Raw genomic sequence first — 753,365 nt, forward strand, 5'->3', positions numbered from 1 at the left:
CCGGCTATGCCAACGCCGAGGCTGACAGGCTGGTCGAGCAGGCCAACGCCGAGACCGACCCGGCCAAGCGCGCCGAGATGCTGAAGAAGGTCGAAGCCATGCTGATCGACGACGCCGCCTACGTGCCGCTGCACTGGGAAGATCTGGCCTACGGCGCCAAGAAGAACGCCGACATCAAGCCGGTGGTCAACGTAATGAACTTCCCTTACCTGGGTGACCTGGTGGTCGGCAAGTAAGCGCAAGTCGCAAGGAAGGACGGGGCGGGGTGGTCAGCCGGCCACCCCGCCTGCTAACAGAAGCCTGTGCCATGACACAGGCCACGTAGAAGGACAAGCATGTTTACATTCCTGCTGAAACGGTTCTATCAGGCCGTGATAGTGATGTTCGTCATCAGCCTGGTCGCCTTCTCCATCCAGGACAATCTGGGGGATCCGCTGCGCGAGCTGGTGGGACAATCCGTCTCCGAAGCCCAGCGCCACGAATTGCGCGAGAAGATGGGCCTCAACGATCCTTTCCTCGTCAAATACAGCCGCTTCTTGAAGAACGCGGTACACGGGGATCTGGGCACTTCCTACTTCTTCAAGCGACCCGCTCTCGAGGTTATCCTCGACAAGCTGGTGGCTACTCTTGAGCTGGTGTTTGGCGCTGCGCTGATCATCGTGGTGGTCTCCATTCCGCTTGGGGTCTACTCGGCGATCCGCCCGCACAGCATACCGACCAAGATCATCATGGCGGGGAGCAGTATCGGCATCTCGATCCCGGTGTTCCTGACCGCCATCATGCTGATGTACCTCTTCTCCATCCAGCTGGGCTGGCTGCCGGCCTATGGCCGCGGCGAGACCTACAACCTGCTGGGCTGGGAGTCGGGCTTCTTCACCTGGGACGGCATCAAGCATTTGATCCTGCCCTGCGTGTCGCTCTCCTCCATCATGCTGCCGCTGTTCATCCGGCTGGTGCGCTCCGAGATGCTGGAGCAGCTCTCCTCCGAGTACGTCAAGTTTGCCCGCGCCAAGGGACTGGACAACAACAAGGTCTATTACCAGCACGCCCTGAAGAACACCATGCTGCCGGTTATCACCGTCGGTGGTGTGCAGATCGGTACCATGGTGGCTTACACCATACTGACCGAGAGCGTGTTCCAGTGGCCGGGGACCGGCTTTTTGTTCCTCGAGGCGATCCACCGGGTCGATACGCCCCTCATCACCGCCTACGTCATCTTCGTCGGGCTCATTTTCGTGGTGACCAATACCCTGGTCGACCTGCTCTACGGGTTGATCAACCCGACCGTCAACTTGACCGCCAAGGGGTAAGCACATGAGCAATGCAGTAACTGCAAGCCCAAGCCGTTGGGCCCGATTCAAAAATTCCGACATCGTCTACTACTTCCTGCGGGACAAGGTAGCCATGTTCAGCTTTGCGGTGTTCGTGGTGTTCGTGCTGGCCGCCATGCTGGCGCCCTGGCTCGCCCCGTACAACGTCTATGACCAGACCAGCTTCGATCTGATGGATGCCGAACTGCCACCCTCCTGGCTGGCAGGGGGCGAAGAGCGTTTCTGGCTCGGTACCGACAACCAGGGGCGCGATATCTGGAGCACCATCCTCTATGGCGCCCGCATCTCGCTCACCATAGGTCTGTTCGCGGTGGGGCTGCAGCTGGTGCTCGGCATCGTCATCGGCCTGCTGGCCGGCTACTTCGGTGGCCGCATCGACAGCCTGCTGATGCGCTTTGCCGACGTGCAGCTGTCGTTCTCCACCATGATGGTGGCGATCATCATCTCCGCCATCTTCCAGGCGACGTTTGGTTCCGAGTTCTACTCGAAGTTCGCCATCCTGATGCTGGTGGTGATCATCGGTATCGCCGAGTGGCCGCAGTACGCCCGAACCGTGCGTGCCTCTGTGCTGGCGGAGAAGAAGAAGGAGTATGTGGAAGCGGCCAAGGTGATGGGCTTTCGCGCCCCGCGCATCATGTTCCGCCACATTCTGCCCAACTGCCTGTCGCCGATCCTGGTCATCTCCACGGTGCAGGTGGCCAACGCCATCATGAGCGAGGCGGCGCTCTCCTTCCTGGGGTTGGGGATGCCGGTTGATCAGCCGTCGCTGGGCTCGCTCATCAGCGTGGGCTTCAACTACATCTTCTCCGGCTCCTGGTGGATCACCGCCTTCCCGGGCATCTGCCTGGTGGTGCTGGTGCTTGTCATCAACCTGTTGGGTGACTGGCTGCGGGATGTGTTCAATCCCAAGCTCTACAAGGGCTGATGGTCACAGATACAAAAACGAGACAGACAAACAAAAAGGGCGCCATAACGGCGCCCTTTTGCTGTGTGCTGAGGGGTCAAGCATGCAGCCACTGCTCGATGCTGCGCTGGATGCCGGCGCCATCGAGCCCCAGCAGTGCGTAGATCTCCTCCTGGGTACCCTGCTCGACGAAGCGATCCGGCAGGCCGAGGTTGAGCACCGGCTTGCATTGTTTGCTGCGCATCAGCAGCTCGTTCACCGCGGAGCCGGCGCCGCCCATGATGGCGTTGTCCTCGAGGGTGACGAACTGATCGTGAGTCGCGGCCAGGGAGAGCACCAGCGCCTCGTCCATCGGTTTGACGAAACGCATGTCCACCAGGGTGGCATCGAGCGCCTCGGCAGCCGCTTTGGCCTGTTGCAGCAGGGTGCCAAACGCCAGGATGGCGGTGCCCTTGCCCTGACGCACAATCCGCCCCTTGCCGAGCGCCAGCGCCTGCATCTCGCTCTCCACCTGGACGCCGGTGCCGCTGCCGCGGGGGTAGCGTACCGCCGCCGGCCCGTTGCACTGGTAGCCGGTGTAGAGCATCTGACGGCATTCGTTCTCGTCGGACGGGGTCATGATCACCATGTTGGGCACGGTGCGCAGGAAGCTGATGTCGAATGCCCCCTGATGAGTCGGGCCGTCGGCCCCCACCAGACCGGCCCGGTCGATGGCGAACAGCACCGGCAGCTCTTGCAGTGCCACGTCGTGGATCAGCTGGTCGTAGGCGCGCTGCAGGAAGCTCGAATAGATGGCGACCACCGGCTTCTGGTCGGCGATGGCGAGACCGGCGGCGAAGGTGACCGCGTGCTGCTCGGCGATGGCCACGTCGAAGTAGCGATCCGGATACTGCTGGCTGAACTTCACCAGGCCGGAGCCTTCGCGCATGGCCGGGGTGATGCCGACCAGCCGCTCATCCTTGGCCGCCATGTCGCACAGCCACTGGCCGAAGATGGCGGAGAAGCTTGGCTTGCCGCCGCTCGACTTGGGCAGGGTGCACTCGTCAGGATTGAACTTGGGCACGCCGTGATAACCGATGGGATCCTTCTCGGCGGGCTCGTAGCCCTTGCCCTTCTTGGTCTTGACGTGCAGCAGCTGCGGCCCCTTGAGATTGCGCATGTTGCGCAGGGTCTCGACCAGGGCGTTGATGTCGTGGCCGTCGATGGGGCCTATGTAGTTGAAGCCGAACTCCTCGAACAGGGTGCCTGGCACCACCATTCCCTTGAGGTGCTCCTCTGCCCGCTTGGCCAGCTCCTTGACCGGCGGCAGACCGGCCAGCACCTTCTTGCCACCCTCGCGGATGGTGGTGTAAAGCTTGCCGGACATGATGCGGGCCAGGTGGTTGTTCAGTGCCCCGACATTTTCGGAGATGGACATCTCGTTGTCGTTGAGCACCACCAGCATGTCCTTGTGGACATCGCCGGCGTGATTGAGTGCCTCGAACGCCATGCCGGCGGTGATGGCGCCGTCACCTATCACCGCCACCACTTTGCGGCCAAGCCCTTCGCTCTCGGCCGCCACGGCCATGCCGAGTGCCGCCCCGATGGAGGTGCTGGAGTGACCGACCGAGAGCACGTCATACTCGCTCTCGCCGCGCCAGGGGAAGGGGTGCAGACCGTCTTTCTGGCGGATGCTCTGCATCCGATCGCGCCGACCGGTCAGGATCTTGTGGGGATAAGCCTGGTGGCCCACGTCCCACACCAGTCGATCGAACGGGGTGTTGTAGACGTAGTGCAACGCCACCGTCAGTTCGACGGTGCCGAGCCCGGAGGCAAGATGACCACTGGAGCGACTCACCGAACGCAGCAGATATTCACGCAGTTCGTTGCACAGCACAGGCAGTCGCTCGAAGGGCAGGGATCGCAACTCGACCGGCGTATCCGCGAGGGCCAGGTTGGGGAAATTGCTTATATCAACGCTCATATTGTTACTGTTATCCAGCGTTTAGTGGGTTCGCTCGATGATGTAATCGGCAAACGCTTCCAGAATGTCGGTATTGTAGGGCAAAGATTGCAAGGCTGTTAAGGCTTTACCATGCAGTTCGCGAGCCAGCTCACGGGCATTGTCGAGCCCCAGCAGCGCCGGATAGGTACTCTTTTCCAGCGCCAGATCGGAACCCTGTCGCTTGCCGAGGGTGGCGGTGTCACCCGTGATGTCGAGGATGTCATCCTGCACCTGGAAGGCGAGACCGATGGCGGCGGCATAGCTTTGCAGCGCGCTCAGGGTGGTTTCATCCACGTCGGCCTTGCACAGGGCGCCGAGCGCCACGGCGCACTCGATGAGGGCTCCGGTCTTGTGGCGGTGTACCTGCTCCAGCTCGGCCAGGGTGATCTGACGCCCCTCCGCCTGCAGGTCCAGCGCCTGGCCACCGCACATGCCGAGATAGCCGGAGGCGCGGGCCAGCCGGCTCAGCATTCGCACCCGGTTGCCCAGCAGCGAATCCGGCATCGGGTGATCAGCCAGAATGGAGAAGGCCAGGGTCTGCAGGGCGTCACCGGCCAAAATGGCGGTGCCTTCATCAAACGCCTTGTGCACCGTTGGCTGACCGCGACGCAGATCGTCGTCATCCATGGCGGGCAGATCGTCGTGCAGCAGGGAGTAGGCGTGGATGCACTCCACCGCGGCAGCGGGGCCGTCCAGCAGCTCGCGCTTTACGCCCAGCATCTCGCCGACGGCGTAGACCAGAAAGGGGCGCACCCGTTTGCCGCCCAGCAGCAGGCCATAGCGCATGGCATCGCGCAGGCGGGGGGCCATGGGTGGCAAGGATTCAAGTTGTGCAGAGAGACAGTCGTCAATACGTTGCCGGTGCAGGCGGGAAAAATCGTCCAGCGTCACTCACTCCTCTCCTTGCTCTGGCTGGAAGGGAACTGCCTGCTCGCTGCCATCGGCCTGAGTCAGCAGGATCTGGATCTTCTGCTCGGCCTGCTCCAGCTTCTGCTGGCCGGCACGTACCAGGTGAATGCCCTGTTCGAACTGCTTGAGGGCCTCTTCCAGCGGCAGGGAGCCCTGTTCCAGTTGATGAACTATGGTTTCCAGCTCTTCCAGAGTGGCATCAAAACTCAGGCGGTCGATTTTTTTACTGGCCATGTCCATCCTCGGGGATTGAAAAAAACGGCTTATCTTAACATCGACGGCGGGCAGGGGGGAGGCAGAAAAATGCCATCGGCTTAAACTCTCGGAAAAGTGGCCGATAATAAGCCATCTTCCAAAGGGGAAAATGGTAGCGGCCCTTGCCGCTGGTGAGCCAATAGCAGAAAATTCAACAAACTACAGATACAACAAATTTCAGCTGACAGGAGTAGGGATGTGGATCTAGGTAGTCTGATTGGCATAGTGCTGGGATTTGGGGTGGTCATCTATGGCATGCTGCTGGGTGGCCCTGTGGGGATGTACATTGACGTTCCTTCAATCTGCATCACGGTGTTAGGCTCCATCTTTATCGCCATGATGAAGTTCAACATCGGCCAGTTCCTGATGGCGTTCAAGGTGGCCGGCAAGGCATTCATGTACAAGGGAGACAAGCTCGACGATCTGATCGTCAAGGCGGTCGAGCTGGCCGATGCGGCCCGCAAGGGCGGTTTTCTGGCGCTGGAAGCGGCCGAGGTGCCCAACCCCTTCATGAAAAAGGGCATCGACATGCTGGTGGACGGTCACGATGCCGACGTCATCCGTGCCGTGATGGAAAAAGACATAGAGCTCACCGCCGAGCGCCATGTCATCGCCATCAAGGTGTTTCGCTCGCTGGGGGATCTGGGGCCGGCCATGGGGATGATCGGTACCCTGGTCGGGCTGGTGGCCATGCTGGCCAACATGAGCGATCCCAAATCCATCGGCCCGGCCATGGCGGTAGCCTTGCTCACCACTCTGTACGGCGCTATCGAGGCTAACATGCTTGCCATCCCGATTGCCGACAAGCTGGAGCTGCGCAGCGGTGAGGAGAAGCTGAGTCGCTGCCTGGTGCTGGACGCCATCATGGGTATTCAAGATGGCCAGAACCCGCGGGTGATCCAGTCCATGTTGCAGAACTACCTCAACCAGTCGAAACGCAACAATGGCGATGAATAGGGGGCTGTATGTCTGATTGCAAATGTCCGCCCCCCGGGCTGCCCGGTTACATGGGCACTTTCGCCGATCTGATGTCGCTCTTGATGTGCTTCTTCGTGCTGCTGCTCTCGTTTGCCGAGATGGATGTGCAGAAGTTCAAGCAGATTGCCGGCTCCATGGAGAAGGCGTTCGGGGTGCAGAACATTCTCGAGGTGAAGGACATCCCCAAGGGAACCTCCGTCATTGCCCAGGAGTTCAGACCGGGTCGCCCGGAACCAACGCCCATCGATACCATCATGCAGCAGACCATCGACATGACCCAGACCGAGCTGGAGTTCCAGCCCGGTGATGCCGACAAGGCTGGTGGTCATGACAAGAGCGAAGACAAGCTGGTGGGGGGCGACACCCAGCAGGAGGCGCAGAAACAGCAGCAGGAGCAGTCCAATGCGCTGGCCAAGGCGCTGGCGGATCAGATGAAGGCGCAGATCCAGGATGGGGCGATCGAGATTGAGGCGCTGGGCCAGCAGATCATCATCCGGATCCGCGAGAAAGCCGCCTTCCCGGCGGGCTCCGCCTTCCTGCAGCCCCAGTTCTGGCCTGTGGTGCGCAAAGTTGCCGCCTTGCTCAAGGATGTACCGGGCGAGATCACCATCTCCGGTCATACCGACAACGTGGCCACTGAGGATGAGCTGTTCCAGTCCAACTGGGAACTCTCCTCCCAGCGGGCGGTGGCGGTGGCTCATCAGATGATCAAGGTGCCCGGTTTTGATGGCAGCCGGCTGGTGGTGCAGGGCATGGCGGATACTCAGCCGCTGGTGCCCAACACGACACCGGAGAACCGGCGCATGAACCGACGGGTGGAGATCTCCATCATGCAGGGCAAACCGACGGTATCTGCGCCGATCAGCGCCCAGGAGCAGAAATAGTCACAGACAATTGTGATGCCAAAGCGCGATCTGCCTCGCAGGGACCGACATGGATTTTGTGCCGGCTTCATATTAAGATGCCTCATCCGAACCGACAGCTGCGGCTCTCTCTGATAGCCGCAGCTTCTCTTTTCAAGCAACCCAGGTTTCGACTATGAATCATACTCCGATGACTGTTCGCGGCGCTGAAAAGCTGCGTGAAGAGCTCGAATATCTCAAGACCGAGCTTCGTCCGCAGATTATCGAAGCGATTGCAGATGCCCGTGAACATGGTGATCTGAAAGAAAACGCCGAATATCATGCTGCCCGCGAGCAGCAAGGCTTCTGTGAAGGCCGTATCCAGGAAATTGAGAGCAAGCTCTCCAACGCTCAGGTGATCGACGTCACCAAGATGACCAACAATGGTCGCATCATCTTCGGGGCGACCGTGACGCTGCTCAAGAGCGAGACGGAAGAAGAGGTGGTCTACCGCATCGTGGGTGACGACGAGGCGGACATCAAGCAGAACATGATCTCCGTGAATTCGCCCATTGCCCGCGCCCTGATCGGCAAGGAAGTGGACGATGTCGCCATCGTCAAGACGCCGTCCGGCGACGTGGAGTACGAGATCCTGGAAGTCGCCTACCTCTGAGGTAGCGACCAGCCAGCAACAGGGGAGCCCGGCTCCCCTGTTTGTATTCAGCGGGGCTGATAAGCCTGGGTGAAGGCGTCCTGATGGCGCTGAAACATCCATCCGCGCAGTTGTTCAAGATCCTCTCTGGCCATCTGGAAGTGCAGTGCCCAGCCCTGTATGCCGTTGCGACGGTGGATCCGCCTGACCGGCTCTGCGCTGAGGGGCAGAGGAGGGAGACCTTCGATCAGCAGGGTGCCTGCCAGCGTGGTATCCATGGCCAGCTCGGCCGGCAAGCCTTCCACCACCAGCCCGTCCAGCGACAGGCTGTGCACCAGGTAGTCCTCTTCTCCCATCTGGAAGCGGGCCTGTTCATCCAGCCGCCAGGTGCGCGGATGGGGGTAACCCAGCTCCTTGATGACGGGGGCTGCGATGCGTGGTTCGACGAAGCCGTCATCGCCCTGAGTGAAACGCAGCGGGAAGCGGAGCTGGTGTCCGGCGAAGCGGGCTTCCAGCACCAGCTGGTCGGCGCGTTGCAACAGGCCAAGCAGGGGAGTGGCGAGATAACCGCTCAGGGGGTGTCCGGCGGCCGTCTCCTGATCGTTTCCCAAGTCCCGTAGCATGGCCAGTTCATCTTCGGTGAGAATCTGATGGTGATCCATAGCGGGTTTCCACGAGTATTCATCGCAGGTTAAGGGCCTGGCGACTACTTTGGCAAGCGACTTGGGAAGAGAGAAAATGAGAGGAAAGAGCGATGCTCTTTCCTGTTACTTGCGGGGCAGTTGGATTTTCGGCTCGTTGGCCTGACGGTAGATGGTCAGCACGTGGCCGATGCTCTGTACTTTCACCGCGCCGGTTTCACGGACGATGGCATCCATAACCAGCTGTTTCATCTCACGATCTTCAGACGAAACCTTAACCTTGATCAGCTCGTGGTGGTTGAGCGCCAGATCGACCTCGGCCAGCACACCTTCGGTCAGACCGTGTTGTCCCAGCAGGACGACCGGCTTCAGACTGTGGGCAAGGCCCTTGAGGTACTGTTTCTGTTTATTGTTGAGAATCATGGCAATTTCTTCATAAGTCAGGGTTGAAAGGGGCGTATTCTACCCCCACTTAGCCCTTAATACTAATAACCCTTGTGGTTTTTTAAAGTCGACAATCATGACCCAGAAAAAACATTCCCCCAGTTCAACCCGCTGGTTAAAAGAGCATTTTGACGATCAATACGTCAAGAAAGCCCAGAAGTTGGGGCTGCGTTCCCGTGCCGTGTTCAAGATCGACGAAATCCAGGGCAAGGACAAACTGCTCAAGCCCGGCATGACGGTGGTGGACCTGGGGGCGGCCCCCGGTGGATGGTCCCAGTTTGCCATCGATCAGGTCGGTGACAAGGGCCGGGTGATCGCCTGCGATATTCTGCCGATGGATTCCATCGCCGGTGTCGATTTCCTGCAGGGAGACTTTCGGGAGGAAACTGTACTGGGAGCTCTGCTTGAGCGGGTCGGTCCGGACAAGGTTGACGTTGTCATGTCCGACATGGCACCCAACATGAGCGGCACCCAGCAGGTGGATCAGGCCCGTTCCATGTATCTGGTCGAACTGGCGCTGGACATGTGCAATCAGGTCCTGCGTTCCAACGGCAGTTTCGTGGTCAAGGTATTCCAGGGGGAGGGGTTTGACATCTATCTCAATGAAATCCGTAAGCTTTTCTCTGCTGTCAAGATTCGTAAACCAGACTCGTCTCGTGCCCGTTCACGAGAAGTCTACATTGTGGCTACCGGTTTTAAACTGTAGTACCCTAACCTTCATCGTTAACTGTCAGTCTGCGAGGTTACTGATTTGAGTGACATGGCGAAAAACCTAATCCTGTGGCTGGTCATCGCCGTCGTGTTGATGTCGGTGTTCAATAGCTTCAGCCCCAGCGATACCACCAGTCGCCAGCTGGACTATTCCAGCTTCGTTAAAGAAGTGACCCAAGAGCAGATCCGTGAAGTACGGATGGATGGTAAGGTCATTAATGGCGTCAAGCGCACCGGTGAACGCTTCACCACCATCATTCCGGCGCCGGATCCCCAGCTGCTCAACGACATGCTCAATCACAATGTCAAAGTGATGGGCGAGAAGCCGGAAGAGCCGTCTCTGATCACCTCCATCTTTATCTCCTGGTTCCCGATGCTGTTGCTGATCGGTGTCTGGGTCTTCTTCATGCGTCAGATGCAGGGCGGCGGTGGCAAAGGTGCCATGTCGTTTGGCAAGAGCAAGGCTCGCCTGATGAGTGAGGATCAGATCAAGACCACTTTCGCTGACGTAGCCGGTTGCGATGAGGCCAAGGAAGAGGTCAAGGAGCTGGTCGACTATCTGCGCGACCCGAGTAAATTCCAGAAACTGGGCGGCAAGATCCCGACCGGCGTACTGCTGGTAGGTCCTCCCGGTACCGGTAAGACCCTGCTGGCCAAGGCCATTGCGGGTGAGGCCAAGGTGCCTTTCTTCACCATTTCGGGTTCCGATTTCGTCGAGATGTTCGTGGGTGTGGGTGCTTCCCGGGTACGCGACATGTTCGAGCAGGCCAAGAAATCCTCCCCCTGCATCATCTTCATCGATGAGATTGACGCCGTCGGTCGCCAGCGTGGCGCCGGTCTGGGCGGTGGTCACGATGAACGCGAGCAGACTTTGAACCAGATGCTGGTCGAGATGGACGGCTTTGAGGGCAATGAAGGCATCATCGTCATCGCCGCTACCAACCGTCCTGACGTATTGGATCCTGCCTTGCTGCGTCCGGGCCGTTTCGACCGTCAGGTCGTGGTCGGTCTGCCGGATGTGCGTGGCCGCGAGCAGATCCTCAAGGTGCATATGCGCAAGGTGCCGTTGGCGGATGACGTCAACCCGGCGCTGATTGCCCGCGGTACTCCTGGTTTCTCCGGTGCCGATCTGGCCAACCTGGTCAACGAAGCCGCTCTGTTCTCCGCACGTGAAAGCCGCCGCGTGGTGTCCATGGCCGAGTTCGAGAAGGCGAAGGACAAGATCATGATGGGCGCAGAACGTCGCTCCATGGTGATGAAAGAGTCCGAGAAGGAGATGACTGCTTATCATGAAGCGGGTCACGCCATCATTGGTCGTGTGGTACCGGATCATGACCCTGTCTACAAGGTCTCCATCATTCCGCGCGGCCGTGCGCTGGGTGTGACCATGTACCTGCCGGAACAGGATCGCTGGAGCCACTCCAAGCAACATCTGGAGTCCATGATCTCCAGCCTGTACGGTGGCCGTCTGGCGGAAGAGCTGATCTACGGTGCCGAGAAGGTATCGACCGGTGCATCCAATGACATCGAGCGTGCCACCGACATCGCCCGCAAGATGGTGACCCAGTGGGGCATGTCCGAACGTCTCGGCCCCATGCTCTACGCGGAAGAAGATGGCGAGGTGTTCCTCGGCCGCAGCATGGCCAAGGCCAAGCACATGTCCGATGACACTGCCCGCATTATCGATGCCGAGGTCAAGCAGGTGATCGACCGCAACTACGACCGTGCCAAGCAGATCCTGCTGGATAACATGGACGTGCTGCACAGCATGAAAGATGCGCTGATGAAGTACGAAACCATCGATGCCAAGCAGATCGATGATCTGATGGCTCGTCGCGAAGTGCGTGCTCCCAGCAACTGGCATGACGAGCACGGCGATACCCCGCAGGGTGGTGCGACTGTGGCACCCGAGTCCAAGCCGACCGTGACCGAGGCGGAACAGGTTGCCGATGTCGATATCGACAAGGCCAACGACCTGCCTGCCAAATAAGTCGTGATGATACAAACCCCGGGCTGGCCCCGGGGTTTTTCTTTATGTCCATGGAAGTGAAGATGCAGCTAATCAGCAAGGGGCTCAGCCTCTCCCTCGAACGTCCCCACGTCATGGGGATCCTCAACGTGACGCCGGACTCCTTCTCCGACGGCGGCCATTTCAACCAGCTGGAGCGTGCGATGACCCATGCGCGCCAGATGGTGGCGGAAGGGGCAACCCTCATCGACATCGGTGGCGAGTCGACCCGTCCCGGCGCGCCCGACGTGAGCGAGCAGGAAGAGCTGGACAGGATCCTTCCCGTGGTGGAGCACATGGTGCGTGAGCTCGACGTGATGATCTCCCTCGACACATCCAAGGCGGCGGTCATGCGGGAGGGCTGCGCGGCGGGGGCCCATCTTATCAACGATGTACGAGCCCTGCTCGAACCTGGGGCACTGGCTGCGGCCGCCGCTGCCGACGTCCCCGTGTGTTTGATGCACATGCAGGGGCAACCGAGAACCATGCAGGCCGAGCCCCATTACGATGATCTGTTGGGGGAGGTGAGAGCCTTCTTTGACGAGCGGATCGCCGCCTGCTTGACGGCCGGCATCGCTCGTGAACAGCTGCTGCTGGACCCTGGCTACGGTTTTGGCAAGACCCTTGCGCACAACTATCAGCTGCTGGCACAGCAGGAGTCATTGCTCGATTACCAGCTTCCGCTCTTGGTCGGGATGTCGCGAAAGTCTATGATAGGCAACCTGCTCGGTCGCCCGGTTGATGAACGGCTGGCCGGCAGCCTGGCCTGTGCCCTTATCGGGATGCAGCGTGGTGCCCGGATCATCCGGGTGCACGACGTGCGAGCGACCATGGATGCTCTGCGCACCGGCTGGATGGTCATGACGGGACAAGATTTCATATCCAAATAAAAAAACGAGAACAGACAATGGCAAGAAAGTATTTTGGCACCGACGGTGTACGCGGCAAGGTGGGTGAATACCCGATCACTCCGGATTTCGTAATGAAACTGGGCTGGGCCGCGGGCAAGGTGCTCTCCAAGAAGGGTACCCGCAAGGTGCTGATCGGCAAGGATACCCGCATTTCTGGCTACATGCTGGAGTCGGCGCTGGAAGCGGGTCTTTCCGCCGCCGGTCTCAAGGCCATCCTGATGGGCCCCATGCCCACCCCGGCCGTTGCCTACCTGACCCGCACCTTCCGTGCCGAGGCAGGCATCGTCATCAGTGCTTCCCATAACCCCTATTACGACAACGGCATCAAGTTTTTCTCCGCCGATGGCACCAAGCTGCCTGACGAGGTCGAGCTGGCCATCGAAGCCGAGCTGGATCACGAACTGAAGTGCGTGGAGTCCGCCGAGCTTGGCAAGGCGCTGCGTATCGACGATGCCGCCGGTCGTTACATCGAATTCTGCAAGAGCACCTTCCCCTCCAATCTGAGTCTGGAAGGGCTGAAAATGGTGGTGGATTGCGGCCATGGTGCCACCTATCACATCGCGCCTTCCGTTTTCCGCGAGCTGGGAGCCGAGGTGATCGCCATCGGCTGCAGCCCGGATGGTCTCAACATCAATGACGGCGTCGGCTCGACCGCCCCGGAGGCACTGGCCGCCAAGGTGCTGGAGTGCAAGGCTGATCTCGGTGTCGCCTTCGACGGCGATGGCGATCGCTTGGTGATGGTGGATCACACCGGCTACATCATCGACGGTGACGAGATCCTCTACATCATCGCCCGCGATGCCCTGCGTAACGGTCGCCTCAAGGGCGGTGTTGTCGGCACCCTGATGGCCAACATGGGGCTGGAGCTGGCATTGCAGACCCTGGGCATTCCGTTCGCCCGCGCCAAGGTGGGTGACCGCTATGTGCTGGAGATGATGAACGAGAAGGGCTGGCGCATCGGTGGCGAGAACTCCGGTCACATCATCTGCCTGGATCAGACCACCACCGGGGATGGCATCGTCGCCGCCCTGCAGGTGCTGACCGCCATCTGTACCGCGGAGATGCCGCTGGCCAAGCTGCGCTCCGGCATGAACAAGTTCCCGCAGGTGCTGGTCAACGTGCGCTTTGCCGAAGGCAAGGATCCGCTGGCGGCTGACGCCGTACAGCAGGAAGTGGCCAGGGTGGAACAGGAGCTGGCCGGTCGTGGCCGTGTGCTGCTGCGCAAGTCCGGCACTGAACCCCTGATCCGCGTGATGGTGGAGGGGGAGCACGAGCAACAGGTGCGCGATATGGCACAACGCATTGCACAACAGGTTGAATCGGCGTTTTAATGAACAAATGGGGCGGCTTTTTAGCCGCCCTGGTTGTATCTTGTTCAAACGATTCAAAAATTTAAAAATAGCGCTTGTCAGCTGACAATCCTCTGGATATTATCAGCCCCGCTTTCGCAAGGGAGTTGCCGATGGGACATCGCAAGCCGTTTGTAGCAGCCAACTGGAAGTTACACGGTAGTAGGTCGCAGTTAGAGCAGTTTGCCGGTCAATGCCTGAAAGGCATTGGTGAGCAGGTAGACGTGGTCTTGTGTCCATCCCATGTGCATCTCGACTTCACGGCCGCTCTGCTCGGGGAGCAGAGGGCGATGAAGTTGGGGGCTCAGAATGTGAGTCAGCACAGACAGGGCGCTTACACGGGTGAAGTCTCGTGTCAGATGCTGGTCGAGGCAGGGTGTCGATACGTATTGGTAGGGCACTCCGAGCGCAGGCGTCTCTTTGGTGAGACCAGTTTTATCGTCGCAGAGAAGTTTGCGGCGGCCAGGTCGGCAGGGCTTGTTCCAATCCTCTGTTTGGGCGAGTCGGGTGCGGCAAGGCAGGCGAGAAGAACCTTCGAGGTGATTGCCGAAGAGCTGGATATCGTCATAGAGAAAAATGGCGCGATGGCTTTCGATAATGCTATCATCGCCTACGAGCCGATTTGGGCTGTAGGTACAGGTAAATGCGCCACACCCGAGCAGGCACAAGAGGTTCATTCCTTTATACGTGGTCGCTTGGCGGAGGATACTCCGGTCATAGGTGAGAAAGTCAGAATCATCTATGGTGGGAGCGTGACACCGGCCAATGCGAGAGAGTTGTTTGCCCAGCCCGACGTTGACGGCGGCCTGATTGGTGGAGCAAGTCTCGATGACCAGACGTTTTTGGGAATTGTTGAAGCGGCAAAGGGTGCAAGTTAAATGTACGAGATTCTTTTGGTCGTTTATCTGCTGGTATCACTGGCTCTGATTGGTCTGGTGATGATTCAGCAAGGTAAAGGGGCTGACATGGGCGCCTCCTTCGGCGCAGGGGCATCGAATACCGTATTCGGCTCCGGTGGTTCAGGCAGTTTCCTGACCCGCACAACAGCGATTTTGGCTACTCTGTTCTTTTTGATTAGCCTGGTGCTTGGCTCTATGTCCAGCAACAAGGTCAAACAGGGTAGTGAATGGGAAAATCTGCAACAGACCCAACAGGTTGAGCAGAGCAAAGCGCCAGTAAAGAAAGACACTGACGTTCCCGAGTAAGAGTTTTGCCGTGGTGGTGGAATTGGTAGACACGCTATCTTGAGGGGGTAGTGCTCTAGGGTGTGCGGGTTCGAGTCCCGCCCACGGCACCAATTAAGCAGTAAGCCTGGGTGACCAGGTGTGTTATAGCCAGTCAGTCTTGTGTGATGAGAGTGAAGTGGCTATAATCTCGCACGATTTCGGACGCGGGGTGGAGCAGCATGGTAGCTCGTCGGGCTCATAACCCGAAGGTCGTCGGTTCAAATCCGGCCCCCGCAACCAAATTTCACGCATTTCCTACGCTCAGGAAGGCGGTCGCTGCGAGGCGACAATCAGGGTAAAGCGCCAAGCCCCGATTTGACATCGGGGCTTTTTGTTATGTGCAATTTACTCTGAATCTATTTCTATCTGGGCTTTATGCCCTTTTTTTGTTTTTCGGAGGGTGACTTTGGCTACGTTGGAACAACGTTTGACCGATCTGCTCGAGGCTCCTGTCGTTGCCTTGGGTTTTGAACTGTGGGGTATCGAGTTTATCCGTGCGGGTAAACACTCCACCTTGCGCGTCTACATCGACGGCGAGCATGGCGTGAGCGTCGAGAACTGTGCAGAAGTCAGCCATCAGGTTGGCGCCATCATGGACGTCGAGGATCCCATCACCGAGGAGTATTACCTCGAGGTGTCCTCCCCGGGTCTGGATCGCCCCCTGTTCAAGGTTGCCCAGTTCGAAAAATACGTTGGCCAAGAGGCGGCGGTTTCGCTTCGGATGGCAACAAACAACCGCCGCAAGTTCAAAGGCGTAATCAAAGCCGTGCAGGGCGACATGATCACTCTGACGGTAGATGGTAAGGACGAAGTGTTGGCTTTCACCAATATCCAAAAAGCGAACATAGTGCCGAACTTTGGTTAACGAGGCTATCGGATATGAATAAAGAGATTTTGCTGGTCGTTGACGCAGTGTCCAACGAGAAGGCGGTTCCCCGCGAGAAGATTTTCCAGGCTCTGGAAACCGCACTGGCGACGGCGACCAAGAAAAAATATGAAGGCGAGATCGAAGTTCGGGTAGAGATCGATCGCAAGACCGGCGACTACGACACCTATCGCCGCTGGGTCGTCATCGCGGATCAGGCCGCCATGGAGAACCCCTACGCCGAGATCACCCTGGAAGCGGCGCAGATCGAGCAGCCGGACATCCAGATCGGTGAATATGTTGAAGATCAGATCGACTCCGTCACCTTCGACCGCATCACCACCCAGACCGCCAAGCAGGTCATCGTGCAGAAAGTGCGCGAAGCCGAGCGTTCACAAGTCGTTGACCAGTTCAAGGACAAAGAAGGCACCATCATCAGTGGCGTGGTCAAGAAGAGCAACCGCGACAACGTGATCCTGGATCTGGGCAGCAACGCCGAGGCCGTGATCTTCCGTGACGACATGCTGCCGCGCGAGACCTTCCGTCCGGGCGACCGCATCCGTGGTCTGCTTTACGCTGTGCGTCCGGAAGCCCGTGGTTCCCAGCTGTTCGTCAGCCGCTCCAGCCCGGACTTCCTGAAAGAGCTGTTCCGCATCGAAGTGCCGGAAATCGGCGAAGAGATGATCGAAATCATGGGCGCCGCCCGTGATCCGGGTTCCCGCGCCAAGATCGCGGTGAAGACCAACGATCGCCGCATCGACCCGATCGGTGCCTGTATCGGCATGCGCGGTGCCCGCGTTCAGGCGGTCTCCGCCGAGCTGAGCGGCGAGCGCGCCGACATCGTGCTGTACGATGACAACCCGGCCCAGTACGTGATCAACGCCATGGCGCCGGCCGATGTGGCCTCCATCATCGTCGATGAAGACAACCACACCATGGACATCGCCGTGGAAGCCGCCAACCTGGCTCAGGCCATCGGCCGCAACGGTCAGAACGTGCGTCTGGCCTCCCAGCTGACCGGTTGGGAACTGAACGTGATGACCGTTGAGGACATGCGTGCCAAGCACCAGGCCGAAAACGACCGCATCATGAACCTGTTCACCAGCACTCTCGACATCGATGACGATTTCGCCGGCCTGCTGATGGAAGAGGGCTTCTCCACCCTGGAAGAGATCGCCTTCGTACCGGTCAACGAGCTGCTGGCCATCGACGGTCTGGATGAAGACATGGTCGAAGAGCTTCGCAAGCGTGCCAAAGACGCCCTGACCACCAAGGCGCTGGCCAAAGAAGAATCCTTTGAAGGTGTTGAACCTTCCGAAGAACTGCTCAATCTGAACGGCCTCGGTCGTGAAATGGCGTACGCCCTGGCCGCTCGCGGCATCGGTACCCTGGAAGATTTGGCAGAGCAAGGCATCGATGACCTTGCTGATATCGAAGGGCTGACCGCCGAGAAGGCCGGTGAGCTGATTATGGCTGCTCGCAATATCTGTTGGTTCGGAGAAGAGCAGTCTAGTTAAGATCAAACGGAGGAAAATGAATGGCAGAAGTATCAGTCAAACAACTTGCCACTGACATCGACACACCGGTTGATCGTCTTCTCCAGCAGTTTGTCGATGCCGGTATCAGCAAGAGCAAGGCCGACGACATGGTCAGCGAGTCTGAGAAACAGACTCTGCTGACTCACCTGAAGAAACAGCATGGAGGTGACGAGGTCGCCGCACCTGCCCGCATGACCTTGCAACGCAAGACCAAGAGCACCATCAGTGTTCAGGGGACTGGCGGCAAGAACAAGGAAGTGCAGGTAGAAGTGCGCAAGTCTCGCACCTATGTAAGACGCTCGGCGCTGGAAGATGAACAGCGTCAGGCGGAAGCCGAGGAAAAAGCGCGTTTGGAAGCAGAAGAAAAAGCTCGTCGCGAAGCCGAAGAGAAGGCTCGTCTCGATGCTGAAGAGAAGGCTCGCCGTGAGGCTGAGCAGGCTCGTCGTGAAGCTGAGGAAAAGGCGCGGATCGAGGCACAACAAAAGGCTCGACAGGCTCAACAGCCCGCCAAAGCAGCCAGTAGCACAGCTCAGCAAGAGGCAGAAAAGATGGCCAAGCGCGAAGCAGAAGAACTGAAGCGCCAACAGGAACAAACAGCTTTGCAAAAGGCTGAAGAACTCGCCGCCAAGAAAGCCGAAGAGGCTCGCGTCATGGCGGAACAGAACGCAGCCCGCTGGGCTGAAGAAGAAGCCGCTCGCGCCAAAGAGAGCAGCGATTACCATGTGACCACCTCCAAGCACGCCCAGGCTGCTGAAGACGAGCTGGATCGCAAGGAAGAGACCAGCCGCCGTACCGCTGCTGCTGCCAAGGGGCCGAAGAAGGCCGGTCGCCGCGACGACGATCGCAACGACCGCAACTCCCGTGACCCGCGCGCTCGCAAGGGCAAGCGTGGCAAGGTGGCTACCCCGAACGCGATGAAGCACGGCTTCAACAAGCCGGCTGCCGCCGTCAACCGTGACGTCATCATCGGCGAGACCATCACTGTGGCAGAGCTCGCCAACAAGATGGCCGTCAAGGGTGTTGAAGTCATCAAGGTGATGATGAAGATGGGTGCCATGGCTACCATCAACCAGGTGATCGACCAGGAGACCGCTCAGCTGGTCGCCGAGGAGATGGGTCACAAGGTGGTGCTGCGTCGTGAGAACGAGCTGGAAGAGGCGGTGCTGTCCGATCGTGACGAGACCTCCGAAGCCAAGCCGCGCGCGCCGGTCGTGACCATCATGGGTCACGTTGACCACGGCAAGACCTCGCTGCTGGACTACATCCGTAAAGCTAAGGTGGCTGCCGGTGAAGCCGGTGGTATTACCCAGCACATCGGTGCGTACCACGTACAGACCGACAGCGGCATGATCACCTTCCTGGATACCCCGGGTCACGCGGCGTTTACCTCCATGCGTGCTCGTGGTGCCAAGGCAACCGACATCGTGGTGCTGGTCGTTGCAGCAGACGACGGCGTGATGCCGCAGACCATCGAAGCCATCCAGCACGCCAAGGCTGCCGGTGTGCCGCTGGTTGTTGCGGTCAACAAGATCGACAAGCCGGAAGCGGATCCGGATCGCGTCAAGACCGAGCTGGCCCGCTACAACGTCATGTCCGAAGACTGGGGTGGTGACTGCCAGTTCGTGCATGTCTCCGCCAAGTCTGGCGAAGGCATCGACGACCTGCTGGAAGCCATTCTGATCCAGGCTGAAGTCCTGGAGCTGAAAGCCGTGGTTGACGGCATGGCCAATGGCGTCGTGATCGAGTCCTTCCTCGACAAGGGCCGTGGTCCGGTTGCCACCGTGCTGGTACAGGAAGGCACCCTGCGTCAGGGCGACATCGTACTGTGCGGTCTCGAATACGGCCGTGTCCGTGCAATGCGTGACGAACTGGGTCGCGAGATCAAGGAAGCGGGTCCGTCCCTGCCGGTGGAAATCCTCGGCCTGTCCGGCGTTCCCTCTGCCGGTGACGAAGCCACCGTCGTGCGTGACGAGAAGAAGGCCCGTGAAGTGGCACTCTATCGTCAGGGCAAGTTCCGCGAAGTCAAGCTGGCTCGCCAGCAGAAGGCCAAGCTGGAGAACATGTTCGCCAACATGACCGAAGGCGAAGTGTCCGAAGTGAACGTGGTGATCAAGGCCGACGTACAGGGTTCCGTGGAAGCGATCTGCGATGCGCTGGTCAAGCTCTCCACCGACGAAGTGAAGGTGAAGATCGTTGGTTCCGGCGTGGGTGGTATCACCGAGACCGACGCCACTCTGGCGGCCGCGTCCAGCGCCATCCTGGTGGGCTTCAACGTCCGTGCCGATGCCTCTGCTCGCAAGGTCATCGATGCCGAGAGCCTGGATCTGCGTTACTACTCCGTCATCTATGACCTGATCGACGAAGTGAAGCAGGCCATGAGCGGCATGCTGGCCCCCGAGTACCGTCAGGAAATCATCGGTCTGGCCGAAGTGCGCAGCGTCTTCAAGTCACCGAAGTTCGGCGCCGTTGCCGGCTGTATGGTTACCGAAGGTGTGGTCAAGCGTTCCAACCGCATTCGCGTTCTGCGTGACAACGTGGTTATCTATGAAGGCGAGCTGGAATCCCTGCGTCGCTTCAAGGATGACGTCAACGAAGTCAAGAACGGCTACGAGTGTGGTATCGCGGTCAAGAACTACAACGACGTACGCGAAGGCGACCAGATCGAAGTTTACGAGACCGTTGAAATCCAACGGACTCTGTAAGCCAAGAGTCAGATTAAATAGGGGGCCGCGGCCCCCTTTTATCGCAGGATAGAATATGGCCAGAGAATTTAGCCGGACCCGTCGGGTCGGACAGCAGATCCAGCGCGAAATCGCGCTCATTCTGCAGCGCGAGGTAAAAGACCCGCGCATCGGCATGGTGACCGTTTCCGATGTGGAAGTGTCCCGTGACCTCAATTACGCCAAGGTGTATGTCACCTTCTTGCAGCTGGAGAATGATGCCGAGCGCATCAAGGAAGGGCTCAAGGCGCTGACCGAAGCCGCCGGCTACATCCGCAGCCTGCTGGGCAGCGCCATGCGCCTGCGCGTGGTGCCCGAGTTGCGCTTCTTCTATGATCAGACCCTGGTTGAGGGGATGCGCCTCTCCAACCTGGTGACCAACACCATCCGCGAAGACAAGCGTCGCATGGCCGAATCCGGTCGTGAAGAAGACGAAGCCGCGCCGGATGACACTACTGAGGATAAAGCCTGAGATGTCTCGTAGACGTCGTTTCAAGGGCCGTGACGTACACGGTATCCTGCTGCTGGACAAGCCGACCGGCCTGACCTCCAACGATGTGTTGCAGAAGGTCAAACGGATTTACAACGCCGCCAAGGCAGGTCATACCGGTGCTCTGGACCCGCTGGCAACCGGCATGCTACCGATCTGCCTCGGCGAGGCCACCAAGTTCTCCCAGTATCTGCTGGAGGCGGACAAGCGCTATGAGGTGACCGCCAAGCTGGGCGAGCGCACCAACACCAGCGACTCCGATGGCGAGGTGGTCTCCACCCGTCCGGTGAACGTGGCCGTGGGTACCCTGATCGAGGCGCTGGACCAGTTCCGCGGCCCCATCATGCAGGTGCCGTCCATGTATTCGGCCCTCAAGCACAACGGCCGTCCGCTCTACGAATATGCCCGTGAAGGCATCGAGATCGAGCGTGAAGCCCGTCCCATCACCGTCTTCGAGCTCAAACTGCTGAGCTTTGAAGGGGATGAGGTGCGACTTGAAGTGCACTGCAGCAAGGGTACCTACATTCGCTCCCTGGTGGACGATCTGGGGGAAGTGCTGGGCTGTGGCGCCCACGTCACCCAGCTGCGCCGCACCCAGGTAGCCAGCTACCCCTATGAGCGGATGCTGACCCTGGAGCAGCTCGAGTGCATCTTCGAGCAGGCCAAGGCCGAGAGCATTCCGCCGCGCGAGCAGCTGGATCCCCTGCTGCTGCCGATGGATACCGCGGTGGCTTCCCTGCCCGAGGTGAACATGCTGGCTGCCGTGGCCGCCTATGTGAACCAGGGCCAGGCCGTGCAGGTGGCAGGTAGCCCGCAGAGCGGCCAGGTCCGCATGACGGTCGGCTCGGAGCGCGAATTCATCGGGGTTGGCGAGATCGACGACGAGGGACGCGTCGCGCCCAAGCGTCTGGTGCGCTACCACGACGAGGAGTGATCCTCCGGCGGTATCAGGTTGCTTGCCCGTTGCGCGTCTTTATCGTTGCGAAAAGGGGCGGGGACGATTATGATACCGCCCTCATTTCACGGCTGAATTAGAGATTGGCTGTGAACCTTTAAACACTCTACTGGAGTATTACCATGTCTCTAAATGCTGAGATCAAAGCTCAAATCGTTGCTGACAACGCTCGTTGCGCCAACGACACTGGCTCCCCCGAAGTGCAAGTTGCCCTGCTGACTGCCCAGATCAACCATCTGCAAGGTCACTTCAAGGAGCACTCCAAGGATCACCACGGTCGTCGCGGTCTGCTGCGCATGGTTTCCCAGCGTCGTAAGCTGCTGGACTACCTGAAGCGTAAAGACGTTCAGCGTTACGCTGCTCTGATCGCCAAGCTGGGTCTGCGTCGTTAATCGACCATCAGATTTCGCGAAAAAGGGGAACCTCCGGGTTCCCCTTTTTTATTGCACGTCAGGCTGTTGCCGCCCTCACAGAATTTGTGTCACTGCTTACCTTTTGCATCGAATCAAGTATACTTGCACGCGAATTTAAAGCGCCAAATTGTAAAAAGGAAATTCACGTGAATCCTATTGTAAAGTCATTCCAGTACGGTCAACACACCGTCACTCTGGAAACCGGTGTGATGGCCCGTCAAGCCACTGCGGCCGTCATGGTCAGCATGGACGATACCTGCGTATTTGTGACCGTCGTTGGCAAGAAAGAGGCCGATCACGGCCGTGATTTCTTCCCGCTGACCGTCAACTACCAGGAGCGTACCTATGCTGCTGGTCGTATCCCGGGTGGTTTCTTCCGTCGTGAAGGTCGCCCGAGCGAAGGCGAGACCCTGATCTCCCGTCTGATCGACCGTCCTATTCGTCCGCTGTTCCCGGAAGGCTTCCTCAATGAGGTTCAGGTGGTTGCCACCGTCATGTCCGTGAACCCGGCCGTCTCTCCCGACATCGTTGCCATGATCGGTGCCTCCGCGGCGCTGGCCATCTCCGGCATCCCGTTCGGCGGCCCGATCGGTGCAGCCCGCGTGGGTTACATGAACGGTCAGTACGTGCTCAACCCGACCACTACCGAACTGCCCCAGAGCGATCTGGATCTGGTGGTTGCCGGTACCGCCAACGCGGTGCTGATGGTGGAATCCGAAGCGGCCATCCTCTCCGAAGAGGTGATGCTGGGCGCCGTGGTCTTTGGTCACGAGCAGATGCAGGCCGTCATCAACGCCATCAACGAATTCGCTGCCGACGTCGGCACCAAGCCGTGGAACTGGACTGCGCCTGCCGTCAACGAAGCGCTGAAAGCCAAGGTTGCCGAGCTGGCGACTGCCGAGCTGGGTGAAGCCTACCGCATCACCGAGAAGGCCGTGCGTTACGAAACCATCGGTGCCATCAAGGCTCGCGTGGTTGAACAAGTCATCGCTTCCGGCGTGGAAGAAGATGCCAAGAAGATCGGCGAAGAGTTCCACAGCCTGGAAAGCCGCATCGTCCGTGGTCGCGTCGTTCGTGGCGAGCCGCGTATCGATGGTCGCGATCCTGAGATGATCCGCGCCCTGTCCGTCGCCACCGGCGTACTGCCGCGTGCCCACGGCTCCGCCCTGTTCACCCGCGGTGAAACCCAGGCCATGGTCGTTGCAACCCTGGGTACCGAGCGTGACGCCCAGAACATCGACGAGCTGACCGGCAACCGCGCCGATCGCTTCATGCTGCACTACAACTTCCCGCCATACTGCGTCGGTGAGACCGGCATGATGGGCAGCCCGAAGCGCCGCGAAATCGGTCACGGTCGTCTGGCCAAGCGCGGCGTTGCCGCCGTGATGCCGAGCGCCGACGAGTTCCCGTACGTGGTGCGCGTTGTGTCTGAAATCACCGAATCCAACGGCTCCTCCTCCATGGCCTCCGTCTGTGGTTCCTCCCTGGCGCTGATGGACGCCGGTGTGCCGATCAAGGCCTCCGTCGCCGGTATCGCCATGGGCCTGGTGAAGGAAGAAGAAGGTTTCGTCGTGCTGTCCGACATCCTGGGTGACGAAGATCACCTGGGCGACATGGACTTCAAGGTTGCCGGTACCACCGAAGGTGTGACCGCCCTGCAGATGGACATCAAGATCGAAGGCATCACCAAAGAGATCATGGAGATTGCACTGAAGCAAGCTCGTGGTGCTCGCCTGCACATCCTGAAAGTGATGGACGAAGCCATCCAGGCGCCGCGTGCCGAGATCTCCGATTTCGCCCCGCGCATCCACACCATCAAGATCAACCCGGAGAAGATCAAGGACGTCATCGGCAAGGGTGGTTCCGTGATCCGCGCCCTGACCGAAGAGACCGGCACCAACATCGAGCTGGATGATGACGGTACCGTCCGCATCGCCGCCGTTGACGGTGACGCCGCCAAGGAAGCGATCCGCCGCATCGAGGCCATCACCGCCGAGATCGAAGTGAACCGCATCTACGAAGGCAAGGTCGTCCGTCTGGCCGACTTCGGCGCCTTCGTCAACATCCTGCCGGGCAAAGACGGTCTGGTACACATCTCCCAGATCACCGATGCACGCGTGCAGAACGTGGCCGACTACCTGAAGATCGGTGACGTGGTGAAGGTGAAGGTACTGGAAGTGGACCGTCAGGGCCGCGTACGTCTCTCCATCAAGGAAGCGAACGCCCCGACCGAAGCTGCCGCCGCTCCGGCTGCCGTTGCCGTTGAAGAGCCGGCTGCCGAATAAGTCGCCGAGCCGTGAAAAAGCCGACCTCAGGGTCGGCTTTTTTTATATTTGTGGCCTGATGTTGTCTCTCTTGAGGCCCCTTGTTATAACGAAAGGCTTCTCGCGCGACGGGCAACAAGGAGCAGTGTGATGTCGTGGGCCCTCCTCAGGCAGTTTCCTCCCCTGGTCTGGACCGTGATCCTGGGCACTTTCATGGTGCGCACCAGCTATTACATGGTCTGGCCGTTTCTCTCCATCTTGCTCTATCGGGAGTATGGTCTCTCGGCGACCGCCATCGGCGCCATGCTGGGGGCGACCGCCGCCATCTCCACTCTGGTCAGCTTCTATGGTGGCTGGCTCTCCGACAAGCTGGGGCGGCGCAACATCCTGCTGGCGGGCTGCCTGGTCTCCGTGCTCTGCTATGGTCTGCTCGGCTTTTCCCACTCTGTGTTCTGGCTCGGACTCGGGGTGCTCGGCAGCGGCCTCTCCTCCGGTCTCATCGATGCGCCCGGCAAGGCGTTGATGGCCGACAGCCTGGCTTCGGCCAAGGCCCGCGAGCTGGCGCTGCACCTGCGTTACTTTCTGCTCAACCTGGGGGCGGCCCTCGGCCCCTTGCTGGGGGTGACCCTGGGCATCAATGCCCAGCAGCAGACCTTCCTGCTGCTCAGCGGCAGCTATCTGCTGCTGGGGGCTGCCTTCCTCTGGGGATTTGCGCAAGGGAGGGTTGCGGCGACCCGTGGCAACGAGCTGGGCTTGCGGGTGGCCATCAAGGTGCTGTGGCGGGATCGGGGCTTCTTGCTGCTGGTGCTGGCCAACCTGCTGATGAACCTGGTCTATTCCCAGTTCCACTCACCGCTGGTGCAGTACCTGACCCGGGCCGGGACCCCGGAGGTGGCGAGCCTCATCGCCATCCTGGTAGCCACCAATGCCCTGACCGTGGTGCTGCTGCAGTTTCCCCTGCTGCATCTGCTGGCCCGCTGGCCGGGCAAGGTGCGCCTGCAGGTCGGCATTACCCTGTTTCTGGGGGCTCAGGTGCTGTTTGCGCTGGGGGATCCGCAACAGTGGTCGCACTGGATCGGTGCCGTGCTGATGTTGAGCGTGGGGGAGACCATACTGTTCCCGCTGCTCAACGTGCTGATCGATCAGATGTCGCCCCCGCATCTGAAGGGGAGCTACTTCGGGGCCGGCGCGCTGGCCGGGCTGGGTGGCGCCATCGGCGCCATGCTGGGAGGCTGGATCCTTGCCCAGTGGAACGGGCAGCTGCTCTATGCGTTGATGGCGCTGCTCTGCCTGCTGACCTTCCTGCTCTATGAGTGGGGCGCCCGCATTCCGCGCCCCGAGCTGGCCCGGGCCAACCCGGGTCAGTGAGTACCTTTCTGGGCGACCTGTTTCATCGCCTTCTTGGCGGCATACATGCGCTCGTCCGCCAGCCGGATCAGGCTGTTGCCCTCGTCGAACTGCACCGGCCCGGTCTGCACCAGCCCTATGCTGAGGGTCACGTCACCGGTCCGTTCGGCCAGTGTCTTGTTGAGACGGGGCAGGAAGACGTCCCTGGCCTGATCCTCATTGCAGTTGGGCAGGATCAGGCAGAATTCATCCCCGCCGTAGCGGAAGCAGCTATCTTCCACCCGTGACACCTGGCGAATGCAGTCGCCGACGATGCGCAGGATCTCGTCCCCGCGCTGATGGCCCTGGGTGTCGTTGATCTGCTTGAAGTCATTGATGTCGAGGTAGGCGATGACCACAGGCTCGGAGCGACGCTGGCAGGTGCGCAGGGTGCGGGTGAGGTTCTCCTGCAGATGGCGCACGCTGAGCAGGCCGGTGAGGGCATCGGTCCGGCTCATCTCCTCCAGCTGCTGGGTGCGTTCGCGTACCTTCTCCTCCAGCGCCTTGGCGTAAAGCTCGGATTTCTCCTTGGAGGATTCGATCTCCGACACCAGGCTGCGGATATAGGTCTCAAACACCAGGGTGATGTCGAACAGGAACAGCTTGTCGAGGGCGGTGAGCATGGTGACCCGCTCCTGCTCGCTGGGGATCTGGGTGAAGATATCCTCGATGAGCAGCCCTTTCAGGGTGTTGATGGCGGCCAAGTAGAGCTTGGGTTCCACCCCAATCCGCTTGTGCACCAGCCCGATCCGCAGCCGGTTGTTGACGTACTCCAGGTCATACAGGCCGCTGAACAGGTCGAGAATGTAGCGGCGCTGGGCCGCCCGCAGCCGGGTCAGGGTGTCGGCGTCGCCGATCAGCAGGGCAATCTCGGTGATCCCGGTCTGCAGGGTGTAGAACTTGTCGACCAGGGCGTCGATGTGGGGCTCGATCTTGGGACGATAGCTGGCGAGCAGGAGGAAATCCTGCTCGTCCAGCAGCAGCAGCTCCTTGCGATGGGCGATTTCGAACTCTGTGATCCGCATCTGCTCCAGCAGCGTCTGTTCGGTTGGGTTCATGACAGTTTCCCGAGCAAAAATGAAGGCGCACACATTGTTATGTAATTGACAGTGTAGACATTAACAGCCGGGAGCAGGTTTTCAAATGGCGCAGTGTTGTGACAGATCAACTCTGCGCCCATTTTTGCCTTGTGCTAGAAGGTGAGCACCTTGTGGGCGGCCAGAGTCCACTGGGCCAGCAGCGGCAGGGTGCCGATCTCGATCCCCTCGATCAGCGGCAGTGCCGTGATGCCGCGGGCATCGGTACAAGTCTTGCAAAGGCGGATGCTGACCCTCTGGGCCAGCAGGATCTCCAGCATCTGGCGCAGGTTGTAGCCCTCGGCCGGGGCCTGGCCCGCCAGGGCGGCGCTGACCGCATCGGACATCAGAAACAGTTTCAGGCTGGTACCGCCCTGTTCGCCCAGGGCGATGGCCAGGCGCAGGGCATTGAACAGGGATTCGCTGCCATAGGGGGCGCCGTTGGCGATGATGACAATCTCTTGATTCATAACAGACTCCTCATGAAAGTCGCCATTGTAGACCCAGCAGCCCACCATTGGCGTGACGTCGCACAAACTCTGTCGTAGCGGTTTGCCTGCGCCTTGACCCGGCCGGCCGAGTACGGTCTGATAGGCGGCCATCAAACATGACAGGGGAACGAGGTCGTTATGTGGAAGGTTATCGGAATGAGCATGCTGCTGTTGGCCGGTCAGGCCTATGGCAGTGAGGCCGTCGGTTGCAAGGCGCGCCAGCAGGCCGTCAAGGAGCAGCTGGCCATTGCCAAGGCGCACGACAACGGGGACCAGGTGGCCGGGCTGGAGCGGGCCCTGCGCAATATCGAGACCCACTGCACCGATGCGGGCCTGTTCAAGGAGCAGCAGCAGCGGGTGGCCGAGCTCAAGGAGCAGGTCAACGAGCGGTTAGTCGAGCTGCAGAACGCCCGGGTGACGGGCAAGCCCGACAAGATCGCCAAGAAGCAGGCCAAGCTGGAAGAGGCCCAGACCAAATTGCTGGCCGCCCAGCGCGAGCTGGACGCACTCAGCAAGCTGATCAAATCCTGATTTGTCGATAAAAAGAAGCCGGCGCAGCCCGGCTTCTTTTTTTATCTCGTCTCTTCCGCCAGGGTGCTTCAGCTGCCGCGCCGGCCCACCATGTCGGCCGGCACCACCCAGGCATCGAACTGCTGCGCCGTCAGGTGACCGGAGGCGATGGCCGCCTCCCGCAGGCTGAGCCCCTCATGGTGGGCCCGCTTGGCGATCTCTGCCGCCTTGTCATAGCCGATATGAGGGTTGAGCGCCGTTACCAGCATCAGGGAGCGGGCCAGCAACTCGTCGATGCGGGGCTGGTTCGGGCTGATGCCGACCGCGCAGTGGTCGTGGAAGCTCTGCATGCCGTCCGCCAGCAGCCGCACGCTCTGCAGAAAGTTGTGGGCGATCATCGGCCGGAACACGTTGAGCTCGAAGTTGCCGCTGGCGCCGCCGATGTTGATGGCGACGTCGTTGCCCATCACCTGGGCGCACAGCATGGTGAGCGCCTCGCACTGGGTCGGGTTGACTTTGCCGGGCATGATGGAGGAGCCGGGCTCGTTCTCCGGGATGAGCAGCTCGCCGAGCCCGCTGCGGGGGCCGCTCGCCAGCCAGCGCACGTCGTTGGTGATCTTCATGAGGGAGGCGGCCAGCGTCTTGAGGGCGCCGTGGCCATGCACCAGGGCGTCGCTGGCGGCCAGCGCCTCGAACTTGTTGGGGGCGCTCACCAGCGGCAGGCCGGTCTGCTCGGCCAGGGTGGCGGCCACCGCCTCGGCAAAGCCGGGCGGGGTGTTGAGGCCGGTGCCGACGGCGGTACCCCCCAGCGCCAGCTCGCATAGATGAGGCAGGGCGGCCCTGATATGGCGCTCCCCCTGCTCGAGCTGGGCCACCCAGCCGGAGAACTCCTGCCCCAGGGTGAGCGGGGTGGCATCCTGCAGATGGGTGCGGCCTATCTTGACGATGTCGTCGAAGGCAGCCGCCTTGCTGGCCAGGGTGGCGCTCAGGGTGGCCAGGGCGGGCAGCAGTTGCCGGGTGAGGGTGGTGACGGCGGCCAGGTTCATGGCGCTCGGGAAGACGTCGTTGCTGGACTGGCTCTTGTTCACCTCGTCGTTGGGGTGCACCAGCCGCCCCTCGCCGCGGGGGCCGCCGAGCAGCTCGCTGGCCCGGTTGGCCAGCACCTCGTTGAGGTTCATGTTGGTCTGGGTGCCGGAGCCGGTCTGCCATACCCGCAGCGGGAACTCCTCATCATGCTGGCCGCACAGGATCTCGTCGGCGGCGCTCATGATGGCCTGCGCCGTGCGGGCGGGCAGCAGCCCCTTGGCGTGGTTGACCCTGGCACAGGCTGACTTGATGCGAGCCAGGGCGTGGATCAGCGCCATCGGCTGGCGCTCGCCGGAGATATCGAAGTGCTGCAGGGAGCGCTGGGTCTGGGCTCCCCACAGCCGGTCGGCCGGTACGGCTATCTCGCCGAAGCTGTCGTGTTCACTCCTGCTCTTCATCTCGTTCTCCCTTCATTGCGAAAAAGGGGCGACATCCTGCGCCCCTGTCGAATTATCCGCCGGTCAGTGCCATTCAGCCGCGGGGGCGAAACGGCGTCAGCTCGGCCAGCGGCGCCACCGTGCTGAACTCCTGGGTGGTCTCGGCGTGCTTGAAGATCTTGAAGCCTTCGCCGCGGGCGCTCCAGTACTCGATCTGCTCACCACTTACCTGCAGCAGGCTCGCCTCGCGCAGGGCCACCACGTGCTCGCTCGGGTTGATGGCGCAGAACTCGGCCAGGCGCTCGTCGCGGGTCTCCCCCATGTGGCCGCTGATGCTGGCGTCCAAGTAGTGGGGGTTGATCTGCAGCGGGAACAGCCCCAGCGCCGGCAGCACGGCGGCGCTGCAGACCGGCATGTCATTGGTGGTGCGAATGCTTGGGGTCGCCACGTTGCAACCGGCGCTCCAGCCCACATAGGGCACGCCTCGCTCGCGCACGGCGCGCTGGATGGGCACCACCAGGCCGTTTTCGTGCAGCAACTGGTTGAGGCGCCAGGTGTTGCCGCCGCTGATGAAGATGGCCTCCGCCTGCTGGATGGCGTCCACCGGATCGTCGAACTGATGGATGCTGATGGCCTCCACTCCCAGGCTCTCGCTGAGCTCCAGGGCTCGGGCATCCCAGTCGCTGCGGATCACCGCGTAGGGGATGAGCAGGATGCGCTTGACCTGTTTACGGGCGAGCAGGGTCTGCACCCGATCCCGGGCCCAACCGAGCAGGCCCGGGCATTCGGTGGCTTTGCCGTTGCTGAGAAGAAGCAGTTCCATGAAGCGTGTCCTCGATAAGTGAAAGCGCGAAGAGGTCACCGGCCCCGGCCGGCTGACGGAAGCCCCCATTCTAGCCCGATCCGGCGTCGGGTTCTGTGATCGACTCGCCATGTACCCTGATGAGACCGATTTTTAACCAAAGAGAGGCCAGGCACTGCTGGGCCTGCGACAGGCGTCATGGTGCCGAACGGGTGGGTGCCGGGGACGATGAGGTGGCAGATCAGAGGAGATCCAGGGGTCAGGGGCCTCTTTGAATTTCGTCGGCGGCCACAAAAGCACAAGGGGGCCCGCAGGCCCCCTTGGTCTGCCTGGCACGATCAGTCGAGCTTGAAGTCGACCCACACCAGGCGGTGATCCGAGCTGACTCCCTTGGCGATGCCGAGCTTGGCGTCATACACCAGGTGGTAGCCCGGCTCGAAGCTGGCCGGCCAGAACACGCCGGAGGCGACCGCATTCAGGTTGGCGGAGGGCAGCACGTGGTCGAGTTGCAGGCCGCTGCTGCTGGTGATGCGCTCCGGGGTGGGACGGTTGTTGTTGCGCTTGCACTGATCCGGCTGGCTGGCGAGGCACTCGGGGCCGCCCTGGCTGACCGGGATCAGGGCGCCGTTGGTGACGGCCTGATTGACCAGCACATGGTTGTGCAGATCCTGAATGGCGGTGAGGTCGCCATCGCCAATCTGGGGATCGGCGTTGAGATCGCCGGCGATGACGAACTTGGCGCCCGCGGGCAGGCCACCGGCCTTGCCGGCGTCATCCACCATGTAGCTGGCGGTCTCCACGTAGTCCTGCCAGAAGGCGACTTCGGCCCGGTTGTGCTTGACGTTGTGGCGCGCCGCGTTGCCGAAGATGGGCGGGGTCGGGTGGGAGATGAGGAAGTGGATCACCTCCTCCTTGTTGCCGCGCTTGATGCGCACCGGCACGTCGGCGTGGTTCTTGGACGAGAGCGGGAAGGCCTGCCAGGCGGCGTCGTCATACCAGGCATCGCCGCACTGGCGGCCGGCCGGGATCGGCGCCTTGGCATTGTTGCAGTCGTCGATGACGGGGTTCGTTTCGCCCGGCATATCCTTCCACTTGAATTTCTGGAAGGTGCGGATCTGTTTGGTATCGATGGGGTACTGGGACATCACGGCGAAGGCGTACTGGCCGTGGTAGTTGCCAAAGCCCCAGGCGTCGTCCGGCCCGTTGTTGACCTTGCCGTCCAGGTTGAGGTCATGGCCGCTCATCAGGCCGGTGTTGGTGGCGAAGTTCTGCAGCACCGGGTAGCTGATGGCCTTCACCTCGTCGTGCTGGGCGTGGGCCAGGTAGTTGTCGTTGAAGGCTTTGAGGTCCTTGGTGTCGCTGCCCTTGCCGTCATTGTCGAATTCGTTGAGCAGGAAGACGTCGGGTCGGGTGCGCTGGATGATTTCGGCGATGTTGCGGATCTGCTGCACGTCGAGGGCCTTGGTCTTCTCGGCGCCGCTCAAGGTGCCGTCGGCGAGGCGGGCCAGCAGGGCGTCCTGCTCGGTGCGGCTCAGAGCCAGTTCACCGGCGAGCATGCCGGCGGCGGTGCGATCGAAGGAGAGGTTGAAAGTAGCGAAGCGAACCATGGGCGTCGGGGTCTCGGAGTCATTCTGGCTGTTACAGCCTGCCATCAATCCGAGGGAAATGGCAGCCGCGAGCAGGGACTTGCTGATATTTTTCATTGTAATATTCCGTAGCATCAATAAGTTATACCTTGCTCATGGGGAGCGAAGGAGGGCCCATTATAGGGATCCCGGCAGGCAGCCGGGCTCTGAATGGGCCAAAGTGTGAGACCATTCACAGAGCAAAACGGGGAGGCGAGATGAGTCGGCGACAAACGGCCCTGGTGGTCGAGGGGGGCGCCATGCGCGGCATTTTTGCCGCCGGGGTGCTGGATGCGTTTCTGGCCAAGGGGCGCACGGCGTTTGATCACTGCATCGGGGTATCGGCCGGGGCGGTCAATCTGGCGGCCTTTCTGGCCGGCCAGCAGGGGCGCAACCACAACGTCATCACCGACTACTCCTGCCGTCCCGAGTTCATCAACCTGGCCAAGTTCGTGCGCGGCGGTCACTGGCTCGATCTCGACTGGCTGTGGGCGATCACCATTCGCGAGTGCCGGCTCGATCTGGCGCGCTTTGCCGCCAACCCGGTGCCGCTGACGGTGGTGACCACCCGGGTCACGGACGGTCAGGCCGCCTACCTCAGGGCCAATGCCGCCGAGCTGGAGCAGCAGATCAAGGCCTCCTGCTCGGTACCGCTGGTCTACCGGGACTTCGTGCGCATCGACGGGGAGGCTATGACGGACGGCGGGGTGGCCGACTCCATTCCGGTGCGCCACGCCTATGAGCAGGGGGCGCGCGACATCACAGTGGTGCTCTCCCGGCCGCTGGGCTATCGCAAGCGGGCGCCGCGCCTGCCTGCCCTGCATCGCTACCTGCTGCGCGAGACGCCGGCGCTGGCTCGCGCCAGCCTGTCGCGCCATCAAAGCTACAACGATGCCATCGACTTCATCCGCCAGCCGCCGGCCGATTGCCGCATCCGGGTCATAGTACCGCCGGCACACTTTCGGGTCGGCCGCATGACCACCGACCGGGCGAGGCTGGAGCAGGGTTACCGGATGGGCTGGCAGGCAGCCCTCGACTATCTGGCGGCGGAGCCGGTGCCGGCCTGAGGAGATTCGGTCGACCATAGGCAGCGTCGCTGGGACGAGATGCAAAGCACCGGGGCAACCCGGTTTTTTTGTGTCTGCGCCATCCCGGAACCCGGCCATGGCGCATCGGCTTATTATGTGAATAAATAATTGTTTGCGATATTTTCGGCGAAGTGGTCACTATTATTCCGTTGAGCCGCTATCACTATTAAGCTCTGCTAAATAATGGCTGAGTCAACTTGTGACCAAATAAAATAATGGCTAGGGAACTTTTTGGAAAAAGGGTTTTTTGTAACCGCTTTAATATTCATTATTTTGTTTTTATTCATATAGATAAATGTGAATTGCTTATGCGGTAAAGATTATTAGCGCAGGGTTGAAGCTGTTTACATCAATGGCGAATTGATAGCCTGACTTTATCTCGGCTACTGTCCCCTCTCGATTCGTTTGGGTAGCAAACGGATACACAAATAATAACAACAGAGACTGGACGCATTGATAAAGAGTCATCTTTATTGATTTTAATCCTGCCAAAGGAGCCGGAATAATGAGTGGTTTATCTTCCCATCAAATTGCCCAGAATATATTTGCCGAGCTGTTGCCCTATCGCCGCCGCTTCCCCGATCCCATCCTGGATCGGCAGCAGGAGGAGGCAGAGGTGGCCGCCATCCAGATCCCCCGTCTGCAAGACTTCATCGAGCGGGGCGAGACCATCCTCTGCGTGTTGCCCGCCTTTCCCACCAAGTCGCCCAATCCTAACAAGGTGCTGGGCTCTCTGCCGGACATGGCGGAGCGGCTCTCCCTCAGTTTTCTCAACCACCTCTGCCAGCGCATCCAGCTGCACTATGCGCCCGGCATGCGGATCCTCATCTGCTCGGATGGCCACGTGTTCGGTGACCTCATCCGGGTGCCCGATCCGGCCATCGATGCCTATCAGGCCCATATCGAGCAGCTGATCCTGGAGCTGGGGGCGACCCATCTCGGGGTCTTCCACCTGGGCATGGTGGCGGGTATGGCCGAGTTTTGCGCCAGCCGCGACTTCGACACCCTGCGCGAACAGCTGGTGGAGCGCTACGCCGAGCCGCTGGAACTGATTGCGCAGGAGGTGAGAAGCACCGAGGAGGGCATTCGCCTCTATCGCGCCATGACCCGCTTCCTCTATGAAGACAGCCAGCTGCCGGACACCCCGCTCTCCAACACGGCGCTGCAGCGGGATGCCAAAGGGCGCACCCATGCGGTGATCCAGCGCAGCCGCGCCTGGGGCAACCTGCTGGCGGAGCGCTTCCCCGAGGCGATCCGTCTCTCCATCCACCCCCAGGCGAGCCACAGCCTGAAGATGGGCATCCACATGCTGCCGACCCGGGATGACTGGCTCACCCCCTGGCACGGGGTGGCGGCCAACCTGGATGGCCAGTTCGTGCTGATGAAGCGGCGTGACGTACTGGCGATGGAGCATGAGCTGGTCCACATCCACGGCCGTCCGAGCCACTACCTGATCAACGGCAAGCAGGCCGCCGCCTGAGGAGTTTCCCATGACTGCATCCATCGTTACCCTCGGCGGCGAGCGCTGCCGCATTCTGCCGCAGGCCCCGTTCGGCCTGCTGATTGAGCCGACCCGCAACGGCCAGCCGGTGCAGAGCCTGGCTATCGAGGCGCTGCGCGAGCTGGCCCGCCGCCACGGCGTGCTGATCCTGCGCGGGTTCGAGTCGGGCTTCACCGATCCCGAGCGGCTGACCCGCTACGGCGAGGAGTGGGGCGAGATCATGATGTGGCCCTTCGGCGCCGTGCTGGACGTGAAGGAGCACGAGAACGCCACCGACCACATCTTCGACTCCAGCTATGTGCCGCTGCACTGGGACGGCATGTACAAGCCGACCCTGCCCGAGTTCCAGTTGTTTCACTGCGTGCACGCCCCGGCGGCGGACGAAGGGGGGCGCACCACCTTCATCAATACCCGCCAGCTGCTCACCGAGCTCGATGGCGAGCGGCTGGCCCGCTGGGAGCGGGTGCACATCACCTATCGCATCAAGCAGGTGGTGCACTACGGCGGCCAGGTGCGCTCGCCGCTGCTGGTGCCCCACCCGGTGAGCGGCGAGACGGTGCTGCGCTACAACGAGCCGCCGCGCGAGGGAGTGCGTTTTCTCAACCAGCATGCCCTCGACATCGAGGGGGTGGCGCCGGCCGAGCAGGCCGCCTTCCTGCAGGATCTGCACGAGCGGCTCTATGACCCGCGCTATTTCTATGCCCACCAGTGGCAGGGGGGGGACGTGGTGATCGCCGACAACCTCGGCCTGCTGCACGGCCGCGAGGGGTTCACCGCCCGCTCCGCGCGCCACATCCAGCGGGTCCACATCCAGGCCAGCCCGGTCTGCCTCAACCCGGCGCTGGCGCCGCAAGGGGCGGCGTGATGGCGACCCTGTTGCTGGCGGCCACCGCCACCCCGGGCCACGTCAATCCCATGCTGGCGGCGGCCCGTCTGCTGGTGGCGCAGGGGCATAGAGTGCTGATGCTGTGCGGCGCCCTGTTCGAGCAGCGCATCCGCGCAACCGGTGCCGAGTTCGTGCCCTTCGCCCCCGAGGTGGACTTTGACTACCGGGTGCTGGAGCGGCATTTTCCCGAGCGGGCCAGCCTGAGCGGCACCGCCCAGATGGCGCTGGCACTCAAACGCTTCTTCGCCGCCCCCATGGCGCAGCACGACAGTCAGCTGCGGGCGCTGATCGCGGCGGAGAGGGTGGATCTGCTGCTGGTGGAGAACGGCTTCTACGGCGCGCTGCCCTTGTTGCAGCAGCCCCATGGCCGGCCGGTGCCGATCCTGATGCTGGGGGTGAACCCTGTCTCTTTCTCGAGTCCGGACGCCATCTTCTACGGCCCGCGCATTCCCCCCGAGCTGCGCCGCTCCCTTGGCGAGCTGCCCTGGCTCGATGAGCCGACCCGGCAACTGCAAAGGGAGGTGCAACAGCGCTTTGATGCCGCCCTGGCCGAGGCGGGGGCGCCGCCGTTGACGGCCCCCTTCACCGACGTGATGGTGACGGCGCCCGATGCCTTCTTGCAGCTCTCCTGCGCCGGCTTTGAATACGAGCGGCCGGAGCTCGAGGGGGTGATCCGTTATGTCGGTCCGCTGCTGCCACCCCGGCTTGAGCTGACGCCGCCGCCCTGGTGGGAGAGGCTCGATGAGCGGCCGCTGGTCATCGTCAGCCAGGGCACCCTGGCCAACGTGGATCTGGGGCAGTTGCTGCTGCCGGCCATGCAGGGGCTGGCCGACGACGAGCTGCAACTGCTGCTGACCACTGGCGGTCGGGATCCGGCGCTGCTGGGCGATGCCATCCCGGCCAATGCCATTGTCACCGACCACGTACCGTTCGAGCTGGCGCTGCCCCGCGCCGCCGTGCTGGTGACCAACGGCGGCTACGGCTCGGTGCAGTCCGCGCTGGCCCACGGGGTGCCGCTGGTGGTGGCGGGCACCGGAGAGGACAAGGCGGAGGTGGCGACCCGGGTGGCCTGGAGCGGTGCCGGCATCAATCTGCACAGCAACGAGCCGACGGCGGCCATGGTGGCCACGGCGGTACGCAAGGTGGTGCGTGAGCCGCGCTACCGCGCCCGGGCGCGGCTGCTGGCCGAAGAGATGGCGGCGCTCGATGGCCGCGCCGCCATCGCCGCGAGCGTGGCGGATCTGCTCGGCGGACGACCTTGATACCGTGATGAAGGGGAGGCCAGACGGCCTCCCTTTTTGTTCAGCTTCTGCTCAGTTTGGTGCTGCTAGCGTGGCCATCATGACAGCAGGCTGTGCCAGTGGCGCCGGATGCGCTTTTTCATGCAAAAAAGAGCGTTTTCGACGTTGAAATTTTGGCCGACTCAGGAAAGAATGCGCGCTCGGTAATCGACCGCGGACGCCAGCTTCGGGCCCCGGCGCAACCGAGGATGACACGGCCTTCGGCCAACTTGGTACAGGAAACCACACAGGAATTTTATGAATCCCCTTCGCATTGCCGCTTCGGCTCTTTTATGTACGCTGGCACTGGCCGGCCAGCAGGCTGCCGCCGTTGAATACCAGCTGCCCGCCGCCAACAGCCGCCTGATCGGCGAGAACCAGGAATACGTGGTGCCCGCGGACAACCGTCCGCTGGAGCAGATTGCCTCCGACTTCCAGCTGGGTCTGACCAACATCATGGAAGCCAACCCGGGCGTCGACCCCTACCTGCCCAAGGCTGGCAGCAAGCTGATCATTCCTCATCAGCTGATCCTGCCCAACGCTCCCCGCGAAGGGATCGTCATCAACGTGGCCGAGATGCGTCTCTACTACTACCCGAAAGGCAAGAACGTGGTACAGGTGTTGCCCATCGGCATCGGCCAGCTAGGGGTCAACACCCCGGAGAACTGGATCACCAAGGTTGAGCGCAAGCGTGCCAACCCGACCTGGACCCCGACCGAGAACATCCGTCGCCGCTATGCCGCTCAGGGCAAGACCCTGCCTGCGGTCTGGCCGGCCGGCCCGGACAACCCCATGGGTCTGCACGCGCTCTACATCGGCAACCTGTACGCCATCCACGGCACCAACGCCACCTTCGGCATCGGCCTGCGGGTGAGCAGTGGTTGTGTGCGCCTGCGTGCCGACGACATCAAGTACCTGTTCGACCACGTGCCGGTCGGCACCCGCGTCCAGTTCGTCAACCAGCCGGTCAAGACCACGGTCGAGCCGGATGGCAGCCGCTACATGGAAGTGCACGAGCCGCTGTCGCGCACCGAGGAGGAGTTCAACTCCACCGCCTCCGTGCCGCTGCCCATGACCCCGGCCACCACCCGTTTCATCGCCCACGCGGAGAGCGACTCCAACGTGGTCAAACAGGTGCTGGAACAGCGTACCGGCATGCCGACCCGTCTCAACCCGCAGGTCTGATGACCCGGGAGACTGGCTCATGCACAACGGCGACCATCAGGTCGCCGTTGTTGTTTCTGGGAGCCGCCGCCGTCAGCCGGCCGGCGGGGCATAGAGGGCCAGCCAGTTGCCCTCGGTATCTTCGATGATGACCCGGGAGCCATGGCCGCTGCCGATGCTGTGCAGGGGCTCGAGCACTCGTCCGCCGATGCTGGGCACCAGCTGCTCGGCCTCCTGCAGGCGATCGCCCAGGGCGAGGTAGATGAGGGGGCCCGAGTGCCCCGGCTGGTGGTACTTGTCCATGGGACCGAGACAGGCCGCCGCGTTGTTGCCGTCGTGGCGCAGCATGGCGAAGCGGATCTCCTCCTGTATCGGCGTGACCGGCACGTCGAGCAGGGCCGAGTAGAAGGCCATGGCGCGATCCAGATCCCGTGTCGGAATGTCGGCCCAGACCAGGGTATTGTCCATCTTGGTGATCTCCTGCATGTGCCGGCCGATGCGACCGGCGGCTCTGTTCCTTGCTGACGGCCTCTCGCGGCAGGTCGTAGACAGCTTCTTAGAGGTTAGGAGCGGCCCATCAGGGGCGCCAGAGCTAAAAAAGCGGCGCCATCAGGCGCCGCTTTTGGGTGAGGAACTGGAGGTTTTTTCCCTCGATATACAGTTAGTTGCCGGCGATGCTTAGCCCGCCGAAACGGATTAGCGGCGCGTAGAAGCTCTTGTCATCGTCGTGGTGCAGCAGGTTGCCGACCGCTTCCAGCTCACTCAGCAGGCGGTAGAAGTTGCCCGCCACCGTGATGCCGCGTACCGGTGCCACCCGCACGCCGTCCCGGCACAGGAAGCCGGAGGCGCCGAACGAGAAGTCGCCGCTCACCGCATCGGCGCCCGAGTGCAGGCCGTCCAGCTTGACCAGCTCCAGATACTCGCCGGCTTGCGCCTCGGCCTCGCTGTGGGGGCCGAGCCCGAACACCAGGTGGCGCGGGCTGACATCCAGCGCACTGCGGGCACTGCGGGCCGCCGAGCCGTTGCTGGCCACACCGAAGTGGCGGGCGGTGGCGCTGTTGTGTAGCAGGGTCTTGAGCTCCCCTTCGCCGATCAGCAGCAGATCCCGGGTGGGGGCACCCTCGCCATCGAAGGCCTTGATGTGCATGCCACCCGGCATATAGACCCGGCTCTCCAGGGTGAGCCAGCGGGAAGCCACGCTTTGGCCCAGCTTGCCCCGCCAGGGGTTGATCCCCTGCTGGGCCCACTTGCCCGACAGCGCTGCCTGAAAGCAGCCGAACAGGCTGGCCAGGGCATTGGTGTCGAAGATGGCGCTGTAGTGACCGCTCGGCACCGCATCTCCCGCCAGCAGGCCGTCGGCCACGGCGTGGATCTGCTGGATGAGGGTCTGGCTGTCCAGCGCATCGAAGCGGCGCTCATACTGCCCCTGGGAGAACATGGACTGACGGCCGTCGCGCTCGATGAGGGCGGAGCTGTAGCAGCCGACGCTGAACGCCTGGTGTTGGCAGAGGCTGCCCTGGCTGTTGGCGAGCCACAGCCGGCCCTCCCCCTCGAAGAAGCTGTTGTAGGGGGCGCCGGTCACGTCCGGCAGCGCCAGCATCTCCGACTCGAGGCGCAGTGCCAGGGCAATCTTCTCCTCCACGGGAGTGGTGTCGGGCTGATTGATCTCGGCGCAGTCGGTGGTGAGCCGGCTCTGCTGCACGGCGATGGTCTGATCCGGGTCCACCTTGGCGAAGCGGCTGGCATCCAGCGCATCCTGCACCATGGCGGCCAGCGCAGACTCGTCGAGAGACTCCGAATAGGCGATGCCGACCCGACCCTCTTTTATCAGCCGAATGCCGATCTGCTGGCTGCTGGTGACCTTGTATTCGCTGAGTTCACCCTTGTCGGCCTTGAGAGAGAAGGCCTTGTCCTGGTTGGCGATGACGTCCGCCTCGGCACCCAGATCGGCGACCTGGTCCAGCAGACGGGTGAGCAGTTGGTTCATGTCGAGCTGGCTCATCAGGCGTTCCCTCCGACCAGGATGTTGTCGACCTTGAGCGGCGGCTGGCCGACCGAGGCGGGAATGGATCCGGAGACCGAGCCGCACATGCCGGCGGAGAGGGCCAGATCGCGCCCCACCATGGAGATCTCCTTGAGCACCTGCGGGCCTGTGCCGATCAGGGTGGCCGACTTGAGCGGCCGGGTGATCTTGCCGTGTTCGATGAGGTAGGCCTCCTGCACGTTGAAGTTGAACTCGCCGGTGCCGGGTTGCACCGAGCCGCCCCCCATCCGCTTGGCATAGATGCCGTGCTCCACCGTCGCCAGCATGTCGTCCAGGCTGTGATTGCCCGGCTCTATGTAGGTGTTGCGCATGCGCGAGGCCGGCGCGAACTTGTAGGATTCGCGGCGGCCGGAGCCGGTACGGGCGTAGCCGGTGCGAAGGGCCCCCATTCGGTCCACCAGGAAGCCGGTGAGCACGCCATCCTTGATGAGCTGGGTGTGCTGGGTCGCCATTCCCTCGTCATCGACGTTGATGGAGCCCCAGGCGTTGCCCTGCAAGCCTTCGTCCACTGCGCTGACCGCCGGATTGGCGATGAGCTGGCCCATCTTGTCGTGGAACACGGACGCCTTCTTGGCCACCGAGGTGGTCTCCAGCAGGTGGCCGCACGCCTCGTGGAAGATGACGCCGCCAAAGCCGCTCTCCATGATGACCGGCAGCTTGCCGCTCGGGCAGGGAGCCGCCCCCAGCTTCACCAGCGCCTGGCGGGTGGCGGTGAGGGCCAGCTCGCGGGGATCGATACTGGCGGCGTGCTCCCAGCCCATCATGGCACCGGGGGCTTCGTAACCGACGCTCTGTTCGCTGCCAAGGGCGGCGATGGTCTGGGCCATGATGCGGTTGTAGTGGCGGCGATCGCTCACCTGCACCCCTTCGCTGTTGAAGATCTCTACCTCCTGCTCCCAGCCCAGCACGTTGCCGGCAAACTGGCTCACCTTGTCGCTCTCGGCGCGGGCCGCGGCATCCATGGCGTGCAGGTAGGCGATCTTCTGCTCCAGCAGCTTGTCGGCCGACAGGGGCAGGGCGATCGGGTTGCGATCGTTCAGGCGGGTGAAATCGAAGGCGGTGGCGGTGACCACGGGGTCACGCCTGTCCTTGGCCGCCAGCAGGGTGACGATGCGCAAGAGTTCGTTGCGATCGGCCAGGTTGGTGTAGCCGTAGAGCACCTTGTGGCCGTAGCACAGGCGCACGCCGATGCCGAAATCGAGGCCACCGCTGATATTTTCTATCTGGCTTGAGAGCAGGCTGAGCTGGCTGCGGCGCTTGCGCTCCACAAACAGCTCGGCGAAGTCGGCACCCAGCGCCAGCGCGTGATCGAGCACGTCGCGGGCGATGGCGGGGGCCAACAGGGAGAATGGGGTCATAGAATGTCCTTTTCTGGTCTGTCCGTTTGCTTCCGACACCCGGCTGTGATTGTTATGGGGTGTCGCTTCCATTGTTGCAGACCAGCATAAAAAAGTCGCTATAGCGTCATGCGATGATACCGATTGAGAAAATCGGTGCGATTTATGCGCCCGGTGGTCCGAAACCTGGGGCGGCAGGCGGGGAAGCGTCGCAGCTGACGTCTGTTCAAGGGGCCTGTCACAAGGTCTTTTTCGACATGCCGTGCGGGAAGCGGGCGATGGCAGGGGGCCATCGCCACTGCAGTCAGAAAACCCGGCGTCACAGCAGTTCGTGGATCTCGCTCAAAATCTGGTCGACCCACTGTTCGATGCGCGATTCGGTCTGGTCGTACTGATTGGCGTCGTCGAGGGCCAGGCCAACGAAGTGACGACCATCGTCGATGAGCGCCTTGGAGGCGTCGAACTCGTACCCCTCGTTGGGCCAGTAGCCCACCAGCTTGACCCCCTTGGGCACCAGCTGGTCATGGAGCATGCCGAGAGCATCCTGGAACCATTCGCCATAGCCCAGCTGATCGCCGAGACCAAACAGGGCGATGATGCGCCCCTCCAGATGCAGGTCGGCAATGTCTTCCCAGCGGGATTCCCAGTCCTCCTGCAGCTCGCCGAAGTCCCAGGTGGAGATGCCCAGGATCAGGATGTCGTACTCCTGCATGCGGATGAGGGGCACGTCCTTGATGTTGTGGAGATCGACCAGCTCCGGGCCAATGAGGGTGCGGATCTTCTCGGCGGCCATCTCGGTGTAGCAGGTGGTAGAGCCGTAAAACAAACCTATCTTCATCGCTCTTCTCTTGATCGCAGTAGGCAAGGGGCGTGACCGGCACAGCGGTGCCCGGGGGGAGGGCGCCAGTCTAGCAGATTGCCCGGCGCGCTTCACTTCTTGCCGGGCCATGGACAAGCCTGCCTTGCGGGCCGGGTGGGTCGACACGTTACAATGGGGGCCTGTTTCCCTGAGCGCGGCGTACCATGAGCAAAGCTGAATCCCATCCCCTGATCGAGCCGTTTCTCGACGCCCTCTGGCTCGAACGGGGGCTGTCCGACAACACGGTCAGCTCCTATCGCACCGATCTGGAAAAATTCTCCCTCTGGCTCGATGAGCAGGGGGGCTCCCTGCTGCTGGCGGGGCTGGACGACATCCAGCACTACCTCGCCTGGCGGGTGGACCAGCAGTTCGCGGCCAGCAGCACGGCCCGTTTCCTGTCGGCCCTGCGCCGTTTCTACCAGTATCTCAACCGCGAGAAGCTGCGCAGCGACGATCCCACCGTGCTGCTGGAGGGGCCCAAACTGCCCAAGAAGCTGCCATCGGATCTCAGCGAAGCCGAGGTGGAGGCGCTGCTGCAAGCGCCGCTGGTGGACGACCCGCTGGAGCTGCGCGACAAGGCGATGCTCGAGCTGCTCTACGCCACCGGACTGCGGGTCTCCGAGCTGGTGGGACTCACCGCCGAGCATGTCAGCCTGCGCCAGGGGCTGGTGCGTGTGGTGGGCAAGGGCAACAAGGAGCGGCTGGTTCCCATGGGGGAGGAGGCGGTGCACTGGCTGGAGCGCTATTACCGTGAGGGGCGAGGCCTGCTGCTGGGGGGCACCAGCTCGGACGTGGTCTTTCCTTCCAAGCGGGCCCAGATGATGACCCGCCAGACCTTCTGGCACCGCATCAAGCTCTATGCCCTGCGGGCCGGCATCAGCGGTGAGCTATCTCCCCACACCCTGCGCCACGCCTTCGCCACCCACCTGCTCAACCACGGCGCCGACCTGCGGGTGGTGCAGATGCTGCTGGGCCACGCGGATCTCTCCACCACCCAGATCTACACCCACGTGGCCAACGAGCGGCTCAAGGCGCTGCACGGCCAGCACCACCCGCGCGCCTAGGCTAGACAGAGGCGATCTTTCCCCTCCTGCTTGGCGCGATAGAGGGCGGCATCCGCCCGGGCCAGCACCTCGGCGGGCGGGGCATCCAGCGCCTCGGCCAGCCCGCCGCTGAAGGTGACGGTCAAGCCCGGTTCGCGCCAGTTCTGCGTGGTCATGGCGCGGCGCCACTGATCCATCTGCTGCTGTGCCTCCTTAAGCCGCCCCTGCTCGAAGATGGCGACCAGCTCCTCGCCGCCAAAGCGGCAGAGGGTGGCCTTGCCCTCCAGCAACTGGCTGCCCAGGGAGGCGGTGCGTCTGAGCACGCTGTCGCCGGCGGGGTGGCCATGGCGGTCGTTGATCAGCTTGAAGTTGTCGATGTCGATGATGGCCAGCACATAGGGGGTATGTTGCTGGTGCAGCTCGCTCAGCAGGGTGTCCATGTAGCGGCGGTTGTAGAGCCCGGTCAGGGCATCGCGCTGGGCCTTCTCGCTCTCCGCCTGCATCTGGTCCGAAATCAGGGTGATCTCGTCCTCCAGCTCCTCGATGCCCGGAATGCGGGGGATGATGAGGGGCTGTCCCGGCGGGGTGACCCGCAGCTGGCGCACCACCTGCACCAGCATGCCGATGGTGTTCTCCAGCCGCTGATGGAAGATGACGGCCACCAGGATGAACATGACCAGCGACAGCAACAGCCCCATCATCATGTTGGGCAGCAGCTCCCTGATGACGAAGGAGTTGCTGAAGGGGTAGATGATGATGACCTGCCAGCCGGGGTTGTTGGCCAGGGTGTAGTAGGCGATGAGTTCGTCATCCTGGCTCTGGATCGCGCCATTTTTCCCCTGGAGCCGGGATAACCAGGGCTCGTCGAGCGGGGTGGCGTTCAGCAGCGGGTTGCTGTGTGCCACGATGCGCTGATACCTGCGATCGTAGAGCTGGTAAGTCATCTGCTTGCCGCCCTGCAGCATGCGCCCGATCCGGTCCGAGACTCGCGACAGCTCGACGTCCAGACCAATCACGGCCACTATCTTGCCGCTGTGGTTCAAGACCGCCCGCGACAGGGTCGCCACCGGAATGTGCTGGACGGTGTCGAGATAGGGGGCACTCCAGATATTGATCCCCGGCGTATGGATGGCCTCCAGATACCATGCCTGTTTGGCCATTGCCTGGGGGGAAGGGGGGAGCTGATGGTTGAAGTTGACCAGGGTATTGTCCCGCTGCACATAGTAGAGCCCCTTCAGCAGGCTGCCCGAGCGGCTGAGCTGCTGCCACACCGAGTAGTGCCGCGCCCGCATTTCCGGCGGGAGCACGCCGTCATGGTTGGCGAGATCCACCGCCAGAATATTGAGTTGCTCTTCGACCGAGCTCAGCGCGTTGTCCCATTGCTGGGCCGTACTGCTGCTGAAAAATTCCATGCGCTCGCGTACTACGTTCTGTTGTTTGATGAAAAACAGATAGAGGTTGCTGGCTGTCATCAATAGCAGGGGCAGGGAGAGCAACAGCAAATAGCGCAGAATGAAACCATGTTTCGCTCTGGTCTTCACTGTCGGGGATGTCATGGCGATGATTCCTGTAGGTTTACATTCATTCAAGCATGATGTGCGTGGGATGGGGGCGGATGCAGATCAAGGTCTGGGTGATGCCAAGTGTAAAGTGTTCCGTTGCTGATGTAGCTAAAAAACCGCCCGAAGGCGGTTTTTTTCCAGTACACGACAGGAGCTGGCGCTTATTTTCCCTGTTGGGATTTGAGCAGATCGCGGATCTCGGTCAGCAGCTCCTGATCCTTGGTGGGGCCGGCCGGTGCCGCGGCTTCCTCTTCCTGCTTCTTCTTCAGGGTGTTGATGGCCTTGAGCCCCATGAAGATGGCGAAGGAGATGATCAGGAAGTCGATGATGGTCTGGATGAACTTGCCGTAGGCGATGACCACGGCCGGCGCACTGCCCTCGGCGGCCTTCAGGGTCACGGCGAGGTCGCTGAAGTCCACGCCCCCCAGGATCAGGCCGATGGGCGGCATGATCACATCACCGACGAAGGAGGAGACGATATTGCCGAAGGCGGCCCCGATGATGATACCGACCGCCATGTCGATGACGTTGCCTCTGGATGCAAAGGCCTTGAACTCTTGAATCAGACTCATTTTCCCCTCCAAAAATGGGCTAGCAGCGGCCTGGGCCGCCCTGGTGTTTGAATAATAAAGCATCAGGAAAACAGAGGATGACCGTCGTGTTTCCTGTCGTCCCGGTTAGCTTGCTGGGGCTTTGCCCGATTGGCAACCTGTCAGATCGGGATTTTTTTGCGACCCTTCTATTAACCAATCAGTAATTAAGCAGTTGAGGCGAGCATATTTGCTGAGTAACCTTGTGAGTCCATTCGTTCATGCCAAGTGAGTAAAAAAGTGCACTATTTACTGCTGGGAATGATGCTGCTGGGCTCTTTTGCCGTCAGCGCGGGGATGGATCCCCAACTGTTGAAACAGACCATAGAGCGGCGGCTCGGGGTGCAGGTCTACCTGGTGGACGAGACCCCGGTCTCCGGCCTCTATCTGCTGGGCACCGCGCAGGGGCCCCTCTATACCGATGCCAGGGGCGACCATGTGCTGCTGGGCACCATGCTGGATCTGGCCCACGACATGAAGAACCTCACCATGCTGGGCCAGCGTCAACAGCGGCAGCTGGCCCTGGCCCAGATCGGCGAGCGGCGGATGCAGCTCAAGGCCGTGCCCGAGCGCCACCGCCTCACCCTGTTTACCGATCTCGCCTGCCGCGGCTGTCGCGCCACCCTGGATGAGCTGTCCGCCTTGCAGGCGAGGGGGGTGAGCGTGCAGCTGCTGCCGGTGCTTGGCCACTTTGCCGATCTGGCCGAGGCGCAGGCGCGCTGGTGTGATCCCGGGCTGCTGCGCGAACTCGACCTCAGTGATCGTTTGCCTGAGAGCGGCTGTAATGAGATCCTTGCCCATCATATCGGCCTGAGCCAGTGGCTCGGGATCAAGGCACTGCCGAGCTGGGTCCTGCCAAATGGCGACCTGCTGCGCGGTTATCAGAGCCCTGAACAACTGCTCAAGATACTGGATCACATCGATGCCCCTGCTAATCCGTCGTCGTCCGCGCGTGGATGATTCCCATCTGCCCGCCACCCTTCATCCCTTGCTGCGGCAAATCTTCGCCAGTCGTGGGGTCGAAGACCCTGCCCTGCTGGAGCGCAGCGCCAATCAGCTGCTGCCACCCCAGCGCCTGTTCGGCATGGCGCAGGCAGTGCCCCTGCTGGCCGAGGCGCTGACGGCGCAAAAGCGCATTCTCATCGTCGGTGACTTCGATTGTGACGGCGCCACCAGCTCGGCCCTGTGCGTGCTGGCCCTGCGCGCCATGGGGGGTCGCCACATCGATTTTCTGGTGCCCAACCGCTTCGAGTTCGGGTATGGCCTCACCCCCGAGATCGTCGAGCTGGCGGTGGCCCGCGGCGCCGAATTCCTCATCACGGTGGACAACGGCATCTCCAGCATCGCCGGGGTGGCGGCAGCCAAGGCGGCCGGCATGCAGGTACTGGTTACCGATCACCATTTGCCGGGCCAGGAGCTGCCTGATGCCGACGCGATAGTGAACCCCAACCAGCATGGCTGCGATTTTCCCTCCAAGTCTCTGGCCGGGGTCGGGGTCGCCTTCTATCTGATGGCGGCGCTCAACACCCATCTGCGCCAGAGTGGCTGGTATGAGCGCCAGGGGCTGCGCGCCCCCAACGTGGCGGATTACCTGGATCTGGTAGCCCTTGGCACGGTGGCCGACGTGGTGGCGCTCGATGGCAACAACCGCATCCTGGTCCATCAGGGCCTGCAGCGGATCCGGGCCGGCCGCTGCCGCCCCGGCATCCAGGCGCTGGTGGACGTGTCGGGCCGCGATGGTCGTCGCCTGTGCGCCGCCGATCTCGGCTTTGCGCTGGGGCCGCGCCTCAACGCGGTGGGCCGACTCGACGACATGTCGCTCGGGGTCGCCTGTCTGCTGAGCGAGGAAATCAACCTGGCGCGCCAGCTCGCCTCCGAAATGGACAGCCTCAACCAGGAGCGCAAGGAGATCGAGCAGGGGATGCAGCAGGAGGCGCTGGCCACCCTGGAGCAGATCCGGTTTCGTGATGGCGAAGTACCCTCCGGCATCGTGCTGCACCGGGACGAATGGCATCAGGGAGTGGTGGGGTTGGTGGCCTCCAAGGTGAAGGAGAAGTACTACCGCCCGGTCATCGCGTTTGCCGAGAGCAGCGAGACCGAGCTCAAGGGCTCCGGGCGCTCCATCCCCGGGGTGCACCTGCGCGATGCGTTGGAACTGCTCGACACCCGTCACCCCGGCTTGATGGGCAAGTTTGGCGGCCACGCCATGGCGGCGGGGCTGACCCTGCCCAAGGCCAATATCGAGGCCTTCGGGCGCGCCTTCGAGGCGGTCATCGGCGAGCTGGTGACCCCTGAGCTCTTGACCGGGGTGCTGCTCACCGACGGCGAACTGCTGCCGGACGAGCTCACCCTCGAGCTGGCGGAGCTGATCCGCGCCTCTGGCCCTTGGGGTCAGGCCTTCCCCGAGCCGCTGTTCGATGGCGAATTCGTGCTGGTGCAGCAGCGGCTGGTGGGGGAGAAGCACCTCAAGATGATGCTGACCACGGATTCCGGCCATGCGGTGGATGCCATCGCCTTCGGGGTCGACTTGCAGCGCTGGCCCGATGCCTCGGTCAAACGGGTGCGGCTGGTCTACCGGCTCGACGTCAACGAGTGGCGCGGCAACCGCAGCGTGCAGCTGCTGGTGGAGCATCTGGAAGCCGCCGGCCTCTGATCCGTGAGTCTCTCTTGCTGCCGATGACGGCCACCTCAGGGTGGCCGTTTTTTTATGGTATGAACCCGGATTTTGCCGTTGACCCGTCTATTGCTTCACAGTTTAAGCTTCCCTTCATCGGGTCACGGACCCCACTGCGAGTCGCTGTCATGAAAATATCCGAACTGGCCAGGCGCTGCGGCCTGGCCCGCTCCACCCTGCTCTATTACGAGAAGCTGGGGGTGATTGCGGGAACGAGGGCCGCCAACGGCTATCGCCACTACGACGATGAAGATCTGCAGCGGCTGCGGATGGTGCAGGCCCTGCAGGCCGGCGGGCTCAGCCTCAAGCAGTGCCTCGCCTGTCTGGCGGGCGAGCTTGATCAGACAACGCTGGCAGCCCGGGTCAGGGAGCTGGATGAAGAGCTGGCGCGGATGCAACGCGCCAGGGATCTGCTGGCGGATCTCGCCGGTTTGCGTGCGCACTCCGGCGACGAGTTCAAGGCCTGGCAGCGGCAACTGCAGCATCAAGCCCCGCAGGCCTACTTTGCCTGGGTGATGAAGCAGGGATTCAGTGAAAAAGAGCGTTATCACCTGCAGTGGCTGAGCAAAGACATGAATGAACACGAGCGCTATATCCGCGATTTCAAGCTGCTGCTGGACGACATGAGCTATTGGGGGCCGGGCGATAGCCTCTTCACCCAGCAGCAGTTTGCCGCGCTGCCCATGGCGCCTCGCCGGATCCTCGACATGGGCTGCGGGCGGGGCGCCGCAACAATGGCGCTGGCACAGGTGACGGACGCCGCCATCGTGGCCATTGATCTGGACGAGGAGGCGCTGGCCGCCGTGGTCAGATCGGCCAGCGCGGCTGGCTTTGAGCAGGTCACCACCCTGTGCGCCAACATGGCGGCGCTGCCGGTGGATCTGGCCCCCGCCGACCTTATCTGGGCCGAAGGGAGCGCCTACACCATAGGGGTGGCCAATGCGCTCAAAGCCTGGCGGGCGCACCTTGCCGGCCCTGATGCCTGCATCGTGCTGAGCGATCTGGTGTGGCTGACGGACACGCCGCCAGAGGAGGCGCTGGCGTTCTGGCAACGGGATTATCCCGCCATGCAGACCCTGGTTGGCCTGCTCAAGGCGGTGCAGGAGGCGGGGTATCGCTGCCTGTGGCACACCGAGTTGCCGCAAAGGGCCTGGCACAACTATCTGGATCCCATCGAGCGCAATCTGGCGCGCCATCGCGCCGAGCTGGGGGATAGCCCAGCCTGGCAGGATCTGAGCCGGGAAGTGGCCATCCACCGCCAATACCTGGGCTGCTACGGCTATGTGATCTGCTGCCTGCAGGCAGTCTGATCAGAACATTCATTGAAAGAGAGCAAACGGAGAAACCCTTATGAACATCCTCATTCGACCCGAAACGGGCGCCGATCACGACGCCATTGAAGCGGTGACCGTGGCCGCATTCCTGAAGGCCCCCCATACCGATCACAACGAGCAGCTGATCGTGCGCGCATTGCGCCAGGCCGGGGCACTCAGTCTGTCGCTGGTGGCGGAGCAGGAGGGGCGAGTGGTCGGCCACCTCTGCTTCTCGCCGGTGACCATCAGCGATGGCAGCCCGCACTGGTATGGCCTTGGCCCCATTTCCGTCTCCCCCGAGCTGCACGGCAAGGGACTGGGTTCACGGCTGATGGAGGCAGGTCTGGCCGAGCTCAAGGGGATGGGGGCGGCCGGCTGCGTGGTGCTGGGGGATCCCGGCTTCTACGGTCGTTTCGGCTTCGTGTCCGAGCCGGGGTTGACGCTGCCCGGCGTGCCGGCCGAGTACTTCATGGCCCGCTCGTTCGGCGCTGCCATGCCCAGTGGTGAAGTGCGCTACCATCAGGCCTTTGAGCAGGGGTGAGTCCTCACCATGAGAGCAGGCGTCATGGCGCTTGCTCTCATGGTGGTTTTTAATTGCTGGATTTTTTGATAATCAGGGTTTTTAGCATCGATTAAAGCTGATTTACCATATGGTAAATTCAATAAATCTAGGAATTGTGATAAATTCGCCCCTCTTGTTCCTCTTTGTTTGAACCGGATGCATCCCTTGCTGCCCCCTGGCCGACTGTCGACCTGGTCGATGGCCCTCGCCATCGCCTGCCTTCTCTGGCTTGCCGCCTCTGCCGCGGCAGGGGTCGTTGCAACCCCGGGGCCGGCAACGGGAGGGCAGGAGGGCTCGATGCAGCTGCACGAGCCGGCCCAGCGGGGGCTGCTCGACAGTGCCAGCCTGCCGCCAGCCTCCCAGTGGCGCCTCGGCTTCGAGCAGGGGCGGCGACTGGAAGGGGCCGCTCATGCCGAGCTCTACCAGATGCTGCTGGCCTGGTTCCAGCACGAGATCCTCGGCCTGCTCTGTGGCCTGCTGTTCTTCCTGCCCCTCATCTACCTCAGGCAGTTGGCCGACCACTTCGGCTATCTGCATCGGCGGCTGCGATGCTGCCACCATCTGCAATTTCGGTTCTGCCACAGCGACTAGAGGCCGGCTGCACGCCACGCGCCCGTTCGATCCGATCCTGATCCCTGCCACAGAGTACTGCCTGTGGGCCAGGCTCCGATCCGGCGCCTCTTGCACCGCCTTCGTGCCCGCTTGCGCGCAGGGAGGCGGCTCCCGTTCGTACCCGTTGTGAGCCGACCCGATGGACTATTACGTAAACCTCTTCATTCAATCGATCTTTGTCGAAAACCTGGCGCTGGCCTTCTTCCTTGGCATGTGCACCTTCCTGGCCGTTTCCAAGAACATCAACACCGCCTTCGGCCTTGGCCTGACGGTGCTGGTGGTCATGGTGATCGCCATTCCTCTCAACAACCTGATCTACTGCCATATCCTGCGCCCGGAGAGCACCTTTCTCGGCGAGTTTGATCTGAGCTTTCTCGATTTCATCGTCTACATCGGGGTGCTGGCGGCGCTGGTGCAGGTGATGGAGATGGTGCTGGACAAGCACTTTCCGGCGCTGCATCACGCGCTCGGCATCTATCTGCCGCTGCTGACGGTGCACTGTGCCATCTTCGGCGGGGTGATGTTCATGGCGCAGCGGGACTACGACTTCATCGAATCCGTGGTGTATGGAGCGGGCTCAGGCCTGGGCTGGCTGCTGGCCATCGTCGCCATCGCCGGCCTGCGCCAGAAGATGAAGTATGCGGATGTGCCTGAGGGGTTGAGGGGGATTGGCATCACCTTCATCGTGGCCGGGCTGATGTCGCTCGGCTTCATGTCCTTCTCCGGCATGTCGTTCTAGCCGGGTCGAAAACAACAACGGCCACCCTGGTGGCCGTTGTTGTCTGCCTCAACCCTCCGCCAGCATGGCGAGCAGCCGGTCACGCACCAGCGGCAGGGTCAGAAAGCCGTCCCGGTCGAGGAAGTGGCCACCATGTTCCAGGCTGTAGAGCGGCGCAGCCAGCCGCTCGCTAAGGTGCTGGCTGTAGGGATAGGGCACGATGGCATCATTCCGGGAGGCGACCACCACCCGGCGGGGGGCCAGCGCCATGATGCGGGCCGGGTCATAGTCCGGGGTCATGAAGGGATCCAGCTCCGGCAGGGTGTGCAGCGGCTGATCGAAACCGGAGACCAGCAGGATCCCCCCCACCTGGCTGCCGGCGGGCAGCCGGTCGAGCTGGCGCAGTATGGTGATGCAGCCGAGGCTGTGACCGAGCAGGAAGGTGCGTTCGTCGTGATCCCGCACCAGGCTGTCCATGGCCGCGTCCCAGGCGGCGGGCTTTGGGTGGTGGGGGTCAGGCATGGCCAGCACCTCGACCCGGACATCCCGGGCCTCGAGTTCGGCCTTGAGCCAGGGAAACCAGTGAGCGTCGGGGGAGGCGGTATAACCGTGCACGATGAAGAGGCGGGTTTGAGACATGGCATATCCTGGGCGGTTGACGATAACGGCGCCACATCATAACAGCGACCAAGGCCCCTCGACATGCCCGTTTCGGGGGCGCCAACCAGCAGGATGTGCTTTGCGATTTGCATAAAAAAGAGCGCCATAAGGCGCTCTTTTGCTGTCGGTGGGCAGAGGCTTATTTGACCTCTTCCCCCTTGGCTTGCAGATCCGCGTGGTAGGAGGATCGCACGAAGGGGCCGCAGGCGGCGTGGCTGAAGCCGAGCTCCATGGCCACATCTTTGAGCTCATCGAACTCTGCGGGCGGCACGTAGCGCTTCACCGGCAGGTGGTGGCGGCTCGGCTGCAGGTACTGACCCAGGGTCAGCATGTTGACGCCGTGCTCGCGCAGGTCCTTGAGCACCTGGACTATCTCTTCATTGGTTTCGCCCAGCCCCATCATGACGCCGGATTTGGTCGGCACATGGGGGTGCATCTCCTTGATGCGGCGCAGCAGCTCCAGCGACCACTTGTAGTCGGCACCCGGGCGGGCGACCCGGTACATGCGCGGGGCGGTTTCCAGGTTGTGGTTGAAGACGTCAGGCGGGGTCTCGCGGAACACCTCGAGGGCCTGCTCCATCCGGCCGCGGAAGTCCGGGGTCAGGATCTCGATGCGGGTCTGCGGGCTGTGCTCGCGGATCTGCTTGATGCAGTCGGCGAAGTGCTGGGCACCGCCGTCGCGCAGGTCGTCGCGGTCCACCGAGGTGATCACCACGTATTTCAGCCCCATCTCCTTGATGGTCAGTGCCAGCTTCTTCGGCTCTTCCGGGTCGAGTGCCAGCGGGCGGCCGTGGGCCACGTCGCAGAAGGGGCAACGACGGGTGCAGATGGCGCCCATGATCATGAAGGTGGCGGTGCCGTGGTTGAAGCACTCCGCCAGGTTGGGGCAGGAGGCTTCCTCACACACCGAGTGCAGCTTGTTCTTGCGCAGGGTGCTCTTGATGTGCTCGATCTTCTGGCTCGACGGTGGCAGCTTGATCCGCATCCAGTCAGGCTTGCGCAGCACTTCCTCGTTGGGATCCGGCATGAATTTCACCGGGATCAGGGCCATCTTGTCGCCATCGCGCAGCTTGACGCCCGGCTCCATACGAACGGGTTTGCTCATGATTCACTCTCGGTGTTTGTTATTGTTTGATAACCAATCAGGCGGGCCAGTTCGGCCACCAGGATGGATTGCGCCTCGGCCACGCTCTGCGGGCCGCCCAGGGCGCTGGTCTGGGTCATGGCCATGCCCGCATAGCCGCACGGGTTGATGCGCAGGAAGGGGGTCATGTCCATGTTGATGTTGAGGGCCAGCCCGTGGAACGAGCACCCCTTGCGAATGCGCAGGCCAAGGGAGGCCAGTTTGGCCTCCATGCCGAGCTCGTTTTTCACGTAGACCCCGGGGGCATCGGCCTTGGCATAGGCGCTGATGTCGCTGTTGGCCAGGGTATTGATGATGGCGGTCTCCAGGCAGGTCACCAGCTCGCGTACAGTCAGCTTGCTGCGGCGCACGTCCACCAGCACGTAGAGCACCAGCTGGCCCGGGCCGTGATAGGTCACCTGGCCGCCGCGATCGCTCTGCACCACCGGGATGTCGCCGGGGGCGAGCAGGTGTTCGGCCTTGCCGGCCTGCCCCTGGGTGTAGACGGGGTCATGCTCCACCACCCAGAACTCGTCCGGGGTGTCGGGGGTGCGACTGTCGGTGAAGGCCTTCATGGCATCCCATACCGGCTGGTAGGGACGACGGCCCAGCTGTCTCACCAGCAGCTGGCTGGTGGACTGTGATGACTCGGCGGGAGTTTGGGGTGACATCTTTCCTCACTGACAGGCGCTTGGGTCGGCCGGCACGGCGCTGGTCGCCGGCGGCAAATAATCAGTCGCCCCGGTGGCGGGGCGAAAGAGGCGACTTACAGGACGTAGCGAACCAGTTCTATGTTGCCGAGGGCGGTATACATGGCTTCGATATGTTCCTTGCTCTGGGCAGTCACAGTGACCCGGACCGAGTGATAGTTGCCCTTGGAGCTGGGCTGGACGGTCGGGCTGTAGGTGCCGGGGGCGTGCTGCTGCAGCACTTCCACCACCATGTCCGGCAGGGCCGGGTCGGCAACGCCGAGCACCTTGAACGGGAACTTGCAGGGGAACTCCAGCAGTTCATCAAACTTGGTATTCATTTACTCACCTTTTGCGGTCGTCGCGAGACGACTTTCTTGCTTGTGGCTAATGGCCGTTGGCCCCTCGGGGCCGCCATGCCCCCGTCTGAGCGGGGCACTGCTCAAGTGTATATGGGCATTGCCCGGGCCGGGATCAAGGCCGGACCGGCAGACAAGGGATGGAGGTGCTGCTTTTTACCACAAATCGTCAGTCGGCGGAACCTGCAGTTTACAGGGTTATTGACTGGCCCGACCCCAAAAAGACAGCAGCGGCGCCTGTTGGCGCCGCTGTTTGGTCGGGATCCTGCGTGCGGATTACTTGAACCAGCTGGAAACCAGCATCACCAGGTAGTCCCACAGACGGCTCATCAGGCCACCCTCTTGCACCTCTTCCAGGGCGACCAGCGGTACCTGCTTGATCTCCTTGTCCCCTTGCTTGAGGAACACGGTACCGACCCGCTGACCCTTGGCCAGCGGTGCCTTCAGCTCGCTTTCGAGCTGGAAGTCTGCCTTGAGGTTGTTGCCCTGGCCACGGGTGACCAGCACGGAGACGTCCTTGTCGACGCCCAGTTTCACTTCCGGCTTGTCGCCCATCCAGATCTTCTGGGTCACCAGCTCGGTGCCCGCCTTGTACGGGGTCAGGCTCTGGAAGAAGCGGAAACCATAGGTGAGCAGCTTCTTGCTCTCGGCGGCGCGGGAGGCTTCGCTGCTGGCGCCCAGTACCACGGCGATCAGGCGCATGCCTTCGTTGTTGGTGGCGGAGGAGACCAGGTTGTAGCCGACCTGGCTGACGTGGCCGGTCTTGATGCCGTCAACCTGCAGGGACTGGTCCCACAGCAGGCGGTTGCGGTTGTGCTGGGTGATGCCGTTGAACACGAAGGATTTCTGGGCGTAGATCTTGTACTCCTCCGGCAGGTCGCGGATCAGGGCCTGTCCCAGGCGCGCCATGTCGTGAGCGGTACTGTAGTGACCTTCGGCATCCAGACCGTGCGGGTTCATGAAGTGGCTGTCGTTCATGCCGAGCTTGGCGGCCCAGCTGTTCATCAGGCTGGCGAAGGAGTCGGTGCTGCCCGCCAGGAATTCGGCCATGGCGACGCAGGCGTCGTTGCCGGACTGGATGATGATGCCCTTGTTCAGGTCATCGACGGAGACCTGTTTGCCCACCTCGATGAACATCTTGGAGGAGTCGGAGTAGTTCTTGGACCAGGCGTTCTGGCTGATGGTCACCATGTCGGTGCGCTTGATGTTCCCCTTCAGCAGCTCCTGGCCGATGATGTAGGAGGTCATCATCTTGGTCAGACTGGCGGGCGGCAGACGCTCTTCGGCGTTCTGCTCGGCCAGTACCTGACCGGAGTAGTAGTCGATCAGGATGTGGGCCTTGGCGGAGATCTCCGGCGCGGCCGGAACCACCACGGGGTTGGCGTTCGGCGTCGGGGTCGGTACAGGCGTGTTGGCCTGGGCGGTGGCGCTTATCAGGGAGGCCAGAATAACTGAACGGGCAAATTTGGACATCTTGAAATTCCTGGTGCCTGGTTGGGGTAACCCAAGTTAAAAATGCGGGCTTCACTATACCAGAAGCGACCGTCGGTCAAAGCCCGACGTGCCATCTGGTCTGGTTTTTTCTCCGTCCGTTGCCGCCATCACGCCGGGAAACGACGTGATGGCGGGCCACAGAGGGCGGTTCGGTCAGCTTGAGCCTGAGACGCTCAGGGGACGATGAAGGCTTGCTCCAGCCCCCCCTGGCGCACTTTCTCCAGGGTGGCGGCCTGCTGGTCGGCAGGCACGGGGCCGATCAGCACCCGGAAGATGGCACCATGGGCGTCCACCCGATAGGGCAGGCCGTGACGCTGGGTCATCACCTTGCCCATCGCCTCCGCCCGTGCCTGCGAGCCGCTGGCCAGCACCTGGATCATCTTGCCCTCGCCGCTGCTGGCGGGCGCCGCCGTCTTGGCCGCTGCCGGTTTGGCGGGTTTGGTGACCGGCGCCTTGACGGGGGCCGGCTCTTCTGCCGTCGGCGTGGCCATGGCCAGCTCGGTGGGCTGGTCGACGAAGCCGTCCTGAGCGACGGGGGCCGGGGTGGTCGGCGTCATCTCGATGGGCTTCATGGGGGCCATGAGTACCATCTGATCCGGGGTGTCGTTGATGAGCTCGAGCCGCACCCGCGCCTCGCCCCCTTCCACCATCCCCAGCTGCGTGGCGGCGGCATGGGAGAGGTCGATCAGCCGATCGCTGCCGAAGGGGCCGCGATCGTTGACCCGTACTATGGTCTCCTGCCCGTTGTCCAGGTTGGTGACCCGCACATAGCTTGGCAGCGGCAGGTTGCGGTGGGCGGCGCTGAACAGCTTGCTGTCCTGCACGTCGCCGTTGGCGGTCTTCTGGCCGTCCAGATCCTGGGAGAGCCAGCTGGCGGTCCCCTCTTCGCTGTAGTGCTTGATGTCGCGCCACACCTCGTTCTTCTGCTTGCCAATCCAGTAGTCACGGTTGCCGCTGGCGCTCAGGGGCTCGGGGCGCGGGATGGCACCGGTGGCCAGCGGGATCTCGATGACCTGGGGTTTTTCCGGCTGGACCGGTTCGGGAGGCGGAGGAAGCTGCTCCGGCTGGCTGCTACAGGCGGCCAGCAACAAGGTCAGGCTGAGCGGGAGAAGTTTGTGGCTGTAATGCATACGCGTCCTGGATTGCTTGACTGAGTTGATGCACCGCCATCGCATAGAGCGGGCTGCGGTTATAGCGGGTGATCACGTAAAAATTGTGGCGCGCGACCCAGTATTCCGGTCCATCGGCCTGTTCCAATGCCAGCAGTTTCACCGGCGTGTCGGGTGCCAGCGGGGTGGCGAGTTCAATGCCCGCGGCGGCCAGCTCGGCCCAGGTCTGGGTCAGCTCGGGGGCAGGCCCCAGCAGGGTACCCACTGGCGCCAGTCCGATCAAGGCGGGTTCGACCGCCGACTCCCCCCAGCGCCACTGATGCTCGGCAAAATAGTTGGCCACGCTGCCGATGGCATCCACCGGGTTGGCGAACAGGTCGCGCTTGCCGTCGCCGTCGAAGTCGACCGCATAGTGGCGATAGCTGGAGGGCATGAACTGACCCATCCCCATGGCGCCGGCATAGGAGCCCTTCAGGCGTGTGAGCGGCCACTTCTCTTCCCGGGCAAGCAGTACCAGCTGGGCAAACTCCTTGGCGAAGAAGTCGGCCCGCTCGGGGTAGTGGAAGCCCAGGGTGTAGAGGCTGTCGAGCACCGGATGGCGGCCCATCTGGCGGCCGTAGAAGGTCTCGATGCCGATGATGGCGACGATGAGGGAGGCCGGCACCTGATAGGTCTGCTCGGCCCGCGCCAGGGTGGTGGCGTGGCGTTGCCAGAAGCCGACCCCGTCCCGGATCCGCTCCGGGGTGATGAACAACGGCCGGTAGCGATGCCAGGGTTTGGCCTCCCAGGGGCGGCTGATGGTGTCGAGTACCTCCTGGCGCAGGCTGGCCTGGGCGGTGGCGGCCTGCAACTCGGCCAGCGGCACCTGCTGCTGCTCGGCGAGCCGGGCGAGCCCGGGGGGCTCGACGGCCGCCGTTGCGTTCAGGGCAACGAGCGAGAGCAACACACCAGCCAGTCGCATCAGGCCAGCAACCTTCTATGGGTCTGGATGGACATCAGGATGCCGAAGCCGGCCATCAGGGTCACCATGGAGGTGCCGCCGTAGCTCACCAGCGGCAGGGGCACGCCGACCACGGGCAGGATGCCGCTCACCATCCCCATGTTGACGAACACGTAGACGAAGAAGGTCAGCGTCAGGGCACCGCCCAGCAGGCGTTCGAAGCTGTTCTGGGCCTGCATGGAGATAAACAGGCAGCGGCTGATGATGTAGAGGTAGATCACCAGCAGGAGGGCGACTCCCACCAGGCCGAACTCCTCGCTGAACACCGCGAAGATAAAGTCGGTATGCCGCTCGGGTAAAAATTCCAGCTGGGACTGGGTGCCCTGCAGCCAGCCCTTGCCGAACACGCCGCCGGAGCCGATGGCGATCTTGGACTGGATGATGTGGTAGCCGCGACCGAGCGGATCCTTCTCAGGGTCCAGCAGCATCAGCACCCGCTGGCGCTGGTAGTCGTGCATCAGGAAGAACCAGAGCACCGGCATGAAGGCGCAGATGAGCAGCACCGCGAGGCCGATGAGCCACCAGCTGATCCCCGCCAGGAAAATGACGAAGAAGCCGGAGGCGGCTACCAGGATGGAGGTGCCAAGGTCAGGCTGGGCCGCGATCAGCAGGGTGGGCAGCAGCACCATGATGAGGCTCAGCACCAGGTGGCTGAACTTGGGCGGCAGCGAGTGGCGGCTGAGCCAGGCGGCCACCATGATGGGCATGGAGAGTTTCATCACCTCGGAGGGCTGGAACTTCATGAAGCCGAGGTCCAGCCAGCGCTGGGCCCCCTTGCCGATGTGGCCGAACACGTCCACCGCGATGAGCAGCAGCACCACCACCGCAAACAGGGGCACCGACCAGCGGGCATAGAGAGAAGGTGGCAGCTGGGCCATGCCGATCATCAGGGCGAACGCCAGTCCGCCGCGCACCAGCTGGCGCACGATGGAGTCGACGTCCTGACCGGAGGCGGAGTAGAGCACCACCATGGAGAGGGACATCAGGGTCAGCAGGCCGAGCAGCAGCGGCAAGTCGATGTGCAGCTTGTACCAGATGCTCTGCTGGCGAGCGGAGTTACTCATGAGAGGCAACCTCTTCGGATTGGGGCTTCTTGGCCGGTGCCGGCGGCAGCTGGGGCTCCGGCGGCAGCAGATAGGCATCCAGCATGTTGCGGGCGACGGGCGCCGCCATGGCGCTGCCGCCCCCGGCGTTCTCCAGCACCAGGGCGACCACCGCCTTGGGTGCTTCGAACGGGGCAAACGAGACGAACAGGGCGTTGTCGCGATGCTCCACCTTGGTGGTGGCCGCGTTGTAGACCTGGTTCTCCTTGAGGCCCACCACCTGGGCGGTACCGGACTTGCCTGCCGCCTTGTAGGGGGTGTTGGCAAAGGCGCGCCGACCTGTCCCTTCGTGGCCGTTGATGACCCGCCACATGCCGTCCTTGGCCACCTGCCAGTAGCTGTCGCTCTTGGTCTGGATGGCCATGTTCGGGTTGATGGGGGCGTTGACCACGCCATCGATGGAGGCGGTGCTCTTGAGCAGGTGCGGCGTCACGTCGTGGCCGTTCTGGGTCAGGATGCTGATGGCCTTGGCCAGCTGGATCGGGGTGGCGCTCCAGTAGCCCTGGCCGATGCCGATGGAGATGGTGTCACCCTGATACCAGGGCTGGCGCCAGCGTGCCATCTTCCAGTCGCGGGACGGCATGACCCCCTTGGTCTCTTCGTAGATGTCGACACCGCTGTATTGACCGAAGCCGAACCTGGTCATGTAGCTGTTGATCTTGTCGATGCCGACCCGGTAGGCGAGATCGTAGAAGTAGGTATCCGCCGACACCTCGATGGCGCGATAGACGTCGAGCCAGCCGTGGCCCCAGCGGCGCCAGTCGCGAAACTTCTTGGTGGTGCCCGGGATGGAGAAGCTGGGGCCGCCGAAGTAGCGGTAGTTGGGGGTGATGGCCCCCTCGTTGAGCCCCATCACCGCCATCATGGGCTTGACGGTGGAGGCGGGGGCGTAGATGCCCTGGGTGGTACGGTTCACCAGCGGCCGGGCCGGATCGTTGAGCAGCGCCGAGTAGTTGGCGCTGGAGATGCCGGTCACGAACAGGTTGGGGTCATAGCTCGGGCTCGACTCCATGGCCAGGAGGGCGCCGGTATTGGGATCCATCATCACGATGGCGCCGCGGCGGCCGGCCAGCAGCTGCTGGGCCTTGAGCTGCAGGCGGATGTCGATGTTGAGGTAGATGTCCTTGCCGGGCTCGGGCGGCTGGAATTTCAGGGTGCGCACCACCCGGCCGCGGTTGTTCACCTCGACCTCCTGGTAGCCTGCCACGCCGTGCAGCTGATCCTCGTAGTACTTCTCCACCCCCTGCTTGCCGATATCCTTGGTGGCGGCATAGTTGGCGAGCTTGTCCTCCTTGTCGAGGCGCTCCACGTCGCGGGTGTTGATCTTGGCCACGTAACCCAGCGCATGGGTCAGGGTGTCGCCAAACGGGTAGTAGCGCTTGAGGTAGGCCTCGATGCTGGCACCCGGGTAGTTGTGCTGGTTGACCGAGAAGAGAGCGACCTGATACTCGGTCAGCTTCTCGTACAGGGCGACCGGCTTGAAGCGGCGCTGGCGTTTCACCTCGGCCAGGAACTTCTCCTTGGTCCCCTCCGGCAGCTTCAGCAGGGCGATCAGCTCGTCGGCGGTCTTCTCCAGATCCTTGGTCTCTTCCGGCACGATCTCGAGGCTGTAGACAGGGCGGTTCTCCGCCAGCAGCACGCCGTTGGTGTCATAGATGAGGCCGCGCGGCGGCGCCACCGGCACGACGCGGATGCGGTTGTCGTTGGAACGGGTCTGGTAGGTGTCGTAAGACTCCACTTGCAGGTAGTAGAGATTGCCCAGCAGCACCAGCATCAGCACTATCATGCCAACGTAGGCGACCAGGGTTCGTCGGAAGAAGAGGCGACCCTCGGCGCTGTGGTCGCGCATTTCGATGCGAGTCTTCAGCATGCCGCTACCTTATGACTGTCGAGCAGGTGAGAAACGGGGTGCAGATGTGCATGCTCACGCTCTGTGATTCGGGTTTGAGAGGGGAATGCTTGGATAGTGCATGGCTCACTCTCTGTGATACGGGTATGTGAGGGTGATGCTGGAATAGCGCATGGTTCACTCTCTGTGATACGGATGATTGGTTGTGATGCTCCAGGCGCGATAGAGGCTCTCGGCCACCAGCACCCGCACCAGCGGATGGGGCAGGGTCAGCGGCGACAGCGACCAGCTCTGCTCGGCGGCAGCCTTGCACTCGGGGGAGAGCCCTTCCGGGCCACCCACCAGCAGGGCCACGTCGCGGCCATCGAGCTTCCAGGCTTCCAGTTGCACGGCCAGCTGCTCGGTAGTCCAGGGTTTGCCGGGGATGTCCAGGGTCACGATGCGCGAGCGGCCGGCGGCAGCCAGCATGGCTTCCCCCTCTTTTTGCAGAATGCGGGGAATGTCGGCATTTTTACCACGTTTTCCGGCGCCGATCTCGACAAGTTCGAATGGCATGTCTTTGGGGAAACGGCGGCGATACTCTTCGAAGCCATGCTCTACCCAGGCGGGCATCTTGGTGCCCACCGCAATCAACTGGATTTTCATCGGTCGTTACACTTGTGCTCGTTTATTGCGCATTCACCTGAGCGGTGTTGCTCCAGAGTTTTTCCAGCTGATAGAAATCGCGATGCTCATCCTGCATCACGTGGACGATGACGGAGCCCAGATCCACCAGCACCCACTCGCCGGTGAGCTGGCCTTCCACGCTCAGCAGATCGAGCCCGGCATGGCGAGCTTCGCTGGCCAGATGGTGGGCGATGGCGCTGACGTGACGGCTGGAGTTGCCGGAGCAGATGATCATGGTGTCGGTGATGCTGGATTTGCCGCGCACATCGAGGGTGATGATGTCGCGGCCTTTCATGTCATCGATCTTGTCGACGATAAAGGCATGCAGTTCTTGGCCTTGCAATGAGTCTCTCCTGTATTCCGGCGCGCTTTCACGGCGTGAGGGCGGCGGATTATATCATGGTCACTCCCGTTTCCCAGTCCGGTGAAGGGGAGTGGAACAGGGGCCGTGCCCGCTCGGAAAACGGCCCCCTGTTGATCACTATAGTGCGCGATCCGCGTCGGACAACCACCCCGGCAAACCGGGTTCAGGCCGGTCGATAGAGCCCTTGCTGGCGGATGTACTCCGCCACCGATGGCGGCAGCAGATAGCGGGGATCCGCCCCCGCCGCCAAGCGCTCTCTGAGCCGGGTGGCCGACAGCTCGACGGGCAGGTTGTCCGCCAGCCAGATGCGGCCGTGGCGCCGCCGGTGCAGCTCCGCCACTTCGCGGGTCTGGTGGCGGGCCAGCAGCGCGACCACGTCGGCCGGGTAATCCGGCTGCCAGCCGGGACGGGTGCTCACCACCAGGTGGGCGTAATCGAGCAGCTCCTGCCAGCGGTGCCAGCTCGGCAGGCTCAGCAGGGAGTCCATCCCCATCAGAAAGCAGAGCGGGGTGTCCGGCAGCTCGCCCCTCAGCTCGATGAGGGTGTCGATGGTCCAGGAGGGGGTATCGCGCTTGAGCTCCCGCTCATCCACCACGAAGCCCGGGTTTTCCGCCGCCGCCAGGGCAACCATGGCCAGACGCTGCTCGCTCGAGCAGAAGGGGCTGGCGCGGTGGGGCGGGATATGGTTCGGCAACAGGCGCACTTCGGCCAGACCAATAGCGTCGCGGGCCTCGATGGCCGGGCGCAGATGGCCGATGTGGATGGGATCGAACGTCCCCCCCAGAATGCCGATGGGCGGCTGCAGCATGGGTTCCCCTCCGGTGATGGGCGGGATGTCGACGGGCTGGCTCATGCATCAGATCCCGCCAGCGGCAAGGGGGTGCCATCGCGAAAACCGAGGGCGATGGTCTGCAGCATCAGCCAGGCCTGCTCGGTATCGAAGCGACGCTGGGCGTCGTCGAGGCGGGCCATCAGCTGCCACAACTGCTGCAGCTTGGCGAAGGGGAGCCGGGTCAGCGCCTGCTGAATAAGCTGCTGGCGGCTCTGCCAGATGCGCAGGCGGCTGAAATGCTCCACCAGGGGCTGACCGGCGCGGGCCGCCAGCGCCAGCTCGGTGAGCTGCTCCAGCTCGCGGCACAGGGTCCAGGCCAGCATGCCGGGCTCTGTGCCTTCGGCGCGCAGGGCCAGCAGGATGCGCTGGGCCCGGTTCACCTTCCCTTCCAGCAGGGTGTCGATGAGCTGGAACGGGGTGAAGTGGGCGTGGCGGATGATGGTCTCCTGCAGATAGGCGACGTTGATGGGCTGGGGCGGCGAGAGCAGGGTCAGCTTCTCTATCTCCTGGCTGGCGGCCAGCAGGTTGCCCTCGTAGGAGTGGCACATGAAGTTGACCGCATCCGGCAGCGCCTTGAGGCCGAAGCGCTGGAAGCGGGCGCTCATCCAGCGCGGAAAGAAGCGGGGCTCGGGGTGGTTGACCGGCACATAGGTGCCGCTCTGGCTCAGCTTGTCGAACCAGGCTGCCTTCATCTGGGTCTGGTTGAGACGATTGCCGCTCAGTACCAGCAGCAGGTCGGGGTGCAGCTGCTTGCCGATCTCGCTGATGCGGGCGGCCAACTCCTTGTCGACCTTGGCCGGCAGCTCCAGCTCGATGATCTGGCGGGCCGAGAAGAGGCTCATGGCCTGGCAGGCATCGTAGACCTGATTCCAGTCCAGCCCCTGTTCCACCACGAAGCTGTGGCGCTCATCGAAGCCCTGTTTGCGCGCCACCTGGCGCACGGCATCGATGGCTTCCAGCTTGAGCAAGGGCTCGTCCCCAAAAATGAGATAGCAGGGCTTGAGCCCTGCCTTGAGATGATCCGCAAACTGCTCGGGATAGACTCTCATCAACACACTCTCATCAGGATGGGCGCATCAGAATTTGACCTGACTGAGCTGGCGGATCACCAGGTTGGCGGCCTGCTCCTGCATCTCCTTGCCGAGCTGCTCCTGCTCGCGGGAGGAGGCGAGCGCCGCGTCCGGCTTGTTCAGGAAGCTGCGGTTGAAGGCGATGGGGAAGACCTGGGTCGGTTTGCCCGGCATGGAGACGGTGAACTGGGTGTTGTAGCCCAGCACGTACTCACGGGCCTGGCCGATGGAGTCGACGGAGGCGACCTGACTGGTGCTGCCGACGCCGGACAGGGTCAGCACCGGAATGCCCTCCTTGTCGGCGAGTTCGACGCCAGCGGCTTTGAGGCGGGTGGTGACCAGCCGGTAGAAGTCGCTCTTGTTGTCACCGACCACCTTCATGGTCATCAACTCGGGCGGGATGGCGGTGCCGCGCATCTGGAAGCCGCAGGCCTGCAGCAGCAGACCGGTCAGCAGGATGGCCATCCAGCGGGTGAGGGTGGTGCCCATAGAAAATCCTCTTTGCATGAAGTGAAGAGCGGCGGGCGCAGGGCCCGCCGTTATCATCCGTTTGCTGTGACCGCTTGGCAACCGCTCCGTTGGCGACGCAGTTGCGTCGACCCGAACCGGTACCCGGTTGCCAGTAAGCGATATGGTATCAGTTGGCTACGATGTTGAGCAGCTTGCCCGGCACGTAGATCACCTTGCGTACGGTCAGGCCGTCGGTGAACTTCTGTACCGAGGCATCGGCCATGGCCAGCTTCTCGACGTCGGCCTGGCTGATCTCGGCCGGCACGGTCAACTTGCCGCGCATCTTGCCGTTGATCTGCACCACCACCAGCTTCTCGGTCTCGACCATGGCGGCCTCGTCGGCCACCGGCCAGGCCGCGTGATCGATGTCGTCGCCCTTGCCCAGCATCTTCCACAGCTCGAAGCCGATGTGCGGGGTGATGGGGTAGAGCATGACCACCACAGCTTCCAGCGCTTCCTGCATCAGGGCGCGATCCTGAGCGTCGCTGCCCAGCTTGGCCAGGTTGTTCATCAGCTCCATGATGGCGGCGATGGCGGTGTTGAAGGTCTGACGGCGACCCACGTCGTCGCTCACCTTGGCGATGGTCTTGTGCAGCTCGCGGCGCACGGCTTTCTGGTCGCTGGTGAGGGCGGCCAGATCCAGCGCGGCAACGGCGCCACCGGAGACGTGCTCGAAGGTGATGCGCCACAGGCGGCGCAGGAAGCGCTGGGCACCTTCTACACCGGAGTCGGACCACTCCAGGGTCATCTCGGCCGGGGAAGCGAACATCATGAACAGACGCACGGTATCGGCGCCGTAACGCTCCACCATCAGCTGCGGGTCGATGCCGTTGTTCTTGGACTTGGACATCTTGGTCATGCCGGAGTGCATCACTTCACGGCCTTCGAGGTCGACCGCCTTGGTGATGCGACCCTTGTCGTCGCGCTCAACCTTGACGTCGAGCGGACTGACCCAGACATTGCCGCCCTTCTCGTCCTTGTAGTAGAAGGCGTCAGCCAGCACCATACCCTGGCAGAGCAGGCGCTTGAACGGCTCGTCGCTGTTCACCAGGCCCGCATCACGCAGCAGCTTGTGGAAGAAGCGGGCGTAGAGCAGGTGCATACAGGCGTGCTCGATGCCACCGATGTACTGGTCCACCGGCAGCCAGTGGTTGGCAGCAGCCGGATCCAGCATGCCCTTGTCGTAGTCCGGGGAGCAGTAGCGGGCGTAGTACCAGGAGGACTCCATAAAGGTGTCAAAAGTGTCAGTTTCCCGGAACGCTTCCTGGCCGTTGTAGGTGGTCTTGGCCCACTCGGCATCGGCCTTGATCGGGCTCTGGATGCCATCCATCACCACGTCTTCCGGCAGCAGCACCGGCAGCTGATCTTCCGGGGTCGGCACCACTGTGCCGTCAGCCAGGGTCAGCATGGGGATGGGGGCGCCCCAGTAGCGCTGACGGGAGACACCCCAGTCGCGCAGACGGTAGTTGACGGTGCGCTTGCCGTGGCCGAGGGCTTCCAGCTTGTTGGCGATGGCATCGAAAGCGCCCTGGAAGTCGAGGCCGTCGAACTCGCCGGAGTTGAACAGCACACCCTTCTCGGCGTAGGCGGCTTCGATCACGTTCGGCGCTTCACCGTCGGCCTGCTTGATGACCGGCTTGATCTCGAGGCCGTACTTGGTGGCGAATTCGTGGTCGCGCAGGTCGTGACCCGGTACTGCCATCACGGCGCCGGTGCCGTAGTTCATCAGCACGAAGTTGGCGACCCAGACCGGCACCTTGCGGCCATCCAGCGGGTGAATGGCGTAGAGGCCGGTGGCCATGCCCTTCTTCTCCATGGTGGCGAGCTCGGCTTCGGCCACCTTGGTGTTCTTGCACTCTTCGATAAAGGCGGCAAGCTCCGGATTGCTTTCGGCAGCCTGCAGCGCCAGTGGGTGGCCGGCGGCGATGCCGACATAGGTCACGCCCATGAAGGTGTCCGGACGGGTGGTGTAGACCTCGAGATGCTCAGTTTGACCCTCGATGGCGAAGCTGATGTTGACCCCTTCGGAGCGGCCAATCCAGTTGCGCTGCATGGTCTTGACCATCTCAGGCCAGCCTTCCAGGTTGTCGATGTCGTTGAGCAGCTCTTCGGCGTAGTCGGTGATCTTGATGAACCACTGGGGGATCTCTTTCTGCTCCACCGGGGTGTCACAGCGCCAGCAGCAGTTGTCGACAACCTGCTCGTTGGCCAGCACCGTCATGTCGTTCGGGCACCAGTTGACGGAGGAGGTCTTCTTGTAGACCAGACCCTTCTCGTAGAGCTTGGTGAAGAACCACTGCTCCCAGCGGTAGTAGTCCGGCTTGCAGGTGGCCAGCTCGCGATCCCAGTCATAACCCAGACCCAGCATCTTCAGCTGGTTCTTCATGTATTCGATGTTTTCGTAGGTCCAGGGGGCCGGCGCAGTGTTGTTCTTGATGGCGGCGTTTTCCGCCGGCAGGCCGAAGGCGTCCCAACCGATGGGTTGCAGCACGTTCTTGCCATTGAGGCGTTGATAACGGGAGATCACATCACCTATGGTGTAGTTGCGAACGTGCCCCATGTGTAGACGACCAGACGGATAGGGGAACATGGAGAGGCAGTAGAACTTTTCCTTGTCTACTTTCTCCACCGCCTTGAAGGTTTTCTTGGCATCCCAGTGCTTTTGCACTGCTGGTTCTATGGATTGGGGAACGTATTGCTCTTGCATTGGTGACATCCGGATCTGTGAAATGGATAGATAAATCAGCTGGGAAATCGCAATAGAATACCCATATCCTGCGGCGGCAACAACCGCCAGCGTCCCTCGGGCCTTAAGCCGGGCTCGATCAGGGTTCAGTAGAGGAGTAACGGCCATGGACAAACGTCAAAAAGGGTACGAAGCCTTCATTGCCGAACTGCAGAAGCAGTGGCAAGAGACAGAACAGTTCCAGGGGGAGCGCCTCAACCGGATGATCGCCAAGGTACAGGCCTATCTGGAGGCGGCCGGGGATCTGACCCAGGACGAGCTGGCGCTGATCGCCGAGTATGTGAAGCGGGATCTGGGCAACTATGACGAGGGGCGCAAGGATGAGCAGGTGGAGGAGTCCGCCTTCATGCTGGCGCTCAAGGACACCGCCTGGTCCTGGCTGGCGGACGTGACCGACCGCACCCAGGTGGAGTGGCAGGAGCTGGCGGACGAGCTGGAGCACAAGGGGGTCTACCGCGCCGGTGACTGGGTGGGGCTCGGGGTCTTGGTGTGCGATCACTGCGAGTGGCGCCATACCGTGCTGCACCCCGAGCAGCTAGGCTCCTGTCCCGAGTGCGGGGCCGATGAGTATCACCGTGAGCCGCTCTCGCCCTGAGAACCTGTCCACACTCTTACTGCGAGGCCGTGATCAAGGCTCATGTGCTGCTCGGACTCACGTATATCTATACGCTCCGGTTCCTGCGCGGATCTTCACCTTGCTGACGACCTCTCGTTGCAGAGCCTGAACAGGTTCTGAGCGGGTATCAGACTGAACAGAAGAGAGGCGCCCCTGGGCGCCTCTCTTGTTTATCTGCCTTGTGTTGCCTCAGCCCTTGCGCGCCCAGGGGTGGGCGCGGGGACGCAGCCACAGGGCCAGTGCCAGCAGGGCGGCGGCCAGACCGTACATGGGCCAGCTGCCAAAGCGCAGATAGGGAGTCACGCCGTGGGCGGGACGCACCTCGGTGCGCAGCACGCCAGCCTCGAACTGCGGGATCTGGGCGATGATGCTGCCGTCGATCTCGGTGACTATGGTGATGCCGGTGTTGGTGTCGCGCAGCAGCGGGCGGGCCAGCTCGAGGGCGCGCATGCGGGCGATCTCCATGTGCTGCCAGGGACCGATGCTGGTGCCGAACCAGGCGTCGTTGGAGACGGTCAGCAGGAAGTCGGTATCCGGCTGCACGTTGCGGCGCACCTCATCCGGGAAGATGATCTCGTAGCAGATGGCGGCGGCAAACTTGAGCCCCTTGGCGATCAGGTTCGGTTGCACCTCGTCCCCGCGACTGAAGGAGGACATGGGCAGGTTGAAGAAGGGAGCGATGGGGCGCAGCAGATCTTCAAACGGCACGAACTCGCCGATGGGCAGCAGGTGATATTTGTAGTAGCGGTTCTTGTGCTGGTAGTAGTAGGACTCCTTGCCCTCCGCATCCTGCACTCCCATGCCGAGCACGGTATTGAAGAAGCGCTGCTGCTCGAGATCGTAATGGATGATCCCCGCCAGCAGGCCGGTATCGTTCACCTTCATCGCCTTGTCCAGGCTCTCCAGGTAGTTGCCCATCTCCTTCTCGATGGCCGGGATGGCGGATTCCGGCCAGACGATGATGTCGGCATCCTGGTTCTCGCGGCTGAGATCCTGATACTTGCGCACCGTCGGCACCAGGGCCTCCGGATCCCACTTGAGGGACTGCTCGATATTGCCCTGCACCAGCGCCACCTTGACCGGTTCACCTCGGGTCACCCAGTTGAGCTGCATCAGCCCCTGGGCGGCGCCCACCAGAGCCACCGGCACCAGCAACCAGGCCGGCTTGCGGCTCTGCCAGAGCAGCCAGAGGGCGGAGGCGGTCAGCAACAGCGCGAGGGTGATGCCCTGCACGCCGAGGATGGGGGCAAAGCCCTTGAGGGGCCCGTCGATCTGGCTGTAGCCGAACCAGAGCCAGGGGAAGCCGGTCATCACCCAGCCACGCAGCCAGTCGGCCATCAGCCAGAGCGCCGGGAAGGCGAGCAGCCAGCGGCTCCAGTGACGTTCGCGGAAGAAACGGGCAAACAGCCAGCAGGCCAGGGTCGGATAGAGCGCCAGATAGGCCGACAGCCCGGCCAGCAGCACGAAGGCGACCGGCAGGGCGATGCCGCCGAACATGGTCATGCTGACGTGGATCCACCACAGCCCCGGCAAAAACAGCCCCATGGCGTAGCCAAAGCCGCGCCAGGCAGCCTGCTTGGGGGTGGCCTTGTCCAGCAGGGCATAGAGGCCGAGCAGGGACGGGATCACCAGCGGCCAGTAGTTGAAGGGGGAGAAGGCCAGCACGGCGATGGCGCCAGAGGCCATGGCAAACAGGCTGGTCAGAAGTTTCGATTTTGCGGGCTGTAATTTCACGGGCGATGAGGCTCGGATTGGACTGCTATGGGTTGAATGGCCGGTATCTTAACCCGTAAAGGCGGTCAACGGCGAGCCTCCCGGCCGACGGCCCGAAGCGAGGGGATAAAAGGGTGATGACGGGCCCGGTAGCCGGTGGGAAACAGGGGTTGTATGTGGTCAAACGAACAGCGCCCCGACGGGCGGGGCGCTGTTGACTCGAACCAGGGCTTATTGGGCCTCGGACTGGGCCGCGACATGATTGTCGGGGATCTTCACCTGCAGCTGCTGCAGACGACGCTTGTCGGCATGCATCACCTTGAACAGGTAGCCGTCCAGCTCGATCTCCTCGCCCTTCTTGGGAAGGTGGCTGAAGGCGTGCATCACCAGACCGCCGACGGTATCCACCTCTTCATCGCTGAACTGGGTGCCAAAGAAGTCGTTGAAATCCTCGATCTCGGTGAGGGCGCTCACCGAGAAGACCCGTTTGCTGATGCGGCGGATCTCGTCCGGCTCGTCTTCGATGTCGTCGAATTCGTCGTCGATCTCGCCGACGATGAGCTCAAGGATGTCCTCGATGGTCACCAGACCTGAGACGCCGCCGAACTCGTCCACCACGATGGCCATGTGGTAGCGTTCTTCGCGAAACTCCTTGAGCAGCCGGTCGACCCGCTTGCTCTCGGGCACGATCACCGTGGGGCGCAGGATATTCTCCAGTTGCAGCGGCTCGCTGGCGTGGTGGCCGCCGAACCCGAACGGCAGCAGATCCTTGGCGAGCAAGATGCCCTCCACGTGATCCTTGTCCTCGTTGATCACCGGGAAGCGGGAGTGGCCCGACTCGATGATCACCGGCAGGATCTCGTCCACCGGCTGGGACTTCTCGATGGTCACCATCTGGGAGCGGGGGATCATGATGTCGCGCACGCGCAGCTCGGCAATTTCGAGCACCCCCTCGATCATGTCCTTGGTGTCCTGATCGATGAGATCGCGCTCTTCGGCGTCGGCTATCACTTCCACCAAATCGTTGCGGTCTTTTGGCTCGCCCTGGAAGAGTTGGCTGAGTTTGTCGAGCCAGGTTTTCTTCGGCGAGCCGGTACTAGGGTGATCGTCGGTCATTTTCTCTCTTGGTTACTCGTATGAACACACTTGAAATCGTTGTGGCTATATGAGGATGGCCATCGGCTGTTTCAAGGCGATGACCATCCCGCGGTTTACTCTTCGTCGTTCAGATAAGGATCGGCGAAACCGAGCTCCTGCATGATGTCGCGCTCGAGCGCTTCCATCTCTTCGGCCTCGTCATCCTCGATATGGTCATAACCTAGCAGATGGAGACTGCCGTGCACAACCATATGGGCCCAGTGGGCCATCAGCGGCTTGCCCTGCTCAATGGCTTCGCGCTCCACCACCTGGCGGCAGATCACCAGATCGCCCAGCAGCAGCAGTTCCAGACCGGGCGGTGCCTCGAACGGGAAGGAGAGCACGTTGGTGGGCTTGTCCTTGCCGCGATAGGTGAGGTTGAGCTCGTTGCTCTCCGCCTCGTCGACGATGCGCACCGTCACTTCGGCCTCCTGCTGGAAGCCGAGAATGGTGCCGTCGAGCCAGCCCTGCAGCTGGGCCTCGCTCGGCAGGCCGTCGGTGCTGGCACTGGCCAGTTGCAGATCCAGGGTCACGCTCATTGGGCACTCTCTTTACTGGTGTGGGTGGCGATTTTGTCGGCCGCCTGTTTGGCATCGAACGCCTCGTAGGCCTGCACGATGCGGGCCACCACAGGGTGGCGCACCACGTCGGCGGACTGGAAGAAGTTGAACGACAGGCCGTCGACATTCTGCAGCACTTCCAGCGCGTGGCGCAGGCCCGACTTCTGGTTGCGGGGCAGGTCTATCTGGGTGATGTCACCGGTGACCACCGCCTTGGAGTTGAAGCCGATGCGGGTCAGGAACATCTTCATCTGCTCGGTGGTGGTGTTCTGGGCCTCGTCCAGGATGATGAAGGCGTCGTTGAGGGTGCGGCCGCGCATGTAGGCGAGCGGCGCCACTTCGATGATGTTGCGCTCCATCAGCTTCTCCACCCGCTCAAAGCCCAGCATCTCGAACAGGGCGTCGTAGAGCGGGCGCAGGTAAGGGTCCACCTTCTGGGAGAGATCGCCGGGCAGGAAGCCGAGCTTCTCGCCCGCTTCCACCGCCGGCCGGGTCAGCAGGATGCGACGGATCTCCTGGCGCTCCAGCGCATCCACCGCCGCCGCCACCGCCAGATAGGTCTTGCCTGTTCCTGCAGGGCCTATGCCGAAGCAGATGTCGTGGCGCACGATATTGGCGATGTACTGGGCCTGGTTGGGGCTGCGCGGCTTGATGAGGCCACGCTTGGTCTTGACCGTCACCTCCTTGCCGTAGGGGATGCTCGGCGCCGGCTCGTCATCCTGCTCCAGCACCCGCGACTCCAAAATGGCCAGATGGACCATGTCGGGGGTGATGTCGGTCACCTTGCCGCCCTTGAGCGGCTGGGTTTCCACATAGAGATGCTTGATGATGACGGCGGCCGCGTCCACCTGGGCTTGCTTGCCCAGCAGCTGGAAGTGGTTGTCGCGGTAGCTGATCTCGACGCCGAGGCGGCGCTCCAGCTGTTTGATGTTGTCATCGAACGGGCCGCACAGACTGGCGAGACGCTGGTTGTCGGCGGGTTCCAGATGCAGATTCAGGGTCGAGAGGTGTCGGCTCAAAGTGTCCTCGTCTTGACGCGACCCCATCCGGCCGGGGCCGGATGGGGTGAACAGATTAGTGGGGAGTGAAGGCGGCCACGCCCAGCTGGTCCGGTACGTTGTCCGGGCGGCGGGCCAGGATTTCGCTCGGGGCGGTGGCGATGCGCAGGTTCATCTCGTTCTCGCCGCGCAGGAATTTGCCGCGCAGGGAGTTGGGGCGCACCTCGGTGATCTCCACGTCGGCAAAGCCGCCGATCAGGGTGTGCGGGCCTTCGAAGTTGACCACCCGGTTGTTCTCGGTGCGGCCGCACAGCTGCATGGGGTCGAGCTTGGAGGGCCCTTCCACCAGGATGCGCTGGGTGGAGCCCAGCATGGCGCGACCAATCTGCATCGCCTGGTTGTTGATGACGTGCTGCAGGCGGCTCAGGCGGGCTTTCTTCACCTCCATGTCGACATCATCGGGCAGGTCGGCGGCCGGGGTACCGGGGCGCGGGCTGTAGATGAAGCTGAAGCTCATGTCGAAGTTGATATCCTCGATGAGTTTCATGGTGGCCTCGAAATCCTCGTCCGTCTCGTTCGGGAAGCCGACGATGAAGTCGGAACTGATGGTGATGTCGGGACGGGCGGCGCGCAGGCGGCGGATCTTGGACTTGTACTCCAGCACGGTGTGCGGGCGTTTCATCATGGTCAGGATGCGGTCGGAGCCACTCTGCACCGGCAGGTGCAGGAAGCTGACCACTTCCGGGGTGTCCTTGTAGACCTCGATGATGTCGTCGGTGAACTCGATGGGGTGGCTGGTGGTGTAGCGAATGCGGTCGATGCCGTCGATGGCGGCCACCAGTCGCAGCAGCTCGGCGAAGGTGCAGATGCCGCCGTCGAAGGTCGGGCCCCGGTAGGCGTTGACGTTCTGGCCGAGCAGGTTCACTTCGCGCACGCCCTGCTGGGCGAGCTGGGCAATTTCATAGAGCACGTCGTCGAGCGGACGGCTCACCTCCTCGCCGCGGGTGTAGGGCACCACGCAGAAGGAGCAGTATTTGGAGCAGCCTTCCATGATGGAGACGAAGGCGGTCGCCCCTTCGGCGCGCGGCTCGGGCAGGCTGTCGAACTTCTCGATTTCGGGAAAGGCGACGTCCACCTGGGCGCCACGTCCCTCCTGTACCTGCTTGATCATGGTGGGCAGGCGATGCAGGGTCTGCGGACCGAACACTATGTCCACATAGGGGGCGCGGGTGCGAATGTTGTCCCCCTCCTGGGAGGCGACACAGCCGCCCACGCCGATCACCAGACCGGGCTTGTTCGCTTTCAGTTTTTTCCAGCGTCCCAGCTGGTGGAACACCTTCTCCTGCGCCTTTTCGCGGATGGAGCAGGTGTTGAGCAGCAAGACGTCTGCCTCTTCAGGCTCTTCGGTCAGCGTGTAGCCATTGCTGGCATCCAACAGGTCGGCCATCTTGGACGAGTCGTACTCGTTCATCTGGCAGCCCCAGGTTTTAATGTGAAGTTTCTTGCTCATTGCTTCTCTTGACTTGTTTTGAATGCGGCATGGTCAAAGGACCGGGCATTTTACTCCGCAATCCGGAGACTGCCTAGCAAATATCCAGCCCGCCATGGCCGGAACGCAGCCGTAGCCGCCCCGAGAGTCATCGGCTTTCTCCTTGATTTGGCGCACTAATTCTCCACGGCCTTCACTGTTTCTCGGCGCCCCTTGCGTTATCATGTGACCATTCGGTCCGGCTGCGCTCTCCCCTTGCCCGGGCCCACCCCTTGCAGGAATCAAGTTATGGAACAGTGTGATATCGCCATCGTCGGGGCCGGCATGGTCGGCGCCGCCACCGCCTGTCTGCTGGCGGCGCAGGGCCTCTCCATCCGGGTCATCGAGACCCGGTTGCCGGAGCAGTACGCCCCCGAGCAGCCGCTGGATCTGCGGGTCTCCGCCATCAGTCAGGCTTCGGTGGCGCTGCTGGAGCAGGCCGGTGCCTGGCAACACCTGCAACAGATGCGGCTGTGCCCCTATCGCCGGTTGGAGACCTGGGAGCTGGATGGCTTCGCCACCCACTTCAACGCCGCCGACCTCGGCCTGCCCCAGCTCGGCTACATTATCGAGAACCGGCTGGTGCAGCTGGCGCTGCTCAGACGCATGGAAGATTTCCCCAACATCCAGACCCATACCCCGGCGGCGGTGACCAGCCTGCGCCAGGGCGCGGACGAGGCGGTGCTGACCCTGGATGATGGCAGCGAGCTGGCCGCCCGCTGGGTGCTGGCCTGCGATGGCGCCGAATCCCGCACCCGCCAGCTGGCCGGCATCGGGGTGTCGCGTTTTGAATACCGCCAGCACTGCATGCTGATCAACATCGACACCGACTTCGAGCAGGAAGACATCACCTGGCAACAGTTCACCCCGAGCGGCCCGCGCGCCTTCCTGCCGCTGCCGGGCCGGCACGGTTCCCTGGTCTGGTATGACAGTCCGGCCCGTATCCGGGCGCTGGCGGCCATGAGCAACGAGGGGCTGGCCGTCGAGGTGCGCCGCCACTTCCCGGCTCGCCTCGGTGGTTTTTCCGTGACCGGCAAGGGGAGTTTCCCGCTGGTGCGCCGTCACGCCAACGACTACCACGCCGGCCGGGTGGTGCTGCTGGGCGATGCCGCCCACACCATCAACCCGCTGGCGGGGCAGGGGGTCAACCTCGGCTTCAAGGATGTGGCCTGCTGGGCGGATCTGTTGCACAGTGCCGGTACCGAGTGGCACAAGCCCGAGCTGGCGATCCGCTATGAACGGCGGCGCCGCCCGGACAACCTGCTGATGCAGTCGGGGATGGATCTCTTCTACGGCGTCTTCAGCAACGAGATAGGCCCGCTCAAGCTGGCCCGCAACCTGGCCCTCAATCTGGCGGACAAGGCGGGCCCGCTCAAGGAGATGGCGCTACGCTATGCGCTGGGGCTGGTTTAAGGCGCGTGGCGCCATCATGAGGGAGGAGAGCCCATGAACAAGGCATTGCTGGTGATCGATTTCATCAACGACATCGCCCACCCGGACGGGCGCATTGCCGCCTCGGCGGCCCATGTGCTGGAGCAGGACGCCATCGCGCACGCCAACCAGGCGCTGGCCCATGCCCGCGCCCACGGCTGGCTGGTGGTGCAGATCAAGGTGGGCTTTGACCCGCACTATCTGCTGCAGCCCAAGGGCTCCCCCATGTTTGGCCGGGCCCACCAGTTCGGGGCGCTGTCGCTGGCCGACCCCGGCACCGACTTTCACCCTGATCTGGACGTGCAACCCGGCGATCTGGTGCTGACCAAGCACAGGGTCAGCCCCTTCTACGGCACGGCGCTGGAGCCGGCGCTACGGGCCAATCGCATCGAGCACCTCTATTTGTGCGGGGTGAGCACTGGCTGGGCCATTCAGGCGGCGGCGCGGGAGGGTCACGATCGGGATTACGCCATCACCATCCTGGAAGATGCCTGCGCGGCGGCGGATGCCAACGAGCACCACGCCTCGCTGCGTCTGCTCGGCCGCATCGCCGAGATCATCAAGGTGGCCCAGCTGGCCTGATCCCGGCGGCAGGCGGAGCTTGCTCACTGTTTTGACATTTTGTCTGCGGCCCCCTGTCGGGCCGCAGCCATTTTGGGCAACATGAAGCGAGCATCGATGGCCACAAGGATGGGGACATGCGTGATCAGGGACGGATCGTGCGCTGGAACGAGGCGCGCGGCTTTGGTTTTATCGCGCCCGAGCAGGGCGAGGGTGCCCCGAAAGGGGCCGAACTGTTCGTGCACATCTCGGCACTGAGGTGCGACGGCCTGCCGCCCATGGCGGGGGAGCGGGTCTCCTACCTGGTGGGGGCCGGCCAGGATGGCAAGCCCAGGGCCGAGCAGGTGTTTTTCCCCGAGCGTCCCCTGTCGCTGGCAGACGGCAATGAGAGTCGACCCACGCTGGCGGGTCGCCGCATGTCGGAGGGCAATCGCATCCCGGCGGGCCGCGGGCCTACCCCGCAGCACACACGTCCTCGCCCCGCCAACCGGCGCCGCAGCCACTGGCGCGGCAAGCTCATCCCGCTGCTGGTGCTGGTCGGGATCTTCTCCCTCTACTCCCGCTTCTCGGCCGAGTCGGTCTCACCTACCGCCACTTCCTCGTTCAGCCAGGCAGAGGTCGACCCCTCGGACCACCCGCAGCAGGCCGCCACCTTCGTCCGCCAGTGCGACGGTCGGCAGTACTGCTCCCAGATGACCTCCTGCGAGGAGGCGACCTGGTTTTTGCAAAACTGCCCCAATACCAGGATGGACGGCGAGGGCGACGGCATCCCCTGCGAGCGGCAGTGGTGTGGCCACTAGCGGGCTCGGGAGCCGACTCAAGTCGTTGATCATCTATCATTATCTTGCTGGTCGGGTCATGGCAGGTGTGGCCCCGGTCATTGGCAACACGCGGACGGGCCGGGATGGCTCCGGTTGCCGCGGCCATGCCGGGGACGTCGTTTTTGGGTGAGGAGTGCGGTCATGGCGGACTATTTTCAGGGCTCACTGTTTCACTTCTCCGATCGGGCGCAATACCTGGCCGCGCTGCTCAATTCGCTGGAGGAGCAGATCTCGGTGATCGACCGGGACGGCGTCATCCACTACACCAACCTCGCCTGGAATCGCTTTGCCGAGCAGAATGGCATGCCGGCAAGCTATGACTGGCTGGGGGTCAACTACTTGCGGGTGTGCGACAACTCGGTGGAGCCGCTGGCCCTGATGGCGGCGGAGGGGATCCGGCGGGTGCTGCGCCATGAACAGCAGCACTTTCATCTGGAGTACCCCTGTCACAGCCCGGACACCCAGCGCTGGTTCATGATGCGGGTCTCCGCCATCCCGGGTATCGAGGTCGAGTTCTACACCATCAGCCACATCAACGTCACGGAGCGCAAGCTGCAGGAGCTGGACATGGCCTACCTCTCCCTGCACGACCCGCTGACCGGGCTGGCCAACCGGCGACTGTTCAACAGCTTTTTGCACAACGAGTGGCGGCGCAGCATGCGCGAACAGACCCCGCTCTCCTTCATCATGCTGGATCTGGACAACTTCAAGCTGTGCAACGACCACTTCGGCCATCAGGTGGGGGATGACTTCTTGCAGCAGGTGGGTCGGCTGCTGAGCACCTTTTGCCAGCGAGCCACCGATCTGCCGAGCCGTTTCGGCGGCGACGAGTTTGCCCTGATCCTCGGCAACACCGGGGCAGAGGCCGCCGCCCGCATGGGGGAGGCCATTCGTCTCGGCATCGGCGAGCTGCTGATCCAGGGGGCGGACACCCTTAGGCTCAGCGCCAGCGTCGGCATCGCCACCCTGCTGCCGCAGCAGGCCCGCGTCTCGGAGGAGGAGCTGCTGAGCGCCGCCGACATGGCGCTCTATCTGGCCAAGCAGGGGGGCAAGAATCGTTGCCACAACGTCAGCTGCAGTGCCCTGCCATCCCCCTGATATCCCTCGTTTTATCCTGCCTGCGACCCTGCTCTCTATGAACGATTCTGCTTGCTGTTAACGCTGTGGCCCGGCCGGCTGCGGCTCGGGATGGGCGTCGACGACCAGTTGCAAGAAACGATCGCGGATCGGGTCGGCAAAGTCAGGGTTCCACACCAGGCTTATCTCCCACTCGGAGCAGGGGCCGGAGAGGGGATAGAGGGTGACGTCCCGGCCCGCGATGAAGCTGACGCTGCGCGGCAGGATGGCGTTGCCGATGCCGGCGGCCACCAGCGCCACCAGGGTCTGGATATCTTCTGCCTCCTGCACCATGCCGGTCAGCCGGTTGGCGCCGAGGAAGCTGGCGATCTGCTGGCTGAGGCCGGGGCAGCGGTGTCCCACCATCTGCAGCAATGGCTGGCTGGCCAAGGCTTGCTCGATGTCGAAGGCGGCCGGATCCGGCTGCGTCATCTGGGTCGGCACCGCCAGCACCAGCCGGTCGGTCAGCAACCTGTGCTCCCTAAGCTGCGGGGCCTGGGGCCGGCGCATGAAGCCGAGCTGCAGCTGGCCCGACAGCAGCCGCTCCTGCTGGATGGCGGAGGTCATGTCCTGCAGGTGCACCATCACATCGGGGGCCTGCTGTTTGAAGCGGGCCACCAGCGCCGGCGCCAGCGCAAAGCTCGACAGTCCGAAACCAATCTTGAGTCGTCCGGCAATGCCGCTGGCCAGCGCCAGGGCGTGGCGCTCAAAGCCCTTGCCATGCTCGACCAGCGCCCTGGCCTGGGTGAGCAGCTGGGTGCCGATGGCGGTCAGCTCGGCGCCGTGGCGCCCCCGGTTGAACAGGGTGCTGCCGAGGGTCTGTTCCAGCCCCTGGATCTGCTTGGTGAGCGCCGGCTGGGTGATGAACAGGCGGTTGGCGGCCTCCCGGTAGTTGGCGGTCTCCGCCAGGGTCACGAAGGCCTGCAGCTGTCTCAAATCGAATTTCATTCTGTTTGGTTATCGAAAGTGGCCATTTTGTGATTATAAATTATCTAACTGCCTTGTTCTAATAGACCTGAAGCGGGCCCTGTCGGCCCCGTCAGCTTGCTAACAAGGAGTCATTCATGCCTGCCGAACGCTATCTGTTTTTGATCAAGGGAGATCTGGTGCTGGCCCAGCCGCTGGCTGCACCGGAGACGGGGGAGCTGCTGACCAGCCTGTTGCAGCAGGGCTTTGCGGTGGGTCCGCTGCAAGTCTGGGCGAGCAATGCCGAGCAGGCGCTGGCCTGTTATGAGCAGGCAGCCCAGCGGCGGGCCTTCGGCGATATTCTGGCCGGGGCCGAACCCGCCGTGGCCGGAGCCGTTTCATGAGCATACTCACGCTGCGGGCCCGCGCCCTGCTGCTGGACATGGATGGCACCCTGGTGCACTCCACCGGCGAGGTGGAGACGGTGTGGCGGCTCTGGTGTCGCCGCCACCGGCTGGATCCCGAGCCCGTGCTGGCCATGTGCCACGGGGTGCGCTCGCGGGAGGTGATCCGCACCCTGGCTCCGCAGCTCGACCTGGCGCAGGAGGTGGCCCTGCTCGATGATCTCGAGATCCATCACACCGGCCAGGCCGAGGCCCTCGCCGGCGCCCGGACCCTGCTGGCAAGTCTGCCCGTCGAGCGCTGGGCGCTGGTGACCTCCGCCAGTCAGCGGGTGGCCAGGCATAGGCTGCGCAGCGCCGGTCTGCCGCTGCCCGCCCTGCTGGTGGGGGCCGAGGATGTGGAGTACGGCAAGCCGGATCCCGACCCCTATCTGCTGGCGGCCGAGCGTCTGGGGCTGGCTGCCGCCGATTGCCTGGTGTTTGAAGATGCGCCCGCCGGCATCAGCAGCGCCCTGCGGGCGGGTTGCCGGGTGGTACAGGTGGGGGGCAGGCAGCGGCTCAGTCCTGGTATCAGCGCCCTGATCCAGGACTGGCGCCAGGTGAGTGTGGTGGTGGAGGCTGAGGGTCTGCAGCTGACGCTGCTCACCTGACAACAAAAAGCCCCCGCGAGCGGGGGCCTGAGTGGCGATGTGACTATTACTTGAACACGCGAAAACGCACGGCGTCGTCCATGAAGGTCTTGTCACCGGCCGGTTGCTGGATGCTGCCAAAGGGCATCTGGGCGCGCAGCAGCCAGCTGGCGGGCAGGTTCCACTCCTTGCGCACCGCCTCGTCGATGAGCGGGTTGTAGTGCTGCAGGGAGGCGCCGATCTTCTCCTGGGCCAGAGTGGTCCAGACCGCAAACTGGGCGATGCCGGTAGCATGTTCCGACCAGATGGGGAAGTTGTCGGCGTAGAGGGCGAATTTTTGCTGCAGATCCTTGATGACGTCGGTGTCTTCGAAAAACAGCACTGTGCCGACACCTGCGCGGAAGCTGCCATTCACCTTGGCTTCGCTCTGGGCGTAGGCTTCCGGCGGCACTATCTTCTTCAGCTCTGCCTTGACGATATCCCACAGCTTGTGATGCTGGGCACCAAACAGGATGACGGCGCGGGAGCTCTGGGAGTTGAACGAGGAGGGACTGTGCTTGATGGCGTCCTGGATGAGGGCGGTCAGCTGCTCCGGCGTATGGGAAACCTGGTCACCCAGGGCATAGATGGTACGACGTACTTTGATCTGTTCGATAAACGGACTGCTCATAACATCTCCTTTGTTTGACGGGGAATCGTCTTCGGTGATCCTTGGCAAGGCCATCCGGCTCCGATTGCTCGAGTTGTAGACTATAACACCCTCTTGCGGGTTAGCCGTCAACGCACAGTGGTCACTGTTTTTACTTTTTGTTGATATACATATCTACCGTATGGATGAGCAGTATCACGTTTATGTGTTTTTTGTCAGTTAGCCGAAATCCGGCTGATATCAATCAATGAATAATTCCGTTTGAGCACCATAAAATTCTCGCATTCCAGTTTTTGTTGCGGAGTGTTGATGATCCAGTGGTTGGTTAGTCGGCGTTATTATCTGTTGACCTCGTTTACCCTCTTGTTGGGGGCCCTGATGCTGGTGGTCACCCTTATCCTGGCGATGGCCAGCTATCTGCGCAGCATCGACAAGACGGTGACCGGTTACGGTCACATGCTCTCCTCCCTCGAAGCGGCCCTGATCCACGAGCTGGTGCTGGCCAACCAGCGTCAGATCGCCGTGCTGGAGGCGTCGCTGGACAAGGCCGCCATCGCCCGCGGCGAGCCGGCCGACAACCCGCTCTGGGCCATTGCCCACCAGATCAAGCGCGACAGCCACTACATCTACTTCTATCACCCGCAGACGGATCGCCTCAGCAGCTACCCTGCCTGGCAGCAGCCGGTCGAGTATCGTGCCGTCAGCCGGCCCTGGTATCGGGCATTGTCGATGCCGGGGGCGGATCTCGTCTGGCTCGGCCCCTATCCGGCGTTCGACACCCAAAAGCCGATCCTGACCCTCATCAAGCGGGTAAAGGGGCTGGATGATCAACTGCTCGGCCTGCTGATGGTCGACATGTCCTTCAACACCATCGAACAGGCGTTGCAGCGGGCCATGGGCAGCAACCGGGCGGCCATCTACATCAGTGCGCGGGAGGACGGAAAGCTGGTGGTGGGCAGCAACATGGGGCTCTATCAGCCGTCAGCGGCCGAGCCGGGCGGTGCGGACAACGGGCTGGCGGTGATCTGGCACGGCAGCCACCTGCGCCGCGAGCTGGAGGATATCGACTGGGATCTCAACATCTATCTGCCGCCAAGGCTGTTTCATGACGACCTTGAAGAAGCCCTGCTGATGGTGGCGCTGCCGCTGCTCCTGCTGTTTGCCATCTGGTTTTGCAGCATCAACTTTCTGGTGCGGGTGTTCAATCAGGAGCAGGCGCTGGTGGCGGGCTCGCTGACCGGCATAGTGCGGGATCCGACCCAGGCCAAGAGACCCGGCCGGCTGAAGACCTGGTTCGTACACGACAGCCTCAGCGAGATAGATCAGGTGTGGGCGAGTTTTCTGCAGGGGCAGGATGCGCTGCTGCACGATCCCCTCACCGGCATCATGAACCGGCGGGCCTTCACCCAGCGTCGCGCCGAGCTGGAAGAGCGCGCGACACCCCACTGGCTGCTGCTGTTCGACGTGGATCACTTCAAGCGCATCAACGACAGCTGGGGGCATGCGGTGGGGGATGGCGTGCTCTGCCGGGTGGCCGAACTGCTGGTGACCGAGCTTGGCAGCGGCGGCGTCTTCCGGGTCGGGGGGGACGAATTTGCTGCCCTGCTGCCCTGGCCGCGCGGCGAGCTGGAGGCGGGGCTGACCCGGTTGCTGACCAGGGTGCGCAACCAGCGCTGGCGCGAGTTTCACGAGGCGGTGACCCTGAGTGTGGGCGGCGCCCACTGCCCGGAGGACGGGGCCTTGCTGTTCGAGCGGGCCGACGAGTGCCTCTACCGGAGCAAACGGCTGGGGCGCGACGGCTGGTCGCTGACGCAGTGGCCCCGGCCGGACGGAGATGCTGACAGATCCTGTCATATCGATCATGGGTGAGCGGGAGCGCCCTGCCCGGGGGGCCGGGTGACGTCCCCGCTGCTATTTCACAGCATCTGTTTTTTAGTAAGCAAATTCAAAAGGTTAATGACGATCTGTTCAACGCGGCAGGTCGTGCCTGGCCGGGTGTCGCTCTGCTGCGACAGTGGCGCCCTTTGCCGGGAATCGTATAGTTCGGGGAAATTAATCAGGTTTGACAGGAGTACCCCATGGAGATGAACAAGCACGGCATGCGCGCCCTGGCCCTGTTGGGCTCACTGCTGCTGGCCAGCGGTGCGGCGCAGGCGTCGGAGACCCTCAACACCATCCTGGGCGGCGGTGCGGGCGGCGTGGCCGGCACCATGATCGGCAAGGAGCTGGGCGGTGACACCGGCGCCCTGGTGGGGGCGGCACTGGGCGGAGCGGCCGGTGGCGCGGCCACGGCCAACAAGGGCAACAAGAATGAAGCGGCGCTGGGCGGGGCCGTCGGGGCGCTGGGCGGGGCCGCCATCGGCAAGAGCGTGGGCGGCAGCACGGGTCAACTGATCGGGGCCGGCGTCGGCGGGGCCAGCGGCTCTGCCATCGGGGCCAAGACCGGGGATGGCCACAAGAGCAACGATCGCTACTACGACGATGACCACAGGCACTACAAGAAACACAAGAAGCACAAGAAACACAGATGGCACGACGATGATTGATCGCAGCCAGCATTGAGAGAGGGGCCGACGGGCCCCTCTCTCGTTTTGGTCACCAGAGGGTTCACACCAGCCGGTGCTGGCGGCGCCCCTCGGCGAAGGCGTTGATGTTGTCGATCAGCTGATCGGCGAGGCGCTGCATCGACTCCTCGCTGGCCCAGGCCACGTGAGGGGTGAGGATGAAGTGGGGGTACTGCAGCGCCTTCATCAAGGGGTGGTCGGGGGGCGGCGGCTCGACGCTCGCCACGTCGAAACCGGCGCCGCCGAGGCGACCGTTGGCCAGCGCTAGCAGCAGGGCCTCCTCATCCACCAGACCGCCGCGGCCGACGTTGATCAGCAGGGCACCCGGCTTCATCAGCCCCAGCTCCCGCTCGCCGATGAGGTTGCGGGTATAGGGGGTGAGCGGGCAGTGCAGGCTGATGACGTCGGCGCTTTGCAGCAGCTCGTCCAGCGGCAGTCGATCCTCGTCGTGGCTGGCGCCGACCTGGCTCTGGGCGTAACGCACCTCCATGCCGATCCCCCTGGCCCGCTCGCCGAGGGCCTGGCCGAGGGTACCCTTGCCGATGATGCCGAGCCGCTTGCCGTGCAGATCCGTGATGTGGTGATCGAAGAAGCAGAACTGGCCGCTCTGCTGCCAGCGCCCCTCCAGCAGCGACTGGCGCCAGCAGAAGAGGTTGCGCGCCAGGGCCAGCATCAGCGCCATGGCGTGCTCCGGTACCGAGGGGCCCGAGTAGTTGCGGATGTTGCATACCCCGACGTTGGCGGCGCGGCACGCCTCCAGATCCACGTTGTCGCTGCCGGTGGCCGCCAGCGCGATGAGTCTGAGCTCCGGCAGCTGGGCCAGCTCGGCTGCGCCGATGCGCACCTTGTTGATGATGGCGATGCTGGCGTCTTTGAGCCGCGCCACTACCTGTTCGGGGGCCGTGCTCGGGTAGCTCTGCCAGTGATGGGGAAAGTCGGGGTGGCGCAGGGTGATGCCGGTATCCAGGGTATCGCTGTCGAGAAACACAATTTGCTGCATGAAGCCTCCTGCCGTTGAGGCGTCCATGATGCCAAACATCGGCGGCCGAGGGCCAGTTTGCTGCACCTCAAGGCCTTGGCAATCGCGCCGGATGTGAGACAGGCGGCATTTTTGGCGTCAGAGCCAGCCGAGGTGGGTGAGCCAGCCCTGGATCCGGGTTGGCGTTTCATCCAGCTCCAGCAGGGCGTAGGGGCGGTAGTTGAGCTTGTGGCTGCGGCGGCTCTCGCTTCTGCGCGCCTCGGCGGCCAGCAGCGGCCAGCGTCCGCCATCCTCCTGATAGAGGTCGAGGGTCGGCATGGTGGCCTGGGCGATCTCCTTGGCGAAGATCTGGTTGCTCTGCTGGTCGGGGAAGAAGCCGTCGAGCAGCACCAGCGCATCGGGGGCGGGCAGCTGTTCGCTGGCGATGAGGTTGGTGGCCCAGGCGGCGCCTGTGCCCTGTGCCAGTATCAGCTTGAAGCCCCCCTCCTGCAGCTTGGCGTCTCCCAGCTTGCTGATGCGGGTGGCAAACTGCTTGCGAAAGTCGTCGATGGCCTGCTGTTTCTTCTCGGCGGCGGGGTCAAATTCGGTTTGCTGCGGTGAGGGGAGCAGCAGCAGGGTGTCGAAGCCGAGCCGGCCGAGGGCCCGGGTCAGCTGCCACAGCTGGCCGCTGCGCTGCCAGTCGGGCAAGAGGATGGCGAGCCCCACGTAGCTGTCGCTGTCGTGCTTGGCAAACAGCACCGTCTGCTTGTCGATCTGGGTGCTGTTGGGCAGCCCCTGCCAGTCGCTGTTCTGCCAGTAGTCGAGCGGCGTGAGCGGTGTGCCCTCGCTGGCCTGCAAGGGGTTGCCTGCCAGCAGGGTCAGTAACAGCAGTGATAAGAACAGTCTGGCCATAGTGCGCTCCCCCGGTTATTCGGGTTAGCGGCACCAGGCCGGATTTCTGAAGGGGAAGTGGCAGCGCTAGCGTGACGGCCGCTTGAGGCTTGCCAGCCCGGCCAGCTGCCGGTCGTGCAGGGGGGAGAGCAGCAGCAGGGCGCTGACGGCGCCAATCAGGGCGAAGAACATGTCGGACTGGGTATCCCAGGGATCGCCCTGGGTGCCGAGAAACTCATCCGCCCCCTGACCGAGCGCAAGGGCCGCCCCCCACTCGATGAACTCGTAGGTGGCGCTGATGGCGAGCACCACGCAGACCACCAGAAACGCCAGCATGCGTCGGCCCTGCACATAATCTCCGCGCAGCAGGACCTCCCGGCCCACCAGGGCGGGCACGAAGCCCTGGAAGAAGTGGCCAATCTTGTCATAGGGGTTGCGACCGAGCTCAAGCCACTGCTGCAGTTCGAACCCGAGCGGGACACGGGCGTAGGTATAGGCGCCACCCAGCATCAGCACCATGGCGTGCAGGGTGATGCACAGATAGAGCAGGCTGGTGAGCGGAAAAGAGCGGTGCGTCAGGACAAGCAGCGGCATGGCGATGAGCACGGGCGCGACCTCCATCAGCCAGGTCGCCCTGTCATAGGGTTGCCAGCCGGAGAGGAGCAGCAGTAGCAGGGTCAACAGCAACAACAGCGCTTTGTGCAGGGATGTCATGGGGCGCTCCGAGGGATGGCAAAAGCCAGCATGTCCCATTTAGCCATGTTTGCGCCGCGAATACAGCCAGGGGGCCTATGCGCCCATAAAAAAAGCGAGCCGACGGCTCGCTTTTTTACCACTGATCCAAGGGGTCAACTTAGTTGACGCGACGCTTGAACTCACCGGTGCGGGTATCGATTTCGATCTTGTCACCGATCTCTACGAAGGCGGCAACGGCCAGCTCGTAGGTGGTGCCCTTCAGACGGGCAGGCTTGGTCACTTTACCGGAGGTGTCGCCACGGGCAGCCGGCTCGGTGTACTCAACTTCGCGCACGATGGTGGTCGGCAGCTCTACGGAGATGGCTTTCTCGTTGTAGAAAGTCACTTCACACAGATCTTCCATGCCGTCTACCAGGTAGTTCAGCGCGTCACCCAGGTTGTCTTTCTCGACGTCGTACTGGTTGTATTCGGTATCCATGAATACGTACAGCGGGTCGGAGTAGTAGGAGTAGGTGCACTCTTTACGTTCCAGCTGAACAACGTCCAGCTTGTCGTCGGCCTTGAAGACGGTCTCGGTGGCGCTGCCGTTCAGCAGGCCTTTCAGCTTCATTTTGACCACGGCGGAGTTACGGCCGGATTTGTTGAATTCAGCCTTCTGGACCACCATCGGCTCGGTGCCGATCATGACTACGTTACCAGCGCGGATTTCCTGTGCGGTTTTCATGTAAAAAATTCCTGTTCGTGAAACGGACGGATAAAAACTGCCAGATTATATACGGCTTTCTAAAAATTTCACCAACCTCGTGACGAGATCCCCGTCCTGGAGCAGCTTATGTGACCAGTGTCGCCCATGTTGCTGCCATATCGCGGCGTGACCCGGCCATTGGGCCCACCATTCGCGGGTATTTTCCCCCTGATTGAGGGCATGGCTGAAACCGCGCAGCCACTGGCCGGTGGCGGCGGGCAGCTCTGCCAGATAGTGGTCGAGAAAGCCGTCCAGTTTGACCATGTGCGCCTGCTCTTCCTGCGGGTAGATATGCCAGAGGAAGGGGCGGGCAGCCCACTGGGCCCGCACGAAGGAGTCTTCGCCGCGCACCAGGTTGAGATCGCAGCTCCATAGCAGCCGATCGTAACCGGCCTGATCGGTCATCGGCAGCAGCTTGATGGCGATGTTGCCCGAGCGCAGCAGCTCCCCCGCCCGGGCCGTGGGGACGGCATCTGCCAGCCCGGCGCCGGTGAGCACGTCGTTGAGGGAGCGCCCGAGCGGCAGCAGCAGGGTGACGGGGATGGCGCTCTGGCACCAGCTCTCGACCAGGCTGGTCAGGGCGGCGCTCTCGTAGGTAAAGAGGCTGACCCGCAGCTCGAGCTCCTGTTTGGGGGGCAGGCCCAGGCTCGCCCAGTAGGCGTTTAGTCCCGCTTCATCCTGTTGCCAGCGCTCGCGCTCGGCGATGAGACCGCGCTCGCACAAGAGGCCGCCGGTTCTGGCGGTGAAGCCCGGGAAGAAGAAGTATTTGTTGAGACTCAGGCTGCCGAGACTCTGGCTCTCGAGACGCTGGGGTGAGGCGAGGCCATGGCAATCCTCGACCCAGCTCTCGGCCGAGAGGTATTCGAGGTTGAGCCAGCAGGGGGGGCTTGGCTGGCTCGCCATCTGCGCGACGAAGGGGGCGGGCAGTTCACAGGCGAACGCCTCGATCACCACCCGGGCCGGGATGGTGTCCGCCGGCAGGGTCTCGTGCCAGTGCTGGATATGGATGCCGTCGACCCACTGGCTCTCCTGCGCCGGGTCGAGCCCAGGGCAGATGCGGGCGAAGCTCGCCAGATCGTCCACCCAGAGCCGCACCTGAACCTCACTCTCCTGCGCCGGGAGCGCTCCTTCCTGTTTCAACTGGCGGGCCAGCCGCCAGGTGACACCGATGTCACCGAAGTTGTCCACTACGCAGCAGAAGATGTCCCAGTCAAACGGGGGAAGCGGGCTTGTCATGTCGCGGGGTTCCAGATGCAAAAAACCGGTGCGCAGGGTAGCACACCGGTTGGCTGGCTTCTAACCGTCAGCGCATGACGGTGGCTGCGGCGAGTTACTCCTTGCCGTAGACATTGTTCTCTTGCTCGCGCACCCGGATAAAGGTGGTGCGCTTGGTGAGTTCTTTCAGCTGGCTGGCACCCACATAAGTGCAGGTGGAGCGCACCCCGCCCAGGATGTCGCGCACCGTGTTCTCCACCGGGCCGCGGTAGGGCAGCAGCACCGTCTTGCCCTCGGAGGCGCGGTACTCGGCGACGCCGCCGGCGTGCTTGTCCATGGCGCTCGATGAGCTCATGCCGTAGAACTTCATGAAGGGTTCACCATCCACGTCGACGATTTCGCCGCCGCACTCCTCGTGGGCCGCCAGCATGCCGCCCAGCATCACGAAGTCGGCACCGCCGCCAAACGCCTTCGCCACATCCCCGGGGCAGGTGCAGCCGCCGTCACCGACGATCTGGCCGCCCAGACCGTGGGCCGCATCGGCACACTCGATGATGGCGGAGAGCTGCGGGTAGCCGACGCCGGTCTTGACCCGGGTGGTGCAGACCGAGCCCGGGCCTATGCCCACCTTGACGATGTCGGCGCCGGAGAGGATCAGCTCCTCCACCATCTCGCCGGTCACCACGTTGCCCGCCAAGATGACGTGGTTGGGGCAGGCGTCACGGATCTTGCGCACGAATTCGACGAAGTGCTGGGAGTAGCCGTTGGCCACGTCGACGCAGATGAAGCGCAGCGCCTCGGACATGGCCAGGATCTGGCGGGTCTTGTTGAAGTCATCCTCGGAGGTGCCGGTAGAGACCATCACATGGCCCAGCAGCGCCGGGTCGGTTTCGCTGACGAAGGTTTGCCACTGCGCAAGGCTGTAGTGCTTGTGTACTGCGGTCATCATCTCGAAGCCGGCCAGGGTACGCGCCATGGCGAAGCTGCCGACGGTATCCATGTTGGCGGCGATGACGGGCACGCCCTGCCATTGGGTCTGGGTGTGCTTGAAGGTGAACTGGCGGGTCAGGCTGACTTGGGAACGGCTCTTGAGAGTAGAGCGCTTGGGGCGGAACAGGACATCCTTGAAACCGAGCTTCAAGTCTTCTTCGATACGCATTACGAATTCCTTATTGAGCCTTGTTTGATAGGTCACTTTGCAGTGGCAACTTTTCGGCAGGCACAAAAAAACCGGTGGTTTTCAGGGCCTCCGGTTTACAACAGTGTAGGCAAAAATCCCTCCGGAACAAGACTGATAATTCGCGAAGCCTTGTGGTAGCCTTTGGCGTCACAACCTGAGCACAGCCTCGGGTTTCATCCAACGCCAATCTTGCCTCCCTCCTTGCCTGCCAGGTCAGCTTCTGATGACTCTGTTCTGCTCCGTCACCGCAGGCTGCTGACGCACCGCATCCGGCCACTCGTTACTCGCTGGTCTGCCGTGCTTTTCAGCGGTTGACAGCGGCGCCTTCCATCCCCACTCTGGGCGGCTCGGGCCTGTGTCGGCCCCGTCCTGACAAGGAGTAGACATGATCCGATTGCGAATGATACCGCTGCTGCTGGCCGGGTTCGCCCTGCCGGCCCTCGCCGCGCCGGCGCCCGCCATCTATGGCTGGATTGAGAAGGGGCTCATCATGCCGAGCGGGGTGGCGGTGAAGATGAAGCTGGATACCGGGGCGCTCACCTCCTCGCTCGATGCGCGGGATCTGCGCCACTTCAAGCGTGACGGCAAGCCCTGGGTGCGCTTTACCCTGCAGGTGACCGATGCCAATACCGATCGGCAGGTGAGCCAGACCCTGGAGCGGCCGGTGGAGCACATGGTGACGGTACGTGGTGCCGGCGGCATGGAGCAGCGCCCCACGGTCACCATGTCCATCTGTCTGGGCGACAAGGTCTATGAGGAGTGGTTCACCCTGCGGGATCGCAGCAAGATGATCTATCCGGTGCTGCTGGGACGCCGCCTGCTGGCGGATCTCGGCGCAGTGGATTCGAGCCGCACTTTCACGGTACAGCCGAGCTGCCGCTGAGGCGAATAGCAGCATGAGAAACGGGGGCCAGGCCCCCGTTTCTCATTGCGCTGGTTGGGTCTGGCGGGCAGGGGCGGGCAGCAGCACGCTGACTTCCAGCCCCCCTTGCGGCCGGTTGTGGATGTCGAGATCGGCGCCGTGCAGCTGGGCGATGCGCGAGACGATGGCCATGCCGAGGCCGACCCCGTCCCCCTGCTGGGGATTGACCCGAAAGAAACGCTCGCACAGGCGCGACAGGGCGGCGGTGGGGATGCCGGGGCCGTTGTCGCGAATGTCGACTCTGACCCTGTGCCCCTCCTGGCACGCCTCGACCACGATCTCGCCCTGGGCCTGGGTGTAGCGCAGAGCGTTGTCGATGAGGTTGCTGAACATCAGCTCCAGCAGGGTGGCCTGCCCCATCACCGTCAGCTGCTCGGTGCCTTCCAGAGACAATTGCTGATCCTTTTTCAGGGCGATGGGGGCCAGGGTGGCCAGGGTGCCCTGCAGCAGCTGGTTCAGGTTGAGTTCGCTCAGCTCCAGCCCCTGCTGGTTGTCGATGCGGGCCTGGGTCAGCAGCTGGCGCAGCAGCCGATCGCTGCGATCGAGCGCCAGCAGCATCTTCTGCAGGGAGTGCTGACGGCTCTCGGCATCCTCGGCGGCCAGCGCGTTCTCGCTGTGGATGCGCAGCACCGCCAGCGGGGTGCGCAGCTCATGGGCCGCCTCGTTGGTGAACTGCTTCTCCCGCTCTATGGTGTCGGCAAGGGCGTGCATCAGCCGGTTGATCTCGTTGGTGAGCGGGGTCAGCTCCTGGGCCCGGATCTTCAGGTTGAGCGGGCTCAGGTTGGCCGGGTGGCGCTCACCGATGGCCTGGGCCAGCTGGCGCAGCGGCGCCAGTCCGCGCGAGATGAGCCACCACAACAGGCCGAGCAGGAAGGGCAGGGTGATGAGCAGCGGCAGCATGGTTAGGGTGGCCATCTTGCTGGCCAGCTCGCTGCGCTCGTCGTCCCGCTCCGCCACGATGAGCCAGGTCTGCGCATCCTGGTTGTAGAGGGTGAAGGTGCGCCACTCGTGGTTGTCCTTGGTGACGCTGTTGAAGCCGGGGGCCAGGGTGCCGAGGGGCTGGCTGGGGGCGCTGGGGGAGCGCAGCAGTATGCCGCCCTGCTCGCTCAGCAGTTGGAAGTAGAGGTTGCGTTCGAACTCGTGGCCGAAGGGGGTGAGCTCTCTGTCTTCCCCCCGCAGGTTGAAGCTCTTGTCTTTCTGCCACGGCTCCGGGTTGCTCTGCTCCCACTCCTGATAGATGGTGCCGTTGGCGGGCAGCTCGCCGTTTTGTTCCAGATAGCGGCCGAGCAGCTGATTGGTGATGCGGGCCGACTGGGCGAGCCTTGCATCGAACAGCTCCTCCATTTCGTGGCTCGCTTCCAGATAGCCGATGAGGGCGCTGACGGCCAGGCTGGCGCTGACCAGCGCTAGGATGCCGGAGAGCAGAAAGCGGCGGATGGAACGGGGACGCGTCATGCCCGGCCGTCCCGGCGCTGGGCCTGCTCAAGCTGGGGAATGATGTAGCCGACCCCGCGGATATTGCGGATGAGGTCGCTGTAGAACTTCTTGCGCAGATGGTGAATGTGCACCTCCACCGCGTTGCTCTCGGCCCCCTCGTCCCAGCCGTAGAGGCTCTGCTGCAGCTGATCCTTGCTCAGCACCCGCCCGCTCTGGGTGATGAGCTCCTGCAGCAGCTTGTATTCGTGGGGGGTGAGCTTGACCGGCTCGCCCCGATAGGTGACCTGCTGGGATTCGGGATAGAGCTGCAGCTCGCCGTATTCGAGCACCGCCTGGGCCTGGCCCTTGCTGCGGCGCACCAGGGCGCGCAGGCGGGCGTTGAGCTCCTGCAGGGCGAACGGCTTGACCATGTAGTCGTCGGAGCCCGCATCCAGCCCCAGCACCCGGTCGTCCAGGGCGTCGCGGGCGGTGAGGATCAGCACCGGCAGCGTCTGGCCTTCCCGGCGCAGCTTGCGCAGCAGGCTGATGCCGTCGATGTCCGGCAGGTTGAGATCCAGAATGAGGGCGGCAAACTCCTCGCTCTTGAGCACCGACAGGGCGGGCAGTCCCTGTTGCAGCCAGTCCACCGTGTAGCCGCTGCTGCGCAGGGCATCCACCATGCCGTCGCCCAGCATCACATCATCTTCCACCAACAGGATCCGCATTGTTATTCCCCTCAAAAGACGCTGCCCACCAGTATGCAAGCTGGTGGGCAGAGTTTAAATAGCCCGCTGATCCCGAACGGATTTACAGCTTGTCGAGGCGGTCGCGGATCTCGATGCGTCGACCCTGATCCGCCAGCTCGCGACCCGGCCGGGGCGGGGCGCTCAGCGCCTTCTCCAGATAGCTCTTGGCCTCGGCCTTGCGGCCCTGATCCAGCAGGAAGTCGCCGTAGAAGAAGTTGGGATCGATGCCGGTCGGGTTGATGGCCAGCGCCTGCTTGAGCAGCTGCTCGGCCTTCTCGTCATCGCCAAAGCCCACCGGCCAGCCCGGCACCTGGTAGTAAAGCGAGCCCAGGCTGGTGTAGGCGGAGCCGTCCAGTGCTTTGGGGTCCTGCCTGAGGGCGATCTCCAGCTTGGCCTTGGCCTCCTTGACCAGACCGAGCGCCCCCAGCCCGCCCTTGGCGCCGGCCCAGGTGCTCTTGACGATGGCCGACCAGATCAGCAGATCGGTGCGAAAGGCCTCCTTGGCGCTGGCATGATCAGCCTCGCTGCTCAGCTGTTCGAGGCAGCTCTCCTTGGCCTTGCCGGTCTGTTGATACTGACAGACCGCCCACTGCTGCTGGATGACGGGCAGGGCGTCGGCGGCCTGGGCCATCCCCGAGCCCAGCATGAGCAGCAGGAGGGCGCCGTGGGTGAAACGGGGGCGGAAAGTGGCGTGCTTCATCTTAACGTTCCTTCTCTGTCATGACGGAGGTGGCGTGCCCCGACGTGCCGGCAGCGGGTGCCGGGTGGCGGGCATAGCGCTCTATGATGGGTTTTTGCCTGGCCAGCGCCCGGTCGACCAGGCCGGGCAGCAGGCCGTTGAGCCGCACGAACAGCTTCTCCGGCCAGCCGAGCCAGCTGCGGCGGGTTTCGTTGCACAGGGCGATGACGGCCTTCTCGGCCACGTCCTGCGGGCTGTCGGTGTGGGTGCCGAGCTCGGCATTCATCTCGTAGGCCGCCTCCGAGTTGAGGCGGGTACGGGTGGCGCGGGGGGCAAAGTGCAGCACCTGGATGCCGGTTCCCTCCAGCTCGCGGCCGAGCGCCTCGCTAAAGCCGCGCAGGGCGAACTTGCTGGCGCAATAGACGCTGTAGCCGGCATAGCCGATGGCGCCGAAGCTGGAGCCGATGTTCATGATCACCGCCGGCTTGCGCAGGCGGGGCAGCAGCATGCGGGTGAGCTGGATCGGCGCCTCGACGTTGAGCAGCAGCTGGCGCTCGACCTGCTCGCTGCTCTGATCCTCCAGCCAGGCAAACTGGTTGCAGCCGGCGTTGTTGATCAGCACGTCCAGCCCCTCGTCCAGCGCCGGGTGCTGCAGCAGTCTGGCCCGCTCCTGGGGCGAGCCCAGATCGGCGATCACCGTCTGGTGGCGCTCCGGGTGCGGCAGCTCCTTGCACAGCCGCTCCAGTGCACCGGCCCTGCGTCCGTGCAGCAACAGGTGCGCTCCCTGGGCCGCCAGCTCCTGGGCCAGCGCCTCGCCGATCCCGCCGCTGGCGCCCGTGAGCAGCACGAGTTTTCCTTCAAGCTTCATGATGTCTGGTTTTCCGTCAGTTGATAGAGCATGTCGGCGTAGAGGCGGTAGACCACCCTGGCCGAGTGAATGATGGCCGCCTGATCGGCCGGGCTCTCCACCCGGTTCATCAGGGATTCGAAAAACTTGAGGTGATCCTGATCCAGTGCGCCGTGGGAGCTGAGATAGCTCATGGCCTGAGGCGGCAGACCGAGGCCCGCCTTGAGCTGGTCGGCCACGGTCAGGGCGATGGCGACGCTGGTCCCCTCCAGTACCTGCACCATGCCGAAGAAGCCCATGGGGTTGCCGCGCTGCACCTGGTCATAGAGAAAGGCCACCATCAGCTCGATGGGCAGCTCGGGCTGGCCGTGGCGCACTGCCTCGGCATCGCCGCCACAGGCGCGGATGTCGCTCAGGATCCACTCCTGATGGCCGTACTCCTCGTCGATGTACTCCTTGATGGCACCGCGCACCCACTCATACTCCTGGCCCAGCTTGCCGCCGGTGGCCATCAAGAGCGGCACAGTGTGGCGCACGTGATAGAAGGCCTGGGAGAGGAAGCGCAGGTAGGTGTCGCGGGAGATCTCCCCCTTGCGGCACGCCTCTATGATGGGGGCGTTGAACAGATACTCGCGCTCACTGGCAGTGGCTTGTTGCAGAGTCTGATAGAAGCTCATGAGGTCTCTCCTGTAAGGCATTGGCTGATCTGCCGGGAAAAGTGGTGATAAATCTGTTCGCGACGGGGGCGGCCGTTGGCGGTGAGCAGTTCCGGATGTTGATCCAGCGCCACCGGCAGCCAGTGATGGATGCGGGCATAGTCGGGCAGGCGATGATTGAGCTGCTCGATCTGCTGGGCCAGCAGGGCGTCGGTGCCGGGCTGCGGCTGGATCAGGGCGACGTTGGCCGGCTGACCGTCGCCGAAGATCACGATGCGGGCGATGGCCGGGCAGAGCTGGGCTTCCGCCTCGACCCATTCGGGGGAGAAGTTGCGACCGAAGGCGGTGATCTGGACGTTCTTCTTGCGCCCGGTGATGTGCAGGTAACCCTCGGCATCCAGGTGGCCCAGATCGCCGGTGGCGACCAGTGCTGGTACCGCTTCATCGCTGCCCAGATAGCCGAGCATGGCGGCTCCCTCCACCAGGATCTCGCCGTCGGCGGCGATCGATACCCGGCAGTGGGGCAGTGGCTGGCCGACGCTGCCCAGGCTGTGGCCGTCGGGGCCGTTGAGCGCCACGACGGAGCCACACTCCGACAGCCCGTACCCCTCGTAGACCGGCAGCCCCAGCTTGCGGGCCCGGCTGATGAGCTCGGGCGAGACCTTGCCGCCACCCACCGCGACGAAGCGCAGGGCGGCCAGCTGTTCGGCCAGCGCCGGGTTGGCGCTGCACAGGGCTAGCAGCAGGCGCAGCAGCTCGGGCACCAGCACCAGACTGTGGGTGGGCCAGCGCAGCAGGGCCTGGGCCAGGGTGGCCGGGTCCAGCTTGCTGGAGCCGGCAAAGCCGAGTTCTGCCAGCGAAGGAATGCGGCTGCAGGCACCGGTGAGCAGTGGCACGTAGAGACCGGTGAGGTTTTCCAGCAGGGTGGTGAGCGGCAACAGGGTCAGGTGCTTCTCGACCTTGGCCGGGGCGACCCGTTCGGCCAGCGAGCTGCAGACCGCCATCATCTGGGCCAGCGACAGGCAGACCCCCTTGGGCTGGCCTGTGGTGCCGGAGGTATAGGTGATCTTGGCGGTGCCGGCCGGAAGGGGGGGCAGCCGAGCAGGAGTACGGCGCCACAGCGGCAGCTCGCCGACCGCGAGCGTCAGCGGTTCGCTGGCCTGCCAACCGGGATGGTGGGGGCCGATCAGAGCGTCGGCGCCGCTGCTCTCCAGCAGCCACTCCTGCTGCTCCAGGCTGAAGAAGTGGGGGATCGGGATCACCACGATACCGGCCATGGCGCAGGCGAGATCGATGAGCGCCCAGGGCAGGCCGTTGTCCAGTTGCAGCGCCAATCGGCTGATCCCGGCCATCTGCAGGCGGTCGGCCAGCGGCGGCAACTGCTGCCACAGCGCCTCGTAACTGAGGCTGTGCTGGCTGCTGGCAAGAGCCGGGCTGTGGGGCGTCTGGCGGGCGAAGTAGGCGATTTGGTCAAACAGCATCATAAGGCGCTCCGGTGCGGGCAGTTGAACAGGGAGGGCATGGGGGCCAGCAGGGAGAGCAGCAGGCTGCCCCGGGCCAGCGCCTGCCGTCCGAGGCCGAGATCGCCGACCATCACCTTGGGCTGGCAGTGGTAATAGGCGCCCCAGGCGCTGGCGTCGTCACCCACCTTGTCGGCCTGGGCGGGGGCCAGCTCCACTGGGGTGAGGTGAAGGCGGTGGAAGCTGTTGCGCAGCTTGGCGGTGCCGGTGAACACAACATAATCGAGGTCGTTGTCGCACAGCAGACGGCAGAGCGCCGCAAACATCAGGCGGGCGTTGCCGGGCTCGCTGCAGGCGAGGTTGCCCACCTCGACGATGCGATCCCGCCGGGCGGGGGCGCCGAGCCGGGTTTCGATGGCGGCCTCGATGGGCTGATCCAGATACTGTTCCAGATAGAGGCGATCGCTGCCGGCCAGCTTGAGACCACAGGCGCCGACCAGCAGGCCGTCGGCCCGGTAGAGGCCGAGCAGGCAGGGCAGAAAATGGGGAATGCGGGCGTTGAACTCCTGGCTGTAGGCCGCCTGGATGTACCCCTGCAGTGCCATGACCTGTTGCGGGGTATCGGCCAGCGCCAGCCGATAGGGGGCTTGAATGTCTGTGGTCATGGATGGCTCCTTCTTGTCGATTGTCATCAGACTAAAGGGGCAAACTTAAGAAACCCTTAAGAGGTAAAAAATCTGTTTCACACAGAGGCAACTGATTGAAAAGAGAGGTAAAGCTGTGACCCGATTGCGGGGCGGCCGGACAAAAACCTTGTCAGCCGCCAGACAGGCAGGCAAGCTGCGGCCACGTTTGACCGCCCCGCTTTCGAGAGGAGATGCCATGACCCCCTTATCCTGCCCGCTCTGCTGCGCCGCCGATGCCTATGAGCTGCCGGTGGCCGGCAAGCTCTACCATCGTTGCCGGGCCTGCGAGCTGGTCTGGCTGGATGTGGCCGAGCACCTGGATCCCGAGCGCGAGAAGGCGGTCTATGATGGCCACGACAACCAGGTGGATGACCCCCGCTATCGCGCCTTTTTGCTGCGTGCCTTCGGCGAGGTGCAGCGCCGCTTGCCCCCGCCGGCTAGCGGCCTCGATTTTGGCTGCGGCCCGGGCCCGGCGCTCATCGCCATGGGGCGGGAGGCGGGCTACCAGATGGCGGGCTACGACAAGTTCTATGCCGATGAGCCCGAATTGCTGACGCGGCAGTATGACTTCATCACCAGCACCGAGGTGATCGAGCACATCGCCGAGCCGCGCACCGTGCTGGAGACGCTGTGGGGCTGCCTCAAGCCCGGCGGCCTGCTGGTGCTGCAGACCCAGCGGGTGCTGGGGGACGAGCGCTTTCGGCAGTGGCGCTATCGCCACGATCCGACCCACATCGTCTTCTTTGCCGAGGCCTCTTTTCGCGCCCTGGCGACCCGCTGGCAGGCACAGGTCGAGTTTCCTCACGCGGATGTGGCGGTCATCACCAAACCCTGAGCCGGGCGTTTTCATTTGGCCATGAGTTGGGCATGCTGGTGGCCCGATACCCAGGAACGGATGCCCCTATTTCCATGTCGATCCCCCACCTCTCATTGCAAGACGCCCGTCATCTGCAACTGGCGGCCCAAGGGCTGCTGACGCCGCGCCGCGGCAAGGCGAAACCGGCCGATCTGCTGGCCACCATCCGCCGCATGGCGCTGCTGCAGATAGACACCATCTCGGTGGTGGCCCGCAGCCCCTATCTGGTGCTGTTCAGCCGGCTGGGGCAGTACGATCCACGCTGGCTGGAGCAACTGCTGGCCGATGGCGATCTATTCGAATACTGGGCCCACGAGGCCTGCTTCGTGCCGCGGGAGGATTACCGCCTGCTGCGCCACCGCATGCTGGATCCCGCTGCCATGGGCTGGAAGTTTTCGGCCAACTGGCTCGCCACCCATCAGCAGGAGATTGGCGAGATCATCGAGCGCATTCGCCAGCATGGCCCGGTGCGGGCGGCCGATTTTGAACGCAAGGGGGGCAAGGGCAACGGCTGGTGGGACTGGAAGCCGGAGAAGCGCCATCTGGAGGTGCTGTTCACCGCAGGTCAGCTGATGGTGCGCGAGCGGCGCAACTTCCAGCGGGTTTACGATCTGGCCGAGCGGGTGATGCCAGAGTGGCGCGACGAGCGGGATCTGCCGAGCCCGGAACAGGCGCAAAGGGACATGGTGCGAGCCAGTTGCCGGGCGCTGGGGCTGGTCAAGACCGGCTGGGTGGCCGACTACTATCGGCTGCGGCGCGGCAAATACGATGCCCTGCTCCATCAACTGGCGGACGAAGGGGAGCTGCTGCCGGTGCGGGTGGAGGGGTGGCAGCACGGCGCCTTCGTGCACGCCTCGCTGGCGGACGAGCTGGCCCGGGCTCAGGCTGGCACCCTCAAGGCCAGCCACACCACGGCGCTGTCACCGTTTGATCCGCTGGTCTGGGATCGCAAGCGGGCCAGCGAACTGTTCCAGTTCGACTATCGCATCGAGTGCTACACCCCGGCCCCCAAGCGCCAGTACGGCTACTTCGTGCTGCCGCTGCTGCATCGCGGCAAGCTGGTGGGCAGGATGGACGCCAAGGCCCATCGCCAGCAGGGGATCTTCGAGATAAAGAGCCTCTATCTGGAGGCGGGGGTCAGGGTGACCCGAACCCTGGCGCAGGATCTGGCCAAGGCGCTGCAGCGGCTGGCCGACTGGCACCAGACCCCGACCTTGCGCTACGGCGCCATCCCTGCGCCCCTACTGGCCCTGTGGCAGGAGGGGGCACTATAACGGGGAGTGTCACACCCGTCTGCACTAAGCTGCAAGGGAGGCGAAGGAGGGAGACGATGACGCGAGCCATGTTGTTGCTGCTGGGATGGGGCTTGACCGGGCTGGTGGAGGCGGCCCAGCCCGAGGTGCAGATCTGCCTGGGGGAGGGCAACGAGTGGGCCCCCTTCACCTACTGGGAGCGCAAGGATGGCGTGCCCGATACCGGCCGTCTCACCGGTTCGGCCACAACCCAGGTGCTCGAGGCCCTGCAGCGGCTCGGCTTGTCCTACAAGATCCGCTATCTGCCCTGGGCGCGGGTGCAGCAGGAGCTGGCCGACTATCGCCAGAACCGCTTGTGCGAGCTGACCTGGGATGCCAGCTACAAACCGGAGCGGGCTGAATATGCCTTCTACAGCGTGCCGCTCTACTACACCCACCTCGGATTTTTCTACCTCAAGCGGCGCTTCCCCGAGGCGCCCGATCTGCAGACGGTCAATCGCTCCCGGGTGTGCGGGGTGCTCGGCTACAACTATGCCCCCTACGGGCTGGCGCAGGAGCCGCGCCGGCTCAAGCAGTTGCAGCAGGCGCTGGACATGCTGGGGCGCGATCGCTGCGACTTTTTGCCCAGCGAGATTGAACCCCTGATGAGCGGTATCGGCCTTGGCATCTACCAGAGCGAGAGCGGGTTGCTCCACCTCGCCCTGCCCAGCCGCAAGGGCTTCTATCTGCTGGTGAGCAAGGGCTCGCCGCGCTCCTATGAGCTGGTGACCCGCCTCAACCAGTTGCTGATCGAGTTTCAGGACAGCGGTTACAGCGACGAGGTGATGCGCCGTTTTTTGCCGCCGATAGAGTGATGACCATAAAAAACCGGGCCTGATGCCCGGTTTTTTATGGCTGTGATGACGCTGACTGGGGCGGCAACTTATCAGCAGGTTTCGCGTTCTGATGTCATCTCGCCCTTTGCCGTGACGCAGCCTCTTGGCCGAGGGGGCTTTACCCTCGCACCAGGCCGGGCAGGACCAGAGCAACGGCGGCGGCGATGCGCGCACGGATATCGCTGCCTGGCGCCAGCAAGCCGAGCGCCATCTGGCGCAGCGGCTCCGCCATGGTCATCGCCAGCAGCAGATCGCTGGTCTGGGCTGAATCAAGCTCGCGCAGCCAGCCCAGTTGCTGCTGGCGCTGCAACCACGCCGCCAGCGTCGCCCTGCCGCGGGTTATCCCGTTCTCCTGATAGGCCGCCAGCAGGGCATCGCGCCCCGTGAACTCATGCTGTAGCAGCCGGAACATGCCCACCGCCTGAGCACTCAGCACCTGATCTGCAATCGCCTGCAAGCCCTGCTCCAGCATCTCCCCCAGGGCGCCTGGGTGAGTGGCATCCTGCTCGAATGCGGGTTGAAAGGCATCGGTCCAGCTGCGCACCGCCTGCGCCACCAGTTCGTCGCGGTTGGCGGCAAAGCGGTAGAGGGTCTTCTTGGCGACCCCCGCCTGTTTGGCCACCGCATCCACGGTCGTGGCGCCGTATCCTCCCTTGAGCAGCAAGGTTAGCGTTGCCTCGGCGAGGGCGCCACGCAGATCCGCTTCCGGGGTGACCGGACGGCCTCGTGAGCGTGTCTCTTCATCGGTTTGCTGCGACATGATGGGCTCCTGGAAAGCATTGACAGACTCAGCATACAGGCATAGCGTAATTTAGGAAACGATTTTCGTTTCCTAAATTATCGGAGTCTCATCATGAATACTTCCGCCTTGCTTGCCCCCTGGGGCGTCAATGACATCAATGAGTTGCTAAGGCCGCAGCCGCTGCGCCTGGAAATGGGCCTGACCCGCAGCACCGAGGGCCTGCTGACGGTCGCCATCCGCACCGATCTGCACGGCTGCAAGGGGCGCATGCTGGATTGGTGGTTCACCTTCTTCGAGACGACCCAGCACATCCGGTGGTGGCACCCCCACGACCACGTCGAGCACCGGGGCTGGGATCATCACTGGAAGAGAGGTGAGCGTTATGTGGGAGCCAGCATAGAGGCGGTGGAGTGGCTTGCCGAGCTGCCGCCGGTGGCGGCTCGCCTCAAGTTCCACGGCGCCGAAGAGGTGTTCGCCCCGCAGCTGCTGCAGGGGGCGCGGGAGACACAGGCTCTCTCTGCCGCCATCTGTGCCCGTATCGGCTTTGGCGATGAGGTAGTGCTGGATGAGAACGGGGCGCCGCTGGATGGCGAGATGTTGCACCTGGCGCGCGATACCCCATACGGCTGTGTGCTGCGCAGCCGCTTCCTGCTGGGCAAGGCCTGCACCAATCCGCTTGACGAGGTGCCGGACGAGATAGGCTTCAATCTGATGCGCCACTGCTACAGCGAATTCAGCTATCTGGCGCAGTTTCTGCCGTCGCTCTACTACGCGGAAAACGGCCGTGAGCCGGCACCGCGGCTCTGGTGAAGGGATGTTGAAAGCTGTCTCATCAAACAGCTGGCCTGCTATCGGGCGGAGATGAGCAGCAGAGATGAACATAAAAAACCGGGCACTTGGCCCGGTTTGTCATGCAGTCTGGATGTGCTTACTGGAACACCAGCACCATCAGCAGACCCAGGGTGATGGCGGACACCAGGAAGGCGAAGCCATAGAACACATAGTGGTGCAGCTTGGTGGTGTGGATCCCCAAGTCATGCAGGCCGTGGTAGATGCGGTGCATGCCGTGCCAGATGGGCAGGGCGATGATGGCCAGCAGGATGCAGGCACCCCACCAGGAGCTGGCGAATTCCAGCACGCGCTCGTAGCTCATGGTCTCCACGTCCATGATGCCCATGGGCACCAGCAGACCTGTGATGAGGACAATGACCGGCAGCAGCATGGCAACGACCATGCCGCCGGCACCAAACAGACCCCAATATATAGGCTCGTCAGAACGTCTCATATTTTTTCCTCAAATCATGATTGAGTGATCGTGGCCAACGTTTCTGAATGAGAGCCCGGTACTAAACAGACACCAATAACCAGGCTCGTCAGAACGTCTCATTGTTTTCTCCTCAGGCCACGATGATCAGGACAAGCAGGGATACCACCGCCAGCGCCACATACTGGGCGATGACGATCGGCTTCTCCGGCACCAGGTCTTCGCCACGGAAGATGCGCATGGCTTTCGGCGCCAGGGCGAACCAGGTCTTGGCGTGGAACAGGCAGGCTGCCAGGGCGATGACATGGAACAGGATGGCGATCGGGCTCTGCAGGGATTCCAGCCAGCCGTTGAACGCCTCCTGACCCTGTACCAGCCGCAGCAGACCCCACATCAGCACGACGGCGTAGATGGAGACGAAGATGCTGGTGCCTTCGCGGATCATGTAACCGGTGTAGAAGGCATTCTTCAGCCACCAGTCTTTCTTCATTTCGCGGACGTAAGGCTTACGTTTGCTATTGGTGTTGTTCATGGTCTCATTCCTGCTCTCAATCTGGCTTGAACATGGCGATCATGTAGTCCTTGGCGCTCTCGACCTTGCCAAGCTGGATGGCCGCCGCCGGATCCACGCCTTTCGGGCACACTTCGGAGCAGTAACCCACGAAGGTGCAACCCCAGACGCCCTCGTCCTGGCTGATGATCTTCATCCGCTCTTTGGACGCGCTGTCGCGGTTGTCGGCGTTGTAGCGGTAGGCCAGTGCCAGGGCCGCCGGACCGGTGAACTTCTTGTTGATGCCATACTGCGGGCAAGCCGCGTAGCACAGACCGCAGTTGATGCACATGGAGAACTGGTGATACTTCGCCATGTCAGCCGGGGTCTGGGTGTACTCGCCATCGCACAGGTTGCGCGGCTCAGACGGGATGATGTAGGGCTTGATGCTCTCCAGCTTCTCGATGAAGTCGGACATGTCGACTACCAGATCGCGCTCGATCGGGAAGTTGTTGAGCGGCTCGATAGTCATCTTGCCCGGCAGGTAGTCCCGCAGGAAGGTCTTGCAACCGAGTTTCGGAATGCCGTTGACCATCATGCCGCAGGAGCCGCAGATTGCCATCCGGCAGGACCAGCGGAAGCTTAAGGTAGAGTCCAGATGATCCTTGATGTATTGCAGCGCATCCAGCAGGGACATCTCTTTGAGGTAGGGCACCTGGAAGGTCTGCATCCAGGGCTCGTTATCCTGCTCGGGACGGTAGCGCAGGATTTCAATTTCGATCATCTCAGCCATTCTTCTTAGCCTCGTCTTGTTTCTCACCCTCGGAACCGTACACGCGTTTGGCCGGTTGGGATTTAGTGATCTTCACATCGGAATAGTCGATGGTCGGGGCCCCTTCGCCGTTGTAGAAGGAGAGAGTGTGCTTGAGGAAGTTGACGTCATCGCGCTCCTCGTAACCGTCCAGACGCTGGTGGGAACCGCGGGACTCTTTCCGGTTGATGGCGGAGTGCGCCATGGCTTCGGCCACGTCCAGCATGTAGCCCAGTTCGATGGCGTACAGCAGATCGGTGTTGAAGACGGAGGACTTGTCGTTGATCTTGATCTTCTTGTAACGGGCTTTCAGCTCGTTGATCTTGTCGATGGTGCCCTGCATCAGCTCTTCGGTACGGTAGATACCGACCCCGGCTTCCATGGACATGCCCAGTTCGTTGCGGATATCCGCCGGGTTTTCGGTGCCGTCGATGTCGAGCAGGGAGAGGTGTTGCTTGATCAGCGCCTCGGCCTTGGCGGCCAGCGCCTGGGTGTTGCCATGAGACTGGGTCTTGGCAAATTCACCGGCGTGCTCACCGGCCACCTTGCCGAACACCACGATCTCGGACAGGGAGTTGGAACCCAGACGGTTGGCGCCGTGCAGACCGACGGAGGCACACTCGCCCAGGGCATAGAGGCCCGGCAGACGGGTGGCGCATGCGCCGTTGGTCTCGATGCCGCCCATGGTGTAGTGGGCAGTCGGACGTACCGGGATCGGCTCCTTGACCGGATCCACACCCACGTAGGCCTTGGCCAGTTCGCAGATGAAGGGCAGACGCTCTTTCAGGTACTTCTCGCCAAGGTGGCGCAGGTCGAGGTGAACCACGTCGCCCATCGGGCCCTGGATCACGCGGCCTTTCTGTTGCTCCTGCCAGAAGGCCTGGGAGAGGCGGTCACGGGGACCCAGCTCCATGTGCTTGTTCTTCGGCTGGCCGACCGGGGTTTCCGGGCCCAAGCCGTAGTCTTGCAGGTAGCGGTAGCCATCCTTGTTGAGCAGGATGCCACCCTCACCACGACAACCTTCGGTCATCAGGATGCCGGTGCCCGGCAGACCGGTCGGGTGATACTGGACGAATTCCATGTCGCGCAGCGGTACGCCGTGGCGGTAGGCCAGCGCCATGCCGTCACCGGTGACGATGCCGCCGTTGGTGTTGTAGCGATAGACACGGCCGGCGCCACCGGTGGCCAGAATGACGGATTTGGCCTGGATGAAGCGGGTGATGCCGTTCTGGATGTCAAAGGTCAGTACGCCCTGGACGCGACCATCTTCCACGATGAGATCCATGCAGAAGTGCTCGTCGAAGCGCTTGATGCTCGGGTACTTGATGGAGGTCTGGAACAGGGTGTGCAGAATGTGGAAACCGGATTTGTCTGCCGCGAACCAGGTGCGGGGGATCTTCATCCCGCCGAAACGGCGCACGTTGGCCTTGCCGTCCGGCTTGCGACTCCAGGGGCAACCCCAGTGCTCCAGCTGGATCATCTCGTTGGTGGCATTGTTGACGAAGTAGTCGACCACGTCCTGCTCACACAACCAGTCGCCACCGGAGACGGTGTCGTTGAAGTGGTTTTCGAGGGAGTCATCATCACGGACGACACCGGCGGCGCCGCCCTCTGCGGCCACCGTGTGGCTGCGCATCGGGTAGACCTTGGAGATCAGGGAGATCTCCAGCTCCGGGTGAGCTTCCGCTATGGCGATTGCGGCACGCAGGCCACCACCACCAGCACCGATGATGGCGACATCGGTCTTGATAATATCCACATCTGCCTCCTTAGGGATAGATTTGCTGGGCACGATTTTGCTCTATGAAAAAAATTCAGGCTTGATGCAAGTCAAACTGGTCTGTTTTAGTGCTTGGCAATGGTGATCTTTATCAAAATCACCCCATTCCTTGGATGAAAACGCCGTAATTATCGCCATCCTGCAGTTATCGGTATCAGCCGCTGTCATTACTATGGTTATTTTAAGCTCAGGATTATACGTAGTTTTCTTTCAAAAAAATGAGAAACACCTCTCTTTTTAGGTATTACCCCCAAAGTTTTTAAGTTTTTTATCAAAAATATTTAATAAGAATTATTCACGGATAGAAGAATGTGGTGGTTGAGTTCAAAAAACTAATCCGAAGATCGTGGTGAGTCAGCTGTTGCAGGATCGAGGGCTGACCGGTGTCGTGCAGGAGAGTCGGTAATCCCTGCGGGTTGATGTGGTAATAACTATTGAAACCAAAGCATTTTTTCATAAAAAAAGGGGCCTGCATGGCCCCTTTTGTCGATCTGCATCAGATGCGGAACATGCCGACCTGATTGCTCAGTTCACCTGAAATATTTTTAAGTTGTTCAGAGAGATGGCGTGAGCTGTCGGCATCGACCGCCAGCTCGTCCGAGACGTCCTTGACCGCCTGGATGTTGCGGCTTACCTCGTCGGTAACGGCCCGCTGCTCCTCGGCGGCGCTGGAGATCTGGGTCGCCATGTCGGAGATCTGGTTGATGGAGGCGGTGATCTGCTCCAGTGCCTGAGTGGCATCGTTGGCATCTTCCACGCTGTTCTGGGCCAGCAGCTGGCCTTCGTGCATGGTGCTGACGGCGCCCTGGGTGTTGCGCTGCAGGGTCTCGATCATGTTGCGGATCTCGACGGTGGAGCTGTGGGTGCGCTGTGACAGCACCCGCACCTCGTCGGCCACCACCGCGAAGCCGCGACCCTGCTCGCCGGCACGGGCTGCCTCGATGGCGGCGTTCAGAGCCAGCAGGTTGGTCTGCTCGGCGATGCCCTGAATGGTGGAGAGGATGGTATTGATCTCCTGAGCGTTCTTTTCCAGTTCCTGAATGATGCCGGAAGCCTGTTTGACCTGGGTGGCGAGATCCGTGATGGAGCGCTGGTTGCGGGCGATCACCTGCTTGCCGTGCTCACAGCTGCTGGAGGAGCTGCGGGCCGCATCGGCGGTCTGCTCGGCGTTGCTGGCCACTTCCACCGCGGTGGCGGACATCTCGTGCACCGCAGTCGCGATCTGGGAGATCTCGTTTTGCTGGCGGGCCAGACCCTGGCTCGATTTCTCCGCCATGTTGTGGGACGACTTGGCCTGCTGGTTCAGTTGCCCGGAGGAGTTGGAGATGTCCTGCACCATCACGTGGATGCGGTCGATGAAGGTGTTGACGTGTTTGGCGACTATGCCCACTTCGTCTTCCCGCTCGATCTTGACGCGGCGGGTCAGATCGCCGTTGCCGCGGGAGAGATCGGCAATCGCCTCGCCCAGGGTCTTCAGCGGTGCCAGGGAGCCGCTGATGGCGACGTAGGAGAAACCGGCCACAATGAGGATGGTCAGCAGACCTTGCAGCAGGGCGGAGGTGACCATGCGCGAGACTGACTGGTAGGCGACCGCTTCGTCCACCACGATACCGAAATACCAGTTGGTGTTCGGGATCTCGGTCAGGTCGAATACGCTGGGTTTGCCGCTGATTTCCATCTCGGAGATGGTGTTGTCATGGGCCAGTTCGTTGACCTTGGCGGCGGTCAGATCGGGGGAGAGGGCAGTGGCCGGCTTGAGCGCCAGCTCCTTGTCCGGGTGGGCGATGATGGTGCCATTACCGTCAACCAGGATGGCGTAGGTGCCTTCCGAATTGAGGGCCAGCACATCGCGTACCAGGGCATCGATGGAGACGTCACCGGCGATGACCCCCTGGGTGTTGCCCCGGGTGAAGGGCTCGGCGATGGTGATGATCAGCTGACCCGTGGTGATATCGGCATAAGGCGAGGTGATGGCCAGCTTGCCGGCTGCCATGGCGTCCTTGTACCAGGGACGTTGACGGGGGTCATAGCCGGCCGGCAGGTCGGTCGGCTTGCTCTGAATCATCTTGCCATCCTTGGTGCCCACGTAGACCAGGTCGAAGTTGCCTGCGTTCATGGTCTGGGCCAGATGGCTGATGGGTTCGTCTTCCTTGGCGAATGCCTCCTTGGTGGCGGTGACCATGCCGATGCGGGCATCCAGCCAGCGGGAGATGCCTTTGACATTCGAGACCGAGCTGTCGTCGATGAAGCTCCAGATCAGACGCCGGGTCTCGCTTTTCAGTTGACTTGTGTTGTACCAGACCTGCAGGCCTGTGATGACCAGGATAATGACCCCGATGGCGAGGACAAGCTTGTTCTTGATGGATAAGTTCATGTTTACATCCTTGTGAGCTTCAGTCTGCGATGTGTGGTTTTATTGTTATGGGCCAACACTGTATCGGCCAAAGTCGAACTTTTTGTATCCCGGTGCGCCATTAAATTTATAGCTTAAATCAGCGGTTATCGATCACCCCCGACACAATGAGTCCAATTTGGCGGATGGCAGAAAGCGATCCGGCCGGTTGGTGAAGATGCCGTCGACGCCGATGGTAGCCAGCATAGCCTGATCGGCAGGATCATCGACCGTATAGACCAGTACCCTGAGCCCGCGATCGTGGGCATCCTGTACCAGCTGTTGATCGACAAAATCCACGTCGCAGTTGAGTGACCAGGCCCCCAGCTCGGCCGCAAAGGCCGCCTGGGTGAGGGGAATGGTGGAGGTGAGCGCCCCCAGCCGGATCTCGGGGCGCAGGGCGGCGAAGCGGGCAAGCTCGGGATGGTGGAAGGAAGAGACGACCCACTGGGCGGTCGTGAAGCCAAGCTCGGCCTCGGCACGCCGGGTCAGTCGGGCTACCTCGTCGGCTGTTTGTGCTCCTTTTAACTCGATATGCAGCTCGGCCTGGCCGGCGATGGCCTCCATCACCTGCCACAGGGTCGGGATCCCCTCTCCCTCGCCGGCATTCAGGCTTTCCAGATAGGTGCGTGACTGGGCTATCAGCACGCCGCGGCCGTCGGTGCAGCGCTCCAGTCTTCGGTCATGGAAGACCCACAGCTCGCCGTCGGCCTGCTGCACGTCGATCTCGATGGCTCCAGCCCCCAGCGTCAGCGCCAGCCTGATGGCCTTGAGGGTGTTCTCCGGTGCCAGTCCGCTGGCGCCGCGATGGGCGATGATCTGCATGTTGTGCTCCTGTGAGGGCGACTCAGGCCCGGCTCAGACGAATGTCGATCTGCTGGTGCGGCAGCCCCAGCCCCTGTTGCTGCAGTTTCTCCAGTACCAGCGAGTGGACCTCGTGGGTGATGGGCATGCGGTGATCCATGCTGTTGACGTAGAGCCGGATCTCGTAGATCAGGGCCGAGTCGGTGAATTCGATCAGGAACACCTCGGGGGAGGGGGTCTCCAGCACCAGGGTGGAGGCCTTGATCGACTCTTCCAGAATGGTCTGTATCTTTCTCGGCTCCTGGGTCAGGCCGATGCGGATGCGCAGCCGTACCCGGGTGATGGCGTCGGACAGGGACCAGTTGATGAACTGCTCGGTGATGAAGGCCTTGTTGGGGACGATGATCTCCTTCCTGTCCCAATCCACTATGGTGGTGGCGCGGGTCTTGATCTTGGTGACGGTGCCGGTCAGCTCGCGGATGGTGACTGTGTCGCCGAGCCGGATCGGTTTCTCGAACAGTATGATGAGGCCGGAGACGAAGTTGGCGAAGATCTCCTGCAGCCCGAAACCCAGGCCCAGGGAGAGGGCCGCCACCATCCACTGCGCCTTGGACCAGTCGATGCCGAGGATGGAGAAGCCGGTCAGCGCCCCCACCACCAGCACTATGTACTTGGTCACTGTGGTGATGGCGAAGCCGGTGCCGGGGGAAAGGCTCAGGTGCTGGAGCAGGGTCAGCTCCATCAGACCCGGCAGGTTGCGGGCGGTGACCACGGTCAGGATGAAGGTGAAGGCCGTCAGCATCAGATCCTGCAATGTGATGGCGACGACCTGCTCGATGCCGCCGATCTTGCTGCTCACCTGCCACACCTCGATGCTGCGCAGGAAGCTGAACGCCGAGTTGAGTTCGGACCACTGCACCACCACCAGCATGGTGAAGCCCAGCATCAGCAGGGTGCGCACCAGCCCGAGGGACTGGGCACTGATGGTGTCCAGATCCAGTTCGGTGTCCTCTACCACATCCGGGATCTCGGAGCTGAGCTCGTCGTGTCCCTCTTCCCGGCCGCGCTGGGCCAGGATCTCGGCGCGCTTGCTCTTGGCTCGCTCGAAGGCGAGGCGGCGGCGCTGGATCAGCATCCAGCGGTGGGCCAGATAGTAGACGAGCAGGCAGCCCAGCCCCATCAGCAGGCTCAGCTCCAGCTGGCGCAGCAGGATGCGGGAGGTATAGAAGTAGCCAAGCAGAGAGCCGATCACCGCCAGCAGCGGCGCCAGCATCAGGCTGTTCCAGATGAAGTGGTGCAGCAGGTGCGGCTTGCTCATGTCGGCCTGGCCCCAGGTGAGCGGCAGCCGCTCCCGGTTGAGGCGGGCGAAGAACAGCAGCAGCCAGAGGGCGCCGACGATGAAGGCCAGCCGGCCGAGGGAGTCGTAGAAGGCGTGCTCCTGATAGCTGTTGGCCATGCCCTGTACGAAGAAACTCGGGATGATCACCAGCAAGAGGGTGCGAAACTGGCTCCACACCTTCTGCACCCGCTCCTTCTGCCAACGAAAATGGAGGATCAGGATCCCCTTCTCCAGCGTCAGGTGACGCGCCATCAAGAGCGCCAGCAGCAGGAACCAGATCTCGCCGAGGCCGCGGGCCACCGCCACCGCGAACGGGTATTGCCAGGCGCCGTCGAGCAGGCCGCGCACCATCAGCACCATGGCGGGTAGCGGCAGGGAGGCCAGCAGGGAGCGCATCAGCAGCCGGCTGGTGAGGCTGAACTTGTCCTGGGTCACCTTGCCGATGCGGGGCGCTATGTACTGGCTGTAGTGGGTCAGGTGGCGAGCCAGCTTGAACCAGCACCAGGCCAGCACCAGGATGCCGATGCCGGCGAAGGTGAGGGTGATGGGATTGTTCTCGGCGATGGCCTGGGGCAGTTGCAGCCAGTTGACCGGGTTGAGGGCGAGACCGAGGGCGGCCGGTACCCCGAGCAGCACGGCCGGGGTGAGCGGGCGCACGTCCGGCATCCAGAACAGGTGGCTGGCGCTGAGCTCGCGGATCTCGTCGATCTTGCTGTTCTGGCGGCTGTAGAGCAGCTTGAGCCGGGTCTGCTCCTGAATGAGGCTGTCGGCGGCGTCGTTGAGTCGGGTCAGCAGCTGCCGTCTGGCCTTGAGCAGGTTGTCGAGTACCGCCAGCTGGGCGCGATCCAGGGTGATGCCGTCGGTGGCCAGCAGCTGATCGCGCAGCTGGCGCGGATCCTTGAGGGCATCCTGCTCGGTCTCGTACTGGTATTTGGCCATGCGGGCGTTGACGATGGCCGACTCCAGCTTGTCGAGGGGGAAGTAGGCGGGCAGATCCGAGAGCTTGCTGCGCAGGTTCTCGCCGTAGGCGTTGCTGATCTGCAGCCACTCCAGTTGCTCGCGCACCGAGTTGACCAGGTCGTTCAGGGTCGAGAGGTTCGTGTCGATCACCCGCTGCTCGTCCTGCACCCGCTCAATCTGATCTTCGAGCGCGCCGAGCTGGATGGAGAGCGCCTGGTTCTGCTGTTGCTGCTCCAGCAGCAGCGGCATGTCGGAGGTGAGCTGCTTGCGCAGCCGCTCGCTCTCCGCCAGTGCCTGTTCTGTCTTGTCGCGGCGCAGCTGGTTCTGCTGGTTGAGCAGGCTGGTCTGCCACTCGTCCTCGTCGGTGATGGCGAGGTTGAGCTCCTGCAACCTGAGCTTGCCCAGATCGTTGCGCTGCTGGGCGGAGAGCTGTTCCAGCTCCAGCATCTGGATCCGGTCGGAGAGGCTCTGCTCCTTGAGGCGGGTCACCAGCTGCTGGGCATCCTGCTGGCGGTCAGACTCGCTGCTGAAGCTGAGCCGATCGAGCAGGGCACGGGTCTGCTGCAACTGCTTGCGCAGCTCGTCGACCCGCAGGTGATACTCCTGGCCTGTGCTCTCAAGCTGGTTGAGGCTGTCCATCACCCCCTGGCGCTCCTTGCGCAGGTTGAGCTGGCGGTTGCTGCTCAGGCCGATGGCCTGGCGCAGCGCCTCCTCCTTCAGGGAAGAGAGGGCAGGACGAGGCTGGGGCTGGTAGTTGTGCAGGCTCTCCTTGAGGCGGGCCGACTCCTTGGGATAGTCGATGAGCACCTGCTGATAGGCCTTGCCCTGCTCGCGGTAGCGCTGGGCTTCCCGGGCAAATTGCAGCGCCTGCTGGTAGCTCTCCCGCAGCTTCTGGTTCTCCGGGGTGTCCGTCTTGGGCACGCTCTGCAGCAGTTCTTCCACCTGGGTGATGGCGTCATCGGCCTGGGCAAGGGGAGAAAGAAGAGTAAGGCAGAGCAGCAGGGAGAGCAGGCGTTGCAACATGGCGCACGTTTCCGTTCAGGTGGAGTCGCCCTAGCCTAAAGCAGGGGCCTGGGCGGGTAAAGTTTTCCATATTAATGATTTGTAACATAAATAACGGGCGATCCCGGCCCGCTTTGGCTATCATTCCGGCCGTTTTCCCCTCCATTGAGCATCCTATGTCCGCAGTCGATCTGGGCACGGCCCCCCTTTCCCGCCTGTTCTGGCGCTACGTCACTCCGACCGTGGCCGCCATGCTGGTCACCGGCATCTATGTCACCATAGACGGCATCTTCGTCGGCCATATTCTGGGCCAGGACGGCCTGGCCGGCATGATGCTGGCCTACCCCATCTGCGCCGTGCTCTATGCGGTGGGGGCGCTGATCGGCATGGGCTCCTCGGCGCTCGCCTCGTTTTATCTGGGCAAGGGGGAGCAGGCCAGGGCCCGTCACATCGTCGGCAACGCGCTGGTGATGGTGCTCATCGCTTCGGCGCTGCTCGCCTTCATCGGCATCCACTATGGCGACGAGATGCTGGTGTGGATGGGGGCGGAGGGGGCCATCTTCGACGCAGGATACGCCTATCTGCAGTGGTATTCCTGGCTCGGGGTGTTCGCGGTGCTCTCCATGGCCTTTACCGCCCTGCTGCGCAACGACGGGCGACCCGGCCTCACCACTTGGATCCTGGTGGGGGGCGGCGTGCTCAACGTGCTGCTCGACTACCTGCTGATGGCGGTGATCCCCTGGGGGCTGGCGGGGGCCGCCATCGCCACCATGCTCTCCCAGGCAGTGACCGGGGGGCTGTGCCTGTGGCACTTCTTCACCCCGCGCAGCCAGCTGCGCATTCGCTGGGATACCCTGCGGCCCGACTGGCGGCTGATGGGAGAGACATTGCGACTCGGGGTGTCGAGCTTTCTGATGTACCTCTACCTGTCGGTGGTGCTGGCGCTGCACAACAAGGCGCTGCTCTCGGTCGGCACCTCGTTGCACGTGGCCGCCTACGGGGTCATCAGCTATAGCGAGGCCTTCTTCTATCTCATCTTCGAGGGGATCGCCATGGGCATCCAGCCCATCGCCAGCTTCAACGCCGGGGCGGGCAACTGGGCACGGGTGCTGCGGGTGCGCAACCTGGCGCTCGGGGTGACGCTGCTGGTGGCCCTGTGCGGCATGTTGCCGCTCTATCTCTGGCCGGAGGGGGTGGTCTACCTGTTCGCCGGTGACAACGCGGCCCTGTTGCCGGTGGCCAGCCTGGGCATCTGGCTCTACTTCTGGGGCTTGCCGATGGAGGGCCTGCTGCTGGTGGGGGCCACCTACTTCCAGGCCATCAACCGGGCCCGTATCGCCTCCCTGCTTACCGGCGGCAAGCTGGTGCTGATCGGCGGCTTTCTGTGGGGCTTCTCTTCCCTGTGGGGGGTATCCGGCGTCTGGTTGGCGCTGCCCACCTGCAGCACCCTGCTGGTACTGGTGATGTGGCGAGCCATGGGCAAGGAGGCACGCCAGCACAGCGCTGCCTGACAGGTGGTCATTCGGCCATCAAAAAGGCAGCCTAGGCTGCCTTTTTCGTTTTGAACGCCCCTGCCTGCGCGCGACAGGTCTCCGGCCTCAGGGCTTGAAGGCGCCGATGAAGATGGCGGGATCGACGCGAGCGTCGTTGAGACTGACGTTCCAGTGCATGTGGGGACCGGTGGCGCGGCCGGTGGCGCCGACCCGGCCGACGATGCCGCCGCGGGGCAGGCTTTGGCCCAGCTTCACGTCGACCTTCGACATGTGGCAGAACATGCTGATGAGCCCCTGGCCGTGGTCGACGAACACCGTGTTGCCGTTGAAGAAGTAGTTGCCAATCAGGATTACCTTGCCAGCGGCTGGTGCCTTGATGGGGGTGCCGGCACCGACCGCGAAGTCGAGGCCGGAGTGGGGGTTGCGCTCCTCGCCGTTGAAGAAGCGGCGCAGCCCGAACGGGCTGGAGAGCGGCCCCTTCACCGGTTTGTCGAACAGCAGGTTGCTTGGCTGGGCCGGGCTGAAGGTCTGGTAGGCGCGGGTCTGCTCCGCCAGCTCGCGGTTGATGCGGGCCATGTCTTCGGCCAGCGGATTGACCTGACGGCCGTTCTTGAGCTTGATCTGCTGCTCGCGGTAGTGCTTGCTGCCGACCGTGAAGCCGAGGGTGCGGCCATCGCTCACCTGCAGCTGGTGGGGGCCGGGCTGGCTCTTGAGAGGGATGCCGACGATGGCAATCCAGCGCTTGCCCTCTTCACGCACCACCAGTACCGGCTTGTCCTGATAGCGGGCGGTCGGGGCCTGCGCCTCGCTGCCAAGGGGCACCACGGCGACACCGCCCGGCACCGGGTGATTGAGCAGGCGGCTGATGAAGCCCTCGGCGAGGGCGGACTGGCTGGCCAGCAGCAACAATAGACAACAAACGACTCTCATGATGATTCCAGGCTGGGTTGACTAAGACGAAACGGTAACGAAATCAGGAGGCTGGCTGGAAGCGCTGGTAGATGGCCTCCATCTGGACCGAGACCTCCTGGCGCACCAGATCCAGTTCCAGCATGTCTTGCAGCACCTTGAGCTGATCCGGGCTCAGGAAGCCGCGGCTGCTCTCCAGTACCCGCTGGGTATAGGCGCGCTGGTTCTCCAGATAGGTGCCGGCATCGCCGCTCTCCTGTTGGGCCAGCTGCTGGTTCGCCTCGCTCAACAGGCGCGTCAGAGATTGGCGCTGGGCCGGTGCCAGCAGCTCGCCGCGCTCCGCCAGGCGGCCCTGGATCTCCAGCAGGCGGTTGGTGTCGCCCGAGTAGATCTCTTGCTCGAGCCGGGTGCGGGTATCCTCCCCCAGCAGGTTGCTGAGGTTGCTCCAGATGCGCTGGCTCTCCTGCTCGTAGGCATCGGGATGATCGAAACCAAGGCGATAGAGCTCGCGCAGCTGCTCCTGCACCTGGCCGCGCACGTCCTCCACGATGTCGAGCCGATCGAAGACGGTGGTGAGCTGGCTGCCCTGCTCGGCGTCATAGAGCCGTTCGATCAGCACGGACCCTTCGCTCGACTGGCTCCACTGGCTGATGGCTGCTTCCAGCTCGGGGTTGGGGGGGAGCGCCTCCTGGGCGGGCGCAGGCTCGCTCTGGGGGCCCTTGCCGGGCAGCTTGGCCAGCAGGTTCTGCCCCGGGTTCTGGCTGCTGCTCTGGGAAGCTGACGCGTCGCACTGGGCTGCGCGGGCGGTGCCGGCTGCGTCGGACTCCGGCTGGGCGGCGGTGTGGTCGGCTTGCCACTGCCAGAGGTTGAGCAACAGGGAGGCCAGCAGCAGCGGCGCCAGGTGAGATGTACGCATTTTGGATTCTCTTGAATAAGTGAACGCCCCTTGCAGAGGGGTCTCTTATGATAACCGTAACGTCTGATACAAGCAGCCATGACGTGCACCTGCGGTGTCGATGGCGGCCCGCCATTGAGTCGGGGGCCCCATGGCTCTAGAATCGGCAACCAGCCGTTTTCATCCGAGGAACTGTTATGAATGGATTGTCCCCCCTGCGCACAGCACCCGCCCGTCACCCCATAGGGCGTGGCTGGGTCTGGGTGCGGTCCGGCTTCGATATCTTCAACAAGGGGATGGGGGCCAGCGTCGGCATGGTTCTCGTCTGGTTTGCGGTCGGTCTGCTGCTGGAGCGCCTGCCGGCGGGCAGCCTCATCTCCCAGCTGCTCTATATGGTTTGGGGCGCCGGCTGGGTGGCGGTGGCCCACCACGGTTATGAAGGCAACCCGCTGCGCTTCGCCGACTTCTTCTCCGGCTTTCGGCACAAGCTGACGCCGCTGATGCTGGGGGGGCTGCTGGTGCTGGCCCTGTTCAGCCTGATCGGTCTCATCTGCCTGGGGCTGCTCTCCATGTGGGGGCTTACCTCCCTGCTGACCCAGGATCCCGAGTCCCTGGTGGTCACGGCGGCCCAGGCCCAGGGGCTGCTGCTCTGCCTGCTGCTGGGGCTGGCGCTGCTGATCCCGGTGCTGATGGCCATCACCTTCGCCCCCGCGCTCATCTATTTCCACGACGTGGGGATCCTGCAGGCGGCCAAGCTCAGCTTCAAAGGCTGCCTGACCAACATGTGGCCCTTTCTCTGGTGGGGCATAGTCGCCGCCATCCTGATGCTGTTTGGTGCGGCGCTGATGCTGGTGGGGCTGCTGGTGGTGATCCCGGCCCTCAACTACTCCATCTATGTGGCATATCGGGAGATCTTCCTGGATGTGGCGCAGGAGACGCCGGCCGATGCCCCGCTGAGCGGTTTCGAAGCCTGAATGCGGCCAGCGAGTCTGGCATATTGAACGAAAGGGGCCTGCTGGCCCCTTTTTCATGCTGGTTTAATCGCGCCACATGGGGTCGGCGGCCATGCGTTCCACCATAAAATCGAGGAAGCTGCGCAACAGCGGTGACATCTGTTTGCGGGTGCCATAGACGGCGTAGACGCCGAGTCGCTTGGGCTGCCACTGCTCCAGCAGCGGCACCAGAGTGCCGGTCTCGAGATGGGGCTGGGCGGAATAGCGGGGCTGCAGGCTGATGCCGGCACCTTCCAGGGTCGCCTCCAGCAACAGGTTGGAGATGTTGGCGCTGAGGTTGCCGCTGACCGGCACGGATTCGGGCCCGTCCGGCCCCTGAAATTCCCACAGACTCTTGCCGAAATAGGTGTAGGTGAGGCAGTTGTGCAGGGCGAGCTCCTGCACCTTGTGCGGTGTCGGGTGCCTGGCCAGATAGGCCGGGCTGGCACAAACCACGGAGTGGCAGGTGCCGAGCCGGCGGGCCACCAGGTTGGGATCGAGATCATTGGTGATGCGGATGGCGAGATCGATCCGCTCCTCCACCAGGTTGACGGTCCGGTCCAGCAGCAGGATATCGATGGCGGTGCCCGCATAGCGCGCCAGGTAGTCGTTGGCGGCCCCCACCAGCAGGGCTTCCGAGAGCGAATAGCTGCTGGTGATGCGCAGCTGCCCCTTGGGCGCCTCGTCGCCGCGCACGGCGATCTGCTCCATCTCTTCCCCCAGCGCCAGCATGGCCCGGGCCCGGTTCAACGCCTCTTCTCCCGGGCCGGTCAGACTGAGCCGGCGGGTGGTGCGGTGCAGCAGCCGCGCCCCCATCCACTGCTCCAGCTCCGCCAGATAGCGGGTCACCATGGCGCGCGACATCTCCAGTTTCTCCCCGGCGCCGCTCAGGCTGCCCTGTTCGACTACGCTGACAAAGACCCGCAATGCGGTCAGTCGATCCATGTTCAGGCTCTCTATATGCTCGATTAATGCAACAGTGATGCGCTCATTATGCTGTATTTGTACCGAAAGTGATCCAATAAACTGTGTCCATCTGATGAACCCCTGATGACTTGATGAGGAATACCCGATGAACAATACCCTGATCCGCAATCTGACCCTGGCTACCACCCTGCTGAGCGGTGCCGCCATGGCCGCCCCGCTGACCGTAACTGTCTACAACCCTGGCGAGAAGGCCATCTTCCCGGTCTCCTCTTCCTTGGTGGCTGGTGACAAGGAGGCGATCCTGATCGATGCCCAGTTCGACGTGCAAAACGGTCAGGCGCTGGTCGACATGATCAAGAAGAGCGGCAAGAAACTGACCACCGTCTATATCAGTGCCGGTGACCCCGACTTCTACTTCGGTCTGGAACCTGTCATGGCCGCGTTCCCCGACGTCAAGGTGCTGGCCGACCAGCATGTGGTTGACCACATCAACCAGACCAAGGACGCCAAGCTGAGCTACTGGAGCCCCATTCTGGGCAAGGGTGCACCCAAGAGCCTGACCGTGCCGCAAGTGATGACGGCCAGCCACCTGACCCTGGATGGCGAGCAGATCGAGATCAAGGAGATGAACACTCCGAATGCCTACCTGTGGGCACCGTCCATCAAGACTGCCTTTGGTGGTGTGCCGGTCTACAGCGGCGTACATGTGTGGATGGCGGACAGTCAGACCAAGGTCGCTCGCAGCAACTGGGTCAAGGCGCTGAACAATCTGCTGGCGCTGAAGCCTGAGCGCGTGGTGCCGGGTCACTTCCTGGGGACTGCGCCCAAGGGTACCGAAGCCGTGACCTTCACCCGTGACTACGTAGAGCGCTTTGAGCAGGAGCTGGCCAAGGCCAAGAACTCCGGGCAGCTGATTGAAGCGTTGAAGAAGGCTTACCCGTCCCTGCCGGTCGACGATGGTCTGGCCATCGGTGCCAAGGTCAATACCGGCGAGATGAAGTGGTAACCCCCTGACGCCTACTTCCCTGTGTTTTTTTACCGGGCCTTAGGGCCCGGTTTTTTATCCAGAATTGAAGCGAGAATGATGATGAACGAAGTGCAAACAACCCTCCATTATGTCTATGACCCCCTCTGTGGCTGGTGCTATGGCGCCGCCCCGCTGCTGAAAGCCGCGGCCGATGTCGCGGGCTTGCAGATCGAACTGCATGCCGGCGGCCTCTGGCTGGGTGGTCGCCGCCAGGCCATGGGTCAGGCGCTGCGCGACTATGTGCGCCCCCATGACGAGCGGATCCAGGCGCTGACCGGTCAGCCTTTCGGCGAGCGCTATTTCAACGAGCTGCTGCTGCGAGATGGCCTGCTGCTGGACTCGGAGCAGCCTATCCGCGCAATTCTGGCGGTGACATCCCTGGGGGGCAATGGGTTGGTGATGCTGCACCGCATCCAGCAATCCCACTATCGCGATGGCATCTGGATCGGTTCTCTCGAGCATCTGACCAGCCTGGCGGCGGAGCAGGGCATTGCGCAGGAGGCCTTCGTGCAGGCTTATCAGGCGGTTGAGCTGGCAAGCCATCTGGCGGACAGCCAGGTCTGGATGCGTCGCCTCGGCGGGCAGGGTTACCCGACTCTGGGGCTGGTGCAGGGGGACAAGGTAACGCCCTTGTCAGCGTCCTCTTTCCTGGGCGAGCCCCAGGCATTTGCCCGCCATATCCAGCAGCTGATGGGGCGCTGAGGGGGGAATTGGTATCCTGCCGAAGATAATCTTGGCCGGATGAGTCCTGAGTGGATTTTCCTGCCTGGGTGGCCCTCATGCTATCCCCGGGCAGGGCGATATATTCAGCCGCGGATAGTATGAAAATCATCCGCTTGCAATCATCGCGCTATGCTCTATGGGGATAGCCCGGACGTTCGATGTCAGGGGCTTGCGTCTAGCCGCCAAGGATACCAATCATGTTCAAAAATATGTCTATAGGTCAGAAGTTGAGCGCCGGTTTTGCGGTATTGGCATTATTGGTGCTGGTCATCGCCGGATTTGGGATCTCCAGGCTCTCCTACCTGAATGCGAACACTCAGCTTATTGTCAATAACCTGGTGCCTTCCATTCGCTATGCCAGCCAAATGCACGTTGCGCTGCTGGATGCGCGTCGAGCCGAACTGGCCATGGTCATTGCGTTGACCAACAATGACCAGGCGGATATCGCCAAACGGAACGACAGTTTCTCGGATGCCAAGGCTCGCTTTCTAAAAGCGTTGTCGGATTATGGCCGTTTGGCTTTCAACGACGCAGAAGAAGAGCAGACCTATCGTGCCTTGCAACCAGCAGGAGAGGCCTACTTCAGCGCCCATGATCAGCTGTATCAAGCGGTCATGAACAACGAAGGCGCCAAGATTGGCGAGTATCGGGATGGCATTACCCGCACTACGTTGGACCAGACCACTCAGCTCACAATGACGTTGCGCGAGATTAACGACCGCATTGGTAGTGCCATGCATACCAGCAGTGAGCAATCATATGAGTCAGCCAAACTGCTCAGCATAGCGATCGGACTCGTGACGCTGCTTTTCGTGGTGTTGGTGGCTTGGTATCTGACTCAGCAGATCAAGCGCCCGGTCAACGCGTTGCTGGAGGTGGTTGGTAAAGTGTCGGGAGGTGATCTGGCGACCCATCTTGACACCAGCCAGTTCAACAATGACGAACTGGGTCAACTGGCCAAGGGCTTTGGCGAGATGCAGAAAAACTTGCGCAATCTGGTCAGTGAAGTCTCCGGCTCCGTGGTGCAACTGAGCTCTGCGGCCGAAGAGATCAGCGCGGTGGCCCGTCAGTCCGCCAACAACATGAACAGCCAGCAGCACGAGCTGAACCAGCTGGCCACCGCCATGAACGAGATGCAGGCGACGGTGCAGGAGGTGTCCCGCAACACCAGCGATGCCGCCAGTGCCGCCAGCGCTGCCAGCAGCACCGCCGAGCTGGGGGCCCGCACCGTCAATGACTCCATCAAGCGCATTGAGCAGGTGGCCGGTGCCATCGAGAGCACCGCCGTGGTAATTCATCAGTTAGGTGATGACAGCCGCAACATCGGCATGGTGCTGGAGGTCATTCGCGGGATCGCCGAGCAGACCAACCTGCTGGCACTGAACGCCGCCATCGAGGCGGCCCGGGCCGGGGAACAGGGGCGCGGTTTTGCGGTGGTGGCCGATGAGGTGCGCACCCTGGCGAAACGGACCCAGGACTCCACCTCCCAGATCAACACCATCATTGCCGAGCTGCAGCAGCGGGCCGAGCAGGCCGGCACCACCATGCAGCAAAGTCAGGACATGATGAACTCCACCGTCAGTACGGCGCGTGAGGCGGGGGCGTCCATCTCCGAGATCAGCGGCTCGGTGGAGAGCATCTCCCACATGAACATCCAGATTGCGACCGCCACCGAAGAGCAGGGGGCGGTGAGTGAAGAGCTCAACCGCAACGTGGTCAATATCAGCCATGCCTCGGAAGAGGTGGCGGCCGGGGCAACCCAGATGGCGCAGGCCTGCAACGACCTGAACCATCTGGCCACCCAGCTGCAGGAGCTGGTACGCCGCTTCCGGGTGTGATGAGGCTATGCTGACCCGACGGGCCCGGATCCAGGATCCGGGCCCGTTTTATTTATCCCCTGTGCATGGTCTGTCCAATCTCACCATCCCTTGTCCCTCCCGCCGTTCTTGGGCATGCTAATGGCCCCATTGGTTGGCAGGATTCTGGATGTATGAACCTTCGCGATCTCGAGTATTTGGTGGCGCTGGAAGAGGAGAAGCACTTTCGCAAGGCGGCGGAGCGCTGTTTCGTCAGTCAGCCGACCCTGAGCGGCCAGCTGCGCAAGCTGGAGGATGAGCTGGGGGTGATCCTGATCGAGCGCACCTCCCGCAAGGTGTTGTTCACCCCGGCTGGCGATGCCATGGCGCAGCAGGCTCGCAAGGTGCTCAAAGAGGTGCGCGAACTCAAGAGCATAGGCCAGCACTTTGCCGAACCCATGTCCGGCGAGATCCACATCGGCTTCATTCCCACCGTCGGCCCCTATCTGTTGCCCCACATAATCCAGGATCTGCGCGAACATTTTCCCAAGCTGGAGTTCTACCTCTATGAAGAGCAGACCCAGGTGCTGCTCAAACGGCTGGAAGAGGGGGAGCTGGACTGCCTGATCCTGGCCGAACTGGAGGGGATGGAAGGGTTTGGCTCCATCCCTCTCTATCAGGAGCCCATGTGGCTGGCGGTGCCCCAGCAGCATCCGGAGGCCAGGGCCAAGGCGGTGCCGCTCAGCAATCTCAAGGGCAAGAAGCTGCTGATGCTGGCCGATGGCCATTGTCTGCGGGATCAGGCGATGGGCTTCTGTTTTGCCGCCGGCATCGGCGAGGATCAGCGTTTCAAGGGCACCAGCCTGGAGACGCTGCGCAACATGGTGGCGGCCGGCAGCGGCATGACGCTGGTACCCAGGCTCGCTGTGCCAGCCAATACCGAGGAGGGGGGCGTGAGCTACCGGCCGGTGATCGATCCGGTGCCAGGGCGTACCATAGCGCTGCTCTATCGCCACTACTCGGTGCGCCGGCCCTGCTTCAACGAGCTGGCCGCCCGCATCTCGAGCCTGATGAAAAGCCTGCTCGGCTGACGACAACGCATTCGTGTTCACCAAAAGAAAACCGGCGCCTTGGCGCCGGTTTTTGTCTGCTGCGGTTGCTTAGAAGATATCGTCGGTGGAGACGGGGCCGTCAGTGTCCGAGCCATCGCCGCCATAGACCTGATTGCCATCCGAGCTCTGGGTGGCGAAGCGGGTCGGTTCGGTGCCTTCCTTGAAGAACTCGTCCGTGCTGCTGCCATCGGTGCGGTTGGTCAGCAGGCCGGTTTCACGGTCGATGCGCACCGTGATGATCCCTTCCGGCACCGGCATCTTGCGCTCGGGGATCTGCTTGAGCGCCGTCTTCATGAAGTCGATCCAGATGGGCTGTGCGGCGCCGCCGCCAAACTCGGCCCGGCCCAGGCCACGCTGGTGGTTGTCAAAACCGATCCAGGAGGTGGCGACCAGGTTCGGGGTATAGCCGGAGAACCAGGCATCGCGCGACTCGTTGGTGGTCCCGGTCTTGCCCGATATATCGTGGCGCTTGAGATCGCGAGCCGCCCGCCAGCCGGTGCCGCGCCAGCCATTGCCGCCCCAGATGGCGGTGGTCAGGGTATCGGTGACCAGGAAGGCACTCTGGGCACTGATGGTCTGCGGCGCCATATTGTTGGGCACGACGGGATCGATGGGGCACTGGGCTTTCCAGTCGGGGGCCGTATTGGCATAGGCATCCGCGCTGTCCAGACCGGCAGCGGCCAGTACGCCGCAATCGCGGCAGGCGGCGGCCGGGTTGGCCTGATAGAGAGGCGCGCCGAAGCTGTCGGTCACCTCGGTAATGAAGTAGGGGGTGACCTGGAAGCCGCCGTTGGCCAGCACCGAATAGCCGCGCACCACTTCCAGCGGGGTGAACTCGGCCGCGCCCAGCGCCAGCGATTCGTTGGGCGAGATGGTGTCGCGGACAAAGCCGAAGCGGGTCAGACCGTCGATATAGGTATCCAGCCCGATGGCGCGCATCAGCCGGACCGACATCACGTTCTTCGACTTGGCAAGACCAAGGCGCAGCGGTGTGGGGCCGTCATAGATAGCCGGGGAGTTCTTGGGCTGCCACATGGGGCCCTTGGAGGGATCCCACTGGTTGATCGGCGCATCGTTGATGAGCGAGGCCAGGGTATAGCCCTGCTCCAGCGCGGTGGCATAGAGGAAAGGTTTGATGTTGGAGCCTATCTGGCGACGTGCCTGATCGACCCGGTTGAACTTGGACAACTCGAAGCTGAAACCGCCGACCAGCGCCTCGATGGCGCCATCCTGCGGATTCATGGCCACCAGGGCGGCGTTGACCTCGGGGATCTGGGAGAGCAGCAGCTCTTCACCCTTCTCCCGTACCCAGATCTGGGCGCCGACCTTGAGTACGTCCCGTGCCGATTTCGGGGCAAAACTCTGACGATCGTCGGTGATGAAAGAACGAGCCCACTTGATGCCGTTCCAGCCAAGCTCGGCCTGTTTGCCGTTTTTCAGCACTATGGTCGCGCTCTTGTCACCCAGCTTGGTGACCACGGCGGCCATCAGCGGCTGATAGGTCGGCTGCTTGGCCAGATGGGCCATGATCTTGTCGTAATCCCAGTCGGCCTCGCCGCTCTTCCACAGCTGGGCGGTCACCCCCTTGTAGCCATGGCGGGTGTCATAGTCGAACACGCCGTCGAGCAGAGCCTGACGGGCTGCCCGCTGACGCTTGGCGGTGACCGTGGTGTAGACGTGCAGGCCCATGGTGTAGGCATCTTCCCCAAACTGCTCCACCATCTTCTGGCGAACCATTTCGCCGAGATAGGGGGCGTTGAGGGTGGTCTCGGCACCGTGATAACGGGCCTTGATCGGCATCTTGGAGGCTTCGTCATACTGGGCCTGGGTGATCTTGCCTGTCTCCAGCATGCGACCCAGCACCACGTTGCGACGGGCGAAGGCCCGCTCCGGCGAACGGATCGGGTTCAGCATGGAGGGGGCCTTGGGCAGACCGGCAATGATGGCGATCTCGTCCAGAGTGAGCTCTTTCACCTCTTTGCCAAAATAGACCTGGGCGGCGGCGCCGACCCCGAAGGCCCGATAGCCGAGCGGTATCTTGTTGAGGTAGAGCTGCAGTATCTCGTCCTTGGAGAGGTTCTGCTCGATGCGCCAGGCGAGGAACACCTCCTTGATCTTGCGCACCAGGGTCTTCTCGTTGCTCAGGAAAAAGTTGCGGGCAACCTGCTGGGTGATGGTACTGGCGCCCTGGCGTGCCTGGCCGGAAACTGCCCAGACGGTGGCAGCCCGCAGAATGCCGATGGGGTCGATGCCGGGGTGCTCGTAGAAGCGGGCATCTTCGGTAGCGAGCACCGCATCGATCATGGACTGGGGAATTTCATCCAGATGCAGGGGGATGCGACGAATTTCGCCAAATTGGGAGATCAATTCCCCATCCCGACTGTACACCTTCATCGGGGTGGCCAGCTTGACGTCGCGCAGTGCGGTCACATCCGGCAACTGGGGCTTGATGTAGAAGTAGATACCGATGAGGCTGGCAACACCCAGCACAGCACCCAGCATCATGACAATAAACAGGCGTACGAGCCATTTCAGCATGGAAGAACTACCAATCGTCTTAAAATTAGCCAACGGGCGCAGAGTATAGCCCTTTTGCCTTCGTGAATTCGAGGTTTTCCTGACGATGGTCCGGCTCCTCGAGAAGAGGCGGGAGGTTAGCACTCTGCGACTCAATAACCAAGGGGAGGAGGGCGCGGCTCGGAAAGCGAGTTGCATCACTTTTCGGCATAAACTTTATGACATTGATAGATAGAGCATTTAGGATGAGTTAAGCCATCATCTTCTGATTAGCTGTCCTACAATCAATCCTAAAACCCATATAACGCATGGATGTGTATATGTTTGGGCTATTCAACAAGGGTTCTCTGCTTCCACTGGCAGGCATTGATTTTGGAAGTCAGACCATCAAGGCCGTGACCATCACCGGCCGTCCCGGCAAGCTGCACCTCGAATCCGTGGCGGAGGTTGCCACCCCCAAAGGCACCCTGGTCGATTATCAGCTGCAGGATATCGAGCGGGTCGGCCAGTCTCTCAAGGGCCTCAAGCGCCTCATCTCGGGCAGCAGCCAGTATGTGGCTACTGCCGTTACCGGTTCCAACGTGATCACCAAGGTCATTCAGGTGGATGCCAGCCTGAGTGAAAGCGAGCTGGAAAATCAGGTCCAGCTTGAGGCTGAACAACTCATTCCTTTCCCCCTCGATGAAGTGAGCCTGGATTTCGAGATCCTGGGCAAGGTCGCCGATCAGGAGCGCCAGGAGGTGCTGCTGAGCGCGGCCCGCACCGAGAGCGTGAATGGTCGGGTCACCGCGCTGGCGGAAGCCGACATGACCACCAAGGTGGTGGATGTCGGGGCACACGCCTTGGGGCGGGCGGTACTCGCCTGTCTGCCTGAGCTGCAGGAGTGGGACAAACCGGTCGGTGTCATCGACATCGGCGCCAGCGCCATGACATTTGCCGCGCTGGTGAAGGGGGAGGTGATCTACTCCCGCTTGCAGAACTTCGGTGGCGACCAATACAGCCAGGCACTGGCCTCTTTCTACAGCCTCTCTCTGGATGATGCCGAGCAGGCCAAGCTGCAGGGCAAGTTGCCGATCGATCACGAGCTGGATGTGTTGCTGCCCCACATGAATGCGTTGCTGCAGCAGGTGCGGCGCAACGTCCAGCTGTTTTGCAGCTCTTCCGGCCACCGGGAGCTTTCCAAACTGGTGTTGAGCGGAGGGGGCAGCCTGCTGCCCGGGTTGGCGGCTCAGATTGGCAACGAGCTCAGCTGCGAGGTGTTGCATCCCGATCCCTTTACCCTGTTCGGCAAACCCAAGGGAGAGGTCGCTGCCCATGGTGCCAAGTACATGACGGCGCTGGGTCTGGCATTGAGGAGCTTCACGCCATGTCAAATATAAACCTCTTGCCCTGGCGCGAGGCCAGGGCCCAGCGGCAGAAGAAGCAATTCGGGGTCATGCTAGGCATCTTCATGGCCATCACGGCTTCACTTGGCTTTGCCGCCGACTGGCTGGTGGAGCAGCAGATAGGCCATCAGCAGCAACGCAACCAGCGTTTGCTGCAGGAGATGACCATCCTCGATGCCCAGCTTGGCGAGATCCGCCTGCTCAAGGAGCGGCGCAAGGAGTTGATCGATCGCATGCAATTGATCGAACACCTGCAGATGCGTCGCAATCTGCCGGTTCGCCTGTTCAACCAGCTGCCTTCGTTGGTACCCAATGGGGTGTATCTCAACACGTTGGCTCTGCAGGACAACCGGATCGACGTGAACGGCAAGACCGAAGCCTATGGCAGGGTGGCCAGCATGATGCGTCGCATCGATGGTTCCGGCTGGCTGGGGCAGTCGCAGATCAGCACCATCTTTGCGGCTGACGTGGCACCAGTTTCGCTCAGCCAGTTTTCCATGATGTTCCAGGTCGCCGTGGCGGCTGGAGCCAGCCTCGACATGGCTAAGGGGCAGAAATGAACCTGCAACAGCTCAACGAACTGGATTTCAACAACATCGCCAGCTGGCCCAAACTGGCCAAGGGGATCTTCATCCTGTTCTTCTGTGCCCTGCTTGGGGGCGCCATCTATTACTACGTGATTGCCAAGTCGCTGACTCTGTTGACCCAGGAAACCGACAAGGAGGCAGAGCTCAAGTCACAGTTTGAGAGCAAGGCGATGCTGGCCGCCAATCTCGGTGCCTACAAGGCGCAGATGGTGCAGCTTGAACAACTGGTCGATACCCAGCTAAAACAGCTGCCCAATACCCATGAAGTGGCCGGGCTGCTGGATGACATCAGCTTCATCGCCACCGACAATGGCCTCAAGTTGAATCGCATCAACTGGGAGCCGGAGATCAAGCACGAGTTTTCCACCGAGCTGCCCATGCGAATAGAAGTGGTGGGTACCTATCATGAGATCGGCAAGTTCACGGCTGACATGGCGGCCTTGCCAAGGATCGTCATTCTGGAGTCGTTCACGCTGGGTCAGGGCAAGGAGCAGGATGACATGATCGCCATGTCGATGCTGGCCAAGACCTATAAATACAACGGCAAGACGGTGGAGCAGAAAAAATGAGGATACTCTGCGTTTTGTTGCCGGCATTGTTGCTGACGGCCTGCGGCGGTCAGGATGACATGGATAATTACGTGGCCGAGGTGAAGGCCAGAAAGCCGGTTCCCATTGAACCTCTTCCCGAAATAAAGCCCTTCTCTCCCATGGCTTATCATCTCAGTGACCAGCGCAGTCCCTTCATCGCTCCCCAGCCCGAGGCCAGCAGTGCCAAGACGGATGCCAAGGTGAAACCGGATTGCGCCCAGATTGTCGCCAACAGAGAGAAAGAGGTGCTGGAGAACTATTCACTGGCCAGCCTGAGCATGCAGGGTTCCCTTGGCAAGCAGGGGCAGCTCTGGGCCCTGATCAGAACGCCGGATGGTCAGTCCATCCGAGTGGGCCTCAACCAGCATATGGGGCTGGATCAGGGGCGGGTGATCAGGATCACTGACACTTATGTGGATTTGATTGAGACTATACCGGACGGCAAGGGATGCTGGGTGACTCGAGAAACCCAGCTGGGCATGGCCAATCTTGAAGCAAAACGATAATCAGGGATGAACTGCGATGAGAACAACAATAGGTAAGGCAACCAGAGTGGCCCTGCTGTTTTGCGTCGGTGCATGGGGCCAGGCCTGGGCGGTGGCCACCCTGCAGGAGGTCAAAGTCAATCCGCTGATGGCCGATCAACTGCTGCTGGAGCTGAGTTTCAGTGAACCGGTCAGCGGGTTTACCGATCGGCTATCCTATGAACCCAACCAGTTGCTGCTGCATGTGCCGGGGGCGGTGGGGGCACTCAACGTGAATCCCCTGCCCATCAAGCAGCAGGGGGTGGATAACATCAAGGTAGAGGGCAAGGGGGCGGGTCTCGATATCAAGATTGCGCTCGAACAACTGACTCCCTATCAGGTGCACCAGCAGGGCAACAAGCTGTTGGTTGCGTTGGGGGACAAGGCGGCCATGCCGCTGCCAACCACGACCTCTTCCTCCGGGATGGTGGCTCCCCAGCCGAATTCGTCCGCCCTTATCAATACCCCGCCGGCAACCTCGTCGGCATTAATCAACAGCCAGCAGCTTGCCCGCCAGAGTGCCCCGGTGGCGGCGCCGGTTGCCAGCAAACCTGTGTTGCCAACCCCGCAAACTTCGGCCAGTGGCGCTTACTTCAACTCCGTCAAAGGCGTGGATTTTCGACGTGGCAAGGACGGACAGGGGGAATTTCTGGTGACGCTGGATAACAGCTCTGCCGCCGTGGACGTCAGCAGCCGCGGTCAGACTGTGCTGGCCAAGTTTCACGGCACCCGGGTTCCGGACGACCTGCTCAATCTGATCAATGTGCAGGATTTTGCCACCCCTGTTTCTCAGGTTGAGGTGTTTCGCCAGGGCAATGACACCCTGTTCGAGCTGTCGGTCAATGGCCAGTTTGATTATCGCTACGACCAGGCAGACAAGATGTTCATCGTCGAGGTGAAAAAGCGCACCGCAGCGAGTGCCGGCAAGCAGTATCAGGGCAAACCCATCTCTCTCAATTTCCAGGATATTCCGGTCAGAACCGTGTTGCAGCTCATCGCGGATTTCAACAATCTCAACCTGGTGACCACGGACTCGGTGTCGGGCAACATCACCCTGCGGCTGGATGGGGTGCCCTGGGAGCAGGCCCTCGACATCATCTTGAAGGTGCGTGGACTCGACAAGCGGCTCGACAACAACATTCTGCTGGTTGCACCGGCAGAAGAGATTGCCGCCCGCGAGAAACAGCAGCTGGAGAGTCGCAATCAGGTCGCCGATCTGGCTCCGCTCTACACCGAATACCTGCAGATAAACTATGCCAAGGCATCCGAGGTGGCGGCGCTGCTTTCGTCTGAAAGCACCAAGCTGCTCTCTGCCAAGGGGGCGGTGAGCGTGGATGAGCGGACCAACGTGCTGGTAGTCAAGGACACCGCCGACGTCATCAGCAACATCAAGCGCATGCTGGATATTCTGGATATCCCGGTCAAGCAGGTGGTGATCGAAGCGCGCATGGTGACCATAGACGACGGCTTCGACGAGGCACTCGGGGTACGCTGGGGGGTGACCAAGAACGATGGTCACGGCAACAGTACCTCGGGCTCCATCGAGGGCAATGATGGTTCCGGCAACAACAACGGTGGCTCGACCATTACCCGTCCCGGGGTGGACGATCGGTTGAACGTCAATCTGCCGGTGACCAACGCCGCCGGTACCCTGGCCTTCCAGGTGGCGCGGCTGGCGAACGGCACCTTGTTGGATCTCGAGTTGTCGGCACTGGAGAAGGAGAGCAAGGCCGAGATCATTGCCAGCCCCCGGGTGACTACCGCTAACCAGAAGCCGGCGCTGATCGAACAAGGGACCGAGATACCCTATGTGGAGTCCTCCTCCAGCGGGGCTACCTCGGTCACCTTCAAGAAGGCAGTGCTGAGTCTCAAAGTGACGCCGCAGATCACTCCCGACAACAGGGTGATCCTGGATCTGACCGTGACCCAGGACACCAAGGGTGAAACCGTACCTACCGGTACCGGCGATGCCGTCTCCATCAATGCCCAGTCGATCACCACCCAGGTGCTGGTCAACAATGGCGAGACGCTGGTGCTGGGCGGTATCTATCAGCAGACTATTACCAACGATGTGACCAAGGTCCCCCTGCTGGGTGATATCCCGGGTCTGGGGGTACTGTTTCGCAAGACGACCAGCGCGAACAAAAAGCGGGAGCTGCTGATTTTCGTGACACCGAAGATAGTCACCGAGACTTTCTGAAGACTTTACATGTGAAGGTAAAACACATATAACCTTACGCCCCAATGAGGCTGGGGCGTAAGGGCTGCGGTTGCCAGTCCTGATTTCTATTGAGATAATCCCCCTCCTGATCCATCGCAAGATAAGGTTCATAGGTACCCCGATCGAGAGTTTGTCGGGGTCGTACAGTTTGTAATTACTAACGAAAAGACATGGCTGAGAAACGCAATATTTTCCTGATAGGTCCCATGGGTGCGGGCAAGAGCACCATAGGTAGACATCTGGCAGAACAACTGCATATGGAGTTTTTCGACTCAGATCATGAGATTGAGCGCCGCAGTGGTGCCGATATCGGCTGGGTGTTCGATGTTGAAGGCGAAGAGGGTTTCCGGATCCGCGAAGAGAAGGTCATTGGTGACCTTTCCGAACAGCAGGGTATCGTGCTGGCAACGGGTGGCGGTGCCATCAAGAGCCGTGAAACACGCAACAAACTCTCTGCTCGCGGCATCGTGGTGTACCTCGAGACCACCATTGAGAAGCAGCTGGCCCGGACGCAACGTGACAAACGTCGCCCGCTGCTGCAAACCGAAGAGCCGCCGCGCGAAGTACTCGAGCGTCTGGCGCAAGAGCGCAACGCCCTGTACGAAGAAGTGGCTGACTTTGTCATCCAGACTGATGACCAGAGCGCAAAAGTTGTTGCCAATCAAATCGTCAAGTTGATCGGCATGTAATCAAGAGGACGTCCATGGAAAGGTTGAAGGTCGAACTGGGTGAACGCAGCTATCCCATCGAGATAGCGGCAGGTCTGTTGCAGCATGCAGAGGTGCTGACGCAAACCATCAAGGGCAAGCGGGTCATGATAGTGACCAACATCGTTGTCGCCCCCTTGTATCTTGAGCGCATTACCCAGCTGCTGTCCGGTTATCAGGTTGAACACCTGATCCTGCCGGATGGCGAGGCCTACAAGAACCTGGCAACCTTCGAGCGGATCATGTCCGCTCTGCTGGAAACCAACCATGGCCGTGATACCACTCTGATCGCCCTGGGGGGCGGTGTGATAGGCGACGTGGTCGGCTTTGCTGCGGCAAGCTACCAGCGTGGCATTCCTTTCATTCAAGTGCCTACCACACTGCTCTCCCAGGTTGACTCCTCCGTCGGCGGCAAGACCGCCGTCAACCATCCTCTCGGCAAGAACATGATCGGGGCCTTCTATCAGCCCAGACACGTGGTCATCGACACCGAGTGCCTTCAGACCCTGCCTGCCCGTGAATTCGCCGCCGGCATGGCCGAGGTGATCAAGTACGGCATCATCTGGGATGTCGAATTCTTCTGCTGGCTCGAAGCCAACATGTTCCGTCTGCAGGCGCAGGAGCCGGCCGCGCTGGCCTATGCCATCCGTCGCTGCTGCGAAATCAAGGCCGATGTGGTCGGTCAGGACGAAACCGAGCATGGCGTGCGTGCCCTGCTCAACCTGGGTCATACCTTCGGCCATGCCATCGAAGCCGAAAAGGGCTACGGCAACTGGCTGCACGGCGAGGCCGTGGCGGCGGGCACCATGCTGGCTGCCTGGACCGCACAGGCCCGTGGCGATGTGACCGAGCAGGACGTAGCCCGTATCCGGGCACTGCTGCTGGCGGCCAATCTGCCGGTACAGGCACCGCCCGAGATGGATTTTGCCGCCTTCATTCGCCACATGCGTCGCGACAAGAAGGTGCTGGAAGGCAAACTGCGTCTGGTGCTGCCGGTTGGCATCGGTCATGCCCAGGTAGTGGCCGATGTCTCCGATGCTGAACTGCTGGCGGTGATCGAGTCTGGTCGTGACAAATAAACTGCTGAAGCTTCCTTCCCAGCGGCAGCTGGTTGACCGGCTGCTGCATCTGATTGAATTCAATCATCCTTTCATTTTTCTTTCCGGCAAACCCGGCAGTGGTCGCGGCACCTTGTGTCAGGCCATGCTCGATAGCCTGCCTGAAAAAGTCCGCGTCGCCAGCCTGATCGGCAGTCCGGCCATGAAGATGGTGGACGTGCGCCAGTTGTTGCTGCCCCAGGTGGTGGCCCGCCCGCTGTTCAATCCACAGGATGCGCTGGCAGACAGCTTCTTTCGCATGCTGGAGGGCAAACCGGCCACCCTGCTGCTGCTGATCGAACGGGCAGACGAGCTGCCGGCCGAACTGGTTGGCGAGCTGTGGAGTCTGTGCCGCCACAACGACACCCTGGCTGTGCCCCATCAGCTGGCGATCATGGTGTCCGGCAGTGACGGCTGGTGTCGCACCCAGAAGGCGTTGCTCAAAGGGCGTGCCATGCCGGCACTGGAGCTGGAAGTCGCGCCGCTGAGCGCCCCCGAACAACGCATCTTCTTGTATGAGAAGGCCAAAGAGCTCAAGATCCCGACAGCCCTCTTGCCCAAGCCGAAAGTGGAAGAGATCCTGAAAGTGGCGAATGGACATCCGTCCACCATCATGCAGTTACTGGAGGATATCATGACCGACAGAAGGCCCAAGAAACGTCAGGCCGAGTTGCCCGTCAAGAAGATTGCGACCCTGCTGGCACTGGTTGCCGGCGGCCTGTTGGCCCTGAGTTATCTGCTGCCGGCCCTGTTCAGCAGTGACGACAAAGGGGCCGTGTCTGAACCCGCCCAGAGCACGGCGCTGCCGATCCCCGTGTCGGGTGGCGATCCGCTCACCGTCGGCGGCAGCAACAGTAGCCAGAACGGCAATCAGAGTGTGAACAATGATGGTGCCGCCACCAATCAGGGTGGTGTGGTTCGTGACTGGCAGCCCGATGCCAAGGCCTTGCCCAAGGCGGTGGAGAGCGACACGGTTACCACCGAATCGACCAACTACGAGGGGCGCCGGGTGGTGATCTCCGACGAGGTGGTCGAGAAGCTGATGAAGCAGCCCAACGTCAGCGGGGCCCTGCCCACGGCGGTGGTGGATGAGCTGACCGGTGCCGATTCCCGGGCGGCAGCCACCCAGGATGCGCCAGCCAAGCAGGCGGCCATACCCAATGCCACCGCCCAGGCTGCCCAGCCAGTAACAGCCGCCAAGGCTCAGTCAGCGCAGGCTACCAGCAAGCCGGTGGTCAAACCGGCTGCCGCCGAGCCGCTGGCGACTCCTGCACCCAAGGTGGCGCTGACTCCCGCCGCCACTCTGAACAAGAAGCCGCGCAGCCACTACAGCATCCAGCTGATGGGGGCGAGCAACACCAAGGCGGTCGACAAGTTCGTGGCCGAGAATGGCCTTGCCGGCAAGATCTGGGTCTATCAGACCCAGTTCCGCGGCAGTCCCTGGTACGTGGTGCTGCAGGGGGACTACGCCAGCAGCAACCAGGCCAAGGCCGCCATTCGCAAGCTGTCGCCCGCCTTGCTGAAGGGTCAACCCTGGCCCAAGTCGTTTGCGCAGGTACAAAAAGAGTTGAAGCAATAGCCATTTTGGCCGGGAAGGGGGTAGAATCGTCCCCCTTTTTTGGTCAATGCCTTCTTAACACCGGATTTCCATGAAAAAAACACGCGCTTTTTTAAAATGGGCCGGGGGAAAATACTCCCTGGTTGAAGAGATTGCCGAGCGTTTGCCGGCCGGGCGTGTGTTGCTGGAGCCCTTCGTCGGGGCCGGGTCCGTGTTTCTCAACACCGACTACGACGCCTATGTGCTCAACGACATCAATCCGGATCTGATCGGGCTTTACAACCACCTCAAGCAGACGCCGGACAGCTTCATCGCCGAGGCGCGCAAGCTGTTCGTGGCCGAGCACAACCACAAGGCGGCCTACTACCGGCTGCGAACCCAGTTCAATCAGGCCGATACCAGTTTCGAGCGTGCTCTGTTGTTCCTGTTTCTGAACCGGCACGGTTTCAACGGCCTGTGCCGTTACAACAAGAAAGGGGGCTTCAACGTCCCGTTCGGTTCCTACAAGAAACCCTATTTCCCGGAAAAAGAGCTGTGGGCCTTCGCCGAGAAGGCGCAGAAGGCGACCTTCATCTGTGAAAGTTATGCCGACGCCATCCAGCGCGCCGAAGAGGATTGGGTCATCTATTGCGATCCGCCCTATGCGCCGCTCTCCACCACCGCAAGCTTCACCACCTATTCGGCCGGCGGCTTTACCCTGGACGATCAGGCCGTGCTGGCCAGGCTGGCCCGCCACACCGCGGCCCGCAAAGGGGTGCCTGTTCTCATCAGCAACCACGACATCGAGCTGACCCGCGAACTCTATCGCGGCGCCCGTCTCGACGAGATCCTGGTCAAGCGCACCATCAGCCGCAACGGTGGCACCCGCAACAAGGTAGCCGAGTTGCTGGCGCTCTATCCGCCCGGCATCGAGCCGGAGCAGGGCTACTACCCGAGCGACGCTGAACTGGCGCCACTCGGCTGAGACAGACGGCACCTTGGGTGCCGTTTTTTATCTCTCCCGCGGGTGATGATGGCATTCGCTTTTTCTATACCGTGTGCGGGTCGTTTTCGGCATCCATTTGTGGTGATGATGGTGTCCGCTTTTTCCATACCCTGTGCGGGTCGCTTTCGGTGCTCGTTTGCGGTGATGATGGCGTCCGCTTTTTCCATACCGCGTGCGGGTCGTTTTCGGCGCTCGTTTGCGGTGATGATGGTGTCCGCTTTTTCCGTACCGTGAGCGGGTCGTTTTCGGCGTCCGTTTGCGGTGATGATGGCATTCGCTTTTCCATACCGTGTGCGGGTCGTTTTCGGCGCTCGTTTGCGGTGATGATGGTGTCCGCTTTTTCCATACCGTGTGCGGGTCGTTTTCGGCGCTCGCTTGCAGTGATGATGACGTTCGCTTTTTCCATACTCTGTGCGGGTCGTTTTCGGCGCTCGTTTGCGGTAAAATTGCGCCGCTTTTTCTGCCACGCTGCCAATGGATGACGCTGATGAAAGACTTTCTGATTGCCCCCTCGATCCTCTCCGCCGACTTTGCCCGTCTGGGGGACGATGTCGCCAAGGTGCTGGCCGCCGGTGCCGACGTGGTCCATTTCGACGTGATGGACAACCATTATGTGCCCAACCTGACCATAGGCCCCATGGTCTGTCAGGCCCTGCGTGACTACGGCATCGAGGCGCCCATCGACGTGCACCTGATGGTCAAGCCGGTGGATCGCATCATTCCCGATTTTGCCAAGGCCGGTGCCTCCCTCATCACCTTCCACCCGGAAGCGTCCGACCACGTCGACCGCTCCCTGGGCCTCATCAAGGAGCAGGGCTGCCAGGCCGGTCTGGTGCTGAACCCGGCCACCCCGCTCACCTGCCTGGAATACGTGATGGACAAGCTGGACGTGATCCTGCTGATGTCGGTCAACCCGGGCTTCGGTGGCCAGAGCTTCATTCCTGGCACCCTCGACAAGCTGCGCCAGGTGCGCCGCCTGATCGACGAGAGCGGCCGTGACATCCGTCTCGAGATCGACGGCGGGGTCAAGGTGGAGAACATCCGTGAAATTGCCCAGGCTGGCGCCGACATGTTCGTGGCCGGGTCTGCCATCTTCAGCCGCCCGGACTACAAGGCGGTGATCGACGAGATGCGGGCGGAGCTCTCTCATGTCAAACGCTGAACGTGATTTTGACCTGGTGCTGTTCGATCTGGACGGCACCCTGATCGACAGCGCCCCGCAACTGGCGCTGGCGGTCAACCGTACGCTGACCGAGCTCGGGCTGGCCGAGGCCGACGAGGCCGTGGTGCGGACCTGGGTCGGCAACGGTGCCGACAAGCTGATCCAGCGGGCGCTGGACTATCGCGCGGCGCCCGAGCTGTTTGCCAGCGCCCGTCCGCTGTTTGACCGTCACTATCAGGCCTGCCTGCTGGAAGGGCTGGCCATGTATGACGGGGTTGAGCAGAGCCTGCGCCGCCTGCAGGCGCTGGGCTACCGGCAGGGGATCGTGACCAACAAACCGAGCCACTTCGTGCAGCCGATCCTCGATGCCCTCGGCATCGCCGATTGCTTCGCGCTCTGGCTGGGGGGCAACTGCGTGCCGGTCAAGAAACCGAGCCCGGAACCGCTGCTGCTGGCCTGTCACGAGCTGGGCGTCAGCCCGTCGCGCACCCTGATGGTGGGCGACTCCGAAAATGACGTGCTGGCCGCCCAGGCCGCCGGCATGAAGGTGGTGGGGCTGACCTACGGCTACAACTACGGTCGTCCCATCGCAGATTCCCGCCCGGACTGGGTATGCGAACAGTTTGCCCAGCTCGACGCGCTGCTGGCCGAATAAGCTGGCCAGGCAGGCCGAATAACAAGGATCAACACTCTGATGACTAAACCTATCGTATTGAGCGGGGCCCAACCGTCGGGCCAGCTGACCATCGGCAACTACATGGGGGCCCTGCGTCAGTGGGTCAACATGCAGGATGACTTCGACTGCCTCTACTGCATCGTCGATCTGCACGCCATCACCACCCGCCAGGATCCGGCCGCCCTGCGCAAGGCCTGCCTGGACGCCGCCGCCCTCTATCTGGCGGTGGGCATCGATCCGGCCAAGAGCACCGTCTTCATCCAGTCCCACGTGCCGCAGCACGCGGAGCTCGGCTGGATCCTGAACTGCTACACCCAGATGGGCGAGCTGTCGCGCATGACCCAGTTCAAGGACAAGTCCGCCCGTTTCGAGAACAACGTCAACGTCGGCCTGTTCGGTTATCCGGTGCTGATGGCGGCCGACATTCTGCTCTATCAGGCCAATCAGGTGCCGGTGGGCAACGACCAGAAGCAGCACCTGGAGCTGACCCGCGACATCTGCACCCGCTTCAACAACCTCTACGGCGAGGTGTTCACCCTGCCGGAGCCCTTCATCCCGACCGAAGGCGCCCGGGTGATGAGCCTGCAGGATCCGACCAAGAAGATGTCCAAGTCGGACGACAACGAGGCCAACTTCATCGGCCTGCTGGAAGATCCCAAGCAGATCGTCAAGAAGATCAAGCGCGCGGTGACCGACTCCGACGAGCCGGCGGTGGTGCGTTTCGATCCGGAGAACAAGCCGGGGGTCTCCAACCTGCTGACCCTGATGTCCGGGGTGACAGGTCGCTCCATCCCCGAGCTGGAACAGCATTTCGAAGGCAAGATGTACGGTCACCTCAAGACCGAAACCGCCGAGGCCGTGGTTGCCTTGCTGGAGCCGATCCAGGCGCGCTTCCACGAGCTGCGTCAGGATGAGGCTCATCTGCAGGCCATTTTGGCGGCAGGTGCACAAAAGGCGCGGGAAAGGGCTGAAAAAACCCTGGCCAGCGTATATGATGTAGTCGGCTTCGTTCCTCGAGCCTGACATACTGGGAAGGTGTAGTAGAAGAGAGCTGGGTATTTGCCTGGCTTTCTTTGTTTTACCCGACCTGCTATTCGTTGTTTTCATCTTCCAATTTCAAACGCGGGCGTCTGCCCCAAGAGTTAGCATGTCTGTCGAATCAAATACCACGATTGAAGAGTTGGGTGACAAGGGTCACTGGCTGCGCAAGTTCCGCAAGGCCAAGAACCTGCATACCCTGCAACTGATGGTCTCCAACGCCATCGACAAGCACCACAAAATCCCCGCCATCGCCGCCGCCATCTACCTGGCCGAGTGCCAGCGCGAGCGCGAGATGGAGCAGGGCCGCTATCTGGATCGTTAATTCTCTGCCCTGGTTGACCCATGCTGTTGTTGATCGATAACTACGACTCCTTTACCTGGAATCTGGTGCAATATTTTGGCGCCCTGGGACAGGAGGTGGTGGTGAAGCGCAATGACGAGCTGACGCTGGACGCCATCGCCCGGCTCTCTCCCCGTTATCTGGTGATCTCTCCCGGCCCCTGCACGCCAAACGAGGCGGGCATCTCTCTGGCGGCCATCTCCCGTTTTGCCGGCCAGCTTCCCATCCTCGGCGTCTGTCTCGGCCACCAGTCCCTGGCGCAAGCCTTTGGCGCCCAGGTGGTGCGTGCCCGTCAGGTGATGCACGGCAAGACCTCGCTCATTCGCCATCGGGGGGAGGGAGTCTTCAAGGGGCTCAACGACCCGTTGCGGGTAACTCGTTACCATTCGCTCATCGTGGAGCGCGACACCCTGCCCGATTGTCTCGAGATCACCGCCTGGAGCGAACATGCCGACGGCAGCCCGGACGAGATCATGGGCCTGCGCCATAAGCAGTTGAATATAGAGGGGGTTCAGTTCCATCCGGAGAGCATTTTGAGCGAACAGGGCCATCAATTGCTGGCCAATTTTCTGGCAAATTCCTGACAAGTCGTGATCGGCCTCTCAAAATCGTGATGAGGCCAAAAATATTTTCCCTGACACTTTATTCACCTGCCTCCCTGTCCAAATTATCTCTTGCCAACACCCCCTGAGCCGTTATGCAATGCGGTTGCCTAAAATCTCACGGGCAATCGAACATTGTTCCCTGTAACGCGCTTTGTTGCAGACTTTTAGCTTTTTTTCTGTGACAATGCCGATGTGTTTACATGGATTTAACTTTTGGGCGGTGGATTATTCTGTCGCCAGATCGAAGGAGAGCAATATGTCAGAGTTGTTGGCAGTGACACGTGAAGTGTTTGATGAAGTGATGGTTCCCAACTATGCGCCCGCCAAGATCATCCCGGTGCGTGGTGAAGGGTCACGTGTCTGGGATCAGGAAGGCCGTGAGTATGTGGACTTCGCCGGCGGGATCGCCGTCAATGGCCTGGGCCATTGCCATCCCAAGCTGGTAGAGGCCCTGAAAACCCAGGGCGAGAAGCTGTGGCACCTCTCCAACGTGATGACCAACGAGCCGGCTCTGCGCCTGGCCAAGAAGCTGGTCGCCGCTACCTTCGCCGACAAGGTCTATTTCTGCAACTCCGGTGCCGAAGCCAACGAAGCCGCTCTCAAGCTGGCCCGTCGCTACGCCATCGAGAAGTTCGGCGCCCACAAGACCCAGATCATCGCCTTCCATCAGGGTTTCCACGGTCGTACCTTCTTTACCGTCAGCGTCGGCGGTCAGGCGGCCTACTCCGATGGTTTCGGTCCCAAGCCCGCTGACATCACCCACGTGGCTTACAACGATCTGGCCGCACTGGCCGAGGTCATCTCCGACAATACCTGCGCCGTGGTGATGGAGCCGCTGCAGGGCGAGGGTGGCATCATTCGTCCCACCGACGAGTTTGCCAAAGGGGTGCGCGAGCTGTGCGACAAACACAACGCCCTGCTGATCTATGACGAAGTGCAATCTGGCGTCGGCCGTACCGGCGATCTGTTTGCCTACATGGGTCTGGGTGTCACGCCGGACATCCTCACCAGCGCCAAGGCGCTGGGCGGCGGCTTCCCCATCGGCGCCATGCTGACCACCACCGAGATCGCCTCCCACCTGAAAGTGGGTACTCACGGCTCTACCTACGGCGGCAACCCGCTGGCCTGTGCGGTGGCCGAGGCGGTGATCGACGTGATCAACACCCCGGAAGTGCTGAGCGGCATCAAGCAGCGCGAGCAGCTGTTCCGCGAAGGGCTGGAAGCCATCAACGCCAAGTACCACTGCTTCAGCGAAGTGCGTGGCAAGGGGCTGCTGCTGGGCGCCGTGCTGAACGATGACTACAAGGGACGTTCCCGCGACTTCCTGCTGGCCTCCATCGATCAGGGCCTGATGGCGCTGGTTGCCGGCACCAACGTGGTGCGCTTCGCGCCGTCCCTGGTTATTCCGGAAGCGGACATCAAGGAAGGGCTGGCCCGGTTCGAGAAAGCGGTTGCCCAGGTGGTTAACGCCTGATCCAAATTGAGGTGGGGAACCCGCCCGGCAGGAGCCGGGCCCCCACCTGTCGTCAATGAAAGGGAGTTGTCATTTATGTTGGTTATCCGTCCCATCGAGCAAAAAGATTTTGCCGGTCTCAAGACCTGTGCCATCGAATCCGGCACCGGCATGACCTCGTTGCCCGTCAACGATGAACTGCTGCAGCGCAAGATAGACGCCTCCACCCAGACCTTCTCGGACAAGCCTGCGGGCAAGGGTGACTGCCTCTATTTCTTCGTCGCCGAGGATCTGGAGACCGGCGAAATGGTCGGTACCTGCGCCATCGATGCGGCCGTGGGCCTGTCCCAGCCGTTCTACAACTATCACATCGGCAAGGTGGTGCACTCTTCCCCCAAGCTCGGCATCTACAACGTGGTGGAGACGCTCACCCTCTCCAACGACTACACCGGCAATTCCGAGCTCTGCACCCTGTTTCTGCGCGAATGCGCCCGCGAGGGGCTCAACGGCCGTCTGCTCTCCAAGCACCGCTTTCTGTTCATGGCCGAACACCCCGAGCTGTTTGACGAAACCGTCTTCGCCGAGATGCGCGGCGTCTCCGATGGCGATGGTCACAGCCCCTTCTACGAGTGGCTGCAAAAGCATTTCTTCTCGATGGATTTTCCCACCGTCGACTATCTCACCGGCATTGGCAAGAAGCGCTTCATCGCCGAGCTGATGCCCAAGTACCCCATCTACGTCAATCTGCTGAGCAACGAGGCGCGCGCCGTCATCGGTCAGACCCACGAGAAGACCCGCCCGGCCATCAAGATGCTGCAGGACGAAGGGTTCGTGAATCGCGGCTATGTCGACATCTTCGATGCCGGCCCCACCGTCGAGTGCGACGTGAAGAACATTCGCAGCGTGCGCCGCAGCCAGAAGCTGCGGGTACTGGTGGGCGAGCCCATCGGCGGCAAGACCCACCTGATCTGCAACACCCGCTACGAGCACTACCGCGCCTGCTACGGCAACATCCGGGTCGATCTGGACAAGCACGAGGCCATCATTCCGCCCAAGATGGCGGCGGCGCTCAAGGTGCAGGATGGCGACATGGTGCGCGCCGTCGATCTCGACTGATCCGGCTGGCGACGAAACCGAATATGAAACAGGCAGCCTCGGCTGCCTGCATACCACAGGGAGTGATTGGATGACTCATTTAGTGCAGTTTATCGACGGTCAGTGGCTGGCCGGTGAAGGCAAGCAGTTCGAATCAAAGGATCCGGCCAAGAATCAGGTGATCTGGCAAGGGGAGGCCGCCAGCGCCGCCCAGGTGGATGCCGCCGTCAAGGCCGCCCGCCAAGCCTTCTATCATTGGTCCGATCTGGCCCTCGACGATCGTCTGGCCATCGTGCGCCGCTACGCCGACCTGCTTGGCGAGCACAAGGAGGCGCTGGCGCTGACCATCGCCCGCGAGACCGGCAAGCCGCTGTGGGAGACTCGCACCGAGGTCGCCGCCATGCAGGGCAAGATTGCCATCTCCATCCGCGCCCATGACGAGCGAACCGGCACGGTGGAGAACCCCATGCCGGGCGCCAGGGCGTTCGTGCGTCACAAACCCCACGGCGTTGTCGCCGTGTTCGGCCCCTACAACTTCCCGGGCCACCTGCCCAACGGCCACATCGTGCCGGCGCTGATCGCCGGCAATACCGTGGTGTTCAAACCCTCCGAGCTGACCCCCATGGTCGCCGAGGCCATGGTCAAGGTGTGGCAGGAGGCGGGACTGCCCAAGGGCGTGCTCAATCTGGTGCAGGGCGAGGTGGACACCGGCAAGGCGCTGGCCGGCAACCCGGATATCGACGGCCTCTTCTTCACCGGTTCGTCCCGCACCGGCCACTTCCTGCACCAGCAGTTTGCCGGCCAGCCGGGCAAGATCCTGGCCCTGGAGATGGGTGGCAACAACCCGCTGATCGTGAAAGAGGTGAGCGACATCGATGGCGCCGTCCATGCCATCGTGCAGTCCGCCTTCATCACCTCGGGCCAGCGCTGCACCTGCTCGCGCCGCCTGTTTGTCGAGCGCGGTGCGCGGGGCGATGCTCTGGTCAAGCGCCTGGTGGAGGTGGTCGGCCAGATCAAGGTCGGCCTCTATGACGCCGCCGAGCAGCCGTTCATGGGCGCCATGATCAGTGAGAAGGCAGCGCTCGGCATGGTCGAGGCGCAAGCCAACCTGCAGCGCCTCGGTGGCGAGAGCCTGCTCACTCTCAAGCACCTGGAAGCGGGCACCGGCTTCGTCTCCCCGGGCATCATAGACGTGACTGCGGTCAGCGCGTTGCCGGATGAAGAGTACTTCGGCCCGCTGCTGCAGCTCATTCGCTACGACGACTTCGATGCCGCCATCGAGAAGGCGAACGCCACCAGCTTCGGCCTCTCGGCCGGCCTGCTCGGCGACAGCGAGGCGGACTGGAACCACTTCTTCAAGCGCATTCGTGCCGGCATAGTCAACTGGAACAAGCCCATCACCGGCGCCTCCAGTGCCGCCCCGTTCGGCGGCATCGGCGCCTCCGGCAACCACAGGGCGAGCGCCTACTACGCCGCCGACTACTGTGCGTATCCGGTCGCATCCGTCGAAGACAGCAAGGCGAGCATGCCGGATCAGCTGTCTCCCGGCCTGAGCTTCTGACAACAACGAAAAGGGGGCACCTCAGGGTGCCCCTGTCTGTACCCGCAATCAAAGGAAAGAGAGATGCAAAAGGATATCGACACCCTGTTCAGTCATCTGTGGGACAACTACATCAAGGTGACCCCGAGTGCCCACAAGGTGCACACCCTGCTGGGGGGCGGTGAACCCATCGTCAACGATCACGTGGCGTTTCGTACCTACAACCTGCCCAAGCTGGGGCTGGAGAAGCTGGCAGCCCACTTCCTGGCGCTCGGCTACGAGCAGAAGGGCGAGTACGTGTTCAAGGCCAAGAAGCTCTACGCCAAGCACTTCGAGCACAAGGATCCGGACGCTCCCAAGGTGTTCATCAGCGAGCTGAAGGTTGAGGAGCTCTCCGAAGGCGCTCAGGCCATCATCCACAAGCTGGTGGATCAGGTGCCCGATCATCTGACCGATACCGCCGCCTTCCTCTATGCCGGTGCCCCCTGGCAGGTCTCCTATGCCGACTACCAGACTCTGCTGGCCGAAAGCGAGTATGCGGCCTGGATGGCAGCCTGGGGTTATCGCGCCAACCACTTCACCGTCAACATCAACCGCCTGCGGGATTTCGACACCATAGAGCAGGTGAACGCTGCTCTGAAGGCGGCCGGCTTCGTGCTCAACAGCGTGGGCGGCGAGGTGAAAGGGGACCCGCAGGTGATGCTGGAGCAATCCTCCACCATGGCCGACAAGGCGGACGTGGCCTTCAGCGACGGTGTACGCACCATCCCGAGCTGCTTCTACGAATTCGCCCTGCGCTACCCACAGGCCGACGGCGTGCTCTACCCGGGCTTCGTCGAGGCGTCGGCCGACAAGATCTTCGAATCCACCAACGCCATGTAATGGCCGCCATGAAAACAACGCCCCGCCTGGGGCGTTTTTATTTTGGGTTAAATACGGTCAAATTATTGCTGTGGTGTAGTGCCCTGTCGGGCTAAGCGCTTGCCCAAAGGAATGAATAGAGTCATTTTATATGCATCATTGAAAAATGATAATCCATTAAACAGATGATGATAAAACTAAATGCTGAACTGTGTCTGTAGCCTATGACTGATTTTTAACTGAGGGTATTTTATGAGATTTTTAATCATCCCCTTTGTGGGGGCAGGACAAATCAAGTTTGGTATGACTCCTGAACAAGTGAGATTATTATTAGGGGAAGTATTTGATTCTTTTAAAAGAACGGAGGAGTCTGTGTTCCCATGTGATTACTTTGAGAATTTAGGAGTGTTTGCATATTACAATTCCTCTGGAGTTTTGGAGGCGCTAGAGTTTACTGAACCAGCGGTTCCAGAGTTCGAAAAAAAGGACTTGCTAAAAATTTATTTCAAGGATTTGATAAAGTTACTTTCAGATAAAGACAAAGATCTAGAAGTAGAGTCTGACTCACTAACATCCCATGTGTTGGGTATTGGCGCATACGCTCCTGATGCGGATGACAACACATCATTACCTGCTGAAAGTATTATTGTCTTTGAAAATGGCTATTATGATTGATTAGGATTTGTTGAACTTTCAATAACCATATTTTTTAATCCCTACGGTTATTAAAATGAGTGTGAAAGTTGGCTAGACTGTAACCAGTATGCTGCTGTTGCAGGGTTTTATGTAGGAAATAGATAAAGAGTAGTTGGAGGGATGTCGTATTAATAACCATTAGTGGTATGCTTGCCCATTTCTCTAAAATATATCAAACAACGTTTCCCCCATTGGCCAAAATAGGAGCTAATTACTTGATAAATAATGACAAGTACTTTATCGATGAGGTTGAAAATGGAATGGGACGTTGCCTTGTGTTGACAGCTCCTTGGTCGGATAGTTTTACATCAATAATCGATAAAGAAAATATTTCAGTACTCCGTTTAAGTCAATCCGCTGGCTGGAGTGGAAATGACATTTCATTTATTAGTGATTTGACGTGTCTCTCTGGTGTTGAAATTTATTCTTGGGGGGTTAAGGATATCACTCCTTTAGAGTCTATCAGTAATCTTGAATATTTGGGATTGCAATGTGATTTTACGAAGGCCCCTGACTTTTCCATGCTAAAGAAATTAAAAGTATTTAAGGCGCTGTGGAGGCCTAAAGCGAAGACGATTTTCTCTTGTGATGAATTGAATCTGCTAAATATTGTTAATTATCCGTCAGAAGACTTGGCAGAACTTAATAGAATGTCTTTATTAAGATGCCTACAACTAACCTCCAAAAAAATCAGAACATTGTCAGGAATAGAAGAACTTAGTTCATTATCTACTCTGGATTTGGTCGATTGCCCCAGGTTAGAAGATATTTCTGGCATAGATAAGTGTCAGCATATAGAGATTGTAGAAATTGAAAACTGTAAAAGAGTTTATGATATAGCCATGCTGAGTGGGCTAAAAAACCTCAAAGTGGTTGTATTGACTGACTGTGGGACAGTTAAATCTTTGAGGCCACTCGCACACAGTCAATCATTGGAGAGTCTCATCTTTATAGGGGACACAACCATTGAAGATGGAGATCTGGCTTCCTTGTTGGATATTCCAACGCTAAAGGAAATGCGGTTTGCTAATAAACGTCACTACACCCATACCCGAGAACAGGTGATGGAAATGTTATCTTGAGTTATCAATCATGAAGGGCATTTTTCGTATTTTTCTTGAAGATATCCGACAAACCGGCAGAAAAGTTATGTATGTCAAGATTGCTCACAATCTTATCTTGCCGATTATCTGCTGAGCATGTTTCCAGCACTTGACCTGGTATCAGAGATCTTGTCAATGGCATTGTTCAGGAAAATAAGAATAACCGTGATGATGCCAGGCGCTTTCGTATCAGCTTGCTAGGGGTGGTTACTAGTGTTGCAGCCAAGGAAGAGAAACCAGCTGAGTTGAAAAGAAGCGCACTGAGATGCGATTATGAGTACTTAAAATCAGTTTCTCTATCTGATTCAGGATAGGGTCACCAATAATAAGCGGTCAGTGACTTAATGAAAATAGTGTGTACAGGTCTAGGTATCATCCGCATCACATGGCCTTGAGAACATCCAGCTAATGGTTCGAGATATAGAATCGCCTCCTTTGCGGAGGCGTTTTCATTGGTGACCGCGAGGGTTGTGTGGCCTAGCGCTGGTAGAGCTCCCCCTCCAGCACCAGTACCGTCTCCATTCCGGCGGCGCGGCCCGCCTGCAGGCCGATCTGGGTGTCTTCGAACACCAGGCAGTTGGCGGGGTTGGCCCCCAGCTGCTCGGCCACTTGCAGGAAGGTGTCGGGGTGGGGCTTGTGGTTGACCACGTCGTCGGCGCTCACCACCACCTGGATATAGGCATCGAGCCCGGTGCTTTTGAGGATCGACTCCGCCTGATTGCGCGGCGAGCCCGTGCCGATACCCATGGGGACCTTGCCGTGGCAGCGCCTGACCAGCTCCCACATGGTAGGAAAGACGCTCACTTGCTGGATATGCTCCATGTAGAGGGCCACCTTGCGGTGGGTGAAGGCCTCCACGTCTATGCTCAGGCCGTGCTGTTCGGCCAGGATGGCGACGATCTTGCGGGTGGGAATGCCGCCGTACTCGTTGAGCTGGGCGCGATCGAAGGGCAGGCCGAACTCGGCGCTGGTGGCTTCCCAGGCATCCAGGTGGCGCGGCATGGAGTCCACCAGGGTGCCATCCATATCGAAAATAAGGGCGTCGTACTGCTCAAACCGGAACTGCTCGGACATGGGGCTGCTTCCTCTCGGGGTAAAAGGGCAGCCTACCAGAGCGGGGGGCACATTGCCGCGACCGGGGTCATGCTTGCCGGCACGGGCGCCCGGTTTTGGTCATCCGCCAGTGATGTATGAGACAATAACAAGTTCTGCGCCGCAGACGCTGGAGCAACAAAGGAGCGAGCCCGTCTTATGTCCCCCAAAACCATCTTCTCGAGCGTGGCCCTGGTGATCGCGCTGGGTTCACTGGAAAAGAGCATAGTCACCACCCCGCTGCCCATCATAGGGGCCGAGCTCAATGCCGGCGCCGCCCTCACCTGGGTGGTCACCGCCTACCTGCTGGCGGCCACCGCCGCCCTGCCCATCTACGGCAAACTGAGCGACATGTTCGGTCGTGTGCGCATGCTCAACATCGGTATAGGCCTGTTTCTGGCCGGCTCGGTGGCCTGCGGCCTGGCCCAGGATCTGCCGACCCTGCTGGCCGCCCGGGTGCTGCAGGGGCTGGGAGGCGGCGGCCTGATCGCGCTCGCCTTCACCGTCATCGCCGACAGCATACCGCCGCGGGAGGTGGGCAAGTATCAGGGCTACATCTCGGCGGTCTACGCGGTTTCCAGCATTGCCGGCCCCTTGCTCGGCGGTTATTTTACCGAGCAGCTCAGCTGGCGCTGGATCTTCTGGATCAACCTGCCACTCGGGGCCATCGCCCTCTGGCTGGTGAACCGCAACCTGGGCCACCTCAATGTGCGTCGTCACAGCCGCTTCGACTGGAAGGGGGCGGCGCTGCTCATCACTGTCACCACTCTCACCCTGTTGCTGCTCTCGCCGGAGGCGGCGCTGCCCGCCATCTGGCTCGCGGCCGCGCTGGTGGTGGCCCTGCTGTTGCTGGTGCTGATCGAGCGGCGGGCCCATGACCCCATCCTGCCGGCCCACCTGGCGCGTCAGCCCGGTTATCTGGTGAGCGTGCTGCTGGCGCTGGCCTCGCAACTGCTGATGTTCGCCGTGCTGGTCTACCTGCCGCTGCAGATGCAGTGGCAGAAGGGGATGAGCGCCAGCGACAGCGGCGAGATCATGGTGATCTTCATGGTCTGCATCACGGCGGGGGCCTTCGTCGGCGGCAAGCTGATCGGCCACACCGGCTACTACAAGCGTTTCGTGGTGGTGGGGTTCGCCCTGGCGGCGCTGGCCCTGTGGCAGATCCACTTCGACGTCTGGATCAGGCTGGGACTGGCGTTTGCCGGCATCGGCCTTGGCCTGGTGCTGCCCGCGCTCTCGGTGGTGGTGCAAAACGCCCTGCCGCGGGAAGATCGCGGCATCGGCATGTCGCTGTTCAACTTCGGCCGCGAGCTGGGGGGCGCGGTCGGGGTGGCCATCTGCGCTGTGCTGTTCCACTCCGCCCTGCCAGCGGGCAGCAGCCACAACCTGGCCAGCCTGAGCCCGGTCGAGCTGGCGCCCGGCTTCAGCGCCACCTATATCGGCATGGCGCTGATCGCCAGTGCCGCCCTGCTGGTCACCCTGCTGGCGTTGAAGCGCCACGAGCTGGCCGACATGCCTGCCTGATGGCTGCCAGCCGGTAAAAAGAGGGCTCCCCGTGGGGAGCCCTCTTTATTGGTGGCAACTTGAGCGCTTACTCCTGCGCCGGCGCCTCTTTGCCGGCCAGCTGGCTCAGCCAGGCGAAGCGGCGGTGGGCATCCTCCTGCGCCTCCTCATAGAGCCGGCTGGCCACCTCCGGCAGCTGACGAGTGAGGCGCTCGAAGCGGGGCTCCTGCTGCAAGGTGTCGGCCAGCGACGCGCTGGGGGCGCGGGAGTCGAGCGCCAGCGGCGCCTTGCCCTCTTCCTTGCGGCGCGGATCGTAGCGATAGAGCGGCCAGAAGCCGGTGGCGGTCAGCTGCTTCATCTGCTCGTGGCTCTGGGCCAGATCGTAGCCGTGCTCCTCGCAGGGGCTGTAGGCGATGATGAGCGACGGACCTGGGTAGGCCTCCGCCTCCTGGATCGCCTTCACCGTCTGGTTCATCTGGGCGCCGAGGGAGATCTGCGCCACGTAGACGTGACCGTACATCATCACGTTGGCACCGAGATCCTTGCGCCCCTTGCGCTTGCCCTGCTCGCCAAACTTGGTGATGGCGCCGAGCGGGGTGGCCTTGGACTGCTGGCCGCCGGTGTTGGAGTAGCACTGGGTGTCGAGCACCAGTACGTTGATGTTCTCCCCCAGGCTCAGCACGTGATCCAGCCCGCCGTAGCCGATGTCGTAGGCCCAGCCGTCCCCGCCGATGAGCCAGACCGATTTCTCCACCAGGTAGTCCGCATCGCGGGCCAGCTCCCGGGCCGCGGCGTCGGTGCGCCCCTCCAGCAGTGCGCGCAGCTGCGCGATATGGGCCCGCTGCTCGGCGACCGGCAGGCTGGCGTCCTGCAGCCCCTGTTGCAGTTCGGCCGGGACGGCGTCCCCCAGGCTCGCCAACAGGCGGCGCACCCGCTCGCGATGCTGATCCACGGTGAGCCGAAAGCCCAAGCCAAATTCGGCGTTGTCTTCGAACAGGGAGTTGGCCCAGGCCGGCCCGCGCCCGTCCGCATTGGTGGTATAGGGAGTGCTGGGCAGGTTGCCGCCATAAATCGACGAGCAGCCGGTGGCGTTGGCGATGAGCAACCTGTCCCCGTAGAGCTGGGTCAGCAGCTTGATATAGGGGGTCTCGCCGCAGCCGGAACAGGCGCCCGAGTATTCAAACAGCGGCGAGATGAGCTGGGAGGTGCGGATGTCGATGCGCTCCAGCTGCTCGGCGCTGCGCTCGGGCAAGTCCAGGAAGAAGTCGTAGTTGGCCTTCTGGGCCTCGAGGTGATCCAGCCGCGATTCCATGTTGATCGCCTTGCGGCTCGGCTCGGCACGATCCTTGGCCGGGCACACCTCGACGCAGAGGTTGCAGCCGGTGCAATCCTCCGGCGCCACCTGCAGCACGTACTGTTGACCGCGCATGTCGCGGGCCTTCACATCCAATGCATCCAGGGTGGCGGGGGCATCGGCCATGGCCGCCTTGTCAACCACCTTGGCGCGGATGGCCGAGTGGGGGCAGGCCGCCACGCAGTAGTTGCACTGGGTGCAGAGGTCTGCCTGCCAGATGGGCACCTCCTTGGCGATGTTGCGCTTCTCCCAGCGGGTGGTGCCCACCGGCCAGGTGCCGTCTGGCGGGAAGGCGGAGACCGGCAGGCTGTCGCCAAGCCCCGCCAGCATGGCGGCGGTGACGGTCTGCACGAAGTCAGGCGCCTTGGGGGAGACCACTGGCGGGCGGGGCCGACTGCCGGCCTCCATCTCGCCGAGGGGCACCTGAGTCAGCGCCTCACAGGTGGCGGCGAGGGCCTGCCAGTTGCGCTCGACCAGCGCCTGCCCCTTGCTGCCGTAGCTGTTGGCGATGGCCTGTTTTAGCAGCCGGATGGCCTCATCCAGTGGCAGGATGGCGGTGAGCTGGAAGAAGGCCATCTGCATGACGGTGTTGATGCGCTGGCCGAGTTGGCAGTCGCGGGCAATCTTGGCGGCGTTGATGGTGTAGAGACGGGCCCCCTTCTCGCGCAGGGCATGTTGCACCTCGAGGGGGAGGCGGCCCCAGAGCTCGGCCGCACCATAGGGGCTGTTGAGCAGGAAGATGCCCCCCGTCTTGAGCCGCTCCGCCATCTGGTAAAGGTCGATGAACTGCCACTGGTGGCAGCCGACGAAGTCTGCCTCCTCCACCAGGTAGGCCGACTGCAACGGCCGCGTTCCCACCCGCAGGTGGGAGACGGTGAGGCCACCCGCCTTCTTGGAGTCGTAGACGAAGTAGCCCTGGGGGTAGAGCTCGGTGTGGTTGCCGAGGATCTTGATACTGTTCTTGGCCGCCGACACGGTACCGTCGCTGCCAAGGCCGTAGAACAGCGCCTCCAGCTTGAGGTGGCTGGCCGGGGGCACTGAGGTCGGCAGCGGCAGGGAGAGGCCGGTGATGTCGTCAAAGATGCCGACGGTAAAGCGCGGGCGTGGGTTAGCCAGCGCCAGCTCGTCAAACACCGCCTGCACGCAGGCCGGGCCGAACTCCTTGGAAGAGAGGCCATAGCGTCCGCCGATGACCCGCGGCAGGCTGGCCCGCGCACCCCGGCTGACCGCCTCGGCCAGTGCCGCCATCACGTCCAGATAGAGTGGCTCGGCCTGGGCGCCCGGCTCCTTGGTGCGATCCAGCACCGCTATCTTGCTGGCGCTCGCGGGAATGACCGCCAGCAGGTGCGCGGCCGAGAAGGGGCGGTAGAGGCGCACCTTCACCAGCCCCACCCTCTCCCCTTGGGCCAGCAGATGTTCGATCACCTCCTCGCAGGTACCGATGGCGGACCCCATCAGCACCAGCACCCGCTCGGCCTCTGGGTGACCCAGGTATTCGAACGGCCGGTAGTGACGGCCGGTCTGCGCGCCGAAGGCGTCCATCGCCTCGCTCACGTGGCGATAGCCCTCGTCATACCAGGGGTTGCTCGCCTCCCGACACTGGAAGTAGGTGTCCGGGTTGGCGGCGGTGCCGCGAATGACCGGCTTGTCGGGGGTCAGCGCCCGCTCCCGATGGGCCCGGATCGCCTCGGCGGGCAGCAGGGCGCGCAGGGTGTCGTCAGCCAGCGGCACTATCTTGGCTATCTCGTGGGAGGTGCGAAAACCGTCGAAGAAGTGGATGAAAGGGAGCCGGCTGTTGAGGCTGGCTATTTGGGAGATGAGGGCGAAGTCCTGGGCTTCTTGCACATTGCTGGCACAGAGCAGGGCGCAGCCGGTCTGGCGCACCGCCATCACGTCCGAGTGGTCACCGAAGATCGACAAGGCGTGGGTCGCCACGGTGCGCGCCGCCACGTGCAGCACGAAGGGAATGAGCTGGCCCGCCAGCTTGTAGAGGTTGGGGATCATCAGCAGCAGCCCCTGGGACGAGGTGAACGAGGTCGCCAGTGCTCCGGTCTGCAGGGCACCGTGGACGGTGGCGATGGCGCCCCCCTCCGACTGCATCTCCACCACCCGTGGCACATCCCCCCACAGGTTGGCACTGCCCTGGCTTGCCCAGGCCGACGACTGCTCGGCCATGGCGGAGCTGGGGGTGATGGGATAGATGGCGATCACTTCGCTGGTGCGATAAACCACGGAGGCAACGGCGCTGTTGGCGTCCGTCGTTAGCATGTCGTGTTTCATTCTCAAACCTTGGTTGCACAGTCGGCGTGGGTACGCAAACGACAAAAGAGACCGGGCCTTGCCCCGGGGGAGCGAAAGCGTGCTGTGCCCTTCCTTGTGGCAATCTGTGTCACTGACCTGTGACGGTGAATTCGCTGATCCTGCGCTGGGGTGAATCAATGTTGCGGCAAGAAAAATATGTGATGGAACACTAATATGAGTAATGTCTCGCCGTTGTGATTGTCAATATTCAAATTTATCCGCTCGATGAATTAAGGCTTCATATTTATTAAGCAAGAGTCGGCATTGCCAAAATAAATATCTGATGAATCAGACCATCCTGTTTATGGGGTAATAGATGCCAATGCGTCCCTGCACTGGCATGCAATAATAGTCATCAGAAGGTCATCATTCTCTTGTCATTAAAATTTATCGGACCAGCCCAGCTGCTGAAAAATCTGCTTTGATTTTCCCCCTTTCAAATATTCGGCGAAACGTACCGCATCCTGGCTCGGATTCTTGTTAAGGACGATGTTCACATCCCGATATACCACCAGCTGTTCTTCAATCGCCACCACGTCGCCCACGTCCGGGTTGCTCCTGGCCCAGTCAATCCAGGTTATCCAGGCATCGACACGGGGATCTTCCTGGAACGCCTTGCGGGCGCTGCCGCTGTTGGGGGTGTATTGCACTATGTTGTTTCGAAAATCGGCGACCAGCTTGATGTCACCGGTGCGACCTATCATGTCTTCCCACACCCCGGTTCCCGAGGTGTTGCTGACCCCGGCACCCTCCGGCACGACTATGCCGATACCCGGTTTGGTCAGATCGGCCAGCCCCTTGATATTCTTGGGGTTGCCCTTCTTGACCAGAATGATGGCCGGGCGCAGGTAGAGCGGGGTAATCTTGTTGATGTCGAACTGCTGCTGATGGTCGGTGGCGATCGCCAGGGCCGATTGCTCGGAGGCGCCGAACAGCATGTCGGCGTTTTTGCTGGCATCGTCATTCCAGGTCGCCTGCGGCCCGAAATGGACGTTCACCTTGATCCCCGTCTCCGCTTCAAAGGCGCTGCCCACCTTGATCAAGGCGGTGTGCGGCCCGCCGGGGCCATATAAGTTGACGTCCGCCAATGTGGCATAACTGGTCAGCATGGTTACCAATGCGGAAGCCGTCATAAATATATGCTTTTTCATTATCTACACTCCTTTTGGACTGATGGTTCAAGCGAAAAGGACCGGTCGTTTATCGAATTTATTTCAACGAAATATGAACGGTGAAATATTTCATGGTCAGGCATCAATACTATTTAAAGCGGCACAAGCCATGATTTGACATCTCTTCTTTCTTATATTCTGACGCCCACCATACCGGCAATGATGGCCAGCGCGAGGGCTGCCGAGCCGGCCAGTCCGGTGTACCACAGCAGCCTGATGCGGCTCGTTGCCACGCCGTGGGCCGCGAGCACCACCCGCAACCCGGCCAGCAGATGCGCCAGTACGAAGAAGACGCCGAGGGTGTAGTGGGGCACCAGGCGAATATTCCAGGGATCCATCAGCAGGCCCGCCTCGCCACCGGTGGCAAAACTCCAGTCGGTCGGTATGCCGAGGAAGCTGCGGGCATAGATGAACACCGAGTTCATGTGCCCTAGCACGAACACCGACAGATAGACGCCAGAGGCGATCTGGAAGGTGGTCAGCCAGTTATGTCGGGTACTGCTCCAGCGCCAGGCAAGGTAGAGACCTGAGCCGACCTGGAAGAGAAACGCCGCCACCAGCAGGGGTTCGACAACGCCGGCCCGGTAGACGGTGCGACCCGCCTCCATGACCCGGGCATGAAGCTCGGGGCCGACCAGCCCGGTCAGATGATTGGCCAGATGAAAGATCACATAACAACAGAGCACCAGCGCGCTGATGCCATGGGCGACGCGCCAGCGTCCCAGTCCGCTCACGGGACGGGCCTGCACTGCCTCTGTCTGGTGTGACTCCCACCCCAGCAGCATGGCGCCAACCCAGAACAGAGACCACACCAGCACATCGGGCAGCGGGCTGCCGACCAGCGTTTGCACCACTCCGAGCAGGACATAGAGGCTGGGGGCCGCCACGCTCAGGTAAGCCAGTCGACGCATGCCTGTGGCGATGCCGGGCCGATTGGCGACGATCAGCCCCGCCAGGGGAACGGCCAAGGCCAGCAGCAGCGAGAGCAGGGCGCCGAGCAGACTGGCTGCGCCGTTCTGGTCGATCCATTTGTTGAAGATCACTAACAGAAACGGATAGCCGAGCGCGGCCAGCGGGGGGAGCAGACAGAGTGAGTGAGGGCGCTGCACCATGATGTGCTCGCGGCTCTCGTCCGCGATCCTGGAAGGTAGGGACATACTGATATTCCTGCTTGATAGGGCGGAAAACCACCTTGATTCGGGTCTATTCAGATAACCGCGGCGCGATATCCTGCGCGGGGCAACCCGTCATGCCGCCATGAGCGAGCGGCCGCAGTGACCGAGAGTCGGCTCCCAGCAATCGGGGCCGGAGAGAGGTGGGCCAATCTATTCCAGGGAATATCTCAGCAAGGAGGTCAGGTAATGCATATGTTTTATTTCCCCTTTAACTGAGTGCCAGGTTGATAATGTGAGGATAAAAAAAGCGGCCAAGGGGTAACAGGGACAAGAATGGTCATATGGAGTAGTCCATACAGATAACAGGGAGTAATGAGATCTCTTTTGACTCCCTTTTATTGATTGCCGACAACCGGCAGGCTGGCAGAGATAATTCGGCCATAGCGTGATATAAAGACGGGCGGGAGGCGATGGATTTTAATCTTGACGTATTGAGCAGGCTTGTATAAAAAATACGCCAACTGATAGCGCTATACCAAGGAGAGTGTGTCGTGTTCGAGTTCACTGTTAATAAGGCGGCGCTGCTGTCTCTTTCACTTTTATTTACCTCCTCGGCCATGACCATGGAAATATCTGCAGATAAAACCAGAACGGTTCAGGAATTTACCGGCAATGTCATGTTGAAGGTAAATGATAATGAGTCTGTGACTGTCTCTGCCGATTCGGTCAGAAAAAGCCAGGATGGCATGGAATATTCTGGCAAGGTCACCTTGTCTGCCGAAAAATTCAATGCCGAAGCTGATGAAATAAAGTCGGTGACAGATGGCCACGGTACGACCACCTTTACCACTGACAAGCTGACGCTGATCAGCAAATAGCGGTCAGCCAATGCACTCCCGTGATGGCGCCATATACCATGTTTTCATGGTACAGGGTGTTATCAGCCAATCAATATTGTCATGCTGCTCTTCTATCGTGATGCCAACAGGAGTGGATAATGGATAAGCAACGGAAGTGATAGAATACAGAGCCATATTTCATGGACCCTTCTCATGGACATTCAGGATCTGAACCTCAGCCGGGAGCAGGCAACCCCACTCTATCTGCAGATATACCAGCGCTATTGCCATGCCATCGCGAGCGGAGCCTTGAACGCTGGCGACCGTGTACCCTCGGTGCGCAGCCTGGCAAGCGAACTCAACCTTGCGCGCGGCACGGTTGAAATGGCCTATCAGATGCTGATCGGTGAAGGGTATCTGATATCCCGCGGTGCCGCGGGCACTGTGGTTGCCGCCGGGCTGAACAGGCTCGTCGAGGCGCCACCCTCTCCCCGACCCGCCGCCGCACCTGCGCCGGTTCAGGGGATCCCTCACAGCGAAATCCTGCCGTTCCAGCTGGGTGTGCCCGCGCTGGATCTGTTCCCGCGCAAGAGCTGGGCCCGGCTTGCCACCCGGCATCTGCGCAATATGGAGATGGTGACGCCGGATCCGGCCGGGCACCCGGCCCTGCGCCGCGCCATCGCCACCTATCTGGGCATTTCGCGGGGGATCCGCTGCAGCCACGAACAGGTATTCATCACGGTTGGTTATCGGGGGGCGCTGGATCTGGTGTGCCGCGCCCTGCTGCGAGCGGGAGATCTGGGCTGGTTTGAAGAGCCAGGCTATTTTCATGCGCGCCAGTTTTTGCAGCAGGCGGGCCTGCGGTTGCACCCGGTGCCCGTCGACATGCACGGCATGGATGTCAGCCAGGGTGAGCAAACCGCCGACGAGGCCCGGTTTGCGGTGGTCACCCCCACTCACCAGAGCCCGATGGGGGTGGCCCTCAGCTTGCCGCGTCGACTGGCGCTGCTGGAGTGGGCGGAGCGGCGCAACGCCTGGATCATCGAAGATGACTATGACAGCGAGTTTCGCTACCACGGCCGGCCCTTGCCACCCCTCAAGAGCCTGGATCATCAGGGGCGCGTGCTCTACACGGGGACCTTCAGCAAGGTGCTCTACCCCGGCCTTAGGCTGGCCTATCTGGTGGTGCCCGAGGCGCAGGTCGCCCGTTTTCGCGAGCTGGTGGCGCAGTTGCCCGGCGCGGGTAATCCGGTGCTGCAGGCCACCCTGGCAGACTTCATGGATCAGGGGCATTTTACCCGCCACCTGAGCAAGATGCGCAGAGTCTATGCCGAGCGGCATGGCTATCTGGTCGATGCCTTGGCAGCCCGCCTGGGCGACCGGTTGCGGGTACAGCCACAGGCTGGCGGGATCCAGCTATTGGCGCAGGTTGCCGGGGGCGTGACGGATCAGCAGCTGGTCGAGGTTGCCCAAGCCAATGGGCTGGCGTTGCATGCCCTGAGTAGCTGGTACATGAACCCGGCGCAGCAAAGGGGGGTGATGATGGGGTTTGCCAACTTTGCCAGCGCAGAGCAGGCCGATCGGGCCGTGCTGCAGCTGTTGTCCCTGTGGCCGGCAGAGTGAGCGCCATCCTTGGGTGATGCACATCCCTCGGCTTGTGAAGAGGCTGGTTACCAGGCGTCGTCTGCCACATGGCAGAGGTCATGAAGAGGGCTCCCGCGGGAGCCCTCTTGTCATTGTGCCTGTTGTACTCGGCCCGGCAGCCGCACCGGGCGCAGGGCGAGGATGGCTCCGCCAAACAGCAGCAGGGCCAGCAGGGCCATGGCCATGGGGCCGGCGCTGTAGGCAAAGCCGGCGACGGCGGACCAGAGCGCTACCCCGAGGTGCATCAGGGTCATGGCCAGCGACATCAACATGCCGCGCTGGGCCGGGGCGAGCTGGGCGATGTAACCCTGCAACGCCGGTGAGCCGATGCCGCCGGCCAGCGCCCACAGGCCCAGCGGCAGGGCGAGGCTGGCCAGGCTGCCGGCCGGATAGAGGTAGAAGAAGGCGCTGACCAGGGCGCACACCACCAGGGCGCCGCGCATCAGGGGGCGGCCGCTCTCCACATAGCCGGCCAGGCGCGGCATCAGCACGTTGCCGACCACGCTGATCACGCCAAGGGCGCCGTAGAGCAGCCCCACCGACCAGACGGGCAGCCCCTGACTGTCGTGCAGGTGCTGGCCGACCAGGTTGAACAGGCCGATGCCGCCCCCCAGTCCCAACCCCATGGCGAGCAGGGCGCCGAGTGCCCCCGGAATGGCCAGTACCGAGCCCTGCGGCGCGGGGGGCGTGTCGCTCGCATGAACCTGCGGCGTGCGCGCCGTGAGCCAGGCCAAGGCGCCAGCCACGGCCCAGGCGCAGAGGCCGAGCACGATGAAGGGGGTGCGCCAGCTGCTGAGCTGGGCCAGCAGGGCGCCCACCGCCGGGCTCGAGATCATGCCGAGGGTGAGCCCCGACTGCACCCAGGCGATGCGCTTCATGGCATCGGCCGGCGCGCCGTCCGCCGCCATGGCGAAGGCGATGGGGAGCATGCCGGCGCTGGCCAGCCCGGTGATCACCCGGGTCACCAGTCCAACCTCGAAGCTCGCCACCAGGCCGGTAGCCACCGAGGCGGCGCCAAACAGCAGGGAGGCCGGCAGCATCATCCGCAGCCGACCGTGGCGATCCGACAGGCCGCCGAGCAGGGGGGCGATGAGGGCCAGCGCCACGCTGTAGGCGGTGATGAACAGGGTCACCCGTTCCGGGGGGACGCCCAGCTCGGCGCCGATGGGGGCGAGCAGGGGGCCCAGCATCAGCTCATCTGCCCCGACCAGAAACGCAATCAAAAACAGCAGTACTTTCAATAACATAATTTTTATTCCTTAAGCTTGGGTCGACACGGCGGCGAACTGCTGGATGTCCACCACCCGATCCGGCCAGTCGGCCACAAAGGCCGGCTCGTGGCAGACGGCGAGCACGCTGCCCGGGTAGTCGCACAGGGCCTGGCGCAGGGCGGCCTTGGTGCCGGCATCCAGGTGGGTGGTCGGCTCATCCAATATCAGCAGATGAGTGGGCTGCAGCGCCAGTCGGCACAGCTTGACCCGGGTCTGCTCACCGCCGCTCAGGGCACTGATGGGCTGGATGGCCAGCTTGCCGCCGATGCCAAGGCGTGCCAGTTGCTGGCGGGCACCCTTGTCATCCAGCCCGTGGGCGGCGGCCTTGACCAGAGCCAGCGGGGTGGCCGCGGGATCGGGCCAGTGCAGCGCCTGCTCGAAGTAACCCGACTTGAGGCCGGGGGCCAGGGCCAGTTCACCGGCGAGCGGGGCGAGGCGACCGGTCAGGGTGTTGAGCAGGGTCGACTTGCCGATGCCGTTGAAGCCGGCGATCACCACCTTCTCGCCGCGGCGCAGCTGCAGGCTGAGCGGCGCCAGCAGGGGCTGGTGGTAGCCGATCTCCAGCTCGCTTGCGGCCAGTAGTTGCGGGTGGCCCCCCTGGGCGGCACGAAAGCTGAGGGTGACCGGTTTGGCCTGCTCGGGGGCGGCCAGGCGCTCGATGCGCGCCAACTGCTTCTTGCGGCCGTTGGCGATGCTGGCGTTGACCCCGGCCCCGTTCTTGGCGATGAACTGCTCGAGTCTGTCGACCTGCCGCTGCTGGGCCTGGTATTGACGGGCGTGCAGCGCCTCGGCGGCGCCCTTCTGGGCCAGCGCCTGGTCGAGGTTGCCGCGATAGGTGTGGATCTGCTGGCGGTCGATGTCGGCGATGGCGGTGGCGATGCGGTTGACGAAGGCGCGGTCGTGGGAGACCACCAGGAAGGCGCCGGGGAAGCGCTCCAGGTAGCCCGCCAGCCAGTCGACGTGGGCCGTGTCCAGGTAGTTGGTCGGCTCGTCGAGCAGCAGCACCTCGGGCGTGCGCAGCAGCAGGCCGGCCAGCATCACCTTGTGGCGCTGGCCGCCGCTTAAATTGGCGATCCGCGTCTGCATGCCGAGCTGGGTCAGGCCGAGGCCGGCCGCCACCTCGTCGATACGCGGATCTAACTGGTAAAAGCCCTGACTCTCCAGGTGCGCCTGCAGATCGGCCGCCCGGGCCAGCTGCCGCGGCCCCAGTTCGGGGTCGGCGTAGAGGGCCAGCATCTCGGCTTCCGCCTCATAGAGGTCGGCGAACACCGACTGCAGGTAGCCCCGCAGGGTGAGGTGGCCATCCCGCGCGGCGTGCTGGTCGAGATAGCCCGCCTTGATGCCGGGCTGCCAGAGGATGTCGCCGCCGTCTGGCAGGCGCTCCCCCTGGATCAGCTGGAGCAGGGTGCTCTTGCCGGCGCCGTTGTGGCCGGTGAGGCAGACATGCTCGCCGGCGTGGAGACGAAAGCTCGCCTGCTGGTACAGGGTCTTGTCGCCGATGTGATAGGTCAGGTTGTGGATAGTGAGCACACTCATGGTTGTAACATCCATAAAAAAACGGGAGGCAGGTACGCGACGTACCGGCCCCCCGTCTCAGCAAGGTGAAACGCTGCCAAATGGCAGAGACAAAAAGGCCGGCGATGAAGCATCTCGCCGGCCTGTGTCTCCTGTTTTCATCAGATACGGGACAGCCTCCCAAAGAGAGGGCATTCGCGCAGCTGATGAAGATTCAGTCGATGGGCTCCGGGCAACACTTCATCGTGTTAGTGCACGGAGCACAGCCTCCTGACCGAGCATTTGAACAGGATGTACAACATTGAAAAGCGGTCCTACAAAAATTCTGGTCGCAAAATACCCAGAATTTGCCGGTGAGTCAAATCTGCGACCCTGGCACTACTCGTGGTGCAGGGTGATGCAGTCCAGCCCGCCGCTGCCGCGCAGCAGGGCCTCCGCCTGGTTCAAGCCATCCCGTCGGTTGCTGGCAGCCTGCCCCACGAAATAGGGGGTGAGCCCGGCCACCTCGCGCTGCAGCCAGGCGGCGAACGCCTGATTGAGGGGGACTATGCTGGCGGCATTGGTGATGTAGAAGGGCTGCTGGCGGGTACCCATGATGCCGTTCATCCAGTTCACCGGCCGTTTGCCCACGCTGAAGGCGCCTGGGGTGGCGATGGGGGTCAGGCCGGCATCGCGCAGTTGCTGATGGATGAGGGCATGGATCTTGTGCCAGCGCTCGCCCTGCTGGCGCAGGTCGGTCACGCTCTTGGCCAGTTCCTGCCGCTCGCTGTCGCTCAGGGTGGCATCGCTGGCCAGCACCTGCTCGATCAGTGCCGCGCTGGCGGCGTGATCGTTGAAGAGGATGCGGCCATTGGCCAGCGGGCGCATGGCCATGTCGAGGTGGAAACCGGGCTGGGCCAGGATCACCAGATCCCGCTCGGCCACCTTGAGCTCCTGCACCATCAGGCGCTGGCTGATGGCCATCATGGCGAGGAAGCGGCGGGTCTGGTGCGCTTGCTCGGCCTCTGTCAGCCCAGTTCGCTGATAGCCGCCGGCCTGCAACATGCGGCCAAGCCGGGTCAGGGTGGCGGCATCGGCCGTCAGCGTCTGCAGCGCATCGGATATCTGCTCATCGCCGAAGTCGGCGTGCAGCCCGGCGGTTACCACCAGCCCTGCGTACTCCCGTTTGAGCTGGGCCAGCAGGTCGAAGGAGGCCGGCAGCGGTTGGCCGTGGATGGCTCGATAGCGCTCGGCGATGCGCTCCCCCTGTTGCGTGCTCAGAAACATGCGCTGCTCCGCCGCCTGGCGGGTCACCCAGTTCACCTCGGACTGAGCCAGCTCGGCCTTGGCGCGCGCGGTTTTGGCAAAGGCGTGGCGCTGCGGCTCATCGAGCCCCTGTGGTAGCAGGTTGGCCGCCTCCAGTAGGATGAGGTCCACCTCGGTGTCATGGCCCTTCTGGAAGGTATGGGGGCTGCCCAGCCACTCCTCTTCGCCGAGTTGCAGCCGAAACTCGCCGTCGCGATCCATCTTCTGCTGGCGGGTGGCGATACGCTCGCTATCCAGCCGGCTGTGGTGCAGGGTGGTTTGCAGCAGGGCGTCTCGACCGATCAGGGCATAGGGGGTACCGTCTGGGCGCTGGCCGGTCAGCATGTTGCCGCCATCGATGATGGAGAAGGTGGGGATGAGCTCGCGTCCCTGCGCCTCGGCGAAGCTGTTGGCCTGGGAGAGCATGTAATCATCCAGCCCCTGGGAATCCTGGCTGCCGAGGCTGTGGTGCCCCTCCTGCTCGGCCTCCGGGCTCTGCTCGGTGAGGGCGGTGACGAAGGCGTGGTAGCGCCCCTTGTTGGCCAGCGGTGCCTGGGGACGGAAGACGAGGGCGCCATCGCGCGACAGCCACATGTTGTCCTCGGTCCAGGCGTACATGTCAGCGTGGGTGCTGACCGAAAACCCCTGCTCCCTGCCGATCTGCTCCAGCTCCGCCACCAGTTCCGGTTCGGTCTGGAGGGGCAGGTGAATCTGGTGGATCCGATTGCCCAGATCGTCCTGGGCCAGCTGGAAGCTCCGAGTGAGGGCGGGGGAGTGCTGGCCGTCGGTGAGGGTGGGGTCATCCGGGAAGATCAGAGGGGCCGCCATGGCCGAGTGGAACCAGAAGAGGGTGGAAAGGGCGAGTGCCACGCCGGTTTTGCGCATGATGATTTCCTGTTGTTATGGCGGGCTGGTACCCGCAAGCCTGAACGTCGGCGTGCGGCGCCGTGCCGCACGCTTCGGATGGAAACCATAAGGAGCCGGCGAAGAACCACAAGGGCACAAATCTGAATTGACTTTTAACCCTGACTAAACAGCGTTTAATATCGCAGCTTGATGATAAAAACGACGTTTTTGATGGCAGTTATTGCCAATAAAAACAGGGTGTTGAACTATTTCAATTGTCGATAGCAAGCGGTGGTTGGATATTGCCTGGTAAGGCGGTGCGGGCCTGAAAATGCGAAGTTTTTAAGTGAGTAAATCACCGGGGCGTATCGACTGCCGAGGGGAGGGGGATCATCAGGGGGCAGGGGCCTCCCCTCGTGGCGGAGGCTGGCGCTGCCCGTTACTCCCTTGCTGGCAGCAGCCAGGCCGCCGCCTGATAGGGGGCAAAGGTGGCGGTGGGCTGCCCCGGGTAGTTGCTTATCAGCAGGGGGGCACCTGCCTCCACCTGGTCAAAGTGCGGCATGACCAGGGGGTGGTCAGTGAGATTGGCGAGCAGCAGCAGGGTGTGCCGCCCTACGCTCGCCGGACCCTGCCAGCAGCGGCGATAGCCGATGCGCTCCGGGTCATCCCCATCCAGCAGCTCGAAGTCGCCGTGGCGAATGACGGGGTGGGCCTTGCGCAGGGCGATGAGCTGGCGATAGCAGTGAAACGGCGAATCGGGGCGAGCCAGCTGCTCGGCGGCGTTGATCTCGAGGTGATTGGTGTTGAGGGCAATCCAAGGCGTGGCGGTGCTGAAACCGGCTTGGTGGCCGGCATCCCACTGCATTGGGGTGCGGGCGTTGTCGCGGCCGATGGCATCGAGGCGGCGGGCGAGCTCGGCAGGGTCCAGCCCCGCCTGGCTGGCGCGGTAGTTGATCGCCTCCAGGTCGCGCAGCTCGTCCGGCTGCCAGTGACGGTTGGTCATGGCGAGCTCCTCCCCCTGATAGATGAAGGGTGTGCCCTGCATCAGGTGCAGCACCATGGCCCACAGTTTGGCGCTGGTTTCCCGCCACTTCGGGCTGTCGTCACCAAAGCGGGAGACGGCGCGGGGCAGGTCGTGGTTGCCGAGAAACAGGCTGTTCCAGCCCCGCCCGTGCAGCCCCTGCTGGTGGCGGGTCATGGCCCGCTTGAAGGCGAGGGGATCGAAGCGGGAGGTCCACTTGTCCTGCCCCAGCCCCAGGTGCTCGAAGTTGAACACCATGCTGAACTCGCTGCCATCGGGGTTCGAATAGTTCTGCATATGAGCGAGGTCGGCCCCCCAGGTCTCCCCCACCGTGATGATCCCCTGGCCGCCGAAGCTCTCGGCATTGAGCTCGCGAATATAGTCGTGCAGTCGGGGGCCGTTGCTCATGGCGAGGGGCGACCAGCTCTTGCTTACCATGTCGATCACATCGAAGCGAAACCCCTTTATTCCCTTGTCCAGCCAGAAGTGGATCACTGCGGCCATTTCGACCCGCACCGCGGGGTTGTCCCAGTCCAGATCGGCCTGACTCGCGTCGAAGTTGTGCAGGTAGTAGCGATCAAGCGCCGGCACGTACTGCCAGCCGCTGCCACCAAAAATCGAGGTAACCGGGTGGGCGTCGACGAAGGCCTGATCGCGAAACACGTAATAGCCCTGATAGCGGGGATCCCCCGCCAGCGCCTGCACAAACCACGCGTGTTCGGTGGCGGTGTGGTTGGCGACGATATCCATCATGATGCCGATACCGTGCGCGGCCGCCTCGGCGATCAGCTGCTCCATCTCGGCCAGGGTGCCGAAGGCGGGGTCGATGGCGCGGTAATCCGCCACGTCGTAGCCGTTGTCCCGCTTGGGAGAGCTATAGAGGGGGGTGAGCCACAGCATATCGACCCCCAGGGTGGCCAGATAACCGAGCCGCTGACGGATGCCGTTGATGTCGCCCATGCCGTCGCCGTCGCTGTCCTGAAAGCTCATGGGGTAGATCTGGTAGATGACGCAACTATCGAGATCGATGTCGGGTGTGTGGAGAGGTCGCGGGTTCATCAGCCGGGCCGGTTGGGGGAAGCGATGGTTTATCTTACGCAGATGAGCGGGAAGTCAACAGGGCAGGGAAAACCTTGAAAAGGGTTCCATAGTTGGCTGATTGCCAAAAGTGAGGGGAGGGTCACAACTGGGCCATCCCGAGCCACGGAGGTGGTCGGGATGGCACGGCACCCAGCGGGGATGCCGGGCAAGGAAAGCAGGCTATTGGGGCGCCTTGACCTGTTCGCTGCGCTGTTCCTGCTGGCGCTCTGCCTTGTCTTGCTGGCGTTCCGCTTGGGCTTCCAGCTCCTTGCCGAGGAAGTAGTTCAGGAAGGTGCGGATCACCGCGATGATGGCGAGACGAATGAGCTCCTCCTTGCTCGGCGCCACCGTGGTGGCCAGGATGTCGGCGGCGAGCTGGAACTCCAGCGCCAGAATGAGCCAGCTGCCGAAACAGAGCCGGATATGGGGAAAGCCGGGCTCGTGATCCCGCACCCGCGCCGCCAGCCAGAGGGTCTTGCCCAGCCCTATCACCACGCAGGCGATGGAGATGATCTCCAGCAGCAGCTGGAACAGCTCGACCCCGTGCATCATGCCCTCTCGCAGGCTCGCTATCTCAAACACTCGGATCACCTCCCTGATTCAAAAGAGGACACTATTAACACATCGCTCGGCAAAGGCCAAATCCGGCTCAGGCAAGCAGTTTGAATTCAATGACATAGAGCGGCGGCAGGGTGGGGTAGATGTCACGGATCACCTGTTTGAGCTCGGGCAGGGTCATGTTCTCCTGGCGGGCGTGCTCGTCGTTCAGTTCATCGAAGGCGACTGCCTTGACCGAGAGCACCTCTATGGTGCCAAAGGGCTGGTGCTCCGGGTTGGTGAGCAGGGCCAGACATTGGCCGGGTTGCCAGTTGGCCTCGCTCTCGTCGCGGATGGTGATGGTCTTGCGGCCGGCCTGGATGTCGGCGACGAAGCGGCTGAAGAAGGTGAACTCGGGGTAGTTTGAGACGGACATGTTTGAAACAGGCATGGGGACTCCGATGGTAAAGGAAGGTCAAAGTTCGAGATAGGCGCGCAGCCTGGCCAAATCGGCGATGACGGGGCCGTCGGGACCATCGGCGACGATGCCCTGTTCGATCAGCTCCTTGAGGGCGCGTCGATAGACCCGCTCGGTGGTGCCGAAGCGCGCCGCCTCGTGGGCCCGCTTGCGCGAACCCAGCATGGGGGTGCGCTGGCGCTCGCGCCACAGCTCGAAGGCGATGTTGTAGGCGATGGGGTGCAGCAGCCGGCTGGTGGTGATGTCCAGGGTGTCCAGATAGTCGCTGGCGAGCGCCGCGGCGAAGAAGAGGGTCAGCTCGGGCTCGGCCAGCAGCCGCTTGGCCAGCTTGTCGGCGCAGATGACGGCAGCGTCCAGCTCGGTCTCGGCCACCACGCTCCACTGCACCGGGGTGGCGCTGAAAAACTCCATCTCGCCGAAGATCTGCTGGTGGCACTCGATCTCGCCGAGTTGAAACAGCCGCCCCGAGTGCACCGCACTGTTGAGGGAAATCCGCCCCTGCGCCACCAGATAGAGGTGCTCACACTGCTCTCCTTGGCGCATGATGGGCTCGCCCGGCAGGTAGCGGCGAGAATAGAGGGTGCAGGCCGTCAGCGCCGCGGCAAAGCGCGGTTCGAGTGCGGCAAGCTCGGCGTGAAAGCGACCGAGGGGGTAGGGTTGTTGCTGCATGGGGAAGGCCCGGCTAGACGAGGGTCATGAGGCTAGCAAGAGCGCAGGCTGGATGCCAGCGCTGGTGCCCCCGAATGTGCCGGGCTTAACGTTTTGCCGGGGCCGGTTACTGCCCCGGCAGACCCGCTCTATTGGGTCAGGGCGTGGAGCGCGGCGGCGATGGCCAGCCGCTCGCCGGTCATCATGGCGGCTTCGCTGGCCGCGTAGTCGCTCACCCCCTCCTGCACATCCTGCTCGAAGGCCACCACGTTGCAGAGCACGGCGGCCACCCGCACCTTGCGCAGGCGCCCGACGGCGAGCAGGGAGGCGGTCTCCATGTCTGCCCCGAGCACACCGCGGGCGTGCCAGTAGCGACACACTTCCTGCTCGTCATCCCGGTAGAAGCTGTCGTGGGAGCGCACCAGACCGTGCCAGTGGGGATGCTCACTGGCGCCGAGATGAGCGAGCAGGGCGGCCTGCAGGCGGATGTCGGCGCAGGCGGGATACTCGGGCGGCAGATAGGCCAGCGAGGCGCCTTCGCTGCGCACCGCCCCCTCCACAACAATAAGATCCCCCAGCGCGATCTCATGCTGCAGGGCGCCGGCGGAGCCGACCCGGATGAGGGCGCGGGCACCCGCCTGCACCAGCTCCTCCAGCGCGATGACGGCGGAGGCGCCGCCGATACCGGTGCTGCACACCGTAATGGGCAGCCCCTGGTAGCGGCCGTTGATCAGGCGAAATTCCCGGTGCTGGCCCAGCACGTCACACTCATCGAGCTGGCTGGCGATGCGGTCGACCCGGGCCGGGTCGCCGCACAGCACCACCCGCTCGGCGATCTGGTCCGGGCGGCATTGCAGATGGGGTAGCAGGCTCATGCGATCACTTCCTGTTGCGGACGTTTGGCGCTGACCATCCACAGGCGAGTGCCGTTGGCGGCGATAAACAGCAGGATCAGGTACTCAAGGGACATGGCATAGACCCCCTGGGCGGCATAGACGCCGATGCTGATGATGTTGATGACCACCCAGAGGATCCAGTTCTCCACGTACTTGCGGGTCATCAGGATCTGGGCCACCACGGAGAGCACCGTCATGCTGGCATCCCAGAAGGGGAAGGCATCGGGGGAGGGCTCGGGCGTGGCGAGGTTGGCGCCAAACAGGTTGAGCAGGGCGACCGAGGTGCGTGCCAGGGCGGCGAAGACCGGGTCGATATAGAGGGTCAGCAGGGCGATGGCCAGCACGCTCACGGCGGCGGTGGCGACGAGCTTGGACTTGCTGAGCCAGCGGATCTGCAGGGTATCCCCCTGGGCATTGGCCGGGCGGGTCCAGGCGTACCAGCCATAGAGGTTGGCGCAGAAGAAGAACAGCTGCAGCAGCAACAAGCCGTAGAGCTGGATCTGGAAGAAGATGATGGCGAACAGGCTGACGTTGATGAGCCCGAACAGGTAGTTGATGGTCTTCTCCTGGCTGGCGCACCAGATGCAGGCCAGCCCGAACAGGGTGCCGATGGCTTCGATCCACGACATGGCGTAGCCGCCACCCAGCGGTATGGTCACCAGGGTGTGATTGATGCTGAACCACTCGAATATGCTCATTTTCATTTCCTTGGAAAATAGGGGGGCATGAACCGGGCCTATTCTAGGGGCGGCGTGGGGGTCTTTGCAGGACTTTTGTCCGTGCAGGGCCGAGCCACCTCAAAGAATGGACAAACCGCAAGCAACTTTAGGCCCCCGATGACACCCTGATATGCGATGATGCCCTGCCCTTTATTGACATGTCACAAAATGGGGATGAGTGGGCTGTGGTTTGATGGAATCCCCCCGCTGCGGTCGGGGTGGTGTTGAACGAAAGGAGCGAGCGTGAATTCCGAGTTGGTCTGGGTCCTCTGCATGCTGGTGGGCGCCATTTATCTGTTTGTGAGCAACAGGGTCCGCATGGACGTGGTTGCCTTGCTGATCATCATACTGTTCGTGCTGAGCGGCACCCTGACCCTGCCACAGGCGCTGGCGGGGTTCAGCGATCCCAACGTCATCCTGATTGCCGCCCTGTTCGTGGTGGGGGAGGGGCTGGTGCGCACCGGCATCGCCTATCAGGTGGGGGACGCGTTGGTGAAGGTGGCCGGCAGCAGCGAGACCCGATTGCTGGTGCTGCTGATGGTGGCGGTCGCCCTGCTGGGGGCCGTGATGAGCAGCACAGGGGTGGTGGCCATCTTCATCCCTGTGGTGCTGAGCGTGGCGAACCGGATGGGGATCCCGGCCGGCCGGCTGATGATGCCGCTCGGCTTTGCCGGCCTCATCAGCGGCATGATGACCCTGGTGGCGACGCCGCCCAACATGGTGGTCAACAGCGAGCTGATGCGCCACGACATCCACGGCTTCGGCTTCTTCGGCTTCACCCCCATGGGGGTCATCATCCTGGGGATGGGGATCCTCTACATGCTGCTGATGCGCACCTCTCTGGTACGTAGCGAGGAGGAGGGCAAGCACAAGCAGAGCGGGCGCAGTACCATGCGCGATCTCATTCGCGACTATCGGCTGGCCGGGCGGGCGCGCCGGTTGGCGTTGCGGCCCGACTCTCCCCTGATCGGCCAGACCTTGGACGAGCTGCAACTGAGGGCCCGCTACGGGGCCAACGTCATCGGGGTGGAGCGCTGGCGCAAGTTCCGGCGGGTGATGGTGACCGTCTCCGGCGTCACCGAGTTCCAGGCCAAGGATGTGCTGCTCATCGACATGTCCGACCCCGATGCGGACGTGCGGGAGTTCTGCAGCGAGGCGCGGCTCGAACCCATGATCCTGCGCGGGGAGTATTTTTCCGATCAGGCGCGGGAGGTGGGCATGGCGGAGGTGTCGCTCATCCCCGAATCCCGTCTGCTCGGCAAGAGCATCCGCGAGGTGGCGTTTCGCTCCCACTACGGCCTCAACGTGGTGGGGATCCGCCGCGCCGGCGAGGCGCTTGGCGGCAAGCTGGTGGACGAGGCGCTGCAGATGGGGGATACCCTGCTGGTGGTGGGCAACTGGAGCCTGATCCGCCTGCTGCAGACCCACAGCCGCGACTTCCTCTTGCTGGGGCTGCCCGCCGAAGTGGACGAGATGGCGCCGGCCCGCAGTCAGGCCATTCACGCCCTGATCGCGCTCGGGGTCATGATAGTGCTGATGGTGACCGATCCCGTGCCCAACGTGATAGCGGCGCTGATCGCCTGCCTGCTGATGGGCAAGTTTCGCTGCATCGACATGGAGAGCGCCTACAAGTCCATCCACTGGCCGACCCTGATCCTCATCGTCGGCATGCTGCCCTTCGCGCTCGCGCTGCAAAAGACCGGCGGGGTGGATCTCATCGTCGGCGTACTGATCTCGGCGGTGGGGGAAATGGGGCCGCGGGTGATGCTGGCCAGTCTGTTCGCCCTGTGCGCCGTCATCGGGCTGTTCATCTCCAACACCGCGACGGCGGTACTGATGGCCCCGATCGCGCTCGGCACGGCCCAACAGATGGGGGTCTCGCCCTATCCGTTTGCCATGACCATCGCCATCGCCGCCTCGGCGGCCTTCATGACGCCGGTCTCCTCGCCGGTCAACACCCTGGTGCTGGGCCCAGGCAACTACAAGTTCGTGGACTTCGTGCGCATCGGCGTGCCCTTTACGGCGCTGGTGATGGTGGTGAGCGTCATCGCCATCCCCTGGTTCTTCCCGTTCTGACGACGCACATGACATGGCGGCCTGCGGGCCGCCTTTTTATTGCCCGCAGTAATCTGACATGAAAAGGACGGCATAAAACGGGAGCGGGGCATGAGCGTCGTCGCAGAGGAGAGCACAAGGCCCAGCCGCTGATACATGGGAGGGGTTGTAGAGGTGCAATGGCATGGAGAGGGGAAGAGAAAAGTGGCAAACGCCGGATACAAAAAAACCAGCCTGAGCTGGTCTGTTTGGTACTGCTTTCGATGGTGCGGAAGGAGAGACTCGAACTCTCACGCCTAGGGCGCCAGAACCTAAATCTGGTGCGTCTACCAATTTCGCCACTTCCGCAAGAGTAATGGTGGCTATGACGGGATTCGAACCTGTGACCCCCGCATTATGAGTGCGATGCTCTAACCAACTGAGCTACATAGCCGTCTTGTGCACGACTTTCGTCGAATACAAGTAAAAATGGCTGGGGTACTAGGATTCGAACCTAGGGATGGCGAGATCAAAACCCGCTGCCTTACCGCTTGGCGATACCCCAACAGTGTTCTTTGCAATCAGATGATTGAAGGAACGTTTTTCAAAATGGTGGCTATGACGGGATTCGAACCTGTGACCCCCGCATTATGAGTGCGATGCTCTAACCAACTGAGCTACATAGCCGTTTGTTGTCAACCACTGGGTGGAAGAGAACAGAATGATGGCTGGGGTACTAGGATTCGAACCTAGGGATGGCGAGATCAAAACCCGCTGCCTTACCGCTTGGCGATACCCCAACAGCAATGTCTGACAGAGAATATCAAACATCTTTTTAAGAATGGCTGGGGTACTAGGATTCGAACCTAGGGATGGCGAGATCAAAACCCGCTGCCTTACCGCTTGGCGATACCCCAACAGCAATGTCTGACAGAGTCTATCAAACATCTTTTAACAATGGCCGGGATACCAGGATTTGAACCTGGAGACATTGACGAGTTCAACACTCATCACTGCTTCCCTTGACCTGTCACCGACACCTTAATGCCGACAACTGAAATAATGGCTGGGGTACTAGGATTCGAACCTAGGGATGGCGAGATCAAAACCCGCTGCCTTACCGCTTGGCGATACCCCAACTAGAGATGGTGGCTATGACGGGATTCGAACCTGTGACCCCCGCATTATGAGTGCGATGCTCTAACCAACTGAGCTACATAGCCAACCTTGCTTCCAGTGCCTCGTTGTCTCGTCACTGTGCGGGCCGAATTATGCGTATCTGGCTCTGGGGCGTCAACCCTTTTTTTGTTTGAAAAAACGAATTTGAGTGCGTTTGGCGAGTTATTGGTCGCTGTCGCGCAAAAGCCCAACAATCTGGTTTTTTTTACGACATATCCAGCAGATAGGGACTTGGGCCAGATAAAAAAGAGGCCAGCAAATGCTGGCCTCTCATGGGATTAGACGTTGAACAGGAAGTTCATGATATCGCCATCCTTGACGATGTAATCCTTCCCTTCGGCGCGCATCTTGCCCGCTTCCTTGGCGCCTTGCTCACCCTTGTAGGCGATAAAGTCTTCGAAGGCGATGGTTTGGGCACGAATAAAGCCTTTTTCGAAGTCGGTGTGGATCTTGCCCGCGGCCTGCGGGGCGGTGGCGCCCACCGGAATGGTCCAGGCACGCACTTCCTTCACACCGGCGGTGAAGTAGGTCTGCAGCTTGAGCAGCTCGTAACCGGAACGGATCACCCGGTTCAGGCCCGGCTCTTCGATGCCGAGATCCGCCATGAACTCGGCGCGATCTTCGTCATCCAGCTCGGCGATGTCCGCTTCGATGGCGCAGCAGACCACCACCACGACGGCATTCTCGGCGGCGGCGATTTCACGCACCTGATCCAGGTAGGGGTTGTTCTCGAAGCCATCTTCCGCCACGTTGGCGATGTACATGGTGGGCTTGAGGGTCAGGAAGTTCAGGTGGCTGACGGCGGCCAGCTCGTCCTTGTCCAGCTTCATGCCGCGGATCATCTGGCCGTCTTCCAGTGCCACCTTGATCTTCTCCAGCACTTCCACTTCCAGCTTGGCATCCTTGTCACCGCCCTTGGCGCGCTTGGACTGGCGGTTGATGGCGCGCTCGCAGGCATCCAGATCGGAGAGGGCCAGCTCGGTGTTGATCACCTCGATGTCGTCAGCCGGGGAGACCTTGCCCGCCACGTGAACGATGTTCTCGTCCTCGAAGCAGCGCACCACGTGACCGATGGCCTCGGTTTCACGGATGTTGGCCAGGAACTGGTTGCCCAGGCCCTCGCCCTTGGAGGCACCGGCCACCAGGCCGGCGATGTCCACGAATTCCATGGTGGTCGGCACAACGCGCTGCGGATTGATGATGGCCGCCAGCTGGTCGAGGCGGGGATCCGGCATCGGTACCACGCCGGTGTTCGGCTCGATGGTGCAGAACGGGAAGTTGGCGGCTTCGATGCCGGCCTTGGTCAGCGCGTTGAACAGGGTGGATTTGCCTACATTGGGCAGGCCCACGATACCGCATTTAAAACCCATGGATTGTTACCTTACGTGATGGATGCTGTGTGAGGGCCGCAGAACCTGTCCATGCTCTTGCTGCGAGGCTGTGATCAAGGCTCATGTGCTGCTCGCTTATGTGAAACCAAGAGCGCTCACGTATGACTATACGCTCCGGTTCCTGCGCTGCGCTTCACCTTGCTGACGACCTCTCGTCACAGTGCGTGGACAGGTTCTTGGGCGACCCCGTCATATTGTTCGAGCCTGACGCGTGTCAGGCATCTCTATTCAGACTTTCTCGGCCTTGAAGCTGTGCAGCCGGTTCATGGCCTTGGTCATGTCCTGCTTGAACAGAATGTCGGTGGCGCGCAGGGATTCGTCCAGCGCGGCGTCGATCAGGTTCTGCTCGCTGCTGGGCGCCTTGGTCAGCACGAAACCAGCGACCAGCTCCTTGGCGCCCGGGTGACCTATCCCCAGCCGCAGCCGGAAGAAATTGTTGTTGTTGCCCATCTTGGCAATGATGTCCTTGAGGCCGTTATGGCCGCCGTGCCCACCGCCCTGCTTGAATTTGGCGATGCCGGGGGGCAGGTCCAGCTCATCGTGGGCCACCAGCATGGCTTCCGGCTCGATCTGGTAGAAGCGGGCCAGCGCAGCCACCGCCTTGCCGGAGAGGTTCATGTAGGTGTTCGGGATGAGCAGGCGCACATCCTGGCCATCTACCTGGATGCGGGCGGTGTGGCCGAAGAACTTGGGCTCTTCGCGCAGGCTGACATTGTGCCAGCGTGCCAGTTGCTCCACATACCAGGCGCCCGCATTGTGGCGAGTCTTGGCATATTCCGGGCCGGGATTGCCCAGCCCCACGATCAGTTTGATTTGGCTTGTCACGCTTGATTTCTTCACTCGCTGCTTGCAATGGGCCGACTGCCCAGGGCAATGGGACGCAATATTCTAGCCGCCGACTGGCGATCACTCAACCAAAGCTCGGCCAGTGCCGGGGAAAAGCGGGGAACCGGTGGCCAACGTCAGCAAAACGGGCCCCAGTGCGGGGCCCGTTTTGTGGCTTGCCGGCGGGGGACAGGTTATTGCGTGGCACGCACCAGGGTGACCGTCTCTTCGTCCAGGGCGGTCAGGGTGGGGCGCGCATCGCGCACGTAGGCAACGAAGGAGGCTGCGTCGGTGCCGCAATCCACGCCGCTCGCCTTGCAGTCAAGCTGATGGCCGGTGGCATAGCGGGCGCTCAGCTGATCGCCGCGCTGCTCCACCCGCTCGACCGGGAAGCCGGTCAGCTTGCCATCCTGCCAGGCAAGATCCAGCCGCTCGGCTTGCTGCGCCTGGGCGCGGGCCAGCGCCTGCCAGCCATCGTTGCCGTTGGCGCTGTAGGCGTTCATCACCACCCGATAGCGCTGGCTGTCCACCAGATCCTGCCACTGGCCGTCGGCGTTCTGCCACTGCAACTGGGTCAGGGCGCCGCCCTTGCCCGGGGTGGTCTCGGTGAAGGTGTAGCGCAGGTGGCCGCCGTAGGGGAACTTGCCGGCGTGGGCGCTGGCGGGCAGGGTGGCGGTGATGGTCTCGGTCAAGAGGGCGTGCACGTCGGCGCCGCTCAGGGTCAGCACCGAGAGCTGGTTCTTGAACGGCAGCAGGGTGAGCGCGGCATCCCCTTCGCGCAGCTCGCCGGCCGGCAGATCGGCGCGCACGCCGCCCACTGCCAGCAGGGCGAAGTGGACCGGACCGCCGGTCAGCGCCTGCACCGCCGGGGTATTGGCCCAGTAGTACTGCCCTTCGGCCACCAGGGGGGCGACGTCGGAGCCGTGGCTGTCGCTGCCATTGTCGCCGGGTCGGCGGGCATTTTGCAGGGCGGCCGGGATGGTGGCGATGACGGGGCCGAAGGCTTGCTCCAGAGCGGGCTTGTAGTGGCTGTCGATGATGCCGCGCAGGCGCGGGTCTTCATCCACGGTTACCAGGTTGGGCTGAGCGTCGATGAACTTGCCGGCCTGCTTGCTGCGGGTCTCATCCAGTGCCTGCTTGCGGGCGGGGTCGGCGAAGAAGTCGCGGCTGGCCAGCAGCTGGTTCTGACCCTGACAAGAGATGACCCGGCCCTGGGCGTCGAAACTGACCTGGGCCAGCCCGATGGCCTGGGCATAGGAGCCGGCCTGTACTACGCAGGTCATGCCGACCCCGTCCGGGTTGGTGACCAGCTGGGCGTACTCGCCTGTGTTGCCCCAGCCGATGTTGCGAAAATCGCCGAGCAGGCTGTGGGAGTGGCCGCCAACGATGGCGTCGATGCCGTTCACCTTGGCCGCCAGCGCCAGATCCCGCTGGTTGCCGATGTGGGTGAGCGCCACTATGTGGTCGATGCCGTGCTGGCGCAGCAGATCCACCGTGGCCTGGGCCGAGGTGACTTCATTGCCGAACCGCAGCTTGCCGACGTTGGGGGAGATGTTGGCCATGTCTTCCAGCACCAGCCCCATCACGGCGACCAGTTGCTTGCCCTGGGGCAGGTTGTTGATGTCGGTGACCGGGCTCTTCTGGTTGCCGTCGAAGGCGTAGATGGCAAACGGCTTGAGGTTGGCGGCGTGGCGCAGATCCGGGTCGTCGCGGGTATCCAGGTTGGCGGCCAGTACCGGGAAGTTGACCCCCTTGATGAAGCGGGCCAGCTTCTGGTTGTCGAGATCGAATTCGTGGTTGCCCAGCGCCATGGCGTCGAGGCCGAACTGGCTCAGCAGCTCGGCGTTGGCCATCCCCTCGTTGAGCTTGAAGTAGCCGCTGCCCTGCCAGGCATCGCCGCCGTGCAGCAGCAGGAGCGGCTGGTTCTTGGCCAGCGCGTCGGCCTGGAAGGATTTCGCCATGGTGAGCAGGCGCGGATAGCCGCCGAAGCGGGTGTAGAGGGTGTCGGTTTCCCCCTGCTTGCCAAAGAGAGGCCCCTTCAGCTCGGCGTTGACCGGGTCAAACTGGGAGTGGGTGTCGTTCATATGAGCCAGGGTCAGCACGAAAGGCTGGTTTTCATTGTTGGGCTGACAGGCGAACAGGAAGCTGCAGAAGGCGAGGAGCAGCAGCGGGCGCAAGCGATTCATGGAACAATCCTTAACCTGCGACGGGGCAGGGCAATACCGGGTGTAACTGGGACTAGAAAGACAAAAACCGCCAGCTGGCGGTTTTTGTCACAACAGGGTCTATCAATGCTCAAACATGGCAGAGATGGACTCTTCGTTGCTGATGCGGCGAATGGCTTCGGCCAGCACGGAAGAGAGCGTCAGCTGCTTGACCTTGTCGACCGCCTTCATCTCCGCGGTGAGCGGGATGGAGTCGGTGATGATCAGTTCGTCGATCACGGAGTTCTTGATGTTCTCCACGGCGGAACCGGAGAAGACCGGGTGAGTGGCGTAGGCGAATACACGCTTGGCGCCGCGCTCTTTCAGGGCTTCTGCGGCTTTGCACAGGGTGCCGCCGGTGTCGATCATGTCGTCGACGATGATGCAGTCGCGGCCGGCCACGTCACCGATCAGGTGCATGACCTGGGAGACGTTCGGGCGGGGACGACGCTTGTCGATGATGGCGATGTCGGTATCGTCCAGCAGCTTGGCGATGGCACGGGCACGTACCACGCCGCCGATGTCCGGCGACACGACCACGGGGGATTCGAGGTTCTTGGACTTCATGTCTTCCAGCAGCACCGGGCTGCCGAACACGTTGTCGACCGGGACGTCGAAGAAGCCCTGGATTTGCTCGGCGTGCAGGTCAACGGTCAGCACGCGATCCACACCGACGCTGGAGAGGAAGTCGGCGACGACCTTGGCGGTGATGGGAACACGGGCGGAGCGGACGCGGCGGTCCTGACGGGCATAGCCAAAGTAGGGAATTACGGCAGTGATACGGCCAGCTGAAGCACGACGCAGAGCATCCACCATCACGATCAATTCCATCAAATTGTCGTTGGTCGGGGCACAGGTGGATTGAATGATGAAGATATCGCCACCACGTACATTCTCGTTGATCTGTACGCTGATCTCGCCGTCGCTAAAGCGACCTACGGCAGCATTGCCGAGTTTGATAAACAGGCGATCTGCGATCTTCTGGGCTAGTTCCGGCGTTGCGTTACCAGCAAACAGCTTCATGTCAGGCACGGTTTGAAACCTCGGGGTTGCATCCAGTATGTGGGGAGTCTGATTAGACCCTTATCGTTTGGGGGCAAACGATTTATCAAGTTGACGGGTCAGACCACTATAGGCTGCTTTCAGGTCAGGTGCCCACGTTACATGCGGCAAGCCGGTTGAGCATCGTGCTGGTCGACGCCCCGTCATCCATGATGACCAGTGACCTTCCTGATGACGACAGGGTTACGATGGGTGCTGCAACCGGCGAGGGGGAGTGTGCACTCCCGGCAAGACTGCTGCGGCAGGTGAATCGATATACCCTGTTCGATGTTCAGGAGATGGCTGGGGTACTAGGATTCGAACCTAGGAATGGCGAGATCAAAACCCGCTGCCTTACCGCTTGGCGATACCCCAATCACTGACTTGTTGCAATGTAGCGAAGAGTGGTGATATGTTCTCGCCCTTGGCGACAAACCCATCCCATCCTCTCGGCACTTTTGCCAACACTTCCCGAGCAGCCACTTCGTCTTCAAACTGAGCAAAGACGCAGGCTCCTGTGCCCGTCATTCTTGACGGCGCGTATTCTAGCAACCAGCCGAGCGCATTGGCAACCTCGGGGTGGCGCTTTTTCACCAGCAATTCGCAATCGTTTTTCCACTCCCCTTCCAGCAGATTGTGCAATGCCATTTTCGGGGTATCTCTGGGCAGGTCCGGATCCTGGAACACGGCGGCGGTCGCCACATGGCAATCGGGCTTGAGCACCAGATACCAGGCGCTCGGCAACTCGACCGGCTGCAGCCGCTCACCGACCCCCTCGGCAAAGGCGGCCTTGCCGCGCACGAACACCGGCACGTCGGCGCCCAGCTGCACGCCGAGCTCGGCCAGCTCGTCTTCGCTCAGGCCGGCTTGCCAGAGGTGGTTGAGGGCCACTAGCGTGGTGGCGGCGTCCGATGAACCACCGCCGATGCCGCCGCCCATGGGCAGCACCTTCTCCAGTCTGATATGGGCCCCCTGCGGGCTCGGCAGCCTGGCCTGCAGCAGACGGGCGGCGCGGATGATCAGGTTCTGTTCATCGGGTACGCCGGGAATGGCGGGGCTCAGGGTGAGCAAGTCGGTATCGGTGAGCGGCTCGAACTCGAGCCAGTCGCCGTGGTTGAGGAAGATGAACAGGGTCTGCAGCTCGTGGTAGCCGTCCGGGCGACGGCCGTTGACGTGCAAAAAGAGATTCAGTTTGGCCGGAGCCGGCCAGCGCATGGCGCTCATGGGGGAGTCCTTGTCGATGGCCGCCATCAGCGGGTGATGGTCCACTGGTTGATCTGCAGCTTGAGGCGGCTGCCCTGGCCGGTCATGGTGAGCAGGTGCGGCAGGCGATAGCCGTCCTGATCCCGGTAGTCGCCATAGACGATCTGCCACTGACCGTCTCGCACACTGGCCAGACTGCGGTCGGGGTTGAGCTCGAACTCGGCCTCGCCCGGCAAGCCCTTGATCCACGCCGGCAGCCCGGCCACCGGAATGTTCCAGCCGGTGAGCTGATAGACGAGCGCCTCGGCATCCTGGCTCTGATGGGGGTTGCCCTCGTTGTCGATCAGGGTGATCTCGCCCTTGCTGCGGGAGAGCTCCAGGATGTGGGTGCCGATCAGGCTGGTGAGGTTGAGGCGATAGTCGTCGCCATCCTGCTGCCAGTTGACCCGGGCGCTGCCCTTCTGCTGGGCTGTGATGATGGCCATCTTGCCAGACAGCTGCCAATGGGTCAGTTGCTCGAGCCGGGTACGCTCCTGCTGCCAGTTGACCTGATCGCGCTGGGGTTGGGTGGTGGCACAACCGGCCAGCAACAGCAGGCAGCCAAGGGTGAAAAGACGCAACAACAAGGTCATGCTCCGGAAAAGGTGATTTGGCACAGTATACGGGGGGGTCGTATTGCTTTTAAAGACTTACCCTTTCTCGTACAATTGGCAGCCTTTACTCCCTGCGCACAGATACGATCCACGCCCACTCATGAGTTTGCTTGCCCTCGGAATCAACCACAACACCGCCAGTGTCGCCTTGCGGGAGCGGGTCGCCTTCGGCCCGGACTGCATCGATCGCGCCTTGCGTGAGCTGGTCGCCCAACCCGGTGTAAGCGAGGCGGTGATCGTCTCGACCTGCAACCGCACCGAGCTTTACTGCAGTCTGGAGCAGGGGCAGGGCGAGCAGGTGTTGCAGTGGCTGCAGCGGTTTCACGACCTGGATGCGGCCGAGGTGGTCTCCGCCATCTATCGGCATCAGGACGAGGAGGCGGTCCGCCATTTGATGCGGGTGGCCTGCGGGCTCGACTCCCTGGTGCTGGGAGAGCCGCAGATCCTGGGGCAGATCAAGCAATCCTACGCCCATGCCCAGCAATCCGAGGCGGTGAAGGGGGCGCTGGAGCGTTTGTTCCAGAAATCCTTCTCGGTGGCCAAGCGGGTGCGCACCGATACCGAGATCGGCACCAGCGCCGTGTCGGTGGCCTTTGCCGCGGTGAGCCTGGGACGGCGGATCTTCTCCGATCTCTCCCAGACCAAGGTGTTGCTGGTCGGTGCCGGCGAGACCATCGAACTGGTGGCCCGCCACCTGCGCGAACAGAACGTCACCCAGATGATGGTGGCCAACCGCACCCTGCAGCGGGCCCAGCTGCTGGCCGAGGAGTTCGGCGCCCAGGTGATGACGCTCGAAGAGATCCCGGACTACCTGCACGAGGCGGACATCGTCATCAGCTCCACCGCGAGCCCCCTGCCCATCATCGGCAAGGGCATGGTGGAGCGGGCGCTCAAGGCTCGCCGCTTCAGGCCCATGTTCCTGGTGGACATCGCCGTGCCCCGCGACATCGAGGCGGAGGTGGACGAGCTCTCGGACGCCTATCTCTACACGGTGGACGACCTGCAGGGCATCATCGAGCAGAACCTCGAGACCCGCAAACGGGCCGCCGCCGAGGCGGAGCTCATCGTGCAGGAAGAGCGCGATGACTTCATGGGCTGGTATCGCAGCCTCCACTCGGTGGATCTCATCCGCGATTACCGCCACCAGTCCCAACAGGTGGCCGATGAAGAGCTGCAGCGCGCCCTGCTGGCCCTGCAGCAGGGCGAGCCTGCCGAGCAGGCGCTCAAGGCGCTGGCCCACCGCCTCACCAACAAGTTGATCCACGCACCGACCCAGGCCCTGCGCCAGGCCGCCGCCCAGGGGGATCACCACCAGCTGGCCCAGTTGCGCCAGGTGCTGGGGTTGTCACAAGAGTCATAGTTTGGGGGCGATCACCCGGTCGTCCCGTCCTCCATCGAGAACACAAGATTTATGAACCCGTCACTGATCAGAAAGCTGGAAGGCCTCATCGAGCGCCACGAAGAAGTACAGGCCATGCTCGGCGAGCCGGACGTGGCCGCGGATCAGGATCGCTACCGCGCCCTGACCCGGGAATATGCCCAGCTGGAAGATATCGTTCACGCTTTCCAGCAATTCCGCCAGGCTGAAGAGAACCTGGAGGCCACCCGCCAGATGCTGGAAGAGGAGGATGCCGACCTGCGCGAGATGGCGCAGGAGGAGCTGCCGCTGGCCAAGGCGACCTTCGAGGAGCAGGAGCAGGCGCTGCAGGTGATGCTGCTGCCGCGCGACCCCAAGGATGACAACAACTGCTACCTGGAGATCCGCGCCGGCGCCGGTGGTGACGAGGCGGCGATCTTTGCGGGCGATCTGTTCCGCATGTATTCGCGCTATGCCGAACGCCAGGGCTGGCGGGTCTCCATCGTCAGCTGCAACGACGGCGAGCACGGCGGCTACAAGGAGGTGATCGCCAAGGTAGAGGGCGAGCACGTCTACGGCCGCCTCAAGTTTGAATCCGGTGGTCACCGGGTGCAGCGGGTGCCGGAAACCGAATCCCAGGGCCGGGTCCACACCTCCGCCTGTACCGTCGCCGTGCTGCCGGAAGTGCCGGAAGCCGAGCAGATCGAGATCAACCCCTCTGATCTGAAGATCGACACCTTCCGCGCTTCCGGGGCCGGTGGTCAGCACGTCAACAAGACCGACTCCGCCATCCGCATCACCCACCTGCCCACCGGCCTGGTGGTGGAGTGCCAGGACGAGCGCTCCCAGCACAAGAACCGCGCCAAGGCGATGTCGGTACTCTCCGCCCGTCTGCAGGCGGCCGAGGATGAGCGCCACCGCGCCGCCGAGCAGAGCACCCGTCGCAACCTGGTGGGGTCGGGGGATCGCTCCGAGCGTATCCGCACCTACAACTACCCGCAGGGGCGCCTCTCCGAGCACCGCATCAACCTCACCCTCTATCGCCTCGGCGAGATCATGGAAGGGGACCTGGACTGCGTCATCAGCCCGATGATCCAGGAGTACCAGGCCGACCAGCTCGCCTCCCTGGCCGAGAGCAACTGATGCAGATCCAGCAGGCTCGCGCCCACATCATGGCGACCCTGGCAGGGGGGGAGTCCCCCCGCGCGGATGCGGATGCGCTGCTCTGCCATCTGCTGGACTGCCGGCGCAGCTACCTGATGACCTGGCCGGAGCGCGAGCTCGATGCCGCCCAGCAGGCGACCCTGCAGGGCTGGCTGGCGCGTCGTCTCAATGGCGAACCCATCGCCCACCTGATTGGCGAGCGGGAGTTCTGGTCGCTGCCGCTGAAGGTGAGTCCCGCCACCCTGATCCCGCGCCCCGACACCGAGGTGCTGGTCGAGCAGGCGCTGGCGCGGCTGCCTGCAGGCCCCTGCGCCCTGCTGGATCTGGGTACCGGCACCGGCGCCATTGCACTGGCGCTCAAGTCGGAGCGACCGGATGCCGATGTATGGGCGGTGGACAGGATGCCGGCAGCGGCAGCCCTGGCTCGTGCCAACAGCGCCGCGCTGGGTCTGCCCATCGAGGTGCGCGACGGCAGCTGGTTTGAGCCGCTGGTCGCGCCCTCGTCAAGCCAGGCGCCGCGCTTTGCGATGATCGTCTCCAACCCGCCCTACATCGACGGGGCGGATCCGCACCTCGACGAGGGGGATGTGCGCTTCGAGCCCCGCTCCGCCCTGGTGGCGGACGAGCAGGGGCTGGCGGATATCCGCCTCATCGTGACCGGGGCGCCGGCTCATCTGTTGCCGGGCGGCTGGCTGTTGCTGGAGCATGGCTGGCAGCAGGGGGAGGCGGTGCGTCAACTCCTGCTGCAACAGGGCTACGTGCAGGTGGAAACCGTGCGCGATTACGGCGATAACGAGCGGGTGACCCTGGGGCGGCTGGCTCAGTGATGATGACGGGCGGGCCTGGCCTGCCTCTGTTCAAGGACACGTTATGTATTTTGCTATCAAACATCTGCACCTGCTGCTGATTGGCCTGGCCGTGCTGATGTTCATGTTGCGCTTCTATTGGCTGCAGACCAGCTCGAGCCGCGCCGCCAGCGCCCGTACCCTTCGGTTGAGCGGCTGGCTCAACGGCCTGGTGGTGCTCTCCGGCGTGCTGCTGTGCATGGTGCTGGATCTCAATCCGCTCAACAACGCCACCCCCTGGCTCAGCGAGAAGCTGACCGCCATCCTGGTGGTGGCTTTTCTGGCCATGATGGCACTGCGCCTGGCCCGCAGTAACGGCATCCGCTGGTTTGCGTTTCTGGGAGCTCTCGGCTGGCTCTTCTTCATCGCCAAGCTGGCCGTCTACAAGCAGGCCAGCCTGTTCGGTTAAGGATGATGATGACGATGATACGCGTAGACGAATGGACCGATTTCGAAGCCCATGACATCGCCGAGCTGGCGCTGTCGGTGAGCGACGAGATCCATGGCATCAGCGGCCGCGGGACGGCGGAGCTGGCCCGCCTCGACGCCTGGCTGGACGAGGCCATCGAGGAGGGGGATTGCGACCAGGTGCGCCGTCAGCTGCTGCAGGGCTTCTACCAGACCTTAGGGTTTCACGGCGACTGGCAGGACTACTTCTCGGTGGCCAACTGCGATCTGGCCCAGGTCCTGGTCCGCAAGCAGGGCATCCCGGTCAGCCTTGGCATCCTCATCATCCAGCTGGGGCGCAAGCTCGGGCTGGACGTGGAGGGGATCTGCTTCCCCGGCCACTTCCTGGTGAGCTTCGCCGGCAGCGAGGGAGAGGTCTATGTGGACCCCTTCACCGGCGACGAGCTGAGCCTGCACCACATCGAGCTGCTGCTGCGCGGGGCCCTCGGCAACCTGGCCACCCTCAGCTCGGATCACCTGCAGCCTGCCGGCCAGTGGGAGATCATCGAGCGGCTGCTCAACGTGAGCAAGGGCGCCCTGCTGCGGGAGGACCGGATGACAGAGGCGCTGCGCTGCAGCGAACTGTTGCTGCGGATGAAGCCCGGCGACCCGTTGGAGACCCGGGATCGCGGCTTCATCTACGAGCAGCTCGACTGCCCGCGCTTTGCCGCCGACGATTTTGAATACTTTATTGAACAGTGCCCGGACGATCCGGTGGCCGACGTGCTGAAAGCCCAGCTGGCCGCCCTGGATCTGAGCCCCAAGCCCCTCCACTGAGGGGCGGGCAACGGCCCCGCTGCATGGCGAGGCCCTGGCCGAATGAAGAGTCCCATGCCGTTGCATGCAAGGCCTGGGAGATGCAACCGACGAGTATCGAGGCCATGCTGCTTTGGGCAGCGCGGCCGGATGTGGATTCAAGCCCTGCAAGCCCTTTTACCTAAGGAAGCCTGAGATGGAACAGAAGAATATCAAGGTCAATGGCATCGACGTCGCCAACGACAAACCGTTCGTGTTGTTCGGTGGCATGAACGTGCTGGAATCGCGCGACATGGCGATGGCCGTGTGCGAGAAGTACGTGGAAGTGACCTCCAAGCTGGGTATCCCGTTCGTGTTCAAGGCGAGCTGGGACAAGGCCAACCGCTCCTCCATCCACTCCTACCGCGGTCCGGGTCTGGAAGAGGGGATGAAGATCTTCCAGGAGCTGAAAGCGACCTTCGGCATGCCGGTCATCTCCGATCTGCACGAGCCCCATCAGGCCAAGCCGGTGGCCGAGGTGGTCGACGTCATCCAGCTGCCCGCCTTCCTGGCGCGCCAGACCGACCTGGTGGAGGCCATGGCCCGCACCGGCAACGTCATCAACATCAAGAAGCCGCAGTTCCTCAGCCCAAGCCAGATGAAGAACATCACCGACAAGTTCGAGGAGTGCGGCAACGATCGCCTGATCCTGTGCGAGCGCGGCGTCAACTTCGGTTATGACAACCTGGTGGTGGACATGCTGGGGCTGGGGGTGATGAAGAAGAGCACCGGCGGCTACCCGGTCATCTTCGACGTGACCCACTCCCTGCAGTGCCGCGATCCCATGGGCGCCGCCTCCGGCGGTCGTCGCGAGCAGGTGGCCGAGCTGGCCCGTGCCGGCATGGCGGTCGGTCTGGCCGGTCTGTTCATCGAATCCCACCCGGACCCCAAGGTGGCCCGTTGCGACGGCCCGAGCGCGTTGCCGCTGGAGAAGCTGGAAGGCTTCCTCAAGCAGATGAAGGCCATCGACGATCTGGTCAAGGGCTTCGAGCCGCTCGATACTTCCATCTGAACCTGGCCCACGCTGGCCCCATAAAAATGCCCCGCACTGCGGGGCATTTTTGTTTTCGCGCTGTTTTTATTTCCTGGGCCAGCATAAATCAATCGCGGAATAAATACATCCGGGTTGCCATGGTGTTAATGTTGTTAAATCTGTTGTGTGATTGATGTCTATTAATTGCTTCTTTCAACATGTGAAAGTAGCCCCTGTTGTGATGAGGGAACGGCACGAACCGGGCGAGATAATTCATATTTCGTCACGGCTTGCTGCATGCGTATTTCTGCCATGACACATCTCATTAAACTGACAGGACGTTAAGAATGCAGAAAAAAATAGTCAGCAGCCTGTATTTTCAGGTGTTGTTAGCGATCACCCTCGGAGTCATCCTGGGGCATATATATCCCGACCTCGGAGCGGACATGAAACCGCTTGGGGATGGTTTCGTCAAATTAATCAAAATGATCATCGCCCCGGTTATATTCTGCACCGTGGTGACCGGCATTGCCGGCATGGAGAGCATGAAAGCGGTGGGTAAAACCGGCGCCATCGCGCTGCTCTATTTTGAAGTGGTCAGCACCATCGCCCTCATCATCGGGCTGTGCGTGGTCAACCTGCTGCAACCGGGGGCGGGCATGAACGTCGACCCCGCCACGCTGGACGCCAGCGCCATCTCTGCCTACGCCGAACAGGCCAAGGCACAGGGCATCATCCCCTTCCTGCTGGACGTGATCCCGGGCAGCGTGATCGGTGCCTTCGCCAGCGGCAACATTCTGCAGGTGCTGTTATTTGCGGTGCTGTTCGGCTTCTCTCTGCACCATATCGGCGAGAAGGGAAAGGTGATATTCAATGTCATCGACAGCTTCTCCCAGGTTATTTTCGGGATCATCAACATGATCATGCGGCTGGCGCCGGTGGGGGCATTTGGTGCCATGGCATTTACCATCGGTAAATATGGTATCGGCTCGCTGGTTCAGCTCGGACAATTAATCGCCTGCTTCTACATGACCTGCCTGCTGTTTATTTTCCTGGTGCTGGGAAGTATTGCCAGAGCGAATGGTTTCAGCATCCTGCGTTTTATTTCCTATATTCGGGAAGAGCTGCTGATCGTGCTTGGTACATCCTCTTCTGAATCTGTATTGCCGCGCATGCTGGTCAAGATGGAGGCGCTCGGCTGCAAGAAGTCGGTGGTCGGGTTGGTGATCCCGACCGGTTATTCCTTCAACCTGGACGGTACCTCCATCTATCTGACCATGGCGGCCATCTTCATCGCCCAGGCCACCAATACCCCGCTCGATCTGTTCCAGCAGATCACCCTGCTGGTGGTGCTGCTCATCTCCTCGAAGGGGGCGGCCGGGGTGACCGGCAGCGGCTTCATCGTGCTGGCGGCCACCATCTCGGCGGTGGGCCACTTGCCGCTGGCCGGGCTGGCGTTGATCCTCGGCATCGATCGCTTCATGTCGGAGGCCCGCGCCCTGACCAACCTCATCGGCAACGGGGTGGCAACCCTGGTGGTGGCCCGTTACTGCGATCAGCTCGACGAGCAACAGATGCACGAGGCGCTGAGCAACCCGCCGCAAGCCGTCAAGGTGGATCAGCATTGAACCACCTATACCTGCGCCGTGCGCTGCCAGCCTGTCGAGCACGGGCAGCCAACGGGGGTGGGTGAATTCAAGCCATAAAAAAACGGCCCGTTTGGGCCGTTTTTCATGATACCGGTTGGTGCAGAGCGACTTACAGGCTCTGGGTGAAGGTGCGGGTCACCACGTCACGCTGCTGTTCCGGGGTCAGTGCGTTGAAGCGCACGGCGTAACCGGAGACACGGATGGTCAGCTGCGGGTACTTTTCCGGGTTGGCGATGGCGTCTTCCAGGGTCTCGCGACGCAGGACGTTGACGTTCAGGTGCTGGCCACCTTCGACAGCCGGCTCGGCTTGTACCGGCAGTTCACGGTATTCGAACTGGCCCAGGTCGGAGAGGCTGACTTCCTGATCGGCGGCAAAGGCATCGCCCTTGGCGCAGATGCAGCGAGCCTGTTGCTTCTCTTCGTCCAGCAGCCAGAACGAGTTCAGCAGAGCGGCGTTGGCAGACTGGGTGATTTGGATGCCCTTGATCATGGTATGACTCCTCATAGGAAAGCGGATTCAACTGTAAGGACATTACCCTGATGTATTTAAACCACCGGGATGATTTAAAGGGCCCTTGCCTTACACCTTTACTTTGTTGGGTCATATATACCACGATGGTAATATTACGAAAATTGATCTAAATCAAAAAATATGCGATCTGCGTGGATGTGAAGGGATTAAATTATTGAGATTAATCAAAAATAGGTCATTTTTCTGATTATGGAAGATATCCAAATTATGCATCTTTCATTAATTAAATCTAGTAATTTAACTACATCTTTTCATGTTCCAGCCCGCTCGAAGCTGGATTCGCCATACAGTAGGTGAAGGGGATAAGCCAATGATGGGGATATGCCAAAAAGGTGAAGGAGAGGCTTAACCAAGGCAAGAGAGGGCGATAGGGGTCGACAGGCGAGCGGGAGAGTGGCCCTGCCATCGCCAGACGAGGCCATGGGGAGTCGCGTGGGAGTTCAGTGCCGACCTCTTGCTCACCCGAAGATGGCCAGCGGCGACCGAAAGGTGAGCGCGGTGGCCACGGCTTGGCCGGGAGAAGGAATCCGCAGGGGCATCCTGGTTGCGTCTTGGGGGCTGGCCCCCTATCCTGAGCCCCTTGCTGCATTAATGGGGGCAGGGGGCGCGTGCTGGCCGATTGGCCTGCGTAAAAGCAAGGTGACCCCGGGCCTGCCGTATTCATCGAGGATGGTGGCGTGCTGCGCTGTGCCCATGTGGGTGGACAGGGCGCAGGCCATCCATCCAGCCCTGTATATCGAGGAGAGAGGCGCATCGGCCTGCACGCACGAGCGGCCGGGTCGAAATAAGCGCCTCCCCCGACAGATTCAATGAGGAGATTGGGGTGCTGACCTGGACTGATGTGATTGGCTCCGAGAAGGAGCAGGACTATTTCAAGGCAACCCTGGCGACCGTCAGGAGCGAGCGGGAGGCGGGCAAGGTGATCTACCCGCCGGCCACCGACGTGTTCAACGCCTTCAAGCTGACCGAGCTGGATCAGGTCAAGGTGGTGATCCTGGGTCAGGATCCCTATCACGGTCCGAACCAGGCCCATGGCCTCTGCTTCTCCGTCCTGCCCGGCGTGCGTACGCCTCCCTCGCTGGTGAACATCTACAAGGAGATGCAGCGGGATCTGCCGGGTTTTGTCACACCCAATCACGGTTTTCTGGAGTCCTGGGCCACCCAGGGGGTATTGCTGCTCAATACGGTGCTGACGGTGCAGGCGGGCCAGGCTCACTCCCATGCCCATCTGGGCTGGGAAACCTTCACCGACCGTGTCATCGAGCAGATCAACGCCAGCTGTCAGGGGGTGGTCTTCCTGCTGTGGGGCGCCCACGCCCAGAAGAAGGGACGTTTCATCGACCGGAGCCGCCACCACGTGCTGAGTGCCCCCCATCCCAGCCCGCTCTCGGCCCATCGCGGCTTCATCGGCTGCGGCCATTTCTCCGAGACCAACCGCTTGCTGAGCCAGCAGGGGATGAGCCCCATCAACTGGCACTCGGTCTGCGAATAACGCGGGGCAGCATGCGCCACTGGCCGTTTTGTCTGCAGCTGACTTGATTGAGTGCAAAGTTGGCGCGATAAATGGCCGTATACTCGGATCAGAATCGTCTCATTTCAGCGCAAGGAGTGCCCATGTTAGCGAGTCTGCACAAGGATCATCTCAACATCGCCCGGTTGCTGGGTCTGCTCAAGCAGAAGCTGGCCGCCATTCGCAGCGAAGAAAGGGTCAGCTATTTCCTGATCCGCGACGTGGTGGATTACCTGCGGGAGGTATCGGACAAGTATCACCATCCGAAGGAAGACATCATCTATGACTACTACCTCAAGTACCGGGTAGTGGAAGGGGATGTGGCCAACCGGCTGCAACTGGAGCATGCCAAGCTGGTGGAGGCCGGTGCCGAGCTCAGGGAGATGGTGGAGATGATCCTGATGGATGCGGTCATTCCGCTCGATCAGTTCACCGCCAAGCTGGAGCAGTTCGTGGCGCTGCAGGAGGCGCACATGAACTACGAAGAGGGGGTCATCTTCCCCCATCTGCGCGACTCGCTGACCGAGGATGACTGGCGTCACCTCGAGCAGGTCTGGCAGAACCGCGCCATCGGGGATCCCCTGTTCGGGCCCGAGATCAGCCAGCACTTTCAGGATCTGGCCAGACGCCTGTCGCTGCCGATCTCTTCCTGAGGGTCGACACTCCCTTGAAAAACAAGGCCCCGGTTAACCGGGGCCTTGTTTTTACAACTCGATCTCGTCTGAGAGACCTTCGTAGGCGATGTCGATGGATTGCAGCTCCTTCTGCAGGCGATGCTTGTCTTTCAACGCCTCTATCTCACGCCATTTACGTTTCTTTCCCGTTGTCCCGCGGCTACGTGAACCGAGCTCAACTACATCTTCATAATCGAAGTTGAACATTTCCATGGCTCCCTCCTTGGTTATTCTCGTTTTCACCATCCGTATAACATACCGGCATTGAAAATAAAACGTTTTCGTGACGAACCCATGACAGCGGATCCTGCGCCCATAAAAAAACCGGGTGCCCTTGCGGGAACCCGGTTTTTGTCGGCAGATGGCGCAGCGATCAGAGGCGGCTGGCCAGCATGGTTTCCAGCTTGCCCTGGTCGATGGCAAACATGCGGATGCCTTCGCCCAGTTTCTCGTGAGCCATGGCGTCCTGGTTCAGTTCCCAGCGGAATTCGGCCTCGGTCATCGGGGTCGGTTTGGCCTTGCGCTCGCCGGTGTAGTCCAGTTTGCGTACCACGGCACCTTCCGCCTTGCTCAGCTCTTCCAGCAGGGCCGGGCCAATGGTCAGACGGTCGCAGCCGGCCAGTTCCAGGATCTCGCCGGTGTTGCGGAAGCTGGCACCCATAACCACGGTCGGGTAGTCGTGCTGCTTGTAGTAGTTGTAGATGGAGGTGACGGAGACCACGCCCGGATCTTCGCTGGCGGTGTAGTCACGGCCGTTCTTGGCCTTGTACCAGTCGAGGATGCGGCCCACGAACGGGGAGATCAGGAAGGCGCCGGCTTCGGCACAGGCACGAGCCTGGGCGAAGGAGAACAGCAGGGTCAGGTTGCACTGGATACCCTCTTTCTCCAGTACCTCGGCGGCACGGATCCCCTCCCAGGTGGAGGCCAGCTTGATCAGGATGCGATCGTTGCTGATGCCGGCGTCGTTGTAGAGACGGATCAGTTTGCGGGCCTTGGCGATGCTGGCCTCGGTGTCGAAGGAGAGACGGGCGTCTACTTCGGTGGAGATGCGGCCCGGGACGATCTTCAGCACTTCCAGACCGATGTTGACCGCCAACTTGTCGCCCGCGTCGATGATTTGCTGTGCCTTGTCCTGGCTCTGGGCCTTGGCCCAGGTGACGGCGTCTTCGATCAGCGGAGCGTACTCGGGGATCTCGGATGCCTTCAACACCAGAGAGGGGTTGGTGGTGGCATCGATGGGCTGGTAGCGCTTGATGGCTTCGATATCGCCGGTGTCGGCGACAACTGTGGTCAGGGCTTTCAGCTGGGTTAATTTATCGGCCATGGCAAATATCATCTCTTTATGAGGGCGCTCTCTCTTGGTGAGGACGCAGGCTCGGGGGTGGCGGGCGTGAGACGACAGTTCTGAAATAAAATTACAAAATCCCGGCGACTCAGGCTCAGAAAAGCGCGATGGGCAGGCCCCATCGTGATTGCCTGCCTAATTAATACGGATGTGGCGCATCCTGCAATAGGGGGGGCTGTATGCTTATCAGCCACTCCCTGGCGCAGGCGGGAAGGAGTGGATAAAAGTGTTTGATAAAAAACGACTTTTATCTGTTTTTTTGTCGCTGAAATTATCCTTCGTCAAAAACAACTTTTTTGGTTGATTATCTGTTTTGTGCCCTCGATCACATAAATTGTGTGGTCAGCCACTTGAAATTTTATTACGTGTAAAACGTTTGGCGAAACCGGGCCGTTTTGGCATCCCCGACGGGTAAACGCTTGCGTAATGGTTTGCCTCCTTTTTCCCGCTTCTACCTCTATGTAGATAATTGCCAAAAGGTTTTCTTATGGGTCTAATTTGTTGGCCGATTGATTGGATTCTCAGTTTTGTTGAAATTTTGCGAGTTAAATGAAGCTTTATTGCGCTAAAACGCTCGTTTTTTGTTTCCGTAGTGATCCCGATCACTATTCTGAACTCCTTCGCTATGCTAGATTCCGCCCCTTTAGTGAACCGCAAATTCAGAAATCGACAGCAAGGGGTCAGCGCAGACTGACCATGGATGTGATAACAACGAGAGAAATATGGACACCTTGATCGCAATGATTAACGACCTGATGTGGGGAGCCGTGCTCATCTACCTGCTCATCGGCGTCGGCATCTTCTTTACCTTCCGTCTGGGTTTTATCCAGGTCCGCCACTTCGGCCACATGTTTTCCGTTTTGCGCAACAGCCGCAAATCAGACAAGGCCGGTATCTCCTCCTTCCAGGCCCTCTGTACCAGCCTTGCCGCCCGCGTCGGCACCGGCAACCTGGCCGGTGTGGCGGTGGCCATCTATCTGGGTGGCCCGGGCGCCATCTTCTGGATGTGGCTGATCGCCTTCATCGGCATGGCGACCGCCTTCGTCGAAAGCACCCTGGCCCAGCTCTACAAGGTCAAGGATGAGGATGGCAACTACCGTGGCGGCCCAGCCTACTACATGGAGAAGGGACTCGGCATGCGCTGGATGGGGGTGCTGTTCTCGCTCTGCCTGATCCTGGCGTTCGGTCTGGTGTTCAACGCGGTGCAAGCCAACTCCATCAGCCTGGCGATGAACGTGGCCTTCGGCATCCCCGACTGGGTCAGTGGTCTGGCACTGGTGGTGCTCTCCGGCCTCATCATCTTCGGCGGCATCCGCGGCATCGCGCGCTTCGCCGAGCTGGTGGTGCCCTTCATGGCACTGGCCTACATCCTGATGGCACTGTTCGTGGTGCTGGTCAACATTCACGAGTTGCCGGGCGTGTTCAGCCTCATCATCAAGTCCGCTCTCGGTCTTGAGCAGGCAGGCTCGGGTGCGCTGGGTTACGCTATCTCCCAGGCGATGATCAACGGCATCAAGCGCGGCCTCTTCTCCAACGAAGCGGGCATGGGCTCCGCCCCCAACGCCGCCGCAACTGCGACCCCCTATCCGCCGCACCCGGCCTCCCAGGGCTATGTGCAGATGCTGGGGGTGTTCCTCGACACCATCGTCATCTGTACCTGTACTGCCGCCATCATCCTGATGTCCGGCCAGTTTGAGCCTGGCTCAGGCATCACAGGTGTTGAGCTGACCCAGCGGGCGCTCTCTTCCCAGATCGGTGGCGGTGGCAACATCTTCATCGCGGCGGCCATCTTCTTCTTCGCCTTCACCTCCATCGTGGCGAACTACTCCTACGCCGAGACCAACCTGGTGTTCCTTGAGCACAACCACAAGGGCGGCCTGATGCTGTTCCGCCTGTTCGTGCTGGGTATGGTGATGTTCGGCTCGGTGGGCGAGCTGCCGACCGTGTGGGCCATGGCGGATGTCTCCATGGGACTGATGGCCATCGTCAACCTGGTGGCCATCCTGCTGCTCTCCGGGGTAGCCATCAAGCTGGCCAAGGATTACAACGACCAGCTCAAGCTGGGCAAGCTGCCCACCTTCGACGCCAACAAGTACCCCGAGATCCGCAGCCAGCTGGAAGAGGGGATCTGGGACAATCCGGCGCAAAACAGCAAGCAGGCATAAGCCTCGCAGTCGCCGTTGTCTGATAACAAGGGGAGCCATGGGCTCCCCTTTTGTTTGGGCGCCGTTTCATCGCAGTCAGCTGTGGGCATCCCAGCGCCGGCAGATTTGGTGCAGCCGGCGCCGCAACTGGTGCAGGGTGCGTTGGCGCTGCGTGGGAGACAGCGGGGCATAACGCCAGCGCCGGTAGAGCCAGGCCCCCTGTCGCAGCGGCCGCGCCAGCAAGGGGCTGAGATCGGCGAGGCGCTCGCACCAGCTGGCCAGGCTCTCCCCCGCCTGCGGTTGCCAGCCGTGGCGGGCGGCGCGCCGGCGCAGGGGCTGCCATAGCCGCAGTCTCGCCGGGGTCGGGCCACGCCAGAGCAGCAGCCCGCCCACCAGAGTCGCCACCCCCGACAGGGCGGTCAGAATAAGCCAGTGGGTATGGCCTGAGAGCGCCGGCCAGCGTTGTCCCAGCTGTTGCCACAGGCTGGCCGCATCATAGTTGAGTACCCAGCGGGTCCATTGATAATCGAGGTTGGCCCCCCACCAGCGCAGCTGGTTGAGCAGGGCCCAGTTGCGATAGCGCTGCAAAGAGAGCGGGTCAGCGGCGGCGAACTCGCCAGCCAGGGCCGCCGGCACGCCCCCCTCGATGCGCTGGGGCGCCACCGCGGCGGTGGGATCGAGCTGCTGCCAACGGTTCTGCTCATCCAGATACTCCACCCAGGCGTGGGCATCGAACTGGTGTACCTCCAGATAGTTGCCCCTCGGATTCCACTCGCCGCCAAGGTAGCCGGTCACCAGCCGGGCGGGGATGCCGGCCGCCCGCAGCACGAAGGCGGTGGCCATGGCGTAGTGACCGCAAAAACCGCGCCGGCTCTCGAACAGAAAATCATCCACCCCGTCCTGTCCCAGCCGTGGCGGCTGCAGGGTGTAGTAGAAGTTGCCTTGGCGAAACTCGCCCAGCAGGGCGGCGGCGAGCGCCTCCGGCGTCGGATGGCGGGCCTTGAGTTGCAGGGCGTGGGCCCGTGCCTTGGGGTTGCCGGTGGCGGGCAACTGCAGGTTGAGCTGGCGGACCGCCTGGCTGGCGGGCAGCGCCGTGGCGGCCGTGCTGACCCGGTAGCTGACGCGGCCATCCCCCCTATCCTGGCGATAGAGGGTGGCGAGGGGGCTCAAGGTGACCGGGCCGCTCAACACCTCGGGGTTGGCCAGGGCCAGGGTCCAGCGGTGGCGCTGGGGCTCGGCGATCACTTGATAGCCGCCGGCAGGCAGCGGCGTAGCAGGGTTGGCCGCCGGCTGCGTCTGCACGGATTGGGACTGTTGCCAGCGGCGCACCTCATCGCTTAACAACCAGCGGCGGCCATCGAACAGCTCCTGGCGCATCAGCGGGAAGTAGCGCTCCTGCGGCAGGGGGGGCGCTGAGGCGAAGCTGATGCGAAAAGCCAGCTCGGAGGAGTTGACCAGCTCGCTGATGTCGCCGGGGGCCACCTCCTCCGAGAGGCCGGAGAGGGCGCGGTTGCTGCTTGGCATCTGCCAGAGCGGCGGTAGCCTTGGCAGCAGCAGGAACAGGGTGAGCAGCAGGGGCGCGGCCAGCAGCAGGGTGACGCCGGCGCGCAGCCACAGCCGTCGGCCGAGAGGCTGCACCGCCGCCAGCAGGGTGGTGACTGCCAACCAGAGCGCCCCCGCCATCGCCAGGGCCCAGCCCATGCTTTGCCGTTGCACCAGCGCCAGCGCGACCAGAAAGAAGGCGAGCAGCAGCACCTGCTCCACATCCCGCTCCCGCCGTACCTCGATGAGCTTGAGGCCGTAACCGAGCCAGAGCAGGTTGATGAGGGCCGGCAGGGTGCCGAGCTGGCGCCACTGCCAGCCCAGCAGCGCCACGCCCAGTATGGCCAGCAGTGCCAGCACGGCGGCGGGCGGCGGGCGCCAGCCCCGCCACAGCATCATGGCCCGCACGCCCAGGGCAAGCAGCGAGACGGCCATCACCCAGAGCTGCAGCTGGGGCCAAAGGGCCGGGATCAGCAGCAACTGCAGTAGGGCGAGCAGCGGCAGCAGGCTCCGGTTATCGAGCAGCATCGAGGTCTGTCTCCGGCATCGGCTCCCGGGCGTCGAAGCGGGCCAGTGCCAGTTGGCAGCGCTGCAAAAAGGCGGGGCCGCTGTCCGGCCCGAGCGTTCGGCCCGCCAGGGTCAGGCTGAAGGGAATGCCCCGTTTGGCATAGTCGCCACACCACCAGGCGAGCACCGCCAGCCTCGCTTCGAGATCCTGGCCGCCAACCCGGGAGAGGGAGAGGTGGGTATCATCCTGTCCCGGCTCGCAGAACTGCTTCACCAGCAGGCCGCGCCCCTGGGCGAGCTGTTTCCAGGCGACCCGGCTGAGCGGCTCCCCGCTCTGGTGGGCCCGCAGCATGTCGAAATCTCCCATCGAGGCCGGGGTGGGTTGTCCCCGGTTGCCCGCCGCGTCGGTCGCGGCCTCCCCGCGCAATGGGCCGTACGCCGGGGCCGGGGCGAGCCAGCCCTCCAGTTGCAAATCCAGCAGCGACCAGCAGCGAAACAGGCCGAGGGGGTAGTGGCTCTCCACCCGCAGCCTCTCCAGCGGCAGGCGCCCGCGCCGGGTACCCAGCACCGGCAGGAGCAGGGGGTGGGGCACCGCATCCACCTGCGCCAACCAGAGCCGCCCTTCATTGAGGGAAAACTGCAGTGCCTGCAGCGGCCGTTCGCTGCGCACCGTGATGCGTATGGGCAAGGGGCTGCCCACCTCTCCCAGCACGGCAGGCCCCCCCAGCAGGGCCAGCCCCAGCAGGTTGCGGTGGGTGAGCCACATGGTGACCATGAACAGGCTGCCGAGGCCGTAGGCCAGCAGCAATACCAGGTTGTTCTGGTAGTTGGTGCCGAGCAGATAGATGGCCAGCATCACCAGCAGATAGCAGAGGCCGAGCCGGGTAGGCAGAATGAACAGGCAGCGCCCCTGCAGGGTGAGCTGGCGCGCCGGCGGGATGCGCCTGGCCAGCCAGCCTTGCTGCCACCTGGCTCTGCGCTGGCGCCAGTTCATCAGGGGCGATCCGGATCGACCCGGGCCAGCAGGCGCTGGCTGAGCGGGCAGGCTTCACCGCGCTGCACCCCGAAGCTGCCCCTGAGCCTGTGCTCGGCCACGTAGGGGAAGACCGCCTGCACATCCTCCACGCTGACGAAGCGGCGGCCCGCCACCAGCGCCCAGGCCCGGCTCACCGCCAGCAGGGTCTGGGCGGCGCGGGGCGAGAGCGGCTGCGGCAGCTCGGCGTCGAAGCGGCTCTGCTGCACCAGTGCCAGCAGGTAGTCGAGGGTGGCATCGGCGAGGTGGATCTGCGCCGCCTCGGCCTGCAGGGCGGCAAGATCTGCGGCATCGAGCTGGCGTTCGAGGGGGGCGCTCTGGCTGGCCCCACGCAGCAGCCGCCGCTCCGCCTCCGGGGTCGGAAAGCCCAGAGAGAGGCGCACCGCGAAGCGATCGAGCTGGGATTCCGGCAAGGGGTAGGTGCCCGATTGATCCGCCGGGTTCTGGGTAGCGATGACGAAGAAGGGGGAGGGGAGCGGGTGGCTCTGCCCCTCGATGCTCACCTTGCCCTCGGCCATGGCCTCCAGCAGGGCGCTCTGCACCTTGGGGCTGGCGCGGTTGATCTCGTCCGCCAGCAACACCTGGGCAAAGACGGGGCCGGGATGAAAGCGAAACTGCTGCTGCTGGGGGTCAAAGATCTGCAGCCCCAGCAGGTCGGCCGGCAGCAGGTCGGCGGTGAACTGCACCCGCCGGCAGTCGAGCCCCAGCACCTGCGCCAGGGCGTGGGCCAGGGTGGTCTTGCCCATGCCGGGCAGATCCTCGATCAGCAGGTGGCCGCGGGCCAGCAGGGTCACCAGGGCAATCTTGAGCTGCAGCGGCTTGCCCAGGATCACCTGCTCCAGCGCCGTCAGCAGCCGGGTTATCTGTGGTTGTGTCTGCACGGGTGCCTCCCCTCGGTGTCGTTGCCCCTACAGCTTATACGCCAGCGGCATGACAAGGGGGACAAGTCATGGATAACTCATTGAATCTGGATGGTTTGGTTGGCAACTTCACATCGGCTTCACAGAACCTCATATTCCACACATGATTCGAAGATATGCTCTCACCACTGCTAGTTATTGAGTCAGCAAACCTACATATAGATTTAGGAGAGGGTTCTATGAAACAACGAAAAACCATCCTGTGGGGGGCCGTGGCCACTCTGATGTGGACCGGTCTGGCCCATGCCGAAGCCATTTCACCGGCCGAGCCCCTGCGCTCCGTGGTAGATGCCAGCATCCAACCGTTGCTCAAAGAGCAACGGATCCCGGGCATGGCGGTGGCAGTGCTCAAGGATGGCAAGGCTCACTACTTCAACTACGGGGTTGCCGAGCTGGCGACGGGGAAGAAGGTCAGCGAGCAGACCCTGTTCGAGGTCGGTTCGGTCAGCAAACCTCTGACCGCAACCCTGGGGGCCTACGCCGTGATCAAGGGGGCGATGAAACTCGATGACAAGGCAAGCCGGCACGCCCCCTGGCTCAAGGACTCCGCCTTTGATGGCATCACCATGGCCGAGCTTGCCACTTACAGTGCCGGGGGCCTGCCGCTGCAATTCCCCGACGAGGTGGAGTCGCTCGAGCAGATGCAGGCTTACTATCGCCAATGGACGCCGGCCTATCAGCCGGGCAGCCATCGTCAGTACTCCAACCCCAGTATCGGCCTGTTCGGCTATCTGGCGGCGAGCAGTCTGCAGCAGCCGTTTGCCCAGTTGATGGAGCAGACCCTGCTGCCCGGACTGGGGATGCATCACTCCTATATCAATGTGCCGAAGCAGGCGATGGCGAACTACGCCTATGGTTATTCGAAAGAGGACAAGCCCATCAGGGTCAATCCCGGCATGCTGGCCGATGAGGCCTACGGCATCAAGACCAGCTCGGCGGATCTGCTCGCCTTCGTGAAGGCTAACGTCAACGGGGTGGATGACAAGGGGTTGCAGCAGGCCATCGCCTTGACCCACCAGGGGCACTACTCGGTAGGCGGGATGACCCAGGGGCTGGGCTGGGAGAGCTACCCCTATCCAGTCAGTGAGCAGACGCTGCAGGTTGGGAACTCCCGCGAGGTGAGTTTCAAGGGCAATCCTGTCAAAGGATTCAAGGCGCCGGTTACATTTGGTGAGGCGCGGCTCTACAACAAGACCGGCTCGACCAGCGGCTTTGGTGCCTATGTGGCCTTCGTGCCGGCCAAGGGGGTGGGCATCGTCATGCTGGCCAACCGCAGTTATCCCATCCAGGAGAGGGTAAAGGCGGCCCACGCCATCCTGAGCAAGCTGGCTCCCTGAGTCGGCACTGGCCGCGGGTCACGGCGCCATTTGCCGCGACCCACCTGTTCTGAAAAAACGCCGGGCTTTGCCCGGCGTTGTCATCTGGTCTGGGAGCAGCAGCAAAACAAAGACCCGTTTGAGATTAACAAAACTAATCCTGCCATATTGGAAAACTTCACTGATAGTGTAGTTACAAGTGTGATCTACGGCTTATTTGCTTCAAATATAGTTAATTATCATAAATAGTGATGATTGCTCGATGTTTTAACGTTATGCGGTGAATGCCGGGCCATCTTGACTGGAAGCGAGTCGCGGCAGGAGAGGAAGGCCCGTTCGATCCCCCATTTTTGGTTGCCCGCCGATATTCGGTCTGCCGCCAGCAAGGGGTCGATGACCCGAGCAGGGAGGTTCATGGCATGGCGAAAACCATCGCCCCCTCAACATCACCCCATCCGGGCCAGCCGGCCTGTTCCCCCTTTCGTCTGCATCGCGGCAGCAAGCTTGCGACCCCTGGCCAACCCGGCTGCGGGGCCGCTCACATGAATAAGAAAATACATACAGACAGGTAGGTTAGCATGCGTCCATCCACCCCGACCGGGTTGTTGCAACAACCCAAACCCTTTTTCATGATCTTCTTCGTCGAGCTCTGGGAGCGTTTCGGCTATTACGGCGTACAGGGCCTGCTGGCGGTGTTCTTCGTCCAGCAGTTGGGCTTTTCCCAGGAGCAGTCCTTCATCACCTTCGGTGCCTTCTCGGCGCTGGTGTACGGCCTCATCTCGGTGGGCGGTTACGTGGGTGACCATATTCTGGGGACCAAGCGCACCATGGTGCTGGGGGCCATTGTACTGGTCATCGGCTACTTCATGACCGGCATGTCCATCTACAACCCCGACCTCATCTTCTATGCACTGGGCACCATCGCCGTCGGCAACTGCCTGTTCAAGGCCAACCCCGCCAGCCTGCTCGCCAAGTGCTACGAGCCCGGTGATCCCCGACTGGATGGCGCCTTCACCCTGTTCTACATGTCGATCAACGTCGGCTCGCTCATCTCCCTGTCGCTGGCTCCCGTGGTGGCCGATCACTACGGCTACACAGTGACCTACAACCTGTGCGGGGTCGGCCTGGTGATCGCCCTGCTCACCTTCTTCGCCTGCCGCCGCATGGTCAAGGGGATAGGCTCGGCCCCCGACCACCTGCCGCTCGACTACGGCAAGCTGCTGCTGGTGCTGCTGGGCTCGGTCGCTCTGGTCTTCTTCTGCGCCTGGCTGATGCACCACGTGGTGATCGCCAACATGGTGCTGATGACGGTGACCCTGGCCGTGGTGGTCTTCTTCTTTCGCGAGGCGTTCAAGCTCGACAGCGTCGGGCGCAACAAGATGTACGTGGCCTTCGTGCTGATGCTGGAGGCGGTGGTGTTCTACGTGCTCTATGCCCAGATGCCGACCTCGCTCAACTTCTTTGCCATCAACAACATGCACCATGAAATGCTGGGGGTGACCGTCAACCCGGTCAGCTTCCAGGCGCTCAACCCCTTCTGGGTGGTGTTGGGCAGCCCGGTGCTGGCGATGATCTATACACGGCTGGGCAGCCAGGGGCGGGATCTCACCATGCCGCTCAAGTTCACCCTGGGCATGCTGTTCTGCTCCCTCGGTTTTCTCACCGCGGCGGCGTCCGGCATCTGGTTTGCCGATGCGCAGGGGCTCACCTCACCCTGGTTCATGGTGCTCATCTATCTGTTCCAGAGTCTGGGGGAGCTGATGATCAGCGCCCTGGGGCTGGCCATGGTGGCGGCGCTGGTGCCGCAGCGGCTGATGGGCTTCATCCTTGGTATGTGGTTCCTGACCCAGGCGATGGCCTCCCTGCTCGGGGGCTATGTGGCGACCTTTACCGCGGTGCCGCAAGGGGTGACGGATCCGCTGCAGACCCTGCCCATCTACACGGACGTGTTTGGCAAGATTGGTCTGGTGACCCTGCTGGTGGCGGGGGTGATGGGGCTGATGGTGCCCTGGCTCAACCGCATGATGCAGGCCGGTGAGCGCCATGGCGAGGAGGAGGAACTGTCGCAGGCCAAGGCCTGAGAGGGGCAGAAGGGGTGAGGCGCACGAGCGCCTCACCCCGGCAGATCAGTCGTATTGCTCTTCCATCCAGGCTTCCAGGATGAGCTGGGCGGAGACGCCATCCACGCTCCCCTTCTCCAGCGCCCTATAGCCACCCTGTTCGAACAGGCGGGCGCGGGCATCGGTAGTGGTGAGCCGCTCGTCCTTGAACTCCACCTGCTTGCCGAAGCGGCCGTGCAGGCGGTTGCCGAACTTGCGGGCGCGCACCGTGATCTCCTGCTCGGTGCCGTCCATGTTGAGCGGCAGACCCACCACCAGCAGGTCCGGTTGCCACTCCTTGAGCAGCTTGTCTATTTCGTCCCAGTTGGGGATGCCGTCGTTGGCCTTGAGGGCGCGCAGCGGGCGGGCCGTGCCGGTGAGCTCCTGACCGATGGCGACCCCTATGCTCTTGGTGCCGTAGTCAAAGCCCATGATACTGCGTGATGACATTGGGTAATTTCCTCAGAATGCGTCGCAAATTGCACAGCAGATTGCATCAGCCGTGGCCGATGTCGCTGGACAGGTGAACGGGATTGACCCCGATGCTGGCGGCGGCGCGTTGCCAGCGCTGGTGGATGGGGGTCTTGAACACCAGATCCGGATTGGGGGGGATCACCAGCCAGGCGCCGTCCACCAGCTCCTGTTCCAGTTGCCCCGCGCTCCAGCCGGCGTAACCGAGCGCCACCAGCCAGTGCGCCGGTGCCTCCTCGGTACCCAGGGTCTCCAGTATGTCCTTGGAGGTGGTGACCATCAGCTCGTCCCCCACCTGCAGGGTGGAGTTGAAACCGGGGCGGAAGCTGTGCAGCACGAAGCCGCGATCGGCGTGAACCGGCCCCCCCTGCAGCACCGGCTGCTTGAGTTCCGGGTTGGCGGGCGGTGCCAGCTTGAGCTGATCCAGCATGGTCTCCAGCGACATGTCCACCGGAATATTGACCACCAGCCCCATAGCGCCCTCTTCGTTGTGCTCGCACAGATAGACCAGCGAGCGCTCGAAATAGGGGTCGGTGAGGCTCGGCATGGCGAGCAGGAAGTGATTTTGCAGTGTTTGCATATGGGCCAAATATTGCAAAGGTATTTGCAGTCAATTATGGCAGCTCGCTTCGTCTGGCAAAACCGCTTTTTGGGCGGCCGGCTCAGACCAGTCAATCTGTTTCAGTGGAGAGAAAGCCATGGAAGGTATTTCAATCAGGCAGAAGTTGATCCTGGGCTGTGTGGTTCCCCTGCTGGCGCTGTTGCTGCTGGTCATAGGAGCAACCCAGGCGATGTCCCGGCTGATGACCGGCATCAACGCCATGTATCAGGGGGAGGTGGTCCAGCTCAAGGAGCTCAAGCAGATCGCCGATCTCTATGCGGTCAAGGTGATCGATGCCGCCAACAAGGCCAACGTCGGGGGCTTCGAACCGGCCCGCTCCAAGGCCGATATGAGCGCCGCCCAGCAGGAGATCGCCACCATCTGGCGCCAGTATCGCAGCCACGACATGAGTGACGAGGAGCGCAGGCGGGCGGACAAGGTGGAGGCGCTGTTTGCCGCCGCCAACCGGGAGATAGAAAAGGTGATGGGGCTGCTGGAGGGCTCGCCGGGCGCACACAACGCGGCGCTTGCCGCCGCCATCATGCCGCTCTATCAGGTGATCGACCCGGTCAGCGATGCGGTGAGCGATCAGGTGGCGTTCCAGCTAAAAGAGGCGGAAGAGAACGTGGCCGAGCTCAACCAGCTCAGGCAGCAGCTGACCCAGCTGTTTGTCGCGCTGTTTGTGGTGGTGGGGGGCTGTGTGCTGTTTATCGGGGTTTGGGCCGGGCGCAGCGTCAGCCAGCCGCTGGCGGCCATGGGGCAGATCCTGCGCGGCATGCAGACGGATCTCGACTTGAGCCGGCTGGCTCCCGTGCTGCGCAAGGATGAGATGGGCAGTCTGGCGCACTCCCTCAACGAGGTGATCCGCCATTTCCGTGGCCTCATCGCCCAGATCAACGAGACTGCCGAGCAGCTTGCCAGGGCCTCGGCCCAGCTGGCCCATATCGGGGTCGAGAGCCGCCAGCGGTTTGCCCAGCAGCAGGCGGAGACGGATCAGACCGCGACCGCCATGAACCAGATGAGCAGCACGGTAGCCGAGGTGGCCAACAGCTCCAACCAGGCGGCCGATGCGGCCCGTCATGCCGACGACAGCGCACGGCACGGCCACCAGATCGTGGAGGATGCCATTGCGCGCATGTCACACCTCTCCTCCCAGATCCAGAACACGGCGGCCATGATCACCCAGCTGGCAGATGACAGCCGGGACATCGGCAGCGTGATGGACGCCATTCGCGGTATCGCCGAGCAGACCAACCTGCTGGCCCTCAACGCCGCCATCGAGGCGGCGCGGGCAGGGGATCAGGGGCGCGGCTTTGCGGTGGTGGCCGACGAGGTGCGCACCCTGGCCCAGCGTACCCAGCGCTCCACCGAAGAGATCGGCAAGACCATCGTCAAGTTGCAGCAGGGGGCCAATCAGGCGGCCAGCAGCATGGAGCAGGGGCTGGAGCAGGTGGAAGAGTCCAACCGTACCGTGCTGGCCTGTGGTCAGGCGCTCGGCGAGATAGTCAGCTCGGTCAACGTGATCAACGAGATGAATACCCAGATTGCCACGGCGGCGGAGGAGCAGAGCAAGGTGGCCGAGGAGATCACCCGCAACGTGGTCAACATCGCCCATATCGCGACCGAATCGACCGGGGCGGCCACCCAGCTCAACCAGAACTGTCACGAGCTGGAGCAGTTGTCGGGGGATCTCAAGGAGAAGGTGGGGCAATTCCGCTGCTGAGGGGACTGACGCTGGATAGATGGATTGATAGATGGATAGAAAAGAGGCGGCCCAGGGGCCGCCTCTTTTGTTTATAGTCTGTCGTCACTGCTGGGCTGGGACGGCTTAAGCCTTGGCCAGCCGGCGCTCGATGGCATCCATCAACATGCCGGTGATGTGCACGTCGAAGGCCGCTTCAATCTCGCGGATGCAGGTGGGGCTGGTGACGTTAATCTCGGTCAGCCGATCGCCGATGATGTCGAGGCCGACGAAGATGAGCCCCTTCTCTTTCAACGTCGGGCCCACCGCGCGGGCGATGGCCCAGTCCGCCTCGCTCAGGGGACGCGCCTCGCCACGGCCGCCGGCCGCCAGGTTGCCACGGGTTTCCCCTTGGGCCGGGATGCGGGCCAGGCAGTAAGGTACCGGCTCACCGTCCACCACCAGCACCCGCTTGTCGCCATCCTTGATGGCGGGCAGATAGGTCTGCGCCATGCAGTATTGGCTGCCGTGAGCGGTGAGGGTCTCGATGATGACGCCGACGTTGGCGTCATCCTCCTTCATGCGGAAGATGGAGGCGCCGCCCATGCCGTCCAGCGGCTTGAGGATCACGTCCTTGTGCTGGGCGTGGAAGGCGCGCAGCTTGTCGGCGCGGCGGGTCACCAGCGTGGTCGGGGTGTGTTCGGCAAACCAGGCGGTGTAGAGCTTCTCGTTGGCGTCGCGCAGGCTCTGGGGCTTGTTGACGATGAGGCAGCCCTCATCCTCGGCCCGCTCCAGCATGTAGGTGGCGTAGATAAATTCGGTGTCGAAGGGGGGATCCTTGCGCATCAGGATCACGTCCAGGCTGGAGAGCGGCTGATCCACCACCTCGCCGAGGCTATACCAGTCGGCATAGTCATATTTGACGGTGAGCGGACGCATGGTGCCGAAGGCGCGACCGGCCTCCATGTAGAGATCCTTCATCTCCAGATAGAAGAGCTCGTAGCCGCGCTTTTGCGCCTCTTCGAGCATGGCGAAGCTGGAGTCCTTCTTGATGTTGATGGCCGAGATGGGGTCCATCACGATGCCGAGTTTAATGGTCATCCGCTGTTCCTTCTGTAGAGGAGCCCGCCTTGGCAGGCTCCGGGAGTTAGGCCAGATCGCCGAAGCGGCACTGCAGCGCAGTAATCGCGGTGAGGGCTGCGGTTTCGGTGCGCAGCACCCGCGGCCCCAGCAGCATCTCTTTGAAATCTTCCTGCACGGTACGGGCGATCTCGTCGCTCGACAAGCCCCCTTCCGGGCCGATCAGCAGCCGCACGCCGTGCTCAGGGATTGGCAGGGTGTTGATGCTGTACGGGGCGCGCGGGTGCAGGTTGAGCTTGAGCTCCTGGGTCTCTTCCGCCAGCCAGGCGTCCAGCTCCATCGGCATGCGCACCTCGGGCACGGTATTGCGGCCACACTGCTCGCAGGCGCTGATCACCACCTTCTGCCACTGTTCGCGTTTTTTCTCCAGCCGATCGGCCGGCAGCTTGACGCCGCAGCGCTCGGAGAAGAGCGGGGTGATGCAGGTGACGCCGAGCTCCACCGATTTCTGGATGGTGAAGTCCATCTTGTCGCCGCGACTGATCACCTGACCCAGGTGGATGGCCAGCGGTGACTCTACCGAGCGCTGCTCGCAGCTGTCGATGGTCACCTCCACCGACTTCTTGCCCACATTGGCGATGGTGGCGGGGTACTGGTTGCCGTCGCCGTTGAACAGCTCGAGCTGCTGACCCGGCTGCATGCGCAGTACCCGGCCGATGTGGTTGGCGCCGTCTTCCGACAGGGCGAGGGTCTGGCCCACCTGCAGGGCGGCCGGTTCATAGATACGTGGAATGCGCATGGCTCAGTGTCAGTCTCTGGTTCAAGAAGAGGGGGTTTAAATCCCTGTGTCCATAGATGGGGTTATTGGCACTGCTTTTCAATAAAGGGGTTGGTATTGCCCTGCAGCTTGCCGATGCGGCGGTTGCGCTCGCACTCCCAGCCGTCGGCCGGGTACTGCCTGTCCCAGGCTTCGAACAGTTTACGCTGTTGCGCCGCCAGACGCAGCCCATACTGCTGGCTCATGTAGAGGTAGGCACGGGCGATCTGGCCGCGTACCGGCCCCTTGGGCGGCTGCACTTGGCGATTTTTGAAGTCCACCAGCATCTGGCACTGACCGTACTGATCCGGGGTGCCGTTCCAGTCGGAGAAGCGGAAGTTGGCCCGATCGCCGTTCACCTCGCCAACGGCGGGGAAGAGGTTGTGCATATCCCCCTCCATCTGGTTGAACTCGTCGCTCTTGCCGCAGTTCTTGCGGCCCCCCTGCTGCCAACACTTGAGCTGGTGGCCGAACTCCCAGGCCGGCACCACGTGTTCCCACTCGATGCGGGCGGCACGCTTGGGCTGCTTGCGCGGCTCATAGCCGCAGCTGGCCAGATCCGGGCTCATTTTCTTGCCCTGATAGTCGATGTTGCAGCCGCAGTAGATGGTGGTGACAGCGGGCTGGCTCTGGTAGAGCTTGACCAGATCCTGCTTGGCTTCGCGAAAGGTCTGGGCATGCAGGGGCGCGCTGAGCAGCGGCAAACCGGCCAGCAGGGCCAGGGCGAGGGAAGAGATGAGACGCATGGGATTCCTTGCAAACGGGATGATTGACGAACGATGGCGGGCACCCTACCACAAGGGCGCGACACCGGCTGGCTTACTGCGAGGTTACGAGCTGTTCCAGCGGCTGCCGACAGCGACGGCAGTGGTAGCGGGCCTCGCCGCGTACCACCTTGTTGTGGCGGCGCACCGACAGCTGATGCTGCTGGCAGAGGCAGCGATAGGGGATGGTTGGCTGCGCCAGTACCGCCAGATCGAAGCTGTGGGTGGTTCTGGGCTCAAGGCCGAACAGCTCCCGCATCACCGATTGCCACTGGCGGCCGTGGGGCAGCACCCGCGATTTGCCGCGCCCTTCGCCCCACAGGGCATAAACCAGCAGGTGGGCCACCTCGTGGGGCACCACTTCGGCCAGAAACGCCTGCTGGTTGGCCTGATAGAGGGCCGGGTTGAAGCGCAGCTCCCAGGTCTGCAGCCGCGCCGAACCCGCCGCCCGACCGCGCATGTTGCAGTGCACCTGCGGGCGGGGAAAGGGGCGGCCAAGGCGTGCTTCGGCCTGCACAAAACAGGCGTCGACGCGGGTGAGCAGCTGCTCGTGCAGGGCGGGATCGAGGCGGGTAGTTGTGACGGACATCGGGTTCTCGGCAAATGGCGGACAAGCAAAAGGGGAGCCAGGCTCCCCTTTATACCACAAGCGTGAGGCTTACAGACCGGCGGCGGAACGCAGCAGTTCGGCCTTGTCGGTCTGCTCCCACGGGAACTCGTTGCGACCGAAGTGACCGTAGGCGGCAGTGGCCTGGTAGATCGGACGCTTGAGATCCAGCATCTGGATCAGGCCGTACGGACGCAGTTCGAAGTGCTCGCGCACCAGCTTGACCAGCAGATCTTCGGCTACCTTGGCAGTGCCGAAGGTTTCGACGCTGATGGAGGTCGGCTCGGCCACGCCGATGGCGTAGGAGACCTGCACTTCGCAGCGATCGGCCAGACCGGCGGCGACGATGTTCTTGGCCACGTAGCGGGCGGCGTAGGCAGCGGAGCGGTCAACCTTGGACGGATCCTTGCCGGAGAAGGCGCCACCACCGTGACGGGCCATGCCGCCGTAGGTGTCGACGATGATCTTGCGACCGGTCAGACCGCAGTCACCCATGGGGCCGCCGATAACGAAACGGCCGGTCGGGTTGATGAAGTATTTGGTGTCCTTGTTGATCCACTCGGCCGGCAGCACCGGCTTGATGATCTCTTCGCGCACCGCTTCAACCAGGTCTTTGTGGCTGATGGATTCGGCGTGCTGGGTAGAGAGCACCACGGCATCCACACCGATGATCTTGCCGGCGTCGTCGTAGGCAAAGGTCAGCTGGCTCTTGGCATCCGGACGCAGCCACGGCAGGGTGCCGTTCTTGCGCACTTCGGCCTGACGCTTCACCAGCAGGTGAGAGTAGGTGATGGGGGCCGGCATCAGTACGTCGGTTTCGTTGGTGGCGTAGCCGAACATCAGGCCCTGGTCGCCCGCGCCCTGCTCCAGCGGATCGCTGCGGTCAACGCCCTGGTTGATGTCCGGGGACTGCTTGCCGATGGCGTTCAGCACGGCGCAGGAGTCGGCATCGAAGCCCATGTCGGAGTGGGTGTAGCCGATGTCGCGCACGGTGTCGCGCACGATCTGCTCGATGTCTACCCAGGCGGTGGTGGTTACTTCACCGGCTACCATGACCATGCCGGTCTTGACCAGGGTCTCGCAGGCGACGCGCGCCTTGGTGTCTTGCTTGAGGATGGCGTCCAGGACCGCATCGGAGATCTGATCCGCAATCTTGTCGGGATGGCCTTCGGAGACCGACTCGGAAGTAAACAGCTTTGCCATGATGGGATTCTCAGCTTGTCTGGGGTTATCGCCGCAGCAATAACCGGGTGATGATAGGATGATTGTAGAGGTATCTACATCTGGACGTCCATTTTAGTTAGCGACCCCCTCGATTGCCAGCACTATTTTGGTTTTGCCGCCCCCTGGCCGAACAAGATCCGTTCTTCACCCCATTTGGGGTAGATAGTGGTCATGACTCAATCGTTTGCCCCGTCAAGAAAAGCGATTGAGCTCCCAAAGCGGCTTTATTCGCCCAGATAATATTTGCACGCCGCGCCCCCTGCTGGGACAATGACGCGCCTTAATCTTGGCCATCAAATGAAGCAATCGCAGGAGATACAGATGCCTTCTCGTAAAGAGCTTGCCAATGCCATTCGCGCATTGAGTATGGATGCCGTTCAAAAAGCCAACTCCGGTCACCCGGGCGCCCCCATGGGAATGGCGGATATCGCCGAAGTATTGTGGCGCAGCCACCTGAAACATAACCCGAACAACCCCAAGTGGGCCGACCGCGACCGTTTCATCCTCTCCAACGGCCACGGCTCCATGCTGCTGTACTCCCTGCTGCACCTCTCCGGTTATGACCTCTCCATCGACGATCTGAAAAACTTCCGCCAGCTGCACTCTCGCACCCCGGGTCACCCGGAGTACGGTTATGCGCCGGGCGTCGAGACCACCACTGGTCCGCTGGGTCAGGGCATCACCAACGCCGTGGGCATGGCGATCGCCGAGAAGGCCATGGCCGAGCAGTTCAACCAGCCGGGTCACGACATCGTTGACCACTATACCTACGCCTTCATGGGCGACGGCTGCCTGATGGAAGGTATCTCCCACGAGGCTTGCTCCCTGGCCGGTACCCTGCAACTGGGCAAGCTGATCGCGTTCTGGGATGACAACGGCATCTCCATCGACGGTCACGTGGAAGGCTGGTTCACCGACGACACAGTCAAGCGCTTCGAAGCCTACGGCTGGCACGTCATCCCGGCCGTTGACGGTCACAGCCCGGAAGCGATCAACGCTGCCATCGAAGCCGCCAAGGCAGAGACCGGCAAGCCGACCCTGATCTGCTGCCGCACCATCATCGGTTACGGTTCCCCGAACAAGTCCGGTTCTCACGACTGCCACGGCTCACCGCTGGGCAACGACGAGATCGCCGCCGCTCGTGCCTTCCTGAAGTGGGACCACGCACCGTTCGTTATCCCGGCCGACATCGCTGCCGAGTGGAACGGTCAGGAGAAGGGCGCCAAGCTGGAATCCGACTGGGCTGCCAAGTTCGCCGCCTATGAAGCCGCTCACCCGGCACTGGCTGCCGAGTTCAAGCGCCGTACCGCTGGCGAGCTGCCGGCCAACTGGGCCGCTGAATCCGCCAAGATCATCGAAACCCTGCAAGCCAACCCGGCCAAGATCGCCACCCGTAAAGCCTCCCAGAACTCGCTGGAAGCCTTCGGCAAGTTGCTGCCGGAGTTCATGGGCGGTTCTGCCGACCTGGCGCCGTCCAACCTGACCATGTGGTCCGGTTCCAAGTCCCTGACCAACGACGATGCCTCCGGCAACTACATCCACTACGGTGTCCGCGAGTTCGGCATGTCCGCCATCATGAACGGTATCGCCCTGCACGGTGGTTTCATCCCCTACGGCGCCACCTTCCTGATGTTCATGGAGTACGCCCGCAACGCCCTGCGCATGGCCGCCCTGATGAAGCAGCGCGCCATCTTCGTTTACACCCACGACTCCATCGGTCTGGGTGAAGATGGCCCGACTCACCAGCCGGTCGAGCAGATCGCCTCCCTGCGTCTGACTCCGAACATGAGCACCTGGCGCCCGTGTGACCAGGTTGAATCTGCCATCGCCTGGAAACACGCCATCGAGCGTACCGACGGCCCGACCTCTCTGATCTTCTCTCGTCAGAACCTGGCCCAGATGGACCGCACCGCCCAGCAGCTGGCCGATACAGCCAAGGGTGGCTACGTGCTGAAGGATTGCGCCGGTACGCCGGAGCTGATCCTGATCGCCACCGGTTCCGAAGTGGAACTGGCCGTTGCCGCCTATGAGCAGCTGACTGCCAAGGGCCGTGCCGTGCGCGTGGTCTCTCTGCCGTCTACCGACGTATTTGACGCTCAATCCGCCGAGTACAAGGAGTCCGTGCTGCCGTCCTCCGTCACCAAGCGTGTGGCCATCGAAGCCGGCATCGCCGACTACTGGTACAAGTACGTGGGCTTTGGCGGCAAGATCATCGGCATGCGCTCCTTCGGTGAGTCCGCGCCGGCCGAGCTGCTGTTCAAGGAATTCGGCTTTACCGTGGAAAACGTGGTTGCGACCGCTGAGTCCCTGTAACAGCTCCTGTAATTCCTGAACGTTGGGCCGCGCAGGCCAGCTGGAAAATAAAACGCCCTCCATCGCAAGATGGGGGGCGTTTTTTATTGGCGAATTTGGCATGGCGAGCGTGAGTCTGTCGATGTGAAGATTGGCCGGATCGACTACTTGATCCATCTCGCTTTTTCTTTGCAAGTTACTTCCAAAAATAGCGCCATACGATACCATTCCTGCCGACCATCTCCGTCATCATCAGCTCTCCATGGATATTCGGCCGTTTTCATTCAGCCAACGTGACGTAAGCTATGTGTCGCTGCCTGGTGATGGCATCAAGCGGCAAGCTTTCCGGGGTCTGGTCAATTCTGTATGTGCCGTTGTTAATTATAAAAATGTCATGTGACGTATATCTGAAATGGAGTTTTCCCATGTCTTGTTCCATTGTCATCAATCAGTCAGCAAAAAAGCTACAAGTCAATAAAGATAGTTATGATCTCGGTAAAATATCGAACGTACAGGTTCGGGTCCTTTCCTGGAAAGACAAAATACTCAATATGATTATGTTGGGGGCCATCGCTTCCAGTCTACTGTTCATATTTGTGCCAACGGATGCACAAGGTCAGGCTATTACATGGATTCTTCCTGCCATTGCATTTCTGATTGGTGCATGTCTGGCACTGGTGATTAGCACCAAGTATGAGTTCAGGTTGGAGTTCAGACATTCTGATGAGGTCGGAGTGCAGTGGTTCACAGCGGCCAAGAGCAGGGCAGAGAGCGATTTTAAATTGTTCAAGCAGTGGGAAGCTGAATTGAAACGCCATATTTGATAGCGTGTTATTGGCCCACAGGTTCGATTAGCGTAGCGTCATCGGACGTTCGCGCATCTGTGTCGATGCCATAAAAAGAATATTCCCTCGTGTTACCAAAAAAGAGACCGGCATATAGCCGGTCTCTTTTTATTTCAACAAACCTTACGCCTGCGGCGGGGTGCTTTCCGCGTTGGACATCACAGCATCAATCTGCACCAGGGCGCCGGCGGGCAGCTCGCTCACGCCAATCACGGTGCGGGCGGGCAGATAGGCCGGGAAGTATTTGGTGTAGATGGCATCCACCTCCGCCAGATCCGCGATGTTCTTCAGCTGGATATTGACCTTGACGATATCGTCCATCACGTGGCCGATGCTCTCGACGATGGTCTTGATATGGCCGAGGCACTGGGCGGTCTGCTCCTTGACACAACCGGTCAGGATCTTGCCGGTGGCCAGATCGAGCGGCAGCTGCCCGGCGATATGGTTGTAGTGAGAGAAGGCGACGGTCTGGGTGTGCAGGGGGCTGCGCGGTGCCTTGTCGGTATTGCGGGCGCGGATCACCAGATTATGTCTGTCTTCCACCAGCTGCGGCGGGGTGCCGTCACCGTGGGAGATGACCGCATCCATCTGCACCCGGGCGCCGAACGGCAGGGCGGCGGCCACGATCACGCTGCGGGCCGGCAGGTAGGCGACGGCACGGGCAATGGCGGAGTCCGGGAAGAAGGTGGTGTAGACCTCGTTGACGGCGTCCAGATCGGCCAGATCAGTCAGATAGACGGTGACCTTGACGATATCGTCAAACGGCACATCGATGCTCTCCAGCACGTGCTTGATGTTGCGCAGGCACTGCTCCGCCTGCTGCTGGATACCGCCGGCGACCAGCTGGCCCGACGCGGCATCGACCGGCAGCTGGGCACCGATATTGTTGTAGTGGGAGAAGGCGACGGTGTGGGTCGAGAGCGGATCCTGCGGTGCCTTGTCGCTGTTGCGGGAGAGCTTCAGCAGCGGGCAGGGAGCCTGCGGGAAGGTGCCTTCGCCGTTGGAGATGAGCGCGTCCATCTGCACGGCGGCGCCGAGCGGCAGACCGGCCACCGCCAGCACTGTGCGGGTCGGCAGCAGGTGGGGGAAGAACTCGCCATAGACGGCGTTGACCGCGTCGAGATCGGCAATCTCTTTGAGAAACACCGTGATTTTGACCACGTCATCCATCACATGATCGATGCTCTCGACGATGGCCTTGATATTGGTGAGGCACTGTCTGGCCTGCGCCTTGATATCCCCTGCGATCAGCGCGCCCGTTTTCGGGTCGACCGGCAGCTGGGCGGAGATATTGTTGTAGTGGGAGAAGGCCACACTTTGGGTGCTGGGGCTCAGATCCTGCGGTGCATTGGCGGTATTTCTGGCTGACTTGATGATGGTACCACTCATGGCGATACTCCTTTTTCAATCATTATTGGTGTAGGTACGGGTCACCCTCCCTCATCTTCTGATGGCCGCCTCGGCTCGCCAGCGAGCGGGCTCTCCTCTTTATTTCGGCAATAGCCGGCCATTCCCGCCAAATAATGACGGGTGGCAAACATCGCCTCGCATATTGAGTCAAGGTCGCCTGTGCAGGCGATCGGATAACAGAGGTATGGATTGGGTTGGTTATCTCAGACGAGAGGATTCTATGAAGGGTATTCAGGGGATGCAAACCGGGATCGCATTTCTATGAGGTGGCTCAACGCTCTGAAATATAGCCAGAATGGCATTCAATGCACGATAAATGACGGGATAAATGGCTTCATATAGTGCGTTATGGTGGTGAAGGCCGAATGGCGCGGCTTCCCGCCATCATGCTCAGCGATCGGCCTTGTGAATAAAGCGTTAATGATTGGCACTATTTCGCTGTTAATGCAAAAAACTATGCATGGCTATGCATTTCATTGCGTTGAAAGGGGCTGTTATATGCATGAAAAATATGCTAGCCGGGGGCGGTTATTGTGCCCATTCGTCGGTCACTGACATATCATTCAGCGATCTTGCATGGTTGTCTGCTTATTTTCAGGCAAAGCTTGCCGCGGGCAGCCGTTATTTTACAGATGCAGGCTGCCGTTATTTTCCAGATGGCACCCGTTAGGTTTATGCAATGAAATTGCAGCGTGGGACAAGCGCCATCAGGGGCAAATATCAGGACGGATGTTCCAGCCCAGCCGATATCGGGCGAAGGGTGCAACAGGGGGGGCCGGCTGGTTCAGCGGGTGTGAACCTTGTGCCTGGAGCCCGGACAAGATCGCGCTGCCGCTTTGCCCTGTTCTGGCGGCAAAACCCGGTATCGCCTCATGGTCGGCGCGACTGGATCTGGTGTTTGAGAGGTCGGCCGCCTGGGTTGCAGGTGCCTTGTTCAGGCGGCGCCTTGGACCAGGTATGGCTCAGGTGGGATAGAGGGCACCCAGTATCGTGGGGCGGTTGGCACCGGCGTATGGGAGGGCAGGTTGCCCTCCTTGTTCAGGCGGCGCCTTGGGCTAGTCCTGGCTCAGGCGGGGTAGAGGGCACCCAGCACGGCGGGGCGGCTGGCGCCGGTGACGGCGGGCAGGTTGCCGGGTTGGCGGTGGATAAAGCGCTGCGCCAACCAGGCAAACGCCGCGCCTTCCATCCAGTCGGGGGCGATCCCCAGCTCGGCCGTGTTGGCGATGCGCCAGCCGGGCAGCAGGCTGGCCAGCTCCGCCAGCAGCGGGGCGTTATGGGCGCCGCCGCCGCAGACATAGAGCTCGGACCTGCTCTGTGCATCAGCCAGTACGGGCAGCTGGCGGGCGATGCTGTGGCAGGTGAGCGCCTGCAGGGTGCGCTGCACATCCGCCGGGGCATGGGCGCGGCCGGCCAGCTCGCCATCGAGCCAATCGAGGGTAAACATCTCCCGCCCGGTGCTCTTGGGGTGGGGGGCGGCGAAGTAGGGGTGGGCCAGCAGCTGCTCCAGCAGCTCGGGGATAAGCTGGCCGCTGGCCGCCCACTGGCCGCCGGCATCGTAACCGGCCCCCTTGGGGTGATGGCGGCGATACCAGCCGTCGAGCAGGGTGTTGGCCGGGCCGGTATCAAAGCCATAGACGCCATCGGCCTGGCCCGGCAGCACCGAAATATTGGCAATGCCGCCGAGGTTGAGCACCACCCGCAGGGCGCCGGGGCGGGCAAAGAAGGCCTGATGGAAGGCGGGCACCAGCGGCGCCCCCTGGCCGCCGAGGGCCATGTCCATGGTGCGAAAGTCGGCCACCACATCGATGCCGGTCAGCGCCGCCAGCAGGGCCGCGTTGCCGATCTGCAGGGTAAAGCCGAGTTGGGGGCGGTGGCGGATGGTCTGGCCGTGGCTGCCGAGGGCGCGAATATCTTTGGGAGTCAGCCCTGCCTTGGCCAGCAGGGCGTGGGTGGCGGCGGCAAACTCGCGGGCGACCAGGTTGTCGGCCACCCCCATGCGATCGATCTCGTTGTCGCCTGGGGTGCAGAGGGCGTGCAGCTCGTGGGCGGTGGGCCAGGGGTGGCTGAGAGCCGCCTCGACCCGCAGTTCATCCCTCTCGATCTGCACCAGCACGGCGTCGATACCATCCATGCTGGTGCCGGACATCAAGCCTATATAGCGTTCAGTCATCAGGCTTCCTTACTTGCAGGTCGGGAAAAAGTACGTGAGAGAGGGAGCGGCATCAATCCGGTATTGCACTCGCTCATGACTGCTCCTTGTGGCTCTCTGGCATGGTGGCTCAGTTGCCGCCGTTGGCCCGCTTGTTCTGGGCCAGCTGCAGTTCGGGGCTATCCAGCTTGGCCAACTGGGGCATGGCCTGTGCCTTGAAGCTGGCCAGCGCCCGCCCGCTGAGAGACTCCGCCTGCGGCAGGTTGAGGGTGCGCGGGTTCTTGTGCACGCCGCCCACCACAAATTCATAGTGCAGGTGCGGCCCGGTGACCCGGCCGGTGCCGCCGAGCAGGCCGATGGTCTGGCCCTGCTTCACCCGCTGCCCCTTGTTGACGGTGCGCTTGGAGAGGTGCAGGTACTTGGTCACGTAGTTGCCGGCGTGCTTGATGAAGACGTAGTTGCCGTTGAACTGGTTGTAGCCGGCGGCCACCACGCTGCCGCCACCGGCCGCCATGATGGGGGTGCCCACCGGCGCCACGTAGTCGATGCCGTTGTGGGGGCGTACCTTGCCGGTGACAGGGTGCAGGCGGCGCGGGTTGAAGTTGGAGCTGATGTATTTGAAGTTGACCGGCGCGCGCAGGAAGCTCTTGCGCATCGCCTTGCCATCCGGGGTGTAGTAGTTGCCATCCTCGTTCAGCACGGCGCGATACACGGCACCCTGGTTGACGAACTCGGCGGCCAGGATGTCGCCGGAAGCAACCCGTTCGTCATCCTGGAATTTCTCCTCGTAAACCACCCGGAAGCTGTCGCCCGGTTGCAGGTCCTGGGCGAAGTCGATGTCCCAGCCGAAGATGGCGGCGAGATCCATGATCTGATCCTCGGTCATGCCGGCGTCGACGGCGGCGCCCCAGAAGCTGGAGCGGATCTCCCCCTTGGCCACCTGTTCGCGGGTGTCGAGCTCGAGCTTGACCGCCCGGGCGACAAACCCTTCATCCTTGCGGATCACCTTGAGCGCCTGCTCCAGGCTGTGGGGATAGTAGAGGCTGTGCAGCTCGCCACCCTTGGTGAGCTTGAAGGTGAGCTCCTGGCCTGGCTTGAGCAGGCGCAGGGTGTCGGTGCCGTTCAGCTGATCGATGAGGTGCAGATCCGTGGTGCTGAGGCCCAGGCGCTGGAAGATGACCCCCATGTTGTCGCCGCTGCGCACCTTCACCTGCTTGGTGATGTAGCTCGGCTTGGGTGGGGCGACGGGCTTGGCTTCGGCCAGCAGCGCCTCCTCGTCGACCTGCTGCTCGATGGCCAGCTCGTTGCCGTTGTCATCGACCCGGGTAGCGACCGCCTGTTCGCTGGGCCAGGCCGCCAGCATCATCACCATGATGCTCAGGATCAGCACCATCTTGCGGTGCCAGTGGGGGAGAGAGTTGAAGGCGTGCCAAATGACCATGAGAAGCAGACGAAGTTGAGCCGGGAAGAATGTCGGAGTTTACCGCCTTTCCAATTGGCCCGCCATTCCAGTAATATGTCTGGCCCTGTGGAATCGTGATTGGAGAGTCAAAAAATGTCCCAGCTCGAGGTGGCGCTAGCCGAGATCAAGCGCGGAGCGGAAGAAATTCTGGTGGAAGAAGAACTGGTCGCCAAGTTGAAGGAAGGGCGCCCGCTGCGCATCAAGTTGGGGATGGACCCGACGGCTCCCGACATTCACCTGGGTCATACCGTGATCCTCAACAAGCTGAAGACCTTCCAGGATCTGGGCCATGAAGTGATCCTGCTGATCGGTGACTTCACCGCCATGGTGGGTGACCCCTCCGGCAAGAACGCCACCCGTCCGCCGCTCTCCGAAGAGGCCATCAAGCACAACGCCCTCACCTATGCCGAGCAGGCGTTCAAGATCCTCGACCCGGCCAAGACCCGCATCGAGTACAACTCCAGCTGGCTGAGCGAGCTGGGCGCGACCGGCATGATCAAGCTGGCGGCCAAGCAGACCGTGGCCCGCATGATGGAGCGCGACGACTTCAAGAAGCGCTACAGCAACGGCCAGTCCATCGCCATTCACGAATTCCTCTATCCGCTGCTGCAAGGCTATGACTCGGTCGCGCTGAAGGCGGACGTCGAGCTCGGCGGTACCGATCAGAAGTTCAACCTGCTGATGGGCCGCGAGCTGCAAAAAGATGCCGGCATGGCGACCCAGTGCGTGCTGATGATGCCGCTCTTGGTGGGCCTGGATGGCGTCAAGAAGATGTCCAAGTCCGCTGCCAACTACATCGGCGTACACGACGCCCCGGGCGAGATGTTCGGCAAGATCATGTCCATCACCGACGATCTGATGTGGAACTACTACGAGCTGCTCTCCTTCCGTCCGCTGGCTGAAATCGAAGAGTTCAAGGCGGGCATCGCCGCCGGCACCCTCAACCCGCGTGACGTGAAGATCTGGCTGGCCAAGGAGATCATTGCCCGTTATCACGACGAAGCGGCGGCCGAAGCGGCCCACGAAGACTTCACCCAGCGCTTCTCCAAGAACGCCATTCCGGACGAGATGCCGGAAGTCGAGCTGGCACTGGAAGGCGAAGGGCTGGCCATTGCCAACCTGCTCAAAGACGCCGATCTGGTGGCCACCACCTCCGAAGCGTTGCGGATGATCAAGCAGGGCGCGGTCAAGGTGGACGGCGAGAAGCTGGACGATGGCAAGGCTCTCATCGGTGCCGGCACCGCCGTCTACCAGGTCGGCAAGCGCAAGTTTGCCCGGGTGACCGTCAAGTAAGTCGCCAGCCCCTGGCGCTGCCATAAGAAAGGCCTCCCTTGCGGAGGCCTTTTTGTTGGCTTATGCCTGCTCAGAGGGATCAGCCCTCTGTTTTCAGGAAGTTGCGATAGAGCATGTAGAGGTGGGCCGAGCTCCAGCTGAAGTTGCTGGCCCCCTGCATGGCGCCGGTCTCCGGGTTGTAGTTCTCGCGGATGGGGCCGCTGCCCGCCAGCCCCTCGGCGTTGGCAAACAGCTTGTTGACGAGCTGTTGGGCATCGCTGCGATAGCCGTAGTTCTCCAGCCCCTTCACCCCGAAGTAGAACTGATCCAGCCAGACCCGGCCGCGCCAGTAGATGTCGGGGTCGTAGGCAGGGTTGGTCAGCGCCGCTGTGCCGAGCGGCACCTTGGTGTTGAACTCCTGGGCATTGAGCATCACCTCGCGCACCCGCGCCGCCTTCTCTTGGTCCGCCACCTCGGCCCAGAGCGGGCTCCACCCTTCCGGGCCACGGCCGCGGGCGGTCAACAGCTTGCCGACGCAGCCGTTGGCGTCGGGCAGATCCCCCTGGGCTATCTGGCGGTCGTAATAGAAGCCGGAGGCCTCATCGAACAGGCAGCTGTTGATGTAGCCCGCCAGCTGGGTCGCTCCTTCGCGGTAGCGGCTCGCCTGGTCCGGCTTGCCGAGCAGCTCGGCCATGTCCGCCAGGATGCGCTTCTCCTTGGCGAGGAAGGCGTTGAGTTCCACCGACTCCTGATCGATGGAGAAGCCGATGAGTTCGCCGTCATCTTGGTGGTTTTCGAAGAAGAAGACGTTCCAGTCCTGACGCGCACGGGCCAGGTCGCCGCCATAGGTTTTGTCGGCGTAACGCTGCAACTGATCCTGCTCGATAAAGCCGAAGCGGGCAGCGTTGTCCATGCCGGACTCCCATCCGGCGCCGTGCTGGGCACCGATATCCATGTCGGCGTAGCCACCGACACTCAATACCTGCTGGTAGAGCGCCATGCCGGCGCAGCCATACCAGCCATCCCCCTCGTTGGTACAGCTCGACAGATCCAGACCGGCCGGCACCCCTGCCGGGTACTGCACCTTGAAGGTGATGTTGCCGAACTCGTCGTTGTGCTCGACGTGGCGGGTGGCGCCATATTCGATGATGCCGTTGCGGTTGTTGTCCCGCGCCCGATACCACCAGTCGTGATAGGCCTGGATCTTCGGATACATCTCGGCGATGAAGGCTTTGTCCTGGGTGGCGCTGTAGATCTCCCAGATGGCCCAGGCGGAGAGGGGCGGCTTGGTGTCGCGCTCGTTCCAGTTGCCGCCGTCGCCACCGCGATCGGCGAGCTTGTTGTAGAAGACGGCGTCGATCACCATGCCGGCATCCTGCGGCCGGACCGGGTCATCGGCCTGGATCTGGTAGTCATACATGGCGCGCACGTTGTTCTTGGCTACTTCCGGGTTGAAATGGGCCATGGCGTAGGCGTGCTTCCAGCTGTCCCAGGCCCAAACCCCGTCGAACCAGCGGGCGGTGTTGGAGGGGGTCACCCCGTCGTGCAGGATGGCGCCGGCTGGGGAACGCCAGTTGCCGTTGAGGGTCTCCATCGCCTTGACCGCGATGCGTCGCTCCGATTCCGGGATCCCCTGATTGGAGAGGCCGCGCGCCAGGTAATCCTCCCAGCGGCGGATGGAGTCATCGAAATGGCTGGCGGGGTCGGCCAGCAGCGCTTGGCGGCTCTGCTCGAAGCGACTCGCCTCATCGCTGGAGTGCACATAGCTCTGCAGGGTGTAGATGTCCTGCTGGCCCTTGGCGGCCAGGGTGAGGCTGGCCTCGCTCACGTAGCCGAGCCCCTGCTCGTCGAGGGTGGTGCGGCTCGGCAGGGTGCGATCGATGCGGTAGCTGGCGCTGCCGCTTTGCATGATGTTCCAGGTGCTGCGCAGTTTGCCGAACTGGAATGCCACGCCGCGCTCGGTCTGGCTGATGGTGCGGGTCCAGGCGGGGTACTGCTCGGCGACCGTCTTGTTGGCATCCCACTGGTTGAGCAGCTCCCCCTGCCAGTTGAGCTTGAGGGTGAGCGGGGCGTCAGTGTGGTTGATGAGGCGGGTACGAACCAGCGCTGTGCGGGCATCGCCGTAGCGCAGCTCCAGCTCCAGGGTGAAGGGTTCGAATTCGAAGCGCTGCACCAGCGCCCCCGGGATGGCGTACAGCGCCTGCTTGCTGGCGCTGGTGAGCGGGAAGGCGCGGCCGCTCTCGTCGCTCAGGGTCAGCTTGTCCAATTCGCTTGCGAAGAACAGGCTGTACTCCTCGGCGATGACCATGGGGCCGGTAAAGCCACCCCATTCGCTGTCGCTGGCGGGCAGCAGGAAGCCGTGCCAGGCACCGAGATCGAGCAGCGGGTTGTATTTGAGGTTGGAGTAGCTGTCAAAGTCACGGAACTGGCGCGGGGTGCCGCTGCGGTCGATCACGTTCTGATACTGGTTCGCCAAGGTGGCGCTGGGGGCGGCCGGGCTGCTGGAGTCATTGCCGTTGCAGGCAGTGAGGCCGAACAGGGCGATGCTCAGGGTGACGGATAGTAAACTTTTACGAAACATCTCTCGCTCCAATGGCAGTTTTTGTAGGTTAAGGAAGGTGTTTTTTAGTGATTGTTTTAGTGAAACCGTTTGCGAGAGCCATTATAGGGCGATTTTGAGGGGATTATTGGCGCTGTGTCACAGTGCCGGAGGGGCAGGTGTGAGCCGGATCACCCGGTTACACGAGGTTACATAGCTTGATATTTTAGTAACCATTTACTTGTCTGGCGGCAGCCAGCGAGAGGGAGGAGGGGCAGGTGCGCAGGTATTGATAGGGGGTCAGGCCGAACTCCTGCTTGAAGCGGGCGGCAAAGCGGCTGGGGGAGTCGTAGCCACAGGAGAGGGCCGTCTCCAGCGGGGTGATCCCCTGCTGTAGCAGGGTGAGGGCGTGGCTCATGCGCACCTGGGTCAGCAGCTGGCGAAAGCTGCGCCCCTCGGCGGCCAGCTTGCGCGCCATGGAGGCGCGGCTCATGGCGAAGTGCGGTGCCACTCCCTCCAGGGTGTGGTCGGCGCCCGGCTCCACCCCGAGGTAGCGCGCCAGCCGCTCGCCGAGGGTCATGGTGTGGGCAGGAAACAGCAGGTCGAGCCCGCCGGCGGCCTGCAGCTCGGCATAGAAGCCCTGCAGCAGCTGGGCCTGGGTGGCCTCATTGAGCCGCCGATCCGCCATGGAGCAGACCAGCTCGAAACAGAAAGCCAGCGCCGGGCTGACCGCCAGGCGCGGCTCCCTGAGCGGGCCGGCTTGGGCGGCGCCGAGCCATTCGATGGGTGGCGGGGTCAGCAGGGTCAGCGCGCGGGAGCGAAACTTGCCCTGCTCCGGCTGGTTGACGAAGGTGAGCTGGTTACCGGCCGGGATCAGCAGCCAGCTCGCCTGGTCGAACGCCAGGCGCTTCTCCTGCCACCACAACTGCTTGTGACCCTGCTCCACCCAGATGATGGTGGGGGCGTAGATGAGCACCCGGTGCAGCGGCTGCTGGCGGATCCCGAGATAGTGGTGCAGTTGCAGCAGCGGCGTGCTCATCCGGCGGACTCCTAGGGGGTGACGAAGGTGGCGGTCAGGGTGGCCTTGCCAAGGGCCATGCTGTTGAGCATGTAGCCTACCATGGCGGGCGGGGTGTCTGCCTTCACCTCCAGGGGCTGGGGCAGGGCCCAGGCGGTGAACTGGTAGCGGTGCATGCCGTGGCCGGCGGGCGGGCAGGGGCCGCCGTAACCCTGGCTGCCGAAGTCTGTTTTCAGCTCCAGCCCCTGCTTGAGCTTGCCGGAGGCATTGCTCGGCAGCTCGTTCTGACTGGCCGGCAGGTTCACCACCAGCCAGTGCCACCAGCCGCTGCCGGTGGGGGCGTCCGGGTCATAGGCAGTGATGGCGACGCTCTTGGTGCCGGCGGGCAGGTCTTGCCAGCTCAGCTGGGGCGAGCGGTTGTCGCCGCTGCAGCCAAAGCCGTTGAAGCTGAAGGCCTTGTCCATCAGCTGGCCTTCGTGGATGTCGCTGCTCTTCAGGGTCATGGCACTGGCGGGCAGGGCCGCCACGCACAGCAGGGAGAGCAGGGTGGTTCGCTTGGCAATCTTCATGGTGAGGCTCCTCGGTGGATGATGGGATCAGTCTAGCGAAGAGGGGGAGAAGGTGAGTGACTCAACCGCTCAAAGTGGCCTGCTTGCTGCCATGATATGAGTCGTTGTGTTGATTGCTGGTGAGGGCTGAGAAAGCGCGGTGGCGTGCCCGGGCATAAAAAAACCGGCATCCTGGATGCCGGTTTTTTACTGTGCTGACAGCTGATCGCGCGACTTAGCGCAGGATCATCTCGTCACGGCCCGGGCCGACGGAAACCATCGGCACCGGTACGCCCAGCAGCTCTTCGATGCGCAGTACGTACTGCTGAGCCGCTTTGGGCAGCTCGGCGAAGGTACGGCAGCCGGTGATGTCTTCGCTCCAGCTTTCCATCACTTCGTAAACCGGCTTCAGACCGGCAGTTTGCGGCCAGATCGGGTTCTCGGTGTGGGCACCTTCGTAGGCGACGCAGATCTTCAGATCTGGCAGGCCGGTCAGGCAGTCCAGCTTGGTCAGCGCCACTTCGTTGGCAGCCTGCAGCTCGACACCGTTCTTGGTGGCGACGGCGTCGAAGTAGCCGACGTCACGGGGACGACCGGTGGTGGCGCCGAATTCGTTGGCGATCTTGCGGAACTCGTCCTGGTTCTCCATGGCGGTCAGCAGGGTGCCGGTACCGACGGAGGTGCTGAACGCCTTGGCGACGGCGATGACGCGCTCGGGACGCAGACCCGGCAGGCCGCCACCGATGCCGGCATAGGCGCCGGAAACGTGGGAGGAGGTCACCCAGGGGTATTCGCCGTAGATCAGGTCACGGCCGGCGCCCAGCTGGGCTTCGAACAGCAGGGTCTTGCCTTCGGCTTGCAGTGCTTTGAGCGGCATGCTGACGTTGCAGACGGAGTCGATCCAGGGTGCGGACACTTCCAGCAGCCAGTCGGCCATCTCCTGGGCGGTCTGGTTGAATTCGAAGGTCGGGTAGAGCGCTTTGAGCTGCGGCAGTTTCCAGTCGAGGAAGAATTGAATGCGCTCGACCAGTACTTCCGGCTGCTTCAGCCAGCCCACCAGGATCGCTTTCTTCATGACGCGATCGCCGTAGGCGGGGGCGATGCCCTGACGGGTGGAACCGTAGGCGCCGTCGCCCAGGCGCTGCTCTTCTAGGGTATCTTCCATGGCGTGCAGCGGCAGGCAGAGGGTGGCGCGATCAGAGATGGCCAGCTTGGGAGTGACGCCGGAGGCTTTCACTTCGTCCAGCTCGACGGTCAGTTTCTCGGGGCTGATCACCATGCCCGGGCCCAGCACGACCAGGCAATCCGGGTTGAACACACCGCTCGGAACCTGGTGCAGCTTGAAGGTGCCAAGGTCGTTGACGACGGTATGGCCGGCGTTGTTGCCGCCCTGGAAGCGAATGCTGGCGCCGGCTTGGCCTGCCAGATAATCCACGATGCGGCCTTTGCCTTCATCACCCCAGTTGGCACCTACGACTACGATAGACGACATGACTCTTTCTCCTAAGACGTTAGGCGATCATCCTAGGAGGCCGGGGCGGATTAGAAAAATTAATTATCTTTATAATTCCGATAAGAGAGTCATATAATTGCGGCGAATTTATCGGCAAACTGCCCCCTTGCCGCGCCGCCTCGCCGTTGTCGAGCAGGGTGGCCGCTGCCGGGCGGCACAAGAGGATCCCCATGCTGGATATTCACTGGCTGCACACCTTCGTCACCCTGGCCCGGCTGCAGCACTTCGGCCAGACCGCCACCGAACTGCACATGACCCAGCCCAATGTGAGCCTGCACCTCAAGAATCTGGAGCAGGCCACCCGGGTCAAACTCATCGAGCGCAGCCCGTTTCGGCTGACCCAGGCCGGCGAGCGGCTGCTGCAAAGCGCCGAGCGCGCCATCGCCGAGCTGCAGCTCTGCCAGTCCGATCTCAACGCCCTCAACCAGCTGAGTCAGGGGACGTTGGCCATCGCCGCCAGCGACATCATCTCGCGCCTGCTGCTCATTCAGCCCTTTCAGCGCTTCAAGCAGGAGTTCCCCGGCATCGACCTCACCCTGTTCAATACCACTTCGGATCAGGCGGCTGAGCTGGTCAAGGCGGGCAAGGCGGATCTGGGTTTCGTGATGGCGCAAAAGCGCAGCGAGCCGCTGTTCTACACCGAGTTGCAACAGGTGACCTGGTGCGCGCTGGGCCACGGCCTCGCCCGCTGGCAGGCGCGGGCGAAGGCGGGGGAGAGCGATCCCCTCGACGAGCCTACCCTGATCCTGCTGGGGCACGACACCCGTACCCGGGCGCTCATAGACCCCTCCCTGCCGCTGCTTGGTCTGCCCAGCTGCCGCATCATGGAAGTGGGCAGCGTGGACGCCCAGCTCGATTGGGCCGAGGCGGGCTTCGGGGTGGCCATAGTGCCGGACTTCTCCATTCACCCGCGGCTCAAGCTGACCGCCCCGGTGACCCGGCTCACCGATTTCCCCGGCACCAGCTTAGGGTATGTGGTGCGCCAGAACCAGGTGCTGTCGCGCGCCATCAAGCAACTGCTGCACTGGGTGGAGCAGGAGATCCAGCGCCCGGCACCGTTGCCGGACACTGGGGCTTGAGCCCACCCAATATCGAAATAAAAAGAGGCCACCCTTGGGTGGCCTCTGTCGTTGTGGCTGTTTGGCGCTCTTACTGGACAGGCGTGCCCTCTGCGGCCGGTGCCGGTGCTGTCGATGCCGGTTCGGCGGGGGCCGGCGAGGCGGGTTGTGCCCCGCTCACCACGGCAGAGGGGCTTGGCGCGGCCGTGCCCGTCAGCGTGCCGCCCTGCTCCACGGCGGCCCCTTCGAGCACGCTACTCGCGCCCGGCTCGGTGGTTGTGGCTGCCGAGGGGGTCGGCAGCAGGGCGCCAGGGGTCTGCCCGGATGAAGTGGCGGGCGTGCCTTCCGGAGAGGGGGCGCCCGTCGCGCCGGCAGCTTGCTTCGCGTCCTCACCGGCGGGGCGTGCCATCTCGGTGGACTGCGCCGCTGAGGTTGCCAAAGCCTCCGAGGTGGCCGGAGCCGGGCTCAGGCTCTCGGGCAGCAGGGTGGGCGGGGCATCCGTCATGCCGTCGTGGCGCGGCACTTCCGCCTCACCCAGCATCCCCTCCAGGGTGAGGGCGGTGAGGGCCGGATGGAGGCGGGTGAACTGCTTGAGCCGGCCGCTCAGCACGTCGCGCACGGTGCGCACCTCGCTATCCGGCAGGCTGGCCAGCGCCACCAGCTCGGCGGTGACGGCGAAGGTGTTGATCCCGCTGGTCTGACCCGGATAGAGGTTGGCGCCGATGCGGCCGCGCTGATAGTAAGGGTGCTGCTTGAGCAGCCTGTCTATCTGTTCCCCCTCGATGGGGATGAGGCGCGCCTTGCAGCGGCCGGTGAGATCGCCGATGGCCTGATTGGGGTGGCCCGCCACCACGAAGGCGGCGTCCAGGGTACCGTCACAGAGCCCCTCCAGCCGGTTGTTGGCCGCGGCGGGGATGAGGGGGGCAAAGCTCTTGGCCTGCCAGCCCATGGCGTCGAGCAGCGCCTGGCTGGTGACCCGTTCCCCGGAACCCGGGTTGCCGAGATCGACCCGCTTGCCTTCGATGTCGGCCAGGGTGTTGATGTTGCTGGTGGCGCTGGCAAGCAGGGTCAGCGACTCCTGATGGAGGCGGTAGAGGCTGCGCAGCTGATCGGCGGGGGGCTGGCCCTGAAAGGGGCCCGTGCCGTGAGCGGCGTGATGCAGCACGTCCGACTGCACCAGCGCCAGCTGGATGTTGCCCTGCGCCAGCGCCTTCAGGTTGGCGAGGGAACCCGAGGTACTTTGCACCGAGCAGTGCAGGCCGTGGCTGCCGCTCTCTTCATTGAGCAGCCGGCAGATGGCGCCGCCGGTCGGGTAGTAGACGCCGTTCAGCGGCCCCGTGCCGATGGTGAGATAGGTGGCGGCCTGCAGGGGCAGGGCCAGGGTCGCTGCCAGCCAGGGCAGGGCTCGGCGCAGCCGGATGGGCAGAAGATGCAAGACGCGTTGGAACATAGTGAACCGGATCATTGGCTGATAAAAAGGATGGGTCAGCCCCATCCCGGTTGGCATCGGGCCGTTGCCCGCAAGAGGGCGGCCGGTGCCGTGTTGGGTGGCCCCTGGCGCCCCGGGATGGCCGGGGTGGGGCGTCGCCAAAATATACCCTATTGCGTGCGGATTCGGATCGGGTCGGACAGATTATATTGCGGGGTCGGCCGGCGCCGCCCCGCAGGGGCTCAGCGGCGAGCCAGGATGGCCTTCTCCATGCGGGCCAATGCCTCGACGAGGCGGGCCCGGGTGCAGCCGAAGTTGAGCCGCACGAACTGGCCGTCGCCAAACTGGGCACCCGGGGAGAGCCCCACCCCGGCCTGCTCGAAGAAGGCGATGGGATCGTCCAGCCCCAACGCGCTCACGTCGATCCAGGCGAGGTAGGTGGCCTGATGGCGCGCCAGCTTGATGCCGGGCCAGCGGGCGACCGCCTGCTCGATCAGCGCCAGGTTGGCGGCCAGGTAGTCGAGCTGCTCGCTGAGCCACTGTTCGCCCCCTTCATAGGCCGCCTCGGCGGCCACGAAGCCCAGCAGGTTGACGTCGGCACTGATGCCGCGCATCGCCTGCTGCAGCTTGAGGCGCAGACGGGCATTGGGCACCACCGCGAAGGCGCAGCAGAGCCCGGCGATGTTGAAGGTCTTGCTCGGGGCCATCATCACCGCCGAACGCTCGGCCGCCGCCGGGCTGATGGCGCCGTAGGGGATGTGACGGGCGTCCTTGTCCAGCAGCAGGTCGCAGTGAATTTCATCGGAGCAGATCACCAGGTTGTGGCGCTCGGCGATGGCGTCGATGGCCAGCAGCTCCTCGCGGGTGAAGACGGTGCCGCCCGGGTTTTGCGGGTTGCACAGCAGCAGCAGATCCGCCGCCGGCGCCTGGCGTTCCAGCTCCTCGATATCCAGCACCCAGCGGCCGGCCTCTTCCACCATGGGCACGGTGAGCAGCGGCCGGTCGTTGAAGCCCGGCGCCTGCAGGAAGGGGTAGTAGACCGGCTTGGGGGTGATGATGCCACGCCCGTGCTGGCTCCAGGCCTTGCAGGCCAGGTTAAGACCGGGCACCACGCCGGGCAGAAAGACGAGCCACTCGGGCTGGATGGTCCAGCCATAGCGGCTGGCCAGCCGCGTGATGATGAGTTCGATTAGCCGGGGAGAGGGGCGCGAGTAGCCGAAGATGCCGTGGGCGACCCGCGCAGTGAGGGCCTCGACGACGGCAGGGGGGGAGACGAAGTCGGTGTCGGCGACCCACATGGGCAGCACGTCCTGTCCCTTGTACTTGTCCCATTTCAGGCTCATGGTGCCGCTGCGATCTATTTCCCGGTCAAAATCAAACATGTGAAATCCTTATGCTGGCCAGTGGGCTTTCACTGTACGGGGTCGGCGACGGGGTCGCAAGCCTTGAGGTGGCTCTTGATAATGACATAAAATAAGCGGCGCCATTTCATGCACTTGCCGAATTTTGGCCAGTTTTCTTCCCTCCAATCAGTGGTAATTCTATGCGCTTGTTGACTGCTGCCCGCAACAGGACGGATCCCGTCTCTCTCTCTTTTCTGGCCGTGACCTTCATGACCGGGGTGGCGGTGGCGCTGCAGGTGCCCACCCTGAGCCTGTTCCTGGCCGAGGAGGTGCAGGTGCGCCCCTTCCTGGTGGGGCTCTTCTATACCGTCAACGCGGTGATCGGCATCCTTATCAGCCAGTGGCTCGGCCACCGCTCCGACAACAAGGGGGATCGCAAGCGGCTGATCCTGCGCTGCTGCTTCGCCGGCGTGGTGCTCTCCCTGCTGTTTGCCTGGAACCGGCAATACTGGCTGCTGGTGAGTCTGGGGGTGCTGCTGGCGAGCCTGGCCGCTACCGCCAGCCCCCAGCTGTTCGCGCTGGCGCGTGAATACGCCGACAGCCGCAACAAGCGGGCCGACATGTTCAGCTCGGTGCTGCGGGCCCAGTTCTCGCTGGCCTGGGTGATAGGGCCCCCCATCGCCTTCGCGCTGGCCATCGGCTACGGCTTCGAGGTGATGTACCTCGCCTCCGCACTGGCCTATCTGCTCTGCGCCTTCGTGGTGTGGCGCTGGCTGCCCTCGCTGCCGCTGCCGGTGATGGACAGCGAGGTGGAACGGGTCAGCAGCTGGCGGGATCCGTCGGTGCGGGCGCTCTTTATCGCCTCCACCCTGATGTGGACCTGCAACAGCATGTACCTCATCAACATGCCGCTCTACATCACTCGCGAGCTGGGGCTGGAGGAGAAGCTGGCCGGGGTACTGATGGGCACGGCGGCGGCTCTCGAGATCCCCTTCATGCTGCTGGCGGGCCACTACACCCAGCGTTTTGGCAAGCGCCCCATGATGCTGCTGGCGGTGCTGGCCGGGGTGGGTTTCTACGTGGGGCTGGTGACCCTGTCGAGCCAGCATGCCCTCATTGCGCTGCAACTGCTCAACGCCATCTTCATCGGCATCGTCGCCGGCATCGGCATGTCCTACTTCCAGGATCTGATGCCGGGTCGCGCCGGGGTGGCGACCACCCTGTTCGCCAACAGCATCCGCACCGGCTCCATCATGGCGGGGGCGATAGCGGGGACTGTGGCGGAGATCTGGAGCTTTCACGGGGTCTTCATGGTGGCCATGGGACTGGCGCTGTTGGCACTGGCCGCCTGCTGGCGGGTGCCAAACGTCTGAAGCCAAAGGGGTGGGTCTGCCCCGCCTCACTGCCTGATGGCGGCGGGGGTACGGGCTAGCGGTCGCTGTCGTCCTGATATTCGTTGCGCAGGCAGCGCAGCAGCAGCTCGGTGGCCGGGCCCAGGGCATCGGCCGACGGGGTCAGCAGATAGGTATAGAGGTGGCGCTCGTTGCCACCTGCCAGATCCAGCGCCACCAGCTCGCCGCTCGCCAGCTCCTCCTGCACCAGGTGGCGGGGCAGCCAGGCGTAGCCGAGGCCGAGTTTGAGCATGGCGATCACCTCGTGATAGTGGGTCGCCTTCCAGCCGGTGTCGTCCGCATCGTTCCAGTCCACCGAGCGGTGAATGGGAGGATGTAGGCTGATCTGGTTGTGGCCGGCCAGCGCCTCGGCAGCGATGGCGCCGCCCTGGGTGGCGAGCGGGTGATCGGCCGCGCAGAGCGGCAGCAGACACACCTCGTCCAGCGGCAGACCGGTGCGATCATGAGGCAGGTGTTCGGAGAGCATCAGATCCCCCACCTGCAGGGCGTTGAAGTGGCAGTGGATGCGCTCGTGCAGATTGACCCGGCAGCCCCGGCTGCGGGGGTAGAAGTGGGCCAGCGCCCGATAGAGCCGCTCGCGCGGCTGCATCACCGACACATAGAGGTTGATCTGCGGCTCCCACTGCCGCTCCAGGTTGTTGGCCAGGTTCTCCAGCTCTTCCACCTGCTGGCTGAGCTGACGGGCCCGCTTGAGGAAGATCTCCCCCGCCGGCGTCAGCACCGCTTTGCGCCCTCTCACCTCCAGCAGGGCCACCCCCAGACTCTGCTGCAGCTTGGCTACCGCATGATTGAGGGAGGACTGGCTCTTGTTCAGCGCCTCGGCGGCCTGGGCGTAGCCGCCACAATCCACCACGGCCTGAAAGATCCGCCATTGCTCAAACGTGCTCTTGGGACGAAACATATCTCAACCTGATAAGGGACTGGATGGAACGGGCCTTGCCATATTCGCAACAGGGTGCCGACGGCACCCTATTGAATTTAACCCCATGCCGCGCAGGGTTGGGGTTATTTTGTTGATTTATTTGGGCTGGGCCACAAAGGTCTGGCCGGTTTTGCCCTTGCTGTCCACTCCCATCAGATAGAGATAGAGCGGCATCAGGTCGGCCGGGGTCTTGAGGGTCTGCGGATCTTCGGCCGGGAAGGCACTGGCCCGCATCTTGGTGCGGGTGCCGCCCGGGTTGAGGGTGTTGACCCGCACCGCGGTGTTCTCCAGTTCGTCCGCCAGCACTTCCATCATGCCTTCGATGGCGAACTTGGAGATGGCATAGGAGCCCCAGTAGGCGCGGCCCTTGCGGCCCACGCTGGAGGAGGTGTAGACGATGGAGGCATCGCCGTGCTCCTTGGCGGTCTGGCGAATGAGCGGCAGCAGCGCCTGGGTCAGCAGGAATTCGGATTTGACGTTGACCTGCATCACCTCGTCCCACTCCTGCTCCTGGATGTGTTCGAACGGTGACAGGGTGCCGAGCAAGCCGGCGTTGAACAGCACGCCGTCGAGGCGGCCGAACTGCTGGGCGAAGGTCTCGGCCATGCCGCGATAGTGGGCGGCGGTCGCCCCCTTCAGATCCACCGGCACGATGGCGGGCAGCGGGTGGCCGGCCGCCTCGATCTGGTCGTAGACCGCCTCCAGCTTGGCGCTGGTGCGCCCGAGCAGGATCACGGTGGCGCCGTGGGCCGCATAGGTGAGCGCCGCTTCGCGGCCGATGCCGTCACCGGCACCCGTGACCAGAATGACCTTGTCCTTGAGCAGATCCTGGGGGGCCTGATAATCGAACATGACAACTCCTGTTAACAATTCGTGGCTGATGCGCCCGGCAATAGAGGGGCAAGTGTACTGATCCCGCACGGCGTTTGACCAGTATGAGATGGCAAAAATGTGAATAAATCAGAGGGGTTGTGATTGTCGATTGGCATTTCTGACGGGTTGACGCAGAGTTTTTGCGCGCACCGGGCAAACTCCCTAGAATGTGAAAAAATCGTCCCCCCGGGGGCACACCAGTGGAGCATCAAGTGGCATTTTTGACCGAATACGGCCTGTTCCTGGCCAAGACCATTACCCTACTGCTCGCCATCGGCGCCGTCATCCTGATGGTGGTAAGCAGCCGTCAGCCCAAATCCCGCAAGGGGGAGCTGGTGGTGACCGATCTCTCCAGCGAGCTGGAGCAAGGGCGTCACCAGTTGCAGGCTGCATTGGCCGGCAAGGCGGAGCGCAAGCAGCTGGAGAAGGCGCGCAAGGCCGAGCACAAGGCGCGAGCCAAGAGCGAAGATGCCCGCAGCCGGCTGTTCGTCATCGATTTTCACGGCAGCATGGATGCCAGGGAGGTGGCCTCCCTGCGCGAAGAGGTGAGCGCCGTGATAGGGGTGGCCCAGCCGGGGGACGAAGTGCTGCTGCGGCTCGAATCCGGCGGCGGCGTGGTGCACGGCTACGGTCTGGCGGCCTCCCAGCTGCAGCGGCTGCGGGATCGTGACATCAAGCTGACCGTGGCCATCGACAAGGTGGCGGCAAGCGGTGGCTACATGATGGCCTGCGTGGCGGATCAGATCCTGGCGGCGCCGTTCGCCATCGTCGGCTCCATCGGGGTGATCGCCCAGTTGCCGAACTTCAACAAGCTGCTGAAAAAGCACGACATCGAGTTCGAGATGCACACCGCCGGCCAGTACAAGCGCACCATCACCATGTTCGGCGAGAACGACGACCTAGGGCGCGAGAAGTTTCGCGAGGAGCTGGGCGCCATCCACGAGCGCTTCAAGGCATTCGTGGCCGAGCACAGACCCAACCTCGACATCGACAAGGTCACCACAGGCGAGCACTGGCTGGCGAGTCAGGCCAAGCAGCTCGGGCTGGTGGACAGCCTCTGCACCAGCGATGACTATCTGCTGGCCCAAGCCAGCCAGCACAAGGTGGTCGGCATTCGCTACAGCAAGCCCAAGAGCCTGACCCAGAAGCTCGGCCAGCAGGCGGCCGTGGCGCTGGAGTCGGGTCTTGGTCGGCTGTGGCAGCAGGGGCCCTGGCGCTGAGGCGCAGTTCAAGGACGGAAAAAAGAGAGCCGGGCACTTGCCCGGCTCTCTTTTTTATAGGGTTGGAGCGCCTTAGCGCTGGAACGGGTAGACGGAACCCAGTTTCAGGATCTGGGTCAGCTCGTCCAGCGCGGTGCGGGACTCCATGACCAGCGCCGGATCGCGCAGGTCGTCCAGCGCCAGGCTGTCGCGGTAGTGTTTCTCCACCCAGGCGTCCAGGCGGGCAAACTGGCCGTCGTTGATGAGGCAGGCCGGGTTGACCGCGGCGAGTTCGGTGTCGTTCATGGCGACCCGCAGTCGCAGACAGGCGGGGCCGCCACCGTTTCTCATGCTCTGCTTCACGTCCATGTAATGGACGTCCTTGATGGGGGTGCCCAGGGTTACCAGCTTGGCCAGATAGGCTGACACCGCCGGGTTGTCGCGGCACTCGGTAGGGGCGATGATCGCCATCTCGCCGGAGGGCAGGGTCAGGATCTGGGTGTTGAACAGATAGGACTTCACCGCATCCTGCACCGACACCTCGGCAGTGGGCACCTCGATGAAGTGCAGCTCGCCGTCACCGAACTTGGTGCGCACCTCGGCCAGCGCCGAGGCGGTGTTGAGGAACGCCTGCTGGTGGAAGAACAGCACGTTCTGGTTGCCCACCGCGATCACATCGTTGTGGAAGACACCCTGATCGATCACGTCCGGGTTCTGCTGGATGAAGACCGCACTCTCGTCCCCCAGGCCGTGCAGGCGGGCGATGGCCTGGCTTGCTTCCAGGGTCTGGCGGGCCGGGTAGCGTTTGGGGGCGGGCTGGGAGACGTCGAAGGCGCTGCGGCCATAGACGAACAGCTCGACCCCGGACTCGCCATAGGCGCGGCACAGCCGGGTGTGGTTGGCGGCCCCCTCGTCACCGAAGTGGTCGTTCTCCGGCAGGTGCTGATGGTGATAGAAGTGGCGGTCGTTGTTGAACACGGCGCGCAGGATGCGGCCGGTCACCTCGGGCTCGAGGGAGCGGTGAAACTTGTTGGTCAGGTTGGCGGGGGTGAAGTGGATGCGGCCATCCTGGGTATCGGCACTGGGGGAGACGGTGGCGGCGTTGGCGGTCCACATGCTGGAGGCCGAGTAGCAGGCGGCCAGTACGGCGGGCGCCTGTTTGGCAGCCAGGGCCAAGACGCTTGCATCGTTGCCGGTGAAGCCGAGGCGACGCAGAGTGGCGAGATCCGGTCGTTCCTGCGGGGCCAGTACCCCCTGCACCATGCCGAGGTCGGTCAAGGCCTTCATCTTGCGCAGACCCTGCTTGGCGGCCTCCTTCGGATTGGACGCTTCCTTGGCATTGTTCTGGGAGGCGACGTTGCCATAGGACAAGCCGGCATAGTTGTGGGTCGGGCCGACTAGGCCGTCGAAGTTGACCTCGAAGTGCTTCATTGAGTACATCCTTTCGATTTTTATATGGGTAGCGGTTCCTTCCGCGCACAATGCTGCGGGATGCAGCCATTATAAGGAGATTTTGTCTTTTGTAACAAGCTGATAACGAAACTGGTTTGTTATGTTACAAGAGCGGTTGGTTATGTCGTTTCCAATATAAAAAGAGGGTGGATATAGCATAAAAATAAAAAAGCGGTTGCTTCCCGCGGCTCGGCTTCGCATTAATAAATAAAGAAGCAAGGTGGTTCGGGCTGCTGGGCAAATTTGCTCACAAGATTGCTTTTTCCCGTCAAATCTCTTATACAGCCCCACAAAACCGCACACCAACCCCGTCGGGTGCAATGAGGATAATAGTTACAGCATGGGCAAATCACTGGTCATAGTGGAGTCTCCGGCCAAGGCCAAGACCATCAACAAATATTTGGGCAAGGACTACGTGGTGAAATCCAGCGTTGGTCACGTGCGCGATCTGCCGACCAGCGGCAGCGCCAGCAACGAGCCCAAAAAACCTGTCATTCGCGGCATCAAGCTGAGCGAATCAGAAAAGGCTGCCAAGGAGCGCAATGCCCTGTTCTCACGGATGGGGATCAATCCGACCGCAGGCTGGCAGGCCAACTACCAGATTTTGCCCGGCAAGGAAAAAGTGGTCAGCGAGTTGCAGAGTCTGGCCGAGAAGGCCGACACCATCTATCTCGCAACCGACTTGGATAGAGAGGGGGAAGCGATCGCTTGGCACCTGCGCGAGATCATCGGCGGCGACGACAGCCGCTACAAGCGCGTGGTGTTCAACGAGATCACCAAGACCGCCATCCAGGAGGCGTTCGCCCAGCCGTCCGAGCTGAACATTCACCGCGTCAATGCCCAGCAGGCCCGTCGTTTCCTCGACCGGGTGGTGGGTTACATGGTCTCCCCGCTGCTCTGGAAGAAGCTGGCCCGCGGCCTCTCCGCCGGCCGGGTACAGTCCGTCGCGGTGCGCCTCATCGTCGACAAAGAGCGCGAAATCAAGGCGTTCGTACCGGTGGAGTTCTGGGATCTCAACGCCGACCTGCTGACCGGTGATAACGCCGATCTGCGGATGGAAGTGGTCAGTCGCAACGGTGCCGACTTCAAGCCGGTGACCCAGGCCGAGACCTTCGCCGCCGTGGCCGCCCTGGAAGGGGTTGACTACAAGGTGGTGAACCGGGAAGACAAGCCGACCGGTTCCAAACCGTCCGCTCCCTTCATCACCTCCACCCTGCAGCAGGCGGCCTCCACCCGGCTGAGCTTCGGGGTCAAGAAGACCATGATGATGGCCCAGCGCCTCTATGAAGCGGGTTACATCACCTATATGCGTACCGACTCCACCAACCTCAGCAAAGAGGCGGTCGAGGCGGTGCGGGAATACATCGGCGAGCAGTATGGCGCGGCCTATCTGCCGGCCGAACCGAACCTGTACGGTGCCAAGGCCAATGCCCAGGAGGCCCACGAGGCGATCCGCCCCTCCAGCGTGCTGGTGACGGCCGAGATGCTGGAAGGGATGGAGCCGGACGCCATGAGGCTCTATGACCTCATCTGGCGTCAGTTTGTCGCCTGCCAGATGACCCCGGCCCAGTACGACTCCTCCACCCTGACCGTCAAGGCGGGTGAGTTCGAGCTCAAGGCGCGTGGCCGCACCCTGCGCTTCGCCGGTTGGACCAAGGCGCTGCCGCCCATGGGCCGCAAGGGTGAAGACAGCCAGCTGCCGGCGGTGACAGTCGGTGAGGTGCTGAAATTGGTCAAGCTGGATCCGCGTCAGCACTTCACCAAGCCGCCCGCACGCTTCACCGAAGCGGCGCTGGTACGCGAGCTGGAAAAACGCGGCATTGGCCGTCCGTCCACCTACGCCTCCATCATCTCCACCATCGTCGACCGTGGTTATGTGCGGGTCGAGAGCCGCCGTTTCTTCGCCGAGAAGATGGGCGAGATCGTCACCGACCGGCTGGTGGAAAACTTCGTCGAGCTGATGAACTACGAGTTCACCGCCAAGATGGAAGACAAGCTCGATGGCATCGCCGAGGGGAGCCTGGAGTGGAAGAAGGTGCTGGACGCCTTCTACGCCGAGTTCACCCAGGAGCTGGAAAAAGCGGATCTACCGGTGGAAGAGGGGGGCATGCGTGCCAACCAGATGGTGCTGACCGACATCGACTGCCCGGATTGCGGCCGCAAGATGGGCATTCGCACCGCCACCACCGGGGTCTTCCTCGGCTGCTCCGGTTACGCCTTGCCACCCAAAGAGCGCTGCAAGAAGACCATCAACCTGGTCTCCGCCGACGAGTTCGTCTCCGCCACCGACGGTGACGAGGCCGAGACCGAGGCGCTGCGCGCCAAGCACCGCTGCGGCGTGTGCGGCACCGCGATGGATGCTTACATCATCGATGACAGCCGCAAGCTGCACGTCTGCGGCCGCAACCCGGATTGCGACGGCTACGAAATTGAAAAAGGCCAGTTCAAGCTCAAGGGCTACGAAGGGCCGAGCATCGAGTGTGACCGCTGTGGATCCGAGATGCAGCTCAAGAACGGCCGCTTCGGCAAGTACATGGGTTGCACCAACGACACCTGCAAGAACACCCGCAAGATCCTGAAAAACGGTGATATCGCGCCGCCGAAGGAAGACCCGGTGCCGCTGCCGGAGCTGAAATGCACCCAGTCCGACGCCCACTTCGTGCTGCGCGACGGGGCCGCCGGTCTGTTCCTGGCTGCCAGCAACTTCCCGAAATCCCGCGAGACTCGTGCGCCGCTGGTGGAAGAGCTCAAGCGCTTCAAGGAGCGCCTGTCGCCCAAGCACCAGTACCTGGCCGATGCCCCGGCGTCAGATCCTGACGGTAACGCCTCCATCGTGCGCTTCAGTCGCAAGACCAAGGAGCAGTACGTGATGACCGAGGTCAACGGCAAGGCGACCGGCTGGACGGCGCACTACGACAACGGCAAGTGGCAGGAGAGCCTGGCCAAGTCGAAGAAGGCGTGATTGCGCGCAGTTCACACTCTGATGAAAGAGGCCCCTTGCTGGGGCCTTTTTGTTTTCGGATGGCGGTATACTGAAACCGCTGCAAGGATGGCAGCGCTGGACACGGAGGTTGTGATGGAGATTAACGAGATCCGGCCGGGAATGACCTGTCTGACCCGGGAAGGAACCGCCTATGTGCTGGAAGTGGACAAGCAGAGTCTGCTGGTGCTGCTGCAGCGGGAGTACGAAACCATCCCGGTGCAGGTGCGCAGCGACGAGATCCTGGCCCCCATCACTCGGTGAGGCGGGCCGCCATCGTCAGAAGGGCAGGAGAAACAGCAGCTCGGCGAGGTCGGGCTGCCACTGCCACTCCTTCATCCTGACCCGCCCGCCAATCACGGGCACCCCCTCCTCCTGCAGCAATCCCGCCTGTCTGTCAAAGCCTGCCGACCCCTTGGGCAGCGATATGGTGCCCGCCGCGCCCAGCACCCTGTGCCATGGCAGTACCTTGTCGGTCTCCCTCAGCACCTTGCCCACCAGCCTGGCCCGGCCTGGCAGTCCCGCCAGATCCGCCACCTGGCCATAGCTCACCACGCGACCGGCCGGGATCAGGGCCAGGATCGCCTCGATGCGGGCAACCTTGTTCAGCGGGGTGGGGGTCGATTCCGTTCTCATGAAGTTGACTCGTCAAAAACAACAGAAGCGCCATTGTGGCGCTTCTGTCGGGTGACTGGCAAATGTGTCAGCCGAAGGTCTGGCTGAGCCCCTTGAGCTGCCTGGCCCGCTCCAGCAGCTCCTGACTGGAGTCGTCGACCTCCTGCATCTTCTGGCTGTTGGCATGGGAGTACTCGGAGATCTGGTGGATGCTGCGGCTGATATCCTCCACCACCGTCTGCTGCTGCTCGGCGGCGGCGGCGATCTGGGTGGAGAACTCGGTCACCAGCTCGATCTCCTGCAGCACGGTATGCAGGCTGCTGGAGCCCTGACGGGTCATCTCGGCGCACTCGCGGGTCTGCTGCAGGTTCTCCTGCATCATCCCCTTCCAGCGGCCCAGGGTGTGCTGGATCTGCTGGATGCTGCCCTGGATCTGCTCGGTCGCCTTGTGGGTGCGGGTCGACAGGGTACGCACCTCGTCCGCCACCACCGCAAAACCGCGTCCCTGTTCGCCAGCCCGGGCCGCCTCGATGGCGGCGTTCAGCGCCAGCAGGTTGGTCTGGTCGGCGATGCCCTGGATCTCTCCCATCACGCTGCCGATCCGCTCCGACTCGCTGGCGAGCTCCACCGCCGAGTTGAAGGCCAGCTCCGCCTGTCTGGCGAGCTGCTCGATGCGCTGCTCGGTCTGGGCCAGCTGCTTGTCCGTGTGCTGGCAGCGGCTGCGTGCCTCGCTCACCTGACCGTTGGAGTCCTGGATGTTGCGGGCAATCTCGTGGGCCGTGCTGGCCATCTGGGTCATGGCGGCGGCCATCTGCTGGGTCTGGGCATCCTGTTCGTTGATATCGAGGCAGGCCTGATGGGAGGCCTGCTTCAGGTTGCTGGCCAGGGCCTGCAGCGGGTTGGTCGCATCGTTGACCCGGCCTAGCACGGTGCGGATGCGGGCCTGCAGCATCTTGATGTGAAAATCGGCGATGGCGCCGGGGCCGTCACCTGAGTAGACCAGCCGGGTCAGGCTGTCATATTCGCGGCCCAGCTGCTGCAGATAGAGTGGCAGGGCGAAGAGCTCGCGCCAGTAGGCACCGCCGATGAGCAGCAGGGGCAGCAGCATCAGCAGGGCTGTCGTCGGACCCTGGCTGCTGGCGGCCCAGCCCACCAGGCCGAGCAGCAGCAGGGCGATGGCCGGTGCGCGCACCCTGGCAAGGGCGGGGAGGCGGCTGCCGGTACCACGCTCGGCCTTGAGCAGGGCCTGGTAGGCCTGGCCGGCGATGTGCTTGAGCTGGGGATCCGGCTTGCAGCGCACCGACTGGTAGCCGCTGATCCGGTTGCCCTCGTAGATGGGGGTCACATAGGCGTCGACCCAGTAGTAGCGGCCATCCTTGCAGCGGTTCTTCACCATGCCACGCCAGGGCTTGCCCTCCTTGAGGCGGGCCCAGAGATCGGCGAAGGCCGCCTTGGGCATGTCTGGGTGGCGCACCAGGTTGTGGTTGTGGCCGACCAGCTCGTCGACCGAGTAGCCGGCGATGCGGCAGAAGGCGGGGTTGGCGTAGGTGATCACCCCGCGCAGATCCGTGGTGGAGACCAGTTGTTCGTCGGCAGGAAACTCCACTTCGCTGTCCAGGGTATGGACGTCTCTGCGGGCCATAGGAATACGCTCCGATGTTCTTGTTGATAACTTTGTCGTTGTTATTGTGGCAGATCTGGAGATGGCCGCAGGCTCGCGCCAGCAGGCGGCAGACCGGCTTCATAGGGGGCTGAATTTTGCCAACAATGGCGGATGAATGGTAGGGGTAAGTTGATGTTTTGTTGGTTAATCGTAAAAAAAAGGCGGCCATCAGGCCGCCAAGGAAAAAAGATAACACTACCTCTGCGGTACCCGGTAACGCACCTGGAGCTGGTCGAGGATCTGCAGCTGGCCCGGCAGACGGGCGGCGAAGTGCTCCCACCCCTTGCGGGCGGGGGCGCTCCAGGCCACCTCGGCGGTCGCCAGCATGCGCGGGAACAACATATAGTCGAGACGATCGCGAGAGGTGATCAGTTCCGACCATAAGGGGCTCAGCACCCCCAGGATGTTATCGTTGGCATGGAAATCGGCTGGGGCCGGGTCGCACGCGTAGACCTGCGCCAGATTGAGGGTGCCCGCCCAGTAGAGGCCGGGTTCCTGGATGTCCTGACTCCAGGCAAGGTCCAGATAGAGGTGCTGGGCCGGCGCCATCACCACCGGATAACCCGCAGCGGCCGCGTCGAGCCCGGCCTGGAAGCTGGTCCAGGCGAAGATGGTGGCGTCCCGGCTCACCTTGTCGCCGTGCAAAATCTCCTCCCAGCCCAGCATCCGCTTGCCCTTGCCGGCCAGGTAGTGCTGGCAGTGGCGCAGAAGGTGGCCCTGCAGCTCGCGGCAATCCTGATAGCCCTGCTGCTTCATCAGTTGCTGGCAGGCGGGGCTGTCGGTCCAGACCCCGCTGGGCACCTCGTCCCCCCCCATGTGCACCAGCGGCCCCGGGAACAGCTCGCACACCTCGTCCATCACGGCTTCCAGGAAGCGATAGGTGCCGGGCAGCGCCGGGTTGAGCACGTTGTCGTCAAAATATTGCACCGACAGGTAGCGGGAGCGGTCGGCCTCCTCCACCAGCAGTTCGGGCAGCGCCTTGATGGCGGCGTGGCAGTGACCGGGGATGTCAATTTCCGGAATGATGGTGATGCCAAGCCCGGCGCCGTAGGCCACCAGCTCGCGCACCTCGCTCTGGGTGTAGTAGCCGCCATAGGGCTCGGGGCCGCCGCTCAGCTGGGGCCCGACGGCCAGGCCGTGGCCGCGCCAGGCGGCCAGTTCGGTCAGCTGGGGGAAGGCCTTGATCTCGAGCCGCCACCCCTCGTCATCGGTCAGGTGCCAGTGGAAGCGATTGAACTTGTAGAGGCTCATCAGCTTGAGCAGGCGCTTGAGGGTGGCGAGGGAGTGAAAGTGGCGGGCACAGTCGAGAAATATGCCGCGAAAGCCGAAGCGCGGCGCGTCGCTGAGCTCGATGCAGGGCAGGCTCTCGCCGTGCTGCAGATACCACTGGGCCAGGCTGACGAGGCCATGGCGCCAACCTGCCTCGCCGCCGGCGGCAATCACTATCTCCTCCGGGGTGATGGTGAGCCGGTAGGCCTCCTGGCCCAGACCGCTTTCAACCAGCCGGATCTCGGCGTCGTGATCCTGCGCCAGCGCGAGCCCGGTCAGCTCGTTGAAGTGGGCCAGCAGCGGGCCGAGCAGGGGGCTCGGGCCGCTGACGTGGGCGCGCTCCGCCAGCCGGAAGTTGCCCTCCAGCAGCAACAAGCGATCCGGCTGGGGCACTATGCCGGCGAGGGGCTCCACCTCGGGCAGATCCGGCGCCGCAGTGGCGGATTGCACCAGACCCAGCTCTTCGCCGGTCAGCACCACCGGCATCAGCTGGGGGCCGCTGCTGGCCCGGGGAAGGCTCAGGAAGAAGCCGCGCGGCATGTCGGAGAGGCGCTTGATGGGGGTGCTGCGACAGCAGAAGCGCAGCTCGCTGGTTCCTGCTTGCGGGATCAAGACCTTGTAGCTGCCGCTCTGGCGCTCCAGCTCCCCTCCCTCGACCGAGCTGGGGTCGATGTGACGGGCCAGGCAGAAGTGGAGCTTCCAGGGGGCATCTGGCAGCTGGCTCAGGCTGAAACGAAACCAGACGTCGTCACCATCGCGTCGGTCGACCTGGGTGTGAATCAGGGGTGCGGACATGAAAACTCCTTCGGTTGCACGAGCAAGGGGCCGGCCGCCCTGGTGAAGGCGGCTGGCGATGGTTGAGGGGAGGGCGTGCCGGTGCTGGCCTGGTTCGCCCGGTTCAGGAGTGCAGGCATGGCAGCGCCTCCGTCTTGGCAAACAAGATGGCCCCCTCCAGTGCGTCGGCAGCGGGGCTGACCAGCGGCAGGTGCGCCAGACGGGGGGCGAGGCGCATGCCGATGCCGCCGAGCAGGGCAATCCGGTCGGCGCCCAGCTGGCGCATCCCCTCCAGCAGGATGGCCAGCTGCTGGCAGGTCTCCTCCAGCAGCTGGCAGGCGAGCTCGTCGCCGTCGCTGGCGGCATCGAATACCCAGGGGGCGAAGCGGCCGTAGTCGGCGGGGATGGCGCGGGCGGCCCAGCGTACCACCTCGGCCTGATCCCGTTTGAAGTGATCGAGCAAGCGGATGGCGAGCGTGCTGGGGGGCAGGATGCCGTCGTGGCAGAGCAGGGATTGCTGGATGGCGCGCAGCCCCAGCCAGGCGCCACTGCCCAGATCCGAGATGGGAAAGCCGCGGCCGGAGCAGGTGTACAGCTGGCCGTGGCGATAGATGAGCCCGGCCGAGCCGGTGCCGGCGATGAGGATGGCCCCCTCTTCGCCGCCAAAGGCGCCCAGGCAGGCCCCGAAGGCGTCGGAGGTGAGCCGCACGCTCGCAAAGGGGAAGGGCATGGTCAACATGGCGTGATAGCAGTCGGCCAGCTCGGCGGAGGCGAGCGCCAGCCCGACCCCCATCCGTTGCTGGGCATCCTCAGCCAGCTCGGCCTCGATACGGGCCTGCTCGATGGCGGCCAGCACGTTGCTGTGGGCGAGTGCGATGCCGAGCTCCAGATTGGAGCCGGCGGCGCGCCCCTCGCCGAGCAGCTTGCCGGCCCGATCCCGAATGCGGGCACGGGTGTGGGTGCCGCCACCATCCACCCCGACCCAGTACTCAATCATGACGGCCTCCCTGGTCATTTGGAGCACTCAGGGCATTTTGCCAGCTGATGGCCGGGGCAAACCAGGCGGAATGTATGGAGGATCCACGGCTCTCCCCACTACCAATGATGTTCGAGTCTCTTTCAATCATGGGAGCCTCCGAGGGCGCTCTGCCAGCTGATGGCCAGGGCAAACCAGGCGGCGTGCGGGATCCACTGCTCCCCCCAGCGCCAGTTCTGATCCAGTCGATCCTTGTAAGCCTCGGGGATAAAGGCCACCTCGTTTTCGTCATCAAACCCTGAGGTGATGCCGTTGCAGATCCCCCCCAGCGCATTGGGATAACCGGCGGTGTAGGCGGGGTTGTTGCTGCCATGGCCCGCCAGCATGCAGGCGTTGAAGGGGTTTTTCCCCAGGATCCAGTCGAGCTGGTGCTGGCCGAAGGTGCGCAGCAAGCGGCTCTGGTGCGGCAACTGGGCGGCGGCGGCAAACGCCATGGCGGCCAGCGAGGCGAGGCGAGCGTTCTCCCCCTGCCACCAGTAACCCGACTCGTTGTGGTGGGGCATAAAGAAGCTGACGCGGGGGGCTTCGCCAACCCCTTTCACATACTGGCGGGCGAGGGCAAACGGGTTGCCGGGGCGGGCACAGAGCGCCAGCTCGGCGGCCAGCGCCTGCTCGATCACCCGCTGCACCGCGCTCTTGCGCTCCCAGTCCGGCTCGATCCCCACGTATTCCAGCAGGGCCAGCACCGGCAGGCCCGCCTCGGCGGCGTGGTAGTAGGGGCGCGCGCCATCCTCGTTGGCGGCCCAATAGTGGCCGAGCTCAGGGTGAGGGCGCTGGCGGGCGCAGAGCTTGTCGGCCCGCTCTCTGGCCTCTGCCAGCCACTCTGGGCCCAGGGTGCGGGTCAGCTCCACCGCCGCCAGCAGGGCGCAGTAGTCGTCGATGATGTTTTCGACCCCGTCATCCAGATAGGCAAGGTTGTGCTCGCGCAGGTGCAGGTAGCCGCGTCTGGCCGCTTCGGCGTAGCGGCTGGCATCGAAGTCGCCGCTGACGCTCTCGCGGGCGGCGCGGGCGAGCGCGGCGATGGCCATGCCGCCCCCTTGACGGAAACCCGCCTGCCAGTTGGCGGACTTGAGCCCCTGCTGGGTGGCGTAGGCGCACAGCTCGCGCTGCTCGGGATCCTTGCTCCACTTGTCGAACAGGGTCATGTAGAAGAAGCCCGACTCATCCTGCATCCGGCAGAGAAAATCGGCGCCGTGCAGCGCCTCGTCGTTGAGCCGCTTGCAGAGGTTGACCCCGTCGATGTCGCGGCGCGGGGCCAAGAGCTCGCGGCATTTGAGCAGGGCCCAGACCACCATGGGGGTCTGCTGGGGGTTGAGGTAGTTGGCGTAGGAGAGGTGGCTCAGGTATTTGCTCATGTCGCCGCTGGCATCGAACCAGCCGCCGTGCACGTCCCGGCGCAGGTCGGTGCCAAACAGACGAGCGCTGCGGTCGGCCCGATCGAAGGCGCCGCTGGCACGCTGTCCCTTGAAGTAGTGGATGACGTCGGAGAGGCAGCAGCTGGCCAGCAGATCGGGGCCGATGGCAAAGCGGGTAGAGCGGACAATGCCTTGGGCGGTGATCGCCTCCAGCCGATAGTGGCCTGGCTCTTGGAATGCCGAGAAGTCGGCGCGCCAGTAAGCACGGCCCTGCCAGCCGGGGACGCTGCCGGTCGCTTGCAGCGGAGTTTCAAACAGGATCTGGCCATCACCCTGGCGTTGCAGCCTGACATAGCCGCCGAGATCATGGGCGGGGGTGGCTTGTAGCAGGGCGATCTTCTCCCCGTCGCACGGGTAACCCACCTGATTGATCAAGAGTTCCATCGAGGTATTACTCCTGTGGTTCACCGACAGGCGGTGAGGCACATCACGGGGCCATGGCCGCCCCGTATCGAGGCATGGCCGGACACTGCTGTCCGGCCGGTTCAAGGCTCACCCTCACTCGTAGAGGTAGCAGCGCACAAAGTGGTTGTCGGCAAGCTTGCTGACGGGGGGCAGGGTCTCCTTGCAGCGCGGCATCGCCTGATTGCAGCGCCCGGCGAAGGGGCAACCGCAGGATTCCGGCGTCCAGAGCGGGATCTCCCCCTTGCGGCCCCCCTCCAGCTCGGCGTGGATGCTCTTCTCGGGGTCGGGCACCGCCGAGATGAGCAGCTGGGTGTAAGGGTGCTGGGGGTGGTGCAGGATCTCGTCCACCTCGCCCCACTCCACCATGTGCCCGACGTACATTACCGCCAGATCCTCGGCCACGTAGCGGGCGGTGGCGATGTCGTGGGTGATGTAGAGCATGGAGACGCCGAGTTCGTCCTTCATCTGCTCCATCAGGTTGAGGATGCCGATGCGAATGGAGACGTCGAGCATGGAGGTGGGCTCGTCCGCCAGCACCACTTCCGCCTCCACCGCCAGGTTGCGGGCGATGTTGACCCGCTGGCGCTGGCCGCCGGAGAGCTGGTGCGGGTACTTGGCCGCAGTCGCCTTGGCAGGGGTGAGCCCCACCTTCTCCAGCAGGCCATAGACCATGTCGGGCAGATCTTTCTTGTCGATCACCTTGCTGTGCAGCAGCAGGGGGCGGGCGATGTGGTGGTAGATGGTGTGGGTCGGGTTCAGCGAACCGAACGGATCTTGCCACACCATCTGTACGCTCTGACGGTAGTCGAGCAGGGCGGTGCCCTTGTTGAACTCCTCCAGATCGCGGCCGCGATAGAGGATGCGGCCGCCGGAGAGCTTGTACATCTTGGCGATGATCTTGGCGATGGTGCTCTTGCCGGAGCCGGACTCTCCCACCACCGCCAGGGCGCGGCCCCGGTGCAGGTTGAAGGTGATGTCCGAGAGGGCTCGCATCTTGCCGCTCTTGATGGCGTTGGAGTTGACGGGGAAGTCCTTGTAGAGGTGCTGGACTTCGATGATGGGGGCGTCGGTTTTGGCGATTTGCATGACAGACATCCTTAACAGCCAGCGGCCTTGTCCAGATAGATCAGGGGATCTTGTTGCTCATCCTGCGCCTCATAGAGGTGACAGGCGGTTTGTTGGCCGGGGCGGATCTCGGCGAGCTTGGTGTATTGCTGACGGCAGCGCTCATGCACCCTGGCGCAGCGTGCCTGAAAGCGGCAGCCCACCGGCACCTCCAGCAGGTTGAGCGGGGTGCCCGGGATCCCCTCCAGCACCTTCTTGGGCCCGTGCAAGGGCGGGAAGGAGTTGCCGAGCCCCCTGGTATAGGGGTGCAGCGGCGCGGTCAGGATCGCCTTGGCCGGCGCCACCTCCACCAGTTCACCGGCGTACATGATGCCGATGCGATCGCAGAACTCGACCATCAGCGAGAGGTCGTGGGTGATGAAGAGGATGGAGAAGTTGAACTTCTCTTTGAGCGCATAGACCTTCTGCAGGATCTCCCGCTGCACCACCACGTCGAGCGCCGTGGTCGGCTCGTCCATGATCAGCAGCTCGGGGTTGAGCGCCATGGCGATGGCGATCACCAGCCGCTGGCGCATGCCGCCGGAGAACTGGTGCGGGTAGTCCTTGAGCCGGCTCGGGTGGATGTCGACGATGGCGAGCAGCTCCTGGGCGCGCTTGATCGCCTCATAGCGGGTGAGCCCCGGGTTGTGGGCCAGCAGCACGTCGCAGAACTGCTCCTCCATGCGCAGCACCGGGTTGAGCGCGTTCATGGCGGACTGGAACACCACCGACACCTGCTGCCAGCGGTAGCTGCGCAGCCGCTCATCGCCGTAGTGGAGGATGTTCTCCCCCTTGAACAGGATCTCGCCGCCGCTGATGTAGGCGGGCGGCTTGTGCAGCCGCGCCACCGAGAAGGCGACGGTGGACTTGCCGCAGCCCGACTCGCCGGCCAGGCCAAACACTTCACCGGGGGCGATGTCGAAGCTGACCGAGTTGACGGCGCGCACGTCGCCGTTCTCGGTGATGTAGTCGACGCAGAGGTTGCGTACCGACAGCAGGGGTTGTTGCGATCTCATGCTGTCTTCTCCTGTACGGCCGGTACCGGCGTGGTGACGGGGGCGGCGAGTTTCTTCCAGCGATTGAGCCCCTTGTGGGAGCGCAGCTGCGGGTTGGCGATTTCGTCGATGGCAAAGTTGAGCAGGGCCAGACCGGCACCGAGCGTTGCGATGGCGAAGCAGGGGGCCAGGATCTCCCACCAGGCGCCGACCAGGATGGCGCTCGAGGTCTGGGCGTTGTAGAGCATGATGCCCCAGCTCACGACTGTGGGGTCGCCAAGGCCCAGGAACTCCAGGGTCGCCTCGGTGACGATGGCGTAGATGATGGAGCCGATGAAGCTCACCCCGATGATGGAGATGAGGTTCGGCAATATCTCCACCAGGATGATGCGCCAGGCCGGCTCCCCCAGCACCTCGGCGGCGATGACGAACTCTTTCTCGCGCAGGGCCAGGGTCTGGGCGCGGATGACCCGCGCGCCATAGGCCCAGGAGGTAAAGCCTATGATGAGGGCGATCACCGCCGGTGACGCCTCCCCGATGAAGCTGGCCAGCACCAGCAATAGAGGGAGGTTGGGGATCACCAGCACCACGTTCATCAGGAAGGTGAGGCACTCGTCCACCAGGCCGCCGAAGTAGCCGGCGGTGATGCCGATGGCGACGGCGAGGGCGCACACCAGCAGGCCCGCGCTGAAGCCCACCATCAGGGAGATGCGGGCGCCGTTGGTGAACTGGGCCCAGATGTCGTGGCCCATGCGGGTGGTGCCCATCACGAACTCGGTGCTGGGGGGCTGGTGGGGGCGGGCCACCCGCTTGGTCGGTTCGTTGCCGGCCAGAATGGGGGCGAACAGGGCCATCAGCACGAAGCTGACCACGATGAAGAGGCCGCAGGCGGCCTTCTTGTTGCCCAGCAGGATTTTCAGAATAGTCGGCATGCGCATCTTATTTGCCTCCGGTACGCAGACGGGGATCCAGGAAGACGTAGAGCACGTCGGCCAGGAAGTTGAAGCTGAGCATGGTGATGGTCATGATGAGCAGCTGCCCCTGAATGAGCGGGTAGTCGCGGGCCAGAATGCCCTGATAGAGGGTCAGGCCCAGGCCGGGATAGTTGAAGATCACCTCGGTGATGAGGGATCCGCCGATGACGAAACCGAGCGCCATGGAGAGGGCGGTGACGCTCGGCAGGATGGCGTTGCGGGCGCCGTAGTTGAAGATCACCCGGTTGCTGGAGAGCCCCTTGGCCTTGGCCATGGTGATGTAGTCCTCGCCCAGCAGGTTGATCATGTTGTTGCGCATGGTGATGAGAAAGCCCCCCACCTGCACCATGGCCAGGGTGCCCACCGGCATGATGGCGTGGGTCAGGATGCTCTTGATGTGCTCCCAGCCCCAGTCGGGGGTGATCTCCGGGCTGTAGGCGTAGCCGATGGGCAGCCACTCCAGGCTCACCCCGAACAGGAAGAGCGCCAGCAGCGAGATGACCACAGGTGGAATGGCCTGCATCACCAGGGTGAGCGGGGAGAGGATGCTGTCGAGGCGACCGCCCCGGTGCCAGGCGGCGAAGATGCCGACGATGGAACCGATGGAGAAGCTCAGAATGGTGGAGGTGCCCACCAGAAACAGGGTCCAGCCGATGGCGCGGCCGAGTACGTCGGCGACCGGTTGGGGGTAGTAGCGCACCGAGGTGCCGAGATCCCAGGTGAAGACGCTCTTCACATAGGTGAGAAACTGGGTGCCGATGGGGCCGTCCACGAAACCGAAGGTGGCCTTGAGGGCCTCCAGCGCGGCGGGTTCCATCATGGCGCCGGCCCGGGCAAACATGACGGAGACGGGGTCCCCCGGCATGGCTCTGGGCAGCAGGAAGTTGATGGTGGCGGCCACCAGAAAGGCGACCAGATAGAAGGAAAAGCGTCTCAGTATGAATCCCATGATGATACCTTTTACTGCTGGTCCGCCCCGCGCCGGGCATAGTTACCCCAACCCCGGCAGAGCCGGGAGATAAGGGGAATGGGCGGGGAAGAGGGCCCCCCGCAGGGGGCCGGGATTGATTAGCTGTTCGGCTTGAGTGACAACACGTGCAGCAGACGCTCCGGGGTGTCCGGGTGAACCTGCGGCTTGGCGACCGGGTTGTCGGCACTGAACCAGCCGTGGAAACGCTTGGTGCTGTATTCGTACCAGGTCGGGTTGTTGAATACCGGGATGATGGTCTGGTTGGCACCGACCCTGTCCTGGATCTCGAACATGATCTCCTTCTGCTTGGCGGCATCGGCGGTCTGGGTAAAGTCGTCGATCAGCTTGTCGAGCGCCGGATCCTTGTAGCGGGGCGCCGCGAAGCGGTTGCCGCGCTCACCCATGTTGCGGGAGTGGAAGGCGGTCTCGAAGTACTTGTGCGGGTTGGCACCGGCAAAGTAACCCTGCAGGGCGACGTCGAAGTCACCGGTGATCAGGTTTTCGGTCCAGACGGTGGCTTCCGGGGTGGCGGTCTTGGCGTTCAGGCCCAGTGCCTGCAGCCCTTCCACGCCGATCTGGGCGGTGTTGACCCAGTCGGTCCAGCCATTCGGTACCAGCACCTTGAACTCGATCTTCTGGCAGGTGGGGGTGTCGAGGAACTTGTCGCCGTCACAATCCTTGTAGCCGGCCTGTTTCAGCAGGGCCTTGGCGCCTTCCAGATCGAACTTGTTGTACTTGCCGTACTTCTTGTCCACTTCCGGGTTGTTCCAGGAGTCGAACGCCTTGCCGAGCCCTGACGGGTACTCGTTGACGGTCGGGTAACCGTAGCCCGCGATGTCCACCATGGACTGGCGGTCCATGGCCATGGAGAAGGCGCGGCGGAAGTTGACGTCGTTGAAGGCTTCGTGGTTGCCCGGTTTCTTGGCCTGGAAGTTGACGTTGAACGCCACCGTGCCGGAGGCCGGGAACCAGTACTTGTTGTTCTTCGGATCGTTGCCGACGTAGAGACGCTCGATGTCCGGCACGAAGGAGCCGAACCAGTCCACGTCACCTTTCATCACCGCGGCCAATACCTGGTCGTTGGTGGCCATCTGCGGCATGCGCAGGCAGTCGATGGAGAGGTTGGCGTTGTCCCAGTAGTGCGGGTTGCGGCACTGGGTGTAGAGCTGGGCGGAGAAGTTGTCCACTTCGGTGAAGGGACCGGTGCCGACCGGCTTGTCGTTGGTGAAGGCGACCGGGTCTTTCACCGATTTCCACTGATGCTCCGGCACGATGGGCACCAGCACCAGGTCGTTCACCACGTTGGTGTTGACGTCGGTCAGGTCGAACTTGATCTTGTTGGGAGCCAGCTTCTCGACGCTCTTGATCTGGGTCCAGATTGAGCGCTCGTCCAGCGCCTTGTTGGCCTTGACCAGGTTGAAGGAGAAGAGGACGTCATCGGCGGTAAAGGGCTGACCATCCGACCACTTCACCCCGTCACGCAGATCGAAGGTGACGGACTTGAGGTCCTTGCTGAACTCGAAGTGGGTGGCCAGACGATAGACGGGCTTGCCGCCCTGCATATCGTTGAAGATCACCAGAGGTTCATAGATGAAGTGACGGGTGGTGTGCAGCAGGCCCGCCTGCAGGAAGGGGTTGAAGTTCTTGACCCACGCGGTTTCCTGTTGTGCGACCAGGGTCAGCACCGTCTTGTTGTCCGCCGCCATGGCGTTGCCGGCTGCGCCGGCAAGCATCATGGTGCCCAGCATTACAGCAGTAGAGATTTTGGATACTTTGGCAAGCATATTATTTCCTTTCTTATTTATATTCCTTGTTTGGATTTGAGCACCGACTTCGCATGCTGGGGAGGTCGGCCCTCAATGTTGGTCAGGTTTTTCACCCTTGTAGTTGTGTCATCCAACGTCCCTAGCAAAGCAGAGTTAACAGGAAAACAACAACTGTTCAGATCGTCGATATCGTAAAAATCGGCGCTATCACGTCAATTTCGTCAAAATGGCTTTTAACTCGATTTAAATCATGAGGTTATGTTAATTGCTCTGACGTAATAAGTCCCCGTCAATCTGCCTCTCATGACAATTGTGTGAATTGGATCGGCTCTCGTTTTGACGTGGTGAACGGGCTTAATTTTGCACAAAAAAAAACCGCCCCGCCAAGTGTGAGCCAGGGCTCAGATTGGAGATGGGGGCGGGGAGGGGATGCGCTAGCTCTTGCGGGTGGCGAGCTGGCGCAGGGTCTGGGCGCTGTGGTGCAACTGCTGGCGCTGGGCCTCGTTGAGCGGGCCGTGGCTGAGCACGTATTCGGCGGTGGCGACCACCGTCTTCCAGCGCGGCGCCTTGGGCAGGGTGTCCAGGCTCAGGTACTTGTCGAGGGTGCGGGTCTGCGGGCTGGAGCGGTCCATGTAGACCCGCCACAGCTTGCTTTTCTCGGCCAGCACTATCTTGCCCTTGCCGGTGCTCTGCTGCCAGGCATCCAGGGTCAGCCGCATGGTGTCCACCAGGGCGCGGCGCAATGGCTCGTCATCCTGCTGGCGGATGAGGTCGTCGGCGAGCGAGCGGAACTCCCCGCCCAGCCGGCTCAGCTCGCCCAGCAGCTGACCATCCTCGATGATGGCCTGGCGTGACAGGCTCTTGAGGGCATTCTCCAGCGCCATCACCCGGTTTTCGTCGGGCCGCGACTCTGTGCTGAGGGCCAGCGCGTAGGCGGCCTGCCCCCCCAGACTGATGGGCAGGGCGCGGGCGTTGAGCTCGTCCCTCTGACCCGCCACCAGAAACGCCAGCGACTGTTCCTGGCCGGCCTGCAGCCCGGGCCACTGGCTGGCCAGCGGGCTGGCCAGCCAGTCGTCCAGCGGCTGCCCCTCCATGGCCTCCGGCTCCTGGCCCAGCAGGCGAGCCAGCACCCGCGAGGCGAACAGCACCGTGCCCTGACCATCGATGAACACCATGGGATCGGCCCCCTCGCCGAGCAGGGCCAGCAGCCGCTGCTGATCCTGATGCAGCTGCTCCTGCAGTACCAGCCGGTGCTCTATCTCCTGTTTGAGCAGGCGGTTCTCCACCAGAGAGGCGCGCCCGGCGCTCGCCTCCAGCAGGGCCCTGACCCGGGCGAACAGCTCCTCCTTGCAGAAGGGTTTCACCAGATAGTCGTTGGCGCCGGCGTTGAAACCCTCCTCGATATCCTTGGGCTGGTTGAGGGCGGTGAGCAGCAGCACCGGCAGCTTCTCCTTGGGATGCTGCTCCCGCAGCCGGCGGCAGACGTCGAAGCCGGAGAGGGTCGGCATCATGACGTCCAGCAGTATGAGGTCGACCGGCTCCTGGGCCAGCTTGGCCAGCGCGTCGTGGCCGTCGCTGCTGGGCAGGATGCGATAACCGCAGGGCTGCAGCAGGTGGCGCAGTATGTGCAAATTGATGGGCTCGTCGTCCACCACCAGGATGAGGGGCGCATCCTCGGGCGGTGGGGGGAGGTCATCGCTCTCCCACTCCGGCAGGGCGAGCGGCTGCTGGCGCACCAGCTGATGCTCTATCTGGCGGCTGTCTAGGGTCAGACTGCCGGCCTTGCCGCTGGCGAGCGGCAGGGTGAAGGCGAAGGTGGAGCCGACGCTCGGCTCGCTCTCCACGAACAGCTCGCCCCCCATCAGGTGCACCAGCTGGCGGGTGATGGAGAGGCCGAGGCCGGCCCCCTGCTTGCTCACCTCCGGGCTCATTTGAACCAGCGGCTCGAAGATGTGCTCCAGGTGATCCCTGGCGATGCCGATGCCGGTGTCGGTCACCCGGATGTGCAGGAAGTTGCCCTCCACCAGGGCGCTTAGCACCACCTTGCCCTGTGGCGTGTACTTGATGGCGTTGCCCACCAGGTTGTAGAGCACCTGTTCGAGCCGCTGCTCGTCCGCCAGCACAGGCGGCAGCTCGGCCGGGGTTTTGTCCACCAGGGTGAGGGGTTTGGCCTGCACCAGGTGCTGGCAGAGATCCAGCACCAGCCGGATGACCCCCTTGGAGGAGACCGGCTGGGGGTGGATCTCCAGCTGGCCGTAGCGCATCTGGTGGTAGTCCAGCAGATCGTCCACCAGCCGCGCCAGGCCGTCGGCACTCTTGATGATGAGCCCCAGCTGTTTCTGCTGCCCTTCGGTCAGATCCTGCTGGCTGGCGAGCATGGACTCGGCCATCCCCTTGATGCCGTGAATGGGGGTGCGCAGCTCGTGGGAGGTGTTGGCCAGCAGTTCATCCTTGAGCTTGTCCGCCTGCTGCAGGCTGAGGTTCTGCTTGTGGGTCAGCTTGACCTGCTGCTGCAGCTCCTGGGTCTGGCGCTCGATGAGCTCGATCTTGTCCTTCACCGAGCGCTGCATGTGGCGAAACGCCTGGGCGAGCCGGTCGATGTCGTCATCGGTGCGGGCGATGGCGATGGGGTGATCCAGGGCGCCGTCGGCCACCTGCTCGGCGGCGGCGGTGAGAGAGCGCAGCGGCGCCGTGATGGAGTGGGAGAGCCAGCGGGAGAAGAGGATCAGCAGCAGCAATGAGCCGGCCCCCAGCAGGATCACCAGGGTCTCCAGCTGGCGGATGGGGCGATAGGCCTCGCTGGTGGAGATCTCGGCAATGAAGGCCCACTCGGTGTCGAACACCTTCACCTGGGTGTAGGCGGCCAGCACCTCGTCCTCGTGGTAGGAGCGAAACAGCCCGACCCCCTGCTCGCCGGAGAGCGCCTTGACCACCAGCGGGGTCTGCAGCGGCCGGAAGTTGGGGCTGAAGCTGTTCTCCACGCTGAACTCGGGCGCCAGCCAGGCGTTGGCGCGCATCCGTTTGTCCGGGCCGATGAGGATGGTCTCGCCGGTCGCACCAAGCCCCTCCCGCTCCGCCATGATCTGGTTGAGCTTGTCCGGCAGCAGCTCGAAGATCACCACGCCGCGCACATAGTCGTACTGCATCACGGGGGCGGCCATGTAGGCGACCACCTGGCCGGTCAGCTCGTTGCGGCCAAAATCGGTGAACTCGAAGATCTGCTGCGGCTTCTGGCCGCCGTCGAGGCGCCGCTTGATCTTGGCGAAGGTCTGGCCCAGGCCACTCGATTGGTAGGGACCGGAGAGCAGGTTGGTGGCGAAGTTGGCGCGCTTGGTGACCGAATAGACCACGTCGCCGTTGAGGTCGATCAGGAAGATGTCGCTGTAGTTGGACTTGCGCACCATGTCGGCGTAGCCGCGGTGAAAGCGCTGATGCACCCGGCCATACATCTCGTCCGCCAGGATCAGGGCACTGATGGAGGGTTCGATGTCGGGGGTGTTGTCAGGCTTTTGCAACTGATCCCAGGAGCCCGGTACATAGCGGGCCTGGGCGCGGGCGCGGGCCTCCTGCGGCGTGGTGCCGAGTTTCTCGAAGGCGCCGGTGAAGCCGTAGAAGCGACCGATACTGTTGCCGGCAAAATCCTGCTGGGAAAAGTTGATGATCTGCTGTTTGAGGTTGCCGAAGTAATCTTCCAGCTGGCTCTTCTTGATGTTGCGAACGGAAACCAGATGGTTGGAGGTCTGGGTGGTGAGATCCTTGCCGTGGCTATAGAGGAAAAACAGGGTGACAACCAGGAAGGGCACCATGGCCAGCATAAAAAATGCCAGCATCAGCTGCGGCCTGAGTCCACGAGGCTTGAAGATCCATTTCATCGGGAGATTTTCAATTGAGAATCCGGTTACTAACCGCCGCAAGTCTCTGATTAAAGGCTAATCATTTCAATGACTTTATCTTGAATTCGCCTGCTGGGTCACAGCCTGGCGCGTTTTTTTTGGGCAAGCCGTCTAAACCCTGAGCAAACAGCACGAGAAAGGGCTGAAAGTGAGAAAAAAGGGTTGTGCCTCTGCTCGGGGTACGTATAATGCGCCTCGTTGTCAGGCAACTGGCACGCAAGCAGTAATGCGGGAATAGCTCAGTTGGTAGAGCACGACCTTGCCAAGGTCGGGGTCGCGAGTTCGAGTCTCGTTTCCCGCTCCAATTTTCCATGGCACCAATCATGGATATCACTTTCAAGGCAATGCCTTGTCAGCATGGCGCGTTAGCAAAGCGGTTATGCAGCGGATTGCAAATCCGTTTAGTCCGGTTCGACTCCGGAACGTGCCTCCATCTTCTCCCTGTCTGAATTTCCCGATATCGACCGTTTCGTGCGGCGCTTTGTCGTATCAGTATCCCTGCTGCAGCAACAGCTGTTCGCAACCCTGCTGTTGCCACTCCCGCTCCAGATAGCGGTTTACCTGTGTCAGGTCCTGTCCCCGGTACTGAAACTGCACTTCGGCCGAGTGTTCGGTCACATCCATCATCTTCTGTTTCAACTGACCGCACTGCCACAGGCTGACGGTGGGGGCCCCCTTGTAGGCCAGGGTGATGCTGTCGTCCCGGTTGAGCTGCCAGTCCTGCCATTCTGACCAGATCAGCAGGCCCAGGATCCCTATGATCGCCATTTCTGCGGGTTTCATCGCCTTGACTCCATGTTGACTACCAACTCATTAAATCTGGTCAAACACGGCCGCTTTGCCAGCTTTTGTTGCCTGTAAGTTAATGGATGTAACCCAATTTCACTTTGTGGCTTTTAAGGGCGTTTTTTGCGAAAAAATGGGATTCCTGGTGTAGTAATCCTACAAATTGTGGAGTAATCTTTGCTCAGTGGTCTTACCAGTGAGGAGTGCTATCATGTTTCATCCCTATTCCCTTACTCAGATAATTCTTCGTCGCCTCTATGTGCTGCTGGTGGGTATGCTGGCCTTCCCCGTGATGCTGTTTCGCAGCGACCGGGCCCGTTTCTACAGCTATCTGCACCGGATCTGGAGCAAAACCAGCACCAAACCGGTATGGCTCAAGATGAGCGAGCGCGGCGAGCGGATCTTCTACTGAGGTCCCGGCTTGATGACAAAAGAGACAGCTTCGGCTGTCTCTTTTGCATTTATGGCTCCTGGCCGCGCAAATTGCATTCAACAGGGAGAAATGAGTCCTGTATGGCGCCCTTTGCGCCAGGTTTTGTCCTGCATGATGAGGGCGGGTGGCGCCGCGGTACAATCCGGCCCGCGGGATCCCGGGTAGAGTGGCGACTCATTGAACCGAGGAGCTTTTTATATGTCCGATATTTTCAAGGCCGCCTTCATCTTCGTTGCACCGGGGGCGGATCCCGCCCGCCACGCCAGCTGGGTCAAGACGGAGAAAGTTCATGTGAAGACGATCGCCGTGCCCGACTATCAGGGAGGCCGTGAACTGCTCGACGAGCTATATCGGGAGGGGATCAGGGCGGTGGAGCTGTGTGCCGGGTTCGGTCACCTGGGGGTCGCCGCCATGGTGGAGGCGGCCGCGGGTCGCATGGAGATAGGCGTGGTGCGCTTCGATCGCCATCCCTGTCTCGACCATGTCAGCGGTGATACCCTCTTCCTGTCCGCCTCTGAATCGAACCAGTGAGCAACATCGCCTCCCATCATGATGCAGTGCCGTAAATTTCAGCCCGCTTCCGATCTGGCGCCCTGGCTGGCGCAAGGTTGGGAGTGGCGCCTTGGCCACCCCCAGCCAATGCCTGAGATCTTCCCCGGCACCGGGGCCGAGATCCTGTTCAATCTGGGGGCTCCCCTTACCATCACGATCCTCTCGTCAGCAGACGCGCCCCGCAGCGTCACCGTGGCCACGGGGGTGGTCGTATTGCTCTGCCCGCGCCATGCTCGCCTGCGCTTTGCCGCCCATGGCCAGATTCATCTGCTGGGGCTGCGGCTGCGCTCTTCGGCCTGTTTCGATCTGTTTGGCGTGCCGCTCGAGCAGTTGAGCGATCGGGTGCTGCCCCTCGATGAGCTGGGGATTGTCTGCCCCGACCCGCAGTGGTTGATGCAGGAGGGGGCAGGGGCGCTGGGCGCCTGGTTGCGCCGGCAGGTAGCGAGTCGTCCGCCGCGGGATCTTGCGCTGGTACGAGCGATAGAGCGGCTCTATTACGGCACACCGGCAATCGAGTTGCAGCAGCAACTGGGGATGAGCACACGCACCTTCCAGCGGCGATTGCGCAGCCATCTCGGGGTAGATGCCCGCTATTTTCTGCGTACCGCCCGCTTTCAAAGGGCGCTGCGCCAGCTGCTGTCGGGTGCCCCGTCGCTCGATGCCCTGCTGGAACAGGGCTATTGCGATCAGCCCCATTTCATCAAGAGCTGTCACTTCTTTACCGGGCGCTCGCCCGGGCAACTGCTCACCCCTGAGCACCGGCGCCTCAACCACTACAGCCCGCAGATAAACCGGCCGGCCGGATCGCTCTGACGACCCAGCCCGCTCGGCGCTTTCCATTCATATTGCCTTGCGATCAGCTCGTCTCTCGCCGCCGCGCGCTGGTGAAAATGTGCCGGCAGACCCGCGTCGGGATGGTCGGGGAGGCGAACCTGTGCTCCTCTTCATCGTCATGCCATCGTCTCTGTCGCCGTCTTGATGTCAATGCCCAGGGGCCGAATACATCCTGAAAACTCCTTTTAAAACAGCATTCTACTAATTGTGTTTTTTGTAGATGTGCCGATTTTGCATTTTTTTTGAAATCATTTGGTCGCAGCGCCGGTTCTATGGAAGGCATCCGGTCGCGAATGATCGGGCACACCACACACAATCAGAAGGAACAGAGAATGAACGTTAAAAAGAGCACTGCCATCGCCTCCGCCATGACCGGTCTGCTGGCCCTCGGCGCCCAGTTCATTGCCGCCCCGGCCATGGCTGCCGACGAGAAGGAGAAGTGCTACGGCGTGGTGAAGGCGAGCAAGAACGACTGTGCGACCAAGACCAACTCCTGCGCCGGCACCGCCAAGATGGATGCCCAGGGCGACGCCTTCGTGGTGGTGCCCAAGGGGCTGTGCGAGAAGCTGGCCGGTGGTTCGCTGCAACCCAAGTAAGGCTGGGTGCCACGGTGTTGTGCACCGTGGCCCTCTTTTGATGGCCAACCGCGAGTCTTTGCGATGAACCCCTTGATTGGTATTGGATTGCGAACCCCCCATTACGACGAGATGCTGCGTACCCTGCCGGCCGTCGGCTGGCTGGAGGTGCACAGCGAGAATTACTTCGAACGGCACAGCCGGGGTTTTCAGGTATTGAGCGAGCTGGCCCGGCACTATCCGGTCAGCCTGCACGGGGTCGGCATGTCCCTGGGGTCGGCCGATGGACTCGACCTTGTTCACCTTGCCAGCCTCTCGGCTCTGGCCGGCGCCATCAAGCCGGTGCGCATCTCGGAGCACCTCAGCTGGGGCAGCATCGGGGGGCGTCACTTCAACGATCTGCTGCCGGTGCCCTATACCCGGGAGGCCCTGCTCACCATGAGCGACAAGATCATGCAGGTGCAGGATGCACTCGGTTGCCGGCTGCTGATCGAGAACCCCTCTTCTTACCTGCAACTGGCGGGAGAGATGCCGGAGTGGGAGTTTCTGGCCGAGCTGCAACGGCGCAGCGAGTGCGGCATCCTGCTCGATCTCAACAACCTCTACGTCAGTGCCTTCAACCACGGCTTTGCGTGCCGTGACTATCTGGCTGCCATCGACATCGCCACCGTGGGTGAAATCCACCTGGCCGGTTTTACTGACAAGTCCCTGCCGCAGGGGCACCTCTATATCGATACCCACAGCGCGCCGGTGAGCGAGCCGGTCTGGGCCCTCTATGCCGAGATCTGCCGCCAGCGTGCCATCCCCACCCTGATCGAGTGGGATCTCGAGATACCGCCGCTCCCCGTGCTGTTGGCGGAGGCCGAGCGTGCGAGCTCCCTGCTGGATGCCGCCATGGCTGCCCATCCTGCGTCGGAGGCCACCCATGTCTGAGCTGGCCCACCGGCAGCAGCAGTTTGCCGAGGGGTTGCTTGGCCAGAGCGAGGCCATTCTGCCCCACGTCCACTCTCGCCTCTTCCCGGCCGATGCCGTGCTGCAGGTTTATCGCAACCACTTCATCCTGAGCCTTGGCGAGGTGCTGGCAGGCAGCTACCCGGCGGTCAAGGCCATGGTGGGGGAGGCGTTTTTCGACGCCGCGGCGCGCGGCTTCGTGCTGGCGGAGCCCCTCTGCGAAGGGTGCGTGATGCACTACGGCGCCGGTTTTGGCGACTGGCTTGCAGGGCTGCCCACCACCGCCGAACTGCCCTGGCTGGGGGAGCTTGCCCGTTTCGAGTGGGCACTGGAGCGCACCAGTCTGCTGGCCCCCGAGGCACGCCACTGGCCGGCCGAGCGGGTGGCGGCCCTGCCGCCAGCGGCCTGGCAGACGCTGGTGCTGATCCCGGCCTGTGATCTGCTTCTGTTCGACAGCCTTCGCCCGGTGGAGGCCCTCTGGCAGATGGCTCTGCACCAGGGGGAGGCGGTGCACGATCTGGCGGCCCCTGCCTGGCTTGCCCTCAAGAAGCAGCCCGATTGCCGGGTATTGCCGCTGCGCCTGAGCGAGGGGGAGTGGCGCCTGCTGGATGGCTGCCGCCAGGGCATCGCCCTGTCGACCCTGCTGGCGCAAGATCCGCAGGCTGCAGAGTCTCTGACCCGCCTCGTCACCCTGGGCCTGCTGGTCGATGTGACCTCAACGCTGGAGTAAATTCGATGACAAACCACAAGTTCCCCCTGATGCAGCAACGGGGGCCGGCCGCCCCCTGGTGGCTGAGCGGCGCCCTGTTGCTGCTGGCCAGATGCTGGGTGGCGGCGGTCTTCTTGCGCTCCGGCTGGCTCAAGCTGAGCGCCTGGGACAGCACCCTCTACCTGTTCGAGTTCGAGTATCGGGTGCCCCTGCTGCCCTGGCAGTGGGCAGCCTGGCTGGGGACGGCCACCGAGTTGCTGCTGCCGGTGCTGCTGCTGCTTGGGCTCTTCACCCGGCCGGTCGCCGCCCTGTTGTTTGCCTTCAACATCATGGCGGTGCTCTCCTATCCCGCCCTCTGGGCCGGCGGCTTTTACGATCACCAGTTGTGGGGCTGGATGTTGCTGACCCTGGTGGTGTGGGGGGCGGGACCGCTGGCCCTGGATCAGTGGCGCCTTGTCAGACGGGCATGAAGCCGCCACACTGGTACTCTCATCAGGCACCCTGCGGGGTGCCTGCTCATTTCATCACAAGGAGAAGAGGCGATGATCATCCGGCAGGCAACGCAGGCAGACATTCCCGCGCTGGTGACCCTGCGCATGGCGCTGTTTTGCGAGGTGGGGGAGCTGAGCGAGCCGTTGGCCGATCTGCCGCTGTGGCAGGCCACCACCGCCTATTTCAGCACGGCGCAGGCCGAGGAGAGTGCCCGCTCCTGGGTGGCGGAGCTGGATGGCGAGGTGGTGGCGAGCGCAACCCTGGCGCTCTTCGTGCGCCCGCCCTATCCCGGCAATCTAACGGGGAGGGAGGGCTATCTGCTCAACATGTATACCCTGCCTGCCCATCGCCGGCAGGGACTGGCCGGTGCCCTGCTGGACCAGATGGCGGACTATGCGAGGGAGCAGCAGCTGGGCCGGGTCTGGCTCCATGCCAGCGAAGAGGGGCGGCCCCTCTACGAGCGGATGGGGTTTGTGAGCAACCCCGCCTATCTGGAGTGGCAACCCGGGTGATCCCGCCTGCCGCCCTGCCCGTATCACGCCTGCCAACGGGAGACGGGCGCTGCGAACCTCTCCCTGGCTGTGGCAAAATCTCGGCCAAATTCTGATCGAGTCACCATGCTCAACTATGATCAGCCTCAACAGGCTCGTGCCGGTTCACCTTGACGCCGAGTCTTGTGCCCGTTCCCACCTTGTCAGGTCATTACAGAGGTATGACACCCATGTTCAACAACAAGCTGAAGGCGCAACTGCAGGCCTGCCAGGCACAGCTCGCCGAATCACAGGGCTTCGTGGAGGCGGTCAAGGCCGGGATCGCGACCATCATCTTCACCCCGGATGGCGAGATCCTGGAGGCCAATCAGCCATTTTTGAGCCTGATGGGTTACAGCGCCATGGAGCTGCAGGGTCAGCACCACCGGATGTTTTGCAGCCAGGAGCTGGCCCGCTCCGCCGAGTACCAGCAGTTCTGGGCCCAGCTCAAACAGGGCAGGGTCAAGTCCGGCATCTTCTCGCGCCGCAACAAGCGGGGCGAGGTGGTCTGGCTGGAGGCCAGCTACTTCCCGGTAAAGTCGCAGGGCAGGGTGACCCAGGTGATCAAGATCGCCAGCGATGTCACCGCCGAGCATCAGCAGCTGCTTAACCAGGAGGCGGTCTCCAAGGCGCTCGAACGGTCGCTTGCGATGATCGAGTTCACCCCGAGCGGCGACATCCTCTCGGCCAACGCCAACTTCCTGAGTTGCGTCGGCTACACCCTGAACGAGCTCAAGGGGCGCAATCACCGCATCCTGTGTGATGACGCCTTCTATGAGGAGAACCCCCGCTTCTGGGAAGAGCTGGCTCAGGGACAATTCAAGTCCGGGCTCTTCCTGCGGCGCAACAGCCATGGCGAGGCGATCTGGCTGGAGGCCACCTACAACCCCATTCGCGACGAGAGCGGCAAGGTGAGCCGGGTCATCAAGTTTGCCAGCGACATTACTGATCGTGTCACCAAGAGCCACGCGGTGCGCGATGCCACCCAGGTGGCTCACGCCACGGCGCAGGAGACCCTGCGCTGTGCCGAACAGGGGGCAGAGTTGCTGCGCTCTGTGGTGGAGACCTCGTCGCTCATCAGCGAGCAGGTGGACAAGACCATCCTGCTCATCAACCAGCTCAACGAGCAGTCCAGAAGCATAGAGGCCATCGTCTCCACCATCAGCAGCATCGCCGATCAAACCAATCTGCTGGCCCTCAATGCGGCCATCGAGGCGGCCCGCGCCGGCGATCAGGGGCGTGGTTTCGCGGTGGTGGCCGACGAGGTGCGCCAGCTGGCGGCTCGCACGTCGCTCTCCACCGACGAGATAGCCAAGGTGGTGCAGAAGAACCGCGAGCTGACTGCCAGGGTGACCGACGACATGGCCAGGGTGGCCGGCAGCGCCGAGCTCGGCAAGCAGCAGATCGACAAGGTCAACGAGGTGATGGTGGAGATTCGGCAGGAGGCCAACAACGTCTCGGCAACCGTCTCCAGCCTCTCCATCTAGTCTGCTGGCGGCCCTCTCTTCATGCGGGCCGCCTTGACCACTATTTCAACGACCTGCACGCAATATGAGCAGTCGAAATCTCAATCTGAACCCCTGCTGTATCGCTCCCTGCTTGTGAATTGCCCGTCGGCGGCGGCCTGTTTAGGCTTGCCGCCTCATTATTTCTGGAGCAGATAAAGACGATGGCAACGAGAAGAGAGGGCAGGGCGCTGGCGCTGCTGGCAGGTGTGGTGGCAAGCGTGGGACTGAGCGGCTGCATGGGGCAGATGGGGCTCTCCTCCATGGTGACCAAGGGCAACCTCAGCGTGGTGGACAACCGTTACGGCCGGGCCGGGGTCTTCATCCTGCTCTCGCCGGTCTACGGTCTGGCGGCCACCGCGGATCTCTTCGTGTTCAACACCATCGAATTCTGGTCGGGCAAGAACCCCATCACCGGCAAGTCGCCGGCGCTGGTGGATCAGAAGCTCGACGCCCTGATCAAGGTCAACCAGCACCTGGATCCCTCCCTCAACAAGGTGCCGCTGGCCCTGCTGCCACAAGGGGTACGCGAGGTGGAGGTAAGCTACCCGGACGAGCGCACCGCCCAGATGGAGGTGCACTACCTGGACGGGCGCAGCAGCCTGATGCGCGGCGAGAAGCGCGGCGAGCTGCTGGACATCTACTTCGACGGCCGGCTGGTGTCGACCCTGACGCCGGCCCAGCTGGAGGAGAAAGCACGGACCGGTAGCGCCGAGGTATAAATTCATCTGAATCCAGATCTATTCCTCTCTGGATAAGGTATACCTAGTCAGCAGGCAAAATCGCCAAGATGACCAGGGATACAGGCTATGACGGTGAATGGATTGCGGTTGGCAGAGTTGATTGGTTCCCTCAGTCATGCGCTCGACATGACTGAGGGTCAACCAAGAGGGCACTGTATTCGCTGTTGCTGGATAGGTTCCCGTCTGGCCGAACGGTTGGCGCTGGATGCTCGACAGCGTCATGACCTCTATTACATGCTGCTGCTTAAGGATCTGGGGTGCAGCAGCAATGCGGCCCGTATCTGCGAACTCTATCTCACCGACGATCTTCACTTCAAACGCGACTTCAAGCTGGTGGATGGCTCTCTCTCCGAGGTGGTGAACTTCGTGCTGGGCCACACCGGCCTGCAGGCGGATCTGCTTGGGCGTTTTCGCAGCCTGTTTCACATCTTTCGCAACGGCGATCAGATAGCCAACGAGCTGATCCAGACCCGTTGCCATCGGGGGGCAGACATCGCTCGTCAACTGCGTTTCAGTGAAGAGGTCGCCGCCGGCATCCTCTCTCTGGATGAGCACTGGAACGGCAAAGGTCGGCCGTTGCAACTGGCCGGTGACGCGATTCCACTCTTCTCTCGCATAGCGCTGCTCTGCCAGGTGGTGGATGTGTTTCACGCTACTGCTGGCCCGGATGCAGCCCTCAAAGAGCTGCGCGAGCGCAGCGGCAGCTGGTTTGATCCTCAATTGGTTAGCGAATTTGAAGCCTTGGCGGATGGTGACTTCTGGCAAGGACTGGCGGATCCCAGGTTGGCTGAGTGGGTGTTCGTTCACCCGGCCGGGCAGGGGGAAGTCGCTCTGGATGAAGACTATCTGGACGAGATCGCGGCGGCGTTCGGCCAGGTGGTGGACTCCAAAAGTCCCTACACCGCCGGTCATAGCGGCCGAGTGGCACTCTATACCGACATTCTTGCCACTCAGATGGGGTTGTCCGAGCAGCGACGACGCTGGCTCAAGCGCGGCGCTCTGCTCCATGACGTGGGCAAGCTGGGGGTGAGCAATGCCATTCTCGACAAACCGGGCAAACTTGATGCGCAGGAGTGGGCCGCCGTGCAGATGCACGCCGCCTATACCGAGGAGATCCTGAGTCGCATAAGTGCGTTTGAGGAGCTGGCGCAAGTGGCAGGTGCCCACCATGAGCGCCTCGATGGCAAGGGTTACCCTAAAGGATTGAAAGGGGACGAGATAGCCTTGGAAACCCGCATCATCACCACGGCCGACATTTTTGATGCCATCACTGCCAAACGGCCCTATCGTGGAGCCATACCGGTGCCCCAGGCGCTGGAGATGATGGCCGAGAATCTGGGGACGGCCATTGATCCGGATTGCTTTGCCGCTCTGCAGGCAGGGATCCAGGATTTTTCCCTCTACCTCCCGCTCGAGCAACCGCTGGCAAACGCCAGTTAATATTGGCGCCATATCGGGCTTCAGTCATTTGTCATTGGCCTGAGACGACAACTCCCCGCTTTGCGGGGCGTTTTGCTATGGGCGACTCTGGCTGCGGGGCGGGTGCATCACCAGGCCCAGCAGCCGGCGCAGGTGGGTGAGCTGTTCGGTGAGCTGCAGGTTGAGCCACAGATAGCCGCTGATGGCTGCCTCGCCGCCGGCGTCGATCCGCACCCTGCCGGCCGCCTCCTGCAAGCGAGCAATGGCCAGCTCCGAGCCTTGCAGCTCGCCGCTTTTGAGCATCAGCGCCAGCTCGCTCATCAGCGCCTCGGTCGCCTGCTGGCAGGCGCGCAGTTCCGGGGTGCTCTGCATCAGGAAGTGGCTCTGGCGATCGCGCCAGTAGGTGTTGGCCAGCATCTCCAGGGTGCAGAGGGTGTTGCGCATGGTGGTCTGGATCGCTTCGAACAGGGCGCTGCCAAGACGGGTCTCCTTGACCGCCGGGGTCAGCAGGGGGCGCAGGCTCACCATCTTGGAGAGCAATCTGGCGTGGCTGTGGGCGAGCCGCGGTCGCTCCAGCACGTTGGGGGAGAGGTGGGTGTGATAGAGCCGCTGGGCCTGCTGCAGGGTATCGTGCATCTGCAGCCGCCAGTGGCTGTAGGCGCGCTGGGGATAGATGCTGCAAAACAGCAGCGCCAGCAATGAGCCCAGGATCACGTCGGCACTGCGCCACAGGGCGGTCTCGATATCGCCGGGCATGGCCCCCATGGTGACGCCGAGGGTGATGCCGATGAGCAGCCCCACGTAGGGGCGCTTGCCGAGCGCCAGATAACCGCACAGGAACATGATGCAACCGCACCACAGCAACATCAGCGGCAGGGAGTAGAGCTCGAGATAGAGCGCCACCACCCCGCAGCTGGCGCCGAAGATGGTGCCGACCACCCGCTGCAGGGCGCGCGACAGCACATTGCCCCAGAACGAGATGGGGCCCATCACCACCACCAGGGTGATGAGGGGCCAGGTGCTTTCCGGCAGTTTCAGCTCGCGGGTCAGCAGAAAGGTGAGCATGAAGGCGAGCGCGATGCGCAGGCCGTGGACGATGCGGTAGTGACCGTAGATCAGCAGATCGAGTCGGGAGAGGGGGGCATTCAGGCGCAAGGGACAAGCCTCGGATTCATGGGGGCAGCCACCCCGCCACGCCCGGCGGGGTGGAGACCGGTATCAGGCCACTCGTCCCTGGAGTGGGTGGATCCAGACCCGCTCGCCGACCGCGATGGCCGGCTGGGCGGGGACGATTTCAATCAGGCAGTTGGCATCGCTCATGGAGCTGAGGATGCCGGAGCCCTGTGGCCCTGTGGTGCGCACCCGCAGCACGCCGCTGGCGTCCTGATGGAAGATGCCGCGCAGGAACTCGGTGCGTCCCGGTCGGCTCTTCATCTGCTGCTCGGCCAGCGCCGAGAGGCGCAGCGGCTGCCACACCCGGCCTTGCAGGCGGGCGATGGCGGGCTCGACGAATTGCAGGAAGCAGATCATGGCGGCCACCGGGTTGCCGGGCAGGCCGAAGAAGGGGGTCTGCCCCAGCTTGCCGAAGGCGAGCGGGCGACCCGGCCGCATCTGGATGCGCCAGAAGGCGATCTGGCCAAGCTCGGCCAGCACCTGCTTGATGAAGTCGGCATTGCCCACCGACACCCCGCCCGAGCTCAGCACCAGGTCGGCCGCGGCCTGTGCCAGCTGCTGGCGCAGGATGGCGGGATCATCGGGGATGATGCCAAGGTCCATCACCTCGCAGCCGGCCCCGGCGATGAGCGCCATCAGGGTGAAGCGGTTGCTGTCGAAGATGTGGCCGGGGGCGAGCGTCTCGCCCGGTGCCTGCACCTCGTCGCCGGTGCTGAACAGCGCCACCTTGAGCGGCGCGCGTACCGTCAGGGTTGCCTGCCCCAGAGAAGCTGCCAGCCCGAGCTGAGGGGCGCCGAGGCGGGTGCCGGCCGCGATGGCGACCGCCCCCAGCGCCAGATCTTCCCCGGCCTGACGCACGTTCTGCCCCGCCTTGATGGGGGCGCTGACGCTGACCCATTCACCGTCAAGCCGGGTCTCTTCGCGCATCACCACGGTGTCGACGCCGGGGGGCAGCGGGGCGCCGGTCATGATCTGCACCGCCTGTCCGGCCAGTACCGGCTCGCTGCGCGGCTGGCCCGCCAGCACTTCCCCCACCAGTTGCCAGCGGCCGGCGGCGAGATCGTCGCTGCGCAGGCCAATGCCGTCCATCGCCGAGTTGGCGTGGGGCGGCACATTGATGGGGCTGACGAGATCCCCCGCCAGCACGGCGCCGTGACAGCGGGCGAGCGGCAGGTCACGGCAGGCGGTGGCTGGGGTGAGGGCATCGAGAATGGCGTTGCGGGCAGCCTCGACCGACAGAAAGCCGTTGCCAGCCTCCTGCTCCCGCGTCTGACTCTCCTTGAGCCAGCTACAGACGAAGTCGGCGATGGCCTCCAGATCATTGATGTCGAGCCGGGGCAGGGCGGTCTGTTGAGGCTGGTCGCTGGCCACGGCGATGATGTCGCGATCATTCGGGAACAGCAGCGGCTTGCCGATGGCGGCGCGGTGCAGCTCGATTTTCGGGAAGTGCTCATGCTTGAACCCTTCCACCAGCAGCAGGTCGAGGCTGCGCTGATCGAAGCTGGCCAGCAGCTCGCGAAAATCGGCCTCACCCAGATCGGTTTCAACGATGCGGGCGTGACGGCGGCGGGAGGCCACCATCATCTGGCTGGCGCCGGCCTGGCGCAGGCGGTGGCTGTCTTTGCCCGGCTGGTCGATGTCAAAGTCGTGGTGGGCGTGCTTGAGTACCCCGAGGCGCAGACCGCGGCTCACCAGCAGGGGGATGAGCTGCTCGAGCAGGGTGGTCTTGCCGGTGCCGCTCCAGGCGGCAAAGCCGAGCAGGGGCAGGGTGGGGGCCGGGGTCATGAGGTGGCTCCTTGTCCGGTCGCGGCGTCTGGCAGGCGCGCCTCGTAGGCGGCCAGCTCGTCCGGGCTGTTGAGATTGATGAAGGCATCCGGTTGGTCGGCAAAGCTCACCACCGCCATATTGTGGCGGGCAAACCAGATATCGATTTTGCGCTCACCCTCGGCCAGCGCGGCGCAGAGGGAGGGGAGCAGGGACTTGTGCAGCAGGGCCACCACGGGTTGCAGCCAGTCGCCGTCATGGGCCACCACCAGCTCGGTCTGCGGGGTGAGGGCGGCGCGAAAGCGCGCCATCAGATCGCGGGGCAGGGCGGGGCCATCGCAGGGCACGAACAGCACCCAGTCGTGGCGGGCGGCACCAAGGCCGGCCTGCATGCCCGCCAGCGGGCCGAGATAGTCGGGGTTGTCGTCGCCGATGACCGGGGCCAGTGCCTGGTAGCGGGCCTGGCTGCGGTTGGCGTTGATCAGGATCTCGTCCACCTGGGGCCTCAGTCGGTCAAGCACGTGGTCGATGAGCGGGCGGCCCGCCAACTCGACCCAGCCCTTGTCGGCGCCCCCCATGCGGGTAGCGCGGCCGCCAGCCAGCACCACGGCGGAGACGGGAAAGCGGTCAGTACGAGGTTCGCTGTGTGAGGTCATGTCGCTCGATGATTTTCAAAGGAGTGGGTTCGTGCAGCCGGCCCCGGGCGAGGGTCCATTGCCGCTCGCACAGATCGGTCAGATCGTTGCTCTGGTGGCTGATGATGACCAGGCCGCTGCCCTGTTCCCGCAGATCTTGCGCCATGGCGGCCATCAGGGCAACCGAATGTGCATCAAGATTGGCGGTGGGCTCGTCCATCAGCAAAAAGGCGGGCTGCAGTGCCCAGGCGCGGGCCATGGCCAGCCGCTGACGCTCGCCGCCAGACAAAATGCTGATGTGCTCCCGTGCCAGGCTCTCCAGTTCGACCCGGCGCAGCGCCTCGAACACCCGCACCTCGTCGGCGGCGCGATGGCCGAGGGCCCAGGCCACGTTGTCGTGCACGCTGCGATCAAACAGGTAGGGGGTCTGGTGCAGGTAGGTGACCCGGCCCGGCCCCGGATCGCGCTTGAGCCACTGGCCAAGCTTGCCGCGCCAGCCAGAGGGGAGGTTGGTGTGGCCCCGGGTCGGGGTGAGCAGGCCGGCCAGGATCTTGAGCAAGGTGGTCTTGCCCACCCCGTTCGCACCGCGCAGCCAGATGGCGTCGCCGGCCGCGATGGAGAGCTGCTCAATCTGGAACAGGTCGCGCTCGCCAAAACGCATCATCAGCTGGTGGGCGGTCAGGGCCATGGCGTACTCCGGTGGATGGACGGTGGGTGCATGGTCGGTTCTTCACACAACCGTGACCGCGACAGCGGTGGGGTCAGCAGCATTTGGTTATGGATAATCGTGCGCTGCGCCATGGTCAGTTCTTCAGATAGCTGTGACCACGGCACGCGGTCAGCAACAGGTTGAGCAGCAGGGCCAGGGCCAGCAGCACGATGCCGAGCGCCACCCCCTGGGTGAAGGCCCCTTTCTGGGTCTCCAGCGCGATGGCGGTGGGGATGTTGCGGGTGAAGTGCAAAATGTTGCCCCCCACCATCATGGAGCAGCCCACCTCGGTGACGATGCGGCTGAAGGCACCGATCACCGCCGCCAGCAGGCCGAAGCGGCACTCGCGCATCAGCCCGAGCAGCGCCCTGGGCCAGGAGAGCCCCAGGGTGCGGGCGGTCTCCCAGGCGCGCCGATCGCTCTGCACGAACGCCGCGTGGGCCATGGTGGCGATCACCGGAAAGGCAATCAGCATCTGCCCCACCACCATGGCCTGCTGGGTGAACAGCATCTTCCAGTCGCCGAAGGGGCCGGCCCGCGACAGCAGCATGTAGAGCAAGAGGCCAATCACCACGGTCGGCACCGACTGCAGGGTATTGATGCAGGAGAGCCAGAGCCAGCGCGCCGGAATAGGCAGATAGGCCAGCGCGAAGCCGAGCAGCAGGGCCGGCAGCAGCACCAGCCCGAGCGCGAGGCCCGATACCGAGAAGGAGACCCCCACCACCTGCCACAGCTCGGCGTCGCCACTGAACAGCAGCGAAAGGGCCGCCAGTGTGGTCTCGATCAGGGTCGGCACCGGGCGCCTCCGTCACTCAAGGTGGCGAGGGGCATCTCGAGCAGTCTCGGCCTTGGCATCACTGCGGCTTGGCGTCGGCCACGAACAGCGGCTGGCCGGCCACCTTGAAGTCACCGATAAGCTGCTGACCGTGTTTGGAGACCAGCCAGTTCTTCAGGGTGCGCGCCCCTTCGGTGTTGAGATCCGGGTAGCGCTTGGGGTTGACCAGGATCACCTGGTAGGGGTTGAACAACCGCTTGTCCCCCTCCAGCAGCACGGCGAGATCCAGCTTGTTCTGGTAGGCGAGCCAGGTGCCGCGGTCGGTCAGGGTGTAGGCTCCCAGCTCCGAGGCCATGGTCAGGGTCGGCCCCATGCCCTGGCCGATGGACTTGTAGCCGGCGAACTCGGGTTTGACGTCGGCCGCCTGCCACAGGGTCTTCTCCTTGATGTGGGTGCCGGACTCGTCCCCGCGGGAGATGAAGGTCTGCCCCTTGTCCTTGATGGCCTCCAGCGCCTTGGCGGCGTCGTGCAGCTTGCCAAGACCCGCCGGGTCTTTCGCCGGGCCGACGATGACGAAGTCGTTGTACATCAGGTGCTCCGGCTCGATGCCAAAGCCCGCCTCGACGAATGCCTTCTCGGCAGAAGGGGCGTGGGTCATCACCAGATCCGCGTCGCCGTTCTCGCCCATTTTCAGGCTCTGGCCGGTACCGGCCGCCATCACCTGCACCGGGTAGCCGGTCTCCTTGGTGAACTGGGGCAGCAGCCAGCCCAGCAGGCCGGACTGTTCGGTACTGGTGGTGGTGGCGAGGCGGATGGGGGCCCTGGTCTCGGCATGGCTGGCAGCGCTCCAGAGCGGCAGGCTCAGCAGCAGGGCGGAGGAGAGGGCAAGGGCGAGGCGTTTGCGCACTGTGGCTGTGATCATGATGTCAGGGTACCCGGTGATGGAGAGAGGGCAGGACTAAGCAAGCAGGGTGCCAAGCTGACCGCATGCCCTGTTCGGCCCGGTTTTTAATGTGAAAACAGTCGGTTAAGCACCCTAATTGCGTGATGGCACCGTCGCTTTTAATAAACGGAGTTGGCACTTGGGGTCGGTTAGCGACAAAATGTCCCACAGTTTATAAGGTCGGTGGGACAATCCCGGAACCTTGTCGAATCTGAGGTACTTTTTTCATGACTGCACCCGCCAGCCGCTGGTCCGCCCTCTCCTTGCTCATCGTCGACGACGAACCCGGCATGCGCAGCTTCCTCGCCAAGGCGCTGGCCCGCCGCTTCGCCCAGATAGAGACGGCCGCCAGCGTGGAGGAGGCCGAAGCCCTGCGCTGCCGCCTGCATTTCGATCTCATCATTGCCGACATCCGCCTGCCGGGGCGCTCCGGCATCGAGTGGCACGAGGCCATCGACCCCGCCACCCGGCGCAGCGACATCATCTTCATGACAGGTTTTGGCGACATGGAGACCGCCCTCAAGGCGCTGCGGCTCGGTGCCAGCGACTTCATTCTCAAACCCTTCAACCTGGATCAGATGGTGCAGGCGGTGGACCGGGTCATCGAGCGCCGCCAGATGGAGCGGGAAAACCTGCTGCTGCGCCGGGAGGTGAGCAAGCTGTTCCCGCCCACCCTGATCGGCGACAGCGCCAGGACCCGCGAGCTCAAGACGCTGATCGCCCGGGTCGCCCCCTCCAACGCCGCCGTGCTGGTGGAGGGGGAGTCCGGCACCGGCAAGGAGCTGGTGGCCCGCGCCCTGCACCAGCTCTCCGGCCGGATGGGGGCTTTCGTGCCGCTCAACTGCGCCTCCATCGCCCCCGAGCTGCTTGAAAGCGAGCTGTTCGGCCACGTGCAGGGGGCCTTTACCGGTGCCCGCAAGGGGCGCGACGGCCTGTTCCGGGTCGCCCACCAGGGCACCCTCTTTCTGGACGAGATCGGCGAGATGCCGCTCGCCATGCAGGCCTCCCTGCTGCGGGCGCTGGAGCAGAAAGCCATCCGCCCGGTGGGGGCCGAGCGGGAGCTTTCGGTGGATGTGCGCATCGTGGCCGCCACCAACCGCAATCTGAAAACAGAGGTTGAGGCGGGCCGGTTTCGCGAAGACCTCTTCTATCGCCTCAACGTGGTGGCGCTGCCGGTGGCTCCTCTGCGCGAGCGGATCGACGACATCCCCGCCCTGGTGCACCACTTCACCCGCCAGCTCACCGCCGAGATGGGCATGGGCGCCCTGCACTGGACCCACGAGGACGTGGTGGCCATGCAGGCCTACCCCTGGCCCGGCAACGTGCGCGAGCTGCGCAACCTCATCGAGCGCTGCCTGCTGCTGGGCAAGCCGCCCGCCGAATACTGGCAGAGCGCCAAGCCGGCCGAGTCGGCGCGGGGGGAGGAGGGCTATCCGCTGGAGTGGGCGCTGGCCGAGGTGGAGAAGGCCCACATTCTGCAGGTGGTGGCGAGCTTTGACGGCAACAAGTCGGCCGCCTCCCGGGTACTCGGGGTGGCGCGCAAGACCCTGGAGCGCAAGTTCAAGGAGTGGGCCATCGAATGAGCCGGCTCACCCCTTGCCGCCGGAGTGAGCCGTGAGGCTGGCGCAGCTCCCGGGGCTGCTCAGAACCAAGGTGCGCTGGCGCCTGCTGCTGCTCACCTCGGTGCCCATCATGCTGACCCTGGCCGGCATGATAGGGCTCACCCTCTACTGGACCCTCACCTACAGTTGGCAGAACCTGCTCACCACGGTGCGCAGCGACCTTGGCGTCGCCCACCACGCGGTGAGCGTGCAGCAGCAGCGTCAGGCCGAGCACCTCGAGCACCTGCGCGATGCCTGGGACTTCCAGCTGCAACTGCGCGAATCCCCCGCCCGCTTGCGCCAGTGGGTGATGCCGCTGGCCGCCAACTACGGTCTCGACTTTTTGCGCCTGCGCAGCGGCAGCGAGCTGGATCAGCTGCCAGAGCAGGATCGCGCGGCCCTCGCCGCCGGGCGCAGCGTCAGCCACTTCGTGGTCTGGTCGCGGGAGCAACTGCTGGCCCTCTCGCCGGCGCTGGCCAGCCGCGCCGTGCTGGACAAAGAGCTGGAGCCGGGCGCTGGGCAGGAGACCCGCGGTCTGATCAGCCTATCCCTGACCCCGGTGATGGGGCGGGACGGCAGCCTCTGGGGCGTGCTGGAGGGGGGCGAGCTTATCAACGGCAGCACCCGGCTGGTGGACGAGCTCAAGGGCCAGGTGTTCGCCAAGAACACCCTGCCGGCCGGCAGCATCGGCAGCGTCACCCTGTTTCTCGGCGATCTGCGGGTGAGCACCAACGTGCCCGCCAGCAGCAGCCAGCAGCTGGGACGGGCGGTGGGCACCCGGGCCTCGGCGCCGGTGCGCGAACAAGTGCTGGGCCGCGGCGAGCCCTGGATTGACCGCGCCTTCGTACACGACGCCTGGTATGTGTCGGGTTACGAGCCGCTCTTGGGCGCCAATGGCGAGCGCATCGGCATGCTCTACGTCGGCTTTCTCGAGTGGCCCATCGTTCGCACCTACCTCACCAATCTGCTGGAGCTGGGCTCCGGCGTGGTGCTGCTGTTGCTGCTCTCGGGCCTGCTGGTCTATCGCGGCGCGCGGGACTTGTTCACCCCCATCGAGCGGATGCACAAGGTGGTGCGCCAGGTGCAGGCAGGTCGGCCGGCCCGCATCGGCGAGCTCTACCTCGACCCCGATCACGAGCTGGCCCAGCTCGGCCGTCAGTTCGATGCCATGCTGGATCGCCAGGCGGCGCACCGCCAGCAGCTGGCCCGCAGCGCCGACGAGCTGGAGCAGAAGGTAGCCGAGCGCACCCAGAGCCTCGAGCAGAAGACCGCCGAGCTCGAGCACCACATCCACATGCTGACCCAGGCCCGCCAGCAGCTGCTCATCAGCGAGAAGCTGGCGGCCCTCGGCGAGCTCTGCGCCGGGGTGGCCCACGAGATCAACAACCCGCTGGCGGTGATCCTCGGCAACGTGGAGCTGATGAAGCTGGAGCTGGGGGAGGCGGCCGCGCCGGTGAGCGAAGAGCTGGCACTGGTGCTGGCCCAGATCGAGCGCATTCGCGCCATCACCCGCAGCCTGCTGCAATATTCCCGTCCCGGCGACTACGAGACGGCGCCGGTATGGCAGCACCTCACCCCTATCATAGAGGAGAGCCTGACTCTGGTGCGCTCCGCCCTGCGCCAGCAACAGGTGAACCTGGTGGCCGATCTTAAGGCCCTGCAGCCCATCGAGGCGGATCGCCAGCAGCTGCTGCAGGTGCTGATCAACCTCTTGGTCAACGCCAGCCATGCGTTGGGGGAGCAGGGGGAGATCCGGGTCGAGAGCCGCGACTGGCTGGATGACGCCGGGGCCCTGCAGGGGGCCGAGGTGCGGGTCATCGACAACGGCAGCGGCATCGAGGCGGCCATCATCGACAAGATCTTCGACCCCTTCTTCACCACCCGCGCCACCGGCACCGGGCTGGGGCTGGCTCTGAGTCACCGCATCATCAGCCGCTGGGGCGGGGAGCTGTTGGTAGATTCCACCCCGGGGCAGGGCAGCTGCTTTACCATCCGATTGCGCAGCCACGCCCGGCTGGCCAGCGGTGGCGAGCCAGCCCAGCTTGAAGGGTGGCGCATCGCCCTTAATGCCGAGGGGCGTGAGGCCGGTGGCGACCACCCGTCTTGACCACGCCAGCCACAAAAAAGCCCGCCGAACTTGAAGGCCGCGCATTGTCCTCAAGGGGGGAGGGATGTGACTGTCGCAATTGAGAGTGAGGCACAAAAAAGCCCGCCAATAAGTGGCGGGCTTTTTTACGGGCGAGTGAGGGGATACTTACTGCGGACTCCACACCAGCTTGCCGCTCTGGGTCAGGTCATAGCCGCCGAGGCGGGCCGCCAGCTCGCGCCCCTCGGGGGATTGCAGCCAGCCGATCAGCTGCTGCAGCAGGGTGCGAAAGAAGACCCCCTGCGGCATCACCAGATCGAAGCACTCCTGGGAGAGCGGCATAAAGTCGAGGCCGAACTCGGTGGCGGTGCTCTGGGCGCCGGGCCCGACATCGGCATCGCCGCGGCTGATGGCGGCGGCCAGCTCCCGCTCGCTGTTGACCTCGAGGGTGCGCTCCAGCCGGGTCAGCGACTCCCCCTGGGTTTGCAGCCACTCCTGCAGGGCGCGCTGGCTGCCGGCCCCCTCCTGGCGCATGGCCCAGCGCCAGTCGAGCGCCTCTTTCGCCTCTTTGGGTTGCAGCCCCTGGCGCAGCACCAGCCCCTGTACCCGGCGAAATCCATGTACGATCACCCATTGTCGGTGGCCCTGATACTGCTGCACCAGCGCCGGGTGGCGCAGGTGGGCCTCTTCGGCCTGGCCCCAGTGGATGGCGCACAGATCCACGTGGCCGCGCGCCAGCATCGCCAGCCCCTGCCTTGTGCCGCACGGGGTGTAACCCACCAGCGCCTGAGTGCCGAGCTGCTGGGCTAGCCGGCTGCTGGCGTAGTGCAACAGCACATCGTCCGAGCCCGCCAGCAGTAGGCGGTCGTTCATCACCCCCTCGTGGCAGCTGCCGAGCAGCCAGCGATCGAGCAGAGAGCGCGGAAACAACCACTTGCCGGTCGCCTTGGTGGCGGGGATGCGCGCCTCGTTGGCGAGCTGGTAGACCTTCTTCTCGTTGAGATCGAGGTATTCCGCCACCTGCTTCACATTCATAAACTCGTTCATGGCTTGCGTTTGACCCTCTGGCTGGTCTGATCGAGATACAGGGCGATCTGCTGGGTACTCATCAACTCGTTCATGGTTTAATCCCGCATCCCGCGACCGGCCGAACTGGGTGCCAGCACCGGCGGCTTCTCGTCCAGCACGATATGGTCGTGGCCGCTGAATACCTCGAAATGGCGCCCCTTGGCGCGGGCAATCATGGTGATGCCGAGCTGGCGGGCCAGATCCAGCCCCATCTGGGTGACGCCGGAGCGCGACAGCAGCACCGGAATGCCCATCTGCGCCACCTTGATCACCATCTCCGAGGTGAGCCGCCCTGTGGTGTAGAAGATCTTGTCGTGGCCGCTCTCGCCACTCATCCAGAGCTCGCCCGCCAGGGTATCCACCGCATTGTGGCGCCCCACATCCTCGACAAAGGAGAGGATTTCGTTGCCGCGACAGATGGCGCAGCCATGCACGGCTCCCGCCATCTTGTAGGTTTCGTTATGGGCCGACAGCGCCTTGAGCAGGGCATAGAGGGTGCTCTGTTTAAGCTCGGGCGCCGCCAAGACCACCCCTTCGAGCTTCTTCATCACGCTGCCATACATGGTGCCCTGACCGCAGCCGGAGGTGACCGTCTTCTTCTCCAGGGATTTGTCGAGATCGTCGGCCTGCTGGCTGCTCACCACGGCGGCGGCCTCGCTCTCCCAGTCGACGATCACCGACTCGATGGCCGAAATATCCTCGATAAAGCCCTGATTTTTAAGGTAACCCAGCACCAGCGCCTCGGGGCGGGCACCCAGCGTCATCAGGGTTACGATCTCCTTCCAGTTGAGGTAGACCGTCAGTGGCCGCTCACAGGCGATTTGGCGGGTTTGCAACGTGCCCTGCTCATCCATCACCTCGACGGCCATGGTGAGCTGGGCTGCGGCATTGCTTTTGATAAAGGTCGGTGTCATGGGCCCCTCGCGACCGGTTGCCGGGATCTAAGGGGAGGGATACAGCAAGTTTTGTTCCAGACTATCTTCGCGAAAATCGCAATGAAAGAAATGTGTTAATCAGGAAGTTGTTCTGAACTATAGAGAGTTGTAAAAGGACTAAATATTCAGTAGTAATACATGACTGAAGTGATGCACCATTGGGCATCTGGATAGATGCTTTAAATCTAATTTTGTTTCAAGCTGAATGATTGAAAATAGTTTTCCTTAGAGAATTATATGATAGAGAAAAATAAGCATATTAATGATTTTCTTAAATATTACTTTAATCTTGAGCAGTCTCCCGAGTATGCCATTCTTATCGATGGAGAGTGGGGCGCTGGTAAAAGTTGGTTTATTCAGAAGGCGCTGAATGATTTAAAGGGAAGCTCAGGTAAGTATCTATATGTAAGTCTGTATGGAATGAGCAACTTTTCTGAAATAGAAGACGCATTTTTTGAGCAAATGCATCCGGTGTTATCTTCAAGGGGAATGAAGATAACAGCAAAAATATTGAAAAGTACGCTTAAAGCCACAATAAAGCTGGATTTAGATGGTAATGGTGACAAAGAAACTGCCACTAATCTTTCATTAGACAGTCTAGGTTTGCCAAGCTACTTAAAAAACACTAGCGGATATATATTGGTTTTTGATGACATTGAAAGGTGTTCTATAAATATTGGAGACCTTCTTGGGTATATCAATCAATTTATTGAGCATCATGGTTACAAGGTTGTTTTAATAGCGAATGAAAGCGAGATAAAAAGTGGCGGAGATGATGATAAACATTATTTAAGAACAAAAGAAAAGCTTATAGGTAGAACTTTCAAAATTGAGCCAGATATTGATCTGGCATTAGATGCTTTTATCGATGCGACACCTGAATCATTGAAATCATTCTATCAATATTGTCGTAGTGAAATTGTTAATATTTATCATGATTCCGGATGTAAAAACTTAAGGAATTTGAAGCAAGCTCTTTGGGACTTCTCTCGTATATATAACGTACTACCTGACTCTTCATTTGATAAAGTGGCCATGAAAGTCGAGTTGCTTAAAATTTTCCTATGCTTTTCATTTGAAAGTCGAAGCGCTAAATATGAAATAAGTCAGTTGACGAAAATTCAAGAGAGTATTTTCGATGACATCATTAATGAAGACAAATCACTATACTCAATATTGTCTTCAAAGTATAAAACTATAGATTTTAGTGACCTTATTATGGAGGGCTTTATTTGGAGTGATTTTTTTGAAAAAGGAATGGTAGAGCAAGATGTATTGAAAAAATCAATAGAAGAAAATAAATTTTACAAAATTATAGTAATGGAGGACTGGCGGAAATTATGGCATTTTCTTAATTTGACTGATGTTGAGTTTGAGGATCTTAGACAAACAGTATTGGATAACTTGGATAGTAAAAAATATGAAAATTATCTTATTGTTAAACATCTCGCGGGTATATACATTTATTTGTCTAGTATAAATCTTGTCAATAGAAGTAAGGGGGATTTATTAACTTACTTTAAGGCGTATGTAGACTATTTATTTCAGTCAAATCTTTTGCCTTATGAGCTTAAAGATAGAAGTTATTATGATCATGATACTGGTTGGGATGGCCTAGCTTATGTGGGGAGTAATGTTGATGAATTTAGACAGTTTGATCAGTATTTAGGAGAGAAAATTCAAGAGTCTAAAAATCGTAATCTTACTAATGTGGCAAATGAATTGCTAACTTTAATTAGTGATAATGTAGAGTTGTTCAAATTAAGGCTAATACTTAGTAATAATAGTGAAAACATGTATTATAAAATACCTGTCTTACAGTTTATTGAGCCTAGAGAGTTTGTTGATAGAGTTTTATCCTTGACAGGGAATAATATAAGGCACATTAAGCATATGTTTGATGAGCGCTATTCCTTTCTCGATTTTCATCGAGAGTTGATGTCAGAGTTAGATTGGTTAAAACAGGTTTTCTTTCTGTTTAATAAGAAAAGAGAAGGGCTTTCCGGAAAACTTAGTGGTTATAAAATTAGTGTTTTAGTTGAGGAGTCACTTGCTCAAGCAATTAACAATCTTGAAAAATAGTCGTATTTAGAATTATCCCAAACTGTAAGTTATGGTGTTGCCAAATGTAGCTTGTTGATTCGCCTTGGCCCCACTCTTGCTATGTCTTAGCCCATTGATGGCCGTGGCCGCCATAAATCTCCTGCTCTGATCTGCCTCGAACTGGGTGGTTCACGGGGGAGGGCGGCCCGGCAGAGACCTTCTGATGGGAGCCGTGACAGTGCAAGAGACAACCAAACCCCTCTCCCCGCAGCGCTGGCTGCAACTGGAGTTAAAGGCCATCGACAGCCAGGTTGGCCGCTGGCAGAGCCGCCGTTTCGAGATAGCGGCGCTCCATCCCGCCGAGCCCGAGGCTGCAGGTGCCTTGCCCCTTACCCTGTTTCGCGATGAGCGGGGGGATTATCGCTTCAATCTGAGCTCCGGCTCGCCCCGCCTTTTTGTTACCGGAAGTGTCACCGGAAGCCGCGTGGACAGTGGCTTTGTGGCCGATGGCCTCACCCTGAGTCAGACCGTGGCCGCCGCCTATATGGATGGCGAGCGGCAGGTGCTCTCCTGTCCGCTGCCCGAGGCGCTGCAAGCCTGGGTGGAGGCCTTTATCGGCCGTCACGGCGAGCTGCTGGAGGCCCGTCGCAAGGGCAAGAAGGGCAAGGGGCGGGCGCAGGATCAGCTGGGGGTCGATAGCCAGGATCAAGCCAGCTGCGGTGCCGTCAAGGCCACCGGCCCCGATGGCCGTGAGCATGGTCGCCACAGCGGAAACAGCGCCCATGAGTGAGTTCCTCAAGCGCTGGTCGTCTCGCAAGAGCGAGGCGCGCAAGCATCAGCCATTGCAGCCGAGGGAAGAGGCCACCCCCGAGGTGCTTGCGACCCCCATCGAAGGCAGTGGTGAAGGTGACATGCCAGATACTGCGCTGGATAGCCCCGTAGTCAGCACTGACAAGGGGAGTGATATTCCGCTCCCCATCGAAGGGGACAAGCCGCGCGGATCAGAACCCCAAATGGCCTCCTCAGAGAAGCCAGCGCTCCCTGACAAGGAGGCGCTGCGGGCCATGTTTCGCAGCCACAAGCCGGATGGGCTCGACGACTACACCCAGGATTTCAGCCAGCCCGAATTGCTGCCCGCAGCCCTGAGCGCCGGGCTGCGCAACTGGCTGGTGGAGCAGGCGACGGCGCCGGATGACGAAGCGCCTCACTCAACCGCTGCCGCACCCGAACCGGCGATTGTGGCCGCCACGGCCATAACCAGCGAGCCGCAAGGGTTGGCTGATAACCATTCTCAAACCCACACCGACGATCGGGACATTTTGGTTGACCGCGATGGACAAAATGTCCCAACCAAGGGTGGGGAGATGGAGCATTTGGGATCCTGACTCCCTGCCAGTCACTTTTTTCCTGGGGGAGTTGGCTCGGCTCTTGCTCTCCCAGCTGACCAACAAGCACGCCATCCCACGAGGTGGCGCGCACAGGAGTGCATGTGAGCATCGAACAACCCATAACAACATCCGTCGCAACTCTGACCGCCGATGGCGTGGCCGCGCGCAACGAACGTGCCCGCGCCCATGCCCTGCAGCACACGGTCAAGACCGACAACCTGATCCCGGCCACTGTCTCTTACCAGAGTCAGGGGCGCCTGCTGCTGGTCGGCCCGGAAGATCGGATTCGCCGCGCCGCCAGCCTGCTGCCCGCCGGAGTGAAGCCCACCCTGCTGGTGAGCGAAGCGGTCCACGATGCCGAGGCGGCCGATCTCGAAACCATTTTTGATGCCACCGCATCCCTCGCGGCCCTGACCCTGCGCGAGCCGAGCCTGACAGGGTATCTCGGCCAGTTCCAGCTCACCGGCCTCAATGGGCAGGGGGAGCGTATTTCTCTGGCTGCGCTCTGCTTTCCACAACCTGCGACGGTGGGTAGCGAACCGCGCTTCGATCTGGTGGCCGATCTGGGCCGCGCCCCGCTCTTTGCGCTGGAGCGCCCGCCGGTCGGTTATCTGCATCTCTTTGATGACCAAGGGCTGGCCGAACGGCTTGCCGAGCTTTGTGCGCTGACCGGTATCTTCGACAAGCCGCGCTATTTTCGCCTAGACCCCGAGGCCTGCGCCTTTACCGCCCGCGGCGTGCCCGGTTGCAGCCGCTGCCTCGATGTCTGCCCGACAGATGCGCTCAAGCCCGTCAATGGCCGCATCCAGATCGATCCCCATCTCTGTCAGGGCTTTGGCAGCTGCGCCTCGGCCTGTCCGACCGGGGCGATTGCCTATCACCAGCCCGATGCCAATACCAGCGGCGACTACCTCTTTCGCCTGCTCAAGCACTACCGGGAGGCGGGGGGCGACGCGCCGCAACTGCTGATCTCAGGTGAGAACGATCGCGAATGGGTGGAAACGGAACTCACCCGCTTGCCCGCCAACTGGCTGCCGATCTGGGTGGAGGAGAGCGCCAGTTTAGGCATCGAGAGCTGGTTCGCCGCCCTCGCCTATGGCGCCAGCGCGGTGCGCATTGCACTGGGCGACGACGTCCCCGCCAGCGTCCGGGCATTGGTTGAGCGGGAGCTGGCGAGCGCTGCCGTACTCTTGGCGGGCGCCGGCCTCACAGCAGACCGCATCGCCCTGTTTAACCCGGATGCCGAACAAGATAAGCCGATCTCCGGCGAGCCAGCCGCAGCCCTGCTGGACAAACCGCTCAAAGGAGACAAACGGGAGAACCTGTTTGCCGCCTTCGATGCCCTCTGGCAGGCCAACGAGGGGCGCCGCGAGCCGCTGGTTGTGCCACACGGCGCCCCTTACGGCAGCGTTGAATTGAAAGAAGCTGACTGCACCCTCTGCATGGGCTGCGTGGCGGTCTGCCCGAGCCGCGCCTTGCATGCGGTGGGGCACACGCCGGGTCTCAACTTTATCGAGCAGGATTGCATCCAGTGCTGCATGTGCGAAAAGGCGTGCCCCGAGCAGGCCATCGTACTGGTGCCCCGTCTGCAACCGGTGCCCGAGGCACGCCGCGCCGTGCAGAGCCTCAAAGCCGAAGAGGCGGCCTGCTGCATTCGCTGCGGCAAGCCGTTCGCGCCCGCCTCGATGATCCGCCGCATCCAGCAAAAACTGGCCGGTCACTCCCACTTCCAGAACGAGGCCGCCCAGCGGTTGCTGATGTGCGAGGACTGTCGGGTCAAGGATGTGTTTGCGGCGCTGGCGGCGGATCCCGTCTCCCAGCTCAAGGTGTGAGGGGCCAGTGATGAGTGAACAACATAACGAAAAGGCTGGCGAACTGACCATGACCGAACTGGAACAGAGCAGCGCCGATCTCTACGCCCTGCTGGCGAGTCTCTGGCGCGCCGCCCCCCGTGGTGAACAGCTCGCCTGGCTGCAAGGGTTGCAGGCCATGCCAGGCCCCTTTGCCAGAGGGCTGGGGCTGGTGCAACTGGCGGCCAGCAGCCACCACGAGCACGAGCTTGCCGAGGAGTATCAGGATCTCTTTATCGGGCTGGGGCGCGGGGAGATCGTGCCGTTTGCCTCCTGGTATCTCACCGGCTCCCTGATGGAGCTGCCGCTGGCAGTGCTGCGCGCCGATCTGCAGTCCCTCGGCTTCGAGCGCCAGAGCGGGGTGTGCGAGCCGGAAGATCACCTGGCCGCCCTCTGTGAGGTGATGGCGGTACTGATTGCTGAGCAGCATCCGGATCGCAACCGCTTTTATGAGCGCCACCTTGCCCCCTGGGTACTCGCCTGTTGCCGCGATCAGCAACAGGCGAAAGGGGGCAGCTTCTACCGGGCGGTCGGGGCCCTTGCCGAAGACTTTTTCAAACTGGAACAGGAACTGCGCCTGCCCTTTGGCAGCCCGGTGGTGACGCTGGCATGACGCTGCGCCGCCCACTCATAGCAAAACCGGCTCACCGCAGCCGACCATAACAACAGAGGTCACAGAAAGATGAGCGATGAACAGCTGAAAGACCCGTCCCGCCGCAATCTGATCAAGGGGGTGGGGGTGGTTGCCACCATAGGCGTGCTGGCCGGTGCCACCGGCCGGGTGGTGGGCAAGGAGGTGCTGACCCACGACACCGAGCCTGACAAGGGCTATCGGGAGACCCCCCATGTTCACGACTTTTATCGCACCCTGCGCGGCACCGACTGAGCCGGCTCAGTGAAGGAGAACTCATGAAACTGACGAAACGTGCCGAGCAGCCCCAGGCGGGCGAGCAGGGCCACTTGCAGAGTAATGCAAACGCTCGCGGTCAGGGGCTGACCCGTCGCGCCTTTATGGTCAATTCCGGTCTGGTGGCCGGTGGCGCCGTGGCAGCCGGCTGGCTGGCGCCGGTCATGATGCAGCGGGCCGAGGCCAAGACCGTGGCGGCCGGGGTGCCGGTCGAGGTGAAGCGCACCATCTGCTCCCACTGCTCGGTGGGTTGCGGCGTCTATGCCGAGGTGCAAAACGGCGTCTGGACCGGTCAGGAGCCGGCTTTCGATCATCCCTTCAACTTGGGCGGTCACTGCGCCAAGGGGGCGGCCCTGCGCGAGCACGGCCACGGCGAGCGTCGCCTCAAGTACCCGATGAAGCTGGTGGGCGGCAAGTGGCAGCGCATCAGCTGGGATCAGGCCATCGAAGAGGTGGGCAACGAAGTGCTGCGCCTGCGCAAGGAGTCTGGCCCCGACAGCGTCTACTGGCTCGGCTCGGCCAAGCACTCCAACGAGCAGGCCTACCTGTTTCGCAAGATGGCGTCCCTGTGGGGCACCAACAACGTGGATCATCAGGCGCGGATCTGCCACTCCACCACGGTCGCTGGCGTCGCCAACACCTGGGGCTACGGCGCCATGACCAACAGCCTGAACGACATGCACAACAGCAAGTCGATCATGTTTATCGGCTCCAACCCGGCGGAGGCCCACCCGGTCGCCATGCAGCACATCCTGCTGGCGAAAGAGCGCAACGGCTGCAAGATCCTGGTGGTCGACCCGCGTCGCACCCGTACCGCCGCCAAGGCGGACATGTACCTCTCCCTGCGCCCGGGCACCGACGTCGCCTTTATCTGGGGCATGCTCTGGCACATCTTCAAGAACGGCTGGGAAGACAAGGAGTTCATCCGCACCCGCGTCTTTGGCATGGACGAGGTGCAAAAAGAGGTGGCGCGCTGGACTCCGGCCGAAGTGGAGCGGGTGACCGGCCTCAATGAAAAAGAGGTCTATGGCGCCGCCAAGCTGCTTTCCGACAATCGCCCCGGCTGCGTGGTCTGGTGCATGGGGGGGACCCAGCACACCACCGGCAACAACAACACCCGCGCTTACTGCATCCTCGAACTGGCTCTGGGCAACGTGGGCAAGAGCGGGGCGGGCACCAACATCTTCCGTGGTCACGACAATGTGCAGGGTGCCACCGACTTTGGCGTCACCTCAGACTCTCTGCCCGGTTACTACGGGCTGGAAGAGGGCTCCTGGAAGCACTGGGCCCGGGTGTGGGATGTGGATTACGAGTGGATCAAGGCCCGTTTTGACAACAAGGCCTACAACGGCAAGCTGCCGATGAACAACAACGGCATTCCGGTCTCCCGCTGGGTGGATGGTGTGCTGGAGAACGCCGATCTCATCGAGCAGGGTGCCAATATCCGCGCCATGTTCTACTGGGGCCATGCGGTCAACTCCCAGACCCGCGGCCCGGAGATGAAGAAGGCGATGCAAAAGCTCGACATGATGGTGATTGTCGACCCGTACCCCACCGTCGCCGCCGTCATGAACGATCGTACCGACGGCGTCTACCTGCTGCCGGCTACCACCCAGTTCGAGACCTATGGCTCCGTCACCGCCACCAACCGCTCCATGCAGTGGCGCGACAAGGTGGTCGAGCCGCTGTTCGAATCCAAGGTCGACCACGAGATCATGTATCTCTTGAGCAAAAAGCTCGGCTTTGCCGATGAGCTGTTCAAGCACATCAAGGTGGAGAACAACGAGCCACTGCTGGAAGACATCACCCGCGAGTACAACCGCGGCATGTGGAGCGTGGGCTACACCGGCCAGAGCCCGGAGCGGCTCAAGGCGCACCAGCAGAACTGGCACACCTTCCACAAGACCAACCTCAAGGCCGAAGGGGGGCCGGTCAGCGGCGAAGTGTACGGTCTGCCCTGGCCCTGCTGGGGCACCCCTGAGATGAAGCACCCCGGCAGCCATATCCTCTACGACACCAGCATTCCGGTCTCGCAAGGGGGCGGCGGTTTCCGTGCCCGTTTCGGCATCGAGTATCAGGGCGTCTCCTTGCTCGCCGAAGACTCCTGGCCGAAGGGGAGCGAGGTGGAGGACGGCTATCCCGAGATCACCGCCGACCTGCTGAAACAGCTTGGCTGGTGGGATGAGCTGACCGAGGCCGAGAAGAAAGAAGCCGAGGGGCGCAACTGGAAGACCGACCTCTCCGGCGGCATCCAGCGGGTGGCCATCAAGCACGGCTTCGTACCCTACGGCAACGCCAAGGCGCGCTGCGTGGTGTGGACCTTCCCGGATCAGGTGCCCAAGCACCGCGAGCCGCTCTACACCCCGCGCCGGGATCTGTTGGCCGACTACGCCACCTGGCCGGACGCCAAGAGCCTGTGGCGCCTGCCGACCCAGTACGCCTCGGTGCAGGAGAAGGACGTCAGCAAGGAGTTCCCGATCATCCTCACCTCCGGCCGTCTGGTGGAGTACGAGGGGGGCGGCGACGAGACCCGTTCCAACCCCTGGCTGGCCGAGCTGCAGCAGGAGATGTTCGTCGAGATGAACCCGGCGGATGCCAACGACGTCGGCGTGCGCGACGGTCAGGATGTGTGGGTCGAGGGGCCGGAAGGGGGCAGAGTGAAAGTGAAGGCGCTGGTGACCCCGCGGGTCAAACCTGGGCTCGCCTTTATGCCGTTCCACTTCGGTGGCCACTTCGAGGGCCAGGATCTGCGCGCCAAATATCCGGAAGGGTCAGACCCCTATGTGCTGGGCGAATCGGTCAACATAGTCACCACCTATGGCTATGACCCGGTTACCCAGATGCAGGAGACCAAGGTCACCCTGTGCCGTTTTCGCCAAGTAGGAGCCTGATCTCATGGCCAGAATGAAATTCATGTGTGACACCAAGCGCTGCATCGAGTGCAACGGCTGTGTGACGGCGTGCAAGAACGAGAACGACGATGCCCTGGAGTGGGGCATCCAGCGCCGCCGGGTGGTGACCCTCAACGACGGCCTGCCGGGTGAGACCTCCATCTCGGTCGCCTGCATGCACTGCACCGACGCCCCCTGCATGGCGGTCTGCCCGGCCGACTGCTTCTATCACACCGACGACGGCATCGTGCTGCACAACAAGGATCTCTGCATCGGTTGCGGCTACTGCCTGTTCGCTTGTCCGTTCGGGGCGCCCCAGTTCCCGAAGACCGCCGCCTTTGGCGATCGGGGCAAGATGGACAAGTGCACCTTCTGCGCCGGTGGCCCGGAAGAGGATCACAGCGAGGCGGAGCGCCAGAAGTACGGAGCCAACCGCATCGCCGAGGGCAAGCTGCCCATGTGTGCCGAGCTCTGCTCCACCAAGGCGCTGCTGGCGGGGGATGCGCAGGTCATCTCCGACATCTTCCGCGAGCGGGTCGCCTATCGCGGCGCCAAGGAAGCGGGCTGGGGCAGCGGTGAAGAGCTGTTTTACGACGCCAGCAAGGCGGGCAAGGGAGGGGCGGCATGAAAACCTGGCTAATGGCCCTGTTTGCCGCTCTGCTGCTGGTGAGTACCGCCAGCTTCGCCGACGCCGAGAAAGAGGCGGTCGGTTTTGCCGGCGCCGACTACTGGCGGGCGGTGAAGGACGGGCAGGAGGGGGTGACCACCTCCCGCTCGCCGGAGCACGGGGTGCTCATCTCGGTGCCGGGCCAGCTCTGGTTCGAGGTGAAGACCAAGTGGGTGTCGCCGCTCGGTGCCATCGCCATTTTCGGGTCGCTCGCCATGTGCGGCCTGATGTACTGGGCGGTGGGGCCGACCAAGCTCTCCAAACCGCGCACCGGGCGCAAGCTCAAGCGCTGGAGCCGGCTGGATCGGGCGCTGCACTGGACCACGGCGGGCATGTTCCTGACCCTGTCCGGGTCTGGGCTGGCCATCATCTATGGCAAGCACTTCATCAAGCCGGTGGTGAGCATCGGGGTGTGGGAGAACTGGATCTGGTTCGCCAAGGTGTTCCACAACTACGTGGGGCCGCTCTTCTTCCTCTGCCTGCTCGGGGTACTCATCAAGTGGTTTCGCCACAACATCGTCAACATGGTGGACGTGCGCTGGTTCATGAAGGCGGGCGGCATGCTGGGGCCCCACAAGGGGAGTCACCCCTCGGCGGGCTTCTCCAACGGTGGCGAGAAGGCGATCTTCTGGCTGCTGATCTGGTTTGGCGGCATCGTGGTGGCGACCGGGCTGTTTCTGGACTTCCCCATCTTCGGCCAGCTGCGCCGCCAGATGGAGTGGGCCAGCTTCATCCATATCGTAGGCGCCTTGATCCTCATCTGCGGCTTCATCTTCCATATCTACATGGGCCTGTTCCAGCTGGAAGGGGCGCTGGAGGGGATGGTGACCGGCGAGGTGGACGAGACCTGGGCCAGGGAACACCACGACCTCTGGTATGAAGAGGTGAAGCACCAGCTCGACGAGCCCAAGGCGGACAAGTCAGGCTGAGGCTGACCATAACATCAGGATGAAAGAGAAGGGGCGCTGCGGCGCCCCTTTGTTGTGCGCGCAACTTAACCGATATGAATGGTCTGAATGAGGCCGAAGCCCGTCCTGCCACGGTTTTTGGCAGCAGGGTATGCCCAAGCTCACAAAATGAAACGACCAAACGTCATATGATTGATTTCATTATGAGTCTTGCTCTCCTGCCGAACGGCAATTTCACGTAAATCAAAGAGAATGACTATGGCTACCGGACAATATCTGCTGTGGAAAGATGCACAGGGACAAGATTTTCGCCCCGTTGCACTGACTGGCACCGATCTGCTCAACGATCGCAACCTCAACAAGGGTACCGCCTTCACCGAACAGGAGCGCGCCGACTTCGAGCTCGACGGCCTGTTGCCTCCCCAGGTTCAAACGTTTGAAGCCCAGCTGGAGCGGGTTTACCAAGGCTTTTTGAGCGCCTGCAGTGACATCGAGAAGTACCAGAATCTGCGGGCCCTGCAGGATCGCAACGAGACTCTGTTCTACGCCCTGCTAGCGCGCCACGTGGAGGAGATGACCCCCTACATCTATACCCCGACCGTGGGCAAGGCGTGCCAGGAGTTCAGCCACCGCTTCCAGAAGCCGCGCGGCCTCTACATCACCCCGAAGAACGTCGAGGACATGGGCTCCCTGGCCCGTCATCTCGATGCCAAGTCGGTGCGCATCATAGTCGTGACCGACAGCCAGGGGATCCTGGGGATCGGTGACCAAGGGGTGGGCGGCATGGGCATCCCCATCGGCAAGCTCTCCCTCTATACCCTGGGTGCCGGCATCCATCCCGCCTGCTGCCTGCCCATCGCGCTGGACGTGGGCACCGACAACCAGGCGCTGCTGGATGACCCCATGTATCTGGGTCAGCCCCACAAGCGCATTCGTGGCAAGGAGTACGACGACTTCATCGACAAGTTCGTGGCCGGGGTCAAGCGCCACTTCCCCAATGCGGTGCTGCAGTGGGAGGACTTCAGCAAGTCCAACGCCTTCAACAACCTCTCCCGTTATCAGCAGTCCCTGCCGTCGTTCAACGACGACATTCAGGGGACCGGGGCCGTGGTGCTGGCGGGCATCATAGGGGCGGTCAAGGTCAAGGGCGAGACCCTGGGCCAGCAGAACTACCTGGTCTATGGCGCCGGTGCCGGCGGGGTCGGGGTGGCGGATCAGATCTGTGCGGGCATGATCCGCGAAGGGCTGGACCCCCAGGCGGCCCGCGATCGCATCTACATCCTGGATACCCAGGGGCTGGTGTGCGACAACCGTGAGGGGCTGGACGAATACAAGCGCCGCTACGCCAAGCCGGGCCTGTTGCTGTCGGGCTGGGACACCGAAGTGCCCGGCAAGGCCAACCTGACCGACGTGCTGCGCCACGTGCCCATCACGGTACTGCTGGGCACCAGCGGTGCCGGTGGCGCCTTCAAGGAGCAGCATATCCAGCTGATGCTCAACCACTGTGCGCGTCCCATGGTGTTCCCGCTCTCCAACCCGACCGCCAACTGCGAGGCACTGCCGGAGGACATCTATCGCTGGAGCCAGGGCAAGGCCATCGTCGCCACCGGCAGCCCGTTCAAGGATGTGCACTACGAGGGGCAGGAGTTCCGGGTCGGCCAGGGCAACAACGTCTTCATCTTCCCGGGGGTGGGCCTGGCAGCCATCGTCAGCCAGATCCGCGAGATCACGCCGGACATCTTCACCACCGCGGCCTTTGCGCTGGCGGAGTGCGTGAGCGAGGTGGACCTGGCGAAGGGGGCCGTCTATCCGCGCATTCGCGAGCTGCGCAGCATCTCGGTGCACGTAGCGACGGCGGTGCTCAAGGACATAGTGCGGCGGGATCCTTCCCACCCGCTGATCGGTCAGGATCTGCAGCAGCACATTCTCAACCACATGTGGGAGCCGGTCTATCTGCCCTACCGCCGGGTATGACGGACGCAAGCTTGCACTTGCAATAGTTGCAATAGAAGAGGGGTGGCCATGGCCACCCCTCTTGTTTTGTCACCTTGAGCGGTCAGCTATCTTGTCAGCCGCGCAGCGGCAGCCAGTGCCCCGCCTTGCTGCGGCAGGCGGTGTCCTGCCACTGCTGGCTGGCCTGGCCTATATAGAGCTGCTCGCGATAGTCGCGGCACCAGAGGCCGTTGGGATGGCGAAAGGTGCGCAGCGGCGTGACGCTGCCCGAGTGGCGGCTGGCGGGGTTGAACCAGGTGAGGCTCTGACCCTTGGGACGGGTTTGCAGCGCCTCGGCCAGCGCCTGGTTGGCGAGCGTCACGTCCTGCTTGTCCATCTGGCGGTAGAGCGGGGCGGCTGGTTGGCTGGCACAGGCGGACAGCCAAAGCGCCAGGCAGATCAACAGATAACGGCTCATGGTTGCTCCTTGCTGTTGAACCCTTGCTGGATCAGGGCCTGCTCCTGTGCATCGGTCAGGGTCTGGCCGCGATCGTCGACCGTGCCATCCCCCCGCAGCTTGTTGCCGTCAGCATCGACGGCATCCATGCCGTTGTCATCGACCGTGCCGTCGCCCCGGATCTCGTTGCCGTTGGCATCGACGGCATCCATGCCGTTGTCGTCGACCGTGCCGTCACCTCGGATCTCGTTGCCGTTGGCATCGACGGCATCCACTCCGTTGTCATCGAGGCCATTGCCCAGGCCTCGTCCACCACCGTGACGATCGCCGCCGGCGTGGCGCTCCCCGCCGCCATGCTGTTCGCCACCGGCATGGCGATCCCCTCCGGCATGTTGCTCGCCGCCGGCGTGCTCCCCACCGCCGTTGTCGTCACTGCCATGGCTGCCACCATCGCTGTCACTGCCGCCGCCACTGTTGCTGCCGCCGTCGCTGTCACTGCCGCCACCACCACCACTACTACTGCTTCCACCACTGCTTCCACCACCACCACTGCTACCACCACCGCTGCCACTATTGCCGTCGCCATCCTTGTTGTGAACGATCAGCCCATTGGCGATATAGCTGTGGCTGCCATCCAGGATCAGGTTGAACAGTGCCGTGGTGGGCGGGGCATCAATCCAGCAGAGGGACTCCACCAGCAGCAGGGCGGGCTGCGGAGCCTGCGCCAGGTTGCCTGCGCTGCCGTGCTCCGACCATCCCAGCAGGTGCATGCCGGTAAAGAGCGGCAGCACGGCGAGAGTCGGGTTTTCGGTGCGGGTCATGGCCGGTGCGATGGCCGCCCAGCCGCGGGTGGTCAGGAAGGGGTGCTCGGCGGTGAAGAAGGGAGCCAGCCGGTTGAGCCCGTAGAGCCGGCGCGCTCCCAGCAGCACCCGCTCGACCGCGAGGATGAGGTTGCTGCAGCCATATTGATCCCGCACCCGTTCACCGGCCTGCAGGGTCTCGATGGGACGTTCCTCTCCGTCGGCCATCAGGATGCGGGTGCCGGTCACGAAACAGGACTTGGCATAGGCCTGATTCACCTGCCACTGATGGTGGCTGAAGTCATAGCTCAGCGGGGTGGCAAACAGGGCCAGGGCGATGGCCGAACCCACCAGCAGTCGGCGCTGGCTGGGCTTGAAAGCGGGCAGTGACATGGGGGACTCCTTGTCCGGCTGGGTTCACGTCATCAAGTATAGGGCGGGCTGATGGAGGGGCAGGGGAGCCATTGACAAACAAAACAGCTTGGAAAAACGATTGGCGTCGGCCATAAAAGTGCGTAAAATCGCTTCCTCGATGCTTGTAGCAACGAATCCCGCCTAAAAAGCCAGTTTCATGCCCTCCCCAAGCAGTAAGAGGCAACAAATGACGCCGAATGGCTCATCCAATGCCTTGAAAAAGTCTTGTGATAACTGAAAAGTGTCAAATATCCCTGTCAGTTATCAAAAAATTAAGGACATCCATGTTTTCCTTAGTCAAGCAAAGCGTCGCCGGGCTGCAAATCCTGTTTGTCGCCTTCGGTGCCATGGTGCTGGTGCCCCTGCTCACCGGACTGAACCCCTCCATGGCCCTGCTTGGCGCCGGTGTAGGCACCCTGCTGTTCCAGCTCTGCACCCGCCGCCAGGTCCCGATCTTCCTCGGTTCCAGCTTTGCCTTCATCGCCCCCATCATTTACGCCACCCAGACCTGGGGCCTGCCCTCCACCATGTTCGGTCTGTTTGCCGCCGGTTTCATGTACTTCATCCTGGCCGCGCTCATTCGCGCCCGCGGCATGGGCTTTGTGCACAAGCTGCTGCCGCCTGTGGTGATCGGCCCGGTGATCATGGTGATCGGCCTGTCGGTGGCTCAGGTGGCCTGCAACATGGCCATGGGCCGTGCCGGCGGTGAGCAGGTGATGCCTGCCTCGACGGCGCTGACCCTGGCCGGCATCTCGCTGGCGGTCACCCTGATTGCGGCGGTGTTCTGCAAGGGCTGGATCAAGCTCATCCCCATCCTGTGTGGCGTGATTGCGGGCTATGTCTCTGCCGTGCTGATGGGTCAGGTGAGCTTCGACGGCATGGTCAACGCCCCCTGGCTGGCGCTGCCCCACTTCGTGACCCCGGAGATCAACTGGGCTGCGGCACTGTTCATGCTGCCGGTAGCCATCGCCCCCTGTATCGAACACATTGGTGGCGTGCTGGCCATCGGTGGCGTGACCGGCAAGGATTACACCAAGAACCCGGGTCTGCACCGTACCCTGGCCGGTGACGGCATCGGTGTCTGCTTCGCCGGCTTCATCGGTGGCCCTCCCGTCACCACCTATGCCGAAGTGACCGGTGCCGTGATGATCACCCGCAACTTCAACCCGGTCACCATGACCTGGGCCGCGGTGTTCGCCATCATTCTGGCCTTCTTCGGCAAGTTCAACGCCCTGCTCACCTCCATCCCGATGCCGGTGATGGGCGGCATCATGTTGCTGCTGTTCGGATCCATCGCCGCCATCGGTCTCAAGACCCTGGTGGAGTCCAAGGTGGATCTGGGGCTGTCGCGCAACATCGCCATCGTGGCGGTGACCCTGACCGTGGGTGTCGGCGCGCTGGAGATGAAGATCGGTGACTTCGCCCTGGCGGGCGTGGGTCTGGCCTCGGTGGCCGCCATCCTGCTCAACCTCATCCTGCCCCAGCACTCCGAAGAGGGTGCCATGGAGAGCGCCAAGGATTGAGTCAACGGACGGCGTATCCCTGTCTTGCAGAGGCCACCTCAGGGTGGCCTCTCTCTTTTCCGCCATCTGACGCATCGCTGGGCCGGCGGAGGCGTTAATACGTATAAAGTCAATAGCTTGCTCGCCGGCAGGCGTTGTCGTCCGAGAGTATCCGCCAGCCTCAAGATGGGGGTTGAATGAAGCCTGTCTGGCCAGGGCACCATTTGACGGATCCCTGTTCCTGACCTTTGCTAAAGGTCAGGTTTGACACTGTGCTGTGCGGATCAGTATGAAAAAAAGAGGCGTTTACGCCCCCCATCATGGGATGCATCTTCCTCTCTTCTTATGATGCTGTTCTGGCCGTCACACCCTGCGAAACCACCCCATCTGCTTGCCGCCGACATGACGAAGGCGCGGCAAACCGTGCAAGCCGGCACGATCCGGTAAGGGTCAAAAGGGTCCGTTCATCGACCGGTGCGGACATTGAGGGACGAGCTGTGAGCAAAGTGAGGTTGCAATGAAATATCAACTGTTGTGGAAAAGCGCCCTGTTCTCGGCCTCTTCGGTGCTGGCGCTGGGAGCCGTACAGGCGGCACCCTTGAACGTGATGACCGAGGATTATCCGCCGTTCAACATGCAGGGGGAGGGTGGCAAGATAGTCGGCCTCTCCACGGAGGTGGTGGAGGAGCTGTTCAAGCGGGCCGGGGTCGAATACAAGCTGAGCATGATGCCCTGGAAGCGTGCCTACGAAGATACCCTCAGCACGCCCAATACCGCCCTGTACTCCACCACGCGCACGCCGGAGCGGGAAACCCTCTTCAAGTGGGTCGGGCCGCTGGTCAACAACAACTGGGTTTTCTTTGCCAATCCATCTTCCACCATCACGGTCAACTCCTTGGAAGATGCGAAGCAGTATTCGGTTGGGGGCTACAACGGTGATGCCGCTGCCGAATATCTCAAGGCGCAAGGGTTTGGCAAGCTGCAACTGGCGGCCAACGATACCGCCAACGTGAAGAAACTGGAGGCTGGTCGCATCGATCTCTGGGCGACCGGGGAGTACCTGGCCCCCTATCTGGCCGCCCAGGAGAAGACGTCCAGTCCCAAGCCGGTGTTTGTGTTCAAGGAAACCCAGATGAGCCTGGCTTTCAACAAGGAAGCCCCGGATGAGCTCATCAACAAGCTCAACGAGATCCTGGCCGCCATGAAGGCGGATGGCACCATCGACAAGATCAATGCCAAGTACCATTAAGTTGTAACAAGACGTCGTTGCCGATATCGGGAGGGAACCATGGGTTGGAATAGTCTGACGTTCAGGATTGCCGTGCTGACCTCCCTGTCGGTGAGTCTGCTGCTGGTGTTGTTTGGTGGGTATAACTACAACGCCGCCAGGGAGGAGAGCTACCGCAGACAGGCCGAGATGGTCGAGCAGGCCATCAGCCGGTTGCAGCTCTCCTTGCCTGGTCCGCTGTGGAATTACGAATCGGCTTTTGTCGAGGCATCCCTCAAATCCGAGCTGGCCACGGATGCGCTTAGCAGCCTGCTGGTGGTCAACAAGGACAAGCTGGTTGCGGGGTTTGTCCGTGATGATGCCGGTGAAATTCAGGTGGTGGCAAAGCTGCCTGCCGATCTGGGCAGCCATGCCAGCCATGAGCTGGTCTACGACGACAACGGCCAGCTCAAGACGGTGGCCAATCTGCTGGTGGTCAGCAGTGATCGGGCCATTTTGATCCAGTTGCGCCATCTGCTCATCACCACCGTCTGGCAGATAGTGGTGCTGGACGTCGGCATCATCCTGTTGCTGATGGTCTTGATCCATCGCAATGTGCTGCGCCCCTTGCGGCAGATGAACTCCGCAGTCTTCGATCTGGCCCAGGGAGATGGGGATCTGACCCAGCGCCTCAAGATCCGCCGGCATGACGAGATGGGGGCGCTGGCTGGCAACATCAATCAATTCATTGCCAAGCTGCAGGGGACGGTGTCGGAGATAAACACCCTGTCGGCAGGCGTCTTGCAGACGGCGGAGCTGTGCGATTCGCTGGCGACCGATACCCGGCACGGCAGCGCTGAACAGCAGTCAGAGCTGGATCAGGTCGCGACCGCCATCACCCAGATGAGCCATGCGGTACAGGAAGTGGCGGGCAATGCGGTCAAGACATCCGGTGCGACCGATGAAGCCAGCCTCTATGTGGAGCAGGGTTACAAGCTGGCCGGCCAGGCCAATGAAGCCATTCATCAGCTGGTCGGCGAGGTGGAGCGTGTCGCCAACCTGATCCGCTCCTTGTCGAGCGAGAGCAGCAGCATCGGCAACATCATCGAAGTGATCAACGGCATTGCCGAACAGACCAACCTGCTGGCTCTCAATGCTGCCATAGAGGCGGCAAGAGCCGGGGATCAGGGGCGCGGATTTGCCGTGGTGGCCGATGAGGTAAGAACGCTGTCTGGCCGTACACGCCAGTCGACCGAGGAGATCAGTGCCAGTATCGCGCGCCTGCAGCAGGCGACCCACAATCTGGTTTCTGGTATGCAGCAAAGTCAGGACAAGGCCTCTCAGGCGGGGGCGCAAGCCGCCGACGTGCAGCTTTCGGTTGAGAAGATAAAGACCCAGGTAGGCCTTATCCGTGAAATGAACATGTATATCGCCCAGGCCTCGGAAGAGCAGCACTCGGTGGCGGAAGAGGTCAGCAACAGTGTAAATCGCATCGCCGGGCTCAACAACGACAGTGCGGCGCGGGTGGGGCAGGTAGCCGATGCCAGCAGTGATTTGCGCCAGCTGTCGGCTCAGTTGGACAGCCTGCTCAAACAGTTCAGGGTGTGATCGCCGGGCGTCAGCGAGCTGGCCGTCCAGGCAGAGGAGTGGATGATGGGAATAACCAGGATGCTTGTCCTGTTTTGGGCTCTGTGGGCAGGAGGATTGCAGGCCGGGTCCGTCAGGTATCAGGTCGAAGGGAGGACGTTCGAAGGTTATCATCTGGCGGGGGCCAGTCAGCAGTCAACCCTGGTGCTGCTGGTCCATGACTGGGATGGGTTGACCGGGTATGAAATGAAGCGTGCCGACATGCTGGCGGCCTTGGGTTACCGGGTGTTTGCCGCCGATCTGTTCGGCGTTGGCGTGAGACCCACTGCGGTGGAGGATAAAAAGCGGCTGACAGGGGCGCTATACCAGGACAGGGCGAGCATGCGGGCCCTGCTCGTCGGGGCGCTGGCCGAGGCCACGAGGTTGGGAGGCAAACCGGAAAAGGTCGTGGCGCTCGGTTACTGTTTCGGAGGTGCCGCCGTGCTGGAGCTGGCCCGTAGCGGGGCGGAGCTGCACGGTACAGTGAGCGTGCATGGCGGGCTGGAGACGCCGCCAGGTCAGAACTACCAACAGGTCAGGGGACGTGTGCTGATACAGCATGGCAGTGCTGACGAGGCGGTCAGCCTGGGGCAGTTTGCCGCCTTGATCGGCGAGCTGGAGAGGGCCGGCATCAGCCATGAAGCGACCAGTTACAGTGGCGCCCCTCACGCATTCAGTGTGTTTGGATCAGACAGGTACCACGCCGAAGCCGATGCCCTTGCCTGGCAACGCCTGGTCGGTTTTCTGGCAGAGATCTCCGCAAAGTAACCCTGTGCGCTGGTTTGCAAGCCATGGCATTGCCATGGCTTTTTGCTGTCTGTTGATCATGGCTGATGGCGTGCCAGTACGATCACCCACATGGCCCCGTCCCCCACGTGATAGCGTGCCAGCAGGGTCAGGGTGCCGCTGACTGGGTCGATGCGATGCACCGCCAGCTGGTGGGAAGCCTGCCCGGCCGCCAGCAGCCAGTGGCCGCTCTGGTCGATGGCAAAACCGCGGGGCATGGTCTCGGTCGGGAAGTGGCCGACTACGCCGAGCTCGCCATCCGGCGCGATGGCGAACTGGGTCAGCAGGCTGCTGGCCCGCTCGCTGCTGTAGAGAAAACGCCCGTCGGGTGTCACGTGCAGATCCGCCCCCCAGCGCTCCCCCTGATAACCGGCTGGCAGCATGGAGAGGCTCTGACAGAGCCGGATCCCGCCATCGGCGGTGGGTCGGTAGCGGTTGATGGTGCAGTCGAGCTCGTTGAGGCAATAGAGGTCGCCATTGCTCGGGTGCAGCGTCAGATGGCGCGGCCCGGCGCCGCTGGCGGTCACCAGATCCCCCAGCGGATGGGGGCGCAGCCTCCCCTCCTTGCAGAGCAGAAAGCGGCGGATGCAATCCTCCTTGAGGCAGGCGACCAGCACCTCCTGCTCGCCCTGTTTATTTGCACGCAGCAGGGTGACCGAATGGGCGGCCTGCAAGCCGTCGAGCTGCTGGTGGGGGGGCTCTGCCCGGCCGTCGGCGTCGATGGCGGAGAGGGTAACCTGATTGAAGGCATAGGAGGCCGCCAGCAGGAAGCGGCCGTCGGCCGAGATGGCGGTGTGGGAGGCGCTGCCCGCCAGCGGTGCCGCTCCCTGCGTTTCCAGCCGGCCATCGGCCTCGATGCGATAGCTTATCAGGGCGAAATCGGGGCGCACGGCGGCATGGAGCCAGCGCCCGTTCGGGCTGATCACCAGCGGTTGGACCTGGCCCGGGGTGTCGACCACCTGCAATGGCGTGAGCTCCCCAGTAGCGGCCAGGGCAAACACGTGGATCTGCTGGCTGGCGGGGCTCGCCACATAAACGACCTGCTGCATCTGTTTCTCACTCCTTGTCATGGGCAACCGCAGGCCATCTTATCCCCTTTCGCGCCCGGCTGGGCCTACTCTTTTGCCCGGCCCGGGCAGACCACCTGGCGGGCCTTGAGGTGGTAGAGCTCCACCTGCGGGTGGCTGAAAAAGCCCACTTCCCACGGGTTCTTCTGCACGAAGGCGGCGCGGATAGGTTCGAACAGCGGGTGATCCTGCGGGATCTGGTAAGCATCGGCGGCGATGATGGTGTAGTTCCACTCGATGGCGCGGGTGTAGGTGAACACCGCCCGCGAGTCGATGGCGAAGTGGCAGCGGCCGTCCCGCTTGAGCAACTGCGACTTGAAGGTCTCGGGGAAGGTGATGAAGAAGATGTCGTCCTCATCGGAGGAGAGAAACGCCAGCACAGTGGTGTGGGGCTGGGACTGGGCCCGGGTCACCAGCACTCCGATCTTGTTCTCAACCTCACGCAAGTCAGGCACCGGCAGGCCGGTGAGCGGGGTGACGGGCAGCTCGCGAGCGGGGCGTTCATCGGCCGGATGTTGATAGCCCGGCTGGGCGAAGCCGTAGACCACACGGTTGCCGTACCAGAGCTCGAACTGCAGCGGGGTGACCTGCACCCTGTCCGGAGCGGTGCGGGCGATCACCCCTTTGTAGGAGACGCGATAGACGCTCAAGGAGGCGTCGTACTCGTCGACCCCGGTGCGGTTGTCCAGATGCAGGGTGATCTTCTCCCCCACCGCCAGCTGGTGTCCCTTGGGGAAGGTCAGCAGCAGCTCGTTGTCTGGCTGGATCTCGACCCCGCAGATGTAGACGCCGGTCTCCTTGCTGGCGGGGTCGACATAGGTGGCGGCCACCCCGAGCAGGGGAGAGCCGAGAAAAGAGAGCAGAGAGGGTTGGGAACTCATGGCGCACCTTGGCAAATGTGGGGGATCGGCTCCTCAGTGTATCGCGGCCGACCGGGATTGGCAGGCCCCTCATCCGGGGAGGCAAGCGTTTCAGGCTAGCGACAAACTGTGCCCCATTCTGGCCGGCCCGTCACAAAACCAGCGCAAGCGGTGGGCCACCGACACAAAAAAGGCCCCTTGCGGGGCCTTCGAATGAGATGAGGAGCTGCCTTAACCGGGCTGGGGGCCCGGCAGGGCGGGAGGTTGGGTGGAGTCGGACTCCACCTTCTGCTCTTCATCCTTCATGTTCTTGATGTAGACATCCATCTGGTTGAACGCGATCTCGATGCCGTTTTCGCGGAACAGCTGGTCTATCTTGCGGTTCAGCTCGTCCACCGCCGGGTTGCGATCGCCGAGCTCGCTCACGAAGAAGCGCAATTCGTGATCCAGGGTGCTGGCACCGAAGGTGAGGAAGTAGACGATGGGCGCCGGATCCTTGAGTACGCGGCTGTTCTCGTCCGCCGCCTGCTTGAGCAGGGTGCGGGTCAGCTCCAGATCCGAACCGTAGGCCACGCCCACCCGCACGATGACCCGGGTGACCGTATCGCTCAACGACCAGTTGATGAGCCGCTCGGTCATCAGCTGCTGGTTGGGGATGATCACCTCCTTGCGGTCGAAGTCGGTCAGGGTGGTGGCGCGAATGCGGATCCGCGAGACGGTGCCGGAGAAGGAGCCGATGGTGACGGTGTCACCGATCCGCACCGGACGCTCGAACAGTATGATGATGCCGGAGACGAAGTTGGAGAGGATCTCCTTCATGCCAAAACCGATACCGACCGACAGACCACCGGCGACCCACTGCAGCTTGTCCCACTGTACCCCCATCATGGAGAGGGCGGTCAGTGAGCCGACCCCGATCAGCACGTAGTTGAGCATGGTGGTGATGGCGTAGGCCGTGCCCTGGGCCAGGTTCAGCTTGGAGAGCACCAGCACTTCCAGCAGACCCGGCAGGTTGCGGGCCAGCGACCAGGCGCCGCCCAGCAGCAGGAAGCCTATCAGCACGTCGCTCAGGCTGATCGGGAACATCACGGCATTGGCCCCTGTCCCTTCAGTGCGGTGCCACAGCACCATGCTGTCGAGGTAGGAGAAGACCGCCACCAGATCGGACCAGAGCCAGTAGAAGGCGACGCCGAAGATCAGCAGCAACACGGTGCGGGTCAGACGCAGCGACTGCTGGCTGACATCCTCCAGATCCATGGGTTGCTCTTCGATGGTGTCTCCCCCTTCCGCATCCTCCTGGGCCTTGTGTTCGCGTTTGGCCACCGCACGGCGATAGGCCAGGCGACGGGCCGCGAGCTCAAGGCCGCGCAGGGCGGTACGGTAGACCAGGCTCCAGAGGATGAGCAGGTAGAAGGACTCGATCAGCCGGCCGGTCAGCTTGAGGGCGGTGTAGTAGTAGCCCAGTCCCACCAGCACGATCAGCGCCACCGGTGCCAGCGCCAGGGCGATGGCGGTGATGGACTGCTGCATGCTCGCCTCGCCCTTGATGCGGGCGCGGGAGATGGGGAATACCAGGTAGGCGGCCAGCCCCAGCAGGGCCAGGGTCAGCGCCTGACCCACCACGTCGTTGCCAAGGGAGGAGGGTTCCACCACCGCCTTGGTCGACAGCATGATGAGCGGCAGCAAGGGCACCCAGAGGTAGCGCATGCTGGTGCGCTTGGCCTGCAGATCGGCTTTCGGAATGCGGAAGTGGCTCTCGGCGATGCCGCCTGGGCGCATCACCGCCAGATAGACGCTGAACACCAGATAACCGAGCGCCAGGTTGAGGGTGATCTGGAAAATCAGCTTGGAACTGAGCAGACCGCAGTCAGTCAGCAGCAGGCCGGCAGCCAGGATGAACAGGCTGCCCGGCAGGCGTTGCAGCACGGTATAGCAGAGGGCTGCCGGGGTGTGCCACTGGCTGTCCTGGCGAAAGCGCCCCAGATCCTTGGTGATCTTCTTCTGCCGCTCGATCAGCGTCGGACGCTTCCAGAGCAGCAGGCCACCTATCAGCAGCAGCGGCAGGGCGAGCAGGGTGATGGGCAGCAAGGTTTCACCCCAGCCGCTCCAGTCCGGTTTCAGCACCCAGTCGGAGGCCTGCTTGTAGGCCTGGGCCGGCCAGCTGATGAACCACTTGCCGTCGATGGGCTTGTTGCTGCTCACCCAGAAGATGTGCTGCTGCAGGGTGAACTCGATGGAGGAGTAGATCCGCGCCAGCTGCTGCTGGGTCAGCTGCAGGCTGATGGCGTTGGTCAGCTGGGCATCCAGCTGGCGGTTGAGCTGGTCGAGCAGGCTGATGCGGGTGTCGAGCAGCTTGGAGAGGCTGGCTCTGTCCTCCTCGCTCACCGGCTCGCTGCTATTGGCGATCAGGTTGTCCAGATACTGGGTCTTCTGGAACAGCTGGTCACGCTGCTGGCTCAGTTCGAACTGGGCCAGGTGCAGGTCGGCGATCTGCTCCTCCAGGTTCTTCACCAAGGTGGAGGGGGAGGACTCCAGCTGCTGGTAGAGCTGATAGAGGATGCGCGACAGCAGCAGGTTGCCCTTGAGCATCTGCACCTGTTCGTTGAGGTTGCGTTCGGTCTGAGTGCCGCGCTCCAGCCAGCTCTTGGCCTGCAGGTTCTTCTGCACCAGCGAGTTGAGGCTGGCGGTGGCGCTGACCAGCTGCTGGCTGAGCTGGTGGTTGAGCTCCTGCTCCTTTTGCACCAGCGGGCTGTCGGCGGCGGCCACCAGCTCACCGGTCTGTTCGGCGGTCTTCTCGGTGTCGCCCAGGCGCTTGGCACTGCTCTGCTCCTGCAGCAGTTGCAGCTTCTGCTCTTCGCTCGCGAGGCGAGCGGTCTGGTAGTCGCGCTGTTTGACCGCCAGATCCTGCATGCTGGTGCGGTTGTCCAGCTCCTTCTGCAGGTTGGCCAGCTGCAGATCCAGCAGGGCCAGCTCGGCATTGAGCTTCATCTTCTCGGCGCTGCTCACCCCGTCACCGGCGTTGAGGCGGGTACGGATCTCCTGGCTGCGCTGATAGGCGCGGCTCATGCTGGCCTGGGCCCGCTCCGGCAGGGTCTGCAGGTTGGTGAGCTGACTGCCGATGGTGCCGAGGGCCTCCTGGGCATCCTGCATGTTGGCCATGACGTCGGGCTGGCGACTCTCCAGCTCGCTCAGGCTCATGCTGGCGTATTCGCTCTTGATCTGCTCGGCGCTCTTGCCCTGGGTCAGGGCATCCAGTCTGGCGCTGATGTCGCGCAGCTCGGCCGGCAGGGAGCGGACCCGCTCGTTCTGGCTCCTTGCCTTGCTCTTCTCTTTCTCGATGCTGTCGAGCAGGGAGAGGGTGTCGGTCAGGAATTTCTGGTCGGCCTGCTGGCTGACGGTGAGGGTGTCCGACTTGCCGAGGGCGTCGAGTGCCCGTTGTACGCTGGTACGTTGGGGCACGTCCTGCGCCATGGCTTGCGGGGCGCAGAGGCTGACGAGTAAGCAGAGCAGCGGCAACAGGGTGGCCGAGGCTCTTTTGAACGGTATTGAGAGCATAAAACTTCCGGGTTATTACGCGATATTCGGGAGATGTCCCACTTGGATTAAATCCGCGTGGATTCTAACACCGGGCAGAAAGGGGCAGCAGGGGGGCGAGATAAAAAAAACGGCGCCCGCGGGCGCCGTTTTCAGCTTGTTCAGTTCCGATTAAAGAACGTGAACAGAAGCGGTGTTGGTGGTGCCGCTCGGTACCAGAGCACCGGAGACCATGACAACCACGTCACCCTTCAGACCCATGCCGCTGGCCAGGGCCGCTTCTTTACCGATGCGATAGAAATCGTCGGTGGAGGCGATGCTGTCAACCACGTGAGCAACCACACCCTTGGTCAGCACCAGCTGGGCAGCGGTCTTCTTGTTGGTGGTGATGGCCAGGATCCAGGCTTTCGGGAAGTACTTGCGGATGGCCTTGGCAGACTTGCCGCCTTCGGTGGCAACCACGATCAGCGGGGCGTCCAGCTTCTCGGAGGTCTCTACCGCGCCTTTGCAGACCGCTTCGGTGATGCGCAGCTTGTTGCTGTCGTTGGCAGCAGACAGGTTGGACGGCATCACGGCATCGGTACGCTCGCAGATGGTGGCCATGATGGTCACGGCTTCCAGCGGGTATTTGCCCTTGGCGGACTCACCGGACAGCATCACTGCGTCGGTACCGTCCAGGATGGCGTTGGCCACGTCGCCGGCTTCGGCGCGGGTCGGACGCGGGTTCTTGATCATGGAGTCCAGCATCTGGGTGGCGGTGATGACCACTTTGCGGGCTTTGTTGCACTTCTCGATGATCATCTTCTGGGCGAAGATAACTTCTTCAACCGGGATTTCGACACCCATGTCGCCACGAGCAACCATGATGCCGTCAGAGACAGCCAGGATCTCGTCGAAGTTGTCCAGGCCTTCCTGGTTTTCGATCTTGGAGATGATCTGGATGTTCTCGCCACCGTGGGCTTTCAGGTGCTCACGGATTTCCAGCACGTCTTCTTTCTTGCGAATGAAGGAGGCGGCAACGAAATCAACGCCCTGCTCGCAACCGAAGATCAGGTCGCGCTTGTCTTTCTCGGCCAGGGCCGGCAGCTTGATGGAGACGCCCGGCAGATTGATGCCTTTGTTCTCGCCCAGATCGCCGTTGTTCAGTACTTTACAGACAACTTCGCGCTCGGTGATTTCGATGACGTCCAGACCGATCAGGCCATCGTCAACCAGGATGCGGTTGCCGACGCGCAGGTCGTTGGCGAAACCGGCATAGGTCACGGCGACCTTGTCTTTGTTGCCAACCACGGTCTGGTCGGTGGTGAAGGTGAAGGTCTGGCCAGCGACCAGGGCCACGTCGTTGCCGCCTTCCAGCTTGATGGTACGGATTTCCGGACCCTTGGTGTCCAGCAGGATGGCTGCGTGCTTGCCGGTTTCGGCCATGACAGCGCGCAGGTTGTTGATGCGACCACCGTGCTCGGCGTAGTCGCCGTGGGAGAAGTTCAGGCGCATGACGTTCATGCCGGCGTCCAGCATCTTGGCCAGCATTTCTTTGGATTCGGTCTTGGGACCGATGGTGCAGACGATTTTGGTCTTTTTCATGTCAGTCTTCATGGTTAAGGAGTTTCCGCCGTGCAATATACACCAGTTTTTGGATACTTTTTATGATCCAGAAACAACGTTTTGACCAGATAACGTTTTCTTTTCAGGGATAACGTTTTCCTCCCGGCTACTTTTTAGGGCATAAATTAACTGGTCAGCGCAGATTTGGCATAAATGTCGCCATATGTATCTCGGCGCCGGCCCGCCTCGTCAAATGTTGTAAAATGACGATCCCGTCCCTTCATCAAACCGTCATCGGTCCCCGACAAGAATAGACACTCTGCTGCCACCGGAGTGCTGCAAGATGGCCCCTTATCTGTTGCTGTTGTCCGTTGCCCTGCTGGGCGTGCAGGCGCTGCCCTCCAGCTGCTGGCCAGCCGATCCCGCTCCCCGCGATGGCACGCTGCGTGCGTTCGAGCGCCTTGAAAGGCTGCATGCGCAGGCCGCCACGGCCCGCGCGCAGCCAGGCTTGCCGCGCACCAATCCCCCGCTTGCCAAGGCATATCGACAGCCCTGAGCGGCAGGTTTGAAAAGAAGAGAGGGAGGCCAGGCCTCCCTCTTGTGTTGGGTGCTTCATTACTCCTTGGCGGCTCAGTTTATCTTGCCCATCTCGATGGCGAAGCTGGTGGCCAGCTGGGCAAACTTGAGGGCGTGGGCAGCCGAGGGATCCGAGTTTTGCAAGGTGTCCCGGGCGGTGTGGATGTTGGGGTTGTAGTCGTTGAAGCGCGACTCGAACGGCATGGCGGCCGGGTAGCCCTGATTGTGCCAGGAGGCGTGATCCGAGCAGCCGTAACCGCAGCTGTCATAGCCGTAGCGGATCTGGGGCAGATAGGCGTCGAGCAGCTGGGCCAGATAGCCGGTCAGCCCCTGGTCGGTGTAGTCGGTCATGAAGACGATGTCTTCCGCCGAGCCCTGGTAGTTGGTCATGTCCAGCTGCAGCGCCGCCAGCACCTTGGTATTGGCCGCCTTGTAGCGGGTGGCGATGTCCTTGGAGCCGCGCAGCCCCACCTCTTCCGCCGCATAGCCGATGAACTGCAGGGTGCGCTCCGGCTGGCGGCCCTGCTCTGCGATGACCCGCAGCACCTCGGTCAGGGTGGCGATGCCGGAGGCATCGTCGTCGGCGCCGGGGGCCAGGGTGCGGCTGTTGGGGGCGGAGCCCGCGGTGGAGTCGAGATGACCGCCGAGCACCACCACTTCGTCCGGGTAGCGGCTGCCCTTGAGGGTCAGCACCACGGACTGCTGCGGATAGCCGCTGTGCTTGACCCGGCTGACGCTGGCCCAGGGCAGGGTCGCGCTCAGGGTCTGCCACTGACCGGCCACCCAGTCAGCCGACTGCACCCCCGTGGTGGTGGTGTAGTAGCGGTTGCGCCAGCTGGCGAGCTGGCTGATGGTGCCGACTATGTTGCCCTGATCCAGATAGGGCAGCAGCCGGTTGACGCTGGCTCCCTGGGTCAACGGCGGGGCGCTGAACAGGTTCTGGCTGATGGGCTGGGCCATGCTCTGCAGGGCGTCGGCCAGGGTGCTGTGCACCACGTAGCCGCCGCAGCGCTGGTGCCCTTCGTGCATCAGGTGGGAGAGGGTGCCAAGCTCGCTCGCCTCGACCTGGGCCAGCTGGATGGGGGCGCCGCTGGCGCTGAACAGGGGGGCCAGCTTGGCTTTTACCTGCTTGAGTTCGACGCCGCTGTCGGCACCGACCGTGATCCAGACGGGCTCGGCGGCCTGTACGGCGAGGGGCAGCAGGGGGAGCAAGAGGGCAGTCAACAAGGGTTTCATGGCGGATCCTTCCAGATTGGTTGCGGCACATGTGCCAAATGGGTGTCATAAGACGACTGGCCCAGTCTAGCCAAGGAGGCAGACCTGCGAATTTGCCCACCTGGCGCGGCGCTCCCCCAATCCGGTGGGGGTCGCTGCAGGATCTGCTGTCTACTGCGGGCCGGCGAGGGTGGCTGGCGGAGCTTTGTGCTGGCGAGGGGGCGGTGAGCAGGGTGCTCGCGGCAGCAGCGGCGCTCGGCCCTGACCTGGGGGGCTGACAAAGGGAGTCAAACTGTGCCGTATCGCTGCTCGCCGCCGGTGGCGCAAGCCGTGGCCGGGTGCATCGGCGTCAGTGACGGGCATGACGGCAGCCATCAAAAAGAGGGGCAGTGCCCCTCTTCTGCATCTAAACGTGGGTTTAGGCGGTGGCCTGGGCCAGCATGCCGAGGGCTATCTCCCGCTCCCCCATGATCACCTTGTCTGCCCCCTGCCTGGTGAGGAAGCTCACCTCGTCGTCGCTGTGGGCACGGGCGATCACCCGGATGGTCGGGTTGATGAGCCTGGCCTGGGCGATGGCCTCGCCGGCTTCGAAGCTGTTGGGGATGGCCACCAGCAGCCAGCTGGCGTCGGCGATGGCGGCGCGGCACAGCACCTCGTCATCGGCCACGTTGCCGTTGACGTGGGGAATGTCGGCCTGGCGCAGGCTCTCCAGCCGGTGCGGATCCTGCTCGATCACCACCAGCTCGCGCCCGGCCTGCTGCAGGCCGTTCACCAGCAGACGGCCGACCCGGCCATAGCCCGCCAGTATGGTGTGGCCTTTCATCTCCACCGGCGGGCATGTGCACTCGGCCAGCACCTGGGTGTTGTCGGCGTCCGGCTGTTTCTCCAGATAGCGCTCGACGGCGTTGAACACCAGCGGGTTGAGCATGATGGAGAGGCTGGCACCCACCAGGATCAGGTCACGGGCTCCTTCCGGCACCAGTTTCAGCACTATGGCCAGCCCGATGAGGATGAAGGAGAACTCGCCGATCTGGGCCAGACTGGCGGAGATGGTGAGGGCGGTACGCTTGCTGTAGCGAAACAGCCGCACGATGGCGTAGGCCGCCGCCGACTTGCCGAACATGATGATGAACAGGGTGGCCAGCACCGCCAGCGGCTCGGTCAGCAGCACCGCCGGGTTGAACAGCATGCCCACCGAGACGAAGAACAGCACGGCGAAGGCGTCTTGCAGCGGCAGGGTGTTGTTGGCGGCGCGGTGGCTCAGCTCGGAGCGGTTCATGACGATGCCGGTGAAGAAGGCGCCAAGGGCGAAGGAGACGCCGAACAGCTTGACCGCGCCGAAGGCGATGCCAAGGGAGCAGGTCAGTACCGCCAGGGTGAACAGCTCGCGCGAGCCGGTGCTGGCGGTGTGGGTCAGCAGCCAGGGGATGAAGCGGCTGCCCACTACCATCATCAGCGCCACGAACAGGCTCACCTTGCCGAGGGTCCAGCCCAGATCCAGCGCTATGCTCTGCCAGCTCATGGCCTGCTCGCCGAACCGGATGTCGGCGATGATGGGCAGCATCACCAGCGCCAGCACCATCACCAGATCCTCGACGATGAGCCAGCCGATGGCGATGCGCCCCTGCAGGGTCTCCAGATTCTGGCGGCTCTCCAGCGCCCGCAGCAGCACCACGGTACTGGCGGTGGAGAGAGCGAGGCCGAACATCAGGCCGGCGATCGGATCCCACCCCAGCAGCGAGGCGAGCCCCATGCCGAGCAGGGTGGCGACCGCGATCTGGGCGATGGCGCCTGGGATGGCGATCCGCTTTACCGACATCAGATCGCGAAAGGAGAAGTGAAGCCCCACCCCGAACATCAGCAGGATCACCCCCAGCTCTGCCAGCTCGGGCACCAGCTTCATGTCGGCCACGTACCCCGGGGTGAAGGGGCCCGAGATGACGCCGGCCGCCAGATAGCCCACCATGGGGGAGATCTTGAGGCGCTGGGCCAGCATGCCGAGGATGTAGGCCAGCACGAAGCCGCCGACCAGGGTGGTAATCAGGGGAAGGGAGTGGTCCATGTCGTCACCTCGCTAATGGCAGTCAGGGGGCTACCAGATCACCGCGCGGGTGAAGAGGGCAGCTGTCAATGAGCAGGGGGCGAAAGAGACAGATGCTGGTCCCGTGCACGGGGCGTGTCTGAGGGACAACAGTTGCCGTTTCTGTTGAAAAATAATACGTTTTTGGCGTAAAGGCAATCTTTATCCACATTTAAAGGGATTTTTGAGATTAAAAGTGGATAAGTGTTACTTTTAAGGTGAGGTGCTCTATTTTTATTGACCTGGCTTGGCAGCATTAATCAATCGGTGATGATTTTTGTGGCCAGGGCGAGCACAGCCTGATCTCACAAAAAAAGCGACCAACCGGCCGCTTCGTTGCATTGAGGGTTGGGGGCAGACCCCTGGGTTCACTGACCCTTGGCGATCCCCTCCCGGCGCGGATCGGCGGCGCCAAGCCAGCCGCCGGCGTTGCGCTGCACCCCCTGCAGGCCCGAGGTTTGCTCGCTCAGCACCACCTCGTGCCCCTTCGCCTTGAGTGCCTCGACCACGGCGGCCGGGGTGCGGCCCGCCTCCAGCTCGGTGGGGCCGTTGCGACTGCCGAAGTTGGGCAGATTGATCGCTTGTTGCAGGTTGAGCCCCCAATCCTGGGTGCCCAACAGCGTTTTGCCCACGTAGTTGATGATGGCGGAGCCCCCCGGTGATCCCAGGCTCATCTCCAGCTCGCCGCTGCTCTTGTCAAACACCAGCAGGGGGGACATGGAGGAGCGCGGTCGCTTGCCCGGCTCCACCCGGTTGGCCACTGGCAGCCCGGCGGCATCCAGCGAGGTGAAAGAGAAGTCGGTGAGCTGGTTGTTGAGCAGGTAGCCGTTGACCATCAGCCGCGAGCCGAAGCCGTCTTCGATGGAGCTGGTCATGGAGACCGCCATCCCCGCCTTGTCGACGATGGAGATGTGGCTGGTGGAGGGGAGCTCAGGGGTCGCATCCTGGCCGCGAGCCGGCGCCAGCGGCGGGGTGCCCGCCTTGGCCAGCCCCATGGAGCGCTCGCCGATCAGGGCGCCGCGCCGGGCCAGATAGTGCTTGTCGAGCAGGCCGCTGATGGGGACCGCCACATAGTCGCTGTCCGCCACGTACTGGTTGCGGTCGGCAAAGGCGAGCCGCGCCGCCTCGCTGTAGAGGTGGATCGCCTCGGCGGAGGCGGCCGGCTGGCCCTGCTCCCCTGGCACCGGCTTGAGGGCCGCCATGTCGCGACTCTCCAGCATGCCGAAGATCTGGCCAAGGGCGATGGTGCCGGACGAGGGGGACGGGAAGCCGCACACCCGGCTCTGGCGATAGTCAAAGCAGAGGCCGTCGCGCAGCTTGGCGCGGTAGCTGGCCAGATCGACCGCGCTCAGCACCCCGGGGTTGGTCGGGTGAGCGTGCACCTTGGCCACCATGGCCTCGGCCAGCGGGCCGCGATAGAAGGCGTCCGGCCCCTGACTTGCCAGGGTGAGCAGCACCTTGGCCAGGGCCGGGTTGGTCAGCCGGCTGCCCGCCGCTCTGGGGCTGCCGTCGGCCTGATAGAAGTAGGCCCGTGCGTCCGGGTCTTTTGCAAGATAGGGATCCTTGGTCAGCAGCGCGGCCAGCCGCGGGCTTATCACGAATCCCTGCTCCGCGAGGGTGATGGCGGGCTCGAACAAGCTGGCCCAGGGCAGCTTGCCGTAACGCTGGTGGGCCAGCGCCAGTGCCCGCACCGTGCCGGGGGCGCCCACCGAGCGCCCGCCCACCACGCCGTCGTAGAAGGCCATCGGCTTGCCATCCTTCATGAATAGCTGATCGGTGGCGGCGGTGGGGGCCGTCTCGCGACCATCCACGGCGGCTACCTGTTTGCCGTCCCACACCAGCATGAGGGAGCCACCGCCGATGCCGGAGGATTGCGGCTCCACCAGGGTCAGCACCAGCTGCACCGCGATGGCGGCATCCACCGCACTGCCGCCGGCCTGGATCATCTGGTAGCCCGCCTCCACCGCCAGCGGGTTGGCGGCAGCCACCATGAAGTCGTGACCCTGCCAGCCCTGCTTCTCTTGCCAGCCGCTGGCGGCCTCCGGCGCGATCAGGGTGTGGGCGGGGGGCGTTTGCGGGCTCTGCTGAGCGGCGCAGCCGGCCAGCAGAGCGAGGGCGATGGCCAGCCCCAGCGGTTTGCGCAACATGACACTCTCCTTGTCTGTTTTATGAGCATGAAGGGCGACTATGTCACGATTGGCGCTAATGACTCAAGTTGTCGAATCAGATCAACAAGTTACTCATCTATCAACAAGTCGTACCGGCGCCCGCCCATAAAAAAACCGCCCGGAGGCGGTTTTTTGCAATCAGGCTGAGCCATTTCGCTTAGATGGACTGCTCTTCACCGCCCAGGGCGGCGAACAGGGCCGGGATGAACTGGGCCAGCTCGGCGGTGACCAGGGCGAAGTCGGCATCCAGACGGGCGGCCGGATCTTCGCTGGTGACGTCGTCGTTCTGCTCGCGCAGCTCTTCGCTGAATTTCAGGCGCTTGATGGAGAGGTCATCCCCTAGCACGAAGCTCAGGGTCTCGCCCCAGTTGAGGGCCAGTTTGGTCACCAGCTTGTCGTTGGCCAGGTGGTTCTTGATCTCGTCGCTCATCAGATCCTGCTGCTTGCAGCGGATGATGCCACCGTGCTCCATGGCGCTGCGCAGCTCGGCCTCGTCCTCCAGGGTGAAGGAGGCGGGCAGGTTGCCCTCGTTCAGCCACTCGGTCATGGTGATCTCGGGCGGGTTCTTGAGGGCCACCGGCACCACCGGCAGGGTGCCGATGGACTTGCGCAGCAGAGCCAGCAGATCGTCCGCCTTCTTGGCGGAGCCCGCGTCGACCACCATCAGGTTGTCGGCCGGGTTGATCCAGGCGAAGGTCTGGCTGGTGCGGCTGAAGGCGCGCGGCAGCAGGGTGTGCATGATCTCTTCCTTGAGCGCTTCCTTCTCTTTCTTCTTGAGGGCGCGGCCCTGTTCGAACTCGATCGCCTCTACCTTCTCCGCCAGCATCTCCTTGACCACGGTGCCGGGCAGCATCTTCTCTTCCTTGCGAGCGCACAGCAGGATGTGGCCGGCGGCGGAGTGGGTCAGGGTGGAGCCGAATTTGCCAAGGGGCTTGACCCACCCGAACCGGGAGATGTCCTGGCTGCCGCACGGGGTGAAGGCACAGGCTTCCAGCTGGGTTTCCAGCTGCTCGACGGTCAGCTCGAAGGGGCGGGTAAAGCGATAAATCTGCAGGTTTTTAAACCACATGGCGTCCTCGGTCTCATAGATTGTCCGGCGGGCATTGTACTAGAGAGGCGCTTTGTGATCAGCCAATCATTCTTGCTAAATAAAGGGCGATCGACTTCACAGGGAGTCATATCCGTCCCCAAAGCCGTCATCAAACTCCCCTAGACTGCGGATGTTAAGGTTGTTAACAAGGATACCAATATGCTGAGGGCGAGTCGGTCCGACGACATGGACGAGATCGTCGAGATCTGGTTGCTGGCCTCCCTGCAGGCCCATGATTTTGTCGATGCCTCCTGCTGGTGGCAGGCGCAGGAAGATCTGCGCACCCGCTATCTCGAGCGCGCCCGCATCTGGGTGTTCGAGGAGCGCGGCGAGCTGCTCGGCTTCATGGCGCTGGTGGATGACTACCTGGCCGCCCTCTTTGTGCGCCCCGACCGTCAGGGGCGGGGGGTGGGTCATGCCCTGCTGCAGGAGGCCAAGTCCAAGGGGGCCAGGCTGCATGCCCGGGTCTTCGTGGAAAACGATCAGGCGGTGCGTTTCTATCGTCGCCACGGTTTCGTGATCGAGGGGGAGCTGGCCGACCCGCTCACCGGTCATCCCCAGTACCAGATGTGCTGCGAGCCCGCCTGAATCTGACGCCAGCACCCGGTCCGGCTTGAAAAAAGGGAGGCATATCCTCATCTTGTCTGCATCGGGTGCTGCTGGCACCACCTCCATACGAGCCGTTTTTTCATGAAGATCCTGCATACCGCCGACTGGCACCTTGGCCATCAACTCCATGGCCATGATCGCCATTTTGAACACGATGCCTTTCTCGACTGGCTGGCCGACACCATCAAGAGCCGTGACATCGACGCCCTGCTGGTGGCGGGCGATCTGTTCGACACCGCCAATCCCCCCGCCAGCGCCTGGCAGCAGCTCTACCGTTTTCTGGCCAGGCTGCGCGCCGAGCACCCGGCACTGGAGATGGTGCTCATCGGCGGCAACCACGACTCCCCCTCCAAGCTGGATGCTCCCCACGAGCTGCTGCGCGCTTTCGACCTGCATCTGGTGGGCAGCATCAGCCGGGACGACGAGGGGCGCCTCGAGACCGAGCGCCTGCTGGTGCCGCTGCGAGGCAAAAACGGCGAGGTGGCCGCCTGGTGTGCCGCCGTGCCGTTTCTGCGCAGCAGCGATCTGCGCCCGGACGGGCTCAGGGAGGGGCAGGACAGACTGATCGAAGGGGTGCGCCAGGTCTATGAAGCGGTGCTGAGCGAGGGGCGGGCGCGCTGCAATCCGGATCAGGCCCTCATTGCCATGGGGCACGCCTATCTGGCGGCGGGCCAGCTCTCCGAGCTCTCCGAGCGGCGGGTGCTCGGCGGCAACCAGCACGCCTTGCCTGCCGAGCTGTTTGCCGCCGCCGATTACACGGCGCTGGGCCACCTGCACCTGGCTCAGAGCCCGGCCGAGGGGGTGCACTACAGCGGCTCGCCGCTGCCGCTCTCGCTGGCCGAGTCGAACTACAACCATCAGGTGCTGGAGGTGACATTTGAGGGGGGCAAGCTGGCCAGTCTTGAGCGGATCCCGGTGCCCCGCGCGGTGGAGATGATCCGGCTGCCCCAGAGCGGCCTCGACGAGGCGCTCCAGGCCATCGAGGCGCTGGCGCTGCCCGCTTGCCCGCAGCAGGCACAACCCTTCCTCGAGGTGCGGCTGCTGCTGCCCAAACCCGAGGCCCGCATCCGCGAGCGCGTGCTGGCCGCCATCGGCGACAAGCCGGTGCGCCTGGCCCGCATCACGACCAGCTATCAGGGCTCGGGCCAGGGGCTGGCGGACGGAGCCGGCCAGCGCCGGCTCGATGAGATCTCCCCCACAGAGGTGTTCCGCCTCTGCTATCAGCGTCAGTTTGACGGAGAGCCGGAGGCCGAGCTGGTGGCGTCGTTTGAAGAGATCCTGGAGCAGGTGAAGGAGGCCAATGCATGAAAATCTTGTCGCTGTCAGGGGAGAATCTGGCCAGCCTGACCGGCCCCTTTACCATCGATTTTGCCGGTGGCGCCTTGGGGGCCGCCGGCCTGTTTACCATCACCGGCAATACCCGGGCTGATGGGGGCAAGAGCACCCGCGATATCGGGTCGGTATGGATGGAGGCGTGTGGCGTATGAAGATCCTCTCTTTGAGTGGTGAGAACCTCGCCAGCCTGACCGGTCAATTCACCATCGATTTTGCCGGTGGCGCTTTGGGGGCCGCCGGCCTGTTTGCCATCACCGGCAATACTGGCGCCGGCAAGAGCACTCTGCTCGATGCCATCTGCCTGGCGCTCTACGACGAGATGCCGCGCTTTATCGCCAATCGCAAGAACGTGGCCGAAGTGGGTCGCATGGATGACGAGGAGAAGCTCAAGGCCAACGACGTGCGCGGCATCCTCAGCCGTGGCCACGCCAGCGGCTTTGCCGAGGTGCAGTTTCGCGGCTGCGACGGCCGTGTCTGGCTGGCCCGCTGGGCGGTGCGCCGGGCTCGCAACCGCGCCGAGGGGCGCTTTCAGGCTCAGGAGCGCAGCCTGACCGACGTGGCATCGGGCCAGGTGTTCAGTGGCAGCAAGCGGGAGCTGCAGGATCGCATCGACGAGCTGGTGGGGCTCTCCTGGGAGCAGTTTCGCCGCGCCGTCATCCTGCCGCAGGGGGAGTTTGCCGCCTTCCTCAAATCGAGCGCCGACGAGCGTTCGGCCCTGCTGGAACGGATGACCGGCACCGAGCTCTACTCCGCCATTTCGATCCAGACCCATGAACGGGCGCGGGAGGAGCAGCAGCAACTGGCCGCCATCCGCCAGCGGCTCGGCGACGTGGCGCTGATGGACGAGGCGACTCGCGAGCAGTGGGTAAGCCAGCAGGTCAGCCTCGCCACCAGCCTCAAACACGAGCAACAACAACAGCAACTGATGCAGGACTTGCGCGATCTCAACGGCCGCATCGCCGCCCAGTTGCAGGCTTGTCAGGAGGGGGAGGCGGCCTTGGTCGCAGCGGAGGCCGCCCACGGTGCGGCCGCCCCCGAGCGCGAGGAGTTTGCCCGCGCCGAGCAGGCCCAGGTGGCCCGCGCCGATCACGACGAGCTGGCTCGCCTTACCCTGGAGGTGCAGCAGCAGGAGAAACTGCTGGCCGAGCTTGGCCCCGAACTTGGCAAGCTGGAAGAGCAGACCCAGCAGAGCGCCCTCACCGAGCAGCAGCTGCTGGCGGAGAAGATCGCCGCCGAGCGCGAGTGGGGCGCCCTGCAGCCCGAGCTCAAGCGGGCGCAGGAGCTCGATACCCGCATTCGGGAAAAGCAGCAGCAACTGCAGAAGATCCAGCAGGAGGGAACGCAGGAGCGGGAGGTGCAGCTCACCCTGGAGCAAGGCTGGCACCAGCAGCGCCAGCAGGTGGAGCAGCTCAAGGCCCAGCACCAGCAGTGGGGCGCCTGGCTTGAAGAGCACAAGGAGCTGGCGCCGGTGGCCCGCCAATGGCAGCCCCTGCTCACCGCCATGCAGGATTGGGCCGAAGATGCCGGCAGGCTGCAGCAACTGCTCACCTTGCGCGAGCACAAGCTGCGCGCTCTCAGGCAGTTGCAGCACCAGCTGGAGCAGGGGCAGCAGGAGCGCGACTACTGGCAGCGCGAGCAGGAGCGGCTGCAGCAGCAACAGCACGAGCTGCAGGAGCAGCAGTGGGAGAGCCGCCTCGCCAAGGCGCAGGAGCAGTGGCAGCAGCAGACCGAACAGCTGGGCCAGCTGCGCCAGCTGCTGGAGCTGGCCGACTATGGCCGCAATCACGGCGAGCAGCATGGTCGCCTGCAGCAGGAGATAGCCCAGCTGGAGCAGGCGCTCGGCAAGCTGGCCATCCTCGGCGACGAGCTGGCGCCGGCCCGTGAGCGGCTCGCCTTGCAACGGGACGAGGCACGCCACGCGCTGGAGCAGTCCCGCGCCATCGCCAGTTTCGAGCAGCATCGCCACATCCTGCGCGACGGTGAACCTTGCCCGCTGTGCGGTGCCGAGGAGCATCCCTATCACCAGAGCCAGCCGCAGGTGGCGGGCATTTTGGGCCAGCTGGCGGAGCGCGCCCGCAGCCTGGAGCTCGAGTGGGAGCGGCTCAATCACCAATACATTCAGTGCGAGAGCGAACGCCAGGAGCTGGCCCGTCAGCTGGCGGTGCGCCAGCAACATCTGCCTGAGCTGGAGACCCGTGCCGAGCAGCTGACCTTGCGTTGGCAACAGCTCGGGGGCGATACCCTGCTCGGCCATCCGCTGCCGCTAGGTCAGAGCCCAATAGAGTGGAACGAATTGATGAGTACCCTGCTGGGCCGTGGCCAGAGCCTGGAGCAGGGGCTGGCCCGTAGCCAGCAGCAACTGCGTGAGGCCCAGCAGGGGCAGCAGCAGTTGCAGGCCGTGCGCCAGCAGTTGAGCCAGCTGGCCAGCCAGCACCAGCAGTTCGAGCAGCAGTGGCAGGAGGCCGACCGCCAGCGCATCGCCCTGGAGGGGGAGGTGAAGGCCATGGGCGAGCAGGAGACGACCCTGCGCCAGCGCCTCGAGCAGGGGGGCAGCCGGCTCGACGAGCAGATGGGGGGCCAGCCCTGGCGCCAGTGGCTCGGCAGCCAGCAGTGGCACGAGTGGCAGCGGGCCTGCGAGGCCTGGCTGCATGGCCAGAGCGAGTGGGAGCGGCTGGCCGGCGAGATTGCCAGCCTCACCCCGGCCCTGAGCGCCCAGGAGGCGCGCCTGCAGACCCAGCGCGAGCTGCTGCACAAGCTCGAGCGCGACTACAAGGAGCATGAACAGCAGCGGCAGGGGCTGGTCACCAGCCGCGCCACCTGTCTGGGGGGCGAGGAGATTGCCCAGGTCGAGCATCGCTGGCAGCAGCGGCTGCAGCAACTGGCCAGCGAGTTGGAGATGATGCAGGGGGCGGCCCGCGCCCTGCGCGAGCGCCAGACCGAGCTCAAGACCCGTCTCAGCCATCTGGAGCAGGAGAAGCAGGTGAGCAGCCGGCGCCGACGGGAGGTGCTGGGGCGCTGGGCTGCTCACGCCAGCAGCCTCGGCATCGCCGAATATGACCTGCGCCGCCTGCTGGCCATGAGCCCGGATGAGCTCAAGGCGCGGCGCGCTGCCCTGCAGGCGCTGGAGGATGCCCGCGCCGAGGCGCGTACCCGCTTGACCGAGCGGCAGCGGGCGCTGGCGCTGGAGGAGAGCAAGCGGGATCGTTACCGCGAGCATCACCCCGAGCTGGCTGCGTTGGCGCCAGAGGAGCTCGACAGCCGACTGACGGTGCTGGAGGTGCACTGCCGCGCCCTCGACGAGCAGCTGTTCCAGTGCAAGAGCACGCTGGCCCAGGCCGAGGCGGCTGCCCTCAAGGCAGGCACCCTGCAGGAGGAGCTGGCCGCCCAGCAGGCGGTGGCGGATCACTGGCAGCGACTCTCCGATCTTATCGGTTCGGCCAGCGGCGCCAAGCTGCGTACCTTCGCCCAGAGCCTCACCCTGGAGCGGTTGCTGCTGGAGGCCAACGCCCAGCTTGCCGAGCTCTCCCCCCGCTATCGGCTGGAGCGGGTGCCCGGCACCGATCTGGCACTGCAGGTGGTGGATCTCGACATGGGGGACGAGGTGCGCTCGGTGGACTCCCTCTCCGGCGGCGAGAGCTTCCTGGTATCGCTGGCGCTGGCGCTGGCCCTCTCCAGCCTGTCGTCGCGCCAGACCCAGGTCGAATCGCTCTTTATCGACGAGGGCTTCGGCACGCTCGATCCCGACAGTCTGGATCTGGCGCTCTCAAGCCTGGACTCCCTGCAGGCGGCCGGCCGCCAGATCGGGGTCATCTCCCACGTGCAGACCCTGGTGGAGCGGATCGGTGTGCAGGTGAGGGTGGAGGCCCTCGGCGGCGGCGAAAGCCGGGTGGTGCTGCCTGGATGACAGCGCGTTATCCATGACCATTCATGAACAAGAAGGCCCCTGTCAAAGGGGCCTTCTTGTTGGTGTGCAACCCGTCTCGCTGGCTATTTGCGCTCGGGCAGCATATTGGTCAGGGTGTTGTCCTTGAGTACGTGGTGGTGGTAGATGGATGCCGCCGCATGCAGGGCAATCAGGGCATAGCCAATGTTGGCCAGCGTCTCGTGCAGCTCCTTGATGGTGCCCTTCAGGCCGTCGTTGGGGGCGATGAGGGCGGGAAGTTCAAGGCCGAAGAAGGGGATGGGCTTGCCGCCCGCGCTCAGCAGCAGCCAGCCCAGCAGCGGGGTGAGGATCAGGAAGCCATAGAGCGCCAGGTGGGCGAGTTTGGCCAGCTTGAGCATCAGGGGGGAGAGCTCGGGCACGATGCGCGGTGAGGGGCTGCTCGCACGCACCAGCAGACGCACCACCACCAGCGCCAGGATCAGCAGGCCCACCATGAAGTGAAACTCCTTCATCAGGTCGCGGCCGGCCGACCCTTTGGGGAAGATGTCCCTGAACTCCATCAGCGCATAGACGGCGATCATCAGCAGCAGGGTCAACCAGTGCAGCCCTATGCTCAGGCTGCCATAACGTTGTTCGGTATTTTTCAACATGTTCGTATCCTTTTCGGAGCTTGCATTGCATCACGGGTGGTCTCATCGGGTGGGCGTCCTGCCTCCGGGCCACTTTTTCCATGTTACTGCGAAGATGTGTCAAAACCTTGATCTCTGTGTGTTTTTAACATGTTATTTGTAACAGGCTGGCAGCGCGCCGATCGAAGAACTGGTTTCGCTCATCAAGGAGAGGCTGCCAGGGGGGCGAACGGCTGATGCAAAGCCGCAGAGCAGGGTGTGTTGCGGCCGGGAACCGGGCACCCAGCCCAGTTCAATGAGGGCTTTACCCCTCTTCTCCCCTCATTTACCTTTAATAAAATCCTCAACAGGTGAAGGGAATTACCTTGACCATCACAGATCCCGTGATCCTGACCGAGCTGCAGCAGATCCTGTTTCGCTCCTTCGACGTGATCCCGTTTCCGATCCTGATCTCGGAATCGGCCTGCAGCGAGACGCTGGACAGCATCCCCACCCGGCTGTCGGAGATCCCCGCCCGCCATCACAGGTTCCTGAACCGGGCTTTCGTGACGCAACTGGGTTACGACCTGACGGATCTGCCTGACATGGCCAGCTGGTTTGCCACCGTCTATCGCGACGAGGAGAGCCGGGCACTGGCCATCTCGCGCTGGAACCAGGCGGTGATGAGCAGCCTGGCAAGCGGGGCTGCGGTGGCCGAGATGAATGCCCTGCTTTACTGCAAGAACGGCCAGCAGCGCTGGTTTACCATCACGGCCCAGTTGAAAGCCGATGCCATGCCGGGCTGGCACATAGTAACCTTGCGCGACATTCACGATCTGCACTGCATGATAGAGGAGGTGAGCCGGATCTCCTGCACCGATCCACTGACCGAGCTTGGCAACCGGCGGGCTGCAGGCCAGCAACTACAGGCGCTCTGGCTGCAGGGAGAACCCTTCTCGGTGATTCTGGGCGACATCGATCACTTCAAGCAGATCAATGATCGCTACGGGCATCCCGCCGGGGATGCGGCGCTGTGCGAGGTGGCCCGCATCATGACCGGTCAGCTGAGAGCCGGGGAGCACCTGGCCCGCTGGGGCGGGGAGGAGTTTTTGCTGATCCTGCCCGGGGTGGATGCGGAGTTGGTAGTCGAGCGGGCCGAGCAGTTGCGTCGGCAGTTTGTCGGCCATGTGGTCGCGTGGGAGGGGCAGAGCTTCTCCCTGACGATGAGCCTGGGCTGTGCCACCCGAAGCGAGGGCCAGAGCAGCGACAGCCTGCTGCAGGTGGCTGACAAGGCGCTCTATCAGGCCAAGAGCAACGGGCGCAACCAGGTGGTCTTCGGCAAGGAATAGCCGGAAGGCGCCCATAAAAAAACCGAAGCCTGGGCTTCGGTTTTTTGTTGCAGCGATGGGCGTTCGGCCCATGCAGCCTTATTTCTTGATGCGGATCACCGGGGTCTCGCCCACGGTCACGGCACCCGTCATCTTCACCAGCTCTTTGATCTCGTCCATGTTGGAGATGACCACCGGAGTCAGGGTAGATTTGGCTTTGGCTTCCAGAACGGCCAGATCGAACTCGATGATGGTGTCACCGCGCTTGACCTGTTGACCTTCCTGAGCGATGCGCTTGAAGCCTTCGCCTTTCAGCTCAACGGTGTCGATACCGAAGTGAACGAACAGCTCGATACCAGAGTCGGATTCCAGCGAGAACGCGTGGTTGGTCTCGAAGATCTTGCCGATGGTGCCGTCGCACGGCGCAACCATCTTGTTGCCGGCCGGCTTGATGGCGATGCCGTCACCGACGATCTTCTCGGCGAAGACCACGTCGGGCACATCTTCGATCGGTACGATTTCGCCTGACAGCGGGGCAAAAATTTCGATGCCGCCGGTATCAGAGCTGTCATCGGAAACCAGTTTTTTCAGTTTATCAAACAGACCCATAGTAAAAGCTCCTAGAGATGATTGTCGCTGTTTGCAGCCGATCTTAGCAGACTGCCTTCTGCTTAATAAAGTTATCTACACAGGCTTCGATTTCGGCGGCGGTGGCAAAGCTCAGCGCTTGATCAGCCATGGCCTTCACATCTTCGAAGTTGGTGTTGCGGATAAGCTTCTTGATACGCGGTACAGAGATGGCGCTCATGGAGAACTCATCCAGACCCATACCCAGCAGCAGCAGGGTGGCACGCTCGTCACCAGCCAGCTCACCACACATACCGGTCCACTTGCCTTCGGCGTGGGATGCATCGATAACCATCTTGATCAGGGTCAGGACGGAGGGTGACAGCGGGTTGTACATGGCGGAAATCATCTCGTTACCACGGTCGACGGCCAGGGTGTACTGGGTCAAATCGTTGGTACCGATACTGAAGAAATCCACTTCCTTGGCCAGATGATGAGCCATCACGGCAGCAGCCGGGGTCTCGATCATGATACCCACTTCGATGGATTCATCAAAGGCTTTGCCTTCGGCACGCAGTTCGGCTTTCAGCGTCTCTACGGTGGCCTTCAGGCTGCGGAACTCTTCGACGGAGATGATCATCGGGAACATGATGCGCAGTTTGCCGAAGGCAGACGCACGCAGGATGGCCCGCAGCTGAGCGTGCATGATGTCGGCGCGATCGAAGAAGATCCGCACGGCACGCCAGCCCAGGAAGGGGTTCATCTCTTTCGGGAAATTCATGTAGGGCAGTTCTTTGTCGCCGCCGATGTCCATGGTGCGCACGATGATCGGCTGATCCGGCATCGCTTCGGCCACTTCTTTGTAGGCTTTGAACTGCTCGTCTTCGGTCGGCAGCGCGTCACGGTCCATGAACAGGAACTCGGTACGGTACAGACCCACGCCTTCGGCGCCGTTGCGAATGGCACCCTCGGTATCCTTGACGGTACCTATGTTGGCGCACACTTCGACCTGATGGCCATCCAGGGTGATGGCGGGCAGATCTTTCAGCTTGGCCAGCTCGTCTTTCTCGGCCTGGAACTGGGCCTGGATCTCTTTGAACTTGGCCAGCTGTTCGGCACTCGGGTTGAGGACGATCTGGTTGTTGATCGCGTCCAGCACCAGCACGTCACCATTCTTGACGCGCTCGGTGATGTCGTTGGTGCCCACGATGGCCGGCAGCTCCAGGGAGCGGGCCATGATGGAGGTGTGGGAAGTACGGCCACCGATGTCGGTGACGAAACCCAGCACGTATTTCAGGTTGATCTGAGCGGTTTCGGACGGGGTCAGGTCTTTGGCGACCAGGATCACCTCTTCGTCGATGGTGCTCAGGTTGACAACGGCGATGCCCAGTACGTTCTTGACCAGACGGGTACCGATGTCACGGAAGTCGGTGGCGCGCTCGCGCAGATAGGGGTCATCCAGCTCGGCCATCATCTTCGCGTACTGCTCGATGACCTCGTAGATGGCCTTGTCAGCGGTGGCCTTGTTGTCTTTGATGAAGGATCTGATATCCCCTTCCAGCTCTTCATCTTCGAGCAGCATGATGTGGCCTTCGAAGATGGCCTCTTTTTCTTCACCGAAGGTGCGACCGGCCATCTCTTTGATGGCTTCCAGCTGTGCGGCTGACTTGGTGCGGGCTTCGAGGAAGCGGTTGATTTCGGCATCAATCTGTTCGGCAGCGATTTTGCCCTGATTGATAACGATTTCATCTTCTTTCAGAAGAAGCGCCTTGCCGAATGCGATACCGGGGGACGCAAGAATGCCAGATATCATAATCCTTCCTATTAAAACGACTGTGGGGGAGGAATAAAGCTGGATTACTCCAGCTCGTCCATCAGGGCAACCAGCTTCTCAACGGCTTTCTGAGCGTCCGGGCCGTCGGCCTGGATGGTCACGTTGGTGCCTTTGGTCAGGCCCAGGGTCTGCAGCTTGAACAGGCTCTTGGCGCTGGCGGATTTGCCACCGGAGACCACAGTGATCTCGCTTTGGAATTCTTTGGCTTCTTTCACGAACTGAGCTGCCGGACGGGTGTGCAGGCCGTTTTCAGCAGTAATAACAACAGACTTCTCGTACATGGTTTCACCCCATATTATTGATATTTTTTGGTGTGAGGGATGCTTTTGACGCTTCCTTCTCGCACCGTGTCAGTATGGATATGTTGTAAAGTAACGAAATCAGACCTGCAATGGTTTAATCCAGGTCAATTTTCTGTGCAGTATTCGGTGTCTGCCTCAACTCTTTTCCGTTATCGCGCTACAAGCCGCGTCAATGCTGGCCTGAAATTATTTTATAACGAAAAATAACACTTTGTTACTTTGTGATACCTAGTCGGCAAACACCTCGTGACGCGGCACAGGATATGAGATTTATCACAGAATGTCTGCTTTTTTCGTCACTGGTTTGCTTGTTATTTTACCCCGAAAAATAAGGGGTCGACTGGCGCTGCCAAGTGCTCAGTCTAGCCCATAAAGAAACGGCGCTCCTGGGAGCGCCGTTGTTTTGAAATAATCCGATCACTTATTGCTGCAGCTCTTGTTCGCTGAACACCCCGGCAAACAGGGCGCTGGAGAGGTAACGCTCGGCAGCGCTCGGCAGGATGACGACGATGGTCTTGCCTTCAAACTCCGGCAACTCGGCGAGGCGAGCTGCGGCCACCACGGCGGCACCTGAGCTGATGCCCGCCAGAATGCCTTCCTCTTCCATCAGGCGGCGAGCCATCTCGATTGCGTCATCGCTGCTTACCTGCTCGACGCGGTCCAGCAGGGTGAGGTCCAGGTTGCCCGGGATGAAGCCGGCACCAATACCCTGGATCTTGTGGGGACCCGGTTTGATTTCAAGGCCGGCCAGACGCTGGCTGATCACCGGCGATTCGCTCGGTTCGACGGCAACGGAGACCACCGCCTTGCCCTTGGTCTGTTTCAGGTAGCGGGAGACACCGGTAATGGTGCCGCCGGTACCGACGCCGGCCACGAACACATCCACGTCACCATCGGTGGCATCCCAGATCTCGGGACCAGTGGTCTTCTCGTGGATTTCCGGGTTGGCCGGGTTTTCAAACTGTTGCAGCAGCACGTATTTGCCGGGCTCGGACTCGAGGATCTCGTTGGCCTTGGCAATGGCGCCCTTCATGCCGAGCGGCCCTTCGGTCAGCACCAGGTTGGCACCTAGCGCCTTGAGCAGTTTGCGGCGCTCCAGGCTCATGGTGGCCGGCATGGTCAATGTGATGGGATAGCCACGGGCGGCGGCCACGAAGGCCAGAGCAATACCCGTGTTGCCGCTGGTGGGTTCGATGATCTCCTTGCCCTTGGTCAGAACGCCGCGCTTCTCGGCATCCCAGATCAGGTTGGCGCCGATACGGCACTTGACGCTGAAGCTCGGGTTTCGGCTCTCAATCTTGGCCAGCACGCGGCCCTTGGTAACACGGTTGAGACGAACCAGAGGGGTGTGACCTATGGTCTGGCTGTTGTCCTCAAAAATTTTGCTCATGGTGCTATCCCTGTTTGTTACGGCGATGAAACAAGATTACCCTGTGGTTTCTGAATGAGAAGTGACGATTTGTTATAACAATATGTTATTACAAGATATAGAGCTTATTCTTTCTTATTGAGACCTCCCTCGCGAAAAGGTCTCTCGTCGTCAAAGGAATAGACGCTATGGGATTTGCAGGAAGCGATCGCTATCTCGCCTCAGAGGCGCTCAAGATGGCGGTCAATGCCGCCATCTTGCTGGAGAAGCCGCTGCTCATCAAGGGTGAACCCGGCACGGGCAAGACCGAGCTGGCAGAGGCCGTGGCCAGCCATCTGGGCACCGAACTTATCGCCTGGCACATCAAATCCACCACCAAGGCCCAGCAGGGGCTCTATGAGTACGATGCGGTGGCCAGGCTGCGGGACTCCCAGCTCGGCGACCCCAGGGTGGGGGAGATAGGCCACTACATCCGCCGTGGCAAGCTGTGGCAGGCCTTCACTGCCGACCAGCGCCCGGTGCTGCTTATCGATGAAATCGACAAGGCGGATATCGAGTTTCCCAACGATCTGCTGCAGGAGCTGGATCGGATGGAGTTCGACGTCTACGAGACCGGCGAGCGCATCAAGGCCCGCCAGCGCCCTGTGGTCATCATCACCTCCAACAATGAAAAAGAGCTGCCGGATGCCTTCCTGCGCCGCTGTTTCTTTCACTACATCCGCTTCCCCGACAAGGTCGAGATGCAGGCCATCGTCAAACTTCACTACCCCGACCTCAAGGAGAGCCTGCTTGGCGAGGCGATGGATCTCTTCTTCGAGCTGCGGGAAGTAGAGGGACTGCGCAAGAAGCCCTCCACCTCGGAGCTGTTGGACTGGATCCGGCTGCTGTTGGCTGACGACATCGCCCCCGAGGCGATGCGCGCCCGCGAGCCCGGCAAGCTGGTGCCCGCCCTCTACGGCGCCTTGCTCAAGACCGAGCAGGACTTGCATCTCTTTGAGAAGCTCGCTTTTCTGGCCAGACGCGGCAGCTGACTCATGCTCATCGACTTTTTTACCCATCTGCGCCGCCACAAGCTCCCCTGCAGTTTGCCTGAACTGCTGGACTTGCACGGGGCGCTGGCAGCCCGGCTGGCCAGCCTCGACATGGACGAGTTCTACCAGCTCTCCCGCTGCCTGCTGGTAAAAGACGAGGCTCATTACGATCGCTTCGATCGCGCCTTCGCCGAGTATTACGAAGGGTTGGCCGCCATCCCCCTGCTGCCGGAGAGCCTGCCCGATGAGTGGCTGCGTAAGGAGTTCGAACGGCTGCTGAGCGCCGAGGAGAAGGCGTTGCTCCAATCCCTTGGCGGGCTGGATCAGCTGCTGGCGACCCTCAACCAGCGCTTGCGCGAGCAGAAGGAGCGTCACGCCGGCGGCAACAAGTGGGTCGGCACCGGTGGCAGCAGCCCGTTCGGCCACGGCGGTTTTCACCCGGAAGGAGTGCGCATGGGGGGAGAGGGTCAGCATGGCAAGGCGATCAAGGTGTGGGAGGCGCGCCATTATCGCAACTTCAGCGACGACTCGCCGCTGGGGCAACGGGCCATCCAGCTGGCGCTGCGCAAACTCAGGCGCTGGGTGCGCCAGGGCAGCCCGGACGAGCTGGATCTCGATGACACCATCCGGAGCACGGCCAGGCAGGGCTGGCTCGATGTGAAGCTCAGACCCGAGCGCCACAACGGGGTCAAGCTGCTGGTCTTCTTCGACGTGGGAGGCTCCATGGATGCCCACGTGGCCGAGGTGCAGCGGCTCTTTTCTGCTCTGCGCCACGAGTTCAAGCACCTGGAGTACTTCTATTTTCACAACTGTCTCTACGACTTCGTCTGGCGAGACAACGCCCGCAGGCACGAGGAGCGCTTCGACACCCTGCGCCTGCTGCGCACCTACGGCAGCGACTACAAGGTGATCCTGGTGGGGGATGCCACCATGGGCCCCTACGAGATCACCTGGCCTGGCGGCAGCGTCGAATATTGGAACGAGGAGGCCGGTCAGGTGTGGCTGGCCCGCTTGCAGCAGCATTTTCCCAAGCTGGTGTGGATCAATCCCACCCCGCGGCGGGAGTGGCTCTGGCACCCCTCCATCAAGTTGATGAACGAATTGATCGGCGGGCGCATGCACCCGCTGACTCTGGCGGGTCTGGCTGCGGCCATCGACCAGCTGTGACCCTCTCTACCCGAACAGACCAACAAGCCGGGAGTGAACCCGGCGAGGAGCAAAGATGACCTCTATCGTGATCAGTGGCTCAGGCCTCTATACCCCTCCCTTTGCCGTCAGCAACGAAGCGCTGGTGGCCGCCTTCAACCAGTACGTGGATCTCTACAACGAGGAGAACGCTTCCGCCATCGACGCCGGCCAGCTGCCCGCCAAACAGCATTCGAGCAGCGAATTCATCGAGAAGGCCTCCGGCATCAAGAGCCGTTATCTGGTGAGCAAGGAGGGGGTGCTGGATCCCGACATCATGCAGCCGCTGCTGCCCGAGCGACCCGATGACAAGCCCTCCATCATGGTGGAGATGGCGGTGGCCGCCGCTGAGCAGGCGCTGATTGCCGCCGGTCGCGAGCCGGGGGAAATAGATCTGGTGATAGTGGCTGCCTCCAACATGCCGCGCCCCTATCCGGCGCTCTCCATCGAGCTGCAGCACTATCTGGGGGCGAGCGGCATGGCTTTTGACATGAACGTGGCCTGCTCCTCCGCCACCTTCGGCATCAAGACGGCGGCGGACATGCTGGCGGCCGGCACTGCCAGACTCGCGCTGGTGGTCAATCCGGAGATCTGCTCTGGGCACCTCAATTTTCGCGATCGGGACAGCCACTTCATCTTCGGTGACGCCTGTACCGCCGTGCTGCTGGAGCGGGAGGCCGATTGTCAGGTGGCCAACCCCTGGCAACTGGTGGCCAGCAAGCTGATGACCCAGTACTCCAACAACATCCGCAACAACTTCGGTTTCCTGAACCGGCTCAGCCCGCGCACCCGCTACGGTGACGACAAGCTGTTCCGCCAGCAGGGGCGCAAGGTGTTCAAGGAGGTGCTGCCGCTGGTGTGCGACCAGATCGCCGGCCAGCTCGATGAGCAGGGCTGGGCGGCGGATTCCCTGAACCGGCTCTGGCTCCACCAGGCCAATCTGACCATGAACCAGTTCATCGCCCGCAAGCTGCTCGGCCACGATGCCAGCCAGCAGGAGGCGCCGGTGATCCTCGACAGCTACGGCAACACCAGCTCGGCGGGTTCCATTATCGCGTTCCATCTGTACAATCGCGACCTTCCCGCGGGGGCCCGCGGCGTGCTCTGCTCGTTTGGCGCCGGCTATTCGATCGGGAGCCTGTTGTTGCGGCGCCTGTGAGGGGCGGGGTCATCTCCCCGCCGTCATGACGATAAGGTTTGGGTGGAATCATGCAGAGGATCACGGGGCGCTGCGCCCTTCACTACGGGGTGACACTGTCACTGTTTTGTCTTTACGGGCTGCAGGTCTGCCCATTCCTGGAGAGCCTGACGCTGCCCCAGCTGCTGGGGCCCGCGCTGGTGACCTTTGGCATCATGTTTGTCCTGCGCGATCAGCTGCTGCGCAAGGTGACGCTGTCCGGTCAGGGGCTGGGAGGCTTCGGGCTGGAGGTGGGCTTCTACCTGCTGGGGGCCTTGCTGCTCTCTGGCTACAACGGTATCCGGTATGATTTTCCGCTGGAGAGCCACCTCAAGATCCTGCTGGGGATGAGCACCCTGGGCTTCCTGGTGGCGGCGGATCTGTCGCTGCAGCGGGACTGGCAGCGGGCCAAGCTGCGGGAACATCAGGCCTGTCTGGTGCTGAACCAGCCGCTGGCCATGCCGGTTTCCCGCAAGTTCTCCCTGTTCGCCTTCACCACCCTGACCCTGCTTGGCGCTGTGTTCTTCCTGCTGTTCAACAAGGATCTGGAGTGGCTGGTCACGGTGGACAAGAGCCTGCCGCGGCTCGATGCCCAGCACTACATCTTGCTGGAGATCGCCTTCGTGATGGTGGTGACCTTCGGTTATCTCTGGCTCATCATTCGCGGCTATGGTCGCAACCTGACTCTCTCCCTGATGCATCAGACTCGCGCCATGGCCCAGGTGCAGTGCGGCGATCTGGAGGCGCGGGTGCCGGTGATCCGTGACGATGAGTTCGGCCTGATTGCCGCCGGCACCAACCAGATGATCGGCGAGCTGAAGGCGCGCCAGGACGAGCTCAACCTGACCCGGGACGTGGCCATCCTGGGGCTCGCCTCGCTGGCGGAGACCCGCGACAACGAGACCGGCGCCCACATCATCCGCACCCAGTTCTACGTCAAGGTGCTGGCGGAGCAGTTGAGCCGCAGCGACTGGGAGCGCTATCCGCTGGACGATGCCACCATCGATCTGCTGTTCAAGTCGGCGCCGCTGCACGACGTGGGCAAGGTGGGCATTCCCGATGCCATCTTGCTCAAGCCGGGCAAGCTGACGGACGAGGAGTTCGCCATCATGAAGCGCCACCCCCAGATTGGCGCCGATGCGCTGGCGAGCGCCGAAGCCCAGCTCGGCTCCAACTCCTTCCTGCGGCTGGCGCGGGAGATCTCCCTCACTCACCACGAGAAGTGGGATGGCAGTGGCTATCCGGCCGGGCTGGCGGGGGAAGCGATCCCCTTGTCGGGGCGGCTGATGGCGCTGGCGGATGTCTACGACGCCCTCATCTCAAAACGGGTCTACAAGCCCGCCTTCAGCCATGAGCAGGCCAGAACCATCATAGTGGAGGGGCGTGGCCGCCATTTCGATCCGGCCATCGTCGACGCCTTCCTCGCCTGCGAGGAGGAATTTCGCCAGATTGCCCTCAGGCACAAGGATCACGACTGACAAAAAACCACCCGCATGGGTGGTTTTTTTTATGGCTGGCTCACTGGGCCGGCTCGATGGCGAGCACCAGGCAACTGGGCTCGCTGATGCGAAAGCGCACGTTGCAGTCAAACAGCCTGACGCCGTACTCCTTGTCATCCGGCTTGCCCTTTTTGTAGGCAGGGCGGGGATCCTGGGCCAGCACCTCGCTCACCAGCAGGCGCAGCTCTGGATGGGCCTTGAGCCAGGGTTGCAGCTGCTGCTCCGCCTCGGGGCTGAAACTCACCGCCAGCGGCGGGGTGGGGGCATCGGGGGCGAAACCGCCGCGGGCATCCGGCAGGCTGTCGGCATAGGGAACATAGGGCTTGATGTCGACGATGGGGGTGCCATCGAGCAGGTCCACCGCCCCCAGCTCCAGCCACAGCTTGCCGCGCTCACGGCCGACCCCGTGCAGTTCGACCACCGAGAGGCCGAGCGGGTTGGGACGAAAGGTGGAGCGGGTGGCAAACACCCCGACCCGCTCGTTGCCGCCGAGGCGCGGCGGGCGCACCGTCGGGTGCCAGCCCTGCGCCATGGTCTGGTGAAACACGAAGCTGAGCCAGAGGTGGGAGAACTGCTCGATGCCGCGCAGCACGTCCGGCTGATCGTAGGGGGGCAGCAGCTCGAGGCGGGCGCGGGCCGATTTGACCAGACCGGGCTGGCGCGGGATGGCGAACTTCTCCTTGTAGGGAGAGCGGATGATACCCAGGGTGTCGATTTCGAACTTCATGGCGGATCCTGACTGAAAACCCCGGCAATGTAGCACAGCAGCCCTTAAAACGCAGGCTTGCCCGCCAGCCGGTGGCTCTCCGTTTGCCGTGATCTTGCTCCCATCCCGGCCGCCCGAAGGCTGTATCGCGCCGCCAACTTGCGTAGGGTGAGCGCAGGAAGAGTGAAAGGTCCGTCCGCTGGCAGGGCGGGCCGGCACAACCGGCGTGGCCATCGAGGATGGGCCGCGCCGCACAGGAGAGACAGGGATGAAACTGCTGATCATCGGCGGCACCGGATTTCTGGGTCGCCATCTCGCCTCACTGGCGCTGGACTGGGGCCACGAGGTGACCTTGTTCAATCGTGGCCGGCGCCAGCATCCGGACTGGCGCGAGCTCACCCAGCTGCAGGGGGACAGGGATCAGGACCTGACCCCGCTGCATCATCATCAGGATGGCTGGGATCTGGCCATCGATACCTGCTGCTATCGTCCCGAACAGGCGGCGAGCCTCTCAGCCGCCCTGCTCGGGCGCTGCGAGCGGCTGATCTTCATCTCCACCATCAGTGTGTATCGCGACTTCGCCCAACCCGGGCAGGACGAGTCGGCGCCGCTGCACGAGATTGCCGAGGGGGAGCTGCCGGAAGATTATGGCCCCCTCAAGGTGCTGTGCGAGGCGACCTATCGTGCCCGCTGGGGCGAGCGGCTCTGCATCTTGCGCCCGGGCGTCTTGTGCGGCCCCCATGATCCCACCGGTCGGCTGGCCTGGTGGATCACGCGGGTGCAGCGAGGCGGCCTCTGGCTGCTGCCGGGGCAGGGGGAAGATCGGCTGCAATATCTGGATGTGCGCGACTGCGCCGAGTTTGTGCTGCGGGCCGCCGAGCAGCAATTGAGCGGCATCTTCAACCTGGTCAAGCCGGGCATCGCGCTGAGCGACTGGGTGGATCGCCTGGCCGCCAGGCTGGCCCCCGCCACTGCGATCCTGCCCGAGTGGGCGCCCTGGCCCGCGCTGCTGGCCGCCGGGGTGGAGCCCTGGCAGAGCTACCCGACCCTGTTGCCCAATGCACAGCCCGAGTATGCCGGCTATGGCCTCATCAGCGCCGAGGCGGCCATCGTGCAGGGCCTCAACTTTCGGCCGCTGGAGGAGACGGTGGCGGATGTGGCCGAGTGGCTGGCCGGCGCGCCGGACGCCGTGGTGGCCGCCGGCATCACCGCCGAGCAGGAGACGCGGCTGCGTCAGCTGGTCCGCTAGAAGCCGGCAAGTGCGGCAGCAAAGCAAAAGGGCATCGCAAGATGCCCTTTTCTGTCTGGCGTGAGCGGCGTTACTCGGCGCGCATGGCGGCGCCGGCGGCGGTCAGTTGCTCGCGCAAGATGGCGCGATGACAGCGGGACTCCTGCTCGCAGTAGCAGCCCACCGACAGGTTGGTGGTGTGGGAGAGGGCGGCCAGCAGCGCCAGATCGTGCCTGGCGGCGGGAGTGGCCAGCTCGGCCTTGTACTGTTTGCAGAAGGCGCTCCACTGGGCGGGCGTCTCGGCAGCCTGGCCCAGCTTCATGGTGTCGTTGCTGGGGGCGAGATTGGGGAACCAGACATCGTACCAATCCTGGCTGGCAAACTCGGTTTTGGGCACGCCGCGGGGCGGGCGGCGCACTGTGCCGATCCGCAGTCCCTCGTCGGGCAGGCGGGGTGTGCCGAGGCGAACGATGGCCAGTGCCATGCAGGCTCCTTGCAGTTGACGCTTATTTCTCGGTGGCGACTTTCAGCGCCTGACCGTAGCAGATCACCTGTTTCAGGCAACCCGGGGTGTCGCTGAATTCGGCGCACTTGTCGAAGGTGACGCCGTTGCCGCCCATGTCGGCCACGCGGCGGCGGGCCAGGGTACGGGCCTCACCGGCGTTGGGGATCGGCTGCTTGGCATCGCTCTGGCAGGACTCTCCTTCGACGGTGCCGAGGTAGAGGTAGTTGAGATCGGCCAGCTGGCCCTGTTCATAGATCTGAACGCTGCCCGGCTTGAAGTACTCGTCGAAGTTCTCTTTGTCCAGATTGCTGTTGAAGGCAAAGTCGGCGCAGCCGGAGGCAATCAGGGGCATCATCAGGATCAGGCGTTTCATCGTCTCGTATCTTGTGTCGGTGATGAGGACAGTAGCAAGGCGCAGGTGCTCCATGTCGGCATCTTGTGGAATAGCGAAGGGGCCATTATAGGGGCCAGTCGACGGTGGCGACCAGCCCCATTTTTAGCCGTATGGACGGGGTGTGACCAGGAGCCGGCTGTGTGTTGCCTGTGCAGCTTCACGCTGCCGGCAGAGATGACAGGCCTGCTGTCACGAGAGAGGGGCGCACCGGGCGCCCCTCTCTCGTTGCTGATCAGGTCGGCGTCAGCCGCTGATGCAGGCTGCGGTAGTAGTCGTCCGCCAGCAGCGCCTGATGGGGGGCGCAGAGGCGGATCTGCCCCTCTTCCATCAGGGCGATCCGGTCCATCTGCTCCAGCCCCAGCAAACGGTGGGAGATGAGCAGCAGGGTGCGATCTGCCCCCAGCTTGAACAGCAGATCCATGATCTCCCGCTCGGTCTGGCTGTCGAGCCCTTCGGTCGGCTCATCCAGCAGCCAGAGCGGCGCGTCGTGCAGCAGGGCGCGGGCGATGCCGATGCGGCGGCGTTCGCCACCGGAGAGCGGCCGGCCGCCATCCCCCAGCCAGGCATCGAGCCCGCTGTCGCTGTGGCCGTTGTCATCTTCCAGCAGGTTGGCGAGGCCGACCTGGGTCAGCACCTGCACCAGCTGCTCGTCACTGGCATGGGGGGCGGCCAGCTTGAGGTTGCCGCGCAGGGTATCGGCAAACAGGTGCACCCGCTGGCTCACCACCGAGAGAGAGGCGCGCAGCGCCCCTTCGCTGTAGTCGGTGAGCGGCTTGCCATCGAGCAGGATCTTGCCGGCCTGCGGGTGCCATTCGCGTGTCAGCAGTCCCATTAGAGTGGACTTGCCACAGCCGGTCTGGCCCAGCAGCGCCAGCTTTTCGCCGGCCTGCAGCTGCAGGGTGCAGCCGCGCAGCACCGGCTGCGGGTTGCCTGGGTAGCTGAAATAGAGGTCGTTTATCTGCAGCGCCCCCTGTTGCGCGTGGCGCTCTTCGTGGCCCCAATCGGGGGCCTTGGCCTCTTGCAGGATCTCGTTGAGGCGGCGGGCCGAGGTGAGGCTGGTGGAGAGGTGCTGGAAGGCACCGGCCAGCGGCATCAGCGCCTCGAAGCTGGCCAGGGTGGCGAATACCATCAGCGCCGTGATGGGATCCGGCGCAGCGCCCGCTACCCCGTGGCCGGCCAGCCACAGCATCAGGGTCAGGGTCCAGCCGCTCAGCAGTTGCACCGAGCCGTTGGCCAGCCCGCTCACCCGGGCCATGCGGGCCTGGGCCTGGATCAGCGCCTGCTCGGCCTGCTGCAGCTCTTCGCGCGCCCGGGGGGCGGCGGCAAACATCTGCAGCTCGGCCTGGCCGTCCAGATAGTCCACCAGACGGGTACGCAGGCGCGATTTTTCCGCTATCAGCGCCTGTCCGGGCTTGCGACCGAGGAAATAGAACACCAGCGGCAGGGCAATCATGCCAAACAGCAGGATGGCGCCCAGGGTGAGGGCCAGCTCACTGTCAAAGAAGGAGAGAAAGAGCACCAGACCGGCGGTGCTGAGCAGGGCCGCACCGATGGGGGTGACCAGCCGCAGGTAGACGTGGTCCATGGCGTCGATGTCGGCCACCAGCCGGTTGAGCAGGTCTGCCTGGCGAAAGCCTGCCAGGGCGCCGGTGGAGAGCGGCGAGAGCTTTTGCCAGAACCAGACCCGCAGCCGGGTCAGTACCCGGAAGGTGGCGTCGTGGCTCACCACTCGCTCACCCCAGCGGCCGGCGGTGCGGATGATGGAGAAGAAGCGCACCCCGCCGGCCGGCGTCATGTAGTTGAAGTGATCGCGGGTGGCCGCCGTCAGCCCCGCCACGGCGGCGGCGGAGAGAAACCAGCCGGAGAGCGACAGCAGTCCCATCCCGGCCGCCAGGGTGACCAGTGCCAGCAGCAGACCGATGGAGAGGCTGAGCCAGTGCTGGCGATAGAGGCGCAGAAACGGCAAGAGATCAGTCATCGAGAGAACCCTCGTTACGTTGGGAGAGCAGGAGGGCAAACGGCCCCTGCGCGGTGCTGAGTTGCTGGAAGTTGCCTTGCTCCACCAGCTTGCCACGCTCCAGCACCAGGATCTGGTCCATCTTGGTGAGCTGATCGAGGCGGTGGGTGATCATCAGCAGGGTCTGGTTGGCGATGACCTGCTCCAGCGTGGCCATGATGGCTCGCTCGGAGTGGCGATCCAGGCTGGCGGTCGGCTCGTCCAGCACCATCAGCTGGGTGGACTTGAGCAGGGTACGAGCCAGGGCGAGGCGCTGGGCCTGGCCGACCGAGAGGCCGCCGGCCTGATCCCCCACCGCATAGTCGAGCCCCTTCTCCATGGCGAACTCCCATGCCTGGGCCCGTTTCAGGGCCTCTTCCAGTTCGCCGTCACTGGCGGCGGGCTTGGCCAGCAGCAGGTTGTCGCGCAGCGAGGCGTGGAACAGCTGCGGGTTCTGGGAGAGCCAGCCCAGCTGCCTGCGCCACTGGCTCATGTCGAGGCTGGCCAGCTCCTGGCCGTTGACCTTGAGCTCGCCGCGATAGGGGGCAAAGCCGAGCAGGGCGTTGACCAGCGAGCTCTTGCCGGCGCCGCTGATGCCGATGAGGGCGGTGCGCGAGCCGGACGCCAGGGTGAAGTCGATGGGGCCGACCAGCACCTTGCCCTCGGCGCTCAGCACCTCCAGGGCGCGGGCTTCCACCCTGATGGGGGAGTCGGCATGGAACTGCGCATTGCCTGAGGCGGGTTCACTCACCTCGGCCTCGAGGAACTCCAGCAGCTGTTCGGCGGCGCCGATGGCCTGCGCCTTGGCGTGGTAGTGGGCGCCGAGCTCGCGCAGCGGGGCGTAGAACTCGGGAGCGAGAAACAGCACGAACAGGCCGGTAAAGAGGGTAACTTTGGTGCCATAGTGGCCGAAGTTCAGGTGATCGATATAGGAGAAACCGAAGTAGACGGCCACCAGCGCCACCGAGAGGGCAGCGAAGAACTCCAGTACGGCGGTGCTGAGGAAGGCAAGGCGCAGCACCTCCATGGTGCGTTCGCGAAAATCTTCCGAGGCATCGCGAATGGCATCCCCTTCCGCCTGGGTGCGCATGAAGAGCTGCAGGGTGCGCAGCCCCTTGAGGCGATCGAGGAAGTGGCCGGAGAGACGGGCCAGCGCCTGGAAGTTGCGGCGGTTGGCATCGGCGGCGCCGACCCCCACCAGGATCATGAAGAGGGGAATGAGGGGCGCCGTGCCCAGCAGAATGAGGCCGGCGGCCCAGTTGACCGGGAATACGGCCACCAGGATCACCACCGGAATGAACACGGCAATCGCCATTTGCGGCAGGTAGCGGGAGAAGAAATCCTGCATGTTTTCAATCTGTTCCAGCAGCAGACTGGCCCAGCTACCGGCCGGTCGACGCTGGATGTAGGCCGGTCCCAACCGGCCGAGGCGGGTGAGCACCAGCTCGCGGATGGCCTGGCGCACCGCGCTGCCTGCCTTGAAGCTGGCCACCTCACGGCCATAGGCCAGCACCGCCTTGCCGAGGGTGACCAGCAGCAGGGTAATGAAGAGGGGAATGGATCCCGCCGGGGTGGCGTCTTCGATGATGAAGCCGTGCAGCAGGGTGGCCAGCAGCCAGGCCTGCGCCACCATCAGGATGCCCTGCCCCAGGCCAAAACCGATGGAGAGGCCGATCCAGCGCCGGCCGTGGCTTGATTGATTGCGCAACCAGCCATAGAGTCGTTTTTGCGTTTTTTTATCCATTACCACCATCCTCGCGTCGAGTGGCGCAAGACTATCCTCGCCCCCCAGGCTTGGCAACCTTGTAAATTCCGGCCGGTGAAAACGATTGATGGAAAAAGCGGCTTGCTGCTCATTAGTTGGTCGAACAGATTGATTTATGGTAAAAAACCGTATCGGGGTGATTGCGCTCGGCGGCAAAATGCATATAGTAGAGGCCCTGACGCGGGTGTAGTTCAATGGTAGAACGGTAGCTTCCCAAGCTGCATACGTGGGTTCGATTCCCATCACCCGCTCCAAATTCCTGATAATGGCCAAGGCTGTTGTCACCTCAGCCGAAACGGCTGTCTGTCGTGGGGTTTCCCCATCACACCAAGCAAGTTTTGATGCCAGGCGGGCATCGTATAATGGCTATTACCTCAGCCTTCCAAGCTGATGATGCGGGTTCGATTCCCGCTGCCCGCTCCAGCCTTGATGCAAAAAGCCCACTCCTGCGAGTGGGCTTTTTGTTATCCGTTTCTGGGCGGGGCTCACTATCTGACCGGCACTCCTGAAATAAGCAGCAATGAAAAAGGCGCCATCGGCGCCTTTTCAACTCGGGAGGGAGGATTACTCCTGCTCCAGCTCGCCGCAGAAGCGATAGCCTTCGCCGTGGATGGTGGCGATGATCTCGGGGGTGTCGTTGACGCTCTCGAAGTGCTTGCGGATGCGGCGGATGGTGACATCCACGGTACGGTCGTGGGGCTTGAGCTCACGGCCGGTCATCTTCTTGAGCAGCTCGGCACGGGTCTGGATCTGGCCCGGGTTTTCGCAGAAGTGCAGCATGGCGCGGAACTCGGAGCGCGGCAGCTTGAACATGTCGCCAGCCGGGCTGACCAGGGCGCGGCTGTTGATGTCCAGTGCCCAGCCGTTGAACAGGTAACGCTCCACCAGTTTCTTCTCTTCGCCACCGGCGGCCACGTTCATGGTGCGGCTCAGCAGGTTGCGGGCACGGATGGTCAGCTCGCGGGGGTTGAACGGCTTGGTGATGTAATCGTCGGCGCCGATTTCCAGACCCAGGATCTTGTCCACTTCGTTGTCGCGACCGGTCAGGAACATCAGAGCGATGTTGTCGTCCTCACGCAGCTCACGAGCCAGCAGCAGGCCATTCTTGCCCGGCAGGTTGATGTCCATGATCACCAGGTTGATGGTGTGGGCAGTCAGGGCCTGATGCATCTCGTCGCCATTGTTGGCTTCGAGCACGATATAGCCCTCTGCCTCGAAGATGCTTTTCAGGGTATTGCGAGTGACCAGTTCGTCTTCGACGATCAGAATGTGTGGTGTTTGCATGAGTATTCCCAGATTCTTATCAGTTAATTATCTAAATTTTAACACTCTTTGGCGTTACCCGACCGGTCCTGAAAATTAATTACGTCATCCTGGGTATGAATATCAGGTCGGATTATCGCGAATTTGGCATCAGCGTTGGCAAACATCCCTGTGCCACACATAGGCTCTCAATAAGTCTGATCGAGAGAAGCCTGGAAAGGTAGTCCATTACAAAAGTGGCTGCATTTTATCAGTTAACAGGCGCATAACAACACTCTTTGCCGTCAGATAGCAACTTTTTAACTCTGGTTTGATATAGGTCAAACCCTGAGTTCACAGCATGATACTTGGGGTTGCCCCCATTTTCGCCCCTATAAAATGTAATGGAATGTAACATGTGGTTGACATGAATTTGTGGGAAAACTACAGAAAAATCTGCTTTATTGCACCCTTTTCGGCGCCGAAATGGCCTGCTTACGCCATAGTGACGGCCTGGAATCCGGCCAGTCACCAGCTGGGAATGCGTCGCAATACCCGCCGTCAGCGGGCCTTGCGGCGAGCCATTGCAGCCATGCCTGGCTGGCAGGTGATGGGACCTTGCCGGGGCAGTTCGCTGGATGAAAGCTGGCAGGAGTCGTCGCTGCTGCTGGCCTGCCCGCGCAGCGAGGCCATCCGGCTGGCAGCCCGTTTTGGTCAGAATGCCATCTATTGGGTGGAACAGGGGGAGCTCTGGCTGCTGCCGGTGTTGCTGGCGGGGGAGCCACACCATCTGGGCAGAATTGAATCCCACTGGATTGTCAGGGGCTCTGCTTGATGAAAGAATGAGCGAATTCATGTCCATGGAAGGAGACTTATGATGCTGGATCTACTGCCCGATCTCTGCGACGAGTACGGCGATGCTCTGCAGGTGGCGGAGCCGCTGTTTCAAAATTTCGGTGGCAAGGCGCTGTTTCACGGCCAGGCGGTCACTCTCTCCTGTTACGAGGACAACAGCCTGGTGCGGGAGCTGGTCAACCGACCCGGGCAGGGGCGGGTGATGGTGATCGATGGCGGCGGCTCCCTGCGCCGCGCTCTGCTCGGCGATCAGCTGGCGATCAAGGCGGCGGAGCAGGGCTGGGAAGGCATCGTGATCTACGGCGCCGTGCGCGACGTGGGCACGCTGGCGACATTGGCGCTGGGGGTCAAGGCATTGGCGCCCTGCCCGGTCAAGACCGAGAAGCGGGGGCTGGGTGAGCTGGATGCGGTGGTGTCGTTTGCCGGGGTGACCATACATCCGGGTGACTACGTCTACGCCGATCTCAACGGCGTGCTGGTGAGCGCCACCCGGCTTATCTGATCTCGCTAGAAGTTGAAGCCGACCCCGACGCTGAGGGATTGTTCGGTGCGAAAGGCGCTGACGCCGTAGTTGGCGGTGATGGCCAGTTGCGGGGTCAACAGCAGGCTGGTGTTGAGCTCCAGCAGGGTGCTGGGCTTGTTCACCTCCAGCTGTTTGAGCTGGCTGCCGATGTTGAGCATGGGGGAGAGCTGGTAGCGCACCCCCGAGCTCAGGTTGTAACCGGATTGCTCGCTGCTGGGGCCGATGGCCGGGCCCGCTTCCATGTAGAGGCTGACGCCATCGTGCAGCGGATATTGATAGCCGGTATTGATGAGCCAGAGATCGAAACTGTCGTTGTGATGAGTCTGACTGCCGAGCAGCACGCCTGAGTAGCTTTTGACGTAGAGCTGGCTGTCGGTGTCGTTCTTGAGGAAATCCCAGTCGGCGGCCTGGGCGGTGAGGCTGAGGCATGAGACGAGTGCGATGACGGATGATTTGACCATTCTTTTCCCCTCCCTGGGTCCGGAACAGGAATACAAGCATGGCACATGCCAGCTGTTAGTAAAGGGAACCCCGATCACAATAAAACAGTTTTGATTTGCTCTGGTCTCATGATACACAGGCCCCCATCATCCTGTTTCTTCCCCTATTTCGCTGATATCGAGAGGTGAATCCATGAACAAGAAACTGACTCTGCTGGCCGCGCTGGCCCTGGGGGGCTGCGCCATGGCCACTGGTTCCAAACTGACGCAACTGCAAGCCTCCACCTGGCAACTGCAAGGGGCGAGCGGCGACACCTTTACCCTGCAAGTGGCCGGTGACAAGGTGGCGGGCAAAGGCGGCTGCAACCGCTATTTCGGCAGCATCACCCAGCAGGGTGACGGCGTGCTGGCGCTGGGCCCCATGGGATCGACCCGCATGATGTGCATGGGCGAGCTGGCCGGCAAGGAGATGCTCTACCTGCAGACGCTGGAGAAAGTGGCGAGCTTCCAGATCAGCGGCCAGCAGCTGGTGTTGAGCGACGCCAACAAGGCGGCACTGCTCACCTTCGATGCCATGCCTGTCGCCAAGTAACTGACGTTTTTGTCAGAGGCTGTCGTAGCGCACGCAGCCGGATGCAGAAAGGGACGCCACGGCGTCCCTTTTGCTATTTGCACTCCCTTTTGCAACGGGCGCGGATCGATTAGCCGCCGCGCTGGAACTTGAAACGCTTCTTGCGCCGGTAGGGATAGACATCCTCGAACACCCCCTCCTTGATGTTGCTCTGCAGCATCTTCCAGTAGTTGGCGTCGAACATCTCTTTGTGCAGCGCCAGCATGATCTCGCGCACCTGCGGCTTTTGCAGCAGGAAGGTGGCGAACTCTTCGGGGAAGATGTCGTTGGGGGCGACCGAATACCAGGGCTCGGCGCTCCACTCGTCCTCGGGGTAGCGCGGTGGCGGGATCTGGCGGAAGTTGCACTCCGTCATGTAGCAGATCTCGTCATAGTCGTAGAACACTACCCGGCCGTGGCGGGTGACCCCGAAGTTCTTGAACAGCATGTCCCCCGGGAAGATATTGGCCGCCGCCAGCTGCTTGATGGCGTTGCCGTACTCCTCCAGCGCGAGCCGGGTCTGCTGCTCGTCCGCCTTGTCCAGATAGAGGTTGAGCGGGATCATCTTGCGCTCTGTGTAGAGGTGCTTGATCACCAGCTTGTCGGCGGTGATGGTGAGCGCCGAGGGGGCCACCGCCTTGAGTTCGGCCAGCAGCTCCGGCGAGATGCGATCGAGGGGAAACTCGAAGTTGGTGAACTCCTGGGTATCGGCCATGCGGCCCACCCGGTCGTGCTGCTTTACCAACCGGTACTTCGCCTTCACCTGCTCGTGGCTCACGTCCTTGGGGGGGGTGAACTCATCTTTTATCACCTTGAACACCACGTCGTAGGAGGGGAGGGTGAACACGCTCATCACCATTCCCTTGATGCCCGGCGCGATGACGAACTGCTCGCGACTCTGGGCCAGATGGTGCTGATAGTGGCGATAGAGCTCGGTCTTGCCGTGCTTCTGGCAGCCGATGGCGTTGTAGATCTCGTAGTCCGGCTTGTGGGGCATGATCTGGCGCAAGAAGGCGACGAACAGTGCCGGCACCGGGGCATAGACCATGAAATAGGCGCGGGCGAAGCCAAACACGATGGAGGCGAGATCCGGCTCGAAGATGACGGTATCCACATAGATGCTCTGGCCGGTGCTGAGCAGGGGCAGGATGAAGGGAAAGACCTGCTCCCTTGCCCGGATCAGCCCCACCAGATAGGCCCCCTTGTTGCGGTAGAAGACCTCTCTCAATAGTTCGATGGCGAAAGGCTCATCGTGCAGAATATGCGGGCCGTTCTCGGCAAGATGACGATGGATATCGACAATATCCCGCTGTTTGTCCTCATAGGGCAGGGTGAAGCTGTAATCCCCGAGCAGCTGGCTCAGAGTCTGCGGCAGGTGGGCGAGATCGGTGCGATAGATGCGCAGCAATGCGCTCAGATCGGGCTTGTCACCGCGGCTGACGAAGGGGTGGATGTAGAGGTTCTCGTCGCGGATGTTGCGATGGCGAAAGATGCGGCGGTAGACGGAGTTGAAGAAGGATTCCGCCACCTCGAAGTTCTCGCACTTGGGCAGCAGGTCGCTGAAGGCCCCCTTGACCCGCTTGAGCAGCTCCTGGGTGGCGTGGTGTTCTCCCATCATCTGGCGGATGGAGCCGGCCGTCGCCCCCACGTGGTGGTCATAGAGGCGGATGCGCTCGCGCCCCGCCAGCTGCACCCCCAGCCAGTCGCTGTTTTCAAAACGGCTCTTGCTGCCCTGGGTGATTTCGAGAAACCGGCTGTAAAACGACTCGAAGCGTTGCAGAATCGTCTCGGCGACGGCCTGTTCCAATGGCTGCTGCATCTCTCTCTTCCTTGTGATCTGTCGGGCCGATGGCGCCTGGGATTGGCTGCAATTTGTCCACATTCCTGGCCACTATGGCAACATTCAAACGTCTGTTCAAGTGGCAATTTTCGGGTGAAAACGGTAGATTGCGCCCCTGTTTTGCCGACGTTCCGCTGTGGTTTGCACGTTCGGCCCTGCCCAGGAGAAGACCCGATGAAACTCTATTTTGTGCTGGTGGCCCCCGCCCGCCCTGCCAACGTGGGCGCCGCCGCCCGCGCCATGAAAACCATGGGCTTTGATGCCATGCGACTGGTGGCCAGCCGGGTGCACGAAGAGGAGGAGGCGAGCTGGGTGGCCCACGGTGCGCAGGAGATCCTGGCCCAGGCCGAGGCGTTCGACACCTTGGAGGAGGCGCTGGCCGACATGGATCTGGTGGTGGCCACCACTGCCCGCCAGCGCGGCCGTTACCAGCACTACCTCACTCCGGCCGAGATCCGTGACCAGATCAAGGCCAAGCCTTCCTTGGACAAGGTCGCCATCGTGTTTGGCTGCGAGGAGTCGGGCCTCTCCAACGAGCAGCTGGCCCAGGTCGACCTCATCAGCTATCTGCCGCTCAAGGTGAGCTACCCGTCCCTGAACCTGGGCCAGGCGATCATGTTGTACGCCTACGAGCTGAGCCAGTTGCTTGATGAGCCCGAGGCGCTAGCAGAAAATATTGATAACGCCGGACAGGTTCGGGTGCTGAAAAGCAAAACAGCAGAAATTCTCGGTGAACTCGGAGTTTCACAGGATGAAAAACTGCATCAGTGGGTGATGGACCGAGTGCCCATGCTGCCGCAGCGGGATTTGAACATGCTCCATCTGCTCTGCAAAGACCTTGCCCGCAAACTTGGCAAAGAGGTTTAGGTTGACAGCCCGGCGCCCGGCGCGGTATTGCTAAAAGCCAGCTTCGTTCAAGAGTGTTCGTCATGCAGTTATTCACCAGCGTCATCACCACCACCATTATTACCGGTACCACCACAGGTGGCACTGGGGCCGGTTGATGCGCTGACGAACAAGCACAGAAATCAGAAAAAGGCCCGTACCCACCCAGTACGGGCCTTTTTTGTTGGGTTGTTTTTAGACAGTTTTCAGACCGATTAGCGGATCAATTTGCAGGGAATACAGGGAGATAGCGATGAGAGTGTTGAAGTTTGGCGGGTCGTCACTGGCCGATGCAGAGCGTTTTTTACGGGTCGCCGATATCGCGGTGAATACCCACGGCCAATCCCAGGTTGCCCTGGTGCTGTCGGCACCGGCCAAGGTGACCAACCACCTGGTGGCCCTGGTGGAGCAGACCAGCCGCGGCATGGATGCCAGCAGCACCCTGTTTGAGATCAACGGCATCTTCTCCCGCCTGCTGGCCGGCTTGAAGGCAGCCTATCCGGCGCTGGATGACAAGGCGCTGCAGGCCCGTCTCACCAGCGAACTGGATCAGGTGGAGCGGCTGATGCAGGGGATCCGCCTGCTGGGGCTCTGCCCGGACAACGTGCAGGCTCGCATCCTGAGCCGGGGCGAGAACCTCTCCATCGCCTTCATGCACGAACTGCTTCGGGTGCGCGGCCTCGAGCTGGACGTCATTGTGCCAGAAGAGCTGCTGGTGACCGACGGCGGCTACCTCGAAGCTCACGTCGACATCGAAGCCTCCCGCCTGCGCTTCGCCGCCAAGGGCCTGCGCTCCGACTGTCTCTACCTGATGCCGGGCTTCACCGGTGGCAGCGACAAGGGCGAAACCGTGCTGCTGGGCCGTAACGGCTCCGACTACTCCGCCGCCGTCCTGGCCGCCTGTGTCGATGCGGAGTGCTGCGAGATCTGGACCGACGTCGAGGGCTGCTACAACTGCGACCCGCGCCTGGTGCCGGACGCCTATCTGCTGAAAACCCTCTCCTACAAGGAGGCGATGGAGCTCTCCTACTTCGGTGCCAAGGTACTGCACCCGAAAACCATCGCGCCGGTGGCCCAGTTCCACATTCCCTGCCTCATCAAGAACAGCTTCAACCCGCAGGGGCCGGGCACCCTCATCGGCGTCGAGCAGGGGGATGACGACCTGAAAGTGAAGGCCATCTCGGATCTCTCCGGTATGTGCATGTTCAACGTATCCGGCCCCGGCATGAAGGGCATGGTGGGCATGGCTGGCCGCATCTTCTCCGCCGTCTCCCGCGCCGGGGTCAGCATCGTCCTCATCACCCAGTCATCCTCCGAGTACAGCGTCAGCTTCTGTATCCACAGCTACGACTGCGACAAGACCCGCAAGGTGCTGGAGCGCGAGTTCGAGCTGGAATTCAAGAATCAGCTGCTGGATCCGCTCGAGATCATGCAGGATCTCGCCATCATCTCCCTCATCGGTGACGGCATGCGCACCTCAAAGGGGATGGCGGCCCGCTTCTTCACCTCGCTGGCTCAGGCCTCCATCAACATCGTCGCCATTGCCCAGGGCTCGAGCGAGCGTTCCATCTCGGCGGTGGTGCGGGATCGCAAGGTGGCCGAAGCCATCAAGGCCTGCCACCAGAACTTCTTCGGCAGCCAGCAGTTCATCGACTTGTTCGTGGTCGGCGTCGGCGGTGTCGGCGCGGCCCTGGTGGATCAGATTGCCCGCCAGCAGCCGGTATTGGCCGAGCAGGGCACTGGCCTTCGGGTAGTGGGCATCGCCAACAGCCGCCAGATGGCGGTCAACAAGGATGGCCTGAACCTCGCCAACTGGCGCGAACAGCTGGTGGAGGCCCGCGACAGCTTCAGCCTGGAAGCGGTGAAGAAGCTGGTGGAAGAGAGTCACCTCATCAACCCGGTGATCGTCGATTGCACCTCCAGCGAGGCCATCGCCGTCCAGTACGCCGACTTCCTCGCCGCCGGTTTCCACGTGGTGACCCCGAACAAGAAGGCCAATACCGGGTCGCTCGATTACTACAAGGCGCTGCGCCGCACCGCTCGTCAGACCCGTCGCAAGTTCCTGTACGAGACCAACGTGGGCGCCGGTCTGCCGGTCATCGAGAACCTGCAGAACCTGATCAAGGCCGGCGACAAGCTGCGCGCCTTCGACGGTGTGCTCTCCGGTTCGCTCTCTTTTATCTTCGGCAAGCTGGACGAGGGGATGGCCTTTTCCGACGCCACCAAGATTGCCCGTGGCAACGGCTTTACCGAGCCGGATCCGCGCGACGATCTCAACGGCATGGACGTGGCCCGCAAGCTGCTCATTCTGGCTCGCGAGGCCGGCATGGCGCTGGAGCTGTCCGATGTCGAGGTAGAGCAGGCGCTGCCGCCAGGCTTCGACGTCAGCGGCGACGTGGAAGCCTTCATGGCTCGCCTGCCGGAGGCTGACGGCTGGTTCCGCGACCAGTTCGCGGCCGCGCAAGCTCAGGGCAAGGTGCTGCGCTACGTGGGTTCCATCGAGGGGGGCAAGTGCAAGGTCGCCATCAAGGCGGTCGGTGCCGACGAGCCGCTGTTTAAAGTGAAAGATGGGGAGAACGCGCTCGCCTTTTTCTCTACCTACTACCAGCCGATCCCGCTGGTGCTGCGCGGCTATGGCGCCGGTACCGAAGTGACCGCTGCGGGCGTCTTTGCCGACGTGCTGCGCACCCAGAACTGGAAGCAGGAGTTGTAAGCATGAGTTCAGACATGTACCAGAGCAGCAGCGTGGTGGCCTATGCCCCCGCCTCCAGCGCCAACCTGAGCGTGGGATTCGATGTATTGGGGGCGGCGCTCGCCCCCGTGGATGGATCTCTGCTCGGGGATCGCGTCCAGGTCAAGGCAGCCGATGTGCCGTTTGCTCTCTCCTCCGTGGGCCGTTACGCCCACAAGTTGCCGGCTGACCCGAAAAAGAACATCCTCCATGACTGCTGGCTCGCCTATGGCGAGGCGCTGGAGAAGCGGGGCCTTGGTCTCAAGCCGCTCGAGATGGTGCTGGAGAAGAACCTGCCGGTGGGCTCGGGTCTGGGTTCCAGCGCCTGCAGCGTGGTGGCGGCACTCGAAGGGCTGAACGCTTTTCACGGCGCGCCCCTCAATGAACATGACCTGCTGCTGCTGATGGGGGAGATGGAAGGCAAGATCTCCGGCTCCGTCCACTATGACAACGTCGCCCCCTGCTATCTGGGCGGCATGCAGCTGGTGCTGGAAGAGCACGGCGTCATCAGCCAGGGCATTCCGGTGTTTGAGCAGTGGTATTGGGTGGTCTGCTACCCGGGCACAGTCGTCTCCACCGCTGCCGCCCGCGCCATTCTGCCGGCCCAGTATCGCCGCCAGGATTGCCTCACCTATGGCCGCCGGCTGGCCGCCTTCGTGCACGCCAGCTACACCGGGCAGGAGGGGCTGGCGGCGAGTGTACTCAAAGACGTGATTGCCGAGCCCTACCGTGCGGCGCTCATTGAAGGCTTTGCCGAGGTGCGGGCCCAGGCCGCCCAGAACGGGGCGCTGGCCACCGGCATCTCGGGCTCCGGCCCCAGCGTGTTCGTGGTGATGAAGGATCTGGCCCAGGCCGAGCGGATGAAAGATTGGATGGATGCACATTTCGTGCAGAACGAAGATGGATTTGCCCGGGTTTGCAAACTCGACATGGCCGGGGCACGGGTAACAGGAAGCGAGCTATGAATCTTTACAATATCAAGGACAAGAGTGAACAGGTGAGCTTCGCCCAGGCGGTGCGTCAGGGTCTGGGCCGCGAGCAGGGTCTGTTCTTCCCCGAGCAGCTTGAGCCGCTGGCCGATGTGGATGCCCTGCTGGATCTGCCGCTGGTGGAGCGCTCCGCCCACATTCTCAGTCACCTGCTGGGGGACGAAGTGCCCGCGCCTCAGGTGCACGAGCTGGTCAAGGCCGCCTTCACCTTCCCGGCACCGCTGGTCAAATTGAAAGACGGCACCTATGCCCTCGAACTGTTCCACGGCCCGACCCTGGCGTTCAAGGACTTCGGCGGCCGCTTTATGGCCCAGTGCCTTGCGGCGTTTAGAACCAACGACAAGATCACCATCTTGACCGCCACCTCCGGCGACACCGGCGCCGCCGTGGCCCACGCCTTCTACGGGCTGGAGGGGATCGAGGTGGTGATCCTCTACCCGAAGGGCAAGATAAGCCCGCTGCAGGAGGCGCTGTTCTGCACCTTGGGGGGCAACATCCGCACCATCGCCATCGACGGCGACTTCGATGCCTGCCAGGCGCTGGTGAAGCAGTCCTTCGATGACGAAGAGCTGAAAAAGGCGATCGGCCTGAACTCCGCCAACTCCATCAATATCAGCCGCTTGCTGGCCCAGGTTTGCTACTACTTCGAGGCGGTGGCCCAGCTGCCGAAAGCCCAACGCGCCAAGGCGGTCATCAGCGTGCCGTCCGGCAACTTTGGCAACCTCACCGCAGGCTTAATCGCCAAGGCGCTGGGGCTGCCGGTGAAGCGCTTTATCGCCGCCACCAACGCCAACGATACCGTGCCGCGCTACCTGAAAACCGGTCAGTGGGATCCGCACCAGACGGTCGCTACCTTGTCGAACGCCATGGATGTGAGCCGCCCCAACAACTGGCCGCGAGTAGAAGAGCTGTGCCGTCGCAAAGGCTGGGCGCTGGAGACCCTGGGGTCAGGCATGCGTGACGATGCCCAGACCCGTGATGCGCTCAAACGCCTGCACCAGCTGGATTACCTGTGCGAGCCCCACGGCGCCATTGCCTGGGATCTGCTGGGCGAACAGCTGGCCGAGGACGAAGTGGGGGTGTTCCTCTGCACCGCTCATCCGGCCAAGTTCAAGGAGTCGGTGGACGAGATCCTGGGGCTGGACGTGCCGCTGCCGGGGCCGCTCGCCAAGCACGCCGTGCTGCCGCTCTTGTCCCACAATCTGCCGGCGGAGTTTGCCCCGCTAAGGGCCTTCCTGCTCGGTTAAGTTGATTGCCAATCCCCCGAGCTCGGGGGATTTTTCTATCCGTTGCTTTCTATTCATGACAGGGCGAGCAAGCCGCCCCATAAGGAGTGAAGATGAGTCAGCATCCCCTTCGAACTCTCATCGAGACCTGCGACGCCGCCATCTCCCGGCGCGATTTCGACTCCCTGATGGTCTTCTACGCCGAGGACGCCGCCCTGGTGGTCAAGCCCGACATGGTGGTGCGCGGCATTCCCGCTATCCGCGGCGCCTTTACTGCCATCTCGGATTACTTTCAGGGGCAGCTCAAGGTGGAGCAGGGCGCCATGGAGGTGATCGAGGGGGCCGACAATGCGCTGGTGATCATGGAGACCCGGCTCAATTACCCCGATGGTCAGGGGAGCCTGACTGAGGAAACCCGCCGCGCCACCTATGTGTTTCGCAAAGAAGCCGATGGGCAGTGGCGCTGCACCATAGACAACTCCTATGGCACTGCGTTGCTGGCCGCGGCGGACCCCGCGCCTTCTGTCTGAACGCTCCCAGGGGCTATCCCAGAGTGGGGGCTGCTACAAGCCCCCGAATGGCAGGCAATCAACAAGCTGCTGATATAGAAACAGTTGTTAGAGGTTGCTGTGGTGCGGCGCCGGTTTGTTGTAGGTTTTCTCCGCCATAGTGGCGGCGCGCAGAAGAATAAAAATCGTGGGAAAAAGCCGCCGATGGGGAGTCCCTTGACCAGTCGTTCGGTGGCTGTTAATCAGGGTGCTGCATGAAGCCATCATGGACGAACAAGGCCGGGACCCTGCTCAGGGTTGGTGGCCGATGGCCGGATAATAACGGATCAGGGAGCAAACCATCATGTGGCCGTACCGAAGAGTCGTAACGCAATCTCTTAAAACCCCTCTGGTGATCGCCAGGGTGCTGGTTTATATCGCACTGTTAATCTTGTTGCCGCTGCCCTTGAGCATCTTCTCGGATTCTCTGGTCGGTGGCGCAATTGTTGTTCCTTACGCCGTCTCTATGCTGCCTGTCAGTATCGGGCTGATCATCATCTCCGGCTTTATGGCCATCCTGATCGCCAGGGTGGAGGCGCTCAAGAACCGCTGATAGCGAGCGCCGGCGCAGATAGTGACTCGCCAAACAGGATAAACAGGAAATAAAAATCCCCCAAGCGCGGGGGATTTTTATTGCTTCGATAGCGTGCTGCTTAATTGGCTTTACCAATCACTTGAGGGCTTGCTTCGCAGAAGTCGTAATCGTCGCAGTACTGCACCTGATAGACATACTCCTTGCCCGGGATCAGAGGATTCTGGTCGCCATTGATGTCGATATAGCGGTCGTCGTTGATGCCGAGTTTGGCCAGTTCGACAAACTTCTGATCTTGCGGCTTGTCGAGTTTCTCGGCGCGGGAGATGCGGGTGTATTTATGCTGACGGGTCGTGATGGCGCTGTTGTCGGCATTGTTCCAGGCGAGCTGGACTTCGCTGACCAGATCATTGCTGGCCTTGATCCCGGCAGGCTGGTTGAATCTTGGGTACTGCACCTTGATGGTGGAGCTGGCGATGCGCAGTCTAAGGCTGGTCAATGAGTCGAAGGAGGCAATATTGCTGCCGCACAGCGAGAGATATTTCGGCATCGCCTTGTCATATTTCGGCTGATCCTGTCCGTCGTAGAAATGCATCGAGAGCTGGGTATCGCCGCTGGAGTAAGAGGTCGCCCGTTCGATGTTCTTGCGCTGGGACAACATGAAGTTGTCGGGTGATCTGCCGGCCCCGACGGAGAGGGTCATAAAGGTATAAGAGTCGCTGGTGGAGGGCTGATAGAGATTATTGGTGCCCCGCAGGAAGTAGCTGCGATATTTCGGGTCGGAATACATGTAGGAGTAGAGATCCATGGTACCGGCAGAGGCACCTCCCTCCGCATTGACGCCGGTGTCATTGAAGTTGTGTCCGAACAGCAGGGTCGCGCCTTGCGGGGTATTGAGGCGATACATCTGGCAGCCATCGATGATCCGCTGGTATTCCAGTGTGGCGAAGTGGTGGGCAATGGTCTGTTCGGCCATGGCAGGTGCAGCCAGCATGGTCAGAGCGGCGAAGAAAGCGCGTTTCATATTGTCGAGTCCCGAATAAAAAAGAGCGCACAGTCTAGATCAAGTCAGTCATCAATTGTGCTCCATATGGGTATTGAATTGCCTCTCTTGACTGGTTTTCATACGAGGCTTTTTGTGGGTGAAAATTCAGCGGCATAGCTGCGTGAACCCGGTCATGGCGGTTGACCTGCCCGCACTCGCCGGGTTAGCCTCTTGGCTCTTCTGATATATGAGTACTTCCTCCGATGCGCATTTAACCTGTCCGCACCCCGCTTTTGATTCCTCTCCCGCCAGGGAGAGCGGGTGCGTCTTACCGTGACAGGTTGATGCTGATTCCTTGTTTGTTTTCCCACTTGTGGACACGTGTCCCTGTCATTTGGCTTGGCTCTTGGCCTGCGGCTCTCGCATTGGCCCACAGGAGTTCAGATGACCCATATCGCATGTCATATCAACGCCTTGCAGCTGCCCTTCGGCGCCTGCACTGCGCCCCTTACCTTCACTTTGCCCGCTGCGGGCTGCACCCTGATCGGCCGCAACGGCATCGGAAAGAGCCTGCTGCTCGAACTGCTGGCGGGTCAGCGCCGCGTGGCTTCTGGCAAGATTGAGTGGCTGACCCCCATCAGCTGGTTGTCCCAGTTTGCGCCCGCGCAGGCTCATGACGCAGCCAGCGTGGCCGACCTTATTGGCTGGGGCGAGCCGCTGCGGGCTTTAGAGCGCATCGAGCAGGGGAGCTGCGCCCTGGACGATTTCGAGCGGCTGGCTGATCGCTGGAACCTGCGCAGCGATCTTGCCGATCTGCTGGCAGAGGCGGGCCTCAGACTCGATGCCCATGCCCCGGTCAGCACCCTGAGCGGCGGCCAGCTCACCCGCTTGCGCCTGCTGGCGCTGTTTGCGAGATCTGCTCACTTTCTGCTACTCGATGAGCCGGACAACCACCTGGATGCCAGCGGCATCGCGTGGCTGAGCCAGCGATTGGCCAGCCACAGTGGTGGCTATCTGCTGGTAAGTCACGACCGGCGCCTGCTCAATCAAGGGAGCCAGATACTGGAGCTGAGCGAGCAGGGGCTGCAGAGTGCCAGCCTCTCGTTTGAGGCATTTTTGGCGCAGCAGGCCGAGCTGCAGGCTGCCCGCAGCGCCCGGCTGGTGCAGGCGGAGCGCTGTGAAAAGGCGGCTGCGCGCAGCGTGCAAAAGGTGCGAGAACAGGCGGCCAGACGAGCCAGTCAGGGGCGGCGCGAGCGTGGCTCCCAGGCCAAGATCCTGCTCGATTTCAAAGCGGAGCAGGCGGGTAAATCCCTTGGCAAGGTGCTGGAACGCCACCAGCGGGGCCACAGTGCCCAGGTGGAGGCTCGCGCCCAGGCGGCAGCCGCGCTGGCGGCGGTGCAGCCGCTTGTCATGCAGTGGCCGGCAGAGCACGATCGCAAGGGGGCGGCCCAGCCGCTGGCGATCACGGCGGCGCGCCACAGGCGCTGGCATGGTCAGCAGGTAAGCCTGGTGCTGCAGCGGGGGGAGCGCTGTCTGCTGGCCGGTCGCAACGGCAGCGGCAAATCGAGCCTGCTGCAGATGCTGCGCGGTGAATTGGCGCCCGACGACGGCAGCTTTCGCATCAATGGCCGGCTGGCTTGTCTCGATCAGGGGCTGAGCCTGATTGCGCGAGACCTCAGCCCGCTGGCCAACCTGCTGGCGGTTGCACCGACTCTTTCCGAGAGCGAGGCGAGAACCCGGCTGGCGGGGATACAATTGCGCGGCGATCGCGCCCTGCAACCCAGCAACGGCCTGAGCGGCGGCGAGCGGCTAAAACTGGGCCTCTTGATGGTGCTGGCGCAACTGCCCGACCTGTTGCTGCTGGACGAGCCGGACAACCATCTGGATCACCCCTCGCGCCAGCTGCTTATTCAGGTGCTGGCCGACTATCCGGGCACCCTGCTGCTGGTCTCCCACGATCCCGCCTTTGTAGCCAGGGTAGGGGTTGAAAGGGAGTATTGGTTGAGAGTAGAGGTTGATAATTAAGAGAAAAACAGGCGAGGGGAAATAAAAAAGATGGTGCATTTTAGCACCATCCTTTTTTAGTCTATGAGGGTAAAATATTAAAGATAATCTACTTTTATTTTACTGCAACATTTGGCCTAGATATTTCGTGTAGCTTCTGTATCCATCTTTCTCTTGATTTATCAGGGAATGAATTTATATCTGCACTAATTATTTTTATTGCTTTGTCTACATGTCCATCAAGTGCTAGTGTATACGCTTTATATTTATTTAATGTGCGAGACGATACATTGTTTTTACCTAACCTTTCTAGTTCTGAAACTGCAATGTTCATCTCTTCTATATTATTGCACATTAGCCCTATATCGCACCAAGTTAAAAGTGGATAGTGACTCTTTGGAAATTTTATCTTGCAAGTCTTTATTAATTTTAATGCATCAGAGAACTTGCTTTCAATCTTTGCCAGAAATAGAGATTGACTAATTATACCCATCTCTCGCGCTTGTTCTGAATCAATTTCTGAGAATTCACCAATCAGTTTTGAAAGGGTTTCTTTCTTGCTATGGGCATGCTTTGAATATATTAGGCAGTTGAAGTATGCTTGGATGTGAAATTGATTAGAAATGTTATCTTGATAATTTCTTTCCGCAAGCATAAGTGCGTCATCATATTCTTCCAAATAGAGGTAAACTTGTACCAACTCTCTTTTTGCCCTAGCGCCTACATACGGTGCATCCTGTATTTTCAAAAGAACTCGTAGTGCATCACTATATTTCCCTACTCTTCTGTAATAGAACCCTAAGAGAAAATCATGCTCATCACCATGTATCTCTTGAACTTCTGAGAGCATTTTCTTATCTTTACTTCTTGCTAGTGCAAGACATAAGTAATATCTAATGTCTTGTACTATCTCTGGTAGCATGAAATCTTTTTTCTGAAGGGCGGTATATGCAAGCTTTATCACTTGAGCCATGTCGCCATGATTGTGGTAAATATCCTTCATGCATTTCAAATAGTGGGATGGAATTATGTATTTTGTGTCTATCTTACCTCCTGACTTCAATATTTCCTTTATGGCATAAGTATATTTTGTTGAGTCAAGATGTAATAGGTCATCTTCATTAACAATTCTCTCTACATAAGATGCTATTGCATTGGCATATTCATCTCTTATGTGTAATCTATTCCTTACCATGTAAGTTCTAATAAGGTCATTCATCTTTATTATTTCATTGTCTAGCCCCATGAACTCAATTATATTTCTCGCGCTAAAGTCATCGATCAGATCATTAAATTTTCTAATATCTACGACTTGAGATAAGAATGATGTTGATATCATGTCGAACTGTGCAATTAGTCTTATTAAATCAAGAGCCTCAGCATTGTCATGATATTCTTTCAATATTAATGATGCTTTCTCTCTGGTGTAGTCATTAATAAGATAAAGTTTGTCGTCAAACTTATATCGTGATGTTTCAGATATTATTCTGTGTGCGTACCTTACATGTTCTGGTATACCAGAGACTAAGCTTAGGACAGCTAGTATTTTATCATGTGATAAAGAATCACCTGTCGTTTCTAATAGCTGAACAAATAACCACTGTCGCTCATCTTCGCTAAGTTCATACAGGTCAATAAAATGAATTAGATCGTTTCTTGGTCTGTTCCTTGGGTGGACGGCATATAATGAGGCGATAAAGAAAGTAGTGTTTAAACTTTCCAGTTTAGATAGAATTAGTTGAAACCATGAGCTGACTTCTCTTTTATAATTTACCAAACAACCTTCATCGACAATCCATATACGTTCGCGAGCATCAGAAGCTGATTTTACAATGTCACATACAAGGTTGATTTTTGATTCAATATCCTTGATGGAAAGTGAATGAATTTGGTCTTCAAGGTCTATGAAGCCAAGTTCATTTAATTTTATAATAAAGTCTTCAATAGAATCATCTCTATTGAGAGTTATAGATGGTGGTCGATGAGGAGAGTTAATAATTTTAGTTTTAAGCGATGCTTTATGGAGAAAGCTTCTTCGGCCGACCCCATTTATACCAGAACAAAAAATCGCAATAGGTTTTATGCGCTTGAAATCAAAAATCCTTTTTTCGAAATCATTGATTTCTTCGTTTCTACCTACATATATATCGTGTAGGGCTTTAATTTTAGGGTATCTATTCCATATTAGATCATTGATTTTATTGGTTACTCTTCTAGCAATTATCTTACTACTTCCAACATATTGTAAGTTATAGCTTTCACTCATCCATTTCGGAATTCTTGGGTCATCGTAAGTGATGTTTTTATCTATTATTATTGGGAGGATTTTATTGATGATTCCTATTTGCTCTAACTGTGATGCCTCTGTTATTTCTTTTCTAACCCATTTTGAATTTAGTGAGTTATCAGATATTAATAACAGGAAAATATCTGATTCATTTAGGCCGCTTATTATTTCGTCAAGGTTTTTTTCTCCCTCTTCAAAAGAGAATTCATCATAAATTACATTGTCTTTTCCAAGCCAATTTACGATTGGCCTGACATGTGATTCTTTATCTATACTTGAGTGAGATATAAATACGCGCATAAAAAACCTTATTTGATATAACTATTTCGCTGATTTTTTTTGTGAAAATATTGATGATAACTGCCACCAACAATAGTTACACACTAAGTGTTTACAATTTCATGGCTATGAAAATTTAATAATTGCTAAGAACAGTAAATCTACGCTACCGCCCGTGGATTACAGCTTCCAATATGCTCCATTAACCAGCAAGGGCAGCAGCCCATCGCAGCAATAGGCACCGGATGGCTATGTTAAGCCAATCGAATCTGGTCTCACCAGTCAAAAATTGACGTAACTATCAGGAATATCTGCGTTTTATGCGCCAGCTCAAAAAATGGCAGATACAGATAGAGGGATTCCTATGGCCCTTGATTTGATTGGGGTCGGCGAGCATCGCGGGGCCGATGGGGTTGGCTTGCTGTTGAGACTGAGCTGGCCGGGGAGAATCTCGCTTAGCCAATCGGCGCTATAGTGCGGCTATGGTGCCCTGTGCCCTGTGCCCTGTGCTCCGTGGCCCTGGCTGGCGAGGCGGGGGATCTGCGGTAACAATCAGCTGTTGCAATAACCGCTATTTGCAAACCATCACCATGCAAACAGGTCACCATGCCAACACATCACAATAAGGAACGTCATATGAAGCGTATTGCCATCCTGTTCGGCCTGCTCTGCGGCAGCGTGCTGCTGGCCAATCCGGTCTTTGCCAACGACGCAGCCCAGTTGCAGTGCGAGGCGCAGGCCGCGGCCAAAAAACTGGCGGGCGCCGCCAAGACCAGCTTTGTCGGCAAGTGCGTGAAAGATGCCGCCGGCGCCGCAACTGGCGAGTGCGAGAAGGCGGCGGCCGACAAGAAGCTGGCCGGCGCGGCCAAGAACAGCTTTATCCAGAAGTGCGTGAAGACGGGCGCGGCGATGGATCCGGCGGCCAAGTGCGAGAAGGCGGCGGCCGACAAGAAGCTGGCGGGCGCGGCCAAGAACAGCTTTGTCCAGAAGTGCGTGAAGGATAGCGCCGCCAAGTAAGGGGTTTTCTTGTCCGGTGTGTTTGCGGGGGGCCTGATGGCCCCCCGCGCTATTTTGGGGCGCAGGGGTTATCGCTGAACGGGTGACGCAAGGACAGGGTAGGGCAGGGCTGGGTTGTGCGGGGGCAGCTGAGCGGCGGTAAAGGGGGGTAAGCGGGGGCAGCCTCGGAGAAGTTGCCGGAACTGGGATCTCGATCGGGGCAACAGGACTTTTGTCCTGCAAGGGGCGAGGGGGCGGGGGCTAGGATGCCCTCATCCACACGAGTCAAACTGGAGCACAACAACAATGACCGCTCATATCAATGCCAACCCTGGCGATTTCGCCGAGACCGTCATCATGCCGGGGGACCCGCTGCGGGCCCGCTATATCGCCGAGACCTTTCTGACCGATGCGCGCGAGGTGACCAATGTGCGCAACATGCTGGGCTACACCGGTTATTACAACGGCCAGCGTATCTCGGTGATGGGCCACGGCATGGGGATCCCCTCCATGGTGCTGTACGCCCACGAGCTGGTGAACGACTTCGGGGTCAAGCGGATCATCCGTATCGGCAGTCTGGGGGCGACCCAGCGCCATGTGCAGATGCGTGACGTCATTCTGGCGCAGGCGGCGGGCACCGACTCCCCGACCAACGCCAAGCGCAGCGCCGGCTACCAGATGGCCACCTCGGCCGATTTCGCCCTGCTGCACAAGGCGTTTACCAAGGCGCAGGAGAAGGCCATTCCGGTCAAGGTGGGCAATATCTTCACCGGCGACCTCTATTACGATCCGGACGAAAACCTGATTCCGGCACTGGAGAAGTTCGGCGTGCTCGGCATCGACATGGAGGTGGCCGGTCTCTACGGGCTGGCCCATCAGCAGGGGATCGAGGCGCTCGCCATCCTGACCGTCTCCGACCACTGCCTGACCGGTGAAGAGACCACTGCCGAAGAGCGGCAGCTCTCCTTCAACCAGATGATCGAGCTGGCGCTGCACACCGCGCTGTAAGCGCCGCAGCCCGCCCAACCCTGCACGCACCCTTACCCTATGAGAGATCCAATATGAACAATAAGCTCTCCCTCACTGCCATCAGCTTCCTGGCCAACTTCGTGATGGCCGGTTTTGCGACCCAGTTCGGCATGCTGATCGACCCCATCGCCGCCAAGTTCGGCGCCGACGTCAATCAGGTGGCCTCCATCTTCTCCCTGCTCAACGGCGGGGCGCTGGCGGGCACCATTGCCGCCTTCTTCCTCATCGAGAAGGTGGGCCTCAAGCGGATGACGCTGCTCTGCTACGGCCTGATCGCGCTGGCGGCGGCCTCGCTCCATCTGACCGGCTCGCTCTATGTGGTGATGGCGGCCATGACGGTGATTGGCCTGTGTGGCGGGGTGGGGCTCTGCATTGCAGGGACCCTGGTGGTGAGCGTATGGCAGGCGCGGATGCAGAGCACCATGCTGGTGGTGCAGGATGCCACCTTCAACGTGGCCGGGGTGGTCTTCCCGCTTATCACTACCTACACCCTGACTCACGCCATGGCGTGGAGCTGGAGCTATCTGGCGGTGGGGGTGGTGGCGCTGGCGACCATGCTGGTGGCAGTGCTGACCAACTTCCGTAGCTGCGAGGCGGGCGGCGAGAGCGCCGGTAACGAGCACTCGGAGTGGAACCTCGGCATCATCAGCGGCGGGCTGGGGCTTTTTCTCGGCATGCTGGCGCTCTACACCTTCCTCACCTGGGCGCCCATGTTCGTGAAGAACAAGTTCGGCATCCCCTTCGAGGAGGCGGGCAATATCATCACTCAGTACTGGACGGCGGCCCTGCTCGGCGCGCTGGTGTCGACCGCCATCGTGACCCGCGTTGCGATCCGCACCTTCCTGCTGGTGATCATCACCCTGGCGATGGGGATGACGGCGCTTATCGTCACCACCGACAACTTGAGCCAGCTGCCTTATCTCACCTATGGTTACGGCTTTGTCTGCGCCGCGCTCTACAACGCCTTTATCGCCTACGGGGTGTCGTTTGTGCGGCAGGCATCGAGCAAGAACGTCTCCTATATCCTCATCAGCGGCAGTGCGGGGGCCATGTTCAGCCCGGCCATCAGCGCCCTGTTCGAGCAGGTGATCGGCCTGCAGGCGGTGATGTACGCCATCCCGCTTATCTATGGCGTGATCCTCGCCATGCTGGTGGCGTCGCTGCGCATGGCCCGGCCGCAGCCCTGTCTCGCCTGAGCGGGGGCGTAAACAGCAAGAGGGGCGGTATAAACCGCCCCTTTTTTTGTTGCTGTTCCGCTTGTTGCTGTTCAGGCGGCAACTGATGCCCGCGACTTATGGCTGTTCCAGAAAGGCCTTGAGCCCCGCCAGATCACGGATCTGCAGCCCCTCCTCACCGCGCTCCACCAATCCTTTATCCATCAGCTCTTTCACCGCCCGTCGGTAGACCCGGTCCGTGGTGCCGAAGCGTTCCGCCTCCTGATACCCCTTGCGAAAGCCGCTCACCGGGTTGTGGTGGCAGTGGCTGTGGTAGAGGTCGAGGGCGATGTTGTAGCTGATGGGGTAGAGCATGCGGCAGGTGAAGATATCCACCGTGTCCTGATAGTCGATGGCAATGGCGGTGGCAAAGAAGAGCGCCACCTTTGGGTGGGCGACCAGCGCCTGTTCCAGCTGCTCGCCGTCGATGCGGGCCACTTCCAGCGGCTCCTCGGCGATGATGTCGAGCTGGCAGCGGTAGCCGGTGAAGAACTCCATCTCGCCAAAGAGCTGGTGGTCGCACTCCAGGGTGCCGAGCTGAAAGCGGCGGCCATTCATGGCGGTGTGGCCCATGGCGATGCGGCCGCTCTTGACCAGCACCAGATCCCGCAGCGGTTCGCCCTGGTGCATCAGGGGCTCCCCCTCTGGGATGAGACGCCGCTCCGTGATGCAGGAGCTGACCACCTGTTCGATGAGATCGTGGCCGGCTTGCCAGTGGGGCTGAAAGCGTCCCTTGAGAAGGGGTTTGAGTTGCATGATGTGCGCGCCTGCTGAAAACAAACGGCTATTACACACCCTGCCGCTGGCAGACTCCAGTCTAGAGAGGCCGCGGGTCGGCACAGGCATGCGAAGGTGTGACGGGGATCGGGCTGGCAGGCCAGAATGGACGGGGCGCAGAACCCTGCCAACTGGCCCGGATCATCAGAGTTGGGGCTGAGCGCTGGCGCCGCTCTGCTCTAGGCTGGCGAGGGCCGTGCGCAGCCGGGCCAGGCCGATGGGTTTGTAGAGGCAGTCGTCCATGCCGGCGGCCAGGCAGAGTTCCCGCTCGCGCGCTGTGGCGTGGGCGGTAAAGCCCCAGATAGGCTGGGTGTGGCCGCGGGCGCGCAGACGGCGGGTCAGCTCGAAGCCATCCATCAGCGGCATCTGGCAGTCGGTGATGACGAGGTCGAAGGGCTGGCTCTGGCTGGCCTGCAGCGCCTCGGCGCCGTTGCCGCGCACGCACACCTCGTGGCCCAGGTGCTTGAGCTGCTGGCGCAGCAGCACCTGGTTGGCGTGGTTGTCGTCCACCACCAGCACCCGCAGCGGGGTTGGCGCGAACGGCCAGGGGGAGGGCACAAGCAGTGGCACGGCCGGCGGCGACGCGGCGTCGAGGGGCTCGAGGGGGGCGGCCAGCGGGGTGAGCGGCAGCCGGATCCTGAGCTCGGTGCCGCTGCCAAGCTCGCTGCTGACCGCTATCTTGCCCCCCATCAGCTGGCACAGCATGCGGGCGATATTGAGGCCAAGGCCGGTGCCGGCGAACTGGTAGGGGTCGTGGGCGCGGTAGAAGGGGCTGAACAGCCCGGGCAGCTTGTCGGGGGCTATGCCCACCCCGCTGTCGCGGATGATGAGGTGCAGCAGCGGCTGCTCCGTGCTCCCCGTGAGGCTGGCCTGCAGGCTCACCTCCCCCCGCTCGGTGAACTTGATGGCGTTGCCGAGCAGGTTGAAGACGATCTGGCGCAGGCGCAGCGGGTCGATGAGCACCCGCGGCAGGGGGGGCAGCTCGACCCGGTAGCCAAGCCCCTTTTGCTGGGCCATCCCCTTGCAGGCGCGGGCCACCGAGTGGAGCAGGGGCGCCAGCTCGCACGGCTCGGGGGCGAGGGTCAGCTGGCCCGCTTCGATGCTGGAGATGTCCAGCACGTCGCCGATGAGATCGAGCAGGCCGTTGGCGGATTCGGAGGCGATGCGCAGCTGCTCGCCGGTGTGGCGGGCGAGGGCGGGATCCTGGCTCGCCAGCTCCAGCATGCCGAGAATGGCGTTCATGGGGGTGCGGATCTCGTGGCTCATGGTGGCCAGAAAGTCGCTCTTGGCCCGGCTGGCGCGGTCGGCCTGCTCCTTGGCGCGGCGCAGCGCCTCCTCCATGGTCTTGCGCTCGGTGATGTCGATCCAGCCGTTGATCACCCCGCTGATGGCGCCGCGGTAGTCAAAGTAGGGCACCATCCAGTGGTAGACGAACTGGCGCGGACCGCGCTGGCTGAAGATGCGATCCGACAGTATGGGGCTGCCGCTTCGCAGCACCTGCTGAAAATCCTGCTCCAGGGCGGCGATGGCCTCGGCGCCGAGCAGCCCCTTGAGCCCCTCGGCAAACGAGGTACCGAGTACCCGCTCGATGGGGGCGTTGAGGGTGGCCAGGTACTTGCTGTTGCAGAGGATCACCTTGCCTCCCTTGTCGCGCACCACTATGGGGTGGGGCAGGCTCTCGCCGAGCGCCTCGATGAAGCGCACGTGCTCCTCCAGCTGGCGGCGGGAGGCCTGCTCCGAGCGTGCCAGCCGGTTGAGCATGCGATTGCGGTAAAACAGCAGCAGGGCGACGGCGCACAGCCCCGCCAGCAACAAGTAGAAGTAGGGGGCGTTGCGCTCCATGAAGGTGGGAGCCGGCAGTTTGCGGTTGCGCCACTGGTAACTCATCATCGCCAGCTCGTTGGGAGCGATGGAGAGGATGGTCTTGTCGATGATGTCCATCAGCATCCGGTTGGTGGAGAGGCCTGCAAAGCCCATCCGGATGGGCTGGTCGTCGGCGGGGCCGGCGATGCGGATCTGCTGAAGCCGCCCCCCCTCCACCGCATGCTGGGCAAAATAGAGCGGCACGATGGCGGCATCGAGGCGCCCCTCGTTGACCGCCTCCATCGCCTCGTCGGCGCTCTCCAGAAAGCTCACCTGGCTGTCGCCAAGTCCTCTGGCGATGGGGTTGTAGATGGTGCTGCCCACCCGCTTGCCGGCGAGCTGTGCCAGATCGCCGCTTAAGGAATCCCCCTTGCGGGCCACCAGCACATAGATGTCGTCGGTGGCGTAGGGCAGGGAGGGGCGCAGCCGGTAGCCCTCGGCCACCGGGCGGGAGATGGCGCCGATGAGATCCAGCTCCCCCCTGAGCAGGGCCTCCTTGCGGGCCTGCTCCGAGCCGTAACTGACGAACTCGAAGCGCAGGCCGGAGCGCTTGCTGATCTTCTCCAGCATCTCCACCGACATGCCGGTGAGCTGGTTGTCGTAGTCGCGCACCCCGTAGGGGTAGAGGTCGTCCATCAGCCACACCTTCACCGGGCCGGCGCTGGCGAGCCAGGCGCGCTCCTCGCGGCTGTAGAGATCGCTGGGGCGCTCGATGATGTCGCGGATGGGGCCGTTCCACTGGTTGAAGATGAGGCTGCGGGTGACGTCGCTCACCCCCTCCAGGGTCTGGTCGAGCAGGGCCAGCAAGCCGGGATGAGCGGCCGACACTGCGAAGCGAAAGCCGTCCGCCGCGATGGCGGGCTGCGCCTGGCCGCGCTGGCGGATCTTGTCGAAGCGCTCGCTGTTGAGGTAGTGCAGGGAGTGGGGGTCGCTTAGCAGCAGCGGCTCGTGGCCGAAGAAGACCGCATCGAAGGCCGCCACGTTGGAGGGGTAGTTGACCAGCACCAGATCCGGGTAGTAGCGCTTGAAGGCGGCCTCGTTCACGTAGCCTCGCACGGTGGCGACCCGCTGGCCCGGCAGCAGCAGCGGCCCCTGTTCGGCGGCGAGGGCCGAGAAGACGGGGGCACTGCTGAAATAGCGCCGGCTGAGGGCGATGCCCGCCTGTTCGGCCGCGCCGAGGTTGAGGTTGCCGAGGTTGACGAGGTCGAGATCCCCGGCCCGCAGCGCCGCCAGCGCGCTGCGCGTATCGTTGAATGCCCGCAGTTTCACCGGTTTTTGCAGCGCCCTGGCCAGGATGTCGAGGTAGTCGGCGGCGATCCCCTCGAAGTGATCATCGGGCCCGATCATGGCAAACGGGCGATAGTCGTGGCGCAGCACGCCGACCCGCAGCGCCGTCATTTCGGCGAGCCAGGGCTGGTCAGCCGTGCTGGCGGGCGCCGGGGGGCTTTGCAGGTAGGGGCGACTGTGCAGGGTGAGCGCCTGGGCGCAGAGGGGCAGCAGCAGGCAGAGCAGCAGCAGGGGTCGGATCAGGTTCATTGCCAGATTGTGCCCCTCCCGCCGGTTGGATGGTGATCGAAAGCGGCGATTCTACCTAAGAGCGGCGCACAATGAACCTTTAATCAGCAGTTTGTCAGTGCAAACGGCAAGGCCGTTGGCGGGGCGGGACTCGCCAGCGGCCTGCTCTTACTCCTGATTTGGACTGGGGCAGGCACGGCAGAGGAGTCACACCCCCTCGCCATCGGCGGCGACTCTGGCCCGTCCTGCCTCTTTGGCCCGGTAGAGCTGGCGGTCGGCCGCCTCCAGCAGCTGTTGCGGCGTGCCGGTCTGGCTGGGGATGGTACAGACCACGCCAAGGGAGATGGTCACCACCCTTGCCACTTCTGAGGCGAGGTGCTCGATGGCCAGCTCGCGCACGGCGCTGCACATGCTGTCGGCGAGATGGACGGCGCTGGCCAGGGGGGTGTTGGGCAGCACGCAGGCAAACTCCTCGCCGCCGTAGCGGGCCACCAGATCGTGCGGCCTGCCCAGCCGCTCGGCCAGCACGGCGGCGATGGCCTGCAGGCAGTGATCGCCGGCCTGATGGCCATAGCGGTCGTTGTAGCGCTTGAAGTAATCGACATCGAGCATGATGAGGGAGAGGGGGGTGTTGTCCCGGCAACCCTGGCGCCACTGCCGCATCAGCTCATCATCGAACTGGCGCCGGTTCGGTATGCCGGTGAGGCCGTCGAGCATGGCCAGGTTGCGCAGCAAGTCCCCCTGCAGCTTGAGGGTGATGTGGGCCTTTACCCTGGCCCTGACGATGTTGGGACTGATGGGCTTGCTGATGAAATCCACCGCGCCGAGGGACAGGCCGTACTCTTCGTCCGTCTCCTCCTGCTGGGCCGTGACGAAGATGACGGGAATGTCCCGGGTGTCGGGATCCGCCTTGAGTTGCTGACAGACCTCGTGGCCGCTCATGCCATCCATGATGACGTCCAGCAAGACAAGGTCTGGCAGCAGGCTGCGGCAGAGGGCAAGTGCCTGCTCCCCGCTGGTGGCCATGAAGATCTCGCACTCTTCGCGAAAGAGCTGGTGCAGCAGCCTGATGTTGATCGCCTGATCATCGACGATCAGCAGTTTGGGGCGACGGTTGGTGGGCAGGTTCCAGGGGACCATCTTGGGCTCCATCATTGGTTGTCGCATAGGGCGTGTCCCAGCTTGAGGGCGGCGCCGAACTCCAGGTTGTCGATCAGGCCGGCAAACTGGCGAAAGGCGGTGTGCAACTGTGGCGGTGTCTTGGGTGCCAGGGCCTCGGTCAGCTCGACCGCCGCCAGATTGCCATCTTCCAGCAGCGCCAGGATGCGCTGCATGGCCTCCCGCCATTCGGCGAGGGACAAGGCATCATCGGCCGGCTGCGTGGTGGTGTCGGGGGGCGGGGCGAAAGCTTTTTCGAGGCTCTCAAGGCTGAGCCGCACCGTCTCCTCCAACAGCTGCTGCCAGCCGGCGTCAGCCAGCAGCGCAACAGCCTGCTGCTGGTCGGCGTGGAGCAGGGCCTGCTCCTGCGCCTTGGCCAGGGTGGCCAGTCGGCAGGCCCCCATGGTGCTGGCGCTGCCCTTGATGGCGTGCAATATGCGACAGGCCTCCGTGACCTGGCCAGCGGCGATGGCCTGGTGCAAGGCTTCCAGCTGTTCTGCCATGTCGGGGCCGAACAGGCTCAGGATCCGTTGCAGCAGTTCGATATCGTTGTCAAAACGCTGGCGTATGACGGATTCCGCCTCCAGCAGGGCTTCGCTGGCTGCGGGGGATGGGGGCTGGGCAAGGGCTGGCTGGCCAGCCTTGCCAAGCTGGGCCAGCAGGGTGGAGACCAGCTGTTCGAGGGCAATGGGCTTGCCCACATGCTCATTCATGCCAGCAGCCAGGCAGAGCTGGCGATCCGCTTCCGAGGCATTGGCGGTCATGGCGATGATGGGCAGGTTGGCAAACTGCGGGTGGGCCCGGATCTGGCGGGTGGCCTCCAGCCCGTCAATATCCGGCATCTGCATGTCGATCAGCACCGCATCAAACGAGGGGGCTTGCTGCAATACCATGGCCACCCCGTCCCGCCCGCATTCGGCCAGCAGCACCCTGGCCCCTTCGCAGCTCAGCAACTCGCAGGCGACCTGGCGGTTGAGCAGATTGTCCTCCACCACCAGCAGGGTGAGGCCACTCAGGCGGCGGGTGTGCTGGGCAGGGAGAGCGGGCGCGACGTCCTGGCCATGGAGGGCCTGATAGATGGCCTCTGCCAACTGCTTGGGAGTCACGGGTTTGGTCAGCAGGCTGACGAAGGGGGTGGCGCCCGACTGGTGCGACTCGGTGAACACCTCGTGGCCGTAGGCGGTGACCATGATGACTCTGGGGGCTGGGTCTTGCCCGGCCTGTTGCCGGATCTGGGCGGCGGCGTTCAGGCCATCCATGCCCGGCATGCTCCAGTCCATCAGCACTATGTCGAAGGGACGGCCCAGAGCACGGGCCTCGCCGACCCGGCGGACGGCCTCGGCCCCCGAGTGGACCAGCTCGGCCTGCCAGCCGAGCTGCAGCAGGGTGCGTTGCAGCAGCTCTGCCGCCAGCTCGCTGTCGTCGACCACCAGAATGTAGGGGGGCGGTGCCAGATCCGGGCAGGCCTCCTTGAGAGACTGGGGGGCGGCTTGTGCCAGGGTGATGTCGAACCAGAAGCGGCTGCCACGGCCAGGTTCACTCTCGACCCGCAGCTCTGCCCCCATCAGCTTGAGCAGGCGTTTGCAGATCACCAGCCCCAGCCCGGAGCCGCCGAAGCGACGGGTGGTGGAGGCCTCGGCCTGGGTGAAGCTCTCGAAGATGCGCTCCAGCTGGTGGGCGCTGATGCCGATGCCGCTGTCGGTGACGGCCACGCGGATGGTGACCGTCTGCTCATGGCGGGCCAGCAGCACCATGGTGATCACCACCTGGCCCTTGATGGTGAACTTGAGGGCATTGCCCGCCAGGTTGGTGAGCACCTGCTGCAGGCGCATGCTGTCACCGATCAGGAGATTGGGCAGGTGGGGGTCGATATCGAACATGACCTCGATCTCTTTCTGGCGCTGGTTGCCGTCCAGTACGATGGCCAGGTCCCGCATCAGCAGCTCGATGTCGAAGGGGTGCAGATCGAGCTGCAGCTTGCTGGCCTCGATCTTCGAGTAGTCGAGAATGTCGTTGAGCAAGCCCAGCAGGGAGTTGGCCGCCGAGTGCGCCTTGACCACATAGTCGAGCTGGCGGGCGGTGAGCTCGGTGTACTGGATCAGCTGCAACATGCCGAGCACGGCGTTGAGGGGGGTGCGGATCTCGTGGCTCATGTTGGCGAGGAAGGAGGACTTGGTCTGGCTGGCGGCATCTGCCTGCTCCTTGGCATAGAGCAGGCGGGACTCCAGCTCGGTCTGGGCTGTGATGTCACGGTTGAAGCCGATGACGCGCAGCGCCTGACCGCTGCTGTCCCGCTCCACTTTGGCCCCGGCCTGGATCACCCGGTGATCGCCGTTGTCCTGCATCACCCGAAAGACGGGGTCGTAGATGCCGGTGCCGGCCACGGCGCGGTTCAGGCTGGCGGTGGTGGCCGCCAGATCGTCCGGGTGCACCCGGTTTGCCCAGTGCTGGTAGTTGAGCCCCTCGTCCCTGAGCGTCAGCGGCAGATCGTAGAGCTCGAACATGCGGTTGTTCCAGCTCAGGGCGTTGCTGCCGAGCTCCCATGACCAGATCCCCAGCTCGGCCACGTCGGCCGCCATCTGCAGCTGATCGCGGGTCGACAGGATCTCGTTGCGCTGGGCCAGTTGCTGGGTCATGTCGGTCATGATGCAGACGAACATGCTGGAGCCCGCCGCCTGCATCCGGCCGATCGACATCTGCAGCGGGAACTCGCTGCCATCGCGCCGCCGTCCGATAAACTCCCTCTCCATCAGGGCGGCCAGCTGGCTGTCGCTGAGGGCACCGAGGGGGGCCTCACCCAGCGCGTGCCCATCGCTGCTTTGCAACAGGGTCTGCACCTGTCGGCCCTGGATCTCGCCGGCCTGATAGTCAAAGGCGGTCTGACCGGCCGGGTTGAGGGAGTGAATGCGGCCGTCAGGATCCATGGTCATGATGGGGTTGACGGCGGTGTCCAGGATGGCGCGGGTGATCTCGAGACTCTCGGCCAGCTTCTTCTCGGCCGCCTTGCTGTCGGTGATGTCCAGGCCGATGCCAAGGTAGCCCCGGCTGATCCCCTGTTCATCACGGATGGCGGTGATCACCAGGGTGACGGGGAAGCGGCTGCCATCCTTGCGTACATAGGTCCACTCCCGGCTCTCCGCCCCTTCCCGTTCCGGCTTGTAGACGAACACCTGGAAACCGCTGATCTGCTCGCCGTACTGGGCGCTGAGCTCGACACTGCGGGCCTGCATCTCGTCGCGGGTGTGGAAGATACCGGGGGTCTCCTTGCCGACCACGTCGGCGGCGCTGTATCCCAGCAACTGCTCGGCCCCCTCGTTGAACAGGGTGATGGTGCCCTCCAGATCGGCCGCTATGATGGAGATCGCCGAGGCGGAGCGCAGGACGTTGCTCAATAACACGTTGATCTTGCTCAGCTCAGCCGTGCGCTCTGCCACCTGATGTTCCAGATTGGCGTTGAGCTCCAGGATCTTGGCCTCTGCCTGTTTCTGGGCCGTGATGTCCCGGATGGTCTCTGAGGTGCCGACCAGCTTGCCCCTATGGTCATAGATGGGAGCGATGGAGATGGAGAGATCCAGCAGATGGCCGTCCCTGTGCCGACGCCGGGCGGAGAAGCTCGGGATCCGGACGCCCTGCCTGAGGTCGGCGAGCCGCGCTTTCTCGCTGGCGCTGTCGTGATCCGTCTGAAACAGCGCGCTGTCGGTACGGGTCAGCGCCTCGCCGGCCGGGTAACCGAACAGATCTTCGGCCCCCTTGTTCCAGCTTACGATGACGCCGTTCAGGGTCTTGGCGATGATGCCGTCACTGGCACCGGCCACGATGGCGGCCAGCCTGGCCTGTTCCTCAATGAGTTGTAGACGTTGCTGTTGCCCCTGAGCCCGCATGCGCGCGAGCAGGGTGAGCAGCAAAGTGAAGAGGCCGCCGGTGAACAACACCACATAGGGGGAGGTCTGGTTGAGCTGCGCCACGAACAGGGGGTGGGCGTCGAGCCTGATCTGCCAGCGGCGGCCATGAATTTCCCGCTCGGCGGCTCTGGACATGGAGATGTGGTGCGGATTGCGCGACTCGTGGTCGATGGCACTGGTATAGAAGGGCTGGATATGCCGGGGGTCGGTCACATCGATCAGTCTGATGTGAAAGGCCGGGCTCTCCAGATGCAGGGCGTCCAGCAACTCTTCCATCAGCAAGGGGGTATAGCTCCAGCCAAACCCGGCGGCCTCTCGCTCCTCGGGGGTGGCAGGGGTGGTCACGGTGCGGTAGATAGGCATCAGCATCAGAAAGGATTGCCTTGGCTTGCCCGTGGCCTGTACCAGGGTGATGGGGGGCGTCAGCCGTACCTCGCCGCTGCGGATTGCGGCGAGGGCGGCCTCACGGCGCGAGGGCTCCGAGGCGATGTCCAGCCCGATGGCAGCCTTGTTGCGTGATAGCGGCTCGATAAACTGGATGATGAAATGTTCACCCCGATAGGGCGAGAGCAGCTGAAGGGTGAAACCTGGCCGCCCATCACGTCGGGCGCGCTGGATGAAGTCGTCGAGCTCGGCATCCTTCACTCGCCTGATGAAACCAAAACCCCGGGCACCGGGGAATTCACTGTCCACATCCCTGGTCAGGCTGTAACGAACGAAGTCCTCGTTGTCGAAGGCATGTTCGCCGGCGGTCAGGATGGCGCCACGTACCCCTCTGAGACCGTACTGATACAGATCGAGTCGCGCCTTGACGGTATCTGCGACGTGCTCCGTGGCCGCCGTGATGCTGGCTTGCACCTGCTTGTCATTGCTGTAATGGAGGAGGAGGGTGCCGAGCAGGGAGAGCAGCAGGCCGATGAGCAATACCAGGCCTGCACTGCGGTTCAACCCTAAAAAGGGGTGGTGATTGCGCAAGCTGAAGCCTCCTTGCCTCGCTGATGACGTAGAACACACCCGATGTGACGATTCTGCCGTTTTGGCCAGAGTAGCGTTAATGCATTGAAAGTAAACCCAGATATCCCGCATTCAAAACGCAGAGCGCGAAGGGGGCGCTCTGCGTCGATCCCAAGTGGTATCAAATGAGTTGCAACATAACTTAGCATTAATCGCAGGCGTTTGTATCCGATTCTCCTGCTCGTCACCTTGGCCTGAATGGCCGCCGCGTCTATGCAAAGCGGTAGGAGCCCATGTAGAGGCTGCCGCCATCCCAGCTGTCGTGCAGCTTGACGGGCTTGTCCTGGCCGGCGGCGCCAAGCGCCACGAACAGCGGGCGCAGGTGATCGTCGTGGGGATGGGATTCCACCGCCCCCGGCGCGCGGGCGCGGTAATCTTCCAGCGCCGCTCTGTCGCCCTCAGCCATGGTCAGCTCCAGCCAGTCGACGAAACTGCGGGCCCAGCCCGGCACCGGCGAGTTTTCCGGCCCCAGTGCCCGCAGGTTGTGGGTGATGGCGCCGGAGGCCAGGATGCCGATCCCCTGGGCACGCAGCTGCTGCAGCGCCTCCCCCAGCTGCCACAGCTGGCGCGGGGTGAAGCTGGCCGGGATGGAGAGCTGCACCAGCGGGACGCTGCTGGCGGGATCCATCAGCGAGAGCGGCGACCAGACCCCGTGATCCAGCTCGCGGCGCACCGGATCGGCGGGCAGGCCCGCTAGCAGCAGCTGATCGCTCACCGCCTCCTGCAACCAGAGCGGGCTGCTGGCCGGCCAGCGGATGTGGTAGAGCGGCTCGGGGAAACCGTAGAAGTCGTACATCAAGGCCGGATTGGGCTCGACGTTGATCTGCAGCTCGCTGCGGGTAAACCAGTGGGCCGAGATGACCACCAGCCCCTTGAGATCGCCAAGGCGCAGATTTTTGAGGAAGTGGGTCGCCGGCTGGTCGCGCAGAACCAGATCCGGGGCGCCATGGGAGATGAACCAGACGGGGGCGATAGACATGACAGACTCCATATGCGTTGTACCGGTGCCAGGGCACCGAAAACGGTGGGCCAGGGCGACATGCCGCTGACGATATGGTCATTATCTGCCCCGAGATGTGAGTTAACAATCCAGCTCAATGAATAAGCACTATTCACTATTGGTTGATAGTGTTGGGTGGGAAGGAGGGGGGATCACCAATAACAAGGCCGGCGCAGTGGCCGGCCCTGGGGGAGCAGACAGGCGACAGGCCTGCCCTCAACAATTTACTGAATACCCAGCAACTCCACATCGAAGATCAACACGGGCGCTGGGTGGGGTCTGGCCGGCTACTGAATACCGAGCAGCTCCACGTCGAAGATCAATACAGATCCCGGCGGGATCTTGCCGGCGGCGCGATCGCCGTAGGCGAGGTTGGCGGGGATGTAGAAGCGGGTCTTCTCCCCTTCCACCATCAGCTGTACCCCTTCGGTCCAGCCCTTGATCACCTGGTTGAGGCCGAACTCGATGGGCTCGCCGCGGGCGACCGAGCTGTCGAAGACGGTGCCGTCCAGCAGCTTGCCCTCGTAGTGCACCTTCACCTTGCTGGTGGCGGTGGGATGAACGGTGCCGCTGCCCGGGGTCAGCACTTCGTACTGCAGGCCGGAGGCGGTGGTGGTCACCAGGGGTTTTTCCTTGTTGGCGGCGAGGAACTCGGCCCCCTTGCGCACATTCTCTTCCGCCAGCTTCCTGTTGTTGCTGCTCGAGTAGAAGTAGTAGGCGACGCCGGCAACCAGCAGCGCGATCAAAACGAGTTTCATCGGGTATCCCTATGTCGTGAAATGCCGGGAGGGCAGTGAGTGCGGCATCTTATCCCAGCCGGGGCGTCAGGGCGAGCCGGGGCGGGGCAGGATGTGACCGTACGGGCAAATGAGCAGGGGGAGGCGACTGGCGCCTCCCCCTCGTCGTCAGGGCGGTCGTTACTTGGCGGCCACCATCATCAGGGCGGGCAGGGCGAAGAAGAGGCCCGCCACGTAGCCAAGTGCCAGCAGCTTGTTCTCGCTGCCGACCCGGGCCAGCCCCTCGGCCGCCTTGACCGGCAGCTCGCGCAGGAAGGGCACCCCGTAGATGAGCACCACGGCGAACAGGTTGAACAGCACGTGCACCAAGGCGATGGTCAGCGCCAGCTTGGCCCCGGCACCGCTGATGGCAGTGGCGGCCAGCAGGGCGGTGATGGTGGTGCCGATATTGGCGCCCAGGGTGAAGGGATAGAGCTGACGGGTGCTGAACACGCCGCCGCCGGCCAGCGGGATCATCAGGCTGGTGGTGGTGGAAGAGGACTGCACCATCACGGTAACCAGGGTGCCGGAGGCGATGCCGGTCAGCGGGCCGCGGCCCAGCGCCTTGTGCAGCACCTCTTTGGCACGGCCGACCAGCACTCGTTGCAGCACCTTGCCGAGCCAGGTGACGCAGCCGAGGATCAGCAGGATGCCGATGACGATGGTGGCGATGGCCGGCCCTTTGCCCGGCAGGAAGGCGACCAGGTCATCGATGAAGTTGAGGGCCGGAGAGATGAGGGGCTTCATGAAATCCATCCCCTTCATCGACATGTCGGCGGAGCCTACCAGCAGGGTGGCCAGCGCCTCGGCACTCTTTTGCAGCAGACCGAACATCAGCTCCAGCGGCAGGAAGATGAACACCGCCAGCAGATTGAAGAAGTCATGTACGGTGGCGGCGGCAAAGGCGCGGCGAAACTCGCCCCGATCCCGGATATGGCCGAGGGAGACGATGGTGTTGGTGATGGTGGTGCCGAGGTTGGCGCCCATCACCATGGGGATGGCCATGCCGATGGGCAGGCCGCCAGCCACCAGGCCAACGATCACCGAGGTGACCGTGCTGGAGGATTGCACCAGGGCGGTGGCCAGGATGCCGAGCAGCAGGGCGACGAAGGGGTTGTTGGCGAAGGCGAAGATCTGGGCCGCGCCCTCGGCGCCGCCGGAGAAGCCCTTGAAGCCGTGGGAGACGGCGCCGACGGCAACCAGGATCAGGTAGATCAGGGTGATCACAGCGAGCCAGTTGAACAGTGGGCCAGTACGACGGGTCTGCTGTTGTGCAAAAGATGGGGTGCTGTGCATGAAGCCTCTTGGGACAGTCTGCTTGAAAATGGACGGGCGCATTACAGCAGGGCTCCATGACAGAAATATGACAAAGTGACACTTTTGTGATGATTTGATGACATGGCCGGATGGGGGAGATGGGACAGAAGGTGTCGGATTGGGCCGGGATCTCGCCCCGTTTGGCTGCGAATGTGTCTGGCGGCTTGCAGCCGGGGGACAGGGCGTTATGCTGCGGCCTTCCTTATCTCAACCAGCGTGGTGTTGTTATGCGTGCATGGGTGTTGTGTCTGTCCCTGGGTCTGCTGTCTGTCGGTGCCCAGGCGAGCGTGTTGAAAGCCGAGTGCAACCTCGACAAGGCAATGAAGAACGAGGCGCTCAATGCGACCCTGGGGGTCAAGGGGCGCTGTGATACCGACAAGCTGGTGCGCCAGCAGAAAGAGAAGGCCGGGGCCGAGGTGAAGAAGCACACCACGGATGTGCTGGAGCAGAAGAGCGCCGGCCTCAAGGAGGGCAAGAGCCAGCTGCAGGGGACCCAGCAGAAGGTCGATCAGGCCGGCCAGCAGCTCAAGCAGACCCAGCAGGATGTGAAGGCGGTGGCCAAGGATCCGCTCAAGGCGGCCGCCACTGCGGTGATCAACCAGGGTTGAGCCCGGCCGCCGCGAGGGCGGTGATCAGATGAGGTGCACGAAGAAGGGGAGCCATGGCTCCCCTTCTGCTTGGTTGGCGCTGGCCGCTTACTGCGAGTCGGCCGCCTCTTCGTACTGACGGAAGGGGATGCGGAACACCGCGAGGCGCAGGAACAGGTAGGTGACGCCGAGGCCGGCCCAGATCAGGCCCAGCTCCAGCGAGCTCTGCTCCAGGTTGATCCAGAGCGCGCCTATGGTGGCGGCACCCAGCAGCGGCAGCAGCAGGAACAGCAGGTGCTCCTTGAGGCTCTTGTTGCGCTTCTCGCGCACCCAGAACTGACCGATGACCGACAGGTTGACGAAGGTGAAGGCCACCAGGGCACCGAAGTTCACCAGCGCCAGCGCCATGTCCAGATCGAACGACACCGCGGAGAGGGCCAGGGCACCCACCATCAGCACGTTGATGGCCGGGGTGCGGTATTTCGGGTGGATGTAGCCGAATACCCGCTCCGGGATCATCCGATCGCGCCCCATCACGTAGAGGATGCGCGACACGCCTGCGTGGGCGGCCATGCCGGAGGCCAGCACGGCTACTGTGGTGCACACCAGCACCACGCTCTGGAACAGGGTGCCGCCGACGTAGAGGGCGATCTCCGGCAGCACGGCGTCCGGCTCCTTGAAGCGGGCCAGATCCGGGAAGTAGAGCTGCAGGAAGTAGGAGACGGTGACGAAGATGATGCCGCCGATGAGCGCGGTCAGCACGATGGCGCGCGGGATCACCTTGCCGGCATTCGGGGTCTCTTCGGAGAGCGAGCTCAAGCCGTCGAAGCCCAGGAACGAGAAGCAGAGGATGGTGGCGCCGGTAAACAGCGGCACCATGCCGGCCGACTCGAAGTGGAACGGACGGCTGCTCAGCAGGGTCGCAGCCCCTTCACCCTGATAGATGCCCCAGCCCATCAGACCGAGGAAGACGGTGATGATGGCCAGCTGGATGAAGACGATGACGCCGTTGAAGTTGGCCACCAGGTTGATGCCGCGCAGGTTGAGGAAGGTCATCACGGTCACCAGACCGAAGATGAAGATCCAGGGCTCGACGCCGGGGAACATGGCGGTCAGGTAGATCTTGGCCAGCAGGATGTTGATCATCGGCATGAACATGTAGTCGAGCAGGGAGGACCAGCCGACCATGAAGCCGATGTAGGGGTTGAACACCTTCTGGGCGTAGGTATAGGCAGAGCCCGCGGAGGGGAACTTGCGCACCAGGTGGCCGTAGCTGATGGCGGTCAGCAGAATGCCGCCGAGCGCCAGCAGATAGGCGGTGGCGACGCGGCCTTCGGTAATGTCACCGACGATGGCGAAGGTATCGAATACCGCCATGGGTGTGAGGTAAGCCAGACCCATCACCACTACCTGGAAGAGGGTGAGCGTCTTGAGCAGCTTGGCACCGGCCATCACGCTTTCTCCTCTGTGATCGCCAGGGCGGCGAAGGGGGACGGGATCAGGGACGCAGCGCGTCGCTGGACACAGGGGGCGCCGGTCTGTGGCACAGACAAGTGGCGCACGCCGGCGGGGACCGGCAGGAAAGCAATGAAATGCCCCATGTATTTCCTCACAACGTCGGGAGATTGCCTGGCAATCTCGGTATCAATTCCGGTACAAAGTCCGGCCTCTTGGTGAATGTGGTTTACCCCTTAAAAACGAAGAACCGATGTTGCAAAAAACATCGGCTCTCAGGGGCGGCGTATTGTGCCCTCAGGGGGGGGAGGACACAAGCAAAAATGCCCCCGTCAGGGGATTTTGTTGACCTGGGTCAGGTCGGGGTTGAGCCCCTGGCTGGCAGCCTGTGCTGACAGGGGTGCGAGCGGAGCCGCTCTGGCGCGAAGGGCACTGTCACGGCGGGTGAACAGGGGTAAAAAAACGCCCGCGAAAGGCGGGCGCAGTAGTCATGAAAAGGGGGCTCAGGAGGCGTCGGTTTCGGGCCGGCGCAGCTGGACCCGGAACACCGTCAGGCGCAGCAGCAGATAGAGGGCGCCGAGGGCGGCCCAGATCAGCCCAAGCTCGAAGGAGGCCGGCTCCAGGTTGAGCCAGAGCACGCCGATGCAGGCGGCGCCACACAGGGGCAGCAGCAGGAAGATCAGGTGATCCCGCAGCGTCTTGTTGTGACCGAGCTTGACGTAGAAGTGGGCAATCACCGCCAGATTGACGAAGGTGAAGGCCACCAGGGCGCCGAAGTTGATCAGTGCCAGCGCCATCTCCAGATCGAACGACACCGCCGAGAGAGCCAGGATCCCCACCAGCAGCACGTTCAGCGCCGGGGTCTGCCAGGTCGGGTGGATATAGGCGAAGAAGCGGCTCGGCAGGGCGCGATCCCGTCCCATCACGTAGAGCAGGCGCGACACGCCGGCGTGGGAGGCGAGCCCCGAGGCCAGCACCGCCACCGTGGTGCAGACCAGCACCACCGCCTGGAACAGCTTGCCGCCCACATAGAGGGCGATCTCCGGCAGTACCGCATCCGGCTGCTGGAAGCGGGAGATGTCCGGGAAGAACAGCTGCAGGAAGTAGGAGACGGAGATGAACAGCACGCCGCCGATCAGCGCCGTCAGCACGATGGCGCGGGGGATCACCCGATCCGCGTTCGGCGTCTCTTCCGACAGGGTGGTGATGGCGTCAAAGCCGAGGAACGACAGACAGAGGATGGAGGCGCCGGTGAGCAGGGGAGCCACCGCCATCTGATCGGAGAAGAAGGGACGGCTGCTCGCCACCGTGCCGAGCCCCTCGCCATGGTAGACACCCCAGGCGATGAGGCCGATGAAGACGGCGATGATGCTGAACTGCATGATGACGATCAGGCTGTTGAAGTTGGCTACCAGCTTGATGCCGCGCAGGTTCAGGAAGGTCATGACGGCGGCCAGCCCTAGGATGTAGGTCCAGGGTTCCACGCTCGGGAACAGGGCCTCCATGTAGATCTTGGCCAGCAGCATGTTGATCATCGGCATGAACATGTAGTCGAGCAGGGAGACCCAGCCCACCATGAAGCCCACGTAAGGGTGGAACACCTTCTGGGCATAGGTGTAGGCGGAGCCTGCCGAGGGAAACTTGCGTACCAGGTGGCCGTAACTCATGGCGGTGAACAGCATGCCGATGAGGGCGAACAGGTAGGCGGTCGGCACATGGCCTTCGGTGATTTCGGTGACGATGCCGAAGGTGTCGAACACCGCCATGGGGGTCAGGTAGGCCAGACCCATGATGACGACGTGCCACAGCTTCAGGCTTTTTTTCAGGCCGACGGGTTGGGCATTCATTGTGCTTTCCCCTCAATCCGGGCCGAAGGGATCAGGCTGACGGCATCAACCTGGGCATAGGGGGCGCCAGCAAGGCGGCGCAGACCGGCGCGGGCCGGCAGGAAAGCAGTGAAATACCCCATGGTGTTCCTCACTAGAGAAGCGGGTGTCGTGAGATGGCAACCCATCTCGCTATCTTTTCCGGTCGGTTCCGGCCTCGTTGTGGATTTGTTTGCCGCAAAAAAAGAACCTGACTCAGCAAGTGGTCGGTCCTTTTACGCGGCGGCGCATTGTGCATTCGTGTTGCCCCCTTGACAAGCATATCAAGGGGGCAAAAACGCATTTTTTTGCACTAATGGGCGAATGCTCTGTTTCAGATCAGGCGTGAGCCGCCTGCAGGGCCTGTTCAAGCAGGGTCAGCCCCTCCTCGATGATGGCCGGCGAGGCCGTCAGCGGCGCCAGGAAGCGGATGACGTTGGCGCGCACGCCGCAGGCCAGCAGCACCAGCCCGCGCTTGCCCGCCTCGGCCACCAGTCGCTTGGTGAGGTCGGCATCCGGCTGGTTTGCATCGCGCTGCTTGACCAGTTCCATGGCCACCATGGCGCCGGGGCCACGGATGTCGCCGATGCAGTCAAAACGCTCGGCCAGCTGCTGCAGGCGCGCCTTGATCTGTTCGCCCTGGGCCTGGGCCTGCTGGTTGAGACGCTCCTCTTCGATCACCTCCAGCACCGCCAGGGCGGCGGCGCAGGCGATGGGGGAGCCGGCGTAGGTGCCACCCAGACCACCCGGCTTGGCGGCGTTCATCACCTCCGCCTTGCCCACCACGGCGGAGAGCGGGAAGCCGCCGGCCAGGCTCTTGGCGAGCGTCATGATGTCCGGCTCGATGCCGCTGTATTCGGTGGCGAAGGTCTTGCCGGTGCGACAGAAACCGCTCTGGATCTCGTCGCAGATGAGCAGAATGCCGTGCTGGTTGCACAGCTGGCGCAGGCGCTGCATGAAGCTGGCGGAGGCGGGGTAGAAGCCCCCTTCACCCTGCACCGGCTCGATGATGATGGCGGCCACCCGGGTCGGTTCGATATCCGAGCTGAAGCAGAGATCCAGCGCAGCCAGCGCATCGGCCTCGCTCACTCCCAGATAGTCGCTCGGGAAGGGCAGGTGATAGACCTCCCCCGGGAAGGGGCCGAAGCCGGTCTTGTAGGGCACCACCTTGCCGGTGAGCGCCATTCCCATCATGGTGCGACCGTGAAAGCCCCCCTTGAAGGCGATGGTGCCGCTGCGGCCGGTGTGGGCGCGGGCGATCTTGATGGCGTTCTCCACCGCCTCGGCACCGGTGGAGAGAAACAGGGTGCGTTTCGGGGTGGGGCCGGGCACCAGGGCATTCAACTTCTCCGCCAGCTCGATATAGCCGGGGTAGGGGGTGACCTGGAAGCAGGTGTGGCTGAACTTATCCAGCTGCGCGCGCACCGCAGCCACCACTTTCGGGTGGTTGTGGCCGGTGTTGAGCACGGCGATGCCGGAGGCAAAATCGATGTAGCGGTTGCCCTCCACATCCCACAGCTCGGCGTTTTGCGCCCGCTCGATAAACACCGGCAGCAGGGTGCCGACGCCGTTGACCACGGCGGCTTCGCGGCGCGCTTGCCACGCCTTGTTTGATGCTGACTGACTCATCTTTCCTCCCTGAGGGGCCGGGGGCCCCTGTCTCAATGTGGCGAGGCCCCTTGGGTGCACTCACTTCGTCCTTGTTAAGCGATATGGCTGCACCGGCGGGGGGCGGGCCCCTGTTGCAGGCCCGGCCGCCGGCGCAAGATGTGGCTGCCTAGCGGATGCCGCCGAAGCAGAGGTATTTGGTCTCGAGGTACTCCTCCAGCCCCTCGGCCGCCCCTTCACGACCCAGGCCCGACTCCTTGATGCCGCCAAAGGGGGCCAATTCGGTCGAGATGATCCCCTCGTTGATGCCGACCATGCCGTATTCGAGCTGCTCGGCCACCCGCCAGACACGGGCGATGTCGCGGCCGTAGAAGTAGGCAGCCAGACCATAGGGGGTGTCGTTGGCCAGGGCGATGGCCTCGGCTTCGGTCTCGAAGCGCACCAGCGGGGCGACCGGGCCGAAGATCTCCTCCTGCAGGATGGGGTTGGTTTTATCCACCTTGCCCAGAATGGTGGGCTGGTAGAAGAGCGGGCCGGCGGGGTGGGCTTCGCCCCCCAGCAGCAGCTCGGCGCCGGCGGCGGTGGCCTGTTTGACCAGCTCGGCCACCTTGCTGGCGGCGGCCGGGTTGATGAGCGGGCCTATCTGGGTGCCTTCGCTCATGCCGTCGCCCACCTTGAAGGCCTTGACCGCGGCGGTGAGCTTCTCGGCGAAGGCGTCGTAGATGCCGGCTTGCACCAGGATACGGTTGGCGCAGACACAGGTCTGGCCGGCGTTGCGGTATTTGGAGGCGAGCGCCCCGGCGATGGCGGCGTCGAGGTCGGCGTCGTCAAACACGATGAAGGGGGCGTTGCCGCCGAGCTCCAGCGACAGCTTCTTCATGGTGTCGGCGCATTGGCGCATCAACAGCTTGCCGATGCGGGTGGAGCCGGTGAAGGAGAGCTTGCGCACCGTCTTGTTGTTGCACAGCTCGTTGCCCACCGCCGCAGCCTGATGGCTGGTGACGATGTTGATGACCCCGGCTGGGATCCCTGCCTGCTCCGCCAGTGCCGCCAGCGCCAGGGCGCAGAGCGGGGTCTCGGCGGCCGGCTTGATGACGATGGTGCAACCGGCGGCCAGCGCCGGGCCCGCCTTGCGGGTGATCATGGCGATGGGGAAGTTCCAGGGGGTGATGGCGGCGACTACCCCCACCGGCTGCTTGATGGTGGCCAGCCGGCGGTCGCTGGAGAAGCCCGGAATGGTGCGGCCATAGGCGCGTTTGCCCTCTTCCGCGAACCACTGGATGAAGCTGGCACCGTAGGCCACTTCCCCCTTGGCCTCGGCCAGCGGCTTGCCCTGCTCGCAGGTCATGATGCGGGCCAGCTCCTCCTGGTTGGCCATGATGAGCTCGAACCAGGCGTAGAGCCGGTTGCTGCGCTCCTTGGCGGTGAGCGCGGCCCAGCCCGGCTGGGCCGCGTGGGCGGCGGCGATGGCGCGGCGGGTGTCGCCCTCGTCCATGTCGGGTACCTGGGTGATGACCTGGCCGGTGGCCGGGTTGTGCACCTCGAACCGGTGTCCGCCGCCGGCTTCGCACCAGCGACCATCTATATAGGCAAGGGATTTGATCAGGGAGAGTGCGGGTTGTGATGCTGACATAGATAGCAAGCCTCGATTGTGGGTCAGGGGGCCGGCTCATCCTGTGCCGCCACCGTATAGAATAATAAGCACAGGAAGACCATAAATTGAGCTGAAATGTTTTTCAAGTGTTAAATATATTTGAGTAAACTGTGTCTCGCGTGCTAGAAATGGAGCTGTTGGAGCGATTTTACCGGTTTCTGTGGTGCAGGGTGTGCAAAATAATGAACGGAGTGCACTGTGCAGGATAACAAACAGGTCGGTCGGATTGACTCGCTATTTTAACCGGGGCCGCCAATGGCTCCTACCAGGCACACAGGGAGGTGGCCGAATGCAGCAACCACAGGGCGAGACGCGCTGGCAGTCCATGACCGACAACCCGCTGGCGCAGAGTACCCAGGCGCAGAGCATGGGGGAGCGGTTGGCCGCCACTCGCCGCCGGCTGGGGCTCTCCCAGCGGCGGGTAGCCGAGCTGAGCGGGCTGACCCATGGCGCCATCTGCATGATAGAGCAGGACAAGGTGAGCCCGTCGGTGGCCTCTTTGCAAAAGCTGCTCAGCGTCTACGAGTTGCCGCTGTCGCGCTTCTTCGCCGAAGAGGAGGTGGCGAGCACGCCGAGCGTGGTGATCAGGGCCGAACAGCTGATCGAGCTGGGCAGCCAGGGGGTCTCCATGAAGCTGGTGCACAACGGCAACAACCGCCGCCAGCTCGGCTTCATGCTGGAGACCTACGCCCCCGGCACCGACACCGGTGGCCAGGTCACCCATCTGGGGGAGGAGGTGGGTACTGTGCTGGAGGGGTCGGTGATCCTGACGGTGGCGGGCCAGACCTATCAGCTCAGTGCCGGGGACAGCTACGTGATCGACACGGGCGAGCCCCACAGTTTCAGCAATCCGTCGGGGCAGGTGTGCCGTATCGTCAGTGCCCACACCCCGGCCAACTTCTAGTGTCGAGACATCGTCTCGTTTGGGAAAAGAACTTGTAAGGAAACAGGGATCATGACCGAACATGTAAACAGTTACTACGCAGCCAGTGCCAACCAACACGCGCCCTATCCGACGCTGACCGAACAGCTGGAGTGCGACGTCTGCGTCATCGGGGCGGGTTATACCGGCCTCTCCAGCGCGCTGCATCTGGTGGAAAAGGGCTATTCGGTGGTGGTACTGGAGGCGGCCCGGGTGGGTTTTGGCGCCAGCGGGCGCAACGGCGGCCAGATCGTCAACTCCTACAGCCGCGACATCGACACCATAGAAGCGAATTGCCCGCCCGAACAGGCCAGGCTGCTCGGTTCCATGCTGTTTGAGGGGGGCCAGATCATCCGCGAGCGGATCAAGCGTTACAACATCCAGTGTGATCTGCAGGAGGGCGGGGTGTTCGCCGCCGAGACCGAGAAGCAGCTGCACGAGCTCAAGGCGCAGAAAGCGCGCTGGGAGAAGTGGGGCAACGACAAGCTGGAGCTGCTCGATGCCGACGGTGTGCGCGAAGTGGTAGCGAGCGATCGCTACGTCGGCGCCCTGCTCGACAAGAGCGGCGGCCACATCCACCCCCTCAACCTGGCGCTGGGGGAGGCGGAGGCCATCCGCTTGCAGGGGGGCAAGATCTTCGAACAGTCCGCCGTCACCAGCCTCACCCCGGGTCAGCCTGCCCTGGTCAAGACCGCCAAAGGGGCGGTGAAGGCGCGCTACGTGGTGGTGGCCGGCAACGCCTATCTCGGCAACCTGGTGCCCGAGCTCGCCGGCAAGAGCATGCCCTGCGGCACCCAGGTGATCGCCACCGAGGTGCTGGGAGAGGAGCGGGCCCGCTCGCTGTTGCCGCAAAACTACTGCCTGGAAGATTGCAACTACCTGCTCGACTACTACCGCACCTCCGGCGATCACCGGCTGATCTATGGCGGTGGCGTGGTCTATGGGGCGCGGGATCCGGCAGACATCGAGCGGCTGATCATCCCCAAGATGCTCAAGACCTTCCCCCAGCTGGCGGACGTCAAGGTGGAGTACACCTGGACCGGCAACTTCCTGCTCACCCTGTCGCGCCTGCCGCAGTTTGGCCGCATCGGTCACAACATCTATTACATGCAGGGCTACAGCGGCCATGGCGTCACCTGTACCCATCTGGCGGGCAAGCTGCTCTCCGAGGTGTTGAGCGGTCAGGCGGAGCGCTTCGATGCGTTCGCCAAGCTGCCGCACTACCCCTTCCCGGGTGGCCGCCTGTTCCGGATCCCCTTCACCGCCGCCGGCGCCGCCTGGTACACCCTGCGCGATCGGCTGGGGGTATGAGTCGGCCCGTGCCGGGCTTACTATCAAGGAAAAAGAAACACCGCCAGCTGGCGGTGTTTTGCTTTCTATGGGCGCTTATTGGGCCAGGGATTTCAACTGCTGCTTGTCCGGCGGGTTGTTCCAGTCGATGGGGCCATGGGTGAAGCGGTATTGCAGGCGGGGCAGGCTGGTCTCCAGCCACTCATCCCGAAAATAGGCGTAGCCCTGATCCCAGTCCGGGTCGTTGGCCCAGCCGGTCTGCAGGAAGTAGAGTCGGGTGCCCTGACCTTCCGGCACGAAGCGCAGGCAGACCTGGGTCTTCTGTTGGCGGATATGGGGCAGGGAGGGGGGAAAATTCCAGCTGAAACTGAGCAGGTCGTGGGGCATGACGGCCATCACCCGGCAACCTTCGCTGCCACGCTCGCCCAGCGGGGCATCGGGTCTGAAATAGATTTCGAAGGGACCATTCGGTTCCGGCACCATCAGGCATTCCGGCGCCAGAAAACTGCGCAGGCCGCTTTCGGTTGTCCAGGCACGCCAGACGTCGTCGATATGGGCCGGAACAAAGATATTGCCTTCTATCTGCTTGTTATCCATAAATCAGCGAGCCTCAAAACATCCATACACGGGACTCAGGCAGTATAGTCCCATGGCTCATGAAATGGACAGAGGTGTGTCACACCCCTGCCATTGCGGCGGCGTTATTCTGTGCCGGCGATTTGACAGGGCCCCCGTGTTCCATGGAGAGTGGGGTGGTACTCATATGACAGGGACAGTTTGATGATCAGAGCCATGCGAGAGACGGATATTCCCCAGTTGGCGCAGCTGTTTTTGAAAGGACGGCGTCAGACCTTTCACTGGGTCGATCCCGCCCAGTTTCGGCTGGAAGACTTTGACGAGCAGACCCGGGGCGAGCAGATCTGGGTGGCCGAGCAGGGGGGGACACCCTGCGGCTTCATCTCCATCTGGGGCGATGAGAGCTTCGTGCACCACCTCTATGTCTCGGCCGACTGGCATGGCCAGGGCATGGGACGGGCTCTGCTGCAGCACGGGCTGGCCCCCTTCAACAAGCCAGCATCCCTCAAGGTGGCCACCAACAACACGGCGGCGCTGGCGTTTTATCACCGGTTGGGTTGGCAGAATACGGCGGAAACCGGCCACTGCGAGATCACCGGCCCCTGGCGGCGACTGATCCTGGAATAAGCAGGTTTGCCTTGCCCAGTTTGCCAATCCACACAGGAGAGGTTGCCGGCAGCCATCGCCGGCAATATATAGTGTCAATTGTCTACCTAGAGTCTCGAGTGAGTGGCGGAAAAATTAACAGCCGTGGCTAATTGTAAAAATAGCTGGCATCACCTGCCGAAAAATATGACAAGCTGTGCCGGATCTATTTGCCATGCGTTACATGGGGGAATTGTATGGTAAACCATCTTGCAGGCGGGCCAATGAGTAATGGCTGAATAAAGTAGCCGCTATATTCAGCCAGAACTTTTTTGTTAAGAAAGTGACAGCACTTATAAAAACATTATGTTGTTCTCAAACTGCCGTGCTATTCTCAAGCTGTGTTATCCCTGTGACAAACAAAAATAATTCTGTGAGGAAGTAATGAACGAGTTTCTGAAAGTTCTGCTGAACATTCGCAGCCTGCGTGCGGCCATCCGTGAATTGCCGTTTGAACAGCTGCAAGAAGCAAAAGAGAAGTTCGATCTGGTATATAACGAGCGCGCCGATTCTGTTGAACAGGAGCGTGCCGAGCAGGAAGAGCGTCAGCGCAAGCTGAACGAGTTCACCGAAATGCTGCAGCAGGCTGGTATCGATCCCCGTGAACTGCTGAACAGCGCTGTCGCCCCGGCTGCCGCTGCTGGCGCGACCAAGAGCAAGCGTGCTCCGCGTCCTGCCAAGTACAAGTACCAGGAAGATGGCCAGGAGAAGACCTGGACCGGTCAGGGCCGTATGCCCAAGGCCATTGCCGAGCAAGTTGCGCTGGGCAAGGATCTGAATGATTTCCTGATCTGATCCCTAAGGGTCGATCATGAATGATGCCGCCCATGAGGCGGCATTATTATTTGTGCTCATTGAAAGCCGCCCCTGTCAATTCCCCATGCTGTTTTATCCGACTGGTTTTTGTCGCATGATGTCACCCCCATTTGTTGCCGCCTGATTGAACGATTAATTTCCAGTTGGCTGGTTTTTTCATCACCGACATCGTTTTTATGGTGTGACTGGCTGCCTTCTTCCCCTCCTGTTGCTGGACTCATATAGCCCGTCAAGTATTAGGTCGGCCATTCCAGGGCGATACCATCGGCATTAAGAGATCACCTGTTTCTGGCGCCTTGCCTCCTCCCTTTGGTTGTTGTTCATGGCATTAATCGGTCTGCTCACTGTCTGCGACCTGGTTGGACGAACCACAGCGTATTACCCCGGTTGTTTTATTGCGGCAGGCGCCGGATACCTGCGCACTTTTTATGGGAAAGAGATGCCCTGGGCATTTAATCGGTGGTATGGCGGGGAGATTGGAAAAGGAAAGTGGGGAAATAATAAGGCTCCCGTTACGGGAGCCTTATTCACCCTATGGATTCAACTTGCCAGCTGGGCTGGCCAGCGAACAGGGTCCGGCCGGGGCTGTCCCGGATATTGGCGGCGCCGCTCGACGGCATCCGCCAGCATGGCGAGCAGGGTCTGGGTATCGTCCCAGCAGAGGCAGGCATCGGTGACCGACTGGCCGTAGACCAGTTCGCTCAGAGGGGCCGATTTCTGGCTGCCGCCCTGCAGAAAACTCTCGACCATGACGGCGGCGATGGCGTCGCTGCCTTCTGCCAGCTGGCGGCAGAGCTCCCCCGCCACCCGGATCTGGTTCTTGTGCAGCTTCTGGCTGTTGCCATGGCTGCAATCCACCATCAGTCGGGGGGAGAGCCCCTGCCGTGCCAGCCGCTCGGCCGCCTCTTCCACGTCGCTCTGGTGGTAATTGGGGCGGGTGCCGCCGCGCAAAATGATGTGGCCGGCCGGGTTGCCTTCACTCTTAATCACTACCATGCCGCCCTGGCTGCCGGGGGCGGTAAACAGATGGGAGGCTTCGCTGGCCTGAATGGCATCGATGGCCACCCGGATGTTGCCGTCCGTCCCGTTCTTGAAGCCGACGGGGCAGGGCAGGGCCGAGGCCAGCTGCCGGTGAACTTGCGACTCGGTGGTGCGGGCACCGATCGCCCCCCAGCTGATGAGATCGGCCAGGTAGAGGAAGCTGGTGGTATCGAGAAACTCGGTGGCGGTGGCCAGCCCCAGCTGGTTGATGTCGAGCAGCAGCTGGCGCGCGAGCCGCATGCCGTGGTTGATGTCGTTGCTGCCATCCAGATGGGGATCGAACACCAGCCCCTTCCAGCCCACCGTGGTGCGGGGCTTCTCGAAATAGGTGCGCATCACTATCTGCAGCCGATCCTGATAGGCGTGGGCCAGCGAGGCCAGCCGTCTGGCATAGTCGAGGGCGGCGAGGGGATCGTGGATGGAGCAGGGGCCAATCACCACCAGCAGGCGATCGTCCTCTCCAGCCAGGATCCGGCGAGCCTGCTGGCGGTGCTGGTCGATCCGGGTCGCCAGCTCGGCGGGACAGGGATGAAGTGCCAACAGGTCGGCAGGAGTGGGGAGTGCCTCCACCGCGAAGGCGCGCATTACCGAGTTTAAAACTGCCATCTGGATTACCTTGCTGTGCATAGGAGTGAGTGACGTGCACTCCACACCGGAACCCGGACGGGAGCTGCAATGGGGCGTCATCACCTGTTATTGTTGAGAGTGATTATCATTATCTTGTTGTCGGCCGCAAATGCAAGCACAACCGAGTGGCACACCAGAATGGGGGGAGAGCGCCGGCGGGCAAGGCCGCTCCAATGGCAATCAAGCCCATGACCGGCAGGCCATGGGCTTGATATTTCAGGACAAAATCAGCTGGTTTAGCTGTCCATCACGTCGTGACGGGCATGGTGATAGGCCTCTTCATCCTTGCCGTGGCGCCAGTAGGGCACGGCGTAGACCCGAGTGCGATCCACCTCGAGCGTGCGCCGTACGTGACGGCGCATGGGGACCACCAAGCCCTCTTCCCCGCCAAACCAGAAGTAGCTCTGTTGCTCCTCCAGCGGCAGGGCGGTGAAGTACTCCACCAGCGGCGCCGTCTGCTCGGGGGGGCCGACAAACCAGCGCAGGCTTACCCCGGCGGGCAGCGACAGATCCTGCACATCTTCCTGATAGGGCACCAGCAGGGCGATGTGGCCGCGGGCATCGGCAGGCATCACCTCAATCATGGCGCTGATGGCGGGCAGGGCGGTGAGATCCCCCACCATGTAGTAATAACTGGCCGGTTGCAGCATGGGATCCGGGCCACCCGGGCCCGAGATGGCCAGCAGGTCGCCCGGCTTGGCCTGGCTGGCGAAACGGCTGGCGGGGCCGCCATCATCGTGCAGGGCGAAGTCGATATCCAGCTCCAGCGCCTCGCGGCGAAACGCGCGAATGGTGAAGGTGCGCATGATGGGACGCTGGCTCGGGTCTTCCCAGCGCGGCCCCTGCGGGGTGGGGGTGGGCAGCACGGCATGGGCCTGGCCCGGCTGGGGCAGCATGATCTTGATATGGGCACCGCCACAGGTGAAGGGGTAGTCAGCGAGCTCCGGGCTGGTCAGGCAGATCCGGCGCAGGTGCGGGCTCACATCCTGAATGTGCTTGACCGTGAGCAGGCGGGGGCGGTTGACCGGGGCGGACTGGGACATGGGCATACTCCTGACTGATAATGGCGCCCATTCTTTATTAAATGAAAATTATTATCAATTGATTTGTGTGACAGAGTCAGAGAGGGAAAAGCGAAGGGAAGTTCAGTGGCGTGCAGAAAAATAGCCCCCCCTCGCCATGGGGCGAGGGGGGGGGCTGGCTCAGGGGCGATCGCTGCCCCCCAGCGCCTTGTAGATCTTCGCCATGGTGTTGAGCTGCTCCTTCTGCTGGCCGAGCAGGGCGAGCTCGGCGTCCCACAGCCGGTTCTGTTCATCCAGCCAGGGTTGTACCCCGGTGGCGCCGGCCTGGTAGCGGGCTCTCGCCAGCCGCTCCGCCTCTTTGGCAAAGTCCAGCTGCTCGGCCAGGTAGCTCAGGCGTTGCTCGCCGTGGTGGCGGGCGGTCAAACCATCCTCCACCTCCACCAGCGCGCCGTAGAGCTGCTTGCGAAACTCCGCTTCGGCTATCTGGTAATCGAGCTTGGCGCCGGCGATGGCGAGCCGGGTCTTGTTGTACTCGAGGAAGGGCAGCGCCAACGTGGCGCCCAGGGTGCCCACCGGGTTTTGCAGCACCTGGGTCAGGGTATCCGAGCTACTACTAGCGCCGCCGGTCAGCTTCAATGTGGGGTAGAGACCGGTGCGGATCTCGTCCCCCTTCGCCAGGGTCTTGCGCAGGCGCAGCTCGGCGGCGCGCACGTCGGGGCGCCGCGCCAGCACATCGGCCGGAATGCCGACCGCCAGGGTGGGGATGGCGGCCGTCGGCAGCGCCTTGGGCTCGAATGCCAGCGGACCGTTGCTGCGACCGAGCAACAGGCGCAGGGCGTTGCGGGCCTGCACCTGCTGCATCAAGAGCGAGCTGAGCTCCGCCTGCTTGCCGGCCTTCTGCTGGCTGGCCTGCACCAGATCGAGCCGGGTCACGGCGCCGGCCCGGTACTTGGCCTGGGTCAGCTGCTCGGCGCGCTCATAGTTGGCGAGCTGCTGCTGGCCCAGGGAAATGGCCGAGCCGAGGTAGGCCAGCTGCCAATATTGCTCGAGCGCCTTGCCGATCAGCATCAGGCGGGTGGCGGCCAGATCCTGGGCGGACGCCTCGGCCTCCCAGCTCGCCTGATCCCGCACCGAGGCCAGCCTGCCCCACAGATCCACCTCGTAGCCGAGGGTCAGGGAGGGGCCCATGCTGCCTTCACTCTTGCCGCTCTTCAGATTCTTGGTGCCATTGCCGCCGAGGCTGGCATCGACCGAGGGGGTCAGGTTGGTGTCGGCCAGATCGGCACTGAGCAGAGCGCTGCGCAGGCGCAGGCCGGCGACCTGCATGTCCGGGTTGGCAGCCAGCACGGCCTCGATCAGCCGATTGAGCTCGGGATCGTGGAAGCCTTGCCACCAGGGGCCGGCCAGCTGGCGGGTGAGACCGTCCTCCGGCTGCTGCCAATGGTCGGCCAATGCCAGCTCCTGCCGCTGATAGCTGCTCTGCTGGCTGCAGGCGCCGAGGCCGAGCGCCAGGGTGAGGCAGAGCCCCAGTTTGGATAAGTGGTACATCGTCATTCCCTCGCCAGCGCCTCGACCGGGTCGAGCCGGGCGGCATTGCGGGCGGGCAGATAGCCAAACAGGATCCCGATGAGCGAGGAACAGCCAAACGCCATCAGGATGGAAAAGAGCGAGAAGTGCATCTGGATGCTCTCCACGAACAGGGAGAAGAGCAGGCCGATGAAGAGGGAGACGCCGACCCCGAGCATGCCCCCCAGCAGGCTCACCATCACCGCTTCGATCAGAAACTGCTGCAGTATGTCCGACTGGCGGGCACCGACCGCGATGCGGATGCCGATCTCGCGGGTGCGCTCCACCACCGACACCAGCATGATGTTCATCACCCCGACGCCGCCGACGATGAGGGAGATCACCGCGATGGCGGAGACCAGCAGGGTCATGGTGGCGGTGGTTTTCTCCACCGACTTGATGATGCTGTCGCTGCTGAAGGTGAAGAAGTCCTTCACCCCGTGGCGCTGGGTCAGCAGCTCGATGGCGGCCTGTTCGGCCAGCGCCGGTTGCACCCCGTCCTTGACCCGGATGGTGAGCTGGCTGAAGTGGTTCTGGGAGATGAGGCGGCTCATCACGGCGCTGTAGGGCAGCCAGACGTTCACCGACTGGCCGCTGCGACCAAACCCGGTCTCCTCTTCCACCACGCCGACGATGCGCACCGGCAGGGTGCCGACCAGCACCACCTGGCCGACGGGATCCTGCTTGCCGAGCAGGCTCTCTATGGTCTTGCCGTCCACTACCGCCACCGCGGTCCGGTTCTGGATGTCGCGCTCGTCAAACAGCCGGCCGTTGGTGAGCTTCATCCCCTTGACCCGGAAGAAGTCGCTGCCGACCCCGACTATGCTGCCGCTGTTGGTCTTGTTGCGATAGCGCAGCTGGCCGGAGGCGGCGATCTGGGGGCTGGCCCCTTCCAGGTAGGGTTGGCCGAGCAGGGCGTCGAGATCCCGCTTGTTGAGGGTCTGGATGCTGGCGGCCTTCTCGTCCCCCCAATCCTTGCCGGGGAAGATGTCGATGGTATTGGTGCCCATGGCATTGATCTGGTCGATCACCTTGGCACGGGCCCCCTGGCCGAGCGCCACCACGCTCACCACGGCGGCGATGCCGATGATGATGCCGAGCATGGTGAGGAAGGTGCGCATGCGGTGGGCCAGCATGGCGTGCAGCGCCATGCGTGCCGCTTCCCGGTAGCGATCCCAGTCGTGCCCTGCCCCTTCCTTGCCGGCAGGGGCGGCGGTCGGGGTCACGGGGGCGGCGGCCGGTTTGCGGCCGCTGTCTTCCTGTACCCGGCCATCCTTGAGAGTGATGATCCGGTCGGCGTGGCTGGCCACTTCCATGTCGTGGGTCACCAGGATGATGGTGTGGCCCTGGGCGTGCAGCTCCCTGAGGATGGCCATCACCTCCTTGCCGCTCTGGCTGTCGAGGGCCCCGGTGGGTTCGTCCGCCAGGATCACCTCGCCACCGTTGGCCAGCGCCCGGGCGATACTGACCCGCTGCTGCTGGCCGCCGGAGAGCTGGCTCGGGGTGTGATGGCTGCGCTCGCTGAGCCCCAGCCGCGCCAGCAGTGCCTGGGAGCGGGCCTGGCGCTCGGCCCGTGGCGTGCCGGCGTAGACGGCCGGGATCTCCACGTTGGCGGCGGCATTGAGGTGCGGCAAGAGGTGGTAGCGCTGAAAGATGAAGCCGAAGTGGTGACAGCGCAGTCTGGCGAGGGAGAGGGCGTCCAGGGTGGCGGTGTCCTGGCCGCGGAACAGGTACTGGCCGCTGCTCGGCCGATCGAGGCAGCCGAGCAGGTTCATCAGGGTCGACTTGCCGGAGCCGGAGGCGCCGACGATGGCGATCATCTCTCCCGCCTCGATGGCGAGATCGAGGGGATGGAGCACGGTCACTTCCTGCTCTCCACTCTGGTAGCGCCGCTCGATCCCCTTGAGCTGGATCAGAGGCTCGCTCACAGCATGATCTCCACGTCATTGCCACTGACCGGCGAACCCTGGTTCAGGGTGACCTTCTCCTGTTCGCTCAGGCCGCTGACCACCTCCACCTTGATGTCATCCTTCATGCCGGTCTTGATGCGGCGAGTCTCCTTCTGGTCATCCTCCTTGAGCAGGGTGACCTCGTACTCGTTCTCCCCGAGCTTCTTGCCAAGGGCGGTCTGCGGAATGGTCAGCACCTGCTTGCGCTCGCCGAGCACTATGGTGACCTGGGTGGTCATGGCGACCCGCAGGGTGTGATCCGGGTTGGGCACGTCGAACAGGGCGTAGTAGTAGACGGCGGCGTTGTTGGTGGCCGTGGTGCTGGTGGCCTGCTCGTTGATGTTGGTGGGGGCCAGTTCGACGGTGCGCAGGGTGCCGTGGTAGCGGGTGTCCGGATCCCCCATCAGGGTGAAGTAGACCGGCATGCCGGCCTTGACCCGGGTGACGTCCGCTTCGGAGATCTGCGCCTTGACCGTCATGGTCTCCAGGTTGGCGAGCTTGAGCAGGGTCGGCACCGTCTGGCTGGCGGCCAGGGTCTGCCCCTGGCGGGTCACTATGCTGACGACGGTGCCATCCATGGGCGCCTGAATGCGGTTGTAGCCGAGCTCCGTCTTGGCTCGCTCCACCTTGATCTGGGCATTGTCGACTTCAGCCAATGCCCCCTGCAGCTCGGCTCTGGTCACGGCCAGCTGGGCTTCGGCGCTCTCCAGATCGGCGCGCGAGCTCGCCTCCTGCCTGAACATCTGCTGCTGGCGACGCCAGCTCAGCTCGTTCTGCTTGAGCTGGGCCTGCTTGATCTTGAGCTGGGCGCGGCGGCTGGCGAGATCCGCCTCGGCGGTCTTGAGGTTGTTCTGGGCGATCAGCGGATCGATCTCGGCCAGCAGGTCTCCCTGCTTGACCTTCTGACCTGCCTCTACCGCCAGATAGGTGACCTGGCCCGAGACCTGGGCACCGACGTCTACCTGCTCGATGGCCTGCAACACACCGCTGGCCAGTACGGTCTGCTCCACGTCCTGGCGGGTCACCTCGGCGGTCAGTACCGGCTCGGGAGCCTTGCTCGGCCAGGCCAGCCAGCCGATGGCGAGCACGGGCACGAGGGCGAGCAGGGCAATTTTTCTCTGCTTGGGAGTGATGTTCATTTTTCACCTGAAAGAAGCGAACGAAGGCGTGCAAGGGCAACATCCTGCAGCAAACGAGGCTCAAAAAACAGTGATGAATATGTAAGAAAACATGTAGATAGTCTTGTCACTAGCGTGCCTTAGTTGGGCTTCCTGGCGAGCAGACGGGGCGGGGGGGCAGCGGGCGAAAAAGCCCGCTGCGGGAGGTCATTCGGGCACCCGGCCTGAGTCGGCGGGGGCCGGTCGTCAGCTGACGGCCTTGAGTTGTTCGGCGTAGGGCTCGTGGCAGATCTGGATGTCGAGCGGCAGCTTGTAGATAAGCAGGCGGGCCAGGGATCCCTCCATCCAGTGGTGGCGGCTGCCGACCAGCAGCAGATCCATCGGGTGAGTGGCCAGCCAGCGTTTCAGGTCGGGCACCACGTCATCGACCACCAGGCACTGGTAATCCACCGGGTGTTGCAGGGTGGTGATGAGCTCGCTGATGATGGCCTTGGCGTCCAGCGTACCCTGGGCGCTGCGCTCCTCTTCCGACAGCGACAGGCTGTTGCGGCGCATCTTGCTGCTGTGGGTCAGGTGCAGCAGGGTGAGCTCGCCCCCCATTCCTTGTGCCAATTGACTCGCTTTGGCCAGCGTCTCCTGCTCGTAATCTTTGCCTTCCAGCAACAGCACGATATTGGTTGAGGTCATAAGCAATTCTCCCTTGGCATGGTGCGGGCCACCAGGGACAAACGGCCTGTCCCAGATCACTGTGTACCCGCTATGTGTCGCATAGCACGAACCTGTCTCTGTGGCTGTCGGTGTCAGCGGGTGTCGCTGATGCAGCGCCAGGGCATGCTCGTTTACATCATCATAACAGACTGAGTTGAATGGAAAATGAAGGAAAACCTGGGCTGGACGGGCAAATGACGTGCGAGCCGTCAAAAGTGCGAGCAAAGCCGGGATTGGCCCCTCTCTGGAGCCATGCCGGAGGGTGTTGGTTGGCAGACGGCAAGATAACAAGAGAGTGGGTGGGACGGGTGAGCAGAACGGCGAGTCCGGCGTGAAGCGGGACTCGCCGGGTCAGCGTCAGAGTGGCTTGCCTGCCAGATAGCTCGTCAGCCAAGGCAGCCCCTCTTTCTTGCGACTGACGGCGCCGATCAGCTGGATGGGGTGGGCGGGCAGGATGCCGTTGCTGGCGAAATGGAGCTGGCTGCCCCCCTGAGCCAGGTCGGTCAGCATCAGGACATAGGCATCCAGCCCATCCTCTGCCAGCCGCAGCTGCATGGCTTGTTCCAGTTCCGCCTGCCGGCTGTGCAGTTGACCCGGATCCATCACGCAGATCTGGCTGACATAGAGCTGGTAGCCGGCTATCTGGTAGGCCTTCTCGTCGGCGGTGAGCAGCTCGGCCATGGGGGCGTCACCAAGCTGGGTGCGGCGCTCCAGCAGGGTCTGTGCAAAGGGCTCCAGCGCCAGATCCGCCAGCGGCAGCAGGGCATGGACGGCGGCGCGATCGCGCGCCGTGGTGGTGGGCGAGGTGAGGCTGAAGGTATCGCTGATGATGGCCCCCAGCAGCAGGCGAGCCTGGGCGCGGGAGAGGGTATGGTAACCCATCAGCTCCAGCAGCACGGTGGCGCTGCAACCCACGGCCCGGATCCAGGCATCGAGCGGCCCACGGGTAATGAGAGTACCGATGCGGTGGTGGTCGATGAGGCCCTGCACGTCGGCCTCTGCCAGTCCATCCGGCCCCTGCTCCAGCTCGCTGAAATCCACCAGGAACACCTCTTTGTTGGCCACGCTGCCCTGCAGCAGGGGCGGGGCGGCGACGCCGGCGGTGTCCAGAATGAAGCGGGTTTCGGCGATGGGTTCGCCAAGGGCATAGGCCTGGGCAGGGCGGCCCTGGCGATTGAGCCAGTCGGCAGCCACCAGGGCGGTACAGATGCTGTCGCTATCGGGATTCTTGTGACCAAACACGTGGAGCATGGTGCCATTCCTGCGGTTGATGACGTACCTGAGGCAAGATCAGGTATGCGGGGCAAACGGGAAAACAGGGGCTTGCCCTGCTCTGGATTCACTCTATGCGCCGCCCCCGCTCATGGCAACCGGCGCAGGCCGCCCTGCGGCGGGCGAGATCCTGTTGTAAAAGGGGCGCTCACTCCTGCTGCTGAATCGCCTTGGGGCTGGGTAGGGAGGCAGACCCGGGCAGCAGATTAGGGCAGGGAGGCAAACTCGGACAGGGAGACAAGCGGAAGGAGATAGCTGTGTGGCAAGCGCCGGGGGATCGCCCATGGCCGCAAGGTTCACGCTGCAAGAGGTGGATAGGGGGATGGGCAAGCAAGGAGATTAGGCCGCGTCTCGGTATGAGCGAGAGGCTATGAGGCTTCGATCCGGCCAGGCAGGCCGTGACCATTCAAACCGCCAGAAAGTGATCTCTCGGGGGGTGAGCTCTCCAGAATGCGGCAACGGCGGCATGGTGATGATGCACCCGCCGCGGCGCAGCAAACCGCCGTCACCAGCAGGCGGGGTTACGCGGGGAACCTGATCCTCAACGTGGGCCCCGCGTGCAGATGGCTGACCTTTGCCTCAGCAGGCCAGCAGTTCGCGAGCGTTGGCCAGGGTGTTGTCGGTGATCTGATCGCCCCCCAGCAGACGGGCCAGCTCGTTGAGACGGGCACTTTGATCCAGCGCCTGCATCTGGGTTTCGGTGGTCTTGCCGTCGGTGTGCTTGCTCACCACCATGTGCTGGTGCCCCTTGCCTGCGACCTGGGGCAGGTGGGTGACCACCATCACCTGGGTCGATTCCCCCAGCTGGCGCAGCAGGCGCCCTACCACGGCCGCTGTCGGGCCGCTGATCCCCACGTCCACTTCATCGAAGATGAGGGTCGGCGTCGAGATCTTGCGGGCGCTGATCACCACGATGGCGAGGCTGATACGCGACAGTTCGCCGCCGGAGGCCACCTTGCCGAGCGGCTGGATGGGCTGGCCCGGGTTGGTGGTGACCATGAACTCCACCCGGTCGATGCCGAGCGGTGACAGGCTGCTCTGGGCATCGGGGCGCACCTCAATGGCGAAGCGGCCGTCCGGCATCGCCAGCTCGTGCATGCTGGCACTCACCTTGGCGCCGAGCTCTTCGGCATAGCGTTGGCGGCTCTGGCTCAGGGCCTCGGCGGCCTGCACGAAGGCCTGGCGGGCCTCGGCCAGCTCGTCTTCCATCCCCTCCAGCCGTTCCTCGTCGGAGTTGAGGCGCGCCAGATCGGCGGCCAGCTCCTGATGGTGCAGGGCCAGCTCGGCCGGTTTGACGTGGTGCTTGCGGGCCAGGTTGATGGCCTTGGAGAGGCGGCTCTCCAGCTCGTTGAAGCGCTCTGGATCCAGCTCCAGCCGATCCAGGTAGCTGCGCAGCTCGCTGTGGCTCTCCTGCACCCCGATGAGGGCCTCGTTGAGCATGCCGAGCACGTCGCCCAGCCGGCTGTCCATGGCGACCAGCCCCTCGGCCCGATCGACGACGGTCTGCAGCAGACCGGCGATGGTGGTCTCCTCGTTGTCATAGAGCAGATCCAGACAGGCGCCGCACTCCTGCATCAGCTCGGTGCCGTTGGCCAGGCGCTGATGCTCCTCTTCAATCTCTTCAAACTCCCCCGGTTGCAGGGCAAATTCATCCAGCTCCTGCACCTGGTATTCGATGAGCTGGCGGCGGGCCTCCCGCTGCTGCTGCTCGGCCTTGAGCCGGTTGAGCTCGTTCTGCAGCTGGCGCCACTGCTGGTATTGGCGGCGCACCTCATCGAGCAGCAGATGGTGGCCGGCGTAGCCATCGAGCAGGGCGAGCTGGTAATCGGGTTTGAGCAGCATCTGGTGGGCATGCTGGCCATGGACGTTGACCAGCAGCTGGCCCAGGTTCTTGAGCTGGGTGAGGGGCACGGGCACGCCGTTGATGTAGCTGCGTGAGCGCCCCTCGGCGGAGATGACCCGCCGCACTATGCATTCCCCTTCGTTTTCCAGCTCGTTGGTGGCCAGCCAGGCGCGAGCGGCCGGGTTGCCGTCCAGCAGGAAGCGGGCGCTGACCTCGCTCTTGTCACTGTCCGGTCGCACCATGCCCGCTTCGGCACGCTCCCCCAGGCACAGGCCCAGGGCATCGATGGCGATGGATTTGCCCGCCCCGGTCTCACCCGTGATGCAGGTCATGCCCGGTTGCAGATCGAGTTCGAGAAACTTGACGATGGCGAAGTTGTTGACGGTCAGCTGGGTCAGCATGGTCTCATCCTGTATGGGCCAACATTACTGTGTATGCATCCAGTATATACTGGTTTTCCATACAGTAAAGATGTCGCCGCGGGACGGAATGCAAAACGGCCCGCGCCAGGGACCGTTTTGTGAGGGAGATGGAGTGCAGGGCTGGGGATCAGAACAGCTTGCTGCCCCAGCCGAGCTTGTTGCGCAGCACGTGGAAGTAGCTGTAATCCAGCGGATGGACCAGATGCAGCTTGTGGCTGCTCTTCTTGATGAGGATCTCGTCCCCCGGGTGGACCGCCAGGGTCACCTGACCGTCGCAGCTCACTTGCATGGCGTCGTCCTGATTGTCCGGTGAGACCAGCAGCCGCACCTCGCTGTCGGCGTCCAGCACGATGGGGCGGCTGCTCAGGGTGTGCGGGAACATGGGCACCAGCGTGATGGCGTTGAGCTTGGGGGTGAGGATGGCGCCGCCCGCCGACAGGGAGTAGGCGGTGGAGCCGGTGGGGGTGGCCACTATGATGCCGTCCGAGCGCTGGCTGTACATGAAGCTGCCGTCGATGTAGACCTCGAACTCGATCATGTGGGCAATCTTGCCCGGGTGCAGCACCGCCTCGTTGACCGCCAGGTTGTTGGACTTGCGCTCGCCGTGGCGATAGACCGCCGCCTCCAGCAGGAAGCGGTGCTCGCTCTTGTAGTGGCCGCACAGCACCTGCTCCAGCGGCAGCAGGTAATCCTGCGGCGAGAGATCGGTGAGAAAGCCGAGGTTGCCCCGGTTTACCCCGATCACCGCCACGTCGAAGCGCGACAGTACCCGCGCGGCCCCCAGCATGTTGCCGTCACCACCGACCACGATGGCGAGATCCGCCTGCTGGCCCAGTTGCACCAGATCCATCACGTTCTCGTCCATGATGCCGAGGGCGTGGGCCACCCGGCTCTCTACCAGCACCCGAAAACCGCGGGTGGTCAGGTATTGATGCAGGCCGGTCAGGGTCTGGTTGGCCCCTTCGTGGTGGGGCTTGCCAATCAGGGCGATGGTTTTGAACGGAGAATCCATGGTCTGTCGGGTCTGGGATGAGTATTGGGGGGAGTATACCGCGCTTTGGGGGGGATTTGTCTGCTGCCGGCGTGTCCGCTTGCGCCATGGGGCGGGAAAACACCGTAAATTGCCTGTCGCGTCACCTCCTTGGCGATAATGGCGCCCTTTTCCCCTTGAAAGCCGGGGATCCATCCCCATAATAGCGCCAACATAGTCGGCCCGTTGCCGTCCGGTCGCGCAACCGGAGAGCGGGCCCTCATAAGTAACCCGCAATTGGAGATGTCATGAACCACGAAGAACAAAAGGTTGAAGCGATGGAGCAAGTGGAAGCCCAGCCAGTCGAGCCGACCGATGTAGACAGTGAAGTGACAGCCGAGCAGGCCCGCATTGCCGAGCTGGAGGCGCAGCTGGAAGCTGCCCAGCAAGCCTCTGCCGAAGAGCGCGAGCGCGCCATTCGTGCCGTCGCAGAGATGGAGAACCTGCGTCGTCGCGCGGCGCAGGACGTGGAGAAGGCGCACAAGTTCGCGCTGGAGAAGTTCGCCGCCGAGCTCTTGCCGGTGCTGGACAACATGGAACGCGCCATCGAGCTGGCCGACAAGGAAAACGACGCCCTCAAGCCGATGATCGAAGGGGTCGAGCTGACCCTGAAATCCATGCAGAGCGGCGTGGCCAAGTTCGGCCTGGCGGCGCTGGATCCGACCAACCAGCCGTTTGACCCCAACGCCCATCAGGCGATGAGCATGGTGCCGAGTGCCGACGTGGCGCCGAACACCGTCATCGCCGTGATGCAGAAAGGCTACGAGCTGAACGGTCGCGTGATCCGTCCGGCCATGGTCATGGTATCCAAGGCCGTCGACTGAGTCGGTGCTTGATGCCCAGGCCCGCCGCTTGGCGGGCTTTTTGTTGTGTATCCCTGCGGTGCGTCATGGCCCGGCCATGACAAAAGGTGGGGTTTTTGCAGGGCGGGGCTTGAAGTGGCCACTTGCGACCCCATATAGGATGCAAGGCCACGGCGGCACAAAAAATTTGATGCCGGGAGCTTGAAAGCCAGATTGGCAGGCCCCACCTAGCCGTTAACGCATTAAGGCGAGCCCCTCGCCAGTTTATTCAAAGTATTTGGAGATTCGTCAAATGGGTAAAATCATCGGTATTGACCTGGGTACTACCAACTCCTGCGTCGCTATTCTGGATGGCGACCATGCTCGCGTGATCGAGAACGCGGAAGGCGACCGTACTACTCCGTCCATCATTGCCTATGCCGATGACGGCGAAATCCTGGTTGGTCAGCCGGCCAAGCGTCAGGCCATCACCAACCCGAAGAACACGCTGTTCGCCATCAAGCGTCTGATCGGCCGTCGTTTCGAAGATGACGAAGTACAACGTGACCTGAAAATCATGCCGTACGCCATCGCCAAGGCCGACAACGGTGACGCCTGGGTCGAGGTGAAAGGCAAGAAAATGGCACCGCCGCAGATCTCTGCCGAAGTGCTGAAAAAGATGAAGAAGACCGCTGAAGACTACCTGGGCGAGCCGGTCACCGAAGCGGTCATCACTGTACCGGCCTACTTCAACGACGCCCAGCGTCAGGCCACCAAGGATGCCGGTCGCATCGCCGGTCTGGATGTAAAACGCATCATCAACGAACCGACTGCCGCGGCTTTCGCCTACGGCGTCAACAAGGTCAAGGGCGAGCGCAAGGTTGCCGTGTATGACTTAGGGGGCGGTACCTTCGACATCTCCATCATCGAGATCGACGAAGTGGAAGGCGAGACCACCTTCGAAGTACTGGCAACCAACGGTAACACCCACTTGGGTGGTGAAGACTTTGACAACCGCGTCATCAACTACCTGGTTGACGAGTTCAAGCGCGAGCAGGGCATCGACCTGCGCAACGACCAGCTGGCCCTGCAGCGTCTGAAAGATGCCGCCGAGAAGGCCAAGATCGAGCTCTCTTCTGCCCAGCAGACCGACGTCAACCTGCCGTACATCACTGCCGATGCCACCGGTCCGAAGCACATGAACATCAAGGTAACCCGCGCCAAGCTGGAATCCCTGGTGGAAGACATGGTGAAGGACTCTCTGGAGCCGGTTCGTGTCGCCCTGAAAGACTCCGGTCTGGCGGTTGGCGAGATCGACGACGTGATTCTGGTTGGTGGTCAGACCCGTATGCCACTGGTTCAGAAGACAGTTGCCGAGTTCTTCGGCAAAGAGCCGCGCAAAGACGTCAACCCGGACGAAGCCGTGGCCATGGGTGCTGCCATCCAGGGTGCCGTGCTGTCCGGTGACAAGACCGACGTTCTGCTGCTGGACGTGACCCCGCTCTCTCTGGGTATCGAAACCATGGGCAGCGTGATGACTGCGCTGATCGAGAAGAACACCACCATTCCGACCAAGAAGTCCCAGGTGTTCTCCACTGCCGAAGACAACCAGTCTGCCGTGACCATTCACGTGCTGCAGGGTGAGCGCAAGCGCGCCAGCGACAACAAGTCTCTGGGCCAGTTCAACCTGGAAGGCATCCGTCCGGCACCGCGTGGTCTGCCGCAGATCGAAGTGACCTTCGACATCGACGCCAACGGCATCCTGCACGTCTCCGCCAAAGACAAGGAGACCAACAAGGAGCAGAAGATCACCATCCAGGCCTCCTCTGGTCTGTCTGATGACGAGATCGAGCGCATGGTACGTGAAGCCGAAGCCAACGCGGCCGAGGACAAGAAGTTTGAAGAGCTGGTGCAGGCCCGCAACCAGGCTGATGGTCTGGTCCACTCCGTGCGCAAGCAGGTTACCGAAGCCGGTGAAGCCCTGCCTGCCGACGACAAGACCAAGGTCGAAGCTGCACTGAGCGAGCTGGAAACCGCCATCAAGGGCGACGACAAGGCCGTTATCGAGGCCAAGCAGCAGGCACTGCTGGAAGCGTCCCAAAAGCTGATGGAGATTGCCCAGCAGCAGGCTCAGGCGCAAGGCGCCGCCGGTGCTGACGCCGGTCAGTCCTCCTCTTCCGCCAAGGCTGACGACGACGTGGTCGATGCCGAGTTTGAAGAAGTGAAAGACGACAAGAAATAAGCCCGACCCAGATGGGCGAAGTCCGCTTCGCCCATCGGCTCAGAATCTGTTCACGGTCTGTCACGAGAGGCCGTCAGCAAGGTAAAGCGCAGCGCAGGAACCGGAGTGTATGTGAATACATGAGGATTCCGAGCAGCACATGAGCCTTGATCACGGCTTCGTAGTAAGAGTGTGAGCAGATTCGTCAATGAATTTACGGGCGTTGGGTGACCAACGCCCGTCTGCGTAACTGCTGATATAGCAACAGGATAAGTATGTCGAAGCGCGATTTCTACGAAGTGCTGGGGGTATCGAAAGATGCCGACGAGCGCGAGATCAAGAAGGCGTACAAGCGTCTGGCCATGAAGTATCACCCTGACCGCAATCAGGGGGATGCCGGTGCCGAAGAGAAGTTCAAAGAGGTCAAGGAAGCTTACGAGATCCTGACCGATGCCAACCTGCGTGCCCGCTATGACCAGTACGGCCACGCCGGCGTGGATCAGAGCCAGGGTGGCGGTGGCCACGGTGGCTTCGGCGGTGGCGCCGATTTCGGCGACATCTTCGGCGACGTGTTTGGCGATATTTTCGGTGGCAGCCGTGGTGGCGGCCGTCGCGGCCCGGCTCGTGGCTCCGACCTGCGCTACACCATGGAGCTGACCCTGGAAGAGGCGGTACGCGGGGTCTCCAAGGAGATCAAGGTACCGACCCTGGTCCACTGTGAAGTGTGCAACGGCTCGGGAGCCCACACCGGCAGCTCGGCCCAGACCTGCCCGACCTGCCACGGCTCCGGCCAGGTGCAGATGCGTCAGGGCTTCTTCGCGGTGCAGCAACCCTGTCCGCACTGTCACGGCCGCGGCAAGATCATCAAGGATCCGTGCCGCAAGTGCCACGGCGAAGGTCGCTACCAGAAGACTAAAACCCTGTCGGTCAAGATCCCGGCTGGCGTCGACACCGGCGATCGCATCCGCCTCTCCGGCGAAGGGGAAGCGGGGGAGGCCGGCGCACCGGCGGGCGATCTGTACGTACAGGTGCACGTCAAGGAGCACGAGATCTTCGTGCGTGACGGCAACAACCTCTACTGCGAAGTGCCCATCAGCTTTACCGCGGCAGCCCTCGGCGGCGAGATCGAAGTACCGACCCTGGATGGCCGGGTCAAGCTCAAGGTCACCCCTGAGACCCAGACCGGCAAGATGTTCCGCATGCGGGGCAAGGGCGTGAAGTCCGTGCGCTCCGGCCAGGTGGGGGATCTGATGTGCAAGGTGGTGGTGGAGACCCCGGTCAAGCTGACCGAGCAGCAAAAAGAGCTGCTGCGCCAGCTGGACGAATCCTTCAGCGGCGCAGCCGCCAAGACCCACAAGCCGAAATCGGAAGGCTTCTTCGAAGGGGTGAAACGCTTCTTCGACGATCTGACCAGCTGATGTTCGCGACCCTGATATCAAGAGCCGGCCCTGTGCCGGCTCTTTTTTTGCCCCAGCTTTAGCAAGATCCCCGCTTATTGAGTGGATCCCGATGAGGGATCTTCCTCACAACTTCCGCCAATTCCTGCTGTACGAATGTTATCCCGCTCACACTTGAGCTGAAACGGTTTAGCTTGTGTATTGAGTTAGCTAAATTGGTTTAGCTATGCTCTCGTCGTCGATAACAACAGGCCCGACCGGGCGACAGATGACAGGTGAGGACGATGACGATGTGCAAGCACAAGTTGGCGCTGGCGGTAGCGCTGGGATTGGGGATGAGCAGCCCGCTGTGGGCGGCGGATGGCGGTATCGAGGCCCGTCTGGCGGCGCTGGAGGCGCGGGTGCAGGCGGCCGAGGCGCGCGCCACCGCCGCCGAAGCGCGGGCCGATGAGGCCCAGAGCAAGGCAAACGAAGCCCGCGAGACGGCCGTGGTGGCCAAGGCCCAGAGCGAGAAGGTGGACAAGCAGACCGCCGGGGCCCAGGGTTTCGAGTTCCACGGCTATGCCCGCTCGGGCCTGCTGGTCAACGGCAATGGCAACGGCGGTCGCGGCGGCCCCTACATCACCCCGGCCGGCTCGGTGGGTGGCGCCGTGGGTCGCCTTGGCAACGAGGATGACACCTACATGGAGGCCAACCTGCTGAAGACCCAGACCTTCGCCGATGGCAGCTGGGCCCGCTACAAGTTGATGCTGGCGGACGGGGTGGAGACCAGCAACGACTGGACCGCTAGCGATTCCAGTCTCAACACCCGCCAGGTGTTTGCCGAGATAGGCGATCTGGCGAGTTTCGACGGTCCCTTCAAGCATGCTGTGTTGTGGGCGGGCAAGCGCTTTGACCGGGACAACTTCGACATCCACTGGCTCGACTCGGACGTGGTGTTCCTGGCCGGCACTGGCGGCGGCGTCTACGACGTGCAGCTGGCCGACAGCTGGAAGGCGAACTTCTCCCTCTACGGGCGCGACTACGGCGACATCAGTGCGAGCGGTCTCTCCGACATCGAGAGCTACATCCTCACCATGAACAACCGGGTCGGCAACTGGCAGTGGATGGTGAACGGCCTCTCCGCCAAGGACAACGAGGCGCGCATCAACGACGGCGGCGCCGGCAGCGAAGCGGCGAACAAGGGGGCGCATACCCTGCTGGCCTACCACGCCGACAGCTTCTTTGGCATCAACCCCGGCTTCTCCAAGGCGGCCGTGCTGTATGGCCACGGCCTGGGTGCCGAACTCAAGGGGCTGGGTTCCGACAGCGAGCTGCTGGCGGACGCCGATGCGGTGCGGGTCGCCGTGTTTGGCGCCACGGATCTCAGTTCGCGCTGGCGTATCGCCCCGGCCCTGCTGGCCGAGCAGAGCAAGGATCGTTACGTGAAGGGGGACGAGTACCGCTGGGCCACCCTCAACACCCGGTTTGCCCAGGTGCTGAGCCAGAACGTCGAGCTGGTCTACGAGGCCACCTGGCAGTACATGGATCTCGATCCCAAGGGCTACAAGGGGCGTCAGGCGGTGAGCGGCGACTTCACCAAGCTCACCTTCGCCCCCACCTTCAAGGCGCAGACCGCCGGCTTCTTCGAGCGGCCCGAGTTGCGGGTATTCGCCACCTGGATGGACTGGTCCTCCGAGCTCGACAACTACGCCAGCACCGACGCCATGGGCCAGAGCAACTTCACCGCCGGCGGCGAGTGGAACTTCGGCGTGCAGATGGAAACCTGGTTCTAGTTCGTTATCCCGATCACAAAAATGGCAGCCGGCGTCGGGATCTGTTGGTTGGCTAAAACGGTTTAGCTGATAATGCCAGCCAACAAAACAGAGTCCGGGTTTGACAGTCGATCCGATGCAGCAGTGGAGTAGCAAGGTGACGAATCGTGTGTGGGTAATGGGGGATGCGGTGGTGGACTTGATCCCGGAAGGGGAGCAGCACTACCTCAGGTGTCCGGGCGGCGCGCCGGCCAACGTGGCGGTCGGGGTGGCCCGGCTTGGCGGTGAGTCGGCCTTTATCGGCCGGGTCGGCGCCGATCCCTTCGGCCGCTTCATGGCCGATACCCTGGCCAGCGAAGGAGTCGACATCCGTCACTTGATCCAGGATCCGGCCCATAGTACCAGCACGGTGCTGGTGGAGCTCGATGAGGCAGGGGAGCGCAGCTTTACCTTTATGGTGAGGCCCAGCGCGGATCAGTTCCTGACCCCCGCCGATCTGCCGCTCTTCCAGGCCGGGCAGTGGCTGCTGACCTGCTCCATCGCGCTCGCCAACGAGCCGGTACGCAGCAGCTGCCTGCAAGCCATGGCGACCATCAAGGCGGCAGGGGGGCGGGTCTGCTTCGACCCCAATCTGAGGCCCGAGGTGTGGGGCAACCCCGCCGAGATGCTGCCCGTGGTGCGCGAGGCCATTGCGCAGGCGGACGTGGTCAAGCTCTCGCTGGAGGAGCTGCAACTGCTAAGCGGTCTGGACGATCTGGCGGCGGGGCTCGCCACCATTTCAGGCCCGGCCCTGGTGCTGGTGACCCGGGGGGCGGCCGGCGTGGTGGCTCGCCTCGGCGGCGAGCTGCTGGAGTGGGTGGGGCCCAAAGTGACTCCCATCGACACCACGGGGGCGGGGGACGCCTTCGTTGCCGGTCTGCTGGCGGCCTTGGCCGAACGGATCTCGCTGCCCGCTCTGGATGAGTTGCCTGCCATCCTGGCCCGGGCCCACGGCTGCGGGGCGCTGGCCACCACCGCCAAGGGGGCGATGACGGCACTGCCGAGTCGCATCGAACTGGATGCCTTTTTGCGATCGGGTGCAAGCGGTTGTTGATCCGCGGCTAGAACCCCGGGTCAACAGACCCTACTCTCATGTGACAAGGGCCTGCCGATGGCGGGCCATAAGAGGAAGAATATGAATATCAGTGCGATAGCCAAGGATCTGGTGCCCCTGCTCGGGGGCAAGGAGAACATCGTCAGCGCTGCCCACTGCGCCACCCGGCTGCGGCTGGTGCTGGCGGACGACAGCAAGGTGAACAAGGCCGCCATCGACAAGCTGGAGGGGGTCAAGGGATGCTTCAGCAACGCCGGCCAGATCCAGGTGATCTTCGGCACCGGCCTGGTCAACAAGGTCCATGCGGAGTTCGTGGCCCTGACCGGGACCGGTACCGCCAGCAAGGCGGAGCTGACCGACATGGCGGCGGCCAAGCTCAACGTGGCCCAGCGCCTGGCGCGGACCCTCTCCAACATCTTCGTGCCCATCATTCCGGCCATCGTCGCCTCCGGCCTGCTGATGGGGCTGCTCGGCATGGTGCGCACCTATGGCTGGGTCAACGCCGACAGCGCGCTCTTCATCATGCTGGACATGTTCAGCTCGGCGGCCTTCGTCATCCTGCCGATCCTCATCGGGTTCACCGCGGCGCGGGAGTTTGGCGGCAATCCGTACCTCGGGGCGACCCTCGGCGGCATCCTCACCCACCCGGCCCTGACCAACGCCTGGGGGGTGGCCGGTGGCTTCAAGACCATGGACTTCTTCGGGCTGGACGTGGCCATGATCGGCTATCAGGGCACCGTCTTCCCGGTGCTCTTGGCGGTCTGGTTCATGTCCCACCTGGAGAAACAGCTGAGAAGGCGCGTCCCTGACGCCCTGGATCTCATCCTCACGCCGTTCCTGACCATCATCATCACCGGCTTCGTGGCGCTGCTCTTTATCGGCCCGGCAGGTCGGGTATTGGGGGATGGCATCTCGTTCGGCTTGAGCGCCCTCTATGAGCAGGCGGGCTGGCTGGCGGGTCTGGTGTTTGGCGGCACCTATTCGCTGATCGTCATCACCGGCATCCACCACAGCTTCCACGCCATCGAGGCGGGCCTGCTGGCCAACCCGGCCATCGGCGTCAACTTCCTGCTGCCCATCTGGGCCATGGCCAACGTGGCCCAGGGCGGTGCCTGTCTCGCGGTCTACTTCAAGACCCGGGACGTGAAGATCAAGGCCATCACGGTGCCGGCGGCTATGTCCTGCCTGCTCGGCATCACGGAGGCGGCCATCTTCGGGGTCAACCTGCGCTACATCAAACCCTTCCTGGCCGGTCTGTTCGGCGGGGCCTGCGGCGGCGCCTACGTGGTGGCGGCCAAGGTGGGCATGACGGCGGTGGGCCTGACCGGCATCCCGGGCATGGCCATTGTCCAGCCCATGAGCCTCATCCACTACGTCATCGGCCTGGTGATCGCCTTTGGCGCCGCCTTCGCCGCCTCCTACCTGCTCAAGTACAAGGTGGAGTGATGAAGGAAAGCCATCTCCTCAAACAGGTTGTCCGGTCCCTGCTGGCCGGCCAGCTCAAGGCAGCGGCCGATCCCCATCGGCCCCGCTGGCACCTGGCAGCCCCGGTGGGGCTGCTCAACGACCCCAACGGCTTTATCGAGCACGGCGGGCGTTATCACCTCTTCTACCAGTGGAACCCGCTGGGTTGCGCACACGCCAACAAGGGCTGGGGTCACGTTACCTCCACCGATCTGCTGCACTGGCAGCACGAGCTGCCGGCCCTGCTGCCCATCGAGCCCTACGAGCAGAGCGGCTGCTACTCAGGCTCGGCGGTGAGCGACGAGCAGGGGCGCCTGACTCTCATCTACACCGGCAACGTCAAGTACCCGGACGGTAGCCGCACCGCCTACCAGTGCCTGGCGCGGGCCGACGGTATAGGCGGCTTCGAGAAGCTGGGGCCGGTGCTGGACCTGCCCGCAGGCTACAGCGGCCACGTGCGCGACCCCAAGGTGTGGCACGATGGCCGGCAGTGGCTGATGGTGCTGGGGGCCCGCACCCTGGATGACAAGGGGGAAGTGCTGCTCTATCGCGGCGACGCGCTGGATGGTTGGACGCTGGTCGGCCCCATTGCCGGCAGCGGGCGCGGGGGCCTCGGCGAGTTCGGCTATATGTGGGAGTGCCCGGATCTGTTTGCACTTGGTGAGCGCCATGTACTGATCAGCTGCCCTCAGGGCATAGCGCCTCGGGGGGAGGATTATCGCAACCTCTACCAGTGTGGCTGGCTGGCGGGCGACTTCGATGGCACGCACTTCGAGCACGGTGCCTTCCACGAGCTGGACCGAGGCTTCGAGTTTTACGCGCCCCAGACCACCCAGGACAGCCAGGGGCGCCGCCTGCTGTTTGCCTGGCTGGGGCTGCCGGAGGAGAATGAGATGAGCCAGCCGACCCTCGAGCATGGCTGGATCCACCAGATGAGCTGCCCGCGGGAGCTGTTCTGGCAAGGCGACTGGCTCTGCCAGCGGCCGGTGGCGGAGATTTCAGCCCTTAAGGGAGAGCAAACCCGCTTCGAGGGAGCGCCGGACGAGCTGCCTGCCCTGGCCATCGACTCGGCCTGGCTGGACCTGGCCTTGAGCGGGGAGGGGCGCCTCGGGTTCGGCGCCGTGGCTGAGCTGGTGTGGCAGCCGGGGCGTCTTGTCCTGCGCCGGCAGAACTGGCAGAGCGGGGAGTGGGAGGAGCGATCCTGCCCCTGGCTGGGCGGCAAGATCACCGTCTTGTGCGATCGCTCCAGCCTGGAGTGTTTCGTGGATGGCGGTCGCCAGACCCTGTCTACCCGCTACTTCCCCGGTGAAAACCCAATACTTTCCGCACGTTGTGACGGTAACGACAGCAAAATTTGCCTCGATCACTGGCCGCTGGCGGCCTGCCTTGTACAATAGCCCGGTGTCAGTTTGCCGGGAGGTCAGGTGGAGAAGAAGAAACGGATCACGATTGCCCAGATAGCCACGCTCGCGGGGGTCTCCAAGGCCACCGCCAGCCTGGTGCTCAACGGCAAGAGTGCGGAGTACCGCATCGCCGACGACACTCGCAAGCGGATCCAGGCGGTGGCGGACGAGTGCCACTACCAGCCGAGCATCCATGCCCGCTCCCTGCGGGCGGTGCGCAGTTACACCTGGGGACTGGTGATCCCCGACCTCACCAACTTCGGTTTCGCCAGCATCGCCCGCGCCCTCGAGGCCCACTGCCGGGAGGCGGGGATCCAGCTGCTCATCGCCTGCTCCGAGGATGACCCCACCCTGGAGCAACGGGTGGTGGACAACCTCATCAGCCGCCAGGTGGACGGCCTCATCGTCGCCTCCAGCGGCCACAGCGACGACATCTATGCCCGCATCCACGATCGTCTGCCGGTGGTGCAGCTCGACCGTCACATCGGCGAGTCGCGCCTGCCCATGGTGATCTCGGATGCCTGCAAGGCCACCGCCGAGCTGGTGCAGGACATGGCGACCGGCTGCGGGGAGGAGATCTACTACTTCGGCGGCCTGCTGGATCTCTCCCCCAGCCGCCACCGGCTGGCGGGTTACGAGCTGGGGTTGCACCGCGCCGGGCTGGAGGCCACATCAGACCGGGTCCGTCACCGCGACTACCAGCCAAGCTCGGGCTATCAGCTGATGGCCGAGCTGGTGGACGAGCTCGGCGCGCCACCCAAGGGGCTCTTTACCGCCTCCTTCACCCTGCTCGAAGGGGTGCTGCGCTACCTCAACGAGGCGGGGCTGATGGAGACTGGGATGCGCCTGTGCACCTTCGATGACCACGACCTGCTCGACTGCATCCCCATGCGCATCGATTCCGTGGCGCAGGATTGCCCGGCCCTGGCTCGCGCCGCCTTCGAGCTGATGCAACAGCTGATTGCGGGCAATCCCCCCATCCAGACCGCCCAGGTCATCCCCCCCAGGGTGCGCTGGCGCAGCCGCCGCTAACCCGGAAAGATGAAAAAGCCCCGCCAGTGCGGGGCTTTTTGCTGTGGGGCGAGGGCTCGCCTCAATCCGTGGTACTGGCGCGCCAGAACACCTGCTTGATGTGAGGGTGGATGCCGAGTTTCACCATCAGGGCGTCGAGCTCGTCGCCATCGATGGAGGTGGCCAGCAGCACCGCCGAGATCTCCAGATCCCGCTCGCCGAAGGGCTCGATGTCGAGCTCGCTCAGCGGGTAGTTGGCCTGCTCCAGCATCTCTTCCAGCCAGTGCAGCACCTCCTTCTGGTATTCGCGCTGGGTGAGGGCCGTGACGCGGTAGGTCACCTCGGTGTCTGTGTTGTCCACCGGGCGGCGGTTGATCTGGTTCACCAGCGGGCGCAGCAGGGTGTTGGCGGCCAGCACGAACAGGGCGCCGAGGATCGCCTCCATGGCCAGCCCGGCCCCGCTGGCGGCGCCCACCGCCGCCACCCCCCACAGGGTGGCGGCGGTGTTGATGCCGCGGATGTTGCCGGATTCGCGCATGATGACGCCGGCGCCGAGAAAACCGATGCCGGAGACGATGTAGGCCACCACGTGCACCACCCCGTAGGTGCCGCCGTGCAGGTCATAGATGCGTTGGGCCAGGTTGACGAACAGGGCCGCGCCCACCGCTACCAGTACATTGGTGCGCAGGCCCGCGGTACGCTGGCGGTACTGACGCTCCAGCCCCACCAGACTGCCGAGCACGAAGGCGAGCAGCAGGCTGGCCAGGGTGTCGAGCAGGGAAATCATGTCCAATTGTTGCCACATTCTCATGGCGTACTCCTTCTGTTGCAGATGGCCTTCCTGAAGGCGGGCGAGGGTTCCCTTGCCTGATCCCCGTGCGTGAAGGCCATCACCTCATCGAAAAAACGCACGGAAAGCCCGGCCCGGCCATGCAGGATGGCGGGCTGGGCTGCGAAACGGATTGAAAGGGACCAGCATGGCTGGCCCCGGTTATGGCTTGCTCAATTGAGCGCCGGTTCGGGGTCGCGGCGCGGATGCAGCTCCCAGCGAACCGGGTGATGTACCCCCACCTGGTGCACGAACTGCACCAAGTAGCGCCGCTGGGGCGGGGTGCAGTGCAGATTGAGCACCAGCTCCCGCCCGCCGCTGCGACCGGGTCGCAGGGACTGCAAGGGGTGCAGGCCCGCCGGTTGCAGGGTGTGGTTCACCAGATCCAGCACCTGCTCCATGTCGGCCCGATCCTCGCAACGGATCTGCAGCCGGTAGTGGTGCTGGCGCTCCTTGCCACGCAGCCAGAGCGGCAACATGCCGCGACCCAGTCTGCTCAGCAGGGGGTGAGTCCGGTTGGTTACGGACAGGGTTGAAATAAAACGCATAGCAGCCTCCTTGTGGGAAGCAGAAACTATGCAGGCATGGCGGCCATGGCTTTTGGCCAATGGTCACCAGACGTCAAGTGTAAAAAGAGAAGAGGGGAGTGGATTTCCGCTTCTCGCAGGGCTGCGAGCATGCGGCAGAGGATGACCTGCGGCTAGCTCGCGACCCGGGGACCGACGACGAGGGTCGGTCTACAACTGTCACTTGATGAGTTGCCCACTGATGGTCTCCGCTGTTGATGGACGGCCTGATGGTACTCATCCAGAGCGGTGGGGTAAAGCCTCATCGCCCATTTAGCAACATTTAGATACAAGTTCGTCAATAGTCGGGGCCGGCTGGCTACCTCTGTGGCCATTAAGAGGGCGGCGAGATGCCCCGCCCCCTCATCCCGCCCCAGATGGCAGGTTTTTCTCTACCTTGGCGCGCCGCTATTTCAGCCCCAGCCGTTTGAGGATCATTGCGGCCGGGCAGAAGCCGGTGAAGGCGCTCTGGATCAGGTTGACCCCGACAAAGACGCTCAGCCAGACAAAGCCCGGGTGCACCCAAGCGGTGAGCAGCAGCGACAGCAACAACATGCAGCCCGCGACCACTCTTACTCCGTTTTCTACTGTCATGACCTTCTCCTTAGTTAATTTAGATATTGCTAATTTAGTGTCGCTTTATACAATAGAACCAAATATCAGTAATTGCTAATTTACTCCCATGAGCCAATTCGACGAGATGAACAGACACGCGACGGCCGCCGCCTCCCTGCTCAAGGCGCTGGCTCATCCCGAGCGGTTGCTGGTGCTCTGTCAGCTGGTGGAGGGGGAGAAGGGAGTCGGGGAGCTGCTGGCCCGCAGCCAGCTCGGCCAGTCGGCCTTCTCCCAGCAACTGTCGGTATTGAAGCGCCAGGGGCTTGTCCGCTCGCGCAAGGTCTCCCAGCAGATCTACTACTCGCTGGTGAGCGAGGCGGCCGCCGATGTGCTGGCGGCGCTGCAAACCCATTTTTGTCACTCAGAAAATAAGGAATCTTGATGATGGAAAGCCAATGGCTGCTCTCCCTGGGGGGCGGCATGCTGGTGGGGCTCGCGGCCCTGATCCTGATGCTGTGCAACGGCCGGGTGGCCGGGATCAGCGGCATTCTGGCCGGTGCGCTGCAACACAGGGCGCCGTGGCGACTGCTCTTCCTGCTGGGGTTGGGAGCGGGAGCCTGGTTGGCACTGACGCTGGGTTGGGCCAGCATGCCTGCATTCACCGCGCTGCCCGCCTGGCCGCTGGTGCTGCTGGCCGGTCTGCTGGTGGGCATCGGCACGCGTTTTGGCAATGGCTGTACCAGCGGCCACGGCATCTGTGGCATGGGGCGGCTCTCCGTGCGCTCCATAGTGGCGACCCTCACCTTCATGGCAACCGGTGTGCTGACCGTGTTTCTGACTCATCATCTCTTCTAGGAGGCTATTGCGATGACCTTGTTGACAAGTCTGCTCGCCGGTTTGCTGTTTGGTCTGGGTCTGGCCATCTCAGGCATGATAGACCCCGCCCGGGTCACCGGTTTTCTCGATCTGGCCGGCGCCTGGGATCCCAGCCTGGGGTTCGTGATGGGGGGCGCCCTGCTGGTCTTCATGCCGGGTTATTTCTTGCTGGTGAAGCCGCGGCGCCTGAGCCTGCTGGGAGAGCCCATGGCTGTGGTGCCAGCCCCCAAGCTGGATCGCCGCCTCATCGGGGGATCTGCCCTGTTCGGCATAGGTTGGGGATTGGTCGGTATCTGCCCGGGGCCTGCCTTGAGTCTCATTTCCAGCGGCCAGCCCATGATATTGTTGTTCGTAGCCGCCATGGTGGCCGGGATCTTGCTGGTTGATCGGGTCCTGGTGAAGGTGCGGGAGAAGCGCTGCCACGCCCGCTCCGCCTGAATGGATTGCCCCGCTGCCGGGGAAGGAGGACTATCATGGAACCGATCCGCTTGCCGGGGGCCATTCTGCTGGCCGTGACATCTGCGCTTGTCTCTCCCATGACGCTGTCGACGGCATGGTCTGCCGAGACGAATGGCGAGGCGGCCCTGATTCTGGCTCCCCGTCAGGTGACTGACTGGCTCACCCTGGATGGCACCGTCAGTGCCATCCATCAGGGGACGGTGGCGGCCCAGACTGGCGGTCGGGTCTCCCGCATGCTGGTGGATGTGAACGATGAGGTGGTGGCCGGGCAACCCCTGCTGGAGATCAGCGGCAAGGAGCAGTTTGCCGCCGTGACCGGCGCCGAGGCGCGACTGGCCCGGGCTCAGGCCCAGCAGGTGGAAGCCGAGCGCCAGCTCGCCCGCTTCCAGGCGCTGATAGCCAAGGGGGTGATCACCCGCGCCCAGCTCGACAGCGCCCTGGCGAGCGACAGATCTGCCCGCGCCGAGGTGAACGCCGCCGAGGCCGCCCTCACCCAGGCTCGGGAGGCCTACGGCTATACCCGCATCCTCGCCCCCTACGCCGGGGTGGTCACCAAGCGGCTGGTGGAGCTGGGGGAGACGGTGGCCCCCGGCACCCCGCTGCTCTCGGGCTTCTCCCTCGATGCCCTGCGGGTAGAGGTGGAGCTGCCCCAGTCCGCGCTGGCCCTCGCCGGCCAGCCGTCGGATGCGCAGGTGTTGCTGCCGGATGGCAAGGCCGTTACCCCCCTCAAACTGACCCGCTTCAACTATGCCGACAGCCAGAGCCACGCCTTTCGGTTGCGCCTCGATCTGCCGCCGAGCACAGCGGGGGTACTGCCCGGTATGTGGCTCAAGGTGCAGCTCAAACAGGGCGAGCGTCAGCTGCTGCAGGTGCCGGAGCAGGCCCTGCTCAGGCAGGGTGAGTTCAGCGGTCTCTACCTGAAGGAGGGGGATAGCTGGGTGCTGACGCCGGTGCGGGTCGGCCATTGCCAGGCAGGGCAGTGCGAGCTCCTGGCGGGCGTCCAGAGCGGTGATCGGGTGGCTCCGGATGGCTGGGCGCGCCAGCAGGCGGTGGCCCATGAGTAACGACGCTCACGACAGCAAGAACAAACTGGGGCCAGCCGGCCGGTTGGCGGCCCTGTTTCAGGGCTCGGCCATCACCCCGCTGCTGGCGCTGGTGGGGCTCTTGCTCGGCCTCTTTGCGGTGCTGGTGACCCCCAAGGAGGAGGAGCCGCAGATCGATGTCACCTTCGCCGACGTCTATATCCCCTTTCCGGGGGCCAGCCCCGCCGAGGTCGAATCCCTCGTCACCACTCCCGCCGAACAGGTTATTTCCCAGATCAAGGGGATAGACACCCTCTACTCCTTCTCTCGCCCGGACGGCGCCCTGCTGGTGGTGGTGTTCAAGGTGGGGGTGAGCCGCGAGCAGGCCATCGTCGATCTCAACAACCAGCTCGACTCGAACCGGGACTGGCTGCCCCAGGGGCTTGGCGTCGGCCAGCCGCTGGTCAAACCCAGGGGGATCGACGATGTGCCCATCGTCAGCCTGACGCTCTGGAGCAAGCAGCTGGGGGCCGCCGAGCTGACCCGGGTCGCCCACGAGCTGGAGACCGAGCTCAAGCGCCTGCCCGGTACCCGCGATATCTACAGCCTGGGCAGCCAGCGCGCCGTGCTGCGGGTGATGCCGGATCCGGCGGCCCTCAGCGCCCATGGCATCAGCTGGGGCGAGCTGAACCAACGTCTCGCCGTCGCCAATCAGGTGGGCAGCGAGCAGGCCGTGGTGCAGGACAATCGGGAGATCAAGGTGCAGGTGGGGCAGTTCCTGCAAAGCGAGCAGGAGGCCCGCGAGCTGGTGGTGGGGCTGCAGGGCGGCAAGCCGGTCTACCTCGGCGAGGTGGCCCAGGTGTCCCTTGGGGAGGAGACCCCGGTGCAGCGCAGCTGGATGGGGCAGGGGGAGCAGAGCCATCCGGCGGTGACCCTGGCCATCGGCAAACAGCCCGGGCAGAACGCGGTAGAGGTGGCCAAGCGGGTGGAAGCCCGGGTCGAGAGCCTCAAGAATCGGCTCATCCCGGCCGGGGTCGAGGTGACGGTGACCCGGGACTATGGCGTCACCGCCGAGACCAAATCCAACACCCTCATCGGCAAGCTCATCTTCGCCACCACGGCGGTGGTGCTGCTGGTGCTGGTGAGCATGGGGTGGCGCGAGGCGCTGGTGGTGGGCATCGCCATCGTCATCACCCTGGCACTGACCCTCTTTGCCAGCTGGGCGTGGGGCTTTACCCTCAACCGGGTGTCGCTGTTTGCCCTTATCTTCTCCATCGGCATCCTGGTGGATGACGCCATCGTGGTGGTGGAGAACATCCACCGCCATCGCGGCCTGGGCAAGGGATCCCTCAGGGACCTTATTCCGGGCGCGGTGGACGAGGTAGGGGGGCCGACCATTCTCGCCACCCTGACCGTGATCGCGGCCCTGCTGCCGATGGCCTTTGTCAGCGGCCTGATGGGCCCCTACATGAGCCCCATTCCCATCAATGCCAGCATGGGGATGCTTATTTCCCTGCTGGTGGCCTTTATCTTCTCCCCCTGGCTGGCCAATCACCTGCTCAAGAGCGAGGGACATGCAGCCCATGGCGAGGCCAGGGCCGGCCTCTTTCACCGGCTGATGACCCCCTTCATGATGGGGGACGGCGCCAGGAGCGCGAGACGCAAGCTCTGGCTGGTCATCCTGCTGCTGGTGGCGGGCGCCGCCGCCATGCCCATGGTGCAGTGGGTGGTGCTCAAGATGCTCCCCTTCGACAACAAGTCGGAATTCCAGCTGGTGCTCGACATGCCGGAGGGGGCGACCCTGGAGCAGACCGAGCGCACCCTGCTGGCGCTGGGGCGAGAGCTTGCCAGGGTGCCCGAGGTGAAGGATTACCAGATCTACGCCGGCAGCGCCGCCCCCATCAACTTCAACGGGTTGGTGCGCCACTACTTCATCCGCAGCGGCGCCAACGTGGGGGATATCCAGGTCAATCTGCTGAACAAGCATGAACGGGATCGCAGCAGCCACCAGATTGCCCAGTCGGTGCGGGCGCCGCTGCAGGCCATCGCATCCGCAGCTGGCGGCAACCTCAAAGTGGTGGAGGTGCCCCCCGGCCCGCCGGTCTGGTCACCCATCGTCGCCGAGGTGTATGGCCCCACTCCGGATCAGCGTGAGGCGGCGGCCCGCGCCGTAGAGGCCCGCTTCGTGGCGACGGCGGATCTGGTGGATGTGGATATCTATCTGACCGACCCCCAGCCCAAGTGGCGGCTGGTGGTGGATCGCAGCAAGGCGGCTCGTTTCGGGGTTGATCTCGGCGATCTGGTGGCCACCCTCAACGGCGGCGTCGGCTATCAGGATGCCAGCTGGCTGCATGGTCAGGGCGCCAAGTACCCGGTACCGATCCGTGTCGAGCTCGCCCCCGGCGACAAGCGGGATCTGGCCGGCATCCTGGCGCTCAAGGTGCGCAGCCAGAGCGGCCAGCTCATCCGGGTATCCGAGCTGGTGAGCCGCCGTGACGAGGTTGCGCCCAGCTATATCATGCACAAGAACATGCGGCCCATGGTGATGGTGGTGGCCGACATGGGGGGCCATGCCGACAGCCCGCTCTACGGCATGTTTGCCGCCGGAGCCGACATCTCGCTGCCCCAGTATTACGTGCAGCAGCCGGATAAATTGGGGGAGGTGGCGCTGTTGTGGGACGGGGAGTGGAAGATCACTTACGAGACCTTCCGCGACATGGGCATTGCCTACGGAGTGGGGATGATCCTCATCTACCTGCTGGTGGTGGCCCAGTTCCGCTCCTATCTGGTGCCGCTCATCATCATGGCGCCCATCCCGCTCACCCTGATCGGGGTGATGCCGGGCCACGCCCTGCTGGGGGCCCAGTTTACCGCCACCTCGATGATTGGCATGATAGCGCTGGCCGGGATCATAGTGCGCAACAGCATACTGCTGGTGGATTTCATCGAGCAGCAGCGCAGCGCCGGCGTGGCGTTCGAGCAGGCGGTGATCGGCGCCGCTCAGGTGCGGGCCAAGCCCATCCTGCTGACGGCGCTGGCGGCCATGATCGGTGCCCTGTTCATCCTCGATGACCCCATCTTCAACGGCCTGGCCATCAGCCTCATCTTCGGCATTCTGGTCTCCACCTTGCTCACCCTGGTGGTGATCCCGCTGCTCTACTACAGCCTGATGTCGCGCCGGGCGGAGGGGGGCGCGGCAGATGTGCCAGGCGCACAATGACAGAAGGGCCACCCGGGTGGCCCTTCTCGTTTCACACGTTCAGGGAGGAGATATGCCGGCTGGCGGGGCTCAGCGCCCCTTCATCAGCGGGAAGTAGCGCCGGTCGGCCTGGCTCATATGGCCGACCACCAGCTCCTGAATGATGAAGTTGAGCAACTCGTCGTTGCCAAGGGTACCCGCCCTGGCGGCGGTCATCAGCTGGTCAGCCTTTTGCAGCAGCAGCTGGTGGTCTTGCTGGTGGCTGGTGAACTCGGGGTAACCCAGCTCGGCCAGCACCTGCTCTTCGAAGGTGAAGTGGTGGCGTGCCACGTCGAACAGATTCTCCATGCACTCCAGGAACAGGGCGGGGTGCTCCTGGTGATCCTTCATGTGCTCCAGCAGCCGGTTGGTCAGCACGAACAGCTGGCGATGCTCGGCATCGATGCGCGGGTGGCCGCACTCGTGGCTGCTCTGCCACACCAGCGAGCCCTGTTCCGGATCCAGTCCGGCGGTATAGAGGCAGACCCGGCCGCGCCCTCGTCCCTTGGCCTGATACATGGCCTGATCGGCGTGGTGCATCAGGGTCTTGGGGTCGGTGCCGTGCTCCGGGTAGAGGGCCACCCCTATGCTGCTGGAGATGCGCAGCTCCTGCTCCTCGTCGATGCGAAACGGGTGGCGCAGGCGCTGGTGCAGGTGATCGGCCACCGTCAGCGCCTCGTCACCGGTATCGGGCAGCAGGATCACGAACTCGTCCCCACCCAAGCGGGCCACCAGATCCCGCTCCCGCACGCAGTGGCGCATCCGCTCGGCCACCATGTTGAGCAGCACGTCACCTGTCTCGTGGCCGAAGGTGTCGTTGATCGGCTTGAAGTGGTCGAGATCGATGAACAGCAGGGCGAGCTGGGCCACCTTGCCCTCCATGACCTCCTTCAGCCGTTGCTGCAGCAGGCGGCGGTTGGGCAGGTTGGTGAGCGGGTCGTAGAAGGCGAGCCGGCGCATCATCTCCTCCCTGGCGGCCCGCTCGGTGATGTCGCGGGTGACCCCCAGGATCGCATCGGGCTGGCCCTGCTCGTTGCCGTGGAGGGTGGTGATGGTCTCGGTGGCCACCAGATGTCCCTCCTTGTGACGCAGCTGGGTACGAATGACGCAGCGGGTCTGCTCGTGATCGCCGCGTTGCCAGGCGGCGAGGGAGCCGCTCAGCTCGGCGCGCAGCTGCTTTCTGGATGTCTCCGGAATAAGCTGCCTGAGGGGGAGGGTGAGCACATCGGTGGGGTCGTAACCGCTGAGCGGCTGGATGGCGGGGCTGACATAGCGAAAGCGCAGGGTGGTGGTGTCCATGGTCCAGATGACGTCGGCACTGTTCTCCGCCACGAAGCGGTAGTGCTGCTCGCTCTGGGCCAGCTCGCGGGTCAGTCGCTGTCGGCCGCGCGCCTCCTGGCGCAGGCGCAGATAGAGGTAGCAGAAGATGCCGAGCAGGGTCAGCAGGGAGAGGGTGATCAGCATGGCCACCGCCACGCTCTTGTCGAGCAGCTGGCGCTGCTGGCGGATCCGCTCCCTATCCGGGTTGTAGAGGAAGTGCTCCAGATCGGGCAGGGCCGACAGCAGGCCGGCCTCGAGGTAGTTCCTGGCGATCTGCTGCCAGCGCTCCGGCTGCATGTAGCCGGGCTCGACCAGATCGGGCTGCATCAGCTCCCGGGTGGTGTCGGCCTCGAACTGCAGCAGATCACGGCCGGCGCCGCTCGGGTACTTGGTCACGATCCAGTCGATCATCTCGGCCGGGTTGTCCATGGCGTAGCGCCACCCCTTGAGGGTCGCCTGCTGGAAGGCATAGACCCGCTCCGGCCGGCTGTTCAGCTCGCGCTCCGAGGTGAACAGGTTGTCACCATAGAAGTCGAAGTCGATGCTGCGGGGGGAGAACACCCTGTAGGGGATGCCCATCTTGGTTAGGTAGAAGGGCTCCGTCGTGCTGTAGGCGCTGATGGCATCCGTCTTGCCCGCCAGCAATGCCTTCAAGCCCTGCCGGTAGGGCTGCTTTATCCAGCTCTCCGGTGGCGTGTGGCGGTTGAGGTAGATCTGCAGCTCCTGGGAGCCGGGCTCCAGCATCAGCCGCTTGCCCGCCAGATCCGCCGGCTGGCGAATGTCGGGTCGCTCCAGGGTGAGCAGCACCAGTGGCGAGTGCTGCAACATGGAGGCCAGCACCACGATGGGCTGGCCGCTGGCGCGGGCCAGCAGCAGATCGCTGCCGCTGATCCCGAACTGGGCATTGCCCGACATCACCTCGTTGACCACATCGGTGCCGGTCATGGCGGGTCGCAGCGTGACATCCAGACCGGCGGCTCGATAGAAACCCTTGGCCTGGGCCGCGTAATAGCCGGCAAACTGGAACTGGTGTTGCCAGGGCAACTGCACTGTCACCTTGTCAATCACCGCCTTCGACGGCGGTGAAAAAAAGGCGCAAAACATCGCCGAGCCAAGCATTGGCAGGTACCAGAGCAGGCGATGAAGGGAGGAATTTACGACGCTCATACTCATTCCTCTCGGGAGACGATGGTCCGTCCTAGAGTCAAACAATTCCTTGTTGCCCGCAAGGGGGCGAAAGGGCGCTATAACAGGGGATGCGTAACAGAAAAAATGATTTCTGTGTCATTCATCACATTTGGCCTTCCTGCTCGTTATTTTTGGCAATTAAGCGAAGAATTACGGAGCCATATGACCTATAAAAATGGTCGCATTTTAGTCGTATTTGATTGTCGATTACCTCAATAAGCGCGAGTGTTTGGGCTCTTTTTAGCGCAATGCGTCAGTCTGTGTCGCCGTATCACGGGATACTTTCAACTTGCTGTCGAAATGTGTCGAAACTGCGATTATTGCGTTATGAGTCAATTATTGGCGGGAGGGGGAAGCGGATCCTTGCTGCCCGGGTGGTATGATAGCGGTTCTCCCATCCCGATGAGGCCTTCTCATGTCCCGATTGCGTCTGTTGTTGTCCGACTCCCACGATCCTTTGTTCAATCTGGCGGTGGAAGAGTGCATTTTTCGCCAGATGGACCCGCACCAGCGGGTGCTGTTTCTGTGGCGCAACGCCAATACCGTGGTAATGTAATGCATATCAAACACGCCATTGGTGATTGTCATGGCCTACATAAAAACACACATATATACCCGTATATCAAAGACTTCCCAGCAAGAGGGCTGCGGGCTAGATGAGCAGTTAGCCCGCATTGAGGCATACATTCAGGACAAGCCCCAGCAATTCCAAGGTGAACCCCAGTATTGGCAAGACATAGGTCTATCAGCCTTCAAGAACAAGAACATTGTTGATGGGCAACTTGGGGAATTCATCAAACTAGTGGTCGAGGGAAAGATAGGTAAGGGTCATGCTATTGTGATCTATTCACTGGATCGCCTTTCTCGTCGTTCTGGTTGGGATGATTCATCGATTCAAAAGATAGTGAATGCAGGTGTAGACATTCATGATGTCTCCGCAAATATTGTTTTGAGAAGTGATGATTCCTTCAGTCAAATTCTAATGCTACTGATTGTCTCTCGGGGTAACAACGAATCACAGATCAAGTCTGAACGTTCAACAGCAGGATGGGCGGCGAGACTTCGAGATACATTAGAGAATGGGAAAGTCTTTACTAAGAAACTTCCATTTTGGCTTAGTGCAGATAAAAACAGTAACTATGTAGTTATTCCTGATCAAGTTGAGATAATCAACAATATCTTTAAAGAATACACCAACGGCCTAAGTTGTCCCATGATTGCAAGAAAGCTCAATGAGGAAGGTGTAAAGACTTCTACAGGTTCTTTATGGCGATCAACAACTATCTCAAAACTAATAAAAGATGAACGGCTAATGGGTAGCTTTAGAAGGGCAGCCGATAAATCACTAATACCGAATGTGTTTCCTGTTGTTGTTGATGAAGAACTTTTTACAATAGCCAATAGAATAATACAGGCGAATGCAGCAGGTATTAAGGGAAGACCAAGAGAGAACAACAAAACCAGAGAGATTAACAATATCATTACTGGATTTGTACGTTGTGGTAAGTGTAACTCAAAGGTAACAACCTCAAAGAATTCAAGAGGAGTAAGGTATGTTGTGTGCCTTAATCGTCGTAATCATGAAGTTTGCGGACAGAAAAGTATTAGGTTGTCAGAGCTAGAAAGGGTTGTTACTGCCTACGCCAAGCAACTTGATATGAGTAAGATATTCTCATATGAAGAAGTAGATACTTCCCTTGAGACCAAATTACAAAGTGAATTGCAAGGTTTAGAGGTAGATGAAAAGAACTGCATTGCAAAGATTGAGCAACGCAAAAAGGAAAAAAAAACTTACTTGGCACTGGCTGATGCCCTAACAGACATTCAAGATCGGATTGAAGAGGTACGAAAGGAACTGCAAGAGGTTAGTGTAAATGAACCCCTTGTGGCGATAGAGAACTATAACATTAATGACTTACTAGACCCAACCAAGAAAGAACTAAGAATGAGTTTGAGAAAATACTTAGTTCAGGTATTGGATAAGGTTATATTCAGAAGTATTGATGATAACATTCTAATCGAAGTTGTTTATAACAAGGATGTGTTTAGGCATGTCTTGATCACTGACTCTAAAGTTAGCACTGTATTGCATGAGATAAGCATAGTAAAAGAAGATGGATTGATTAAGTACAGTACTAAGGGCTTCTCAATCATTGAAGATGAAGAGGCAGGAACTTGTACTTTCAAGGGGCTTGATTCTGTGAGTGTTGAGGATTATTTCTTACTTGCAACCTATATGGATGGGGTAGAGGGGAAACGATGGATTATCGATTGCATGAATGATCCATTGAATGTTGAAGCAGTACTAGAAAACTAAAAAGTGGAGAGTATAGGGAAGGAATATCAAATCGGGATGCCAGAAAGACAAAGTAATGGTGTCTATCTGATTGGTGATGTCATGTGGTACAGTGTTTGGTCATTTAAGAAAGAGCACGGGATCATACCAAACAACAACGATGCAAATCTTTTGGATGCAATTAGCATATCAAGGATTTTCAATGATGATCACATAACAGTCATTCCCAAGATAGGGGAATATAGAACTGTCAGAGGTTTCAGGGCAAAGGACTTGAAAGAGTTTTACAAGATACAAGGATAGTTTAAATGCAGAAGATTCATGATGGAGCCTACGCTTCTGATTCGGGATTGTGGTTAACGGTTCAAGCATTCTTATCCATTTATGGAAATGATATTAGCTATGAAGCCACAGAAGAAGAAATAGAGGAGCGTTTTCCATTTGTTGTTATGGATGGAGTTAAGCACTTTCAGGAAGGGGCTTTAATCATGTCGTTTGATGTTGATGAATCTCTGATGGGTTCTTACTACTAAAATAAAAAGGCACCATCAGGTGCCTTTGTTTTATGCATATTCTCTAATGTTAGTAAGACGCACTAGACTGATGCTCAGTTCATTCAAAATCAGGTTCAACTTAACTAACTGTCCATCGGTTTTATTTTGTGATAAGGAGGGAATAAGAGTTATTTTGTCAAGAAATAAAGACAGGGAAGCGAGTTACCAAAGAATCAAACTGGCGTGTGTATCAGAGCAGCAATGCAGAGGTTCAGGGATGGCCTACAGGCGATTGTGAATGCGTGGTGTTGTGGTTATGTGGGACGAAGTACGAGCTTGGATACCGTGAGATAGAGAACCTTGTTCAGTCCCACGGATTACGGGATCCGAAGTGCCTCAATCAGATGATGGGATCAGCCAGGATAGGGAGGTGCCCCAGCTCGTTCAGGCTGCTATGATGGCAGCATTTGGGACTGGAGAGATTAGATTATGCTTCCATCATCAGCAATTGTAATTGGCTCATATGTTTTAGAATTTTTAGATGCAGCTTATGATCCATGGTTCTTTCTACAAGAAGAATGGGATCGGCGAGTTTACTATGAAGAAACTATAGGTAGTGATTCTAGAGATTTCATTGGTTATGAGTCTACTGCAAAAAAAATTCGTCATCGTCTCTTTTTGGCTGGCTATGATGATAAGTCTCTTGAACATGATTTCAACAATACAAAAAAAATATGGATTGATGATATCGAAGAGCAACTCGCATACTACCATCAAAAGAGTGTATCACCGTTTGCTAGAGGTAAATATCTTCGTAACCTTGTTGATGATATAAAACGCTCTCTAGAAGTTATTCGTGCAGCAAGTTTAGATGATTACAAAAAGGTTTTCTATTTCATATTCTTGAGAGATAGTGAGAAGAAAGATATTGTTACGCGGGATGTAAACTTAGAACTATATGAGATAATAAAAGATGGGATCCAAAGTTTAGTATCAGAACAAAATGCAGGGTATGCAAATTATGATTTCCCTTGCATGAGGAAAGAATCTATAGCACTTCTGTTATTAGACATATGCAATGAAGATGATAAATGCATTCTGGACTTGACTGCTTTGGTTAGAGACGGGTGGGTAGATGATTCATATATAGTATCATCATCATTAAACTCTAAGTTCTATGATAACTTTATAGTTACGCTCTGTAAATTAGGACTTCTAAATGAAGAGAGGGAAAATCAAATACTTCAACGTATGATTTACTCAAACGTGATCACAGCAATGGAATCATACTTGTCTGATACAATAAAACGCACAGTTCTAAGTAGAAAAGCGATTAAGATTAGGTTCATTGAAAAACATAAGGCATTTTCAGAAAAAATAAAGATAAATGAGATATTTGAGTACATAGATAAGATTGATAAAATAATTTCTGATGAAATTGAGAAGATTTCATTCCATAATGTTGTGACAGTAAAAAACCTATATATAGATGTTCTCGACTGTGATTTTAATCATATAGATGTTTCACGCTTGATTGATTATGTCTCAATTCGTCATGACATTGTTCATCGAAACGGAATGAAAACCAATGGTGATATTATTTATCTTTCACAAGATGATGTAACAGTAATGATGGATTTTGTTCAATTATTTATAGATGGTATAGAAACCAAAATGGCCAGTAGTCGTATTGACAGTAAGCTGGACTGAATAAAATGCCATATCAGTACTGATGTTGTATCTTCCGATGGAATAACATCAGTACTATAGTAAAATTCATTGAAAGTAAGTGATAGTGAGGTGTGCAAGCGATTTATATAATTCAAGCAATTAACGTATAGACTTCCATTAGTAAATGTAGAATGTAATGAATAGTATTTTTTAATGTTTATGAAATTTCCACAAAAATGACGTAAGCTGGTATCCTTTTAGGTTCATGTCTCGTTGACGGAGCTAGGTAGTTATCAGTGATTTTATGTTCCCATCTTTTCTTTAATCTAGCACCTGAAGAAAAAAGAACTTCTTTCTCATTAACAGAGTCTTCTATTTCTGGATAAACAAAAACGGGTGTGCTAGATTCAACAACCATTAGAACAAATAGATCTATTCTACCCGCATCAAAAGCTTTATTATTATGCTCTGCATTCCTCAAAGCGACTTGTGGGCAAAATGACGTTGATAATGGTCTTTGAGTTATGATTGATTCTCTATTTTTGTCCCATATACCACCATGGTAAAGATATTGGTGTTTTGATAGGCACATATTAATGTCTAATATTGCCCCGTGTAAATCCAAAAAGCTTACACTATTTGGTGCTAACTTATATTTAATGAATATCTCAGGGATTTCTTTAGGCATGAGAGATAGCATTGTTTGGAAGTTTCTATCATTATCTAGTGATTCTTCTATATGGTTTCCTAAACAATTATCTGCACCAACTTTACACATGTGCATGGCAGCGGTGTATGGGTTTGATAAAGTAAAAACCAATTCTTTACGTTCATTATCTATATAATTTCCTGCTGGAAAGTTGCGAGACATCATCTCTTGGAGTGTTAATCTAACATATCTGTATTTTTTATATGTTCTATGGAAAACATTAACAAGTGGTAGGTTCAAAGTTCGTCCTTGAAAATAAATGCAATACATTTAACATCATTATGTTATCACTCTAAAAATGGTCCGTAAATAAAAAATTGTGAGTAAGCAACTAGTATTGGGGGCACCCCATGTAACACGTAATCAGGACATGGCCCTTTTGTCAGGGAGGTTTTATCAAGTGGGGAGACAGTTTTTCAACCACTTTAGGAATACCGCCTAGTACTATAGTGTCTCTACATCGTATTAGGTACGATATTTAGCTACAAATTTCTAGTTAGTGATTTGACTTCTCAATAATTTATAATGAGATCTCGGGAGGAGGTAGAATTACAGGGTTGCAGATGAAAATATGGATGAGCCTAGCTAGGTTCTTTTTTAAAGAACAGTACCCTTTTGGATCATCCGATGTATGAGTTACTTCCGTGATGCCTTCCTAAGATGCATCACTACACGGGATCTAGGGCCTCCGATTGGCCTGATCGCCCATTCGTCGTGTTCAGTAGCACTGACAATATCAAGGGCAAGAATTATCCTGCTTTCTTGTTTGGATTCATTGGATTCATTGGATTCATTGGATTTACATTTGTTTGAAAAAGCCACACTTATTTAAGTAATGAAAATGAAAAGGCCGTCACTGCTTGCAGTAGGCTCTTTTCCCCATGTAGTCACGAGTCCACGAGTGACTGCTGGTGTACATATGTATAAGTAGGTATCTGTAGCATTTCTGTATTAAAAAATGTACTGCTATAGAAAGTCGGCAGTAGTCAAGCGAACTCGCTGCACTCGTTACTCATGACTACATGAGAAGAACTCCTTACCGCAAGCGGTAGCGGCGTTCTTCATCGCCTTTTGATTGATCAGAACTCAAAAGGTGGGAATAATTCCCTATAATATATAAGGTATTAAATCCCACTCTTTCCTCGTATCCACTACGCAGCCTTCCTCAGTCCGGCTGTAGACTGGTGCTTCTCGTATCTCTCCATGAAGATCTCCCGTTCCCAGTCAGAACAGCTAGCATTGGCCCTCTTGAACATCCACTCCCTGAACTCCTCCAAACCTGGGTTCTTTTGGAGCTTCCTTCTACAGCGTTCAGAAGCGGCGGAATCCAGCTTGAACTGCTTAACAGGTGCACCGACAGGTTTCTTGATGGGATTATCTGACGGGAGTTGTAGGTCAATGTGCTTGATGCTTGTCCCCAGAGCTTCTGCTTGCTCGCGGTCGAGAACATAGACGCGTTGGATTTGGGTTGAACTGTAATCCCTACTACACCCCCTCAGTACGAATTGGTGCATAGCCTCGTGTTCCCTAGAGCTAATGAACTCGCCATAGATAATGCCGAATAAATGTTCAATGTGTGCAGCCTCGCTGGGGCTTGGTTTGAGCGTGGCTAACCAAACACAAGTCTCGTACGCCCTAAAATCGTTCAAGCCACGGGCTTCTACACTGATTTTGTGTCCTGGCAGCTCATATGCCTCCCCGCGAGCGTTCTTACGTTTGTCGTCAGAGTTGTTGTGGGTGTAGTAGTAATCAGTACCTAAATTAGTGCGTAAGTAGTCATAAATTTTGGTTAAGCACTCATTGCTATCATTCTTCCAGGTCGTTGATGCTCGTGTGTGCTCCAGAAAGTAGAAGATTTCTAGGCGATCATCCAAAGGGACAGTTCTTTCTTGTACATAGGGTAGTGTGATTTGTCTGAATAAGTGCTTGTGTGCCTTGTAGATCATGGAGTTAGTGAAGTTCGCTCCAATGAAGGTCATATCTAGGTCAGCATCTATGTACTTCTGCAAATCTCGCCAAGCAGTGATGTTCAATTGGGACTTTGAACTGTCATAAAACCAGCTCGAATCCATGAAGAACTGGTCATTATCCTGAATAATGTCGAGAGTTTTTCCCACTGTAGTGGTTATATCGCCCGAAAAATCACGCTTTGTTCCTATGCAGTACTGCTCGCTGGATTGTCCCTTTTTCGCTTTCTTACTGGTGGTCATGTCATAGGGGGCCAGCTTCAACAACTCATCTTGGACTAGTCGCTTTGCTGCTGGTGTGGCGTCGTTGAGAGTTATATGAGAACTGAAAGTTACAACGTCATCCAGATAGATTTTGAATTTTTTCAGTAGCTTAGGATCTAGTTTAAAGAAGATTTTATCACTAATTATCAGTGCTTTGTGGCTGATCTGGGGGGCTCGTAGGTAGTCCAGAACTGCTTGTAGAATGTCATGGCAGTAGTTCTGCGAGTCCTTATCGCTGACTAAGGTGTGGGCTCCATCGATCTTTGACGCCACATACTCTTGCATCTTGTTAGTGCCGAAAACGAGAATGAAAAATTGATCGGGTTTTGAGCTGTTCACTTCTTGAATCAAGGCGGTAGTTTTACCAGCCCCACACCCATAAGTGCCGAATTTGAACTTATGAAGGTGTGGGAACAGTAGATTGAAATTCATTAGAATGGGGTGTTTTATTGTTTTTATTTTCATGAGATACCTTTTTATACATCCCAGTAAATCATTGTTTACTGGTGATTTTTCACTCATGCATATGCATACAGAGAAACTGTAGGGCCGGAGGCTCTAGGGTTTGATATGGCGTAGCATGGGTGTCCGTAATTTGTAACACAGGGAGGGGGGAAGATTTCAAAAATCGCAGACAGTCGCGTCGCTGCGATGGTCTTGATAGAAGGAAGACAAGGGCTGTGCGGGGTAGGGGATAGGATGCTTTCCCTCTGAGCTCTTCTTGTTGTCTTGACCTAGGCTGACTGGCCTTCACTCCTCAAAAGTATCAGACTCCAGCCCCACGGCTGTTGAATTGAAAAGTCCAAGGAATCTCATACTTAGAACAGAAATCAGCCTGTTTTTATCTGCACTGGTTAAAAATCATCTGAGCCACTGGAATAATATTTGATGTGGCAAAACTGGAAAATGTCAAGATATATTTTATCTTTTTGTGATTACCCACGAGCCTCAGATGTGAATTAGTAAGATGGCTCAGTGGTTCGCGGGTAAGGTGAATCGGCCGGGGGAAAGCAGTCTTGAAACTCAGTATATATGCCAGCCATTTTACCGGCCTCTGCTGGTACGCCAGCCAGGATCAAAAGCAGATTACCTGCAATCCCCAGCAGCCCATTCGAGTGTCGGATTTGCATCAGAACCAGCTCAGGCGGGAAGCCTCTGCCATGACGATTCACTGCATGGATGCCACCGTGCACAAAAGAGCTCAGAGGCCGCCACGAGTAATGTTTGAACTCCTTGAGATGAGCCACTGGTGCATGTGGTGCCTTCTCTTCGATTGCTTCTAGCATTTGGCTGAGCATCGGAATTTTGTTGGCTTGCTTAGCAGTATCCTGCGTGAGCTCAGCGAGCATCAATTCAGCTTGGCTGTCTGTTGCAACATAAAGCACCCAAAGAGAACGAACCAGCGACTCATACTGCACGCGAAGTAGAGCTGCGGCTGATGTATGTAGGCCTGCTGCCACTAGATACTTCAAGCTTTGAGCATGTTCAAAGCTAAGGCTAGCAAGTGCCCTAGCAGCCTGTAGACGACTGGAATCATTTACCAGCGGTAACGAGAAGAAGTCAGCTAGTCGCTCCTCCAATACCGCAGAACGTGCAAGCAACTGATTAAAAAGCATATGGGCCTACCTAAAACAGTTTTTAACAGGACATTTACAAATTTAAGGCTATCCCAACTCTCAACAGCAGAAAAGCGTTTCGTGATAACCCATCAAACTCAACCATTCTAAGTAAACGGCAATTACTGATTTGATAGAGTGTGATCCCGGTTGAAAAAGACACTAGAGGAAAATCTCTTTTGAGTACTCCCTAGTGATACCGATCTGCCGAGTCTCGTTTAGTATCATTTAGATATTGAAACAATCTATATGATACTGTATCGTTATCGTAACTTAAATGATACTTGATGGCAGAGTGGGGGTGAGTAGATGATTTTTGGATATGCGAGAGTCTCGACAAAAGATCAGAGCCTTGAACGTCAGTTAGCTGTACTGGAACCTGTCTGCGACAAGATCATTTCAGAAAAAGAATCAGGGAAGACCACCAGCGAAAGGCCGGAGCTGTTGAACCTGCTTTCTCACCTCCGCGAGGGGGATACCCTTGTAGCCCACTCCATTGATCGTCTTGCACGTAATACCCGTGACTTACTCGAAATGATTGATGCTCTTGTTGAGCGGGGCATAGTCGTTCGCTTCTTGGCCAACGGGATGAGCTTTGACAACTCTCCGCAAAGTCGTCTGATCCTGACCATGATGGGGGCTGTTGCGGAGTTCGAGCGAGGCATGATTGCGTCAAGGCGTAATGAAGGCATAGCGATTGCTAAAGAGGCTGGTCGGTACAAGGGCAAGCAGAAGAACAAGGAACTACACAGTAAGATCACTGAAATGCTCTTGGCTGGAAAGAATACGCCGGATGAGATTGCGAAGCTGTGCGATTGTGGCAGGGCGACAGTGTTTCGTGTCAAAAAGGAAATGATGAGTACAGAACAGGTATAGATTATCTAGAAGGAAGAAGAAGGATTAGATCCTTCTTCTTATTGGATGCTTTCCTATGCTTTAAAGACCATTTTCTTTATATAATTGCTCTAGATCTAAAGTTATGTTTTTCTTATTCAATTCCCTTTCTATGCATTTCCAGCGATTACGTGTAGCAACCTTAAGATCGGCAAAGGTTTTATCTGCCTCAGTGTTACTCATGTCACTTAGACTAGACTTTAACTCAAAATCAAGATCGTCATATCTTTGATGTTCAGAACTACATTTTCCTGTGATTGCATCATTTATGTACTTCCTATCCTTGTAAGGATCGTATGTTCTATATGTTGCCAGGGCTGTTGTGCTGAAAAATAGTAAAAGCATTAATGTTACTTTCATCGGTATCCCCTTGCTATTGAATCAGAATATTAATTATTTCACCAGTATCAGCATTGAACGTGCAAGAATATATAACGTTCTTATATGCACCGAAAGCATTTTGAGCCTTAGCTTTATTCCCATAGAGGGTTACTAACTTATTTTCTTTATCATACCAGTCGTATGAAGAAAATTTCTGTTCAAGTACACCATCCGTCCATTCAAATTGGTATTTAGCTGACTTTTCGACAGCATTCGAGCAGGAATAATTGCCCCCCTTACCATATTTTGTTGCATAGCAGTATGCATCCTCAAGACAATTGGCTTTATCTTCCTTTTCTTTTTTCGCTAACAAGGCCTCTTCAGCAGCTTTGTCTGCTTCTCTCTTTTCTTCATTCGCCCTGTCTTTTTCTCTTTTCTCTACTAAATATGTTGAGTATTCACTTTTATCAAAAATTTTCTTCCTCTTGGCATCTGAAAACTCTGCTTCAGATAGAAATCCCAATTCTTTACCTTGCATTGCACTTGCTGAAGATCCCAGTGTATTCGAGATACTTACCAAAAGAATTAATAAACAAGGTACAGTATAATTGTTTACGTATTTGTATTTTGAAGGTGGTAACAGTCTATTCCTAATTCGCTCTATGGAAAGTAGTGCCCAGGACAAAGCTAACAAAGCGACTAATGTCATAAATGTGGCAGATATAATAGTAAGCGTGCTTGACCAGAAACCCATTCCGGGCTCATATATTTCTTTATAAGTACCTAGCCCAAAGATTAGAGTTATTAATCCCCATAGGCTATATACTAACGCTTGCATTCTTTTTTTCATGATATCTGTAGTTCCATTACGGTTAAAAAATTAAATGGGATTCATTCGTTACCAATGCTCGATGGTACATATCTTTCCGGCCAAATGGTATGGGTAGCAACGCCTATATAGTCAGCAATGATCTGCTCACCTTTAGGCCAGTGCCGTTCAAGTGCGTTATAGAGAGTTCTCTCATGTAATCCGTTATCTCTTGAAAGCTGTGCTAGTGTTCCTCCCTTCTTCTTAATCGCTGCCAGTATGTCTGCTCTGTGCCAGTTCTTTGTACTGGCACTCCGCTCCTTTTTCTGCGATTCTTCAGGATTATGAATACTCATAATGATCACTCGTTACTTACATTAAGTATATGCTTGATCATTATATGGAACATGTCAAACCATAATAAGGATCTCCTGTTCCTTTTGTTGTGGTGATAGGTGACGCTATGACTGAGAAGAAAGAGAGCGTTTTGCAGTTCAGCGAGAGGCTAAAATCCATCGTTCCGGCAGGCTCAGGCCGAGACTTCGCTAAGAGGGCTGGGATTGGCTACAGCACTGTCCATAACTACTTGCAGGGCGTTTCTAGTCCTACTCTAGAGAACCTTGTGCTGCTCGCTAAGGCTGGGAATGTCTCGGTGGAATGGCTGGCAACTGGTGAAGAATTTAGAGGGGCTGCTCTAGCTGTTGCTCAGGAAGCAGAAAATGGCAGAGTGCTAAATATTCCTTTTGTTGATAAAGAAAAATTCCTTTATTTGGATTCTGAAGCATTCCCGGCTCTCCAGGAGAAAGCTAGTCGTCTTGCTGCTCTGCAAGTGGATAGTGATGTGATGGAGCCTACGTTTGGCGTGGGAAGTGTTCTAGTCATAGATCAGGGCCAGAAAGAGCTCAGGGATAGCAAAGTAGTTGTTTTGCGTAAGGCTGGGAACTACTTATACAAGAGAGTGCAGATAGTTTCTGAAGGGTATAGCTTGACCAGTGATAATAAGAGATACAACGAAATAGTTGTTACTGATGAGTCTCTATGTAGTTTCGACGTTGTGGGGATTGGAGTGCTGGTGCTTAATCCATTTGACTAAGTGATTGAAGTCATGGCATTGTTGAATTGGGAAGGGATAACACAACCTCCCAATGAAGTTCAGAAAGCCCCCTTAGTTGGGGGCTTTTTCATGATGGTAAGCAATCACCTTAATTTTAATTGTACTTGCAACATAACTTTCTGACCATCATAAAGTGAGAGGTCGCTAGCTTGTAATGGTGATGCTAATGGCAATTCAATTTTAAAATCATTATTAGCCACAACAACAGGTTTCTTGTCCTTATCTAGTTCAAAAACCTTCAAGTTGTATGTACTTGGCTCCGACTCTATGACTTGGTAGCCATTTATTACTCCCTTGTTTTTTATCCAAGTAATACCATTCCCATCTGTGAATGGCTCATCATCATATACGGGAATATCAACGGAAAATATGAATATTAGAGCTACGCCGAGAACACATAAAAAAGCAAATGTGTGATATAGTTTCTTAAATATGGTTAGTAATGTACTCATTCTGACACCTCTAAGATATCATTCTTAAAATCGTAGTCCAAATCGGTATGTTGGAGCTGGAACTGCTCTGCGTACAATGTCGGTACAACAACCGGCGGACGCCAATAGGTATCAAGTCCTAGATGCTCTGCAAGGTCAATCACAAAAGTCATGCAATTGTGATCTAATAGGTCATATGCTTTCTTATTAGGGCTATGATTTTCACGTCGCTTCTGGTTAATCCAATCAATCGCCTTCTCATAGAAGTAGCCCCGCATTACTACTCCAGCGATGTTGCCTGACTGACCATGGTCCTTTGAGATCTCATTCAGTATCGATTTGAAACTACTCTCAGTTATCATCCCACTGTCGAGCGAAACAGGTTTTTTCATCCCTCCTCGTACAATGCCGGGCTTCACGGCCTTAGGGTCTGCATAACGCCCATATTCATAGTACCGCGTCTGTCCTGTTGTGCCATTTACAAGTAGAACCCCTGCATGCCCAAGATAATAGATCCCAAAATCTCCACGAACAGCGATGCGATATGATGTAAAAATCAAAGGGATCAGAAAATCTCTATCAGTATCCAGGCGAATATCGGTGATAAAAAGATTTTCAAGTGGTGTAGTTAGTACGTTGTTCATCATTTCCCCTTTACGAGCCAACTTTTGCTGCTGCCTTCTACAGTGATCTTTTGAGGCTTCTGTGACTTGGCAAGACCAGTAGCTACCCCATCAGGCCCAGTCATGGCACGATGTGTTTTTCCTGCATCGTCGGTGTAGGTGAACTTGAAATTTGAGAGAGGATCACCAGTAGAGCCAAGTAGGCGAACACTGGTATCAAACCACGGAATGACTCTGGGGATGAAGCTTGATTGCCCTGCTGGGGCTTGATCCCCGACAATCACTGTCCCTGAACCGATAATCACACCGCCACAATCCACGGCACCACCAGTGATAGCCAGAGGCTTGCCATTCACGAGCACAGTAGAAGAGCCAGAGGCGATTGTGCGTGGATGTGGCGGGTTGTTTGGCTTGTCATGAGGGGCGAGTGGATCGCCTACACGGGCAGCGGGGATGCCATCAATGAACACATCAGGTGAGCCAGCTGTAATGGCCGTGGGATGGAACCCGTCATGGTCTGTGCCAATGTCTCCTACTTTCGCGGCATTCTTACTCAAACCCTTCTCCTTGTTATCAATGACAAAACCGACAAAGAGGAGATTTTATCATTAATGTACCAATCGAGACCATAAAGACGTTTTCTCAGAGCGACATCGCATGTCGGCTCAAGAGTTTTTGAGGATGATAATAAGTCTCTTTTTGCTTAAAAAATAATCCTGATGATACATCAATCGTTTTCCTTGAACGTCTCAATCGGATCAGGTATCTTTTTGCTGTCTGTATATACAGCACTACATATAGTATCAAAGTTAACAATCAAGCACAGGATATGGTAATGGCTATGAACAAAAAAACCACCTCTGATAAGGTCGCAACACTCGCCTCACAAGTGCTTAATGATGCTTCCTCCTCTGTAACTGCACGTTCTCTTGCAGCCTCTGCACTGTCTCAAACTAAAGCCGGAAAGCAAACAGGTGCAGAAATGGAGTCTTTTGCGTCGATGGTGCTGCAAAGCAGTAAGTACAGTGCGGATACAAAGACTCTGGCAGCTAGCATCTTGGCTCAGGCCAACAAAGAACGATAACTATTTGCCTCATGGTTGATGAGGCATTTTATAGAAGGATGCTATCGGTGTGGTTCAAAAAACAAGAAGAAAAGGTTGATGATACAAAGGTTGATGATTCCCAAAAGCTCATTATCTCCGGTATGTGGGATACCCTAAAGAGGTATGATGCTTATATTGTGACAGTAAACTTCAAGTGTGGCTTACTGACCACATTTAATGCAGCTATCGCGTTTAGCATCTTATCGAAATTTGATTCAATCGTTAAAACTCTACCTGAATATAAATCTTTGATGGCTTTAATATGTGTCATTTCACTATTGCTATGTATTACAAGCTTATTTTATGTTTTCAATACTATATGGCCAAATCTATCAAGTGGTAGTACCTCCGGTGCAAGAGAGCCATCAGTAATTTTCTTTGCCTCCGTTAATAAAAATTTTAATGCTGATTCCTATTCTAAAAAAATGCAAGAAATATCATACAAGGATTATGCTCGAGATCTTTCGATACAGGTTCATGAAATGGCTGTAATAACAAACCTTAAAATGATTTCAATCGAAAGGGCAGGGAAATTCTCAAAGTATAACCTTCTTCCTATAACCCTTATTATGATAGGCTGGATTGCCAATGTCTCGGAGGTAATATGTCTAGTTCAATAAAAGATATATATAGTGATTATTACAATAAAAGCAGGCGGTTTGTAGCAAGCAATCGCATGGGCGATTCTGCACACGCTATTGGTGAATCCTTTTCAATGGAGGCTCGTGATGATGGTTTATACAAGTCGGTTGCAGGCGTTGAGAAGCGTGACGTATCTGTTGAAAATGATTTTGATATACAGAGAAAACTGAGGCGAGGGTTTGGCAAGAAAGGTGTTAATACAAATAAAATTGGAGGCCATCCAGATTTTGATACTCTTGCCTCTACAGGGGATACCCAAAGGGGCTATGTCACAACCCTTTTTATTGATATCAAAAACTCTACAAAACTTGGTGTGATTTATGAGCCTGAAATGGTTTTCTCTATAAAAAATGGGATTATAAAATGTGCCATAGAGACCATATTGGCATTTGATGGACATGTTCATCGAATTATGGGTGATGCAGTTTTGGCATTCTTTCGGTCAGGAGAAAGACCTGAGAACTCTGCAATCAACGCTATTAATTGTGCTGTTTGTCTTGTTAAGTTTATCGAAGATGTTGTGTCCCCAGGGCTAAAACAACAGGATATTGATCCCGTTGGTATTCGCATCGGCATTGATTATGGTGATGATGACAGTGTTTTATGGGGAATGTACGGATATCATGGTGCATCAGAGGTAACAGCAACATCATTCCATGTAGATGTTGCGGCAAAATTACAGCAAGCAGCATCAAAAAACAAAATAATGATAGGTGATAGTTTAAAGAGGTTGATAGATATTCCATCTCATTATCTTAACGTGAGAAGTGATAGTGACCGTTACGTAAAACCTAATTATAGTGACGAGAGTGGAAAGCAAATTTGTTATAAGCAATTTGAACTTAAAAACGAAGATTACTTTAAGCTGTTACCACTGGATAATAGTAGTGGTTTGAATATGATTCCATATCTCGATAATGATTTTTATGTAGAAATGTCTATAACTGACAGTAAAGGTAGCCCTTCTCAAGAGAAATATTATCCATGTGGTTCATTTGTTTCTAAAAAAAGGTATGTTAAGTTTAAAGTATCTTTTACGGATGCCAATTTCGCTAACTATAAAGTCAGGTATAGAGTAGAAAATAATGGTTTGGATGCTCGTTTAGCCGAGCCGAAGAATAATGGTAATCATGAAACATTTGTCGATGCTGTACATCAAGGGGCTGGTTCATATTTAGCCATTCAAATTGAACCTACCGCTTATCTTGGATTACACTATATGTACATTTCTGTATATAAAAATGACTCTTTGTATATGAAAGAAAAAAAGATCGGGGTTTATGTTGCCTAAAGTTGATTGGTCTCCTATGAATGGAATTACTCGTTACTGGATTTCTTTAGAAGTTGTAAGTAACTGAATATGGCCGTGCTTGTCCCTTTCTGGTATCCTCATCTGACAGTTTTCAAGCTGTGGTGAGGATACCAGTGAGTATAGATCAGGGTGCCATTGACAGAATGAAATTCACATTAGAATGAGAGGAAGATTAGTCTTGCCGGATCATTATGAATATGTAACAAAATAAGATCTGTATTTAATCGAATAGTTTAAGGCAAGGGTAATATCATTGATATCCAGAAAAACAGCAAATAGAATGGTTTTTAATACACTTGTGAAAGCAAGTAACTAAATGATATAGATAGTAAAGTCCAAGGCCTACGTTAATATTATCACCATAATTTTATGTGGATATGATTTCATATCAATCGACTGCTTCGTGTTGAGAATTTTTTGTTTGAAACATGTGTCATCACCGTGGTGATCGGCCGGGCCCAGAACCCGTGGAAGGAGTGCAATACCCGCCGCATGGAAGAGGACGGGGTGACCCTGGCTCGCCGCAGCAGCGGTGGTGGCGCCGTGTTTCACGATCTTGGCAACAGCTGCTTCACCTTCATGGCGGGCAAGCCGGAGTATGACAAGAGTATTTCTACCGCCATCGTGCTGGACGCGCTCAAGCGGCTCGGGGTCGAGGCTTTCGCCTCCGGTCGCAACGATCTGCTGGTGGCGACCCCGGACGGGGAGCGCAAGGTGTCGGGCTCGGCCTATCGTGAGACCCATGATCGCGGCTTTCACCACGGCACCCTGCTGCTGGACGCAGACCTCGGCCGGCTCGCCCACTACCTCAATCCCGACCCCAAGAAGCTGGCGGCCAAGGGGATCAGCTCGGTGCGCAGCCGGGTGGCCAACCTCGGCGAGCTGCTGCCGGGCATCGAGCATCAAGGGGTGAGCGAGGCGCTGCAGGAGGCCTTCTTCAGCCACTACGGCGAGCGGGTACAGCCCGAGCACATCTCCCCCGAGCGGCTGCCAGACTTGCCTGGCTTTGCCGAGACCTTCGCCCGCCAGCGCAGCTGGGAGTGGAACTTCGGCCACGCCCCGGCGTTTACCCATCTGCTGGACGAGCGTTTCGGCTGGGGCGGGGTGGAGCTGCACTTCGATGTGGAGAAGGGGGTGATAGGGAGGGCGCAGATCTTCAGCGACAGCCTGGAGCCGGTGCCGCTGGATGCGCTGGCCGCGCGCTTGCCCGGGGTGGCTTATCAGGTGGAGGCCATCGACGAGTTGTTGCGCCAATGGCGCGGCGAGTTCCCGGCCCTGCAGAGCGAGCTGGAGGCATTCTCGAGCTGGTTGCTGGCATCGCTGCGCTGACGCTTTTCTCGCCACTGGGGCGGGTGGATCACAAAATCAAAAGAGGCGCCCGAAAGGCGCCTTTTTGCCAACCGTTGTCCGCCCTCATGCATGACAAAAAGTAGGGGAGGCCATTAGTTATTGTCGCTGTTTCAAACGGCGACCCAGGGGTATAAGGGCTGCACATTTGCTGTACTAATGGTATAAAAATGAGTGACTTGGTCTATTTGAAAGATGAAGGCGTCAACGCCATCCACCCCGAATTCAAACGTCGTTTTGCCACAGTCAAAGCCAACTTTTTCTCGCGCAACCCCGATCTCTGGCCGGTCTTTCGTGAACCCGGCTTCGCCACCCTCAACGAGTTTCGCGCCCGCGGCCTGGCCCCGTCGGCGCGGCTGAACGCCTGGCCCGATGGTCGCGCCCGTCTCGCCGACTTGTGCGAGACCATGACGGTGCCGCAAGCAATGCGCACGCCGGGCGAGCCCATGGCGGAGCTGCTGTTTGCCGGCGCCCTCTCCAAAGACTGGGAGAACCCCTCCAGCGTCGAGAACGTGGTCACCATGTCGGCAGATCCCGCCATCTACGGTGCCCAGATGGGGATCCTCGCCAACCCCAACCTGGTCTACTCCGAGTATGCCGGGGTGGCCGAGGAGCTGGAGAAGAAGGTGGTGCGCCAGGTTGCGCTGCTGGCGGGTTACGATCCGGCCCGCGCCACCGGCATCTTCACCCAGGGGGGAACCTTCTGTAACCTCTATGGCTACCTGCTCGGCATTCGCAAGAGCCTGCCCGAGGCCAAGCACAAGGGGCTCGGCCACTATCAGGACTACCGCATCATCAACTCCCAGGGCGGCCACTACTCCAACATCACCAACCTCTCCCTGCTCGGAGTGGACATCGAGAACAAGACCATCCGCATCCAGGTGGGCGAGAACAACGACATCGATCTCGACCATCTGGAGCGCACCCTGACCGCCTGCTTTGCCTTGAAACACGTGGTGCCCACCATCATGCTCACCATGGGCACCACCGACACCTTCGGGGTGGATCAGGTGAAACCCGTGGTCGAGCTGCGGGATCGCCTCTGCGAGCGCTTCGAGGTGGCGGTCAAGCCCCACATCCATGTGGACGCCGCCATCGGCTGGTCGATGATCTTCTTCCTGGATTACGACTTTGCTGCCAACCCGCTGGCCATCAACGCCGCGACTCTGGCGGGCATAGAGCGCAACGTGAGCCGCTTCGCCGAGCTCAGATATGCCGACTCCTTTACCGTCGACTTCCAGAAGTGGGGCTATGTGCCCTACACCTCCAGCCTGGTGATGATCAAGGAGCAGGACGACCTCAAGGCGATGGAGAACGACCCGGAGAACTTCTCCTACTTCGAGCGGGACATCCAGGGTCAGACCCACCTGCAGTCCACCATCGAGTGTTCCCGCGGGGCGAGCGGCCTGTTCGGCGCCTATGCAGCCCTCAACTACCTGGGGGTCGAGGGGTATCGCACCGTGCTGGCCCACTGCCTGCAAAATGCCAACTATTTCCGCTTCCGGTTAAGCCAGCTTGGCAACGTCAAGCTGGTGGCCCAGGAGAACCAGGGGCCGAGCGTGGGCTTCAAGATCTACAACCCCGAGTGGGTAAGCGATCCGGAGGCCGAGTTCGCCTTCGAGCTGGCGCGCAGCACGGACCCCGCCTACAAGGCGCGCCTGCAGCGCAACACCGACTATCACCGCAGCCTCTTTACCGGGCGTGGCAAGGTGGGGCTCTACACCAACTGGGTTGAGGCCATCGCCCACTCCGACTACGATGCCCGTGGCAAGTACTCCTATATCGCCGGGGAGAAGGCGGTCTTCATGAACCCGGCCTGCGGCCGCGAGCAGATCGACGCCTTTATCGCACATATTCGCGGCTGAGAACGGCGTTTCCATATAACAAATGGGCAGGAATAACCTGCCCATTTTTATTGAGCCGTCATTTCAACAATCTGCCTGGGAAATTGGAACCGGGATGGTTATCAATAAGACCGACAATCATATCGGAGGCCATGAATATATGACGACAGCATGCAGGTGCAAGGTGCGCCGGCATGTTTCGTTCAGGCTATATTTCCAGCCTCGGTATCAGGGGTTGGGTACAGTGCTGGCACAGTCATATTGCTCGCCTTTTAATCCCATGACGTCACAGGTGACGGTCAATACGTCGTTGGGTCTTGCCCAGGCAGGGTCCCAACCACCCATGGGTTCATCATGGCGTTTGTCTTTATAAAGATCCCACATGATCATGCCGGAGGGGGCATATTTGGCGGTGCGCTTGGCAATGTCATCGAGCAGTTTTTTGCTCAGTACCAAATTGCCGGTGGCCGGCCTGCCGACTTCGAAGCCGACCGTGATGGGGGGAGCAATCAGCAACTTCTGCGGTTGAATGGATGCGGTCGCATAATTGGGGGCCCCTTTTATCAGAGCATGCCCTGGTCGCAGGGTATCGCCGGATTTCAACCAGCTGAAGAAGGAGCCGTAATAATAATCGACCTGCCCCGCCAGATCGCAGGGAATATTGGTATCCCCGCCGCAGTCCGTTTCGCTCAGGTCATAGGACATGATGCCTATGGTGCTGAGCCGGTCTATTTTATCCGGATATTGCAGGGCCGTGTTGTAAATGAGGCCATACAGGTTGCCGCCCCACCAGGCACCGCCATAGGTGTGGCTGGTCTGGGCATTGCTGCCCCAGTTGGCCGACATATTGGGGAGCCCGCCGGTGGCCGGCGCCGCCGTACTGAGCGCAAGCCCGGGATCGATGGCATCGATGGCGCTGTAGAGAGAGCCCAGTATGGCTGCAAACTTGTCGACCGTGTCCGGCATGATCCTGGGATAGGGCTGCTGCGCGGGATCGAGTTGCATGTCGTTGTTATAGACCTGCGGCCCCTTGCCCTGACTCATCAGCTCGGCGGTGTCGAGGTACTCCAGATTGTTGGCCGGGAGCTGCACCGAATCCGGCGTCAGGCGCCAGCTGTAGGCGTTGAGGTCCGCGTGCCAGAACTCTTCGTAGTCTAGATCGATACCCGCCACACCGAGATCGCTGGCCAGCTGAACCACGTTTCGATAGGCCTGATCCGCGGCCTGGCCGGAGATGGGATTGTCGAAGCGGTTGCCGGGGCCAGGGTTGGGGAAGGAGTCATATTTTTCCCCGGCCGGGCCACAGGCATCCACCTTGCCCGCGGTGACATCGTAGTATTCCGGGATACAGCTGAAGTTCCAACCCCCGACGGCAATATAGGTCTCCACCCCGTGCAGCTTGAAGGTGTTGATGATCTCCTTAAGCTGGGAGAAATCGGCAGTGGATTTATTGTCTCTTGGTTTTTTATTGACGGTGGCCGTGTCGCAGACATAGCCGAATAACCCGGTGCAGGCGAGATCGTTTTGCGTGTAATTGATCAGGCTGGGCTGGACGAACGACAGCACCAGTTTATTGAAGTTGCTCTTTTGGCTGGCGACCTGCTGACTCAAGGCTTCCAGATTATCCAGCGAGGCATAATAGGCGGGAGTATTAGCCGGGGCATCCGCTCCACTCAAATAGTAAGCGGCGATTTCCGGGGATTGTGCCATCGCATGGCCGGCAGCCAGTGCCGTGAATATACCGAACAGAGCATGCTTTTTCATATAATATCCTTAGTTATCTCTACAAGAGCGCAGTAGAGCCGAAAGCAATATCCTTGCTCTCATACAGGGTTATATTGGATGGAGTTGTTGGCTGTTTGGTTATTGTCTTGGTGCGACTCCTGTCATCAATGGGAGTCTCGATAGTAAGGGGATAAGTTTGTTTTTTGCTGAATGCCAACTGAACGGTTGTTAATGTTTTGTTATTTCTGTCTTGGTCAATATGAGGCTGTTGTTTTAAATGCGAGGCATAGCAAGCAGGATGATATTCAAAATATCGTGTTCCCCTTATGTCGAATTATATTCAGGATGTTTGAGGGGAATCGGCTGAAGTGGGGCGGCAGCCACGCTCACGAAAAGGGATGGGGGAGGAGAGCCCCCCATCCATGTTGATCCCGGCCCCGTTACTGCTTCTGAAGAGCCGTCACCGTCAGCTTGCCAGCCGGGCTTTCGGCGTGGAAGCGCACCACATCCCCCACCTGCAGATCCTTGAGCAGGGCCGGGTCGGCCACCTGGAACACCATGGTCATGGGGGGCATCTTGAGGTTCGCGATGGCCTCGTGCTTGATGCCCACCTTGCCATTTGCCACGTCGATGCGGCTGATGACCCCCTTGGTCATCACCCTCTCCTGCATCCCCTCCATCTGCTGCATGTCACCCATCTGGCTCATGTCGTGCCCTTGATGGTTCATCATCTCCTCGGCCTGCAGGCCGGTGTGGGTGGCGAGGCCCAGCAGCAGGGTCAGTGTCAGCGTCTTGTAGTTCATGATGGTTTCCTTGTTTGTGTTGTCCGGTTGATCAGGGCGCAGCGGGCGTATCCGTCTGCGCAGTCGTGTGGTCGAGGGTTTTCAGGGTGCGGCTGCGCCAGAGGTAATAGGCGGCGGGCAGCACCAGCAGGGTCAGCACTAGGGCGGTCACCATGCCGCCTATCATGGGGGCGGCGATGCGCTGCATCACCTCTGAGCCGGTGCCCTGGCTCCACATGATGGGCAGAAGGCCGGCGATGATGGTGACCACCGTCATCATCTTGGGGCGCAGGCGCAGGGCGGCGCCGTGGACCACCGCCCGGTGCAGACCGGCCTGGTCCGGTTTGCCGCTGGCCACCAGATCGTCCCAGGCGTGGTTGAGGTAGACCAGCATCAGCACCCCGGTCTCCACCGCCACCCCGGCCAGGGCGATAAAGCCCACCCCCACCGCCACCGAGAGGTTGAAGTCGAGCAGCCAGAGGGTCCAGATCCCGCCCACGACCGCCAGCGGCAGGGTGGTGAGGATGAGCAGCACCTCCTGGAAGCGGCGAAACGCCAGATAGAGCAGCAGCACGATAATGGCGACGGTGAGCGGCACCACGTAAGTGAGGCGTTCCATGGCCCGCTCCATGTATTCGTACTGACCTGACCAGCTGAGGGCGTAGCCCGGTGGCAGCACCAGCTGCTTGCTAACCTCGGCCTTGGCCTCCTTCACGAATGAGCCGATGTCGCGGCCACGGATATCCACGTAGACCCAGCCGTTGAGGCGAGCGTTTTCACTGCGCAGCATGGGTGCCTCGTCGCTGATGTAGACCCGGGCCACGTCCGCCAGGGCGATCCGCTCCCCCTTGGGGGTGACCAGGGGCAGCAATTCGAGGCTGGCTACCGAATCGCGATAGCTCTGGGGATAGCGCAGGTTGATGGGGTAGCGTTCGCGCCCCTCAATGGTCTGCCCCACCTCCATGCCACCCACCGCGGTGGCGAGCACCGCCTGTACGTCGGCGATATTGAGGCCGTAGCGGGCCGCTTTCAGCCGGTCGATGTCCACCTTCACATAGCGGCCACCGGCCACCCGCTCGGCGTAGACGGAAGAGGCCCCCTTCACCTTGCCAACGATCTGCTCCAGCTGCTGGCCGATCTGCTGGACCACTTTGAGGTCCGGGCCGGCAATCTTGATCCCCACCGGGGTCTTGATGCCGGTGGCCAGCATGTCGATGCGGGTCTTGATGGGGGGCACCCAGGCGTTGGTGAGGCCGGGGAAGCGGATGAGGGAGTCGAGCTCTTCTTTCAGCTTCTCCGGGGTCATGCCGGGGCGCCACTGATCCCGGGGCTTGAGCTGGATGCTGGTCTCCATCATCACCAGATCCGCCGGGTCGGTGGCCGAGTCGGCGCGTCCCGCCTTGCCGAACACGTTCTGCACCTCGGGCACGGTGCGGATGAGCTTGTCGGTCTGCTGTAAAATCTCCCGCGCCTTGCCCACCGAGATATTGGCCGCGGTGGTGGGCATGTACATGATGTCCCCCTCATCGAGCGGCGGTATGAACTCGGAGCCCAGGTGCTGGAGCGGCCAAAAGCCTGCGATCGTGACCACTGCGGCGGCGGCGAGGGTGGTCTTGGGGCGAGCCAGCACGGCGTTGAGCAACGGGATATAGGCCTGGCTCAGGCCACGGTTGAGGGGGTTGGCCTGCTCGGGCAGTACCTTGCCGCGGATGAAATAGCCCATGATGACCGGCACCAGCGTGATGGCGAGCACGGCGGCGGCGGCCATGGCGTAGGTCTTGGTGAAGGCCAGCGGGTGGAACATGCGCCCCTCTTGCGCCTCCAGCGCAAACACCGGCAAGAAGCTCATGGTGATGATGAGCAGGGAGAAGAAGATCGCCGGCCCGACCTCGATGCTCGCCTCCGTGATGATGCGCCAGCGGTTCTTGTCGGTGAGCTCCTCCCGCTCCATGTGCTTGTGGACGTTCTCTATCATCACGATGGCGCCGTCCACCATGGCGCCGATGGCGATGGCGATCCCCCCCAGCGACATGATGTTGGCGTTGATCCCCTGCAGGTGCATCACGATAAAGGCGGTCAGAATGGCGATAGGGAGGGTGATGACTACCACCAGGGACGAGCGCAGGTGGAACAGGAAGGCGAGACAGACCAGCACCACCACGGCGAACTCCTCCACCAGCTTGCCGGAGAGGTTGTCGATGGCGCGCTGGATAAGATCGGAGCGATCGTAGACGGTGACGATCTCCACCCCCTCCGGCAGGCTGGATTTGAGCTCGGCCAGCCGTGCCTTGACCCCGTCTATGGTGTGCTGGGCATTCTCGCCGTAACGCATGACGATGATGCCGCCCACCACTTCCCCTTCGCCGTTGAGCTCGGCGATGCCGCGCCGCATCTGGGGGCCGGTGACTACGTCCGCCACGTCACCCAGCAGCAGCGGGGCGCCGCGTACATTGGTGCCGAGCGGAATCTGTTTTAAGTCCTCCACGCTCTTCAAATAGCCATTCGAGCGCACCATGTACTCCGCCTCCGCCATCTCGATGACGGAGGCGCCGGTCTCCTGGTTGCCCTGCTTGATGGCGGTCTCGATGAGGGAGAGCGGGATGCCGTAGGCGCGCAGCTTGTCCGGATCGACCCGCACCTGGTACTGGCGCACCATGCCGCCCACGGTGGCGACTTCGGAGACGCCGTTCACCGTCTGCAGCTCGTATTTCAGGAACCAGTTCTGCAGCGACGTGAGCTCGCTGAGATCGTGCTTGCCGGTTTTGTCCACCAGGGCGTACTGGTAGACCCAGCCCACCCCGGTGGCGTCCGGCCCGAGCTGGGGCTGGGCCCCGGCAGGCAGATTGGGGGCAACCTGACTCAGGTACTCCAGCACCCGGGCACGGGCCCAGTAGAGATCCGTGCTGTCGTCAAACAGTACATAGACGAAGGAGTCGCCGAAGAAGGAGTAGCCGCGCACCGTGGTGGCGCCCGGCACTGCCAGCATGGCGGTGGTGAGCGGGTAGGTCACCTGATCCTCCACCACCTGGGGTGCCTGGCCCGGGTAGGAGGTCTTGATGATCACCTGTACGTCGGAGAGATCCGGCAGGGCGTCCACCGGGGTCTGCTTGACCGACCAGAGCCCCCAGGCGGTGAGCATGACAGTCAGCAGCAACACCAGAAAGCGGTTGCCGACGGACCAGCGAATGATGGCAGGGATCATGATTTATCTCCCATCTGGTGCTGGCTGTGATCCATGCCTTCCATGCCTGGCATCTCGCCCTTGGCCTCTTTCATCGGCTCGTCTGCTGCCGGCTTGTCTTCCACATGGATCTGGATGATGCGGTACTCGTCCCCCTCCTGCTCCACCTGCAGATGCAGGGTCTGATCCGGCTTCAGCTGGCTGATGTCCACGCCGTCGGCCACGGTGAAGTCCATCTCCATGGCGGGCCACTGCCACTCGGGGATGGGTTGGTGAGAGATGCCGAGGGTACGCCCGGCGAGATCGATGTTCTGCACCTGGCCCTGGGTCCATACCTGCATGGGACGCACCGCCGTCATGCGCTGGAAGTCCGAATTGATGGCCGACTCGGAGTCGAGCAGGAACTGGGCCGAGCTGACGATGCTGTCACCGGCTTCGACCCCCTCGTCGATGGCGACCTTGTCACCAAACTGGGGGCCCAGGGTGACGGCCACCGACTTGAAGTTGCCATCCCCCAGCGCCAGCACCAGCCTGTCCTGGCTGCCGGTGCGGATCACCGCTTCGCTCGGCACCACCAGACGGGGCTCCCCTTTGCCGGTACCGATACTCACCTTGGCGAACATGTTGGGTTTCAGGAACTCGTCCGGGTTGTCGAAACGCAGGCGGACCCGCAGGGTGCGGGTGCTGGCATCGAGCGTCGGGTAGAGGTAATCCACCCGACCCTGCCAGCGGCGGCCAGGGGCATAGTCCAGGGTCATGGTGACCGGATCGCCGACCCTGATCTGGGCGGCCTGGCGCTCGAACACCTCGGCGCTCACCCACACCTGCTTGAGGGTACTGATGTTGAAGAGGGGGGCGGCGGGCTCCACATACTGGCCTTCACGCACCTTGAGCTCTGACACATAGCCGCTGCTCGGGGCATAGATGCGCACCGTCTCCTGCACCTTGCGGGTGCGCTTGAGGGCCGCAATCTGATCCGCCGGTACCTGCAGGGACTTGAGCTTGCCCTCGGCGGCGCGCAGCAGCAGGGGATTGGTGGTGTTGAGGGCCAGCAGGTACTCGTGCTGGGCGTTCACCAGGTCCGGGGCGTAGAGATCGTAGATGAAGCTGCCCCTGGCCACCTGCTGCCCCTCGTTCTTGATGGCGAGGTTGCGGATCCAGCCCGCCATCCGGGAGTTGATGGCTTCGAGGCGCTCCTCGTCATAACCCACATAGCCGACCGTCTCGATCTGCTGGTGGACGGGCAGTTTTTCCACCTTGGCCAGCCGTACCCCCAGGTTCTGCTGGATCTCGGGGCTGATGGTGACGGTGCCGGGGGAGCCGCCCTGCTTCTCTTCGTAGACGGGGATGAAGTCCATCCCCATGTTGTCCTTGGCGGGGGCATCGCGCTTGTCGCGGGGATCCATGGGGTTGACCCAGTAGAGCGGTGTCTTCTCCTTGGCGGTGGCGCCATCGTCCGTCTGTTTGGCGGCCCAGTAGCCGCCACCGGCGCCGAGGGCGAGCAGCAGGGTGGATAGCAACAGGGTCCGGCTCATCGCGCACCTCCTGTCCGGGACGGGTGGGGCAGGTCGGCGCAGTGGGCAAGAGGCGCGGGGCGGCCGTGTTCGGCCACGAGGCCGGGGATCGGGGCAAATGACATGATACTTCTTCTCTTCTGTCAGAGCGCCGGAGGGGTGTGCAGGCAAGGCATCACCAGAGTCCGGGCGGCAAACTGGGCGCGGCTGAATGGTCAGCGTGCGCACGGCTCCCTGTGCGTGTGCCGAATCGGCCAGGGCACAGGGTCAGGCAAGGCGGCCGAAAACGGACAAGTCGAGGCTTGTCGCGGTCGCGGGAGAAGAGCGTTCTAGTGGCGCAGCACCGACAGCATCAGGTGTCGGCGCGGCCAGGAGGGAGGGTGGGTACCGCGGGATCGCAGGAAGGGATCCCGCAGCCAGTTGTCCAGCACGCTGCCAGCCGTCCCGAGGGGCAGCAGCAACAACGGCAGGGCGAGCAGGGTCAGCAGGGCGGCCAGCAGCGGCAAGCCCGGGCTGCTGCTCGAGGTGAGTCCGCCGTGCATCTGGCACTCCTGGCTGGCGGCATCTGGTGCCCCGGCATCCTGGGATGCCCCGTGGCAGGAGAGTCCCTGCATGGCGCTGCTGCTCATGGCCTGATTCTCTTGCGCCATGGCGGCGTTGAGGGCATCCATCCCGTGCCAGCCGATGCAGAGGGTGAGATTGCAGATGAGCATCAGCCCCAGCAGCAGCCGGGCAATGCGTTCTGTGGGCAATCTCGATGAGAGCATGGGGAAAATCCTGACAATGACTGGGGACACTGTAAACCTTGCCTTGAGGAGAAGGTCAATGGCTCCGGCCGTGTCAGAGAGGGGCCTGATGAATCGTTAAGCGTCACTTAACGATGGCGTATAGCCAACCCTAATGAAGCCGGCTTCTTCTCTCGTTAGGATGCGTACCAGTCAGAAGTTGCCAGGGCATCAAACCGGGGGTTTGAGCCGTCTCTCTGGCGAGTCTCCATCCAGTTCATTGTTCGGGAGTAACGATATGCAGCAACGACGGCTGGTGCTGATGCTTGCAGCCTTGCTGAGTCCCTCTGCCATGGCCGGCGGCCTTGCCTTGTATGAAACCAGCGCGGCCAACAGTGCCCTGGCCAACGCAGGGGCGGCCGCCCGCGCCCAGGGGGCGGAGACCATCGCCAGCAATCCGGCCGGCATGACCAGGCTGGCAGGCACCCAGTTGCAGGTCAATGGCGGCGCTGTATACGGCGACCTCGAGCTGGATCTGGAGCAGGAGGGCAACAACGGCGGCAATGCCCTGCAGAGCGCCCCGCTCGGCAGCCTCTATCTGACCCACGCCATCGATGAGCAGTGGGTCGCCGGCCTCGGGCTCTTCGGCAGTCACGGGCTGGGGATCGATTATGGCGAGGGGTGGCAGGGGCGTGGCTATGTGCAGTCTGCCAAGCTGACCGGGATCGCCTTTGCTCCCAGCCTGGCGTATCGCGTCGATGACCACTGGTCGGTGGGGGCCAGCCTGATCGCCATGCATGGGGCGCTGGAGGCCTCACTGGACATGACGCCGAACGGTTCAACCAGTCAGGCATTTTCCGACAGCGACTGGGCATATGGCGCCTCCTTCGGGGGGCTCTACGAGCTGGATCAGGACTCCCGCATCGGGTTGAGCTACGTCTCCGAATTGAAGTGGGAGCTGGACGATCAGCCGTTGAGCCGACTGAATGGAGCCGGGCTGGGGGTGGAGATGATGATCCCGCAGACCCTGACCCTGAGTGGCTATCACCAGCTCAACCCGCAATGGGCCCTGCTGGCCAGTGCCAACTGGCAGCAGTGGTCCCGCTTTGGCGAGGTGGATCTCGCGTCGGGACAGCAGAGCCGAACCCTTGATATGCAGTACCAGGACACCTGGCACCTGAGCCTGGGCACCCAGTTTGATGTGACGCCGGCCCTGCGCCTGAGCAGCGGCATCGGCTATGACAGCAGCGCCGTGGACGACGTGCACCGCACTGTTACCCTCCCGCTGGGCGAGAGCTGGCGCTGGGGTCTGGGGGCCAGCTATCAGCTGACACCAGCCACCAGGCTGGAAGCCAGCTATACCCTGGCCTGGCTGGGCGACATGGCGGTGGATCAACAGGGGGTAGGTCGCCCCCAGCTGTCAGGTACCTACCACAACAGCTACCTGAACTTCTTGAGCATAGGGGTGCAGCACCAGTTCTGAGGCCTGACTAGTCGCGTTGGGAGGTAGCCGGCTGTGTGTTCTCTTGCCGGCGAACGGGGACGATAAAAAAAGCCCCTCCATGAAGGAGGGGCCGGGTGAGCGTGACTTGAGTGGTCAGGCCCGTTTTTCCGAGCGCCGCATGATGAGGCGGAAGAAGAGCGGGATGAAGAAGATGGCGATGAAGGTCGCCGCCAGCATGCCGCCGATGACCGGCCAGCCGAGGGCGTGGCGGCTCGCCGCACCGGCGCCGCTGGAGGTGACCAGGGGCACACAGCCGAGGATAAACGCCAGCGAGGTCATCACGATGGGGCGAAAACGCAGGCGCGCCGCCTCCAGGGCCGACTCGATGAGGGTCATCCCTTCTTCATGCTTCATCACCGCGAACTCCACGATCAGGATGGCGTTCTTGGCCGCCAGCCCCACCAGCGTCACCAGACCTATCTGGAAGTAGACGTTGTTGGTGAGCCCCACGGCCCAGGTGGCGAGCAGGGCGCCGAACAGGGCGAACGGCACGGCGGTGATCACCGCAAACGGCAGGCTCCAGCGCTCATACTGGGCGGCCAGGATGAGGAAGATCATCACGATGCCGAAACCAAACGCCGTGGCGGCGCTGCCGGCAGCCGCTTTCTCCTGGTAGGCGGCACCTGTCCACTCCAGCTTGGCGTCGTTGCCAAGGGTCTGGGCGGCGATCTCCTCCAGGGCGGCAATGGCCTGACCCGAGCTCACCCCAGGCGCCGGCTGGGCCATGATCTTGGCGGCCGGGAAGATGTTGAAACGCTCCACCAGTTCGGGGCCGGTGGCGTCGCGCACCGTCACCAGGCTGGTGAGGGGGATCATCTCGCCGCTGTTGGAGCGGACATAGACGTTGCGGATGTCATCCTTCTTGGCACGGTAATCCGCCTCGGACTGCAACTGGACCCGGTAGGTACGACCGAACTGGTTGAAGTCGTTGACGTAGACCTGGCCGAAGGTGGCCTGCATGGTGTCGAACACGGCGTTGATGGGCAGCCCCAGCGCCTTGGCCTTCTCGCGGTCGAGATCCAGGTAGACCTGGGGCACGTTGGCGCGGAAGGTGGTGCTCACGCTGGCGAACTCTGGGCGCTGCTTGGCGGCATCGATCAGGCGTTGCACTTCGCCCGCGAAGGCGTGCACGTCGCCGGTGCCGCGGTTCTGCAGATAGCCTTCGAGGCCGCCGGTGGTGGACATGCCCTGGATGGGAGGCGGGTTGAAGGTGGCGGTGAAGCCATCGGCCAGCCCCATCAGGCTCATCCCCTGGAAGGTCTTGGCCAGGGAGAAGGAGTCCTGACCCTCACCCTGACGCTCTTTCCAGTCTTTCAGGGTGATGAAGGTGAGGCCTCGGTTGCTGATGATGGAGCCGGACAGGATGTCAAAGCCCGAGAAGGTGACCACGTCCTTCACGCTGGGGTTGGCCATGGCCATTTTGTCAAAATCATTGGCAACCGCCTGGGTACGGGTCAGGGCGGCGGCATCGGGCAGCATAACCGAGCCGATGAGATAACCCTGATCCTCGTCCGGCACCAGGGCGCCCGGCACCTTGTGGAACAGCACATAGCTGCTGGCGAGGATGATGGCGATGATGCCAAAGGCCACGCCGACCCGGCGGTTGAGGAAGGCCACCCCGCGCACATAGCGGCGGGTCAGCTGATCAAAGGCATTGTTGAACCAGACGAAGAAGCGGGCCGGCTGGTGGTGGCCTTCTTTCAACAGGATGGCGCACAGGGCCGGCGACAGGGTGAGCGCTACCAGGCCGGAGATGGCCACCGACACGGCGATGGTGATGGCGAACTGCTTGTACATCACCCCGGTCATGCCGCCCATGAAGGCGACCGGCAGGAACACGGCGCAGAGCACCAGCACGATGGCGACCACGGGGCCGGAGACCTCCTGCATGGCTAGGATGGCGGCCTCCTTGGCGGAGCACTTCTTCTCGCTCATGATCCGCTCGACGTTCTCCAGCACCACGATGGCGTCATCCACCACGATACCGATGGCGAGCACCATGCCGAACAGGGTCAACAGGTTGATGGAGAAGCCCAGCATCAGCATGCCGGCGAAGGTACCGATGAGTGACACCGGCACCGCGATACAGGGGATCAGGGTGGCGCGGAAGTTCTGCAGGAACAGATAGACCACCACGAACACCAGCACGATCGCCTCGAGCAGGGTCTTGACCACCTCCTCGATGGAGATCTTCACGAACTCTGTGGTGTCGTAGGGGATCTGGTACTCCACGTCCTGCGGGAAACGGCCCTGCAGGCGATCCATGGTCTCGCGCACCTGATCGGCCACCGCCACCGCGTTGGCACCCGGTTGCAGGTAGGTGGCGATGCCGATGGCCGGCTTGCCGTTGGCGCGGGCCAGCACGTCGTAGTCCTTGCCGCCGAGCTCGACCCTGGCCACGTCTTTGACGCGGATCTTGGAGCCGTCCGGCATGGCGCGGATGATGATGTTCTGGAACTCCTTCACGTCATCGAGGCGCCCCTTGGTCTGCACCGTGTAGGTGAAGTCGGTGGGGGTGCTGGTGGGTTGGGAGCCGATCTTGCCCGCCGCGAACTGGGTGTTCTGCTCGCGGATGGCTCCGATCACGTCGCTCGGGGTGAGCTGCAGCTGGGCCAGCCGGTCCGGGCGCAGCCAGATCCGCATGGCGTAGTCGGTACCGCCGAACAGGGAGGTGTCCCCCACGCCGGGAATACGCTTGAGCTCGTCGATGATGTTGAGCAGGGCGTAGTTCGACAGATAGGTGGTATCAAACGAGCCGCTGGGGGATTGCAGGGTGATCACCTGCAGGATGGAAGTGGACTTCTTGCGCACCGTCACCCCCTGCTTCTTCACCTCTTCCGGCAGCTGGGCCATGGCGGCCGAGACCCGGTTGTTGACGTCGATGGTCGCCTGATCGGGATCGACCCCGATGTCGAAGTAGACGTTGAGGTTCATCTGGCCGTTGGAGGCGGAGCCCGATTGCATGTAGATCATGTTCTCGACCCCGTTGACCTGCTGTTCAATGGGGGCGGCCACGGTCTGGGAGATCACCTCCGGGGTGGCACCCGGGTAGAAGGCGGTCACCGAGACCACGGCGGGGGTGATCTGGGGATACTGCTCCACCGGGAGCGCGCGCATTGCCGCCATCCCGCCCAGCACTATGATGATCGAAATCACGCTGGCGAAGATGGGACGTTCGATAAAGAACTTGGAAAACATGGGGGCTCCTTATTTGCCAGCGGCACCCTGGGTGATCTTGGCGTTGATCGCCTTCATCTCCTCGGCGGAAACCGGTTTGACCACGGCGCCGGGACGAGCCTTCATCAGCCCTTCGACGATGTAGCGATCGCCGGCCTGCAGGCCTTTGTCGATCAATACGCCGCTGTCGACCACCGACCCCAGCTTGACCGGACGGGGCACCACCTTGTTGTCGGCATCCACCACCATCACCATGCGGTCGGCCTGGGACTGGACGATGGCGCGGGGCGGCACCACGATGGCGTTCTTGCGGGTGCCTAGATCGATGGTCATGCGCACGAACTGGCCGGGCAGCAGAACCCCGTTCTTGTTGTCGAAGATGGCGCGGGCGCGAATGGTGCCGGTGGCCGGGTCGACCCGGCTGTCGGAGAAGTTGAGCTTGCCCGCCTGGGGATAGACGGAGCCGTCCGCCAGCCGGATGTGGGTACGCCAGTTGGTGGCGTCCTTGGCTTCAATCAACCCTTGCTTCACCGCATTATCGAAGTTGAGGCGATCCTGCTCCGAGTAGGAGAAGTTGACGTAGAGCGGGTCGAACTGGGTGATGGTGGTGAGCAGGCCGTTCTCGCCGCTGGTGGAGATGAGGCTCCCCTCGGACTGGGAGCTCTTGCTCGCCATGCCGTTGATGGGGGCGGTGACCTGGGTGTAGCTGAGGTTGAGCTCGGCCTCTTTCACCTTGGCCTGGGCGGCCTGGTGGCTGGCGACGGCGGCTTCGTAGTTGGCGATGGTGTCGTCATAGTCCTTGCGGCTCACCACCTGACGCTTGAACAGCGGGATGATGCGATCGCGGTCGGCGCGAGCCTTGTTGAGGCGCGCCTGCTCCTGGGCCAGGGTGCCCTTGGCCTGCTCCAGCGCCACCTTGTAGGGCTCGGGGTCGATCAGGAACAGTGCCTGACCGGCAGTGACCGGCTGTCCTTCGATGTAGGTGCGTTTGAGCAGGATGCCGCTCACCCGGGAGCGCACGTCAATTTCGCGAAAGCCGGCGGTCTCGCCCACCATCTCGGTGGTCAGCGGCACGTCGGTCAGTTTGACCTCGGCCACCACCACGGGCACCGCTGGCAGTGCCTGGGCACTGGCGGCGGGTTCATCACCACAGGCGGTCAGTGCGCTGGCCAGTGCCAGGGCGATACAGCCGCGCTTGAACATCTCTTCCCTGACGGATTGCACCTTCATCATCACACTCCTGTGGGATGGTGCACGATTGCCGCGCCCACCCTTTCTCTTCATGAACATGGTTAACTGCATGGTTACAAATTTAACTTATTGGATTACTGACAGTTTTTTAATGATAAAGCACGAATATTGAACCCAAGCTGCTCGGCAGTGAAAGTTGTTTGCATCTGGCGGCATGGGGGCGAGGGGCCAGCGACAATCTGTGTCAGCCCGCAGGCCTCTTTCGGCGTGGTGTTGCCCGGATGCGAGGGCTCAGGGAGAAATTATAAGAAGGAAAAAACGGGGGAAGTGGGGGCTTGGTCACAGAGGGGGCGTCAAATGCCCCCTCAGTTGTCATTGTCAGGCGAAGCAAGCCCAGATGGGGGCGTGGTCGGAGGGCTTCTCGATGCCGCGCAGCTCGTAGTCGATGCCGGTCTCGGTCACCTTGTCCTTGAGGGAGTCGGAGGCCATGATGAGGTCGATGCGCAGGCCGCGGTTCTCGTCAAAGCCCTTGGAGCGGTAGTCGAACCAGGAGAAGCGCTCGCACTCGGTGGGGTTGGCGGCGCGGAAGGTGTCGGTCAGGCCGAACCCTTTCAGACGCTCCATCCACTCGCGCTCAATGGGCAGGAAGGAGCACTTGCCGTCCCGCAGCCAGCGCTTGCGGTTCGCCTCGCCGATGCCGATGTCGAGATCGGTGGGGGAGATATTCATATCCCCGATCAGCACCAGTTGATCGCCCGGGGTGTGATTGGTCTCGAGGTAGTGCTGCAGATCCTCGTAGAACTTCTGCTTGGCCGGGAACTTGGTCTCGTGATCCTGGCTCTCCCCCTGCGGGAAGTAGCCGTTCATCACCTTGATGAGGGAGCCGTCTTCGCGCTCGAAGGTGGCCATGATCATGCGGCGCTGGGCCTCTTCATCGTCGGTGGGGAAGCCTTTCTCCACCTTGACCGGCTTCTGTTTGCTCATGATGGCGACCCCGTAGTGGGCCTTCTGGCCGTGGAACTCGACGTGATAGCCCATGGCCTCCACGTCGGCCAGCGGGAAGGCCTCGTCGTGTACCTTGATCTCCTGCAGGCCGATCACATCCGGCTGATGCTTGTCGATGATGGCTTGCAGTTGGTGCAGACGGGCGCGCAGGCCATTGATATTGAAAGAGATGATCTTCATGTCCGGGATGCTCATGTCATTTTTATAAGTGGCTATTGGACTAGGAATCGGCGGTGGATGCAAGTGAAGGCGAGCTGCCACCTCTGGGGTGGCACGCCCGTTGCGCCTGGGCTCAACGGGTCATCTTTTTGACAAACACCACCACAAACAGCGCCAGGGTAAAGCTGCCGGTGAAGGCCTCGAAGGCGGCGAAGATCCGCGACAGCCCCACCGGGGTGAAGTCCCCGTACCCTAGCGTGGTGAAGGTCACCACGCTGTAGTAGAGGCACTCCAGCAGGAAGATGGCGTTCTGCTCGAAAGGGGCGCCGGGTCGATAGACGAGGTGGTTGCCGTTGAAGCTCAGGCCAAAGAAGAAGTAGAAGAGGCTGCAGATGAAGATGAGCAGCAGGGAGAAGAGCACCACCCGCATGGGGGCCTCGCCGTAGCCGCAGAAGAGATCGACTATCCAGGAGGTGAAGCGGCGACCGGACCAGAATGGCAGCTGCAGCCGGCGCATGGTGAGCTCCTGCTGAATGTAGCGGCCGGACATGGTGAAGATGCCCTGGGCCTCCGAGGCCTTGCGCAGATCCCGGTAGGTCTCCTCGGCCTCCTTGAACCAGATCCGGGCCTGCACCGGGTCCCGCTCGCGGCGCCCCTTTCTGTCCTGCATCAGCCGTTTGCCGGTATCCAGGTTGTCGAGGCGGGTGTTGTGCCAGCGGATGCCGAGCAGGTTGACGTCGTCGAGGGTGGCGCAGTGCAGGTTGGCATCGCTCAGATCGGCCTTCATCAGGCTGCCCCCCTTCATGCGCAGGCCGTAGAGGTGAGCCCCCTGCAGATTGGCCCGGTAGAGGTTGCACTGCTCCAGCAGAAAGCCGTGCGGCGAGCCCTTCTTCACCAGATTGAGGCCGGCCAGGTTGGCGCGGGCCAGTTGCAGGCCGTGGCACAGGCCGCCCTGGTGGACGTAGTGCTCCAGCTCGCGAGCGGTGTGGGGATCCTGATGCTGGCCATGGGGATCGTGCCAGCGGCACAGATCATGCTCCCCCGCCTCTTCGCTGCAGTGGCGGCCATCCGCCACCAGATATCGACACATGGCCATCGCCCGTCTCCTCCCCTTGCCGAGTCAGTATCAGCATAGGCGAGCGGCCGGCGAGCGGGGTCAGCTGAGCTGGGTAAACTCCTGACGCAGCTTGCGAAAACGGTCCTGCTGGGCCGGGTTGAGGGGGATGCCGTCCAGCACCTCCAGGGTCTCCTTGCACTCGGCGCCAAACTCCGGGCTCTTGCGATTCTTCTGCATCAGCTGCAGCAGCACCTGGATCTTGTTGAGGGCGGCACCGGTATTGGCCGGCGCCCGGCGCAGCGCCTCGCGAAAGTGGCCGAGCGCCTGTTCCAGCTCGCCACTCTGATAGGCCTTGATGCCCAGCTCGTTGAGCTGCTGGTAGCGCTGGCGGCGTTCCAGCACCGTCTTGTCGTCGCGGGTGGCCTGGATGCAGGTGGTGAGCAGTCGATCCTCGTCTTCGGCCAGCAGCGCCTGCAGACTCTCGGCATATTCGAACTCGCCGAGCTGATAGAGGGCGAGTATGGTCTCGCCCAGCAGGCTGGGGGGCATGGTGGCCGGTTGATCGAGCCAGTTCTGGTTGGCGCGGTAGAGCATCTTCTTGCCCTTGAGCAGCTCCCCCAGGGCGATCTGTACCCGGGCCTGGCAGATCTGCTCGAACACCGGGTAGTTGAACTCCGCCATCATCAACGAATCGCGAATGCGCGACAGGGCCGAGTTGACCTGCTTTTGCAGGTTGGCGATGTGGTAGATGTCGTTGCTGTTGAGGGCGTAGAGGGTCAGCGCCTGGATATAGGCCCCCAGATAGTGGGGGGTGCGGTGGATCGAGTTGCGCGACAGGTCGATGAGGGAGAGCAGCACGTCCTTGGCCTGGGCGTAGTCGTGGCGCAGCAGACACACCTCCGCCAGCCGGCGGGAGAGCTGTACCGACTGGGGCGAGATGTCCACCGCCCGCTTGAGCTCCTGCTGGGCCTGCTCGTCATTGCCGAGCGCCAGCAGGGATTCCGCCAGCCAGAGGTGGGCCTCCACCATCAGCGGGGTGTTTTTGAGGGTCGCCTGCAGGTGGCTCACCGCCTCCTCGTGCAGACCCAGGGTGTGGCACGCCTTGCCGAGGGTGAGCCGGGCCCAGCTGTTCTCCTGGCCAGCCAGCAGCTGGCGCATCAGGCTGCGGGCCTCCTTGGCCTGGCCCAGCTTGAGCTGGGTATCGGCCTGCAGACAGCGGCAGAAGTTGGCAAAGCGTGGCACCGCATCGGCCCGCTCGGCGCAGGCGGCTAGCAGGGTGGTCAGGTTCTCCTCGGCGAGGGCGCTGAACACGCTCTCCAGCGCCTGACGGCGGGCGAGGGCACGTTTGAGGCGAAACGAGAACTGCTCCTGGGAGAAGGGCTTCATCAGGTATTCGTCGGGCTCGGCCTCCAGCGCGCTCAGCACCATGGCGCGGGAGCTGTCGCCGCTCACCATGATCACCACGCTCTGGGGCGGGATGAGCTTCTGATCCCGCAGGCTCTCCAGCAGTTGGCGACCGTTCTCGCCAACCCCCAGCTCGTAATCGATGAGGTAGATGTCGAAGGACTCTTTCTGGCAGCGCCGTCTGGCCTCTTCGGCCGAGTTGACATAGGTGATGCGACTGATGCCGATGTTGATCAACATCGCCTTCATCATCACCTGAAAGGAGCGCTGTTCGTTGACCAGCAGGATGCGCTTCGGTTTGGGTGGGGCTTTTTTCTCTGGCTCGGATTCCGGTGTCTGCATCTGTCTGGTCAGGGCGCTACGGGCGGATAACAGAAGTGTGCCACCAAAGCGCGCAGACAGGCAATTGAACATCCATGCCGCCGCCGTTTTTCCTCTGGCAAGGGGGCGCCGGGCCTGAAAAAAATCGCCGCAGCCCTTGATCCCGGTCAAACGGGCGCTGGATTGCACTGGCGGCGCCCACACCGGTTTTTAGACTGAAAAGAGGCGGGCCGCGGGCCTGCCTTCGACCATCCAGTGACCACAAGGAGGAATCAAATGAGTTTGCTACCAGGCCGTACCAGTCTGTTTGATGACCTGTTTCACGACATGGCCTCCGGTTTCTACATCCGGCCCCTGCACGGGGATCCGCTGCCGAGCCAGATCAAGCTGGACCTCAAGGAGAGCGACGGCGGCTATCTGCTGCAGGCGGAGCTGCCTGGGGTGGCGAAGGAGGACATCCACGTGGATGTGCACGGCAAGCTGGTGACCCTGAAGGCGGAGATCCGCCAGCACGACAGCCAGAGCCAGGATGAGCGCACCCTGCGCAGCGAGCGCTATTTCGGCAGCGTATCGCGCACCGTCGAACTGCCGGTGGAGGTGACGCCGGAGCAGGTGGTCGCCCGCTTCGACAACGGCATCCTCACCCTGCAACTGCCCAAGCAGGCGGTGACCCCGGCGCCCCACCGCATCCCCATCGAGTAGCGCCGGCTTGCACACCACGAGGCCCCGCAGTGCGGGGCCTCGCTCTTTTATGGCGGTTGGGGAGCAGGCTGGGGAGAGGGCAGGGATAGCTGGCGGCGACCCCGGCTCGTTCCTGATCACAAGGCCGCCCCCGCTCGGCTCCGGCACAGCCCCTCCGGGTGGATTTTTTCAGAAGGGGATTGTGCAAGTGGGGTTCTTTTGATACCACTGAATGCTTTCCCCTGCGGATCAGCCACCATTGCGCGACAAGGAGTTCCCATGCGCCTGCCCCCCTTTCCTCCGCTGGTCTGGATCGTGATCCTGGGCACCTTCATGGTGCGCACCAGTTTCTTCATGGTCTGGCCCTTTCTCTCGATCCTGCTCTACCGGGAGTATGCTCTCTCGGCGTCCGGCATCGGGATGCTGCTGGGCGGCGCGGCCGTGCTCTCCTGCCTCATCGGCTTCTACGTTGGCTGGCTCTCCGACCGGCTCGGCCGGCGCACCATACTGCTGCTCGGCTGCGCCCTGTCGTGCGGTGCCTACCTGTTGCTCGGATTCGGCCACTCCCTCTGGCTCATCACCCTCGGGGTGTTTGGGTCGGGGCTCTCCTACGCCTTTATCGATACCCCGGGCAAGGCGCTGATGGGGGATCTGCTGCCCGAGAAGGCGTTGCGGGAGCTGGCTCTGCACCTGCGCTACTTCCTGCTCAACGTGGGGGCGGGGGTGGGGCCCCTCATCGGCGTCATGGTGGGGCTGGGTGCGCGCCAGGAGACCTTCGTGGTGACGGCCGCCAGCTATGGTCTGCTCGGCATCGCCTTCCTGCTCGGCTTTCGCCGCGACTGCACCGGTCGGCCGGATGCCGGTCTCACCCTGGGGGCCATGCTCAGGGTGGTGGGGCGGGATCGCGCCTTCATGCTGTTCATCCTCGCCAACCTGCTGATGAATCTGGTCTACGCCCAGGTGGAGTCGCCGCTGATCCAGTACCTGACCCGTGCCGGCGCCCCCGAGGTGGAGACTCTGGTGGCCCTGCTGGTGGCCACCAATGCGCTCACCATCATCACCCTGCAGTTTCCGCTGCTGCACCTGACCCGGCGCTGGCGGGTGAGCCTGCGGCTGCAGTTCTCCATCCTGCTGATGGCATCGGCCCAGGTGATGTTCGCCCTGTCGAGCCCGGCCCTGCTGTGGCCCTGGTTGGTGGCGATGTTCTTGCTGAGCGTGGGGGAGGCGGTGCTGTTTCCGCTCTTCAACGTGCTGATCGACCAGATGGCGCCGGACCACCTCAAGGGGAGCTACTTTGGCGCCAGCGCCCTGGCCGGGCTCGGTTGGGCGTTCTCGCCTATGGTGGGAGGCTGGTTCTTGCAAGTGTGGGGTGGCCCGGCCCTGTTCGCCGTGATGACCGCGATCTGCATGCTGGTGTTTGCCCTCTACGGGATGGGTCGCCGGGAGGCGCGTCCGTCGGCCTCGCCTGCCGGTTGCGAGGATTAACACGCAAGTGCGTTGACGGCGCTCACTGGTTTGCTGTCGCCGAGGGGATGCGCCAATGCCTCACTGCATTCCCATCGAATCACGCCGGCTTGAAAGCAACGAGGCCCCGCACTGCGGGGCCTCGTTGTTATGATTGCTGGGTCATGGTTGCCGCTTTATGGCTGCTTGGGAACCAGATAGGGGGCGAACTGGGGGGGGTGGCTGGCGGCGAAGCCCTGCTCGGTCTTGACGATGAGGTAGACCGCGAGCCCATGCTCCTTGGCAAAGGCCATCGCCTGTTCCGGCCCCATCACCATGAGGGCGGTGTCGAGGGCGTCGGCCTCGAGCGCAGTCGGGGTGATGACGCTGGCGGAGACCAGCTTGTGGGTGATGGGCTGGCCAGTGGCGGGGTCGATGATGTGGGAGTAGCGCTGGCCGTCGAGCTCGTAGTAGTTGCGATAGCTGCCGGCGGTGCTGAGGGCCATGCCGTTGGGGATCACCACGTCCGAGAAGGCGCCGGGCTGGTCGGACGGCTCGACGATGGCCACCCGCCAGGGCTTGCCCTTGGCGTTGTTGCCCTTGCTGCGCACGGCGCCGGCCACCTCGATGAGGTAGTTGTGCACCCCTTTTTGCTCGAGCAGGCCGGCAATCTCGTCGGAGGCCGCCCCCTCGCCCAGGGTGGAGAGATCGAGGTAGAGATCGGGAATGCCCTTGCCGAGCAGGAAGTGATCACCCTCGGGCACCAATGTCAGCCGGTCGATGCCCACCTTCTGGCGGGCGCTGGCGATCTGCTCGGCGCTGGGGCGCTTGATGGGACGTTTGTCCGGCCCGAATCCCCACAGGTTGACCAGGGGGCCTACGGTGACGTCGAGCTTGCCTGCGGTGAGATGGCCGGCATCGATGCCTTGTTGCACGATTTTGGCCATGGTGGCGGGAATGGCCATGGGGGGCTGGCCGCTGCCCTGATTGAAGCGGGAGATGAGGGAGTTCGGGTCGTAGGTGGAGATCTCGTGGTTCATGCGCGCCAGCAGGGCGTCGACCTCCTGCTGCAGCGCAGGCTCCCCGCCCGGGAAGGGATCGCTCAGGGTCACCGCATAATAGGTGCCCATGGTCTTGCCCTGGATACGGGTCTGGGTCGGGGCTGGCTGACAGGCGGTCAGCATCAGCAGCAGGGTCAACAACAGGCCGCGGGGGGCCGGGCGAGCAAGAAGCGACATGCGAGATCTCTCTGGCTAAAAACGGATGGCTCGGGCGTGGGCTGCGAGCCGGGGTCGCCAGCTTAGCCAAGGGCGCGGCGGCGGGCGAGCGTCGGTTGGAGAAAAGCGCGGGAGATAATTAAACAAAGAATGGTTAATGGGCGGCGCGGCCGGTTTGTCCAGTCAAATAATGGGAACAATCTGGTGACCTGACCCGCAGCTTTGCGCTAAAGGCATAGCCGAATGACGACAGTTGAGTAGAATAAGGTCGATTTTGACAGCATGTTTGCCAGCCATGGTGCGAGCCTGCAGGCAATTGTGTTGCCATCTATTGCCAATCAAAGGAGAGGATGATGAAAAAGGCGATTACCCTGCTGTTTCTGAGCACCCTGGCTGCCCCGGCTCTGGCCGATGAGTGCGCGTTGGTCATCGAAGGCAATGATGCCATGCAGTACAACCTCAAGGAGATGAGCGTACCGGCCACCTGCAAAGAGGTGACCGTGACCCTGAACCACACCGGCAAGATGCCGGTGACCGCCATGGGCCACAACTGGGCGCTGGCCAACACCGCCGACTATCAGGCCGTTGCCACCGCGGGCATGAGCGCCGGCGCCGAGAACAACTACCTGCCCAAGGATGATCCACGCGTACTGGCCCACACCAAGCTGGTGGGTGGCGGCGAGAGCACCAGCGTCACCTTCAAGACCGACGGCCTGGCCGGCAAAGACCTCACCTTCTTCTGCTCCTTCCCCGGTCACTTCGCCATGATGAAGGGCACCTTCAAGGTCGGCTAAGACGTGGTGCCGATTCAGAAGCCGGGCAGTGCCCGGCTTTTTTGTGGCCGCTTGCCATGCCGTAGGAAACCCTGGCTCTGCGCCGGGAGTTGTGTGCCGTTATATGATCCGGCGCGGGGTGAGTGGCGAGCATAGCGGGTAAGATAGGCCCCTTTCGGGCCTGATGGTTCGTGTGAGAGGAGTCGTTTGTCGTGAGAAACGCCATCAATTGGGTGGTCGGCTGTTGCCTGCTGCTGGTATGCGCCATTGCGCTGGCGGCAGAGCCGCCGGTGAAGAAGAGCCGCAACGGCATCTGCCATCCCAAGGGGGGTACCTACTACAGCCGCACCAAGCACTACACCCCCTATGACTCCATGCAGGCCTGCCTCGACAGCGGCGGCCGGGCGCCGAAACGCTGACCGGCGCCAGCCACCTACCTGGGCTGCAGGGTAAAGAAGGCGATAGCGCTCTTCTTCTGGCAGTCGAACTGGATGCTCTGCTCGCCGCTGATCAGCAGGGTTTCGTTGACCGCCATGGGCTGGCCCGCCGCCGTGAGCTGGCCGCTCAGCAGGTAGCAGAGATAGGTCTTGTCCGTCTCCAGGGTGAGGGTGAGCGGGAAGGGGAGGTTGAGCACCCGCACGTTGGCGCTGAGGCGGGCCGGATCATAGATGAGCCCCAGATCCGTCACCTCTTTTTTCAGCAGCTCGCAGTGGGTGTCGTCATCCCCGCTGAAGTGGGCCGCCTCGAAGGTGGCGTAGGGGTGGCCGTTTAGCACGAAGCCGGCCCCGCTGATGGGCAGCAGGATGCGCTGATAGCCGGGGAATTTCGAGAAGAGGCCTGCCCCCTTGATGGGCGCCGAGCTCAGCCGATAGGCAAAATCGAGCTTGTCGAGGCTGGCGCCGGCAGGGGAGATGAGGATCTGGGCTGTGGTGCCCTGCTTGTTCTTCCAGGGCATCTTCAGCTGGTCGGACTCTTTTATCAGGGTGATCAATGGCGCCTCGGCAGTTGGTGAGCGGAGTGAATTGTGTGGCCCAGTGATACCATCCCGCCCGCCGGCCCACAAGGTTGCGTCTGCCTGTCCCGCACTGCCCGCCCACTATTTCATCAGTTTCATCAGTCAGGCCAGCCATCGCCCTTGCGTTGGCTGCTTGCCCGTCGCGGCTGTATGAAACGCAACCACTTGTGCAGGGCGGCGAGAGGGCAAAACGGCAGGCTGTGATCCCGTCGCTGTTAAAGCGGCGGCGGCTCGCTACACTGGCGGTTCTGTTGCCCAAGGAGGCCCCATGACTCACAAGATCATTCTGGATACCGATCCCGGTATCGATGACGCCATGGCAATTCTGTTTGCCGAAGCCCACCCCGCCATCGAGCTGCTCGCCATCACCACGGTATTTGGCAATGCCACCATCGAGAACGGCACCCACAACGCCCTCTGGCTCAAGCAGCAATACGGCATGAAGGCGGATGTGGCGCAGGGGGCGGCCGCCCCGCTGCGACGCGAGCCGGTGGGCCCGACCACTGTGGTACACGGCCCGAGCGGGTTTGGCGACGTGACGGCGGGGGAGGTGACGCTCACACCGGATCCCCGGCCGGCCTGGCAGTATATCGTCGAAGCGGTGAAGGCTGCTCCCGGCGAGATCACCCTGGTCACCATAGGGCCGCTCACCAACCTGGCGCTGGCGCTGCAGGCGGCCCCCGAGATTGCCGGCCTGGTGAAGCAGGTGGTGGTGATGGGCGGCGCCTTCGGCGTCAACGGCCATCGCGGCAATGTGACCCCCTATGCCGAGGCCAACATCCACGACGATCCGGATGCCGCCGATCGGGTGTTCACCGCCCGCTGGCCTGTGGTGATCATCGGGCTGGACGTGACCCAGCAGAGTTTCTTCAGCAGCGCCTATCTGGACGCACTGCGCGATGAAGCGGGGGAGCCAGGCCGTTTCCTGTGGGATGTCAGCCGCTTCTACCTGCGCTTCTACTCCGAGCGGATCGGGCTCGACGGTTGCCACGTGCACGACCCGTCCGCCATCGCCTACGTGATCGATCCGACCCTGTTCACCCTGCGCGCGGGGCCGGTGCGGGTCATCAACGACGGCCCTGCCATCGGTCACACCCTGCAGAAATTTGACGGCAAGTCCCACCCCCACGATGAGTGGGCCGACCATCCTGCCCAGCAGGTCGGGGTGGCGGTGCGGGAGCAGGCGCTGCTGGCGCTCTATCGGGAGACGCTGGTGGCTTGGGGTCGCAACCGCTAGAGGGCTAGGCGAGCAGGGTGGCTTGCGGTCGGACTTGAGACGCGGCTGTGATCCGCACCAAACAATTGGGGGCCAGTTGCGGCTTATACTGGCAGCAACCGTGTGAAGAAGGAGAAACAGGATGGCCTGGTTGTCGTTGCTGGTGGCGATTGCCCTGATCTGGTGGTTGATGAAGCTGGGGCGTGGCGCCCTGTTCGAGATCCGGCTTGCCCCCGGCAAGGTGCAGGTCAAGCGGGGCAAGGTGTCGCCCGCATTCATCGAGCATGCCAAACAGATCCTGCGTCACGAGACGGTGCGCGGGCGCATCCTGGGTCAGCGCGATGGCGATGGGGTCAAGCTGGTCTTCTCCCGCTCCATTCCGGAGCCGGTGGCCCAGCGTTTTCGCAACATCTTCCCCTATGGTGATTACCGGCTGGGGGCGGTGCCGCTCTCCGGCTCCAAACCGCGCAAGGGGTGAGTCGTCACTCACACAGCAAACGGGCCTCCACTGGAGGCCCGTTTCGTTATGGTCGGCGTGACCTATGGGTGCAGGGCGCGCTGGGCCTTGACCGTCTCCGGCTTGATGGCTACCCCTTCATTGCCCCAGGAGGCGCGCAGAGTATTGACCAGCTCGGCGATCTGCTGGTCGTTGAGGGTCCAGCCGTAGCCTGGCATGTGGTAGCCGATATTGCCCTGGGTGATGGGGGTCTCGGCGCCGTGCAGCAGCACGTTGAGCAGGCTGCTCGGGTCCTCGGCCAGCACGGTCTGGTTGCCGATCAGGGAGGGGATGACGTGGTCGTTGCCGCGCCCGTCGTTGCCGTGGCAGGTGGAGCAGTACATGGCGTAATCCGCCTTGCCGCCGGCACTGGCGTAGGCCCGGTTGCCCCTGACGGCCGGTGTCTCGTCATCCAGCCCGGTCAGGTAGGTGGCGATACTGGCCAGATCCGCGTCGCTGAAGTACTGGCTGCTGTGAGTGATCACTTCCGCCATGGGGCCGCTGACGGCCTGATGCTGGCTGCGGCCGGTTTTCAGCAGATCGATGAGGGCCTGCTTGTCGTAGCGGCTGCCGCGAATGTCGGGGGCATACCAGCCATCCAGGGTAGCGCCGCTCAGATAGAGGGGATCCGCCTCGGTCAGGGCTTTCTCCTGCATGCCGAGCCCGCGCGGGGTGTGGCAGCTGCCGCAGTGGCCGGCCCCCTGCACCAGATAGGCACCGCGGTTCCACTCCTCGCTCTTGCCGGCGACCGGGGTGAAGCGGCCGTCATCGTGATAGAGCCAGTTCCAGCCCCTGAGGGGCCAGCGCATGTTGAGCGGCCAGGGGATGTCACTCGCCTTGTTGGCAACAGCCTGCGGCTGCACATCCTGCATCAGGTAGTGGTAGAGGGCGGAGAGATCCTCATCGCTCATCTTGGCGTAGGCGGTGTAGGGCATGGCCGGATAGAGGGGGTCTCCGCTGCGGGTGATCCCTTCGCGCATCACCTTGATGAACTCGGGCAGGCTGTAGTTGCCGATGCCGTGGGTCTTGTCCGGGGTGATGTTGGTGGCGTAGACGGTGCCGACCGGGGTGGGGAAACCCTTGCCGCCGGCGAGCGGCTTGCTCGCCTCGCTGGTGTGGCAGGCGGCGCAGTCCCCCAGCTTGGCCACGTATTCACCCGCCGACATGGCGGGGGCGGCTTGCAGGGCGAAGGTGGGCAGGGCCAGCAGCACGGCACTGGTAGTCAGGGAACGGATCATTTGGCACCTCCCTTGGTCAGGGCGACCAGCTCGTTGACGGCGCGCCACGCCTCGTCGATGGCGGCGTGGGCATAGGGGCTCCAGCCCGCGTCCGAGTTGGCGATGGTGATGTTGCCCACCGGCTGGCGACCCCGCTCAATGAAGCGCTCCGACTGCTCTTCATCGTCAAACAGGGAGTTGGCAATGTAGGAGTAGCCGTGGGACCAGCGGTTGACCGTGATGGTGAGGATATCCTGCTCATGATTGAAGCCGGCCTCGCCCAGCATGGCCTGCAGCTGCTCGCGGATCATCTGCTCGTGCTGCTCGAACGGCATGCCGAGGAGCATGGCGCGCCCCTTGCGGGACTGCTCGCGGGCCGACAGGCCGCTGCCCGGCAGGGTCGGCACATAGACCATGTGCAGGCACATGGGCTGATCCGGGTTCTTGGGATGCTCGTAGCCGCCGAGGTCGACCGGGTAGTCAAGCTTGACCCGGCTGTAGGGGGCGGCCGGGGCATAGACCTCGTGCACGCCGAGTTTGACGAACGGCTGCCAGTTTCTGATCACCACCTTGGTGTAGACCAGCGGCGCCTTGACGTTCTGGCGCAGCGCCTCCTTCTGGGGCTCCGGCATCTCGGGCACCAGGTAGGGGATCATCATGTTGTAGCCGGCCATGATGCACTGCCTGGCCTGTACCCGGTGCAGCTTGCCCTCCTTGATGTAGGTGACGTCCACCCCCTGTTTGCCGTCCTTGAGCGGCACGTTTCTGGCCTGCAGCGCCGTGCTGCCGAGGCGCAGCTGCACCTTGTGCTCGGGGCGGTCGAGCTGGCTGTAGTCGAACCTGGCCAGCACCACGTCCTGCATGGTGTGGCCCGGGGCCACCTGCGGGATGAGCTTGCGCACCATCAAGCGGGTGAGGCCGGCGTTGCCATCCGGGAAGTGGAAGATGTAGGGGTCGTCCAGCTCGGCCTGGGATTCCGCATCGAGCGGGGTGAGATCCATGCCGGCAAAGCCCGGCAGGGCGCACAGGCGGGCGTCGGCGCAGGAGGTGGCATCGATGCCGACCGCCTGGAAGTCGTCGGTGCGCTGCTGGAAGAAGGTGATGGCCCGCTCGCTCAGCCCCACCTTGTCGCGCAGGAAGGTGGTGTAGCTGTTGCTCTCCATCCAGGCGTCTTTCTGTTCGCGGGTCATGCCGTGCAGGTAGTCGGTCTTCTCTTCGTGCAGCGCCAGCAGGGCGGCCTTGTCGGTGTCGTCGAACGGGAAGTCGCCGATGAACTCGGCCAGCGGCCGGCCGTTCAAGCGATCGCGCGGGATGTCGTCGGCCACGCTGTGGCCCGGGTCGCCGTTCACTATCTTGTTGACCCCGAAGTGCTTCTCGTCAAAGAAGACGCCGCGGCTCAGACCCAGATCCGGGTAGAAGGTCTGCTGGAAGCCTTTGGCCAGCTCGTCGATGTTGACCTCCAGCGCCTTGAGCAGCCCCAGCGCCACCGGGCTGTAGACGGAGCGCGGCGATTGCAGGGATTCGCTGCCGCCGTAACCCAGCCGCAGGCCGTCCGGGGTGGTGAACTCGTTGCGCTTGGCGTGGCCACCGAAGTCGTCGTGGTTGTCGAGCAGCAGGATCTTTTTGTCCGCCCCGAGCAGTTGCTGGTAGAAGCAGGCGGCGGAGAGGCCGCTGATGCCGGCGCCGACGATCACCAGATCGTACTCGCCCTCCAGCGGGAGGTGGGCGAAGTCATACTGCTTGCCGTCGCGGGCGATGCTGTGAGCCGGCTCGAAGGAGCCCGGGTGGTTGCCGCGCAGGCCGGTGAGAGCGGGCGGATAGACCAGCGTCTTCTCGGCCAGCGCCTTGCCGCCTTCGGCGGCCTGCAGCAGCTGGATGGGGGCGACGCCGGCCGCAATGGTGATGGCGACGCCGTTGAGAAAGTCTCTGCGTGTGATGCTCATGGCAATCCCTGTAAATGAAGAGTCGAATGAGAAGTGGGATAGGGTTGAATTCGTGACTGACGAGTAACGAAGGGGCGCAACCTACCGCTATATCCCGATGGAGTCCATGGCTTTGATAATAACTTATTAAACAAAATGGGGGATCATGTGATGGTCATGGCGGTGAGATGGATGAAATATGCATGTTTGTGGGGCAAAGGCACATCAACACCAAGGAATTAATTGAAATTTAATTTGATTAATTATGGTTAATTTCGAGTCTCACCTTTATTCGGCCATGGTCGACAAACAGGGCCTGATTATCGCCTGATTTTTCACCGCAAGGCCACTAAATGACGCCCTTTATCCTTGTGAAATAAAAGGTTAAACGACGAAGTGGTCATTTAATCAACGCTGATTGAATAAAATTGAGCCAGCCGCTGATTAATTGAGAAGGGCCCGATATGGATAAATTCAGCGGCGTCAAGCCATTAACATGCGACACACAGAAATCGCAAACCGCACACAAGTGAAAGATTAATTTTTCATGTTGTTCACATCCCCCCCCGGTGAAATAGAATGCTGCGTTTTTCTTACCACTTTAGCCTTGCGAAGATGAGGACATTGCATGAGACCTTTTGATGTAAAGAGGGGCTTGGGCGCTTTGCTGTTGCTCGCGACTGCCGGCTTGCTGAGCGGCTGCGACATGGCGCTGATGAGCCCCAAGGGGCAAGTTGGTCTGGAGCAGAAGTCACTGATATTGACCGCACTCGGCTTGATGCTGATCGTGGTGGTGCCCGTGATCGTGATGGCAGTGGCGTTCGCTTACAAATACCGAGCGTCCAACACCAATGCCACCTATGCGCCTGACTGGGCCCACTCCAACAAGATTGAAGCGGTCGTCTGGACCGTACCCGTCATCATTATCGCCATCCTGGCGGTGATTACCTGGAAAACGTCCCACTCTCTGGATCCCTACAAACCATTGGAATCCGAGGTGAAACCGATCCAGGTCGATGTCATCTCCCTTGACTGGAAATGGTTGTTTGTCTATCCGGAGCTGGGTATCGCCTCGGTCAACGAGCTGGCATTCCCGGTCAACACCCCGGTCAATTTCCGGGTGACCTCCGACACCGTGATGAACTCCTTCTTCATTCCCCAGCTGGGCGGCCAGATCTACGCCATGGCGGGCATGCAGACCAAGCTGCACCTGATTGCCAACGAGGCAGGCCAGTACAAGGGCATCTCGGGTGGCTACAGCGGCGCCGGTTTCTCCGGCATGAAGTTCAACGCCATCGCCACCCAGGATCAGGCCGGTTTCGACGCCTGGGTCGCCAAGGTGAAAGCCTCTTCCAAGGCGCTCAACACCATGGATGAGTTCAATACCCTGGCCAAGAAGAGCGAAAACCACCCGGTGGAGTACTTCGCCAGCGCCGATCCCAAGCTGTTCGTCAACATCATCAACAAGTTCATGGGCGACATGAAGCACGGCGAGCACGCCGCCATGCAACACGGCGAAGCGCAGGCCGCGATGCCGCATGATGCCTCCATGAGCCATGAAGGCATGGAGCACGGCGACGCCATGCACCATGAGGCCCAGGGCGAGCAGATGGACCACGCCGGTCACATGCCGGCCGACAAGACAGTGAAAGCGGGTACTAACTGATGTTTGGAAAATTAACACTCGATGCCATTCCGTACCATGAACCCATCATCATGGTCACGATCGCCGGCATCATTCTGGGTGGGCTGGGTATCGCCGGTCTCATCACCTATTTCGGCAAGTGGCAATATCTGTGGAAAGAGTGGTTGACCTCGGTCGACCACAAACGCCTCGGTATCATGTATCTCATCCTCGGCATGGTCATGCTGCTGCGCGGCTTTGCCGATGCGGTGATGATGCGTACCCAGCAGGTCATGGCCTCGGCCGGCGGCGAGGGCATACTGCCACCGCACCACTACGACCAGATCTTCACCGCCCACGGCGTCATCATGATCTTCTTCGTGGCCATGCCGCTGGTGATCGGTCTGATGAACATCGTGGTGCCGCTGCAGATCGGTGCCCGTGACGTCGCCTTCCCCTTCCTGAACAACCTGAGCTTCTGGTTCACTGCCGCGGCCGTGGTGCTTATTAACGTCTCCCTCGGGGTCGGTGAATTCGCCCAGACCGGCTGGCTGGCCTATCCGCCCTTGTCGGGGCTGGAGTTCAGTCCCGGGGTCGGGGTCGATTACTGGATCTGGAGTCTGCAGATCTCGGGTCTGGGGACCCTGCTGACCGGCGTGAACTTCTTCGCCACCATCATCAAGATGCGCGCCCCTGGCATGACCATGATGCGCCTGCCGGTGTTCACCTGGACCGCCCTGTGCGCCAACGTGCTGATCATCGCCTCCTTCCCGATCCTGACCGTCACCATCGCCCTGCTCACCGCAGACCGCTACCTGGGTACCCATTTCTTTACCAATGACATGGGTGGCAACATGATGATGTATATCAACCTGATCTGGGCCTGGGGTCACCCCGAGGTGTACATCCTGGTACTGCCGGTGTTCGGGATCTTCTCCGAAGTGGTGGCGACCTTCTGCAAGAAGAAGCTGTTCGGTTACACCTCGCTGGTGTGGGCGACCATCGCCATTACCGTGCTCTCCTTCATCGTCTGGCTGCACCACTTCTTCACCATGGGGTCCGGCGCCAACGTGAATGCCTTCTTCGGCATCACCACCATGATCATCTCCATCCCGACCGGGGTGAAGATCTTCAACTGGCTGTTCACCATGTACCGCGGTCGCATCGAGTTCACCTCACCCATGCTGTGGACCGTCGGCTTCATCATCACCTTCACCGTGGGTGGCATGACCGGGGTACTGCTCTCCGTGCCGGCTGCCAACTTCGTGTTGCACAACAGCCTGTTCCTGATCGCCCACTTCCACAACGTCATCATCGGCGGCGTGGTGTTCGGTTGCTTCGCCGGTATCACCTACTGGTTCCCGAAAGCGTTCGGCTTCAAGCTGGATGACGTCTGGGGCAAGCGTGCCTTCTGGTGCTGGATCACCGGCTTCTTCGTGGCCTTCATGCCGCTCTACGTGCTGGGCTTCATGGGCATGACCCGTCGTGTCAGCCAGAACATCGATCCCGAGTTCCACGGCTGGCTGGTGGTGGCTGCCTGCGGCGCCGGTCTGATTGCGCTGGGTGTACTGTGCCAGGTGATCCAGATCGTGGTCAGCATCCGCGACCGCGAGAAGAACCGCGACCTGACCGGCGATCCCTGGGGTGGCCGTACCCTGGAGTGGTCCACTTCCTCGCCGCCCCCCTTCTACAACTTCGCCATCGAGCCGAAGATCAAAGGGCTGGATGCGTTCTGGGAAGCCAAGCAGGACGGTTCTGCCTATCAGCAGCCCAAGCACTATGACCCGATCCACATGCCGAAAAACTCCGGTGCCGGCGTCATCATCGCCGCCTTCAGCACCCTGTTCGGCTTTGCCATGATCTGGCACATCTGGTGGATGGCCATCGCCGGCTTCGTCGGCATGATCGCCACCTGGATCATCCACAGCTTCAATGACGACGTGGACTACTACGTGCAGGTTGACGAGATCGAGCGGATCGAGCGTCAGCATTTTGAAAATCTCAACAAGGTGGCTTAATTCCATGGCGACTGACGTTCTACATCACACTCACGGTGCCCATGAGGATGGGCACCATGATGCCGGCGCCAACAAGGTATTCGGCTTCTGGATCTACCTGATGAGTGACTGCATCCTGTTCGCGACCCTGTTCGCGACCTATGCGGTCCTGGTCAACGGCACCGCCGGCGGTCCGAGCGGCAAGGACATCTTCGAACTGCCGTTCGTGTTTGCCGAAACCATGCTGCTGCTGCTGAGCTCCATCACCTTTGGCTTTGGCATGCTGGCCATGAACAAGAACAAGGTGGCGGCGGTCAATACCTGGCTGTTCATCACCTTCCTGTTCGGTGCCGGCTTCATCGCGATGGAGATCTACGAGTTCCATCACCTGATTGCCGAGGGTTACGGTCCGGATCGCAGCGGCTTCCTCTCCGCCTTCTTCACCCTGGTGGGTACCCACGGTATCCACGTGACCAGCGGTCTTGTCTGGATCATCGTGATGATGGTGCTGGTAGCCAAGAAGGGGCTGACCGATCGCAACCGTACCCGTCTGATGTGCCTGAGCCTGTTCTGGCACTTCCTCGACGTGGTGTGGATCTGCGTCTTCACCGTGGTCTATCTGATGGGGGTCATGTAATGAGTCATTCCGTTGACAATCACGGCGCCAGCCACGGCAGCGCCAAGAGCTACCTGATCGGCTTCGTGCTGTCCCTGATCCTGACCGCAGTGCCGTTCTGGATGGTGATGGACGGCTCTGCCTCCCACACTACCGTGCTGGCCACCGTGGTCGGCATGGCGGTGGTGCAGATCTTCGTGCACCTGGTCTACTTCCTGCACATGAACACCTCGTCCGAGGAGCGCTGGAACCTGGTGGCACTGATCTTTACCGTGCTCATCATCGCCATCGTGGTCGTGGGTTCGCTGTGGATCATGTACAACCTCAACATCAACATGATGGTTCACTGAGCAGGTTGGCAATGATGATGAAGCAATACCTGCAAGTGACCAAGCCGGGCATCATCTTCGGTAACCTCATCTCGGTTATCGGAGGGTTCCTGCTGGCCTCCAAGGGGAGCCTGGATGTGCCCCTCTTCATCCTGACCATGGCTGGTGTATCACTGGTGGTCGCCTCCGGTTGCGTGTTCAACAACTACATCGACCGGGACATCGACTGCATCATGGAGCGCACCAAGAACCGTGCTCTGGTGAAGGGTCTGATCGCCCCCGGCGTATCGCTCTGGTACGCGAGCGCCCTCGGCATTGCGGGCATTGCACTGCTCTACTTTGCGGCCAACCCGTTGGCCGCCTTGCTGGCGGTGCTGGGCTTCATTGTCTATGTGGGGGTCTACAGCCTCTACATGAAGCGTCACTCGGTCTACGGCACCCTGGTCGGCAGCCTCTCCGGCGCCGCACCGCCGGTCATCGGCTACTGCGCGGTGAGCGGTCAGTTCGACTCAGGCGCGCTGATCCTGCTGGCGATCTTCAGCCTGTGGCAGATGCCGCACTCCTATGCGATCGCCATCTTCCGCTTCAAGGATTACCAGGCGGCCAACATCCCGGTACTGCCGGTGGTGAAGGGAATTTCGGTGGCCAAACACCACATCACCCTCTACATCCTGGCCTTTATGGTGCCGACCCTGATGCTGTTCCTCGGCGGCTACGCCGGTTACAAGTATCTGGTGGTGGCCACCGCGGTCAGCGTCTGGTGGCTGGGGATGGCGCTGTCTGGCTACAAGGCGGCGGTGGACGACTCCCTCTGGGCGCGCAAGCTGTTCATGTTCTCCATCGTCACCATCACCTGCCTGAGCGTAATGATGTCGGTGGACTTCCAACCGGAGGCAGAGCCTGCGGTACTGGTGAGCATGCTGCCCTAAGGTGCATACCTGTCATGTTCCGTGTTGTGATGCGACGCGGGAAAATCAGTAGAATCCAGAGCCGGGAACCTTCCCGGCTCTGTTATTATGGGGCCGCCCCGTCGGGCACTTTTCCCTTGTGTCGGGTGTGGCATGGCGCGTGTCGGCCACCCCTTGAGTCTTCCTTTTTCCTGACCTATCGAGGCCATCATGAATGATTTCACCATGACGAGGGGCGAGCGCCGTGCCACCTGGGCGCTCGGCTCCGTCTTCTCGTTGCGCATGCTCGGCATGTTTATGGTGCTGCCGGTGCTGACCACCTACGGCATGTCGCTGGCGGGTGCCTCCGAGGCGCTCATCGGCCTGGCCATCGGCATCTACGGCATGACCCAGGCGCTGTTCCAGATCCCGTTCGGTTTGCTCTCCGACAAGGTGGGCCGCAAGCCCCTCATCGTCGGCGGTCTGCTGATGTTTGCTCTCGGCAGCGTGATCGCGGCGCTGACCCACTCCATCTGGGGCGTGATCCTCGGCCGCGCCCTGCAGGGCAGCGGCGCCATCTCGGCTGCCGTGATGGCGCTCCTGTCGGATCTCACCCGCGAGCAGAACCGCACCAAGGCGATGGCCTTCATCGGGGTGAGCTTTGGCATCACCTTCGCCATCGCCATGGTGACCGGCCCCCTCATCACCCATGCGCTGGGGCTCTCCGGCCTTTTCTGGCTGATCGCCCTGCTGGCGCTGGCGGGCATCGCCGTCACCCTCTGGCTGGTGCCAACTCCGAGTGGCCATCTGCTCAATCGCGAGTCCGGCATGGTGAAGGGGGGGATGCGCACCGTGCTGACCAACCCGCGCCTGCTCAAGCTCAACTTCGGTATCCTCTGCGTGCACACCCTGCTGATGTCGAGCTTCGTGGCGCTGCCGCCGCTGCTGGAGCGCGCCGGCCTGCCCCGTGACAGCCAGTGGCAGGCTTATCTGGTCACCATGCTGATCGCCTTCGTCAGCGTGGTGCCGTTCATCATCTATGCCGAGAAGCGCAGAAAGATGAAGCGGGTGTTCCAGATCTGCGTGCTGGTGATGCTCGTCGCCGAGCTGGTACTCTGGCAAAGCGGCCTGCAGCTGTGGGGCCTGCTCGCCGGGCTGCAGATCTTCTTCATCGGTTTCAACGTGATGGAGGCGCTGCTGCCGTCCCTCATCAGCAAGGAGTCGCCCCCCGGCTACAAGGGCACCGCCATGGGGATCTACTCCACCAGCCAGTTCATCGGGGTGGCCATTGGCGGCAGCCTCGGTGGCCTGCTCTACAGCCTGGGTGGCGGCGCCCTGGTGTTTGGCGGCTGCGCTGCGCTGGCCCTGGTCTGGCTTGGGGTCAGCCTCACCATGGCCGAGCCCCCCTATGTGAGCAGCCTGCGCATCGTGCTGCCGGAAGGGGTGGAGGCCGACGCGGCGCTCGAGCAGAAGATCCGCGCCTGCGAGGGGGTGAGCGACGTGCTGCTGGCCGCTGCGGAGCGCTCCGTCTATGTGAAGGTGGACAGCAAGCGCCTGAGCCGGCGCGATCTGGAGTCGCTGGTCGCCGCCTGAGGACACCGACCAGCATGAAAAAGCCCGCCAATCCGGCGGGCTTTTTATTGGGCTCCATTCAGCTGGATTGTGCCCAGCTGTGCTGTACGCTCAGTCGGCCTGGCAGCGCTGCTCGGCAGGCAGGCTCGCGCCATCTCCCAGCAGCAGGGTGCTGAGAGCCGCCCGGGCGCAGCGGGAGCTGTTCAGTTGGCCGTGCTGATTGCTCTGCGTCACCTGCACCAGGCGCGCGGCGCTGCCAAAGGCGGCCTGCATCTGGCGGGCACCGGCGAAGGGGGTATTGGGGTCGTACTCGGCGCCGAGCACCAGGGCCCTGGCATCATCCGGCAGCTTTATCTCGCCGGCGCCATAGCTGGCGATGGGCTGGCGCGGATAAGGCCAGTCGGCGCAGGTGTTGAAGCTTTTGGCCAGCAGCAGGGCACCGGCCCCCTGGAAGGCGGCATCTTCCGGGTCCAGCGTTTGCCAGCCGTAGGGCTCGCTGTTGTCGGTACAGTGGATGGTGCTGAAGAAGGGCATCTCCAGCAGCGTTGAATAGGGGTTTTCGTCGGCCTGCTCCTTGGCGAGGCGGGCCAGCAGGGGGCTGGCATCGTCCTGCTGCCAGAAGGCGAGCTGATCGTCGCGCTGGCTGCCGCTGATGGCATCGCCCAGCACCGCCACCCAGTTGGCGCGGTCGAGCACATTGCCCTGATTGTCCACATAGCGGCCGTTGTCGCGCACCTGGCGGGTCACCGCCATGCTGCGCTGCAGCGCCTGATCCCCGAAGCGCCAGGCCAGGATGCGGTTGGCATTCTCGGCATCGCGGCGAAAGATGGCCGGGTAGCGGCTCTCGGCGGGAGACATCGGCGAGTCGACCACCAGATTGGCCACGTGGCTCGGATAGCGGGCGGCATAGAGGGCGGCCAGACGAGTGCCGTAGGAGAAGGTGATGGGGGTGATCCGCTCGCGCCCCAGGTGCTGGCGCAGGCGCTCCATGTCCTCGACCACGGCCCGCGAGCCCAGGTGCGGCGCATGCAGCCGCAACGGCTCGTCGCAGCGCTCGCGCAGGGTGGTGCCGAAGGCCTTGCCCTGATCCGCCCCGCTCTCGAGTGCCGGCAGGGCGCCCTTGTCACGGCTGGCAAAGAGCTGGGCGAGCTGCGCCGGGGTCATGTCTGGCCGCACCCCCTGCTTGTCGGTCAGCAGGCAGCTGCGCAGCTCGTGGCCGAGGGCGCTGTAACCGGCCCCGCGGGGATCCAGGGTGACGATGTCGTAGTGCTCAAGGATGGCGGGGTTGGCGCTGCGCAGCATGTCGAGCAGGAGGCCGAGATCCGGGGTGGCCGAGGTGGGGCCGCCCGGGTTGTAGAACAGGGTGCCGCGATAGTCGCCGCTGGCGCGATAGTGCAGATAGAAGATATCCAGGGTGTCGCCCTTGACCGTGCGGGTCTCCTGTTTGACATGGGGGCGGACGGGTTTGTCCGACCAGGAGGAGAAGCGGGGGCTGTTGTCGGCGAAGAGGGAACTGTCGGCGCGTACAGCGGAGCGCTTTTCCCACTTGGTCTCCTTGATCTGGACCCACTCCTTGTCGTAATCGAGCGGCACCGTCAGGTAGTGACAGCTGACCTGACTGGCGGGAATGGCGATACCGTCCTCTTGCCAGCCCTGGCGCAGCTGTTGGCAGACCTGGCCGGCGTCATAGCCGGCGCGAATATGGCGAGCCTGGAAGGGCTCCTCTTTCTTTTCCAGATTGCAGCCTGCCAGCAATGCCGGTGCCAGCAGGGTCATGAGCAGCGTGTATTTCATTGTCTATTTCCACTTATCTAGCCTGAACCCCGAAATAGTACGGGGAGGGGCCGACCGGATGGCAGCCGGAAGTTGTATGGAAATATTGCAAGGTGTGTCGATTTACATATTTCTGGCGATATTTGGTGGTCTCATTGATCTATTTGAAAATAATGACCGGCAACGCGCACCGTTATTTTATGCGGGATCAATAACGGCGGCGCAACCGGTCGGCGCAGGGGGCGGCTCCGGCGTTACGCGGGCGCGCGCCAGAACGGCTTGTCCCCCAGCACGGTGGCCCTGTGCATCACTCGCCGGGCCGGCAGATAGTCTGCGTTGGCGTAATGCTGGGTGACCCGGTTGTCCCAGATGGCGATGTCGTGCTCCCGCCAGCGCCAGCGCACCTGATACTCGGGCTTGGTGACATGGCGAAACAGGAAGGCGAGCAGCGCCTCGCTCTCTTGCGCCGGCAACTCGGGCAGGCGGGTGGTGAAGCCTTCATTGACGAACAGTGCCTGCCGACCGCTCAAGGGGTGGGTGCGAACCACAGGGTGGCGCAGCGGCGGGTTGCGGGCCGCCGCCTCCTGCCAGCGCTGGTACTCGGCCGGGCTGGCGCTGTGGCGATGGGCCGGGAACGACTTGGTGAAGTCGTGCTCGGCTTCCAGCCCTGCCAGCAACTGCTGCAGACGGGGGGAGAGCCCCTCGAAGGCGGCGATGCCGCTGGCCCACAGGGTATCGCCCCCCACCGGCGGCAGCTGCTTGGCGGCCAGAATGGCCAGCGCCGGCGGCGTCTCGATGAAGGTGACGTCGGTGTGCCAGTTGTCGTTGTCCGGCGGGTTGTCGTCGTGGGTGTCGAGCACGATGATCTCCTCGGCCTCCGGCGCGTGGGGATAGACAGGGTGAATGTGCAGATCGCCGAAGCGGTTGGCCAGCGCCCGCTGCTGGCGGGGGTTGATGGGCTGATCCCGAAAGAACAGCACCTGATGGGTCAGCAGGGCCTGCTGCAACTGCGCGAACTGGCCCTCATCGAGCGGCCCGGCCAGGCTGATGCCGCTGATCTCGGCGCCGATGTGGGGGCCGAGGGGGGTGATATGCAGGGAATTGCTCATAGTCCTTCTCCATGCCACGGCGTCAGGCGACGCTGCAGCGCACGTAAACCAAGTTCCAGAGTGAAGGCGATCAGGGCGATCACCAGAATGCCCGCCAGCACCACGTCGGTGGCGAGAAACTCGCCGGCGGCTTGCACCATGAAGCCCACGCCGCGGGTGGCGGCGATGAGCTCGGCCGCCACCAGAGTGGACCAACCGACCCCGAGCCCGATACGCAGCCCGGTGAGGATCTCCGGCAGGGCACCGGGCACTGTGACGTGCAACAGTACCTGCCAGCGGTTGGCACCCAGCGCCCGGGCGGCCCGCGCTCGCACCTGTTTGGCGCCCTGCACCCCCGCCAGGGTGGCCATGGCGACGGGCGCGAAGATGGCCAGATAGATGAGCAGCACCTTCGATGTCTCGCCGATGCCGAACCAGATCACCATGAGCGGCAGGTAGGCAAGGGGCGGCACCGGCCGGTAGAGCTCGATCAGCGGGTCGAGCATGCCGCGCAGGGTGGGGCTGAGCCCCATGGCCAGACCCACCGTCACACCGCACAGAGTGGCGGCCGCGAGGGCGATGAGGATGCGCTGCAAACTGGCGGCGAGGTGCTGCCAGAGGGTGGCGTCCATGAAGCCCTGCGGCCCGGCGAGGGTGGCAAACTGCTGAAGCACCTGGGCAGGGGGCGGCAGAAACAGCGGCCTTATCAGCCCGAGCCTGGCCACCAGCCACCAGAGCGCCAGTAGGGCACAGAGGGTCAGCAGGCTCACCCCAAGCCGGCGTGGCAGCGGCCAGCGCAGGCGTATCCGGCGGGCAGGGTCGAGCGGGCGGGAGAGGGTGAGGCTCATGCAAACACCTCCCGCTCGGCAAAGACCCGACCCAGCACGTACTCGCGTCGCGCGATAAAGGCGGGATCCGACTTGATGCTGCGGCAGGGCTCGCCGGCGGCGAAGCGGCGGCCGAACTCCAGGGTCAGCCGCTCCATCACTCGCCCCGGCGCCGGGGAGAGCAGTACCAGCTCGGTGGCCATGAACACCGCCTCCTCGATGTCGTGGGTGATGAGCAGCACCTGCCGACGCTGCTCGTGCCACAGGCGCAGCAGCAGGGTCTGCATCTGCTCGCGGGTAAAGGCGTCGAGGGCGCCGAAGGGTTCGTCGAGCAGCAGCAGTTGCGGCTGGGTGGCTAGCGCCCGGGCGATGCCGACCCGCTGGCGTTGGCCGCCGGATAGCTGCCAGACCGGTTTGGCCTGGGCCTCCTCCAGCCCCACCTTGCGCAGCATGGCCAGCGCCCTGGCCTCTCGTTCGCGGCGTGGCACGCCGGCCAGCTGCAGCCCGAAGGCGACGTTGTCCAGCACGTTGCGCCAAGGCAGCAGCCCCTCGTTCTGGAAGACCACCCCCCGCTCGGCGCCGGGGCCGCGCACCGGCCGCCCCTGCAGGCTGATGGTGCCCTGCTGGGCGGACTGAAAACCGGCGATGAGGTTGAGCAAGGTGGTCTTGCCGCAGCCGGAGGGGCCGAGCACCACCATCAGCTCGCCCGCATCCAGGGTCAGGTTGATGTTGTCGAGGACTCTGCGCCCGGCGTAATCGGCGCAAAGGTGGGTGAGCTGCAGCATGCATGCCTCCTTGTTTTGCGGGGTCAGCGGGCGTGAGCCTTGACGAAGCGGTCGGTCACGTAGGCGCGATAATCGCTGCCGGCGCTCTGCACCTTGCCTTGCTCCTTGAGAAAGCGGCTGGTGTCCACCAGGGTCTGGTTCACCAGCTCCCCCAGCTCGGCACCCTGCTGGCTGGCGCTCAGGTAGCTGTTGCCCCTGACCAGCGCGGGCACGTCCGCCTCGGGTACGCCGCTCAGGCTGGCCAGCTTGGCGAGGTTGTCCGGCTTGGCGAGCCAGCCGTCGGGGTTGGCCAGGTAGTCGCGCTGGGCCGCCAGGGTGCTGTCGACGAAGGCCTGCACCAGTTCGGGATGGGCCTTGGCGAACGCCTTGCGCACCACCCAGACATCCAGGGTGGGGGCGCCCCACTCGCCCACCTGGGCCGAGTCGGTCAGTACCTTGCCGCCCTTGGTCAGCTCGTTGAGGGCCGGCGCCCAGACATAGGCGCCATCGATGTCACCCCGCTGCCAGGCGGCGATGATGGCCGGTGGCTGCAGGTTGACGATCTGCAGGCTGGCCGGATCCACTCCCCAGTGCCGCAGCGCGGCCAGCAGGCTGTAGTGGGTGGTGGAGGTAAAGGGCACGGCGATGCGCTTGCCGGCCAGGGCTGCGGGGGAGGTGAGCCCGGGCTTGACCACCAGCGCTTCCGAGTTGCCGAGCTTGGAGGCGAGCAGAAACACCTCGATGGGCACCTGCTGGTTGACGGCCACCGCCAGCGGGCTGGAGCCTATGTTGCCGATCTGCACGTCGCCGGAGGCGAGCGCCCGCACCACGCTGGCGCCGCTGTCGAACTTGAGCCACTTCACCGTGGCGCCGCTGGTGCGGGCAAAGGTGTCGTCGGCCTGGGCCACCTTGGCCGGTTCGGCCGAGGTCTGGTAGGCCACAGTGACGTCCACGGCCCTGGCTTGCAGGCTGAGCAGGGCGAGCGCCGCCAGCCAGAGGGAATGTCCTTTTCCTGTCATGATATTGCTCCATCGGGGGAATGAAGCGGCAGTTTTCCCATTTATCGGGGCGCTGAGGAAAGACCGAAAATATATGGCTGATGAGATATGGTTCTTAGAAAAAGAACGGCAACCCAATCCGTTTATTCATATATCTCAATATGGCAAGTCGATATTTGAAGGTTGGCAATAGGTGCCGAAAAAACGGCTTTAAATATCGGCAAACCTATACGGATATGGCAATGCTTGCCCATTTATTGAATATCGAACCGGCTTGTTGGGCGGATAAAATAAAACCCGCCGGTTGGGCGGGTTGGTATGGGGCAGGGGATGCCGCTGAGGCAAGACGCGCGCTGGCAACGGGCCGGGTGAGCACGGCCCGCCCGGACTCAACGCTCCAGCAGGGGGGCGGAGCGGTAGCTCCAGAGCCCGTAGGTGCGCAGGGCATCGCGGTAGATGCCGAGCAGCTCGCTGTCGCTCACCTTGGCAAGCTCGGAGAGCGGCTTGTCGGGGTAGCTGACGCTGTCTATCCGGATCCCGGCCGGCCCGCTCTGCCAGCAAGCGATCTCCAGCAATGTCTGGCCCCGGCGCACATGGCTGGCGGAGCTCACCAGGGTGGCGTACTCAATCTGGTGGCGGGCGAGGGCATAGCCGCTGTAGAGGGCGTTCTCCACCGTGCTGGTGGCATAGTTCTCCTCGATGATGCGGGAGCGGTCGATCCCCTTTTTCACCAGCCAGTCCGCCATCAGCTTGCCCTCGGTCTGACGGTGCTGGGGCACGCCGCCGGTCAGAATGATGAGGGTCGCCGGGTTGGCCTTGGCCAGCGCCCGGGTGGTTTCCAGCCGGCCCAGCAGGATGTCGTGCATGGACCCGTCGGGATTGAGAGCATAACCCAGGGTGACGATGGCCCGGTTGCCCGGCTTGGGTGAGCGCTCACCCTGCTCCTTGAGCGGGGTGGCGATGACGCGCTCGACCGTGTCGAAGATGCGCTGCAGATCGGCGGCCCGGCCGGGATTGAGGGTCGCCAGCTTGCTCTGATACCCCTTGGCGGCGGTCTCGTTGTGCTTGAAGGTCTGCCAGGTGGCGAGGTAGGTCAGCAGGTCGATGTCATCGGGCGCCGTGCTGAGGGCCTGCTCGAACAGGCCGATGGCCTTGTCCACGTTGCCGTTGTAGATCTGGGCGTTGGCCGCCGAGATGAGCAGGTCGGTGCGATAGGGCTCGAGCTGGTAGGCCTGCAACAGCAGCTCGGTGACCTGCTCCATGTTGCTCGGCATCTTGGCGGTGAAGCCGGCGGTGGAGATGCGGGCGGGGGATTTGAAGATCTGCCAGGCGTCCGCCAGCAGCTGATCCACCACTTGGCGCTTGCTGATGTACTGGTCGTAATTCTGCTCCTTTTGCAGGGAGCGTACCGGGGTAGCCCAGGCTTCGGAAGGGAGCACGGCAGGCAATGTCAGCAGGCCGGCCAGCGTCAGGGCAATCGCGGTTCTTTTCATCATGATGGCGTTCCACCGAAGGTTGATGGCTCCAGGCCATTCCAGGACCATGGGGCTTTTTCAATAAAAACATAAACTTGGTGATTGGTCAGTGTACCGCGTCGTGGCGTGAAAAAACGTGAACCGCTTCGGTTATCCGGGGAAGGGGGTGGTGTTTGCCCTATTCGGGGGGAGCGAGGTGTGGTTTTCCTGTGAAGTGGCTCAGTTGTGGCGCAATCCTGCCGCGTTTTCGGCGAAAGGGGCCATGACTGTGAAAAAGTTGACGGTGCCAATCGTTTTACCGCTTTTTCTGTGACGGCGATCACTGTACCATCGCCGCCCGACCTGCCACCTAGCGCGCGGCTCCCTGCGTTCTGGTTGGCGTCACCCGATACTCGCCGTCACCCGGAACGTGAATGACCCCAGGATGGGACCCGCCACTAACCTGTAGGTTTGTGGTCTGCGTGTCGCGGGGTCGGCACCTTTCCCGCCCGCTCCCTGCGATGCCTGTCTGCAGACTTGCCGTATGAAACTTCTCTCTTCATAGGTGCAAGATGACGCTGTTATTGAGTCTGGTCGGTATGCTGGCCCTGATGTTTATCGCCTGGCTGGCCAGTGAAAACCGCCGTGCCATCCGCTGGCGGACCGTGCTGGGGGCGCTCGCCCTGCAAACCGGCTTTGCCGCCCTGGTGCTCTACTTCCCCCCCGGTCAAATCATGCTCGGCGCCATGAGCAACGGCGTCTCCGCCCTGCTCGGCTTTGCCGACAGCGGCATCCGCTTCGTGTTTGGCGATCTGGCCAGCAACGGCTTCATCTTCGCCGTGCGGGTGCTGCCGCTGGTGATCTTCATCAGCGCGCTGATCGCGGTGCTCTATCACTTCGGCATCATGCAGTGGGTGATCCGGGTGCTGGGGGGCGGTATTCACCGCCTGCTCGGCACCAGCCGCGCCGAATCCCTGGTGGCCACCGGCAACATCTTCCTCTCCCAGGGTGAATCGCCGCTGCTGATCCGCCCCTTCCTGGCGGGCATGACCCGCTCCGAGCTGTTTGCGGTGATGACCTGTGGCATGGCCTCAGTGGCTGGCTCTGTGCTCGGTGGCTACGCAGGGCTGGGTGTGGATCTGAAATACCTGATCGCCGCCTCCTTTATGGCGGCGCCGGGGGGCCTCTTGATGGCCAAGCTGCTGGTGCCTGAGCAGCAGCAGGTGAACGATCAGGCCGAGATCACCCTCGACAAGAGCGACTACAGCAATGCCATCGACGCCTTGGCGGGTGGCGCCATGAGCGGCATGAAGATCGCGGTGGCCATCGGTACTATCCTGCTGGCCTTTGTCAGCGTGATCACCATGATCAACGCCGGTCTCACCACGGTGGGCGAGTGGTTCGGCTGGGCTGATCTCTCCCTGCAGCAGCTGCTGGGTTACCTGTTTGCCCCGGTGGCCTGGCTTATCGGCGTGCCGGCCAGCGAGATGATGGCGGCAGGGTCACTCATCGGCCAGAAGGTGATCATGAACGAGTTCGTCGCCTACCTGGACTTTGCCAACATCAAGCAGGATCTGAGCGCCCACACCCAGATCATCATCACCTTCGCCCTCTGTGGTTTTGCCAACCTGGGCTCCATTGCGGTGCAGCTCGGCTCCATCGGCACCATGGCGCCGGAGCGCCGCCACGACGTGGCGAACCTCGGCTTCAAGGCGGTGCTGGCCGCGACCCTGGCCAACCTGATGAGCGCCACCCTGGCGGGGCTGTTCGCTTCCCTCGGCTAAGCGACCCTTGCCTCCATGCACACCCCGTCTCGCCACTGGCGCGGCGGGGTGTCGTTCATCTGGCGCCAGCCACTGACGCCTCGGCACGGCGTGGGCTCGACAGGGGCGGGCGCAGGCGGTAGCGTGATGACGCGCGGCCAGTCCGCGCCCGTTCAGGCATTCATATAACAAGGAATCACACCATGACCCGTCTCTCTCGCGCATTGGCGCTCTCCCTGCTGCTGGTCGGCGCAGCGCCGGCGTTTGCCGCCGCCACCTATACCTCTGATCTGCTGCTGTCGGCGGACTTCAAGGCCACCTGGGCCAAGGCGACCCAGGGCATCAAGAACCTGCCCAAGTGGGTGCGCAGCGGCAACGGCACCAGCTCCCCGCTTGAAGCCGTGGCCGGTACACCGTATCAGAGCGGCTCGGTCTGCAAACCTCACGACTGCGCCAGCCACTACATGCAGCTGCTGGTGGATGCCAAGGCCAAGCGGGTGTGGGGCGTGCTGATCGATCTGCCGGATAGCGATGCCGCTCGCGAAACCCCGTCCAAGTTTGCCCGCTATACCTGGCTCGGCCAGCCGGACAAGGGGATGCAGGCCGCCCTGATGAAGCAGGTTGAAGCCGACCCCAACTGGCAGTAAGCCTCGAAAAGCAAAAACCTCTGCTTAGGCAGAGGTTTTTTTATGGCGAAGAGGTGATGGGGCAGGGTGCTAGCGGCTCAGGATCCGCACCGAGCGGATGAGATTGTTGAAGTCGGTCGCCTCCTGCTCGCCGCCCTTGCGGGTGTAGTAGCCACCGCGAAAGTCGGTCTCCTCGAAGAAGCGCACCACCCAGCCAGCGGGTACGGTGAAGGAGGATATACGGTTGGCAAAGCCGTAGCGGCCGAGATCCGCAATATCCCGGTCGATGCGCAGGGAGTCGCCGCTCTGATGGGCACCGTCAAACACCAGCAGGGTACTGGCGTCGTCGCTCTCATCGAGTGTGGTGGTGATGCAGCTTGCCTTGGCCGCCTCGCAGAACAGGCTGTTGTTGCCTTGGCCCTGCTGGCAGCGGCGGCTCACCTTCTGGCGCGCCAGCCATTCGCTGCGCCCCGCATCGGCATAGACGCTGTTGAAGGGGGTCAGGGTACAGATGTGGATACGCCCGCCACCCTGGCTCTGGCCGTTCACCACGATCTGGGGATTGATAAGGATATCGGCGCGGACCGCTGTGCTCAGGGTCAACAGCGCCAGCAGGACAAACAGCTTGTTCATGGATGAGATCTTGCCAGTTCAAGGGGCGGCAAGAATTGCCGAGACGCAGCCTCGATGCAAGAGAGAGCGGCGCCCGCTGCGACACTCTTTGCCCGCCATCGACGTAAAGATGAAAGGCCCAAAGCAGAACACCGGCGCAAGGCCGGTGTTCTGAACAGCATGGCGGCGGGCCCGACGGGGCGCGCGGCTTAGGCGTAGAAGGCCTCGACGGTACCCTTGACGGTGATCAGCATGGGGTTGCCGTAGCGATCCTTGGCCTTGGGGGAGGGGATCTTCACCCAACCTTCGCTGATGCAGTACTCCTCGACATTGGTGCGCTCCTTGCCGTTCACGCGAATGCCGATCTCGTGCTGGAAGCACTCTGCCACATGGTGCGGGCTACGCGGGTTGGCCGCCAGGCGGTCGGGCAGGGCCGGTTTGTTGTCGCTCATTGTCATTACCTGTTGTGGATGCAAAGTGCGCCATTGTAGACAATGGCCCCGCCGGGCTCAAGGCAGCGTCTGCGCAGCCTTGAGAATCTGTGATGAGGTCGGTCAGGAGGCGCGCCAGGCCTTGATCCTGCCATAGGCGGTGCCAGCCAGAGTGACAAGAAACATGACGACATAGCTCCAGAGCGGCGGGTCGAAATAGAGATCCTCCGGCAGGCTGCAAAGATAGAGGAAGGCAACCGCCAGAAGCGGTGTCAACAGAAGTTGGATAAGTGTTCTTATCATGGGGCGATTCACTTATTGGATGCGAAATATGGAGGATCAGGCGCTTGTCGCTAGCCTTTCACTGCGTTAATCAGCCATGCCAGTTGGTGTGATTCAACGATGGGTCATCTTCTTCCGGCTCTCTATTCTGTCACGAGCGTGCTATTTTGCGATTCCGGCCTGACGGGGAGTTGCCTTGTCACTCCGGTAGTTGAGATAACCATGCGACAAACCATTCAGCAGGCATGGAGGCAGACTCTTTATTCAACGCAACGTGGATATCCCAGTTCGTTTCTACCTCCGCGAGTATGGGCATCACGGCATCAATCTCTGCGGGGGCATCTATATCAGCGTATTTGTTCCAGAAAGCCTCACACCAGTGAGCAATGGACTCATGATGGTGAGGTGCACTTTCTGGATGGGCGCCCCATGTCAAAACCTGTTTTACATTGTCTGGCGTAAATGCCAGCTGTATTTCATCGGGCATATTGCTTTACCTGCAACATCAAAGTCGTTTGCGCAATGCAGAAAAATAAGGGGCAACACAGTACGCTAGTTCGCGCAGTGGTCCTGCCGCTGTGCCTCTAGAGGCTTGTTGTGCATGCAGACGAAAACGGGATGGCTCTCTTTTCTCACATAGCCCCAGACCCGGATACCACGCTCCAGCATGGTAAATTTGACACCGGCCTGGCTCGCAATATGAATCGCTTCATCCGTGAAATCTTCAATGTCCGGTGCCAGCAATGCCCCTCTGGAGTGAGCCTGGTATGCCAGGACGTCCAGGAACTCCATGGCCCAGAAGTTGCCCCCATATTGTGCCAGTTCTGGTGTATAGCTCTCACCATCTTCTGGAAATGTGGAACCATCCAGATCCGTTCGCCGGTATTGGAAGAACCTGTTGCTTTGATGCAGCAACGCAAAAAGACGATTCCATTTGGAATTGTTCGAAACAGACGTCATGCCTGCCTTGATAACATACTCTTTGACTGGCTCTCTATGTCGAATGTCCATCACTATCCTCTAGGTCGAATGACACCTTGCCAGACAGATCTACGCCGCCGTGTCGTAACGTATTCCATGAAAACCAGATAATGGTTTGATAAACGACAGGTGTTGTAGATCACCTGTCAAGCGCCATTTTTATAACGCGGTCAAGCAGTTCTTCGTCCTCATACAGCTCGCGGTACGCGGTGAAAGAGAGGTTGCCTTCATTGTACTGTTTTTCAAAGAATATTTTTAAGCGCCAATCGTCGGGATCTGGCTTGTTGAAATCAAAGTCTATTCCACCGACAGAAGCAGTTCGGTATATATCGACACCAACACCATGAGTACGATAGACCCAATTAGTCCCTGGTATGGTCATTCTTCCCCTATGCTTTGGCTCCAATATTTCCTCTGCGGAGGCCAGATGAAAAACACGCACGAGCAGCTCTTCAGCCCACTTCCTTTGTGCATACCATAGCGGAACAAGGTTTTTTATTTTTTCCAGATTATCCATTTTTCCCTCTCAGATTCTATGTTATGGCGTGTTATATCCAGCGGCGGCAACCTATCTCGCGGTCGACATGCATAACAGAAAATTGTTCTGCGGCAGATTCTGTGTTTGGGATTTGGCTGCAATATTGCCCGACCTGTTGGCAAGATGGGGTGTTCAATCCAGACCAGTGAAGGCTATGAACGTCTTGAATGACAGGCTGACAAGACAGGAGTGATCATGGGAACAACCGCTCATAAAGCTCTTGTTCAAATGGCATGCCAAACGGGCTGGCAGTCACCAGATTCTTGCTGTAGCCATGTTTGTTTCCCTGTGCAATAAACCCCAGTGGCGTACCCTTGACCAACAGGGCGACGGAATGACCGTCAGGCGCCCAACGCAGCTCAATATCGCTTTCGAGCGGTGCATCACCTTCACTACCAGGAACAACAAACTTGAGGATTGCTGGCGGTGCGCTGTCGCCGCGGTACTCATTCAGATGTTCAGGGGATGGTACCGTATTGAGCAGCCAACAGTCCGCAACAGGGTAATCAGACCCGGAGTCTGTCATGTAGAGCCATACCGAAGCCCCTTCATCAGCAAGAATGGCCGCCTTCTGGGAAACAGGATGTCTTTCGGATAGAAAAAGGGGGGGCATTTTTGATGAGCCTTAGATTGAAAGAATGATCGCACCATCAGACACCAAGCCCGTACCGGAATATCCGAATATGCCTGATTGAAATATATTCATGAAGATGGATTTATTGCATTTATAGGCAGCATGGATTGTGATGTAAACATGAACATCAACCAAGAGAATACATATAGCGCCAGTTCAAAGCGATATTATTTTTTAAAGCATATTAACTGATTTTTAGAGCCTGCCAACTTGATAAAAATGAATTGCAGCATGACCCACCTGTTATCAAAGAATTGAAAAGCATCATGGTTAAAGCATGTCTTGTCATTGACTTTCTGTTCTTTTGGGAACCAGAGACAATATCAATGTTGCAACCGGGCCTAGCAGCAATGAAATAAAAAACCAGGCTAAACCGCTACGATTCTTCCCTTGGGCGAGGACAGCATTGATTAGCATCAATGTCCCCCACCCAACAAAAAACTGCTTGCCGGTTTCAAGGTAGTCTGGGTTCAAAAGATGCTCCTTTTCTTTTATCTGCTGAGATCCGAGTTCAGGCCCCGTTATGAGAAGCCCGACAGGAATGGGTGACCGCAGACACCTAGTAGTTTTCCAGCTCATATACCAGGGCTGCCGATAACGCTTGTGCCGTCATGGTCACAGCGGCGTCCTGTGGGGTGGGGAATATTGCGACCGGAATGCCCAGTCTGGACATTTCAGGCAACCACTCGCCCATCAGGTCGTCCAGGCCAATGATCTCAGGTTTCGTCGTTGACCAAGGACCTGTGGCACATGCGCTGGCGTATTCAGGGTGAGGCCAGATGGCAAACGCTGGCTTGCCACAACCGTCAATATCGCCAGACACCCAGCCGTCAGATGCACGCAATCCCCAGACAGACTCCTGGTCTGCGACGCGTTTGATGAAATGCATGACACGCTCTGTCGACGGAAGAGCAAGGACGTTTTGCATTTCCTTTTCAGTGAGTCGGTAGCTCATATTTTCTCAATGGTTAATATAGAACCCGTGGCTGTTTTCAAGTGCTGGTTTTTGGTGAGTGGTGTGCTGTATGGTTTGCCAACAACTGGCTGCTACAGAGGCATCTCAATGTTGGCAAGCGCCATTTGCTTTTTTGGATTCCAGTTTAATGGAATCGATTTTTTATTCCCCCACCATGCGCAATTTTTTGTTTCAACCCATTGATGACGGATCTTGGCAAGATGCTCAGGTGTGGAGTGTTGATCATAATCAAAACCTGACTCGGCACCACAACATTCGCAAATATCAAACGTGGTGCAATTAAACTTATCCAACACTGTTATATCTGTAAAGCCACAGATTGGGCATCCTTCACTTTTCAAGATTACCTCAATAGTGATTGGCCGGAAAGGCGGTAATAATAAAAAGGTGGTCTCATCATCAAAGAAGAACCACCTCTGGTCAATATGCAGGTGAACTGATTATCCTGCCTGTTTCAGACCGTCCCTGGTCTCAACACATGCATCTGTTTATAAATATCAAGACCGTTTCATGAACCCCGAATAGCTTTCAATGACATCAACCAATCGGGTGATAGTGGCATCATCGACAGTGAAATTATGATTCGTATCAAAATAAGAGATCTGAATATTCTCACTGAGAGGGTAGTGATCATCTATACCCAGACCACCATATTCATCATGAACACCCTGGATAATCAGCATGGGAGTTTTGAAATTTGCCATATGCTGATAACGTTCTGGCTCATCCTGCGAATCAGGATGTTTGAAAGGGTAGCCCAGGCAAATTATTTTCTTGAGACCCAGTTCATCGGCGATCAATGATGACACCCGTCCACCTGAAGAGCGTGCAAGTACGATGACACGTTCAGCGATACCCTGTCTGCTGATTGTCTTCTTGAGAAAATCACAACGAGATAACACTGCGTTGTCTTTCCTGTGATACAGATAGGAATAGTACGATGGGTGCAAGATACCATAGAGTATCTGTGCCGCACGAAGATGTAATCGTTCCAGGCGTTTTGGAAAAAGACGGAGCCGTTTTACCCATTTTCTGAATGAATAAATGAAGTTGGCCGCTGGGTCCTCCCAACGAATGTCGACATTGTTTTTTCTTAATCTGGTCAGCAAGGCCTGGTTCAATGTTCAATGCTTCATCTCTTTGTCAATCGTCGCGGCCGACTAAAAGCAGAATTGGAGTCTTGGTCACACTCAGATCTCGATACGATGGAAAAGTCCCGGCTATGTTGCCGGATTATTGGTCGATATCGAAGCCCTTGCAGTGGTTGAACCTGCATTGAGCGCCATCTTTTTCGAGTCTGGCGCCACAATCCCGGCAAGGCTACCGCCCCTGAGTTCCAGCCCCCAGTCTGCTGCCTGTCATCTGCGAGATAGCAACAATCGCTTTCATGGTCTTCTCCCGAGAGATGGATTGTCGTTTGGCTATCTTAAGGGCTCAGATCGAGGCATGGAAGAGGGGAGTGAGAAAAATACTATTAGCTTCAATACATTAGTGAGAAATGACTGTTTTAAGCGGGCTGCTGAGTGAGCAGATGTATGAAAAAAGCCCCTTCGCTCCTGCCGTCTCCCGTCGAGCGAGGCGACAACAATGCCGTGATCGGCGACAAGCAAGAAAGCGAAAGGGAGTCGATCTGGCGGGGTGATGCAGCGATTGCAGCTGTATCCCTTTGGGAATCGAAAATCAAAAACGTAGACATCCATCTTTTGTGTTCTGGCTATCCAGCGCCTTGCTCAGCAAGGTGGGTATCCGATATGTCGGTACTGTGGGCTGTGGGCACATGCTCCCGGCCTCACCTGTTTGCCAGTATGCTAATTGGCGTTACCCTGTCGTTTGCTGGCCTTTGTAAAGCGCCTAGTCATATAAGTACCCCAAACTAACAAAGTTTGAATTGAGCCAATAAAGACAAGAGCCTTTATTTTTGACCAGACTATTCAAGAGCGATGTGAAACTGTATGCGATTATGGTGGAATCACTCGTTGCATGGAGGTCCCAGAAACTATCGTAACAGTAGCCAAATTGAGAATCCCCGAGGTTTATGCTTATTGCTTGTTCAGGGCCATTTATTGCGATGATATAGAAATCATTGGAAATATCATCTTTGGGTGTGTCTTGCTCATATCCTTCAGGCAGTATAGATGGATTCGCAGGAATTAATTCTTCTGGTGTCGAGATTTTGAAACAATAGTCACTTGCCTCAAAAAGAATGACACCACCGCAGAGTGAATAAAATTCTTTTAAATCATCTGGAATATCCATGTCAGGAATGCCTGAAGGTGGCAATACCTTGCAGTTTTCCATCTCACCAATCCGTTGGATTAACTCTCTCATTCTCTAGTTTCCTGAACTATCACTGCGCTTAACGTTTGGTTAAGGGGCCAGCTTTAACCGGTTCCTAGGAGTAAAGCGAGAGATTTTAACCATTTGTTAGAGCCATGCTGCTGTTAATTTCTGTGCGCTAAGGAACCAATTTCTTTTTTAAATTTGTAGCACGTGGCCTCAAAAGCTTCCTGAGCAATGACAAAGTCTTTTGCGCGTAATTTGCTTTTCTCTGGGTCGCATAAGAACTTTGCAATTTTGCTTCGGGCTAGGTCAACTTCTTTATAGTTTTCTTCTAACTCTGGGAAGTGAACCAAGATAAGCATCTTTAGTTTTTGGGCTTCACCAGGCGCCATGAGATCACATTTATTGGTCAGCTCTAATACTTGGTTGTAATTTAGCTTTCCTGAATAACAGCGTAAATGATGCAGATAAATGTTGGAGAAATTGACTTCCCATTTTTCAAATAAAAGATAGGTTTTTTCTATTTTTATAATTCGCTGCTCGGCATATTTCTGCTTTGCTTGCATCTCAGAATTGGATTTTGATAGCTTTAAATTGAAGAAATTTGTGATGACGACTGCAAGTAGTGTCGATACAGCAGTTATAAGGCCGCTAATTATGATTGTGATGTCTTTTATTTCGATGCCTGTCAAAGTTATGCCCTAGGCTCTAAAGTTTGATTAAGGGGCGTACAAAAGCGAAGCTTTTGGATATTCCTAGTGGGTGAAGCGAGCGATTTGATCACTAGTTAGGTGTCTACCCAAGGGAAATTAAATCTATGGCTTTCCTGAACAAAGTATTTTTTGCCACATCTCGAATGTTGATCTAAAAATCGTAGGTTGGTGCTGAATGAAGTGAAGCCCAAAGTTGACCGCGAATATATCTGAAAATTTGTTTTACGGATTGTTGCATCCTTGTTGGTCCCGAACTGATTGGCGCAATAATACTCGCCTATTGGGCTTCGCTATGCTACACGCCAACCTACAAAAAATCACGCTACCGCCCCTGAGTTCCAGCCCCCAGTCCGCTGCTTCTAACCTGCGAGATAGCAACAATCGCTGTCATGGCGTTCTTCCGAGAGATGGATTGTCGTTTGGCTATCTTAAGGGCTCTGTTCGGGGCATGGGAAGAAGAGGTTGATAAAAATCTGAGCCGGTTCAATCAATTAGTGAACAGTTACCGTTTCAAGTGGGTTGTTGGGTCAGCTGAAGTACGAAAACTCCCCTCACCCCAGCCCTCTCTCAAGGGGAGAGGGCGCTTGTCTGCGGTTAGACGGGGGCTGAGGGCTGGCACTGTTTTGATCCCCCTCCAAGCCGCTGAGTCGAGCTCAATGGGTCAGGGGCGCCGTCAGGGATGACGGCGCAGCCGCGGTTGGTACAGGGATGTACCATCTGCGGCGTTCCGTCCGACCCAGAGAGTGAGGCGAGGGAAGCCGCCGTAGGCGGGCGGCTTGGCGGGGGAGAAGACCTTTGGTGACTTTGTGTCTTTCCAAAGTCACTCGCCTCAGCCCGAAGGACGGGCGAAACCCCATCGAGGGCGGAGCCCTCGTGTTCCATGCGGCGAAGCCGCATCAAGGGGCCAACCGCTGGCTCGGGAATCCGGCGAGAGTCTGTCGTCGTGGAACGGACTATTTCCTGCGGTGCAATGCACTGTGCTTATTACACCCTACGATGTTCCACTGCGTGGCGAAGCCGCGCCACCATATCAACTCCGCGAACGTCCGAATACGCTGCGCTATTCGAACCTACTATTCGATAACGCCGGGGGATTATGGGTTCCCTCACCCTGGCCCTCTCCCAAGGGGAGAGGGGACAAAGACGTCGGGAGCGGCAGCAAGCAGGAAAGAGAAAGGGAGCCGGTCAGGCTCCCTTTGATGCGTTGATAGGGTGATGTAACGATGGCCGCTATGCCGCTATGCCGCTATGCCGCTATGCCGCTATGCGTAAGGCGAATACGCAACCGGATCACTCACGGCCAATAGCATTTGGCCAAAGTCATCCTTTATCGATTGGTCGCGGCCTTCATCCCTTCCACAAACTCTTTCAGACGGATCAGCATATGCTCCGGGTTCTGGTGGTGGGTCTCGATGATCTTCACCACGGCGGAGCCGGAGATGGCACCGGCGGCGCCAGCGGCAATGGCTTCACGCACCTGAGCCGGTTCGCTGATGCCAAAGCCGAGCAAGGCAGGGGGGGCGTTGAACTCACGCAGGGTGTTGATCAGCCCCTCCACCGGCATGCCGGCCTTGGTCTCGGCACCGGTGACGCCGGCGCGGCTCACCAGATAGGTGTAACCATTGCCGAGCTCCGCCACCTGTTTCAGGGTCTCGGTGTCGCCATTGGGCGGGGCGATAAAGATGCTGTCGATGCCGAACTTGTCGGCGGCCGCCTTGTAGGGGGCGCACATCTGCACCGGCACATCGGCGACCAGCACCGAATCCACGCCCGCCTGCTGGCACTTCTCGTAGAAGCCGTCAATCTTGCGCACATAGACCAGGTTGGCGTAGACCAAGAGGCCAATGGGCAGCTGCGGGTACTTGGCGCGGATGCGGCCGAGCAGCTCGAAGCAGTCGTCCGGGGTGGTGTGGCTGGCAAAGGCACGCAGGGCGGCGCCCTGAATGGTGGGGCCGTCCGCTACCGGATCGGAGAAGGGAATGCCGAGCTCGAGGGCATCGGCGCCCCCTGCGACCAGCGCATCGACGATGGCCAGCGACAATTCTGGGGTGGGGTCACCCAGCATCACGAACGGCACAAAGGCGCCCTGATTGGCCGCGTCCAGACGGGAGAAGAGTTGTGCATAACGGTTCATGACAAGGTTCCTTCTTTTTCAAAAATGTCGGCAACGGTGAAGATATCTTTGTCGCCACGGCCGGAGAGGTTGACGATGAGCACCTGCTCTTTTTCCGGCTCACTGCGGGCCATCTTGAGGGCGTGGGCCAGCGCGTGGGAGGACTCCAGCGCCGGTATGATGCCTTCGGATTTGGCCAGCTCCTGGAAGGCGTCCAGCGCCTCCTTGTCGGTCACCGAGGGGTACTCGGCGCGGCCGATGGCAGCCAGGTGGGCGTGCTGCGGGCCGACGGAGGGGAAGTCGAGCCCCGCCGAGACGGAGTAGGACTCCTGAATTTGACCCTGAGTGTCCTGCATCAGGTAGGAGTGCATGCCAAAGAAGACCCCCTTGCTGCCGTGACCGAGCGGCGCACCGTGCTCGCCGCTCTCGATACCGTGACCACCCGGCTCGACGCCGATGAGGCGCACCGACGGCTCATCGATAAAGTCGGCAAACATGCCGATGGCGTTTGACCCGCCGCCGACGCAGGCGATCACCGCATCGGGCAGCCGCTCTTCCTTCTCGAAGCACTGGGCCTTGGCCTCTTCGCCGATCATCTTCTGGAACTCCCGCACGATAGTGGGGAAGGGGTGCGGGCCGGCGGCGGTACCGAGCAGGTAGTGGGCCGACTCGTAGTTGGCAGCCCAGTCGCGCAGCGCCTCGTTGCAGGCATCTTTGAGGGTGCTGGAGCCTGAGTGCACCGGAATGACGGTGGCACCCATCAGCTTCATGCGAAAGACGTTCGGTTTCTGGCGCTCGCAATCCTTGGCGCCCATGTAGACCCGGCACTTGAGGCCGAGCAGGGCACAGGCCAGTGCGGTGGCGACGCCGTGCTGGCCAGCACCGGTCTCGGCGATGATCTCGCTCTTGCCCATCCGCTTGGCGAGCAGGGCCTGACCCAGCACCTGGTTGGTCTTGTGGGCGCCCCCGTGCAGCAGATCTTCACGCTTCAGATAGAGGCGGGTCTTGGTGCCCTTGGTCAGATTGCGGGTCAGGGTGAGCGGGGTCGGGCGACCGGCATACTCGGTCAGCAAGGACTGAAACTCGGCGATAAAGGCCGGATCATCCTTGGCATCGACAAAGGCCTTCTCCAGCTGGAGCAGGGCCGGGATGAGGATTTGGGGTACGTACATACCGCCAAATTCACCAAAAAACGGGTTGAGCAGGGTCATGGCTTCTTCCTTGTATTAGCTAAATCGAAACATCAAAAAGGGTTGCGTTACAGGTTGCGCAGTGCGCCGAAGGCGGCTGCAATCTTGTGCGCATCCTTCCGGCCCGGGGCACTCTCTACCCCGGAGTTGAAATCAAGGCCGAGGCAGCCCACTTGCGCGGCTTGCAGGGCGTTGTCGGGGTTGAGGCCGCCCGCCAGCATCAGTTTGCTCTTGTCGAGCGTGGCCAGCAGGGCCCAGTCGAACGCCTGACCGGTGCCGCCGCTCTGGCTGCCTACTTTGGTATCCAGCAGCAGGCGATCCGCCGGGTAGTCGAGGGCGGGCAGCGGCTCGCCGCTTTCCTTGCCAAGAGAGACGCCTACGGCTTTCCAGATCTGGCAGCCAGTTGGTAGCAGTGGGCGCAGTTCCTCGATATAGGCAGCATCCTCATCCCCGTGCAGCTGGACAGCCGCCAAATGCAGCGCATCCACTGTCTTGGCAATGGTGGCGGGTTGGGCGTTGCGAAAAACCCCGACGTAAGAGAGCGGCGCACCCGCCATCACGGCGCGGGCGGCGGGGATGTCTACATAGCGCGGGCTTTTGGAAACAAAAATCAGGCCGCCAAACACCGCACCCGCCTGATGGGCGGCGGCAGCATCCTCGGCGCGGGTGAGACCGCACACCTTGTTCTGGCCCAGTACCAGCTTGCGCACAGCCGCCTCCAGATCCGGCTCGGCCATCAGGGATGAGCCCACCAGAAAGCCCTTGGCGTGGTGGCGCAGATCCGCCACTTGGGCGCGGTGGTTGATGCCGGACTCGCTGATCACTACCCGATCGCTTGGAATGTCTTTGGCCAGCTGTTTGGTGCGGTTGAGATCGACGCTCAAGTCGCGCAGATCCCGGTTGTTGATACCGATCACCGGCGCGCCAAGGGCGATGGCGCGGGTCAGCTCCTCCTCGTTGCTCACCTCGGTGAGCACGCCAAGGCCCAGCTCCTTGGCCACCGCGAACAGGGCACGATACCCCTCGTCGGTGAGCACCGAGAGCATCAGCAGGATGGCGTCCGCCTGATAGTGGCGGGCCAGATAGACCTGATAGGGGTCAATCATGAAATCCTTGCAGAGCACCGGCTGCGATACGCAGCTGCGCACCCGCGGCAAAAAGGCGAAATCTCCCTGAAAGAACTTCTCGTCGGTCAGCACCGAGATGGCGGTGGCGTATTTGCCATAGATGTCGGCGATCGCCTCCGGGCTGAAGTCGTTGCGGATCAAGCCCTTGGAGGGGGAGGCCTTCTTGCACTCCAGAATGAAGCGGGTGGAGCCCGCCTTGAGCGCGCCAACGAAATCCCGATCGCTTGGGGTCAGCGCGCTCTGGAAGCTCTCCAGCGGCTGGGCCAGCTTGCGGGCGGCGACCCACGCCTGCTTGGCCGCCACGATCTTGCCGAGAATGGTCTGGCTGATGGAGGCCATGTTCAGAAAAGCATGGGGGGCAATAAGGTCTGACATCTCGTTATCCTTGCGAAACTGGCTCTTGCCCTGCGGGCGTTCTGAATGACTGCTGTGCGACATGGTGGCTGACATCATGCCTCCTGATGGCCTGTTTCCTGATGACTCAAAGTGGCGAGCCGAGCGGCGAGCTCCGCCGTCTTGCCGCTCGCCAGCACCGCCAGCACCTCGGCCGCCGCGCTCTTGAGATCTTTCGCCTTGCCCGCCATCAGCAGCAGTGGCGCCACATTGGCGGCAATGGCGGCGTTGTGGGCCGGGGTGCCACGCCCTTCCAGAATGGCGGCGGTGATAGCGCGGTTCTCTTCAGGCTCCCCCCCCTGAATAGCGCTGACCGGATAGGTCTCGAGGCCAAAGTCAGCCGGGGTGATCATAAATTCGCGGATCTCGCCGTCACGGATCTGGGCCACCTGGGTCGGGCCGTGGATGGCAATCTCGTCGAGGCCGGCGCCGTGCACCACCATACCGGTTTTCAGCCCCAGTGCCAGCAGGGTTTCGGCGATGGGGCGCACCAGCTCGGGGGCATAGACCCCCATCAGCTGATAGGTGGGGCGAGCCGGGTTGATGAGCGGCCCCAGCACATTGAACAGGGTGCGGGTCTTGAGGGCCTGGCGAACCGGCATGGCGTGGCGCACCCCGGCGTGGTACTGGGGGGCGAACAGGAAGCAGATGCCGAGCTCGTCCAGGCAGCGGCGCGCCTGCGCCGGGCTCATGTCCAGCTTGATGCCCATCTTGTCCAGCAGATCGCTTGAACCCGACTTGCTCGAGACCGAGCGGTTGCCGTGCTTGGCCACTTTCAGGCCGCAGGCGGCAGCGACCAGCGCCGAGGTGGTGGAGACGTTGATGGTGTTGAGGCCATCGCCACCGGTGCCGACGATATCGCAGAACTCGTAATCCGGACGCGGGAAGTCGCGCGCTTCCGCCAAGAGGGCCTCGGCGGCGCCGGCGATCTCCTCCGGCGTCTCCCCCTTGATCTTGAGGGCGGTCAGCAGGCTTGCCAGCACTATGGGATCCACTTCGCCACGTACCACCTGGCCGAAGGCGTCGCGGGTACTTTCACGGCTCAGAGACTGACCCTGATAGAGGGTGTTGAGATGATGATGCATGTTGGTCTCCTTACCGCACGCTGCTTTCTGGACGGGTGATATGGGCGAGCGCCTGGGTGAGCAGACGGGCCCCTTCCGAGGTCATGATGGATTCCGGGTGGAACTGGAAGCCCAGCACCCGCTCATCCTGCTGCTCGATGGCCATGGGCATGCCCTGATAGTGGGCAATCACCGTCAGCTCTTCCGGTACATAGGTGGCGACCAGCGAGTGGTAGCGGGCCACCGGCAAGGGGCTTTGCAGCCCCGCGAAGGCGCCGTGGCCGTTGTGCTCAATGAGCGAACGCTTGCCGTGGACGATCTCGCCCGCCGCGCCGACGGTGCCGCCGTAGGCTTCGCACAGGGCCTGATGACCGAGGCAGATACCGAGGATGGGCACCTGACCACGGGCCAGCTTGATGAGGTCAATCAGGCAACCCGCCTCGTGGGGGGCGCCCGGGCCCGGCGAGAGCACCAGCACGGCGTCCCCTTCACAGGCGGCAATTTCGCTCATGATGCGGCTCGCCGGCAGGCTGTTGCGGTAGATCCGCACCGGATAGCCGAGGGAGCGGAACTGGTCGACGAGGTTGTAAGTAAATGAATCGAAGTTATCGAGCAGGAAGATGTTAGTGGCTGTTGATCCAGTACTCATTGGCTCGCGTCCTTATGTTGCTCCTGCTGGGCGCTCAGGGCTTGCAGGGAGGTGCCATGGCTGGCTGCGATGGCGGCCAGCACGGCCGCCGCCTTGGCGCGGGTTTCGTCCGCTTCGGCCTGGGGTTTGGAGTCATAGACCACCCCGGCACCGGCCTGTACGTGGGCAATGCCATCTTTGACAAAGGCGGAGCGGATGACGATGCAGGTATCCATCTCGCCGGCGCCGTTGAGGTAGCCGACCGCACCGCCGTAGCTGCCGCGGCGCTTGCCTTCCACCATGCGAATGAGCTCGCTGGCGCGGATCTTGGGGGCGCCGGTCAGGGTGCCCATGTTCATGCAGGCCTGATAGGCGTGCAGGGCGTCAAGGTCGGCGCGCAAGGTGCCGACCACCTTGGAGACCAGGTGCATCACGTGGCTGTAGCGATCCACCTTCAGCAGCTCCTTGACGTAGCGGGTACCCGGCTCCGAAATGCGGGCGATGTCGTTGCGGCCCAGATCCACCAGCATCAGGTGTTCGGCCACCTCTTTCTCGTCCTGACGCAGTTCCAGCTCGATACGACCGTCGAGATCCCGGTTGATGCTGCCATCCGGGTTGAAGCCGCGGCGGCGGGTACCGGCGATGGGGTACATCTCCACGTCGCGGCTGGTGGCGCAGAATTTCACCGCGCTCTCCGGCGAGGCGCCAAACAGGGTGAAGCCCTCGTCCTGCACATAGAACATGTAGGGGCTGGGGTTGGTCTGCTTGAGGCGGCGATAGGCGGCAATGGGGCTGGGGCAGGGCAGGGAGAAGCAGCGGGACGGCACCACCTGGAAGATGTCGCCACGGCGAATGAAGCCCTTGAGTTTCTCCACCTCGGCGCAGAACTGCTTGTCGCTCTTGTCCACGCTCATGCCGCCGGCGAGGGGCGGGGTGGCCGGGGCCTGTGCAGGGGCTTGCTGGCAGGCGTGCTTGAACTGGGCGAGACGCTCGCTCAGGCGGTGGTATCTGTCTTCCACCCGGCTCTCGTCGCTGTCGCTGCCAAAGATGCAGGCGAGCAGTGCAGTGGAGCGCGCGATGTGGTCGATGGTGATCAGGGTCTCGGCCACGTAGAAGCAGTAGTCGGGGCAGTCGTTGCTTCCTTCCGGCACCTCTGGCAGATCCTCGAAGGAGGCGATGAGGTCGTAGGCGAAGCTGCCGGCCATAAACAGGGCTTCTTTGCCCAGATGGCAATCGAGCTCCCGCTGCAGGGTGCGCAGCACGTCCAGCACGCTGATCCCCTTGAGGCGGCTATCTTCGTCCTGCTCCCGATCGGAGGCCGGGAAGTCGAGCTGCAGCTCGCCGGCCACCAGGCTCTGGGCAACGGCGGCGGGGAGGCGCTCGGCCAGCAGGCTCTGCAGCTGGGCACCGTTGTCGTTGAGGCTGCGCACCCGCACGGTGCGGCCACGGCACTCGATGCGCAGGCAGGCGTCCACCAGCAGCAGACTCTGCTTGCCCGCCTTGGAGTCGATCTCCACCGATTCCAGCAGCAGGTTGTTGGGGCGACCCTGGCAGAGCTCGCTGTAGAGTGCCAGCGGATCGGCCACATAGGGGGCGTTGAGGGTGAGGGTATCGAATTCACCCAGAGGAAGACGATGGCTGGCTGTCATAGTGCGTTCCCTTGCGTGTGATGCTGTTTTCCGATGTTCATGACGTTGAATTCCTTGAAAATTTAATGGGTCCGGGGTGGCTGGTTCAGGGGCGCCATCGCCAGGTCAGCTTGCTTGTCTGAATTCTCGGTTTCATCACAGGTCCATTTGCCGGATAATAAAAAAGCCCGCTGGGGTCAGCGGGCTTTTTCTTTGGGTTCTTTATTTGCTGTCAGATTTACAGGTACAGCAACGACCACACGCCCGCATGTCAGGGAGTGTGCCACCACCAGATGGTCAGGATGGAAGTCGTTTGCATGATAAAGTCCTGTAAAAAGATGTTTGCAATGAAGTGCCTACAGAAAACGATAAAGCCGCGGCCAAGTCAAGTCGCTTTTTAGCCTTCTTTCACCGAATGTGTACCCATGGTGACCTGACCACGAGAGCGGAATAATCTGATGAGATTCGATCTACACTGCCATACCACGGCCTCGGACGGGGTGCTGAGCCCCACCGAACTGGTGCGCCGCGCCGCCGAAAAACAGGTCGAGGTGTTAGCGGTTACTGACCACGACACCCTTGCCGGGCTTGATGAGGTGCGCCGCACCATCGAGAACGAGCAACTGCCGCTGCGGCTGGTGAGCGGGGTCGAGATCTCCACCGGCTGGGAGCATCACGAGATCCATATCGTGGCGCTGGGGGTGGATGAAAAAAATGTGGCGCTCACCGATTTTTTGGTCGGCCAACAGGCTCGTCGCGAAGCGCGCGCCCAGGAAATAGGGCGTCGTCTGGAGAAGTGTCTCATTCCCGGCACCTATGAAGAGGCCAAGCAGCTGGCCGGTGATGCGGCCGTGACCCGGGCCCACTTTGCCCGGGTGCTGGTGGCGCGCGGGGTGGCCGACAACATGCAGAAGGTATTCAAAAAGTACCTGAGCCGGGGCAACAAGGGCTATGTGCCGGCCGAGTGGCCCGAGATGGGCGCGGCGATCGACGCCATTCACGGCGCCGGTGGCCTGGCGGTGCTGGCCCACCCGAGCCGCTACGATCTCACCGCCAAGTGGATCAAGCGGCTGCTGGTGGCCTTCAAGGCCGCCGGTGGCGATGCCATGGAGGTCTCCCTGCCCCAGCAGAGCCCGCAGGAGCGGGCGAATCTCGGCCAGTGGGCCAAAGAGCACGACCTCTATATCTCGGTGGGGTCGGATTTTCACTTCCCCTCCAACTGGACCGAGCTGGGTCGCCACCTCTGGTTGCCCAAGGAGGGGATGCCGGTATGGTTGGCGTATCCCGGCCACTTTGGGCTTACCACTGAACAACACGCAGAGTTGCTGGCGAGTCGGTAACAGTATTTGCGAAATAGGGAACACACCGGACAAGAGGGTATGGCCATATTTATGGCTGGCATATCCCGGTTACTTCGGGCTTACCACTGAGCAACACGCAGAGTTGCTGGCGAGCCGGTAACCGTCCCGGAGTTGCAGGGCGCCAACGGGCGCCAAACAGAGTAAGGTAGTGTCGTGAAGCCCGGCTTCGCGGCCATCAAGCGGGCAGAGATTGCTGCCCCCATTGCGAGAACGAGTCATGAGTCAGCACTTTTACGTACACCCGGAAAACCCCCAGGCCCGTCTGATCAGCCAGGCGGTGCAGATCATCCAGAATGGCGGCGTCATCGTCTATCCCACCGATTCGGGTTATGCGCTGGGTTGCCAGATGGGTGACAAGGGGGCGCTGGAGCGCATCTGCCGCATCCGCCGCATCGATCCCAACCACGACTTCACCCTGGTGTGCCGCGATCTCTCCGAGATCTCCACCTACGCCAAGGTGGACAACAGTGCGTTTCGCCTGATCAAGAACAACACCCCCGGCCCCTACACCTTCATCTTCAAGGCCACCAAAGAGGTGCCGCGTCGCCTGATGAACGAGAAGAAGAAGAGCATCGGCATCCGGGTACCGGACAACAAGATTGCCCAGGCGCTGCTGGAGGCCCTCGGTGAGCCGCTGCTCTCCACCACCCTGATCCTGCCGGAATCTGACATGGCGGAGTTTGACCCGGAGGAGATCTTCGACAAGCTGGGCAAACAGCTGGATCTGGTGGTCAACGGCGGTTATCTGGGCGAGCAGCCCACTACCGTGGTGGACTTTTCCGACGATGAACCCGTGCTGCGTCGGCGTGGTGCCGGGGACCCGACTCCGTTTGAGTGATACTGCTGCTCCTGTACCGGTGACGACCACGCCCATGGCGGGCGAGAGGGTGGCGAACCCGGCGGGGGAAGCCATTCCCCCCCAGGCCGTCCCGTCTCCCATCGCCCGGGTGCTGGGGCAGCCCTATCACGAGCTGCCCCAGGACCTGTTCATCCCGCCCGATGCGCTGGAGGTGTTTCTCGATACCTTCGAGGGGCCGCTCGATCTCTTGCTCTACCTCATCCGGCGCCAGCAGCTCGACATCCTCAACCTGCCGATCCTGCAGATCACCGCCCAGTACATGGAGTACGTGGAGCTGATGCAGGGCCTCAATCTGGAGCTGGCGGCCGAATACCTGCTGATGGCGGCCTGGCTAGCGGAGATCAAATCCCGCATGCTGCTGCCCAAGGCGCCGGAGCTGGAGGATGAAGAGGAGGGGGAAGACCCCCGCGTCACCCTCATCCGCCGGCTGCAGGAGTACGAGCGCTACAAGGTGGGGGCTGAGCGGGTCAACGAGTTGCCGCGGCTGGAGCGGGAGATCTTTGTCGCCAGCGTCATGGCGCCGGATTTTGGCGGTCTCAAGCCATTGACGCCCGATGTTTCGCTGGTTGAGCTCGCCCTTTACATGCAAAGTGTGGTAAAACGCGCGACTCATTTTGAACATCACCAGATCCGCCGCGAGCAGATCCCGACCCGGGTGCGCATGGCGGAGATCCTCGCCATGCTCTCGCTGGGCCAGACCCTGCGCCTGGAGCAGGTGCTGCGCGCCGAAGAGGGGCGCATGGGGGTGTTGGTGACGTTTCTGGCGCTGCTGGAGCTCTGCAAGGAACAACTGATCTGGATCCTGCAGGCGGAACCCCTGGGGCCCATTCACTTTGCCCTGGCCGGCCAGCATGAGGAGAGCGAGCGTGGCGCTGCCCACTGAACGACTGCGGCCGATAATGCGAGGAGCGAACCATGGCGCTGCCGGCTGAACGACTCAAGACGCTGATCGAAGCGGCGCTGTTCGTCGCCGGGCGCCCGCTCAACGTCAGCGAGCTCAAGAGCAGCGTGCTGGCGGACTACCCGGTCACCAGCCGCTACGTGCAGCTGCTGCTGGCCGAGCTCAAACAGGATTACAGCGAGCGGGGGGTGGAGCTCAAGGAGGTCGCCTCCGGCTGGCGCTTTCAGGCCCGCCAGGAGTACGCCGAGGAGCTCTCGCGGCTCTGGAGCGAGCGGGCCCCGCGCTATTCGCGCGCCGTGATGGAGACGCTGACGTTGATCGCCTATCGTCAGCCCATCACCCGGGCCGAGATCGAAGCCATCCGTGGGGTGGCGGTCTCGAGCCAGATAGTGAATACCCTGAAAGAACGTGGCTGGGTGCGCAGCATAGGTCACAAGGAGGTGGTGGGTCGCCCGGAGCTGCTCGCCACCACCCGAGAATTTCTGGATTATTTTAATCTGCAGAGTCTGGAGCAGCTCCCCGAGCTTGATCCCGAACTGCAACCCTCGTTGTCCACTCTGACGTTGGCAGAGACGGGCAGCGATCAACAATCAGGTAACCCCGATGAGTGAAAAACTGCAAAAAGTGTTGGCCCGCGCGGGTCACGGCTCCCGTCGTGAGATGGAGGCCCTGATCACCGCAGGTCGGGTCAGTGTGGATGGCAAGGTCGCCACGCTGGGGGATCGCGTCGAAGTGAACGCCGTGATCCGGGTGGATGGTCACCAGGTCAAGACCCGCGGGGCAGAGGAAGTGATCTGCCGCGTGCTGGCTTACCACAAGCCGGAAGGGGAGATGTGTACCCGTCACGATCCGGAAGGTCGCCCCACCGTGTTTGATCGTCTGCCCAAGATGGAAGGGGCCCGCTGGATCGCGGTCGGCCGCCTCGACGTCAACACCTCAGGTCTCTTGCTGTTCACCACCGACGGGGAGCTGGCCAACCGGCTGATGCACCCGAGCCACGAAGTGGAGCGGGAATACGCGGTGCGCGTGTTTGGCGAGATCACCGAAGCCATGCTGCAGCGCCTGCGCAAGGGCGTGCAGTTGGAAGACGGCATGGCCAAGTTCAACAAGATCAAGCCGGCTGGCGGCGAGGGTCTGAACCAGTGGTTCAACGTTACCCTGACCGAGGGGCGCAACCGTGAAGTGCGCCGCCTGTGGGAGTCCCAGGAAGTACAGGTGAGCCGCCTGATGCGTATTCGCTACGGCGACGTCAAGCTGGATCGCGGCATCCCGCGCGGCGGCTGGCAGGAGCTCAAACTACCCGAGGTGAACTACCTGCGCGGCCTGGTCAACCTGCCGCCGGAGACCGAGTCCAAGGTCGATCTGCAGCAGGATGGCAAGGCCAGCCGCCACAAGCAGGCCGCCCAGATCCGTCGCGCCGTCAAGCGTCACAAGGAGATGCAGGGCAAGGAGCCGCGCGCCCGTGCCATTACCGCCCGTCGCAAGCCGCAAGCCTCGACCCGCAACTCCGGCACCGGCAGCAAGTAAGCGCCGCGTCGGCCGCCAGGTCGCACCATTCAAGGCCCGCCTCTTCGGCGGGCCTTTTCGTTGGCGCCTGCTGCGTCCGTTATTGTTCAATGTGCAGGATTGCTGAATTAATGGGGCCAGGCAGGCGGCTGGTGGGGGCCGGGATGGTTGCCCGGCGGGGGCGGGCTTGTTAGCCTTCCGGCACTGACACAGGAGATAATAATGAGCAAGGTACTTGATGAGCTGCTGGCGTTGCTGGCGCTCGAAAAAATCGAGGAGGGCCTGTTTCGGGGCCAGAGCCAGGATCTCGGTCTGCGGGCCGTGTTTGGTGGACAGGTAATGGGGCAGGCCTTGTCAGCCGCCAAGCAGACGGTGGCCAGCGATCGCCAGGTGCACAGCTTCCACTCCTACTTCCTGCGCCCCGGCGATGCCAACCGTCCCATCGTCTACGACGTGGAGAACATCCGCGACGGTCAAACCGTCTCCACCCGCCGGGTCAAGGCCATTCAGGGCGGCAAGCCCATCTTCTATCTCAACGCCTCCTTCCAGGTCGAGGCCGAGGGGTTTGAACACCAGATCGCCATGCCGGCGGGGATCACGCCCCCCGAGCAGCTCAAGAGCGAGCTGGAGCTGGTGCGCCCCTACGAGCAGCAGATCCCGCCCGCCCTGCGCGACAAGATCATGTGCGAGAAGCCCATCGAAATTCGCCCGGTGACCCTGGTCGACCCGATCCGCCCCGACGTGCACGAGCCGGTGCGCCACGTCTGGTTCAAGGCCAATGGCCAGATGCCGGACGATCAGCGGGTGCACAAATACCTGCTGGCCTACGCCTCCGACTTCCACTTCCTGTTCACCGCCCTGCAGCCCCACGGGGTGTCGTACTGGGAGCCGGACATGCAGGTGGCCACCATAGACCACTCCATGTGGTTCCACCGGGACTTCCGGCTGGACGACTGGCTGCTCTACGTGGTGGACAGCCCGAGCGCCAGCGCCGGTCGTGGCCTGGTGCGCGGCCAGTTCTTTACCCGCGATGGGGTGCTGGTGGCGAGCACGGCGCAGGAGGGGGTGATCCGCCGCCGGGGCAGTAACCCATGAGCAGGCAACATGGCCGAAGAGGAACGCCATGATAGTGTCTGACCTGCGCAGTTTTGCGCAGGTCAGACTTTGGGGCTTTACCCCGACTACCCAAACGGCAGAGGAGAAACATCATGATCATACCCATCCTGCGCAGCTTCGATGAAGGCAAGTTGCGCGCTTTCTACCTCGATTACCTGGGATTTCTCATCGACTGGGAACACAGGTTTGGCCCGGGTATGCCGCTCTACCTGCAGGTCTCACGGGGAGACTGGATCATCCACCTCTCCGAGCATCACGGGGATGCCTGCCCGGGGGCGGCCCTGCGGCTCTCGACCGACAAGCTCGATGCATTGCTGGCCGAGTGGCGGGCGAAGGGTTATGCCTATGCGAACCCCGCCATTGAGACCATGCCCTGGGGCTGCCGCGAGCTACAGGTCCGGGATCCCTTCGGTAACCGGCTGGTGTTTACCGAGCCGCTGCCGCCGGAAGAAAACGCCTAATAAAAAGACGGGAGCCGATGGCTCCCGTCTTTTTATCTGCTTGCACTATCAGGCCGCGTCTTGCTCGGCGCTGAGGGCTGTCTCGCCGCTCTGGGCGAAACGGTCGGCCCACAGGGCAATCACGCCATCGCCGGTGACGTTGCAGGCGGTGCCGAAGCTGTCCTGGGCCAGGTAGAGGGCGATCATCAGGGCGATGGAGGCCTCACCGAACCCCAGCATGGAGGTGAGCAGACCCAGTGCGGACATGACGCCACCACCCGGGGCACCCGGGGCGGCAATCATGATGACACCCAGCATCATGATGAAGGGCAGCATGGTGCCGATGCCCGGAATGGCCAGATGCTCGGAGAGGAACATCACGGCGGTGGCACAGGTCACCAGGGTGATGGTGGAGCCACACAGGTGAATGGTGGCGCACAGCGGCACGGTGAAGTTGGCGATGCCGGCGCTCACGCCGTTGTTCTTGCTGGCCTGCAGGGCGACCGGGATGGTGGCGGCGCTGGACATGGTGCCAAGGGCGGTGAAGTAGGCCGGCAGCATGTTCTTGATGAGCTGAGCCGGGGAGCGGCCCAGGGCCAGACCGGTGCCGATGAACAGCACGGAGAGCCAGAGCCAGTGCATGATGATGGCCATCACCAGCACTACGCCGAAGGTCTTCAGGGTGGCAAACACTGTTCCTTCCACCGTCATCTCGACGAAGACGCCGGCGATGTAGAACGGCAGCAGCGGGATGATCACCTTGGCCAGCAGGCGGTCGATAATGTCGCGGCCCTGATCGGCGACCCGGCGCAGATCGGTTGCCTGGGTGGCGCTGATGCCGATGCCGAACACGAAGGCGGCGGCCAATGCCGACATCACCCCGAACAGCGGCGGGATCTCCAGATTGATGTAGGAGGTGAGCTTGATGGCGCTCTCGGCGGTGGACTCGGCGGCGCTGGTCAGACGCGGGATCAGGTTGCTGGCCACGGTAAAGGCGAACAGGCCGGCCAGTATGGTGGAGCAGTAGGAGAGGGCGACCGTCTTGCCCAGCAGCTTGCCGGAGTTCTTCGGCAGGCTGGCGATGCCGCTCATGATGAAGAAGAGGATGATGAGCGGAATGGTGAAGGTGATCAGCTGACCTATGACTGTCTTGGCCGTAAACAGCACGCGTGCGACCCATTCAGGGGCGTAGAGACCGAGCAAGAGACCGGCGAGGATGCCGGCAACCAGTTTGAGGACAAGTTTCATAAGTAAATCCAGGTGTTAGTGTCTGATTTGTTATTTAATTTTGATTTTAATGCCGCTTTTTAACACAAAATCCGCATCATGTCTGTCGTAGGTGCGTTAATGTCGAGTTAAATATTGTTAAATGTGATCATGGTGGTGATAGCCACTGGCCAGGCGATCGCGAAGTGCTGCGGGTGATTAATTTGGTGCGGCCCTTCAGCTGCGAAGCAGCAGGGCGTGCAGCCAGCGGCCATCCGTCCGCTCGCTCTCCCAGCACTGCTGCAGTTGCAGCGGCAGCGGGGCGATGAGTCGGCGCAGCCCCTCCTCATCGAGTCGGGAGAGGCGATCTTCGGCTAAGGGAGAGGCGGCTTCAGGCGTGCCGTCGCTGGAGGCCGGCTGGCCACTGGGGTGGGGAAAGGCGCAGTAGAGCGGCCCGGCAGGCTTGAGCAGGCCAGCCAGGTGCGCCAGCGCCTCGCTGAGCTCGCTGGCCGCGAGCAGCGGCAATGCCCCGCGCGCCCAGATGCCGTCATAGGGCACCACGCTGCGCAGCTGATCGATGCGGCAGACCCGCACCGGCTGGCCGCTGCGCCGCGAGGCTACCCTGGCCTGTGCCAGGCGGGCATCGAAGGCCGTCACCACCAGCCCCTGCTGGCGAAAGAAGCAGAGATCGTCGCCTTCGCCGCAGCCCGCCTCCAGCAGATGGGCACCACAATGGAGCAAGGCCAGAAACTGCTGACGCGCGACTGACAGTGGGTCGGCTGAGGGGGTGGCAAGGGACATCGGCGGGCAATGGGGAGACGAACGGGACATGGCGGGCACTTTTTCGGGGACGCTACTCTGTTTCGGGGGCGTGACTATAGCAAATTTGAGCCAATTTGGCGCCGGGGCGCCAAAGGAAGGGGAGGAAACTGGAGAGTGTCTGCGCCGGCCAATGGACCCGTGCTGAGCGGCTGTGAGTCAGGTGCGGCGGGTGGCTGGGCCGCCGGACTGGGCGATCAGGGCGAACAGGTTGTCCAGCACAAAGTCGGCCTCCTGGCGCAAGTCGATGCGATCCGGGAAGTGCAGCCAGTTGATGATGTAGCCATCCAGGGTGCAGTGCAGCAGGGTGGCGGCCCGCTGCAGATCCAGCTCCTGCGGCAGCTGGCCGAGGCGCACCGCATTGCCCAGGGTGATCTCCAGATCCCGGAAGAAGTTGTTGGACTGGCTGCGCATGTGCTCGCGCAAGGAGATGGCTTCTCCCTCCAGCGACTCCAGGTTGAATAGTATGGTGAACATCTGCTGATGGGCGGGCTCGGTGCTTATCTTGATGATCACCCCCTTGAGGAAGCTGCGTAGCTTGCCGAGGGGGTCAGGCTCCTGTTCGGAGACGCAGGCATCGAGCTGGTGGGAGAGGGGCTGGCAGAGCTCCTCCCAGAGGGAGACGAACAGCTCTTCCTTGTTCTTGAAATGCCAGTAAATGGCGCCCCGGGTCAGCTCGGCGGCCCTGGCGATGTCGGTCAGGCTGGTCTTGGCCAGGCCTTGTGAGCAGAACAGATCCAGGGCCGTACTCATGATGTGGCAGCGGGTCTGCTGCGCCTCTTCTTTGGTTCTTCTGGCCATCTCTCTGCGCACCTTGTAAAAGTAAAAAAAGTCACTTACATACATTTATGAATGTATGTATATTGCCTCATCTTTCCAATTTTACCAACCGGGTCCTATAAACCCTGTGGTTTTTCATTGATAGACAGAGGCTCAGGTTTTTCATGCATAAACATATTCTCGCACGTTCAGTCGGCCTTGCGCTGCTGGCGAGCGGTCTGCTGACCGCTTGCGGCGAACAGGGCCCCGCCCAGCAAGGACCCGGTGCGATGCCGCCGGCCGCGGTGGATGTCGTCACCCTGCATACGGCGCCGTTGCAGCTCACCACCGAGCTGACCGGCCGCAGCGCCCCGCTGCGGGTCGCCGAGGTGCGCCCCCAGGTGAGCGGCATCATTCTCAAGCGCCTCTTTACCGAGGGCAGCGACGTCAAGGCCGGTCAATTGCTCTACCAGATCGACCCCGCCGTCTATCAGGCCGCCGTCGCCAGTGCCAAGGCCAACCTGGCCAAGGCGCAGGCCAACGAGCAGAGCGCCCGCCTCAAGGCCAAGCGCTATGCCGAGCTGGTGAAGGTGAAGGCCATCAGCAGCCAGGAGTATGACGACGCCGACGCAGCCTGGAAGCAGCAGCTGGCCGAAATCGGTGCCGCCAAGGCGGCGCTGCAGAGCGCCAACATCAACCTGGCCTACACCCGCATCACGGCCCCCATCAGCGGTCGCATCGGCAAGTCTGCGGTGACCGAGGGGGCGCTGGTGACGGCCCAGCAGGCCGACAGCCTCACTTCCATCCAGCAGCTCGATCCCATGTATGTGGACGTGCGCCAGTCTACCGCCGATCTGCTGCGCCTCAAGCGCCAGGTGGCGGCCGGCAAGCTGACCCAGGACGAGCAGAAAGGCGCCCGGGTGAGCTTCCAGCTGGAAGATGGCTCCACCTACGGTGAAGAGGGCTCGCTGCAGTTCTCCGATGTGACCGTGGATGAGACCACCGGCATGGTGACCCTGCGGGTGATCGTCCCCAACCCTCATCAGCTGCTGCTGCCGGGCATGTTCATGCGTGCCACCCTGCAGGAGGGCGAGCGCGCCGAAGGGCTGTTGGTGCCGCAGACCGCGGTGACCCGTACCCCGAAAGGCGGTGCCACCGTGATGGTGGTGACGGCGGACAACAAGGTGGAGCTGCGTGAAGTGCAGCTGGGCCGCATCGTCGGCAGTGACTGGGTGGTGGAATCCGGTCTCAAGGCGGGTGAGCGGGTTATCGTCGCCGGCCTGCAAAAGGTAAAACCCGGGGTTGTCGTGGCGCCGGCTGAACAGGGCGCCGCTGCGCCGTCTGCCCAGGTGCCGGCCAATGCCTCGGCCAACAAGTAGGATGGAGTAGTCGCCTCATGGCACGATTTTTCATAGACAGACCCATTTTCGCCTGGGTGATCGCCCTGGTGATCATGCTGGCGGGCAGCCTGGCCATCATAGGCCTGCCGGTTGCCCAGTATCCGAGCATTGCGCCGCCGGCGGTGGGCATCTCTGCCAGCTACCCGGGCGCCTCCGCCAAGACGGTGGAAGACTCGGTGACCCAGATCATCGAGCAGAACATGACCGGGCTGGATCACCTGCTCTACATGTCCTCCCAGTCGGACTCCTCCGGCCGGGTATCGGTCACCCTCACCTTCCAGCCGGGGACCGACCCTGACATCGCCCAGGTACAGGTGCAGAACAAGCTGCAGCAAGCCATGTCGCTGTTGCCGCAAGAAGTGCAGCAGCAGGGGATCCGGGTCCAGAAGACCTCCAGCAGCTTCCTGATGGTGGCGGCCTTCATCTCCAAAGATGGCGCCATGACCAACGATGACCTGGCCGACTATGTGGTGGCCAACATCAAGGAGCCGCTCAGTCGTCTGGACGGGGTAGGGGACATCACCTTGTTCGGCAGCCAGTATTCCATGCGGGTCTGGCTCGACCCCAACAAGCTCAACCGGGTGCAGATGACCCCGGGTGACGTACAGGCCGCCATCAAGGCGCAAAACACCCAGGTGGCCTTTGGCAAGCTGGGGGGCACCCCGGCGGTGACCGATCAGCAGTTCACCGCCACCATCATGGGGCAGACCCGACTCTCCACCGTGGCGCAGTTCAACGACATCCTGCTGCGGGTGAATCAGGATGGCTCCAAGGTGCGGCTCAAAGACGTGGCCCGGGTTGAGCTGGCCGGTGAAAGCTACGATGCCGAGGCGCTCTACAACGGGCAACCCACCGCGGCGGTGGCCATCAAGCTGGCGACCGGTGCCAACGCGCTGGATACCGCCGAGAAGGTGCGCAGCAAGCTGGGCGAGCTCTCCGCCTACTTCCCGGCCAACATGGAGATCGTTTACCCCTACGACACCACGCCGTTCGTGAAGATCTCCATCGAGGAGGTGGTACAGACCCTGGTGGAGGCGATCTTCCTGGTGTTCTGCGTGATGTATCTGTTCCTGCAGAACTTCCGCGCCACCCTGATCCCGACCATTGCGGTGCCCGTGGTGCTGCTCGGGACCTTCGGCGTCATGGCGGCGTTCGGCTTCTCCATCAACACCCTGACCATGTTCGGTCTGGTGCTGGCCATCGGTTTGCTGGTGGATGACGCCATCGTGGTAGTGGAGAACGTGGAGCGCCTGATGAGCGAGGAGGATCTCTCTCCGCTCGAGGCGACCCGCAAGTCGATGACCCAGATCACCGGCGCCCTGGTGGGGATCGCCCTGGTGCTCTCGGCGGTGTTCGTGCCGATGGCCTTCTTCGGCGGCTCCACCGGTGCTATCTATCGCCAGTTCTCCCTCACCATCGTCTCGGCCATGGTGCTGTCGGTGCTGGTGGCGCTGATCCTGACTCCGGCCCTGTGCGCCACCCTGCTCAAGCCCATCAAGCATGGCGAGTTCGGTGCCAAGCGCGGTTTCTTCGGCTGGTTCAACCGGGCCTTCGACGCCAGCGCCAACCGCTACCAGAGCGGCGTGCGCAAAGTGGTCAAGCAAGGGGTCCGCTACGGCATCATCTATGCGGCCATGCTGGCGGTACTGGCCATCCTGTTCATGCGCATGCCCACCTCCTTCCTGCCGGAAGAGGATCAGGGGGTCATCATGTCCATGGTGCAGCTGCCGGTCGGTGCCACCAAGCAGCGCACCGAGGTGGTGCTGGCGGACATGCGCGACTATTTCATGAAAAACGAGAAGGATAACGTCGACTCCGTGCTGACGGTGGCGGGCTTCAGCTTCGCCGGTAGCGGTCAGAACAGCGGCATGGCCTTCATCAAGCTGAAAGACTGGAAGGAGCGCAACACGCCGGATCGCAGCGCCAATGCCATCATCGGCCGCGCCATGGGCTACCTGTTCAGCATCAAGGAAGCCCAGGTGTTCGCCTTCAACCTGCCTCCGATCCCGGAGCTCGGGACGGCCACCGGCTTTGACTTCTATCTGCAGGATCGGGCCGGCGTGGGCCACGACAAGCTGATGGCGGCGCGCAACCAGCTGCTCGGCATGGCGGCGCAGGATCCCAACCTGGTGCGGGTGCGCCCGAACGGGATGGAAGATACTCCCCAGCTCGACATCAAGATCGACTACGAGAAGGCGCTGGCGCAGGGTCTCTCCATCAGCGACATCAACAGCACGCTCTCCAGTGCCTGGGGCTCTGCCTATGTGAACGACTTTGTCGACAGAGGCCGGGTCAAGAAGGTGTATCTGCAGGCGGATGCCCCTTTCCGGATGAACCCGGAAGATCTCAAGCTCTGGTACGTGCGCAACAGCGCCGGTCAGATGGTGCCCTTCTCCGCCTTTGCCAGCACAGACTGGAGCTTCGGCTCGCCACGGCTGGAACGTTACAACGGCGTGCCGGCGATGGAGATCGTCGGGGAAGCGGCACCGGGCAAGAGTACCGGTGACGCCATGGCCGCCATCGAGCAGATGGTGAAGCAGCTGCCGGAAGGCATCGGCATCGAGTGGACCGGTCTCTCCTATCAGGAGCGGCAGGCGGGCTCCCAGGCGCCGGCCCTCTACGCCATCTCCCTGCTGGTGGTGTTCCTCTGTCTGGCCGCCCTCTACGAGAGCTGGAGCATTCCGTTCTCGGTGATGTTGGTGGTGCCGCTCGGGGTGTTGGGGGCCATTGTGGCTGCTACCCTGCGGGGGCTGGAGAACGACGTCTACTTCCAGGTGGGCTTGCTCACCACCATAGGGCTGTCGGCCAAGAACGCGATCCTCATCGTCGAATTTGCCAAAGAGCTTTATGACAGGGGTATGGGGCTGAGCGAAGCCGTGGTGGAGGCGGCGCGCCTGCGTCTGCGTCCGATCCTGATGACCTCGCTCGCCTTCATCCTCGGCGTATTGCCGCTGGTGATCAGTACCGGCGCCGGCGCCAGCAGCCGCAACGCCATCGGTACCGGCGTGATGGGGGGGATGATCAGTGCCACCGTGCTGGCCATCTTCTTTGTGCCGCTGTTCTTCGTGCTGGTGATGCGCTATTTCACCAAACACAGCACCAAGCAAGCGCGTCTGGCCCATGCCGAGGAGATCAAACATGACTAAGACCCTGATCACCTTGAGCGTGACTCTGCTGCTGGGGGGCTGTTCCATGGCCCCCGATTACCAGCGCCCCGAGCTGCCACAAGGCGCCACCTGGCAGAGCAACCAGACGGGGGAGGCGGCCGTCTCCTCCTGGCGCCAGCAGTTCCTCGATCCCGCCCTGCAGCAGTTGATCGCCACGGCCCTCGAGAACAACCGGGATCTGCGTATCGCGGCCCTCAACGTGGAGGCCTACGAGGCCAGATACCGGATCCAGCGGGCGGCACAGCTGCCGACCCTGGCTGCCAATGGCTCGGGTACCCGCCAGCAGGGATCGGACGATCTCAGCAGCACGGGGCAGGGCACCATCAGCAGCCAGTACGGCGCCAACATCGGCATCACCGCCTACGAGCTGGACCTGTTCGGCCGGATCCAGAGCCTCAAAGATCAGGCGCTGGAGACCTATCTGGCGCAAATCGAGACCCAGCGCAGCACCCAGATCGCCCTGGTAGCCTCGGTGGCCAACGCCTATCTCACCCTGCTGGCGGATCAGGAGTTGCTCGCGCTGAGCGAGGCGACCCTGGCCACCGAGCAGGAGAGCTATGGTCTGACCGAGCACAAGTACCGGCTGGGGGCCGCCTCCGAGATGGAGCTGGCCCAGGGCCGTACCGCGCTGGAGAGCGCCAAGGTGAGCCTGGCCCAGTACCAACGGCAGGTGAAGCAGGATCGCAACGGCCTGGCGTTGCTGCTCGGGACCAGTGTTCCCGCACTGATGACCGAGCCGGCGACCCTGGCCGAGGTGCAGCTGGCGGCGATCCCGGTGGGTGCCCCCTCCAGCCTGCTGCAACAGCGCCCGGACATCCTGGCGGCCGAGCACAGCCTGAAAGCGGCCAATGCCAATATCGGCGCCGCCCGTGCGGCCTTCTTCCCGACCATCTCGCTGACCGCGACGGCGGGCACCGCCAGCAACCAGTTGAGCGGGTTGTTTGACGGTGGCACCGGTACCTGGACCTTCATGCCGCAGATCAACCTGCCGATCTTTGACGGTGGCAAGCGCATTGCGGATCTGGATGTGGCCGAGGTAAGCACCAAGCAGGCGGTGGCGAGCTACGAGAAGAGCATCCAGACCGCCTTCAAGGAAGTGGCGGATACGCTCGGCGCCCAGGCTGACTATCAGCAGCAATTGCAGGCCCAGCAGGAGTTGGTGAAGGCGAGTCAGACCTACTTCAAGCTGGCGGAGGTACGCTACGAGAAGGGGGTGGACAGTTATCTTACCCGGCTCGATGCCCAGCGTTCGCTGTTCAGCGCCAAACAAGGGCTGATCACTACCCATCTGGCGCAGCTCAGCAACCAGATCGCGCTCTACAAGGCCGTCGGCGGTGGCTGGCAAGCTGCCGATGGCGAGGGTGGCAAAGGAAAAAGCTGACAGTAGCCACACTTTCCTCCTTGCGTTATCTTACCGTCACAGGGCGAACCATCAGGTTCGCCCTGTTTGTTTGCTGCAAAAACATATACATATGAAGCTCAAGTGACATAATACGTCGTGCAGACAGAGTTGTGATCGGTATCAGACTCTGGTGGAAGAGCTGAATTTTTACGTGTGCGGCGGGGGGCAATTGTAAGAAAGTGTTACGTGTCTCCATCCGGATTGGCAAAAAGTGGCGGTCTTGTGAGCGCGCTCCGTACTAATGCGTCGCTTGTCACTATTTTTACTTTTGAATCCGGCTGGCAACGACCTTTTTGGCCTCAAAAGAGGCTTTGTTGGCGGTTGGCAGATCATCTTCTTCTGCTGGAAGAGCAGAAAACCGCTACGGGAGAGGGCGTAAATCGCTTACTTTAAGAAGGGTTGTTATGGCTGTTCAAGCGGCCAGGAAAGGCGCTAAAATCCGGACTTTGCCCTTGGGGCATGGCAACGATTGACGGCGGTTTTTTTGTAAACTGGCATGTTCAATGTGCAAGAGAAATCGCACTTTTGTCATCAGGGAGCGGTGACAGAATTTTCCCAAGCTGGAGGGCACTATGGCCAACAGCACACACAATCCGGTCAAAAGCAGCAATCTGGGGGCTGTAACCCAGGGGCGGTAGCTATTGTCTTTTTCGTGGTTGGTGTCAGAAATCCGCCATTTGAGCGAGCATTTTCACCACTATGAACAATGGTAACTGGTTCAAAAAGAACCGAATTTCTATTACTTTTCAAGAGCATAACTATGAAGATTCTTGTCACTGGTGGCGCAGGCTTTATCGGCTCGGCGGTTGTTCGTCATATCATTCGGGATACCAACGATTCAGTTATCAACCTCGATAAACTCACCTATGCGGGCAACCTGGAATCCTTGGCCAGTGTCGCAAACAGTGAACGTTATGCCTTTGAGCAGGTGGATATCTGCAACCGCGCCGAACTGGATCGGGTGTTTGCCCAGCATCAACCGGACGCCGTGATGCACCTGGCGGCCGAGAGCCACGTCGATCGCTCCATCACAGGCCCTGCCGACTTCATCGAGACCAATATTGTCGGCACCTACATGCTGCTGGAGGCGGCTCGCGCCTACTGGAACGGTCTGGACGAGGTACGCAAGGCGGCCTTCCGCTTCCACCACATCTCCACCGACGAGGTATATGGCGACCTGCCCCATCCGGATGAAGTGGGCCCCGGTGTGGCACTGCCGCTCTTTACCGAAACCACCCCCTATGCCCCCAGCAGCCCCTATTCTGCCTCCAAGGCCTCCAGTGACCATCTGGTGCGTGCCTGGCGCCGTACTTACGGCCTGCCGACCATCGTCACCAACTGCTCCAACAACTACGGCCCGTTCCACTTCCCCGAGAAGCTGATCCCGCTGGTCATCCTCAATGCGCTGGATGGCAAGCCGCTGCCTGTCTATGGCAAGGGCGACCAGATCCGTGACTGGCTCTATGTGGAAGATCACGCCCGCGCGCTTTACACCGTGGTCACCACAGGTGTGATCGGCGAGACCTACAACATCGGCGGTCATAACGAGAAGCAGAACCTGGACGTCGTTCATACCATCTGCGATCTGCTTGACGAGATGGTACCCAAGGCCGGCTCCTACCGCGACCAAATCACCTACGTGGCCGACCGCCCCGGTCACGATCGCCGCTATGCCATCGATGCCAGCAAGATGAGCGCCGAGCTCGCCTGGCAACCGCAAGAGACCTTTGAATCAGGTATCCGCAAGACAGTGCAGTGGTATCTGGATAACCAGCAGTGGGTCAACAATGTCAAGAACGGGTCCTATCAATCCTGGATCGATCAGCAGTACGGGGAGAAGAAGTAATGAAAGGCATTATTCTGGCAGGTGGTTCAGGCTCTCGTCTTCACCCCATCACGCGTGGCATTTCCAAGCAACTGCTGCCGATTTATGACAAGCCGATGATTTACTATCCCCTCTCGGTGCTCATGTTGGCAGGCATCAAGGATATCTTGATCATCACGACGCCCGAGGATTCGGAAAGTTTCCAGCGCCTGCTTGGCAACGGTGAGCAGTTCGGCATCAATCTGCAATACACGGTTCAACCGTCACCGGATGGACTGGCCCAGGCCTTTATTCTGGGTGAGGAGTTCATTGGCCAGGACAGCGTCTGCCTGGTGCTTGGCGACAATATCTTTTTTGGTCAGGCCTTCGGCAAGCAGTTGCAAAAAGCGATAGCCAATCAGGAAGGTGCTACCGTCTTCGGTTACAAGGTCATGGATCCCGAGCGCTTTGGCGTCGTTGAATTTGATGAAGAATTCCGTGCCAAGTCCATTGAGGAAAAACCGGTAAAACCGAAATCGAACTGGGCTGTCACCGGTTTGTATTTCTATGACAACTCCGTCATCGAGATCGCCAAGAGCATCAAACCATCCGAGCGTGGTGAGCTCGAAATCACCAGCGTCAACCAGGCATATCTGGATCGTGGTCAGCTGAAGGTAGAACAGCTGGGCCGTGGCTTCGCATGGCTTGATACCGGTACCCATGACTCTCTGATTGAAGCTTCTCAGTTCGTGCAAACCGTTGAAAAACGTCAGGGATTCAAGATCGCATGTCTTGAAGAGATTGCGCTTAACAATGGCTGGTTGAGCCGTGACCAGATCAAGGCTATTGGCAATAGTATGGCAAAAACAGGTTATGGAAAATATTTGTTGAGTCTGATCAAATAAGAGATATCGACATGAATGTAATCAAAACAAAAATTGCAGATCTGCTGATTATTGAGCCGAAAGTATTTGGCGATGAACGTGGTTTCTTTTATGAAACCTACCAGGAAGCGCGTTACAAGGCTGCCGGAATCACGCCGGATTTTGTCCAGGACAACCGTTCTCGTTCTACACAAAATGTACTGCGTGGTCTGCATTTCCAGAAAACCAAGCCACAGGGAAAACTGGTCACAGTGACCCAAGGCCGTGTATTTGATGTTGCCGTCGATTTGAGGCCAGACTCTCCTACTTTTGGTCAGCATGAATCTGTCTTGCTGACGGGAGAAAACAAGATCCAGTTTTACATTCCGCCTGGATTTGCCCATGGCTTCTGCGTGCTGAGTGAAACTGCCGATTTCCAATACAAATGTACCGATTACTATGATCCTACCGATGAGAGCGGTTTGTTGTGGAATGATCCCGCGTTGGGGATCGAGTGGCCGTTGACGGCGCCGCTGTTGTCACCTAAAGACAGTGTTCAGCCAACGCTGGCCCAGATCCGCGACAACCTGGTGAATGGGTGGTGAGCATGAAACGTTACACAGTGTTTGGTGGGCGGGGTTTTATCGGCAGCGAGATCGTCAGCATGCTGGAAGCTGCTGGCCAGAATGTCTGGGTTCCGCCGCGCGACGATGAAAGTGTATTCGACACCGATCTGGGGACGGTGATCTACAGTGCGGGACAGGGTGACTGCAAGAATGCTCCACTGGGCGTGTTTGATGCCAATTGTCGTTTGCTGGCCGATCTGTTGGCACGAGGCAAGTTTGAGCGTCTCCTTTATGTCTCTTCCACCCGTGTATACATGAACCAGGACACGGCAGTAGAAGGAGATGACCTGAAGGTATGTTCCGATGATCAGCGCCGGTTGTTCAACCTGACCAAACTGGTATCAGAAGAACTGTGCTTGAAGAGTGGCCGTGACATCACCATCGTCAGACCTAGCAATGTCTATGGTGTTGCGCTACACAGTCCGCTCTTCTTGCCGGCAATCACCCGTAATGCAATCAATCACGGCAAGGTCGATATGTATATTGACCAGGATTATGCAAAAGATTACGTTTCGGTAACGGATGTTGCCCGTGCTTGTATAACCCTGGCCACTCATCCTGATAGTGTGGGTCAAATCATCAATATCGCTGCGGGATATAATATTACGGCTAAGCAAATAGCGGATGTCTTGCATAAATTCACCGCATGTGAAATCGTGTGGCATAACATTGCTTTCCCGAATGAAAATTTCCCTCAGACAGCTATTCGTAAGATCATCTCTCTTATCCCTGATTATCAACCAAGGAATGTACTCGAAGACATTGAGTTGATGATAGCGGAATTTAAAACTCATTTGGCAGCACACTGATGAGTGGATTTAATCGACTGCTGAAGAACTCAGTGGCCAATATAATAAATGGTTTTTCAAATGTAATATTGGGGATAGTTATATCCCCTTTTATATTGGCCAATCTTTCATTGGAGCAATTTTCTGTTTGGTCTCTTATCCTACAATCAGGAATTTTTATTAGTTTGCTTGGTTTTGGTAGCCAAATTGCAGTTGGAAGATATACCTCTTTAGCTAAATTCACGAAAAATGAGTCAGAATTTGAAGCAGTAATGTCAAATGCATTAGTGCTTTCTCTTGTTAGTTTATTTCTATCTTTTATTACTATAGCTGTAGTGGTAAGCAATTTTAGTTTTTTTATGCCACAGCTTGTACATGGTAATGAAGGTGAATATAAACTATCATTTATAATCGTCTGTCTCTCATTCTCTTTTGGTCTTATTTCTTCAGTATTCTCCGGCTATTTTACTGGAATCGAAAGGAATGACATATTAGCCTTGGTTAACCTTACTTCTAGAGTTTTTCTTGGAATAATAGTAGTTATTTCATCCAAGTATGGTTTGTTACCTATGGCTATTACATACCTCTTGGTTAACATTTTATCATACGCTGTTATTTTCTTATGCTTTAAGAGGAAGGAACGTAAAAGGGTAAGCCTAAGAATAAGCTCAGGAATGAGGTCATTACTATCATTTTGTGGCGGTTTAGCTATATGGAATATGGCCCAGTATTTTATATCCGGTACTGGTGGGTTCATAGTTGGCAAGTATGATGTGTCTAACCTTGCCTACTATATGCTGGCTCTAACTATGATTAATGCAATTGTTGGGGTGATTGGTGCTTTAATAAACCCAATAATTCAGCCAATAGTGAAACTCAACTCTCTACAGAGAAAGGATGATGTCGACAAGTTAGTAATTACTCTTTCATTTTTGTTCGGATTGTTTATCATTGTTGGTGTTAACATATCTCATTATATATCTGAATTTGTACTTTCTATATGGATAGGTATAGATAAAGCAGAACAAACAAATATAATTTTCAATTACTTGCTCGTGGCATTTGCGATAAGGATGGTCATATCGCCGTATGGAATGAAGATGGTCTCTGAAGGTAGGCAATTGAGTATATCTCACTACCCATTAGCAGAAGGTGTTCTAAATTTTTTCCTATCTATATATTTCGTAAGCAAGTATGGAGCCTTAGGTATTGCATATGCCACAACTTGTGCAGCACTGGTATTGATGCTGGCTTACATATATAGATATACATTAGACTGTAATTTGGATAAAAAGTATATTCTAGTGTCAATCTCTTTCTTTATTCTTCCATTGGCTGCTGTAATTAATGTTTCTTTCCTAGAGAGTTCCAAGTTATACTCCAATGTACAAACGGTAATGATTATACAGTTACTAGTATTAATTCCTGTTGCTATATTTATTATCCGGGGAATAAAAAATGTTAAGCGGCTTGTTAACAGCATTTAAGAAAAGTATTAGTAAAAGAAAAATAATAATAAAGTCATCCTTTTATAAGGTGCGAAATAGTACATCAAGATTCTCTGATAAGACGATACTTTTCCGTATGGCCCATGTTAGCCACTCCGATATAGGAAGGTATACATATATAGCCGGTTATGCAAATATAAATAACTGTACGATAGGATCCTTTTGTTCTATTGCTGATGGCGTGAGGGTTGGAGTTGGGGTACACCCTCTGAACTTGATATCCACTCATCCTGCATTGTATTCCGTAAAAACTATTTTTCCATATAAATTAATAGATGAAGCAATCATTAATTCATTACCAAGTCACGAAGAGTCCAAGCGAATTAATATTGGTAATGACGTTTGGATAGGGACTGATTCTATTATTTTAGATGGTGTTAATATTGGTGATGGTGCCGTCATCGCCGCAGGTTCTGTTGTAACAAAAGATGTACCTCCTTTTGCTGTCGTTGGTGGGGTTCCTGCCCGTGTAATTAAATACAGAACCATTCCTGACATGATAGATGGTAAGCCATGGTGGGAGTTACAAGATGCTGAATTGTCTTGTTATCTAAATAAAATATATAAAGATAATCAAAAGGAATGATTGTGTACGAATTTTACTTTAGAGTATGTAGGAAAATTAAGGGTATTCTGAGTTTTTATATTTATTGTTTTTGCTTTAAGAAAATTGGTCGAAAATCTACAATATACAAGCCAGACATGCTTCAAGGGATGAAGTTTATCAGTATCGGTGAGCGGACCCATTTTCAACAGGGTTTGTGGATTTTAGCGTTAAGAACTGATAGTAATATAAATCCTAATATAAATATTGGTAATGATGTATATGTTGGAAGATATGCACATATAGTGTCTATAAAAAATGTAAACATATGTAATAATGTATTAATTGCAGATAAAGTATACATATCTGATAATATTCATCAATATCATGACACTAGCAAGCCGATCAAAGATCAGCCGATATTGTGCAAAGGGTCTGTTACCATTAATGAAGGTGCATGGTTGGGTGAAAATGTCTGTGTAATTGGGGCATCAGTCGGTAAGAATTCAGTGGTTGCCGCAAACTCTGTTGTCACCAAAGATGTACCTGACTATACCGTTGTGGCTGGTGCTCCTGCGAAAGTAATAAAGAAATTCAATTTTGACAGCCAAAGCTGGGAGTCTGTATAAATTATGAAATCGCCGAAATTGGGCCTGGTCACCGTTTTATATAATACTCCTTCTGTATTACCTGATTTTTTCAAGAGCCTATCTTGCCAGAATTATAAAAACTATACTCTTTACGTAGTCGATAATAGCTCAACCAGTGAATCTCTGGATTTGGCTAAGAGTTTATCAGAACAGTATGCAGTTAGCACAATATTTATCGATAATCAGGGTAATAATGTAGGTGTTGCTGCCGGAAATAATCAGGGGGCTCTTGCAGCAGGACATGATGGTTGTGACTATATAGTATTTATTAACAACGATCTGTTATTTGAGCAACCAACTGTATTTTCGGAGCTGGTCAAGGTAGCAACTGATGATAATGTGAAGGTTTTGAGTCCGCTTATTCTAAACTATCCTGCGGGTAATATTTGGTATGCAGGTGGGGAAATCGATGAACTCAAGGCGGTTGCTCCACATTTCATGATTGATGAGGTGTATCAGCCTCAAACCATCAGGCGGGCACGTTTTACTTATGCTCCTACGTGTTTTCTCATGATTGCCCGTGATGTATGGGAGCTGGTTGGACTCATGGATGAACGCTATTTTGCATATTATGATGATACTGACTTTTTATATCGTATCGTACAGTCAGGTTTTTTAGTTGAATTAATACCTAGTGCATTAATATACCATAAGGTTGGTAGCTCTACGGGAGGGGATATTTCCCGTTTTGGAATGTATCACCTCACTCGAAATCGTATCTATTTTATCAAAAAGAACATTAAAGGTATGAAGAAGTTCATCAGCCTTTTATACACACTGATGACTAGAGTTCTCAGAATGCTGACAATAAAAAATCCCGAATTGCGTAGCGCTATTGGTAAGGGGATTTTAGATGGATTGAAAATGTAGTATGAAAATAGCATTTTTTCCCACGAGACTATTGTTTGGATGGTTCATTCTTATTGCGCTTCCATCATTATTGATGATTTTTAACAATGCCTCATCATTCTCTGTTGGTATTTTACTCTCTTCTCTGCTTGTTATATCGATGTTTTTTGTCTATGAATCCTTGTGTAGAGAAAGAGCGAAGACAGTTTATGGTATATCAAGTGTGTTCTGGCTTATTAGTTTGTTGCTATTTATTTTAGCTCATTATTACATAATTAATTTAGTTGAATTTGACTTTAATAAGACAGACACTGAGCGATTTTCTCTTAGCTATATTATATTGATATTCGTATTGGCCAGTTCGTTATCAATAGCGTCGTTTTTGAGAAATGTTGATAGCGAGTACTTTCATCGATCTTGCTTGATGATATCGCTAATTCTGTTTCTCAATGCAATATTCTCATTGAGTAAAGTGGATGTTTTTTCCACTGGTTTAGCAAAGCCCACATTTCTTTATCTAGAGCCATCGCATTTCGCATTAGTCGCCGCACCATTTATTTCTTATTATTGCTTGACGTCGAGTCGATCTAAAGGGACGGCTCTACTATTGTTTGTAGTTTTTTGGGCTGGATATATCCAAAATTTTACAATGTTAATTTCAGCACTGCTGGCTTTTGTATTATCGACTAGGAAAAATCTAGCAGTAGCCATGTTGGCCTTGGTGATAGCAATAGTAATATTATTCATTTTTGCTGATGCTGAAAGTCTGAGTTATTTTAATGATAGACTCTCATTTTCTAGCAACAGTAATAATCTTTCTGTATTAGTGCTTTACCAAGGATGGGAAAATGCAATAAAGACACTAACGCAACTGTCATGGTTTGGTGGCGGTTTTCAACAATTCGGTATTACCACATTGACTGGAGAAGCGACTGTTAAGTTGCATCAGTTACTCGGTTTCGATATTAACCAGTTTGATGGTGGTTCAACGGCACCTAAGATTGTGGGTGAGTTTGGCATTTTCGGTGTGACAGCTCTGCTTATATATATTACATGTTTGGCTGTGGTGTTCAGTAAAATACGTAAAGGACAAATTGAAAACAAGAAAGAAATGTTTGCGTCAGTGGTATTTATATCCAGTGCTCTAGAGTTTTTTGTTCGGGGTGTAGGGTATTTTAGTCCGTCATTGTTTATGTTTTCAGTTAGTATTTTTTATCTATCTGATAAAGTGAGAAAATAATATATCCCAAGAGGAAGAAATAAGTTATGAAGTTAGTTATAGACGGGATTATTGAAAGCCTTCAGAATAATGGCGGTTGTACTGTATATTTCAATCAGTTTCTTTCATTTCTTCAGAAAGATAAAAAAAACTTTCTGACCTTTATGCGTTTTTTTCCCGTGATGGGGGAAAATATAGAATTAGATGCTGAACGTAGTATCTTGGTAACCCAAAAGCAACGATTTCTTGAGCGTTGGCGTGATGTTGATACATCTTCACTAGGTGATGACATTATCTTCCACTCGACACACTACAGATTGCCTACTCGCAGAGTAAAAACAGTAACCACAGTGCATGATTTTACTTACGAGTTGTATAGGAAAGGGCCTGCCCGCTGGATGCATTCATGGCAAAAGTTTCGAGCAATTAAAAACAGCGATCTGGTGATCTGCGTCTCTCAAAATACAGCTGATGATTTGATGCGCTTTTGTCCCATTGACAGAAATAAGATCAGGGTTGTATACAACGGGGTTTCTGAGTCCTATTCTCCAATTGATGGAGTTGAGAAAAGTGACAATGTTGTCTTTGTGGGGGCTCGAGGTTGGTATAAAAACTTTGTGCTCGCTGTTCGTACATTGCAGCACTTTCCTTATTTGAATCTCAGAATTGTGGGTGGTGGGCCTCTAACTCCTGAAGAAACTGCTCTGTTAGAAGAATGTATCCCTGGTAGATATAAGTGGTTGGGGCGTGTCTCCGATTGCGGATTAAATGAGTTATATAACCAGGCTTACTGTTTGTTCTATCCCTCCAGCTATGAAGGATTCGGTATTCCTGTTGCCGAAGCTATGCGTTCGGGATGCCCCGTTGTTGCAGTCAATACCTCCTCAATACCTGAAGTTGCTGGGGATGCCGCATTGTTGGTCAAAGAGGCAACAGTTGATGCGTTCAGGATTGCCTTTACTCAGCTTGAATCTGAGAGTATTAGAAAAAAATTAATTACTGATGGCTTGATTCAAGCTAAAAAATTCTCTTGGGAAAAATGCTATCAAGATACCTTGCGCGTATATCATGAATTGATGGGGTAAGGCATGAAGTTTTATATAGAGCACTATGGTTTTTGGGGATGTATCAGGTTAATAATAGAGGTGATTTTCACAAAAATCAGATTTCGTAATGCGAAAATAATTCGTACTCCCTTTGAATGCCGTGGTAAAAAGTTATTCAAAATTGGCCGCGGATTTACTACAGGTAGATACTGCAGACTAGAAGCGCATGGTTCTGAAGGTACCAAAGTTATAATTGGAGAACGTTGCCAGATAAATGACTCGGTTCATATTGCAGCAGCGGACAGCATTGTTATTGGTGATGATGTGTTGATCGCCAGCCGGGTGTTTATCACGGACCTCAATCATGGTAGCTACAGTGGAGAAGAGCACTCTCATCCTGATTCCATTTGCAGGGAGCGCATGCTGCATACTAAGCCGGTCTTGATTGAGTCAAATGTTTGGCTTGGCGAAGGTGTAGTCGTGTTGCCTGGTGTAACGATTGGCAAGGCCTCCATCATTGGCGCAAATTCGGTGGTTTCCAGAGATATACCTGCAAATTCCATTGCGGTAGGTAATCCGGCAAGAGTGATTAAGCGGTTTGATTTCCAATGCGGGCAATGGGTGGCTGTGGATGCGAAGTAATGCTGGTGCCGTGTTGATATGTCCGGATTTTTTTGATTATAAAAATTTGCTTACAGATGAACTTGAACATCGCTACGAATCGGTTCTCTCTTTTTCTGACCGACCACAGTGCTCATCCATAGAAAAGGCTTTGATAAAATTTAATATTCTTGGATATACAAAAGTTGCAGCCAAAAGATATAGCGCTGAAATTTTTGATGCGATTGCTGACAAGCTTTCTGGAATCGCTGAGATAATTATTGTTAAGGGGACCTGTATCTCTCCTTGCCTGATCGATAAAGTTAAAAAGCTCAGTCCAAAAACAAGAGTCATTTGTTATAGCTGGGATTCCATTTCAAATATAAAGACGTTTCCTTTATTGGCAATCAAGGCCGATGCGGCATATACATTTGATATCGCCGATTGTAAAAAGTATGGCTATGGCTATTTGCCATTGTTCTATTCTGATAAAAAAAACCATAGTCATGCTGTTGCCAAGGAATATAAATATAGTTTCATCGGTAGTTATCATGGTGATCGTGTAGCCGTCTTGCAACGCATCTTCTCCCATGAACATGATGCCAGTACATATGTAAAAATATTTTTTCAGAGTAAATTGCAATTTGCATTTTACTATCTTCTTGATCCTGCCTTGCGTGCTGCACCAAAGGAGTGGCTCACATTCAAGCCACTGGCAAGGGCAACAATTACTGATGTGGCTGAGCATAGCGAATATGTTATCGACATACATAATGCCAATCAAACTGGCCTCACCATGCGTACTTGGGAAACCTTGGGTGATGGTCATCAATTAGTAACGACGAATGCGGCAGTGCTCTGTCATGCAGACATGAGAGAGGTCATTGTGATTGACCGGAATACAGGAAAACGATGGTCTGATTCCCAGTGTACTAGCTACCTGGATGTGATGTCGAATTCCGCGCTGAGTGTAGATGCGTTGTCCATATCTACATGGCTTGATAACTTGTTGGCAAGAAGTGAAAATTAATATGGCTGTTATTCCTGTAATTATGGCTGGGGGCTCTGGTTCCAGGCTTTGGCCGATGTCTCGTGAGCATTTCCCAAAACAGTTCCTTAACTTGTATGGCAATAATTCGATGCTGCAAGAGACTGTCAACAGGCTTGCAGAGATAGAATGTACTGCTCCCCTTATCTTGTGCAATGAAAAACATCGTTTTATTGTGGCTGAGCAACTTCGCCAACTCGATATTCTTGCCAATAACATCATTCTCGAACCGGTAGGGCGAAATACTGCTCCGGCAATTGCGTTGGCTGCAATACAGAGTCTGAAGGATGTTGATGATACGCATGATCCGATCTTGTTGGTGTTGGCTGCAGATCACTTGATCAAGGACCAACAGGCATTTACCAACGCGGTAAACAGTGCCATCCCGTTTGCCGAATCGGGCAAGTTGGTTACATTTGGTATTGTTCCGAATGCGCCGGAAACGGGCTATGGTTATATTCATCGTGGTAGTGAACTGAAATCCTTCCTAAATGAAGAAAAAGCATATGGTGTCAATCAATTTGTCGAAAAACCAAATCTGGCTGTTGCCAAGGGTTATCTGGCAAGTGGCGAGTATTACTGGAATAGCGGCATGTTTATGTTTAGTGCACGCCGTTATCTTGCCGAATTGAAGCTGTCACGTCCTGATATATATCAGGCATGTCTGGCTTCTATGAACGATATCAGAAGTGACCTCGATTTTATCCGGATCAACAATGATGAGTTCAAGCAATGTCCCAGTGACTCTATTGACTATGCCATTATGGAGAAAACCTCGGATGCGGTGGTTATCCCAATGGACGCTGGCTGGAATGATGTAGGTTCGTGGTCATCCTTGTGGAATATATCGGATAAAGATGCGTGCGGCAATGTCAGTCGTGGTGATGTTATTTTGACCGAAAGTCATAATAACTATGTTTCTGCCGAATCTATTCTTGTCTCCACCATAGGTGTGGACAACTTGGTTATTATTCAAACAAAGGATGCGATCCTTGTTTCAAATAAAGACAAGGTACAAGACGTCAAGTCTATTGTCGAAGAGTTGAAACGTTGTGGCCGTAAGGAATATAAAACTCATCGAGAGGTATATAGACCTTGGGGGCAGTACGACTCCATTGATGATGGAAATGGTTATCAAGTCAAAAAAATATTGATAAGACCCGGTGAGCGTCTATCGACGCAAATGCATCATCACAGAGCTGAGCATTGGATTGTCGTTTCAGGTACCGCGAAAGTGACCAATGCCGAACGTGAGTTTCTGATCACCGAAAATGAGTCCACATTTATCCCGATAGGCGCAATACATTCTCTGGAAAACCCTGGAAAGGTTGACCTGGAGTTGATCGAGATACGCTCCGGAAAATATCTGGAGGAGGATGATATCATTCGCTTCAGTGATAAATATGGCCGAGTTGATGGGGGAGAAAAATGATGAAGCAGGACTATCTTGTGAGCAGTGAAGTGATCAAGCACAGTGGTATTGAATTTGGTACCAGTGGTGCACGAGGTCTTGTCACCGATTTTACCATTCCCGTATGTTTTGCATTTACCTGTGCTTTTGTTGCCGTGATGAGGACTTCTTATCGCTTTAAGCAGGTCGCGTTGGCCATTGATAACCGGCCCAGCAGTCATGATATGGCGATGGCCTGCGCAACGGCCCTCGAGGCCATGGGGTTGGAGCCTGTCTATTACGGTGTGGTTCCGACACCAGCGTTGGCTTACAAGGCTATGAATGATGGGATCCCCTGCATCATGGTGACCGGAAGTCATATTCCATTTGATCGCAACGGGCTCAAATTTTATCGTCCCGACGGCGAGATCACCAAGAGTGATGAATTGGCCATTGTCTCGGCAGAAGAAGCCTTTTGTGTTACAAATAACCTGGCCAGCCTGGCGGCAAAAAATGATGCTGCTACAGCCTACATAGCACGCTATACATCGCTGTTCCAACATGCACCGCTGACTGGCATGCGGCTTGGTATCTACGAACACTCGAGCGCGGGGCGCGACCTCTATGCCGTACTCTTTGAGGCATTGGGGGCCGAAGTCATTTCTCTTGAGCGGACCGAGAATTTTGTGCCCATCGATACTGAGGCTGTTTCCGAGGCAGATCAAGAGAAGGCCAGACAATGGTCCCATGTGCATAATCTTGATGCCATCTTCTCGACGGACGGTGATGGTGACAGACCTTTGGTGGCTGATGAGTCAGGCAACTGGTTGAGAGGCGACATACTGGGTTTGCTCTGTGCCGCCAATCTGGGTATTGAAGCAGTAGCTATTCCGGTCAGTTGCAATACTGCTGTTAGTGCATCCGGAAAATTTGCCAATGTGACCCATACCAAAATTGGTTCACCCTATGTTCTGGAAGCATTTCCGATATTGAATGCTCAATATGGATCCGTGGCTGGTTTTGAAGCCAATGGTGGATTCCTGCTTGGTAGTCAGGTGACGTTCAATGGACAAACTTTGGCTCCTTTGCCTACGCGGGATGCAGTATTGCCGGCCTTGATATTGTTTGTCAGCTCACGCACTTCCAGAATATCAACATTGGTTGAGGCGCTGCCCCATAGATTTACCTGTTCCGATCGGCTAAAAAATTTTCCCAGAGAGAAAAGCAAAGAAATAATTGAGCTTGGGCAAACCAATATTTCTACATTAATGCTGAAGCTGAATTTTGACAAACTGGATATAATGTCAGTCGATCAAACCGATGGCTTGAGAGTTTTATTTGTCGGAGGAGATGTATTGCATCTTCGACCTTCAGGCAATGCACCTGAGCTTCGTTGTTATGCCGAGTCTGATAGTGTGGAAGGGGCGAAGTCCATTGTGAATCAGTGTCTTGGTTATTTGCAAAAATAGATTTAAAATCGCTTGCTGGAAAGCAATGTGCACAAACTTTAAGCTCATGGGGTAATACATTGAGTTATCAACGCCGTCACTCACGCTGGTATGAGCGTGTATTGTTCAGTCCTCCTTCCCTGTTTTTCCTGGGAGCCTTGCTTGCTGTGTGTCTGCCCGCCCTTGAGCGTTGGGGATGGGGATTTTGGGAGCATCTTGAAGCTGTCAGAATCAATACCTTGGGTGGTGCTTTCATCGCCTTCCTGTTGACCGGAATCGTGCTTTATCGGTTCCTGCGTTATCCCGGAGCAAGCCCCGTTGCCTACATGATCCCGACGGTAACAACTCTCTATGGGTCGTTGGTAGGTGTCCTCTTCTTCCTGCGTCTTCCCTATAGCAGGCAGGTTCTTTTTGAGTCATATATCGTTGCACTGCTCTGCTGCTGGGTGGTCTACTTTATCGGTCGTCGTTACCGTACCCCCAAATATGCATTGCTCCCGTTTGGTGATTACCAGGCGCTCATGCATCACACCGGGGTTGAGTGGCGTCTGTTGGACAAGCCAGATCTGGGAGCCGTGCGTTATGATGCCGTCGTCGCTGATTTACGTGATGACAACCTGGCAGGGGAATGGGAACGCTTCCTGGCCCGTTGTGCACTGGCCCACATTCCTGTTTACCACATCAAGCAGATCAGTGAGACCCTGACCGGCAGGGTGAAGATTGATCATCTGCATGAAAACCAGCTCGGCTCTCTGCTGCCTTCCCCGGTCTATGCCTGTGTCAAACGGGGCCTTGATATACTGGCTGCCGTGATTGCCATACCGCTGTTTTCACCACTGATGCTGGTCACTGCCGTGTTGATCAAGCTTGAAAGTCCGGGGCCGGTGATGTTTTTGCAAAACCGCGTGGGCAAGGGCAATCGGGATTTCAGGATTTATAAATTCCGCAGCATGTGTCAGAACTCCGAACAGCATGGTGCTCAATTTGCCCAAGATGGAGACATGCGTGTCACCCGGGTGGGCAAGGTGATCCGCAAGTTGCGTATCGATGAACTGCCTCAGTTCTTCAACGTGCTCAAGGGGGATATGAGCCTGATAGGTCCGAGACCGGAGCAGCGTACTTTCGTGGATCAATTTGATCGGGAAATTCCCTTCTATATGTATCGTCATATCGTACGACCCGGGATCAGTGGCTGGGCACAGGTCGTGCATGGCTATGCAGCTGATGCTGATGATACCCGTATCAAGATCGAACACGATTTTTACTACATCAAGCACTTCTCCCTCTGGCTGGATGTTCTCATCGTGTTCAAAACCATTCGGACTATCCTGACCGGTTTTGGGGCCCGGTGATCCCGGATGAAGATCTTGTTGTTGGGGGCTCGTGGCCAACTGGGACGAGCCCTTTTTTCTGCGCTACGCCAGATGTTTCCTCATTGGCAAGTGGATGCACCTGGAAGGGAAGAGTGCGACATCACGATTCCGGATGTCTTGTGTGGCTGGATTGATGCTTGCCGTCCCGATGTCATCATCAACTGTGCTGCCTACACGGCAGTCGATGAGGCTGAAAGTGAGCAGGAACTGGCCGACATGGCAAATCACCAGGCCTTGTTGTGTATGGCGAGGGAAGCCAGTAATGCGGGGGCGTTGCTGGTGCACTTCTCAACGGATTATGTGTTTGACGGGACAGGAGCCAGGCCTTGGCGTGAGACGGATCAACCCAGACCTCTGAATGTCTATGGCATGAGCAAGTATGCTGGTGAACTCGCCATACAGCGCCTATGCCCACATCATTTGATTATTCGCACTGGCTGGCTGTACGGTGGAGAAGGCAGACACTTTGCGCGCACCATTTTGGCGCGGGCCAGACAGGGGCAAGCACTTGCTGTGGTTGACGATCAGTGGGGAGCTCCGACCCAGGTTGATTGGCTGGCGAGAGCATCTGTATTGGCGCTGTCGCAAGTGTTGAACTCACCTAATAAGGCTGGGCTATACCATCTGGTGTGCCGCGGCGAGACAAGCTGGCATGGTTTTGCCTCTGCTCTGGTGAATGAGGCGTTTCGGTTAGGCATGTTGAAAGAGCAGATAAATGTTCACGCTATTCATTCGGATGAATGGCCACAACAGGCGCGCCGACCTTTGAACTCGAGGTTGGATTGCCATCATTTTTCAGATCTCTTTGGAACTGAGCAGCCACACTGGCAGGAACAGATGAAAGATTGGCTGTTTAGCCTTAAGATATCAGAGGTGAAAGAAATATGAGAATTTCATTAGAACAGTCCAGCTAAACAAATACTTATTTAGATGATCTTATACATAGTTAAAACAGTGATGGTTTTTCTTGATGCAATCAGAATCAGCTTTTATTTAATTAGGCTGTTTAGTTTTTAAATCATATTCTTTTATTGGATTTGTTTAATACAAGGCTATGAACGGAAACCGGCTTTAAATTATTGATTAATGATGTTTATACTATGCCTTGTGAAGGTTGTTAGTGTGGCATGTCGTTATTGGGACTTTTTCATTTTTAGAGATAAATATGAACAAACAACAAATAGATAATTTGGATAATAAATTACCACAAGGTTGGCAGGCAACTTCAGGTAATGAGATTGACTTGTATGAACTGTTTTCGGTGCTGTGGCGTCAGAAAATACAAATCCTGATGATCACCGTCGTGTTTGCTGTTGCGGGTATCGGTTATGCCCTGCTGGCGCCACAGGTTTGGGTTAGCCAGTCTCAGATAAAACCACCGTCATTGCAGGAAGTTGAATCACTCGAGCTTAGAGTTAACCAGCTGATTAACGCTCAGATACCAGCCACTATTTTCGATTCATTTAACAAAGCTGCTCTTTATGGCGACTTTGTGAGCAACTTCAACAGTTTCAATAACAAACGACAGTTTCTGATTGAAAAGGGTTATCTGGATATGGATGCAGAGGCTGCCGGGATAACGGATGATAAAGGGAAGCGTGCTCTGCTGAGGAAAATGGTCAATGGGATCAGCGCGGTGGCTTTGGATGCACCGAGTGACAACATTACCCTCTCTTTTGGGGCGGCCACTGCAACTGAAGCTCAGCAGCGGCTGGAACAATACATAGCTTTCATCCAGCAACAGGAGATTGTGTCGAAGAGCAAGGAACTGGAGACAATCTGGCAAAACCGGATCAAGATCCTGCTGTCCCAGTATGACAGCATCAAAGCAGATACTCTTACCCAGCTGAAGGATGATGTTTCGCGTACAGAATACAGCCTGCGTATCAGCCGTGCGGCAGGTATCGAGACCCCGGTCGAGAACCTCAATGTTCGTGATGGATTTAATATCGAGTGGGGGGCTAAAGCGCTTGCTGAGAAGCTCAAGGTATTAAAAGAATTGAAAAATCTTGAGCTTCTCAATCCAGCCTTGAGCGATCTTCGCTTACAGCTGAGTAGTCTAAGGGCTATCAAACTTGAGCAACAATCGTTCCAGTCTTTTTCCTATTTGGCTTCCCCAAACGAGCCTTTGAGCCGTGACAAACCCAAGCGTCCTCTGGTAGTCGTGCTGGCCACCTTGCTTGGCGGTATGCTGGGGATCGGCATCGTACTGGCTCGGCATGCTTTTCGCCGGCCAGAACAGGTATGATGACAAAATGAAATAAGAAACGGGGGGCTATGGCCCCCCTTTTTTTGATGTTTGCATCAGCGCCACTGACGTATGAACATTGCTCAACAACATAAAGGGGATCAAGGAAGATGACCAATACGGGTCTCTTTGCTGCCGTCAGCGCGCTGTACTGGTTGCTGGGCATGCATTTTTTCATGCACAACCCCGGTGGGGCCGGGCTCTATCTGCCGTTCAACGCCTGGGGCTGGATCTTCGCCAGTCTGGTCATCGGATTGGGGCTGTGGCGGGTGACTTTGCAGCAGCGGCTAGTGTTCTCCTCGTTGCAGGGCTGGCTCTGGCTCGGGGGATTGTTGCTGCTGCTGCCCATGGCCTATCCCGGCTTTGAACTGAAAGACTATGCCATTCCCCGTTTGCTAGGGCTGTTCGCCGGTCTGCTGTTTCTGTTCTGTCTCTATCAATGGCAACTGGCGCGGGCATCCCGTGACCGACTGCTCTATCTGCTGCTGGGGGCGGTGGCCATCGAGGCGCTGCTGGGCCTGGTGCAGTACTACCTGCTGGTGCCGGGCAACTGGATCGGCTATGACACCCACGTCAACCGCCCCTACGGTATCTTTCAACAACCCAATGTGATGGCCAGTTTCATGGCGACCGGGCTTGCGCTGGCCAGCTGGCTGGAGCTGCGTGGCAATCCCCATGTCTGGCTGCGTGGGTTGCGCTACGGGGTGATCCTGGCTGCCAGCCTGCTGTTGGTGGTGCTGCAATCCCGGGTGGGGCAGTTGGGTGGCTTGCTGGCGCTGCTCCTGCTGGTGACCGAGCTGCGTCGGCATCGTCTGCTGGCCAGGGTGCTGGTGCTGGTCGCGCTCGGCATCTTGCTGGGGGTTGCCTCCCAATACTGGATTGACGGCCTCAGGCGTGGGCTGGAGGCCTATCAATCCGGCGGCATGCGCTCCATCTACTGGCCCTATGCCGCCAAGCTGATTGGCCAGTCTCCCTGGGTGGGCTGGGGCTACGGCAGCTTTGAAACCACCTTCCTCCATCACTACATGGCCGACAAGGCGCTGAACCCGGCCATGGTGCAGATCGAATACAACCTCGATCACCCCCACAACGAGTTCCTCTACTGGGCGGTAGAGGGGGGGATAGCCCCCATGCTGGGTATGCTGCTGATGGGCGCTGCCCTGCTGTGGCGGGCGAGCCGGGCCGGCTGGCGCAAGGGCACAGCCCTGCTGGCACTGGTGACTCCGATCCTGCTGCACACCCAGACCGAATACCCGCTTTACCACGCCATCGCGCTCTGGTGGGCCTTGCTGATGTTGGTGTACGTGCTGGACGCGGAAGTGGAGGAGGAGCTGCTTGAGGCAGGACGAGCCAGCTGGCGCGAGCATGTCTACCGCCCCTGGCTGTTGTTGCGTTTTACCGCCATTGCCATCCCCCTGTTGGTGGTGCCCTTCATGCTGACGGCGCTGCACACCGCCTGGGTGGTGACCAAGTACGAGCGCGGCGGCTACAAGGAGCCGACCCTGCTGCTCGATGTCATCAATCCCATGGCCTGGTTGACCCGGGTGGAGTTTGACGTCAATTCGGTGCGGCTGACGGTGGGCCTCCAGAGCAACAACAAGGCGGAGCTGGAGGCCTATCTAGAGTGGGGGCAAGCCTTCGTGCGCCACACGCCGAGGGCCAATATCTACGCCAACATGGTGATCGCGCTGGATGCGCTGGGACGCAAAGAGGAGGCACGGGCCCTGCGCAGCGAAGCGCTGGCACTCTATCCGGCAGATCCCTTGCTGACCGGCACGGCCGCTAAATCCGTGGCCACGGCGCTGGAGCGCAAACCCTCCTCCTGACGGTGGCGGGGCGGTTGCGCGATGTTTCATCAACTGCCCCATCGCCTCGCAAAAATGGTGGCCACTGCTGGACGGCAGGGGCGCCATGGCTAAGATAGTGGCCTCAACGTCTTGCTTAGTAGGGAGTATGAAATGGAGTTAGTGCTTGGCCCGTTGGAGGCCCGCGTGATCGGCTGTCTGATCGAAAAAGAGATCTGCACCCCGGATCAATACCCCCTCTCTCTCAATGCGCTGGTCAACGCCTGCAACCAGAAGAGCAACCGCGAGCCGGTGCTCGAGCTGTCCGAGCTCGACATCCGGGCCGTGGTGGATGAGCTGATCCGCAAGCGGCTGGTGGTCAATACCGCCGGCTTCAACGCCCGGGTTCCCCGTTATCAACACCGCTTCTGCAACACCGAGTTCGGCGAGCTGAAGTTCACCGCCCAGGAGCTCGGCATTATCTGCGAGCTGCTGCTGCGCGGCCCGCAGACGCCGGGTGAACTGCGCTCACGCACCAACCGGCTGTGCAGCTTCGATGACGTGACCGAGGTGGATGCGGTGCTGGCAACCCTCATCGAGCGTGGCCCCTATGTGGTCAAGCTGCCGCGCGAGCCGGGCAAGCGGGAGTCCCGTTACGCCCACCTGTTCAGCGGCGAGGTGGATCTGCAGGCGCTGGCCGAGGCGGCCCCCGTCGGCAACTATGCATCGCCGGCGGCGGACAGGCTGAGTGCGCTGGAAGAGGAGGTCGAGAGCCTCAAGGCGCAGCTGCAGGCGCTGGCCGAGCGTCTGGCCCGGCTGGAAGGCTGACGCCAGAACAGGATCTTTTCCAAGAGGCGCTACGGCGCCTTTTTTTATGGCCGAGTTTCCCCGTCAGGGCTGCGGGGGCGGCAATGACGGGTTGTCTGCGTCCCGTCGTCATGGTCGGCCCGACCAGCAGGCGCCAGCTTTTTTGCGTTATTTCGCGCTTAAGGGTCGAGCCGCAGTCGCTTTCCCGTTAAAATTCCGCTTTTGCACCGGCCCGTGAGTCTCGATGTCTGCGTCCACTCTCTCTTCAGATTGTTATGCCCTGCTTGGCGAGCTGCAGTTGCAGCGCACCGCCAGTACCCGCTATTTGCAAGAACAACTGCCATCTGGGCAGGCCCTGCTCGACAAGTTGAGTCAGTTGCAGCAGCAGGGGCTGGTTCGCCAGCGCGGGGAGCAGCAGTGGAGCCTGACGGCGGAGGGGACGCTGGCACTCATCTTGGCGGTGCGCCGCGGCGACTGCCCCATGCCGAACTGGGCACGGGTGCCGTCGGTCACCGGTCAGGAGATGGCCCAGGCGCTGGTGCGTGAGCTCTGTCTGGGGGAGGCCGGGCAAGTGCCCGCTTACTATCTGGCGGCCGACCTGCTGAGTCTGCTCGATCTGCCCGACGCCCAGCTGCTGCTGGCCAGCTCGAGCCCGCAGTGGCAGCGGTTGCTGCTGCAGCACTTCGCCCTGCAGACCCTGCTCGATGCCGAGCCCCAACCGCAGTGGCCGCTCACCCCGCTTGCCCAGTACTGTGCGCCCGAGCTGGCCGGTCTGACCGAGGGCTTTGCCGCCGAGTGGCAATGGCTCTGCGGCGAGCCGAGCGGGGAAGCGACCACTCACTGGCCCGCCCTGCAACAGTTGGCGGAGCAGGAAGACGAGCAGCCGCTGGCCGAGCGCCTGCTGGCTGCGCTGGGGGCCTGGCAGGCGTCAGCGGGCGCGACGGGCGCGGGTCAGTGGCCTGCCACCTTCAGTGCCCTGCTCTGGCTGGGCTGGCTGCAGCAGGCGGATCCCGTGCTGGCCAGCGAGCAGCGCAAGAAGTGGCTGCGCACTTTGGCCAGTCAGTTCCCCCTGCTGGCCGATCTGCTGGGACAGTGGGCAGGGGAGCGCCACGGCCAGGCGGTCGGGCTGTTCGACACCCTGCAACTGCCGCTGGAGGAGCTCCATTGGGGTTACCTCTGGCTCGATCTCTGTGCGCTGGCCCGGCACGGCGAGCAGAGTCCCCAGGTGGCCATCCTGCACAAGTGGGATCTCTCCCACGTGCTGGAGGCCGCGCCCCGCCACCGCTTGATGGCCTTCTGCCAGGATCTGCTGCGCCTGCTGCTGGGGCAGGGGGCAGAACGCGCCCCGCTGCAGCAGCTGCGGGCCGCCGGGCCGGATGAGCAGGGGAGTGCGCCTGAGGATGAGGAGAAGGCTCCCGCCTCGGCCAGCTGGCTCAACTGGCTGCAGGGACTGGGCCGCTCCAGCGGCGTGCGCAAACCGCAGGAGCGGCTGGTCTGGCTGCTTCACGCCGAAGGGCCCGAGCTCGAGTGCAAGATCCAGAAACAGAGCGCCAAGGGGGAGTGGACCGCCGGTCGCCGGGTCGATCCCGCCCTGCTCTCCACCCAGTACGCCGCCCTGCTCGACGAAGAGGACTGGGCGCTGGTGCGTACCCTGCCGCGCAACATGGGGCGGCTGCCGCGCGAGGTGTGGGCGCCGCTGGCCAACCACTCCCGTTTGTTCAATGCCAGAGGGCAGAAGCTGCAGCTCGCCATCACGGCGCCACTGCTGCAGATCGTGGCCACCGAGCAGGGCATGGGGGCCGTGTTGAGCCCGGCCGCGGCCGCACGAGGGGCGCACATACTGCCGCTGGCGCAGGATCTGTGGCAGCTCATCCTCACCCCCCAGGCCCTGCAGGATCGCCTGCCGGCGCTGGAGGCCATTCCCGACCTGCCGGCCGAGGGGCTGGCGGAGTTGCAACGCACTCTGGATGCCATCCCGGATCTGCCCTGGCACAGCCAGGTGGCGGGGCTGCACGGCAATGCCGAGCTGACGCCCTGGCCCGGAGTGGCCTCGGTGCAGCTCGACTGGCAGGATGGCCAGCTGGCGGTCAGGCTGGTGACCCGCTTCGAGGAGCTGCCGCCGCTGCCCCTTGGCAAGGGGGAGGCCATCGTGCGCCAGGGGATCAAGGATGATCACTATTGGCAGCGGGATCTGGCGGCCGAGCGGGGCGAGGCCCAGCTGCTGCGCAACCAGCTGCCCATCGAGCTGCCGGGCAGCGAATGGCGGCTCGAGGGGGAGCAGGCACTGGCGCTGGTCAACGCCTTGCCGGAGCTGGTGGATGCCGGCGTGGTCATTCACTGGCATCAGGACAGCGCGCGTTTGAAGAGCCTCGATGAGGCGGCGCTGAGCCTGCGCATCGAGCGGCGTCAGGACTGGTTCCAGGTGGAGGGGGCCCTCTCCCTCGATGAGCACCAGATCCTCGATTTGCGCTTGATCCTGCGCCAGCTGACGCCGGGCCAGCGCACCGTCCAGCTCGACGAGAAGACCAGCCTGATGCTGAGCGACAAGCTGGTGGAGCGGCTCACCATGCTGGGGGCCATGCTGGATGACGAGCAGCGCATCAACAACAAGCTGGCCTATCCGCTCACCCGGCTGCTCTCCGTCATCACCACTGAGGGGGATGCCGCCTGGCAGAACCTCCAGCAGGAGTGGCAACAGGAGGTGGCGTGCCCGGACGAGTTGATGGGGCCGCTGCGGGACTATCAGAAGGAGGGGGTGCGCTGGCTGGCGACCCTGGCCCATCACGGTTTCGGTGCCTGTCTGGCCGATGACATGGGGCTGGGCAAGACATTGCAGGCCCTCATCGTGCTGCGCATGCGCCAGCATCTGGGGCCGGCCCTGGTGGTGGTCCCCAAGTCAGTGGTCACCAACTGGCAGGAGGAGGTGGCCCGTTTCGCCCCCGAGCTGGAGGTGGTGGTGTTCGACAACCCCGCCGAGCGGGAGGGGATGGTGCGCGAGGCGAGGGCGGGGCAGATCATCCTGCTCAACTACGGCATGCTCGGCAGCCTGGCGGAGGCGCTCAAGTCGCGGCGCTGGTCCAGCATGGTGCTGGATGAGGCCCAGCAGATCAAAAACGCCGGTACCCAGCGGGCCAAGCTGCTGTTCCAGCTCGACGGTGATTTTCGGCTCGCCCTCTCCGGCACCCCCATCGAGAACCATCTGGGGGAGCTGTGGAGTCTCTTCACCTTCATCAACCCGGGGCTGCTCGGCAGCCTCGGCGAGTTCAAGCGCCGCTTTGGCAAGGCGGTCAAGGATCCCCAGCACATGGCGCTGCTGCGGGCGGTGATCAGCCCCTTCATCCTGCGCCGGCTCAAGCACCAGGTGCTGACCGAGCTGCCGGACAAGACCGAGATCATCCACCACATCAGCCTCTCCCCGGCGGAGCGCCAGCTCTACGAGGCGACCCGGCGCGAAGTGGTGCAGCAGGTGCAAAGTGCCGATGGTCGCGCCCTGATGCACGTGCTGAGCGGCCTGACCCGGCTGCGCCGGCTCTGCTGCTCGCCCCAGCTGGTGATGCCGGAGTGGGCAGAGGCCAGCAGCAAGCTGGACGAGGCGATGGCGCTGCTGGAGGAGGCCATCGACGGTGGTCATCGGGTGCTGGTGTTCAGCCAGTTCGTCGATCTGCTGAGCCTGCTGCGCACCCGCATCGAGCAGCGGCAGTGGGATTATTGCTATCTGGATGGTGGCTGCTCGGCCAAGGCGCGGCAGGATTCCATCCTGCGCTTTCGCCACGAAGCGGTGCCGCTGTTTCTCATCAGCCTCAAGGCGGGGGGCACTGGGCTCAACCTGACCCAGGCCGATACCGTGCTGCACCTGGACCCCTGGTGGAACCCGGCGGTGGAGGATCAGGCGAGCGACCGGGCCCACCGCATGGGGCAGACCCAGCCGGTGACCGTCTATCGCCTGGTGTGCGAGCAGACGGTGGAGGAGAAGATTGTCGCCCTGCACGATGAGAAGCGGGCGCTGGCCGATGGCCTGCTGAGCGGCCAGTCGGAAGTGCGCGGGCTGGATGTGGAGAGCCTGCGGGCCCTGCTGATGAGCTGACGAGGGGCTGACACGGCGCAAGAAACAAGGGGGAGCATCCTGTGATGCTCCCCCTTGTTGTTGGGTGATACGGGCGGTGAGCTGAGTGGGTTGTGCCTGGTGGGCAAGGCCCCCTTACCCCTGATAGAGGTAGAGGTGGAGTCGCTCTATGACGGGCTCGCCGCCAATCTTGCGATCCCGCCTGGCCTGGCGCAGCTTGGGCGGGTAGTGTCCCAGATGGGTGACGGCCGGCTGGCTGTCCGCGCAGAGCAACAGAGGCAGGCTTGCCTTGATCTGCTGCTTGCGGGGCTCCCGATCCAGCCAGAGCAGGTTGATCATGGGGTGGGTCTTGACCGGGCGGCGGATCCGAAGCTCTGCATCCGCCGGCAGGCGGCGGATATCGTAAACCTCCTGATCCACCATCTTGCTCCACTCCTCGTTGTCCGACAGCGCCGGGACATAGCGGCGGCTGCGCTCCAGCATCTCCAGCACCTGCTCGCGGCTGAGGCGGTTGATGCTCTGCTTGTCGGCCCAGGTAAAGCCCAGCGAATGCAGGTCACCCTCCAGCAGGGTCAGTTTGCGATAGACCTGCAGGGTGATGACCCCGGGCAGCGCCCTGTGTACCAGCTCGAACTTCTCGTCCCGGCTGCCCGCCTGCTGTACCAGGGCCTTGAAGGTGAGCTTGCACTCATTGATCTCGTCGATCAGCGGTCGCAGCAGCGGGGCGCTGGCGGCGGGCAAGCGCAGCCAGCCCGGCAGGCGATGGGTGGCCTTGGTGGAGCAGCCGGCGCGGGCACTGTGATCCCGATAGGCGGCCAGGGTGGCGGCCAGCGCCTCTTCACCATCGAGGTAGCCCACCGTGATGGTGTCGATGGGCTCGTGCTCCTCTCCCTGCGCGACGGCGGGCAGGGGATAGACGTGGGCTTCCAGCAGCTCCAGCTGCGTCAATTGATCCGCCAGCCTGGCCAGCGCCTCTTCGAGCCGCTCCATCTGTTGGCGCAAGGCGGCGGTGGGGGTGAATGTCTCCATCGGCATATCCTGTGTCGCCCTTGCCGGCCCATGGGGTGGGAAACGGCAAGGCGGTAAAGGTACTGTATAAATAACCATATCAGCCCTGTGTATGCGTGCCAAGTGGGAGCAAGAGGCGGGCAAGGCGATGGGTCACTGGAAGGTAACTGTTGTGTATCAATGTGTTAATTGAAGATCAATGAAAGATCTCTTCATTAACAATTGAATGTAAACAGCCGGTTGACCCTGCTTTTTGCCAGGGACGGGAGTGCATAGCCAGCAGAGGAAACTGCATAGTTAGAAGGGAGCCATGCAGGAGAATATGCTGCAGCCTTTCATCAGGCCCAGAAAAGGTTTGTTAGTCTTTTATAATCAGTATCTTATGTTTATCTCACCACGGACATCAACCATTAGTTTTACTAATGTCTGCTATCAAAATTCGTCAATTGAGTCGGCCATACCCCCTGACTAAGCTTTGCGCAACAAATTTGCACCCGCGCAGACACCCTACAGAGGAGCCATATCATGGCCAACATGACTTATACCGCCGCCGGTTACCAGCATTCCAGCCAACTGAATCTGGTTGCTCGCGTCAAAATGACCGTACTGACCTGGCTGGAACGCAGCCGCAGCCGTCGCCAGCTCTCCGAGCTGCCCGAATACCTGCTCAAGGACATCGGTCTGAACGAAGCCGATCGTTATCAAGAGACCACCAAGCCGTTCTGGCGTGGTTGATCTGCCGGGCAAGGATGCCTCGTTTTTTTGCTGATCCACGGCCGCAGACCGCCGCCGTCGCGGGTTGATGGATTGCCCTGTTCATCAGCTGCTTCACGCTGATTGCCTTACCCCATTTCTTCCCTCACGGCTTTGTGCCGACCCCTCTCTGTTCCCCGCGCCCCGATCCTGCTCCTCACCCAAACTTGTAACATTACTGTTTGAATTTGTTTAAAAATTGATTTTAAGCCGAAGCGCCTTGCGTATAATCCGCCCATAGCGTTCCTGACAAAAGGGTGAGATGGATGATTCCCCAGCATGACTTTTTGGCTCTGACCCGCCGCCACGAGTGGCAGCTTGAGCCCTTTTCCTATGCGTTGGCCAATGGCGACAGGGTGAGTGTCTGGGATACCGGCGTGCTCTGCCTCGAGCCCGCTTCCGGGGCCGGTGATCAACCCGGTGGGCGCAAGGATGTCGTGCTCTCCTGCGGCGTCCACGGCAACGAAACCGCGCCCATCGAGATCTGCAACCAGCTGCTGACCCGCCTGCTCTGCGGTGAGCTCAAGGCCCGCCATCGGGTACTGTTCCTGTTCGGCAACCCGGCAGCCATGAACCTGGGTGTGCGGGAAGTGGAGGAGAACATGAACCGGCTCTTCTCCGGCGCCCACAGCAAGGGGGAGGGGCTGTGCAATCAGGAACGGATCCGCGCCATGCGCCTCGAGCAGTATGTGAGCCGCTTCTTTGCCGACGCGGCCAGGCCTCGCTACCACTACGATCTGCACACCGCCATTCGCGGCTCGCGCCACGAGAAGTTTGCCGTCTACCCCTTCCCCCACGAGCGGCCTCACTGCAAGGAGCAGGTACAGTTTCTCGGTGCCTGCGGCGTGCGCACCATTCTGCTCTCCAGCGGCCCCACCACCACCTTCAGCTATTACAGCTCCAATTGCCACGGCGCTCACGCCTTCACGGTGGAGTTGGGCAAGGTGCGCCCGTTCGGCGAGAACGACATGACCCGTTTCATCGAAACCCGGCAGGCGCTGCAGGATCTGGTGACCCGGGATGAGGTGGAGCTGGAGCCCTGGCGAGCGGATGACTTCACCATCTTTGCCATCGATCGGGTGATCAACAAGCGCTCGGAGCAGTTTCGTTTCCTGTTTGCCAGCGATGTGGACAATTTCACCGAATTTCCCCAGGGTTTCGTGCTGGCCGAGGATGGCGAACTGCGCTACACGGTAGAGAAACCGCGGGAGGCGGTGGTGTTCCCCAACGCCAACGTGGCCATCGGCCAGCGCACCGTGTTGCTGGTGGTGCCGACCCGGCTGTGGGAGTAACCCGGCACGACCCCTGATGACAATCTCAGGCCTTGCCGGCCGTGCAGCTCGGAGCGGGAACCCCAGGTGCTCCCGCTCCGCCCTGACAGGGAGCCCGACGTGGCTCCCTGTTTCGTTTTCTTTCAGCTGAAAAATCCAGCTTCTTTCTGAAATTAAAGAAGTTTCTACTGGTCTTACCTGGCTAAATCTCATTGCCCTTTGTTTAACAATCTATTTACATTCAAAGGGTCACCTCATGGTGGTGACGTTGACAACGGCAAGGAGCCAGTTATGACCCATGTCGACATCCCTTTCCTTCGTTACCTCGATGAGGAAGGGCGCCCGGTCGCCACACTACCGACCTGGCTGGACAAGGCGATGCTGCACACCTTCTACCGAAACATGGTGATGGTGCGCAGTTATGACAAGAAAGCGATCGCGCTGCAGCGAACCGGCAAGCTCGGCACGTTTCCCTCCCATCTGGGGGCCGAAGCGGTCGGGATAGGCGTCGGGCTCGCCATGCAGCCGCAGGATGTCTACGTGCCCTACTACCGGGACATGCCCACCCTCTATGTGCGGGGCGTGCCCATGGAGAAAAACCTGCAGTACTGGGGTGGGGACGAGCGCGGCAGCGTCTTTTACAAGGCCGACGGTGAACTCTCCGAGGATCTGCCCATCTGCGTGCCCATCGCCACCCAGATCACCCATGCCGCCGGCATCGCCGCGGCCTTCAAACTGCGCAATCAGCCCAGGGTCGCCGTGGTGACCATCGGCGATGGTGGCACCTCCAAGGGTGACTTCCTGGAGGGGCTCAACTGTGCCGGCGTCTGGCACCTGCCCATGGTGATGATCATCAACAACAACCAGTGGGCTATCTCGGTACCGCGCAAGCTGCAGTCGAGCGCCCCCACCCTGGCCCAGAAGGGGATAGGGGCCGGTGTGCGCAGCATCCAGGTGGACGGCAACGACGTAGTCGCCGTCTATGAGGCCACCCGCAGCGCCGTCGAACGCGCCCGCAGCGGCAAAGGACCGACCCTGATCGAAGCGGTCAGCTATCGGCTGGGGGATCACACCACGGCCGACGATGCGACCCGCTATCGGGAGGCGGCCGAAGTGGAAGCCGCCTGGGCCAAGGAGCCGGTCAAGCGGCTGCGTCAGTTCATGTTTGAACAGGGCTGGTGGGACGAGCAGCAGGAGCAGGCACTGCTGGCCGAGGCGGCCCGCGAGGTCGAGCGCGCCGTGGCCGTCTATGAAGGAACGGCGGCTCAGGCGCCGGAAACCCTGCTCGACTATCAGTTTGCCGAGTTGCCGAAGGATTACCGCACGCAGCGCCAGCGCATCATCGCCAAGGGCATGCAGCAGCACAGCGGGGAGGAAGCATGAGTGATATGACGTTGCTCGAGGCCGTCAATCTGGCGTTGCATCACGAGATGGAGCGGGACCCGGATGTGGTGGTGCTCGGCGAGGATGTGGGGGTCAACGGCGGGGTGTTTCGCGCCACCGTGGGCCTGCGCGACAAGTTCGGCTTCAAGCGGGTGATCGACACGCCGCTGGCCGAGGGGCTGATCGCCGGGGTGGCGGTCGGCATGGCCACTCAGGGGCTCAAACCCGTGGCCGAATTCCAGTTTCAGGGGTTCATCTTCCCGGGCATGGAGCAGATCATCTGCCAGGCGGCGCGGATGCGTAACCGCACCCGGGGCCGCATCACCTGTCCCATCGTCTACCGCTCCCCCTACGGCGCCGGCATTCACTCCCCCGAGCACCACAGCGAGAGCGTGGAAGCCCTGTTTGCCCACATTCCCGGGCTGCGGGTGGTGATCCCCTCCAGCCCGAAGCGGGCATATGGCCTGCTGTTGTCGGCTATCCGTGACCCGGATCCCGTGATGTTCTTCGAGCCCGATCGCATCTATCGCTCCATGAAGTCCGACGTGGTGGATGACGGCATCGGCCTGCCGCTGGATGTCTGCTTCACCCTGCGTCCAGGCCGCGACCTCACGGTCGTCGCCTGGGGGGCCTGCATCCAGGAGGTGATGCGGGCGGCAAACCTGCTGGCGGAACAGGATATCCAGTGCGAGGTGCTGGATCTGGCCACCATCAAGCCGCTGGACATGGAGAGCATACTGGCATCGGTGCGCAAGACCGGCCGCCTCTTGGTGGTGCACGAGGCGTGCGGCAGCTTCGGAGTCGGCGCCGAAATCGTGGCACGGGTCACCGAGGAGGCGCTCACCTCCCTCAAGGCACCGCCCAGACGGCTTACCGGGGTGGACGCCGCCGTCCCCTACTACCGCAACGAAGAGTATTACCTCATCACCGAGCAGGACATTGCCGATGCGGCTCATCAGCTGATGGAGAACCAGTGGCTATGAAATTTTTCAAATTACCGGATCTGGGTGAAGGCTTGGCCGAAGCCGAGATCGTCGAATGGAAGGTCAGCGCCGGCGATACCGTGAGTGTCGACCAGGTGTTGTTGTCGGTAGAGACGGCCAAGGCGCTGGTGGATGTTCCTTCGCCGGTAGCTGGGGTCATCGCCAGGCTGTGTGGTGCCGAGGGGGACATTCTGCACATAGGTGCACCGCTGGTGGAGTTCGAAGGCGGCGAGGATGACGGCACCGTGGTCGGCAAGGTCAACGCTCATCAACAGCATATCGAGGATCACTTCGTGGTGGGCGCCATCGCCCCCGGCGGCGCCCTGGTGCAGGCCATGCCGGCGGTGCGCCTGCTGGCCCAGAAACTGGGGCTCGACATCGAGCGGATCAAGGGCAGCGGCAGTGCCGGCATGGTGACCGAGCAGGACGTGCAGCAGGCGTTCGAGGCCCAGCAGAGCAGCGGCAACGAGTTCCTCAAGGGCTCGCGCCGGGCCATGGCCAAGGCGATGGAACTCTCGCACCAGACGGTGGTGCCGGTCAGCATCACCGACGAGGTGGACTTGCGCCACTGGCGTCCCGATGAAGACGTCACGGTGCGCCTCATCAAGGCCATCGGGGTGGCTTGTCGGGCCGAGCCCTCCATGAATGCCTGGTTTGACGGCGACACCCTGTCAAGACGGCTGTTCAGGGAGGTCAACGTGGCCATTGCGGTGGATTCCAAACATGGGCTCTACGTGCCGGTAATGGAAAACGTGGCCGAGCGGGAAGGGGCCGATCTGCGCCAGGGGCTGGATCGCATGATCGCCGACGTGAAGGCGCGCGCCGTACCGCGCGAGATGCTGCAGGGGGCGACCATCACCCTCACCAACTTCGGTGCCATCGCGGGCCGCTATGCCAGCCCGATCGTGACGCCGCCCCAGGTGGCCATCATTGGCGCGGGCAAATTGTTTGAGAAGGTGGTGTTCATCCATGGGGAGGCGCGCCCGGTCAGAGCGTTGCCACTGTCGATGACATTCGACCACAGAGCCTGTACCGGCGGCGAGGCGGCACGCTTCCTCAAAGCCCTGGTTCAGGCGCTGGAAGCACCTACGCTGTAACGTTTGTGCCCTGCCGTGGCAGGGCACAAATTGTTTGCGTAATCCCCAAAGCCACGTATAATCTCAACCAGCTTGAAAGGGCGATAGTTATGTCAATGAATATGATGTTTTACATCTTTTCCTGTTGTTCATAAGTTAATCCCGTTTTTTGAGCTTTATCCGCTGAAAAGCATAAGTAATTATTTTGAATACAGGTTTAAAGATATGTCTAACATGATCACCGGTACCGTTAAGTTTTTCAACGAAACCAAAGGTTTTGGCTTCATCCAGCAAGAAAACGGCCCGGACGTTTTCGTTCACTTCAGCGCCATCCAAGGTAACGGCTTCCGTACCCTGGCTGAAGGTCAGCGCGTACAGTTCTCCGTGACCCAAGGTCAAAAAGGCCCGCAGGCTGAGAACGTAACTGCTCTGTAATTCTTACAGAATTTAAGAAAGCCGTGGTGCCTTTGGGTTCCACGGCTTTTTGTTTATGGGCGCTTTTCACCGTCCGTCGGTGGGAGGCGTGACCTTCTACTTCTGCATGTTGTGCCGACTATGCTGCCATCCCTTCTGCTCGCCGCCACTCTGATAGCCTCCACCGATAAACAGGGGCCGAACCTCGTTGAGAAAGAGGCCATGGTCGTGTGCCAGCAGTTTGTGCAGGTGCGGGTGGGCGCTGGCAGGCTCCCGGACGAGATCAGGGCGCAGTCGTTGCCGCAACGGGCGGGGGAGTGGATGGTCGATGGCAAGATAAAAGGACCCGAAGGTCCTTTGCTGTTTGCCTGTCTGTTGCGTCAAGGGAAACGCTGGGAGCTGCTCAACTTTTCGCTGTGGGCTCCCAAGGCGGTCAAAGCGGTTTGAGTGCCACCAGCAGGTGCTGCAGGTGCTCGACCATGGTCATGCCGAATGGTGTCAGATAGCCGCCATCTTCCGCGCTGATGAGTCCCTGCTGGTGCAGGCGAACAGCCGCCTGGCAGAGTTCGTCGGACATGTCGCTGCGCAACTTGATCCCCAGGCTCATGTTGGCCGGATCAAAGCATGCCAGTATTTTCAAATCGTTTACAAACTCGCTGGAAACCTGGTCGATCCCGATCATGAATGCACTCCTTACGCTAAAGATGTATGCAAACTAGCACTCCCGGATCCACTTTAGTGGGCGCTGGCTCAAACTATTGGGCTTTCTCTCTCCCTGGCGTGCTCAAACGCTGCTTTTTTGGTCGTCATCTGGTGAATCAATTGAGAATTGTTTGAGTCCGGCTTTGCGGCGCCAAACATGATAGGATAGGGCTTCCTTTGTCTATCTGGCCGATATTGTCTGTCGGCCCCCGGTTCAAGGCGCATTCCATGGTCAAGATCACACTGGTATCCCTGCTGCACACCCTGGGTTCCCGTTTTTCCGTCTACCCGGCCTCCCTGCTGTTGCCGCTGCTCGAACAACATGAAGGGGATCTCTGGCTACCCGCCTGCAAGGGGGCTGATGTCGCCGCCCTGCGCCAGCATGGCAAGGGCGCAACCGCCCAGAGCCTGGCACCGCTGACGGCGGCCTGGTGTGACTTCGCGACCGGTGAAGAGGGGGCGACGCCTGAGCTGGACGCGCTGGCCAACTACGACAGCGAGATGATGGATAACCTGCAGATGTACTGGCACAGCCCGGCCAAGATCAACAGCCCGATCACCGACAATCTGTTCGAGCTGCGCCGCGAGGTGGTGGAAGAGGCTCATGGCGGCAAGCTGGCCGATGCCTGGGACAGCGCGCAGCAGGCTCGTCTTGCACAGATCCTGGCGGGGGCGAGGGCCGGTCGGGATCAGCTCTGCTTCGTCGAAGTGGAGGCGGCCTACTGGCTGCGCCAGCGCCTTGGCGAGATGGCGGAGATCGACCTGGTGACTCCTGAGCTCGGGTGAACCTGCTCAAAAATCGGTGACCGATCTCTCATACTGGACAAGGCGCCGGCAAGATGTGAACATGGCGCCCTTTATTGCACAAGAGACTTGACCGATGAGCTATGAACTGAGCGACACCGAGCGCAATGCTGCGCTGCAACTGAACGCGGACTACCGCTTTGATCACTTCATCAGCAAGCTGGTCGAGCACGAAGAGCTGTTCGTTCTGACCGACGAGCACGGCGTCATGATGCTGACCACCGACGATGAAGACTGCATCCCGGTATGGCCGCACCCGGAGTACGCCAAGGCGTGGGCCGAAGGGGAGTGGGCCGACTGCAAGCCGCAGTCCATCACCCTCAAGGTGTGGCTGGAGCGCTGGATTGACGGCATGGAGCAGGATGAGCTGTGCGTGGCCGTCTTCCCGACGCCGGATCAGGAAGGTATCGTGCTGGAGCCGGCCGACGTGGCCGACGCCATCGCCCAGAAGCAGGCCAAGCGCGGCTAAGCGCCTCCTGCCTCAGCGAGCAACCCAGGTTGCAAAGAAAGACCCCGCCACTGTGCGGGGTCTTTTTGTTGATGGCCTTGGCACACCCTGGCAGAGAAGCAGGTTGCCCTATTTCTGCTGATAGGTGGTGTCAACCAGGGTGACGGGCGGGAAGGGCTGGCCTGCCTTGATGGCGGCCCGGGTCTGCGCCTTGGCCTCTTCATCAATCCAGAGCAGGCCGCCGTAGCTGTAGCCACTGTTGCTGCCGTCCAGCGGCCAGTAGAGCAGTTCGCTCTTGGGCGTCGCCGGCAACTTGGGCAGTTTTATCCAGCGCCAGGCCCCCTCCCGGGTGTAGGGCACCTGATAGGCGGGCACGAAGCTGGCCAGTTCATAGAGTCGTTGCTGGATCTGGCGCGACAGCGCCGCCTTTTTGGCGAAGTCGAACTCCTTGTCGTACTGCTCCACCAGGGCTGTGATGGCGTCGTCATTTATGTTCATGATGTTGTTGGTCTGCGGCTTGTTGGCGTTGACCTTGTGGAAATATTCCCAGTAGGCGGGATAGCGGCTGGTGCTCCAGCCCATCCAGGCGCTCTGGTGTTTCTTCTCCAGCATCGACTTGAAGCCGGCCGAGGCATCCATCAGGTTGAGCTCGAGGTTGAGCCCCGCCTTCTTGGCCTCTTCGCGCAGCAGGGTGAGGCGCTGGGCGTGCTCCGCCGTGGTGTAGGTGATGCTCAGGGTCAGCGGCTGGCCCTTGTCGTTTTGCAGGGTACCGTCGGGGCTGGGCTTGGTGAAACCGGCCTTGGCGAAGTACTGGCGCGCCAGCTCGGGGTCAAACGGGCGAGCCTTGAGCTCCGTGTTGGTGAACTCCCCCTGGCCTGAGCCGTAACTGTTGAGGCGTTGGTAGTCCCCCCGCAGCAGGGTGGTGAGCATCTTGTCGAGGTTGAGGGCATGCTGGATGCCGAGCCGCACATTGAGGTCGCGCAGCAGCGGATCGGCAGTGTTGAGATAGAGCCCCATGGGGGACTGGGGGGTCTGGTTGTAGAACCAGAGTCGCTCGATATAGCCCTGCTCGAACTCCGGCGTCCTGGTCTTGTCGTGCCACCAGTTGGGCATGACCAGCGGGAAGGTATCCAGCTCGCCGCGCAGGAAGTGCTGCCAGGCGATGTTCTGATCCCTGAGCACCTTGAGCTCGATCCGGTCCGGGTTGAAACGGTGCTGGAAGTAGCGCTCGTCATTGCCCCACCAATCCTTGACCCGCTCGAAGGTGACCGACTTGCCCTTCTTCACCTCGCCAAGCTGGTAGGGGCCGGTCACCGGCAGCACCTTCCAGTTGTACTCCTTGACCCAGTCGGTGGTGATCTTGATGGCGTGGCTGGGGGCCGGGGTGAAGGGGAGGGATTCCAGCAGATCCTGGCGACTCTTGGCACTGCCGCTGGAGATGGCCAGGGTGTGGTCGTCAAACTTGGTGACGTCGCTTATCTGGGTGCTGTAGTAGTTGTTGTACCAGGGGTCGTTGATCTCCTTGCTGCGCAGCAGCTTGAGGGTGAACAGCCAGTCATCGGCGGTGACCGGTTGGCCATCCGACCAGCGCGCCTTGGGATTGATGCGCAGATAGAGGGTCTTGTGGTCGGCTCCGAAGGCCCATTCGTTGGCCAGCATGGGCATGGGATTGCCGGTGACGGGATGGGTGCTCAAGAGCGGCAGGTTGGTCTCCCGCACATAGCCGGCGAAGCCGCCGTTGGAGTCCGGACCGTACACCCGCAGGGTCAGCGGAAAACTGGTCATGAAGCCGCGAAAGGTGCCGCCCCGCTTGGCGGCCGGATCCGCGAACACCGGATCCGCGTTGTTGCTCTCCCACTTGAGGTCAGCCGGCAGGGTGGCGCTCCAGCCGTAGTGGCTCAGGCAGAGGGTCAGGGTGATGGCACTGGTGCGCAGAAGGCGCGGGATGATCCGGGGGGCGGCGGTGACTGTCGATGGCATGTCCTTGCTCTCCTGATGGCTGCGTCCTGCAGGCCATGTGTTGATGACGCGAGCCCCGTTGGGGGCTGGCTCATCATGAAAAGTTTCTCCGCCCCGGTCAATGGCGACGGATAAATAAGCGTCAGGCGGCGGTCTGCGATTTGAACCAGCGCAGCCGCCCACCCAGCAGATGCACCACAAACCCCAGCAGCACCAGGGCCGAGCCCAGCCACTGCAAGGGGGTGGGGTGCTCGTCCAGCAATAGGGCCGCCGCCACCATGCCGACGCAGGGCACCAGCAGGGAGAGGGGGGCCACCTGCGCCACCGGGTAGCGCATCAGCAGCCGCCCCCACAGGCCGTAGCCGAGCCAGGTGGCGACAAAGGAGAGATAGAGCACGCACAGGATCCCCTGCCAGCTGATGTTGAGCAGGCTGCTGGCCATCAGTTCAGGTCCCTCGAACAGCCAGGAGAGGGCGAAGAAGGGGAGGATGGGCACCAGCCCGCCCCAGGCGACCAGGCTTGGCAGAGAGGTCTTGTAACGCAGGCCGATCTGGCGATTGATGACATTGCCAAGGCCCCAGCAGGCGGCGGCGCAGAGGGTCAGCACGAAGCCGAGCAGGGTGAGATTGCCCTCGCCATGGGTGGCGATGAGGTAGAGGCCGGCCCCCGCCAGCGGCAGAGCCACCCAGTGGTGGGGTTGCCAGCGCTCCCCCAGCCAGATCATGGCGAACAGCAGGGTGAACACCACCTGGGATTGCAGCACCAGCGAGGCCATGCCGGCCGGCATGCCGAACTTCATGGCGCAGAACAGAAAGGAGAACTGGCCGAGGCTGATGGCCCCGCCGTAGGCCAGCAGCCAGCGCCAGGGCATGGCGGGTCTGGGGACCAGCAGGATGGCGGGAAAGACCACCCCGACGAAGCGCAGCGCCCCCAGCAGCAGCGGCGGGATCCCCTCCAGCCCCCACTTGATGGCGACGAAGTTGAGCCCCCAGCAGAGGATGACCAGAGCGGCCAGAAACTTGTCCTTGGTGTGCATGTGACGTCCTTGAAAGAGTGGTCCTTGCCAGGTGGTGGCCAAAAGAGGACGAGCATACCCTCGTCTGGGTGGGCGCCGTCAAGCTGCCAGGCGGGGGAGTGACCCTGCAACAGGCGGCAAGGTACTACTCAGGCGGCGACGCAGTGCACTGTGATACCGCGTGCGGCCAGGGTGGATCGCATGGGGGCGGGCAGGGCGTCGTCGGTGACCAGCACGCCGATCTGGCCCGGCGTGCCGAGGGGGCTTGGGTGGATGGCGCCGAACTTGCTGCTGTCGGTGATGACCACATTGGTCACCCCCTTGGCCAGTACGCTGTTGACCACATCCGCCCGCATCATGTCGCGGCCGGTGAAGCCCACCTCGGGATGAAAGCCGTCTACCCCGATGAAGGCCTTGGAGAAGTGCACCTGCTCGATGCACAGCCGGGTCAGCGGCCCTACCACGCTCTCGCTCTGATGCTGGAACAGGCCGCCGAGCAGTACCACCTGGGCCTGGGTGTCCCGCAGCAGATGGGCGATGTAGCTGCTGATGGTGATGATGGTGACCCGCTTGTGCAGGGCCAGATGACGGGCCAGCAGGGCGTTGGCGCTGCCCCCCTCGATAAAGACCGTCTCGCCATCCTCCACCAGCTGGGCGGCGCGCTCGGCGAGGCGCTCCTTGAGCAGGTAGTTGATGTTCATCCGGGCGTCGGGGTCGTCGCTCTCCAGCGCCATGGCCGAGCCGTGCACGCGCTTGAGCAGCCCCTGCTTTTCGAGGGCGGTCAGGTCGTTGCGCACCGTCACCTCCGAGACCCCGGTACGTTGGGAGAGCTCGCTCACGCTCATCTTGCGAGCCTGATGGACCAGGGTGAGGATCAGTTGGTGGCGTGGGTTCATGGGACCTCGCTGGCTGGCAGTGGATAGCGGCAAGCCACCGCGCGGGTGGCTTGCCGGTCATAATGGGGCACAGCTGCCCCTGGTGGAGCCCGTCAGAGACAGTGCTCGGTGCGGGCGATGATATCATCTTGCGCATCGGGGGATAAGGCGGTGAAGAAGGCCGAATAGCCCGCCACCCGCACCACCAGATCCCGGTACTGGTCGGGATGGGCCTTGGCCGCCAGCAGCGTCTCGCGCGAGACGATGTTGTACTGCACGTGCCACCCCTTGTGTACCTCGAAGAAGGTGCGCAGCAGGCTCATCAGCTTGGCCTTGTCCCGCTCGCTCTCGAGGCTGGCCGGGCTCAGCTTCTGGTTGAGCAGCACGCCGCCGAGGATGGCCGCCGTGGGCAGCTTGCCGAGCGAGTTGAACACCGCCGTGGGGCCGAGGCGATCCGAGCCCGACGCTGGGCTGGCCCCTTCCGCCAGCGGGGTGCGGGCGTGGCGGCCATCCGGGGTGGCCATGGTGGCCGCACCGAACGGCACGTTGGCCGAGATGGAGGAGGTGCCCGCATAGTAGGTGCCGCCGATGGGGCCGCGGCCGAAGCGGGTGTTGTGCAGCCCCTTGAGCTCGTCGATGTAGCTCTGGTAGGCCTGTACCAGCAGCAGGTCGACCTCGTCCAGATCGTTGCCATATTTGGGGGCGGCATTGGTGAGGCGCTGGCGCAGCTGTTCGCCCTGCAATCCGGCAAAATCCTGATCTAACGCCTCGGCCAGCTCGCGCTGATCCACCACCCCCTGCTCGAACACCAGTTTCTTCAGCGCTGCCAGGCTGTTGCCCAGGTTGGCGATCCCCACCTGCAGGCCGGAGACCCAGTCATAGACGGCGCCCCCCTCCTTGATGGTCTTGCCGCGTTCGATACAGTCATCCACCAGGGCGCTGCAGAGGATGTCGTGGGCCTGGGCCTCCAGCACGCTGTCGACCACGCAATCGATCTCGATGGACTTGCGGGTGAAGTAGCGCACCTGCTCGTCCCAGCGGGCCATCACCTCGTCGAAGTGGCCGAAGGTGCCGTCCTGCAGCGACTGGGGCTGGGGCAGGAAGACCTTGCCGGTGGTGGCATCGCGGCCGCCATCGAGCGCCGCCAGCAGGATGCGGGCGAAGTTGATAAAGCTCATGCCGGTGCAGCGATAGCCCCACTTGCCGGGCACCGCGGTCTCGATGCAGCCGATGGCGGCGTAGTGGTGGGCATCCTCCTCGCTCACCCCGAGCTTGATGAACTCGGGGATCACCACCTCGTCGTTGTTGAAGGCGGGCATGCCGAAGCCGCAGCGGATCACCTGGATGCAGGCGTCGAGGAAATCCTCGCTCATGCCGGCGTGGTAGCGCACCGAGAGGTTGGGTTGGGTCGAGCGCAGCTGGCCGCAGGACTCCAGAATCGCGTAGGAGAGGCCGTTGACTGCGTCGTGGGCCTTGCCATTGCGCCAGTTCTGGCCGCCGATGGTGACGTTCTGGTAGAGCGGGCTGCCGGCGGAGGCTTTGGAGTGGGTGCCGGAGCGGATCTTGTTCACCTCCAGCAGCTTGAGCCAGCACCCTTGCAGCAGCTCGATGGCGCGCGTGCGCGGTAGGAGTTCCGACAGCTCAACCTCGCGGCGATACCAGGGGTAGAGGTACTGGTCCATCCGGCCAAACGACACCGAGTGGCCGTTGGACTCGATCTGCAGGATGAGCTGGATGAAGTAGCAGAGCTGCAGCGCCTGCCAGAAGGTCTCGGGGGGCCGGTGGGCGATGTGGGCGCAGTTGAGCGCGATCGTCTCAAGCTCGCCGCGGCGCTCTGGGCGTGGCTCCTGCTGCGCCAGTTCGCGGGCCAGCGCGGCGTAACGCTCGATATGCTGGCTGACGGCATCGAGGGTGATGGCGACGGCCTGCAGGAACTGCTCGCGCTGCAGATCGGCCCAGTCCGCCAGATCGAGCCGGCTGCGCCGCTCGGCCACCCTGGCCTTGAGGCCGTCGAGACCGAGGGCAAGCAGCTGCTCGTAGTTGACCGCGAGGTGGGCATCCCCCGAGGTCATGTTGCCCTCGGCCTTGATGATGCCGCTCTCCAGCAGCCCCTTCTGTTCGTCGGTAAAGAGGCCGTAGCAGCGATCTTGCACCGTCTGGCCGCGCCAGAAGGGGGTGAGGGCGTGGATGGCCAGCTTGTCCGCCTCGCTCACCGCAAAGCCGGCGCCGGGGCGGTCGGCCAGCTCGTCGATCTCCTTCTCGATCCAGCCCACCGTGTATTCGGGAAAGAGCGGCGCCGCCCGCACCTGACTCGCCTGGTTGCCGACGATGAGCTCGTCGTGCTTGATCCAGATGGTGCGCTCCTCGAGGTGGTGGGCCAGTGCCAGGGCGCGGCGTACCGGCAGCGGCCGGGCCAGGTGGGCCTGATAGGCCTCTGTATAGTGGCGGGCCCGCTCGGTGCAGACCGGCGGTTGGACGATGTGGATCAGGCTCTCCTTGTGGGCGCGGATCCGCGGGGGCAGGGTGGTGAGGTCGAGCTGGGTCATGGTCTTATCCTCTGGTCATAGGGCAGTGAGTGGCTGATGTCATGGGGTGTTGCTAGCCCCGGGTGAGCGGGGTCAGCCCCTGCGCACGGGCACACTCATGGGCAAAGGCGAGCAGTGCGGGGTCATCGAGTGGCTGCAGGGGGGCCTGATAGGGTTGGTCGAGCAGGGTGTATTTGCCCGCGCCCAGGGTGTGGTAGGGGAGAAAGTGGATCTCCTGTACGGTGCCGAGGTTGGCGGCGGCCCGGGTGATGGCCTCGATGGAGGCGTGGTCGGCATTGAAACCGGGGATGAGCGGCACCCGGATCTGCATGGCCACGCCGCGCTCGGCCAGCCGCCTGAGGTTGGCCAGGGGCAGGGCGACCTTGCCGCGAGTCCAGTCGAAGAAGCGCTCCTCATCCACATGCTTGAGATCCGCCAGCAGCAGGTCGAGGTGGGGGAGGCTGGGTTCAATCTGGTGCCAGGGCACGTGCAGGCAACTTTCCACCGCGGTATGCAGCCCCTCGGCCTGGCAGCGGGCCAGCAGGCTGGCGGCAAATTCTGGCTGCATGAAGGGCTCGCCGCCGGAGAGGGTCACTCCGCCGCCGCTGCGCTCGAAGAAGGGGCGATCTCGCAAGATGGTGGCCATCAGGGTGTCCAGGCTCTCCTCCCGGCCGCACACCTGCAGCGCTTCGCTGGGGCAGAGGCCGCGCAGCCGTTCCACATCCTGATTGCCGAGGGATGAGCGGGTGAGCTGGACCCCCTGGCTGTCACGCAAGATTGCCGGGCAGGCGTCGCTGCAGAGCCGGCATCCCTCGATGCATTGGCGCCGGTCGAGTAGTATGTCCGGCTTGGGAGAGCGGCTTTCCGGGTTTTGACACCAGCGACAGGCCAGCGAGCACCCCTTGAGAAACACCAGGGTGCGAATGCCGGGGCCATCGTGGGTTGAATAGCGTTGCAGGTCGAAAATCATACCGCCTCCTTTTGTTTTTGCATTCTATTTTCTTTCTTTTGAAAGTTGATTTGATTTCGATCAACTAAATTGCGGATGTTATCTCGCTAGAATGGCGACAGATTGCACATCCCCTTAAGGAGTCAGAGATGGAGCTTTATCTCGATACTGCCGATGTGGCTGCGGTGCGCCGCTGGTCACGGATCCTGCCGCTGGCCGGCGTCACCACCAACCCGTCCATTACCGCTGCCGGTGGCATGCCGCTGGCCGAGCTGTTGCCTGCCCTGCGGGAGGCGCTGGGTCCCAAGGCGCGGCTGTTTGCCCAGGTGATGGCCAAAACCGAGACCGAGATGGTGCGCGAGGCATTTGCCCTGCGTGAGCTGGACCGGGACCTGGTGATCAAGATCCCGGTATGTGAAGAGGGGCTGGCGGCCATCAAGACCCTGACGGCCAACGGGGTGCCGACCCTGGGCACGGCGGTCTATACCCCGCTGCAGGGCTGGCTGGCGGCGGTGGCGGGGGCCGAGTACGTGGCGCCCTACGTCAACCGGCTGGATGCCCAGGGGGGCGATGGCATCGCCACCGTGCAGGAGCTGCAACAGCTGCTGGCGCTGCACGCGCCGAAGAGCAAGGTGCTGGCGGCATCGTTCCGCACTCCGCGCCAGGCGCTTGACTGCCTGCTGGCGGGTTGCCAGTCCATCACATTGCCGCTCGACGTGGCCGAACAGCTGCTGCGGGTGCCGGCGGTGGACGCGGCGCTGGCGAAGTTTGATCAGGATTGGCAGCGGGCGTTTGCCTGAGCCTGTTTGAAGGCCGGATGATGAAGGGGCTGCAGGCGGGCTAAGCTAGAAGAGAGGGCCCACTGTGACGGGCCGCTATCGATGGCTGATCGGAGGTGCCCCATGAGCGACCATACCCTGCTGCCCCACGGTGAAGATCTGCGCCGCGCCGTGCGCTGGCTCAGCGAGCACCATCAACACGACATCCGTGCCATCGAAGAGGCCTGCATCCGCTTCGATCTGTCGCCGCTGGATGAGGAGTTCCTCATCCAGCACTGCGTCGAGCGGTCGCGGGAAGGGGGCGCCAACTAGACGAAGTTGGCGAGGTTGATGCCGAACTCCTTGGGATCAACCGTACTCTCGATGGTCTCCTGCACCCCGTTCTTGGCCAGATCCAGCCACTGCACCTCGAGGTAGTGGCGTTGGGTCCCGTGATAGATCACCTTCACCACCGGTTTGAGCGGCTCATGGGGATTGCGCTGCATGACGATGGCCAGCCGCTGGTTGGAGAGCTGCACCAGGGTACCCACCGGATAGACCCCCATGCACTTGATGAACTTGGTGACAAGCTCGGCATCGAAGTGGTGGTTGATCCCCTTGAGCAGAATGCGAAAGGCCTGGGTCGGCTGCATCCCCTGCTTGTAAACCCGATCCGCGGTGACCGCGTCATAGACATCGACGATGCCGCTCATGCGGGTATAGAGCGAGAGCTGCTCGCCCTTGAGCCGCTGCGGATAACCGGTGCCGTCGAGCCGCTCGTGATGGTTGGCGGCCACCTCCAGCATGGTGGCGGTGATGCCGGGGGTGTTGCTCAGGATCTCGTAGCTGTGCACCACGTGCTGGCGCATGACCACAAACTCCTCGTCGGTGAGCTTGCCCGGCTTGTTGAGCACCTCGTCCGGGGTCATGATCTTGCCCACGTCGTGCAGCAGGCCCCCCAGGGTCAGCTCCTTGAGCACGCTGCGATCCAGGTCCAGATAGCGGCCGAAGTTCGCCAGCAGGATGGCGACGTTCATGGAGTGCTCCATCAGGTAGGCATCCTTGGCGCGAATGCGGGCCAGACAGAGCATGGCATCGCCGTGGGTGAACATGGTGTCCACCATCTCCTCGGCCACTGCCGCCAGCGGCGTGATGTCGATGGGCTCCCCCGCCTTGAGGTGGCGGATGAACTTGCCCTGCAACTCGCGAGCCTCCTGATAAAGCCGGCGGATCTTCAGCTCGCGCCCCTCGCCGTTGCCACTGCCGGAGGGACGCTGTGAGCTGGTCGAAGAGACGGCGGGCTGGGGGGAGATGACCTGTTCGATGCCGGGCAGTTTGCTGCGGGCGAGATCGACCCGCACCGTGAGTACGCCGCGCCTGACCAGATCGTTGATCTGCTGACGGGTGGTCACCAGCCCCATCTGGGCAATCTCCATGCCGCCGGTCTGGCTGGTAATGGCGATCACGTACATGCCGGGTTGCAGCTGGTTGACGGGGATAACGGGATGAGGAGTGTGCGACTTCATACGGCTTCCTGACATTATTATTATGCGTGACGTTAGGCCCTCTGTTGGCAGTCTAACACCGGCGCCCGGGTTCGTCATGGCGACATGCTGGCCGGCCTTGGCGCTTAGTGCTGGAGTTGTCGGCCCCGGCCGATATAATGACGCCCCTTTCTTGATGGACTCTGAGGTTGTGCATGCGGCTCGATAAATTTCTTTGCGATTGTTCCGACTTGACCCGCTCGCTGGCGGGCAAACTGATCCGGCAGGGAGAGGTGATGGTGGACGGCATCGTGGTCAAGCAGCCCGCCTTCCACATCAACGAGCAGAGCCAGATCGAGTTCGACGGCGTCACCCTGACCCTGGATCAGCGCAACCGCTACTTCATGCTGCACAAGCCGGAAGGGTATGTCTGCTCCAACGAGGATCCGGATCACCCCACCGTCTTCTTCCTGATGGACGAGCCGGCCATGGGCAAGCTGCACGTGGTGGGGCGGCTCGATCTCGATACCACAGGTCTGGTACTGGTGACCGATGACGGACAGTGGTCCCATCGCATCACCTCTCCCCGTCACGAGTGCGCCAAGACCTATCACGTCTGGCTGGCCGATCCGGTGAGCCCGGATGCCATTGCGCTGTTTGCCGAAGGGGTGCTGCTGCGCAGCGAAACCGAGAAGACCCGGCCGGCCCAGCTGGAGATCCTGGGGGAGTGCGAGGCGCGCCTCACCATCCACGAGGGCAAGTACCATCAGGTGAAGCGGATGTTTGCCGCCATCGGCAACAAGGTGGTGGGGCTGCACCGGGAGCGGGTGGGCGATCTGGTGCTGGACGACGATCTGGCGCCGGGCGAATATCGCGAGCTGACCGTCGACGAAATCGCCCGCTTTTGATCGCCAGGAGTCAGTGGCCGCTGGCGCCCAGCACCAGCACTGTCCCCAGGGTGGCCAGCAGGGTGCCGGCCCAGGCGGCGGCGGACGGCCGCTCGCCCGAGTGCCACCACAGCAGTGGCAGCAAGATGACGGGGGTGGTGGAGGAGAGGATGGCCACCATGCCCACATCCCCCTGTTTCAGGGCCACCAGGATCAGCGTCATGCCGAGCGCCATGGCGAGGAATCCGTTGAGGGCTATCATGCCGAAGATGCGACGGTTGATGGGATGCAGCGGCTTGCTCAGTGGCAGCCCGGTCATGCGCAGGGCGCAGTGAGCCAGCAGGGCGCTGCCCATCCTGACGCCGGAGGCGCTGACCGCATCGACGTCGCCGCCCATCATCACCGGTTTGGCGATGATGGCGCCCAGGCTCTGGCAGAGGGCGGCGGTCAGCCCTAGCGCGACCCCGGCCGCCAGGCTGCCCCGTATTTTCTCCCATTCGCTGCCGCTGCTGCGCCGACCAAACAGAATGGCCAGCATGACGCCGACAAACACCAGCATGGCGCCGGCCAGCCGGGAACCGGTCAACTGCTCGTTGAACAGCCAGAGCCCGAGCAGCGCGGAAAACAGCGCATGGCAAGAAAACAGCAGACCGCTGCGACGGGGACCCAGCCGGTTCATGCAGGCGTAGAGGGCGGTATCGCCGATGAAGATGCCGATGAGGCCCGAGATGGCCAGCAGGGGGAGGGCACTGCCCGAGAGGGTATGCCAGCCGCCGGTCAAGAGACTCATGCTGCCGAGCATCAGGCTGACCAGGCACATCCGCCAGCGGCTGTAGGCAAATGGCCCCAGATGGCGAGCTGGTTTGACGGAAATCAGGGCCGCCACTGCCCATAAACTGGCCGCTGCCAGCGCCAGCCACTCATACCCCATAAAAACTCCTGAAAAAAATAGCCCGAGAGACTCCATCTCTTGGGCAAGCCCGATACAATACGGGGCGTCTTCGGGGATAACAAGCGCGGCATCATGCATTCGTATCCAGGCGCGCCGCCGGCCTTCCCCCTTTCCTGAAATAAGTGCATTGAACGAGGTTTATGTCATGGTTTACCGCTTAGTACGCCGGCCGGCACCACGCTGGCTCTCCCCCTTGCTGCTGGGGCTGCTGCTGACCCCGCCGCTGCAGGCGACCACGGTATCCCAGGATCCCGCGTTGTCGGATCGCCAGACCCTGGTCAAGGGCAATGGCGCCGAGCCCGAATCCCTCGACCCGGCCCAGATCCGCTCCGGCTTCCCCGGTGAAGTGGTGCTGGTGGACCTGTTTGAAGGGCTGGTGAGCGAGGATGGCCAGGGCCGGATCGTGCCGGCCCAGGCCCAGCGCTGGGAGACCAGTGCAGACGGGCTGGTCTGGCGTTTCTTCCTGCGCTCGCAGCTCAAGTGGTCCAACGGTGAGCCGCTCACCGCCGCCGATTTCGTCTATGCCTGGCGCCGTCTGCTGGACCCTGCTCAGGCTTCCCCCTCTGCCGGCCTGCTGCTGGCAACCGGCATCAACAATGCCCAGTCCATCTACGCCGGCGCGCTCGATCTCAACACCCTGGGGGTGGAAGCCGAGAGCGAGCAGATCCTGAAAGTGACGCTGGAGCGGCCGGTTCCCTACTTCCTGCAACTGATAAGCCAGCGCCCCTTCGTACCGGTCAACGAGAAAGCCATCAGCCAGTTCGGCAAGCAGTGGACCCAGCCCGGCAAGCTGGTCAGCAACGGCGCCTACAAGCTGGTGAACTGGGTACCGAACGAGCGCATCGAGGCGGAGCGCAACGTGCAGTACTGGGATGATGCCCACACCCGGATCCAGCGGGTGACCTATCTGCCGCTCGCCTCCCAGCATGCCGAACGGCTGCGCTACGAGGCGGGGGAGATCCAGCTCACCAACAAGGTGGCGCTGGAGTATTACCAGAAAACCAGAGAGGCAACCCCCGAGCGGATCTGGGGTCTGCCGCTGCTGGGTACCTACCTCTACACCTTCAACCTGCGCCGCCCTGAACTGCAGGACGTGCGGGTGCGTCAGGCTCTGGCCATGACCATCGACCGTCACCTGCTGACCGAAAAGGTCAGCGGGCAGGGCGAGCAACCCGCCTGGTCGCTGCTGCCCGGCATGCCGGGCTACGAGGCGCTGAGCTCCCCCCTGGCCCTGCAGGATCAGCCGAGCCGGCTGGCCAGGGCTGCGGCGCTACTGGCCCAGGCGGGCTATGACAGTCAACATCCCCTCAAGTTGACGCTCACCTACAACACCTCTGAGAATCACAAGAAGCTGGCGCTGGCCGTCGCAGCCATGTGGAAGCCGCTGGGGGTCGAAGTGACGCTCAACAACATGGAGTGGAATGCCTATCAGGTGGCCAAAGACAGCGGCGATTTCATGCTGGCCCGATCCTTCCTGTTCGGGGATTACGTGGAGCCCTCAGCCATGCTCAACAGCTTCCGCTGCCAGGATCCCCAGAACGAGAGCGGTTACTGCAACCCCGCCTTCGACGGCCTGCTGCAACAGGCGGCCGATACCCTGGATGGCAATGCCAGGAGCGGGATCTACCACCAGGCAGAGCAGTTGCTGATGGACGAGATGCCGGCCATCCCCGTCTATCACTACAACCAGATGCGACTGGTGGATCCTACCCTGCGCGGCCTGCCGGTGCAGAACCTGAAGGGGGCGATCGCCACCAAGGATCTCTACTTCAGTCAGCAGTAAGGAGCTCGCCATGAAGATTGCCATTCTTTCCGACCTGCACGGCAGCCTGAGTGCGCTGGAGCAGGTGCTCGGCCAGCTCGCCCCCTGGCAGCCGGATCACTATCTGCTGCTCGGTGATCTGCTCAATCACGGCCCGCGCAACCCGGTGCCGCCTGGCTATGCTCCCGCGGCCGTGGCCGAGCGGCTCAACGGGCTGGCCTCCCGCATCATGGCGGTGCGTGGCAACTGTGATTCGGAAGTGGATCAGATGCTGCTGGATTTTCCCATCACCGCCCCTTACAACCAGTTGCTGGTGGACGGCCGGCGCTGGTTCGTCAGTCACGGCCATCTCTATCAGCCTGCTGCGGTGCCGCTGCCTGCCGGCAGCCTGTTCATCAGCGGTCACACCCATCTACCCATGTTGCAGCGGGAAGGGGAGCTGGTGCTGATGAACCCGGGATCCATCTGTTTTCCACGCGGCAACCTGGCGGCAAGTTATGGCCGCTACGAGGATGGGGTGCTTGGCATTCACGCCTGTGCGGACAGCGAAGTACTGTTGCAGCTGGCGCTGTAAAAAAGAGAAGAGGGGATGGTTGTGCTGCGGGGCAGCCTGTCGTCGTAGCGGGGGAGGTCAGGCCTTGATGCCAATGGAGCGGGTACCGGAGCGGGTATTGCCCTTGGCGTCATAGGTCAGGGAGTTGCGATCTCGCAGCTTGCTCAGGTAGCTTGCCAGCCGGCGGTTGGAGACGATGCTGAGTTCGAGCAGGCGCCCGTTCAGATCGTTCTGTTCCTGGCAGGCATCTAGTTTCTCGCGCAGTACGCGCATCTGCTCGGGATAGGCATTCAGTTGCTGTTTCAGGTCGGGCAGCAGGGCCATGGCCTTGTCCAGCTCTTCAATATCGGCAAGCAGCTTCTGCTTGCGCTCTGCCAGCTCGGGCAGCGCCAGTGCCTGGTGCTGCTTGAGCAGGTTGAACTCCTCCTCCAGCAAGCCCTGCATCTGGGAGAGGTAGTCGTCTTGGGTGTGCAGCAGCGAAGGTAAATCCATCATCCCAGCAACTTGTCGAGGTTGGATTCAAAACTGAACATCTTCTTGGCCACAGCTTCGCTGTCGACCCGATATTCACCATTGGCCACGGCTTTCTTCAGGCTCTCGACCCGGCTTTCATTGCCGGTGGAGGCTGAGTTGAGGTTCTTCTGCATCTGTTGCAATTGCTGCGCCTCGCTGGTCAGAGAGACGGAGTCGGTCTTGACGGCCGCCGCACGGTTGTCGGAGGACGAGGTCGCTGGTTTGGTGCTGGCACCCTGGCTGCTACCGGTATTTTGCAACCGATTGTTCGCCAAGTTGTTGATATTGTTAATAGCCATAGTGTTTACCTTCGCCTGCTTTGCTGTTCGCTTACCTGTTTATCGGTGGCTGCCGTCATAACTTTAGAAAAAAAGTGATCCGAAAATACTCAGAAGGTGACCACCACGGAGCCAACTGCGTTGACTTTTCCCTGCACCGTTTTGCCTGACCGGATATTGACGAGCCTGATCATGTCTCCGAAGCTGCCATCTTGCAAGGCTCGGGCCATGGTTTTGATTTGCATGCTGCTATTTTCTGCGCTGAGGGTCACCTGGTCACCCTTGCAGATGACGCAGACTTGGCTGAGCCGGATGGGCTGGCCCGGCTTGAGTTCCCGTTTGCTGCGAACGCCGATGAGGGCCGTGGTATCGCTGAGATAGTCGCCGCGGATCAGGGTCTGATCCTGGTAAGCCTGCGTCAGCACGCTCTCGCTGAGGATGTCGCCCTTGGCCACCGGCGTGGAGACGGTCACATACGGCTTCTGTATGCTGATCCGCACCGGCAGGTAGAGATCCCAAGGCTTCTCCTCCTCACACTTGAGGTAGACGGTGGTATTGCGGCGGATCTCCATCTTGGCGGGCAGGGTGATGGACAGATGCTCTTCGCAGCGGCTCAGGGGCAGACGTTCATCGATGGAAGCGGCCTGCACCTGTGCCTGGGCGTCGAGGGGGACATCGAGCTGGCCGAGCACAAATTCCTGCGCCTTTTCTTGCAAGTAACTGGTCACCTCGGATGCCGTGGCGTGAGAAATGCCGCAAAACAGCAGTAAGGTGAGGAAAAGTCTACTAATCATTTTCGCTCGCAGGCCGATAAGTTGTTCACGTATATCACCATATTTAACTATGCTTGCTTCAGAATTCGTTCGTAGTGACATCGACAGTCTGACGCAAGCCAACACGCATGCATGATTAATGCCAAGCGTTTTTAGGGAGTGTTTATGGCCAGTATCCTGGACTCGGTCAACCAACGTACCCAGCTGGTGGGGCAAAACCGGCTGGAATTGTTGTTGTTTCGTCTCAACGGACGTCAAAGATTTGGCATCAACGTATTCAAGGTTCGTGAAGTGTTGCAGTGTCCTCCCTTGACCGTCATGCCCAAGCTCAACTCCTGCATTCGCGGGGTGGCCCACATTCGTGGCCAGACGATCTCCGTCATCGATCTGAGCATGGCAATGGGCAAGCGTCCTATCGAGGATCTGACCAAGTGTTTCATCATCATTTCTGAATACAACCGCTCCATTCAGGGCTTTCTGGTGCACTCGGTCGAGCGCATCATCAACATGAACTGGGAATCCATCCTGCCACCGCCGAAAGGGGCTGGGCGCATCAACTACATGACGGCCGTCACCGAGGTGGATGGGGAGCTGGTCGAGATCCTGGACGTGGAGCGCATCCTCAACGAGATTTCACCGGTGTCGACCGAAGTGAGCCAGGAGCTGGTGGAGGCCAGCGTAGAACACCCGACCCTGGGACGTCCGGTGCTGGTGGCTGATGACTCTTCTGTGGCCCGCAAGCAGGTGCAGCGCGCCCTCGAAGCCATCGGGGTACAGTGCGTGCTGGCCAAGGATGGACGCGAAGCGCTCAACATGTTGCTGGAGATGTCCAAAAACGGTCCCATCAAGGATCAGATCGCCCTGGTGATCTCGGACATCGAGATGCCGGAGATGGATGGATATACTTTCACGGCAGAGATCCGCAACAATCCCAATCTCAAGGACTTACATGTTATTCTGCACACATCCCTCAGTGGGGTGTTCAATCAGGCCATGGTGCAGAAAGTTGGTGCGAACAATTTCATTGCCAAATTCCAGCCGGATGAATTGGCCAAGGCCGTACAAGGCGCACTCTAATCAAGAAGAACAAACTGCATGAAGACACTTTCGGACGACTTATACAAACAATTCAGCAATTTTCTGGCGGTACAGAGCGGAATCGTGCTGGGTGACAACAAACAGTATCTGGTCAAGAGTCGGCTTTCACCCTTGATGACTCAGTTTGGTATTGAGAGTCTGTCTGATCTGGTTACTCGAGCGATGAGTGTGCGTGAGCGTGACCTGAAAATGGCAGTGGTTGATGCCATGACCACCAACGAGACCCTGTGGTTTCGCGATACCTATCCCTTCCAGCTGCTGACCGACAAGATCTTTCCCGAACTGGGCAAGAGCGGTCGGCCCATCAAGATCTGGTCTGCGGCCTCTTCCTCCGGACAGGAGCCCTATTCCATCGCCATGACGGCGCTGGAACAGCAGATGAAGAAGCCCGGCACCTTGCCAGGTGGCGTCCAGATCGTGGGGACGGACATCTCGACCACCATGCTCAATCAGTGCAAGGAGGGGGTATACGACAGCCTAGCACTGGCCCGTGGTTTGTCGCCCGAACGCAAGAAGCTGTTCTTCGAACCCCATGGTGACAACAAGATGCGGGTGGTGGAGCGTGTCAGAAAATTGACCACCTTCCGGCCCTTGAACCTGCTGGAGAGCTACAGCCTGCTTGGCAAGTTTGACATCATCTTCTGTCGCAACGTACTCATCTACTTTGCCCCGGAAGTGAAGTCCAAGATCCTCAACCAGTTTGCAGCCAGCCTCAATCCTGGCGGCTACCTGATGTTGGGGGCTTCCGAGTCGCTGGCCGGTTTGACCGACAGGTTCGAGATGATCCGCTGCAACCCCGGCATCGTCTACAAGGTTAAATGATCCCCGCTTAAATCCCTCTTTGGCACACCTCTTGCTAATAATTTCTCAAGCAGGAGGTGTGCTATGGCAATTTCATTCGACAAGGCATTTGGTATTCATCAATACACGCTGAGCGTTCGCTCCAAGCGTGCCGAGGTGTTGTCCAGCAACATTGCCAACGCGGATACCCCTGGCTTCAAGGCCAGAGACATCAACTTCTCGCAAGCATTGGAAGAGGCCCAGCAACATCAGGGCTTTGGCCTTGCCACGACCAGCGAGAAGCACTTTGCCCTGCAGATGGATGCGCCCGGCGTGACGCAGTACCGCAATCCCCTGCAGCCGGATACCGGTGATGGCAACACGGTGGACGTGCAGCAGGAGCGCAGCGAGTTCTTGCGCAACAGCCTTGAATACCAGACCTCCCTTGAATTTATGAACAGCAAGATCAGTGGCCTGCTGAAGGCCTTGAAAGGAGAACAGTGATGAGTTTGTTCAAGGTCTTTGACATTGCAGGCTCGGCCATGAGTGCACAGTCTGTTCGACTCAACACGGTAGCCAGCAACATGGCCAACGCCGACAGCGTGAGTTCCAGCGTGGAAAAAACTTACCATGCCAGGCGGCCAATCTTTGCCGCCCAGCTGGATCAGGCCATGTCGGACAAACAGGCGTCGGCCGGGGTTGAAGTGAAGGGCATTGTCGAGAGCGATGCCCCTCTGCTCAAGGAGTACAACCCCAACCACCCCATGGCAGACAAGGATGGCTTCATCTTCAAGCCAAACGTCAACATGGTGGAAGAGATGGCGGACATGATCAACGCCTCGCGCAGCTATCAAACCAACGTGCAGGTGGCCGATTCTGCCAAGAAGATGCTGCAGCAGACGCTCAACCTCGGCAAGTCCTGACAGGGGGACGCATAAATGGCAGATACAACCAGTGGTGTGAACGGTATTGGCTATACCTCCACCCAGACCACGGGCACGACCACCACTCCGAAGAAGGAGCTGGATCAGGAGTCGTTCCTGAAGCTGCTGACCATGCAGCTCTCCTATCAGGATCCGTTCAAACCGGTGGACAACGCCCAGATGCTTTCCCAGATGACGTCCATGTCGACGTCCCAGGGGATCAGCAGCCTGTCGAACCAGATTGGCAGCCTCAATACCTTGATGACCTCCAGCCAGGCGCTGCAGGCGTCGGCACTGGTGGGGCAAAACGTCTTGCTGCAGAGCAACGTCGGCTACCTGGAAAAAGATGGTTCTTTGCCGGGTGTGGTCGCAGTGGGCACAGAAAACAAGTATTCGAACGTCAAGATCACCATCGAAGACGAGAGCGGACAGGTCATCAAGGAGTTTCCGCTGGAAGGTGACCAGAAGGGTAACGTCGAGATTGTATGGGATGGCAAGGACAAGAACGGAAACCCGGCCAAAGAGGGCAAATACACCCTCAAGGCCAACGGTACCGTGGACGGTAAGTCGGAGAGTGTGCCGATCTTTGCCTACGGCAAGGTCGACAGCGTGATCCTGGGTTCGGCAAGCAATCCGACCCAGCTCAATTTGAAAGGCCTCGGTACAACAAGCTTGAACAGTATCTTGCAGATTGCAGGTACGGTGAAAACACCATCAACCACCACGCCAACAGCATCGATCTAAGGAGCTGGATATGTCATTTAACAATGCCTTGAGCGGTGTCAACGCGGCACAAAAAGATCTGAACGTTACCGCCAACAACATTGCCAACGTCAATACCACGGGCTTTAAAGAGTCTCGTGCCGAGTTTGCGGACGTCTACGCCAACTCCATCTTCGTCAATGCCAAAACCCAGGTCGGCAACGGTGTGGCAACGGGGGCGGTGGCGCAGCAGTTCCATCAGGGTGCGCTGCAATTCACCAACAACGCCCTTGATTTGTCCATCCAGGGCAACGGCTTCTTCGTGACGTCGGACGGTCTGACCAACCTGGATCGTACCTTTACCCGGGCAGGTGCCTTCAAGCTGAATGAAAACAGCTATATGGTCAACAATCAGGGCAACTATCTGCAAGGTTATGAAATCAACACGGATGGGACACCCAAGGCGGTCAGCATCAACGCCACCAAGCCGATTCAAATTCCGGATCGGGCGGGCGAGCCCAAAATGACCGAGCTGGTGGAAGCCAGTTTCAACCTGAGTATCGAGTCGAAAACCAAACCGACGTCACCGGCTGCGTTTGATCACACCAACTCCGCCACCTTTGCACACTCAACTTCCGTGACGATTTATGATTCGCTGGGTGCCCCCCACGTGATCACCAAGTATTTTGTCCGCCACGAGGATCCGGCTGCCCCGGGAACACCGCTGACCCCGGGTACCTGGAGCATGTACATGTATGAGGGGGACAAGCCCATCGACATCGCTGGTGGTTCACCCAGCCCGGCCGCAGGTGTCCCCACCGGCGTCCAGATGACGTTTACCTCCGGTGGCAAACTGGATACAGCGCTGACCGTTCCGGCAGATCCGATCAAAACCGTTACGCTTGGTACTGCGGCCGGGATTATCACCAACGGTGCCGACCCCACCCAGACACTGGAGATCCGTCTCGGTGACGTGACGCAATACAGCTCGCCTTTCAACGTCACCAAGCTGACCCAGGATGGCGCCACTGTCGGTAATCTGACCAAGGTGGAGATCACGCCGGACGGCATTGTGTCGGCGACCTACAGCAATGCGACCACGTTGAAGGTTGCCATGGTGGCACTTGCCAAGTTCGCCAATTCGCAAGGATTGACCCAGGTCGGCGATACCTCCTGGCGCCAGTCTCTGCTCTCAGGTGATGCGCTGCCGGGCACCCCCAATTCGGGTACCCTGGGCAGCATCAAGTCCTCTGCGCTGGAGCAATCCAACGTGGATTTGACCTCCCAGCTGGTCAACCTCATCACGGCGCAGCGCAACTTCCAGGCCAACTCCCGTTCGCTGGAAGTGAACAGCTCCCTGCAGCAGACCATACTGCAGATCCGTTAAGTCTGGTTGCATGCACGACAAGGGGCGCTTCGGCGCCCCTTTTTATTGCCTGTTGTTGCGGGGGATTGCGGCGGTAACTGACAAGCTTGATGGGGATTGGCATTCAAATTGCAGTTCCTCTGTCAGAGTCATCAGTTTGACGGAGGATCCCATGGATCACCTGCTATACATCGCCATGTCCGGGGCCAAGGAGAGCATGAACAGCCTGGCTGTTCGAAGCAACAACCTGGCCAACGCCAACACCACCGGCTTCAAGTCTGACTTCGAGCAGGCGCGCAGCATGCAGGCGTTTGGCGAAGGGCTGCCCACCCGGGTGTTCGCCATGGCGGAGCGGCCGGGGCAGAACCTGCAGCACGGCATGCTGATGACCACGGGGCGGGATCTTGACGTTGCCGTCGACGGCCCGGGCTGGATTGCGGTGCAGGATCCCAAGGGCGGTGAAGCCTATACCCGCATGGGTAACCTGCAGCTCAGTGCCACTGGCAATCTACAGACCTCCACCGGCCTGAACGTGGTGGACGATGGCGGCCAGCCCATCGTGCTGCCGCTGCCGATGGAGAAGATCGAAATCAACCGGGACGGCACCATCAGCGGCCGGCCGGAGGGGGCCGCCCCCAACCTGCCGGAGGAGTACCAGCGCATCAAGCTGGTCAACCCGGCAGCCGATGCGGTGGAGAAGGGGCAGGATGGCCTGTTCCGTCGCAAGGATGGCCAGAATGAAGCGGCGTCGGCCAATGTGGGCCTCATCGCCGGCTCCCTCGAGGGAAGCAACGTTAACGTGGTCGATGAAATGACCAACCTTATTCGCTTGCAACGTCAGTTCGAAACCCAGGTCAAAATCATGAAGACCGCGGAAGAGAATGACGAGGCCCAAACCCAGCTGCTGCGTATCAGCTAACCAAGGAGTTTTACATGAACCCTGCACTCTGGATCAGCAAGACCGGGTTGGATGCACAGCAGACCAATATCTCGGTTACCTCGAACAACCTGGCGAACGCCAGCACCGTGGGTTACAAAAAATCCCGGGCCATCTTCGAGGATCTGCTCTATCAAAACATCAATCAGCCGGGCGGTCGTTCGTCGGCCGACACCGAGCTCCCCTCCGGTCTGATGCTGGGGGCGGGTGCCAAGGTGGTGGCCACTCAGAAGAACCACAGCCAGGGCAACGTGCAGACCACCGACAACTCGCTGGATCTGATGATAAGCGGCCGCGGCTACTTCGAAATCCAGCTGCCGGACGGCAGCGCCGCCTATACCCGCAACGGCCAGTTCACCCTCAACGATGAAGGGACCATAGTCACGCCGGGCAACGGTTATCCGCTGCAGCCGGAAATCCAGATCCCCGAGAACGCCCAGAGCGTCACCATAGGGGAAGATGGGCAGGTCTCGGTGCAGCTCAAGGGGGATGGGGCTTCCCAGGTCATCGGCCAGATCAATACCAGCGACTTCGTCAATGCCTCCGGCTTGCAGCCGATGGGGGAGAACATGTTCGTCGAGACCCAGTCCAGCGGTGCCCCCATTCAGGGGGTGGCCGGCACGGACGGGCTTGGAGTGATCAAGCAGGGCATGCTGGAGACCTCCAACGTCAACGTGACCGAAGAGCTGGTCAACCTGATCCAGGCCCAGCGGGTGTACGAGATGAACTCCAAGGTTCTCTCGGCGGTGGACGGCATGATGTCCTTCCTGATCCAGCGCACATAAGTAGGAGGCGCACCATGAAAGCCATATGGATGCTGGGACTGATGGTATTGGGGGGCTGCAGCAGCACCCCCAATACCCCCAAGCCCGATGATCCCGAGTTTGCCCCCGTTTACGGGGAGTCGGAGCCGGTCTCGGTCAGACCGACCGGGGCGATTTTCCAGCCCGATCAGGTCAACGGCATCTACTCGGACATCAAGGCGCACAAGGTGGGCGACATCATCACCATCGAGCTGGCCGAGTCCACCTCTGCCTCCAAGAAGGCCAATACCCAGAGCGGCAAGGACAACAAGCTGACGATGAACACGGCGATGCTGGGTGGTGTGCCGGTAACGGCCGGCCCCTATGATCTGTCGGCCTCTCTTGGCCAGAATGGCGCTTTCAAGGGGCAGGCCAAGGCGGATCAGAGCAACAGCCTGCAGGGCAACATCTCCGTCAGCGTGGCCAAGGTACTGCCCAACGGCAACCTGCTGGTGCGCGGCGAGAAGTGGATCATGCTCAACAACGGCAATGAATATATCCGGATCACCGGCATGATCCGCCCCGAGGATGTGACCACGGACAACAGCGTCTCCTCCCAGAAGGTGGCCAATGCCCGCATCCATTACGGTGGTACCGGCGATCTGGCCAACAGCCAGGAACAGGGGTGGCTCACCAGCTTTTTCAATGGTCCCTGGTGGCCGCTCTAGGAGGTGTTATGAAGTCGCTCCGTCTTGTTTCCCTGTTTTGCTGCCTGTTGCCCCTGGGGATGGCTCATGCCTCCCGGATCAAGGACATCAGCTCGGTGGAAGGGGTGCGCAGCAACCAGCTGATCGGCTACGGCCTGGTGGTGGGTCTGCCCGGCACGGGTGAGAAGAGCAACGCCTTCACCGAGCAGACGTTTCGCACCATGCTGAACAATTTCGGCATCAAGGTACCGGACAACATCAAGCCGAAGATCAAGGACGTGGCGCCGGTGGCCATCCATGCCGATCTGCCCCCTTTTTCCAAGCCGGGGCAGACCATAGATGTGACCGTATCGGCCATCGGTGAGGCCAAGAGCCTGCGTGGCGGCACCCTGCTGCAAAGCTTCCTGAAAGGGCTGGATGGCAGGGTCTATGCCGTAGCGCAGGGCAGCCTGGTAGTTGGCGGGCTGGGGGCCGAGGGGGCTGACGGCTCCAAGGTGGTGGTCAATACACCCACCGTCGGCCGCATCGCCAACGGGGCCACCGTGGAGCGGGAGGTTCCGAATTCCTTCAGCCAGGGGGATACCATCACCTTCAACCTGAATCGTCCCGACTTCACCACGGCGCGCCGGCTGGCCGACGTGGTTAACGATCTGGTCGGCCCCAACACCGCGCAGGCGCTCGATGCCACCTCGGTCAAGGTCTATGCGCCGCGGGATCCGGGTCAGCGGGTCTCCTATCTCGCCACCATCGAGAACCTGGAGGTGGATCCGGCCACCGAGGCGGCCAAGATCATCGTCAACTCCCGTACCGGCACCATCGTCATCGGCAGCCAGGTGCGGCTCAAGCCGGCGGCCATCAGCCATGGCGGCTTGACGGTCACCATCGCCGAGAATCAGCAGGTGTCCCAGCCCAATCCGCTCTCGGGTGGCCAGACGGCGGTGACCAACAACTCCACCATCAATGTGCAGCAGGAGCAGGGGCGCATGTTCAAGCTGGATACCGGGGCCACCCTGGATGATCTGGTGCGGGCGGTGAACCAGGTCGGGGTGGCACCCGGCGACCTGATGGCGATCCTGGAGGCGCTGCAGCAGGCTGGCGCCATCGAAGGCCAGCTGGTCATACTGTAATCAACAAGCGGCAAGGGGTTGCCACGGGCGGCAATGAGGTAAGCAAAATGGCAGAGTTAGATAACAACGGCGGCGTGAATCTGGGCATGGTACAGGACATCCAGAACCTGGATCGCCTGCGCCAGTTGAGCCAGAGCAAGGAGGGGAAAGCGGATGCGCTGATGGCCGCCTCCCGCCAGTTCGAGTCCATTTTCACCCAGACCCTGTTCCAAAGCATGCGCCAGGCCAACCAGGTACTGACCCAGGACAGCCCTTTCAACAGCAGCTACACCCAGTTCTACGAAGGGATGCTGGATGAGCAGCGGGTCGCCGACATGTCGAGCAAGGGGGGCATAGGCCTGGCCGCCATGGTGGCCAAGCAGCTCTCGCCGGAGACCTTCACCCATCACGACGGGCGGGTGCTCAAGATGCCCCAGCGCACCGAGCGGGTCTACAAGCCCTATCAGCCGCCCACCTCCGCCGCCAACGATCTCATCTCTGTCTCAAAAGTTGGCAAAGATTTTGCTGAGAAAGAGATGCAAGGGGATACCCAGCCTCAGACAGCGCTGCATCGTACCCACCGAACCGTACCGCCCATGGGGCCGGCGGCAGAGGTACACGGCATGCGCAGTCGCAAGGCGCTGGATGATACCGCGCAGGTGTTCGACTCCCCTGAAGAGTTTGTCGACCGGTTGATGCCGCTGGCCAAGAAGGCGGCCGCCAAGCTGGGGTTGAGCCCGGCGGTGCTGGTGGCGCAGGCCGCACTGGAAAGCGGCTGGGGCAAACGGGTGATCAAGAACGGGGCGGGGCAGGTGACCCACAACCTGTTCGGCATCAAGGCCGACCCGCGCTGGGAAGGGCCCAAGACGGTGGTCAGCACCTTGGAATATGAAAAAGGAGTGGCGTCGCGCCAGAAGGCCGCGTTTCGCTCTTACGAGTCGTTCGAAGAGAGCTTCAACGACTATGTCGATTTCCTGACATCGGGCTCCCGCTACAAGGGGGCGCTGGCCAAGGTGGACAGTCCGGATCGCTATTTCGAAGCCTTGCAACAGGCTGGATACGCTACCGACCCGCACTATGCCAGGAAACTGAAACAGGTATTGCGCAGTGACGCCATTGCCGGCTACTCCGCGACCAACACGACAGAAATGGAGCTGTAAGTCATGGCAAGCGATCTGCTTGGAATTGGTACCTCGGGTGTGATGGCCCAGCAGCGACTGCTGCAGACCACCAGTAACAACATCGTCAACGTCAATAGCCAGGGCTATGTGCGTGAACGTACCCTGATCTATACCAATGCCAACGGACTCGGTACCGGGGACATGCTGACCGAGCGGGTCATCAATGCCTATGCCCAGGGGGAGGTCAGACGCGACACCTCGGCCTTCTATGCCTCTTCCACCCGTTATCAGCAGCTCGCCAACACCGACACCCTGCTGGGGGACACCAGCAACAGCGTCGGCGCCGCCATCAGCTCCTATTTCGAGGGGTTCCATACCGCCAACGAAGCCCCCGCCGACATCTCGGGCCGCAAGACCACCCTGAGCGGACTGAGTGGCATGGTGAACCGCTTTCATACCCTGTCGGCCCAGCTGGACAAACAGACCGACACCATCAACACCACCATCGGGGATGAAGCCAAGCGGGTGAACAGCCTGATCAACAGCATCAACGATCTGAACCAGGCCATCATTCGCACTCAGGGCACGCCGGAAGAGAACCTGATGCTGTTCGACCAGCGTGACGAGGCCATTCGCCAGCTCTCCGAGAAGATGGAGATCCGCACCGTACCGCAGGACAACGGCAGCATGCTGGTCAACATGAGCACCGGTCACTCCCTGGTGCTCAACGGCAGCGTTGCCCAGCTCAGCGTGGTGCCGGGCAATCCCGATGCCCGTGAGTCCGAGTTGCAGCTGGTCATGGACCCCAACAAGGTCGCCTTGAATGACAAGGACATAGGTGGCGGGATAGGGGGGCTCTTCTCTGCCCGCAACGATCTGGAGCCGGCCAAGCGCGAGCTGGGTCAGCTGGCGGCTGCCATGGCGGATGCCATGAACCAGCAAAACCGGTTGGGGATGGATCTGGACAACGAGCTGGGGGGGGATCTCTTCTCCCTCGCCACGAGCGATGGCCTGCCCTACAGCCAGAACACCGGCAACGCTGCCGCCAAGGTGAGTTTCGTGCCCGGCAAGGGGACGGAAGTGACCACCTTCGACTACGAGGTGCAGTTCAGCAGTGCCACCGGCTACGAGGTGTTCTCGGTGGACAAGGATGGCAACCGCACCTCGCTGGCCACCGGCACCACGCCACCCGCCACCGTGCAGGTGGCGGGGCACGGCATCCAGTTCGATCTCTCCGGCACGCCGGCGGCGGGGGACAGGATCCTACTGCAACCCACCAAGCGGGCGGCAGCCGGGCTGGACCAGCTGGTGACCCGGGCCGAAGATCTGGCGCTGGCATCGCCGCTCAAGGCGGATAAAGGTAAAAACAACTTCGGTTCGGGCGAGATCAAGCTCACTGGCATTACCAATACCGGCGCCGGTTCCGGCTTTGGCACCAACAGCCTGGATCCGGCCTCACCTCAGGTGGTGAAGATAGATGGCAGCGGCAATTACCAGGTCTATGCCGCGGACGGTACCACCCTGATCGGGGTTGCCCCCGCCTCCAGCCAGGGGCAGAACCTGATGGCGGCACTCGAGAATCCGCTGGGGGGCCCCAAGGTGTATGCCACTCCGACCCAGACCCCGGGTTATGAGTTCAGCATCACCGGCAAGGTGGAAGCCAATGACAGCTTCACCCTGAGCTACAACACCGACGGCTTTGCCGACAACGCCAACGGCCTGGCGCTGGCCGAACTGCAGAACAAGGACCTGGTGCGCAAGAGCAGCAACGCCGGCACCAGCAACGACAAGATGACCTTCAACGAGGCCTACTCCAGCCTGGTGACCGGGGTGGGCAACACCACCAGCCAGGCCAAGAGCCAGCTCAAGGCCGATGAAACGAAATTGACCCAGAGCAGGGGGATTTTCGAGAGTGTCTCCGGCGTCAGTCTGGAGGAGGAGGCGGCCAACCTGATCCGCTATCAGCAGTCCTATGCCGCCTCCGCCCAGATCGTCAGCACCGCCAAGACCATCTTCGACACCCTGCTGTCATCAGTGAGGTAACCCGATGCGTATCACCACCAACATGGTCTATGACCGCAACATCACCTCGCTGAACGGCGCCAACGAGCGGCTGAGCACTGCTTATGAACAGCTGATGACCGGCAACAAGTTCAAGACGGCGGGGGAGGACCCTTCCGGCATGAGCCAGAAGTTGGCGCTGACCAAGGAGATCGATCTCTTCAAGCAGTACGGGGTCAACGGCAGCCTGCTGGAAAACAGCCTGGGCCACGAGGAGACGGTGCTGACCGCCCTCAACACCGCCATGACCAGCGCCCAGACCCTGATCCAGAAGGCGAACGACTCGGCGGTGGGGTACGAGGATCGCCAGGCCATCGCCAGCGAGCTGGAGGGGCTGCAAAAGCAGATGTTCGACCTGATGAACAGCAAGAACTCCCAGGGCGAATATATCTTCGGCGGCAACCAGAGCAAGACCCAGCCCTTCATTCAGGATGCCAGCGGCAACTACATTTTTCAGGGGGATACCGGTCAGCGCAAGATCCAGGTGTCACCGACGGTGCAGATTGCCGCCAACGATTCGGGCTTCAACCTGTTCGAAATCGTGCCGACCCGTCGTACCAGCAGCGCGGCCAGCGCCAATATTCAGGTCGGGGTGGCCGATCAGGGCCACTTCGACAGTTTTTACCGCAACAATTACGACCCTTCGCTCGCCAGCAACCAGTACACGGTGAACACCATCGCCGGCACGCCGGATACCTACGAGATCCGGGATGGCGGCGGTACCCTGCTGCAAAGCGGCGACTATGTGGCGGGCAACAAGATCCCCTTCAACGGGCTGGAGCTGACTCTGTCGCTGCCGGCGGGGGGCGCGGCGCAGAACTTCGTGCTGGATCCGCCCCAGAACAACAACATCCTGGATGGCATGTCCGATTTCATCACGGCGCTGCGGGATCCCAACATCACGCCGGATACCTTCCAGCTGAAGGTGGCGGATGCCACCGCCCACATGAAGAATGCCCGTCTGAACGTGGATCAGGGGCTGGGGGAGATCGGCGGACGCATGAACGGGCTGGAGCAGGTGATGGGTTCGAACGAGGGCTTGAGTACCCTCAACCAGCAGGCGAGGGCCAAGGTCTCCGAAGCGGATCTCTATGAGGTGATCGCCACCCTGTCGAAAGAGGATGCGGCCCTGAGCGCCACCCAGCTCTCCTTTAGCAAGATCAGCAAGTTGACCCTGTTCGACTACATCCGCTGAGCTTTTTTCATCGCTTGCGGCCCTGGCTGGCCGCAAGCGATGGTTGCCGTTCCAGTCCCTTTTCCCCGCTTTTTTATCCTCATTCAACTCCCCTTGCCAACCAATTGTAACAAGCTGTTGCCATGGGCCATTTAGCCCCTTGCCCCGGGTTGACTCCTATTGAGCGTTCGATAATCATGCTGCCCGCACAACAGAGGGTTGTGCGACTATTTGCAGCATCTCGTTAGGCGAGGCTCCTGTATAAACACAGGCCACTGATCTCACGACGTCCAGAGACGCCCAAGATCAGGACAGTTTTCATCGGATTAAGGTGTAAACCCAAGTGGCTTCCGGCATGCCGGATACGTTATGCAGTGCTAAAGCTGGTACGTGGGGATGATGACACGCCGAACGGCGTCATTTCCTGCCTATTACTCGTCAATCAAATTGCTGTTTTCTTTCAGACGGCGACGGATCACCGTTCGCGCTCAGGCTTGCCTGAAATCACATGAGGTCATTTGTGATGAAGAAAACACAGACACTACTCAATCGTCACCAACTGCTCGATCTGGCCGCCCTGCAGGGCTGGCTGGAGCACAATCTGGACCCGGTGCAGCGCGCCGATCAACTGCTGACTCTGCGTCCGGAAGAGCTCAACTGCATCTTCGATACCCTGCCCATCAACGAGGGGGCGGCGCTGCTCGGTTCGCTCTCGGCAGAGTGTGCCGGCCGGCTGCTGATGCGGCTGCATGTCAGCATCGTCAGCCTGTTGCAGGGGGCCATGCCCCGTCGCGACATGCTGGCCATTCTGCGCCGGTTGGGAAGCAGTGATCGCACCATGCTGCTTGCCCGCTTCCCGGAGCAGGTACAGTCCACCTTCTACTCCCTGCTCGACTGGCCGACCGAATCGGTGGGCGCCAACATGCGTCACGAGTTTCTGGCCATCGGCGATCAGGAGACGGTGGGCAGTGCCAAGCAGCTGATCCACGATGCCTGGGACAACGCCCAGCTGTTCCAGAACCTCTATGTGGTCAACAACGACAAACGCCTGCTCGGCAGCATCTCGCTCAAATCCCTGCTGATTGCCGACCCGCAACTGCCGGTGAGCGAGCTGATGGACCGGGAGGTGGTGCGCATCAACGCTCGGGCGGATCAGGAGCTGGCCGCCCGCCTGCTGATCGATCGTGACCTCTCGACCCTGCCGGTCGAGGATCAGGGCAAGCTGGTGGGCATCTTCCACGTGGACGATGCAGCCGACATCCTGGAGCTCGAATCCACCGAGGATGCGGAGATGCAGGGTGGCTCCTCGCCGCTCGACACTCCCTATCTGCAGGCGACCCCCTGGCAACTGTGGCGCAAGCGGGTGGGCTGGCTGCTGATCCTGTTCGTGGCCGAAGCCTATACAGGTACCGTGCTGCGGGCGTTTGAAGAGCAGCTGGAGGCCGCCATCGCGCTGGCCTTCTTCATCCCGCTGCTGATCGGCACCGGCGGCAACAGCGGCACCCAGATCACCACCACGATTGTGCGTGCCATGGCGGTAGGGGAGGTGAGCCTGCGCAACCTCGGCACCGTGCTCAAAAAAGAGATCTCCACCGGTCTGCTCATCTCGGCCGCCATCGCGCTGGCGGCCTGGGTGCGGGCCTGGAGCCTGGGGGTCGGTCCCCAGATCGGCATGGTCGTCACCCTGACCATCATCGCCATCGTGCTGTGGAGCGCCACCGTCGCCTCTGTGATCCCCATGGTGCTGCGTCGCTTTCGCATCGACCCGGCGGTGGTGTCCGCCCCCTTCATCGCCACCCTGGTGGATGGCACTGGTCTCATCATCTACTTCGAGATCGCCAAGCTGCTGCTGCCCGAGCTGCAGTAAGTCGCCATCCGAAAACGCAAAAGGCAGCCCATGGGCTGCCTTTTTTGCACCCGTCGCCCGCGCTCAGCCGAGCTGGAACAGCAGTGGCCAGCCCTGCTCCTGGCAGTAGCGATGCTCCTTCTCCAGATTTTGCATCAGCAATTTGTTCTCCTCGCACCAGTCGAGTGGCAGGGTCACCACCAGCTGATCGCCTTGCGCCGCGACCTTCCACTCGGGCAGCAGGTTGTCCTGACGCCTGTGGTGGGCGGCCACCGCGAGGCGCAGGATGCGGATGCAGCGCAGCACCGTCTGCTCGTCGTGGTTGGGCAGGGCGGGCAGCTCGGCGAGTTTGAGCCCCTTGCGCTGGAAGCGCACCAGGGCCGCCAGCAGGGCTTGATCGTCCTGGTTGAAGCCGGGCAGGTCGGTGTGCTGCAGGATATAGGCTGAGTGGCGGTGGATGCCGCTGTAGTTGATGGCAAGGCCAATCTCGTGCAGCCGCGCCGCCCAGCCGAGGATGGCGCGATAGGGCTCTACCGGCAGCTGCCATGGCACCTGCAGGGCATCAAACAGGGTCAGCACGCTCTGTTCCACCCGGGCGGCCTGCTTTCGGTCCAGCCGGTAGTGGGTGCCGAGGGCCTGGGCGGTGCGCTCGCGAATGTCGTGGTGCTGCAGCCGCTCCTCGAACTCATACAGCAAGCCTTCGCGCAGGGCGCCGTCGGAGTACTCCATCCGTTCGATGGGCAGGGAGGTGAAGAGCCCGATCAGGATGGCGACCGCGGCGGCAAACACCTCCTGGCGCTCTTCGGTGAGGCCGGCCAGCTTGAGATCGCCGACCCGCTTGTGGGCCAGCATCTCCCGTTTGAGCTGCTCCAGCCCGGCGAGCGTGATGCTGCCGTCGGTCCAGCCCTCACCCTGCAGTACATCGCGCACGGTGCGGATCGATCCCGAGCTGCCGAGGCAGCTCTGCCAGCCCAGCTTGCGGTACTGGTTGATGATGGGGGCGAGCTGGTGTTGAGCCTCCAGCACGGCGCCGTTGAAGGCTTTTTCGCCGAGCTTGCCGTTGGCAAAGAAGCTCTGGGTAAAGCTGACGCAGCCCATCTTGCGGCTGGTGAGCGCCTTGTGTTCGAACCCTTCGCCGATGATGAGTTCGGTGCTGCCGCCGCCGATGTCCACCACCAGCACTTGTCCCTCGATGTGCTGGGTATGGGCGACCCCCTGATAGATGAGACGCGCCTCCTCCTGGCCGCTGATGATCTCGATGGGGTGGTTGAGCACCTTGGCCGCCTCGCTCACAAACTCGCGGGCATTGCTGGCGCGGCGCAACGTGTAGGTACCGGCGATGCGGATCTGATCCGGATTGATGTTGGTGAGCCGCTCGGCAAAGATCGACAGACAGGCGAGGCCGCGAGCCATCGCCTCCGGGCTCATCCGCTTGTGGGCATCCATCCCTTCGGCCAGCCGCACCCGCTCCTTGATGCGATCGACGATGCGAAAGCGCCCCTCGCTGAGATGGGCGATCACCATGTGAAAGCTGTTCGAGCCGAGATCGACGGCGGCGTACAGGCTATTGTCCATTGTTTGACTCTATGCGTTTGAGGTAGTCGTAAATCGCGACCTGGGAGCGAATTTTGCGGCGGTTGCCCCGCTTCACGTATTCGTTCTTCTGGTCGGCATCGATGACCCGCGCCTTGCAGGTGTCACTCAGTTGTAGCTCGAGAATATCCAGGATGCGCTGCTTGAGACGCTCGTCGTAGATGGGGGTACCCACCTCGATGCGACCGTCAATGTTGCGGCTCATCCAGTCGGCGCTGGAGATATAGAGCTGGGGGTTGCCCCGGTTGTGGAACACCATCACCCGCGGATGTTCGAGGAAGCGGTCGATGATGCTGATGACCCGGATGTTGTCGCTAAGACCCGGCACCCCGGGGCGCAGGGCGCACATGCCGCGGATGATCATCTGGATGGGCACCCCGGCCTGGCCGGCGGCATAGAGCCGGTTGATGAGATCCCTGTCCACCAGGTTGTTGATCTTGAGGGTGATGCCGCTTGGCTGCCCCGCCTTGGCGTTGGTGAGCTCGTTGTCGATGAGCCGATAGAGCTGGCGCCGGCTGTTGATGGGGGAGACCAGCAGGTGGTTGAACTTGTAGCGCCGGTAGGGATATTCGATGTATTCAAACACGCTCTCCACCTCGGCGGTGATGTCCGGGTGGCGGGTCAGCAGGGAGAAGTCGGTGTAGATCTTGGCGGTCTTCTCGTTGAAGTTGCCGGTGCCGATGTGGGCGTAACGCACCGCCTCGCCATGTTCGTGGCGGGTGATGAGGCAGAGCTTGGAGTGGATCTTGAGGCTCGGCACCCCGAACACCACCTTGACCCCCGCATTGGTCAGGATATTGGCCCAGTCGATGTTGGCCGCCTCGTCGAAGCGGGCGCGCAGCTCCACCACCACGGTCACCTTCTTGCCGTTGTTGGCGGCGTCGATGAGGGAGTGGATGATGCGCGACTTCTTGGCCACCCGGTAGATATTGATGCGAATGGCGCTCACCGCCGGATCGAAGGCCGCCTGGCGCACCAGCTCGGTGAAGTGGTGGAACTTGTGGTACGGGTAGTAGAGCAGTATGTCCTGCTTGGTGATGGCGTCGAAGGCGTTGACGAAACCGTCGAAGTCGCGGCAATCGAGCGCCGGCAGCTTGGGGTTCTCCAGATAGTCCCGACCCACGTTGGGGAAGCCGATGAAATCCTTGAAGTTGTGGTAGCGCCCGCCCGGCATGATGGCGTCGTAGGAGCTGATCTGCAGCTTGAGCTTCAAGAAGCTTATCATGGCCGCCGGCATCTCCCGCTCGTAGACGAAGCGCACCGGCATGGCGGTGAGGCGCTGTTTCAAGCCATCACTCATCTTGTCCACCAGGCTGAGGTCGAGCTGGTCGGAGAGGTCATACTCGGCATCCCGGGTCAGCTTGACCGCGTAGGCGGCAATCTCGTCGTAATCGAAGAAGCCCTTGAAGATCTCGTCCAGACAGAAGCGGATGACGTTGTCCAGGATGATGATCTGCTTCTTGCGGCGGGTGCCCTCCGGCGGCAGCTGGAAGAAGCGGGGCAGATCGTCGGTCGGCACCTCCACCAGGGCGTACTGGATCACCTGGCCGTTCTTCTTCATCTCGATGGCGAGATAGGTGTACTCGTCTTTCAGGAATTTGACCGGGTTGACCTCCTTGTTGAGCAGGATCGGGATGATGTGGCGCAGCACCTTCTCCTTGAAGAAGACCCGCAGCCACTGCTGGATGGATTCGGAGAGCTGGTTCTCGTTGACCAGAAAGATGTTGTGGCGGGCCAGCGCGATCAGCAGCTCCTTGTAGGTGTTGTCGAACGCCTCGCCGAGCGCCATCACCTTCTGCTGGATGGCCCGCAGCAACACCTTGGCATCGTCGTCGCCGCCGTGCACCTCGTTGATCAGGATGCGGCGCTTGACGTCCGACACCCGTACCTTGAAGAACTCGTCCTGGTTGGAGGAGAAGATCCCCAGAAAACGGACCCGCTCGATGAGCGGGACCGTCTTGTCCATCGCCTCTTGCAACACCCGTTCATTGAATGAGAGCCAACTCAGCTCCTTCTCTTCATACTGCTTGTCGGTGCTCATGTGATGCCTCTGTGGTCAGGTCGCGTCTGCGCGGCAGTTATGGCGTGGAAATATGACAGATTGATGACCATCCGCTCAGTCGATGAAGGCCTGGTCGATGTCGACCACCAGATCGTCGGAGAGGGACTCCAGCGCACTGATGAGATCCCCCAGTTCGAGCCGGGGCGGCAGCGCCACCAGGGCGTGGGCGTAGAAGAGCGGGGCGCCGGAATGGGGGGCGGGCTCGCAGCCGGTGGTGAGGTCGGCCACGTTGACGTTGAGCTGGCGCAAGATGCTGGCCACCTCGTGGACGATGCCGGCCCGGTCGTTGCCGGTGACGCTGACCATCACCTGCCGCTCCGGCTCCTGGCTGAGCTGGCCTTCGGCGAAGCTGACGGTGAGGCCGGGCAGCATCGCCAGCGCCTCGCACAGGCTGCGGTAGTGCTCGTCAGGCACGCTCACGTGCAGGATGCCGGCAAACTGTCCCGCCAGCTCGCTCATGGAGCTGGCCAGCCAGTTGCCCTGCTGGTGGCTGATGACGTCCGCCAGACTCTCGACGATACCGGGCTTGTCTGCGCCGATCACGGTCACGACCAATTGCTTTTGCATCCTGCTCTCCTTGGAATTGGGTTTCTCCAGCATTGTGCCTGCTGTCACAGGCCATATGAAGCCCCGCCGGCAGCAAAAATGGCGAAAAAGCGCGGCGAAGAGGGGGCTGACGCCATTTCTGCACTGCCTGCGCCCGCAGCTGCGTGGTAGAGTGATGCCCCTGTTTTGTATTGTGAAACTAGCTGGCTCTGGTGAGCGGGATGTGCGCGTATGAATAGCCTTGTCGTATCGGGATTGGTGTTGTTGGTGCTGCTTCTGCTGGCGATCTTCTGGAGCAGGGGCAAGAAGGGCAAGGCGCTGCCCTATGAGCTGCAGGAGACCCTGTTCAGCCCGGCGGAGCGCTCCTTCCTCGGTGTGCTGGATCTGGCGGTGGGCGACCAGGCTCGGGTCTTTGCCAAGGTGCGGGTGGCCGATGTGCTGACGCCGGAGGCGGGGATGGGCAAGAGCAAGTGGCAGCAGGCTTTCAACAAGATCAGCGCCAAGCACGTGGACTATCTGCTCTGCCACCCCTCGGATCTCTCCTTCATCTGCGCCATCGAGCTCGATGACAGCTCCCACCGCCATCAGAAGCGCAAGGCGCGGGATAGCTTCCTCAAGGCCGCCTTTGACAGTGCCGGTCTGCCGCTGCTGCAGATCCCGGCTAGCAGCCACTATCAGGTCGAGGAGCTGCGCGAACAGATCCTGCCGCTGCTGAACCGCAGCACGGATCTGCCGCAAGAGGATCTGCTGCCGGGCGAGCGCCGCGAACCCACCTTCAGCCCTCTGCAGCTGGACAGGGTCGAGGTGGAAGAGCCCCACCATGGTGGCCGAGCCCCGGCTGTGGCCCCCATCAAGGCCATCGTATCGCCACGCAGTGCGCCGCTGCCGGCGGCCGACGCCGAGCTGGTGGACAATCTGTTTGCCGAGGTGGAAGAGGACGAAGACGAGGCTCCCCATCAAGTGCCGCACTGCCCCCGTTGCGATGCGCCGTTGGTGGAGCGGGAAGCCAAGAAGGGACCCCATGCCGGCCGCCTGTTCCTGGCCTGCAGCCGCTTCCCCGAGTGCCGTTACGCCGCGCCCCACACTCACGCCCGCCATTGACCATCCTGCCTGCTTGCGGCCCGCTACGGGCCGCAAGCAGGCGCTCTCGCTCCTGTTCCTCTCATCCTCTTGTTTGCCTGCGGCCTGCCCGCGTTACCCAAAAAAAGAGTCGACAAAATTTATCTTGTGGCGCCGTTGGGTCGATAAACTTAGGTGAAATGCGACAAATTTTGACAATGCGTCGGAATTTTGGCACTTTGTGCATCCTGCATAAAGTGCGTGGCTTGACCACATAAGCACAATAAAACAATAAGTTACGTCGAGAATAGAGGGATGGATATGATGGCAATGGGAGTGTTGATTGTTGACGCCGATGCGCAGCGGCGCCAACAGTTGGGGACAGTTCTCTCGTTCATGGGGATCCCCTGGCAGGAGGTTGCCGAGGGTGATCTGGAGGTTGCCATCGAGTCATCCGGCCCGCTGCAGGGGGTACTGACCGGTGCCCTCAATGGCCGGCCGCTGGGCGAGCTGCTGACCGGTTTTCCCCGGGTACCCTTCCTGTCGCTGGTGGAAGCCGACTTCCCCAACAGCAACTTTATCGGGGTGGCCGAGTCCCCCTTCACCTACGAATCCCTGACCCGCCATCTGCACTTTTGCCAGGCCTTCGTCTCCCTCCACCCCCGTCAGCAGACCCATGACAAGGGGCAGGCGCTGCTGCGCCTGCTGGTGGGCAAGGGCAAGGGGATCCAGGAGGTGCGCCGGCTCATCAGCCAGGTGGCCGAGACCGATGCCAATGTGTTGATCCTCGGCGAATCGGGTACCGGCAAGGAGGTGGTGGCGCGCGCCATCCATGAACTATCGGCCCGAAGCGCGGGCCCCTTCGTGCCCATCAACTGCGGCGCCATCCCGGCCGAGCTGCTCGAGAGCGAGCTGTTCGGCCACGAGAAGGGGGCCTTCACCGGCGCCATCGCCGCCCGGCGCGGTCGCTTCGAACTGGCCCAGGGGGGCACCCTGTTTCTCGACGAGATCGGCGACATGCCGTTGCCGATGCAGGTCAAGCTGCTGCGGGTGCTGCAGGAGCGGATGTTTGATCGGGTCGGCGGTGGCAAGCCGATTCAGGCGGACGTGCGCATCATCGCGGCCACTCACCGGGATCTGGAGGCGATGATCCGCACCCAGGTCTTCCGTGAAGATCTCTACTATCGCCTCAACGTCTTCCCCATCGAAACCCCGCCGCTGCGGGATCGGGCCGACGACATCCCGCTGCTGCTGCAGGAGCTGCTCAATCGCCACGCCGAGCTGCACCAGGGGATGATCCGCCTGACCCAGCGCGCCATGGAGTCCCTGATGCAGTATCCTTGGCCTGGCAACGTGCGCGAGCTCTCCAACCTGCTGGAGCGGCTGCTCATCCTCTACCCGCAGCAGATCGTCGATGTGGCCGACCTGCCGAGCCGCTATCGGCTGCTGCCGTGCGAGCCGCGGGACGAGCGGCTGACCGAGATGGACGAGCGCGATGCACTGGCCGCCGTGTTCCAGGATCCACCCGAGCTGGATCTGCCCGCCAGCCACGCCCGCGCCATGCAACTGCCGGAGGAGGGGGTCAACCTCAAGGAGATGCTGGCCGACCTGGAAGTGGAGCTGATCCGCCAGGCGCTGGAGTCCCAGGATGGGGTGGTGGCCCGAGCCGCCGACCTGCTCGGCATGCGCCGTACAACCCTGGTGGAGAAGATGAAAAAATACGGGATGAGCAAGGAAGCATAAGGGTCAAAGCCTTGACGCCTGGCTTCAAGGCTTTGATTTTATATATAAAATTTAGTGGCATGGAAATTGAATAAGCTGACTCAGTCGCCAGTTTGAGGTCAGCTTTATGACAGCCCAGCCGCAGGAAAACCCGCTCCAGTCTCACGAGGTGAGCCAGCTTTACGCCATCTTCACGGCGCTGCCCACCGGTGTCTTGCTGCTCGACGGTGAGGGCCGGATCACCCGGGCCAACCCGGCCGCCAAGGCGCTGCTGGGGGAGCCGCTGGAAGGGCAGGCCTGGCGCCAGATCATCGACCGCTGCTTTCAGCCCCGCGAGGATGACGGCCACGAGATCTCCCTGCGCGATGGGCGCCGGGTTCAGCTCTCGACTCAGCCGCTGCCGGATCAGCCGGGCCAGCTGGTGTTCATCAACGATCTGACCGAAACCCGCCAGCTGCAAGACCGCATCAACCACATGAAGCGGTTGTCGGCCCTTGGCAACATGGCCGCCTCGCTGGCCCACCAGATCCGCACGCCGCTCTCCGCCGCCATGCTCTATGCCGCCAACCTGGCCAACCGCACCCTCAAACCCGAATCCCGCAGCCAGTTCCAGCAAAAGCTGATGGCACGCCTGCAGGATCTCGAGAAGCAGATCAACGACATCCTGTTGTTTGCCCGCAACGGCGACAACCAGGTGGTGACCCCCACCTCGGTACAGGGACTGCTGGCAGAGGTGCAGGCAGGGGCCGAAGCCTTCTGTGCCCAGCAGGGCTGCGAGCTGCACATGGAGGCGCCGGAGCCTGATCTCTGCCTGCTGGCCAACAACAGTGCGCTGGCGGGGGCCGTCAACAACCTCATCGCCAACGCCCAGCAGGCGGGGGCAACCTCCTTGCTGGTGAGCGCAGTGCGCAGCGGCGCCCGGGTGGAGCTGCGCATCCTCGACAACGGCAAGGGGATGCCTGCTCACTTGCTCAGCCAGATCTTCGAACCCTTTTTTACCACCCGCTCTCAGGGCACAGGCCTTGGGCTGGCGGTGGTGCAATCCGTCGTCCGTGCCCATCAGGGGGAGGTCAGCGTGGCCTCAGTCCCCGGCGAGGGCACCTGTTTTACCCTGTCGTTCCCCCTGCATCAGCAGGCGGTGCAGTTAGGAGGTGTCGCATGAGACATGTTGGGCGTCAGCGCCATCCGGCAGGGATCAATATCAATGCGGCCAGGCTGGCTGTGGTGGGAGGTGTAGCATGACTCAGGCCCGGATCCTGGTAGTGGAAGATGACAATGGCCTGCGCGAAGCGCTGATGGATACCCTGTTGCTCGGTGGCTATGAGTGCCGCGAGGTGGACAGCGGTGAGCGGGCCCTGCTGGCCCTGTCGCGCCAGAGTTTCGACATGGTGATCTCGGATATCCAGATGGGGGGAATGGACGGCCTGACCCTGCTGGCCACCATTCGTCAGCAATATCCCCAGGTGCCGGTGCTGTTGATGACCGCCTACGCCAATATTGACGGCGCGGTGCGGGCCATGCGCGAAGGGGCCATCGATTACCTGGCCAAGCCCTTCTCCCCCGAGGTGCTGCTCAATCAGGTCAGCCGCTATGTGCCGGCCCAGAAGGTGGAGAAACGGGCCGTGGTCTACGGCGATCCCAAGACTGCCGAGCTGTTCCAGCTGGCGACCCGGGTGGCCAGAAGCGAGGCCACCGTGATGGTGACCGGTCCGAGCGGGACCGGCAAAGAGGTGCTGGCCCGCTACATCCACGACAACTCCAGCCGCGCCGAACAGACGTTCGTCGCCATCAACTGCGCCGCCATTCCGGAAAACATGCTGGAGGCCACCCTGTTCGGCTACGAGAAGGGGGCCTTTACCGGCGCGGTGCAGGGCTGCCCCGGCAAGTTCGAACAGGCCCAGGGGGGGACCCTGCTGCTCGACGAGATCACCGAGATGGATCTGGGGTTGCAGGCCAAGCTGCTGCGGGTGCTGCAGGAGAAAGAGGTGGAGCGGCTCGGCAGCCGCAAGCTGATCCCGCTCGACGTGCGGGTCATCGCCACCAGCAACCGGGATCTGAAAAAAGCGGTGCAAGACGGCCTGTTTCGCGAGGATCTCTACTATCGCCTCAATGTCTTCCCGCTGCGCTGGACGGCGCTGTGGGAGCGTCCCGGCGACATACTGCCGCTGGCGGAGCACCTGCTGGCGCTGCATGCCGGTCAGCAGGGACTGCCGACGCCGCAACTGACCGAGGCGGCCCGCGAACGGCTGCTGGCTCACCCCTGGCCCGGCAACGTGCGCGAGCTCGACAACGTGGTGCAGCGCGCCCTCATTCTGAGCCCGGATGGCCTCATCGGTTGCGAGCACCTCATTCTGGAAGAGGTGGAGGAAGAGGAGATCCGCCTGGTCGGCAACGAGCGCAGCTGCGGCAGCGAACACCTGGGCAGCGAGCTCAAGCAGCAGGAGCACCAGATCATTCTCGACACCCTGCAGGATTGCAACGGCAGCCGCAAGGCGGTGGCCGACCGGCTCGGCATCAGCCCGCGCACCCTGCGCTACAAGCTGGCCCAGATGCGCGAGGCGGGGATCGACCTGCCAGCCTGAGGCCATTCCGGGCCCGACCATTGGCCGCAGTGCGGGAGGCATCATGGTCTTGCCGGCCCGCCTCGATTATCATGGGGCCTCGGCGTTATGAGCCCGATTCCTGTCTGTATCGCAGCACAGGGGTCGGCGCCTTTATAAGGTACCCCTATGATCTCTCATCGAAAACTGGAAAGCGTACTCAACCATCTGCTCGAACCCCACGCCATCAAGGATTACTGCCCCAATGGCCTGCAGGTGGAGGGGCGTGAGCGCATTCGCAAGGTGGTGACCGGCGTGACCGCCAGCCAGGCTCTGATCGACGCGGCCGTGGCTGCCGATGCTGACGCCATCCTGGTCCATCACGGCTATTTCTGGAGCGGCGAGCCGGCCCAGATCACCGGCATGAAACAGCGCCGCATCAAGAGCCTGCTGACCCACGACATCAACCTGTTTGCCTATCACCTGCCGCTGGACGTGCACCCCGAGGTGGGTAACAACGCCCAGCTGGCCCAGTTGCTGGGCATCAAGGTGCGCCGCGGCCTCGAGCCCTGGAACAGCAAGAGCGTCGCCATGGTGGGCAAGCTGGAAGAGCCCATGAGCGGCGCCGATTTTGCCAAGCTGATTGCCGAGCGCCTTGGCCGTGAACCGCTCCATTGCGGCGACAGCGGCCCCGAGCTCATTCGCTCGGTGGCCTGGTGCACCGGTGGCGGCCAGAGCTACATCAATCTGGCGGCGGAGCAGGGCATCGATGCCTTCATCTCTGGCGAAGCCTCCGAGCAGACCATCCACACCGCCCGCGAGATGGGCATGCACTTCTACGCTGCCGGTCACCACGCCACCGAGCGTTACGGCGTCAAGGCGCTGGGGGAGTGGCTGGCGACGGTGCATGGGCTGGATGTCACCTTTATCGATATCGACAATCCGGTCTAGGTTCGATTAGCCGCGTAGCGGGGTAATCGGACCTGACAGCAGCAAGTGTGCTGGTAGATAGAAATGACAAGGGAGGCCTGAGCCTCCCTTGTTCTATTTTGCATGCTGCGGTTAACCGTTACTCGCTGGCATAACCCGCGGGACCGAGCAGGGCGCCGTCGAGCAGGGCGGCCCCCTCCAGCATCTGCAGCCTGCCTTCACAGAACCACTGCACCACCAGCGGGTAGATGCTGTGCTCCTGCACCTGCACCCGGGCCGCCACCTCTTCGGCCGTGTCCCCTTCGAAGATGGGAACGCGGGCCTGCAGGATCACCGGGCCGCCGTCGAGCTCTTCGGTGACGAAGTGGACGCTGGCGCCGTGTTCGTCGTCACCGGCGTCGATGGCGCGTTGGTGGGTGTGCAGCCCCTGGTACTTGGGCAGCAGGGAGGGGTGGATGTTGACCATCCGACCGGCAAAGTGCCGCACCAGGTCGGCACTCAGGATCCGCATAAAGCCGGCCAGCACCACCAGGTCGGGCTGATAGTCGTTCATCAGCGCCAGCAGGGCGGCGTCATACTCCTCCCGACTAGCAAACTGCTGCTGGGCCAGGATGGCGGTGGCCACCCCCGCCTCTTTGGCGCGCACCAGCCCGTAGGCATCGGCCTTGTTGCTGATGACGCCGACCACCTGACCGGCAATCTTGCCGTCGGCGCAACTGTCGAGAATGGTCTGCAGGTTGCTGCCGTTGCCGGAGATAAGGACCAGGATCCGCATCATTGGATGATGACCTGCTCCTCGCCATCGGCCGCCTTGGCGATGTGGCCGATATGCCAGGCGTTCTCGCCTTCCGCCTTGAGCAGGGTCAGCGCTTTTTCAAGCTGATCCGCCGGCAGGGCGATGATCATGCCGACGCCGCAGTTGAAGGTGCGGTACATCTCGTGGCGGGTGACGTTGCCAGCTTCTTGCAGCCAGCTGAACACCGCCGGCCACTGCCAGCTCTGCTCGTCGATCACCGCTTGGGTGTTGGCGGGCAGCACGCGCGGGATGTTTTCCCAGAAGCCGCCACCGGTGATGTGGGAGAGGGCGTGGATCTCGCACTCCTTGATGAGCTTGAGCACGGGTTTCACATAGATGCGGGTCGGCTCCAGCAGGGCATTGGCCAGGGTGGTATCACCCAGTGGCTGCTGCACGTCGGCCTTGGAGACTTCCAGGATCTTGCGAATGAGGGAGAAGCCGTTGGAGTGGGGGCCGCTGGCGGCCAGGGCGATCAGGGCATCCCCTTCGCCGACCTTGCTGCCGTCGATGATCTCGCTCTTCTCCACCACACCGACGCAGAAACCGGCGATGTCGTAGTCTTCCCCTTCATACATGCCCGGCATCTCGGCGGTTTCGCCGCCTACCAGGGCGCAGCCGGACTGCTCGCAGCCGGCACCGATGCCGGTGACCACGGCCGCGGCGGTGTCCACGTCCAGCTTGCCGGTGGCATAGTAATCGAGGAAGAAGAGGGGCTCGGCGCCCTGCACGATCAGGTCATTGACGCACATGGCCACCAGATCGATGCCCACGGTGTCGTGCTTCTTCAGGTTGATGGCGAGGCGCAGCTTGGTGCCCACCCCGTCGGTGCCGGAGACCAGCACCGGCTCCTTGTAGCCCGCAGGGATTTGACACAAGGCCCCAAAGCCGCCAAGACCACCAAGGACTTCAGGACGACGAGTGCGCTTTGACACGCCCTTGATACGTTCAACCAGTGCATTGCCGGCATCGATATCCACGCCAGCATCCTTGTAGCTCAGTGAGGTTTTGTCAGTCACGCGTATTCCCCGTCATATAAAGAAGTGGAGGGTAAAATTCGGGGCGTATTCTAACAGTGGCGGTGAAAAACCAGAAAAGAAATCGTTTGCGCGTTTTTGCGCGGAAATGCTCTACAAGCGGCGGCTTTTGTTGTATGATTCCGCGATTTTTTTGCGGCAGTTAGAGGAGATAATAATGAAAGTCGTTGAAGTCAAACACCCCCTGGTCAAGCACAAGATCGGTCTGATGCGTGAAGGCGATATCAGCACCAAGCGTTTCCGTGAACTGGCCAAGGAAGTGGGCAGTTTGTTGACCTACGAAGCGACCTCTGACTTCGAAACCGAGAAGGTTACCATCGATGGCTGGAACGGGCCAGTGGAAGTTGACCAGATCAAGGGCAAGAAGGTCACCGTGGTGCCCATCCTGCGTGCCGGTCTGGGCATGATGGACGGCGTGCTGGAGCACATGCCGAGCGCCCGCGTCAGCGTGGTCGGTATCTACCGCGACGAAGAGACCCTGCAGCCGGTTCCCTACTTCGAGAAGATTGTCAGCAACATCGAAGAACGTCTGGCGCTGGTCATCGACCCCATGCTGGCCACCGGCGGCTCCATGATCGCCACCATCGACCTGCTCAAGAAGAAGGGCTGCCAGTCCATCAAGGTGCTGGTGCTGGTTGCCGCGCCGGAAGGCATCAAGGCGCTGGAAGCCGCTCACCCGGACGTGGAGCTGTTCTGCGCCTCCATCGACCAGGGCCTGAACGAGAAGGGCTACATTGTCCCGGGTCTGGGCGACGCCGGCGACAAGATCTTCGGCACCAAGTAAGCCTCGCTCGCCTCATCGCGTGCCTGCAGGCGCGCAAATGGAGCCGGCACCTCGCCGGCTCCGCTGTTTCTCCCGCCCCTGGCTTGCTGCCATGCGCGCCTTGCCGCTACCATAAGCACCATCTCCCATTTCGAGACTTTTCTCATGCTCAAACGTGTTGTGACCGCCCTCTGCTGCGGCTTGTCATTCATGGTGTCGGCCGCTCAGGTGACCGATCTCTATCAGGGCAAGGCCCCCACCAGCGGCGACATGGCGGCAGCCCAGTCCCAGGCTCTGGGCGAGGTGCTGATCAAGGTGACCGGCAAGCGCGACATCCTGACCCAGCCGGCGGTGGTCAAGGCGCTGGCGGCCCCCGGTGCGTTCGTGCAGCACTACGGTTATCAGGACGTGGGGCCGGTGAAGTTTCTCAAGGCCGATTTCGACGTGACCAAGGTCAATGCCCTGGTGGCCGAGAGCAAGTTCGCCCTGCTGGGCCCGGCCCGGCCGCAAGTGGCCATCTGGCTGGTGATCAATGAAGGGGAGCGGCGCATTCTGCCGGATCAGTCCAGCGATGGCTGGGCCGTCGCCCTGCGTACCCAGGCCCAGGCGATGGGGCTGCCGGTCAGCATTCCGCTGATGGACTTGGACGACAACATGGCGGTCAATGCCACCGACGTCTGGGGCCGTTTCGCCGATCCCATCCTCAAGGCGAGCCAGCGTTACGGTGCCGAGATGGTGGTGCTGGGCAAGCTCACCCCTGAAGGTGACAAGTGGAGCATCGACTGGGGTCTCTACGGGCCCAAGGCCGGCGGTGAGCTGAGCGAACTGACCAGAGGCGAGGGTTCTGGCACCCAGGCCGAGGTGGCGCAGACGTTCGCCGATGCCCTGGCAGGCTGGCTGGTGCAGAACTACGGGGCGCGCATCTCCGGTGTTGCCTCCAGCCAGACACTGGTGGTGGAGGGGTTGTCAGGCATCGACGGCATGATCACGGTGCAGAAAATGCTGCAGGGGATGGCCAGCGTCACCAAGGTGGAGATTGGCAAACTGGAGGGGGACAAGGTGACCTTCAACCTGAGCCTGCAGGGGGACAAGGCCGAGCTCATCCGCGGGCTGCAGCTGGAGAGCCGGTTGCGCCAGCTGGCGGATACCCCAGAGGGGCTGAGCTACCAGTGGTCGCAGCCCTGATCCTGGCCGAGGATCCTGACCGTTCGGCTGTGAGGCATGGGCGCTCTCCTGCCAGGGCTTGAGCGCGCCGGCCAAGGAGTAGCCGTTCCCGTTAGCAATGGTCGCAGCCTGGATCCTTTATGAGGATCCACACCGCCCGGCATCGTCCGGGCGGTTCTCTATCCGCCTTCGCGATGATACACTTGCCCGCAAATGTCACAGTCAAAGCCCAACGAGTGAAGCAACCGGCCCAACTGTCTTTAGCCGTACAACTACCGGATGATGAAACCTTCGTCAGTTTTTATCCCGGCAACAATGCTCATCTGATCACCGCCCTCAAGAATGCGGCCATTGGTCAGGGTTCGCCTTTCCTCTATTTCTGGGGGGCCAAGGGATCGGGCCGCTCCCATCTGCTGCACGCCACCTGTGCCGAGGTCAATGCCCGCGACGCCGCAGCCGCTTATCTCTCCCTCGATCAGTTCGAACAGCTGGATCCCAGCATGCTCGATGCCCTCGAAAGCCTGCCGCTGGTCTGCCTCGACAGCCTGGAGGCTATCGCTGGCAATGCCCTGTGGGAGCGCGCCCTGTTCGACTTTTACAATCGTTGGAAGGAGAAGGGCGAGGGGACCCTGGTGGTGACCGGTTGCAGCGCGCCGCGCAAACTGGGGCTGCAGCTGCCGGATCTCGCCTCCCGTCTCGATTGGGGGGTGAGCTTCCACCTCGACGAGCTGGACGATGAGGGCAAGCTCAGTGCCCTGCAGCTGCGTGCCGAGCTGCGGGGCTTCAAACTGCCCATCGACGTGGGCCGCTTCCTGCTCAACCGTCTCTCGCGCGATATGCGTACCCTGCTCACCACCCTCAATCAGCTCGACAACGCCTCTTTTCGTGCCAAGCGCAAGCTGACCATCCCCTTTGTTAAAGAGATCCTCGAGCTCTGAGTCCTTCGGGTGTGCTTGAGCGTGAGCGACGCCTAAGCAATGAATAAAAAGAAAAGAAACCCCGGCCAGTGGCCGGGGTTTTGCTATCTCAAGGACTCTCTCAAAGAGTTCTGCCTAATCAGTGGAACTGATCTTCTTCAGTCGAGCCAGTCAGCGCGGTCACCGAGGATTGGCCGCCCTGGATGACGGTGGTCACCTTGTCGAAGTAACCGGTGCCCACCTCCTGCTGGTGCGCCACGAAGGTGTAGCCCCGCTCGGCGGCGGCGAACTCGGGTTGCTGCACCATCTCGACATAGTGCTTCATCCCTTCGCCACGGGCGTACTGGTAGGCCAGCTCGTACATGTGGAACCACATGTTGTGGATCCCTGCCAGGGTGATGAACTGGTACTTGTAACCCATGTCGGACAGCTCCTGCTGGAAGCGGGCGATGGTGGCATCGTCCAGGTTCTTCTTCCAGTTGAAGCTCGGGGAGCAGTTGTAGGCCAGGATGCGATCCGGGAACTGGGCCTTGATCGCTTCGGCAAACTTGCGCGCCTCGTCCAGATCCGGCTTGGCGGTTTCGCACCACACCATGTCGGCGTAGGGGGCGTAGGCCAGACCGCGGGCGATGGCCTGATCGATGCCGGCACGCACCTTGTAGAAGCCTTCGGCGGTGCGCTCACCAGTCAGGAAGTCCGCATCGTAAGGATCCGCATCCGTGGTCAGCAGGTCTGCCGCGTTGGCGTCGGTACGGGCGATCACCAGGGTGCTGGTGCCGCACACGTCGGCCGCCAGACGAGCCGCGACGAGCTTCTGCACCGCTTCCTGGGTCGGAACCAGCACCTTGCCGCCCATATGGCCGCATTTTTTCACCGAGGCCAGCTGATCTTCGAAGTGCACGCCGGCGGCACCTGCCTCGATCATCCCCTTCATCAGTTCGAAGGCGTTCAGCACGCCGCCGAAGCCGGCTTCCGCATCCGCGACGATGGGCAGGAAGTAGTCGATGAAACCCTCGTCTTGCGGTCCGACCTTGTTGGCCCACTGGATCTGGTCGGCACGGGCGAAGGAGTTGTTGATGCGCTCCACCACCGACGGCACCGAGTTGGCCGGATAGAGGGACTGATCCGGATACATGGTGGAGGAGAGGTTGTTGTCTGCCGCTACCTGCCAGCCGGAGAGGTAAATTGCCTCGATCCCCGCCTTGGCCTGTTGCACCGCCTGGCCGCCGGTCAGGGCGCCGAGACAGTTGACGTAGCCCTTCTTGGCGCCGCCGTGGATCAGCTCCCACAGCTTGTCGGCGCCACGTTGGGCCAGGGTGTGCTGCGGCTGCAGGCTGCCGCGCAGGTTGACCACGTCCTCGGCGCTGTAGCCACGCTTGATCCCTTTCCAGCGGGGGTTCTGTGCCCAGTCTTTCTCGATAGCCTGGATCTGTTGCTCACGGGTCAGTGCCATATCAGTTCCCTCTTTCATTGATTTCACGTTTCCATTGACTTGTTATTGGCGAGCTCCTTGCGGAGCCCGTGATTCAGAGCCGCTCGTAACCGGGCAGCGTCAGAAAATCGATCAGGGTATCGGCGCAGGTGATCTCTTCCATCAGGGCGCTCGCCTCGGCGAAACGACCCGACTGCCAGCGGGCTTCGCCCACCTCGCGTTTGACCACCTCCTGCTCCTCGGCCAGCATCTGGCGGAACAGATCCTTGGTCACCACCTGGCCGTTGGAGAGGCTCTTGCCGTGGCGGATCCATTGCCAGATGGAGGTGCGGGAGATCTCGGCGGTAGCCGCATCTTCCATCAGACCGTAGATAGGCACGCAGCCGTTGCCATTGATCCAGGCCTCCAGGTATTGCAGAGCGACCCGGATGTTGGTGCGCATGCCTGCCTCGGTGCGCTCGCCCTCGCAGGGTGCCAGCAGGTCGGCGGCTGTGATGGGGGCATCCTGCTCGCGCAGCACGCCGATCTGGTTCTTGGCGCCGGCCGGGATGGTGGCGTTGAACACGGCCATGGCGGTGTCGGCCAGGCCCGGGTGGGCCACCCAGGTACCATCGTGGCCGTTGTCGGCTTCACGCTGTTTGTCGGCATGTACCTTGGCGAAGACCTGCTCGTTGACGGCGGCATCCTTGGCCGGAATGAAGGCGGCCATGCCCCCCATCGCCAGCGCGCCGCGCTTGTGACAGGTCTTGATCAGCAGCCGCGAGTAGGCGGAGAGGAACGGCTTGTCCATGGTCACCACCTGGCGGTCCGGCAGGACGCGATCCGGGTGATTCTTCAGGGTCTTGATATAGCTGAAGATGTAGTCCCAGCGGCCGCAGTTGAGGGCCACGATGTGATCCTTCATCTGATAGAGCAGCTCATCCATCTCGAACACCGCTGGCAGGGTTTCGATCAGCACGGTGGCCTTGATGGTGCCGCGGGGCAGGCCGAACTTGTCTTCGGTCCAGGCGAACACCTCGCTCCACCAGCGCCCTTCCAGGTGGCTCTGCAGCTTGGGTACGTAGAAGTAGGGGCCGGATCCCTTGGCCAGCAGCGCCTTGTGGTTGTGCAGGAAGTAGAGGGCGAAGTCGAACAAGCCGCCGGGAATGGGGGCTCCATCAAAGGTGACGTGTTTTTCCGGCAGGTGCAGACCGCGTACCCGGCAGATGAGCACCGCAGGATCGGCATTGAGGGTATAGGATTTCCCCTCCGGGCTCTGGTAGGCAATGGTGCCATTGACCGCATCGCGCAGGTTGATCTGCCCCTCGATCACTTTGTTCCAGGCGGGGGCCAGTGAATCTTCGAAGTCCGCCATGAACACCTTGACGTTGGCGTTGAGGGCGTTGATCACCATCTTGCGCTCGACCGGGCCGGTGATCTCCACACGGCGATCCTGCAGGTCGGCGGGAATGCCGCGCACCGTCCAGTCGCCGGCGCGGATGTGGGCGGTCTCAGGCAGGAAGTCCGGCAGCTCGCCGCCATCGATACGGGCCTGGCGTGCCACACGTTGTTTCAACAATTCGTCCCGTTGGGGAGCAAAGCGTTCCACCAGTTCGGATACCAGGGCCACCGCGTCCGGCGTCAGAATTTGCGCGTAATCGGGATGCATTTCGCCCTGGATGCGCAGACGGGCGCTACAGTGGGTCTGGGCCGGTGCCGACATAGTGTTCACTCCTTTGAGAATTACATTTTGAACTAATTAACTACGACTAAAGTCGATCCCTGTTTTTTCAATCTTCCCGTAACAACGGGGTAACACGATTCATAAGGTGCGAAATATTGCTCTATTCGTCAACAGCTTTTTTAAAACACCTGTTTTGGTCATGATGTTAACTATATGTTTTAAATGAGTTTGTTTGATTAGCGCAAAAACTCTATGCAGATGGTTATGCTCTTGTTTTCCACCCCTTTGCGGCGGCCCCATATCGGGGGGAGAACAGTCGATGGGATGTAACTTATTACGTAATAAAATTACAAATGCAAAAACAAATCCCGACCTCACTCCAAGCTTTCAAAAAACGTCCGTATGAAATGCGTTTGAGCAACCCAGCAAGCGCTTGGTGCCTTCTGGCATTGGCTGGAGAACGGTTGTTTAAAACTTAAGTCGCTCAATGGGACCAAATGGGGTCCGGTGGCAGCCGAGTGAGAAAGTGATGGGCAATAACGTAGGTTTGTATCACCTCAGGGGATGGCGTGTGCAGGTGAGGGGAGGAACGCTGGTAGCAGATATGACTGCCGCTATTTCGTTACGCAGGATATTGTTGTTATTTGTATCAGCGGGCCATCCTGGCCCTCAAAGGAGGTATCAAGGGGAGATGATCCCGAGTGTCACGACCCTGATCTCCCGTGACAGGAAGGGTTGACGCCAGGGTTGACGGTTCAGTAGTCATCGTCCGGCGCCGCCAGATCGACGATGTCGAGCCGTACGACGGGGCCATGCTCGGCCACATACTGGTTGGCTCCGGTTTCGGTGGCCGGCTGGGGCAGGGGAGAGTGTTCGGGTTGTGTTTCAACTGCTTGCGTCATGGGTGCTTGCCTCACTGGATTGCAAGCCGGTTGGTGACTCCATCACCCGGGTTTCCACCTCCCTGTACGAAATGCCGGCGGAAAAGTCGCGTATCCTAGCGATACTCTCGAAAGGTTTCAAGCGGTTCTGAATAAAATCCGTACCGCAACTGACTGGTGACTCTTTGAAGGAGAGGGCGTGACACGAGAGGCTAACGGAGAGCGGCGGGTGAAGATCGGGATGACGGGCAAAAAAATAGCCCAGTCGCTGGACTGGGCTATTTTCGGGGAATGATGGTCGGCGTGAGAGGATTTGAACCTCCGACCCCTGACACCCCATGACAGTGCGCTACCTGGCTGCGCTACACGCCGACAAGGTCAGTCTGTGCTGACGGGGAGGAAGTCTAATGTTCCGCACCTTTGGACGCAACTCCTTTTTTATCATAGAGATGCTGACTGCTTCTTTATTGCTCAGCACAGATGGAACTTGGGGGCGCCAGCGGGATTTGGCATAATCGCCGCCCCGCCGTTGGCATGGATGGCGGGACTCCTGCCATAGAGAGCGGTGGCAAGGGGCCGTGATACCGTCTTTCGCCGACAGCATGATCTGTCGTCATCAACCAGTCAGAGAGGAGCAGGGCGTGAAACCATCGGACGTTGCAGCACAGGCGAGCCAGCACGAGCAGGACGAACGCTGGATGCGCCATGCCATGGCGCTGGCCGCCAGGGCCGAGGGGATCGGCGAGATCCCGGTGGGCGCCGTGCTGGTGCTGGGGGAGGAGATCGTCGCAGAGGGCTGGAACCGTTCCATCAGCGAGCACGATGCCTGCGCCCATGCCGAGGTGATGGCGCTCCGGGCTGCCGGCGAGCGGCTGCAAAATTACCGTCTGCTCGACACCACCCTCTATGTGACCCTGGAGCCCTGCTGCATGTGTGCCGGTGCCCTGATCCACAGCCGGGTCAAGCGGGTGGTCTATGGCGCGCGGGACTTGAAGACCGGGGCAGCCGGCTCAGTGTTCGAGATCCTGCAGGACCCGCGTCACAATCACAGGGTCGAGCTGACCGGCGGCGTGCTGGCAGAGGCCTGCTCGGCCCAGCTGTCGGATTTCTTCAGGCGTCGCCGCGCCGAGAAAAAGGCCGCCAGATTGGCACTGCAACAAACCCCGGCCGCCGACGATTGAGGCGCATCAGCGCAAGCGGTGCGCTCCCGCGGCGCTTGCGCTACATTTTTAACTTTATAAAACAGTTGGTTGTCATCTTCTCCATGGCATCTTTGATGCCGCTTTCTTGCCTGCAAATAAGCCCGGTTCACGGGACCTTCATGTAACAAAACTGTCATGCAACCGCCATATAATGCCGCCAAGCCTAGCTCACATTGAGGTTTTGCATGTCATCGGAATCGTTGCACCTGGTTATGGCGGGGAGCAGAAAGCGCCGTATCAAGGATAAGTTGGCCAAGTACGGGGTGACCACGGGCGGAGCCCTGGTACTGGTCGCCCTGTTGCTTATTTTCTTCTATCTGCTCTATGTGGTGAAACCCATCTTCAATGGCGCCTCCATGGAGCCGACCGCATCGTTTACCCTGCCCATTCAGGGCAAGACCGCCTGGCTCGGAGTGGAGGAGCAGAACGAGATCGGCTATCGCTTCAGCGACCAGGGCCAGGTCAACTTCTTTGCCGTCCAGAATGATGGCAAGGTCAAGGTGGGCCAGTCGCTCGGTCAGGCACAGGTAAAGGGTGACATCACCGCCGTCGCGCCACCGTCGCCGGGCCAGAAGCTGATGGCCTACGGTTTTGCCGACGGCAAGGCCCAGGTGGTGCAGCCCGCTTTCAAGGTCTCCTATCCCAACGACGTGCGGGTCATCGAACCCAGTCTGCAGTACCCCTTCGGCGAAGAGCCGGTCGTGGTGGACCCTGCGGGCAAGGCGCTGTCGCTGATGGTATTTGAAGCCACCAAGGACAAGATGGCCACCGCGGCCGTGACCGCCGATGGTCGCGGCGTCATGATGGTGATGAGCGGTGAGGAGAACTTCCTCTCCGGCGAAGTCGAGTGGAGCGCCCAGAACTACAGCATCCCCTCCCTGCCGCGCCACGTGGATCAGATGTTGCTGACCCCCAACCTGCGCATCCTGTTCGTGCGCGAGGGCAATCGCCTCTCGGTCTACGACATTCACAACCTGAACGACATCTCCCTGCGCAACGTGCTGGAGATCAATGCCCCCGATGCCAACGTGACCCGGGTCGAGCTGCTGTCTGGTGCCTCTTCCCTACTGGTGGGCAACGACAATGGCGTCATCTCCCAGTGGTTCGAAGTGGCCCGGGACGGCAAGCGCCAGTTCACCCAGATCCGCGACTTCAAGGGCGATGGCGCCGTGGCGCAGCTGACCCCCGAACATTTTCGCAAGGGCTTCATCAGTGCCGACAAGAGTGGCACCATCAGCTTCTTCCACGCCACCGGCGAAACCAAGTTGCTGAGTGAGAAGGTGGAGGGCGGTCCGCTGGCGGCGCTGGCCATCTCCCCCCGTCACAACGTGCTGCTGATGCAGCAGGGGGACGCCTTCAAGCTGTTTGCGGTGGAGAACGAGCACCCCGAGGTGACCTGGTCGGCGCTCTGGCAACAGGTGTGGTATGAAGGCTACCCCGAGCCCCAGTACGTGTGGCAGTCCACCTCCGCCAGCAACGACTTCGAGGCCAAGCTGAGCCTGGTGCCGCTGGTGTTCGGCACCCTCAAGGCCTCCTTCTATGCCATGGTGTTTGCAGTGCCGCTCGGCGTCGCCGGCGCCATCTACACCGCCTACTTCATGTCGGCGGGGCTGCGCAAATACGTCAAGCCGACGGTGGAGATCATGGCGGCCCTGCCGACCGTTATCCTCGGCTTCCTGGCGGGTCTGTGGCTCGCTCCCATCATCGAGGGGGCGCTGCCCGGCGTGGTGCTGCTGCTGATCCTGCTGCCGATGGGGATGCTGTTGACCGCCCTGGTGTGGAACTACCTGCCGGAGCGCGGCAAGGCCTGGTTGCCGGAGGGGTGGCACGCCATCCTGCTGATCCCGGTGCTGCTGCTGATTGGCTGGGGCGCTTTCGCGGTGAGCCCGCTCATCGAGAACGCCTTCATGCACGGTGACTCGCGCATCTGGCTGACTCACGACATGGGCATCAAGTTTGACCAGCGCAACTCCCTGGTGGTCGGCATCGCCATGGGCTTTGCGGTCATTCCCACCATCTTCTCCATCGCCGAAGACGCGGTATTCTCGGTTCCCAAGCACCTCACCCAGGGCTCCCTGGCCCTCGGTGCCACACCGTGGCAGACCCTGAGCCGGGTGGTGATCCTCACCGCCAGCCCGGGCATCTTCTCGGCGGTGATGATGGGCCTTGGCCGCGCCGTGGGCGAGACCATGATAGTGCTGATGGCCACCGGCAATACCCCCATCATGGACTTCTCCATGTTCCAGGGGCTGCGCACTCTGGCCGCCAACATCGCGGTGGAGATGCCGGAATCGGAAGTGGGCAGCTCTCACTATCGGGTACTGTTCCTCGCCGCCTTCGTGCTGTTCGTGTTCACCTTCTTGTTCAATACCCTGGCCGAGTTCATCCGTCAGCGGTTGCGTGAAAAATACAGCTCCCTGTGATGGGCTGCTCTGTAAGGATCGAGGAATCGACAATGGGTAAGTGGTTTAAATCGGGGGCCCCCTGGATCTGGATGACCGGCGGCGCCGTCAGCCTGAGTCTGGTAGCGGTACTGGGTCTGCTGCTGCTGATCGGCTGGCGTGGTCTGGTCTACTTCTGGCCCCACCCCATCTATGAGTGGCAATTGGAAGACGCCCAGGGCAACAAGAGCGTGCTGATCGGCGAAATCAACGACCGCGAGCTGGTGCCGGTCGAGCGGCTGCGGGCCGCCGGCCTGCCGCTGGCAGGGGAGGAGCGCGAGCTGCTGACCCGCTATCTGGTCAAGACCGGCAACCGCGAGTTCGTCGACCTGGACTTCCGCTGGGTGCTGGAGACCGACATCAAGTCCCAGAGCCTGCCGGCGGAGCTGGCCATGGTGGAGCGTGCCACCAACGGCAACTTCTACGGCTATATCGTCGCGGTGAAAGAGGATGGCCGCGAGCTCACTTCGGATCTGCATCCCGCCCTGCAGCGGGTGCTGGCGCGGGCCAACGGCCTCTCAAGCCAAGCCGACGATCTGCAAAAAGGGGACATCGGCAGCATCAACTATCAACTGGAGCGGCTGCGCCTCAAAGAGCGCAAGGCCGAGCTGGACGACAAGCTGACCGATCAGCTTAAAGCCGAGCTGGCGAGCGAGCGTCAGGCCCTCAACGATCGTTATCAGGTGCTGGAGAAGGAGCTCTTCTCTCTGCGTGCCCAGGCAGACAGAGACAGCATCACGGTCAAGGACATGCGTGGCGAACTGGTGACCATGCCCATGTCCAAGGTGCTGGACGTGGTGTGGCCCAACGACATGAGCCTGCCGGCCAAGGTGGGTTACTGGTTCCACCAGATCGGCAAGTTTGTCTCCGACGATCCGCGCGAGGCCAACACCGAGGGCGGGGTGTTCCCGGCCATCTTCGGCACCGTCTTCATGGTGTTCCTGATGGCGATCATCGTGACTCCGCTGGGGGTTATCGCAGCGGTCTACCTGCATGAATACGCGGGCAAGAACAGCCTGACCAAGATCATTCGCATCGCGGTGATCAACCTGGCGGGCGTGCCCTCCATCGTGTACGGCGTGTTCGGTCTGGGCTTCTTCGTCTACACCCTCGGTGGTTCGCTGGACCAGCTGTTCTATCCGGAAGCGCTGCCGAGCCCGACCTTCGGCTCCCCCGGCGTCATCTGGTCTGCGCTGACCCTGGCCATCCTGACCCTGCCGGTGGTGATCGTCTCCACCGAAGAGGGGCTGGCCCGGATCCCGAGCACCATCCGCCAGGGGTCCCTCGCGCTGGGGGCTACCCAGGCCGAGACCCTGTGGCGCATCGTGCTGCCCATGGCAAGCCCGGCCATCATGACCGGCCTCATCCTGGCCATCGCCCGCGCGGCCGGTGAAGTGGCGCCGCTGATGCTGGTGGGGGTGGTGAAACTGGCGCCGACCCTGCCGATGGACGGCAACTTCCCGTACCTGCACGTGGAGCGCAAGTTCATGCACCTGGGCTTCCACATCTATGACGTCGGCTTCCAGAGCCCCAACGTCGAGGCGGCGCGTCCCCTGGTCTACGCCACCTCCTTCCTGCTGGTGACGGTGATCGTCGGCCTCAACCTGACGGCCATCGGTATCCGCAACCACTTGCGTGAGAAATTCCGGTCGCTGGAGCATTGATAGGCCAGCCACTACAGAGACGGGCAGGGAACAGGGTTTCCTGCCAGCCAAGCGTTCCGGCCGCGGGCCCTGAAAGTGCCCGCCGCCATCGACAGATTTTGAGGTAACAGATGATCAACGTAACGACCGCAGCGACCCAGCATACCGCGACCGACCTGCTCAACCTGAGCCCGGAGCAGACCGCGCTGGAGGTGAAGGATCTCAACCTGTACTACGGCAACAAGCAGGCGTTGTTCAACGTCAACATGAAGATCCCCAAGGGCCAGGTCACCGCCTTTATCGGCCCCTCCGGCTGCGGCAAGTCCACCCTGCTGCGCTGCATCAACCGGATGAACGACCTGGTGGAGATCTGCCGCATCGAGGGCGAAATTCAGCTGCACGGCCACAACATCTACGACAAGAGCGTCGATGTCTCCGCTCTGCGCCGTCAGGTGGGCATGGTGTTCCAGCGCCCCAACCCCTTCCCCAAGTCCATCTACGAGAACGTGGTCTATGGCCTGCGCCTGCAGGGCATCAACGACAGACGCACCCTGGACGAGGCGGCCGAGCGCTCCCTGCGCGGCGCGGCCCTGTGGGACGAGGTGAAGGATCGCCTGCACGACAACGCCTTCGGCCTCTCCGGTGGTCAGCAGCAGCGTCTGGTGATTGCCCGCGCCATTGCCATCGAGCCGGAAGTGCTGCTGCTCGATGAACCCACCTCGGCGCTCGACCCCATCTCCACCCTCACCATCGAGGAGCTGATCAACGAGCTCAAGAGCCAGTTCACCGTGGTGATCGTGACCCACAACATGCAGCAGGCGGCGCGGGTGTCGGATCAGACCGCCTTCATGTACATGGGCGAGCTCATCGAGTACTCGGACACCAACACCATCTTCACCACCCCGGCCAAGAAGAAGACCGAAGACTACATCACCGGTCGTTACGGCTAAGGGATGCTGGTGATGGAGATGAGCAAGATGAGCATCAACAAACAGATTACCCGTCAGTTCAACGACTAGGGCGTGTTGGTGCAACAAGGGTTATGGGGATGAGCAAGATGAGCATCAACAAACAGATTACCCGTCAGTTCAACGACTAGGGCATACTCGGAGCATCAAGGATTATTGGTATGGACAATATGAACCTCAACAAACACATCTCCGGTCAGTTCAATGCCGAGCTCGAGAGCGTGCGCAACCAGGTGCTGGTGATGGGCGGGCTGGTGGAGCAGCAGCTGACCGACGCCATCGCGGCGATCCACGATCAGGATCTGGACGCGGCGCGCAAGATCGTGGCCAACGACCATAATGTCAACGCCATGGAAGTGGCGATCGACGAGGAGTGCACCCGCATCATCGCCAAGCGCCAGCCTACTGCCTCCGACCTGCGGCTGGTGATGGCCATCATCAAGACCATCACCGACCTTGAGCGCATCGGCGATGTGGCGGACAAGATCGCCCGCATGCTGACCGACAACGCCAACAAGCCGCAGCCGCCGCTGGTGTCGCTGGAGAACATGGGCCGCCGCACCATCAAGATGCTGCACGACGTGCTGGACGCCTTCGCCCGCATGGATCTCGATGCTGCGCTGGCGGTCTACAAGGAAGATGACAAGGTGGACCGGGAGTACGAGTCCATCATTCGCGAGCTGATGACCTACATGATGGAAGATCCCCGCACCATACCGCAGGTGCTAAACGTGCTGTGGGCGGCGCGGGCCATCGAGCGGGTCGGCGATCGCTGCCAGCACATCTGCGAATACATCGTCTACTACGTGAAAGGCAAGGACGTGCGCCACACCAAGGCGGACGACCTGGGCACCCTGCTGGGGAAAGGGTGAGTCTGAAATGAATAAAAAGGCGCTTTGAGCGCCTTGGTGAAATGGTTCAATCGATTGAAATAAAAGGATTTATTTCTAATTTTGTCCGCATGTTGACCACATCGAGAATACTTGGGGCCATTGGCCCCTTTCTTCTATCAAACCGTACCTCTGAGTTTGTGAACGCACACTTCAACGCAGCATAGCCGTGATCATTCTTCCTAGGCATCATCTATACCACCTGTTTATGGGTGATGGCCTCGTTTCCAAAGGCGGCTTGAGAAACCTCAAAAAAGACCTTGAAATCAATAATGGATAGCCCCATATGAGAATTGAGAAATGGTGCTCACGATATAAATCCACAAAGTTACATTATATGGCTTTTCTTTTAGTAAAGAATAAGAAGCACACATCGGATAAAACCCCTCCAGCCGAATACACAAGCTGGTTAGATTTTTGGGAAAAAAAGAAAGGAAAAGCTGCAACTGTATGTGAGAGATTAGGTTGTGAAGAAACCAAAGATCTAGTTGGCGCACATGTCATCAAATCCGGAGACGGTGGCAAAGAATACATTCTTCCTCTTTGTAAAGGCAGCGATTGTAATCACACCTCAAATGAAAATGAATTCAAAGCATGGGATAGCGATTTGATCCCAGTAACTGAGGAAGCATAACATGGCATTTTCTCAACAAACGATAGATGCCGTTTGGGCAAAAGCAACACATTGTGGCACCGAAAATGAAGGAAATGGCTTCAGGAAAGATCAGTGTACCGCTTGGATTAAGAAAAGTTCTTACGGTACGACAGGTACTTATGGGTGGGAAATTGTTCACATCACGCCAGTGTCGTCAGGAGGTTCTGACAATCTTAGCAACCTCAGGCCACTGCATTGGGCTAACAATAGAGCCCGCAGTGATGGCCGCTTGAAAACTGAGAAGCCAGAAGTAAAATCTGTAGATAACGAGAATTACCGCCTAGATAATAATGGTAATTACAAGAAAACGTAATTCTTTAAAAAATGTGTGTGCGGATATTAGTAATATTCTGACACCGGCCTCTAGCCGGTGTCTTTTTATTCTAATTTAGAGCTATATCAAATTCTTTAAGAGGTATCGTCTACCGGTTAGGGTCAGCCAAGTATTAAGAGTGTGCCAACACATGCGGCTAGGAAGATGAAACTCATCAGGGTTGATAGGACAGCTAGCCACTTTAGTCCGTTTGGGCATTTGTAGCGTTTTGAATCGACCATTAGTGCAATACCATACCGGTGGAATCTTGTGAAGCGATTAACGAACCACTGGCTTTCAAACTTTGGGTTATCAGACATAAACTGATCCAGCTTTGGCGTCATGAAAATCATCATGAGCAAAGTGAACGGCAATGTGAAAAATAGCCCTAATAATATTAGGCTGCTGATGGCCCCAATCAGATTGAGTATGTCAGTCATCAAGAACACCTTTCATTTTATACAAAACATCCATCATCTTTTCTGAACCTTTGTCGGCAGCATCGGAAATGATCTCTCCAACCATAGCTCCCATCTCACTGAACTTGTCACCAGCGTAATAGCCGCCGGCCACTGCTCCACCGATGCCAACTACAGCAATAACAGGAGCTGATAGCACAACGCCAAAGGCGATAGCGACACCACTGGCCGCCCCAATAGCGATAGAACCCCCAACTTCAGCTCCCCAGATCCCTCCACCGACGGCCCCACTAAAGCGCCCAATTTCACGCGCAGTAGTTTTTTGGCATTGAGTACCTTCGGTACATGCGTGATGAATCTTGGTTAAGCCTGTCGCCGCGTCCAGCCCGATACTGACATATCCAATCCGGTTTGCGCCTGCAACGAACTTACTCATATGGGCAATTCGTTCTCCAAGTGCTGGGACTTCTCCATGGCGTGAGACAGTTCGCCAGTTATGCAGTACCGATTTTGTGGATAGACCGAGTCGCTTTTTGAGGGGGCTGTAATCCGAGATACTGATTCCAGACACGGCTAGTTTTGACAAGTGTCCATCCAGCTTGCTGAATAGCATTTGTCTTTGCAGGTAAAATTCAGGGGGGAAAGGTTTCCCTTTGCTGCTGCTGACGTGAGCAACATAAAGGGTATTGAGCTCTTTGAGTACATTTTGTACTTGCTCCAACTTCTTGGAAGCTGCAGTGCTTATTGCCCCGAATGTTGCCGATGTAGTGCTTAGGTTATGAGCCGCCACCCAGTCAAAGACGTCAAAATGTTGTTTGAGTGTTGAGGCCTCTTCTGGGGTTAATTTCTGGAGCGCCCCACTTGCTGCTTTCGCTTGTGTCTCAAGCAGGATCAGCCGGTCTTTTTCTGCCAATATTTGAGGGTTGTTGGCCAGAATCACAATCTCACCTGGCAGCACCATGTCTTGCAGGTGCTCGTTATTGCGTTCAAACATCGATTGCTGCTGAAAGTTGGCCTCTGGGCCGTACAACTTCTTGTAGATCGCTTCCTTGCTCTGGTGGAATTCGTTCCAGTAGTACCCCACGTCAAAGATTTCTATCTCCGGGCCTTGGGTTGCCGGCATCAGCTTGCTCAGGGTAGGCTCGGGTTCTGAAGTAGGTTGTGGGTGATAGGGGGCAGAACCAAACCCGCTGGATGGGGTTTGCTTGGCCTCATAGGCTTCCTCGACTGTGCGACGGAACTCGTCAGAGCCGGTGATCTGCAGTTTGCCGTCCACCATTTTCACACAGCTATCGCGATCCCCTGCTCGGCCCACCATGACTCTGCTGCCGTCTCTGGCGCTGCCGCGCTCCGGGCCTTGTATCCTGGTGAACTCGTCGAGATTCAGCTCACAGATGTTTTTGGCCGCCATGAATTCTCCCGATATTTGTCTGCCCTTTTTGTGAGCGGGCAGTCTGCCACAGGTTCGGATGAGAACAAAACTCTAGGAGGCCAATTGCAGGGGATGAGACTGCGCAGGTATGATGCCACGCTGTTCGGTGATGCCCAGTTCATGCGGCGCCATTCCCTGGCCTTGTTTTGGTCACGTCAGCAGTAGAAACCCCAGCCACAGCTGGGGTTTCTTTCTTATCATGGAGAGGCTTGTCCCTGAAATATGGATTCTTAATGCTTTACTCGTGAAATTCTAGGCCCTTACCAGAAATTACTGGGCAAGCCTTGCGCCATAAGGCTTGCCCGTTTATCCCATTGTGATGGCCGCTTCAAAGAATAAGAGTTATCTAATATGTTATAGATATTTTTAGAATGTCATTTATACGAGACAAAACTATATGCTTTATCATTGCCATTGTGAGGCTTGTTTAGGTATTATTGTTTAGCGTATGCTATAAACGCATACACGCATAATATCAGTAGTTTCAATAAACTTAACCACATGGTGTTTTAGAGTGAAAAAACTAGCGCTTGCCACTTTACTCATAATTTCTTCTACTCAATCATACGCAGACTGTCAGTATAGTAAGAAAATCATTCTGCCAACTTGGTTTACAGCGAATACCGCTGAATATGTATACAATGTTGTAAATACATCATCCTCACCGATTCAAGTTAAAATAACCCTGATAAATGCGGATGGTAATGAATACACTGAAGATACTAATCCAGGTCAAAACCTCTTTGCTTCCGGTCACTTCATCGGAAGTCCTGTAAATCCGGATGGTGCAACATTAAATTCTAGAAATCATGGGGAGCTGATCCTGAGAGGTACAACATCAGGTGCTAGTGGGTATGGTGAGCTAACTTGGACATCAGAAAAATGTTTAGAAGCTCCATTGTTAATTAGTATGACCTATGGTTCTCCTAATCACTTTGATTGGTTCCATTTGAATGGTGGAAAACCACTGTAAATAAATGCTGTGTATGTAAATTTAGGTGATGGAGTTGATGGGGCGAACCTTGTCCATACAAAGGCATGTTTCAGCTTTACGTTACTTTAGCTCCATTACCATTTACTTTCCATTCAGCTCATTTGGCTGTATCTAGGAGCCTGAACGTTTCACTCGTGAAATTCTGGATTGTAGTGGTCTAATCATCCCGGACACTGTTTTAGGTGGTAGAGTCGCCACCATAATCTGAGGTGTTCAATGACAAGATTGCGTCGCTCATTTACTGCCAAGTTCAAACTGGAAGCCGCATCCCTGGTGGTCGACCAGGGGTATTCAGTCCCCGAAGCCAGCCGTTCCCAGGATGTCGGTGAAACCGTATTTTGCCGCAGGGTTCAGCAGCTTCAATCCAAACGCAGTGGCAGTACCTCAATCAGCAAAGCGCTGACTCCGGAGCAGCAGAAAATCCAGGAGTTGGAAACCCGTATCAACCGGCTCGAGCGCGAAAAGGGCATACTAAAAAAGGCTACTGCTCTCTTGATGGCGAATGGGGGAAACATTTTGGTGCTGCAACGAATCCTGGGTCATGCCTCTATCCAACAGACGATGACCTATGCTCATTTCACGCCTGATTTTTACAGGATGCAATGCAGTTCAACCCGCTCAGGGGGGGGCTGGTTAGGTGTGGAGTATCCACATCATTGACCACACCTTAGCGTTTATGGGTGGGAATGAAAGCTTATCAGAGCCCCTAGCCAAGCTGAGGTCCTTACGCTGTAAGTCAGGTAGAACAAGGCTTAGCGCCGTATGCCCTTAGTTTTAACGGGTTGGTGACTCTGATGGCGAAATGAATAAAAAGGCGCTTTGAGCGCCTTTTTTGTTGCCTTTTCAGTCAGTGCAAGATATCGCCACCCGACTGGCGCTTTTCTGCTAGAATATGCCCCCTGTGTGAGTCCCGGATCGACTCACGGTCCGGTCTCCCGGACCCAGTTTGCCGTCTTGTGCTAAGACGGGTGTAGCAATAGGTTAATCATGAGTTTTGCCGATAGTTTATTTTTCCTGATGCTGCTGGTTGCCGGCAGCGTGTTCTTCTCTCTCTCCGAGATCTCCCTCGCAGCCTCCCGCAAGATCAAGTTGCAGGTGATGGCCGATGAGGGCAACCGCCATGCCGAAAAGGTACTGGCACTGCAGGCCCAGCCGGGCAACTTCTTTACCGTGGTGCAGATCGGGCTCAATACCGTCGCCATCTTGGGCGGTATCCTGGGCGAATCCGCCCTGAACCCGGCCATCAAGGAGCTGGTCTCCGAGTTTTATCAGGGGCCCTGGCTGAGTGAAATCAGCTCGGCGACCTCCTTCGTGTTCGTCACCGGCATGTTCATTCTCATCGCCGATCTGATGCCCAAACGCCTCGCCATGACCATGCCGGAGCGGATCGCCGTGGTGGTGGTGCGCCCCATGCTGCTGTGCGTCACCCTGCTGATGCCGCTGGTGTGGTTGTTCAACGGCATGGCCAACGGCCTGTTCCGGCTGCTGCGCATCTCCATGGTGCGCAACGACGAGATCACCTCCGACGACATCTATGCGGTGATGGATGCGGGGGCCGAGGCCGGCGTCATCCAGCGCGAGGAGCATCAGCTCATCGAGAACGTGTTCGAGCTGCAGTCCCTCGGCGTTACCTCCGCCATGACGGCGCGCGAGAGCCTCATCTACTTCACCCTGCAAGAGGGGGAGGAGAGCATCAAGGCCAAGATCGCCGAGCACCCCCACAACAAGTTCCTGGTGTGCGACCACAACCTCGACAGCATCAAGGGCTTCGTCGACTCCAAGGAGCTGCTGATCCGGGTCATCAGCGGCCAGAGCATCGATCTCAACAGCGGCTCCCTGGTGCAGAACGTCATCATCATCCCCGACACCCTCAACCTCTATGAGGCGATGGAGTACTTCAAGAACCATCGCGGCGACTTTGCGGTGGTGATGAACGAGTACGCCCTGGTGGTGGGTATCGTCACCATGAACGACCTGATGAGTACCGTCATGGGGGAGTGGGCCACCCACGTGGTGGAAGAGCAGATAGTGCAGCGGGACGAGAACTCCTGGCTGGTGGACGGGGTGACCCCCATCTCCGACGTGATGCGTGCCTTCGACATCGAGGAGTTCCCGGAAAACCAGAATTATGAAACCATCGCCGGCTTCATCATGTACATGCTGCGCAAGATCCCCAAGCGAACCGACTCGGTCAAATACGCCGGTTACAAGTTTGAAGTGGTGGACATCGACAGCTACAAGATTGACCAGCTGCTGGTCACCCGGGTAGAGGCCACGCCGGCCGACAAGCCCGCTCAGGAATCGTAAAAGGAGCTCGTTAGCAATCATGAAGATGCAGTCTCATTCCCGTGCGCTGGCCTGTGTGGCGCTTGCCCTGGCACTCGGTGCCTGCAGCCAGAGCGCACCGCGCAAGGCGACCACGGTAGCCAAACCGGCAGCCCCCAAGGCAGCCGTGGTTATGCCGCAGCCGGATCCCGATGCGGTGGTGCAAAGCGCCGTGGCCGAGCCGAGCCCGGTGTTCGACGAGGAGTATCACGGCCCGGATCAAGGATCGCTCGAGTCGGTGACCGCCCTGTTTGCCCGTGGCTACATCGAATCGGCCATGCGCGAGACCATGCTGGCGGCGGTGCACAGCGACTATCCGCTGCTCGGCATGCGGGACGTGCGCCTGACCGACCCGGTGGCCAAGTTCCTTACCTCGGCCCAGGCCCGTACCACGGCCCACGACTACCTCTATGCCGGGGTGCAGCGCCGGTTGGGCCGCCCGCTCAGCCCCGCCCAGTGGGAGCAGATCTGGCAGGGGTATCCTCAGCAGGGTCGGGTCTCCGACTGGGTCAAACAGACCAAGCGGGTACTGGCCGGGCGTTGAGCCACCAGTTCATCTGTTGCCACAAGAGGCCACCTTAGGGTGGCCTCTTGCTTTTCTGCCTTCTGCGTTTGTGGTTTGGCGGTGATGCCGGTTGCCGTCGGGCTGGCTTTGCTTTATCTTATTTTGGCCATCTAAACATCTATATGTTTTTATGGCTGATTTGTTCAGGGTGACGATGGCGACGGGTTGCCGCGCCGCCGGGGCAGGCGCAACGGATAAAGCGCACAGTCCCGCACAGCAAGACAACAACACAACAAGAGACAAGACAGATGGATACGCAGGCATTGTGGATACTGGATGGCGGCATGGGGCGGGAGCTGGCACGGCGGGGCGCGCCGTTTCGCCAGCCGGAGTGGTCGGCGCTGGCCCTGATGGAGGCCCCCGAGACGGTGCGCGAGGTGCACCGGGCCTATGTGGCGAGCGGGGCCCAGGTCATCACCACCAACAGCTATGCGCTGGTGCCGTTTCATATCGGTGAGGCGCGTTTTGCGACAGAGGGGGAGGAGCTGGCGGCGCTGGCCGGTCAGCTGGCCCGCGAGGTGGCTGACGAACAGGCGGGCAGCGTGCAGGTGGCCGGCTCTTTGCCACCGCTGTTTGGCTCCTACCGCGCCGACCTGTTCGACGCGAAACGGGTGAGTGAGCTGGCGACCCCGCTTATTCGGGCGCTCTCCCCCCGAGTGGATTTCTGGCTGGCGGAGACCATGAGCCTCATCGCCGAGCCGCTGGCCCTCAAGGCCCTGCTGCCCGAGGATGGCAAGCCGTTCTGGGTCTCCTTCACCCTGGAAGACGAGGCGCCGGGCAGCGAACCGACCCTGCGCTCCGGTGAGCGGGTGGCCGACGCCGTCGCCGCCCTGGCGTCGGCCGGGGTGGACGCCATCCTGTTCAACTGCTGCCAGCCCGAGGTGATCGAAGGGGCGCTCAAGGTGGCCAGGGCCGGCTTGCAGGCCCTGGGGCGCACCGACGTTCGCCTCGGCGCCTATGCCAACGCCTTCCCGCCCCAGCCCAAGGAGGCGACCGCCAACGACGGGCTGGACGAGATCCGCACCGATCTGGGGCCGCTGGATTACCTTGGCTGGGCCGAGCGCTGGCGCACTGCCGGGGCGAGCCTCATCGGCGGTTGCTGCGGCATCGGGCCCGAGCACATTCAGGCCCTGGCCAGCCGGCTGCGCTAAGGAGAGACCATGAAAGAGAGCAAGATCGGGCTCTGGTCCCTCACCGCCCTGGTGTTCAGCTCCATGGTGGGGGCGGGCGTCTTCAGCCTGCCTCAGAACATGGCCGAGGTGGCCGGCGCGCGCGCCGTGCTGATCGGCTGGGGCGTTACCGGGGTCGGCATACTGGCGCTGGCGGCCAGCTTCCTCTATCTGTCGCGGCTCAGACCGGATCTCGACGGCGGCATCTACAGCTACGCCCGGGCCGGTTTCGGCGATCTGGTGGGCTTCTTCTCCGCCTGGGGTTATTGGCTGTGCGCCACCATCGGCGTGGTGGGCTATCTGGTGATCGCCTTCGCGGCCCTGGGCAGCTTCGTCGACACCCCGGAGCGGGTCTGGTTTGGCGAGGGCAACACCTTGGCGGCTTTTGTCGGCGAGTCCTGCATCCTCTGGGCGGTGCACCTGCTGGTGGTCCGTGGCGTGCAGCAGGCGGCCCTGTTCAACCTGGTGGCGACCCTGGCCAAGAGCCTGCCGCTGCTGCTGTTCATCCTGTTCGCCTGCTACTGGTTCGACCCGGTCACCTTCGCGGCGGATCAGCAGGGCAGCACTCTGGCAACGCCGGTCTCCGAGCAGGTGCGCAACACCATGCTGATCACCCTCTGGGTCTTCACCGGCATCGAGGGGGCGGCGGTGCTGTCGGCCCGGGCCAGAAACAGGCGGGACGTGGGCACGGCCACCGTGCTCGGGGTGGTGCTGGCGCTGCTGCTCTATGTGCTCATCTCGGTGCTGGCGCTCGGGATATTGAGCCGCCCCGAGCTCGCGGCCCTGCCCAACCCCTCCATGGCGGGGCTGATGGCCCAGATGACCGGCTCCTGGGGCAAACTGCTCATCAGCGCCGGCCTTATCGTCTCGGTGCTCGCCTCCTACGTGAGCTGGACCCTCTTCTCGGCCGAGGTGCCGTTCAGTGCGGCGCGCCACGGCGCCTTCCCGGCCATCTTCCGGCGCCAGAACCGCAACGGCACCCCCATTGCCTCGCTCTGGCTCACCAGCCTGACGGTGCAGGGCTGCCTGCTGCTGGTGTGGCTGCTTGGCAAGGGCTACACCAACCTGCTGCTTATCTCCACCTCCATGATCCTGGTGCCCTACCTGCTGATCGGCCTGTTCCTGCTCAAGCTCTCCTTGCGTAGGGAGGGTAATGGTCTGATGCGGGTAGTGGCGCTGGTGTCGAGCGGTTACGGTCTCTGGTTGCTCTACGCCGCCGGGGTGGAGTACCTGCTGCTGTCGCTTCTGCTCTACGGGCCGGGTCTGCTGCTGTTCCTCTACAGCCGGCGCCAGCTGGGGGCCGAGCAGCCCCTGAGCGGACGCGAGCGGCTGCTGGCCGGGGTGACGCTGCTGAGCCTCATTCCCGCCGTCTGGTCCTTTGCCCACGTTTGACCGGGTTGTGACCGGCAATGCAAGAGAGCGCCCAAGGGGGCGCTCTCTTTTTGTCTGCTGATTGCTTGCAGTGCGTGCTCAGCGGCTGGCGGGGCCGGCCGGCTTGCCAAACAGCACCGCGAGCTTCTGTCGCCAGGGCAGGCCCCTGGCCTCTTGCAGCATGTCGCGCCACTCGTGGAAGGTGAGGGTGAGCGGATTGAAACTGTGGATGGGCTTGGTGATGCCGAAGCGACACGGCTCGGCGGGGTCTTCTTCCACGAAGGTACCAAACAGCCGGTCCCAGATGATGAGCACTCCGGCGAAGTTACGATCGATATAGTTGGCGTTGCTGGCGTGGTGCACCCTGTGGTGGGAGGGGGTGTTGAAGATGGCTTCGATCCAGCCGAGCTTGCCCACCACCTGGGTGTGGACGAAGAACTGAAAACCCAGGCTCAAGAGCACGGTGGCCACCACGGCCTCGGGCGGGAAACCGATAAGGATCATGGGGATCCAGAACAGCCACATGCCGGAGACCGGGTACATCAGGCTCTGGCGAAAGGCGGTGGAGAGGTTGAGCCGCTCCGAGCTGTGGTGCACCACGTGGGAGGCCCAGAGCCAGCGCACATGGTGGCTCGCGAAGTGGAACAGCCAGTAGCAGAGATCCTGCAGCAGGAAGAGCAGCAACGGGCTCCAGACGTTCAGCTCTATGTCCAGCAGCCGCCAGCCCCAGAGGGAGTCGTAGAGGTAGGCGATGGCGATGGCCGCCAGCGCGTCGCCCCCCTGATGCATCAGCGCCAGGGTGGCGTTGGCGAAGAGATCCCTCCACTGGTAGCCGGCGCTGGGATAGGCGGCGCCATGCTTGCGCAGGTAGAGCATCTCCCAGCCGATAAAGGCCACAAAGATTGGCGAGAGGTAGAGCAGGAGCAGTTGCACATCCATGTCGGGTATCCAGTCAGAGCAATTGCTCTCCAGCATAAAGGATGAATGCAAACTTTCATTAACATTTTGCTGCAGTGGGTGTGTTCATCTGGAGCTTGATGTGGCATGTGGCCAGCGGCGGCCCATCAATTGGTATGACGACTCCCTGAGCGGCGGGTGCAGTGACTATGCTTGATGAGGCTTTCTACCTCTGGAGTGGCAGATGATGCGGCTGTGGTGTTGTTTGTTGATGGGGGTCTGCATACTGGCGCAGGCCAAGACCCGAGTCGAGATCCTGGCCGATGCCAACTATCCCCCCTACTCCTGGCAGGAGGGAGAGGAGGTCAAGGGGATCTATGCCGACATAGTGCGCAGCGTGACGGCCTCCATGGATGGCTACGAGGTGGTGATCAAAGCCATGCCCTGGCGACGGGGTCTGAGCATGGTGGAGCAGGGCAGCGCCTTCGCCATCTTCCCGCCCTACTACCAGCCAGACGGTCGCCCCTGGATGTGGCCCTACTCCCAGCCCCTGCTCGACGAAGAGCTGGTGGTGATGTGCGGCGCCGGGGTGGCCGTCAACACCCCGCAGGCGCAGTTCCCGACCGACTACTACGGCCTGCGCTTTGGCATGAATGCCGGTTTTACCATCGGCGGCGCCCCCTTCTGGCAGGCCATCAAAGAGCAGAAGATCGGGCTGGAGGAGGTGAAGAGCAACCGGGAGAACCTGCTCAAGATAGTGCGCGGCCGGGTGGACTGCACCGTCAACGACCGGCTCTCGCTGCTCTATGAGCTGCTCAGCATGATCAAGGGCAACCAGCTGGCAGTGGCCGATATGTCCCAGCTCAAGCAGGGGCCTGTGCTCAGCCGGGAGCAGGGGTTTCTCGGCTACAGCCGCAAGGGGGAGTTCGACTTCAAGGAGGACTTTGTCGAGCAGTTCGACAAGCATCTCTACGAACTCAAGAAGCGGGACGGGATCCGGACCATAGTGGAGCATTATCTGGGAAAGTCCCCACGCTGAACTGATGGTGGAGCCGGTCAGATTCAGCCTTCCCGTCGTGTCGGCCAAGCAACAGAGGGACTATGAGTCCCTCTGTTGCTTTTATAGTCAACCTGATTTTGCCCATATGACAATCGCGCTCCCTCATGCCTCACCACCATCTGGCGACTGGTCTGTTTGAAAATTCAATGTAACCTGTTGTTTTCAAATGGTTGATGAGGCAGTTATGCAGTGGGTGAAAAGAGGGGCTGTGATCGCCCTGTTGTGGAGTGGCGGAGTGTGGGCCGATCCCGCTCAGGAGCTGGTCAGTCTGCTCAACAGCGAGCAGCAGGCGGAGCAGCTGCAGGCCCAGATGCAGGCACAGATGATCCCGCTGATCATTCGGGGCGCCGGTGAACATGCACAGGAGTTGGCCCAGCACCGCGATGTACTGGAGGCCTGGTTTGCCCGTTATCTCTCCTGGCCGGCCATGAGTGCCGAGGTGGCCGCCATCTACCGCAAGCATTTCACCGAAGCCGAGCTCAAGGAGCTGATCGCCTTCTATCAGAGCCCGGTCGGGAAGAAATCCCTGGATACCATGCCCGCCATCTTTCAGGAGAGCTCGCTGGTGGGTAAATCCCTGGCCGAGCGCAATATGCCGGCACTGCAAACCATGCTGGATGAAGCAAAGCGCAAAGCGACAAAATAGACGCAGTCGGCAGGGTATCAACGTAAAGAGGGAGCCATGGGCTCCCTCTTTCTTTTTGTGCGTTATCCCTTAGAGCACCTGGCTCAGGAACTGGCGCAGGCGCGGGGAGGGGGGATTGTCGAAGAAATCCGCCGGCTTCTCGTCCACCAGCAGTTCGCCGCTCTCCATGAACAGCACCCGATCCGCCACTTCCCGGGCAAAACCCATCTCGTGGGTGACCACCACCATGGTCATCCCCTCGCGGGCCAGCCCCTTCATCACGTCCAGCACCTCGCCCACCATCTCGGGGTCGAGTGCGCTGGTGGGCTCGTCAAACAGCATGATGCGCGGCTGCATGGCGAGCGCCCTGGCGATGGCCACCCGCTGCTGCTGGCCGCCGGAGAGCTGGGAGGGGTAGCTCTGGGCCTTGTTGGAGAGCCCCACCTTGAGCAGCAGGGCCTTGGCGCGATCTTCGGCCTCCTTGCGGGGCAGTTTGCGCACCTTTTGTGGGGCGAGGCAGATGTTCTCCAGCACGCTCAGATGGGGGAAGAGGTTGAAGGACTGGAACACCATGCCCACCTCTTCCCGCAGCTTGTTGACGTCGCCGGGCTCGGTGAGGCTGATGCCATCCACCACGATCTGGCCGTCGTTGATGGTCTCCAGCTGGTTGAGGGTGCGCAGGAAGGTGGATTTGCCCGAGCCGCTTGGGCCGACAATGACCACCACTTCCCCTTCGGCCACCTGGGTGCTGACGTTTTTCAGGGCGTGCACCTCGCTGCCGTAGAACTTCTCTACACCACTGGCTTTGATAATAGGATCAGTTGCTGCGCGCATATTTCACCTCCAGACGGCGTACAAGGAAGGAGAGAGTGCCGGTCAGCACCAGATAGAGCAGGGCCACGGTGAACCACACCTCGAACGGGCTGAAGGTGGAGCTCACCACCTCCCGTCCCGCCTTGGTGAGATCCGTGATGGAGATGACCGAGACCAGCGAAGAGTCCTTGATCAGGTTGATGAACTGGCCCGCCAGCGGCGGCAGTACCCGCTTGAAAGCTTGCGGCAGGATCACGTAGCGCATGGTCTGGGCCGAGGTCATGCCAAGGCTTCTGCCCGCTTCCATCTGCCCCTTGTGGATGGAGCTGATGCCGGCACGGACGATTTCCGCCACGTAGGCGCCGGTGAAGACCGCCAGTGCCGCCACCCCGGCGGTGAAGCGATCCAGATTGAGTACAGTGCCGATAAAGAAGTAGACAATGAAGATCTGTACCAGCAGCGGGGTGCCGCGGATGAGCTCCACATAGGTGATCGCCAGGTTGCGCAGGGCCGGATTGGGGGAGAGCCGTGCCAGCCCCGCCAGGGTGCCGAGCAGGATGGCAAAGATGCCCGCCACCAGCGAGAGCTTGATGGTCATCCAGACGCCCCAGGCGATGGGGCCGGCGGTCCAGCTCAGCTGGGTGTCGAGGGTATCGCCGCGAAAGACGGTATCCCCCTGCGCCACCTGACCACCGCTGACGGCGATGGGCTGGCGCTGGTTGGGATCGAGATCGTTTTGCAGGAACAGCTTGCCCTTGTCGGCCTCGGTGGTGCCGGCGACCACGGTGCCGTCGAACTCGGCGTAATTTTTCTGCTCCGCCTGATAGGCGATGTATTGGGGGATCCGCTCCCAGCGCCAGGTGTAATCCACCGATTGCACGGCCTTGTAGATGCCGAACAGGGCGGCCAGCACGATCAGCAGAAAGACGCCGTGCCAGAGCAGTTGATTGGGTTGTTTTTCCATCTGTCTTGTTGGGTTGTGCACTGTCGCAACCTCGTTGTAGTTATTGTGTGGGGATCTGCGTGAAGGGGCGGCGGGCCGCCCCTTGCGAGGTTACTTGAGCTGATCAAGCCAGGCGGTGGATTCGAACCACTTCTTGTAGAGGCGGTCGTAGCTGCCGTCGCCCTTGATCTGGCGCAGGTAGTTGTTGAACCAGTTGAGGGTGTCCTGATCCCCCTTGCGGATGGCCCAGGCCAGCGGTTCGAAGGTGAACGGCTTGTCCAGATGCACCACGGCGCCCTTGTTCTGGGTGGCGAAGATGGCGTTGTAGGGCAGGTCGTAGACGAAGGCGTCGACCTTGCCGTTGATCACTTCCAGCTTGGCGTCATCCTGGGTTTCAAACTGCAGCAGGGTGGCTTTGGGGATCAGGCGCTTGACCGCCTGCTCGCCGGTGGTGCCGAGCTTGACCGCAATCTTGTACTTGGGGTCGTTGAGGTCGGTGAAGGACTTGATCTCGCCAGCCTTGTCCTTGCGCAGGACGATGGTCTGCCCGACCACGATATAGGGGTCGGCGAAGTTGACGCGCAGGTTGCGCTGGGGAGTGACGGTCATGCCGCCCATGATGACGTCGAACTTGTCGGTCAAGAGCGCGGGGATGATGCCATCCCAGGCGGTGTTGACGAACTCCACCTTCACGCCCATCTCCTTGGCGACCATCTTGGCCAGATCCACGTCAAAGCCGATGTACTGGCCCTGCTTGTTGGTCATCTCGAAGGGTTGATAGCCGGCGTCGAAACCGACCCGCAGCACGCCGCGCTCTAGCACGGCATCCAGGGTGGAACTGGGGGCCGCGTTGGCCAGCCCGCACAGCAGCAGGGTAGAGAGAATGAGTTTTTTGATCATAAGTGACGTCTCTGTCAAAAGTGTGTTCAGCCTTGAACCTGATCCCGTGCGACTCCGTGGCACAAGAGACTGCTGCATCCGGCAACAGGGCAAGACAGGATTATTGTCTTGATTGAGGCGAAAGCCCCATATGGGATTCTATTCGCCACCAGCTGAGTGAAAAATGTACCAAATGCCGATTGTGCCAGATGACTCAATAGGTTAGTGGCGCATTTTTCCCGTGGCGACACTCATAAAATCACACGAAAACAACATATCTATCTAATGGGGCGGGTTCAAGCCCAAAATGTATTCAGCACATTTTGTTACAAGGGGACCCGCCGTCAGCAGTGCCAATTGCTGCTCAGCCGGCTGGCGTGCGCCCACAATCAGCTTCACATAAGTGGTAAAGGGAGTTGGCAGAGAGGTGTGGGTGGCAGGCGCAGACCGGCTGCGCCGCGATCAAATCAAGAGACGGGTCGGTTAGCCGGGGGGAGTCAGGCCACCTCGCGAGGGCGGGGGGCCTGCGCCTTGAGGAAGGGGAGCAGCAACAGGGCGGAGACGCCGGCCGCCACCGAGATGACCACGAAGAAGCCCTGCCAGTGCCAGATCTCCATCACCTTGGCCAGCGGATAGCCCGACAGCGCCGCCCCCATGTAGGCGAACAGGCCGACGAAGCCGGTGGCGGCCCCCGCCGAGTTCTTGTGGGAGCACTCCGCTGCCGCCATGCCGATCAGCATCTGGGGGCCGAACACGAAGAAGCCGATGGTGAAGAAACAGGCCGCCTGCATCACATAGCTGAAGAAGGGCATCAGCCACAGCGACCCCACCGAGAGCAATATCCCCACCGCGAAGATGAGGTTCATGGGCCCGCGGTTGCCGTTGAACAGCTTGTCCGACCCCCAGCCCGCCACCAGGGCACCGATAAAGCCCCCCACCTCGAACATGGAGATGGCCGAGTTGGCGCTCATCAGATTGAAGCCGCGCTGCTCGGTCATGTAGAGGTTGCCCCAGTCGTTGATGGCGGTGCGCACCACGTAGACCAGCACGTAGCAGCAGGCCAGCAGCCAGATGTAGGGGTTGCCGAGCACGTACTTGCGCAGGATCTGGCGATGGGAGAGGCCGGCATCCTGAGTCTGCTGGGCCAGCTCCAGCGCATCGCTGCGCCACTCGCCCACGGTGGGCAACCCCATGGCGCTCGGGGTGTCCCGCAGCCGCCAGCAGAGAAATAGTCCCGCGACGATAGCGATAAGGCCGGGCACTATCATGCCGTAGCGCCAGCCGTGCTGCAGGGCGAGGGTGCTGACGATGAGGGGGATGAGCGCGCCGCCCACGTTGTGGGCCGTGTTCCAGGCCGACCACCAGAAGCCACGTTCGCTGCGCGAATACCAGCTGGTGAGCAGCTTGGAGCAGGGGGGCCAGCCCCAGCCCTGGAAGAAGGCGTTGGCAACCCAGAGGGCGGCGAACAGCCACAGCGACGACGAGAGCCCGAACAGGATATTGATGACCCCGGTCGCCATCAGGCCGAGGCCCATGAAGTAGCGCGGGTTGGCGCGGTCGCTGATGATGCCGGAGAAGAACTTGGAACAGCCGTAAGTGATGTAGAACAGGGTCCACAGCATGCCGATGTCGGCCTTGGCCAGCATGCCGCTGGCCAGCATGTCCGGCATGGCGAAGTTGAAGCTCTTGCGGGTGAAGTAGAAGACCGCGTAGCCCAGGTACATGGTCAGCAGTATGTGCAGCCGCCAGTGGCGATAACAGGCGTCGATCTCGGCCTGATCGCGGATGAGGGGCTGAGGCGGCGCACTGCGCATAAAGCTCAGCATGGAAGCGCTCCCGGCCGGAGAGTTGGCTTATTCATGGTTTTCCTCCCGCTTGCGATCGGGCAGGGTCACGGTCAGCTGGGTGCCGTGTACACAGGAGAGTTGCAGCGAGCCCCCCAGCGCCTGCACCCGCTCGCGAATGCCGAGCAGGCCGTAGCCCTGGGGCGTGCGGTGCTCGGGCAGGCCGCAGCCATCGTCTTCCAGCAGCAGGGTCAAACGCTCCCCCTGACGCTGGGCCCGGATGGTGACCGAGCTGGCGTTGGCGTGTTTGACCACGTTGTTGAGCCCCTCCTGACAGACCCGAAACAGGGTGACCCGCTGGGCATCGGAGAGGCCGGCGTCCGCCAGTTGCCACTCCAGCCGGGTAACGATGCCGCGGCGCTCCAGCTCAAGTTCGCGCAGCAGGGCGCGCACCGCCTGCTCCAGGCTCATGTCGTCGAGCTGGCGGGGGCGCAGCCGGCCGAGCAGGCCGCGCACCGCGTCGTAGATGCCAAGCGACAGGGTCTCGATAAGGGCGCTGCTCTGGCCGACCCCGGTGTTGTCAGGCGCCAACCGGCGCGCTATGCCGGCCTGGGTGCGGATGGCGGTGATGGTCTGGCCGATGTCGTCGTGCAGCTCGCGCGCCACCTCCTTGCGGATGCTCTCTTCGGTCTCCAGCAGCCGCTCGGTGAGCTGGCGGTTGTGGGCGAGCTGGCGGGTCAGCGCCTGGTTGAGCTCGCGCTGGCGCTGGATGCCGGCGCCGAGCAGCAGGCCGGTGAGGCTCTGGGCCAGCAGGGAGAGCAGCAGATCGAGGGGGTGATCGTGCCAGGCCTGGCCAGCCATCAGCGCCACCGTGTTCATCAGGGTGGCGAGCAGGGCCCCCTGCCAGCCGTAGCGCCAGGCCATGGCGATGATGGGAATGGCCAGACAAAACGGGGTGAAGCGCACCAGCGAGTCCGGCAGGCCGAGCTGCAGCCAGAGGCTCAGCACGAACAGCAGCAGATACCAGACCAGGTGGCGAAAGCGCCAGTCCACCGGTTGATCCACCAGCGCAGGGCCGAGCGGCACCCAGGTGGCGCGGGTGAGGTAGTGCCAGATCAGCATGCAGGTGGAGGTGAGGGTCAGCCCGCCGGTGAGGGTGAGCAGCAGGGCGGTGAGGCCATCCTCGCCGGCCAGATGCCAGAGCAGGGATTGCAGCCCGGCCGCCACCGTGACGGTGGCCAGCAGCACCAGCAACTGCTGCCAGTCGTTGCGCACTGGTTGGCGGCGGGCGATGAGCAGCGGCAGCAGGGTGAGCAGGCTGCCCGCCTGAATGAGCGGCCACAGCGGCAGTCCCACCTCCTGGTTGAGCCAGTAGAGCAGCAGGGATTCGCACAGCAGCAGCGGTGGCCAGTAGGCGAGCGGGCTTTGCAAGAGCAGCCCCAGCCGCAGGCCGAAGGGGAACAGCAGGGCCGCCAGCATGGGTGAGCCCGCCAGGTGCAGGCCAATGCTCCAGAGGCAAAACCAGCCGGCGGCAAAGATGAAGCAGGCCGCCAGCGAGATGGCGACATAGCTGGCCAGACGAGCGATCACCAGCTGTCCAGCATGCGGTGGGCCAGCTCCACGTTGTTGCTGACCTTGAGCTTGTCCATCAGGTTGGCGCGGTGCACGTGCACCGTCTTGGGGGAGAGGCCGAGCTGCTCGGCGATGGCCTTCACCTCCAGTCCCCGCGCCAGCAGCTGTGCCACCTCCCGCTCCCGATTGGTGAGGGGATCCTGGCTGTTGCAGGCGAGCTTTTGGGCGATGTCCGGGGTGAGGTAACAGCCGCCGTGGGCGGCGGTGCGCACCGCGGCGATCAGCTCGTCCGGGCTGCAGCGCTTGGAGAGGAACCCCTTGGCGCCGGCCTGCAGGGCCTGCTCGATGAGGGCCGGGCTGTCGTGCACCGACAGCATCACCACGGCCAGCCCCGAGGGGAGGCGCTTGAGCAGGTCCAGCCCGGATTGATCCGGCATGGAGATGTCGCACACGCACAGCTGTACCCCGCTGCCGGGCAGACCCGCCAGCGCCTCGGCGGCGGAGCCAAATTCGCCCACCACCCGCAGGTCGGGTTCGAGATTGAGCAGTTGGGCAAAACCGGAGCGGACGATCTGGTGATCGTCGATTAGGGCAATCTTAATCATGATGTCAGCCTGAAATCTGCGGCCAGGGTGCTGGCGCGGCCAACAAGATACCTGCCCCCTCGTCCCGGCTCAAGTGAAAGCGGGACCGGAGGGCAGGATCGGCGCCACTTCTGCGGCAAAGCTTGATCGGGATCAGCTGCAGGGGCACGCCCGGCGCCGTCATGCAGGCTGGCGCGTGCCCGGGGTGGCTAGCGGTGCAGCTCGCCGGCACGCTCCGGCTGGTAGACCACCTCGAGGATCTCCACCTGGATGGTGCGACCGGCCGGGCCCGGCCAGGCGATGCTGTCACCCACCTTGAGCCCGAGCAGGGCGCTGCCGACCGGCGCCAGCACGGAGATCTTCGACTCGTCTCCCTGTACGTCCCGCGGGTAGACCAGGGTCAGGCAGAATTCGTTGCCGCTGCTCTGCATCTTGAAGCGCACCGTGCTGTTCATGGTCACCACGTCCGGCGGCATGTCGGCCGGTTCGCGGATCTCGGCGCGGTCCAGCTCCTCCTGCAGGGCCAGGTGCTGGGGATGGTTGCCGAGCAGTTGCTCGATGCGGTCGAGATCCAGGCTGGAAATCACGAGATGTGGCTGTTTCATAAGATATTCCTTATCAATGGGTCTGATGGCTAGGATGACGGGCAAGCTGGCCGAAAAAAGAGTGTGCGATACGAAAAAACAGATCGGGAATGCGATGCCCCCAACGACTCGCTGTCAGGGGCGAGGGCGGGGGCTCAACGGGGTGTGAGCAGACTTGACAAAATCATGAGCGCTTTCATGGGGATACCATAACCATTCTGAACTGCTTTGGCAATTCTCCTGACAAGCTTGTCAGGGCGCCTGGTAATCGTACTGCTTGATGATGCGCGCCAGGCTGCCGTCGTCGCGCATGGCGGTGATGGTCTGATACCAGCGGGTCGCCTCGGCGGTTGGAAAATGGGGGCTGGCAGCCAGGTACAGGGGAGATTGTTGCAGGGTTTCGCCGCGCACCAGATCCGCCAGCGGCAGGCCGGCCTGCTGCTGGTTGTAGCGGGCGCTGTTCCAGGCCACTGCCCAGCCTTGGATGCGGCCCAGCGCCAGCTTGTCGGCGTTGTGGATCTCCTCGGCCACCAGCGCCTGTTTCACCTGCGGATAGGGTCGCAGCAGACTCTGGCCAAAGGAGCCGCGCATCACGCCGACGGTGAGGCCGGGCAGGGCATTGATGGTGAGAGGGGTCGGGTGGTATTGGCGATGACTGACCAGCACGAAGGCCTCGTCCATCAGGGGGACAATCCAGAGAAACTGAGGGTCGCGCTGGGGGCTGCGCACCGGCGGCACCAGCAAGACATTCCGGCGATAGCGGGCCTGGCTGAGGGCGCGGGCCAGCGGCATCAGCTCGATGATCAGCGGCTCCTTGAGCCGGCGGGCGGCCTCTTCCAGCACCTCGATGACCATGCCGCTCGGGGCCCCCTGATTGGAGCGGATCACATAAGGCGGGATCTCGGCGGCGATGACCACCACGGCCCGGGCCGGCAGGGCGGAAAAAAGTAGGGAGCAAAACAGCAGCAGGAGAGCGGAAATTCGCATGGCAGACCTGATCCGGGATGAGTACCCAGAGTGTACCACCCCGTCGGCACAAGTCAGCCCACCCTGTTCGGGGCGTCCCGTCAGTCGAAGAAATCTCGCAGATCCAGGGTCTGGTAGCCCTCCAGCTGCTGCCAGGGCAGGGTTTTGGGCAGGGATTTGAGGGTCACCTCCATCCGGTAGCTGCGATAGCCGTCGAGGCTCGCCGACTCCACCACCAGCGGCAGCTGCCAGCGGCTCGACCAGAGGATGCGGGTGCGCTGCTTGCCCTCGTGCTTCTCATACCAGCGCGCCTGCTCGGGCGCCGCCTCGTCGAGGGGGGTCATCTCCTGCAGCAGGGCCGGGTTGATGAGGTGGCGGATCCTGGGCCAGTCGGGCTTGAAGGCCACCTGGCCATACTCCTCCTCCGGTACCTCCACCAGCTGGTTGTGCCAGTTGTCGGCGTAGCGCAGCTGCAGCTCATCCTGCTGGTTGCGGGTCACCCAGCGCGCCGCCATCTGGTGGGTAAAGTGCTTGTGGCCCGGGGTGGCATCGTGGGCGGCGTGGTAGGCACGGGCCAGGGGGAGGGGAATGAGCCGCTGGCTCCACACCTGGTCGCCGACCCGCAACCATTTTTCCTGCCACTGGCTCTCCTTGCTGATGCCGTCGCTGCTGGTCACCCTGTCCTGATAGCGGATGCGGGCAGCCAGGTCGGGGACTTCGTCGGCCAGGAGGGGAAAAGAGAGGCTGCAACCAAGCAGCCACAAGGGTAATAAATATCGCATCATGCCGTCTCGCTCGAGCGAGCAGGGCCCGGCATCTGGCCGGGCCCTGTCGTTTACAGACCGAGCGCCTCCTTGAGCTTGCCGAACACCTTGGTGTTGTCGAGGGTGCCCTTGAAGCGGCTACTGCCGGCGCCGTCGGCAAACAGCATCACATCGCCGCCGCCGTGAGTCTCGGAGCCTAGCTTGACCCCGGTCTCTTGCAGGTAGTCGTCCGCCATCACCTGATCGCTGGTGAGTGTGGGGCGCACGTCGGCGCGGTTGGGACCGTTGCCGAACACCAGGGTGGTGAACGGTTTGCCATCCACGTCGTTCTGGGTCGAGCCGTCGCCATTTTTCACCAGGTCCAGCACCTTGTTGCCCTTGGCGGAGTAGCCGTTGATGGTCATGGTGTGGTCATGGTCGGCGGTGACCACGATCAGGGTATCTTTCAGATCCACCTTGCCGAGCGCCGTCTTGACCGCCTCGTCGAGCGCCACCGCGTCGGTGAGCGAGCGCTTGGCATTGGTGCCGTGCAGGGCGTGATCGATGCGACCCCCTTCCACCATCAGGAAGTAACCCTGACTGTTCTGGCTGAGCAGATCGATCGCCTTGGCGGTCATCTCCGAGAGGGAGGGCTGGGTGCTTGCCGCCCCCTTGGCGACCCGGTCCAGCTCGTAGTCGAGGTGGGACTTGGCGCTGAACAGCCCAAGCACCTTGCCCGAGTTGACGCCAGAGAGCTCATCTTTGGTGGTGACGTAGTGGTAGCCCTGGGCAGTCAGCTCGGCGGTGAGATCCCGTCCGTCGGCGCGACCGCCCTTGTTGCTGGTGCTGTTGTAGGGCGTCCAGTGGTTGGCGCCGCCCCCCATCAGCACGTCGACCCCGTCACCCAGCGCGGTGTTGAAGCCGGCGCCGCCCGGTACCGCCTGCTCGGCGATGGCGTAGGCGGCATCCCGGTGGCAGATGTGGGAGTAGGTGGCGGCCGGGGTGGCATGGGTCAGCTCCGTGGTGGTGACGGCTCCCACCGACTTGCCGGCCGCCTTGGCCAGTTCGAGAATGGTGGGCACCGGCTTGCCGTTGTCGCTGGTGCAGTTGTTGATGCCCTTGTTGCCGTTGACGTCCTTGCCGGGCGCGACGGCCTTGGTGTCGCTGCTCATGGCGATCACCTCGTTGTTCATCTTGACCCCGGTGGTGTAGGCCGCCATGGAGGGGGCCGAGTCGGTGGTCTGGGCATCATTGGAGAAGGTCTTGATGCGGGCGCTGCGGGCCAGCTTCATTATCTCCAGATTGCCCTCTTCCCCCACCTTGTAGAGGCGGGTGGCGGTGAGCACGGTGGGGCCCATGCCGTCACCGATAAACAGGATGACGTTCTTGGCGTCGCTGGCCTGTGCCTGGGCCGCGCCGCCGAGGGCGGCCAGCAGGGCCGTGCTGACGAGGGTTTTTTGCAGTTTTTGTTTCATGGCGCTTTTCATTGGAATGCTCCTTACAGCCCGGCCGCAGCCTTGACCTTGCCGAACACGGCGGTGTTGTCGAGTGAGCCGTGGAAGCTCTCCGCTCCCTGGCCGATGGCGCCGAGGAAGACGTCGGTGCCGCCGTGGGTCTCGTTGCCTATCTCGCCTACCTTGACCACCACCTCCTGGTGATAGTCGTTGGCAGAGACGGTGGCGTCGTCCAGCGGTGCCACGCTGCTGCGCGGACCATCCACCCGGTTGTAGCCGTTGCCAAAGCCGATGATGGTGTAGGGCATGCCGTCGGCATCCTTGCTCGGTTCGCCGGTTTCGTAGTTCTTCACCAGCCCGAGTACGCCTGGGTTGTCGGCGGTGGTCTTGCCGGTCCGCTTGGCGTAGCCGTTCAGTACCAGCGTGTGGTCATGGTCGGCGGTGACCACGATCAGGGTGTTTTTCAGCTCGGGATCGGTTTTCTTCACCTCGTCGATGGTCGCCTTGATGGCGTTGTCGAAGGCGAGGGTGTCCTGCAGGGCACGCTTGGCGTTGGTGTCGTGCAGGGCATGGTCGATGCGACCCCCTTCCACCATCAGGAAGTAGCCCTGTTTCTTGTCCTTGAGCTGCTTGATGGCGGCCAGGGTCATCTGGGTCAGGGAGGGCTCGCTGGCGGGTCGGTCCAGGTCATATTTCATGTGGCTTGAGCCAAACAGCCCCAGCAGCGGCTTGCTCGCATCGGCCTGGTTCAGCTCGTCCAGGGTTGCGGCAAACTGATAGCCCTTGGCCTTCATCTCGTCGATGAGGTTGCGGCCATCCTCGCGCTTGCCCTTGTCGGCCTTGGGCAGGAAGAAGCTGCTGCCGCCGCCGAGTACCACGTCCACGCCCTCTTTGAGGGCGCTGTTGTAACCGGCGCCGCCGGGTACCAGCTGGGCGGCGATGTCCGCTTCCAGATCCCGGTTGCAGAGGTGGGCGTAGGTGGCGGCCGGGGTGGCGTGGGTCACCCGGGTGGTGGTGACCACGCCGGTGCCGCGACCGGCTGCCTTGGCCAGCTCCAGCAAGGTGGTGACCGGCTTGCCGGCGCTCTTGCTGCAGTCGTTCTCCTGGGTGGCATCGCCGTCCATGCTGATGACACCGTTGTTGCTCTTGACCCCGGTCATGTAGGCGGACATGGAGGGAGCCGAGTCGGTCACCTGGGCGTCGTGGGAGAAGGTCTTGATGAAGGCCGTCTCCGGCAGGGTATCGATGGTGAGGCTGCCCTCTTCACCGACGCCGTAGATGCGGGCGGCGGTCAGGGTGTTGAGACCCATGCCGTCGCCGAGGAAGAAGATCACGTTCTTGGCACCGGGCTCGGGCGCACTGCTGTCGTTGTTGGAGTTGCAGCCGGCGGCCAGGGCGGCGCCGATCATCAATGCAAGTCCTGCCATCTTTCTCATTGGGGTTCGCTCCTTGTAAAACCTGAGCGCAGCCTAGAGGTCGCAGATGACACTTTTAGTGAAACTGGATGACAATCCGATGAAGGTGTTGCGTGAATGTTATGTTGTATCAATAGCTTATCTATCAATAGCCAGGGCTGGCCACATCGGCTGACGCGGGGAGAGGGCGGGCGAAAATCTGGCCGGTTTGCCGGCTGGCGGCTAGAATGGCCTGTCAAATCGGGGCGGGTGCAGGTAAAATGCGCCCCCTTGCGACGCCCTGCGTCCGCCATCGCCCGCCGCTCGCGCCACCGCAAGCCCGCGCCCGCAGTCCCTAGATGAGAGTAACGGATATGTCCATCAACTGGTTCCCCGGCCACATGCACAAGGCCCGCAAAGAGATTGCCGAGGTCATGCCCCAGGTCGATGTCATCATAGAGATGCTCGACGCCCGCATCCCCTTCTCCAGCGAAAACCCGCTGGTGCCCGAGCTGCGCGGCGATACTCCGGTGATCAAGGTGCTCAACAAGGCGGATCTCGCCGACCCCGAGATCACCGCGCTGTGGGTGGCCCACATGGAACAGGAGAAGGGGATCAAGGCATTGCCCCTGACCCAGCAGGAGCCGGAGAAGATCAAGCAACTGCTGACCCTCTGCCACGAGATGCTGCCGGAGCGCAATCTGGAGCTGCGCGGCGTGCGCGCCATGATCATGGGCATTCCCAACGTGGGCAAATCGACCCTGATCAACACCCTGGCGGGGCGCATCATCGCCCGCACCGGCAACGAGGCGGGGGTGACCAAGTCCCAGCAGCGGATCAAGCTCGACAACAACGTCATCTTGACCGACACCCCGGGCTTCTTGTGGCCCAAACTCAACCCCCCCTCCTGCGGCTATCGGCTGGCCATCACGGCCGCCATCAAGGACACCGTCTATGACTATGCGGACATCGCCATGTTCGCCGCGGACTACTTCCTCAAGGCCTATCCGGAGCGGATCCAGGCGCGCTATCAGATTGACGCGCTGCCTGAGACCGAGATCGAACTGCTGGATCTGATTGCCCGCCAGCGCGGCTTCATGCGCAAGGGGGGGCTGTCGGATCTGCACAAGGCGTCCGAGATCCTGATCAACGAGTTCCGCTCTGGCCTGCTGGGCCGCATCTCGCTGGAGACTCCGCAGATGGTGAGCAGCGAGATCGTGGAGGCCGATGCCGAGGCCGAACAGAAGGCCAAGGAGAAGGCGGAGCGGGAAGAGGAGCGCCAGGCGCGGGCCCGCCGCAAGTACGCCAAGAAGCGTCAGCGCTGACTGGCGTTGTGCCAAGTATATAAAGAAGAGGCGACCCGGGGTCGCCTCTTCTCGTTATGGCGTCCTGGATTGAGGGGGAGGCCAAGAGGCCGACAGGCAACCGGCATCTGCTCGTCATCATGGCCAAAGAGTCCGTGAATCAAGGGGATAGGTTGGGCGCCGAACAGTGCCGTGCTGCACCGCACCAGCAGCATTCGATAAAACCTTGCGATCCTGCTTTCAGTGCCGATTGACAATGGCATTGGCGGTGGCATGATGCGCTCGCATTTTTGACTCTCCTCACGGTTTTACCCATGACCATATACACCCGGCCAGTGCTGTTATTGCTCTGTGGCCTGTTGCTGCTGACCCTCTCCATCGCGGTGCTCAATACCCTGGTACCGCTCTGGCTTGCCCATGAACAGCTGCCGACCTGGCAGGTGGGCATGGTCGGCTCCTCCTATTTCAGCGGCAACCTGCTGGGCACCCTGCTGGCGGGCACCTTGATCAGGCGCTGCGGCTTTAACCGCAGCTATTACCTGGCCTCCGCCCTCTTTGCCGCAGGTTGTGTCGGGCTCGGCATTACCCTTGATTTCTGGAGCTGGCTCGGCTGGCGATTTATCGCCGGTATCGGCTGCGCCATGATCTGGGTGGTGGTGGAGAGCGCGCTGATGTGCAGCGGCAACGCGCACAATCGGGGCCGTCTGCTGGCCGCCTACATGATGGTCTACTACCTGGGCACAGTGCTCGGCCAGCTCTTGGTCAGCAAGTTGCCGACCGGCCTGATGGAGGTACTGCCCTGGGCGAGTGGGCTGATCCTGGCGGCTATCCTGCCGCTGTTGTTCACCCGCATCGTCAGTGAGCGCAGCGAAGCGCAGGGCTCAACCCGGGTCTGGTCCATGTTGCGGCTGCGTCAGGCACGGCTCGGGGTCGATGGCTGCATCATCTCCGGCATCGTGCTGGGCTCCCTCTACGGCCTGATGCCGCTCTACCTGAATCATCAGGGGGTGAGCGATGCCGGCATTGGTTACTGGATGGCGGTGATGGTGAGTGCCGGCATCCTGGGGCAGTGGCCGGTGGGTCGGCTGGCGGACAGGTTCGGTCGCCTGCCGGTGCTGCGGGTGCAGGTGCTGGTGGTGATCCTGGGGTGCGGGGCCATGCTCGGCGGCGTGGCGATGGGGCCGGCGCTGTTCATCCTGGGCGCCGCCGGGTTTACCCTCTATCCGGTGGCCATGGCGTGGGCCTGCGAGAAGGTCGAGCACCATCAGCTGGTGGCCATGAACCAGGCGCTGCTGCTGAGCTACACCATCGGCAGCCTGCTCGGCCCGGCCTATACCGCGCTCCTGATGCAGCACTTTTCGGACAACCTGCTGTTCATCATGATCGCCGGTGTGGCCTTGCTCTATCTGCTGATGTTGCTGCGCCCCATGGGGAAACACTCGACACCGGTGGCCCACGCCTGAACTGTGGTCGGCAGCAGGGCACCATCCTCGCTTCCCGATAGGGGGCTGGATGGCACGCATATAAAGCAGAGGCGGCCCAGGGGCCGCCTTGTTGTTTGCAACGGTTGTCAGGCAGAGATTAACGAAGAGATAAACGGCTAGCCGTAGCGTTTGTTCGCCTCTTCAAACAAGGACATATGCAGCGGGATCAGCTGTTGCCAGTCACGGCGGTAGCCGCCGCCCGGTACGGCGGCAATGGGCAGCCCGTGCCGTTGTGCGCAGTCAAAGACCATGGCATCGCGCTGGCGCACCCCCTCATTACTCAAGGAGAGATAGCCAAGTTCGTCGGCATGATGCACGTCCACCCCGGCCTGATAGAGGATGAGGTCGGGGGCGTAGAGCCGCAACGCCAGATTGAGCGCCTCTGCCAGCGTGGTGAGGTAGGCATCGTCCTCCATGCCGCTTGGCAGGGGGAAATCCATGTGGGAGGCGGGCTTGTGGCGGGGAAAGTTGTGCTCCCCGTGCAGGGAGAGGGTGATGATGTCGCGCCGATCCTGGCACAGGGCGGCACTGCCATCCCCCTGATGGACATCGAGATCGACGATCAATACCTGTTCGCAGCGCCCTTCATCCAGACAGGTCTGGGCGGCGATCACCAGATCGTTGAACAGGCAAAAGCCGCTGCCAAAGTCCCGGTGGGCGTGGTGATAACCACCGGAGATCTGCAGGCCGCAGCCTTGCGCGAGGGCGTGTCGGCTGGCGGCAAGGGTGGCCCCTACCGAGCGCAGGGTGCGTTCAATCAGCACGGGGGACCAGGGAAACCCCAGCTGGCGAATGGCATCCGCATCCAGGGTGCCGGTGAGGGCCGCTTCCACATAGTCCGCATCGTGCACTCTCTCTATCTGGGCGCGACTGGCGGGCGCGGCCTCTGCCAGCGGATAACCCAGGTTTCCCAGCTGTTCAAACAGCGCCTGGTATTTGGCCAGCGGAAAGCGGTGGCGCGCTGGCAGGACCAGGGCGGAGTAGAGGGAATGATGGAAGATGCGCAGTGACATGACGCCGGGGCCTTGTGAGCAGATATGAAAAAGGGGAGCCAGGCTCCCCTTGTCATGCCCGATAATTCGGGACGAACAGATGCAATTACTGCTGCTGGATCACCCAGATCTGGAAGGCTTTGCGGGTCTCCGCATCGGCCTTGTTGTACCAGTTTTGCAGCTGGGTCAGGGCTTCCGGATTGCTCTGGGCCTTGCTCGGGGCGACCTGAACCGGGGCGCTGTTGGCGGCCATGACGGCAGCGGTAGAGACAGCGACAGTCTTGGGCTGGTTGAACGCCTTGCCCATGTTGATCAGCTCCTGCTGATAGTCACGGGTCAGCTGGAAGCCTTCCACCTTCGGCAGCACGAACTGCTCGGTGGTGACGACCTGGCCGCTGCTCTTGTCTTTCAGCGCGACTTTCTGTTCCTTGACGAACTGGTTGGCTTCGGATTCGTTGCGCGGCTTCTTGTAGTCCAGCACCAGTTTCTGGTTGTCGGCGGCGGTGAAGTTGATCACCAGCGGCTCGGCGGTGACCAGCTTGGTGTCGCTGCGGCTGGAGTAGTTGCCTTCGAAGGCGACGACCAGTTGGTGCTTGCCGGCTTTGATAGGATAGGTACTCGTCTTGTCGAGCAGCTTGGGATTGATGGATTGGCCATCGATCAGCTGCACCACATAGGGGTTGTTCACTTCCAGTTGGGCATCGGCCAGGGCACTACCTGCCCACAACAGACCAGCCAGGGCTGGCACCAGAACAGTCAGTTTCATTTCATCTCCTTGAACAGTCAGGCGAGTGCCCACTGAAAAACAGGGGCTCATTTTTGCAGGTTTGCCCAAGGGCGGCAATAGGCGTTTATGGCGCCTCTGCCGCGTCTGGGCTCGTGCTTTCCCGATGCAAACTCATCGGGCCAGTGGGGTTGGCTACCTTGGTCAACCCCGGCGTTACTCAATCCGGCGTCGAAATGGCGGCAGGGCATCGAGCAGCCCCTTGCCGTAGCGTTTGGTCAATAGACGGCGATCGAGAATGGTGACCCGGCCCCTGTCCGCCTCTTTGCGAATGAGGCGACCACAGGCCTGGATGAGCTTGCGCGACGCCTCCGGCACCGTCAGTTGCAAGAAGGGATTACCGCCCCGTTTCTCGACCCACTCGGCGGTAGCCTCTTCCACCGGCGAGTTGGGGACTGCGAATGGCAACTTGGTGATCACCAGGTTGGTGAGGTAGTGACCGGGCAGATCCAGCCCTTCCGAGAAGCTGCCGGTGCCAAACAGTATGCTGGCCTGGCCGCCATCGCATTTTTGTTTGTGCAGGGTGAGCAGGGCGTTGCGGGAGGCTTCCCCTTGCACCAGCAGGGAGAGTCCCTTGGCCCGCAGCCCCACCGCCACCTCGTTCATCTGCCGGTAGGAGGAGAACAGCACCAGGCTCGCCTCCTTGCCAGCCAGCAGACGAGGCAGGATGCTGACGAGCTCCTGGGTGAAGGCGGGGGCATTGGGCTCGTGTTCCATTTTGGGCAAATAGAGCTCGGCCTTCTGGTAATCGAAGGGGGAGCGCAGGCGCAGATAGCGGGTGCCATCGTGCTCTTTGAGCCCCACTTGGTGGCGGAAATAGCTGAAGGAGGAGAGGGCGGTCAGGGTCGCCGACACCAGCACGGCGCCAAGACATCTGGACCAGAGCCACTCCTCCAGCAGGTAGCCCACCTCGATGGGGGAGGCGTGCAGCCAGATGTCGCCGTCATCGCTCTTGACCATCCAGCGGGCCAGCGGCGTCTTGCCCTCTGCCACGTGCCGCCCCAGCATCTCCCACAGGGCGCAGAAACCCTCCAGCCGCTGCAGATAGAAGCCGCTCTCCGCCAGCAGGGGTTCGGCCTCCTTGCGACGGATCTCGCCATCCTTCAGCGCCTCGCCGATGGCGCCCTGCATCCTGTCCAGCGCCCGCAGCGCCTTCTTGCTCGCCTCCTTGAGGTTCTCCGCCAGCATGGGCAGGGGGTCGGGCAAGACACCATCGGCGAAGCGATGATGTTTTTCTTCATTGAACAAGCGGTCGTTGGCGGCGAGCCACTGCTCCAGCGCCTTCAGATCCGGCTGCAGGGAGGCCAGCGCGTCCTGCAGCTTGAGCTGGGGATCGAGCAGACTCTCCTTGTTGAGGATTCTGGCCAGCTTGCCCGCCCCCTGTGCCAGTTTTTCCAGCCAGCGGCGTGAACCCTTGACGCTGGCCGAGGCGGCGCCGTGATCCCGGGCTATGGTGGGCAGATGATGGGCCTCGTCCAGCACATAGAGACACTCGTCCGGTGGCGGCAGTATGATGCCGCCACCCATGGTGAGGTCGGAGAGCAGCAGGGCGTGGTTGACCACCAGCACGTCGGCCGCATCCATGTCGTTGCGGGCGCGGTGGAAGGGGCAGTGCTGATGATGAGTCAGCGCCTTGTTGCAGGTGTGGCGGTCGGCGGCGATGCGATCCCAGCAGTTATCGTTGATGGGTTTGGGCCAGTTGTCCCGATCACCGTCCCACTTGCCTTCCGTGTAGGCCTGCCACAACGCCTGATAGCAATCCTTGTCGGCGTCTGACGGCTTGTGTTTGCTGAGGGCTCCGAAGTCGAACTCGAAGTTGGCCATCTCGCTGCCGCTGGCGGCCTGCTCCAGCAGGTGTTCGCAGCAGTAGCGCTGGCGCCCCTTGACCAGCATGAAACGAAACGGCAGCTCGCTGTGGCGGTGATAGAAGGGGAGGTCTTTGTGGATCAGCTGCTCCTGCAGCGCCACGGTGGCGGTGGAGATCACCAGCTTCTTCTGGGTGAGCCGTGCCACCGGGATGGCCCCCTGAGCATAGGAGAGGGACTTGCCGATACCAGTGCCGGCTTCGGCCACCAGGATGCGACGCTGTTTGTCATACTCCCCGGTCAGCGTCTTGGCTATTTCGGCCACCAGAAAATTCTGCTCCTTGCGCGGCACAAAACCGGGTAAACCATCGGCAATCTGCCGATAGGTATTGCGAATGGTGGTTTTGAGACGGGTAGACAGCATGAAGAAAATGACCGTTGCACAGGGTGAAGGAAGACAGGATACCTGCAACCGGCAACCTGGGTCGAGGTGTGTGGCAACGCACAGATCCGACCTCTTCTTCTGTTTATAAGGCGAGTCGTCGTTATTGTGTGATAAATCACCAATTCGGACGAATTTTGCCAGCGGTTATCGCTGTAAACGTTTTCCCATAGCGTGCAAACAATGTGGGATTCAGGTCACAATTTTTCCGCTGTGACTATGCTTTTCGTAAAAAGTTCCAAGTTTTTTCATTGCGGATTGGAAAACCCGGTGCTAGTCTCGGCGCCATAGTGATGCAAAGTACATCGCTAACACAGGGAATAACAACGACTTAGTGTTTAATTACAGTAGGCATTGGAAACTATGAAAAAGACAATTCTGGCTATTGCTATCCCGGCTCTGTTTGCATCCGCCGCTAACGCTGCAGTGGTTTACGACAAAGACGGTACCACTTTTGACGTATACGGCCGTGTCCAGGCTAACTACTACGGTGACCACAACAAGGCTGACTCCACCGAAGCATCCGGCTACAAGGATGTTGACAGTGAGCTGATCGGTTCTTCCCGTCTGGGTTGGTCCGGCAAGATTGCCCTGAACAACACCTGGTCCGGTATCGCCAAGACCGAGTGGCAAGTTTCTGCTGAAAACTCCGCCAACAAGTTCGATTCCCGTCACATCTACGTTGGTTTCGACGGCACCCAGTACGGTAAGATCATCTTCGGTCAGACCGATACCGCGTTCTATGACGTGCTGGAACCGACCGATATCTTCAACGAGTGGGGCGACGTAGGTAACTTCTATGACGGTCGTCAAGAAGGTCAGATCATCTACTCCAACACCTACGGTGGCTTCAAAGGCAAACTGTCCTATCAGACCAACGACGACAAGGCCGTCAAGGTTACTGACGTAGGTCAGGGCATCAAAGAAACTGCTGTTTATGGTCCGAATGTAAAGCGTAACTACGGTTATGCCGCTGCTGCCGGTTATGACTTCGACTTCGGTCTGGGTCTGAATGCTGGTTATGCTTACTCTGACCTCGAGAACTCCGTTAGCAACACCAATGGTGACAAGAAAGAGTGGGCTCTGGGCGCACACTACGCCATCAACGGTTTCTACTTCGCTGGTGTCTACACCCAAGCAGATCTGAGCTACGACACCACCACCGTTGGTAACAAGGACAAGGGTCGTGGTTACGAGCTGGCTGCTTCCTACAACGTTGATGCCTGGACCTTCCTGGCCGGCTACAACTTTACTGAAGGTAAAGCTGCTTCCAACACCGCTGGTGCCGAGTACAAAGACATCGTTGACGAAACCCTGCTGGGCGTACAGTACGCTTTCACTTCCAAGCTGAAAGCCTACACCGAGTACAAGATCCAGGGTATCGACAAGCTGGACGACGAGTGGACCGTTGCCCTGCAATACAACTTCTAATCTAGCCTCTGCGCTGATTGAGTTGATGAACGGCCAAGCTTGCTTGGCCGTTTTGTTTTATCTGCTTCCCACCTGATTGCCTCTCTTCTCCTCTGTTGATGATCCTCTCCTTCTCCTGTTTGGCTTGCGCCAGTTCACGTTGTCTCTTTTCTGTACTTGGCTCCCGGTCAGCGAATCGCTAGATTATTCAGCTCGTTGCAGGATGTTCGGCAAACAGGGAAGGATGACGTTTGATTGACTTTAGTCACCCACAGTGGCGGGAGCTGGCCCGCCAGCTGCTGGACAACCCCACCTCGGTGGTCCGCGCCCGCCAGTGGCAACCCCTGCTGGGCCTGCTCAAGGACAACCAGCTGCTGCTGGCACTGGGCAATCACCACTATGAGCTCACCCCCGCCGGTCGCCGCTACCTGACCCGTGAACTGACGCTGGCCGAGATCGCCACGGCGCCGCCAACCCCGGAGGAGTGGCTCCATGGGCAGGGCTGGCAGCTGGCGGAGCAGGTCAACGAGCGGGTGCTGGCCGCGCTCTATCGCAAGAGCGAGGTGAGCTTTACCCCCAACGAGCAGATCGACTTCGAAGACAAGGGGATCCGGCTCTGTTCGGATCAACAGGTGCGCCTGCGTGCCCCCGAGCCGTTCAGCCTCTTTTTCAGCGGCGGCACCCTGCTCGATGCGTCCCCCTGGCTGCAGGCGCTCGGCGAGGTGGCGTTGCCGGAGCGTACCTTGGCCAGTCTCGGCAAGATCCTGTGGGGGGAGGGGGAGCTGCTGCGGGTGATCACCACCGACAGCGTCGGTGCCTTTGCCGAGCTGGTGCTGCCGGCAGGGAGCTTGCTGATCTGGGCTCCCGCCTCGGCGCAGCAGGCGCTGCAGCAAGTGATCGCCGCGCTGCCGCCTCAGGTGCAGTGGAGTCATCTTACCTCCCTCGACCCGAGCGGGGTGGATCGGGTGCTGACTCTGGCCCAGCGTTTGGGTCGGCCGGCCAGCTGGTGGCTGCCCACAGTGCTTGCTCCCATCATGACGGCCTATTCCCTGCCACTGACTGACTCCCGCCCCTGGGAGCCGAGCCGGATCCCCAAGTCATTGTTAGCAGTTTGTAGCGGTTTGGTTGAGTCTAATGGTGGCTTGTCTGCCGAGGTGTGCGCGTTGGCGCCACAGTGGCATGCCATCGGTTGAGATTGCCGCAGATCCAGCCGAAAAAGCGGTTTTCCCCCATCCTGCACGGTGATATAAAGAGTTGACGAAGCGCTCGCCAGTGGGCGCTTTTGTTTGCCACGTGTTTTGCGTGTCACGGACGGTGTGCCAACACGCTTTGCCAGCCAACGAACTCAACGGAATACAGGGAATACCATGTTTGAAAAGGTTGTTGCCGCCCCAGCGGATCCGATCCTGGGCCTGACCGAAGCCTTCCGCGCCGACTCTCGCAGCCACAAGATCAACCTGGGGGTCGGGATCTACAAGGACGAGACCGGCGCCACCCCCATTCTTCACTGCGTCAAGAAAGCCGAACAGAAGCTCTTGACCGACGAGAAGACCAAGAACTATCTCGGTATCGAAGGCAATATCGAATACGGCCGCATCGTGCAGCAACTGCTGTTCGGACAGGATTCCGCGCTGGTCAACAGCGGCCGCGCCAAGACGGCGCAAGCGCCGGGCGGTACCGGTGCCCTGCGCATCGCCGCCGAGTTCGTGGTGCGCAACAACCTCGCCAAGACCATCTGGATCTCCGATCCCACCTGGGCCAACCACGTCAGCGTGTTCCAGGCCGCGGGTCTGACCGTCAAGTGGTACAAGTACTACGACGCAGCCACCAAGGGACTCGACTTTGCCGCCATGCAGGCGTCTCTCTCCGAGGCGCAGGCTGGCGATCTGGTGCTGCTGCACGGTTGCTGTCACAACCCGACCGGTATCGATCCGACCGCGGATCAGTGGCGTGCACTGGCCAGGCAGAGTGCTGCCGCCGGTTGGCTGCCGCTGTTTGACTTCGCCTATCAGGGCTTTGCCCGCGGCATCGAAGAGGATGCCGAAGGTCTGCGCATCTTCGCCGAGTGCCACGACGAGCTGCTGGTGGCGAGCTCCTTCTCCAAGAACTTCGGCCTCTATAACGAGCGGGTCGGTGCCTTCACCCTGGTCAGCGCGACCAAGGCGATTGCCGATGTGGCCTTCACCCAGGTCAAGACCGTCATTCGTGCCAACTACTCCAACCCGCCGTCACACGGCGCTGCCGTCGTCACCGCCGTGGTGAATGATCCGGCCCTCTATGCCGAGTGGGTGGAAGAGGTGGCGGCCATGCGGGTGCGCATTCGCGAGATGCGCGAGCTGCTGGTGGAAAAACTGGCCGCCCGCGGCGTGAACCAGGACTTCAGCTTTATCCGCGAGCAGAACGGCATGTTCTCCTTCTCCGGTCTTTCCAAGGATCAGGTGGAGCGCCTCAAGAGCGAGTTCGCCATCTACATCGTCGGCTCCGGCCGGATCAGCGTGGCCGGTATCACCCGTGCCAACATAGATCCTCTGTGCGACGCCATCGCCAAGGTGCTGTAAGCGAGTCATCGCCATCCGCTCAGTAACAAGCCCGCCGGGGAGACCCAGCGGGCTTTTTCATTTTTCGGCTCAGGCCTTAGCGACGGCGTTTGCCACCCCCCAGCAGGGAGCCGAGCACCCCGCGCACCAGCTGGCGACCCACCTCGCTGCCGATGGTGCGGGCCACGCTCTTGGCGGCGGTTTGCACAACCCCGTCGTGCTGGCCGCCACGGGGGCCGGTGCGGCCAAACAGGATACCATTGAGGGCATCGAGCAGGCCGCCTTCCTCGCTGGATAACGGTTTACTGGCTTGTTCGCTTGTGGTTGTCACCTTGGCGCCGTTGAGCCGCTCGAAGGCCGACTCGCGATCCTCCGGCGTCTCGTAGCGGCCGTGCAGCAATGAGCCCTGAATGAGCGCCTGCCGCTCGGCGTCGCTCAAGGGGCCGATGCGGCTGGCCGGCGGGGCGATGAAGGCGCGCTCCACCATGCTGGGCCGTCCCTTCTCGTCGAGCAGAGAGACCAGCGCCTCACCGACCCCGAGCTCGGTGATGACGCCGGCGGCATCAAAGGCCGGGTTGGCGCGCAGGGTGTTGGCGGCGATCCGCACCGCCTTCTGATCGCTCGGGGTAAAGGCGCGCAGGGCGTGTTGCACCCGGTTGCCAAGCTGCCCCAGCACGCTGTCGGGGATGTCGGCCGGGCTCTGGGTCACGAAGTAGACACCCACCCCTTTCGAGCGGATGAGGCGCACCACCAGTTCAATCTTCTCCAGCAGCGCCTTGGGAGCGTCGTTGAACAGCAGGTGCGCCTCGTCGAAGAAGAACACCAGCACAGGTTTGTCGGGATCCCCCACCTCCGGCAACTGCTCGAACAGCTCGGAGAGCAGCCAGAGCAGGAAGCAGGCATAGAGGCGGCTGGATTGGGTCAGCTTGCTGGCGGCCAGCACATTGATATGACCGTGGCCGGCCTCATCGGTCTGCAGCAGATCCTGGATGTCCAGCATGGGTTCGCCAAAGAAGTGATCGCCGCCCGCGCTCTCCAGGGTGAGCAGGTTGCGCAGGATGGCGCCGATGGAGGCGGTGGAGACGTTGCCGTAACGGGTGGTGAGGGACTTGGCGTTGTCGCCGGCAAACTGCACCATGGCGCGTAGATCTTTGAGGTCGAGCAGCAGCAGCCCCTCGTCGTCCGCCACCTTGAACACCAGCTCCAGCACCCCGCTCTGGGTGTCATTTAGGCCGAGCAGGCGGGCGAGCAGCAGGGGCCCCATGTCGGAGATGGTGGCCCGCACCGGGTGGCCCTGTTCGGCAAACAGATCCCAGAACAGGGTGGGGTTGGCGGCAAAGGCGGGGGCCGGAATGCCGAGCTGGGCCAGCCTGGCATCCAGCTTGGCCGAGCCAGCCCCGGCGGCGCCAAGGCCGCTCAGATCCCCCTTCACATCCGCCAGAAAGACCGGCACGCCGAGGTGGGAGAATCCCTCCGCCAGCACCTGCAGGGTGACAGTCTTGCCGGTGCCGGTGGCCCCTGTGATGAGGCCGTGGCGATTGGCCATGGCTGGCAGCAGGGCGAGGGGATGACCACTGGCATGGGCCAGCGTGAGCGGTTCGGCCATGGTGGGCTCCTTGTGGCAAATGGGGGACGAAAAACAACGGGTTACAAGGAGTGTGGTAGCGAGGTCAGGGGATGGCAAGGCAGTGCCTCGTCAGCGCGCCAGAGGCTGACGAGGCGGGTGAGATCAGCGGGGGCGGACCAGCTTGCCGAGGCGCAGCAACAGCAGGGTGAGGAGGCCGCCGGTGGCAGCGGTCAGTACCGCCAGCAGCAGGCTGCCGAGCAGGAAAGGAGGCACCAGGGTGGCCGCCTCGTGCTCCAGCCAGTGCAGGGTCCAGGTGAGGTGAAATGGCTCCGGCGTCTTGTGCAGCACCAGACAACCGGTGCGATAGGCGTAGAGGTACATGAAGGGCAGGGTCAGCGGGTTGTTGAACCAGACCGCCAGCAGCGCCAGCGGCAGGTTGAGGCTGAACGCCAACGCCAGCCCGACCGCAATGAGTGAATGCATGGGGATGGGAAACCAGCAGGCGAAGATGCCGGCCGCCACCGCCCCGCTCAGGGCGCGCGGCCCCCCTTGCCAGAGGGCGGGGGCAAGCAGGCGCTCGCCAAACAGGGCGAACCACTTCTGCTGGCGCAGGGTATCGGGGTCAATCTTGAAGCGGGCAAACCAGCGATTCAGCATGCGCGTGCCACCTTGCGTTTCTGCCACTGCCGCACGGTGCTGATACGCCAGCAGGTGCGAATGAGGGCGTAGCCGATGAGGGAGCTGAGCAGGGCGAGCACCAGTGAACCCAGCAGCAGTGGCGGAGCCACGGTTTCGAACACCGACACCAGCCAGGCCCAGGTGAACTCGATCTCGATGTGCTGGGAGGATTGCCCCAGCAGCTGACAGCCGGTCAGGTAGGCACCGTAGAACAGCGGCGGCATGGTAATGGGATTGGAGAGCCAGACCAGGGCTACCGAGAGCGGCAGATTGACCCGACAGGCGATGGCGCCGCCGGCCGCCAGCAGCATCTGGCAGGGGAGCGGCACCCAGGCCATGAACAGCCCCACCGCGAAGGCACCGGCCGCCGAGCGGCGATTGAGGTGCCACAGGTTGGCGTCCAGCAGCAGCTTGCCAAACAGCCGCAAGTGCTTGTGTTCCTTGAGTGTCGCCGGATCAGGCAGCCAGCGTTGTATGAGTCGTTTGGGCATATTGAAACCTTGCTAAATACTTGCACCATGGATCTGCGCCTGCTGTCGTTTGCCCTCGGGGCAAGCTCCTCACTGCTTTGGCCATGGTTGCCTTCATGGGAATGGGGTGGCCTGATGCTGCTGCTCGCGTTTCCCCTCGCCGGTTACCGCTGCTGGCGGCTGCTGTTCTTGCTGGGCGGCATCCTCTGGATGCAGGGGAATTTGCAGCACCGGTTTGCCTGGCTGGATCAGCTTGGCAAAAAAACGAGCCACATCATAACCGCACAACTGCAAAGTGCAGAACCCGAGGGCGATAAATTTGTCCGGCTGGTGCTGCGGGTGAACAGGCTCGATGAGCAGGCGCTCACTCCGGCGCCCCTGGTGCGCATCAATGCCTACCAGGCGCTGCCCACCATGACGGCAGGCAGTCGCCTGACCCTGGAGGTCTCTCTCAAACCGGCCCATGGCCTGGCCAACGAGGCGGGGATGGACGGGCGGCGCCTGCTGCTCGGCAAGGGGATCACCGCCACCGGCAACTTGCGCCGGGTGATCCTGATTGAAGCGGTGCCGGCGGGGCTGCGCGAGCGCTGGCTGGCCCGGGCCGCCGCCAGTTGGCAGGATCTGAGCCAGGGGCCGCTGCTGGCGGCGCTTACCTTCGGTGAGCAGGGCGGCATCACGACTGAGCAGTGGAGCCTGTTTCGCGGCAGCGGGCTGACCCACATCATCGCCATCTCGGGGCAGCACATCGCGCTGGTGGCGGTGCTCGGCTGGTGGCTGGGGCGGCTGTTCGGACTGCGGGGGGCGATTCTGCTCGCCCTGCTGTTTGCCACCCTCTACAGCTGGCTGGCCGGGTTTGCGGTGGCCACCGAGCGGGCCCTCATCATGGTGCTGGTGTGGAGCCTGCTGCGCTGGCGACGGCGGGAGTGGCCGGCCCATCGCGTCTGGCTGTGGGCCTTCGTGGTGCTGACGCTCTGGGATCCCTTCGCCCTCTATTCGGCGGGATTCTGGCTCTCCTTCCTGGCGGTGGCTCTGCTGCTGGTGGCGAGCCTGCTGGAGGCCAAATCCGGGCTCATTCGCCTGCAGGGCTTGTTGCTGCTGGGGCTGCTGCCGCTGCAACTGGCGCTGTTCGAGGGGATAGCCCCTCTGTCGCTGCTGCTCAATCTGCTGGCATTGCCGCTCTTTTGCATCGCCATCATACCGCTGGCGCTCATCGGGGTGCTGCTGGCGCCGCTTTCAGGGGAGCTGGCCCACCTGCTGTTCTGGCTGGCCGATGTCGGCTTGCAGTGGGTGTTGTGGGCGCTGGAGAGGTTGGCCAGCCAGTGGCAGCTCTGGTGGCCGGTGCCGGGCTGGGTACTGCCGCTCACGGCGCTGCTGACCCTGCTCTGGTGCGCCTGGCATGTGCCGGGCGGCCGTCCGCTGCTGTTGCCAGGGGGCGTGGCTCTGCTGCTGGCAGCCTGGCCGGTGCCGACCCACTGGCAACTGAGGGTGCTGGACGTGGGGCAGGGGTTGGCGGTGCTGATCACCCGGGGCGAGCGCGGCATCCTGTTTGACACCGGCGATCGCTACCCGGGCGGCTACAACATGGCGGATGCCGTGATCCTGCCGCTGCTGAACCGGCTCGATGTGCGGGTGCTGGATTATCTGGTCATCAGCCACAAGGACCGGGATCACGCCGGCAACCGGCGCGCCATCCTGCAGGCTCTGCCGGTGCGCCACGAGCTCTCCTCCTTCGACTTCGGCCGCTTCACGACCCTGTGCCGGCGTGGCCAGCAGTGGCGCTGGCAGGGGCTCGAGATGGCGGTGCTCTGGCCACAGCAGCCGGGAGGCGGCCACAACAACGACGGGTGCGTGCTGCAGATCCGCGACGGGGATCGACGTATCCTGCTCAGCGCCGACATCGAGCGGCAGGCGGAGCAGCGCTTGCTGGCGCTGGAAGGGGCCGGGCTTGCCAGCACCCTGCTGGTAAGCCCCCACCATGGCAGCCGCACCTCCTCCACGCCCCCGTTCGTGGCGGCGGTGGCCCCCCGCTATGTGGTGCACAGCGCCGGCTTCATGAACCAGTGGGGCTTTCCCCGCCCCGAGGTGGTGGCCCGCTACCGGGAGGCGCAGCAATGGGTCACCGGACTGGACGGGGAGATCCTGGTCGAGCCTGCGGCGGACGGGCTGCGGATCCGTGCCGAACGGGAGCAGGGCCCCTGGTTTCGTCGCAATGGTGACTGGTGGCGCTCTGCATTCTGGCCTGAGCGCTGAGCGTAAACCCGGCTTTGGCTGGGATAACGACCGTCATTTCCCGTCTCGGCGAGGGCCATGCGCTGGCGATGCTTGGTGTAATCCTGCGCTTTGGCTGGGATAACGGCCGTCATTTGCCGTCTTGGCGAGGGGCATGCGCTGGCACTGCTTGGTGTAATCCTGTGCTTTGGCTGGGATAACGGCCGTCATTTCCCGCTCTGGTGATGGGCACTGCTTGGTGTAATCCTGCGCTTTGGCTGGGATAACGGCCGTCATTTGCCGTCTTGGCGATGGGCACTGCTTGGTGTAATCCTGCGCTTTGGCTAGAATAGCCCGTCATTTCCCTTATTAACGGCTATTCATGCAACAAGAAACCTCACAAGACAGCTGGCCTGTCTTCAAGCGTCTGCTCGGCTATGTCCGTGACCGCAAGCTTGGCCTGATTGGCGGCATCATCGGCATGCTGGGCTACGCCGCCGTGGATACCACCTTCGTCTATTCCATCAAGCCGCTGATCGACAAGGGGATCAACGGCAATGATCCGACCGTGCTCAAGTGGATGCCCTTCTTCGTGCTGGGTATCGTGGCCCTGCGCGGTGTCGCCAACTTCCTCTCCAACTACTGCATGGCCTGGGTCGGCAACCACGTGGTGATGCGCCTGCAGCAGCAGGTATTCAACCACATGGTGGCGATGCCGATGAGCTTCTTCGACCGTCAGAATACCGGCCACCTGCTCTCCAAGGTGACCTATGACGCGAGTCAGGTCTCCTCGGCCGCCAGTACCACCTTGGTCACCCTGGTGCGGGAAGGGGCGACGGTCATCGGTCTGCTCGGCTTGATGTTCTGGCACTCCTGGCAACTGTCGGTGATCTTCCTGGTGGTGGGGCCCGTGGTGGGCATCATCATCGGCCTCATCAGCCGCCGTTTCCGTCAGATCAGCCGCCACATCCAGCAGGCGGTGGGTGACATCACCACCTCTACCGAGCAGATGCTCAAGGGGCACAAAGAGGTGCTGATGTTCGGCGGTCAGAAGGTGGAGGAGAAGCGCTTCTTCAAGGTCAGCAACAACATGCGCCAGCAGACCATGAAGATGGTCGCGGCCGATGCCATCGGCAGTCCGGTGGTGCAGATGGTGGCCTCCATCGCATTGGCGGCCTTCCTCTATGTGGCCACCATCGATAGCGTGCGCAGCGAGCTGACTGCCGGTACCTTCACCGTCATGATCACCTCCATGATGATGCTGCTCAAGCCGCTGAAAAGCCTGACCGACGTCAACAACCAGTTCCAGCGCGCCATCACCGCCTGCCACAGCCTGTTCGGCCTGCTCGATACCGAGCCGGAGCAGGATACCGGCACCCGTACCCTGGAGCGCGCCCGCGGCGAGATCGAGTTTCGCAACGTCACCTTCACCTACCCGACCAAGGACACCCCGGCGCTGCACAACGTCAGCTTCAAGGTGGAGGCGGGCAAATCGGTGGCGCTGGTGGGGCGTTCCGGCTCTGGCAAGAGCACCATCGCCAGCCTGCTGACCCGCTTCTATGACATCGAACAGGGGGAGATCCTGCTGGATGGCGTCAACATCCGTGAATACCGCCTGAGCGAGCTGCGCAAGCAGTACGCCCTGGTCTCCCAGCACGTGCACCTGTTCAACGACACGGTGGCGAGCAATATCGCCTACGCCGCGGAAGAGCAATACAGCCTCGACGAGATCAAGCAGGCGGCCCGCATCGCTCACGCCGACGAGTTCGTCAGCAAGATGAGCAACGGTTATGATACCGTGGTCGGCGAGAACGGTGCGTCGCTCTCCGGCGGTCAGCGCCAGCGCATCGCCATCGCCCGCGCCCTGCTGCGCGATGCTCCAGTGCTGCTGCTGGACGAGGCCACCTCGGCGCTGGATACCGAGTCCGAGCGCCACATCCAGGCGGCCATCGACGAGCTGTGCAAGGCGCGCACCTCGCTGGTGATCGCTCACCGCCTCTCCACCATCGAGAAGGCGGACGAGATCCTGGTGATCGACGAAGGCCATATCGTCGAGCGCGGCAACCACGCGGCTCTGATGGCCCAGCAGGGGACCTATGCCCAGCTGCGCGCCATCCAGTTCGGCCATGCCACCGCAGGTGGCAACGCCTGATGCTGGAGCGGCTCTGGTATGCAAAGAGTGGCTGGCGCTGGTTGCTGGCCCCCTTTGCCCTGCTGTTTGCCATCATCAGCGGCACCCGCCGCTACGCCTATCGCCACGGCTGGCGCAAGGGCTATCGTGCCTCTGTGCCGGTCATAGTGGTGGGCAATATCTCGGTGGGGGGCAACGGCAAGACCCCGGTAGTGGTCTGGCTGGTGGAGCAGTTGCAGGCCCGCGGCTATCGCCCTGGGGTGGTGAGCCGCGGTTATGGCGGCAAGGCGCCCCATTACCCGTACCGGCTCGATGCCGCCAGCACCACGGTGCAGGCGGGGGATGAACCGGTACTGATCGCTAGGCGCTGTGGCTGCCCTGTGGTGGTGGCGCCCAGGCGGGCCGAGGCGGTGCGTCTGCTGGAGCAGAGCGGTGAGGTGGACATCATCATCACCGACGACGGCCTGCAGCACTATGCGCTGGCCCGTGACATCGAGCTGGTGGTGGTGGACGGGGCGCGCCGTTTCGGCAACGCCTGCCTGCTGCCCATGGGGCCGCTGCGCGAGCCGGTCACCCGGCTCAAGCGGGTGGACGCCATCATCTGCAACGGCGGCGAGCCGGGGCGGGGAGAGTATCCCATGAGGTTGGTGGCCGATTCCCCCCGTCGGGTACGCGACGAGGCCCCGTTGGCCACACCGCTGGCCGGTCCGGTAGACGCGCTGGCGGGCATTGGTCATCCGCCCCGTTTCTTCGCCACTCTCGAGGGGCTCGGTTACCAGCTGGATCAGCGGGTGGCCTACGGGGATCACCACCCCTTCGATCGGGACGAGCTGGTGGGTCGCTTTGCCGGCAAGCCGCTGCTGATGACCGAGAAGGATGCGGTCAAGTGCCGCGCCTTTGCCCTCGACAACTGGTGGTATCTGCCGGTCAGCGCCGAGTTGCCCGCCTCCCTGCTCGATACCCTGCTGCACAAGCTGGGCGCGAGCGGGAAGGGGCAAGGCGCAACCAAGGCACAAGGTTGATCTCGCTCGCCAGCGCGGGAGAGAAGGGGGCTTGTCATGCCCCGCATGAAACATCTGGTTGGTTCGACACCCATCGCCGGCGTGATTAAGCCGCTGGCGCGACATCGTTGAAGGAGTATCGTTTTGGCTTTGGACATCAAGTTGCTCGACATCATTGCCTGCCCGGTCTGCAAGGGTAAGCTGCACTATAACAAGTCCGTGCATGAGCTGGTCTGCCGTTTCGACAAGCTGGCTTATCCGCTGGAGGAGGGGATCCCGGTGCTGCTGGAGAACCGCGCCCGGCAGCTCAATAGCGACGAGCTGTCGTCATGAGCTTCGTCGTCGTCATTCCGGCCCGCTACGCTTCCACCCGGCTGCCGGGCAAGCCGCTGGCCGACATCCACGGCAAGCCCATGGTGCAGCACGTGGTGGAAAAGGCCCTGCAGTCGGGCGCCGATCGGGTGATCGTCGCCACCGATGACGAGCGGGTGCAGCAGGCGCTGGCCGGCCAGACCGGGTTCGAGGTGTGCATGACCTCGAAGGATCACCAGTCCGGTACCGAGCGCCTGGCCGAGGTGTGCCGTCACTACGGTTTTGCCGCCGACACCATAGTGGTCAACGTGCAGGGGGATGAGCCGCTCATTCCGCCGGTCATCATCCGTCAGGTGGCGGACAACCTGGCCGCCGCCAGCGCGCCCATGGCCACCCTGTCGGTGCCAATTCAGGACGCCGAAGAGGCGTTCAACCCGAACGCCGTGAAGGTGGTGACCGACCAGGATGGCTACGCCCTCTACTTCAGCCGTGCCTCCATTCCGTGGGATCGTGATCGTTTTGCCGCAAGCCGCGAGCAGATTGGTGATCACTACCAGCGCCACATCGGCATCTATGCCTATCGCGCCGGTTTCATCCAGCGTTATGTGGACTGGGCGCCGAGCGCGCTCGAGCAAGTAGAGGCGCTGGAGCAGCTGCGGGTGCTCTGGTACGGGGAGAAGATCCACGTGGCCCAGGCCCTCGAGGCGCCGCCGGTCGGGGTGGACACCCAGGCCGATCTGGACAAGGTGCGCGCACTGCTGGCAAACTGATGCCGACAACAGCAAAGATGACTCTGAACGGTGCCTGCGGGCGCCGTTTTTTGTGTTTAATATTTACATAATTATTTGATTACAAACGTCATTTATGAGCACTTTCAAACTTTTCCCGGCCATGGTTTGCCAAATCGGCGAGTTTGGTTATGATGCAAGACGCCGTGTTAACCCTAACTGGCATATAACGAGATAAAAAACGGGGTGTTTGGGTGATTAATGTATTCCTGGTCGATGATCATGAGTTGGTGCGTACAGGGATAAGACGCATTCTGGAAGATGTCCGCGGGATCAAGGTGGTGGGCGAGGCGCAGAGCGGGGAAACCGCAGTCACTTTCTGTCGTCAGAACCATCCCGACGTGATCCTGATGGACATGAACATGCCGGGCATCGGCGGCCTGGAGGCAACCCGCAAGATCCTGCGGATCCGACCCGATGTGCGCATCATAGTGCTGACCATTCATTCAGAAAATCCGTTCCCGACCAAGGTGATGCAGGCGGGGGCCGCCGGCTATCTCACCAAGGGGGCCGCACCGGACGAGATGATCCACGCCATTCGCCTGGTCCACTCCGGTCAGCGTTACATCTCCCCGGAGATCGCCCAGCAGATGGCCCTGAGCCAGTTTGCCTCGGCCGACGAGAACCCTTTCAAGTCCCTCTCCGAGCGCGAGCTGCAGATCATGATGATGATCACCAAGGGGCAGAAGGTGACCGATATTTCCGAGCAGCTCAACCTGAGCCCGAAGACGGTCAACAGTTACCGCTACCGGCTGTTCAGCAAGCTCAATATCAATGGCGATGTGGAGCTGACCCATCTGGCCATTCGCTATGGCATGCTGGATGCCGATACCCTGTAACGGGCGGCGTGTAGCCATCAAAGGCGGCCTGTGCCGCCTTTTTGCTTTTTGCCGGTCTGGCGCAGTATGCTCTGTGCCGTCTTCTGCTTTCATCCGTTGAGCCGAGTTGCCGATGAGCCTCTCTTTCGATCTTCCGCTTGCCGCGATATCCCAGACCCAACACCTCGATCCCCGTTGCCGGAGCCAGCATGACCTCCTCTGAACCTCTCTTCGACAGCAAGGCGTTTCTCAGTGCCGTCACCCATCAGAGCGGTGTCTATCGCATGTACGACAGCGGCGGCACCGTCATCTACGTGGGCAAGGCCAAGGATCTGAAGAAACGGCTAGCTTCCTACTTTCGGGCCAACGTCGACAGCATCAAGACCCGCACCCTGGTGCGCCAGATCGCCGATGTGCAGGTGACAGTCACCCACACCGAGACCGAGGCGCTGATCCTCGAGCACAACCTCATCAAGCAGTACCAGCCCCGCTACAACGTGCTGCTGCGGGATGACAAGTCCTACCCCTGGATCATCATCACCGCCCATCAGCACCCGCGTATCGGCGTCCATCGCGGTGCCCGCAAGGTGAAGGGGGAGTACTTCGGCCCGTACCCCTCCGGCGGCGCGGTGCGCGAGAGCCTGCACCTGATGCAGAAGATCTTCCCGGTGCGCCAGTGCGAAGATGCAGTCTATGCCAACCGCACCCGCCCCTGTCTGCTCTACCAGCTCAAACGCTGCGCCGGCCCCTGCGTGGCCGGGCTGGTGAGCGAGGCCGAGTATGCCCAGCAGGTGGAGCTGGCCAAGCTGTTCCTCGCGGGCAAGAACCAGCAGGTGATAGGCGAGCTGGTGGGCAAGATGGAGTCCGCCAGTGGCGATCTGCGCTTCGAGGAGGCCGCCCGTTACCGGGATCAGATCCAGGCGCTGCGCCGGGTCACCGAGCAGCAGTCGGTGAGCGGCAACGTGCTGGACGAGCTCGACGTGGTGGGGGTGGCCTTCGAGCAGGGGACCGCCTGCATCCATGTGCTTTTCATCCGCCAGGGCAAGGTGCTGGGCTCGCGCAGCTACTTCCCGAAAGTGCCGGCCGATACCCAGCTCGACGAGGTGGTGCAATCCTTCCTGCTGCAGTTCTATCTGTCGGGGCAGGGGGGGCGGCAGATCCCGAGCGAGGTGCTGCTAGACGTGGCGCTCGAAGACGAGAGCGTCATCGCCGAGACCCTGAGCCAGACCGCGGGCTACAAGGTGCGGGTGGTGAGCCGTACCCGCGCCGAGCGGGCCCGCTTCATCAAGCTCGCCTCCATCAACGCCCAGACCGCACTGCGCTCGCGCCTTGCCCACAAGAGCACCATCACCGCCCGCTACGATCAGCTGGAGGAGTTGCTGGAGCTCGAGCGCCCTATCGCCCGCATGGAGTGCTTCGATATCTCCCACACCATGGGGGAGCGCACCGTGGCCTCCTGCGTGGTGTTCAACCGGGAGGGGCCGCTCTCATCGGAATATCGCCGCTTCAACATCGACGGCATCACCGGCGGCGATGACTACGCGGCCATGGAGCAGGCGCTGGAGCGGCGTTTTGGCAAGCAGCAGGAGCCGGACAAGGTGCCGGACGTGCTGTTTATCGACGGCGGCCTCGGCCAGCTGCGCCGCGCCGAGGAGATCCTGGCCCGTCAGCTGGAGTTTCTGGGGGGAAAATATCCGCTGCTGGTAGGCATCGCCAAGGGGGTGACCCGCAAGGCGGGGCTGGAGACCCTGATCCTGGGAGAGAGTCACGAAGAGCTGCATTTGCCGGCGGACATGCCCGCCCTGCACCTCATCCAGCACATCCGCGACGAATCCCACCGTTTTGCCATCACGGGCCACCGCGCCAGACGGGAGAAGGCCCGCACCACCAGTACCCTGGAGGATATTCCGGGGGTGGGGCCGAAACGGCGGCAGGCGCTGCTCAAGTACCTGGGCGGTCTGCAGGAGGTGAAAAAAGCCGGGGTGGAGGAGCTTGCCAAGGTGCCCGGTATCAGCCAGGAGCTGGCCCAAGCCATCCACGATGCCCTGCATTCCCTCTAGCCATTGGTAGCCGAGAAGGGGGAATACCCCTCCGTGTTGCCCCTGTTTGCCCAGACGGCGAGCAGGGGCTGTCGCCCTGGGTATCGACAAGGGGCGAGGTGAGTCACACCATTCACCCCGGGTTCATTCCCTTCAGGATCCAGACACACAAGAGCCGTGACGCCGGGGGGCCGCAAATGCCATAATGGCCCGCATCCTGAGGTTGTTGATGGATTAATAGACCAAGGCGGGCGCCTGTCCGGTTGCATCCGTGATCGGCTTGGGGCTACCATGTAGCGGCATACAAGAAGTGGCTGAAAATAATGACAAATATTCCTAATCTGCTGACGTTTTTTCGGATCTTGCTCATCCCCGTCTTCGTCATCCTGTTCTACCTTCCCTACCAGTGGTCCTATCTGGCGGCGGCCATCGTCTTCATCCTGGCGGCGGCGACCGACTGGTTTGACGGCTACCTGGCCCGCAAGCTGAATCAATCCACCGCCTTCGGTGCCTTCCTCGATCCGGTCGCCGACAAGATCATGGTGGCGGCGGCGCTGGTGGTGATCGTCGAGCACTACAACACCATCTGGGTCACCATTCCTGCCATGACCATGATTGGCCGCGAGATCATCATCTCCGCCCTGCGCGAATGGATGGCCGAGCTTGGCAAACGCTCCTCGGTGGCGGTCAGCTGGATCGGCAAGTGGAAGACCATGATCCAGATGGTCTCGCTCACCGGCCTCATCTGGCAGTACGACATCTGGATGGTGTGGCTGGCCTATGTGCTGCTCTACGTGGCCACCGTGCTTACCTTCTGGTCCATGTTCCAGTACATGAAGGCCGCCTGGGGCGATCTGACCTACCACTCCCGGTTCTGACCTGCCGTACAAAGGACCGTTTCCCCGTTCTTGGGGCTGGGAAACGGTCGTGAGTGCTGAAAAAGCAGGAAAAGGGCAAAAAACACTCGAACGATCAGGGTATTAAACATTTTTGGTTGACTGGGCGAGGAACATCGCTAGAATGCGTCCTCGTAGTCAGGCAGTCAGCCAGACCGATGCGGGAATAGCTCAGTTGGTAGAGCACGACCTTGCCAAGGTCGGGGTCGCGAGTTCGAGTCTCGTTTCCCGCTCCAAATTCAGACAATAGAGAGTTTCTCTCTTTTGCATGGCGCGTTAGCAAAGCGGTTATGCAGCGGATTGCAAATCCGTTTAGTCCGGTTCGACTCCGGAACGTGCCTCCATATTGACAAGCCCGCCACGCGAGCTTGATACCGATTGCGGTGCCCGAGTGGTGAAATCGGTAGACACAAGGGATTTAAAATCCCTCGACGTTCGCGTCGTGCCGGTTCGATTCCGGCCTCGGGCACCATTAAAATCAAAGACTTACAAAGGCCGCTAGCAATAGCGGCCTTTTTGTTTGTGCCAAAGTGGCGACAAAGTGGCGACAGAAGTTTCGGTGATCGATTTAGGCCGACTCTATAACCTTGCTGTGTAGTGGGTGCGCTCGTTTGAAAACCTATTTTCCGTGGGTATGGCAATCGGCTCACCAATGGCACAGAGCACCTTCAAAATTTCAGTTCTCAATGAACCACTTCTGGTGCCTAACCCACTGAAATAAAAAGCCTTCGCGCAGTTTCCCTGCAGCAAACCGGATCCTTTCTTATAGGTCCGATCCCCACGAAAAATGCGACCATCCTATTTTATTCAATGACTTACGCTTTCATTGGGGCTATCCACACCTCCTTCAAACTGTAAAACCCTGCAAAAAAGATCCTTCTTTGCAGATCCTAAACGCGCTGCGGATCCTTTATCTGGCGCGGCTTGGGCATATGGTTTTGCGGTAATCCACTTTTGCAAAAAATTTTCCTGATGAAGCCCGCAGGCGGGAGCGGATGAGCGCGGATTCCGTGACGCAGACGCGGCGGTGGGCGTCGCCGGCGCGCGTATGGAGGCTGTGAGCGTGCTCAGGCTTCACGTATGATGCAGAGCTGCCCGATGGCTGCCTCTTCATGCGGCACCATTCCCTGGCCATGCTCAGGCGCTGTCAGGCAGATAGAAGAAGGCCCCACTATGTGGGGCCTTCTTCGCTTGGTGGCTTACTCGATGATGGGGGATAGCTGGCTGGCCAACTGCTTGGCCTGTTGGCCATGTCCTGTCATGGCTTCGCTGTTACCTGGGGCTGGTCCACTGCCGTGGGTGTGGCTGGCAGTGGCAGCGGCCAATTGCTCCACCACGTTCATCAACTGCAGCAGCAGTCGGAAGATGTTCACGCTCTCGGTCCCCATCCACGAACGGGGCGCCTCCAGGTGCTGTAATTCGCCGGCAACAGCTCGGCGCAGTTGCCCCACCACCTCGACCAGATCCCCTGCCGTGGTCTGGCTCATGTTGCCCAGGCTTGCCAGGGTGAGATCGTCGCCGGCCAGCAGCTCGACGGCGCCCAGCGCCTCGATGAGCTTGAGCCCGCCCACCTCCTCGATGCTGTGCTGGGCCACCTGCAGCTGAAGCTGGCCATGTTCTCCCTGGTAGTCGTCACTTTGGTGGTGCATCTGCAGGGCGCGGTCATGCAGGCGCCGGTCGGTGTGGCGGGAGAGGTTGCCCACGGTGTCGGTGCTGCTGAATACCTCGGCCCGCTGTTGCTGTAGCTGCTCGCCCGGGGCGATGTCCGGCAGGGGCCAGCCACTGCCGAGCACGGTGCGGATAAAGGGCCGGTCAGCCCGCCCGAAGGCGAACCCCAGTTCAACCAGCGTTCCCTCGAGGGGGAACTGCAGCATGCCCTGTTCCTGCCCGCCGAACTGCACCGGCAGCGGCACCGCCCGATACAGCGGGGCAGCCTTGTCCGGTTGGCCATCCTCGCCCAGCAACTGCACGTCCACCGCATAGCGGGGGCGAAAGGGGTCATTGAGCTGGCCAGCACTGGCTCGGTCGCTGATGGCCTCGACTCGTCCGAACTTGGGCAGGTGCATCTTGTCGGCGAGCTCCGGGAACTCCCCCTCTATTTTGCGCCTCTCCGGTGACTTGGTGACCTTGCCCGGGGTGGCCGTGGTCAGGGTCATCTCGTCCCCCTTGAGGCGGACCCTCATCACCCGCTTGCCGTTGATGATGGCGCCGGGCCGGATGGACGGTACCGGCGACAAGGTCAGGGTGTCGCCTGCCTGGCGACCTGACCAGGCAGGATCAAGTGTCACCTCCTTGTCATGCCAGCGGCTGTCGGCATGGCTGCCCACGAAGATGGCGCCATTGGGTTGCTGGTACCAGACAAAGTCGGGCACCTGAAAGGCCCGGCCGGCGTTATCGAGCAGCTGATAGCCGGTGCCGGCACTGGTGAAGTTGGGGATCGGCCGGTCGGTATAGTCGGCCCCCTTGGGTAGTAGAAAGGTCAGCCCGGTCTGGTCTGTCAGCCAGGCCAGCAGGTTGCGCAGGGTGGCATGCTGTTGACTAACCGGCAGGCGAGTGCCCAAGGCGCCGGCCAATTCCCGGCACAATAGCTTACTGGCGCCATTGGCGGCGGGCTGTATGTCGTACACGTAGCCGGTGAACCAGCGGCGCAGATCGCCGCTGTAGCCGGTGTCCAGGGTAAAGGTCTGCCCCTTGTTGGCGCTGCCCTCGATGGTGAGCGCGGCGCGCCCGCCAGCATTGAGATCCAGCACCAGATCGTGGTCGATGAGGTGCACCGGCTGGCCGGCGATGGTCAGTGAGGTGGAGAGTTTCATGCCAGCATGTCATCCATCGGTTTGAGCACGTAACGCTCGAAGCTGCTCAGATCCTGTTCTTCTTCACCGCTTCCCTTGTCGCCTGGCTTGGCGGCGCTGGTGTTGGCGGTACTCTGGCCCACGGTGGGGGCGTTCTTTGGCAAGCGTTGTTCGCGCTTCTCCGGTACCGAGTTGAATTCCTTCAAGGTGAACTGCACCTGCCAGGCCAGCAGTCCCTCCTGTTCGCTGGCGGTGATGCGGCCAGCAAACTTGGCCTGGCGCACCTTCACCGATTTGGCCAGCAACGACCCGACCCGGTAGACGTGGCGCTTGCCGCCGTTGCCCTTGGCATCGGCCAGCTCAAACAGCCGGCTCAGCATCTGCTCATCCTTGAACGGGATGAGGCCGGAGATGTCGAGCTCCTTGGCCTTGGCGCCCTGTTCGGCGCTGCTGGTCGAGCTGGTCTGGCCGCTCTGATCCTTGTCCTGAAACTGCATCGACGCGGAGACCCGCATCGACTTCATGATGATGGGCTCACCATCGAGGGTCAGCATGGCTTGGCTCATGGGGTTAACTCCTGCCAGAAGGTGAGCGGGGACGGGGAGAGCAGCAGGGCGCCGACCGTCATGCTCTGGCTGTGGTCGGGTGGCGCGCTCTGCCCGAGCTGGGTGGCAAGGCTGGCGGCATCCCCCTGGCCTTGCCAGTGCCAGAGTGTGCCGGAGAGGGTGCCCAGCGCGGCCAAGGCCTCGGCGAGTTGTGCCAGACGAGCGGCGCGGCGCGTTGCCAGCCCTTGCAGCTTGACGATCGGGGTCTGGCTGTCTCGGGCCAGGCTCTCCAACTGGGCGAGCTCTGCCCCCAGCGCTTGGCGGGCAGGGCGTAGCGGGGCCCAGCTCAGTGGCTCATCGGCGCGCCAGCGCGGCACCTTGGCCGCGGTGGGTTGGCTCATGGGGTCGTTGTTGGCGGTGAGCCGGCGCAGGGTGGCGCACCACTCCGGCAACGGCAGCAGGGTGCAGAGGATGGCCAGCTGGCGGGCCAGCGCGTCGGCGCTGTTGCCGGTGACCAGCCAGACGAGGGCATGCAGTTGCCCGCTGGGCAGCAGGGGATCGGCCCCGTCCTGCAGCTTGGCGGCCAGGGTGGCGACCGCGTTGGGGGCGGCCAGGCTGAACTGCTGGCCCTGCTGTTGGCCGACTCCGTGCTGGTAGGGGGTGACGGTGAGGCAGCGGCCGGTGACCAGTAGGTGGTCGAGTTCGCTGCGCAGGCCTGCCAGCGCGGCGGCCGCCTCGCTGAGCGGATGGGGCCGGTACTGCGCCCGTCCAGCCAGGTCCTGCAGACGCGCCATGGCGCTGTCCTGGGTGGTCGGGAACTGACCCAGCACGCCCTGGGCGCGGGAGTGCAGGCTGCCGGCACTGGCGGGCCAGCGCAGCGGCCCCTGTGTCCAGCTCATCGCGGCGCTTCCGGCCAGCTGACCTCGGTCGGCCAGCCATCGCCTTGCGGCAGGCGGTAGAGGGCGACTCGGTAGCGCTGCCAGGCGGTGAGCTGTTTGCGCTCGACCTCGCTGATGATGCCCAGCGCCTCGGCATCGAGCAGCGGGGCCATGGCATTGGCGGCCTGCTTAAGCAGCGCATCAAGGCGGGCCTGCTGCTCTGCCTCGGTCGGCGGTGGCACCGGGATCACCTCGATATCGCCAAACTCGCCGAACACGGCCCGGCTGTAGAGCTCGCGGCCGTGTGCTTCCAGGTCATCTTTGCGGGCCGCAAACTGCACGAGGTCGGGCAGATGGACAAAGCGCACATCCAGGGTGATGCTGTCGGGATCCGCTGCATAATGGCGCGGGCGGGCCGCGCTGAGTACTTCAATTCGTTCCATCCGATTCTCCTGTGCTTATGCGATGCGCAGCCACAAGGTGGTGCGGTCGTCCCAACGGTCGTCGCTGTTATCCGTGACGAATCCCAGGCATTTCCAAGTCCCCGGCAGTGCCCAGTCGCGGTTCTGGCCCCACTCCGAGCAGTTGGCGGGGCGCAGCGACGAACCGGCGATGGTGGCGGTGGGGTTCATGGCGCCAGAGTGGCCCGGGATCACTGCGGCCATCATGTAGGTGCCGATCTGCCCCCAGCCGCTGGCGACGATGTCCTGGTTGCCTTGGGCGGCAGTGTGGTTGTGGGTGTAGTGGGGCTGGTTGCCCGGGCTGTAGCAACGGCCAGAGCCATCATTCACCGTGCCTGCAAAGGTGACATTGGCCCCGGTGTCGATGGTCATGCGGGTGAAGGTCGCGCCTCCGACACCGTTCGAGGAGGCAATCCGAAATGCGCCATCGCTCGCAAGGTAGGTCATCACCGCCCACTTGCCCGGGATGTGGTATTCGGTCATTGCGTAGTTAGGATCAGAGATCCCTAAACGCCAGCCCACCTCCCAGCCAGTGGCTGCCTGGTTGAGCCACTGACGAAACGCTGTTTGGCTACTGCAGTAGCGCAGATAGCTGTCGTTGCCGTAATCGACCCGAAAGGCCACGGCGCCGACCATGCGCTGTTCATCGACCAGGTTGGCGCGCAGGGTGCGGACTAGCAGGTCGCCTGACCCGTCGCGCAAAGCATAGGTGTTGGCCGAGGGGTCGTAACTGGGGGCAATGTTGGCGAGCTTGCCCAGGCCTACGTCATCGGCGGTCGGCTTGTTCTGGGTGTTGTAATCCCGGGCCCAGGGAGTAAAGGCCCCAGTGTTGTACTGGGCTCGGGTGTAAATCCGGCTGGTGTTGTAGACGTGGTAACGCTGCTGCACCCCGGCCCCGATGGTCACCGTCAGGGAGCCCGCTTTAGGTTCGGGGTAATTGAGCGAGGCCGCGGCATTGGCATCGGAGTCCTGGCGAAACACGCTGGGGGTGACGAGGGTGTTCAGGTCCTCTTTGGCCAGCGGGATCGGGTTGGTCAGGGTGCCCGGGTGGGTGTGGTTGGCGGCGGCCAGATCCGGTTTGTCCGTTACTTCGGCAAAGGTTGGCCAACGGCTGGCGGTGGCTGGTACCTGGTCTAGCTCCCCCCACGGGTGGCGGTGGCTGCCGTCTTTGATCTCCACGGCGATGGTGACGCCCTGGGCGTCTTCCAGGATGCCCTTGCCGGTCACGTCGCCGGTCAGCTCGATGGTGCGCTTGCGGCGCACGTCGGTGACGCTGCCGTCCGCATTGACGATGGCCACCTTGGCCACATGGTGCTGATGGCCGTTGCTGTCCAGGTAGTCGGTGAGATCCGGCACACTTAAGCTAAGGGTGAAGTGATTCACCCAGGCATCGAGCAGAGAGCCCGCCCGGTAGATGTCGAGCCAGAGCCCCACCGGCTTGGCGCCCGGGGTCACCTTCTTGACCTCGTTCAGCTCCGCCCGCAGGCCGCCCACGTAGGCCACCCCGGGCTGCACCTTGTAGACCCCGGACTCGTTGACCAGCTTGAAGCCGTCGCCGTAGAAGGTGGCCGGCCCGAAGAACTGCAGCGCCTGCAGGCGCAGGTCGTCGTCCACCCCGCGCAGGCGGGCGGCATAGTCGATTTGCCAGGTGCTGGCGTCCACGTGGGTGGCGGTGGCCTCTGCCGCCCGGTCGTACTCCATCAGCATGGATTTCACCAGGCTGTTGCCGGTCTGGCCGGTGGCCTCGTTGGTCTTGAGTTTGGTCTCCAGCCCCTTGTGCACAATCATCCCCACCACGCCGGTGGCCTTGTTGATGAGGTACATGGCATTGAAACTGAAATCGCCGACCGTGGTGTCCATCACGATGGTGTAAGCCACCGCGTCGTTGTTGATGCGCCCGCGTTGGTCCACCGCATGGCGGTGCACAATCTGGCCCGCCGGCGGCAGGCCGCTGTCCGGGTTGATGGCCGCTTCGGGATCGAGCCCCGGCACGTTGGCCAGCACGAACTCATCGAGCACCACCGGCACTTGGGTTGCTAGGCACTCTTGCCAGTAGCGGGAGAAAGCGTTGGTAATGATCTGGCTCATGCGTTCCTCTTAAGTGTCGCGCCGAACACCTGCTGGCTCATGTCGATGCGACCGAACCGCAGGGTGCCGGTGACCGGGTAAACCACCTGAAAGCGATAGCGGCGGCAGGTGCGGCCATAGTGTTGAATGAGGGTTTCCATCAGTTTCTGGTTGGCCGCGATGGCGCCGTCGGTCACCTCGATGGTGATGACGTCCCAGGGGGCGCCGGCCTGGCGTTCGTGGATGTCACACCAGCCGATACCCAGGCGCTCGAAGATGCGCTTAAAGCCGGCCACCTCGCCGGCGTCCCGGGCGTTCACAAAGGCGAACTTGACCCGCTTGCGGAAAAGCTCGAGCGGCTCGCCGTTGAAACGGGTGATGTCACGCTCCCAGGCGAGTAGCGCCAGCAGGGACTCCGAGCAGGTCAGCGGGTCTTGCTGGGCCAGCGGCAGCAACAACCAGCCCTTGACCCGTTGCCAGAAGGCATTGATCCCCTTGGCCAGAAACCCGGGCTCGGCGTGGGTCGGGCTGATGGTGTAGCCGTCTTCCCACCAGGGGGCGCTGGCATCGGGCAGCACCGGCGCCTGCAGGTCGTGTTCAAGCGGGGTCTGGTCAGTCATGCAGGGTCACCTCCAACTTATTGAGGCGGGGGATGGCCAGCCCCGACACGATGTCATCCTGTGCAAACTTGAGGCTCTGCAGCTGCGGGAACTGGCTGTGCAGCTCGCGGGCCAGCTGGGAGAGCGAGAAGCGCGAGCGCGGCCAGGTGCGGGTGACGCTTGGGAAATCTGCCGACTGGCGAAACGCCGCCTTGACCAGGCTTTCGGCGTCCGCCTTGAGCGCGGCTTTCTGCTCGTCGGTGAGGTTGGGCTGGGGCCAGAGCGCCAGTGTCAGGTTGTGCTGGGTTTCGGGGATGCTCATCACGAACAGATCATCGCCGTGGCCATGGTTGCCTTGGCGGCCCACGTAGTCGTTGAGCTGATTGATAAGGCTGGCCGGGGTGGCGCCTACCTCCAGCAGGATGTAAGCGTTGGCGGTCCCCGGGCCGCGGGGTCCCTCATGCTCAAAGAAGATATGATCGGCCCGGATCCCCGCCACGCTCGCCAGCATGGAGCGGTAAATGGCGTCGATGTGGTAGCGCCCCACCGCCGAAAACTGGTTCTGGATACGCAGGCCGAGCGCGTCGTTGCCCTCGGCATCGGCGCCCTGGGTGGTGATCCACTCCTTGTCATCGTTGCGGGCCGAGAGGATGCCGGTGACCGGTTCGCTCAGCAGGTTGTAATAGCCCGGGGCCAGATTCCAGGCGCTGCCGGCGAACTCGGCCTCGCAGACCACCTTGGCCACCGCCTCGCCGGCGGGGCTGACCACCGCCTGCAGGGGCTTCACCCGGTAGATGGTGCCGTTGATGCGCTCGGTGGTGACCCAGATATCGGCCGGGATGGTGACCGCCTCGCCAGGGGTCACCTTGACGAAGTGGATCACCCCCCGGGTCTTCTGGGCGGCCTTGCGGGTCAGGTCCACATCCCAGGCCTTGAGGTCGAGATAGGCATCGGTGGCGGTGGCCGCAAAGGTGTTGGGTAGCACATGGCCGGCCAAGAGCGTGCGGATAAGCCAGAGCGCCGGGGTAATGACCACTCCGCGCACCAGCCGCCAGAAGGGGCTCACATCAGAGTCGTTGGTGATGAGGGAGCCGGCGGCCACCACCTCGTTTTTGAGCTCGGCCTCCATGGCCTGCTCGGTGGTCGGGACACCGGCCTCGGCCAGCAGGGCCATAAAGTCCACGTTCGGGCGCAGGTTCACAGGGTTACCTCCAGGGAGCCGAATTCATAGGTGCGAGCGGTGACCAGCACCCGATCGGGGGCCTCTTCACGGATCACGATGGTGCCGGGCACCAGCCGCTCGTCGTCTTCTACCAGCAGCTCAATCTCGGTCATCACATCGGCGCACAGGGTAGGGCTGCGCTCGCCGATGAGCTTGCGGGCCAGCCCTGACTCCATGATGCGGTGTTTGATGTCCTGCCCGATGCTGTGGCGGTCCTGGGTGTAACGTGGCTGGCCGCCGGCATCGAGTTGCCAGGCGCCGTTCACCACCAGGAGATCGATGTACTTGGGTTCATGGGTAATGGGTTCGTTCATTACGGGGTCTCCAGCCAGGCGTTCTCGGCCATCTGCTCCGGTGTCATCGGGTTCTGGTTGGTGATATGTACTTCGCCGATGTGCAGGGACTTGGCGGGCTTCTGGTTGGCCGTGGTCGCTGCCGCATTGGCCTGGATCAGCTGCTGGCCAAGGCCACCGGATGGCACCTTGCTCTGGTCCTGCTGGCGATAGCGGGCGAGGGGGGCGTTGACCGTCTCCTGCTGCTCCTGGGTTGGCATGTTCATCACGCCGGGCATGACCGGCATGGTCAGCGGCGTCAGGGTCGGCATGGTGAGATCCGGCATGCTGCCGAACTCAATGTTGACGCCCGGGATCATGTTGAGCTTGTCGATCAACCAGTCCACGGCTTTGCCCAGCAACTGGAACGGGCTGAGATCGGCGAGCAGTTGCATGAAGCTGGCCCAGCCGGCGGCGGCCCCGTCGATCATCGACTGGATTTTGTCGAACACGCCCCAATCCGCCAGGGTCTTTTTGAGGTCATCCCAGTAGTAGATCGCCAGCCCAATGGCACCGACGAGCAAGCCGCCGACCACATAGGCCAGCAGCACGGCCGGGTTCGCGGCCATCATGATGTTGACAGCCAGCAGGACTGCGCGAAAGGCAACCAGCCCCGCCTTGAGCAGGTTGAGCGGCGCAATGATGACGCTCCAGGCGATGCCGAGCCCCAGGGTGGCCAGCTTGGCCACGCCGGCAACCAGCATCCAGGTACCAGTCACCATGCCGAGGCCAGCGATGGCGAGCAGGGCATAGCTCACCACCTTGGTGAGGTTCGGAAACAGGTGGGTCCAGCGCAGCACGGTGGTGGCGCTATCGGCAAAGACGCCCACCACGGCGTTAATGGCCGGCAGCACTACCCCGAAGGCCGCGGCCCGGATGGCAAACCAGGCTTGCGTTACCCGTTCCCACTGGTCAGTCATGGCGGCGGCCATCTGCTCGGCCTTGCCCATGCCATGGGTGTTAGCCAAGGCGTTGATGTTGGTCCCCAGCGCTTTGGTATTGGTCATCAGGAGCTTTACCATGCTGACCGCCTCGTCAGAGCCGAAGGCCTTCTTGATCTCGTCCCCCTCGGTCACGCTCAAGGTCTCGCCATATTTGGCCTTGAGCTTGTCCAGGATGGTGAGCACCGGCAGCATGTTGCCCGCCGCGTCGGTGAACTGGAGGCCGAGCGCTTTCTGAGCGCCCCCGACTCCAGCCAGGAAGGCCTTGAATTTGGTCCCCGCTTCGCCGCCGCTCATAGTGGCCTGCAGCTGGCCGAGCACGGCGAACTGCTCATCCATCGAGATCCCGGCGGCGGTGGCGTTGGCGCCGATCGCCCCGAAAGCATCGGCCATGCCCTGACCGGTGGTCTTGAACATCTGCACCGCGGTGGCGGTCTTGCCAGCCAAATCTTCGACCCAGTTGGCCTTGCCCATCTGCTTGGCCTGTTGTTCGAAAATGCCGTACATGGTGCCCATGTAGTTGGTGATGGTGGCGGTGTCGGCCTTGGTCGCCTTGGCGAGGGTGGTGGATGCGCGGGTGAAGGCGGGCAGCTCGTTACCTTCGAGCCCCGCAATCGCCGACTGGATATCGTAGGAAGAGCGGACAATCTCGGTGGCCGACTCCCCGTACTGGATAGAGAGCTTCAATGCTTCGCGACCGAGCGCGCCGAGCACCTCCTTTTGCACATCCAGCGAGGCCACCTCGGCCAAGGCCCGGTCCATCTCGATGGCCGGGCCCAGGGCACCCTGGATCGCCATGACGCCGCCGGCCACGGTGGTGGCCCCCATTGCCATGTTGCTCCAGCCCTGGCGGCCTGACTTGGTGACCTTGTCCATCTGGGCATTGATGCCGGCAAGGGGCTTGGTGACCTGGTCAACCAATGCCACCTGCATCATCAATTTTTCCATCCAAGCCATAGGGGTCTCTTATCCGTTCAGTGCTTTGGCGATGCCCTCGGCCACGGCGGTGGCGTTGGACTCTCTTGCGTTTCTGTCTAACCAGATGGCGCGAGCCAGGTTGTCGAGGTCGTCATCCTCATGGGGCAGGTAGTAGCGCCGCAGCGCCAGCACCTGCTCCAGTTGGTTGCGCTCGATGGCCTCGGCGCGCGCCGTCAGTTTTTTACGGTGATCTCCAGCTCGGGCGCGAACTCCTTGTTGATGGCCCCCGCCAGCTGCAGGGCGGCGCTAGGGCGCTTGAGCAGGTCATCGAGCGCCTCTTTGCTCTCGGCGCAGACGATCTTTTTCAGGTAGTTGTGGGCCGGTGCCACCTTGTCGTTGGGCATCATGTCGTTGATGAAACTGTTGTAGGCCACCATGGTGGGGGCGAATTTCAGCTCTTTGCCGGCGACGTCCAGGGTGATGATCGGTGTGCTCATGGGGTGGTTTCCTCTTGTTCAATCCAATGGTTCAGGGTGTTGATCTGGGTTTGGCAGCGGCGCAGCGCCGTCTGCAGGGTGGGGATAAACCGCACGGCCTCGCCGTAGGTGCTCCCCGTAAAGTCAGGCTCCGGGCAGTGGGGCACCAGCCCCGGCGGCGGTAGCCGCTTCACTACCTGGGTTTGCACCACCGTGGTGGGCTGGCTGGAGCAGGCGCAAAGCACCGCTAGGCAAAGGCTCGCGAGCACAGTCCGGGCGGCCCGCTGGCGGCGTGGCCAAAGCTTGTTGCAGTTCATCGGCGGTTTTCCTGTTCTGGTTGTCGAGCTCGGCCAAGGCCGCGTTCTGGTCGCTCAGCAGCAGGCGCAAGCCCTTTGCCTGCATCAGCAGTTCCTGGAAGGCGGTCGCTTGCTGGTTGTTGGCTGCCTGCAGGATGTTGATGGTGTCGTTGGCGCGGGCCAGCTCCTTGGTGCGCTGCGTGAGCCGTTCGCCTTGGGTAAATAACAGGGTGCCAAGCACAAAGCCGATGATGGTCGGGATAAACCGGATGAGCATGCTCATGCCAGCACCCCGCCGAACTCGGTGAACTTGGCCAGCAGGTCAGCCAGCTTATGTTCGCGCTGGCCGTAGCCGGCACCGGGCAGGCTGGCCCAGATGTTGGCGCACTTGGTCACTGCCTGGCTGATGCGCCCCTTGAGCACATCGTCCAGTGCCTTGCGCTCGCGAATAAGCTGGATAGCCCAGGTGTCTTGCGATGCGGGGCCAAAGTCCGGCAGGCCGAGCTGGTCACGGTAGTGGGCCCAGTGCTTTGACAGGAACTGATAGCGGCCAGCCGCGGTACTTTTCAGGGTTGGATTGACCTGCACCAGCACGTTCGGGTGGGTGGCGTAGCTTTCAAAGAACCCCGCCGGATTGACCAGCTTGTTGTACCCGTCATCGCCCCGGCCCTTGGTGCCTTCGGCATAGGCGAGCAGGTCGAGAAATGCGGCCACCTGTGGGTGGCAGTTACTGCGCGGCATTGTTGTCCTCCTTCTTGCGAAACATCAGTGCGGCCCGGTCGCGGATGATGTCGACCCCAAGCAGCCCCACCATGCCACCCAGCAACGGGGTGGCCTCCTGGGGGATCCCGAGCAACTGGGTGCCGGTGGCGGCCGCCAGGGTGATGAGGCCGCACAGCAGGGATTCGATCAGCCGGCGGCGACCTCGCCCACCGGCATAGGTGATGCGCAGGAAGGCAATGGCCAGCGCCAGCAGTGCCCCATAGACGGCGGGCCAGTTGTCCATCAACCAGGCCAGCAGGGCGGCCCAGAGGGTGGGGTCTTTGTTTGGCATAGGGTTCATGTCCGTTGCTCTGGTTAGCGACCCAACCGCTCAAGGCGGGTCTGGCAGGGGACGCACAGGCGCACCCCGGGTACATGGCGGCGACGTGCTTCCGGGATGGGGTCGTCGCACTCTTCGCACAGGTGCCGGCTCTCGCCCTGGTAGTGGCCTTTGCCCACCTGGTTGGCCAGCTGGACCGCCAGCATGCGGGCGGCGTGGTGGTTGGCGCGGTCAATGTCGTCCACTGGTCCCCCTTACCCTTTCATGTGGCGGGTGTCGTCTTCCGAGAGGTACGGCACGCCATCAATGCGAATGAAGTCGGGGGAGGTGACGGCGCCCTTGATTTTGTGCGACGTCTTGCTGCCGCCCTTGGGGTCGAGATCCAGCAGGTCGGAGATCTGCAGCTTCACGCCGAAGGCCTCCACCTTCATGGTCTCGTCGCCATTGTCGGCATAGAACAGCACATCCTCCGGTTTCATCCCGCGCCAGCTGCCGGCCCGCTTGGCCGCGTTGCTGAGCAGCTTGAAGTTCTTGGCATCGAGCTCGAACTCGCACTCGGCCGAGACGTCGCCGTCCACATAGCCGTCAGGGATGCCACGGGTTTGCGCCACGGCGCTGTTGTCGGTGATGGTCAGGCTGGCCTTCTCGACGTGCACCATGGTGCCCAGCAGTTCGATGTCGAAGTTCTGGCCGGAAATACGGCGGGTCATGGATTAGCCCTCCCCGTTGTTGAGGCTCAAATCGAGCATGATGTTGACGGTGATCCCCTTGGGACAGTCCACGGTGCGGATCACCACGTAGATGGAGACGTGGTTTTTGTCGGTCCACTGGATGTTGATGTCGCCATCCTTGGGGGAGGTGATATCGCCCGGGAACGGCTGGCCGCCGATGGTGATGGCCTTGGCCATCTCGCGCAGGTCTTTGCCGAAGTACATGATGGCGGCGGCCGTGCTGCCCGGGGTGGAGTTGAACGAGCGATCGCCCAGGCGAGCGATGGCCCGGATCCGCAACCGGCGCGCTACCTTGTAGGCGACCCGCAGGTTTTCGATCACCTGGTAATCGCCACCCTCGGCATCTAGGGTGCGGCCGTCTGCCCAGTAGGTGCCGTCATAGTCCGGGTACCACATCGGCACCGCATAACGGTTCTGCTCCAGGGTCTGCAGGGTGGCCAGCGGCAGCTCGACCCCATCCTTGTCCTTCGGCTTGTTGCCCAGGCCCACCACGGCGCCGGTTTTCACCCGGCAGGGGCTGTCTGCCACACTGACCGAGCGGTTGCACAGGCGGCCGGCGTAGGCGCCGACGAGGTTTGCAAACAGCTGCGGGATCAGCGAGACGGATTCCGCCTTGATGCCCTCCTGCAGGGTGGCCAGCTCGGTCTCATAGGTGGACCAGTCTTGCTCCTTGGCAATGCCAGGTACCGCCAGCAGCATGAACTGCCAGCGCCCCCACTTGGCGATCAGTTCCTGGTTGAGGGCGTGGGCGGCATTGATGCTGGCCTGGTCCCACTCCTGCCCCAGCACCACGACCCCCTCGAATGACTGGGTTTTCTGGGCATCGCGCACCGCCTCTTTCCAGTCCATGTCGGTGGGCAGCACGAAGGCGGCCGCCGTCCAGTTCTGGCCGGCGTTGGCCATGGCGGCCTGCAGGTTGGCTTTCAGCTCGCTGTCAGCGGCGCCAAGCAACTGGTCAAAGTCGGACTGGGTGTTGAGGGAGAGCAGCTTGCCGGTGTTGCTGGCGGCGCTGCCGACGAACAGCAGGTGGCGTTCGACCTCGGTCACCGGCCCCTGCATCTGGTTCAAGTTGTTGATCTGTACATAAGGCCACATGGCTTATTTCCTCTTGAGGTCTTGCTTGTTGACGTCCCAGCCGTAGTCGATGCTCTGCAGGGCGCGGGCAAAGGCCTGCTCCCGTTGCTTGGCATTGGCCCCCAGAAAGGGGCGAGCAGGCAGCGCTATTTCCCAGCTCTCTTTCACCGGTTCATCCTTGAGCTTCTTGATGAGCAGGCCCGCCTGGGCGTAGTTGAGGTTGCTGGTGATCCAGCCGAGCGAGGCCGACCGGTATGAGCGCTTGCGCTGGCCCGGGCGCTTGAACCCGAGTTCGCGCAGCTTGCGCGCCTGGGCCTTGGAGGCTTGTTTCTGCTTGCCGCCTTCACTGGGGGCGATGCGGCGCCGGCTGGCGGCCGTCATCTTGTAGGTGTGCCCCTTCTGGTGGGTGTTGGCGATGATCCCTGCGTGGGCGCTCATGGTGCCCTTGGTGAACCCGAGCTCGGCCACGTCCTGGCGAGGCTCGCGGATCTGCAGCAACTTGGGCAGGCCGTGCAGCATCTTGCGTTTGCCGCGCTTGCGCGGGGCCCAGGGCTGGCCGTTCGGGTCTTGCTGCTGGCGCACATTGCGGGCCGCCAGCTTTTTCATCTCGTTGGCTGCCCGCCACACCAGGCGCTTGCGCTTCTTGGCCGGCAGGGCCAGCAGGTTGAGCTGGTCCTGGCTGCGACGGGTGTCCAGGGTGATGGTGATCATGACTGACCGCCTACCTGGTGATGGCCGGTGTCACCGACATTCATCTCGATGTGCTCTGCCACCCAGATTTCATAGGGAGCCACGTTCCAGCGTTTGCCGCTCCAGTGGATGGGGCCGTTCGGGTGCTCGATGAGGCGCAGCGGCTCGGTAAAGGCGAGCTGGATCTCGAGATCGGCCGTCCGTTCATCATTCGGGGTGACGGCGTAATCGGGGTCGTCCAGGCCGAACTGCCCGCGAAACGGATCATTTTCCTGCACCCAGGCGGCGACCGTGGCCAGCACGATAGCCGGATCCAGTTCGCGAAAGGGCAGTTGCTCGATGGTGAACACCGCCTGATAGGTGAGCCAGGCCACATCCACCCCGGTGGGCCCCATGTTCTTGGATTCCAGCCGGATAGCGCCGTTCTCCATCCAGCTATCCAGCGACTTGTGGCACTTGGCCGGCAGTACCCGCTGGATCTCGGCGTGGAGAGCGTGCAGGAAATAGCCCTGGGCTTGCTGCTCGTTCATGGCTTCGCTCATATCAGTGACACTCCCGCCCGGTGTTTGCCCTTGATGCTGCGCACCAGTTGCTGACTTTCGGCCAGCAGTTGGGCGCGCTGCTCTGGCGCCCGTTCCACCTGATTGTTGGCGGCCGGCCGCTCGGTGACGCTGGCGAACTCCGGCAAGATGGCCGCCTTGGCACGGGCAAACACGGCGGCCAGGTACTGCTCGGTCAGCGCATTGGTGCCGCCTTCCAGACTCGGACCCGGTACGGCAGCGGCAGTGGCGTAGCCCTTGGCCTGCAGCGCGGCCTGGTGGCTGGCGAGCTGCAGGTTGATTTCAGAGACGGCGGCCAGCAGGGCGGCGCCGGTGGTTTGTTGGTCGAGGTCAGCAGGCAGGGCGCGGCGGCGCTCGAAGTCGGCCACGGCCACATCCGGCCAAAATCCGTCATTGCGGATAGTGGCGGCGCTGTAGTCGATATCCTTGCCTGCAAACATCAGTGACCTCGCTGGTTGAATAGGTGCACCCCTGTAGCCACGCAATTGCCGCTGGGTTCGCCAGAGGCGGTCCATGGCATTCGCGCCGGGGTGCGACGGCGCGGAGAGTCGTTATTGCTCCGGATTAAGCGCCCGCAGGCGCATGGCAATCTTTTGGCGCAAGGTGCCGACGCCCACCTTGCTGTGCAGCTTGTCGGCCTGGGCCAGCCAGTGGTCGGCTTGCTCCAGGGTGGCGCTGTCCCCCACGGCGCTGGGGCGAGGCTGGCCGTCGTGGTCACGCAGCAGCAGACAACCTGCCGCCTTGAACCACTTGGCGGTCAGCCGTTCGTTGAGGCGCCAGTCATTGCGTACCTTGTCGAATACCCGGGAGAACCATGGCTCGACGGCATGCCCCTCGGCTGCTTGCTTCTCGGCCCACTCCAGCACGGTGTCGGCCACGAAATGTGCCCAGTCGCGCTTGATGTTGTTCGGGGTGTGTTGGCCCTGGGCGATGGCGAGATCCGCCCAGGCAATGCCGGCGTCGAAATCCCCGACATCGAAGGCCCAGATGATGAGGCGTTGAAACAGCTCGTTCTGGTAGGGCTGGCCGGACTCACTGACGGCGGCCAGATAGCGCTCCACATAGGGGCGGTATTTGGGCATCAGCTCGTCCCGCTTCATGTTCACCCGGTCCCCAATGCGGGCCAGCTTGCGCAGACGCACGATGTCCTGTTCCAGGGCCATCATCTGCAGGTGCAGGCTGTCCGCCACCGCGCCGGTGGCCATGCCTGAGCTGGCGGTTTGTGCAGCCCCCTGCATGGCTTGGACGCGCTGTTTGTGGCGTTGACCGGGTGAGCTCATGGCTTAGACCTCGGGTGCTGCCGGCGCGGCGCCGATCTCGATGTCGGCCTCTTCAAAGCCGCCATAGGCCAGGTACTCGCCGATGGCATAGCCTTCCATCCGCCAGTACTGGTTATCGAAGCACTTCTTGTCCTGGTTATCGTCGGCCTTGCGGTTGCGGGTGCCGCGCTGGGTGTAGATGTGCAGGTTGTCCAGGGTGGTGACCACCATCCGTTTGCCCGGGAAGAACGGCGGGATATAGGCGCGGCGCCCGGCGATGGATTCGGCCAGCTTCTGGGCGGCGATCTGCTCGCTCGGCTTGGTGGCTTCGCTGTAGAGCTTGGCCTGGGCCGCGGCCACCAGATCGGTACCGACCAGCACAACCAGACGCGGGTCCTGGCGGAACAGTGGATCGATGGTGGTGTTGATGAGGTCGGAGGCCATCTCGTCCAGGGTCTTGTAATCACCCTTGCCATCCGGGTCGAAGTGGATCTTCTTGCCGGCCTCGGCCTTGATGATCTGGCTGCCTTCGTTCCACTCGCGGGCCAGTTGGTGCCAGCCTTTGTTGACGTCTTCACCGAGCGGGTTCTTCTCCGGATCGGTGGTCTCAGCGGCTTTCACGCCGTTCCAGCCGACCCGCAGCATGTCGAGGGCAAAGACCCGGTTGATGAACTCACCGACCAGGCGGATGAACTCGCCCTCGCTGCCGGCGTTGGCCCAGACGCACAGAGTCGCCCAGTCGAGGGAGGCGCAGGAATCGGTCTCGGTCAGCTCGTAGGTGTTGCCGGCGACGCCGATTTTGCCGTTGAAGCGGCCATCCTTCTTACGGCCGGTGAACAGCTTGCCGATGCCGACTTGCACCACCTGGCCCTTGATTTGATCCACATCCAGACAAGTGATGAGGCCAAGGAACTCGACGGACGCCAGCAGCGCTGAGCGCAGGCCGGTTTCGACCGGGCCAGAAATGACGCTGAACTGCTTGGCCAGTGCGTTAACGGGGATGCCGTAGGACTTGGCCAGGGCATTGCTGTATTGCTCCAGGCGCTGACGTGCCTGGACGGTGAGGGACTGACTCACGGCCGCTCCTTAGTAAACGGTGGGGGTATCGTCACCGCCGAGCGCGCCCGGGCGCTGGCCCGGTACTTCAGCGGAAAACTGTTCGATCTTGCCCTGCAGCTCGCCGACCTTGTCGGTCAGGCCGGTCAGGGTCTGTTCCAGCTTGGTGAACTGCTCGGCGGTGATGCCGGGTTTATCCTCCACCTTGGTGGGCTCGGTGACCGGCGGGGTTGTTTCCTCGGTGGTCGGCTTGGCTTCCAGCTTGGCGCTGAAGGCATCGATCTTGGTGCCAAGGCCGTTAAGGGCCCCCAGCATCTGATCGAACTGTTCTTTGGTCATTTCCTCATCCTCGGGTTGGCTGGGGGGTGATGTGGGGGCTTGCTCGCCGTGGCTGGACAGCAAGCTGAAAAACTTGGCGATCAGGCCATCGGCCTTCTCGTGCTTGGGTAGCTTGAACATGGAGAGGTCCAGCGGCTCGCTGGTGCCGATGACCTGGCCCTTGTTGCTCTTGCTGAACTTGAGGTGGGTGGTCCCGGTGCTGGCTGGCTGGTCGGTGACGCCCAGACCAATCAGGTAGGTGCGCCCGAGATCGGCGAACTGTTCGAACGGCTCGATTGAGCAGAACTGATACTGGCCGCTCTGGTTCCAGTAGATGAGATCGCGGTTTGGGCAGAGGATGGCGTACAGCTTGTATTTGCCGTCCACCTCTTCGGTCTTGAGCGCCTGCACGGTGCCATAGCTGGACCAGCGATCGTGCTCCGGCCAGATGACGGCGGTGTAATAGGTTGGGTCGTAGGTCTCGGCCATGTCGGTGAGCCAGTCGCGGGTAATATCCCGCCCGTCCACCGCTTTGCCTTCGCTGGCGATACAGACCCAGCCAGTTCTCAAGGTTGATTCGTTCATGCCTGCTCCCAATTGATGCGGAGTCAGGCTATCGGGTCGGCAAGGGTGATTCATCCGGTTGTGTTCGGCGGGATTCGGATCCAGCGGGATATCCGAATTGCTCAGAACATCAGTGGGATAAGAGGGGGAAGGGGGCTGGCTATGATGGCGCCATCATTCACCTGATGGAGGCGCCGTGGCGTATCCCGAAGAGATCCGTAATGCCGCGCGGGGACTCTACCTTAAACGATGGACACCCCAGGAGATCAAGGACGAACTGGGGCTCAACTCCTGTCGCATCATCTACTACTGGGCCGAAAAGCTCGGCTGGCGCGACCTGCTGACCGAAGAAGCGGTAGAGGATGCCATCGCCCGCCGGGTGCAGTCGTTGCTCGGGCGAGAGAAGAAAACCAGCGCCGAGCTGGACGAGCTGGACCGGCTTATCGGCCACCATGTCAGCCTCAAAGAGAAGGCCATCAAATGGGCCGAGCGCCAGCAGGCGCTGGCCGACCGGCGCGAGCATGGCGATGAACCTGCAGCCGAGGCGCCTCGGCGTGGTAGAGGTGGTCAGGATGGGGGCGGCCGCAAAGGCAAGGGCGGCAAGAAGGCCAAGAACGAAGTCGGCCACCTGACGGCCGATGACTTTGCTGAGTGGCTGGGTACCCTGTTCGGTTATCAGCTGCGCTGTCGGGAGGCCAAGAACGACCCGGCGCTGCCGCGTACCCGCAACATCCTCAAGTCTCGCCAGATCGGCATGACCTACTACTTCGCCGGCGAGGCGCTGGAAGATGCCATTCTTACTGGCGGTAATCAGATATTCCTGTCCGCCACCCGCGCCCAGACAGAGGTGTTCCGCTCCTACATCTGCAAGATTGCTCAGACCTTCCTCGGTGTCACCCTGACCGGTAACCCCATCGTGCTTTCGAATGGGGCCGAGCTGCATTTCTGCTCCACCAACTCCAACAGCGCCCAGTCCCGTTCTGGCAACGTCTACATCGACGAGTATTTCTGGATCCCCAACTTCGAGAAGCTCTCAGACGTGGCCAGCGCCATGGCAACGCAATCCCGTTGGCGCAAGACCTACTTTTCGACGCCATCGAGCAAGGTGCACGAGGCGTACCGGTTCTGGACCGGGGATCGCTGGAAGGGTCAGCGCCCGAGCCGGGTGGCGATCGACTTCCCGGGGGAAGATGACCTGCGCGACGGCGGCCGTATCTGCCCCGATCGGCAGTGGCGTTACGTCATCACCATTGAGGATGCCATACGCCTCGGCTGCCACCTCATCGACATCGAGGAGCTTAAAGACGAGTACCCGGAGGAGGTGTTCGATCGCCTCTACATGTGCCGGTTTATCGATGATGCGTTGTCGGTGTTCAAGTTCCAGGATATGGAGCGGGCAGGGGTGGACCCGAGCCGCTGGGAAGACTACAAGCCCGGGCGGCCTGACCCGTTCGGGCGGCGTGAGGTATGGATGGGCTACGACCCGAGCCGCACCCGCGACAACGCCACCCTGGTGGTGGTTGCCCCGCCCATGGTCGCCGGTGAGCGGTTTCGTGTATTGGAAAAGCACTACTGGCGCGGGCTCAACTTCCAGTTTCAGGCGCAGGAGATCGTGCGCATCGCCAAGAAGTTCCGGGTCACCTATCTCGGAGTTGATGTGTCCGGCATTGGCTCAGGGGTCTATGACCTGTTGAAACCGGAGTTCAAAGGGGTGTGCCACCCCATCAACTACAGCATCGAGAGCAAATCGCGGCTGGTCCTCAAGATGATCGATGTGGTGGAGGCGAACCGCATCGAGTGGGACAGCTCTGATCGGGATATTCCACTGGCGTTCCTTGCCATCAAGCGCAGCACGACCGGCGGCGGTCAGATGACGTTCCGGGCAGCTCGGGACAATGTGACCGGACACGCAGACGTGTTCTTTGCCATCGCCCACGCCGTGGCCAACGAGCCGCTCGATACCACCCGCAAACGTAAATCCACCTGGGCAACCAGCCAGGAGAAGAAGGCAGCATGACCAAGCGACAGACACAACAACCGGCCCAGGCGGCCGCCTCATCCCCCCGGCCCTCGGTGGTGTTCAGTATGCCGGAGGCCATCGACCCCACGGCCTGGATGACCGATTACACCGGGGTGTTCTTCAACCCTTATGGGGAATACTACCAGCCTCCCATCGATCGCAAGGGGCTGGCCAAGGTGGCACGGGCCAACGCCCACCATGGGGCTATCCTGATGGCTCGGCGCAACATGGTGGCCGGCCGCTTTACCAACCTGCGCAGCACCATCACCGCGTTCGTGCACAACTACCTGCAGTTCGGGGACGCGGGCCTGCTCAAGTTGCGCAACAGCTTTGGCCAGGTGGTGGGGCTGCACCCGCTCTCCAGTGTCTATCTGCGCCGGCGGGAGGATGGCTGCTTTATTTACCTGCAGCAGGGCAAGCCGAACCTGATTTACCGGCCGGATGATGTGATCTGGCTGGCCCAGTACGACCCCGAGCAGCAGGTCTATGGCATGCCGGATTACCTGGGCGGCCTGCAGTCGGCCCTGCTCAACCAGGACGCCACCCTGTTTCGGCGCAAATACTTCCTCAACGGCGCTCACATGGGCTTCATCTTCTACGCCACCGACCCGAACATGGACGACGACACCGAGGAGGAGATGAAGGAGATGATCGCCAGCAGTAAGGGAGTGGGTAACTTCCGCTCCATGTTCGTCAACATCCCGGACGGCAAGCCCGATGGCATCAAGTTGATACCGGTGGGGGATATCGCCACCAAAGACGAGTTCGCGGCCATCAAGGGGATCACCGCCCAGGATGTATTGACCAGCCACCGCTTCCCGGCGGCGCTGGCCGGCATCATTCCGACCAATGGCGGGGGAGGGCTTGGGGATCCCGAAAAGTACGATGCGACCTATGCCCGCAACGAGGTGCTGCCGCTGTGCGAGCTTATCCAGGATGCCATCAACAGTGCGGGACTCCCTCGCTCCCTCTGGGTCGATTTTCGAGAGAATATTGGCTCAACTGTATAAACAAACAGTGTTTGCTGTGGCAAGATAGGCCGTTGATTTGGATAGAAAAGGGGGCGTAATGCGGGTTTATTGCAAAGTGTGTGGCCAGCGGGGCCGCATTACCAAGACCAACCGACTGAGCGATGATGTTTCGGATCTCTACTGCCAGTGCACCGATGCCGAGTGTGGTCACAGCTGGGTGGCCACCTTGTCGTTCGCCCACACCCTAAGCCCCTCGGCCAAGACCACCAACCAGTTGGTACTGAGCTTGATGGGCTCGCTCACGCCAGAAGGACGGCAGTTGGTGCTGCAAGGACTGAGTGGGCGTTAAGACATGGTCTCCTTAAAATCATTAGTAATTAAGGCGCTCAGTTGAGCGCCTTAATTGAAAAATAGTGTGATTATCTACTGTTCTTCTTTTTCTGTACTGCAAATGTAAAGGGGGATCTCAATCAAGGGTATGGAGGTTCTAGCACAATAGGACTGTACCAGTTCTCTCCAATACGGCCACACATGATAGCCAACATTATTTTCAGAAAAAGCTTCGATACACTCTTTTTCAAGCTGTATGTCAGATTTATATATGGCAGTAAATGTTGCTGTTATCTCCACTGCAGTATCATCATCTGAATTTTCTTCTTTCTCGTGAGCTATTTTAACTAGCCTAACACCAGTAGAATAGAAAAAGTGATACTCAAACCAGCTGATTGATTTGTCATGTTCAGACGGAGCTTCTGCCTGCACTAATTTTATCTTGTTTACAGCTTTGTATCCCTGTTTTTCCAAAGCCGAAAAGTCATAATCCTCAATGTGATCATGTATATATGCATTTATGCTACGCAGGTTAACTGAAACCACATGAAGATTGTCTATGGCTTTTTTTAAAAGTGCATTCATTTAAGCTACCTCTCTACGCCACTGACGAGCCTCCGGTCGATGAATAACATTATCTATCATTTCATTGATATCATCATGGCGCCAATCCGGCGCCATGTTCAAGCTTACGGTTCGCTCTATACTATGCCACAAAGTCTTCTTTTCTCTCACATTATTTTCAACAATGAGATCCTTTTGTAATATATTTCTTAAACTTGAGTAGTAATAATATCCTATGATAAAATTATCACGTGAAGCATTTGGAATATCACATTCCTTAATGGTGAATGCAGTCATTCTATGAGGCTCAAAATATTTTTCATTTACCTCTTTAGAATTGGTTATATTCACACCAACTTTCTTTCCAAGGGCATAACAAATATCAGAAAGAGAACTCAAAGTCATATTTCTAGAGCCACTCAGAGTTTGAGTGACGTAAGATTGACTTTTACCAAGCCTACGAGCAAGTTCTTTTTTGCTGATATTCATATCCTCAAGCAGAACAAGAATATCCTCAGTGACGTTATAAATAAGCTCATCCCTCTGATATGCTCTTTCATCAGCTACACTGGATGAGTTGTATTCTTTAGAGAGCATCTCATCATGAGTCATCGCCATTTACCTCAATTCGTTGCCAATTTTTGTGAACAATTTTTGTATCTTTAGTGTCTAACTTATCTTTATCTTTATAAATGTAATGGCTAATATACCACGTTTTGGGTTTTGTATCTGAATGCCAACAATATGCTCTTATTGGTAGCTTTTTCAGCGCGTAAAATGATCTACGCCTAGATTGCCCTATCTGATTGGGAAGATCCCCCTCCGGGGGGAAGTTCTCCTTCGACATTCTCTCACCAGATGCCAACCGCTCAATTTGGAGGATAATCATTCTCATAAGGGAGGCCCGTTTCTGCTTCATGACTCTTGCCAAAGCAATAGATAGGGATTCGAAAGAGCCCTCGCAATGTACGACCTTTGACACTACGCCCTGATACGTTTTTTTTAGTCCATGAGGACCTTGCCCCTTTGTCACGTCATGATTTACGGGTACGTCAGGCACTTCTTCTGTGTGTGCGTCAGTTGCTTTGGCATCAAGTTCTTCTTCACGCTCAGCTAGGTCACATGCGAGTTGTGTCATCCTACGATCCATGTTTGCACACAACCCTCATAATTAACTTATATGTTAAGCGTGATTATCACTCAGCAGACTCAAAATGCAAGCCATTGCAGACTAAAATTTAGCTATTTTCCTGTGTTTTGTGCTGTCTGTCTTACTGCATAAGTTGCCCGCAATTTTATCTTCTTTCGAGGTGGGGGCTGGATGGAAGGAGGTGAGATTGTAAGGTACTGCAACCATGTTCAAATAGTGAGGTGCATCGCATTTTTCTGATGCGCTTTTTCTAGCCGGTCTAACTCTAGCAACACGAGTTCTCGCCACATCTCTGACTGATAGGGCTCCGGCAGTATCTCGATCCATCGGTGTGCTCCAGCATGGCCTTGTGCCTGGTAGACCTCGCGGCATAGCTCAACCAGCATCGGCCAGTCTGTATCGCCTTCCGGTACCGCATATTCATCCGGCATGCTCTGTTCTATTTGCCCTTGGTCCTCTGGCATCCAATCCGGCTCGCTTGGTAGCGAGCAATTCGACTGCACCTGCCCGTTCTCAAGCCAGAGGGTGAAACCGTCAGACCTTACGCTGGCTCCTGACCGTAAACGCCCGATAGAGAAGGGTGATAACCCCCATTGTTCCCTCATGATCTGGTCTGCGAAAGCCTCTGGATCCGGCCGCGTACAGTTATTGTCAGAGCTCCAAGGTGCCGGGCTGTCGCCCGTCTTAACCCCAACCCCCCTCGCTGCAGCCTCGGCGGCTTTCCTGGCTTCATGGGTGCCGGCAGGCACAATTTCCCACCCTTGCAGGCGGGTCTTGATGCCCAGGCGAGCGGAGGTAATGCCCATCAGGCGCTTGATGTCTTCGCCATAGCTGTTGGCTTGCTCCTCAATGAGGTGGGCCAGCTTGATGGGGTGTTCGGCACGGGTGGCCAGTGCGCCGCCCATGGCGTGCAGATAGCAGCGGAAAATGCCGTTATCAGCGGCAAAGCGGGCCGCCTCAAAGCGTGGGTCTTGCAGCACTGGCTTGGGTGGGCCAACCAGTTCGGCATGCTTCTTGGCATTGCTGATGCGGCGCAGCTCGCGCCATACCCCGACCGGGGCGCCCCCGATCTGCTGGAAGGTGCGAATGCCCCACCAACTGGCCCAGGCGACGGCATGCAGGGCGCCTTCATCGGCGGCGGTGCCAGCCTCTTCGTCGTCGTCCAGGTAGGCGCCGTCGATGTTCTTGGCAATGTATTTGGCGATATAGCCCGCGGCATCGCCCTTGGCCGGGTCTATCTCTTTCCAGTCAAAGCGGGGTGTAAAGTCGGTAAAGGGTGGGCAGCCCTTGATATCCCGTACCAGCTCTTCGTGGTCATCGGTCAGGGCATAACGTTGCAGGATGCCGATCACCCGGTTGCGATCTTCCGGGCGCATAAATAGCAGCAGATGCCAGTGCGGGGTGCCGTCGTGGTGAGCCTCGCACACGCGAAATCCATAAACGGGCGCGTTCCACCGTTTGAGGGCGGCCCTGGCGCGGCTCCATAGTTTGGCCAGATAGGCGCAGGTTTCCCGCGGCGTGGCCCCTTGATATCGCTTGTTCTCTACCGCTTTGCCATTGTGCTTTTGTGTCCAGGCATGAAAGCGGCTCGGGGCTGTCCAGGTGAAGAAGACCCCCACATGACCCTGCTCCTCGGCATAGTCATTGAACCCCCGAGCACGCACCATCATTTCGTTGCGGCGGTTCACCGGGTTGGCGTTGCTGGCCTCCCAGCAATCCTTCATCGACACGACCAGGTCATACTGCTCGTTGACCACTTCCGACTCGGCCAGCCAGCGCATCATGGCCCGCTTGCGTTCGCGCACCACCTTCATGGTGGCGTTCGATACATAAGCCGACACCCCCTTGCGTACCTTGCCGAGCAGAATATTGATCTGCTCCTGCAGGCGGTCCCAGCAGCGGTTGACGCGCTTCTCCCACCACTTGGCAGAGAGCAGGCGCACCAGCACGCTCAGGATCCAGTTATCCCGCACCTCGTCGGATTTGAACTTGGGCATCTTGCCGATAAAGCCCCACTGATCGGCCGGCTGGCGCATCAGCTCCCAGGTTTGCAGCAGATCCGGCTCGGCGCCCTCTTTGATGTCCTGTTCGATGTTCTTGTAAATAGCTGCGGTCTGGTTGGCGAATTGGTGGGCCACCTTCTTGCGGCCGTCTTCATCGCGCATCTCCCTTGGGTTGACCGGGATGGAGTGGAGCAGCTGGCGCACCCAGCGTGTGCGCTCACGCAGCCAGATATTGGCCGCCCGGCAATGGGTGAAACTGCAATCCTTGCGGCGCCGTGCATACTGCTTGAACAGGTCGCGGGTTAACTCGGGGGAGAGGCCATCGAGCAGCTGGATAGCCCACAGCAGATCGTATTGGCCGCGTGGGCCGCCGAAAACGGCGTCAAAGTTGACGCCGGGCAGAGAGTTGCAAAGGGTATTGACGCGCTGCAGCTGTGCTTTTCTCGACAGCGGCAGCCGGGTGGTGAGCTTGGTCATGCGTTAAGCGGATAACGTCTTGATGCGAAACAGGCATCCACTGATGCGCTGCTTTGCATGGGTTTTCATTCGACGGGCGGCCGCGCACTGACGCAGCAATAGCTTGATGCTGACGTGGGGGCGGGCAGGTAGCCGGCGCGCATGGGCCAGCTCCCGTTGATAAAGACGCAGCCGAGCTGCGTCTTCCCGATAGGTCTCTTGCCAGCGATACATCTGGCTGGTCAGTTCCTGCTGCAGGTGATGAGTCACTTGATCACCTCACCTTGTCCATGCAGTGGCGCGCACTCCTGCCACCACTCGCCGATCTCTTTGGCCAGCGCGGTTGCCCCCTGGCCCAGCGCCAGCCAATAGACAGAGCGCACCGCACCGAGCGCCAGCAGCTCCCGGGGGATATCCCGATTGCCTCTGGCCTCACCGCCGGCGGCGATAAACTCGGCGCGGGCTGCCAGCCAGTGGGTGGTCAGCTGGTTGTGTGCGGGGAGTGGTGCAGCCTCTTCATCGTCTTCGTCGCCGTCATCATCGAGCAGATCAGCCGGGTTGCTGGTCGCAACCAGCTGCAGCTGGATGTACTGCTGGCCGGAGTAAACCCCGCCCAGGGCGATGCGGTTATCTTCGGCATTGGCGGCAAACATATCGGCCAGCAGTCCCTCGACCACCTTGGGTGCCTGGCGGGCAATCTTGATGATGTCGCTCATTGGCAGGCCCTCCGGTTGATGCTGACAAACAGCTGGTGCCAGCGCAGGGCACGCTTTGCCTGGGCCATCAGGGATTTACCCTCTGTGCCTCGATATTGGTGAGCGTGTCGTGCTTTGGCAGTGAGCCGCTGGCGCAGGCGCGGCAACTCGGCCAGCGCCTCCTGCTCGGATACGGGATGGAAGATCTTGCTCATGCCTGCACCTCCGGCGTGGCGATGCCGGTCAGCAGCCAATCGACATGGCGTTTCAGCTCAGGGTGGTTGGCGATCAGCAGGAACAGGCCGCCCCCGATCTCACGGTATCCCAGCTCATAGTTCTTGAGCGTGGTGGGCGGAATGCCGAGCTGGTCGGCAAACTTGGGGCGGCTCAGCTTCAGCTGTTCCCGCAACTGGCGCAGGCGCTTGGCGGCATGGTGGTTGAGCAGGTTGATTTGGGTCGGTTGTGCATTCATGGTCAGGCTCCTTGTTGAGTGGTGCAGGGGTTGATGCGGCTGAACAGAGAAGCCCAAGCCAGTGCGGTTGATCGCTCGATAAGCGCAACCCCGTCCGGGTGTTGGCTAAGACGGGCGCCATAGCGGCCCGTCAGCTTGCGTTGTTGGATGCGAAGGTTGCGCAGGGCGCAGGGGATCGCTAAAGTTGCCATGTCGACTTCCTCATACGTTGTTGATAGAGGCCCGCTTGGAGTTGCCGCTCCGTAATGCGGGCTTTTTTATTGCCCAATGGGACGTGGGCCTTGCCCGGTCATCTGGCTTGCTGCCAGCACCGCACGCTTCATGCGCAGCTTTGCTGCTCTCTCTTTCTTCTCCCTCTCGATATCCCTGATGGATCTGGTGACTGGTGCCGGGTGCCATACCTTGGTGTCACAGCCGCCGCGAAATTCGCTTTGGTACTCCAGTGCAATCACGGCAAGGCGGATCGCCTCGCGCTGCGCATGCGGTAATGCCGATAGCGTGGCGCTCATCAGTTCGCCCCGAGGCTGGCGAGCGATGGCACAGATGGCCGCTTTTTTGGCTTGGCCCAGTGCCAGCCAGTCGGTATCGAGGCTCGAGCGCTTCTTGCCGAACATCTCGCGCAGCAACATGCAGCCGGCGGTGTTCATGGCCACTTGTTCTTCTGGCGTCAGGCCAGCCAGATTGCGTTGTTGATGGTCAATGTGTTGGGTGTGCATGGGTTCCCCCTTACATGGTCATGGTTTGCATCAGGATGTCTGACGCACAGGCCAGGGTCGGCACAGCCTGAAAGCGGGCCTCAATGTCGTGGATCAGGATGGCGAGTGACCCCATGGCCGAGGTGGCCACGCTCACCAGGGTGTTGCGCTCCGAGCGGGTGATCCGGCCGCGGTCGGTCAGCTCCAGCGCTCGCTGGCCAATGCTGGCGATCTTGGCGTTCAGATCGATAGCCTGGTGGGGCAGGGAAGGGGCTCGCTCTGCCTTGGGGATAGCCACTGCAGTGAGGCCGCACTCCAACAACAGACCATCGAACAGGGTCTCGTCCCCCTCGGTGGCGTGATAAATAGCTACCAGTTCCCGAGCGGTGAGTTGATGCGGTTGTGCCGGGTTCAGCTTGTTGCGCAGTACCTGCTCACCGATACCTGCAGCGCGGGCCACTTCGGCCAAAGAATGGCTGGCGGCAAAGCGCGAGCATGCAGAGTCAAAGTGATGATGTTTGCTGCAAGTTTGCTCAAACATGGCTTTCATCCCTCTGCTTGCGCGACACTCTGGGACGACGCACTGGCGCCGTTGCAGGTGCCAGGCCCGGCTGATTCATGGCTTGCTGGGTGTAGAGCACCAGGTTGATCAGCACTTTTTCCGCGCGGCCTTGTTTGGGCATGATGGGAATGCGCCCGGCACGCACGTAGTTCTCGATCGTGCGCTGGGTCAAACCGGTCCGTTCGGAGAAGCTCTCGACCGTGCAAACCGGGGTGTCTATGTGGATAGGGGCTATGATCATGAGTGCCTCCTGTTGCTTAAGTTACGCGCTTCCTTGCGCAGTTTGAGTCTGTTCAGCTTTCAATTTGCCGCCAGTCAGTACTTCGATTTGGTAGGCTCGGCCCTTCGGGATTTTTTCAGCCCACTTGCTGACAGCTACATGTGAAATTCCCAGTGCTTTCGCGGTTGCTGTTACCGTGCCGAAGTGCTCTATCACTTCAGATTTTTGCATTACTCACCTCTCTTTCCGTTCCATAAGTGTCGGGATGAGGTGAATGTAACTTAAGGGTCGATTTGAGATCAAGCGGTTTCGTTGCTTTAGTTACGGTGCGGGGTGGTAACTTAGGTTTATGGAAACTATCAATGACCGGATATCTGCACGCAGACGCGCGCAGAAAATGAGCCAAGACGAACTTGCTAAGCGAATCGGGATTACCCGCGTTTCAATCAGTAAGTGGGAATCTGGCCTGAACCAGCCTAAAGGCCGTTATCTGAACGATTTGGCCGAAGCGCTGGGGGTAACTGTTGACTGGCTTTTGACAGGGAGTGGGGATACACCTGAGCTAGCTGAAGAACAGCCTATTCCTGGTTATCACAACGTCGAACCGGCGGTAATGCTGCCTGGCAAACGGATCCCGATACTAAGCTATGTCCAAGCGGGCAACTGGCGCGAGATGTGTGAGCAGGCCACTACCTTCGATGGCAATGTTGAGTTCGTATCTGCAAGCGGTGAGATCGGCCCCTTTGGCTTTGGTCTTTGGTTGCGTGGTGACTCCATGTTGCCGCAGTTCAAAGAGGGGGATCTGATCATCGTTGATCCCGACGAAGCTCCGCAACCCGGGGATTACGTCGTCGCCAAGAATGGCAGCAACGAGGCAACTTTCAAAAAGTACCGACCCCGCGGCATCGACGAGAACGGCCAAGAGGTGTTTGAACTGGTCCCTCTCAACGACGATTACCCCACCATGCACTCCGATCGACAACACATCCAGATCATCGGTGTGATGGTAGAACACCGGTCATTTAGAAAACGGCAAATTGTGCGTTAGTTGATAAGTTAAAAGCAGTAATAGGCTAATATATATTAAAAGGAATATTTCATGTCGTTAAGTATCGCATCATTAGCTGAGAGTCAAATACAGGAATATTCTAAGAAAATTGATTTTTATACATCAGAATATACTGTTGAAATTTTAGCAAAAAAGATGGCGAGTGGAGAATATGAAGTTCCAAGCTACCAGCGTGCTTTTACTTGGGACCAACCTAGAAAATCAAAATTCATTGAGTCTCTTTTGATTGGTTTACCGATTCCTTTTTTGTTTTTTTGGACAGAACCTAGTTCTGGTATACTAGAGGTCGTGGATGGCTCTCAGAGATTGAGAACCCTTGAGGAGTATCTTAGTAATAAACTTGTCCTGAAAGGACTCGAACGTCTGACAATGTTAAATGATACTAAGTTTAGTGATTTGTCATTATCTAGGCAAAGGAAAGTGCTGAACAAATCAATTCGTGGAATTATTTTGTCAGAAGACACGGATTTGGAAGCAAGAATAGATTTGTTTGAACGGATAAATACAGGTAGCAAGGTTGCTAACTCTGCTGAGGTTCGTCAAGGCGCGCTGCGTGGTCCATTTATTGATTTTATTGCTAGATTAAAAGAAAACGAAAAATTCATCTCACTCGCTCCTGTTACACCTAAACAGGCAAAAGAAAGGGAGCGTGAGGAACTTATTTCTCGTTTCTTTGCATATTCTGATGGGTTAGATGAATATAAAGATAATGTTCGTCCATTCATTTTTAATTACATTAAAAACATGAATGCAAGATTTGAGGAACATCCCGAGTTAGAGAACAGCTATCGTGAGCGTTTTCAACGTATGTTAGATTTCGTTGAGAGAACATTTGAACTTGGATTTAGAAAATCTGCTGGCGCAAAAACTACGCCAAGAACTCGATATGAGGCTATAGCTATAGGATCATATCTTGCGTTAGAAGAGCGGCCAAATCTTGTTGTCCCTAATGTACGGGCAACAGAAATTTTGAATAGTAAAGAGTTCACTGATGTTATTCGTTCAGATGGTGCTAACGCAAAAAAATTACTTTCTGGACGTATTAATTTCATAAAGAATGCATTGATAAATGAGGCCTGATGATGGAGTTAGTCAGGACAACATTTAAAGATCGTATTGATGAAATAGAGGCGTACTTTGATTTCGTTCAGAATGTAGAAGTTGCTATAGGTTCTGGAGGTGCGTCTTTTGATGTTAATGGGACACCATATCAAGTGTCAGTTACTCAGCAAAAAATAATGTATTCATCGATATACCTTCATCTTTACAATCTAGTTGAATCTACAATGGCACAATTAATTGATGCCATAGAGAGGCATACAACAGAGCATGTCGATGATATTAAAAAATTAACTGACTCTATGAGGAAACTATTTGTTAAATTTACAACTGAACCACATGTTCATCTGACATATGAAAAAAGATTGGACAAAGAAATAGAATTACTAAAAGTTGCGATGGGATTTAATGATTTTGCAATGAGGTTACCCCAAGGAGGAGGAGGAAATTGGGATGCGAAAGAAATAGCAGCATTCAGTAAAAATATTGGGATAAAAATCAGTCTACCCAAAGCTATACGGCAGGCGGTGGAAAAATCATTTATGGATGAAATGGGGCCAATTAGAACGGTTAAAGTTCTTCGTAACAAATTGGCCCATGGGAACATTTCATTTGCTGAGTGTGGTGAGTACCACAGTGCCAAAGAGTTTAGGGTGTTAATTGATGCGGTAACAAAATACCTTGAGGTGGTTATAAATATTTATGGTGAATTTATAACCAATCAGGGTTTCAAGGTGAAAGAGAATGCATAGGGATTGAACGGTATATGCTCATACCCACAATTTCACCCAAGCGAACAGGTACTGCATTACCAATCATTTTTGCCAAGGATGAGATAGTGAATTTTTCATTTTTATGCACGAATTGGTAATGCAAGGGGAAAGACTGCAGCATTGCAGCTTCTCTTAGACTGATTGCGCGGTCTTGTTCTGGATGCCCAAACCGTCCATTACCAAAGCCATTGCACTGAGTCGTGATGGTAGGGGAGGGCTCATCCCATTTCATACGGCCATAGACGCTGGGGAAGGTCTTTCCAGATTCTTTGGTGTGGCAGGTAGCACGCAGTTCTTCAGGCCAATCTAACCAAGAGCCGCCGGGAGTAGATGCCCGAATACGTTCTAAATTGATGGGGCTCAAAATCGAGGCCCGATGCAATGGGTCATGCGGATGGCTTTCGCCAGCTGCAATTGGTGGTAAATGTGCGATCACATCAGCAACAGTGATATAGCTATCCGGTTTGTGGGTAGGCTCAATCAGGCTAATTTGCCCCAGCCGAGAAGCAACGAGAACTAGCCTTTTGCGTGTCTGTGCCATGCCATAGTCTGGACAGTAAACAACACGGTAGTCGGTATGATAGCCATGCTGCGTTAAAAGGCTGACGAAATCTTTGAATACTTGCTGATCCAAGAGCCCTGGTACGTTCTCCATGGTAACGAATTCTGGGATAACCTCTTTTACCAAGCGACCAAAGCTACTTAACAAGTCCCAACGTTCGTCCTTTTCTGTGCGGGTGGTTGTTCTTGAGTATGTGGAGAAGGGTTGGCAAGGTGCACAGCCAGCAAGCAGCCGGTATTCCGCCCCTTCAAAGTGTTGGGCAATGTCATCAGCGGTTAGTTCGGTAACACTTTGATTGATGAACTTGGCATTGTTGTTGTGCTCGTAGGCAAAGCGGCAGCTCTCGGCTATGTCATAACCGGCTACGACTTCAATACCTGCGCTGATCAGGCCATGTGTCAAACCGCCCGCGCCACAGAACAAATCAACTGCTTTAATGCTCAAACTTTACCCCAAGTCTTTCTAATGATTTCAAAAGCGGCGGCATTATACCAAGCTTTCGCGCTGCCATCGAGGAGAACTATGCTCCTGATTCAATGCAGTTCAACTATTTGAAATGAATGATCTTTTAAGTTGTGTATACAAATTCAGTTGCTATCTATTCGTCATTTTGTTTCGGTTGGAACTCTTTGTACAGGTTTGCTTCAAGCCTAACCAAACATCCCCAAAAACGACCAATTGCTGTATATAATAACAGTGGTTTTGGGAGAGGGCTATGGCAGTAAGAAAACAAATATCAGGCAAGTGGCTGGCTGAGATTTACCCGGAGGGGCGACCGAGCAAGGCCAATCCCAACGTGCCACGGATCCGCAAGCAGTTTGCGACTAGGGGCGAGGCACTGGCGTTCGAGCGCTTTGTGCTGGACCCGGACAAGGGCAAGCCTTGGCTGGAAGGGCAGGGAGAACCGACCGATGGCCGGCATCTCTCCGATCTGGTCGAACTCTGGTTTGGTCGCCATGGTCAGAGTCTGCGTGATGGCGAGGCCCGCAAGTCCAAGCTGTTGACCGTGTGCCATTCCCTGGGAGATCCGCTGGCGGTGAACTTCACCGCTCGCGATTTTGCCGCCTACCGTGAAGCTCGCCTCTCGGGCGATATCACCGATCGGCGCGCAGTCAACCAGGAGAAGCAGGGCGTCACACCCAATACGGTTAACCGGGAACATGCCTACCTACGGGCGGTGTTCAATGAGCTGAAAAGGCTAGGGGAGTGGCAGGGGGAAAATCCCCTTGATGGTTTGCGAGCCTACAAGGTGGCCGAGGCCGAACTTGCCTTCCTTTACCCTGACGAACTCAAGCGCCTGTTGGCCGCTTGCGCCGAGAGTCAAAACCCTGATCTGCTGTTGGTGGTTAAACTCTGCCTCGCCACCGGTGCACGCTGGTCTGAGGTGGAAGAATTAACCCAGTCTCAGGTATCCCCCAACCGCATCACCTTCACTCGCACCAAGAGCAAGAAAAGCCGCAGCGTGCCCATCAGTCCTGAACTCTATGCCCAGTTGCCCAGAAAGCGCGGCCGCCTGTTCGGTGACTGTTATCGAGCCTTCGAAATGGTGGTCGAACGGGCTGGGCTGGAGCTGCCCCCTGGGCAGAATACCCACGTTCTACGACACACCTTCGCCAGCCACTTTATGATGAACGGCGGTAACATCCTGGTGCTGCAGAAGATCTTGGGTCACTCCACCATCGCCATGACCATGCGCTATGCCCACTTCGCCCCAGATCACCTTGAAGATGCGGTGCGATTGAATCCCTTGGCGCTTTTGAGGTAGTATGCAAAGAGGTACGGTTTAAGTTTTTTCAGTTATAGGATGTAACTTATGATTAAGTGGGAATTGAAGCTTGATGCACTATTTGTTGCATGTGTTTTGTTGGCAATACCATTATTTGTATCTGGGCAGTTTTTCTATACAGGAGTACTGAATGGATATGGGTTGTCACCAGAAACATTTGCAAAAGGATTTTACGATGTCTTATTATTAAATATTTCAATTATTGGGTATTCATTTTCTGAAATACATAATAACGGTAATTACAACTGGCCCTTACTTGCCCGTCAATTTCTGATTTGGGGGGAGTACGCACTTATCTCATTCGGGGGTCTCCTAGTAATAATGGCAAGGTTGTCTCCACCTATTCCCCCAGTTACGACACATAGAAGATCTCCCACTATGTCTCGTCAAATGAGAGAGTACACAAAGAAATATAATGACTATAGGGCCTACAGTATTCTTTTGTTCATTGGAAAATTTTTGATTATATGGATGTTAGCTTATATAAGCATGATTATTCCTGCTTCCGCAGTTACTTATGGAGCAGAAATTGCTAAGAAAGAAATTGTCAAACGTGCAACGGTATCATGTAATGGTGATACTGAAATATATGAGGTGTTTTCCCTCGACGATAAGGAAATAACGAAAGGGTTCTATATTACATCATCAACTTCTTCTATTGCCATTTGGAATGGGGAAAAGGCTGAGATATTTCCGCTGAGTGAAGTAAAGCTTAAAGTAGATGTATGTGGAACACATGTGGAAAGTAATAAGTCACCTTCGCCAAAGACACAGTAAAAGTGGCGACAAAGTGGCGACAAAATTTTAAATGGGTGGTCGTTTTTGGCCTTCATTGGTTTACTAACTCTTTGATTTTTATGTAAGTGCTTGTTTTCTCATGGGGCTGAATCAGATTTAAAATCCCTCGACGTTCGCGTCGTGCCGGTTCGATTCCGGCCTCGGGCACCAGTTATTGAATAAAGCAATCAAAGACTTACGAAAGGCCGCTAGCAATAGCGGCCTTTTTGTTTTTGGTCAATGTCCACATTTTGTCCACGCAGTTTTATTTCATGTGTCGCCACGTTTAACTTCAAGCTGCAGGCGGTGTAGCCCTGGCCGGTGAAGCCGTGATGAGACTGCCAGCCTGTGTTTCATTTCTCTGTTGCTTGAAGCCTGTCAGCGTGTTCCTCTGTTCCTGAACGGCTTCGGTTGGGTGGAGCCGAGTCTGTCTATCTGCAGAGGGAGGGGGCGGCACGTTGGCAGATCAAGTGACAGCTCAGGATTTGTACGAGGCCTTGTCAGACATCTTCATTGACAACGAAGTGGACTATGCGCACATCGCCTCCATCGCGAGACATTTTCTGCTGGTACATGTGGAGTGCGTGTTGTTTGAATGGGTTGCCCCAATCTGTTGCACGAATGGGTGTTCACCTGTCCCTCCCGTCTGGTCCGGTTTTCAGAGTGAACTCCTGTGGCACGATATTCAGGCGCTCCTCGCCAAACAGAAAAATGCCGGCCTGGTCATGAGGTTTCTGTTTCATCTCAGAGGGCGTTTTTTAAGAAGGGTATATGCAGATGAATGGTGCACACTGTCGGCACTGCTGGCCCTTGAGTGAGACGGGTAGCGGGTTCTCGTTACGTGCTTGAACCGCTCTGTGTACAGACAATGAGGTTGGCACTCATGTCGTGCAGGTTGGCCTGATATAAAAGAGGGGAGCCAGTGCTCCCCTTGTTGTTGATGTGACCGCTACCGCGTCGGGCTGGCGGCGTTCAGTTCGAGCGGTGACTCCTTTAGAACTTGTAGAGCCAGGAGACGGCGGTGAAGTAGCCGTTGTAGTCCTGGTTCAGGTTGCCAAGGTTGCGCTCTTCGCCGGTGTAGAGGTAATCCACGTCCTGGAAGTATTCGTAGCGCACATCCCAGCGCAGCGAATGCTGCTTGGTGAGCTGATAGAGGGCGTAGCCTTCCAGCCGGTGCTGCTTGCTGGTGAGATCCGGGTAGTCATAGCCCTTGCTGGCGTCGGTTTTGCCGCGGCCATAGGCGAAGCTGTAATCGAGCCCGAGCTCGAGATCCCGGTCAAACGCCTTCTTCTGGGTGAGCCCGAGCCCGAGGGTGGTGATCTCGTCACGCACCGCCGTGCTGTAGGGATCCCAGTCCGGTGCGCCTGTGTAGGCGTGGTTCTGGCTGGAGGTGATCCACTGCAGGTTGCTGAACAGGTGGCCGCTCAGGTTGTCGTCGAACTGCTGGTTGAGGGTCAGGTCGAGGCCATAATCCTTGCCCTCGCTGCGCCCTATGTCCGGCTCCTTGTAGTCATCCCTGGCCCACCACCCTTCGAGGCGGGCATCCATCCCCTCGCTGAACTGATAGCCGAGATCCCCCCTGAGTTCGACCCTGTCCCTGTCCGCCAGATAGAACTGGCGCAAGGTCGGGCTGCCGTTGCCAGCGGCGCTGTCGTGGCGCCAGTCCGAGCCGTTGCGGGTGCTCCAGGCGAGCTTGCCGCCCAGTTGCAGCGCCCCGGCCGGGCGGTAGCGCCCCTTGAGGAACAGGGTGTGCTCGTCGGTGTCCTGCCGGTCGGCCTGCTCGCGCTGATCGGCCTTGTACTGATAGCCGGTGGTGAGCTTGACCGAGCGGCTGAGCCGGTAGTCGGCCGCCAGATCCGCCTTGCTGCGGGTGCGATCGCTCTTGCCGCGCTGCTTGCCGACCACCGCGTATTCATCGGACTTGTCCTTGCGGTCCCGATACTCGCCGCCGGCGCGCAGGGTGAGATCCCGGCCAAAGCGGCCTACCCACTTGGCATCGGCCTGCAGGGTGCTTACCTCGCCGTGGAAGTCATCCTGGGTGATGGGGGCGTTGCGAAACGCGGTCAGGCTGCCGTTGGAGGTGGCCTGGCTGGTGAGCACGCGGCCGGTCAGGCTCTGCCGGTCCCAGTTGTACTGGCCAGAGAGGCTCAGCTGGTGGAAGTTGTTGTCCGGCTCGTAGGCGCGCTCGTTGGCGTAAGGATCGGTGACGCTGCCATAGTAGAGCGCCGTGTCATCGGTACGGTAGAGGGAGCCGTGGTAGGCGAGATCGACCAGCCAGCCTTCTCCCAGGTAGCTGACGCCGCTCTTGACCAGGGTGGTCGAGCTGCCGTCGACGGGCTTGGGCAAAAGGCCTGGTCCGCTGCCGATGCCGGGCACGCTCGACTGGTAGTAGGCGAGGGTGGCCTCTTTTTTCTCATGAGAAAAATCGGCGTAGGGGCGCCACGGGCTCTTCGGGGTATAAGCGAGCCCGGCGGTCAGCTTCTTGCGCACCACCTCCTTGTCGAACTCGGCCAGCGACCCCTGGGTCAGCGGGCTCTCGCCCGGCTGATAGACGCTACGGCCGTGGCTGTTCCAGTAGAAGGGGGATTCCGAGTAGCCCAGCCGGGCGCGCATGCCGTCGTAGTGGCCCTGTTCGGTCGCCAGGCTGAAGCGCTCCATGCCGAGGTTTTTTACCTCCAGGCTGCCGTAGCGGGAGCCTTCTCCCCGGTATTGCAGGTCGGCGTTGAAGATGCCGAGCATGCCGCTGTCCTGCTGGCTGGGCACCCAGTTGCGAAAGCGGGTGGCGCCATCGTCGTTGGCATAGCCGGCACCCAGCCCCACCTCGCCAAACCAGCCCTCATCGCGCTCGCAAGACTTGCAGCTCCAGCGTTCGGTCTTGGCCGGTTTGCTCTGCTGCAGGGCGTAATCCCCGACTGCCAGCGGCTCCTCGGCCGCCTGGGCCGAGCAGACCGCCAGCAGGGAGAGCCAAAGTGTTGAGTATTTCATGACTTCTCTCCTCAGCGCCGCAGTGATTGACCGTTGGGATGGTTGGTCCCGTGGATCTGGTTATGACAGTTCAGGCAACTGCCGCCACGCACCTTGAGATCCCCCTCGGGGATGGAGACGTTGGCATGGGGCACGCTGTGGCACTCCTGGCACAGCTGGGGCACCCGCTTGTTGAGCAGCGCCTGGTTGATGGAGCCGTGCGGGCTGTGGCAGAGGGAGCAATCCTCGGTCACCGGTTCGTGTTCCCACAGGAAGGGGCCCCGTTTCTCGGCGTGACACTCGTAGCAGCTCTCGTTGAGGCTGGGCTGCTTGAGGCTGGCCTCGTTCTGCGACTGGTGCGGGTTGTGGCAACTGGAGCAGGGCAGCTCGCCATTGAGAATGGGGTGGCTGGTGCGCTTGTGCAGATCAGCCTTTTGCTGGGCGTGGCAGCTGGTACAGGTCTCCACCTGTTTCTTGCTGTCCATCACCGGATCCTTGACCTGGTGCAGGCTGTGGCAGCTGGTGCAGGAGAGATCCTCCACCGCGTGAGCGCTGGCATGCCAGCCCATCCGCTGGGTATCGGTGTGGCAGGAGAGGCAGACGCTGTTCTGTTTCTCCACTGGCACCGGCGAGTCGGGGCCGAAGGTGATCATGGGTTCCCGCTGCTGTCCCTTGCGGGGATTGCGCGGGTGGTTGCCGGCGGGGCCGTGGCAGGCTTCACACTGCTTGTCGGCCATCGGCCCGTTCTGGTTGCCGAGGTTGCCGTGCACATTGTGGAAGATGCCGGTGGCGGGCTTGCGCGAGTCGGCATCGTGGCACTTGAGGCAGGTATCGGCCCCCTTGGGGGAGTATTTGCCCTGATCGAATTTCTGGTCGAGGGTGGCCTCGACCTGCAGGCGCGGATCGGCATCGGCCGCCGGCTGGGCATCGCTCTTGGCCCAGACCGGCAGGCAACCGAGTGCCAGCAAACCCGCCAGGAGCCACTGCGGGGTGATTCTTTTCATATCGTGTCCTTCAACGGCAAAGGGCCGGGGGGAGGCATCCCCCCGGCCTGGTGGTCTCAACGGAAGTCATACACCTTGTGAACCTTGTCGACGCCCTGCTCCTGCCCGACGGCATGGCAGGACGCGCACTGTTCAACCCCGGTGGCGGCCTCTATCGTCTCTGCACCAAAGATGGCGCCGTTGTTCTTCATGTGGGTGGCCCACTCATCCCCGGCGACCGGGCTGTCCGGCTTGACCAGTCCCAGCGGGGACTTGAGGTGGCAGCTGGCGCAGACCACCAGGGTCGGACTGAAGAACTTGGGCTGCTTGTTGTCCGCCGTGGTCGCCACCAGCGAGGGTCGTTCGTTCTGCTGGTTGGGCAGGTTGTACTGACCCTTGGTGTGGCAGGACTCGCAGTTGTTCAGCTTGCCCGGGAAGGTGGCATCACCGCTGCGATGGGAGCCGAAGGCGTGGAAGGAGTGCACGTGGTACTTCAGATCCCCCGGTACCCCTGCGTAAAAGGAGGTGCGGGTGGCGTTGTGACAGCTGGTGCACTGGGCAAAGTCCTTGGAGGCGTGGGCCGAGCCCGCGTTGCCCTCGGTGTGGACGGCCAGATCCTTGTGACAGCCGTTGCAGGAGGCCAGATCCGCGCCCGCCTTGAGCACATAGCTGCCGTCGACCCCGCCTTCGGCCCGGAAGTAGGCCTTGACCGGATTGATGGGCACGTAGGAGAGGGCGCTGGCGGTGCTGCTGCAGGGGAGCAGATCCCCGGCGGCGAAGGCACCGTTGCGATCCGCCTTGCGGGCCACGCACACCTGCAGCTCGGCGACCGTGGCCGCCAGGGTGCCGGTCACCTCGTTACCCACCTCTTTGCGGCACAGGAAGCTGCCGCCGCCCTGGCTTTCGCACTGGGTGAAGTCAATCTTGTTGCCGGCAACGAAGGTCTGCGGGTTGGTGTAGCCCAGCTCGAAGCCGCTGCCCTGATCCCAGTTGACCAGGATGTAGGGGGCCTTGGCCAGATCGCCGTACTTGATGTACTTGAGCACCCCGTCCATGGTCTCGACCGGCGTGCCGTTGGCGGTCACGGTCAGCTCGACCTCGATGTTGGGGGCGGCGTAGCGCACGTCGTCAAACTTGAACACCAGCTTGTCGCGACCGGCAGCCTCGTTGGCGAGGTAGCCCATGTGCACGCTGCTGGGGGACTTGGTGTTGCCGGGCGTCTCGGCGTGGCACTGGGTACAGAGGGTGCCGCTGCTGATCTTGCCGTTGATGTGGCTGATGTAGCCGGTCGTGGTGGTGGAGTCCGCGTGGCAGGCGCCGCAGGGTTTCTCCTGGGCGTGCTGCCAGTTGTTGGCATCCGGGGTGGTCGGGGTGACGCCCTTGTGGCAGGTGTCGCAGTTGCGCGGATCCTGCGGGAAGTGGCTCACCAGCTTGGTGGCGGTGGCATCCAGGTTGCCGTGCAGCTTGTGCACCAGGGTGGTCAGATCGCCCCGTCCGCTGCCGGGCACGCTCTCGTTGTGGCAGGTAACGCAGAGCTTGGGGTCGGCCCGGTTGCTGTGGTGAATAGGCTGCTTCATGTGGCAGCTGTCGCAGCTCTGCTGCTCTAGGATGTCGCGGGTCAGCAGCGGCGGCGTGCCGGCCGGCACCCAGTCCAGCACGTAGTCGGTGACTGGAATGTCGTTGCTGCCGCCAAAGTAGATGCCGAGGCGGTGAGTCGCTGCCTCATCCCAGCGGATCAAACCGTTGTTGTCCTGCGAATCGCTCGGATAAGGGTCGCGCACCGTGGTGGCATTGAAGGAAAAGGTGTAGCGGTACTGGCCATTGCCTAGGGCTTCGAGCTTGCCGCTGTTCTCGCCGGTGGGGCGGTTGTTGCGGGTGCTGTAGATGAAGCTCTTCCAGATCACGGGGTCTTCCCGCGTGGCGTCACGGCCGGGGATCACCTTGGCCAGGGTGAATGAGGGGAGGGTGGTACCCAGGTCATAGCCCTTGCCTTGCTTGTCGGTGACCTTGAACTGCACCGAGAGCTGACCGCTCTCGCCAAGTTGCGGGGTGGAGGCCGAGATCACCAGCGAATCCGGGGTGCCCGGCGGAGGGGGTGGTGGGTCCGTCTTGTCGTTGCCATCACCGCCGCCCCCGCAGGAGGAGAGGGTGAACACCATTGCTGCAGCCACCAATACTTTCCAGTATTTCATTCTTTTATCCTTTTTTATCGGACTTATTGTTCCATATATGAGCCAGCTCAAAAAACTCCCAAAAAGATACTACTTAAGGGTCAAAAGAGGACTGAATACGGTATAAATCATTTCCATCTTAATTGTAAGGTTTATATATTAGAGGGCGTTGATCTAAGTCTCAAAAACGGATCGAAAATCAACCTGGATTATAAAAATGTCTTTTTTAACTGGGGTTTATAGACCTTTTCTGGAAGAGGGATGAGAAATGAAACGCAGTATGAAGCTGGAAATAGTGGGACTGTCGCTGCTTTTGGGCTCTATTGGCACTGCACATGCCAGCCTGGACTCATTAGTGGATACATGTAACTCATGTCATGGAAATCAGGGGATCAGCACCCAGAGCGATATTCCAACCATCGCAGGATTGGCAGAATCAAATCTTGCCGAGCAGTTGCGCACCTACCTCGACGGCCGGCCAGCCAAGACCGTTAATCATGTCACCGGTGATACCAGCAAGAAGGGGAACATGACCGACATTGTTAAGGGCCTTAGCGACGAGCAGATCGACGAGTTGGCGGCGCACTATGCCGAGCTGCCCTACCAGCCGATGAAGCAGCCGTTCGATGCGGCGCTGGCCAAGGCGGGGCAGAAACTGCACGACGACTCCGGCTGCAAGAAGTGCCACTCCGAAGGGGGCTCGGTGGCCGAAGACGAGGCCTCCATCCTCGCCGGCCAGCCCAAGGGTTATCTGCTGACCTCCCTGCAGGAGTTCAAGGCCGGCAAGCGCAGCAACGACGAGAAGATGAACAAGGCCATCATCGCCATGAGTGATGCCGACCTCAAGGCGCTGGCCGAGTACTACGCAAGCCAGCAGTAACGTCGCTGCCCCTCCCGTTGACGCAGCCACCCCGCTTCTGGCGGGGTGTGGTCTCGTGTTCATGACCGTCAAAGGAGCTCTCATCGGCTCCTTTTTGTTGCGCGGCGGGCAGATAGCACCCCGGGTGCCACCGTTTCGGAGTTTCCTATGAAAAAGATCATCAAGTGGCTGCTGCTCGCCTCCCTCGCCCTGGGGGCGGGTCAGCTGGCGTTGGCCAGCGCGCAGGCAGCCGATGCCACGCCAGCTGCGCCGAGTACCACATCCAGTGCCGAGCAGACAGAGCAACCCACCTTGGCCGAAAAGCAGGCCAAGGCGGAAAAGAAGAAGGCGGCCGCCAAAAAGGCCGCGGCCCGTTTTGCCAAGTGCGAGAAGTGCCACGATGGGGCTGAGGGGATGCACGGCAAGCATGGCCAGGTCACCAACCCCAATACGGGGGAGCAGGTAACCTGCACCAACTGCCACGGCAATGCGTCGGCCAATCACCGTAAACAGCGCGGCGGCATCGTCGATGTGATGCGCTTTGGCGACGACGCCTTCCCGCTGAGCCAGCAGAACGGCGTCTGCATGAGCTGCCATGAGCCGGACGATTTGCGCAAGGCCCTCTGGGCCCACGACGTGCACGCCACCCGGATCAGCTGCACCAGCTGTCACCAGCTGCACCCGGCCAAGGAGCCCATGGTGGGGATCCCCGAGAAGTCGCGCATCAAGCTGTGCGTCGACTGCCACCGCAAGCAGCATGAGGCCAGCCTCGGCGCCGCCGTCAAGGAGGGCTCATGAGCACGACCCGCCGCGACTTCATGGTGGGCATGAGCGCCGGCGCCCTGATCCTGCTGACGGGGGCCCCGCGCGCCCTGGCCAACAGCATGACCATCAAGGGCGTGCGCTACGGCATGATCCACGACGAGACGGCCTGTATCGGCTGCACCGCCTGCATGGACGCCTGTCGCGAGGTGAACCAGGTGCCGGCAGGGGGGGCCCGCCTGCAGATCCTGCGCAGCGGCCCGGTGGGGGAGTATCCGGCGCAGGAGTACCGCTTCTTTCGCAAATCCTGCCAGCACTGCGACAACGCCCCCTGCGTACACGTCTGCCCGACCGGCGCCTCTCACATCCGGGCGGAGGATGGGATCGTCGACATCAACCCCGACCTCTGTGTCGGCTGTCGCTACTGCCTGGCCGCCTGTCCCTATCAGGTGCGCTTCATCAACCCGGTCACCCGGGTTGCCGACAAGTGCGACTTCTGCCGCAAGACCAATCTGGCGGCGGGCAAGCAACCGGCCTGTGTGGAAGTCTGCCCGACCAAGGCGCTGGTGTTCGGCAATCTGGACGATCCAAACAGCCCCATCGCCAGACGGCTGGTGCAGGAGACCACCTATCGCTACAAGCAGTTCCTGGGGACCTCGCCCAAGATGTACCGGGTGCCGAAAGGGGAGGTGAAGTCATGATCCCATCTCATCTGTATGACGCAGACCGGCTGACGGGAGGGAAGCACCATGTGGCATGATGCGTTTCACTTCGACTCCCTGGTGTGGGATGGCCCCATCGCCATCTACCTGTTCCTGCTCGGTATCTCGGCAGGCTCGGCCACCCTCTCGGTGCTGCTGCGCCGCCAGGGAGCTGGCAGCGAGAGCGGCATCATCAAGGCGACCGCCATTCTGGCGCCGGTCTCGGTGATCCTGGGGCTGCTTATCCTCATCTTCCACCTGGCCCGTCCCTGGACCTTCTGGAAGCTGATGTTCCACTACCAGTTTGACTCCGTGATGTCGATGGGGGTCATGCTGTTTCAGGTCTACATGGCGGTGCTGTTCGCCTGGCTGGCGGTGGTGTTTCGGGCCGAGATCGAGGCCCTGCGCCGACGTCTGCTGAGCGGCAGACTCGCCTTGGTGGATGGGGTGATCGGCTGGCTCGCTCGCCTTGAGCGGCTGCTGGCGCCGCTGCTGTTGCTGCTTGCCGTGCTGCTCGGGGCCTACACCGGCTTTTTGCTCTCCGCCCTCAAGACCTACCCCATGCTCAACAACCCGATCCTGCCGGCGCTGTTTCTGGTCTCCGGCATCAGCTCGGGGGTGGCCTCCACCATCTTGCTGGCGGTCACCCTGTTTCGGGAGGATGGCCACAGCCGCGGGGTGAGCTTCGTGCATCGCTTCGAGCGGCCCATCGTCGCCATCGAGCTGTTCCTGCTGCTCTGCTTCTTCACCGGCCTCTACTTTGGTGGCGGCCAGCGGGAAGCGGCCATGTGGGCGGCCATCGGCGGCGGTTTCTGGTCCCAGGTGTTCTGGTTCGGGGTCATCGGGCTGGGGATCCTGCTGCCCCAGCTGCTGGGGCTGGTGGGCAGTCCGGCCAAGGCCCATCAACCGGCCCGGCTGGCACTTATCTGCAGCCTGAGCCTGGTGGGGATATTGCTGCTGCGCTACTTCATCCTCTACGCGGGGCAGATGACGGTGATGTAGCTGGTGTGTAGCCACTGCGCAGGCAAATTGCAGGCAAACAAAAGGCGGGTTCTTCCCGCCTTTTTTAGTGTCGCCAGCCAACCGGCTGGATCAGAGCAGCGCGCGTTGCTCGAGGCGCTGCTCGCCGGGGCGGCAGATCAGCACCGAGCCCTGCTCGAACCAGTCCCCCAGCACGATGCGCCGGGCAGGCGCGCCGTCGAGTTGGAAGTCGTGGATGGCGGGTCTGTGGGTGTGGCCGTGGATCATCATCCGGCAGTCGTGCTGGCGCAGCATCTCGTCCACCGCCGCCGGGGTCACGTCCATGATGGTCTGGCTCTTGTGGGCATTTTCCATCTGGCTCTGGCCGCGCATCTTGTGGGCGATGGCCTGGCGGCGCGCGAGCGGCAGCCGCAAAAAGAGCCAGCGCAGCCATTTGAGCTGGGTGATGCGGCGAAACTTCTGGTAGCCCTCATCCAGGGTGCAGAGCAGATCGCCGTGGCTCAGCAACACCCGCTCGCCGTAGAGCTCGATGACGCACGGGTCCCCCAGCAATGTCATGCCGGCGCGCTTGGCAAAGGCCTGGCCCAGCAAGAAGTCGCGGTTGCCGTGAATGAAGTAGAGGGGCCCCCCCTGCTGGCTCAGGGCCGCAAAGGCGTCGGCCACCTCGCCGTGGAGGGGATTGGGATCGTCGTCGCCAATCCAGAATTCAAACAGATCGCCCAACACATAGAGGGCATCGGCGCCGGGGGCGTCGTGCGCCAGAAAGCGCACCAGGGCGGCGGTCATGTCGGGCCGTTGGGCACACAGGTGAATGTCGCTGATAAAGAGGGTGCTCATGAGAAAGTGCGCTGGGCCCTGTTGAGGTGGCTGGAAGTGGAGGTAGAAAGGGGGCCCGTCGCCTTCGGCTGCCACGCCAGTGGGGCAAGCTCGCCGCCCTCCAGGGTGAGCAGCGCGGCATACGGGTCGCCGGCAAGGCTCAGCAAGTGGCACATGGCCGCCTCCCCTTTGAGCCCTTCCTCGAGGCGCAGGCGCAGCACTTGGTGATAAAAAGCCGCGCCAAACTGCTCAAGCAGGGCGGCCATCAGGCTGAGGTGGCGCCAGCCGTTGAGGTGCTCGAGGGGATCCGGGGTGAGGTAGAGCTCAAGGGGCCAAGGGTGGCCATCGGCGCCGGTGACGCTCTGCTCGGCCAGCCAGATGGCAGCGCCCTTTTGCGCAACCTGCCAGCCTTGGGTGGTCAGCGCTGCGGCAAACGTGGCCGGCTCCGGATGCTGGCAGACGATGTCGAGATCGCTGCCGGGGCGGTCGAGCCCGATGGCGACCGTGCTCACCAACGCCAGGTCGCGGCACTGCGCTGCCAGCGCATCCCACACACCGGCCGTGAGCAGGGCATGAGCCGAGCGTTGGCGCGGGTTGCCGTGGGCCAGGTAGTCGAGACGGCGCCAGTCGATGGGGCCGGCCTTCGCAGATGGAAAAACTGCGGCCGGGGCCGCAGTCAGTTCATCTCGCAGAAGGCAGAGATCACTCGGCAAGGGTCACCTTGGTGATCACGACGTCTTCGGTCGGCACGTCTTGGTGGATGCGGCCATAGTTGCCGGTCTTGACGCCCTTGATCTTGTTGACCACGTCCATGCCGGCGGTCACTTCACCGAACACGCAGTAGCCGAAGCCCTGGGTGGTGGCGGATTTGAAGTCGAGGAAGTCGTTGTTGTTCACGTTGATGAAGAACTGGGCGCTGGCAGAGTGCGGCTCCATGGTGCGGGCCATGGCGATGGTGCCGACCTTGTTGGAGAGGCCGTTGGCCGCTTCGTTCTTGATGGGGGCGCGGGTGTCTTTCTCTTCGAAGCCAGGGGCATAGCCGCCGCCCTGGATCATGAAGCCGTCGATGACGCGGTGGAAGATGGTGTTGTCGTAGTGACCGTCACGGCAGTATTGCAGGAAGTTGGCCACGGTTTCCGGGGCTTTTTCAGCGTTCAGGGTGAGGGTGATGTCGCCGTGATTGGTGTGCAGAGTGACCATGATATGTCCTTTCATTTGATGCGGGCGACGAGGTGCCCGCAGGTGTATGGCATAAAGTGGTGGCAATTCTAGCCCATCAGGGCCCTGCGGCATAGATGGTGCGCCTGATCCGGCACGTTTTCTGCCTCGTTTTCTACGCGCGATGCGGGTAGAATGGCAGGCCATTTTACTCACAGGCAGTGGTCATAAGATGCTGAAGATATACAACACACTCACTCGTCAAAAAGAAGAATTCAAACCTATCCACCCGGGCAAGGTGGGCATGTATGTGTGTGGCGTCACTATCTACGATCACTGTCATATCGGCCACGGCCGCACCTTCGTCGCCTTCGACGTGGTGGCCCGTTACCTGCGCTACAGCGGCTATCAGCTCAACTACGTGCGCAACGTCACCGACGTGGACGACAAGATCATCAAGCGCGCCGCCGAAACCGGCGTCACCTGTGACGATCTGACCGAGCGCCTGATCGGCGACATGCACGCCGACTTCGATGCCCTCGGCATGGTGCGCCCGGACGTCGAGCCGCGCGCCACCCAGCACATCGGCGAGATCATCGAGCTGGTGCAATCCCTGCTGGATAAAGAACACGCCTACGTGGCGGACAACGGCGATGTGATGTTCATCGTCGACTCCTACGCCGACTACGGCAAGCTCTCCGGCCAGGATCTGGAGCAACTGCAGGCCGGTGCCCGCGTCGACGTGGTGGATGCCAAGCGCAATCCGCTCGACTTCGTGCTGTGGAAGATGTCCAAACCGGGCGAGCCGACCTGGGACAGCCCCTGGGGCCCGGGCCGTCCTGGCTGGCACATCGAGTGCTCCGCCATGAACTCCAAGCACCTTGGCAACCACTTTGACATCCATGGCGGCGGCTCCGATCTGCAGTTCCCGCACCACGAGAACGAGATCGCCCAGTCCTGCTGTGCCCACGGTGGCGACTACGTCAACACCTGGATGCACAGCGGCATGGTGATGGTGGATAAAGAGAAGATGTCCAAATCCCTTGGCAACTTCTTTACCATTCGTGACGTGCTGGCCCACTACGACGCCGAAACCGTCCGTTACTTCCTGATGTCTGGCCACTACCGCAGCCAGCTCAACTACTCGGAAGACAACCTCAAGCAGGCCCGCGCCGCACTGGAGCGCATGTACACCGCCCTGCGCGATCTGCCGGCGGCTGCCGCAGCCGGTGGCGACGAGCAGGTGGCCCGCTTCAAGGAGGCCATGGACGACGACTTCAACACCCCGGAAGCCTACTCCGCCCTGTTTGATCTGGTGCGCGAGATCAACCGCCAGAAGGGTGAAGACATGGCCGTGGCCGCCGGTCTCGGTGCCCGCCTGCGCGAGCTGGGCGCCGTGCTCGGCATCCTGCAACAGGATCCGGACGCCTTCCTGAAAGGGGACGAAGCGGACGAAGAGGTTGCCGAAATCGAGCGCCTGATCGCCGAGCGCAACCAGGCCCGTGCCGACAAGAACTGGGCCGCAGCGGATGCCGCTAGAGCCCGTCTCACCGAGATGGGCATCGTGCTGGAAGACAGCGCCGGCAAGACCAGCTGGCGCCGTGCCTAAGGCCGGTGGCCCTGTTGGTGCCTGATGCCAACAGGTTGACCCAATAAAAAAACCGCAGCCTTGGGGCTGCGGTTTTTGTTTGTGGCCTGCCGGAGCCTCGGCATCCTTCGGTCTGATCCCCTCGCCCCTTGCGGGAGAGGGTTAGGGTGAGGGGGGCTCATGTCATTACTCGCCGGAGTGCCGCTAAACCGTTTGTTTCTAGACCCCCAAGTTCATACCTAACCTGGTTGGAGCCTCTGATTATGGCTGGTCCAGCAGTGCGTTCAGGTCTTTGGTGCGCAGCTCGGTGAGATTGGTGAGGCAACTGCTATGTACGAGGGGCGCGATAGTCCCTCCTTCATAGACACCTGCCTCGTAACGGCATTGTGCATCACGAAATGTGATCCAAGCGCGCTGTGCTGTTTTCAGCCTGCCAAGTTGGTCCTTATCAAGCGTTGCAACCAGCTTCCTGTAGGCGGCGTTGAGCTTGGCATCGGCCTGCTGGTAATCCTGAAACGCACAGATGTTCATGTCGGTTTGTGTCACCGGCGCAGTACAATCCTGCTCGGCCTGAACGGCAGTGGTTGCCAGCAAGAGCAACAGGGCGGGATAGAGTCTCAAGAGGCTGTTCCTTTGTGGTAGCGAGAGGGCCAATATACGGCATAAACCGGCCCGATGGCGGCTCTGTTTTTCAAGAATAACAAGGAGATGACGTCATGAAGCTGAACTTGGGGCCGTTTCTCGCCCTGCCTATACTGGCGTCCGGGCTGCCTGTGGCTGCCACTGCCCCCGATATGCAGGCCCAAGCTCGCGTCAAGGTGGTCGAGTTTCTGGTCTGGGAACGCGAGGTCAAACCGAGCGGCCTCTATCAGAGCGATCTTGGTGGCGCGCTGCCCACTATCGTCTCCCCCGAGCTGCTCTGCCTGCTCAATGCCGCCTCCAAGGCGCGCGAAATAGCCACCCGCGAGGCCCCCGACGAGAAGCCCCCCTTTGTCGAGGGCAACCCCTTCCTGCCCAACGCCTGGGATAATCTGCTGGGCTCGGAGATTCTCTCGTCGCGCGCCATCGCCGGCAGCCGGGATCGCAGCGAGGTCAAGGTGCGCTCCACCTTTGGCGAACCGGGCACGCCGCTTGACGCCCCCAGCGGCACCTACCGTTTTGTCAGCACCTATCTAGTACTGGATGGGCCGCAAGGCGCCCGCATCACCGATATCGACGCTGGTGGCAGCTGCGATTTCTGCCAATCCGGCAGCCTGCGCGCCGCCCTCTATGAGACGCTCACCGCCTATCCCGCCGCAGGGGGAGAGCAGTGCAAGGGGTTGGGGAAATAGTTTTTTAGCCTGAGTGAAAAAGTGTTTGGGGAATAGAAATAAAAACCGCAGCTCAAGGCTGTGGTTTTATTTTTTGCCTGCCGGAGAGTTGGCACTTTTCCTCTCCCCTCGTGAGAGAGGATGTTAACATTATTTCCTACCAAATGCCTTCCTCTCAGCAAACAGACCGCTATAGCTTTAGTTTTTTTTAATATTTAATTATTTTAATAAAACAAGGTTTTAGATTCATGGCTCTTTACTATGTGATCAAATGTTTGCAGTATTTCAATTTTGCTCCGTCCGCCACTGAGTAGGCTTGCCAATTCATTGAATTTGAAAGTTGTATATAAGTTTAATCTCGGGTTTAAAAGGATGCCGTAAGACCATTCCTGTTCATTTTTTTCTAATGACGAGGCATAGCTTAGTAACCAATAAATAAGTATTTGTCGTATGTCAGAGGATGAAAATTTTGATGCTCCACATTTTAGTTCAATCAATGTGTCTGAAATGGAAAAATCGCCTTCACCTTTACTAATCCAGCTATAACCTGGGATTGCAGGGCTATTACGGATAGGTTCATTTCCTAATTTTTTCTGAATGAAACGAAGGGAATTAATGATGTTCTCTGCAGTTTTATTTGCAACAGTAATATCTATTGGCGATAGTGAGTTCGGCAAAATAGCATCGAAATATCTTGATTGCCTTGATAAAGCTACTTTAAAACAGGATTCCCATGCTATATCAACATTACCATTTAAGATGTACTCAGCTTTTGCATATGCTATTTCAAAAAGCATTGCTGGAGTGATAGATGTTTTCTTTATAATTGAGTCTGGTATGCGCTCAATAATTGGTATTGTTTCAAGCGAATTATTGATATGTGCAATAATACCAGGTGTTAGTTGAGGGAATATAATGTCAAAAATGCCAGGTATATCCCTTGCTACTGTCCTGGGGTCTTTAATCGGAAGCCTTAGAAATCGCATGTTCTGTCCATTTTATGTATATGCTTTGAAACGTAGTTTTTTCTTTAACATCTATATTTAAAGACCATGAGTGTTGTAGAGATTTTTGAACTTGTTTTCTAAAGTGACCGCCTTCTTCCCCAAAAGAAAATGATGCTAACCAAAACATTCTCTGTACCTCAGGATGAAAACTGTTCCATTTATTTCTCATTTGTATGAAGGCACTTCTATCTTGCCAAGATCTCAAACAGTCTATGCAAGCTCTTTTTAATGTTTCTGAATTTGTTTTTTCGAAAACCTGTGAATACACAAAGTGAGCTCTAATCGGGTTTTTCTTTGTTTTTAATAAACGAAGAAAATGTAAAATATTAGTTTCTGGTAATAACAGGTGGCTTGCATTTTTGATTACTTGATCAATCAATACATCTATCGTTTCATGGACTGGCTCGAAATTATTATTGGCTCTTATTGAATTGACACCTCTAATTATTGTTGCCCATGATGCTCTAAATGAATGTATGTTGTTCGGAGCTAATAAAGTTTGGCATAACTGTAAGGCAACATAAGGTTGATGTAATTTGAGAGTTCGACTTATTTGTGTTATTAAAAAATTATCTGGCTGGCTTTTGCCTAGCTCCATATTTAACAAGTCTTGTATTTCTAGCTTTTCTACAGTTTCTTGTAATTCCTCATAATCCCTTTGTGGATTATCAGAATAAGGGTCGAAATATAGGTCTATTTCTTTTAGTTTGCTAGCGTTATCTTCTGTGCTGAATAGCTGTGCAGTAATGAAATTTTTGTAATGGGGTGCGTTCAATAAAGTTGTTTTTGTTTTGTTTAAAGATAATCCATAGTCGGCAAGTATATTTGAAAGTACAGATATTGAACGATATGCATCTGCTTGATCTTTAGCTATTATAGTAAAGTCGTCAACATATCTATGCCATATAATACCTGCATTCGTGAGTAACTGATCAATATGAGTCATCAATAATTCAGCCAAAACTCTTGAACATTGACCACCTACAGGAAGACCAAATGAGCGCCCTGAAGATAATTGATTTAGTATTCTATCTATTTGGGCTGCAACAGTTGATGTTGAGCTAAAAAGGTCATTAATACAGTTCTCAACTCTATGATGATAAATATGTTCATAAAAGCTTGATATATCGGCTTGTATAACAATTGCGGTGTCAGTCATTGATGGGTCTACTAGAGTTGCGTTCTTATATGAACGCCATGATTTTTCTTTTATAAACAAATCTTTTCCATATGGGTTAAATCGATATGAGTGAGCATTAGAAAGTCTATTTTTTTCATTTTCTTCAGCTATGGCTACTGCTAGACCATTTAAATAAATATTCCAGAATGGATGTATTTTAGTTGATATTCTGAAACCACTTGGGCCTGTTGGTGTTAGTAATCGCTCATGGAATATTATTGTTTGAGATATGATGTTTATTGCATCTTTCTTTCCTGACTTTTCTAGCCGTTCAAAAAGAGAATAACATAAGGAGGCGAGATTATCCTTATTATCAGATATGAAGCTACCATCAACCTCAAAAGGTAATGTATCATTTTCTCCATTGGAAACGATATCGTCGATAGCTCGTTCGAAATGCGCCAGCGTTACAGATTGCATTGGACTTCCTTTATGATGCCGCTAATTAATACAGATGAAGTTATTGCCGTAATTAGATGTTCAATAATCATCTTTAATATAAATCCTTCTGTTCGATTCGTGAGGCGTAATCGGACGTTCGAGAAATAAGGTCATTATCATTTCAAGACATTCACTATCGGGCCTTCAATATAAAACTGCTCCCCGATAGGGATATATGCCGGTTGCCGTTGTACTCACCATGATTTTTCACCTATGCAACTATGTCGATGATGCCTGTTGCATAGGTGCGACAATCTGATCTCGCCATGGGGTGGGCGAGAGGTTGGCTGTGAGATAACAACCCGCCCGATCTTTGCCCCGAATAGGCTGGGGAGTGTTACCGCGGTGCAATGCGCTTCGCTTATTGGCACCCTACTTGTCTCCCGCAAGGGGAGAGGGGATGGTTACCGCGGACGATTACGCTTCGCTAATCGACCCTACTCGACCCGATTCGACCTTACACATTGCCCCAAGCGTCGTATCCGCATGGGGGCATGGGCAAAGCCCCGGGGCTGACGAGAGCAGCCGTCGAGGGTGCAACCCTCGTACCTTGCCGCAGGCGCGGGAGACCGGCTGGTCTCCGTCAAAGACGCTGCCGCCCCTGACTGTCGCCGCCACCTTGCGCCCTTGACCATCCATAAATATTCGGGGCCAACAGGGGCCGATGGTCATCTTACGGAACCCGCCTCGGCGGGGCCATCCAAATCCATGAAATTAGTGATGCAACCATCAGAATTAAATGGTTTTTCTCCTTTGCTGCAAAGTGGCAACCGGCGGTTGACCCGTGGCCGGGGTGTGATGGAAGATGAGCCCCGAGCCCCGAGCCCCGAGCCCCGAGCCCCGAGCCCCGAGCCCCGAGCCCCGAGCCCCGAGCCCCGAGCCCCGAGCTGCGCTGACCGCCGAGTAGATACAGGGGAGAGTGGCAGGCCGAGAGCTGAACCGAGTGGCGAGCCAAGTGAGGGGAATGGCAGCGGAGCGCCACGAATAAAGGTGGTCAGCGACAGGAGCCATCAACGATACCGAGCTCGCCAGCTTGAGCGCCATCGGCAAGTCGCCGCAGCCAAAAGCTTCGCACGACAGGCGCTGCTTGCTTCGACAGTGGGCGCTGATTACCCCCTCAGATGGGGTTATCTCTCGTTGGCTGCAAACGGAGCACGTTGCTGGACAATCGAGGGTCGTTCGGCGACAAAGGACGGCAAAAGCGCAGAGATAGCGCCGCGATGGGGGCGGGCGGCGAGTGAAGGGGCTATGGTTTCAGGAATAGACATGCAAGCAGGGAGGTGTGCATGGACAGAATATTGCAGGCGTTGTCGCTGCAAGTGACCGGGGCGCGGGATCTGGAGAGCCTGACCCGCCCGCTGCTGGAGATGCTCGAGACGGTCACCGGGCTCGAGTCCACCTATCTGACCGAAATTGACCTTGGTCACGACACCCAACATATCCGCTATGCCCGCAATGCCGCCGACCTGCAGATCCCCGAGGGGGCCTCGGTGGCCTGGGGCGATACCCTCTGCCGGCGGGCCCTCGACGAGGGACGTTTCTACACCGAGGATGTGGCGCTCTGCTGGGGGGATTCCCAGGCGGCGCGGGCCCTTGGCATTCGCACCTATCTGAGTTGCCCGGTGCGCACCCCCTCCGGCTCCCTCTATGGCACCCTGTGCGCCGCCAGCGCCGAGCACAAGCCGCTGCTGGCGGGCTCGGATCACCTGATCGCCTTCTTCGCCCGGCTCATCGCCGAGCAGGTGGAGCGCGAACAGCTGCTGCTGCAGCTGCAGCAGGCCAACAACGAGCTGTCGCGTCAGGCGCTGAGCGACCCGCTGACCGGGCTACCCAATCGGCGGGCACTGATGCTCGAGCTCAACCGCCTCTTTTCGCTGGCGGAGCGGGTCGAGCATCCGCTGTTGATAGGCTTTATCGATCTTGATGGCTTCAAGGCCATCAACGACACCCACGGCCACGATGCGGGCGACCTGCTGCTGCAACGGGTGGCGGCGGCGCTCACCTGCGTGCTGCGCGGCGGCGATCTGCTGGCGCGGGTGGGGGGAGACGAGTTCGTGGCGGTGGGGATGGGGCCGCAGTGCGGCGACGAGACGCGGGAGGCGGCGGTGCAGGGCTTCCAGCGCCGGCTGTTCGAGGCGAGCCTGGTATCGCTCGAGCTGCCCACCGGAGCGCTCCATTATGCCGGCGCCAGCGTGGGGGTGGTGGCCACCGATCCGGCCCTCAGCACGGTGGACGAGGCGCTGAGGCTGGCTGATGCCTGCATGTACGAGGTCAAGCGCCAGCGTCGCCGGCCGAGCTGACGGGCAGGTGAGACAGGCAAACAAAAGGGGCCCCGCTGGGCCCCTTCTTCATGCCGCCCCTCAGCGGGCGGGGAAGTACTTGCTCTGGATCTGCTGGAACTCGCTGCTGGCCAGCACCTGGGTCAGGCCGCTCTGGAACTCCTTGACCAGCTCGTCGCTCACCGGGTGGCTGAAAGCGAAGCAGAACTGTTCCGAGCTCAACATCCAGAACACCTTGAACTGGGCGGGATCCAGCTGCTGGGAGGCGATCAGATCCAGCATGGTAGTCTTGTTGGTGGAGATGAGATCGACCCGGCCCGAGGTGAGCATCTTGAGCGCCTGGGGCAGGCGGTTGGCCGGCAGGATCTTTTGCTCGTCGAAGCCGTTGTTGAGCAGCAGCTGCTCCCCCACGTCGGCCCGCACCGCCCCTATGTTGTACTGCTGGGCATCTTCCAGCCTAGCTATCTTGACCGGGTTCTTGGCCAGCCCCATCAGCACGATCTCGGCGTAGCCGATGGGGCAGGCCCACTTGAACAGGGGATCCCGCGCCTCGGTGCGGGCGGTGGAGAAGAGCACCACGTTGGGTTTTTGGGTCAGCAGGTAGTAGCCCCGCGCCCAGGGCATGATGGTGACGGTCTGCGGCGGGGTGTTGGTCTTCTTCCACACCTGTTGCAGCAGCTCGACGGCGAGCCCGGTGGGGGCGCCCGCCTCGTTGGAGAAGTTGTAGGGTTTGTACTCTTCGCTGAGGTAGTGCAGCTTGCCAAGCTCGGGACTGGCCTGGGCCAGGGTGGCAAACACGAGTGCGGCGAATCCGGTCCATTTTTTCATTTTGGCCATCCTGGTGGGGTGTTGCGTCACTCTCAAGTGTTATCAAAGCCGGCCAAATCGCCAGCCGTGGCACGGCTCACGGCATGTATTGGCGCCGCAGGGCCTGATAGTCCGGCGAGGCGAGCGCCTGGTTGAGGGCGCGCTGAAACTGCTTGATCACCCCGTCATCCACCTGGCGGCTGAAGGCGTAGCAGAGCTCCTCGGCATCCAGTACGAAGGCCACAGTGAACTCTTTGGCATCGAGCTGCAGCTCCTTGATGGCGTCGTAGCCCGCCAGCTTGCCGGTAGCCAGCAGATCGGCGCGGCCCGACACCAGCATCTTCAGCCCCTGGCTCAGCCGGTTGGCGGGGATGATGCGGTTCTCGTCCATGCCGCGGTTGAGCAGCAACTGCTCGGAGGCATCGGAGCGCACGGCGCTGATGCGGTAGTCGTTGATCTGCTCGACGGCGCTGAGGGTAATGGGGCGGCGCTTGTAGGCCAGCAACACGTACTCGGCGTGGCCGATGGGGCAGGCCCACTTGAACAGGGGATCGCGGGTGTCGGTGCGGGCGGTGGAGAAGAGCACCACGTTGGGTTTCTGGGTGAGCAGGTAGTAACCCCGCGCCCAGGGCAGGATGCGGATGGGCTGGGGGGGCGTCTGGGTGTTTTGCCAGATGCGCTGCAGCAGCTCCACCGCGAGGCCACCGGGCTGGCCGGTAGCATCGGTGAAGTTGTAGGGGGGATACTCCTCGGTCAGGTACTCCAGCTTGCCGAGCTCGGCCTGCGCCGTGCCAAGGCATGACAACAGCAGCAGACAACCGAAAAAACCTCTCCTCATGGGCAATCCTTGGCGTAGCGCGGGCGATCATCTTGCCCAAGTGTGGGCAAAAAAGCCTGATATTGCCAGCAGTTACCAGCGTGCTCTGGGGTTGCCCAGCGGTTTTAGCTGCTCATCGCGCAGCCCCACCAGCAGGGCCTTGCCGCTCTCTTGCAGGCGAAATTCGCCGTAGCACGCCGCCTCGTACTGCTCACCGGTGCCCTCCTCGAAGAAGTAGGCATCGGGGCCGATGCGCCACTGGCCATCGCTTTGGCGCACCTGCAGCCGCCGTTCATCCCGGGCCAGCTGCTCCGGCTTGCCCCCTTCCACCCAGCTGGCGATCTGCCGGTCGTCGAGGCGGATCACCAGGGTATCGGCGGGGGCCTCGTCGTGGCGCCGGTTGCCGAGCTGGCGGGCGAGTTCGTAGTTGAGGCGCATGTAATCCCCCTGCATCAGGGAGCGCGGGTCGACCGGGGCGAGGCGCAGCAGCACCACCTCGCCACTGCTCATGGCGTGCTCGTAGCGCCAGACGGTGACATTGATGACCGCCAGGATGGCGAGGCCGGTCAGCAGCAGGGCGAGTCGTCTCATCAGGGGCTCCGTGGGCTCAGCCGTTTGAGCAGCTGGCGGGCGCCGAGCAGCAGGGCGCCCGAGCCCAGCAGCAGCCAGGATTTGGTCATCAGGGTCAGCCCCAGATCGTAGTAATAGAGGGAGCCAAAGCCGACCAGCAGCAGGCCGGCCAGGGTCATCAGGCCGACGCTGCCGGCATAGAAGCCGAGCACCAGCACCAGGGCGCCGGCCCCCATGCCGGGAATGAGGGCGCTGAGCAGCACCAGCGGCAGTCCGTACAGCAGCGGCAGTTTCAGCCTGATCATCAGCCCCAGCAGCAGGGCGGCGCAGAGCAGCGGGTTGAGCCAGAGCGGCAGGCGGGAGTGGCCGAGCTCGTCGAGCATGCTGGCGCCGCCCTCCCACAGCGGGTGGTGCAGGCGCCCCAGCACCAGCAGGGAGAGTGCCAGCCCCAGGGTGAGGGATTCATAGAGCTGATGGCGCACCGGATCGCGCTCTGCCTGCAGCCAGCAGAGGGCAACCGCCGTCATCACCAGCGGCAGGGCCAGCAGTTGCAGACCGAGGCAGGCGAGGCCAAGGGTGAGCAGGATGGCGGCGGCGAAGCTATGGAACAGCCGGATCAGCCAGTGCTCGAACAGGGCGGCGATGGCCAGCGACAGCAGGGCGAGGCCGAGCCAGAGCGGGGCCGAGTGCAGATCCAGCCGATCGAGCAGGCCATAGAGCAGCCAGGCGTCGCCGGCCAGCGCCAGCGCCAGTACGAACTGATCCCACAGATCGCTGCGGGTGGCGAAGCGGTTGAGGCAAAAGGCGATGGCCATCAGCACGGCGCCCATCAGCAGGGCGCTGTCGGCATCCCGGGTGAGCTGGGAAAACGACATGAACAGGAAGAACAGCAGGAACAGGGCGGCAATCCAGCCCACCATGCCGAGCAGAAAGCGGCTCGACCAGTGGGGCTGGTCGTCACGGGGGGCATCCCCTTCCACCAGCCGGGCCCGTTGCAGTCGCTGCCAGGGGGTCAGATCACTCATGGGACCTCCGTTGTTGTTGCAGCCAGCGGCTGGCAGCCACCGACAGGCCGATGGCGATGAGGCAGAGCAGCAGGAAGCCGTCCACGTCCGGCTCCATCCATTTGCCGAGCGCGGTCAGCAGCACCACGATGAGGCTCAGGCAGCCCATGGCGAGCCCGGCGATGAACCTGTGGTGCCAGCGCAGGTAGGCGGCCGCCAGCCAGCCGAGCCAGGCCGGCCAGACCCAGGGGGAGGCGGCATCGAACAGCGCCAGCAGGGTCAGCAGGGTGACGCCGAGCCCGGCGGCCAGCCCCGCCAGCCAGGAGGGCATCAGCCGGTAGCGGGCGGGCACCAGCAGCAGTATGCCCCAGAGGGCGGCGTTGAACAGGGTCAGGCTCCAGCCAAGGGCCTCCTCGTCGAAGGCGAAGAAGAAGTTGAACAGGCCGAGCCGCCAGTAGAGCACCAGCGCCAGTTGACCGAGCAGCCAGCTCAAGGTCCACAGCAGCGGGCTCTGGCCGAGCGCCGCCAGCGGCAGCAGCATCAGCGCCCAGGTGGCGAACAGTTGCCAGGGATCGGCGCCGGTCTGGTAGGTCTGCCCCACCAGCGCCAGCAGAGCGCCGATGTTGAGGGCGATGGCGAGCAGCAGCGCCTGGCGCTGGCTGTCGGCGAGGGGCTTGCGCCACAGCAACAGCAGCATGGCGAGCAGTGGCAGCTCCAGCAGCGCGAGGCGCGAGAGGCGGCCCAGCTCCTGCCAGTTGAAGGCGACGAAGAACACCAGGCCGGCGCCGAGACACAGGCTGCCAAGCCAGAGCAGCAGCCGATCGAACAGCCACTGCCAGCGGGCAGGGCCGGGGGGCAGCTCGCACAGGGTGAGGGCGGCGGGCAACTGGGCCCGGTCGAGACGCCCGCGCCTGACCCAGTCGAGCAGCGTCTGTCTTGAGGTGAAGTGCATGGGATGCTCCATCAGGTTTGCCGCATTATGCCACGGCCATGGCGCCGGTTGGCAGCCCCCGTCTGTGGGCAAGCCGGCCTGGCTCGCGGGCAGCAAAAAGCCCCGCCAGAGGACGGGGCTTGCTTGCAAAGAGACGACATGGGCGCGGGAGCGGCGTAGGCAAGTGCTCACCCTTGCCTCGCCACCTTCTGATCCGGCCGGGTCAGGCGAACAGCAGGGTGCTCACCCCGAGGCCCACGAACAGGATGGCGCAGGCGATGCGGATCCCCTTGAGGGGCAGGCGATCGGCCCCCAGCTTGCCGAGCAGCACCACCGGCACGTTGGCCAGCATCATGCCAAGGGTGGTGCCGGTGATGACCTGGGTCAGGGAGTCGTACTTGGCTGCCAGCAGCACGGTGGCGATCTGGGTCTTGTCGCCAATTTCGGCGATGAAGAACAGCACGAAGGTGGCCATGAAGGGGCCGTATTTGTCGAGCGGGCTCTCCTCGTCGTCCATCTTGTCCGGCACCAGGATCCAGGCGGCCATGGCGATGAAGGCACCGGCCACCAGGTAGGTCATCACCTTGGGGTCGAGCCAGCGGCTGATGAACTCGCCAAGCCAGGCGGCGCCGGCGTGGTTGAGCAGGGTGGCCGCCAGCATGCCGGCGATGATGGGCCAGGGCTTGCGAAAACGACAGATGAGCAACAGCGCCAGCAGCTGGGTCTTGTCGCCGATTTCGGCGATGGCCACGCTGAGGGTTGAGGTTAACAAGGCTTCCATAAAAATGACCGGGGGACGGAATTGTTATACCTGAGACAAGCCTGCGCCATCCGTCCCCGGTATTGGCACTGGCCCGTCAAAGGTCTTGTCAAATCCGCGGCTGGCGTGGATCACCCTGACCATGGTGAGTTGGCACCAAGTATGTTGATCAGGGTCGCGAACCGGTTTGGGACCGGCTGGCGAGACTACTCCCCCTCGATGGGAGCGGGCATTCTAGGGAAAAAGCGAAAGTGACGCAAGCCGGGCGGCGTCGGGATCAGCCGCCCACCAGCTTGACGCTGAAACCGGCCTTCTCGAGCTCGGCCTTGATCAGATCCCGTTTGTCCCCCTGGATCTCGATCACCCCCTCTTTGAGGCCGCCGCCGGTGCCGCACTTTTTCTTGAGCAGGGTGGCGATGCTCTTTTGCTGGTCGGCCGGCACGCCGTGGATGGTGATGACCCCGGCGCCCTTGCGCCCCTTGGTTTCTCGGCGGATGCGCACCACCCCGTCGGTGGGGAAGGGGGAGGCAGATTGTGGCTGGTGCTGTTCTTTGATGATGCCGCCGTCCGTGCTGTAAACCAGACGGCTGTTGTTGTCGTGACTCATGGCAGTTATTTGTGGGTTAGCTAAGCGGAGTTTGATTTTACTCAAATAAGCGTTGAAAACACGGATTATAATGCCCCAAGTAAAAGAGAATTATTATTGTTTAACTTCAGGAGTCAGTCATGGTACTCGCGCAGTTGTCACCGGGACAGAGTGCTCGCATCAAGAACATGAATCAATTGACCCGTCCCCTGCGGCGCAAGCTGATGGTGATGGGCTTGCTGCCCCAGACTGAAGTCATCTACTTGCGCGCGGCCCCGCTCGGGGATCCGCTGCAGATCCAGTGTCAGGGGATCTGCCTCTCCATGCAGAAAAGCCTTGCCCAGCAAATCGAGGTCGAACCGGTATGAACTACTCCCTGGTAACCGTCGGCAATCCCAATAGCGGCAAGACCTCCCTGTTCAATGCCCTGACCGGGGCCCGCCAGCAGGTGGGCAACTGGAGCGGCGTCACCGTCGACAAGAAGATGGGCGAATTCAGTGCCCAGGGCCACGACTACAAACTGATGGACCTGCCCGGCATCTACAGCCTGGCCAACCAGGAGGGGAGCCTGGACGAGCAGATCGCCAGTCGTTTCGTGGAGGGCCAGCAGCCGGATCTGCTGCTCAACGTCATCGACGCCGCCAACCTGGAGCGCTCCCTCTACCTCACGCTGCAACTGCGCGAGCTGGGGTTGCCCATGGTGGTGGTGCTCAACAAGATGGACATCCTGCAAAAGCGGCGCATCACCATCGACGAGAGCAAGCTCGCCAACACCCTCGGCTGCCCGGTGGTGGCCCTCTCGGCCCACAACCGCCAGCAGGTCGCCGCCTTCAAGAACCAGATCCAGCAGTTCATCGGTCAGCCGCAGCCGGCGCTGTTGCTGGACTACGGCAGCGAGCTGGAAAAAGATCTGGCGGAGCTTGAGACCCTGCTCGCCCCCCACCACCTCACCGCCCGCGGCCGAGCCCTGCGTCTGCTGGAAGAGGATGCGGTGATGCAGGAGACCCTGCTGCCCGGCCAGCAGGCCGCCGCCGCCAACGTGGTGGCCCGCGCTCACCACGGGCAGGATGTGGACCTGCAGCTGGCGGACATCCGCTACGGCCACATCCACCAGTGGGCCGCCCAGGCGTGCCAGCAGAAGGGCAAGCTCACCGCAGCCCAGAGCGAGCGGCTCGATCGGGTGCTGCTCAACCGCTGGTTCGGCATCCCCTTCTTCCTGCTGGTGATGTACCTGATGTTCATGTTCGCCATCAAGGTGGGCAGCGCCTTCATCGACTTCTTCGACATCATGGGCGGCGCCCTGTTTGTCGATGGCGTCCACCACCTGCTGGGACTGGTCCATGCGCCGGACTGGCTGGGGGCCATCCTGGCGGACGGCTTCGGGGTGGGCTTGCAGACCGTCGCCACCTTTATCCCGGTGATCGGCTGCCTCTACCTGTTCCTGGCGGTGCTGGAGAGCTCCGGCTACCTGGCCCGCGCGGCCTTTGTGGTGGATGCCCTGATGCGTCGCCTCGGCCTGCCGGGCAAGGCGTTTGTGCCCATGCTGATGGGCTTTGGCTGCACCGTGCCCTCGGTGATGGCGACCCGCACCCTCAACTCCGAGCGTGAGCGGCTGATGACCTCGGCCATGGCCCCCTTCATGTCGTGCGGTGCCCGCCTGCCGGTCTACGCCCTGTTCGCGGTGGCCTTCTTCCCCGAGTCGGGTCAGAACCTGGTGTTCGGTCTCTACCTCATCGGCATCCTGGTGGCGGTGCTCACCGGCCTGTTGCTGCGCAGCACCCTGCTGCCGGGCAAGAGCGACTCCATGCTGATGGAGATGCCGGACTACGAGTGGCCGCGCCCGGTCAACGTCGGCATCAAGACCTGGCAGAAGCTCAAATCCTTCGTGTTTGGCGCCGGTAAAACCATCGTACTGGTGGTCGCCGTGCTGAGCGTGCTCAACTCGCTCGGTACCGATGGCAGCTTCGGCCACCAGGATCAGGAGAGCTCGGTGCTGAGCAAAATCAGCCAGGCGGTGACCCCGGTGCTGCACCCCATCGGCGTGCGCGACGACAACTGGCAGGCCACGGTCGGCATCGTCACCGGCATCTTCGCCAAAGAGGCGGTGGTCGGCACCCTCAACAGCCTATACGCCGGCAGCGGCGACGGGGAGGAGGAGGCGAGCGAGTTCTCCCTGGCGACCAGCTTCCAGGAGGCGATCGCCGCAGTCGCCACCAACCTGGCCGACATCGACCCGACCGACCCCATGGGGCTGGCGGTGGGCAACCTGGATGACCAGCAGGCCGCCGCCGAGGCGCAGGAGGTGGACGTCTCCACCTACGGCAACATGCAGAGCCACTTTGACGGGGCGGCCGGTGCCTTCGCCTACCTGTTGTTCGTGCTGCTCTACATGCCCTGCGCCGCCGCCATGGGCGCCCTGGTGCGGGAGACCGGCCGCCAGTGGGCCCTGCTGACCGCCGCCTGGTGCAACTACATGGCCTTCATGTGTGCCACCGTCTTCTATCAGCTGGCCACCTTCGCCGCTCACCCCGAGCAGAGCCTGTTCTGGGTGGCGAGCTACGGTCTCTCCCTGCTGCTGCTCTGGTGGCTGGGCCGTCGCCACGGCGACATCGTCGCCCGCAAGGTGGTGGCCCTATGATCCTGCGCGAGCTGGGGGAGTACCTCGCCGCGCAGCAGAAAGCGAGCCGGCGCGAGCTGGCCCGCCACTTCCACACCTCGGAAGATGCGGTGGAGGCCATGCTCGGCGTCTGGATGCGCAAGGGGCGGGTCGCCAAGCGGGAGACCCAGGTGTGCGGCGGCTCCTGCTGCGGTAAGAGCCAGGAGGTGATGTTCGAGTGGTGCGAGCCGGGTCAGATTGGTCTGGTACAAAAGGGTTGAGCTCACGCCCGATAGCCCGCATTCGAATATAAAAAAAGACCCGCCGCTGGCGGGTCTTTTTATTGGCGCGTGTTCGCCCTGTTCGCTGGGTTGGTGTAGAAGGGGGGCAGATCAGCGCCCCGGCCAGCGCTGGCCCAGCTCGGCGTGGCGATACCAGGCCATCAGCGCCTGCTGGCCCTGGATGTCGTCCACCGCCGGTGACCAGGGGGCGAAGTCCTCTTCCCGAAAGGGGGCGTAGGGGCCGTGCTTGACCTCGAAGATGACGGCGCCGGGATCCAGAGATAGCACCGCATGCCAGCTGGCGACGGGGGTCTCCAGCACCGAGGTCTCTTCCCCCAGCACGGCGCGAGCAATGACAGTCCCTTCATCATCGAAATTGAGTACCACGAAGCGCCCTTGCAGCGCGGTGAGCAGCTCCCAGGTCTGCAGGTGGCGATGGGGGCGGATATAGGTGCCCGGCTCCATGGCGATGGCCAGGCGCTGGATGGGGTCGGCCAGCTCCTGATGCAGGTTGTGGTTCATGCGCAGGCGCGGGGAGTGGGCGGCCTCGTCGGCGAGGCTGGCAAGGCGGGCAACATCCAGTTTTTTCATATGCGATTCCATGGTGAGACGAAGGCAAGGGCCGAGGGCAGAGTAGCACGCACCGGGGGCGGCCGGACAAGGCGCGAGCGGTAAGCAAATGTAAAAAGGGAGCCGACAGGGCTCCCGCTTGCCGGCGCGGCGGCATCACAGCCTGGCCAGCATCTCCTGGGTGACCAGCACTATCCCCTGTTCGGAGCGGTAGAAGCGACGGGCATCCTCGCTGGCGTTTTCCCCCACCACCAGTCCTTCCGGTAGCTTGCAGCCCTTGTCGATCACCACCCGGCGCAGCCGGCAGCCCGGGCCTATCTCGACTCCGGGGAAGATCACCGCCTGATCCAGGGTGCAGAAGGAGTCGACCCGCACGTTGGTAAACAGCACCGAGCTCACGATGAAGGAGCCGCTGACGATGGTGCCGCCGGCAAACATGGAGTTGATGGTCATGCCGTGCTGGCCGTTTCTGTCCTGCACGAACTTGGCGGGCGGGGTCATGTTCTGGCTGGTCCAGATGGGCCAGTCCTGATCATAGATGTCGAGCTCGGGGGTGACGGAGGCGAGATCCATGTTGGCCTCCCAGAACGAATCCACCGTGCCCACGTCGCGCCAGTAGGGGCGCTTTTGCGGGCAGCAGCCGACGCAGGACATGCCGAACGGGTGGGCGTAGGCGGTGCCCTCTTGCACCACCCGCGGGATCACGTCCATGCCGAAATCGTGGTGGGAGGCCGGGTTGGCGAGATCCTCTTCCAGCAGCTGGTAGAGGTAGTCCGCCTCGAAGATGTAGATCCCCATGGAGGCCAGCGCGGTGTCGGGCTTGCCCGGCATGGCGGGTGGGTTGGCGGGCTTCTCGACGAAGGCGTTGATCTTGCGATCCCCGTCCACCGCCATTACCCCGAAGGCGCTCGCCTCCTGGCGCGGCACCTCGATACAGGCCACCGTCACCCTGGCCCCCATGTTGACGTGATCGAGCAGCATGGCGGCGTAATCCATCTTGTAGATGTGATCCCCCGCCAGCACCACCACATACTTGGGGCCGTGATCGCGAATGATGTCCAGGTTCTGGTAGACCGCATCGGCGGTGCCGCGATACCAGGTGACCTCGTCCACCCGTTGCTGGGCGGGCAGCAGGTCGATGAACTCGTTCATCTGGTAGCGCAAAAAGGACCAGCCAGACTGCAGGTGGCGCAGCAGGCTGTGGGATTTGTACTGGGTCACCACTCCGACCCGGCGAATGCCGGAGTTGATGCAGTTGGAGAGTACGAAGTCGATGATGCGGAACTTGCCGCCGAAGTGTACTGCCGGTTTCGCCCTGTTGTCCGTCAACTGTTTGAGGCGACTGCCCCGCCCTCCTGCGAGAACCAAGGCCATGGTCTCGTTCAGCAACTGTCTTGACTGTGCTGTATTGGCAGGTTGTAACGACATTTAATACCCCTTTATTGATAGAACTCTTTGATAGTGCCTCCTTTGAAGCCGGTATGAAAGAGCTTTCACTCACACTTCTCGCATGGTTTTTCGGTCAAGTGATGGTTTTGTCATTTTTGATGACAAAATCTGTCGCAGATGGCGCGATAGTTCACCAGATGTCACGGCGGCGCTGGGCAGGCGGGGAGGGCGGTGGCGTTGAAGGGTGGTCAGATGCGGGCGTTTCTTGTGTAAACACCCGCCGAAGCGGGTGTTTACAGGTGCCGTCAGGGGCGGGCGAGGTCAGAACAGATCGTCCTTTTCGTCCTTGGTGGGCTCCAGGCTCCAGCCGGTGGCATCGCTGCTGCTGGCGATCTGGCCCTTCTCCTTCCATAGCTTGATCTTGAGGCGCAGGTTGTTGGCCGAATCGGCGTTCTTCACTGCCTCCTCCTCGTCGATCACCCCTTCCACCACCAGATCGAACAGGGCACTGTCGAAGGTGACCATGCCGAGGGCCTTGGACTTCTCCATCACCTCCTTGAGGCCGCCAAACTCGCCGCGCTTGACCATGTCGCGGATGGTGTGGGTGCCCAGCATGATCTCCACCGCAGCCCGGCGGCCGCCATCAGTGGTTTTCACCAGCCGCTGGGAGACAAACGCCTTGAGGTTGTTGCCAAGATCGTTGAGCAGCTGGGGCCGGCGCTCTTCCGGGAAGAAGTTGATGATGCGGTCCAGCGCTTGGTTGGCGTTGTTGGCGTGCAGGGTGGAGATGGCCAGGTGGCCGGTCTCCGAGAAGGCCAGCGCATGCTCCATGGTTTCGCGATCGCGAATTTCGCCGATAAGGATCACGTCCGGCGCCTGGCGCAGGGTGTTTTTCAGGGCGGCGTGGAAGCTGCGGGTATCCACCCCCACCTCTCGCTGGTTGATGATGCTCTTGCGGTGGCGGTGCACGAACTCCACCGGATCCTCGATGGTGATGATGTGGCCGCCGCTGTTGCGGTTGCGATGGTCGATAAGGGCTGCGAGCGAGGTGGATTTGCCCGAACCGGTGCCGCCGACGAACAGCACCAGCCCCCGTTTCTCCATGATGGTGTCGAGCAGCACGGTGGGCAGTTTCAAGTCCTCGAAGCGAGGGATCTCGGTCTTGATGTTGCGCGCCACCAGGGAGACTTCGTTGCGCTGCTTGAAGATGTTGATCCGAAAGCGCCCTATCTGGGGCAGGGAGATGGCGAGGTTCATCTCCAGCTCCTTCTCAAACTGCTGCTTCTGCTCGCCGTCCATGATGGCGTCGGCTATGCTGGCCACCTCGCCGGGCTCGAGCGGCGTCTCGCTCAAGGGGCGCAGGCCGCCGTTGAACTTGGCACAGGGGGGCGCGCCGGTCGACAGATAGAGGTCTGAGCCGTCCTGCTTGGCCAGGATCTGTAGCATGTCTCGCAATTCCATGGTTTTTGCCTCGTCTATCAAGGAGATGCCTTGCTGGGGATGTTATTGAGTGTACAGCGTCAGGCGCCGGTGAGTTTCTCGCGAAAGACAAAAAAGACCGCGCCCAGGATGCACAGGCCAGCCCACAGGTAATCCCATTTCAGATCCTCTTTCAGATAGAAGATGGAGAAGGGGACGAACACGGTGAGGGTGATCACCTCCTGCAGGATCTTGAGCTGGCCGACGGAGAGCACGGTATGGCCGATGCGGTTGGCGGGTACCTGCAGCAGGTATTCGAACAGCGCTATTCCCCAGCTCACCAGGGCGGCGATGATCCAGGGTTTGTGATTCATACTCTTGAGGTGGGCGTACCAGGCGAAGGTCATGAAGACGTTGCTGCACAGCAGCAGGCCGATGCTGGTAAAGATAGGGTTCATTAGGTTCTCCTTAAAAATCAATCGCATTTTATCGCCGAACCATGGGTTCTCATAAGTGGGGCGGCAGGGTATTTTTAATCCATCAAGGATGAAGAGACAGAGGGTTGTACGAGATGGGCAAGACAAGCTGGGCTGTGCTTGGTCTGCTGTTTGCCTGCCAGGTGCACGGTGCGCCGACCCTGACGGTAGCCACCGATGTCTGGCCACCGTTTCGAATTGAAATGCCGGACGGTCGGCTGGGCGGACTGGACATGGATATCTTGCAGCAGTTGCAGCGGCGCAGCGGCATCCGCTTCGAAGTGAAGCAGGTCCCCTGGGGGCGGGCGCTCAAACAGATGCAGACCGGCCAGGTGGACCTGATGATCGGGCTGGCGATGACGGCGGAACGGGCGACTTTCATCGACTATCTGCAGCCGGCCTATTACCAGTGCCGGCCCGCCTTTTATGGCAAGGGAACTGAGGTCTCGACTCTGCGCAGCTATGCCGATCTGCAGGGGCACAGGGTGGGTTACGTGCTCAACTCGGCCTATTTCGAACCGTTCGATTCCGACAGCCGGCTCGACAAGCACGGGGTACCCACCGAGGAGCAACTGCTGCGCATGGTGCAGCGCGGCCATCTGCCGTTGATGATCGGCACCGACTGCCAGGTGGACTATGCCCTGAGCCGGGGCAAGGAGGCGGGGCTGCGCAAGGCGGCCTACCAGCCATCCCAGCCCGTGGTGCTCTATCTGGGCATGAGCAAGCGCTCTCCCCATCAGGCGCTGCAGCAACCGCTGGCACTGGCCCTGCAGGAGCTGGTGGCAAGCGGTGACATTGCCATCCTCGCCAAGCCTTACCAACCTTGACCTTGGGTGGTAACACGCTGTTATCATGACCTTTTCATGCTGGTGCCCGGTGGCTGACGCCGCCTGGGCACGGGTCACTCTCACCTTCGGGGAGCCTCTGTGTATCTCTCTTTGCTCGCCCGCCAGCAGCGCTGGCAGCGGCGCTGGTTGCTCGGCCTGCTGCTGCTGACCCTGGCGCTGTTTCTCTTCTCCCTGATCTGGGGCGAATTCCTGCTGTTGCCCTGGCACCCCTTGGGGGAGCTCGAGCAGCGCATTCTGCTGGAGCTGCGCCTGCCGCGCGCCCTGCTGGCCCTGCTGGCGGGGGCTGCGCTCGCCTGCGGTGGCGCCGTGCTGCAGGTGATGTTGCACAACCCGGTGGCCGAACCCGGCCTGCTCGGCGTCTCGAGCGGGGCGGGACTGGCCGCCATGGTGGCGATGGCGGTGGCCAAGGCCCTCGGCGTCTATCTGTCGGGCTGGGGGTTGTCGCTGGCGGCCTTTGGCGGCGCCCTGCTGGTGACCATGCTGCTTATCCGGCTGGCGCGCCGGGCCCGGCTCGGTCATGCCAGGCTGCTGCTGTTTGGGGTCGCCATCGGCATCCTCAGCAACGCCGCCATGACCTGGCTGATGTACTTTGCCGATGACGGCTCCTTGCGTGAATTCATGTTCTGGATGATGGGGAGCCTCGCCTATGGCAGCCAGCAATTCGCCTGGTGGTGGCTGCTGTTCCCGCTTGCTCTCGGCTGGCTCGGCTGGCAGGGCAAGGCGCTGCAGCAACTGCTGCTGGGAGAGACCCAGGCCCGTCTGATGGGGCTCGATGTGGACAAGATGCGGGTGCGGCTGGTGCTGGCGGTCTGCCTGCTCACCGGGATGGCGGTGGCACTGTGCGGCGTCATCGGCTTCGTCGGGCTGGTGGTGCCCCATCTGCTGCGCCTGTGTGGCGGCAGCGATCAGCGCTTCCTGCTGCCCGCCTCGGCGCTGGGGGGCGGCGCCCTGCTGCTGGCGGCCGATCTCATCGCCCGCTCCGCCCTGCGAGCGGGGGAGCTGCCCATCGGGGTCATCACCGCCTCGGTCGGCGCCCCGCTCTTCATCTATCTGTTGTTGAGGCAAGATGCCCATGCCAGCACCTGATCACCCCGGGAGCCAGCCACCCTTGCTGGCGGCCCGCGCCCTCGCCGTCGCCAACCGGCTCGCCCCCCTCGACCTTGCCTGGCAGGGTGGCCAGCTGGTGGCCCTGCTCGGACCCAACGGCAGCGGCAAGTCGACCCTGCTCGGCGCCTTGGCCGGCCTCTTGTCGGGGCAAGGGGAGGTGCGCATCGGCGGCGAGTCGCTGGCGGACTTGAGCTGGCCGGAACTGGCGCAGCGGCGCGCCATGCTGCCTCAGCGCCAGCCCCAGCTGTTCCATATCCCGGTGTTTCAGGTGCTGAGCCTGGGGCTCGATGAGGCTCAACCTGCGGCCAGGCAGAACGAGGCTATTCAGGCGCTGTGTCAGGCGCTGGAGCTGGAAGCCTTGCTGGCGCGGGACTTCAGCCGGCTGTCTGGCGGAGAGCAGCAGCGGGTGCTGATCGCCCGCACCCTGCTGCAGGTGTGGCCGAGCCTCAACCCGGATGGCCGGATACTGCTGCTGGACGAGCCGCTGGCCGGGCTCGATCTGCACCATCAACTGGCGCTGCTGCGGCTGCTCAAGCAGCTGGCCGGGCAGGGGCTGCTGGTGGTGCTCGCCATCCACGACATCAACCTGGCCATCGACTGGGCCGATCGCCTGCTCTGTCTGCAACAGGGCCGGGTGGTACGGGAGGGGGGCGTCGAGCTGGTGGACGAGGCGCTGCTGGCACAGGTATTCCAGATCAAGACCGAGCGTATCGAGGCGGGCGGCCGGGTCTGGTTTATGCCCAGTTTGTAGGAGCGGGGCGCGGCCTAGTCGGCCGCCCAAGAAAAAGGGGCCAGTATCGAACATACTGGCCCCTTTGCTTATTGGCTGTTCAGCCCAGCTTGTGCAGGCGCACCTGGGCGGCCTCGGCCAGCATGGCCAGCAGGGTCTCGGTGTCGCTCCAGGAGAGGCAGGCATCGGTGATGCTCTGGCCGAAGGTGGCGGCGCAGCCGTTCTCCACATCCTGCCGCCCTTCCACCAGGAAGCTCTCGGCCATGATACCGGCGATGCCGGTGCGGCCGCGGCGCAGCTGATCGCAGATGTCCTGCGCCACCAGCAGCTGGCGACGGTGATCCTTCATGCTGTTGCCGTGGCTGAAATCCACCACCAGCCGCTCGGGCAGGCCGACGTCGGCCAGCGCTTCGCACGCTTCATCGATGCTGGCGGTATCGTAGTTGGGTCTGTGGCCGCCGCGCAGGATCACGTGGCCATAGGGGTTGCCGGCGGTGCGGTAGATGGTCATCTTGCCGTCCTTGTCCGGGGAGTAGAAGATGTGGCTGTGACGGGCGGCACGCACCGCATCGATGGCGATGCGGGTGTTGCCGTCGGTGCCGTTCTTGAAGCCGACCGGGCAGGAGAGGGCGGAGGCCATCTCGCGGTGCACCTGGGATTCGGTGGTGCGCGCGCCGATGGCGCCCCAGGTGATGAGGTCGCTGATGTACTGGCCGGTCACCATGTCGAGGAACTCGGTGGCGGTGGGCATGCCGAGGGCGTTGATGTCCACCAGCAGCTTGCGGGCCAGTTTCAGCCCTTCGTTGACGTCGAAGCTGCCATCGAGGCGCGGATCATTGATGAGGCCTTTCCAGCCGACGATGGTGCGCGGCTTCTCGAAATAGGTACGCATCACGATGCACAGGCTCTCTTTATACTGCTGGCGCAGGGCATTGAGGCGCAGGGCATACTCGTGGGCGGCGGCCGGATCGTGAATGGAGCAGGGACCGACGATGACCAGCAGGCGCTGATCCTCACCGGCCAGGATCGCTTCCACTTCGCGGCGGGCATCCAGCAGATTCTGGGCAACGGTGTCGCTTAACGGGAAGGCGTGCGCCAGCTCGCTGGGAGTGATCAGGGACTCCAGGCGACGGGTGCGCAATTCATCGGTGTGAATGGACATACGACTCGATTCTCGAAATGGGTGGCGTGGGCAGTAGCAATGACTGAGTGCCAGAAAAGGCAAAGGGATAAAATAAAGCAAAAAACCCCTGATGGAAACCTCGAGGGGCTCTGATAGGATGTGAGCCCCAAAACGATTCCAAATGAGGTAGATAGCGTGGCAAAGCCAGGGGCAACCGGGGTCACCCGCATCATCAATGCAACCGGTTACAGCATGAAGGGGCTCAAGTCAGCCTGGATCAACGAGGCCGCTTTCCGGCAGGAGCTGATGCTGATCCTGCTGCTGATGCCGCTGGCGTTCTGGATCGGCGATACCCTCGATCAAATCCTGCTGCTCATCTGCATCAGCTGGCTGGTGGTGATCGTCGAGGTGCTCAACTCCGCCGTCGAGGCGGTGGTGGATCGCATCGGCTCCGAACATCACGAGCTCTCCGGTCGCGCCAAGGATCTGGGCTCCGCCGCCGTCTTCATCGCACTGGCCCTCAACGCCTTGGTGTGGGGCGCCCTGGTGGGCCGCAACCTGCTGGGGTGGTGGTAAGCCGGGCCTCATTGTCTGTCGCGTATTTTCCCGCTCTCTTTGCAAGAGGGCCGGATGAGGGAGGTTTCATCTCCCCCTCATCCCCAACCCTTCTCCCGCGAGGGGAGAAGGGGGCAAAGGCGCAACGACGCGGATCTGCGTTGCGCATCGCAGCATAAAAAAGCCCGTCGTTGCGACGGGCTTTTTGCTGTTCTGAAAAACGGGTCTATCAGTGGAGGATGCGGGCACGGATGGTGCCGCCGATCTCCTTGAGCTTGGCCAGCGCCTTCTCGCTGTGCTCGGTCTCCACGTCGATCACCACGTAGCCGATGTGGCTGCTGGTCTGCAGGTATTGACCGGCGATGTTGATCCCCTCGTCGGCGAAGATCTGGTTGATCTGGTTCATCACGCCAGGCTGGTTGCGGTGAATGTGCAGCAGGCGGCTGGAGCCCTTGTGACCCGGCAGGGAGACTTCAGGGAAGTTGACGGCGGAGAGGGTAGAGCCGTTGTCGGAGTATTTGACCAGCTTGTTGGCCACTTCCAGCCCGATGTTCTCCTGGGCCTCCTGAGTGGAGCCGCCGATGTGCGGGGTCAGGATCACGTTGTCCAGGCCGCGCAGCGGGGTGAGGAACTCCTCGTCGTTGGACTTGGGCTCGACCGGGAAGACGTCGATGGCTGCGCCGGCGAGGTGGCCGCTCTTGATGACGTCGGCCAGGGCATCGATGTCCACCACTGTGCCGCGGGAGGCGTTGATGAAGATGGCGCCCGGTTTCATCATGCGCAGTTGCTCGGCACCGATGAGATCCTTGGTGGAGGCGGTCTCAGGCACGTGCAGGCTGATGACGTCGGACATGTTGAGCAGCTCGACCATGCTCGGCACCTGGATGGCGTTGCCGAGCGAGAGCTTGTTCTCGATGTCGTAGTAGTAGACCTTCATGCCTATGCTCTCGGCGATGATGCCAAGCTGGGTGCCGATGTGGCCGTAGCCGATGATGCCGAGCTTCTTGCCGCGGGCTTCCACCGAGCGGTTGGCCAGCTTTTCCCACACACCGCGATGGCACTTGGCGTTCTTCTCCGGGATGCCGCGCAGCAGCAGCAGGATCTCCCCCAGCACCAGTTCGGCCACCGAGCGGGTGTTGGAGAAGGGGGCGTTGAACACCGGGATGCCGCGCAGGTGGGCGGCATCCAGGGAGACCTGGTTGGTGCCGATGCAGAAGCAGCCGATGGCCACCAGCTTGTTGGCGGCATCCAGCACCTTCTCGGTGATCTGGGTGCGCGAGCGCAGCCCTACGAAATGCACGTCACGAATACGCTCGATCAGCTCTTCTTCGGAGAGAGAGGTCTTCAGATACTCCACACTGGTGTAACCTGCGGCACGAAAGGTTTCCACTGTATTGGGGTGAACCCCCTCCAGCAGCAGCACCTTGATTTTATCCTTGTCCAGTGAAAACTTGGCGGTCATGACGATCCCTCTATGTTTGCAAAAGTGAGTGCAGATATGGTGTGTGAAGAAAACCGTAAAGTAGCAAAAACGTTGGGGAGAGGGAATATTTGTGACGAAAGTCAAATTCTTTGAAGTTTTCAACGATAGTTGTAAACGAGGGTTTGCAACTCATTGAGCAACAAATAAAAACGGCGCCATGGGGCGCCGTCTTTCATTGCGAAGGGATCATGGGTGACCTGATCCTGTCCATCGGAGGTCAGCTGATGATCACGCCGTCCGGGGTGCCGATCACCACCACGTCTGCCCCGCGGTGGGCAAACAGACCGTTGGTGACGGTGCCTACCATGATGCCGTTGAGCTGCGTTTTGGCAGACAACCTTATTGGGTGATGACTCCGTCGGGAGTACCAATCACCACCACGTCTGCCCCGCGATGGGCAAACAGACCGTTGGTGACGGTGCCAACGATGGCGTTGAGCTGCACTTCCAGCCCCTTGGCATCTGTGATGGCCATGCCTTTCACGTCCAGGATGTGGTTGCCGTTGTCGGTGACCACCCCTTCACGCCAGACCGGGTTGCCGCCGAGTTTCTTGATCTCGCGGGCCACGTATTCGCGGGCCATGGGGATCACTTCCACCGGCAGCGGGAAGGTGCCGAGCACGTCGACCGTCTTGGTGTTGTCGATGATGCAGATGAACTTGTCGGCCACGGCGGCGACGATCTTCTCGCGGGTCAGGGCCGCGCCGCCGCCCTTGATCATGTCGCGGGTGCCGTTGATCTCGTCGGCACCGTCCACGTAGACGGAGAGGGCGTCGATCTCGTTGAGGTCATATACAGGGATGCCGAAGCCCTTGAGGCGTTCGGTGGAGGCCACGGAGCTGGATACCGCTCCCTTGATCTCGTCCTTCATGGTCGCCAGTGCATCGATGAAGTGGTTGACGGTAGAGCCGGTGCCTACCCCGACGATGGTGCCGGGAACCACATACTTGAGCGCAGCCCAACCGGCCGCCTTCTTCATTTCATCTTGAGTCATGATCGATCCTTTGGAAAAAAGCGGCCGCATTATATCCAAGGCGCCACCCCAGAGCGACCACCCAGCTCACGTTCCGGGCCAAAAACCCGCAAGATGTAAATCGTTTGCCTGTTTATTGCGCCATGTCATTGCACACATGGTTGTGTCAGCAAGAGCCGATCAGTGCGGCAAGGCCGCTTCCGGCCTCAGTCGGGAAAGTGCCAGCAGCGGCTGGGGGTGATGATCTGGGGCAGCGGCACGTCCCACTCCTCCTGCGGCACCGCGTCCACCTGCTGGCAGTCGTGGGCGAGTCCCAGCGGCTTGGGACCGAGCCTGTGCTCGTGCCAGCAGGCGAGGGTGCGATCATAGTAGCCGCCGCCCATGCCGAGCCGGTTGCCTGCCGCGTCGAACGCCACCAGCGGCGTACAAATCAGATCGAGGGTGCTGTGGGGCACCACCTGCTGCATGTCGAGCTCAGGTTCGGCGATGCCGTAACGGTTTCGGGTCATGGGACTGGTAGCGGTGTAGCGCAAGAAGAGCAGGTGGCCCGGGGTGAAGGGGTGCAACACCGGCAGATAGACCTCTTTTTGCTGGGCCCACAGCCAGTGGATGGCGGGCAGGGGGTTGAGCTCGCCGTCGTTGGCCAGATAGAGGGCGATACGTTTGGCCGCCAGGATCTCGGGATGCTGCTTGAACTGGGCAACCAGCTGCTGGGCCGCCTGCTGCTGCTCGGCCTGGGTCAGGCTCTTTCTGCGCTGACGGATGAGCTGGCGCAGGGATTGTCTTTCAGGCTGGGTATCCGGCATGGGGGCTCCTCTGATGAACGGGCGACGGGGCGATACGTGGATCGCACTGGCAGGCGATCACCTTAACAAGGCCGCGCCGGGTTGAACAGCGCGGCTCGGCCGCCGGGTGGGACCCGGCGGCCGCACTATCAGACGTGGGCGGTTTTGCGCATCTGGTGCTTGACGAACACCGCCACCAGGGCGGCCAGCGCCAGCGCCATGGGGTAGAAGCTCATGCTCACCACCGCCAGCGGCGAGAGGGCGAAGATGGAGCCCAGCAGCAGCGCCTGGGCGCCCCAGGGGATCAGCCCCTGCACCACGCAGGAGAAGATGTCGAGCATGGAGGCGGCGCGGCGCGGGGTTACCCCGTGGTGATCCGCCAGATCCTTGGCCACCTTGCTGGCGACGATAATGGCCACCGTGTTGTTGGCGGTGCAGAGGTTGGTGAGGCCCACCACCCCGGCGATGCCGAGCTCGGCCGCCTTCTCGTTCTGCTCGCCGTCGTGCTGACGGGTGAAGCGGGCGATGAGGGCGCTGATGCGGGTGCTGATCCAGGCCAGCCCCCCCTGGCGTTCCATCAGGGCGCCGAGGCCGCCGATCAGCATGGAGAGCAGGAAGATCTCCTGCATGCCAGTGAAGCCCTGATAGATGTCCTTGCTGAACTGGCCGAGGGGGTAATCCCCCAGCAGACCGACCCCGCCAGCGGCCACAATGCCGAGCCCCAGCACCATGAAGACGTTCATGCCAGAGAGGGCCAGCACCAGGATCAGCAGGTAGGGCATCACCTTGAGCAGCTCGATATGGGCCTCGGTGGCGGGGGCATCCCCGACCGACCCCAGGGTCAGATAGAGCAGGATCACGCCGATGGCGGCCGGGGCGGCAATCTTGAAGTTCTCGCGAAACTTGTCCTTCATCTCGCAGCCCTGGCTGCGGGTGGCCGCAATGGTGGTGTCGGAGATGATGGAGAGGTTGTCGCCAAACATGGCGCCGGAGAGGATGGTGCCCGCCATCAGCACAGGATCGATGCCGGCGGCCTGGGCCACACCCAGCGCCACCGGTGCCACGGCGCCTATGGTGCCCATGGAGGTGCCCATGGCGGTGGCGATGAAGGCGGAGATGAGGAACAGCCCAGGCAGCAGGAACCAGCCGGGGATGAGGGAGAGGCCAAGGGCGACCGTGGCATCCACCCCGCCGGTGGCCTTGGCCACGGTGGCGAAGGCGCCTGCCAGCAGATAGATGAGGCACATCGCCATGATGTTGCTGTCACCGACCCCCTTGAAGAAGGTCTCGAGGTTCTTGTTGAACCCCTCCTTGCCCAGCACCAGCGCCAGCATGACGGCGGGGAGGGCGGCGACGGGGGCGGGCAGCTGATAGAAGGCGAACTCGACCCCCTGCAGGGTCAGCCAGGTGCCGGTACCGATAAAGAGAGCAAGAAAGACCAGCAGAGGCAGCAGGGCTCTGGCGCTGGGTTGAGTCTGGATCATGTGTTCCTCGATGGTTGTACATGACCTCCCTGTCTCAGCCAGCCCGCAGTGGGGTGAGCGTGGCGGGCATCCTGCCGCTATGGGGTGCCTACAGTAGTGAGTCGCGCCCGCCCGGTCAAGATAGACGTCCAGATGGATGCTGCTTTTTGTCTGGTGATTTTGTTGAATTGATTAAATCCGTGAAATATTCGGATTTCAGTAAATATGTTGTTGATTTTTCGGGTGGTGGACGACGGCCACGGCGGGCTTTTCAAAGCGGGCGCAGGCTGGTAAAACGGTCTCTTTCCTTAATAGAGATGAGAGGGTGGAGATGGACAATCCGATCCGTGTGGCCGTGATGGGCTGTAATGGTCGTATGGGCAAGGTGCTGCTGGAGGCGATCAGCCATGCCGAGGGCGTGGTGGTCGGGGCGGCGCTGGAGCGACCTGGCTCCGCCGTGATCGGGCTGGATGCCGGCGAACTCAACGGGCTGGGTCGGCTAGGTGTCATCATCAGCGACAGCCTGGACAAGGTACGGGACGAGTTTGATCTCATCATCGACTTCACCCGCCCCGAGGTGACCCTGGCCAACCTGGCCTTCGCCCGGGCCCATCACAAGCAGATGGTGATCGGCACCACCGGCTTTGACGACGCGGGCAAGGCGGCGCTCCAGGCCGCCGCCGGCGAGATCGGCATCGTCTTCGCCTCCAACTACTCGGTGGGCGTCAACCTGGTGTTCAAGCTGCTGGAGCAGGCCGCCAAGGTGATGGGGGATTACACCGACATCGAGATCATCGAGGGGCACCACAGACACAAGGTGGATGCCCCGTCCGGCACCGCCCTCTCCATGGGGGAGGTGGTGGCCAAGACGCTGGGACGTGACTTGAAAGAGTGCGCCGTCTACGGCCGCGAGGGGATCACCGGCGAGCGGGATCGCAACACCATCGGCTTTGCCACCATTCGCGCCGGCGATCTGGTGGGGGAGCACACCGTCATGTTTGCCGACATCGGCGAGCGGGTGGAGATCAGCCACAAGGCCTCCAGTCGTCTCACCTTCGCCAACGGTGCGGTGCGCGCCGGCAAGTGGCTCAAGGGGCAGGGAGCCGGCCTCTATGACATGCAGGACGTGCTCGGCCTCAAGTAACCACATCCACTGACATCACGGCACCCGTGGTGTGCACGAAGGGGCTGCCCGGCCCGTCGTCTGCTCAAAACCCCGCTCATGCGGGGTTTTTTATTGGTGATTTTGTATAAATACCGCTTACACGGTGATTTTTGCACGAAACGAGATAAATCGCCCCTCTCTGCTGTTTTACCGGATCCTGCATTGCATGAATGTCATCGGCTGGTAACGAAAATGGGCCTCAATAGCCCCTGCCAGGGCATTTTTTTACATCCATCAAAACAGACTAAAAATTCAAACGCAGAAAAACGTTTTCCATTTTTCAAGGCCACTAATCCTCCCTAAAAAAGCTGATTGCAGGCTTTGAGATTTTTTATATGAAACTTCATTGCATTGTTTTTTAAGGATTAAAAATTGGTTTTTGTATCAATGATGGTCTCTTGGTCTGGATTGGCAGCAACTTTTGCCTTTTCTTTTCAGGGAGGGGGTTGCAAAGCAATGAAGTGCATAGATAATGGGTAATGTTGCTTGTTTATTGAATTTAGATGCATTTCGAATGAGAAAAGACGTTGAAATGCGATCGTTTTTAAGTAGAATGCGCCCAATTTGCCAGAAATCTGCCGGGTTCGAGTCCTGTCCAAGGCCGGAATCGAGCCCGCAACACCCAGGTAAATTGCTGAATTTAAAGCTAAATAACTGGAGGTTGTCTTGAATCACACTGCATTGCTAGTGCTGGAAGATGGAACTGTGTTCAAAGGCGTGTCGATAGGCGCCGAGGGATGTTCCGTTGGTGAAGTGGTTTTCAATACGTCGATGACGGGCTATCAGGAAATCCTCACCGATCCCTCTTATTCCCGTCAGATAGTCACCCTCACTTACCCCCATATAGGCAACACCGGCACCAACAGCGAAGATGAAGAGTCCAGTCAAATCCACGCTCAGGGATTGATCATCCGGGACCTTCCGATACTTGCCTCCAATTTCCGCAATCAGCAATCCCTCTCCGATTACCTCAAGTCCCACAACATCGTTGGCATCGCCGACATCGACACCCGCAAGCTGACCCGCATCCTGCGCGAGAAAGGCGCCCAGGCTGGCTGCATTCTGGCCGGGAAACAGGTTGATGAAGCCTATGCCCTCGAACAGGCGCGCGCCTTCCCCGGTCTGAAGGGGATGGACCTGGCCAAAGAGGTCACGGTTGGCGAGGCGTACAACTGGACCGAAGGGAGCTGGCAGCTTGGCAAGGGGCACGTCACCCCGGATGCCGACCAGCTCAAATACCACGTGGTGGCCTACGACTTTGGCGTCAAGCGCAACATCCTGCGCATGCTGGTGGACCGCGGCTGCCGCCTGACCGTGGTGCCGGCCAAGACCCCGGCTGCCGAGGTACTGGCGCTGAACCCGGATGGCATCTTCCTCTCCAACGGCCCAGGTGACCCCGAGCCGTGCGACTACGCCATCGAGGCCATCAAGACCTTCCTTGATACCAACACCCCGGTGTTTGGCATCTGCCTGGGTCACCAGCTGCTGGGTCTCGCCTCCGGTGCCAAGACCGTCAAGATGAAGTTTGGCCACCACGGTGCCAACCACCCGGTGAAGAGCCTGGACGACAACACAGTGATGATCACCGCCCAGAACCACGGCTTCGCAGTGGACGAGAACAGCTTGCCGGAGTGCCTGCGCGCCACCCACGTCTCCCTGTTCGATGGGTCCCTGCAGGGCATCCATCGCACCGACCGTCCGGCCTTCAGCTTCCAGGGTCACCCCGAAGCGAGCCCGGGCCCGCACGACTGTGCCGGTCTGTTCGACCACTTTATTGAATTGATTAAGCAGTATCGCGCCTAAGAGGATAAAGAGAGCCATGCCAAAACGTAACGACCTTCAGAGCATCCTGATCCTCGGCGCCGGCCCCATCGTCATCGGCCAGGCCTGCGAATTCGACTACTCCGGCGCCCAGGCGTGCAAGGCCCTGCGCGAGGAGGGCTACCGCGTCATCCTGGTGAACTCCAACCCGGCCACCATCATGACCGACCCGGAGATGGCCGACGCCACCTACATCGAGCCCATCACCTGGGAAGTGGTGCGCGAGATCATCAAGAAAGAACGCCCGGACGCCATCCTGCCCACCATGGGCGGCCAGACCGCACTGAACTGTGCGCTGGATCTGGAGAAGCACGGCGTGCTGGCCGAATTCGGCGTCGAGATGATCGGTGCCACCGCCGACGCCATCGACAAGGCCGAAGACCGCTCCCGCTTTGACAAGGCGATGCGCAGCATCGGCCTGGAGTGCCCGCGCGCAGGCATCGCCCACAACATGGAAGAAGCCTGGAAAGTGCAGGCCGAAGTGGGCTTCCCCTGCATCATCCGTCCCTCCTTCACCATGGGCGGCTCCGGTGGCGGCATCGCCTACAACACCGAAGAGTTCGTCGAGATCTGCGAGCGCGGCCTGGATCTGTCGCCGACCAAGGAGCTGCTCATCGACGAGTCGCTGATCGGCTGGAAAGAGTACGAGATGGAGGTGGTGCGCGATCGCAACGACAACTGCATCATCGTCTGCGCCATCGAGAACTTCGACCCCATGGGCATCCACACCGGTGACTCCATCACGGTCGCGCCAGCCCAGACGCTGACCGACAAGGAGTACCAGATCATGCGCAACGCCTCCATGGCGGTGCTGCGCGAGATCGGCGTCGAGACCGGTGGCTCCAACGTCCAGTTCGGCATCAACCCCAAAGACGGCCGCATGGTCATCATCGAGATGAACCCGCGGGTGTCTCGCTCCTCTGCGCTCGCCTCCAAGGCGACCGGTTTCCCCATCGCCAAGATTGCCGCCAAGCTCGCCATCGGTTACACCCTGGACGAGCTGATGAACGACATCACCGGCGGTCGCACTCCGGCCTCTTTCGAGCCGGCCATCGACTACGTGGTCACCAAGGTGCCGCGCTTCAACTTCGAGAAGTTCGCCGGCGCCAACGACCGTCTGACCACCCAGATGAAGTCCGTCGGTGAAGTGATGGCCATCGGCCGCAACTTCCAGGAGTCCCTGCACAAGGCCCTGCGTGGCCTGGAGACCGGCAAGACCGGCTTCGACCCCATGCTGGATCTCAACGCCCCTGACGCCCTGACCCGCATCCGCCACGAGCTGCAGGATGCCGGCAGCGACCGCATCTTCTACATCGCCGACGCCTTCCGGGCCGGTCTCTCCATGGACGGCGTATTCCGCCTGACCAAGATTGACCCCTGGTTCCTGGTGCAGATTGAAGAGCTGGTGAAACTCGAAGAGCAGGTGAAAGAGCGCGGCATGGCGGGTCTGGATGCCGACTTCCTGCGGGCCCTCAAGCGCAAGGGCTTTGCCGACGCCCGTCTGGCCAAGATCCTCGGCGTGGCCGAAGGTGAAGTGCGTAAATTGCGTGCCCGCCACAACATCTTCCCGGTCTACAAGCGGGTCGATACCTGCGCCGCCGAGTTCGCCACCAACACCGCCTACATGTATTCGAGCTATGACGAGGAGTGCGAGGCCAACCCCACCAACCGCGACAAGATCATGGTCATCGGTGGCGGCCCGAACCGTATCGGTCAGGGCATCGAGTTTGACTACTGCTGCGTGCACGCGGCGCTGGCCCTGCGCGAAGACGGTTACGAGACCATCATGGTCAACTGCAACCCGGAAACCGTCTCCACCGACTACGACACCTCGGACCGCCTCTACTTCGAGCCGGTCACCCTGGAAGACGTGCTGGAGATCGTGCGGGTCGAGCAGCCCAAGGGCGTCATCGTCCAGTACGGTGGCCAGACTCCGCTCAAGCTTGCGCGAGCATTGGAGGCCAACGGCGTGCCGGTCATCGGTACCAGCCCCGATGCCATCGACCGCGCCGAAGACCGCGAGCGCTTCCAGTCCGCCGTGGAGCGCCTGGGTCTCAAACAGCCGGAAAACGGCACCGTCACCGCCCTGGAGCAGGCGGTGCTGACCGCCGAGCGCATCACCTACCCGCTGGTGGTGCGCCCCTCCTACGTGCTGGGTGGCCGCGCCATGGAGATCGTCTATGACGAGCAGGACCTGCGCCGCTACTTCGCCGAGGCGGTGAGCGTCTCCAACGAATCGCCGGTACTGCTGGACCGCTTCCTGGACGACGCCACCGAGGTGGACGTGGACGCCATCTGCGACGGCGTGGACGTGGTCATCGGCGGCATCATGGAGCACATCGAACAGGCCGGCATCCACTCCGGTGACTCCGCCTGCTCCCTGCCGCCCTACACCTTGTCCAAGGCCATTCAGGACGAGATGCGCGAGCAGGTGCGTAAACTGGCGCTGGAGCTTGGCGTAGTGGGCCTGATGAACGTGCAGTTCGCGGTGAAAGACAACGAGATCTACCTCATCGAGGTGAACCCCCGTGCCGCCCGTACTGTGCCGTTCGTCTCCAAGGCCACCGGTGCGCCGCTGGCCAAGATTGCCGCCCGCGTCATGGCCGGTCAGAGCCTGAAAGAGCAGGGTTTCACCAGCGAGATCATCCCGCCCTACTACTCGGTGAAAGAGGTAGTGCTGCCGTTCGCCAAGTTCCCGGGTGTGGACCCGCTGCTGGGCCCGGAGATGCGCAGTACAGGTGAAGTGATGGGGGTGGGCAGCAGCTTTGCCGAGGCGTATGCCAAGGCGCAGCTGGGTGCCGGTCACCAGGTGCCGCGCGAAGGTCGCGCCCTGCTCTCCGTGCGCCACGGCGACAAGGAGCGGGTGGTCAACCTGGCCGCCAAGCTGCTGGAGCTGGGCTATGACCTCGACGCCACCCACGGCACTGCGGTGACCTTGGGTGAGGCGAGCATCAACCCGCGCCTGGTCAACAAGGTGCACGAGGGCCGTCCGCACATTCTGGATCGCATCAAGAATGGCGAGTACACCTACATCGTCAACACCGCCGAGGGCCGCCGCGCCATCGAGGACTCCAAGCAGCTGCGCCGTGGCGCCCTGCAGCACAAGGTGGCATACACCACCACGCTGCACGCGGCGTTCGCCACCTGCATGGCCATCACAGTCGATGCTACCGCCAACGTGAGCTCGGTGCAGGAGCTGCACCAGAAGGTCGAGAGCCAGCTGAAGAGCCGCTAAGAGCGCGTGATGAAGGAGGGACGCCTCCTTCGTGACCCGATAAAACCCCGCCAGCGATGGCGGGGTTTTTTATTGGCCGAAGGCTGCGGGACAGAGGGGAAAATGCATGGTCAGGGAACCTGAGGGAGATAGTCACTCAATAATCAGATAAAACATCACAATGATTGTGCAATAGATGTATTTGACAGCGCTCTTTGCAATCTCTCACCCGCGTCGCCTCTCTATACTGGGTTCTCGTCACAGGAGTCAACGGATCAGATCGTCTGCGCCTGCCGATGCAGGGGCGAACAGATCGGGCCCGCAGCCTTATCGGGTTGTGCGGCCGACCCTTCTTACCGGGAAGGGCCACAGGATACCGGGCGTGGGGTTACCGCCTCGCGACTCGTCAGGGCCGGCATTACCGCGCCGCCCCGCTTCCCTCTCTTCGTCCCTCTGTCAGCCGCCAGTCAGCCGTTCGTCTATCAGCCAAGGGAATCAGAATATGAGCTTCGATCATCGCAAATACCGCCGTGCCCCCGTCATCAATCTGGCGGATCGCCAGTGGCCCAACCGGGTGCTGGAGCGGGCGCCGCTCTGGTGCGCCGTGGACCTGCGCGACGGCAACCAGGCGCTGGTCGAGCCGATGACGGTGGCGCAGAAGCTGCAGATGTGGGCGCTGATGGTGCACATCGGCTTCAAGCACATCGAGGTGGGCTTCCCGGCAGCCTCCCAGCCCGATTTCGACTTCGTGCGCGAGCTTATCGACCGCAACCTCATCCCCGATGACGTCACCATCCAGGTGCTGGTACAGGCGCGCGAAGATCTGATTGCCCGTACCTTCGAGGCCCTCAAGGGGGCCAAGCGGGCCATCGTCCATGTCTACAACTCGGTCAACCCGACCCAGCGCAACTATGTGTTCAACACAGGTCGCGACGGGGTCAAGGCCATCGCCGTGCAGGGGGCGCGCTGGGTGCGGGAGTATGCGGCCCGCAATCCGGGCGCCGAGTGGAGCTTTCAGTACTCGCCGGAGAGCTTCAGCAGCACCGAGGTGGAGTTTGCCGTCGAGGTGTGTGACGCCGTTATCGATGAGTGGCGCAGCGCAGCCCGCCCCATGATCCTGAATCTGCCCGCCACGGTGGAGGTGAGCACCCCCAACGTGTTTGCGGATCAGGTGGAGTGGTTCTGCCGCAATTTGAAGGCGCGACCCGAGGTGAGCATCTCCATCCACACCCACAACGATCGGGGCTGCGGGGTGGCCGCCGCTGAGCTGGCGGTGCTGGCGGGGGCGGATCGCATCGAGGGCACCCTGCTCGGCAACGGCGAGCGCACCGGCAACATGGACATCGTCACCATGGCCATGAACCTCTACAGCCAGGGGATCGACCCCGAGCTCAACCTCTCCGACATGGATGCCATCGTCGCCACCGTGGGGGCCTGTACCCAGATTGCCCTGCACCCGCGCCATCCCTATGCCGGCGAGCTGGTCTACACCGCGTTTTCCGGCAGCCACCAGGATGCCATCCGCAAATCCCTGGCGGCAGAAAAACCGGATCACTACTGGGACGTGGCTTACCTGCCCATCGATCCTGCCGATCTCGGTCGCAGTTACGAGGCGGTGATCCGCATCAACAGCCAGTCCGGCAAGGGCGGGGTCACCTACCTGCTGGAGCGCGACCTTGGTCTGCAGTTGCCGCGCTGGCTGCAAATTGACTTCAGCCGCCGGGTTCAGGCCGAGGCTGAGGCCAGCAGCAGCGAAATCAGCCCGGAGCAGATCCGCACCCTGTTCGAGCGCCACTATCTCGAACCCGCCCATGGCTATCGCATCGGTCGCTTCCAGCTCGGTCGCGACAGCCAGGAGAGTTTGCGCCTCGAGCTGCAGACCCCGACCGGCTCGCTGCAGCTGAGCGGTGAAGGGGAGGGGGCCATCACGGCCCTGGTCAACGGCTGGCAGCGCCAGACCGGGATGCACATCGACGTGCTGGATTACTCCGAGCATGCCTTAAGCGCCGGTACCGAGTCCCGCGCGGCGGCCTACGTGCTGCTGAGCGTCGACGGGACCCGCACCTGCGGGGTGGCCATCGGCCGCGATGTGGTCAGCGCCTCCCTGCAGGCGGTGATCAATGGCGCCGCCCAGATAGAGGCGCTGCGCCAGAGCGCCTGATCCAGCACGCTTCTTCGCCAATAAAAAACGCCACTGCAAGGTGGCGTTTTTTATGGCTGCCAGGCTCAATCGGCCATCGCATTACGCCCGCGCGGGCGCGGCAGGATGCGCCACAGCTTGAGTGCGGTGACCAGGAAGGGGCGCAGGATGAGCGCGCTCAGGTGGCTGTAGCGCTCGTTGTCCCTGGGACCGACCCCGAAAGAGAGTGGCTCGGGTTGGCTGTTGGTCACATAGAGGGTGCCGAACCACCAGTCCCAGAGCGAGAGGTTGGTGCCGAAGTTGTGGTTGAAGTGGCGGGGATCACGGCTGTGGTGGATCTGGTGCTGGGCCGGGCTGTTGAAGACATGTTCGAGCCGCGGGCCAAACGAGAGCCAGACATGGGTGTGGCGCAGGTTGGCAGCCAGGGAGTTAAACAGCAGCACCAGGTAGCTCACCCCGAACAGGGTGTAGGGGCGCACTGTGCCGCCACACAGCCAGTGGAAGGCGCCGGCGTAGAGGGCAAGACAGCTCCCCTTGGCCAGCATCTCGCACAGCTTCTCCACCAGATGGATGCGGCTCGCTGTCGGCGGCACCATGACGGTCGCGCTGTGGTGTACCTTGTGAAACTCCCAGAGCCAGCGACTGTGGAAGGCGCGGTGCAGCCAGTAATGCACCAGATCGCTGATGAGAAAGACGCCCAGACCGTAGAGCATCATCAGCCAGCTCGCCTCGGCCAGCCGGGGACGCTCCCCCCACAGCCGGGTCAGGGCAGACTGGACATCCTCAGCCTGCAGCAGCCAGGGGTGGAGCAGGGCCAGGATCGGCAGGATCAGCGCCACATGGAGCAGCGCCCGCACCAGATAGTATTGGTAGTCGAGCAGAGCCGAGGGGTGCAGCCAGACGGCCCGCCCCCCGAGAAAACCGGCAAAGCTGCGGGCGCCGGGATCTCCCTGGCGGCGTCGATAGCGATAGAGCAGGTAGGCGATCGTGCCCGAGATCAGCAAGAAGGGGACACCCAGGCGCCCATTGAAATCGAGCAATCCGGTGAGGCAGTGCCAGAGCGGCGTGATCAGCCACCGCTGCACGGGGTCAAAGAGAAGGGTCAGTCTGTCCATGGGGTCTATACCGTGAGCGTCCGGGCGGCGGCATTCTAAATGTAAATCACTCTCGATAAAAGCTTATCAATGGGCCTTTGTCATCCTGGTTTGCGAGGGGATGACGGCAGGGGCTGTCAGGCACAATAGAACGCCGCGGCCATCAGGCTTTAGCCTTGTGGATCAATCCTCTACAATGAGCGACCATTTGCTCGACTGATACAGGTCGGGCACAGTCTCTGTACCGGATGCCTTGATGATCATGTCTCTATTCTCTCCTTCTGTGGTCGTGCGCGGGTTGCCGCTGCTCGTCACCTTGCTGCTCGCCGGTTGTGCCAGCGAGCCGCCTGCACCGGCCACGCCGTCGACCTCGGTGACCCCGGCGGGGCGTCCCATTCCCAAGGCGATGCAGCCGCAAAAGCCGGCCGACATGAAGAGCCGCATCGTCACCTTCTTGCCGCGCAATGTGGTGGACAAGCCGGGCTGGGCCAACGACGTGGTGACGGCGCTCACCAGTCAGGGGCTGACGGTGAGCGATCACAACGTCTGTACCGTGCTGGCGGTGGCGGAGCAGGAGGCCACCTACCAGGCCGACCCCGTGGTGCCGGGTCTTGGCAAGATCGCCTGGAAGGAGATCAATGCCCGCGCCGGCAAGCTGCTGATCCCTGAGTTTGTGGTGCGCACCGCGCTCTCCATCAAATCCCCCACCGGCAAAACCTACGCCGAGCGCATCGACAAGTTGCGTACCGAGCGGGAGATGAGCGAGATCTTTGAAGACATGATCGGGGAGGTGCCGATGGGCAAGCAGCTCTTTGGCAACATGAACCCGGTGCGTACCGGCGGCCCCATGCAGGTGAGCGTCGCCTTTGCCGAGGCCAACACCCGCGGCTACCCCTATCCGGTCAAGGATTCCATTCGCCACGAGGTGTTCACCCGCCGCGGTGGCATCTGGTTTGGCACCAAGCACATCTTCGGCTACCCGGCCGACTACCCCGACACCCTCTATCGCTTCGCCGACTTCAATGCGGGCTGGTACGCGAGCCGCAATGCCGCCTTCCAGGCCGCAGTGAGCCGGCTGAGCGGCAAGACCCTGGCGCTGGACGGGGATCTCATTCGCTATGACTCCGATCTGCCGGGCAAGACAGAGCTCGCGGTTCATGCCATCGCCAGCCAGCTCAGCATGAGCAAGCAGGCCATCCACCAGAGCCTCAAGCTCGGCGATACTGCCGAATTTGGCCAGAGCGACCTCTATCACAGGGTCTTCACCCTGGCCGACAAGCAGGCGGGCAAACGGCTGCCGCGCGCCATCCTGCCCGGCATCCAGCTGAAAAGCCCCAAGATCACCCGCAACCTCACCACCGCCTGGTTTGCCAAGCGGGTGGATGAACGCGAGCAGCGCTGCGTGCAGAAGATGGCGACGATCCGTTGATACCTTTCAACAACAAAGGCGGCCAATTGGCCGCCTTTGTTTATAGTTAAGAACTATCCCTTTCTTTTAAATAGCCTCAATAAGCCTTTTACTGTTACGTCTAGGTGACTGCCTTCATCATACAGAGCAGGGACGACATAATCAGCTCTTTCTTCGGATATTAGCTTTTCTACTTTATCTTGAGTTGATTTTAGAGACCATTTTTTGTTGTCAAAGACAGCAATAGACCTGCCACCTTGATACCTCACCATTTTCATAGATGGAATATCTGTGTCGCCATCACCAAGATATATCATTCTCTGAAATGGTATGTCTCTATCTTGAAGTTCAATGAATTTATTTACTTCCCCATTATCCCATGAATTATGAATTCCTTTGTTTATTCTAAATAAGAATTGTGTTTTGGTTGTATAGTTAATCGCTTGTGCGGGCCACGTTGCGTAGCGCTGATTTTCAGAGTAGTGATATTTGCAAGCATATATATCACGAAATTTGTCTCCAATACATGTTCCTCTAATCATTGCATCAAGGCCACTTGATATGATGTAATGCTCCAGTTCTAGGTCAATACTTTCAGCAAAGCTGTTAATTCTATCGAACCATGAATCAACGCCACTAAATAAAGGAATTGATTGTCCATGCGTCATTAGTTTTTCTGTACTAAGGACATCAGATTGAAGCATGTTAGCCCTCTCTGCTAGCATACCAAGGTAGGTCAATATTTCATCGCCGTCATCGTACATTGCCCTACGTTTTACGCTGGCCCAAAATTCAGGTATATCAGTTATCTCTAATTCGGGCATAACCCCATGCTGGGCACAATCACCTTCCGCTAAGGTTCCATCAAAATCATAAATTAGTGCGCACTTCATGAATAATCCTCTAAAAGTTAAATCGGCCAGTTCTGCTCAATCCATAATATTTCCCGACACACTTTCTCCTCCATTCTGTCTCTGTCAGAGGTAAGTCTGAACTCTTGGCCGGAATGCAGATCAAGAACTATATATTCTGCACCAACCTCTTGAATTGCTTCATGCATTAAATAGCAGATATAGTCAGCTCGCTCTTTGGTCATTCTTTGCTTCTCGGTAAAATGGAGCTTGACATGAGTTCGGACGCCATTTATCAATGCGCTCAGCTCGGGATTGCAATGGATAGTTGTGCTATTAAAAACAAAGGACTCTCGCAATGATGCATATACATCAATGTTCTTACCTGACTGCCACTTAATAAAATTATGAGCTAGGCGTTCAAATTTTATTTTTTTACTGGAGTCTTTTTGCTTTCGTGATATTTCGATCAGGTACGAAACATGTCTCTTTTGGCTAAAAAGTGACTTTATAGCTGTTCTAAGTTGCAAGTAGTAATCTTTATAGTGTGCATAATCCCCTCTTAGTGCAATCTGCTTAAGTTTTGTGTGTTTAGGTGAGCCAGTTGCAACAGCAATATTAGTGAAATCTGAGATAGCTAACTCTGGCATATAACATCCTTATTTAAATATGTGAATTTGGTGATCCGCTCAGGAGTAAGTGTCCTTTAGTTCGATGTTTAGTTCTTAATAGGGAGCCGGTTGCGGTATTGTTGATAGCTAGGACAGCCCCAGAAACTATTGCCCTTGGTATCTCCCCATTTGCTGGTCATCAGTACCGTGTTGTGGCAAGCCGGCGCCGGATCTGCATTCCGTGCATTGAGCTTGAGGAAGGGACTGATCAGGATCAGTCGCTCCTTGGCGTCCTTGATCAGTTCTTCAAGAAAGTAATTGGTTGCACTGGTATTGAGGAACTTGGCCATGGTGATGTCCTTGTCGATCTCTTCCGTCTGGGGAGCCCCTGATATCCATGGTTGGTGCAGCAGACAAGGGCGTTCTCTTTTTATACAGGGTCATCTGGCAATGTTAAATCACTCAATGATGAAAAAGTGCGAGCGGGATCAAGCGGTTGGTCGTGACAGCCTGGCGTAGGGAGCCGCGTTGAGGGAGGCCCCCTGTGCTATGCGATGAAAACTGGTTAGGATTGCCACCTTTTTGTAAAGCAAGATCGGGTTGCCTGCTGACAACCCGTTTACCTTGTGCCACGGCAATACCATATGAACCGGGAAGGAAGTCATCATGACAAACGCCATACTCTTTAGCCTGCTGCTCGCTGGCTCTGCCGCGAGTGCGACGGAATTGACCGTGCAGCCACTGTCAGCGCAAAGCCGTTACATCGAGATCCCTGCCCAGGGTGGCCCCGTGTGGCAGTTCGAAAGAGAGGGGGAGCGGGTGAAGGTGACACGCGACAGTCAGGACGCGGGTGTCTACCACATCACCATCTTGCAGCTGGGCAAGAGTGGCGAGCGGCGCGAGCTCAGCAACCAGGTCTTCCTCTCTCCGGGGCCGGCAAAAGTGATAGGCGGTGTGTCTGATAGCCAGCGGGGCATGACGGTCTATTTGGTGTCCCTGGCCGCCACCTTTGACGAGGAAGGCGGCACAACGCCCTGAGCCAGCGGCGCAGGCAAATAAGTGCGGGGGGGGGGCCTGGAGGTGCATCGCCAGCCCGATGCTGTCGCCGTGGAGACTGAACCCATTGCGAAGCCAGCGGCGCAGGCAAATAAATGCAGGGGTTGGCCTAGAAGCTCATCGCCAGCCCGACACCGTAGCCGCTGGTGTTGTGGCTGAACATATAACGGGCCACCAGCCGGGTGCGGGTGACGAAGATATCGTACTTGCTGCTGTCGAGCTCCAGCCCGAGGCCGAGTGAGTTGAGGGAGTTGAAGCCGAGCAGGCCGCGCTGCTCGCCCAGGTATTCGGTGCGAGCCCCCTCCAGCACGTAGCGCACGGGTTTGCCCAGCAGCGTCAGACTGCCGATGGGGGCGCGGCGGCGCAGATAGAGGCCGAGGTTTTCGGCGTTGGCCTGGCCGGTCACGCTGGCGGCGGTGCCGCCAAAACTCTGCAGGTGCTGATAGGAGTAGCGCAGCTCGGCGTCGATGTCCTGAGCGGGGGAGAAGAGCTCGTAGTCCAGCATCATGGCGCCGCCGAGGCCATAGACGTCGAGCCGGCCGCCATCGAGAAAGTCGAGGTTCTTGCCGGTGTACTGGCCCAGCAGCCAGTTGCCGATGCGCAGATCGCTCGCCACCGTGCCGAGGGTCACGTTGCCGATGGGGCGCAGCACCAGGTTGCCGCCGTGTCTGTCCCGGTGCAGCCCTATGTCCCAGCCGATCCCGCCGGTGGCCGTCAGGCTGTTCCACTTGGTGGGGAGGGTGCGGCTCTCGCTGCCGTTGCTGATCACGAACTGGGGATCGTAGCGGCTGAATCCCAGGGTCCCTTCCAGATAAACCGGCACGCTCTCGCTCATGGTGGCGCCGCCGCCGACCTGGGTCATGTTGAGGGCCGAGGATTGATTGGTGCCGCTGCCGATGTTGATGTTGCTGGCGGTGATGTCGGGCACCACGGTAAAGGTCATCAGGGAGACCACCGCATTGGCGCGCTGTTGCACCCGCGACTCATCCTCGGCCATGGCCGGCTGGCCGAGGCCAAGCAGCGGGGTGAGCAGCAGGGCGCTGCGCAGCGGGTGAACGAGTGGTATGAGCATGGCGGGCTCCGTGACGCCTCTTGCGCTGAGGCACGGATACACTGTAGCGATTTTTGGCTGGCTTGGCAGCTCATATGCCGAGTCGAATGAACCTTTCCAGGCGACGTTTTCTCCCCGTGGCGAAGGGCTGAGCACCTTGGCGAGGTTTTTCGCACACAAGGCGGATGGCGAGGCAAAATCCATTAAACTCAATGGGTCACCTGTTCGGGAGTGTGGGTAAAGATGAAGATCAGCCGCAAGATTACGCTGACCATAGTGCTGACGCTGCTGCTGTTGCTGGGGGTCGGCTATGTCGGCCTCCATTATGTGGTGGGCAACAAGTTTGGCGAGCTGGAGCGCCTGAGTGTGGAGCGCAACCGCGAGCGGGTCAGGGCCGTGGTGCAGGCCGAACTGGATCAGCTCACCATACTGGGGCAGGACTGGTCCGAGTGGGATGACACCTACGCCTACATGGCGAGCCGTGATCCCGCCTATCTGGCGGCCAACCTCAACGCCCGCACCTTCGAGACCCTGGCGGTGGATCTGGTGGCTCTTTATGACGCCGACAAGCAGCCGCAGGTGGCCTTTGCCTATCACGGCGGCAAGCTGCTGGCGCAGACACCGGACGAGCTCGCGCCGCTCACCGACTATCTGGTGCGCTACGGCAGCCTCAAGCCCAATGGCGGCATCTGGTTTGACGGGGAGCGCTACTACCTGCTGGCCGCCACCCAGATCCTGACCAGCGAGGGGGAGGGGCCGAGCCGCGGCACCCTGCTGCTGCTCAAGGCTTTCAACACCCGACTGGTTCATCAGCTGCAAAAGCGCACTAATCTGTCGCTCTCGTTTCTCAGTCCGCAGCAGCTGGCCACCAGCCTGGGGGTCACCACCCTGGCCAGGCTCAGGGCCAATGACAGCCTGATCCTGCCGCAGGAGGAGCGGCTGCTCACCCTGGCCCAGATCGATACCCTGCGAGAGGAAGACCCCCTGATCTTTCGCTTCACCCTGCCGCGGGATCTGATGCTGGAGGGCAAGGCTGTCGAGCGGCGCATCTTCTGGCTGCTGAGCCTGGGGGTACTGCTGTTTGGCGGCCTGGTGCTGCTGATCCTCAACGGCTATATCGCCGCCCGCCTGCAGCGGTTGAGTGCCAATCTGCGGCTCATCGGCGAGGACGGCGCGGTGCGCCGCCTGCTGGTGGAGGGCAGTGACGAGATCTCCCAGGTGGCCGTCGACTGCAACCGGATGCTCGATCATCTCGACAGCCTGCGCCAGCAGCAGGCCGACAGCGAAGCCCGCCAGAAGCTGCAGCACGGCGCCCTCATTCACCTGGCCAAGAGCGATCTGCTGACCGGCGAGGATCCGGGCCAGGCCGCCCGTCACATCAACGAGGCGATCTGCGCCGGCACCGGGGCGGTGCGGGCCAGCGTCTGGTTCAGCGCCGAAGACAGGCAATCCATGTACTGCCAGGATCTCTTCTTCCTGCCCAAGCTCCACCATCAGCAGGGGTTTCACCTGCCCTATGCGCTGATCCAGGGGCGCTACGAATCCTCCAAGCCCGAGCACGAGCCCTGCCTCATCCTGCGCGAGCCCTACGATCTGACCCGCTTTGGCGCCATGCTGGCCCAGCTCGGGCTGGAGGGGCTCTCTGGCACCATTCTGATGGCGCCCCTCAAGCACGGGGATGAGCTGCTCGGTTTCATCATCGCCGAGCGGGCCCGGCTGGAAGAGGTCTGGCACCCGGACGAGCTCGCCTTCGTGCTGTCGGTGTGCGATCTCTCGGCCCAGACCCTGCTCACCCTCACCAAGCTGCAGCGGCTCAAATACAGCTGAGTGGCTGGATGGCCGGGGCCCGCACGACAGATGCGGGCCTCATTTTTTTAGGGCCCGCAGCCGATTATCTCGCCTATCCGTGACCTGTATTAATTTCTTGTTCACTTGGCCGGGTGTATAACGGGCCACCCTCAGGGAAGAGAGGGGTTGGCGACAGGGGAGGGTCTGCCGCACCGGAGGCCGTCGGGCCACCTCATGAAGTTGATGGGAGTCACCAGATGCAGGAGATGCTGCTTGCCATATGGCAACAGGACTTTGACCAATTGATCCAGATGCAGGCCGTGGGTCTGCTCGTCACCTGCCTGGTGGTGATCCTGTTTCTCGAATCGAGTTTCGTGTTCCTGCCCCTGCCCGGCGACAGCCTGGTGCTGCTGGCCGGCGGCTTGGTGGGCATGGGGGTGCTCGGCCCCGAGGTGACGCTGCTCTACATGCCGCTTGCCGCCGGGCTTGGCAGCCTCATCGCCTACGTGCAGGGCCAGGCGCTGCACGGCACCTCCTTCATGGGCCACGTGGAGCGAATGATCCCGGATGGCAGCCTGCCGCGAGCCTCGCGCCTGCTGCACAACTACGGCTTCTGGGCCATGTTCTCCTCCCGCTTCGTGCCATTCGTGCGGGTGTTGACGCCCATGCTGATGGGGGTCTCGCGTCTGCATCTGCCACGGGTGATGATCGCCAGCTTCGCCAGCGCCTTCCTCTGGGCCCTGGTATTGAGCCTGGTGGGCAAGTTCGTGATGGCGACCCCGGTGTTCGCCCAGCACCACGAGCTGCTGACCAAGTGCCTGCTGGTGACCTCCCTCGGCCTCTTCGTTATCGCCATGGCGGCCATCGCCATCCGTCTGCTCAAGCGACCGACCAACCGCATCCGCTAAGGGGGCAGGGGCCTTGCCCCCGTTTCTCCCCCTCTTCATGTCATGGCGCCGCCCCCTTTGGCTGGCCGGCGCCCTTCCAATCTGCAAGCAGGTACCTTATGTCATCCCCCGACACCCTGACCCTTCGTCCCCTCGAGCGCGAGGATCTCAAGTTCGTTCATCAGCTCAACAACAACGCCAGCATCATGCGCTACTGGTTCGAGGAGCCTTACGAGGCTTACATGGAGCTGGCCCAGCTCTATGACAAGCACATCCACGACCAGCATGAGCGCCGCTTCATCCTCGAGGTGGCAGGCAGCCAGGTGGGGCTGGTGGAGCTGGTGGACATTCGCAGCATCCATCGCCGCGCCGAATTCCAGATCATCATCGCCCCCGCCCATCAGGGGAAGGGGTATGCCAGGAGCGCAACCCTAAAGGCGATGACGTACGCCTTCAACGTGCTCAACCTGCACAAGCTCTATCTCATCGTCGATCGGGACAACGCCCGGGCCATCCACATCTATCAGGCGCTGGGGTTCGAGCCGGAAGGGGAGCTCAAAGAGGAGTTCTTCATCGATGGCCACTACCGCACCGCCATCCGCATGTGCCTGTTTCAGCGCGATTTCCAGGTAAGAAACGGGCGGGGAGGCTAAGCTGGAGCCAGCCCGGCCCGGCCCATGGGGAGCGATCCGGGACGCCGTGAAAAGGGGCGTTTTTGAGGCAGAATTTGCGCCGCCTATCTGTTACACTTCGCGCCCGCCATTTTCCGGCCACTCTCTGACTTGATGTCAGGCACAGCCGTCGGTGGTCATAGCCGACTTCTTGCTCATGCCGAGCCAACCAGGCCAGCCACAGTCCCGCTGGAACACAGGAACCCATTATGAGATTTGAATCGTTCGATTTTGCCCCCGAGATTTTGCGCGCCATCTCAGAGTGCGGTTATCAGGAGATGACCCCTGTGCAGAGCCAGGCCATCCCGGCCGTGCGCCGTGGCCGCGACCTGCTGGCCAGCGCCCAGACCGGCACCGGCAAGACCGCTGCCTTCGCCCTGCCGATCCTGCAGCGACTGGTGGACAATCCGGCGCCGGTGCAGCCTTCCAACGCCCGGGTGCTGATCCTGACCCCGACCCGCGAGCTGGCGGCTCAGGTGGCGAGCAACATCAATGACTTCGCCAAGTATCTGGATATCACCACCCTCACCATCGTTGGTGGCGGCAAGCAGGACGTGCAGGCCAAGCGGTTGAAAGCGGGCGCTCACATTATCGTGGCGACCCCGGGCCGTCTGCTCGAACACCTCACCGCCTGCAACCTGAGCCTCTCCGGGGTCGAGACCCTGGTGCTGGACGAAGCGGACCGCATCCTCGACATGGGCTTTAGCGCCGATGTGCAGAAGATCCTGCAGGCGGTCAACAAGACCCGCCAGAACCTGCTGTTCTCCGCCACCTTCTCCGAGGCGGTGAAGAAGCTGGCCAACCTGATGCTGGACAAGCCGCAGGTGGTGGCCGTCAACAAGCAGAACTCCACTGCCGACACCGTCAGCCACACCGTCTACCCGGTGGAGCAGAAGCGCAAGCGCGAGCTGCTCTCCGAGCTCATCGGCAAGCAGAACTGGCAGCAGGTGCTGGTGTTCGCCAGCACCCGCGAGAGCTGCGACGAGCTGGTGGAAGAGCTGAACCTGGATGGCATCAAGTCCGCCGTGGTGCACGGCGACAAGGCCCAGGGCAGCCGCCGCCGCGCCCTGCGCGAGTTCAGCGAAGGCAAGCTGCGGGTGCTGGTGGCCACCGAAGTGGCCGCGCGCGGGCTGGACATCCCGAACCTCGAATACGTGGTCAACTATGATCTGCCGTTCCTCGCCGAAGACTATGTGCACCGCATCGGCCGTACCGGTCGTGCCGGCAAGAGCGGCATGGCCATCTCTTTCGTCAGCCGTGAAGAAGAGCGCACCCTGCTGGAGATCGAGGCGCTGATCGGCCAGAAGATCCGCCGCATCATGGTGCCGGGCTACGAGGTGAGCAGCCGCGACGAGCTGATCAAGCAGCTGCAGGAGCGTCGTCGTTTCGGCAAGCGCCCCCAGCGTGAAGACAACGCCGCCGCCCAGGCCATGGCCGAGTCCAAGCTGCAGGGCCAACGCCTCAAGCGCCTGGCGGCCGCCAAGAAGCCGCGTCAGCCTAAATAAGGGCGCACGCTCTATTGAACCGCAAAGGCGCCACTGGCGCCTTTGCCTTCTCTGTCATCGGTGTTGACTCGTCGCGGTCAACTCAAGGATTGCTTATGACCTCTCCCACCTACAATCAGGCCCTGCTCGAGATGGCCAGCCAGAGCCTGGCCGAACTGGCCCGTACCGCCGAGCAGAAGGCTGGCAAGCGGACCCCGGCGCAAGAGAGCCACTTTCTCTGCAGCTGGATGGCGGAATCCCTCAAGGAGAAACGCTTCTCCCGGCTGGTGATGGAGGATTTGAAAGAGTGGGTGCAGCTGGGCCGCACCCTGGGGGCCGGCGCCGATCTCAAGGGGCTGCTTGAGCGGATCATTCGCCAGTATGAGCGGGCCACATGCGAACCGCTGCAGCTGGGGAGCAAGCTGGCGGCCCTGCTGGCCGAGCTCGTGGCCGAGGGTTGGTTAGTGATCATCGACAGCGAGGTGAGCGCCAAGCTGCGCCTGCAGTCGGGCGGTCAGCCTAGCCTCATCATCAGTACCAGCGAATATCAGGGCCATATCGAGGCGGGTGAGCTGGTCAAGCCGCTCACCCTCTATGTGCGCGGCGACGAGGCCCGACTGGCGCAAGGCGCCTTCACCCACGGCCTGCTGCTGAGCCAGGGCAACAAGAAGACCACCCTGGTCAAGCACCACAAGGCCTACCGGCTGGTGCCGGGCAATGCGCTGCCGGCGCTGGCCCTGCTGGTGGGCCCCAGCAAAGAGTGAGTGCCATTTGTCTGAGACCCCGGCCTGGTGCCGGGGTTTTTTATGGGCGCAATCCACCGGACAGAGAATGCAGAGAGGGGCAAGGGGGAGGGGCCGCGATTGTTGTCGCAGCAGCGAGGGATGCCCGGCGTTCCCCCTATCCTGGGGGGCGTCACCCATATGGTGGGATGGTCGCGGAAAAAAACTGCTCTAGGGTGGTTGAGCCCCAAAGAGGGCCTTGAAGGAAGCAAACCGCCTGACAAGGCGACACTCAATGAATGAGGAAACATGATGAAAGCGACTCCCATTGCCCTGTTGCTGGCCGGCGTGCTGGCCTCTCCGCTCTGCGCCGCCGGGCTCGATGCCAAGCTCACCCTGGTGGATGGCAGCAGCGACGACGTGCGCGTCAACCTGACCCTGACCAACACCGGGGACAAGCCGGTTCGCCTGCTCAAATGGCAACTGCCGGGCAGCGAGGATGCCCCCCTGTTCCTGGTGGAGCGGGATGGCCAGCAGGTCAGCTACGAGGGGGCCCTGATCAAGCGGGCTGCCCCGACCGACAAGGACTTCCAGCTGCTCAAGGCCGGCCAGAGCCTGACGGTGCAGGCCGAAGTCTCCGGTCTCTACGACATGAGCGCCCAGGGCCAGTACAGCATCCGCTACCTGCTGCCGACGCTGCCACAAGAGGCGAAAGCCGCCAAGGCCAAGCAGGCCCAGGCGAGTGAGTCCAATGCCGTGACCCTGTGGGTGGAAGGGGTGAGCGACGAACGGGTGCTGGCCAAGGCGGCTCCCCTGGTCGAGCCGCAGGCGGTGACCGCCTCGGTCAGTTTCAGCGGCCGCTGCACCAACACCCAGAAGAGCGACATCCTGGCGGCGCTCGATGCTGCCAGCGGCATCACCAACAACTCCAGCAGCTACCTGGCGGTGGACAAGCCGGATGGCCAGCGTTACCGCAGCTGGTTTGGCGCCTATGATGCGTCGCGCTGGGATCAGGCCGAGACCCACTTCAGCAAGATCAAGGATGCCATCGACAACAAGCCGCTCACCTTCGACTGTGGTTGCAAGCAGAGCTACTTTGCCTATGTCTATCCGGATCAGCCTTACAAGGTCTACCTGTGCAAGAGCTTCTGGACCGCACCGGTCAGCGGGACCGATTCCCGTGCCGGTACCATTGTTCACGAGCTGAGCCACTTCAATGTGGTGGCGGGCACCGACGATCTGGGTTACGGTCAGGCCAATGCCCGCAACCTGGCGAAGACGGATCCGGTCAAGGCGCTCAACAACGCCGACAACCACGAGTACTTCGCCGAAAACACGCCGAGCGAAAACTGATTTGCCGACCGGGGGCCGCAAGGCCCCTTTTTGTCCATGTCGTTTGTCACAGGAAGGAGCGACCATGATGACACTCTTGCTCACCACCCTGGCGCTGGCCCCCCTGCAGTGCGAGCTGTCGGTCAAGGCACAAAGCCGGGTCAACGAGCCGCTGCCGCTGGTGATGACCCTGACCAACCGGGGGGAGGGGCCGCTCGAGGTACTGAGCTGGTTCACGCCGTTCGAAGGCTGGTTTGCCGATGCCATCGATCTCACCCTCGATGAACAGCCGCTGCCCTACAAGGGCCCGCTGGCCAAACGGGGCAACCCGGGCGCCGAGGATTTCTTCCTGCTGGGGGCTGGTCAGCAGAGTCAGGCCGACGCGGACCTGACCCTGGTCTACGATCTCTCCCGGCCCGGCAGCTACCGGCTGAGTTACCGTGCCCAGCCGCTGACCCTGACCCGGGGCGTGGCTCCCCGCTGCCCCGTCATTCACTTCACCCGGCTGCCCGCCTCCTAGGGGCGGCCCCATCCTGTGGAGCCCAGCCCTTAGATGGCTCCGGCCTGCTAAGGGGCGCCAGCAGACCCGTTGCACGGGCGGCCACCGCCAGATAACGCTCCGCCAGCAAAGGCCTGGCGAGCCCCTCCCGCCAGCAGCAGTGCACCAGCTTGATCACGTGATCGTCGAGGCTCTCCACCGCGCTGGCCAGCACGCTCTGCCACGCCAGCTTGCCGGTATCGGGCCAGACCGGCCTTTGCAGTGACGGCGCGCCGACCGTGACATAGGCGGCCGCCACCGCCTGCCACATCAGGGTCTGCCAGCACCCTTGCCATGACGCGGGCAAATGGCGGGCGACGATGGCGGCGGCGCGGCTGCCGGTCACCATGTGCAGCACGGTAAAGTTGCCGCTCTGCCAGTAGAGGGCGAGGGCCGCGTCGGCCAGCTGCACCAGCAGATCCGAGGATGACGGGAGCCCGCCCGGCAATCTCGCCGCCCAGGTCGGCGCATCTGTCACCTGCCGCAGTCGCTCGGTGATCCAGTCGCCCTGCCAGCGCGACCCTTCCCACTGCTGCGCCAGTACGCTCAGCAGGTCGTCGATATCCAGCACCGGTGCTCCCTGCCCGGCCGGCACCCGCAAGGGGCTGCATTGCCAGGCAGCCAGGGCGGCGGCCTGCTCTCCCAGGTGGCCATTTTCCAGCGCGCAGGCCAGGCGGATCAGCGGATGAAAGGCGCCGCCCGCCGGGGAGAGCTCCTGCTCCAACAGGTCGCCAAAGGCGAGCAGCCATCCCTCGTCGGCCAGCCGTGCTGCCAACTGCTGACGCAGCCGGACAAACTGCATCTCCTTTTCATCCCCCTGCTGTTGCTCACCCCCCGGCAGGGCATGATTGGCCTGCCAGTGGGCAAAGAAACGCTGCAGCCGTACTGGGCTGGCGCCCATCTCATGCAGGGCGTGCAGCGCCATCGGGCAGTGGTTGGTGGTGCCGCGACCATTGAGGGCAAATGCCTGGTTGGCATCGAGCAGTTGATGAAGATGATGCATAATCATTTGACTCCTTTCATGAGGGGAGACAGGATTGTGCAAGTTAAAGCTAACTTGAGGTCAAGCGTGGCGATGGAACGCAAATGGCTGGCCATCGGCCAGATAGCCAATCGCTCCGGCGTCAAGGCCAGCGCCCTGCGCTTTTACGAGCAGAAGGGGCTGATCCGCAGCGTGCGCAGCGACGGGGGGCAGCGGCTCTATCCGCAGGATGTGCTGCGTCGCATCGCCTTCATCCGGGTGGCGCAGAGCATGGGACTGAGCCTTGGCGAGATAGGCGAGGCCCTGGCCGGCTTGCCCGAGGGGCGCACCCCGGATCGCAGCGACTGGATCGGGATTGCCGGCCAGTGGCAGGGGCTGCTCGATCGGCGCATCGCGGCCCTGCAGCAGCTCAAGGAGAAGCTCGGTGCCTGTGTCGGCTGTGGCTGCCTCTCCCTCGAGCACTGCGCACTTTACAATCCGGATGATCAGGCCGCCGCCCTTGGCAGCGGCCCTCGCTACCTGCTGGGGGATACGCCCCCGGATGACGAACAGGCAGTCACATGATGAACATCGGGGTCGGCCCAGCCATGCCATGCACCGGGCCGACTCGTTTACACCGTCAAGGAGGAGACATGGCACTGGAACAACTGAAACGGGAGCTGGAGCTGTTTGGCGAGCGGCACGACGGCGCACAACACTCCCGTGGCAGCAAGATGCTCAACATTACCCGCGACACCGGCGAACTGCTGGCGGTGCTGGTCCAGACGAGAGGGGCGCAGGCGGTGCTGGAGATAGGCACCTCCAACGGCTACTCCACCCTCTGGCTGGCTGAAGCGGCGAAACGGCTGGGGGGCCGGGTCACCACCATAGAGCTGGACGAGGGCAAACGGGCCATGGCGGCCGCCAACTTTGAGCGCGCCGGGCTCGACGCCTGGATTGAGCAGCTGGCAGGGGACGCAGGCACCCTGCTGCCCACCCTGCCGAAGGCCGCTTATCAGCTTATCTTCCTCGACTCCGATCGCCGCCATTACCAGGCCTGGTGGCCCGAGATCCAGCGCCTGCTGGCCCCCCGCGGCCTGCTGGTGGTGGACAATGCCGTCTCCCATCGGGAGGAGCTGGGCGAGTGGATGGCAGAGGTGGAGCAGGATCCGGCCTTCGCGACCTCGCTGGTGCCGGTGGGCAAGGGGGAGTGGCTGGTGGTGCGTCTGTAGGAGGGCTGGCATGGAAAACAAGACCATGGAACCAAGAGCGGTGGTGGAGGCCTACTGGCAGGCCATGCAGAGCAATGATTTTGCCAAGGCAGCCCGCTGGCTGTGTGAAGACTTCATCTGCGACTGGCCCCAGTCGGGGGAACGGATCGAGGGGCGCAGCAACTTCGTCGAGATCAACCGGCGCTATCCGGCGGCCGGGCCCTGGAACTTCGACGTCGTCCGCCTGCTGGAGCAGGGGCGGGAAGTGGTGACCGAAGTGCTGATCACCGACGGTGAAGTGGAGGCACGCGCCATCACCTTTCACACGGTGCGCGGCAATGCCATCTGGCACCAGACCGAGTTCTGGCCCGATCTCTACGAGGCGCCGCACTGGCGTCGTCACTGGGTCACCACCATACCGCGGGAGCCGCAACCCGCCTGATCCCCTCCGCTGGCGCGCTACCGCCAGCGGAGTCGTTCATGATGTGCCGTGACCATCCCGCCGCCTGCCTCATGTCCCCTTTTTCATGATCTCCAGGCGCCTCCCCGACATGACCTGGCTAGGGTGTTCCCGGTATTGCATCGCGGTTTGCGACAAACATAAAACAACAGCCCCGCATAAGCGGGGCTGTTTGTTAGTTGGTACAGGTCAGGGATGGCGGGTTATACGGCCAGATAGTCCATGATCCCTTCGGCGGCCTTGCGACCCTCGTAGATGGCGGTCACCACCAGATCCGAGCCGCGCACCGCGTCGCCACCGGCAAACACCTTGGGGTTGCTGGTCTGGAAGGCGTACTCGGCCTGCTCCGGCGCCTTGATGCGATCCCGGCCGTCGAGCTCGATGCCGTACTCCGCCATCCAGGGCTGGGGGTTGGGCTGGAAGCCGAACGCCATCACCACTGCATCGGCAGCCAGCACCTGCTCGGAACCTTCGATCACGACAGGATTGCGGCGGCCGTTGGCATCGGGGGCGCCAAGCTCTGTGCTCACCACCTTGATGCCGCAGGTACGGCCATGGGCGTCCAGCTCCACGCCGATGGGCTGGAGGTTGAACATAAATTCCACCCCCTCCTCCTGGGCGTTCTTCACCTCCCGCTTGGAGCCGGGCATGTTCTCGGCGTCGCGGCGGTAGGCGCAGATCACCCGATCGGCCCCTTGACGGATGGCGGTGCGCACGCAGTCCATGGCGGTGTCACCACCGCCCAGCACCACCACCTGCTTGCCGGCGAAGTCGATGTAATCGGCTTGCGCCTTCTCGAAGCCCAGCAAGCGGTTCGCGTTGGAGATGAGGTAGGGCAGGGCGTCGTAAACCCCCGGCGCCTCTTCGTTGGCAAAGCCGCCCTTCATATATTTGTAGGTGCCGACCCCGAGGAAAACCGCATCGAACTCGCCAAGCAGGTCGGCGAAGGTGACGTCACGGCCCACTTCGGTCTCGAGGCGAAACTCCACCCCCATCCCCTCGAAGATCTCGCGCCGGCGCTGCATCACTTCCTTTTCCAGCTTGAAGGAGGGGATGCCGAAGGTGAGCAGGCCGCCTATCTCCGGATACTTGTCGAACACCACCGGGGTCACGCCATTGCGTGCCAGCACGTCGGCACAGGCGAGGCCCGCGGGACCGGCGCCGATGACGGCGACCCGTTTGCCGGTCTTCACCACCTTGGAGAGATCAGGGCGCCAGCCCATCTCGAACGCCTTGTCGGTGATGTATTTTTCGATGTTGCCGATGGTCACTGCGCCGAAGCGATCGTTGAGGGTGCAGGCACCCTCGCACAGACGATCCTGCGGGCAGACGCGGCCGCACACCTCCGGCAGGCTGTTGGTCTGGTGGGAGAGTTCCACCGCCTCCAGGATGCGCCCCTCGTTGGCCAGTTTCAGCCAGTTGGGGATGTAGTTGTGCACCGGGCACTTCCACTCGCAATAGGGGTTGCCGCAGTCGAGGCAGCGATCCGCCTGCATGCCGACCTGGGCCTGGTTGAAGGACTCGTAGATCTCCACAAACTGGATCTTGCGGATCTTGAGCGGCTTCTTGGGCGGGTCGACCCGCTGGACGTCGATAAACTGGAATACGTTCTGGCTCATAGGGTTCCCTCCTTATTGCGCCTGGATTCTGAGTTCTGCACTGGAACGGCTGGTGTGGCCCAACAGGGACTTGACGTCGCTGGACTTGGGTTTGATCAGCCTGAACTTGGGCACATAGGAGTCGAAATTGGCCAGGATCTCCTCGGCGCGCGAGCTGCCGGTTTCGTTGAGGTGCGCCGTGATGATGCCGCGCAGGTGCTCCTGGTGGATGGCAAGATCCGCCACATCCAGCAGTTCAACCAGCTCGGGGTTGGTGCGCTTGGCGAAGCTGCCGCACTCGTCGAGCACATAGGCAAAGCCGCCGGTCATGCCCGCCGCGAAGTTGACGCCGGTCTCGCCGAGCACGGTGACGATGCCGCCTGTCATGTATTCACAGCCGTTGTCGCCAATCCCCTCGACTACCGCGAGGGCCCCTGAGTTGCGCACCGCGAAGCGCTCGCCGGCGGTGCCTGCGGCATAGAGCTTGCCGCCGGTGGCGCCGTAGAGGCAGGTGTTGCCGATGATGGCCGCCTCGTGGGATTTGAACGCCACGCCGACGTGGGGTTTGATCACCAGCTTGCCGCCGGTCATCCCCTTGCCCACGTAGTCGTTGGCATCCCCGGTGAGGATCATCTCAAGGCCACCCGCGTTCCAGACGCCGAAGCTTTGGCCGGCGGTACCGTTGAAGTGTACCTTGACCGGATCGGCCGCCATCCCCTGGTTGCCGTGGCGCTTGACAATCTCGCCGGAGAGGCGCGCCCCCACCGAGCGGTCAGTGTTGCGGATGTCGTAGCGGAACTCGCCGCCACTCATGTTTTCCACGGCCTCCAGCAGGTCTTCCACCATCTTGAGGTTGAGCGGCCCCTTGTCGAAGGTGGGGTTGTGCTGCTGGCTGAACAGGCTGGAGCCTTCCGGTGCTACCGGACGGGCCAGCACGCCGGACAAGTCCAGCTTGGCCTGACGGGCGGTGAGGCCGGGCAGGGCCTCCAGCAAGTCGGTGCGACCGATGAGGTCGGTGAGCTGGGTGACACCAAGCTGGGCCATCAGCTCGCGAGTCTCCTCGGCGATGAACTTGAAGTAATTCATCACCATCTCCGGCAGACCGGTGAAGTGCTCGCGGCGCAGCTTCTCATCCTGGGTGGCGACGCCGGTGGCGCAGTTGTTCAGGTGACAGATGCGCAGGTATTTGCAGCCGAGCGCCACCATGGGGCCGGTGCCGAAGCCGAAGCTCTCGGCGCCGAGGATGGCCGCCTTGATGATGTCCAGACCCGTCTTGAGGCCACCGTCCACCTGCAGGCGCACCTTGTGGCGCAGGCCGTTGGCGACCAGGGCCTGCTGGGTTTCGGCCAGCCCCAACTCCCAGGGGGAGCCGGCGTACTTGACCGAGGTGAGGGGGCTCGCACCTGTGCCGCCGTCGTAGCCGGAGACGGTGATGAAGTCCGCATAGGCCTTAGCCACGCCGCAGGCGATGGTGCCAACACCGGGCTCGGAGACCAGTTTCACCGACACCAGGCAGTTCGGGTTGATCTGCTTGATGTCGAAGATGAGCTGGGCCAGATCCTCGATGGAGTAGATGTCGTGGTGGGGCGGCGGCGAGATCAGGGTCACGCCGGGCACCGAGTAACGCAGCTTGGCGATCTGGGCCGTCACCTTGTCACCGGGCAGCTGGCCCCCTTCGCCGGGCTTGGCGCCCTGGGCCACTTTGATCTGCACCACATCGGCGTTCATCAGGTAGTGGGGGGTGACGCCAAAGCGCCCCGAGGCCACCTGCTTGATGCGCGAATTCTTCTCGGTACCGAAGCGCTTGGGATCTTCACCGCCTTCGCCTGAGTTGCTCTGACCGCCGAGGCGGTTCATGGCCACCGCCAGCGCCTCGTGGGCCTCCGGGCCCAGCGCGCCGATGGACATGGCGGCGGAGTCGAAGCGGGGGAACAGCTTGGCCGCAGGCTCCACCTGTTCCAGCGCCACCGGGTTGTCGACCTTCTTGAGGGTGAGCAGATCTCGCAGGGTAGCGATCGGCCGCTCGTTTACCAGACGGGCGTACTCCTTGTAATCGGCATAGTTGCCGGAGCGCACCGCCACTTGCAGGGTCTGCACCACGTCCGGGTTGTAGGTGTGGTACTCGCCGCCGTGGACGAATTTGAGCAAGCCGCCCTGAGTGAGGGCTTTGCGGGCTAGCCAGGCCTGACGGGCCAGATTGAACTGATCCTGCTGGATGTCGACAAAATCGGCACCCTGGATGCGGCTCGATACGCCGCGAAAACACATCTCGACCACGGCTTTGGAGAGGCCCACCGCTTCGAACAACTGGGAGCAACGGTAGCTGGCCACCGTGCTGATGCCCATCTTGGACATCACCTTGTAGAGGCCCTTGTTGATGCCGTTGCGGTAGTTGAGCATGGCCTGGCGCAGGCTCATCTTGAGCACGCCCTCTTCTACCTGCTTGGCGAGGGTCTCGTAGGCGAGGTAGGGGTAGATGGCGGTGGCGCCAAAGCCCAGCAACACCGAGAAGTGGTGCGGGTCGCGCACGCTGGCGGTCTCCACCAGGATGTTGGCGTCGCAGCGCAGGTTGTTGTCCACCAGGGTACGCTGTACCGCCCCCACCGCCATGGCGGCCGGGATGGACAGGGTGTCGGCAGTGACGTCCCGATCCGAGAGCACCAGCAGCACGGTACCAGCCTTGGCGGCCGCCTTGGCCTCTTCACAGACGCGCAGAATGGCCGCTTCCAGCCCCTCTTCGGGTCTGAAGTTGAGGCTGATCACCTGATGGCGATAGTGCTCCCCTTCCAGGGCCAACAGCTGGTGGAAGTCGGAGTAGAGCAGGATAGGCGACTGGAACAACACCCGGTGGGCGTGGCCGAAGGTCTCGTTGAACACGTTCTGCTCGCGGCCGATACAGGTGGCCAGCGACATCACGTGGTTCTCCCGCAGCGGATCGATGGGCGGGTTAGTCACTTGGGCGAACATCTGGCGGAAGTAGTCGTACAGGGTGCGCTGGCTGGAGGAGAGCACCGCCATCGGGGTGTCATCCCCCATGGAGCCCACCGCTTCCTGGCCGTTTTCACCCAGTACCCGGATGATCTGATCCAGCTCCTCATAGGAGTAGCCGAACAGCTTCTGATAGGTTTTCAGCTGATCGTCGGAGAACTCGCGGGCACCGGTGCTGGCGTCATCCATCTGTTCGAACGGCACCAGTCGCTTGCAGTGCTTGTCCATCCACTGCTTGTAGGTGTGGCGGCTCTTGAGGTCGTCGTCGATCTCGAAGCTGGTCCAGATCTTGCCGTTGCTGGTATCCACCACGAACAGCTCGCCTGGGCCGACCCGGCCCTTCTCCAGCACCTCGTCCGGGGTGTAGTCCCAGGTGCCCACTTCGGAGGCCAGCGTGATGAACTTGTCCTTGGTGATGACGTAGCGGGCCGGGCGCAGGCCGTTTCTGTCGAGCGCGCAGGTGGCGTAGCGACCGTCGGTCATGACGATGCCGGCCGGGCCATCCCAGGGTTCCATGTGCATGGAGTTGAAGTCGTAGAAGGCGCGCAGGTCGTCATCCATGTTCGGGTGCTTCTGCCACGCAGGCGGGATCAACAGGCGCATGGCACGGAACAGGTCCATGCCGCCGGCCAGGAAGAGATCCAGCATGTTGTCGAGGCTGGAGGAGTCCGACCCCGTGGTGTTGACGAAGGGGGCTGCTTCCTGCAGATCCGGAATGAGCGGGGTGGCGAACTTGTAGCTGCGCGCTTTGGCCCATTGGCGGTTGCCGGCGATGGTGTTGATCTCGCCGTTGTGGGCCAGATAGCGGAACGGCTGCGCCAGCGGCCAGCGCGGGCTGGTGTTGGTGGAGAAGCGCTGGTGGAACACGCAGATGGCCGCCTGCATGCGGATGTCGGCGAGATCCAGATAGAAGCGCGGCAGGTCCACCGGCATGCACAGCCCTTTATAGACGGTGACCAGATTGGAGAGGCTGACCACATAGAAGTAGTCATCGCTGATGCGCTTCTCGATGCGGCGGCGCACGATGTAGAGGCGGCGCTCGAGATCCTTGTCGACCCAGCCGGGAGGGGCGTTGACAAAGACCTGTTCGATGCTGGGCAGGGAAGCCTTGGCGATGGAGCCGAGTACATTGGTATCGATGGGCACCTTGCGCCAGCCGACCAGACTCAGGGTCTCCTTTTCCAGCTCCTCGTCGATGATGTCGCGCGTGGCCTGGGCCAGGATGGGATCGGGGTTGAGGAACAGCATGCCGACCGCGTAGTTGCGGCCCAGGTGCCATCCCTTCTCTTCGGCGACCGCTCTAAAGAAGCTGTCGGGTTTTTGCAGCAACAGACCGCAGCCGTCGCCGGTCTTGCCATCGGCGGAGATACCGCCGCGGTGCTGCATGCGAGCCAATGCTGACATCGCGAGACGGACAAGCTTGTGGCTGGCTTCACCTTCCATGTGGGCCAACAGGCCGAAGCCACAGTTATCCCTCTCCAGCTTTGGATCATATAGTGACATTGCATTTCTCCCTTGCTCGGCCTTGCATCGCGCTGTCATCAACAGACTGCATAAATTGCGATTGGCTCTTGTGGTTCCGTCCGCCTGAGGTGGCGAATCTCCAAACTAATGGGATTTTTCGGCAAGGTCAATTGGACATCCCGGCTGTTTTCATTATTACAATGTCATAACAAAATCTCGATGCGCGAGGATAAATGGGGTAGTAATTGGCTATTGCTCTGGTGTTTTTTATTTTTGCGAGATTAAATCCTGATGTGTCGGGTTTTGTTGGTTGACTCGGTGGGTGTGGGTGTTTGTAGTAAATTTACCAATTCACTGCCGGAGTGGCTGGTTGAGATCACATTACTGATGTGAATGACTTGCATTTGCCAAATCCCCGTCTAAAGAAAAATTTTCATTATTCAACAGAATGTTAGCTAACAATTATGCAGCCATGCTGAAGGCTGGTCAGAAGGGGGATGGGTCTCGAAAGCGTCGAGAATGTCCGGTTAACTGATATTTATCCTGTTATTGGTGAATATTTATATGTTTTCTGACTCTCGTATCCCTTGATCCAGCGCAGCGCCCCGTACGGGCAAGCTCGTACAATGACGCTCCTTTACTGGAGGTGTCATGCAGTTACACGAACTCGTCAATACATTCGGCCAGGATCTCAAGCAGCGCCATGGCCAGAAGATCCACAAGCTCTCCATTCACGGCGCCTTCACCTGCCCCAATCGTGATGGCACTCTGGGGCGTGGTGGCTGCACCTTCTGCAATGTCTCCTCCTTTGCCGACGAATCGGCCCAGCAGCTCTCCGTGGTGCAGCAACTGCTGGCTCGTCGGGACGAAGTGACCCGCGCCAAGCGCTATCTCGCCTATTTTCAGGCCTATACCAGCACCTATGCCGAAGTGGAGTACCTGCAGCGCATGTATGAAGAGGCGTTGTCGGTGAGCGACATGGTGGGCTTGTGTGTGGGGACGCGCCCAGATTGCGTGCCGGATGCGGTGCTGGACCTGCTGGCTGGTTATCAGGCCCGGGGTTACGAGGTGTGGCTGGAACTGGGGCTGCAGAGTGCCAACGACAAGACGCTGCAGCGCATCAACCGGGGCCACGGCTACGCCGCCTATGTGGATGCGGTGACCCGGGCCCATCAGCGGGGCATCAAGGTGTGTGCGCACCTTATCGTCGGCTTGCCAGGTGAAGTGCCCATGGACAGCCTGGATACCCTGCACCGTATCGTGGATACCGGCGTGGAGGGGATCAAGCTTCACCCGCTGCATGTGGTGGAGGGCAGCACCCTCGGCAAGGCCTGGCAGGCGGGGAGGCTCGATGTCTTGAGTCTGGAGCAGTATGTCGAGGCGGCAGTCGCCATGATCCAGCACACCCCCCCCGAAGTGGTCTATCACCGCATCTCGGCTTCAGCGCGCCGGCCAACCCTGCTGGCTCCTGCCTGGTGCGAGAACCGCTGGACAGCGATGGCCGATATTGCTAGTGCGCTGGCCCGCACCGGTCCTCAGGGGCAGGCGTTGGGGCGCCCGTTTTCCCTTGTGAGCAATATTGATTAGGTCGTCAGATTTCATTAAAAAAACAGTGGGTTATTAGATGAAATTCAGTCTTTGCGGTATAGTTTCGGTAAAATTGTCTTGATATAGTACTTGGCTTGAAAAAGATATCATTATCAATAAGCTTGTATTATTTCCAATTTGGACGGGATATATCGGGCATGGCGCCACCCTGTGTCGCGATCAACAGCCTGACCTGCCGTCCCCGCTTTGGGCATAATGCCGTTCAGGTCTGTCGATGACATCCAGTGTCATGTACCTGTGCTTTTAGTGTGTATCAGGCTGTAGCTCCTTTTTTGGGGAGCGCTGTTCTTTATGTCACGGGCATGTCTACGCCAACGATGCCCGTGAGGCTTGAATATCGGTATGGCGAGACAGCCGGCCCAATCATGCAGTGACAGGATGCTATGCAAGCAGAAACTAACCGTATTGACGAGTTGTTGGAGTGCCTGGTCTTTCTGACCCGCTTTTATGGGGTACCCAACAGCAAGGACGCTCTCACCACCGGCCTGCCACTGGTGTCCGGTCTGCTGACACCCAATCTGTTCGGCCGTGCCGCCGAGCGGGGTGGCTTGTCCGCCCGGGAAGTCATCCAGTCTCTCGACGAGATCTCCCCCCTGTTGCTGCCCTGCGTGCTGCAGATGCGCAACGGCGGCGCCTGCATCCTGCTGGAGTGGAACGAAGACAGAACCCAGGGCAAGGTGATCTTTCCTCAGGCGGGGGATGCGGCCCAGTGGCTGAGTGCATCTCAACTGGGTGATGAGTATCTGGGGCGGCTGTTTTTTGTCAAAAAGCAGTTCAAGTTCGATGAGCGTTCACCCAAGGTGCTGGAGACCCGCGATGGTCACTGGTTCTGGAGCACCCTGCTCGAATCCCGCGGCATCTATCGGGATGTGCTGGTCGCCTCCATCCTCATCAACCTGTTTGCCGTCGCAAGCCCTCTGTTCACCATGAACGTCTACGACAAGATAGTGCCCAACCTGGCGTTTGATTCGCTCTGGGTGCTGGCGGTCGGCGCCATGGTGGTATTCACTTTTGACTTCGTGATGCGCCAGCTACGCAGCTACTTTATCGATATCGCCGGCAAAAAGTCCGATGTGCTGCTGTCTGCCAAGATCTTTGCCAAGGTGATGGGCATGCGGATGGAATCGCGTCCTGCGTCGACCGGCGCCTTTGCCAAGCATCTGCAGGAGTTTGAATCGGTGCGGGAGTTTTTCACTTCCGCGACGGTATCTACCCTCATCGATCTGCCCTTTGCCATCTTCTTCCTGTTCATCATCTGGATCTTTGCCGGCGTCATGGTGGTGGTGCCCATCGTGGCCATGGTGATCCTCATCATTTACAGCTTCTATATCCAGGCGCCGCTCAAGCAGTCCATTGAAGAGGGCTCACGGCTGGCTTCCCAGAAGAACGCCAACCTGATCGAGAGCATCTCGGGCCTCGAAACCGTGAAAATCTTTGGTGCCGAGAGCATGTTTCAGCACCGCTGGGAGCAGGCTGTGTCCCACATTTCGACCTGGGGCGTACAGACCCGTCGCATTACCAACTCCATGTCATCGCTGGCCAGCTACATCCAGCAGGTGGTGACGGTGGCACTGGTGATTGTCGGGGTTTACCAGATCTCGGAAGGACTGGTCACCATGGGGGGCATGATTGCCGCCGTCATGCTGTCGAGCCGCGCCATCGCGCCCATGGTACAGCTGTCGGTTCTCTCGACCCGCTACAACCAGGCAAAGTCTGCATTGGAGATCCTGGAGAAGATCATGATCACGCCGGGCGAGCAGGAGGAGGGCAAGCAGTACATCCACCATCCCGTGATCTCCGGTCGGATCGAGTTTGACAAGGTATCGTTCAAGTATCCCGGGATGGAAACCAGCACCCTGCACAATATCAACCTGCGCATCGAGCCGGGTGAGAAGGTGGCCATCATTGGCCGGATCGGGGCGGGCAAGACGACGCTCGAGAAGATTTTGATGGGCCTCTATCGGCCTACCGACGGCTCGGTACGGCTCGATGGTTTTGAACTCGATCAGCTGCCGGCCTCGGTGATCCGACGCAACATCGGCTGTGTGCCGCAGGATGTGACCCTGTTTTTTGGCTCGGTGCGCGACAACATCATGCTGGGCAATCCGCTGGTGGATGATGTGCGAGTCATGCGGGCTGCCAAGCGGGCCGGGGTGACCAACTTCACCAACCGGGATCCCAATGGGCTGGATAGACAGATAGGGGAAGGGGGGCGTCAGCTCTCCGGTGGCCAGCGTCAGGCCATCTTGCTGGCCCGGGCCTTGCTCAATGATCCCCCCATACTGGTGATGGACGAACCGACCTCCAACATGGATAACCAGTCGGAGATGCAGGTCAAGCATGAGCTGGCCAGGCTTGGGCCGGAAACGACCCTGATCGTCATCACCCACAAAACCACCATGCTCGACGTAGCCTCACGGGTCATCGTGATCGAGCAGGGCCAGGTGGTGGCCGATGGCCCGAAGGAAATGGTGTTGCAACAGCTGAAAGAGGGCAAGGTACGCGTACAGGAGGCCTCCAATGGCTAAGTTTGGCCTGTTCAAGAAGGCGCCTTCCGATACTGTGTTGCCGGCCCCGGAACACCTTGAGTTTGTGGATGACGGGGCGGCCGCCGTCCTGCTGAGTACCCCGACGCGGGCACGTGCCCTGCTGTGGGCCTGCTTCCTGTTTTTCATGAGTGCCATCATCTGGGCGGCCTGGGCCGAGCTTGATGAGGTGACCGTCGGCCAGGGCAAGGTGATCCCGTCACGTCAGCTGCAGGTGATCCAGAACCTGGAGGGGGGGATCGTCAAGGAGATCTTCGTGAAGGAAGGGGACATCGTCGAGAAAGGGCAGCCACTGCTGCGCATCGATGATACCCGTTTCCGTTCCGACTTTCGGGAGCGCGAGCAGGAGCTGGTGACCCTCAAGGGGGACATCGCCAGATTGCGGGCGGAGATCCAGAGCGTGGTGGTCAAGACCGGCCCCAATCTGGGTTGGCGTGAACAGGTGGTGGTCGAAAAGCAGCCCATCGTTTTTCCGGACGGTTATGAGAACGTGTTTGCCGAATATGCGACACGGGAAAAATCGGTACAGAATGAGCGCCTCAACAACCTGAGCAACCAGCTCTATATTCTGGGTCAGCAGATCGAGCAGAAAGAGCAGGAGACCATAGAGCTCAATGCCAAGATAAGGACGGTGGCACGCAGTGTGGATCTGGCGCGCCAGGAGCTCAATATCAGCCGTCCCCTGGCCAAAGAGGGGATCGTGCCCCAGGTTGAGTTGATCAAGCTGGAACGCCAGGTCAACGAGATGCAGGGGGAGCTTGAGAGCAACCGGCTGCTGATCCCCAAGCTTGACTCCGTGTTGCGGGAAACCATTTCCAAGCGCAACGATATTGCGTTGAAGTTTCGGGCCGATTCGCAAACCGAACTCAACGAGCGGCAGGGCAAACTGAGCCAGTTGTCCGAGGGGCAGGTGGGATTGCGTGACCGGGTGGATCGCACCAGCGTCATCGCTCCGCTCAAAGGCACTATCAAGAAACTCAAGATCAATACCCTGGGTGGCGTCGTCCAGCCCGGCATGGATCTGATGGAGATAGTACCGCTGGAAGACACCCTGCTGGTCGAAGCCAAGGTGTCGCCGAAAGATATCGCATTCCTGCGACCGGGGCTGGAAGCCGTGGTCAAGATCACTGCCTATGACTTCACCATTTATGGTGGATTGCATGGCAAGGTTGAGCAGATAAGTGCCGACTCAATTCAGGATGAAGATGGCAATTCCTTCTACCTGGTTCGGGTACGCACCGAGAAGAGTTACTTGGGCGATGAGCTTAACGCACTTCCCATCATCCCCGGTATGTTAGCCAGTACAGATATTATTACTGGTAAAAAAAGTGTCCTAGACTATTTGCTTAAGCCGATATTACGGGCAAAGCAGTCGGCACTGAGAGAACGATAAGCCAACAATCTAAAAACAACATGACTGGAGATACCATGAAGAAGACGATTGTTGCCATGTTAGTAAGTGGCGCCGTGCTGTTCCCGGGCCTAAGCCAGGCACAAACACTGGAGGAGTCAGTGGCACAGTCATTGGCTACCCATCCCAAAATCAAGGAAGCTTTTGATCTCTATCAGGCGCGACTGTATCAGCATGACGGGGCCAAAGGTGGTTACTACCCCACCATCGATCTGCGTGGCGGTGTCGGCTACGAGAAGACTGACAGCCCGACCACCCGTGCGGCCGGCGCAAACTCGACCACCATCGATGACTCCATGACCCGTAAAGAGGCCGGCATCAGTCTGCGCCAGATGTTGTTCGACGGCTTCAACGTCAGCAGCAACGTGGCTCGTACCGATGCCGAAGCCAATGCCCAGCGCCTGGCCATGATCTCCGAGGCGGAGAACACGGCACTGCGGGTGGCCGAGGTCTACCTCAACATGTTGCGCCAGCAGGAGATCCTGGAGCTGTCCAAGCAGAACCTGGAAACCCACGAGCAGATCCGCAGCGACATCAGCAAACGTACCGATTCGGGGCTGGGTTCGACCGCTGACCAGACCCAGATCGATGGCCGGGTAGCCAGAGCCTACGCCAACCAGGCTGCCGCCGAGAACAACTATCGCGATGCCGAAAGTGAGTTCATCCGGGTGGTCAACGAGATGCCAAAAGATTTGGTACAGCCGGTTCCGGATGCTCAGCTCATTCCTAGCAGCCTGGATGCTGCACTGAAGACGGCAACCGAAGTTCACCCGACGCTGCTCTCCTCCCTGCAGGATATCGAAGCCGCCAAGTACCAGCATGAGGGTTCCAAATCCGGTTTTTATCCCAACGTCACCTTTGAAGTGGATCAAAACTGGAATGAGGATATCGATGCCGTCAAGGGGCGTAACGATGACCTGACCGCCATGGTACGGATGCGCTACAACTTGTTCCGCGGTGGTTCCGATCTGGCCCAGAGCAAGGCCACTTCCGCACTCTATTCCCAGGCCAAGGATATTCACATGAATGCCTTCCGTCAGGTAGAGGAAGGAACCCGCCTGGCCTGGAACGCAAAAGAGTCTTTGGCTAAACAGAAGACCTTCCTGAAAGAACACGTGGATGCAAGCTATGACACTGTGCAGGCGTACAAGAAGCAGTTTGGTCTCGGCCAACGTACCTTGTTGGACGTATTGAACACCGAAAACGAACTGTTTGAAGCACGCCGCAGCTACATTACAGCCGAGTATGACTCCCTGCTGGCGGATTATCGGATCCTCAATGCCACTGGCAGCCTGCTCAACGCATTCAATGTGAAGCAGCCGGCCGATTGGCAAGCCAAACAGTAATGGAGTGCGCATCAGGTTTGATGCGAGTGAAAGGGATGGTTGCAGCCGGGCTGCCGCCATCCCTTGTCTCTGACGGCCATCTCTGGCCAATGCAGTGAGTACCATTGGATCTGTCGAAGATGCATGTGACCGGATGGGATAGAGCAAGCAGTATCGGCATGGCGTCAACCTCCGGTTTGACCCAGTTGCTGCGCGCTCGCTGGTTACGCTGGTCACTTTGGCTGCTGCTGATATCTCTGCCGCTACTGCTCTCCGCCAGCCAGCCTCTTACCCCTGAAGATCTCAAACTGGTACAACGGGCTCAGGAGACCTACGGCGTCAGAGCCGGCAAACGGGTCACCACCTGGCGCACGCTGGTAATGCAAAATCGGGCTGCCGGCCTGACCGACCGTCAGAAACTGGAGAAGGTTAACCAGTTTTTCAACCAGATGCGGTTTATCGACGACATCAAGTTGTGGCGAAAAAAAGACTACTGGGCAACCCCGCTGGAGTTTTTGGGAGCGGCTGGTGGCGATTGTGAAGACTTCAGTATTTCAAAATACTTTACCCTGCTGGAGCTGGGTGTTCCGGATGAGAAGATGCGGATGGTCTATGTCAAGGCATTGGATTACAACCAGTTTCATATGGTCGTCGCTTACTATGAAACACCGTCTGCGGTGCCCGTCATTTTGGATAATTTGATAGGGTCGATCCGGCCTGCCAGTCAACGTAGGGATCTGGTGCCGATATACAGCTTTAACGGTAGTCACTTGTGGTTGATGAAGGCGCGTGGTCAAGGGGAACTGGCTGGACAGTCCTCACGCCTGGGATTATGGAATGATTTACGCAATCGCATGACGTCGGGGCGATTGGCTCAGCCTGTGTTGAATTTGGATGATTAACCTATGACGCTCTACAGACAATTATTGGCAACCATGTTGATCCTGTTCGGGTTGTTGTTTGCAGCTACCTATTGGGTGCAATTCAACTCGACTCGTACCTATCTGGCCCAACAGCAGGAAACCACCGTCATCAATACAGCCACGTCTCTGGGGCTGGCACTGACCCCTTATTTGGAAAATGGTGACAAGGTGGGGGCGGAGTCCGTCATTCAGGCGATATTTGACGGGGGATATTATCGTCTGGTCCGTCTGGACTTGCTGGCTTCCAAAGATATCATCGAGCAGGAAAATACCAATAACATTCAAGGTGTTCCCCAATGGTTCATCAATCTTGGGTTGTTTCCCGAGGTATCCAATGAGTCGATCCTGACGTCGGGCTGGCTGCAACTGGGTAAATTGAAGGTCGTTGGTCATCCCGGCCAGGCCTATTACGAGTTGTGGCGCGGAATGAGTGAGCTTGCCAGCTGGTTCCTGATAGGTTTTCTGATCACCACCATCTTGCTCATGCGGGCACTCAACTACCTGCTCAAGCCGCTCAAGCAGATTTGTGAGCAGGCCGTCGAGATAGAGCTGCATCACTTTGGTCATGCCATTCCCGAACCCAAGACCCATGAATTGAAACAGGTGGTTCAGGCCATCAACACCCTCTCCAGCAAGTTGGCCGTGCAATTCAAAGAGCAGGCCGACGAGGCTGAAAAACTGCGGGAGCGGGTCTACGTCGACGCCGTCTCCGGCTTGGGCAACCGGGCTTATTTCGTGGGTCAGGTCAACGCCTGGATTGCAGAGGCTGGTCAAGGGGGGGTCATGCTGGTTGCCGTCGACATGCTGGACGAGCTGTACCGCGAAGAGGGATTTGCTGCGCGTGACAACATGGTCAAATCGATAGCCCAGGCTTTGAAAGAACAATTGAAAGGGTGGGATGGCTCTGCTGTGGCGCGGATCTCGGCAACGGAATATGCCCTGTTGTGCCCGACAGATGACCTTTCCCAATTGAAGGATTTGGCTGAAGTGATCAACAGTCGCATCGCCGATCTGGTGGTAAATCCCATGGGTGAGGGGGGCGCCTTGTCCGTCATTGGTATTGCTGGCCGAGATGGCAATGATGATTTGTCGGCACTGCTGACCAAGGCTGACAATGCGCTGGGCCGGGCCCGCAATGAACGTCGTGGTGCCGTGGTCATGGAAGGGGGCACAGATCAGGGGTTGATGGGACGCCTGGCCTGGCGTGATCTGGTTCAGGATGCGATTGCACGGCATTTGTGGCGTTTCAAGGCGCAGCCAGCCTGCCGGTTTGATAATGGTCTGCGTATGCATGCAGAACTGTTTGCCTCCATCTCTCGCGATGGTACCGATTATTTCGCAGGCCAGTTCCTGCCTGCCATCGAGCAGTTCAAGCTGGGTGGTGAGTTTGACCAGGCAATACTGGATGCGTCAGTTCCATTACTGCAGCAGCAACCTGATCTGGTCCTGGCGGTCAATATTACGGCTGGCTCGCTGTGCTCAGATGAATTCCGTACTTGGCTGACCGGTTATCTGAGCGACAATGCCGGATTGAAAGAGCGCTTGCTGTTCGAGATCCCTGAAGCCGCCATCATGAAGCACAAGGAGCATGTGACCGCTCTGGTTAATGTTCTGCAAGAGCATGACTTTCAGTGGGGGGTGGATCACTATGGACGCCACTTCCAGTCACTGGGGTATCTGGAGGAGCTTGCACCTTCCTATGTCAAGGTTGACCACGGTTATACCAGCCAGGTCATGGAGCCTGGGGCTGATACTTCCTTCCTGGCTGCGGTATGTCGTGCCGCCCACAATGCCGGCGTTACAACCATTGCGACCAGAGTGGAAGATCAACACCAGGTTGAGTTGCTCTCAAAGCTTCATATCGATGGTTACCAGGGCTTTGTACACCCGGCATTTCCGTTGCCGTGAGCATGACCAAGTATTTCAGGGGCCCACAAGGGCCCCTTTTTTATTCGAAAAATTAATAAGCATGCTTATTCTCAGTTTCATTAGACTAGATGGCTTCATTTGGTATCGCGCAACTGATTGATTTGACGATATAAAAAAGAACATTCGATTTCGTACATTTCCCCTCCCCAGTTTTGACACGAATCCCATACATTTTTGCAACGGATGCAAGAAGCACGGACATCTATGGTGTAGACATCGAGATCCGTCACGTTGGAGCAATGGACATGCGTACCCAAATCATCGACAAAACCGTTGTGGTTTCTGCAGTTGAAGGCAATGTGCAAATCGTGCTGGCTGATGGAAGCAGCCGCCCTCTGCAAAAAGGAGAGATCCTGCAACCCGGGGCAAAGCTCAACATTGCAGATGATGCCAAATTGTTATTGGCGCCCTACGATGATTCACCGGCGGCTGCCACACCGGATGCTCCTGCCCATGATGCGCCTGCTACCGGCCAGCCACCGGCTCCGGATGCCGGAAATGCGGCCTCTCCTGATATAGCCGCCTTGCAAAAGTCGATTCTGCAAGGGGTTGACCCGACGCAAAACTTTGAAGCGTCAGCTGCGGGTGGTGCTCCGGCTGCAGGTGGTGGTGGTGGGATCGGTGGGGTTGCTGGAGCCAGCGGTAACGGTGGTTTTGTAACCATCGACAGGATTGGCGATGCCACTATCGCCGCCGCCGGGTTTGACACTACCTACCAAGCTGAGCCGGTGGTGGATACCCAGCAGATAGCGGAGCCCTTGCTGGTCAATGAGCTGACGGATCAGGGAGAGCAACTGACCGTTGCTGAAGACGGATCTCTGAGTGGTAATCTGCTGGATAACACGGTGAATACCGATGGGCCGCAGGCTGCGTCAGTACTGATCTTCACCTGGGGGGACAATGCCAATATAGCTGCCGGTACCAGCGTGACCATCGATGGGGTAGGCACACTCATCGTCAATACGGATGGCAGCTTCACATTCACACCGGCCCCCAACTACGATGGCGCCGTTCCACCAGTGATATATACCGTGACTGATGGCACCGACACGGTGCAATCCACCTTGGAGTTGACGATCACCCCCATCAATGACCTCGCCGATGAGGGAGAGAGTGTGGTGGTGACGGAAGATGTAGCCGTATCGGGCAATCTGCTTGCCAACACCATCGACAATGATGGTCCGCAGGCGGCTTCCGTGTCTGGATTTAGCTGGGGTGGGGTTGCCAATGCCACCTTGGGTACACCTGTCAGCCTGGCAGGGATCGGTACTCTGCTGATCAATGCGGATGGTAGCTATCAGTTCACGCCGGCTCCCAATTATGATGGTCCCGTTCCCGCCGTCAGCTACACCGTCACCGATGGTGTAGATACCGTCCAATCCACTTTGACCATCACTATCACGCCGGTTGATGAACCGGTCGAACTGGCTGGTTTGCAGGTGGAAGGAGGAGAGCTGACGCTCAATGAAGCCTCTTTGGCAGATGGCAGTAATCCCAATGCAGCAGCCTTGACTCAGAGCGGTATTTTTACCTTCAGTGCGGCCGATGGTGTCCAGAGCCTGACCCTGGGTGGTGTTGCACTGATCACCAATGGACAAACCATCACTTCGTTCCCGCAAACCATCGCCAGCCCGTTGGGCAATCAATTGACTGTTACTGGCATCAATTACAACCCTGCAACTGGAACGGGGAGCGTGAGTTACAGCTATACGCTGAACGACAGCGAGACACACACTCAACCAGCTAACGATGCATCACTGGTAGAGAGTTTCAATGTTGTGCTGGTCGATCCGGATGGTGACACGGCCAATGGCAGTCTGGATGTCGTCATTCTGGATGATGTTCCCAGTGTCACCCTGACCTCCAATACTGAAGGGCTGGGCACGGTATCCGTCGACGAGAGCCTGGTCAGCCTGGGCGGGGTGGGCGGTGACGGGGTGGCCAGTGCCAGCCTGAGCGCGGCCGACGTGCAGGCCCAGTTCAACCCGGCCTTCGGGGCCGACGGGGCGGGCAGCATCGGCTACAGCCTGGCGCTGAGCGGC

Annotated in this window: 672 protein-coding genes, 19 tRNA genes, 4 pseudogenes, 1 riboswitch and 1 other annotated feature (1 of these 697 cut by a window edge); of the genes and pseudogenes, 342 read left to right on the forward strand and 353 right to left on the reverse strand. The window is 61.0% G+C overall.

Features of this window, described 5'->3' with window-relative positions; all coding sequences use genetic code 11:
- From ACB031_RS05380 to ACB031_RS05390, 3 genes are all read left to right on the forward strand, one after another.
- A protein-coding gene (locus ACB031_RS05380; RefSeq protein ID WP_139431600.1) for an ABC transporter substrate-binding protein crosses the window boundary here: on the forward strand, nucleotides 1-236 show its 3' portion. It extends 1,321 nt beyond the left edge of the window; 236 of the gene's 1,557 nt are visible here — the last part of the coding sequence; its start codon lies off the left edge, out of view; the stop codon is at nucleotides 234-236.
- A gap of 99 nt (nucleotides 237-335) precedes the next feature.
- Entirely contained in the window at nucleotides 336-1,310 is a 975-nt protein-coding gene (locus ACB031_RS05385; protein WP_017783736.1) for an ABC transporter permease, read from the forward strand.
- 4 nt (nucleotides 1,311-1,314) lie between these two features.
- Nucleotides 1,315-2,256, forward strand: a complete 942-nt coding sequence (locus tag ACB031_RS05390; RefSeq protein WP_010633105.1) for an ABC transporter permease — start codon at nucleotides 1,315-1,317, stop codon at nucleotides 2,254-2,256.
- 76 nt (nucleotides 2,257-2,332) lie between these two features.
- Here the strand turns inward: ACB031_RS05390 and dxs are convergent, their stop codons facing one another.
- Genes dxs through xseB form a run of 3 tightly spaced genes read right to left on the reverse strand, consistent with a single transcriptional unit; the run spans nucleotide 2,333 to nucleotide 5,362 of the window.
- Nucleotides 2,333-4,198: a 1-deoxy-D-xylulose-5-phosphate synthase gene (gene dxs / locus ACB031_RS05395; protein WP_371139168.1), complete on the reverse strand. Its 1,866-nt coding sequence runs from the start codon at nucleotides 4,196-4,198 to the stop codon at nucleotides 2,333-2,335.
- A gap of 21 nt (nucleotides 4,199-4,219) precedes the next feature.
- A complete protein-coding gene (ispA, locus tag ACB031_RS05400) occupies nucleotides 4,220-5,110 on the reverse strand; it encodes a (2E,6E)-farnesyl diphosphate synthase (RefSeq protein ID WP_126881261.1) in 891 nt (296 codons plus the stop codon).
- The gene (gene xseB, locus ACB031_RS05405) at nucleotides 5,111-5,362 is read right to left on the reverse strand and encodes an exodeoxyribonuclease VII small subunit (RefSeq protein WP_016351725.1); all 252 of its coding nucleotides are present in this window, start codon (nucleotides 5,360-5,362) and stop codon (nucleotides 5,111-5,113) included. It lies immediately after the preceding gene.
- Nucleotides 5,363-5,581: 219 nt separating this feature from the next.
- Here xseB and pomA point away from each other — a divergent pair, with 219 nt between their 5' ends.
- From pomA to greA, 3 genes are all read left to right on the forward strand, one after another.
- Nucleotides 5,582-6,340, forward strand: a complete 759-nt coding sequence (gene pomA, locus ACB031_RS05410; RefSeq protein WP_005298116.1) for a flagellar motor protein PomA — start codon at nucleotides 5,582-5,584, stop codon at nucleotides 6,338-6,340.
- An 8-nt stretch (nucleotides 6,341-6,348) separates the two neighbouring features.
- Nucleotides 6,349-7,245, forward strand: a complete 897-nt coding sequence (locus tag ACB031_RS05415) for a flagellar motor protein MotB (protein WP_005298118.1) — start codon at nucleotides 6,349-6,351, stop codon at nucleotides 7,243-7,245.
- 154 nt (nucleotides 7,246-7,399) lie between these two features.
- Nucleotides 7,400-7,876 (forward strand): transcription elongation factor GreA, encoded by a 477-nt coding sequence (gene greA, locus ACB031_RS05420; protein ID WP_005298120.1) that lies wholly within the window; start codon nucleotides 7,400-7,402, stop codon nucleotides 7,874-7,876.
- A 47-nt stretch (nucleotides 7,877-7,923) separates the two neighbouring features.
- Here greA and ACB031_RS05425 read toward each other — a convergent pair whose 3' ends face one another.
- Nucleotides 7,924-8,517, reverse strand: coding sequence for a PilZ domain-containing protein (locus tag ACB031_RS05425; protein WP_371139169.1), 594 nt, complete (start codon nucleotides 8,515-8,517; stop codon nucleotides 7,924-7,926).
- Between the two features lie 105 nt (nucleotides 8,518-8,622).
- A complete protein-coding gene (yhbY, locus tag ACB031_RS05430; RefSeq protein ID WP_371139170.1) occupies nucleotides 8,623-8,919 on the reverse strand; it encodes a ribosome assembly RNA-binding protein YhbY in 297 nt (98 codons plus the stop codon).
- Between the two features lie 97 nt (nucleotides 8,920-9,016).
- Here yhbY and rlmE point away from each other — a divergent pair, with 97 nt between their 5' ends.
- The 16 genes from rlmE (at nucleotide 9,017) to ACB031_RS05510 (ending at nucleotide 25,758) form a co-directional block, all read left to right on the forward strand.
- On the forward strand, nucleotides 9,017-9,646 hold the full coding sequence (gene rlmE / locus ACB031_RS05435; protein ID WP_005298136.1) for a 23S rRNA (uridine(2552)-2'-O)-methyltransferase RlmE: 630 nt from the start codon (nucleotides 9,017-9,019) through the stop codon (nucleotides 9,644-9,646).
- Between the two features lie 45 nt (nucleotides 9,647-9,691).
- Complete coding sequence (gene ftsH, locus ACB031_RS05440; protein WP_010633110.1) at nucleotides 9,692-11,641, forward strand: ATP-dependent zinc metalloprotease FtsH; 1,950 nt, start codon at nucleotides 9,692-9,694, stop codon at nucleotides 11,639-11,641.
- Between the two features lie 62 nt (nucleotides 11,642-11,703).
- Nucleotides 11,704-12,549, forward strand: coding sequence for a dihydropteroate synthase (gene folP / locus ACB031_RS05445; RefSeq protein WP_010633111.1), 846 nt, complete (start codon nucleotides 11,704-11,706; stop codon nucleotides 12,547-12,549).
- A gap of 17 nt (nucleotides 12,550-12,566) precedes the next feature.
- A complete protein-coding gene (gene glmM, locus ACB031_RS05450; RefSeq protein WP_005298142.1) occupies nucleotides 12,567-13,901 on the forward strand; it encodes a phosphoglucosamine mutase in 1,335 nt (444 codons plus the stop codon).
- Between the two features lie 131 nt (nucleotides 13,902-14,032).
- Nucleotides 14,033-14,797, forward strand: coding sequence for a triose-phosphate isomerase (gene tpiA, locus ACB031_RS05455; protein ID WP_268009492.1), 765 nt, complete (start codon nucleotides 14,033-14,035; stop codon nucleotides 14,795-14,797).
- Nucleotides 14,798-15,124: a preprotein translocase subunit SecG gene (secG, locus tag ACB031_RS05460; RefSeq protein WP_010633113.1), complete on the forward strand. Its 327-nt coding sequence runs from the start codon at nucleotides 14,798-14,800 to the stop codon at nucleotides 15,122-15,124.
- Between the two features lie 7 nt (nucleotides 15,125-15,131).
- A tRNA-Leu gene (locus tag ACB031_RS05465) sits at nucleotides 15,132-15,216 on the forward strand.
- A gap of 92 nt (nucleotides 15,217-15,308) precedes the next feature.
- A tRNA-Met gene (locus tag ACB031_RS05470) sits at nucleotides 15,309-15,385 on the forward strand.
- Between the two features lie 166 nt (nucleotides 15,386-15,551).
- Nucleotides 15,552-16,010 carry a ribosome maturation factor RimP gene (rimP, locus tag ACB031_RS05475; protein ID WP_005298148.1) on the forward strand — a complete coding sequence of 153 codons (459 nt, stop codon included), beginning with the start codon at nucleotides 15,552-15,554 and terminating at the stop codon, nucleotides 16,008-16,010.
- A gap of 14 nt (nucleotides 16,011-16,024) precedes the next feature.
- Nucleotides 16,025-17,527: a transcription termination factor NusA gene (nusA, locus tag ACB031_RS05480; RefSeq protein ID WP_005298150.1), complete on the forward strand. Its 1,503-nt coding sequence runs from the start codon at nucleotides 16,025-16,027 to the stop codon at nucleotides 17,525-17,527.
- 20 nt (nucleotides 17,528-17,547) lie between these two features.
- Nucleotides 17,548-20,250, forward strand: a complete 2,703-nt coding sequence (infB, locus tag ACB031_RS05485; protein WP_005298153.1) for a translation initiation factor IF-2 — start codon at nucleotides 17,548-17,550, stop codon at nucleotides 20,248-20,250.
- Between the two features lie 55 nt (nucleotides 20,251-20,305).
- A complete protein-coding gene (gene rbfA / locus ACB031_RS05490) occupies nucleotides 20,306-20,740 on the forward strand; it encodes a 30S ribosome-binding factor RbfA (RefSeq protein ID WP_005298154.1) in 435 nt (144 codons plus the stop codon).
- A gap of 1 nt (nucleotide 20,741) precedes the next feature.
- Nucleotides 20,742-21,692: a tRNA pseudouridine(55) synthase TruB gene (gene truB / locus ACB031_RS05495; protein ID WP_201970679.1), complete on the forward strand. Its 951-nt coding sequence runs from the start codon at nucleotides 20,742-20,744 to the stop codon at nucleotides 21,690-21,692.
- Nucleotides 21,693-21,835: 143 nt separating this feature from the next.
- On the forward strand, nucleotides 21,836-22,105 hold the full coding sequence (gene rpsO, locus ACB031_RS05500; protein WP_005298162.1) for a 30S ribosomal protein S15: 270 nt from the start codon (nucleotides 21,836-21,838) through the stop codon (nucleotides 22,103-22,105).
- Nucleotides 22,106-22,272: 167 nt separating this feature from the next.
- Nucleotides 22,273-24,411: a polyribonucleotide nucleotidyltransferase gene (pnp, locus tag ACB031_RS05505; protein WP_005298164.1), complete on the forward strand. Its 2,139-nt coding sequence runs from the start codon at nucleotides 22,273-22,275 to the stop codon at nucleotides 24,409-24,411.
- A 129-nt stretch (nucleotides 24,412-24,540) separates the two neighbouring features.
- Nucleotides 24,541-25,758: an MFS transporter gene (locus tag ACB031_RS05510; RefSeq protein ID WP_260753089.1), complete on the forward strand. Its 1,218-nt coding sequence runs from the start codon at nucleotides 24,541-24,543 to the stop codon at nucleotides 25,756-25,758.
- Here ACB031_RS05510 and ACB031_RS05515 read toward each other — a convergent pair.
- Entirely contained in the window at nucleotides 25,752-26,834 is a 1,083-nt protein-coding gene (locus ACB031_RS05515) for a protoglobin domain-containing protein (protein WP_010633118.1), read from the reverse strand. The two genes, ACB031_RS05510 and ACB031_RS05515, sit on opposite strands and share 7 nt — an antisense overlap.
- A gap of 134 nt (nucleotides 26,835-26,968) precedes the next feature.
- Nucleotides 26,969-27,322 (reverse strand): DsrE/DsrF/TusD sulfur relay family protein, encoded by a 354-nt coding sequence (locus ACB031_RS05520; protein ID WP_336288824.1) that lies wholly within the window; start codon nucleotides 27,320-27,322, stop codon nucleotides 26,969-26,971.
- A gap of 177 nt (nucleotides 27,323-27,499) precedes the next feature.
- Between ACB031_RS05520 and ACB031_RS05525 the strand changes: the two genes are divergently transcribed.
- On the forward strand, nucleotides 27,500-27,874 hold the full coding sequence (locus tag ACB031_RS05525) for a DUF1090 domain-containing protein (protein ID WP_010633120.1): 375 nt from the start codon (nucleotides 27,500-27,502) through the stop codon (nucleotides 27,872-27,874).
- A gap of 68 nt (nucleotides 27,875-27,942) precedes the next feature.
- On the opposite strand, the gene fumC is transcribed toward ACB031_RS05525, so the two are convergent.
- The 3 genes from fumC to ACB031_RS05540 form a co-directional block, all read right to left on the reverse strand.
- Nucleotides 27,943-29,337: a class II fumarate hydratase gene (gene fumC, locus ACB031_RS05530; protein WP_336288825.1), complete on the reverse strand. Its 1,395-nt coding sequence runs from the start codon at nucleotides 29,335-29,337 to the stop codon at nucleotides 27,943-27,945.
- Nucleotides 29,338-29,410: 73 nt separating this feature from the next.
- A complete protein-coding gene (gene pepE, locus ACB031_RS05535; protein ID WP_279485384.1) occupies nucleotides 29,411-30,139 on the reverse strand; it encodes a dipeptidase PepE in 729 nt (242 codons plus the stop codon).
- Nucleotides 30,140-30,456: 317 nt separating this feature from the next.
- Entirely contained in the window at nucleotides 30,457-31,821 is a 1,365-nt protein-coding gene (locus ACB031_RS05540) for an endonuclease/exonuclease/phosphatase family protein (RefSeq protein WP_005298178.1), read from the reverse strand.
- A 140-nt stretch (nucleotides 31,822-31,961) separates the two neighbouring features.
- Between ACB031_RS05540 and ACB031_RS05545 the strand changes: the two genes are divergently transcribed.
- The 5 genes from ACB031_RS05545 to ACB031_RS05565 all read left to right on the forward strand — a co-directional run bounded on the left by ACB031_RS05545 (nucleotide 31,962) and on the right by ACB031_RS05565 (nucleotide 37,683).
- Nucleotides 31,962-32,810, forward strand: coding sequence for a patatin family protein (locus tag ACB031_RS05545; RefSeq protein ID WP_216973287.1), 849 nt, complete (start codon nucleotides 31,962-31,964; stop codon nucleotides 32,808-32,810).
- A gap of 526 nt (nucleotides 32,811-33,336) precedes the next feature.
- Nucleotides 33,337-34,311, forward strand: a complete 975-nt coding sequence (locus ACB031_RS05550) for an L-tyrosine/L-tryptophan isonitrile synthase family protein (RefSeq protein ID WP_017788430.1) — start codon at nucleotides 33,337-33,339, stop codon at nucleotides 34,309-34,311.
- 10 nt (nucleotides 34,312-34,321) lie between these two features.
- Complete coding sequence (locus ACB031_RS05555; protein ID WP_216973286.1) at nucleotides 34,322-35,197, forward strand: TauD/TfdA family dioxygenase; 876 nt, start codon at nucleotides 34,322-34,324, stop codon at nucleotides 35,195-35,197.
- Complete coding sequence (locus ACB031_RS05560; RefSeq protein WP_371139171.1) at nucleotides 35,197-36,480, forward strand: glycosyltransferase; 1,284 nt, start codon at nucleotides 35,197-35,199, stop codon at nucleotides 36,478-36,480. The genes ACB031_RS05555 and ACB031_RS05560 overlap by 1 nt, the downstream gene beginning before the upstream one ends.
- A gap of 276 nt (nucleotides 36,481-36,756) precedes the next feature.
- Complete coding sequence (locus tag ACB031_RS05565) at nucleotides 36,757-37,683, forward strand: L,D-transpeptidase family protein (protein ID WP_043170235.1); 927 nt, start codon at nucleotides 36,757-36,759, stop codon at nucleotides 37,681-37,683.
- A 72-nt stretch (nucleotides 37,684-37,755) separates the two neighbouring features.
- On the opposite strand, the gene ACB031_RS05570 is transcribed toward ACB031_RS05565, so the two are convergent.
- From ACB031_RS05570 to fldB, 4 genes are all read right to left on the reverse strand, one after another.
- Nucleotides 37,756-38,148 carry a VOC family protein gene (locus tag ACB031_RS05570; RefSeq protein WP_043170234.1) on the reverse strand — a complete coding sequence of 131 codons (393 nt, stop codon included), beginning with the start codon at nucleotides 38,146-38,148 and terminating at the stop codon, nucleotides 37,756-37,758.
- 175 nt (nucleotides 38,149-38,323) lie between these two features.
- Nucleotides 38,324-39,664: a TldD/PmbA family protein gene (locus ACB031_RS05575; RefSeq protein WP_371139172.1), complete on the reverse strand. Its 1,341-nt coding sequence runs from the start codon at nucleotides 39,662-39,664 to the stop codon at nucleotides 38,324-38,326.
- Nucleotides 39,664-41,064 carry a TldD/PmbA family protein gene (locus tag ACB031_RS05580; RefSeq protein WP_017784597.1) on the reverse strand — a complete coding sequence of 467 codons (1,401 nt, stop codon included), beginning with the start codon at nucleotides 41,062-41,064 and terminating at the stop codon, nucleotides 39,664-39,666. Before ACB031_RS05580 ends, ACB031_RS05575 begins: the two co-directional genes overlap by 1 nt.
- Nucleotides 41,065-41,362: 298 nt before the next feature.
- Complete coding sequence (gene fldB, locus ACB031_RS05585) at nucleotides 41,363-41,881, reverse strand: flavodoxin FldB (protein WP_005298196.1); 519 nt, start codon at nucleotides 41,879-41,881, stop codon at nucleotides 41,363-41,365.
- A gap of 185 nt (nucleotides 41,882-42,066) precedes the next feature.
- On the opposite strand from fldB, the gene xerD reads away from it, so the two are divergent.
- Entirely contained in the window at nucleotides 42,067-42,966 is a 900-nt protein-coding gene (gene xerD, locus ACB031_RS05590; RefSeq protein ID WP_017765137.1) for a site-specific tyrosine recombinase XerD, read from the forward strand.
- Here the strand turns inward: xerD and ACB031_RS05595 are convergent.
- Both ACB031_RS05595 and mscL read right to left on the reverse strand, forming a co-directional pair.
- Complete coding sequence (locus tag ACB031_RS05595; RefSeq protein ID WP_338713617.1) at nucleotides 42,963-44,501, reverse strand: diguanylate cyclase; 1,539 nt, start codon at nucleotides 44,499-44,501, stop codon at nucleotides 42,963-42,965. The two genes, xerD and ACB031_RS05595, sit on opposite strands and share 4 nt — an antisense overlap.
- A 167-nt stretch (nucleotides 44,502-44,668) precedes the next feature.
- On the reverse strand, nucleotides 44,669-45,079 hold the full coding sequence (gene mscL, locus ACB031_RS05600) for a large-conductance mechanosensitive channel protein MscL (protein ID WP_371139173.1): 411 nt from the start codon (nucleotides 45,077-45,079) through the stop codon (nucleotides 44,669-44,671).
- Between the two features lie 258 nt (nucleotides 45,080-45,337).
- Between mscL and ACB031_RS05605 the strand changes: the two genes are divergently transcribed.
- From ACB031_RS05605 to nqrE, 6 genes are all read left to right on the forward strand, one after another.
- Nucleotides 45,338-46,057 (forward strand): disulfide isomerase DsbC N-terminal domain-containing protein, encoded by a 720-nt coding sequence (locus ACB031_RS05605; protein WP_371139174.1) that lies wholly within the window; start codon nucleotides 45,338-45,340, stop codon nucleotides 46,055-46,057.
- On the forward strand, nucleotides 46,020-47,750 hold the full coding sequence (gene recJ, locus ACB031_RS05610) for a single-stranded-DNA-specific exonuclease RecJ (protein WP_371139175.1): 1,731 nt from the start codon (nucleotides 46,020-46,022) through the stop codon (nucleotides 47,748-47,750). Before ACB031_RS05605 ends, recJ begins: the two co-directional genes overlap by 38 nt.
- Before the next feature lie 149 nt (nucleotides 47,751-47,899).
- Nucleotides 47,900-49,081, forward strand: coding sequence for a MerR family transcriptional regulator (locus ACB031_RS05615; protein WP_371139176.1), 1,182 nt, complete (start codon nucleotides 47,900-47,902; stop codon nucleotides 49,079-49,081).
- Between the two features lie 40 nt (nucleotides 49,082-49,121).
- On the forward strand, nucleotides 49,122-49,625 hold the full coding sequence (locus ACB031_RS05620) for a GNAT family N-acetyltransferase (RefSeq protein ID WP_017788440.1): 504 nt from the start codon (nucleotides 49,122-49,124) through the stop codon (nucleotides 49,623-49,625).
- 318 nt (nucleotides 49,626-49,943) lie between these two features.
- Nucleotides 49,944-50,237 carry a hypothetical protein gene (locus ACB031_RS05625; protein WP_082033526.1) on the forward strand — a complete coding sequence of 98 codons (294 nt, stop codon included), beginning with the start codon at nucleotides 49,944-49,946 and terminating at the stop codon, nucleotides 50,235-50,237.
- 160 nt (nucleotides 50,238-50,397) lie between these two features.
- Entirely contained in the window at nucleotides 50,398-50,997 is a 600-nt protein-coding gene (gene nqrE / locus ACB031_RS05630) for an NADH:ubiquinone reductase (Na(+)-transporting) subunit E (protein ID WP_371139177.1), read from the forward strand.
- 48 nt (nucleotides 50,998-51,045) lie between these two features.
- On the opposite strand, the gene ACB031_RS05635 is transcribed toward nqrE, so the two are convergent.
- The 15 genes from ACB031_RS05635 to leuS all read right to left on the reverse strand — a co-directional run bounded on the left by ACB031_RS05635 (nucleotide 51,046) and on the right by leuS (nucleotide 66,511).
- A complete protein-coding gene (locus ACB031_RS05635) occupies nucleotides 51,046-51,615 on the reverse strand; it encodes an RBBP9/YdeN family alpha/beta hydrolase (RefSeq protein ID WP_371139178.1) in 570 nt (189 codons plus the stop codon).
- Between the two features lie 160 nt (nucleotides 51,616-51,775).
- Nucleotides 51,776-52,741 (reverse strand): lipoyl synthase, encoded by a 966-nt coding sequence (gene lipA, locus ACB031_RS05640; RefSeq protein WP_005298218.1) that lies wholly within the window; start codon nucleotides 52,739-52,741, stop codon nucleotides 51,776-51,778.
- Complete coding sequence (gene lipB / locus ACB031_RS05645; RefSeq protein WP_010633147.1) at nucleotides 52,738-53,430, reverse strand: lipoyl(octanoyl) transferase LipB; 693 nt, start codon at nucleotides 53,428-53,430, stop codon at nucleotides 52,738-52,740. Before lipB ends, lipA begins: the two co-directional genes overlap by 4 nt.
- Nucleotides 53,431-53,525: 95 nt before the next feature.
- Nucleotides 53,526-53,789, reverse strand: a complete 264-nt coding sequence (ybeD, locus tag ACB031_RS05650) for a DUF493 family protein YbeD (protein ID WP_005298227.1) — start codon at nucleotides 53,787-53,789, stop codon at nucleotides 53,526-53,528.
- A 294-nt stretch (nucleotides 53,790-54,083) separates the two neighbouring features.
- Nucleotides 54,084-55,280: a D-alanyl-D-alanine carboxypeptidase family protein gene (locus tag ACB031_RS05655; protein ID WP_005298230.1), complete on the reverse strand. Its 1,197-nt coding sequence runs from the start codon at nucleotides 55,278-55,280 to the stop codon at nucleotides 54,084-54,086.
- 194 nt (nucleotides 55,281-55,474) lie between these two features.
- Nucleotides 55,475-56,431, reverse strand: a complete 957-nt coding sequence (locus ACB031_RS05660; RefSeq protein WP_371139179.1) for a septal ring lytic transglycosylase RlpA family protein — start codon at nucleotides 56,429-56,431, stop codon at nucleotides 55,475-55,477.
- A complete protein-coding gene (mltB, locus tag ACB031_RS05665; RefSeq protein WP_139753233.1) occupies nucleotides 56,373-57,371 on the reverse strand; it encodes a lytic murein transglycosylase B in 999 nt (332 codons plus the stop codon). The genes ACB031_RS05660 and mltB overlap by 59 nt, the downstream gene beginning before the upstream one ends.
- Nucleotides 57,371-58,474, reverse strand: coding sequence for a rod shape-determining protein RodA (gene rodA / locus ACB031_RS05670; RefSeq protein ID WP_005298235.1), 1,104 nt, complete (start codon nucleotides 58,472-58,474; stop codon nucleotides 57,371-57,373). Before rodA ends, mltB begins: the two co-directional genes overlap by 1 nt.
- The gene (gene mrdA / locus ACB031_RS05675; RefSeq protein ID WP_017765125.1) at nucleotides 58,467-60,383 is read right to left on the reverse strand and encodes a penicillin-binding protein 2; all 1,917 of its coding nucleotides are present in this window, start codon (nucleotides 60,381-60,383) and stop codon (nucleotides 58,467-58,469) included. Before mrdA ends, rodA begins: the two co-directional genes overlap by 8 nt.
- Nucleotides 60,384-60,539: 156 nt before the next feature.
- Nucleotides 60,540-61,007: a 23S rRNA (pseudouridine(1915)-N(3))-methyltransferase RlmH gene (gene rlmH / locus ACB031_RS05680; protein ID WP_005298242.1), complete on the reverse strand. Its 468-nt coding sequence runs from the start codon at nucleotides 61,005-61,007 to the stop codon at nucleotides 60,540-60,542.
- Nucleotides 61,008-61,029: 22 nt separating this feature from the next.
- On the reverse strand, nucleotides 61,030-61,371 hold the full coding sequence (rsfS, locus tag ACB031_RS05685; protein WP_005298244.1) for a ribosome silencing factor: 342 nt from the start codon (nucleotides 61,369-61,371) through the stop codon (nucleotides 61,030-61,032).
- A 184-nt stretch (nucleotides 61,372-61,555) separates the two neighbouring features.
- Nucleotides 61,556-62,200 (reverse strand): nicotinate-nucleotide adenylyltransferase, encoded by a 645-nt coding sequence (nadD, locus tag ACB031_RS05690; RefSeq protein WP_139753246.1) that lies wholly within the window; start codon nucleotides 62,198-62,200, stop codon nucleotides 61,556-61,558.
- 41 nt (nucleotides 62,201-62,241) lie between these two features.
- Nucleotides 62,242-63,273: a DNA polymerase III subunit delta gene (holA, locus tag ACB031_RS05695; RefSeq protein WP_324039633.1), complete on the reverse strand. Its 1,032-nt coding sequence runs from the start codon at nucleotides 63,271-63,273 to the stop codon at nucleotides 62,242-62,244.
- A 27-nt stretch (nucleotides 63,274-63,300) separates the two neighbouring features.
- On the reverse strand, nucleotides 63,301-63,783 hold the full coding sequence (lptE, locus tag ACB031_RS05700) for an LPS assembly lipoprotein LptE (RefSeq protein ID WP_005298250.1): 483 nt from the start codon (nucleotides 63,781-63,783) through the stop codon (nucleotides 63,301-63,303).
- Nucleotides 63,784-63,931: 148 nt separating this feature from the next.
- Complete coding sequence (leuS, locus tag ACB031_RS05705) at nucleotides 63,932-66,511, reverse strand: leucine--tRNA ligase (RefSeq protein ID WP_139397224.1); 2,580 nt, start codon at nucleotides 66,509-66,511, stop codon at nucleotides 63,932-63,934.
- Nucleotides 66,512-66,656: 145 nt separating this feature from the next.
- Here leuS and ACB031_RS05710 point away from each other — a divergent pair, with 145 nt between their 5' ends.
- Nucleotides 66,657-67,145 (forward strand): zinc ribbon-containing protein, encoded by a 489-nt coding sequence (locus ACB031_RS05710; protein WP_279451433.1) that lies wholly within the window; start codon nucleotides 66,657-66,659, stop codon nucleotides 67,143-67,145.
- Between the two features lie 210 nt (nucleotides 67,146-67,355).
- On the opposite strand, the gene lnt is transcribed toward ACB031_RS05710, so the two are convergent.
- From lnt to miaB, 5 genes are all read right to left on the reverse strand, one after another.
- Nucleotides 67,356-68,852, reverse strand: coding sequence for an apolipoprotein N-acyltransferase (lnt, locus tag ACB031_RS05715; RefSeq protein WP_010633154.1), 1,497 nt, complete (start codon nucleotides 68,850-68,852; stop codon nucleotides 67,356-67,358).
- Nucleotides 68,853-69,110: 258 nt separating this feature from the next.
- Nucleotides 69,111-69,995, reverse strand: a complete 885-nt coding sequence (gene corC, locus ACB031_RS05720; protein ID WP_005298259.1) for a CNNM family magnesium/cobalt transport protein CorC — start codon at nucleotides 69,993-69,995, stop codon at nucleotides 69,111-69,113.
- A gap of 95 nt (nucleotides 69,996-70,090) precedes the next feature.
- Complete coding sequence (ybeY, locus tag ACB031_RS05725; RefSeq protein ID WP_211052660.1) at nucleotides 70,091-70,555, reverse strand: rRNA maturation RNase YbeY; 465 nt, start codon at nucleotides 70,553-70,555, stop codon at nucleotides 70,091-70,093.
- Nucleotides 70,552-71,595, reverse strand: a complete 1,044-nt coding sequence (locus ACB031_RS05730; protein WP_213343733.1) for a PhoH family protein — start codon at nucleotides 71,593-71,595, stop codon at nucleotides 70,552-70,554. Before ACB031_RS05730 ends, ybeY begins: the two co-directional genes overlap by 4 nt.
- A gap of 55 nt (nucleotides 71,596-71,650) precedes the next feature.
- Nucleotides 71,651-73,084, reverse strand: a complete 1,434-nt coding sequence (gene miaB / locus ACB031_RS05735; RefSeq protein ID WP_005298264.1) for a tRNA (N6-isopentenyl adenosine(37)-C2)-methylthiotransferase MiaB — start codon at nucleotides 73,082-73,084, stop codon at nucleotides 71,651-71,653.
- Between the two features lie 267 nt (nucleotides 73,085-73,351).
- On the opposite strand from miaB, the gene ACB031_RS05740 reads away from it, so the two are divergent.
- The 4 genes from ACB031_RS05740 to ACB031_RS05755 all read left to right on the forward strand — a co-directional run bounded on the left by ACB031_RS05740 (nucleotide 73,352) and on the right by ACB031_RS05755 (nucleotide 77,013).
- Nucleotides 73,352-74,515, forward strand: coding sequence for an FAD-dependent monooxygenase (locus ACB031_RS05740; RefSeq protein ID WP_371139180.1), 1,164 nt, complete (start codon nucleotides 73,352-73,354; stop codon nucleotides 74,513-74,515).
- A 33-nt stretch (nucleotides 74,516-74,548) separates the two neighbouring features.
- Complete coding sequence (locus tag ACB031_RS05745; RefSeq protein WP_371139181.1) at nucleotides 74,549-75,115, forward strand: isochorismatase family cysteine hydrolase; 567 nt, start codon at nucleotides 74,549-74,551, stop codon at nucleotides 75,113-75,115.
- Nucleotides 75,116-75,231: 116 nt separating this feature from the next.
- Complete coding sequence (locus tag ACB031_RS05750; protein ID WP_371139182.1) at nucleotides 75,232-75,894, forward strand: excalibur calcium-binding domain-containing protein; 663 nt, start codon at nucleotides 75,232-75,234, stop codon at nucleotides 75,892-75,894.
- A 162-nt stretch (nucleotides 75,895-76,056) separates the two neighbouring features.
- Complete coding sequence (locus tag ACB031_RS05755) at nucleotides 76,057-77,013, forward strand: diguanylate cyclase (RefSeq protein ID WP_371139183.1); 957 nt, start codon at nucleotides 76,057-76,059, stop codon at nucleotides 77,011-77,013.
- Between the two features lie 57 nt (nucleotides 77,014-77,070).
- Here the strand turns inward: ACB031_RS05755 and ACB031_RS05760 are convergent, their stop codons facing one another.
- On the reverse strand, nucleotides 77,071-77,979 hold the full coding sequence (locus tag ACB031_RS05760; RefSeq protein WP_139725031.1) for a LysR family transcriptional regulator: 909 nt from the start codon (nucleotides 77,977-77,979) through the stop codon (nucleotides 77,071-77,073).
- A gap of 116 nt (nucleotides 77,980-78,095) precedes the next feature.
- Here ACB031_RS05760 and ACB031_RS05765 point away from each other — a divergent pair, with 116 nt between their 5' ends.
- Together ACB031_RS05765 and ACB031_RS05770 are read left to right on the forward strand one after the other, a co-directional pair.
- Nucleotides 78,096-78,341 (forward strand): hypothetical protein, encoded by a 246-nt coding sequence (locus ACB031_RS05765; RefSeq protein ID WP_017780557.1) that lies wholly within the window; start codon nucleotides 78,096-78,098, stop codon nucleotides 78,339-78,341.
- A complete protein-coding gene (locus ACB031_RS05770; RefSeq protein ID WP_095592203.1) occupies nucleotides 78,338-78,988 on the forward strand; it encodes an HAD-IA family hydrolase in 651 nt (216 codons plus the stop codon). Before ACB031_RS05765 ends, ACB031_RS05770 begins: the two co-directional genes overlap by 4 nt.
- Before the next feature lie 46 nt (nucleotides 78,989-79,034).
- On the opposite strand, the gene ACB031_RS05775 is transcribed toward ACB031_RS05770, so the two are convergent.
- Complete coding sequence (locus ACB031_RS05775) at nucleotides 79,035-79,637, reverse strand: nitroreductase family protein (RefSeq protein WP_017780555.1); 603 nt, start codon at nucleotides 79,635-79,637, stop codon at nucleotides 79,035-79,037.
- A 288-nt stretch (nucleotides 79,638-79,925) separates the two neighbouring features.
- Here ACB031_RS05775 and ACB031_RS05780 point away from each other — a divergent pair, with 288 nt between their 5' ends.
- Nucleotides 79,926-81,485 carry a diguanylate cyclase domain-containing protein gene (locus ACB031_RS05780; protein ID WP_371139184.1) on the forward strand — a complete coding sequence of 520 codons (1,560 nt, stop codon included), beginning with the start codon at nucleotides 79,926-79,928 and terminating at the stop codon, nucleotides 81,483-81,485.
- A gap of 209 nt (nucleotides 81,486-81,694) precedes the next feature.
- Nucleotides 81,695-82,162: a YMGG-like glycine zipper-containing protein gene (locus tag ACB031_RS05785; RefSeq protein ID WP_005298287.1), complete on the forward strand. Its 468-nt coding sequence runs from the start codon at nucleotides 81,695-81,697 to the stop codon at nucleotides 82,160-82,162.
- Between the two features lie 61 nt (nucleotides 82,163-82,223).
- Here ACB031_RS05785 and ACB031_RS05790 read toward each other — a convergent pair whose 3' ends face one another.
- The 6 genes from ACB031_RS05790 to ACB031_RS05815 all read right to left on the reverse strand — a co-directional run bounded on the left by ACB031_RS05790 (nucleotide 82,224) and on the right by ACB031_RS05815 (nucleotide 87,844).
- Nucleotides 82,224-83,180, reverse strand: a complete 957-nt coding sequence (locus tag ACB031_RS05790) for a D-2-hydroxyacid dehydrogenase (protein WP_206220561.1) — start codon at nucleotides 83,178-83,180, stop codon at nucleotides 82,224-82,226.
- Between the two features lie 117 nt (nucleotides 83,181-83,297).
- Nucleotides 83,298-84,050 (reverse strand): DUF3530 family protein, encoded by a 753-nt coding sequence (locus tag ACB031_RS05795; protein ID WP_005298290.1) that lies wholly within the window; start codon nucleotides 84,048-84,050, stop codon nucleotides 83,298-83,300.
- Between the two features lie 66 nt (nucleotides 84,051-84,116).
- On the reverse strand, nucleotides 84,117-84,743 hold the full coding sequence (locus ACB031_RS05800) for a DUF2238 domain-containing protein (RefSeq protein WP_195878992.1): 627 nt from the start codon (nucleotides 84,741-84,743) through the stop codon (nucleotides 84,117-84,119).
- Between the two features lie 139 nt (nucleotides 84,744-84,882).
- The gene (gene efp / locus ACB031_RS05805; protein ID WP_005298294.1) at nucleotides 84,883-85,449 is read right to left on the reverse strand and encodes an elongation factor P; all 567 of its coding nucleotides are present in this window, start codon (nucleotides 85,447-85,449) and stop codon (nucleotides 84,883-84,885) included.
- 45 nt (nucleotides 85,450-85,494) lie between these two features.
- Nucleotides 85,495-86,706: an elongation factor P maturation arginine rhamnosyltransferase EarP gene (earP, locus tag ACB031_RS05810; RefSeq protein ID WP_371139185.1), complete on the reverse strand. Its 1,212-nt coding sequence runs from the start codon at nucleotides 86,704-86,706 to the stop codon at nucleotides 85,495-85,497.
- Nucleotides 86,707-86,800: 94 nt separating this feature from the next.
- Entirely contained in the window at nucleotides 86,801-87,844 is a 1,044-nt protein-coding gene (locus ACB031_RS05815; RefSeq protein WP_005298297.1) for a GMP reductase, read from the reverse strand.
- Nucleotides 87,845-88,250: 406 nt separating this feature from the next.
- Here ACB031_RS05815 and ACB031_RS05820 point away from each other — a divergent pair, with 406 nt between their 5' ends.
- The gene (locus ACB031_RS05820) at nucleotides 88,251-88,748 is read left to right on the forward strand and encodes an ATP-dependent zinc protease (protein ID WP_005298299.1); all 498 of its coding nucleotides are present in this window, start codon (nucleotides 88,251-88,253) and stop codon (nucleotides 88,746-88,748) included.
- Between the two features lie 42 nt (nucleotides 88,749-88,790).
- Here the strand turns inward: ACB031_RS05820 and ACB031_RS05825 are convergent, their stop codons facing one another.
- The 7 genes from ACB031_RS05825 to ACB031_RS05855 all read right to left on the reverse strand — a co-directional run bounded on the left by ACB031_RS05825 (nucleotide 88,791) and on the right by ACB031_RS05855 (nucleotide 95,256).
- Nucleotides 88,791-90,242 carry an ATP-binding protein gene (locus ACB031_RS05825; protein WP_324053412.1) on the reverse strand — a complete coding sequence of 484 codons (1,452 nt, stop codon included), beginning with the start codon at nucleotides 90,240-90,242 and terminating at the stop codon, nucleotides 88,791-88,793.
- Nucleotides 90,239-90,928: a response regulator gene (locus tag ACB031_RS05830; protein ID WP_005298307.1), complete on the reverse strand. Its 690-nt coding sequence runs from the start codon at nucleotides 90,926-90,928 to the stop codon at nucleotides 90,239-90,241. The genes ACB031_RS05825 and ACB031_RS05830 overlap by 4 nt, the downstream gene beginning before the upstream one ends.
- An 82-nt stretch (nucleotides 90,929-91,010) precedes the next feature.
- The gene (locus ACB031_RS05835; RefSeq protein ID WP_267997263.1) at nucleotides 91,011-91,649 is read right to left on the reverse strand and encodes a tetratricopeptide repeat protein; all 639 of its coding nucleotides are present in this window, start codon (nucleotides 91,647-91,649) and stop codon (nucleotides 91,011-91,013) included.
- Nucleotide 91,650: 1 nt separating this feature from the next.
- Complete coding sequence (locus ACB031_RS05840; RefSeq protein ID WP_371139186.1) at nucleotides 91,651-92,496, reverse strand: SDR family oxidoreductase; 846 nt, start codon at nucleotides 92,494-92,496, stop codon at nucleotides 91,651-91,653.
- Nucleotides 92,493-93,152, reverse strand: coding sequence for a TenA family transcriptional regulator (locus ACB031_RS05845; RefSeq protein ID WP_005298314.1), 660 nt, complete (start codon nucleotides 93,150-93,152; stop codon nucleotides 92,493-92,495). Before ACB031_RS05845 ends, ACB031_RS05840 begins: the two co-directional genes overlap by 4 nt.
- Nucleotides 93,149-94,615 carry an AMP-dependent synthetase/ligase gene (locus ACB031_RS05850; RefSeq protein WP_267997262.1) on the reverse strand — a complete coding sequence of 489 codons (1,467 nt, stop codon included), beginning with the start codon at nucleotides 94,613-94,615 and terminating at the stop codon, nucleotides 93,149-93,151. Before ACB031_RS05850 ends, ACB031_RS05845 begins: the two co-directional genes overlap by 4 nt.
- Complete coding sequence (locus tag ACB031_RS05855) at nucleotides 94,612-95,256, reverse strand: thermostable hemolysin (protein ID WP_017787970.1); 645 nt, start codon at nucleotides 95,254-95,256, stop codon at nucleotides 94,612-94,614. The genes ACB031_RS05850 and ACB031_RS05855 overlap by 4 nt, the downstream gene beginning before the upstream one ends.
- Before the next feature lie 217 nt (nucleotides 95,257-95,473).
- Between ACB031_RS05855 and ACB031_RS05860 the strand changes: the two genes are divergently transcribed.
- From ACB031_RS05860 to ACB031_RS05870, 3 genes are all read left to right on the forward strand, one after another.
- Nucleotides 95,474-96,112: a class I SAM-dependent methyltransferase gene (locus ACB031_RS05860; protein ID WP_371139187.1), complete on the forward strand. Its 639-nt coding sequence runs from the start codon at nucleotides 95,474-95,476 to the stop codon at nucleotides 96,110-96,112.
- A 74-nt stretch (nucleotides 96,113-96,186) separates the two neighbouring features.
- Nucleotides 96,187-97,407 carry a winged helix-turn-helix domain-containing protein gene (locus ACB031_RS05865; RefSeq protein ID WP_206866570.1) on the forward strand — a complete coding sequence of 407 codons (1,221 nt, stop codon included), beginning with the start codon at nucleotides 96,187-96,189 and terminating at the stop codon, nucleotides 97,405-97,407.
- A gap of 56 nt (nucleotides 97,408-97,463) precedes the next feature.
- The gene (locus tag ACB031_RS05870; protein ID WP_206866571.1) at nucleotides 97,464-98,240 is read left to right on the forward strand and encodes an ABC transporter substrate-binding protein; all 777 of its coding nucleotides are present in this window, start codon (nucleotides 97,464-97,466) and stop codon (nucleotides 98,238-98,240) included.
- A 139-nt stretch (nucleotides 98,241-98,379) separates the two neighbouring features.
- On the opposite strand, the gene ACB031_RS05875 is transcribed toward ACB031_RS05870, so the two are convergent.
- Entirely contained in the window at nucleotides 98,380-99,021 is a 642-nt protein-coding gene (locus ACB031_RS05875) for a TetR/AcrR family transcriptional regulator (RefSeq protein ID WP_126881302.1), read from the reverse strand.
- A 93-nt stretch (nucleotides 99,022-99,114) separates the two neighbouring features.
- Between ACB031_RS05875 and ACB031_RS05880 the strand changes: the two genes are divergently transcribed.
- The gene (locus ACB031_RS05880) at nucleotides 99,115-99,813 is read left to right on the forward strand and encodes a DAPG hydrolase family protein (protein WP_206866572.1); all 699 of its coding nucleotides are present in this window, start codon (nucleotides 99,115-99,117) and stop codon (nucleotides 99,811-99,813) included.
- A gap of 118 nt (nucleotides 99,814-99,931) precedes the next feature.
- On the opposite strand, the gene frdD is transcribed toward ACB031_RS05880, so the two are convergent.
- From frdD to mscM, 7 genes are all read right to left on the reverse strand, one after another.
- A complete protein-coding gene (gene frdD / locus ACB031_RS05885; protein ID WP_005298330.1) occupies nucleotides 99,932-100,288 on the reverse strand; it encodes a fumarate reductase subunit FrdD in 357 nt (118 codons plus the stop codon).
- 112 nt (nucleotides 100,289-100,400) lie between these two features.
- Nucleotides 100,401-100,799: a fumarate reductase subunit C gene (locus ACB031_RS05890; protein ID WP_005298336.1), complete on the reverse strand. Its 399-nt coding sequence runs from the start codon at nucleotides 100,797-100,799 to the stop codon at nucleotides 100,401-100,403.
- 16 nt (nucleotides 100,800-100,815) lie between these two features.
- Nucleotides 100,816-101,550, reverse strand: a complete 735-nt coding sequence (locus ACB031_RS05895) for a succinate dehydrogenase/fumarate reductase iron-sulfur subunit (RefSeq protein WP_005298338.1) — start codon at nucleotides 101,548-101,550, stop codon at nucleotides 100,816-100,818.
- A complete protein-coding gene (gene frdA, locus ACB031_RS05900; RefSeq protein WP_043171199.1) occupies nucleotides 101,543-103,327 on the reverse strand; it encodes a fumarate reductase (quinol) flavoprotein subunit in 1,785 nt (594 codons plus the stop codon). The genes ACB031_RS05895 and frdA overlap by 8 nt, the downstream gene beginning before the upstream one ends.
- A gap of 517 nt (nucleotides 103,328-103,844) precedes the next feature.
- Nucleotides 103,845-105,722, reverse strand: coding sequence for a methyl-accepting chemotaxis protein (locus tag ACB031_RS05905; RefSeq protein ID WP_017764984.1), 1,878 nt, complete (start codon nucleotides 105,720-105,722; stop codon nucleotides 103,845-103,847).
- Nucleotides 105,723-105,854: 132 nt separating this feature from the next.
- Nucleotides 105,855-106,565, reverse strand: a complete 711-nt coding sequence (locus ACB031_RS05910; protein ID WP_371139188.1) for a glycerophosphodiester phosphodiesterase — start codon at nucleotides 106,563-106,565, stop codon at nucleotides 105,855-105,857.
- 22 nt (nucleotides 106,566-106,587) lie between these two features.
- On the reverse strand, nucleotides 106,588-109,866 hold the full coding sequence (gene mscM, locus ACB031_RS05915; protein WP_010633183.1) for a miniconductance mechanosensitive channel MscM: 3,279 nt from the start codon (nucleotides 109,864-109,866) through the stop codon (nucleotides 106,588-106,590).
- A gap of 155 nt (nucleotides 109,867-110,021) precedes the next feature.
- Here mscM and ACB031_RS05920 point away from each other — a divergent pair, with 155 nt between their 5' ends.
- Nucleotides 110,022-111,356 (forward strand): MATE family efflux transporter, encoded by a 1,335-nt coding sequence (locus ACB031_RS05920; protein ID WP_041202915.1) that lies wholly within the window; start codon nucleotides 110,022-110,024, stop codon nucleotides 111,354-111,356.
- Between the two features lie 87 nt (nucleotides 111,357-111,443).
- Here the strand turns inward: ACB031_RS05920 and ACB031_RS05925 are convergent, their stop codons facing one another.
- Both ACB031_RS05925 and ACB031_RS05930 read right to left on the reverse strand, forming a co-directional pair.
- Nucleotides 111,444-112,268: a peptidoglycan DD-metalloendopeptidase family protein gene (locus ACB031_RS05925; RefSeq protein WP_371139189.1), complete on the reverse strand. Its 825-nt coding sequence runs from the start codon at nucleotides 112,266-112,268 to the stop codon at nucleotides 111,444-111,446.
- 43 nt (nucleotides 112,269-112,311) lie between these two features.
- On the reverse strand, nucleotides 112,312-113,163 hold the full coding sequence (locus ACB031_RS05930) for a hypothetical protein (protein ID WP_195878979.1): 852 nt from the start codon (nucleotides 113,161-113,163) through the stop codon (nucleotides 112,312-112,314).
- 176 nt (nucleotides 113,164-113,339) lie between these two features.
- Here ACB031_RS05930 and ACB031_RS05935 point away from each other — a divergent pair, with 176 nt between their 5' ends.
- On the forward strand, nucleotides 113,340-114,116 hold the full coding sequence (locus ACB031_RS05935; protein WP_095592220.1) for a BPSS1780 family membrane protein: 777 nt from the start codon (nucleotides 113,340-113,342) through the stop codon (nucleotides 114,114-114,116).
- Between the two features lie 63 nt (nucleotides 114,117-114,179).
- Here ACB031_RS05935 and ACB031_RS05940 read toward each other — a convergent pair whose 3' ends face one another.
- Nucleotides 114,180-115,079, reverse strand: a complete 900-nt coding sequence (locus ACB031_RS05940) for a LysR family transcriptional regulator (RefSeq protein ID WP_017764991.1) — start codon at nucleotides 115,077-115,079, stop codon at nucleotides 114,180-114,182.
- 127 nt (nucleotides 115,080-115,206) lie between these two features.
- Here ACB031_RS05940 and ACB031_RS05945 point away from each other — a divergent pair, with 127 nt between their 5' ends.
- The 4 genes from ACB031_RS05945 (at nucleotide 115,207) to oxyR (ending at nucleotide 119,698) form a co-directional block, all read left to right on the forward strand.
- Complete coding sequence (locus ACB031_RS05945) at nucleotides 115,207-116,067, forward strand: Vmh family MBL fold metallo-hydrolase (RefSeq protein ID WP_242762717.1); 861 nt, start codon at nucleotides 115,207-115,209, stop codon at nucleotides 116,065-116,067.
- A gap of 75 nt (nucleotides 116,068-116,142) precedes the next feature.
- On the forward strand, nucleotides 116,143-116,790 hold the full coding sequence (locus ACB031_RS05950) for a DsbA family protein (RefSeq protein WP_024941163.1): 648 nt from the start codon (nucleotides 116,143-116,145) through the stop codon (nucleotides 116,788-116,790).
- Between the two features lie 218 nt (nucleotides 116,791-117,008).
- Complete coding sequence (locus ACB031_RS05955) at nucleotides 117,009-118,649, forward strand: methyl-accepting chemotaxis protein (RefSeq protein WP_017764994.1); 1,641 nt, start codon at nucleotides 117,009-117,011, stop codon at nucleotides 118,647-118,649.
- Between the two features lie 152 nt (nucleotides 118,650-118,801).
- On the forward strand, nucleotides 118,802-119,698 hold the full coding sequence (oxyR, locus tag ACB031_RS05960; RefSeq protein ID WP_021464491.1) for a DNA-binding transcriptional regulator OxyR: 897 nt from the start codon (nucleotides 118,802-118,804) through the stop codon (nucleotides 119,696-119,698).
- Between the two features lie 69 nt (nucleotides 119,699-119,767).
- Here the strand turns inward: oxyR and ACB031_RS05965 are convergent, their stop codons facing one another.
- Nucleotides 119,768-122,257: a penicillin-binding protein 1A gene (locus tag ACB031_RS05965; RefSeq protein ID WP_368231531.1), complete on the reverse strand. Its 2,490-nt coding sequence runs from the start codon at nucleotides 122,255-122,257 to the stop codon at nucleotides 119,768-119,770.
- 287 nt (nucleotides 122,258-122,544) lie between these two features.
- Here ACB031_RS05965 and tapM point away from each other — a divergent pair, with 287 nt between their 5' ends.
- The 9 genes from tapM to ACB031_RS06010 all read left to right on the forward strand — a co-directional run bounded on the left by tapM (nucleotide 122,545) and on the right by ACB031_RS06010 (nucleotide 131,869).
- A complete protein-coding gene (gene tapM, locus ACB031_RS05970; RefSeq protein WP_017787953.1) occupies nucleotides 122,545-123,615 on the forward strand; it encodes a PilM family type IVa pilus assembly protein TapM in 1,071 nt (356 codons plus the stop codon).
- A complete protein-coding gene (gene tapN, locus ACB031_RS05975; RefSeq protein ID WP_268037347.1) occupies nucleotides 123,603-124,181 on the forward strand; it encodes a PilN family type IV pilus biogenesis protein TapN in 579 nt (192 codons plus the stop codon). Before tapM ends, tapN begins: the two co-directional genes overlap by 13 nt.
- The gene (gene tapO, locus ACB031_RS05980; protein WP_005298374.1) at nucleotides 124,178-124,777 is read left to right on the forward strand and encodes a PilO family type IV pilus biogenesis protein TapO; all 600 of its coding nucleotides are present in this window, start codon (nucleotides 124,178-124,180) and stop codon (nucleotides 124,775-124,777) included. The genes tapN and tapO overlap by 4 nt, the downstream gene beginning before the upstream one ends.
- Nucleotides 124,774-125,304 (forward strand): pilus assembly protein PilP, encoded by a 531-nt coding sequence (locus ACB031_RS05985; protein ID WP_005298376.1) that lies wholly within the window; start codon nucleotides 124,774-124,776, stop codon nucleotides 125,302-125,304. Before tapO ends, ACB031_RS05985 begins: the two co-directional genes overlap by 4 nt.
- 16 nt (nucleotides 125,305-125,320) lie before the next feature.
- Complete coding sequence (locus ACB031_RS05990; protein WP_371139190.1) at nucleotides 125,321-127,522, forward strand: type IV pilus secretin PilQ; 2,202 nt, start codon at nucleotides 125,321-125,323, stop codon at nucleotides 127,520-127,522.
- Nucleotides 127,523-127,713: 191 nt separating this feature from the next.
- A complete protein-coding gene (gene aroK, locus ACB031_RS05995) occupies nucleotides 127,714-128,232 on the forward strand; it encodes a shikimate kinase AroK (RefSeq protein WP_005298388.1) in 519 nt (172 codons plus the stop codon).
- 14 nt (nucleotides 128,233-128,246) lie between these two features.
- Nucleotides 128,247-129,329, forward strand: a complete 1,083-nt coding sequence (aroB, locus tag ACB031_RS06000; protein WP_017765001.1) for a 3-dehydroquinate synthase — start codon at nucleotides 128,247-128,249, stop codon at nucleotides 129,327-129,329.
- The gene (locus tag ACB031_RS06005) at nucleotides 129,319-130,926 is read left to right on the forward strand and encodes an SPOR domain-containing protein (RefSeq protein WP_371139191.1); all 1,608 of its coding nucleotides are present in this window, start codon (nucleotides 129,319-129,321) and stop codon (nucleotides 130,924-130,926) included. Before aroB ends, ACB031_RS06005 begins: the two co-directional genes overlap by 11 nt.
- A 70-nt stretch (nucleotides 130,927-130,996) precedes the next feature.
- The gene (locus tag ACB031_RS06010) at nucleotides 130,997-131,869 is read left to right on the forward strand and encodes a Dam family site-specific DNA-(adenine-N6)-methyltransferase (protein WP_017765003.1); all 873 of its coding nucleotides are present in this window, start codon (nucleotides 130,997-130,999) and stop codon (nucleotides 131,867-131,869) included.
- Between the two features lie 64 nt (nucleotides 131,870-131,933).
- Here the strand turns inward: ACB031_RS06010 and ACB031_RS06015 are convergent, their stop codons facing one another.
- The gene (locus tag ACB031_RS06015; RefSeq protein WP_371139192.1) at nucleotides 131,934-132,296 is read right to left on the reverse strand and encodes a hypothetical protein; all 363 of its coding nucleotides are present in this window, start codon (nucleotides 132,294-132,296) and stop codon (nucleotides 131,934-131,936) included.
- Nucleotides 132,297-132,377: 81 nt separating this feature from the next.
- On the opposite strand from ACB031_RS06015, the gene rpe reads away from it, so the two are divergent.
- From rpe to ACB031_RS06070, 11 genes are all read left to right on the forward strand, one after another.
- Nucleotides 132,378-133,052 (forward strand): ribulose-phosphate 3-epimerase, encoded by a 675-nt coding sequence (rpe, locus tag ACB031_RS06020; protein ID WP_010633199.1) that lies wholly within the window; start codon nucleotides 132,378-132,380, stop codon nucleotides 133,050-133,052.
- On the forward strand, nucleotides 133,039-133,707 hold the full coding sequence (locus ACB031_RS06025; protein WP_005298398.1) for a phosphoglycolate phosphatase: 669 nt from the start codon (nucleotides 133,039-133,041) through the stop codon (nucleotides 133,705-133,707). The genes rpe and ACB031_RS06025 overlap by 14 nt, the downstream gene beginning before the upstream one ends.
- A gap of 39 nt (nucleotides 133,708-133,746) precedes the next feature.
- The gene (trpS, locus tag ACB031_RS06030) at nucleotides 133,747-134,751 is read left to right on the forward strand and encodes a tryptophan--tRNA ligase (protein ID WP_005298400.1); all 1,005 of its coding nucleotides are present in this window, start codon (nucleotides 133,747-133,749) and stop codon (nucleotides 134,749-134,751) included.
- A gap of 124 nt (nucleotides 134,752-134,875) precedes the next feature.
- Complete coding sequence (locus tag ACB031_RS06035) at nucleotides 134,876-135,091, forward strand: hypothetical protein (protein ID WP_005298403.1); 216 nt, start codon at nucleotides 134,876-134,878, stop codon at nucleotides 135,089-135,091.
- Nucleotides 135,092-135,111: 20 nt separating this feature from the next.
- On the forward strand, nucleotides 135,112-135,693 hold the full coding sequence (locus tag ACB031_RS06040) for an aminodeoxychorismate synthase component II (RefSeq protein WP_371139193.1): 582 nt from the start codon (nucleotides 135,112-135,114) through the stop codon (nucleotides 135,691-135,693).
- A 277-nt stretch (nucleotides 135,694-135,970) separates the two neighbouring features.
- Nucleotides 135,971-137,188, forward strand: a complete 1,218-nt coding sequence (locus ACB031_RS06045; RefSeq protein ID WP_010633203.1) for an aspartate aminotransferase family protein — start codon at nucleotides 135,971-135,973, stop codon at nucleotides 137,186-137,188.
- Nucleotides 137,189-137,263: 75 nt separating this feature from the next.
- A complete protein-coding gene (gene astA, locus ACB031_RS06050) occupies nucleotides 137,264-138,283 on the forward strand; it encodes an arginine N-succinyltransferase (RefSeq protein ID WP_005298408.1) in 1,020 nt (339 codons plus the stop codon).
- 70 nt (nucleotides 138,284-138,353) lie between these two features.
- Nucleotides 138,354-139,823 (forward strand): succinylglutamate-semialdehyde dehydrogenase, encoded by a 1,470-nt coding sequence (astD, locus tag ACB031_RS06055; protein ID WP_371139194.1) that lies wholly within the window; start codon nucleotides 138,354-138,356, stop codon nucleotides 139,821-139,823.
- A gap of 63 nt (nucleotides 139,824-139,886) precedes the next feature.
- Nucleotides 139,887-140,684: a DUF1338 domain-containing protein gene (locus tag ACB031_RS06060; RefSeq protein ID WP_005298414.1), complete on the forward strand. Its 798-nt coding sequence runs from the start codon at nucleotides 139,887-139,889 to the stop codon at nucleotides 140,682-140,684.
- Between the two features lie 231 nt (nucleotides 140,685-140,915).
- The gene (locus ACB031_RS06065; RefSeq protein WP_201891798.1) at nucleotides 140,916-141,338 is read left to right on the forward strand and encodes a hypothetical protein; all 423 of its coding nucleotides are present in this window, start codon (nucleotides 140,916-140,918) and stop codon (nucleotides 141,336-141,338) included.
- A 236-nt stretch (nucleotides 141,339-141,574) separates the two neighbouring features.
- On the forward strand, nucleotides 141,575-142,441 hold the full coding sequence (locus tag ACB031_RS06070) for a hypothetical protein (RefSeq protein WP_371139195.1): 867 nt from the start codon (nucleotides 141,575-141,577) through the stop codon (nucleotides 142,439-142,441).
- A gap of 498 nt (nucleotides 142,442-142,939) precedes the next feature.
- On the opposite strand, the gene ACB031_RS06075 is transcribed toward ACB031_RS06070, so the two are convergent.
- Nucleotides 142,940-143,536: an HAD family hydrolase gene (locus tag ACB031_RS06075; RefSeq protein WP_371139196.1), complete on the reverse strand. Its 597-nt coding sequence runs from the start codon at nucleotides 143,534-143,536 to the stop codon at nucleotides 142,940-142,942.
- Nucleotides 143,537-143,713: 177 nt separating this feature from the next.
- Here ACB031_RS06075 and ACB031_RS06080 point away from each other — a divergent pair, with 177 nt between their 5' ends.
- The gene (locus tag ACB031_RS06080; protein ID WP_005298417.1) at nucleotides 143,714-145,078 is read left to right on the forward strand and encodes an MDR family MFS transporter; all 1,365 of its coding nucleotides are present in this window, start codon (nucleotides 143,714-143,716) and stop codon (nucleotides 145,076-145,078) included.
- A 67-nt stretch (nucleotides 145,079-145,145) separates the two neighbouring features.
- Here ACB031_RS06080 and nifJ read toward each other — a convergent pair whose 3' ends face one another.
- The 3 genes from nifJ to ACB031_RS06095 all read right to left on the reverse strand — a co-directional run bounded on the left by nifJ (nucleotide 145,146) and on the right by ACB031_RS06095 (nucleotide 151,041).
- A complete protein-coding gene (gene nifJ / locus ACB031_RS06085) occupies nucleotides 145,146-148,679 on the reverse strand; it encodes a pyruvate:ferredoxin (flavodoxin) oxidoreductase (protein ID WP_216973246.1) in 3,534 nt (1,177 codons plus the stop codon).
- Nucleotides 148,680-149,092: 413 nt separating this feature from the next.
- Nucleotides 149,093-149,863 (reverse strand): substrate-binding domain-containing protein, encoded by a 771-nt coding sequence (locus ACB031_RS06090; protein ID WP_282100317.1) that lies wholly within the window; start codon nucleotides 149,861-149,863, stop codon nucleotides 149,093-149,095.
- 152 nt (nucleotides 149,864-150,015) lie between these two features.
- Nucleotides 150,016-151,041, reverse strand: coding sequence for a hypothetical protein (locus ACB031_RS06095; RefSeq protein ID WP_371139197.1), 1,026 nt, complete (start codon nucleotides 151,039-151,041; stop codon nucleotides 150,016-150,018).
- A gap of 509 nt (nucleotides 151,042-151,550) precedes the next feature.
- Here ACB031_RS06095 and ACB031_RS06100 point away from each other — a divergent pair.
- Both ACB031_RS06100 and ACB031_RS06105 read left to right on the forward strand, forming a co-directional pair.
- On the forward strand, nucleotides 151,551-151,877 hold the full coding sequence (locus ACB031_RS06100) for a hypothetical protein (RefSeq protein WP_019839678.1): 327 nt from the start codon (nucleotides 151,551-151,553) through the stop codon (nucleotides 151,875-151,877).
- A 174-nt stretch (nucleotides 151,878-152,051) separates the two neighbouring features.
- Nucleotides 152,052-153,461, forward strand: coding sequence for a PLP-dependent aminotransferase family protein (locus ACB031_RS06105; protein WP_371139198.1), 1,410 nt, complete (start codon nucleotides 152,052-152,054; stop codon nucleotides 153,459-153,461).
- Between the two features lie 110 nt (nucleotides 153,462-153,571).
- On the opposite strand, the gene ACB031_RS06110 is transcribed toward ACB031_RS06105, so the two are convergent.
- The 9 genes from ACB031_RS06110 to pnuC form a co-directional block, all read right to left on the reverse strand.
- Nucleotides 153,572-154,729 (reverse strand): MFS transporter, encoded by a 1,158-nt coding sequence (locus tag ACB031_RS06110; RefSeq protein ID WP_371139199.1) that lies wholly within the window; start codon nucleotides 154,727-154,729, stop codon nucleotides 153,572-153,574.
- Nucleotides 154,730-154,741: 12 nt separating this feature from the next.
- Nucleotides 154,742-156,289: an ABC-F family ATP-binding cassette domain-containing protein gene (locus ACB031_RS06115; protein WP_371139200.1), complete on the reverse strand. Its 1,548-nt coding sequence runs from the start codon at nucleotides 156,287-156,289 to the stop codon at nucleotides 154,742-154,744.
- A gap of 357 nt (nucleotides 156,290-156,646) precedes the next feature.
- Nucleotides 156,647-158,437, reverse strand: coding sequence for a hypothetical protein (locus tag ACB031_RS06120; RefSeq protein ID WP_371139201.1), 1,791 nt, complete (start codon nucleotides 158,435-158,437; stop codon nucleotides 156,647-156,649).
- Nucleotides 158,438-158,837: 400 nt separating this feature from the next.
- Nucleotides 158,838-160,478 carry an alpha-glucosidase gene (locus ACB031_RS06125; protein ID WP_371139202.1) on the reverse strand — a complete coding sequence of 547 codons (1,641 nt, stop codon included), beginning with the start codon at nucleotides 160,476-160,478 and terminating at the stop codon, nucleotides 158,838-158,840.
- Between the two features lie 201 nt (nucleotides 160,479-160,679).
- Nucleotides 160,680-161,081 (reverse strand): DUF1622 domain-containing protein, encoded by a 402-nt coding sequence (locus ACB031_RS06130; RefSeq protein WP_019839682.1) that lies wholly within the window; start codon nucleotides 161,079-161,081, stop codon nucleotides 160,680-160,682.
- A gap of 67 nt (nucleotides 161,082-161,148) precedes the next feature.
- A complete protein-coding gene (yqfB, locus tag ACB031_RS06135; RefSeq protein WP_371139402.1) occupies nucleotides 161,149-161,472 on the reverse strand; it encodes a N(4)-acetylcytidine aminohydrolase in 324 nt (107 codons plus the stop codon).
- A 39-nt stretch (nucleotides 161,473-161,511) separates the two neighbouring features.
- Nucleotides 161,512-162,183, reverse strand: coding sequence for a Crp/Fnr family transcriptional regulator (locus tag ACB031_RS06140; protein WP_201970622.1), 672 nt, complete (start codon nucleotides 162,181-162,183; stop codon nucleotides 161,512-161,514).
- 128 nt (nucleotides 162,184-162,311) lie between these two features.
- Entirely contained in the window at nucleotides 162,312-163,037 is a 726-nt protein-coding gene (locus ACB031_RS06145) for a nucleoside phosphorylase (RefSeq protein WP_371139203.1), read from the reverse strand.
- Complete coding sequence (gene pnuC / locus ACB031_RS06150; RefSeq protein ID WP_274181479.1) at nucleotides 163,034-163,756, reverse strand: nicotinamide riboside transporter PnuC; 723 nt, start codon at nucleotides 163,754-163,756, stop codon at nucleotides 163,034-163,036. Before pnuC ends, ACB031_RS06145 begins: the two co-directional genes overlap by 4 nt.
- A 264-nt stretch (nucleotides 163,757-164,020) precedes the next feature.
- Here pnuC and ACB031_RS06155 point away from each other — a divergent pair, with 264 nt between their 5' ends.
- On the forward strand, nucleotides 164,021-165,853 hold the full coding sequence (locus tag ACB031_RS06155) for an SLC13 family permease (protein ID WP_368161980.1): 1,833 nt from the start codon (nucleotides 164,021-164,023) through the stop codon (nucleotides 165,851-165,853).
- A gap of 243 nt (nucleotides 165,854-166,096) precedes the next feature.
- Here ACB031_RS06155 and ACB031_RS06160 read toward each other — a convergent pair.
- The 15 genes from ACB031_RS06160 to lolB form a co-directional block, all read right to left on the reverse strand.
- A tRNA-Leu gene (locus tag ACB031_RS06160) sits at nucleotides 166,097-166,180 on the reverse strand.
- Between the two features lie 8 nt (nucleotides 166,181-166,188).
- Nucleotides 166,189-166,265, reverse strand: a tRNA-Met gene (locus ACB031_RS06165).
- A 36-nt stretch (nucleotides 166,266-166,301) separates the two neighbouring features.
- Nucleotides 166,302-166,376 (reverse strand) — tRNA-Gln (locus ACB031_RS06170).
- 45 nt (nucleotides 166,377-166,421) lie between these two features.
- Nucleotides 166,422-166,498 (reverse strand) — tRNA-Met (locus ACB031_RS06175).
- 38 nt (nucleotides 166,499-166,536) lie between these two features.
- A tRNA-Gln gene (locus ACB031_RS06180) sits at nucleotides 166,537-166,611 on the reverse strand.
- 42 nt (nucleotides 166,612-166,653) lie between these two features.
- Nucleotides 166,654-166,728 (reverse strand) — tRNA-Gln (locus ACB031_RS06185).
- Between the two features lie 146 nt (nucleotides 166,729-166,874).
- Nucleotides 166,875-166,949 (reverse strand) — tRNA-Gln (locus ACB031_RS06190).
- 8 nt (nucleotides 166,950-166,957) lie between these two features.
- Nucleotides 166,958-167,034 (reverse strand) — tRNA-Met (locus ACB031_RS06195).
- Nucleotides 167,035-167,268: 234 nt separating this feature from the next.
- On the reverse strand, nucleotides 167,269-168,360 hold the full coding sequence (gene ychF / locus ACB031_RS06200; RefSeq protein WP_005298458.1) for a redox-regulated ATPase YchF: 1,092 nt from the start codon (nucleotides 168,358-168,360) through the stop codon (nucleotides 167,269-167,271).
- A 249-nt stretch (nucleotides 168,361-168,609) separates the two neighbouring features.
- Entirely contained in the window at nucleotides 168,610-169,206 is a 597-nt protein-coding gene (pth, locus tag ACB031_RS06205; protein ID WP_010633221.1) for an aminoacyl-tRNA hydrolase, read from the reverse strand.
- 194 nt (nucleotides 169,207-169,400) lie between these two features.
- A complete protein-coding gene (locus ACB031_RS06210) occupies nucleotides 169,401-171,392 on the reverse strand; it encodes a bifunctional UDP-sugar hydrolase/5'-nucleotidase (RefSeq protein WP_371139204.1) in 1,992 nt (663 codons plus the stop codon).
- A gap of 102 nt (nucleotides 171,393-171,494) precedes the next feature.
- Nucleotides 171,495-172,442, reverse strand: a complete 948-nt coding sequence (locus ACB031_RS06215; protein ID WP_005298464.1) for a ribose-phosphate pyrophosphokinase — start codon at nucleotides 172,440-172,442, stop codon at nucleotides 171,495-171,497.
- 309 nt (nucleotides 172,443-172,751) lie between these two features.
- A tRNA-Gln gene (locus tag ACB031_RS06220) sits at nucleotides 172,752-172,826 on the reverse strand.
- Nucleotides 172,806-173,675: a 4-(cytidine 5'-diphospho)-2-C-methyl-D-erythritol kinase gene (gene ispE / locus ACB031_RS06225; RefSeq protein ID WP_371139403.1), complete on the reverse strand. Its 870-nt coding sequence runs from the start codon at nucleotides 173,673-173,675 to the stop codon at nucleotides 172,806-172,808. The genes ACB031_RS06220 and ispE overlap by 21 nt, the downstream gene beginning before the upstream one ends.
- A 26-nt stretch (nucleotides 173,676-173,701) precedes the next feature.
- Nucleotides 173,702-174,286: a lipoprotein insertase outer membrane protein LolB gene (lolB, locus tag ACB031_RS06230; RefSeq protein ID WP_010633224.1), complete on the reverse strand. Its 585-nt coding sequence runs from the start codon at nucleotides 174,284-174,286 to the stop codon at nucleotides 173,702-173,704.
- Between the two features lie 121 nt (nucleotides 174,287-174,407).
- Between lolB and hemA the strand changes: the two genes are divergently transcribed.
- The 7 genes from hemA (at nucleotide 174,408) to ACB031_RS06265 (ending at nucleotide 181,516) form a co-directional block, all read left to right on the forward strand.
- A complete protein-coding gene (gene hemA, locus ACB031_RS06235; RefSeq protein WP_371139205.1) occupies nucleotides 174,408-175,667 on the forward strand; it encodes a glutamyl-tRNA reductase in 1,260 nt (419 codons plus the stop codon).
- Nucleotides 175,668-175,718: 51 nt separating this feature from the next.
- The gene (gene prfA, locus ACB031_RS06240) at nucleotides 175,719-176,807 is read left to right on the forward strand and encodes a peptide chain release factor 1 (RefSeq protein ID WP_017778931.1); all 1,089 of its coding nucleotides are present in this window, start codon (nucleotides 175,719-175,721) and stop codon (nucleotides 176,805-176,807) included.
- A complete protein-coding gene (gene prmC, locus ACB031_RS06245) occupies nucleotides 176,807-177,655 on the forward strand; it encodes a peptide chain release factor N(5)-glutamine methyltransferase (protein WP_123246803.1) in 849 nt (282 codons plus the stop codon). Before prfA ends, prmC begins: the two co-directional genes overlap by 1 nt.
- Before the next feature lie 43 nt (nucleotides 177,656-177,698).
- Nucleotides 177,699-178,082 (forward strand): SirB2 family protein, encoded by a 384-nt coding sequence (locus ACB031_RS06250; RefSeq protein ID WP_371139206.1) that lies wholly within the window; start codon nucleotides 177,699-177,701, stop codon nucleotides 178,080-178,082.
- A gap of 14 nt (nucleotides 178,083-178,096) precedes the next feature.
- Nucleotides 178,097-178,897 carry a SirB1 family protein gene (locus tag ACB031_RS06255; RefSeq protein ID WP_123246804.1) on the forward strand — a complete coding sequence of 267 codons (801 nt, stop codon included), beginning with the start codon at nucleotides 178,097-178,099 and terminating at the stop codon, nucleotides 178,895-178,897.
- Nucleotides 178,898-179,072: 175 nt separating this feature from the next.
- The gene (gene kdsA / locus ACB031_RS06260) at nucleotides 179,073-179,927 is read left to right on the forward strand and encodes a 3-deoxy-8-phosphooctulonate synthase (RefSeq protein WP_005298479.1); all 855 of its coding nucleotides are present in this window, start codon (nucleotides 179,073-179,075) and stop codon (nucleotides 179,925-179,927) included.
- 308 nt (nucleotides 179,928-180,235) lie between these two features.
- Entirely contained in the window at nucleotides 180,236-181,516 is a 1,281-nt protein-coding gene (locus ACB031_RS06265) for a dicarboxylate/amino acid:cation symporter (RefSeq protein ID WP_017787920.1), read from the forward strand.
- Between the two features lie 130 nt (nucleotides 181,517-181,646).
- On the opposite strand, the gene grcA is transcribed toward ACB031_RS06265, so the two are convergent.
- A complete protein-coding gene (gene grcA / locus ACB031_RS06270; protein WP_005298483.1) occupies nucleotides 181,647-182,027 on the reverse strand; it encodes an autonomous glycyl radical cofactor GrcA in 381 nt (126 codons plus the stop codon).
- 865 nt (nucleotides 182,028-182,892) lie between these two features.
- Between grcA and ung the strand changes: the two genes are divergently transcribed.
- Nucleotides 182,893-183,561 (forward strand): uracil-DNA glycosylase, encoded by a 669-nt coding sequence (ung, locus tag ACB031_RS06275; RefSeq protein WP_017765029.1) that lies wholly within the window; start codon nucleotides 182,893-182,895, stop codon nucleotides 183,559-183,561.
- A gap of 122 nt (nucleotides 183,562-183,683) precedes the next feature.
- Nucleotides 183,684-184,232, forward strand: a complete 549-nt coding sequence (locus ACB031_RS06280) for a hemerythrin domain-containing protein (RefSeq protein ID WP_017765030.1) — start codon at nucleotides 183,684-183,686, stop codon at nucleotides 184,230-184,232.
- Nucleotides 184,233-184,283: 51 nt separating this feature from the next.
- Here ACB031_RS06280 and ACB031_RS06285 read toward each other — a convergent pair whose 3' ends face one another.
- Both ACB031_RS06285 and tal read right to left on the reverse strand, forming a co-directional pair.
- Nucleotides 184,284-184,466: a DUF3545 family protein gene (locus ACB031_RS06285; protein ID WP_005298488.1), complete on the reverse strand. Its 183-nt coding sequence runs from the start codon at nucleotides 184,464-184,466 to the stop codon at nucleotides 184,284-184,286.
- A gap of 160 nt (nucleotides 184,467-184,626) precedes the next feature.
- Nucleotides 184,627-185,577, reverse strand: coding sequence for a transaldolase (gene tal, locus ACB031_RS06290; RefSeq protein ID WP_026141265.1), 951 nt, complete (start codon nucleotides 185,575-185,577; stop codon nucleotides 184,627-184,629).
- A gap of 743 nt (nucleotides 185,578-186,320) precedes the next feature.
- On the opposite strand from tal, the gene ACB031_RS06295 reads away from it, so the two are divergent.
- On the forward strand, nucleotides 186,321-187,763 hold the full coding sequence (locus tag ACB031_RS06295) for a sodium:alanine symporter family protein (protein WP_005298492.1): 1,443 nt from the start codon (nucleotides 186,321-186,323) through the stop codon (nucleotides 187,761-187,763).
- Nucleotides 187,764-187,838: 75 nt separating this feature from the next.
- On the opposite strand, the gene ACB031_RS06300 is transcribed toward ACB031_RS06295, so the two are convergent.
- The 3 genes from ACB031_RS06300 to ACB031_RS06310 are packed head-to-tail and all read right to left on the reverse strand — an operon-like array spanning nucleotide 187,839 to nucleotide 191,705.
- Nucleotides 187,839-189,812 carry a DUF3488 and DUF4129 domain-containing transglutaminase family protein gene (locus ACB031_RS06300; RefSeq protein ID WP_371139207.1) on the reverse strand — a complete coding sequence of 658 codons (1,974 nt, stop codon included), beginning with the start codon at nucleotides 189,810-189,812 and terminating at the stop codon, nucleotides 187,839-187,841.
- On the reverse strand, nucleotides 189,799-190,785 hold the full coding sequence (locus ACB031_RS06305) for a DUF58 domain-containing protein (RefSeq protein WP_371139208.1): 987 nt from the start codon (nucleotides 190,783-190,785) through the stop codon (nucleotides 189,799-189,801). Before ACB031_RS06305 ends, ACB031_RS06300 begins: the two co-directional genes overlap by 14 nt.
- Nucleotides 190,785-191,705, reverse strand: coding sequence for a MoxR family ATPase (locus ACB031_RS06310; protein ID WP_005298498.1), 921 nt, complete (start codon nucleotides 191,703-191,705; stop codon nucleotides 190,785-190,787). The genes ACB031_RS06305 and ACB031_RS06310 overlap by 1 nt, the downstream gene beginning before the upstream one ends.
- A 218-nt stretch (nucleotides 191,706-191,923) precedes the next feature.
- Between ACB031_RS06310 and ampC the strand changes: the two genes are divergently transcribed.
- Both ampC and dtpB read left to right on the forward strand, forming a co-directional pair.
- Entirely contained in the window at nucleotides 191,924-193,081 is a 1,158-nt protein-coding gene (ampC, locus tag ACB031_RS06315; RefSeq protein ID WP_017778462.1) for an FOX/MOX family class C beta-lactamase, read from the forward strand.
- Between the two features lie 557 nt (nucleotides 193,082-193,638).
- The gene (dtpB, locus tag ACB031_RS06320) at nucleotides 193,639-195,141 is read left to right on the forward strand and encodes a dipeptide/tripeptide permease DtpB (protein ID WP_005303329.1); all 1,503 of its coding nucleotides are present in this window, start codon (nucleotides 193,639-193,641) and stop codon (nucleotides 195,139-195,141) included.
- Between the two features lie 45 nt (nucleotides 195,142-195,186).
- Here dtpB and ruvX read toward each other — a convergent pair whose 3' ends face one another.
- Both ruvX and ACB031_RS06330 read right to left on the reverse strand, forming a co-directional pair.
- Nucleotides 195,187-195,609 (reverse strand): Holliday junction resolvase RuvX, encoded by a 423-nt coding sequence (gene ruvX, locus ACB031_RS06325; protein WP_005303327.1) that lies wholly within the window; start codon nucleotides 195,607-195,609, stop codon nucleotides 195,187-195,189.
- 46 nt (nucleotides 195,610-195,655) lie between these two features.
- Nucleotides 195,656-196,210 (reverse strand): YqgE/AlgH family protein, encoded by a 555-nt coding sequence (locus tag ACB031_RS06330; protein WP_005303325.1) that lies wholly within the window; start codon nucleotides 196,208-196,210, stop codon nucleotides 195,656-195,658.
- 118 nt (nucleotides 196,211-196,328) lie between these two features.
- On the opposite strand from ACB031_RS06330, the gene ACB031_RS06335 reads away from it, so the two are divergent.
- Nucleotides 196,329-197,954, forward strand: a complete 1,626-nt coding sequence (locus ACB031_RS06335; RefSeq protein ID WP_267996604.1) for a methyl-accepting chemotaxis protein — start codon at nucleotides 196,329-196,331, stop codon at nucleotides 197,952-197,954.
- A 105-nt stretch (nucleotides 197,955-198,059) separates the two neighbouring features.
- Here ACB031_RS06335 and gshB read toward each other — a convergent pair whose 3' ends face one another.
- The 5 genes from gshB to metK form a co-directional block, all read right to left on the reverse strand.
- On the reverse strand, nucleotides 198,060-199,013 hold the full coding sequence (gshB, locus tag ACB031_RS06340; protein WP_005303321.1) for a glutathione synthase: 954 nt from the start codon (nucleotides 199,011-199,013) through the stop codon (nucleotides 198,060-198,062).
- A gap of 46 nt (nucleotides 199,014-199,059) precedes the next feature.
- Nucleotides 199,060-199,791: a 16S rRNA (uracil(1498)-N(3))-methyltransferase gene (rsmE, locus tag ACB031_RS06345; RefSeq protein ID WP_017785228.1), complete on the reverse strand. Its 732-nt coding sequence runs from the start codon at nucleotides 199,789-199,791 to the stop codon at nucleotides 199,060-199,062.
- Between the two features lie 62 nt (nucleotides 199,792-199,853).
- Nucleotides 199,854-200,555, reverse strand: a complete 702-nt coding sequence (locus ACB031_RS06350; RefSeq protein ID WP_371139209.1) for an endonuclease — start codon at nucleotides 200,553-200,555, stop codon at nucleotides 199,854-199,856.
- Between the two features lie 73 nt (nucleotides 200,556-200,628).
- Nucleotides 200,629-201,162, reverse strand: coding sequence for a SprT family zinc-dependent metalloprotease (locus ACB031_RS06355; protein WP_267996606.1), 534 nt, complete (start codon nucleotides 201,160-201,162; stop codon nucleotides 200,629-200,631).
- Nucleotides 201,163-201,231: 69 nt separating this feature from the next.
- On the reverse strand, nucleotides 201,232-202,383 hold the full coding sequence (metK, locus tag ACB031_RS06360; RefSeq protein ID WP_213343777.1) for a methionine adenosyltransferase: 1,152 nt from the start codon (nucleotides 202,381-202,383) through the stop codon (nucleotides 201,232-201,234).
- Between the two features lie 342 nt (nucleotides 202,384-202,725).
- On the opposite strand from metK, the gene tkt reads away from it, so the two are divergent.
- The gene (gene tkt / locus ACB031_RS06365) at nucleotides 202,726-204,717 is read left to right on the forward strand and encodes a transketolase (protein WP_267996607.1); all 1,992 of its coding nucleotides are present in this window, start codon (nucleotides 202,726-202,728) and stop codon (nucleotides 204,715-204,717) included.
- Nucleotides 204,718-205,121: 404 nt separating this feature from the next.
- Complete coding sequence (locus ACB031_RS06370) at nucleotides 205,122-205,520, forward strand: hypothetical protein (protein WP_017778453.1); 399 nt, start codon at nucleotides 205,122-205,124, stop codon at nucleotides 205,518-205,520.
- A gap of 144 nt (nucleotides 205,521-205,664) precedes the next feature.
- Here ACB031_RS06370 and ACB031_RS06375 read toward each other — a convergent pair whose 3' ends face one another.
- The 3 genes from ACB031_RS06375 to ACB031_RS06385 all read right to left on the reverse strand — a co-directional run bounded on the left by ACB031_RS06375 (nucleotide 205,665) and on the right by ACB031_RS06385 (nucleotide 210,541).
- Nucleotides 205,665-206,930, reverse strand: a complete 1,266-nt coding sequence (locus ACB031_RS06375) for a RidA family protein (RefSeq protein ID WP_371139210.1) — start codon at nucleotides 206,928-206,930, stop codon at nucleotides 205,665-205,667.
- A 1,087-nt stretch (nucleotides 206,931-208,017) separates the two neighbouring features.
- On the reverse strand, nucleotides 208,018-209,121 hold the full coding sequence (locus tag ACB031_RS06380) for an anhydro-N-acetylmuramic acid kinase (RefSeq protein ID WP_371139211.1): 1,104 nt from the start codon (nucleotides 209,119-209,121) through the stop codon (nucleotides 208,018-208,020).
- A gap of 109 nt (nucleotides 209,122-209,230) precedes the next feature.
- A complete protein-coding gene (locus ACB031_RS06385; protein WP_324040186.1) occupies nucleotides 209,231-210,541 on the reverse strand; it encodes a peptidoglycan DD-metalloendopeptidase family protein in 1,311 nt (436 codons plus the stop codon).
- A 114-nt stretch (nucleotides 210,542-210,655) separates the two neighbouring features.
- On the opposite strand from ACB031_RS06385, the gene tyrS reads away from it, so the two are divergent.
- Complete coding sequence (gene tyrS / locus ACB031_RS06390) at nucleotides 210,656-211,855, forward strand: tyrosine--tRNA ligase (RefSeq protein WP_017785219.1); 1,200 nt, start codon at nucleotides 210,656-210,658, stop codon at nucleotides 211,853-211,855.
- Nucleotides 211,856-211,934: 79 nt separating this feature from the next.
- Here tyrS and ygjK read toward each other — a convergent pair whose 3' ends face one another.
- The 4 genes from ygjK to ACB031_RS06410 form a co-directional block, all read right to left on the reverse strand.
- The gene (ygjK, locus tag ACB031_RS06395; protein ID WP_371139212.1) at nucleotides 211,935-214,415 is read right to left on the reverse strand and encodes an alpha-glucosidase; all 2,481 of its coding nucleotides are present in this window, start codon (nucleotides 214,413-214,415) and stop codon (nucleotides 211,935-211,937) included.
- Nucleotides 214,416-214,599: 184 nt separating this feature from the next.
- Nucleotides 214,600-215,412, reverse strand: coding sequence for a helix-turn-helix transcriptional regulator (locus ACB031_RS06400; protein ID WP_371139213.1), 813 nt, complete (start codon nucleotides 215,410-215,412; stop codon nucleotides 214,600-214,602).
- Between the two features lie 11 nt (nucleotides 215,413-215,423).
- A complete protein-coding gene (locus tag ACB031_RS06405; protein ID WP_025201329.1) occupies nucleotides 215,424-215,960 on the reverse strand; it encodes a YbhB/YbcL family Raf kinase inhibitor-like protein in 537 nt (178 codons plus the stop codon).
- A 214-nt stretch (nucleotides 215,961-216,174) separates the two neighbouring features.
- Complete coding sequence (locus tag ACB031_RS06410; protein WP_005303296.1) at nucleotides 216,175-217,431, reverse strand: adenylosuccinate synthetase; 1,257 nt, start codon at nucleotides 217,429-217,431, stop codon at nucleotides 216,175-216,177.
- A 191-nt stretch (nucleotides 217,432-217,622) separates the two neighbouring features.
- Here ACB031_RS06410 and ACB031_RS06415 point away from each other — a divergent pair, with 191 nt between their 5' ends.
- On the forward strand, nucleotides 217,623-218,531 hold the full coding sequence (locus tag ACB031_RS06415) for a LysR family transcriptional regulator (protein WP_005303295.1): 909 nt from the start codon (nucleotides 217,623-217,625) through the stop codon (nucleotides 218,529-218,531).
- A gap of 70 nt (nucleotides 218,532-218,601) precedes the next feature.
- Here the strand turns inward: ACB031_RS06415 and ACB031_RS06420 are convergent, their stop codons facing one another.
- Both ACB031_RS06420 and ACB031_RS06425 read right to left on the reverse strand, forming a co-directional pair.
- Nucleotides 218,602-219,960, reverse strand: a complete 1,359-nt coding sequence (locus ACB031_RS06420; protein ID WP_117402657.1) for a TAXI family TRAP transporter solute-binding subunit — start codon at nucleotides 219,958-219,960, stop codon at nucleotides 218,602-218,604.
- Between the two features lie 221 nt (nucleotides 219,961-220,181).
- On the reverse strand, nucleotides 220,182-221,321 hold the full coding sequence (locus ACB031_RS06425; protein WP_010633253.1) for a MalY/PatB family protein: 1,140 nt from the start codon (nucleotides 221,319-221,321) through the stop codon (nucleotides 220,182-220,184).
- Nucleotides 221,322-221,482: 161 nt separating this feature from the next.
- Here ACB031_RS06425 and ACB031_RS06430 point away from each other — a divergent pair, with 161 nt between their 5' ends.
- Nucleotides 221,483-222,655, forward strand: a complete 1,173-nt coding sequence (locus tag ACB031_RS06430) for an MFS transporter (RefSeq protein WP_010633254.1) — start codon at nucleotides 221,483-221,485, stop codon at nucleotides 222,653-222,655.
- A gap of 55 nt (nucleotides 222,656-222,710) precedes the next feature.
- On the opposite strand, the gene ACB031_RS06435 is transcribed toward ACB031_RS06430, so the two are convergent.
- Both ACB031_RS06435 and ACB031_RS06440 read right to left on the reverse strand, forming a co-directional pair.
- On the reverse strand, nucleotides 222,711-223,595 hold the full coding sequence (locus tag ACB031_RS06435; protein WP_010633255.1) for a LysR family transcriptional regulator: 885 nt from the start codon (nucleotides 223,593-223,595) through the stop codon (nucleotides 222,711-222,713).
- 117 nt (nucleotides 223,596-223,712) lie between these two features.
- Nucleotides 223,713-224,468 (reverse strand): YciK family oxidoreductase, encoded by a 756-nt coding sequence (locus tag ACB031_RS06440; protein ID WP_279462002.1) that lies wholly within the window; start codon nucleotides 224,466-224,468, stop codon nucleotides 223,713-223,715.
- 233 nt (nucleotides 224,469-224,701) lie between these two features.
- Here ACB031_RS06440 and sohB point away from each other — a divergent pair, with 233 nt between their 5' ends.
- Nucleotides 224,702-225,709 carry a protease SohB gene (gene sohB / locus ACB031_RS06445; RefSeq protein WP_123245549.1) on the forward strand — a complete coding sequence of 336 codons (1,008 nt, stop codon included), beginning with the start codon at nucleotides 224,702-224,704 and terminating at the stop codon, nucleotides 225,707-225,709.
- Between the two features lie 72 nt (nucleotides 225,710-225,781).
- On the opposite strand, the gene astB is transcribed toward sohB, so the two are convergent.
- Nucleotides 225,782-227,119, reverse strand: a complete 1,338-nt coding sequence (gene astB, locus ACB031_RS06450; RefSeq protein ID WP_371139214.1) for an N-succinylarginine dihydrolase — start codon at nucleotides 227,117-227,119, stop codon at nucleotides 225,782-225,784.
- A 361-nt stretch (nucleotides 227,120-227,480) separates the two neighbouring features.
- Between astB and topA the strand changes: the two genes are divergently transcribed.
- Together topA and ACB031_RS06460 are read left to right on the forward strand one after the other, a co-directional pair.
- A complete protein-coding gene (gene topA, locus ACB031_RS06455) occupies nucleotides 227,481-230,102 on the forward strand; it encodes a type I DNA topoisomerase (RefSeq protein ID WP_005303279.1) in 2,622 nt (873 codons plus the stop codon).
- Nucleotides 230,103-230,216: 114 nt separating this feature from the next.
- On the forward strand, nucleotides 230,217-230,384 hold the full coding sequence (locus ACB031_RS06460; protein ID WP_005303277.1) for a hypothetical protein: 168 nt from the start codon (nucleotides 230,217-230,219) through the stop codon (nucleotides 230,382-230,384).
- 15 nt (nucleotides 230,385-230,399) lie between these two features.
- Here the strand turns inward: ACB031_RS06460 and ACB031_RS06465 are convergent, their stop codons facing one another.
- The 11 genes from ACB031_RS06465 to ACB031_RS06515 form a co-directional block, all read right to left on the reverse strand.
- On the reverse strand, nucleotides 230,400-230,756 hold the full coding sequence (locus ACB031_RS06465; protein WP_017785210.1) for an MGMT family protein: 357 nt from the start codon (nucleotides 230,754-230,756) through the stop codon (nucleotides 230,400-230,402).
- A 67-nt stretch (nucleotides 230,757-230,823) separates the two neighbouring features.
- A complete protein-coding gene (locus tag ACB031_RS06470) occupies nucleotides 230,824-232,377 on the reverse strand; it encodes a methyl-accepting chemotaxis protein (protein ID WP_371139215.1) in 1,554 nt (517 codons plus the stop codon).
- Nucleotides 232,378-232,593: 216 nt separating this feature from the next.
- On the reverse strand, nucleotides 232,594-234,462 hold the full coding sequence (locus ACB031_RS06475; RefSeq protein ID WP_371139216.1) for a beta-N-acetylhexosaminidase: 1,869 nt from the start codon (nucleotides 234,460-234,462) through the stop codon (nucleotides 232,594-232,596).
- A 103-nt stretch (nucleotides 234,463-234,565) separates the two neighbouring features.
- A complete protein-coding gene (locus tag ACB031_RS06480) occupies nucleotides 234,566-235,438 on the reverse strand; it encodes a BadF/BadG/BcrA/BcrD ATPase family protein (RefSeq protein ID WP_371139217.1) in 873 nt (290 codons plus the stop codon).
- Between the two features lie 122 nt (nucleotides 235,439-235,560).
- Nucleotides 235,561-237,276 (reverse strand): glycoside hydrolase family 9 protein, encoded by a 1,716-nt coding sequence (locus ACB031_RS06485; protein ID WP_371139218.1) that lies wholly within the window; start codon nucleotides 237,274-237,276, stop codon nucleotides 235,561-235,563.
- A gap of 114 nt (nucleotides 237,277-237,390) precedes the next feature.
- A complete protein-coding gene (locus tag ACB031_RS06490) occupies nucleotides 237,391-238,383 on the reverse strand; it encodes an ABC transporter ATP-binding protein (protein WP_099359582.1) in 993 nt (330 codons plus the stop codon).
- Nucleotides 238,384-238,394: 11 nt separating this feature from the next.
- The gene (locus ACB031_RS06495; protein ID WP_042007195.1) at nucleotides 238,395-239,417 is read right to left on the reverse strand and encodes an ABC transporter ATP-binding protein; all 1,023 of its coding nucleotides are present in this window, start codon (nucleotides 239,415-239,417) and stop codon (nucleotides 238,395-238,397) included.
- Nucleotides 239,414-240,334, reverse strand: coding sequence for an ABC transporter permease (locus ACB031_RS06500; RefSeq protein ID WP_017778439.1), 921 nt, complete (start codon nucleotides 240,332-240,334; stop codon nucleotides 239,414-239,416). The genes ACB031_RS06495 and ACB031_RS06500 overlap by 4 nt, the downstream gene beginning before the upstream one ends.
- A gap of 1 nt (nucleotide 240,335) precedes the next feature.
- Nucleotides 240,336-241,319, reverse strand: coding sequence for an ABC transporter permease (locus tag ACB031_RS06505; protein ID WP_005303257.1), 984 nt, complete (start codon nucleotides 241,317-241,319; stop codon nucleotides 240,336-240,338).
- 119 nt (nucleotides 241,320-241,438) lie between these two features.
- The gene (locus ACB031_RS06510; protein WP_005303255.1) at nucleotides 241,439-243,124 is read right to left on the reverse strand and encodes an ABC transporter substrate-binding protein; all 1,686 of its coding nucleotides are present in this window, start codon (nucleotides 243,122-243,124) and stop codon (nucleotides 241,439-241,441) included.
- Nucleotides 243,125-243,540: 416 nt separating this feature from the next.
- A complete protein-coding gene (locus ACB031_RS06515) occupies nucleotides 243,541-246,978 on the reverse strand; it encodes an ATP-binding protein (RefSeq protein WP_162518752.1) in 3,438 nt (1,145 codons plus the stop codon).
- A gap of 249 nt (nucleotides 246,979-247,227) precedes the next feature.
- Here ACB031_RS06515 and ACB031_RS06520 point away from each other — a divergent pair.
- Both ACB031_RS06520 and ACB031_RS06525 read left to right on the forward strand, forming a co-directional pair.
- Nucleotides 247,228-247,303, forward strand: a tRNA-Gly gene (locus ACB031_RS06520).
- Nucleotides 247,304-247,358: 55 nt separating this feature from the next.
- Nucleotides 247,359-247,432: transfer RNA gene (locus tag ACB031_RS06525), tRNA-Cys, on the forward strand.
- A gap of 56 nt (nucleotides 247,433-247,488) precedes the next feature.
- Here the strand turns inward: ACB031_RS06525 and ACB031_RS06530 are convergent.
- Nucleotides 247,489-247,782 carry a hypothetical protein gene (locus ACB031_RS06530; protein WP_010633270.1) on the reverse strand — a complete coding sequence of 98 codons (294 nt, stop codon included), beginning with the start codon at nucleotides 247,780-247,782 and terminating at the stop codon, nucleotides 247,489-247,491.
- 214 nt (nucleotides 247,783-247,996) lie between these two features.
- Here ACB031_RS06530 and ACB031_RS06535 point away from each other — a divergent pair, with 214 nt between their 5' ends.
- The 11 genes from ACB031_RS06535 to ACB031_RS06585 all read left to right on the forward strand — a co-directional run bounded on the left by ACB031_RS06535 (nucleotide 247,997) and on the right by ACB031_RS06585 (nucleotide 256,549).
- Nucleotides 247,997-248,197, forward strand: a complete 201-nt coding sequence (locus ACB031_RS06535; protein ID WP_005303249.1) for a YbfA family protein — start codon at nucleotides 247,997-247,999, stop codon at nucleotides 248,195-248,197.
- 219 nt (nucleotides 248,198-248,416) lie between these two features.
- Entirely contained in the window at nucleotides 248,417-248,749 is a 333-nt protein-coding gene (locus ACB031_RS06540) for a DUF6506 family protein (RefSeq protein ID WP_371139219.1), read from the forward strand.
- An 18-nt stretch (nucleotides 248,750-248,767) separates the two neighbouring features.
- The gene (locus tag ACB031_RS06545) at nucleotides 248,768-249,583 is read left to right on the forward strand and encodes a helix-turn-helix domain-containing protein (protein WP_371139220.1); all 816 of its coding nucleotides are present in this window, start codon (nucleotides 248,768-248,770) and stop codon (nucleotides 249,581-249,583) included.
- Between the two features lie 353 nt (nucleotides 249,584-249,936).
- Nucleotides 249,937-250,200: a DUF2282 domain-containing protein gene (locus ACB031_RS06550; RefSeq protein WP_005303242.1), complete on the forward strand. Its 264-nt coding sequence runs from the start codon at nucleotides 249,937-249,939 to the stop codon at nucleotides 250,198-250,200.
- A 63-nt stretch (nucleotides 250,201-250,263) separates the two neighbouring features.
- Nucleotides 250,264-251,112, forward strand: coding sequence for a DUF692 domain-containing protein (locus ACB031_RS06555; protein WP_371139221.1), 849 nt, complete (start codon nucleotides 250,264-250,266; stop codon nucleotides 251,110-251,112).
- Entirely contained in the window at nucleotides 251,105-251,860 is a 756-nt protein-coding gene (locus ACB031_RS06560) for a DNA-binding domain-containing protein (protein WP_211052433.1), read from the forward strand. Before ACB031_RS06555 ends, ACB031_RS06560 begins: the two co-directional genes overlap by 8 nt.
- A gap of 5 nt (nucleotides 251,861-251,865) precedes the next feature.
- Entirely contained in the window at nucleotides 251,866-252,309 is a 444-nt protein-coding gene (locus ACB031_RS06565; protein WP_371139222.1) for a DoxX family protein, read from the forward strand.
- A 72-nt stretch (nucleotides 252,310-252,381) separates the two neighbouring features.
- A complete protein-coding gene (locus ACB031_RS06570; protein WP_371139223.1) occupies nucleotides 252,382-252,843 on the forward strand; it encodes a GNAT family N-acetyltransferase in 462 nt (153 codons plus the stop codon).
- A gap of 209 nt (nucleotides 252,844-253,052) precedes the next feature.
- On the forward strand, nucleotides 253,053-254,348 hold the full coding sequence (locus ACB031_RS06575) for a PAS domain-containing methyl-accepting chemotaxis protein (RefSeq protein ID WP_065016884.1): 1,296 nt from the start codon (nucleotides 253,053-253,055) through the stop codon (nucleotides 254,346-254,348).
- Nucleotides 254,349-254,467: 119 nt separating this feature from the next.
- Nucleotides 254,468-255,088 (forward strand): DUF3332 domain-containing protein, encoded by a 621-nt coding sequence (locus ACB031_RS06580; protein ID WP_139398987.1) that lies wholly within the window; start codon nucleotides 254,468-254,470, stop codon nucleotides 255,086-255,088.
- An 87-nt stretch (nucleotides 255,089-255,175) separates the two neighbouring features.
- Nucleotides 255,176-256,549 carry an HD-GYP domain-containing protein gene (locus tag ACB031_RS06585; protein WP_054544360.1) on the forward strand — a complete coding sequence of 458 codons (1,374 nt, stop codon included), beginning with the start codon at nucleotides 255,176-255,178 and terminating at the stop codon, nucleotides 256,547-256,549.
- Between the two features lie 75 nt (nucleotides 256,550-256,624).
- Here the strand turns inward: ACB031_RS06585 and ACB031_RS06590 are convergent, their stop codons facing one another.
- The 6 genes from ACB031_RS06590 to ACB031_RS06615 form a co-directional block, all read right to left on the reverse strand.
- Entirely contained in the window at nucleotides 256,625-257,683 is a 1,059-nt protein-coding gene (locus ACB031_RS06590) for an FUSC family protein (protein ID WP_005303226.1), read from the reverse strand.
- A gap of 63 nt (nucleotides 257,684-257,746) precedes the next feature.
- A complete protein-coding gene (locus tag ACB031_RS06595) occupies nucleotides 257,747-259,486 on the reverse strand; it encodes a bifunctional molybdopterin-guanine dinucleotide biosynthesis adaptor protein MobB/molybdopterin molybdotransferase MoeA (protein WP_371139224.1) in 1,740 nt (579 codons plus the stop codon).
- Entirely contained in the window at nucleotides 259,483-260,121 is a 639-nt protein-coding gene (gene mobA / locus ACB031_RS06600; protein ID WP_099359594.1) for a molybdenum cofactor guanylyltransferase MobA, read from the reverse strand. Before mobA ends, ACB031_RS06595 begins: the two co-directional genes overlap by 4 nt.
- A complete protein-coding gene (locus tag ACB031_RS06605) occupies nucleotides 260,093-260,788 on the reverse strand; it encodes an energy-coupling factor ABC transporter ATP-binding protein (protein WP_017786399.1) in 696 nt (231 codons plus the stop codon). Before ACB031_RS06605 ends, mobA begins: the two co-directional genes overlap by 29 nt.
- A gap of 115 nt (nucleotides 260,789-260,903) precedes the next feature.
- Complete coding sequence (locus ACB031_RS06610) at nucleotides 260,904-261,605, reverse strand: ABC transporter permease (RefSeq protein ID WP_010633284.1); 702 nt, start codon at nucleotides 261,603-261,605, stop codon at nucleotides 260,904-260,906.
- Between the two features lie 58 nt (nucleotides 261,606-261,663).
- Entirely contained in the window at nucleotides 261,664-262,506 is an 843-nt protein-coding gene (locus tag ACB031_RS06615) for a substrate-binding domain-containing protein (RefSeq protein ID WP_371139225.1), read from the reverse strand.
- Between the two features lie 248 nt (nucleotides 262,507-262,754).
- Here ACB031_RS06615 and ACB031_RS06620 point away from each other — a divergent pair, with 248 nt between their 5' ends.
- Nucleotides 262,755-264,110 carry a sigma-54 dependent transcriptional regulator gene (locus ACB031_RS06620; RefSeq protein WP_208201011.1) on the forward strand — a complete coding sequence of 452 codons (1,356 nt, stop codon included), beginning with the start codon at nucleotides 262,755-262,757 and terminating at the stop codon, nucleotides 264,108-264,110.
- A 31-nt stretch (nucleotides 264,111-264,141) separates the two neighbouring features.
- Complete coding sequence (locus ACB031_RS06625) at nucleotides 264,142-266,235, forward strand: cache domain-containing protein (RefSeq protein WP_371139226.1); 2,094 nt, start codon at nucleotides 264,142-264,144, stop codon at nucleotides 266,233-266,235.
- 147 nt (nucleotides 266,236-266,382) lie between these two features.
- On the opposite strand, the gene ACB031_RS06630 is transcribed toward ACB031_RS06625, so the two are convergent.
- Together ACB031_RS06630 and ACB031_RS06635 are read right to left on the reverse strand one after the other, a co-directional pair.
- Nucleotides 266,383-267,249 carry a helix-turn-helix transcriptional regulator gene (locus tag ACB031_RS06630; RefSeq protein WP_017765083.1) on the reverse strand — a complete coding sequence of 289 codons (867 nt, stop codon included), beginning with the start codon at nucleotides 267,247-267,249 and terminating at the stop codon, nucleotides 266,383-266,385.
- Nucleotides 267,250-267,338: 89 nt separating this feature from the next.
- Nucleotides 267,339-268,196: a formate dehydrogenase accessory sulfurtransferase FdhD gene (locus ACB031_RS06635; protein ID WP_208201013.1), complete on the reverse strand. Its 858-nt coding sequence runs from the start codon at nucleotides 268,194-268,196 to the stop codon at nucleotides 267,339-267,341.
- Between the two features lie 258 nt (nucleotides 268,197-268,454).
- Between ACB031_RS06635 and ACB031_RS06640 the strand changes: the two genes are divergently transcribed.
- The 10 genes from ACB031_RS06640 (at nucleotide 268,455) to ACB031_RS06685 (ending at nucleotide 280,845) form a co-directional block, all read left to right on the forward strand.
- Nucleotides 268,455-270,299: a P-loop NTPase fold protein gene (locus ACB031_RS06640; RefSeq protein WP_371139227.1), complete on the forward strand. Its 1,845-nt coding sequence runs from the start codon at nucleotides 268,455-268,457 to the stop codon at nucleotides 270,297-270,299.
- Between the two features lie 184 nt (nucleotides 270,300-270,483).
- Entirely contained in the window at nucleotides 270,484-271,050 is a 567-nt protein-coding gene (locus ACB031_RS06645; RefSeq protein ID WP_010633290.1) for a DUF3305 domain-containing protein, read from the forward strand.
- A complete protein-coding gene (locus ACB031_RS06650) occupies nucleotides 271,043-271,645 on the forward strand; it encodes a DUF3306 domain-containing protein (protein WP_371139228.1) in 603 nt (200 codons plus the stop codon). Before ACB031_RS06645 ends, ACB031_RS06650 begins: the two co-directional genes overlap by 8 nt.
- A gap of 104 nt (nucleotides 271,646-271,749) precedes the next feature.
- Complete coding sequence (locus ACB031_RS06655; RefSeq protein ID WP_371139229.1) at nucleotides 271,750-273,480, forward strand: 4Fe-4S dicluster domain-containing protein; 1,731 nt, start codon at nucleotides 271,750-271,752, stop codon at nucleotides 273,478-273,480.
- 10 nt (nucleotides 273,481-273,490) lie between these two features.
- Nucleotides 273,491-274,111 (forward strand): molecular chaperone, encoded by a 621-nt coding sequence (locus ACB031_RS06660; protein ID WP_371139230.1) that lies wholly within the window; start codon nucleotides 273,491-273,493, stop codon nucleotides 274,109-274,111.
- 69 nt (nucleotides 274,112-274,180) lie between these two features.
- Nucleotides 274,181-274,384, forward strand: a complete 204-nt coding sequence (locus ACB031_RS06665; protein ID WP_005303194.1) for a transcriptional initiation protein Tat — start codon at nucleotides 274,181-274,183, stop codon at nucleotides 274,382-274,384.
- 23 nt (nucleotides 274,385-274,407) lie between these two features.
- The gene (locus ACB031_RS06670) at nucleotides 274,408-277,296 is read left to right on the forward strand and encodes a formate dehydrogenase subunit alpha (RefSeq protein ID WP_371139231.1); all 2,889 of its coding nucleotides are present in this window, start codon (nucleotides 274,408-274,410) and stop codon (nucleotides 277,294-277,296) included.
- A 4-nt stretch (nucleotides 277,297-277,300) separates the two neighbouring features.
- The gene (fdh3B, locus tag ACB031_RS06675) at nucleotides 277,301-277,924 is read left to right on the forward strand and encodes a formate dehydrogenase FDH3 subunit beta (protein WP_011706855.1); all 624 of its coding nucleotides are present in this window, start codon (nucleotides 277,301-277,303) and stop codon (nucleotides 277,922-277,924) included.
- Nucleotides 277,921-278,892 (forward strand): formate dehydrogenase subunit gamma, encoded by a 972-nt coding sequence (locus ACB031_RS06680; protein WP_371139232.1) that lies wholly within the window; start codon nucleotides 277,921-277,923, stop codon nucleotides 278,890-278,892. Before fdh3B ends, ACB031_RS06680 begins: the two co-directional genes overlap by 4 nt.
- Nucleotides 278,893-279,129: 237 nt before the next feature.
- A complete protein-coding gene (locus ACB031_RS06685; protein WP_010633297.1) occupies nucleotides 279,130-280,845 on the forward strand; it encodes an NAD-dependent malic enzyme in 1,716 nt (571 codons plus the stop codon).
- A 94-nt stretch (nucleotides 280,846-280,939) separates the two neighbouring features.
- Here ACB031_RS06685 and ACB031_RS06690 read toward each other — a convergent pair whose 3' ends face one another.
- Nucleotides 280,940-281,281, reverse strand: coding sequence for an RT0821/Lpp0805 family surface protein (locus ACB031_RS06690; RefSeq protein ID WP_124250877.1), 342 nt, complete (start codon nucleotides 281,279-281,281; stop codon nucleotides 280,940-280,942).
- Nucleotides 281,278-282,453 carry a hypothetical protein gene (locus tag ACB031_RS06695; protein WP_371139233.1) on the reverse strand — a complete coding sequence of 392 codons (1,176 nt, stop codon included), beginning with the start codon at nucleotides 282,451-282,453 and terminating at the stop codon, nucleotides 281,278-281,280. Before ACB031_RS06695 ends, ACB031_RS06690 begins: the two co-directional genes overlap by 4 nt.
- A gap of 305 nt (nucleotides 282,454-282,758) precedes the next feature.
- Between ACB031_RS06695 and ACB031_RS06700 the strand changes: the two genes are divergently transcribed.
- The 4 genes from ACB031_RS06700 (at nucleotide 282,759) to ACB031_RS06715 (ending at nucleotide 287,577) form a co-directional block, all read left to right on the forward strand.
- Nucleotides 282,759-283,997, forward strand: coding sequence for a uracil-xanthine permease family protein (locus tag ACB031_RS06700; RefSeq protein ID WP_019839748.1), 1,239 nt, complete (start codon nucleotides 282,759-282,761; stop codon nucleotides 283,995-283,997).
- Between the two features lie 496 nt (nucleotides 283,998-284,493).
- Nucleotides 284,494-285,225: an ABC transporter substrate-binding protein gene (locus tag ACB031_RS06705; RefSeq protein ID WP_005303172.1), complete on the forward strand. Its 732-nt coding sequence runs from the start codon at nucleotides 284,494-284,496 to the stop codon at nucleotides 285,223-285,225.
- Nucleotides 285,226-285,264: 39 nt separating this feature from the next.
- Nucleotides 285,265-286,791 (forward strand): methyl-accepting chemotaxis protein, encoded by a 1,527-nt coding sequence (locus ACB031_RS06710; RefSeq protein ID WP_005303170.1) that lies wholly within the window; start codon nucleotides 285,265-285,267, stop codon nucleotides 286,789-286,791.
- Nucleotides 286,792-286,836: 45 nt separating this feature from the next.
- Nucleotides 286,837-287,577: a dienelactone hydrolase family protein gene (locus tag ACB031_RS06715; RefSeq protein ID WP_336290747.1), complete on the forward strand. Its 741-nt coding sequence runs from the start codon at nucleotides 286,837-286,839 to the stop codon at nucleotides 287,575-287,577.
- A gap of 56 nt (nucleotides 287,578-287,633) precedes the next feature.
- Here the strand turns inward: ACB031_RS06715 and ACB031_RS06720 are convergent, their stop codons facing one another.
- From ACB031_RS06720 to pykF, 4 genes are all read right to left on the reverse strand, one after another.
- A complete protein-coding gene (locus ACB031_RS06720; RefSeq protein WP_371139234.1) occupies nucleotides 287,634-288,644 on the reverse strand; it encodes a beta-propeller fold lactonase family protein in 1,011 nt (336 codons plus the stop codon).
- A gap of 65 nt (nucleotides 288,645-288,709) precedes the next feature.
- Entirely contained in the window at nucleotides 288,710-289,543 is an 834-nt protein-coding gene (locus tag ACB031_RS06725; protein ID WP_371139235.1) for a hypothetical protein, read from the reverse strand.
- Between the two features lie 210 nt (nucleotides 289,544-289,753).
- A complete protein-coding gene (gene mscK / locus ACB031_RS06730; protein ID WP_042007387.1) occupies nucleotides 289,754-293,077 on the reverse strand; it encodes a mechanosensitive channel MscK in 3,324 nt (1,107 codons plus the stop codon).
- Between the two features lie 150 nt (nucleotides 293,078-293,227).
- Nucleotides 293,228-294,640, reverse strand: coding sequence for a pyruvate kinase PykF (gene pykF, locus ACB031_RS06735; RefSeq protein WP_026141811.1), 1,413 nt, complete (start codon nucleotides 294,638-294,640; stop codon nucleotides 293,228-293,230).
- Nucleotides 294,641-294,944: 304 nt separating this feature from the next.
- Between pykF and ACB031_RS06740 the strand changes: the two genes are divergently transcribed.
- Nucleotides 294,945-295,157, forward strand: coding sequence for a hypothetical protein (locus tag ACB031_RS06740; RefSeq protein ID WP_043169915.1), 213 nt, complete (start codon nucleotides 294,945-294,947; stop codon nucleotides 295,155-295,157).
- A gap of 74 nt (nucleotides 295,158-295,231) precedes the next feature.
- On the opposite strand, the gene ACB031_RS06745 is transcribed toward ACB031_RS06740, so the two are convergent.
- The 4 genes from ACB031_RS06745 to rdgC all read right to left on the reverse strand — a co-directional run bounded on the left by ACB031_RS06745 (nucleotide 295,232) and on the right by rdgC (nucleotide 301,709).
- Nucleotides 295,232-296,413, reverse strand: coding sequence for a M28 family metallopeptidase (locus ACB031_RS06745; RefSeq protein WP_005303156.1), 1,182 nt, complete (start codon nucleotides 296,411-296,413; stop codon nucleotides 295,232-295,234).
- 397 nt (nucleotides 296,414-296,810) lie between these two features.
- Nucleotides 296,811-298,454 carry a YbaL family putative K(+) efflux transporter gene (gene ybaL / locus ACB031_RS06750; RefSeq protein WP_043169917.1) on the reverse strand — a complete coding sequence of 548 codons (1,644 nt, stop codon included), beginning with the start codon at nucleotides 298,452-298,454 and terminating at the stop codon, nucleotides 296,811-296,813.
- A 386-nt stretch (nucleotides 298,455-298,840) separates the two neighbouring features.
- Nucleotides 298,841-300,619, reverse strand: a complete 1,779-nt coding sequence (ggt, locus tag ACB031_RS06755; protein ID WP_201882491.1) for a gamma-glutamyltransferase — start codon at nucleotides 300,617-300,619, stop codon at nucleotides 298,841-298,843.
- Nucleotides 300,620-300,797: 178 nt separating this feature from the next.
- On the reverse strand, nucleotides 300,798-301,709 hold the full coding sequence (gene rdgC / locus ACB031_RS06760; RefSeq protein WP_005303149.1) for a recombination-associated protein RdgC: 912 nt from the start codon (nucleotides 301,707-301,709) through the stop codon (nucleotides 300,798-300,800).
- Between the two features lie 180 nt (nucleotides 301,710-301,889).
- On the opposite strand from rdgC, the gene ACB031_RS06765 reads away from it, so the two are divergent.
- The 4 genes from ACB031_RS06765 to ACB031_RS06780 all read left to right on the forward strand — a co-directional run bounded on the left by ACB031_RS06765 (nucleotide 301,890) and on the right by ACB031_RS06780 (nucleotide 307,578).
- The gene (locus tag ACB031_RS06765; protein WP_005303147.1) at nucleotides 301,890-302,318 is read left to right on the forward strand and encodes a GNAT family N-acetyltransferase; all 429 of its coding nucleotides are present in this window, start codon (nucleotides 301,890-301,892) and stop codon (nucleotides 302,316-302,318) included.
- Between the two features lie 102 nt (nucleotides 302,319-302,420).
- On the forward strand, nucleotides 302,421-303,647 hold the full coding sequence (locus ACB031_RS06770; RefSeq protein WP_371139236.1) for an exonuclease SbcCD subunit D C-terminal domain-containing protein: 1,227 nt from the start codon (nucleotides 302,421-302,423) through the stop codon (nucleotides 303,645-303,647).
- The gene (locus ACB031_RS06775; protein ID WP_371139237.1) at nucleotides 303,644-303,826 is read left to right on the forward strand and encodes an exonuclease SbcC; all 183 of its coding nucleotides are present in this window, start codon (nucleotides 303,644-303,646) and stop codon (nucleotides 303,824-303,826) included. The genes ACB031_RS06770 and ACB031_RS06775 overlap by 4 nt, the downstream gene beginning before the upstream one ends.
- Nucleotides 303,823-307,578 (forward strand): AAA family ATPase, encoded by a 3,756-nt coding sequence (locus ACB031_RS06780; protein ID WP_371139238.1) that lies wholly within the window; start codon nucleotides 303,823-303,825, stop codon nucleotides 307,576-307,578. Before ACB031_RS06775 ends, ACB031_RS06780 begins: the two co-directional genes overlap by 4 nt.
- 83 nt (nucleotides 307,579-307,661) lie before the next feature.
- Here the strand turns inward: ACB031_RS06780 and ACB031_RS06785 are convergent, their stop codons facing one another.
- Complete coding sequence (locus tag ACB031_RS06785) at nucleotides 307,662-308,207, reverse strand: cytochrome b (RefSeq protein WP_324040153.1); 546 nt, start codon at nucleotides 308,205-308,207, stop codon at nucleotides 307,662-307,664.
- Nucleotides 308,208-308,551: 344 nt separating this feature from the next.
- On the opposite strand from ACB031_RS06785, the gene ACB031_RS06790 reads away from it, so the two are divergent.
- The gene (locus tag ACB031_RS06790; protein WP_206220473.1) at nucleotides 308,552-309,514 is read left to right on the forward strand and encodes a GGDEF domain-containing protein; all 963 of its coding nucleotides are present in this window, start codon (nucleotides 308,552-308,554) and stop codon (nucleotides 309,512-309,514) included.
- 78 nt (nucleotides 309,515-309,592) lie between these two features.
- Here the strand turns inward: ACB031_RS06790 and crr are convergent, their stop codons facing one another.
- The 4 genes from crr to cysK all read right to left on the reverse strand — a co-directional run bounded on the left by crr (nucleotide 309,593) and on the right by cysK (nucleotide 313,586).
- On the reverse strand, nucleotides 309,593-310,102 hold the full coding sequence (crr, locus tag ACB031_RS06795; protein WP_005303134.1) for a PTS glucose transporter subunit IIA: 510 nt from the start codon (nucleotides 310,100-310,102) through the stop codon (nucleotides 309,593-309,595).
- A gap of 43 nt (nucleotides 310,103-310,145) precedes the next feature.
- Nucleotides 310,146-311,873, reverse strand: coding sequence for a phosphoenolpyruvate-protein phosphotransferase PtsI (gene ptsI / locus ACB031_RS06800; protein ID WP_371139239.1), 1,728 nt, complete (start codon nucleotides 311,871-311,873; stop codon nucleotides 310,146-310,148).
- Nucleotides 311,874-311,917: 44 nt separating this feature from the next.
- Nucleotides 311,918-312,175, reverse strand: coding sequence for an HPr family phosphocarrier protein (locus tag ACB031_RS06805; protein ID WP_005303128.1), 258 nt, complete (start codon nucleotides 312,173-312,175; stop codon nucleotides 311,918-311,920).
- A gap of 442 nt (nucleotides 312,176-312,617) precedes the next feature.
- Nucleotides 312,618-313,586: a cysteine synthase A gene (cysK, locus tag ACB031_RS06810; protein WP_005303122.1), complete on the reverse strand. Its 969-nt coding sequence runs from the start codon at nucleotides 313,584-313,586 to the stop codon at nucleotides 312,618-312,620.
- A gap of 167 nt (nucleotides 313,587-313,753) precedes the next feature.
- Here cysK and ACB031_RS06815 point away from each other — a divergent pair, with 167 nt between their 5' ends.
- The 4 genes from ACB031_RS06815 to ACB031_RS06830 are packed head-to-tail and all read left to right on the forward strand — an operon-like array spanning nucleotide 313,754 to nucleotide 318,436.
- On the forward strand, nucleotides 313,754-314,596 hold the full coding sequence (locus ACB031_RS06815) for a MoxR family ATPase (RefSeq protein ID WP_042051103.1): 843 nt from the start codon (nucleotides 313,754-313,756) through the stop codon (nucleotides 314,594-314,596).
- Nucleotides 314,597-314,599: 3 nt separating this feature from the next.
- The gene (locus ACB031_RS06820; protein WP_371139240.1) at nucleotides 314,600-315,763 is read left to right on the forward strand and encodes a VWA domain-containing protein; all 1,164 of its coding nucleotides are present in this window, start codon (nucleotides 314,600-314,602) and stop codon (nucleotides 315,761-315,763) included.
- A 55-nt stretch (nucleotides 315,764-315,818) separates the two neighbouring features.
- The gene (locus tag ACB031_RS06825) at nucleotides 315,819-316,940 is read left to right on the forward strand and encodes a beta-ketoacyl-ACP synthase III (RefSeq protein WP_371139241.1); all 1,122 of its coding nucleotides are present in this window, start codon (nucleotides 315,819-315,821) and stop codon (nucleotides 316,938-316,940) included.
- A 50-nt stretch (nucleotides 316,941-316,990) separates the two neighbouring features.
- Nucleotides 316,991-318,436: an HD domain-containing phosphohydrolase gene (locus ACB031_RS06830; protein ID WP_095592303.1), complete on the forward strand. Its 1,446-nt coding sequence runs from the start codon at nucleotides 316,991-316,993 to the stop codon at nucleotides 318,434-318,436.
- 40 nt (nucleotides 318,437-318,476) lie between these two features.
- Here the strand turns inward: ACB031_RS06830 and tsaA are convergent, their stop codons facing one another.
- Nucleotides 318,477-319,184, reverse strand: coding sequence for a tRNA (N6-threonylcarbamoyladenosine(37)-N6)-methyltransferase TrmO (gene tsaA, locus ACB031_RS06835; RefSeq protein WP_019839767.1), 708 nt, complete (start codon nucleotides 319,182-319,184; stop codon nucleotides 318,477-318,479).
- Nucleotides 319,185-319,431: 247 nt separating this feature from the next.
- Here tsaA and ACB031_RS06840 point away from each other — a divergent pair, with 247 nt between their 5' ends.
- Nucleotides 319,432-320,412, forward strand: a complete 981-nt coding sequence (locus ACB031_RS06840) for an NAD-dependent epimerase/dehydratase family protein (RefSeq protein WP_371139242.1) — start codon at nucleotides 319,432-319,434, stop codon at nucleotides 320,410-320,412.
- Between the two features lie 70 nt (nucleotides 320,413-320,482).
- On the opposite strand, the gene ACB031_RS06845 is transcribed toward ACB031_RS06840, so the two are convergent.
- From ACB031_RS06845 to cydD, 4 genes are all read right to left on the reverse strand, one after another.
- Nucleotides 320,483-320,875, reverse strand: coding sequence for a DUF488 domain-containing protein (locus ACB031_RS06845; RefSeq protein WP_005303108.1), 393 nt, complete (start codon nucleotides 320,873-320,875; stop codon nucleotides 320,483-320,485).
- Between the two features lie 22 nt (nucleotides 320,876-320,897).
- The gene (gene rcsF, locus ACB031_RS06850) at nucleotides 320,898-321,269 is read right to left on the reverse strand and encodes an Rcs stress response system protein RcsF (protein WP_010633326.1); all 372 of its coding nucleotides are present in this window, start codon (nucleotides 321,267-321,269) and stop codon (nucleotides 320,898-320,900) included.
- Nucleotides 321,270-321,522: 253 nt separating this feature from the next.
- Entirely contained in the window at nucleotides 321,523-323,268 is a 1,746-nt protein-coding gene (cydC, locus tag ACB031_RS06855) for a cysteine/glutathione ABC transporter ATP-binding protein/permease CydC (RefSeq protein ID WP_371139243.1), read from the reverse strand.
- Complete coding sequence (cydD, locus tag ACB031_RS06860) at nucleotides 323,261-325,030, reverse strand: cysteine/glutathione ABC transporter permease/ATP-binding protein CydD (protein WP_371139244.1); 1,770 nt, start codon at nucleotides 325,028-325,030, stop codon at nucleotides 323,261-323,263. Before cydD ends, cydC begins: the two co-directional genes overlap by 8 nt.
- Nucleotides 325,031-325,231: 201 nt before the next feature.
- On the opposite strand from cydD, the gene ACB031_RS06865 reads away from it, so the two are divergent.
- Together ACB031_RS06865 and ACB031_RS06870 are read left to right on the forward strand one after the other, a co-directional pair.
- Nucleotides 325,232-325,305, forward strand: a tRNA-Gly gene (locus ACB031_RS06865).
- A 94-nt stretch (nucleotides 325,306-325,399) separates the two neighbouring features.
- Nucleotides 325,400-325,474, forward strand: a tRNA-Gly gene (locus ACB031_RS06870).
- A 141-nt stretch (nucleotides 325,475-325,615) separates the two neighbouring features.
- Here ACB031_RS06870 and arcA read toward each other — a convergent pair.
- On the reverse strand, nucleotides 325,616-326,335 hold the full coding sequence (gene arcA / locus ACB031_RS06875) for a two-component system response regulator ArcA (protein WP_010633329.1): 720 nt from the start codon (nucleotides 326,333-326,335) through the stop codon (nucleotides 325,616-325,618).
- Between the two features lie 376 nt (nucleotides 326,336-326,711).
- On the opposite strand from arcA, the gene ACB031_RS06880 reads away from it, so the two are divergent.
- A complete protein-coding gene (locus tag ACB031_RS06880; RefSeq protein WP_017786364.1) occupies nucleotides 326,712-327,128 on the forward strand; it encodes a DUF3293 domain-containing protein in 417 nt (138 codons plus the stop codon).
- Nucleotides 327,129-327,170: 42 nt separating this feature from the next.
- Complete coding sequence (locus ACB031_RS06885; protein ID WP_010633331.1) at nucleotides 327,171-327,650, forward strand: putative 4-hydroxy-4-methyl-2-oxoglutarate aldolase; 480 nt, start codon at nucleotides 327,171-327,173, stop codon at nucleotides 327,648-327,650.
- Between the two features lie 5 nt (nucleotides 327,651-327,655).
- Here ACB031_RS06885 and ACB031_RS06890 read toward each other — a convergent pair whose 3' ends face one another.
- Nucleotides 327,656-328,132 (reverse strand): hypothetical protein, encoded by a 477-nt coding sequence (locus ACB031_RS06890; protein WP_017765734.1) that lies wholly within the window; start codon nucleotides 328,130-328,132, stop codon nucleotides 327,656-327,658.
- A 172-nt stretch (nucleotides 328,133-328,304) separates the two neighbouring features.
- Between ACB031_RS06890 and ACB031_RS06895 the strand changes: the two genes are divergently transcribed.
- Complete coding sequence (locus ACB031_RS06895) at nucleotides 328,305-328,703, forward strand: META domain-containing protein (RefSeq protein ID WP_139753136.1); 399 nt, start codon at nucleotides 328,305-328,307, stop codon at nucleotides 328,701-328,703.
- Nucleotides 328,704-328,812: 109 nt separating this feature from the next.
- Here ACB031_RS06895 and aceK read toward each other — a convergent pair whose 3' ends face one another.
- The gene (aceK, locus tag ACB031_RS06900) at nucleotides 328,813-330,540 is read right to left on the reverse strand and encodes a bifunctional isocitrate dehydrogenase kinase/phosphatase (protein ID WP_042009064.1); all 1,728 of its coding nucleotides are present in this window, start codon (nucleotides 330,538-330,540) and stop codon (nucleotides 328,813-328,815) included.
- Nucleotides 330,541-330,735: 195 nt separating this feature from the next.
- Here aceK and ACB031_RS06905 point away from each other — a divergent pair, with 195 nt between their 5' ends.
- From ACB031_RS06905 to ACB031_RS06930, 6 genes are all read left to right on the forward strand, one after another.
- Nucleotides 330,736-331,428, forward strand: a complete 693-nt coding sequence (locus ACB031_RS06905; protein ID WP_371139245.1) for a tRNA/rRNA methyltransferase — start codon at nucleotides 330,736-330,738, stop codon at nucleotides 331,426-331,428.
- A gap of 72 nt (nucleotides 331,429-331,500) precedes the next feature.
- Nucleotides 331,501-331,631 (forward strand) — a sequence feature (Thr leader region).
- A 68-nt stretch (nucleotides 331,632-331,699) separates the two neighbouring features.
- Nucleotides 331,700-334,159, forward strand: a complete 2,460-nt coding sequence (gene thrA, locus ACB031_RS06910) for a bifunctional aspartate kinase/homoserine dehydrogenase I (RefSeq protein WP_371139246.1) — start codon at nucleotides 331,700-331,702, stop codon at nucleotides 334,157-334,159.
- 2 nt (nucleotides 334,160-334,161) lie between these two features.
- Complete coding sequence (gene thrB / locus ACB031_RS06915) at nucleotides 334,162-335,142, forward strand: homoserine kinase (protein ID WP_017765729.1); 981 nt, start codon at nucleotides 334,162-334,164, stop codon at nucleotides 335,140-335,142.
- Nucleotides 335,139-336,413, forward strand: coding sequence for a threonine synthase (gene thrC / locus ACB031_RS06920; RefSeq protein WP_371139247.1), 1,275 nt, complete (start codon nucleotides 335,139-335,141; stop codon nucleotides 336,411-336,413). Before thrB ends, thrC begins: the two co-directional genes overlap by 4 nt.
- A gap of 92 nt (nucleotides 336,414-336,505) precedes the next feature.
- Nucleotides 336,506-336,922 carry a nuclear transport factor 2 family protein gene (locus tag ACB031_RS06925; protein WP_319909764.1) on the forward strand — a complete coding sequence of 139 codons (417 nt, stop codon included), beginning with the start codon at nucleotides 336,506-336,508 and terminating at the stop codon, nucleotides 336,920-336,922.
- A gap of 322 nt (nucleotides 336,923-337,244) precedes the next feature.
- Nucleotides 337,245-337,493, forward strand: a complete 249-nt coding sequence (locus ACB031_RS06930; protein WP_017782001.1) for a hypothetical protein — start codon at nucleotides 337,245-337,247, stop codon at nucleotides 337,491-337,493.
- Nucleotides 337,494-337,593: 100 nt separating this feature from the next.
- Here the strand turns inward: ACB031_RS06930 and ACB031_RS06935 are convergent, their stop codons facing one another.
- Entirely contained in the window at nucleotides 337,594-338,496 is a 903-nt protein-coding gene (locus ACB031_RS06935; RefSeq protein ID WP_371139248.1) for a hypothetical protein, read from the reverse strand.
- A 405-nt stretch (nucleotides 338,497-338,901) separates the two neighbouring features.
- Here ACB031_RS06935 and ACB031_RS06940 point away from each other — a divergent pair, with 405 nt between their 5' ends.
- Complete coding sequence (locus ACB031_RS06940) at nucleotides 338,902-340,482, forward strand: ATP-binding cassette domain-containing protein (protein ID WP_371139249.1); 1,581 nt, start codon at nucleotides 338,902-338,904, stop codon at nucleotides 340,480-340,482.
- A 94-nt stretch (nucleotides 340,483-340,576) separates the two neighbouring features.
- On the opposite strand, the gene ACB031_RS06945 is transcribed toward ACB031_RS06940, so the two are convergent.
- Nucleotides 340,577-343,048, reverse strand: a complete 2,472-nt coding sequence (locus ACB031_RS06945) for a TIR domain-containing protein (protein ID WP_371139250.1) — start codon at nucleotides 343,046-343,048, stop codon at nucleotides 340,577-340,579.
- A gap of 615 nt (nucleotides 343,049-343,663) precedes the next feature.
- On the opposite strand from ACB031_RS06945, the gene ACB031_RS06950 reads away from it, so the two are divergent.
- The 3 genes from ACB031_RS06950 (at nucleotide 343,664) to tsgA (ending at nucleotide 346,248) form a co-directional block, all read left to right on the forward strand.
- On the forward strand, nucleotides 343,664-344,044 hold the full coding sequence (locus ACB031_RS06950; RefSeq protein ID WP_026139209.1) for a hypothetical protein: 381 nt from the start codon (nucleotides 343,664-343,666) through the stop codon (nucleotides 344,042-344,044).
- A 285-nt stretch (nucleotides 344,045-344,329) separates the two neighbouring features.
- Nucleotides 344,330-345,031 (forward strand): purine-nucleoside phosphorylase, encoded by a 702-nt coding sequence (deoD, locus tag ACB031_RS06955; RefSeq protein ID WP_005303072.1) that lies wholly within the window; start codon nucleotides 344,330-344,332, stop codon nucleotides 345,029-345,031.
- A 53-nt stretch (nucleotides 345,032-345,084) separates the two neighbouring features.
- Entirely contained in the window at nucleotides 345,085-346,248 is a 1,164-nt protein-coding gene (gene tsgA / locus ACB031_RS06960) for an MFS transporter TsgA (protein ID WP_029304101.1), read from the forward strand.
- A gap of 96 nt (nucleotides 346,249-346,344) precedes the next feature.
- Here the strand turns inward: tsgA and ACB031_RS06965 are convergent, their stop codons facing one another.
- The 7 genes from ACB031_RS06965 to ACB031_RS06995 form a co-directional block, all read right to left on the reverse strand.
- A complete protein-coding gene (locus ACB031_RS06965; RefSeq protein WP_371139251.1) occupies nucleotides 346,345-347,022 on the reverse strand; it encodes a Crp/Fnr family transcriptional regulator in 678 nt (225 codons plus the stop codon).
- Nucleotides 347,023-347,187: 165 nt separating this feature from the next.
- Nucleotides 347,188-350,442, reverse strand: a complete 3,255-nt coding sequence (locus ACB031_RS06970) for a response regulator (RefSeq protein ID WP_371139252.1) — start codon at nucleotides 350,440-350,442, stop codon at nucleotides 347,188-347,190.
- A 186-nt stretch (nucleotides 350,443-350,628) separates the two neighbouring features.
- Nucleotides 350,629-351,561 (reverse strand): diguanylate cyclase, encoded by a 933-nt coding sequence (locus ACB031_RS06975; RefSeq protein ID WP_371139253.1) that lies wholly within the window; start codon nucleotides 351,559-351,561, stop codon nucleotides 350,629-350,631.
- Nucleotides 351,562-351,572: 11 nt separating this feature from the next.
- On the reverse strand, nucleotides 351,573-356,456 hold the full coding sequence (locus tag ACB031_RS06980; protein ID WP_371139254.1) for a PAS domain S-box protein: 4,884 nt from the start codon (nucleotides 356,454-356,456) through the stop codon (nucleotides 351,573-351,575).
- A gap of 250 nt (nucleotides 356,457-356,706) precedes the next feature.
- Nucleotides 356,707-357,474: a class III extradiol ring-cleavage dioxygenase gene (locus tag ACB031_RS06985; RefSeq protein ID WP_065016931.1), complete on the reverse strand. Its 768-nt coding sequence runs from the start codon at nucleotides 357,472-357,474 to the stop codon at nucleotides 356,707-356,709.
- 308 nt (nucleotides 357,475-357,782) lie between these two features.
- Nucleotides 357,783-358,253 carry an FKBP-type peptidyl-prolyl cis-trans isomerase gene (locus tag ACB031_RS06990; RefSeq protein WP_010633350.1) on the reverse strand — a complete coding sequence of 157 codons (471 nt, stop codon included), beginning with the start codon at nucleotides 358,251-358,253 and terminating at the stop codon, nucleotides 357,783-357,785.
- A gap of 159 nt (nucleotides 358,254-358,412) precedes the next feature.
- The gene (locus tag ACB031_RS06995) at nucleotides 358,413-359,567 is read right to left on the reverse strand and encodes a sodium dependent phosphate pump (RefSeq protein WP_010633351.1); all 1,155 of its coding nucleotides are present in this window, start codon (nucleotides 359,565-359,567) and stop codon (nucleotides 358,413-358,415) included.
- Between the two features lie 248 nt (nucleotides 359,568-359,815).
- Between ACB031_RS06995 and ACB031_RS07000 the strand changes: the two genes are divergently transcribed.
- Entirely contained in the window at nucleotides 359,816-360,196 is a 381-nt protein-coding gene (locus ACB031_RS07000) for a hypothetical protein (protein ID WP_371139255.1), read from the forward strand.
- 87 nt (nucleotides 360,197-360,283) lie between these two features.
- On the opposite strand, the gene ACB031_RS07005 is transcribed toward ACB031_RS07000, so the two are convergent.
- The 6 genes from ACB031_RS07005 to ACB031_RS07030 form a co-directional block, all read right to left on the reverse strand.
- Nucleotides 360,284-361,627, reverse strand: coding sequence for an APC family permease (locus tag ACB031_RS07005; RefSeq protein WP_005303054.1), 1,344 nt, complete (start codon nucleotides 361,625-361,627; stop codon nucleotides 360,284-360,286).
- Nucleotides 361,627-361,776 (reverse strand): hypothetical protein, encoded by a 150-nt coding sequence (locus ACB031_RS07010; protein ID WP_017765716.1) that lies wholly within the window; start codon nucleotides 361,774-361,776, stop codon nucleotides 361,627-361,629. Before ACB031_RS07010 ends, ACB031_RS07005 begins: the two co-directional genes overlap by 1 nt.
- 357 nt (nucleotides 361,777-362,133) lie before the next feature.
- A complete protein-coding gene (locus ACB031_RS07015) occupies nucleotides 362,134-363,477 on the reverse strand; it encodes an APC family permease (protein WP_005303048.1) in 1,344 nt (447 codons plus the stop codon).
- The gene (locus tag ACB031_RS07020; RefSeq protein ID WP_005303046.1) at nucleotides 363,474-363,599 is read right to left on the reverse strand and encodes a hypothetical protein; all 126 of its coding nucleotides are present in this window, start codon (nucleotides 363,597-363,599) and stop codon (nucleotides 363,474-363,476) included. Before ACB031_RS07020 ends, ACB031_RS07015 begins: the two co-directional genes overlap by 4 nt.
- Nucleotides 363,600-363,834: 235 nt before the next feature.
- Complete coding sequence (gene gabT / locus ACB031_RS07025) at nucleotides 363,835-365,124, reverse strand: 4-aminobutyrate--2-oxoglutarate transaminase (RefSeq protein WP_371139256.1); 1,290 nt, start codon at nucleotides 365,122-365,124, stop codon at nucleotides 363,835-363,837.
- 148 nt (nucleotides 365,125-365,272) lie between these two features.
- A complete protein-coding gene (locus ACB031_RS07030) occupies nucleotides 365,273-366,736 on the reverse strand; it encodes an NAD-dependent succinate-semialdehyde dehydrogenase (RefSeq protein WP_244366341.1) in 1,464 nt (487 codons plus the stop codon).
- A 310-nt stretch (nucleotides 366,737-367,046) separates the two neighbouring features.
- On the opposite strand from ACB031_RS07030, the gene puuR reads away from it, so the two are divergent.
- Together puuR and ACB031_RS07040 are read left to right on the forward strand one after the other, a co-directional pair.
- The gene (gene puuR, locus ACB031_RS07035) at nucleotides 367,047-367,661 is read left to right on the forward strand and encodes an HTH-type transcriptional regulator PuuR (protein ID WP_017765712.1); all 615 of its coding nucleotides are present in this window, start codon (nucleotides 367,047-367,049) and stop codon (nucleotides 367,659-367,661) included.
- A gap of 51 nt (nucleotides 367,662-367,712) precedes the next feature.
- Entirely contained in the window at nucleotides 367,713-368,990 is a 1,278-nt protein-coding gene (locus tag ACB031_RS07040) for an NAD(P)/FAD-dependent oxidoreductase (protein ID WP_371139257.1), read from the forward strand.
- 75 nt (nucleotides 368,991-369,065) lie between these two features.
- On the opposite strand, the gene ACB031_RS07045 is transcribed toward ACB031_RS07040, so the two are convergent.
- Nucleotides 369,066-369,566: an SRPBCC domain-containing protein gene (locus tag ACB031_RS07045; RefSeq protein ID WP_005303036.1), complete on the reverse strand. Its 501-nt coding sequence runs from the start codon at nucleotides 369,564-369,566 to the stop codon at nucleotides 369,066-369,068.
- A gap of 183 nt (nucleotides 369,567-369,749) precedes the next feature.
- Between ACB031_RS07045 and ACB031_RS07050 the strand changes: the two genes are divergently transcribed.
- Together ACB031_RS07050 and ACB031_RS07055 are read left to right on the forward strand one after the other, a co-directional pair.
- Nucleotides 369,750-370,172: a GNAT family N-acetyltransferase gene (locus ACB031_RS07050; protein WP_010633357.1), complete on the forward strand. Its 423-nt coding sequence runs from the start codon at nucleotides 369,750-369,752 to the stop codon at nucleotides 370,170-370,172.
- 402 nt (nucleotides 370,173-370,574) lie between these two features.
- Nucleotides 370,575-370,985 (forward strand): H-NS family nucleoid-associated regulatory protein, encoded by a 411-nt coding sequence (locus tag ACB031_RS07055; RefSeq protein WP_371139258.1) that lies wholly within the window; start codon nucleotides 370,575-370,577, stop codon nucleotides 370,983-370,985.
- Nucleotides 370,986-371,041: 56 nt separating this feature from the next.
- On the opposite strand, the gene ACB031_RS07060 is transcribed toward ACB031_RS07055, so the two are convergent.
- The 10 genes from ACB031_RS07060 to nadK form a co-directional block, all read right to left on the reverse strand.
- Nucleotides 371,042-371,227, reverse strand: a complete 186-nt coding sequence (locus ACB031_RS07060; RefSeq protein ID WP_371139259.1) for a hypothetical protein — start codon at nucleotides 371,225-371,227, stop codon at nucleotides 371,042-371,044.
- Between the two features lie 319 nt (nucleotides 371,228-371,546).
- On the reverse strand, nucleotides 371,547-372,653 hold the full coding sequence (locus ACB031_RS07065; RefSeq protein ID WP_371139260.1) for a 3-deoxy-7-phosphoheptulonate synthase: 1,107 nt from the start codon (nucleotides 372,651-372,653) through the stop codon (nucleotides 371,547-371,549).
- A 257-nt stretch (nucleotides 372,654-372,910) separates the two neighbouring features.
- On the reverse strand, nucleotides 372,911-373,717 hold the full coding sequence (locus ACB031_RS07070; protein WP_117402797.1) for a siderophore-interacting protein: 807 nt from the start codon (nucleotides 373,715-373,717) through the stop codon (nucleotides 372,911-372,913).
- Between the two features lie 159 nt (nucleotides 373,718-373,876).
- On the reverse strand, nucleotides 373,877-375,250 hold the full coding sequence (locus tag ACB031_RS07075) for an efflux transporter outer membrane subunit (protein WP_371139261.1): 1,374 nt from the start codon (nucleotides 375,248-375,250) through the stop codon (nucleotides 373,877-373,879).
- Entirely contained in the window at nucleotides 375,247-377,190 is a 1,944-nt protein-coding gene (locus tag ACB031_RS07080) for a MacB family efflux pump subunit (protein ID WP_010633361.1), read from the reverse strand. The genes ACB031_RS07075 and ACB031_RS07080 overlap by 4 nt, the downstream gene beginning before the upstream one ends.
- Complete coding sequence (gene macA / locus ACB031_RS07085; RefSeq protein ID WP_017780716.1) at nucleotides 377,187-378,350, reverse strand: macrolide transporter subunit MacA; 1,164 nt, start codon at nucleotides 378,348-378,350, stop codon at nucleotides 377,187-377,189. The genes ACB031_RS07080 and macA overlap by 4 nt, the downstream gene beginning before the upstream one ends.
- A 225-nt stretch (nucleotides 378,351-378,575) precedes the next feature.
- The gene (locus tag ACB031_RS07090; RefSeq protein ID WP_043171537.1) at nucleotides 378,576-379,016 is read right to left on the reverse strand and encodes a universal stress protein; all 441 of its coding nucleotides are present in this window, start codon (nucleotides 379,014-379,016) and stop codon (nucleotides 378,576-378,578) included.
- A 378-nt stretch (nucleotides 379,017-379,394) separates the two neighbouring features.
- Nucleotides 379,395-380,288, reverse strand: a complete 894-nt coding sequence (locus ACB031_RS07095) for a DHHA2 domain-containing protein (protein ID WP_268037245.1) — start codon at nucleotides 380,286-380,288, stop codon at nucleotides 379,395-379,397.
- A gap of 600 nt (nucleotides 380,289-380,888) precedes the next feature.
- Nucleotides 380,889-382,553 (reverse strand): DNA repair protein RecN, encoded by a 1,665-nt coding sequence (gene recN, locus ACB031_RS07100; protein WP_010633364.1) that lies wholly within the window; start codon nucleotides 382,551-382,553, stop codon nucleotides 380,889-380,891.
- 148 nt (nucleotides 382,554-382,701) lie between these two features.
- The gene (gene nadK / locus ACB031_RS07105; RefSeq protein ID WP_005303013.1) at nucleotides 382,702-383,586 is read right to left on the reverse strand and encodes an NAD(+) kinase; all 885 of its coding nucleotides are present in this window, start codon (nucleotides 383,584-383,586) and stop codon (nucleotides 382,702-382,704) included.
- A gap of 266 nt (nucleotides 383,587-383,852) precedes the next feature.
- Here nadK and grpE point away from each other — a divergent pair, with 266 nt between their 5' ends.
- The 8 genes from grpE (at nucleotide 383,853) to ACB031_RS07145 (ending at nucleotide 394,750) form a co-directional block, all read left to right on the forward strand.
- On the forward strand, nucleotides 383,853-384,428 hold the full coding sequence (gene grpE / locus ACB031_RS07110) for a nucleotide exchange factor GrpE (RefSeq protein WP_005303011.1): 576 nt from the start codon (nucleotides 383,853-383,855) through the stop codon (nucleotides 384,426-384,428).
- Nucleotides 384,429-384,699: 271 nt separating this feature from the next.
- On the forward strand, nucleotides 384,700-386,628 hold the full coding sequence (gene dnaK, locus ACB031_RS07115; protein WP_005303009.1) for a molecular chaperone DnaK: 1,929 nt from the start codon (nucleotides 384,700-384,702) through the stop codon (nucleotides 386,626-386,628).
- Nucleotides 386,629-386,882: 254 nt separating this feature from the next.
- Nucleotides 386,883-388,025, forward strand: coding sequence for a molecular chaperone DnaJ (gene dnaJ, locus ACB031_RS07120; protein WP_005303007.1), 1,143 nt, complete (start codon nucleotides 386,883-386,885; stop codon nucleotides 388,023-388,025).
- Nucleotides 388,026-388,288: 263 nt separating this feature from the next.
- Nucleotides 388,289-389,779 carry a carbohydrate porin gene (locus ACB031_RS07125; protein WP_081588768.1) on the forward strand — a complete coding sequence of 497 codons (1,491 nt, stop codon included), beginning with the start codon at nucleotides 388,289-388,291 and terminating at the stop codon, nucleotides 389,777-389,779.
- Between the two features lie 115 nt (nucleotides 389,780-389,894).
- Nucleotides 389,895-390,851, forward strand: coding sequence for an aminoimidazole riboside kinase (locus tag ACB031_RS07130; protein ID WP_017765702.1), 957 nt, complete (start codon nucleotides 389,895-389,897; stop codon nucleotides 390,849-390,851).
- Between the two features lie 81 nt (nucleotides 390,852-390,932).
- Nucleotides 390,933-392,297 carry a sucrose-specific PTS transporter subunit IIBC gene (locus tag ACB031_RS07135; protein WP_371139262.1) on the forward strand — a complete coding sequence of 455 codons (1,365 nt, stop codon included), beginning with the start codon at nucleotides 390,933-390,935 and terminating at the stop codon, nucleotides 392,295-392,297.
- On the forward strand, nucleotides 392,297-393,712 hold the full coding sequence (locus tag ACB031_RS07140) for a glycoside hydrolase family 32 protein (protein ID WP_371139263.1): 1,416 nt from the start codon (nucleotides 392,297-392,299) through the stop codon (nucleotides 393,710-393,712). Before ACB031_RS07135 ends, ACB031_RS07140 begins: the two co-directional genes overlap by 1 nt.
- 27 nt (nucleotides 393,713-393,739) lie before the next feature.
- A complete protein-coding gene (locus ACB031_RS07145) occupies nucleotides 393,740-394,750 on the forward strand; it encodes a substrate-binding domain-containing protein (RefSeq protein WP_371139264.1) in 1,011 nt (336 codons plus the stop codon).
- Between the two features lie 61 nt (nucleotides 394,751-394,811).
- On the opposite strand, the gene ACB031_RS07150 is transcribed toward ACB031_RS07145, so the two are convergent.
- The 3 genes from ACB031_RS07150 to ACB031_RS07160 form a co-directional block, all read right to left on the reverse strand.
- Nucleotides 394,812-395,540, reverse strand: a complete 729-nt coding sequence (locus ACB031_RS07150) for an MgtC/SapB family protein (protein ID WP_005302996.1) — start codon at nucleotides 395,538-395,540, stop codon at nucleotides 394,812-394,814.
- Between the two features lie 191 nt (nucleotides 395,541-395,731).
- On the reverse strand, nucleotides 395,732-396,106 hold the full coding sequence (locus ACB031_RS07155; protein ID WP_019840178.1) for a hypothetical protein: 375 nt from the start codon (nucleotides 396,104-396,106) through the stop codon (nucleotides 395,732-395,734).
- 426 nt (nucleotides 396,107-396,532) lie between these two features.
- Nucleotides 396,533-396,718 carry a DUF2892 domain-containing protein gene (locus ACB031_RS07160; RefSeq protein ID WP_005302992.1) on the reverse strand — a complete coding sequence of 62 codons (186 nt, stop codon included), beginning with the start codon at nucleotides 396,716-396,718 and terminating at the stop codon, nucleotides 396,533-396,535.
- 88 nt (nucleotides 396,719-396,806) lie between these two features.
- Between ACB031_RS07160 and ACB031_RS07165 the strand changes: the two genes are divergently transcribed.
- The 5 genes from ACB031_RS07165 to ACB031_RS07185 are packed head-to-tail and all read left to right on the forward strand — an operon-like array spanning nucleotide 396,807 to nucleotide 402,256.
- A complete protein-coding gene (locus ACB031_RS07165) occupies nucleotides 396,807-397,121 on the forward strand; it encodes a helix-turn-helix transcriptional regulator (RefSeq protein ID WP_025201394.1) in 315 nt (104 codons plus the stop codon).
- Nucleotides 397,121-397,534, forward strand: coding sequence for a YeeE/YedE family protein (locus tag ACB031_RS07170; protein WP_010633373.1), 414 nt, complete (start codon nucleotides 397,121-397,123; stop codon nucleotides 397,532-397,534). Before ACB031_RS07165 ends, ACB031_RS07170 begins: the two co-directional genes overlap by 1 nt.
- Nucleotides 397,535-397,546: 12 nt before the next feature.
- Nucleotides 397,547-397,993, forward strand: coding sequence for a YeeE/YedE family protein (locus tag ACB031_RS07175; protein WP_017765698.1), 447 nt, complete (start codon nucleotides 397,547-397,549; stop codon nucleotides 397,991-397,993).
- A gap of 35 nt (nucleotides 397,994-398,028) precedes the next feature.
- Nucleotides 398,029-399,078 (forward strand): efflux RND transporter periplasmic adaptor subunit, encoded by a 1,050-nt coding sequence (locus ACB031_RS07180; RefSeq protein WP_371139265.1) that lies wholly within the window; start codon nucleotides 398,029-398,031, stop codon nucleotides 399,076-399,078.
- The gene (locus ACB031_RS07185) at nucleotides 399,071-402,256 is read left to right on the forward strand and encodes an efflux RND transporter permease subunit (protein ID WP_371139266.1); all 3,186 of its coding nucleotides are present in this window, start codon (nucleotides 399,071-399,073) and stop codon (nucleotides 402,254-402,256) included. Before ACB031_RS07180 ends, ACB031_RS07185 begins: the two co-directional genes overlap by 8 nt.
- Before the next feature lie 69 nt (nucleotides 402,257-402,325).
- Here ACB031_RS07185 and ACB031_RS07190 read toward each other — a convergent pair whose 3' ends face one another.
- Complete coding sequence (locus ACB031_RS07190; RefSeq protein ID WP_371139267.1) at nucleotides 402,326-404,761, reverse strand: diguanylate cyclase domain-containing protein; 2,436 nt, start codon at nucleotides 404,759-404,761, stop codon at nucleotides 402,326-402,328.
- 436 nt (nucleotides 404,762-405,197) lie between these two features.
- Between ACB031_RS07190 and lplA the strand changes: the two are divergent.
- The 4 genes and pseudogenes from lplA to ACB031_RS07210 all read left to right on the forward strand — a co-directional run.
- Nucleotides 405,198-405,335: pseudogene (lplA, locus tag ACB031_RS07195) on the forward strand (lipoate--protein ligase LplA); the annotation flags it as partial.
- A 33-nt stretch (nucleotides 405,336-405,368) separates the two neighbouring features.
- On the forward strand, nucleotides 405,369-407,099 hold the full coding sequence (locus tag ACB031_RS07200) for a recombinase family protein (protein WP_371139268.1): 1,731 nt from the start codon (nucleotides 405,369-405,371) through the stop codon (nucleotides 407,097-407,099).
- 287 nt (nucleotides 407,100-407,386) lie between these two features.
- A complete protein-coding gene (locus ACB031_RS07205; protein WP_371139269.1) occupies nucleotides 407,387-407,611 on the forward strand; it encodes a hypothetical protein in 225 nt (74 codons plus the stop codon).
- Between the two features lie 450 nt (nucleotides 407,612-408,061).
- The gene (locus ACB031_RS07210; RefSeq protein WP_371139270.1) at nucleotides 408,062-409,282 is read left to right on the forward strand and encodes a HEPN/Toprim-associated domain-containing protein; all 1,221 of its coding nucleotides are present in this window, start codon (nucleotides 408,062-408,064) and stop codon (nucleotides 409,280-409,282) included.
- Nucleotides 409,283-409,460: 178 nt separating this feature from the next.
- Here ACB031_RS07210 and ACB031_RS07215 read toward each other — a convergent pair whose 3' ends face one another.
- The 3 genes from ACB031_RS07215 to ACB031_RS07225 form a co-directional block, all read right to left on the reverse strand.
- Nucleotides 409,461-410,192 carry a hypothetical protein gene (locus tag ACB031_RS07215; RefSeq protein WP_371139271.1) on the reverse strand — a complete coding sequence of 244 codons (732 nt, stop codon included), beginning with the start codon at nucleotides 410,190-410,192 and terminating at the stop codon, nucleotides 409,461-409,463.
- Nucleotides 410,193-411,103: 911 nt separating this feature from the next.
- A complete protein-coding gene (locus ACB031_RS07220; RefSeq protein ID WP_371139272.1) occupies nucleotides 411,104-412,705 on the reverse strand; it encodes a hypothetical protein in 1,602 nt (533 codons plus the stop codon).
- Between the two features lie 437 nt (nucleotides 412,706-413,142).
- On the reverse strand, nucleotides 413,143-413,799 hold the full coding sequence (locus ACB031_RS07225; RefSeq protein ID WP_201899462.1) for a hypothetical protein: 657 nt from the start codon (nucleotides 413,797-413,799) through the stop codon (nucleotides 413,143-413,145).
- A 309-nt stretch (nucleotides 413,800-414,108) separates the two neighbouring features.
- On the opposite strand from ACB031_RS07225, the gene ACB031_RS07230 reads away from it, so the two are divergent.
- The gene (locus tag ACB031_RS07230; protein ID WP_371139273.1) at nucleotides 414,109-414,675 is read left to right on the forward strand and encodes a recombinase family protein; all 567 of its coding nucleotides are present in this window, start codon (nucleotides 414,109-414,111) and stop codon (nucleotides 414,673-414,675) included.
- Nucleotides 414,676-414,735: 60 nt separating this feature from the next.
- Here the strand turns inward: ACB031_RS07230 and ACB031_RS07235 are convergent, their stop codons facing one another.
- The 3 genes from ACB031_RS07235 to ACB031_RS07245 are packed head-to-tail and all read right to left on the reverse strand — an operon-like array spanning nucleotide 414,736 to nucleotide 416,178.
- The gene (locus ACB031_RS07235; RefSeq protein WP_371139274.1) at nucleotides 414,736-415,053 is read right to left on the reverse strand and encodes a hypothetical protein; all 318 of its coding nucleotides are present in this window, start codon (nucleotides 415,051-415,053) and stop codon (nucleotides 414,736-414,738) included.
- Nucleotides 415,054-415,066: 13 nt separating this feature from the next.
- Complete coding sequence (locus ACB031_RS07240; protein WP_029300710.1) at nucleotides 415,067-415,864, reverse strand: hypothetical protein; 798 nt, start codon at nucleotides 415,862-415,864, stop codon at nucleotides 415,067-415,069.
- A gap of 41 nt (nucleotides 415,865-415,905) precedes the next feature.
- Nucleotides 415,906-416,178: a transcriptional regulator gene (locus ACB031_RS07245; RefSeq protein WP_371139275.1), complete on the reverse strand. Its 273-nt coding sequence runs from the start codon at nucleotides 416,176-416,178 to the stop codon at nucleotides 415,906-415,908.
- Between the two features lie 107 nt (nucleotides 416,179-416,285).
- Between ACB031_RS07245 and ACB031_RS07250 the strand changes: the two genes are divergently transcribed.
- Nucleotides 416,286-416,915 (forward strand): XRE family transcriptional regulator, encoded by a 630-nt coding sequence (locus tag ACB031_RS07250; RefSeq protein ID WP_371139276.1) that lies wholly within the window; start codon nucleotides 416,286-416,288, stop codon nucleotides 416,913-416,915.
- A 104-nt stretch (nucleotides 416,916-417,019) separates the two neighbouring features.
- Here the strand turns inward: ACB031_RS07250 and ACB031_RS07255 are convergent, their stop codons facing one another.
- From ACB031_RS07255 to ACB031_RS07265, 3 genes and pseudogenes are all read right to left on the reverse strand, one after another.
- Entirely contained in the window at nucleotides 417,020-417,388 is a 369-nt protein-coding gene (locus tag ACB031_RS07255) for a hypothetical protein (protein WP_155272102.1), read from the reverse strand.
- Nucleotides 417,385-418,011: a hypothetical protein gene (locus ACB031_RS07260; protein ID WP_230581618.1), complete on the reverse strand. Its 627-nt coding sequence runs from the start codon at nucleotides 418,009-418,011 to the stop codon at nucleotides 417,385-417,387. Before ACB031_RS07260 ends, ACB031_RS07255 begins: the two co-directional genes overlap by 4 nt.
- A 263-nt stretch (nucleotides 418,012-418,274) precedes the next feature.
- Nucleotides 418,275-418,547 (reverse strand): annotated as a pseudogene (locus tag ACB031_RS07265) (type VI secretion system PAAR protein); the annotation flags it as partial.
- Nucleotides 418,548-418,825: 278 nt separating this feature from the next.
- Here ACB031_RS07265 and ACB031_RS07270 point away from each other — a divergent pair.
- From ACB031_RS07270 to ACB031_RS07290, 5 genes and pseudogenes are all read left to right on the forward strand, one after another.
- Nucleotides 418,826-419,074 carry a hypothetical protein gene (locus ACB031_RS07270; RefSeq protein ID WP_371139277.1) on the forward strand — a complete coding sequence of 83 codons (249 nt, stop codon included), beginning with the start codon at nucleotides 418,826-418,828 and terminating at the stop codon, nucleotides 419,072-419,074.
- Nucleotides 419,075-419,121: 47 nt separating this feature from the next.
- Complete coding sequence (locus ACB031_RS07275) at nucleotides 419,122-419,715, forward strand: Pycsar system effector family protein (protein ID WP_371139278.1); 594 nt, start codon at nucleotides 419,122-419,124, stop codon at nucleotides 419,713-419,715.
- Nucleotides 419,700-421,028 (forward strand): adenylate/guanylate cyclase domain-containing protein, encoded by a 1,329-nt coding sequence (locus ACB031_RS07280; RefSeq protein WP_371139279.1) that lies wholly within the window; start codon nucleotides 419,700-419,702, stop codon nucleotides 421,026-421,028. The genes ACB031_RS07275 and ACB031_RS07280 overlap by 16 nt, the downstream gene beginning before the upstream one ends.
- Nucleotides 421,029-421,487: 459 nt before the next feature.
- A pseudogene (locus ACB031_RS07285) lies at nucleotides 421,488-422,378 on the forward strand (lipoate--protein ligase); the annotation flags it as partial.
- 188 nt (nucleotides 422,379-422,566) lie between these two features.
- The gene (locus ACB031_RS07290) at nucleotides 422,567-424,261 is read left to right on the forward strand and encodes an aspartate aminotransferase family protein (RefSeq protein ID WP_371139280.1); all 1,695 of its coding nucleotides are present in this window, start codon (nucleotides 422,567-422,569) and stop codon (nucleotides 424,259-424,261) included.
- 207 nt (nucleotides 424,262-424,468) lie between these two features.
- Here ACB031_RS07290 and ACB031_RS07295 read toward each other — a convergent pair whose 3' ends face one another.
- The 5 genes from ACB031_RS07295 to ACB031_RS07315 form a co-directional block, all read right to left on the reverse strand.
- Nucleotides 424,469-426,004: a glycosyl hydrolase family 18 protein gene (locus tag ACB031_RS07295; RefSeq protein WP_226008802.1), complete on the reverse strand. Its 1,536-nt coding sequence runs from the start codon at nucleotides 426,002-426,004 to the stop codon at nucleotides 424,469-424,471.
- Between the two features lie 401 nt (nucleotides 426,005-426,405).
- The gene (locus ACB031_RS07300) at nucleotides 426,406-426,768 is read right to left on the reverse strand and encodes a copper-binding protein (RefSeq protein ID WP_371139281.1); all 363 of its coding nucleotides are present in this window, start codon (nucleotides 426,766-426,768) and stop codon (nucleotides 426,406-426,408) included.
- A 31-nt stretch (nucleotides 426,769-426,799) separates the two neighbouring features.
- On the reverse strand, nucleotides 426,800-429,949 hold the full coding sequence (locus ACB031_RS07305; protein ID WP_371139282.1) for an efflux RND transporter permease subunit: 3,150 nt from the start codon (nucleotides 429,947-429,949) through the stop codon (nucleotides 426,800-426,802).
- Nucleotides 429,946-431,463, reverse strand: coding sequence for an efflux RND transporter periplasmic adaptor subunit (locus tag ACB031_RS07310; protein ID WP_371139283.1), 1,518 nt, complete (start codon nucleotides 431,461-431,463; stop codon nucleotides 429,946-429,948). Before ACB031_RS07310 ends, ACB031_RS07305 begins: the two co-directional genes overlap by 4 nt.
- Nucleotides 431,464-431,771: 308 nt before the next feature.
- Nucleotides 431,772-432,209: a hypothetical protein gene (locus tag ACB031_RS07315; protein WP_371139284.1), complete on the reverse strand. Its 438-nt coding sequence runs from the start codon at nucleotides 432,207-432,209 to the stop codon at nucleotides 431,772-431,774.
- A gap of 256 nt (nucleotides 432,210-432,465) precedes the next feature.
- On the opposite strand from ACB031_RS07315, the gene ACB031_RS07320 reads away from it, so the two are divergent.
- Entirely contained in the window at nucleotides 432,466-433,650 is a 1,185-nt protein-coding gene (locus ACB031_RS07320) for an OmpP1/FadL family transporter (RefSeq protein ID WP_371139285.1), read from the forward strand.
- 114 nt (nucleotides 433,651-433,764) lie between these two features.
- Here ACB031_RS07320 and ACB031_RS07325 read toward each other — a convergent pair whose 3' ends face one another.
- From ACB031_RS07325 to ACB031_RS07345, 5 genes are all read right to left on the reverse strand, one after another.
- Nucleotides 433,765-436,869, reverse strand: a complete 3,105-nt coding sequence (locus ACB031_RS07325) for an efflux RND transporter permease subunit (RefSeq protein WP_017786317.1) — start codon at nucleotides 436,867-436,869, stop codon at nucleotides 433,765-433,767.
- 9 nt (nucleotides 436,870-436,878) lie between these two features.
- Complete coding sequence (locus tag ACB031_RS07330; RefSeq protein ID WP_024943359.1) at nucleotides 436,879-438,078, reverse strand: efflux RND transporter periplasmic adaptor subunit; 1,200 nt, start codon at nucleotides 438,076-438,078, stop codon at nucleotides 436,879-436,881.
- 339 nt (nucleotides 438,079-438,417) lie between these two features.
- Nucleotides 438,418-439,224: an exodeoxyribonuclease III gene (gene xthA / locus ACB031_RS07335; protein WP_252601338.1), complete on the reverse strand. Its 807-nt coding sequence runs from the start codon at nucleotides 439,222-439,224 to the stop codon at nucleotides 438,418-438,420.
- 112 nt (nucleotides 439,225-439,336) lie between these two features.
- The gene (locus ACB031_RS07340; protein WP_371139286.1) at nucleotides 439,337-440,299 is read right to left on the reverse strand and encodes an ion channel; all 963 of its coding nucleotides are present in this window, start codon (nucleotides 440,297-440,299) and stop codon (nucleotides 439,337-439,339) included.
- Nucleotides 440,300-440,359: 60 nt separating this feature from the next.
- The gene (locus ACB031_RS07345) at nucleotides 440,360-442,006 is read right to left on the reverse strand and encodes a tetratricopeptide repeat-containing response regulator (RefSeq protein ID WP_010633387.1); all 1,647 of its coding nucleotides are present in this window, start codon (nucleotides 442,004-442,006) and stop codon (nucleotides 440,360-440,362) included.
- A 255-nt stretch (nucleotides 442,007-442,261) separates the two neighbouring features.
- Here ACB031_RS07345 and ACB031_RS07350 point away from each other — a divergent pair, with 255 nt between their 5' ends.
- The gene (locus ACB031_RS07350; protein ID WP_017780694.1) at nucleotides 442,262-442,687 is read left to right on the forward strand and encodes an Hsp20/alpha crystallin family protein; all 426 of its coding nucleotides are present in this window, start codon (nucleotides 442,262-442,264) and stop codon (nucleotides 442,685-442,687) included.
- Between the two features lie 258 nt (nucleotides 442,688-442,945).
- Nucleotides 442,946-444,151: an MDR family MFS transporter gene (locus ACB031_RS07355; RefSeq protein WP_371139287.1), complete on the forward strand. Its 1,206-nt coding sequence runs from the start codon at nucleotides 442,946-442,948 to the stop codon at nucleotides 444,149-444,151.
- A 155-nt stretch (nucleotides 444,152-444,306) separates the two neighbouring features.
- Here the strand turns inward: ACB031_RS07355 and ACB031_RS07360 are convergent, their stop codons facing one another.
- On the reverse strand, nucleotides 444,307-445,347 hold the full coding sequence (locus ACB031_RS07360; RefSeq protein ID WP_371139288.1) for an FAD:protein FMN transferase: 1,041 nt from the start codon (nucleotides 445,345-445,347) through the stop codon (nucleotides 444,307-444,309).
- 332 nt (nucleotides 445,348-445,679) lie between these two features.
- On the opposite strand from ACB031_RS07360, the gene azu reads away from it, so the two are divergent.
- Together azu and ACB031_RS07370 are read left to right on the forward strand one after the other, a co-directional pair.
- The gene (gene azu / locus ACB031_RS07365) at nucleotides 445,680-446,120 is read left to right on the forward strand and encodes an azurin (RefSeq protein WP_005302949.1); all 441 of its coding nucleotides are present in this window, start codon (nucleotides 445,680-445,682) and stop codon (nucleotides 446,118-446,120) included.
- 191 nt (nucleotides 446,121-446,311) lie between these two features.
- A complete protein-coding gene (locus tag ACB031_RS07370) occupies nucleotides 446,312-446,518 on the forward strand; it encodes a hypothetical protein (RefSeq protein ID WP_005302947.1) in 207 nt (68 codons plus the stop codon).
- Between the two features lie 14 nt (nucleotides 446,519-446,532).
- Here ACB031_RS07370 and ACB031_RS07375 read toward each other — a convergent pair whose 3' ends face one another.
- Nucleotides 446,533-447,090 (reverse strand): HutD family protein, encoded by a 558-nt coding sequence (locus ACB031_RS07375; protein ID WP_371139289.1) that lies wholly within the window; start codon nucleotides 447,088-447,090, stop codon nucleotides 446,533-446,535.
- Between the two features lie 292 nt (nucleotides 447,091-447,382).
- Between ACB031_RS07375 and ACB031_RS07380 the strand changes: the two genes are divergently transcribed.
- Nucleotides 447,383-448,351 (forward strand): nucleoside hydrolase, encoded by a 969-nt coding sequence (locus ACB031_RS07380; RefSeq protein WP_371139290.1) that lies wholly within the window; start codon nucleotides 447,383-447,385, stop codon nucleotides 448,349-448,351.
- Between the two features lie 121 nt (nucleotides 448,352-448,472).
- Nucleotides 448,473-448,808: a DUF3634 family protein gene (locus tag ACB031_RS07385; protein WP_005302941.1), complete on the forward strand. Its 336-nt coding sequence runs from the start codon at nucleotides 448,473-448,475 to the stop codon at nucleotides 448,806-448,808.
- A gap of 62 nt (nucleotides 448,809-448,870) precedes the next feature.
- Here ACB031_RS07385 and ACB031_RS07390 read toward each other — a convergent pair whose 3' ends face one another.
- Together ACB031_RS07390 and ACB031_RS07395 are read right to left on the reverse strand one after the other, a co-directional pair.
- Entirely contained in the window at nucleotides 448,871-450,064 is a 1,194-nt protein-coding gene (locus ACB031_RS07390; RefSeq protein WP_371139291.1) for a cytochrome c, read from the reverse strand.
- The gene (locus tag ACB031_RS07395) at nucleotides 450,061-451,986 is read right to left on the reverse strand and encodes an NAD(P)-binding protein (protein ID WP_371139292.1); all 1,926 of its coding nucleotides are present in this window, start codon (nucleotides 451,984-451,986) and stop codon (nucleotides 450,061-450,063) included. Before ACB031_RS07395 ends, ACB031_RS07390 begins: the two co-directional genes overlap by 4 nt.
- Before the next feature lie 607 nt (nucleotides 451,987-452,593).
- Between ACB031_RS07395 and cyoA the strand changes: the two genes are divergently transcribed.
- The 6 genes from cyoA to ACB031_RS07425 all read left to right on the forward strand — a co-directional run bounded on the left by cyoA (nucleotide 452,594) and on the right by ACB031_RS07425 (nucleotide 459,011).
- Nucleotides 452,594-453,631, forward strand: coding sequence for a cytochrome o ubiquinol oxidase subunit II (cyoA, locus tag ACB031_RS07400; RefSeq protein ID WP_095592354.1), 1,038 nt, complete (start codon nucleotides 452,594-452,596; stop codon nucleotides 453,629-453,631).
- Nucleotides 453,631-455,607: a cytochrome o ubiquinol oxidase subunit I gene (gene cyoB / locus ACB031_RS07405; protein WP_005302935.1), complete on the forward strand. Its 1,977-nt coding sequence runs from the start codon at nucleotides 453,631-453,633 to the stop codon at nucleotides 455,605-455,607. Before cyoA ends, cyoB begins: the two co-directional genes overlap by 1 nt.
- Before the next feature lie 4 nt (nucleotides 455,608-455,611).
- Nucleotides 455,612-456,223: a cytochrome o ubiquinol oxidase subunit III gene (locus tag ACB031_RS07410; RefSeq protein ID WP_005302934.1), complete on the forward strand. Its 612-nt coding sequence runs from the start codon at nucleotides 455,612-455,614 to the stop codon at nucleotides 456,221-456,223.
- Nucleotides 456,223-456,552: a cytochrome o ubiquinol oxidase subunit IV gene (locus ACB031_RS07415; protein ID WP_005302933.1), complete on the forward strand. Its 330-nt coding sequence runs from the start codon at nucleotides 456,223-456,225 to the stop codon at nucleotides 456,550-456,552. The genes ACB031_RS07410 and ACB031_RS07415 overlap by 1 nt, the downstream gene beginning before the upstream one ends.
- An 11-nt stretch (nucleotides 456,553-456,563) precedes the next feature.
- The gene (gene cyoE, locus ACB031_RS07420) at nucleotides 456,564-457,460 is read left to right on the forward strand and encodes a heme o synthase (protein ID WP_017780806.1); all 897 of its coding nucleotides are present in this window, start codon (nucleotides 456,564-456,566) and stop codon (nucleotides 457,458-457,460) included.
- 189 nt (nucleotides 457,461-457,649) lie between these two features.
- Nucleotides 457,650-459,011: an MFS transporter gene (locus tag ACB031_RS07425; RefSeq protein ID WP_065016959.1), complete on the forward strand. Its 1,362-nt coding sequence runs from the start codon at nucleotides 457,650-457,652 to the stop codon at nucleotides 459,009-459,011.
- A 90-nt stretch (nucleotides 459,012-459,101) separates the two neighbouring features.
- On the opposite strand, the gene ACB031_RS07430 is transcribed toward ACB031_RS07425, so the two are convergent.
- The 6 genes from ACB031_RS07430 to ACB031_RS07455 all read right to left on the reverse strand — a co-directional run bounded on the left by ACB031_RS07430 (nucleotide 459,102) and on the right by ACB031_RS07455 (nucleotide 465,984).
- Complete coding sequence (locus tag ACB031_RS07430) at nucleotides 459,102-460,784, reverse strand: alpha/beta hydrolase (RefSeq protein WP_371139293.1); 1,683 nt, start codon at nucleotides 460,782-460,784, stop codon at nucleotides 459,102-459,104.
- A gap of 233 nt (nucleotides 460,785-461,017) precedes the next feature.
- Complete coding sequence (gene tauD, locus ACB031_RS07435) at nucleotides 461,018-461,872, reverse strand: taurine dioxygenase (RefSeq protein WP_215269537.1); 855 nt, start codon at nucleotides 461,870-461,872, stop codon at nucleotides 461,018-461,020.
- Nucleotides 461,869-462,699, reverse strand: coding sequence for a taurine ABC transporter permease TauC (gene tauC, locus ACB031_RS07440; RefSeq protein ID WP_371139294.1), 831 nt, complete (start codon nucleotides 462,697-462,699; stop codon nucleotides 461,869-461,871). The genes tauD and tauC overlap by 4 nt, the downstream gene beginning before the upstream one ends.
- Nucleotides 462,696-463,463: a taurine ABC transporter ATP-binding subunit gene (gene tauB, locus ACB031_RS07445; RefSeq protein WP_371139295.1), complete on the reverse strand. Its 768-nt coding sequence runs from the start codon at nucleotides 463,461-463,463 to the stop codon at nucleotides 462,696-462,698. Before tauB ends, tauC begins: the two co-directional genes overlap by 4 nt.
- Nucleotides 463,464-463,486: 23 nt before the next feature.
- Nucleotides 463,487-464,461, reverse strand: a complete 975-nt coding sequence (gene tauA / locus ACB031_RS07450) for a taurine ABC transporter substrate-binding protein (RefSeq protein ID WP_371139296.1) — start codon at nucleotides 464,459-464,461, stop codon at nucleotides 463,487-463,489.
- A gap of 368 nt (nucleotides 464,462-464,829) precedes the next feature.
- On the reverse strand, nucleotides 464,830-465,984 hold the full coding sequence (locus ACB031_RS07455; protein WP_017780799.1) for a YdcF family protein: 1,155 nt from the start codon (nucleotides 465,982-465,984) through the stop codon (nucleotides 464,830-464,832).
- 482 nt (nucleotides 465,985-466,466) lie between these two features.
- Here ACB031_RS07455 and ACB031_RS07460 point away from each other — a divergent pair, with 482 nt between their 5' ends.
- Together ACB031_RS07460 and ACB031_RS07465 are read left to right on the forward strand one after the other, a co-directional pair.
- Nucleotides 466,467-467,678, forward strand: coding sequence for a NupC/NupG family nucleoside CNT transporter (locus ACB031_RS07460; RefSeq protein WP_371139297.1), 1,212 nt, complete (start codon nucleotides 466,467-466,469; stop codon nucleotides 467,676-467,678).
- A gap of 182 nt (nucleotides 467,679-467,860) precedes the next feature.
- Complete coding sequence (locus tag ACB031_RS07465) at nucleotides 467,861-468,304, forward strand: inhibitor of vertebrate lysozyme family protein (RefSeq protein ID WP_017765669.1); 444 nt, start codon at nucleotides 467,861-467,863, stop codon at nucleotides 468,302-468,304.
- A 69-nt stretch (nucleotides 468,305-468,373) separates the two neighbouring features.
- On the opposite strand, the gene ACB031_RS07470 is transcribed toward ACB031_RS07465, so the two are convergent.
- The 19 genes from ACB031_RS07470 to ACB031_RS07560 all read right to left on the reverse strand — a co-directional run bounded on the left by ACB031_RS07470 (nucleotide 468,374) and on the right by ACB031_RS07560 (nucleotide 483,894).
- On the reverse strand, nucleotides 468,374-468,916 hold the full coding sequence (locus ACB031_RS07470; RefSeq protein ID WP_371139298.1) for a beta/gamma crystallin-related protein: 543 nt from the start codon (nucleotides 468,914-468,916) through the stop codon (nucleotides 468,374-468,376).
- A gap of 188 nt (nucleotides 468,917-469,104) precedes the next feature.
- A complete protein-coding gene (locus tag ACB031_RS07475) occupies nucleotides 469,105-469,347 on the reverse strand; it encodes a DUF3297 family protein (protein ID WP_005302916.1) in 243 nt (80 codons plus the stop codon).
- Between the two features lie 102 nt (nucleotides 469,348-469,449).
- Nucleotides 469,450-469,629 carry a hypothetical protein gene (locus tag ACB031_RS07480; protein WP_095592360.1) on the reverse strand — a complete coding sequence of 60 codons (180 nt, stop codon included), beginning with the start codon at nucleotides 469,627-469,629 and terminating at the stop codon, nucleotides 469,450-469,452.
- Between the two features lie 178 nt (nucleotides 469,630-469,807).
- Nucleotides 469,808-470,095, reverse strand: a complete 288-nt coding sequence (locus ACB031_RS07485) for a hypothetical protein (RefSeq protein ID WP_081396122.1) — start codon at nucleotides 470,093-470,095, stop codon at nucleotides 469,808-469,810.
- A 65-nt stretch (nucleotides 470,096-470,160) separates the two neighbouring features.
- On the reverse strand, nucleotides 470,161-470,619 hold the full coding sequence (locus ACB031_RS07490; RefSeq protein ID WP_371139299.1) for a DUF6678 family protein: 459 nt from the start codon (nucleotides 470,617-470,619) through the stop codon (nucleotides 470,161-470,163).
- 109 nt (nucleotides 470,620-470,728) lie between these two features.
- Nucleotides 470,729-471,106, reverse strand: a complete 378-nt coding sequence (locus ACB031_RS07495) for a hypothetical protein (protein ID WP_371139300.1) — start codon at nucleotides 471,104-471,106, stop codon at nucleotides 470,729-470,731.
- 214 nt (nucleotides 471,107-471,320) lie between these two features.
- Entirely contained in the window at nucleotides 471,321-471,740 is a 420-nt protein-coding gene (locus ACB031_RS07500) for a hypothetical protein (RefSeq protein WP_371139301.1), read from the reverse strand.
- A gap of 306 nt (nucleotides 471,741-472,046) precedes the next feature.
- Nucleotides 472,047-472,235, reverse strand: coding sequence for a hypothetical protein (locus ACB031_RS07505; protein WP_077098074.1), 189 nt, complete (start codon nucleotides 472,233-472,235; stop codon nucleotides 472,047-472,049).
- 85 nt (nucleotides 472,236-472,320) lie between these two features.
- Entirely contained in the window at nucleotides 472,321-472,716 is a 396-nt protein-coding gene (locus ACB031_RS07510; protein WP_371139302.1) for a DUF2750 domain-containing protein, read from the reverse strand.
- 92 nt (nucleotides 472,717-472,808) lie between these two features.
- A complete protein-coding gene (locus ACB031_RS07515) occupies nucleotides 472,809-473,078 on the reverse strand; it encodes a hypothetical protein (RefSeq protein ID WP_371139303.1) in 270 nt (89 codons plus the stop codon).
- A gap of 156 nt (nucleotides 473,079-473,234) precedes the next feature.
- The gene (locus ACB031_RS07520; protein WP_371139304.1) at nucleotides 473,235-473,858 is read right to left on the reverse strand and encodes an alpha/beta family hydrolase; all 624 of its coding nucleotides are present in this window, start codon (nucleotides 473,856-473,858) and stop codon (nucleotides 473,235-473,237) included.
- A gap of 730 nt (nucleotides 473,859-474,588) precedes the next feature.
- Nucleotides 474,589-475,065 (reverse strand): SMI1/KNR4 family protein, encoded by a 477-nt coding sequence (locus ACB031_RS07525; protein WP_371139305.1) that lies wholly within the window; start codon nucleotides 475,063-475,065, stop codon nucleotides 474,589-474,591.
- A gap of 113 nt (nucleotides 475,066-475,178) precedes the next feature.
- Complete coding sequence (locus tag ACB031_RS07530; protein WP_371139306.1) at nucleotides 475,179-475,709, reverse strand: hypothetical protein; 531 nt, start codon at nucleotides 475,707-475,709, stop codon at nucleotides 475,179-475,181.
- Nucleotides 475,710-477,057: 1,348 nt separating this feature from the next.
- Nucleotides 477,058-477,864 (reverse strand): tryptophan synthase subunit alpha, encoded by an 807-nt coding sequence (trpA, locus tag ACB031_RS07535; protein WP_371139307.1) that lies wholly within the window; start codon nucleotides 477,862-477,864, stop codon nucleotides 477,058-477,060.
- On the reverse strand, nucleotides 477,861-479,054 hold the full coding sequence (gene trpB / locus ACB031_RS07540; protein WP_106552996.1) for a tryptophan synthase subunit beta: 1,194 nt from the start codon (nucleotides 479,052-479,054) through the stop codon (nucleotides 477,861-477,863). Before trpB ends, trpA begins: the two co-directional genes overlap by 4 nt.
- Before the next feature lie 47 nt (nucleotides 479,055-479,101).
- A complete protein-coding gene (gene trpCF, locus ACB031_RS07545) occupies nucleotides 479,102-480,610 on the reverse strand; it encodes a bifunctional indole-3-glycerol-phosphate synthase TrpC/phosphoribosylanthranilate isomerase TrpF (protein WP_371139308.1) in 1,509 nt (502 codons plus the stop codon).
- Complete coding sequence (gene trpD / locus ACB031_RS07550) at nucleotides 480,610-481,638, reverse strand: anthranilate phosphoribosyltransferase (RefSeq protein WP_095592367.1); 1,029 nt, start codon at nucleotides 481,636-481,638, stop codon at nucleotides 480,610-480,612. Before trpD ends, trpCF begins: the two co-directional genes overlap by 1 nt.
- A 10-nt stretch (nucleotides 481,639-481,648) precedes the next feature.
- Nucleotides 481,649-482,266: an aminodeoxychorismate/anthranilate synthase component II gene (locus tag ACB031_RS07555; protein ID WP_005350219.1), complete on the reverse strand. Its 618-nt coding sequence runs from the start codon at nucleotides 482,264-482,266 to the stop codon at nucleotides 481,649-481,651.
- Nucleotides 482,263-483,894, reverse strand: a complete 1,632-nt coding sequence (locus ACB031_RS07560; protein ID WP_371139309.1) for an anthranilate synthase component 1 — start codon at nucleotides 483,892-483,894, stop codon at nucleotides 482,263-482,265. The genes ACB031_RS07555 and ACB031_RS07560 overlap by 4 nt, the downstream gene beginning before the upstream one ends.
- A gap of 437 nt (nucleotides 483,895-484,331) precedes the next feature.
- On the opposite strand from ACB031_RS07560, the gene ACB031_RS07565 reads away from it, so the two are divergent.
- From ACB031_RS07565 to ACB031_RS07595, 7 genes are all read left to right on the forward strand, one after another.
- On the forward strand, nucleotides 484,332-485,213 hold the full coding sequence (locus tag ACB031_RS07565; protein ID WP_323992100.1) for a PHP domain-containing protein: 882 nt from the start codon (nucleotides 484,332-484,334) through the stop codon (nucleotides 485,211-485,213).
- A gap of 238 nt (nucleotides 485,214-485,451) precedes the next feature.
- The gene (locus ACB031_RS07570) at nucleotides 485,452-486,072 is read left to right on the forward strand and encodes an L-threonylcarbamoyladenylate synthase (RefSeq protein WP_005302891.1); all 621 of its coding nucleotides are present in this window, start codon (nucleotides 485,452-485,454) and stop codon (nucleotides 486,070-486,072) included.
- Entirely contained in the window at nucleotides 486,020-486,976 is a 957-nt protein-coding gene (locus ACB031_RS07575) for a ScpA family protein (protein WP_371139310.1), read from the forward strand. Before ACB031_RS07570 ends, ACB031_RS07575 begins: the two co-directional genes overlap by 53 nt.
- 32 nt (nucleotides 486,977-487,008) lie before the next feature.
- Nucleotides 487,009-487,605 carry an SMC-Scp complex subunit ScpB gene (gene scpB / locus ACB031_RS07580; RefSeq protein WP_017780785.1) on the forward strand — a complete coding sequence of 199 codons (597 nt, stop codon included), beginning with the start codon at nucleotides 487,009-487,011 and terminating at the stop codon, nucleotides 487,603-487,605.
- A complete protein-coding gene (gene rluB, locus ACB031_RS07585) occupies nucleotides 487,598-488,521 on the forward strand; it encodes a 23S rRNA pseudouridine(2605) synthase RluB (protein ID WP_371139311.1) in 924 nt (307 codons plus the stop codon). The genes scpB and rluB overlap by 8 nt, the downstream gene beginning before the upstream one ends.
- Before the next feature lie 201 nt (nucleotides 488,522-488,722).
- Nucleotides 488,723-489,595 (forward strand): acyl-CoA thioesterase II, encoded by an 873-nt coding sequence (gene tesB / locus ACB031_RS07590; protein ID WP_017780784.1) that lies wholly within the window; start codon nucleotides 488,723-488,725, stop codon nucleotides 489,593-489,595.
- Between the two features lie 113 nt (nucleotides 489,596-489,708).
- Entirely contained in the window at nucleotides 489,709-490,077 is a 369-nt protein-coding gene (locus ACB031_RS07595) for a glyoxalase superfamily protein (protein WP_043169768.1), read from the forward strand.
- A gap of 48 nt (nucleotides 490,078-490,125) precedes the next feature.
- On the opposite strand, the gene ACB031_RS07600 is transcribed toward ACB031_RS07595, so the two are convergent.
- The 3 genes from ACB031_RS07600 to ACB031_RS07610 form a co-directional block, all read right to left on the reverse strand.
- Nucleotides 490,126-491,304, reverse strand: coding sequence for a dicarboxylate/amino acid:cation symporter (locus ACB031_RS07600; protein ID WP_019840023.1), 1,179 nt, complete (start codon nucleotides 491,302-491,304; stop codon nucleotides 490,126-490,128).
- A gap of 195 nt (nucleotides 491,305-491,499) precedes the next feature.
- The gene (locus ACB031_RS07605) at nucleotides 491,500-492,003 is read right to left on the reverse strand and encodes a class I SAM-dependent methyltransferase (RefSeq protein ID WP_371139404.1); all 504 of its coding nucleotides are present in this window, start codon (nucleotides 492,001-492,003) and stop codon (nucleotides 491,500-491,502) included.
- A gap of 237 nt (nucleotides 492,004-492,240) precedes the next feature.
- Entirely contained in the window at nucleotides 492,241-492,882 is a 642-nt protein-coding gene (locus ACB031_RS07610; RefSeq protein WP_029305789.1) for a TetR family transcriptional regulator, read from the reverse strand.
- Nucleotides 492,883-493,025: 143 nt separating this feature from the next.
- On the opposite strand from ACB031_RS07610, the gene ACB031_RS07615 reads away from it, so the two are divergent.
- The 23 genes from ACB031_RS07615 (at nucleotide 493,026) to ACB031_RS07725 (ending at nucleotide 523,488) form a co-directional block, all read left to right on the forward strand.
- Entirely contained in the window at nucleotides 493,026-494,219 is a 1,194-nt protein-coding gene (locus tag ACB031_RS07615; protein ID WP_371139312.1) for an efflux RND transporter periplasmic adaptor subunit, read from the forward strand.
- A gap of 17 nt (nucleotides 494,220-494,236) precedes the next feature.
- On the forward strand, nucleotides 494,237-497,386 hold the full coding sequence (locus ACB031_RS07620) for an efflux RND transporter permease subunit (RefSeq protein ID WP_017780780.1): 3,150 nt from the start codon (nucleotides 494,237-494,239) through the stop codon (nucleotides 497,384-497,386).
- Nucleotides 497,379-498,788, forward strand: coding sequence for an efflux transporter outer membrane subunit (locus ACB031_RS07625; RefSeq protein WP_017780779.1), 1,410 nt, complete (start codon nucleotides 497,379-497,381; stop codon nucleotides 498,786-498,788). The genes ACB031_RS07620 and ACB031_RS07625 overlap by 8 nt, the downstream gene beginning before the upstream one ends.
- A 781-nt stretch (nucleotides 498,789-499,569) precedes the next feature.
- Nucleotides 499,570-500,655 (forward strand): dTDP-glucose 4,6-dehydratase, encoded by a 1,086-nt coding sequence (rfbB, locus tag ACB031_RS07630; protein ID WP_017780778.1) that lies wholly within the window; start codon nucleotides 499,570-499,572, stop codon nucleotides 500,653-500,655.
- Nucleotides 500,655-501,518, forward strand: a complete 864-nt coding sequence (gene rfbA / locus ACB031_RS07635; protein ID WP_010633428.1) for a glucose-1-phosphate thymidylyltransferase RfbA — start codon at nucleotides 500,655-500,657, stop codon at nucleotides 501,516-501,518. Before rfbB ends, rfbA begins: the two co-directional genes overlap by 1 nt.
- Nucleotides 501,519-501,529: 11 nt before the next feature.
- Nucleotides 501,530-502,081: a dTDP-4-dehydrorhamnose 3,5-epimerase gene (gene rfbC / locus ACB031_RS07640; protein WP_017765653.1), complete on the forward strand. Its 552-nt coding sequence runs from the start codon at nucleotides 501,530-501,532 to the stop codon at nucleotides 502,079-502,081.
- Nucleotides 502,082-502,083: 2 nt separating this feature from the next.
- On the forward strand, nucleotides 502,084-502,911 hold the full coding sequence (locus ACB031_RS07645; RefSeq protein WP_010633430.1) for an NAD(P)-dependent oxidoreductase: 828 nt from the start codon (nucleotides 502,084-502,086) through the stop codon (nucleotides 502,909-502,911).
- Complete coding sequence (locus tag ACB031_RS07650) at nucleotides 502,911-504,377, forward strand: hypothetical protein (protein ID WP_241032877.1); 1,467 nt, start codon at nucleotides 502,911-502,913, stop codon at nucleotides 504,375-504,377. Before ACB031_RS07645 ends, ACB031_RS07650 begins: the two co-directional genes overlap by 1 nt.
- Nucleotides 504,349-504,984 (forward strand): CatB-related O-acetyltransferase, encoded by a 636-nt coding sequence (locus tag ACB031_RS07655; protein ID WP_324002353.1) that lies wholly within the window; start codon nucleotides 504,349-504,351, stop codon nucleotides 504,982-504,984. The genes ACB031_RS07650 and ACB031_RS07655 overlap by 29 nt, the downstream gene beginning before the upstream one ends.
- Complete coding sequence (locus tag ACB031_RS07660) at nucleotides 504,981-505,571, forward strand: acyltransferase (protein WP_277988296.1); 591 nt, start codon at nucleotides 504,981-504,983, stop codon at nucleotides 505,569-505,571. The genes ACB031_RS07655 and ACB031_RS07660 overlap by 4 nt, the downstream gene beginning before the upstream one ends.
- 3 nt (nucleotides 505,572-505,574) lie before the next feature.
- Entirely contained in the window at nucleotides 505,575-506,462 is an 888-nt protein-coding gene (locus tag ACB031_RS07665; RefSeq protein WP_080631935.1) for a glycosyltransferase family 2 protein, read from the forward strand.
- A 1-nt stretch (nucleotide 506,463) separates the two neighbouring features.
- Nucleotides 506,464-507,681, forward strand: coding sequence for a hypothetical protein (locus tag ACB031_RS07670; protein ID WP_371139313.1), 1,218 nt, complete (start codon nucleotides 506,464-506,466; stop codon nucleotides 507,679-507,681).
- Between the two features lie 26 nt (nucleotides 507,682-507,707).
- Nucleotides 507,708-508,745, forward strand: a complete 1,038-nt coding sequence (locus ACB031_RS07675) for a glycosyltransferase family 1 protein (protein ID WP_211052129.1) — start codon at nucleotides 507,708-507,710, stop codon at nucleotides 508,743-508,745.
- Nucleotides 508,746-508,748: 3 nt separating this feature from the next.
- Nucleotides 508,749-509,348 carry a DapH/DapD/GlmU-related protein gene (locus ACB031_RS07680; protein ID WP_080631764.1) on the forward strand — a complete coding sequence of 200 codons (600 nt, stop codon included), beginning with the start codon at nucleotides 508,749-508,751 and terminating at the stop codon, nucleotides 509,346-509,348.
- A complete protein-coding gene (locus ACB031_RS07685; protein WP_201891947.1) occupies nucleotides 509,338-510,336 on the forward strand; it encodes a hypothetical protein in 999 nt (332 codons plus the stop codon). The genes ACB031_RS07680 and ACB031_RS07685 overlap by 11 nt, the downstream gene beginning before the upstream one ends.
- A 1-nt stretch (nucleotide 510,337) precedes the next feature.
- Nucleotides 510,338-511,786 (forward strand): mannose-1-phosphate guanylyltransferase/mannose-6-phosphate isomerase, encoded by a 1,449-nt coding sequence (locus ACB031_RS07690; protein ID WP_201891948.1) that lies wholly within the window; start codon nucleotides 510,338-510,340, stop codon nucleotides 511,784-511,786.
- Nucleotides 511,786-513,213 carry a phosphomannomutase gene (locus tag ACB031_RS07695; protein ID WP_371139405.1) on the forward strand — a complete coding sequence of 476 codons (1,428 nt, stop codon included), beginning with the start codon at nucleotides 511,786-511,788 and terminating at the stop codon, nucleotides 513,211-513,213. Before ACB031_RS07690 ends, ACB031_RS07695 begins: the two co-directional genes overlap by 1 nt.
- Nucleotides 513,214-513,272: 59 nt before the next feature.
- Nucleotides 513,273-514,544: a sugar transferase gene (locus tag ACB031_RS07700; protein ID WP_026141216.1), complete on the forward strand. Its 1,272-nt coding sequence runs from the start codon at nucleotides 513,273-513,275 to the stop codon at nucleotides 514,542-514,544.
- Nucleotides 514,545-514,550: 6 nt separating this feature from the next.
- The gene (rfbD, locus tag ACB031_RS07705; RefSeq protein ID WP_017778587.1) at nucleotides 514,551-515,453 is read left to right on the forward strand and encodes a dTDP-4-dehydrorhamnose reductase; all 903 of its coding nucleotides are present in this window, start codon (nucleotides 514,551-514,553) and stop codon (nucleotides 515,451-515,453) included.
- A 277-nt stretch (nucleotides 515,454-515,730) separates the two neighbouring features.
- Nucleotides 515,731-516,813: an LPS O-antigen chain length determinant protein WzzB gene (locus tag ACB031_RS07710; protein WP_236664603.1), complete on the forward strand. Its 1,083-nt coding sequence runs from the start codon at nucleotides 515,731-515,733 to the stop codon at nucleotides 516,811-516,813.
- A 110-nt stretch (nucleotides 516,814-516,923) separates the two neighbouring features.
- Entirely contained in the window at nucleotides 516,924-518,639 is a 1,716-nt protein-coding gene (locus ACB031_RS07715; protein WP_042008500.1) for a PglL family O-oligosaccharyltransferase, read from the forward strand.
- Nucleotides 518,640-518,771: 132 nt separating this feature from the next.
- Complete coding sequence (locus ACB031_RS07720; RefSeq protein ID WP_017765643.1) at nucleotides 518,772-519,425, forward strand: YceH family protein; 654 nt, start codon at nucleotides 518,772-518,774, stop codon at nucleotides 519,423-519,425.
- Between the two features lie 223 nt (nucleotides 519,426-519,648).
- Nucleotides 519,649-523,488, forward strand: coding sequence for a DEAD/DEAH box helicase (locus tag ACB031_RS07725; RefSeq protein WP_371139314.1), 3,840 nt, complete (start codon nucleotides 519,649-519,651; stop codon nucleotides 523,486-523,488).
- 114 nt (nucleotides 523,489-523,602) lie between these two features.
- Here the strand turns inward: ACB031_RS07725 and ACB031_RS07730 are convergent, their stop codons facing one another.
- On the reverse strand, nucleotides 523,603-524,496 hold the full coding sequence (locus ACB031_RS07730; RefSeq protein WP_017765641.1) for a DNA replication terminus site-binding protein: 894 nt from the start codon (nucleotides 524,494-524,496) through the stop codon (nucleotides 523,603-523,605).
- Nucleotides 524,497-525,000: 504 nt separating this feature from the next.
- Between ACB031_RS07730 and ACB031_RS07735 the strand changes: the two genes are divergently transcribed.
- The 7 genes from ACB031_RS07735 (at nucleotide 525,001) to ACB031_RS07765 (ending at nucleotide 530,802) form a co-directional block, all read left to right on the forward strand.
- On the forward strand, nucleotides 525,001-525,210 hold the full coding sequence (locus tag ACB031_RS07735; protein WP_005302810.1) for a DUF1127 domain-containing protein: 210 nt from the start codon (nucleotides 525,001-525,003) through the stop codon (nucleotides 525,208-525,210).
- A gap of 284 nt (nucleotides 525,211-525,494) precedes the next feature.
- Nucleotides 525,495-526,520 (forward strand): succinylglutamate desuccinylase, encoded by a 1,026-nt coding sequence (gene astE / locus ACB031_RS07740; RefSeq protein ID WP_319906502.1) that lies wholly within the window; start codon nucleotides 525,495-525,497, stop codon nucleotides 526,518-526,520.
- A 270-nt stretch (nucleotides 526,521-526,790) separates the two neighbouring features.
- Nucleotides 526,791-527,882 (forward strand): pyruvate dehydrogenase (acetyl-transferring) E1 component subunit alpha, encoded by a 1,092-nt coding sequence (gene pdhA, locus ACB031_RS07745; protein ID WP_017782312.1) that lies wholly within the window; start codon nucleotides 526,791-526,793, stop codon nucleotides 527,880-527,882.
- Nucleotides 527,879-528,865, forward strand: a complete 987-nt coding sequence (locus tag ACB031_RS07750) for an alpha-ketoacid dehydrogenase subunit beta (protein ID WP_005302805.1) — start codon at nucleotides 527,879-527,881, stop codon at nucleotides 528,863-528,865. The genes pdhA and ACB031_RS07750 overlap by 4 nt, the downstream gene beginning before the upstream one ends.
- A complete protein-coding gene (locus ACB031_RS07755; protein ID WP_017778578.1) occupies nucleotides 528,862-529,962 on the forward strand; it encodes a dihydrolipoamide acetyltransferase family protein in 1,101 nt (366 codons plus the stop codon). Before ACB031_RS07750 ends, ACB031_RS07755 begins: the two co-directional genes overlap by 4 nt.
- A gap of 204 nt (nucleotides 529,963-530,166) precedes the next feature.
- Nucleotides 530,167-530,376: a cold-shock protein gene (locus ACB031_RS07760; protein ID WP_005302803.1), complete on the forward strand. Its 210-nt coding sequence runs from the start codon at nucleotides 530,167-530,169 to the stop codon at nucleotides 530,374-530,376.
- 120 nt (nucleotides 530,377-530,496) lie between these two features.
- A complete protein-coding gene (locus tag ACB031_RS07765; RefSeq protein ID WP_371139315.1) occupies nucleotides 530,497-530,802 on the forward strand; it encodes a hypothetical protein in 306 nt (101 codons plus the stop codon).
- On the opposite strand, the gene ACB031_RS07770 is transcribed toward ACB031_RS07765, so the two are convergent.
- Nucleotides 530,789-531,037, reverse strand: coding sequence for a TIGR02647 family protein (locus ACB031_RS07770; protein ID WP_005302794.1), 249 nt, complete (start codon nucleotides 531,035-531,037; stop codon nucleotides 530,789-530,791). The two genes, ACB031_RS07765 and ACB031_RS07770, sit on opposite strands and share 14 nt — an antisense overlap.
- 248 nt (nucleotides 531,038-531,285) lie before the next feature.
- On the opposite strand from ACB031_RS07770, the gene ACB031_RS07775 reads away from it, so the two are divergent.
- Both ACB031_RS07775 and ACB031_RS07780 read left to right on the forward strand, forming a co-directional pair.
- The gene (locus ACB031_RS07775; RefSeq protein WP_019838831.1) at nucleotides 531,286-531,843 is read left to right on the forward strand and encodes a hypothetical protein; all 558 of its coding nucleotides are present in this window, start codon (nucleotides 531,286-531,288) and stop codon (nucleotides 531,841-531,843) included.
- Nucleotides 531,844-531,937: 94 nt separating this feature from the next.
- Nucleotides 531,938-532,330 (forward strand): DUF2750 domain-containing protein, encoded by a 393-nt coding sequence (locus ACB031_RS07780; RefSeq protein ID WP_005302792.1) that lies wholly within the window; start codon nucleotides 531,938-531,940, stop codon nucleotides 532,328-532,330.
- A 108-nt stretch (nucleotides 532,331-532,438) separates the two neighbouring features.
- Here the strand turns inward: ACB031_RS07780 and ACB031_RS07785 are convergent, their stop codons facing one another.
- The 5 genes from ACB031_RS07785 to ACB031_RS07805 all read right to left on the reverse strand — a co-directional run bounded on the left by ACB031_RS07785 (nucleotide 532,439) and on the right by ACB031_RS07805 (nucleotide 539,653).
- Nucleotides 532,439-534,289, reverse strand: a complete 1,851-nt coding sequence (locus ACB031_RS07785) for an extracellular solute-binding protein (protein ID WP_371139316.1) — start codon at nucleotides 534,287-534,289, stop codon at nucleotides 532,439-532,441.
- Nucleotides 534,290-534,410: 121 nt separating this feature from the next.
- The gene (locus ACB031_RS07790; RefSeq protein ID WP_005302790.1) at nucleotides 534,411-535,304 is read right to left on the reverse strand and encodes an EamA family transporter; all 894 of its coding nucleotides are present in this window, start codon (nucleotides 535,302-535,304) and stop codon (nucleotides 534,411-534,413) included.
- Between the two features lie 128 nt (nucleotides 535,305-535,432).
- A complete protein-coding gene (locus tag ACB031_RS07795; protein ID WP_368206019.1) occupies nucleotides 535,433-536,179 on the reverse strand; it encodes a DNA-binding transcriptional regulator YciT in 747 nt (248 codons plus the stop codon).
- Between the two features lie 92 nt (nucleotides 536,180-536,271).
- The gene (locus ACB031_RS07800) at nucleotides 536,272-538,704 is read right to left on the reverse strand and encodes a formate C-acetyltransferase/glycerol dehydratase family glycyl radical enzyme (RefSeq protein ID WP_371139317.1); all 2,433 of its coding nucleotides are present in this window, start codon (nucleotides 538,702-538,704) and stop codon (nucleotides 536,272-536,274) included.
- Nucleotides 538,705-538,756: 52 nt separating this feature from the next.
- Entirely contained in the window at nucleotides 538,757-539,653 is an 897-nt protein-coding gene (locus ACB031_RS07805) for a glycyl-radical enzyme activating protein (RefSeq protein WP_371139318.1), read from the reverse strand.
- A 128-nt stretch (nucleotides 539,654-539,781) separates the two neighbouring features.
- On the opposite strand from ACB031_RS07805, the gene fsa reads away from it, so the two are divergent.
- Together fsa and ACB031_RS07815 are read left to right on the forward strand one after the other, a co-directional pair.
- Nucleotides 539,782-540,432 (forward strand): fructose-6-phosphate aldolase, encoded by a 651-nt coding sequence (gene fsa, locus ACB031_RS07810; RefSeq protein WP_042051972.1) that lies wholly within the window; start codon nucleotides 539,782-539,784, stop codon nucleotides 540,430-540,432.
- Nucleotides 540,433-540,534: 102 nt separating this feature from the next.
- A complete protein-coding gene (locus ACB031_RS07815) occupies nucleotides 540,535-540,723 on the forward strand; it encodes a hypothetical protein (RefSeq protein ID WP_010633458.1) in 189 nt (62 codons plus the stop codon).
- Here ACB031_RS07815 and ACB031_RS07820 read toward each other — a convergent pair.
- On the reverse strand, nucleotides 540,720-541,916 hold the full coding sequence (locus ACB031_RS07820; RefSeq protein WP_024942450.1) for an HD-GYP domain-containing protein: 1,197 nt from the start codon (nucleotides 541,914-541,916) through the stop codon (nucleotides 540,720-540,722). The genes ACB031_RS07815 and ACB031_RS07820 overlap by 4 nt on opposite strands.
- 173 nt (nucleotides 541,917-542,089) lie before the next feature.
- Between ACB031_RS07820 and rsuA the strand changes: the two genes are divergently transcribed.
- Nucleotides 542,090-542,782 (forward strand): 16S rRNA pseudouridine(516) synthase RsuA, encoded by a 693-nt coding sequence (gene rsuA, locus ACB031_RS07825; RefSeq protein ID WP_010633459.1) that lies wholly within the window; start codon nucleotides 542,090-542,092, stop codon nucleotides 542,780-542,782.
- A 10-nt stretch (nucleotides 542,783-542,792) separates the two neighbouring features.
- Here rsuA and ACB031_RS07830 read toward each other — a convergent pair whose 3' ends face one another.
- Nucleotides 542,793-543,692 carry a DMT family transporter gene (locus tag ACB031_RS07830; RefSeq protein ID WP_017786258.1) on the reverse strand — a complete coding sequence of 300 codons (900 nt, stop codon included), beginning with the start codon at nucleotides 543,690-543,692 and terminating at the stop codon, nucleotides 542,793-542,795.
- 166 nt (nucleotides 543,693-543,858) lie between these two features.
- Here ACB031_RS07830 and ACB031_RS07835 point away from each other — a divergent pair, with 166 nt between their 5' ends.
- Nucleotides 543,859-545,496 (forward strand): peptide ABC transporter substrate-binding protein, encoded by a 1,638-nt coding sequence (locus ACB031_RS07835; RefSeq protein ID WP_371139319.1) that lies wholly within the window; start codon nucleotides 543,859-543,861, stop codon nucleotides 545,494-545,496.
- A gap of 10 nt (nucleotides 545,497-545,506) precedes the next feature.
- Nucleotides 545,507-546,049: a phosphodiesterase gene (gene yfcE / locus ACB031_RS07840; RefSeq protein ID WP_371139320.1), complete on the forward strand. Its 543-nt coding sequence runs from the start codon at nucleotides 545,507-545,509 to the stop codon at nucleotides 546,047-546,049.
- A gap of 57 nt (nucleotides 546,050-546,106) precedes the next feature.
- Here yfcE and ACB031_RS07845 read toward each other — a convergent pair whose 3' ends face one another.
- From ACB031_RS07845 to flgA, 3 genes are all read right to left on the reverse strand, one after another.
- Nucleotides 546,107-546,523: a flagella synthesis protein FlgN gene (locus tag ACB031_RS07845; RefSeq protein WP_010633463.1), complete on the reverse strand. Its 417-nt coding sequence runs from the start codon at nucleotides 546,521-546,523 to the stop codon at nucleotides 546,107-546,109.
- Nucleotides 546,520-546,840 (reverse strand): flagellar biosynthesis anti-sigma factor FlgM, encoded by a 321-nt coding sequence (gene flgM / locus ACB031_RS07850; RefSeq protein ID WP_005302771.1) that lies wholly within the window; start codon nucleotides 546,838-546,840, stop codon nucleotides 546,520-546,522. Before flgM ends, ACB031_RS07845 begins: the two co-directional genes overlap by 4 nt.
- A gap of 89 nt (nucleotides 546,841-546,929) precedes the next feature.
- Nucleotides 546,930-547,535, reverse strand: coding sequence for a flagellar basal body P-ring formation chaperone FlgA (flgA, locus tag ACB031_RS07855; RefSeq protein WP_279700548.1), 606 nt, complete (start codon nucleotides 547,533-547,535; stop codon nucleotides 546,930-546,932).
- A gap of 222 nt (nucleotides 547,536-547,757) precedes the next feature.
- Between flgA and ACB031_RS07860 the strand changes: the two genes are divergently transcribed.
- From ACB031_RS07860 to mgtE, 14 genes are all read left to right on the forward strand, one after another.
- Nucleotides 547,758-548,669 (forward strand): chemotaxis protein CheV, encoded by a 912-nt coding sequence (locus ACB031_RS07860; RefSeq protein WP_005302769.1) that lies wholly within the window; start codon nucleotides 547,758-547,760, stop codon nucleotides 548,667-548,669.
- Between the two features lie 18 nt (nucleotides 548,670-548,687).
- Nucleotides 548,688-549,512, forward strand: coding sequence for a protein-glutamate O-methyltransferase CheR (locus ACB031_RS07865; protein WP_005302768.1), 825 nt, complete (start codon nucleotides 548,688-548,690; stop codon nucleotides 549,510-549,512).
- A 63-nt stretch (nucleotides 549,513-549,575) separates the two neighbouring features.
- Entirely contained in the window at nucleotides 549,576-549,974 is a 399-nt protein-coding gene (gene flgB, locus ACB031_RS07870) for a flagellar basal body rod protein FlgB (RefSeq protein WP_005302767.1), read from the forward strand.
- Nucleotides 549,974-550,393 carry a flagellar basal body rod protein FlgC gene (gene flgC, locus ACB031_RS07875; RefSeq protein WP_005302766.1) on the forward strand — a complete coding sequence of 140 codons (420 nt, stop codon included), beginning with the start codon at nucleotides 549,974-549,976 and terminating at the stop codon, nucleotides 550,391-550,393. The genes flgB and flgC overlap by 1 nt, the downstream gene beginning before the upstream one ends.
- A 15-nt stretch (nucleotides 550,394-550,408) precedes the next feature.
- Nucleotides 550,409-551,137 (forward strand): flagellar hook assembly protein FlgD, encoded by a 729-nt coding sequence (locus tag ACB031_RS07880; RefSeq protein WP_005302765.1) that lies wholly within the window; start codon nucleotides 550,409-550,411, stop codon nucleotides 551,135-551,137.
- A gap of 10 nt (nucleotides 551,138-551,147) precedes the next feature.
- Nucleotides 551,148-552,482, forward strand: coding sequence for a flagellar hook protein FlgE (gene flgE / locus ACB031_RS07885; protein WP_005302764.1), 1,335 nt, complete (start codon nucleotides 551,148-551,150; stop codon nucleotides 552,480-552,482).
- Nucleotides 552,483-552,633: 151 nt separating this feature from the next.
- The gene (flgF, locus tag ACB031_RS07890; RefSeq protein ID WP_005302763.1) at nucleotides 552,634-553,380 is read left to right on the forward strand and encodes a flagellar basal-body rod protein FlgF; all 747 of its coding nucleotides are present in this window, start codon (nucleotides 552,634-552,636) and stop codon (nucleotides 553,378-553,380) included.
- A 14-nt stretch (nucleotides 553,381-553,394) separates the two neighbouring features.
- Complete coding sequence (gene flgG / locus ACB031_RS07895) at nucleotides 553,395-554,183, forward strand: flagellar basal-body rod protein FlgG (protein WP_005302762.1); 789 nt, start codon at nucleotides 553,395-553,397, stop codon at nucleotides 554,181-554,183.
- A gap of 14 nt (nucleotides 554,184-554,197) precedes the next feature.
- Nucleotides 554,198-554,869, forward strand: a complete 672-nt coding sequence (gene flgH, locus ACB031_RS07900; protein ID WP_005302761.1) for a flagellar basal body L-ring protein FlgH — start codon at nucleotides 554,198-554,200, stop codon at nucleotides 554,867-554,869.
- Between the two features lie 8 nt (nucleotides 554,870-554,877).
- Entirely contained in the window at nucleotides 554,878-555,975 is a 1,098-nt protein-coding gene (locus tag ACB031_RS07905; RefSeq protein ID WP_371139321.1) for a flagellar basal body P-ring protein FlgI, read from the forward strand.
- A gap of 47 nt (nucleotides 555,976-556,022) precedes the next feature.
- Nucleotides 556,023-557,114 carry a flagellar assembly peptidoglycan hydrolase FlgJ gene (gene flgJ, locus ACB031_RS07910; RefSeq protein ID WP_371139322.1) on the forward strand — a complete coding sequence of 364 codons (1,092 nt, stop codon included), beginning with the start codon at nucleotides 556,023-556,025 and terminating at the stop codon, nucleotides 557,112-557,114.
- Between the two features lie 3 nt (nucleotides 557,115-557,117).
- Nucleotides 557,118-559,118 carry a flagellar basal body rod C-terminal domain-containing protein gene (locus ACB031_RS07915; RefSeq protein ID WP_371139323.1) on the forward strand — a complete coding sequence of 667 codons (2,001 nt, stop codon included), beginning with the start codon at nucleotides 557,118-557,120 and terminating at the stop codon, nucleotides 559,116-559,118.
- 4 nt (nucleotides 559,119-559,122) lie between these two features.
- On the forward strand, nucleotides 559,123-560,331 hold the full coding sequence (gene flgL, locus ACB031_RS07920; protein ID WP_005302757.1) for a flagellar hook-associated protein FlgL: 1,209 nt from the start codon (nucleotides 559,123-559,125) through the stop codon (nucleotides 560,329-560,331).
- Between the two features lie 212 nt (nucleotides 560,332-560,543).
- Nucleotides 560,544-560,713: riboswitch (M-box (ykoK) riboswitch) on the forward strand.
- Nucleotides 560,714-560,833: 120 nt separating this feature from the next.
- On the forward strand, nucleotides 560,834-562,177 hold the full coding sequence (gene mgtE, locus ACB031_RS07925) for a magnesium transporter (RefSeq protein WP_005302756.1): 1,344 nt from the start codon (nucleotides 560,834-560,836) through the stop codon (nucleotides 562,175-562,177).
- Nucleotides 562,178-562,240: 63 nt separating this feature from the next.
- Here the strand turns inward: mgtE and ppx are convergent, their stop codons facing one another.
- The 3 genes from ppx to ACB031_RS07940 form a co-directional block, all read right to left on the reverse strand.
- Nucleotides 562,241-563,731, reverse strand: a complete 1,491-nt coding sequence (ppx, locus tag ACB031_RS07930) for an exopolyphosphatase (protein ID WP_017786255.1) — start codon at nucleotides 563,729-563,731, stop codon at nucleotides 562,241-562,243.
- Nucleotides 563,721-565,790: a polyphosphate kinase 1 gene (gene ppk1, locus ACB031_RS07935; protein ID WP_371139324.1), complete on the reverse strand. Its 2,070-nt coding sequence runs from the start codon at nucleotides 565,788-565,790 to the stop codon at nucleotides 563,721-563,723. Before ppk1 ends, ppx begins: the two co-directional genes overlap by 11 nt.
- A gap of 75 nt (nucleotides 565,791-565,865) precedes the next feature.
- Complete coding sequence (locus ACB031_RS07940) at nucleotides 565,866-566,378, reverse strand: glycine cleavage system protein R (RefSeq protein WP_005302753.1); 513 nt, start codon at nucleotides 566,376-566,378, stop codon at nucleotides 565,866-565,868.
- Nucleotides 566,379-566,588: 210 nt separating this feature from the next.
- On the opposite strand from ACB031_RS07940, the gene ACB031_RS07945 reads away from it, so the two are divergent.
- The 5 genes from ACB031_RS07945 (at nucleotide 566,589) to ACB031_RS07965 (ending at nucleotide 572,629) form a co-directional block, all read left to right on the forward strand.
- On the forward strand, nucleotides 566,589-567,458 hold the full coding sequence (locus ACB031_RS07945; protein ID WP_041203635.1) for a DUF2726 domain-containing protein: 870 nt from the start codon (nucleotides 566,589-566,591) through the stop codon (nucleotides 567,456-567,458).
- 279 nt (nucleotides 567,459-567,737) lie between these two features.
- The gene (locus ACB031_RS07950; protein ID WP_005302751.1) at nucleotides 567,738-569,159 is read left to right on the forward strand and encodes a sigma-54 dependent transcriptional regulator; all 1,422 of its coding nucleotides are present in this window, start codon (nucleotides 567,738-567,740) and stop codon (nucleotides 569,157-569,159) included.
- Nucleotides 569,160-569,265: 106 nt separating this feature from the next.
- A complete protein-coding gene (locus tag ACB031_RS07955) occupies nucleotides 569,266-570,300 on the forward strand; it encodes a sensor histidine kinase (protein WP_126881483.1) in 1,035 nt (344 codons plus the stop codon).
- A gap of 76 nt (nucleotides 570,301-570,376) precedes the next feature.
- Complete coding sequence (locus ACB031_RS07960) at nucleotides 570,377-571,720, forward strand: sigma-54-dependent transcriptional regulator (RefSeq protein WP_371139325.1); 1,344 nt, start codon at nucleotides 570,377-570,379, stop codon at nucleotides 571,718-571,720.
- Nucleotides 571,721-571,867: 147 nt separating this feature from the next.
- On the forward strand, nucleotides 571,868-572,629 hold the full coding sequence (locus ACB031_RS07965; protein ID WP_019838847.1) for a Nif3-like dinuclear metal center hexameric protein: 762 nt from the start codon (nucleotides 571,868-571,870) through the stop codon (nucleotides 572,627-572,629).
- Between the two features lie 118 nt (nucleotides 572,630-572,747).
- On the opposite strand, the gene purN is transcribed toward ACB031_RS07965, so the two are convergent.
- Both purN and purM read right to left on the reverse strand, forming a co-directional pair.
- A complete protein-coding gene (gene purN / locus ACB031_RS07970) occupies nucleotides 572,748-573,386 on the reverse strand; it encodes a phosphoribosylglycinamide formyltransferase (RefSeq protein ID WP_010633472.1) in 639 nt (212 codons plus the stop codon).
- Nucleotides 573,383-574,420, reverse strand: a complete 1,038-nt coding sequence (gene purM / locus ACB031_RS07975; RefSeq protein ID WP_043169688.1) for a phosphoribosylformylglycinamidine cyclo-ligase — start codon at nucleotides 574,418-574,420, stop codon at nucleotides 573,383-573,385. Before purM ends, purN begins: the two co-directional genes overlap by 4 nt.
- Nucleotides 574,421-574,595: 175 nt before the next feature.
- Here purM and upp point away from each other — a divergent pair, with 175 nt between their 5' ends.
- The 3 genes from upp (at nucleotide 574,596) to hda (ending at nucleotide 577,303) form a co-directional block, all read left to right on the forward strand.
- Entirely contained in the window at nucleotides 574,596-575,222 is a 627-nt protein-coding gene (gene upp, locus ACB031_RS07980; RefSeq protein WP_005302745.1) for a uracil phosphoribosyltransferase, read from the forward strand.
- A gap of 144 nt (nucleotides 575,223-575,366) precedes the next feature.
- On the forward strand, nucleotides 575,367-576,386 hold the full coding sequence (locus ACB031_RS07985) for a DUF2066 domain-containing protein (protein ID WP_043169686.1): 1,020 nt from the start codon (nucleotides 575,367-575,369) through the stop codon (nucleotides 576,384-576,386).
- Nucleotides 576,387-576,601: 215 nt separating this feature from the next.
- Nucleotides 576,602-577,303 (forward strand): DnaA inactivator Hda, encoded by a 702-nt coding sequence (hda, locus tag ACB031_RS07990; RefSeq protein WP_010633474.1) that lies wholly within the window; start codon nucleotides 576,602-576,604, stop codon nucleotides 577,301-577,303.
- Nucleotides 577,304-577,421: 118 nt separating this feature from the next.
- On the opposite strand, the gene aceA is transcribed toward hda, so the two are convergent.
- The 4 genes from aceA to ACB031_RS08010 all read right to left on the reverse strand — a co-directional run bounded on the left by aceA (nucleotide 577,422) and on the right by ACB031_RS08010 (nucleotide 581,630).
- Complete coding sequence (gene aceA / locus ACB031_RS07995; protein ID WP_005302742.1) at nucleotides 577,422-578,735, reverse strand: isocitrate lyase; 1,314 nt, start codon at nucleotides 578,733-578,735, stop codon at nucleotides 577,422-577,424.
- A gap of 73 nt (nucleotides 578,736-578,808) precedes the next feature.
- Entirely contained in the window at nucleotides 578,809-580,416 is a 1,608-nt protein-coding gene (gene aceB / locus ACB031_RS08000) for a malate synthase A (protein ID WP_005302741.1), read from the reverse strand.
- 716 nt (nucleotides 580,417-581,132) lie between these two features.
- Nucleotides 581,133-581,279 carry a hypothetical protein gene (locus ACB031_RS08005; RefSeq protein WP_005302740.1) on the reverse strand — a complete coding sequence of 49 codons (147 nt, stop codon included), beginning with the start codon at nucleotides 581,277-581,279 and terminating at the stop codon, nucleotides 581,133-581,135.
- A gap of 274 nt (nucleotides 581,280-581,553) precedes the next feature.
- Nucleotides 581,554-581,630 (reverse strand) — tRNA-Pro (locus ACB031_RS08010).
- Nucleotides 581,631-581,899: 269 nt separating this feature from the next.
- Between ACB031_RS08010 and tadA the strand changes: the two genes are divergently transcribed.
- The 7 genes from tadA to ACB031_RS08045 all read left to right on the forward strand — a co-directional run bounded on the left by tadA (nucleotide 581,900) and on the right by ACB031_RS08045 (nucleotide 589,370).
- The gene (gene tadA, locus ACB031_RS08015) at nucleotides 581,900-582,439 is read left to right on the forward strand and encodes a tRNA adenosine(34) deaminase TadA (protein WP_017783968.1); all 540 of its coding nucleotides are present in this window, start codon (nucleotides 581,900-581,902) and stop codon (nucleotides 582,437-582,439) included.
- Between the two features lie 206 nt (nucleotides 582,440-582,645).
- A complete protein-coding gene (locus tag ACB031_RS08020) occupies nucleotides 582,646-584,883 on the forward strand; it encodes an ABC transporter permease subunit (protein ID WP_043169684.1) in 2,238 nt (745 codons plus the stop codon).
- A 32-nt stretch (nucleotides 584,884-584,915) separates the two neighbouring features.
- The gene (gene pstA, locus ACB031_RS08025) at nucleotides 584,916-586,565 is read left to right on the forward strand and encodes a phosphate ABC transporter permease PstA (protein ID WP_017778548.1); all 1,650 of its coding nucleotides are present in this window, start codon (nucleotides 584,916-584,918) and stop codon (nucleotides 586,563-586,565) included.
- A gap of 110 nt (nucleotides 586,566-586,675) precedes the next feature.
- Nucleotides 586,676-587,494 (forward strand): phosphate ABC transporter ATP-binding protein PstB, encoded by an 819-nt coding sequence (pstB, locus tag ACB031_RS08030; protein ID WP_005302736.1) that lies wholly within the window; start codon nucleotides 586,676-586,678, stop codon nucleotides 587,492-587,494.
- Nucleotides 587,495-587,673: 179 nt separating this feature from the next.
- Nucleotides 587,674-588,384, forward strand: a complete 711-nt coding sequence (gene phoU, locus ACB031_RS08035; protein ID WP_005302735.1) for a phosphate signaling complex protein PhoU — start codon at nucleotides 587,674-587,676, stop codon at nucleotides 588,382-588,384.
- A gap of 304 nt (nucleotides 588,385-588,688) precedes the next feature.
- Complete coding sequence (locus tag ACB031_RS08040) at nucleotides 588,689-589,036, forward strand: hypothetical protein (protein WP_371139326.1); 348 nt, start codon at nucleotides 588,689-588,691, stop codon at nucleotides 589,034-589,036.
- A 1-nt stretch (nucleotide 589,037) separates the two neighbouring features.
- Nucleotides 589,038-589,370, forward strand: a complete 333-nt coding sequence (locus ACB031_RS08045; RefSeq protein ID WP_371139327.1) for an HNH endonuclease signature motif containing protein — start codon at nucleotides 589,038-589,040, stop codon at nucleotides 589,368-589,370.
- A 122-nt stretch (nucleotides 589,371-589,492) separates the two neighbouring features.
- Here ACB031_RS08045 and ACB031_RS08050 read toward each other — a convergent pair whose 3' ends face one another.
- Together ACB031_RS08050 and ACB031_RS08055 are read right to left on the reverse strand one after the other, a co-directional pair.
- Nucleotides 589,493-589,810, reverse strand: a complete 318-nt coding sequence (locus ACB031_RS08050) for a hypothetical protein (RefSeq protein WP_010633481.1) — start codon at nucleotides 589,808-589,810, stop codon at nucleotides 589,493-589,495.
- Nucleotides 589,803-591,200, reverse strand: coding sequence for a hypothetical protein (locus ACB031_RS08055; protein WP_371139328.1), 1,398 nt, complete (start codon nucleotides 591,198-591,200; stop codon nucleotides 589,803-589,805). The genes ACB031_RS08050 and ACB031_RS08055 overlap by 8 nt, the downstream gene beginning before the upstream one ends.
- A gap of 535 nt (nucleotides 591,201-591,735) precedes the next feature.
- Here ACB031_RS08055 and ACB031_RS08060 point away from each other — a divergent pair.
- From ACB031_RS08060 to ACB031_RS08085, 6 genes and pseudogenes are all read left to right on the forward strand, one after another.
- Nucleotides 591,736-592,194: a hypothetical protein gene (locus ACB031_RS08060; RefSeq protein ID WP_371139329.1), complete on the forward strand. Its 459-nt coding sequence runs from the start codon at nucleotides 591,736-591,738 to the stop codon at nucleotides 592,192-592,194.
- 237 nt (nucleotides 592,195-592,431) lie between these two features.
- Nucleotides 592,432-592,773, forward strand: a pseudogene (locus ACB031_RS08065) (transposase); the annotation flags it as partial.
- Between the two features lie 429 nt (nucleotides 592,774-593,202).
- Nucleotides 593,203-594,522, forward strand: coding sequence for a hemolysin family protein (locus ACB031_RS08070; RefSeq protein ID WP_010633484.1), 1,320 nt, complete (start codon nucleotides 593,203-593,205; stop codon nucleotides 594,520-594,522).
- Between the two features lie 19 nt (nucleotides 594,523-594,541).
- Complete coding sequence (locus ACB031_RS08075) at nucleotides 594,542-595,084, forward strand: hypothetical protein (RefSeq protein WP_021463090.1); 543 nt, start codon at nucleotides 594,542-594,544, stop codon at nucleotides 595,082-595,084.
- Nucleotides 595,085-595,353: 269 nt separating this feature from the next.
- Nucleotides 595,354-596,256, forward strand: a complete 903-nt coding sequence (locus tag ACB031_RS08080; RefSeq protein WP_371139330.1) for a homocysteine S-methyltransferase family protein — start codon at nucleotides 595,354-595,356, stop codon at nucleotides 596,254-596,256.
- 9 nt (nucleotides 596,257-596,265) lie between these two features.
- Entirely contained in the window at nucleotides 596,266-597,666 is a 1,401-nt protein-coding gene (locus ACB031_RS08085; protein ID WP_371139331.1) for a basic amino acid/polyamine antiporter, read from the forward strand.
- A 78-nt stretch (nucleotides 597,667-597,744) separates the two neighbouring features.
- Here the strand turns inward: ACB031_RS08085 and ACB031_RS08090 are convergent, their stop codons facing one another.
- Nucleotides 597,745-598,584 carry a sterol desaturase family protein gene (locus ACB031_RS08090; protein ID WP_371139332.1) on the reverse strand — a complete coding sequence of 280 codons (840 nt, stop codon included), beginning with the start codon at nucleotides 598,582-598,584 and terminating at the stop codon, nucleotides 597,745-597,747.
- 229 nt (nucleotides 598,585-598,813) lie between these two features.
- Between ACB031_RS08090 and ACB031_RS08095 the strand changes: the two genes are divergently transcribed.
- Complete coding sequence (locus ACB031_RS08095) at nucleotides 598,814-599,581, forward strand: substrate-binding periplasmic protein (RefSeq protein WP_371139406.1); 768 nt, start codon at nucleotides 598,814-598,816, stop codon at nucleotides 599,579-599,581.
- A gap of 229 nt (nucleotides 599,582-599,810) precedes the next feature.
- The gene (locus ACB031_RS08100; protein ID WP_017765600.1) at nucleotides 599,811-600,248 is read left to right on the forward strand and encodes a DUF2059 domain-containing protein; all 438 of its coding nucleotides are present in this window, start codon (nucleotides 599,811-599,813) and stop codon (nucleotides 600,246-600,248) included.
- A gap of 69 nt (nucleotides 600,249-600,317) precedes the next feature.
- Here the strand turns inward: ACB031_RS08100 and ACB031_RS08105 are convergent, their stop codons facing one another.
- The 11 genes from ACB031_RS08105 to ACB031_RS08155 all read right to left on the reverse strand — a co-directional run bounded on the left by ACB031_RS08105 (nucleotide 600,318) and on the right by ACB031_RS08155 (nucleotide 611,985).
- Nucleotides 600,318-601,061: an amino acid ABC transporter ATP-binding protein gene (locus ACB031_RS08105; protein WP_371139333.1), complete on the reverse strand. Its 744-nt coding sequence runs from the start codon at nucleotides 601,059-601,061 to the stop codon at nucleotides 600,318-600,320.
- Nucleotides 601,045-602,004, reverse strand: coding sequence for an amino acid ABC transporter permease (locus tag ACB031_RS08110; protein ID WP_041203158.1), 960 nt, complete (start codon nucleotides 602,002-602,004; stop codon nucleotides 601,045-601,047). The genes ACB031_RS08105 and ACB031_RS08110 overlap by 17 nt, the downstream gene beginning before the upstream one ends.
- Nucleotides 602,005-602,094: 90 nt before the next feature.
- Nucleotides 602,095-602,883: a transporter substrate-binding domain-containing protein gene (locus ACB031_RS08115; RefSeq protein WP_019838861.1), complete on the reverse strand. Its 789-nt coding sequence runs from the start codon at nucleotides 602,881-602,883 to the stop codon at nucleotides 602,095-602,097.
- A 476-nt stretch (nucleotides 602,884-603,359) separates the two neighbouring features.
- Nucleotides 603,360-604,688 carry an MFS transporter gene (locus tag ACB031_RS08120; RefSeq protein WP_010633493.1) on the reverse strand — a complete coding sequence of 443 codons (1,329 nt, stop codon included), beginning with the start codon at nucleotides 604,686-604,688 and terminating at the stop codon, nucleotides 603,360-603,362.
- A 27-nt stretch (nucleotides 604,689-604,715) separates the two neighbouring features.
- The gene (gene uhpB, locus ACB031_RS08125; protein WP_371139334.1) at nucleotides 604,716-606,236 is read right to left on the reverse strand and encodes a signal transduction histidine-protein kinase/phosphatase UhpB; all 1,521 of its coding nucleotides are present in this window, start codon (nucleotides 606,234-606,236) and stop codon (nucleotides 604,716-604,718) included.
- Nucleotides 606,233-606,823 (reverse strand): transcriptional regulator UhpA, encoded by a 591-nt coding sequence (gene uhpA, locus ACB031_RS08130; protein WP_371139335.1) that lies wholly within the window; start codon nucleotides 606,821-606,823, stop codon nucleotides 606,233-606,235. The genes uhpB and uhpA overlap by 4 nt, the downstream gene beginning before the upstream one ends.
- A gap of 188 nt (nucleotides 606,824-607,011) precedes the next feature.
- Nucleotides 607,012-607,407, reverse strand: a complete 396-nt coding sequence (gene rnk, locus ACB031_RS08135; RefSeq protein WP_005302721.1) for a nucleoside diphosphate kinase regulator — start codon at nucleotides 607,405-607,407, stop codon at nucleotides 607,012-607,014.
- A 231-nt stretch (nucleotides 607,408-607,638) separates the two neighbouring features.
- Complete coding sequence (locus ACB031_RS08140) at nucleotides 607,639-608,373, reverse strand: substrate-binding periplasmic protein (RefSeq protein WP_371139336.1); 735 nt, start codon at nucleotides 608,371-608,373, stop codon at nucleotides 607,639-607,641.
- Between the two features lie 80 nt (nucleotides 608,374-608,453).
- Nucleotides 608,454-609,137 (reverse strand): hypothetical protein, encoded by a 684-nt coding sequence (locus tag ACB031_RS08145; RefSeq protein WP_371139337.1) that lies wholly within the window; start codon nucleotides 609,135-609,137, stop codon nucleotides 608,454-608,456.
- 50 nt (nucleotides 609,138-609,187) lie between these two features.
- On the reverse strand, nucleotides 609,188-610,582 hold the full coding sequence (locus ACB031_RS08150) for an alkaline phosphatase (protein ID WP_371139338.1): 1,395 nt from the start codon (nucleotides 610,580-610,582) through the stop codon (nucleotides 609,188-609,190).
- 11 nt (nucleotides 610,583-610,593) lie between these two features.
- Nucleotides 610,594-611,985: an alkaline phosphatase gene (locus ACB031_RS08155; RefSeq protein ID WP_024942425.1), complete on the reverse strand. Its 1,392-nt coding sequence runs from the start codon at nucleotides 611,983-611,985 to the stop codon at nucleotides 610,594-610,596.
- A 332-nt stretch (nucleotides 611,986-612,317) separates the two neighbouring features.
- On the opposite strand from ACB031_RS08155, the gene ylqF reads away from it, so the two are divergent.
- Both ylqF and ACB031_RS08165 read left to right on the forward strand, forming a co-directional pair.
- On the forward strand, nucleotides 612,318-613,268 hold the full coding sequence (ylqF, locus tag ACB031_RS08160) for a ribosome biogenesis GTPase YlqF (RefSeq protein ID WP_371139339.1): 951 nt from the start codon (nucleotides 612,318-612,320) through the stop codon (nucleotides 613,266-613,268).
- Between the two features lie 293 nt (nucleotides 613,269-613,561).
- On the forward strand, nucleotides 613,562-614,710 hold the full coding sequence (locus ACB031_RS08165; RefSeq protein ID WP_010633501.1) for an MFS transporter: 1,149 nt from the start codon (nucleotides 613,562-613,564) through the stop codon (nucleotides 614,708-614,710).
- Between the two features lie 137 nt (nucleotides 614,711-614,847).
- Here the strand turns inward: ACB031_RS08165 and ACB031_RS08170 are convergent, their stop codons facing one another.
- The 3 genes from ACB031_RS08170 to dinG form a co-directional block, all read right to left on the reverse strand.
- Nucleotides 614,848-615,744, reverse strand: a complete 897-nt coding sequence (locus ACB031_RS08170; RefSeq protein ID WP_371139340.1) for a histone deacetylase — start codon at nucleotides 615,742-615,744, stop codon at nucleotides 614,848-614,850.
- An 85-nt stretch (nucleotides 615,745-615,829) separates the two neighbouring features.
- Complete coding sequence (locus ACB031_RS08175) at nucleotides 615,830-616,489, reverse strand: DUF2057 domain-containing protein (protein WP_010633503.1); 660 nt, start codon at nucleotides 616,487-616,489, stop codon at nucleotides 615,830-615,832.
- Between the two features lie 174 nt (nucleotides 616,490-616,663).
- Nucleotides 616,664-618,736 carry an ATP-dependent DNA helicase DinG gene (gene dinG, locus ACB031_RS08180; RefSeq protein WP_371139341.1) on the reverse strand — a complete coding sequence of 691 codons (2,073 nt, stop codon included), beginning with the start codon at nucleotides 618,734-618,736 and terminating at the stop codon, nucleotides 616,664-616,666.
- 381 nt (nucleotides 618,737-619,117) lie between these two features.
- Here dinG and ACB031_RS08185 point away from each other — a divergent pair, with 381 nt between their 5' ends.
- From ACB031_RS08185 to ACB031_RS08195, 3 genes are all read left to right on the forward strand, one after another.
- Complete coding sequence (locus ACB031_RS08185) at nucleotides 619,118-620,185, forward strand: porin (RefSeq protein ID WP_099359750.1); 1,068 nt, start codon at nucleotides 619,118-619,120, stop codon at nucleotides 620,183-620,185.
- Between the two features lie 230 nt (nucleotides 620,186-620,415).
- Entirely contained in the window at nucleotides 620,416-621,357 is a 942-nt protein-coding gene (locus tag ACB031_RS08190) for a hypothetical protein (protein ID WP_005302710.1), read from the forward strand.
- Between the two features lie 174 nt (nucleotides 621,358-621,531).
- Nucleotides 621,532-622,722: an amino acid aminotransferase gene (locus tag ACB031_RS08195; RefSeq protein WP_252601145.1), complete on the forward strand. Its 1,191-nt coding sequence runs from the start codon at nucleotides 621,532-621,534 to the stop codon at nucleotides 622,720-622,722.
- Between the two features lie 76 nt (nucleotides 622,723-622,798).
- Here the strand turns inward: ACB031_RS08195 and ACB031_RS08200 are convergent, their stop codons facing one another.
- From ACB031_RS08200 to ACB031_RS08210, 3 genes are all read right to left on the reverse strand, one after another.
- The gene (locus ACB031_RS08200; RefSeq protein ID WP_371139342.1) at nucleotides 622,799-624,307 is read right to left on the reverse strand and encodes a helicase HerA-like domain-containing protein; all 1,509 of its coding nucleotides are present in this window, start codon (nucleotides 624,305-624,307) and stop codon (nucleotides 622,799-622,801) included.
- 123 nt (nucleotides 624,308-624,430) lie between these two features.
- On the reverse strand, nucleotides 624,431-624,925 hold the full coding sequence (locus tag ACB031_RS08205) for a DUF2062 domain-containing protein (protein ID WP_005302707.1): 495 nt from the start codon (nucleotides 624,923-624,925) through the stop codon (nucleotides 624,431-624,433).
- Nucleotides 624,919-625,437 (reverse strand): DUF2062 domain-containing protein, encoded by a 519-nt coding sequence (locus tag ACB031_RS08210; RefSeq protein WP_005302706.1) that lies wholly within the window; start codon nucleotides 625,435-625,437, stop codon nucleotides 624,919-624,921. The genes ACB031_RS08205 and ACB031_RS08210 overlap by 7 nt, the downstream gene beginning before the upstream one ends.
- On the opposite strand from ACB031_RS08210, the gene ACB031_RS08215 reads away from it, so the two are divergent.
- The 11 genes from ACB031_RS08215 (at nucleotide 625,375) to ACB031_RS08265 (ending at nucleotide 636,081) form a co-directional block, all read left to right on the forward strand.
- Nucleotides 625,375-627,666 carry a DNA internalization-related competence protein ComEC/Rec2 gene (locus tag ACB031_RS08215; protein WP_349933197.1) on the forward strand — a complete coding sequence of 764 codons (2,292 nt, stop codon included), beginning with the start codon at nucleotides 625,375-625,377 and terminating at the stop codon, nucleotides 627,664-627,666. The two genes, ACB031_RS08210 and ACB031_RS08215, sit on opposite strands and share 63 nt — an antisense overlap.
- Before the next feature lie 340 nt (nucleotides 627,667-628,006).
- On the forward strand, nucleotides 628,007-629,776 hold the full coding sequence (msbA, locus tag ACB031_RS08220) for a lipid A ABC transporter ATP-binding protein/permease MsbA (RefSeq protein ID WP_019838876.1): 1,770 nt from the start codon (nucleotides 628,007-628,009) through the stop codon (nucleotides 629,774-629,776).
- Entirely contained in the window at nucleotides 629,776-630,777 is a 1,002-nt protein-coding gene (gene lpxK, locus ACB031_RS08225) for a tetraacyldisaccharide 4'-kinase (protein WP_371139343.1), read from the forward strand. Before msbA ends, lpxK begins: the two co-directional genes overlap by 1 nt.
- A 123-nt stretch (nucleotides 630,778-630,900) precedes the next feature.
- Nucleotides 630,901-631,089: a Trm112 family protein gene (locus ACB031_RS08230; protein ID WP_201988936.1), complete on the forward strand. Its 189-nt coding sequence runs from the start codon at nucleotides 630,901-630,903 to the stop codon at nucleotides 631,087-631,089.
- Nucleotides 631,086-631,838, forward strand: a complete 753-nt coding sequence (gene kdsB, locus ACB031_RS08235; RefSeq protein ID WP_010633514.1) for a 3-deoxy-manno-octulosonate cytidylyltransferase — start codon at nucleotides 631,086-631,088, stop codon at nucleotides 631,836-631,838. The genes ACB031_RS08230 and kdsB overlap by 4 nt, the downstream gene beginning before the upstream one ends.
- Before the next feature lie 212 nt (nucleotides 631,839-632,050).
- Nucleotides 632,051-632,695 carry a UvrY/SirA/GacA family response regulator transcription factor gene (gene uvrY, locus ACB031_RS08240; protein ID WP_005302696.1) on the forward strand — a complete coding sequence of 215 codons (645 nt, stop codon included), beginning with the start codon at nucleotides 632,051-632,053 and terminating at the stop codon, nucleotides 632,693-632,695.
- Nucleotides 632,696-632,883: 188 nt separating this feature from the next.
- Nucleotides 632,884-634,734: an excinuclease ABC subunit UvrC gene (uvrC, locus tag ACB031_RS08245; protein WP_139726088.1), complete on the forward strand. Its 1,851-nt coding sequence runs from the start codon at nucleotides 632,884-632,886 to the stop codon at nucleotides 634,732-634,734.
- Between the two features lie 302 nt (nucleotides 634,735-635,036).
- Nucleotides 635,037-635,591 carry a CDP-diacylglycerol--glycerol-3-phosphate 3-phosphatidyltransferase gene (gene pgsA / locus ACB031_RS08250; RefSeq protein WP_011706577.1) on the forward strand — a complete coding sequence of 185 codons (555 nt, stop codon included), beginning with the start codon at nucleotides 635,037-635,039 and terminating at the stop codon, nucleotides 635,589-635,591.
- A 178-nt stretch (nucleotides 635,592-635,769) separates the two neighbouring features.
- A tRNA-Gly gene (locus tag ACB031_RS08255) sits at nucleotides 635,770-635,845 on the forward strand.
- A gap of 34 nt (nucleotides 635,846-635,879) precedes the next feature.
- A tRNA-Cys gene (locus ACB031_RS08260) sits at nucleotides 635,880-635,953 on the forward strand.
- Between the two features lie 41 nt (nucleotides 635,954-635,994).
- Nucleotides 635,995-636,081: transfer RNA gene (locus ACB031_RS08265), tRNA-Leu, on the forward strand.
- Nucleotides 636,082-636,808: 727 nt separating this feature from the next.
- On the opposite strand, the gene ACB031_RS08270 is transcribed toward ACB031_RS08265, so the two are convergent.
- The 24 genes from ACB031_RS08270 to ACB031_RS08385 all read right to left on the reverse strand — a co-directional run bounded on the left by ACB031_RS08270 (nucleotide 636,809) and on the right by ACB031_RS08385 (nucleotide 654,451).
- The gene (locus tag ACB031_RS08270; RefSeq protein ID WP_371139344.1) at nucleotides 636,809-638,422 is read right to left on the reverse strand and encodes a hypothetical protein; all 1,614 of its coding nucleotides are present in this window, start codon (nucleotides 638,420-638,422) and stop codon (nucleotides 636,809-636,811) included.
- Nucleotides 638,419-638,967: a hypothetical protein gene (locus ACB031_RS08275; protein WP_182859683.1), complete on the reverse strand. Its 549-nt coding sequence runs from the start codon at nucleotides 638,965-638,967 to the stop codon at nucleotides 638,419-638,421. The genes ACB031_RS08270 and ACB031_RS08275 overlap by 4 nt, the downstream gene beginning before the upstream one ends.
- Entirely contained in the window at nucleotides 638,964-639,845 is an 882-nt protein-coding gene (locus ACB031_RS08280) for a hypothetical protein (protein ID WP_371139345.1), read from the reverse strand. The genes ACB031_RS08275 and ACB031_RS08280 overlap by 4 nt, the downstream gene beginning before the upstream one ends.
- Nucleotides 639,842-640,267: a tail fiber assembly protein gene (locus tag ACB031_RS08285; protein WP_371139346.1), complete on the reverse strand. Its 426-nt coding sequence runs from the start codon at nucleotides 640,265-640,267 to the stop codon at nucleotides 639,842-639,844. Before ACB031_RS08285 ends, ACB031_RS08280 begins: the two co-directional genes overlap by 4 nt.
- Nucleotides 640,268-640,282: 15 nt before the next feature.
- Nucleotides 640,283-642,373, reverse strand: a complete 2,091-nt coding sequence (locus tag ACB031_RS08290) for a phage tail protein (protein WP_371139347.1) — start codon at nucleotides 642,371-642,373, stop codon at nucleotides 640,283-640,285.
- Entirely contained in the window at nucleotides 642,370-642,972 is a 603-nt protein-coding gene (locus ACB031_RS08295; RefSeq protein ID WP_371139348.1) for a phage tail protein, read from the reverse strand. The genes ACB031_RS08290 and ACB031_RS08295 overlap by 4 nt, the downstream gene beginning before the upstream one ends.
- Nucleotides 642,965-644,152, reverse strand: a complete 1,188-nt coding sequence (locus ACB031_RS08300; protein ID WP_371139349.1) for a baseplate J/gp47 family protein — start codon at nucleotides 644,150-644,152, stop codon at nucleotides 642,965-642,967. Before ACB031_RS08300 ends, ACB031_RS08295 begins: the two co-directional genes overlap by 8 nt.
- Nucleotides 644,149-644,487, reverse strand: a complete 339-nt coding sequence (locus ACB031_RS08305) for a DUF2590 family protein (RefSeq protein ID WP_371139350.1) — start codon at nucleotides 644,485-644,487, stop codon at nucleotides 644,149-644,151. The genes ACB031_RS08300 and ACB031_RS08305 overlap by 4 nt, the downstream gene beginning before the upstream one ends.
- Nucleotides 644,487-646,403 carry a phage tail tape measure protein gene (locus tag ACB031_RS08310; protein ID WP_371139351.1) on the reverse strand — a complete coding sequence of 639 codons (1,917 nt, stop codon included), beginning with the start codon at nucleotides 646,401-646,403 and terminating at the stop codon, nucleotides 644,487-644,489. The genes ACB031_RS08305 and ACB031_RS08310 overlap by 1 nt, the downstream gene beginning before the upstream one ends.
- A gap of 9 nt (nucleotides 646,404-646,412) precedes the next feature.
- Complete coding sequence (locus ACB031_RS08315; RefSeq protein ID WP_168967559.1) at nucleotides 646,413-646,556, reverse strand: hypothetical protein; 144 nt, start codon at nucleotides 646,554-646,556, stop codon at nucleotides 646,413-646,415.
- A gap of 41 nt (nucleotides 646,557-646,597) precedes the next feature.
- Nucleotides 646,598-646,861 carry a putative phage tail assembly chaperone gene (locus ACB031_RS08320; RefSeq protein ID WP_168967558.1) on the reverse strand — a complete coding sequence of 88 codons (264 nt, stop codon included), beginning with the start codon at nucleotides 646,859-646,861 and terminating at the stop codon, nucleotides 646,598-646,600.
- Nucleotides 646,858-647,085, reverse strand: a complete 228-nt coding sequence (locus ACB031_RS08325; RefSeq protein ID WP_371139352.1) for a hypothetical protein — start codon at nucleotides 647,083-647,085, stop codon at nucleotides 646,858-646,860. Before ACB031_RS08325 ends, ACB031_RS08320 begins: the two co-directional genes overlap by 4 nt.
- Nucleotides 646,985-647,419, reverse strand: a complete 435-nt coding sequence (locus ACB031_RS08330; RefSeq protein WP_371139353.1) for a hypothetical protein — start codon at nucleotides 647,417-647,419, stop codon at nucleotides 646,985-646,987. The genes ACB031_RS08325 and ACB031_RS08330 overlap by 101 nt, the downstream gene beginning before the upstream one ends.
- Nucleotides 647,416-647,877, reverse strand: a complete 462-nt coding sequence (locus ACB031_RS08335; protein ID WP_371139354.1) for a glycoside hydrolase family 104 protein — start codon at nucleotides 647,875-647,877, stop codon at nucleotides 647,416-647,418. The genes ACB031_RS08330 and ACB031_RS08335 overlap by 4 nt, the downstream gene beginning before the upstream one ends.
- The gene (locus ACB031_RS08340; RefSeq protein WP_085736126.1) at nucleotides 647,864-648,190 is read right to left on the reverse strand and encodes a phage holin, lambda family; all 327 of its coding nucleotides are present in this window, start codon (nucleotides 648,188-648,190) and stop codon (nucleotides 647,864-647,866) included. Before ACB031_RS08340 ends, ACB031_RS08335 begins: the two co-directional genes overlap by 14 nt.
- A gap of 23 nt (nucleotides 648,191-648,213) precedes the next feature.
- Complete coding sequence (locus tag ACB031_RS08345) at nucleotides 648,214-648,423, reverse strand: TraR/DksA family transcriptional regulator (protein ID WP_215782921.1); 210 nt, start codon at nucleotides 648,421-648,423, stop codon at nucleotides 648,214-648,216.
- A 9-nt stretch (nucleotides 648,424-648,432) separates the two neighbouring features.
- Nucleotides 648,433-648,888: a phage protein gene (locus ACB031_RS08350; protein WP_371139355.1), complete on the reverse strand. Its 456-nt coding sequence runs from the start codon at nucleotides 648,886-648,888 to the stop codon at nucleotides 648,433-648,435.
- Nucleotides 648,889-648,891: 3 nt separating this feature from the next.
- The gene (locus ACB031_RS08355) at nucleotides 648,892-650,004 is read right to left on the reverse strand and encodes a DUF2586 domain-containing protein (RefSeq protein ID WP_371139356.1); all 1,113 of its coding nucleotides are present in this window, start codon (nucleotides 650,002-650,004) and stop codon (nucleotides 648,892-648,894) included.
- Nucleotides 650,005-650,007: 3 nt separating this feature from the next.
- The gene (locus ACB031_RS08360; RefSeq protein WP_371139357.1) at nucleotides 650,008-650,694 is read right to left on the reverse strand and encodes a phage virion morphogenesis protein; all 687 of its coding nucleotides are present in this window, start codon (nucleotides 650,692-650,694) and stop codon (nucleotides 650,008-650,010) included.
- Nucleotides 650,691-651,215: a phage tail protein gene (locus tag ACB031_RS08365; protein ID WP_323965796.1), complete on the reverse strand. Its 525-nt coding sequence runs from the start codon at nucleotides 651,213-651,215 to the stop codon at nucleotides 650,691-650,693. The genes ACB031_RS08360 and ACB031_RS08365 overlap by 4 nt, the downstream gene beginning before the upstream one ends.
- Entirely contained in the window at nucleotides 651,212-651,673 is a 462-nt protein-coding gene (locus tag ACB031_RS08370; protein ID WP_194759484.1) for a head completion/stabilization protein, read from the reverse strand. Before ACB031_RS08370 ends, ACB031_RS08365 begins: the two co-directional genes overlap by 4 nt.
- A 111-nt stretch (nucleotides 651,674-651,784) precedes the next feature.
- Entirely contained in the window at nucleotides 651,785-652,513 is a 729-nt protein-coding gene (locus ACB031_RS08375) for a terminase endonuclease subunit (protein WP_371139358.1), read from the reverse strand.
- 3 nt (nucleotides 652,514-652,516) lie between these two features.
- Nucleotides 652,517-653,569, reverse strand: coding sequence for a phage major capsid protein, P2 family (locus ACB031_RS08380; protein ID WP_168967738.1), 1,053 nt, complete (start codon nucleotides 653,567-653,569; stop codon nucleotides 652,517-652,519).
- A gap of 9 nt (nucleotides 653,570-653,578) precedes the next feature.
- The gene (locus tag ACB031_RS08385; protein WP_371139359.1) at nucleotides 653,579-654,451 is read right to left on the reverse strand and encodes a GPO family capsid scaffolding protein; all 873 of its coding nucleotides are present in this window, start codon (nucleotides 654,449-654,451) and stop codon (nucleotides 653,579-653,581) included.
- A 175-nt stretch (nucleotides 654,452-654,626) separates the two neighbouring features.
- Here ACB031_RS08385 and ACB031_RS08390 point away from each other — a divergent pair, with 175 nt between their 5' ends.
- The 3 genes from ACB031_RS08390 to ACB031_RS08400 are packed head-to-tail and all read left to right on the forward strand — an operon-like array spanning nucleotide 654,627 to nucleotide 657,770.
- Nucleotides 654,627-656,447 carry a terminase large subunit domain-containing protein gene (locus tag ACB031_RS08390; RefSeq protein WP_371139360.1) on the forward strand — a complete coding sequence of 607 codons (1,821 nt, stop codon included), beginning with the start codon at nucleotides 654,627-654,629 and terminating at the stop codon, nucleotides 656,445-656,447.
- Complete coding sequence (locus ACB031_RS08395) at nucleotides 656,444-657,460, forward strand: phage portal protein (RefSeq protein ID WP_371139361.1); 1,017 nt, start codon at nucleotides 656,444-656,446, stop codon at nucleotides 657,458-657,460. Before ACB031_RS08390 ends, ACB031_RS08395 begins: the two co-directional genes overlap by 4 nt.
- Before the next feature lie 58 nt (nucleotides 657,461-657,518).
- Nucleotides 657,519-657,770: an ogr/Delta-like zinc finger family protein gene (locus ACB031_RS08400; RefSeq protein ID WP_371139362.1), complete on the forward strand. Its 252-nt coding sequence runs from the start codon at nucleotides 657,519-657,521 to the stop codon at nucleotides 657,768-657,770.
- 74 nt (nucleotides 657,771-657,844) lie between these two features.
- Here the strand turns inward: ACB031_RS08400 and ACB031_RS08405 are convergent, their stop codons facing one another.
- The 13 genes from ACB031_RS08405 to ACB031_RS08465 form a co-directional block, all read right to left on the reverse strand.
- Nucleotides 657,845-658,336 (reverse strand): hypothetical protein, encoded by a 492-nt coding sequence (locus ACB031_RS08405; RefSeq protein ID WP_371139363.1) that lies wholly within the window; start codon nucleotides 658,334-658,336, stop codon nucleotides 657,845-657,847.
- Complete coding sequence (locus tag ACB031_RS08410; RefSeq protein ID WP_371139364.1) at nucleotides 658,337-658,933, reverse strand: helix-turn-helix domain-containing protein; 597 nt, start codon at nucleotides 658,931-658,933, stop codon at nucleotides 658,337-658,339. It abuts the gene before it with no gap.
- Nucleotides 658,917-659,453: a hypothetical protein gene (locus ACB031_RS08415; RefSeq protein WP_371139365.1), complete on the reverse strand. Its 537-nt coding sequence runs from the start codon at nucleotides 659,451-659,453 to the stop codon at nucleotides 658,917-658,919. The genes ACB031_RS08410 and ACB031_RS08415 overlap by 17 nt, the downstream gene beginning before the upstream one ends.
- A 221-nt stretch (nucleotides 659,454-659,674) precedes the next feature.
- Nucleotides 659,675-661,945 carry a replication endonuclease gene (locus ACB031_RS08420; RefSeq protein ID WP_371139366.1) on the reverse strand — a complete coding sequence of 757 codons (2,271 nt, stop codon included), beginning with the start codon at nucleotides 661,943-661,945 and terminating at the stop codon, nucleotides 659,675-659,677.
- A 3-nt stretch (nucleotides 661,946-661,948) separates the two neighbouring features.
- Complete coding sequence (locus ACB031_RS08425) at nucleotides 661,949-662,194, reverse strand: hypothetical protein (RefSeq protein ID WP_159157142.1); 246 nt, start codon at nucleotides 662,192-662,194, stop codon at nucleotides 661,949-661,951.
- On the reverse strand, nucleotides 662,191-662,640 hold the full coding sequence (locus ACB031_RS08430) for a hypothetical protein (protein WP_371139367.1): 450 nt from the start codon (nucleotides 662,638-662,640) through the stop codon (nucleotides 662,191-662,193). Before ACB031_RS08430 ends, ACB031_RS08425 begins: the two co-directional genes overlap by 4 nt.
- On the reverse strand, nucleotides 662,637-662,834 hold the full coding sequence (locus ACB031_RS08435; protein WP_139433684.1) for a hypothetical protein: 198 nt from the start codon (nucleotides 662,832-662,834) through the stop codon (nucleotides 662,637-662,639). Before ACB031_RS08435 ends, ACB031_RS08430 begins: the two co-directional genes overlap by 4 nt.
- Nucleotides 662,831-663,091 (reverse strand): DNA-binding transcriptional regulator, encoded by a 261-nt coding sequence (locus tag ACB031_RS08440; protein WP_024943315.1) that lies wholly within the window; start codon nucleotides 663,089-663,091, stop codon nucleotides 662,831-662,833. The genes ACB031_RS08435 and ACB031_RS08440 overlap by 4 nt, the downstream gene beginning before the upstream one ends.
- A gap of 2 nt (nucleotides 663,092-663,093) precedes the next feature.
- On the reverse strand, nucleotides 663,094-663,282 hold the full coding sequence (locus ACB031_RS08445; RefSeq protein ID WP_041213699.1) for a hypothetical protein: 189 nt from the start codon (nucleotides 663,280-663,282) through the stop codon (nucleotides 663,094-663,096).
- A gap of 66 nt (nucleotides 663,283-663,348) precedes the next feature.
- Nucleotides 663,349-663,807: a hypothetical protein gene (locus tag ACB031_RS08450; protein ID WP_371139368.1), complete on the reverse strand. Its 459-nt coding sequence runs from the start codon at nucleotides 663,805-663,807 to the stop codon at nucleotides 663,349-663,351.
- Nucleotides 663,808-663,817: 10 nt separating this feature from the next.
- A complete protein-coding gene (locus tag ACB031_RS08455) occupies nucleotides 663,818-664,327 on the reverse strand; it encodes a phage regulatory CII family protein (RefSeq protein WP_029299976.1) in 510 nt (169 codons plus the stop codon).
- The gene (locus ACB031_RS08460; protein ID WP_058056134.1) at nucleotides 664,320-664,589 is read right to left on the reverse strand and encodes a hypothetical protein; all 270 of its coding nucleotides are present in this window, start codon (nucleotides 664,587-664,589) and stop codon (nucleotides 664,320-664,322) included. The genes ACB031_RS08455 and ACB031_RS08460 overlap by 8 nt, the downstream gene beginning before the upstream one ends.
- A 21-nt stretch (nucleotides 664,590-664,610) precedes the next feature.
- Nucleotides 664,611-664,799, reverse strand: a complete 189-nt coding sequence (locus ACB031_RS08465) for a Cro/CI family transcriptional regulator (RefSeq protein ID WP_041915415.1) — start codon at nucleotides 664,797-664,799, stop codon at nucleotides 664,611-664,613.
- A gap of 118 nt (nucleotides 664,800-664,917) precedes the next feature.
- Between ACB031_RS08465 and ACB031_RS08470 the strand changes: the two genes are divergently transcribed.
- From ACB031_RS08470 to ACB031_RS08480, 3 genes are read left to right on the forward strand one after another with little or no spacing between them, the layout of a single operon-like run.
- Nucleotides 664,918-665,616 (forward strand): LexA family protein, encoded by a 699-nt coding sequence (locus ACB031_RS08470; RefSeq protein ID WP_371139369.1) that lies wholly within the window; start codon nucleotides 664,918-664,920, stop codon nucleotides 665,614-665,616.
- Between the two features lie 51 nt (nucleotides 665,617-665,667).
- On the forward strand, nucleotides 665,668-666,717 hold the full coding sequence (locus ACB031_RS08475) for a DUF262 domain-containing protein (RefSeq protein ID WP_371139370.1): 1,050 nt from the start codon (nucleotides 665,668-665,670) through the stop codon (nucleotides 666,715-666,717).
- Entirely contained in the window at nucleotides 666,717-667,448 is a 732-nt protein-coding gene (locus tag ACB031_RS08480) for an MAE_28990/MAE_18760 family HEPN-like nuclease (RefSeq protein ID WP_371139371.1), read from the forward strand. The genes ACB031_RS08475 and ACB031_RS08480 overlap by 1 nt, the downstream gene beginning before the upstream one ends.
- Here ACB031_RS08480 and ACB031_RS08485 read toward each other — a convergent pair.
- Complete coding sequence (locus tag ACB031_RS08485; RefSeq protein ID WP_371139372.1) at nucleotides 667,426-668,475, reverse strand: DNA cytosine methyltransferase; 1,050 nt, start codon at nucleotides 668,473-668,475, stop codon at nucleotides 667,426-667,428. The two genes, ACB031_RS08480 and ACB031_RS08485, sit on opposite strands and share 23 nt — an antisense overlap.
- A gap of 271 nt (nucleotides 668,476-668,746) precedes the next feature.
- Here ACB031_RS08485 and ACB031_RS08490 point away from each other — a divergent pair, with 271 nt between their 5' ends.
- The 3 genes from ACB031_RS08490 to ACB031_RS08500 all read left to right on the forward strand — a co-directional run bounded on the left by ACB031_RS08490 (nucleotide 668,747) and on the right by ACB031_RS08500 (nucleotide 671,412).
- Nucleotides 668,747-669,796, forward strand: a complete 1,050-nt coding sequence (locus tag ACB031_RS08490; RefSeq protein ID WP_371139373.1) for a site-specific integrase — start codon at nucleotides 668,747-668,749, stop codon at nucleotides 669,794-669,796.
- Between the two features lie 48 nt (nucleotides 669,797-669,844).
- Nucleotides 669,845-670,594: a hypothetical protein gene (locus ACB031_RS08495; RefSeq protein WP_371139374.1), complete on the forward strand. Its 750-nt coding sequence runs from the start codon at nucleotides 669,845-669,847 to the stop codon at nucleotides 670,592-670,594.
- Between the two features lie 458 nt (nucleotides 670,595-671,052).
- Entirely contained in the window at nucleotides 671,053-671,412 is a 360-nt protein-coding gene (locus ACB031_RS08500) for a hypothetical protein (protein ID WP_371139375.1), read from the forward strand.
- A 175-nt stretch (nucleotides 671,413-671,587) separates the two neighbouring features.
- Here ACB031_RS08500 and ACB031_RS08505 read toward each other — a convergent pair whose 3' ends face one another.
- Genes ACB031_RS08505 through ACB031_RS08515 form a run of 3 tightly spaced genes read right to left on the reverse strand, consistent with a single transcriptional unit; the run spans nucleotide 671,588 to nucleotide 676,733 of the window.
- On the reverse strand, nucleotides 671,588-673,579 hold the full coding sequence (locus tag ACB031_RS08505) for an MtrB/PioB family decaheme-associated outer membrane protein (RefSeq protein ID WP_371139376.1): 1,992 nt from the start codon (nucleotides 673,577-673,579) through the stop codon (nucleotides 671,588-671,590).
- 11 nt (nucleotides 673,580-673,590) lie between these two features.
- Nucleotides 673,591-674,562 (reverse strand): DmsE family decaheme c-type cytochrome, encoded by a 972-nt coding sequence (locus tag ACB031_RS08510; protein WP_201892024.1) that lies wholly within the window; start codon nucleotides 674,560-674,562, stop codon nucleotides 673,591-673,593.
- A gap of 56 nt (nucleotides 674,563-674,618) precedes the next feature.
- A complete protein-coding gene (locus tag ACB031_RS08515) occupies nucleotides 674,619-676,733 on the reverse strand; it encodes an OmcA/MtrC family decaheme c-type cytochrome (protein WP_371139377.1) in 2,115 nt (704 codons plus the stop codon).
- A gap of 259 nt (nucleotides 676,734-676,992) precedes the next feature.
- Between ACB031_RS08515 and ACB031_RS08520 the strand changes: the two genes are divergently transcribed.
- The 4 genes from ACB031_RS08520 (at nucleotide 676,993) to nrfD (ending at nucleotide 680,036) form a co-directional block, all read left to right on the forward strand.
- Nucleotides 676,993-677,592: a c-type cytochrome gene (locus ACB031_RS08520; RefSeq protein WP_240041800.1), complete on the forward strand. Its 600-nt coding sequence runs from the start codon at nucleotides 676,993-676,995 to the stop codon at nucleotides 677,590-677,592.
- 147 nt (nucleotides 677,593-677,739) lie between these two features.
- Nucleotides 677,740-678,369 carry a cytochrome c nitrite reductase pentaheme subunit gene (gene nrfB / locus ACB031_RS08525; protein WP_139726047.1) on the forward strand — a complete coding sequence of 210 codons (630 nt, stop codon included), beginning with the start codon at nucleotides 677,740-677,742 and terminating at the stop codon, nucleotides 678,367-678,369.
- Complete coding sequence (locus ACB031_RS08530; RefSeq protein WP_139726046.1) at nucleotides 678,366-679,034, forward strand: 4Fe-4S dicluster domain-containing protein; 669 nt, start codon at nucleotides 678,366-678,368, stop codon at nucleotides 679,032-679,034. Before nrfB ends, ACB031_RS08530 begins: the two co-directional genes overlap by 4 nt.
- 48 nt (nucleotides 679,035-679,082) lie before the next feature.
- Nucleotides 679,083-680,036: a cytochrome c nitrite reductase subunit NrfD gene (gene nrfD / locus ACB031_RS08535; RefSeq protein WP_024942405.1), complete on the forward strand. Its 954-nt coding sequence runs from the start codon at nucleotides 679,083-679,085 to the stop codon at nucleotides 680,034-680,036.
- Between the two features lie 90 nt (nucleotides 680,037-680,126).
- Here nrfD and lpxH read toward each other — a convergent pair whose 3' ends face one another.
- The 3 genes from lpxH to ACB031_RS08550 are packed head-to-tail and all read right to left on the reverse strand — an operon-like array spanning nucleotide 680,127 to nucleotide 682,031.
- Nucleotides 680,127-680,852: a UDP-2,3-diacylglucosamine diphosphatase gene (gene lpxH / locus ACB031_RS08540; RefSeq protein ID WP_371139378.1), complete on the reverse strand. Its 726-nt coding sequence runs from the start codon at nucleotides 680,850-680,852 to the stop codon at nucleotides 680,127-680,129.
- Nucleotides 680,849-681,544, reverse strand: a complete 696-nt coding sequence (locus ACB031_RS08545) for a DUF4269 domain-containing protein (RefSeq protein WP_021466366.1) — start codon at nucleotides 681,542-681,544, stop codon at nucleotides 680,849-680,851. The genes lpxH and ACB031_RS08545 overlap by 4 nt, the downstream gene beginning before the upstream one ends.
- Nucleotides 681,534-682,031, reverse strand: a complete 498-nt coding sequence (locus ACB031_RS08550) for a peptidylprolyl isomerase (RefSeq protein ID WP_005302674.1) — start codon at nucleotides 682,029-682,031, stop codon at nucleotides 681,534-681,536. The genes ACB031_RS08545 and ACB031_RS08550 overlap by 11 nt, the downstream gene beginning before the upstream one ends.
- A gap of 190 nt (nucleotides 682,032-682,221) precedes the next feature.
- On the opposite strand from ACB031_RS08550, the gene cysS reads away from it, so the two are divergent.
- The gene (gene cysS, locus ACB031_RS08555; RefSeq protein WP_371139379.1) at nucleotides 682,222-683,598 is read left to right on the forward strand and encodes a cysteine--tRNA ligase; all 1,377 of its coding nucleotides are present in this window, start codon (nucleotides 682,222-682,224) and stop codon (nucleotides 683,596-683,598) included.
- A 240-nt stretch (nucleotides 683,599-683,838) separates the two neighbouring features.
- Here cysS and ACB031_RS08560 read toward each other — a convergent pair whose 3' ends face one another.
- On the reverse strand, nucleotides 683,839-684,198 hold the full coding sequence (locus tag ACB031_RS08560; protein WP_042067809.1) for a lysozyme inhibitor LprI family protein: 360 nt from the start codon (nucleotides 684,196-684,198) through the stop codon (nucleotides 683,839-683,841).
- 95 nt (nucleotides 684,199-684,293) lie between these two features.
- Between ACB031_RS08560 and ACB031_RS08565 the strand changes: the two genes are divergently transcribed.
- Nucleotides 684,294-684,908, forward strand: a complete 615-nt coding sequence (locus ACB031_RS08565) for a hypothetical protein (protein WP_371139380.1) — start codon at nucleotides 684,294-684,296, stop codon at nucleotides 684,906-684,908.
- A gap of 203 nt (nucleotides 684,909-685,111) precedes the next feature.
- Here ACB031_RS08565 and ACB031_RS08570 read toward each other — a convergent pair whose 3' ends face one another.
- Nucleotides 685,112-685,873, reverse strand: a complete 762-nt coding sequence (locus tag ACB031_RS08570; RefSeq protein ID WP_371139381.1) for a hypothetical protein — start codon at nucleotides 685,871-685,873, stop codon at nucleotides 685,112-685,114.
- A complete protein-coding gene (locus ACB031_RS08575; RefSeq protein ID WP_371139382.1) occupies nucleotides 685,848-687,494 on the reverse strand; it encodes an RNA-directed DNA polymerase in 1,647 nt (548 codons plus the stop codon). The genes ACB031_RS08570 and ACB031_RS08575 overlap by 26 nt, the downstream gene beginning before the upstream one ends.
- Nucleotides 687,495-688,801: 1,307 nt before the next feature.
- Between ACB031_RS08575 and ACB031_RS08580 the strand changes: the two genes are divergently transcribed.
- Nucleotides 688,802-689,815 (forward strand): diguanylate cyclase, encoded by a 1,014-nt coding sequence (locus ACB031_RS08580; RefSeq protein WP_371139383.1) that lies wholly within the window; start codon nucleotides 688,802-688,804, stop codon nucleotides 689,813-689,815.
- 60 nt (nucleotides 689,816-689,875) lie between these two features.
- Here ACB031_RS08580 and ACB031_RS08585 read toward each other — a convergent pair whose 3' ends face one another.
- The 7 genes from ACB031_RS08585 to ACB031_RS08615 form a co-directional block, all read right to left on the reverse strand.
- Nucleotides 689,876-690,622, reverse strand: coding sequence for an ABC transporter substrate-binding protein (locus tag ACB031_RS08585; protein ID WP_005302657.1), 747 nt, complete (start codon nucleotides 690,620-690,622; stop codon nucleotides 689,876-689,878).
- A 76-nt stretch (nucleotides 690,623-690,698) separates the two neighbouring features.
- Nucleotides 690,699-691,439 carry an ABC transporter substrate-binding protein gene (locus tag ACB031_RS08590; RefSeq protein WP_208201297.1) on the reverse strand — a complete coding sequence of 247 codons (741 nt, stop codon included), beginning with the start codon at nucleotides 691,437-691,439 and terminating at the stop codon, nucleotides 690,699-690,701.
- 72 nt (nucleotides 691,440-691,511) lie between these two features.
- A complete protein-coding gene (locus ACB031_RS08595; RefSeq protein ID WP_336291876.1) occupies nucleotides 691,512-692,009 on the reverse strand; it encodes a GDYXXLXY domain-containing protein in 498 nt (165 codons plus the stop codon).
- Complete coding sequence (locus ACB031_RS08600) at nucleotides 692,009-693,013, reverse strand: DUF4401 domain-containing protein (RefSeq protein ID WP_371139384.1); 1,005 nt, start codon at nucleotides 693,011-693,013, stop codon at nucleotides 692,009-692,011. The genes ACB031_RS08595 and ACB031_RS08600 overlap by 1 nt, the downstream gene beginning before the upstream one ends.
- Nucleotides 693,006-693,944, reverse strand: coding sequence for a DUF2157 domain-containing protein (locus ACB031_RS08605; RefSeq protein WP_216973071.1), 939 nt, complete (start codon nucleotides 693,942-693,944; stop codon nucleotides 693,006-693,008). The genes ACB031_RS08600 and ACB031_RS08605 overlap by 8 nt, the downstream gene beginning before the upstream one ends.
- 202 nt (nucleotides 693,945-694,146) lie before the next feature.
- Nucleotides 694,147-694,704 carry a TMEM165/GDT1 family protein gene (locus ACB031_RS08610; protein ID WP_010633534.1) on the reverse strand — a complete coding sequence of 186 codons (558 nt, stop codon included), beginning with the start codon at nucleotides 694,702-694,704 and terminating at the stop codon, nucleotides 694,147-694,149.
- Nucleotides 694,705-694,960: 256 nt separating this feature from the next.
- Nucleotides 694,961-695,290 carry a stress response translation initiation inhibitor YciH gene (locus tag ACB031_RS08615; protein ID WP_279974034.1) on the reverse strand — a complete coding sequence of 110 codons (330 nt, stop codon included), beginning with the start codon at nucleotides 695,288-695,290 and terminating at the stop codon, nucleotides 694,961-694,963.
- Nucleotides 695,291-695,409: 119 nt separating this feature from the next.
- Between ACB031_RS08615 and ACB031_RS08620 the strand changes: the two genes are divergently transcribed.
- The 3 genes from ACB031_RS08620 to ACB031_RS08630 are packed head-to-tail and all read left to right on the forward strand — an operon-like array spanning nucleotide 695,410 to nucleotide 698,146.
- A complete protein-coding gene (locus ACB031_RS08620) occupies nucleotides 695,410-695,637 on the forward strand; it encodes a FeoA family protein (RefSeq protein ID WP_005302641.1) in 228 nt (75 codons plus the stop codon).
- Nucleotides 695,634-697,907 (forward strand): Fe(2+) transporter permease subunit FeoB, encoded by a 2,274-nt coding sequence (feoB, locus tag ACB031_RS08625; protein WP_371139385.1) that lies wholly within the window; start codon nucleotides 695,634-695,636, stop codon nucleotides 697,905-697,907. The genes ACB031_RS08620 and feoB overlap by 4 nt, the downstream gene beginning before the upstream one ends.
- Nucleotides 697,904-698,146, forward strand: a complete 243-nt coding sequence (locus ACB031_RS08630; protein WP_005302637.1) for a FeoC-like transcriptional regulator — start codon at nucleotides 697,904-697,906, stop codon at nucleotides 698,144-698,146. Before feoB ends, ACB031_RS08630 begins: the two co-directional genes overlap by 4 nt.
- Nucleotides 698,147-698,257: 111 nt before the next feature.
- Here the strand turns inward: ACB031_RS08630 and ACB031_RS08635 are convergent, their stop codons facing one another.
- The 4 genes from ACB031_RS08635 to ACB031_RS08650 form a co-directional block, all read right to left on the reverse strand.
- Nucleotides 698,258-698,737 carry a WbuC family cupin fold metalloprotein gene (locus ACB031_RS08635; protein WP_371139386.1) on the reverse strand — a complete coding sequence of 160 codons (480 nt, stop codon included), beginning with the start codon at nucleotides 698,735-698,737 and terminating at the stop codon, nucleotides 698,258-698,260.
- A 135-nt stretch (nucleotides 698,738-698,872) separates the two neighbouring features.
- Nucleotides 698,873-700,144 (reverse strand): glucose-1-phosphate adenylyltransferase, encoded by a 1,272-nt coding sequence (glgC, locus tag ACB031_RS08640; protein WP_252600990.1) that lies wholly within the window; start codon nucleotides 700,142-700,144, stop codon nucleotides 698,873-698,875.
- A gap of 282 nt (nucleotides 700,145-700,426) precedes the next feature.
- Complete coding sequence (gene tapW, locus ACB031_RS08645; protein ID WP_017766703.1) at nucleotides 700,427-701,566, reverse strand: type IVa pilus ATPase TapW; 1,140 nt, start codon at nucleotides 701,564-701,566, stop codon at nucleotides 700,427-700,429.
- Nucleotides 701,567-701,625: 59 nt separating this feature from the next.
- Entirely contained in the window at nucleotides 701,626-701,982 is a 357-nt protein-coding gene (locus ACB031_RS08650) for a DMT family protein (RefSeq protein WP_005302630.1), read from the reverse strand.
- Between the two features lie 113 nt (nucleotides 701,983-702,095).
- Here ACB031_RS08650 and ACB031_RS08655 point away from each other — a divergent pair, with 113 nt between their 5' ends.
- The 3 genes from ACB031_RS08655 (at nucleotide 702,096) to ACB031_RS08665 (ending at nucleotide 704,706) form a co-directional block, all read left to right on the forward strand.
- Entirely contained in the window at nucleotides 702,096-702,827 is a 732-nt protein-coding gene (locus ACB031_RS08655) for a substrate-binding periplasmic protein (RefSeq protein WP_371139387.1), read from the forward strand.
- Nucleotides 702,828-702,926: 99 nt separating this feature from the next.
- A complete protein-coding gene (btuC, locus tag ACB031_RS08660; protein WP_244365699.1) occupies nucleotides 702,927-703,934 on the forward strand; it encodes a vitamin B12 ABC transporter permease BtuC in 1,008 nt (335 codons plus the stop codon).
- Nucleotides 703,921-704,706: an ATP-binding cassette domain-containing protein gene (locus ACB031_RS08665; RefSeq protein WP_192897132.1), complete on the forward strand. Its 786-nt coding sequence runs from the start codon at nucleotides 703,921-703,923 to the stop codon at nucleotides 704,704-704,706. The genes btuC and ACB031_RS08665 overlap by 14 nt, the downstream gene beginning before the upstream one ends.
- 79 nt (nucleotides 704,707-704,785) lie before the next feature.
- Here ACB031_RS08665 and ACB031_RS08670 read toward each other — a convergent pair whose 3' ends face one another.
- Nucleotides 704,786-705,847 carry a 3-deoxy-7-phosphoheptulonate synthase gene (locus ACB031_RS08670; RefSeq protein WP_005302620.1) on the reverse strand — a complete coding sequence of 354 codons (1,062 nt, stop codon included), beginning with the start codon at nucleotides 705,845-705,847 and terminating at the stop codon, nucleotides 704,786-704,788.
- Between the two features lie 156 nt (nucleotides 705,848-706,003).
- Between ACB031_RS08670 and ACB031_RS08675 the strand changes: the two genes are divergently transcribed.
- On the forward strand, nucleotides 706,004-706,384 hold the full coding sequence (locus ACB031_RS08675) for a diacylglycerol kinase (protein ID WP_005302618.1): 381 nt from the start codon (nucleotides 706,004-706,006) through the stop codon (nucleotides 706,382-706,384).
- A 208-nt stretch (nucleotides 706,385-706,592) separates the two neighbouring features.
- Here ACB031_RS08675 and serA read toward each other — a convergent pair whose 3' ends face one another.
- From serA to ACB031_RS08695, 4 genes are all read right to left on the reverse strand, one after another.
- A complete protein-coding gene (gene serA, locus ACB031_RS08680) occupies nucleotides 706,593-707,825 on the reverse strand; it encodes a phosphoglycerate dehydrogenase (RefSeq protein WP_005302616.1) in 1,233 nt (410 codons plus the stop codon).
- A 360-nt stretch (nucleotides 707,826-708,185) separates the two neighbouring features.
- Nucleotides 708,186-708,839, reverse strand: coding sequence for a ribose-5-phosphate isomerase RpiA (rpiA, locus tag ACB031_RS08685; protein ID WP_017766696.1), 654 nt, complete (start codon nucleotides 708,837-708,839; stop codon nucleotides 708,186-708,188).
- A 185-nt stretch (nucleotides 708,840-709,024) separates the two neighbouring features.
- Nucleotides 709,025-709,624, reverse strand: coding sequence for a 5-formyltetrahydrofolate cyclo-ligase (locus tag ACB031_RS08690; RefSeq protein ID WP_029300045.1), 600 nt, complete (start codon nucleotides 709,622-709,624; stop codon nucleotides 709,025-709,027).
- A gap of 128 nt (nucleotides 709,625-709,752) precedes the next feature.
- Nucleotides 709,753-711,087 (reverse strand): Na+/H+ antiporter NhaC family protein, encoded by a 1,335-nt coding sequence (locus tag ACB031_RS08695; RefSeq protein ID WP_208201287.1) that lies wholly within the window; start codon nucleotides 711,085-711,087, stop codon nucleotides 709,753-709,755.
- A 310-nt stretch (nucleotides 711,088-711,397) separates the two neighbouring features.
- Here ACB031_RS08695 and dapB point away from each other — a divergent pair, with 310 nt between their 5' ends.
- The 4 genes from dapB (at nucleotide 711,398) to leuA (ending at nucleotide 719,427) form a co-directional block, all read left to right on the forward strand.
- Nucleotides 711,398-712,210, forward strand: coding sequence for a 4-hydroxy-tetrahydrodipicolinate reductase (gene dapB / locus ACB031_RS08700; RefSeq protein ID WP_017785951.1), 813 nt, complete (start codon nucleotides 711,398-711,400; stop codon nucleotides 712,208-712,210).
- A gap of 687 nt (nucleotides 712,211-712,897) precedes the next feature.
- Entirely contained in the window at nucleotides 712,898-714,034 is a 1,137-nt protein-coding gene (carA, locus tag ACB031_RS08705; RefSeq protein WP_017766693.1) for a glutamine-hydrolyzing carbamoyl-phosphate synthase small subunit, read from the forward strand.
- A 16-nt stretch (nucleotides 714,035-714,050) separates the two neighbouring features.
- Nucleotides 714,051-717,287 (forward strand): carbamoyl-phosphate synthase large subunit, encoded by a 3,237-nt coding sequence (carB, locus tag ACB031_RS08710; protein WP_005302601.1) that lies wholly within the window; start codon nucleotides 714,051-714,053, stop codon nucleotides 717,285-717,287.
- Nucleotides 717,288-717,768: 481 nt separating this feature from the next.
- Entirely contained in the window at nucleotides 717,769-719,427 is a 1,659-nt protein-coding gene (gene leuA, locus ACB031_RS08715; RefSeq protein WP_371139388.1) for a 2-isopropylmalate synthase, read from the forward strand.
- A gap of 65 nt (nucleotides 719,428-719,492) precedes the next feature.
- On the opposite strand, the gene ACB031_RS08720 is transcribed toward leuA, so the two are convergent.
- Complete coding sequence (locus tag ACB031_RS08720; RefSeq protein ID WP_371139389.1) at nucleotides 719,493-720,521, reverse strand: sterol desaturase family protein; 1,029 nt, start codon at nucleotides 720,519-720,521, stop codon at nucleotides 719,493-719,495.
- 235 nt (nucleotides 720,522-720,756) lie between these two features.
- Here ACB031_RS08720 and ACB031_RS08725 point away from each other — a divergent pair, with 235 nt between their 5' ends.
- Nucleotides 720,757-721,929: a DUF1615 domain-containing protein gene (locus ACB031_RS08725; RefSeq protein WP_371139390.1), complete on the forward strand. Its 1,173-nt coding sequence runs from the start codon at nucleotides 720,757-720,759 to the stop codon at nucleotides 721,927-721,929.
- Between the two features lie 53 nt (nucleotides 721,930-721,982).
- On the opposite strand, the gene ACB031_RS08730 is transcribed toward ACB031_RS08725, so the two are convergent.
- The 3 genes from ACB031_RS08730 to ACB031_RS08740 all read right to left on the reverse strand — a co-directional run bounded on the left by ACB031_RS08730 (nucleotide 721,983) and on the right by ACB031_RS08740 (nucleotide 723,720).
- Entirely contained in the window at nucleotides 721,983-722,801 is an 819-nt protein-coding gene (locus ACB031_RS08730; protein ID WP_124250716.1) for a haloacid dehalogenase-like hydrolase, read from the reverse strand.
- Nucleotides 722,802-722,818: 17 nt separating this feature from the next.
- Nucleotides 722,819-723,409 carry a hypothetical protein gene (locus ACB031_RS08735; protein ID WP_371139391.1) on the reverse strand — a complete coding sequence of 197 codons (591 nt, stop codon included), beginning with the start codon at nucleotides 723,407-723,409 and terminating at the stop codon, nucleotides 722,819-722,821.
- A gap of 68 nt (nucleotides 723,410-723,477) precedes the next feature.
- On the reverse strand, nucleotides 723,478-723,720 hold the full coding sequence (locus tag ACB031_RS08740) for a hypothetical protein (protein ID WP_124250718.1): 243 nt from the start codon (nucleotides 723,718-723,720) through the stop codon (nucleotides 723,478-723,480).
- Nucleotides 723,721-724,036: 316 nt separating this feature from the next.
- Here ACB031_RS08740 and ACB031_RS08745 point away from each other — a divergent pair, with 316 nt between their 5' ends.
- Nucleotides 724,037-724,408 carry a hypothetical protein gene (locus ACB031_RS08745; RefSeq protein ID WP_017780757.1) on the forward strand — a complete coding sequence of 124 codons (372 nt, stop codon included), beginning with the start codon at nucleotides 724,037-724,039 and terminating at the stop codon, nucleotides 724,406-724,408.
- A gap of 127 nt (nucleotides 724,409-724,535) precedes the next feature.
- Here the strand turns inward: ACB031_RS08745 and ACB031_RS08750 are convergent, their stop codons facing one another.
- Nucleotides 724,536-725,498 (reverse strand): hypothetical protein, encoded by a 963-nt coding sequence (locus ACB031_RS08750; protein ID WP_371139392.1) that lies wholly within the window; start codon nucleotides 725,496-725,498, stop codon nucleotides 724,536-724,538.
- Between the two features lie 222 nt (nucleotides 725,499-725,720).
- Here ACB031_RS08750 and ACB031_RS08755 point away from each other — a divergent pair, with 222 nt between their 5' ends.
- The 7 genes from ACB031_RS08755 to ACB031_RS08785 all read left to right on the forward strand — a co-directional run bounded on the left by ACB031_RS08755 (nucleotide 725,721) and on the right by ACB031_RS08785 (nucleotide 732,881).
- The gene (locus ACB031_RS08755) at nucleotides 725,721-727,304 is read left to right on the forward strand and encodes a CHASE4 domain-containing protein (protein WP_017785940.1); all 1,584 of its coding nucleotides are present in this window, start codon (nucleotides 725,721-725,723) and stop codon (nucleotides 727,302-727,304) included.
- Nucleotides 727,305-727,522: 218 nt separating this feature from the next.
- On the forward strand, nucleotides 727,523-728,173 hold the full coding sequence (locus ACB031_RS08760; protein WP_010633561.1) for a DedA family protein: 651 nt from the start codon (nucleotides 727,523-727,525) through the stop codon (nucleotides 728,171-728,173).
- Between the two features lie 98 nt (nucleotides 728,174-728,271).
- The gene (gene speG, locus ACB031_RS08765; protein ID WP_017783097.1) at nucleotides 728,272-728,805 is read left to right on the forward strand and encodes a spermidine N1-acetyltransferase; all 534 of its coding nucleotides are present in this window, start codon (nucleotides 728,272-728,274) and stop codon (nucleotides 728,803-728,805) included.
- Nucleotides 728,806-729,032: 227 nt separating this feature from the next.
- Complete coding sequence (locus tag ACB031_RS08770; RefSeq protein ID WP_005302574.1) at nucleotides 729,033-730,328, forward strand: DEAD/DEAH box helicase; 1,296 nt, start codon at nucleotides 729,033-729,035, stop codon at nucleotides 730,326-730,328.
- Nucleotides 730,329-730,423: 95 nt separating this feature from the next.
- Nucleotides 730,424-731,071 carry a DUF2913 family protein gene (locus ACB031_RS08775; RefSeq protein ID WP_371139393.1) on the forward strand — a complete coding sequence of 216 codons (648 nt, stop codon included), beginning with the start codon at nucleotides 730,424-730,426 and terminating at the stop codon, nucleotides 731,069-731,071.
- A gap of 267 nt (nucleotides 731,072-731,338) precedes the next feature.
- Complete coding sequence (locus ACB031_RS08780; protein WP_019840285.1) at nucleotides 731,339-732,382, forward strand: M35 family metallo-endopeptidase; 1,044 nt, start codon at nucleotides 731,339-731,341, stop codon at nucleotides 732,380-732,382.
- Nucleotides 732,383-732,446: 64 nt separating this feature from the next.
- Nucleotides 732,447-732,881: a hypothetical protein gene (locus ACB031_RS08785; protein ID WP_005302566.1), complete on the forward strand. Its 435-nt coding sequence runs from the start codon at nucleotides 732,447-732,449 to the stop codon at nucleotides 732,879-732,881.
- Here ACB031_RS08785 and ACB031_RS08790 read toward each other — a convergent pair.
- Complete coding sequence (locus ACB031_RS08790) at nucleotides 732,859-733,908, reverse strand: hypothetical protein (RefSeq protein WP_371139394.1); 1,050 nt, start codon at nucleotides 733,906-733,908, stop codon at nucleotides 732,859-732,861. The genes ACB031_RS08785 and ACB031_RS08790 overlap by 23 nt on opposite strands.
- A 66-nt stretch (nucleotides 733,909-733,974) precedes the next feature.
- Between ACB031_RS08790 and soxR the strand changes: the two genes are divergently transcribed.
- The 3 genes from soxR to ACB031_RS08805 all read left to right on the forward strand — a co-directional run bounded on the left by soxR (nucleotide 733,975) and on the right by ACB031_RS08805 (nucleotide 735,513).
- Complete coding sequence (gene soxR / locus ACB031_RS08795; RefSeq protein ID WP_371139395.1) at nucleotides 733,975-734,445, forward strand: redox-sensitive transcriptional activator SoxR; 471 nt, start codon at nucleotides 733,975-733,977, stop codon at nucleotides 734,443-734,445.
- A 68-nt stretch (nucleotides 734,446-734,513) separates the two neighbouring features.
- Nucleotides 734,514-735,092, forward strand: a complete 579-nt coding sequence (locus ACB031_RS08800; protein WP_371139396.1) for an O-methyltransferase — start codon at nucleotides 734,514-734,516, stop codon at nucleotides 735,090-735,092.
- 10 nt (nucleotides 735,093-735,102) lie between these two features.
- Nucleotides 735,103-735,513, forward strand: coding sequence for a nuclear transport factor 2 family protein (locus tag ACB031_RS08805; protein ID WP_017766677.1), 411 nt, complete (start codon nucleotides 735,103-735,105; stop codon nucleotides 735,511-735,513).
- Between the two features lie 221 nt (nucleotides 735,514-735,734).
- Here the strand turns inward: ACB031_RS08805 and ACB031_RS08810 are convergent, their stop codons facing one another.
- Nucleotides 735,735-737,150, reverse strand: coding sequence for an FAD-dependent oxidoreductase (locus ACB031_RS08810; RefSeq protein ID WP_019840289.1), 1,416 nt, complete (start codon nucleotides 737,148-737,150; stop codon nucleotides 735,735-735,737).
- Between the two features lie 12 nt (nucleotides 737,151-737,162).
- Nucleotides 737,163-741,620 (reverse strand): glutamate synthase large subunit, encoded by a 4,458-nt coding sequence (gene gltB / locus ACB031_RS08815; RefSeq protein ID WP_371139397.1) that lies wholly within the window; start codon nucleotides 741,618-741,620, stop codon nucleotides 737,163-737,165.
- A gap of 612 nt (nucleotides 741,621-742,232) precedes the next feature.
- Here gltB and ACB031_RS08820 point away from each other — a divergent pair.
- The 7 genes from ACB031_RS08820 to ACB031_RS08850 form a co-directional block, all read left to right on the forward strand.
- A complete protein-coding gene (locus ACB031_RS08820) occupies nucleotides 742,233-743,168 on the forward strand; it encodes a TIGR01212 family radical SAM protein (protein WP_017785932.1) in 936 nt (311 codons plus the stop codon).
- A 404-nt stretch (nucleotides 743,169-743,572) separates the two neighbouring features.
- Nucleotides 743,573-745,717, forward strand: a complete 2,145-nt coding sequence (locus ACB031_RS08825; RefSeq protein WP_010633572.1) for a type I secretion system permease/ATPase — start codon at nucleotides 743,573-743,575, stop codon at nucleotides 745,715-745,717.
- Nucleotides 745,710-747,128, forward strand: coding sequence for an HlyD family type I secretion periplasmic adaptor subunit (locus tag ACB031_RS08830; RefSeq protein ID WP_005302548.1), 1,419 nt, complete (start codon nucleotides 745,710-745,712; stop codon nucleotides 747,126-747,128). The genes ACB031_RS08825 and ACB031_RS08830 overlap by 8 nt, the downstream gene beginning before the upstream one ends.
- 35 nt (nucleotides 747,129-747,163) lie before the next feature.
- Nucleotides 747,164-748,492 (forward strand): TolC family outer membrane protein, encoded by a 1,329-nt coding sequence (locus ACB031_RS08835; protein WP_005302546.1) that lies wholly within the window; start codon nucleotides 747,164-747,166, stop codon nucleotides 748,490-748,492.
- A gap of 158 nt (nucleotides 748,493-748,650) precedes the next feature.
- Nucleotides 748,651-749,373 (forward strand): transglutaminase-like cysteine peptidase, encoded by a 723-nt coding sequence (locus tag ACB031_RS08840; RefSeq protein WP_017766671.1) that lies wholly within the window; start codon nucleotides 748,651-748,653, stop codon nucleotides 749,371-749,373.
- A 3-nt stretch (nucleotides 749,374-749,376) separates the two neighbouring features.
- Complete coding sequence (locus ACB031_RS08845) at nucleotides 749,377-751,302, forward strand: LapD/MoxY N-terminal periplasmic domain-containing protein (protein ID WP_371139398.1); 1,926 nt, start codon at nucleotides 749,377-749,379, stop codon at nucleotides 751,300-751,302.
- Nucleotides 751,303-751,568: 266 nt separating this feature from the next.
- On the forward strand, nucleotides 751,569-753,365 hold a 1,797-nt coding region (locus tag ACB031_RS08850; RefSeq protein ID WP_371139399.1), incomplete at its 3' end, for a retention module-containing protein.

Source organism: Aeromonas sp. S8(2024), assembly GCF_041403085.1.
Taxonomy (GTDB): Bacteria; Pseudomonadota; Gammaproteobacteria; order Enterobacterales; family Aeromonadaceae; genus Aeromonas; species Aeromonas dhakensis.

What these genes read in the sequence shown, in the direction of transcription:
- ACB031_RS05385 (WP_017783736.1), top strand. Translation starts at nt 336, where the DNA reads ATGTTTACATTCCTGCTGAAACGGTTCTATCAGGCCGTGATAGTGATG.
- ACB031_RS05390 (WP_010633105.1), top strand. Translation starts at nt 1,315, where the DNA reads ATGAGCAATGCAGTAACTGCAAGCCCAAGCCGTTGGGCCCGATTCAAA.
- dxs (WP_371139168.1), bottom strand. Translation starts at nt 4,198, where the DNA reads ATGAGCGTTGATATAAGCAATTTCCCCAACCTGGCCCTCGCGGATACG.
- xseB (WP_016351725.1), bottom strand. Translation starts at nt 5,362, where the DNA reads ATGGCCAGTAAAAAAATCGACCGCCTGAGTTTTGATGCCACTCTGGAA.
- ACB031_RS05415 (WP_005298118.1), top strand. Translation starts at nt 6,349, where the DNA reads ATGTCTGATTGCAAATGTCCGCCCCCCGGGCTGCCCGGTTACATGGGC.
- greA (WP_005298120.1), top strand. Translation starts at nt 7,400, where the DNA reads ATGAATCATACTCCGATGACTGTTCGCGGCGCTGAAAAGCTGCGTGAA.
- ACB031_RS05425 (WP_371139169.1), bottom strand. Translation starts at nt 8,517, where the DNA reads ATGGATCACCATCAGATTCTCACCGAAGATGAACTGGCCATGCTACGG.
- yhbY (WP_371139170.1), bottom strand. Translation starts at nt 8,919, where the DNA reads ATGATTCTCAACAATAAACAGAAACAGTACCTCAAGGGCCTTGCCCAC.
- rlmE (WP_005298136.1), top strand. Translation starts at nt 9,017, where the DNA reads ATGACCCAGAAAAAACATTCCCCCAGTTCAACCCGCTGGTTAAAAGAG.
- folP (WP_010633111.1), top strand. Translation starts at nt 11,704, where the DNA reads ATGCAGCTAATCAGCAAGGGGCTCAGCCTCTCCCTCGAACGTCCCCAC.
- glmM (WP_005298142.1), top strand. Translation starts at nt 12,567, where the DNA reads ATGGCAAGAAAGTATTTTGGCACCGACGGTGTACGCGGCAAGGTGGGT.
- tpiA (WP_268009492.1), top strand. Translation starts at nt 14,033, where the DNA reads ATGGGACATCGCAAGCCGTTTGTAGCAGCCAACTGGAAGTTACACGGT.
- secG (WP_010633113.1), top strand. Translation starts at nt 14,798, where the DNA reads ATGTACGAGATTCTTTTGGTCGTTTATCTGCTGGTATCACTGGCTCTG.
- nusA (WP_005298150.1), top strand. Translation starts at nt 16,025, where the DNA reads ATGAATAAAGAGATTTTGCTGGTCGTTGACGCAGTGTCCAACGAGAAG.
- infB (WP_005298153.1), top strand. Translation starts at nt 17,548, where the DNA reads ATGGCAGAAGTATCAGTCAAACAACTTGCCACTGACATCGACACACCG.
- rbfA (WP_005298154.1), top strand. Translation starts at nt 20,306, where the DNA reads ATGGCCAGAGAATTTAGCCGGACCCGTCGGGTCGGACAGCAGATCCAG.
- truB (WP_201970679.1), top strand. Translation starts at nt 20,742, where the DNA reads ATGTCTCGTAGACGTCGTTTCAAGGGCCGTGACGTACACGGTATCCTG.
- rpsO (WP_005298162.1), top strand. Translation starts at nt 21,836, where the DNA reads ATGTCTCTAAATGCTGAGATCAAAGCTCAAATCGTTGCTGACAACGCT.
- ACB031_RS05510 (WP_260753089.1), top strand. Translation starts at nt 24,541, where the DNA reads ATGTCGTGGGCCCTCCTCAGGCAGTTTCCTCCCCTGGTCTGGACCGTG.
- ACB031_RS05515 (WP_010633118.1), bottom strand. Translation starts at nt 26,834, where the DNA reads ATGAACCCAACCGAACAGACGCTGCTGGAGCAGATGCGGATCACAGAG.
- ACB031_RS05520 (WP_336288824.1), bottom strand. Translation starts at nt 27,322, where the DNA reads ATGAATCAAGAGATTGTCATCATCGCCAACGGCGCCCCCTATGGCAGC.
- ACB031_RS05525 (WP_010633120.1), top strand. Translation starts at nt 27,500, where the DNA reads ATGAGCATGCTGCTGTTGGCCGGTCAGGCCTATGGCAGTGAGGCCGTC.
- fumC (WP_336288825.1), bottom strand. Translation starts at nt 29,337, where the DNA reads ATGAAGAGCAGGAGTGAACACGACAGCTTCGGCGAGATAGCCGTACCG.
- pepE (WP_279485384.1), bottom strand. Translation starts at nt 30,139, where the DNA reads ATGGAACTGCTTCTTCTCAGCAACGGCAAAGCCACCGAATGCCCGGGC.
- ACB031_RS05540 (WP_005298178.1), bottom strand. Translation starts at nt 31,821, where the DNA reads ATGAAAAATATCAGCAAGTCCCTGCTCGCGGCTGCCATTTCCCTCGGA.
- ACB031_RS05545 (WP_216973287.1), top strand. Translation starts at nt 31,962, where the DNA reads ATGAGTCGGCGACAAACGGCCCTGGTGGTCGAGGGGGGCGCCATGCGC.
- ACB031_RS05550 (WP_017788430.1), top strand. Translation starts at nt 33,337, where the DNA reads ATGAGTGGTTTATCTTCCCATCAAATTGCCCAGAATATATTTGCCGAG.
- ACB031_RS05555 (WP_216973286.1), top strand. Translation starts at nt 34,322, where the DNA reads ATGACTGCATCCATCGTTACCCTCGGCGGCGAGCGCTGCCGCATTCTG.
- ACB031_RS05560 (WP_371139171.1), top strand. Translation starts at nt 35,197, where the DNA reads ATGGCGACCCTGTTGCTGGCGGCCACCGCCACCCCGGGCCACGTCAAT.
- ACB031_RS05565 (WP_043170235.1), top strand. Translation starts at nt 36,757, where the DNA reads ATGAATCCCCTTCGCATTGCCGCTTCGGCTCTTTTATGTACGCTGGCA.
- ACB031_RS05570 (WP_043170234.1), bottom strand. Translation starts at nt 38,148, where the DNA reads ATGCAGGAGATCACCAAGATGGACAATACCCTGGTCTGGGCCGACATT.
- ACB031_RS05575 (WP_371139172.1), bottom strand. Translation starts at nt 39,664, where the DNA reads ATGAGCCAGCTCGACATGAACCAACTGCTCACCCGTCTGCTGGACCAG.
- ACB031_RS05580 (WP_017784597.1), bottom strand. Translation starts at nt 41,064, where the DNA reads ATGACCCCATTCTCCCTGTTGGCCCCCGCCATCGCCCGCGACGTGCTC.
- fldB (WP_005298196.1), bottom strand. Translation starts at nt 41,881, where the DNA reads ATGAAGATAGGTTTGTTTTACGGCTCTACCACCTGCTACACCGAGATG.
- xerD (WP_017765137.1), top strand. Translation starts at nt 42,067, where the DNA reads ATGAGCAAAGCTGAATCCCATCCCCTGATCGAGCCGTTTCTCGACGCC.
- ACB031_RS05595 (WP_338713617.1), bottom strand. Translation starts at nt 44,501, where the DNA reads ATGACATCCCCGACAGTGAAGACCAGAGCGAAACATGGTTTCATTCTG.
- mscL (WP_371139173.1), bottom strand. Translation starts at nt 45,079, where the DNA reads ATGAGTCTGATTCAAGAGTTCAAGGCCTTTGCATCCAGAGGCAACGTC.
- recJ (WP_371139175.1), top strand. Translation starts at nt 46,020, where the DNA reads ATGCCCCTGCTAATCCGTCGTCGTCCGCGCGTGGATGATTCCCATCTG.
- ACB031_RS05615 (WP_371139176.1), top strand. Translation starts at nt 47,900, where the DNA reads ATGAAAATATCCGAACTGGCCAGGCGCTGCGGCCTGGCCCGCTCCACC.
- ACB031_RS05620 (WP_017788440.1), top strand. Translation starts at nt 49,122, where the DNA reads ATGAACATCCTCATTCGACCCGAAACGGGCGCCGATCACGACGCCATT.
- ACB031_RS05625 (WP_082033526.1), top strand. Translation starts at nt 49,944, where the DNA reads ATGCAGCTGCACGAGCCGGCCCAGCGGGGGCTGCTCGACAGTGCCAGC.
- nqrE (WP_371139177.1), top strand. Translation starts at nt 50,398, where the DNA reads ATGGACTATTACGTAAACCTCTTCATTCAATCGATCTTTGTCGAAAAC.
- ACB031_RS05635 (WP_371139178.1), bottom strand. Translation starts at nt 51,615, where the DNA reads ATGTCTCAAACCCGCCTCTTCATCGTGCACGGTTATACCGCCTCCCCC.
- lipA (WP_005298218.1), bottom strand. Translation starts at nt 52,741, where the DNA reads ATGAGCAAACCCGTTCGTATGGAGCCGGGCGTCAAGCTGCGCGATGGC.
- lipB (WP_010633147.1), bottom strand. Translation starts at nt 53,430, where the DNA reads ATGTCACCCCAAACTCCCGCCGAGTCATCACAGTCCACCAGCCAGCTG.
- ybeD (WP_005298227.1), bottom strand. Translation starts at nt 53,789, where the DNA reads ATGAATACCAAGTTTGATGAACTGCTGGAGTTCCCCTGCAAGTTCCCG.
- ACB031_RS05655 (WP_005298230.1), bottom strand. Translation starts at nt 55,280, where the DNA reads ATGTCCAAATTTGCCCGTTCAGTTATTCTGGCCTCCCTGATAAGCGCC.
- ACB031_RS05660 (WP_371139179.1), bottom strand. Translation starts at nt 56,431, where the DNA reads ATGCATTACAGCCACAAACTTCTCCCGCTCAGCCTGACCTTGTTGCTG.
- mltB (WP_139753233.1), bottom strand. Translation starts at nt 57,371, where the DNA reads ATGCGACTGGCTGGTGTGTTGCTCTCGCTCGTTGCCCTGAACGCAACG.
- rodA (WP_005298235.1), bottom strand. Translation starts at nt 58,474, where the DNA reads ATGAGTAACTCCGCTCGCCAGCAGAGCATCTGGTACAAGCTGCACATC.
- mrdA (WP_017765125.1), bottom strand. Translation starts at nt 60,383, where the DNA reads ATGCTGAAGACTCGCATCGAAATGCGCGACCACAGCGCCGAGGGTCGC.
- rlmH (WP_005298242.1), bottom strand. Translation starts at nt 61,007, where the DNA reads ATGAAAATCCAGTTGATTGCGGTGGGCACCAAGATGCCCGCCTGGGTA.
- nadD (WP_139753246.1), bottom strand. Translation starts at nt 62,200, where the DNA reads ATGCTGCAGCCGCCCATCGGCATTCTGGGGGGGACGTTCGATCCCATC.
- holA (WP_324039633.1), bottom strand. Translation starts at nt 63,273, where the DNA reads ATGAGAGTCTATCCCGAGCAGTTTGCGGATCATCTCAAGGCAGGGCTC.
- lptE (WP_005298250.1), bottom strand. Translation starts at nt 63,783, where the DNA reads ATGGGCACCACCCTCACCCGCTGGATGGCCATCCTGCTGACCGGTCTG.
- leuS (WP_139397224.1), bottom strand. Translation starts at nt 66,511, where the DNA reads ATGCAAGAGCAATACGTTCCCCAATCCATAGAACCAGCAGTGCAAAAG.
- ACB031_RS05710 (WP_279451433.1), top strand. Translation starts at nt 66,657, where the DNA reads ATGGACAAACGTCAAAAAGGGTACGAAGCCTTCATTGCCGAACTGCAG.
- lnt (WP_010633154.1), bottom strand. Translation starts at nt 68,852, where the DNA reads ATGGCCTCTGGCGCCATCGCCGTGCTGGCCTTCTCCCCCTTCAACTAC.
- corC (WP_005298259.1), bottom strand. Translation starts at nt 69,995, where the DNA reads ATGACCGACGATCACCCTAGTACCGGCTCGCCGAAGAAAACCTGGCTC.
- ybeY (WP_211052660.1), bottom strand. Translation starts at nt 70,555, where the DNA reads ATGAGCGTGACCCTGGATCTGCAACTGGCCAGTGCCAGCACCGACGGC.
- miaB (WP_005298264.1), bottom strand. Translation starts at nt 73,084, where the DNA reads ATGAGCAAGAAACTTCACATTAAAACCTGGGGCTGCCAGATGAACGAG.
- ACB031_RS05740 (WP_371139180.1), top strand. Translation starts at nt 73,352, where the DNA reads ATGGAACAGTGTGATATCGCCATCGTCGGGGCCGGCATGGTCGGCGCC.
- ACB031_RS05745 (WP_371139181.1), top strand. Translation starts at nt 74,549, where the DNA reads ATGAACAAGGCATTGCTGGTGATCGATTTCATCAACGACATCGCCCAC.
- ACB031_RS05750 (WP_371139182.1), top strand. Translation starts at nt 75,232, where the DNA reads ATGCGTGATCAGGGACGGATCGTGCGCTGGAACGAGGCGCGCGGCTTT.
- ACB031_RS05755 (WP_371139183.1), top strand. Translation starts at nt 76,057, where the DNA reads ATGGCGGACTATTTTCAGGGCTCACTGTTTCACTTCTCCGATCGGGCG.
- ACB031_RS05760 (WP_139725031.1), bottom strand. Translation starts at nt 77,979, where the DNA reads ATGAAATTCGATTTGAGACAGCTGCAGGCCTTCGTGACCCTGGCGGAG.
- ACB031_RS05765 (WP_017780557.1), top strand. Translation starts at nt 78,096, where the DNA reads ATGCCTGCCGAACGCTATCTGTTTTTGATCAAGGGAGATCTGGTGCTG.
- ACB031_RS05770 (WP_095592203.1), top strand. Translation starts at nt 78,338, where the DNA reads ATGAGCATACTCACGCTGCGGGCCCGCGCCCTGCTGCTGGACATGGAT.
- ACB031_RS05775 (WP_017780555.1), bottom strand. Translation starts at nt 79,637, where the DNA reads ATGAGCAGTCCGTTTATCGAACAGATCAAAGTACGTCGTACCATCTAT.
- ACB031_RS05780 (WP_371139184.1), top strand. Translation starts at nt 79,926, where the DNA reads ATGATCCAGTGGTTGGTTAGTCGGCGTTATTATCTGTTGACCTCGTTT.
- ACB031_RS05785 (WP_005298287.1), top strand. Translation starts at nt 81,695, where the DNA reads ATGGAGATGAACAAGCACGGCATGCGCGCCCTGGCCCTGTTGGGCTCA.
- ACB031_RS05790 (WP_206220561.1), bottom strand. Translation starts at nt 83,180, where the DNA reads ATGCAGCAAATTGTGTTTCTCGACAGCGATACCCTGGATACCGGCATC.
- ACB031_RS05795 (WP_005298290.1), bottom strand. Translation starts at nt 84,050, where the DNA reads ATGGCCAGACTGTTCTTATCACTGCTGTTACTGACCCTGCTGGCAGGC.
- ACB031_RS05800 (WP_195878992.1), bottom strand. Translation starts at nt 84,743, where the DNA reads ATGACATCCCTGCACAAAGCGCTGTTGTTGCTGTTGACCCTGCTACTG.
- efp (WP_005298294.1), bottom strand. Translation starts at nt 85,449, where the DNA reads ATGAAAACCGCACAGGAAATCCGCGCTGGTAACGTAGTCATGATCGGC.
- earP (WP_371139185.1), bottom strand. Translation starts at nt 86,706, where the DNA reads ATGACAAGCCCGCTTCCCCCGTTTGACTGGGACATCTTCTGCTGCGTA.
- ACB031_RS05815 (WP_005298297.1), bottom strand. Translation starts at nt 87,844, where the DNA reads ATGCGTATCGAAGAAGACTTGAAGCTCGGTTTCAAGGATGTCCTGTTC.
- ACB031_RS05820 (WP_005298299.1), top strand. Translation starts at nt 88,251, where the DNA reads ATGATCCGATTGCGAATGATACCGCTGCTGCTGGCCGGGTTCGCCCTG.
- ACB031_RS05825 (WP_324053412.1), bottom strand. Translation starts at nt 90,242, where the DNA reads ATGACGCGTCCCCGTTCCATCCGCCGCTTTCTGCTCTCCGGCATCCTA.
- ACB031_RS05830 (WP_005298307.1), bottom strand. Translation starts at nt 90,928, where the DNA reads ATGCGGATCCTGTTGGTGGAAGATGATGTGATGCTGGGCGACGGCATG.
- ACB031_RS05835 (WP_267997263.1), bottom strand. Translation starts at nt 91,649, where the DNA reads ATGAAGCACGCCACTTTCCGCCCCCGTTTCACCCACGGCGCCCTCCTG.
- ACB031_RS05840 (WP_371139186.1), bottom strand. Translation starts at nt 92,496, where the DNA reads ATGAAGCTTGAAGGAAAACTCGTGCTGCTCACGGGCGCCAGCGGCGGG.
- ACB031_RS05845 (WP_005298314.1), bottom strand. Translation starts at nt 93,152, where the DNA reads ATGAGCTTCTATCAGACTCTGCAACAAGCCACTGCCAGTGAGCGCGAG.
- ACB031_RS05850 (WP_267997262.1), bottom strand. Translation starts at nt 94,615, where the DNA reads ATGATGCTGTTTGACCAAATCGCCTACTTCGCCCGCCAGACGCCCCAC.
- ACB031_RS05855 (WP_017787970.1), bottom strand. Translation starts at nt 95,256, where the DNA reads ATGACCACAGACATTCAAGCCCCCTATCGGCTGGCGCTGGCCGATACC.
- ACB031_RS05860 (WP_371139187.1), top strand. Translation starts at nt 95,474, where the DNA reads ATGACCCCCTTATCCTGCCCGCTCTGCTGCGCCGCCGATGCCTATGAG.
- ACB031_RS05865 (WP_206866570.1), top strand. Translation starts at nt 96,187, where the DNA reads ATGTCGATCCCCCACCTCTCATTGCAAGACGCCCGTCATCTGCAACTG.
- ACB031_RS05870 (WP_206866571.1), top strand. Translation starts at nt 97,464, where the DNA reads ATGACGCGAGCCATGTTGTTGCTGCTGGGATGGGGCTTGACCGGGCTG.
- ACB031_RS05875 (WP_126881302.1), bottom strand. Translation starts at nt 99,021, where the DNA reads ATGTCGCAGCAAACCGATGAAGAGACACGCTCACGAGGCCGTCCGGTC.
- ACB031_RS05880 (WP_206866572.1), top strand. Translation starts at nt 99,115, where the DNA reads ATGAATACTTCCGCCTTGCTTGCCCCCTGGGGCGTCAATGACATCAAT.
- frdD (WP_005298330.1), bottom strand. Translation starts at nt 100,288, where the DNA reads ATGAGACGTTCTGACGAGCCTATATATTGGGGTCTGTTTGGTGCCGGC.
- ACB031_RS05890 (WP_005298336.1), bottom strand. Translation starts at nt 100,799, where the DNA reads ATGAACAACACCAATAGCAAACGTAAGCCTTACGTCCGCGAAATGAAG.
- ACB031_RS05895 (WP_005298338.1), bottom strand. Translation starts at nt 101,550, where the DNA reads ATGGCTGAGATGATCGAAATTGAAATCCTGCGCTACCGTCCCGAGCAG.
- ACB031_RS05905 (WP_017764984.1), bottom strand. Translation starts at nt 105,722, where the DNA reads ATGAACTTATCCATCAAGAACAAGCTTGTCCTCGCCATCGGGGTCATT.
- ACB031_RS05910 (WP_371139188.1), bottom strand. Translation starts at nt 106,565, where the DNA reads ATGCAGATCATCGCCCATCGCGGCGCCAGCGGACTGGCACCGGAGAAC.
- mscM (WP_010633183.1), bottom strand. Translation starts at nt 109,866, where the DNA reads ATGTTGCAACGCCTGCTCTCCCTGCTGCTCTGCCTTACTCTTCTTTCT.
- ACB031_RS05920 (WP_041202915.1), top strand. Translation starts at nt 110,022, where the DNA reads ATGTCCGCAGTCGATCTGGGCACGGCCCCCCTTTCCCGCCTGTTCTGG.
- ACB031_RS05925 (WP_371139189.1), bottom strand. Translation starts at nt 112,268, where the DNA reads ATGAGAGTCGTTTGTTGTCTATTGTTGCTGCTGGCCAGCCAGTCCGCC.
- ACB031_RS05930 (WP_195878979.1), bottom strand. Translation starts at nt 113,163, where the DNA reads ATGCGTACATCTCACCTGGCGCCGCTGCTGCTGGCCTCCCTGTTGCTC.
- ACB031_RS05935 (WP_095592220.1), top strand. Translation starts at nt 113,340, where the DNA reads ATGAATGGATTGTCCCCCCTGCGCACAGCACCCGCCCGTCACCCCATA.
- ACB031_RS05940 (WP_017764991.1), bottom strand. Translation starts at nt 115,079, where the DNA reads ATGGATCGACTGACCGCATTGCGGGTCTTTGTCAGCGTAGTCGAACAG.
- ACB031_RS05945 (WP_242762717.1), top strand. Translation starts at nt 115,207, where the DNA reads ATGAACAATACCCTGATCCGCAATCTGACCCTGGCTACCACCCTGCTG.
- ACB031_RS05950 (WP_024941163.1), top strand. Translation starts at nt 116,143, where the DNA reads ATGATGATGAACGAAGTGCAAACAACCCTCCATTATGTCTATGACCCC.
- ACB031_RS05955 (WP_017764994.1), top strand. Translation starts at nt 117,009, where the DNA reads ATGTTCAAAAATATGTCTATAGGTCAGAAGTTGAGCGCCGGTTTTGCG.
- oxyR (WP_021464491.1), top strand. Translation starts at nt 118,802, where the DNA reads ATGAACCTTCGCGATCTCGAGTATTTGGTGGCGCTGGAAGAGGAGAAG.
- ACB031_RS05965 (WP_368231531.1), bottom strand. Translation starts at nt 122,257, where the DNA reads ATGCTGAAATGGCTCGTACGCCTGTTTATTGTCATGATGCTGGGTGCT.
- tapM (WP_017787953.1), top strand. Translation starts at nt 122,545, where the DNA reads ATGGATGTGTATATGTTTGGGCTATTCAACAAGGGTTCTCTGCTTCCA.
- tapN (WP_268037347.1), top strand. Translation starts at nt 123,603, where the DNA reads ATGTCAAATATAAACCTCTTGCCCTGGCGCGAGGCCAGGGCCCAGCGG.
- tapO (WP_005298374.1), top strand. Translation starts at nt 124,178, where the DNA reads ATGAACCTGCAACAGCTCAACGAACTGGATTTCAACAACATCGCCAGC.
- ACB031_RS05985 (WP_005298376.1), top strand. Translation starts at nt 124,774, where the DNA reads ATGAGGATACTCTGCGTTTTGTTGCCGGCATTGTTGCTGACGGCCTGC.
- ACB031_RS05990 (WP_371139190.1), top strand. Translation starts at nt 125,321, where the DNA reads ATGAGAACAACAATAGGTAAGGCAACCAGAGTGGCCCTGCTGTTTTGC.
- aroK (WP_005298388.1), top strand. Translation starts at nt 127,714, where the DNA reads ATGGCTGAGAAACGCAATATTTTCCTGATAGGTCCCATGGGTGCGGGC.
- aroB (WP_017765001.1), top strand. Translation starts at nt 128,247, where the DNA reads ATGGAAAGGTTGAAGGTCGAACTGGGTGAACGCAGCTATCCCATCGAG.
- ACB031_RS06010 (WP_017765003.1), top strand. Translation starts at nt 130,997, where the DNA reads ATGAAAAAAACACGCGCTTTTTTAAAATGGGCCGGGGGAAAATACTCC.
- ACB031_RS06015 (WP_371139192.1), bottom strand. Translation starts at nt 132,296, where the DNA reads ATGGAAAAAGCGAACGTCATCATCACTGCAAGCGAGCGCCGAAAACGA.
- rpe (WP_010633199.1), top strand. Translation starts at nt 132,378, where the DNA reads ATGAAAGACTTTCTGATTGCCCCCTCGATCCTCTCCGCCGACTTTGCC.
- ACB031_RS06025 (WP_005298398.1), top strand. Translation starts at nt 133,039, where the DNA reads ATGTCAAACGCTGAACGTGATTTTGACCTGGTGCTGTTCGATCTGGAC.
- trpS (WP_005298400.1), top strand. Translation starts at nt 133,747, where the DNA reads ATGACTAAACCTATCGTATTGAGCGGGGCCCAACCGTCGGGCCAGCTG.
- ACB031_RS06035 (WP_005298403.1), top strand. Translation starts at nt 134,876, where the DNA reads ATGTCTGTCGAATCAAATACCACGATTGAAGAGTTGGGTGACAAGGGT.
- ACB031_RS06040 (WP_371139193.1), top strand. Translation starts at nt 135,112, where the DNA reads ATGCTGTTGTTGATCGATAACTACGACTCCTTTACCTGGAATCTGGTG.
- ACB031_RS06045 (WP_010633203.1), top strand. Translation starts at nt 135,971, where the DNA reads ATGTCAGAGTTGTTGGCAGTGACACGTGAAGTGTTTGATGAAGTGATG.
- astA (WP_005298408.1), top strand. Translation starts at nt 137,264, where the DNA reads ATGTTGGTTATCCGTCCCATCGAGCAAAAAGATTTTGCCGGTCTCAAG.
- astD (WP_371139194.1), top strand. Translation starts at nt 138,354, where the DNA reads ATGACTCATTTAGTGCAGTTTATCGACGGTCAGTGGCTGGCCGGTGAA.
- ACB031_RS06060 (WP_005298414.1), top strand. Translation starts at nt 139,887, where the DNA reads ATGCAAAAGGATATCGACACCCTGTTCAGTCATCTGTGGGACAACTAC.
- ACB031_RS06065 (WP_201891798.1), top strand. Translation starts at nt 140,916, where the DNA reads ATGAGATTTTTAATCATCCCCTTTGTGGGGGCAGGACAAATCAAGTTT.
- ACB031_RS06075 (WP_371139196.1), bottom strand. Translation starts at nt 143,536, where the DNA reads ATGTCCGAGCAGTTCCGGTTTGAGCAGTACGACGCCCTTATTTTCGAT.
- ACB031_RS06080 (WP_005298417.1), top strand. Translation starts at nt 143,714, where the DNA reads ATGTCCCCCAAAACCATCTTCTCGAGCGTGGCCCTGGTGATCGCGCTG.
- nifJ (WP_216973246.1), bottom strand. Translation starts at nt 148,679, where the DNA reads ATGCTAACGACGGACGCCAACAGCGCCGTTGCCTCCGTGGTTTATCGC.
- ACB031_RS06090 (WP_282100317.1), bottom strand. Translation starts at nt 149,863, where the DNA reads ATGAAAAAGCATATATTTATGACGGCTTCCGCATTGGTAACCATGCTG.
- ACB031_RS06095 (WP_371139197.1), bottom strand. Translation starts at nt 151,041, where the DNA reads ATGTCCCTACCTTCCAGGATCGCGGACGAGAGCCGCGAGCACATCATG.
- ACB031_RS06105 (WP_371139198.1), top strand. Translation starts at nt 152,052, where the DNA reads ATGGACATTCAGGATCTGAACCTCAGCCGGGAGCAGGCAACCCCACTC.
- ACB031_RS06110 (WP_371139199.1), bottom strand. Translation starts at nt 154,729, where the DNA reads ATGTTATTGAAAGTACTGCTGTTTTTGATTGCGTTTCTGGTCGGGGCA.
- ACB031_RS06115 (WP_371139200.1), bottom strand. Translation starts at nt 156,289, where the DNA reads ATGAGTGTGCTCACTATCCACAACCTGACCTATCACATCGGCGACAAG.
- ACB031_RS06120 (WP_371139201.1), bottom strand. Translation starts at nt 158,437, where the DNA reads ATGCGCAAAACCGGCGTGGCACTCGCCCTTTCCACCCTCTTCTGGTTC.
- ACB031_RS06125 (WP_371139202.1), bottom strand. Translation starts at nt 160,478, where the DNA reads ATGAACCCGCGACCTCTCCACACACCCGACATCGATCTCGATAGTTGC.
- yqfB (WP_371139402.1), bottom strand. Translation starts at nt 161,472, where the DNA reads ATGTCCGTCTCAAACTACCCCGAGTTCACCTTCTTCAGCCGCTTCGTC.
- ACB031_RS06140 (WP_201970622.1), bottom strand. Translation starts at nt 162,183, where the DNA reads ATGCAGCAACAACCCTACCCCCTCGGTCGCTTTCACGCCGAGCTTGCC.
- ACB031_RS06145 (WP_371139203.1), bottom strand. Translation starts at nt 163,037, where the DNA reads ATGAGCCTGCTACCCCATCTGCAATGCCGCCCGGACCAGATCGCCGAG.
- pnuC (WP_274181479.1), bottom strand. Translation starts at nt 163,756, where the DNA reads ATGAGCATATTCGAGTGGTTCAGCATCAATCACACCCTGGTGACCATA.
- ychF (WP_005298458.1), bottom strand. Translation starts at nt 168,360, where the DNA reads ATGGGTTTTAAATGCGGTATCGTGGGCCTGCCCAATGTAGGCAAATCC.
- ACB031_RS06210 (WP_371139204.1), bottom strand. Translation starts at nt 171,392, where the DNA reads ATGAATCGCTTGCGCCCGCTGCTGCTCCTCGCCTTCTGCAGCTTCCTG.
- ispE (WP_371139403.1), bottom strand. Translation starts at nt 173,675, where the DNA reads ATGAGCGCCATGCGCTGGCCGGCTCCGGCCAAACTGAATCTCTTTTTG.
- lolB (WP_010633224.1), bottom strand. Translation starts at nt 174,286, where the DNA reads ATGACCTTGTTGTTGCGTCTTTTCACCCTTGGCTGCCTGCTGTTGCTG.
- hemA (WP_371139205.1), top strand. Translation starts at nt 174,408, where the DNA reads ATGAGTTTGCTTGCCCTCGGAATCAACCACAACACCGCCAGTGTCGCC.
- prfA (WP_017778931.1), top strand. Translation starts at nt 175,719, where the DNA reads ATGAACCCGTCACTGATCAGAAAGCTGGAAGGCCTCATCGAGCGCCAC.
- prmC (WP_123246803.1), top strand. Translation starts at nt 176,807, where the DNA reads ATGCAGATCCAGCAGGCTCGCGCCCACATCATGGCGACCCTGGCAGGG.
- ACB031_RS06250 (WP_371139206.1), top strand. Translation starts at nt 177,699, where the DNA reads ATGTATTTTGCTATCAAACATCTGCACCTGCTGCTGATTGGCCTGGCC.
- ACB031_RS06255 (WP_123246804.1), top strand. Translation starts at nt 178,097, where the DNA reads ATGATACGCGTAGACGAATGGACCGATTTCGAAGCCCATGACATCGCC.
- kdsA (WP_005298479.1), top strand. Translation starts at nt 179,073, where the DNA reads ATGGAACAGAAGAATATCAAGGTCAATGGCATCGACGTCGCCAACGAC.
- ACB031_RS06265 (WP_017787920.1), top strand. Translation starts at nt 180,236, where the DNA reads ATGCAGAAAAAAATAGTCAGCAGCCTGTATTTTCAGGTGTTGTTAGCG.
- grcA (WP_005298483.1), bottom strand. Translation starts at nt 182,027, where the DNA reads ATGATCAAGGGCATCCAAATCACCCAGTCTGCCAACGCCGCTCTGCTG.
- ACB031_RS06280 (WP_017765030.1), top strand. Translation starts at nt 183,684, where the DNA reads ATGTTAGCGAGTCTGCACAAGGATCATCTCAACATCGCCCGGTTGCTG.
- ACB031_RS06285 (WP_005298488.1), bottom strand. Translation starts at nt 184,466, where the DNA reads ATGGAAATGTTCAACTTCGATTATGAAGATGTAGTTGAGCTCGGTTCA.
- tal (WP_026141265.1), bottom strand. Translation starts at nt 185,577, where the DNA reads ATGGCCGATAAATTAACCCAGCTGAAAGCCCTGACCACAGTTGTCGCC.
- ACB031_RS06295 (WP_005298492.1), top strand. Translation starts at nt 186,321, where the DNA reads ATGGACACCTTGATCGCAATGATTAACGACCTGATGTGGGGAGCCGTG.
- ACB031_RS06300 (WP_371139207.1), bottom strand. Translation starts at nt 189,812, where the DNA reads ATGCTGCTCGATAACCGGAGCCTGCTGCCGCTGCTCGCCCTACTGCAG.
- ACB031_RS06305 (WP_371139208.1), bottom strand. Translation starts at nt 190,785, where the DNA reads ATGAACTGGCGCCAGCGCAGAGCCAGGTGGCAGCAAGGCTGGCTGGCC.
- ampC (WP_017778462.1), top strand. Translation starts at nt 191,924, where the DNA reads ATGAAACAACGAAAAACCATCCTGTGGGGGGCCGTGGCCACTCTGATG.
- dtpB (WP_005303329.1), top strand. Translation starts at nt 193,639, where the DNA reads ATGCGTCCATCCACCCCGACCGGGTTGTTGCAACAACCCAAACCCTTT.
- ruvX (WP_005303327.1), bottom strand. Translation starts at nt 195,609, where the DNA reads ATGTCATCACGCAGTATCATGGGCTTTGACTACGGCACCAAGAGCATA.
- ACB031_RS06330 (WP_005303325.1), bottom strand. Translation starts at nt 196,210, where the DNA reads ATGCAAACACTGCAAAATCACTTCCTGCTCGCCATGCCGAGCCTCACC.
- ACB031_RS06335 (WP_267996604.1), top strand. Translation starts at nt 196,329, where the DNA reads ATGGAAGGTATTTCAATCAGGCAGAAGTTGATCCTGGGCTGTGTGGTT.
- gshB (WP_005303321.1), bottom strand. Translation starts at nt 199,013, where the DNA reads ATGACCATTAAACTCGGCATCGTGATGGACCCCATCTCGGCCATCAAC.
- rsmE (WP_017785228.1), bottom strand. Translation starts at nt 199,791, where the DNA reads ATGCGCATTCCACGTATCTATGAACCGGCCGCCCTGCAGGTGGGCCAG.
- ACB031_RS06350 (WP_371139209.1), bottom strand. Translation starts at nt 200,555, where the DNA reads ATGCGTCTCATCTCTTCCCTCGCCCTGGCCCTGCTGGCCGGTTTGCCG.
- ACB031_RS06355 (WP_267996606.1), bottom strand. Translation starts at nt 201,162, where the DNA reads ATGTCCGTCACAACTACCCGCCTCGATCCCGCCCTGCACGAGCAGCTG.
- metK (WP_213343777.1), bottom strand. Translation starts at nt 202,383, where the DNA reads ATGGCAAAGCTGTTTACTTCCGAGTCGGTCTCCGAAGGCCATCCCGAC.
- tkt (WP_267996607.1), top strand. Translation starts at nt 202,726, where the DNA reads ATGCCTTCTCGTAAAGAGCTTGCCAATGCCATTCGCGCATTGAGTATG.
- ACB031_RS06370 (WP_017778453.1), top strand. Translation starts at nt 205,122, where the DNA reads ATGTCTTGTTCCATTGTCATCAATCAGTCAGCAAAAAAGCTACAAGTC.
- ACB031_RS06375 (WP_371139210.1), bottom strand. Translation starts at nt 206,930, where the DNA reads ATGAGTGGTACCATCATCAAGTCAGCCAGAAATACCGCCAATGCACCG.
- ACB031_RS06380 (WP_371139211.1), bottom strand. Translation starts at nt 209,121, where the DNA reads ATGACTGAACGCTATATAGGCTTGATGTCCGGCACCAGCATGGATGGT.
- ACB031_RS06385 (WP_324040186.1), bottom strand. Translation starts at nt 210,541, where the DNA reads ATGGTCATTTGGCACGCCTTCAACTCTCTCCCCCACTGGCACCGCAAG.
- tyrS (WP_017785219.1), top strand. Translation starts at nt 210,656, where the DNA reads ATGTCCCAGCTCGAGGTGGCGCTAGCCGAGATCAAGCGCGGAGCGGAA.
- ygjK (WP_371139212.1), bottom strand. Translation starts at nt 214,415, where the DNA reads ATGTTTCGTAAAAGTTTACTATCCGTCACCCTGAGCATCGCCCTGTTC.
- ACB031_RS06400 (WP_371139213.1), bottom strand. Translation starts at nt 215,412, where the DNA reads ATGAGCACGCCGCTGCTGCAACTGCACCACTATCTCGGGATCCGCCAG.
- ACB031_RS06405 (WP_025201329.1), bottom strand. Translation starts at nt 215,960, where the DNA reads ATGAAGATTGCCAAGCGAACCACCCTGCTCTCCCTGCTGTGCGTGGCG.
- ACB031_RS06410 (WP_005303296.1), bottom strand. Translation starts at nt 217,431, where the DNA reads ATGTCGTCTATCGTAGTCGTAGGTGCCAACTGGGGTGATGAAGGCAAA.
- ACB031_RS06415 (WP_005303295.1), top strand. Translation starts at nt 217,623, where the DNA reads ATGCTGGATATTCACTGGCTGCACACCTTCGTCACCCTGGCCCGGCTG.
- ACB031_RS06420 (WP_117402657.1), bottom strand. Translation starts at nt 219,960, where the DNA reads ATGTTCCAACGCGTCTTGCATCTTCTGCCCATCCGGCTGCGCCGAGCC.
- ACB031_RS06425 (WP_010633253.1), bottom strand. Translation starts at nt 221,321, where the DNA reads ATGTTTGATTTTGACCGGGAAATAGATCGCAGCGGCACCATGAGCCTG.
- ACB031_RS06430 (WP_010633254.1), top strand. Translation starts at nt 221,483, where the DNA reads ATGCGCTTGTTGACTGCTGCCCGCAACAGGACGGATCCCGTCTCTCTC.
- ACB031_RS06435 (WP_010633255.1), bottom strand. Translation starts at nt 223,595, where the DNA reads ATGTTTCGTCCCAAGAGCACGTTTGAGCAATGGCGGATCTTTCAGGCC.
- ACB031_RS06440 (WP_279462002.1), bottom strand. Translation starts at nt 224,468, where the DNA reads ATGTTCGATTATCAGGCCCCCCAGGATCTGCTCAAGGACAAGGTCATT.
- astB (WP_371139214.1), bottom strand. Translation starts at nt 227,119, where the DNA reads ATGAAGCACTTCGAGGTCAACTTCGACGGCCTAGTCGGCCCGACCCAC.
- topA (WP_005303279.1), top strand. Translation starts at nt 227,481, where the DNA reads ATGGGCAAATCACTGGTCATAGTGGAGTCTCCGGCCAAGGCCAAGACC.
- ACB031_RS06460 (WP_005303277.1), top strand. Translation starts at nt 230,217, where the DNA reads ATGGAGATTAACGAGATCCGGCCGGGAATGACCTGTCTGACCCGGGAA.
- ACB031_RS06465 (WP_017785210.1), bottom strand. Translation starts at nt 230,756, where the DNA reads ATGAGAACGGAATCGACCCCCACCCCGCTGAACAAGGTTGCCCGCATC.
- ACB031_RS06470 (WP_371139215.1), bottom strand. Translation starts at nt 232,377, where the DNA reads ATGGCCCGCAGAGACGTCCATACCCTGGACAGCGAAGTGGAGTTTCCT.
- ACB031_RS06475 (WP_371139216.1), bottom strand. Translation starts at nt 234,462, where the DNA reads ATGTCCGCACCCCTGATTCACACCCAGGTCGACCGACGCGATGGTGAC.
- ACB031_RS06480 (WP_371139217.1), bottom strand. Translation starts at nt 235,438, where the DNA reads ATGATTGAGTACTGGGTCGGGGTGGATGGTGGCGGCACCCACACCCGT.
- ACB031_RS06485 (WP_371139218.1), bottom strand. Translation starts at nt 237,276, where the DNA reads ATGGAACTCTTGATCAATCAGGTGGGTTACCCGTGCGACGGGGAGAAG.
- ACB031_RS06490 (WP_099359582.1), bottom strand. Translation starts at nt 238,383, where the DNA reads ATGCAAATCGCCAAAACCGACGCCCCCATCATCGAAGTCCAGCACCTC.
- ACB031_RS06495 (WP_042007195.1), bottom strand. Translation starts at nt 239,417, where the DNA reads ATGAGATCGCAACAACCCCTGCTGTCGGTACGCAACCTCTGCGTCGAC.
- ACB031_RS06500 (WP_017778439.1), bottom strand. Translation starts at nt 240,334, where the DNA reads ATGCGCATGCCGACTATTCTGAAAATCCTGCTGGGCAACAAGAAGGCC.
- ACB031_RS06505 (WP_005303257.1), bottom strand. Translation starts at nt 241,319, where the DNA reads ATGGGATTCATACTGAGACGCTTTTCCTTCTATCTGGTCGCCTTTCTG.
- ACB031_RS06510 (WP_005303255.1), bottom strand. Translation starts at nt 243,124, where the DNA reads ATGCTTGCCAAAGTATCCAAAATCTCTACTGCTGTAATGCTGGGCACC.
- ACB031_RS06515 (WP_162518752.1), bottom strand. Translation starts at nt 246,978, where the DNA reads ATGAAATGGATCTTCAAGCCTCGTGGACTCAGGCCGCAGCTGATGCTG.
- ACB031_RS06530 (WP_010633270.1), bottom strand. Translation starts at nt 247,782, where the DNA reads ATGAAACCCGCAGAAATGGCGATCATAGGGATCCTGGGCCTGCTGATC.
- ACB031_RS06535 (WP_005303249.1), top strand. Translation starts at nt 247,997, where the DNA reads ATGTTTCATCCCTATTCCCTTACTCAGATAATTCTTCGTCGCCTCTAT.
- ACB031_RS06540 (WP_371139219.1), top strand. Translation starts at nt 248,417, where the DNA reads ATGTCCGATATTTTCAAGGCCGCCTTCATCTTCGTTGCACCGGGGGCG.
- ACB031_RS06545 (WP_371139220.1), top strand. Translation starts at nt 248,768, where the DNA reads ATGATGCAGTGCCGTAAATTTCAGCCCGCTTCCGATCTGGCGCCCTGG.
- ACB031_RS06550 (WP_005303242.1), top strand. Translation starts at nt 249,937, where the DNA reads ATGAACGTTAAAAAGAGCACTGCCATCGCCTCCGCCATGACCGGTCTG.
- ACB031_RS06555 (WP_371139221.1), top strand. Translation starts at nt 250,264, where the DNA reads ATGAACCCCTTGATTGGTATTGGATTGCGAACCCCCCATTACGACGAG.
- ACB031_RS06560 (WP_211052433.1), top strand. Translation starts at nt 251,105, where the DNA reads ATGTCTGAGCTGGCCCACCGGCAGCAGCAGTTTGCCGAGGGGTTGCTT.
- ACB031_RS06565 (WP_371139222.1), top strand. Translation starts at nt 251,866, where the DNA reads ATGACAAACCACAAGTTCCCCCTGATGCAGCAACGGGGGCCGGCCGCC.
- ACB031_RS06570 (WP_371139223.1), top strand. Translation starts at nt 252,382, where the DNA reads ATGATCATCCGGCAGGCAACGCAGGCAGACATTCCCGCGCTGGTGACC.
- ACB031_RS06575 (WP_065016884.1), top strand. Translation starts at nt 253,053, where the DNA reads ATGTTCAACAACAAGCTGAAGGCGCAACTGCAGGCCTGCCAGGCACAG.
- ACB031_RS06585 (WP_054544360.1), top strand. Translation starts at nt 255,176, where the DNA reads ATGACGGTGAATGGATTGCGGTTGGCAGAGTTGATTGGTTCCCTCAGT.
- ACB031_RS06595 (WP_371139224.1), bottom strand. Translation starts at nt 259,486, where the DNA reads ATGACCCCGGCCCCCACCCTGCCCCTGCTCGGCTTTGCCGCCTGGAGC.
- mobA (WP_099359594.1), bottom strand. Translation starts at nt 260,121, where the DNA reads ATGACCTCACACAGCGAACCTCGTACTGACCGCTTTCCCGTCTCCGCC.
- ACB031_RS06605 (WP_017786399.1), bottom strand. Translation starts at nt 260,788, where the DNA reads ATGGCCCTGACCGCCCACCAGCTGATGATGCGTTTTGGCGAGCGCGAC.
- ACB031_RS06615 (WP_371139225.1), bottom strand. Translation starts at nt 262,506, where the DNA reads ATGATCACAGCCACAGTGCGCAAACGCCTCGCCCTTGCCCTCTCCTCC.
- ACB031_RS06620 (WP_208201011.1), top strand. Translation starts at nt 262,755, where the DNA reads ATGACTGCACCCGCCAGCCGCTGGTCCGCCCTCTCCTTGCTCATCGTC.
- ACB031_RS06630 (WP_017765083.1), bottom strand. Translation starts at nt 267,249, where the DNA reads ATGAATGTGAAGCAGGTGGCGGAATACCTCGATCTCAACGAGAAGAAG.
- ACB031_RS06635 (WP_208201013.1), bottom strand. Translation starts at nt 268,196, where the DNA reads ATGACACCGACCTTTATCAAAAGCAATGCCGCAGCCCAGCTCACCATG.
- ACB031_RS06640 (WP_371139227.1), top strand. Translation starts at nt 268,455, where the DNA reads ATGATAGAGAAAAATAAGCATATTAATGATTTTCTTAAATATTACTTT.
- ACB031_RS06645 (WP_010633290.1), top strand. Translation starts at nt 270,484, where the DNA reads ATGGGAGCCGTGACAGTGCAAGAGACAACCAAACCCCTCTCCCCGCAG.
- ACB031_RS06650 (WP_371139228.1), top strand. Translation starts at nt 271,043, where the DNA reads ATGAGTGAGTTCCTCAAGCGCTGGTCGTCTCGCAAGAGCGAGGCGCGC.
- ACB031_RS06660 (WP_371139230.1), top strand. Translation starts at nt 273,491, where the DNA reads ATGAGTGAACAACATAACGAAAAGGCTGGCGAACTGACCATGACCGAA.
- ACB031_RS06665 (WP_005303194.1), top strand. Translation starts at nt 274,181, where the DNA reads ATGAGCGATGAACAGCTGAAAGACCCGTCCCGCCGCAATCTGATCAAG.
- ACB031_RS06670 (WP_371139231.1), top strand. Translation starts at nt 274,408, where the DNA reads ATGAAACTGACGAAACGTGCCGAGCAGCCCCAGGCGGGCGAGCAGGGC.
- fdh3B (WP_011706855.1), top strand. Translation starts at nt 277,301, where the DNA reads ATGGCCAGAATGAAATTCATGTGTGACACCAAGCGCTGCATCGAGTGC.
- ACB031_RS06680 (WP_371139232.1), top strand. Translation starts at nt 277,921, where the DNA reads ATGAAAACCTGGCTAATGGCCCTGTTTGCCGCTCTGCTGCTGGTGAGT.
- ACB031_RS06685 (WP_010633297.1), top strand. Translation starts at nt 279,130, where the DNA reads ATGGCTACCGGACAATATCTGCTGTGGAAAGATGCACAGGGACAAGAT.
- ACB031_RS06690 (WP_124250877.1), bottom strand. Translation starts at nt 281,281, where the DNA reads ATGAGCCGTTATCTGTTGATCTGCCTGGCGCTTTGGCTGTCCGCCTGT.
- ACB031_RS06695 (WP_371139233.1), bottom strand. Translation starts at nt 282,453, where the DNA reads ATGTCACTGCCCGCTTTCAAGCCCAGCCAGCGCCGACTGCTGGTGGGT.
- ACB031_RS06700 (WP_019839748.1), top strand. Translation starts at nt 282,759, where the DNA reads ATGTTTTCCTTAGTCAAGCAAAGCGTCGCCGGGCTGCAAATCCTGTTT.
- ACB031_RS06705 (WP_005303172.1), top strand. Translation starts at nt 284,494, where the DNA reads ATGAAATATCAACTGTTGTGGAAAAGCGCCCTGTTCTCGGCCTCTTCG.
- ACB031_RS06710 (WP_005303170.1), top strand. Translation starts at nt 285,265, where the DNA reads ATGGGTTGGAATAGTCTGACGTTCAGGATTGCCGTGCTGACCTCCCTG.
- ACB031_RS06715 (WP_336290747.1), top strand. Translation starts at nt 286,837, where the DNA reads ATGGGAATAACCAGGATGCTTGTCCTGTTTTGGGCTCTGTGGGCAGGA.
- ACB031_RS06720 (WP_371139234.1), bottom strand. Translation starts at nt 288,644, where the DNA reads ATGCAGCAGGTCGTTTATGTGGCGAGCCCCGCCAGCCAGCAGATCCAC.
- ACB031_RS06725 (WP_371139235.1), bottom strand. Translation starts at nt 289,543, where the DNA reads ATGAGTTCCCAACCCTCTCTGCTCTCTTTTCTCGGCTCTCCCCTGCTC.
- mscK (WP_042007387.1), bottom strand. Translation starts at nt 293,077, where the DNA reads ATGCTCTCAATACCGTTCAAAAGAGCCTCGGCCACCCTGTTGCCGCTG.
- pykF (WP_026141811.1), bottom strand. Translation starts at nt 294,640, where the DNA reads ATGAAAAAGACCAAAATCGTCTGCACCATCGGTCCCAAGACCGAATCC.
- ACB031_RS06740 (WP_043169915.1), top strand. Translation starts at nt 294,945, where the DNA reads ATGGCCCCTTATCTGTTGCTGTTGTCCGTTGCCCTGCTGGGCGTGCAG.
- ACB031_RS06745 (WP_005303156.1), bottom strand. Translation starts at nt 296,413, where the DNA reads ATGAAACCCTTGTTGACTGCCCTCTTGCTCCCCCTGCTGCCCCTCGCC.
- ybaL (WP_043169917.1), bottom strand. Translation starts at nt 298,454, where the DNA reads ATGGACCACTCCCTTCCCCTGATTACCACCCTGGTCGGCGGCTTCGTG.
- ggt (WP_201882491.1), bottom strand. Translation starts at nt 300,619, where the DNA reads ATGTTGCGCAAACCGCTGGGGCTGGCCATCGCCCTCGCTCTGCTGGCC.
- rdgC (WP_005303149.1), bottom strand. Translation starts at nt 301,709, where the DNA reads ATGTGGTTTAAAAACCTGCAGATTTATCGCTTTACCCGCCCCTTCGAG.
- ACB031_RS06765 (WP_005303147.1), top strand. Translation starts at nt 301,890, where the DNA reads ATGCTGAGGGCGAGTCGGTCCGACGACATGGACGAGATCGTCGAGATC.
- ACB031_RS06770 (WP_371139236.1), top strand. Translation starts at nt 302,421, where the DNA reads ATGAAGATCCTGCATACCGCCGACTGGCACCTTGGCCATCAACTCCAT.
- ACB031_RS06775 (WP_371139237.1), top strand. Translation starts at nt 303,644, where the DNA reads ATGAAAATCTTGTCGCTGTCAGGGGAGAATCTGGCCAGCCTGACCGGC.
- ACB031_RS06780 (WP_371139238.1), top strand. Translation starts at nt 303,823, where the DNA reads ATGAAGATCCTCTCTTTGAGTGGTGAGAACCTCGCCAGCCTGACCGGT.
- ACB031_RS06785 (WP_324040153.1), bottom strand. Translation starts at nt 308,207, where the DNA reads ATGTTGAAAAATACCGAACAACGTTATGGCAGCCTGAGCATAGGGCTG.
- crr (WP_005303134.1), bottom strand. Translation starts at nt 310,102, where the DNA reads ATGGGTCTGTTTGATAAACTGAAAAAACTGGTTTCCGATGACAGCTCT.
- ptsI (WP_371139239.1), bottom strand. Translation starts at nt 311,873, where the DNA reads ATGATATCTGGCATTCTTGCGTCCCCCGGTATCGCATTCGGCAAGGCG.
- ACB031_RS06805 (WP_005303128.1), bottom strand. Translation starts at nt 312,175, where the DNA reads ATGTACGAGAAGTCTGTTGTTATTACTGCTGAAAACGGCCTGCACACC.
- cysK (WP_005303122.1), bottom strand. Translation starts at nt 313,586, where the DNA reads ATGAGCAAAATTTTTGAGGACAACAGCCAGACCATAGGTCACACCCCT.
- ACB031_RS06815 (WP_042051103.1), top strand. Translation starts at nt 313,754, where the DNA reads ATGGGATTTGCAGGAAGCGATCGCTATCTCGCCTCAGAGGCGCTCAAG.
- ACB031_RS06820 (WP_371139240.1), top strand. Translation starts at nt 314,600, where the DNA reads ATGCTCATCGACTTTTTTACCCATCTGCGCCGCCACAAGCTCCCCTGC.
- ACB031_RS06825 (WP_371139241.1), top strand. Translation starts at nt 315,819, where the DNA reads ATGACCTCTATCGTGATCAGTGGCTCAGGCCTCTATACCCCTCCCTTT.
- ACB031_RS06830 (WP_095592303.1), top strand. Translation starts at nt 316,991, where the DNA reads ATGCAGAGGATCACGGGGCGCTGCGCCCTTCACTACGGGGTGACACTG.
- tsaA (WP_019839767.1), bottom strand. Translation starts at nt 319,184, where the DNA reads ATGAAGTTCGAAATCGACACCCTGGGTATCATCCGCTCTCCCTACAAG.
- ACB031_RS06840 (WP_371139242.1), top strand. Translation starts at nt 319,432, where the DNA reads ATGAAACTGCTGATCATCGGCGGCACCGGATTTCTGGGTCGCCATCTC.
- ACB031_RS06845 (WP_005303108.1), bottom strand. Translation starts at nt 320,875, where the DNA reads ATGGCACTGGCCATCGTTCGCCTCGGCACACCCCGCCTGCCCGACGAG.
- rcsF (WP_010633326.1), bottom strand. Translation starts at nt 321,269, where the DNA reads ATGAAACGCCTGATCCTGATGATGCCCCTGATTGCCTCCGGCTGCGCC.
- cydC (WP_371139243.1), bottom strand. Translation starts at nt 323,268, where the DNA reads ATGACTGATCTCTTGCCGTTTCTGCGCCTCTATCGCCAGCACTGGCTC.
- cydD (WP_371139244.1), bottom strand. Translation starts at nt 325,030, where the DNA reads ATGGATAAAAAAACGCAAAAACGACTCTATGGCTGGTTGCGCAATCAA.
- arcA (WP_010633329.1), bottom strand. Translation starts at nt 326,335, where the DNA reads ATGCAAACACCACACATTCTGATCGTCGAAGACGAACTGGTCACTCGC.
- ACB031_RS06885 (WP_010633331.1), top strand. Translation starts at nt 327,171, where the DNA reads ATGCTGGATCTACTGCCCGATCTCTGCGACGAGTACGGCGATGCTCTG.
- ACB031_RS06890 (WP_017765734.1), bottom strand. Translation starts at nt 328,132, where the DNA reads ATGGTCAAATCATCCGTCATCGCACTCGTCTCATGCCTCAGCCTCACC.
- ACB031_RS06895 (WP_139753136.1), top strand. Translation starts at nt 328,305, where the DNA reads ATGAACAAGAAACTGACTCTGCTGGCCGCGCTGGCCCTGGGGGGCTGC.
- aceK (WP_042009064.1), bottom strand. Translation starts at nt 330,540, where the DNA reads ATGCAGCAGCCATTGGAACAGGCCGTCGCCGAGACGATTCTGCAACGC.
- ACB031_RS06905 (WP_371139245.1), top strand. Translation starts at nt 330,736, where the DNA reads ATGAAACTCTATTTTGTGCTGGTGGCCCCCGCCCGCCCTGCCAACGTG.
- thrA (WP_371139246.1), top strand. Translation starts at nt 331,700, where the DNA reads ATGAGAGTGTTGAAGTTTGGCGGGTCGTCACTGGCCGATGCAGAGCGT.
- thrB (WP_017765729.1), top strand. Translation starts at nt 334,162, where the DNA reads ATGAGTTCAGACATGTACCAGAGCAGCAGCGTGGTGGCCTATGCCCCC.
- thrC (WP_371139247.1), top strand. Translation starts at nt 335,139, where the DNA reads ATGAATCTTTACAATATCAAGGACAAGAGTGAACAGGTGAGCTTCGCC.
- ACB031_RS06925 (WP_319909764.1), top strand. Translation starts at nt 336,506, where the DNA reads ATGAGTCAGCATCCCCTTCGAACTCTCATCGAGACCTGCGACGCCGCC.
- ACB031_RS06930 (WP_017782001.1), top strand. Translation starts at nt 337,245, where the DNA reads ATGTGGCCGTACCGAAGAGTCGTAACGCAATCTCTTAAAACCCCTCTG.
- ACB031_RS06935 (WP_371139248.1), bottom strand. Translation starts at nt 338,496, where the DNA reads ATGAAACGCGCTTTCTTCGCCGCTCTGACCATGCTGGCTGCACCTGCC.
- ACB031_RS06940 (WP_371139249.1), top strand. Translation starts at nt 338,902, where the DNA reads ATGACCCATATCGCATGTCATATCAACGCCTTGCAGCTGCCCTTCGGC.
- ACB031_RS06945 (WP_371139250.1), bottom strand. Translation starts at nt 343,048, where the DNA reads ATGCGCGTATTTATATCTCACTCAAGTATAGATAAAGAATCACATGTC.
- ACB031_RS06950 (WP_026139209.1), top strand. Translation starts at nt 343,664, where the DNA reads ATGAAGCGTATTGCCATCCTGTTCGGCCTGCTCTGCGGCAGCGTGCTG.
- deoD (WP_005303072.1), top strand. Translation starts at nt 344,330, where the DNA reads ATGACCGCTCATATCAATGCCAACCCTGGCGATTTCGCCGAGACCGTC.
- tsgA (WP_029304101.1), top strand. Translation starts at nt 345,085, where the DNA reads ATGAACAATAAGCTCTCCCTCACTGCCATCAGCTTCCTGGCCAACTTC.
- ACB031_RS06965 (WP_371139251.1), bottom strand. Translation starts at nt 347,022, where the DNA reads ATGCAACTCAAACCCCTTCTCAAGGGACGCTTTCAGCCCCACTGGCAA.
- ACB031_RS06970 (WP_371139252.1), bottom strand. Translation starts at nt 350,442, where the DNA reads ATGAACCTGATCCGACCCCTGCTGCTGCTCTGCCTGCTGCTGCCCCTC.
- ACB031_RS06975 (WP_371139253.1), bottom strand. Translation starts at nt 351,561, where the DNA reads ATGGTCCCCTGGAACCTGCCCACCAACCGTCGCCCCAAACTGCTGATC.
- ACB031_RS06985 (WP_065016931.1), bottom strand. Translation starts at nt 357,474, where the DNA reads ATGTCTATCGCCCCCGTCTGGTTCATCTCCCATGGCGCCCCGGATCTG.
- ACB031_RS06990 (WP_010633350.1), bottom strand. Translation starts at nt 358,253, where the DNA reads ATGAAACTCGTTTTGATCGCGCTGCTGGTTGCCGGCGTCGCCTACTAC.
- ACB031_RS06995 (WP_010633351.1), bottom strand. Translation starts at nt 359,567, where the DNA reads ATGCACAGCACCCCATCTTTTGCACAACAGCAGACCCGTCGTACTGGC.
- ACB031_RS07000 (WP_371139255.1), top strand. Translation starts at nt 359,816, where the DNA reads ATGCGTGCATGGGTGTTGTGTCTGTCCCTGGGTCTGCTGTCTGTCGGT.
- ACB031_RS07005 (WP_005303054.1), bottom strand. Translation starts at nt 361,627, where the DNA reads ATGGCCGGTGCCAAGCTGCTCAAGACGCTCACCCTCTTCCAGGTAGTG.
- ACB031_RS07010 (WP_017765716.1), bottom strand. Translation starts at nt 361,776, where the DNA reads ATGGGGCATTTCATTGCTTTCCTGCCGGTCCCCGCCGGCGTGCGCCAC.
- ACB031_RS07015 (WP_005303048.1), bottom strand. Translation starts at nt 363,477, where the DNA reads ATGAATGCCCAACCCGTCGGCCTGAAAAAAAGCCTGAAGCTGTGGCAC.
- ACB031_RS07020 (WP_005303046.1), bottom strand. Translation starts at nt 363,599, where the DNA reads ATGGGGTATTTCACTGCTTTCCTGCCGGCCCGCGCCGGTCTGCGCCGC.
- gabT (WP_371139256.1), bottom strand. Translation starts at nt 365,124, where the DNA reads ATGAGTCAGTCAGCATCAAACAAGGCGTGGCAAGCGCGCCGCGAAGCC.
- ACB031_RS07030 (WP_244366341.1), bottom strand. Translation starts at nt 366,736, where the DNA reads ATGTCAGCATCACAACCCGCACTCTCCCTGATCAAATCCCTTGCCTAT.
- puuR (WP_017765712.1), top strand. Translation starts at nt 367,047, where the DNA reads ATGCAGCAACCACAGGGCGAGACGCGCTGGCAGTCCATGACCGACAAC.
- ACB031_RS07040 (WP_371139257.1), top strand. Translation starts at nt 367,713, where the DNA reads ATGACCGAACATGTAAACAGTTACTACGCAGCCAGTGCCAACCAACAC.
- ACB031_RS07045 (WP_005303036.1), bottom strand. Translation starts at nt 369,566, where the DNA reads ATGGATAACAAGCAGATAGAAGGCAATATCTTTGTTCCGGCCCATATC.
- ACB031_RS07050 (WP_010633357.1), top strand. Translation starts at nt 369,750, where the DNA reads ATGATCAGAGCCATGCGAGAGACGGATATTCCCCAGTTGGCGCAGCTG.
- ACB031_RS07055 (WP_371139258.1), top strand. Translation starts at nt 370,575, where the DNA reads ATGAACGAGTTTCTGAAAGTTCTGCTGAACATTCGCAGCCTGCGTGCG.
- ACB031_RS07060 (WP_371139259.1), bottom strand. Translation starts at nt 371,227, where the DNA reads ATGAGTCCAGCAACAGGAGGGGAAGAAGGCAGCCAGTCACACCATAAA.
- ACB031_RS07065 (WP_371139260.1), bottom strand. Translation starts at nt 372,653, where the DNA reads ATGGCAGTTTTAAACTCGGTAATGCGCGCCTTCGCGGTGGAGGCACTC.
- ACB031_RS07070 (WP_117402797.1), bottom strand. Translation starts at nt 373,717, where the DNA reads ATGTCCCAGTCCGCCCCGGTCAACCGCCCCCGCCTGCTCACGGTCAAG.
- ACB031_RS07075 (WP_371139261.1), bottom strand. Translation starts at nt 375,250, where the DNA reads ATGACGATGTACCACTTATCCAAACTGGGGCTCTGCCTCACCCTGGCG.
- macA (WP_017780716.1), bottom strand. Translation starts at nt 378,350, where the DNA reads ATGAACATCACTCCCAAGCAGAGAAAAATTGCCCTGCTCGCCCTCGTG.
- ACB031_RS07090 (WP_043171537.1), bottom strand. Translation starts at nt 379,016, where the DNA reads ATGACCTCAACCAATATCGTGCTGTTGCTGGAAGGCAAAGATTACGAG.
- ACB031_RS07095 (WP_268037245.1), bottom strand. Translation starts at nt 380,288, where the DNA reads ATGCTCCACGTGTTTGGTCACAAGAATCCCGATAGCGACAGCATCTGT.
- recN (WP_010633364.1), bottom strand. Translation starts at nt 382,553, where the DNA reads ATGCTGACCCAGCTGACCGTCAACAACTTCGCCATCGTCAAGTTTCTC.
- nadK (WP_005303013.1), bottom strand. Translation starts at nt 383,586, where the DNA reads ATGGATTCTCCGTTCAAAACCATCGCCCTGATTGGCAAGCCCCACCAC.
- grpE (WP_005303011.1), top strand. Translation starts at nt 383,853, where the DNA reads ATGAACCACGAAGAACAAAAGGTTGAAGCGATGGAGCAAGTGGAAGCC.
- dnaK (WP_005303009.1), top strand. Translation starts at nt 384,700, where the DNA reads ATGGGTAAAATCATCGGTATTGACCTGGGTACTACCAACTCCTGCGTC.
- dnaJ (WP_005303007.1), top strand. Translation starts at nt 386,883, where the DNA reads ATGTCGAAGCGCGATTTCTACGAAGTGCTGGGGGTATCGAAAGATGCC.
- ACB031_RS07125 (WP_081588768.1), top strand. Translation starts at nt 388,289, where the DNA reads ATGACGATGTGCAAGCACAAGTTGGCGCTGGCGGTAGCGCTGGGATTG.
- ACB031_RS07130 (WP_017765702.1), top strand. Translation starts at nt 389,895, where the DNA reads ATGCAGCAGTGGAGTAGCAAGGTGACGAATCGTGTGTGGGTAATGGGG.
- ACB031_RS07135 (WP_371139262.1), top strand. Translation starts at nt 390,933, where the DNA reads ATGAATATCAGTGCGATAGCCAAGGATCTGGTGCCCCTGCTCGGGGGC.
- ACB031_RS07140 (WP_371139263.1), top strand. Translation starts at nt 392,297, where the DNA reads ATGAAGGAAAGCCATCTCCTCAAACAGGTTGTCCGGTCCCTGCTGGCC.
- ACB031_RS07150 (WP_005302996.1), bottom strand. Translation starts at nt 395,540, where the DNA reads ATGAGAATGTGGCAACAATTGGACATGATTTCCCTGCTCGACACCCTG.
- ACB031_RS07155 (WP_019840178.1), bottom strand. Translation starts at nt 396,106, where the DNA reads ATGCGTTTTATTTCAACCCTGTCCGTAACCAACCGGACTCACCCCCTG.
- ACB031_RS07160 (WP_005302992.1), bottom strand. Translation starts at nt 396,718, where the DNA reads ATGACAGTAGAAAACGGAGTAAGAGTGGTCGCGGGCTGCATGTTGTTG.
- ACB031_RS07165 (WP_025201394.1), top strand. Translation starts at nt 396,807, where the DNA reads ATGAGCCAATTCGACGAGATGAACAGACACGCGACGGCCGCCGCCTCC.
- ACB031_RS07170 (WP_010633373.1), top strand. Translation starts at nt 397,121, where the DNA reads ATGATGGAAAGCCAATGGCTGCTCTCCCTGGGGGGCGGCATGCTGGTG.
- ACB031_RS07175 (WP_017765698.1), top strand. Translation starts at nt 397,547, where the DNA reads ATGACCTTGTTGACAAGTCTGCTCGCCGGTTTGCTGTTTGGTCTGGGT.
- ACB031_RS07180 (WP_371139265.1), top strand. Translation starts at nt 398,029, where the DNA reads ATGGAACCGATCCGCTTGCCGGGGGCCATTCTGCTGGCCGTGACATCT.
- ACB031_RS07185 (WP_371139266.1), top strand. Translation starts at nt 399,071, where the DNA reads ATGAGTAACGACGCTCACGACAGCAAGAACAAACTGGGGCCAGCCGGC.
- ACB031_RS07190 (WP_371139267.1), bottom strand. Translation starts at nt 404,761, where the DNA reads ATGAGCGTCGTAAATTCCTCCCTTCATCGCCTGCTCTGGTACCTGCCA.
- ACB031_RS07200 (WP_371139268.1), top strand. Translation starts at nt 405,369, where the DNA reads ATGGCCTACATAAAAACACACATATATACCCGTATATCAAAGACTTCC.
- ACB031_RS07205 (WP_371139269.1), top strand. Translation starts at nt 407,387, where the DNA reads ATGCAGAAGATTCATGATGGAGCCTACGCTTCTGATTCGGGATTGTGG.
- ACB031_RS07210 (WP_371139270.1), top strand. Translation starts at nt 408,062, where the DNA reads ATGCTTCCATCATCAGCAATTGTAATTGGCTCATATGTTTTAGAATTT.
- ACB031_RS07220 (WP_371139272.1), bottom strand. Translation starts at nt 412,705, where the DNA reads ATGAGTGAAAAATCACCAGTAAACAATGATTTACTGGGATGTATAAAA.
- ACB031_RS07225 (WP_201899462.1), bottom strand. Translation starts at nt 413,799, where the DNA reads ATGCTTTTTAATCAGTTGCTTGCACGTTCTGCGGTATTGGAGGAGCGA.
- ACB031_RS07230 (WP_371139273.1), top strand. Translation starts at nt 414,109, where the DNA reads ATGATTTTTGGATATGCGAGAGTCTCGACAAAAGATCAGAGCCTTGAA.
- ACB031_RS07235 (WP_371139274.1), bottom strand. Translation starts at nt 415,053, where the DNA reads ATGAAAGTAACATTAATGCTTTTACTATTTTTCAGCACAACAGCCCTG.
- ACB031_RS07240 (WP_029300710.1), bottom strand. Translation starts at nt 415,864, where the DNA reads ATGAAAAAAAGAATGCAAGCGTTAGTATATAGCCTATGGGGATTAATA.
- ACB031_RS07245 (WP_371139275.1), bottom strand. Translation starts at nt 416,178, where the DNA reads ATGAGTATTCATAATCCTGAAGAATCGCAGAAAAAGGAGCGGAGTGCC.
- ACB031_RS07250 (WP_371139276.1), top strand. Translation starts at nt 416,286, where the DNA reads ATGACTGAGAAGAAAGAGAGCGTTTTGCAGTTCAGCGAGAGGCTAAAA.
- ACB031_RS07255 (WP_155272102.1), bottom strand. Translation starts at nt 417,388, where the DNA reads ATGAGTACATTACTAACCATATTTAAGAAACTATATCACACATTTGCT.
- ACB031_RS07260 (WP_230581618.1), bottom strand. Translation starts at nt 418,011, where the DNA reads ATGAACAACGTACTAACTACACCACTTGAAAATCTTTTTATCACCGAT.
- ACB031_RS07270 (WP_371139277.1), top strand. Translation starts at nt 418,826, where the DNA reads ATGGCTATGAACAAAAAAACCACCTCTGATAAGGTCGCAACACTCGCC.
- ACB031_RS07280 (WP_371139279.1), top strand. Translation starts at nt 419,700, where the DNA reads ATGTCTAGTTCAATAAAAGATATATATAGTGATTATTACAATAAAAGC.
- ACB031_RS07290 (WP_371139280.1), top strand. Translation starts at nt 422,567, where the DNA reads ATGAGTGACTTGGTCTATTTGAAAGATGAAGGCGTCAACGCCATCCAC.
- ACB031_RS07295 (WP_226008802.1), bottom strand. Translation starts at nt 426,004, where the DNA reads ATGAAAAAGCATGCTCTGTTCGGTATATTCACGGCACTGGCTGCCGGC.
- ACB031_RS07300 (WP_371139281.1), bottom strand. Translation starts at nt 426,768, where the DNA reads ATGAACTACAAGACGCTGACACTGACCCTGCTGCTGGGCCTCGCCACC.
- ACB031_RS07305 (WP_371139282.1), bottom strand. Translation starts at nt 429,949, where the DNA reads ATGATCCCTGCCATCATTCGCTGGTCCGTCGGCAACCGCTTTCTGGTG.
- ACB031_RS07310 (WP_371139283.1), bottom strand. Translation starts at nt 431,463, where the DNA reads ATGAGCCGGACCCTGTTGCTATCCACCCTGCTGCTCGCCCTCGGCGCC.
- ACB031_RS07315 (WP_371139284.1), bottom strand. Translation starts at nt 432,209, where the DNA reads ATGCTCTCATCGAGATTGCCCACAGAACGCATTGCCCGGCTGCTGCTG.
- ACB031_RS07320 (WP_371139285.1), top strand. Translation starts at nt 432,466, where the DNA reads ATGCAGCAACGACGGCTGGTGCTGATGCTTGCAGCCTTGCTGAGTCCC.
- ACB031_RS07325 (WP_017786317.1), bottom strand. Translation starts at nt 436,869, where the DNA reads ATGTTTTCCAAGTTCTTTATCGAACGTCCCATCTTCGCCAGCGTGATT.
- ACB031_RS07330 (WP_024943359.1), bottom strand. Translation starts at nt 438,078, where the DNA reads ATGAAGGTGCAATCCGTCAGGGAAGAGATGTTCAAGCGCGGCTGTATC.
- xthA (WP_252601338.1), bottom strand. Translation starts at nt 439,224, where the DNA reads ATGAAGATCATCTCTTTCAATATCAATGGCCTGCGCGCCCGTCTGCAC.
- ACB031_RS07340 (WP_371139286.1), bottom strand. Translation starts at nt 440,299, where the DNA reads ATGGCCATGTGTCGATATCTGGTGGCGGATGGCCGCCACTGCAGCGAA.
- ACB031_RS07345 (WP_010633387.1), bottom strand. Translation starts at nt 442,006, where the DNA reads ATGCAGACACCGGAATCCGAGCCAGAGAAAAAAGCCCCACCCAAACCG.
- ACB031_RS07350 (WP_017780694.1), top strand. Translation starts at nt 442,262, where the DNA reads ATGAGTTTGCTACCAGGCCGTACCAGTCTGTTTGATGACCTGTTTCAC.
- ACB031_RS07355 (WP_371139287.1), top strand. Translation starts at nt 442,946, where the DNA reads ATGCGCCTGCCCCCCTTTCCTCCGCTGGTCTGGATCGTGATCCTGGGC.
- ACB031_RS07360 (WP_371139288.1), bottom strand. Translation starts at nt 445,347, where the DNA reads ATGTCGCTTCTTGCTCGCCCGGCCCCCCGCGGCCTGTTGTTGACCCTG.
- azu (WP_005302949.1), top strand. Translation starts at nt 445,680, where the DNA reads ATGAAAAAGGCGATTACCCTGCTGTTTCTGAGCACCCTGGCTGCCCCG.
- ACB031_RS07380 (WP_371139290.1), top strand. Translation starts at nt 447,383, where the DNA reads ATGACTCACAAGATCATTCTGGATACCGATCCCGGTATCGATGACGCC.
- ACB031_RS07385 (WP_005302941.1), top strand. Translation starts at nt 448,473, where the DNA reads ATGGCCTGGTTGTCGTTGCTGGTGGCGATTGCCCTGATCTGGTGGTTG.
- ACB031_RS07390 (WP_371139291.1), bottom strand. Translation starts at nt 450,064, where the DNA reads ATGATCCGTTCCCTGACTACCAGTGCCGTGCTGCTGGCCCTGCCCACC.
- ACB031_RS07395 (WP_371139292.1), bottom strand. Translation starts at nt 451,986, where the DNA reads ATGAGCATCACACGCAGAGACTTTCTCAACGGCGTCGCCATCACCATT.
- cyoA (WP_095592354.1), top strand. Translation starts at nt 452,594, where the DNA reads ATGAGACCTTTTGATGTAAAGAGGGGCTTGGGCGCTTTGCTGTTGCTC.
- cyoB (WP_005302935.1), top strand. Translation starts at nt 453,631, where the DNA reads ATGTTTGGAAAATTAACACTCGATGCCATTCCGTACCATGAACCCATC.
- ACB031_RS07410 (WP_005302934.1), top strand. Translation starts at nt 455,612, where the DNA reads ATGGCGACTGACGTTCTACATCACACTCACGGTGCCCATGAGGATGGG.
- ACB031_RS07415 (WP_005302933.1), top strand. Translation starts at nt 456,223, where the DNA reads ATGAGTCATTCCGTTGACAATCACGGCGCCAGCCACGGCAGCGCCAAG.
- cyoE (WP_017780806.1), top strand. Translation starts at nt 456,564, where the DNA reads ATGATGATGAAGCAATACCTGCAAGTGACCAAGCCGGGCATCATCTTC.
- ACB031_RS07425 (WP_065016959.1), top strand. Translation starts at nt 457,650, where the DNA reads ATGAATGATTTCACCATGACGAGGGGCGAGCGCCGTGCCACCTGGGCG.
- ACB031_RS07430 (WP_371139293.1), bottom strand. Translation starts at nt 460,784, where the DNA reads ATGAAATACACGCTGCTCATGACCCTGCTGGCACCGGCATTGCTGGCA.
- tauD (WP_215269537.1), bottom strand. Translation starts at nt 461,872, where the DNA reads ATGAGCAATTCCCTGCATATCACCCCCCTCGGCCCCCACATCGGCGCC.
- tauC (WP_371139294.1), bottom strand. Translation starts at nt 462,699, where the DNA reads ATGAGCCTCACCCTCTCCCGCCCGCTCGACCCTGCCCGCCGGATACGC.
- tauB (WP_371139295.1), bottom strand. Translation starts at nt 463,463, where the DNA reads ATGCTGCAGCTCACCCACCTTTGCGCCGATTACGCCGGGCGCAGAGTC.
- tauA (WP_371139296.1), bottom strand. Translation starts at nt 464,461, where the DNA reads ATGACAGGAAAAGGACATTCCCTCTGGCTGGCGGCGCTCGCCCTGCTC.
- ACB031_RS07455 (WP_017780799.1), bottom strand. Translation starts at nt 465,984, where the DNA reads ATGGTCCTGGAATGGCCTGGAGCCATCAACCTTCGGTGGAACGCCATC.
- ACB031_RS07460 (WP_371139297.1), top strand. Translation starts at nt 466,467, where the DNA reads ATGACGCTGTTATTGAGTCTGGTCGGTATGCTGGCCCTGATGTTTATC.
- ACB031_RS07465 (WP_017765669.1), top strand. Translation starts at nt 467,861, where the DNA reads ATGACCCGTCTCTCTCGCGCATTGGCGCTCTCCCTGCTGCTGGTCGGC.
- ACB031_RS07470 (WP_371139298.1), bottom strand. Translation starts at nt 468,916, where the DNA reads ATGAACAAGCTGTTTGTCCTGCTGGCGCTGTTGACCCTGAGCACAGCG.
- ACB031_RS07475 (WP_005302916.1), bottom strand. Translation starts at nt 469,347, where the DNA reads ATGAGCGACAACAAACCGGCCCTGCCCGACCGCCTGGCGGCCAACCCG.
- ACB031_RS07480 (WP_095592360.1), bottom strand. Translation starts at nt 469,629, where the DNA reads ATGATAAGAACACTTATCCAACTTCTGTTGACACCGCTTCTGGCGGTT.
- ACB031_RS07485 (WP_081396122.1), bottom strand. Translation starts at nt 470,095, where the DNA reads ATGCCCGATGAAATACAGCTGGCATTTACGCCAGACAATGTAAAACAG.
- ACB031_RS07490 (WP_371139299.1), bottom strand. Translation starts at nt 470,619, where the DNA reads ATGGACATTCGACATAGAGAGCCAGTCAAAGAGTATGTTATCAAGGCA.
- ACB031_RS07495 (WP_371139300.1), bottom strand. Translation starts at nt 471,106, where the DNA reads ATGGATAATCTGGAAAAAATAAAAAACCTTGTTCCGCTATGGTATGCA.
- ACB031_RS07500 (WP_371139301.1), bottom strand. Translation starts at nt 471,740, where the DNA reads ATGCCCCCCCTTTTTCTATCCGAAAGACATCCTGTTTCCCAGAAGGCG.
- ACB031_RS07510 (WP_371139302.1), bottom strand. Translation starts at nt 472,716, where the DNA reads ATGAGCTACCGACTCACTGAAAAGGAAATGCAAAACGTCCTTGCTCTT.
- ACB031_RS07525 (WP_371139305.1), bottom strand. Translation starts at nt 475,065, where the DNA reads ATGAGAGAGTTAATCCAACGGATTGGTGAGATGGAAAACTGCAAGGTA.
- trpA (WP_371139307.1), bottom strand. Translation starts at nt 477,864, where the DNA reads ATGAACCGTTATGCACAACTCTTCTCCCGTCTGGACGCGGCCAATCAG.
- trpB (WP_106552996.1), bottom strand. Translation starts at nt 479,054, where the DNA reads ATGACCCTGCTCAACCCGTTTTTTGGTGAATTTGGCGGTATGTACGTA.
- trpCF (WP_371139308.1), bottom strand. Translation starts at nt 480,610, where the DNA reads ATGTCAGCCACCATGTCGCACAGCAGTCATTCAGAACGCCCGCAGGGC.
- trpD (WP_095592367.1), bottom strand. Translation starts at nt 481,638, where the DNA reads ATGCATCATCATCTCAACACCCTCTATCAGGGTCAGTCTCTGAGCCGT.
- ACB031_RS07555 (WP_005350219.1), bottom strand. Translation starts at nt 482,266, where the DNA reads ATGAGTACTGGATCAACAGCCACTAACATCTTCCTGCTCGATAACTTC.
- ACB031_RS07560 (WP_371139309.1), bottom strand. Translation starts at nt 483,894, where the DNA reads ATGACAGCCAGCCATCGTCTTCCTCTGGGTGAATTCGATACCCTCACC.
- ACB031_RS07565 (WP_323992100.1), top strand. Translation starts at nt 484,332, where the DNA reads ATGAGATTCGATCTACACTGCCATACCACGGCCTCGGACGGGGTGCTG.
- ACB031_RS07570 (WP_005302891.1), top strand. Translation starts at nt 485,452, where the DNA reads ATGAGTCAGCACTTTTACGTACACCCGGAAAACCCCCAGGCCCGTCTG.
- ACB031_RS07575 (WP_371139310.1), top strand. Translation starts at nt 486,020, where the DNA reads ATGAACCCGTGCTGCGTCGGCGTGGTGCCGGGGACCCGACTCCGTTTG.
- scpB (WP_017780785.1), top strand. Translation starts at nt 487,009, where the DNA reads ATGGCGCTGCCGGCTGAACGACTCAAGACGCTGATCGAAGCGGCGCTG.
- rluB (WP_371139311.1), top strand. Translation starts at nt 487,598, where the DNA reads ATGAGTGAAAAACTGCAAAAAGTGTTGGCCCGCGCGGGTCACGGCTCC.
- tesB (WP_017780784.1), top strand. Translation starts at nt 488,723, where the DNA reads ATGAGCAAGGTACTTGATGAGCTGCTGGCGTTGCTGGCGCTCGAAAAA.
- ACB031_RS07595 (WP_043169768.1), top strand. Translation starts at nt 489,709, where the DNA reads ATGATCATACCCATCCTGCGCAGCTTCGATGAAGGCAAGTTGCGCGCT.
- ACB031_RS07600 (WP_019840023.1), bottom strand. Translation starts at nt 491,304, where the DNA reads ATGAAACTTGTCCTCAAACTGGTTGCCGGCATCCTCGCCGGTCTCTTG.
- ACB031_RS07610 (WP_029305789.1), bottom strand. Translation starts at nt 492,882, where the DNA reads ATGGCCAGAAGAACCAAAGAAGAGGCGCAGCAGACCCGCTGCCACATC.
- ACB031_RS07615 (WP_371139312.1), top strand. Translation starts at nt 493,026, where the DNA reads ATGCATAAACATATTCTCGCACGTTCAGTCGGCCTTGCGCTGCTGGCG.
- ACB031_RS07620 (WP_017780780.1), top strand. Translation starts at nt 494,237, where the DNA reads ATGGCACGATTTTTCATAGACAGACCCATTTTCGCCTGGGTGATCGCC.
- ACB031_RS07625 (WP_017780779.1), top strand. Translation starts at nt 497,379, where the DNA reads ATGACTAAGACCCTGATCACCTTGAGCGTGACTCTGCTGCTGGGGGGC.
- rfbB (WP_017780778.1), top strand. Translation starts at nt 499,570, where the DNA reads ATGAAGATTCTTGTCACTGGTGGCGCAGGCTTTATCGGCTCGGCGGTT.
- rfbA (WP_010633428.1), top strand. Translation starts at nt 500,655, where the DNA reads ATGAAAGGCATTATTCTGGCAGGTGGTTCAGGCTCTCGTCTTCACCCC.
- rfbC (WP_017765653.1), top strand. Translation starts at nt 501,530, where the DNA reads ATGAATGTAATCAAAACAAAAATTGCAGATCTGCTGATTATTGAGCCG.
- ACB031_RS07645 (WP_010633430.1), top strand. Translation starts at nt 502,084, where the DNA reads ATGAAACGTTACACAGTGTTTGGTGGGCGGGGTTTTATCGGCAGCGAG.
- ACB031_RS07650 (WP_241032877.1), top strand. Translation starts at nt 502,911, where the DNA reads ATGAGTGGATTTAATCGACTGCTGAAGAACTCAGTGGCCAATATAATA.
- ACB031_RS07655 (WP_324002353.1), top strand. Translation starts at nt 504,349, where the DNA reads ATGTTAAGCGGCTTGTTAACAGCATTTAAGAAAAGTATTAGTAAAAGA.
- ACB031_RS07660 (WP_277988296.1), top strand. Translation starts at nt 504,981, where the DNA reads ATGATTGTGTACGAATTTTACTTTAGAGTATGTAGGAAAATTAAGGGT.
- ACB031_RS07665 (WP_080631935.1), top strand. Translation starts at nt 505,575, where the DNA reads ATGAAATCGCCGAAATTGGGCCTGGTCACCGTTTTATATAATACTCCT.
- ACB031_RS07670 (WP_371139313.1), top strand. Translation starts at nt 506,464, where the DNA reads ATGAAAATAGCATTTTTTCCCACGAGACTATTGTTTGGATGGTTCATT.
- ACB031_RS07675 (WP_211052129.1), top strand. Translation starts at nt 507,708, where the DNA reads ATGAAGTTAGTTATAGACGGGATTATTGAAAGCCTTCAGAATAATGGC.
- ACB031_RS07680 (WP_080631764.1), top strand. Translation starts at nt 508,749, where the DNA reads ATGAAGTTTTATATAGAGCACTATGGTTTTTGGGGATGTATCAGGTTA.
- ACB031_RS07685 (WP_201891947.1), top strand. Translation starts at nt 509,338, where the DNA reads ATGCGAAGTAATGCTGGTGCCGTGTTGATATGTCCGGATTTTTTTGAT.
- ACB031_RS07690 (WP_201891948.1), top strand. Translation starts at nt 510,338, where the DNA reads ATGGCTGTTATTCCTGTAATTATGGCTGGGGGCTCTGGTTCCAGGCTT.
- ACB031_RS07695 (WP_371139405.1), top strand. Translation starts at nt 511,786, where the DNA reads ATGAAGCAGGACTATCTTGTGAGCAGTGAAGTGATCAAGCACAGTGGT.
- rfbD (WP_017778587.1), top strand. Translation starts at nt 514,551, where the DNA reads ATGAAGATCTTGTTGTTGGGGGCTCGTGGCCAACTGGGACGAGCCCTT.
- ACB031_RS07710 (WP_236664603.1), top strand. Translation starts at nt 515,731, where the DNA reads ATGAACAAACAACAAATAGATAATTTGGATAATAAATTACCACAAGGT.
- ACB031_RS07715 (WP_042008500.1), top strand. Translation starts at nt 516,924, where the DNA reads ATGACCAATACGGGTCTCTTTGCTGCCGTCAGCGCGCTGTACTGGTTG.
- ACB031_RS07720 (WP_017765643.1), top strand. Translation starts at nt 518,772, where the DNA reads ATGGAGTTAGTGCTTGGCCCGTTGGAGGCCCGCGTGATCGGCTGTCTG.
- ACB031_RS07725 (WP_371139314.1), top strand. Translation starts at nt 519,649, where the DNA reads ATGTCTGCGTCCACTCTCTCTTCAGATTGTTATGCCCTGCTTGGCGAG.
- ACB031_RS07730 (WP_017765641.1), bottom strand. Translation starts at nt 524,496, where the DNA reads ATGGAGACATTCACCCCCACCGCCGCCTTGCGCCAACAGATGGAGCGG.
- ACB031_RS07735 (WP_005302810.1), top strand. Translation starts at nt 525,001, where the DNA reads ATGGCCAACATGACTTATACCGCCGCCGGTTACCAGCATTCCAGCCAA.
- astE (WP_319906502.1), top strand. Translation starts at nt 525,495, where the DNA reads ATGATTCCCCAGCATGACTTTTTGGCTCTGACCCGCCGCCACGAGTGG.
- pdhA (WP_017782312.1), top strand. Translation starts at nt 526,791, where the DNA reads ATGACCCATGTCGACATCCCTTTCCTTCGTTACCTCGATGAGGAAGGG.
- ACB031_RS07750 (WP_005302805.1), top strand. Translation starts at nt 527,879, where the DNA reads ATGAGTGATATGACGTTGCTCGAGGCCGTCAATCTGGCGTTGCATCAC.
- ACB031_RS07755 (WP_017778578.1), top strand. Translation starts at nt 528,862, where the DNA reads ATGAAATTTTTCAAATTACCGGATCTGGGTGAAGGCTTGGCCGAAGCC.
- ACB031_RS07760 (WP_005302803.1), top strand. Translation starts at nt 530,167, where the DNA reads ATGTCTAACATGATCACCGGTACCGTTAAGTTTTTCAACGAAACCAAA.
- ACB031_RS07765 (WP_371139315.1), top strand. Translation starts at nt 530,497, where the DNA reads ATGCTGCCATCCCTTCTGCTCGCCGCCACTCTGATAGCCTCCACCGAT.
- ACB031_RS07770 (WP_005302794.1), bottom strand. Translation starts at nt 531,037, where the DNA reads ATGATCGGGATCGACCAGGTTTCCAGCGAGTTTGTAAACGATTTGAAA.
- ACB031_RS07775 (WP_019838831.1), top strand. Translation starts at nt 531,286, where the DNA reads ATGGTCAAGATCACACTGGTATCCCTGCTGCACACCCTGGGTTCCCGT.
- ACB031_RS07780 (WP_005302792.1), top strand. Translation starts at nt 531,938, where the DNA reads ATGAGCTATGAACTGAGCGACACCGAGCGCAATGCTGCGCTGCAACTG.
- ACB031_RS07785 (WP_371139316.1), bottom strand. Translation starts at nt 534,289, where the DNA reads ATGCCATCGACAGTCACCGCCGCCCCCCGGATCATCCCGCGCCTTCTG.
- ACB031_RS07790 (WP_005302790.1), bottom strand. Translation starts at nt 535,304, where the DNA reads ATGCACACCAAGGACAAGTTTCTGGCCGCTCTGGTCATCCTCTGCTGG.
- ACB031_RS07795 (WP_368206019.1), bottom strand. Translation starts at nt 536,179, where the DNA reads ATGAACCCACGCCACCAACTGATCCTCACCCTGGTCCATCAGGCTCGC.
- ACB031_RS07800 (WP_371139317.1), bottom strand. Translation starts at nt 538,704, where the DNA reads ATGACCCAGCTCGACCTCACCACCCTGCCCCCGCGGATCCGCGCCCAC.
- ACB031_RS07805 (WP_371139318.1), bottom strand. Translation starts at nt 539,653, where the DNA reads ATGATTTTCGACCTGCAACGCTATTCAACCCACGATGGCCCCGGCATT.
- fsa (WP_042051972.1), top strand. Translation starts at nt 539,782, where the DNA reads ATGGAGCTTTATCTCGATACTGCCGATGTGGCTGCGGTGCGCCGCTGG.
- ACB031_RS07815 (WP_010633458.1), top strand. Translation starts at nt 540,535, where the DNA reads ATGAGCGACCATACCCTGCTGCCCCACGGTGAAGATCTGCGCCGCGCC.
- ACB031_RS07820 (WP_024942450.1), bottom strand. Translation starts at nt 541,916, where the DNA reads ATGAAGTCGCACACTCCTCATCCCGTTATCCCCGTCAACCAGCTGCAA.
- rsuA (WP_010633459.1), top strand. Translation starts at nt 542,090, where the DNA reads ATGCGGCTCGATAAATTTCTTTGCGATTGTTCCGACTTGACCCGCTCG.
- ACB031_RS07830 (WP_017786258.1), bottom strand. Translation starts at nt 543,692, where the DNA reads ATGGGGTATGAGTGGCTGGCGCTGGCAGCGGCCAGTTTATGGGCAGTG.
- ACB031_RS07835 (WP_371139319.1), top strand. Translation starts at nt 543,859, where the DNA reads ATGGTTTACCGCTTAGTACGCCGGCCGGCACCACGCTGGCTCTCCCCC.
- yfcE (WP_371139320.1), top strand. Translation starts at nt 545,507, where the DNA reads ATGAAGATTGCCATTCTTTCCGACCTGCACGGCAGCCTGAGTGCGCTG.
- ACB031_RS07845 (WP_010633463.1), bottom strand. Translation starts at nt 546,523, where the DNA reads ATGATGGATTTACCTTCGCTGCTGCACACCCAAGACGACTACCTCTCC.
- flgM (WP_005302771.1), bottom strand. Translation starts at nt 546,840, where the DNA reads ATGGCTATTAACAATATCAACAACTTGGCGAACAATCGGTTGCAAAAT.
- ACB031_RS07860 (WP_005302769.1), top strand. Translation starts at nt 547,758, where the DNA reads ATGGCCAGTATCCTGGACTCGGTCAACCAACGTACCCAGCTGGTGGGG.
- ACB031_RS07865 (WP_005302768.1), top strand. Translation starts at nt 548,688, where the DNA reads ATGAAGACACTTTCGGACGACTTATACAAACAATTCAGCAATTTTCTG.
- flgB (WP_005302767.1), top strand. Translation starts at nt 549,576, where the DNA reads ATGGCAATTTCATTCGACAAGGCATTTGGTATTCATCAATACACGCTG.
- flgC (WP_005302766.1), top strand. Translation starts at nt 549,974, where the DNA reads ATGAGTTTGTTCAAGGTCTTTGACATTGCAGGCTCGGCCATGAGTGCA.
- ACB031_RS07880 (WP_005302765.1), top strand. Translation starts at nt 550,409, where the DNA reads ATGGCAGATACAACCAGTGGTGTGAACGGTATTGGCTATACCTCCACC.
- flgE (WP_005302764.1), top strand. Translation starts at nt 551,148, where the DNA reads ATGTCATTTAACAATGCCTTGAGCGGTGTCAACGCGGCACAAAAAGAT.
- flgF (WP_005302763.1), top strand. Translation starts at nt 552,634, where the DNA reads ATGGATCACCTGCTATACATCGCCATGTCCGGGGCCAAGGAGAGCATG.
- flgG (WP_005302762.1), top strand. Translation starts at nt 553,395, where the DNA reads ATGAACCCTGCACTCTGGATCAGCAAGACCGGGTTGGATGCACAGCAG.
- flgH (WP_005302761.1), top strand. Translation starts at nt 554,198, where the DNA reads ATGAAAGCCATATGGATGCTGGGACTGATGGTATTGGGGGGCTGCAGC.
- ACB031_RS07905 (WP_371139321.1), top strand. Translation starts at nt 554,878, where the DNA reads ATGAAGTCGCTCCGTCTTGTTTCCCTGTTTTGCTGCCTGTTGCCCCTG.
- flgJ (WP_371139322.1), top strand. Translation starts at nt 556,023, where the DNA reads ATGGCAGAGTTAGATAACAACGGCGGCGTGAATCTGGGCATGGTACAG.
- ACB031_RS07915 (WP_371139323.1), top strand. Translation starts at nt 557,118, where the DNA reads ATGGCAAGCGATCTGCTTGGAATTGGTACCTCGGGTGTGATGGCCCAG.
- flgL (WP_005302757.1), top strand. Translation starts at nt 559,123, where the DNA reads ATGCGTATCACCACCAACATGGTCTATGACCGCAACATCACCTCGCTG.
- mgtE (WP_005302756.1), top strand. Translation starts at nt 560,834, where the DNA reads ATGAAGAAAACACAGACACTACTCAATCGTCACCAACTGCTCGATCTG.
- ppx (WP_017786255.1), bottom strand. Translation starts at nt 563,731, where the DNA reads ATGGACAATAGCCTGTACGCCGCCGTCGATCTCGGCTCGAACAGCTTT.
- ppk1 (WP_371139324.1), bottom strand. Translation starts at nt 565,790, where the DNA reads ATGAGCACCGACAAGCAGTATGAAGAGAAGGAGCTGAGTTGGCTCTCA.
- ACB031_RS07940 (WP_005302753.1), bottom strand. Translation starts at nt 566,378, where the DNA reads ATGCAAAAGCAATTGGTCGTGACCGTGATCGGCGCAGACAAGCCCGGT.
- ACB031_RS07945 (WP_041203635.1), top strand. Translation starts at nt 566,589, where the DNA reads ATGAATAGCCTTGTCGTATCGGGATTGGTGTTGTTGGTGCTGCTTCTG.
- ACB031_RS07950 (WP_005302751.1), top strand. Translation starts at nt 567,738, where the DNA reads ATGATGGCAATGGGAGTGTTGATTGTTGACGCCGATGCGCAGCGGCGC.
- ACB031_RS07955 (WP_126881483.1), top strand. Translation starts at nt 569,266, where the DNA reads ATGACAGCCCAGCCGCAGGAAAACCCGCTCCAGTCTCACGAGGTGAGC.
- ACB031_RS07960 (WP_371139325.1), top strand. Translation starts at nt 570,377, where the DNA reads ATGACTCAGGCCCGGATCCTGGTAGTGGAAGATGACAATGGCCTGCGC.
- ACB031_RS07965 (WP_019838847.1), top strand. Translation starts at nt 571,868, where the DNA reads ATGATCTCTCATCGAAAACTGGAAAGCGTACTCAACCATCTGCTCGAA.
- purN (WP_010633472.1), bottom strand. Translation starts at nt 573,386, where the DNA reads ATGATGCGGATCCTGGTCCTTATCTCCGGCAACGGCAGCAACCTGCAG.
- upp (WP_005302745.1), top strand. Translation starts at nt 574,596, where the DNA reads ATGAAAGTCGTTGAAGTCAAACACCCCCTGGTCAAGCACAAGATCGGT.
- ACB031_RS07985 (WP_043169686.1), top strand. Translation starts at nt 575,367, where the DNA reads ATGCTCAAACGTGTTGTGACCGCCCTCTGCTGCGGCTTGTCATTCATG.
- aceA (WP_005302742.1), bottom strand. Translation starts at nt 578,735, where the DNA reads ATGGCACTGACCCGTGAGCAACAGATCCAGGCTATCGAGAAAGACTGG.
- aceB (WP_005302741.1), bottom strand. Translation starts at nt 580,416, where the DNA reads ATGTCGGCACCGGCCCAGACCCACTGTAGCGCCCGTCTGCGCATCCAG.
- ACB031_RS08005 (WP_005302740.1), bottom strand. Translation starts at nt 581,279, where the DNA reads ATGACGCAAGCAGTTGAAACACAACCCGAACACTCTCCCCTGCCCCAG.
- ACB031_RS08020 (WP_043169684.1), top strand. Translation starts at nt 582,646, where the DNA reads ATGTCATCGGAATCGTTGCACCTGGTTATGGCGGGGAGCAGAAAGCGC.
- pstA (WP_017778548.1), top strand. Translation starts at nt 584,916, where the DNA reads ATGGGTAAGTGGTTTAAATCGGGGGCCCCCTGGATCTGGATGACCGGC.
- pstB (WP_005302736.1), top strand. Translation starts at nt 586,676, where the DNA reads ATGATCAACGTAACGACCGCAGCGACCCAGCATACCGCGACCGACCTG.
- phoU (WP_005302735.1), top strand. Translation starts at nt 587,674, where the DNA reads ATGGACAATATGAACCTCAACAAACACATCTCCGGTCAGTTCAATGCC.
- ACB031_RS08040 (WP_371139326.1), top strand. Translation starts at nt 588,689, where the DNA reads ATGAGAATTGAGAAATGGTGCTCACGATATAAATCCACAAAGTTACAT.
- ACB031_RS08045 (WP_371139327.1), top strand. Translation starts at nt 589,038, where the DNA reads ATGGCATTTTCTCAACAAACGATAGATGCCGTTTGGGCAAAAGCAACA.
- ACB031_RS08050 (WP_010633481.1), bottom strand. Translation starts at nt 589,810, where the DNA reads ATGACTGACATACTCAATCTGATTGGGGCCATCAGCAGCCTAATATTA.
- ACB031_RS08055 (WP_371139328.1), bottom strand. Translation starts at nt 591,200, where the DNA reads ATGGCGGCCAAAAACATCTGTGAGCTGAATCTCGACGAGTTCACCAGG.
- ACB031_RS08070 (WP_010633484.1), top strand. Translation starts at nt 593,203, where the DNA reads ATGAGTTTTGCCGATAGTTTATTTTTCCTGATGCTGCTGGTTGCCGGC.
- ACB031_RS08075 (WP_021463090.1), top strand. Translation starts at nt 594,542, where the DNA reads ATGAAGATGCAGTCTCATTCCCGTGCGCTGGCCTGTGTGGCGCTTGCC.
- ACB031_RS08080 (WP_371139330.1), top strand. Translation starts at nt 595,354, where the DNA reads ATGGATACGCAGGCATTGTGGATACTGGATGGCGGCATGGGGCGGGAG.
- ACB031_RS08085 (WP_371139331.1), top strand. Translation starts at nt 596,266, where the DNA reads ATGAAAGAGAGCAAGATCGGGCTCTGGTCCCTCACCGCCCTGGTGTTC.
- ACB031_RS08090 (WP_371139332.1), bottom strand. Translation starts at nt 598,584, where the DNA reads ATGGATGTGCAACTGCTCCTGCTCTACCTCTCGCCAATCTTTGTGGCC.
- ACB031_RS08095 (WP_371139406.1), top strand. Translation starts at nt 598,814, where the DNA reads ATGGGGGTCTGCATACTGGCGCAGGCCAAGACCCGAGTCGAGATCCTG.
- ACB031_RS08105 (WP_371139333.1), bottom strand. Translation starts at nt 601,061, where the DNA reads ATGCGCGCAGCAACTGATCCTATTATCAAAGCCAGTGGTGTAGAGAAG.
- ACB031_RS08110 (WP_041203158.1), bottom strand. Translation starts at nt 602,004, where the DNA reads ATGGAAAAACAACCCAATCAACTGCTCTGGCACGGCGTCTTTCTGCTG.
- ACB031_RS08115 (WP_019838861.1), bottom strand. Translation starts at nt 602,883, where the DNA reads ATGATCAAAAAACTCATTCTCTCTACCCTGCTGCTGTGCGGGCTGGCC.
- ACB031_RS08120 (WP_010633493.1), bottom strand. Translation starts at nt 604,688, where the DNA reads ATGCTGAGCTTTATGCGCAGTGCGCCGCCTCAGCCCCTCATCCGCGAT.
- uhpA (WP_371139335.1), bottom strand. Translation starts at nt 606,823, where the DNA reads ATGATTAAGATTGCCCTAATCGACGATCACCAGATCGTCCGCTCCGGT.
- rnk (WP_005302721.1), bottom strand. Translation starts at nt 607,407, where the DNA reads ATGAAACAGCCACATCTCGTGATTTCCAGCCTGGATCTCGACCGCATC.
- ACB031_RS08140 (WP_371139336.1), bottom strand. Translation starts at nt 608,373, where the DNA reads ATGCGAATTTCCGCTCTCCTGCTGCTGTTTTGCTCCCTACTTTTTTCC.
- ACB031_RS08145 (WP_371139337.1), bottom strand. Translation starts at nt 609,137, where the DNA reads ATGATGCGATATTTATTACCCTTGTGGCTGCTTGGTTGCAGCCTCTCT.
- ACB031_RS08150 (WP_371139338.1), bottom strand. Translation starts at nt 610,582, where the DNA reads ATGAAAAGCGCCATGAAACAAAAACTGCAAAAAACCCTCGTCAGCACG.
- ACB031_RS08155 (WP_024942425.1), bottom strand. Translation starts at nt 611,985, where the DNA reads ATGAGAAAGATGGCAGGACTTGCATTGATGATCGGCGCCGCCCTGGCC.
- ylqF (WP_371139339.1), top strand. Translation starts at nt 612,318, where the DNA reads ATGTCCATCAACTGGTTCCCCGGCCACATGCACAAGGCCCGCAAAGAG.
- ACB031_RS08165 (WP_010633501.1), top strand. Translation starts at nt 613,562, where the DNA reads ATGACCATATACACCCGGCCAGTGCTGTTATTGCTCTGTGGCCTGTTG.
- ACB031_RS08170 (WP_371139340.1), bottom strand. Translation starts at nt 615,744, where the DNA reads ATGTCACTGCGCATCTTCCATCATTCCCTCTACTCCGCCCTGGTCCTG.
- ACB031_RS08175 (WP_010633503.1), bottom strand. Translation starts at nt 616,489, where the DNA reads ATGAAACTGACTGTTCTGGTGCCAGCCCTGGCTGGTCTGTTGTGGGCA.
- dinG (WP_371139341.1), bottom strand. Translation starts at nt 618,736, where the DNA reads ATGCTGTCTACCCGTCTCAAAACCACCATTCGCAATACCTATCGGCAG.
- ACB031_RS08185 (WP_099359750.1), top strand. Translation starts at nt 619,118, where the DNA reads ATGAAAAAGACAATTCTGGCTATTGCTATCCCGGCTCTGTTTGCATCC.
- ACB031_RS08195 (WP_252601145.1), top strand. Translation starts at nt 621,532, where the DNA reads ATGTTTGAAAAGGTTGTTGCCGCCCCAGCGGATCCGATCCTGGGCCTG.
- ACB031_RS08200 (WP_371139342.1), bottom strand. Translation starts at nt 624,307, where the DNA reads ATGGCCGAACCGCTCACGCTGGCCCATGCCAGTGGTCATCCCCTCGCC.
- ACB031_RS08205 (WP_005302707.1), bottom strand. Translation starts at nt 624,925, where the DNA reads ATGCTGAATCGCTGGTTTGCCCGCTTCAAGATTGACCCCGATACCCTG.
- ACB031_RS08210 (WP_005302706.1), bottom strand. Translation starts at nt 625,437, where the DNA reads ATGCCCAAACGACTCATACAACGCTGGCTGCCTGATCCGGCGACACTC.
- msbA (WP_019838876.1), top strand. Translation starts at nt 628,007, where the DNA reads ATGCAACAAGAAACCTCACAAGACAGCTGGCCTGTCTTCAAGCGTCTG.
- lpxK (WP_371139343.1), top strand. Translation starts at nt 629,776, where the DNA reads ATGCTGGAGCGGCTCTGGTATGCAAAGAGTGGCTGGCGCTGGTTGCTG.
- kdsB (WP_010633514.1), top strand. Translation starts at nt 631,086, where the DNA reads ATGAGCTTCGTCGTCGTCATTCCGGCCCGCTACGCTTCCACCCGGCTG.
- uvrC (WP_139726088.1), top strand. Translation starts at nt 632,884, where the DNA reads ATGACCTCCTCTGAACCTCTCTTCGACAGCAAGGCGTTTCTCAGTGCC.
- pgsA (WP_011706577.1), top strand. Translation starts at nt 635,037, where the DNA reads ATGACAAATATTCCTAATCTGCTGACGTTTTTTCGGATCTTGCTCATC.
- ACB031_RS08270 (WP_371139344.1), bottom strand. Translation starts at nt 638,422, where the DNA reads ATGAAACTCTCCACCTCACTGACCATCGCCGGCCAGCCGGTGCACCTC.
- ACB031_RS08275 (WP_182859683.1), bottom strand. Translation starts at nt 638,967, where the DNA reads ATGAGCCAAGCCATGCTGACCCTCGATGGTGAGCCCATCATCATGAAG.
- ACB031_RS08280 (WP_371139345.1), bottom strand. Translation starts at nt 639,845, where the DNA reads ATGAGCTGGACACAGGGGCCGCTGCGCTGGCCCGCCAGTGCCGGCAGC.
- ACB031_RS08285 (WP_371139346.1), bottom strand. Translation starts at nt 640,267, where the DNA reads ATGGAACGAATTGAAGTACTCAGCGCGGCCCGCCCGCGCCATTATGCA.
- ACB031_RS08290 (WP_371139347.1), bottom strand. Translation starts at nt 642,373, where the DNA reads ATGAGCCAGATCATTACCAACGCTTTCTCCCGCTACTGGCAAGAGTGC.
- ACB031_RS08295 (WP_371139348.1), bottom strand. Translation starts at nt 642,972, where the DNA reads ATGACTGACCAGACCCCGCTTGAACACGACCTGCAGGCGCCGGTGCTG.
- ACB031_RS08305 (WP_371139350.1), bottom strand. Translation starts at nt 644,487, where the DNA reads ATGAACGAACCCATTACCCATGAACCCAAGTACATCGATCTCCTGGTG.
- ACB031_RS08310 (WP_371139351.1), bottom strand. Translation starts at nt 646,403, where the DNA reads ATGGCTTGGATGGAAAAATTGATGATGCAGGTGGCATTGGTTGACCAG.
- ACB031_RS08320 (WP_168967558.1), bottom strand. Translation starts at nt 646,861, where the DNA reads ATGAGCACACCGATCATCACCCTGGACGTCGCCGGCAAAGAGCTGAAA.
- ACB031_RS08330 (WP_371139353.1), bottom strand. Translation starts at nt 647,419, where the DNA reads ATGAGCATGCTCATCCGGTTTATCCCGACCATCATCGGCTTTGTGCTT.
- ACB031_RS08335 (WP_371139354.1), bottom strand. Translation starts at nt 647,877, where the DNA reads ATGCCGCGCAGTAACTGCCACCCACAGGTGGCCGCATTTCTCGACCTG.
- ACB031_RS08340 (WP_085736126.1), bottom strand. Translation starts at nt 648,190, where the DNA reads ATGCCAAACAAAGACCCCACCCTCTGGGCCGCCCTGCTGGCCTGGTTG.
- ACB031_RS08350 (WP_371139355.1), bottom strand. Translation starts at nt 648,888, where the DNA reads ATGACCCGCCGTATTTCCGGCCAGAACTTCGACATCGAACTGCTGGGC.
- ACB031_RS08355 (WP_371139356.1), bottom strand. Translation starts at nt 650,004, where the DNA reads ATGTGGCCTTATGTACAGATCAACAACTTGAACCAGATGCAGGGGCCG.
- ACB031_RS08360 (WP_371139357.1), bottom strand. Translation starts at nt 650,694, where the DNA reads ATGATCACCATCACCCTGGACACCCGTCGCAGCCAGGACCAGCTCAAC.
- ACB031_RS08365 (WP_323965796.1), bottom strand. Translation starts at nt 651,215, where the DNA reads ATGAGCGAAGCCATGAACGAGCAGCAAGCCCAGGGCTATTTCCTGCAC.
- ACB031_RS08370 (WP_194759484.1), bottom strand. Translation starts at nt 651,673, where the DNA reads ATGTTTGCAGGCAAGGATATCGACTACAGCGCCGCCACTATCCGCAAT.
- ACB031_RS08375 (WP_371139358.1), bottom strand. Translation starts at nt 652,513, where the DNA reads ATGAGCTCACCCGGTCAACGCCACAAACAGCGCGTCCAAGCCATGCAG.
- ACB031_RS08385 (WP_371139359.1), bottom strand. Translation starts at nt 654,451, where the DNA reads ATGAACGAATCAACCTTGAGAACTGGCTGGGTCTGTATCGCCAGCGAA.
- ACB031_RS08395 (WP_371139361.1), top strand. Translation starts at nt 656,444, where the DNA reads ATGACCAAGCGACAGACACAACAACCGGCCCAGGCGGCCGCCTCATCC.
- ACB031_RS08400 (WP_371139362.1), top strand. Translation starts at nt 657,519, where the DNA reads ATGCGGGTTTATTGCAAAGTGTGTGGCCAGCGGGGCCGCATTACCAAG.
- ACB031_RS08405 (WP_371139363.1), bottom strand. Translation starts at nt 658,336, where the DNA reads ATGAATGCACTTTTAAAAAAAGCCATAGACAATCTTCATGTGGTTTCA.
- ACB031_RS08410 (WP_371139364.1), bottom strand. Translation starts at nt 658,933, where the DNA reads ATGGCGATGACTCATGATGAGATGCTCTCTAAAGAATACAACTCATCC.
- ACB031_RS08415 (WP_371139365.1), bottom strand. Translation starts at nt 659,453, where the DNA reads ATGACACAACTCGCATGTGACCTAGCTGAGCGTGAAGAAGAACTTGAT.
- ACB031_RS08420 (WP_371139366.1), bottom strand. Translation starts at nt 661,945, where the DNA reads ATGACCAAGCTCACCACCCGGCTGCCGCTGTCGAGAAAAGCACAGCTG.
- ACB031_RS08430 (WP_371139367.1), bottom strand. Translation starts at nt 662,640, where the DNA reads ATGAGCGACATCATCAAGATTGCCCGCCAGGCACCCAAGGTGGTCGAG.
- ACB031_RS08435 (WP_139433684.1), bottom strand. Translation starts at nt 662,834, where the DNA reads ATGAGCAAGATCTTCCATCCCGTATCCGAGCAGGAGGCGCTGGCCGAG.
- ACB031_RS08440 (WP_024943315.1), bottom strand. Translation starts at nt 663,091, where the DNA reads ATGAATGCACAACCGACCCAAATCAACCTGCTCAACCACCATGCCGCC.
- ACB031_RS08445 (WP_041213699.1), bottom strand. Translation starts at nt 663,282, where the DNA reads ATGGCAACTTTAGCGATCCCCTGCGCCCTGCGCAACCTTCGCATCCAA.
- ACB031_RS08450 (WP_371139368.1), bottom strand. Translation starts at nt 663,807, where the DNA reads ATGCACACCCAACACATTGACCATCAACAACGCAATCTGGCTGGCCTG.
- ACB031_RS08455 (WP_029299976.1), bottom strand. Translation starts at nt 664,327, where the DNA reads ATGTTTGAGCAAACTTGCAGCAAACATCATCACTTTGACTCTGCATGC.
- ACB031_RS08460 (WP_058056134.1), bottom strand. Translation starts at nt 664,589, where the DNA reads ATGATCATAGCCCCTATCCACATAGACACCCCGGTTTGCACGGTCGAG.
- ACB031_RS08465 (WP_041915415.1), bottom strand. Translation starts at nt 664,799, where the DNA reads ATGCAAAAATCTGAAGTGATAGAGCACTTCGGCACGGTAACAGCAACC.
- ACB031_RS08470 (WP_371139369.1), top strand. Translation starts at nt 664,918, where the DNA reads ATGGAAACTATCAATGACCGGATATCTGCACGCAGACGCGCGCAGAAA.
- ACB031_RS08475 (WP_371139370.1), top strand. Translation starts at nt 665,668, where the DNA reads ATGTCGTTAAGTATCGCATCATTAGCTGAGAGTCAAATACAGGAATAT.
- ACB031_RS08480 (WP_371139371.1), top strand. Translation starts at nt 666,717, where the DNA reads ATGATGGAGTTAGTCAGGACAACATTTAAAGATCGTATTGATGAAATA.
- ACB031_RS08490 (WP_371139373.1), top strand. Translation starts at nt 668,747, where the DNA reads ATGGCAGTAAGAAAACAAATATCAGGCAAGTGGCTGGCTGAGATTTAC.
- ACB031_RS08495 (WP_371139374.1), top strand. Translation starts at nt 669,845, where the DNA reads ATGATTAAGTGGGAATTGAAGCTTGATGCACTATTTGTTGCATGTGTT.
- ACB031_RS08505 (WP_371139376.1), bottom strand. Translation starts at nt 673,579, where the DNA reads ATGAAATACTCAACACTTTGGCTCTCCCTGCTGGCGGTCTGCTCGGCC.
- ACB031_RS08510 (WP_201892024.1), bottom strand. Translation starts at nt 674,562, where the DNA reads ATGAAAAGAATCACCCCGCAGTGGCTCCTGGCGGGTTTGCTGGCACTC.
- ACB031_RS08515 (WP_371139377.1), bottom strand. Translation starts at nt 676,733, where the DNA reads ATGAAATACTGGAAAGTATTGGTGGCTGCAGCAATGGTGTTCACCCTC.
- ACB031_RS08520 (WP_240041800.1), top strand. Translation starts at nt 676,993, where the DNA reads ATGAAGCTGGAAATAGTGGGACTGTCGCTGCTTTTGGGCTCTATTGGC.
- nrfB (WP_139726047.1), top strand. Translation starts at nt 677,740, where the DNA reads ATGAAAAAGATCATCAAGTGGCTGCTGCTCGCCTCCCTCGCCCTGGGG.
- ACB031_RS08530 (WP_139726046.1), top strand. Translation starts at nt 678,366, where the DNA reads ATGAGCACGACCCGCCGCGACTTCATGGTGGGCATGAGCGCCGGCGCC.
- nrfD (WP_024942405.1), top strand. Translation starts at nt 679,083, where the DNA reads ATGTGGCATGATGCGTTTCACTTCGACTCCCTGGTGTGGGATGGCCCC.
- lpxH (WP_371139378.1), bottom strand. Translation starts at nt 680,852, where the DNA reads ATGAGCACCCTCTTTATCAGCGACATTCACCTGTGTGCCCAACGGCCC.
- ACB031_RS08550 (WP_005302674.1), bottom strand. Translation starts at nt 682,031, where the DNA reads ATGGTCACTCTGCACACCAATCACGGCGACATCACCCTCACCCTGAAC.
- cysS (WP_371139379.1), top strand. Translation starts at nt 682,222, where the DNA reads ATGCTGAAGATATACAACACACTCACTCGTCAAAAAGAAGAATTCAAA.
- ACB031_RS08565 (WP_371139380.1), top strand. Translation starts at nt 684,294, where the DNA reads ATGAAGCTGAACTTGGGGCCGTTTCTCGCCCTGCCTATACTGGCGTCC.
- ACB031_RS08570 (WP_371139381.1), bottom strand. Translation starts at nt 685,873, where the DNA reads ATGCGATTTCTAAGGCTTCCGATTAAAGACCCCAGGACAGTAGCAAGG.
- ACB031_RS08575 (WP_371139382.1), bottom strand. Translation starts at nt 687,494, where the DNA reads ATGCAATCTGTAACGCTGGCGCATTTCGAACGAGCTATCGACGATATC.
- ACB031_RS08580 (WP_371139383.1), top strand. Translation starts at nt 688,802, where the DNA reads ATGGACAGAATATTGCAGGCGTTGTCGCTGCAAGTGACCGGGGCGCGG.
- ACB031_RS08585 (WP_005302657.1), bottom strand. Translation starts at nt 690,622, where the DNA reads ATGAAAAAATGGACCGGATTCGCCGCACTCGTGTTTGCCACCCTGGCC.
- ACB031_RS08590 (WP_208201297.1), bottom strand. Translation starts at nt 691,439, where the DNA reads ATGAGGAGAGGTTTTTTCGGTTGTCTGCTGCTGTTGTCATGCCTTGGC.
- ACB031_RS08595 (WP_336291876.1), bottom strand. Translation starts at nt 692,009, where the DNA reads ATGAGACGACTCGCCCTGCTGCTGACCGGCCTCGCCATCCTGGCGGTC.
- ACB031_RS08600 (WP_371139384.1), bottom strand. Translation starts at nt 693,013, where the DNA reads ATGAGTGATCTGACCCCCTGGCAGCGACTGCAACGGGCCCGGCTGGTG.
- ACB031_RS08605 (WP_216973071.1), bottom strand. Translation starts at nt 693,944, where the DNA reads ATGCACTTCACCTCAAGACAGACGCTGCTCGACTGGGTCAGGCGCGGG.
- ACB031_RS08610 (WP_010633534.1), bottom strand. Translation starts at nt 694,704, where the DNA reads ATGGAAGCCTTGTTAACCTCAACCCTCAGCGTGGCCATCGCCGAAATC.
- ACB031_RS08615 (WP_279974034.1), bottom strand. Translation starts at nt 695,290, where the DNA reads ATGAGTCACGACAACAACAGCCGTCTGGTTTACAGCACGGACGGCGGC.
- ACB031_RS08620 (WP_005302641.1), top strand. Translation starts at nt 695,410, where the DNA reads ATGGTACTCGCGCAGTTGTCACCGGGACAGAGTGCTCGCATCAAGAAC.
- feoB (WP_371139385.1), top strand. Translation starts at nt 695,634, where the DNA reads ATGAACTACTCCCTGGTAACCGTCGGCAATCCCAATAGCGGCAAGACC.
- ACB031_RS08630 (WP_005302637.1), top strand. Translation starts at nt 697,904, where the DNA reads ATGATCCTGCGCGAGCTGGGGGAGTACCTCGCCGCGCAGCAGAAAGCG.
- ACB031_RS08635 (WP_371139386.1), bottom strand. Translation starts at nt 698,737, where the DNA reads ATGAAAAAACTGGATGTTGCCCGCCTTGCCAGCCTCGCCGACGAGGCC.
- glgC (WP_252600990.1), bottom strand. Translation starts at nt 700,144, where the DNA reads ATGTCGTTACAACCTGCCAATACAGCACAGTCAAGACAGTTGCTGAAC.
- tapW (WP_017766703.1), bottom strand. Translation starts at nt 701,566, where the DNA reads ATGGAATTGCGAGACATGCTACAGATCCTGGCCAAGCAGGACGGCTCA.
- ACB031_RS08650 (WP_005302630.1), bottom strand. Translation starts at nt 701,982, where the DNA reads ATGAACCCTATCTTTACCAGCATCGGCCTGCTGCTGTGCAGCAACGTC.
- ACB031_RS08655 (WP_371139387.1), top strand. Translation starts at nt 702,096, where the DNA reads ATGGGCAAGACAAGCTGGGCTGTGCTTGGTCTGCTGTTTGCCTGCCAG.
- ACB031_RS08665 (WP_192897132.1), top strand. Translation starts at nt 703,921, where the DNA reads ATGCCAGCACCTGATCACCCCGGGAGCCAGCCACCCTTGCTGGCGGCC.
- ACB031_RS08670 (WP_005302620.1), bottom strand. Translation starts at nt 705,847, where the DNA reads ATGTCCATTCACACCGATGAATTGCGCACCCGTCGCCTGGAGTCCCTG.
- serA (WP_005302616.1), bottom strand. Translation starts at nt 707,825, where the DNA reads ATGACCGCCAAGTTTTCACTGGACAAGGATAAAATCAAGGTGCTGCTG.
- rpiA (WP_017766696.1), bottom strand. Translation starts at nt 708,839, where the DNA reads ATGACTCAAGATGAAATGAAGAAGGCGGCCGGTTGGGCTGCGCTCAAG.
- ACB031_RS08690 (WP_029300045.1), bottom strand. Translation starts at nt 709,624, where the DNA reads ATGCCGGATACCCAGCCTGAAAGACAATCCCTGCGCCAGCTCATCCGT.
- ACB031_RS08695 (WP_208201287.1), bottom strand. Translation starts at nt 711,087, where the DNA reads ATGATCCAGACTCAACCCAGCGCCAGAGCCCTGCTGCCTCTGCTGGTC.
- dapB (WP_017785951.1), top strand. Translation starts at nt 711,398, where the DNA reads ATGGACAATCCGATCCGTGTGGCCGTGATGGGCTGTAATGGTCGTATG.
- carB (WP_005302601.1), top strand. Translation starts at nt 714,051, where the DNA reads ATGCCAAAACGTAACGACCTTCAGAGCATCCTGATCCTCGGCGCCGGC.
- leuA (WP_371139388.1), top strand. Translation starts at nt 717,769, where the DNA reads ATGAGCTTCGATCATCGCAAATACCGCCGTGCCCCCGTCATCAATCTG.
- ACB031_RS08720 (WP_371139389.1), bottom strand. Translation starts at nt 720,521, where the DNA reads ATGGACAGACTGACCCTTCTCTTTGACCCCGTGCAGCGGTGGCTGATC.
- ACB031_RS08725 (WP_371139390.1), top strand. Translation starts at nt 720,757, where the DNA reads ATGATCATGTCTCTATTCTCTCCTTCTGTGGTCGTGCGCGGGTTGCCG.
- ACB031_RS08730 (WP_124250716.1), bottom strand. Translation starts at nt 722,801, where the DNA reads ATGAAGTGCGCACTAATTTATGATTTTGATGGAACCTTAGCGGAAGGT.
- ACB031_RS08735 (WP_371139391.1), bottom strand. Translation starts at nt 723,409, where the DNA reads ATGCCAGAGTTAGCTATCTCAGATTTCACTAATATTGCTGTTGCAACT.
- ACB031_RS08740 (WP_124250718.1), bottom strand. Translation starts at nt 723,720, where the DNA reads ATGGCCAAGTTCCTCAATACCAGTGCAACCAATTACTTTCTTGAAGAA.
- ACB031_RS08745 (WP_017780757.1), top strand. Translation starts at nt 724,037, where the DNA reads ATGACAAACGCCATACTCTTTAGCCTGCTGCTCGCTGGCTCTGCCGCG.
- ACB031_RS08750 (WP_371139392.1), bottom strand. Translation starts at nt 725,498, where the DNA reads ATGCTCATACCACTCGTTCACCCGCTGCGCAGCGCCCTGCTGCTCACC.
- ACB031_RS08755 (WP_017785940.1), top strand. Translation starts at nt 725,721, where the DNA reads ATGAAGATCAGCCGCAAGATTACGCTGACCATAGTGCTGACGCTGCTG.
- ACB031_RS08760 (WP_010633561.1), top strand. Translation starts at nt 727,523, where the DNA reads ATGCAGGAGATGCTGCTTGCCATATGGCAACAGGACTTTGACCAATTG.
- speG (WP_017783097.1), top strand. Translation starts at nt 728,272, where the DNA reads ATGTCATCCCCCGACACCCTGACCCTTCGTCCCCTCGAGCGCGAGGAT.
- ACB031_RS08770 (WP_005302574.1), top strand. Translation starts at nt 729,033, where the DNA reads ATGAGATTTGAATCGTTCGATTTTGCCCCCGAGATTTTGCGCGCCATC.
- ACB031_RS08775 (WP_371139393.1), top strand. Translation starts at nt 730,424, where the DNA reads ATGACCTCTCCCACCTACAATCAGGCCCTGCTCGAGATGGCCAGCCAG.
- ACB031_RS08780 (WP_019840285.1), top strand. Translation starts at nt 731,339, where the DNA reads ATGATGAAAGCGACTCCCATTGCCCTGTTGCTGGCCGGCGTGCTGGCC.
- ACB031_RS08785 (WP_005302566.1), top strand. Translation starts at nt 732,447, where the DNA reads ATGATGACACTCTTGCTCACCACCCTGGCGCTGGCCCCCCTGCAGTGC.
- ACB031_RS08790 (WP_371139394.1), bottom strand. Translation starts at nt 733,908, where the DNA reads ATGATTATGCATCATCTTCATCAACTGCTCGATGCCAACCAGGCATTT.
- soxR (WP_371139395.1), top strand. Translation starts at nt 733,975, where the DNA reads ATGGAACGCAAATGGCTGGCCATCGGCCAGATAGCCAATCGCTCCGGC.
- ACB031_RS08800 (WP_371139396.1), top strand. Translation starts at nt 734,514, where the DNA reads ATGGCACTGGAACAACTGAAACGGGAGCTGGAGCTGTTTGGCGAGCGG.
- ACB031_RS08805 (WP_017766677.1), top strand. Translation starts at nt 735,103, where the DNA reads ATGGAAAACAAGACCATGGAACCAAGAGCGGTGGTGGAGGCCTACTGG.
- ACB031_RS08810 (WP_019840289.1), bottom strand. Translation starts at nt 737,150, where the DNA reads ATGAGCCAGAACGTATTCCAGTTTATCGACGTCCAGCGGGTCGACCCG.
- gltB (WP_371139397.1), bottom strand. Translation starts at nt 741,620, where the DNA reads ATGTCACTATATGATCCAAAGCTGGAGAGGGATAACTGTGGCTTCGGC.
- ACB031_RS08820 (WP_017785932.1), top strand. Translation starts at nt 742,233, where the DNA reads ATGCAGTTACACGAACTCGTCAATACATTCGGCCAGGATCTCAAGCAG.
- ACB031_RS08825 (WP_010633572.1), top strand. Translation starts at nt 743,573, where the DNA reads ATGCAAGCAGAAACTAACCGTATTGACGAGTTGTTGGAGTGCCTGGTC.
- ACB031_RS08830 (WP_005302548.1), top strand. Translation starts at nt 745,710, where the DNA reads ATGGCTAAGTTTGGCCTGTTCAAGAAGGCGCCTTCCGATACTGTGTTG.
- ACB031_RS08835 (WP_005302546.1), top strand. Translation starts at nt 747,164, where the DNA reads ATGAAGAAGACGATTGTTGCCATGTTAGTAAGTGGCGCCGTGCTGTTC.
- ACB031_RS08840 (WP_017766671.1), top strand. Translation starts at nt 748,651, where the DNA reads ATGGCGTCAACCTCCGGTTTGACCCAGTTGCTGCGCGCTCGCTGGTTA.
- ACB031_RS08845 (WP_371139398.1), top strand. Translation starts at nt 749,377, where the DNA reads ATGACGCTCTACAGACAATTATTGGCAACCATGTTGATCCTGTTCGGG.